Source organism: Paenibacillus sp. SORGH_AS_0306 (genome assembly GCF_030819345.1).
GTDB classification, from domain to species: Bacteria; Bacillota; Bacilli; order Paenibacillales; family Paenibacillaceae; genus Saccharibacillus; species Saccharibacillus kyungheensis.
This window is the reverse complement of the sequence record NZ_JAUTBP010000001.1, coordinates 3,867,843-4,645,000: the sequence shown is the minus strand read 5'-3', so window position 1 is coordinate 4,645,000 and position 777,158 is coordinate 3,867,843. Positions and strand designations below refer to the sequence as shown.

Here is a 777,158-nt window from a genome sequence, read left to right as displayed (position 1 = left end):
ATGTGTACACCAAAGTCTACACCTTTTACTTCTTTAACAGCATCTACCATAGATAGGCGACGCCATTGTGGAGTTAGATCAATGTCTTGTCCTTGATATTGAATATGTGTTGTGCCCAGTACTTCTTGCGCGATATGAGCAATCATATTCTCTGTTAAGCTCATGATATCTTTGTAATCTGCATATGCTTCATACAATTCAATCATCGTAAATTCAGGGTTATGACGGGTTGATGTTCCTTCATTACGGTATACGCGTCCGATTTCGTATACTTTCTCCAAACCACCTACGATCAAGCGTTTCAGATGAAGCTCAATAGCAATACGCATATATAGTTCCATATCTAGCGCATTATGGTGAGTAATGAAAGGCTTAGCCGCCGCTCCACCAGCGATAGAATGTAGTGTAGGTGTTTCTACTTCCAAGTAGCCTAGTGAATCCAAATAACGACGCATCGATTGGATAATGCGGGAACGAGTAATAAATGATTGTTGTACTTCTGGATTCACGATCAAATCCACATAGCGTTGACGGTAACGCAATTCAACGTCTTTTAGACCATGGTATTTTTCTGGCAATGGATAAAGTGATTTGGACAATACTTCTAGATCGCTTACTTTAATAGAAGTTTCGCCTGTTTTGGTTTTGAATACTTTACCTGTTACACCAACGATATCTCCAAGATCAAGAATAGAGAATGCTTGGTACTTCACTTCTGGCGTGCTGTCTTGACGAACATAGATCTGAATACGTCCGCTCAAATCTTGAATATGTGCAAAGCTTGCTTTACCCATACCACGTTTAGCCATAATACGTCCTGCTAAACTAACTGTGATACTTTTCTCTTCTAGCTCTTCTTTGGTCAAGCTATCGTATTTACTGATGACATCCGCTGCTGTAGAAGTACGTACATACTTTTGTCCAAACGGATCAATACCTAGACCACGTAATTCATCTAGTTTGTCTCTACGTATTTGTAGTAACTCGCTTATTTCGTTTTCATTATCCATCTCTTCTGGATTGGGGTTTACATTTTCTTCAGACATTGCTGAACTTCAACTCCTTCAAAGTAGTACCTGTTTGCTATATTTCATATCTTTCGTTCATCTTACATACATGCTATGAAATATACACTATGACTATAGTGTACCTGATTTGACAGTATTCATAAATCTATAAAACGATTTTACATGATAATATCTGCGCAACATTTGCGAAATGTCCATATATTATGTGTTCATTTCAAGAAAAAAGCTTCCCAAAGGAAGCTTTTTCATAGGATATAACATAAATACGATCTACTTATCTCAACATACATAAGGCAATCTTATTTTTTGATTTCAAGAATTTTGTACTGAATTACACCGCCAGCAGGAACGCTAACATCAACGGTTGTTCCTTTTTGCTTACCAAGAATAGCTTTACCTACAGGACTTTCATTTGAAATCTTATTCTGTGAAGGATTCGATTCAGCACTACCTACAATGGTATATTCCATTGTATCGCCAAATTCCATATCTTCTACGATTACAGTAGCACCAATACTTACGATATCCGTAACAATCTCATCGCTATTGATAATACGAGCGTTGCGTAGCAACTTTTCAAGTGTAATGATGCGTCCTTCGATAAATGCTTGTTCATTCTTAGCATCTTCATATTCGGAGTTCTCACTAATATCACCGTACCCGATAGCAACTTTAATTCGCTCTGCTACTTCACGTCGTTTTACAGATTTAAGCATTTCTAGCTCGTCTTCCAGCTTCTTCAGACCGTCCTGTGTTAAAATGACTTCTTTGTCGCTCATCTCAACCGATTCTCCTGTCATGTGAATAATTTTCGCTCATCGCGCTTCGGGGTTTCTTGTCGAAATGATGATTGGATTAGGGATTCCCCAAAGAGGCTTAATTACTGTATCTAAACCTTTAGTTCAGGCAAATTTATACTGAAAAAGTATATGGGAATGATTACGAAATGTCAATAAAAAGGCAGGAACAGTATCAAACCCTGTATCCTGCCTTAATTATTCCTATCCATTGCGTAGATTTAGATACTGCAAACTTGCTCTACTTCTTCTAATTCGTTCCCCGGAGAACTTAGTTCGCCTTGAGGTAATCCTTCTAGGAAATTGTGCAAAATCTGTACCATTTCATCACGTTTAACTTCTTCCATGATTGAGTCTTTGATTTTGGCTGATCCTTTTATTCCTTTTAGATACCAGGAAAGGTGTTTACGCATTTCTCGAACTGCCACATGCTCGCCTTTGAGATTAATCAAACGATCCATATGCAAAATAGCTATTCTGATTTTCTCTTCTGCTGTAGGCTCGGATAGCAATTGTCCTGTTTTTAAAAATTCAATCGTACGATATAACATCCACGGATTACCTAGTGCACCGCGTCCAATCATAACTCCATCGCAACCAGTTGTATCTAACATACGCTTGGCATCTTCAGGAGTAACAACATCCCCATTCCCGATAACAGGAATAGAGACTGCTTCTTTGGCTTGTTTGATATAAGACCAGTCTGCTTGTCCTGTATATAGTTGCTGACGTGTACGACCATGAACACTGACTGCTTTACCGCCTGCGTCTGCTACAGCTTTGACATTATCGACCACAAAAATATGATCGCTATCCCAACCGATACGCATTTTCACTGTAACGGGCTTGCTTACATTAGCTACGACAGCGGCTACCATTTCATTGATCTTGTTCGGATCAAGTAACCACTTCGCTCCTGCATCGCTTTTATTGATTTTGGGCGCAGGGCATCCCATATTAATATCTATAATGTCTGCATTAGTATCTTGATCGACCACTTTGGCTGCGGCAACTAGCGATTCACGATCTCCACCAAAAATTTGCAAACTTAATGGCTTCTCACGCTCGTCGACAAATAACATTTCGTGTGTGCGCTTGTTACCGTTCAAAATAGCTTTATCACTGACCATCTCAGCACAGACTAGACCTGTACCAAATTCTTTGGCTATCAAACGAAAAGCAGGGTTACATACTCCAGCCATAGGCGCGAGTACGACCTGATTTTTCATTTCTATATCACCGATCTTTAACATTTGGGTTCACTCCTTGTATCTCTATCCATGGTTTACGATCAAAACAAGCGACTGATTCCCTGTATCAAAAAGCAGATTGTATGATCTGCGGTTTATTTTAATTTTGAACTATAAGGGCATCGTAAAAGCTTTGACATAATGAATCCCTTGTTGTTCGGCTTCAATATCACTTAATGATTGCTGAATCGACTGAAATAACTCGGGATGGTGATCAGACGATACTAATTCTGCTAACGGAACCAGTACAAAAGCTCGTTCATGCATTCGTGGATGAGGTAATTCTAAACGTTCGGTATGCAGTTGTTGATTGTCCATCCATAACAAATCCAGATCTACTGTACGTGGTCCCCAGCGAATATCTCGTACCCGACCTAACTTATTTTCTACATCCAACATACTCATTAATAATGATTCTGGTTCTAATGTTGTACGTAACATCAATACCATATTGAGAAAAGAAGGTTGATCGATATATCCAACAGGAGCAGTCTCGTACAGACCTGAGCAATGAACAATCTCTATATCGGAATGATCATTCAGCATCTGTATAGCTTCTGTTAAGGTCTGCTCACGATCGCCCAAATTAGCGCCTAAAGCAATATAAGCCTCTGAGTATTCAGAGGGAACAGATGACTTCATGACAGATTCTCACTTTCGTGTACGCCGCAATTCCACAGTAACGCCTTGAAAATGAATATCAAATGGTGGATGAGGCTTGGTTACTCTTACCGTTAGTGCATGTACATCAGTATAAGCGTCCAATAAAGAGGATGCAATATATTCTGCTAGAGCTTCAATCAATTTAAATGATTGCTGTTCTACTACCTGTTTTACTTTTTCATGAATTTCAGCATAGTTGATCGTGTTGCTAAGATCATCGGTCTGACCTGCTGTTGATAGATCCATTTCTAATTCTAAGTCGACATAGAAACGTTGACCTAATTTACGTTCTTCTTCAAAAACACCATGATACCCGTAATACTCCATACGTGTCAGAATCATTTTATCCATAACGGCATACTCCTTCTATATATAAATTATAAATTTCTAGTTCTTATGATGTCGAGTAGACTGTACCATCGCATCACACATTACTGCCATTCGTTTATTCTGCTTAATATCATGCACACGAATAATCTGACAGCCTTGAGCAATTCCAAAAGCAGTTGTAGCTGTCGTTCCTTCTACTACATCATGAGCAGGTAGATCCAAAACAGTTCGAATAAATTTTTTGCGTGAAGTTCCTAATAATAACGGATACCCTAGTGAAGATAACTGATCAAGCTCCATCATTAGCTGTAAATTATGATCTGCTGTTTTGGCAAATCCAATACCTGGATCTAAAATAATATGCTCTGCTTGTACTCCTGCTTGTAGCGCTTGATCGATACAGTCTTGAAGATCATGACGTACATCTGAAACAAAATTCGTATAATCCATATTATCTCGATTGTGCATCAAAATAATCGGGCACTGTGCAGAAGCTGCCACTTGTAACATTAAAGGATCGGCTTGTCCGCCCCATACATCGTTAATGATATGAGCGCCTGCTTGTAATGCTTGTCTGGCGACTTCTGCTTTGTACGTATCAATCGATAATGGAATATGAGGAGCTTCCCGTTGCAAAGCTTCAATAATCGGAAGTACACGTTCTAATTCTTGCTCAGCAGATACAGGATCATGCCCCGGACGAGTAGATTCTCCGCCAATATCAATCAGATCTGCTCCATCTTGCATCATTTGCAAAGCATGTTCAACAGCACGATCGATTAATGTATATTGTCCACCATCGGAAAAAGAATCCGGCGTAACATTCAAAATGCCCATCATTAATGTTGAATCTCCAAGTGTTACAGTAGCGGAACCCATATTGTATGTTCTTGTGTAGCGAATAGGCTGTTTCACTGCTGATAAGCCTCCTTCTGGTAAGCATAAGCTAATTGGAAAGTCATAGAGTTGGAAAGAAGCTCAGGAAGCTGATATGTTGCTGTATGTGCTAACAATTGCTTAACAGGTACTATTTCTTGAATAGAATTCGTTAAAAACACTTCATCTGCTTCTAGTAACTGCTCCCATGTATAATAACCTTCATGCACTGTTATTCCAGCAGACTCTGCTAATTGAATCACAAAAGCACGCGTAATACCCGGTAATATCCCTGTATCTATAGCAGGTGTGTATAATTGTTGATTTTTCACAAAAAAAACATTACTCACAATGCCTTCTGCTATATATTGTTCTTTAGTCAGCATCAATCCTTCTACAGCAGTAGTAGGGTGATCTTGATACTGTATTAATTCGCGCTTACCCAAAATGCTATTCATATAATGGAGTGATTTGAGACGAATATCGCCTTCTGGTGTGTTCCGTAAGGTGTGTAAGCGACGCAATGACTTGCTATGAGTATATAAATGATCTGCAAGCGAAATAGAATCAAAGCGAGCTGGAGGTAGCGACTTGGCATAGATTACGATAGTAGGCTGTTCATATTCTCCTGAAGGCAGACCTAATATATCGGTTCCTGCTGTAACCGTATAACGAATATAAGCATCTGATAATTGGTTAGCGATCATTAATTGCTGAATCTCTTCAGATATATCGTTGACTGACTGATTCCAGATGATTCCTAAGGACTGGCAACTTGTCGATAATCTTAATAGATGTTGTTCTAATAAAAACGGCTGGCCATTATACGTACGAAACGTCTCAAACAATCCCATTCCATACAAAAAGCCGTGATCCATGACAGAGACCACGGCTTGATCTGTAGCAGTAATGTGCCCATTTAAAGATACATAGTTCATACGGTTGGTGCTTTATCTACTTTACGACTCAAAAAGCTACGCAACATCTCATGTCCATGATCCGTTACAATCGATTCTGGATGGAATTGTACACCTTCGACTGCATACTCTTTGTGACGCAGACCCATAATCTCGCCTTCAGCCGTCTCAGCCGTAATTTCTAGACAATCAGGTAAACTTTCACGCTCAACAATCAACGAATGATAACGGGTCGCTGTAAATGGAGAAGGTAAATTTTCAAAAACAGATGCTTTGTCATGCAGGATAGGCGAAGTCTTACCATGCATTAATCGCTCAGCACGAATCACATTACCACCAAATGCTTGACCGATCGCTTGATGACCGAGACAAACGCCAAAGATCGGAATATCGCCTTTGAAATTTTCAATAACGTCTAACGTAATACCAGCTTCTGTTGGTGTACATGGACCCGGGGATAATAAAATATGATCTGGTGCCATTGCACGAATACCTGCCATATCAATCTCATCATTGCGACGAACGACTACCTCTTCACCCAATTCGCCTAAATATTGTACAAGGTTGTACGTAAATGAATCGTAGTTATCTATTACAAGTATCATAATATCCTCCCTTTCTCTGCTTGCACTTGATCATGTTGTTCACTTAACATCACTGCTCTAGCGATCGCTCTAGACTTGTTAAAACATTCGCGATATTCACGATAAGGTTCAGAATCGATCACTACACCAGCTCCTGCTTGCATATAAGCTATATTGTCTTTGACCGTTAATGTTCTAATAATAATATTTAATTCCATATTACCATTATAGTCAATCCAGCCCATCGAACCGGTATATGCACCACGACGTGTCTGTTCTAACTCTTCGATGATTTCCATCGTACGCACTTTCGGTGCACCTGTAATCGTTCCACCGGGAAATACAGCGGCTATTACATCGTATACATCTTTGGAATCCGCTAATTCTCCTTCAACTCCAGATACTAAATGCATCACATGCGAATACCGTTCGATCGTCATCAATTCAGGCACACGTACTGTTCCATATTTGGCGATTCGTCCTAGATCATTACGTTGAAGATCGACGAGCATAATATGTTCTGCACGTTCTTTCTCATTAGATAAAAGATCATCTTCCATCGCTTGATCTTCGATATCTGTTGTTCCTCTACGCCTTGTACCCGCTATCGGTCGTGCAGACACTTTGCCATCTACTACACGCACTAACAGTTCAGGCGAAGCAGATACTAAATGAAAATCAGGTGTACGCAACAATCCCATGTACGGAGAAGGATTGGTTAAACGTAACCATTCGTATACCGATTCAGGTGTTGAAGTTAACGGTCGCTGACTGCGTAACGATAAATTGACTTGAAATACATCACCCTGACGGATATACTCCTGAATCGTCTGTACTGCTTTTTCAAATTGAACTTGAGCAAATCCGGTCTCAAATCCATACCCATCTGTACGTGAATTGGTTAATGCTATAGGATGTTCAGCCAAAAATTGCTTGCGTGCTAATGTAGAGGATAGCTGTGATTGCTGGATGATCTGCTGCCACTCCTCAGCCATTTGCATCGCGCATGTAGCCGCATGATCATAATCTCGTTGATAATCTGTATGTTCATTTATCGATGTATGCACACAGCAGTATAATTGCTTTTCCAAATGATCGATTACCCATACTTGATTGAACTTCATCCATAGATAATCTGGCATTCCAAGATCATTGCTCAAATGATCTGGTAATTTTTCTAAAGAACGAGCTACATCATAGCTAAGAAAACCAACGCATCCGCCTGTAAAAGGTGGTACTTCTGCTAATCTAGGTGCACGATCAGTAGACATCCATGTTCGTAGTATATCTAAAGGCTTGCCTGTATACGATGCACCAGCGATATATTCAGGCTGTGCTTGTTGCCACGATAATATAGGAGTGGTGCTTGTTGCATTTCGAATATGCGCTTGTCCATCTTGACCACTAAGAATAGAGATAGGAGAAAGTCCAAGATAACTGTATCTACCGCTTTTTCCATTTTCCAATATAAATGAATATGGCATCTGTTCTTGCCATAATTGTTCCCAACTATCAGGTAATAGCTGATCTTGCAAAGGAATCTGCACGATATAAGGCAACTGTGTATATCCTGCTGCTTGCCAGTCTGTCCATTGTTGAAATGATGTATATACTTTGGTCAATCGATCTTCCTCCAACCTCATGATCTATTCGTTGTCGTTAGTATACTAAAGCGTAGATCGAATGAGAAGATGCGAGAAATAAAAAAGCTTCTATCCCTATGCCATATAGACAAGGGTAGAAGCTTTTATTACATATTAATTGAGCCTATAACATAATGATCAATAGATCACTTAATTCCAATAAGGAAACATCAGTACATCTAGCAACACTATTTTATATCATGATGTTATTAGGATTAAGATTCAAAGTTGTATAATGGCGTACTAAGATAACGCTCACCATTACTTGCAATGATCACAACGACACGTTTACCTGTACCTAATTCTTTTGCTACTTGTAGAGCGGCTTTGATCGCTGCACCTGAAGAAATACCTGTAAGAATTCCTTCTTCTTTGGCTACACGACGAGCCCATTCAAATGCTTCTTCATTTTCAACATGAATAATCTCATCGTAAATATTTTGGTTCAAAATCTCAGGAATAAAGTTAGCACCGATCCCTTGAATTTTGTGAGGCCCTGGTTGTCCACCTGCCAAAATAGGAGAAGCCGCAGGTTCTACAGCATAAATTTTGATCTCTGGGAAAGATTGTTTTAACACTTCACCTGCTCCAGAAATAGTACCGCCTGTACCGATACCTGCTACAAAAGCATCTAAAGTTCCACCGATAGAACCGATTGCTTCTACAATTTCAGGACCTGTTGTTTCGCGGTGAATTTTAACGTTTGCTTTATTTTTAAATTGCTCTGCAATAAAGTAATCTGGATTTTCACTCAAAATCGTTTCTGCTTTTTTGACAGCTCCATTCATACCTTCTGATCCTGGAGTAAGAACCAATTCCGCTCCATATGCACGAAGCAAATTACGACGTTCAATACTCATTGTCTCAGGCATTACAATTACACATTTATATCCTTTAGCAGCAGCAACCATAGCCAGACCAATCCCTGTGTTACCACTGGTTGCTTCAACGATCGTACCACCAGGTTTGAGTAAACCTTGTTTTTCCGCTTCTTCTACGATGCTGATTGCAATTCGATCTTTGACACTGGAACCCGGATTCTGATATTCAAGCTTCAGATAAATATCTGCGCTTCCTTCAGGAACGATACTATTCAACTTAACTAGTGGTGTTCCTCCGATAAGTTCTGTAATGTTATTGACGACTTTTGCCATGCCTATAGCCCTCCTTCAAATGATTGAACGTAGCCGCGAATATAAACTCTATTCTATATGTCTAATCTACGCTATTCCGAGTAAAATAGTAGGTTTTAATATACTTTTATATTATCAATCTGTCACAGCGTTGTCAATCTAGCATTTCGCAAAAATCACATGAAATAGATCAGATAGAGCAAATATTTTTACTCTGCTACAGATAAAATATACGCATTGTATTTTTCTCTTAATTGTTGCTCGATTTCTGTTAGCGGTTTGGCTTGCCCAAGTGCAATTTTGCGTCTTGCTGTTTCCCGGCTTAACGTCTGCTCGGACGAAGGCGCAGGACGAATATCGGTGACTTGTACAATTGCATAATGACCTGTACTCAGCGCAATCGGCCCGACAATATCACCTACTTGCATATCTTGAATCGCTTTTAACAATTCAGGCGGTTGAAAAGGATCATCTTGATCTATCCATCCAAGTGCTCCACCTTGTGGAGCTGAAAATGTATCTACAGACATCGACTGTGCTACTGCCGAAAATACTTCCCCTTGATCGATACGTTCAATCGCCTGTTGCGCAGACGATTCATTGTCTAATTCAATCCATGACAAATCAAATTGATGTTTGGTCATCGATTGCTTGTATTGCTTCAAGTACGCATCTACTTCTGCATCAGTAATGTTGATATCTGCTGTAGCGATCTTTTCCAATTCAATCTGATATTCCGATTCTTGTCTCAGATCATCTGCACTCAATCCAAATTGAGTATTCATTTCCTGATAAAAGTCTGCTGGTGAAGAATATCCGCTAATACGCTCTGCTAGATCATCTTGAATCTCTTCTTCACTGACTGCAATATGGCGTGCTTGTACTTCTAGCTTAACCGCTTGATGATTAAGCATTTGTGTCAAAATTTCTTTGCCATATCTTCTTTTTAATTCATTTACCCATTCTTGTTCACTAATTGACTCATTACCTACCATCGCTACTGTCGAAGAGCTAGAATGTTGAACTGCCCGGATGACCCAAAAGGCACCGAGCAGCATAATAATTACAGATAATAAGACCAAGACGGCTGTCCATACAGGTGATCTGCCTCTAGTCATATATTTAAAATTCCTTAACTTTTAGCTTCAGCAAGAATAGATTCCAGATCTTGACGATTGAATAAATGCTTTTCACCACAGAAATGACATACCACTTCTGCTTGTCCATCTTCTTCAATCAATTGTGTTAATTCATATTCACCCAGACTCATCAAGGTCTGTTCTACACGTTTGCGAGAACAAGGGCAATAGAAGCGTACATCCGATGTTTCCATTACTTCTGCATCAGGTACAACACGGCGTAACAGTTCTTCCAGTTCTAATCCTTCTGCTAAAAGAGTCGTTACCGGTGGCAATGAACCTATAGATTGTTCGATTTGATCAATCTCAGCATCAGTAAGACCTGGCAACAATTGAATAATAAATCCACCTGCTACAATCACAGAATTGTCGGTATCGACCAATACGCCTATTCCTACAGCAGAAGGAGTCTGTTCAGACTTGGCGAAATAGTACGTAAAATCTTCGCCAAGTTCTCCTGAAATAATCGGCACGCTTCCGCGGTACGGATCTTTAAGCCCTAAATCTTTGATCACATATACAAATCCTTCTGTACCTACCGCACCAGCTACATCTAATTTCCCCATTGCATTACTTGGCAAATGTACATGTGGATTATCGACATATCCGCGCACTTCGCCTTTAGCATTAGCATCCGCTACGATCTGTCCAAGAGGTCCGTCGCCTTTTACTTGTAACGTTAATTTTTCTTCTCCTTTAAGCATTGCACCCATCATTGCTGCTGTTGTTAGGGTACGACCCATAGCTGCTGTTGCTGTAGGCCATGTATCATGATGTTGACGTGCTTCTTCGACCAAATGAGTAGAACGAATAGCAAATGCACGTACTTTGCCACCTAATGCTATACCACGGACCAAAAGATCCGGTTTTGTGTGATTTTGATTTTCCATTTGTAATGGCTCCCCTCGTTGCTCTTGCTGTATATTCCAATGAGCATGTTCTTCTATTTTTATTTAGACGCTTTAGGCGTACCAAAAGTTTTGTCTATATTGGTTGTAACTATATTACGTTCATAAATCAAACGCAATCCTTCAAGAGTAAGCATCGGATTCACTTCATCTACCGTTTCGGTTTCACTGGAAATGAGTTCTGCCAAACCACCAGTCGCAATAACTTTACCGATAACGCCCATTTCTGCATGAATTCGTTTGACGATACCATCCACTTGACCTGCGTATCCATATATAATACCAGATTGCATCGCATGAACGGTATTGCGTCCTATCACTTTTTTAGGTTTTTCGAGTTCAATATTAGGTAATTTAGAAGCACGTTGATATAAAGCTTCTGTTGAAATACCAATTCCAGGTACAATCGCTCCACCTAAATAATCGCCTTTACTGTCTATACAATCAAATGTTGTCGCTGTGCCAAAATCAACCACAATCACCGGTCCACCGTATTTGGCAACGGCTGCTACTGCATTCACTATCCGATCTGCTCCTACTTCGCGCGGGTTCTCATAACGCAAGTTCAGACCGGTGCGTATGCCCGGTCCGACAATCATAGGAGTATGATGTAAATATTTTCTGCACATTTCTTCTAACGTGTTCATGATCGGAGGAACCACAGAAGAAATAATAATACCTTTAATATGATCTATTGCAATTTTAGACATTTGAAAAAGATTATGCACCATCACACCATACTCATCTGGTGTTGCTTGTCGATTCGTATTGATGCGGAAATGATGAAGCAATTGCTCTCCTTCATACACGCCTAGAACAATATTCGTATTCCCTATATCGATCACCACTATCAAAGTGCGTCACTCCCCTTTCTTCGCACCCAAATCCAGACTAATATCCAGATTTTCAAAAGAATACGTCAATCTCCCTACTGATATAATATCAACACCTGTGGCTGCCAAGTTATAAATAGTCTCTAAAGATACATTGCCTGATGCTTCGATTTTAACATGTGGTGCTTGTTGACGAATCATACGCACAGCTTCTTGCATACGTTCGGTCGGCATATTATCAAGCATAATGATATCTGCACCCACAGTCAAAGCTTCTTGCACTTGCTCTATACTTTCAGTCTCTACTTCAATCGTCATCGTATGGGGAATCTGTTGACGTGCAGAAGTCACAGCTTCTGTAATCCCGCCTGCTGCTTTGATATGATTGTCTTTAATCATAACGGCATCATATAATCCAAAACGATGATTATGCCCTCCACCAACACGTACTGCATATTTTTCAAGCATCCGATGTCCTGGTGTTGTTTTGCGTGTATCGACTAATCGTACTGGTAATTCTTGAATCGCATCTACATATTCACGAGTGCGAGTAGCGATCCCCGACATACGTTGCAATAGATTTAGCGCTAATCGCTCGCCTGTGAGCAGATGATGCGTGCTGCCTTCTACTTCTGCAATGATATCACCTTTGTGTAGCTTTTGTCCTTCTTGAGCAATAGGCTGAAAGGTTAGATCAGGATGAACGGTATGAAATACTAACTCTGCAATCGCCAGTCCAGCAAGTATACCGTCTTGCTTGGCATGAATAACAGCACGACTGATATGTCCTTGCGGAACGGTAGTCGCTGTGGTGATATCGCCAGCGCCTACATCTTCTTTGAGCCATAACTTGATCCATTCGATAAGATTTTCCTGATAACCATTAAACATCATCACTACTCTCCTTTGTTAGCTCTTGATCGATTTGTTGTAAAATATGTTGTTGCCACTGATCATCGTTACGTTCTGGAAAATCTTCTCGATAATGTCCGCCACGACTTTCTTCCCGGTAAAGAGCAGAACGCATAACGAGTAGCGCACAAGTTAGCATATTAGCCAGTTCTAGCGCTTCGCGACTATTTAGAGGATATTCGAAAATGACAGCTAATGCTTCAAGCTTATCGATTCCTTCTTGAAGAGACGATGCTGTGCGACGAAGCCCTGCGTGTTGCCCCATAATTCCCTGTAATTCTAAGCGCCAGCTAATCCACTGCTCAGTAGAGTTTGTGAATTCAGGTACATTCTTATCATAAAAAAGATTCGTTTTGGGCAAAACACAATCTGTGTTTGATATATCGATCGGATTCAGTTGCAGAATCTGCTGTACGACTCTTTTTCCAAACACAATCGCTTCAGATAATGAATTACTAGCTAATCGATTTGCTCCATGAATACCTGTAGAAGATACTTCACCACAAGCAAACAAGCGCTGCACACTGGTCGCTCCTTGCAGATCTGTTTTGATCCCACCCATCATATAATGAGCAGCTGGTGCTACGGGTATCCAATCTTGTGCAAGCTGTAGACCGTAACTCATACAGGTCTCATAAATCGTTGGAAAACGGTGTTTTAATACTTCTTCTGTCTCATGTGTAATATCCAGATATACAAAAGCACTATCTTCTTTTTCCATTTCACTCATAATCGCTCTAGCTACAATATCACGTGGCGCTAATTCTAGTAATGGATGATAATTTTTCATAAAAGCTTCGCCTTTGCGATTCCGTAAAATCGCCCCTTCTCCGCGCAACGCTTCTGAAATTAGAAACCGTGGTGCACCAGGATAACACAAAGCTGTCGGATGAAATTGAATAAATTCCATATCTCGCACCTGTGCTCCTGCACGATAGGCCATCGCTACTCCATCACCTGTAGCCACATCTGGGTTCGTTGTATATTGATATAATTGTCCGCTACCACCTGAACAAATCACTGTTGCTTCTGCTTGTACGTAGATCAGACTACCATCCGGTTGTTTGACGATAACGCCTTTACATTCATTGTGCTCTGTTATGAAATCAATAGCGAAATGTTCATCCCAGACTTCAATTCGAGGATGTTCAGCTACATGTTGAGATAGCGCTCGAACAATCTCATACCCTGTAGAATCACCATTGGCATGTAAAATACGACGATGACTATGCGCACCTTCTCTGGTCAACTCTAACTGCCCATCAATCGTATCAAATAAAGTCCCCAACCTTATCAGTTCTTGTACCCCTGCTGGCCCTTCTTGCACAAGCACATCTACCGCAGATGAAGAACAAAGCCCTGCTCCTGCCAGCAATGTATCTTGACGATGATATAGAGGAGAATCATCAGTGGATATTACTGCCGCAATCCCGCCTTGTGCATAACGGGTATTGCTTTCTAACAGCGATTTCTTAGTGATCATAAGAACGTGCTTATATTCACTTGCCAAAATAGCAGCAAATAACCCTGCAATTCCTGAACCTATAATAATAACATCTACTTGTTTGTGAATATATTCACTCAAATGATAATCGATCAGGCGATTTGGGATCATTATGGTTTCCTCTCAATCGTTCAAGATGAAGATACTTGTAGCATCCGTTCTAACGAAACACGAGCCTGATCAGCAACAACAGGCGGTACATAAATTTGTGGTTTCATATGTTCAAGACAATTCACTAATTTTTTTAAATTGTTCACTTTCATATTCGGGCATACTAAATATTTACTAGCAAAACGAAATGTTTTATCTGGACTATCTTTACGAAGCTGATAACCTGTACCGTCTTCTGTACCTACAATAAACTCCTGACAAGGCGATTCTTTGCAATATTTAATAATCGCTGTTGTACTGCCCACAAAGTCTCCTAAAGCTACCACATCTGGGCGACATTCAGGATGAACTACAAATTCAGACTGAGGGTATTTGGCTTTCATCTCCATCACGTCTTTGACTGTTAACATATCATGAGTATTACAGTAGCCTTCCCAGATAATCATTTTTTTGTCTGTATGCTGTTGTACATAATGCCCTAAGTTTTTATCAGGTACCCAGATAATTTCATCGGAATCTACAGATTGAATTACTTTAACAGCATTAGCAGAAGTACAGCAGATATCGGTTTCGGCTTTAATTTCAGCAGACGAATTGATATACGTTACTACTTTGGCATTGGGATGTTTTTCCTTTAAGCGACGCAATCCATCGACATTGACCATGTCCGCCATCGGACAACCTGCCCGTTCATCAGGAATAATCACTGTTTTGTTAGGTGCTAGAATCTTAGCACTTTCACCCATAAAATGAACTCCACAAAATACAATCGTATCGGCTTCAGTCTGAGCCGCTTTTTGCGCTAGCAAAAAAGAATCACCACGGAAATCAGCTACTTCTTGAATCTCATCTCGTTGATAATAATGAGCCAAAATAATTGCATTGCGTTCTTTTTTTAATTGTAAAAGACGTTCCCTGAGCTCTGCATCCCGTTCTGCTTTCTTTTCTAGTGCTAACGCTTCCATCGTAATCGCTCCTTTTCATTGTTTGAGATTCATTTCACAATGTTAGACAGACAAGTAGGTTCTAGGCCAGTAGAAGATTGCTGCTTAGAGAGTTTGTGAAAAATATCCCGTACTACAGTGTAAGTTGTGTCTAATTTGTGATCAATGTTCAACCAATAATGTACACAATCCTATAGTCACTTGTCAATCAGTGAATTAGAGCAAGGATTTCACGATACACAAAAAAGCCCGAAGATCATTATGATCTTCGGGCTTTGATATTTGTTGCATCTGTCATATTGATTAAGAAGTAGGTGTGCTTCCACCTGTTCCATTTGGTCCACGATCTTCGCCAGGACCATTGGTAGGGCTGTTTGGAATATCTCCGTCTTTACCTAATCCAGGTGTAGATGGAGTGTTGTCTTTTTCCAAACTCAAAGAACCACCGATGGTATCTACAGTAGGTTCGCCACCTTCTGGTGTTTCCCCTGAACCACTTGTGTTACCATCGCCATTTGTATCACTTAAAGATCCAGTTTCAATCAATTCTTTGATTTGTTCCAGATCCAATGTTTCTACTTCAAGCAATGTTTGAGCAATCAAATGCATTTCTCTTGAATGTTTTTGCAATAATTCACGACAACGTTCGTAAGATTCCGTAATAAAACGGTGCATTTCTTGATCGATCTCATAAGCGATTTTATCACTATAGTTTTGCTCGTGTCCGATATCACGACCCAAGAATACTTGACCTTGAGCAGTACCGAATTGCATTGGTCCAAGCTTCTCACTCATACCGTATTCAACGATCATGCTACGTACGATACTTGTTGCTTGCTGGAAATCACTATATGCTCCAGTACCAATCTCGCCGATAAATAATTCTTCAGCAACACGTCCACCAAGCAATCCAGTAACTTTATCCAACAATTCCTGTTTCGTTACAAGCATACGGTCTTCTTTAGGAAGCATAATAACATACCCGCCAGCACGTCCACGCGGTACGATTGTTACTTTGTGTACCATATCCGCATGCTCCAAGAAATAACCGACAATCGTATGACCCGCTTCATGATAAGCAACGATGCGTTTTTCACGATCACTAATAACACGACTACGTTTTTCTGTACCTACGATGATACGGTCAATCGCTTCATCAACCTCAGTCATCGAAATATCACGACGATTACGACGCGCAGCAAGCAATGCTGCTTCGTTCATCAAGTTCTCCAGATCTGCACCTGTAAAACCTGTTGTACGTTTCGCAATTGTATCCAATCTTACGTTAGATGTAAGTGGTTTGTTACGTGAGTGAACTTTCAGTACTGCTTCGCGACCTTTCACGTCTGGACGATCAACCGTAATTTGACGGTCAAAACGACCTGGACGTAACAATGCAGGATCCAAAATATCCGGACGGTTGGTTGCAGCTACGATAATAATACCTTCGTTCGCTCCAAAACCATCCATTTCAACAAGGAGTTGGTTCAACGTTTGTTCACGTTCGTCATGACCGCCACCAAGACCTGCGCCCCGTTGACGACCGACTGCATCAATCTCATCGATGAAAATAATACATGGTGCATTTTTCTTCGCATTTTCAAACAAATCACGTACACGCGACGCACCGACACCGACAAACATTTCCACGAAATCAGAACCGGAAATGCTGAAGAACGGAACGCCTGCTTCTCCTGCTACTGCACGAGCAAGCAATGTTTTACCTGTACCCGGAGGACCTACAAGAAGTACCCCTTTAGGAATACGAGCTCCAACTGCGTTAAACTTACGTGGATCTTTAAGGAAATCAACAACTTCGACGAGTTCTTGTTTCTCTTCGTCAGCCCCTGCTACATCCTCAAATGTAATTTTTTTCTTCTCTTCGTTATACAAGCGAGCACGACTCTTACCAAAGTTCATCACTTTGCCGCCGCCACCCTGAGCTTGATTGAAAAGGAAGAAGAATAGAATAAACATGATCACAAGCGGTATCATCGAAGTGATAAATGACAACCAAATACTGTCGCCTTCCATCGGCTTGATGGTTACTTGTGTACCCCCATTGTCACTAGCTGTTTCGATCTCGTTGATCGCCGCATCAGTGGCAGGGATGTAAGAAGAAAACGCATTAGATTTAGCATCTGCTGGTTTATTTTTGTATTCACCTGTAACCAAATAGGCATAGTTATCAAACTGAACCGTAACAGAGGAGACATTACCAGCAGCAAGTGCTGCTTTAAGCTGATCATATCTTGGATTATCGGTAGCTTCACTTCCGTCACTAACGTAACGAACAATGCCCACCACGACTAAAAAAAGAATTAAATAGAAACCCGAATTCCGGATGAACCGATTCATCCCCTACCTCCTCTCGAGACACTTAAATTATTTTACCATAGCAAGACTTACGTTCTCAATAGAGCGCGAAGTCAAATAACAGATATTACGGTGTCGGACAATATATCGACACTTGGATATGCCTGTTATCAGAGCATAGGTAATTAGTTTGAATAAATTGCCGGCTTTAAAATCCCAATGTAGGGTAGATTCCGGTATTTCTCAGCATAGTCTAGACCGTATCCAACGATAAAAGCATCCGGAATAACAAACCCGGTATAATCTGCTTCTAAGTCGACCGTTCTGCCTGCTGGCTTATCGAAAAGAGTAACTACACGTACGCTACTAGCACTACGACCGCGCAATACCTCCATAAGGTAACTAAGCGTGAGTCCACTGTCAATAATGTCTTCTACAATCAGTACGTCTCGACCTTCTACAGAAACGTCTAGATCTTTAATGATTTTGACAACGCCGGATGATTTGGTAGATGCTCCATAACTGGATACCGCCATAAAATCAATCTCAAGCGGTACATCGATCCGCTTAACCAGATCCGCCATAAATACAAAAGCACCTTTTAATACACAAATCACAAGCGGGTTGCGACCCTTGTAATCTTCACTTAGCTTATTGCCAAGTTCTAAAATCTTCTGTTGAATCTCTTCTTCACTGATGAGTACTTCTTCAATGTCATTGCGCAACTTGGTTGAACCTCCTACATTATACTTATCAAGCCGAATCGACGATAATCAAACATTTTCTTCAGTTTTTATTCGCCTCATATGTACTACACAAGAAGTACCCGGGTGTATCAAGGCTGATCCCGAACGTCGAATTCCTGGAATCCATAGCACTTGACCGTGCACATCAGCCACTAAAGGCAAAGTATTACGCTGAGATAATGGTATTTTCTCATCGATAAAAAGATTTTTAACTTTCTTGGTACCGCCTTTTTCGTTCAGTTTGAACACATCGCCTGGACGGCGAGAACGCAAACAAAGCGGAAAAGTCAGTAAATCCGCATCAAACCATGCTTCTTCCAAAGAAAGTTCCATCTGATCTGAATCATTCCTACTCCATGGTAATAATCGGATATCTAATTGCTCTTTAGCAAAAGGAATAGATATCACTTCATTAGTACACAAAATCGGAATACAATATGGTTCATAAAGCTTTGGTGTACCTCGTGTCAACTGGATATGCTGATACTCGCGGCGACAAATAACTTTATCCCCAATATCCAGACTCCAAGTCGTGAGGTCACTTTGCATAATCTGCCCCCGAACCATCTCAATTTTGGAAAAATCAAATTGTTCGTAAGATGGTGACAGATAACTCAATATTAGTTTAATCAACCTCCGTTGTAAAGCGACATGCACTTCGACGAAAGAAGCAACTTCAAATGAAAACGATCCTTCTTCTTCTTTAACCAATTCCGCGTATAACGTCCCTGTTTCCTCTTGAATATAATCATTTTCAGTTCCGACAATTTCAGCAAGCCTTCCCAGAGACGGTACAAGCTGCTCATTAAATTGCTCTAAAAATGGTAAAACATCCAGTCGAATACGGTTACGCGTATACTTGCGGTGAAGATTACTGCTATCTGTAATATACCCAAAATGGCATTCTTCACAGGCATGAATCAAGGTCGTCTTGTATATACGTAAGAACGGACGTATAAGTTCCACATTTTTTTCAGTTCTTCGCATTTTTATTCCGCTTAATCCCTCTGCCCCTGCTCCGCGCAATATTCGCATCAATACCGTCTCCGCTTGATCATCCAAATGATGAGCCAGTGCGATAGAATGTGCTGACCATTTGGTAGCGATTCGATGCAAAAAATCATACCGTAATGTACGGGCTGCTTCTTGTGGCCCTTGACCGGTTTGCTCTATATACGCAGGAGTACTGACTTCCTCCAACTCAAAAGCAATCCCTAGATCAGAAGCAATTTGCTGAACCACCTGCGCTTCTTGAGCAGACTCTTCGGGTCGAAATCCATGATTCAGGTGAGCACAGATGAGCGTCCACTGATATTCATCGGATAAAGCATGCAAAACATGAAGTAGCGCCACAGAATCAGGGCCGCCTGAAACAGCGACAACTATCGTATCGCCTCTAGACCAGAGCTTCTGTTCATGTACAAGTGTTCTGACATGCTCTAGCAACGATTGCCATGTCTGTCCACTCATCGTCACTCTCTCCGTTTCTTGATCGTTTTTTACTTTTTAAAAAATAAAGCAATAAATAACGCAATACTCAAAATGATAATAGACCAGATAAACGCATTTTTTAAACGGCGGGTCACCGGATCACCATCCGTGGATTTACTACTCAAAAAGCGTGAGCCACCGACTGCTTTCCACATATGATAAGCTTCGCCGGTACTTTTAAATTCTCCACGCAAAGCGCGTTTTAACCAATCTGCATATAATGTCAATCCAGGTGTCCGATCGATCAGTGACACAAGATCAGCAACACTTCGTATTTGTGGCAATTGAGTAGCTATGATTTGTTGTAATCCCGGCTCGTTAAATAACTTGATACACATCACAGCAAAAGCAAATAGATCATACGCGTAATCACCTGTGCGATTGCCTGCTTTCCAGAATTTGCGATCATACCATTCTGTAAATTGATGCAGACTTCGCCCTGCTTGTATCGCCCCACCATAATCGATAAGTTCTACCTGTCCTTCGTCTGTAATAATCACGTGCTCAGCTTTTAAGTCACCAAATACCCAATTGGCTTCATGCAATTCACGTAAAATATCAAGCACACCTAAGCCTGCTTTACCGAGATTTTCACTGCCTTTTGCGCGAAGGAAGTTAGTTAATGTCTGACCTTTTACATATTTCATCACATAAAAAGGAATAATTAATCCGTCTTCTTCATAATCATCCGCATCATACAGATAACGATTCACCTGATTTTTTCCTGTTTCTTTCCAATGCTTATGTAAAGAAAAAAGAAGTTTGATCTCGGATTGTAACGTACGATTGTAAGTGCCCATTTTCAAAGCGTACAGATTGCCGTTCACTATAGCAGACACTAAATAAACGGTTCCATTGGTTCCGTTGCCCAGTACACGTTGCACCATATACTGTTGTCCTCTAGTTCTTCCGCTAATCATAGTACCTGGCGGCAATTCCGAATTAGTTGATATTGACACCGGGCTTCTCCTTCTCCTCTGAGGGCAGTCTAGATTTAGTGTACCATACCTATAGCAAAAAAACCGCAGATGCCAGGGCACCTACGGTCATTATTGATATGTTCTATATGCAAGGTAAGGATTAACTACGCTTGGCACCACGGCCTCCACGCTTGGATTCCGTATTTTTTTTGAGTGAAGAAATGCGTTCCTCACTATCTTTCATGAAGCGTGTCAATTTATCATCAAACGAAGGCTTGCCAACTGCTGGCTTGTTGAAAGAACGACCTCCACGATCACCGCCACCGCCGCGATTAAATCCGCCGCCGCCTCCAGAACGCTCTCCGCCATCTCTACCGCCGCCACCGCTGTTGCGTTGCTCAAAGCTACGCTCTGGACGAGGTGGTCTAGAAGATGGTGCTGGTTCTGCTGGTTTGTCAACTGCTTGTTTGATCGAAAGTCCGATTTTACCGTCTTTGTCTACATTGATGACTTTAACAGTAACGACGTCGCCCATTTTAAGATGGTCATTAACGTCTTTTACATAGTTGTCGGCAATTTCCGAGATGTGAACAAGACCAGTGACACCTCCCGACAAATCTACAAATGCTCCAAAGTGTGTTATTCCTGTCACTTTGCCTTCTAACTTGGTGCCCACTTCAATTGCCATAGAGTAAAATAATCCTCCCTTAAAATATACAGTAAAATCCCTTACGGATTACAATCTGCGTTGATTAAATTATAACGGAAGCCGAAAATAAGGTCAACTCACTAATACTCAGTTTTACGACTTATTTCACTTCATTATTCATTTACTGTCTGTTGCCTCTGTTGCCCAAATCGGTGTTTCGCCTGGTAAATACATACCATATTGCTTACGAGCGACTTGTCCGATATATTCCGGGTCTTCCAATCGCTTCACTTCACTTTGCGATTGAGCAAATGCTGCATCTGCTTGTTGCTTCTGTACTTGATGCTGAGTGAGTTCTTCTTTTTTCTCCGCTAAATGTATAGATTGCATAATGAACGTATACATCGCCCAGCCTAGGAATAACACCATGAAAAGCATCCAAATCCGTAGCCGTCTGCGCGCCCCATTGTTTCCCTGAGATGACTGATTATTTGTTTTGTAGTTACCGCTTCGAATCGGCGTAGGTTTTGAGTTCATTGGGTTGCCTCCTTGATGGTCTGTCGTCATTACATCGCTAACATTACATTTTAATTAACATTACCACAAAATAACGATTTGTAACACTTTGTCGACAAATTAAAAGAAAAAACAAAAAAGGCTGTCTCCAAGTCCGAAGACGTGAAGACAGCCTTTTTCAATAACAAGCAACCCGTGTATGATTGGATATTCACCAACATTAATCTCTAGAAAAAATATCATCCTGTCTTACGATAGGCTCTTCTTTGAGCAATGTATACATCGTTGCTGCTTCTTCTTTGCGCGTACTATCCGCCAAACGTTCTACTTGTACAGTGACTAGCTTTTGTCCAAACTGAACTGTAATCTCGTCACCGACTTTGAGCGTAGCACTAGGCTTGGCTTCACGTCCATTCAACAGGACTCGTCCCTGCTCGGACACATCTTTTGCCACAGTACGGCGCTTGATCAGTCTCGATACTTTCAGGAATTTGTCCAGACGCATTAGTTTACCGCTTCTTTAAGCTTGTTGCCTGCTTTGAATGCAGGAACATTGGATTCCGCAATGTTGATTTCTTCACCTGTTTGCGGGTTGCGTCCGGTACGAGCTGCACGTTTGCGAGTTTCAAACGTACCAAAACCGATCAATTGAACTTTATCGCCTTTTGTTAATGCATCTGTGATTTCACCAAGGAAACCGTTCAATACTGTTTCAACGTCTCTTTTTGTCAATCCGCTGCTTGTGGAAATGTTGTTAATCAAGTCTGTTTTATTCATTATTCAAAGCCTCCCAAATATTCAAAGAAATATAGCTGCGTTATTCAGATTGTCTATTGATGCACAATATGTTTACGCAAAGTTGCTTGCCTACAGTATATTACATTCTTCATGACATCCCAAATTCCTCTATGTTTACTGGAGTAATTGGTGCCATAAGCATCATAGCATACCGTAAGCGTGTGCTTCAACGCTGCTAGAAAGATCATAACATAAGAACGTATGCTCTGCTTATTTTTTTCGAAATAATTGAATTACTGTTTATTTTGTAATTTGGCTTCATCCCATAGCTGATCGAGTTCTACCAAAGACATAGACAGAATATCTTTACCCTGCGTGTGTAATGCCTGTTCAATATATTGAAATCTGTGTTTGAATTTGCGATTAACCAGTGCTAGCGATTGCTCAGGATCGGCATTGATAAAGCGAGCAATATTGACTGCACAGAAAAGCACATCGCCTAACTCCAATTGCTGATCCAGTACATCATGACCTTCACGTACAGCTTCTTTCAGCTCTAGCAATTCTTCATCCATTTTGGCAAAAGCGCCTTCGATGTTTTCCCAATCAAAGCCTACTTTTGCTGCTTTTTTCTGGATTTTGTAAGCTGTCAGTAGTGCAGGCAGATCCCGTGGAACACCGTCTAAAAGAGAAGCTGTAGCATCTAACGTGCCTTTGAGTTTTTTCTCTTCGGCTTTCATAGCATCCCAATTTTGGAGAGCCGTCTGTGCGTCATTGGCTTCGCGGTCACCAAATACATGCGGATGACGGAAGATCAGTTTTTGATTCAGACTTTCAATCACATCATAGACTGTAAAAGCTCCTGTTTCTTCTTCGATTTGAGCATGCAGCATAATTTGCAACAATACATCGCCCAATTCTTCTTGCATATGTTCTGGATCATCATCGTCTATCGTTTCTAACACTTCATACGTTTCTTCGATAAAATTCTGACGAAGCGATTGATGTGTCTGCTCTTGATCCCACGGACATCCACCCGGACTACGCAAAATTCCTACAATCTCATGCAGACGAGCAAACGTACGATTACGAATCTGTTCATCTTCTGTACGAGGTACATAGATCAGCGATAAATTGCCATAATTTTCAGTACGATCTAATTCGTATACAGGTGTGCGTTCGATGATTTCTTTGCCTTGCACTCCTAGATAATGACACACGATCACTTCAAAATCATCTGGATACAGCTCCATCAAGCTTAATTTTACATCGGAAGCCGTAAACGTATCATAGACTTGCCCAATTACGGTATGAAGCTGAGGTTGAAGCAATTGAGCATTAAGCTGAGCCGCATCGAGCAACTGAAACCCTTCGATAGGATCAAATCCTAGACGGGTAAATGCTTCATCCAAAAAGCTTTCCCCACCTAGTACATTTACAGTGATATTCAGTGCTTGTCCTTGTTCACGCAAAATCTGAACCGTTTTCTCAGCGACCATCGGATGACCGGGTACAGCATAGATAATTTCTTCTGTATCTAGCCCTTCCACTGCCGCTTGTAACAACCGATTGGCAATCTCCGCATACACTTCTGGAAATGAATTTTTCGATTCATATACCTCATCAAATGTTACAAAATCAGCTTCTAACGCTTCTAATGCTGGATGATCTTTGGTACGAACAAATAGCTTTTCAGCTTGTTCCAATTTACGAAAAATACCGACTGTTAATTGATCTACATCTCCTGAACCGAGTCCTACTATTGTAATTTGTGCACTCATATTTGTCCTCCTAACCATTGGTATATCAACTGTATATTGTTATGAAATTAATTTGAATTTTTGCAGTAATTTAGCTAATTTCTTACCTATTTTCGGCAAAGCAATAATCTCTGCGGTAGTCATAATTTTCAATTGGAATATACCACCTGCAAATACAATTGCACCGATAACTACTCCGCCTAATGTGATCAGAGACGCTTGAATACGTCCATCCAGTCCCCAGCGATCGAATACATATTCAGCCCCGAACATCCATGCAATAACAGTGCCAGACATTACCATAACCAAAAATAAAGGCTTGAACAAATCTTGCTTCCATGTCACTTGTAGACGGGTTAATCGTATCAATAACCATGTATTTAAAACAGCAGCTACCGCATAACCAATAATGCCCGCAAATGCAGCACCTGTAATACCGAAATAAGGAACCAGTACAATATTAAGCACTGCTTTAACGACAGTGGCAAGTAACAAATGTACTGCTGGAGCTTTGACAGAACCCATTCCTTGTAATAACGCTGCTGTTACGATTGACACAGTAGCTCCTACGCCTGTAAAAGCTAACCAGCGCATCGCTTCACTACCTGCATCGTCTTGATACAACATAATATCTAGTGGAACAGCTAGTACCGCTACACCAGCTGAAGCAGCAAGCCCAAGCAACCAAAACCAGCTTAGTGCCTGACGACTCTGTGATTGCACCAGATCCATTCGGTCACGTACTCTGGCATCTGCCAGTGCAGGAATAAACAATACAGATAAGGATGTAGCTAGCATCGACATCAACTGTACTAATGGCATTCCTCGATTGTATATCCCGAATTGTACCATAGCCTCTGCTTCACTCCAGCCAATTCCTTTTAATAGACGTGGAACTGTAAAAGTATCTACCAGACTAATTAAAGGCGCGGATAATGATCCCAAGCAGATCGGTAGTGCATAGAGTGATAATGCTTTGAGCAAAGGAAGTACAGGCTCATGAACACTATTTGGTATCGAAGATGGCGATAATCTCACCGCTGATTTTTGACGATAAATCCACCAGTAGATCAACATCACCAATAAACCAGCAGCTCCACCTGCGGCAGAACCAAATGTAGCACCCGCCGCAATCCAATCGTCTGCGGCTCCATTGCGGTCTAACATCAGCAGTAAAATAACCATTGCAGCTACACGAATCGTCTGCTCAGCGACCTGAGAGACCGCTGTAGGGATCATATTATGCATTCCCTGAAAATATCCCCGTAGCCCCGCCATAATCGGCACTAGCGGCAAAGCTAGCGCTGAACTACGTATAGCGGCTTCCGTATGACGATTATCGATCCAGTCTGCCAGTAAAGGTGCTCCTATGTACATCAGAATGCCGCCTACTACGCCTAGAACAATCAGCATCACAGATGAGATTGTTAAAACACGCCTTGCTCCTTCTTCATTACCAGCTGCGATCCGTTCAGCTACAAATTTGGAAACAGCTGCTGGAAATCCAGCGGTAGCGACAAGAAGAACTAGCGTATAAAAAGGATACACCGCATTATAAATACCGAATACTCCATCTCCTCCGATATTCTGCAACGGTATTTTTTGGATCGTACCGATTAATTTAGATAACACAGCTGCCAATGCTAATATAAATGCTCCTTTAAGCATACGCGAAGATGGAGAGGATTCTTTCATATGCACGGTGCTCCTTTCTAGCCAGTAGTGGCATTCTTTTTTTCGGAATAAATTACACAAAAATAGCGCGGAGACTCCGCGCTATTTGTTTTACCCATTCAATCTACTTTTTGCTATAGAAGCCAATCAGTCATCAAATATTATTTACTGCTCTCTGCTGGTGCTTCTGTAGAAGAACCTTCTGTTGCAGGTGCAGTTGTTGTTGGAGCTGTTGTTCCCTCTGTAGCTGGTGCTGTTGGAGCCGTTGTACCTTCTGTCGGCGCTGTAGCAGCTGGAGCTGTTTCAGATTTAGGTAGATTTTTCTTCGTAATCATACCTGGTACTTCTTTAGACATATATTCGCTGAATTTTTGAGAAGCAATTTGAGATTTGATTGTTTCTTTTTCTTCAGCCGTTAGATCAGCAAATGCTTTGTCTGTACGAGATTCTACTTTAATTACGTGGTAACCGTAATCTGTTTTCACTGGATCACCGATCACACCGATTTTTTGTTCCAATGCTGCATTTTTGAAGCCTTCAACCCAGTTTCCAACTTTATAGTTTTCGTAAAGACCACCTTTGTCTTTAGAACCTGTATCGTCAGAATATTTTTTAGCGATTGTTGCAAAGTCTGCTCCGCCATCTAATTTAGCTTTTACTTCTTTAGCTAATTTCAATGCTTCAGCATCTGTACGAGTTTTACCATCAGCAGTTTGTAGTCCGATCAATACGTGACGTACAGAAGCTGTTGTGTAATCTTTTTTGTTGTCATTGTAGTATTTCTCTACATCTGCATCTGTAACTTTTTCTTTCATTACTTCAGAAGCAGTCAATACACGTGTCATATAGTCTTTAACATCTTGCTCTGTCAAATTAGCTTCTTTGAGCATAGTAGCCAGTTGTTCAGGATCTACACTTGTTTTGAATTGAGCTAGTTGTTCTTCACCTTGTTTAGCACCGGCAGTTTTTGCTGCTTCGCTTGCACTGTCATCAAGAGATTTGTAAGCTATCTCTTGCTCTAGCAAAATTTCTTTATATTCGTCCATATCAAACATTTGAGCATATTGAGGAGAGAAGAATTTCATCATACTTACTTCATGATTAAATTCATTTTCAGTGATTGTACCGCCTTTATACTCGGCAACCACCGCACTTGTATCTTTCGTTTCATCATTCTTTGTTTCCGCGGTTGTTCCTTTGTTACAAGCTGCTAACAGACTGATGCACAGAATAGCAACTACTGCTAACATCGTCGTTTTCCGCGCAGCTTTTTTAATTGGCCACATCCTGTAGTTCCCCCTTTAGTTTGAATGATTCCATGATAGCCTCGAGGAATTGGCAAAGCAGTTCAAGCAGCTCGCCATCCGTTAGTCCTTTACCTTTGACTTGAATAACCATATTGGAACCCTGATTAAATTGTACACGTCTTTCGAAGCGATTGCCAACTTGGGACAGTTTGCTCAAATTGAACGCTTTTTCTTGCCCTGTATGGAACTTCAGCAACACATCGTCTCCGCGGCGCGAAATATTTTCGATACCGTAGCGTTTGCCGTACAGCTTGAGTCTTGCCACTTGTAATAACTGTAATACCGCTTCAGGCAATTCGCCAAAACGATCTAACAGTTCATCTTCAAGCTCGCTAATATCATCAAAAGCAGACAATACAGCAACTTTTTTGTAAATTTCTATTTTTTGGATACTGTCATAAATATAATCAGCTGGTAGATACGCGTCAATAGACAGATCAATAACAGTATTCCAATCGTTCGCTTTGGTATCTTCTTCGCCTAGCATTGTCACTTTACGTTTCTGAATTTCTTCAGCTAGCATTTGTGAATACAGATCGAACCCGACCGAAGCGATAAAGCCTGATTGTTCAGCCCCTAGAAGATTACCTGCTCCACGAATCGATAGATCGCGCATCGCAATTTTGAAGCCTGAACCCAGTTCTGTGAATTCTTTAATCGATTGCAGACGTTTCTCTGCTACTTCAGTTAAGACTTTATCCCGTTGGTACGTAAAATAAGCATACGCGATTCGGTTCGAACGTCCAACCCGTCCACGCAACTGATACAACTGAGAAAGCCCCATTTTATCAGCGTCATGTACAATAAGCGTATTCACGTTTGGAATATCTACGCCTGTCTCAATAATACTGGTACTTACGAGTACATCGAATTCGCCATCTAAGAAATCAAGAATTGTTTTTTCCAATTCTTGTTCAGACATTTGACCATGCCCGACAGCGACTCTTGCATCTGGAACCAGTTCAGAGATTTGAGCTGCCATTTCGTGAATTCCTTGAACTTTGTTGTAAAGGTAATAAATCTGACCACCGCGAATCAATTCGCGCTCTACAGCTTCACGAACCAATGTATAGCTATGTTCAACCACATAAGTCTGAACAGGGAAACGATTCTCTGGTGGCGTCTCAATAACAGAAAGATCACGCACACCTAGCATCGACATATGAAGCGTACGCGGAATTGGCGTCGCTGTCAGCGTCAGCACGTCTACATTGGTTTTGAGACGTTTTAACTTTTCTTTATGTGATACACCGAATCGTTGTTCTTCATCGACAATCAATAGACCGAGGTCTTTAAAAATAATATCTTGAGACAACAGACGATGAGTACCGATCACAATATCAACTGTACCTTGCTTGATGCCTTTAATCGTATCATTCTGCTCTTTACGCGTACGGAATCGACTCAATACACTAATATTAAAAGGATATTCGGCAAACCGCTCTCGGAATGTCTCATAATGCTGTTGCGCCAAAATCGTAGTCGGTACCAGAATCGCCACTTGCTTGCCTTCAATAGCAGACTTAAATGCTGCACGAATAGCCACTTCTGTTTTCCCGTATCCTACATCACCGCAAAGCAAACGATCCATCGGACGCGTTTTTTCCATATCTTTTTTGATTTCATCAATCGCACGTAATTGATCACGAGTCTCATCATAAGGGAAAATATCTTCGAACTCTTGCTGTTCCGCCGTATCTTTTTCAAATCCATATCCAGAAGCTTCTTGACGCTCTGCATATAATTTGATCAGATCATCTGCAATATCTTGAACAGAAGAACGAACTTTACTTTTCACTCTAGTCCACTCATTACCACCAAGCTTGTAGACTTTAGGTTCTTTTTCTTCAGAGCCTACATACTTCTGGATCAGATCGATCTGTTCGATCGGTACAGACAGCTTATCGCCACCTGCATACATAATATGCATGTAATCTTTGTGAATACCGGCGACTTCAAGTGTACCGATTCCCATATATTTACCGATACCATGATTTTGGTGAACAACATAGTCACCTACTTTAAGCTCGGTATAACTACGAATCCGTTCTGCATTATCTACATTTTTGCTAACTTTGCGTACTTTACGTTGCTTTTTGGAGAACATTTCGCCTTCGGTAATAACCGCCAAATTAATCGATGGTAATTCAAATCCTGTTTGCAGACTACCATCAATCATAATAGGAGTCTCGATATCGTAATCGTCAAGAACCCGGCGCACACGCTCCATCCGTTCTTCACCATTAGCGACCATCAACACTTGAATCCCTGCTTTTTTCCAGCGTTCCATCTCAGACTTGAGCACGTTCATTTGTCCATGGAAATCCTGCATCGTACGACTGACAAAGTTAACGATATTGCCTGGAAGCACATGCGGAACCTGACGTAAAAAGATCGATGTCCAGATCGTCTGGAAGCCACTGCGATACATAATATCATCTGTATCTCCAGCAAGTTCAAGCGAAGGCAAGTTTTTGCCGTTTTGCAATAAATGCATATTCCATTCTGATTCATCCCGCTCTAATTGCTTGGCTGTTTCGAGCAATCGTGCAGGTTCTTCCATAATCAGAATCGTATCTTCAGGCATGTAATTATACAAAGTGACCTGCTCTGGATAGAGCAAGCTAATATATTTATAGATTTCCGGAAAATAGATATGTTGACGCATCAATTCAATCTCGCGACCAATTTCTTCGCGCAGACGAATTTTTGCCTGACGATCTGTCATTTTTTCGATTTGCATTTCAAGGCGAGCTGAAGCTTGATCTGCGGCTTGATTCATACGATTGCGGTCTGCAATAATTTCGCGACAAGGTGTAATCGTGATAGATTTCACTTTATCAATAGAGCGCTGATCATCAGGATCGAAAGTACGAATCGAATCGATATCTTCATCAAATAATTCAATTCGATACGCCAAACTCGCTGTTGCAGGATAAAAGTCAATAATCCCACCACGTACGCTCATTTCACCGCGTGATTCTACACGTTCTACGCGTTCATAGCCAAGTTCAATCATACGGGTTAAAAACGTATCTAGAACCAGTGTACCGCCTTCTTGTAATTCAATTTCAGCACCTGCTAATGATTCTGGAGCAGGTACAAAGCGCCGAATACCGGAAAAAGGCACAACAACAACGCCTCTAAATCCAGCAGCACATTTCATCAATACATCAATGCGTTGTGCTAATGTCTCAGGGCTTGATATTGCTGATTCTGCGGCTACCAATTCATTAGCTGGATATAACAAAACCTGCTCAGGTGTTAGCGCTTCCTGTAAATCTTCAGCAAGCTTATGAGCAGCAAACATATTATGAGTGACGACCAATAATGGTCTTTGGACTTCTGTGAACAGACTAGCCATCATGATCTGGCGTGAAGAACCGGATAAACCGGAGATGAGTTGTTCTTTCATCCCGGACACAATACCAGATGTAACAGAACCAAAATCCTTGTCTTTGGCAAATGCTTGTATCAGAGTTTCTAACAAAACGGCACCTCACTTATCCTTAGGTAAAAACGGTAAAACGACAAATCGGATTCATCTCGATTTGCCTACAAACAACCGCCTTCTTATCTAACCTGTGTTACAGATCAGCATCAAAGGCGGTACTTATGAATTTGGGACAGTTGTCAATGTCTGTAATTGCTTATGAATTAAGGCTTATTATAGCATCAACCGTTAAATTTAGCCATCGTCTGCTCAAAGGTATGCTTTAAGCTATATTCCATCGCATTACAAGCATTTTCGATCATTTCGTCTAGCAATTCTTTTTCTTTTTTGGCAAAAGGAGAAAGTACATAATCGACAATTGCATATCCAGGTGCTGGTCTTGAAATTCCCATACGAATACGATTAAATGTCTGTGTACCTGTATGTTGAATAATCGACTTAATCCCATTATGTCCACCTGCACTGCCTTGATAACGCAGACGAATCTTGCCTGTTTCGGTATCCATATCATCATAGACGACAATAAGATCTTCCAGCGGTACTTTATAATAATCCATATATCCTCTGATCGCTTCACCAGACAAATTCATATAGGTCATAGGTTTAATTAAAACGACTTTGACCCCATCAATATGTCCTTCACCGATCAGTGATTTACTTTTAGCTTGATTAATAGCAATCCCGTGACGATCTGCTAAGCGATCCAATGCCATAAAACCAACATTATGACGGGTTTTGGCATACTCAGATCCGGGATTGCCCAAACCTACAATCCATTTCATTGGTACATATCCTCTTTTCTTTGAAAATATACAATCATCCAAAATGTAAAGGTTGCTATATTATCGTGCAGTCACTAACATTTTTTGCTAAAATCAAATTATTGAATACGTATCATACTTTTGATACTTATCTGCAAATGATCAACTTCACGACTAACCAGTATAGAGAGGGGGATTCAGCATGTACACCTTTGGGCAGCAATTGCTGAAAAACCGTCATTTTTATGATCATTTTAAGCAGGAAGTGCCTGTGCAGATTTATCGTCGTGATATTCCTGTCGATATCGGAATGATTACGGCGTATGATCACCAGTTTATCGAGGTGAATCGTGTATTGTATCATCGGCAACGTCATGTGTTTCTTTCAAGACCCGGGTATTAATAGATACGCCGATAAGGGTTACTCGCCTCAGATGGGGCAAGTAACCCTTTTATTACATCAACGCTTATTCAATTTCAAATAGTTTACTGATCGATAGCTCTTCATGAACACGAATAATCGCTTCGCCCATAAGAGGTGCTACCGACAATACTTTTAATTTACTTGTAGGATTAGGATGCGTGATTGGAATTGTATCTGTTACAATCACTTCTTTAAGCGGCGAATTTTCCAGACGATCCATAGCCGGACCAGACAATACTGGATGTGTACAACAAGCATACACTTCTTTTACTCCACCTTCGATCAAAGCATTTGCACCCAAAACGATTGTACCCGCTGTATCAATAATATCATCAACCAAAATGGCTGTTTTACCTTCGATATTACCGATAATGTTCATCACTTCACTCACATTCGGTTCAGGGCGACGCTTATCAATAATTGCAAGCGGAGCACTTAGTAGATCAGCAAGCTTACGCGCGCGTACTACACCACCGTGGTCAGGAGAAACGACAACAGGATTTTCAATTTTTTTGGAACGGAAATATTGAGCCAAAATAGGCACTCCAAGTAGATGATCTACAGGAATATCGAAGAATCCTTGAATCTGCATAGCATGTAAATCCATAGCGATAACACGATGAGCGCCTGCTTTTTCAATCAGATTCGCTACCAATTTAGCTGTAATTGGATCACGTGAACGTGCTTTACGGTCTTGGCGTGCATAGCCGTAATATGGAATAACCACATTAATACTTTTAGCAGAAGCACGTTTTAATGCATCTACCATAACTAGCAGTTCCATCAGATTATCATTGACAGGTGCACAAGTAGATTGGATTACATAGACATGGCAACCACGAACACTTTCAGACAACTTCACCTGAATCTCTCCGTCACTAAATCCAGTCGTACGAGATTCACCCATAGGAATACCAATATAGTCAGCAATCTGTCCCGCCAACTTAGGGTTAGAATTACAAGTGAAAATTTTTAATTTAGAATCACAATAAGTCATAATGGTTAAAACCCTCCGTGGTGGTTCATTGGAATGCTTATCAACTCGGCGTTCATTTCTCTTTAGATCCGTCAAATCATACAACAAGCATTATATATTTCATATTATATAATAATTCTTTAGCGAATAGTGGCATTTTGTTGGTAAGAATAGATAATAATTTTAGTTCTAGCGCATTATTTTCTGCTATAACTGTTAATTATTTCTTTTTTTCATGAATTGCTTTCGCTTTTGCACGAATTTTCTCAGCATATCCTGATTTGTTTTCTTGACGTTGACGAGCGATAGCCATATCGTTTGCTTCTACATCTTGTGTAATCGTAGAACCAGCTACCACATACGCACCATCACCTACACGTACAGGAGCAATCAAGTTAGAATTACTACCAATAAATACATTATCACCAATTTCAGTGATTGATTTGTTAAGTCCATCATAGTTAGCTGTAATGGCTCCACAACCAATATTAACGCCTGAACCTACAACAGCATCCCCTACATAGCTTAGATGAGGAATTTTGGAACCTTGACCTACTGTTACATTTTTGAGTTCTACAAAGTCGCCGACTTTCACTTGATCGCTTAACTTTGTACCCGGGCGTAAGTATGCGAATGGACCGATATTACCTTCAGCTCCTACTTCTGCTCCAGAAAGAATCGATTGACGTACAGTCGAACCATTTCCAATAGTTGAATCTTCTATCTCTGTATTCGGGCCAATTATACAATCTTCACCGATAACAGTATGACCGTTTAGAATCGTTCCCGGATAAAGTACAGTATCGGAACCGATCACCACATCTGCTCCAATATAAGTAGCGGACGGATCGATAATCGTTACACCGTTTAGCATATGTTTTTTGGCAAGACGTGCACGCATAAAACCTTCTGCTTCAGACAATGCTAGACGATCATTAACACCGATCGATTCTGCTAGATCAAATGTTTCGTAGGCAGCTACCATTTCGCCTTGTTCACGTAAAATTTTGATGCAATCAGTCAAATAATATTCCTGTTGTGCATTATCGTTAGTAATCTGAGAAAGCGCCTGGAACAATTTACTGTTATCAAAACAATACGTACCTGTATTGATTTCTTGAACAGCTAATTCTTCAGGTGTACCTTCTTTTTGCTCAACAATCTTCTGTACACTACCATCTGCTCCACGAATAATACGACCGTATCCTGTCGGATCTATCATCGAAGCTGTTAAAATAGTTACTGCTGCTCCCTGACTTTCATGGTTAGCAATAATGTTTTCTAACGTTTCAGGAGTAACAAGCGGTGTATCTCCGCAAATAATGATCGTCGTTCCTTGTTCGGTACCAAGCAATGATTCAGCTTGTTGAATCGCATGACCTGTTCCTAATTGCTCACTTTGTAGTGCATATTCAGCACGATCTCCCAAATAAGCTTGTACTGCTTCAGCGCCATGCCCTACAATAACGACACTTCGTTCACACTGTACTTGTTGTACAGCATCTAGTACATGACCGACCATCGGCTTACCACATACCGGATGGAGTACTTTGTACAATTTGGATTTCATGCGTTTGCCTTTACCTGCTGCAAGTATAATTGCCATTCTTTTCGAATCCAACACTACAGACCTCCTTGTAAAACTCATATATTTACATCACTTTTTATTAGATATGTTGTTAAAACTCCTTAATGAATATATCTTATTCCAGACAAAAAGAAAAGGGAGCCACAATGTAGCTCCCTGTGGCTCCCTTTTCTTTCAAACCCCAATAAGTAAACGTTAAGCACCTTCTTCGATCACTTCTTCTTCTTCCACTCCTGCACGTTCGTACTCAGCCAATACAGCTAACTGAATCTTCTCGCGAGTTCCAGAAGAAATAGGATGCGCTATGTCGCGAAACTCACCATCCGGTGTCCGTTTGCTTGGCATTGCAACAAACATTCCATTGTTACCATCAATTACACGAATGTCATGAACGACAAATTCGCTATCAATTGTGATGGATGCGATTGCTTTCATTCGGCCTTCGGAATTCACTCGGCGGAGTCTTACATCCGTTATTTCCATATGTGTTCACCACCTTTGTCTATAAAGACTTAGATTGTGTAATTCCACACATAGAAGCCAAATTCCTTCTTTTTTCTCCAAAATAATTGTGTATTTTTTTATTTTATTTATTTTTAGGCTCGATTTCTACCGATTTCACATGATTTTAATGATATTCGTTCTCATTACTAAAATGAAAATCATTGGCAAAAAAGCTTAATTAGAATCATTTTCAAAGTAGTTGCCAGGTTGTACCGTAATTTTTTTGTTTTTAGGATCGATATCAGTTACTTTCGCAAGTGACACATAATCTGCCCACAAACGATCATCCGTGTCGACAGAACCTGATTCCAATAGTACCCCTACACCCGCAACCGTTGCATTGAACTCTCCCAAAAGATCAACCATTCCTTGAATCGTACCGCCAGCTTTCATAAAATCATCAATAATCAATACGCGAGATTTTTCTTTTAGCGCGCGACGCGACAACGTCATCGTGTGCAAGCTCTTATGAGAACCGGATACATAGTTAATACTTACTGCTGATCCTTCTGTCATCTGATGATCACGTCTTACTAATACCACCGGCAAATTCAATTGCGTGCCTGTAGCATGAGCTAGCGGAATCCCTTTTGTTTCTACCGTCATAATCACATCGATCGGCGTATCTGCAAATGCAGAAGCAAAAATCTTACCCACTTCATTCAAAATAGCAGGCTGCCCTAGCAAATCAGACATATAAATATAGTTACCTGGAAGCAGACGATCAGGTTGTCCCAATTGACCGCATAATTCTTCCATAAAAGAAAATGCTTTTTCTTTGGCAAGCTTCGGAATATACTTCACTCCACCTGCTGCTCCTGCAAGTGTCAACAACTCTCCTGTGCCATCTTCTTCAAAAACTTCTTTGATAATGGTCAGATCCTCACTAATCGATGATTTGGCCGCTCCGTATCGATCAGCGAAAGTGGTTAATGGAATTAGCGTATGTGGTCGTGAAGTTAAATATTGAGTTAACTCAACTAACCGCGCGCTTCTTTTTAATTTTTTCACCGTAACGCCTCGCTATCTACAAAATATTGACATTTTATACCCTAAACCCGAATAATTAAAGTGAATATAACATTTTTGTACGTGTTTGTAAAAGAAAATCGCAATCTTTTTCTCTTATGGCTTATCATCGAGCACCATATTGAGTAAAAAAGACTGCGATTTGAAATCAGTTAAGTTAGTATTCGTACAGCATATACTTCTTTACAAAATCCTCTTAACCCGTTGTAGACACGAGCTACTTTAGATTCTTTTGAAATCAATCCAAATACCGTAGGGCCACTGCCTGACATTAATACGCCATCAGCTCCAAGCTGGATCATCGCCTGCTTCAACTGCTGTACTTGCGGATAGTGAGTCAGTGTCACATCTTCAAGCACATTGCCAAGCTGATCACAGATTTCATCAAATGATTTATTTTCTAACGCTTTCTGCATTTCGATAGCAGAAGGGTGTTTGGCTACTTTATCAGCGCGGAAACGTCCGTATACATCAGCAGTCGATACATTGATCGGTGGCTTCGCGAGAACGACCCAGCAATCCGGTGGACTGGTAAGTGGGGTCAAAAGCTCTCCACGTCCTGTTGCTAACGCTGTACCGCCTGTAATACAGAATGGCACATCAGAACCGATAGAAGCACCTAGCTCCATCATGTCGTCGTGAGGAATCTGGAGGTTCCAGAGACGATTCAATCCTCTAAGCGCTGCGGCAGCATCACTACTACCTCCCGCTAGACCTGCAGCAACTGGAATCTGCTTATCGATATGAATATGTACGCCCTGTTTGATATTATATTTTGCTTTGATTTTTTGAGCAGCTTGAAAAGCAAGATTTTTCTCATCCAAAGGAATATATCCGGCTTGACTGGAAATTTGGATCGTATCTCGAGACAATTCAGTGAGTGTCAGCCGATCTGCTAAATCGACCATCGTCATAATCATCTCGACCTCATGATAACCATCCGGTCGTTTATGTAACACATCCAGCATCAGGTTAATCTTCGCTGGCGCTTTTTCATATATCTTCATGCTGTTCCTCCACCCTCAACATTCCATCCGAACGATTTGATACGCTGCGTACGGGTTCCTGTGCTTATCATTGCGAATAATCCATATTATAAAAAAAATGAAGTATAAAGTCTATTAATATGGGTATCGGGTTCCGTTCATATCTATAAAATGTAGTCACAAAACAAAACAGTCTCTACCCCGAAAGGAGATAAAGACTGTCTTATGATAAAACAGTTATTCAATTCCCAACATATTCGATTCGTGTCTGACAATCGTCATCACAGACGGTGACTTCCACAGAATCTGTTAATATATCGGCATAGCTGTAAGACACACGTTCAAATGTCTGATGCTCTTCAGCGAGCTTGACAATAAAAACAGAAGGGTAGGTCTCTTCCAAAACTCCGGTTCGTTCGATGGTCTTCTTACGACCACCATTAGCACGTAACGTAATTTTGTGCCCTACATGAGCATCAAGACTACGTTTGATTTCCAAAAGCGCATTGTTAGCCATTGACTACAACCACCTCTTTCCCTCCTCATTATATCAAAGAAAAGATAGTTTGTCAAATGAACATTAAATTATAGCAGTATTAAATTTATCTTGTCAACGAATTTTTTTAGCGGATACCTGCTTTCAAAAATACACTGCTCAAAGTCGCATATTCTTGCAAACTAAGTGTTTCTCCGCGTCTAGAAGGTTCAATTCCTGCTTCTGCCAAAAGCTGCTCTAATTGCGTACGGTCTCCACCTTCAAAGTAGCGACTGCGCAAGTTATTGGCAATCGTTTTACGACGTTGTACAAAACAAGATTGCATCAATTCAAAAAAGTAAGCTTCATCTTCGACTTCTACTGCCGGACGATCACGCAGTTTTAAGCGAATCACAGCAGACTCTACATTAGGCTGTGGGATAAATACTGTTTTAGGCACAATACAGATCAATTCAGGCACGCAATAATATTGCACAGCAATACTTAGACTTCCGTAGTCTTTGCCTCCAGGAGGCGCTGCCATGCGCTGAGCGACTTCTTTTTGGATCATCACTACAATATTATCTAACGGAAGGCGTTCTTCCAACAGCTTCATAACGATCGGTGTCGTGACATAGTACGGTAAGTTAGCAACTACACTGACTTTTTCAACTTCACTAAAATCTTCACGAAACAATTGATGTAAGTCGACTTTAAGCACATCATCATGACGTACTTTAGCATGTGGATAAGGTTCTAGCACTTCTTTCAAAATTGGAATTAAGCGACGGTCAATCTCAACCGCTGTTACTGCACCCGCTTCTTGGGCTAATCGTTCGGTCAATGCGCCTATCCCCGGTCCAATCTCTAAAGCTCCATTTTCAGGTGTTAACTCGGCAGCTTCTACAATTTTGTTCAAAATATTCGAATCGATCAAAAAGTTCTGACCGAGACTTTTTTTAAATGAAAATCCATACTTATTTATAATTTCTTTGGTGCGTTTGGGTGTCGCTATATCTAGTCGTTCATCCATATTATTGTTCTTCCTCCGCTTCCATTTGTGAAAGTGCTGCTGCAAATTCTTCACGGCTTATTCCAAAAATGCGCAAACGCTTATGGAACTGTTTTCCGTTGCCATACCCTATCCCTAACAAGTTGCCCATTTTCATTCTTCGCTCTGCTGCATCTGGCTGCATTACCAGTCCTGTCATAATCAAGTCTTCCCAATCGATCAAAATCTCTGCTTCTGGCATTTCAGAATGTACACGTGCAAGTGCTTCACGAATCGCTTCAGGCGAAGCATTCTCAACACCGATATCACCTTTGAGCGTAGCTTCGCTTTCAGGAATAAAAGCATGTTTACAACCAGGTACTTTCTGCGCGACGATCTTACGTATCCGTTCACCAGCAAAATCAGGATCTGTTAATATGATCACACCGCGGCGTTCTTGAGCTAACTTCACCCGACGAATAACATGAGCTCCAATCGCTGAACCACCAGTTTCGATCGTATCCGCGTCTACAGCTCGTTTAATCGCTACTGTATCGTCTCTACCTTCCACCACAATCACTTCTTTAATCACGTTGATTGTACGCTTCCCTTCACTCTGTAAATAATGACCTCTATCTATTCACTATAAATTGATCTTAACAGAACAAAAAGAAGAGGAATATTCCTCTTCTTTTTGTTTTCCTTATTCACGCTCATGGTTAATATTATTTATATCATATAACAGATGACTGGGCTTAAGCAATGGCGTTATCCCAATCAACACCCTGACTAGGGTTTAACCGGACCAATTACATATACAGTGTAACCGGATTTACGTCCAAATGCTCTTGCTTGGCTCAAGCTGTCTATATATACGTCGATTTTATTACCGTTAATAGCACTACCGGTATCTTCAGCACGGCGGAAGCCAATGCCTTCAATGTATACCCACCATCCCATAGGAATGACACTCGTATCGACTGCAATCGTACGACCTTCTGTTACACGTGCTCCAGAAGCAGTCACTGTACCTAGACCAGGTTCTTGAGACGAATAAGCAGTAAGAGATACATTGTTCAGTACTTTCGCATAAGAAAAATCTACACCTGCTTTGGAAGTACTATTACTGGAACCTCCACTAGATGATGCAGCTGCAAGAAGCTTAGGCTCTTCTTTTTTGGTACCTATTGCTACAATCTTATCTTGCACTTTTGCGGTTGTTTTTTTATCAACCATACGTTTGGAGACGAATTCTCCATCTTCGTATACTTTCTCGATGTATTGAACCACTTTACCTGTTTGACCACTTTGTACTAACTTTGTTTTACCTTCAACCATAGAAGCATCGGTTTTTTTAACAGTTTGATAAGGAATCTTTACAACTTTTTTCGCTACAAACGATTTGGTGCGAACAATCTTGATATCCATATTGTCATGAACTGAAGATTCCATTGCTGGTGTAAGTTGATCTTGACCTGACAATGTTAATCCAGCTTGCTCCAATGTGTTACCAACTGTCTTAGAGGTGGTATAGATTTTCTTCGTACCACCATCTGCCGTAATGTTTACTGCAACCGCATGGTTAATGTAAACTTTATCGCCATCTTGAAGTGCGCCATTCATCGGCATTGACACTTTATCTTGTGGTGCCACTTTAATTTGATTTTCATCAAGCAGTTGAGAAAGCATCAATTTACGTGTTTCCACGGTTTGTGCTTTGCCGTCAATGACAACAGAAATATTTTTACCCGCTTGATTATAAAGTAGGGACAATAGCATCGCTGCAAGAGCGATAACCAATAATGCAGCCCACAATACATAGCGTAGATTTTGTTGCTTCCAACTCAGCGCATAAGACATGCTGGATGAGCGCGAACCATGGGTTTTTTCGAAAGGAGCAATTGCCACTTCTTCCGTCCTCCTTCATAGTCTCGCCGTCTAGCTGTGACGTAATTGTATATGACGCGACTATATAACAGAATTTTCACAGGCTGATCGTAAGCATAAGATTATCGAATCTGTGTGATAATCTTTCGTGATGTTCAAAAATGCCTGCGCCATGGTCAGTCTAAGGGACATACCTAATATCTGAAAGATCAAGCTTCAAATATCGTATCTCTGTACCTTTTCGTTTTGCCCAAAACAAAAGAAGCCTCTGGAAAAGAGCAAGAGCAACTTTTCCTTGGCTTCCGACGTATTTGAATACAGTTCGGAAAACGTTAGAAAATACGAGGTTGCCTCTGCATCGCTTACGGGGTTAGCTGTCGGATTCGGACACATTGTATTGCTTGCCCTTTGAAGGCTCCTCCGCTCATGGCGCGAGTACCTCCAATTCACCCCATAGACCCTGTAAAAGGAATCATACATAATGACTTCGGTATTCTGATAATAATGGCTTGAAGACATATGTTGGTTCCCCCGTTTTCCTATGCAGGAAACTCAGCGAGACCGAATCATGGAATCTTGCGTGATAACAGCAAGATTAAATCACTGATGAAATAATATCCCGAACCCAACCCTCATGTAAAGCGACGAGCAAGCACGTTTTTCTGAATAAATGGTTAAAAAGTTGTCATATTCTCCGATTTTTTGATGATAATTTATTCATATATCCGTTTAACGATGTTTTTTGCGTGATTTACTCTGTTTTTCATCGAATGCCAAATCGTTCCAGTGCATTTTTAGTTGTAATTGTACTAATTTCTTCCAGTGATACCCCTTTTAGCGCTGCTGCCGCTTCTGCTACAAGTGTCACATAACCGGACTCATTTCGTTTTCCACGATAAGGATGTGGTGTCAAAAATGGGGAATCTGTTTCAAGTAAAAGACGGTCCATCGGAACCTTTTGTAACACCTCTTTAGGTTGCTTCGCATTTTTGAATGTAATCGGTCCTCCAAACGATAAATGGAAGCCCATATCAAGACACATTTTGGCTGTTTCCCAGCTACCTGAAAAAGAGTGCATCACTCCTCCGACTTCATGTGCATTTTCTTCACGTAAAATCTTTACAATATCTTCGTGTGCATCACGATTATGAATCACAATCGGCATATGAATGGAGCGTGCCAGACCAATTTGTTCACGTAATACTTTGTGTTGCACTTCTTTTGGTGAAGTATCCCAGTGATAATCAAGACCGATCTCACCGATAGCGACTACTTTCTCATGTTTGCATAACGATTCGATCCATTCGAGATCACCAGGTTGCATATGAATCGCATCTACAGGATGCCAACCTATCGCTGCATATATAAATTCGTAACTTTCTACCAATTCCATTGTGGTTGGAATCGTTTCGCGGTTGAAGCCCACATTAATCATACGTGTTACACCCTGTGCATAAGCACGTTCAATGACTTCTTTACGATCATCGGCAAATTCAATCGAATCCAAGTGAGTATGTGTATCAAATAACATATATTTTTCTCGCTCCTTCTCTGTTTTACACACTTTTTTCTTTTATTTTAGATTTCAAATTCCATTTGAGGCGGATTGATTTTATTTTCAAATATTGCTGCTACTTCTTCTGATAACTGATGAATGACTTTTTCCAATTTATCCTGCGGATAGTAGAGATGATATCGACCACGATGAATACCGCTGATTGAACGTACAATATCCGATACTTCTGAAATTTCTTGAATACGATTTTGACGATCTAATAGTAGAATTTGTTTTTCCTTTTTAGGATCGCCCGGACGGAATACATCATAAGGAAGATCAGTTGGAAAATCGATTTCCAGATCATATTGAGGATGCAATCCCACTCTAGCAAATTCATTTCGAATACTATCGATCGTTTCCAAATCAATTAAATCGGTCTCTACATATTTATACAGTCTACGTTGCATAAATCGATGACACACATCTGCAAGAATTTCATCATCTTCTCGTGTCCATTGCATAAAAGCTGTCTGTACTAATGCTTCATCTAGCAATAAATAATCATGTACTTGAATATTCCCTTCAAATAAAGCAGGTAATGGGTACGGTAAAAATTTAAATGCAAATCCTTGATCGAACAATTCTTTAGCCCGGCGGAAAATCTGTCGCAAAACAATATCCGAACTTCGAGTTACTGGATGAAAGTACACTTGCCAGTACATTTGATAACGTGCCATCAAATAATCTTCAATCGCATGCATCCCAGATTCTTTAACGACTACTCTACCATTATGAGGACGAAGCATCCGCAAAATACGATCCACATCAATCGTTCCATAATTCACGCCTGTAAAATAAGCATCACGTAACAAATAGTCCATACGATCAGCATCCAGCGGACTAGACACCAAATTGACAACAATCGGTTTTTCATAATCTTTGCGAATAACAGAAGCGACTCGTTCAGCCAGACCTGTTTCTGCTTCTTCCAATACACGTTTTACTTCTGTATCGCCAAGCAGAATACGACAGGTCCATTCTTCATGATCCATATCAAATGCTTCTTCTATAGAATGTGAAAAAGGTCCATGACCCAGATCATGCAATAAAGCTGCACACAAAGCCACTAGACTTTCTTCTCGCGGCCAATCTTCATAACCACCACGTTCAAATTGAGAAATAATACGACGTGTAATTTCATACACACCTAATGAATGAGAAAATCGACTATGCTCTGCTCCATGAAAAGTTAAATAAGAAGTTCCCAATTGTCTGATACGACGTAATCTTTGAAATTCAGGTGTATTAATCAATGTCCAGATTAAACGATCTTGCACGTGGATATAATTATGTACAGGATCTTTAAATACTTTTTCTTCTCCTAAAGGTTGTACAGGCTTCAAAACAAACTCCTCCTTCTATCTCTAAAACACAACTATTTAAAATTAAAAATAAATTCTTCGATGATAATGTCGAATGATGTCGGTATATACAAGTTACGAATTTCCAAATCGACAAAATAATTTTAAGCCCATAATACCTTATAATACCGCTATATAAAAATATTTTTTCAAAAAAAACAGAAAAAAACTCTATTTTTCTCAATTTATAGGTTGACTGATTTGGGAAACGTTGGTATTATGAATATCATAAAACATAGAAATTTGTCGAATGATAGCACATCAAACAAACCAATAACAACTAATATATTTAAATTTGAGAGGATTGATCAGTAATGATGAAATCAACTGGTATTGTAAGAAAAGTAGACGAATTGGGCCGCGTAGTAATTCCTATCGAACTTCGCCGTACACTAGGTATCGGAGAAAAAGACGCTTTGGAAATCTACGTTGATGGCGAACGCATCATGCTTAAAAAATACGAGCCTGCTTGTATTTTCTGTGGTAATGCTGAAAATGTAACTTATTTTAAAGGAAAAATCGTTTGTAATGAATGTATTTCCGAAATTCCTGTCCCTGTGACAAAATAAATAAAATAGGTTATACTAGAATTATCAACTTATTAATTCTAACCTTTTTAATATCTCCTTGGGCCTTTACTCAGCATTTTGTCTGGGTAAAGGTATTTTTTTGCTTTCTTTTGGTTTTCAAAAAAAGGCTTGGCGTTTATTATACTTCCTTTTGCATAGTACTTCCAATTTACACATCAAAAAGGAATCTTAAACAATTTAAGATTCCTACATTATGTTACCTGTTTGAATATTCATTTTTGTGAAAAAATAATAGATATAACGAGTTTCTTCTATTATAAATATAGACTCTAAAATCAGTTATTGAGAAAGCATTTTTAGACGGTTTATTCTTGTTCATCTAAAAGAACTTGATATACATCACGTTTAGAGATTTCGCGGTCTTTCGCTGTTTTTTTCATAGCATCTTTACGTGAAATGTTTTCTTTATTTTCGTAGTGCATCACATGTTCTTCGATACTCATCTGTTGCCACCATTCACTTGCTTCTGCTTTGGCTTCAGTTAACGATTGCCCTTCAATAACAACGCAATATTCGCCGATAGGTGGATGAGTTTCTAACCATTCTAGTGCTTCTTCAACACTGCCTCGTGTCCACTCTTCATGACGCTTCGTTAGCTCACGTGCTAATACGATATTACGATTTCCGAGATGATGTGCAATCGCCAGTAATGTTTTGATAATGCGATGCGGAGATTCATATAATAGTAATGTACCTGCTCCATGCTTAACACTACCTAGTACTTCTTCTTGACCTTTGCTGTCTCTTGGCAAAAATCCTACAAATGTAAACCGATCTGTCGATAATCCAGAAGCAATCAAAGCAGACAAAGCCGCATTTGCCCCGGGAATAGGCACAACTGCAATTTGCTGTTCTAATGCCAGCTTTACCAATTCTTGCCCGGGATCCGAAATAGCAGGCAATCCTGCATCGCTTACAAGTGCAAGACTACTTCCTTCTATAATAAGGCGGATTAGTTCAGGGCCGCTCGCTTTTTTATTATGCTCATGATAACTAAGTAATTTGCCTGGTGTAATATCAAAATGAGTCAATAATTTACGTGTCTGCCTTGTGTCTTCAGCAGCAACGATATCGCATTCTTGCAGTGTGCGTACAGCACGATAAGTCATATCTTCCAAGTTACCAATCGGGGTAGCAACAAGATATAACGTACCTGCTCCTTCGTGCAGAACAGCAGACTCCCCTTTGGCAAAGCTTTTTTGAATCTGTATGCTCATAGCGACTCCTTTAACCCGTAATAGACTGATTTGAGATCTGTAGTGTATTGCTCCTGTTCATCATATACAATAAGTGGCGGTAACATACGCATTTCAGGCTTTCCTCCACGTAACCCTTCGATCAATACCATATTGGCTTCCATATGTTGACGAGGATGTACAAATCGAATACGTTTTGGCTCTACTCCATATTGTCGCATCAAAATAATAATATCTGCTAAGCGATGAGGACGGTGAACCATCGACAGTTTACCACCGTTACGAAGCAGTTTGGCAGACGTACGAATCACATCTTCCAGCGTACATCCAATCTCATGTCTTGCCATAGCATGATGAATATTTAATTTCATATCACTTCCTGTTACAGGTGCATAAGGTGGATTTACTGTTACCGCATCATACGCTTCTCGTTCACCAACAAGTGGCATATCTTTAAGATCTTGTACTCGAATTTTGACTTGTTCTTCTAAGCCATTCATCGTCACACTACGCATTGCCATATCTGCCAGGCGTTCTTGTATTTCTACCCCTTCAATACTAGCATGGGTACGTGTAGACAACAAAATAGGAATGACTCCATTGCCTGTACATAGATCAATCACTTTACCACGCTTAGGAATACTTGCAAATCGTGCTAACAATACCGCATCCATCGAAAAGCTAAATACTTCTCGACTTTGAATAATTTTAAGATTGTACGTGAGCAGATCATCAATACGCTCATCTGCCAGAAGTGGTTGTTCGTTCATGGTATTTCCTTTCTGATCTTGCTTTCTTTAGAAATGATCATGCGCTTTTACATCGATACTATATAAAAACCGCGGCATGTTGCTGTCCGCGGTTTGGATAATGATACTATTCAGATTTATTCAAAAAAGAAAGGCAGAACAAGCAATCGCCTTCTGTACGCAAATGTCCATAATACACATTACAGATATGGAAGCCTTCGTGATAAATACGTGCCAGATTATCATAACCTTCTCCAACCACTTCTAGATCAGGTAAGTCTGAATACAATTTAGAAGAGTACGTTCCTACCGATTTAGGTTCGATAACAGGAACTTCTTTTTTCAGAACACGACGCAATTGTTCATTTTCAGTACTTAGACGTTGATTTTCTTCTAACAGCTCTTTCACAGCTTGCTTCATTTTACCCATATCGCCATGCATATGATCCATCTTTGTTTCCAATTCGTGAATGTGTGTAAAAAGATTTTTCTTCTCCAAGTTCCCACCTCAAAAGCAGCCTTGATCGGGTTTACTTCACGACCACGTCATCCAATGGCAGTTCTTTGACTTTACTGATATCAAAGATCTGAACATGTACAGTACGCGAACCGGCATTGATACCGACCACTTTACCATCGCCTAGCGAAGTGACGACAAATTTACCGATAGCCGGAAGTTCTTCCTTCACGCTCTCATAATTATCATGCTCGAATTTAAGACAACACATTAGACGTCCACACAATCCAGAAATCTTGGTCGGATTCAAGGACAAGCTTTGATCTTTAGCCATTTTGATTGATACTGGCTCAAAATCGCCTAACCAGGAAGAACAGCATAGAATACGTCCACAAGGGCCTATACCGCCTAGCATTTTAGCTTCATCACGTACACCGATTTGACGTAATTCGATACGTGTACGGAAAATGCTTGCTAAATCTTTAACCAGTTCTCGAAAATCGACTCGACCTTCTGCTGTAAAATAGAAAATGATTTTATTGCGATCAAATGTAAATTCTACATCGACAAGTTTCATTTTCAGCTCATGCTCTCTGATTTTGTTCAAACAGGTCGTAAAAGCATTTTTAGCTGCGATCCGATTTTCTTCTACCACTTGAGCATCATGATCTTCTGCAATCCGAATCACTTTTTTCAAAGGAAGAACAACATCCGACTCATTTACCTCTTTTTTGCCAATCACTACTTTACCATATTCAATCCCACGTGCAGTTTCTACAATAACGTGTTGTTCACTTTCGACTGGAAAGTCTAACGGATCGAAATAATATATTTTACCCGCTTTTTTAAAGCGGACTCCTACTACACTATACAAAAGATAAGCCCCCTCATTTGCCAATACCGTTTTTCAACTCTACGGCAAAAATTCCGATCTGAAGAATTACTTCTTGTGTTCACCTGACATGACGTATTCAAAAAGTGTGCGTTGTTAAGCTTGTGCGCTCCGCATGATGTTATACACCGTCCGGTCTGTGATGAAGCTCCTTCAACCGCTAACGCCTATAAGAAATTGCTCCATGCATAACTGTGGATTCACATGAGAACGAAGCATTTTCTTACACTCAGCAGCAAGCGACATACAAGATATCCAATGCTGCATATCACGAGTGGTAGCCACTTTGGAGAGAGACTCTAACTGATCTATAAAAACGATACTCTCGTGCCTTCCAATCTGGATATGAATCATATCCTTAAACCATAAGTGGAAAAGATCAAATACAGGCTCAATATGATCTCCAAGTCCGCCTTTAAACAGCTTTTGCTGAGCAGTAATAAGGCTCATACTCCCTCTACCTGCGGATTCCTTCCCTAATTGTAACATTACGTTTCTGATTTCTGCAAACCAATTCTCTGCTAGCAATTCTCGGCATTCATCTAGATCAGACGCAATATGAACAACACATCGTACTAAAGGCATTGGAAATCCTTCATCTCCTAAGATTTGAGCCATTTTCTGAGGATCAGGTGGCGTAAATACTATAGGTTGTGTACGAGAACGAATCGTAGGTAATACTGACTGTGCATTTTCTGTTAAAAGGATAGCTACCGCTGGTGCTGGTGGTTCTTCTAAAAATTTTAACAGACTATTAGACGCTTGTATCGTCATTTTATCTGCATCTTTAATAATATATATTTTACGGTTTCCCGATTCTGAACGATACGAAAAAATCCGCTGAATATCGCGGATTTGCTCAATTTTAATCGAAGCACCATCCGGCTCGATCACATGAAAATCAGGATGATTTCCATTTTTCATTTTACGACATTGTATACATTCTCCACAGGCTTCATCACCTTTATGAATACATACCAAAGCTTGAGCAAAGCTGTTAGCCATTTTCATTTGTCCGCTACCTGCTGGGCCGCTAAACAAATACGCATGAGAAATCTTTTGACTACGCAGACCGTTCTGTAACATCTGCTTGGCAATATCTTGCCCGATAATTTCTTGAAAAGACATGGTGCCTCCTTACTGAACCACACACTTCAACACATCTATTTTACTTTCTTAATATAGAAAATTAATCAGCATACCGCGAATTTCGCCCATCCGCTGCAATAATTCTATTCTTCCTTCTTCACTTTGAAGCAATTCTTCAGCCATACTTAGCAACATGGAATCGACTTCATCTAACAATTTATACTTTTTGCCCCGACCCCGACGATCAAAGCTTTGTGTTTCTTTCACTTTAACACCGCGACGAACCGTATCTTCCAAAAAGCGTTTTACTAACATTTGATACGATTTGAGTTCGCGTAGTGTCATTGATTTCGCAAGCCGGTCACCCTGCATTTGAATTTCTTTAAATTGACGTTGGATATCATCATGTGTTGCTTGAGCACCATGATTATGAAGAACATCTGAAAAGTTCCGTTGTTGTACAACTTTATTAGGAGTATCCGATACGATAGGATTACTTTTTAATGGAGGATAACCGGGGTTGATTTTCATTATTCTCTTCCTTTCTTTGCTGGCATTAGACTTCTAGCTGTAAAGTCCAGACTTCCTTTATACATGCTTGGTTTTGTATATATCAATTAGCAGTTGCTAAACAGAGTCGTTATTAATTAGTATCGTTCAAATGTTACGATTTGCGAATAGTAAAATGAAAAAACTTCAATTTTTACGTATTAGCTTGTCGAACGATAACCGATTTGTAGCAGATAATAAAGACGGACCGGTTCTCAATAACGTAACCGATCCTCTGTTTATTTCTTAATTATACTCTTTATTATTCTATTATGTTTGAAGATATAACGATTTTTGCGTATTTTTTGAAATAAAATCAAAAACTTTTTTAGAAATGCTCAAAGCGTTCAACAGGCATAACGAATACAGTAGCGCCACCCACCTGTACTTCTACTGGCAATGGAAGATACGAATCGGTTGTACCGCTCATCGGAGTTACCGGGGTAACCAGTTGCTCACGAATTTTACAACTATTACGAATGACTTCCATAACAGCTTCGATCTGGCTATCATCAACACCAATCATAAATGTTGTATTTCCAGCACGTAGAAATCCACCCGTACTCGCTAGTTTGGTAGCCCGAAAATTAGCTTTTACCAATTCGCCTGATAGACGGTTACTATCTTTATCTTGCACGATCGCAATAATCAGTTTCATTATAATAGCCCTCCTTTTACAGATCTGTAAGGCACCTAGCCCTGTTTAGTTTATTCGACATCTATACGAATAATACCTCTATTTACTCTTTATTCATATTGTAACCGACTGCCCCAAATCAGAAGCATATTCCTTATTGTTATACACGGTAAGCTTGAATCAACTGATCCAATACCTGCTTAATATCGCCAAAAACACTGTGTTCATCTTGTTCACCATTGATCATTACAAACTGCTCTGCATGTTGCTCGGACAGTTCCATATATCCTTTATGTACCCGATGATGAAATTCCAGCGTCTCCAGATCAAGCCGGTTGACTTCACGTTCACCTGATTTGGACATAATGCGTTCTAATCCTACTTCTGGCTTCACATCAATATAGATATTCATATCCGCCCAGTACTGCTGCCCATCTACATCAATAGCCAATTGATTAATATCCAGTACAGCTTTACCCAGTTCACGTCCATATCCTTGATAAGCCAAAGAAGACATCACATACCGATCACAGATAACGATTCGTCCATCATTTAAGGCAGGAATCACTTTCTGAATTAAATGTTCTCTTCTAGCACTAGCGTATAACAGACACTCGGTTAGACCACTCATATCATTATCTACATTCAAAATCACTTCACGAATCTGTTCAGAAACAGAGATTCCTCCCGGTTCACGAGTTGATAAAAAATCTATCCCTTGTTCGTTCAAGTAACGTTTAATATGTTCAAGCTGACTTGTTTTGCCACTACCATCCATACCTTCTAACACAATAAACAAACCTTTTGATTTCATTCTTATTCCTGCTTTCTGCAGACTACTTCGCGGTAGACCTCTATTGATAGACACGTAATGTATTTAATGTAGCATCAGCAGTGCCTTGTATTTTATGACCATGTGTTCGTAACGTTAATAGTTTAGCATATACAGATGGATGGATCGTTTCTCCTGCATACAAAATCGGAATGCCTGGAGGGTAAGGAATCACCATTTCTGCACATATTCGTCCTTCTGCTTGTTCTAGAGCAATAACTTCTATTTTGTCTTCATCAATCGGTGTCATTGTAAATAAGATAGGCTCAGATATAGTCGATAAATTGGAATCTATATACACTTTCTGTTCTCTCTGCTCTGCATGACTATCATTTGTGACCTCAGAACAGTCTGTAAGCTCTAATAGGGTAGGAATAGTATCTTGATCTATATCATTTGTATCACCTATCACAATAGATTGCAGGGGTTCTTGAGCAATCTTTGCCAGAGCTTCTAACAGACAATAACTATCGTCTAACGTTGAACCCATACTAAATACCAATACAACATATCGATCATCACTCATCTCAGGCACACATCCATAATACTCTAACCGTTCTTGCAAGACTTCGCCAGATAAATAACCGTTCCGATCGTAGATCACCACTTTAAAAGGATCTTGTGTATAATATTCCTCGGAGCACAATAAATAACCAAATCTTTGATAACGCGCTAATTCATCAATAAAAATATCTCTAGCTTGTAACCCTTTAGCAAAGACTTGTTCTCCATAACAATCTAATATATAACGACTCAGGTCTAAAGAAGCCATCAACGGATACGAAGGGCTTGAACTCTGAATCATAGTTAATCGCTGCTTTAATAAAGAACGAGTAAGCAAATCACCCTGTACATGTAACATAGCACTCATCGTCATCGACGATAACATTTTGTGAGTGGATTGCACCACACCATCTGCACCGGCATTGAGTGCACTAATAGGAAAACGCTGATGATGACCATAATGTGCTCCATGCGCTTCATCTACCAACAGTGGTATCTCATACCGATGACAAGTAGCAGCAATATCACTCAAGTCTTTCCCCATGCCATAATAATTAGGAGACGAAAGAAAAACAGCTCTAGCAGTAGGATATTGTGTAAGAGCTGCTTCTATATTTTCAATACTAGGAATTACAGCCAAACCACTTGTTTGATCTATCTCTGGCGTTAAAAAGACTGCTTTCGCTCCTGCCATCATCAATCCGTTCAGAACAGATTTATGGACATTACGCTGTACAATAATGATATCACCAGGATGACTACATACTGTTAAAATAAGAGCTAAGTTACCAACTGTACTTCCACCTATAAGAAAATGACTTTCTTCAGCTCCAAAACATTGTGCTGCTAACTGTTGGGCTTCTTGAATAACTCCTTCAGGATGATGAAGGTCATCTGTACCACTAATTTCAGTAACATCCCATTGCAATACAGAATGGAACAAATCTGCCCCGGTCATTTGCTTGAGTACATCAGTATAGATCATCCCATTTTTGTGTCCTGGCACATGGAAGCTTTTCTGAGTAGAAGAAGCATAACGAGATAAAGCATCATATAGAGGAGCTTTGCATTGTTTCGTTGTAGAAGGTATCCATTTATTGTTCATATTGTCATTCCTATAATATTTATTGTGTATTGTTCCCTATTCTTATTATAATCAAAATAACAGATATCGTCTCAACTTCGCTTCGATCTACAAAAAGACTTATAATTTAAGCTCGTGTATTTCAAAAGGTACATATTTGACCGATATAATGATAACAACCAGTCACTTCAATAAATAACGCTTATTACTAATGCTATCAAAAATAAACATTTCTATATTGTAATCTTAGTAGCAAATCATCACTAAAAGGAGGGGCGCATTGAATGGTAACAGAAGCTCAACAAAATGCAACATTTTATCAATACCAACTTATTAAAAAATGGCCAGTCACTAGAATGTGGAACTGGATTTATTTATTAGTACCTATTGTCACGTTAATGATTGAGCTTTATTACTTCTCATGGTCTAGTATTGGATTTTGGCTACTTTCTTTTCCTTTAGTGTTATGGATTCAATATGTGATTTCTCGCTCTGTATTGATCATGACCGTTAATCACTTACGTAAACGTTGGAAATTTCAAATCCAATTTCCCTGGATCGGTTATTTACCAGATCAATTTATGGGCTATTCTACATTCCGCAGAGTGTTATTACATACAACGTGGATCGGATTTTGCTTTGCCGCTATTTTGTGTATGTGGCTTCCACTCGACTTCTCAATCTCTTTAGTCATGTGGCATATTTGGTTCTGCTTACCTCGTTTGATTATCTTAATTCGTTTATTCCGTAAACGTAAAGATGGCATTATCAAATTGACAAAGGAAGAAGTATCTTATTATATTCAGTAGCTTCAGCACTATACTCATTCTTTATTTATAGTACGTAGTCATGCTCAAAACAATACTCAATAGTGCTCAACAATTATATATTAGTTAAAGCTATCAATAAAATGTTCCAGCCAAATATTCAATAAGCTAATACAGTATTAAGATTCGATTCCTGTAGCGATAGTGCATGAATAATAAAATCAAACTATTCTCTATTATAGTAGTTAGCATTATAGTCATTAGCTACCCACCATTATAGTAATTAGTAAGCATTGCTCTCTTTTTAACAACTAAGCTGTCTGCTATCTATATGGGGAAACCTAACTGGATTCATCTCCAGTTACTCACACCTATTCCTAGCATTCATAGCTTAAAGGTCAGTAACAATGGTAACAATGCTTAAAGATCAATAACAATTACACAGAATACACATCAAAAACGGTATCTCTTTGTCAAAAGATACCGTTTTTTTGATGTTACTTTTTATTTGCATTTTATAGCTTAGATAAAGCATACTCACTCTATTCATTTCGGCATATTACGGGTTAATGGTAGCTTCAGCAATAGGTGCTCTTGAACTTTTATCAGGTACAATGACGGTTAAGTAATTTTTCTGCAATACCAATTGTAACGTGCGATCCCCTTGAATAAATACAAAATTGGTATTACTTTCACCTATACTCTCCTGTTGTTGCTTCCAGCCCCAGTTTTTAATTTCTTGCATATATGCTTCTGGCAAAGTAGAAGATTCGATACCTGGTAACTCATAACGTACATAATTCATTTTACTATTATTAATAATGGTATCCATCTCTTTCACTTCTTCTGGAATAGGAAAGCTAGACTCTACAAAAGCACCTTGATAATGAGTCCAAGAAATATTAGATTGAGAACAACCTGCTAATATCCCTAAAAAAACGCCTACCCATAATATATTCCATATTCGATGTTTGCTTTTCCCCCACATCACATCGTCCCCCTAACTAAAACAATCATCCAGTATTATTAAAGTTATTTTTTACTCCATTAGACATTAATGAATATCTTCATTGGCAAGATGTATAATTATACATTATACATCTTTATGCAGTACGCAATTACGCTTTAATTATTTTTTAGATATTTTTAAATAATACATTAAAATAACTTTTTTTCGCTATCATGACCTTAGACCTATCTATTACTTGTCTCTATTATAACTGTTGTTTCAACAACTTCTGTAACAAAACAGTTACACTTCCACGAAATGAAGATACAAAATCTTATATATTCTCTCTATTATTGAGTAAATATTGATCAAAAGATGTATCTAAACATGTTTCCCAAGCCTACAATCAGGGCTAGTTTAAGATATGTAACACTCTATTGAAGCATTATTAAAGCTCTTATGAAGCTATAGCATAGCCTTTTAGAATCATTCATCCTGTGTTCTAACTCTTGAATAAAAGTAAAGAGCATGAGAAAATGCAGAGCAAAAGATATCTAATGAAAGATACTCCACAAACCTAAAGCAAAAGACCAGACTACTTTACAATCTATGTACTATCAGGAGATCACAAACGGCAGTAGGGGAAGAGAAGGACAGCATTTAGGCAGAGCCGTATCAGTAGAGAGAAAAGAACACCACAGTACATAGAAATGAAGGAAAGTGAGAATGAGTAGGAGAAACGTTACGTTAGAGAGACAAAGGTATAAAGCATAGACTAATAGAACACGACTTCAAAAAGGTTAGACAAACTCATCAGACGAAGCGACCCAGCCACCAGACTTTGCACATTCCTCACCTACAACAGCAGTAGTAAACCATTTATACCTCGTTCCCTCCACCCTGTTCACCAGACTTGTTCCCACACCATGGTTTCCATCCTTTTATACACAAAAAAAGAGCGACTCCTACAATCAGGAATCACTCTTTTCGGTCTTGCGCGTTGCTTGGCAACGTCCTACTCTCCCAGGACCCTGCGGTCCAAGTACCATCGGCGCTGGAGGGCTTAACGGTCGTGTTCGGGATGGGTACGTGTGGAACCCCTCCGCCATCATTACCAAACAGGCAGGTGTGTTGCTCCCTGAAAACTGAATCCGAAAACGAAAACCATCGCGTGTTAGCTTATTGGATAAGCCCTCGACCGATTAGTATTGGTCAGCTCCATGCCTTGCGGCACTTCCACCCCCAACCTATCCACCTCGTCGTCTACAAGGGGTCTTACATACTGGGAAATCTCATCTTGAGGGGGGCTTCACGCTTAGATGCTTTCAGCGCTTATCCCTTCCGCACGTAGCTACCCAGCGATGCTCCTGGCGGAACAACTGGTACACCAGCGGTGCGTCCATCCCGGTCCTCTCGTACTAAGGACAGCTCCTCTCAAATTTCCTACGCCCACGACAGATAGGGACCGAACTGTCTCACGACGTTCTGAACCCAGCTCGCGTACCGCTTTAATGGGCGAACAGCCCAACCCTTGGGACCTACTTCAGCCCCAGGATGCGATGAGCCGACATCGAGGTGCCAAACCTCCCCGTCGATGTGGACTCTTGGGGGAGATAAGCCTGTTATCCCCAGGGTAGCTTTTATCCGTTGAGCGATGGCCCTTCCATGCGGTACCACCGGATCACTAAGCCCGACTTTCGTCCCTGCTCGACGTGTCTGTCTCGCAGTCAAGCTCCCTTATGCCTTTACACTCTTCGAATGATTTCCAACCATTCTGAGGGAACCTTAGGGCGCCTCCGTTACACTTTAGGAGGCGACCGCCCCAGTCAAACTGCCCACCTGACACGGTCCCTGTACCGGATCACGGTACGAGGTTAGAACTCAAATGCGATCAGGGTGGTATCCCAACGGCGCCTCAACCGAAGCTTGCGCTCCGATGTCTACGGCTCCCACCTATCCTGTACAAATCGCACCCCAGTTCAATATCAAGTTGCAGTAAAGCTCCATGGGGTCTTTCCGTCTTGTCGCGGGTAACCTGCATCTTCACAGGTATTAAAATTTCACCGGATCTCTCGTTGAGACAGCGCCCAAATCGTTACGCCATTCGTGCGGGTCAGAATTTACCTGACAAGGAATTTCGCTACCTTAGGACCGTTATAGTTACGGCCGCCGTTTACTGGGGCTTCGGTTCATAGCTTCGCTTGCGCTAACCACTCCCCTTAACCTTCCAGCACCGGGCAGGCGTCAGCCCGTATACTTCGCCTTGCGGCTTCGCACAGACCTGTGTTTTTGCTAAACAGTCGCTTGGGCCTTTTCACTGCGGCCCCCTCGTGCTATTCACACTACCGGGGCACCCCTTCTCCCGAAGTTACGGGGTCATTTTGCCGAGTTCCTTAACGAGAGTTCTTCCGCGCGCCTTAGAATTCTCTTCTCACCCACCTGTGTCGGTTTACGGTACGGGCACCTGCTTCCTGGCTAGAGACTTTTCTTGGCAGTGTGAAATCATGACCTTCGCTACTACAATTTTCGCTCCTCATCACAGCCTGGCCTTGCGGTATGCGGATTTGCCTACATACCAGCCTCACTGCTTGAACGGACATCCATCAGTCCGCGTCACTATCCTCCTGCGTCATCCCATTGCTCATAACGGCTTTCGGTGGTACAGGAATTTCAACCTGTTGTCCGTCGACTACGCCTTTCGGCCTCGCCTTAGGTCCCGACTTACCCTGAGAGGACGAGCCTTCCTCAGGAATCCTTGGGTTTTCGGCGGATCAGATTCTCACTGATCTTTTCGTTACTCATACCGGCATTCTCACTTGAATGAGGTCCAGCGCTCCTTGCGGTACACCTTCAATCTTCATTCAACGCTCCCCTACCCCTGATACAAATGTATCAAGCCATAGCTTCGGTGGTGTGTTTAGCCCCGTTACATTTTCGGCGCAAAGTCACTCGACCAGTGAGCTATTACGCACTCTTTCAATGGTGGCTGCTTCTAAGCCAACATCCTGGTTGTCTGTGCAACTTCACATCCTTTCCCACTTAACACACACTTGGGGACCTTAGCTGATGGTCTGGGCTGTTTCCCTTTCGACAATGGATCTTAGCACTCACTGTCTGACTCCCGGAATAAAGTCTGTGGCATTCGGAGTTTGACTGAACTTGGTAACCCTTGCGGGCCCCGCATCCAATCAGTGCTCTACCTCCACGACTCACCTTCCGAGGCTAGCCCTAAAGCTATTTCGGGGAGAACCAGCTATCTCCAGGTTCGATTGGAATTTCTCCGCTACCCCCACCTCATCCCCGCACTTTTCAACGTGCGTGGGTTCGGGCCTCCAGTACGTGTTACCGTACCTTCACCCTGGACAGGGGTAGATCACCTGGTTTCGGGTCTACGTCCACGTACTTAGTCGCCCTATTCAGACTCGCTTTCGCTGCGGCTCCGGCTTTTCACCTTAACCTTGCACGGGAACGTAACTCGCCGGTTCATTCTACAAAAGGCACGCCATCACCCAGTAATAGGGCTCTGACTTTTTGTAAGCACACGGTTTCAGGTTCTATTTCACTCCCCTTCCGGGGTCCTTTTCACCTTTCCCTCACGGTACTGCTTCACTATCGGTCGCTAGGGAGTATTTAGCCTTACCAGATGGTCCTGGCAGATTCATACGGGGTTTCACGTGCCCCGCACTACTCGGGATCCGTCTCGGAGAGAAGATGATTTTAGCTACAGGGCTTTCACCTTGTCTTGCGGGCCTTTCCAGACCTCTTCGCCTACCATCTTCCTTTGTAACTCCAAAGAGACGTCCCACAACCCCAACAAGCAAGCTCATTGGTTTGGGCTGTTCCGCGTTCGCTCGCCGCTACTGACGGAATCACTCTTGTTTTCTGTTCCTGAGGGTACTTAGATGTTTCAGTTCCCCTCGTCTGCCTCTGCACACCCTATGTATTCAGGTGTGAGTAACTGGAGATGAATCCAGTTAGGTTTCCCCATTCGGACATCCCCGGATCACAGCTTGCTTACAGCTCCCCGAGGCCTTATCGTTGTTCGCCACGTCCTTCATCGGCTCCTAGCGCCTAGGCATCCACCGTGTGCTCTTAGTAGCTTAACCTAAGTGTTTCTATTTCTAGAAACGGTGTATTTCAATTTCTCGCCTACCACTGTTTGCACAGTTTGTAGAGAAGAAACCTTCTAAAACGCGATGTTTCGTTTTCGATATCCAGTTTTCAAGGATCAACAGTCTGAAAGAGGTTTACTCTTTCAAAACTGAACAACGAGTGAGTGGTGTCACCACTTGGGTGACCACAGATCCACCGAAGTGCTCTGCGTTTGTCTTTCCCGAAGAAAAGACGTTCGAATGTTTCCGTTGCAGGAAACGATTCTCCATAGAAAGGAGGTGATCCAGCCGCACCTTCCGATACGGCTACCTTGTTACGACTTCACCCCAATCATCTACCCCACCTTCGGCGGCTGGCTCCTTGCGGTTACCCCACCGACTTCGGGTGTTGCAAACTCTCGTGGTGTGACGGGCGGTGTGTACAAGACCCGGGAACGTATTCACCGCGGCATGCTGATCCGCGATTACTAGCAATTCCGACTTCATGCAGGCGAGTTGCAGCCTGCAATCCGAACTGAGACCGGCTTTTAAGGATTGGCTCCATCTTGCGATATTGCTTCCCGTTGTACCGGCCATTGTAGTACGTGTGTAGCCCAAGTCATAAGGGGCATGATGATTTGACGTCATCCCCACCTTCCTCCGGTTTGTCACCGGCAGTCTGCTTAGAGTGCCCACCATGATGTGCTGGCAACTAAGCATAAGGGTTGCGCTCGTTGCGGGACTTAACCCAACATCTCACGACACGAGCTGACGACAACCATGCACCACCTGTCTCCTTTGTCCCGAAGGAAAAGACTATCTCTAGTCCGGTCAAAGGGATGTCAAGACTTGGTAAGGTTCTTCGCGTTGCTTCGAATTAAACCACATACTCCACTGCTTGTGCGGGTCCCCGTCAATTCCTTTGAGTTTCAGTCTTGCGACCGTACTCCCCAGGCGGAATGCTTAATGTGTTAACTTCGGCACCAAGGGTATCGAAACCCCTAACACCTAGCATTCATCGTTTACGGCGTGGACTACCAGGGTATCTAATCCTGTTTGCTCCCCACGCTTTCGCGCCTCAGCGTCAGTTACAGCCCAGAAAGTCGCCTTCGCCACTGGTGTTCCTCCACATCTCTACGCATTTCACCGCTACACGTGGAATTCCACTTTCCTCTTCTGTACTCAAGCTCTCCAGTTTCCAGTGCGACCCAAGGTTGAGCCTTGGGCTGTGACACCGGACTTAAAAAGCCGCCTGCGCGCGCTTTACGCCCAATAATTCCGGACAACGCTTGCCCCCTACGTATTACCGCGGCTGCTGGCACGTAGTTAGCCGGGGCTTTCTTCTCAGGTACCGTCACTCCGAGTTCAGTTACTAACCCGGACGTTCTTCCCTGGCAACAGAGCTTTACGATCCGAAAACCTTCATCACTCACGCGGCGTTGCTCCGTCAGACTTGCGTCCATTGCGGAAGATTCCCTACTGCTGCCTCCCGTAGGAGTCTGGGCCGTGTCTCAGTCCCAGTGTGGCCGATCACCCTCTCAGGTCGGCTACGCATCGTCGCCTTGGTGAGCCGTTACCTCACCAACTAGCTAATGCGCCGCAGGCCCATCCTCAAGTGACAGATTGCTCCGTCTTTCCAGATTCGTTCAGGCGAACAAATCATGTATTCGGTATTAGCTACCGTTTCCGGTAGTTGTCCCAAGCTTGAGGGCAGGTTGCCTACGTGTTACTCACCCGTCCGCCGCTAAGTATCAGAGAAGCAAGCTTCTCATCAACTCCGCTCGACTTGCATGTATTAGGCACGCCGCCAGCGTTCGTCCTGAGCCAGGATCAAACTCTCCATAAAGTGTTTGACTTGCTCAATTGAAACTGGCGAGAACCGAAGTTCTCTATTTGTAAAGGTCGGCTAAGACCTTCAATTACTCACTCGTTGTTCAGTTTTCAAAGATCAAACATTTCGTTTTTCGTTGTCTTTGTTTCTCGGTGACAACTTTTATATCATATCATGTTTTCAACCACTTGGCAAGCACTTTTTTTGAAGTGTTTTTTCAAGTTGTTTTCGTATGATGTGTTGCTTGTATTGTCGTTCGTTCGTGACAACTTTTATAATATATCATGTATCATATTGTGTAGTCAACACTTTTTTTGAGAATTTAATAATATAATTTATAAGCTTGTATTTACTAGCTTTTGGCTTGTTATTTGATGATGTTTGTTATCTTCCTTGAAATAGATAAAGGGTAGTTCGTTTGCTTTCTGAATTACAGCAAATGAACTACCCTCTATTTTAATGTATCTTCTATTAATAAGATATCTTTTATCTATTGTATATAGTATAGATGTTCTTTAATTTTTTTGTAGTGTTTCTTTTCTTTTAATAATCTCCTGAATAAATAGCTGACGATGTTCTATTAAGTTGTAGATGTTACCATCTACAGAAACAAGGGGACGAGTAGGGTGTGAACGATCAGAGAAAATGATCTCTCCTATTAGACCGTTACTTAAGCGAACCATTGTGCCATTATGAAACTGGGTTACTTTGCTAATAAAGGTGGTTACGATTTTGGGATCTAATTTGCCAAATGCTTCAGCATCGATCTGTTCCAATACCAGATAGGGCGATTGTGCCTGACTGTACGTTTTGGAAAGAGTCATCGCATGAAATATATCGGCCACTCCGACAATTTTGGCATAGATATGAATCTGATCAGCCTGTAGACGAAGTGGATACCCTGATCCATCTACTTTCTCATGATGTTGTAGTGCTGCTAAACGTACCCCTTCACTAATGCCTTTAACATTTTTGAGGAGTTCGTAGCCGTACATCGTGTGTCTACGTATTTCTTCCACTTCTGATGATGTTAGTTTGGAAGGCTTTTGTAAAATATCCAAATCAATTTTGGCATTACCGATATCATGGAAAAGCCCTGCAAAAGCGACTTGCATTCCTTCATTAGCAGGAAGTCCTAACCATTTGGAAATTTTATAAGAAGTAAGACTGGTCAGCACTGCATTATGGTACCAGTAATCTTGCTTGTTCATACCTTTTGGATAAAATGTTAATACATTGTATTCTCTTGTATATTGTAATAGCTTTTCTAGCTGCCCGCGTAATTCTAAAACAGGGATTTCTGTTGCTGTCATATTCCGAAAAGCATTTTTAAGCAAAGTAATCATCTTTTCATAGTCTTTCTCAAACGATAACACTTTTTGTAATGCTTTGACTTTTGCTCCTATTTCATTGGTGGTATTGGATTCAGCAGGAGAAGCCTTCATTTCTTCTTTTGGTGTTTTACCATTATTAATTTCTTCTATTAAGAAAGCACGCAAAATTTCTATATCTTTGGGCATGACTGTTTTGCCTTTAGGAAAAAGCAAATTGCCTTGAGTTGTGAATACATCGTGTGTAATTCGTACGCCTGGTGTTACATCATCAATTAATATCGCTGGCATTGGATTAACCTCACTCTATTTAAGATACTAAAAACCTTTAGATCGCATTTTTCATTATTCGCTAGTTCTAAAAATTTATGTACAAAATAGGGACTAAAGACTTGATTACTTAGACTTATTATATGCGGTATTTGTCATTTCTTCAATCTAATTTAGTAAACTTCTTAACTATTTTTTAGTGGATAGATATAAAAAAAGAGAACTTTCTTTTTCAGAAAGTTCTCTTTTTATTTTGTCGTATTTAAAACAGATTATTCTGCTTCTTCTGTATCATCGATAGCGATTTCTTGCTCAGCGTCTGGTTGCAAAGTATCTTGCTCTTCTCTACTACCTATTGCATCTTCAGCAAATACTTCATCATCTGGTGACTCGTCTTCTTCGTTTTTGTCTGTACGGCAGATCGTAGCTACAGAATCTTCATCACGAATATGAATCAGTTTAACACCCTGTGTATTACGTCCCATCGTAGAGATTCCTTCAATATCCATTCGAATCAATGTTCCGCTTGTTGTGATAATCATTAGGTCTTCTTCGTCTTTAACCACTTTAAGACCTGCTAACTTACCATTTTTATCGGTTACATTCATCGTTTTGATTCCTTTACCACCGCGTGTCTGAATACGGTAGTCAGAACCTGGTGTACGTTTACCGTAACCTTTCGATGTAACGATCAATACTTTCTGATCATCATCAACGATATCCATACCAATGACAGCATCGCCTTCATCGAGGGTAATACCTTTTACACCTGTCGCACTACGTCCCATAGGGCGAACGTTGCCTTCAGAGAAGCGAATAGACATACCATAAGAAGTACCCATGATAATCTCTTGTTTGCCATCTGTTAATTTGACTTCAATCAGCTCATCATCTTCACGCATATTGATTGCGATCAAACCGCCTTTACGGATATTGGTGTAATCATCCAGACGTGTTTTTTTCACGACCCCTTGCTTGGTTGCAAAGAATAGATGTTGATCTCCTTCAAATTGTTCTACAGAAATGACTGCGTTAACCGATTCCCCTTGTTCAATCTGAATAAGGTTGATAACCGGTGTTCCACGCGCTGTACGTCCCAATTCAGGAATCTCATAGGCTTTGATGCGGTATACTTTACCTTTGTCTGTAAAGAATAACAGATGATTATGAGAGTTGGTTACAAATAGATGCTGCACAAAGTCAGTATCTTTCATATCCATCCCAATAACACCGCGTCCACCACGTTTTTGGCTACGGAACGTTGTAACTGGTGAGCGTTTGATATAACCGGTATGCGTTACTGTAACAATAACTTCTTCTTTCGGTATCAAATCTTCATCCAGAATACTTTCTTCGCCTACTGTGATTTCTGTACGGCGCTCATCACCAAAACGTTCTTTGATTTCATTAAGCTCTGTACTGATAATTTCAAGAACCAAATCTTCATTTGCCAAAATTTCGCGGTATTCAGCAATTTTGACTAACAATTCATTGTATTCGTTCTCGATTTTCTCACGTTCTAGTCCTGTTAAACGTTGTAGACGCATATCCATAATCGCTTGTGCTTGCTCTAGACTAAGAGAAAAACGCTCAATTAGACTTTCACGAGCAACATCGCTTGTATTGGAAGCACGAATCATACGGATAACTTCATCTAGATTATCTAAAGCTACACGCAAACCATCTAAAATATGAGCGCGTGCTTCTGCTTTTTTGAGATCATATTGTGTACGGCGACGAATAACTTCGATCTGATGTTGAATATAGTGATGTAGTACTTCACGTAAAGTTAGCAATTTAGGTTCATTGTTAACGATAGCTAGCATATTCACACCAAATGTAGATTGCATCGCTGTGTGTTTGTACAAGTTATTCAGTACTACGCTTGGATTCACATCACGACGTAGTTCAATAACGACACGCATACCGTTACGGTCAGATTCATCACGTAGATCGGTAATACCTTCGATTCTTTTCTCACGTACCAGTTCAGCAATTTTCTCTACTAAACGAGCTTTGTTGACCTGATAAGGTAATTCATTGACTACAATACGTGCTTTGTTGTTATTTTCCTCGATTGTTGCTTTGGCACGCATCGTTACCGATCCACGACCTGTTTGGTACGCTTGACGAATACCAGAGCGTCCTAAAATATAACCAGAGGTTGGGAAATCAGGCCCTTGAATATAATCCATCAGTTCCATAGAAGTAATCTCTGGATTCTGGATCATCGCTTGTACACCATCTATAACTTCGCCTAAATTATGCGGAGGAATATTGGTAGCCATACCTACAGCAATACCGGACACACCATTTACTAATAAGTTAGGATAGCGAGCTGGTAAAACGATAGGCTCTTTTTCTTCACCATCATAGTTAGGTGCAAAATCGATTGTTTCTTTGTTGATATCACGTAACATTTCCATAGCAATTTTAGACAAACGAGCTTCTGTATAACGCATAGCTGCTGCCATATCACCATCGATCGATCCAAAGTTACCATGACCATCCACTAACATATAACGCATAGAGAAATCTTGCGCCATCCGTACCATCGTTTCGTATACCGCAGAATCACCATGAGGGTGATACTTACCAATAACTTCACCAACGATTCTTGCTGATTTCTTATACGGTTTATCTGGAGCCATACCAAGCTCTGACATGGCAAATAATATACGCCGATGCACAGGTTTCAAACCGTCACGTACATCAGGCAAAGCCCGGCTTACAATGATGCTCATTGCATAATCCATAAAGGAGTCACGCATTTCTACACCAATGTCCCGATCTTTAATTTGCGAAATCTTTTCTTCCGCCATGTTAAGCTTAACCTCCCTTATTGCAGCCTTCGTTTTGCTTGCACAAATGCTTGCTTATACAATGTATAAAATAAGTTTCTTGTCGCCAGAATATGGTTAAAAGTTTCTACTCTGTACTGTGTTGTCCGCTCTAGCTATGCTTACGACTACATCACTTTATTATACCATTTTTATTGGATAATGTCCTGTATTTCATCATGATTTTCAAAGCTTTTGTAAATATAGTGACTACAAAAATAAAAGAGCATCTGTATATAACAAGATGCTCTTTATCTACTGCATATTTATATCTTTAAATCGATAAATAGTAAGGATTATACATCAAGGTTGGTTACGTATTTAGCGTGTTCTTGAATAAAGTCACGACGCGGTTCTACGTTATCACCCATCAATGTATCAAAAATAGTATCTGCTAAAATCGCATCAGGAATACTTACTTGTAACATGATACGACTTTCAGGGTCCATCGTTGTTTCCCAAAGTTGAGTTGCATTCATCTCACCCAAACCTTTGTAACGTTGAACATTGAATTTAGCATTTTCGCCAAAGCCAGCAATAATCGCATCGCGCTCTTTTTCAGAGTTAGCGTAGACTGCTGTTTTGTTGCGTTCTACTTTAAATAAAGGCGGTTGTGCGATATAAATAAAGCCTGCTTCCAGTAGTTGACGCATATAGCGGTAAAAGAAAGTCAGTAAGAGTGTACGAATATGAGCACCATCGACATCAGCATCAGTCATAATGATTACTTTGTGATAGCGTGCTTTGGAAAGATCAAATTCTTCACCGATACCTGTACCTAAAGCAGTAATGATTGCTCTAATCTCAGCATTACCTAGAATACGATCCAAACGTGCTTTTTCAACGTTTAGAATTTTACCACGTAAAGGCAAAATCGCTTGGAAGTGACGATCACGTCCTTGCTTCGCTGATCCACCAGCAGAGTCACCTTCGACAATATACAATTCGCTGATCGAAGCGTCTTTGGAAGAGCAATCTGCTAGTTTACCTGGCAATGCACTCACTTCTAGTACACTTTTACGGCGAGTTAACTCACGCGCTTTACGAGCAGCTTCACGTGCTCTAGACGCTTGTAAAGACTTCTCAAGTACACGACGAGCAACAGCAGGATTTTCGTTCATAAACTCTTGTAGCTTCTCTGAGAATAAAGATTCTACAATCCCACGAACTTCACTGTTTCCCAATTTTGTTTTGGTCTGTCCTTCAAATTGAGGTTCAGGAATTTTGACAGAAATGATCGCTGTTAATCCTTCACGAACATCTTCACCAGTTAGATTACCGTTGTTGTCTTTAAGCAATCCGTTACGACGAGCATAATCATTAATAATACGTGTTAGGGCACTTTTAAATCCAGATTCGTGTGTACCACCTTCGTGCGTATTAATGTTATTAGCAAAAGAATAAATATTCTCAGCGTAGCTCTCGTTATATTGCAAAGCCACTTCAACTTGAATCATGTCACGTGAACCTTCAACATAGATCGGTTGTTCATTCAGTACTTCACGATTTTTGTTCAAATACTGAACATATTCGATAATACCGCCTTCGTATTTAAAGGTGTTGGTTACACCTGTGCGTTCGTCTGTAATCGTCATTGCTATTCCTTTGTTCAGGAAAGCTAATTCACGAATTCTACCAAGCAATGTGTCGTAATCGAATATCGTTGTTTCTGTAAAGATTTCAGAGTCAGGCTTAAAGGTAACAGTTGTCCCTGTATCTTCATCTTCTCCCATTTGTCCGATCACTTTGATATCGTACTGAGGAGCTCCGCGCATATACTCTTGTTGATGAATTTGACCTTCCGTTTTGACAACGACTTTAACATGTTCAGATAGTGCGTTAACAACAGAGATACCTACACCATGCAGACCGCCTGATACTTTGTATCCTCCACCACCGAATTTACCACCGGCATGAAGAACAGTCATAACAACTTCTAGTGCAGAACGTTGCGTTTTGGCTTCAATCCCTACAGGAATCCCACGTCCATTATCGACAACAGTTACACTATTGTTCTCGTGAATAGTCACTTCAATGTGATCACAATGACCTGCAAGTGCTTCATCGATACTGTTATCTACGACTTCCCAAACCAAGTGATGAAGACCCTTAGAGCTTGTGGATCCAATGTACATACCCGGACGCTTGCGAACCGCTTCTAGTCCTTCAAGTACCTGTATCTGGCTCGCATCATAAGCCGGTTGATTCATAGACATGCGATTTTCACCTACTTCTATAATTTCAGGCAGCTATATCTACAACTGCGTTCATGCATTAACAAAAAAACTATTTGCTCGTTTTTTGAGCGTCGAGGAAGAAATAGGAGAGTAGTACACTTTGTTTTTCGTGACTACGATCGACTTGGGTTCTTCTTCACCAATCGATTCTACTTTTTTATTTTCAAGAGCATTATTTACAAATTGCTTAGAAATTTTGGAAGACTTTTCGATCGATATATCAAAAATCGCGACAAGCTCCGAGGAACGGATAATCTTCTCGCCGCCCAAGTGAATATACATAGTCTGTAGTCCTCCCTACTTCTCAACGTGTCCTTGATGGACATGGAAAATCTGAGCTTCTTTAAGACGCTCTGTATTTAAACTTTCGATTCCGGTTGCTGTAATAAATGTCTGTACTTTACCTTGAAAGGTTTCGATCAGTTGTGTCTGACGATAAGGATCCAGTTCAGATAAAACATCGTCTAGCAAAAGAATAGGGTATTCTCCAATTTCTTCACGTATCAATTCGATCTCTGCTAATTTCAATGACAGGGCGGTTGTACGCTGTTGTCCCTGAGAACCAAAAACAGCTGCTTCATTGCCATTGATATGAAAAGTTAGATCATCACGATGTGGACCTGCAAGTGTTGCTCCACGACGATATTCCTGTTCTTTCACTTGTGATAATTTTACCATAAATTGCTCAAATAAGACAGCTTCATCTTCCTCATCCGCAGTGCCAAACGAAGGGACATACGAAAGAATCAAATTCTCTTTGCCGCCAGTTATCCCCATGTGGATAGTTTCTGCCCAGCCTTGAAGCTTGTGGATAAACTGTTTTCGTTTTTTGATAATTTTGACGCCATGTTCGACTAACTGCTCATTCCAAATATCGAGCATTGTAGAATCTTTAGACCCTGCGCTCCATGCTTGTTTTAAATAATTGTTACGCTGGATTAAAATTTTCTGGTATTGCTGCAAATGGAAAAGATAGCTTGGTTGAACTTGACCAATCTCCATATCTAAAAAACGGCGACGTACTCCAGGAGATCCTTTAACAATTTCTAAATCTTCTGGTGCAAACATCACCGCATTGATCGTTCCTACAAATTCACTTAATTTGCGTTGTTCCAGACCGTTGATTTTAGCACGTTTGCCTTTGTTCGTAAAGTTTAACTCTAATTTGACTTTACCGTATTTTTTTTCAGCTTCACACGTAATTCGAGCTTGTTCGGCATGAAAAGCAATCAGTTCTTTATCTTTATTGGTTCGATGAGATTTGGAAAGTGCCAAAACGAAAAGAGCTTCGATCAAATTTGTTTTACCTTGAGCATTTTGCCCGATAAACAAATTGACAGCAGCGAAGGAATCCAGGTGGAGATGATCATAATTGCGATAGTTTTGCAGACTGACTTCGTTAATAAACATGGATGAGGTCCTCCAGATTATTGTTCACTTTGTACTTTGTATGAGCCCTCTCCCTGCACCTGGACTTCATCCCCAGGGTACAATTTGCGTCCGCGACGTTCTTCTAATTCTCCGTTTACCTGTACCATTTGTTCTTGCAAAAGAGCTTTGGCACTACCGCCTGTGGATATACAACCTGCTAATTTTAAAAATTGATCAAGCTTAATATATTCTGTGGATATTGTGATATGTTCCATGAGAAAAGTATCGTCCTTTCGTAGAGCAAAATAGGTGATGGATATGAATAGCCAGGTATTTATCAACGGTTCTCATGATTGGTAACAGATCAGGAACTTGTTGCAAAATACCTGGCTATTTTATTTAATCCTTTGGTTTGTGATGATTGGATTAGTTGGTTGTACGGTAAGGCAAAATGATATACAGACTGCGGCTATCATCTTGCGGTTTGATAATGATCGGGCTCATTACACCTGTAAATTGAATCGCTAATTGTTCACTTTCGATCACTTTTAGCACATCCAACATATATTTGGAGTTGAAAGAAATACGTAATGGTTCGCCTTCAAAACGAGCAACTTCAAGCTGTTCCGTTACTTTACCAAGCTCGGAAGAACTAGAGGAAATTTCAACAGCTCCATTGTCCAATGTTTGCATACGCACGATATTGGTTTTTTCTTCACGAGAAAGCAAATACGCACGATCGATTGAATCGGCTAATTTTTTGGTATCGATAACGATTTCTGTTTTGAAATTGGTCGGAATGATTTTGGATGTATCCGGATATGTTCCGTCCAGTATACGGGAATAGAAAAGCACACGATCAATTTTAAATAATACCTGATTATCCGCTACAACGATATCTAATAATGTGTTTTGGTCAGGAATAATTTTGCTTAATTCGTTTAACGTTTTACCAGCGATAACAACATTGCTAAAACGTACTCCTGTATCTTCGCTCATATGAACAGTACGACTTGCTAACCGATGGCGGTCTGTAGCAACGAATTTGAGTTCACTTTCGTTTAGATTCCAAAGTACCCCTGTCAAAATAGGCGTTGTTTCTTGTGTAGAAATAGAGAAAGCAGTCTGCTTAATCATATTTTTGAGCAGATCGCCTGGAATAGAGATTTGTTGATTTTCTTCGATGCTTGGAAGAACAGGGAATTCTTCTGGATCTAGTCCTACCAGCTGGATATCTGTAGCACCTGAACGAATAAACGTTTGAAAACCGTCACGAACTTCCATTTCGATTTCAGAAGAAGGAAGTTTTTTGATAATTTCTACGAAAAATTTAGCAGGTAAAACAACGCTGCCTGCACGATCAATTTGTACGATCGTTTTGTCATTGTCTTCAGCAGGAATAAAGGATTGGATCGAAATATCTGTATCACTTGCAGTTAACGTGACACCTGTATACGAAACATCAAATTTGATCCCTGTCAAAATAGGGATCGTTGTACGGCTCGAAATTGCTTTGGAAACATGTTGTATCGATTCATTCAAATAACTTTTGGAAATTTGGATCTTCATGGTTTCACTCCTAATCAGCAAGGTTCATCTTTATCACAAATGTTTGAAGTCATTTGATGAATTTCAGAACGTGTTTTTATTAAGAAGATATATATTAAATCTTTATAGTAATCGTAGTAGGGGCAGTGGATATGTGGATAACCCCTTCAAACCCACGTGTAAGTAAGCCTATCCACATGTGTATAGATTGTGTATAGGCTTGTGACTTATTCAGGATGGATTTTTAATCTTTTCCGTTAAGTTATTCACAACTTTGAACAACTCCTGATCAATCTTAAGCGTTCTTGAAATTTTCTCATGCGCATGGATTACGGTAGTATGATCTCGTCCCCCGAAAGCTTCCCCAATCTTAGGCAGAGAATAATCTGTTAATTCCCGTGATAAATACATCGCAATTTGGCGTGGATAAGCCACAGCTTTGGTTCTTTTACGGGCTTTAAAATCTTCCATTTTCAAATTATAAAATTCGCCAACTTTTTGTTGAATATCCTGAATTGTAATCATTCGTGGACGGCTGGACGGAATAATATCTTTGAGCGCTTCAGCAGCGAGATGAGAAGTTACATCTTGATTGGTTAGTGACGAATAAGCGACAACACGAATCAAAGCACCTTCTAGTTCGCGAATATTCGTATCAATCTGATTAGCAATATAGACCATCGCTTCATTCGGAATATCTAAATTCTCCGCTTTCGCTTTTTTCCGCAAAATAGCGATGCGTGTCTCTAGATCTGGAGGCTGAATATCAGTAATCAATCCCCATTCAAACCGTGAACGAAGTCTTTCTTCAAGTGTTGGAATTTCTTTTGGCGGTCGATCACTAGAAATAATGATCTGCTTACGTTCTTCATGCAGTGCATTAAACGTATGGAAAAATTCTTCTTGTGTCTGTTCTTTGCCCGCTAAAAATTGAATATCATCAATCAACAAAATATCAATATTGCGGTATTTGTTGCGGAAACTTTCCCCGCGGTTGTCACGAATAGCGTTAATAAATTCGTTTGTAAATTTCTCGGAAGAAATGTATACCACTTTGCTATTTGGATTATGTTCCAAAATATAATGTCCGATTGCGTGCATTAGATGAGTTTTGCCCAGTCCTACGCCGCCGTACAAAAATAATGGATTATATGCTTTGGCAGGTGCTTCGGCTACCGCTAATGAAGCAGCATGCGCAAAACGATTACCAGCACCAATTACAAATGTATCAAATGTATATTTGGTGTTTAGCATATTAGCAAGTGGTTCTTCTCGCATCGAAATAGCAGGTTGCGATTGAGTCTGTGCAGGTAAAAGCGATTCCTCAGGAAGTGCTTCTTCGATCACAAACTTCACATCTACTTGTCTTCCCAAAAATTCAAAAACGGTTGAACTTACCAATTTGGTATACCGGCTTTCAAGCCATTCTACAGCAAAAGTGGTTGGTGCTGAAATTACAATCGAGTTCTCAGTAAAAGTCAGCGCTTTGGTTGCTTTGAACCAGGTGTCAAAGCTAGGCTTACTCAGCTTTGTTTGAATAATGGATAATATTTGCTGCCATAATTCGGAAGTATGGCTGTCCACAGACTGTCACTCCTTTTAAACTTCCAATGTGTGGCTGAAGCCATGCGCGGATATCGGAAATATTGAAAATGATAATTATAATGAATGGCGTAGAATTATCCCCAGAATACCAGAAGGTGGATAAACTAAAAAAAGGATAAGAAGAAATTGTTCACAACTTTATCCACAGGCTGTTGATAATTTTTAGGTTAGAATAATCTATTCACAGTCAAAAACAATATAATAATACCAAAAAGAACCCTTTATTTCAACGAAAACCGATAATTTATCCACAAATTCAATCTGTTGTGTATAAAACTTATGCACACCACTAGATATTGTTTATAAATTGTTTGGAACAAACTTTTTGGTTGTGGAAAAATTTTTGAATTATACACAGGAAGATTTTTAGAAAGTGTATAACTGTGGAAAAAAGAGCAGGAAAAGAACCCTGTGGATAAACCGAAAAATGAGGAGTTTTTTAGCTTGAAAATAAGCATGGTGGATAAAGATAATTTGTGTGACGTATTCCCTCTTTCTACATATAAAGAAAATAGGGCAAATGTAATAAATGAAATTTCATTGACTTATATAGACATTTCGTGTTTAAATGTATAAGGGAATTTTTATGTGAATAGAACCAATTAAATATGGAATATAGATTTCCTGCAAGGAGGTGCACAATATGAGACCAACATTCAGACCTAACGTAAGAAAACGTAGTAAAGTACACGGATTCCGTAAAAGAATGAGTACTAAAAATGGCCGTAAAGTGCTGGCGGCTCGTCGCCTTAAAGGCAGAAAAGTCCTAAGCGCGTAAATTACTTTAAGACCACTGCGGTGGTCTTTTTTTCTTTACACTCAAAATAATGATAAAAAAGTTTTTCATTTACTATATATAAAAGAAGTCTACTATTCTTGTTTTGAAATTAAGGGGAAATTACGGTGCAAAAAAAACTGCGTTTACGGAACCGAGCAGATTTCAGCCGTGTATACCGTCATGGTCGTTCTTTTGCAAACCATCAATTTGTGGTGTATTGGTTTCATAAAAAAGATATTGAACAATTTCGGATGGGTGTGTCTGTCAGTAAAAAGGTAGGGAATGCAGTTGTCCGTAATCGGATGCGTCGTATGGTGAAAGAAATTGTGCGTCATCATGCTGCTGAGATTGTACCGCAGATCGATATGGTATTTATCGTACGCAAAGGTGCACTTTCTCTACAATATAAGGAGCTTGAAAAAAGTATCCTCCACGTCCTACGTAAATCTTCTTTAATTAAGCGTTCACAACGGTAGTGCTTTCAGTTTATTTGTGTTGCTAAATATGGTATGATTTGCAGGGAAATGGAATGGCTAAGAGAGGGGTTTTGAAGTGTCGTTATTGAAGATTCGCAGAGGAAGATGGATGCTCCTCATAGCTGCCGGATTGATGATGGCTATTTTAGCAGGTTGTACACCGACTAATATGGCAACGCATTCGACAGAGGATTTACAGAACGGAGGTTGGTGGCAACGTTACGTCGTGTACTGGTTTGCCTACGCTTTAGACACTTTCGCTGATTGGTTTGGCGGAGAATATGGTCTGGCGGTTTTGGTTCTGGTGCTTATCGTACGTACATTGATTTTGCCATTGACGTTAAAACAAGTCAAAAGTTCTAAAGCAATGCAAGCAATTCAACCGCAATTACAAAAATTGCGCGAAGAATACAAAGATGATCCACAAAGACAACAAGCTGAAACAATGAAGTTATTCCAGGAAAATCAGGTTAACCCGGCTGCCGGCTGTTTACCATTGATTATTCAGATGCCTGTTTTTATCGCTTTGTATAATGCGATTATCTACAACACAGGGCTTCGTGAGCATACGTTTTTATGGTTACAACTAGGTGAACCGGATAAATGGTTTATTTTTTGCCGGTTATCGCTGCAATCACCACATTCCTTCAAACTAAAATGATGATGAGTATGAACCCAGCACAAATGCAGGGTCCTATGAAAATTATGATGTATATGTATCCGATCATCATTTTCGTCATGTCTTATCAATTCCCATCAGCACTTCCGCTGTACTGGGTATACAGTAATATTTACACAATCGTACAGAACTATTTCTTGTATCGTAACAAAAATACAGTCGTTACTGATCTGGGTGCAGTTACAGATACAACAAGTGCTGCTCGCAAAATTGCTAACAACAAAGCTCGTAACAAGAAAAAATCGAAAAAGAAACGTCGTTAAGAAATTCTATTGGAGCGCTGTTCCCCGGGGCAGCGTTCTAACTATAGATGTAACGTATTATCGATCTATCGTTTTTACATTCTGAGCACCACAAGGGAGGGCCCAATTTCGAAATGACCACAGTCATTACGTCTGGAAAAACCATTGATGATGCTATAGCAGAAGGGCTTACCCGTCTAAGTGCGAGTAAGGAACAAGTGCAAGTGCAAATATTGCAACAGCCGTCAAAAGGATTCCTGGGTCTATTTGGAGCGAAACCTGCCAAAGTAGAATTGACACTGTTGTCATCTAAGCCGACTGTGCAGATTCCTTCCAGCCCTGCTGTCCCTGTCTCCCTGGAAGATCGTTCTACTGCATCTCCATCAATTACAGAGATAGCAGACAAGGAAGGCAGTGCATCTACTCATTCTCATGATGAAGCCATACAATTTGTCAAAGAAGTCGGTCAAAGTATAGGTCTTGAATTAGAAGTTGATATTAAGCGCAATCGTGATGGATATACGATGAATATCTCGGGTAATGATCTGGGGCTACTGATAGGTCGCCGCGGTCAAACGTTAGATGCTCTTCAATATCTAGTAAATATTGTAGCCAATCGTTATTCAGACAAATATGTACGCATTTTGTTAGATGCTGAAAATTTCCGCGAACGTCGCCGGAAAACATTAGAAGATTTAGCAGATCGTTTGGCAGGTAGAGTAATTCGTAGTGGAAAAGAAGTGGTACTGGAACCTATGTCTTCGCAGGAACGTAAAGTGATTCATGCCAAACTTCAAAACCATGCTCGTGTGAAAACGATCAGTAAAGGCGAAGAACCTAATCGCCGTGTAGTGATTACACTTCGATAATGAGTAAACGTCATGCAATGATTTTTTGCCTTTCGGGCAGAAGATCATTGCTTTTTATTTAGTTAGGAAGATATTGATTTTAATTTTGGAGAAAGAAAGGTGAATCATCATTATGATAAGTGATACTATTGCTGCTATATCTACTGCTGTCGGAGAAGCCGGGATAGCAGTTATTCGTGTCAGTGGACCACAGTCGATCGGAGAAGTGGATCAACTTTTTCGAGGAAAACAAAAATTAGTTGATGCTGATAGTCATACTGTACATTATGGATATATTATCGATCCTGATTCAGGTGAAAAAATGGAAGAAGTACTGGTGACGATTATGCGTGCACCGCGTTCATTTACTACTGAAGATGTGGTTGAAATCAGTTCGCATGGTGGGGTTGTATCTGTACGTCGCCTGATGGAACTTCTACTGCAACAACAGATTCGAATTGCAGAACCAGGCGAATTTACCAAACGTGCTTTTTTAAATGGACGGATCGATTTGTCACAAGCTGAAGGTGTAATCGATTTGATTCGTTCCAAATCAGACAAAGCTTTTTCAGTAGCATTGCGTCAGGTGGAAGGGAAGTTATCCCGTCAGATCAAACCACTACAGCAGATATTAATCGAAATGGTTGCTCATATTGAAGTGAATATTGATTATCCTGAACATGATGTAGAATCAGTTACTTCTGATTTTATCAAACAAAAATCACTTGAAGTGATCGGTGGGATCGATGAATTATTACGTACCGCTAATGAAGGTAAGATTCTGCGTGAAGGCATTACAACCGCAATCGTAGGGCGACCGAATGTAGGCAAATCTTCACTGCTTAATACACTAGCGCAAGATAACCGCGCTATTGTTACGGATATTCCGGGTACTACTCGTGATGTTATAGAAGAGTTCGTAACGATTAACAATATTCCTTTGAAATTGTTAGATACCGCTGGTATTCGAGAAACGATTGATGTAGTAGAAAAGATTGGTGTTGAACGATCCCGTACTGCTGTAAGTGAAGCAGATCTAATCTTACTGGTACTTAATCACAATGAAGCTTTACATGAAGATGAAATTCAGTTATTAGAACAATTGAAAGATCGTCAGGTTATTATTATTGTGAATAAAATGGATCTGTATCGTCAGTTGGATCTGGTGAAATTGGAAGAGTATTTCCCGAAAGAAAGTATTGTTACGATGTCTGTGAAAGATCAAAAAGGTATTGATAAGTTAGAAGAAGCGATCTCAACGTTATTTTTTGGAGGTAAATTAGAATCGGCTGATCTGACGTATGTAAGTAATGTGCGCCATATTGCACTGCTCAAACAAGCGAAACGTTCGTTACAAGATGCGTATCAAGCGTCTGATGATATGATTCCAATCGATTTGATTCAAATTGATGTGCGTCTAGCATGGGAACAATTAGGGGAAATTATAGGCGATTCTGCTCCAGATTCGTTGATTGATCAAATTTTCTCGCAATTTTGTCTAGGAAAATAAGTCGTTATACAGCGTTTTTAACATAAACATTTAAAAATTGCGTTAAATTTACGATTTTATCACATGAGTGTGGTTGTTTTACGATATACTTGAGTGTAGGCTTGAGTATGATTCAATCTGACGTGAGCTATAAATAATATAATGTTTAGTTGTGCAGCAAAACTGTATGACTTGAAATATAGAGGAGGTACACTCCATGACATATATGGGTGGAGAATATGATGTTATTGTAATCGGTGCAGGGCATGCAGGTTGTGAATCAGCACTTGCGGCGGCACGTATGGGATGCAGTACATTGATGATTACGATTAATCTGGATATGGTGGCATTTATGCCATGTAATCCTTCTATAGGTGGACCGGCTAAAGGGCATGTAGTACGTGAAATTGATGCGCTTGGCGGCGAAATGGGACGCAATATCGATAAAACATTTATTCAAATGCGGATGTTAAATACAGCTAAAGGTCCTGCTGTACATGCGCTACGTGCACAAGCAGACAAATTTTCATATCAGCATACGATGAAAGAAACGATGGAAGAAGAGCCTAATTTGACGCTTCGTCAAGGTATGGTAGAGCGTCTTATCGTTGAAGATGGACATTGCACAGGAGTTATTACGAAGACAGGTACAACGTATAAAGGTAAATCAATCGTATTAACAACAGGCACGTATTTACGTGGTAAAGTTATTATGGGCGAATTGGCTTATGAAAGTGGTCCGAACAATCAACAACCTTCAATCAAATTGTCAGAACATTTGAAAGAATTAGGTTTTGAATTGGTTCGCTTCAAAACAGGTACACCACCACGTGTGCATCGTGATAGTATTGATTTCTCCAAAACAGAAATTCAACCAGGTGATGATAAAGTTAAATTTTTCTCTTATGAAACCGAATCGTCAAGCAATGAGCAAATGCCTTGCTGGTTAACATATACTTCTTTAGAAACGCATCAAATTATTAGCGACAATCTTCATCGTGCACCGATGTTCTCGGGTATGATCGAAGGAACAGGGCCGCGTTACTGTCCGTCTATTGAAGATAAAATTGTTCGTTTTAGCGACAAACCAAAACACCAGATTTTCCTAGAACCTGAAGGTAAAAATACGTCTGAATATTATGTACAAGGTCTTTCTACCAGTCTGCCTGAAGAAGTGCAATTACAAGTATTACGCTCGATTCCAGGATTGGAAAAAGTAGAAATGATGCGTAACGGATATGCAATCGAATATGATGCAATGGTGCCTACACAATTGTGGCCTACACTTGAAACCAAACAAATGCCTGGATTGTTCACAGCTGGACAAATCAATGGTACGTCTGGTTATGAAGAAGCCGCAGGTCAAGGGATTATGGCTGGAATCAATGCTGCACGCAAAGCACAAGGTAAAGAAGGCGTTGTATTAGATCGCTCGCAAGGATATATCGGTGTATTGATCGATGATCTAGTGACTAAAGGAACTAACGAACCTTACCGTCTACTGACTTCACGTGCAGAATATCGCTTGTTGCTTCGTCATGATAATGCCGATATGCGTTTAACCGAAATTGGACATGATATTGGTCTGGTTAAAGAAGATCGTTATCAGAAGTTTTTGGATAAAAAAGCTAAAGTAGAGCAAGAGATTCAACGTCTTAGCAAAACAAAAGTAAAACCTGTCGAGATCAATGAATTGTTAGCAACGATCGATTCGTCTGCGCTACAAAATGGTGTAGATCTACTAACAGTGCTTCGTCGTCCAGAAGTATCGTATAGCATTATTGAAGCAGTATCGCCTTCACCTGAACCATTAACAGAAGATATGAAAGAGCAAGTTGAGATTCAGATCAAATATGCAGGTTATATTGAAAAACAACAATCTCATGTCGAACGTCTGAAAAAAATGGAACAAAAGAAATTGCCTGAAACGATTGTCTATGAAGAAGTAAAAGGATTAGCTACAGAAGCTCAACAAAAAATGGCTAAAATCCGCCCTTTATCAATCGGACAAGCTTCACGGATATCTGGCGTAACACCAGCAGATATTTCAGTTCTACTTGTATATCTAGAACACTATAATCGGGTAACCGCAGCACGGGGGTAAGGAATGGATCCAATTCAACAGCATTTTACTGACACATTAGCAGCACAACATATTGCAATTAATGAGCAACAATTAGAACAGTTTGAAGGGTATTATCAAGAGCTAATTACCTGGAATGAAAAAATGAATTTGACTGGCATCACTGAACGAGACCAAGTATATAACAAGCATTTTTATGATTCGATTTCTCTTGCTTTTTATATGGATTTGAATGAAATACAGACACTTGCTGATATCGGATCAGGTGCTGGATTTCCAGGTATTCCGCTTAAAATTATGTTCCCACATATCAAGCTACGGATTATCGATTCGCTTAATAAACGGATTCAATTTTTGCAAAGTGTAGTGAATCGTCTGGGACTACAGGGTGTGGAATTAATTCATGGTCGTGCAGAAGAGTGGGGACAAAAAGAAGGTTATCGTGATCATCACGATCTAGTAACCGCTAGAGCAGTTGCCAAGCTTTCGGTATTAAATGAATTTTGCTTACCGTTTGTAAAAACAGATGGTACATTTGCAGCGATGAAAGGGATCGATCCTGCTGAAGAAATTCAGCATGCTTTTCGCAGTCTAGGATTGTTAAAAGGAAAAGTTCGTGAAGTTCATCATTTCCAATTGCCTATAGAAGAATCGGATCGTCATATTATTCTTATTACTAAAGAAGCTGCTACACCAGCCAAGTATCCGCGCAAAGCAGGTACACCGATGAAAGAACCTTTAGGCTAATATGTGATAGCTTGATCATGACTAGAATAGTCTTTGTGCAAAAGTTGTATAGCATTGTTTCACGTGGAACATGCTGTACAACTTTTTGTTATGTTTGAATATAGATCACTATAATTTTAGTCACAATTTTTGTTGTTCTATCATAGGATTATGGGTTGAAAAGTGCTAAAATAATATAGATGGAAGTACAAGGAAATTAGTTGAATGTCTTATTCGTATTATCAAGTACATCTGTTATTCAGGTGTTGCTATCATGAGATTAGGTGGTCTTATACCGAATGAAAGAACAATTTTCCAAATTGTTTGGCTTGACTGAACGCGCACATGGGGAAGAAGTCAAACAGATACCGGTTGCGAATATTACAACTAGCCCGTATCAACCCCGTACTATTTTTGATGATGCTAAAATCGAAGAATTGTGCCAGACGATCAAAACTCATGGTGTAATTCAGCCTATTGTTGTACGTATTCGTAATAATAAATACGAAATTATTGCAGGTGAACGACGCTATCGGGCGGTTACCAAACTAGGTATGCCAACGATTCCAGCTATTGTTCGTGAGTTCAATGATTCACAAGCAGCTTCGATCGCATTGATTGAGAATTTGCAACGTGAAGGATTAACAGCGATCGAAGAAGCGATGGCTTATCAAAAATTAATTGATTTGCATGATCTGACTCAGGAAAGTTTGGCTCAACGCTTGGGTAAAAGCCAGTCTACGATTGCGAACAAAATTAGGCTTTTAAATTTACCTGATGTAATAAAGCAAGCATTAATGGCTCGCCAAGTTACTGAACGACATGCTCGCGCTCTATTATCGCTTGGAAGTGAAGAGTTACAACTTCGTGTACTGAATGACATTATTGAAAAAGAATTGAATGTAAAACAAACAGAAGCTCGTGTAGCTTTTTATAAAGAAAAAACAAATACTGTTAAAAAATCTAAACGGATCTCGTATACCAAAGATGTAAGACTAGCATTGAATACAATTCGCCAATCGATTGATCTTGTGTCTGGATCAGGGCTCGCTATTAATACATCTGAACAAGATCATGAAGACCATTATGAAATTGTGATAAAGATACCAAAACGCTAACAGCGAAGTGCTTTATACACACCTCGGCTGTTAGTATAGAACGGAATAATCATTGTTATCATCAAGCGAATTTCATAATATTGGGGTGAATGAGTTGTCGAAAATTATAGCTATAGCGAATCAAAAAGGTGGCGTTGGTAAAACAACCACATCTGTTAATCTGGGAGCTTGTCTGGCGACTTTGGGTAAGCGGGTTCTGTTAATCGATATTGATCCACAGGGGAATACAACCAGTGGAGTAGGTATCAATAAAGCAGATGTTGAAAATTGTATTTACGATATTATTATTAACGATGTTGCCCCGAAAGATACAATTAAAACAACTGTAATCGAAGGATTGCATATTATTCCGGCTACAATACAACTTGCAGGAGCAGAAGTTGAATTAGTGCCAGCGATATCACGAGAATTGCGCTTAAAAAATGCGATCAGTCAGGTCAAACAAGATTATGATTATATATTGATTGATTGCCCACCATCGCTTGGTATTTTGACGATCAATTCGTTAACCGCAGCAGACTCTGTGTTGATTCCGATTCAATGTGAATATTATGCTTTGGAAGGGCTAAGCCAGCTATTAAATACAGTGCGCTTGGTACAAAAACATTTGAATACTGATCTTCAGATCGAAGGCGTATTGTTAACGATGCTAGATGCACGTACTAATCTAGGTATTCAAGTCATTGAAGAAGTTAAAAAATATTTCCAAGATAAAGTATACCGGACTATTATTCCGCGTAATGTTCGCTTGAGTGAAGCACCTTCACATGGTAAAGCGATTATTACTTATGATCCTCGTTCTAAAGGAGCAGAAGTTTATTTAGAGCTGGCAAAGGAAGTGGTTTCTTATGAGTAAACGTCTTGGTAAGGGGCTAGATGCGCTGATTCCTTCATTATCTGTAAGTGATGACGATAAAATTATAGAAGTTAGCTTAAAAGAATTACGTCCTAATCCATATCAACCGCGTAAACATTTCGATCATGAGTCGATTCAAGAATTAGCAGAATCGATCAGTCAGCACGGGGTTATTCAACCAATTATTGTACGTAAAGTGTTAAAAGGATACGAAATTATTGCCGGAGAACGTCGGTATCGTGCTTCAGAAGTAGCCGGTAAAAAGTCGATTCCGACAGTCATTCGTAGCTTCACAGATCAACAAGTAATGGAAATAGCATTAATCGAAAATGTACAGCGTGAAAACTTAAATGCACTGGAAGTAGCTACTGCTTATCAAGCTCTGATGGAAGAGTTCAAAATGACGCAAGAAGAATTAGCGACCAAAGTTGGTAAATCTCGTTCTCATATCGCTAACTTTTTACGATTATTATCACTGCCTGATGCTGTCAAAGAACATGTTTCACGTGGAACATTATCAATGGGACATGCCCGTTCATTAGTCAGTGTTAAAAAAGAAGAACTGATTATTGCTCTGGCTAATAAAGCTATTGAACAAGCTTGGAATGTACGCCAACTAGAAGAAGCAGTTCAGAACCTAGACAAAAAGAAAGAAGATTCAACTAAAAGTAAAATCAAAAAAACAGATCCTTATCTGGTAGACGTTGAAGAAACGTTACGTGACCGTTTTCAGACGACTGTTAAAATTAAACATAGCAACAAAGACAAAGGCAAAATCGAATTGAATTATTACAGTAAGCAAGATTTAGAACGATTGTTAGAAATGCTAAATCAGATGTAAGCAGGAGGATGCTACATTGTCAGCTCAATATCATGAGACTCAAAATGTAATCTATCTAGATCATGCAGCTACATCTTTTCCTAAGCCGCCTGAAGTGAGTCAAGCGTTGTTATATGCGTTAGAACAAGCTTCTGCTAATCCTGGTCGTGGTAGCCATCGTATGGCTGTTCAAGCGAGTCGTGAATTATTTAATTGTCGCAAAACATTATCCCAACTTCTAGATGTACATAACCCTGTAGATATTGCTTTTACAGCCAATACTACAGTAGCTCTGAATATGGCTATTCAAGGGTATCTAGAAGCAGGAGATCATGTGATATCTACCATGACAGAACATAATTCTGTACGTCGACCTTTAGAAGCGCTAATACGTAGTATAGGTATAGAAGTGACCTATATTGCTGTAAATGCTCAAGGAGATATTAATTTAGCTGAAGTGAATCAAGCCTTTACGCCGCGAACGCGGCTTTTGGTATGTAATCATAGTTCTAATCTATTGGGTAGCATATTACCTGTTGCTGAATTGTCTAGTATCGCTCATGATCATGGAACCAAAATTTTGGTCGATATCGCTCAGAGTGCAGGTCATATCCCTGTATCGTTATCATCATGGCAAATCGATATGGCTGCTTTTCCAGGTCATAAAGGATTGTTAGGCCCGCAAGGAACAGGCGGTTTATATATAGCACCTGATATGGATCTTCACCCTTGGATCTATGGAGGCACTGGGAGCCAATCAGAAGAGATCAATCAACCGACTGTAAGACCGGATCGATATGAAGCAGGAACACCTAATACGCCTGGTATAGCAGGTCTACAGGCAGGTGCTCGGTATGTGTTAGAGCGTTCAGTGTTTACTATTGCTAGAGAAGAGCAACAGTTATCGCAAATGATGATCGAAAAGTTATTAAATATCCCGAGTGTACATGTTTTGGGACCTGAACTTGGCAAAGAACGTACAGGTATTGTATCTTTTATAATGGAGCATAAAGACAGTGCAGAGATTGCTTTTCGCTTAGATCGAGAATTCGGTATAGCGGTACGAGCAGGAATGCATTGTACTCCACTTGCTCATATATCAGCAGGGACTTTAAATACAGGGGCTGTACGCGCTAGTGTTGGATATCGATCTACCACAGATGATATCGATCGTCTGATTGAAGCCATTCAATATATTCATCGTACGTAACATCAGAGATGAATAATTCAATAAATAAGATGTTCTAACTAAGCTTATTAGAAAATATAAATAGCAATAAAAGAAGGAAAGAGGAGAGCAGACAACGATGGCGGAATTGAATGGACTGATAGCAGAACAGTTGTATTTGTTTGTAGGAGGTATAGCTGTAATCATGATTATCTTATTGATTATTGCTATCGTACAAGCAGTCAAATTAAGCAAAATGCGCAAACGGTACAATCAGATGATGGCAGGTAGTGGAGTCGAAAACTTGGAAACACTATTGCTAGACTTGAAATTACAAATGGATTCGATAGAAGATGATGAACAGAACAAACGTGATCGTTTTCAAGCGATCGAAAATCGTTTGCGTCAAGTACCGGCACATATCGGAATGAAACGATACAATGCTTTTTCTGATCATGGTAGTGATCTTAGCTTTTCACTTGCTATTCTAAATGATGAATCAGACGGTGTTATTCTTACAGGGCTTCACAATCGAGATAGCTCGTATATGTATGCGAAGCCGATTGTCAAAAGCGAATCTACCTACAACTTATCTCCTGAAGAAAAAGAAGCCATTCAACTTGCAAAATCGCCAACACCAACCAAATCATAAGTAAGGCTTAAAAGCCTTATTACCGCCGTCGTGATCACAAAGATGCTAATATAGCTCTTATGTTTACGGCGGCGATTTTGTATCTATAGACAGATACGTGTAAGCTTTAAGAAAGAGAACGCATAATTTGTAGGGACATCAATTGTAAAAGGGGGTAAAGAAAAAGATGGATGATATACTGGTGATTGCTTTTGATTCTACGCAGCAGGCATTACGAGCAGAGATGTTACTGGAATACGCAGATATTGAAAATGATATGTTCCCTACACCGAAAGAAATTACCGCTGGTTGTGCGCTATGTATACAATTCCCAGAAACAGATTTGCAAGAAGTCGATCATATTATTAAAACAGAACAAGTTGAAATCCGAGGCATTTTCAAACAAAAACAACAGACATATGAGCAAGTTGTGTTATAGGAGGGTGAATGAATGAAAGGCTTTTTAAATCAAGAAACAGGTGGACAAGATATTCAGCAATTAACAGAAACAGCTACAGATCAAGTTAGCGGATTTACGAGCGGGTTGTGGAAATGGGCGAGCGATACAGATATGTGGTGGCAATTTTTATTTTCCAGTATTCGTATAGTTCTGATTTTTATACTAACTCAAATCGCTATTAAAGTTATAAGCAAAGTGATTGAGCGTTCTTTGCAAGGGAAAGACAAAAGTAGGCTAAGAACGAATCCAAGACGGTTTATTACGATAGGTGAACTATTAAAAAACGTTGTTTCTAGTGTGTTTAATTTTATTATGATTATGTTAGTGTTGAATGAATTCGGATTTAATTTGACACCGTTATTAACAGGGGCCGGGGTAGCAGGTCTAGCAATCAGTTTTGGTGCACAAAGTATTGTTAAAGATATTATTACAGGATTCTTTATTATTTTTGAAGATCAATTTGCAGTAGGTGATGTGATTCAAGTAGGAACGTATAAAGGAACTGTACAGATGGTGGGATTACGTACAACCCGTCTAGTCAGCTGGAATGGTGAAGTGAATATTATTCCCAACGGTTCAATTATCAGTGTAACGAACTTTTCACTTTCTAATTCGTTGGCTGTTGTAGACGTTCCATTGAAATTAGAACGAAGTATGGACGATGCGCTGAAATTAGTAAAACAAGCGGTAGAAGAATTGAAAGACGATCATCCAGAAATGTTGAAAATGCCAGAAGTGTTAGGGATTCAATCGTTAACAACAGCAGAGTATGCGATTCGAATCGTTGCCGAGTGTCAGCCGAATTCACGAGCAGGAGTAGAGCGTGCGGTACAAACGGCTGTCAAAAAAGCACTGGATCATGAAGAAGAGCAACGGCTATTGTTAGAAGCCCAGCAACAAGAGGAAGAAGCTCGAAAACAAAAAGAATTAGAAGCAGCCAATACTCCGTTACAAGGTGAAGGAGAACTAGAATCACAGGCAAAAGATAAACGAGACGAAAATATATCAAACGATCAATAAAAGCGATAAGAATAATCAATATAAACATGTGGATAAGTGTGATAAAGTATAAGATTATAGGACGATAGAGAAAGTAATGCGATCAGGAACGGTGGAGGGTGAGGAAATGGAACGTAAGGTTTTTCAATTGGGCGATATTGTGCAAATGAAAAAGCCACATCCTTGTGGAAGTAATGAGATGGAAATTATTCGAATGGGGATGGATATTCGGATAAAATGTGTAGGTTGTAAGCATAGTATATTAGTACCTAGAGCCAAATTTGAGAAAAATATGAAAAAAGTATTACGCTCGGTAGATAGTGAAGTTCAACCAATGAGTGAGTAAGCGACTGAAGAAAATATAAAGTTATCAACAGCATACAGATGAAAAAGAGTGAAATCAAAGGTTATCCACTGTGGATAACCTTTTTTATTTGCTTTTTAGTAGGATTGTGCATAACTATAGAAATCAAAAAGATAGATATAACAGTGAGATAGTAGAATATAACAGGAGACGATCGAAAGCAAGTTTTATAGTAGATTATGGCTCAAATCTAGTCATAAATCAGAGGATAAAGTATAGAACGTAGTTGATTTTATATGATTATCAGCAAAATCAAGAGGAAATAGATACAGGAAGAGCACCAGCAAAGAAATGAGATTCCTAGCGATAAATCCTATTAAAATAAAGGATATTCAACAAAATCTATAAAAATGCATAGGATGTATAAAGCTTTGCCTAATGGCAACAAAGACTCTAAAACTGTTATAGTACAGATAGATACAGTAACAATTGAGCGATAATATGTATAGTTGAGTTGGATTATGACCAGGTACCAATATAGGCGGAAAATGCTGTTCTGTAAAGGGAAATCTATTCTTGCCAACCTAAATACAATGCAGTATAATCAATTTTGTTGTCAACTCAGACAAGGAGAGGTACCCAAGAGGTTATAAGGGGACTGACTCGAAATCAGTTAGGCGCTTCAGGGCGTGCGAGGGTTCGAATCCCTCTCTCTCCGCCACTTTTACTTCCATATTATTTTTGCAACTTACATATCGTTTACTAAGCTCTGTCGCAGAATTGCGATGGAGCTTTTTTAATTTATATCTATAGTAATAAAGAGGAAGTTATAAGAAGCTGAACTAAATTTTGTTTTCGTTAAAATAAAGCTTGTATTCGTATCTTATATTTTGGTATAATCATATAGTTCGAGTCTGTGCTCGTTCCTTGCTCCTGACATTGATTAGGGGCCTTAGTCCAAGAGGAGGTGAAAACTATGCGCAATTATGAAGTGATGTACATTCTTCGTCCTGAACTGGAACAAGAAGCTGTAGATGCAGCTGTTGAGAAGTTCAAAGGCATCATCACAAACGGCGGCGAAATTACAAAGCATGATGTAATGGGTAAACGTCGTCTTGCGTATGAGATCAAGAAAATTCGTGACGGTATCTATGTATTGGTAAACTTCCAATCAGCACCAGAAGTTGTTGCTGAACTAGAACGTCTTATGAAGATTTCTGACGATGTTATTCGTTATCTCATTACTGTTGACGTTACTAAATAATCTGCTTAAATTGTAAGAACCGTTCGAGGAGGGGATTGGATTGCTAAACCGTGTCATTTTGATCGGCCGGTTAACCAAAGACCCGGAGCTTCGCTATACACCCGCTGGTGTAGCTGTAACCCAGTTTACATTAGCAGTGGATCGTCCTTTTACGAGCCAAGGTGGAGAGCGCGAAGCGGACTTTATCCCGGTCGTCACTTGGAGACAACTGGCTGAAACTTGTGCTAACTATTTACGAAAAGGTCGCTTAACTGCGGTTGAAGGCCGAATTCAAGTACGTAATTATGAGAATAATGAAGGAAAACGTGTTTACGTGACTGAAGTTATTGCTGATAATGTTCGTTTCCTTGAATCTAATCGTGATGGTGGCGGCAGTGGAGGATCATCCCGTGAAGAGTCTTCCAATAATTCTAACAATAGCGGCGGCGGTAATAACCGTAGCAACTATAATAGTAATAATGGAAACAACAACTCACGAGATAACCAGGACCCATTCTCTGATGACGGTAAACCGATAGATATTTCCGATGATGATTTGCCATTTTAATGAAAGAAAGGACTGAATGATATGAGCTTCAATAGACGCGAAAGCGGCGATGGAGAAGGCAGACGTCCAGGTGGACGCCGTGGCCGTAACAAACGTCGTAAAGTATGTTTTTTCACTGTAAACAAAATTAAGCACATCGATTATAAAGATACGGACTTGCTTCGTAAATTTATCAGCGAACGTGGTAAAATTTTGCCACGCCGTGTAACAGGTACAAGTGCTAAATACCAACGTATGTTGACTATCGCGATTAAACGTTCTCGTCAAATCGCATTGCTACCTTACACAACTGAGTAGTATATATTTATTACTATTATAAATATATGCAGATAAATCGTTGATTTGTCTGTTTCTATAGCGCACAGAATCATGTCTGGATTTCGAAGATGTGATCCTGTGCGCTTTTTATGTTGTAAATATGCTTTTTGAAGTATAATTAGCAAAACCATCAACCTGTGTCATAGTCGTTATCAAACGTTTAATGAAGATAATACGGGTCTGTCTGAAAAGAGGAATGGATGAATGGCGAGAAAACGTAAAATAGCTATTGGAGCTGCAATTGCATTAGTTGTCGTAGCTGGAAGCCTTTTTCTGTTGCGGAAACCGATCTCTGCATTGATGTTCGATTGGTTCGTAGCGGGCAGTATTGAAGATCAATTAGCACAGACATATCAACCTGTACGTCAAATTGGCGGCGAGCAAGAAGCTACCGAAGCACTTCCTGTACTGACAGAGCCGTTTTCAATGTTATTGGTTGGCAGTGATCAACGTGATAACGAGACTGCACGTTCAGATACCCTTATCTATGCTGTTATGCGTCCTCTGGAATCTAAAGTGCTACTCATTTCGATTCCACGCGATACGTACACTGAGATTATAGGCAAAGACAAAAAAGATAAAATCAATCATGCCTTTGCATTTGGTGGTATCAAGATGACGATGGATACGGTTGAGAATCTTATGGATGAAAAGCTACAATATTATGCCACGATTAATTTTCAAGGTCTTATTGATTCTGTAGATGCCTTAGGAGGCATAAAATTACCGATAGAAGAAGATATCGTAAATAAAGATCCTAACCATGAGCAGTTTACTATCAAAGGCGGTAAGCCTATTTATTCTGGACAAGAAGCACTTTATTATGTGCGCTATCGTGAAGATAGTGATTTTAGACGTACCAAACGTCAGCAGATTTTTTTACAAGCTCTGGCAGACCAAGCGATACAGCTTAATCAGATTGAAAAAATTCCTCAATTGTTAGATATTATGGGTACTAATTTCAAAACAGATATGCGCCCACAAACGATTACAGGCTTAGCAAGTCAAATCTTACGTACCGGCAAGCCTGAAGTGACTTCATTTACGATTGCTGGTGATGGAGAATATGTAGATGGTGTATATTATGAAGTGCCGCGTGAAAGTGAAATTAAAGAAGCGAGAGATTTGATCGATGAATGGATGAAATCAGACGCTTCTGATTCCGATATAAATAATAGAGATTCAGCCGATGGAGCTACCGACACTGCGGGTTCTCTGATTCACTAGCTTGCTTTATTGTCACGTCAATATCGCTTAGAATGAAAGAGAATCCTGAAACGAAGTATGGGCTGAAACGTACTGTACAGGATTGAGCACAAGCCTATTCATACCAAAACAATGATTCAGGATAAGATCATGTTCGTGGTCTTGAGATTATGAGAGGAAGGATTTTTCATGAATATTGCGTTTTTTCTGCTACCGAAGCAGGAGGTCGTTTGTGTCACCCTTAATTCGACACTACGTCAGACGCTTGAAAGAATGGAATACCATCGCTATACGTCAGTGCCGATGTTGAATAAAGATGGAGGATACGCAGGTACAGTAACAGAAGGCGATCTATTATGGTTTATGAAAAATTCCGAAGGCAAAGTGACTTTTGAGAACGCTTCTAAATTTCTAATGTCGGATGTACCTTTGCAAAAAGACAATAAGCCTGTATCCATCGATGCGAATATGGAGGATTTGATCAATCTAGCAAAAGTACAGAACTTTGTACCTGTTGTCGATGATATGAATCGTTTTATTGGTATTGTTAGACGTAGTCAGATTATAGAATATTGTGAGCAATTTGTACGTAGTGGGGAGTATAACCCTGAAAAATCAAGAATGGCTAAGAATATGAAAGTTACGTAAGCAGTATCGATAAATCGATGTGTGTTTATTAGCGTTTATGCTATAATTATGAGTAAATCTTTTTTAGCTAATTGCTGAATAACATGTAGGTAAGAGGTGAATGTTTTGAAATTGCGCTGGACATCGGTGGCATGGAGTATAGCTTATTTGCTTCTGTTGCTGTCTTTATTAACTTCATTATCCATTATAACGATATTTTTTCTGATTGTGCCTGTAGTCGTGCTGTACTCGACACTATCCTTGCGCCAATTCATTATGCACCTGGTTCCAGTCTGGTTGATTACGATGATCGTAGCGATTCAGCTAGAAGGTAGGTTAGGCATTTATGTAGCGATACTGGGCATATTCTTTATGGTTCCAGGTATTGTAATGGGACGGTTGTACAAAAAGAATGCATCTGCACTTCGAGTAATATTTACGACCGGAATTACCACGCTAGTCGAAATGTTATTGTTATTAATTTTTGCTACAGTAGTCTATAAGTTTAATCTAGCGATCTATGTAAAAGATATTGTAGAGCTATCTGTCGCTCCGATGCGAGCGATGGCGGATATCAATCCAGATATCGCTGATATCTTCTCGCCGGAATTTGTGCGTGGATTGTGGAATTATACATTACAGATGATTCCATTTGCTTTGATTATCAGTTCATTTACAATGGTTGTGATTACACATGCCATTTGTCGTCCGATTTTGGAAGGCATGAACTACTCTGTTCCTAAATTAAGACCTGCGCGTGATTGGAGATTACCTCGATCATTGATCTGGTATTATTTACTTGCTGTATTTTTAGAATATTTTGTAGCTACAAATATAACAGGTGTATTGGCAGCGTTCGTTCTTAATTTCATGCCGCTGATACATATTGCTTTTACGATTCAAACGATTGGCTTTGTATTTTTCTTAGGTCATCATCGGAAATGGAATTCGTTTCTTCCGTTTCTGTTAGCTTTAGTTGTGGTATTGATTCCACCACTTCGTATTGTCGGTATTATTGATCTAGCGTTCCCGCTCCGCGAATATATTACGAGACCGAAACGGTAAGGTGATGAATGATGCCTAATTTTTTATTAAACCGCTGGCATGGTTATCGAACAGTATGGGCTTCATTGCTTATGCTTGTTCTGGTCATTTTGCTGTCTTGGTTCAATTGGATGATCGGACTGGCTGCACTTTGCTGTGTGATTTTGTTCGGTGTATCTTTACTTCGTGCAGAGCTTACGTTTCGCAGGGAATTGGATGAGTATATCGCGGGATTATCTTTTCGGATTAGACGGGTAGAGGAGGAAGCGGTCAGTACGCTTCCTTTTGGTCTTATTTTATATGACAATCAGTATACGATTGAATGGCATAATCGTTATATCGGTAGTATGTTTGGACGCAAAACACTGGTAGGCACTTCGCTTGAAGAATGTTTTCCACGGTTTGGTGATACGTATCAGCAAGCCAGAGAAGAAGCGCGCAAAGAGTCTTCAAAAGAAGTACGCTTTGAATTGCCACATGGACATTTAACGATCGAGTTTATTATTTTACCTGATGAACGATTGATTTATTTGCAAGATGTAACGACATTTGCAGATTTGCGTGATCGTCATGAAGAAGAACGTCTGGCACTTGGTATTGTATTTTTAGATAACTTTGATGAAGCTTCGCAAGGAATGGATGATCAACAGCGTACCAGTCTGATTGCGCGTGTTGCTACACGAATTACCGATTGGGCCAAAAACTACGGTATCTATGTAAGACGATTATCCTCCGAGCGTTACTTATTGCTACTTAATCAAAAGTCTTTGCGCGAATTGGAACAAAGTCGGTTTGTGATTTTGGATGAGATTCGAGAAATGACTGCTGATCTTAAAGTGCCGTTAACGCTTAGTGTCGGAGTAGGATTCGGTGCAGGTAGTATCAGTGAGCTGGGTGAACTGGCACAATCCAGTCTGGATATGGCTCTGGGGCGTGGCGGAGATCAAGCCGCTGTCAAAGCAGATCAACGTCTATCTTTTTATGGTGGTAAGTCTAATGCGGTAGAGAAGCGTACAAGAGTGCGTGCGCGTGTAATTGCTCATGCTCTACGTGATCTAATGCTAGATAGTGATCAAGTGCTTATTATGGGTCACAAAATACCGGATATGGATGTGGTCGGTGCAGCTATCGGCATGTTGAAAGCTGCTGATATGTATGATGTAGATGCGTATATCGTACTTGATAAAGTCAATCCATCAATTGAGAAAATGATGGAGCGTATTGAGCTGGACGAACGGTTATCTGTACGCTTTATTACACCGGATGAAGCACTGAATGCGATGTCTGAACAGACATTATTAGTGGTGGTTGATACGCACAAATCGTCGATGACGATTGAGCCGAAGTTGGTTGATCGAGCGAAGCGTGTTGTGGTTGTCGATCATCATCGTCGCGGGGAAGAATTTATCAATGATGCTGTTCTGGTATATCTAGAGCCGTATGCTTCTTCTACTTGTGAACTTGTAACCGAACTATTGCAATATATTCATGATAAAGTACAATTTACAACACTGGAAGCTACTTCGCTTCTAGCTGGGATTATTGTAGATACCAAGCATTTTGCGCTACATACCGGTTCACGTACATTTGAAGCGGCAGGATTTTTGCGTCGCAATGGTGCAGATACCGTATTGGTACAACGAATGCTCAAAGAAGAATTAGGCGACTATATCGCCAAAGCTGAGATTATTAAGCACGCCAAAATTATTCATAATCATGTTGCTTTGGCTGTAACTGAACCCGGTCATCAGGTTCCACAACTGTTGATTGCACAGGTGGCAGATTCGCTACTTAATATGAATAATGTACATGCTTCATTTGTGATTAGCGAGCGAATGGATGGCTTAATTGGAATTAGTGCCCGTTCTCTTGGTAAAATGAATGTACAGGTCGTGATGGAACGATTAGGCGGTGGCGGTCATTTGACCAATGCAGCCGTTCAGCTTGAAGGTAGTATCGAATATGCGGAGTCACGACTTCGTGAAGTACTAGATCAAATGGAAAAGGAAGAGGGGTTATTTGAATGAAAGTTATTTTTCTTAAAGACGTAAAAGGTAGCGGTAAAAAAGGTGAAGTAAAAGAGGTGGCAGACGGTTACGCACAAAACTTCTTGATCAAAAACGGTCATGCTAAACCAGCAACAGGCGGCAATGTAAAAATTCTTGAAAATCAAGCAGCCGCTGTAGAAAGACAAAAACAAGAAGAAAAAGAAGAAGCAGAAGTTCTTGCGAAACAACTTGAAGCATTGACGATTGATCTAAAAGCTAAATCCGGTGAAGGTGGACGCTTATTCGGAGCAATCACAAGTAAACAAATCGCTGAAGCGTTGAGAAAAAAAGGACATAAAGTCGATAAACGTAAAATTGAATTGGATGAGCCTATCCGTACATTGGGTGTAACACAAGTTGCTGTAAAATTACATCATGATGTTAAAGCAACGCTCAAAGTCCAAATTACTGAGGAGTAAAAATGGGCGGCGAAATGTTTTACGATCGGGTTCCGCCACAGAATTTAGAAGCGGAACAGGCGGCACTCGGAGCGATCTTGCTTCAGTCGGAAGCGTTAATTACAGTGATGGAACGGGTAGACAGCGAAGATTTTTACGATAAATCACACCAACTGATCTATGAAGCAATGGTTAATCTCGGTGAAGAAAATCAGCCGATAGATCTGATTACATTAACTTCTTTATTACAAGATCGTGGACAGCTAGAAGATATCGGTGGCGTTAGTTATCTGGCGAAGCTTGCTCATGCGGTACCAACAGCGGCTAACGTCGATTATTACGCTCAAATTATCGAAGAAAAGTCGATGTTACGTCGCTTGATTCGAACAGCAACACAGATTGTTAGCGAAGGGTATGGTGGCGGCGAAGATGTCGGCAGTATGCTTGGCGATGCCGAACGACGGATTTTGGAAATTTCTAATCGTCGTACAGGTAGTGGCTTTATCGCGATTCGTGATGTGTTGATGGAAGTATTTGAACGGGTTGAAATTTTGCATCAAAATAGTGGTAATACGACAGGTATTCCGTCTGGATTCGTCGACTTGGACAAAATGACGGCTGGATTTCAGCGAAGCGATCTGATTATTGTAGCAGCTCGTCCTTCGGTAGGTAAAACGGCATTTGCACTGAATATTGCGCAAAATGTAGCGGTACGTGCCAAAGAAACGGTAGCTATTTTCAGTCTGGAGATGTCAGCGGCACAGCTTGTTCAACGTATGATCTGTGCGGAAGCGAATCTGGATGCGAATGTAATGCGTACCGGTGAATTTAAAGGTGATGAAGATTGGGCGAAGCTGACGATGGGTATTTCTTCGTTGTCTGAAGCAGAAATCTATATTGATGATACCCCGGGAATTACCGTTTCAGAGATTCGTGCTAAATGCCGTCGTTTGAAAAAAGAAAAGGGTCTGGGTATGATCGTGATCGATTATCTTCAGCTTATCTCTGGACGCGGTAAAGCCGGCGAGAACCGTCAGCAAGAAGTCTCTGAAATCTCACGTACGCTAAAGCAAATTGCTCGTGAATTGTCCGTACCGGTTATTGCACTGTCTCAGCTCAGTCGTGGTGTAGAGCAACGTCAAGATAAACGCCCGATGATGTCTGACTTGCGGGAATCCGGTTCCATTGAGCAGGATGCGGATATTGTGTCTTTCTTGTATCGGGATGATTATTATAATGCAGATACAGAAAAGAAAAATATTATCGAGATTATTATTGCCAAACAGCGTAATGGTCCGGTAGGTACGGTAGAATTGGTATTTTTGAAAAACTTTAATAAATTCGTAAACTACGAACGTGTTCAATCGGATATGTTCGCAGGATAGCGATCTGAAATAGAATCTGTATAGAATAAGAACTCCTATCATATGTTAGTTAATATGGTGATGGAGTTCTTATTTTTGTATAAACTCTAAATTAAAGGAGGTGTACAATATGTCTGTTCATATCCATATCAATCTATCCATCGCACCTCACGAAGTACCTGATCTGCGTGCAGCGGTAGGATGGGAACGGCGAGAGCAAGATTATCCTGCTTTATTAGAGCGGTGTCAGTTTTATGCAGGAGCGCGAGATGAAGCACAGCGATTGATTGCATTTGGCTATATTTCAGGTATGGGATTGCAACATGGGTATTTAGAAGACATTCTTGTTCATCCTGACTATCGTTATCAACAGCTAGGAACTCATCTAGTACATACGCTATTACAGCAAGCCAAGCATCATCAAATTGAAATTGTAACTTGTACGTTTACAGAAGAACACGCTTCTTTTTACCAAAAATGCGGTTTGACGTTAAGTAAAGGTGGAGTATGGAGAAGTTAAGTGATCATTTCCGAACGATAATATTTTTAATTGAATGTATTGTTCGCTTTTCATTTGACTTTAAAAAAGCAGCCTGTTACACTGATAATGGTGTTGAAAAGCTTACATTGCTTTAGTAAGTCTTTGCGTTACAGCACTGCTATGCCCTTCCGCTGCGAAACGGATCATTATGATTTGCACACGTCTGACCGTTCCTCGCAAGGAAGTTTTCATGCTGTCTGGCTGTTTGCAATATATTCGCTGTTGATCAGTTGTTTTTTGCAACGGACAGCTCAAATTCACGGTGTATAAAAACACCTACGGAGGAATGATTTCATGTCAACTGTAGTCGTTGTGGGAACGCAATGGGGAGACGAAGGAAAAGGTAAAATTACAGACTATCTTTCGGAGAGTGCTGATCTTGTTGCACGTTACCAAGGTGGTAACAATGCAGGTCATACCATCCTAATTAATGAGAAAAAATTCAAATTAACTATGATTCCTTCTGGAATATTTTACGAAGATAAAGCTTGTGTAATCGGTAACGGTATGGTTATTAATCCATCGGCTTTGATCGATGAAATTAACTATGTGCATGACAATGGCTTCACTACCAAAAACTTAACGATTAGCGATCGCGCTCACGTAATTATGCCGTACCATATGGTATTGGATATTTTGGAAGAAGATCGCAAAGGTCCTAACAAAATTGGTACTACACGTAAAGGAATTGGCCCTTGTTACATGGACAAAACAGCTCGTTCGGGTATTCGTATTGCTGATCTGATGGACCCGGAAGAATTTGAAATTAAATTGCGTCATCAAGTAAAAGAAAAAAATCAAGTGATTACACAAGTCTATGGCGGCGAGCCTGTAGATGTAGAAGAAATTTTGAAAGATTACTTAGGTTATGCTGAAATTCTTCGTCAGTATGTACAAGATACATCTGTTGTGTTGAATGATGCGATCGATGCTGGCAAACGTGTTCTTTTTGAGGGCGCACAAGGTGTAATGTTGGATATCGACCAGGGTACATATCCATTTGTGACTTCGTCTAATCCTTCTGCTGGTGGAGTATGTATCGGTTCTGGAGTAGGTCCTTCCAAAATCCAACAAGTTATTGGTGTAGCGAAAGCATACACAACTCGTGTGGGTGATGGTCCTTTCCCTACTGAATTGTTAGATACAACAGGTGATACTATCCGCGAAAAAGGTCATGAATACGGTACAGTAACTGGTCGTCCACGTCGTGTAGGCTGGTTCGATAGTGTTGTAGTTCGTCATGCACGTCGTGTAAGTGGTATTACTGGATTGTCTTTGAACTCTTTAGATGTATTGACAGGTCTGGATACAGTCAAAATCTGTACTGGCTACAAATACAAAGGCGAGTTTATTACTCACTACCCTGCAAGTCTTAAAATGCTTGCTGAATGTGAAGCAGTCTATGAAGAAATGCCAGGTTGGAGCGAAGATATTACTGGCGTGAAGACATTGGATGAATTGCCAGAAACAACACGCAATTATGTTACTCGTGTCTCTGAATTGACTGGTATTCCGATTGCTATCTTCTCTGTAGGACGTAATCGTGAGCAGACAAATCAAGTAGCACCGATCTATCTGTAATCATTAGCTACTATTATAGTAAGTCACTTATAGAAATCATAATTAATAGAAATAAAATAGAAAAGGCATCCGCGAGGGTGCCTTTTTTGTCGTAGTGTGATTCCTATCCATCAGCAAACAAATGTTAATGAACAGTAAAGTTGAAAATTTTGTCGAGATTATGGTAAAGTAAACGGGGAGTAGAAAAGGTTAATTTTTTGACACTTTTAGATGACAATTTTTAATAATTACTACTTATAACTATAACTATAACAATTAACTGAACTTCACTAATAACGTATCTAACCATGAATAGGGATAAGGATAAAAGGAGACGGTCATGAAAGGGTTTAGAAGCAAACTGGGGATGGGGAACACGTCCAAGCAAGATCAGCCGCGTGATCCACAGTTAGAAGTGCAGAACGAACAGCAATCAACCGATCAATCAGAAGCGCCATCAGCATGGTATACCATTACAGTCGATTCGATCCGCAAGGGGAAAAATAAAATGCGTCGTCGTCTGATGATTGCTGCTGGAGGTCTGGTAGTAGTTGGCGGGCTTATTTGGGCAGGCAATCATTATGTAACAGCAAATACGATTCCGTATTATGTGGTATCTGTCAAAGGACAGGCTATCGGTACGATTTTGCATAAGGAAGAATTACAGCAGTTATTTACAACGAAGCGGGCAGCATATCAGAAGAAGTATCCAAAAGCGACGATGGTACTGAATACCAATGGTATTACAACTACAGAAGAACGTGCTTATAAAGCACAGGTCAATTCTGCAAACACACTCAAAACACTGGATGGTATGCTTACTGCATATGCTAAAAGTGTAGAAGTGAATGTTGATGGCAAAGTGATTGGCATTGTTAAAGACCAGAAAGTGATCGATGCTGCCCTAGAACAAGTGAAAGAAAAGTATACAAAAAAAGCAGAATCGGCTAAAGCTTCTACCAAAACATCTACTAAAGCTTATCCAAAACAAGTCACAGGCTTAGAATCGGTGACATTAAAGCAAAAAGTATCTACTGGCGAAATTAAAGCCAATCCTAATAAATTGTTAAGCAGTACACAGTTAGCGAAAGTCATGACAACAGGTGTAGAATCACCAACAACCTATGTGGTACGTGAAGGTGATACGATCAGTTCGATAGCATCAGATCATGATATTACTCAAGAAGAGATTTTTGCGAATAATCCCAAAATTGATGAAATGGCGATGCAGATCGGTGATGAATTAACATTAACGGTTCCGCAACCACCGATTACAGTCACTACATTTGAAGATTATTCCGAGCAGATTGTGACAGAACCTTCTGTAGAGATTCGGAAAAGCGATAGTATGCGTGAAGGTGAGTCCAAAGTGGTAGCTCAAGGAAGTACAGGACTTAAACGGATCGATTATCGGGTAACCAAACAAAACGGTCAGATGTTACGTGAAGAATGGTTAGGTCAAGAGGTGACGAAGAAATCATCGCCTAAAGTAATCATTAAAGGAACCAAAGTAGTACAAGGGGAAGGATCAGGTAATTTGATCTGGCCGGTATCTGGAGCAAGTGTAACCAGTCCTTTTGGACAACGATGGGGCAAGACACATAAAGGGATCGATCTTGTCGGTAGTTCTTCTGTTATGGCAGCAGATGATGGTGTCGTCAGCTATGCAGGAACAATGACCGGTTATGGTAATGTCATTATTATTAATCATAACAATGGCTATGAGACGTTATACGGACATTTAAGCCAGATTGATACCAGTACAGGCGCTATTGTCGAGCAAGGACAACATATCGGTGTAATGGGCAATACAGGGCATTCCACAGGAACTCATTTACACTTTGAAGTACACAGTGGTGGTGCGATTCAGAATCCACTAGGATACTTACCATAAATCGAATAGTAGAATTCTATACAGCTTCTATATACTTTTGATATAGAAGCTGTATTTTTGTATATATCTATTGAAATTGCATAGTACTGATGATGTCGTGGAGTAAAGGGATATGTTAAAATAAAACCATAACAGGCAGGCATGGGGTGAATAATACAGATGCAAGGGAAAATTCTGGTTGTCGATGATGAACAACCGATCGCAGATATATTGAAATTTAATTTGGAAAAAGAAGGTTATGAAGTCATCTGTGCATTTGATGGAGTAACGGCTGTTGAATTAGCATTTGCAGAAGAACCGGACTTAATCTTATTGGATCTGATGTTGCCAGGAAAAGACGGGATGGATGTATGCCGCGAAATACGTACACGTATGCATATGCCTATTATTATGTTAACTGCTAAAGATGCTGAGATTGATAAAGTGTTAGGATTGGAACTCGGCGCAGATGATTATGTCACCAAGCCATTTAGCACGCGCGAATTGTTAGCACGTGTCAAAGCACAGATTCGTCGTCAGCAGAAATTAACAGCAGTACCAACTGCACCAGCTGCCAAAGAAGAAGAGAAAAAAGGGCTTCGATTGTTAGAGCTATTTATTGATACAGATATGTATATGGTCTATAAAGAAAATCAACCGCTTGATCTGACACACCGAGAGTATGAATTGGTGTATTATATGGCGAAAAATGCAGGTCGCGTCATGACGCGTGAGCATTTGCTTCAAGCTGTCTGGGGATTCGAATATTTTGGCGATGTCCGTACAGTCGATGTTACGATTCGTCGATTACGTGAAAAGATCGAAGACGATCCCAGTAAGCCCGAATACATTTTAACGCGTCGTGGTCTTGGTTATATGATGCGTAGTCCAAAATCAGGAGGACTATAACGTGAAGCGCAGATTTCCGTTGCTTCCAGGGTTCAGCCGTACGATTCAAGCACGGCTGATTATTATTTATGTACTGCTTATTTTGATTGCGATGCAGTTGATTGGCGTCTATTTTGTGAGCGCGATGAAAAACTCGTTAACCAGTAATTTTACACAGGATCTACAAGAACGTGCTGAATTGCTATCGGTACTTGCAGCAGATAAATGGTCGGGTAGTGGTGAAGCAGGTTCTAATGCGATCAATGATCTAAAGTTGATGGTTGATAATCTATACAATATGAGTGGCACAGAGATTCAAGAAATTCAGGTACTGGATATCAGTGGTCGGGTCGTTATTTCCTCCTTACAATCAGGTGCCGATCTGGAAGGTCGTCGTAATACACAAACCGTAGTTAGTCGTGCATTACAAGGAATAAGCGATAATGAAGAATATATTATTGATGAGACAGGAGAGCGCAAGCGTGTTGTTGCCAAGCCAGTAATTAGCGGTGGCAAAACAGTAGGTGCTGTCTATATTGTTGCTTCTATGAAAGAATTGTACAGCACGATGAAGCGTATCAATGGTATTTTCTTGTCCGGTATTTTGATTGCGCTCGCTTTAACAGCTGTGCTTGGAGTGATTCTAGCACATACGATCACACAACCGATCAAAGAAATGACCCGCCGAGCCAAAGAAGTAGCAGAGGGGAATTTTGATCATCAGATGACTGTTTATAGCGATGATGAGATCGGTCAGCTAAGTGAAGCATTTAATTATATGACCAGTCGTTTGCGAGATGCACTTGCGCAGAATGAAGAAGAAAAAGATAAACTGGCTTCGATATTGAAAAATATGAGTGATGGCGTTGTAGCTACAGACGAACAAGGTCGCGTTATTTTACTTAATCGAGTTGCTGGAACGATGATGAATGTTAGTGAAGAAGAGATTGTAGGTAAAGAGTTAGCAGACCTTTTGCACCTGCCTGAAAATGAACGTACCAAATTGTTAAACGGCACACTTCGCCGTACAGTGCTCAAATTAGGCGAAGAATATGAAGGTAATTCTTCGATTGTACGTGTTACCTTTAGCCCGATCCATCGCCGTAAAGAAAGCATTACCGGTATTATTGCCGTATTGCAAGATGTAACAGAGCAAGAAAAGTTAGAAGGCGCTCGGCGTGAATTCGTAGCCAATGTATCGCATGAATTACGTACTCCGCTGACTACGATTAAAAGTTACACGGAAGCATTGGAAGATGGAGCGCTAGAAGAACGTGCGCTGGCAGAACGATTTATCGGTGTAATCCAAAATGAAACGCAACGTATGATTCGGCTAGTCACTGACTTGCTTCATTTATCACGCTTAGATTCTAGCGAAGCGATGTTACGCAAGCAGCGTACGGATGTGCGAGAGCTGTTAGAAGATACGATTGATCGCTTTTCTGTACAAATGCAGCAAAAAGATATTCAATCGGCTACTGATCTGGATATTGATGTCGGCAGTGTATGGATAGATCGAGATCATATGGATCAAGTACTCGATAATCTAGTCTCTAATTCGTTAAAATACACACCGGATGGTGGTAAAGTGACACTGGGTGCTTATAGTACAGAAGATGGTATGGTTGCGATAACGGTTACCGATACAGGTATCGGGATTCCGAAGCAAGACTTGGATCGGATATTCGAACGCTTTTATCGAGTAGACAAAGCACGTTCTCGCAATATGGGAGGAACCGGACTCGGACTTTCTATTGCCCGGGAAATGGTGCTTGCTCATGAAGGTCATATTTCCCTTGAATCAGAGTTCGGGCAATGGACCAAAGTCACTGTTACGCTACCTTTGCATGAAGAAGGAGATGGAGTACATTGAGAGAAAATATCAAATCCATCTTACTTGTAGGCTTAATCGTAGTCAGTCTGGTACAGAGTTATTACCTGATTTACCGAATGCCTGGAGCAGATTCGGTGGCTAATTCGGAAGCTAGCTATGTGCAGACTGAAGATATGGGGCCACGGACTACGATTGAAAATACTATTTTTCCAGATCAGATGATTGTGCATCTTAAAAATAATAAACACACGGTATTCTATCCAGCATCATCGAATTACAATGCGATCTATAGCCGTCTAAAAGGTAGCAATTTTAGCCAGTTTAGACGATTATCAGTGCAGACGGTTAATTGGAATGAAATTCGTAATGATGCCGGGTTAGAAATGACATTCAGTAGCGGAATCCCTGTAAGTCTGTTGGAACGCACACTGGATATTAGTCCAGACTCGTTATTTGAAGGCGATACTGTTAACCGAATCTGGATCTATAACACAACGAACAGTACCAAACCACGCGCTTTCTTTTTTAGTGCTAGTGGAGATGTAGTCTATGAAGCCACAGATATGGCATGGACGAATACAGATATTCAGCAGATGATGATAATGAGTACAGATTCGATCAATTACCTTTATCAAACAGATGGTTATTATATTCCGCAGACAGCGCTGAATATTCAATCACTGACACTTAAGCTTGAAATGTATACAACAGAACAGATGCAGCGTAATCTGTTTTTTGATCCAGGAGCAACACGTAATATTAATGAAGAAAATGGAACCGAAATTTATACCGATAGCAAGCGCAGTCTACAGGTCGATACCAAGCAGAAATGGATGACCTATACCGATCCGACAGCACCAACAACAGGAACGAACAATGTTTCGGATAATGTATTATCTGCGATCGATTTTGTTAATCAACATGGTGGATGGCCGGGATCCTATATGCTGATGATGGATAATAACACAAATGATGATAAAGAGTTTATTTTCCGCCAGTATATTCAGTCGTATCCGATTGTAGATACCGACAAATTAAAATTCGGCTATATGAAGCTTGTAATGGAGCATGGCACAGTATCTTCTTATGAACGTTCGATGTTGTATACCGGTACTAACAATCCGCCAATCAATGAATCGAATATTACACGAGCCAAAGTGATATCATTACCGGGCGGCAAAGCATTACAGAACTTGATCAAAGCACAGATTCCTGCTGATCAGATGATTCGTAATATTTATCCAGCATATCGTCCTACACTTGGTAATGGAGTGATTGTGCTGAGTCCGGTATGGATGGTTAAATTGCAAGATGGCAAAAGTATTGTACTGAACTCAAGCAATACGAATACAAGTATGAAAAAATGAACATGATTTGGGAGGTCCACGATGGATTGGGGAAGAGCAAAAAGCGTACTGATCTGTGCTTTTTTATTGCTAAACGTTTTACTGGGATACCAGTTGTGGGTGGATGTACGTGATCAAGCCCAATCCAATCTGGACTTTACCTCTTTAAGCGATAACGCGCAGCAAGCGATGGAAGAGAAACATATTCAGGTCACCGCACAGATTCCAAGAGACACACCTATTTTGTCCAAAATCATTTACCAGTATAACGGGCAAGATGTTATAGAGACTCCGATTAAGCTGAAAAGCTCTGTCGATAGTCAATTAATCTTTAATGAAGACGAATTACGTAATCAATTAGCAGACGAAATTCCTGATATCGAAAATTATCGGTATGATCCGTTAGTGAGCGAAGAAAGTGTATTTATGCTTCATCCGCTTATTAATAGTGATCTTCCTCTATTTAATATGAATTTACAGTTGTATTATAGTAATCAGAAGATTACTTCGTATACAGAGCCTCAATGGACAGTAAGTGCCAATCAAGATCAACCGAAGCAAGAAATTATCTCTGCATCGAATGCTCTTGGAAGCTTAATTGAAAAAGAAATACCCGAAAGTTCGGTAGTGAAAGATATAGCGCTCGGCTTTTACGGGCAGACACTGGATAGTACGCATCAGCTCGCTGTACCGGTATGGCGTATTGCTCTAGATAGTGGAGCTTTTTATTATGTACAAGCAATAAATGGAGAAGTGATTGTTCCTCCAGCGGCAGAAAATAAGGAGTAGAGTAGACACATGGGAATACAGTTTACAGTCTTATCAAGTGGATCAACAGGCAATGCGACTATTGTTCAAAATAAAGATGCAACCATCCTGATCGATGCTGGATTGAGTGCACGTCGAATCGGTGAATTATTACAAGAACGTGATCTTACCGGTGAACAGATTCATGGAATTCTGATTACACATGAACATTCTGATCATATTAAAGGATTAGGAGCTGTTGCTCGAAAATACGAATTACCGATCTATGCAAATGAAAAAACATGGGGCGCGATGGAACGTTCGATCGGCAAATTGTCACCAGAGCAAAAACAAATTATGCAAACAGGCGATCATCTTACCTTCGGTTCGATGCGGATTGAATCGTTCGGGATCTCGCATGATGCGGCAGAGCCTGTAGGTTATTTTTTTACAGATGGGGATGAAAAGTTAAGTCTGGCTACCGATCTTGGATATGTAAGCGATAAAGTCATGCAAAGTATTGCCGGTTCTGATGTATTAGTGCTTGAAGCTAATCATGATATTGAAATGCTACGGATGGGCAGATATCCATGGAATACCAAACGACGGATTCTTAGCGATATCGGTCACTTATCGAATGATGCAGCAGGCGAAGCATTAAGTGAACTACTTACACGCAAAACCAAGCGTACTTATCTTGCTCACTTGAGTCGAGATCACAATATGATGGAACTTGCCAAGCTAACAGTACGTGATGCAATGGAGAGTAGAGGCTGCTTTTATAAAGATCACGAATTTAAGCTATGTGAAACATATTATGATCGTCCAACACCATGGGATATTATAAGCGACAAATAAATTCAGTTTCAGAAAATGGTTATTTTTGGTAAAATTGAAATCATATAATTAATCTGATTAGCATAGACAAGCAAAGGGGCGATCAGCATGAGCTTATTTGATGATGATTTCTACAACACCAAAGTATCACGGCGATCCAAACGTAAAATGTCTGTGCCATTTTCATCTTATCGAAATCGTTCCTTAGCTGGACGTTCCAGATCGTCATCTACGATTAAAGTAATAGCGATTAGCTCGATCAGTAGTGCAGTAACAGTAATAGCGATCATCAGCTTATTCGGATGGTATAGCACCAACTCCTCTTCTTCTGTTGTCGCTAGCAGTATCGTTCCTACAACGACTCAACAAACAGACGGTAATCCATATGAACAGTTAATTCATGTCGCTAATGAAGTACGTCCGGCGATGGTGAGTATTGTGAATTATCAAGATGAGTCGTCTACATTGAATGAGTCTGCACTTGGATCAGGCGTTATTTTCCGCAAAGAAGGCAGTAAAGCTTATATCGTCACCAATAATCATGTCATTCAAGACGCAGATCAAGTCAAAACAGTGCTAAGCGATGGAACCACATTAGCGGCGACTGTTGTAGGTACAGACTTTATAAGCGATATTGCTGTGCTGTCGATTAGCAGTAAAAATATCGATACGATCGCTCAATTAGGCAACTCGGATCAGCTTCAATTAGGCGAGACTGTGATGGCTATTGGCAATCCACTAGGATTTAATGGTACGATGACATCAGGAATTATTAGCTACAACAATCGTCTGATTCCAGTATCGCTTAATCAAGACGGTACGTATGATTGGGAACAAAATGTGATTCAGACCGATGCCGCGATCAATGAAGGCAATAGTGGCGGAGCATTGGTCAATTTGAACGGACAAGTGATCGGCATCAATACGATGAAAATCTCGGATACCGGTGTCGAAGGACTGGGATTTGCAATTCCGATCAATGAAGTCATGAAGAATGTCGATCTTTTGATTAAAAATGGTAAAATTAGCCGTCCATACCTGGGCGTATATACAACAGACTTTGATAATAAAAACGCATATCGTTTGTTCGATGAACAAGAAAAAGATTACAAAAAGCCAGAGTTACCGAAAGGGGTAACCGATGGCATTATTGTCGTCGAAGCTAGTGGACCTGCCAAAGAAGCAGGGATACTTGCCGATGATATTATCGTGCAGTTGGATCAACAAAAAATCACTTCTACACTTGATTTACGCAAGTATTTGTATAATCATAAGAAAGTCGGTGATTCGCTTGAGATCACCTATTATCGGGATGGCGTGAAGAAGGATATTACTCTTCAACTTCTGTCCAAGCCTGATTGATCTACTTGCCGATATAGATATTGAACCAGTAAAGGAGCTTGACCCTATTGATGTATGTCGTATGTAAAGAACACATTGAAAAAGCATTGGAAGAATTCGTAGATGAATTGGAAGAAGCACCGGATGTTGTCGATCTAAAAGAGACCGAATTTTCGGACTGGGACCCGCCTGCAAAATGTAGTTATTGCGAACAACATGCTGAATTTTTGGTGGTCTAACCAGAGCAGGTAACAAGATCGCAACTATTATACAGTGACTTAGGTATTCATGAAATGGCGTTGTATAGAGAGAAATAAAGTGAATGTAATCATGAATTTATAACTAACAGGCATTCTAACCAGCACGTACAGATCATGAACGGATCAAAAGGGGGAGGAACCGTAAGCGCGGTTCCTTATTTCCTTTGGTCTGAACAGAGTGTATGTGCTTTTTATATGAGGCATAACATTTTATATTTTGACGTTACTGTCATTATTTTTTAACTTTGCTGAGATTCTCTGAATAGCGTACTTCTATATAATAAAAGAATAGAAAATGGGTAAATAAATGAGGAACATGTACAGAAAGGGTAGAAGAAATGAATAACATCTGGGCACTTTTACATAAGGGGCGGTTACGTCATGTCTAAACCGCTTCAACAGCACCGTTACATGTCAGGACTGGATGGGTTACGTGCTTTTGCTGTAATGGCAGTAGTATTGTATCACCTTAATATAGATTGGGCGCCCGGTGGATTACTAGGTGTCGGTATATTTTTTGTATTATCCGGTTATCTCATCACAGATATTCTTGCAGGGCAATGGGAACGTCATCATCGATTCGATCTAGTCGACTTCTGGATTAGACGCGCAAGACGCTTATTACCTGCTATGTTCGCAATGATCATCTTGGTCGTATTATGGTGTCTGGTCGTAGATCATTCACGTCTGCCAGCACTGGCTGGAGATGTACCTGCGGCATTATTTTATGTCAGCAACTGGTGGTTTATTTTCCATAAAGTATCGTATTTTGAAAGCTTCGGCCCGGCTTCACCACTCGGTCATCTGTGGTCGCTGGCTGTCGAAGAACAATTCTATCTAATCTGGCCATTGCTACTTGCATTAGGGCTGAAATTCCTACCGAAACGTGTCAATCTAGCAGGTTGGATTCTGAGTCTAGCTGCAATCTCAGCACTGTTAATGGCTGTATTATATGAACCGGGTAGCGATCCTAGTCGTGTCTACTATGGAACAGATACACGTATCTTTGCACTATTGATCGGAGCGGCGCTTGCGATTGTATGGCCAAGTGCCAAGCTCAAAGCTCGCGTCTCTTCTCAAGCACGTACCGTATTGGATGTTGTCGGTGTCGTGACGTTATTCGTACTGGGCTGGATGATCTGGCATACGAATGAATATCAGCCATTTCTATATCGTGGTGGAATGGTGCTGATCGCCATCATCACAGCACTACTGATTGCCACATTGGCTCATCCAGCAAGTCGCCTTGCGATTGTGCTCGGATGCAAGCCTTTACGCTGGTTAGGTAAAAGATCTTATGGACTGTATCTGTGGCATTTCCCGGTGATCACACTCTCGACTTCACAGATCAGTACAACAGAACCTTCGATTATCAAAAGTATTGTACAAGTAGCCGTCAGTCTAGCCCTTGCAGAGTTATCGTGGCGATATATAGAACAACCGATTCGATACAACGGCTTCCGCAGTATTCGTCTCAAATATCGGTTACAGCATATGGGATCTAGAGTATGGTTGCATGGAGCTGTCATTCTGGTCGTATTCGTCCTAGCTTCAACAGCAATCAGTCATCTTATCTCTAATAATGAAGATACAGCTATCGCACAACATGCAGCGCAACCTTCAGCAACGGTGATCACACCTGCGCCTAAAAATGTATCTTCTCATTCAGCAACAACGGATCATACCAATCCAGAATCATCCGCTACAGGAGATTCAACCGATCCGTCCAAAGAAAGTTCAACAGCAACTACAGAAGATTCACCAGAAAGTAAGCAACCAACAACAGAAACTAGTAAAACAGGTACTGAAGAAAAAAAATCAAATTCTACGCATAAAGAACCGGTTAAAACGACAGAAGTTGATACCATTTCTGGCAAAGGTATCAGCGCAATCGGCGATTCTGTGATGTTAGATGTCGCTCCTTATTTGAGCGAAGCGATGCCTGGCATTGTAATCGATGGCAAAATTGGTAGACAGTTAACCGAAGCATCAGCAGTCGTCCAACAGCTTTCACGTAACGGACAACTGGGTCACAAAGTGATCTTAGAACTTGGAACGAATGGATCATTTACCAAAGAGCAACTAGACGATCTGCTCGCTGATCTGAAAAGCGATAGTGTGAAGAAAATTATTGTAGTGAATACACGTGTTCCTCGCCCATGGGAAAGTGTAGTCAATCAGGCACTCAGTGATGCCGCCGCAGAAGATTCACGCATTACAATTATCGACTGGTATTCCGCCAGTGCTGGACAAGATTCCTATTTTGCTCCAGATGGTGTCCATTTGAATCCATCCGGTGCACGAGCATATGCGGCATTAGTCGTCAAAGCATTAAAATAGATATATGGAACAAAAAGGAAATAAATCCATTATTATTTTAAAAAGGTATTCACAACCTATTACTAAATGCCGATAAAAGAAAAGATGGCTTCATAAGTGCTCCCTGCATGCCGACTGAGATACAGTTAGCGTGCGGGGAGTTTTCAATTTATCCGAGTATTCAGATGAGTAGAATAATCAGCCTATACATATAAGTAGCAAAAGGATATCTAAAGGAAAACGTTATGCGTATACAAATGATTAATGATTATAAGTATTGTTTCTTGTATTAGAAAGTCTTAAGTACGACATTTTGTATAGAGCCCAAATGCCCCATGAAGATGATTAACAGTACAACTTTAACTAAACTAAAATAAATTTACTAATATCAGAAACATGAATCCATTTTACGGATTGAAATCTTCGCTTTGTATCATCAACAGACTATACAGCTCTGAAATGTTCGAAATTAGAAGCCTTATTCTTTGCGGAATAGGCTTTTTTTATTTTGGATATGAATTGAAGTTGCTCTAGATGAATGTACTTACGTGTATACTTCATTTTTCAAAATAAAGACTACCAGCTACCGTACTGGATCGCTAGCTGTGATCACGGTAGTACGGAAGCATCTAGTCATTTTTTTGTACACGTTGTTACAAAATACGAGTAAGCAGTGTCTTCCTTGTGGCAAAACGTATTATTCATACAGCCAAAATGAAGGGAGTACACACATGGATATTCAAGGGATACTTGGCGCGCTGTTACCACTTCTACCAAAGGTAATCATTATAGCGTTAGTGCTTTTAGGCGTTACCTTCTTTTTTTATGTTCTATATCGAAAAAGAGGTGGCAAGAGAAAGTTCTCAGTCACACAGTTTACCGCAGGTTATTTGCTCATTATGTGGTTTGGCTTGGTTATGATGTTAACTACATTCAGCAGAGGGGAAAACTTTGAGGGATGGGTGAATTTTCGACTGTTTAGCGGCTATCTGAGTGCGTGGAATCAATGGTCTCTCAGCGAGCTTCAACTCATTATTTTTAATATGATGATGTTTATGCCACTTGGATTTTTACTGCCACTGCTGAGCATTCGAACGCGGCGTTTTACTCCTGTGCTAGTGATTTCTCTAATCGTAACTATTGGTATTGAGTTGACTCAGGTGCTTAGCAAAAGGGGTATTTTTGAGTTAGACGATATTTTTCACAACACACTAGGCAGTATAGCAGGCTACTTGATCATGCAGGCTATTCTAACCAGTGTGAATCAGCGAAAGCTAGACTTCAAATCGACAGGGCTTGCGCTGTGCATTCCCATAGCGTTTGTTCTATTGTTTACCGGTGCGTTAGCTGTCTATCAGGCAAAAGAGTTGGGTAATCTCTCAATTCGACCAGCAATCAAGCAGAATATGGATGGGGTCGAAGTTAATATAGCTACCAAGCTTCCAGAGAAGGCGGAGCCAGTTTCACTCTATGTTAATCATAGGATTTATAATCTGGAGTATGGTAAGCATATCACTGCGCTTATTCAACCATCTTTCCATCTTCAGCAGAAGCAAGGAAAACGAGTGGATGGAATGAATCGAATATGGTCATTTACCGATAGTAACGGCAACTCGTATATGTTCAACTATAACGTGCAGGATGGTGTATGGCAGTTGTATAATGCGAGTGGTGAAGAGGTTAAGCTTAGTAAGGAAGAACTAACAACGCAAAGAGAGTTCTACGAAAAATGGATGCTGGACAATGATATGTTGCCTGCTGATACCGTATTTAGCATACAGAACGAGAATACGCTGAGATGGGATATCCAAAAATCAGTGGATGCTGTTGCAAAGGACGAAAAGGATTTTGCCGACGGCATGATTATGATTATACCTTCTGCTGCTGATCAGCAGGCGCCTCGTGATTTATTTGATGCGATGAATAAGAATGAGTATGTACGTAAAGTAGACGTAATAAGTCCGGCACAAGCATATGCGTACATCCTTCAAGGGGATTTCTATATGTATAATCATCTGAAGAAAGGCGACGTGCTAACTGTTGAGAAATATGAGCTTGCATATAACTATGATTCGAAAGGATATTACCAACCGGTGTATCGCTTCATTGGAAAGGTGAACAAAGAACAGTGGGAAACGCTTGTACCCGCAATGTCTATTTCTTAAGGGGGATGCTTGCCCAGGGCTAGATAGTGTACACTTAACAGTAAACAGGCTCACGATCAGCCAAAGGATAGTCAAAGGAGAACGTTATGCATATACAGATTATTGGGGTCGGCAAATTAAAAGAAAAATACCTAGTACAAGGAATCGCCGAATATAGCAAAAGATTAACGCCCTATATCAAATTCCAGACGATTGAAGTGAACGATGAAAAAGCACCGGATACGTTAAGCGATGCCGAAGTACGGATTGTGAAAGACAAAGAAGGCGAACGGATACTATCTCAGATCAAGCTAGATGCGCATGTGATTGCGTTGACATTAGACGGGAAGCTATGGAGTTCGGAAGATCTAGCAAGTGAACTGGATCGGCTAGGGACGTATGGTAGCAGTCATGTGGTGTTTGTGATCGGTGGGAGTCATGGGCTTGGGGACGAGGTATTGAAAAGGGCGCAACAGAAGTTATGCTTTGGACGGATGACGTTACCACATCAGTTGATGAGGTTGGTGCTCGTGGAGCAGGTGTATCGGGCGGTGAAGATTAATCGCGGGGAGCCGTATCATAAGTAGGGTGAACTTTGGAGAAATGTCGCACAGATAGCGACTGCCAAATAGGCTAGAATTATTATTCTTACTAAAAAAAGCCCGCCAACTAGAGATATCATAAGGTGGCGCCAGGAACAGTAGCAGTTGAAGTAAAACGCATACGTAAATACTTATTTTCAATTTCCGCAGGCATGGAGCCTAGCGGATTTTTCTTTATGAAGCGGCGGAATCTGTTGAATTAGGCAAAGACTCCGACAGAAAAGGCAAAGACCGCAGTATTCAATCGCCTATACTTAGAGTAAATATCCTACCGATAGGAAAGAAGCTTTTTGAAAATGCGTGTATTAGTTGGAGCGACAGGCTTAATGGGCATACAACAACAGAGGAGGGTCATTCAGATGGGAAATAAAATAATTAGGGGACTTGTGTTCATTCTCGCAATTTCGATTGCCGGATATGCTATTGTGCAGTATGGCTTTCTCAACGCTAGTAATGCTGGGCTTGTCTCGTTCAAATTGCAAAAACCGAATTTTGAACTTCAACCATGGATATACGTGCTATACACCCATATTTTTACCGCGATATTTGCTTTGATTATAGGACCCTTTCAATTATTTATAAAGCCAACTAATGGCAGAAAACGTTGGCATCGCCTATTAGGATATGCATATGTTCTTTCGATTACAGTGAGTGGGATCGTGAATGTGTATTTATCTATTTTTGCGACAGGAGGTTGGATTTCCTCGCTTGGGTTCATGTCGCTCGATGTACTCTGGGTGGCGACTACGTTTATGGCAACGAGAAAAATTCTGGTCAAAGACATCCAAGCTCATAAAGTATGGATGCTTCGTAGTTATGCACTGACGTTTTCGGCGGTTACGCTTCGCATCTTGTTAGCACCGTTGATTTTTCTGCTTGGCGATTTCGAGGCAGCGTTTCGGGTTGTCGCTTGGCTTTGTTGGATTCCTAATCTGCTCGTCATAGAAGTCGTGATTTCCAGAATGAGGTTACGGCGACAACAAGGACTTACAACTGTTACGCCAAAATAATCCGTAAAACTGCGCATCCATAGCGCAGTTTTATTTTGTGTACGGTGGAATAAGTATCTTGCATAAGGGTAGATGTAAGTAAACGTTCATTCGTTGGTGGAAGATTGATGTAAATACTTATCCAAGTACAACCACTGATATTGTAGTAATGTTGTGTTCATTTGTATGCGTAAACTAAATCAGTGTATAATACCTACTAAAATATGGGGTACGTATATCCTATACTGCTATTTAATTAAAGAATGGGTGAAAACGATGAGTATCCGATACACCGACTATGTACGTATGAAAACAGGTCAATATCAGTCTGTAGGAAAATTTAGCGATGATATTTATGTATTTGAGATGTTAACAGGTATAACCGACACTTCAGAGTTTCATCAGATTTCGAAGGAAGAGTTCGATTCATTTGAAGTCTGGTCTGAAGATGCACCAGAGTATCCCAAAACATATGAAATCCTTGCACGTCCTGTGCTCTGTAGTGGATATTTGGGAAAAGCGTATTTAGATGCTTCGTTGCTTCGCGATATGTAAATGGTTAAAATGATCTTTAATCATAAGCCATAAAAAATAATCTCGAAAGGATACATACGTTATGAAAAATTTTATTATTTTTGGAGCCAGTAAAGGATTAGGGGAAGCCTTTGTTAATGGACTACCCGAAAAAGGTGATCGTGTATGGGTGGTTTCTAGAACGTATCCTAATAGTTTAGATGTTGAAGATGGTATTGAAAAACATTGGATTGAAGCTGATTTGGCGAAACCTGATGCAAGCACTCTGATTGCGAATACACTAAATAACGTTACCTTAGATGTATTGATATACAATGTAGGCATATGGGAGAGCAAAGGGTTCAGAGACGACTATAATTTTGAAAACGATGATCCCACTGAAATTGCGAACATTATCCATATCAATGTGACTTCTACAATTACCTGTATACAGAAGCTTTTACCGAATCTGAAAAAGTCAGATAACGCCAAGATTTTCTTAATTGGTTCTACAGCAGGGCTGGAGCATAATGATTTTACACAAGTCTCATTTACAGCTTCTAAGTTTGGTTTGCGTGGTATTGGCAATTCGATAAGAGAGCATGTGAAGAAATACGGAATCGGTGTCACTTGTATAAATCCGGGTGAGATCGCCACCCAAATTCCGTTAGAAGATGGAATAGAAAAAGTATTGTCTACATATGGTGGAACCCAGATTCCCCTTCAAGATTTGGTTTCTTTAGTCAAATGCGTGATGAATCTGTCCAAAGCTTCTTGTGTCAAAGAAATCAACATGCCAGCAATGTTAGATAGTAACGGTTAATTGGCTCTAAGGAGAAAGATCTTACGATAAAATTGAAATTCTTTTTAAACAAGCCACTCTGTACTTAGGAGTGGTTTTTATTTTATGTGTAGATATGAACGTTATAGTTGGATGTTAATTTGGTTTGGATGTACAGCAGTAAATCGTATTAAGTGATGCATAAGCAAGTATTTTGAAAGACAAAGAAGGTGAGCACATCCTGAGTCACATCAAGCCCGACGGCAAAATGTGGAGTTTGGAAGACTTGACTTCCGAACTCGATCTACTGGGCACCTATAGCAACAGCCACGGTGGAATTAGCGATCACTTCCTGAAGCGCGCCCAGCAGGAGTTGTGCTTCGGTCGTTGAAGATTAATCAGGGGAAAACGTATCATAAGTAGGGCGAAATTTAAAAGTAAGCATCAACAAAATAAAGTTGCATCTTTACAAAGTGTGAACGTAAGTTTATAATCCTGTTAACAACGCTCACAAATTATTTTAATGATGACAACTTTTTTTAGGGGGGATGAATTTGACAGATCAAATTCGAATTGAAGACATTGCCGGGGTTAAGGAAATTGCAGAGTTAATAGGGATAAGTACTGCCGGTTTATCAAATTTAAGAAACCGATATGATGATTTTCCTGAACCCATTAAAAATTTAGCGGCTACTCCTTTGTTTATGATCAGCGAGGTAGAATCATGGATGGAGGCACACGGTCGTGAAGGGGTACGGCGTTTTTTGCCCAACCCTAAGTCCGGACGTTTTAAAGTGCTAGCTGTTTGTGGTCGTCCACGTGTAGGCAAAAGCTTTCTGATTTCAATGTTTTCCAGTGACACTTACGGTTACCGCATAGCATGTAGTCGTGAGGGAGATGACTTTACACAATGTGAGGTGCAAAATGTAATTTCGGAAAGTTTGGATGAAGGTTTTGCTGTTTTTCATTCAACGGATGAGACAATGAATGGAATGAAGTCTCCTCTTACCCCTGAAAGACTGACTAGATTTTTAGATGAAGTAAATGATTATTTAAAAGAGTGTCGTGAAAATGGATGGAATGGTGAAAAAGGAGAAAACTATCACTATATTGAGATCTTCTCTCGTCCTAGCGAGTTTGCTAGACAAATTATGCGTACTAATAATCTAGATTACCTCATTATCACAGATACTCCTGGAGTTGCTGAAAATTACGGGGTGGTTCCAGTTGAGAAAGCAGACCTTGTATTATTTGTATTAGCTGATAGTGGTATGAGTGAAGCTAATAAGAGTTTCGCCAAATTAGTCGAAGCAATGGCTCCACTAGTAGCATCTAGTAAAGCTTGTTTTTTGTATCGTACTAATTCAAGCTGTGATGATGAGGAAGAATATAGCCAAATGCAAGAAGCAGCCGAAAGAGCTATGAAGCGGTTCGAGGAGTGTTTTACAGGCCTTAAAGGCCGAATCATCGAATCTTCCTTGGATGTTTTACAGCCAGGAGAATCAGTATTAGGTATCCCCATTATGAAGGAGAAAAAGAATACACAGTCTGAAATTATGTTTCATAAACGATTCGGCGCAAAAATTTGTCAAGCATTTCAAGCAGAAGATCTTACAGGTTTGAAGGATAAACTATCAACTACTATTCAAGAGGAGTCTATTTCCTTGAAATCAGTTATTGAATTTATTACATACCTTCTCGAAGGAATTTCTTCTGTAGAAGGTTCAAAAAACCATAGCAATTATTTTCCTCGTTTTAAAGGTTCAAAACATAATCGAGTCATGACAGTTGATGGCTATCGACTTTTAATGGCGGCACAAAATACTTGTAGAAGTCAATTAAAATTCTTGTATGATTATTTCTCAGGCTTTACTAGCGAAAGGTTTCCACTACTTTGGCAGCAGAATTGCATTAAGTATACTTACAATGCTTTGACTAAGGGCATAAAGACAGACACAGGGATTGGATATGGTGGACACCCTTTTGAAGATCGACCACCTGTAACAATGTTAACTACTGAAGCTATTTTAGCAGAAGAATTGTTAGTTGCTTTTAAGGACGTAAGCAATAAAAACATGAATCACACGTACAGAAAAGTCTTTGAAGAAAATGGAGTTAGAAGTAACTCTTGGGATTATGTTTCTGTAACACCTGAGGGCGATGGACTAAAGAAACTAGAAATCATTAGGGAAACAGGTCTTCGTGGTCGATATTCGGATTCATTATTTGAACTAGTTAATAATTGTTATATCGGTGGAATGCAAAAGCTAGCTGAATACAAAGTGTGGTTGACTATACTTAGTGCTAAAGGAATTTCTTATGAAAATGCCGAAATAGAAGCCATGAAGGCAATAAATACAACGGGTTTTTGATTTCTTTAAATTTTATAAATATACTAATACCCCTTCTGCTATTTTAATGGGAGGGGCTAACCTGAAAGGATACCTACCGGCTTACAGAAACAAAATGGAGGAAAATTATAATGAATCCAGTTGAAATCGAAGTGGCTGTATCAGAACTAGCGACTCAGTCTTTTGATAAGGAGGAGTTTCCATTCGCATTTCTTCGGGCTTTTGGGAACAAGGAGACGACAATCAGACGTCTACGTTCAGGTGAATCGAATAAGTCCGACATAGGCGGAGTCCTTCAAACGAATAATATTCATATTGCAACAGCCCAGTCTGGTGAGGTGACTAAGACTCTTGTTGCACTTAAAGAAAGCCGGGCAACGGTCAGAGCGAAAGCTCGCTACATTCTTGCCACTGATGGATTGTCCTTTGAGGCAGAGGAGTTGGAGACTGGCGAGGTCGTCGCTTGCAACTTTCAGGACTTTCCTAATCATTTTGGCTTTTTCCTAGCACTTGCTGGGATTACAACTGTAAAACAGGTACGCGACAGTTCTTTCGATATTCGGGCAACTAGTCGTTTAAACCGACTTTATGTGGAGTTGTTGAAAGAAAATCCAGAGTGGGGTACGAACGAGCGACGCCATGAGATGAACCACTTCATGGCACGACTCATCTTCTGCTTTTTTGCTGAGAATACCGGGATTTTTAATAGAATGCGTCTGTTTACTGACACCATCAAGCAGATGAGCGTGCATGATGCCTCGAATACACATGAAGTAATTAGCGAAATCTTCCGGGCGATGAATACGAAAGATTTCGATCGTATAGTAGTAAAATTACCACGCTGGGCTGATGCGTTCCCTTACGTGAACGGTGGACTCTTTTCGGGTAGTGTAGATGTGCCGTGGTTTAGCAAAATTGCACGATCGTACCTTTTGCATATCGGAAATTTGGATTGGACTAAGATAAATCCTGATATCTTCGGATCGATGATTCAGGCAGTGGCGGACGATGAGGAGCGCGGTGCGCTTGGTATGCATTACACAAGTGTACCTAATATTCTGAAGGTGCTTAATCCGCTTTTTTTAGATGATTTGCGAGCACAGCTTGCGGCGGCGGGGGATAATCCCCGGATGTTGCTCAATCTACGAAAACGTATATCCCAAATTAGGATTTTTGATCCAGCCTGTGGATCAGGCAACTTCCTTGTTATCGCCTATAAGCAAATGCGCGAAATTGAAAATATTCTTAACGAACGACGTGGTGAAAAAGGACGTGAAAGTGAAATACCTTTGACAAATTTTCGTGGTATCGAACTTCGTGATTTTTCCGCTGAGATTGCACGTCTTGCACTCATAATTGCTGAGTATCAGTGCAATGTAATCTATCGTGGGCCAACACTTGCCCTTGCTGAGTTTTTGCCGCTGTCATCAGAAAATTGGATAACCTGTGGAAATGCATTGCGATTGGATTGGCTTAGTATCTGTCCACCAACAGGAAAAGGTGTAAAGTTCGATGGCGATGATTTCTTTAGTACACCCTCAAATCAAGCAGAGATCGACTTCAAAAATGAAGGGGGGGAGACATACATCTGCGGAAATCCCCCTTATCTCGGTACAAAGAATCAAACAAATGAACATAAACATGACCTTGAGATTGTGTTTGGTCAAAGGACTAAGAATTGGAAATCATTGGATTACGTAGCAGGATGGTTTCTGAAGGCAGCAGATTATGCTGTTCACACACAAGCGAGTTCAGCATTCGTATCAACTAATTCAATATGTCAGGGACAGCAGGTTGCAATCCTCTGGCCTGTAATCTTCGAAACCGGTAGTGAGATTCTTTTTGCTCACACAAGCTTCAATTGGTCCAATCTTGCCAGTCATAACGCAGGTGTGACGGTCGTCATTGTTGCAATTGGAAAAGGTTTAGGAAAGTCCAGACGACGTATTTATTCACTCGCGGAAGACGAATCGTCTGTTATCAATGATGTTGAAAACATCAACCCTTACCTTGTCTCAGGCCCTAATATTTTGGTTGAAGCGCGAAGTGAACCAATTTCAGACATCCCAGAAATGTCTCGTGGAAATTCCCCTACCGATGGAGGGCATTTAATTCTGGAATCATCAGAGATACATTCGCTTGAAATAAATGACACACAGCGTAGACAATTTATCCGTCCGTTTTATGGGGCTGTTGAGACTATTTCTGGGACGGGTAGATACTGTATCTGGGTCGATGACGATAAGTTAACTTCGGCACTTGATGCAGGAAATATTCGCAAGAGAGTAGATGGTGTACGAGAATTTAGGCTGAAAAGCACAAAGGCGGCAACTCGGAAAGCTGCAAATTGGCCCCATAGATTTGATGAACGAAAACCACTACCAAAATCCAGTATTATGGTAGTCCCTATAAGAAGCTCAGGAAATCGGGCTTATCTTCCTGTGACCTTTCTGGAGGCAGGTGCAGTTATAGCAAACACGTTATTTGGGGTTGTAGATAGCCCCTTGTGGGCTTTCTCACTTATAGCTTCTAAACTTCATGTGATTTGGATAGGGACCGTATGTGCACGGATGCGGACTGACTATTCTTACACAAATACCCTTGGATGGAATACATTCCCTGTCCCAAAGCTTACAGAGAAAAACAGGGCCGATTTGACCCGTTGCGCTGAGGACATCCTGCTGGCTCGCGAGGCGCATTTCCCGGCGACGATCGCCGATCTTTATGACTCTGAGAATATGCCTGCAAATCTACGTCAAGCACATGAGCGTAACGACGAAGTGCTTGAACGTATTTACATTGGCCGTCGTTTTCGTAACGATACCGAACGGCTAGAGAAGTTGTTTGATCTTTACACTAAAATGAAGACTTCAACGAAACCTAATAAGAAAAACAAGAGGGAGCAAGCGCATGATTAATGAAAAAAGAACTATCCCTTCAATTTCTGTATCCTACGCTCGTAAAGGGGGTTCGATCAAGGCAAATGAGTTGGGAATGCGGGTAATGCAAGAACGTGTTTTTGAGCGGCGTGGCGAGCAGTATCTTCTTATTAAGTCGCCTCCGGCATCTGGAAAGAGCCGAGCATTGATGTTTATTGCCCTTGATAAGCTCCATAATCAAGGACTCAAGCAGGCAATCATTGTTGTGCCAGAGAAATCAATCGGCTCCAGTTTTAACAACGAGCCGCTAAGCCAGTATGGTTTTTGGTCCGACTGGGTCGTGGAGCCGAGATGGAACCTATGTAATGCCCCTGGCTCGGACAACGGAGGTAAAGTGAAATCGGTTGGTGCGTTCCTTGAAAGCAACGATAAAGTCTTAGTTTGTACACATGCTACCTTCCGTTTCGCTGTCGATGAGTATGGATTGGCGGCTTTCGATAACAGATTGATTGCCGTGGACGAATTCCATCATGTCTCTGCGAACCCGGACAACAAACTGGGTGTACATCTTAGCCAATTTATTGCTCGTGATCGTGTGCATATTGTTGCAATGACGGGGTCTTATTTCCGCGGAGATGCTGAGGCAGTTCTAGCTCCTCAAGACGAATCAAAGTTTGATACGGTTACTTATACGTATTATGAGCAGCTTAATGGCTATGAATACCTTAAACAACTCGACATCGGTTATTACTTCTACTCTGGTTCATACACAGATGATATTCTTAAAGTGCTAGACTCGTCCGAGAAAACAATCATCCACATCCCAAATGTTAACTCTCGTGAGAGTACTAAGGACAAGATCAGAGAAGTTGAGTACATCATTGAAGAGTTAGGAGAATGGCAAGGCACAGACCCCGTAACTGGCTTTCAGTTAGTCAAAACATTAGAAGGTAAAATTCTTAAAATCGCTGATTTAGTAGATAACGATTCGACTAAACGTGACCGAGTATCTACTGCATTAAAAGATCCTGTTCATAAAAATAATAGTGATCATGTGGATATCATCATCGCTCTTGGCATGGCTAAGGAAGGTTTTGACTGGATTTGGTGTGAACATGCACTAACAGTGGGTTATCGAGCGAGTCTTACTGAAATTGTGCAAATTATCGGCAGAGCGACTCGTGATGCTCCGGGTAAAACGCGTGCCCGATTTACGAATCTGATTGCTGAGCCGGATGCTTCCGAGGAAGCAGTAACTGAGGCAGTAAATGATACGCTGAAAGCCATTGCTGCCAGCTTACTTATGGAGCAAGTTCTTTCTCCTCGCTTCGAATTTAGATCGAAAAATATAGAAAGTGGTCCAGTTGAAGGATTCGAGTACGGAGATGAGGGATATGATCCAGAGAAGTGTAACGTGGGTTTTAATCCTGAAACAGGACAAATGCAAATTGAAATCAAAGGTCTCTTCGAGCCAAAGAGCGAAGAAGCAGTACGCATATGCCGAGAAGACTTAAATGAAGTTATTGCGACATTCGTTCAAGACAAAAGCACTATCGAACGGGGCTTGTTTGATGAAGAAATGGTGCCTGAAGAACTGACACAGGTTCGTATGGGCAAAATCATCAAAGAAAAGTATCCAGAGCTTGAAACCGAGGATCAAGAAGCGATTCGTCAGCATGCTATTGCAGCCCTTAATTTAACACAACAAGCAAAGCAGATAACGACGAAGAATACTGAGGGAAGTAATGAGCCGGTAGCTAACACTGCACTAATTGATGGGGTTCGTAAGTTTGTAATGGATGTTCGAGAACTAGACATTGATCTCATTGATCGTATTAATCCATTCAGCGAAGCTTATGCAATTTTATCCAAGGCACTAAGTGAGGAAAGTCTGAAGCAAGTTGCGGCTGTTATTGCAGCAAAGCGTACAAACATACCTTATAATGAAGCCAGGTCACTAACTGAACGGGCTGTTCAGTTCAAAAAAGAACGTGGTCGACTGCCAGATATAAATTCGCAAGATCCATGGGAAAAGCGAATGGCTGAAGGAGTTTTAGCGTTACAGCGTTATTCAGCGCAACAGAAGGCCGCTCAAAGCAACGGAGGTGGAGTATAGATGACTAACTTTTCTGATGAAGATCTTCTCCGAGAACTTGGTATAGAATATGAAGTAGAAAAGCCTCCCTCTTACACCACGCGTGAAGAACGTATTATCACCGGATTTGAAGAAATTCAGCAATTTGTAAAAAAACATGGTCGTGCTCCACAATATGGAGAAGGAAACGACATTTTTGAAAGACTCTATGCCGTACGGCTTGATCGATTGCGCGAACAGGATGATTGCGTAAGTCTACTTGTTCCTTTAGATAGCCAAGGCTTGCTAAGTAATCAAGAAACTAAGCAAATCGATCAGGTAGCTAAATTGGATGATGATGCACTACTTGCCGAATTTGAAGAAATGCTCACTACCTCGGATATTATAGACTTACGCCATGTTCGTTCTCAAGAGGAAAAACGAGCTGCCGAGGAAATTGCGAATCGCGAGAGATGTGAAGATTTTGCTCGTTTCAAACCTCTGTTTGAACAGGTTGAGAATGACCTTAAATCTGGGGATCGAGAGACGCATCCATTTGGTAAGGATGCGAGCATAAATAGGGGGAACTTCTTTATCTTAGGAGGACAACTTGCCTACGTAGCTGAGAGAGGGGACGAATTCAAGGCCCCTAATGGTTCTACTGATGCACGACTTAGGGTTATATACTCTAATGGAACAGAAAGTAATCTTCTCCTCAGATCCTTACAGCGTGCGTTATACAAGGATGAGGCTGGACGTCGACTAACCGATCCGATTGGCGGAGGGTTGTTTAGTGCAAACTGGGAAGAGCATGACATTCAGAATGGGACTATCTATGTGCTGCGTAGTTCCTCAGAACATCCCTTTGTTGCGGAACATCGTGAACTCATCCATAAGATTGGTGTGACTGGCGGTAAAGTTACAACTCGTATCGCAAATGCAGCACATGATGCTACTTACCTACTAGCAGATGTAGAAGTTGTAGCAAGCTATAAGCTATCTAGTATTAATCGAGGGAAGTTAGAGGGAATATTCCACCGCATTTTCGCTCCAGCTCAGCTTAACATTACGATTAACGATCGTTTTGGACATCCTGTACGTCCAAGAGAGTGGTTCCTTGTACCTTTAACTATAATCGATGAAGTAGTGAATCGTATTCAGGATGGTTCAATTGTCAACATGGTATATGATCCTAAAACTGTTCGCTTAGTCGAGCAATTATAATGAAAATTTAATTATATGGTGGAACCCAGATTCCCCTTCAAGATTTGGTTTCTTTAGTCAAATGTGTGATGAATCTGTCCAAAGCTTCTTGTGTAAAAAAAATCAATATGCCGGCAATGTTAGATACAAATGGGTAATTGGCTCCAGAGAGAATGATATTACGATAAAAGTAAAATTCTTTTTAAACAAACCACTCTATAATTATGAGTGGTTTTTATTTTATACACGTTATAGTCTGATGTTAGTTTGGCTTGAAGGTATAGATTAAGCCATACTCTAGATAAAGATAAAGGGATCTTTCTATTAAAGAATTAAAATACCATTCAATATCTTAATGTTGCCGTAATTGAATTTTGGATGATATATAAAATACGATCAAAAACCACAAATCAATTGTACTTCCCCGTAAACCGTGTTACTCTGAGGAGTGGCACACTTGATACTCCTATTCGGCAAGACTTCTTATACAATTATCACCATTTTAGCTATACAGAAAGGTAACACTATGATAAAAGTTGAAAACTTATCCTTCTCATTTCCGCAAAAAGAACTTTATAATTATATTTCATTTACGCTTGAAGAGGGACAGCATTGTGCTTTTATCGGAACAAGTGGTAGTGGGAAAAGTACGCTGATCGATATTCTGACTGATCCTGAACGGTATTTGTTCGAAGGCAAGCTGGAGATCGACCCGGATTGCAAAATCGGATATGTCAGTCAGTTCTCGCAAGTCGATAAAACCAAACCAATGACGGTTTTTGAATATATTGCAGAAGAATTTATAAAGATCCAAGATGAGATTACAGCGATCTATGCTGAAATGGCAACCACGTCTGATATGGATGCATTAATGGAGAGACATCAATTGGCTTCAGACGCATTTGATGCGATGGACGGAGACAATTTTGAAAATAACATCAACAAGCAGCTCAATCTAGCCAACCTGATGAAGCTCAAAGATCTGGATGTGACTTCTTTAAGCGGTGGTGAATTCAAGCTGATTCAAGTAATGAAAGAAATGCTAGCTCGTCCAGACTTGATGATTATGGATGAACCGGATGTGTTTTTAGATTTTGAGAACCTTAATTCACTGAAAAAATTAATCAATACCCACAAAGGCATGTTACTTGTGGTTACGCATAACCGTTATCTATTGAATCATTGTTTTAACAAAATCATTCACCTTGAAAATACAGAGCTCCAAGAATTCGACGGACGTTATATCGATTATAACTTCTCTCTTCTTCAGACAAAGGTCGAGTTGCAAGAATTGACCGTTGCTGAAGCGGAAGAAATTGAGAGAAATGAAAGTATCGTCGATAATCTAAGAGAAATCGCTACCTATAACTCAGAAGCATCCCGTGGTAGAGCGCTCAAAGCTAGAGTAAGATTTACCGAAAGACTCGAAGCACGTCGACTCAAAGCGCCATTTGTAGATATTAAGCAACCGAATATTCATTTGGATATCGATCATGAAATCGAAAGTAGATTTGCGATTAATGTCCGTGATTATAGCGTTTCTTTTGACGAACTGCTTTTGGAAAATGTAACCTTTAAAATGAAGCCTAAAGATAAAGTTGCTCTGATCGGTCCGAACGGTACAGGGAAAACGACATTGCTTCGAGATATTTTCAAAAATAATCATGAAGCAATCGATATCAAGACTGATGCTAGCATGGCGTATTTATCTCAGTTTCAAGGGGAAATGCTCACCGATTCCAATACAATTATTGAAGAATTTATAGAAGCTGGCTTTAAAACGTATGACGAGGTGATCACCTACCTTGCAGAGTACGGCTTTGAAGGCGAAATTTTGAACCAGAAGATAGCTTCTTTGTCCGGTGGAGAGAAGAACTTGCTTCAATTGGCTAAAGTTGCTGCCAGTCATGCCAATGTATTGTTTCTGGATGAACCGACAAGCCATTTAGATACCTATACGCAGATCGCATTGGAAAAAGCGATAGCAGACTATAAAGGTGCGATTCTGATGATTTCGCATGATTTCTATTCGGTTGTGAATGGTATGGATTATGTGTTGATTATTGAAGATAAAACAGTTAAAAAAATGAGTATGGTTGAATTTAAAGAGATGATTTATACGAGTCATTTTAATAAAGGATATCTGGAAGCAGAGCAAAATAAAAAAGCTGTTGAAATGAAAATCGAACTAGCGTTAAAAGATACGAATTTCGAACTTGCCAAGCGTCTACTAGACGAACTGGAAGAATTGATTAAGTTGGTTTAACGGACAGCGATACGATTAGAGTGAATAAGCTATAGTTCAGCAATAAAATAAGATGATGGAAAAGCCTCTATACAGCAAAAAGACACTGGTGCATCACAGTTCAGTGTCTTTTTTGTTGTACAGATGTCTTTGTCGCTAGGGCTCAGCATCACTTTTTGATTTGCGATAGTGGGGATGAGAAGATATCGAACAGCCACTACAGCAAACAAATTTGAAGTATAAAGTATCATTTATCTGCATCAACAACACTCGTATGATCTTTTATTTGGCTATGATGGCATACATTCGATTGTCCGTCCTTTTATCGAAGAAGTACAAGAAATGGCGACGATGATGGTCGATTTCCTGATTCCACAGACCGAAGAAGCGATTCGCGAAAGAAATGCGCAGTAAAGTTCGCTGACCCATTTTTTATAGTAAATGCATAAAATCAAAGACCACTTTCTGCTAGCACAAGAAGTGGTCTTTTTATTTTACCTATTTTCGATAGAATTTCAGATTGAAATGTAGTTAGTTCTTCAATCCATCCGCCCCTACATACATATAAAGTAGATTATGGTCTTACTTCACTAGACATTTGCAACCTTTTTTTAGAATCAAAAACCTTGATCTTGATCACAATACAGCCCAATGCAAGCAGTAGAAATAAAATACCACTCCATGTAATCGAATGTATTCCGATCTGCGATATAAACCATCCGCCAGACGTTGTTCCAATCGTAACTCCCAAGTTAGCAAACGAGACAAATAAGCTATTAGCAAATTCCGGCGCTTCCGAGGCTTCTGAAGTGAGCCAGGTCTGACTAACAATTAGACCACTGGTAAACACAGCTCCCCACAACAGAATAATGATTATCATAGGAATCGTATAACTGCCTATATAATAGACCAGTAGATAAATAATACCGAGTGCAAAAGGATAGACAATAGTGGTTTTTAGCATATTTCTACTTAAATATGTAGCTGCTTGTATATTGCCAACGATTCCGCTCGCACCAAAAAGAATTAACATAATACTAACTACTTTGCCACTCATCCCGGTTACGACTTGAAGATATTCTGCAAAATAAGAATAAACAGAATATAAAGAAGCTAGAAATAAACAAGCTGTTGCAATTGTAAGCCAGAGTTGTGGTTTTTTCAGTATGGTTAACTGTTTGCCAAAAGATAACTTTGTCTCAACCGGTAATGTTGGAATAAAGACCACAATGCCAAGTAGCGCGATCGCATTGATTACCGCTGAAAATAGAAATGCGGTTTCAAGTGAAAACTGGTCCCCTATAAAAGCAGTGAGCGGAACACCTAATACCATACCTATCGTTAAGCCAGTAAATACTTTGCCTACGGCGATTGCACTTTGCTCTTTGGGTACAGAGCTTGCCGCAGCTGCAAAAGCGACAGAAAAATAGACAGGGTGTAGAAAAGCGGGTAAAAGCCGAAAGATCATCAAAGCTTCATAACTGGGAGCAAATGCAGAGAAAATATTAGCGATCGTAAATACAAGAAGTACACTAACCAGAACCCTTTTTCGATTGAACCTTGAAAGTAAAAGAGTCATAAACGGCCCAAAAATAGCAATAATCAAAGCAAACATGCTCACTAACATTCCTGCTTGAGATACACTGATTTGAAAATGTTCAGCGATTTTTGGCAAAATACCAACGATGCCAAACTCTGTATTTGTAATCCCAAATACGCCGAGCGCAATCGCATAAGTGAAAAATGTTTTATTGGAGTACAACACAATCATCCTTTCGGAATTTAGTTGACTAATTCAATTGATTTAGTTGGTTTTATTATAAAGCCTCAACCAACCTATAAGAACCAGCAGAGAATGTATTCTAGTTGGATAGGTTGAGGACATGGTGAAGAAAAGCAGATGATATTTACTCGACCGATGATTGTTTTGATTGGTAATCGTGTTCCATTCCTTTGTAGGTAACGATCTTATCAGCGAGTAAATCCATATTGTGCTGTAATTCTCTCATTTTCTGCTGTACTTCTGCGTAGTGCTCTTCGAGAAGAATCCTCCTTGTTGTTAGAGTAGAATCACCTTGTCTTCGAAGTTCGGCAATTTCAAGCATGTTGGTAATAGACATGCCTGTTGCTTTAAGACGGGTGAGAAATTGAATCCATGTTAAGTCTGCTGAAGAATAGCAACGATACCCGAGCTCATTGCGATCAATCGAAGATAACAGTCCAATATTTTCATAATATCGAAGGGTGTGGACACTAAGACCTGTGACAGTAGCTACTTGTCGAATCGTTAATAATGTTTCCATGAGACAAAGTATATACCTTCGAGTAAACTCTAATGCAAGTTTTTTTTCGCGGTACATTTTATGATGAAGAACATAGTAGAATAAGGATAGTGAGATTGCTGTAATCTATATATATGACCTTTATAACTAGAAGATTAATAAGAAGAGTATGAAATAATAAGAGGTAAAATACAGTAGAGTAGTTGTAAAAAATTCAAATATTTTTTTGGAAGAGAAGAGGAACATACGCATGAACATCTATTGTCAGGGGATTTTTAAGCAGATGGATATGGCTGTCGATTCTGTGATTAAGCTTATTAACACATTGAGTGACGATGATCTGAGTATTAGACCAACCGCAGAGAAAATGTCTATTGGAGAATTGCTTGCGCATATGTCTGTACTTTGCAAAGCAGACTTTCTGATCGGAAAAGGTGTCACAGAAGAGGAAATCGATCGTTTCTATGAAGAAGCGGAACCTGCGCCTCATCTAAGTGCTATCGCAGAAGCTTTACTACATCATTATGCTTTTCTCAAAGAAGGGATAGCAGAGCTAGAAGAATCCGAACTTTTACAACAAACCACAGCATTCTGGGGTGGTACACATTCCCGGTATGAATGGCTTTTGGATACCCAAGCACACTTCTACCATCATCGTGGACAACTACATGCGATGCTCGTTCATGTGTTGAAGCGGGAGCCGAATGTGCAATTGTTTGAATAAAATACATATAGCCCTGCACGCTAACTTCAATACTGTTAGGATGCAGGGCACTTTTTTTAGATCACAACACTTGATATACATAATGATCTTTTGGATATTAATTAACAATATTTACTTCCATACCATGACATTTGAAAACATGATCAGGGTTGTTTTTAATATCTTCTTTCTGCAGATCATACATCGCTAGTTTGTAATTGATTTCTTCCAGATGTTTTAATTCTTCTTCAATATGTTTTTGTATTTCTAATTTATGAATTTTTAACATTTCTTCTCTTTCCAAAAAAGTAGAATTGCCTGCTTCAAAAAGCTCTTTATACTCTTTGATTTTGGCAATAGACATTCCTGTTTCTCGAAGACAACGAATAAAAGCGAGCCAATCTATATTTTGTTCGGTGTAGACTCTTCTTCCTTTTTCATCGCGAGAGATATTAGGTAAGATGCCTTGCTCTTCATAAAATCTTAGCGTTTTCGCAGAAATATTTACATTTTCGATAACATAATTCATGGTATAGACCATATTATTTTCTCCACCTTTTAGTTACAGTTACTGTAACTAGATCATATCATAAAAGCAGAAGTGGAAACTAGAAAAATATTAGTAAAGCTATAAAAAATTCTTCTTTACTTCCCCTTACGTCAACCAATTACAATAAGTATTGTAAAGAAAATATAACATAAAGAGGGATACCGATATGAATACAAAATATAGCAGGTTATTTGAACCGTTTACTTTTAAAAGTGGAGTCACCATTAACAATAGAGTGGTTATGGCACCGATGACCACATGGGCAAGCAATGAAGATCTTACCGTTTCCGATGAAGAAGTGGACTATTATCAAGAGCGTGTAAATGGTGTTGGACTTGTAATTACAGGATGTACGCATGTAACTCCAAATGGACAAGGGTTTACACATGAATTTGCAGGATATTCTGATGAGTTTGTACCGAGTCTACAAAAATTAGCGAAAGTCACCCAAAGTGGAGGCGCACCAGCTATTTTACAGATTTTCCATGCAGGTAATAAAGCATTGCCAGACTTGGATGTTGTCAGTGCAAGTGCATTACCTTCTGAAAGTACAGCTCTTGGAGCAACCGCAGCAGCAAGAGAATTGTCACATGAAGAAGTGCTTTCGATGATTCAAGCTTTTGGAGATACAACAAGAAGAGCGATAGAAGCAGGATTCGACGGAGTTGAGATTCATGGCGCTCATGGATTTTTAATTCAAAACTTCTGGTCACCGTCGACGAACCAACGGACAGACCAATGGGGCGGTACACTAGAGAATCGACTACGTTTTCCATTAGCGATTATTGAAGAAATCAAATCTGTTATAGCAAAATATGCTACGAAGCCATTCATGGTAGGCTATCGCTTGTCACCAGAAGAATCATCCAAAGCCGATGGATTGCGTATGCAAGATACGTATCAATTAATCGATTTTCTAGTCGAACAAGATCTGGATTATATTCATGCTTCATTAGATCATTTGTCCTCCAAGCCAGTAGATGCTCAAGATGATCGCACCAGACTTGAATTAATTTTGGAAAAAGCAAACGGTAGAGTGCCTGTATTAGCAGCAGGTTCGGTAACCACAGCAGATCAAGCTCTTGAACATGTAGAATCAGGATTGCCACTGATTGCGCTTGGACATACAATAATTATGAATCCTGATTGGGTGGAGAAAGTAGAAGCAGGACGCGAGTCAGAGATTACTTCCGAATTAAATCTGTCCCGAATTCAGCTGCCAGAAAAATTGGTAACTATTCTTAAAAACTCACCAGGTTGGTTTAATATTAGCGAATAATATAGAGTGATAGTTCGGATAAGTGTATACCACATTATAAATCAAAAATAATGCTCTATTACTTTGAAAAGGCAGATTATCTTAAAGATGATCTGTCTTTTTAGTGGTATACGCAAATTGTGTAATGTGGAATAGTTAGAAAGCGAATGTAGATTATTTATAGGAGTAATCGCTTCTTAACAATTAGAGTGAATTTTTTTATGTATCTATGTGAATATGACGATGGATTTTTAAGTATTTTTGCCGATTTCCTTATCTTTTCCCGATTAAACACACCTCCAACGGGTAAAGAACAACTAAAGGAAAAGGAGGAATATAATGTTTAATATGAAATCAAAAGGGAAAGCATTAACAGTAGCCGTATTGATTGCTCTACCGCTATCTACTGTCGCAGGTATCATACCATCTATATCCTCATCAGAAACGGCAATCGCTGCTACAACATCGACGACTACTCCATCCAAAATTACCAGTGCGTTAAAAGGTGGCTACACAGTAGCAGGAACGAAGCTAGATGTACCATGGTCTATGCAGTTCTCTGGCAATACGGTGTATATCACACAACGTGGTGGCGGTATCGTACAGATTAAGAATGGGAAGCAAACCGTACAAAAAGTGCAAACTAAAAAGCCACTTCGTGTTGTAGGTGAAGCAGGATTGACAGGCTTCGTACTTGATCCTAAATTTACTAAAAATAAAATGGCATATATTTATCATGCGTATGAGAAAAATGGACAAGGATTCAATCGAATCGTTAAAGTGAAGTTAGTCGGCAACGTCTGGAAAGAGCAAAGCAAATTGGTAGAGGATATTCCCGGCGGACGTATTCATGAAGGTGGACGTTTAGCTTTTGGACCGGACGGTATGCTGTATAGTACAGCCGGTGAGACCAATGTCAGAGAGCTTTCTCAAGATCTGGATAGCTTGGGCGGTAAGATTCTACGGATGACGTCTACTGGTAAAATTCCTAAAGACAACCCGATCAAAAATTCATATGTCTATGCTTATGGACTACGTAACTCGCAAGGGATCGCATGGACATCTGATGGCAAATTGTATGCATCCGATCATGGGCCAAGTGGTGCACCAATACCAGGCGGTGGCACCGATCGCACAGGCCTAGATGAAATGAATCTAATTAAGCCCGGTTCCAACTATGGCTGGCCTAAGATTATGGGCACCGAAACAGCGCCAAATATGGTTTCACCACTCTATGTAGCTAGTTCCAAAGCGATTGCTCCATCCGGTATCGCGACGACTCCAGACGATAAAATACTTGTCGCTACACTGGCAGGCAAAAGTTTGAAAGAATTCGATCCTATCTCCAAAAAAATGACCGATATCTTAACCGATGTCGGACGTGTACGTGATGTAGCGATCCATAACGGTAAGATTTATGTGATTACTAACAATACCGCAGGTGGAACACCAGAAAAGAACGATGATCGCTTGCTGATTTTAAAATAAGTAAAGGTCATTATAGGTACATCTATTACTTGATGATCCAAATAAAAAGAAGTAATCTGGGCATGATATCTGTGCTGGATTACTTCTTTTTCTATGATCTACACTAAAGTGGTATGATTGAATGGAATACAGTAGGAGAGGAGAATATATGAAAAATACTCAGTTGATTATTGCCGAAGGTCTAATGGGAACAGGCAAAACCTCTACAGCTTCTTTTATTGGAAAATATGTAGAACAACAGCATAAGAAAGCAAGTGTATTTTTGGAAGGAGATCTGGATCATCCGGTTGATTTTGAAGGTGTCGCTTGTCTGAATGAACAAGAGTACAATTTATTATTGCATCAGTTTGCACATGACCAACAATGTATTCAGCAGATGGTTCGTGTTGAGGGTTACAATTATTTTTTCTCGTACAAAAAAGCAAAACAGATATTACAAGATACCTTTCCAGATGATCTATATACATATATAGCGACTTACGATATTTACGAATTACCGTTAGCTCGACATTGCGAATTGATGTTACAGAGTTGGAGAGACTTTGCAGAGCGATTAGTATCTACCGATGAAGTAGTTATTGTAGAATGTTGTTTTTTTCAAAATCCAATGTGTATGTTATTAGCAAAAAATAACGCAGATCAAGCCGTAATTACGGAGTATATTCTGGAACTGAGCGATATTATTAAGCCACTTCAACCGGTGCTTATTTATTTGTATCAAGAAAATATTCGTCAGACACTTCATAAAGTGAGTGTAGAACGATCATCTGAATGGCTAGATTTTGTGATCTGGTATTATACAGAACAGGAATATGGCAAAGCACATCAATGGAGCGGACTGGATGGACTGATAGAATGTCTGCAAGTGCGAAGAACATTAGAATTAGAGATTTTTGAGCAATTAAATATGAACAAATTGCTGATGGATCACTCAACCTACTCTTGGGAACACATCCAGCAAGAGCTTATTCATTATTTAAATGAGTAGAAAAGCAAACTATTCAAAGCTATATATTTCTATGATAGAAACTATGTAATTGCCAGTATAAATGAACAATAAATAAAACAGAGGTTCTTCCAGATATATAGTATCTAGAAGAACCTCTTGTTGTATTTTATGAATCTACGCTACAGCTACCTTTACACCGTAACACTACTTCCATGATACCGTCCCTTTGGCACGACTAATGGTGAGCCAGAGATAGGGTCGGGAATTACAGTACAATCCAATCCAAAAATCTCTTTCACTCGCTCACTGGTAACCACTTCCGCAGGTGTGCCCTGAGCAACGAGCTTGCCGGTATGAAGAGCAAACATATGATTCGCATAGCGCGCGGATAAGTTGATATCATGAAGTACCATTACGATAGTAGTACCATGCTTGCGATTCAGATCGGTTAGTAGATCGAGAATTTCTACCTGATACGTAATATCTAGAAAAGTAGTCGGTTCATCCAAAAATAAAATATCGGTTTGTTGCGCCAAAGCCATTGCGATCCAGACCCGTTGACGTTGTCCACCAGACAATTCGTCGATATTATGATTAGCGAATTGCGTGATATCCATAATGGTCATCGCTTCTGCAACAGCTTCGTAATCTTTTTTGCTCCAGCTTCCAAACATTTTCTGGTGAGGGAACCGTCCTCGTCCGACCAGATCAGCTACTGAAATTCCTTCGGGCACAATAGGCGACTGAGGAAGCAGTCCAATGATACGTGCTAACGATTTAGCAGGGAATTTGCTAATCGGCTTACCATCCAAAGTAACATGACCGGATGTTGGCTTAATCAATCGTGCCAGTGTTTTGAGTAGCGTCGATTTACCGCAACCATTTGAGCCGATAATGACACTGATCTGATGACTGGGTATCGTCAGGTCTACGCCATGAATAACGGTTTTATGTTCATAACCTGCGACTAATTGTTCTGCTTGAAACAGATGTGTCGGCTTCATTATAGTTCCCCCTTTTGATTCATTCGGATAAGCAAGAAGATGAGATAAGGCGCTCCGAGTAATCCGGTAATGATACCTACGGGGAATCTGTACTCAAAAGCAAATTGTCCGATCAGATCGGCTGCCAGCACAAGATTAACGCCGACTAACCCTGCGGGCAGAATATTGGATGAACCTACACCGACTAACCGTTTGGCAATTGGGCCGGCTAGAAATGATACAAAAGCGATTGGCCCTGTAGTGGCTGTCGCAATGGCTACCATACATACCGAGCTGACGATCAGCACAATTCGTGTCATATCTGTATTTACACCTAAAGAAAAAGCAGATTGTTCGCCCAATTCTAAAATGCTCAAATGTTTGCTAAGCCCCATAATCAGCGGCGCACCGATCAGCACAATAATAATCAGCGGTGGCAGTTCACGCATCTGTGAACCATTCAGACTTCCGGTTAACCACCGAAGGGCGGACGGAATATCTTGCTGAGCACTGATAAGTAGCAGATAAGAGATCACCGCATCCAGCATCGCCTGAATCCCGATACCGACTAAAATTAAGCGCCCGATTGAAAAGACTTTACCTCTAGATAAGATATAAATAAAAATAACTGTCATTAACCCTGCTATCACTGAAGCCATCGAGATGACTGCGTTATTAGCATGAAGAATAACAATACAAAATACGGCTGCTGCACTTGCACCTGACGTAATCCCGATCACATTCGGATTCGCCAGTGGATTGCGTAATATGGTCTGAAAAGTATAGCCAGCTACGCCAAAAGCAAACCCTGCAAAAAGACCTGCTAACATACGTGGCAAACGAATCGTACTGACAGCAAATGAAACGCCTTTGATCTTTTCCCCTGATAGTGCACGAAGTACATCTTCAAGAGGATAGATTGTATTTCCCAGTACAAGCATAGCGCAGCAAAGCACAACAGCAAGTATCCCAAGCAGTCCGGTCACAAGCAACCAGCGGCGGTGTCGTTGACGTCTACCTGCTTGGATAAATTCAATTGCAGACTGACTCATAGTGAACGCACTTTCGAGCGCATCGCCAAGACGATTAAGATAGGAGCACCGATAAAGGCGGTGACTACACCAACTTCAAGCTCACCCGGGTTACTGATCAGTCTGCCGCCGACATCAGATACCGTCAAAATAATAGCGCCTGTAATCGCCGACATCGGGATCACCAATCGTAAATCAGCTCCCAGAATCAGCCGTATGACATGAGTAGCCAGTAAGCCGACAAAGCCTATCGGGCCTGCCAATGCTGTAGCTGCTCCGCATAATAGAACCCCTGCTAATGCCGCGATGAATCGCAATGTTCCAGTGCGTACACCGAGTCCTGTAGCAACATCATCACCGAGTGCAAGTGCGTTCAGTGCAGGTGCTGTGATCAGACCGATTAACAATCCGACCGCCAAAAACGGGATAAAGGTAGCAATCGCGCTCCAATTGGCAGAGCCGACGCTACCCACTTGCCAGAATCTAAATTGATCCATTACATACGAACGAGGAATCATAATGGCTGTAACGAGTGAAGAAAGTGCTGCACTGGTCGCTGCTCCTGCTAACACAAGCTTGATTGGTGTAGCTCCGCCACGCCCCATCGAGCCGATTCCAAATACGAATACGGCTGTGATCGCTGCTCCCGCCAGTGCTAACCAGATATACTGACCAGCATGACTAATATTGAGAAAAGCAATCCCGAATACAACAAACAACGATGCCCCTGTATTGACTCCCAGTATACTAGGATCAGCAATCGGGTTACGGGTAACAGCTTGCATTAATGCTCCCGATACACCCAGTGCTGCTCCGCAACATAAGCTGAATACGGTACGAGAAATTCGTTTGCGTACGATATTAGCGCCATAGGTATCGACATTGGGATGAAATAAACCATTGATTAATTCATGCCACCCCACTGATCGTGAACCTAAGACCAGTGAAGCAACAATAGTGAGAATCAGTAAGACCAAGCAACTAATCAGCACCCATATGAAATGTTTAGGTAGATGTGAATGTACCTGTTTATCATGAGAAAGAGTTGAACTATCCATTTACTTTATCAGCAGCAGCACCGATTAATTTCAAATATTCATCGATGGTGTAGGAGATCGAAAGTGGATTAGGTGTTCCAGCAGCAACCAAAGGTGTATCGCTTGTAATAAACGCTACAGAACCTCTTTGGATCGCAGGAATTTTGCCTAACAATGGATCAGCTTTGACGGCTTGATACAATTTGTCATCACCGTAGCCGATTAAAATATCTGCATCATTCAACGCTTCTGCATTTTCAGCACTCAAGCTTAAAGAGTAGCTTTTAGGATCTTTGATTTCTTTCGTAATACTTGCAGGTGCTTCCATACCTAATTCTTTTAAGAAAGCGACACGCGAATCAGCAGGTGTATAGATATGAAGCTTCGACATATCGGTATCAGAGAAATTCACCCACACAACAGTTTTACCTTTGATTTGCGGGTAAGCACTTAACTTGTCATTCACTAATTTTTCGGTATCTTTGATCAATTGTTCGCCTTGAGCTTTCATGCCCATACCTGTTGCATTCAGTAGAACTTGTTCACGCCATGTGGTTGCCCAAGGAGCAGTTGGATAAGCGACTACAGGCGCAATCTGGTTAAGTGTATCGTAATCTTCTTGCGTAATACCGGAATAAGCAGCCAGAATCACATCTGGATTAGAATCGGAAATAGCTTCAAAATCAAGTCCATCGGTATCTTGGAAAACGTTTGGATTTTTCACGCCAAGTTCATCTAGCTTTTTGGCTGTCCATGGCAAAAGACCACTACCGTCTTGAACACCAAAGTTCGCTGCCGAAAATCCGACAGGCACAACGCCAAGCGCAAGAGCTACATCCTGATTCGCCCATTGTACAGTAGCTACACGTTCAGGCTTGCTTTCGATTACTGTCTCGCCAAGCGCATGCTTGATTACAATCGGATATTGTGTCGTATCTGCCGGTGCAGCAGTCTCCGTAGTGGTCGATTCTGTTGGAGCTGGAGTAGTTGGTGATGCTGTTTGATTGTTGGAACAACCAACAAGCGCAACAATCGACAACATTAAGATCAGTACCGCGGTAAAAGATAACTTCTGTCTAGTATTCATAATGATCCCCTTTCGTACTCGATCCGTATCGGTCGTAGCACTTTATCGCTAATATGGTGTTGATTATCTTAAATGAGTAAACTCAAATGAAATATAAAGATATGTAATACATGATAATGATTATCAACCTCAACAATATAGCGTTTTATCTTCTATAGTGTCAATAAAAAAATGGCAATTTTACAAGGAAATTCGCGATAATTCTTCTCTTTTCGCTAAAGTATGTATGCATTGGTATAATAAACTTTTTTACATCATAAGCAGGTAGTGGTTTACAATACATTTATAGATATTTCCACGAAATCGTAAATGATTAATTTCAAGAAAGCAGGATATTATAAAATGACAGAACAGCACCAACAACGTTACCGTTTTAGTGAAGCACCGATATGGAGTCTACAACGCAAATATTATGAAGATGCAGGCTTAGAAGCATGGAGAAACGATCAGGTTCCGCAATATATCACCAGCAATCCAGCAACAGCGATTGCTTATGCAGAAATGATTTTTGCTTTTTTGCAAGATCAGATGAATCAAGGATTAGGGGCAGAACCTGTCTATATTGTAGAATTGGGTGCAGGCGCAGGTCGTCTTGCGTACCATGTGTTATATGAATTGCAAAAGCTTAAAGAATACGCCGGGATCGATCTGCCAGAGTATCATTATGTGATGACCGATCTAGCGATGAACAATGTGATCGGGTGGAGAGAGCATCCTGCTTTACAACCATTTATTGAGCAAGGGATTCTTGATTTTGCCCAATTCGATGCGATGCAAAGTGATGCGCTTCATCTAACTGTATCGGGTCAGGTGATTAAGCAAGGGGATCTTACGCAGCCATTACTGATTATTGCAAACTACTTTTTCGATGCGATTCCGCAAGAATTGATCTATGTGGATGAAGGTAGTATTTATGAAGCAGATGTATATATCGAATATTCCAAAACAGGCGCAGAATTTGAAGCGCTGACTACATCGCAACAACTGAATCATATTCATTTAAGTTACGAATACCGCAAAGCGCCGGAGTATGAGCAAGATGATTATATCTATCGTGATCTGATTGCCATCTATCAAGAACGTCTGGAAGATGCGCATATTTTATTTCCCAAAGTTGGACTCGAATGTCTGGATCGTCTAGATGCGTTATCTCAATCAGGATTTATGTTGTTAACTGCTGATAAAGGAGATCATTTGATCGAAAATTGGGAGTTTGCAGAACCGCCTGAATTGGTGTTGCACGGTAGCTTTTCATTAATCGCAAATTACCATGCGGTGCAATATGTATTCCAGCAAAAAGGTGCTGAAATCCTATTCGTTCCTCATCATTACAACAATATTAATGTAGGTTGTATTTTACATGTAGGTCAGCCCAAAGCCTATACGAATACACGATTAGCTTATCGTCGTTCAGTCGAACGCTTTGGACCGGATGATTTCTTTAGTCTGAAAATGTGGATTGATCGCCATCTGGATGAGCTAGGTATGCAACAGATTTTAAGCTTTTGGCGCTTAGGCGGGTATGATGCTGAATTCTTTATTCAGACGACCAAGCAACTCTCAGCATTATTGCCAGAAGCCAATGACGAGGAAAAGAAAGACCTCTGGATGGGCATTCAGAAAATGTGGTCATCGTTCTATGTGATGCCACAGCGGTATGATCTGGCACTGGATGCTGGTCTGATTTTATTTGAAATGGATATGTTCGAAGAAGCGAAGCAATATCTAGAAATATCGGTTGCTCAAGAGCAAGATGAAGTGGTATCGACAGTCTATTACTGTCTGGCGATTGCTTGTCTGGAACTCGATCTGATGGATCAAGCAGAAGAGTACTTGAAGCAACTACTTGTTCTTGAACCTGATCATGAAGAAGCATTAGCGTTAATGTCGGTGCTGGTGGCTGAACAATAATTGCTGGCATGACTAGATAGATATAAGCTTAATATTCAGAAGCATTGAAGAGACATAGTATCTCTTTGGTGCTTCTTTTATTTACCCATAAACAGACAATTGCAGATCATTATCTCTAACTTGTACGTACATATTTTATCTATCATAAAACTTGTTAAAAAATACTAGAAAGAAAGCTATAAATGATCTTAAATACGTTAATAAAAGAGTTAAAAAGGCTTTTTTAGCGCATTTTTACTTGATTTAAGATTTTAGAAAGGAATATCGCAGATGATCTTTCTTACTTGTACTACAACATAAAGACCTATTTTTATTCTTTTTATGATCAAAAAATACATATCACGTTGACAAATGTACGTACAAAAAATATACTGTAACTGTTACAAAAAGAAAACGCATTCTTTTTAAAAAGAATATTGGAGATTACCATACTTATAGATAACGTAGCGACTTTGTTCGGAAATATATGCTTTATTCAGCACAGCAATCGTAGTAACACCAGACTGCAAGAAGAGAGGGGACTACATGAGCATGAGTCATGTGGATATGAAAGAAGCGATTATGAGTGGCGAGACTTCGCTCGGGATTGAATTTGGTTCTACCCGAATCAAAGCGGTATTGATCAACAAGCAATTTGAGACGATCGCCTCGGGAAGTTATGAATGGGAAAATCTACTGAAAGACGGATTCTGGACATACGATCAAGCAGACATTATTACAGGGATGCAGACAGCTTATCGTGAAATGAAGCAAGAAGTAGAGCGTCAATATGGAATCACGTTACAGACGGTAGGCTCAATCGGATTCTCAGCGATGATGCATGGCTATGTAGCACTGGATCAACAAGGGCAATTACTGGTTCCTTTCCGTACATGGCGCAACGCGACCACAGGTGTCGCAGCCAAAGAATTAACCGAATTGTTCCAGTTCAATATTCCTGAACGTTGGAGTATTGCGCATCTATATCAAGCGATTTTGAATCAAGAAGATCATTTGCCTCAGATTGCTTCTCTAACAACATTAGCTGGATACATACACTGGTTGTTAACAGGCAATCAAGCAGTCGGTATCGGCGATGCTTCCGGCATATTCCCGATTGAAGAAGCGACTCACAATTACCATCCATCGATGTTAACTCAATTTAACGAATTGATTGCAGATAAAGGGTACGCATGGAAGATTGAAGATTTGCTTCCTACTGTGTATCGTGCAGGCGAGCAAGCAGGTCTATTAACAGAAGCAGGCGCTAAATTGCTCGATACGACAGGAGCACTACAACCAGGTATTCCGTTCTGTCCACCGGAAGGTGATGCTGGAACCGGTATGGTAGCAACGAACAGTGTCAAAAAGCGTACCGGTAATATTTCGGTAGGTACGTCAGTATTTGCAATGATCGTACTGGAAAAAGAATTGTCTAAAGTTCATCCAGAGATTGATATCGTAACAACACCAGATGGTAGCCCTGTCGGCATGGTACATGCTAACAACTGCTCTAGTGATATCAATGCATGGTTAGGATTGTTCAGAGAATTTTCCGAAGCGATGGGATATGAAGCTGATAATGCCAAATTGTTCAGCGTGATGTTTAACAAAGCACTTGAAGCTGATCCAGATGGTGGCGGACTGCTTAGCTATGGTTATTATTCCGGTGAAAATATTACAGGTATCGAAAAAGGTCGCCCGTTATTTGTACGCTCACCAGAAAGTCGCTTTAATCTAGCGAACTTTATGCGTACTCATCTATTCTCTGCGTTCGGTGCATTGAAGATCGGGATGGATATTTTGACGAAAAATGAAAATGTAGCAATCGATAGTATTCTCGCTCATGGTGGTCTGTTCAAAACGCCTGTAGTCGGACAGCGAATCGTGGCAGCCGCTATGAATGTACCGATCTCGGTTATGGCTACCGCTGGCGAAGGTGGCGCATGGGGAATGGCGTTACTTGCTTCATACATGATCAACAAAGACGAACAGGAAAGTCTGGATGTCTTTTTGGAGCAAAAAGTATTCCATGATGTTGTCGGTGAACAAGTACAACCGGATGCATCGGATGTTAAAGGATTTGAAGCATTTATCGAGCGTTACCAGCAAGGACTGGCTATTGAACAAGCGGCTGTAGATCATTTGTTAGAGAATGGGAGGAATTAAGCATGTTAGAGCAGTTAAAAGAAGAAGTCTATCAAGCGAATCTGGAATTACCGAAGCATGGATTGGTCAAATTCACATGGGGTAATGCCAGTGCTGTCGATCGTGAAAGTAATCTATTTGTCATCAAGCCAAGCGGTGTAGATTACGAGACGATGAAACCTAGCGATATGGTCGTTGTCGATCTGGATGGCAGTGTAGTTGAAGGCGATATGAGACCTTCTTCCGATACAGCGACTCATGCGGTTCTGTACAAGCACTATCCGCAAATCGGCGGCATTGTGCATACCCACTCTACATGGGCAACGATCTGGGCGCAAGCAGGTCTGGATGTTCCTGTAATGGGAACAACACATGCAGATACATTCTATGGCGCTGTGCCTTGTGCACGCTTTCTGAATCAAGCAGAGATTGATCGCGGCTATGAAGCAGAGACAGGCAACGTGATTATCGAGACATTTGAACAACGTGGACTTGATGTGATGGCGATACCAGCCGTATTGCTTCATGGTCATGCACCATTTACATGGGGCAAAGATGCAAAGTCTGCTGTAGTGAACAGTGTAGTACTGGAAGAAGTCTGCAAAATGAATCTATATGCACGTCAATTGAACAACTTTGCTAAAGAATTGCCACAGAATATTTTGGACAAACATTACCTACGCAAACATGGTAAAGACGCTTATTACGGTCAAAAGTAATATAAAGCAATCGGTTTGAATGTAGAGAGTACAAGATATAGTGATTTTTTCAATTAACTCACTTGTAAATAACGCTCACTAATATAATGATGAAAAGAGGATGAAATGATATGTCAGCAGCAACTAAACAATTTTGGTTCGTAGTCGGTTCACAGCATTTGTACGGAGAAGAAGCATTGGGACAGGTAAAAGCGAATGCTCAAAAAATCGCAGATTCTTTAAATGCAAGCGGAGTATTGCCGTATCCATTGGTATTGCAAGATTTGGCTGTCAGTGCAGACAAAATCACAAGTATTATGAAAGAAGTCAACTACCGTGACGAAGTAGCAGGTGTGATCACATGGATGCACACATTCTCTCCTGCAAAAATGTGGATTCGTGGTACGAAATTGCTACAAAAACCATTACTTCATCTAGCAACACAATACAATGAAAGTATTCCATGGTCTACAATTGATATGGACTTTATGAACTTGAACCAAGCGGCACACGGTGACCGTGAATATGGATTTATCAATGCTCGTCTGGGCAAACAAAACAAAATCGTTGTCGGCTACTGGGAACGTCCAGAAGTACAACAGCAGATCGCTGACTGGATGGATGTTGCCTTTGCTTACAACGAAAGCTTCAATATCAAAGTCGCTCGCTTTGGCGACAATATGCGTAATGTTGGCGTAACCGAAGGCGACAAAGTCGAAGCACAAATTCAATTTGGCTGGACAGTCGATTACTACGGTATTGGCGATCTTGTAGAATATGTAAATGCTGTGACTGAACAAGAAATCGATGCACTACTTGCAGAATACAAAGAGTTATATGATTTTGAATATGGTACGTATAGTCAAGAAGCTTGGGAAGCAAGTGTACGTGTACAAGTAAGTTATGAGATCGCTATCAAGCGTTTCTTAGATAACGGTGGATACACTGCATTTACAACTAACTTTGAAGATTTGCATGGTATGAAGCAACTTCCAGGTCTTGCTGTTCAACGTCTAATGGCACAAGGTTATGGTTTTGCAGGTGAAGGCGATTGGAAAACAGCAGCATTGGATCGTCTAATGAAAGTGATGAGCCATAACGAAAATACAGGCTTTATGGAAGATTACACGTATGAAATGGCAGCAGGTCAAGAAGCGATCTTGCAATCTCATATGTTGGAAGTCGATCCGACTCTAGCAAGTAGCAAACCAAAAGTGGTTGTATCTCCACTAGGAATTGGCGATCGCGAAGATCCTGCACGTCTTGTATTTGACGGTAAAGCAGGCGAAGGTGTAGTGGTATCGATGGCTGATTTTGGTACTCATTACAAATTGCTGATCAACGAAGTATCTGCATTCGAACCAACAGTTCCTGCACCGAACTTACCGGTAGCACGTGTACTATGGCAAGTAAAACCTAACTTCCAAGATGGCGTGCGCGCTTGGATCGAAAACGGTGGCGGTCATCATACAGTTGTATCGTTGAACCTTACAACAGACCAGATCGTAACGTATGCGAAATTAGTAAACTTGGATTATGTCATTATTAAATAATCAATTGAATCAAGTATAGATGTTATAGATGATTGCACATGTAAAGCCTGAGTGTATTGCTGGCTTTACATGTGCTTTTTAGATTAAAAAGATATTTAACCTAGCATTTAAAATAGTGAAGTAACAAATTTCACCTCTGGAAAGGTAGAATTTGGTCCTTTGATTAACGTTCCACCTTTGTTTTTTAAATGCATATCAAAGAAATCAAGCATGTATGCATCAATAATAGAAGAAGCTCGTTCAGGAGCTATTTTGCCTGTAATGCCTATCATTTGGAATAGTGGTGAAATGAACTGCACATCTGTAAAATTTAAATGCTCTGTATTTTGGATATATAACACTTGTCCTCCAAAAGCCATCGTTTCATGGATTCGTTGCCGTTCTAGCTTTTTGTTTTTTCGTTCTTGCACAAACCATTCTTTGCTATTGCCTGTACGTTGAATCTCTTCATCCGTATAGATGTGATGATCGATCACCATTTTGAATTGCTCAAAATTGCTCTGCGAATTTATAAACAAAAATGGTTTGCGTAATGCTGCTCTATCTTGGAGGCGATAAAGACCGCCATCAAGGTCTATGCCCGCTGTAATTCGTGGATCATAAGAAACATCATAAGCCGTCGCTCCGCCGATCGAATGACCGAATACTCCGATATGAGCAAGGTCTATTTTTCCTTTGAATAGGCTTGGGATAGAGCCAGATTGAAGTAGTTGAAATTGATCCAATACAAAGGTGACATCATCGGTTAATACTTTTCCTAACTTGTCACGATTCGCTCTTTCTGTTGGATAATCATGGTCAGGGGAGAATAAGTTGTCTGTTGTACTGGTGGTGATTCGCCCATCGGGGAATTTTGTAGCAAACGTATTATACGTATGGTCGATAACAGCGACAATATAGCCATGACTTGCGAGATTCTCAGCTTGTGAAGTATGAAGAAATCGGGAAGAAGCGTTACCCGGATTGGCAATAATAAGTGGATATGAGGTCTGTGCGGAAGAGAGAGCACCTTCTGAATAAGAATGACTGGATACGTATTGTAAGTGTTGGAAAGTAAACTCGGGAAGACTATAATTCTTCGCTATATATGGAAGAATAGAAGCATCCGGTATAAAAGGAACGTATTTACCTGTGTTAGCTTCTGAGGGGTACCATACCTGAACCATCAATTCTCTGTTGCCTTTACTAGAGGTGCCAAATATGTCTTGCTGTTGATCATTGGTGAAATGAAAAGTGGTAGTGCTTACAGGCAATGAACCGGTAGGAGCAGGAAGATCGAATACAGGAAAGATGTACAGCAAGCACGCTGTCGCAATCAGTCCAATCATACTAACAAGCCGACCTAACACTTTGCCTATTTTCGATGTATATGGTGTAGATTTCGGTGTTCTGCGAGCATCAATAACAGACCGTATAAGCATCAGTATCGTCAATCCGTATAAAAAGAGTAACTGTATCCGGTATCCTTCCACAAGCAGATGGATGATGACCAAAATAAAGCTGATTCCACTGGTAAGAAGCAACGCTAATTTACGTAGACGAGGATTAGTTACAAACAAACTGGATAATAAACAAATATTCAAAAACAACAATAGTATTTCGAAAAGTCTCATATTCATTCCTCCTACCAATACATGTTGATCCAATAGATAAGATTAATATAGAAGAATGAACAGAGTGTTACGCATTGATTTAGATTACATTTGCCTTACACTCTTGTAAGCTATATACATTATGCCAAGTGCATAGATGAATTATGATCAAGATACTGTTATTTCACGTGAAACATTGAGGTAGAGATAGAAGAATTATAGAATCCATCTGCTCGATATCAAAAAGTGATCTACCAAATCGTGTATACCGAAAAGTCTTGAATTACGGTATAATACTAAATAAGTAGTAAACCTATCTAATTCAGATCATTTTGCTTGCAGATTGAAGATGATTTGAATAGACTTTAAAAGAATAGTACGTACTATCCAACTATTTTGAATAAAGATAATTCATTATGGATACAAGTTACCTTCTCTATTGATTTGAAAGCGTGTTCAATAAAAGGAGCTGATCGCTATGACTGTCTATAATAGTGCTTGTGATGTAAGTCAACCGAAGCAAGGTCACCTGCTTACTGATATTCCTGCTCATGATCCATTTGTGCTGGCAGATGCATCTACAGGTACCTATTATTTGTATACGGGCGCAGTGCCTTCGCTACATGGGGTAGAAGCTTATGGAGTATTAACGTATAGTAGCCAAGACTTGGAGCATTGGGAAGGGCCTTATGTGGTCTTTACAGTACCTGAAGATAGTTGGGCGCATCCACAACATGGAGCATGGGCTCCTGAGGTGCATGCTTATCAAGGGCATTATTATTTATTTGTGACACTGCATCATCAGGATCGGCCGTTAGAAGGTGAACCTGTTCAAGGCTATGCCAAGCATTGGAGAGGCACTGTAATTGCTGTGAGCGATTCACCGACAGGTCCTTTTGAAATGATCCATTCCGAGTCTCCGGTTGTCTCTCCAACCCAGATGACATTAGATGGTACGCTATATCTCGATGAACAGAATCAACCGTGGATGGTCTATTGCCATGAATGGATTCAGACAATTGATGGTACGATTGAAGCGGTACGTCTTACCGAAGATTTATCTACCGCTGTAGGGGAGCCGATCACTTTGTTACAAGCATCTTCTGCACCATGGATTCAGCAGGATCGTGAACAAAGCATATCAGATCATCCAGACGGTACAGTCTATGTAACCGATGGTTGTCAGTTATATCGTACATCTGGCGGGCATTTGATGATGTTGTGGTCAAGCTATGAAGGGAATAGTTATGTACAGACGATAGCTCGTTCGATCAGTGGTACACTCGCAGGTCCGTGGGAACAATTGGAGCCATTAGTGAAAGAAGATAGCGGTCATGGCATGCTGTTCCAGACGTTTGATCAGCAATGGATGTTAATCTTACACCGACCTTTTGACATGCCAGCATCCCGTTGTTATCTATATGAAATAGAAGATACCGGAGATCAATTTCTATTAAAATATCCTGCTCAAACTGTATAAAGATAGAGAGAAGGTAGCGTTGTATCATAAAGGATACATGACTAACTTAGACGAGTTAGGGTATCCTTTTGACCTACATATTATGTATAATATAACATAATAAAAGAAGGGTGTTGCTAGACAAAAGCAAAGTAACCCGATAGACTTTAAGATGTACGGCTTTTTCAGTCAATCTTCTCATTTTTTACCAGATCAAAATAGTTTATAATGAAGAGATACATGCCGATAATATTTTAAATAGAAGATAATTTGGTTATAATGAATACAGATAACGTATATTCCTGAGTGGAGCTTTGCTTCTGGAATGACCTGGATAGAAGCGCCTGCTCTTTTTTGCAAATATAAAGAGATAAAGGAAGGTTTTTATGAACAGCATACCGAAAAAAACAGACATTATCTTAATTGGTGCCGGAGTCATGAGTGCGACTTTGGGGTCATTGCTTAAAGAGTTAGCACCGGAGTGGGAAATTAAAGTGTTTGAGAAGCTAGCCAGTGCAGGAGAAGAAAGCTCTAACGAATGGAATAATGCAGGAACCGGTCACGCTGCACTGTGTGAACTGAACTATACGTCTGAGAAGCCAGATGGATCGATCGATATTAGCAAAGCGGTGAATATCAACGAGCAATTTCAATTGTCGAAGCAGTTCTGGTCTCATCTAGTGAAGCGCAATATTATCCGTCAACCACAAGACTTTATCAAGCCAATTCCACATATGAGTTTTGTATTAGGACAAAGTAATGTTACTTTTCTCAATAAAAGATTTAAAGCGCTTTCGGCAAATCCGTTATTTCAAGGAATGCAATATTCAGAAGATCCAAACAAGTTAAAACAATGGATTCCTTTGATGATGGAAGGTCGTACATCGAATGAACCGATAGCAGCGACCAAAATCGATTACGGAACTGATGTGAACTTTGGAGCATTAACCCGTATATTATTCGAAGATCTCAAAACTAAAAATGTAGAAATACACTATAACCATATTATTAAAGATATCAAACGTGCTTCTGAAGGTGGATGGGAAGTCAAAGTCCACAACATTAGCACAGGTACAACCGAACATCATATTGCCAAATTTGTCTTTATTGGCGGTGGCGGCGGTAGTCTACCGTTGCTACAAAAAACAGGTATTCCCGAGTCCAAGCATATCGGTGGCTTTCCGGTGAGTGGCGTCTTTATGTCGTGTAAAAATCCTGAAGTGATCGAGCAACATCATGCGAAAGTGTATGGTAAAGCAAAATTGGGAGCTCCGCCAATGTCTGTACCGCATTTGGATACCCGATATATTGGCAACAAAAAAGCGTTATTGTTCGGGCCGTTTGCAGGCTTTTCACCAAAATTTTTGAAAACGGGTTCAAATATGGATCTGATCAATTCGGTCAAACCGAACAACTTGTTTACGATGTTAGCCGCAGGTGCAAAAGAGATGGCATTAACCAAATATTTGATTCAACAAGTGATGCTGTCAAACGATAAACGGATGGAAGAAGTACGTGAGTTCGTTCCTAACGCGAAAAGCGAAGATTGGGAAATCGTTGTTGCAGGTCAACGTGTACAGGTTATCAAAGACACCGAGGATGGCAAAGGCACACTTCAATTCGGGACAGAAGTCGTTAGTGCGGCGGACGGATCGATTGCTGCTTTGCTAGGGGCTTCTCCGGGTGCTTCGACAGCAGTACATGTAATGCTCGATCTGTTCCAGAAGTGCTTCCCGCAACGGATGCCAGAGTGGGAGCCGAAGCTAAGAGATATGATTCCTTCTTATGGTAAAAGATTAGCGGAACATCCAGACCTGTTCCAGACTATTCATGCGTCAACTTCCGAAACGTTAGGTCTAAGCGATTATCCAGCAACCGAGCTAGATATGGATACTAAAGTATTCAAAAAAGTATAGCTTCACAGCTAGGCTTACTATGCGAATAGGTAGGATAAAAAGGATATCAAATACAGCAGAACCTTTGATCTATTACAGATTAAAGGTTCTTTTTTTGCTCAAAATGACATAAATAACCAATCAAAATCGTAGGAATGATATGGATTACTAAAATGCTTGTCTAAAAACACAAAATGTTGCAATCGTCCCATGTCGCTAGTGAAAAGAGGATGCTATAGTGATCACAGCTATATGTAAGCGCTTTACAATGAAATTGAGTGCTTATGTGAAGATGTACACATAGGAATAACGGAAGGGGATAAGCAATTGAAAAGAGAGAAAAAGATAGCTTCATTGTTGGTAATGATCGTTATGATAATCGGACTATTACCGATTCACATTACACCTGCTCTAGCAGCAGACACTACTAACAACGCATTGATCCAAAATGGAGGATTTGAGAACGACTTTTGGAGTGATCAATCCTGGCAAGTGGATGCTTCAGATTGGAAATTAGTCGATATTCAGCACTATGCGTATGCAAATGATTCTTTTATTACACCAGCAGAAGATACGTATGCGTTCAAATATTGGATAAGTGATCAATCGACAACCGATCAGCAAGTCACTGTCAGTCAAAACGTACCTACTTTGCCGGCTGGAAGTTACGAATTGTCTGTACAGTCGATGGGCGGTATGGGAGCAGAAGCCGGTCATGTTCAATTGTTCGCAGGCAATGAGCAAAGTAAAGAAGTCGCCACGACAGGCTACAATCAGTGGGGTACAGTAACATTGAAATTTGTACTAACCGAGCCGACATCCAATCTCAAGGTCGGAGCTAGAATCACAGGTGGAGCAGGAGCATGGGGATACCTTGATGCAGTGAAGTTGAAGCAGACAAGTACCGATACTTCTACCCCTGTAACAGCAGATATTTTTGTGCAAAAAGTACAGGGATTGAAGTCTGATTTTATCAAAGGTGTCGATGTATCGAGTATTATTTCGCTAGAACAAAGTGGAGTGCGTTTTTATAATGAGCAAGGAATAGAGCAAGATATATTTACCACGTTAAAACAATCCGGTGTGAATTATATTCGTGTGCGCATCTGGAATGATCCGTATACGGCAGATGGCAAAGGATATGGCGGTGGAGATAATGATCTTACCAAAGCGATCCAAATAGGAAAACGAGCAACAGCCAATGGAATGAAATTGTTAGTCGATTTCCATTATTCTGATTTCTGGGCAGATCCGGGCAAGCAACATATTCCAAAAGCATGGGAAAATCTATCGCTCGCTGATAAAGAGCAAGCTGTCTATACGTATACCAAAACTAGCCTGCAACAGATTATTGACGCAGGGGTTGATGTAGGCATGGTACAGGTCGGTAATGAAACCAACCAATCATTTATCGGCGAAAATAACTGGGTCAATATTAGCAAATTGTTCAACCAAGGCAGTCAGGCGATACGTGCAGTTGATCCTCATATTCTGATCGCTTTGCATTTTACGAATCCAGAGACACCGGGTCGTTATCTGTCTTATGCCAAAGCACTTTCTGAACAAGGGGTAGACTATGATGTATTTGCTAGTTCATATTATCCGTTCTGGCATGGCACACTTAGCAATCTCACTTCTGTATTGAAGCAAGTCGCTGATACGTATGGCAAAAAAGTAATGGTGGCTGAAACGTCTTATGCGTATACTGCTGAAGATGGCGATGGACATGAAAACACAGCACCTCGCAGTTCTGGACAGACATTAGATTACCCGATCAGTGTTCAAGGGCAAGCAACATCGGTGCGTAACGTAATCCAAGCGGTATCACAAGTTGGAGATGCAGGGATCGGTGTATTTTACTGGGAGCCTGCATGGTTACCGGTAGGACCGAAAGAAAATCTAGAGCAAAATAAAAAACTTTGGGAACAATATGGATCAGGGTGGGCGTCTAGTTATGCCGCAGAATACGATCCTGATGATGCAGGTAAATGGTATGGCGGTAGTGCTGTCGATAATCAGGCGTTGTTTGATTTTGCAGGGCATCCATTACCTTCGCTTAGTGTATTCAAATATGTAAATACAGGAGCTGTCGCAGCGCTCAAAGTCGATGAAGTGCAAACCGTGAATATCACGGCTAATGCAGGTGATCCTATCACATTACCTACGGTAGTCACAGCCACTTATAACGATGGTAGTACAGGTACGTTATCGGTAAGCTGGGATCAGCAAGCGTTACAAGAAGCAGTCAGTAAAGGTGCAGGTCAGTATACGATACAAGGCACGACGACAGGTGGACATATTGCAAAAGCGGTACTGGATATTCGCCGTCCTAATCTACTGCTAAATGGCGGATTCGAACAAAGCGATCGCAGTATGTGGAAGATTACGTATGGTGATGGAAGCACACCGCATACTGATTTCCAGAACAAAGCTTCAGATGCCAAATCCGGTCAATACTCGCTTCATTTCTATTCAGCAGATGGTGTGAATTTTCAAGTGAAGCAGACTGTACAAGGATTGAAGCCAGGTTATTATAATCTTTCAATGGCGATTCAAGGTGGCGATGCTTCAAATGCAAACATGGCATTATTCGCATCAACAACTGGACAAGAAGTACAAGTAGAGACAGGTGTTAAAGGCTGGGTACAATGGAATCAGCCAGAAGTGAAAGAGATCAAAGTGACCGATGGGATGTTAACGGTAGGCGCGACGATTCAAGCAGGTGGTGGAGCATGGGGATCACTGGATGATTTCTATCTAACCTTTGCACGCGACTTAGAAGCTACAACACCGGATGATGGTTCAACGCCAACACCTACTCCTATCCCTAATCCAGAACCAACGCCATCTCCCGAGCCTACCCCGAACACTGGTAATTCTTCCAGTAAAGGCGGTGGTGGTTCATCGGTAGCGACTGAGAATATCACAGCTTATGTAGATGGCGGGCAAAATAGTACGTCATTAGCGAATATTACGATCAAGCGCACAACACTTGCAGACGGTTCCAAAAAAGACATTGTCAATTATGAAGCTTCCCAAGCACAAGAAGCGTTGCAAAAAGTAAAAGCAACAGGTAAATCCACTATACGTCTGGTGATGCCGGATGCTAACAATGAAGTGAGTCAATTACAATTTGGCTTACCTCAAGCAACAGCTCAACTTCTAGCAACTAACGGGATAAATCTAGAAGTGTATACGAATCATGCACGATTAAGCTTACCTGTATCTACATTGTCTACAGTGAGCGAAGATCGTCAATTTACAGTACATCCTTTGCAAAAAGTAAACGATCAACAAGCTGTTACTGAGCGTGTGCAACAAGATCGTCTGGTGCAAGCTAAGATTGGCAGTGGAACTGTAGAAGTAATCGGTACCCCTGTAGAGATCGATACAAATTTACAAGGACAGCCTGTGAATCTAGTACTTCCTTTACCAGATCAATCTTTACCCGATTCAGCAACAGAACGTCAGACATTTGTGAACAGTCTAATGATCTATATTGAGCATAGCGATGGAACCAAAGAGCTGGTACAACCTACGGTAGTATCCGAAGGAAATACACCATCCGGGTTACAATTTAACGTCAGCAAATTCAGTACATTTACGATTGTTCATCTTGATCCTTCTGTACCAACTGTTAAAGGGACAGAAAGTAGTGGGGCAACAACATCGTATATGCAAGGATATCCTAATGGAACATTCCAACCTGGGGGGAAAGTGACACGTGCAGAGTTAGCTTCTATTCTTTTCCGTCTGGGAGGGGAGCAATTAGCATCGTCTTCGAGTGTACTTACTCAGACACCAACCTATACAGATGTAGTCGCTGGCACATGGAGTACGGAAGCGATCCAAGCAGTAACGGGTGCAGGATGGATGCAAGGGTACGATAAAAACACATTTGCACCAGAACGTCCCATCACCAGAGCTGAAATAGCAACCGTTATCGCGCGTTGGATGAAGCTTAGTGGAACAGGAGCAACTTTTTCAGATACACAAGGACACTGGGCAGCTACAGCGATTGCTCAAGTTCAGCAAGCAGGTTATATGCAAGGGATGCCAGATGGAACATTCAAGCCGAACCAGACGTTAAGTCGTGCAGAAGCAGTCACTTTGTTCAATCGCGTATTGAAGATAGCGCCTGTGACGGATACAACATTGTCGAACTGGTCAGATGTTCCAGCCTCTCATTGGGCATTTGCAGATATTATGACAGCAACAGTAAAAACTCCATAAAAAGTATACGACAATAAACTAAAAAAACGTTCTGGCTATATGCTGGAACGTTTTTTGTTATCTTGCTTCTATTCGTTATAAATAAAGATAGAAATGTTTGCTCTTTGTGTAAATCTGACCTATGCGATCTAGTCAGGAGTCGAAGCAGTTGCAACAGACTTAATCTCTGTACAAAAGATCAATACAGGAATTGTCAAACAAAATAGCCTTAATGTTAACTTATCTCCTACACAAAGGTTAGAAGAGATCATTAAAAACTAGGATAGCGATGTTCAAATATACTTTTGATACTTACATGCGATTTGGAAACACCTAAATGATTGATATTCTCCTGAAATTGTACAAGTTCTTCCATCGAAGTTGTCTGAATTCTTAACAAATAATTATATTCACCACTGATTCGATGCAGATCAGTAACTTCCAAAGCTTGTTCACAAAACTCTACAAATTCTTGACAGCGTTCTGTTTTGATCATTATAAAAGTTGTCAAATGAAGATTTAATTGTTTATCATCAAATGCTGCATGATATCCTGTAATAATTCCTTGTTCTTCTAACCGTAGTATTCGTTCTCTGATCGAAGGAGCAGACATATGGAGTTCTTTGCTCAGTTGCACAATCGTTATTCGGGCATGCTGTTGAAGCTTTCTCATTAATTGGCGATCTATCTCATCTATCGAATAGGACACTGTATCATTTCTCCTTATCGCTTTGCTTTTTTTGAATAAAAGGTGAATAGCAGAAATTAACTTCTTTTTGTTGGTATTACGGGCTAATGTGCTTTTTTTGTTCATATATCGCTCGTTTGCATTCTTTTATAATAAAATGATCATATCATGAAGGGGCGATTAAAATAGGCATTAATGGATTAGCACACGTAGCGATTCAAGCAGAAGATTATAAAAAAACGCTTCTTTTTTATCAAGAAGTTCTTGGATTTCGAATAGGTCATCAATGGAGTTTACCTGATTTTCATATTGAACATGCTTGTATGCTTATTTCACCGGATCAGCGTACTTGTATCGAGTTATTTGATACAGGCGCAGTTATTCCTGCGCAAGGAGAGCGTGCACAATCACGCGATGAGGTTCGCTATGGAGCGATGTTACACTTTGCTTTTTATGTAGATGATGTAGAAGCTATATATCAGCAGTCTTTGGCGTATGGAGCCTCCCCTTATATCAAACCGGCGCATCTTGTATTAGGTCATCCAGAATTGGTAGTGCATAATGCTGTTATTCAAAGTCCAAATGGAGAAGTCATTGAATTCTTAGAAGAAGTCAGTTTTGATGTTAATGCTATATCGTAGAGATTGAATACATTTTCTGAAATAGGATGTAAGATTTCTTTAATTTAAAATTATAAACGTGAGTCTTGAAAAGTGATGATATCTATTCGTTACTTTTTCAAGGCTTTTTTGCTATTTACTTTTTTATCAGAGATTCTTAAATAGTGAAGTCCCTTAGATATTTAAAAAGTAGGTATCATAGAACAAACAACGAATCACTTCCTAACTATTAGGAAACACTATAGGCTTGGTGTAAATAAAGCGCTTGCATTAGTATAAATGCGAGGAGGAAAACAAATGCGGAAACGTTACATTAAGCTATTGGAGCATTTAAAACAATCGGAGCATGACTTTGTGAGTGGGAGCGAATTAGCTAATCTATTTGATGTAACGACGAGAACGATACGCAATGACATCAAAGAAATCAACGAGAATTATTTAGATAAAGCGATCATCACGGGTAACACTCGCAAAGGATATAAGCTTGTCGGAGATTTATCGAATCTCCATCAGAATGAAGATGATTACGAAGAGCGAGCTTTTCATATTATTAAAGCGTTGCTGTCCCAGACAGACTTTATCACCTATGAAGATTTAGCCAAAAATCTTTACTTTTCTACACAAACGATTCGTAAAGACGTACAAAAATTATTACAGACGATTCAAGCGGAAAAGCAAAATATTGAGATCGAAGCGATTATTTTTCAAGGGATACGGCTCAAAGGAAGCGAAGTCGAAAAACGGATTTTGCTCAAAAAGCTGGTCACTGCTGATTGTCTCAAACGCATGTCGTTAGATGAAGCATTACAGTATTATTTTGGCGATTGGTTTAACGAATCAGCGATTACTTTTATCTACAATTGTATTGAGGAAGAAGTGGCACGATATCAATTGCTACTGAGTTCGCAGGAATTATTTTCGATCTGTGTCAATGTACTGATCAGCCTCAAGCGGGTTGAATTGGGACAACCTATCGCAGAACAAGATATGCGACTCGATCATACAAGTTTTGAAGAATTGCGTATCGCACGCTCTATTTTGAACCGTCTGACTCAGGAATTAAAGACTCCATTTGATGAATACGAATATCAGTATTTAGGCTATCTGCTGATTGCGCTACAGATTTTACCGAAAAAAAATGAAGGCATCGAGCATGAACAATCCAATGAGATTGAAGCCAAAATCAGAGCAGTCATCCAGCATGTTGGAGAGCAGTATGGATTTGTGAGTTATAAAAACGAAGAACTATTTGATCGACTACTGGCTCATATTACCAAGTCTTTATATCCATTAAAATATTACTTTCCTGTCGAAAATCCTTTTATTGCTCAAATAAAATCAGAATATACCAATGCTTATAATATCGCGGTTGTGTTAGCGAAAGAATTGCAATTTTGCTTAAATATCAAAATCCCTGAAAATGAGATCGGTTATTTGACTCTTCATATCATGGGTATTATCGAGAACTCTCAAGAAACCCGCAAACGAATCGCTATTATTTATGGCAAAAATCCGTTAGTCGGGAAGCTGTTAGAACGCAAAATCAATCTATATTTTCCGAATATCAAAATTGATAGTCTGCTCGCCAATCATGAAATTCATCTTCTACCTGAAGGGATTGAAACGATTATTACGACAAGCGAGATTGCCGAGCAACACCATCTGGATGCTCAAAATATTATTGTCGTTAGTGAAATGATTACCAGTGAAGATATGAAAAATATTTCGATCCAGTTAAATCGAGGATTGCTGAAATATTATTTATCACCAAATGATCTCTTTTTCTTGGATGAAGATCAACCTATCGATTTATTGAAAACCCTTACAGAATTAGGAGACATTCAACATTTATATACCAGTATTCTGGAACGGGAAAAAATGTCGAGTACCAATATTGGAAATCTGGTTGCTATGCCCCATCCATTTGATTGTGGAGATAACAAAAAATTACGTGTACTCGTGGCCATCAATAAGCAAAAAATATTGTGGGGCGATAAGATGGCACAGATCATTTTTCTTTTTATCCCACCCAAAAATCAAAAAGTGAACAATACCAAATTTTTTGAAGAAATTTACGATGTGTTCAAGCAGACCAATATGACAGAGAAACTACTCAATATTACAAATTACGATGAATTTTTGGAAGTCTGGTCTTCCAAATAACCCTTAGGAGGAAATGATATGTTAATCAATATGAGAGATTTACTTAAAGTGGCGTATGAAAATAAATTTGCAGTTGGGTCTTTTAATGTAGCGAATAGTGAGTTTGTCAAAGTCGTGATCAATGCCGCAGAAGCACAAAATTCTCCTGCTATTATGCAGATTCATCCTAATGAAATTGATCTGGTCACAGATAGTTTTGTCGCTTATGTACGTGAAGCCGCATCCAAATCGAAAGTGCCGTTTGTTATTCATCTGGATCATGGCGCAAGTATCAAAGATATTACCCGCTCGATTCGTAACGGTTATACCTCTGTCATGATGGATGCTTCGCATTTACCATTTGAAGAAAACATTGCAGCTACTCGTGAAGCGGTAGAATTAGCACATCTAGTCGATGTATCGGTTGAAGGTGAGCTGGGAACGATCGGTAGTAATGAAGGTAGCTCCGAAGGTGGAGCAGACGAGATTCTGTATACCAACCCAGATGAAGCCGCGATTTTTGTAGAACAGACAGGTATCGATACACTGGCGGTGGCAGTAGGAACGTCTCATGGTATTTATCCGCAAACGAAAGACCATTCGATCAAAATTGATCGACTCAAACAAATCCATGAAAAAGTAAAAATTCCGTTAGTCTTACATGGTGGATCGGATAATCCAGATGAAGAGATTCGAGAAGCCGTGAAGCATGGTATTGCCAAAATTAACTTATCTACAGATATGAAGCGAGCCTTTTACAATCAATTAAGAAAAACACTGGATGCGAATCCAAATGCGTATGAGCCTGATTTCTTAATGCCTGAAGCGACGCAAGCGGCAACAGAATTAGTGAAGAAAAAAATGGATCTATTCGGCTCTACAGGCAAAGCGCCACTTTACAAATTGGGAGAGCTATAAAAGGAGTGATCGATCATGAAGATTTCTAGTGTGTTACAACCGGAAAATATCATATTGGATGTCACAGCTACCACCAAAGCAGAATTGATCGATGAATTGGCGCAAAAGTTAAATGATAATGGTTATTTAAGCGATATGGAGCAATTTAAAAAAGATATCTGGGCGCGTGAAGAACAGGTGCCAACAGAAGTAGGATTTGGCATAGCTATTCCTCATGCCAAGTCCACAGGTGTCAAAGCCCCGGCGATTATTATGGGGCGATCGCTCAGTGGTATTAATTACAGTACAGAATCCTGTAATCTGTTTTTTATGATTGCGGTCGATCAACATTCTTCTTCTGAACATTTGCAGACTTTATCCAAAATTTCGACCTTTTTGATGGATGAATTATTCAGAGCGAAATTGATTCTTGCTCGTGATCGGGAAGAGATTGTACGATTATTTGAACAAGCAGAAGAACAAGATACAGCAGCTCTGCATAGTCATAAGAAACATGCAGGCAAAAAAATAGTCGGTGTTACCGGTTGCCCTACTGGGATTGCACATACTTTTATGGCGGCAGAATCACTAAAAAATGCCGCTCAAGAATTAGGCGTACAGATTAAAGTTCAGACCAATGGCTCCACAGGTGTTGAAAATGAGTTAACCGCAGACGATATTGAGCAAGCCGATGGAATTGTAGTCGCTGCCGATGTCAAAGTCGATATGAGTGTATTTGGCGACCGTAAAGTAGTCCAGACTTCAGTCAAAAACGGTATTCATCATGCCAAAGATCTGATCGAAGAAGCGATTGCAGGTAAAGGGGTCGCTCAGAATCAAGGTCAATCCAACCTTAAAGAAGCTAAAGAAAAAACACGTCTCAAACAGCCTAAAATCTATAGCCATATTATGAATGGTGTTTCCTTTATGATTCCATTCGTTGTCGCTGGCGGAATATTGATTGCGCTCTCATTTATGTTCGGCATTCACGCGGCTGATCCTAATAGCCCTGATTATAATGCCTTTGCTGCTTTTCTTAGTACAGCAGGTGGTAGTGCAGCCTTTGCATTAATGGTTCCTGTACTTGCAGGTTATATTGCGTACAGTATTGCAGACCGTCCGGGTCTAGCGCCTGGTATGATTGGCGGAATGTTAGCTACACTTGGCGGATCAGGATTTCTCGGCGGGATGTTAGCTGGATTTATCGCAGGTTATAGTATTTTAGCAATCAAACGATTGGTGAGAGGCATTCCAGATTCTTTGCAAAGTCTATCGCCAGTACTGATTTTGCCATTAGTCGGCTCGTTTGTGACCGCTCTGATTATGTACTTTGTCGTCAATACACCGATGGCATGGATTAACGTATCGTTGCAAGGGTGGCTGAATAGCTTAACAGGTACCAATGCGATATTGTTAGGTGCTTTACTTGCAGGTATGATGGCATCCGATATGGGTGGCCCGATTAACAAAACAGCGTCTGCTTTTGGATTGGCGATGTTTGCCAATCAGATTTTTGAACCGTCAGCAGCTCTGATGGTAGGCGGAATGGTTCCACCGCTAGGGATCGCACTAGCGACCACATTATTTAAAAATAAATTCTCGATCGAAGAACGTAATGCAGGCAAAGCCGCTTATGTGATGGGCGCATCTTTTATTACCGAAGCCGCTATTCCTTTTGCCGCTAATGATCCTTTACGGATTATTCCAGCGAATATTATCGGGGCAGCGATCGGTGGCGGAATGTGTATGGCACTGGGCATTTCGCTTCAAGCTCCACATGGAGGAATCTTCGTAATACCGATTGCGGCAAGTAATCCACTGCTGTATATTCTATGTATTGCTGTCGGATCTGTAGTGACTGCTTGTATTATTGGCTTTTTGAAAAAGCCGATGTATAGCGCTACTAAGCAAACCGAAGACAAAGTCGATTCTAATCCAGTATCTCCAACGATCAAATCTGCTTAATATCATATAGATACACAGCTAGCGCAAAGAGTAGAACCTTTTACATCTACGTAAAAGGTTCTACTCTTTTTTGTGCATATATTGCCCTATTCATACTTAAATACATTACATACCTAATTAAATGGCTAAAAGTATTGACAGTCTTCAAAAAATTACATAGAATAAATCTGTTCATTACTCTGTACAGAGTAATCTATGCAAAGTATATTTTCGGGGGAAAGACATCTACTGTATAAAATTAAGCGACATCAATATGTCTTTTATAAAAAATGAACGTGCAATGAAAGGATGAACTCTATTGTCTTTACAAATTTTTATTTTAGGACGACTTCATGAACAGGATTATCACCCGTACGATATCAAAAAAAGTATTAACAATGCTGGTGAAAATCTAGTTCGCGTAACAGACGGTAATCTGTATTACAATTTCGAAGCCTTACAGAAAAAAGGATATGTTCAAAAAGTAAATACAGTGCAAAACGACAACCGTCCTGAAAAAACCAATTACGCGATTACCGAAAAAGGCAAACAAGCACTCAAAGATATGATTTATAAAAGTTTTAAAAACGCTGATGATGTGCGGTCTTTATTTGCTTCTTTGTTATTTGTGCATTTGGTCGATACGAATAAGTTGATTTATTCCACACTCGAAGTGATTGAGAACATCGAAAAAGAGCTGGCGTACTTAGAAGCGAATGCCGATCATCCGTTGCCGGAATATATTTCAACAGAGCAACAAGAAATGGCACTTTTTATGAAAGATTACAAATCCGAAAAGCAAAAAGTCGAACTGAAATCTTTTAAAAAATTACTATCTTTATTAGAGCAAAAACAGTCTTGATCTACGGTGTCTTTTGGCGCTAAAGATCAATATGAGAGCTATCAATTATTCAAAACTTTTAGACTGCTGAGGTGGAATGTGTGAAGAAAAAGATTGTTTTAATCATTTTATTGGTGCTACTGGTAGTAAGCGGTGGAGCGCTCGGTTATTACTATTGGTATCAAGGAAGTCATTTTGTCAAAACAGAAGATGCACGTATCAGTGCAGATCAGTACAAAGTCATGCCTCAGCTAACCGCACGCTTAGATCATATTGATGTAGAAGAAGGCGATATTCTCAAAAAGAATGAACCGATCGCTGAACAAGATGTCTCCGGTCTGGAAGCTAGTGATATTAGCAAATCTGTAGTACGTGCACCGATTGACGGCACTGTACTTAAAGTACAATCCAAAGAACGTGAAATGGGATCACCCAGTGCAGCGATAGCCATTATGGCTGATATGAAAAATCTATATGTCTCTGCCAATATCGAGGAAACAGATATTAACCGTATTAAGCTAGGTGCGCGCGTAGATATTACCCTGGATGCTATCGAAGGCGAAAGTATTCAAGGAAAAGTTCGCAAAATCGGACAAGCTTCAAATTCGGTATTTTCTGCGATTCCTGCTACCAATACAAGCGGTAACTTTAACAAAGTCACCCAACGGATTCCGATTGAGATTGCTTTGAATGTACCGGATGGACTGACACTGATTCCCGGCACAAATGTTGAAATAAAAATCTATACACAGTAAAAGGAGGAGTCTCTGTGGCTTCTAATGAAATCGCTGTTGCTCCTTCCTTGGATACCTCATCCAGAGAACGCTGGCTTGCTTTCTTCGCTATTGTTCTTGGTGCTTTTATCGCTGTACTGAATAACAGTCTGATCAATGTAGCTATTCCGCAATTAACAACAGATCTAGGATCAACGACCACTCGAATTCAATGGGTGATTACAGGGTACACGCTGGCTTCAGGTATTATCGTGCCGATTACTGGATTTATGGAGCGCAAAGTCGGTTATAAAAAATTTCTGATAGGTGCTTTATCAGTGTTTACACTGGGCACAGCCTTTTGTATTTTTGCTTGGAATGATATGTCGCTAATTATTGCTCGTATTATTGCAGGGCTTGGCGGTGGGGTTATTATTCCACTAAGTATGACGATTATTTATAAAATTATTCCACGTGAGCAAGTAGGGATGGCGATCGGTATTTGGGGGATTTCAGCAATGGCGGCTCCTGCGATCGGGCCTACACTAAGTGGATATTTGATTGAATGGTTTAACTGGCGCTTTCTATTTATCGCCTGTGTGCCGATTGCATTATTCGCTATTCTGATGGTGATTCTGTTGATCAAAGAACCACCCAAAAGTGAACCGATTAAATTCGATATGCTGGGCTTTATATTAGCAGGAACATGTGCAGGTACATTATTGTACGCATTATCGAATGGCTCGTCTAAAGGATGGACATCTTTTGAAATTGTAGGCTTGCTGTTTATCTCGGTCTGGTCATTGATCTTTTTGATCGTTGTCGAATCCGGTAAAGACAATGCTGTTATCGATGTATCTTTATTTAAAAATTATAAATTTACGATCAGTGTTATTACCTCTAGCTTTGTCATGATGGGGATGTATGGCGGAACATTTTTGGCTCCTGTATTTTTGCAAAGTGTACAGTCGTACTCGGCGATTGATACCGGCTTGATCTTACTTCCGCAAGCATTAGCGATGGCGATTGTGATGCCATTTGCCGGTAAATTACTCGATAAAGTAGGGATTGTGCCTATAGGGTTAGTCGGCTTGACATTAACCAGTCTGATGACATTCCATATGTATAGCCTGTCTCCTCAGACTTCTCGTACGTGGTTCGAAACGGTTACAGTGCTACGCGGAATTGGGATTGGAATGTGTCTTATGCCTTTGTCTACTGTAGGCATGAATGCTGTTGCACCGGAAAAAGTAGCTAATGCTTCTGCGGCATCCAATCTGATTCGTACAATTGCTGGTTCTATCGCTATTGCGATTTTGACCTTTATTATGCAAAGTCGAACTGCTTTACATGGTCAACATATTGCTGAATCGATTACGACAGATGGTGCACAGACCTTGCAATCTACACTCGGTAGCTCATGGGTATCTTCGTTAACCGGTATGATTTCTCTGGATGCATACTCACGCGGAATTGCCGATACATTTGTGATCTCGTCGATTCCACTATTTTGCTCGATTCCGTTAATTTTGTTGTTTATCAGCAAGCGTAAACCGAAAGCACCGAAAGAAGAAGTTATTTTAGCCAAAGCCTAAGGTGACAACAGATAAATATGTTCAGGAACGTTTTTATAGAAAGGAAAGAAGCGATGAAAATCAAAAAGTGGGAAGTTACAGCCGCCGCCTTAATAGTAAGTAGTATGATGTTAGCAGGTTGTTCTAGTGGTGAACCGGATCAAGCGATGAATGTCACTGTCAAAGTCAGTCAGGCGCAAAAAGGAATGATCGGACAAGGTGAAATCTATACAGGCACAGTCACCCCTTCAGAGACAGTAAATATTATGCCCAAAATATCAGGTAAAGTCTCGGCTATCTCTGTCGATATTGGAACAGAAGTGAAAAAAGGGCAGGTCTTATTCAAATTAGAGGATGACGATCTTCGTAACAATCTCAAAATTGCTCAATCAAATGTAGAAGCCGCGGCAGCAGGAGTGACCACTGCTAAAGATTCACGTGAGTCGGGTATGGTCTCTGCCAATTCAGGTGTAGTCAGTTCAAAAGGTGGCGTTATTTCGTCCAAAAGCGCGATCGATCAAGCGACAGGCGGAATGAATCAGGCACAAGCAAGTGTCAATCAAGCTCAAACCGCACTCAAGCAAGCACAGACTGCTATCTCAACAGCGACAAATACGATTAAGCAGACTCAAGAAAATGTAACTACTGCGCAAAAAACAGCATCACGTACGCAATCATTATTCAATAACGGTTTAGCGACACAAGCAGAATTAGAACAGGTAACGGCTGCTGTCGTTACCGCACAGACTGCTTATCAGAATGCTCTAAATACCAAAGCCAATGCAGAAGAACAATTAGTCGCTGCTCAAAATGCTCTAGGTACTGCGCAAAAAGGATTATCAACTGCTCAAAGTGCATATGAAAATGCAACCAGCAGTTATGAGAATGCCAATAGTGGTTACAGCAATGCTCAGCGTCAACTGGATGTGGCTCAAAGTACAGCAGGTATCTCCGCTAGTGAGCAAAAAGTAGCGCAAGCTCGATTGAATGTCAATATCGCTCAAGATAATCTCAAAAATGCAGTAGTTACTTCACCGATTAACGGCATCATTACTACCAAAAATGCAGAAACCGGTGAAATGGTCGCTCCTTCTGCGCCTTCGCTTGTGATTGCAAATCTTAGTACAGTGAATATGTTGATCTATGTACCGGCAGATCAGATCAATCGTATTCAAGCAGGAGATCGTGTACAAGTACGTGTAGCTTCATCCAATATTTTGACAACAGGTAAAGTGAAAAATATTAACTCTATCGATAGTAGTGGAAATGGTTATCCTGTTCAAGTAGCTGTCTCCAACGCAGATAATAAGCTCAAACCGGGGATGCTGGCAGATGTAAGCTTTATCGGTAAAGATGCCAAAGAAGGCATTATCGTACCTACCAAAGCGATTCAAAAAGACGGTAACACTTCTTATGTCTATGTAGCTGTCAATAACAAAGCGATTCGTAAAGAAGTAAAAGTAGGCAGTGAAGTAGGTTCTCAGACGTTGATTACCAGCGGATTAAAAGATGGCGATAAAGTTATTCAAAATAATATAGCACTACTTAGTGATCAAGGTACGGTTACAGTAAGTGGAGATTAAACTGTTCAGTATATTTAATTAGTTCTAAAAACCGTTCTATCTTTGTATAGAGCGGTTTTTTGCTGTGTAATTGTATAAAATAGATGGTAATGAATCTTTTATATATCTAATCTTCAGTTATTTCCTATTTACATGGCTAGACTTATACCACCAAGGATGGTGAGAATACATGGTGAATGTCAATGATCTACGTGTGGTACGAACACAAAGTTGGCTACGAGAAGCATTGATCAAATTAATAGATCAAGTAGGATTCGATGCGGTAACTGTACAAAGTCTAACTCGCGAAGCAGGGATTAATCGGGCTACTTTTTATCAGCATTACCGGGATAAATACGATCTATTAGAAAAAAGTATGACTGATATGCTAACTTCACTCCAAGCTGAAGTGAAAGTAAGTGATATGAAAAAAGTACAATTAGATATTCACTCGTTAGAAGCTTTATTTTTGCGTGTACTTACGATTATTTCTCGTCACCAGATTTATTTTAAAGTGATGCTTGGAGATAAAGGGTTACCTTCTTTTCAATCTCAACTTACCGGGTTAATCAAAGCTAATCTTTATGAAGTGATCGGGCAACATTTTTCTTCTAATCCTCAACAACAGATTATGCAAGATATAGCTATTACGTATGTAGCAACAGCTAATGTAGGGTTACTTACACAATGGTTAACAGGTATAATGCCTTATTCAGCCGAATTTATGGCTACCCAAATGGCGTATCTTTTTGTGGAAGGGCCGCTACAAACTTTACAACAGACTTCAACTTAATCCTTTTTCAGACAACAGTCACTTCTATGAATGAAGTGGCTTTTTTTGTGCTGGTGATCGTCACTATTATCAGTATTGTGCGTAATTCCAGAGATAATCGTCACTCTACAATAAAGTGTAGGTTAAGCAACAATTGTAACGGTATTGTTTGTTGAATATAGGCGTCAGATTGCTACAATTTAAGCAACAACATGTTGTTTATTTACTTCGAATCTAGATCACATTTTGAGGGGAGATAGGTGATAAAAAGGTGGACACTTCCAATATTAAAAGTTTGCTGACCGTTATTTCGATATCTATTACTTTGTCCGTCTTATTATTGATTCATGTAGGATGGGGAGTAAGTGTAGAATATGGACTGGTAACTGGACTTGCTTTGGTAGGGTGGTTAACTTACTCCTATCGCTCAGCTCCTCGTATTGATTCACTTTTACCTGTCTATATCATCTGTATTGTATTACTAATAGCACTGAATACGCTTCGTTATACATCGATGTATGCAAGCTTTATAGCAGTACATTATTCAGCAGGATTTGCTAATGATTTTGTAATGAGTCATACCTATTGGTTTATCTGGATGGTTGGATTACCTGTTGTGATTTTGTTATTTGGTGGTTATTTTTTGAGCAAAGGATATACAGTAGGTGCATTTTTTGCATGGTGGGGATATGCCTATGTGGCTGTAGAATCAGTGATTCAACTGATTGTAGAATTAGGGCACTATTCGTTATATATGCATCATTATTTCGGCGGAGTCTGGGTAGCAATGTTATTATTTTATCTAGGAAGTACAGGGATACTGAAGCTTATTCGACCACAACAACAATCTGTACATCATGAACCGATACAACCACTAAGTCGACGTAAAAAAAATCTATGGACGATTTTGATTGTAACTTGTATTGCGATCTATGGGATGACTTTTTATACGCAAACAGGTAGCTTATTACCAGTAGGTGTGATTATCGGTTCTATGATGGGTGGATTGGTCTGCTGGCGCAAAACAACTTCGTATCTACCGGCTGATCCGTATACAGTAGTACCGCTATATTTATTGTTACAAGCTCTTTTTTATATTCATGTTGGAGAAGAAGTATTGACTCATTTTAATCAAGGCATCGCATCGATTACCGGACAGACATGGACAGATCGAGATTTCGATTATTTGATTACTTTGATAGGTCCATTTTTCTGGATATTGGGTGCGTATAGTCTATGGAAAAGACAAGCATTTGGCAATTTTATTTTGTGGTTTATGATTGTAGGTATGATTCTAGGGGAACCTACACATTTGCTTGTATTTCCTATCGTACGAATGGTGCAAGAAGGAGTAGGATATGAGTATTTCTCAGGCATGTATACGTCGCTATTTCCGATGATCCCTGCGATTCTAAGTTTGATCGTAATTGTAAAAGATCGTCTAAAGCAAAAAGAGATGATGTCACATGATTAGAATTATAGTGCTTGTACTGATCTTAGGAGGATTCTATACAAGTATTGCCGATGCACATGGATTTGGAGGCAGTGGTTTTCTGCATCCATTAACAGGGGTGGATCATCTGGTAGCGATGCTTGCTGTTGGAGTATGGAGCGCGCAGATTGGTGGCAAAGCGATCTATATCGTGCCATCTTGCTTTGTCTTGATGATGTTGCTAGGGGGTCTAGTTGGATTAGAGGGATGGCTATGGTCACATCTGGAAGTGTATATTGCTTGTTCTGTGTGTTTATTAGGATTAGCGATTGTCTGGAATCGCCAACAGTCCGTATGGATTGCAAGTTGTGGAGTCGCTCTTTTCGGATTTGCACATGGTTACGCACATGGGCTTGAAATTCCTCTACTGCTCAGTCCAGCCGTCTACATTACTGGATTCTTAATCACCACGATTGGCTTGCATGTGATCGGAGCTGTAGGAGGTTTATTAATATTGGAAGAACCCAAAGGAGCTATCCGGTTACAAGGGATAGGAATAGTGATTTTAATCGTAGGACTGAAACTGATTTTCTTTTGAAAAAACATAGAACGAGTATCATATGTATAGGGTGACATGGTAACAATCATTTCCATTGACAACGAATAGAAGCTACTATAAAATTCAACCTAATTGATAATTATTATCAATTAGGTTGTTTGAGTATATAGACTCTTACGCAGATTAATTCTATATACATTACAATATGTCAATCGTTCCACAGAGAAATAAACACATAAAGGGGTCAAGTATGAAAAAGTGGATAGGGTTAACACTAGGAATTTGTATGATCTGGATACTGAGTGCTTGTGGGTCAGCACCAGCAGTAACTGAAACAACAAGCACAACAGAAGCTACAGAGAACAAAAAGATTGCTTCGATTTCTATTTTTTTGACAGGTGATCTGATGGCATTGGGTATTAAGCCTGCGGCAACAACAACAAGCGATTATTTACCGATTACAGGGGAGCAATATCAAGGGATACAGTATTTAGGATTTACCAAAGAACCGGATATGGAAGCATTGATCGGATTACAACCGGATGAGATTTTTATAGATGCTGAATTTGCAGATAAGCATGGATTAGATAAATTTGAGCAGATAGCTACTACACATGTGATTAATTTAGATGAAGGAAGATGGCAAGATCATTTACGCACAATCGCCCAAATCGTAGATCGCACAGAGAACGCAGAATCATTTATTACTGCTTACGAAGCCAAAGCAAAAGAAGTCAGTACGCGATTCCAACAAAAGATTGGCAATGGTAAAGTGTTAGCGATGCGTGTATCAGCAAAAGGATTCCGTATCTATGGTATGGATCGTCCGCTTGGCCCTATTTTGTTTGAAGATTTGAAATTAACCCCTTCTCCCAACGTCACCACCATCGATAAGAACTGGGAAAATATCTCTAAAGAAATCTTACCTGATTTGGATGCAGATGCGATCTTTGTACTGGTTTCTTCGGTAGACGAAGGCAGTGATCAAGTATTTGAAAAGCTACAATCCGATCCAATCTGGTTAGGTCTCAAAGCTGTTAAAAACAAACAGATCTATATGATCACAGAGCAACCATGGTTAGACTATTCTGCTTCAGGTAATCTGCAAGCGTTAGAACAGTTGGAAAAGATGTTAAATGAGAAGTGATTTATCTGTTATCCAGATCATAGATGTACAGTAAGCAGACATACAATCATCAGTCATAGAAGAGCAAATATACAAGCACCATAGGATCTACACAAAGAAAAGCCTTCGTTGTAAGCAAGAAGGCTTTTTTGTGTTTTAAGTAATGAATCCAAATGACTATTTTAAATGATGACCTAAAATCGTTACTATACCTCGTTTATCTATAATATTTAGACAATAATTACCTCTACTATACAAAGCAGATGAAAAAATAGAGTTACCGTATAACAATTCCGAAAATCCATTCAAAACGAGGGTAACTTCATATAATATATAGAAAATTACTTTTTATTCCTTATTATACTAATAAATAATAATCACTAAACATCGCCTTTTGAAAGTAATGTCCTGTCGTTCAGTTTTTTGTAAGCGTTATCAAAAAGACTTCTATTCTAATCATGGAGGGATAATGATGAACAAAGTTGAATCGCAAGCAAGACAATGGGGATGGCGTCAATGGTTGACGCTGTGGATTGTAGTGATATTGGTAGGTGTATCGAGTGTATTTCCTGCTTCTACCGGACATGCCGCGGCTATCAGTGTAACAGACAATGGATCAACGATTGTTGTCAATACAGGCGCAGGGCTAGTCTATACCGTAAACAAAGACAATGGAGATATTACATCTAGCAAAATGAATGGAATCGAATTAAGTAGCTCCGCAGGCAAAGGTTCTCATATCAGTTCTGGCCTAGGATCAGGGGCAGACGTCACATGGAATACATCTCCATCCGGTGCCACAGTGACGATTATTACCAAAACAAGCACGTTAACACACTATTATGTCTCACGTAGTGGCGAAAATATTATTTATATGGCGACATATATTACAGCAGAGCCTTCTATCGGAGAATTGCGTTATATTTTCAGAGGAAATGGCAATGTATTAACAGGTGTTCCTGCCAATTCGAATATCCGCAACAATACAGGAGCGATTGAAAGTCAGGATGTGTTTGGATTATCTAACGGTCAGACCGTATCCAAATATTTTGGCAACGATCAGGCGAAAGATTTGAGTATTCGCGGTGTGACAGGTAATGGGGTAGGTGTATTTATGGCGTATGGCAATCGGGAGAAAAGTTCAGGAGGTCCTTTCTTTCGAGATATTCAATTTCAAAGTGGTGGAGATACCGAAGTCTACAACTATATGAACTCCGGTCATGAGCAGACAGAAGATTGGCGACTTGGTCTACATGGGCCTTATGCGCTGATCTTTACTACAGGGTCAACGCCAAGTGTACCAGACTTTAGCTGGATGTCTGGACTGGGATTAACAGGTTGGGTATCCAGTCGTGGAACAGTTGTATTGAATGGACTATCTGGCATGGTGAGCGGTTCGACCTATACTATCGGATTTGCCAATGATAATGCTCAATACTGGACAACAGCATCATCGAGTGGAGCGGCTGTCCGCCGCGATATGATCCCTGGCACATATACGATGACCGTCTACAAAGGCGAGTTAGGTGTCTATAAAGAAAGTGTCAATGTCACCGCAGGTAACACAACAACGATCAATACAAGAACCATTTCAGGTGATCCTGCAAGCAAACCAGCACTATGGCGTATCGGCACATGGGATGGCACACCGCTAGAATTCTTGAATGGACAGACTATTGCTGTCCGTCATCCATCCGACAGTCGTAATGCAAGTTGGGACCCTGTGACGTATGCCGTCGGTGGAGCAACCAATAAGTTCCCCGCGATTCAATTTAGAGGGCAAAATTCACCAACTAAGATTACATTTAATCTAACAGCCGCTCAAGCGTCTTTACCACATGTGCTGAATATCGGAATTACAGCAGCATATAATAATGGTCGTCCTAGCGTGACGGTGAACAACACAATATTAAGTAATCCAGCAGCATCAACACAACCGAATTCACGTAGCTTTACGATTGGAACCTATCGTGGCAACAACACTACATTTTCATGGACGATCCCCGCTTCCGCTCTAGTAGAAGGCACCAATACAATCTCGCTCACTCCGATTAGTGGTTCTAGTGATCTTGGAAATTGGCTTAGTGCAGGGTGGGTATATGATGCGCTGGAGTTGTTGAATTAAGCAGTTGAAGGGCTAAAATAGAGTGGTTTGGTAATGATAAAAAAGTTCAAAGTAATGAAAAAAGAGTAAAAATTAAAGCTTAAGAAAGCAAAAAAATGAGAAGAGGTACTATGTTCTGATGTATAAGAACGTAGCACCTCTTTTTGGTGATTACTTATCGTCAGGTAGATGTTCATTTGCTGGTATAGTAGTGCTCGTTAGTAGACAGTAAAAAACTATTCGCGTTAAAATAAAACTATATAACTATGATCTAAAGCGAGGAGATTTTTAAATGATACAAGGAATTTTTGAAACGCATATTAATGTGAGTGATTACCAGAGATCCGCAGCATTTTACGAGAAATTGTTACATATTACTCCGCTCCATCATGATCCTTTTCGCAAATCGAAGTTCTATTGGGTAGGTAAGCCGGGAGAAGCGATGCTTGGGATTCGGGAAAATTATCCGTCGCCACTTGTGCAAAGACAACATTTTGCTTTTCGTATTAAGCTAGAAGATATGCCACAAGCTCGTAGTTATCTGGAGGGCTTGGGTATTGAGACGACGAACTTTTTTGGAGAAAGTGCTGAGCAGTTATCGGTATTTCCATTTATGCCTGCGGTCTCGATTTATTTTGCAGATCCAGATGGTCATTCGGTCGAGTTACTAGCTATGTTAGAAGATGAGCCTAGAGCCGATCTGGAAATCATGTCCTGGCAAGAATGGGAGACACTTCATGGCAGAGAGTAGGCATCTGTAGTCTATTTGATTTAGATAAAGGAGACTAAACATGAATCAATTAGAACAGGTTATCGAAACATACGGATTAACACCACAGATAGAGCATTTGCAGACGATTCGCACATTACTACAGGAAGAATGCGCCAATACTGGGCGGGAAGATCATGAATATATGAGACTGTTATGTATGCAGTTATTTTCGCTAGGGCAGATGGAAGATACAAGGTTGATCTGGAAAGCCAAACGTCTCAGTATGGACTCATTTGTGATGATTGATGTGCAATTGTTATGCGGAGCTGGCTTGGAGCAGACCAAGTTATATCTACTAGATATAGATGAAGAAGAAGCTACAGTCGAACTGGCTTATTTAGAAAAGTGTGAATCCGCAGGAGATTTTGAAGATTTTAGTAAGGAAGAGTGGATAGAGCGAGCCAAGTTATATTATCTGTAAAGTGATTAATAGATTGACCTAGGAGCAGTATAGAGTTCTTGTATCACATGCTGTACTGCATCCATTATTTTTTCAGCTTCATAATAAGGATCGAGAAACATCTCTGCTGGAAAGTCGATAGTTAATATACAATTTGGCGTCAAATGAGATCCTGCAATAGAATTTCAAATCGTAATGAATCTTCGAATGTATACCCATCTCGATCCCGATAACAACACATCGCATCCACATCTTCTATTTCGATAATTAACGTCGCATTTGCTGTGAACTGCATCGTTAAACTCTCCTTTGTTATTGAAGTTCTATTTCATATTATAAATATATTGTAAGAAATATGGATAAAAGTGTGTACTTGGCTTAAATAATGGACTCGTAGGTCAATGGAAATAATCGACTGATTCAAATATTGATAGACTCTTTAAAAATTGGGAAATCTATTCGAGAGCAGCAAAAATAAAATTCTCTAAAGTGAAAATTGGCTAGAAATGAGTTTGTCGAATACATGATTAATAACAATGTAGATCTAACTTTAGGTCAACCTTATTTTTATATCAAAAAAGGTGATTTATCCGAGTTTACAAACCTACTATGGGATTTGAGAAGAGTTAATGAACAATGGATAGCTAGACTGGTTAGAGGAACAAAATGTACTACAACTGAGAATTTATTTAATGAGTTTTCTGCGGTTTTTCAGTTTCCTTGGTATTTCGGAGAGAATTGGAATGCTTTTGAAGAATGTATAAATGATCTTGGATGGTTAAATGCTGAGGCTTATGTGTTATTTATTAGCAATTCAAAGGCTCTTTTAGAGTTAAATATGGAGAGTCTAGCGACGTTCTTAAATATAATGAAAAATACTATTGTGGAATGGGAACAGGGTAGAGATTTTGGAGCGATGAAAACATCTCCAATTCCTTTTAAAATTATTTTCCATAGTACAGAAGGTAATGCACAAAAAGTTATAAATAAGTTTCAAGAGCTAGGAATTGATCTAGTAATCATTTAAGAAATAGCTCATAATTTTAGGGAATCTATCTTAAGGTCTTTTTTGTCTATATCTGCTGTTATTAGAAGCAGAACGTTCTCTCTAATACTTATTATTTTCATAGCTAAAACTCAAAATAATATTACATTAGCAGATAAAGGATTTTCGTTTTAAAAAGAATTTATTCTCAAAGTCCAATTGCGAGCAAAGAGATTAGGGTTAAAACTATTGTTAGGAGGAGCTATGGGACTAGATATTGTATTATTTGATGAAGGAAAAGTCAGAATAGGACTAATAGAAATACCAAATAATTTGCATGATGCTATATTTGCGAGCACATCCAATTGGAGTAGTTATAGCTATTTAAAGAAAGTTAAAGATTATTACAAAACTAATATTTACCTTAATCTATATGAAATCTCGTGCTTTGTAGAAGATCTGAGGCAAATACGTACATTTATTGACTCCATGCATCATTCGTCGTTAGATCGTTTGATCCAAGCTTTAAGTGGTGCAAATATCAAAGCTATACATATTGCAGGTGATTAAATATCTTGATCTTGGAGACGCAAATCTGCAAGATTTTTTTATCCCAAATATTAAAGAATGAATTGTTTGCTTGATCAATGTAGATTAAACGAAATCCCAAAAAACGTTGATTATACAACTACAATAAACGGTACAGCAGTTTCATCATAATTTGAAGGAGTGAATTAGCATTTGATCCAACCCATACTGAAAGACCTTATTATCACAGGGAATCCTAATATTCATGGAAAGCTACAATTTACAGAAACAGAAGATATTGGGGACGACTTTTATTTATCTGGAACAGCATGTATAGGAGTAGAAGAATTTGATGGTGAGTACAATTTCGATTTTGGTATCATCACACCAAAAGCATTGGCCAAACAATTGAAAGATGGAACTTCAATTATTGAGGGTGCACAATATTTTATTGTAAATAAGTTAGACTTTGAAGTCATTACAGAAAAGATTAATCAGATCTTATTAAAGCATCAAGGTGAAACATGGGAAGAGGTTGCTATATCTCTTAAACCTTATTTTTCGTGGGAGTATACGGATTCTGTACGATTGACGACTGTTGAGGAATTATTTGAAATGATTAAAGAAGAATCTGAGAAAGATAATGAATAATATGAATTAACATTTAGAAATAATTGTATTGAATATAGTTTTTTCAGTTAACCCAGATGAGTATTTTATGCTCTTCTGGGTTTTTAAATACTTGGGTAATGATGAGGTAATATAATCCATAGAATTTTGCTGATCGATAGTTTTGTCAAGAGTATATTCTATTAGTGGTGGATATAGAAATTGATCATTCGTTATTAGAAGATAGAAACACATTCAAATTAACGTTAGATAGGAGCTATCAGTTAGCTTATAAAACAGAATACATCCGTAATGGGAGCCAAGCTATTTATACTTGATTAAAAATCTGTTGCGCAGATTTTATTTTCAATATATTAGTTAATTTTTGTGTAATAAGAATTTTAAAAAAAGCCACTCTATAATATAGAGTGGCTTTGTGCTTATTAAAAATGTATATCAATTCCATATTATTACATGCTTGAGTAGGGTACCTTTTTATAGAACTAATTCTTTATACCTAATTTTATTAAAAAAAACAAAATAATTTATTAAATTACAAATATCGACAGACTATGACAAACAATTTACATATAATAGAGTTATTCGTTTTGAATAACAAAGCAATTAACGAATGGTAAAGAGTTTCAAAATGAAGAAGAAAGGAGTGGAGAATATTGAAAAATATCTATAAAACGATAACAAAAATGGGTATCTGTTCATTAGTTATTGCCGGGTTGGTATTTTCGCCTGTAGCAACAGAAGCTGCTAGTGCAAAAAGTTATCAATATGATACTAGTGGTCGATTGCAATCCATTACGTTGCCTGGATACAAAATCACCTTTACTTATGACAAAAACGGTAACTTATTAAAGCGATCTGTGGTTAAAGCGGCAGTCACGAAGTAGTTTAATCAACTAGCGATGTAACGATTCCAAAAATGAAAATCCAAGAATGTATAGATAAAGGGGAACAACGAAAACGATGACTAAAATCATGCGTCAATATATGACGATAGTATTGGCAGGGGTACTATTGATCACTTCCTTCGCAGGGAACTTTGCACCTTCTGCTTCTGCTGCTTCAACCAAAGCAGGAAGTTCTAAGACAAAAGCTATTTTGCCACCTGGTGTTACTTTAGTCGAGGGGAACTATAAAGAGCCTGTACTAGATCCACCTAAAATAACGAAGTTTGATGAGAATAGTGTAAGCAGTGATGTGTATGCATTGTCTTCTCTGTCTAAAGGAAAAGCTGGTATACAAAGCTTTTCATCTTCTGAAAAAAGTATAAATGATCCTCTTCGAGAAGAATCATTATTACCTGCTCCTTTTGTACCTAAATTTTTATTGACCTCTAAAGAGGTGGGCGAACTGATGGAAGCGGGAGCAGGGCAGTATGATCGCTACCAACTTCACTTGCTTCGTTCGCAGCAAGTCATTGATCCGCTTCAAGTATGGGATCAAAAGAAAAAAAGTGGCTTATTATGGTCACAATGGTTGCCTACAAGTGGATTGAAGATTGCTAATAGCAAGTCTGTTAGCCAAGATGTATATGGTATTTTCTTAAACAACACCGTACCTGCTTGGACTCCATTATCAACCAAGATAGTGACCAAAGATACCGTACAACAAGATACATATCAGCCGTCAATAGCTCCTTCGATGTCAATCATGGCCGTAACTCCTGGTGAAGAACAAACGGTTAATAGTACTCAAATGAATTTGGATAACTATCGGACGTTGATTAATCCGAAAAAGATGAACCAACTTCTTAAAGAACAATATTCAGACCGACAAAAAACAAGTGAATCCATTGATCCTGCTTCAGGAGCACTAACATGGAAGTTTAATGCCCTTAGCTATCCAGGCCGTGATGGACTGGATATGAATCTAGGATTAATGTATCAATCGAATCAAGCAAGTAGCTTTTTGCAAGCGAATGCCAAAATCCCAAAAATCAGAACTGAAAATGGGGTTGCTCGATACATCGAAGAAAATGATGCACGTACAGAATGGGCGACAAGTAATTATCTAGTGAATCGTTTTCAATTGGGGAATGGATGGTCTTTCCAGATACCTTCGCTTCAAATTGAAGTTGCTAAGTATGGAGGAGTCACCAATTATTATTATCAAGATGGTCAAGGCTCGTCTATGCAAGTGCAATTTAATGGAAGAACAGATTTAGAGAAAGCGACTAATCTTGTTAATCCACCGAACAAATTAACTCGTTTTATGAAAGATGGCGGTAGTTTCAGTAATGGGCAGACCAATTCAGCCTTTTACATGGAGTATCCAGATAAGAAAAGAGAGTATTTTGATGCGAATGGACGATTGATTGGTATCGTAGATCGGTTCCAAAATAAATTAATGTATGAATATGGTGGTGGAGATAATTCCAATACCCCACTAGACTACATGCAAATTACAGATACCACAGGTCGCAAGCTACGGGTTGAATACCAACGAGCTGAAACCGAAAATACGACGACAGTCTATTCGATTACTCCAGATGGTGGCCGCAACGCAGAAATGGTACTGAAAAGTCAGCCTCAAAATCGAACAGCTAGAGATCGCGGAAATGATTTCAAACAAAAGAATGATTATATTCAAAATGTAAATCCAGTATTACGCACCATATCTTATGTAAATGATAACGCTAATGGAGAACGTCAGTACCTGTGGACGACTAAGTTTAATTATCAAGAAAATGCAGTCGCTCAGTTTAGTTATGGTGCTAGAAATTGGCAGACTGAAAGTGGGATAGGTGTCAATGCTGTTTTTCCATTGATCGAAGTGGAGTATCCACGTTCTCAAACCTATTATCAGTATGGCCAAATTGCTCGTAACTTGGGGAAAGACGGAATCACCCAAGATTACGTGGTGACTCATCGTGCAGATGAAAGACAGCGAAAAGATGGTCTTAAAAATAATGCAGGTCTATCGGATAGAGTTCTTGAAAATAATGATCTGACGAATGTGGTTCGTTATGAATATAAAAATGATTATACAGGTCAATCTCAAAATGCAGATCCCGATAATCTTCCTAGTGGATATACGTATGAGCAAACCGCTTTCCAATTAAGTCAAGGAAAGCAGACCTTCCGTACAGTCACACGTTTTAATTATAAAGCTCAACGTCAAGATTTCCTTCAGTATGCAGAAAATGGACATTCCGTTACAACTACTTATGAAACATATAATGAAATATTTAAATTTAATCCCACAAAGATTAAAACACAAATCAATGATAGCTCAGGAATGGTGACTCACTATACTGAGAATACCTATGACGATCTAGGGAATCTCAGACAAACGACAGCACCATTAACAGATGGACAATTTGCCGATGCGAATACTAAACAAAAACGATCAACGTTCTATACGTACGATCCACAGTACAACCAGATAGCAACCGAAAGTAAATATCAAAACGAGAACAAACAAGTTACCAATACCTACCACTATACTTCCGAAGGTCGTCCAAGTTCAGTCATCGATGCGAACAATCAAGAGACGACGTATAGTTACAGCAAAGCTGGAAATGCAGTCAGTCAAATGACCGTCGAACATCCGGTCAAACCTGGCGTTCGCGCACGTACCGTTACGGAATATGGAGCTGAAAGTGGCTATACCCTTCCGGCTAAAGTGAGTACCTATTTCCGCTCAGCGAGTGGTGGAAATGAACTGCAAAATACGAAGTCCTTCACGTATGATCCAAGAACGAGTCTGGTGAAGCAAGAAACAGATGGAGAAGGCAAAACGACTCGTTACGCCTATGATCTATTGGACCGAATCACCAGTGTAACGAAACCGAGTGTGACAAATACAGATGGTGAATCGTATACGATTGTAGACGAGTATAGTTACAACAACGCATTTGTCGATCGTCAAGATGGAAGTCCAGTAGTCGCAGGACTTGTCGTGGTGACCGATCAACAAACGACACAGAAATCGAATGGAAAAAAAGCGATACTGGGTGAGCAAGTCTCGACCTATGATGGGTTCGGTATGACGTTAACCGAATCGTATATGAATATATCCAGTGCGGATACGACGATGAAAATGACTCGCTATACGACCGATGCTCAGATGCGTCCAACGAAACAGACATCGGCTGTGTATCGACCGGTTACCAATAGTGCAAGTTTACAATTGGTGAATGGACCTGTTGATGAGTTAACCGTTGCTTATGATTCCTGGAATCAGGCGATTGAGACGAAAGATGCGAAAGGTAATGTCATTAAAGTTCAGCATCAGCCTGCTTTTTACCGTCAATCACTGACATTCGTGAATGCAGGTGGAAACGTGCTGAATGCCGTCGATCAGCAATACGATCAATGGGGGAACCTGATTGAAACCGTAGCGTATAAAGATGCGGCTAGTCATGGTAATCCACTCAAAGAAACGTATACGTATGATATCGCAGGCAATGTGCTGACGTATACGGATCCAGAAGCGAATGCCAATGGACAGAAGAACCGCAACAATGAAGGTGCAACGCAGAGCTTCCGTTATGATGGACTCAACCGTCTCACTAGTCTAAAAGATGCACTCAACCAGACTACGAGTTACGAATATGATGGAAATGACCAATTGGTGAAAGCCAGTATGCAAGATGCAGGAGGCACGAATAACGCAGTCGTTTATACCAAAGACTTTAATGAATCGAAAATGTTACTGAGCAAAACCGATCCAGCCAATGCGAGTACACAGAATCAATATGATGCACTCGGTCGTCTAAAATCGTCGACAGATCGCAATGGTTCCGGAACAAGCTATGCGTATGATGAACAAGATCAGATTAAAGAATATACCAAAACGATGACGTCACCGAAAGCACAAACAGTGAAATATGTATCCACCTTTGGAAAAGGTGATATTCAGACGAATCAAGCCAGTCTGCAAACGACAGGATTACCTGTTGTCAATCAACAAGTGAAAACCGATCTACTGGGTCGAGTGATTCAACAACGTGGTTACACCAGTAGTAATGATTATATCGGTGCGATGAACTTAACCTACAATGGCTGGGGACAAGTGGCTTCCATGCAGACCGATTTCCAAGCTGGAACCACACCGGTCAAAGGAACGCGTCAAAATTACAGCTATGATACCAAAGAACAATTAACAACGATTAATCTAGCGAATGGTAGCAAAAATATTCAATATACGTACACGCCACAAGGACAAGTGGACACAGTCACGTATCCAACCATGACCAACGGCAAAGTACTGAAAAGCAGTTATACGTACAATGCGCTGAACCAAATGGAAACCATGACCACCACACTGGATAATGACGTGGTTGCCGCTTCCAATTACCAGTACGATGGTAATGGTAACATCGTGCAAGCGATCGAGAAGCGTCAAGGAAAAGCAGACGATACGATCACGTACGGATACGATGCACTGAATCGCTTAATCAGTGTCAATCAACCCAGTCGTGGACAAGCAAGTTACACGTACGATTTGCGTGGGAATCGCCTGACGTTAGAAGAAACACGCAACACAGAAGAAAACTTGAGTGAGACGAACTATAGCTATAATGGGCTGAATCAGTTAGATCAATGGAAATCGGATGGCAAAACGTTGGACTTCCGTTACTTGCCAGATGGAACTCGTTACCAGAAACAGCTCACACAGACGGATAGTAAAGGAGCTGTTACGAAAACCGTTCAGAAGTCGGTGAGTAACTCGGCAGGTAAAGTGATCTTTGAAGCCAAAGGGAGCGAGCAAAGCGAATATATTCGTGGAGATCGTGTATTACTGAAGAAGAAACCAGATAGCAACACGTTGTATTATTACCTATATAATGGACATGGCGATGTTATTGGGATTCTGTATGATAACGGAACCGTAGCGAATAGTTATGAGTATGATGAGTTTGGAAATACGGTAGCGGAACAAGAGAAGACGTCCAATCCATTCAAATATGCAGGCGAGTATCAGGATAGCGAGAGTGGACTGTACTATCTAAACGCTCGTTATTATGATCCAAGTATGGGACGTTTCTTAAATGAGGATACGGTTGAGGGACAGATTGGTAATCCATTGACTCTCAATATTTATGCGTATGTCAATAATAATCCGATGGGGTATGTCGATCCGACAGGTCATATTACCGAATCGTACAATGATGGAGCACTACGGTATTTACTGAAAGATATTCGAGCTCAGGTGAATTCAAAGTCCAGTCCATTATACTCGAAGTCTAAAGCCAAAGTCACTGAAATCTATGGGAATTTCGTAGATGAGAACACCTACAATTATTTGTTTGATTTGACGACAGGGACCAGCCCTTATGGAAATAGTACAGGGAAATCAGACTGGGCGATAGAGCAGTTAGTTAGTAGTTATCAAGCTTATGAATTGGACGAATACATTGCAACGATGGCTATGGGATCAATGGGCGGTGCTGTAGGACCAGGTGGTAAGGGTAAGAGCAAAAGTAAAGGAGGATGTAACTGTTTTGTAGCTGGTACTAAAGTGCAAACAGATGAAGGAGAGAAACCTATCGAAGATATTGAAATCGGAGATAAAGTTCTTTCTAAGGATGAGGCGACTGGCAAGGTAACTTACAAAGAGGTCATAGCTACGTTCAACCATGAAACGGATGAGATATATCAAATTCATGTGGGCGGTCAGACAATTGAATCTACCTTTAACCATCCGTTCTATGTGGAAGGTAAAGGATGGACGTTTGTTAAAGACCTCCAGCCTGGTGACTTGCTCGAACAGAGTGATGGCAGTACACTCAAGATAGAAAGTATTGAGCTGTTGCACAAACACGCCATAGTCTATAACATGACCGTTAATGAATTCCATACGTATTTTGTTTCTGACCTTGGAATTTGGGTGCATAACACAGGAGCATGTGGATACACAAGTATTAAGGGTAAAGGGTTTAACAAGTCATACGATAAACTCTCAAATAATATACAGGAGAAAGCGGATGCTGCTTTCAAACAATTCAAAGCAAATCCAGATCATCCGAGTCTGAATTTTGAATTCCTAAACGGTGCTCCAAAAGGAAGGAAATATGTATCTGCAAGAGTCGATGGTTCTTATAGAGCGTATGGAATTTTCCGAGATAATGGTGTTGTTGAGTGGGTAGGCATAAACAACCATGATTATAAAGCTGTTATTCGCGAATTGAATTCCGCGTATTAATCTGTATATTTGGAGGAATTAAATGAGTTGGAAACATATAGTGATGGAAGCAAATTGCTTTTATGAAGATAGTGAAGATAATCATGATGCGAACTGTTGCAAGGGGAAAATAGGTATACATTGTTTGACCTATAACCAAGATGGTTACCAAATATGTCCTAATTTAGTATTTGGTAAAAGCAGGTCATCAGTAGTTGCTACTGATAAAGAAGGTTTTGCTGTTGATTATTCGACGTTCTGGACTGATGAAAAATTAAGTCCAGAAGAATGGATAAGAAGAGAAACATTATGGCTAGAAGAACAGAAAAAATTACTGAAGATGGATAATAAGTAATGTTCACATTATTGACCTTGAGAGTTTAATCCTTCAAGGTCTTTTCTTTATTCCTACCTAATGTCGAATGAATCGGGTGGTACGAACTAAAAGAATTGACCCCTCAACATAGAAGATTCGAATAATCTTAATATTGTAGGTGATTAAATATGATAAAGGTATTCTTGTTGCAACATAGTTATGAAGTTAATGGAGTGGAACATTCTAAAATAATCGGCATATACTCTTCTAGGGAAATAGCTGAGTTTACTATAATAAAATATAAGAAACTACCAGGATTTAAAGATTACCCGTATGAGTTTTTTATTGATGAATATGAATTAGATGAGGATAATTGGGAAGAAGGATTCGTAAGTTCGTTTGTTCTTAATGATAAACGTATTACTGAATCGGGTGGCTAAGTCTAAATGAATTTAATACTCCATAACCCCCGTACGATATATTTTCAAAGCTCCTATATGTATAAATTAGCTTAAATTATAAATTGAAGATGAATGAAATATGGAAATTTTGTAGACGATAATCAATACAATTATGGGTTTGATTTAACGATATGGACAGGTATCTATGGACAAATGAGAAATATACGATGTTATATTAAATAAAATAGTTGAATAAAGCAGGAGTGATAATGACAATACATTTTACATGGAGGATTACCAAGTATAATCCAAAATATCGTGATGAAAAAGGAGTTTATCTTAGAGATGAATGGACATCGATATCAGAAATAGGTAGCATCACGAATAATAATGTTATCTTAACAATTCAGGACTATATTTCTACAGAAAATAAATATGTAAAAGTAGTATTAGATATTATGAGCTGTTTGGATATACAAAAACTTTCTATTTCTGGTCTTAAAAAGTGGGGCAATAAACTGGATATTACTAACTTTCCCTCTTTTTATAGTGATAAAATGAGAAGTCTATACGATTAAACGACTAATGGGTTATGGTTAGAAAAAGATCAAATAAGTGATATAACTAGACTGATTCTCCGAGAGAAAATGTGGTGCAAATTACAGTGTAATGCCAAAATTTATGTCCACTTTGGACATGATTTTTATATGTTTATTGGTAGTGAGATGATGTGTGAAGATACTATCAATAATATTGAAAGTTCAGGATTATATGTTGAAGATTTTATTTCACCCATTAATGAAAAAGATTAGTATAGTTAAGAATAAAATATTAAAAATATAGATTCATAAATCAATAATTCAGGAGGAGATTGAAATTAAAACAAACGAATTATTAGCGATTTATGATCTGCATGATAGTGTAGTAGAGAATATTGAATATTTACCCTCTGAGAAAAAGGTTCTTATCACATTGGAATTATGTCAATGAAAGCAAGCTTATTATTATGAGCCTGAATCCGAAATGCAGGAAGGCATATTATCTTTCACTGATGTAGAGTCATTTACAATAGATCCACTTTCATTTTTGATAAACAGTAGTGAGATTCTCAAAGCGAAAATTTATGATCAACGTAGGAGTATTGAGATTATTCTGATGGGTGATTATGATGTAGTAAAAGTGAGCATAGTAGCAGAGCATGTTTATTGGGGAAAAAGGTAAACAAATGAGAACTATGTAGTGCCAAATAACTCTATCAAGTCACATCTTCAGAAGATTATGCTTAGGTACATTCATAATTAGTTTGCTTTTTTTGATCTAAATATAGAAGCTATTTAGATGGTTTAAACGAGGAGAGTTGTTATGCAAATACTATTCTCTATAAATGAAATACAAGAATTGAAAGATTGCAAAGAATTATTTGAAGATATGAAGGTTGATGATATCGAAGTAATTTGCTTTGAAATTATAGATGATCTTATACATGGAAATGATATTTATCAGCGAGAAGATATCGTCTATGCTTCTGAGCAATTTGAATTAGCTGTTGGACTATTGAAAGAAATAGCGTGGTTTGATAGCACCAAACTAGAGAATCTATTGCCCAAAGTAAAGCAATTACTTGTATCTACAAATTCTTCTTAAGGAGACTGCATATGAATTTTACAGCTATCTTTAATCGAGAACATATAAACATCGAAGATTTAATCAAAGTAATAAATAATACTTTCGAAATTGAGCAGAATAACCAGTGGTATTGGTACATAGATAATGAAAATATGAGTCTTTTAGAAAATTATTATTTTTTCGGACATATAAAATTAATTGGAGCTCATGGTTAGGAATTGATTATAGGTAAATATCTTTTAGAATATGATCATTTAATAAGTTGGAAGTCATTTTTGCTTGATGAAAAGATAACCAAACAATTACGAGAGCTCTGTTCTGGATTGCGACACATCTCTCCATATGCTATTTATCTGCCTAGCGAATATGATTTTGTTAACTATGTATTGGAAGGGCAAACATGGAAAGAAGTTTTAAAAAAATTGCATAACGAGTTTGGAGATCCTGTTTCTGCTATATCAGCTATGTTTTCTCAAAAGAATGATTACTGGTACAGTCATGGATATTTTATTGACGAACTTTAGGATGAAATTTTGAAATTAATAAGTTATCAGTCACAATAATTAAATAGGCAGATATACCAATGATTATTACAGATAGATCTTTAACTATTTTTGATCTTCCTCCAAAACGGGTATGATAATACATAGCACCTCAAAAATAAATGAACCACAAGGAGAGCAGATCCATGACGAATCTTGTAAATAATGCGATTTTGAAAGCAAAAGCAGGGCATGAAGAGCAGTTGAAAGCAGAATTGATCAAAATGTTGGAGCCTTCTCGTAGTGAAAGTGGTTGTATTCAATATACGTTACATGAATCGATTGAACCGGGTGTATTTGTATTTTATGAAATTTGGGAAGATGAAGCTGCACTTGAATTTCATATGAATACGCCTCATTTCAAAACGTATCGGGAAAATATTGCGTCACTGGTTGATTCTCGTGAAGCGTTCCGTTTGCACAAAGTAGAACAGTAAAAGCAAGCTCACCACGAAAGTGATTTCTGATCGTAGAAATCACTTTTTAGTTTGTGGATTTTGCGCAAATAGTAGCAGCCATACGCTGTCTGAGCGCCAAATTTGATTATCTTCCGTTATCTTTTTTATAATTAGATCATGCACCAGACGAATAGGAGTGAGAACCAATGGATAAAGACCAACAACTTGCAATGGTGAAAAAAGTAAGAGAAGCATCGATGAATAATGTCAGTGGCTCTACATTACAACCAAGCTACACACCACAGGTGAAGCAAGAACAGCGCGTCATCCCAACAACGTATGGCGATGCCCCTGTGACTGTGCATATCCCTGATCGAGAGGTTGCTCATCCGTTACCGGTATTCGTTAACTTTCATGGTGGTGGATTTGTGATGGGTGATCCCAAAATGGATGATCCGTGGTGCAGTGTGATTGCCGATCGGGCAGAATGTATTGTTATTAATGTGGATTATGTATTAGCACCTGAGCATAAATTTCCAGCTCCAGTCTACCAATCGTATGAAGTGGTGAAATGGATTGCAGAACATGCCGAAGAACTTCATATAGATGCCAAACGTATAGCGGTCGGCGGGCATAGCGCAGGTGGTAATCTAGCGGCAGCGATCTGTCTATTGAACAAAGAGCGTGGCGATGAACTCAATATTGTGTATCAGGTGCTGGACTATGCACCGCTCGATCTCGCTACCGATCCTGAGCAAAAGCCACAATTTCCTGAAGCGATTCCTAATGATATTTCTCGCATCTTTAACGCTTGTTATTTGGAAAATCCAGAAGATGCACGTAATCCGTTAGCTTCACCTGTATTTGCTCCATCTTTAACAGGGCTTCCGTCTGCACTGGTTATTACCGCAGAACGCGATTCATTGGCAGCAGAAACTGTAGGTTATGCTAAGCAGTTGGAAGAAGCAGGTGTGCAGGTTACAGAGAAGCAATATGCAGGAGCCGCACATGGATTTACTCATAACGGTGAGCTAGCTGTAGCAGAAGATGCCTGGCATCTGATGAGCGATAAACTAAAAGAAGCATTTACGGCACATTAATAATTGAATATAGAATTTACCTTGCATCCATAATTGAATATAGCATCATACAAAAAAGACGATCCCTGATATAGTAGAGGATCGTCTTTTTTGGCAATCAGATCATATAAGGAATATAACTCAATGGATAAAAGTATATCTATATATCGAAAACCTACGTATCGACAAGAAAATATATCTATAAAAAAGTGATATCAAGCAAAATGGCGTTCTAACCGTAAATTACATGATTATAAAGCCACAATAACAGCATACCGGAACTAGCTATCTAAAGCTGATTGATTTATAATATTTAAATGAAACATAGTTTTATTAGATGAAACTATAGGAGCGTGATAACAATGAATAGTAAAGAAAGATTTTCAGATCGAGTAGATTCATATGTCAAATACCGTCCTAGTTATCCGGTAGCCGCTATAGATTATTTGTATGATGTGATTGGTGTCGAGCGAGAAAGTAAGATTGCAGATATTGGTGCAGGTACAGGTATTTTTGCTGAATTGCTTTTGGAGCGTGGTAATCATGTGATTGGGGTTGAGCCAAATACCGAAATGCGGGAAGTAGCGGCAACTAAGCTAGCAGAAGAACCTAACTTTGAAGTGAGTGCAGGATCGGCAGAAGCGACAGGCCTTGCAGATCAGTCAGTGGATTATATTACGTGTGCGCAGGCTTTTCACTGGTTCGATCAGCAAGCTACTCAAACCGAGTTCAAACGTATTTTGCGACCTGAAGGTAAAGTGATATTAGTCTGGAATTCCAGATTGACGACAGGCACTCCATTTTTAGAACAATATGAGCAATTATTGCGTGATTATGGAACAGATTATACGAAGGTTAACCATAAAAATATTTCCGCAGAGAAATTAGAACCTTTTTTCAAAAAAGATACGATGGAACTGGCGAAGTTCGGCAATCGGCAGGTATTTGATTTCGATGGATTAGCAGGACGTTTACAATCTTCCTCCTATGTCCCCACTTCAGATGATCCTAAGTATCACGATATGATGGAGCAATTAAAGCTTATTTTCGAGCAGAATCAGCAAGAAGGGGTAGTCTTTTTCGATTATGAGACTGAAGTGTTCTGGGGAGAAGTCTAACTGGATCATATATATTATCTACAAAAAGCCTCCATCTTCAAAGATAGAGGCTTTTTTGCTGATCTATTCTGATATACAATCGCGTATTACATAAAGTCCATCACATAACGTACCACATGGAAAAAGACAGGAGCGGTATACGTTAAGCTGTCGATACGGCTGAGATAACTTTGTTTTTCATTATCTACTTTCTGGTCTTCGCCTATGAGCAGATCTCGTTTGAGTACAGAAACGGTTAGACTACCGAAAAATCCACTCAAACTAATCAGCATCCCGGTGACCAGACCAAAGTTAGCACCGAGTGGTGTAAGCACAGGAGCTACAAAGTAAGAAGTCACAGCTGTCACTACAAAAGCACAAGCGAAGCCTTCCCATGTTAAGCTGGCATTGGATGTTGGTACAATTTTGCGTTTCCCAATATACATAGAGGCGACATAATGCACGACGTCATTAAGCTGGGTAAGTAACACCAGAAATAATACCAATCTTCCTCCATATTGAGCCGTCGCAAATGGAAAATAAGCAAGATGACTGAGTCCGAATACCATTAGCATCAATCCCCATTGGGTTGAGCTAACACTCCGTAGAAATCCACCGGTGCCTTTGTTAATTAAGCGTGGCAATGGTAACAGCAAAAACACATAGATCGGGATAAATACGATAAACATGCCGTACCAACCGATATAGATCCAATAAAATTGAATCGGAATGGCTAGATACGCCCATAAAAATAAACGCCGATCGGCTTTGCGTGAACGGATCATCGAAAAGTATTCTTTTAGTGCAAAAAAGGTCAAAACCATCAACGATAATAGCGATACAATTGGATTAAATAGCGTAGCCAGACAGAAAATAAAGAACATTCCCCACCACGTTTTGATCCGTAATCCGATTACACTGTAATCTTGATTTTTTTGAATTTTGCTGACGATGATGTAAATAAAATGGATAACCAGTAGAGCAATAAAAATAAGGATTAATGTTATTAGCGAACTATTCATAAATCAGCACCAACTTACCTTGAATTAGGATTCCATAAAAGGGATCATATGCTATTATGAAGGAATAAAGACTAATCGAAAAGACAAAAAAAGTGATCTCGATTAAGATCACTTTTTTTGTATAATTATTGATTGTTTAGTTTAATAAAAGTATCACCATTTTGAATAATAACTTTAGTAGATTCATTCGTTTGTTGTGCATCATGGACTATCTCGTTAGTTTTAAATACTTGTTCTGTTTGATTATTTTTATCATAACGACCATCTTTTGTTACGATTGCATCAGGATGTTCCTGCTTTTGTTGAACTTCAAATGGTGCTGGATCAGCAGGAGTCACATCTTGTGCGCTTATATCTTGTATAGGAGTTGTTCCTACTCCGATATATACTATAGTACCTACTGCTAATGTGGCGATAGCGAATGATAATAACTTGGTTTTTGACATGATTTATCTCCTTATAGTAACCAAAGTATATAAAGCAACATCATCTAACAAATATTTTTACCTAAATAATAATATGTATGTATTTAAATCCTATTTATACTGTAAATGTAAATCAACTATTTTTCAAATATATAAAGTAAATGACTACTATTCAGCTTTTAAAAAAGACCATATGCTATTATGAAGGAATAAAGGTGAATTGATAAGGGGAAATGTTGTGATGGCGGCAGAGCGATCGGTTTTTATTTTATTGACCAATACAGGAACGTTATTTACCAAAATGATTCAGACCTATACGAAAGCACCGTACAATCATGCTTCGATTTCGTTTGATCGTGAATTATCGGAATTGTATAGCTTTGGACGGAAGCATCCGAGCAATCCGCTGAATGGTGGTTTTGTGAAAGAAGATATTAAAACAGGTACATATAGCAAATATCCGAATACCACTTGTGTGATCTATGAACTTCAAGTTACCGAGCGTGAAGTAGAGAAAATGCAACGGGTGTTGCAACTGTTTATCCGTAAGCATCAGAAATATTTATACAATATTCTAGGTGTACTCAGCATCACGCTCAAAGAACCTGTCGAGTTCAGTAATTCTTATTTTTGCTCTCAATTTGTCGCTGAAATATTGCAACGTTCTGGTATCAAAATCTGGAACAAGCTTCCTGCACTTGTTACTCCAGACGATTTTCGCCAAAGTGACCGATTGCAATTGATCTATGAAGGCAAGTTAAGTGAGTATGAAGTGAAGTCTGAAGAAAAACTTTAATTCGCAAGTGATCAATCTACATTTATACAATTTATTCATAAAAATGTAAAAAATAGTGTTTGAATAGTAGACTAACGGTTAATATAGCCTAACATCAAAATACATTAATCTAAGGAGATCATGACATCATGAAGAAAAAATTTCAGACTACTTTTCTCTCAGTATTAATCGTATTGACCGTTGGGGCAACGCCGACATTCGCTTCGACAACAGGAACTACTGGAACAACAGGAAGCACAGGTGCTACAAGTAGCACAGGAACAGACTCTACCGGAGTCACAGGAACGACCGGAACAGACTCTACTGGCGTAACAGGAACGGATGCAACGGGAACGACCGGAACAGACTCTACTGGCGTAACAGGAACGGATGCAACGGGAACGACCGGAACAGACTCTACTGGCGTAACAGGAACGGATGCAACGGGAACGACCGGAACAGACTCTACTGGCGTAACAGGAACGGATGCAACGGGAACGACCGGAACAGACTCTACTGGCGTAACAGGAACCGATGCGACCGGAACGACCGGAACAGATTCTACTGGAGTAACAGGAACGGATGCAACGGGAACCACAGGAACCGATACAACAGGAACAACTTCTACTGGAGCAACTGGTGTCGCTACAACAACTACTGGAAATGATGCACCGATGACTACCGATATGGATGATGACGATAATGATATGGATTGGGGATGGCTAGGGTTGCTAGGTCTTCTTGGATTGTTAGGTCTTCGAGGACGACGTCATGATCCACGTGACACCAATAGACCTCTTTAATCATCCATCAATGACCCAAATAGATCAGATAAATATCTCCAAAATAAGATCAATCAAAAAACACCGATGACACAAAATATGTCGTCGGTGTTTTTTTGGATACAGCGATGAATATAGAAATGATACAGACATCTAACGCTTGCCTATCATTTATCTTTTACGATTCTTCAGGTACAACTACACGAATATGACCGGGAATAATCCGCAGATCAACAGGTAAAGGAGGGCCTTCTTCGCCATCTACATTGGTTTTGACAGGATCGGTCGAACTGACTTTAACATGCTTGGCAGTAAAATAAATAACATCTTTATGATCTTTTAGATTGCCAAGCAATAACGATAATCCTGCGGTTAATGTATTGAACATATTCAGATTCGTCATAATAAAGCAGTGCAATAACCCGTCATCTACTTCCGCATCAGGAACCATACTTTCGAATCCGCCGACTGAGTTGGTAAGTGCCGCTAGAAAAAGAGGAGCTTCCCCTTCCCAAATTTCGCCGTCATGTTCGATTTTTAAAGGAGAAGCTGAATTGCTCATCAATTCTTTCATCCCATCTCTAAAATAAGCAAATGCGCCTAATTTGGATTTGTCTTCAGAAGGAACAGACGATAATGCTTCTGCCAGAGAACCAGCAGCAATCACATTGGCAAATAATTGATCATTTAATTTACCCATATCTACATTTTTGACATGAGAAGATCGCAGTGTCTCTATCGCTTGATCAGGGTTCAATGGAATCTGAAGAGCACGTGCAAAATCATTGACTGTTCCAAGTGGAATAACCGCTAATTTCGGACGATGGTCTTGATCCATCAATCCATTAATTGTCTCGTGCAGAGTACCATCTCCACCAATCGATACGACCAGATCATGACACTCTTTACAAGCGTCTGTGCAGAATTGAGTAGCATCTAATTCTTTGGCAGTCTCGTTGACTGTGACATGGTATCCTTGTTCACTGAGAATATCTTCTGCTTTTTTGACATATTCTAAGGCTTGTTCTTTACCTGAAGATGGATTAATAATGATCGTTGCCTTCATGAGATGAATTCCCCTCTACAATTTATATAAGTGCATGTAAGCAATTTTGAAAAGTTGGAAATGAATTCGACATCAATTACCATTACCCAAAATAGCAGTGATGATACAAGAATATTACCTTTTCGCCTAAATTATTGAAAAATATAATAATAAAAGTCCTTCCTTTATCATTTGTTTGCTTCCTCTAGAAATGGTATCGTATAGGAGATTTCAGATTATTGCTCAAAAGATTGGCTATTTTGCAACGGAGGTGTATTTTATGAAAGCGCTATTTATTGGAGGTACAGGGATTATCAGTTCGGCGATCACGCAACAATTGTTAACCACTGATTGCGAATTGTATCTGCTGAATCGAGGAAATCGTAATCAAGATTTACCTGCTAATGCACATCTGTTGCAAGCAGATATTAATAATGAACAGCAAGTAGCCGCATTGATTGCAGATCTAGACTTTGATGTCGTTGCTGATTTTATTGCATTTGAACCTTCTCAGTTGGAACGAGATTATCGACTGTTTGCAGGTAAAACAAAGCAATTTATTTTTATCAGTTCCGCTTCTGCGTATCAGTCCCCACCTGCGGATTATCGCATTAATGAAGGCACTCCTTTATCCAATCCCTATTGGGAATATTCACGTAACAAAATCGATTGCGAAGATTATTTGATGAAAATGTATCGTGAACACAATTTTCCGGTCACGATTATACGTCCAAGTCATACGTATGATGAACGTTCGATTCCTATGGGTGTACATGGTAGTGAAGGAAGCTGGCAAGTCGCCAAGCGGATGCTAGAAAATAAACCGGTGATTATTCATGGAGACGGTACATCGTTGTGGACGATGACTCATAATACTGATTTTGCCAAAGGATTTATCGGGTTAATGGGTAATATTCAAGCGATTGGAGAAGCAGTACAGATCACATCAGATGAATCGCTGACCTGGAATCAGATTTATGGAGCAGTGGCAGATGCGCTTGGTGTGAAGCTGAATGCAGTCTATGTCTCTTCTACATTTTTGGATGCTTGCAGTACAGAAGATTATCGCGGAAGTCTGCTTGGAGACAAAGCCAATTCGGTTGTATTTGATAATAGTAAGCTTAAACTGCTAGTACCTGACTTTGTAGCTACGACTCGCTTCGATCAAGGAGTGAAGCAGGTAGTGAATCATATCCTGAATCATCCTGAATTGCAAAAAGAAGATCCTGAATTTGATACATGGTGCGATAAAGTGATTACAGCTTTGGAAAATGCGGTTCAATCTGTTCGTTCTTAAAATTTTATTTCATTAAAGGGAAAGCATATACAGTGCTTTCTCTTTTTTTGTTATGTGGTTATATAGCATATTCTATTATTTCCTTATGTTTATAGCGAAAAAATGAAGATAAGTTGTTAAACTTACAAATGTAAGCGCTTATCTCATATTTTGGTAATGTTCGATATCGAAACATACGCAGTCCATCTATTTATCCAGAGGAGGAAATGAGATGTCAAAATCAAGCCTATGGAAAGTGATTGGAACGGTCGCATTAACAGGGGTATTATGTACATCTACTTTTGCAGAGTACAGCTATGCGAGTCTAACCAGTGGAAGTAAGTTTTTAGGTAATATTATTGCTGGTAATGTTCCCGCGAGTTACGGTAACTACTGGAATCAAGTGACACCGGAAAATTCGACCAAATGGGGAGCCGTTGAAGGCAATCGCAATTCGATGAACTGGGGACAAGCCGATATGGCATACAATTATGCGCAAAGTAAAGGCTACCCTTTTAAATTCCATACTTTAGTCTGGGGAAGTCAAGAACCTGGATGGGTAAGTGGTCTATCTGCGGCAGAGCAAAAAGCAGAAGTGACTCAATGGATACAGTTAGCAGGTCAGAAATATTCGAAATCTGCTTTTGTTGATGTAGTCAACGAGCCATTTCATGCCAAGCCATCTTACAGTAATGCGATCGGTGGAAGTGGAGCGACAGGCTGGGATTGGATTGTATGGTCTTTCCAACAAGCAAGGCAACAATTTCCTAATTCCAAATTACTTATCAATGAATACGGCGTTATTAGCGATCCTAATCTAGCCGATCAATATGTGAAAATTATTAATATTCTCAAAAGTCGTGGCTTAATTGATGGAATCGGTATTCAATGTCACCATTTTAATATGAACAATGTATCGACCAGTACAATGACAACAGTACTGAACAAATTAGGATCGACAGGCTTACCGATCTACGTATCTGAACTGGATATGACCGGTGACGATGCCACTCAATTAGCACGTTATAAAGAAAAATTCCCTGTACTTTGGAATCACCCTTCTGTCAAAGGAGTGACACTATGGGGATACATCGAAGGACAGACATGGGAGCCGAATACGCATTTACTGAATGCGAATGGTACAGAACGCCCTGCACTAAAATGGTTAAAACAATTTTTCGGCAAAGGGATCACAGATGGACAGTCTATTATGCTGGAAAAAGATAACTTAGAGACTACTGAAGTACCTGCTCCATAATTGTGAATATACCTGATAGATGGAACAGTCTTATAAAATAGCAACAAAAAGGATGCTAGCTTGATCGTTAGCATCCTTTGTTTATAAAGTGTCTGTATGATACATGTAATGAGAGCACAATTACTCTCATTCAGACCGCATTGAATAGTAAATGAAAAGTGGTCGACTCTCCTACGACGCTAGTAGCATACAACTTGCCTTCATGCTGATCGACAATAGAGCGCGCAATAGCAAGTCCTAATCCATAGCCGCCTTGCTTACGAGCACGTGAAGTATCTGTCCGGTAAAAGCGGTCAAAAATACGGGTAAGATGTTCTGGCGCAATCCCTTCGCCAGTATTAGTTATATTCAATAAAACTTCCTGTTGCTGATGTGTAAGTGAGATCGTAATGGTTCCTTGAGAATTAGCGTATTTGATCGCATTATCCAGAATAATCATAATCACCTGATGAATCTGTTCCTGGCTACCTTGTACCATAAGATTCGGCTCAATCTCATAATCCAGTGTTAATTCCTTTTCGAAAATAACAGCTTCCATCGTTAATATAATCCGTTCTACCGTTTCACTCAGATCAAATGGTGTATATACCATCGAAGTTCGAGAATCGTCCATTTCTGTCAAATACAATAGATCGTTGGTTAAGCGAGCCATACGCTCTGTTTCTAACTTGATATACTCTAGCCATCTAGCCTGACTTTCGATCGTTTCCTCGCGATTAGATAACAGCACATCAGCATTGGTATTAATAATCGCTAGCGGTGTTTTGAGTTCATGTGAAGCATCGGCGATAAATTGCTTTTGTTTATCAAAAGCTTCTTTAACCGGATAAATCGAACGATTAGCAAAAAAGCGGCTGGTGAAATACAACGCGACCAACATGATTAATCCTACTACAGCAAATGTATAGATCAAATTTTTTAAGATATCTTGTTGCGCTGTGACATCTAGAAAAATAAGCTTGTACCCTGTACTGATAGGTTGCTTGATAAATGCCCAGTCACTATTATCGAGCTTAAATTGTCCATTGTTTTTGTTAATCGCTTTCGCTTCTGCCAGAGCAGATTGATACAAAGTAGTATCCATATCAAATGGAGAATGGGTGGCTGTCATTTTCCAGTTACTATCAATTTCGATAGAAAAAGATAACGAACGTTCTGTAAATGTATCGTCTACAGGTTGACCATTTCCATTCATCCCGCCGGGATTGTTCATACCCCCTCCACCGGGAGGATTCTGTCCATTATCGAAGTTCCGCGGAGCGATGTTAGCAATGCGAGATAACTCACTACGGATATCATTTTGAGCGTTACGATACGTAATCGTATAGATCGAAGCAAATGCGATTAGCATCAATACCGAAATCGTCACGAGATTAACAATCAGAAATCGATTACGAAGCTTGTTGAACATTAAGAAGTCACCTCTTCTAATACATAACCGACTCCACGAATTGTATTAATCTTAACTTGGGAATGCAGGAAGTTCAGCTTTTTTCGTAAAAAAGAAATATACACTTCCACATTGTTGTACTCTACATCCGAATCAAATCCCCATAACTTTTCGATAATCTGTTCTTTGGAAGTCACCCCTTGCTTGCGAGTGATAAGAAGTTCTAACAACTCATTTTCTTTTAGATTTAACTTCATTTCTTTGCCATTCACCGATAGCTTGAGATTGGCTGTATTTAATTGAATATCTCCAAATTGGAGTCCTTCTTCGGGTAAGACTTCTCCTTTACGACGGAGTGCCGCCCGAATACGAGCTAACAATTCTTCCGATGAAAAAGGCTTAGCGATATAATCATCTGCGCCATAATCCAGTCCGATCACTTTATCGGTAATCTCACCTTTAGCGGTCAGCAAAATAACAGGTGTTGCCACGCCTTGTTGACGTAATGTTTTGAGAACGCTGATCCCATCCATTTCGGGCATCATAATATCCAGTAATAACAGATCATAGATCCCACTTTGGGCATAATCCAGCCCTGTACGGCCATCATGTACGGCATCAACGGAGTAATGATTTTTTTTCAAAATTTGGGTTAACGCTTCTGCTAAATGCAGTTCATCTTCTACTATTAATATTCGCATAGTGGTTATCGTCCTTTATATATCGTTCTCTACACATTGATCATTATCCACGTACTTGGTAGAGTAACGGATTGTTTGTATGATACATTAATGATAATGGTCAAAGCTTTAGCCAATCTTAAACCTTATTACTGTATCGACCAGATCTGTGCCAAATTTGAATATATCTAAGAAGGTGGGCTTATATGAGTAAACCAACAATGCGTACTGTTACAACCACGATGTCGCCAGAATATGAGATCAGACATATCCAATTCATGTACCAGACAAGGCAATTATTTGCGATCAAGAAATACGTAGATATGTCTCCAGACGATTTTGATTTTGATCTACATATTGAAGATTTATTTCTATATAAAGGCATTCTAAGTTGTGATGCTAGAACAGGTAAAGTGAGTACATATTATTTTCCACAATCTAAAGTAGCAACATTAAGTAATAGCGCAAATACACATACGTTATTTTATCTAGCTTATAGTGATGATTATAATAGGCTTTACTGTTATAAACGCGATCTGGAAGCAGAAGTAGATCAGCTTGTATTTACAAAAGATATACGTGGCGCCTACGAGCCATCGATCAATCGTATCTGGTCTGTTCATCATTTCTATTCCCTGAATAAGCGGTATGCTCTGATCTCTTATCTGTTGCCAGATCAAGAGCGAGGTTTTCACTATGCGCTGATCGATGCCGTAGAGCAGAATATCACTCCTTTTGTACCCGGTGATACAATTCGCAATATAGAATCTATCATGGGATTCAACAGCAATGGGACAGAATATCTGCTGATCAAAACAGGTGAACATATGGTACATGAACGAAAAATAGATTGGGAATATAACCGTCCAGAAGTCGAACAATTAATAGTGATTGCAGTCGATGAATTTATTGCCAAAGTGCAAGCTAACGATACAGATTTAAGTGATCATATTATATTTTCTGCTCAAAGTCATGAAGCTTTTGCAGATTTAATTATACTGGATCATCAATTAATCATTTTAGTCGAGCGGTTTGATACAAAAGATTCTCTATTGATGATATACACTGTGGATAACCAAAATAAAGAATATATTAGTTATCCACATGTGTATAACAAATTATATCATCTGAACCACATCTTTTATGCTACCCACACGTCGGATATGTCTACTCGATTGTATAAGTTAAGCACAGGCGAGCAGATTGCTGAGATTTTACAACCTCAAGGAATCGTTACGATGATAGAAGAAGGAATTGTTACTATAGATCAACGTCTGGGGAGTGAAGATCGGCAATTATATATCTATAATGATCAGGGATATACATTATGGATAGAAGATTGTGCCTGGATCGATTACAAGCAGCAGTTTATATTCAAAATAAAACAAAGCGAGCAACATTCTTCTTTATAGAAGTCAATCATATAATTCATTCATTATTGCCATGTGCGCGTATGCGTCATGGCTTTTTTTGTGTTTTGTCAAAAATGTTTTCGCAATGTAAAACATTTAAGATTCACTAAAGGTTAGGGCTGTAAGATTCAAATATAAGCAAGCGAGACACACCAACAGACAACATCTACATGTGAGGTAAGACTCAATATACACTTCATAACTATTTTTAAAAACCAATCAGATAATATCCAATACATGCTTACACGAAAGGAAATGATCCACATGGCAATCGAAGTATTCAACCGGTATGAAAGTAAATATCTGATGGACACTCCATCGTATTTCAAATTGTATAACGAATTGTTGGAGTATATGGAAGTCGATGAATATTGCCAACAACACGATTTTTACTCGATCAGCAATCTGTACTTTGACACACCACATGACTCGTTAATTCGCATGAGTCTTTCCAAACCCAAATACAAAGAAAAGCTACGCTTACGAGCTTACGGTGTTCCCGGTGAAAATGCCAAAGTCTATCTAGAAATTAAAAAGAAAGTGATGGGCTTGGTGAACAAACGCCGGACAGCGCTGAAATTAGACGAAGCCTATGAATTTGTTCGCACAGGTCTGGCACCGGAGTACCAGGATTATATGAATCAGCAAGTGCTGAACGAGCTGACTTACTTTTTGCAAATTTACGATCTAGCACCGAAATTATATCTTTCGTATGATCGCAAAGCATTGTTCAGCAAGCACAATCGTGATCTGCGGATCACATTTGATAGCAATATCCGCACCAGACGTTATGATCTCAAATTAGAACAAGGTGATTATGGCGACCAGTTGATGGACAAAGGGCAATGGCTGATGGAAGTCAAAGCTGAAAAAACGATTCCATTATGGTTATCACAAAAGTTGTCCGAACACGGGATGTACCGTACGAGCTTTTCCAAATACGGCAACGAATACAAACAACTATTGAAATCGAAAATAAACCAACCTGTAGAACATATTCCAACTGAAAAGGAGAGCATTCTTTATGCTTGATTCATTACTAACGGTGGCTACAACCACAACAGACCTGACTTTAACCACTTCGCTACTCACGATATTCGTCGCTATTGTTCTAGGCGGATTAATCAGCTTGACGTATATGAAAACGAACCCGAGCGGGTATTCACAAAACTTTACATTAACGATGGTACTGCTTCCAGTGATCGTCGCTATCATTATTCTACTGATTGGTAGCAACATCGCCAGAGCATTCAGTCTTGCCGGTGCATTCTCGATTATTCGCTTTAGAAGTGCTCCCGGCGATCCTAAAGATATCGCCTATGTATTGTTCACCATGGCAGCCGGTCTTGCCTGCGGTACAGGATACTTTGGTTATGCTGTGTTATTCACGATTATCCTGTGTGTGATGATGTTTGTACTCAACCGCTTCAAATTTGGTGTCAGTAAAAAATTGCAAAAAACACTTAAAGTCACGATTCCAGAAAATTTAGCTTATGACGAAGCATTTGCAGAAGTATTCCAACAATTTAACGTACAGTATGATTTGAAAAAAATTAGAACAACCGAGCTTGGCAGTCTGTATGAACTGGTCTATTTGGTCACAATGAACCAGGTTACCAACCAAAAAGAATTTCTGGATGCAATCCGGTGCCGCAACGGTAACCTTGACCTCTCCTTAACGATGAGTCCAACAGCGGTAGAAGCATATTAAATTATCCAAACCAAACGAATTCCAAACCAACGATTGAAGGGAACGATATCATATGAAAAAATGGATCACAAAAACCAACTTGAGCATAGTTCTTCTAAGTACACTGGCATTATCAGCATGCAGTTCAACAACACCGACAGCATCCGAGGCATTAGCGGCGGCAACTAGCTCGACTGCTACAGTGGCAACAACAGCGACTACAGTATCCTCTTCAACAGCACTGAAAGTCTCTGATCTGGTTACATTTGATAGTGGAGACGATGCGATAGATTGGAAATCATCCGACTATACAGCGATCCAATTAACAGGTTCCAGTGCAACCATTACAGGCAATGGTGCAACTGTAGCAGATGGAGTCATTATGATTACCGCAGGTGGTACGTATGTGCTTAGCGGTCAATTGACAGATGGACAGATTGTGGTCGATTCACAGGATGAAGAAGATGTCATACTGGTACTAAATGGCGTAACGATTACAGATAGTGATAGTGCACCAATTTATATCAAAGAAGCGAAGAATGCGTTTATTACCTTAGCCGACGGTACAGAAAATGTGATCACAGATGGAGCAGAATATACTTTTGCAGATGATACTACAGATGAACCAAGCGCAGCGATTTTTAGCAAAGCAGACTTAACTATCAATGGTGAAGGTACATTATCTGTACATGCCAATTACAAAGACGGTATTACCAGCAAAGACGATCTCAAAATCGTATCTGGCACATTAAATATTACCGCTACAGATGATGGTATAGTCGGTAAAGATATGGTAGCGATCGAAGATGGAACATTTAAGATCGTAGCGGGTGGAGATGGGATCAAGTCTACAAACGATACTGATGCAGATAAAGGATTTGTCGCTATAGCAGGTGGAACTTTCGATATCCAATCTACGAATGATGGTATTCAATCTGAAAAGCAGTTAGTTATTGATGACGGTACATTTACGATTGTATCTGGTGGAGGTCATACCAAAGCTGAAGCCAAAGTGGAAGAACAACCCGGTCAAGGTGGAGGATTCGGTGGGCCGCGAGGTCAAGAAGATCAAGCTACAGCAACAACAACTACCAAAGCGACTGCTAATACAACAACATCGACAGACACGACTGCATCAACAGACACAGATGCAACAGCTACTGAATCTACCAGTACCAAAGGGCTGAAAGCAACAGGTGATATCACAATCAATAGTGGAACGTTCACCATAGATTCCGCAGATGATGCTGTTCATAGTAATGCAACAGTCCATATCACAGGCGGTACACTTGAAATTGCTACAGGTGATGATGCTATGCATGCAGATGTGGATCTGAATATCTCTGGTGGCAAGATCAATGTAACTACCAGTTATGAAGGGTTAGAAGCGACAAATATCAATGTCTCTGGTGGAGATACGAATGTGATAGCTTCTGATGATGGTGTAAATGCTTCTGGTGATGCGAACACAACAAGTACAACAGCATCGACTGAATCGACAACAGCTTCAACTACCACAGAATCAACGACTACAGAACCAGCAACATCGACAGACACCGATCCAGCAGGTAACAGCGCTCCTCCAGGAGGTTTTGGTGGAGGCGGCGGTCAAGGTAGTTCCCAAAATGCTCTATTAAATATTACAGGAGGTACACTTACTGTAGATGCACAGGGAGATGGATTGGATTCCAATGGATCTATTACGATGTCAGGCGGAACTGTTATCGTTAATGGTCCAACTGCGAACGGAAATGGCCCACTCGATTATGATGGTACCTTTGAAATGACAGGTGGATATGTAGTCGCTGTCGGCAGTTCAGGTATGGCTCAAGCACCTTCTGACGATTCTACGCAATCTGCAATCAGTATGAGTTATTCTGCTACCCAATCAGCAGGTACACTGGTTCATATTCAAGATAGCACAGGCAAAAATATCCTTACTTTTGCACCGACTAAAGATTATCAATCCGTTGTTGTCAGTTCTCCTGATCTGGTTAAAGGTGATTCATACTCGATCTACACAGGTGGAACGTCTACAGGTACAGCAACAGATGGACTATATGCAGATGGTGAATATACAGGCGGAACCAAAGTAGTCGATTTTGAATTAGCTAGCCAGATCACATGGGTGAATGAGTCAGGTGTAACAACGGCGAACACAGGATTTGGTGGAGGCGGAGGTCAAAGACCGACTAGAAATATGACGAACAACACGACAGGTACAACAGATAGCACATCAGATACAGCACAATAATCATTAGGTAGTAAAAAGTAAATATAATCTAACATGATCAATAAGGATATCAGTTATTATAAGCTGATATCCTTATTTTGTGTTATATAAAATGACATATTGTTTGCATAAATATACAATTCTATTGAGTTATTTAGCTCTTTATCGCTATAATACATATTAATATTATATTTATGTAATATTAATTTACATAAGATTTAAAGTCATAGTGTTATTATTCAATGACAAGGGGGAATAGGTATGAAATTATCAGTGCAATGGAAACAAAAATGGTGTGTCTCTATGTTAACAGCGGTATTGTTAATGCCTGTTATGAGTTATTCTGCATCGGCGGCGACAGACACCAATCCTACTTCTCAGACCACAGCTGTACAAACATCTTTGCCAAACATCAAAATTCTTGCTACAGGTGGTACTATTGCAGGTTCTTCAGAATCCAATACCGATGTAACCGGATATAAAGCAGGCGCATTAGGTATCGATGTATTAATTAATGCGGTACCTGAAATGAAAAAAGTAGCAGACATCAGCGGAGAACAAATTGCGAATGTGGGTAGCCCTGATATCGACAATGCTGTTTTGCTCAAATTAGCCAATCGGATCAATGAATTACTCTCTTCTGATGATGTTGATGGTATTGTAGTAACACATGGTACAGATACATTAGAAGAAACAGCGTATTTTCTAGATTTGGTCGTCAAAAGTGATAAGCCTGTAGTGGTTGTAGGAGCGATGCGCCCGGCAACAGCGATCAGTGCAGACGGTTCATTTAATTTATACAATGCTGTCAAAATTGCAAGTAACCCTGAGTCTACTGGCAAAGGAGTTATGATTGCTCTGAATGATCGGATTGGGGCGGCACGTTATATTACCAAAACCAATACGACAGGAACCGATACATTCAAATCGGTCGAACAAGGTTATCTGGGTGTCGTGTCTGGCGATAAAGTGTATTTTTATAATCAATCGACACGCAAACACACAGCAAATACAGTGTTTGATGTCAAAGGAATGACCGAATTACCACAGGTCGATATTTTATACGAATATCAAAACAATGGCAGTTATCTGTATGATGCGGCAGTAGCTTCAGGTGCTAAAGGAATTGTCGTAGCAGGTAGTGGGAATGGATCATTATCTACCCGTTCTAGTGAAGGCGCAGCTAGAGCAGTTGATCAAGGAGTAACTGTTGTACGTTCGACACGTACAGGTAGTGGTGTAGTCACTCCATTAGATTCAGATGCTGAAATAGGTACATTATATGCTGATTCACTGAATCCGCAGAAAGCTCGCATTTTGTTAATGTTAGCTCTAACTCAGACCAAAGACCCTGCAACGATTCAAAGCTACTTTGAAGCATATTAAGAATAGGGATGTAGCGATAATCCTATAATTTGTCCAAAGTGGTATGTACTTGTCATTGTATATACGGTATCTAATCAACAGATGTACAGCATCTAATGAGCACATCAACATGAAAAAAACCAAAAAGAAACGCTACCGATCATCAAGCTTGGTCGATAGCGTTTCTTTTTTTATCATTGAAGCATAGGTAAATGCAGTGAAGTGTGTATACCCTTATTTATTTATATAAAAATACCTAACCATATCGCTGTGATCATCGCGATCAATAATAGCTTTTTCTCACAGGCAGTTACTTGTTCGGCATCTTGTATATCAGTTCTGACGATCAAAAAGATAGATACAATCGCAATTACCGCTACACCTATAGCCGCCCATAACCGATCGGTACCTAACCATAATGCACATAATCCGATCAGAATCATATAGACAATCGCAGGAAGCGAGCTGTACTTGGGACCAAACATAGCGACAGACCAGACTACACTTGTCCGCTTCACAGGAGAAGCTTGCTGATCGGCTGCTAGATCAGGAATATGGTGGATCATTACCCAGGCGATACAATATAGCGCATTGATAACAGCATTTTGTACCGCCCATTCTGGAAAATCCCCTAACATGATCCATACGCCTGCTAATCCTAAGAAAAAGGCTGATGGAAATGTACTTAACCATTCACCTGCTAGCGGAATATAACTGAATCGTAACGGAGGCATCGAATAAGAAGCAGCTCCCCAGACACCAATCACCAGCAGTAAAGCTAACGGATAATATCCGAATAAAGCCAGTACTCCGGCAATCACCAATAACCCGATTGCAAGTCCATATCCGATCCATTTGAGTGTCTGTGGAGCGATACGACCTTCTTGAATAACCCGACTTCCTCCAGATAAATAAGCAGGGCTGTGTTGATCGGTACCTGATAAATAATCGGTATAATCATTCAGTGCATGAGTTAATGCGCCATGAATCATAAAGCATCCAACCAGTAGTAATAACGAAACAGCGCTTAATACCCCTTTAGGCAGATCATAATAAGCGAAAAGTGGAAAAACACCTGAGAAGATAATCACCACACTGGAAGTAATCACAGCAATCGGTCGTAATAACCGGATCGTGTTTTTCAAAAGCAAAATAGCCGAAGGATTCAAGCGGTTAACTCCTTTCATACGCAAAGTATAATATGTATCGTGGTTATGGTTCTTTGTCTATTACCCGAATTGTGGCACCTTGGACCTTGATATGATCCAACACAACAATCTTATTTAGTTGGTCATATGCACAATCAATTTCGTCTTTTTATCAATAGGTTTTCAAAGTTGAAAGCGCTATACTGAAAGCGCGTTCAACAAAGCAATAGGGGGAAGACGAATGGAAGGTTTAACGATTAGCTGGATAGGCGCTTTAGTAGGATTAGCTATCGCTATCATTCTCATTTTGCGCAAATTGAATCCGGTATATGCTTTATTTCTAGGAGCCATTATCGGTGCACTTCTAGGGGGAGCCAATCTAGAGCAGACCGTTACAATATTGGTCAATGGTACACAAAGTGTGATGGGAACCGTACTGCGCGTGCTTGCCGCCGGTGTATTAGCAGGTGTGATGATGGAATCAGGGGCGGCAGAGACTATTGCTCAAGCCATTGTCAAAAAGTTCGGTGGTAGTAAAGCGATTCTAGCACTAGCGCTGGCAACTATGATTATTACGGCTGTAGGTGTATTTATTCCAGTTGCGGTACTGATCGTAGCACCAATTGCTCTTTCAGTAGGTAACAAAATGGGAATTTCCAAAATAGCATTGTTATTAGCTTTATCGGGAGGCGGTAAAGCAGGAAATATTATTTCTCCTAATCCCAATACTATCGCGGCGGCACGTGGATTCAATCTGGATCTCAGTCAGGTGATGCTTGCCGGTGTTATTCCTGCAATCTGTGGATTGATTGTGACAGTAGTAGTCGCTTCGCTACTCAAAAACAAAGGAGTCATGGTGACAGACGAGGAAGCTGTCGAACAAGATGTCGATACTTCCAAATATCCGCCTCTAGGTAGAGCGATTGTCGCTCCTGTTGTAGCTGTCGTGTTATTAATGATTAATCCAATCGGTTCGATATCCGGTATCCAAGCATTAGCTAATTTCAAAGTAGATGCGATGTATATTTTGCCGATTGCAGGCATTATAGGCATGTTAGCGATGCGACAAGGCAGTAAGATCGTAGAATATACGACATCAGGTCTGAATAAAATGACAGCTACGGTATTAATTCTAATCGGAGCCGGTGGAATAGCAGGTCTAATTACCGCTTCTGATTTGTCGAATCAAGTGGTAAGTCTGATTGAAATTTCCGGTATTTCGGGAACATTTTTAGCACCAATTGCAGGGATATTGATGGCGGCGGCAACAGCTTCTACTTCAACAGGTGTTATTTTAGCCACCGGTTCATTTGGTGAAGCAATTCTGAATATGGGCACAGCTCCATTAGCTGCGGCAGTGATGGTACATACTGGAGCTACCGTAATCGATTCTTTACCACAGGGCAATTATTTCCATGTAACAGCTGGTGCTATGAAAATGAGTATTAAACAACGGATGGGATTAATCCCTTATGAAGCAATCGTCGGTGGAACGATGGCAATTGTAGCAACGATCCTTTACGGATTTATCCTGTAGTGAGGTGAGAATATGAACAAACCAACATTTCTTTTAGCACCCGATTCATTTAAAGAAAGTATGACCGCTAAAGAAGTCTGTATCGCTATAGAAAAAGGGCTTCGCAAAGTCTATCCAGAATCCCGTTATATTCATGTCCCGATGGCAGATGGCGGGGAAGGTACCGTCCAATCGTTAGTCGACGCTTCAGGCGGACAATTGTATCAAAAAGAAGTGACAGGGCCTTTGGGCACTCAGGTAACTGCTGCTTACGGTATTATGGGCGATGGTGTAACAGGAGTCATTGAAATGGCTTCAGCAAGTGGGATTCACTATGTAAACCAACATACCCGCAATCCGTTAATCACCACCACTTACGGTACAGGTGAGTTGATTCGAGCATGTATAGATCGCGGTATGAAAAAGATTATTATCGGTATCGGTGGAAGTGCAACGAATGATGGTGGCGCAGGCATGGCGGAAGCATTAGGGGTACGCTTTCTCGATGAGCAAGGAGAACCACTTGCGCGTGGAGGTGGTGATCTAGGTCGCCTATCTACTATTGATATCTCTGCACTGGATCAACGTCTACAAGATGTACAGTTGATTGTGGCGTGTGATGTTACCAATCCACTTTGTGGAGAACAAGGAGCTTCTCAAGTCTTTGGCCCGCAAAAAGGAGCTACACCGGAGATGATACAGGAATTGGATCATAATCTGCACCATTATGCGGCAGTAGTGAAGCAACAACTGGATAAAGATGTAGCATCTATTCCAGGAGCAGGCGCAGCAGGTGGATTAGGAGCAGGTTTGCTTATTTTCACACAATCTGTATTGCAAAAAGGAATAGATATTGTGATCGAATACAGCGGATTAATCCCCAAATTGGAAAGTGCTGATATTGTATTTACAGGAGAAGGCGGAATCGATTTCCAAACCAAATTTGGCAAAACACCGTATGGTGTAGCTCGTGCTGCACGTGCATCAGGTAAGCCTGTTATCGCTATCGCAGGCTATATTGGAGAAGGCATTGATACGTTATATGATGAAGGTATAGATGCGATATTCGGTATTGTTCCCGGAGCCTCTGATCTAGATTCCTTATTGCAATCAGGTGCAGCCAATATCGAACGTACGTGTGAAAATATCGCTAGAGTACTGGCTTTGCGTAACAAATAAAGAAAGCAGTAGTAGGTGGATACTTATCTACCCAAATAGCTCTACACATCAAATAATCAAAAAAACGTTCCTGTATCTATATGATCAGGAACGTTTTTTGCTATCTAATAACGTCTCATAATCATGGATAGTGCAGACTGATTTATTTGTGGAGCGAGATTAGACCGTACGTAAGTTCAATCAAGTGCAGTAGTTGACGGGGGTCTTTGCCTGTTACTTGCTGAATCTTTTTCAAACGATATTGTAGTGTGTTGCGATGGATATTAAGATGAATCGCTGTATCTGACATATTGCAATTATGCTCTATAAAACTTCGCAACGTATCTAGCAAATCGCTATACCCTTCTAACTTGGTTACACTATTGCCTGTCTGCATCAGTTCTGTATGACTCCATTGAGCGATAAATGCCACTTCATCATAATGTATAATCTGTGTCGATGGACGCAAAGACAGTAACAGAGTCATTGCTGATCGAGCTTGTTGATAGCTTGTAGCGATATTGGCATGAGAAGTGCCTACTGCAATCCACTGCTCAGGATGATGACTATATAAGGTGGAGATACATGGACTAATATTCGCTGGATCTTGTATAAGCACAACATAGCTATCTTCATCTATTTCAAACCACGGGTAAGGTAACCAATTACTAGGTTGATCTTCTTGCCGTTGGAATGATTTGATATATAAGACTGTTGTTTTGACAAGCAAATCAATATGATAAGAAGTAGCTTCTTTTTTTATCTTTTGCGAATACGTGCCTGTGTAATGAAGTAATAGATCACTAAATGCTTTTTTGCGATTATTTTCATACGTCTGCTTTTCAAAAGCAATGCGCTGTTCGATCAACAAAGTCACTGTCGTTCGTACAATATTGCAAAAAGGACGAACTTCATCAGGATGCCCGGTGATACCGATGACACCTACATACTGCTGATTGATCACAATCGGTTCGTTGGTGCCTTGCTTTTCATATTCACGAGCCGTACGAATTTCAATCATTTTACCGATCGATAACGCTTCAACTGCACCTTGATGAATAGTACCTACTCGATGTCGCTCTCCACTGCCTATAATAATCCCCTGTTCATTCATAATATTAATATTGTATGGAATATCTGCCATCATTTTATCGACTATCTCTTGAGCTTGCTGCTCGGACAGTTGGAACATATCTCATCCCCCTTTGTGCAGTTGACCAATCTATTAGTTGGTTTAAATTATAAATAAATTCTTCAGTTATTACAGTGATTTTATCTATATTTTATTTATGATCAGTATAACTATGCACAAGAAGTGTATATTGTTGTGCAGATTATTCGACAATAAAGGGACTCAAAAACAGTATAGATTTGTCGGTTATTGTTGTATCGTTATCACAAGGGAGGCAACACAAAGATGATTTTAGATGAACGAAGTGCCGGCATCTTACAATTACTTCAACAATCATCAGCACTCACGATGGTCGAGTTGGAAACTCATATGGAGCTTACCCGAAGACAACTGCAATACAGCATCAACAAAATAAATGATTGGTTGGTACATCATGGTTACTCTGCGATTTCTTATGATCGTCAAGTCGGTTACTACTTAACAGATATTATTCGAGCAGAAGATGTGCCTGTGAAATTAACCAAACGATCTTATCTATTTTCAGAAGGAGATCGAGAAAAAGTATTCGGACTGCTTTTGCTACTAAGCAAAGAATCATTATCTGTTTACCATTTTCAGTCGATCGCCAGTGTGTCTCGTAATACGGTGCTCAAAGATCTGCAACGATTGAAGTCCAAGTTACACACGTACAAATTGTCGATTGAATATTCCAAAAAAGATGGATATGTGATCAAAGGAAGCAATCATCGCAAACGCCATCTAATTGAAGAATGGTTACCCGAGGTGCTTCATAGCCCTAGCCATTTATTGATTATTCAATGTATCTGGGAAGATCACACAGAGCAGTTGGAACAGATTCGTCAACAATTGGAAAAGATTGAGCATCAACTGGCAATTAGTTTTGCCGATGAACGCCTGCAAGAACTGACGTACCTGATATTATGTACCGATCAATTGATTGGCAAAGGTGCTACTTTATCAGTCCAGCAAAGTTGGGAAGAGTTAACAGGTACACAAGAGTATCAACTGGTGAAGCAAATGGTGCAATCGTCTGCTTTTGAGCAGGAGTGGAGTCAAAATGAATGTCTGTATGCGACACTTCATTTGCTTAGTATGAATCGTACACGAGATATCTCGCCACTACAGGAAGACAAAATGATCCAGCAGTTGATTCGTGAGATTGTATCTGAATTTGAACGCTGGGCATGTGTAAGTCTGCAAGATCAGGAGCTGTTGTACCAGCAGTTATATGTTCATTTGCGTCCTGCGTATTACCGGATGTTATATGGAATCTCTTTGATCAACCAGATGACCGAGCGGATTCAGAAAGTCTATCCTGAACTTCATCATTTAACCCACAAAGCACTGATTCCGCTTGAAAAAAGTATCGGGGTCAAAGTGCCTGAAGATGAAGCCGCTTACTTTACGATTCATTTTGGTGGGTGGTTGCGTAGACAGGGAACCGTACTTGATGATCGCAAGCGCGCGATTGTTGTCTGTGCGAATGGTATAGGAATCAGCCATATTCTGATGTATACGCTTCGTGAAATGTTTCCAGACATTCTGTTTTTGGATGCTTTGTCAGTACGAGATATGGCGAATTATACGCTAAGATATGATCTGGTTTTTTCAACCGTTCATCTTAGAACATCTGCGCCATTGTTCGTAGTTCCGCCAATTATGGAGATTCCAGATAAACAAAAGCTACGACAGCAAGTGATGCAAGAATTATACGGGTACACGATAGAAAAAGTAGATACCGCTTCACTGCTCAAAGTGATTGGTCAGCACGCTACTATTTTGCAACCGGAAGAGTTAGAAAAAGCATTACAAGCACACATTTATACCTATACGCATAGAACAAATAAGCATTCCCTAGAGGGGGCAGAGAAGCCTGTGCTGGAACAATTGATTACTGAAAAGACAATAACTTTCCAGTCCAATGTCAGCGATTGGAAAGAAGCGATTGCAGTAGCCTCTCAGCCACTATTAGAGATGGGTACGATCGAAGAGCAATATATTGAAGCAATGATCCAATCGATTGAACAAAATGGACCTTATGTGGTAATTACGCCGGGAGTGGCGATTCCGCATGCTCGTCCAGATCAAGGAGTACGTTCGCTATCAATGAGCTTTTTGCGATTAGAAGAAGCGGTTTATTTTGCACCGGATAAGCCTGTGCGGTTGATTATTATTTTGGCGGCGGCAGATCGTTCGTCCCATTTACGAGCATTGGTGCAATTAACGCATTTGCTAGGGGAGCCGTCGAATATCGAAGATATTTTGAACAGCCCGGATAAAAATGTACTTATGCAATATATTCATCAATATTCTAAGGAGGAAACAGAATGAAAATTATGGTCGTATGTGGAAACGGATTAGGAAGCAGTTTTATTATGGAGATCAATATCAAAAAGGCTTTAACAGAAATGGGCAAAGTAGCAGATGTGGATCATACCGATCTATCGTCAGCCAAATCCGAGCAAGCGGATATCTTTATCGGAGCGGCAGATATTATGGCACAACTTAGCGATGGGGGTCGTACAGTCGTATCGCTTGAAAATATGATGAGTATCCCTGAAATTAAATCCAAATTAGAACCGCTTCTAGCTTGATCTGAGGGAAGAAGGTAGAGCCGATATGATGAATTTAATAATGAACGATATTCTAGGCACGCCGTCTATACTGGTTGGATTGTTTGCGCTGATCGGACTACTATTACAGCGGAAGCCTATCGCTACAGTGGTCTCCGGTACACTCAAAACGATTATGGGGTTTGTAATTATTGGAGCTGGTGCAACAGTATTAACAGGTGCGCTAGATATCTTTGGCAAAATGTTTACTCATGCTTTTCAGGTTCCCGGTATTATTCCGACCAATGAAGCGATTGTAGCAGCAGCCCAAAGTCAATTTGGAGCATCTACGGCTCTTATTATGGTATTCGGGATGATCGTAAATATTATACTGGCACGTTTTACACCGCTTAAATACATTTTCTTAACCGGACACCATACGCTATTTATGGCTTGTCTAATTGCTGTATCGTTAACAGTTGGTGGTATGAGCGGCGCACCACTGGTGATTGTAGGATCGATTATTTTGGGATTATGTATGGTTGTATTCCCGGCAATTTTACAGCCGTATGTACGTCAGATTACAGGTAGTGATGATTTTGCTGTAGGGCATTTTGGTTCGATCGGTTACTTTGTCTCTGCGACCATCGGGAAATGGTTCGGAAATAAAGAAAAAACGACCGAGCAGATTAAAGTTCCGCAATCGTTAGGCTTTTTGCGAGATACTTCTGTAGCAGTCTCGCTGACAATGTCGATCTTCTTTATCGTTGTAGCTTTGTTTGCAGGACAAGAATATATCCAGACTGAATTGTCTAACGGTTCTAACTTTATCGTCTTCTCTCTAATTCAAGCGATTACTTTTGCAGCAGGGGTATATATTATTCTTGCTGGTGTACGGATGTTGATTGCAGAGATTGTACCTGCATTTAAAGGGATAGCTGAGAAATGGGCTCCGAATACGAAGCCAGCACTCGATTGCCCGACTGTATTCCCATTTGCACCCAATGCAGTGATTATCGGTTTCTTATTTAGCTTTTTGGCAGGATTATTGTCGATGTTTATTTTACCAGCAGTAGGCTTGAAGGTGATTATTCCGGGCTTGGTTCCTCACTTCTTTACAGGAGCGGCGGCAGGGGTATTCGGGAATGCGACAGGTGGACGGCGTGGAGCGATGATCGGTGCATTTGCAAATGGATTGTTAATTAGCTTCTTACCAGCAATCTTGCTCATCTTCCTGACACAGTTCGGCTTCGGTGGTTCGACATTTGGCGATACTGACTTTGGCGCTGTAGGGATTCTCATTATGGGCTTAATGAAGATTTTTGGAGCGGCTTAAGTACATCGTATCCATTGTGATAATAAACTAACAAAAGGTAAAGAATGCATAATCGCGTTCTTTACCTTTTTTGTTATTGTCTTTTTAATCTTAATGTTGTTCCTTTATATAAGGTGTCATTATCAATGTTATTCATTAAATAATGAGTAGATTAGTAGAGCATAAGATGCCTGATTAATCTATGATATGTTAATTCGAAGGCGGAGCTAACCAGACGGTTCCGGTACCACGATACACGTTCACTAATCCTTCGCCAGATGCCATAGAACCCATTTTGGTTTTGCCTGATTTCTCGACTGTGAAGTTGAGTGTATTCGACCACATCATCGCAAAGTTACCATCGACTTTTAGCACATCATTTTGCAGTTCAACCACAACAGCTTCTTCAGCAGGAACAGGTGCTTCAAGAGCAATAACGCCTTTACCGCTAGCACTCATATTAAATAATCCTTCACCACCAAGTACAGCAGAAGAGAAGTTACTGCGTGCGACAACGCCGATTTTGAGTGTCGTCTCACAAGCCAAGAATAATCCATCGTCCAGAACAATTTCATCGTTATCGACATCAATTAACCAGATGTATTTGTAGGTAGGTTCTAGCAAGATCGTACCTGTTCCGTTATAAAGTGGTTTGATAGAGCCGGTACCTGTTGCCGCTCCACTTAGAAAACCACGCACAGCACCACCAGCGCCTTTGACCCCTGTTGTCATTTCCATATTACCAACGGTGTACTGCATCGCGCCTGCACGCATCATAATTTCGCTATTGTTAATTTCGATCATTAACTGTTTGCGATGCATATTGCTTTTAGACATATAATATTGAGCACTAGCTTCACCTACCGAGGTACAACTAAGGTCTTTGATATATTCCAATACGGTAAAACTACCTAATTTGTCTTTGATCACTGTATTGCTATTATCGGTAAGATTGCTGATAGTAAAAGCCATATGTAACGCCCCCTGTTCATATCGTAAAAAGATATCTTTATTTTAACGAAATATGGAGCAATAAGGAAATCATAGTTGATCTGGAATAAAAATTTGTAGAACTTCCAAGTCTATGGCAAAATATAAGCATAAACAGGTTGTCAAATGAACCGAACGAATGGAGAAATGAAAAGATGTCGAGCTTGCCCCATTGTCCTAAATGTCATTCTGAATATACATATGAAGATGGCGATATGTTAGTCTGCCCGGAATGTGCTTATGAATGGAATCCAAACGCTGAAGAGACTCCAGATAGCGACGAGAAAGTCGTTAAAGATGCCAACGGCAATATTTTACAAGATGGCGATTCGATCACGATTATCAAAGATTTGAAAGTGAAAGGTAGTTCTTCTACCCTCAAAATCGGTACCAAAGTTAAAAATATCCGTCTGGTCGATGGCGATCATGATATTGACTGCAAAATCGACGGCTTTGGCGCGATGAAATTGAAGTCTGAATTTGTGAAAAAGATTTAATGATTAATTCTTTGAATAAGGCTACACGATATTGATATAACGGAGATCAAGCTAAGCATTGTGCTTAGCTTTTTTCGTATAAAAAAATCAATGCCTGAATTTCGGCGATGAACATGCAGTCGGGGAATTATAATAAACGTATCCACTTCTCGTAAAGGAGCATCTCTATGATCTCGCCTGAATACCAGCAAGAGTATTACCAAGCATTGCTTGAGAAAAAGACAGAATACGAAGGTTTATTTTATGTTGGTGTCAAAACAACAGGCGTATTTTGTCGTCCTACCTGTCCGGCGCGTAAGCCGAAATTTGAAAATTGTGAGTTTTATGCAACCGCGCAAGAAGCTTTGCTCGCTTCCTATCGCCCCTGCCAACGTTGTCGTCCATTGTCCCATCCGAATCATGTATCTGATGTTGTACGTATACTGGTAGAAGCGGTAGAAAAAGAACCTGAAAAGCGCTGGCGTGAAGAAGATTTCCGTCAATTATCAGTAGATGAGTCCACCGCTCGTCGCCAATTTAAAAAGCGCTTTGGCATGACGTTTGTCGAATATGCGCGTGCTCGCCGAATGGGACTAGCGCTCAAACATATCCGTTCCGGGCAAACGGTTATTGATACACAGTTGTCAACAGGATATGAGTCGAGTAGTGGATTTCGAGATGCGTTTGCACGAATTATGGGTGCTGCACCGACATTGCTGACAGAAGATCGGGTGCTTAAAGCTTCCTGGATCGATACGACACTCGGTCCGATGATTGCTGTCTCAAGTGAAGAAGCATTGTATCTATTAGAATTTGTAGATCGTAGAGGATTGGAACGTGAAGTTGAACGATTACGGATAAAAACAAAATCGGCGATTATCCCAGGAATGACTGAACCGATTCGCTTGATCGAGCAAGAATTGAATACGTATTTTTCAGGAAAGTCTACGACATTTACAGCACCGCTACAATTACTAGGTTCCCCTTTTCAACAACAGGTATGGGATCAATTAATGAAGATTCCAGCAGGAGAAACTCGTTCTTATGCTCAGATTGCATCAGCGTTAGGAAAGCCGTCTGCTTTTCGTGCGGTTGCTCAAGCCAATGGAGCGAATCAATTAGCGATTGTGATTCCTTGCCACCGTGTGATTAATTCCAATGGAGAATTGGGTGGATATGGCGGTGGGCTTACCCGCAAAACATGGTTATTACAACATGAACGAACTCCACTACAAGCCATTCAATCGTCTACGTTTAACCCTTTAATACATGAACAAGGAGAATATAACTCATGACTACTCAAATTCAGCAAGCACAAGTATTACATGATCTACATGTAAAAGGAAATCCGTTGGTGTTGGTCAATATATGGGATGCAGGTAGTGCAGCGGTTATCGAACGTACAGGTGCCCAAGTGATTGCTACAGGCAGTTGGTCTGTCGCTAGTGCGCATGGTTATGAAGATGGACAAGCATTTCCTTTTACACAGGTGATCGACAATCTCAAACAGATTACGCAAAAAGTACAGTTACCTGTCACGATTGATATAGAAGGTGGATATGGCGATACTCCTGAACAAGTATCTAAATCTGTAAAAATGATTATCGAAGCTGGAGCAGTAGGCATCAATATCGAAGATCAGATTATCGGTGAACAACGATTATATACGATCGAAGATCAATGTGAACGTATTGTTGCAGCTCGCCAAGCTGCTGACCAGTTAGGTATTCCTTTGTTTATTAATGCGCGTACCGATATTTTTTTACAAGCCGATCCGCTGTCTTCTGCTTCTGTGCAAAAGGAGAATACCGAACAGGCTTTAACACGTGCTATCGCCTATGCTCATGCAGGAGCGAATGGATTTTTTGTACCCGGGTTGAGTGATCCTTCTTCGATTCAAATGTTATGCACTCATTCTCCATTACCAATCAATATTATGCTTACTACAGATACCCCTTCTGTATCCGAATGTTCTGCATTGGGAGTATCCCGAATAAGTTATGGGCCGTCACCTTATCAGCAAGTGATGAATACGTTGGAAAAAGTAGGTCAGCAAGCTTTAGCCAGTCGTTAATTCCTTGATTATTCTTTTTTTATCTATATTTGTTATAAAAGACTTGATATTCATGTCAAAAAGGTTCAATATAAAGATATTACTTTTAAAGTTAGTAAATAACAAATTTATAGCGATATAGATAAAGAATAATATAGAATAAGAAAGCAGGGAATGTTTCGATGGAAATAGGCATAAGCACCTTTGTAGAAACTTCGCCAGATGCACAAACCGGTGAAGTAATGAGTCATGCACAACGTATTTGTGAAGTGGTTGAAGAGATTGTACTTGCCGATCAAGTAGGATTGGATGTATATGGAGTAGGAGAGCATCATCGAGAAGATTATGCGGCTTCTTCACCAGCGGTTATTCTTGCAGCAGCGGCTTCGCAAACCGAACGTATTCGTCTATCCAGTGCGGTTACCGTACTATCTTCGGCTGATCCGGTACGTGTGTTTCAAGATTTTGCAACATTAGATGGCATTTCAAATGGACGGGCTGAGATTATGGCGGGACGTGGTTCTTTTATCGAATCATTCCCTTTATTCGGCTACGATCTAGATGATTATAATGAATTATTTGATGAGAAATTAGATTTACTTTTGAAAATTAGAGCTTCTGAAAAAGTAAGCTGGCAAGGACAACACCGCGCAGCGATTCACAATCTAGGAGTCTACCCGCGTCCTGTACAAGAATTATTACCAGTATGGATAGGTAGTGGAGGCAATACAGAGTCTGTGATTCGTGCAGGTATGCTGGGCTTGCCATTAGTATTAGCGATTATTGGTGGACAACCGGCTCAATTTGCTCCATTGGTTCAGCTATATTACAAAGCAGCCGCTCATGCCGGGCATGATGCTTCGACACTGTCTGTAGCTTGTCATTCGCATGGCTTTATTGCAGATACGACTGAACTTGCCGTAGAGCAATTTTTCCCTTCGACTCAACAAAGTATGAACAAGCTGGGTAAAGAACGTGGTTGGGGTCCTTATACACGCAATAGTTTTGATGCTGCTCGTAGTGAGCAAGGCGCGCTATATGTCGGTGATCCAGAGACAGTGGCTCGTAAAATTATTAATTTGCGCAAACAAGTCGGTATTACACGATTCTTTTTACATGCACCTGTAGGCACCATGCCACATGATCAGGTGATGCATGGGATTGAATTGTTAGGAAAAGAAGTTGCACCACGGGTACGTGCAGAAGTTGCAGAATGGGAAGCCAATCAATAATAAAGCAATTTCAAACCTTCAAAGTCATAAGCATGATTTCTGTTGCTTATGATCTTGAAGGTTTTTTTGTTAACAAGTAACGGCAATCCATAAATATGTAGCAAAGAATTGGGAAAAAAATCACAAGGTGTTTCTGGGTATCTACAGCGGTTAATGTTATAATAAGTAGAAGTATGTTATATAAAGAAGTCATAGGGAGTATCTATATTCTATTTCACTTGTAGAAGTATGGTGCTTTCTGTTGAGATAGCTTACAATAACAAGATGTTTGCAATCGAACGAAAGTTATCTATTGCCAAAACACAATATAGGAGTGGTCATTTGAAAAAGCAAAAACCGATGTCAATGGAAGATTTGTTAAAAGATTTGCAAGGGCAAAAAGAAGCACAAGGTGAAGGCTATGTATCTTTGGATATGTTGTTTAACCGCGGATTTATGAGCAAATATTCGAGTCTGGATAGCTTTGCTGAATTTTTGAAAAAAGGTAATTTCCAAGCAGACACGCTAGAGGACATTCAAAATGTTGAAGGCGAATTATTTGATCGTCATGTCAATCGTGAGACAAATTTCAGCGATTGGAAATCGATGTTAGACAAAGCCAACGAAGAATATACGCATAAGAAATAAGCACAAAGAGCAACGATATCGATATCGCTGCTCTTTTTTTATTTGCCTGTATACTGAGCCATTTTATTATTGTGATCTTGAAGAGAAAGCTCGAAGTTATCGAGATTGCCGATAGCTGTTGTAGCTCCACCACCATGTTTGGCATACAATACCAACCAGTACATAATCGGATATTGACGGAGTGGGCGACGCTTCGGTCCAATCATTACATCCGCAATACGTTCATAATCACTCCAACGATCTGCAATATTAGGTGTGATCTTACGATGAGGCTTACCACCGGGAATATATTCGCATATCTTTTCAGGGCGAAGACGTTCTTTCCATGTTCCATAAAAAGTATGAGAACTTCCATGAGTACGGCAAATAAAAGGACGTACTGGATACACACGACAGGTTCCTTTTTCAGCATCCAGTAATGGACAAGCAAAGCTATTACGTGTAGCGTGATGACGGATCGCATTCAATTCGTCATCAGTGTTAGTAGGATGTGCTAAAGAAACATACATGGGTGGATTTTCTACTCGAAAAGTCTCCCAATCTTTAGCCGCTTTGGCAAAAGCATCTTCGATATCAGATGTACTCCAATTGCGCTCCATATAGATCAGCAACAATTCAAATTCCACCTGCGAAATAGGTACATAATCCGAACAACAAGCCCGGCAACCTGCTGAACAAGGAGGCTGTTGTACACTTGTTGCACGGTAATCGTCAATCGTATGATCGATATCTTGATACAATTGATATAGATGAGCAGCCCGGCTATCCGGCTCGGCTGTTTTATGACAATGTTTAAGCTTTTGCCCACTTCCACAAAAGCATAGCTGATTTCGAGAGAATGAGTAAGAGGTTGTATCGGACACGGATGAAGTCACGTCCTTTCCTGTTGCTAACGTGCTGTAGACCTTTAGACTATTATATCGCTAATTGCTCTGGAAGTTCTATGTTGCTTGAGAATAACAATAAACATGAATTGATATCCCATTATTGCTATGCTATCGTAAAACATATATTGAGGTGAAACAGATGGCATATGATGCACCATTAACAAAAGAACAAATTTTAGATGCGGCAGAGCAAGCGTTACGTCGGTACGGGCCTGACAAAACATCGGTCGTCGATGTCGCCCGCGCGTTAAAAGTCAGTCATGGCACGATTTATCGCCACTTTGCTAGCAAAGCAGCACTACGAGAATCAGTCACAGAACGTTGGTTACAACAGATTTCAAGCCCTTTACAGCATATCGTTCAAGATGGTGATCATTCCGCAACAGAACGTTTACGTCAATGGTTAGAGACACTGGCACAGACTAAGCGAAAATATGCTGTGGAAGATCCAGAGATGTTCCAAATGTATACAGCGGTTACGATGGAAGCTTTGCCTTCTATAGTGAATCATGTTGATCTGCTAGTGGAGCAAGTATCTCTTATTATTCAGCAAGGGATAGAAGATAACGAATTTAAGCAGGGTCAACCTGAGCAGATAGCCCGAACATTAATAATAGCGACTTCTTATTTTCATCATCCTGCTCATGCTTATCAATGGACAGATCCGGCAATCGACCAACAATTTAAACAGGTCTGGCATATGGTTTTAGCCAGTATTCAAGCTCATTCATCATAGACGTATCAGTCCCAGAACACATTTTCTGCATCACAGAGAGTGTGTTTTTTGTTATGCATGTAAATCAATAACATGACAATGATGACAAATATCAAAAATTGTCACTTGATTATTTAAGGGGAGTTATTTATAATCAACACATCAAATATATAGATCGTATGGTACACAGAGGAGGTTTATGTTATGGAAACAATATTAGCAGGTAAAGTGGCTTTAGTTACAGGAGCATCCCGAGGAATCGGTCGTGAGATTGCGCATCAATTAGCTGCTCATGGCGCTAAAGTGATTGTGAACTATACAAGTAGCCCTGACAAAGCAGCAGAAGTGGTGAAAGCGATCAAGCAAGCAGGTGGTGAAGCTACAGCTGTTCAAGCCGATATCAGTCAACTCACTGAACTCGAACAATTATTTCAGATTACTTTATCAACATATGGCAAATTAGATATTCTGGTCAACAATGCAGGTGTAATGAAAACACAATCGATCACAGAAGTAACCGAAGAGGACTTTGAGCAACAGTTTGGGATCAATGTCAAAGGAACATTTTTTGCATGTCAGCAAGCGGCTCTACATATGGAGCCTAACGGTCGTATTATTAACTTTTCAACGTCAGTTGTAGGTCAGATGTTCCCTGGTTATAGCGTCTATGCAGGAACCAAAGGTGCAGTTGAGCAATTCACCCGTCAACTCGCCAAAGAATTTGGCAAAAAAGGAATCACGATCAATGCAGTAGCTCCGGGTCCTGTGAATACCGAATTGTTCACAGTAGGCAAAACCGAGCAACAGATCGAAGGTCTTCGCAATATGAATTCATTTGGACGCTTGGGTGAACCAGATGATATTGCAGGCGTTGTATTATTTCTAGCAAGTGAATCTTCCAAATGGGTCACAGGTCAGACGTTACGTGCCAATGGTGGATTTATCTAATCGCTATAAAAAACGATAAAAATAACTACATTCCTTCATAAGATGGTACGATAGATAAAATAATATTTTTGCGCGTTACGCTATCTATGGAGGGTTTTTTTATGGAATCATCACAACAGAACAAAAATGCTTGGAACAACGGCACCTATCAATCATGGGTGAATCGCTTTGGTACACCAGAAGAAGCGGCTGAGAAAATCAAACAAGATCCGCAAAAACGGATCGGTACAGCATTCAAACATATGGAAGACCATATACAAGGCAAAAAAATTATCAATTTACTCGGTTCTAATGGTAACAAAGCAGTTGCATTAGCTTTGCTGGGGGCTGAACTGACGATCGTTGATTTCTCTGCTGAAAATGAGCAATATGCTCAAGATTTAGCACGTGCCGCAGGAGTGCCTTTGCAGTATATCGTGTCTGATGTGCTTCAACTGCCTTTACAGGAACTGGCTAATCAATATGATATCGTATTTATGGAATTTGGCATTTTGCATTATTTTACCGATCTACAGCCATTATTCCATGTAGTATCTAGCTTACTTGCGTCAGGTGGTCAATTGGTATTACAAGATTTCCACCCGATCTCGACCAAGCTGATTACTTCTAAAGGTACAACAGCTAATATTCGCAAGCATAAAGTAACAGGAGATTACTTTGATACTTCATTAACAGAAAAAGCCGTCTCTTATTCTAAATATGCCGAATCTGATCAACAGATCAAAGACGAGCAAAAAGTATATTTACGTCAGTGGACAATCGGCGAGATTGTTACCGCTGTGGCTACATCGGGTCTGATGATCAAAGTACTGGAAGAATTGCCGAATCAATCTTCAGAAGTGTTTGATAAAGGGATTCCCAAAACATTTACTATCGTTGCACAGCAGTTACATGTGTAATCCAGCTTGATATTCAATATAATCAGCAAAGCCACTCCTGCGTAGGAGTGGCTTTTTAGCATTTTACATGTAGGATACTTGAAATTATAAGATACACAGATGCAATACGTGATTATAAATGTGAATGATTGGACAATGATTGGGTCTGTTTCCATATCTCATGAGCTTGCTGTACACGATGCCAGAACTCGTCTTTTTCTAAAGCAGTGTATGGAACAAAAGATTCGCCAAATATATCATGTAACACATTCAACCATTCTTGTTTGTTTACGATTTCGGTATACTGAACACCGCTAGCATCGATCGTTTTGAGCACACATCCACGTAATTCATGACTGGTGTATTGATCTCGTTGGCGCAAAAGAAAGACATCAAACCACGGTGACTGCGGAGAACGGCTATAAAATTCATGATTATCTTCAAAAGGTTTGAGATCAGTGACCACCTGATGATCGATATCAACACCGACAATAGAAGCATAAGCATCATGTTCTAACCGCCATCCTTTGGGATCAATACTTGAAGATGTTACTGCATATTGAAAAGGCGATTGAGTATAAGTCCCCTCTATTAAAGGCATCGGCGTATAAGGCATATCGCCAAGACCCACATCAATAATCCATGGTTGCGCTATTCCCTCATGATCCAGATGAACTGTTAATCCCAAATGAAATGAATTGATACGCGGTTCTGTACCCAAAGGCTGTACACCTGCTCGATGCCAGAACACTTGATAACCTAGAGAACGTAGCAAAGTGCTAAACGCTCCATTCAGATGAAAACAATAACCGCTACGTCCGCTTAAAAGCAGTGCAATAGATTGCTGTATATCGATACTGGTCGGATGCCCTGCAAAAATATCGACCGTCTGCCAGGAAAAGCGGCGGACATGAGCTTGATGCAATTGAACTAAATAATCTAGAGTAGGGGGCTGAATCTCTTCGATTCCCAGTTGTTGAAGATAGGTTTGAATTTCTGTTGTAGATAATGTGTACATGGATACGCACCTCGATTATATTAAAGGTATGATGATAAGATTAGGATAAGTAGTATGATATGTAGTATACGAGAATAATGTGGGATGGGTACTTTCCAAATCAGACAACTGTAACGGTACAGATAGAAGTGTAGCACCATACATAATCTAAAGGAGTACAACAATGAGCGATTTATTTACGTTTGAGCAATTTCCACAGTTAGAGACTCCACGTTTTGTATTAAGACAAGCACAACTCACAGATGCAGATGATCTATATCAATTGTATGCAGATCAAGCTGTTGTACAGTATATGTCATTTACTCCGTTCACCTCGGTGGAAGAAGCGCTAGACGAGATGAAATGGTATGAGCGTATTTTTGCCGAACAATCTGGATTACGCTGGATGATCGAAGATCGTGAGACAGGCAAAGTGATAGGCACATGTGGATTTCTAGCTTATGAGCAAGAACATCATCGAACAGAATTAGGATATGATCTATCTTCTGCATACTGGGGCAAAGGCATTATGAAAGAAGTGGCTTTATGTATTATTCAGTTTGGATTTGAGCAGATGAAGCTGAATAAGATTGAAGCCAAAATTGAGCCAGCCAATCAAGCTTCGATTCGTCTAATAGAAAAGTTGGGATTTGTACAAGAAGGTCTACTAAGACAACATGAATATGAAAAAGAAACGTATGTGGATCTTGCGATTTTTGCTCTATTGCAAAGTGAATATACAGCAGAGAGCATAAGCTAAGGAGACATTATGAAAATAGATCGATTACTTGCGATCACTGTATTGTTATTGAATCGCCAACGGATCAGTGCCAAAGAATTGGCGACACGCTTTGAAGTATCGACCAAAACGATTTATAGAGATATTGATACTCTCAGTCAGGCAGGTATTCCGATTGTCGCTCATCAAGGCACCACCGGCGGATTTGAGATTATGGAGCAGTACACGATTGCCCGTCAATTTTTGACATTAAGTGAGATTGATGCGATGATCTCTGCGGTAAAAGGGATGACGACTGTATTCAATGATCAGATGTTTGCGACATTACTGGATAAAGTACAAGCGCTACTTCGTCCACACGATCGAATGCAGACTACGATACAAAGTGCAGGTATTGTATTTGATTTTAACCCCTGGGGACAGAATCCAGCGACACGCGATAAAGTGAATCTATTACGTGAAGCGATCACCAATACCTATCAGGTGAATTTACATTATCTCAATACTAACGGCATTGAAAGTGAACGAGCCGTAGAACCATCAGCTTTGATTTTGAAAGGATATGTCTGGTATCTACATGCGTATTGTACATTACGGGAAGATTTTCGTTTGTTCCGGTTGTCTCGTATTTTGGAATTAGAATGTACTTCACATACATTTGAGCGGCGTGATATTCCAGATTGGGATCAATATCAATGGAATAGTGGAACGAATGAAGAACAGCGACAAGACGTAAGATTACGATTTAGCCCGCAAGTCCGCCATCGTTTAAGCGATATATTTGACCCTGCTTGGATCACTGTGCAAACGGATGGAGATATTGATGTGCAAGGTTCTTTTATTATAGATGATTGGTTTTATAGTATGGTGCTGGGCTTTGGAGATCAGGTGCAGATACAATCGCCGCCGACCCTTATTCCAGAATTAATACAGCGTGCGCAAAAAATAATCGACCGCTATTCTAACTAGACAGACAGTTGTCTATATTCCTTCTGTATACTTTGAATAAAAGAACAGAAAGAGGGATGATATATGACTACGGTAGCGACAACGACGATTGTACAGTTACCTGCTTTTGTAATACATGGCATTGGGACAAGAACAACCAATGCAGACGAATTAGGAGTTACCAATGCACGTTTACCACAGTTGTGGGCATCTTATCTGCATTACAAAGGTCAACATCCTGATCTATCTTCTAGTGATGCTCCAACCTATGCACTCTATACCGATTATGAAAGTGATGCGACCGGAGCATATACGGTAGTGATCGGACAGCAAGCAGAAGATCCTTCTCATGCTTCAGAATCAGCACAGCGACAACTAGAGATTACTGTACCAGCCAGTCGTTATATGGTATTTACCACACCGAAAGGACCTGTATTTGAGACTGTTGCTCAGACATGGGGCATGATCTGGAATTATTTCGAGGATGCTTCGGAAGTGCGAACATATACAGGTGATTTTGAAGTGTATGAATCGACGGCTAATCCTGAACAATCAGAAGTGAAGATTTATATTGCGATTCAATAAGATTTCTTCTATAAAAAAACCGTCTATACCACAGTCAGGTGATATAGACGGTTTTCATATTTTTAATTTACGTTGACGTTTGCTACGATACATGGCTTTGTCTGCATGATTGAGCAGTGTATCGACATCGGTACCGTCTTGTGGGTAGATACTAGCACCACAACTCATCGGAATCGAAAGTGTGTCATTACCATATGCCAGTTCCGCTTGAGCGAATACAGCATTCAATTGATTCACAATCTTCTGGACTTGAATCTGATGTTCGACAGGATGAATAAATAGTACAAATTCATCGCCTCCAAGACGTGCCGCCATACCGGTAGAGCCTACTAATTGTTGAATAAGCTTGGCGGTATGTTGAAGCATCTCATCACCTGCTTGATGCCCGTACCGATCGTTGGTTTCTTTGAAATAATCCAGATCAATCAGAATAATGGCAAGTTGTTCTTGATGTTGCTCGGCTTGTACAATCGACTTCTCTAATTCTTGATAAAAGTAACGACGATTCGGCAATTCTGTTAAAGAATCATGATAAGCGAGAAAAGCAATTTGACGTTGTTGTTCTTTTTTGACTGTAATATCACGCATAATAAGAATAACATGATCTTCATGCTCTACGAATACATAGTCGCCTTTGACCAGAATATCGATCCATTGTTCACCATTCCACACTTTGGTTTCCATATCAATAATGCCTTGATGCCTTTGTAATTTAGAAGCCAGGTCTTCACTGGCTAGTGTATGCAAATTCGTATCATCCAAATCAACAAAAGAAAATAATTGTCTGGCACTGGGATTCGCTTCTTTAATCGTGCCTGATACATTAGCTAACAGGATCGCCGCTGGATTCATATCAAACAATTTTTTGTAACGATGATGATCAAAGTTGAGAAAATCATATTTTTTCATAGCGACTTGTAACGTAAAGCACCAGATTAATCCACCATACAAATACGGATAAGGCGGCAAAGATTCACCGAAATGAAAATAACCAAAAAAAGCGATCCAGCTTAAAGAAATACTCATACCCCGGCGCAATATACGATAGATGGCTTGGTGTTCAGATGAGCGATTCAAAGCCTGATGACGGGAAAGAAAGATTAGTGAAGCAACACTGATTAGAATACTTACAGTAAGAGCGGCATAATAAGAAGTATTATATACAGGCACTTTCCACATGCCCGCCATGACGAATTGTTGTGAAGAAATAAATTTTGAGTTATTCATAATGCCTACCGGAATAATCAGGAGAGGAAGATAAAAAATATACGGATACAACCATTTGGGCATTTTGCGATAAGCTCCGGATAGCTTGATAATAAAATGAAAACTCAAACTCGGTAACACAATACCTACATTAGCGAACCACAAAGAAGACAGAGTAGAACTATATTCAAGCGGTAATTGGTAGCGAACATACTCTTCTAAAAAAAGTAAAAAATAACAACCAATCGCGATACTTACCAGACGATGTTCTACTTTTTTGGGATTGCGTAATAACACATTAATCCCCATATAGAAAAAGAAGAGCATCGGTAAAACATAAAGAGCTATCGGAATTAGTGACTCCAGCACATTCAAGCGTATACTTCTCCTTTCCCATAGATTACATACTTAGCCTTTCGTGCATGCTCCCTATACATATCTATTATTGCGTTACTATGGAATAACAGATACTACGTATAATATCGTCATTATTTCGTAAAAAATAAGCATAAAAAAAGCTGACGATCACAACTTGGGATCGCCAGCTTTAATCTTCATCAGATGATAGGAAATATTATAGATTACGGCTTGCTGCTCTTGGTGTATGGTTATCACGAGACATTTGGTTAAGGAATAATAATAACTCTGAATTAAACTTCTCTTGCTCGTCGAACATCATAGCATGACCGCTATGTTCAAATTCAACAAGACGAGAACCAGCGATACTTTGTTGTGTTAATTCAGCTAATTGAGGATCACAGATTTTATCTTTTTGACCCTGGAAAATGACTGTCGGTACATTAATATGTGGCAAGTCTCCACGCAAGTCTTCATCACGTAATGATTCTGCTGCTTTGATTGTACCGTGATTAGAAGCTTGGAAGCACAATGACTCTAACCATACCATCATAGCTGCTTTGGACTTCGTATGCGTAAATTTAAGACCGAATTGAGATAACATTTTTGGACGATCTTCATACGTAGGAATAATTAATTGTTCATTAAGGTCTTCCTTTGTGATGTTATATTCAAAATCAGGACGCTGTGTAAAGACTGGTGTTGCAGAACCCATCAATGCAAGATGAGAGATGCCTTTACCTTGATGACGTGCCATATACCGAGAAGCCACTGCTCCACCCATTGAGAAGCCAATCAAAGCTGCATTTTCGATATCAAGCTCGTCGATAACCGCTTTCAAATCATCTGCCATACGGTCAAATGAATAGCTTTCCCACGGTGCATCTGATTTACCGAATCCGCGGAAGTCGATTCCGATACAACGGTAGCCTTCTTTAGGTAGGATAGAGTATTGATATTCAAACATAAGGTTGTTTGCTGGCCATCCGTGTAAGAAAATAACCGGAATCCCTTCACCAATATCTTCTACATAAATCTTTACATTGTCTTCTACTTGTACGTAACGTCCCATTCTTGTCGCCTCCTGATGTTTGTTATTATAGTGTGTGATCATGCTATTTTGATAAATGATACAACCGTATATATTCGTATCATGATTATCGATGTAGTTGATTGATACTATATTAAACATATTTACTAAAGAAAAAACCTTATATTAAAAAATTAACTTAATTATATGAAATAGGGTTCAATAATTTGTCGTTGTGATAGAACTATGTAGATAGGTAAAAAATGAAATAAATGGCTTGAGATAGAACGTAAATGGGATGTTACAATTCTTTTGGGGTATATCACTAATACATACGTAAAAGAAATCGGTTTGGATCAGTCATTAGGGGGCAGAAAGATGAAGTTACAGGGTAGACGAACAAGTTCCAACGTAGAAGATCGCAGAGGTAAAGGTGGCAAAACAATTATAGGTGGCGGAATTGGCGGTATTATTATTATTTTGATTGTAACGTTATTAGGAGGCAATCCTAGTGAATTATTGAATGGGACAACATCCACAACGACTGAATCGTCTGCACCTTATCAAGCAACCGCAGAAGAACAAGAGTTAGTGAATATGGTATCTGTAGTATTAGCCAGTACAGAAGATGTCTGGACAGCTCAATTTGAAAAGCAAGGATTAACCTATACTAAGCCTACACTGGTACTGTATAACGATCGTGTTGATTCTGCTTGTGGTACAGCCAGTTCTGCGGTAGGGCCTTTTTATTGTCCGGGTGATCAGAAATTATATATTGATCTGAGTTTTTATGATGAGCTTCAACAGAAATTCAAAGCCCCGGGTGATTTTGCGATGGCTTATGTGATTGCTCATGAGGTAGGTCATCATGTACAAACATTGCTTGGAACGATGGATAAGATTCAATCTGCCCGTCAAAATATGAGCGAAACGCAATATAACAAAATGCAGGTTAAATTAGAGTTACAAGCCGATTATCTAGCAGGTGTCTGGGCTCATGATGCACAAGGAACCAATCTGTTAGAAGAAGGCGATCTACAAGAAGCATTAACTGCCGCAAGTGCTGTCGGTGATGATACTCTCCAGAAGCAAGGACAAGGGTATGTCGTGCCGGATAGCTTTACACATGGTACGTCAGAACAACGTCAACGCTGGTTTTATAAAGGATTTGAATCTGGAACGATTGCCGGTGGAGATACATTTAACGCTAGCAGTCTATAAGACATCACAAAGCCCGATACGATCTTCTCTTTGTAAGCATAAGAGAAGCCGTATCGGGCTTATTTTAATTTATCGGGCATGTCGTTTACTTTGTAATCCTCTAGCATAATTATAGAGTTGGTTAAAAGGAACACGATATTCTTCTACAATACCTTGAGGGGTCAATAAAGTAGAAGTAGGCTTGGCGAATTTGGAACATAACCTTTTTAATTTGGGATCAGCAGCAATCCAGAAGCGCACTTCTTTGACTCCTCTTCTGGATTGATCAATATGTCGAACCAGATGTTGAAGACCTTGAGCAAATAGTTTGGTTTTGCGATAAGGAGCGCTCAAAATCACAGATTGAATCTGGATCACTTCAGTATTGTAATAAGCATATTCTTCTGTTCCATACAGATAACTCCAAGCCCCGATCACCTCATCATGTTGATCCAGAGTGATAAAACATTCTTCTTCTAAAAGAATAGGAGCAGACGTAAAGCCAAGTGTTAATAAAAAAGTATTAGGCACATGAAGCGGAACATAATTTTCTAATACAAATGTCATATGTTGTTCTTGATACACCGCATTGGAACAAGCTTGTATACGATAATTCATCATTAACAACTCCTTTTGGTTAAACGGTACATCGATATCAACCATCTTTTTGATCATTTATTATCTGTAAAAAAAAAGACCTCGATAATATCTGCCGAATCGAGGTCTACAAAAATATGATTGGAGGAAACCGTTCGGATAGGTAAGATCACAGAGAAAAATCGAATGATAGCAGAAGATTTTCTATTTGATGTCATTTATTCTCCCATGATCTGGGTTGTTTTTATTGTAGCAAATCCAAGCCTTACGCATCTATTAACTAAAGTTAACTTGAATACATTTTTATTACAAATGAGATACTTTTTTTAATAAAAAAATATAATGTTCAATCGCTTATTTATAGACCGGAAAGCAGTTCTAATTCCTGCGATTTGAGTAATGCTTGAACACGAGAAGTCACGCCCAGCTTATTATAAATGCGATTGATATACACTTTGATCGTACCAATCGTAAGCCCCAATTGATCAGCAATTTGTTGATTAGAATGACCTTGACGAATCAATTTGAGCACGTCTAATTCTTTAGGTGTTAACGCTTCAATAAGATGATTTTCTGTTAATGACAGAGGCGTTTTGCCTTCTGCTTCTAATATATTTAGTAATTTAGTTATATATTTAAGCATCTGAGGATGGTTAACGATATGCTTTTTATGGCTTAATTTTTGTAACAAAATATAGATAACCATTCCTTCATCTACAAATGTTCGTACATAATCAAACGGCATGACTAATTCAATCGCTTGTTGGAGCAATAAAATAGCCGTATCTACTTGTCCTTTGCGATAAGTACAGATCGATTGAAGAACAATAACAGAACATTCAATATTGGTCGAATGCTCATTTTCTGCAAAAAAGCGAATAGAAGCTAAAATTTCCAGAGCGGTATTATAGTCTTTGTTAGCTATCAGTGCGCGAGATAATATCATAAATGCAAGCGATTGATCTAAAGAGATACGTTGCTTGCTAGTGATTGAGATCGAATCTAATACATGGATAGATTTCTCGATATCACCTTCTAAAAGATCGATCCATGCGATAAAAGCATATAGATGTTTGCGCCAGTTATGGTATTGAGGATCTTCCAGCAGTTGTAATGTATTTTCGAGAATAGTACGTGCTGTAATATACTGTTTTTCTTTCAACTTTAATTTGACTGTCATTAAGCGAAAAGGAACAAGTAATCCTGGAACGATGCGATAGTTATCGTTTTTCGATATTTTTTGAACCCAATAGATACAGGTATTGAGATCGTTACGTTCATAAGATCCTTCAACAACAGCTTGCATAACATACTGTACCAATAACGAATTTTCTCCATGTTGCTGATGCAAGATACGGATCATTTCTGCACTGACATGAGCTGTCTCCTGACTTAGAAGTCCTTTTAAGCCAAAAGCTGTATTTCTAACAAACGGTTCGTTTTTATTATAATTAAAGTGGAAAAAGACCGAGTTTTGAGGGATTTGTTGTTGAATAGAACGCATAAAAGCAAACCATTCATCAAAGTCTCGAGATGCAAATAAAATATTAGTTTTGACCAAAAATAAAATGCCTAAATAATTAGAATATTTGTCAGAAGAAGATAATGCTTTAATACGTTGCTCGCATCGTTTTAGCAATTCAATCGATTCTTCAAAACGATCTACAATTCCTAAAATAAACGCTTGAATCAGACAGAGTGCTATTGTAAATTCATAATCCTCAGGGAATAGCTGGAACCAGTGCAGTAACGTATCCAGTTCACCTTTACTTAGCCATTCTTCTACATGATTATCGATTAATTGGGCGGCTTGTTTATAGTTGTGGGCGATCAAAGAATGATCGATTGCTTCTTCGATCCATTGTCGCTCGATATAGATTTGGCTCGCTTTCTGATGCCCGCTGATCCATCGTGTATGTGACGATTGACGTAATACATTTTGGACAAATTCTGCAAATAAATGATGATATCGATACCATTCGCCATCTTCATCCAGTGGAATTAGAAATAGAGTAAGCTGTTGTAGACGATGTAATTTGCACTGACTGTCTTGCAGACCGGTGAGCTCATCACATAACTCTGCATTCATACGCTTCAAAATAGACGTTTGTAATAAAAAAGATTGCAGTTCCTCATCAAAACCGCTCCATACTTCATAAAATAAATAATCTGCTATACTGCGATGCTTGCCATTAAAATCTAAAGTAAAGCGGTATTGTTCTTCATCTTGTTGAAATGAAATCAAAGCTAATTGAATCCCTGCAATCCAGCCTTCGGTTTGTTGAACAAGCTTATGAATAATCTCAGTAGGTAGCGAATAACCTATCGTATGCTGACAAAGTAAAGCAACTTCTTCTTCTGAAAAAGCCATTTCACCAGCAGCGATAATATTTAATTGTTGTCGAACTAACCATTTTCCAATATGTACAAATGGAAGTGTTTGGCGAGACGAAATATAGAGATGAATATGGGGTGGTAAATAATCGATCAGATAACACAATCCTTTGTGAATATCAGAACTTGCTATAAATTGATAATCATCCAGTATCATAGCAAGTGGTGCTTTTAATTGGTCTAATTCATGAATAAACATATCGATAAAAGACGTGATACTACTCATAGAAGAGTTGGACAGCAGAGGTAATAATCGCTCTTCTAGATCAGGAATCATATAACAAGATAAAGAATAGATCATATAGCGCCAGAATCGACGAGGATCATTATCACGTTCGTCTAGGGAAAGCCATGCGTACGGTTGCTTTTTTTCATATAACCATTGCCCTAGTAAGGTGGTTTTGCCACTTCCTGCCGGTGCATAGATCATATTTATTCTAAAATTCATGCCTTGTTCTACACGATGAATCCACTCTGGACGGTCAATCGTGTAGTTACGAATCATCGGTTTAGAAACTTTCGTTTTTAGAAGTATCGAACTTTCCATAGATTCCGTCCTGTCTCCCTGGCTGATTATATTCGTATTTTACAAATACACATATAATTACGCATCAAGGTTTATTTCATATATTGTAATATATAGATACATAGAAAACGATAGAATAGATAGAGTGAAAAAAGGAGAGAGTACTGTGAATAATATGCGACTAAAAGGAAGCTTAGATCGATCAAGTCTAGATAACCGACTTGCGTATAACCCCGAGATTATCGAATTTTATTTGAGTGCGACAGATATGCAACAACCCGACTTGATTGTTGCTCGAATACGTGAGTTGAAAAATAGAGGAGTTACAGTATATTTACACCATCCATCCCGATATCAAAATACATTTTTAGATATTATGAGTACAAATATCGAGCTGCGCCGATTTTATCATGAATCAACACGCCAATTGGTTCAAATTTGTAAAGCAGAAGGTGCAAAGTGTGTGTTACATGCACATTATGTACGTAGTGAAAATGCAGAAGTTTCACGTGAACGTACAATCGCATTGCGAGAAGAAATTGCTGCTATTTTAGAATATGGACGTGAACAGATTGTCTGGGAAGATTCAACAGAAGGGCTATTTTGTTATTCCAATCCATACTTAATAGATGATCTTATTATTCCGTTAGCTTTGCCGTTGAATGTTGATGTAAGCCATACCTTTATCGCTTTTCGAGGAGATAATCAGAAATTACGCGATGTGCTTGAACGTACCGCTCCATATGCGGTCTATTATCATCTGGTGGATAGTATGGGACAAGTTCATGATTCCTTGCCACTGGGTGAAGGACTGATCGATTGGCAGATGGTGAAGCCTTTTGTAAAAGGCAAAGATTATATTTTTGAGATTAATCTAGTAGGCGATCACAGCGATTGTACACCGATGGTCGAGAGTGCAAAATATTTTACAGCTCTATAATTATAATTGTAAAAATGAGTTGTTAGTAGAATATATAAAAATAAAAATAAGACCTTATCATATGATAAGGTCTTATTTCTCACTCTATTATTAAATGACTCTTCCTTTTAAAATACCGGTTGCTGCTCGTCTGCCTGAAATAGCTGCACCTTCCATAGTCGCAAGGAGCGGTTGATCAGTATAATCACCTGCAAGAAATAGTCCATCGATTGGAGTAATCTGCTTCGGACGTTTGTGTTCATTGCCTTTTGCCAGACGATAAAAGTTTTCTTTGCCACGTATAATTCGATACTGTGTCATCGTATCCACATTAGGAAGATCAACATCGTGAAGTGATTTTTTGGTGATTTCCCATACTTCTTTATCCGGTAGATCAATTAATGTATCAGGATCAACCAGAATGATCGAAGCTCGTCCAGTTGGACGTTCAAATGTAGTTCGAGATTGTTCGCTGAACGAACCTAATTGTGTACCCGGGCCAAACATCGTATGATCGACGGCTGCTAATTTTTCTGTCGCTTCAAATTGAGCTGTAATATAAGGCATCGATTCTAACGATAAGAAATCCTGGAACCATTCATGTGCACGGAAATGTTCGGTTAATAGCATTTGAGCACGACGGATATTTGTAGCAACAACTACTTGTTCGCCATAGATTTGAGAGCTATCTTCCAACTGCACACCAACGACTTTTTCATTATCATATAGTAAATGAGCTACCGTTTTATTTGTTAGCACCTGTCCACCACGTTCTTCAATCGCTTTGGCAAGAGGACCTGTCATGACATCAGTCATTCCGCCTTTGAAAGCACCGATACGTACTTTGGCGATACGTGGTAGAGCTGGAGCAAATAGACCGAAAAACGCATACGCAGAATATTCTTCAATAGGTAAAAAGAAAATCCCTGATGATAATGGCTGAATCAATCGCTCAATCGCATCGGTAGATACACCATGCTGTTCAGCGTATTCTTGGATCGAAGATTGATCGAGTTTATCTGGATTGCTGATATAATCTTTAAATCCGGCTGCAAAAAAAGGAATCAATGACGCTTTGTCTGCTGGAGAGATAAGATCGTTATTCCCAAGTGCACCTGCAATCGTTTTGAGAGGAGCTTTGAAAGGGTCTAACCCGAATGTACCCTGTGCTTCTGTATGACGAATATTGGTGGTTTCTTCCCAGTGCACCATATCGCTCATCGAAATACCTGCATTTTTCAAAATTTCAGGAAGGACAGTGTAGTAACCTAGAAATTTATGAAATCCAGATTCGACTTCCATGCCGTCTTCGACCCAGTTGGCTGTTCTTCCTCCGATATAAGGAGCCGCTTCAAGAACGATTACAGACTTGCCTTGCTCGGCTAATTCAAAAGCACAACATAGACCTGCCAGTCCTGCTCCAATAATTATTGTAGGTTCTACCGTAGTATCTTTTTGGTTATGTACCGCCATGTAATGTCACCAACCTTTTCATCTTTTACTAAGATATTAACCATTAATAGAGAGCGTCAACTTTATTTGTATACATTCGTATGCAGTATAGGGATTATTTGTTATCATGTGAGATAAAAAAAGGAGTTGTACATACATGCAGATTGTTCATCGTATTCCAGCGATTGAAGAGTACTTAACGTTACGTAAAGTATCCGGGCTGAGCGAAATGAGTGTCGAAGGCGCAAGTAAAGGATTACCGAATACCCTATTTGCTGTTGTGTTGGAAGAAGAAGGACAAGCGATCGGGATGGGACGGGTCGTAGGAGATGGCGGATTATTTTTTCATATTACCGATATCTGTGTGCGCCCAGAATATCAAGGCAAAGGTTACGGCAAAGCGATTATGCGTGAGATCACAACATACTTGGAAAAGAATATGTCTCTTCAATCTCATGCGGTACTATTCGCAGATCCGCCGGCAGACCAATTGTATGCACAGTATGGATTTACGTATACAGCACCTCATTCCTTAGGCATGTGGTGGAAAAAGGTATAACATTTGCACAAATCATTTGCTGAAATAGAGCCATACCTCATCCATAACTAGCAAAATCATATAGAGATGCAGATCAGCAACGTGGTAAGATAAGAGTATTCGTAGTTTTGCAGTGTAAATTATGATAGGATGAACACCTATATAGAATGAGGAAGTGACCATATTGATTACTATAACAATCCCGACAGCGGATGTTACGATTACCAAACAAATTAACCCTGAGCTTAGCCATATTTACGGATTTACCGATTTTCATCTGATTTCGCGTGAAACAGGCGGTATCTTTATGTTCTATAACGAACAAGATGAATTACTATTTGTCGGTAAAGCACGTAAGCTTAGACCTCGTATCAAAAAGCATTTCGAAGATACCGTATCACCGATCAAAGATCACCGTGATGAAGTCACTAAGATTGAAGTCTGCTTGATCGACAACGCTATGGATCGTGAAATTTACGAGACGTACATTATTAATACACTACATGCGAAATACAATGTAGAAAAAGTATTTTACAAGTAATCGCCGAAATCAGATAAACAAAAATATGTATTCCTCAAGTTCGATTTTTCAAAATCGTAAGCGCTTGGGACTATTCAATGTTTGTGTCTGATTAGCTATGATTTTATACCAAAAAGACCTCTTTTGCAGTCAATTATCGAACATAAGATAATAGACAAAGTAAAAGAGGTCTTTTTATATGTGGTTGATAAGATTAATACAATCTCTTACTCATCGTACTAGCTGAGCATAGGAACAACCAAAACTCATTTCTGCTGAAAATAATTGCTAATAGCTGAAGGAAGTTCTGCATCATTATAAGCAAGCATGTATTGATTATTATGCTCTAGCACATTGTATTTTAGAACGATAGCACTATTTAGTTTATACAAAAAAGAATACATCACAGCATTACTACTATCTATATGAATAGTCGTTTTAGCAGCATTTACGAGAGCAATAAATTTTTTACTTTCTTTTCCGTGTAATGTACGCATAAATTGTCCTTCTTTATACAGATCAACAGATTCTATTTTTTGATCAAAAATATCCAATTTTTTAGATTTTACATCCATATCTTTTAATAAAGTATACACATTGTATATATCTATGTTCATTTTTCCTTGCAATGCATTATTAGTATTTTTTACAGCTATTATATCATTATCCGAGTACCCATTTATTTTATAAATAGGTGTGTCTTTAGGTACTGTAGAGGATTCGTTTACAGTATCTATTTTTGAAAGTTGGGTGGAATCTATAACGATCATTTTGGGCTCATTAATATACATTTGATCCTTGTATTTCACATAATCGGCATTACTGTTCTCAGGATTTGGTTTACTTCCGTTTAGTGAACATCCAGAAAGTAAAATAACCATCATAACTACTGATAGGAGTAGTTTGATAAGATCACCTCTTTTCTTTATAAAATAAAATCTTCGCTAATATGCTTTGTTATGACAATAATTAAAAACTATAAAAGGATGATATTGGAAGAGACTTTACAGTTAAAATATATACTATCCAAATAGGAATGATTCACGTTTGTTTGGATTTTTTCTGGACAGACATTTTTTGATACCAAAAAGACCTCTTCAATGATCTGCTATCTGATATAGGATAACGGATCAAGTCAAAGAGGTCTTTTTCAGGTGAATTAGCGTTTTTTTGGCGTATATTCTAAATCGCGGAATAGGCGATTGAGTTCATCAGTTGTCAGGTCGCGCCATTTGCCTGTTGGTAGATTGCCTAGACGGATATTCATAATGCGTGTACGCCGTAGAGCGCGAACTTCATAGCCAAGTGCAGAACACATGCGGCGAATCTGACGATTCAATCCTTGCGTCAAAATGATTTTGAATACATATTTGGATTGTTGAACGACCTGACAAGGTAAAGTCACTGTATCTAGAATCTCTACACCGGAAGCCATTTGTTTAAGAAAAGAAGGCGTAATCGGTTGATCCACAGTGACGATATATTCTTTTTCATGCTTATTTTCAGCACGCAAAATCTCGTTAACGATATCGCCATCATTGGTCAGCATAATTAAGCCGTCCGAATCTTTATCCAATCGTCCGACATGGAAAATACGCAGAGGATGATTGACAAAATCTACGATATTGCCCCGAATATGACGCTCGGTTGTACTGGTAATGCCTACCGGCTTGTTGAGCACAATATAGACATTTTCTTGTTCGACTTTGATCAGTTTGCCTTTGACCCGCACATCGTCGCCTTCTTCGACCTGACTGCCTAGCTCGGCAACCACACCGTTGATTGTGACAATACCTTCATTGATCCATTTATCAGCACCCCGGCGGGATGTAATTCCAGATTCACTAATATATTTATTAATTCGCACGTATAAGCACACCTTTAACTCTAATTTTTGAGTAAGCTATTCAAGCTGTTACTCAAGTCTACCTCTACGATACCCTTTTTTGCTTTATTTTAAAAGTCATGTTCGTCTGTACGGTATGATGTTATGATTTTGTATGCAAAATATGGTGCAGTGCTTGTTCCAACCGTCCGTATTTGAACATAAATCCTTCTTTGATGAGACGATTAGGGATCACCCAACGGCTTTTAAGCACCAATTCGGGTTCCGTCCGAATCACTCTAGCCCCTAGATTAAGCATCCATGTAGACGCAGGTAGACCGCCTTTACGATGCATCACTTTGCGCATCGTTGCCATCAGTTCACGATTGGTCACCGGATTGGGAGACGTGCAGTTGAATACTCCTTCAAGCGATTCCCACTCTTGAATAAATAAAATAATCTGAAATAAATCTTCAACATGAATCCAGCTAAACATCTGCTTCCCTGACCCTTGATGACCGCCCAGCCCGAAGCGAACTAGATTTTTGAAAGGGGTCATGACACCACCACCAGGTCCTAATACGATAGCAATCCGTAATGCGGCTTGTCGGGTATGCGGAAGGCTAAAAGAGAAAAAAGCTTCTTCCCACGCTTTGGCAACGTCTACCGAAAATCCGCTACCGATTTCGCCTTTCGTCTCGGTCATAGGGCGATCTTCTGCATGACGATAAATAGTAGCTGTGCTGGAATTGATCCAAAGCGCAGGTGGATGTTCACAAGCCAGGATAGCGTTTCCAAGAATCTGGGTGGTTTCGATTCGAGAGTTCATAATTTCACGTTTATTTTGTTCGTTATAACGACAATTGACCGATTTACCTGCTAGATTAATCACCATTTCTGCTCCATCGAGAGCTTGAACAATTCCTTGATGATCATCCCATGCGATATGTGGAGATTGTCTGGAAATGATCTGCACTTCAATACCCAATGATGCAAATCTTTTTTCCAAATACTGTCCGATAAATCCTGTGCCACCTGCCAAGACCACTTTACGTGTCATCGAGATCAACTCAATTCTGTTTGGATAGTTAAATCTACGCGCCAATCCTTACTAATAATTATATTTTACACCATTTTATAACCCTATAACTGTTAAAAAAGGAAAGATTACTGAGGTTATAGCAGTTGACAGTCTGTTCAATCGTGTGTACAGTAAGATGCAAATGAATCGAATGACCACTAGGGGAGCCTTTGTGTAGGCTGAGACGGGAAGATCCCGGACCCTTGGAACCTGATCTAGTTCATACTAGCGTAGGAAAGTGGAGACTGTGCAAGGGTACCTGTACATATACGTACACCTATTCTGCCGCTCCATCACGGGGCGGCTTTTTTGCATGTATTTTTCCATATATTCCAGTAGTGGTCCTTCTTTATTAACCAAGCGTCGTTATCGATGCTTCAATCTAAGGAGGATACAGTTATGAGTTTTTCACAGGAAATTAGACAGGCCGCAGACCCTATTTTTGAAGCGATTTTTAACCATCCATTTGTACAAGGGATTGCCAAAGGTGATCTGCGTAGTGAGCAATTGATCCATTATGTAAAGCAAGATTTTGAGTATTTGAATTCTTTTATGCGTATCTATGGAACGGCGATTGCGAAATGCCCAACACGTGAAGATATGGCGATGTTTAACGAGCAGATTTCATTTGTGCTTCATAGTGAAATTCATCCTCACAATAACTTTTGCGAGGTGGCTGGCGTCAAGTATGAAGATTTGCAAGGATATGCGCTTTCTCCTTCTTCTCATCATTATATTCGTCATATGTTAACTGTGGCTCATGAAGGGGATCTAGGCGATATTTTGGCAGTATTGTTGCCTTGTCCGTGGACGTATTGGGAGATTGGTGTGAAATTATTGGATGAAGTGAAGCCGGATGTCTCCCATCCTTTTTATGATTGGATTAACTTCTATGGCAATCGTACCGATACGATTACTCATCAATTTTGTGCTCGATTGGATAAATGGGCAGAGCAGACGACACCTGCACATCGGGCGCGTATGAAAGAGCATTTTCTTCTAAGTTGTCAGTTTGAATATATGTTCTGGGATATGGCGTACACTCTGGAAGATTGGCCTGTGCCGATGGAGGTTGCACGCGTATGAGTTCCTCATCAATCTCTATGACATGGAAAATGAAAGAAGTGGTGTTGACTGTTATTCTGGCGGTGGCTTGTGGCGTTATTTATCTAGGATGGTCGACATTATGGATACCGATCTCTGCATTAGTGGGGCCTGTAGGTGCAGGATTTATGTTCGGCATCTGGATTATTGCAAGCCCGATTGTAGCTTATATTATTCGTAAGCCAGGGGCGGCATTGATTGCTGAAGTAGCGGCGGCGGCTGTAGAGCTGTTAACAGGTAGCCATTTTGGATTATCTGCTTTATTGATCGGTGTGTTTCAAGGGATTGGAGCAGAGATTGCTTTTGCTGTATTTGGCTACAAACGTTATAACTTAATGACATTAATGTTATCAGGAGCGCTGGCGGCAGTAGGTGGAGTGTTGTATAACGTTATCGCTAATGGATTCGGCTATTACACCACACAAGTATTGATTACGACTCTGGTTATTCAAGTGATCAGTGGAATGATTTTAGGTGGATGGTTAGCCAAAATTATTGTAGAAGCTTTGTGCAAAACAGGGGTGCTAGATCAATACGAAATTATGAAAGTACGGCGGAAGAAGGGAAATGCGAATGGAATCGCTTCTAGGGTGTAAAGACCTGTCAGTACGTTTTTATCAGCGAGAAGAAAATGTATTAACAGACATTCATTTATCGATTTCACGTGGAGAAAAAGTATTGATTCTCGGGCCAAGTGGTAGTGGCAAGTCGACGCTATTATCTGCATTGTCCGGTATTATTCCTGAACATGTAGAAGCTGAAGTGGAAGGCGAGATTCAGTTAGCCCCTCAATGTGGCGTGATGTTTCAAGACCCGGATTCGCAGTTCTGTATGCTTCATGTGGATGAAGAGATTGCTTTTAGCTTGGAAAATCGCTCTATTCCGCGTGCTCAGATGGACACTATGATAGATACGGTGATGAAGCAAGTCGGTCTGAATATAGATCGGCATACCGCTATTGAGACACTATCTGGAGGTATGAAGCAACGGCTAGCGCTAGCGTGTCTGTTAGCGCTTGAACCGGAAGTTCTTTTTTTCGATGAACCGACAGCACAACTTGATCCGATCAGTCGCAAAGAAATTTTTCAATTGCTACATGACCTAGCTGATCATTACGGACAGACGATGGTATTTGTAGAACATACATTAGATGGGTGTATTGAGTGGATGGATACAGTCATTTTAATGAATGCACAAGGGCGTATTATGGCTCAAGGCAAGCCAGCAGAGATGATCGAGCGGTATCGTGCAGAGATGGAAGAAGCTGGCATATGGCAACCTCAATTATTCCCGTATACATGGGAAGATGTACAAGATCATCCGTCTCATCCATTAGCGAAGCAGTTGCAACAGACACTACAACAACGCCGTACAGCTACACTACATGCAGATACAACCGACAATCATACACCTGATATCATAGTTACCGAACAACTGGAGATCGGGTATCGTCAAAAATCTGTTATGAGCGATATGAATATCTCGATTCAGTCAGGGAAATGGGTAGCGATTGTCGGAGCTAACGGAAGTGGGAAAAGTACATTTCTCAAAAGCTTAATTCGGTTAGAACGTATTCGTAGTGGTCAGCTTTCTTTTCAACATAAATTATTAAAAAAATGGAGTGATCGTGATCTGTATGAGCAAGCAGGATTTGTTTTTCAAAATCCTGAACTGCAATTTGTAACCGATACGGTGTTTGACGAGATCGCTTTTGGCGGACGACAACGGAATTGGTCAGAAGAGGAAGTAACCTCCAAAACGATACAATTGTTGCAAGAATTCGGCTTAGAAGCTTATCAAGATCAACATCCATTTACACTTAGTCTGGGACAAAAAAGGCGCTTGAGCGTAGCCACTATGCTGTTATTCGATCAGTCGTTACTTCTATTAGATGAACCTACATTCGGGCAAGATGCTAAAACATCGGCTGAATTAATCAAGCGACTGCAACAACGGCAGGAGCAAGGAACAACGATTGTGATGGTCACGCATGATATGGATCTGGTGGATGAATACGCCGATACCGTGATTTTGTTTGATCAGGGCAAAGTGATCTACAATGGAGCACCTTATCATCTCTTTGCTAATCCAGAACACATCGGGGATCATGCGATTATCCCTCCACTTCATTACCGGTTGCTACAGCCACAGAAGGAGCGGAGTATTGTATGAAAAGCAATCATTCGTGGTTATCCACCTTGAATCCGACGATCAAGTTGGTGACTCATTTGTTAGTGATGTGCGTATTGATGGCAGTCACTGATCCTCGTATCACTTTAGCGATCTGGTTAGTAGCACTGGTGATTGGACTGACTTTGGGTGGTTGGCGGATTGCTTATTTACTCAAACGATTATTGCCGTACATGATCTTTTTTGTAATGATTTTCTGGATGATGGCGGCATTTGGTAAAGGTGAGCATACTATCTGGCAATGGGGATGGTTCCATATTACTGAAGAAAGTCTGAATAATGGTCTAATGATTGCACTGCGGATGCTTGGATTTGTTACGTATGGACTGTTGTTCACATCGACCACCGATCTTACTGCTATGATTATGAGTCTGGTTCATCAATGTAGATTATCGCCAAAGTGGGCTTATGGACTGTTAGCTGGATTTCGCTTTATTCCTTTGTTCCAGACAGAACTGGCTCAAATGAAATCGGCGCATAAGATTAGAGGGTATAAGCAGAAGAATAGCTGGAAATCTTTTATCCGTTATGCGTTACCACTATTCACGCAAGGTATTCGCAAGTCTGAACGAATAGCGATAGCGATGGAAGCACGCGGATTCACAGGCACACGTCAGCGTACCTATTATCTAACTCCACAATTAGCAGGCAGAGATTTGATTTATATTTTTTCATTAGTAATTTTTATAATTATATTACAATTTTATTCTTATACTCTAAATAATTGAAGTATATAATAAGATAAAGGAGATATACATATCTGCTTTATCTTATTATTAAAAAAAAATACTAATAGTATTCAGAAAAGAGTGATAAAGTGAGAGAATCATTATTAAAAAATGTGGAAAATATAATTTCTTTTGATATTGAAAATTTTAACAATAGTTACGAATTAAAAGATATTAATTTTAAAGTTTGTAAAAAATTTATAAATTTTCTTGCTAATCTTTCTAAATTAGAGAATAAAAATGAAATTTGGATTACTATGAGAGGTTTTTCGTTAAGAGATAATAATAATAGGTTTTCTTCACAAGAACACTGCGAGTTTAAAAATAGCCTTTTAAATAATTTTTTTGTTGTTGGACAAAAAGCTGCTTTTTATTTACAAGAAATAGGAGATGAAGTGAAAGGAATAAATACATATTCTGTAAAAGATGAACAAAAATTAAAAGAGGATATTAAAATGCTATTTGATGAATCGATTACGATCTTATCAGATATCAAACCCGAATATGTTCAAAATTTTAAAAGTAAATTTAAAAAATACGAAAATGAAAATTCACTTGATAAGTTACATTATAATAAAAATTTTTTAATAGCTTTTTTGCATAATATTGGCGGTAGATGGTCTGGAAAACCTTACAGTCCTATGATATCTGTAACATATGGTGATAATAAAAAAGAAACTGCAAAGAAATTTGCCACAAAGAATTCAAGATCAGGACCCGAAAATGATGGGTTTATAATATTAAGTTACACAATTCAGGATAATAGAGTTTATGAGAAACTTACAAAAGATTTAAATGAGGAATTAAATAAATTAGGATTAGAATGGTATCAAGATACACATAATGAAATTATTACTATGGATGGTATAATGCCTCACAAAATAATTGGTTTATTTGAAATATCTAAAAATGAAAATAAAGAAATTTTTATTATGAATCCATGGTTGCAAAAAATGTTTATAGAAGATAGAAAATTCGATTATAAAAAAGGAATTAATATAAATCAAGAATATTTCGAAACTTACGCGCGTGAATTAGGCTACACCTCTTATGTTTCTCAAAGTAAAGAAAAAAGATATATTATTAATTTTGATGAAGATTATAAGAATATTAATTTAGGGTTTTGAGAAAAGATATATCATTCATAAAACGAGAAACATTATAATTATATTTTGAAATAATACTCAATTTAATCATAAAATGTATCAATAATTGCTAAAAGCATCTTGATTCTCCTGTACATTTTCCAAAAATACAATCTTACCTTCTTCATTCACACGAGCAATATCAATTCCTGTTTTAGCATAGACTTTTCCTTCACTTGACATGCCACATACTGCCCAGCGGGATTCGTAGGTTCCGTTGGTTTGCAGTTCCCACGGCTCATGCATATGTTTGATATCAATATTGTATTGATAGAATGTATCCATAAAAGTTTTGAACCCGTTACGTGTAGCTCCGTTCAGTACAATCTCTACATCTGGAATAAATAAATCCAATAATTGTTCCATCGCTTGTGGATCAGTACGTGAAGCATCGAATAAGCGGAAATAGTCGTTTAATGTTTGGATAGCTGTTGTCATTTGATAAGGCTCCTTTTTGATAAAAAAACATAATCTTGCTCTCATTGTATTTAATAGTTTGATGAAATTCGAACTGTTAAAGTGTATCATACATCTAACATAATAAATAGTTCGACCAAAATCGTACTTTTCAATTGATAGTTGCTCCAATAAATGATAAGTTGAAGAGTATGAAAATATTAGAAGCTACCCGACCGACACCGATCAAGCTTGTCGATGTATTCAGCGCACTAAGTGATCCTGTGCGATTGAAAATACTATTGTGTCTTGCACATCATGGAGAAAAAAGTTGTGCAGGTTTTCAAATGAGTCATATTTCCAAATCCACCTTGTCTCATCATGTTAAAATATTACGCGAAACGGGATTAATCCAATTACGCATTGATGGCAGACAACATTTTTATCGTATTTGCCAAAGTGAACTAGACACTCAATTTCCTGGATTGTTAGCATCTATTCTTCAAACGGAAGAAAAAGATCTACTCTAATCTGTTTTTCCTCAAATTTAATAGCTTTGAAAGAAGGTATACCATGAATAAACCATCCATTTATGGATTAACATTAGATCAATTATCGTCATGGCTTGGTGAGCGTGGACACAAGAAATTCCGCGCCGGTCAGGTCTGGGATTATTTGTATCGTCAGCGTGTAACCGAATTTAATGAAATGACTGAAGTGAATCCGGCTTGTACCGCTTTGCTTGCCGAGCATTTTGCAATTCAGACATTAACCGAACATGTGAAGCAAGAATCTGCTGATGGTACAGTGAAATTTCTGTTCCGTTTGGAAGATGGCAACTTGATCGAAACGGTATTGATGCGTCAGAAGTATGGTCAATCGGTCTGTGTAACCACTCAAGTAGGCTGTAATATCGGCTGTAGCTTTTGTGCAAGTGGTCTAATTAAGAAAAGTCGTGATCTAACCGCAGGTGAGATTGTAGAACAGATCATGAAAGTGCAATTTCATCTGGATGCAGCCGCGCAAGACCAATTGGTTACGCATATCGTAGTAATGGGAATCGGCGAACCATTTGATAACTTTGAAAATATGGTCGATTTCTTAAATATTGTGAAAGACCGCAAAGGTCTGGTAATTGCGCCTAAACGTATCACTGTCTCCACAAGTGGTCTGCCTGACAAAATCAGAGAATTTGCCGATAGTGATCTACAGGTGAATCTAGCTCTTTCTTTACATGCACCGAATAATGAACTGCGTACACGCATTATGAAAATTAATCGTGCTTATCCATTAGAGCAATTGATGTCTGCTGTAGAGTACTATTTAACCAAAACAAATCGCCGTATTATGCTAGAATACATTTTGCTACGTGATGTGAATGATCATCAAGAACATGCACAGCAATTGGCTGATCTAATCGCTCATATGAACAAGTCAGCCAGTGTGAATCTGATTCCATACAATCCAGTTGATGAGCATAGCCAGTATCAACGTAGTTCTCAAGAATCGATTATTACATTCTACGATACGTTGAAAAAGAATGGTGTGAACTGTACAGTTCGTCTGGAGCATGGAACAGATATTGATGCAGCTTGCGGACAATTGCGCAGTAAACAAATTAAAAAAGCAGCACAAGCGAAAAATGAAGACAATCCTGTTGTGGTTGGCTCATGATTCTAATGAACTAATAGAGTATGAAGATGAAATAAAGCAGGCTGTCGGTGAATTCCGACAGTCTTTTTTGCAATATATCATCTTGGTGTGATCTTGCAAGCGTTCTAATTTCTGCTATTATAGTATGAAAAATGATGCAAGAAGGTGTTCTGGTATGCCCTCTAATGCTAAATTGAAATGGTTCAAAAAATCCTCGTTCCTACTCCGTCATCTCTCAATCAAGCATCGCTTACTGATCGCTTTTCTGATTACTTCTCTTTTACCTGTCGTTATTGTCGCCTTTTACTCCAATCAAATCTATGAGACATCGACCACAACCAAGATCAGTGAGACATCTACACAGACATTAGATGAATTAGCTCGTAATATCGCTAGAGAACTGGAACAATACGAGACATTAAGTGAAAATATTATTATTAACCCTTCGATTCAGACAGGGCTAGCCAATTACAATCAGTTAACCGATCTGGACAAAAATGTGTTGCAAACGTTGATTCGCAAACAACTGGATCAGCAGATTTTCAGCTTTAGTAACCTTTCTAATGTCGTTATTATGACCAATACAGGCGCGGCTTTTTTCGATCTGGGCTATCAATGGTATCCAGGTAATCAATTAAGTGAAGTGATGACTCAAACAGAAGGCGTTGCTCGTAATGCGTATTGGTCTTACCTTCGTTCTAATCGTGGTACGCCAACATTAGCCCTCACCCGCAAAATCTATTCCGAAAATGATCTAAATTCATCTCTAGGTTATATTGTTCTTTGTTTTGATGAAAAAAGTTTTGCCCGTAATCTATATCAGTCTGTCAATCTAGGAAAAGGTAGTAGTATCTACATAACCAATGATAATGGAATGGTGATTTCTTCGTTGAATCCAACGATTGCACAAGGCAATATTTTTCACAAAGATATCATATCCAAAATGATCAGCGCACAACATCAAGGCAAATCTGAAGCATTTGAATCAACGATTTTGAATACAAAAATGTTGGTGACCAGTGCAGAGATTCAGATGGCAAATTGGCATATTATCGGCTTGATTCCTCATTCTTTTATCGTGTCAGAACTTACCGGATTACGAAATCATATTATTGCGTTATGTCTATTGACGTTACTATTGTCTGCTATCGTATCTATGTGGATATATTTTAGTATTAGTTCGCCGATGCGTTCGCTTTTATTATTTGCCAAACGGGTAGATCGTGGGAAGTTAGACGGAATGCCTCAACAAGGGCCTTATCCAGATGAAATGCAGCAATTAACATCAACTATCTACAACATGGTAGATAGACTCAAACAATTGATCGTGCAGATCCAGACCGAACAGCAAGCCAAAAGGGAAGCAGAACTCAAAATGCTACAAGCTCAAATTAATCCTCACTTTTTATTTAATACATTAAATTCGCTGAAATGGAGTGCAATGCTCAGTGGCAATGCTTCGCTAACACAGGGGATTGGCTCATTATCTGAATTGCTTCACAATACGATTCTAGTCAAAGAAGAAATGATCCCGTTAGCGAAAGAAATTGAAAATGTACAACATTATGCAAATATTCAGCGTATTCGTTATGGTGATTCATTTCATCTGGAAGTGCAGTTACACGAAGACACCGCTACATGGATGGTACCCAAATTTATTTTACAGCCGATTGTCGAAAATTCGATCTTGCATGCTGGAGCAGATGAGCATGCTAAAGTAAATATTCGAATAGAAGCCAGTCTGTCTGATCAAGGAATACAGATTCTTATCTGCGACAATGGCAAAGGATTTGACCAGACCGAACAACGTCAACAGACAGTATTATATCGCTCATTATCTGGAATAGGTATTACAAATGTACATGAACGAATCAGGCTTCATTATGGAGAACCTTATGGTCTAATCACACATAGTAGAATTAATTATGGAACAACGACTGAGATTACATTACCTAAGCGAGATCGTACAAAGGAGGACAAAAATGATGTATAAAGTGTTGATTGTTGATGATGAGTTAATTGTTCGTCATGCTGTAAAAACGCTTATTCATTGGGAAGGTAGTCGATTTGAATATGCGGGGTCATGTTCGAATGGACGTACTGCGCTTGAACTTATCGCACAGACTGATATTGATATTGTGATTACCGATATCAAGATGCCTGATATGGATGGGATAGCGCTTATTAAGCAATTACGAGCTGATCAGTATCATGGAGAGATCTTAGTATTAAGCAACTACAATGATTTTGAATTGGTACGTGAAGCACTCAAACATAGTGCACATGATTATATGCTCAAATTAACATTGCAGACAGATAACTTTATGCAAGTGCTTGAAGAAATGGCTGCTAAAATAGATCAAAAAGAACCCGTACTCCAAAAAAATACATCTCTCAGTATCGCTGACCCTGTAGAATATAGTGATTTTCAGCAGCAATTATTGGAGATATGCGGTATAGATCATTCCGCTATCCAGTTACTTCAACGTGCAGAGATCAATACACAATCATCTACATCTTCAGACTCTTCTTATCGTCCATTGGATATCGAGCGACAACTCCTCTTTTTATTTGCAGTCAATATCGAACAAGCTAATGCTAACGACAATCTATTGAATGCAGCTCAACGCTTAAAGTCAGCTTTATCTGGATTGTCAGATGAACTTTTTTCCAATAGTCATCATGTAATGTTAGCTGAACTGAACAATCATCAATTTATTGTAGGCGTAACTTGTGAAAAAAGTTCTTCGTTAATATCTGCGAATCCATCCTCTTGGAGTGAAACAATAGCGCAACGGCTGATCAGTTTATCTAACATGTATTACAATATTCCTTTACAGATTGTGTACACGATAGGAGCAAGTAATGAGCATGAACTCAGACAACATATCCAGTACTGTCTAAATATCGAAGAATCCCCTCTACCTTTAGCAATAAAGCCAACACCCCATAGATTAAGTCCGTCTCATTCCGATCATAAAGCGATGATTCGGCCAGAAGTACAAAAAGTGATCGATTATTTGCAGACTTATTATGCAGAACGTATTCATTTATCTGAAATTGCGGCTTATGTGAATCTGTCTGAACCTTATTTGTGTCAGGTATTTAAAGTAGAAATAGGGCAAAGTATTCTAACATATCTAAACGATATTCGAATGAATCATGCGTATCAAATGCTATCCTCAGGACAATGGCTGGTCAAACAGGTAGCGTTAGAAGTAGGTATTCATGATCCATTTTATTTCAATCGCTTGTTTAAAAAACGTTATGGAATCTCACCTAAACAGATAAAACCTGTCTTATCATGATAGATAAAAATAAAAAAACTAGATGATTTTATGTATGATCATAAAATTGTCTAATTTTTTGTTCATCGTATATAAAAAAACTAAAAATCATCTATAAGGTTTACCTGTATTGTACATTTTACTATCATCAGAACCCTTCTATACTGAATACATGCAGCGTCGCTTCTATCCAGAAGCTCATTATATAAATGGGGTGAATGTATGAAGGGGATCAAAACATTAAATATGTTAAGTGCAGTTGTATTGTCATTTTCGTTGTTGGCTGGATGTGGGGGTAATGCAAGCAGTACAGATAAAAGCACTCAAGCAGCCAATAGCCAATTTGCTGATCCAGACCTCAATATCGCTGTTTTTCAAGGAGGATATGGACGGGAATACTGGGATACGATTGCAGAAGACTTTATGAAAGATTATCCGGGAACCAAGATCAATATTACCGCCAGTCCCAAAATCGCTGAATTGATTCGCCCCAAAATTGTAGCCGGTAATCCGCCAGATTTAATGTATATTGCAGGCAGCGATAATACATCATTGCTAGATGGTTTGGTCAAAGACCATGCTTTACTAGATTTAACCGATGTGTTTGATAGCACGCCAAAAGGAGAAACACAGCCGCTCAAAAATAAAATTCTACTGGGTGCTTTAGAATCCAGAGCGATGGCTCCTTATGGAGATGGCAAAGTGTATGCTGCCCCGTTTAACTTTGGTGTAATGGGATTGTGGTATAACAAAACTCTTTTTAAACAAAAAGGAATTGAAGTTCCAAAAACATGGGATGAATTGTTAGCACTCAATACAACAGCACAACAAAATAATAGAGCGCTATTTACGTATCAAGGGTTATATCCAGGTTATCTGGAAGAAATCATTGTACCTTCGATCTATAGTGTGAGTAAGCAGACAGGATTAACTGATTTTTTTGATTACAATCCTGCATTTTGGACAAGTGATACATTCCGTCAGGTATGGGGTGTACTGGAAAAGATCGCTACCGAAGATAACGGATTGATGAAAGGTACAGTCGCTTTGAATCATACACAAGCACAGACTGAATTTATGCAAGGTCATGCGATGTTTATTCCGAACGGCACATGGTTTGAAGATGAAATGAAAGATGCTCCGCGTGAAGAAGGATTTGAGTTTGGATTTCTAGGCGTACCTGCTTTTAAAAAAGGTGATCCGGTTACAGCGATGACCAGTGTAGAGCAGATTGTTATTCCAGCCAAAGCCAAAAATCCAGAATTAGCTAAAGCCTTTTTATCGTATCTGTATACTGATAAAAGTGTAAAACTCAATGCTGAAAAATCAAAAGGAATCCTTGCTGTTAAAGGAGCACCTGATCTGGTCAAAGAGTATATTTCTGATACGACTTACAATGTCTACAAAACAGTCGATAGCGGTATGGTAGCCATAAACGGTTCGTTTAAATCGGTAGCTAAAGGTAGCAAATACAATCCAAGCGAAGAAGTGTATAATCCTATTTCTTCATTGATGAATAAGCAGATGACATTAGATCAATATAGTGCGCAAATGACCAAATTATATACTGAACTGAATCAAGAGTTAGTGAATAATACACCATAAGTAAAAACTAAGGAGGGCGATAACATCGTCCTCTTTGATCGAAAGGAGTCTTCGCATCCTATGAAAATGAAGACAAGACGGCGCTGGTTTTTATTATTTTGTTTGTTGCCCGGACTGTTATTGCTTACGTTGTTTAAGTTGTATCCTACGGTCGAAGTATTCCAGAAATCTTTTTACTTATGGACAGGTATCGGAGATGAGCCGAAATGGGTAGGGCTACAAAACTTTATCGACTTATTCAATGATGATGTATTTTTGTTATCGTTACGCAATACCGGATTTTTGATGTTAGTGGTACCTGTATTGACGTTATTTATCGCATTGATTAATGCATCGATTCTGACACGTTCCAAATTGAAAGAACGTGGACTTTATCGCACTTTATTTTTCTTTCCCAGTATTTTATCTTTTGTCGTCATTGCTATTCTATGGTCGTTTATTTATCATCCGACGATTGGATTTCTCAATTCAGGGCTTGATTTGATCGGATTAAGTAGCTGGGCGCTTCCGTGGTTAGGCGATGAACGGACAGTATTGTGGGCGTTAGCAATCACGATGATCTGGCAAGCGGTTGGTTATTATATGGTGATGTATATGGCAGGAATTGATAGTATATCTCCTGATTTGTATGAAGCAGCAGGTATAGATGGAGCTACCCCAATTCAGCAGTTTATTCATATTACGATTCCGATGTTATGGGAAATTATTCGAATTACGATTATTTTCAGTATTAACGGTGTGCTTACAATTAGCTTTATTATCGTATCGATTATGACAGGCGGAGGGCCAAATCGTCATTCCGAAGTAATTATGACGTATCTGTACAGTCAGGCTTTTTCCAATTCCAATTTTGGATATGCGATGGCGATTGGTGTATTTGTGTTTGTAATGTCGTTTTTGTTAGCGATTTTAAGCAACCGTTTAACACGAAGGGAGGCACCTTAACATGTCGATGACAGCCAACTTTGAAAGCGGGAGCACAAAGCCTAAGGTTAGTGTATCCAAAACACCACTGCGCTGGGTAGGTCATATCGTGTTACGTATTTTTTTGATCATACAGGCATTAATCGTCGTTTATCCTTTGATCTGGAATGTATTAGCTTCGTTCAAAACAAATACAGAAGTGATGGAAAGTCCGTGGAGCTTACCGAAGACATTGAACTGGGAAAATTATGTGAATGCTTTTACTACTGCTCGTATTGGTGATTATATGCTGAATTCGGTATTAGTGGTTGCGATGTCGATGGTTATTCTGTTAGCTGTAGCTTTACCGACAGCGTATGCGTTAGGTAGAATGCAATTTAGAGGCAGAGGATTGATTACGAATCTGTATATGGCAGGGTTGTTTATCGGAGGTGCGTATATTATTGTACCGCTATTTATTCTGATGAATAATCTACATATGCTGGATAATCGCTTCTGGCTAAGTGCAGTCTATGCAACAGGTAGCCTTTCTTTTTCTGTCTATCTGATGATTGGATTTATGAAGTCGATTCCACAAGATTTTGAAGAAGCGGCGCTGATTGATGGAGCAGGATATATGAATATTTTGTTCCGTATTATTTTACCGATTACACGTCCTGCGATTGTAACTCTGGTGGTATTCGGCTTTTTTGACTTCTGGAATGAATATGTATTGGCATTAACATTAGTCACAAGTGATGAGAAAAAAACGATTCCGATCGGGCTGGCTAATCTGATGCAGATTCAACAATATGCGACAGATTGGGGTTCTCTGTTTGCAGGATTAGTAATTGTATTGATTCCTACCGTCATTGTCTATGCATTATTGCAGAAAAGATTAACCGAAGGCATGATGATGGGCGGGGTCAAAGGTTGATCGCAGTAGATCAGATCATAGGGAGGAAGCGCTGTTGAACACTTTTGAAGTTGTTGGCAATGACTTTGTCTATAACGGTCAGCCGATTCGTCTGCTGTCTGGTGCAATACATTATTTTCGCATTGTGCCTGAATACTGGGAAGATCGGTTGCTCAAGTTAAAAGCTCTCGGCTTAAATACAGTGGAGACGTATATTCCATGGAATCTACATGAACCACAAGAAGGTGTTTTTGATTTTACAGGTATCGCAGATGTTGTAGCTTTTATTCAATTAGCCGGATCATTAGGATTGCATGTGATTGTTAGACCGAGCCCTTATATTTGTGCAGAATGGGAATTTGGAGGATTGCCTGCATGGTTGCTTGCTGATCAGAATATGCGACTGCGTAGTTATGATATATCTTATCTGGATAAAGTAGATGCTTATTATGATATGTTATTACCGCTTCTTCAACCTTTGTTATGTACCAAAGGTGGGCCGATTATAGCGATGCAGATCGAAAATGAGTACGGAAGTTATGGCAACGATACAGCATATCTTCAATACATTCAAGAAGCAATGGTGATACGGGGAATGGATGTATTGTTGTTCACCTCAGATGGGCCGGAAGACTTTATGTTGCAGGGTGGGATGGTTCCCGGTGTACTGGCGACCGTTAATTTTGGATCGAATGCAACGTCTGCTTTTGCTAAGCTCAAGCAGTATCAACCGGATGCTCCACTTATGGTGATGGAGTTCTGGGATGGTTGGTTTGATCATTGGATGGAGCCTCATCAGACCCGTTCAGCACAAGATACAGCAGAGACTGTTGATGACATTTTGCGATATGAACAAGCTTCACTCAACTTCTATATGTTTCACGGAGGAACAAACTTTGGCTTTTACAATGGAGCCAATCATATTAAGCAGTACGAACCAACTGTAGGAAGTTATGATTATGGAGCTTTATTAAATGAACAGGGACAGCCAACAGATAAATTTTTTGCGGTTCGAGAAGTACTTGGTGAATATATAGATTTACCTGCATTGGAATTACCTGTACCGATCCCGACTGCTAATTATGGCACTGTAACTTTACATGAATATAGTCCTTTATTTCAGAATCTAGATGTGCTAACCACAGCGATTCATTCTTCTTCACCTGAACCGATGGAGAAGCTAGGGCAAGCGTATGGCTTTATTTTATATTCCACTATAGTCAAAGGGCCACGAACCGAAATGGAACTTATTCTTCAACAGGTAAGTGATCGGGCTATCGTATATGTAGATGAAACATATCAAGGGATTATCGAGCGCTGGACCCCGTCTAATCTTCCTTTAGAAGTACCAGAACAAGGTATACGTTTAGATATTCTAGTCGAAAATATGGGACGTATTAATTATGGCCCTTACTTGCGCGATCCTAAAGGGATTACGGAAGGTGTACGGCATGGCAATGCATTTCTATATGATTGGACGATCTATCCATTACCGCTACATTCGCTTAGCGACCTTATCTATACGCAGACAGAGACGCTATCAGCCCCACTTGATCAACCAGCTTTTTACCGTGGCATATTTCATGTACAATCTCCAGCCGATACATTTCTGAGAGTAGATGGTTGGGTCAAAGGGGTAGTATTTTTAAATGGATTTAATCTAGGTCGATACTGGCAAGTAGGGCCGCAGAAAACACTGTATATTCCTGCGCCATTGTTAAAGCAAGGCGATAATGAGTTAATCCTGTTCGAATTACATGGATATAAGCAATTGCAAGTACAGTTGGTGGATACTGCTGATCTAGGCTAGTAAAAAAAGATAACAGATCCGATATAGCATACTGATGATACGAAAGGAAGAACCACATATGGTGATTTCGATTGAACAAGCGGCTCATATCTATCCATCTGCCAGACAATTAGCCTGGCAAAAGTTAGAATTTTATAGCTTTATTCATTTTTCGATGAATACATTTACCGATAGGGAATGGGGAATGGGTGATGAGTCACCTGCGTTATTTAATCCAGAGCAATTGGATGCACAGCAATGGGTAGATGCTTGTCAGGCGGCAGGCATGAAAGGACTTATTCTGACGTGTAAGCATCATGATGGATTTTGCCTGTGGCCCAGTCAATATACAAATCATTCGGTACAGAGTAGTCCCTGGCGCAATGGACAAGGAGATCTGGTCAAAGAAGTATCCGAAGCTTGCCGCAAAGCAGGTCTGAAATTTGGGATTTACCTTTCTCCATGGGATCGTCATGAACCTACATATGGAGATTCTGAAGCCTACAACGATTATTTTGTACATCAGCTTGAAGAACTGTTAACTGGATATGGTGAATTATTTAGCGTATGGTTTGACGGGGCTTGTGGAGAAGGCAAGCAAGGGAAAAAACAAGTGTATGATTGGGATCGCTATTACGCAGTTATTCGCAGACTTCAACCACAAGCGGTGATTTCAGTATGTGGCCCCGATGTACGCTGGTGTGGTAATGAAGCAGGGCATACCCGTTCCTCCGAATGGAGTGTTGTACCTGCAAGCATGCAGGATAACGAAAAGATACAAGCCAACTCCCAAACTGAAGATAATGGAGAATTTGCTACATTGGTGCGCTCGGATCAGGACGATCTAGGCAGTCGCCATATGATTGCCGAAACAGAGCATTTGATCTGGTATCCTGCGGAAGTTAATACATCGATTCGCCCGGGCTGGTTTTATCATTCGGCTGAAGATGATCAGGTCAAAATATCCACAGAACTTATGGAATTATATGAAAGAATAGTAGGCGGGAATGCTTGCTTTTTGCTAAATATACCGCCTGATCGTAGAGGATTAATTCATGAACAAGATGTGTATGAGTTGCAACAACTAGGGGGAAAAATAAAGAATCATTATCAATACAATCTAGCTGAACATGCTCTAATTCAAGCATCTGATTCAGATCCAGAGCATCCTGCTCCTCTCGCTATCGATCTCGCGGAAGATACGTATTGGTGTACTCCCTATGGAACAGAGCAAGCTGAGATCGAACTGGATTTGGGCACAATCCAGACATTTCATCGAATCGTATTAATGGAACATATTGAGTCAGGGCAACGTATCGAGTCCTTTACGATTTCTTATCAGGATCGTCATCAAAAATGGATCGAATGTTATCATGGTTCCATTGTTGGATATAAGCATATTTGTCGTTTTTCAGATATTAGTGCACAGTATATTCGAATATCTATTGTCGAATCGCGTTATTGTCCAACATTACAATCGATAGAAGTGTATTAATCAACTAGACAGCTATCGAACGAGATTATATGATAAAACCAGATATTTCGTAGCATATGACTGCGAATGATCTGGTTTTTTGCTTTTCAAAATATAGCAGATGCATATATTGTCGAATTTTGATAGAAAAAAGTAACTATATCTTCAAGAGTAGCCGATAAATAAAGTAGAATACGTATATTTCTAAAGCAGAAATGTATGCAATAGGAGAAAGATATGAAAAGAGAGAAACATCATTTTCCGAAGAAATGGATATTACTTATGATAGGTTGTATCGCAGTTATTGTGATCATAGGCGGAGTGTATACATATCGTTCTCAACCAGAAGTCTCCCCTACAGCAGCGTTTATTACATCCCATATGGTCAATGAGAATGGGACGTTAGCGAGTCGTCTTTTACCCGCTACTTCGACAGATCCTGATATTGTAGCTGGTCGAGAAGCATTATCTGAATCGCTAGGATTGTGGATGCAATATGCGCTACTAACCGATGACTCCAAAAGTTTTGAACACAGTTATACGTTGTTACAACAGTATTTTTTGGATAAAAACAAGCATTATATTTACTGGAAATTAGAGCCGAACGGACAATCGAAAGTAAATACCAACGCACTTGGAGATGATCTACGCATCGTAGGCGCGCTGTTACAAGCATCTACCCAGTGGAAACAGCCTACTTATCATACAACTGCCAAGCAAATTGTCGATACGTTGCTTGCTTCAGATCAGCAACATGGTTATCTTGTCGATTATCATGATTTTGAACATGGATATTCCGCAGATGTACTCAGCCTAACGTATATTGATGTGCCTGCTTTGGAACAGATGAAGCAGACCAACATCATCACCACTCAAGAGTACACGAAGTACACCGATCTACTTCACAATACGCCCAATGATGGAGTCTTTTACCCCAGAACATACAGCGTAGCTACAGGCAAATACAACTATGACGATACGATTAATCTGATAGATCAACTGATTTTAGCGATCCATCGGAGTGAATTAGGTGAACCTTCCGATCAACTGATCGCTTTTATGAAAAAAGAATTTGAGCAGAATCATAAGTTAGCCGGACGCTATAAGCGTGCTGATCAGACCGCAGATGTAGCATATGAATCGCCAGCAGTGTACGGACTTGCGATTTTGTTAGCTTTACAGGAGAACGATCAGCAGTGGGCAGACCAATTATATGCACAAATGCTAACGATGAGAGGATGGGATCAAGCTTATCCGGGAGGCTATGTATTTGATGGAGATACTCATATTTTTGATGATTTATTTCCTCTTTTAGCAGAGACACATTTGCAGAAAGGCAGTGACACGAAGTAAATGAGAACAAGTCGAAAACGTAAAGAATTAAGTACCAACACCAGCATTATTAATCAAATGCGTTTGGGTTATATCATTTTGATTGTGCTGGCGATCGCACAGGAAGTGCTTGTGTTTTTTAATATTTATGCAGATGGTGGCTATAGCTTATTAGAGATCGCTTTGAATATAGGCGCAATGGTTGCATTGTTGTTCGGGTTTGTCGTTTCGATGGGCATTGCTGTAGTGGTTATTTTTATATTTATAGTGACCTATTTTGTATGGATGGTTACATATGCTCCAGTCAATACACTGATCTTTTTTGAACTATTTTTGATCCCGGCTAATATTCTGATTGCTGCTTTTATCAAATCGACGTTGATTCGTAATCAAAGAGTTAGCGAACGATTAGAAGACTTGCGCAAGCGTGATCCTGAAATTGATTTGTATACGACATTAGGCAACAAAAAAGCGTTAGAAGCTACTGTTATCAAACAGTCTAACCTGGCTAGACGTTATTCCAAAAATTATACATTTTCGATGGCGATGTTTAAGATTGAATTTCTAGCACTGGTACAAGAATCGTTAGGTAGCCAGCTCTATTCGCAATTTCTGTTGGAGTTGTCCGAGACGATTCAAAAACAAATTCGGTATGAAGATTATAAGTTCTCGATTGAAGATGGACGTTTTATTATTTTGTGTCCTATGACCGATCAACAGTATCTGCAATTGCTAACCGATCGTATCAAAAACGCTATGATGAATATCAAATTTTTAGATAAAAAAGGCAAAGAGTTGAAATTTGTCATTCGCGCTGGAGCATTCGTATTTCAAAAAGAACAATTCAGCACCTATGAAAATATTGATGGCATTATCTCTGCGCTAGAACGCAATACAGAAACCGATCTGATTGCAGAATATATTTAAATACATGTTTGTTCACAAGGAGGTTGATAGAGATGGAATATACGAGCTGGTTTATCCCGCTTTGTATTGTGATTAGTAGCTTATTCAGTATCGCTATTATTGTACTTACCATTATGACATTGGTTTTCCGTGCAAATGTAAATAAAAAGTATGACCGGGGGAAAAATCATGTCTGATGCTATTTTGCTCATCTCGATTATGAGTATATGGATTGCTGTATTCGAATCGATCGTCATTATGTGGGGTGCGATTCGGTTTATGTTCAAGCAGAATAAAATTCCGATGGTGATTCCTGAAAATATGGATCATTTCCCGAATGTAACAGTGATTGTACCTGCACATAATGAAGAGATCGTCATTATGTCTACCGTCGAGCATATTTTGAAGCTGAATTATCCTCAGGACAAAGTACAGATTATTATCGTAGCTGATAATTGTAGTGACAATACGGCTGCTCGTTTGCGAGCTTTGAAAGAACAACCTGCTTATGCTGATCGTGACTTTACTATTATGGAGCGTACGGGTAGTGGTGGTAAATCCGGTGCGTTAAATGATGCGATGGTGATCTCCAAAGGCGAATGGTTATGCGTGTATGATGCAGATGCCGCGCCCGAGAAAAATGCACTTCTTTTTCTAACCCAAAAAGCAATGGAACAACCTGAGAAATACGGCGCTGTATTCGGTCGCAACAAAGCACGTAATCGCAGCCAGAACTTCTTATCCGGTTGTATCAATCTGGAACTTGTCACGATTCAGCGTGTGCATCATACAGGTATGTGGGAGTTATTCGGATTGGGTACGATTCCGGGCACGAACTTTATTGTGCGCAAAGACTTAATGGAAGAGATCGGTGGATGGGACCCGCAAGCCATAACAGAAGATACCGCGATTTCATTTGAAATTTTGACACGTGGTAAGCTGATCGCATTAGCTCCTCAAGCTGAAGCGTACCAACAAGAACCGGAACTGCTCAGTGTGTATATGAAGCAACGGGAACGCTGGTCTAAAGGCAATTATAGTGTAGTGATGGACAATATTCATCATTTATTTGATAAAACAAGCTGGCGTATCAAGCTACATGTTATGTATTATGCAGCTAGTTATTTCTGGTTTATGATCGCTATTATTGTTTCGGATATTATTTTTCTAGCCAATATTGTGTATCAGATTATAGAGCTATTTAATCCTGCGGTTGTTTCTCCTGTTCAATTTGTTGGAGACGTATATGTGTATCTGGTTATTGGTTGGGCGCTTATGTATTACATCTATGTATTGCAGATTAATATGGCACTGGCAACAGATATCGGACAAAGTAATACACGTAACTTTATTTTATCGTGCGTTTCTTACTTTACGTATTCGCAATTGTTCCTGATTATCTCGGTTAAAGCATTCTTCTCGATTACGTATGATCGGATAACAGGTAGAGAAAGCAAATGGTACAAAACCAAGCGCTTTGGCTAAAAGTTGCTTGATCTGTCTTGATTCGTATAGTGAAATCAAAAAAGCCAGCCTCTGTAAAAAGAGGCTGGCTTTTTTTCTAGTTGAATGTAGGTATCTAGCTTATAGTACACCCTTCATAAAGCTTTGAATTTTGGGACCCATCACGAACAGGATCACACCAAGTGCGATAGACACACCGCCAATCACTCCGAAATAGATCATTTCGGTATCAGGGCTATAAAATTGAACGATAATCGCATTAATCGCTTGAGCAGCAGCATTAGATAAAAACCATAGACTCATCGTTTGCGCAGAGAAAGCCGCAGGAGCGAGCTTGGTTGTTGCAGACAGCCCAACAGGAGAAAGGAATAACTCTCCAACTACAATAATAAAATAGCTCAGTACAAGCCATAGCGGGCTTACAAGCGAATTCTCACCACCGAAGTAAGAAGGAATAAGAATAACAAGGAACGACAACCCGGCAAACAGCAATCCTAAAGAGAATTTGCGCGGAATGATCGGTTGACGATTTCCAAGTTTGAGCCAGATCGCTGCAAACACAGGAGATAGCGCAATAATAAATAGCGGATTAAGTGATTGGAACCATGCAGGAGCAATATGAATACCCATAAAGTCCAATTGAGTACGTTTATCTGCATAAGTTGCCAGTACGGTTGACGTTTGTTCTTGAATAGACCAGAACATTACAGCCGCTATAAATAAAGGAATATAAGCAAGCAGACGTGAACGTTCGACATCTGTTGTTTTTTTACTACGATACATCGTAACGAAGTAACAGATAGGAATCAAAATTCCTAGTATAGCCACTACAGTGACAAATGATTTTAACGTTAACCAACCCATCATAATTGCCAGTACAACGATAATCGCAATAATCACCGCACTGATTGCAAAAATTTTGATCGTTTTTTTCTTCTCATCAGCAGATAGTGGATTACCTACTACAGTACCTGCTAGACCTAGATTTTTCTTTTTCGTTAATACAAATACAACCAGCCCTAAAAACATCCCGATCGCTGCTGTAGCAAAACCCCAGTGGAAACCATAACTAGTCTGCAATCCACCGACGATCAAAGGAGAGATAAATCCACCTAGATTGATACTCATATAGAAAATACTAAAACCAGAATCACGGCGATTGTCTTTTTCCCCATACAATTCACCAACTACATTAGAAACGTTCGGTTTGAGTAGTCCTGTACCGAGTACAATCAAGCCCATCGATACGAATAATAGCGGTACGCTGTTTGGAATAGCGAGCACAATATGCCCGATCATAATCAAGACGCCGCCATAGAATATCGCTTGGGATGAGCCAAACACGCGGTCAGCTAACCATCCTCCAATAATACCGGACATATAGACAAGTGATCCGTAAATCGACATAATCGCAAGCGCTGTCGCTTCATCGAATCCAAGCCCACCTTTAGATACTTCATAGTACATGTAGAATACAAGAATCGCTCTCATTCCATAATAAGAGAACCGCTCCCAGAATTCAGTGAAAAACAAAGTGAACAATCCTTTGGGATGACCGAAGAATCCTTTTTGCGGTACGCTGTCTACTACTTGTTGCTTATTCACTTCTGACACAAATGAACCTCCTGATCTAACTATCTTTTATTTGAATAGATTCATTACAGAATTACACGCCTAAATACTTACATATCAACATATAGGGCTATCGAAAATATTTACACGTCACTTCAGCAATCGAACCATCAGAATACAACATATTTTGCATATCATCAATGAGAAATTACAAAGACAATTAAACGTAGTGCATATATACAATGCCAAAGGTGAAGTGTCATAATATAAATAAGCTTAATATATTGAAAGGATAGGTGAACAAAGATGAAATATGACATTTTGTATGAAGGCGCGTTTGCCATGTTGAAGGTACATATAGAACAAGGAGAAGCGATCAAAGCTGAATCTGGCGCTATGGTCTCGATGTCTCCCAATGTAGAAATTAAAGGAACGATGGACGGCGGACTGATGGGTGGTCTGGGTCGTATGTTATCAGGAGAAAAATTCTTTTTTCAAGAGTTGCGTTCTACACGTGGCCCTGCGGAAGTGTTGTTAGCACCTTCCAGTATTGGCGATGTGACTGCTGTAGAATTAGATGGATCGTATAGTTTGTATGTTCAGAAAGATGGTTTTTTAGCAGGTACAGAAGGTATTGAAGTGGGTACACAAATGCAAAATCTGAAAAAAGGATTATTTTCAGGTGAAGGTTTCTTTATTATCGAAATTCGGGGTAAAGGAACTGTATTCTTGTCTTCTTATGGTTCGATTCATGCGATCAATCTAGCTCATGGTGAAGAAGTGATCGTCGACAATGCCCATCTTGTAGCATGGCCGGGATATATGAATTACCAGATTGAAAAAGCATCCAAAGGCTGGTTATCCAGTGTAACCAGTGGAGAGGGCATTGTGTGTCGCTTCCGGGGCGAAGGGGTTGTTCTAATTCAGTCTCGTAATCCGGCTGGATTCGGTAATTGGATCAGACAGTTTATTCCGAGCAAGTAAAAGATATTCACCAAAAGCTAAATTCATTTCTCGAGCGTTGAGATAGAATTTAGCTTTTTTGGTACATTGTCTTTATCAAGAGCAATACAATAAGGATGAAAGTTGATGTTTAACCAATGTATGCGTTTTATTTGTATACAACTTAGATATCTTATAAATTTAATCACTTTATTTTACAATTAAAGTAACGAAAGTGTGCCAATATAGCGTATACTGTTAAATGAGGGAGTTGAGCGCATATGGCTAAGGAACACGAAGAAATTATTTTGACCCGTGAAGGTATCAAAAAGCTGGAAGATGAGCTTGAAGAACTGAAAGGGCCACGCCGTAAAGAGTTATCGCAACGTTTGAAGCTTGCTATCAGTTACGGAGATTTGAAAGAGAATAGTGAATACCATTCAGCGAAGGACGATCAAGCTTTTATGGAGACACGCGTTCTTATTCTAGAAAAAATGCTACGTAATGCACAAGTGGTCAATGCAGATAACCTGGATCTTTCCAAAGTCAGTATTGGTTCTACTATACTCCTACATGATTTGGAGTTCGGTGAAGATATCGAATACCAGATTGTCGGACCTGCTGAAGCAGACGTTATTAACAACAAATTATCGTATGAAAGCCCACTAGGTAAAGCGTTGATCGGACAAAAAGTTGGTAACACGATTACTTTTGAAGCGCCTATGGGAACATTCAAGTATAAGCTGTTGGAAATTAGAATCGTATAATTGTAGTTCAAAAGGCAAAGCCAAAGATTTTCTAAAGGCTTTGTTTTTTTATATAAGTATAGGAGGTTGTAAGATGGATATTAGGCTTTTGACTTCTGAAGATGCAGTACCTTATCGTGAACTTAGGTTAAGGTCATTACAAGAAAATCCCGAAGCTTTTTTAGTTACATATGATAGTGAAGTCTCCAAACCGATAGAAGATGTACAACATAAGCTTCAATATTCTAATAATCGATTCACATTAGGTGCTTTTGATCAGGATGAGCTTGTAGGAATGGTAACTTTTATAAGAGAAAGTAATGCCAAAACGATACATAAAGGCAATATCTATGCGATGTACGTTTCGCCAGAAGCTAGAGGTCAAAAGCTAGGTAAAGCTTTGATCACAGAGTTAGTCCAAAGAGCACGTTTATTTGACGGGCTAGAGCAGATACATTTAACCGTTATATCTAATAATAGTGCAGCCAAGCAACTATATCAGAGTCTAGGATTTATCGTATATGGATTCGAACGCAATGCACTAAAATATGAAGGTCAGTATTGGGATGAGGAATTTATGGTGTTAGATTTGACCCGTTGATCTACAAGGCATTTATTCAAAAAGCAAAGTCTTAGCAATAGCTAAAGACTTTGCTTTTTTACTATCTATCATTAGATATCTAATGTGCCTCGAATCGTAATCGTTGCAGTACCTGCTACTTTGATAATTGGATGATCTCCATTTGGGATCGCTTGTACGTATAGAAATCCAGGACGACCGATAGCACGCCCTTGCGCAATTTTGAGCTGTGTTATCTGATCTTGTGGAATCATATGATTGAGATATAAATATCCGGTCAAAGCACCGTTGGCTGCGCCTGTTACAGGATCTTCAGCGATCCCGATAGCGGGTGCAAAATCACGAGTGTACAAATCATAATCGTCCTCAGCATCCGGAGTAAACGTAAATAAATGAGTTGTGGCAATCTGGTGTTCTTTATTGTGCTTACTTAGTGCTGTAAGGTCAGGTGTTGCTTGGTCTATGGCTTGTTGGCTATGTACAGGAATCAATAAATGCCAGTTACCGGTGTGGGATAATTGGATTGGATAAGCAGGATCTATCGCATCGACAGGAATGCCTACCATTTCGCTAATTGCTTGTAAGTCTACAGGTAACGCTTTGATTTGCGGAGTGATCTGAGTCATTTCAACCCGTTGTACACGACCTTCTTCTTGATGCCAGACGACTGGAATAGCACCTGCTCCGGTTCCTAGAACGACTCCATCTTGTTGCTGAGATAATCCAAGTTCTGTAGCTAGTAACCAGGTTAATCCGATAGTGGCATGTCCGCAAAAAGGAATTTCGTCAGTCGGTGTAAAATATCTGACTTTATAATCGATACCTGCTTGATCTGAAGGAAGTAAAAAGATAGATTCAGATAAATTAAGTTCTTTTGCAATCTGTTGCATTTCTTCTCCAGTTAGTTGTTCTGCATCCAATACGACCCCTGCGGTATTCCCTGTAAACGGTTGATCTGTAAAAGCGTCGACATGATAAACTCTAATGTTTCGCACAGAAATCCACTCCTTTTTATGTATGATAGATATATCGAATTATCTCGATATATCTATCATACATATTTTTTTGCTATTTGTAAAATCGTTTGTTATATAGATGCTTTAGATTTTATTTTTCTTTTACAGTGAAATGGGTAAGGAGGTGTAGGTTACCTCTAATTTACTTACTGGAAGGGGATGTGCTTACTATGGATCAACCACCAAGTCGTATACATTTGGGTAAAGCGATACGGCAAGTTGCTCGAACAATTATTCGTTGGCCTCAAATAGAATCACTACATATCTGTAATACATCTTCTGTATTATTTTCTAAAAGGGAATTGGGTGCAGTATATGCAGAGCTGTACTGGTTCCGTCTGACTGCATTGCAAGTAGCAGTTTTACTACATATCCAGCAAAGACAATACAATCTGAATATGTATGAAGCAAGATATATGATGACGACAGCGATCGAATTAGCTTTTCAGGATGCAGATTTATCTAGAACAGATACGACCAAGATACGCAGTAAATTATCCGAAGAGATGGATTATTATTTTAACCGATTAGACTTGTCTAATTCTTCAGATCGTATATCTACTGTTCCAGACCTGTTACGCTCTTTTGCAGACAGAACATTAATACTATGTATATCCATCCAACTAGAGCATCATCAGGATGAACGTGAACAGGTATTGGTGGAAGAAGCGACTGTGATCTGGGATAAAGTCACACATGAACTAGAAGAACTTTTACGAAATATAAAAATTATTGAATTTGAGCAGTAAGCTACGTCTTTTTTGCTATTTTCTCAGATGTTACCTGCCAATATAGCGTATACTGAATAGAGTGAGTAAAAATGTATACGATCAGGCAAGCGATCTATTTGTGCTATTGTTGAAGCGATTTTATGTTCATTATTCAGCATGCTTAGTGAAATGAAAAAGCATGTTAATTTATAAAAAGAAGAGGTATTTCATGAGTCAGTCTAATTTTCAAGAGTATGGATTAAGTGAAGATATTTTAAAAGCATTACAGCAACTGGGCTACACCCAGCCTACAGAAGTACAACAAAAAGTGGTTCCTGTTGCGTTGGAACGTCAAGATCTAGTCGTGAAATCGCAGACAGGTAGCGGTAAAACGGCTGCGTTCGGTATTCCGTTGTGCGAGTTAGTAGACTGGAATGAGAACAAACCACAAGCGTTGGTCCTCACCCCGACACGTGAGCTGGCGTGCACAGGTAAAAGAAGACATTACTAATATCGGACGCTTTAAGCGCATCAAAGCAACCGCAGTCTATGGAAAACAACCTTATGCCAAGCAGACACTGGAATTGAAGCAAAAAAGTCATGTTGTGGTTGGTACACCTGGACGTGTATTGGATCATATTCAGCGGGGTACACTGGCTTTGGACAAAATAGAATTTCTGATTATCGATGAAGCCGATGAAATGTTAAATATGGGCTTTATAGAACAGGTTGAAAATATTATCAAAGCATTGCCGAAAGACCGAACTACATTGCTATTCTCGGCAACGTTGCCACAAGATATCGAACGTCTTTGCCACCGTCATATGCGCCAGCCGGAGCATATTGAGATTCAAGCGACAGGGCTTACGACTGCAACGATAGAGCATGCATTATACGAAGTGAAAGATGCAGATAAGTTTAATCTGTTGCAAGATATTACGGTTGTTGAGAATCCAGATAGCTGTATTATTTTCTGCCGTACTCAAGATAATGTAAACATGGTGAGTGAACGATTAACAGCGAACGATTATACTTGTGCGAAGATTCATGGCGGGATGTTGCAAGAAGATCGTTTTGCTGTAATGGAAGATTTCAAACGAGGACAATTCCGTTATTTAGTAGCAACCGACGTGGCTGCTCGCGGAATCGATATCGACAATATTACACATGTGATCAACTATGATCTACCGCTGGAAAAAGAAAGCTATGTGCACCGTACAGGACGAACAGGGCGTGCAGGTAAAAGCGGTCTAGCGATCACATTTGTCACTCCATTTGAAGATAAATTTTTGCGTGAAATTCAAGACTATATCGGATTTGCGATTCCGCACAAAGAAGCACCTGAAGCGACAGAGGTGGATCGTGCGCGTGAAGCATTTGAGGGTAAAATGGGAATTCGTGCAGAACGCAAACCTGCCAAAAGTGAGCAATTGAACAAAGAAATCATGAAGTTGTATTTTAATGGTGGCAAAAAGAAAAAATTACGTGCAGTCGATTTTGTAGGCACGATTGCTCGGATCGAAGGCGTAACGGCTGAAGATATTGGGATCATTACGATTCAGGATAATGTGACTTATGTAGAGATTCTGAATGGCAAAGGCCCTCATGTACTGAAAGTGATGAAGGATACTACTGTCAAAGGTAAATTGTTGAAAGTGCACAAAGCACTGAAATAAAGTTAAAAAGAGCCTATCGCGATGATAGGCTTTTACTTATATTACGAATCTAAAGCTAAATTATAGAGAACAATACAGTTTTGAATTGTAGACTCAAGATAGAGAGCGAATATCTTCTTGAGATAAACCTGTTGCTTTGGCAATAACCTCAATATCTAATCCTAAGGAAAGCATATTGCGAGCCATTTCTAACAGTGCTTGATGTTTTCCTTTTTCTATACCTTGTTCGATTCCTTTTTGAAAACTAGCTTCTACGCCACGACGTTCGCCTTCTGCCATTGCAGAGTCAACAAGTGAAGCTTCATCATGCAGCAATTTCTGGCGGGCTTCATACCGCATACGTGCTTCGCGATCCTGACTTAAAAATTCAAGAGTAGTCATCGCTTTTTTTAATTCAGGTTTATTCATAGATAGCACCTCCCAATATGATGGATCAGTACCTTTAAGAAATAATAACCAATTCACTAATGGACTGTCTCAGCAATACATCTTTGTTCTTTTTACTACCAAAAATGTGTTTGAATAAAAAATCATTTTTGGGATCGAGTAATTCAGACACAGATCATAACCTCTTATAGCTAAGTGGGTAGTAAAATCAAATCTATTTAGTTATGTATTTACGTTTAATACATCTTAATTACGTATTTTTTGCGTAAGAATAGTTTTATACTATTTTTATCATTTGGTACATGATTGTATATCGTATATACTTATATAGAGATAGTTACAAGCAAAAAGTAATCATTATACAACAGAGATAGGAGTCAATTTATTTGTTAATAGGAATCATTATTTTTATTGTTTATAATTTGATCTTGCTGTATATGGGATGGAATGGTTGGGTATGGTTTGGACAGATTTTGCCAGATCATCATTTTGTGAGATACATCTTTGTTGCGGTGTTGGTTGTTTTAGCCTATTCATTCTTTTTGAACTTCTGGGTACGTGAAAGTATAACAATTAAAATCATTAGTGCTGTCTGGTTTATGGTGTTATATATTTTAGTCTTATGGTTACCGATCATGAATCTAGGTGTACTTATTACTCGTTTTACCTCTTTATCTCAACATTTAGTAATTGTATGGGCGGGATGGACTACACTGTTTGTATTTGTAATTGTAGCGTGTGTAGGCATGTTCAATGCGTACAGTCCGGTGGTACGTAATTATGATATTACGATTGATAAGCCAGTTACAGGCAAGCAGGATATGAAAGTGATTATGGTATCAGACACCCATTTCGGTGTATTGTCCAATGAATCGCATGCTAGACGAATGGTGAAAATGATCAACGAATTAAAGCCTGATCTGGTGCTATTTCCAGGTGATGTGATCGATGATAATTTACCGTACTTTGTGAAAACAAATATTCCGCAGATTTTGAAAGGGATTGAAGCCCCTGTATACACGTCTCTTGGGAACCATGATCGTTTTGAAAAAGGGATTAATCTGATTCAGGTGTTAGATGATAGTGATCTGAATATCCTTTATGATGAATCGACAGTTCTGGATAATGGGATTACACTGGTTGGTCGTCAAGATTACAGTGATCGTCCACGTGCAGAATTAGCGAAATTATTAGAATCGGTCGATCATTCGAAGCCGATTATTGTGATGGATCACCAACCGTATGAATTAGATGCTGAGCAGAAATTAGGAACCGATCTTGTTGTCTCCGGTCACACGCATCGTGGACAGGTGGCTCCAGCGTATTTGATCACGAAGCGTATCTATGAGAATGATTGGGGCTATTTGCAAAAAGGGCAACTGCATTCGATCGTATCGTCAGGTTATGGATTCTGGGGAACACCGATGCGCATAGGAACACGTTCAGAGATCGTCGAAATTAATATTTCATTTCAACCACAAAGTGAATCGTAATATAATATTAGTAATCAATAGTGATATTTCAATTTAATTCTATATCAAAGGGAAGAAGATACTCTGTTGGGATAAGAGGATCTTCTTCTTTTTTTGTTCGTTTTCTTACTACTTTTAAAATGTAAACGTTAACATTAAAGGAATATTGATACATTTATATTTCATTATTATCATATTCTTTATTTTTATATGGTAATTATTTACAAATAAACTTATGCTGATGCCAGGTTGTTATCTCACATTTGAAAGGTGGAAAATAGTTAATGAAAGTATTGAACAAGAAATCGATCATGGCACTTTGTCTGGGCGTTGTCACTTCTTTAGCTTTAATAGCACCTGCTTCAGCAGCACCTGACTTTGCGATAAAAGGATATGCGACAGTCAGCGGATCGACAACAGGTGGGGCAGGAGGAACAACCGTTACAGTAAGTGATCTAGCTTCGTTAAAAAATTACGGTACTGCATCAGGTAAATATATTATCAAAGTCAACGGTACGATTAATCTAAGCGGACAAGTCGATATCACGTCTAATAAAACAGTAGTAGGTGTAGGCAAAAGCTCAGGCTTAACCGGTGGCGGATTACGTGTTAAAAACTCCAGTAATGTCATTATCCAAAATTTAAATATTTCCAAAGCAACCGGAACCGATGCCATCACAGTACAAGCTTCTAATCATGTATGGGTAGATCATAATGATCTATCGAGTGACCTGTCTCATGACAAAGATTATTATGATGGATTACTGGATATTTCTCACGGATCAGACTACGTTACTGCTTCCTGGAACAAATTCCATGATCATTTCAAAACATCGCTTGTAGGGCATAGTGATAACAATGCTAGCGAAGATACAGGTAAGTTCCATGTGACGTATCATCATAATTCATTTGTAAATACCAATTCTCGCTTACCTTCTTTACGCTTTGGAACAGGGCATATCTACAACAACTATTATGAAAATGCAGAAACAGGCGTCAATTCACGTATCGGAGCTCAGGTTCTTGTAGAAGGGAATTACTTTAACAATGTTAAAACTCCGATTATGACGACCAAAACAAAAGGAATCGATGGATATGTGGTAGAGCGTAACAATGTGTATGTAAGCAGTGGAAATAATACGATTGGACAAGTTGGAAGCTTAACCAGTGTACCTTACACCTACAATCTGGACAGTGGAAGTACATTACAATCAACGATTGCTCAATATGGTGGAACAGGTGTAGTCACTCCATAATCGTACTATCTATGGGCTGAAATGAAAGATCACTAAAAACCAAAAGCATCCTGTTTATACTACAGAGATTTGTAGATAAACAGGATGCTTTTTTATGATTTATTAACGCAAAGCGGATTTCACTTGCCCTATATAAAAGTGTCGCACAATAAAGAAGTAAATAATCTGTATCAATAAAAATATGCCTAACACCATACTGGATTCTTTTACAAGCGAAAAGTTAAACATATTCGATAATGTTGTTAACGCTACAGCTCCATGAACTAAAGCCACGACGATCGGAGCGAAAAACAGTAATGCAATCTGCCAGTTGAGTACTTTGTGTAACTCTTTGGTTGTCAATCCTAATTTGGAGATCGCTTTGAATTTCTGTTTGTCTTCTTCCAGATCGCTGTATAGACGGAAGTATAAGAAGCTTCCTGCGGAGACAAAAAAGACAATCCCGACAAACAAACTAATAAACAGAGGTAAGCCTAATTCTTTCTTTTGCATATAGACTTCATAGTCTTTAGCGAAAAATTGATAATCAGCTTCATAAGGCTTAACGGACTGCTGAATTTCTGTAGCAACTTGTATAGCAGTCGATTGCTCTACAGATCCATTCCATACAGTAATCTGATTGGTAGCATAAGGGTGTTGAAGTTTTTGATAAAAGGTATCAGGTACAATAATATAATCTATAACCAGTGGAATGACTTGAGTCGTAACGGATTGATCGGCTATCTGAATAGATAATCCTTTTTCTAACGTAATCTGTTGATGTAACAGATCGTTGTTAGAGCGATCTCCAACCGTAGATGTGTTGCGAATGACGGCTTGTTGATTCGGTAAAGTAAGAGTAGGTTCACCTAACAAGTTAGCAAATCGATTATAATCAGCAAGACTGACAAGTGCGACGTTATCTTTAGCATCATTAATTTTATAACGCAATAGATGTAATTCAGCAGTAGTCATATCAATATGATGTGTATTTAAAGCATCATCAATGTACTGAATATGTTGAGCTCGTGTACTATCTTTTTCTGTAGAAAAATAAGTCATCGGATAAGCACTAGATGAAATGGTATTGGACATTAAGACAGATTGAATACCATACAATGAACCAATCGCGCAAAAAGAAACAGTTGATACAATCGCGACAAGAAAAAAGGTACGAGCATTATCTTTCATTCGATGAGCCAGATCCGAAAATAACAACATATTTGTTTTGTACCAGAATAGCGATTTGCGTGCTTTTAAGCGATGAATAATATAGACACTTAATTGTGTAAATAACAAATACGTTCCAATACTGACCATAATAATAACCGGGAATAGTAAATAGATCGCTTCTTCTCCGGAAGCAGTTAAGGAGACAAAGTAGCTAATCCCGATCAATAAAACGACTATCATTGATAACCAGATGGATGATTTAGGATCACCTTTGGAAGTCTGATTACTTTTGATTAAAGTGATTAATTGGCGATTACGTAGCACAAATGTAATAAATAACGAAATCAACATAAACAGGATCATAAATGAAATAAACGTTACGATCATTGCTTGCAAAGGGATATAAAATAGTAACGGTTCTTCTAGAATAATCATCCGTTCACCAAGCAGTAAAATGACTTTAGCAAATACAAGTCCAAGTCCAATACCGCCCAGTGTCGAGGCAAATCCGATCATCATATTTTCCAAAAATACCATCTTGCGTAGTTGCCCTACAGACATTCCCTGCATCATTAATAATCCAAATTCTTTTTGTCTGGAACGTAGAAATGAACTCATCGAATAAAGTACGAAAAAGAATGAAAATACATAAATGACCCATTTGGAAGCAGATAGTCCAGTAGCAGCACCATGATTCAGCGTACCTTGATTGAGCGCTGGATGATAAGCAAAAATCGAAAACGTAAAAAAGACCATAACTGTAAACATACTGCTTAGAAAATAAGCGGCATACAACCGCTTATTACGGGCGATATTGTTATACGCGAATTGACGAAATGTCATTAGCGTGACCCCCTAGCAGTGATAACGTATCGATAATCTTTTGGAAAAACGTCTGACGGTGTTCCCCACGGTGAATCTCGGTATACAATTTGCCATCGCGTATAAAGATTACACGCTGACAATAACTAGCAGCAAGCGGATCATGAGTGACAAGCATCATTGTTGTCTGTTGTTCTTGATTGATCGTTTCCAGTAGTTCCATCACATCACGAGCAGACTTGGAATCCAGATTACCTGTCGGCTCATCCGCTAATAAAAGATGCGGCGTATGAATCATTGCACGCGCTATAGCGGCACGTTGTGCTTGTCCACCAGAAATTTCATAAGTACGCTTATTCATAATTGCTGTGATACCGAGCTTATCAGCGATAATAGCCGCTTTTTCTTTCATTTCACTGACTTTTACCCCATCGAGTGTCAAAGGAAGTACAATATTTTCTTCTACGGTTAAGGTATGCAGTAGATTGAAGTCTTGAAAAACAAATCCAAGTTCACGCCGCCGAAATGTAGCAAGATCATTTTTTTTCAAAAGATTGATATTCTGATTATTGATCAAAATTTCTCCGGTGGTCGGTTCATCAATAGTGGCAATCATATTAAGCAGTGTTGTTTTACCACTACCTGAAGGCCCCATAATACCGACAAACTCACCATCTTCGATCGTAAATTGAATATTCGATAACGCTTGATAAGTGACTTTGCCCTCGTATATTTTGCTAACCTGATTAACGTGTAACATGTCTTATCCCCCTCGGTGATTGATTCGATACGTTTAGTATAGATAGAACCGATTAAAGGAACTATCGATTTCTCTTTCAATCACCTTACAGCGCTGTAAGATAGCATTAACGCTGATATGATGGGAAAAGAATACGCACTGTTGTACCTTGATTTACCGTAGATTCTAGCTCCAACTGATGATCTAGCCGCTGAGCCGCTTCATGCGTTAGGTATAAGCCCATACCTGTTGATTCGCGGAAATGCCGACCATTTTCGCCGGTGAAAAAAGGTTCAAATACACGCTTTATATCCGAAGCTGGAATTCCTACTCCATAATCTTGTACTTCGATCACTGCTTGATGATCTGCAATATATGAAGAAAGAATCACTTTATTGGTGGTGTGTGCCGAGTATTTGACCGCATTGACGACCAGTTGGGAAACCATAAAAAAGAGCCATTTCTGATCCGATTCTGTCCAAAGATCACCGTCTTTGATCTGCACATCAGGATACACTTGATTGCGAATAAAGAGACGCTTATGTTCTTGCACCACTTCGCGGATTACTTCAGATAACGAGATCGAGCGAATATGAAAATCCTGTTCAAATGTTCTTAAACGTGCCATATATAAAATCGTATTCAGCCCTGAACTCATCCGTTCCAGTTCTTCACGAATACTTGCAAATTCAGGTTCATCCACATCTTGTACTGTTAATTCGATCACAGATAAAGGTGTCTTCATCTGATGTACCCATTGATTCATAAATGTTAAATGCTCTTGCTGTTGTTGATTAATCGTAGCAAGGCGTTGTTGGTAGTATCGATACTGCTGGCGTAGCAATTGTTCTAATGCTTCTGAGACAGGAGCTTGATCTAACTGCTGAACCGAATCATCTAATGAGAGTAGAGGCTCCTGTAAGCGCCGATAATAATGACGACGGCTGTAATACTGATAACATAAATATCCACCTAAGAAAAACAGCCCTAACATAATCGAATACAGAGCAGGGCCAACATTTCGATATCCGTCTAACCAATAAATGCTCATAACGGCACTAAATTGAATAATCTGAATAACGATTAACAGCGCATGTTCTTTCAAAAAAAGCTTCATAATCCATCATCCTGATTCCACGAAATATACAGTCGATAACCGATGCCGCGCACCGTCTCTACCGCATCCAATAGACCCAGATCAAGAAACTTTTTGCGTACACGAGTGATATTAACGTTCAGTGTATTTTCATCGACATAGGTCTGATCGTCCCATAACTTTTCAAGTAACGCTTCCCGGCTAGCTACCCGTGGATGGCGTTCGATCAGACTTTCGATAATATCAGCTTCTTTTTTCGTTAATAATACGCTCTGGTTGTTGTAATGAAGTTCAAGCCGTTCAGGGTATAAAGATAATCCTTCTTTATGCAAAATAATCTCTTCGTGCTTGGAAGCATATTCTCCGTAAGCACGCCGTAGATGACTGCGAATTTTGGCCATGACGATACCATAATCAAACGGTTTGGTAATATAGTCATCGGCTCCATTTTCCAGAGCCATAATCTGATCCATTTCCCCTGCACGCGCCGAAATAAAGATCACCGGACAGATAGAATGGGCACGAATCTGACGACACCAGTAATATCCGTCATAACTGGGGAGATTCACATCCAGAAGTACCATATCCGGTTGCTCTTGTTGAAATTGTTGTAGCACATGTTCAAAGTCTGTGGTTACAATAACATGGTAGCCATATTTCACAATATACGATTGCAATAATTCGGCAATCTTACGATCATCTTCGACAATCAAAATAGTCTGCATGATTATTCACTCCTTACCTACAGTTCATCGGTATTATTTAACCTAAAAAGAACTCTTTTCTATTTCATGTTATCGCAAACACGAAGAAAAGAGAGTCCTTTTTTTACATAAAAGAAGTATTCTAATTATTTATAGACTGGCAACCTGTTATGAGATGACGTAGATCTCAATGGTAGAATAAATAGTTAGCGACGAAAATAGGATTGGACTACTGTGGGAATCTGTTCATAAGAAATTTCCTTATAAGATAGCACTTGTTGATTTTTTAGTGTTAATTGGAGATAAGCACCTTCACGTAATGAATGCATCCCGAAAAATGTAATCGTTTGAGGGTTTCCTTTGTCATCCCATGCGGGTAATGTGTATTCGACAGTTGCATCCTGTGAGGATGAAGTATTAGAAGACGAATTATGAACTTGTACATAATAGATTTGCTTAGGAATCAACGGATTAAGTTTGGTCAGATCTTTCTCAGATAATTGACTAACCAATGTGATCACAAGCAAGATAACTATCGTAAGTACAAATAGTAAAAGCTTAGTTCCGTTACGCATAATGATAGTTCCTTTCATATAGAGATGTTACGATCTACTTTACTAACCAACTAGCTATGTGTACTATCGATTTGGCTTACGTCTACCTTACAGTATTGTAAGTTGATTTATCGTACCAACCCGATATGCTAAAAAAGAAGTCTGAATGATCAAAATGGAACATAGACAACAGGAGGAAAATACGTGATTTATATATACAGTTTGACTGTCTTTTTTCTTATCTTGTTCGTTATCAATTACGCAATCGATCAGCGGCGGGTACGAAATGGAGTCTTTCTGACGATTGGAATATTGCTTCTTTTGTTCAGTTCGATTGTGTATGCAATCAGTAATCTGGATGGGGTTATTCCATATATCGGTCTATTATTAGTACTTATTCTAGTATTACTTGCTCCTGTCATGTTATTAGTGATCGGGATTGCACTGATCTACAATGGACGTACGTTATTATCCAAAGAAGGCTGGAAATTACCTAACTTGCTATCTTTGCTTGCAGGCATAGGGATAGCGACTTTACCTGTTATTACATTCCTGATGCCTTCGGTCGGTATTTTGCAACCTGTTATTATCTTTATTCAGTTATGCTTTGTGTATTATGGATTTTTATTTATTTGTTATCTGGTATCCTCCACTTTGTACAACCTCAACCGAGTAAAGCTCAATCAAGATTTTATTATTATTTTAGGCAGTGGATTGATTAAAGATCGTGTTCCCCCGCTATTAGCAAGTCGTATTGATCGTGCGATTACTTTTTATTATCGACAACAAAAAATACAATCACCTCCTCGATTTGTTGCTTCAGGTGGACAGGGTAGTGACGAAGCGATTGCTGAAGCAGAAGCGATACGCAATTATCTGCGATCCAAAGGAATCCCTAATGATCAGATTATTGTCGAAAATCAATCTGTAAATACACTACAAAATATGCAATTTTCCAAACAAAAAATGGATGCATTGATGGAAGGTAATCCATATTCCTGTATATTTGTGACGAACAATTTCCATTTATTCCGCGCAGGTATTTATGCACGAGAAGCAGGGATTACAGGCGATGGGGTAGGTTCACGTACTGCATTTTATTATTTACCAAATGCTTTTATCCGCGAATATATCGCTATTCTGGTAATGTACCGCAAAGTACATGTGATGATGACTGCTTTTATTTTGTTAACAGTGATAGGGCTTAGTCTGCTGAATATTAATCTAGTACGCTAAATAAACGATTAAAAAGATAAGACAACTGTGAAAATAGTTACAACCAAATTCTACACTTCCCTGTAAGATAGTGAGCGGTGAAAAGGGGGAAGTGAGCATGGCAACGATTATCTCAAATACAAAAGTAGCTCCAAGCGTGTATGTGATCAAGGTAGCAGGTCAATGGGCAGGAGCGATGGGACAATTTTATATGATACGTCATCGTGCTACACAGGGGATTGCTATAACCGATCCTTTGCTGTCTCGTCCGCTGAGTATTCATGATCAAGGCGATGATTATATCGCCTTTTTATATAGAGTGACAGGTAGAGGAACAGCTCTATTAGCAAGCTTATCGGTAGGACAGGAATTGCAACTGTCCGGCCCTTTTGGAAATGGATTCCCGGTCGTTGATCCTTCTGAATCGGTTGCTTTGGTTGGCGGAGGAATGGGAGTAGCGCCGTTACTATTAGCGGCTAAACATTACCGTCAGGCAGATATTTATGTAGGATTTAATCATCATTCGTTTGCGGTCGAGTCTTTCGAGCAGATCGTAGAGGACAGCCAGCAGATTCATATCACTCAGGGGCAACACACCAATATCGTTGATATCGTAGACCCTAGATTGTATTCAGTCATTATGGCATGTGGCCCCGCGGGTATGTTACAAGCTCTGGCGACAAAAATAAAATCACTCCATGCGCGCACATTATTATACATTTCAACAGAAAAACGAATGGCATGTGGTATCGGCGCTTGCCTCACTTGCTCAATTCAGACGGTGAATGGTAATGCTCGTGTGTGCAAAGAAGGACCTGTATTTACAGCAGAGGAGGTGAACTGGAATGACCTCTCTCATATGTAATCTAGCAGGCGTAGCACTGCGTAATCCTATCATTATGGCTTCTGGAACATTCGGATTCGGACGAGAATATGGTGAGTTGTATGATCTCAGTATACTTGGCGGGATAGCGAGTAAAGGTCTGACGTTGCATCCACGTTCAGGCAATACCGGTTGTCGCGTACAGGAGACACCATCAGGTATGATGAACAGTGTCGGGCTGGAGAATCCAGGAATAACGTCTTTTCTGGAAAATGAATTAGATCATATGGTTGCCAGTGGGGCGGTGGTTATTGCTAATTTGGGTGGAGCACATCTGGAAGAATACGTAACTGGTGCGGCGCAGATCAGCGAATCTTGCGATCTCCGTCAACGTCAGGGACAGAAGGCTGTTGATCTATTAGAACTGAATATTTCATGCCCTAATGTCAAAGAAGGCGGTATTCAATTCGGAGTCGATACCGAAGTGGCTCGCCAGATTGTACGAGAAGTTAGACAGGTTACTCGTATTCCGTTGATCGTCAAATTATCACCCAATGCACAAGATATTGTCGCAATGGCGTATATGTGTGAGCAAGAAGGTGCGGATGCGGTATCGCTAGTGAATACCTTTTCAGCGATGAAGATCGATATTGCTCAGCGGCGTAGTGCTTTTCAAAATACGTATGCAGGTCTATCTGGCCCTGCGATCAAGCCGATAGCGCTACGGATGGTGCATCAAGTCTCTCAAGCACTCTCTATTCCAGTGATCGGTATGGGCGGGATTAGCTCAGTAGAAGATATCATTGAATATATTATGGCTGGAGCCGAAGCGGTACAGATCGGGACGTATAATTTTGTGAATTTACATGCAGGTGAGGAATTGGTATCTGGACTCACAGCATGGATGGAAAAGGAAAAGGTACAGTCGCTAGACGAGATTCGTGGGATTGTTTGACTTCAATTGCCAATACCGATCTCTCAAATCAGAAAAGCGTATAAACAATAGAACATTCCAGCAAGTAGGGATACGTGGCGATGCCACAGACAATACGGCACCTACACAATAAGATCGCAGTCTGTCCCTACTTGTGATCTATTCATGGATAGAGTGAATATCTAATACTTCTTTTAAGTGTTCGGTATGAATCGTAGCCGAGCTGTTATCGAACTGTATTTTACGAATTCCTTCCCAGAGACAATGCTTACTGCGTAGCCCTTCAATAAAAGCATCCCAATGATCAAATTTCCACTGATCCCGTTCCAAGTTGCGTTCTTGCATACGTGTACGCAGTACTTTATCATCTACGGTAATCTGTAATACGACTGGATTTACACGTGCCTGTTGCCATCCATACTTGTCAATAAGGTTAGTAATATAATGTGGATCAGGGAAATAGCTTAGAAATGGAGCATCCAGTACAACCGAGCGACCTAATTGCACATTATCATTCGCAATATTCAGCAAAGCCTGATACTCTAACGGCATCACCACTTCGCTATAATAAGCACATCCATCACGATCGTTTCGTGAGTACCCTTTCAATTCTAACAATTCTCCAGTAAATGTATTACAAATGGTATCTTTATCCAAATAGCAATAATTGTATTGTTGGGCTATCCATTGACCGATGGTAGACTTACCTGAACCAGCAGAACCTATCAAAAAAATTACAGTTGGTTGCAAAGTATGTTCCTCCTCAAGCAGGAATGATAAAATAATAAGATATAAAGCGATTTCAATATACAAAAGTATAAAACAAACAAAATAAACAATAATATACTGCACTCATAGTTCGTATATACGAACTTGATTCGCAATATCGAATGAACATAAATAGAGTATAACGTTTTCATTTAGAATTCAAGTCCTTTTCACAGGAGAATTATAAAATAATTTTTTTGTCGAAAATGATTGAATTTCCAAAATGTTATCTATATAATGGGGTCATAGTTCGAAATAGCGAAACTTGTTCACATATACGAACTTTAAAAGATAGTGCTTTTAAGGAGTCTATATGGATAAAATTCGTGTGAATAAATCAGCAGAACGGGTTGTCGATCTTTTGGTACTGTTATCTAAAAGTAGTTCGCCTCTGACGTTAAATGAAATCTGTAAAGAACTGGGGCTACCCAAAAGTAGTGCTTTTGAGTTAGTACAGACTTTGCTATACAAAGGTTTTATTGAGTTGGATGATGCGCGCCTGAAAACGTATCGTCTGGGGCTAGGTATTTTTGAGACAGGGATGGCTTATGTGTCCAACCTTGGCATTCCACATCTGGCAAGACCGCTATTACAAGAACTGAATCGTCAAACTGGCAGTACTGTATTTCTTGGTATAGAAGACAAAGGTAAAGTCGTATATCTAGACAAAGCAGAAAGTTATTCTGTGATGCGACCTACAGCCAAATTAGGCTCAAGAAGATATATTCATACAACTGGACTGGGCAAAGCGTTATTAGCAGCTATGCCTGATGATAAAGTTCAACATATTCTAGGGGATAGTGAATTACCTGCCAGAACATCGTATTCCAAAGTTACGATACCAGACTTATTGCAAGATTTGCGAGCGATTCGTGAGCGTGGATATTCGATTGATGATCGCGAAGATAACTTGGAGATGTACTGTATTGCTTCAGCAATCTATGATCAATGGAATCATCCTGTTGCTGCGATTAGTGTAGCCAGTATGTATTCCGGTATGAATCCTGAACGCGAGCAAATGATTGTTCGTCTTGTACAAGAAGCGGCTCTAAAATTATCGAATCAGCTTGGGTATAGTGGTCATCGTTTGTATCCGAATCAGATATAAAAGTAGACATATTAATATAGCTATAGGTGCTATATCCGTTATTGGAGGACAGAATTATGTGGAGAAAGTTGGAGAATCTCAACCGGATCGCAGATACAGGCATTGTATTGATTATTCGTCTGGATGATGAACAAGAAGCACTCGCTGTAGCCGAAGCTGCTGTAGCAGGTGGAATCAAAGCATTAGAAATTACAATGAGTGTTCCGAATGCACTTGATGTTATTCGGACATTAGCCCGAAAGTATAAAGGTGCTGATGTATTGGTTGGAGCAGGTACGATTCTAGATGCGGAGACAGCTAGAGCGGCTATTCTGGCAGGAGCTGAATTGTTAGTTAGCCCACAATTGAATCCAGCTATGATCAAAATGGCGAATCGTTATCAAGCGGTGACGGTGAGCGGAGCGTATACACCGACTGAAATTTTAGAAACATTAGAAGCAGGAGCAGATATCGTCAAATTATTCCCTGCCGAAACATTAGGACCTCAATATGTAAAATCGGTAACAGCGCCATTATCTCAAGCGCCAATCACCCCAACAGGTGGAGTCACACCACAAAATGTACATGAATGGCTAGAAGCTGGATGTATCGGTGTAGGTGTAGGTAGTTATATTACCAAAGCTGCGCAAAAAGATGGAAACTACAGTAAAGTCACTGCGGCAGCTCAAGAATTTTTGGCGGCTGTTGCGCAAGCACGTTCTTCTATCAAATAAAGTATCTATGGATAATGCCGGCTATATAGCCGGACAGATCCACTTTTTCGTTCAGTAATCGCACAATGCAACAAGTTTTTAATAAAGCATTTTCTGCAAGCGGATACAAATATGAATAAAGTCATCACTGTTCTATATAAACCACAAAATAAGCAACAAACTTAAAAAGATTAATATTCTTTTAACAACGTATAAATGATATATACGAAAAGTGGGAAAGAATAAGGAGAGTGTATTCTTATGGCAAAATTAAGTACTATTTCTCAAGCAACATCTACGATCCCTACCCAAAAACCTCGCTTACGCTGGGGGATTATTTTGCTATTATTGCTTGGAGCGGTAGTGAATTATTTGGATCGGTCGAATCTAAGTATTGCCAACACTACAATTGCTGCTGAATTTGGATTGTCAGCTACACAAATGGGTCTGTTATTATCTGCTTTTCTATGGCCATATGCACTGGCGAATCTACCTGCGGGCTGGTTAGTCGATCGCTTTGGTCCGAAAAAGATGTTTGCCTGGGCTTCAGGATTATGGTCTGCTGCAACGATTATAAGCGCATTTGTGAATTCATATTCATTGCTATATGCGATGCGGATGTTGCTCGGCGTATCAGAATCTCCTTTTTTCACATCAGGGTTGAAAGTAACAGGCAAATGGTTTGCTAAAAATGAACGTGGATTACCGACTTCGATTATTAATACAGGCTCACAGATTGCGAATGCGATTGCTCCTCCGTTATTAACCATCTTGATGTTGACGATGACCTGGAGAGGCATGTTTATTTTTATCGGGGTGATTGGATTTATTATTATGTTGATCTGGCTCAAAGTGTATCGTGATCCGACACTAGCAGAGAAACAGTGGATCAATGAAGCAGATACACCTGTAGAACCAGAGCAAGAACCAGTAACAACTTCAACCGAAGCACCGCCAGCCAAATGGTCTGGCTTGTTCAAGCATCCCAGCACATGGTTTATGATTATCGGTAACTTTGGTATCATGTTTACCATCTGGGTGTATTTAACATGGTTGCCAAGTTATTTAGAGAAAGAACAAGGCTTTACACTAAAAGAAACAGGCTGGATTGCTTCGATTCCATTTGTGGCAGGGATTATTGGAGTGTTGCTCGGCGGTTTCATTTCAGATTATTTTATTCGTAAAGGCGTTGCTCCTATAACTTCGCGTAAAGTGCCTATCGTTGGTGGAGCGATTCTAGCAGCCGCTTCAGTAGCTCCGATTCCATTTATAGATAATACGACACTGAGTATTGTATTGTTATCGATTGGCTATTTTGCTTCACAACTACCTTCGGGTGTGATCTGGACACTTGCAGCGGATATCGCGCCAAGTGAACAAGTCGCTTCACTCGGTGCGATCCAGAACTTCGGTGGATTTTTGGGAGCCGCACTTGCTCCTGTCGTCACCGGATATATTTTGGATACCACGGGTAGCTTCAATAATGTATTTTTGCTTGGAGCAGGATTGCTTGTGATGGGCGCTATTTCTTACGGTGTCTTTTTAAAAAAGCCTATTAGTACGGTAGTGTAACATTTAATAATTGTAGAAAATGTAGATAAAAACCGCTGATAGGAGTAAGAACTCTTTGGCGGTTTTTTTTTTGTGTATATTTAATTTTGTTATAAGATCTGTACAGTTGTAGAAAGGAGGAGAAGCACATTGATATACATTTATTACATTTGGATTATGGCATCTACTGTTATTTCTTCCTACGGAGTAATTGTTCATTGGCCAAGTAGTTCTTTGCAAGATGAATTTCTACTGTTTAATAATCTTGCAACAGTGATTATATTTCTGCCGGCTTTTTATATCTTATTTTTCTCGATCCTCTTGCAGGTTCTTTTATATTTCAATTCGTATCAAAACAGAGTAAAAACGTATATTGGTAGTATGTATATCCTTAACTTTGTAGTACTGATGATTATCGCAGGATATAAAGAATACGTTCTTTCTGGTATATTTATTGTTTTTATAGCTTCTGCTATCGGGTTAGCTCATTTGTTTATCTCTATTTTATTGAATCCTGTATTAAAGCAGAAAATAATTTAAAAAAATGGTTTGTTGAAAGAGAATGTATAATAAAAGGCTCTTCTCTTATGAAAATGTGAAAATTATTCTTGAAACGTTACATGAATACGTGTAGTATACATATATAATTTTATACAGATTGCGCGAGGAATCGGCAATCGACCTCATATAATATTGGGAATATGGCCCAAAAGTTTCTACCGGATCACCACTGTAATGATCTGACTATGAGTGAAGCATGTATTTGAGCATAGCGATAACATTCGCTTGGGATCAATACATTGTTATGCAGATCGTATTTTTATAATTGGACATGATGATTATAGAGGATCGATACAGACAGACTTCACTTGAGAGCAATCACTCAAGGAAGTCTGTCTTTTTTATTTCCCCCAAATTACATCGTTATTCTAAAGGAGAGAGACCATATGAAAGAATTACAAGAACGTATTCGTCAGGAAGGACAGATTCTGTCCGAAAAGGTATTGAAAGTGGACTCATTTCTGAATCATCAGGTCGATACGGGATTAGCGGTTGAGATCGGCAAAGAATTTGCCCGACTTTTCGCCCATGAAAAGATCACCAAAGTGTTAACGATCGAAGCAAGCGGGATTCAATTTGCTATGGCGACTGGAATTGCTTTGGGTGTTCCTTTCGTCTATGCCAAAAAGAAAAAAGCAATCACGCAAGGTGATGTGGTCTACGCGGCTTCTGTACATTCTTTTACCAAGCAAGAAACGTATCAAGTTACCATCGTCCAAAGTTATCTGAATAAAGAAGATCGTATCTTGATCGTGGATGATTTTTTAGCCACAGGAGCTGCGTTAGTTGGTCTAGCAGATATCGTCAAAGCTTCAGGAGCGACACTGGTTGGTGTAGGATGTGTGATCGAGAAGACATTCCAGGAGGGACGCGGACTACTGGAAGAACGCCAGATTCCGATTCAATCGCTAGCACGCATTTCATCGATGTCTCCAGGGCATGTTGATTTTATCGAAGAGACACCATTGGTTCCTTCTCTGGTGACCGTAGCTTCTGGAAATGAGGATTCTCCATGTTAAGCAGACGCAAAATATTTACACTAGGGCTTCAACATGTGATGGCGATGTATGCAGGAGCGATTGCTGTACCGCTTATTGTCGGTGGAGCCTTGCATCTGACTGCCGAACAAATGGCTTATCTCATCGCCGCCGATTTATTTACCTGCGGGATTGCTACATTGCTACAAGTGTTAGGAACACGTTATTTTGGTAGTGGATTACCGGTTGTATTGGGATGTACGTTTACTGCTGTAGGCCCGATTATTGCAATCGCGTCGACCTCGAATCTCGCCACCGCCTATGGAGCGATTATTTTATCTGGATTATTTGTTGTCTTGATCGCACCATTATATGGTCGACTGCTTCGCTTTTTCCCGAAAATCGTCACCGGTTCGGTCGTAACGATTATAGGCTTATCGTTGATTCCAGTTGCAATGAACAATGTAGCAGGTGGACAAGGTAGTAGTGACTTTGGCGCACCTCATAATCTTATGCTTGCGCTGATAACGTTATTAGTGATTTTGTTAGTCAATCGTCTGGCTAAAGGATTTTTGCGTTCGATCTCGGTATTGGTCGGATTATTTGTTGGTACTGTAGTGGCGTATAGTATGGGAATGGTGCATTTCGGATCGGTTGGGGAAGCTTCTTGGGTACGTGTAGCACAGCCTTTTTACTTCGGTATACCGGAATTTAGCTTAACCGCCATTGTCACGATGGTGATTGTTAATATTGTGAGTATGGTGGAATCGACAGGGGTTTATATTGCGGTCGGGAAAGCGATTGAACAGAAAGTCGAGCAAAAACAGATCGTCAACGGACTTCGTTCTGAAGGTCTAGCGATTATGTTAGGTGGATTTTTCAATGCTTTTCCGTATACAGCGTTCTCTCAAAATGTAGGGCTAATCTCGCTTACCAAAGTCAAAACACGTAATGTCATTTTTGCAGCATCCGGTATTATGATTGTACTTGGTTTATTGCCGAAATTAGCAGCTCTTACGACTGTGATTCCAAATGCAGTATTAGGCGGAGCGATGATCGTGATGTTCGGATCGGTAGCGGCATCGGGTATCTCGATCCTGTCAGAAGTGAACTTGCGTAATGATCGCAATCTGATGATCGTGGCATGTAGTATTGCTGTTGGATTGGGTTCTGCGGTATTGCCAGATATGTTCGGTCAATTGCCAAGCTTTGCCCAGACTCTTTTGCAAAACGGGATCGTGACCGGTTCGATTACAGCAGTCTTGTTAAATATTATTTTATCGCGTAAAGGTGAAATGTTCGACAATCCAGAGGACAACGAAAATTCGAGTGCTATGGCATCTGATGCTGGAGATAGCACTCAAGTGAAGACAGGGATTTCTTCGCAAACCACGTAATATTTGTACAAATTCATATCTACCCAGCCGTTACTGTAAACTATGCAGTAACGGTTTTTTGTGCTACCCAGTCATGAGTGTAGATTATAGATGGCTATCCGTAAAAAGTTGGTCAAACAAAGTAAATAACAGTATAGTATTTTTAAATAGTGATTGTGGGAGCGGATGAGGTGAAGCAATGAACAAAACAGAGCGCATGTTAGCGATTGTACTGGAGCTTCAGCGCAAATCGTGGGTACGTGCAGAAGATTTAGCGAGTATCTTTGAGATCAGCGTACGGACGATCTACCGCGATATGCAAGCACTCAGTGAAGCAGGTGTGCCATTGCTTGGTTCTCCCGGGCAAGGCTATTCGTTAATGGAAGGGTACTTTTTGCCGCCGGTTCATTTTACAGCCTCTGAAGCAGTATCTTTGTTAATCGGTACCGATTTTGTAGAACAGCAATTTGGACAACATTATCGCCGTAATGCAGAAGTGGCCCGGCGCAAAATCGAATCTATTTTGCCAGCTATCGTACGTGAACAATCGAATCCAATGCGTGAAGGGATTCGCTTATTGGCTCAACAAAGAACACCAGCGACAATAGATGACAGACAATATATTGAACCGATCGGACAAGCGATTGTCCAAAAACGCAAATTACAATTTGGATACAGTAAGCCACATCATTCTGCTATTACACGAACAGTCTGTCCATACGGTCTAGCCTTTAATACGAATCACTGGGTACTGGTAGCTTATTGTGAATTACGGCAAGATATTCGGCATTTTCGGTTGTCACGTATTTCTGATCTGGTGGAATTACAGGATAGTTTTGTGTTACCCGAGCATTTCAAATTATCCGAGTACCGCCCGCCTGATGATCGGAAGATGGTGATACGTTTACAGTTTGATCCTCATATGACCGAACGTATTCAAGAAGTAGGTAATTTTTATATCGAAAAAATAGAAGAAGAACCATCTGCTACGATCGTTACGCTACGTGTACGGCAGGTAGAAGATGTGCTTTTCTGGATATTGAGTTGGGGAGATCAGGTGACTGTATTAGAACCGACATCGTTGCGATTACAAATGATTGAAAAAATAAATAATATGTTAAAACGCTACTGACATAATGTTGTCAGTAGCGTTTTTGTATAGTAAATACAAATCAACCGCTCAGATCGCTACTTCAGATCGTGAAGCGCCCAAGGAGAAGATATCAATGGATACGAAAAAGGTACTGCAACAATTTGAACAGGAAGTCGATCAGTATATTCAAGCGTTGGAACCGTATAGTATTGAACAGTTAACGTTACAACCTGAGGCAGAACAATGGTCACTCGGTCAAATGTACAATCATTTGATACAATCGGCGCAACAGATGCATCTTGCCAATATTGATACCTGTATCAAGCGTCAGCAAGCAGAAGAAGAGATCACCGAAGTGAACTACAAAACCTATGCAGGGGAAGCAATACTGGAATTAGGCAATTTTCCACCTATTCGTGTACAGGTTCCAGCTTCTCCATTTTATACACCCACACAACCTTCTACCAAAGCCGAATTGCTAGAAGGATTAGAACAAGTGCGTGCACGTATGCAGAATATAGAGCCGCTTTTAGCGACAGTGAATCCACAATATACAGTAGCTCATCCACGCTTTGGGCATTTAAACGCTCAGGAATGGTTTACGATTATTGATATGCATTACCGTCATCACTGGCTTCAAAAAAATCGATTGGATCAATTTTTAGGAATGACAGTATAACAAAGTAACCTGATAACCTATACGCAAGCCACGATTATAGTTGAACAATAATCGTGGTTTTTTGCTGACGATTATTATCAAAAGTGAATTATTTAAGTGTCTGCTCATTCAGCAAAATGTACAACATAAGATTACTTTATTTAGACAAAACTCAATTCCTGAATAAACCATTTTACAAACTATCTTTTATGAAATCGAAACTTTATATCACTTTTTTACTATATTTATATATGATTGTAAATATAAGGAGGAAAAAGAGTGAAGAATGTAAGGTTTATTTTAGCGTTTATGATTTTATTTTGCCTGATACCTCAGGTAGGTCATGCCAGTACTGTAGAAACACAAATTTTTTACGATGGTAAACAAATACCGTTGTCTAGCAAATCGCAAGTGAAGATAGTACATAATCAAGTTATGATCCCTATTCGTATTGTTGTTGAAGAGATGGGGTATGAAGTGAATTGGAATAAAGTAAAAAATAAAATAACGATTCAAAAAAATAATCATTCTATTGATTTTACTGTAAACCAATCGACTGCAATTGTAGATGGATCAGTAGTCAAATTGAATAATCCAGTAATGCTTAGTAAAGGAACTTCTTTTATTCCATTGCGTTTTGTAGGGGAGCAGATGGGGTTGAATGTACAGTGGGATAGTCCCAATAGATCGGTTTTGCTAACTACTCCAGAAGATGCATCTACCTCTGTATCAAGTACTACGATCGATTCATCCGAGAATCTAGATGCAATCCCAGAGTTTCAATCTGATCCTAGATATTTAGAAGGGACGACCCTGATTAATGCAATTAGTTATAGTGATAATCGATTATTAATCTCTTCAAGTGATGCGATAACGCCTAACATTTTTGCGATGTCTAATCCAGAACGGATTGTAATCGATCTTCCTCAAACCGCATTTTCGAATAGCTTTGGACAAGGGCAAGCATTGGATCAGGATAATCATGGACAACTGGAAGCATCCAATGATGCGAGTATCTCAAGTATTCGCTATTCTTTATTCAAAAACGATCCGCCTACTGTACGAGTAGTAATAGATACACATGCTCGCCTGAATTATAAAGTGGATACCAGTTCTCAGAATACTCTTCTGATTGATCTTAGCCCTATAGCTACAACACCGCCAACAGCTTCTATAGGTAGTGAAGGGAAAAAAATAGTAGTGATCGATGCAGGGCATGGCGATTATGCTACAGGAACAATAGGAGCAACCAATACATTAGAAAAAAACTTTAATCTAGCTCTTGCACTTAAAGTAGAAGCTATTCTCAAACAGCAATCTAAAGTGGATGTCGTGATGACCAGAAGTGATGATACCTATGTTACATTAAATGGTCGCCCTAAGATCGCTAATGATATTCATGCAGATGCATTTATTTCTATTCATGCGAACGCTGCAACTTCAAAGCCATCGCCTGTTACAGGTACTGAATCGTATTATTACAATGATCTTAGTTTATCGTTAACGAAGATTATGCATGAACATCTAATCGAAGCAACACAATTCAAAGATCGAGGAGTCAAAACCGATCGATTTGTTGTACTAAAAAAAGCTGAAATGCCAGCAACGCTTTTAGAGATTGGATTTATCAGTAATGCAGAACAAGAAGCTATTTTATTTACAGACTCTTTTCAAGATCGAGTTGCTCAAGGAATTGTGGACGGAATCAACGACTATTTTCAATTGAATTAAAATAGAGACTACTTATTATGTTGGAATGTATTGGATTCGATTTGTGGAGATCATATAACAAAGTCAATAATATCGAAATAGCAAAACACGACTGCCTATAATCGTAGTCGTGTTTTTGTATATTTTATTTATCACATGTATACGCTAGGTAACATGATTATACGTCTTGCTCTTCTAGCAAAGGCACTACAAAATCACGAAATACATCAAGCGGTGTGCGCTTGCGTTTGAATCGGTCTGCTGATACTGTAACGACTAGCTCGTAAGAAGGCACAACGACAATGTACTGTCCGCCGAACCCTAGTGCATAGTAATATGGAATATCGACTTTGGGCTGGCTCTCCAATGTAAAAGAAGAATGCCACCAGTGCCAACCGTAATGTGCTTTTTGCGGGCTATCTACAGCGATTAATGGGCTTGTAGCATGTCGTACAGTGGATGATTGAATCAATGATTTCCCGTTCACTTTGCCCTCATGTAAATACAACAATCCAAATTGTAGCATCGCCGCTGGAGGTAGTTGCAGTCCAAACCCACCTGTATGTACACCTTGCGGATCAGTCTCCCAGACATAATGAGTAATACCCAATGGTGCAAATAGATGCTGTTCAGCAAAAGAAGCTACCGATTGCCCTGACGTGTGCGCTAGAATCGTCGCTAACAACTGCGAACAACCTGAATTGTATTCCATCACGGTGCCAGGCTCATGAACAAGCGGTTGCGACAATACAAATTCAATCCAATTGGACGTTTTGCTCATTGTAGGAAATGAATGTTGTCCTCCAAATTCAGTCCAGTTGAATCCAGCAGACATCGTAAGTAACTGCTCAATCGTAATTTGAGCTTTACGTGGATCAGGATCTTGATGAAGCTGGGGGAAAAAAGTAGAGATCGCTGTATCTGGCGCAGGCATAATGCCTTGATCAATCGCGATACTCACCAAGCTAGACAGTATACTTTTAGTACAGGAATTGATTTTGAGTGGAATCTCTTTTTGATCAGGCTCACGATAATAATCTAAAATTTGCACACCCTGTTGGACGATCAGACAACTATATAATTCTCGCTCAGTCAGTTGAGAGACGAGCGGTGCAGTATCGATCAATTTCATAGAAATGGTACCTCCTTTGAGATCATTGCTCTTCTCATCATAAAACAAAAACAAGCGTTGTGAAGCGATAACAGAATCGTTACAGCTTCACAGCGCTTATTCTATAGGACTATCTTTTATTGATCGGAAAGTAGATCGTATGAGTGTTCTATCTGCCAATTCTATTTATTTCACAGGTTGGTTCAACAGTTCCACTTCAGCCATTGCTAGAATAAAAGCACCGATTCCTTTGGGATCGTTACAGATAATCGGTTCGCTAATATAGTAAGCATACGTGCCATCGCGTTTGTCTTTACCACCAAGACCAGCAACCTGACAAGTTTTATTCAGATTGATCAGACCTTCTTCGGTGATCGTGATAAATTCCTCAATAATTCCGTTGCGAATCTGCTCCATTTTGACACGATAGCGTTCGGGTAGATAACCTTTACGCAGTCCTTTGGTAACAGCATACAGAATCATACAAGAAGCAGACGATTCTAGATAATTGCCTTTCGCATCTGGCAAATTCAGAACTTGATAAAACACACCACTCTCTTGATCTTGTACTTTCATCAATGCTTCCATCGTTTCTGTAAGCATCTGAATAATAGTATCCCGATCTTCATGATCTTCTGGCAAAATATCCAATACATCAACCAATGCCATTACAAACCAGCCGATTGAACGTCCCCAGAAATTTTTGGATAGCCCTGTTTCAGGATCACACCACGGTTGCTCTTTTTTCTCATCCCATGCGTGGTAGAGCAGTCCTGTCTGTGGATCACGTGTATGTTGATAGCATAATTTGAATTGTTGCGTTACATCGCTATAGTCTTTGATATCGGCAAATTCACGAATATATTCGGCGTAGAATGGAGCACCCATATACAGCCCATCTAACCAGATTTGGTACGGATAAATTTGCTTATGCCAGAATGCGCCTTCACTGGTACGTGGATGATTCATCAATTGCTGACGTAGCAGATCTGCGGCGATACGATACCGCTCTTCACCGGTTGCACGATAAAGAGGGAATAATAATTTACCATTGTTCACGTGATCAATATTGTATTCGTCAACCGTATAACCACGAATACCCCCTGCTTCTTCAATAAAAAAGTCCATATTGGTACGAATATAATCTAAGTATTTGTGATCTTGCGTTAACTCGTAGACCAGTTCCATTCCTTTGAAAATAACACCGTTGTCGTATTCCCATTTATGCTTCAATTCAGGAGTACGTTGCATCACAGAATCACTCATTCGTGCTGCCCAATTTTGAATCGTGTCTACATCATATACTGTACTTGTCATTACACTATTCACCTCAATCATTAATTTGTGTTGCATTTTATTTACTTATTATTGGAATATAAGTAAATAGAAGTGCTTACATAATAAAGCGGAAAAAGTTGAAATAACGACTGTTTAAACGGATATTGCTTACTGTCACTATTGTACACTGCATTGAGTGTAGATAACAGAAGTACATATTTTCCAAAGCGCTTTTATTATGTTTTGACAGGAATACTTTGATCGCGAGGAACGTTTTTGTAACCTACATTATTGTGTCCCCAACAGCGTTCATAAGCAAATCCAGTCAATTGTTCAAAAATAGTACGTGTCTCAGGTGTAGCGTCTTGCATAGAACCGCCTGCTTTGAGTCGATCAATCTCGTCAATCATTTTTTTGTGATTATCAATCGTCAATTTCATTACAAGTGTAGCCAAAATGCCGACAATCGCTAAAATAATCGTTCCAAATACGAGTACCCCGAAAATAGCATGTTGCGCGCTGACCGGTTGTGTTAATGCTTTGGAGACAAAGCCAAAGTACTGTAATACCCAGCCGAGAATAAATACAACGACAGCTCGAACCATTTTACCTGCAAATGTCATCATCCCTGCGTAGATGCCTTCTCGTCTGCGTCCTGTGAGCGCTTCATCGACATCGGCTAGAAATGTATATTGATTCCATGGAATATAATAGACACCGCCTGTACCCAGACCCATAAATAACGTGATCACATACAACCAGACCATCATATTAGAAGCACCGGTCAGATACAGAATACCGTATCCTGCGACACTGAAGCAGACAATCGTAAGCGCCATAATAAATGGCATTTTGAATCCTTTACGTACACAGAATTGGATAAAAAAGTAGGTAGAGATCAACTGAATAACCGAGTTAAAGCTGTTAAGATTGGATACTTGTTCTGAACTTTGAAATAAAGAAAATACAATAAAATACGTAAATGCAGATGTGAATAACCATTCTGCTGAAAATCCACCTAGATACATCCCCAAATGATGACGGAACGTTTTGACCCGAAACGTTGAAGAAATATCGATAAACAGTTTTTTCATTGAATCGATAAATGACAGTGGGGCTTCATCTGCCAATTCTTTTTGCAATTCTTCGGATGGACGTTCCCATGTGTTTTTATACAGAAAGATCAATGCTACAATCAATAATCCGGCAAACACCAAGCCTGTATAAAAGAACGGTAATGGTGAATCTTTGCCATATTCAGCGATAAAGCGCCCTGGAATAAAAGCAGCCGCAAAGTTCGCCATTTTACCAAACATCGCTTTCCAGCCTGTGAGACGTGAGCGTGCTCCAAAATCACGTGTCATTTCTGATGCAAGTGCTTCATAAGGAACCATTACCGATGTATAAATCAACTCAAATAGTACGTAGGTAGATAAGTAATACCAGAATCCAAAACCATCCATCCACATCAACGGATAGACCAGCATCAAAGGAATACCTAGCATAATAAAAAATTTACGTCGTCCAAACCGTCGCCCGAGTCGTGTCCGGTGGAAATTGTCGCTGACAAAACCCATAATAGGATTACTGACTGCATCAACAATACTCGCAATCGAAAAGATTAATGCCGCTTGAACAGGAGATAGTCCGCAAAAAGTAGTATAAAAGTATAATAACCATGCTCCACTAACAGCCAGTGCACCACTTCCTAAGATGTTACCGCTTCCATAAGCAAGTGTATGACGTGTCTTAATCGTTCGTTCCATTGTGAATGGCACCTCGCTTTATAATGACTATCATATGTAACTCCTCTATACCTCTGTTCTACCTTGATTGTTAACGTTAACATTTTTCTCCTTTCGCTGTAATATTAATAGCTTTTAGATAACCATTTGAACCCATAAGAACCTTAATACACATAAATAAACCAATTAATAACATTATTCTACATCATTTAGGAAAAGGCTTACAACAATAATTTTTACAGCATCTATATCTAAAATGGTATATGATATTGATTTCCTCTTTCATCGGTCTTTTAAAAAAGATGTATTTGAAGAGTAGGATGAAGGTTTACAAAGGATGTATAATCATCTAGAATACGTTCAGACTCATTCACATTACCGCATAAAAGGAGTAAAACATGAATCCTATACAATATATTTTGCAACACTTTCCGCTTATGGTGTTGGATGGAGCAATGGCAACCGAATTAGAGCGTCAGGGCGCTGATCTGAATGATAGTCTCTGGTCTGCCAAATTATTAATTGAAAATCCTGAATTGATCGCAGATGTGCATCGTCAATATTTTGAAGTAGGCGCAGATTGTGCGATAACGGCTAGCTATCAAGCGACTATCGAAGGCTTTGTTGCTAGAGGATACACAGAACAAGAAGCTATTCAGTTAATACAAAAATCGGTACAGATCGCTGTAGAAGCTAGAGACCAGTTCTGGGCAACCTATGTGCAAAAATATCGTACAGAGCAACCGATCGAAGGATCAGCAGATACACTCCAACCAACCGATCAATATGATCGTCCTAAGCCGCTTGTCGCTGCTTCTGTCGGGCCTTATGGAGCTTTCTTAGCAGATGGTTCTGAATATCGAGGAGACTATGATCTGACTGAACAGCAATTGATCGATTTTCATCGTCCACGGATTCAATTATTAATCGAAGCGGGAGCAGATATTTTAGCTTGTGAAACGATTCCCTGTCTGGTCGAAGCACGTGCGATCGTCAAAGTGCTAGAAGAGTTCCCGGGTTCCTACGCATGGATTAGCTTCAGTGCCAAAGACCAACAGCATATTAGCAATGGAGAACGTATAGCCGATTGTGCAAAATGGTTACACACTCATGAGCAAGTAGCAGCAGTCGGTATTAACTGTACAGCGCTTGAATATATTCCATCACTGATCGAGCAGATCGCTACAAGCACCGATAAGCCTATTGTTGTCTATCCGAACTCGGGGGAACAATATGATCCGGTGACCAAAACATGGCATGGTAACTCTTGTGATCAACATTACGGGCAACAAGCACATCAATGGTATAACAAAGGCGCACGTCTTATCGGCGGTTGTTGTCGGACGACACCTCAAGATATTGCTCAAATTAAAGAAATCTTGAACTAACGAAATAGATTGTGTCAAAGGTTTGCTATTTTTGAAGATAAGCTAGGAAAGGTTGGGGGACGATGGCATTAGAGCAAGAGCAAGTTGAAGCAACGGGTACAGAAGAAGGTACTTTTCAGCGAAAAATGAAAAGCCGACATCTAGTGATGTTGTCTTTGGGTGGAGTTATCGGCACAGGGTTATTTCTAAGTTCCGGTTATACGATCAATCAAGCAGGGCCACTTGGAACGATTCTTGCTTATCTAGTGGGCGCTGTGATTGTGTATTTAGTGATGTTATGTCTGGGAGAGCTATCGGTGCATATGCCGGTTACAGGAGCTTTTCATGCGTATGCTGCTAAGTTTATCGGGCCGGGTACAGGTTATATGGTGGCATGGATGTACTGGTTAACATGGACAGTAGCGCTCGGTTCTGAATTTACCGCAGCAGGGTTGTTGATGCAGCGCTGGTTCCCTGACACATCGGTCTGGATGTGGAGTGGCGTATTTGCTTTACTTGTGTTTCTGTTAAATGCTTTTTCAGTGCGTTTTTTTGCAGAAGCTGAGTTCTGGTTTTCAGGGATCAAAGTCGCGATTATTTTACTGTTTATTATATTGGGTGGAGCTGCTGTGTTTGGTGTTATTCCGATGCGAGAAGCAGGAGCGGGTGCGCCGTTATTCAGTAATTTCACCAGTGATGGCGGGCTATTTCCGAACGGAATTTTGCCGATCTTTATGGCGATGTTATCAGTGAATTTTGCGTTTTCCGGTACAGAATTAATCGGGATAGCAGCAGGGGAAAGTGTAGATCCAGACAAAACGATTCCGCGCGCGATCAAAGCAACAGTAGGAAGATTGATTATCTTTTTTGTCGGTACAATTTTTGTTCTGTCTGCGCTGATTCCGTGGCGAGATGCAGGCGTGATCGAAAGTCCATTTGTTGTTGTATTTGATCGAATTGGGATTCCATATGCAGCAGATATTATGAACTTTGTGATTATTACAGCATTATTGTCTGCGGCGAATTCAGGGCTATATGCTTCTTCACGGATGTTATGGTCGTTATCTAAAGAAAAAATGTTGCCTTCTGTATTTTCACGTCTGACTTCATCAGGTATTCCACTGAACGCGATGATTATCAGTATGGTTGGCGGTGGATTATCGCTCTTATCCAGTGTCGTTGCGCCGGATACGATCTATATTTTCTTAGTATCGGTATCAGGGTTTGCTGTCGTGGTCGTCTGGATGGGAATTGCGGCTTCTCAATACATGTTCCGCCGTCAATTTATACGTGATGGGCATCATCTTAGCGAGCTGAAGTACCGGACACCACTGTATCCGATTGTGCCGATTGCTGCATTTGTACTTTGTTTTGCTTCTTGTATCGGGATTGCTTTTGATCCGAATCAAAGTCTTGCTTTTTATTGTGGAATTGCCTTTATGGTGCTGTGTTATCTGGCGTATTATATCCAGAATAGAAGAGGAAAAAAGGTACTTTGAGTGATATACTGAAATGAGCAAGCAAGGCTAGTATAGCGGTAAAAGAACAGCGGAGGGACTTACACTAATGAAAAATATTTTGTTTATCAATACAGGCGGTACTATTTCTTCTTCTGGCGAGCAAGGTGGAGGACTTACTCCTACTCAATCCGCAGAACATATTGTTGCCGCTGTGCCAGAACTCAAAGATATTTGTAATATTGAAGCGATGACTTTGATGAGTGTAGACAGCACCAATATTCAGCCGGAAGAGTGGGTGACGATTGCTCAGACCGTCCATGAACATTTGCCTCATTACGATGGCATTGTTATTGCTCATGGAACAGATACGATGGCATATACAGCAAGCGCACTTAGCTTTATGTTAGGTGCACTGGATAAGCCGGTGGTCATTACAGGTTCTCAAGTATCCGTACTGGCAGAGCATAGTGATTCACGTATTAATATCAAAGATGCGTTCCGTACAGCATCCACTGAATTATCCGGCGTATTCGTTGTTTTTAATGGCAAAATCATTAATGGAGCACGTGCTTCTAAAGTTAGAACCAAAAGCTACAATGCATTTGAAAGTATTAACCATCCATATATCGGTTATCTGGAAGAAGATACGATTGTCTATAATGACATTCCACATACTCAGCGTCCAGCAGGGCATGTATACAATGATCATTATTCGCCCAATGTATTTCTACTCAAATTGATTCCTGGTATGCAGCCTGATATTTTCGATGCGGTCAAAGCGTTAGGATATAAAGGAATTATCGTTGAAGGATTCGGTATGGGTGGTGTACCTTTCAAAGAAATCAATCTAATCGATAAGATCGAAGAATTGGTTAAAAGCGGCATCAGCATTGTAGTCACTACTCAGTGTCTATATGAAGGTGGCGATCTCACGATCTATGAAGTCGGGCAAAAGGTACTCGAAAAAGGTGTTATCCCTTGCTACGATATGACCACTGAAGCACTAACAACCAAAATGATGTGGGTGCTTGGTCAGACAGACCATCCAGCTGAAGTAGAGCGAATGATGGCGACCAATTATGTCGATGAAATTACGATGCCGATTCGATAAAGAAAGTAATCGTCCAGTCGTTACATTGAAATACTAGATCATACACTAGAATACAAGTGAAGCTATAATAAATGAAACCCTGCTCCTGAATCACTAAGGAAGCAGGGTTTTTCATATACAGCTACATCTTTTTTGTCAAAATTAGATAGAGTCACATTTTATAATTTGGGTGGAAACCAGATATGACGCAGATCGACCCAGCCCTGACTGTTAAAAGTAACTCCGCGCACAGAAGGAAGATATGTCGTCTGAAAAGGCTTTTCATATAAAATGTGCAATTGATATTCTGCCAGTAAACGATCTTCGATCTGTTGAAAATATTGAGTGCGGATCAGCGGATCAGGTTGCCGCTGAATCTGTTCTAACAAATGCTCAATATCGATCACCGTATGATGCTCCACATGACCGGCTAATGTGCGATAGAGATCGAATAATCGTAGTTGCTCATCTTGATCTCTTGTCAGTGAAAAGACGATCAGATCGGATTCCATCCGCACACTGCCTTTGAATTGCTCTACAGGCGTAGATACCACATTACACTGATATCCTGCTTGCTGTAGCGTATCTGCAATCCAGTGTGCATCTTTGCGATATTGTGGAATCGTGAGGATTCGAAGCGGTGTCTCGGCGATCTGTGCTATCGTTGCTTGATCCAGTTCAGGATGAAGCTTTTTAGAATAACTGTAGTTAGAATGGCTATTCATATCCAAAGAATCATGAGATGCAGAAGAAGTATTATTATTCGTAGTAGAATTGTTTTCTGTATAATTTTCGATGTGATCGGAACTATTTTTGAAGATAGTGCTGGTTATCGCTAAAGACTCTGCTTCACGCGCATATTGCAGGTACCGACTGATATGAGCGCGAATATGCGGATCACGTAATAATCCTTCTTTGCGTGTATTATAGGTAACGAATTTACGTACCGTTACAGGGGAATGCATCTGGCTCCAAGCTCCTTGTTCTGATGCCGAACCCGAGGTATGCTGATGCATCATATGAAAAGGAGATTGACGATCAGGCTGTTCTAGCTGATCGGGTGCTACATTCCATGGGATATGAATAATCTCCACCTGATCCAGATGCGCTCGTCCTTGAAAATGAGGCTTAAACACTTCCAGCACACAGTTATCTTTACTCATTTCGACCATCCGAAAAGGGCCTGTACCGCTAGGCTTCACCCCGAATAATTCTTCTCCTCTTCGATTCAATCCGTTCGGCACTATTGCCGCTCGACTGGTACACAAAAAAGGCAAAAACAATTCACTCGGTTGTTTCAATATGATCTGCACTGTATTGTTGTTGAGTGCCTGTACAGACTGTATTTGTTTAGCGATAAAGCGATATAACATCGGTTGCGAAGTCTCCATCAATCGCTGAAATGTATACACAATATCGTCTGCTGTCATCATTTGCCCGTGATGGAACATGACTTCTTTTCGTAGAAAAAACGTCCACACTGTACGTTGTTCATTGACTTCCCAGGCATGTGCAAGATGGGGAATAATCTGCTGTGAATGTGAAGCTTTTCGTACCAATCCATCAAAAATATGACTGGATACAAACGATTCGGCTAGCAAATTCATATATAGCGGATCGACAGTATGAATCTGCTGACGAATCGGTAATCGTAGTGTATCGACCTGTCGATTGCGTTGTATTTCGGAATGAGGGCCGAAGTAACCAAATAGCCAATCTTGTACCCGATTTTCTAAGGTAGAGGATTGAGCATATTGCCGAATCTCGGTTAACGTCTGCTGAATGTCTTTGCGCTGAATCGTCTGCATCATCGACTCAATAGCGATTTCTTCAGGCTGAATAATAAAAGTCAGTGTCGATCGCCGTCCACGTCCACGTTGTGAACTCCACTTGATCCATCCTTGTTCTGTCATTCGTGTGATTAAATTCAGAGCGTTACGATGGGTACACTCAAATGTAGTCGCTAACTCATCTAATGTAATCTGCACTTCGCTATGCTGACCATACTGTGAATGTAATAACAAAAACTGATGATGTAATTTCATAGGGATTATACTCCTTGGGTTACATGCTGGGGACCGCTTCGGGAAAGGAATCGTCCTGTCGATCGCTGTTGTAGCCGGATTTTTTGGATAACCGCTGTAGCGGTCAAAATCCGGCTACAAAGGCGAACGCTTCGCTTCTTACGGACGATTTCTTTCCCTCCGCTCCGAGCATGGAGACACCTCAATGATTGTAATGTGGGGCGGGCAGGCTAGAAATATATATTTATTAAAATAGGAAATTTAATAAAATAATTCTTCTCTTTATCTTCTTATTTTATCATCTACAATAAAAATAACAACAAACCTAACAGATGGTAAGCGTGATGATAAGAAAATAGGATCTGTTAGCTAAATAGGTTACTACAGTGATGCACTTTCAAAAAAAGGAGATCGAAAATGTACGAGAAATTGATCGTGGCTAAGCATCGGACGTGGATTGCTTTGCTTGGCGCGTTGGGACTGGCGACTGTTCATCAGTATTTATTTTACGGGCATAGCCTAGGGATTTCGTATCCGGTATTTATTCTTTTATTTTACTTGTATATGTACACTTATGCAGGGGACAAGCTACGTGCAGGATCATGGTTTAGCCGTTTTGCGATGACCGTTATTATTTTACTGTCGCTCACATATGGATTGTTCACCAATCCGATTTTTATGATACTGAATGCTTTGTTTGTGCCTTGTCTGATCTTTTTACATCTTGCTTATATGTTAAGTCATCGCAGATTAGCTTGGCATCGTCCCAAGCTGTTGATTGACGCACTGGATCATATGATTCCACAAGCAGTACGACATTGGGTTACTCCTTTTCGTATACTCAAAAATGCTGCTACAGGCAAAATGGAACAGGAAAAAAAGAAAATCGTAACCAAAATATTGATCGGTCTGGTGATTGCCTTTCCACTACTGTTGATTATTATCAGTCTGCTAACATCGGCTGATCGCATATTTGGAAATTTATTATCTACATTGCCGAACTGGATTGATGGACTGTCGTTTGGAGAAGGTAGTTTTCGTGTGCTATGGATTGTGATTGGAGGACTGATCTTTTTCGGATATTTATGGGGATTTGTACAACCCTATATCTATCCACCAGTTGTTGATTATAGACAACAACCGTTACCCGGTTCAGCTTCTTCTGTCTCTGGAGTCGGTCTATCTTCACCTGTTCCGCCTGTCTATGGACCGCAACCGCTATTAGCGTCTCCTATTGCTAAGCGTGATCCGGTACGCATTGATCCTATTATTATGGCGACCATACTGATCTTAATTAATATCGTGTATGTACTCTTTGTAGTAGTGCAGTTCTCTTACTTATTCGGTGCAGGACAAGGGCAGATTCCAGATGGGCATTCTTATGCAGAGTATGCTCGCAGTGGATTTGTTGAACTGGTCATGGTGACTTCATTGAACTTTGTAATTATGGTATGTGTACTTTTGTATATGGCAGACAGCAATCTGATCTTGCGCCGTATCAACAATAGCATGTTGTATATTTTACTGATTTGCTCTGGTGTGATGTTATATTCAGCATTTGCCCGTCTTATCTTATATGAACAAGCTTATGGTTATACGTATACCCGTTTTCTCGTACACGCGTTTATGATCTTTCTCGGTGTATTATTACTGGTCGCAGGCTTGCGTATCTATTGGAAAAAGGTACCGCTTGTCAAATGTTATATCGTGCTTGCGCTTACCGCTTATGTGGTTGTGAATTATGTAGGGATGGATCGAATTATCGCTGTGCAGAATTTAGATCGATATGAACAGACAGGACAGATTGATTTCGATTATCTCAACAATTTGTCCAGTGATGCGATTCCTGTATTGTTACAGCGCAGTGCGACACTATTACCTGAATCTCAGCATTATTTCCGTCAGGATAAAGCTTATTTATTTGAAAAAGAACAATCCTGGCAGTCGATTAACTGGGCAGATTACCGCGCAATACGAGCGCTTCGTAGCGATGGATCTTCTTAATTTGGATCGAAAAGCATATTACCTTACAGCACCAAAGGAGCGAAATATGATGGTAACTCAAGCATTGATCGAATGGAATATAGATCCCACTTCGTTGCCACAGCAGAAATGGTTAACCGATCAACAACTCAATGTAGACTTGTATTCTTCTACGGTTGATCCTACAGAGGAAGGATGGAATATCCAGATTCGAATTACAGAATCATTGCCAGATTCTTGGAATACGTATGCAGAAGTTCAATTTCTGACTGATCCCGATGATCCGTTGGAAGAAGGATTTACATTTTTATTATGGGCAGGTTCTTATGTAGCCGATGTGACGATTGTAGGGGAAACTCATTAATATATAACGCAAAAAGCTCTCCATATCAAAGGAGGGCTTTTTTATATAGTCTATGGTGTTTGTTCTATGCTAGAGCCATCATTGATCGTATATCTATAGTCAATACACTTAACTTTGTTGTTGAGTTGGAGCTAGAGCAATCTCACGAATATTGATACTTTGAGGCTGACTGAATGCAAAGTAAATCGTATCTGCAATCGTTTGTGGCATTAAGTTGAGTTTAGCTTTTTCTCCGGTCGTCTGATCGTTCCACTCGGTCTCAGTTAATCCAGGAGAGATCGTAACGACCCGTACGTTGTGCGGAGCTACTTCTTCGCGTACATTTTCACTGATTGAATGAACAGCAAATTTGGTTCCACCATAAGCGACATGATCGGCAAACGTTTTTTTACCTGCAATCGAGCTGATATTGATAATAGTACCTGACTTTTGCTCAATCATTGATGGAAGTACAGCTTGCATCCCATTCAGAAGTCCGATGACATTGGTATTATACATCTCTTGCCATTCTGCTGGATCTTGAGTCGTAATATCACCAAGCAACATTCGACCTGCATTGTTCACAATCCCTTTGACCGGACCGAAATGTTCTTCTGCTTCTGCAATCGCTTGATCCAGAGCAGGTCGATCTGTAATATCAATAATCGCTTTCATCACCTGACGACCAGCAAATGCTTTTAACCGATCTTCACGACGAGAAAGTAACAATACATTATGTCCTTTAGCGATAAAAAGTTTGGCAGTAGCTTCTCCTATACTTGACGACGCGCCTGTAATCACAACAAATCCTGTTTTCATAATTCAATAAACTCCTTTATTGATATGAGATAGTGGAAGGGAACAACTTCACATTATCATGTCTAGGTAAGGAGCACAGTGAGAAAGATTATAGTTAACAACATTTTTGAATATAAATTTTTGATAATCAAAATATATTCCAATTGATGTCCCTGATCGCATAGCAAATTACCTGCAAGCCCTTGATAGATGAAGGGATTGCAGGCTAGTAATGAATATATGATTGACAGTCGCTATATTACACCGAATGAGGTTCCAATACCAATTCATCAATCAACTTGCCTTTAAATACTTTCAGATATTGATATTGCCCGTCGATACATAATTTGAGCAATCCATTATCGAAGTCTGTATGCATATCTTTGAAAAAGATACCTTCTGTAATGATCGGTCGACCATGCGTCTCATACGCAATTTCGTATCCGCGCGAAGTCTGAATCACGTCTACATCTACACCTTGTTCATGGGTTTCTTCGAGATGGGCTTGCATACGCTGTACCGCTACAATATGTAGATCGATCGCTCCCAGCTTTTCCAGTAGGTCGTTTACGATCGAACCTTTTATAATTTCTTGCCAGCGAGTCTGAGCCGATTGTCCAATAATAAGTTGCGTAATATCGTGTTGTTGAGCGGTAGAAGTAATAATATCAGCCGCTTCTTGTCCGTTACTTTCTAAAAGCACAAAATGACCGCCAGCTTCTTCTGTTAATTTACGCCATAACGCTACATAATTCTCTTGTTGTTGATCCATTTCATCGAGAGGTTGATCGATTACACTTAATACACAAAGTGGAGACTGAATAAGTTGAGATAAATGAATACCACGCCTGATCAATCGTTCTCCATTGGGTCCATAATACACACAGACCATAATCTTTTCAGAATTCAAGCTAGATACACTCCTTTATTGAGGTAGTTATGATCCATTAACCATAATTATTTAAAAGGAATAATAAGCGATTGTATAATCTAACAAAAAAGCATGATTCACCAGTATATCAGAAGATGCCCATACATCGGGCGGATCTTGTAGACGATTGCATAGATCAGTTAAAGCCTCTGCCATCACCTGACTACGCACATCTCCCCAGCTAGCATGATGTTGAGCGATATGAGATTGGGCTTGCTCTAGCGAGCATTTTTTCAGCGTAGAGAATACCCGGCACCATTTCACCAGGTCTAAATGTTGAACCTGATCGGTAAACGAATATTCCGCCCAACCGGTAATCCCATGACTTGCTATTTTTAACAGCCCACAATGCAGATACCCATCCATATCAGGTAACGCGAGCAGATGATTATCATACTGAAACACTTCAATCGAATGAATATGATGTGTAGCCAGATCCACCGTGGATACAGTGTTGCTAGCAGGCGCTATCGGCGAAATTAAACTCATCTCAAATCTACACTCCTTCAAATAAAATCGCTATCTCTATACATAGTAAAACCAGATAAATCAGTAGCCGGCACACTTTTTTGATGTCAGATATTGTTAGCAATCATAGTACCGTTAAGGATAGAAGTAAAATCAAATCTAAGCTTTTAATAGGCGTTATATGCTTGAAAATAACGATGTAATCGGATTCATTGGTCTCAATCACGTTCTAATGGCTATCATGCTCGCTGATACAACCGTTTATATAAATACTGCGCAAACAGCAGAAAAAGAAGGATGGAATGATGCAAATAAGAGCATACTGCTCAAAAGATAAAGGAATTGATTCAAATTCACTCCTTATGAAGAGTCAGACTGCTTTACAAACGAAAAAGGCGGGCGTATGATTTCATTCAAGTTCATTACAGCTTAATGGCTGAAAGGCTAAATCTAGACCTTTCAGAAAGCGGGGGAACCATACGAATAGACAGGGTATTACAAGATCTATTCAGGGGTGAATCAGAGACGACAGCTCAGGCTGATCTATCTGTAGGGAGACTCTTACTTCCGAATCCGTCAGCTAACCTCGTAAGCTGCAATAAGAGAGACGACAACAGTCATCTATGCCATATCAGGGGCTTTTTTGCTCCTGTCTTAGAAGCTGATGAAGAGGTCCTCTTCTAACGGCTTTTTTTTGTTGTCTACAATGAGTGGAGGAGCGCGAACACGCATGGAGTACGAACAGGAATTTGTACTGGTATCGCCTGCTACAGTAGCAGGGGAGCAATTTATTCAATTACTCAAAGTTAAAAAAATACCGTTTGCTATTATAGTGAACAGTCAGGCAGATCAGATTCGATTTGAAAAGATAGGTATTGAGCATATTCTGGTAATAGATACTCAGCGACAAGACTTATGGCGTATCCCGCAATTGAATATTGGCAAAATCTATTTATTTGAACGTAGTCTACCGTTATGTTGTCGTTATATCCAGATCTGTCGTGCATGGACATCTGATAAGCTATATGTCATTACAGAAGGTAGCCAATCACGCTTAATTTATCGTGGTTTGGGTGCAGATTATATTATTCATACCAATGGAAGTAGTGCTTCGTTTTTATTATAAAAAAAGACTGCTGATCCAACGATCATTTTATTTTGCAATTTGTCGGTGATATCTTGATAATAAAGAAGATAGAGAACCAAGATGATGCGCAGAATGGAGATGATCGTTGTGATCGGTAAAACAGCACTCGTCGCTGGAGCAACAGGTCTTGTGGGCAAAAAGTTGTTGCGTCAGTTATTAGATAGCACAGAATATACACGAGTGATTGCTCTTGTCCGTGAACCTGTGCAACAACTACAACATCTGAAGTTGCAACAGATCGTAGTGGATTATCATAGATTAGAAGATTATCGAGCAGAGATGAAAGCAGATGATGTCTTTTGCTGTCTCGGTACAACGATTAAGCAAGCAGGAACGCAAGCGCAGATGATCGAGATTGATGTATTGTATCCTGTGTCTGTCGCTATGGTGGCGTACAAACAAGGAGCCAAGCAGTTTATCGTGATCAGCTCGATGGGCGCTGATCCCAAATCCAGTATTTTTTATACACGTACCAAAGGAGATATGGAGCAACGGTTACAACAAGTTGGTTATTCTTCATTATCGATTGTTCGTCCATCCTTATTGCTAGGCAAACGCAAAAATAGCCGCGCAGGAGAGCAATTCGGTGCTGTAGTCTCTCAAGCACTATCATTTCTAATGATAGGTCCTCTCCGCAAATATCGAGGTATCGAAGCAAGTGACGTTGCACGAGCGATGTATCGGATCGCTCAGACCTCCAAGTCAGGTACTCACATATATATGTCAGATCAATTACAACGAATCGCAGACGAGTCCCAGAGTCGCTCTGCTTCGATAAGCAAATCAGCGAGATCGTAGTAGGTTATAGTTCAATTTTTAATTATAGAAATGGAGAATATCAATATGCCTCAGTTAGAACCAAAGCAAGCCGCTTCAATTATCGAAAAATGGATTGCTTTTTACGATATGGATAATGCCAAAGCATGGGATAAAGACGATTATCCTTTTATCCAATCTTCTTGCAAAGTGATGCGAAGCGCTATTCAAGCATTACGTGGAAAAGCACCTGCACCTAATGAACGTCGCAAAATCGTGACTGGACTTGAAGATTGGTTAGATGATTCATTTATGGACGATCCGAATGAATGGGAAAAAGAAAATAAAGCATTTGTGCAAGAAGCATTAGAAGCGATTCAATTTACAATTCAATTTCTACAAAAATAATGAATAACAGGTAGGAGTGCTCTATGCCAGACGGGTATATTCCACTGTGCAGTCGTGTAATTGGCGATTTTTATATTGCATTTGAACCGCACTCCCATAGTCTAAATATCTATATGCACAGACCAGAACCAGCGCTAGAAGTATCTACAGTTGGTTCTAGGAGTCTATCGGATGATCAATCTACCATTCCGCCTGCTTCGATGTTGTTGATCGGGTATCTCAAGGTCACATATTCACAAGCTGCTAAGCCTACCGAGTCAGAAGATGATCCTTCTGAAAAAGGGTGCGGTCTGGATGCGGTCTATATCAGTGATTTTCAAATCTATTTCAATTATCAAGATCTCAAATTAGCTGTACCTGTAATTACGCTGTTGCGAGATACATTATCGGCTGAAGGATATCGTCTACTGGCTGCACATATTTTCAAAAATGAACGCTCCTATGCCAAATTACATCATACGTATATCGAGCGTTGTGGAGCCACGATACGGCGTGAATATAGCGATTATGTCATTATAGAATGGAAATGGAATCCGGCAGATGATGCAGATAGGAGAATAAGATGAATCACGATACGAACAACCATATTCAGGTAACTCTGTGCCGGGAAGAAGAAGCTCATATCATATGCAATATGTATCCATATTACTTGTACGATCTGTCAGAAATATGGGAGCGTCAGCCAAATTCACAAGGCATATTTGATGAAGAACAATATGCTACGCTTCACCAGCAAAGCGATGCGTTTCTGATCTGGTGGCGACATCCAGGGGTTCTATATCCGTGGATTATTCGTGTGAACGGCGTGCCTGCTGGATTTGCTTTGATAGCGACTCCTCCTTATATCCCTGATGGTTCTCAAACACAATATTACTTAAACGAGTTTTTTGTTATGCGTCCATTTCGTGGACAAGGAGTCGCTCAGCAAGCCGCCAGTCACATTTTTGAACAATATAAAGGGGATTGGGAACTACAGACCAATGCATCCTCACGAAATCGTCATACTCAATCTTTCTGGAATCACATATTGTCACAATACACAGAGAACCAGTACAGTCAGCAGGAAATAACCGATGAAGATCAACAACAATTGCTCTCCTATTGCTTTAATAATCAGCAAAAAAACGAATAAACATGATTTTTTTCAGTTTGTTACTTTCTTTTCATGGACAATATATAACGTTTTGTGTAACATAGGCATAATTCACTTTATTGATAAGGAGTATACCTATGGCACAAAAAGAAGGTTCAGATTCAGCAAGTACAGGCAGTGGTAAAATCGAACGGTTTTCAACAAGCGGGTTTATTTTGGCAGCGATTGGTAGTTCAGTAGGTCTAGGGAATATGTGGAAGTTCCCATATATCACCGGTAAATACGGTGGGGCTGCCTTTTTCTTAATGTTTATTATTTGTCTGATCGTAGTGGGTCTACCGATTCTATTGGCAGAAATGGCGATTGGTCGAAGTGGACGGGGTAATGCTGCGGCTTCGCTTTTCAACATTACAGGGAAGAAGCATTGGAAATGGATCGGTACGATTCCAGTAGTGACTTCTTTCTTGATTATGTGTTATTACGGTGTGGTAGCAGGATGGACACTGCATTATACGGTATTATCTTTTAGCGGTAGTCTGTCTGATGTTAATACTGATTTTACAGCAGCATTTACAAATTTTGCTGGTGGTTATGCACCGTTGTTCTGGCAAGCAGTTGTAATGCTAATTACAGGTATCGTTATCGCTAAAGGGGTATCTGGCGGAATTGAGAAATACAATAAGATTCTGATTCCAGGATTTTTGGTTATTTTGCTTATATTGATGTTCCGTTCATTGACGTTGCCTGGAGCAGCGGCAGGGGTAGAATTTTTCTTAGCACCTGATTTTTCTAAATTAAGTCGTGCTTCGATCTTAACAGCTCTAGGACATGCGTTCTTCTCGCTGTCACTTGGAATGGGTTGTATGTTAACGTACGGTTCTTATGTACGTAAAGAGCAATCACTAGGTAAAGCAGCGCTTGCTATTGGAGCAGGAGACTTGTTCTATGCACTATTAGCAGGGCTGATTATTTTCCCTACAGTATTCTCTTATGGACTCAAACCGGATCAAGGGGTAGGGCTAGCATTTATGGCGTTGCCTGCGGCATTTGCGCAAATGCCTTTAGGTGCTTTTTTTGGCGGTCTATTCTTCTTATTGCTAGCGATTGCGGCGATTACTTCATGCTTCTCTATTCTCGAAGTACCTGTAGCGTATGCGATGGGACAATGGAATTGGACTCGTAAAAAAGCAGCGAGTATTGTCTGTATTTTCTCTTTCATACTGGGTGTTCCTGCTGCGTTATCTGTCGGGGGTGTTCTTAGCTTTATTTCACTAGATGGCAAAAGTATTTTTGATCTATTCGACTTTGTCACTTCTTATATTTTGATGCCTGTGGGCGGATTTATTGTTACGATCTTTACCGGATATGCATGGAAACGTGCAGGTGAAGAAGCAGGATTATCAGGATTCTGGTACGATACGTGGATGTTTATTTTACGTTATATTGCACCGATCTTAATTATTCTGATTTTCTTATATTCGGTAGGTATTATCCAACCAGAATAAACTGAATACAACAATCAAAGGAGCGTTTATATGACCATTTCTTCTCAAGAAGCTTTTTCCAAAGCGTTAGTACAGTCTTTGATCGGAGAAAGAGGGCATTTACCTATCGCGCGCGCGTTGTCGGATATCGATCTAGAATTGTCCGGTCGTGTGCTTGAACATTCTCCTTATACAATTTACCAACTGATTAGTCATATGAGTTACTGGCAAGATTTTATGTTGACTCATTTACGCGGTGAAAAGCCTCAATTGCCAGCGAATGTTAGCGAAAGTTGGCCTACAGAAGTCCAAGCTGTCGATGAAGCGACATGGCAAGATGTATTGGATCGCTTTTTGCAAGGGATCGATTACGCTTGTGAGTTAGCTCGTACGATGAATCTGGAGCAACCATTGGTTCATTTCCTGGGAGAAACAGCTGCTGGATTGTTACGTAATATTGCTTCGCATAATACGTATCATTTAGGCGAAATCGTATTGTTACGTCGTCTGTTTGGCGCATGGCCACCACCGGGCGGCGGATATCCTGCTTAACGTATACAATCAGTTCTTTGTATGATTGTGGTGAGTATTATTTCTTCTTTATAAGCAAAAGTGTTCTGCTATGAGCCGTCGATCTCTTTTCTTTCTTTGTGATCATGGTAGTATTTCCAGGGATTGGTGTAATAATACATGGGAACTACATTTACAGTAGAAAAAGGATGTGTAATCATGGCAACACCACCGAAGAAGAAATCGATTCGTTATGATTGGCCGTATCATTTTGTGGCTTTGCCTCTTTTATTAGTAACGTTTGTGCTAACTGTGATCTATTGGGTCGAAGCGATTCGTTATGATGAGCATGTATTGCTATCATGGTTACTGTTAATATTAATGGTTTGTTTATTTTTTGCGATTCCGCGAATTCGAGTCTATGCGACCAAAACGCAAGATCGCATTGTGCGTATCGAAGAACAGTTCCGTTATTTCCGTTTAACCGGTAAAGAATTAGACCCTCGTCTATCCAAAGCTCAAATTATTGCACTTCGTTATGCAAGTGATGTAGAATTTCCTGCATTATCCGAACGTGCAGCCAATGAGAATCTATCTAGTTCAGATATCGAAAATGCGATTACGAACTGGCGCGCCGATCATATGCGTATCTAGTCGATAGCGAATATGATACTTATCAACCTATGATGTGTATCGAAATGATATAAAATATAGCCTGAAGTCGCTCTGTACAGAGCGGCTTTTTTTGTTATGACATACCTCGATCACTCCAAATAGACCCTATAAAAATTGAAACCACACCAAAAAGCCGAGCACTACAGATCATGTAGACGCTCGGCTTTGCTATTTAGAATACAGATAATCATTTAGCTAAAAATGGTATCAATCTGTGCAATTTCTTGTGGTGTTAATTGTACATGTAACGTTTGGAGATTGTCTTTCACTTGCTCAGCGCGCTTCGCACCTGGAATAACAGCATCAATCGAATCGCGTGTAAGATACCATGCTAATACAATATGAGCAATATCGACACCTTTGGCTTGTGCAATCGGACGAAGTTTATCTACTTTTTCTAAATTATTGATAAACGCTTCACCTGTAAATAGTGGGTTATTTGCACGAATATCATCGAACTTGGTGTCTTTGGTATATTTACCACCTAGTAATCCTGAAGCAAGCGGGAAATAAGGAATAAATGTAATTCCATTTTCAGCGGTATACGGTAATAGATCTTGTTCAGCATCTCGATGGAACAGATTGTAATGAGATTGAAGAACATCAACATCGCCGTTTTTGTTCGCTTCTTTTAACTGTTCTAACGAGAAGTTAGATACACCGATCGCCCGAATTTTACCTTCGTCTTTCAACTTTTTCAGCTCGGCTACAGCTTGATCTTTCGGTGTATGTTCATCAGGGAAATGAATATAAAATAAATCGATATAATCGGTTTGTAGTCGTTGCAGACTTTCTTCTACACTTGCACGTAGAAATTCAGGTGAGTTATCAATCACCACTTCGCCGCTATCTGTAAATTTATGAGCACCTTTGGTAGCGATAATAACGTCTTTACGCTTACCTGTTTCTTGAAGCACTTCACCAATCAATTCTTCAGAGCGCTTAGGTCCATAAATGAATGCAGTATCTAGAAAATCAATTCCTTCTGCTAGTGCAGTGCGGATCATTTCTTTACCGACTTCTTCATCCAAATTAGGATAAATATTATGTCCACCAACCGCATTCGTACCCAGTCCGATTGGATTTACCCATAGATCACTTTTACCTAATTGTTGTTTTTCAGTCATGATTCATTCAGCTCCTTTGATCTCTTTACTTGATTCTCTTCTATTTTAACAGAATATCATGTGGAGTTAAAATATCGGAATAATTGGGTTTTGAATTTGGAATTTTATGCTTGGTGGGAATACGCTCCAGAAAATAATTTGTTCTTGCCATCGCTGGTGAAGTCTAATCCCTTGAATGACTGGCAAGCAGTCGGGATTGGACTTCAAAGGCGACTTTCAGAATAAATTATTTTCTTCCGCTCTGCGCAAGGAGGCATGGGGGTGGGTAATTTAAAACAAGTGTGAATGATTCCTCTTCTTGAAGGGGGAGGGGCAGGAAGGGAAAGAGTGGATAATAGGAGTTAATGTGGTTATAAATGGTGTGGAGTAAGAGGATGTATAGGGTAGTTCGATGAATAGAATTGGAAGAAAATAGATGGCAAGAAGATGGTTATCAGATATGTTCTATAGGATTGGGTCAGTGTAGGGAATGAATATGTACGTGAGGGAAGGTAGGAGAAGAGCATCAATGAAAACGGCTAAGGTGTTGAGTTTGGTTTTATTTATTGTGATGATTTGTAGCAATGTGTATGGGGCTGTATTTGGGGATGTGTTGGTAGAAGGGCAAATGTTGTTGTCATTGTTATGGGGTCGATTGGTGCTGGTCGATTTTTATGTGGGGATGATTTTATTTATTTCTTGGATGATTTTTCGCAAAGAATTGGGTTGGAAATTGCTTCTGTGGATCTTGTTATGTATCTGTCTGGGTAACTTCTCCACGTCGCTGTATATTTATCTAGCGTTACGTCATAGCGATGGAGATTGGAATAAATTCTTTTATGGCAAACGAGTAATAGGGCACTAGAAAATGAATATAAAACTAGATGAAAAAAATCGCTAAATTGCAATGTGAGTTTAAAAAATTAATAATGTTCTACTATTATTAAAATGATCATTCACAAGACGACTCGCAATACAATTCGTAAGACAAATCAAAAAGGGCAACTTCCTACGAATAGGAGGTTGCCCTTTGAATGATACAATGCTCACTTGTCTTCTTAATCGCTACTTATTTCAAAGTGTAGGAGTTAGAAGCTTTCATGATATCTGCATAAGCCCAGTGACTAGCAGGAACATCTTTCCATGCTTTGTTGCCAGCTGTTAAGTTAGCTGTTTTTTCTAAAATTTTGTTCAAAATCGTTACGGCTTGAGCACGAGTTAACGGTTGATCTGGTTGGAAGCTAGAAGGTGATACACCTTGCATCAATCCAGCCGTTGTTACACGCTTGATATCGTTTGCTGCCCAGTGTCCGTTGATATCATTCGCAAAGGAGCTTCCTGTACCGCTAAGACCTTGCCAGCGGCTTACAATAGCAGCCATCTCTGCACGAGTGATCGGTTGAGCTGGAGCGAACTTACCGTTTGTTAGACCTTTCATCAGTCCAGTGGATTGCATTGAAGCAATGGCTTGATGTGCCCAGAACGTAGCGGATACATCAGAATAACTTCCATTACCACTAGCAGATGCTTTTGGTGCAGTTGCTTGTAAACGATACAATAGGGAAGCCATCTCCGCACGAGTAATGCTGTTGTTTGGACGGAATGTTTGATCCGGGTAACCCTGGATATAAGCAGGTTTGACTACACCAGCCGTTGTATCTGTATTGACATTGTTATTATCTGTTGTTGAATTATTCGTTGGAGCAGATGCCAGGTTCTGCATATCTACAATCGTAAATGTACTAAATTTGTTAACTGTAAATTGTAGACCTGTCTGACCATTACCATAATCCACTACGCTTGGTTGAACCAATTCACGATCACCATCACTATGCTCGATAAAGATACGCAATTGATTTAACCATTGTTGTTTGGCTGTTGCATCTTGTGGAATCGCACTGTTGTCGATCGGCATTACCAATTGAACCGGTTGATTTTGCAAATTTGTTTCAATCGTCATTGGACGACCCACTACAGAGATATCACCATTGCCTAGAGCTTGCTTTACGATCTGTTCTTGTTTTGCACGATTTGCCACTGCATTTTGTTGTTCTACTGTTTTGAGTGGTACAAAGTGGAAATAAAGATCGTTTGTAATATTGTTCAAAGAAGTAGAAGCAACAGACAATTTCGCATCGTTAGTGCTAATTTCTAAATTCATTGCTGCATTTTTCAAATCTTTCGCTGCTGTTAACGGTAAAGTGATATCAGTTTGAGATACTTCATCGCTAGCATCTGGAACAACTAGACGAACCGTTTGTTGAGCAGCATCTTTTAGCTTCGTAATCGCTTCGATCACTTTATCAGTTGAGAATGTGATCTGATCTTGTTTTTGACCATTAGCTTGAGTTGTACGGTTGACCACTGCTGTAGCAGGAATCGTTGTTTTGCCTTTACCATCATCTACATCAAGTGTGATCTTTTGTGAACCACCTGAAGAAGATGTTTTATCATCGGATTCTTTGACTGTTACAGTTGCACTTGCAAAAATTTCTTTTTGAGTTACAGAGTAAGCGCTAATAACTGCTGTACCTTTACCTATTGGAGTAACTACTCCATCGGTAACTGTAGCTACACTTGGATTACTGCTGATCCATAATACAGTGGAATCTGTAGCATTATCAGGAGTAACAGTTGCTTTTAATGTTTGAGCAGCGCCTTTTTTCTTGAAATCTAATGTTGCTTTGTCTAAAGTAATGCCAGTTACTGGAATCACTTCTGCTTCATCCAAGAAGTCTAGTTTAGTCAATGTACCTGATTTTGCAGAACTTACATACCCTGTATGGTCTGGTAAGAATGCAACACCATAAGCAAAGTTTGTTTCACCCATCATTTCAAAATTCTGTGTTGCAACAGGAAGATTTTGAAGTAAAGAAGCTTTTGCTTTGTACAAGTAGGCATATCCCACATTTACATATAAATTACCAAATTGGCTAATCGTAATACCACGAATCACTGTTGGATAAGATGCAACCAATTCAGGATTCAGATTGGCACCAGATAGACGAACAATATTAGAAGTCGATGTTTCGCTAAAATAATCATTTGTAGTAGTAGCAATATACAAACGATCTTGTTGATCTAAAGCAAGTCCAGTAATAGATGTAGCATTTTTCATACCTTGAGTAGAAATGAGATTAATAGGTTCACTGGATGGATTAAACACTTGACTAGGCGCAGTGTAATAAAGAGTGCTATATTCTTCTAAATCTGAAGTTGTATAAGGCAGTAATTCACTGTCTTGCAGATACTTATGATCTAGCACCCATACACGATTATCACCAGATTTGGAGTAATATAGGTCTCCAGCTTTGTTTAATGTTACAGCAACGATATCATCGCCTTTAGAAAGGTGAGTCACTTTTAATGTTTTGGTAGAAACTTTGTAAAGTCCACGATCATAATCAGCATAATATACATCACCATTGAAGTAAGCGAGTTCGAATGGACGATTAAGTTCAACTTGTGTAAGGTCAGTCGGAATAGCTTTCACTGATACATAACGAGTCACTTCTTGTGCACTCAAACCAGAGCTATTTTGTACATTGTAATGAACAATGTATTCACCTACAACAGAGGTATCAATAGCATTTACAGGCTCACCATTTAACGTATAAGTGACAGTTGGTTGTAGATTGCTATCGACAGAATCTGTAACTGCAACGCCTGCATCGACATAAGCATCACCTTGAGTTAGTCGTACAGAGTAATCACCATTCAATGTGATAACAGGAGGAGCAACTTTTTTGAACGGTTGAATAAAACCACCATTACTATAATATCCTTTACCATCCGGTAGAATAACCAGTCCATATGCAGAATAAACATCACTTTCGTAAAATTCGATAAGTGAATTATCTACAGGTAAGTTCTGCAAATGATCATAACTTATCTTTTTAAGTCCTGTACTGCCCAACCCTAAAAATCTGTTAGAGCTATAAAGTAAATTTCCTTTGGCATCTGTAGTAATTCCTAAAACACCAGTATTATAATAATTACTATTATTTGTATTATTATTTATGATTACATTTTGTCTTGCTTTTGTTGTCAGATTTACTTTGATAAGGTTACTGTCAAAATTGTAATTGTAGATGTTTTTTCCAATGTACATATTGTCATTGTTATCAATAGCTAACCCATAAATAATACCACCACTATATGAATCGAAAGCCTCTGATACTTCGGTAAGTGCTTCTGAATCTAATGGAGCATCTTTAAGGTATTTTGCTGATATTTTGTAAACAATTGATTTTCCATAGACAGTATAGAATAGATCGCCTGCTTTATTTAAAGCAACGCCTAAAAAATAATCTGGTGATTGAACGACATGCTCTACTACACCTGTAGTTACCGATACACGATCAATCCCTTTTTGGTAGGAGGATACATATACATATCCATTGTGATAAGCCATACCATATGGACTTTGAATATTCGTGTTAGTAAGATCGAAATAACCGCTAATTTTGTTGACAACAACAGTGCGAGTCACTTGCTCAGCAGAAAGGTTTGAAGGGTTAGTGACATTGTAGTAAATAGTATACGTACCCGCAATGTTAGTATCTATACTAGAAACAGGAGTATCATTTAAAGTATAGTTTACAGTTGCTACTAAGTTAGGATAGGCATTATCTGCAACTACTACACCAGGCTCTACAAAAGTATCGCCTACATTTAATGTCATTTGAGAACTACCAAGAAGTTCAATGGTTGGCGCAGTAGGTTGTAAAGGTGATTTTTGCATAGATCCACCACTACCAATGTAAGAATCGCCATTCGAAAGGAAAACAATTCCATATGCACTTACATAAGAGTTTGGATTTAAATTAACTAGACTACTGGATTGTAAAGGAGTGGTAGTCAAATCTTTTGAAGAAATCCGATATACTTTTTCATTATCCCCAGCAGTATAAAGGTTTCCGTACAAATCAAAAGAAAAGCTCGTGAAGGAAGTAGTAAAATTCTCAATCACAACTTGAGCACTGTTTGTACCTGCTGGAATTTTTAAAATAGCTTTTGTTGAATAATCAGAGAAATATACGTTATCTTTAGCATCAATAGCTAAACCATAAATATAATTATATTTGTCAGAAAAGAATACAGTACTACTCTCATTGAAGGCTGTATTACTCAATGGTAATTCAAGCATATCTTTGTGAGATACTTTATAAATATGTGAGTCACTATCAATAGTATAAAATAAGTCCCCAGAAGAATTTAAAGCAACTCCCATAAAAGAACGAGCAGCTTTTACAATCGAAGTTACTTTACCTGTGTAAAGATCTACACGAGATATTCCAACTCCGCGTTGAGCAACGTAAACGTTATCTCCGTAATATGCCATACCATAAGCGTTAGAAAGATTAACGCTTGATAAATCGATATATTGTTTAGAACTTGTAACAAGAACTGTGCGGATAACCTCATCAGCGGCTACATTATCACCATTAGTTACATTGTAGTGAATCTTGAATATACCTTCTAAACTCGTATCCACTTTAGTTACAGGAGAACCGTTGTACTCGTAAGTGATATTAGCTGTTTTGAGATCAGGGTATACATCGTCTTGTACGGTTACACCTGGATCAGAAAAGGTACTACCTACTTTAATTTGAATCTGTGCATCTCCAATCAACGTAATCACAGGTTTACTGTTTGTTTGATTTGAAGAAACACCAGTATTTGTACTTTCGACATGAGTGACAGGAGTGCCAGAAGAGTAAGTGTCATTGGTAACCGAACTTGATTCGTTGCTAGTTGTTGTATTGGTTGTATTGTCCTCAGCAAAAACATTTGTCGTTGCTGTCCCCGGCAATGCAATCAATACAGCTAAGCATAAAATCATCCATTTTTTCATGCTATAAATATCCCCTTTGCTTTTTAAATCTGTGAATCTTGTTTTACTATATCGAATCAGACTGAACAATTTCTGAACATTTATTAAGATCATGGTTTTACCATTTTTATCCATTACATATCTATTAATGATTAATGGCGATATATAGCACAGATAAGGGTAAATTTAAATTATTTTCATCGATGAAAATAACTCTTGCTTATGAGTCAATCATGTCCTAAAATGAGGTTGCAGATGAATGCAAGCGTTTGCAAAGAGTGTTGTGAGTACATGTATAGATGTAATCCCTATCTTTTGTAAATGCTATTTTTCTACTGTATAACAGGAGTTTGAAGATTTTTTGATAGCGTTATCAAATTCCTATTTACTTTTTGCTCATTACATAAGAAAATGGGTAAGAAGTAAAAAATATCTAATTATGTTATTTATGTTCTTTTGTTGTTCTTGATTCAAGGTGTAATTAAAAAAAAGGGGCTGAGTACATGAAGCGTAAGTTGAAAAAAAGCAGCACAATGTCACTGATGATGGTTTTGCTATTTTCAGTCGTCATGAGTGCATGTGGAGGAACAACAAGTAATACAGCATCAACAGAACCCGCTGCAACCGGAACAGATACAACAGCAACGACAACAACAGGTACAGATATGATCAAGACAGCGAAAGTTCCAGCTGGATCTGAATTAGAAAAAGCCTTAAAAGGTGAATATAAAGGAACCAAAGTAACGATGTACGGTCCATTCGTAGACGCGGATGAGCAGAAATTCAATGCAAGTATCAAAGCATTCGAAGATCAAACCGGTATTGATATTGCTTATGAAGGTTCCAAAGAATTTGAAGCTACTATCAATGTACGTGTTAACGGTGGTAATGCACCGGATATCGCTGACTTCCCACAACCAGGATTGTTAGAAGGATTCGCTAACTCTGGTAAAGTGGTTGATGTATCTAGCTTTATGGATGCTAACTATCTGAAAGAGCAATACAAAGATAGCTGGCTAGATATGGCGAAGATGAAAGGTGAAGGCGGCAAAGAAATTACTGCCGGCGTATGGGCACGTAGTAGTGTGAAAAGCTTAGTATGGTACAACAAAAAAGCATTCGCAGATGCTGGTTATGAAGTACCTAAAACTTGGGATGAAATGATGGCATTAACAGAGCAAATCGCTAAAGATGGCGATCCTGCTTGGAGTATTGGTATTGAAAGTGGTACAGCAACAGGCTGGCCTGCAACAGACTGGATCGAAGATATTATGCTTCGTACAACTACTCCTGAAAACTATGACAAATGGGTAAAAGGCGACTTGCCATTTACAGATCCTATTGTTAAAAATGCAGTTAAAAAAATGTCTGATATCTGGTTCAACAAAGATTATGTATACGGTGGACGTAGTTCAATCGTAACAACCAACTTCGGGGATTCCATCCAACCGTTGTTTACAGATCCTCCAAAAGCATGGTTAAACCGTCAAGCTGGATTTATCGTATCCTTTATTCCTGAAGGCGTAACAGCAGACGAGTATGACTGGTTCCCGTTCCCATCGATCGATGAGCAATATGGTACACCTGCGATGATCTCTGGTGATATCTATGCGATGTTCAATGATCGTCCAGAAGTACGTGCAGTCATGGAGTTCTTTACAACAGCAGAATCTCTACAAAGCTGGATTCAATCCGGTGGTGTAACACCTCCAATGAACGGTACTCCTGATGATTGGTTCGCTAATGATCAAGAACGTCGTATGTCTCAGTTTGTACAAGAAGCTAAAACAATCCGCTTTGACGGTTCTGACTTGATGCCAAGTGCTGTAGGCGCAGGAACGTTCTGGAAAGGTATGACGGATTATGTGAGTGGTACAGCTAATCTAGATGAAGCGATGGCTGAGATTCAATCAGGCTTCAAAAAACAATAGTATCGCACGATAGATACTATGCATGTAGATAGCAGGTATACATTGACATGAGTCAGAACGGGCCGATGCTATCGGTCCGATTTTGGCTTGATTAAGGGGGAAAGCCGATGTACGTGCGAGCCAATCAAGGGTCTATGTTAAAGTTGATTTTGTTATCAATACTTGTTCCTGCTTTAAACGTAGGCTTGCATTTCTCGATCTTTTTATTTTTTAGAAGCTCGGATCTTCCACCGGTCTTGAATGCTTTGCTTGCTGTGATCTGGGGAATATTTGGGATCTATTCTATTTATTTTTCATTGAACTGGGTAGTTGAGCAATATTCGGATAAATGGAAAGAACGCGTCATTCCTTATGTATTTGTAGGGCCGGCTGTATTATTGCTAGGCTGGTTGCTGTTTTTACCAACATTACGTACATTATATCTTAGTTTTTTCAATGCCGATTCGACCCGATTTGTAGGGCTAGCTAACTTTGGAGCTGTTTTTACGGACAGACTATTGTTAACAGCGCTACGAAATAACTTGCTGTGGGTGGTATTCGGAACCTTAGCGTGCGTTATTTTAGGGATGTTAGTCGCTGTACTGGCTGACCGCAGTAGCTTTGAACGTCTTGCCAAAGCGATTGTGTTTATGCCGATGGCGATTTCGTTCGTAGCCGCAGGGGTTATCTGGAAATTCATCTATTACTACCAACCAGGCGATGACCAGATCGGTTTACTTAACGCTATTATGGTGCAGTTAGGACTCCAGCCGCAGGGCTGGCTCAGTATGGTGCAACCCTGGAATAACCTCTTCTTGATTGTCATATTGGTCTGGATGCAGACCGGGTTTGCTATGGTTATCTTTTCCGCTTCGATCAAAGGTATACCGGAAGATATGTTGGAAGCCGCGCGGATGGATGGCGCAGGTGAAGTACGTATCTTTTTCAAAATTATGTTGCCTGTGATCTCTAGTACAGTACTTGCAGTTACCACAACGATTATCGTATTTACACTGAAAATATTCGATGTTGTTATGATTATGACCGGTGGACAGTACGGAACAGAAGTAGTTGCAACTGAATTCTACCGTCAATTATTTATGTATCAAAATGCAGGCTACGGTTCGACGCTTGCGATTGTGTTGCTGATTGCAGTTATTCCGGTTATTATCCTGAATCTGCGCCAGCTTCAGAAGGAGGGAAGCTTCTGATGGCTAAACGAAAAAATAAAGCACCCAAACGCAAAGCGAATTGGTTGGTTAATACGATTCTAGCGATTATCTGTATTATCTGGTTTATTCCTACACTGGGGCTGTTGATCTCATCAGTGCGTCCGGCAGCAGATATTTTGCAGACCGGTTGGTGGACTGTATTCCCTCATCGCCAGTGGGCAACTGAAGAACAAGTGAAACTTCCCAAAGATACTGATCTTCGTCAGCCGATCACCGTTAATGGACAGACATTTAGCGATGATCAGCTCAAATCAGGTGTAATGCAAGGTGATAAACGTCTGGTCTGGGAAAATCGCCGTTCACGTACTGTAGATGTTCAGGATAAAAAATGGAGTGGATTCACACTTGATTTTACAACGCTGAACTATGAAACAGTGCTAGGCGGTAAACAGTACAAAATCACGCAACCTGATGGCACCGTCAAAACTGAGCAAGGTAGCGGGATGGGAAGATCGTTCTGGAATACGATCGCTGTTGTTATTCCATCGACAGTCATCCCAATCTTTATTGCTTCTTTTGCCGCATATGCTTTTGCATGGCTCAAGTTCAAAGGACGACGCGTCTTTTTTGTAATCGTGATTGCACTACTGGTTGTACCTTTACAAGTGGCTTTGATTCCGATTTTGCGAGATTATACAGCACTTGGACTCAATGGAACGTACTTCGGTATATGGTTAGCACATACGGCATTTGGTCTGCCGCTAATTACGTACTTTATGTACAATTCGATCAGTCAGCTTCCTCGTGATCTGTTCGAATCGGCTTATATGGATGGAGCAACAAACTTTACCATCTTCTCTAAATTAATTCTTCCATTATCTGTACCTGCACTGGCTTCGATTAGTATCTTCCAGTTCTTATGGGTATGGAACGATTATCTGGTATCACTTATCTTCCTCGGTTCTCAACCGGAAGTACAGGTATTGTCAATGAATATTGCGAATATGGTTGGTTCGCGTGGTAGTGACTGGCATCTGTTAACAGCAGCGGCATTTGTCTCTATGCTAACACCACTTGCTGTATTCTTTGCATTACAGAAGTACTTTGTACGTGGTCTATTGGGTGGATCGATCAAAGGATAATAAGGTGTTTAGTCCAAAAGACGATAATAAAAGACCGCTCTTCGATACAGGAGGAGCGGTCTTTTATGTATTTATTGAATAGTAGAGAAGCAACTGGAATTTATTGGCTTAGAATTGTATCATGAATAGACTACATGTTACAAAAAAGGTGGGAAGTGTATGGATACAGGATCATTGATTATATCGACGGTATTGCTTGTTATTGCACTACTGGCTGTATTGTCGATTGTGTATTATAGCTGGCGTAATGGCATCTCCCCATTACCAGCATCATTATTGTTGCGAAGTAAAGTAGCTGAAGAAGTGTTGCGTTTGTCTAAAGTACAAGAATTAGATCATCCGCTTTTCAAATTAGAAACAGATGATCCTGCGCAACAATATTCGATTATCCAACAACATATGGAATACCAAGCACGTCAAAAAACTATTGTAGAAACGGGTTCAGGCTGGGGAACATTAGCGATATTTTTAGCCAAACATATCCCGAATTATCATGTGATCGGTATCGAAAATTCGGTAGTGCCTTTTTGGATTTCTAAATGGTGGGCCAAGTTTGAGAAAGTGCCACTTACATTTATTCGTGGAGATATGTATCAATACCCTTATGAAGAAGCAAATATTATTGTGTGTTATTTGTTTCCGGGAGCTATGAAGCAATTGAGTACGATTTTGCGTGAACGTGCTGTAGCGTATACATATATTATTAGTGTCTATTTTGCATTGCCCGATTGGACACCTGAAAAGATTGTACAATGTGTGGATATTCACCGTACCAAAATTTATATTTATAAAGTAGGCGCATAGTTATTGTATCTTCTCGCAGATAAAGTCTCACACTTATAGATATAAAAAAACACATGCAATAGAATAATCGCATGTGTTGATTGGTGCTTAATGGGTGCTTGGTTATAGAGAACAATACTTAGTTATGGTCTTTGAAAATACCAAATGGCTTACCAATAGGTAAAAATGTTTTGCCAAAATGAGTATTCAATACCAATGCGCCTGTACCGTATAAAGACATAATGCCAATACCCATCTCTGCATAAGCAGCAAGTGTATGGAAAATATGAGGAGCCACACCAAACGCATCAAAGGTGAGTCCGAGGAATAACAGATCGATCAAGCAGAAAATAATAAATAATACTTTGTGTGTCTCCATGGCACCGATCGTCATAAAGAGTACAAAAACAAGATAACCGGCAAAAGCAAAGCCTAGTTGCTTACCATCTACATCATTGGCTAGAGCAGTGCCGAATACGCCCATTTTGATCATCCAGTTGCCTGCCATCGCGAACCAGAAGAAAGCAAATGCTCCAAATGCCGTCGTACCAAATGTATTGTTTCGCTTGGAATCTTGAATACAAGCGAATAATTGAGCGCAAGCGCCCAGAAAGATCGCCCAGGGAATAGCATAGCTGAGTCCTGTCGTTAGACCTAGCTTTTGAGAAGAAGCTACCAGAGTAACAATAGCTAGGCCGAACAGGCCGAGTGCGCTAGGATCAGCATTGATGATCTTAACATGAGTTTGCGAAGAAGTTTGCATAAGGAATTTAGCCTCCAATAATTGTTAGGTATCCCTCACTGTCGTCAGACATACCTCAAGCATTGTACCTGAAAAGACGCAGATAGAAAAGAAATATTATTAGTTACATATTAATTAGAGAAATACCTGTCATACTACTGTTTATTTATTTCAATTTGGGGAATTATTTGACTATTTACGTCGCTCAAAACTTGTTATACTGATAGGTAATTACATTTCATTGGTTAAGGTGTGTGAATAAAACAGATGGATTTCAATCTGGATATGAAAACAGTGTTCATTTCACTTGTATTTGGACACATTTTTACTGTCATCTTGATCCGTGCATATCGTCAGAATTATATGAAAGATCGTGCTGTTAACATGTTTTACCTTTCCAAATGGGTACAGGCTATCGCATGGTTTATGTTGATTTTTCGCAATACTGCTCCTGATTTTTTCTCGATTGCAGTTGCTAATTCTTTTTTATTTATCGGTGCCGCTTTGGAGACAGCTTCGTTTCTAGTGTTGCAAAAAGCTTTTTCTAAACAAATTCGCAATCTGTATATGGGCTATACTACGATAACAATTATTGGTTTTGTATCAATTTACTTTTCAGGTGTAACAGAAACGACTCGTATTATTTATGCTTCTATCGCCACCTCTTTGTTTATCCTTTATCCCGCCTACCGTATGATCTCAGATCGACAAGCATCTTCACTTCAGCATTTAATGGGTTATTTGTATAGTATTGTTGTGATTAGTCTATGGTTTAGAGCTGTGTTTGCTATGTATTTTGGCGCTGTTGTTGGATTATTTACAACAGGAATGTATCAGACGTTTACGTTTCTGTCGCTGTATTTGATTATGATTTTGGGAAATACCGGTTTTGTGCTGTTATCCAAAGAGCAAGCAGATGTCGATCTACTGCGTATTGCCAGCTATGACGATCTGACAGGTATATTGAATCGGCGGACATTCATGATCGAAAGTAAAAATTGTATCTATGAATTAGCCAAAAAGCAGCAATCCGTATCGTACCTCTTATTTGATATCGATCATTATAAAGCGATCAACGATACATACGGTCATCATATTGGCGATCGGGTATTGCGTGATATGGCGATACTTGTGACAGAGCAGTTAGAGGAACAAGCGATATTTGGAAGATATGGTGGTGACGAATTTGCTATTCTACTACCTGATACGGATGAACAACGATCCAGTCAAATCGCTGAACAACTACGCTCTACGATTGAGCATCATCGGTTTCATGCTTTGCCGTTGTCGTATACGATTAGTGTAGGAGTGGTCACAGTATCTGCTACCAAAGAGACGCAGCTTAGTATGTTATATCAACATAGCGATCGGGCATTATATGAAGCCAAATATGCAGGTCGTAATCGTACAGCACGAAGTCTCGTAATGGTGCAAGAAGAGAGCGGCTAAGAGTGATATGGTTATCTATTGAAAAAAAGCTCTACAATCACTGAGTGTGGTTGTAGAGCTTTTTGGAATATAGAAAAATGAATCTGCTTATTTATTAGGTTGACTGTTATAGTAGTAGATATTTTTAGTGATATCTTTCATCGCTTCGCCTGTAGCTTGAAGACGGTCGATTACTTCTGTAAATGAACCGACAAGTGTCGCTTGTTCTTGAGAAGAAGTGGTAATTTGAGTGATCTCATTTTCCATTTGACGGATTGATTCTTGTACATCACGAAGTGCTGTTTCAATATCGCCTGTAGCTTTTTTGGAGTTAACAGACAATTTACGAACTTCAGTCGCAACTACACCGAATCCTGCGCCTAATTCTCCTACACGAGCAGCTTCAATCGCAGCATTAAGACCAAGCAAATTGGTCTGTTCAGAGATATCTTTGATTAGGATCGCTACTTCATTGATTTTACTTGATTTTTCAACTGTTGTTTTCGTGTTTTGCAAAATTTGCTCGCTGGTTGCTTGTAGTTGCTGTGCATGAGCCGCAATATGTTGAACCATATCTACAAGATTTTCAGATACAGATACGTTTTCTGTCATAACACCTTGAAGATCTTCTTGTGTTCTTTGATCATAGCTAATCGTCATAACACCTACGATTTGACCATTTTCATGGATCGGCACATTGATTCCTTCAAGAGAAACACCAAACATTTCTTTAGGAAAAGGAGTAATGGATGGATTCACTTTATCCGCAATTCCAGCAAAGTTTTCAAAGCCAGGAGCTAAAGGACCGTCTGCTACAAATCCTAGATCAATACCTCCAAATTGTTCATAATAGAGGATCTTTTCATGATCATATAAGCAAATGGTAGCGCGCTCGCGCAAAAGTTTTCCGATGTATGGCAAAGCGGTTAAAAGTGCTTGCATTACTGGCATAGTTCTAATCATCCTTTTCTTACTCAATTTTTGATAGTATCTATATGTATTACTATCGGACAGAAGAGCCTTATAATAAAGACTAATCTTTTGAGTTAATGTGGTATAGAAGATAACAAATTGTAAAAATAAAAAACTCTAACATACATTAGAGCTTTTTATTCAGGATAGGCTCTAGTGTGATAAGGGAAGTAGATAGGCTGAGATTATTTGTTAAGAGGGACGCTGTAGCGGTATAGATTGTTGGTAATTGATTTCATTTCTGTACTTGCGGATTGCAAGCGTTCAATGACGTCTGTAAATGAACCAACAAGAGAAGATTGTTCTTGAGAAGAGGCTGTAATTTGAGCAATTTCATTTTCCATATGGCGAATCGATTGTTGTACATCACGAAGAGCCGTTTCGATATCTCCAGTCGCTTGTTTGGCATTCACTGACAATTTACGAACTTCAGTTGCAACCACACCAAATCCTGCACCCAATTCACCTACACGAGCAGCTTCAATAGCGGCATTTAGACCTAGCAAATTCGTTTGTTCAGAGATGTCTTTGATCAATGTAGCGACTTCATTAATTTTGCCTGATTTCTCAACCGTTATTTTACTGTTTTGCAAAATTTGTTCGCTCGTTGCTTGTAGTTGCTGTGCATGAGCGGCAACATGTTGCACCATATCAACAAGACCATCAGCAGCAGATACATTTTCTTGTAACACAGAATCCAGGTTTTCTTTTGTACTCTTATCATAATTAACAGAAAGTACAGCAAATAGTGTATTACCATCATAGATAGGAACGTTGATTCCTTCTAACGGCACACCGAACATTTCTTTGGGATAATGACTAATAGAAGGATTGACTTTGTCGGGGAGGGAAGAGAAATTATCGAATCCGGCTGGAAGAACATCACCTGTTTTGAAACCAAGATCGATACCATCTAACTGTTCATAGTAAAGCATATGTGTCTTGTCGTACAAACATACTGTGGCTCTTTCTCTCAAAATTTTTCCAATGTACGGCACAAATAGTAAAAAAGAATCAAGCATACTCATGTGTCAATCACCCTTTAATCTCATTTTTATAGTCATCATACTCCTATATTATCGGACATTTAAATGTTGAAATTAAGGGTAATTGCTCGGAAAAACAGATAAAATAGCAATAAATGCATAATAATATTTTAAATTTTAACTTTTCTATATAGTAAAAGAAATTTATTTACATAAATAGAAGTAATATAATTGTTTGGACAATACAAATGTAGATGCTTCGGTGGATTTACTTATTTAGAAGCGATGGGCAAATAACTTTTCTGTTTTTTCTAGGCGGGCTTGACGTTGTGCAAGTGTTCTTTTTTCCATCCCCGAGTAGTTATACCACTTTAAAGAATGAATCCCCATTTTACGAAAAGTACCGCGAAATACCATCTTTGTAATCGGATTGCCGAACAGCCAGCGATACATATAGGTTGGAGTAGCCATAACAGTGAGTAAAGAGACGCCTTTTAAATGAGGGAGTAAGCACTTGAATGGACGTCCAGGGGTAGGTTCGCTATATACGATTTCTTTAGCAAATACTTTATCGAGAAATCCTTTCATAAGAGCAGGCATGCCTTCCCACCAGATAGGAAAAATAAAGATCAGATGATCTGCAAGCATAAGACGTTGTTGATAATCAGCGATTAGAGGGTCAATACTTTCTTTTTTGCGCCAAGAGGTTAGATCAGCAGCTGACATGATAGGATTAAAGCCATCTTCATGTAGATCTACCAAATCTACTGTATGTCCTCCTGCATGCAAACCTCGTGTAACAGCGGCAAGTAAAGCAGCAGAGTAGCTACGTTGATGAGGAATATTTTCAGAAGCACCACTTCCATAAGGATGATCGAACACAATCATAATATTCATATAAATAACACCTTTCTTATTTTGTTTCTAAGAAACTAAATTGTTTATAGGATACAATATATCTTTATTGTTTCTTTTTGTCAATAATGTTTCTTGGAATATATCAATTTATAAAATCGATTGGTATACTAAAAAAAGAAAGATCATAATCACGTACAAAGATCAAAAAATATAAGATATTCCAAAGTAAATGAAAGTGAGAGGGCTATCATGAATCATGAGATGGAACAAAAGTTACTTATTACTGAAATCATAGATCATATCGCTGCAATTCAGAAACGATTTCAAGCTGAAGGTGAAGATGAAGAAAAAAAATGGATGATGATGCAGACTTCTGATGAACATGTAGCCGAATTTCTCAAAGTCGCAACAGTACAGATGCTTCATGTGTTGGATGCGATCGGGGAGTTAGAGCCTACCAATGGTATAACAATTTCCAAACGATACAATATTCCTAGAGGCACAGTATCTAAGATTACACGTCGGTTAGCAGAAATCGATATGATTCTTGTTGAACCGTTACCTTACAATAAAAAAGAAGTTCTTTTTCGCTTAACCTCTTCCGGTAAAAAAGTATTTACATTACATCAACAACTACATCAACATATCAATCAAAATGTACGAAATTTTCTTTCTCAATATGAAATGGAACAAATGCGTTTTCTTTTGACATTGATGCAAGAAGTGATGGCAACATCTTGGGTGGAGATAAAACAGGAGAAGGATGAGCCACAGCAAAATGAATCATCTCCTTTACCTTTTAACGAAGTAGAGTATTCACAAGAGTTAGAGGAAAAAAATGAAATTTTTGCGATGTTACAACAATTAGATGCCAACAAGTTGAATCGAGCCAAGCAGTTAATTCAACTCGCGTTTTTTGAAGATTAATCTTAGAAAATAGCATAAACAAATCCCTTTCATATCGTAAGAGCAAATCCATCTATAAAAGATGTCTTTATACTCTTAATCAATGAAAGGGACTCTATTCCGTCTTAACGTAAACATATTAGCGTTGTTAATGAGAACGCTTTGTTGGAGCAGTAGCTTGCTCTAATGCTTCTAGATAAGCAAAAGCTTCTTCATTGGTTGTACCACACATTTCCAATGAAGCCGGTAACCCTCCACAGACATCTGGACGTTCTGGTCGACCGAACAATCCGCAACGACGTTCTGCGGTCAATTGTGGACAAGGAACTCCAGCAGGCTTGCCTTCCGGCATACCGGGGATTGGGGAAGAGATAGAGATTGCTATACAACAGGCGGCACAGCCAACCCGACATTCCATAATGATTCACTCCAATATTTAATACACTACACTATATTTATTTCCATACATCCTGAGCAATATGGATGACATGACGTAACTTATCCCATTGTTGCTCTTCTGTCAGCAAATTACCTTCTTCAGTTGAAGCAAATCCGCATTGTGGACTCAAGCACAATTGATCTAAATTAACGAATTTGGAGGCAGCATCAATCCGGCGCTTGATATCATCAGGATTTTCTAATTCACCATATTTAGAAGTGACCAGACCAAGAACAATCTGTAAGTTCGGACGCTTCACAAAGCGCAACGCATCGAATGATCCTGAACGCTCATCATCGTATTCCATAAATAATCCATCCAGATCCAGTCCATCCAAAATCGTTTCGGCGGCACCATCATAACCACCGGATGCTGCCCATGTCGAGCGGAAGTTACCGCGGCAAATATGCATCGTAATCGTCATATCCGCCGGGCGATCAGCTACTGATTGGTTGATTAATTTAGCGGCATCAGCCAGCATTTGATCAGGGTCTTTGCCATCACTGCGTAATTTGGCTTTGGCTTCTTCTGAAAAGAATGCAGCCCAGGACGTATCATCCAATTGCAGATACCGACAACCTGCATCGTAAAAAGCACGAATCGCTTTTTTGTATGCTTCAGCTAGATCATGTAGTAACACTTCAGGATCACGATACAGATCGGTCTGAATTTGTCCGCGGAATAACAACATATTTGGACTTGGAATCGTCATTTTGGCAGTATGACCTGTACTTACGACACTATGAAGAAATTTGTAATCTTCTAGATGCGAGTGAGTAGTAAAGTCGATTTTGCCTGTGACTTTGACACCATGTGCTTTGGTCGTTGTATTGTGGAATTGAATACCACCTTCGGTATCATAGCCTTCTACACCATCCAAACGTTCTAGAAAGTCAAAGTGCCACCAAGCCCGGCGGAATTCCCCATCTGTTATCGACAATAGACCGATTTCTTCTTGTTTGGCAACAATGCGGCGAATTTCTTCATTTTCTATCATGCGTAGTTGTTCTGCATCCAGTGTACCGTTAGTCAAGTCCAGACGAGCTTGCTTGATCTTATCTGTGCGTAATAGACTGCCTACTTGATCTGCGCGAAAAGGCGCTACTGTGCGTTGAAGAGAAGTCGAAAATGTCATCGTATCATTACCTGCTTTCTATATAATGTAGTAACGTTAGAATATAAAAACTTATAGAAGGTTACACCTGATTGGGCTTAGCAAACAATTGAGTGATTTCTACAATCACTTCTGTAGCTTTCACCATATTGTTGACAGATACATACTCGTATTTGCCATGATAATTTTCGCCACCTGTAAAAATATTAGGTGTAGGCAGACCCATATACGATAGTTGAGCACCATCTGTACCACCGCGAACCGGTGTAATATGAGGTTCAACGCCTACGTTTTTCATCGCTTGCCCTGCAATATCAACGATATGTTTTACAGGTTCGATTTTTTCACGCATATTATAGTACTGATCTTTCATATCGATCAAGATATTGTTCTCGCCATAGGTTTGTCTGAATTCTTCGACAATGCTATTCAGAAGATTTTTCTTATGATCAAAGTCTTCCCGTTTGAAGTCACGAATAATATAAGACAATTGCGTTTCTTCTACATCACCATTGATCGAAGACAGATGGAAGAATCCTTCATAGCCTTCTGTAAATTCAGGCGCTTCTCCTGCGGGTAGACGACGATGCAATTCCATCGCGATTTTCGCAGCATTTACCATTTTATTTTTGGCGGTACCTGGATGCACATTACTGCCTTTGCATGTGACTTTGGCTGCTGCGGCATTAAATGTCTCGTACTCCAGTTCTCCAAGAGGACCACCATCTACCGTATATGCATATTCTGCACCGAACTTAGCTACATCGAACAAATGAGGACCTCTGCCAATCTCTTCATCCGGTGTAAAAGCGACTCTGATCTTGCCATGCTTAATCTCTGGATGATCGATCAAATAGTGCATTGCTGTCATAATCTCAGCAATCCCTGCTTTGTTATCTGCACCAAGCAGTGTAGTTCCATCAGTAGTGATCAATGTATGACCTTTATATTGCTCCAATTCAGGGAAGTCTTTTGGGGATAACACAATCCCTTCATTCTGGTTAAGTAGAATATCGCCACCGTTGTAATTTTCAAGCAGTTGAGGTTTTACATTTTTCCCTGTAAAATCAGTCGCTGTATCTACATGAGCTAAAAAGCCGATAACAGGTGCTGGTTGATCTGTATTTGAAGGTAAAGTCGCCATCACATAACCGTTACCATCTAATGTGACATCTTCCATACCGATCTGTTCTAATTCTTCTACCAATTGATGAAGAAGCGTCCATTGTCCGGGTGTAGAAGGGCATGTCTCACTATCCTCATTGGATTGTGTATCTATTTGCACATAAGAAGTTAAGCGATCAATCAGTTCGTTTTTCACAGTATAAAAAGCTCCCTTCGGCTTGTGGTATCAATCGTATGTGTTCATTTTATCATGAATTGGCGGATCATCCCAAAAGGAGATTGAGATTCCAACTATGTTGATATCGAAATAGGCTATACCTAAAAAGGTCTGAAGCTACTCATCACGAAGATGAAGAGCGTTCAGACCTGCTAGATAACATTATATATTTTACAGTAAAATAGATTATCGAATTACGGCGTACTATGTGAACTGCTCATCGTATGAGTAGCCGGATGTTGTGAATCTTGAGATTGATGACCTTCTGGGAATTCATGTTGCTTACCACTTTTGATCATCCGTTTTAAATGACGGCGGAATGCATACATAACCCATAGATGGACTTTGGCTTGCGTGAATTTGTAAATAAACCATGGTAATGATGGAAGATAATCATGAATAGCAATAACACAATCCTGTGTGCCAGGAACTTGTAGAAATTCCAATCGTCCTTCATGATTTTCTTTCGTTTTGGTAAATGCGCCACCTGTAATATGGTAGACAGCACTATCTTCGCTACTCAATTCAGGAGAATACGTTAACTCCAAAATTGGTTGACTGGAAGGACGAATATAGACACGATAAATACTGCTACCATCGTACTCGGTGCGAATCAACCATTTGGCGATTCCACCTAGCCATTTCATATAGTATTTACCAGCCCAATCGGCATTTTTACCATCCGGCAAAACAACACGTTGAATCGAACGCACATCAGATACCGATTCGGTTTTGTGTTCAGGAGAAGAACCAGATTGTTCCTTCTTCTCTTGTGCTTTTTCTTTTTCCTTCTCTTCTTCTTCAAGTGCAGATTTGGCAGACTCTTCAAAAGTAATCTGTCCATCGCTAATGCCTTCTACTTTGCGTTCAGGATTAGCGACCATCGGATGCGCTAAACTTTCTACCAAAGGATAGACCATTTCTTTAGGCATACCGGTAACCAATGTCACCCAGAGACGAGAAAGATGGATCGTTAGAAAAGGAACATCATGGAACGAACGCTTTTTCTCCATCACTTCTGCGGTTTTCATCATCATTTGCTTGTAGGTCATAATATCAGGGCCACCGACATCGATTGCCCGATCGTACAACTCATTACTGCCGATACTCTTTTTCAAAGCTTGCAATACATCAGATAGTGCAATCGGATGCGTCTCGGTACGTGTCCATGTTGGTAGTGTCATAATCGGCAGACGCTGAACCAACTTGGCTAGAATCGGGAACGAAGAACCTTGTGGTCCTACAATCAATCCAGCACGAATCGTTGTCACAGGTACTCCATAAGAACCTAGAATTTGCTCTACTTCTAGACGACTGCGTAGATGACGCGATAAATTTTCCCGTGGTACACCTTCAGGAATAATGCCGCTTAAATACACAATTTGTTTGATACCATTCTTTTTGGCTGCTCTGGCAAAATGGTCTGCTAAAATCACGTCCATATCTTCAAAATGAGCCTGGGTCAACTTGGCAGTAGGCATCATAGAATGCACAAGATAAATAGCATAATCTGCACCTTTGAGTGCCTTTTCTGCATCAGATATCGAGAATAGCTCACAAGAACGCCATTCAACATGCTCACTATTTTCTTTGTCATCGCCATGTCTGGATAAAGCAATCACATCATACTCATCTGTTAACCGCTTCAGCAAATTGTGCCCGATATAACCACTTGCTCCTGTTAAGGCAATTTTAGGACGGTGTTGTATAGTCGTTTCTTCGCTTGCAGTTGTCTCCATATCCATTGTCTCCACACCCCTGTTCATTTAAAAGTCTGTAGCTTTTACATACCCTTTTTTGTAGCACTTCAACCTCATGTTAATAGATTGATACAGCGACCAAAGTCCTATTTGATTGACAAAAGAACACGTTAAAAAGTATACTCAAAATCGTTAAGTATAAGCGCTTATACTTTTGAAATGCGACATTTTATTATGTTAGTATTTAAATAAAGAGACAAGAAGTAGAACTGGAATGTATTAGAATTAGGCAAGTATGATCACTTGAAATACCTTATCTACAAGGAGGAAAAGAACATGAAGACTCAGAAATCGATCAAACAAATGATATGTACAGCAACACTGACAGGAGTATTAGCTGTGGGTACACTTGGAGTAACCAGTGGAATATCTCCGGTACAGACAGCATCTGCTGCTACAATCAGTAAAGTCACTGCTAGCGATAGTCAAATGGCTTTGAAAACATTGAATAGCTTTTACAAGCCAGCATTGAAAGGTCAATTCCCGGGCAATGCCAGTGCATTTACTGTGGGTAAAACGACAAGAAATGAAGTAGTCAAAGCTTTCGGTAAGCCTGATCAAGCGATGAAAGACTCTGATGGATTTGATGTGTATCATGCAGAGATGGGTAACCCTGGTTATGCATTCAATTACAAATTAACAAAGATTCGTGAAATGCGTTATATGGGCACAAGTGTAGAACGCCAGACGAATATCGGCGGGATTACGATGAAAATGTTGCTCAAAAACTGGTATACACCAACATCTACTACTACGATCAAAAACGGTAAACTGAAACAAACCAAAGTGACGTATGTTCGCGGAGCGTATCAGTTAGAATTTATTTTCAACAGTAGTACAGAGCTAGATCATATCAATTTGCGTGAAAAAGGCGTATAAATCAAACTTCAACTGAATTGAAGATGAGCTGGATTATACTCTCATTTTTGAACCGAAAAAGGCACTGAACATATGTTCAGTGCCTTTTTTTGTTCTATTACAAGTATCATTTTCTGCTTGAAGTTTACCAGAATAAGATCAATGTATGCCAAGTCTTAGTCGATAGCTGAACATCACATTGGTGACTCCACCACGGAAGTAATCATCTGCCATCGCTTGGAAAATCTGAATTTCAGACTTTAAATAATCGGAGTTCAACTTCAATGCGGCTTGAATTCCGCCCTGACTAAGCAAAATACCTACATACCGTTCTGCACTACAGGGTTCAATATGATGGAATACAATTTCTTTAGTAAACCGAAAATGTCCGCTTTGCTCAATCTGTTGTAGATGGTTGTCTTTATCTCGCTTACGAGCGACTTGCTCGGGGTTCGCTTGCTCTGCAATAATCCGTTCCGAGATCGCTAATAGATGGATATACTCGCGCTCCAATTGCCAGTTCACAGTTGGTGGCCAATCACAATCATAAGCAGCAAAAATTCCACCCGGTACCAGTACACGAGCAATTTCTTTTAATGTGCTTTTCGGTTCCATCCAGTGAAAAGACTGCGAACAAGTAACGATATCTGTACTATTGGAATCCAGCGAAAGCTGATTGGAATATCCTTGTTCAAACGAAAGGTGATCTGCTTGAGTCGTCAGACTTAGCTTATAGCGTGCTTTATTTAACATATCTTGATTGGGTTCTACCCCAATAATACGATCTGCTCGATCCCGCCAAATAAACGAAGATAACCCTGTGCCACAGCCTACATCCACGACCAATCCAGGTTTCTTTTGCAAATAGTTCGAAAGAATATCTACCACAAGACTAGGCGCCGTCGGACGATACTGATCATACACATCTTCAAAACCGGAAAATCGTTCGATATTGTTGATAGAATTATTTTCAGGAATAGTCATAACAGATATTGCCTCCTTGTTTGAATGTACTTTGTTCTATTATAAAGGAAAAAGAGGTATTTAGAAGAGAATAAACTTGTTTTGACATATTGCCTATCAACTTATTGTTTTTAAGTATTTTCGATTTGGGATAAGAAGTGATATGATTTAAGGAATAATTGTTTAAGGAGACATAAACCATGACTATAGAGATCAAGATCGAACACACAACGAATAAAAAAGAGAAACCGGCATCCATGGATGGGGTAGTATTTGGTACGCAATTTACAGATCATATGTTTATTTTGGACTATGATGCTGGACAAGGTTGGCATGATGCACGTATCGTTCCTTATCAACCGATTATGATGGACCCGGCAGCTAAAGTATTCCATTATGGACAAACGATTTTTGAAGGACTCAAAGCATATGCAACAGAAGATGGACGTGTGCTTATGTTCCGTCCTACTAAAAATATAGAGCGTCTTAATATCTCTAACGAGCGTATGAGTATTCCAGAAGTGGATCCTGAATTGGCGCTTGAAGCCTTGCGTCAGTTGATTCTTACCGATCGTGAATGGATTCCAGAAGGTGAAGGTAATTCACTCTATGTACGTCCGTTTGTTATTGCAACAGAACCAACACTAGGCGTATCGCCTTCACGTCAATATAAATTTATGATTATCCTTTCACCTGTAGGTGCTTATTATGCAGAAGGCATCAATCCGGTTAAAATTTTCGTGGAATCCAAATATGTACGTGCTGTTCCCGGTGGCGTAGGAATGGCAAAAACAGCAGGTAACTATGCAGCTGGACTTAAAGCGCAAGAAGGCGCTACAGAACTGGGTTATTCTCAAGTACTATGGTTAGATGGTGTACACCGTAAATATATTGAAGAAGTCGGTAGTATGAACGTCTTTTTCAAAATTAACGGTATCGTCGTAACACCTGCACTCAACGGCAGTATCTTAAGCGGGATTACGCGTGATTCGATTATCCAATTGCTGAAGCACTGGGATATTCCTGTTGAAGAACGTATTCTTTCGATTGATGAATTGGAAGAAGCGCACAAAGAAGGCAAGTTAGAAGAAGCTTTCGGTACAGGTACCGCAGCCGTTATTTCTCCTATGGGCGAATTGAACTGGCAAGGTGAGAAAATGGTCATCAACGAAGGCAAAACAGGCGAATTGTCTGCCAAGTTGTATGAGACATTAACCGGTATCCAAAAAGGTGTAGCCGAAGATCCATTTGGTTGGACGTTAGAAGTTAAAGCGTAAGCTAAATCGTATCGTTATTTATGAGCGTGTCCTGTGATCAGGATGCGCTTTTATTTTTTCACATGTTTCCGATAAGTAATTTGCTAGAATTCGTAGACAAAGCCCGGTGCTATCGCTATGATAAATACTACAAATCTATATAATTTATTGTCCAAGGTGCAGATACGAATATGATTTTGTATCCGCTTAAAAGGGAAGTCCGGTGTATTCCGGCGCGGTCCCGCCACTGTAAATGCTGAACAACTCCTGAATCGAGCCACTGTTGCATGAAGCGATGGGAAGGTAGGAGGATGTGATGAAGCATAGCCAGGAGACCTGCCTTGCGAGCAATCGTTTCTATCATCTTCGGAGCAAAGAGGAGAAACAGTCCTAGCATTCTAAGCCTGTATCATCACAGGTGGTGAATGGTTGTGCTGTTATGCCTTTGAAGTCACTTCCGTTGAAGTGGCTTTTTTTATGTTGTACTGTCGTTATGTCTATTTTACTAAAACAAGAAAGAAGGTCTCCTATGAAATCATCTCTATCCCGTCAGTGGATCGCTACGATCTTAACACTGGTGCTTACGATCGCTACATTAGTACCATCCGGTGTATTTTCTGCTTCTGCCTATGCAGCAGATGAACCGAATCCTACGACAACCACTGTATCTCAAGCGGTCTACACTTCGAATGATTCTTCTACTAACGATTCAACCGTCAATACGAACGTCACCCAATCTGTATACGGTCAGGCTATCACGCAAGCGATGCAATATATCGACGCTAATGGTGGAGTCGATGGCGATTGGATTGCAGTCAGCTATGCGCGTACAGGCAAAGCCATTCCTGCTAGCTACTACAGCAGTCTAAGAACAGAAGTAAAAAATTTGTGTGCTCAAGCGAAGCCTTCGGTAACTGAATTAGCACGAATGGCGATTGCAGGGGCATCAGTAGGTTTAAATGCTACGAATATTTCCGATTGTAATTTGATCGAAAAATTATACAATCATGCGAATATCAATCAACAAGGTGTTAATGGACCGATGTTTGCATTGATCGCATTAGATTCTGGTACATATCAAGTGCCTAATGATGCCAAGCAAGGACGCGATACACTGATCGATAGTGTAGTGGCAGCGATTAATGGCCCGCAAATGTCGACAGATTATTATGGAATGGCACTTAGTGCTCTAGCTCCGTATAAAGATCGTGCAGATGTACAGACAGCAGGGCAAAAAGCAGTGAATTGGTTGATCCAAAAATCAGACGATTCAAGCAGTGAATCGATTGCACAGGAGATTATTGGACTAGCTTCATTTGGAATCGATCCAACCGATGTACAATTTGAGAAAAATGGAAAATCGTTAATCGACCGTTTACTTGCTTTTCAAAATAGTGATGGTGGTTTCCGTCATGAATTGACTGCAAGTGCATCGGACAAAGCTTTTTCAACAGATCAAGCATTACGAGCATTAGTAGCGTATGATCTGTATACAAAAAATGCAGGAGTGCTGTATACCAATCCTAATCCTCCTGTAGCACCACAGCCTGAGCCAGAACCAACGCCTACTCCTGAACCGGGGCAGGGCACCAAAGTACAAGCAAGTGTTATCGTAGAAGGCCCTTCTGCTCCTGTAACTACAGGCGTGACTGAAGCTGTCTATGCACTAGATGCATTACAAAATGTTGCTTCACAACATGGAGTAAAGCTAACGATTGCATCTGCTTCATTTGGTAAATATGTAACAGGAATCGCAGGCATCAATAGTGGTGATCTTGATCCATCTAGTGGTTGGTTGTTCGCGGTAAAACGTAATGGCCAGTGGATATCACCGGATGTGGGTATGGATGCATTTGTATTACAACCTTCGGATCAAGTATATGTGTATTTCGGAGCTTATGGAATCTCATTAGTAGAGTCTGTAACGACATCGCCTGCGGTGCCAAAAGCAAGCAGTGGCTTCGATATTACGGTACAAAAAGCCGATTGGATATGGAATAACGATACATTTACTAGCGACAAAGTAGTCAGTCCTGCGGCAAATGTACAAGTACAAGTCGGTAACCAAACAGTAACAACCAACGCACAGGGTGTAGCTTCATTTAACAAAATGAGTTCAGGTTCCTATACTGTGGCTGTGACAGGATACCAGAATAACAATGTACCTTCGATTGTACGCAGTACTTCTACCTTAATTGTAGCGAACGATAACAGTACAGGTGGCAGTACAACGACACCTACTGCCAATACGATTACGATGTCCGTCACAGGTGATAGTACGATTCTGCCTACGACTTCGATTACATTGCAAAATAGAGATACTGCTTTTAGCGTATTGTTACGTCAGTTAGGTTCCAGTCGTGTAAGTTACAGAGGTAGCGGTGCTACTGCTTATGTAACAGCTATTGATGGATTAAGTGAATTTGATAAAGGGCCATTAAGTGGTTGGGTGTACACAGTCAACGGACAACAACCGAACACAGGAGCCGGAGCCTATACGTTAAAAGCTGGAGACAATCTAGCATGGCGCTATAGTGATGGCACAGCTACTGTTTCTGGTGGCGGTGGAGGAAGTGCAAATAACAGTCTGGGAGTTCCTTTCCCGGCAATCATTCCTTCTCAAGTAGAAAGTGAATTGTCTCAACTGAAAATCAAATCCAATAATCAACTGGCTGTGAACGAAGCAGGGCAGTCGAGTACAGTACTCAACTCGGGTTCTCCAATGACTGCTAGTACAGCCAATTCAATTGCTAAAGCTTTAGCATCTGCGGCAAAAGTAAGTGTCAGTGCAGAAGTGACCGCTGATCAGAAAGCGACACTTGCTGATCCAGCAGGTAAAGTACAATTTATCGTGCCAGCTAATAGTGTGAAGAGTAACACTACGATTGGAATTGAAGAAGAAATGGCTAGTCGTCCAGAGCTTGTATCCAGTCTGTATGAATTTACGCCAAAAGGACAACAGTTCGAAAAGCCTGTATACCTTTCATTCAAAATCCCAGTCTATGCTAATACAATGTCTAGCCTGACGATTGCGTGGCTAAATGAAGAAACTAAGCAATGGGTTCCTGTTCCGACAGCATTGGATGCCAAAACTGGTATTATCACCGGAGCAGTCTCTCACTTTACTCAATATGCGGTCATCAACAAAGATGTATTAGCAAGCTCAGCAGACCAGCAACAATTAACAATAGATATCAATGCAACAGTCAAAAATGTGTTGTCCCATAACCCGTTAACCGAATGGGAAGCAGTAGGAATCGTACGTGCAGGTGGAACTTTGCCAGCTAGTTACCTAACTAATGCAACAGCTCAAGTCAAACAATCAGCAGGCACATTCCGCAAAGTGACTGATCTGGAACGATTGATTTTAGGGATCAAAGCAGCAGGTGGCGATCCAACATCTGTGAGCGGTGTGAACTTAATCGACAAAATGGTCAACCATGAGAAAATGACAGCTCAAGGAACCAATGGACCTATCTTTGCTTTGATTGCGCTAAATAGCGATAAGTATACAATGCCTTCAACAGCTACATGGAACCAAGACAAGCTAGTGACATGGTTGTTAAGCGCGCAAAATAGCGATGGTGGATTCCCACTGGCAACAGGTGAAGCGAGCAGTGTAGATATGACAGCAATGGCAGTTGCTGCACTTGCACCTGAACGCACACAGGCCAAAGTCCAAACAGCGATCGACCAAGCTGTTCAATATCTGTCTACACAACAGCAAGCTAACGGAGGATATTCTGCTTATAACGATGATAGTAGCGAAAGTGTCTCTCAAGTGATCGTTGCACTAACATCAGCAGGTATCAATCCGAAAGATGCACGTTTTACCAAGTCCAATGGTGACCTAATTACGCGTCTAAGCCAGTTCCGTCAAGCAAATGGCAATTATAGCCATACGGTAGGCGGTGCAAGCGACAATATTGCTACCGAACAAGCATTACTTGCTCTGGTTGCATATCAGCAGTATATGAACAGTGGAAATACGATTTATAATTTAGCAAATACTGCTACTAAGCCTGTAGATACAGGTACAAGTACAACAGTTACATTTGCAGATGAAAATACCATTTCAGCATGGGCTTCTGATTCTGTACATCGTGCTTATGATGCAGGGTTGATGTTAGGTGTGAGTGATCAGGAACTTGTATTTGCTCCTAAACAACAATTAACACGTGCTCAATTTGCTGCATTAGTAGTTCGTTTGACCGGAGCAACCGAGTCAGGAAATACCTCTACTGGTAAATCGACATTTAAAGACGTATCGGCTAATCAGTGGTATTATAATGCAATTATGACTGCCCAAAATAAAGGCATTATCACAGGCATTAGCGCAACATCATTCCAACCGAATCAGCCGGTATCCCGTCAAGATATGGCTGTGATGTTAACTCGTGCATTTGCACTTCAAGGCACATCGACTGCTTCTTTTGCAGATCAAGCGAAAATCGGTAGTTATGCACGTAGCGCAGTCAGCGCTGTAGTGAATAATGGAATTATGGTGGGTGCCAATAACAAATTTGATCCTCAAGCCAAAGTAACACGTGAAATGGCAGCTGTCGTGGCGATCAATGTACAGAAGATGGCACAAGCGAACTAATTTTACGGTAAACTAAAAGAAATAATAGATTACACAAATAGCGGAACGGGGATCATAGTGTCCAGCGTTCCGTTTTGTGTATGTAAGGAGGGTATCGATCAAGATGAGCAATCAACATCCACGTAGAGATTGTCAGCAACAGCATCATCATACTGTGCCAACACCAACTTCTGCTCAGCATTCAGGCAAATATTCACGCTTGCCAGTAGCTATCATAGCGGTGATGTTGACGTTGTTATTGATCAGTGGTTGTTCTTCTACTGCAACGACCAATCAATCATCGGCTACCGATTCTTCAACAGCTACGATCACAGAGTCACCGACAACTTCGGATGAAGTCGCTTCTCCAGATAAGACTGTAACTAAAGATCAATCCAATTCTGCGACAGCACCAACAGATAAAGACGCTACACCAGTTACTGATTCTCAAGCTTCTACTGGGGCAAAAGAAGCAGATCAGCAGACAATGAACGACACACAAAAGACGGCTGATCCCAAAGAGAACACGACCGATAGTGCTTCAACGAAGACAGATACCAACAAAGACCAATCATCGACTTCAACTAGCACACCATCGACCAGTAATACCAAAGAAAAATCCAGTTCGACATCTAGTGATTCGGATACTCCATCATCTCAAAAATCAACAGCAACTTCTGACAATCAGTCTAAAAGCAGTACCAAAGATACATCTACAAAGAGCACCAAAGACAACACCAAAACAACGACAAAAGATTCCAAACCATCGACCAGTACATCCAAGCCATCTAGCAATACAGCTAAAGGCTCGGGTACAACAGCAACGCCTACAACACCATCAGCACCTAAGCCACAACCTCAAGCGTCTACAGTTACATTATCTATTACAGGCGACAGTAACATACTGGGATCTACCTCTGTGCCAGTAGAAGCAGGGGAAAGTGCGCTAGATTTACTGAAGCGTGTAACCCGTAGCAAAGGAATACCTATGGAGTATCAAGGGTCTAGTGGGTTCGCTTATGTAGAAGGAATCGATAATCTGTATGAATTTGACGAAGGGCCTACCAGTGGATGGATGTTCAAAGTTAATGGCAATTTTCCAAATATGAGCGCAGGCGCATACAAAGTGCAAGCGGGAGATCAGATTGACTGGTTGTATACGACCGATCTTGGAAAAGATGTAGGAGCCAAAAATTGAACAGCGGATTTCGTGCTCTGCATCCCATCACATTGTTTTTGTTTTATGGAGGATTGTTATTGAGCGGGATGTTGCTATTTCATCCTGTCTTTTTGCTGACAGGTATCATCTTGCTGATTGTGTTGATTAGTATACAGAAGCATGCAGGTACTATCGTGCGGATGTTGCCTTTTTATCTGCTGATCGGTATAGCGATTGTAGTGATTAATCCATTGATTTCACACCGAGGTCGACATATTTTATTTTACTTTATGGATCAGCCGATTACGTTGGAATCTGTATTGTATGGCGTGACTATGTTGTTATCGCTCACGCTGATTCTGCTGACCAGTCTATCGTATAACTACAATGTAACGACTGATAAATTTATGTATTTGTTTGCCAGACTTGTGCCTCAAAGTGCACTGGTAGTGATGATGGCATTACGATTTGTACCATTATTGCGCCGAAGATTAACTCAGATTACGCTGGTGCAACGTACACGTGGAATCAGCGTTCATGAAGGGTCGCTCACCAAGCGTATGAGGGACGGGATGACTCTTGTCAAAGTACTGCTGGTCTGGTCACTAGAAGAAGCGCTACAAAGTGCAGACTCGATGAAAGCACGCGGATATGGTACAACCAAGCGCACAGCGTATGTAGTCCATCGTATGGATCGAAGAGATCGCTGGTTAACCGGATGTCTGTCTGTATTGATTATCGTTATTATGATCGGCAGTGCGCTTGGCTGGGGACGAGCTGTCATCTATCCGCGTATGCAGTCCATGGTATTTAGTATGCAGGATTGGATACTATATCTATGCTTTGGTCTGTATCTGCTGATTCCAGTGATTGTAGAAGGAAAGGAATGGCTATCATGGAAATACTCCAAGTAAATCAACTTTCTTTTGCTTATCCTGACGAACCACATCAGGTATTAAGTGATATTCATTTCACTGTCCATGCAGGAGATTTTGTTGTATTGTGCGGAGCGTCAGGCTGTGGCAAAACGACATTGTTACGCCAACTTAAGCCTGAATTAACGCCTGTCGGTCAAATCGGCGGCACGATCTATTATAACGGCAATATGTTAAATGAATTACCAGCACATCAGTCAGCACAAGAGATCGGGATGGTTTTTCAAAATCCAGATAACAGTATTGTGATGGATGTGGTCTGGCATGAACTATCATTTGGGATGGAAAATCTGGGCTATTCTCTTCCAGTGATGCGCAGTCGATTAGCAGAAATTGCGCAGTTTTTTGGATTAGAGCCTTTATTATACAAGCCAATTCACGAATTATCGGGCGGGCAAAAGCAACTGCTTAATCTAGCTTCTGTGTTGCTGTTACAACCGAAATTACTGTTGTTGGATGAACCGACTTCACAACTTGATCCGGTAGCGGCACGTGAATTCATTTCGATGGTCTACCGATTGAATCGAGAATTTTCAACGACTGTTATTATTAGTGAACATCGCTTAGAAGAAGTCATTCCTTTGGCTGATCAGATGATTCTGTTGGAAAAAGGGAAGTTGAAATACAGCGGTTCTCCTCGTGAAGTGAGTGAACAGATACAGCGCCATGATCCCGATGATTTTAAATATTTGCCTTCGGTTACACAGTTATTCTGGACGATGCATAATAAGCAAATAACCGAAAAGGTTCCTGCTCTATCTGCTGTTCCTTTTACAGTACGTGAAGGAAAGCAGTGGTTACAGACGTTGGACTGGGATCGCTCTTTGGCGGACACGATAGCACCATTAGCTGATTCAGCACCGCTTACGACTTCTTTTGCCAAAGAACAGATATTGCTAGAATGTCGTGAAGTCACTTTTCAATATGAAAAGAAAAGTGATGAAGTGTTGAAAAAGTTAGATTTGCAGATTGTTCAGGGAGAAATGTTAGCGATTCTAGGAGGCAATGGAGCAGGCAAATCGACATTACTTCAATTGCTAGCAGGGTTACTTCAACCACGAAGAGGAACAATCAAAAAAGCCAATAAGCTAAACATCGGCTATCTTGCGCAAAATCCATTGCTGTATTTCAGTCATGATACAGTGGCTGAAGAATTATCGACAGCGGCTCAACATGCAGGTATTGCAGAACCAGAGCTTGCGATTGCGAAGCTGATGAAGCAATTACAATTAGAAGGATTAGAACAGAAGCATCCACATGATATTAGCGGTGGACAACAGCAGAAAACAGCGTTAGCGATTGTGTTACTGCTCAATCCAGATATTCTGCTATTAGACGAGCCTACCAAAGGGCTTGATCCACTTGCCAAAATCGCTTTAGCCCAGCAGTTACTAGAGCTTCGTCAAGCCGGACATACGATTGTGATCGTGACTCATGATGTAGAATTTGCAGCAAGTTATAGCAGTCGCTGTGCGATGTTATTTGATGGCATGATTACTACGACAGATATACCTTCGATCTTTTTTAGCGAAAATGTATTTTATACGACAGCCGTTAATCGAGTTGTACGTGATTGGTTACCAGGTGTACTCACCGCAGAGGAGGTACTGGATGTATGGCACGTTCCCGCCTCTGGCTGATGATTGCAGTAGGTCTAAGTATTTTAGTATTAGCATTGTCTAATGCAGTGCTGAGTGATCATTATATGTTGCTCAGTTTTGTATTGTTATTGGCGGTGATGTTGCCGTTATTTGTCCGCTTTGAACGGCGTAAGCTTGAAGCACGTGAATTGGTTCTGCTGGCGATGTTAGCGGCGATTGCAGCAGTCAGCCGGATTCCTTTTGCCGCTTTACCCAGTGTGAAGCCTGTCTCGGCAATCGTCATTCTGTCGGCACTGGTATTTGGCTCTGAAGCAGGCTTTATTGTGGGCGCGATGGCGGCACTGGTATCGAATATCTATTTTGGACAAGGCCCTTGGACACCATGGCAGATGTTTGCATGGGGGATGATGGGCGTAAGTGCAGGCTTACTTCGTCAGACATGGTGGATGAAAAAGCGACTCGGCTTACTTGCATTCGGGCTGATCTGGGGCTTTTTATTTGGCTGGATTATGAATCTGTGGGTCGTGATCGATCTTGCCGTTGCTTTGGAATGGAAAGCCGTGTTAGCGGTATATGTACAAAGCTTTTATTTTGATCTAGCTCATGCGTTATCCAATGTCTTTTTCCTTGCGGTTCTGGCTGGTGGATGGATCAAAGTATTAGAACGTTTTCGCAAAAAATATGGGTTACTGGATAGCGGTTAAAAACGAGAGAAGAGTGCATTTGTACTTCTTCTCTATTTTTTTGTATCTTTTGCGGATTAGGGCGAACTTATAGAGTGCATATGGTATAGTTATTCCATACGTAGTGAACATTTGCAAGCCTTGTGTCCATTGCGACTGCACCTTTGATTGTGCTATAAAGGATGTAGCTCAGATTTTTGTCTGATGATCCATTTAAAAATACATGCAGTTATATAAAAGGAGCCTCTATACATGTCTACGGAATTGAATACACACGAAATTATTAATTTGATCAAAACGAGCAAAAAGAAAACTCCAGTCAAAGTATACCTTAAAGGTGAATTGGACAGCATTACATTCCCTGAAGACGTACAGACATTTATCACTGGCAATACAGGTGTTATTTTCGGCGATTGGGCAGATATTCAAGGCGTTTTGACTGAAAATGCAAGCAAAATTGCAGACCAAGTGATCGAAAGCGACCGTCGTAACTCTGCGATTCCTTTGTTAGATATGAAAAACATCAATGCACGTATTGAGCCAGGCGCATTTATTCGTGAAATGGTATCTATCGGCGACAACGCTGTTATTATGATGGGCGCTGTTATCAATATCGGTGTTGTGATCGGTGAAGGTACAATGATCGATATGGGCGCTGTTCTAGGTGGACGTGTACAAGTCGGTAAAATGTGTCATATCGGAGCAGGTTCTGTTCTTGCAGGCGTCATTGAGCCACCTTCTGCTCAACCTGTAACCGTTGAAGATGATGTATTGATCGGTGCGAACGTAGTTGTACTTGAAGGCGTACGTATCGGTGAAGGTGCTGTTGTAGCGGCTGGCGCTGTGGTAACGCAAGACGTTCCTCCTTTCTCTGTTGTAGCAGGTACTCCAGCACGTGTAATCAAGCAAGTAGACGACAAAACAAAGTCTAAAACAGAAATTTTGCAAGATCTACGTACACTGTAATTGATAATTAGGTATAACTATATATTTCGATCTGGAGACCCCGCACATGCTGGGTCTTTCTTTCATCCTTTGAGCTTGGTGTTGAGTTTGTTTTTAGTGCTACTTTGGATGGTATACTGACGCTATTCAGCATAAATATTCGTATAGAATGAGAAATAAAAAGGAGATTCAGATGACTACTTTTACTCAGATTCGGCGTGATCTTCATCGTATTCCTGAACCGGGATTTCAAGAATTCAAAACGCAACAGTATTTGCTAGATTATATCGCTACTCTTCCGCAAAACCATTTGGAAATTCGAACATGGCGTACAGGGATTCTAGTCTATATTCATGGCAGTGCACCGAAGCGCCGTTTTGGTTATCGTGCTGATATGGATGGGTTGCCAATTGTCGAGCAGACGTCTTACGATTTTCAAAGTGAACATGAAGGATATATGCACGCTTGTGGACACGATCTACATATGACGATTGGACTCGGCGTATTGACTCATTTTGCGACTCATCAAATGACAGACGATCTTGTAGTTATTTTTCAGCCAGCAGAAGAAGGCCCAGGCGGAGCGAAGCCGATGTTAGCCAGTGCAGAATTAGCCGATTGGATGCCAGATCAGATGATCGGACTTCATGTGGCACCTGAATATCCTGTCGGTACGATCGCGACACGTGCAGGAATTTTATTTGCCAATACATCTGAATTGTTTATCGATCTGATCGGTACAGGAGGACATGCCGCTTATCCGCACAAAGCAAATGATATGGTCGTTGCAGGTTGTCAATTGGTGGGACAGTTGCAGACGATTATCGCCCGTAATATCAATCCGTTAGACTCGGCTGTTGTGACGATTGGTAAAGTCGAAGGCGGAACCAAGCAAAATATTATCGCCGAGCGCGCCCGTCTGGAAGGCACAATTCGTACACTGTCAGCGGATACAATGATCGCTGTTAAATCTCGCATTGAAGCACTGGTCAAAGGAATCGAAGCAGGATTTGAATGTCAGGCAGAGATCGATTGGGGCTCCAATTACTTGCAAGTGTTTAACGAAGCGACTTTAACTCATGAATTTATGGATTGGTTAGGACAACGTTCTGATGTAAATCTAGTAGAATGTACAGAAGCGATGACCGGCGAAGATTTTGGTTATTTTCTGGATCACATTCCGGGATTTATGTTCTGGTTAGGTGTGGATACGCCTTATGGATTGCATCATGCGAAGCTTGAGCCGAGTGAAGATGCGATTGACGTAGCGATCACGACGATTACCGATTATTTGAGCTGGAAATCAGGGCAGGATGCGGTGTAAGGTTAGCTTATAGGGTAGAGTGAAAGATAGAGGATGTGAAAGATAGTGGCACGTACGAAAGCTTTTGATACGACTATCGTGTTGCATCGAGCGATGAAGACGTTTGGCAGTCGGGGATATGAAGGAACGACGTTACCTGATCTGTTGCAAGAATTAGGGATTGCTCGTCAGAGTCTATATGATACGTATGGAACCAAGCGTGATCTATTTATTCTTGCGGTTAAGCACTATATGGATCATAAAACAGCAGATTTATTGTCTTTGTTAGAGCAATCTGGTGAAGTCTTGCCATTAATACAACAGATTTTTCAAAAGATGATTAGTGTACTGACTGATAACGAACTAGCTCAAGAATGTTTTATTATCGCAAGTGCTATAGAATATGCTCCACATGATACAGAATTACATCAATATTTGCAGGATAATAACGCACAGATTGAAGCAGGATTTTACCGTTTATTAGAACGTGCTGTAGAGCAAGAGGAATTGGGGTCAGAGGTGAATTTGACTGCAATGGCACAGTATCTAGTCCATGAACGAACAGCACTAATTTTTACGACCAAGTTGGGTGCCGATCAGGCTAAATTAAACACAATTACAGAGATCGCATTATCCGTATTATATGCAAAAACAAAAAGGCAGCATTAAGCGCTGCCTTTTGTTGTATTTACAAATAGATGTCGATGATCCTCAATATATTGGCGGAAAGATCGTGGAAGTCTCCCTGTGACACGCTCAACACTATCGCTTACCTGATCTTCGATCCCTTCCACAGCAATGCGTGTATCCAAATGAGCTAGAAAACTAGCATAATCTGGTGCGATTCCAGCCTCTATCAATTGCTGTTGCAACTCTGGTTCACTGGTGGCATGATACGTAATCGGTACGCCTGTTACTTCTGTAATTATAGTCGCTACTTCCTCATAAGTGAGTGATTGAGGACCTGTAATCAGATGTTCAGTATTATGAGGAGTGATATCTGTTAATGCTTTTACAGCAACAGCCGCGATATCATTAGCATCGACAAATCCAATTTTCCCTTCATGTGTAGCGCTAGCAATTATTCTATGTTGGTGAATCAAGTCGGCTTGCTGTGCTTCGGTAAAATTTTGCATAAAATAAGAAGGTCGTAATACTGCCCACTGTGGTACGTGTTCACTGATCCATCGATGTATATGTCCAAAAACAGGTTCATCAATATGAATAGATGCACTGGATAGTAACACAACCCGTTGGATACCTTGAGCAAGGGCAAGCTCGATAAAAGGAATAACGATAGGTTCGGGATACATCGTGACAGGAATAACGACATAAATAGCATCTATATCTTGCAAAGCTTGTGCATACGTAGACGAATCATGCCAATCAAAAAGCACATGTTCGGCGTGAGGATGTTGCAATGAAGAAGATCTTCTACCTGCTGTACGAACGTGATAACCCTCTGTCAGAAGAAGAGATGTAATACGAGAAGACGTTTTACCTTGTCCGCCAGTAACTAAAATGCGCTCAATAGATTTCATAATATACTCCTTTACGATGCTATTCAGATAGTAAATTGAAATGACATAAGATTAAGATACTTGAAGAGGATTCCAATAATCTTGATAACGGGTAATTTGTCCGTTTAAGGTAGTCACGACTGAGATATAATCTTGCTCATAAGGTAAGCCTGTAGCAACAAAAGTACCCACACCTTGAAATTGAGCAATAAAAGTAGAAGTATCCGCAGAAATATGAATCATTGGAGTAGTGAAATGAGTAAAAGCGATCATTCCTTTTAACGATTCGAGATGTTGTCGTAGAGCATCAATGCCATCCAACTGCTTGGCATATTCCTCAGGTGCATACGGGAATTGAAAAACAATATTTGAGCTAAAAAGACTAAGGAATAAATCAATATCCTCAGTTAGCATCGCTTGACTAAACGTATTCATCATCTGCATAGCCTGTTCATAATAAGCCTCAATAGATAATGTTGAAGATTCATGTAGAGATTGATTTTCCATAAGGATACCTGCCTTTCGAATGAGTGAATGTAGTTAATAAATTGGCTAAAATTCAGAAACGCTACATTTACTATAATCATTCCGGACTAATTAGTCAATAATATTCGGAATGATTGGTCTGGAATTATTTTAAAAGATAAATACATCGCATGATCATAGGTTACGTTTTATTGATATACATTCGATATACAAGATTTATTTAAAAAATAAACAAAATATTCCTCTTTCCAGCATAAATATACACTACCTATCCAAACGGCATTATTTTTCACCTAACAACGTGCTTTTTAACGGTGATAGACTACCGAAATAGCAGAGGACAGTAACTTAAAAAAGCTTTGACTTGTCAAGGTTTTATCGCTTACAATACTCATTTGTTAGGGTTGGATAAAAGGGGAGTATAAATAGATGAAAAAAAGGATTATTGATATTGCTTTTATAGCACTGGGTGCGTTTATTTTTGCGTTAGCAATTAACTTATTTGTAATACCGAATGAACTGGGTGAAGGTGGCGTAACCGGGGTTACGATTATCTTATTTTATGTATGGCAATTGTCACCTGGACTGATGAACTTGGTGATTAATGCGTTTCTATTGATTATTGGTTACAAATTTCTGGATAAAACGACCACGATCTATACGATTCTGGCGGTTGCTTTTAACTCATTTTTCCTTCATCTGACCGCAGATTGGCGGATCGATTCAAGTGAAATTATGATTAATACGATATTCGGTGGATTGTTTACAGGTGTAGGGATCGGGCTGATTATTCGAGCAGGTGGAACAACAGCAGGAACAGTAATTCTGGCGCGGATTGCGAACAAATATCTGGACTGGAATATTAGCTACGGGTTGCTCTTTTTCGATCTGATTGTAGCTTTCTCGTCTTACTTTATTATCGGGGCACAAAGCCTGATGTTAACGATTGTGATGTTGTATATTGGTACCAAAACGATGGACTTTATTATTGAAGGATTGAATCCGAAAAAAGCTGTGATGATCATTTCCGCACAGCAAGATAAGATCGCGGAAAAGGTCATTACAGTGATGGATCGCGGAGTGACCGTATTGTCCGGTCATGGATATTATACAAAGACACCGAAAGAAGTACTGTATATCGTGATTAGCAAGCAAGAAGTATCGGTACTCAAAAAGATTGTCAAAGCGGCTGATCCTAATGCCTTTATCACGATTCATGATGTACGGGATGTATTTGGCGAAGGATTCCTTGAATTATCTAAATAATGCTCGGTGATATGCAAAAAGCGATAACCAATCACAGAGCACAACTAAAAAGCCTTACCGTCTATGCAATCATAGAAGCGGTAAGGCTTTTTTTATGAATCGTATTCAAATCAGATCATAATAGCTGTTATTCCACAGTATCGTTCTCAGTGCTTGCTGTAGCGTGAGACGCTGATGGACTAGCTACTGAATCGGTTGTTTTGAAGCGGTGAATTTCTTGTTGTAAATTTTCTGCCAATGAAGCTAGAGCGTGAGCGGATGCAGTGATTTCTTCCATTGCTGCTAATTGCTCTTCTGCTGAAGCCGCAATCTCATGGGTAGAAGCGGTATTTACATTGGAAATTTCACTGATCTCATGTACCGATTGAGCGACTTCTACAGCATTGCCGTTCACTTCTTGCACTAACGTATTCATTTCAGTCAGGCTTGAAGAAATCTGATGTGATGATGTACGTAGCTGTTGGAACTGATCGGCTGCTTGTTGAACCGTCATCATTCCTTCGGCAACAGAACCATGAATATCGGTAAAGGTAGACAATGAACGTCCAATCTCGTCTGTAATTTCTTTCAACAGATTCTCGATATGTTGAGAAGAAGAACGGGACTGCTCGGCTAACTTCTGCACTTCACCTGCAACGACATTGAATCCTTTGCCATGTTCGCCTGCACGTGCAGCTTCGATTGCCGCATTAAGAGACAATAGGTTGGTCTGTTTGGCAATATCATTGATCGTTTGTAAAATAACCGAAATTTCTTCGGATTTGCGAGAAAGATTCGTCACGACTTCATTCGCTTGATGCACCGATTGATCAATATGCTGAATCTGACCTACCGTTTGTTGCATTAAGCGGTCTCCACTATCTGCTAAATAATTCGACGATTCAGACAATGAAAGTAATGAGTTGGAATTGGTTTTGACCGTTTGTAACCAATTGGCTACTTGAGTTAATTGCTCTGCACTTTGATTGACATTTTTATTTTGGCGTTCATTACCGACCGAGAATTGTTCGATCGCTGTCGTAATCTGTACGGTTGCATGGCTAGTTTGTTCTGAACTTGCATTCAATTGCTCTGAAGAAGAGACAACATCACTGACTGAATCGTTAATAGAGTCGATTAATGAACTTAGCGATGCGTTCATATTGTTAAAGGTATGCGACAATCTGCCAATCTCGTCTTTGCTACGGTCTACGATATGGTGTGTTAGATCGCCATCACTAATCGCTTCAGCTACAACGACAATATTACTTAGACGCTTGGTGATAGAGCGAGTAACCAGTGCAACTACAATACCACCTACAATAAGAGAAAGTAATAGAACAATCACCATTTTGTATAAGATAGGTTGAGTTGCTTCATTGATCTCATTTTGATAAAAGCTACCTGCAATCCGCCATCCAGTCAGATCACTTGTCGTATAGACTAATTCTTTTTGTTTATCTTGATAAAGATAGGTATAGCTACCTTTGGCATCTGGACGAGCCATCAATTCTTCGGAAGAAGCATTTTTCTGTCCAATTGCTGTAGGATGGGAAATAAAGTTGCTGTCTTTCCCTACGATAAAAGCATATCCTTCTTTACCGATTTTGACTGTTGCTGTTGTTGCTTGTAATGCTTCTAGATTAATATCTAATCCGATAACTCCGCTTTGATCGGCTGTTTGCTTAGCAATCGTAACGGTTAGCTTCTTGGTAGAAGCAGAAATGTAAGGATTCGTAATAATAGCTTTTCCAGGTGAAGTCAAAGCTTGCTTGTACCAATCACGTTCACGAGGATCGTATCCGGCAGGATTAGGTTTGTCAGAAGAAGTAAAAAATTGACCTGTCGTATTTCCTACATACAGTGATTCTATTTTTTTGAGAGAAGTAGAATAGCTTCTAAATCCGTTCACAAGAGCGTCTCTATCTGCATAATTAGCTTGAGCTACCTGACTGGCGAAATAATCAACAATATCTATATTTTGCTGCATTTCAGTATTGACGGTTGAATTCAATGTTTCGACGCTCGAAGAAGCGCTATTGATCATTTCATTACTTAGCGTTTTTTGAGCTAACCAATACGAAGTGAAGCTAGAAGTACCCAAAGCTAAAATCATCACAATAAAGAAAGAAATGATTAATTTACTGCCAATCGTTTGACATTTCAAAAATTGTTTAATATTTTTCATAACTCCACTCCTAATAATATCTGCATATTTATTCTTATACTAACATCGGCAAATATCGCTTAAAGAAATAGAGTAGAGCATGAAAATATTAAAGATTTTTCATGAAACTCAAATTCTCATTTCATATCTGTGTCATAGGAGCAACGATTGTTACTAAAAAAAGTCGTTTTACATCTGATTATCTCTAATTGTAAATGCAAAAACAGGTATCTTTAGGTGCCAAAATCGTTCCAAAGATACCTGTTTTTATTTATACTGTTTGGTGCATATTATAATTGCTGTATAAATTGTTCCAACCGATCTAATCCTCTGCTCAAAACATCTTGCGAATAAGCATAAGAAATACGAATATATCCTTCTCCGTATTCAGAAAAAGCGTCTCCAGGAACAACAGCTAATCCTGCTTCCTCCAATAAACGTAAAGCAAATTCCATCGAACCGATATTCAAATGAGCAATCGAAGGGAACAAATAAAAAGCGCCTTCTGGCTTGGTTAACGTCAGCCCCATAGCGATTAAGCGATCATACACATAATCACGCCGTTGCTGATATTCTTGTTTCATCGGAAGCGCATCGTCGATGCCTTGTGTAAGTGCTTCGAGTGCAGCATATTGACTCACTGAACTAGCACAGGTGACATTGTATTGATGCACTTTAAGCATATGTTGTGTCAGCTCAGCAGGTGCAAAAGTAAAGCCGATCCGCCAGCCTGTCATCGAATGAGACTTGGACAATCCGTTAATCACAATCGTTTGGTCACGCATCATACCATCGAATAAAGCAATCGACTGATGAGGGGTATCATAGATCAATTCACTATATATTTCATCGGAAATGACAAACACTTCGCGTTCTTGCAATAATGTAGCAATCTCTTGTAATTCTGTACCGCTCATCACCCGTCCAGTAGGGTTAGAAGGATAACCTAAAATAATCGCTTTCGTACGTTTCGATAGATGCTTTTCGATCAAATCGGCAGTTAATTTGAAGTCCGTCGAGCGAGTATCTACATATACAGGAATCCCGCCGGATAAGCGAATCAACGGCTCATATCCCGGATAGATTGGCCCGGGCAAAATCACTTCATCTCCCGGTGTAATAATCGTCCGTAGCGTGATATCCAGCGCTTCACTTGCTCCGTTGGTTACAATCACTTCATCATCAGGATTGTAATCTTGCCCGTATTTTTGTCTGACAAAATGTGCTGCTGCACGTCGTAGAGCAGGTAGACCTGCATTGGGCGTATAGACTGTTTTGCCATTATTCATTGCGACTTCAGCCGCGTCAATAATATGTTGAGGTGTAGGAAAGTCAGGTTGTCCAATCGTAAGTGAGATTGCATTCGGATACTGCGCGGCTGCATTAGCAATTTTGCGAATACCGCTAATTTGAATATCTTTGACTGAAGCATTGATTAAATGTTCCATCATCCAATTCCTTTCTTGAACAATAATATGTATATCATACTCTATCTAAATCATAGACGAAAAGGTTGCCCGCGAACAGCAAAAAGCACCTAATAGAATACTCTATTAGATGCTCTGTGAGATGATTTAATTCAAGGTATACGTATAATGAGCTGAATCGTATTGAGGGCCTGATTTTTCATACGTAAACCAGTATTCGATTTTGGTACCTGCGCTCAGTCCGGTCACACTTTGTTTCCATGTTCCCGAGCTGTTGGTCATACGGTAATTAAGCTGAGTGCCACCATTGATTTTGTAATGAACATCTACATATTTAGCAGTAGTTACAGGCTTAATATTGATACTGATCGCTGTAGCAGATGATTTGGTTACACCTGCTGTATAATCCGCAGTTGTATGATCATCTGTGCCTGTACCCGGATCAGGTGTAGGTGTGGTTGGATCAGTAGGTGTTGTCGGGTTCGTCGGATTCCCACCTGTCAGATACTGACCTGTGAACGGGTTGAAATGAGCAAGTGACAAGATCAACCAACCTGTACTGGATACACAGTTCTGTTGCGCCATCACCCAATAGCTATTACTTGTACCTTTAAGAGAATACGGAATACCGCCTAATGAAGCTCCGCTAGTTCCTTGTTTTTTGATAATTTCAGTATTAATCGCATTGGCTTTGGAGACATCGCCTCTCATATAATACGCCAGTGACATAAAGGCTGATCCTTCAAACCATACGTCTGCTCCTGTATTACCGATCTGATTGCCATTGTCGTCATAAGCAGGCTTCACTTCATCAGTCCAGTCAAAATCATAACCGGTTAATGTATTGCCAGCATCATTGTAAGTTAGCGTCTGTTTGTAACGAGGATTCGCCAGTGTACCCGGAACACCGTTAGCATTTTCAACATAATCTAGACTTGCTCCATAATTATGCGTACCTGTTGTACCCAGTGCTAATACACCCCATGGATTCACATCAAGTGGAAGTTTAGGATCGATCAGATTGGTATCGTTTTTCCATCCACCGGTAAAGCGTTTGTTAGCATCGTCCCATACTTTAGTATCAAGGAAGCTTTTCACTTTAGTAGCTGCCGCATTATATTTAGCAGCTTTGGTTGAATCGACAGATGCATAATATTGCAATACCCGATAAATATCAATATTGTGCTCGGTAGAGCTCCACGGTTCATTAGAGTTGCTCCAAGCACTCCAGCCGCCAGCTACGCCACCATTCGCTTGTTGATACTGTAATGACCAATCCAGTGCTTTGAGCGCCATAGGACGGTAACGAGTATCGTTGTATTGTTTCTCATAAGCCATCGCTGCCATTGCCATCCATACAACAGGGCCTACATGTTCACGAATCTCTTCGCCTGCACCATTGTTGTACCAGTACGAATTGAGCCAGTAGCCTGTAGGATCTTGAATATCTCGCATTTTGTTAAGTACTTTTTCAGCACGACCACGCTCGCCTTTTACGATAAATGCTATCGCGGCTACCGCCTGATCATAAGTATAGACGATCTGTTTCGGATTATTAGGACCCCAGAAATCTTCGAAACTATCTACTAATCCGTCAAAAGCCAGCCCTGCTGTAGCATCTTGTTGTGTTTCTAACCATGTTAATGCCCGGTTAGAAGCATCACTTGCCGCGTCTGCTCTCACAATGCCTGCTGATGGTAAAGTCGCACCTACAACCAGTACTGCTGTGAGCAACAAGTGAGTGAATTTCTTTTTCATCCATATTCCTCCTCAAGGATAGTAGATAAATGAATCACAAAATATTAAAAAGGAAGGTTTCGCACTCATTTTATCAAAGTTCCAAAACCAACACTTTTTTCCATTATGTAGCATTTATCTCACTCATTTTTACTTATGGAAGCGCTTACGTCAATATGGATAATCAAGGAATTGTAACTAAAATTCTTGAAAAAACAAAACTCCTACTTAGCTTACTGTAGAGTAGGAGTCGCTTGAAAAGGATAAGTGATAGAGACAAGGAATATAGCTATATATAGTAGGAATTTTTAAGGTAAACGAATAATATCCGTCATTACAGTTGTGCCTACAAGTTTGTTTTTATAGATCGTATTTTTTCCTTGTATCGGTGAAAAACGAATCCCAAAATCGCTTTTTCCATTAGAGGTGATCGTATTGTATGTGATTTTGGTAGCAGTAACGGTGTTTTCCAAATCAATGCCACCGCTGTTACCTGTCCAATCATGAATTTTGCCACGTACATGATAATACGCATTGTTCGATAACTGATTATTATGAATCCGTAGATCATAGGAACGAAGAACGATGATTCCAGAAAAGTCAGTCTGGCGAATCGTATTACGCTGAATTCGTGTACGACTACCTACTTGATCGAGTTCTATTCCAAATGAACGGGTATCTTTAATAATGTTATGCTCAATCAGCAATCCTTCGTATAGAGCGGTTGTTGGTACAGGGTGTTCTAGATTAGCAGAAGCACGTATCCCTGATCCTAGTGAACGATAGATCTCATTATCTCGAATGATATTGTCATACGCAGGCATCGAATAATGAATACCGACGCCAGGTGAATCGTTGATCAGATTGTTGGACACTTCGCTATTACGGCACATATAAAAAGCGAGTACAGCGTTATGAAGAGTATTATGTTGAACGAGCCCATTTTTTTGTAATGAAAAAGACAATCCGTCGCCTGCATAATGAGAATACACTTCATTGCGCAAAAATTGGTTGCCATCATCAAGTGTTCCTGATTCGACAGCAGCCAGTGTATCCTGACCTGCGGCAACTGAAGGCCCTGCAAAATAAACAGCAAAAATACGTTCTGAACCTTTAAACAAAGAATCTTGCACTATTACTTGATTCGCATCGGCAACGACCAGAGTTGCTCCTGCATTATAGGTATACGTATCCAGTGTAAGATTAGAAATATGTACACGATCTGCGCGGATCACTACTAGATCGTTAGGTGCTTGTGTCTGACGAAGAACAACACCATCCCGGGATTGTCCACGTATGATTGTGTCTTCTAGATCAATTTGAAGCGTGGTGTTTACATCATAGATCCCATTCCGTATATAAATATGAGTAGCTTGCGCTTGAATGGCTTGCTCAAGAGAGACATAATCTCCTTTTCCAGAAGCATCGACAATACTTTCATCTGGTTCTTTGGAAAGTGATGTAGCAGAGTCTGCATGTGAAAAGATAGCAGGTAAAAAGAATAAGATAAGAATAGAAATCGATAGGATGACCCATCGCTTCGTAGAAAGGGTGTGCAGGTTAATTCCTCCTTGTGGATAGAACATGGATTGGGGACTTGAACATTTGGACAGGTTAAGTCATCGCAAGATAATAAAGAAGTACATACAGATTGGGTGTTCGATTATTGTTTTGTATGGGTGGGCGGAGCTGTTATTTCTTTTATTGTAAGGCTTTTGACTGATAATGTAATTGCAATTCTGGCTGTTTTCTTTATAATTGCATTGAACCTTTATTTTATAGGGATATGGATAGAATGCTCGGAATGGCAAATAGCACCATTTTATACGATGATATTTGGTCTATTGGATAGCTGGTTAGGTAGAAAACGTCAATTATAAAGTATATCGTAATCCAATCTTGAGAATTGCGGATTGGATTTTATTTATGTTTAGCAGATCGCTATTTAACATAGGGGATACAATACTTTAATCGTTGTGACATCTATTGGTTATAATAAGAGATAGAGGTTATTAAAGGAGGCTGTTATGGGGGACAATACAATTATTCGATTTGACGGAGTATCCAAGCGCTATGAAGATGGAACAGTAGTGCTTGAGAATATAGAGTTTGAAGTAGAACGGGGTAAGTTTTACACGTTACTCGGCCCTTCCGGTTGCGGGAAAACAACGATTTTGCGTATGATCGCTGGCTTTACTGAACCGACAGGAGGTTCGATTTATTTTAACGGTCAGGTGATCAACAAAGTACCTGCAAATAAACGTCAAGTGAATACGGTATTTCAAGATTATGCCCTTTTTCCACATTTGAATGTATTTGAAAATGTAGCTTTCGGATTGCGGATCAAAAAAATGAAAAAAGACGAAGTGACGACCAAAGTAAAAGAAGCTCTGCAATTCGTCAATCTTGAAGGATATGATCAACGTTCGATCAGTGAAATGTCTGGTGGACAGAAGCAACGGGTAGCGATCGCGCGTGCACTGGTGAATGAACCAGAAGTATTGTTGCTTGATGAACCATTGTCTGCACTGGATCTCAAATTACGTACAGAAATGCAATATGAACTGCGTGAAATTCAGCAACGTCTAGGGATTACATTTATCTTTGTTACGCATGATCAAGAAGAAGCACTGGCGATGTCTGATGAGATTTTTGTGATGAACAAAGGGAAAATCGAACAAAGTGGTACGCCGAATGATATCTATGATGAGCCAATTAACCGCTTTGTAGCTGATTTTATCGGAGAATCGAATATTGTTCCCGGACGTATGATCGAAGATTTTTTGGTGGAATTTAACGGCAAGCGATTCCACTGTGTCGATCAGGGTCTACGTGATAATGAAAGTATTGAAGTGGTTATTCGTCCGGAAGATCTGGAACTGACGACGGTTGAAAAAGGCAAACTTAAAGTGCGTGTAGATACCCAATTATTCCGTGGTGTTCACTATGAGATTAGCTGTTATGATGATTCCGGTCATGAATGGTTGGTGCATTCGACTCGCAAAGCTGATCCAGGTAGTGAAATCGGACTTGATTTTGAAGCAGAAGCGATTCATGTTATGCGTTTTGGTGAAAGTGAAGAAGACTTTGATCGTCGCCTTGAAGGTTATGAAGAAGGTGGGGTCTATGCAGGCTAATACACGCAGCATCTATATGCTGCCTTATTATATCTGGATCGTGTTATTTGTTATCGCACCGGTGGTGCTGGTAGGATATTATTCTTTTTTTGATGTCGATGGAAATTTGACGCTTCAGAATTATCGGACGTTTTTTACCCCGACTTATTTGCAAATGACGATCAGTTCGTTCTGGTATGCTTTTCTAGTAACATTGTTTTCACTATTAGTCGCCTATCCTGCGGCTTATCTGCTGACTCGTACCAAACATCGGCAGTTATGGATTCTGCTGATTATTTTGCCGACATGGATTAATCTATTGCTCAAAACGTATGCGTTTATCGGTATTTTTGGAACGTATGGCCCGATTAATGCACTACTGGGTACACTTGGATTCGGTGAGCAACAGTTGTTATTTAATGCGTCTAGTTTTGTATTTGTATCGGTGTATATTTTTATTCCTTTTATGATTTTGCCAATTTACAATGCACTGGAAGAAATGAATCCTACTCTGGTATCTGCGGCACGTGATCTAGGCGCATCCGGTTGGGTAACATTTCGACGTGTTATTTTGCCGTTAACGATGGCAGGAGTGAAATCTGGCTGTATGGCTGTCTTTATTCCATCACTCTCGCTATTTATGATTACAAGGTTGATAGCAGGGAATAAAGTCATTACGCTCGGTACAGCGATTGAACAGCATTTCCTTGTGACACAGGACTGGGGAATGGGTTCAACAGTAGCGGTAGTCTTAATTATTGCGATGGCTGTGATCATGATTCTAAGTGGCGGCTTCGGCAAGGAGGTACGTCATGACTAACAAAAATGGTTGGGGCAATCTGTATCTTGTGTTTGTGTTTGCTCTATTATATGCGCCGATTCTGTATCTGATGTATTATTCGTTCAATAGTGCAGGCAATATGCATGAATTTGAAGGATTTACATGGGAATGGTATGGCGAAGTTTTTCAAGATACACGACTGATTATTATTGTGATTAACACATTAGTAATTGCTTTATTATCTTCAACGATTGCAACAATGATCGGGATTATCGGTGCACTGGCAATCGATCGGATTCGTCGTCGTCGGTTGAAAGATACGGTATTGTCGCTCAATAATGTATTGATCGTTAGCCCTGATGTTATTATTGGTGCGTCATTTCTGATCTTATTTACGATGATCGGCATCAAGTTAGGCTTTGCTTCGGTACTTATCTCGCATATCGCATTTAGTATTCCGATTACGGTACTGATGATTCTGCCAAGATTGCAAGAAATGAGCCCTTCTTTGATTGATGCAGCGCGTGATCTAGGCGCAAGTCGTCGTGATGTGTTAAGCAAAGTCATTTTGCCATTTATCAAGCCCGGTATTTTTGCAGGATTTTTTATGGCGTTTACGTATTCATTAGATGATTTTGCGGTGACCTTTTTTGTAACAGGGAATGGATATTCGACATTATCGGTTGAAATCTATTCTCGTGCTAGACAAGGGGTAGCGTTATCGATCAATGCGTTGTCTACATTGATCTTCTTATTCACTGTTATGCTGGTAGTTGGCTACTATATGATTAATCGACGTGCCACGAACAAACCACGCCGCGAAGAACCGATCGCAGTAGGAGGTCCAAGATGAAGACTCTTACCCGAATGTTTCTCAGTATTATTGTGGTAGCGTTGATCTTAATGTACACTGCGTCACGCTTAAATGTGAGCGAAGGCTATTCAAGTGGCAATACGCTGACAATCTACAATTGGGGCGATTATATCGATCCAGATATTCTTGCTCAATTTCAAAAAGAAACCGGTATTACGGTAATCTATCAGACCTTTGATTCCAATGAAGCGATGTTGACGAAGATCGAACAAGGTGGAACAACATTCGATGTAGCGATTCCGTCGGATTATGCGATTTCCAAAATGCGTGAAGAAAATCTGTTGATTCCGCTCGATCATAGCAAATTGCCAAATTTGAAAAATATTGATCCTAAATTTATGAATCAATCGTTCGATCCAGACAATAAATACTCTGCTCCTTACTTCTGGGGAACGGTAGGTATTGTCTATAATCCGAATCTAGCTCAAGGCATCAAATTCGATAGCTGGGACGATCTCTGGAATCCGAAGCTACGTAACAATGTACTGCTCACCGATGGTGCCCGCGAAGTGATCGGGATGTCGCTCAACAGTCTGGGATATTCGCTGAATGATACCAATGAGCAACATTTACAACAAGCCCTAACCAAGCTCAAAACGTTAACTCCTAATGTCAAAGCGATAGTTGGGGATGAAATTAAAATGTTGCTAGCGAATAATGAAGCGGCAGCAGGATTGGTCTTTTCCGGTGATGCTTCTGAGATTATGAGCGAAAATGATCAATTGGATTTTGTCGTTCCCAAAGAAGGTACGAATCTATGGTTCGATAATATGGTAATTCCCAAAACAGCCGCCAATGTCGATGCCGCTCATAAATTTATCAACTTTATGCTAGATCCTAAAATCGCCGAGCAAAATACAGAGTATGTTGGTTACTCGACTCCGAATGCCGAAGCACTCAAATTATTGCCCAAAGACATCTCTGGCGATGAACGCTTTTACCCGCCACAAGAGCTGACTGATAAGCTTGAAGTGTATGATAATCTGGGGAAAAAGATGTTAGTTCATTACAATGAGCTATTTTTACAGTTTAAAATGAATAAGTGATCTGAGATGTAGTAAGCAAGCTGTCCTCTATAAAGGGCAGCTTTTTTTGTGGTTGGCAAAATAAAGAAATACATAAGAAAAGCGAATACCTTGAAAATACAAACTATAAATCTTAATTTCACACATTGTTAAAAGTAAGCGCTAACATCATAATAAAGTCATAAACAGTACGTTTTGTACAAATTATCCATTGAGGGGGATATTAAAAGATATGAAAATGCCAAGTAAAACAGTAGCTCTGTTATTAGCAGGAGCAATGGCGTTCGGACTTGCAGGTTGTGGGAACAGCGATTCAAGTTCAAACGGTTCAGGAGCAAGTGGAGACAGTGGTGACAAAACAAAAATCACATTCCAAAATATTTATCCTGATCCAACCACACCAACGTACAAAATGATTCACCAGATCGTTGATCAATATGAGAAAGAACATCCAAATATTGATATCGAACTGGATACACTAAATACAGACCAACAAAAACTCAAACTTAAAACACAGGCTGCTTCGAAAGAAATTCCTGATATCACGATTGTGAATCCGGCAGCTCAGATGAAACCGTATATCGATGCAGGCTTGCTTGCTCCATTAAACGATGTCATTGACAAAGGCGGTCTAAAAGATACATATCAAGAAGGACTGCTTGATTATTACAGCAAAGATGGAAAAGTGTACGCTCTTCCAGATGGTAATAATATCGAAGTTGGCTTTTATAACAAAGCTCTATTTGCCAAAGCAGGTATTGCTGCTCCACCAACAACATTTGATGAGCTATTAGCTGATGTGAAAAAGCTTAAAGATGCAGGTATCACACCTATCGCGATCGGTGAAAAAGATTCATGGACAGGTTCATTCCTATTTATGAACATCTTGCTTCGCACTAACGGTGGTCCTGGATTCTTGCAAGATGTAGCTGATGGCAAAAAGACATTTAATGATCCTGCCTTTGTCGAAGCTGTCGATGCTTTCCAAAAATTAGTTCAAGCTGGAGCTTTCCCTGAAGGAGCAACATCGATTGATGCTACAGCAGGCGGTAATATGTTCCGTACAGGTCAAGCAGCGATGTTCTTTATCGGAACATGGGAGACTGGTGCGAATGATGGTTCAACAGTAGGTAAAGACGTGAGCGTATTCAAATTCCCAACAGTTAATGGCAAAGGAAATCCAGATGAGTTCATGCTTGCTCCAGGTAGTGCATTTGCCGTATCTGCGAACAGCGAACATTTACAAGAAACGAAAGATTTCTTAAACTATTTTGCACTGAACTTACCTAAAGTATCATTTGAATTGAAAAATGCAGTTGGTCTAGGTCAAAAAGTAGACGGTGACTTCAAAGCGGCTGGATATTCTCCACTAGCGATTGATGTACTGGATCTGTTCAAAAATGTAAAAGGTGGCGACCTGTCATTCGATAACACGATGAATCCAGCGGTATCTCAAGTACATTTGAGCAGTATTCAAAGTCTATTTGTACAACAAGTTGATCCAAAACAAATTGCACAAGAGCACCAAGCTGCATTTGAAGCGAATCCTTAAATCAACATAGAGACGGATATGTAGCAGCGAGGGGGCGTCAACAGCGTCCCCTTCGCTATGAGTAGAATAGGGCTAAAGAGAGAAAATACACTTTTGAGTTGGAAGGAGGGAGAAGCCATGAATGTACTAAAAGTACCTGCTCGCACGATCGCTATTTTTGTACTTCCTTGTCTTATCCTTTACATAGGGACGGTGTTTGTTCCTATTCTGGTTTCTTTTTATACGGCGATGTTGGACTGGAATGGGATTTCGGACGCTAAGTTTGTCGGTCTGGCGAATTTCAAAACATTACTGTTCGATGATCCTAACTTCTGGATGTCGGTAAAGCGTACGATTATGTATGCCGTCTTCTCCATTATTGAGATTCCATTTTGTTTGCTGTTTGCTATTTTGCTGAATCGCTATGTACGTAAAGGAAATCGTCTGGTGACGATCTATTTCGTACCGGTTATTTTGTCTAACGTTATTCTAGGACAATTGTGGAAAACGATCTACAACCCGGCTTCAATGGGCGGGATGTTAAATGGCGTATTGATCAAGCTAGGTCTGGATAGCTGGACACATAGCTGGTTAACGGAGCCTGCGATTGCGATGTATGCGATTTACTTTGTATCGCTATGGCAGTACTTTGGTTACCATTTACTTATTCAATTTACAGGGGTACAAAATATACCGGATGAAATCTATGAAGCTGCCAAAATTGATGGTGCAGATGGATTCAAAGCAGACCGTTATATCACGTTCCCGATGGTGGTACCTATTTTCAAAATCTCGGTTGTGCTAGCATTTATCGGATCATTACAAGCATTCGAGTTGGTCATGGTTATGACAGGCGGTGGGCCTGCGCATGCGACCGATACGATAGCGACGCATATGTATAACATGTCGTTCTTATCTCAGAAGTATGGTTATGGTAGTGCGGTAGCTACATTCCTTGTTATTTTCTGTCTGGTTATTACTGTGATTATTAATGGCGTATTTAACAAAATCGAACGTAAAGTGACGTAGAGGAGGAGAGCACGATATGAATAATGTGAAAAAATGGTTCGTGTATCTACTCTTCGCGATCCTGATCGTTACGCAGTTATATCCGTTGTTATGGTTAGTAATGTATTCACTCAAAACGAACGAAGAAATTCTGGGAGGTAGCTTTTTCGCTCTTCCGAATATTCCACAGTGGCATAACTATGCAGATGCTTATACTTCCGGTAGTTATCTGAAATATCTGGGAAATAGTGTACTGGTTACAGCAGTTAGTTTGTTTGCAGTTGTTATTTTGAGCTCTATGACCGCTTATGCGATTACTCGATTTAAGTGGAAATATGGGCAATATGTGATGTTGTTATTTTTACTAGGGATGATGATTCCACTACAAGCGACATTATTACCACTGATGATTATTTTCAAAAATCTAGATTTACTAAATACACGCTGGTCAATCATTATTCCGTATACCGCGTTTGCGTTGCCGATTGCTGTATTTATTTTAAGTGGATTTATGCGGTCGATCCCGACAGATATTGAAGAATCTGCGTTTATGGATGGAGCAAGTGTATACCGGATTTTCCGTAGCATTATTTTGCCGATCTCGGTTCCACCTGTGATGACTGTATGTATTCTGACGTTTATCAATATCTGGAATGAGTATATTGTAGCGGCGACGTTTATTTCATCCGAAGAACTCAAAACATTGCCGTTCGGGGTGTATACGTTTGTCAGTCAGTATTCGGTCAATTACGGAAATATCGGAGCATTCCTTGTCATGGGTGCGTTACCGGTTATTATTTTCTACTTTATTTTGTCTGAACGCATCACTAAAGGTATGGTAGCAGGAGCAGTTAAAGGATAATTGTATAAAATGATTTTGCCAGAAGCTACCTTTATTGGTACTATCTCTGTATAGGGACTTGGCGGTAATCATAAAGAGGACCCAATCCTTTTTATGGTTACCGCCCTTTGGCTTTTTTAGCGACCGATGTAGAAAGGAGCATTTCACTTTGTCACGTAGTCTGCATTCGATCCATAATCGATTGTTTATTTTGTTTTTATTTTGTATGGCAGGGATTGTACTGCTGGTCAGTATCCTTTTTTATAACCGTACAACCACTCAATTTCATGAAAAGTTAGGCGAGATTGCGCAGAAAAATGTATCGCAAACGGTGGGATTGCTTGATCTTCTACTCGGTAGTTATGATAGCCTTTCCAAGTCGATTAGTGCCAATGTGGATATTGTACGCCTGCTCGGTCAGAAGTCAGCAAGTTCGCCGCAGGTCGAATATATTAATCAGAATTATATTACAACGATTATGGGAGCGATTTACTTTTCCAGAGACGATCTGGTAGGTATTCATGTGATCGGTGAAAATGGCAAAATCTACGATTATAGCAATTCGATGAATGTGATCGATCCTGAATATACCAAGTCGTCATGGTATCAGCAGATTAGTGGGTCGTCCGGTCAGATGGTCTGGTTGGGTGTATTTCCTCATTCGATTATTGATCAGGCAGAAGATCAACCTGTATTTGCTTTCGGTCGTCCGATATTCAATCTCAATGAACAACATCAGATTGGAATTGTACTGATCGAAGCAAGAGCAGATACGTTTTTGACAGCGATGAATAATTTGAAATTAGGCCCGCATAGCGAAGTGAATATCGTAACCGGAGACGGTAAACATATGCCCACTTCGATCGAACCGAATAGTAAGCCCGATTCATTACCGCCGAATATTTCGTTGCCACAGATACCGGGTCAGGTGAATGTACAGCAGAATAATAGTCGTCTGATCGCCGCTTCCAAGCTGGGCACCACCAATTGGACGATTGTCAGTTCAACACCGGATCGTGATCTCAATGTCGAACTGACGCAGACGAAGCGGTATTTATTTATCGTGGTTACTGTGCTGATTGTAGTGTCTGCGCTGATCGCTTTTATCGTATCACGTACGATTTCGTCTCCGTTAAAGCGATTGATTCGAGAAATGAAGCAAGTGGAAAATGGAAACTTTCGCGGGATGGTTACTGTGACTTCTTACGAAGAAATCAATTCGCTTGTAGTATCGTTTAACCATATGGTCGCTCGAATTGAAGAACTGATTGAACGGGTCAAAGTCTCTTCGGTCAGTGAAAAAAATGCAGAACTTCATGCGCTTCAATCACAGGTGAATCCTCACTTTCTCTACAACACACTGGATATGATCTACTGGATGCTAGACGAAAAAGGCAATGATGAGCTTGGCGATGTAGTGTTATCGTTATCGCATATGTTCCGGTATAGCAGTCATTGGGAAGATCATGCACTGGTGACGTTACGTGAAGAGATAGAGCAGATTAGTCATTACCTGACGATTATTACGATGCGACTGGATGGTCGATTGAGCGTAGAGATCGATGTCGAAGAGCAGTGGATGGATCTGCATGTGCCGAAGATGTTATTACAACCGATTATCGAAAATGCAGTTAAGCATGGTCTGGAAGCGCTAGATCGACCGGGCGTTTTGCGAGTAAGAGCGATACCGGATCGGAAATACCTTAATATTATTATTTCAGATAATGGCAAAGGGATGAATGAATCTACATTAGAACGACTGCGAGATTCTTTGCTTCACCCCACCGATCCTGTTCATCGTGAACGCAAAAGTATCGGTTTGCAAAATCTACATCAGCGACTTTCTCATATGTTCGGGATCACGAACGGGATACATATTGAGAGCGCTCTCGACAAAGGAACAGCAGTCAAATTGGTATTGCCGTTATCTGATGCTTCCGCTGTCGCTCAATTATCTTCACAGACTGTAGAGTCTGAATATTCAGATCAACCTATTTCGATCGATAAAGGAGATATTGTTCGTGCACATTCTGATTACAGACGATGAAAGTTTTATTCGTGAAGGGATCAAACGTACCATCGAAAGTGTTTTTCCTAATTATCATGTTCATCTGGCTTCATCTGCTGAAGAAGCGGTGTTGATGATGAGTGAGCACCGAATCGATATTATTTTGACCGATATTCTGATGCCTGGCATCAATGGTCTGGAACTGATGCGTATTTCCCGTCATAGTCAGCCACAAGCCAAATGGATTGTTATCTCGGCACATTCGGAATTTTCCTATGCTCAACAAGCAATGCATCTAGGTGCACGAGACTATCTACTCAAACCGATCGGCAAAAAGAAATTGGTAGAATTAATGGAATCGCTCACAATCGAGATTCGTCAGGAGCGAGTAGTCTCTAAAGGGGAAGAAGCACTCAAAGACGGTCTAAATTATTTGCGTGAAGCCGTATTTCAACGATTAGCGGCTGGGCTTAGTATGGGTAAAATCAGTCTGGATACCTTTATCGCGGACTATCCTGAATTCTATCTTATTCTGGTCAATATCGAACAAGATCAACGCAGTACCCATTTGGAGCATTTTATCGTAGAAAATGTATTAAATGAATTGATCGATCAGTCAGGTCAAGGATTCGTCGTGAGCTTTGATCGCAATAGTCTATTAGGGCTGGTCACACTGCATAATCATATCCAGATTGAGCAACTGTTAGAACCGTTACAAGGACATTTGCAAAAGTATTTGAAAGTCCCGTTTGCGACCAGACATTCTGGCCCTCACCAAGAGATTGAACATGTTGCTGTTGAAGTAAATCGCTTACGTGAAGAAAAGACAGCACAAGTGGATGCGCCAGAAGAAGGAAGCAGTAGCGATCATGCGATCCAAGTCGCTCTTCAATATATTCGTGCTCATTTTAACGAAGAGTTGTCTTTAGAAAAGGTAGCGGCTGTTGTATTTCTTAATCCAATCTATTTCAGTCAATTGTTCAAGCAGAAAACAGGACAAGGATACAAAGATTATGTGATCTGTCTACGGATGGAACAAGCCAAAGTGCTACTGCACAACCCCAAGCTCAAGCTGGCTGATATTGCAGAACAGATCGGCTACACCAATGTAGGGCATTTCACCCAAGTATTTCGCAAGAAGTTTATGGTTACCCCGACCGAATATCGGATGCAGGAAAAAATCTTGAATACGTGAGTGTGACTGCATCACGGAATAGAGATCAATCAGAATATAAAGGAGGTGAACGATGTCTACGTCAGAAAAGAATATGTTTAATATTATTCTACTCATTGTGTTGGGTGTAGCACTGATCTATTTTTCGCAACCGTTGAATACTGTTTCGATAGGTTCGGTTATCTTAATGGGGATGCTTACGTTACAAGCTATTATCAAATATATACATGATTATAACAATCAGACGAGCATTGAACACAGATGGTTTAACGTGTTTGTGACGGTCTCGTCTTTGTTGATCATTGTGTATTTATTTTGGGTGCATCAATGGATCATTATTAAATTAATATTCTGGGTGTTAGAAGGATGTCTTTTCTATGGATATGCAAAAAAGCTGATGATTAGTAAACGGAACACTAGATTGAAATAATAAATACTCGTAGTAATCTATATAACAAACTGTTTAGTTTTGTAATTGGCAAGTTAGTTTCATTGATATGAATTTCGGAGTAGAAAGGATGCACTGATTATTAATACATATGCTATGCGTTTGGTATTTTTTATCGTGTTCTGTTTTTGTATTGCTATAGGTTGCAGTAACCAAAAATCTGAAAACAACATTCCTGAGTTAAATGCACAATGGGATAATTCTAGTAAAAAAATAAGTATCCCTGTCACAGTAGCTACGTACAATTGGCATGGACAAATGACGTATGGAGGACCTTGGGAAGCTACAGAAAAGCAAAAACCTACTCTTGTAAAAGGAAATGCCACTATTCAACTTTCTTTTAATGGTACAAGTCCTGATGAAATTCGAATTCGTGAATATCCGAGTAAAACAGAATTTAAAAATATAGATAAAGCATCGAATCAAATCATCGTACCGGACAAATCAGGTGTATATGTATTTGGTGTGGATGGTACATGGGGAAATGATGGCGTAATCTATGCTTTGAAAATAAAAGTAAAATAAGCATGATCGTGAATTAAATATTGAATACACAAAACCCTAACTTCGTATAGAAATTAGGGTTTTTATGTGTAGAACTGTTATTTATTTGATACTTAAATCTGAAAATGGAGTATGAATTGTAGCTTAATAAGCCAATCCGACACGATGTCCAATATAACGAGGATCGCTTAATTGCTGATATGTGAAATAGGCTGTATCTCCTGTAGAAATCGATGTTCCATTTTCAGGTAGAACATCTTTTTCATCACGATAGACACCCGTATACTCTCCATCCGGCAAATACGTCGGGCAGACCACCGTCCAGTCGAGCCCGGAATCTCGCAACGTCTCATACATCACCCGATGTTCTTCCGCAGCACGAGTGCTTTTGCGCTTGGATTCAGAAGATTCATAGCGGTATTTATCTGCTTCGATACGACTCTGTAAAATGCCTGCTGTGCCTACTGTAATAATGCGTGAGATCGACTGCTTCTGCATCAGCTGGGCGATGATCGGCGTGCTAACAGATAACGTATTCGTTTTATCGGTATTGAGTGTACTAATGACAGCTTGTACCCCGTTCAAAGCGGTCTCAAGATCATTGCTGTTCAATACATTGCCCACCATAACATGCAGATTCGGAATCTGTTCGCTGATAGGTAAAGAGTGATTGATCGCTGACAATGCTTTAGAAGTCTCTACCAAACCCTCTGCATAGTCTGCCAATTGTGCATTTAATTTATCCAGAGAACGTACCAGTACAGTCACTTCATGACCATCTTGAAGCGCATATTGCAGAACCGATTGTCCGACGCGTCCTGTAGCACCAAGCAGTAGAATACGCATTAGTTAGACTCAGCGTTTTTCCAGTTTTGCTCACAAAACGCTGCTAACTCTTGCTCTTCCTCTTCTTCTAGATCGAAATCCAGTACACGATCAGTTCCTTTTTCAATAATATCGTAGTTTACAATACCATTGCCTGTTTCTTGAACTTTATAAATAGCACGAATATAGAGACCGTTTACGGAATAAATATCGTCCTCTTCATCGACTTCAAAATCAATAAAAAATTCGTAACGTGTGCCGACCAAAATTTCAAAAGGGTCTTTAATCATTTCTACTTGATAACTTGTTATTTCCATTATTCTATTCCTCCTGCATCTAGCAAAGATGCGCTTATATTATTCTAATTATGATGTACATACGAAGTGCACTGTCATTGTCCAGTGAAGTCTTATTATAGCACGATTGCTAGGAAGTAGAGGATAGTGAAAGTAGTAATTTCTTTTTGCTTGAACAAATGTTTAATGTCTATTGAACAATTGTAAAAAGCATTGTATACTCGAAAGATACATGACATGTCAGCTTTGTCGTAAGTGATCGTCATCCAGATTGGCTTAGAGGAGAGAAATAGAATGAAGGCGTTATCCAAAGGGCAGACTGCTCTGTTTTTAGCATTTTTGATCTTAATGTGGGGCGTGAACTGGCCGTTATCCAAGTTCGCGTTAAACTATGCACCACCTATTTTATTTTCAGGTATTCGGACATTGATTGCAGGGTTGTTGTTATTGATTGTTGCTTTACCACGTTTGCGTGATCTTCGCTGGAAGCAGACATGGAAAATCTATGCAATCTCTGCCATTCTAAATATTATTTTGTTTTACGGTTGTCAGACGATCGGTATCGCTTATATGCCTGCTGGATTGTTCTCGGCGATTGTCTTTTTACAGCCGGTATTAGTCGGATTCTTATCTTGGTTATGGGTAGGCGAATCGATGAATCCGCTCAAAGCGATTGGTCTTGTATTAGGTTGCGCAGGTGTAGCCACGATTAGTGCAGGAGGATTCTCTGGTTCCATCTCGGTGATCGGTATCGTACTTGCACTAGCATCTGCGGTTAGCTGGGGTGTAGGAACAGTCTATGTGAAAAAAGTAGGCGATCGTGTTGATCCGATCTGGTTAGTCACGATTCAATTGATCATGGGTGGCGTCGTAATGACAGCTGTGGGTACAGGTACCGAAAGCTGGTCAGATATTACGTGGAACGCTACATTTATCGGAGTATTACTGTTTATCTGTATTTTCGCTATCGCTCTTAGCTGGTTATGCTTCTTCCGTCTTGTTGGTTCAGGCGAAGCGAGTACAGTCGGTTCATATACGTTTTTGATTCCGTTAGTATCTATTATTCTTAGTGTGTTATTTATGGGTGAATCGGTAACAGTGAATCTGATTATCGGCTTGGTCTTGATCGTTATTAGTATCTTGCTGGTAAATCGTACACCAAAAGAAAAGTCCGGTCATACGCCTATCGTTAATATCGATACCAAAGAAGTTCATTCGTAATGAACATCTGATCTAATTACTATAAGCAAAGACTCCTCTACGCATCATCATGCACTGAGGAGTCTTTTTTGTATGCCTATCTATTGTTCTAACGGTTCGGTCTGCAACTGTTGTTGTTTGTTAAACAAGCTAGGCGCAATAAATAAACTAAGCAAAATACTTGTAATAATCGCCGAAGTCATCGTAGTGAACACAATCAACAATTGAAAACGTACTGCTGTAATCGGATCAGCACCGGCGATAATCTGTCCGGTCATCATACCGGGTAACTGCACCAGACCGAGTGTTTTCTGCCCGTCTATCGTTGGAATCATACTGGAACGAACAGCGCTTTTGAGCACAGGCAAAATCGCTTGTCTGGGTGTACCTCCAAGCGACAATAGTAAAATAATTTCACGCTGTCGCAACGTTACTTCCGAACGTAACCGAGTCACTAATAGACTGCCTAGAATCATTGAATTGCCGATAATCATACCGCTGATCGGAATAATATAACGTGCTGTTGCCGGAATTATTCCGAATCCTAACAATAGCGCCTGCGTTACGATCTCCACAATCACCAGTGTCAAAAACACTTTGATCGTCATATGAGGAACCGATTTGCCTTTTTTAGATACATTGAGCGACGCGACAGTGATCATCACTAATAGAAATAAGCCGACGACCCATAACTGCTCTAAGCCGAAAATAAAATTCAACACATAGCCGATAATTAGCAGTTGGATCGTAGCTCGTAATGTGGCGATTAGCACATCTTTTTCCAGACCTAACTTGAACGAACGAGACAATACTACAGCAAATAAAACAAAACATAAAGACAGCGTCAATGCAATAATCGTCATTGGAGTTCCCCTTTTATAAATCGCTGTGCTTCTTCGGTCTGTGGATGTGCAAAAAAGTCTGTGGTTGGTCGTTGTTCTAGCAATTGTCCATTCATCAGAAACCATGTTTGTTGTCCGACACGTTGCGCTTGTTCCATCTGATGTGTCACCCAGATGAGTGTAATCCCTGATGTGCGTTGGATATCTAGTAGCAATTGCTCAACCTCCCGTACAGAAGAAGGATCAAGTGCAGAAGTAATCTCATCCAGTAGCAAAATCTGAGGTTGATTCGCAAGGGTACGCGCTAGAGCTAACCGTTGCTTTTGACCACCTGAAAGGTCTTGTACTTGCTGATGAAGCACATGAGCAGACAATCCTACTTGTTCGGTAAGAGTCGAAGGATCACCGATATCAATCCCATGTAATCGTTGCGCAGTCTGCAAATTGTAGAGTGCGGTTCCTTGCACCATTGGAGCATCTTGAAATACGATGCCAACTTTTCGGCGTAATTCAGTAATCGACCATGTCTGTATTTCTTTGCCTTGAATATATAATTGTCCGGAGTCTGGTGTAAGTAATAGATTGCACAGCGATAACAATGTGCTTTTGCCTGAACCGGAAGGGCCTACCAGTGTGGTGATCGAGCCTTGTTCGATATTGCCGTTGATCCGGTCTAATACAGGTCTAGCGTGCTGTGCACTGGGAAAAGATTTAGAGATATGTTGGAATTGAACTGCATATGTAGGTGATGGCGATAATGTCATCTGTGGATCAAGCATCCTTTCAGTTTTGGCTAAGTATTATTGTAGTATAAATGCGTATTGCACAACAGAAAGATCATGCAGTGTATCTTTTGGTATACTGATTGTACAAAAAAAGAAGAACTACAGATGCAGGAGGATGTAATATGTCATTTTCAATCGTTGTTTTTCAAGGGCCCAGTGCATCAGGTAAAAGCACATTACAAGCACGATTAGGAGTACCCAAAATTGTCACATGGACATCCCGTCAACCCAGAGCAGGCGAGCAAGATGGGGTAGATTATCATTTTGCGACTAGAGAACAAATTGAGCTTATGTTTCGTCAGGGATTAATGTTAGAAATGAGCGAATACCGTAACAATCTGTACGGAACTTCGATCAGTTCGATTGAAGATGCAGGAAAAGATGGACAGGTACGTTCGACAGTGATGGACCCGCCAGGAGCTAAGCTGGTCAAAGAAAAATGGGGCGATCGGGTATTGTTAATCGGAGTGCTAGCAGATCGTGAGCAACTGGCAAAGCGATTATTTGATCGTAAAGTGAGTATTGATGAACAAGAGCAACGTCTTCAGAGCTATGATCAGGAACGAGCGGCATTATCACAATGTGATCTGATTATTCATAATTCAGAAGGACAATTGCGTACAGCAGAAAAGGTAATCGACTATATTCGAGAAGGCATTACTCGTACAGCGCGCAAATAAATTCATGTTCTCGCTAACATACAGATCAATAGAATTAGGATAATTGATGTCATAATAACTAGATAAAAGCCTCCAATAAAGTGAGTATAGATGGCTGATTTTATTGGAGGCTTTCGTATATCTATAGAATCATCTCAAGAATCGTTAAGTTTTAGGATTGATCGGGATGACGTTCTTGCAATTCAAGCCAGATAGCGGCTAGATCAAGTTCACCTTTACCGTTCTCGTTAGCTTCACGATATGTCTGATCTGCTGCTTCAGCTAGAGGCAATTGTACATGTAATCGTTTGGCTTCATTAGTGAGTAAGCCTAGATCTTTGGAGATTAGACTTAACATAAATGCCGCTGGAAATTCGTTGTTGATAAACATGTCTTTTTTGCCTGCCAATAACGGAGTGGCTACAGCAGATTCACCGAACATTTCTAATACTTGTTCACGTTGCAGTCCTGAACGTTCAGCGATTAATAGTGACTCGGCAATCGCTTGTGTCGAAATGCCTAACAATAGATTGATAGATAATTTGGCAGAACTCCCATGACCAATTTCGCCGAAATGGATCGTTTTTTTACCTAAAATATCAAAAAACAATTGGCAAGCTTGAATATCTTCAGCCTGACCTCCTGCAAGAATAACCAGATTTCCTTGTTCTGCTGGAGCGACAGAACCAGATACCGGAGCATCTACATAAATTGCGCCTTTGTCTGTAATCTGCTTCGCAAATGCTTTGGCTTCTTCAGGGCTAATTGTACTCATATTGATCACATACATACCTGCACGTAGCTGACTAAGAATGCCTTGTTCGCCGCTTAATACATCATCAATTGCATCTTTTTTGGTTAGCATCACAAATACCATTTCAGCTTGAGCAGTTGCTTCGGCAGGCGTAGCATACAGTGTTGCTCCTGCACGTTCTAACGGCTTCGCACGCTCACTGGTGCGATTGTAGACATGTAATGTATATCCTTCTTTCAGCAAATTATGAGCCATCGGTAAGCCCATATGCCCTGTTCCGATCCACGCTATATTTTTCATAATGACACTCCTTAGTTTTGGATACTATCGTGTAATTGACGTTATCGTTTGTTTAGAATAACCGCGCTAAAGGTACTAATGTATGAATACCCAATTTCACTGCTATCTATACTTTATAATAAATAGTTATTGGTAATCCGACCAGAACAGTTGACATTATTTCATCCTGTAACTATAATTGTTACATGTAAGGCGAAATACACAGTACAAGCTTTAGAGCTACACATATAGTAATAAGCATTACAATACATCAACTAATACAACATGGAGGTTTTAAGTATGAAAATCGCAGTTATCGGTGCAACAGGTAAAGCAGGATCATTGATCGTTGAAGAAGCTTTGAGCAGAGGACACGAAGTTACAGCTATCGTACGTAACGCTTCTAAAGTGCAAAATGACAAAGTAAATGTAATCGAAAAAGAAGTGTTGGATATTACAACCGAAGATATTAAAGGATACGATATTCTAGTCAATGCTTATGCTGCTCCGCAAGGACAAGAAGAATCTCATATCACTGTAGGTCAATCGTTGATCAACATTTTGAAAGGTGCTCCTGATACTCGCTTAATCGTTGTAGGTGGTGCAGGTAGCCTTTATGTAGATGATGCTCATTCTGTACGTCTTATTGATACACCGGACTTCCCGGATGCTTACAAACCAACAGCATCTAACCAGGGTAAAAACTTGGACGATTTGAAAGCATCAAGCGGTATTCAATGGACATTTTTAAGCCCTGCTGCCTTTTTTGATGCACAAGGTCCACGTACCGGTTCTTACACAGCTGGTGGAGAGAAAATGATCGTTAATAATGAAGGTAACAGCTATATCAGTTATGCTGATTATGCGATTGCAATTGTAGACGAAGCGGAAAAAGCAGCACATGTGAACGCACGCTTTAGTGTAGTGGGCGAAGCGAAGTAATCATTTTTAGTAATAAGTTTTACAAATGAACATCTATGACTGATCGTATCTTTTTAGATATAATCGTTTGTTAGAACATTAGCATGATAGTACCGACCTCTTTTCTACTTATAGAAAAGAGGTTTTTTTATCGTTATATTTCTCTATTTTAATGCAATAAATACATAGCATTCCCTGTAAAAACCATATATAATAAGTGAAAAAACAATTCCGATCAGAATTGTAGGGAAAACGGTGGGATTATTATGGGTAAGCATATGAAAGGCGTAACCTCCATCAAAAAAGCAGTCTATGACCGAATCGCGATGCAGGACGATATATCCAAAGCAGAAATTATGAATGAATTTCAGATGACTAGCAGTAGTCTAACCCGTCTGCTTGAAGAAATGACCAATGAAGGCTGGATTATGGAGTCTGGATTCGGTCAATCGACAGGTGGAAGACGACCGATTTTGTATCGAATCAATGCGAATTTCCGCTATATTTTTGGTCTGGATATTTCACGTATTTATTCGGTGTTAGGCTTGTATGATATGCGGATGCAACCGTTAGCAATGGTGCGTTGGTCTATGGATGAAAGTATGACACCTCAGCGGTTAGTTCAACATGTTCAAGGGCAAGTAGCACAGATGTTAGCCGAGCAAGGAATAGCACCAGAATTAGTGATAGGAATGGGCGTAGGTGCTGTAGGCCCGCTTAGTCGTGAGCAAGGAAAAATACTTAACCCCCTATACTTTGCCGCTCCGGGTTGGAAAGATGTTCCTCTTCGGCGCTGGTTAGAAGAAGCAACAGGATTGTCGGTTACGCTTGAAAATGGAGCCAATACCGCTTTGACAGGAGAGCACTGGATGGTGCGTGATGAACATATCCAGCATATGTTGTATGTGCATGTCGGTACAGGTCTACGGTCTGCGATGATGTCTAACGGACATGTCGTACATGGCGCTGTAGATATGGAAGGCTCAATCGGACAGATGATTATTCAGACAGACGGCCCGCGACTTCATGGTGCAGGTAATTATGGAGCGTTAGAAGCTTTTGCCTCGGTACAAGCATTAGAACAACAAGTTCGAGCACGTAGTAAAATGGGACGCGATGTGTGGGATGGACATGTAGCAGTCAAGCCGGAAGCGATTAATTTCACTACATTGGTACAATCGCTGGAAACAGGCAATGACTATATCAAAGAAATATTTGCACAATCTGCGGCTTATATGGGGATAGGGCTGGCTAATCTGATCAATATTTTACATCCTGAAAAGATTATTCTTGGCGGTGTACTGATCAATTCACATGATCTGTTCTACAATACAGCTATTGCGGTAGCCCAGCAGAATATCTATTATTCAAATAGTTATCGCCCTGTGTTTTCTAAAGGAATATTAGAAGAAAATGCAGTCGCTACCGGAGCCGCAGTTATGGTCTGGCATGAGATGGAGTTGTAAGTGAAAAAAACCTCTGATCTTCTTTCTAGAGATACATTAGAAAGAGTGATCAGAGGTTTTTTAGATTTGTTTAGATGAAGTAGAGACTTACATACTTTGGGATATACGTTGGATTGTTCCCCGGTTCAAATTCACTATTTACGATAACGTTATGAAGATTGTTGCGGTTGTAATTGTGCTAGAATCTGTGGATCTTTAATCTTCTGATCTTGAGCAAGCATTACGATTTTGGACAAAATCTCTGCTGTTCTCGGGTCTTCATCCATAAATGGTAAAAATAATCGTCCCCGATGCTGAGAATGTACAGGAATAATATGCAGAGCACTAGCCGCTTGTTGATATACAATCGCACTACCAAGATGCACACTGTAATTGCCCAGACTTCCTTTTATGCGAGCATGATTGCCTTCAACTTGTACATTATCAATATGAAGTAAACGTAGCGATTCTTCAACAATCACACGACGCATTTCAATCGTAGTTAAGCTTGTTTCTGGATCTACACCGCCAACATGAGCCACACTTACGACTAGATCAACATCGCGCATAATTTCAGAGAAAATAAGTGGCGATACTTTATCAAATGGCAACATTTCATACGTAGCACGATTATAAAATTGTACAGTCTCCAGTGTAGGTGCTTCGGTATCCGCAGGTGAGAACCAATCTGCGAGTGCATACAGATTCGCAATAATATTTTCTTTGTAATACACTTTCTGCAATCCTTCTTCATAACTCACTGTCCAACCTCTTCCACGTAATAAAGCGACCGCTTTGTTCGGTTGAATCTGATAACCCGCATAACGACGAGATAGTGTACCGTTAGCTTTCTCATCTTCGTTAGGGATATACAATTCGCGGAATACTTGCTTAAATGGCTGACGTTGTTGACGGTCAAACAGATCACGTTGATATAGACTCCATTGACCACTTTCATAAAGATGAACAGGGTGAGCGATAATCACTTGATCGTCTAATTGTAACGGATGCTCTGTGCCGTCAGGACTTCGCAATACAGAAGATGCTCCATCTATATAACCAAGCTTGTTGTCTGTTTGTAATACCAAACTGTTGACCAGTGGAGCAAGAACCGGATTATGTGACAATTTGATCAGTTCATCTGCTGTAAAGGTGGTGCTGTTCGTCATGGAACGTTCTAATTCTTGACGGGCACGACGATATTGGTCGGTCAGTTCGGATTTGACTTCTTTTAGACGAATAATATATTCATTTTTGTTCAGACGTGATGGAACTGACTTGAGCGGCTTATCTTGCTTGATCGCTGTTAAGCTAGTCTGCCCTTCGCTATCAATAACAAGAGAGACCTTTAATCCTTCCTCAATCTCGTGTGGTTCAAAATAACTGAGCAAATCATCCAATTTGCGTGATTCCATATCCCATTGTAGACGGGTAACATCGGTATAACCTGCATTACGTGCCAAATTATCCAATGCAATGGCAGACACTGTGCCTTCACTAGCACGACGTTGTGCACCGAATGTTTTGCTTTGCTTCAGGAACAATTGGATAAATTCATACCGCTGACGAATATCAGCATCACGCTTGGTACCCGAAGCGAGTGGAATCAAGCTATAAGCCAGCAACTGGTCTTTATTACGCTTATCGGCTACCGATTGTTGGATCGATGCCAGATCAAGCTTGCCAAGTACAGCATCTGCAAACAGTTGACTGCGACGATGATTCGAACCTGCTGAGATATATTTAGCACATTCATATAAAATATCGAATCGTTCTGCTCCTAATTCATCATAAGCTTGTCGGAACCAGACAATATCAAATGCACCATCGTTAAATTCCTGTGGTGAGATCGGTGAATAATGAGCGACAATCGTTTCTTTTTCCGCCGAAAATGTCTCATTGATATGCGCATGGAAATACCATGCCGCACTACGTAGACCTTTCCAACCTAGATGTTTGGCGATCAGTTCTATCCATTGCGGAGCATACATTGCCGCTTCAAGTAACTTTTTATCATCGATAGGATATTGCTGAAGTAACGACTCTAGCGTGTGCTCATCTTCGCCTTCTAGAGGATACGTATTTTTGAGCAAATGACTGAACGTTTCTTTTTTCGTAATACTATTGCCATACCCGTAAATATATCCTCGTACAAACGTTTCTTTTTGTAGATTCGATAAAATACGAATAAATATTTCAGTACCTTCTACACGTTCAATATTCATTGCCAGTGAAGTCACGCCAGTTACCAATTCTCCACGGCTAAGTTCGATTTCTAGAATACGAGAGAGGACATTATCTCGTATCGGAATCATTTTAGGATATTCTTTGAGATTGATATGGCTAGCATATTTGATATTTTGAGATGTTAATTCTCGAATAAACTGGCGGCTCAAATCGCTGCTCATGATTTTGGAGTAGATTTCGTTATCACTGATTTTGTCCCATTCATAGGCACGTGCATAATCAGTTGTACCCAGTAGACCATCCTGACCATAATAAAACTCCAATGTATAAAAGATATGGAACATTTGCATCGACGATTCTTGATCATAAAGACGACTGCGCACTAACAGACGCCACGGTGAAATCAAAAATTTAAAAAGACCACTTTCTTCTTGTATTTTTTCTTGTGGGAACGTATAGATCATTGTAATCAATGCATCCCGAACCATAGCGAAAGTAGCTTGTTTATCACTATCTTCCAAATACGCTCGAACCAGCTCATCTAATTGTTGGCGATAAGGAAGATTTTTGTAGAATGTCTGTACTTCTAAGATTTGTTCTAATGGATAAATCGATTCGATAAATGTTTTGCGCCAGCCTTCTAATAACGTATGTTTGCCTAACTCCATATAATCCATTTGATCGGAGAAATAACTGTATAAATCGCGCAATGTCTGCTCATACATTTCAGCCTGAGTGTACAAATATAACTGCAATATACCTTCTGCTGGCAGTTCACTTTGTTGCAGATAGTGTTGCCATATCTCTGGTAAAGGATAGCGCTCGATTTGAGGCGTTGTTACATCCTCATTACGATTGTACCAACCTCCATCGAGTCGATTACCAATTAACATCGTTTCGTTATAACCACTATAGTATTCGACTGTATATTCATGATCTCGATGTTCATGTATTAGATCGTTTAATCCTTGTAGAAAATCGGTGATACGCTTCGGTTCCACTGTAAATACATCACGATTCAACTGGAAATCAGGTTGTTCTGGCTTTTCTTTTAACCATGTATCCATCATTTGCGGATCAAACAATCCAAAGCCATTGGTTTCGTTATATTCCTCGGAAGCCCCTAATTTGTCGATCAATACTTGTTCTTTGGCTGTTGGTTTGGAGATTTTTTCGATCAAGGGAAGCAAACGTTCATACTGCTCAGAACGCTCTGGTTTGCTTTGTAATTCGCTGATCGTCTCCAGTCCAGCTAGACGTTGCAATTCGCTTTTGCTTTGGATCAGACGTTCCACTGTAGCATCTAGTGAGTCCGCAGGTTGATTCAGTAGCAATTGAATAGAACCTTGACGCAATGAACCTGTTTTGAGTTTGAGTAGATTTTCGATATTTTGTAATTCAGGATCGATTAAAGTAAGCTTTTTAGCTTGTTTGAGTGCTAACTCCCGATTAGACATACTTTTGTCAGACAACGAAGCAAACACAAATTGACGTTGTTCCGGTGCATTTGTATTGGAAAGATAATGTTGTAGTATAGTTCCCCGTAGATCAGGGCTTAATTTATCTTTTAATTGCAAAATCTCACTGATCCATTGTTCATCCATATCATAAGCCGCTAGATACAGCATTTTTTTGACAGGCAGATCTGCAGAATAACTCACCTGTACAAAATCAAGTACGCTCGATTGGAATGAGATCTCACGTCCATTAAGACTTAAAAATAGATGGCGAAAATGTTCAAAATCACGTCTACGTACGTCTTTATCTTCTAATAAAGGGGTACGAGGAACAACCAATTGAAGAGCGGACGTATCATTGATCGTTTGCCATGAGTAGTTACATTCATAATCATAGTTCACCAGTACCCAGTAGCGTAATTCATCATCTTCTTCAGACAGATGAGGCTGTGCAATGCGTAGACGCAAATCTTTATTCTGACTATTTCGAAGAACATAGAGTGCTACAATCTTCTGATAACGTGCTCCTGTATCCATTAGATGTTGAATCCGATCATAGACATCCTGTTCTTCATGTACAGCAGTTGCCCAAAGGCTCATATAGATATGATTCGCATTCTCACTGCTTAACCATTCTTCTCGTACAGAGCTGTCTGTTAATGCTTCATACGCTTGTGTGATGAGTTGCTTGGATAGACGTGGATTGGTCGCTTCCAGATTAATACCTGTCCATGTTCCTAATGCACGCACGATAGAGCTGTAACGAATCAGATCATTTTCAATAATAGTACGAAGTATAGTCATCGTCGCTTCTAAAGTACCTTCATCCAGTTGCTCGACGATACTTTGACGCAGACCTTCTTGTAGACGAGCCGCTACCAGTAACTCGCTAATCATCTGGTATGCTTCAGGTTGATGACTCATCAGCATTCCTTCAATCATCAAGCGATCGAATAGAGCAGTCTGATTGTCTCCATAAATAATGTCATGTAACGCTTGCTTCACTTCAGCTTGATCGTGATCCCATGCGTAAGCGATATGAATAGCAATCGCATCTTTTTGTACACGATAATCCTGATTTAGCGGATAATTGCGATCAGTCAAATACGTCATCAGATCGAACTCATAAGCATTCAGGAAAAAGAGAGACACAAGTTGAGATAAGATAGCTTCTATATGTAAAGAGATATCGTTTGTACGATAAGGACGACGGTAATAACCTACACTATACGGATATTCGGTCGCATGTTGTGTAATATAACGGAATTTATCCGCAGTCGCTTGATCTGATAAATGTTCTACGACTTCAATTAAAGGTTCAAATGACACAGTCTGTGTCTCACTTTTTACCTCTAATATCTGTTTTAATTGTTCGACTTCATCCTCACTATTACTAATATACGTATGCTCGTAAAAGTGTACACAGCACTGAGCAATCTGCTGTTGTTGACCTGTTAGCTCAGCAGTCACTGATTGCAAATGTTCAAGATATTCACCATAATAATTGCGTTCACTCATTATCGATACTCCCCTTTCTTACCATAGGCGTCCAGCCAGCATTGTAAATCGAATAAAAGCAACATCATCTCCATCAGAGAGTTGAATAACATCATCCAGATGTTCAATATCTTGTTCACGAATAAATACTTTATACAGTCCATCTTCAAAAGCCAACAATGCAGCTTGAATAGCAGCAGATTCATCAGGAATACGATCATCATGCATATGACCAAATCCAACTTTACCTGTTTCGCCTTGTTCATTAACCTGCTCTGGTGTTAAATAAGAGAGCAATGAAGAATTGCTCTGACGCTCTGTAAAAGCACGTACATTTTCTTGAACAACTTCAGTTAAAAAGTCGCGCAATGTGCCAGGCACATTAAGAATATCTAGAGGTTCACGAGTTAGAGCATTTTTGCGTTTGCCCAGACTTTTGACAGTCACATAAATACGCATATACTATCCTCCTTACCTATCATCATTATCAATCGTATACTATGCAAACAAGCTATATCCGTTGTTAAGTGATGATTAGCCTTTTGCTATTAAGTGTATACGATACACTGCTATGATATCCACCTTATCACAAAATAATAATAAGAACAAATGTTCCTATAAATATATACTAAAAAAGCCCTCTATCTATGGTTAAGAACCAGCAAATAGAGGGCTGTTATTTTCACTATCATGTCAATGATCCATTATGATTATGCTTATTAGAAATCAAATCATAGATTACATATGCATTTTACGATTGAAGAACAGCATAAGCTTCTTGTAACACTTCACGTGATTTCATATTGTTTAGATTTTTAGGAACAATATGAATCGGTGTGGTTGTATGCAGAGCTTCTTTCACATGAGAAGCAGCAGCTTTTTCACCGCTTAAAATAATTTCTTCCCACTGCTTTTCTCTAGCCATACGTTCAATGATCGGAGTCAATCGTTTGACCCAACGAGCTTGATCAACTTCCCAACGTTCTTTGTAATCCTCACGTTGCTTGTTCACCGTTGACTTGAGATCGCTTGTACTCTGACTTGGACGTTCACGCCACTCATCATTCACAATATCCCATTCAAAATAATATTCATTGTTAATCTCACATAGTAGACTATCAATAATAGTTACCGAATCACTGCTCAATTGCACGATACCCGCAGCAGGGCATTTGGACGTAATCGCATGTAATTCTTCTAAACGTGGTTCTGCTTCATAATAAAAAGCATTTGATAATCCAATCTGTACTTTTTCACAAAAGAATAATCCACCAGATGAATCTGCTACGATAATCAGACCTTTTTTCATATCATTCCGACTGTTTTCCACGCGTTCTTCGACTTTCGACTGTAGAGCAAGTAGGCTATCTAAATGTCTACGTTCGTCACCGGCTTCAGTGTATTCAGCAAGCTTTTTGAAACCGTTCTTGAGGTGTAGCTTCCATTCCGGCTGGGTGTTGGCAGTTGGTTCGGTGTTCAGATAGATGGTCAAAAACCGTTCTGCTGCATTAGCAGAGTACTTCTGAAGTGCTTTCCAATTTTCCATAAATCCCATTAGTTTGTACCTCCTCAAAGAGAGTTCCTTTGTAATTACCCGTTTACACTTAAATTAAACAATAACTGTAAATAAGAAGTCAAATTTCGGTGGTTTTATATTCAGAAATTAAGCGATATAGGAGGGGAAAAAAGTTAAAATTAGGAATAGGAAGTATTTACTAAAAGTAGGAATGTTCAGGAAATGTTCAGCAGAATATATTATACTAATAGTAATCTGATATTCCAGATTATAACATTTATTAATGGAGGTTATCAGGATGAAATTACGCTTATTCATTCAAAAAATGAACAAATATATTCATACCCCTGTAGCGATGATGGCATCCTTATCTATTGTAGCCATAACGACAACTTCTTTTTTACCTATACAATTGACGAATGAACATCAACAAAATAAAGCGTATGCGATGATGAGTACCGATGAATCCGGCAAAGTGACTGAAGTTCAGGATGAATATAGATCCGAGCCTGAACCTGCTGTAACTATTCCGACAGAAGCACCAAGTATGACCGATATTATGCCAGACGAACATATGGTGAATCCTTCAGCAGATGAATCCATTGTTGGAACAATTGTATCTGAAGCGCTTATGCATACCGATCAAAAAGGGCATCCTGTTTCTATGCAAGTACAACGTCTACTAAAAGATAATGAATATCTACAAGATACCGCCAAAATTGATGTGAAAGAGGCTGCTTTAACAGTAGATATGTTGCGTAGAGATACAGGAAGTACAGCTTACTTGAGTATGCCTGCTCCTCCAGAAATGCCTCCTGCGGCTGAACTAGCTGTAGTATTAACATCACGTGCTCAAAAATTGTTTGCCGACTCCCAACTGGGAATTAGTATCCAAGCCTGGCATGGTAGAATGACGATTCCTCGCCAAGCATTGCAATCTGATCATACAGATATGACAATTCGGTTAGGTAGCGACCGTCAAACGATTTCCCCACAAGGAGCAGTAGGAACTACTTTACAAGTCGTGATCCCTGATACCAGTTCGCCTCAAGATGTATGGATCGCTCTTCCATTGCCTGACAAAAAATTAACAGCGTCTCAACTGAATCATCTCTCTGTCTGTGCAGAATATGCAGATGGAACACAGCAATATTTGAAAGGCAAATTAACCAACTACAATCCGACAACCAAAGCGATTCAGTTTGCTACCCATTTATCAGGCAATTACACTATCGTTACTACCAAATAGACAATACAACTATAAAGAAAAGACTGGTTCTTCAGTGCAAAACTTGTTAAACTGTTTAATAGTAATGATTACTATTAATAAAGTGGAGCAAGGAGTTGTTAACCTGTATGAACAAAACCAATAAAAATAACAGCCGTTTGCCCAAAGCAAAAGGAACAGATATGGCGACTGTATATATGCCTAAAGAATGTGCTCGCAAAGTAAGACATATCGTGCTAAATGAGTGCAATCAACGTATTATAGATGAATTTATGATGATCCTGGATATGAAAGAAAAGTTTATCGAACAAGATGTACCTATGCCTAACAAATTAGTGATGTCAGGGCCTCCGGGAACAGGCAAAACGCTAACTGCTTTTTATATAGCAGAGCGACTACAATTGCCGCTAGTGCTCGTGCGTTTGGATACGATTATTCATAGCCATTTAGGAGAAACAGCTTCGAATATTCGCAAAATATTTGATTTTGCCCGTCTTTCACCTTGTGTGTTATTTCTGGATGAATTCGATGCGATTGCACGTACTCGTGATAACAACGATGAAGTAAAAGAGATGTCACGGGTCGTTAATACGCTACTGCAATGTATGGATGAATTTGAAGGAGAAAGTATTCTGGTAGCGGCGACCAATCTAGCAGATGAGTTAGATCATGCAGTATGGCGGCGTTTTGATACGAAGATGGATTATGGTATGCCGTCCGAGCAGGATCGTCAGCAGTATATTCATTTACTGATTGGTTCATTTGCTACGATAGGAAGTCTGGAACAATCAGCATCAGCGATGCTACATGGGTGTAGCTTTGCAGATATTGAACAGATTGTACTCAAAGCAAAGCGTAAAGCTATTATCGAAGATAGCGCATTAACACTGAACCAATTGCAGACAGCGTATCAGGAATACAATCCTAAAGTGCATGCATATGTATAAATAAGAAAAAGCACTGGCATCTTTCTTTCACCAGTGCTTTTTGTTTGGATTGGGATAGACTTAGTCTGTACGTGGCTTCGGTGGGCGGGTACACCATAGAATCCACCAGATCATCAATGGCTGAAAAATCAAGCGAATCCATAGAGCAGCAGGATCAGTATACGCTTGACCCGGTGCTGGAATCTGGTAAATCGCTGCATAAATATTTGCCGGGAAAATCAGCACTAGATACCATGCTGTCCATACACCCGCACGTTGACGCCAGGCAGGAATCAAGATCAGAATCGCTAATGCTAATTCGATAATCCCTGTCAAAATAATTAATGTACTTTTGAAAGGAACAAAGACAGGTAATAATTTGGCAAATCCATCAACTTCAATAAAGTGAGCTACACACGCCGCTATAAAAAAGAGTGCAAAGATAAAACGTGCAATCGTACGTGGCACTGTGGTTGGATATGTATTCATAAGTCGTCTCCTTTACAGCATGTCTAACGTATATCATAACAGGCTTATGTATATATTAAACCAATCGCCACAAATTGAATGTGATCCAATTGACGACAAACGATATAAACGTTATACTATCTTTGGTATTTAAAAGTAAGTATGTTATATATCGTGCATATTATAATAGAGAATAAATTATAGGCATAGGAGAGATATCCATGAATAAAGAACAACGCAAACAAGAGATTTTGCAAGCTTATGAAGCAAGACATGCTACCAAAGCATTTGATCCAGAGCAAAAAATTTCGGAAGACGATTTTGAATTTATTTTAGAAACAGGTCGCTTGTCACCAAGTTCTGTGGGTTCAGAGCCCTGGAAATTTCTAGTGATCCAAAGCCCGGAATTGCGTGAGAAATTACGTGAATTTACATGGGGTGCACAAGGTCAATTACCAACAGCAAGTCATTTTGTAGTCATTTTGGCGCGTACAGATGTACGTTATGATTCTGATTATTTGCGTGATCAAATGATCGAAGTAAAACAAATGCCAGCAGAAATGTTCGAAACAATTCTTCCACGTTATAAAGAGTTCCAAGAAAGAGACTTGAACTTGTTGGAAAGCGAACGTGCTCTTTTTGACTGGGCTTCCAAACAAACCTATATTGCACTAGGTAATATGATGACGGCTGCGGCAGAAATCGGTATCGACTCTTGTCCAATCGAAGGCTTCCAAAAAGAAGCAGTTGAACAAATTTTGAGCGATGCAGGTCTAATGGGTAGTGGCGAGTACGGCGTAAGTGTTATGGCTGCTTTTGGCTACCGTACAGAAAAAGAATTACGCCCTAAAGCAAGAAGATCTCTAGACGAAATCGTACAATGGGTTAAATAAGAAATAGAATATCACTGCTAAATATACGAAAAGACCCAAGAAATTGGGTCTTTTTTTGTTTGAGAAGGTATTTGATTTATATAGATGACAAGTTTAGAATGAAAACTTCAACAAACTAGAAGAAAGGACATCCCACAATGACATCATGAGATGGATGCAAATATAATATATGAAAAAGAAAATTATCAGCTTTATTTTGTCTATGGTGGTATCCGGTATCTTGATTGTGCTCTATCGCTTGTTTACAGATACATTATATAAACTCGATTGGGTAGAAAATATGTATTTCGTATTGATTTCTTTCATAGTATTCATTATTTTTTTGTTTGCAGATCGCCAAGAAAGATCTTAAATAGTTTATTTTCGAAAATCATTAACCTTAAAATAGTATTATTATCTAAAAAATGTTAAATTTAAAAAGTACATATAAAATAAAGTAGGTGATTTGTCTATGATTATGATGAAGAAGTTAAGTGTCATTACAGTAGCGAGTGCACTTGTACTGACTGCTGGTGTAGCTATGCATAGCTTTGCAAGTGCTAATGAGGTTACAGATCAACAATTGGCAAGTTCTACACAAATGGAAGAACTGCAAAACAGAGTGGGCACGATTTACAACGAATACGGTGTTTTTTATCGAGTAGATGCTAGTCATCCGCTTCCTGCTCCTGAATATACGCATACTGTATATAATGATGCCGATGTAGATGATTCTACTACTGTGATCATGATGGATTCGGGTACTTTTGTAAAAGGGAAAGAATAAGACTAATTAATAGCAACAAAAAACTCACCTCGTATCATAATGAGGTGAGTTTTTTTATAAAATATATTTATGACTGCATATGCTATAGGGGATTGTGGTGAAATTTAATTTTAGTGGCGGTGATGATCGTCTTTTGCTTCGCCGACTTTTTGTTGTACTGCGCCTTTAGCTTTATCTACTTTACCTTCTGCTTGTAGAGAAGTGTTATTTGTAGCATTACCTACTTGATCTTTCACTTCGCCTTTAGCTTTAGATACTGCACCTTTTACTTTATCGCCCAAACCGTTATCGTTACTCATCATTAACATCTCCTGTTCAAATAGAATAAATTTGTATTTAATGTAAAGGAATCATTTTTAAATGATCAACAAGCCGTCTATGCTTTAGCTCGAACTCGCTGATAGTTAACATTACCCGACAGCATTGTGATTTAAACAATCTGTCTTAATCGTTTGACAAAAGATTACATGAACAGACAAAATGTTTAAGAAGAAAAGAGATAGTGAAATAGCTGATGTGATAACCGATTTAACGACTAAATAAATGTAGATAAATACTTGGACTAAAGGGGAGAAAAGGGAATGATAAAAGCGGTCGTTTTTGATTTTGATGGATTGATATTGGATACGGAAAGTGTGTGGTTTGAATGTTATCAAGAGGTACTGCGTACGTATAAGATGGAATTAGCGTTAGAACAATTCGCACCGAGTATTGGTACACATGGAACAGAATTTCTAGATTATATTGATCTCACATTGAAGCAACCAGGTATTTCAGCAGAAGTCGATCAAGCAGTCAGCCGTTTACACGATCAGAAAATGGAACATTTAGAAGCTCGCGCAGGTGTACATGAGTATCTAGCCGAAGCACAGCAATTGGGATTGAAAATAGGTCTGGCAACCAGCTCGAATCGTGCATGGATTGAGCGCTTTTTGACGAAGCTAGGATTGGCAGATTATTTTCAAGTCATTCGCACCAGTGATGATGTCATGAAAGTGAAACCTGATCCAGAATTGTATACACAGGTGGTGACAGCGCTTGGAGTTGAACCGTACGAAGCACTGGCTTTTGAAGATTCGTTAAATGGATTGACTGCCGCCAAAGCCGCCGGATTACGCTGTACAATTGTGCCGAATCCGGTGACATCCTTTTTGCCATTTGAACATCATGATCTACGATTAACATCTATGACAGATATGACGTTGACTGAAATCATTGAACGATTGAATGAAAGTACGGCAAAAGGGTAATCCCTAATAAAGAGTAGCAGACGTACATTATAGGAGGAATTCCTTTTGAAATTATTTATTCATCGCAAAGATTTGCGAGCTCATGATCTAGTCGGATTTAATTATATTCATGAAGCCGAAGCACAAAGTGTACATCTACTGATTATTGATCCTTTTTTATTGCGAAAAGGAAGAGAAAAAGAGCATAGCGGTGTGAACTTTCTACGCCATGTGCATCGTCTCCAGAAGTTATATCAAGCTCAACACAAAACGTTACATATCGTATATGGACAGCCTGATAGGGTGTTAGAGCAGGTATTGGACAAGCTTGATATTGATGAAGTGGTGACTCACCGCGATTTTACTCCGTATGCCAAAGAACGAGATCGCAAATTAAAAGCTGTTGCAGACAAAGCCGATGTCGCTTTTACATTACTTGTCGATCATATGTTAATCGATGTCGAGCCATTTACAGATTTCACAGGCAAAGATGGATTTTATAAAGTGTTTGCTCCCTTTCATCGTAAATGGTTAGACTTTCTCGAACAGCATCCTAATCATGCGTCTAGTATCAGTCTCAAAGACTTGCATGTTTCGCGTGATCCTTTACCATTGTCGGATGAATTTGATTTACCTTTTTCATTGGATGATTATGAACCGGCAGAAGATCCAGAACCGATCTTGCATACATTTCTCCAAAGTAAAATGGTTGATTATGGTGAAGAACGCGATTATTACAGTATTGATCCCTCTAGCGATCTGAATCCACATGTGACGATTGGAGCGATCTCGATTCGGCAGATGCTTGACGATGCTTTGCGTACACAGGGACACGAAGAATGGGTGAGACAGTTATCTTTTCGTGATTTCTACTTATATCAGGCGATCTATGATGAGCATTATTTTAAATATGAACACAAGTATGATCTGTCTGAATTGACCGATCAGCATTTTGAAGCATGGTATAAAGGAGAAACAGGCATTCCAGTTATAGATGCGTCGATGAGACAGCTTAATGAAACAGGGCGAATCCACAATCGGTTGCGGATTTTATCCGGTATGTTTTTGACCAAAAATCTGCAATGTCCTTTTACATTAGGCGAGCAGTATTTCCGTCGCAAATTACTGGATTATGATAATGTGATCAATCGGGGCAACTGGATGTGGTGTGCTTCCTTAGGTGTCAATTCGGCTCCTTATTTCCGGGTAGTTAATCCAGTAACTCAGTCTGCCAAGTATGATCCAGAAGGCGACTATATTCGTGAATGGATGCCAGAGCTAAAACACTTATCTGCGAAAGAAATTCATCAACCGCAAAAAAATGCGATCGTTGATCTTAAACAATCACGTGCAAGTGCGATTGAAATCTATAAAAAAATCGTGAATAATGTGTAAATATTGCCTGTATAAAAGGTTTTATAAGGTTTATTTGAATAATGACATATCAAATAAAAGATTTAATATAGCGTTAATGATTAGGTTTGATTTTAACAAAGATTGCACGTAATAAAGGTATTCAATTGATCATTGATTGCTACAATCATCCTATTCATAAAGAAAAAAGGGGATGATTGTTATATTTAAGATGATCAACAAACGCAAATTAAATCAGCTACAGCTTTCTATTACAGCGGGTACACTGGCTGTCTCATTACTGCTCGGTCTTGCTGGTGAAACGGTTAGTGCGGCGAGTAAAGAACAGCCAGAAATTCGTGCCAAAAATGTGATTATGTTAATTCCAGATGGAATGAGCATGGATGGTACAACGTTAGCCCGTTGGTATAATGGAGGCAAAGCATTAGCACTGGATGAAATGGCAAGCGGACTTGTGCGTACATATTCTGCGGATGCCGCTATCGCTGACTCGGCTCCCGCAGGAACAGCTTTTGCTACAGGATTCAAATCACATACTGGTTATGTAGGCGTATTGCCTGATCAAAATACAATGCCAGGGCTTCCCAAATTAGCGCCTGGTGATGCTAAAAAACCTGTTGCCAATATTGTAGAAGCAGCAAGATTAGCAGGTAAATCGACAGGGATTATAGCGACTTCTGAAATTATGCATGCGACTCCGGCAGACTTTAGTGCTCATTATCCAGATCGAAGCAATTATGATGCTCTAAGCGAACAACAAGTGTATGCAGGTATGGATGTGGTACTTGGTGGCGGAGCGACATACTTTACACCAGCAGGACGTGAAGATGGCGAAGATTTGACCAAAGTGATTGCGAGCTCTGGTTATAATATCGTTAAAAATACAGCAGAACTAAAAGCCGCTTCTTCCGGCAAATTATGGGGAATGTTTGCAGATACAGCGATGGCAAACGATATGGATCGTGATCCTGTGAAGCAACCAAGTATAGCGGAAATGACAGACAAAGCGATTCAAGTCCTTTCCCAAAATGAAGAAGGATTTTTCTTAATGGTAGAAGGCAGTAAAGTGGATTGGGCCGCTCATGCCAATGATCCGATCGGGATTATTAGTGAAGTGAATGCTTTTGATCGTGCTGTTGCGAAAGCACTTGCTTTTGCCAAACAAGATCAGAATACATTAGTGATTGCGGCTACCGATCATGGTAACGGCGGGATTACGATTGGGGATGCAGGCACAACCGGAACATATGACGAAGAACCGTTGTCTACCTTTATTGCTCCGTTGAAAAAAGCAAAAACAACCGGTGAAGGATTAGAAAAGAAATTCAATAGTAACCGTACCAATATCAAAGCAGTGATGAAACAATACTATGGTATTACGGATCTGACAAAAGAAGAGATCGCTACAATCAAAGCAGCCGAAAAAGGACGTATGAATTACGCGGTCGGTCCAATGATTAGCAAACGTGCTCATATCGGCTGGACAACAGGCGGTCATACGGGCGGTGAAGTGGTTCTGTATTCGTATGCACCGGGCGGTGTACAGTTAACAGGAGTGGTTGAAAATAGTGATATCGCTGGTTATATGGCTTCAGCATTGCAAGTGGATCTAGCAAATGTATCGAAGCAATTATTTGTACCAGCCAAAACTGCTTTTGCAGCTAAAGGCGCTACTGTTAAATGGGATGCGACTGATGCTCGTAATCCAGTCGTAGTCGTAACAAAAGGCAACGATACACTACGCTTACCTGTATTTAAAAATACAGCAGACTGGAATGGCAAAACGGTGAAGCTCAAAGGCAATGTGATTCATAACGGTGTACAGACTTATGTACCACAAGATGCTGTTGATTTATTTTCATAAATGAGACCAAGCAAAAAGTCATATCTCTTAATAAGAGATATGACTTTTTTTACGTACAAAAATAGCGATATAAACTACATTAAAATATCCTATGATGAAGAACTTCCGATATCATGTTTTTCAGACAACACATTTTTGTCAGCTAACATCTCAATTAACTCTTTAGCATTTGGCGTCGCATCGCCAGCCGAATTGTTATTGAATACTACATAGACATGTTCGGACTGGTTCTGAATCTCTAGCAGTCGATCCCGCCATTCTGTTAACTCTTCGGTATTGTACTTATACAGATATCTGAGCTTGCGCCAATTTGGATCACTACTTTTATGCCAGCCATCTACATTGCGTCCATGCATCCTTACATAGGTTGCTTGTTTGGAAGTAGCGGCGGTAATGATCGGAATCGAGCCCATGCCTGCTTGAGGTTCATCAACAATCGTATGAATCCAATCTTCTTTACGCATAAAGTCCAGTGTCTTTTCGCGGAATTCTGGCATATACCAGGTCTGGTTACGAAATTCTAAAGCACAAGGAATATCGACCATGAGTTCACGTGTTTCGCGCAGGGTATCGACATTGTCACGATTACATTCAAACCATGGTGGATATTGAAATAACGCCATCCTTAATTTGCCTGCATCGATCGCCGGTTGCAACGACACATGGAATGCTTGGAACATTTCTTCTTTGGTATCGAAATAGTTCTTTTTCCCGCGTAAATGCCCGGTCATCCCTTGATACGCTTTGAATACAAATCCGAAATGATCAGGCGTCTGTTCTACCCATTTGGTTACATTTTTGACAGGTTGAACGGCATAAAACGAACTATCTATTTCAACGATAGGAAAATGTTCACTATACGTAGGTAATCGTTCTGGCGCTTTGATTTTGCCATAGAGTTCGGGATGATCTCCGAATCCGGTAAGTCCGATCTCAATCATGCTCATTTCCCTCCTAGCGACTCTAATTGGATAATAATTTTGAATTCTAAGTAGTATTAAACGAAAGAGATAAATCCTTAAACAAATGAAATGATCGTGTCTCTACATATATATTATTTTTCTATACTTATAGCGAGCTTTACAGATGTATAGATCAAGAAAGTACATTGTATTTCTCTTTATTTTTGTACGTTACTGATAGTTTTTTATCACAATGGGTAAATAACATAGGAGCACCACATTATATTTCCGTACTCAATTTGATTGAAGGAGGATGATTGTAATGACGAATCCAGATATACTTAGTGCAATGAAGAACAGAAGAAGTATCTATGGTATTAGCAAAGAAGCTGTAACTTCTGACGAACGTATTCAAGAGATTGTAGAAGAGGTGGTACTACATACACCATCCGCATTTAACTCTCAAAGTGCTCGTGTAATTGTGTTGTTAGGTGAAAAACATGATCAACTATGGCAATTTACTACTGATATTTTGAAAGAAATCGTGCCTGCTGACAAATTCGGCCCTACACAAGAAAAAATGGATAGCTTCCAAGCTGGTTATGGTACCATCCTATTTTTCGAAGATGAGTCGGTTATTCGTGGTATGCAAGAGCAGTTCCAAGCATATCAAGATAACTTCCCGGTATGGTCACAACAATCTTCCGGTATGCATCAATATTTGATCTGGACATTGCTTGAAGCTGAAGGTTATGGCGCTTCACTACAGCATTACAATCCACTGATTGATGAGAAGATCAAAGCAGAATGGGATATTCCAGAATCATGGAAATTGGTTGCAGAAATGCCGTTTGGTAAGCCAACAGCACCTGCAGGCGACAAAGAGTTCAAGCCGCTTGAAGAACGCGTTCGCGTTTTAAAATAATATATGTTCAAAGGAAGTAAAAGGGTTATCGTTTAACGATAATCGTTTCAAAAAGCAGGCAAACTATGGAGTATATCCACGGTTTACCTGCTTTTTGTATTTGGAATTCTTTTTTATTATTAGAATCAGAGTCATTTATCGCAGTTATATAGTATAGATCATACTATCCTGTCGTAGTTAAAGTTGTAATTGAAATGAAGCTTTATCTTGCTCTACACCATTAATATAGATCGATACATAATGAATACCTGCATAATATTTACGTGTAGTAATTTCTTTAAATAGATGCTTTTTACTCATAACATGGATGCCAGAAGCAAAAGATTTGGCTGTCCATTTGAACCGTTTAGGAGCATTTTTGCCGTTTGCTTTCATATGATGAATCTCGTAATCAATCCGCAACGATTGCTCTGTAGCCGATTCGTTAACCAGTGTAAATGAAAACTCAACATAATCGCCCATCATCACTGTAGTCGGCTGTACTTGAAAATGGGTTATATGTACGTCTTCACTGGCGATATAGCCGAACAATTGCAATATAGCAGGATGATCACGCTTCAGCAGTGTACGACAGCCGTGACGAACAATCCAATCTGTATGAGTATGATGACCATACCATTGTTGAGCTAACTCGGCGATACGATCAGGATGGTCTTTGGCAATATCATTTAGATGATTGGCTACACTTTTACGTACATAAAGCGAAGGATCGTTGTTAAGCTTGGTTAATCGTTCTAGCGTTGGCGATGGATCTTGAATAAATAAAGGCAACTGGGTCGCCCAGGGTAAGCGTGGACGGAATCCTTCGCTCGCCAGACGGCGTAGATGCTCATTATCGCTTACGATCCAGCGATCCATCTGCTCTAACATCTGTGCCGGATATCGAATAATAAAAGGACGTACAGCAAATTCAGCACTAGAATACACAGTGAATACTTCCAAAGCATATATTGACACATCCAAATGCTCCAGACCATTTAACTCTACATAATCCGGGAAAAATAAATATTCTACACCCCGACAGTAGGGAGCCGCCTGAATTAAGATATCGATAGCTTGCGGATAAGGTAGAGGAAGAGCAACCGTAATCGCTTCAGCAATATGCCGTAACCGTTGTTTGAAAGCAAGTTCGTGCCACCGATCATCATAAATCTGTTGCAAAAATAGATCTGCTTGGAACTCGGAAGATTGTTCTATCATCACATCAACAAAATGCTGTAAAAAAGATTCGCTAAATCGATCTTTAAAATTTTCCATCGTAGAACTCCAATCTTTTTGAATATAGGTATACATATTTATAATAACTAACCGATAAAAGAATATATACTATAAATTAGTTATAAGAAAGAGGGAAATACATTGGGAGAATTTTTGGATGTATACAAAGACAGAAGATCAGCAACCAAATTTGTACAGGATATTCAGATCACTGAGAAAGAATTAGATGAAATTTTCAACCTTGTTAAGCTTGCACCTTCTGCTTTTAATTTGCAACATGTTCATTATGTAGTCGTTAACGATACTGAAGGTAAGCAGAAAATGTATGAAGCTTCTGGTAAGCAATATAAAGTACTTACTTCATCGGCTGTGATTGTGGTGTTGGGCAATACACAAGCTCACCAGCATACAGCTGAGATTTATGAAGGTATGTTCAATCTAGGAATACTTAGCAAGCAAGAATATGATCAGACCGTGTCTTCTACGATCCAGTTTTATCAAGATCGAGGCGAGATTTTTCAAAAAGAAGAAGCGATTCGTAACGCAAGTCTATCTGCTATGGCATTGATGCTTATCGCCAAAGAAAAAGGCTGGGATACTTGTCCAATGATCGGCTTCGATCCGGTACAAGTTATGAACGAACTGGATATTCCAGATACCCATGTACCTGTTATGATGATTACTATTGGCAAAGAAGATACTTCCAGTCAAAGACCTCGCGGTTACCGCAAGCCTGTCGCTGAATTTGTAAGTTATCATCAGTTTCAATCCAATTAATATGTTCTTTTAATTATATAGCAAAAAAAGCGGAATATCTCCTTTGTATAAGGAGATATTCCGCTTTGATTTATGATCGACTATTATGAATTAGCAGGTTCATTGTCATGAGATTCATGGTGATCATGATCGGTTACAACGTTCGCTTCTAATTCTTCTCCTTCAGGAACAGCCACACAGCTGTCATCTTCATTGTCTTCTGTATGTTCGATATCCAGTTCAGGCAATGCCCATACCGATACGCTACCACCATTGACAGGGAAAGTCGCCCAACCGTCTTCTTCAATCGTGATATGATCTTCACGTGCATTGGTCATGTCTACCCAGATTTCACCAGCATGATCTTCACCGATAAACATCCGTTTGTCGCCACCATCACTATTAGACATCACGACTGCACAACCAGAGCGTTCGATCTCTTCGCTACCTTTACGTACCCAACCGATAATATTGGCATCATCGAAGTAATCATCTTGTTCACCATAAGCTTTGTGGTAACGAGAGTATAGCAAGCAATCCAGCATATCTTTTTTACCTTCTACTGGATGTTCGCCACCGATTCCGAAATAATCACCATAGAATACGCAAGGATATCCATCTTTACGTAGCAAAATCAATGAATATGCTAATGGTTTGAACCAATCTTCGATCCATGACTCTAACGCTTCATTTGGTTGAGAATCATGATTATCGACAAATGTTACTGCATTGGTCGGGTGAGTCTGTACCAGTGTATCGTTGAAAATCGTCGAAAGATCAAAAGCCGCTCCTGATTGAGAAGCTTCATGTAATTTGTAATGTAGTGATACATCAAATAGATCGATCTGATAGTCAACAGTATCCAAGAACTCCTGACAAGCAGCTAATTCAGGATTCCAGAATTCGCCAACGATATAGAAATCTTGTCCACGTTTGTTGATCATTTCGCCTACAAATTCACGTAGGAATTCATAGTTAATATGTTTAATAGCATCCAGACGGAAGCCGTCACAACGGGTGGTATCGATCATCCATTTACCCCAGTTGATCATTTCTTCACGAACTTCTGGAACATTATAATCTATGTTAGCAAACATCAAATAATCATAGTTACCAAATTCATTATCTACATTTTCATTCCATTGTTTGCCTTCATCAGCAATACGGAAAATACCTGTGCGTTCTGCACGAGCATCATAATCTGTACCATTGAAATGATGATAATCCCATTTGAAAGCAGAATATTCTTCGCCACGACCCGGGAAAGTGAACTTCGTCCAACCTTCGATTTCGAATGGCTCAGAAATTTCTTCTGTCCGGTTATTCGGATCGACTTCGATGACATGGAATGCTTCGGTTTCATCTGCTCCTGCTTTGTGATTCATGACTAGATCGGTATACACATTGATTCCAAGTCGGTGACAGGCAGCAATCGCATCTAGCAATTCTTTTTTGGTACCATATTTAGTACGTACCGATTCTTTTTGGTCAAATTCACCCAAATCATACAGATCATACACACCGTATCCTGTATCTTGTGGTGTATGCCCTTTGGTTACCGGTGGAATCCATACCGTTCCGATTCCTGCTTTTTTAAGGTCTTTTGCTGTCTCCTGCAATCTTTTCCAGTGTGAACCATCAGCCTCGACATGCCATTCAAAAAATTGCATCATTGTTACATTGCGACTCATCTATTATTACCCCCTTGATCTTTTCAAGCGAACGACCTGCCACCGGAGGAAGAAGAGAGACCATAACTCTCAAAAGTACCAATCTCGGCGTAGACTGCGTACGGCTGTGAAAAACATTACCCATTTAGTTAGGCATGTTAAACGTAGCAAAGTGAAGGTTATCGCTATAATGTAGAAGAGTATCTACTTTTAATAAGCGATTAAGCCCATTTGAGCAGGAATATCGCTCTATTTCGCCTTTTTTATAAAAATAATCTTTTAGCAACATCAGAACGACTTTTATAAAAATCCAAAAATGAGAACGATTACAAATAATAGCCATGATTATTTACCCTTATCAACAACAATCAAGTCAGTATGTAATGTAGAAAAGACGATAAACAAAAAGCCTTGAAAGCAATCTTCAAGGCTTCTTTTAAAAAATAAATAGACAATAATAGTTGTGAGGAAAATAAATTATGCTTCTTCGACTTCAAAGCCAGCTTGTTTCCATGCTGCTGTTCCGCCATCGATATAAGCTACATCAGTGAAGCCCATTTCTTTAAGAAGGTAAGCACCAAGAGCAGCTTGTCCGCCTGCACCACAAGTCACTAGAATCGGACGTGAACGATCTGACAAACGACCATCGCGCAGTTCTTCTGGCAATTGTAGATCAGCACGAATTGGCAACATACCCAACGTGATATTAGCGCTACTTGGAATTAGACCACAAGCTCCAGCGTCTTTAGCATCCTGTACATCAATAATAAATGTTTCAGGTTGTGCGTTGATTTTTTTGCGTGCTTCTTCAGAAGATACACCAGGTACGTTATTTCTTGCTTTTGTTACCATATCCGTAAATGTTAATGCCATTGTTCATCGACCTCCAGTTAGTTAGTGTAAAAGTAGTACTTCATCATTATTTTACCACAATTTAACAACTGTATTCAGCATACAATTAGTTTAACTTTTCACCAGCAAGTACTTTTTGAATATCACTTTCTACTTCTGCTGGATCAAGACGTGATGGATATTGTTTAACCACATTTCCCTTTTGGTCAACCAAGAATTTGGCAAAATTCCATTCGATCTCGCCTGTACGAGAAGGAGCAGGAGTCTCATTCACTAGATATTGGAACAATGGATGAGCAGTTTCACCAATCACATCTACTTTGGAGAATAGCGGGAAACTAACGTTATAGTTCACCTGACAAAAAGATTTGATATCTTCTTCTGTGCCTGGCTCTTGTCCTTTGAACTGGTTACAAGGGAAGCCAAGTACTTTGAATCCTTGTTCTTGATACGTATCGTATAATTTTTGCAGACCTTCATATTGAGGAGTTAGACCGCAACCACTTGCTGTATTCACGATAAGGAGTACATCACCATTGTAATCGGCAAGAGACTTTTCTTCTTTATCAATTGTTGTTGCTGAATAATCGTAGACTGACATTCTATTCCATCTCCTTTAAAAATGATTTTGCAAAATTTAATTTTCATAAATATATATCTTAATTGTAACGTATCCATTTTAAATGTCAATGTCCAACTTGATCAACTTCATGTAAACTGTAAACAAAGCAAAGGTCTTTTTTTTCTACAAATAGCACACCCGTATACGATACAGGAGGCGGTAAATGATGAAACTATTATTGTCTGGATTTGAACCATTTGGTGGTCATACTATCAATCCAACACAGTCTTTATTGCAAGCGATGGAAGATTATTCATTTACAGATATTTCGTTAGAACTGCATACGATCTTGTTACCTGTACACTATGATGAATGTGTCGAATTACTGCTTGCTGAGGTGGAGCGATTTCAGCCTGATATCATTATCGCTTGCGGGCTTGCAGCAGGACGTACAGCTGTTAATTTGGAGCGGATTGCAGTAAATATCAAAGACATCGAAGCTTCCAGTTATGCTGATAACCGTAACGAACGTCCACAAGATGTACCGATTCGGGCGAATGGACCGGATGGATTATTTTCAACGTTACCGATTCGTGTGATCACTGATCGATTGATTGAAAATGGGATTCCAGCCGTTATTTCCAATACAGCCGGAACGTTTATCTGTAACAATGTCATGTACGGTATGCTGGATTATGTACAGCAGTCCAGTCCGGGTGTTAGTGCAGGCTTTGTTCATTTTCCAGCTTCAACAGAAATGGCTCTGCATAAGCCAAGTCTTCCGACATTGCCGATCAACTTAATGTCCCGAGCACTACAATTAATTATACGTACGACAGTAGAGCAATTGCAAAAAGACGAATAATTGCCAGTCCTATCTGTAGTCTATTCTTATAGATAAAAAGCAAAAACCTCTTATTTCGGTGATCTATCGAAGTAAGAGGTTTTTGTGATGTTAACTTGTAGTAGAAGAGCGTGAACGTTGTCTACTGTACCATCGATAGATCCAGATGACGATTGCCCATATCAGACTGACCAACATAATCGGGAACATCAATAATAATGGAATATCAATTAACGCGCCTATTGGATCTGGATGAGTTAGTTGATAAATATACCCCGGCAGAAGAGCACACAATCCCAGTACAAATAAGATTGTCGTACCGATCCAGCTTTTACGAGAAAAACGTGAACCTGCCAAAATAATAAATAATAAAACCAACAATTCAATCAACCAGACTATGCGAAATAAAGGATCTGGAAACACACTTGCAGGATTAATCCATCCCATTGGAGATTGCACCACCGTTTCTATTCAAACGTGATTACAATTTTACCTTTAGCATGATGAGTAGCACTTAATTCATGAGCTTCTTGTAGACCTTTTTCAGAGAAAGGAATTTCAGTGCCGACGATGGCTTTGAGCTTGCCTTCAGCCATTAATAACGCTAACTTTTGCAATTGTTCGCCGTTAGGTTGTAACCAGATCGATTTGGCAGTCACATCGTATTGTGCTTTGAGCTTCTCATCCGGCTCCCCAACGATCGAGATTAAGCGTCCAGTACCGGGTTTGAGTACTTTGAAGCTATCGGCTTGAATCTTATCACCCATCGTATCAAATACCAGATCGACATCGGACAAGATTTCGGAGAAGTCAGCCGATTTGTAATCAATTATTTGATCTGCTCCTAATGATTCAAGAAATTCTTTATTTTTTTCACTAGCTGTTGTAATAACATGTGCACCTGCATTTTTAGCAAGTTGGATCGCAAGACTACCTACGCCACCTGCTCCTGCATGAATCAGTACCGTTTCACCGGCTTTCAATTGTCCATGATCGAACAGAGCTTGCCATGCAGTAAGTCCTGCTAACGGAATCGAAGCCGCTTCTTGAAAGGTCACACTAACAGGCAATGCTGCTAATAAATGATCATCTACCAGCGTGTACTCTGCATACGTACCAAAGCGCGTTGTTTCCGGACGAGCGAATACTTCATCTCCGATTTTCCATTCGGTAACCGCAGAGCCGACTTCTGTAATCACACCAGCAGCATCCCATCCCAAAATAATCGGAAACTCCCAATCCATCATTTGTTTTAAATAACCCGCACGTAATTTCCAGTCAATCGGATTGATCGAAGTCGCTTTTAATTTAACGACTACTTGATGTTCTCCGGGCACAGGATCAGGAACATTCATTTCTTTCAGTTCTTCTTTTTCACCGTATTGTTCGATTACAACTGCTTTCATTATTATTCCTCCTTATATGCTATGACTCTATAGTTAACATACACCAAATCATACATCTTGAATAATTAGTAAAAAGTCTAATTATTTTGCGTCAAAACCAACATTTCTGGATGCTTTTGACCGTTATATAGATTAGAACATGAACTATTTTGCGCAAATCTGCAAATGATTCTTACATAAATAGTAAACATCAGAAGAAGATGAAGGAGCCGTTATGAAAAAACAATGGCTAGTCCCCATAATTGTATTCTTATTAATCGCTTTGCCTGTATATGGATTTATCAGGCAATATCTTGACGATACAATCAAACATCCTGTCTCACAACATGGAGTCATGGATTTGCGTCAGTGGGATTACACAGCAGATGGCACGGTTCCCCTCAATGGAGAATGGGATATTTACCCCTCTGTTTTGCTGAATCCGCAAGATTTTCAACATGGAAAAGCAATATCGACGAATACTCCGGCTCAACCTATTCAAGTTCCTCAATCATGGAATAAAGTGATGGAGCAACATGGAGCTTCTGCTTTTGGATATGCAACGTATCATTTGCGTATTCTGGTAGCAGATCCAGAGCAAGCAGAACGCATGTATGGTATTCATGTCAAAAATATCCGTACAGCTAATCGCATCTTTATCAATGGACAACTTGTAGGATCTAGCGGGTCTCCGGGGACAACAGCTGCAACGACGATCCCTAACAATGTTCCTTATAACACATGGGTTCCTGTAAATGGCAATACGATAGATCTGGTTGTTCAAGTCTCGAATTATAGTTATTCGTCTGGTGGTATCGTTTATCCGATCAATTTTGGTGATCTGGCTTCGATTACTAAAGAACGTGAAATTTCGATTATTAGTGATATCGCAGTGATGGGAGGATTTCTGCTTCCCGGTCTGTATGTATTGATTCTTTATCATATGCGTCGTAAAGATCAGACCTTGCTATATCTAGGATTTTTCTGTATCGCTGCTTTTGTACATGTTCTAACACATGGAGAAAAGTTATTCAGTATGATATTACCCGATCTTTCCTACGATATTGTATTGCGTGTTCAACTCATCTGTTCGGTGACCTTCTATTATTGTTTGCTGTTTTATGTAAGCAAATCGTTACCGAATGTAGCTCATCGCTGGGTGTTACGTATGTATCGAATCATGTCTATCATCTTGCTGATTATGGCGTTAGCAACACCGACAACTTTTTTCACTCAGGTGGATAAAGGATGGTTTTTCTGTAACTTGCTTACAGTGGCATACATCCTCTATATCGTAGTAAGAGCGGTTATTCGCAAGCAACCGAATAGTCAGGCGATGCTGTTAAGTGTTCATAGTCTAGCGGTCGTTGCGATTATTAGTCTAATCAGTCTACGAGGGATTATCGACAATACAGTAATTATTCCTTTAGAAGTATTATTTTTTGTTATTACGCAGTGTCTGTTGATTGGTCGACAATTTGCCCTTTCTTTTCAACAAATCGAGAATCTATCTCAGCAATTGCTGACGTTAGATGAATTAAAAGATGAATTTATAGCCAATACATCACATGCGCTTCGTACCCCTTTACATGGCATGATCAATATGACGGAATCACTGATAGAAGGGGCGGCCGGGCCTGTAGCAGACCAGCAAGCGGAACAACTGATCTTAGTATCTTCAACAGGGCGTAAGCTAGCAGCATTAATCAACGATATTCTGGATTATTCCAAATTGAAAAATGGTGATCTGTTGTTAGATCGCAAAGCGGTTGATCTACGTACTGTTGCTGAATCCGTACTCGAAATTGTTAGTTACACCGCAGCAGGACGACAAATTGTATTTATCCAAGAATGGCCTGAATATGTACCTCCACTGTATACCGATGAAGATCGGTTAATTCAGATTTTATATAACTTGCTTGGCAATGCTGTGAAATTTACTGAACAAGGAGAGATTCGTTTTATTGTAGAAGTGGGTGCACAAGCGGTTACTTTTTCTGTAACAGATACAGGTATCGGGATCGAAGCAGATCGGTATGAAGATATTTTCAAATCATTTGAGCAAGGGTTAGGGCTATCAGAACAAAGTTATGCTGGTACAGGGCTAGGACTTAGCATCACCAAAAAGCTAGTCGAGCTGAACGATGGACAGATCACTGTAGACTCGGTTCCCGGTCAAGGATCTACATTTACAGTAACGTTGCCGACAGCGGATGTACCGATCACCAAAGAACTTACCACGTTCTCCAAACCGATCACTGTTCAACATGAAGTCAAACAATCGATCTCTAAAAACAAACCTGTGTTACAACGTGAAAAAGATGCAGTAGCACATAACGATGATGAATCATCTGTTGCTCCGCATACGCATGTTATTTTAATTGTCGATGATGATCCGATGAACTTGCAGGTGTTGAACAATATTTTATCGTTACAACAGTATGTGGTGATTGAAGCTCAAAGTGGGAAGCAAGCGCTGGATAAATTACGGTATCATCCGAAAATTGATCTAATGATTACCGATTGGATGATGCCAGGAATGTCTGGACTAGAATTATGCCGGCAGGTTCGTCAGCGGTATTCTCTATCTGAATTACCGATATTAATGTTGACTGCACGAAGTCGTCCTGAAGATATTCAGAATGGATTTGCAGCAGGGATTAATGATTTTCTAGGCAAGCCTGTTCATGCGATTGAATTAAGAGCACGTGTGAATACATTATTAGCACTCAAATCATCTGTACAGACTGTGTTACGGACAGAAATGGCTTTTTTACAAGCACAGATCAAGCCTCATTTTTTATACAATGCGCTAAATACGATTATTGCGATGTGTTCGATTGATCCAGATCAAGCTTCAGAATTGTTGATTGAGCTGAGTCAGTATTTACGGCGAAGTTTTGATTTTCAGAATCGAGATCAGTTAACGACATTGAATAAAGAAATCGAATTGATTCAATCGTATTTATTTTTGGAAAAAGCACGTTTTGATGAACGTTTGCAGATTGTATGGGATATTGATCGCGAAATCGGGCAAATGATTCCACCGCTTAGTATACAACCGCTTGTTGAAAATGCAGTGCGACATGGGCTGATGAACAGAGCAGCAGGCGGTATACTGACAATCTCGATTCAACAACAACAGAATGATCTATTCGTACGTATTCACGATGATGGTATCGGTATCGCACCTGAAAAGATTCAAGCGTTGTTAGCAGGCGAGTCTGCGGCGTCTGCCAATAGTGGTGTAGGTGTGATTAATATTCACAAACGTCTACTCGCAATGTACGGGGAAGGGCTACAAATTGAAAGTACTATCGGTAAAGGAACAACGGTAAGCTTTATGATTCCGGGAGGTGAAATAAGCGCATGAGAGCGATTTTGATCGATGATGAAAAACCAGCATTGTTACACTTGGAAAAACTGTTAAACAAAGATGGCAATATTGAGGTTGTTGGAAAATATACATTTGCTCAAGCAGGGATCGATCATTTGAAAAAAGACAAAACCGATATTGTTTTTCTCGATATTGGGATGCCTGAGATTAATGGGCTAGAAGCGGCTGAATATATTCAACAGATTGATCATAGAATCAAAATTATTTATATTACAGCCTATTCTGAATATGCTTTAGAAGCATTTGAATTAAATGCACTGGATTATATATTAAAACCGATTGTGCCTGTTCGTTTTCAAAAAACGTTAGAACGGATACGCAATTCGATTCCAACTACTCAAGCGGTAGAGACCGAGCCTACTGAAGATATGGTCAAAGTATTATGCTTTAAGCGGCTTACTTTACAAGATGGACACCATGATGGCAAAAAACTAAAATGGCGTACGATGAAAGCTCAAGAGTTGTTTGCTTTTCTGATGCATCACAAAGGAGAATGGGTCTCCAAAGAAAAAATTATAGATGCGTTATGGCCGGAATATACAGAAGAAAAAGCAACCACTCATTTGCATACATCGGTATATCAGATTCGGAAGTTGCTCAAAGAATGGGGTATCACTACCAAGCTGGAATATGCACAAGAAGGATATCGATTGAATCAAGAAGGTATTATGAATGATGTAGATCGATTTGAAGCAGGGATTCAAGCGGACAAAGATTATGCCGAAGATTGCTATCATCAAAATGAACACTTGTTATCGTTATATCGCGGTGATTATTTAGAAGAACATGATTACCCATGGGCAAGTATTCGTCGTCAAAATTTATTGCAAGCTTATATGAATCTACTTTTCACAACCGCTCAATATGAGATCAATCATAATCGGGAACAACAAGCTATTCAGCGTCTATTAAGCGCATGGCAAAAAGATCCGTATTCAGAAGAAATTTGCCGATTGTTAATGACTGCGTATGCCAGTATCGGTCATTATGCTTTGCTGACAAGTTGCTATCGAAGTTTTGTGAATTTACTACAAGAAGATCTAGGCATTGAACCTCAAAAAGAAACGATACAATTATATCAACGACTTCACCAATAAATGACCAAATATATAATTATAAAAAGGATAGGGGGTTCGCGATGGCGCATTATCGTGGACGTGATATCAGTCGGTATTCGCTGTATATCTGTTGCATCAGTCTGCTAATGATGGTGGCTTGGGGATGGGGAGCTGTACAAGATGTTCAAGCAGCCGAACAATCCACTTCATCAGACAGCTTATCATCGCCTGTTGTACTAGCAGGGTCATCGGTGGATCTAGCGGATGTAGGTGTGAATATTCTAGCAGGGTGGCTAACAGGGACGACCACAGCGATGGAATATAGCATAGATTCTACTAACGGCACCAATGGTACATGGGTTCAAGCAGAAATGATCGTTACACCTGTACAATGGCAACCGGGTTATCTGTATATTCGAGAACAAGCAGATCCTACTAATATTCGCTTAGTAGCGGTTATACAGTTGGGTAGAGATGGCGCTTATATATTTGTCGATCCTACCGTAACATCTATTGCCCCAACGACTGTAGATTCGTCGCTTGCAGAACCTGTTATCGGATCACGGGATTCCGCAGATATGGCAACGACTCCTATGGTTACGAATGATGAGAATAGTACAGAGACGAAGCCGTTAGTTACAATCGAGCCGGCTACAGATTCTACTTTGCCTACCATTCACATCAACAATCCTTTAGCGATTCAACAACTAACAGCGAACAATGATCATCAATTAACGATTTCAATCCCAAAAGATCAACCATCGATTCAAGTACCGATTGAAGGTTCATTATTACAAGCATTGTATGAGCAACAGGGTTCGCTGATAATTGTGTGTCCGCAGGTAACGTACACTTTGCCTATCGCTATACTACCGCAACAACAATTGATTCAATCATTTACTAACTCGCCATCAGCGGTCACTCCGATTACGCTAATTATCAATATCAGTACACCATCCAGTAGTGAGTTAGCACCTTTGCAATCTATTGTGAACCAACAAGGGCTGACGATGATCGGTTCTCCGGTAGGGATTCAATTACATGCTGAATATAACGGACAGACAGTAGCCGTGAATCCGCAGGGAAGTGACCAAAGTCTCGACGTAACAATGTCAGTACCGAATACAACCTCTACTCATTCTGCTAATGCTACAGCCACTACAGCGATTGTGTATCATAGTGATCAGACGATCAATCCTGTTCCTACAGTGATCTCACCCTCATCATCAGCAGACAGTCAATCACTAGCACATATTCATGGATGGAGTAACGGTATCTATGCACTGATAGCTCATCATCCATCTTTTGTCGATATGACTACACATTGGAGCCGTACAGATGTGAATGATATGGCTTCAAGGCTTGTTGTAACAGGGGAAAAAGGAGGAGTCTTTGCACCGGATCGACTGGTAACCCGGGCGGAATTTGCAGCGATGATTGTTAGAGCACTGGGATTGTCGGCGGAACCTAGCAAAATTACTTTTTCCGATGTGCATGATTCTGATTGGTATGCTGGTGTGATTGGCAGTGCCAGTAATCATGGATTGATCGAAGGATATAACGATACTACATTTCGCCCGAATCAACAGATTACCCGCGAAGAAGCAAGCGAAATATTGAGTCATGCGATGAAATTAACAGGCTTGAGTACAGATATTACGACCAATGAAGCCAATGCACAGCTAAGCGGTTTTTCCGATCGCAAGCAAGTCTCCAATTGGGCTGTGCCTGCACTGGCTTTGGCTGTCAAATATCATATTGTTGAAGGGAATCAAGGAGCTATAGAGCCACAAAGCGATGTGTCACGTGCACAAGCAACAACTATGATTCGCCGATTGTTACAACGATCCGGTTGGATCTAATCCAACTTAACTGAAATAAAGACTACAATACAATAAAAGCCTATCCCTAAAACGTATCATAACAGGGGTAGGCTTTTGTCATAGAGTTAGTGTTCATTGATCGCATCCTGTAACCACCGGGCACGATATACTTCAGGCGAACAACCAACCATTTGTTTGAATAATCGGCTAAAATGAGTCAATTGCTTGAATCCTACCAATCGGCTAGCTTCAGTGATCGATAGATCGGATTGGTATTGCAATAATAAAGTAGCTTGTGTAATCCGCCGATTGTATAGATATTTGAATACTGTAGTTCCTGTCGATTGCTTGAATACACTCGCAATATAAGGCTTGGATAAATGAAGATGATCGGCAATATCATCCAAAGTGATATCGTTCATATAATGGGCTTCGATATAATCCAGAATCGCTTGCGCATATCCTGATTTTCCAATCCGTTCATAAGTGATATGTTCTTGCTTACAACGTTCAGCAAGCAGTGATAGTAGATCACACATCCGCATTATAAATCGCAAAGATACTTTTTCATTTGGCTCAGGAGCGATCTGTTGTAGATAAGCTAACGACTGCTCCCATTCTGCTTGTTGTTCTGGATTGAGAGACAGCCGACAATTCCCGATATGTTCAAAAGGATACAGCAATTCCGAGATATGTTCAGGTTGAATATAATTGTGTAACACCGCTGGATCGAAATGCAAAATCGAGCGAATATACGGTTGATCAGGTGCAGGATGAGGGCGATGCAAAGTCATACCGTGCATCAATAACACATCACCCGGACGCAGATCATAGCTACGGTCTCCTATAATGTAGGTGCACACGCCAGCATGAAAATAATAAATCTCATAATGTAAATGAGAGTGGAATCCGTCTACAGTCGGTGGCTGAAAAGGCATTTCCGAGCGATATCCATAAGTCACAGACTGGTCTAAGCGCAATGTATTAGGCATCTTGCCAGTATACCTCCTGCAATGGGGTCTATTCATCAGATGATCTTGACTCCATTGTAACACTGGCAGAGAGCGCTAGGACAGACGATTGGCCAAAGGAGCAGTATTAAATCCTTGCAGTGCGTTTGTTCTTATCCACGCTTGTTGTTGTGCAAGCAGACATAATTCAGCGGCTTTGAACGCATGCTCTTGAGTCATTGCATGTTCAGTTCGCTCTAATACATCTAGAATCAACTGACCGAAAAATGGAAAGCCTACTTTACCTTTAACTTCAAAATGATATTCCCCTTCATGATTAACAAGATAGACATGATCACCTGTGTTATCCCGAGCAATATCTACATATTTACGCAGTTCAATATAACCGTCTGTCCCTAGAATGGTAGTGCGTCCATCTCCCCATGTGCTCAGACCTTCAGGGGTAAACCAATCTACACGCATATATCCTGAAGCGCCACTATTGCCTAGCAATGAAATTTCACCGAAATCTTCTAATTCAGGATACTGCTGATGATGAAAATTAGCGACACGACTATGCTGAATTGTCGCATCTGTAGAACCGGTAAATGTCAAAAATTGCTCAATCTGATGACTGCCAATATCGCAAAGAATACCTCCATATCGTTCACGCTCAAAAAACCACTCCGGTCGCTTTGTTGCTTGCAAGCGATGTGGGCCTGTACCCATAACCTGTACTATTTGTCCGATAGCACCTTGTTGAATAAGTTGTTCTGCATAGACAGCACTTTCTACATGCAGGCGCTCGCTATAGTAGACCATATATTTGCGTCCACTACGAACGGTTTCGACTTTGGCTTGGGTTAATTGTTCTAATGTCGTGAAAGGCGCTTTGTCGGTAAAATAATCTTTGCCAGCTTGCATCACCTGTATGCCAAGCGGTCCCCGATCTGCTGGAATAGCAGCGGCAGCGACCAGAAGAATCTTTTCATCTTGTAAAATATGTTCTAAGGTTGGCGCAACGCTCACTTGAGGAAATTGCTTGCAAAATTGCTGTACTTTGAGCGGATCAGGATCGTATACCCATTTTAGCGTAGCACCGGCTTGTATCAGTCCTTCGCACATTCCGTAGATATGCCCGTGATCCAGTGCAGCCACAGCAATTTGACATTGATCGGGTGCGCAGACCGTTTGGGATTGATATTCACTAGTTGGTGCGTAGAACATACCGTCTTTTTGCGAATGACTCATAGTGTAATCTCCTTAACATAGCTTGGTTTGGTTTCTATTATTTATAAGTAGCACTTAGATCAGCAGGCAATTGATCTGCCGAAGAATGAGGCTTGGCAATAGAAGATTGTTGTTTGCGTTGCTCCAATTCATGCTCAAATTGCTCTTCACTCACAGGTAGTTCTACCCAATCATCGATCCATGTCGACAAATACATCGCATTGGATAGACTTAGACCACGAATCCCTTCTTCGCCAGGAGCAATCAATGGAGTACCATGCTGAATACTTTCAATCCAATTACGTATAATGCCAGGATGTCCAGTCTCGATCCCTTCAATCGGAATCTCACATTTCCAACATTCAGGATGTCCGAACTTGCCTGTGTATTGTTGATTAAATAATGTCTCGGATTCACGCAAACGCCAGAATGTTAGCGTATCGTTTTCGATCACGATTTTGCCTTGATCACCTGTAATTTCAAATCGATTACTACCCGGATATTCGCCTGTAGTTGTAATAAAAACGGCTGTTGCGCCATTCTCATACTCTGCATAGGCAGTCACATCATCTTCCACTTCTATATTTCGATATTTACCGAACTGGCAAAAAGCACGTATTCGGGTTGGCATCATTCCTGTTGTCCATTGCAACAAATCAAGCTGGTGCGGACATTGGTTGATCAATACACCGCCGCCTTCACCACTCCATGTTGCCCGCCAACCACCGGAATCATAATAACTTTGCGAGCGATACCAGTTCGTAATAATCCAATTCAGACGTCTGATCTCTCCTAATTCTCCTGAAGAAATCAAGTCTTTTAATTTGATATAAAGTGGATTGGTGCGTTGATTGTACATAATCGAAAATACACTGCCACTTGCTGCTGCCGCTTCGTTCATTTCCCGTACTTGTCTGGTGTATACGCCAGCAGGTTTTTCTACAAGAACATGAATACCTTTGGCAAATGCGAGCGCAGCTTGTCTGGCATGATCATAATGTGGAGTCGCTAGAATCACCGCATCTACTGTTCCAGAAGAGAGCATGTCTTCGGCATTGCTCCAAAATGCAATAGTTGGTGATAGCTGTTCACTCACCCAATCACGCATCATTTCGCGAATATCACAGACAGCGACCAGTTCTGCCCCGATAATCGTCCCTGATAATAATGTACGAGCATGAGCACTCCCCATATTCCCGACACCAATAATACCTACACGTATAGTAGAAGATGTATCTTTCATCGTTGACCCTCCTTGATAGACTGTCCGGCAAGTTCACGAAATGATCTGGCAAAATACGATAACATTTCAAACGAATCCATTTGCCCGCGCTAAAATCTTCAACACCCAGATAACCGTCATAGCCTACACTTTGCAAATCGCTAATGATCTGTTGCCAAGGTACAATCCCTTCAAGTATAGGAGCCCACTGACACTGCCATTGCTGATCTTGCTGAATCCATGCTGCATTTTTGACATGAACATGAGCGAGATAAGGCCCTAGCAATTGAAGCCCCATCCGGTAATTTTCATATCCTTCATGTACCATATTGCCGGGATCGTATAACACACCTACATACTGTGGATCCAGATGTTCGACCAGACGTAACGCCGCAGAAGCACTAGCAGCAATCGTCTGATGATGGGTCTCTATTAGAGCTTGAATCCCGTATTGTTGAGATAATTCTTGTACACTGGAAAGGTAACGGGTAGCTTCTGCATCCAGATCGCGATAATGACGGCTACGATCATACATGGGTACACCGACACGCATCATCGAAGCCCCTAATTGGCTGGCAGTGGCAAACGCATGATGGGTACTGTCCAGATCCCCACATTTCAGATAAGGAACAAGAGCAATCGACTCTAATTGATGTTGTTGTACAGATTGCTTGATAATAGAAACACTAGGTTCAGTATGTTCTGGATCAATCGAACAACGATTATGTCGCCAAAAAGAAGGAGCTTCTGCTTGCGCATCTTGCGGAATAGCAGCAAAGCGCCACTCAATCCCGTCTATACCTGCCTGTGTAGCTGCTGTTATCAATTGTTCTGGTGTAAGATCAGGCGTACATACAGTAAACACTGAAAGTTTCATACGTAAATAGTCAGCTCCTTCATCATCGGTTAGGATAAAAACAAATACATTGATTTGCACAATGTACCATGTATTTGTATCCAATAAGAGGATCGAAGCGTAGAAGTAGAATAAGGGATAAACAAAAGAGAAAAGCGGTTAGTGTGAGATAAATGAATAACGGGTAAATATACAGTAACGACATACATAGATACCGAAAGGATGAAAACAATGAGTATAATGAAAGCTGTAGGAGTAACCCGTTATTTGCCAATTGATCAACCGGATAGTCTATTGGATGTAGAAATACCCAAACCATCTGCTAGCGGACGTGATCTGCTTGTGCAAGTTCAAGCGATTTCGGTGAACCCTGTAGATACAAAGATTCGAGCACCCAAAGATCAAGTCGAGGAGAATCCTCGTATTCTAGGCTGGGATGTAGCTGGAACTGTTGTTGAAGTAGGAGAGCACGTGACCGATTTTCAGATCGGGGACGAAGTCTTTTATGCAGGAAGTGTGACAAGAGCAGGAGGTAACAGTGAATACCATCTGGTTGATGAACGTATTGTAGGTCATAAGCCGAAGTCACTTGATTTCGCTGCGGCTGCTGCGTTGCCGTTAACATCACTGACAGCATGGGAAGCTATTCATGAACGTCTAGGTATCTCTGAGGATGCGTCAGCGAACTCGGGTCAGACGATTCTGATTATCAATGCCGCAGGTGGCGTCGGTTCTATCGCTACACAGATTGCTCAGCAAGCAGGTCTAACAGTGATCGGTACAGCGTCTCGTTCAGAGACAACCGATTGGGCTAGAGCACATGGAGCTGATCATGTGATTAATCATCATGATGAATTTGTTCCTCAATTGCAAAAGATAGGTATCTCTGATGTGAATTATATTTTATGCTTAAATCATACTGATCAACACTGGCAACATATGGCGGATGCGATCGCTCCTCAAGGCAAAATCTGTTCGATTGTAGAAACAGAGCAACCGATTGATCTGGAAGCACTCAAAAATAAAAGTGCTACCTTTGTGTGGGAATTCATGTTCACCCGTTCAATGTATGAGACAGACGATATGAACGAGCAAGGTGTGATTTTGAACCGGATTGCGACTCAGATTGATGAAGGCAAGCTTCGCACGACAGAGACGAAGCGTCTGCGTCCGATTAATACGGCTCAATTGCAAGAAGCTCATCGTTTGCTAGAAGCAGGAGATATGATCGGCAAATTGGTATTAGAAGGCTTTGAATCTTAATCAATATCTTGATCTATATACAGGAGGCACAGGATGAGTACGAATGAACAGCTCAAAGCAACGATTCGCAAAACAGCAGATGAAGCGTTCGACAAAGAAATGGATGAGATTAACCGCCAGATGAAAGATGAAGTATTGATCGCTTTGATCGGCGATGTAAATGCAGGGAAATCTTCTACTATTAATCGCATTGTAGGCGAAGAGGTCGCAGGCGTAGGTGCAGAACCTGGAGAGACTACAGAGATTAAGCCTTATGCTTATCGGGAAAAAATTATTTTTATCGATACACCGGGATTGAATGATGTGAATTTAAGCAATTCTGCGGTCACCCGTGAATACTATCGCAAAACAGATGTAGTTCTTTTTTTCCTCAATGCCGCAGGAACGGTCTACTCAGAAGCTGAAAAAAATTCGTTACAAGCGTTAGAGAAAATCAATAGCAACATTATTATTGTACTCAACAAAATTGATGCGGCAGATGAGATTGATCGTCTGGTTCGTCGTATTCAGCAAGAAACCGGTCATAAATATCAAGTGATTCCTGTGTCTTCACGTACCGGACAAAATATCGATACATTACGTGATAGTATATTGGATTTGTTGAAAAAAAAAAGTAAAGACATTTTATTCGCCCGTACGATCAAAGAAAAGTCGTCAACCGCCAACAAATGGATTATTGGCGCGGCTACTTCGGCGGGGGCGGTAGGAGCAGCACCGATTCCGGGCGCTGATATTATTCCGATCACTGCTATTCAGATAGGTCTGTTAACTCGATTAGCTGCGTTATACAACAAGCCGATTAGTCGGGAAACGGCTAAAGAAATTGTGATCACCGCTATTGTTGGTAATCTAGGTAAAAGCTTATTTGCTCAAGTGCTCAAAATCTTTCCTGGAGCAGGTTCTGTAGCCGGAGCAGGGGTAGCAGGTGCGATTACACTGGCACTCGGTTATTCTGTCAAATACGCATATGAACGCAATATCGAAGTGACTCCCGAAACGGTAGGCAGATTGTATAAAAAATTCCGTGAACGTACCAAAAAGCAAGATGTATCTCAAATCACATCATTAGATGATCCCAAGTAACGATAATGATGTGAATCGAAAGGCTGGATAATGTATTGAAGGCATTACAACGCATACAAGGGCATATGATGCGCTGGATTCAAGAACGACACTTTGCCGAAGGGCAGTTGATTCATGAGCGCTATAAGATTTGCCGTCGTTTGGGCAAAGGTAGCTATGGTGTCACTTATCTATGTGAAGATATCCAGACCGCGCAGACCTGTGTTTTGAAAAGAGTGTATCCTTTGCGTGGAGGTCATGTGCGAGCACAATTGATCTATGAACGTGAATGCAGAGCGATGAGTGCAATAGATCATCCTAGTATTCCGTCATTGCTAGATACATTTCAGTATCACCATTATCATTGTCTGGTGATGGAATATATTGAGGGTCATAATGTAGGTGAGTGGATTTTTGAACAGGGGCTTACCTTTACAGAGCTTCAATCGTTACAATGGATCAAGCAATTAGTAGAGGTTGTAACAGTGATTCATCAACAAGGATGGGTACATCGAGATATTAGTCTATCCAATGTGATCTATCATCAACATAAAGTCTATTTGATCGATCTAGGATTGATGTGGCAACAAGGAGAAGGAACAGCAGATGTCGCTCTGCTCGATGAACTGGTGAGTGGCGATCAGGAAGAAAAGCGGATTAGACGCGCACTAGATGTAACGAGTGATTTTTACGGATTAGGGCATTTGTTATTATTTCTTCTCTATAGCTACGAAGAAGAGGGAAATTCACATTCTTCACTAACAGATCGTCAAGAACGTAGCTGGGAAGAGGAATTACAACTTCATCCACGTACACATCAGATGATTCGTAAAATGCTTTTGGTAGCGCCAGAGCAACAGTATCAGCATATTGATGAGATCGCGCAAGCTATCGATCGGATTATTACAGATTTGGAATCTTTACCTGCCAACAACAGCACATACCCAAATATCCCGCCAGTCTAATATCGGATGTATCTACGATAGACTGAACGGGATATTTGTGATGTGAAGATAGCTGAATATACATAAGAACATGATAGCGGTATTAGCTACTGCTGTACGAACTAGAGGAACGCTTCCCCCGATAATGACCACGTCCATGTTGATTGTGGAATCCTCCACGACGATAACGATCACTACTGCTATACGAACGACGACGATTTTTTTTAGATGAAATGATTTGCTTGATAATACTTTTCAGAATACCCATAATCGTTAGCTCCTTTATGTGCTTTTTTAGTTATTATTTGTATTGCTGTCACATGAATAAAGATGAAGTAGGTCATATGGCATGATAAACGTTTAACATATCTGCATTAAAAATCGTTGTTTCTCCTCTTCATCTCTACTTTTTACGAAAGATACACAATAAGGTTTCTAAATTTTATAGCAATGGCTACGAGTATGACACAATATTTACATGCAGATAAAACGTTGTTGTAACAACGTTTTGCTCGTATTTCTATATTATGTAAGCCCTTTATAAAAGAAGTTACATAAAAATTAAGTCACGCAAAATTTAATTTTATGAATTAAATTAGAAAAAAATATAAACAATAGTGATTCAAATGTCGAAAAAAAGTATATATTAAAATATATATAGTTATTAAGAACTAATCCTAATAGATTATTAAATGTCGAAAAAAGTATTATTATTAGTCTATTATTCTATAAAAGGCTAAATTAGTCTTTTAATTAGTGATTTAATCACCTGTCGTTAGTCACATAGAGTATCAATCAGAATTTATATTAAGAGGAGTTAATCATTACTATGAAATTATTTCGAAATATAACCGGGAGTCTGTTCTCGCGGATATTATCTATTGCTGCTGTATGTATTATATTGTCTATGCTGGTTTCTATTGTTACTGTAGGAATTATGACCACTCGTTCGTATGAGTCGATGAACACCAATTCATTAACACGTGTAGCCAATGAGAAAGTTACTGAACTTCAAATGGCTGTAGCAGCTCAACAAACATTAGCTAGCTCAATCGCTAAAGAAATTTACAATGTCGACTTTTTTCAAAATCTTACCGCAACAGGCGTAGTGAATACAACTAACTTCAATCGTATTCAAAGCAACCTTAATGAAAAATTGCAAAATTCAAATGGATTGTATGAAAATATATTTTTCTCGTATCAAGACAAAGTATTCTTGGATGGTCTTGCTGGAAAATCTCAAGGTACCGACTTGATCTCGACTTCACCGTGGTACAAACAAGTGCTAGAAAGTGGCAATCCGATGGTATCGGATACTCAGATTTCACCAGTTACCGGTAACCCTGTTATCGTAGTTGTTGAACCTGTCAAAAACCCGACTACCAATAAAGTGTTAAACGTATTTGCTCTTCCACTGAATATCAATATATTACTAGACGGAATTACTGAAAAAGAAAAAGAACAAACGATTAGTACTATCGTGACCAATGATAAAGGGGTAGTTATCGCCTCACAAGATGCGAACCAAGTGCTCAAAACAGACTTTACGAAATTGAATAATGAAGATGGTCTGCAAAATATTACGACTGCTGAAAATGGTACAGGGTATGTAACGATTGATGGAGTACATTATCTAGCTTCGTTTGTAAAAGATGATGTTCTCAAAATGAATGTAGTAACGTTCTTACCGGTTAGCAGTTATATGAGTGATCTATATAGCATTTTAACAACGATTATCGTGATTACGATTATTGCTCTATTGATTGCTTTGGTAGTTCTATTCCTAGTCGTACGCAGTATTGTCAAACCGATTCGTCTAGCTTCCGAACAATTAGAAATGATGTCTCAAGGAGACTACTCGCAAACATTGCCTATGCAATATGAAAATAGTGTAGGTGAAACAGGAGTACTGATTCGTTCAATGAACCGGATGCACCAGTTTACCAAGCAAGTGGTTCAATCGGTTAGCGAAGAATCTAAAAAGCTAAAAGAAGCAAGTAATACAGCGCATACGATGTTTATGGATATGGACAAAGAGTTGCATGATGTCTCAGCGACAACACAAAATATGTCTGCTGGTATGGAAGAAACAGCCGCTTCTGCACAACAAATCAATGCGTCAACCGAAGAATTTGAAAAAGCGATTGAGTCTATTGCTAAAGGTGCGCAAGAAGGTGCAGAAGAAGCAAATATTATTAGTAAACGTGCGACTGATTTCAAAGTAGCTTTGGAAAAATCGGTTGCTGAAACTGGCGTAGTCTATGAAGAAGTGAAAATAGGATTAAATGAAGCTCTAGAACAATCCAAATCTGTAGATACTATCAAAGAGTTAAGCGATTCGATCCTACAGATTACTAAACAAACCAATTTACTAGCGCTTAATGCTTCGATTGAAGCTGCAAGAGCGGGTGAAGCGGGTCGAGGATTTGCTGTAGTGGCAGAAGAAATCCGCAAATTAGCGGATGCTTCTAAAGACACTGTTGGTCAGATTCAAGTGATTACGAACAACGTAACCGATTCTGTAGGCAACTTACAGCACTTTACACAACGTCTAATCGGTCTACTAGCAGGCAATATTTCAGAAGATTATGCAATGATGAACAAAACTAGCGAATCGTATATGAATGATGCGACGTATATCGACCGTATGGTGTCTGAATTTAGCGCAACCAGTGAACAATTAAGTGCTTCTGTACAGAATCTAGCTCAAGCGATCAATGAAATTTCGATCTCCAACAATGAGTCTGCTGAAGGCACAGAAGAGATTGCAGACAAAACAACAGTTGTAGTTCACAAAGCGAATGAAATTGCAGAAGAAGCGAAGAAAACAAATGATAGTGCAGATCGTCTGAACCAATTGATTCAACGCTTCAAAATCTAATTAGACAGAATGCCAGTATTGTAAAAGTGGTCCTTGTGATCCGTATATAGGGTCCATTTTCGGAAGAGGAACATGCGAGATTTCAGCTAAAGCTGTCGCATGTTCTTTTTCTGTTTCTGTCGCTGTGCGAGTATTGTAAGACATTCCGTCAGGATAAGCGCCAACAATGCGAAAGTCAGAACTAGCAGATATACGCTTATGCCCTGTACCCGCAGGTAGAACAACGACATCACCTGCATACATGGTGAATAATTGACCTTCTTCTCCGCCTAGCTGAACAGTAACTTGTCCGCTGATCACGCCTAATACCTCATGTGCATTGCTATGATAATGATGGTAATTAAATACACCGTTTGTCCAGCTATTTAACCAATGATTCTGATTGAAAATAGATTCAGTATCTGTCGGCTTAGATTGCAGTGCTTGTGGATACAGTAGTACAGGCAATGTTGGATGATTGGGTATTCCATGATTCGCTTCAAAATAATACGTTTGGACAGAATGATCAGTCATATCTTTATAACCTCCTTAAATACATGTATACATATACAATATCACTATACACAAAGTGACATAAACTGCCGATAATACATGCAGGGAATAATGAACAAGAAAGGGGTAATCTATCGGACAAAGGGGTAATACCTATGAATATTTCATCAGTAACATCAAGTGCTTACCAGGCAGCTTCTACTGCAACGACAACAGACACGAGTGCACTTGAAAAGCAAAAAACAGCGCTACAAGCACAATTAACCAAATTACAAAGCAGTACAGATAAAAAAGACAGCGAACAACAAATCAAACAAGTGCAACAACAGATTCAACAAATCGAGCGCCAAATCGCTCAAGCGAGTGCCAAGTCAAGTGGTAGCGATTCGTCAGATACGGGTACAGCTTCTACCGATTCAACTGATTCTACAAGCAGTACCGGTTCAACAGCCAAAGCAGCGATTCAATCGCTCAAAGATGTACAAGAAGCTGTTCGCAAAACACAAGAAGAAGAAAAAGCAAAACGCAGTACAGCTGATATGGGTGTAGGCGGATTGCTAGATATCACTGTCTAATAAACGTATATCTGAATTTTGAAAAGCTATCTTTCCTTGGGGATGGCTTTTTTTGTGATATTCACTGCTGAAATGAATTGCAACATTATGAACATTTTCATCGAAAATAGGTATTTCTGAAAATATATGATTTACAGTATCAAAATGATAGTGTTAGGATAACTAATAATCAGTTTGACCATTACACGCATGGAGCACAGAGGAGTATGTAGCAAATGAAAGAATATGTCGTTAGTCGGATGTACAAAGCTTCAGCAGGAATGGCAAATGCGGTTCTCGTTACACTGGGAATTGGATTACTTTTCGAGACATTTGGTAAATTTCTTGGATGGGACACACTGATCGCTATCGGATCGGTTGCAAAAATATTGCTTGCTCCCGCATTAGGCGCAGGGATTGCTTTTCAATTGGGTGGCAATACACTGGTTCTTTTTAGTGCCATGATAGCAAGTACGATTGGTGGAGCAGCACTTCATCTCAATGTAGAAGGCGGCATGACATTAGTTCCCGGGCAACCGATCAGTGCTGTACTGGCAGCGATTGTAGCTACATATGTAGGGAAGCGAATCACCGGACGTACCAAGCTTGATATGATGGCGATTCCGTTAGGAGCTGTATTTGTCGGCGGTTTGGTCGGAGCAGGGCTGGCAGCAGTAGTGACTCCATTGTTGATTACGATCAGCGCAGGTATTACTCAATCTGTACAGGGCTCTCCTATTTTGGCTTCGATGGCGATCTCATTAGTATGGAGTATATTGTTAATGTCTCCTGCATCCTCAGCAGCGATTGCGATTGCTTTGAAATTAGATCCAGTCTCTAGTGCAGCGGCATTGATTGGTTGTACGGTACAGTTTGTTGGATTTACATTAATGTCTGCTCGCCAAAATGATGCAGGCGGAATTATAGCACAGATTCTAGTTACGCCAAAAGTACAATTTCCGAATCTGGTCAAAAATCCGCGGTTGGTGTTACCTACGTTTATCGCAGCTATTATTTGCGCTCCGATTGCAACACTGGTATTCCATTTTCAAGCTTCGTATGAATTAGCAGGATTAGGCTTGAACTCGATGATTGCACCGTTAAATATTTTGGCAACACAAGGAGCAAGCGCCTTTATCGTCTATCTCATGATCGGCGTGTTATTACCAGCAATCATTACGTTGGTGCTGTATTATGTACTCAAAAAAATAGGCTGGGCCAAAACAGGCGATCTTCATATGGAAGTACAATAGGTGTAAACAGATAATTAGAAGTTGATGTGATTATCATGATCTATTGGATTATATATGTTTGATCTGTGCTCGTAACAATCGATTTACCGTTTCCCGTCGTACCCCGATTAATTGTCCAATCTCATCTTGAGTCAAAATATCAGTAATCGGAATATCGCTTAGATAATTCTGGAACCAGCTCTGTAAATGAGTCAATTTGTCGGCTGGAGCAATCTGGGTTAATTGATCTATCCGTTGTTGCATCATACGTAGTTTGTCTTGCAGTTGTATCGCAATATCACGATAGCGAAGCGGTTCACGTTCCAATTGAGCATACCATTCTGTAGCAGGAATCGGTTCGACTTCACTGGTCGTTAACGCAATCGCTGTACCGTGATACGCCATCGGGCTAATTAACGAATGATGCGGAATGGTCTCACCGGGCACAATAATATTAAATAAAATATGATTGCCATCTTCATGCAGACGTACAATTTTGAAAAGTCCGCTTGTAATATGATAAAGCCCACCATGTTCTCCCTGGCGGAACAAAAACTCACCTTTATGTAAAATCATCATTTAACCTCTTTTCGATAGTTTGCTAAAGCTATTTTACTGTATAGATGCAGTGAAATAGCTTTTTTATTTCTAAATTTTATTTTAACCTTTCAATCCTTTTGTTTGTTACTTGCATTAATAGTGTATTTGAAAATAATATGGATCAAAATCGTAGTAAAAATTATATACTATTAGGCTATATAATTAATTAAATAATAAATAGTTAAAATAAAAATTAAAAAGCTTGATAATAAACAATATGTAAAATATACTTATATATACTACTAAAGGGAGGTTTATCCATGAAAACGTTTTACAGGTTAACTAGAATAACTATTTTACTCTTATTTATTGTTTCTTTAATGACCCCATCATTTAGTTTTGCAAGCTCAATAGATTCAGAAATAGTAACCGATCAAACAGCAGACGACCAGACTAAGTCTGATTTATCAAAACCTGAAGTAAAAGTTTTAGATCCGAAGTCGAGCGCTGTACCTTTTATTGATCCAGGAAAAGATGTACGCAAAGGTTCCGAAATAACTCCACGTGAACCAATCATTTCATATATTTATACAAAAACTAACGTTACTACATATGAAAATTGGTCTCCCTACAGAAGAGTATCTGATAATATATCTACCTTTAATACATCGGGTGGAAATATAGAATCGAATGACAGTGTTACATTTGGTACAGAGATAACTGGTGGTGTTGAGGGCTTAGGTTTTTCTTTTGGTAAAAGTATCACTAGTGCTAAAGCGTATGTATTAAATGTAGGACCAAACAAAAAAGTTTATATGGCTTATAGAGTGAGATATAAAGTCGAAAGTGGTACTAGACAAAAAGTAAATGATCTAACAAGAAAGGTTGAAGCAACAAATTATTATACAATAAGAATACCTCAATATGGAGAATATTCATTACAAAACTCTTAAAAAAAAGGACTAGTCTAAGACTAGTCCTTTTTTTTTGTTTCTAAGATAAAGTACCCTAATTTAGTTAATAGATGAAAACTGAAAATAATGATAAGAGTTCGAGATACTACATATCCATCTATCGCCAAGTCATATCCTTTTGGAATTAAGAATTCACTATCAAAACTTAAAAATAGAACGAAAAGGATAGGTATAATAATAAAAACTAAAGCTAGCGGTCTTAAATTTCTTTTCATTAACTAACCTCCCTTTTCAATTGTACTAGTATCCATAATTTCTATAGGAAAAATTATGAATTTCTTCCTGTTCTCTTAAATTAAGCCATAAAAAAAAAGTTTTATTGAATTTTCATTATATAATTAAATAATTTTACATGTATAATATCTTACGGTCAAATATTGTTTTAATTTTATCTTTAATTCATTGTAATTAAATCTATTATTTTAAATTATTTAAATACGCTAGACAGCATCTTCAAGCCGACGTATACTATTGTCAACTCATTAGTAAAGAACATTTACTAATTACAAAAAAAGTTCAAAGGAGCATGTCATGTTACTATCTATCGGCAATCCGCAAATGATCCGCAATCTGAATGAATATTTGATTTTGGAAGTGATTGTGCAACACGATAGCTTATCACGAGCAGAGATTAGTCGGCGTACAGGCTTGAGTAAGCCTACAGTCTCTTCAGCGGTGCAGAATTTATTGCAACATCAATTAATTGCAGAAATAGGACAGGATGATAGCCATCAGCAGGGACGCAAAGGGCAATTGCTTTCATTTAATCCGACTGTATTTTATATTGTAACACTTGATATCGGAGCAGATTATATTCGCACCGGATTAACAGATCTAGCAGGGAATATTATTCAGACAGGGCATTTTCCTCTTGATGCTTCGTATAACGGGCAGGATATGTTAGAACATCTCAAACAGCATATGGATCGGTTGATTGCAGACGCAAATATCGGATGGGATCATGTACGCTTTTTGTCAGCAGGGATTCCAGCAGTAGTACATCCTGAAAATGGAACGATTCATACGTTACTTCCTCAATTTGAACAATATCGTTCGGTATTATCCTCTTCTTCATTAGCTTCTTTGTTTCCTTGTGAAATCCTACTTGATAATGATGTGAATCTGGCAACTATCGCTGAAAAAGAATATGGTGCCGCTCAATCAGTAGAGCATATGGTCTATGTGTCTTTGGGTGAAGGTGTCGGTGCAGGAATTATGATCGACAGTAAATTATATCGTGGATTATCTGGATCAGCAGGTGAAATGGGACGATGCCTTTCCCGGGCTGGAGATAATGAGCGCTTAGAAGAACAGATCGGTGGTGCTGGGATTCGTCGTCTTATTCAGCAGTATAGTGACTCTCATTCTGATTCGGATACAGCAGATACTATTCGTCATTGGGATATACAGATGCTGATGAATCAAGCGCGTCAAGGCAATGCTGATGCACACAACATTATCGAGCAATACGGTCAACAATTATCACTATCTCTGATCAATCTAGCATCGATGTTAGCACCTGAAATGATTGTATTTGGTGGTGAGATTGGAGAGTATGCAGATGTATTTATCCCTACTATTCAGAAGCAGATGGAGCAGTATGCTCCGGTATGCCCTCAATTAACGACAACGATGTTAACTGGCAAAGGGGTTATTCAAGGAGCCGCATGGTCAGGGATTCATCGAGCATTTCAATATATACGAGAAGATATGTTAGTCGTTGGCGGTAAGATGTTATTTGCAGAGCAGGGGGAAAAAGAATGACTGTAGGCTTGATGATCGGTATTGATATCGGTGGAACCAAAACATTAATGATCGTAACAGATCGGAATGGAGCTATACTAGCACAACAAAAACAACCTACGATACAAGCAGAGCAACCGTCAACTTTTTTTACTTTGTTATTTGAACAGGTGGATCAGCTACTGGCTACGATCGATCGCACGATAATAGATGTTGAAGGGATAGGAATGGGACTTCCGGGAGCAGTCAATATTGAGACAGGTGTTATCACTCATATTCCTGCATTACCGTTAGATGGAGTGTCATTGCTAGAACAGATTCAACCTTTTTATGAGGGTGCTCTTTATCTGGATAATGATGTGAATGTAGCGGCTCTTGGAGAACACTGGCAAGGTGCAGGCATCGGGAAAAAGCATCTGATTATGCTCACAGTAGGCACAGGAATCGGTGGAGCGATCATTTTGCATCATCAATTGTTTCGTGGTGCGGATTATACCGCCGGTGAAGTCTCTTATTTGGTGGTCGATCATCAGCCAGAACAGGTATCGTCAGCCACAGCGAATAGTCAGGGGATTTGGACGATTCGAATCACATGCGTCAGGTACAGGTATTGGTGTATATGCAAGACAATGGTTAACCGAGCATAGAGCAGATCATACTCATCCGATTGTAGAACATGCAGGCGGTCAGATCGAGCAGGTGAATGCTGTAGATGTATTGCGATTGGCTCAAGCAGGGCATCCTGATGCACAGCAGATTATGACTGTACCGATCGATTATATGGCAGCAGGAATAGCTAACATGATTTCGTTACTAAATCCAGAATGTGTCGTTATTGGTGGCGGTGTAGCGGATTCTTCTTATTATATTGAGCAATTACATCAACGGATTGGTCATTTTACCCCGATTCAGACTCAATTAGTGCCTGCGGTATTAGGCAATACAGCGGGTGCACTTGGAGCTGTCTATGGTGTACTACATCATCCATTAGCAATCTACAAACATAGCCGTTAGGGCAAAAAGGAGCCGATGATGATCTCGATATGGAGTGCTAAATTAAAAGGAATACGGGACTCCTCGAAGCGGCTAGCAGATCAATGGACAGAGGAACAATCACCCAAAGATGTACTGCTACGGATTCGTAGCTTTTATTTGCTGGCAGGACTAGCTGGAGGTATATTTAATCCTTATTTATCTTCGATGCTTGTAGGTGGAGGGCTGGGAAGTGGACAGGTCGGCTTGTTGCTATCAATTGGTACGTTTATCTCGATTCTAGTACAGCCAGTATGGGGATTAATCGTTGACCGTTTTCAACAAATGAGATTGGTTTTGCTGTTAAGTGTAGCCATTCCAGGATTGTTATCGATTTTGTATCAAAGCCCGTACTTTCTCATTCTGATTATGGTCTATACGATCTCTACTGTATTTACAGCGACCCAAGCGCCTATGGCAGATTCGTATGCACTGGTTGCCGCGCAAAAAGCCAATACTACCTATGGAGCGATCCGTTTTCTCGGGAGTGCAGGTACAGCAGTTGGCGGTTATCTAGGCGGATTGTATGTCAGTCAATATGATGTATCGCTGATCTGGATTCCGTTTATGTTGTTCAATGTGTTAGCGGCAATATTAGCATTCACGTTACCACGACGTTCAGATGAGAGTCGGATTCTCAATCAATCGATTAGTGCAGGAATCAAAACATTATTAACGAATCGTTTATTTTTATTTTTCCTCGGTGGTAGCTTGTTGGTGAATCAGACGTTAACAGCATTTAATTCTTATTTTGTGCTGTCTTTTCAAGATGCAGGGGGTACACTTCAACTAGCAGGAGTAGGATTGCTGATCGCTTCAGCAGCGAATATTCCATCTATGTTGATAGCCGCCAGAGTGATTCGCCGGATCGGGCATGAGAAAATGTTGCTGTTAGCGGCTTTTGCTTATATTTTGCGCTGGGGTATCCAGTGGTTATTTCCTGTTCCATCGGTTATGCTAGCTGTACAATTGTTACATGGTTTATCGTTCGGATTCTTTTATATTGCGGCAGTAGAATATGTATCACGCATTACATCCAAACATATGCAAGCGACCGGACAAAGTATTTTTAATATGGTGTTTGTCGGGATAGCAGGTATTATTGGTAATTTGCTCAATGGATATTTACTTGAGCTTGGCGGATCGCAAGCGATGAATCTTTCTTGCGTCATTAGTGCCTTACTGGGTTCTTTGTTATTGTTATATGTAGCGGTGCAGAGCCGTTATTCCTCTTCTGTTCCTCAATCTTAATCAATGATTATTTTATTTTTAAAATAACCCTCAACAAATAACGTCTAAAAGCGTAAACTAATAATAAATATGTTCTATGATATGTTGTCACAACAGATTGTCTGTGTCAGTAGCATTCAAGGGGGAGGACCATTTGCTATTTAAAAACTGGTATCGCCGTCTGTTGCTATCGTATTTTCCGATTTTTTTATTAACTGTCTCGATATTGATCTTTTTATCATTTCTAGTCATTAATGAAATTTCACGTCAAGAAACAGCCAAAGCGGATCGAATCTCTACCGGATATATGAAAGATACGTTAGAACGATCGGTGAGTGAAGTGGAACTGGATATATTAAGCGATCTGGAGACTTCCAATGTATATCGTTTATTTCTGAATAACGATCAGGCTGATCGTACAGCAGTCACGTATCAGACGATTGATCGCTTGCGGATGCTCGAAAATAATAATGAACTGATTGCATCAATCTATATGTACCGGGATGCCGATCAGCGGATTTTAACGTTACATGGGATTAAAGAATTAAGCGCTTTTGCTGATCGTGATTTTGTGCAGAAAGCTTTACAAGCACCGGAACAACGGGGTTGGTCAAGTGTACGCTTATTTGCCGAAATGAGTAATGATCCCAAGCAACAAGTGATTACGATGTATAAACGTGTGCCGTTACCTTTTGGCGATCAAGGTTTAGTGGTGATCAATATTAGTGTATATGCGATGCAACAGACAATCGCATCGATGTTCAATCCACAAGTGTCTTTTCTTGAAGTGCATGATGCTTCAGGGTTACCGATTTATCCTGCTACCGCTCTCAGCGAGGCAGAACATGGCAAAACGCTCACAACTCTGCATTCAGATCGATTAGGATGGACATTTGAAAGTGGCATTCGTGCCGGACAATTATTTGCATGGGTATCGGTTATCTCGTATATCTGGATATTGATTGGGATATTTGTCGTAGGGGTATCGATTGTCTATATTATCTATATTACACGCAAAAATTATAAGCCCATTCAAGTGATGATGGAACGAATCGAATCGCTTCAATTGGGCGGTGAATCGACACGTAAAGATGAGTTATCGTTGATCGATCATGCTCTGGAAAGTCTGATTGAACAGACGATTGATTACGAACAACAACATCATGAGAATCTTCTTATTCGTCGGCGGCGCTTATTTATGAATTGGATCGAAGGCGAATATCCTGAAAGTATGCAACAGGAACTGCATAATGTACATATTTTCAACGAGTATGTTCCTGCTTCGATTCATACCGATTCGTATACAGAAGTGCCTTACTATGCAGTGATCGTAGCAGAGATCAAAGACTATGACGCTTTTCGTGAAAAAGGAAATGTGCAAGAACATAATACGCTCAAATTGGCACTGACCAATGTTTTTCAAGAACTGGTACAGCAAGAAGGATTGCAAGGATGGTCGGAGTGGATCAGTGTACGTCGTGCCGGTATTATTATTTATGGGATAGATGAAGAAGAACGGCAATGGAATCGGCGTTTATTTGCTTTAGCTGCTAATAGCCGGGAATGGGTTGAACATAATTTACATTTAACGATTACACTGGGTACAGGCGTGACTGTCCACGATATCTCAGAAGTGCATCAATCCTATGAATCAGCATTGCAATCGTTAGGGTATAGTCTGACACTGGGACGAGATGGCATAGTGATGTACAGTGATCTTCCTCAAGGTCGTGAGCAGGAAAGTTATCGTTATTTGCAGAATATCGCTGATCTGGTCAAAGCATTTCGTCTGACTCAAGAGGTATGGCGAGATCATCTGAAGCAGATGTTGGATCGTGCAGAAAATGAGCCATTGCGTGATGAAAGTATTCGCTCACTTGTGTTATCGCTTTTACAAATGTTAAGCCGCGAATTGGAAGGAATGTCTGAACCATTGGATCTTTTGTTAACCGGAGATACCGCCAATTGGACGATTGAATCGATTGCAGAAGCGGAAACGATCGAAGAAGTATACCAAGCATTGCACCAATATTTGGATCAGGTCTATGCTCATTATGTAGAAGCAGGAGAATCGACCAATTATCATGCGTTGATCGGTGAAATGAAATCGTATATTGAAGATCATTTTGCTAATCCAGATTTATCGCTAAATCATTTGAGTGAACGATTTAATGTTACGCCCAAGCATGTGAGCCATTTATTCAAAGCAGAATTGGATATCAAATTTATAGATTTTCTAGTACAACTTCGCCTTCATCGTGCAGAAGAATTACTATCTTCAACAGAAGATACGATTCAGAATATAGCGATTCAAGTCGGATATGCCAACTCAATTACATTTGGACGTGTGTTCAAACGCATTATTGGTGTGACGCCCGGTGACTACCGTAAGCTCAAAATGAAGCCTGCTTCGTATGAGCCGAAGTAATGTCACTTTTGACTAGCTAGCATCATATACACTGCCATAAATAGCATCTGCAAATATGTCGCTTTTTTGAAGTAATGCTGTCGCAATCTTGTTGTATGATTTGAATACTGACATGTTAAAATGACTTCAAGTTACAGTAAATGACTAGCGTATACGGAGGGTAAAGCACATGGAACAGATCATCAATGTAGGTATTATCGGATGTGGTGGAATCGCACAAGGAAAACATTTACCATCACTAGCGAATCTCGATTATGTCAATGTGGTAGCATTTTGCGATATTATTCCTGAAAAAGCACAAGCACTTGCTGAACAATATGGTACAGCAGATGCACAAGTCTATGAAGATTATCGTGAAGTGTTGAAGCGTGACGATATTCAAGTTATTCATGTCTGTACACCAAATGATGCTCATGCTGAAATTGCGATCGCTGCAATGGAAGCAGGCAAACATGTAATGAGCGAAAAGCCGATGGCGAAAAAAGCCGCAGATGCTCGCAAAATGTTAGAAGTCTCCAAAGCAACCGGTAAAAAGTTAACAGTAGGTTATAATAATCGCTACCGTCCAGATAGCTTAATGCTCAAGCAATTGTGTGAGCGTGGCGATCTGGGAGAAGTCTATCATGCCAAAGCTCATGCGGTTCGCCGCCGCGCTGTACCGACATGGGGCGTATTCTTGGATGGAGACAAACAAGGTGGCGGGCCATTGATCGATATCGGAACCCATGCGCTGGATCTTACCCTCTGGATGCTTAACAATTATGAAGTCCATTCAGTGACTGGATCGGTCTATCATAAGCTTTCTCAGACACCGAACGCTGCGAATGCATGGGGCCCGTGGGACCCTGAGAAATTCAAAGTGGAAGATTCAGCATTCGGATTTATTACGATGAAAAACGGTGCGACAATATCGATTGATGCTAGTTGGGCGCTGAATGTACGTCATCCGGATGAAGCTAAATGTACACTGTGCGGAACCAAAGCAGGAGCAGATATGAATGATGGATTGCATATCAATGGTGAAGATTTGGGCAATTTATATGTGAAAGAACTGCAACTAGGCGGTAGTGGTGTAGCCTTTTATAGTTCAGATCATGATGAAAAGCCTGAATTTATGGAGATGCGTCTGTGGATGGAAGCGATTATTAATGATACAGAGCCAGTTGTAACGCCAGAACAAGCTTTGGTGGTATCCGAGATTTTAGAAGCGATTTATACATCTGCAGAGACAGGGCAAACGGTCTATTTCTAATCTTCAGCTATCAGAATTGAATCTAATGGTACAAAAAAGTGATTCCACCTCAGGAGTCACTTTTTATTTTGCAATCTTTTCCAATTTATAATGTGTCGCTTTTTTATAGTTGGGATGTCATTTTAATTCATTTCAAATGTTGTCTAAAATATGATATTTTGTCGGTAGAGTGTCACTATTTTAAAGTACAATCATTATACAGTGGGAGTGAAAATCATGATCAAAGTAGCAATATTAAGTTATTGGCATGTACACGCACAGGACTACACTAACGATACGTTAAATCATCCAGATACCGAAGTAGTCGCAGTATGGGATGAGATTCCAGAGCGAGGTCAGAAAAAAGCAGAAGAACTCGGTGTTCCGTTTTATGAAGACTTGCATGAACTGTTTGCCAATCCTGATATTGATGGTGTAGTGATCACCACTCCTACTGTTATGCATCGTGATGTAATGATTCATGCAGCAGAAGCAGGCAAACATATTTTTACCGAAAAAGTTATCGCTCCAACCAATGATGAAGTGGAGCAAATTATTGAAGCAGTGAACAAACATAATGTAACATTAACCGTATCTTTACCACGCTTAAATGCAGGCTATACACTGGCGATTCAGCAATTGTTAGCAGATAAAGTATTGGGTGAATTAACACTGGTGCGTACCCGTTTATCTCATGATGGAGCTACACAGGGCTGGTTACCGGATCACTTTTTTGGCAAACAAGAATGTGGTGGTGGCGCACTGATTGATCTAGGTTGTCATCCTGTCTATCTAGCACGTCTATTTATGGGTATGCCTGAAAGTGTATCTGCTAATTACGGTTATGTGACAGGCAAAGAAGTAGAAGATAATGCAGTGACTACATTCCGTTACAGCAATGGTGGAGTCGGTATTGTAGAAGCTGGATTTGTGAATAAATTTTCTCCATTTGTGATTGAAGTGCATGGTACACTCGGCAGTGTATTGTACAGTACGCATGATGAAAAATTATGGTTGCGTGCAGGAGACGATACAGCATGGCAAGAAGTGACGATACCAGCAGATCGTGAGACTGCTTTTGAACAATGGGTAGCACATATTCAAAATGGCACCAAAGCAACAGAAAATATCGGACTCGCAGTAGATCTTACTCGTCTGGTACAAGCGTCTAATCAATCGGCAGCGGAAGATCGTCCGGTAAGCTTGTAAAGCAGACATTACCGTATATCAATGTACCTTATCTCTGATCGAAGAAAGGACGAAGATCATGATCAAAAATGAACGATTCGTCCCGTTACAACCGATGCGTGAAAAGCCATTTTTGCTAGAAAAGCTAGATCTGAAATTCCGATGGGGCAATTATGGTTTTCGGGTATTACGTTTTCATTTAAATTCATTTGCACCTGGAGCCAAAATCGGATTTCACAAACATTCTGAATTTGAATTTCATTTTGTTGCTTCTGGCAAAGGCAGTGTCGTGCTGGAAGATCAGACGTATTTTTTGCAAGAAGGCATGTTTTATTTAACAGGGCCTGACGTACTTCATGCACAAGAAATGGATATGTATGATCCGCTTGAAGAATTATGTCTACATCTGGAGATCGTTCCGTTAACAACTGATTCGTCATTGGAACAGATGGACAATGATAAGGGTAAGGCTTCTGCCACACCTGCTGATTGGGGCAAAGAACAAGAAGTCTCGGAAGCCGAGCAATGTGTACGTCAATTGTATAATTTGCCTGCACGTCCGATGATGGATCGCAGACAAACGATGTCGCATTTTTATCGTGCTTATGATGCGATTGTTCATCATGAATCTGGTGTGTACGAGACGATCCGGCAATGTATTATTCAGATTATGTTACTAACGGCGCATGCTTCCGATCAGGAAAAGCGACCGTGGTTAACATTACCTCACCGGGAAGCGTCAGAAGTTCATTTTCAGATGGCATGTCAGTTTATTCGGGATAATTATATGTTTCCGATTGCACTGGAAGAAGTCGCGACCACAGTAGGCATTAGCAAACGTCAGTTACAACGGGTGTTTCAAAAGTACACTTCAGCTACATTTACCGCGTATCTCGAAGAAGTTCGTTTAACCCATATTTGCACTGAACTACGGCTAGGGAACAAAACGGTTGAACATATTGCACTGGATAATGGATTTGAAAATGTAAATTATCTGTATCTAGTGTTCAAAAAAAGGTATGGAATGACTCCACGTTCTTTCAAAGAACAAGCTCAACAGATGATCAACGAATAAAACCGTATGATCTACCGCAACGTCAACATGTCTATCACCAACAAGCCACAGCAAAATACTTGATCAGGAGCTGAATAGCAAATGACCTCAACCATTCGTATAGGTATTATCGGCAGTGGCGGTATTGCGCGTATGCATGTCAATGCGTATCGTCAGATGGAAAATGTAGAAATTGTAGGTGTAGCAGATATTGTACCGGATCGAGCGAGCCAGTTTATTGCTACACATCATCTTAATCATGCACACGCTTACGAAGATCATCTGGTCTTACTGGAACAGGAATTAGATGGAGTCAGTATTTGTACACCGAATGTATCGCATTATCAGACGACCATGGATGCACTTGCAGCAGGCAAAAATGTATTGCTGGAAAAGCCCATGTCTGTCACATTGCAAGAATCGGTTGAAATGGTAGAGATGTCGAAAAAATCTGGAAAAATGCTATCGATCGGTTTCCAGCCGCGGTATGATCCCAATATGCAATTTATTCGCAATTATATTCAAGACGGCAATCTAGGTAAAATTTATTACGTTGAAGTTGGCGGTGGTCGACGTAGAGGGATGCCACAAGGTACATTTATCCGCAAAGAATTAGCAGGAGCTGGAGCACTTGCCGATATCGGTTGTTATTCTCTCGATCTTGCTCTTCATACACTAGGGCATCCGAAGCCGTTAACAGTATCTGCTACAGTATCCAATCATTTTGGAACCAATCCCAAGTATCATCCTGAAGCTGAAAGTTTCAATGTAGAAGATTTTGGAGCAGCACTGATTCGGTTAGAAGGTGGCATCACGCTTCAATTTAAAACCGCATGGGCAATGCATATGGATACATTAGGAGCGACCCGTTTTCTCGGAACCGATGCCGGTATGAAAATCACGCCTTATGGCGAAGGCCCGTGGTCAGGAGTATGGGACGGTGGTGTCGGTACAATTACCAAATATCATGATCTTGGTGGTCGCTTAACCCATACGCCGATTCCTTGTGTACGTTCTGATCTGAATTTATTTGATGAAAAAGTCAAAGATTTCGTCAATGCTGTAGCTAACGGATTACCTGCTCCGATCTCTGGCGAACAGATCATTTTGAATCAAGCAATTATTGATGGTATTTTCCGTTCTTCAGAATTGGGTAAAGAAGTCGATATTGTATTGCCTTAAGCGCTTGGCAGTATAAGCGCGACCCAGTCCAATAAGAAGTGATTTTTGCAAAGCAAAATATCTTACATCAAGCGCTTGGCAGTATAAGCGCGACTCAAGTTTAATAAGAAGTGATTTTTGCGAAGCAAAATATCTTACGTTAAATCCATCTAAGCGAAGCAATAAATACAAAGAATCTTTCAATTATTCGATCACGATCGAGTAGGAAAGGTTCTTTTTTATGTTTTTCCCCAACTACATAAGGAGATTAACGTTAATTTAACTAACACAAACCTCAATACGGAAAATAGTTGATCATCGGAATACAGTTGATATTCAAAATGATACCGCTTTCTTTGATAAAGTTTATACTCGGAAAATAGTTGATTGTCTGAATATCGCTATAAATGCCATACTGGGGACATCCCAAAAGGTACACATGATAATTATGCTGACTTTTTTGTACAAAGAGAAACGTTCTGAGGGAGAAAAGCTGACAAAGGGGTTGAGAAGATGAAAAAAGATCCAAATCGAAAAATGGGCAAACGTGTAACAAGTTCTATGTTAGCCATGGTGTTAGCAGGCATTACCATTTTGGCGGGATGTTCTTCCAATGAAAGTAGCAGCGGTGCCACAAGTGAAGACGGAAGTTCTATTTTAAAAGTAGAAGTTTTTGATCGTGGTAATTCTCCATCAGGTTATACCATCAGCAATAACTATATGACCAAGTTAGTCGATGAACGTTTTGGCACACCTAATAAAATTGATGTGCAATATGTACCGGTTCCTCGTTCCGATGAATTGCAAAAGTTAAATGTATTAATGGCAAGCGGTGGTGATGTACCGGATATCGTATTTACTTATGATCAAGGCACATTCAATCGCTATGCTGAACAAGGCGGTCTAACTGATCTGACCGATTTGCTCAATCAATATGGACCTAATCTCAAAAAGTTTTTAGGGGAAGATACACTTGCTTACGGACAAATTGAAGGCAAACAATTTGCGATTCCAGGTAAACGATCGGTGCTTGGCAAATATGCTTCTTATATCCGTCAAGATTGGTTAGATCAACTGAAATTACCGATGCCACAGACTACGGATGAGCTGTATACCACACTCAAAGCTTTTCAAGAAAAAGATCCGGGTAAAGTAGGAAGCGGTCTTATTCCTTTTGGTATGACGATTGCTCCTGCGCAATATGATCCATTATTATGGTCTTTTGTCCAACAACCATTAAGTGATGAACAAAAATATACATTAACACAAAAGTTAGGTTCTAGTGATTATCCTACATTGTTGCCGGGCTTCAAAGACGGTCTGCAATTTATGAACAAATTGTATAACGAAAAACTAATCAGTACCGACTTTGGTCTGGACGAAGATAAAAAGCAATTATGGCAAGATGTGCAAAACGGTAAAGTAGGCTTTTACACCGAAGATGCAGGTGAATTATATTTCACTTATAACGGCACATACAAAAATCTACAAACCAATGTAAAAGGCGCTACATTAACGCCTACCGATGTATTTACCAACAATGAAGGCAAACATGCTAAGCCTGAATATGCATCCAATGGTCTGTATATCATGATCCCCAAATCTAGCGCCAAAGCGGTAGAAGCGATCAAATATTTAGACTGGATGGCTTCGGACAAAAACTTGTTTGATATGCAAAATGGCGTAGAAGGCGAGAACTACACTATGAAAGATGGAGTGCCAGTTACTAAAGAAGATGCAACTGAAGAAGCTACCAATCGCCTGTACAACTACGGAGATATGGCTATTATCGCTAACGGTAAAATTGTAGGAACCGAAGAGCAAAACAATAACGCTTATATTATGCAGACACCGGAAGAATACCAAGCCGCTATGCGTAAATCGGTTGAAATCTCCAATACCGATACGATTCCACCGGTAAACTTCAGCGTACCGATCAAAGCCGAAGCCAAATATGGTAGTGGACTACAAGACAAATACAATCAACTGATCGTCAAAGCAACAATGGCTCCAACCGCTCAATTCGACACCGTCTACGAATCCTTACTCAAAGACTACATGAGCAGCGGCGGACAAGCCATCCTAGACGAACGCACCAAAGTATTCCAAGAACAAGGCGCTAAATAATAAATAAAGCTCACCTACCGTGTTCAAAGTTCCTTACATTCATATCAGGAAAATAAGGATGCTGTTCTACCAATTTCTCAAATGGATTCAACCCAATTATTCATCACTAACTATCGAAATAAATAGCGCAAGGAATCTCCAAAATCAAATCATTCTTTCAACCATTTCAATTCACTTTCTAATCCAAAGCCAAACTTGCTACACCCACTCAATGTGCAAAAACCGCAACGCCATCTTTAAAATAAATGTGCTCTCACCACCAAGCGTAGTGAACAGATTCTTTCTGAAAGTCGCCTTTAAGACTCGGATATCGACCGCCCAGCGGTCAAATCAAGATATCCGATCTTACCAGCGACGCCAAGAAAGAATCCGTTCACGAAGCGCTTTCCCATCACCCTAGCACATTTCCACCCAACCCAAAGTGAAGGTTTTTCCACAACCATCTTAATGAAAGGGGAGTACCAACGTGAGAATGTCTACTTACCTCCGCAGATACTGGCAGTTGTATTTCCTGCTCATTTTACCGATTGCTTATTTTTTAACATTCAAATACGGACCGATGTACGGTATTCAGATTGCTTTTAAAGACTTTAACTTTTTTCAAGGGATTAACGATAGTGAATGGATCGGTTGGGATGCTTTCCGCGAAGTTTTTCAAAATCAGGATTTCTACAAAACATTGCGTAATACATTAATGCTGAACTTTCTAGATCTGTTGGTTTCTTTTCCAGCGCCGTTATTATTAGCAATTATGTTGTATGAAGTCAAAGCGGTCTGGTTCAAAAAGTTATCACAGACTATTCTGTATATTCCGCATTTTATCTCATGGGTGATTATCGGAGGAATTGTATATCAAGTGTTCGGTACGCAATCAGGATTCGTAAACAATATGTGGATGGCACTTGGCTTTCAGCCGATCCCTTTTTTAACCGATCCGAATTACTGGTTAGTGACGTATTTGCTAACAGGAGTATGGCAAAGTGCCGGCTGGGGCACGATTTTGTACTTAGCTGCTTTGACAGGTATCAACAAAGAACTGTATGAAGCCGCAGATATGGATGGAGCAGGACGACTCAAGCGCATATGGCATATTACATTACCCGGTCTCAAAACAACGATTATTACATTGTTGATTATTAATCTAGGCAATATGGTTACGATCGGATTTGAACGTCCGTTTGTAATTGGAAATGTAGCCGTACAAGATTACTCGGATGTACTCAGTACATTTGTATATCGGATCGGTCTAGAATCCGGTCAATACACACTAGCTACCGTTGTTGGACTTTTCCAAGCTGTTGTTGGATTGATATTTGTACTCGGTGCGAATTACGCATCTAAGAAATCGACAGGAGAGGGGATACTCTAATGGAGAAAATAGCCGATATCAGCAAAACGACTGCGGTCAAAGCCAAAACGACAACCAGTAAAGGTGATCGGATTTTTGATATTGTGAATATTACTTTGCTTAGTATTGTCGTGCTGGTCTGTCTGATTCCATTTATTCATATTCTAGCGATCTCTTTAAGTTCGGCTCGTCCGATTATGTCAGGCGAAGTATCGCTATTTCCAGTAGAGTGGACGACAGAAGCGTATGTCAAAGTATTTAGCGATATGTCGATGATTCGTTCGCTTGGCTTTACGGTGATGCTGACCGTTATTTTCACGATCCTTTGTATGGCGATGACAATTGCGGCAGGATATCCATTGTCCAAGTCCAATCTCAAAGGACGCGGATTTTTTATGGTCTTGATTATTATTACGATGTTTTTCAGCGGTGGTATTATTCCCGAGTATATTCTGGTGCGTAATCTACATTTGCTGGATACGATGTGGGCATTAATTTTACCGGGATTGATCAGCCCTTTTTATCTGATTATTATGATTTCCTTTTTCCGCAATATTCCGGAGAGTCTGGAAGAAGCGGCTGAAATGGATGGAAGCAGTCACTTTTATACTTTATGGCGCATTATTTTACCATTATCGTTACCAGTGATTGCTACATTAAGTCTTTTCTATGCGGTCGGGCGCTGGAATGGATTTATGGATACATTAATGTACATTAATAGCCCTGATCTATATCCGTTACAGCTCAAATTATATCAATTGATCCAAAATAATATGGCTAGTGAATTGATGCGCAATGAAGTAGTCGGTTCAGCGCAAATGATGCCAGAAAGTCTAAAAGCCGCCAGTGTTATTTTTGCAACGATTCCGATTCTAATTGTCTATCCTTGGTTGCAACGTTATTTTGTCAGTGGAGTAATGTTAGGAGCAGTTAAGGGATAAATATCTGATATTTCAAATGGGTTGAAGAAAGGAGTCTATATGCTTACATCCAAAGGGGACTATTCATTTTCAACATGCTGGAATATTAAGCGTCATAACAGTGGGGCAGAGATGATTGCTGAGATTCAAGAGCTTGGATTTCAGCAGGTAGAGCTAAATTACAATGTGACTACCGAGATGTTGCAGACGATTGAGCCGATGATTGAACGCGGCTTGATCGGGATCTCCAGTGTGCATAATACATTTCCACATACGCCTGATCCTGATTATGGAACCGATTCGGTATTGCTCGGGTTCGACGATGAAGAAAAACGGCATAAAGCGATCGATTTACTGGTAAAATCGGCTGAATATGCTCATCGTTATGGAGCTAAAGCTGTTGTAGTGCACCCCGGCGAAGTTCCGTTTGCGACCAATATTGATGAGACGTTAAAAGGAATCTATCACGAACAAGGCAAAGACTCGCCTGCTTATCAACAGCTATGGTCGGAAATGATAGAGCGTCGTGAACGTCTATCTGAGCATTATCTAGAACGGATTCAGCACAGTCTAGAAGAAGTCTGTGATCGTGTGTTATCCAAAGGGTACGATGTAGCATTTGGAATCGAGACTCGTTCTCGTTGTTATCAAATGCCTACATTATCTGAAGCGAAAAAGATACGTGATCGTATGCAAGGTGCGCCTGTCTATCTCTGGTACGATATCGGTCATGGCATGATGATGGATCGGATGGGATTGTATCACAATGCAGAAGAAGCGAACGCTATGAAAGAGGAGATTATCGGCGTGCATATTCATGAGACGTTAGGATTATCCGATCACTGGTGTCCATATATTCATAGTAAAGACATGACTTTTTTTGATCGATTTCTCGATATTATCAACGCGGCTCCTGTCAAAGTATATGAATTGAAAGCCGCTTGTCAGCCAGAAGAGATTGAAGCCAGTCATCAGTTATTGATCAGCAAAATTCAAGAACGTCACCTTATAAAATAGAGAATACTACATTGCATATAGAGCAGATCAAAAGCAAGGAGGGAATAGGTATGGCGGTGAGCGAGCAACTGGTGAATATCAATGATCTATGGGTAGAGCAAGGTATGTCTGGACAGATTTTGGATCGTGATCATCGATCTTTTGGTGGAGTCGTTGATCCTGAAAATGGAATTGCTTGGCCGAATCATCATGCAGGTACACCGGTATGGATGGCGATCTGGGGAGCGGCATTGGTTAATCCTTCCTCAGCTTACTATCATAGTGAACACGTGTTAGAGCGACTTGAATATGCGGCTCAGTATATGCTTGCTTTTCAACATGACGATGGGTCCATCTCTCCGGGGTGGACTAATTTTCATTCGCCTCCAGATACAGCCTTTGTCGTGGTAGGCTATTCGCAATTGTATCTGCTATTAGAACAAGATGATTGGAGTAAAAATGCTCCAGTAGCTAGTCGTATATTGTTATTTCTCAAGCAAACGATTCCGGTAATGATAACAGGTGGTTGTCATACACCTAATCATCGCTGGGTATTATCAGCGGCACTTAGTTATTTGTATCGACTATTCGGTGATCCCGGATTGCTAGAGCGAGCAGAACAATGGTTGGCAGAAGGAATAGATATCACTCCAGACGGAGAATGGACAGAGCGTAGTAATGGTATTTACAATGCGGTAAGTGATGTGATGTGTATTCATACGGCTCGCTTGTTAGACAAGCCTGAATTGCTAGAGCCCGTGCGAGCGAATCTAGAGATGATGATCTATCTGATCCATCCTTCAGGAGAGATTGTGACTGATTATTCGGGTCGTCAAGATTTTGGGCAGAATTTTACACTGGATAGTTATATGCTGTCTTATTATTTAATGACGATCATCGATCAGAATCCTCAATTTGCGGCGATGACAGCATTAGCTGAACAAGCGTTACAGACCAATGCTCGTCCACCAAGCAGTGCCAACAATCCATTGGTAGGCATGCTGTTATATCCAGATGAAGGTACACCTGTGCTGGCAACAGCTTTGCCGACGCATTATCGCAAAATGATTAACGGTTCATTTGATCGTTACCAATATATCAAACAGATTGCAAAAGTAGGCTATAGTCAGATTCAATACAGTCGTCCTCATTTGGATTTTGGTGCACCTGTCATGCGGATTCGTGAAGGGGATACCAGTATCACGATGATGACAGAAACGTCTTCTTTGCTGGCGATCAGATACGGGCAAGTACGATTGCTTGGTGTACAGATCGCTTCGTATTTTGGTCCGGGCTTTGTACCGATGCAATCTTTAACACCAACAGCAGATGGGTTCACAATGACAGCGACGTATGAAAAGGGTTACAATAGTTGTGTACCTGAGCATGAATTACCTGCTTCTGCACAAGCAACAGTGAGTCCGTGGTATTTGCTTCCTCATCAACACCGTATTTCTACTCATACGCAGACCTATCTATTGGAAGTGCGTATTACCGAATTGGAACATGGATTGGATCTAGAAATTATCTCTAATGAGCCTCCAGATGTGATGACACAGCTATCGTTGGTGTTCGACCAGCAAGCGATCATTACAGTGGTCGATGGGCAATTAGAGCAGATCACTCCTGAATCCCAGTTATGGTCAGCAGGAAAGGTTGTTGTTCAGCAAGGAAATGACATGATGGAATTAACAGGTGGATGTCTGCAACATACCGCTAGCAGTGTACGAGAAGCTTCGTATCCGCGCGATTGTCAGACGTTACTTGTCAATGTAATGACTCCTTTTGTGCACAGAATAGGGATTCGTCTCTTACCCGGTACAGATGTATGATCGGATCTATATACATCTACAACTATGTCGACTAAAGAGGTGATTGATTTGCGTAACCAAAAGTATACGTATACCGCTCCACCGAACGGGTTTCCTGAATGGAACCGCAATCCCGGCATTTTCCGTCTCAATCGTCTAGATGCGCATGCATCTGTGATTCCGTATGATTCGGTAGAACAGACTTTAAATGGAGAAATCGCAGATTCACCCTATTACCAATCCCTAAATGGAACATGGCAATTCGCTTGGGCTGAAAATCCAGATCAGCGTATTGTTGATTTTTATACAAAAGAGTATGACACCAGTACATGGAAAACGATTCCTGTACCTGCACACTGGCAAATGCATGGTTATGATGCTCCTCATTATACCAATGTACGTTATCCGTGGGATGGACATGAAGATATTCAACCACCGGAAGCACCGACCCAATTCAATCCTGTCGGTTCATATGTACGGACATTCTCTGTGCCTCAAGATTGGCAGGAAAAAGGTTCGGTCTATATCCACTTTGCAGGTGTAGAATCTGCTTTTTATATCTGGGTAAATGGCGATCTGGTCGGTTATAGTGAAGATTCGTTCACTCCGGCTGAATTTGATCTGACTCCTTATTTGCAAGCAGGTGAAAATAAATTAGCGGTAGAAGTCTATCGTTGGTGTGATAGTAGCTGGTTAGAAGATCAAGACTTTTGGCGATTGAGCGGTATTTTTAGAGATGTTTATCTATATGCGTTGCCTGATACGCATATTCAAGACTTCTTTGTACATACTGATCTGGATCAACAGTTTCAGGACGCACAATTAACCGTCGATCTTACTTTGCATCATTCCGGTTCGGCAATGGCTCGTCCTGATCCAACAGACAGTCTACGTTTTACCGATGTAGCCAAAGAATCGTACAGTATTCATGCGCAATTGTATGATGCTGATCGCAATCCACTTTGGGATCTTCCATTAAGTGGCCCGGTTTCGTTTCCATTTAATGCAACCGAAGGATTAGAAGGTGGAGATATTCATCGTACACAGATTCAGTTGTCTGCGAATGTGATAAATCCATTGAAATGGAGTGCAGAAGCGCCACATCTCTACTATCTGGTGCTGACGCTTAAAGATACCAACGGTCATATTATTCATTATACAGGTTGTCAGGTGGGCTTCCGTACATTCGCAATCGAAGGCAATGTCATGAAGATCAACGGGAAAACTGTAGTCTTTAAAGGGGTTAACCGTCATGAATTCAATGCGGTGACCGGACGTGCGATCACACGTGAAGATATGATTGCAGATATTCAGTTAATGAAATCGTACAATATCAATGCTGTACGGACTTCTCATTATCCGAATCATCCGCTCTGGTATGAGCTGTGTAATCAATATGGATTGTATGTGATCGATGAAGTGAATCTGGAAAGTCATGGTGCTTGGACGTACGGGCAAAAAGAACTGCTCAATACTGTGCCAGGTAGCAATCCAGATTGGACATATAATGTGTTAGATCGTACCAATTCGATGTTCCAACGGGATAAAAATCACCCATCCATCGTAATCTGGTCGCTCGGTAATGAATCATTTGGTGGCGATAATTTCTTGCACATGGCGGACTTTTTACGCAAAGCTGATCCATCACGAGTAGTACATTATGAAGGTGTATTCCATTATCGTCCTTCTGAAGATGCTTCTGATATCGAAAGTCAGATGTATACTCATATTCGTGAGATCGAGAAATATGCTCAACACAATCCAACCAAGCCGTTTATTCTATGTGAATACAGCCATGCGATGGGGAACTCTTGTGGAGGCTTAGCAGAATACTGGAAATTGTTCGATCGTTACGAAGTATTACAAGGTGGATTTATCTGGGATTGGATCGATCAAGCGATTCAGACACAGACTGAAGACGGAACTACGTATCTAGCATATGGTGGTGACTTTGGCGAGAGTCCTCATGATGGAAATTTCTGTGGGGATGGTCTGATTTTTGCAGATCGTACCGTATCTGCGAAGCTTGCTGAAGTGAAGAAATGTTATGAACAGGTGAAATTTAACTGGCGATTGGGTGAAGATCATCCTGTAGATGATGGATTAGAATCGAATGCGGTCATTACAACCAAACATTTGTCCGCAGGCGAAGCGGTAATTGAAGTTGAATTAACGAATCAGTATTTGTTTACTTCGTTAGAAGAATTTGATTTCAAATGGATCTTAACCGCAAATGGACAACTTGCTGATCAGGGTGTGTTAAGCCATGTAGTCTGTGCTCCAGGGCAGAACGTTACAGTCACTTTACCTGAATTGAAGCAGATTCCACGTGCTCCAGGGGTAGAATATATTTTGACATTATCGGTCGTACTCCGCGCAGATCAATTGTGGGCACAAGCCGGTCATGAAGTGGCATTTTCTCAATTTACATTGCCTGTTGTGCTGTCATTTGGTTCTCATCATGATGCTGAATTGCACGATCCTGAGCCGATTAGTGAATCGAGCCTTGTCGCTGTACAACATGCAGGTATGATTATGATCAATGGCGAAGGATTCTCGATCATTTTCGATTCAACTAATGGTGAGATGTTGTCTTATCAGATCAACAAAGTCCAATTGCTAGCTCAAGCCCCTGCTCCTCATTTCTGGCGTGCGATGACAGACAATGATCGCGGGAATCATCTGGATGAGCGTAGTGGCGTATGGCGCAGTGCGTCAGATGAACGGGAATTGGTTCATTTTGAAGTCGATCTGGCACGAGCGCAAGATATTATTATTATCAAAGTAGAATATTTACTGCCGACCGCAGGGTATTCACAATGCTTTGTCGATTATCATATTTTTGCCGATGGACGTGTAGAAGTGACTCAACGCTTGAATCCGGGCAAAGACTTACCTGAGATTCCAGAGATCGGTATGTTGCTGATGATGGATGCTTCTTTTGATCAATTATCATGGTATGGATTAGGTCCACATGAGACGTATTGGGATCGTCAAGCCAGTGGTAAAGTAGGCATCTATACCGGAACAGTAGCCGAGCAGATGGCTCCGTATCTCAAACCACAGGAATGTGGAAATAAAGTAGATGTACGTTCAGCGACAATTACCAATCGTGATGGAGTGGGCTTACAGATTACTGGTGTACCTCTGGTTGAACTGAATGTTCTTCCATATACACCAGCAGAACTGGAAGCCGCACCACATCATTACCAGTTACCTGTCAGCGGACATACGGTTGTGCGTATCAATGATAAGCAAACAGGAGTCGGTGGCGACGATAGTTGGGGTTCTGAACCGCATGAACAATATCGTCTGTATGCGAATCGTTCGTATACGTATAGTTATGTAATGCAAGGTATTGTGAAATAGGATAATACAAAGAACCGTAAGCGAGACAGTACTCGTTTGCGGTTCTTTGCTATGTTGTAGTATAAAGTTGTCATCTAATCAATCTGCCAACCGTTTACTTAAATGCTTACGAAGTGATTCTGCCAGCGCAGGTTCTTCTAATAGTTGGCGCAAGGTAGGGGTATCGCCACGTTCATCATACAGGATTCGATTACATTCCGCGATTGTACTTCCATTGCCTTCACGGCGAATCATTTCAAATTCATCTCCAGCTTGTACAACTCCATCTTCCAATACACGAAAATAAAATCCAGAATATCCGGTCTCCCGTACGCGCATGATCATTTCTTTACGTTCCAGATGAGCAGATAACTTGAAGCAAGGCTGGCGGGGCTGACTGACCTGTACGATAGCTGTTCCGATTCGATACACATCTCCAATACATACCACATCTTCAGTCAATCCAGTGACTGTAAAATTCTCCCCAAAAGCCCCCGCTTCAAAAGGACGATCCATTTCTTTGGCCCACCAGGCATAATGATCTTGCGAATAGACACAAGCGGCTTTGTCAGGGCCACCATGATTTTTGAGATCGCCTTGACCATCACCTTCAATTCCTTGCGAGCTAATGGGTAATGATTGAGTAGAAGGGCGTTTGATAAATCCGGTATAGACGGATTTGTTATTCCACTCTACATTTACAGGTAATGCTGTGTTTAACGAACATAATTTTGGTAACATAGATATAGTAGGGTTTACCATAAGATCATTTCCTCCAGATTGGGATTGCATTACAGATATTGTTATGTGTTCTATCATAATATAAGCCACTTTATTAGAACATCTCTTTCAGCAAAATATCCTTTTTGTTAAAGGCTCCCCTTTGAGCAGGGAAGAAAGGAAATGATAGATGAAGATAGACAAACGCACATTCAAATTCAACATATGGCTTCCGTTATTGCTAGTATGCTGGTTGATCTTGCAAAATATGACAGGGATTGCTTATAGTGCACAGCAACAAGGATTTGTACGGGATGATGCAGGACTATTCAGCAGTAGTGAGATCGACAAGCTTAATACAGAACTGAGTGGACAAGAATACCAGATGTATGTGAATACAGCTACAGGTATGGACGAAGCCCAAGGGCTGGCTTATGCCAATCAGATTTACGACCGCTCCAATTTGGACAAAAACGATATTGTACTTGTTATTACAACCAATCCGAATTACGTCCATCTGGTATTTCAAAATGCAGTACTCGCTAACAAAATTGCAAATAGCAATGAGCGCACGGTACAAGGGGTAACCGATAACGAATTTGTTCCCTCTGCCCAAGATGGCGATATTGTAGGCGGTGTGCTGGCAGTTAATAAATACATCAATCATGTTCCATTCACGACAGTCATTTCACAAAAGTTAGCACAAGTCGGATTAAACTGGGGTTCAGCGATTGCATTATTGATCGGTGGGATTGCGCTGATCTGGTTTTTGATCTGGTTGATTATTCGCTTAAATCAGATGGGCAAGCTCCGAACTCGCCGTCAGCAGATACAAGTACAGCACGATCAGATTGCAACCTCACTCAATAGCTTGATCGTATCTGATCTGTTCAAAGAGTTAGAAATGGGATTTGTAAACGGACAGACAAAAGAAATGATCGAACAGTTGCAAGCACAGTTGATGAAAGAACATGCGCATATCGCTATTTTACAGCAACAAATAGACGCAGTTCGCATCTCGATCGGTTCTGTCAAAAAGTCGGCTACCGATCTCGAACAGATCGAACAACAACAGACCGAGTGGGCAACTGATATGGCAAATGTCCAAAAACATCATCAAGAAATAGACGAGTTATCGCGTACTGTACGGGGAATGGTTGAAGCATCCAAAGTCAATCTGGAACAAGTGAAACAGACAGTAGCGAATCTGGAAAAGCAATACCAGTATCCACTGACCGCGATGAAAGATCGAATCGCTACGATTGAGCATATTTTACAAGAAGCTGATCAGTTGGATGAATTCGATTTTATCAAAGCCAAAGAACCGGCTGAACGTGCAGATCAATGGTTAGATGTTCTGCTAGAAGATATCCGTCTGTATGGAGAATGGGTGCAACGCAGTCAAAGGTATAATGTCGAGATCGACAATACCGAACACGAATTACGTCCGATTGTCGAACGGGAAAAGCTTAAATTAACGGTAGACGATCCTTTCCGTTTTTTAGAACATGCACGAGCTGAAGAAATCAAGCTAACTCAATTGCTAGCAGGCGGTAATGTAGAATTGATCCGTCAAAGTATGACCATTATCGAGCAAGATATTGCAGAAGCCCGTCAGGTGGTAAGTGATCTGATTCGTTTCCGGGATGAGTCCAACAAGACATTGATGATGGCGCAACAGCAAATGACAGACTTTCGCACAATGCCTGAAGTATATAATCAGGAAGTGAGTCGTCTGCAAGGAGAGTATGCCAATGTTCATATTCAAGAACAAGGGGCTCGTTATCAAGAAATTCAGAAAAGACAAGGTGAAGTCAATATACTGACTCCACAAATTGTAAATGCACTACATGATCAAATCCAACAGTATCGTCAAGCCAATATATGGAGCGAACAAGTGAGAGAATCGCTATCTCGTATGGAGGAATTACGTACCGAGATTACAAGCTACAAAGACCTGTTAGACAATCAGAAGCAAAGTGAGAAACAGCGCTTGGCAAATCTACAGGCAGATTATCAGCGTGCCAATGAACAGCAAGCAGCGATTAGAGTTCATCCTGATGATACCCAGCAAGTACAAGCGACTAGTTATGACGCTCTAGAACAAGCACAGCAGATCCTAAGTGGAAGCTTGCTTAATATGTCGAAAGTCAAAGAAGCTGTAGATCACGCGGCAACCAATACAAAGATTTTTGTAGATCGTGTAGAAGAGCTGACCAGACAACGTCAAGAAGCTGTGGAAGCGATCGAAGGGCTACTACAAGAACACCGGAATTTGTCTGCTCGTTATTTTACAACAGCGATTACCACCCATGTTCCGATGCTTCATGTACTGATCGAAGAATTACAGCAACTGGTCAGTCAGGGTTATTTTGTACAAGCACAGCAAAAGGCGCAAGAAGGCGAAAGTATACTGCAATTTATCGCTCTCGAATACAAAGCGATCTATGATCAGGAACAAGAGCGCAAGCGCCGTCAGCGTTCATCCGGCGGAGGTTCAGGCGGTTCATCATCTGGTGGAGGAAGTCGTTCGTCTAGCAGTTCCAGTTGGAGCGGAGGCAGTAGCCGTTCATCAGGTTCATCGAAATGGTAAATGTTTTGCTGATTCGTTGTATATTTTCTGAAAGCTATATTTGCAAACACGTCATAGAGAAGACTATGATAAGGATAGCTAGCAAGTCTAAAGACGATGGTATCAGTATAGGGAGGTAGAACAATGGATCAGTCATCTCAAGCGGGACAAGGTCAACCGACCAAACCGCAACAAGTCGAAAGTAAATATGTAAGAGAAACGCGTTGTTTTAAAACATCCCGTGTATTCCCGACCGATGTGAACAATCATAATACATTATTTGGCGGTAAATTGATGTCATATATCGATGATATTGCTTCAATTACGGCTTCCAAATTATGTCGTGTAGATACAGTCACCGCTTCTACAGACTCTGTCGATTTTCTGTATCCGATCAATCCGACCGATTCAGTCACACTGGAATCGTTTGTCACATGGACAGGTCGTAGTTCGATGGAGATTTTTGTGAAAGTGATACGCGAAGACCTCAAAACAGGGGAGAAACGCATTGCAGCAACTGCCTTTCTTACCTTTGTAGCGATCGGTGAAGACAATCATAAAGTTCAGGTACCGACAGTGATCCCAGAAACAGAAGAAGAACGCAAATTACACGAAACCGCACCTTCACGAGCAGCGATGCGTCGCCAACGTAGAGAAGAAAGCAAAGAATTTGCTGATTACCTCACTACCGAATATCCATGGGAATAACAACAAAAGCCAGTACACTCTATCTCAACTAGAGCGTACAGACTTTTTATTTTATCCGATCAATCTCAACCGCGGAACTATTCTTTCTGCTCGGTTTTGCGCGCTTTCCAACGCCACATCATTTCTCCGAACAAATAGCCGCATAACAAAAATAAAGGAACCGTATCTGTGATTTCTTCAAGGATACTATGAAAAGTCAGTACAAAACGATGATCTATATAATGCATGGCGATCATGCCGAGAGATGTTGTCCCACCGTAGCCTAATACACCTTCGCTCCATATAAATTGATACTTACTCATCATGACCTCCACATTAGTAACGGTATTAAAATCAATGTTATGACAATACCCACATCTATCCGAACATGACAACTATTTCTAAATAATAGCGTATTCATAAAAGAGTCGCAAGACTATTTCTGCGTAATTGGAAAATAAATACAATCGCAAGAAGTAGCAACGCTATTTTCATAGCAATCAGCGGTTATACATTCACAGAATCTCAGCTTTACAGCTTACGTTTATAAAGGGAGCAAATCTTGGCGTTTGGCAATATGTTCACAGTCTTTGCAGACGCCTACCAATCCACCATTGTCATTGGCATAAAAAGTGAGGTGTTTGACATCTTTTTTGCAATACGAGCATTTTTGAAGTCGTCCACTGGAAAAAGATTGGACTTGCTTGGGTTGATGTAGATTGCGAACAGTTGCTAATTTGGGAGGAATAGATACCGGTGGTACAGTTGTATCTTTAGGTTGGATATCAGCAGATTTAGCAGAATGTTTTTGTTCTGATGTCAGATGTTTGCGTTCACGAAAAGCAGATAAATCTACAATATTGGGATGATGCGCTGGATGCTCTTGTGTTGTGTGATCTGGTTGTGGTTCTTGAGCTGGCAATATAGGATCTGCCGGATGTATCGTTACCTTTTTGAGAGGGAAAACAATCCAGAGAACAACAGCAACAGCAACCACGGCTACTACAATAATACCGGTCAATATAATCGATCCTGGTTGCATAGACATTCACCTTCTTTTACACATATTTAGTAAGAAAAAAACAATTAATTACAAAAGGATTACCTTTTAATTCCTATCTATCCCTTTTTTGTTACATTTAGTTTTGCTATAATTCGTGTCATAGGTAGAACGGTGCCTGTTTCTGGCATCAACACCGCGATATCTTACATATTACATGATGGTCGTAGAAAGTATAACTGCCACACGAGAGGAATGAAGATTGTGAAAAAGAAATTTAGAAGTTGGATGTCAGTATGTCTACTCGCTGCATTATGTGTATCTTTACTCAGTGCATGTGGTTCAGACGCCAAAGATAATGAGGCACAAGATGGCAAAGTTACATTGAAGTTCTGGACGATTGCTCTTCAACCTACGTTCAATGACTATTTTAATGGCTTAATATCAGAATACCAAAAAAGTCACCCTGGGGTAACTGTAGAATGGAGCGATTATCCATATGATGCCATTTCTAATAAGCTATTAACCGGAATCGCGAGTGGTAACGTACCTGATGTTGTAAATTTAAATACAGAATTTGCTAATCAAATGGCTTCTAAAGGTGCGCTTGCTGATCTAGGACAATGGATGAGCGATGATGAGAAAAAATCATATTTTGATGGTATTTTTAATTCGACGGTATTTGATAACAAAGCCTATGCATTGCCGTGGTATACCGGAACAGAAGTGTTATTTATGAACACTCGTCTGGTGAAGCAAGCAGGGCTTGATCCCAAAAATCCGCCAAAAACGCGTGATGAGCTCAATGAATGGTCCCGTCAGATCAAAGCCAAAACAGGAGCCACTGGATATGCAACTACATTTGCAGCTAGAATGTTCCCGGTTGAAGGCATTTCAATCTTAAACGACGACAAAACAGCAGCAGCATTTAATACGCCTGCTACCCTAGCTTTAATTCAGAAAATGCAAGGATTGATCCAAGAAGGCGTACTGGTCAAAGAAGATGCTAACTTTGATAAGCAGATTCAATACTATTCCAGTGAACAGACCGCTTTTGAAATTGCAGGCCCTACTTTTATTAATTTTATCAAAACATCAGCACCAGATGTATATAAAAATACGATTGCTGTTCCACTTCCTACAGGCAAAGCTGATGTGCGTTTGTCGAATACGATGAATGTGGTTGTTCCTTTGAAATCAGCGAATGCAGAACAAGCAGCTGAATTTGCGAAATTTTTGACCAATGCGACTAATCAGACCGCATTTGCCAAAGCAGCAAATACATTGCCAAGTACCAAAGAATCGATCAAAGATTCCTTCTTTACTGAAAATGATGGCACATTAGAATCGGAAGCCAAAGTGGTCTCTGCTGAAAGTTTGGATAAAGCAGTCGATTATATGGTCGGTGTACCGAATGCTGGTGATGTGAACTCGGCGATTGCACGTCAATTGCAAGAAATCTTTATGAATGGGAAAGACCCTAAACAAGGATTGACAGAAGCTGAACAAGAAGTAAACCAAATTCTGTCGCAAAACTAAAGGGCTCTGCAAGCAGATCAGCAACCTAACCAAAGACGGACCCTTTAAAGGCGGTGGACGAACATGAAGAAATGGATGAGAACAGAAACATTTGCCGCATGGGCATTTATGGCTCCTGGACTGCTAATTGTCGCTGTATTCGTGTTATGGCCAATTGTATACGGACTTCCGTTATCTTTAACCGATTATTCGGTCATTGGAGAAACGCATTATGTAGGTCTAGACAATTATGTAACAGCTTTTCAAGATAAAAGTTTTTTGGCGTCATTATGGAATTCAATGGTATATGTGTTGATTGTACCAATTATTCAGATTATTTCGATCTTAATGGCTATTCTGGTCAATAGCCGAATCCCATTAATCAAAGCTTTTCGCGCAGCGTATTATATCCCGGTCGTCACCTCAATGGTGGCGGTCGCGCTGATGTGGAGCTGGTTATTTAGCAGTAATGGTGTAATCAATTATGCGTTGATTCAATTGGGTGTTATTCAAGAGCAAGTCGGCTGGTTGTCCAGTAGTAACACAGCATTGTATGTCATTATGTTTATTACGATGTGGAAAGGGCTTGGCTATTATATGATGCTGTATCTGGCTGGACTTCAATCGATTCCAACCGATCTGTATGAAGCATCGATGATCGATGGAGCAAGTCGCTGGCAGACCATTTACCGGATTACGATCCCTTTACTGCGTCCGCATATTTTATTTTGTACATTAATCTCGTTAATGGGGGCTATTCGTGTATTTGATGAAGTGTTTGTATTAACCAATGGTAAAGGTGGCCCGGGAACGGCTACTTTGACATCCAGTCTGTATATTTATCAAAAAGGATTGGTGCAATTTAACTTTGGTTACGCGTCAGCACTTGGTCTGATTGTAAGTGTGATCGTCGGTATCTTGAGTATACTGGTGTTCCGTCTGAACAAGAAAGGCGGTGTGCAAACGTACTGATGAATAATCCAACGATAAATACCAAACCTAATTACAAAACGCCCAGTCCGCAAGCACGTAAATGGAAAAAAGCATTTCGGTATACGATTACGTATATTTTGCTGATTGCTTTGGCGCTGTTTATGACCGGCCCTTTTCTCTGGTTGCTCAGTGTATCGCTGATGCCAGGTCGTAATGTATTTTCCAATCCACCTGCTATTTTCCCGACGTTTATTAATTTCGGCAATTATGCGCAAGTGTGGAACTTTATGAACTTTCCTAAATACATTATGAATACGGTCATTATTACAGTGATGGGTGTTGTATTTAATATTGTTCTGTCCTGTATGACGGCTTATCCGTTAGCTGTATTCCGGTTTAAAGGTAGAGATATGGTGTTTACCCTGCTGATTGCTACGATGATTATTCCATCATCTACTGCAATGATCGTGCATTACTTAACGATCCAATGGATGAATCTAGGTAATACGTATCTAGGTGTAGTACTACCTGCGGCAGTATCGGTATTTAATATTTTCTTAATGCGCCAGACGTTCTTAACGATTCCGACTGAAATTCGAGACTCCGGTAAAATGGACGGTGCATCTGAATTGCGCATCTGGTGGCAACTGGTATTACCACTCGTCAAACCGGGTATTGCCGTGATTATGCTACTCGAAGTGATGGCATTCTGGAACAATTTTCTGTGGCCAATTGTTGTGCTAGATGATCCCGGAAAATACCCATTAGCATCAGCACTAACATATCTTAACGGACAATTTTCCTACAACTTCGGCTGGATCGCCGCCGGAACCATCATTTCCGTAATCCCGATCATCGTCGTATTCCTGTTCACCCAACGCTACTACATGGAAGGCTTAGCAGGAGCCGTGAAAGGATAACAGTAGTCATATGCATAGATAAACTTATAACTATTTCATATTTTGTACATGCTTAAAGAAAACAATTTAAAATTTCCAATTGCAATTCGCTTAAATATCATATTCACAAATAAGCTTTTTCCATAAATAACTTTTCTATCTCAATATCTTTTTCACACTTTACAATAACTATTCCTTACAACAAAACAACATTAACTTTACAACAAGCAGTCCATTTTTTCCTGCCCCACCAAATAGAAAATTGCCGAGCTTACTCTGAGCGAAGGGAACGATATCATGCTGAAAGAGCGAAGCGCTCGCCTTTAAGGTTGGATATCGACTGCCCAGCAGTCAAATCAAGATATCCAATCTTACCAGCGACGACAAGCAAGATATCGTTCTCAAAGCGGTGTAACCTCAAAGGAGTCATATTCCCAATGAAATTGGTGATTGTACCTTTAGACGAAAGACCTTGTAATTATCACTTTCCGTATGAACTGACACGAGGAACCTCTTATCAGGCTGTTCGCCCGCCTCATGAATGGATGGGTCGCAAAAAGATTGCTGCAGATACACAGCGCTTGTGGACATGGACCAAACTGGAATGTCAATCGGCTGACGGAGCAGTGATTGCATTAGATACATTGCTATATGGTGGAATTGTTCCTTCCCGTCTGCACGAACTAGATATGGATGAGCTGACACGCCGGCTTGATCAATTAAAACAACTGAAAGAGCAGAATCCATCACTCAAATTGTTTGCTTTTCAACTGATTATGCGATGTCCGCAATACTCTTCTTCTGATGAAGAGCCGGATTATTATGCCGATTGGGGACGAGAAATTTTCCGCAAAGGATATCTAGAACATTATGGTGAAGAGCACACATTAACGACAGAAGAACAGCAAGAACTGGATGATATCAATAGCCGTTTGCCACAAGAAGTACTGGATGATTATCTAGGTCGGCGTGCAGTAAATCGAGAGATCAATCGATTGGCACTGGATTATGTAGAGCAAGGTGTGATCGATTTTCTGATTTTCCCGCAAGACGATTCAGCTCCTTATGGCTATACAGCTAGAGATCAACAAGAAGTGCGGACACGTATTCGAGCATTACGTCTCGGATTACGCGTCTATATGTATCCAGGAGCAGATGAAGTAGGTTGTACACTGGTTGCTCGTATGATCAATCAGTTAAGTAACCATATTCCGCAAGTGTATGTTCGCTTTAGTTCGGTGAATGGAGCGTTTATTATTCCTGCTTATGAAGATCGCCGATTATATGAAACATTGAAGTACCAGATTATTGCCGCAGGAGGCATGGTCGCTTCAGACGAACAAAGCGCAGATATCTTGTTACTGCTGAATACCGCAGGAGAGAAAATGGGTGAAGCGGTCTATCAAGGATCACCTTCGGCTAACTATGATACAGAACGAACCACTGTAGAACTGGTCGAGTATGCAGGTTACATATTGGATCGTAATCCGGATGCTGTTGTAGCGATTGGCGATATCGCTTATGCCAATGGTGGTGATCTTGAATTACTGGATTTGCTTCGTCAGCGTGGAATTCTGTATCAACTGGCAGGATATGCAGGATGGAATACCAGTTCTAATACGTTAGGTACGGTGATAGCACAATCGATGATCTACCGTATGTATGGTGCGACTCAAGAACATATGGATTTTCTAGCATTACGGTATGTGGAAGATCTGGGCTACGATTCGGTGGTACGTAAGTATTTGAGCAATGGGCCGATCCAAGAATTAGGTCTGGATAAATTTCAATTAGACGGTGAACGAGGATATGTTGCCGAAATGGTGCGTAGTCATTTGGAGCAATTTATTGGGGAACATTTGCAAGAAAATGGCGTTCGTATTGATATTCAAGATTGCTATATGCCATGGAACCGTATGTTTGAAGTAGGGTTATCGATTCGTACGCATCAATCGGTACAAGATCACAAAGGAGAACAATCATGACAGAACAAATCAGACAAACAGATGTTGTTGTAATCGGTGGCGGTCTAGGAGGCTGTATGGCAGCTCTTGCCGCAGCCAAGCAAGGATTAACAGTCACCTTAACGGAACCGACTGACTGGTTAGGTGGACAGCTTACATCACAAGCAGTTCCACCGGACGAACATCGCTGGATCGAACGTACTGGAGCAACAGCGACATTTCGTGAATTTCGTGAACGTGTCCGCGATTATTATCGTCGTAACTACCCATTAACTGATGAAGCGATGAACAATCCGATCTTGAATCCGGGTAACGGCTGGGTGAGCCGGTTAGCTCATGAGCCTAAGATAGCCCTTGATGTACTGCATGAAATGATGTCTCCTTATCTGCATACGCAGCGTATTCAAGTGTTATATCATACTGTGCCTGTGGAAGTAGCTACAGAATATGACCGTATCGTATCGGTCACTGTAAGTCATGCGCAAGCAGTCGGTACAGTAAGTGAGTACACGCAATTGATCGGTCAATACTATCTGGATGCTACTGAAGAAGGCGACCTGTTGGCACAATCGGGAACAGAATTTGTAAGTGGAGCTGAATCGAAGTCAGACACTAATGAACCGCATGCTCTAGAACATGCAGATCCACTGGATATGCAGTCGATCACTCATGTAGCAGCAGTAGATTATGTAGAAGGTGAAGATTTTACAATCGACAAGCCCGCCGAGTATGAGTACTGGCGTGAATATATGCCTTCGTTTTCTCGCTTTCCGATTTTGAGCTGGTATGCTTCTGATGCGAATGATACGACCAAGTTAAAAGAATTTACGCTTTTTCCAAATGATCAAGGGGTCACTTCTTTGTGGGATTATCGCCGTATTATTGATCCAGCCATCTGGGAAGAGCCACTTCGTTCACAGATTCAAGAAGTCAGTCTATTGAACTGGGCGCAAAATGATTATTATGCAGGGGCGGTAACAGGTGTACCGATCTATGAACGTACCCAAAACCTCGAAAGTGCACGCCAGCTTACATTTTCATTAGTGTACTGGTTGCAGACCGAAGCGCCACGTCTGGATGGAGGCAAAGGATTCCCGGGTATTCGCTTGCGTGGTGATATTCTAGGGACTGCCGATGGACTTGCCAAAGCGCCTTATATTCGTGAATCTCGCCGGATCAAAGCGTTATATACGATTACTGAGCATGATGTAAGCAAAGAGTTACGGGGAGCAGAAGGAATCAAGCGATATGAAGATAGTATCGGTGTAGGTAGTTATTCACTGGATCTACATCCAACTGTCAAATCACACCGTACATTCTATATTCCTAACTATCCATTTGAAATTCCATTAGGATCATTGATTCCGGTACGGGTCAAAAATCTGTTGCCCGCTTGTAAAAATATTGGCATGACTCAGATTGCTGGTGGTTGCTATCGTCTGCATCCAGTGGAATGGAATATTGGAGAGTCCGCAGGATATCTAGTCGCTTATGCGATTCAGCAAGGTATTACACCACGTGAAGTCTACGAATCAACAGAACATGTGAGTCGCTATCAAGAGATGTTGCTTGAAGCAGGTGTAGTAATTCACTGGCCGGAAGATGTAGAACAAGAAGTGTTGAATCCTCAGTAATATAGTCTTTTTCTTTTGTTAATCTTTAATATATGAAATAGCCTTTTGTCCGTATGATCGATGGACAGAAGGCTATTTTTGGATACAGCATAGAACGATAACGTGTAGAACAATAGATATCGTTATGATTGTCATGAGTGAATATGAAGATCATTCTGCTAATCCTGCTGTGACCAGTTCTAACAATTCAGTACGTAACGTCTGCATAGCATCTTCATAAGGCATTCGTAAATATTTACTTAAATGCTGCATATCTTCTTCATAATAATCAAGTAACTCTAACATAGCCGCTTGATCCTGATGATGCTGAACCAAGTCTAATAAAGTCACGAACTGATCTTCTGAGATAGATACTGCAAGCTTTTCTGTTTCCATCGGTTCACCGCCTGTTGGCTAATTTGTAATTGTTCTGCTAATTCAGCTTCGGTCTGTTGGTGTAGATACAATCCTCGAATAATATGTTTTCCTTGCGCAGAAGGCAAGGTATCAATAAGTTCCTGAAGAAGAATATGTGAATAGGACTCTTCCATATGGTAAGGTGTATACTTATTGTTTTCGGTCAGTGTATGGAGTGACTGCTGTTCAGAACGAATCCGTACTTTGTTCCGATACTGGATACGCCATGCGATCTGCTTGAGTTGTCTACGATACTGCTCGGATAACGAGAGGGTCTGTTCCATCCTAATAGCTCCTTTGTATAGATTTCCTTATTTTGTTACTTGAGGGAACTTATGTTCTTATTTTATAATAAAAAAGAACTGATGAGGTTGGAGATACGGGTAATTTATAGCGACTTATAAGCTGATTTAGAGCGAGGAAAAAGATGGACGTTCTGGAAAAACCTTAATTGATACTTGATCCCATGTGTAGAAAGAGATAGTGTAGAGGTTGAATATCTATAGATCACTAATGACATACACGATTATTTTGAAGAAGAAAGGTGTTTTTGCACGTTATGCTTAAAATTCTAATGTTTATTTTTCTGATTCAGATTGTATATGTAACGGCATATACGTTACGAACGATACTCACACTCAAAGGACAAAAATATGTAGCATCTGCGATCAGTATTGTCGAAGTCGTTATTTATGTTATGGGACTAAATCTGGTGCTCAAATATCTGGATCAACCGCTAAGTCTCACCGTATATGCGATCGGATATGGACTCGGGATTTTACTCGGTTCATGGATTGAGGAAAAGATTGCGCTCGGGTATATTACGGTCAAAGTAATTAGCGATGTGCCGAATCAACGACTAGCAGAAGTATTGCGAGACAAAGGTTATGGCGTAACATCCTGGCTTGGACAAGGGCGTGATGGCGACCGGATCGTGATGGAGATTCTAGCCAAACGCAAAAATCAGGACAGCCTGTATAAAACTATCCTGTCTGTCGATCCCAAAGCTTTTGTAATTATGGTTGAGCCGCGCGAATTCCATGGTGGTTTCTGGACTAAAGCCATTAAGCGTTAAATAATACAGTCATAGAATCAGTAACCTATTCGGAAAAGTACTCCTCAATATCGAGCTTCTTCAAAGCTAGCCATGTTTACCAATGGTTCAATGGTTTAAATAATGATTGAAGCAAAATAAGAGGAGGGCTTTTGATATGCAAACGAACGTTCCAACAAAAAAGCTGAATGACGGACTGGATATTCCAGCAATCGGGCTGGGTACTTATTCGCTGAATGGTTACAAAGGTGCTGAATCGATCAAACAAGGTATTGAAGCAGGTTATCGTCTGATTGACTCTGCTTTTAATTATGAAAATGAAGGTGCAGTTGGTAAAGCAGTACGCGAAAGCTCGGTACCACGCGATCAACTACGTGTCTGCTCCAAATTACCCGGACGACATCATGCGTATGATAAAGCATTGGTAACGATCGAAGAATCGCTTCTTCGCACAGGACTGGATTATTTTGATCTCTATATTATTCACTGGCCTAATCCAAAAGTAGATAAATATGTAGAAGCATGGCAAGCGATGATTGAAGCGCAAAAACGCGGTTATGTACGTTCGATCGGAGTAAGTAATTTCCTGTCAGAACATCTGGAACGGATTATCGCTGAAACGGGAGTAGCGCCTGTTCTGAATCAAGTAGAATTGCATCCGTATTTTGAACAAACAGAACAGCGTGCAGCAAATGATAAGCATCAGATTATTACTGAATCATGGAGTCCACTCGGTCGTGGTCGCGGAGAAGGTGTACTTGAAGATGCAGGTGTGCAAGAAATTGCAGCCACTCATGGCAAAACACCGACACAGGTTATTTTACGCTGGCATACTCAGTTAGGCGCTGTACCGATTCCGAAAGCAGGATCACTAGAGCATCAACAGGAAAACTTGAACATTTTCGATTTTGAGTTAACTGAAGAGCAAATGAGTACGATTTCTGCATTCAGTAAAGACAACAAACGCTTATGGGATCAAGATCCAGCAGAGTATGAAGAATTTTAAACCAAGCATATCTTGAAGCAATGATTATGATTATACAACCAACGTAGACTATACAAAAAAGGCATCCGTAATGGATGTCTTTTTTTGGTTCAAGCAGTCTATACATATTCGATCTATCGCTTACAAAAACAACTTCATTTGTTGCTCCAACCACACTACATAACTTTGTTCACGCGCTATCGCTTTGGTTAGCACAAGATAATGTCCCAGATGAGGATGATCGAAGTACATAGCATCAGCTGTATTTTCTGTACCGAATACAGGGATCAGGTCATCATATTGCTGTTGTAAATATACCAATTTGTCTTGTCGCTGTTGAAGCTGATCTTGAAAAAGAGTCTTTGCTTCTTCTTTGGATAATGTATGGATAAAATACATTTTGAGCATAAACGCATCTTTTTCCGTTTCAGGTAAAGGTTCTGGAGATATCGCCCACGCTAACAGTTCTTTTCGCCCGGCTTCAGTGATAGTGTACATTTTCTTTTCTAACTTTTCTCCCTGAATCTGTGTACGAAAATGAAGAAGTCCTTCATCTACCAGCTTACGCAACTCTGGATAAATCTGACTGTGCTTGGCGCTCCAAAACTGTCCGATTTCTTTTTTAAATTGACTGGTTATATCGTAACCACTGTACTCTTGACGGTACAGTAGACCGAGAATCGCAAATTTTAATACTCTCATTCTATAATCCCCTTTGTATATCAATTCGTATATTTGACCATAGCATACCATAGTGTTAAAATAAACATGTTGATATTTACATGTTTTATTGAAGTGGTAATACATCAGAAACAAATCATTATCGCATTTACATTTCAGAAAGCAGGTGCTGTACAATGGAAAACTTTGTAGGAAGTCACATGATTTATACGTATGAGAATGGTTGGGAATATGAGATTTATATCAAAAATGATCATACTATTGATTACCGTATTCATAGTGGTATGGTAGCTGGACGTTGGGTGCGCGATCAAGAAGTAGATTTGGTGAAATTAACAGAAGGTGTATACAAAGTAGCATGGACAGAACCAACAGGTACAGATGTAGCGCTTAACTTTATGCCGCTTGAAAAACGCATGCATGGTATTATTTTCTTCCCGAAATGGGTACATGAACATCCTGAAATTACGGTGTGTTACCAGAATGACCATATCGCTTTGATGGAAGAATCTCGCGAAAAATACGAAACATATCCTAAATATGTAGTACCTGAATTTGCAGATATTACGTTTATCGAAAATGCTGGTGTAGACAATGAACAAGTCGTTGCCAAAGCTCCATATCCAGGCATGACAGATGATATTCGCGCAGGTAAATTCAAATAAAATTTAATAATATACAGGATGACCATCATAAGTTCTATGGATCATCGGTACAGCAAAAAGGAACGTCATCATGACGTTCCTTTTATTTTTATGTTCTAGTACGTTTCTGCCAATAGTTAAGGCGCTGTATGCAGTGGAATCACCGATTCACGCTCAACTACACGCCCAGGCACAAGTGCACGACCGAAAGTATAATAGGGATTGCTTACTTTTTTCAAAATAGATTGCACAGCAAGCTTGGCCATTCGTTCTACATCGACTTCCACCGTAGTAAGCGGTGGTCTGGTAAGTGTCGCATAAATATCATTATCAAATCCAGTAACAGAATAATCGTGAGGAACGGTATAGCCTAAATCTTGCAATTTGTTAATCAGATTATGCGCTACTTGATCACAATTACATACAAATGCGCTAGGCATAGGATCAGGTAATTGAATATCAATATAAGTTCCGTCTTCATCCCGATCATCCAATATCCAGTGAGATTGTACAAGGGATACGATGCTCCAACAATGATTTGTAATATCCTAGAAAACGATCTTGAATACTGCTGGTTGAATAAAGTGTACCTACATAAGCAATATCACGATGACCTCCGCGGATCAACAGATTAGTCAACTCATACGCTCCATAGAAATTATCGGTAACAACAGCATCCATATCGACATGCTCATCATAGAAGTCCAGAAAAATTTTGGGTAACTGCATTTCCTGCATCGCTTCGATATAAGGCTTGCCGATCTGCCCTAAAATAATCAAACCATCTATTTTTTGCTCATAATACAATCGAGGTAAAGTAAGTGTTGATTCTTCTTCTTCCCCTAACGTGGTCATAATACCGTAATAACCACCTTGCTCTAGAATTTTGGCAATATATTTATACATACGAAAATAAAAAGAATGATTGGTGCCGGTAAATCGCTCCGGGATCATCACTCCAATATTGTAGGATAGACCGTCTTTCATTGATTTGGCGGCTGTATTATAACGATAGCCCATTTCTTCGGCGACTTGTTTGATCTTTGCTTTTAGACTATCGCTTACACCATCTTTATCTCCAAGCGCTTTGGAGACGGTTACACTACTAATATTCAACCGATCAGCGATATCTTTCATCGTTACTTTATGATTCACAAGCCCACCCCTTTGTACTGGATCTATTGCATCTATATATGGACGTTTATCGGTCACTTATGACTATGAATACTACTATTCTATTATTCAGCACTATACCCAAAGCTGTAACAGACTAATACTAATTTTTTTGCAAAAGGCTGTCAATTGATGATTAATCATATACAAAGACATACAAACATCCCTGTAATCAGAGTACTTGTTCATAGCAACATTTTTGGCATTAGCTGTTTCAGCAACATATAGGTGTCACCTTGATCTTCAACTCCAAACCCTTTACCGTATAATGAATAGCAACATATCAAGCATTTTAACCAACGGTAGGTGAAATATAGATGGAACAATCAGATCTACAACAAATAGTAAAACAAGCGATTACAGAGAATGTGTTATTAGATGATCATTATGTAAGTGAACAAGAAGTGATCTATACCAGTCTACATGGAACTAATATCGAACGATTTCGCTTAAAAGCAAATCAGCAATCTTATATTTTGAAAAGATTACCTGTTCATCAAGAGCAGTACCGAGAACTATGGGTATACAAGCATATTATGCCACTGTTGCCAGACCAATATCCGCAATTAATCGCGTATGCTACGCATGACTGGAACGATGATCTATCGAGTGATGCTAATGCAGATCAAGATGATAAAAGGTATACGTCTTCATGGATCGTTATGGAAGATGTAGGAGAGATTCAGCATGTCCATCATGAACAGACTTTGATCAATGTTATCGATCAGATGGCAATCTATCATCGAATCTCTACTTCGTCGATTTATAATATGCCGACGGAAGGGCAAAAGCCATCGATCACAGTGTTACAACAACAAGTATTATCACAATGGGATGATATTCAGCAATTGATGCAAGATCGTGTACAACAAGGTAAGACGCATACCGACTGGTTACCTTTCATGCCACAGCTCAAGCAAGCGATTCAGCAAAGTGAATGGAACCAATCTACTGTGTTATGTCATGGGGATCTGCATGCAGGCAATTATGGTGTTACGCCTACAGGACGTTTGATGATATTAGACTGGGAGCATTGTCATCTTAATATACCGTTATGGGATTTGTATCATATGATCGATTTGTCTCATCCCCTATTTCCGCGGGCGATGAACACACATTTACGGATACGATTATTATCACGATATTGGGAGCAACAGGTGAATCCGGTACAATCAAAGTCCTATATGATAAAGCAATATAGCGTATTTGCTATAATCTTTTCTAGTTGGATGTTGTTATTAATAGAGCGAGATTTGCAGATGGAACAACCGATCTGGACGCATGCTCAGTTATATGTGCAACAAGCCGAAGTATGGGAGCATCTAGAGCAGTGTATCCAGTTATGGCAATCTTATAGATGATATAGATTTGTAAATAGTGAATACAAAAAAACCTCGTTGGCTGAGTAGCCTTCGAGGTTTTTTGGATAGTTTAAATATTGTATACTGTGAATCTTGTATATGATCATTTCCAAAATAAGCTTAGAATTTCAATTGATATCCTTCTTTATCGCGGAATTTACCTAAAATAATAATGATAATATCAACAATAACCCAGACACCGCCTAGACCGGCTGTAAACAACATCAACAATCCTGTTCCTACTTTACCTACATAAAAACGGTGTATCCCTAAATATCCGAAGAAAATACACAACAATAAGCTGACTAGATTACTTTTACGACTATACATAATGTTCCCTCCAAAGTGTGTTACTTATGATATTACATACGCATCTCCAGCGGTGAAGGTTCCTCTTTTTTTCATTTAACGGTATATTTAGAATATACACGCTACAAGACAATAGACGCAAATGATGCAAAATAATAGAGATATTATCTGGAGGAACGTTATGCAAAAAGTTGGACTTCTTATGCGCAAAATTCAATTTACTGAAAATCAAGGGCCACGTGTATTTGCAGAGCGATTACAAGCGTTGGGACGAGAATTAGGTGTAGATATCGTATTTATTTCACCAGAACGTCATGTGAGTGGATATGATTGGCTTCCTGGATATGAGCATGAAAAAAGCGATCTTGTTAACTATGATATCGTTTTAGATCAGATTCATAAGGAACAGATTGAACATGTTATTTATACGGTTTCTGGATTTACGTATTTGAAAATGTTTTTGCCTAAAAGTGTACTGTTTCCGCATAGTTTCCCTGATCCGGCACTGACAGGATATGAGATGATGAAGCCATTTTACAATATGGTCGACAAAGCGGTGGTACAGACTCCTTTTCTCAAAAGGCAATTAGCATCACAATTTAATATTACCGATGTAGATGTGATTCCTATCGGGTTTAGCGAGACGTTAGCGAATAAGCATTTTGATCCTTCTCAAGTGGTGGAAAACCGTATCTTATGGATTGGACGGGATGAAGAAAATCGTCGTCCTGATCTGGTGCTCAAGTATGCTCGTCAGAATCCAGACAAAGAAGTATTTATGGTGTTTGGCGGTGAACGTTACCGTGAAAGTATGCAGAAATATGATATTCCTTCCAATATTCATTTACGATTTGCCTTATCGCAAGATGAGATTTTCCAGTTAATGAATTCCAGTAAAGTGTATTGGAGTTGCTCCAAATTTGATACTTTTGCGATGCCACTGACCGAAGCGCTGGCGATGGGCAAAATTGTAGTTAAACCAGAGCATCCTTGTTATGACCATATCAGCTCAACCCACGCTTTTGCTGGTAATGAACGTAACTGGTTTGAACTGGTGAATATGGCGGCGGCTTCTCCACGCTCCTTTTCACAGGATAATCGCGATTATGCGTTTGATACGTTTTCCAGTTCGATTATGAGAGAAGGGTATCGTCAGTTCTTTTCTGAATGGCTAAAGTAACAGCATAGATCAGCCTTGATGTTGATTGACATCGCTTCATATCCTTGATAAAGTTTTGTTGAACAGAATAGACTTCTCATGGGATGTTACCATTCGGGCATAACCTGAACCAACCTGATTGCACATATTAGTGTGAACAGGTGAGTTCAGGTTTTTTTATTTTCGGGTTCGAGGGAGGCATCTGCTTTTAATCTCACATACAGGAGGAGAATTACAATGACAACAACATTTCCACAAGGCTTTTTATGGGGTGGAGCGATCGCTGCGAATCAAGCAGAAGGAGCTTATCTAGAAGATGGAAAAGGGTTAAGTATTGTTGATCTATTACCTACAGGAGAAAAGCGAAGATCGATTATGAAAGGCAATGTGCCTTCGTTAACCCCGCTTGAAGAAGAATTTTACCCTTCTCATGAAGCGATCGATTTTTACCATCGTTACCCTGAAGATATTGCTTTGCTTGCTGAAATGGGCTTTAAAGTATTGCGTGTTTCGATTGCATGGGCGCGTATTTTTCCTACAGGCGAAGAAGAAGCACCGAATGAAGCAGGGTTATTATTTTATGATCGATTATTCGATGAATTGTTACGGTATGGTATTCAACCGGTAGTAACACTGGCTCACTTTGATGTGCCTGTTTATCTGATTGAGAAATACGGAAGCTGGCGTCACCGCCAATTGATCACGTTATTTGAAAAATATGCGAAGACTGTGTTTGCACGTTATCAGCACAAAGTAAAATACTGGATGACGTTCAATGAGATCAATATGTTATTACATCTGCCGTTTCTAGGAGCAGGTCTTGTTTTTGAAGAAGGGGACGATGTCGAGCAGATCAAGTATCAAGCAGCTCATCATCAGCTTGTTGCGAGTGCATTAGCAGTCAAAGCATGCCATGAGATGATTCCAGATGCTCAAATCGGTTGTATGCTTGCTGCAGGTAGCTTTTATCCATTTACTTGTAATCCAGAAGATGTGTATCAAGGGATGGAAAAAGATCGTGAGTCGTATTTCTTTATCGATGTTCAATCACGCGGAGCATATCCGGGGTATGCGAAGCGCTTTTTCCGGGATCGTGGATTAGATATCCAGATGGAAGCAGAAGATGCAGAAATTTTGAAGCAACATACTGTCGATTATATTGGATTTAGCTATTATTCTAGTCGTACAACAAGTACAGATCCTGAAGTGAATCAAAAAATGACCAGCGGTAATGTGTTCGGTTCTGTAGCCAACCCTTATCTTGCCAAATCCGAATGGGGCTGGACAATTGATCCGTTAGGTATGCGTATTACAGCTAATCAATTGCATGATCGTTATCAAAAGCCTTTATTTGTCGTTGAAAATGGTCTGGGTGCGCATGATGAGATGAATGCCGATCAGAGTATCGATGACGATTACCGAATCGATTATTTGCAAAAGCATATTACAGCGATGAGTGAAGCGATCGAAGACGGCGTTCCTATTATTGGGTATACGTGCTGGGCGCCAATTGATATTGTGAGTGCTTCTTCTGGTGAAATGCGTAAACGGTACGGTTATATTTATGTTGATCGTGATAATGAAGGGAACGGTACCCTTCAGCGGATAAAGAAAAAAAGTTTTGCATGGTATCAAAAAGTGATTCAGTCTAACGGAGCAGATGTAGAAAATAATCTTTGATTATCGCTGATATACAGTAAAATGATGCCGGATGGAAATGCAGTGGAAAGCTGATTTCCATCTGGTTATCTATAGATGCTAAAGCGTTGACAAGGATGTATCACCTGAATACACTAGACGTAACTTTATAGATCAGACAAAGATGTATTGTAAAGAAATCAAGGGGGCAAGCTATGCGAATTGCCAAAGTCATTAATAATAATGTAGTGAGTATTTATCAAGCTGATGGTTCGGAGCTAGTGGTCATGGGGCGAGGAATTGCTTTTAAAAAGAAACCGGATGATAAGATTGATGAAAGTAAAATCCAAAAAGTATTTGCACTAAAAAACAAACAGACATCAGATAATTTCAAAATGCTCTTGCGAGAAGTACCGATTGAATTGATCGAAATTGTAGAAAATATGATCGTGTATACCAAAGAAACGTTAGGAAAAAAGTTAAATGAAAATCTGTATGTCTCCCTAACCGATCATATTAATTTTGCCATCGAACGTTATCAACAAGGATTGGAAATTAAAAATGTGCTTCTATGGGAAATTAAGCAAATTTACAGAGAAGAATTTGGTATCGGACTCAAAACATTAGAACAGATTAACCATAAGCTTGGAATCGAATTACCTGAAGATGAAGCAGCCTTTATCGCTATTCATATTATTAACGCAGAAATGAATGAAGAAGTCTCGACCACAATGACGATCACCAAGTTTATTCAACAGACGCTCAATATTGTGAAATATCATTTCAAAAAAGAGTTTGATGAAGATTCATTAAGTTATTTTCGCTTTGTGACGCATTTGAAGTTTTTTGCACAACGGGTATTGAAAGGCACTCATTATAACGATAATTATGATCATTTATATACGATGATCAAAGAAAAGCATCACGAAGCAGCTGCCTGTGCCGAAAAAATCCAAAAATTTGTAGCCAAAGAATACAATTATCAATCCACCAACGAAGAGTTATTATACTTAACGGTTCATCTAGAACGTGTGATTAATCGGTGACCCTTGTCTATTCATCTATACATGTAAGCGTTGACAAATATAAAAAATCAGTATATTCTAAGCACATTGAAATAACAAGAACAGCTAACTACACAATCAAATAGTACAGCCGGGGTTGTTACTGGTGATGCAGGCAAAACCTAAGTTCTGAAAAGTAGTGCGATCGATTGATCCGCTATTTTTCAGGGCTTAGGTTTTTTGTGTGCTCAAAAACAGAAATCAGCACATAATATCAATTAAAATGAGGGGTGAACAGCATGGATTTTGAGAAATTAGCTAAAGAAATCGTTGCAGGAGTAGGTGGAGAAAAGAATGTCAATTCACTGGTTCACTGTGCTACACGATTACGATTTTCGCTAAAAGACAATGCCAAAGCAGATACAACAGTATTAGAAAAAAATCCAGGCGTAATTGCGGTCAAAGAAAGTGGCGGACAGTATCAAGTTGTAATCGGAAACACAGTTCCAGAAGTGTATGAAGCGATAGGGAAAGTGTCTACTATTATTGACTCTTCAGATCGAGAGCGTGAAGCTGGGGAATCGAAAAGCAAAAAAGGATTTGGAGCAGTTATTGATGTGATCTCCAGTATATTTGCTCCGTTACTCGGTGTTATGGCAGGAGCAGGTATTCTAAAAGGATTGTTATTGATCTGTAGTAATTTTGGATGGTTAGAAGCGAAAAGCAGTACATATATTATTTTATTTGGTGCCGCAGATAGTTTGTTTTATTTTCTTCCTTTACTGCTTTCGGTCACGACAGCACGCAAATTTGGCGGTAATATATTTGTAGCTTTAACGATTGCAGGGGCATTGTTAATCCCTTCGATTACCGCGCTAAATGGAGCCGAAAGTGCAGTTACCTTTTTTGGTATTCCAGTTGTGATGATGAGTTATTCTTCAACAGTGATTCCGATTATTATTGCGATTATAGTGATGAGCAAGCTAGAAAAGTTCTGTAACCGTCGTATACATGAAAGTGTTAAAAACTTTATCACTCCGCTGATTTTACTTGTGATTATGGTGCCTTTAACATTAATGGTATTCGGTCCATTTGGTGTGTATGTTGGTAATGGTATCGCAGATATCTTAATCGCTGCTTTCTTATTCAGTCCATTGATTGCAGGTGCGCTTTTGGGAGCAGGATGGCAGTTATTCGTTATTTTCGGTGTTCATTGGGGACTGGTGCCTGTCTTTATTAATAATATTGCTGTGTATGGTCGTGATGGTATTAAGCCAGCAGCAACAGCATCTGTATTTGCACAGACAGGTGCTTCATTAGGAGTTATGCTCAAAACAAAAAATAAAAAACTTAAAACACTTGCAGGTTCGGCTACATTATCAGCATTATTTGGTATTACAGAACCAGCAGTATACGGTGTGACATTGCCACTTAAACGTCCATTTATTGCCGGTATTATTGGTGGAGCAGTCGGCGGTGCTATTATCGGGCAAGCAGGTACACAAGCATTTGCGTCCGGTGCGCCAGGGTTACTCACGTTACCTATTTTTTATGGCCCGGGTGGACAAGGATTTTCGGGGCTGATTATGGGAATTACGGCTTCTTTTCTTATTTCGATGGTGCTGACGTATATTCTTGGATTTGAAGATCCTGTAGAAGAAGAGAAGCAAGAGGTTGTAGCGACAACAGTAGCTTCTCCTACTCCGATACATCATCCAGTACGTGCAAGTGATACAGTACTTAGTCCGTTAAGTGGTACTGTTGTTGCTTTGAGTGATGTACCTGACCCTGCTTTTGCAGCAGAAGCGATGGGAAAAGGGATAGCTGTTGAACCTGCGGAAGGTCGCATTGTTGCACCATTTGCAGGAACAGTCACAGTAGCTTTTAAAAAGAAACATGCGTTAGCTGTCGTGTCTGATCAAGGACTGGAAGTATTAGTACATGTTGGTATGGATACAGTGAAGTTAGATGGAGAACATTTTACTTCTTATATACAAGAAGGCGATCGGGTGAGTGCAGGTCAGCTTTTGCTTGAATTTGATATTGCACGTATTCGTGAAGCCGGTTATTCAACGATTACACCTGTGATTGTGACCAATACATTTGATTATAGTGATATTATTCCTCTTCAACAGATAGTAGTGACTCATGGAGAACCGTTATTAGAAGCTATCGGAACAGAAAGTAATACTGAATCTACAACCCACACGGTGATATCTAATCCCAAGTACTCTACCTGAACAGTATTGATAAAATAGTAGTCAAATGCGTATAGGATTGCTATGATTTTAAAAGGATTATTCTAAGAAATAGTAAGGATGTGGAACAAGCATGACAGCATTACGCAAAGCTATTATTGATACAGACACCGCTGGCGATGACACGATCGCTATTTTGACAGCACTTCACCATTTTGATGTGCAAGGCATTATGATGACAGGTGGAAATGTACAATTTGATCAGGAAGTAGAGAATGCGCTATATACGATTCAAGTCGCAGGCAAAGGTGGAGCAGACGGACAGATTCCGGTCTACAAAGGATGCGAACGCCCACTGATGACCACATGGAACCAAGAGCAACATCGTACAGTAGAAGATGTGCATGGTAGCGATGGGATGGGTGGTTCTAACTTTCCCAAAGCGATCCAACGTCCAGCAGATGGACATGCTGTCGATTTTCTAATCGAAAGTGTACATAAATATCCGGGTGAAATTCATCTGCTTGCGATTGCACCATTGACCAATATTGCGATGGCTATCCAAAAAGATCCAACCATTGTGCCCAAAATTCCTCATCTATATGTAATGGGTGGAACCAACAATGCACTGGGCAATATTACACCAGCCGCTGAATACAACTTTTATGTAGATCCCGAAGCTGCTCATATTGTACTTCGTTCAGGGATTCCAACTACGATGGTAGGTTGGGAAATGTGTACCCGTTATTCGCTGATGGATGATGAAGATCATGCAGAGATTGCACAACTAGGCACAGCAGGCGCCGAGTTTTTCAAAGCGGTCAATCAAGTGGTTATGACATTCAACAAAGAAGTCCATCGACTTAATGGTACAACTCATCCAGATACATTGCTCATGGCTGTAGCGGCAAATGAAGCAGTAATGACGGAAAGCCACACGTACTTTGTCGATGTAGAAACGAAAGGCGAATGGACACGTGGCTATAGTGTAGTCGATATCAATGGACGACTTGGACAAACGCCAAACGTAAGAGTTTGTGAGCAAGTGAATCGTCCTGTGTTCAAGCAAATGTTGTTAGATGTGCTGGGTGCGATCAAGTAAAGAGGATGTAGATAAAAAATACAACTAACCAGATGTAATCGCTTCTGGTTAGTTGTATTTTCGGTTATTACTAGTATTAAATACTTGAAGTTCATTTGCTTTTTCTTGATAAAATGCTTTGTACTCTTCGCAAGAATTGATAAGTTCTCGATGACTACCTTGAGCTTGAATCTCTCCATTGTCTATTAAAATAATAGTATCTGCACTAAGGATAGTACTTAAGCGATGAGCGATGATGACTCTAGTACACAAAAGATCATCTAAATTTTGACTGATTTTTTGTTCAGTGATGGTATCTAATGCGCTTGTTGCTTCATCCAATATTAATACAGAAGATTCAATGACTAATGCTCTAGCAAGTACAAGTCGTTGCTTTTGTCCACCTGATAGATTAGAACCCATTTCTGAAATGATAGTTTCATAACCCATTGGCATTCGAAGAATATCTTCATGGATTTCGGCGATTTGGCAAGCACGTATAATTTGTTCTAGTGATATTTCATTATTATAAATTTGTAAATTTTCTTTAATAGTGCGATTGAAAAGAAAATCCTCTTGCATTACAATCCCCAATTTTTTTCTAAGAAGGGATGTATTCAAATCTTTAATAGAGTAACCATCAAAAAGAATATCACCTTGAGTAGGTTCGTACAGTCCTGCTATTAACGAAGCTAATGTACTTTTTCCTGATCCTGTTTTTCCAATGATCGCTACCTTTTGTCCAGCTTGGATATAAAGATTTATATTTTTTAAAATGGGTTGTTTTGAATGATAGTGAAAATGAATATTTTTTAATTGTATATTTCCTTTAAGGTTAGGCATATTTTGAATATGTTCATTGGCTTCGGTGTCAGTGTCTAGGATATCTCTTATTCTTTCCAACAATGTTTGAATTTTGATGACTTCACTAAATGATATCGCTAAAGAATTAAAAGGAGCTAAAAAAATGACTACTAAAGATTGAAATGCAAATAATGTTCCCAATGTTATTTTATTTTGGATAAGTAGTATTGAACCGAACCAAGCCACTAATAATGGAGCTACAAAAGCGAATGAAGAATGGATAGAGTTAATGTTATTTTGATAATTCAATTTCTTTTTAGTAGTAGCAATCTGCAAATCAAATATAGAACGCCATCCTTGGTACGTTTCCTTTTCAATCCCTAATGATTTCACTACTGAAACGCCTTGTATTGCTTCTGTCAAATAACCACTTGTATGTGTTTGAGCCGATATTTCTGCTTGAGTTAATGATCTCATTTTTGAACGAGTCATCATAATAATTATTACTTGGATAGCGGCTACACTAAGAACAACAGTTGTTAATGAAATAGATTGAGTGAACATATATATAGTTAAAATAAGTATTAAAAAGAAATTGATGATTGTTGAGATAAGCTGATTCGATATAATTTGTCTAATAGCAATATTACTATTAGTTCTCAAAATAAGATCACCACTAGATCGGAGCTCAAAAAATTTGTAAGGCAATTTAAATAAGTGAGAGATAAAGCGATCCATTAATGAAGTATCCAATCTATTTTGTAAATGAATTAACAACCGCCCATGTAATAAAGTGAAGCCTAAATAAATAAAGACAATAACCAGACTAGATGCACCAAGAACATGAATAAGATTTACACTATATCCATTAGTAGTCGTATCTATAAAATATTTTAATAAAATAGGAACAGACAAAGTAAGACATTGAAGTATCAAAGACCAAAATAAAATAGTATAAATAAGCTTTTTTTCTTTAAAAAAGGATAAAAAATATGAATACTTTTGTTTGATATTGTGTTCTTTGATTTGAAATGAATCATTAGGTACCAAACTTAAAGCTATGCCAGAATAAGATGTATTAAATTGATCTATACTTATTTTGGATCTTCCTATTTCAGGGTCAATAATAACAGCTGAAGTATCATTGATCGCTTCTAATACTACATAATGTTTTTGATTCCAAAAGATGATCGCTGGAAGTTGTAATAAATGCAATAATTCTGTCGGAATATGCTGTCCTTTTGCCTGCAAATTATAAGCTGTCGCTATATTTTTTAATGTTAATAAACTAGTTCCATTTCTGCCTTCATCTGCTTTTTTGCGAAGTTCAGGTAAACCGACTTCATGACGATAATATCCTAAAATCATTGCTAAACAGCACAATCCGCATTCAGATTGTTGCATCTGTTCTACAAAAGGAATTTTACGAGCATGTACATATTCTTTATTTAAATAGTCCATGGAATATCTCCTTTTTGATTAATCAAGGGGATTCTAATATTAAAACAGAAGGTACCTCTCTATTCCATAAACGCAACATAGTGTATCCAATGCCTGCTAATCCAGTAAACATATTAGGTGTGGATTGCTCACTACCTGGTATACCACATTTCCAATTTTGATCTGAAAACTGTACATGTTGTAATAAAATATTGGCACGATTGTATACAATCTCTAATAATTCTTGGTCATTTTGTTTAATTGCAACAGATAATAAGAAATCTAAATTTCCTAAATCCCCATGACATAAAGAATGACTAATTTTATCAAAACCAGCTTTTTTAGTTTTTTGAATAGCCCGTTTAAGGTCTTGTTCAAGTACAGTATCTGTATAATAATCAAGGGAATACAATCGACTTAATCCTACTCCCACAGCTCCATTACACCAATAGACTGGGTATAAAGGTTGGTTGGTGTTTTCTATATTTCTTAAATCAGTCCAATTTTCTTGATCATTAGAAAAAAGAGAATTATCATACAAGATAGCTTGTTGAGCTGTCTCCAAATACGTTGGATTTTGGGAAAAATGATATAGTTTAAATAGAGAGTAAGCTATGCCTGAATTACCGTGTGCGAGCCCTCCTAAAGGTTGTCCAAGCGGACGATTACTTTGCAACCACCCTATACCTGTATCGAGTTCGATAGCATGTTCAACTAAGTGATCTCCGTACTGTTTGGCTAATTGCAAAGCTTCTGGATATTTAGAAATATAGTAAAAATCCAGAATTACACTAATAATGCCTGCACTTCCTCCCAAAAAATCATACATAAAATCGTGCTTAACCCGTTTAAATAGTCGATCAATGATCTTACATCCTTGATCTAATAATTCTGTCTCATGCCAAAGTGAATATAAATGGTTGATAGCGTAAATAATAGAAGCATATCCTAAAAAAGCAGAAGAACTTGCTTTTTGTTGTTGTTCATCCGAATATTCATCTAATACACTACGAAGGCAAGCACGAGCTACATGTGTAAAATGTTCGTTTTTTGATTCATTTCCTAATACTGCATAAAATATACACATACCAATAAGACCATCGTACAAACCTAACTCCATCGGTTTATATTCAATTTGTTCATACTGGTTTACACCTAAAGAAACCCATGTAATATCCTTATTATCTTTTCCCCATACTGCTTCTTCTAAAAGAGATTCACCAATTCGAATAGCTTCTGCTAAATAATCGTCTTTAGTGTATAAGGTTGGTATCGTATGCTGAATCTTAGAAGGGGTTAATTCATGTTCATTATCTTCCGTTAACTTATGAATTTTTTTAACTGTACTTAATGCGTAATCTATATGATTCAATTGGATACGACAATCTTCTGCACTCCATTTATTCAATGTATTAAGCACTAAAGAGTAACTGCTATGATCATAAAATTGGTTAATTTCTTTATTTTTAGAATCATACATAACTGAAGAATCAGGGATAGACCAGAAATAAGGTACATCTTCATGTATAAGGTCTTTAATCTCAGAATCTATTACTTTAGCTAAAATAGGAAAACGATCAGCAGCTTTCCACATGATATTAAATAATTTTTCTCGATCTTTAGCATTTTTTAGATATTTAGGATGTCTTCCAGCATCTAACATACTACTGTAAGTTTGTGTATCTCTAACAATATTACGAATAGTAGTAGATTTAAATCCATGCAATGGTCCATCTTCAGACAGTAACTGACCGATATGTTGCAGCACTATATGATAAGCATTAAAAAATCCTTTTTTAATATCATCAATAAATGTAGTAGCATCATCAAACAATATGCCTTCAAATAAAGGATGATTATTTTTCTTTTCTACAGAGACCAGGCATTTTTGAATACGCATTGTATCTGTGAATGCATCAGCAAACTGATAAGCATACATAGATTGATTTTGTTGAGAGCCTAATCCACTAATATCTAATTTCATATCGTTCACATTGCGAATAGAAATAGGCAATAAACTTGTGCGCATAACTGATTCATTGAGTGATTTTAATGCGCGAGTTGTAGCATTATCCAAATGACTGAAAATAGTATTGTTATGAAATAATGCCTCCAAATCAATTAGAATAGGGTGTTCTCCTTGAGCAATAATATTTTCGTAGTGCATATCGGTAGCATTTAGCATATATAAAATCGCTAAATATTGTCCCTGTCTTTCATAAAAATGATTAACTTCGTTAATATGTATGCACTCTTTTTGAGAAATAAATTCTACCCAGCCATAAGAGTTGTTGTTAATAATATTAATTTTTTGTAAAGGGCGATAGATTGATTTTGAGTTAAACCATTCTAATAGCTTCTGAAATTGCACATCAATAGACAAAGAGTGAGGTTTATAAATTAATTTTTCTTTGTTTGCAAAAGTATACAAAATAACACTTTGTCCTCCATTATGTAGATCTCCCATCAAAGTTAAGTTGGAGATGTAATTCATTTTTATACCCATCGTTTGCTGGATATTTGAAGCATCACTTAATAATCGATGGGTAGAAACAGAAATAAGATTGATGATTTTAGTCAAACGTTCGCAGATCAATCTAGCTAATAAAGGATAATTCGATAAAAAGCTTAAAATAAGCTCTTTAGATCGAAAGTTTTGATTTATAAAATCTATGTATCTTTCAGAAGATGTATGGCCTGAAAGTTGTTCAAGAAGTCTACTCTTATTAAGTTCAAATATAAGAGTTTTGCCAGCTAACTGAATAATAGCTTGCATGTGATTAAGCAATATTGAACTTAGAATAGCATGCTTACTGTTTGCATCTAATTCAAGAGAGTAAATTTTCTCGTTAGCAACTGCAAAGCTATGTTTTAAAAATGGCATCATAAAAGGTACAAAAGGTATAGAGGAGATATCTAAACTGTTAAATAGCAGATCAAATGATTCTGTATCATAGTCATCAGAGAATATAGTATCTAACTGTTGAAACCAGGCTGTTTGATGTAACTCTGATTGTTGGGTGATTGTCTCAATTTCATTAGCATACAAAGCACTATTCCAATCAGAACTATCCAATAAAATTCTGATATTGTTATGATTGATCTGCTGTGGAGTCTGCATGTTAAGATCCCTCCTAATGTAATATAAATCCCTATAAAGAGATAAAGAATAAGAGCAAGAGCTCTTATTCTTTATTGTTAAAGCTCTATTAACCTCTTCCTAGACAACAGATGAAAGCTACAGTTCCTAAGTAACATTCAGAAGTAGCTGTTTTTACTACTCCATCACCACCACCAGCGATATTTTCCAACTCTTCGTCAGAAAGTTCGTTAACCGCTTTCAAAGCTTCGATTTCAACTTTACTCATATCATCAACTCCTTTCTTATATGTATACCTATATTTTACATTTTATTGTATTATTTTCATTTAATATGTAATGAAAGGATAATATTAAGTCTTGTAGACATGATTTTTGCGATTAAAAGGATATAATCACGATTTAAATATCATAAATATAGTATATAGTTCATTGTTTTCTTTTATTTGTAAAATATGAAAGAATAGATTTAGAATAATGGTTAGAAAGGAATGAGGAAATGGATAGATTATTACTTGTAGATGATGAAGAAGGTTTATTAGAAATGTTAAGTACTGCTTTGAGAATGGAAGGCTTTACTATGATTGATACAGCTAATACTGGCAAACAAGCATTAGAGAAAGTAGCTCATCATGAATATTCATTAATAATTTTGGATGTCATGTTGCCTGATACAGATGGGTACATATTGTGCGGGAAATTAAGAGAAATCACACGTTGCCCTATCCTTTTTTTAACAGCTCGATCAACTGATTTAGATATGTTGACCGGATTAAATGTAGGTGGCGATGATTATATTACAAAGCCGTTTAAACCTTTAGAAGTGGTTGCTAGAATCAAAGCAAAATTAAGAAGAGAAGAAATGTATAGACAATCTTCTACTGAGATCGTCTCAACCTATCGTTACGGTTATCTTGTGCTAGAAACAGAAAAAGCCCAGTTGTTTGTAAGAGGTGAAGAAATTCAATGTACTGCAAAAGAATTTCAATTATTGACGTTTTTTTGTGAGCATCCTAATTATATTTTTAGCTTAGAACGATTATATGAGCGTATATGGGGATTAGATAGCGTAGGTCATGCGAATACGGTAATGGTATATATCAATCGGTTACGTAAAAAAATTGAACTAGATCCCAATGTTCCTCAAGTTTTGATCAATATTAGAGGATTGGGTTATAAATTTATACCTCCAAAGGATGAATAATTATGAAATTGAGGTTAAAATTAATTATTTTATTTTTTGCTAATTTATTTATAGTACTCAATATTATTTATTTAGCTTTTGCGATTATTAATTCTATTAGCTTTGATATTATTTCCAAATTTAATCCTGATCATGATTTTTTAAATACACTTAACATTTTAGTTTTGAAATACCATGCGCTGATTATCTTTATTCTTGTTATTTTAGTGTATGCCTGGCTATTGATTAATCCATTGTTGCATATATTAGAATGGATTCAATTATTAGCAACCGAGCAATATAGAGAACCTGTTCGTAAAGACGGGACAGCACGAAGTGTATCTAAACGAACAGGCAAGTTCAAATATAGTTTTATTTTTTATAAAAGTATTATAGATTACCTTCATCAATTAACGACTATTCTTAAAAAGAGTAAACAAGAACGTAATGAATTAGAAAAAATGAAAAGAGAATGGGTAGCTGATATTGCACATGATTTAAAAACGCCACTTTCTTATATCAAAGGGTATTCTTCTCTATTGTTATCAGATAAAAATTGGTCGTCTGAAGAGCAAGTAACATTTTTGAAAAAGATTGAAGAAAAATCAGAATACATGGAAACATTATTAAAAAACTTAAATGATACTTTTAAATTCGATCAACAGAGTATAGAAATAAGTATGCAACAGCAAGATATTGTTGGATTTATGCGTGAAATTTTGATTGATTTTTCTAATGATCCTATCACCGAAGGATATGAAATTCGATTTTTAAATGATCCTGAGCATTCTATTATTTGTTATTTCCATCAGCAGTTTTTACAACGAGTGATCGTCAATCTAATTTCTAATGCTATTTTGCATAATCCGCTTGGCACCGTGATTGAAATCGTTATTCAGCAAGTAGATACGATGATCGAAATTATAGTAAAAGATAATGGAAAAGGTATGAATGCAGAAACAGTGGCTAATATATTTAACCGCTATTACAAAAGTGAAGATGCAGATGAGAAAAGAAGTTCTGGTCTAGGAATGACAATTGCGAAGCAACTTGTAGAAGCACATCATGGAGATATTTGTATTCAAAGCGCTTTAGGAAAGGGAACGATGATAACTATTCAGTTGCCTTTAAAATGTTAAGGTTATATTAAGATTATGAGTATTCTCTATTTAGAATCATTGCATATACTGTGTTTGAGGTGATGACAATGGTAAACATTATAGAGACTAATCAATTAATAAAGTCTTATAAAAACACAAAAGTAGTTAACCAAATTGATCTATCTGTAGAGCAAGGAGACATATATGGTTTTCTTGGACCTAATGGAGCAGGAAAAACAACAACTATTCGTATGTTACTAGGATTGATCAAACCTACGTCAGGAGATATCCAGATATTCGGGAAAAATCTTCAGAATAATAAGATGGACATTTTAAGAGGGATTGGTTCATTAGTTGAATATCCATCGTATTACGGGAACTTAACAGGTTTAGAAAATTTAGAAGCTATTCGCCGATTATTGCAAGTGAAAGATAAAAAAAGAAACCTGGAAATTTTGAAAGTTGTTGGCTTAACAGATGCTAAAGATAAATTAGTTAAAAATTATTCTTTGGGTATGAAACAGCGTTTAGGTATAGGTATTGCTTTGTTAGGTTCACCACGTCTACTCATTTTAGATGAACCGACAAATGGATTAGATCCAGCGGGTATTCAGGAAATACGTGAACTGATTAAAACGTTGCCCGGGTTATACGGAATTACGATTATGATTTCTAGTCATTTACTAAATGAAGTCGATCAAATGGCTAACAAAGTTGGTATTATCAATCAAGGACAATTGATTTTTCAAAACAGTATCGAAGAGCTAAGAAAGAAAAGTAATCCTAGAATTGTGATGCGTACTAATGATTCTCTTCATGCTGAATCTATCCTTCAACAAGAAGGTTGGAATGTCACTCTTAAAGAAAATGGAGAGCTTGAAATCAACGAAACAGAAGATAGCAAAATTGCTTATATTACTGATAAATTAGTACGTAAAAATATGGAAGTTTATCGGATACAAGAACAAAAGCGTTCATTAGAAGATATTTTCCTTGAAATTACGAATAAAAGGGGCGTTATATCATGAATGGTGTAATTGCCTCTGATGCTATCAAACTTAAACGGACTTTTATTAATCCTATCGCTTATCTTTATCCTATTATTGTTTTGTTTGGAGCTTTAATTATTGTAGCTTCGCAAAAAAGTAATTTACTAGAACAAAATAATGATATGTGGTCGTCTATGATTGTGATCGTTCATTTTTTAATTATGTTTGTTGTTCCTATTAAGTTAACGATTATTATTTCTAATTTAATTAATGTGGAGCATCAAACGAATGCATGGAAAATGATCCTTGCTTTACCAATTCGTAAATCCTATTTTTATTTCAGCAAATTGTTTTACATATTAAAGGTGTGTATGATTTCGGGTTTACTTCTTTTTCTAGGTTTTATTATGATCGGCAAAATGTTAGGTTTCGAAAGCAGTCCTCCTTATCTTACGTTGTTGCAGGAAGCTTTTTATCCTTATTTAGGTGCATTTCCGATTATTACATTTCAATTATGGTTATCTCTTCAATTTAAAAATCAAGCCTTCCCTATAACGATAGGTATATTTGGAGCGATTTGCATGTTCTTTTTGCAAATGAATACGTTAACTTCTTATATATTCTGGGCTTATCCTGCTTTGCTAACTCCTTTAAAACAAGTGGTCGAAAATAATACATTAGCAGCTATCGTTCCTAATGATGCTCTAGGTCTATATGCGCTATTAAGTATTATTTTTGGAATATTGTTTTTACTTATAGGATTGTATCAATTTAGCAAACAGGAAGTAGAATAGGGGTGAATAATAGATGTTAGGAACATATATTTCATTTGAATGGTTAAAATTGAAAAGGCAGAAAACATGGATCTTGATTATCATGGTTCCTTTTATAAGTGTTTTACTGGGGATTGGTAACTTTCTGGGCAACTATGATGTACTGATGGATCAGCCAACAGATAATGCATGGTTAGAAATATGGACGCAAATCACTTTATTTTATGGCATATTGTTTTTACCAATTGCTTCAGGTATTTATGCAGCCATTGTCTGTAGAACAGATCATTTAAATGGAGGTTGGAAATTACAATTTTCTCTTCCTATTCAACGCAATATTATTTACTTCTCCAAATTAATTGTGGTTTTGTTTTTAATTTTGATGATGCAATTTACATTGCTTGTATTTTGTTTAATTGGTGGTGCAATTGTAAATATTCATGATCCGATTCCTTGGGGATTTATGTTTGGTGCTATATTTTTGAGTTGGTTAGGTACATTTTCTTTATGTTCTATTCAACTATGGTTGTCATATAAAATTAAAAGCTTTGGTATTCCATTAAGTATTAATATTATATTATCTCTGATGGTTTTTGCAGCGTACTCTTCTCAATGGGGAATGTTTTATCCATGGGCTCAGCCAGCATTTGCTATCTCATCTCCTCAAGAAAGTCCTGTAGACTCGTTACCTCTATTTATTGGAGGAATCATTATAACATTTATTATTTGTGCCACTTGGATTGGATTTAGATTTAATAAAAGTGAGTTAAAAGCATAACTATTTCTGAGGAGGAATTATTTATGAAAGAGACAGAAAACATTAAAAGTAACTCGAAAAATATAACTATTATTTTCCAGGTTTTTGCTGGGTTATTTCTATTATTAACGTTGTACTATATTGGATGTAGTGTATGGGCTAAAGATGATTTTTCTAGTATCATTCTGTATTCAGCAGCAGTAGCAGCTGGATTTATGACTATAGCGAAAGTAATTGGGAATCATAAAAGTTTTGTAGCATACGCGGTTATTACAATCTTATTATTTGCTTTAGGAATTTTGGGTGTGAATGTGTCGTCTATTTTTTATTAAGTTAGAATAATCTACTATAAGATAGGTGATTTAGAATGTTCTCTGCATTACTGATCAATGAAGATCAAGCATTGCAAGAAGATATTACACATATGCTTCAAGGTCTAGGTGTTAAGCTAACTTGTACTGATGCGTCTATAGAAAAAATTAATAAAGTATTATCGTATCACTTAGTTCATGTTATCTTTCTAAATATAGATTCTATCGCAGAATCACCTTTATTATTAGTTGAAAGGATTCGTCTTCAATATTCATCTGTAGATATAGTATTTATGAAGTCTAGTCCAGACTATGCTTATCATGCTTTTGAATTACATGCGATTGATTATTTAGTTAAGCCTTTTAGTTATGAAAGATTTCGAGAGTGTATCAAAAAAATATGTTCTATTCACTATCCAAACAAAGAAAATTCAGGCGATATCAATCAATTACTTCCTGTAAAATGTGATAATGGAATACAACTTTTAAATCAAGAAGATATCGCATATATTAGTTCTGAAGGTAGATCATCTAAATTGATTATAAATACTTATCCTAAAAAATCATTTAAAGTAACAGAATCATTAAAATCGATCGAGCAAAGAATCAATTCCGCTTTTTTTATTAGAACCCATAGGAGTTATCTTATTAATTTGAATCATGTAAAGAGAATTGAGACATCTGGACAAACAAACCTAATATTTTTTAACCTTTGTCCAGATATTGCTTATGTAAGTAAAAATTATATTTTTTCTTTATACGAGAAATTAAATTTAAGATGATATTATCATACATTGTGTGCTAAATATAATTCTAAAAAAGACTAACTTTAACTGTTAGTCTTTTTCTATATGTATTTTTAAATATATAATTGTTGCAACATTTAATAGGAATGAAAAATAATTAATCTCTCTGCTACCAGAAACCGATATTAAAATAAAAGTCGAATTTTCGGGGGAAATGTCGGTGTCTGTCAAATTGAGAACTGCGTTAATTGTTACATTTATTGCATTGTCGTTGTTACTGTCTTTTGTACTGAGCACAACGATTAGTTACTATTCTTCAAAAAGTATCAAAAATGAGATTGGGGAATCTCTAGCAGGAACAGCTTATCAGACAGCAGATAAGTTAGATAATTTTATGTGGTCCAGATCAGGTGAAGTAGAATTATTGGGGAGCTTGCCTGTTTTTGAAAATAATCAAAATATCGGAAATATTCAACAAATGTTAGATCAACTGCAATCCCATTTTCCATCCTTTTCATGGATCGGATATACGGATACTAAAGGAAAAGTATTGGCAGCAACAGATGGCATTTTATTAGGCAAAGACTTGTCGGAGCGTCCTGTATTTCAACAAGGGATTCAAGGCAAATTTATCGGTGATGTACATGATGCTGTATTACTTGCCAAATTGTTACCAAATCCGAGTGGAGAACCGTTACAATTCGTTGATGTGAGTCTACCGATTCGCAACAGTCAGAACCAAACGATTGGTGTACTGGCTGCACATATGAGTTGGGCATGGGCGAAAGAAGTACAAGAAAGTGTCTTATTGCCAAACAAATGGGCAGACCAAGATATCGATATGCTGATTGTAAGCAAAAAGGATCAGACTGTTTTATTAGGACCGCGTGATATGGTAGGCAAGCCTTTACCTTTGAAAAGTATAGAGAAAGCCCAATTACAAAAAGATGGTTGGGAATTGGAAAAGTGGCCGGACGGCAATACATACTTAACAGGGTATGCCTATGGAGATGGATACTTGGATTATCCAGGGCTAGGGTGGACTGTTATTGTACGACAACCTGAATCTACAGCATTAGCATCTGTATCTGAATTGATGAACTTTAATATCTGGATTACGATAGCGGCTGCTGTTCTATTTGCACTGATTGGTTGGTGGTTAGCAGAGCGCATTTCGTTACCTATTCGTGCATTGACACGCACTGCTGATCGCTTAGCCTCTGGAGAAAATATTGAAATACCGGCTCACAAAAGTTTTAATGATATTGAATTATTATCCTTTTCTTTGCAGACAATGGTGACGTCGCTCAGTCAAAAAGAAGTAGAACTGGATAATATGCAAAGTCTAGCACATTATGATCATCTAACAGGTCTTCCGAATCGGAATGCGTTAGAAATGTATTTGGAAGAAGCTTTTGAAAATCCTGAACAACAGCCATGTTTGTCGTTTCTCTATATTGATTTGGATGGATTCAAAAAGGTCAACGATACACTAGGACACCAGAGCGGCGATATGTTATTACAAAAAGTAGCTCAGCGTCTATGTCATCTCACGCGTGAAAAAGATATTACAGTGCGTCTGGGTGGCGATGAATTTCTAGTCGTTCTGCATACCGATCCAGTTCAATTGGATATCCAGAAAGATACAGTTGCCTATGCGAATGATATTATTCGCAGTTTGAACAAACCATTTATTGTAGAATACGAAAAAGTGAATATCGGCTGTAGTATCGGCGGAGCTGTCTATCCGTATGATAGTGACAACCCGATCGAAATTATCCGTATGGCAGATCAGGCATTGTATCAATCCAAACGTTCTGGTAAAAACCGTCTTACTTTTTACAAAGAGCCACTTTCGCCTAAATCTATCGGCTAACATGAATAATAGTTATAAACAGCAAGCTAGAGTGTAAGTTTACTCTGGCTTTTTTGTTTGCGATAAAATGATTTAGGAAGACAGCGTTCGGGCTGAAAAATCATCCGGATTAATAAAATTCCAAATATCCGGTATCTGCTCCAGATCATATTTGCGCACTGCTTCAATAATTTTGAGATGAATTTCCTGACGTAAATCTTCTTGTTCTTGATAAGTCGTTTGTTGTAGTGATCTCATAATTTTGGGTGAAAACTTGTTGATTAAAAATAAAATAGCTTCTTCATCTTCATTTTTAGCTTTTTGAATTAAGGATAGTAGAGCATGTGCCATCGTGATTCCTCCTCACGTACCTTTTATATACTGATGGTCATTCTAAACATTGAAGATACGTTTGTAATTTTTTAAGTGCTAATCGTTTTGTTTTGGAAATAGCTTGTTGTGTCACTTGAAGCTTAGTAGAAATTTCTTTCTCGGTCATTTCATAAATATAAAGATAACAAAGAATAGATTGCTCGCGACTGGTCAATTGCTCAATAGCTTCGTACATCCGTTTTTCTGTCATCACTTGCTGCCAACTTTGTTCTACAAAATGATATGTATCGGTATCAGCAGGAAAAATAGAAGCAGAAGCATGATCTGAATCTCTATTTTGATCTACGATTAATTGATATCGATCTTTATATAGACGGTTTTTCTTATCATAGTTAATAGCACTGAAATGAATAAGAGAAGCAATATAAGACGTAAAACGAGCTTCTAAAAAGAAAAGCTGAAACGCTTGATTGAGTTTTTGCTTATTTTGAGCTGTAGGATAATACATCGCTTGTTCCAAAAGTTGCTTATTACTTTGTATACTCAAAAAAGAATGGATAATTGGATTTTGTTCAGTAGTTATATTCATACGTATGACCTCCAACACTGTATAGGATCAGTGCAAATCTATTGAAATAAAAAGGTATGTATCTAAAAAGTACGAATCTATATCTTTTTATCTATAAAGTTTAAAAAATGGAGGCAAATACAACTTCAATTCTGATTAATTTTGAAATACTCTCCATCTTTATAACTATTTTTATATATCTACATACTGTATTTGATAAGAAAAGGTGTCAAAAATGGAAAAATATTTTTTGAAATTTATAGATTTTGAACTTTTGAAATGTAAAAGTAGGGTAAAAATTTGTTGTAATCGTTTCCTTTTTGTCGGAATAGGGTATTTTTTGTTTATATTGTTTATACAAGTAAAAGGAACAATGGAGGGGATGGTTAGATGAAAAGATGGGGGAGTATATTGCTGAGCGGGCTGTTGCTGGTTGGATTATTATCAGCTTGCAGTATGAGCAATAGCGGCAGTAAAGATGGCGTAGTGCAATTGGAGTTTTTCCAGAATAAGCCGGAAGCCAAAGCTAGCTTCGATGAATTGATTGCCAAATTCAATCAAGAACATCCGAATATTCATGTCTCACAAGTAAATCCACCGGATGCAGAGACAGTGCTCAAAACACGAGTCGTCAAAAACGATATTCCTGATATTGTTGGCTTAGGGGCTACAGATACATATTCGTTACTCGCGCAAAGTGATATTTTTATGGATCTAACCGGCGATAAATTATTGCAAAATATTGATCCTAAATATGCACAAATGCTACAGGATGTGACCGGGATGCAAGAAGTAACAGGAGTTCCTTTTGCTTTGAATGCAAGCGGTATCATCTATAACAAAGACATTTTCAAAAAACTGAACCTGACTGTACCCAAAACGTGGGATGAGTTGATAGCGACAGCGAAAAAGGCGAAAGCAGAAGGAACAATTCCTTTTTACTTTACGTACAAAGATGACTGGCAAACGAATCTTCCTTTTAACGATATGGGAGGCACATTGGTCGGAACAGACTTTTACAAAGAGCGTCGTGAAGGGAATACAACGTTTGTAGCTGGTTATCAAGAAGTGGCTAAAAAGCAATTAGAATTACTTAATTACGGTCATAATGATAACTTTGGTAAAGCATACTCGGATGGTAATCGTGCGTTCGCGAACGGAGAAGCAGCGATGTATATTCAAGGAAGCTGGGCGATCTCTGAGATTCGCAAAGTGAATCCAGATATTCAATTAGGATTCTTCCCGTTACCTGGTAGCAATGACGAATCCAAAAATAAACTGACGGCTGGTATTGATACATTACTGGCGATTTCCAGTCAGACAGAATATCCAGAACAAGCGAAAGAATTTATCGCGTTCTTATTGAAACCGGAAAATAGTCAACAATATATCGACCAACAAAATTTATTTTCTGCGGTTAGTGGAGTACAGCAGAAAGACAGCAGTGTAGCGGAATTACTGCCTTATTTTGAACAGGGTAAAATTGTCGATTTTGTCGATCACTATATTCCAAGTGCTGTGCAATTGAATCCAACGGTACAAGCCTTTTTGCAAAACAAAGATATCAATGGGTTCCTCAGTACACTGGATAAAGAGTGGGATAAAGTAGCGGCACGCCGAGCAAGCTAATCGATACATGGAAGGAGTGATACGATGTCTAGCAAACGCATGGCAACTTATTATTGGATGACGATTCCTGCGGTATTGTTATTTTTCTTATTTCTAACTTTACCTGCGATTCAAGGGGTTTTTTATTCATTTACGAACTGGAATGGATTTGGTAAAGAATATGATTTTGTAGGTATTCGTAATTACGTCAGTTTGTTTACCGATAATGTAGTAGGTGAAGCTTACTGGTTTACGATCAAATATGCAGTTGTGGTTACGATTTTTATTAATATCTTCAGCTTATTGATTGCAGTAGGACTCAATTCTCGTATCAAATTCCGTAATTTTTTTAGAGGCGTATATTTCTTGCCTAATATTCTTAGTGTATTGATTGTGGGTTACATATTTAACTATTTGTTCTCTAATGTATTTACCGTCTGGGGACAGACACTGGGGATCAACTGGTTGTCCACGAATATTCTTGGAAATGACAGTCTGGCTTGGATCGGTATCGTGATTGTTGCGGTATGGCAAGGTATCGCATTAAATACGATTCTGTATCTAGCGGGCTTACAGACGATTTCGCATGATCTGTATGAAGCATCCAGTCTGGATGGCGCTGGTAAATGGCGTGAATTTTGGAGTATTACATTCCCATTGATTGCTCCATTTTTTACGATCAATATGGTATTAGCGATGAAAAATGCGTTGATGGTCTTTGACCAAATCGTCGCTTTGACTAATGGTGGGCCTGGCCGTGCCACTCAATCGATCTCATTCTTGATCTATACAGGTGGATTTGAAGGTGGAGAATTTGCTTATCAATCAGCGAACTCGGTGATTTACTTTATCGTGATCGCAGTTATCTCTATTCTTCAAATTCGATTCCTGCAAAGAAGGGAGATGGATATGTAATGGAAACACATAAACGTACCAATTGGACAGTAAATATTCTTGTAGCAATCGGCACTATTATCGTTCTTTTCCCATTATATATGGCGATTACGATTGCTTTGAAAGATCCGCAACAGATGTCGCAATCTCTATTTGGATTACCGACCACATGGCGGTTTGATAACTTTGCCAGTGCGATAGAGCTGACTAACTTTTTCCAGGCTTTTCGTAATAGTGCACTGGTAACGACAGCGACAGTAGTACTTACATTGCTGACCAACTCGATGGTTGCTTATGCAATTGGACGTAATATGGATCGTAAATTTTTTAAAGGATTATACTTTTACTTTGTCAGTGCAATGTTTATTCCTTTTCCGATTATTATGTTGCCGATTGTTAAATTAACATCTGCGCTACATATGACCAATCTCGTGGGATTGACTATTTTGCATACGGTATATGCTCTAGCATTTAATGTATTTGTATATGTAGGATATATTCGCTCTATTCCAGCAGTGCTTGAAGAAGCGGCAACGGTAGATGGAGCAACCACATGGGGAACATTCTGGCGTATCATTTTCCCGCTGATGGCTCCGATCAATGCAACCGTCGGAATACTGGTGTGCTTATCGACATATAATGATTTCCTATTACCATTGATTATTATTAGCGATCAGAACATGTACACATTACCGTTAGTGCAGTACATTTTCCAGGGGCAATTCAATACCGATTATAATCTAGCATTTGCATCGTATCTATTAGCGATGTTGCCAATGATTATTATTTATCTCTTTGCTCAAAAATGGATTATTAGTGGTGTTACACGCGGTTCAGTGAAATAAAATGAGCTACTTGAATCCTTAAATGTATCCTTGATCTTACAGGTATACATTTAAGGATTTTTTTTGATCATATCCATACTATTTATCTAGTATCTAATTGTAGTTAAGATAGGTATTGCTTAATTTACGTTTCTACGTATAATATAGTTAGATAATCTAATTATTTGGGGAAGTAGGTAGGATATATGGTTCGCAAACATTTTAATGAGCAGTCTGTACATAATCATCAATTACCTAAGTTAGGTAAAGAACCTTACGACAAGCTGTGCGAACAGACAGCTGAAGCGGGTACCTCGATTGCTTCTGCTCAATTAGGTCTATTAATGCTTTGGACAAGTGATCATATTCTTGATATCGTCGATAATGAAATTGCTGATTATGATATCACAGAAAGTAAGCTTGATTTATTACTACTGATTCAATTACATGAAAATAGTGAAAAAGTCACTCCATCTGCTATTGCTGAACGTTTAAATATCCGTAGAGCATCAGTCACAGCACTTTTGAATAGTGTAGAAAAAAAAGGTTGGATTATACGCGAGTCCAGTGCGGAAGATGGTCGGAAAATTTATGTTAAGTTATCCACCGCAGGTAAAATGTTTGTTCAACGTGTATTACCTGTATTTTGGTCTGCATGTGCTTCATTGGTAGAAGATCTAAACGAAGATGAACAGCAAATATTATCTAAAGTTATAGATAAATTGCATAACCAGATAGAGAAAAGATTCCAAATAGGGAGGTAAATTTTTTTTGGTAAAGTAATTAGATTATCTAACTATATGAAAAGAATGGAGCTTTACCTATGAAAATCAATAATACAAATTCAACTCTTGCCGAAGTGAATTATTCTAAAATGACTATCTTATTATGTTGGACAGGCATGGTCATTATGTGTAGTCTGTATCTTACTATTCCTTTAAGTTCTATATTTATCACACAATTCAATATTAGTTCTGCTCAAGCAGGATTAACAGGTAGTTTATTTTCATTAGGCTTTGCGATTGGTTGTTTGTTTTATGGTGCTCTAGCTGATAAATATGGTCGTAAAAAGGTAATGACTATCGGTTTGTGTGCATTGGCATTGATTACGATGTTGATCGGATATACTCATCATTTTGTGATTTTATTGCTACTCAGAAGTGTACAAGGATTAGCGGCAGCTTCTTTTTCACCTGTAGCACTTGCCTATGTTGTAGCTATATTTCCTAATCATCGTAAAGTAACTACTATCGGGTTTATTAGTACAGGCTTCCTGATCGCAGGAATTTTAGGACAGGTCATTTCAAGCTGGATCAGTACGTATTACGGATGGAATCTGATATTTATACTATTTGGAGTTCTTTATATATTGACAATACTTTGGCTTAAAATAGGATTAACCCAAGATAGTATTCAACAACCTGACCTCAATATCTGGTCTTATCTTAAGCAATTAACGATTGTTATTAGGCAAAGAAATCTGATATTTACGTATATCATCGCCTTCCTTTTGTTATTTTCTTTTATTGTAATGTACATAATACTAGGAAATAATTTGCAAAGTGATGTTTTTGGGGTAACACCTTTGCAAATGTTATGGATTCGAATGATAGGGATTTTAGGAATGATATGTTCACCATTTTCAGGGACGATTTCTCGTAAAATAGGGGTACGAAATACTTTGCTTTTGGGACTTGGACTAGGAATTATAAGCCTATTGATGATGGGCTGGCTACATCACTTAGTATTAATCGTTATATGTAGCGTCATTTTTGTCGCAGGTATTGCGATTGCTGTGCCTTCTTTAGTGGCTTTAGTTGGACAATTGGGAGGGAGTTATCGCGGAATTGCTGTTTCTGTATATACTTTTTTCCTTTTTGCAGGCACAAGTGTAGCACCAATTTGGTCAGTCTATATACTGTCTTTACATCCTACTCAGTCCTTTATATATAGTGCATTAGTGCTTACGGTAGCTGTTATAGCAAGCTTATGCATTCGTATCAAATAAATTGGAAATCAAATACTTTATAAATTTAAGTAACTTCCTTTTATTGAGTTAACTAGGATAATGAGTTATGATAAATAAGTAACATCTATTTATTCTTAAAAAAGGAAAAAGGAGGAATTAAAGATGAAGAAGAATGGCTATATTTTAAAAAGTGGAACTGTGTTGTCTATGGATCATGCGATTGGTAATGTAAAGAAAGCAGATGTAGTGATTAACGGTTCAACGATTGAAGCTATAGGAAATAATCTACAACTTGATGAATCCGCTTATCATATTATTGATGCGTCAGAACATATTATTATGCCGGGCTTAGTAGATACTCATCGGCATATGTGGGAATCGCTAGTACGTACAGCAGGAACTAATTGGTCACTGCCTGTCTATTTGCAAAATTTATATTATGGTGGGTTGGGAAGTCGGTTACGTCCTCAAGACAGTTATATCGCCAACTTGCTCGGTTCTTTAGAAGCGCTTAATGCTGGTGTCACAACAGTACTGGATTGGAGTATGCCTTATTCTCCAGAACATACCGACGAATTGATTCGGGGATTACAAGAAGCAGGAATACGCTCTGTATTTGCTCTTGGTGTGCCGGGCGAGACAGAATACTGGAATCGAGATAGTCGCTTGGTGATCTCTGATGCCGAGCGTGTCAAAAAGCAATATTTTAATTCACAGGATCAATTGTTAACGATGGGGCTAGCGATACGAGGCCCTGAATTTAGCCATTGGGATACTACGGTTACTGAAATCGGCATCGCCCGCCAACTGGAAGCGATCTGTTCGATGCATATCGGATTTGGCAACTGGGGAGCTGTCGATCATTCAGTCACCAAGCTATATGAAGCAGGATTACTTGGACCCGATCTCAATATGGTACATGGTAATAAAATGATGACGGAAGAATATAAAATGCTAGCAGATGCAGGGGCATCGTTATCGGTAACCCCTGAAGTTGAAATGATGATGGGACATGGATATCCTGCAACTGGATTTTTCCTAGAACAAGGTGGAATGCCTTCACTGGGCGTAGATGTAGTGACTTCAACCGGTGGTGATTTATTTGCACAAATGAAATTTATGTTACAAGCAGAACGGGCACGAGTTAATGAAGAGATTCTGAATAGTGGTAATATGCCGGGTGAATTGAATCTGTTATCTCAGCAAGTGCTTGAGTTCGCTACAGTAGCTGGAGCCAAAGCATTACAATTAGATTCTCAAATTGGTCAATTAACACCGGGCAAACAAGCGGATATAATCATGATTAGCACTTCTGATCTAAATACAGATTTGAATCTATTTCCGGTTATCGATCCTATTGGAGCCGTAGTTCAATTCACTAATCCATCGAATGTAGATACTGTATTCGTTGGCGGTCGTCTGATGAAGCAACATGGTCAGCTAGTAGGCGTGGATATCGAGCGTGTACGTCGTCTTGTATCGGAAAGTAGAGAGTATCTGGATACTCAATATGTATTAAGTGATGCAGGTCGGGTGATCTATTCATAATCTTTCTACTGATATAACTGGAATAGAACGAAAAAGTAAAACAGGGACAGATCTATCGTTACGATGAACTGTCCCTGTTTATTGGTAGCTAAAGTGATCTTTTATGGAGTTTGAAATGTCTGCGCCCAGTCACAGAAAATCGCATAATCTTTCTCGACCTGAGCGGCATAAGCGAATGCCCAACGTGAAATATGTTGTACAAATGCGTTGGGTTTGCGTCCCATCGCTTTAAGAATTTCTTTTTCACTATGATATGGCAGAATGCCTTTGTTCACATCGGCATCAGCACGTGCATGCATTTTGGCAGTTAATTTAGACATTGTACTGAGTACACTTTCCATATCTTCTATCGTTTCGATATCTTCTAATTTTAGACGCTTTTTGTAAGGTGAACGTTCTCGCACATAGAAATCTCGACCGTCTAACGTCAGAAAACCAAGATAAGGATCGGCTTTGTGATGCATCGCTTGTTGTGTTGTAGTTACACGCTTACCTTGATGGCTAAATGTCTGCCAGAATGAGTCGGCATAAGGTAGAAAATAAGCAGGCACAGGAGTCCGTACTTCTTTTACTTCCAATATAGCATCATCTTCACCTGCTCCTCGTAGTCCACCTTCGATCAATACATAATACCGATCCAGTCCGATTGAAGCAGTACCGGAACCATGCTTAATCGCAATATCTTTGATCCGATAATGATCTGCTTCGCCTTGATGACAAACTAAAGTCTGTTGATAAAAATCCCATGCTTGCTCTAACAATGTATGTTCTTGTTCAGAAGGAGTGACCAATTCAGCAGTTTCTTGAAAAACACGATCACTTTGCATAACCGCAGTAACTTTTTCTAGGAAATGCCCGTTACGGCGTTTTTCTAATTTCCTTAACAATTTGCGTACAGGGCCTTTAGCTTTGTTTTCATTCATAACAAATTTGGCGGGATCGTCTTTGTCTTCTACAAAACAAGAGATTTGTTTGTGATAACCTTTAACATAATGTTCTAACAGGTGCAATTGTTGCTCATCGGTATATTGAAGCTGTCGTCCAACTAATGCGATACTGACCGACATACGTAGCACATCATACAGATACGAACCGATATACCCTTCATCAAAATCATTGACATCATACACAATCTGCTTCGATTCATTACGAAAAGCACCAAAATTTTCGAAATGCAAATCTCCTTGAATCCATGTAGGACGTTCGGTAGAAGTATGATAAGGAAAGTAATGGCGGGTCGCATCAAAGTAAAACAAATACGAACTTCCGCGGAAAAAAGAAAAAGCAGACGTGCTCATTTTGCGATATTTTTCCGCTCTTTTGGGTGGGCTCAACGTCATAATCTTACGATCAAATTCATCCAGCACCGAGATTAATGTTTCTTTGCGTAATTTAGTACGCGTATGTATCACTTGCTCTGTCATATTAGGCGGTATCATCGTATAGTGCCTCCTCATCTTACAATATCTTGTCTAACATCATACCTCATTTGTATTTTAGCATTTTCTATTCAGAAGGGTGTACAGTAAAATGCAGTCAATTGAGCGTTAGTTGCAAATGGTTACGTAAAAGCATAATGTGGGTTAAAGAGTATAGATACTTCTCCATTAGAAGAAGTAAAGAAAAAGGAGTAGAGACTAATGTACAAAATTATTCTTGTTCGTCATGGAGAAAGTGTATATAATCAACAGAATTTGTTTACAGGATGGACAGATGTAGCGCTTAGTGATCGTGGAATAGAAGAAGCAAGAATAGCTGGACAATTAATAAAAGAAGCAGGATATACATTTGATCTCGCTTTTTCTTCAGTGTTAAAACGTTCGATTCAGACTATGCACTACATACTCGACGAACTGGATTTACTATGGATTCCTGAACAGAAGTCATGGAAATTAAATGAGCGTCATTATGGAGCTTTGCAAGGATTAAGTAAAATCGATACTGCTGAGAAATATGGAGAAGAACAACTTCAACTCTGGCGCAGAAGTCTTACGGTTCGTCCTCCTTTATTAAAAAAAGATGATCCACGTAGTCCACGTCATGAAGTACGGTACAACGAGATTCCAGACGATCAGATTCCATATGGTGAAAGTCTCAAAGATACAGTAGAACGTGTTGGAGAGTTCTGGCATGACTGTATTGTTCCTTTGATTCAGAAAAAAGAACATATTTTAATAGCCGCTCATGGCAACACTTTACGTGCTTTAATTAAATATTTAGAAGATATTGATGAAAAAACATTAACCGAGCTTAATATTCCGACAGGGATTCCACTTGTCTACGAACTAGATGATGATATCAATCCGATTCGACGCTTTTATTTAGGCGAAGATGAGCATATTGAACGCAAAACAAATGAAGTGGCTAATGAACATAATGTAAACGAATAATGAGGAGGAACTCATGCATATCAGACCTCAATTCAAAACAAGTCTGATTTTAGTGTTGGTGGCTTGTGTGATTGCACTGGGAGCTACACGCATTTATTTACAAAGCGAATATAGATCTAGTGTTTTTTCTGGAGTATGTTTATGTGTTGTATTAAGTACATTTGTTATGCGTGGTATCGTAAAGAAATATTATGAAGAACATACAGAAAATATACTAGCTAACGTTATCCGATGTCTGCGTTATTATAGTGTATATTTGATTGCCTTTTTAGTAGTGATGTTGATAGATACCGCATCTCTAAAGCAGTCGATTCCATTAACATTTGCTTTGCTGTTAGCAGGACTACTTGTTATTGAACCTGCTCGGAATCAATTGTTTACTAAGCGATGGCTAAGAATGATGAGTATATTATGGATTGCTATAGCATTGGTATATATCTTTATTGTTATTACGTATCATATGGAATGGGCTAATGTATATTCAATTATTATAGGGTTGCTAGTATACATTGTATTAGAATTGCTTTTGAGCTGGTTATTCCGCAAATATGCATTGCAATCATACTCATAAATAATACTAAAAGCATCTGTAAACATTTCTGCTACAGATGCTTTTTTGGTTTGTACTGTGTTCCTACTCATCAATGACAGACAAGAATTTGACGGGAAAATACGCCTTTAGCTCCTTTTTTCGCTTCTCCACGATCTGTAATCGAGAATCCGGCGGTTGCTATCATTTCATCGATATTCTCAATTGTGATCACGACAACTTTATCAGCGATTCGGCGAGCATGTTGTAGAATACTTAATTGTTCTTCAGGAGTAGTGGTTGAAAATAAATTGTAAGGCATATCAACAATTGCCGCATCATAATGTTCTGTAATATCTGCAATATCGCCTAAAGTTACTTCTCCTTTTAAGCCAAAATGCTTAATGTTGGCTCGTGCTCCTTGTGCAATATGCGGATTGATATCGCGTCCGACAATATCGATATCCATAGATAATGCTTCTACCAGTACAGTGCCGATGCCACAGCAAGGATCGATAGCTTTGATCCCTACAGGATTGGGAACCAAAATATTAGCAGCCGCTCTAGCAAGACGGGTATTCAGAGCAATAGAGTAATTTTGCGGTTTGCGCATATTGTGGAACCAGACAGCTTCATTTTTAAAATAATGACCTAAATACCAGCGTCCACCAAAAGGAACAATGCCGTACGTATGTTGAGGATGCTTCACATCGGCTTCTCCATGAATACGCATCCCTATTTCGCGTTCAATACCTAATCGTTCTTGATACTCAATTTTGTGATCTTGATCCAGATCGTTGATTTTGACAAAAACAACTTTAAATGTCTGATCAAGCATATCGATCTGTTCTGCTTGAGTATATATTTCTTCTAACGTATCGCCTTCGTACAATACTTCGATGCGTTCTTTGATAAACGGGCTACGGCTAGGCATAACAGCGATATCACTTTTAAGAATAAATTGATCGGTTTCCTGTCCAAAAAATGCTCTCATTTCCAGATAACAAAGTGAATGTTCATCCTGACGGTGAGAGTACGTATAAATATATTGCGGACTTGCATGTTGTTGATCCAATCGTCGTCCATCCTTTAAGCCAGTAGGGCTAATTATATTTCCTGCAAATCAGTCAAAAATAGCGCTGTTTTGCAAAATGTTTCATGTGGAACATTCTAGTGTTGTGGAACATCTTTTGAAAAGACGTAAAAACTATCTCGTTTTTCCCAACCGTTTGCTACCCAGAAGTGTTGACCTTCCACATTTGTTGCCATTACGAAAATATGGCATTTATCGATTCCGGCATCAGTTAAGCCTTTCATTGCTTTTTCAATCAATTGTGTCGCAATTCGTTGTCCTCGATATGCAGGATCGACTGCCAGATGATACATATATCCACGCCTACCATCATGACCGGCAAGTAATGTTCCTGCTAGAACAGTCGTCTGGGTATCTAGCTGTTCTTCCGCTACAAACGAACAATAAGGATTACGCTCTAAATATGTTTGAATATGAGGTAATGAATCGGCTTCGCTTAACCACATACCTTCAGTATGCTCCCAAAGCTCAATAATTTCATTATAATCTTCAATTTTCATTTCTCTGAGTGTAATCATGTTTATTCCTCCGTTATTGTAGGTAATCTAAAGTAAAAGTGATGATTTGCTACTTATTTGTAAGGAACTTGCTGTGAACAGCATTTTTTTCTGGTAATTACATCGATTAAGGCTTAGCATGTAATAGAAGCTAGCATGACACACGTTGGAATTGAATTTACGTTTACTATAAAAATGAATATCGAACGATCAAGGAGGCACTCCTTTTGAATATAAAGAAAAACGCTACAAAATGGTTGATGATCACTATTATTTTATGTGCTCTTTCACTAGAAACGGTATCTGCAGCAAAGTTTCATTCTAACCAACAAGTCACTGAAAATGGTGAACCTTTAATGGTAAACACTGTTAATATAGAACAATTAGATTTTCCGATTGCTCAATCCAACCTATTTAACATTATGGAAGATGCAAAAGTAATTGCAAGCGATCCTGATCTTCATATTACGATTCGTGGCAAAGAAAAATCGGACGGTACGTACGAAAATATGTCTATCCATGCACCTACATTTACTGGTTTGTTAGATGGTGTACAAGTCGTGAATCCAGCATATGCACCGCAACTGTATTCTACAGATTTGGATGGTGATGGTGAACCGGAAGTGATCGTTGTTCTAACGAACGGATATGGCACCGGCATAGACAGAACAGAAGTTAAAGTTTATCGGCAAGATGGTACGTTGATTCCCGTAGAAGATGCACAGCAAAGCTGGAATACTTCTTTTCAAACACAGATAAATAAGCAACAGATTGATATAACATGGAACCAAAAACAGATGATTTTGCCGACTTCTATCCTGCAAGACCCTACAGATTCGGTAGCAAATGGACTACAAATAGGTGCGGTTCGTCAATACAAAATCGAAAATGGACAACTGGTCGTTGCAGGTTCTGTTCAAGTCGGTATGATGAACATTTTGGGTGAACTCACTACAGTGTATCAGTATCAGCAAGGCAGATTACAAGCCCATTCTTTCCAACTAGAGCTAGATGAACCGTATCGCTCTGCGATTCAGATCAAGTAGATTCCATTTCTTTGGCAATGGATACTAACTGCTGAATACCTTGCCGAATCTCATGTTCACTGGCAAATGAAAAGCAAAGACGGATATATTGCTGTGATGTATCGTTACGATCAAATAGTGATCCAGGCACAAAAGAAATCGATTGTTTGAGACAACGAGCCAGTAATTCAGGAACAGATAGATGATCAGGCAATCGAACCCAGAGGTTGAATCCGCCTTGAGGGGTTTCATAATACCAGCCGGTTGAAGAGAGTTCTTCTTCCATAATTTCTAAGCGAATCCGTAAAGCGATTCGTAGCTTTTCGATATGTTGTTGCAGACGACTAGATGTGAAATACAGCAAAAATACTTTCTGATTCAGCAATGGTGTACCGCCATCTGCGAGTGACTTGGCAGCAAGTAAAGGAGTAAACCACTCCGGTCTAGCTACAATACAAGCCATTCGCAGTCCTGGAGACACATATTTGCTAAAGCTACGAATATAGATCGTGTATCCTTCAGTATCATAAGCAAATAGCGGAAGCGGCGGCTTTTGATCAAAATAAATATCATGACAAGTATCGTCTTCTATCAATAAACATTCATATTGAGCGGCTAGATCGACTAGCTGTTTGCGTTGTTCTGCTGATATACAGACACCTGTCGGATTGTGAAATGTAGGATTAAGGTAAAAGAAGCGAGGTTTGTACTTTTTCATCGCCTCTTTGATCTGAACAAGATCATAACCGTTAGCATCAATAGTGATCGGAACCAATTTGGCTCCTTTTTGCTCAAAAACATCCAAAGCACTAGCATAAGCAGGCGTTTCAATCAGCACATGATCACCCGGACGTATCCATACTTCTGCGATGAGCGATATCGCTTGTTGAGCACCTGTTGTAATCAAGATTTCATCGGCATGTACATGAAACTGCGCGGTATCGGTAAAGTAGCGTTGAAGCATCTCTCTGAGCTCCAGATCGCCTTGTGCGGTAGCATATGTACCTAACAACTTGGGATATAGATCGAATACTTGTTTGACGTATTCAGCAAAATAATGATTTGGTAATAGATTCGGTGTAATAAGCGCTTTGGAGAATTGATAAGTAGCTTCTATTCGATGCAGTTCGCCTAGATTTCCTTGAAATAAAGGCAGACCTAATTCCGCTTCATTGGTTAAGACTTGCAGAGCAGGCGGTTGCACATAATAGCCGGATTTATCACGAGCATAGACATGACCATCTTCTTTAAGATGTTGATAGGCTTTGAAAATCGTTAAACGGTGCATTCCTGTATCTTCTGCTAGCTGACGAACCGAAGGTAATTTGGCATGAGCTTGCCAGTCTCCACGCTGGATACGTGTTTGGATATAGGTATAAACGGTTTGAAAAGAATGTTTACTTTGTGACTTATAGGATGATGAATCGACTGTAAGATGGGGCTGTTTTTTTTGCGGTTCAATCAGCGGTTTATTTGTCATATCCACATTCCTTTCTGAGTCTATAGCAGATCATAGATTATTAAGTTCAATCAAGAGTAGAAAGTGTATCTAGTGTAACGCTTATATATCCCTGTATCGTATCATCTGTTCTGTGGCATTCCATCTGTTCTATTGATGTTCCTTTACAATAACAGAACACAGAGGAGGAATGGAAGATGGTATTACTGGGTTATGCAATTATGTGTTTGATTTTTGGAACAACCTTTCTAGCGATTAAGATAGGGGTCGATGCAGGATTACCGCCTTTCTTTTCCGCAGGCGTTCGGTTTCTACTCGCTGGATTGATCTTAATGATCTGGATGTATGCACGTAAAAAGGTAAGCTTCTCTTTATTATTACGTAAAGAAACACTATTTATAGGGTCAGGTCTAACCTTTTTTACTTTTGCAGCGTTATACTGGGCTGAACAATATATTACGTCCGGGGTAGGTGCTGTTCTGTCTGCTACGGCTCCAGCTATTATTTTAGTGATTCGAGCAGTGATATTGAAAGATAAAGCACCAAGCATTTCATTTATTGGAGCGCTGATTGGATTAGTCGGTGTCGCTTTGCTGATGTTACCCGGGTTATCCGGTCAGTATCATGCACTATGGGTAATTGCTTGTCTGGTTGTCGTGTTAGGGGAATTTGGCTATGCAGCAGGAGCTGTGTATTCCAAGCAGGTAGTTTCTAAATTACAAGGGAGTTCACCGATTGCGCAAAATGCAGCTCAAATGATACATGGTGGTTGGATGTTATTGGTGCTGTCTTTGATTACCGAGCATAGTCAAATACATATCGAAACGATGTTCAATTCAGCGGCGATAGGCTCAATGGTGTATTTGATCGTGTTGGGATCTATGGGAGGGCATACGTTATTCTACTGGCTGATCTCGCGGACTAATCCTGTATTTCCATCGACATGGTTATACATTTCGCCAGTGATTGCTCTCGTACTTGGATGGTTGATCTATAAAGAACCACTAAATTGGATAATGGGATTAGGAGCTATGATTATTCTGATCGGTGTCATTTTAACGAATATCGAGACATTGCGTTCGTTATTTGCAAGCCAAGCTTCAAAAGCAACCAAAGACAAAAATACTCCGATCATCAAAGTCTACAAAAATTAAAGTGTATACAAAGAAAAGACCTCCATCTGCTAGGAGGTCTTTCTGTGTATAGATTATATAAAATGATTATTGATTAATTGCATAAATGCCAGGCTTATTATTCATCGGAGCGATCCAAATCTCGCCATCGCCAATCATGACACCCATATCACGTATAAACAATTTATCGAGACGCTGGTTGGCTAATGCTTTTTTAACTTTAGCAGTCATAATTGTATTGTATTCTTTTATAAATTGAGACTGATTAAGAATACTTCTTTTTTTATTATTGCTATTGATCACTAGCGGGTAAGAAATACGATTCGCTACCGCTTCTTTATTTCCATTGGCTACTGCACGACGCAGATTGGCATAAAATCCAGTGAACTGTTTGACATTATCAAATCCAGCTACACTCACCAGTCGTTTTTCCTGCTCGGCAGTGAGTTTGTCTACTTTTGCTTTGGTAGTAGCAGTAGATTCAGTAGAAGCGATGGTAGAGACAGGGGCTGTAGTTGTATCCGCTTGTGCTGATACAGACAGAGCAGGGATAGCAATAGATCCAGCTAATACAGAAGTCATCACGATTGTTATTCCTTTTTTGATATTCATTATTCATACCTCCTAGAGACTGATATATTCAAAAGATCATGACAATACGCTAACTTCATTTAGGCTACATGATAATGACTTATAAAATAACAATAACGTAAAATAATAACAAAGTAAAAGAAGGATCTTAGTTTAGAGCTATTTATAGCTAGCTTCGTTAAGTATAGAAATACGCTTCTTATAGGCAAAGCCTTTCTATGGATGATTAATCATGTAAATTTTGATTAATAGTATATACACCTGGTTTATCATCTAACATAGCTATCCACATTTCGCCACTACCAATCTTGACACCTTGATCACGAATAAATAGATTATCTAAGCGTTGATCAGCTAATGCTTTTTTCGTTTTCGCAGTCATAATTGTATCGTATTCAGCAATAAATTGTTTTTTGTTCAAAATTTTGCGTTGGTGATTATTGCTATAGACTGACAAAGGGTAAGAGATACGATTAGCTACCGCTTCTTTATCATTTTTAGCGACAGAACGACGAAGATTGTTATAAAATCCAGTAAATTGTTTTACATTATCAAATCCAGCAATATCAACCAGACTTTTTTCTTGTTCAGGCGTGAGTTTGTCTACTTTCGTCTTGGTTGTTGCCTGAGTAGAAATAGCCTTGGTAGTCGTATTGGCTTGTGCAGAAACAGATGATAAGGCAGGGATTGTAAGCGATAAAGCCATAACAGAAGTGAGCATGATTTTGATTGTTTTTGTATTTTTCATCATAGGTTGCCTCCAGAAATATATAGATTGAATGGACGAGAACATATCGTCTAGAAACATTATTCAATAGATTACAGTCACTTGTAAAACAACAATATAGTCATGGCAAAGTAACAGGATAGTCATCGTAAAATGCCATAAAATTCAAATTTTAAAAGATATATCTTAGAAAGGAGACACCTATGAACCCATCGGATCAACCTCCCAAACCAGCAGATCAGGGCTATCATTACCGCGAAGAAATTCGTATGAATCAAGCTTTACCTTTTTATCAACCACCTAAATATAAAGCCGATTGGATTCGCTGGGCAGACGAAACCGTAGCGTTTGAAACGCAGCGAGAAGCATACGAATGGATCAGTAGTGGAGCGTATAATGAAATCGGCAAATGTTATGATGGCTACCGTAGCCATGATCCTAAAATGGCAGAAACATTAGCTTTTCAATTGCTTCAATTACAGACGATCAGAGAAGCTACTCATCGTATCTATACCGATATCGATTATGAGGCTACACCGAATTGGTATATGGTGTGGGTGGAGAAGATCGATAAGGTAGAAAAAAATGAAAATAAGGTAACAGAATAGCATATTTTATAGCACAGAAAGGAAGAAACAGCGTGAAAATCCATCCAATTGCCTTTTTATTGATTATTCTGCTGACTACTTTTTTGATGGGTTCTTCTTTTGCTGTCGGTAAAATAGGCTTACATTATAGTTCGCCTTTATTTCTAGTATCGTTACGATTTTTGATAGCAGGTGGATTAATGACCTTGATCGTATCACTGCGAGGCTTGCCTGTACCCAAACGTTCAATAGATTGGGGAAAAATAGCTACTATAGGTACACTACAGACAACAGGCGTAATGGCATGTACATTTCTCAGCCTACGTACGATTACTGCTGGCGAATCTTCTATTTTAATATTTACCAATCCATTGCTAGTGGTTGTGTTCGGTTCATTGCTTTTACGTGCTCGTTACCGTTGGACACAATGGCTCGGTGTAGTCCTAGGTGTACTCGGTGTAGCCATCACAATGGGGCTTCATATGCAATTAAAGTCAGGCACGATTCTAGGAGTGGTAGGAGCCTGCTCATGGGCGATCGCTACTCTACTGATGAAACGCTGGTCAGGCATATGTAATGTCTGGGTACTGACTGCTTATCAGATGCTATGTGGTGGAATCCTATTATTACTACTTAGTCTTGTACTGGAACAACCACATTTTGAATGGAATTTAATCTCTACAGGCATTTTATTATGGTTAGCTATTATGGCTTCTATCGTTCAATTTGCAGGTTGGTTTTATGTACTGGGTAAAGGCGATGCTGCTCAGACCAGTGCTTTTCTATTTCTAGCACCATTCTTCGGCGTACTCTCCGGCTGGTTACTACTTGGCGAACAAGTCCAATGGTACGTCTATATCGGTGGTATTTTTGTATTCCTCGGCATATTTCTAGTCAATTGGAACTTCAATAAACCCAAAAAAGAGGCAGACCCTATATAAGGTCTACCTCTTTTTAGTTAATTCTATTTATTCAAATGGTATGGAACAGTCGCAACAACAACGTCTTTGTAGTTAATCAGATAAGCACGCATCAATAGACTGGTCTGATTATGCAAAATCGTTTCCCACCAGTGATGAGTGACAAACTGCGGAATCAGGACGGTAATATGATCGGTTGCTGATGTTTTCCATTCAACGGTATCAATAAAGCGACGTAAAGGCCCTAGAATACTGCGGTAACGTGATTTCAGTACAATCAGACGTACACCTGGATTCCATTCTTCCCATTTCTGCTCCATCTTATGAATCGCTTCATCATCGAAACCAACATAGACAGCAACGACATTAGGAGATAACGTCTTCGCATAGCTGATCGTGTTCATCACTACACGTGTAATGCCGGCAACTGGAATAATAATCGTATTTCCTTTGACTTCAGGCTTATCGACTTTGATATCGATACGTAATTGTTCTGCTGTATTTTCATAATGCGTATAGATTTTGTAGAAAATGTATACGACAAACGGTAAGAACAGAAAGATAACCCATACTTGCGAGAACTTGGTGAAAATAAAGATCAATGTGATCGATAATGTGGTTAACATACCAACAGTGTTAATCGTTAACTTCAATCCCCAGTTCGATGGTTTGAGACGAATCCAGCGAATCATCATTCCTAATTGTGATAAGGTAAACGGAATAAATACACCAACCGCATACAGTGGAATAAGATTCTCAGTGTCTCCTTTAAATACAATAACTAACAAAGCAGATAATAGACTCAAAATAATAATACCGTTAGAGAAACCTAGACGATCACCACGTACCATAAACATATGTGGCATATATTTATCTTTTGCTAACATAAACGCAAGTAGCGGGAACGCAGAGTACGCTGTATTGGCTGCAAGGAATAGAATCAGTGCAGTTACACCTTGAATCACATAATACAGTGTCCCATGACCAAACGTCATGCGGGCAATTTGAGAAATAACCGTTTCAGTTGCACTTGGATGAATACCATACCAGTAAGCAAGCAGTGTAATTCCGATAAACATCGCACCCAAAATAATACCCATCATTAGAAGTGTAGCGGCTGCATTTTTCTCAGCAGGCTTACGGAAGTTAGGAATAGCATTAGATACAGCTTCTACCCCTGTCAGTGCCGAACAACCCGAGCTAAATGCTTTGAGCAATAAGAATAGACTTACATTCGAGACGGTACTATCAAATTGCGGAGCAGCGGCTTCGATTCCGCCTGTAAAGTAACGAATAACTCCTGTAATAATCAGTACAAAAATAGCGACAACGAATAAATAAATAGGAATAGCGAGTACAGATGCAGATTCAGTTACACCACGTAGATTCATAATCGTTAAGAATACGATCATCACAAGCGCGATCAGAACCCGGTGATCATGCAATACTGGAAAAGCAGAAGTAATTGCATCTGTTCCGGCGGATGAACTTACGGCTACAGTTAGGATATAATCAACAAGTAACGATCCACCTGCTATTAAGCTGGGGGCTTTACCGATATTATCCTTGGCTACAATGTACGCACCACCACCTGCTGGATACGCAAAAATCGTTTGGCGATACGAAATAATTAAAATAACCAACAAACCAAGCACCGCGATCGAGATCGGAACCGAATACCACAAAGCAGCAAATCCAGCAACCATGAGGACTAGCAAAATTTGCTCTGTTCCGTATGCCACCGAGGATAGCGCATCGGAAGAAAGAATTGCTAGTGCTTTAAGCCGACCTAATTTTTCAGCTTCAAGTTCTGCTGACTTCATCGGCCTTCCGATTAATATACGCTTGAACTTACCCAACATCTTGTGCACACCTTCATTTCTTGAAATTTAGAATTTTAGCATTTAGAAAGACTAATCAATTTACGTTTTATATACACGCATTTCCTACGAATCAAGCACAGCAAATAATGCTTGTTTAAGCTAGCTTTTTAGGCAAGCGTATATCATTATACTCTAGCTTTGTAAAAAGTCATCACCTATTTTAAACAAATTTTATAAGTAAAAATATACAAAGCGATATTTTGAACCCATCCTACTTCTATCTTCGTATATAAGACATTAAGAGATCATACAAAAATAGCAAGGAGAACTATATGAAAAAAGTCATGCGCCGGATATTATGGGGATTATCCGTTATTGTTTTTATCGGAATTATAACGTGCTTTTATATGGGATATTTTATGTATGCCTACGGTTTAATTTTTCTGGTGATCAGCATTTTATTTGGGATCGGGCAGATTGCACAAGTTAATAATAGTGTGTGGATGCACCAAAATGGATATGATCGTCATATGAGAGAACAGATTGAGCGACAACAACGCAATCGAGAAGAATAAGCTTGAATGTAATGTTGTATAGCAACAACAATCGTCTTTTTAGAAAATGGTTAAAAAAACCATATATAACATATAATTAGGTAAAGCTGATTGTCCGATATGATATATAACGTTATATATCATAAGGAGGATATGAATGATTTCACGTAAATGGATCGTTACCGCTTGTATAGCAGGAGCTACACTGATTGGATCCACAGGAGTCTATGCAGGAGCTAATTTGCAATCGATAAGTGCTTATCTTAATAACGGTCTTTCGATTCAAGTCAATGGAAGTGCGTATACTCCAACAGCCAATGGACAGACATTGGCGCCGATCACGTATCAAGGTACAACGTATCTTCCTGTCCGTTCTATAGCAGATGCCCTTCAAGTGGGAGTCAAATATGATGCTACAGCTAATCAAGTGATTATCAATTCTACACCACCAACCAGTACTGCAAATGGAACAACGAGCACAACCTCTGCGAATACAAGTATGAATACTGCACCGATTACGATGACCACACAGGTATTTCCAACCAAATATTTACCGCAAGATATTCCGTTTCCATCGGATGCGCATGCCACAAGTGTGAATGAAGATCTAGCTGGTAATGGAGAAAAGCAGTCGTTTATTATTTATACTACCCAAGAAGATTTGGTGACTTTGGGCAACGCTTATCAGACCTATTTTGAGGGACAAGGATTAAATGAGACTAACTCGATTATTGATTCCGATTCATTAAGTATTGTAGGAGAAGTAGAAGGAAGCTACGGAATTTCGATTCAAGGCAATCCATTACCAAATCAACCGAATTATAATCAAATCAATTTCACATGGACCGAACAACCTGCTTCTGCTGATTGATTGTGATACAGATTAGATTTGAATACAGAATAACCAAAAAAGCTTGCACTGATCCTTGTTCAAAGGGTCGTTGCAAGCTTTTTGCTTAGGATTGAGATGGAAGCGATGATTGATGTAGTACAGCCGAAGATTCACGAAAAATAGGATGAGTCTGTACATGCGATATTTGATACGGACGATTCGGATTTTTGATACGAGCTAACAATGTTTCTGCGGCATTGATTCCCATATCAGTACTAAAGATGTGCACTGTAGTTAAAGGAGGATCGACAATCCGAGATTCTGAAGCATCATCAAAAGCACAGACCGATATGTCTTCCGGTATTTTTATTTGATTGGCTTTGAGTACTTGTACAAGATGAACAGCGACAAAATCATTCGTACATACAAAAGCAGAAGGTTTGTGAGACATCGCTTTGAAGTGACGATCGATCCAATCTTTTTCCTCGAAAAATTCTCTATCTTTACCCAAAATACAACAAGCTCGATCCAAAGCAATCCTTGCCTCTACCAAAGCTCGATTGAAGCCGATCCAGCGTTCGTTAAAGCTTTTACAGTGATTATAATCGCCTACAAAACCTATTCGTTGATGACCTTGCTGTATTAACGTTTTGGTCATTTCGTATACACTATGTTCATTTTCCATAAGGAGTAGATCGGCTTGTAATGAAGGCGAAGGTAGATCGACTGCACAGTCAATAAAGATCGTAGGCAATCCCAGACTGGTGATCTTTTTGCTGTAATCGCTATCAAATAATTCAATACAAATAATACCATCCATTTTGGACACTTCAAAATTGTTAGGTAACGTCAAGGACTGAATATCTGCTTCACGCACAATATGAATAGAGATCGTATATCCTTCCATACTCATTCGCTTTTCAAATCCACTAATTAGAAAAGAGCCAAAATGCGAATTGTTAGGCAGACTTGATGTTAATAGAGCGACATTACCGGTAGACTTGGGCATTAAATAGTCAGATTCTACATAAGCAAATTGTTTATATTTTAATTCGGCTGCTTTTTGAATGACTTTATTTCGTGTTTCAATCGGGATTGTTGTATTGCCATTAATAGCTTTGGAAGCGGTATTGCGGGATATATTTAGAGCGTCTGCAATATCCTGAATAGTCACTTTTTCTTTCTTCATGATCGTTTGTCCACCTTTAATCATCACATATTTTCAAAAGAAACGATTCGTTATCAGGTCTATATTGGGTATTCGTTATTTGTATTAAATGTATAATAATTCGCATTGAATAGCAAACTGATTTTACAAATGTAAACTTAAATTTGTGCATAATGTACATTTATTATCTTGATTTGACGAATTAATGTCAATTAATTAAATGCAAATGTAAAATAATATTTTTACAAAACGTATTGACGAATGAACAATTTGTTTGTTAAATTGTAAATCATAGTCATGTATTACAAAATGTAAGCCCTTTCTTAAAAACGGAATAGGACTTAAAGGAGTGAAATCATGTGGATGGAGTAGGACAGAAAATAAAAGCAGGAAAAGGTGAAACGATACACAGGAAAATATTGAAAAAAAAGCAAAATCATTATTTTCTATACGCGTTGTTAGCCCCGGCTCTTATACTGACGATCGTATTTAAATATATTCCGATGTACGGAGCGATTATTGCTTTTAAAGACTTTAGTCCACTCAAAGGTATTTTGCGAAGTGATTGGGTCGGGCTTAAATATTTTGAAAAGTTTTTACATTCACCGAATTTCACAGATATTTTTACCAACACGATTTCGTTAAGCTTGCTAGGTCTAATCTGTAGCTTTCCTATTCCTATTGTACTAGCGCTAATGCTCAATCAAGTCCGACAAGCCAAAATAAAGAAAAATGTACAACTGGTGTTGTATGCACCGAACTTTATCTCTGTTGTTGTTATTGTCGGGATGTTATTTATCTTTTTATCGCCTGTCGGTCCTATCAATCAACTGGTCAGTGCGATATTTGGTCAACCGCTGATGTTTATGTCAGAACCCGAATATTTTAGATGGATCTATATTTTGTCAGGGATCTGGCAGGGTGCAGGATGGTCTTCTATTATTTATGTGGCGGCTTTGGCAGGTGTTGATCCTGAGCTACATCATGCGGCAAGTCTGGATGGAGCTAATCTACTACAACGTATTCTGCATATTGATCTACCAACGATCCGACCGATTATGGCGATCGTGTTTATTTTAGCGGCAGGTGGCATTATGTCGATAGGTTTTGAAAAAGCATACTTAATGCAGACATCTATGAATTTACCTTCCTCTGAGATTATTGCAACCTATGTGTACAAAGTAGGGCTACAAGCAGGTGATTATTCTTATTCTGCGGCAGTTGGATTATTTAATTCTGTGATCAACGTCTTTTTATTAGTAGCTGTCAACTTTGTAGTGAAAAAACTCAATGAAGGCGAAGGCCTCTATTAAGGAAGGTGTACCGGATGAATATGGCATCCTCACGTATGGATCGGTTCATTATTATTTTAAATTATATTCTGCTGACGTTCTCAGTACTGATTATTGTCGTACCGCTTATCTATATTGTAATCGCTTCCTTTATGGACCCTATCGCTCTACTTAACAAAGGGATTTCCTTTAATATATCCAGTTGGAGCTTAGAAGGGTATCGCAAAATTTTGGGCAATGAAGCGATGACGCGTGGATTTATCAATTCTGTGTTTTACTCGGTTAGCTTTTCGATTTTAACAGTGATTGTGTCTGTATTTGCAGGTTATGCGTTATCTGTAAATGAATTAAAAGGTCGCAATCTATTTATGACCATGTTTATAGTCACGATGTTTTTTGGTGGTGGATTGATTCCTACGTATTTGCTAGTCAAAAATCTAGGCATGTTAGATACAGTCTGGGCGATCCTGTTACCGGGGATTGTGAATGTCTGGGATATTATTCTAGCACGTACGTTTTTTAAAGGTATTCCAAATGAATTAAAAGAAGCCGCGAATGTCGATGGAGCGAACGATTGGACGATCTTTTTCCGTATCGTATTGCCGCTGTCCAAGCCTATTATTTTTGTGATCGCTTTATATGCATTTGTCGGTCAATGGAATTCTTATTTTGATGCCATGATCTATCTGGATAATGCGAAGCTGTATCCATTGCAATTGGTGTTGCGTTCTATTTTGATTCAGAACCAGACGATGCCCGGTATGATCGGTGATCAATTAGCGATGGCAGAGCTGAAGCGTCTATCTGAAATGATCAAATATTCTTCGATTGTAATTTCAAGTCTGCCGTTGTTAGTGATGTATCCATTTTTCCAGAAGTATTTTGAAAAAGGTGTTATGGTCGGTTCGCTCAAATAAGCAGGGCATCTCAATACAGTAATGGAGGCAAATATAATGAAAATGATCCAAAAAGTGTCTATCTCCGGTTTGACAATAGCGCTACTTTTAACAGGTTGTAACTCGGGTGCATCTAATCAAAATACCGATCCCAATGGTAAAGTGACTTTGAATTTTTTGACCCAAAGTTCTGCGCTTGCTCCTGCTGATCCGAACGATAAATTAATCAATAAACGGTTGGAAGAAAAAACAGGTATTCATATCAATTGGAAAAATTACACGACCGATCAGTTTGTAGAAAAAAGAAATTTGGCAGTTGCGAGTGGCGATCTTCCAGATGGTATCTTTGATGCTGGATATAGCGATTACGATCTGCTCAAATTAGCTAAAGATGGCGTGATTATTCCGGTAGATGATCTGATCAACAACTATATGCCTAATTTTCAAAAAGTATTAAAAAAAGCGCCTGAGTACAAAAAAATGATTACAGCACCAGACGGACATATTTATTCTTTCCCATGGATTGAAGAATTAGGGACAGGTAAAGAAGCGATTCAATCGGTAGATGATTTCCCTTGGATCAATCAAGCATGGCTCAAAAAGTTAGGGCTTAAAATGCCTAAAACGACAGAAGAATTAAAACAAGTATTGATCGCTTTCAAAACGCAAGATCCGAACGGTAACGGAGAAGCTGATGAAATTCCGCTATCTTTTATCGATAAGCCGGGTGGTGAAGATTTGACCTTTTTGTATGGATCATTTGGACTCGGCGATAACTGGGATCATACTGTCGTTACCAATGATGGCAAAGTTGTTTTTACTGCATCGGATAACGGATACAAAGATGCGATCAATTATATTCATAGCTTGTATCAAGAAGGTCTGATTGATGTGGAATCTTCTCAACAAGATTGGAATACGTATCTAGCAAAAGGAAAAGACAAACGTTATGGATTGTATTTCACATGGGACAAAGCCAATATTACTGGTTCTAATGATGATTATGAATTGATGAATCCGTTGGCTGGCCCAAATGGACAGATTAATGTAACCCGTACAAATGGAATGGGATTTGATCGCGGTAAGATGGTCATTACCAGTACCAATCAACAAATAGAAGCAACAGCTAAATGGATCGATCAATTATACGAGCCACTACAATCGGTACAAGATAACTGGGGAACGTACGGAGATACCAAAGAGCAAAATATTTTCAAATTCGATAAAAAGAAAGGCATGTTGGAACATCTTTCTTTAGAAGGATCAGCGCCTGTTGAAGTACGTCAAAAAACCAATATCGCTGGCCCGCTAGCAGTTCTCAATGAGTATTATGGAAAATACACAACAATGCCTGATGATGCGGCAGCACGATTAAAGCTAATGAAGAAAGTAATGGTTCCGCATATGCAAGCTGATCATATTTATCCTAAAGTATTCTTTTCTATTGAAGAGTTAGATCGCTTATCGACGATAGAAACGGATCTGTTCGCTTATGTCCAACGCAAACGTACAGAATGGTATCAAAATGGAAAAGTGAATGAAGAATGGCCTGCATATCTACAAGAATTAGATCGCCTGGGATTACAAGAATGGCTACAAATCAAACAATCAGGATATGACCGCAATCAGCAATAGCATCAACATTGACTATAACGATACCGAAGGAGCTTTATTATTATGATTATTCAATCACAAGAAAAATACCGACCGCTATATCATTTTACCCCTCAGCAAGGGTGGATCAATGATCCGAATGGATTGGTCTACTTTAATGATGAGTATCATCTCTTTTTTCAATATCATCCCGATGGAACAACATGGGGACCGATGCATTGGGGACATGCGATCAGTTCAGATCTAGTGAACTGGCAGGAACAATCTATCGCACTGGCACCTGATGAGTACGGCACTATTTTCTCGGGCAGTGCAGTGGTCGATTGGCACGATTCTACAGGCTTTTTTGGCGGGCAAGCTGGATTAGTCGCTATCTTTACCCATCATGATCATAACCATGAATTGGATCGTGCGCAGCAACGACAAAGTCTAGCATACAGTCTGGATGCAGGTCGAACATGGATCAAATATCAGGGTAATCCTGTATTAGAACATAAGGAACTGATCGATTTTCGTGATCCCAAAGTATTCTGGCATCAGGCTACGGAACAGTGGATTATGATTCTGGCTTGCGGGCAAACGGTTCATTTGTATCGTTCACCGAATTTGAAAGAGTGGACATTTCTTAGTGAATTTGGAGAAGGGATAGGTTCGCATGATGGAGTGTGGGAATGCCCTGATCTGTTCCCATTAGTGGTCGATGGTCAGTCGGCAATCACCAAATGGGTGATGTTAGTCAGTATTGGAAGCAGTGATGAATATGTCGAAGGGTCACGAACTCAATATTTTATCGGAGACTTTGATGGAACTACATTTACACCGGATGCTTCTTCTTATAAGGTGCGCTGGCTTGATTATGGGCGAGATCATTATGCAGGTGTATGCTGGTCAGATATTCCGGCTGAAGATGGTCGGCGTATATGTATCGGCTGGATGAGCAATTGGAAATATGCCAATCTAACACCTACCGAATTGTGGCGTGGGGCGATGTCTTTACCGCGCGAACTTACGTTAGAACAGCGAGCACAAGGCATAACCCTTATTCAACAACCTGTACAAGAATTACTCCCGATGCGTAACACGATACTGTCGTTAGAACACGTCACTATCGCAGACATTCAGAGCAAGCTGAACACTTTACAGTTGGAAAGTTATGAGATTCATATGACAGCTGATATTTATAGTCAATTTGCTTTGAAATTACGTACATCACAGCACCAAGCGACTGTTGTCGGGTATGAGGGAGATAAAGGTGAAATTTATATTGATCGCACCGATTCAGGAGATCATCATTTCCACCCTGACTTTGCAGGAAAACATATAGCCAACGTGCATCAAGATCAATCGGTAATCGAATTACGTATCTATGTAGATCGCTCTTCTATTGAACTGTTTGCTAATGATGGACAAGTCGTGATCACCGATCTTATTTTTCCAGATCATGATGCACAGGGATTAGATATTCAATCACTCGGTCAAGATCTACCAGTGGCATCATTTCATATCTATCAGCTAATGCCTTCTTGATCCAACAATCTCGTATCATCATAGGCGCATAGAGAGGAAAGAACAGATGAAGCATACAGGTATCTTATCTATCTTCACGTATAGATTGATAGCGGTCATCATGCTGATATTATGCAGTCTCAGTCTGGTAGGGATAACTTCTGCACAGGCGACAGCAACACCAGAGGCTACTCTTGTATCAAGTAGTGCAGTAACGATTACTCAGGCCAAAACCAATATCTCCTCATGGATGATCAAAGGAAAAGGAACGATGAGAGACAGTACAGCAGGGATCGTATTAACTTCAGATACCAAAGAAAATGTCAGTGCGATATCAGCGACATTATCGGCTGATTTTGTCTATGAAGCCGATGTGACTATTCAAAATATGCAGACAGATGCTTCACTTGTTTTTCGCTCTGATGCTGAAGGTGGAGCTGGTTACTGGTTACAGATTAAGCCAACATCCGGGCAGATTCAGCTTCGAGATGCTTCAGGAACGAATAGCACTTTGCAACAGTCATATGATGTCGATGTTCAAGCTGGGCAGACGTATCATTTGAAAGTCAAAGCCAGTGGCTCTCAGTTAAGCGTCTATTGGGATAAGCAGTATCGTCCTGTCATGCAAGTAACAGATACCACTTATCATTCAGGGTATCTGGGCTTGCATGTATGGGATGGAAGTGTAACTTTTCAAAATGTTATTCTTAGCGACCTCAATACCAATCTAAAAACCCCTTTACTGACTACAGGGATATGGATGCCTCATATCTCTGGAAAGATTGTCACTGCAACGCAAGAGTCTATAAAAGTATACAATTTGCGTTCAACCGATCTGATCGCCGAAGCAGATATTTCGTTTGCAGACAATAGACAGGGCAGTACAGCAGGTCTGATTTTCCATGCTAACGATAAAGCGACTACAGGTTATATCGCTTATCTACGCAATCAAGGCAATACTATCAGTGTCGAGTTGAGAAAAAGAGATGGAACACTGATCGCCAAATCTGCTCAAAATTATATGCATCAGCTCAGCAGTAATCATCATCTAGAAATTCGAATGATCCAAAATCGTATTCAGGTCTTTGTCGATGGATACACACCAGCCGCTATTACAGTAACAGACAACAGTTATACCCAAGGGTATACCGGTATGATTGCGCAAGGCGGTCAGATTATTTTTCAAGATGTGTTTGTTACAGCACCAGCCGATTATTATACAGAACAATATCGTCCACAATATCATTATTCTGCTTCACGTAACTGGATCAGCGATCCAAATGGAATGGTGTACTTTGAAGGTGAATATCATTTATTTTATCAAGATGGAGGACAATGGGGGCATTCGGTAAGCACAGATCTTGTTCACTGGAAAAGGCTTCCGTTTGCTCTGAAATGGAATGATCTAGGGCATATCTGGTCAGGATCGGCTATCGCTGATACTACGAATGCTTCCGGTCTATTTGGTTCTTCGGGTGGCAAAGGATTGATTGCTTACTACACTTCTTATGATCCTGATGCGCCTAATGGAAATCAGAAAATAGGATTAGCTTACAGCACAGATAAAGGACGCACATGGCAATATTCACAAGACCATCCCATTGTTATTCAAAATCCAGGTCATACGTCTACTGAAGCTGGTGGATGGGACTTTCGTGATCCTAAAGTAGTAAGAGACGAAGCCAATCAACGCTGGGTGATGGTGGTGTCTGGCGGAGATCATATTCGCTTTTTTACTTCAACCAATTTGATCGATTGGACATGGACAGATAATTTTGGCTATGGTGATTATATTCGAGGTGGAGTATGGGAATGCCCTGATCTATTTCCTTTACCAGACGATCAAGGGCATATCAAATGGGTGTTGATGATCAGCACAGGAGCCAATCCGCAAACAGCAGGTTCAGATGCAGAATACTTTATCGGGGATCTCACTCCTGCGGGTACATTTATCAATAGCAATCCAGCTGGTAAAGTATTAAAAGTAGACTGGGGAAAAGAGTTTTATGCGGCGATGTCATTTGCTCATATACCGGATGGACGACGGATAACGATGGCGTGGATGACCAATTGGGATTATCCATTTGCTTTTCCAACAACAGCATGGAAAGGTGAAATGACGATTCCGCGAGAATTATCATTATGCAATACAGCAGAAGGCTTACGTTTATTCCAAAAACCACTGACTGAACTATCTTCGTTACGAACACCTTTACGAACGATTACGAATCAAGTGATCTCAGAGCAGTCGCCTAATGTATTGGCTGATCTGCAAGCAGGGAGTTATGAGATTGAAGCCGAAATCGAATTACCAGCAACTCACCCAGCACAAGCTTGGGGATTTGAAGTGCGTAAAGGCAATAACCACAAAACAGATATCGGCTATAACAGTGCAGAGCAGTCACTATTTATCGATCGATCGTTGTCAGGCAATACTAGCTTTGCTGAATTATTTTCGAAAAGGCAATCTGCAATCCTACAACCGATCAATCGCCGAGTCCAATTACGTATCTTTGTCGATGCTTCTTCGGTTGAAGTATTTGCCAATGATGGTCAGGTTGTTTTTTCTGATCTGATTTTGCCAGATTCACAGGATACCGGTATGCGTTTGTATAGCAAAAATGGAGAAATCAAAATCATAAATGTAACCGTGTATCGTCTTCAAAGTATCTGGAAACTATAATATTAATAAAAACTATTTTAATCCAGTTATAACATATAATTGTTTCTCTTCCGCTGACCGATATTACTAATACTAACTTCATTAGTAATCAGCAGGAGGGGAACAATTATGTCTAAAAAGAAGTGGATTATTCCTATTTATATAGCGGCTATGGCATTAACAGGATCAGCTGGCGTCTATGCAAGTTCTACACTCGAAAGTATTACAGCTTCGCTTAATCATAATCTTAATATTGAAATCAGTGGTAAAGCGTATAAGCCGACCGGACCCAATGGAGAATCGCTGTCTCCGATTGTGTATCAAGGAACGACTTATTTACCAGTGCGTTCAATCAGTGAAGCGTTAAATACAGATGTAAATTATGATTCAAGTAACAACAAAATTTCGATCACACCCAAGTCTAGCGCTAGTGCCAATAGCAAACCTGCTAGCACTTCAAACAGCACTTCAACGACTCCCAATGCTGCCACGACGACTCCAACCGTAACCGATAAAGCTAGTATCAATACATCTACACCATCTGCTACCACACCGCCACCTGCTATAGAAACATTGAATCCGAATGATAGCGGTCGTATTGATGCCGCAGGCACAGCTCCAGAAGTAGTAACTAATATTGTACCTGTGAATCCAGCACTGAGCATAGTGAACACACCGTTGATTACGACCAAATATTTGCCACTGGATTTCCCTTTCCCATCCGATGCGACATCGATTAGCTTACGAGAATCGGTAGCAGGCGATAAAAAGCAATTGTTAATGATCTATGCAACTCAAATGGATCTCGTTACACTTGGAAAAGCATATCAAGCTTATTATGGTGCGCAAGGTGTAGTGGAATCCAATAACCGTATTCAGCCGGATGCACTTAGTCTAGTTGGCACCAAAGATGATGCATTTGGCGTTTCTATTCAAGGCAATCCACGTTCTGTAGCTCCAGGTTACAATCAGATTCGAGTCACTTTAGTACAACAATAATAGAAAAAACTAATCAAGCATACGACCTTGTTATTATTCAAGGCATCGTATGCTTTTTTGTTGATCATAGCGTGAAAACGATACTGTAAAATGATTGAAAATCATACCTTTTCATGAGAAAAGCTTCACAATACCCACTTTGAGCAAATTAGAATCAAAAAACATGTAAAATTTTCAGAAAATTTCAAAATAGGTAGTGCATTCGCAAAAATAGTGTGCTAAGATACCAAGAGTTTAAGAGGAACCCGTCGGAATTGTTTGAAAAACGTTATGTAAAAACGTGAAAATAAACAGGCTGATAGCCTGTATAAGTAACACCCGAATATGAACAAAAGGAAGGTGATTTCATGAGCGCTATGACATCCACCAATGAAAGCAACGCAGTAATTAACAAACAATTTAATCTTTTCCGGTTAACATGGCCGATCTTTTTAGAAGTATTTCTGTTCATGTTAATGGGAATTGTTGATACTTTAATGTTAAGTGATGTATCGGATAATGCAGTCGCTGCTGTTGGAACATCCAATCAGGTTATCTCTATTGCAATACTGGTATTGGAAGTGATCGGGAACGGAGCAGCAATCGTTGTCGCACAATATATAGGTTCTCGCAAAGTGTTAGAAGCAAGTCGTATTACAGCAGTAGCGATTACGCTTAATTTAACAGTTGGATTGTTGCTCAGTGGTACATTCCTTTTGTTGGGCGGACATTTAATGGAGAAAATGCATTTGCAAGGTGAGATTCTTGCACTTGCTGAAAGTTATATAGCGATTGTTGGTGGAGCGATTTTCTTACAAGCGTTGATCAACACATTAGCAGCAGTGATTCGTACGTATGGATTTACGAAAGAAACGATGTTTGTATCGGTATTTATGAACGTGATTCACGTGGTCGGTAACTACCTGTTGATCTTCGGTCACTGGGGTCTGCCACAAATGGGTGTACAAGGTGCAGCGATCTCTACGATTGTCAGTCGTCTAATCTGTGCAGTGATTTTCTTCTGGTTATTGTATCGTGTGATGGAAGTACGTATTCAGATTAAAGATTACTTCCGTATGACCAAGAAATATATTATGCAAATTTTGAAAATCGGTGTACCTTCTGCGGTAGAACAAGTAACCTACCAATTATGTCAGTTGGTATTTGTATTCTATGTTACGTATCTAGGTAGTGAAGCAATGGCTTCCCGTCAGTATGCTAACAATATCTCGACCTTTATCTATCTGTTCAGTATTGCGATCGGAATGGGGACAGCGATTATTGTTGGTCGTCTTGTTGGAGCGAATCTGAAAGACCAAGCGTACAAACGGGTATGGTCCAGTGTGAAATGGGCGATGGCGGCTACACTGGTGATGGATATTTTGATTATCATTTTCCGCGTGCCATTGATCGGCATGTTCACAGATAATCCTGAAATTATTCGAATGGCATCACAGGTTATATTGCTCAGCTTCTTACTAGAGACCGGACGAACCTGTAATATCGTTATTATTAACTCGCTTCGTGCATCAGGAGATGCCAAGTTCCCTGTCTATATGGGATTAATCTCGATGGTGTGCATGAGCTTGCCACTTGGATATCTATTTGTTTTCAAAATGAATCTAGGGCTTGCAGGCATCTGGTTAGCGATTGCGGCAGATGAATGGGTACGTGCTGTTATTATGTACTTCCGCTGGAAGAGCAGAGCATGGGAGAAACATTCTCTTATTCAGCATGATGAACCGGAATCATTAGATAATGTTCCGGCTGTTGCATCGGTATAATATCATTATTAAGATGGATCGGTAAAAGATAACAATATCGTACAAACCGTTTTAGTGCTTTTTCTACACTCTGTAGAAAGTGCTAAAACGGTTTTTTGTATTCTATTTTTATGTAGGTATACACTTGGTCACATCTGATGATTATTTTGCAAAAAGTGATTACAATCACCCTGCCTCTTTGGGTATCCGTCTATGCTTGAATCAAAGAAACATACAACTAAGGGGGATACACATCATGTTTTGTTATCAATGTGAACAGACACCAGCAGGTGGTTGCAAAGTGATCGGCGTATGCGGGAAAAATGAGACGGTAGCCAGTCTGCAAGATACGATTATTTTCGGACTTAAAGGGGTAGCGGCTTACGCTACACATGCTCGTCAATTAGGATATACTCATCCAGAAGTTGACCGCATCACCCATGAAGCATTGTATTTAACGTTAACCAATTCCAACTTTAATGTACAAGAACATATCGAGATGGCGTTGCAAGTCGGACAAGCGACTCTTCATATTATGGATACACTGGATCAAGCACATACCGATCGCTTTGGAATTCCTCAGCCAGTGACAGTCAGTTCGAATCAAGTCGAAGGCAAATGTATCGTTGTGACAGGACATAATCTATTTGCTCTAGAAGCTTTATTACAACAGACCGAAGGACTGGGCATCAATATCTATACTCACTCGGAAATGTTGCCAGCACATGGCTATCCTCATCTCAAAAAGTACACTCATCTTAAAGGCAATATCGGTAAAGCATGGTATGATCAGCGCCGTTTATTTGAAAATTTCCCCGGAGCTATCTTAGCGACAACCAATTGTGTAATGCCGATTAAAGGTAGTTATGCAGATCGCTTTTTCACTTATGGAGTGACAGGGTTAGAAGGGGTTACTAAGATAGAGACCGAGGACTTCAGCGAAGTGATCGCCAGAGCATTATCTTTACCTGAAGCACATATGCAATCCGATGCTGTTATGACCACAGGCTATCATCATGCGAATGTACTAGGATTAGCACCGGAGATTATTGAAGCTGTTCAAAGTAAAAAGATTCGTCATTTCTTCGTGATCGCAGGTTGTGATGCACCGGGCAAAGGTGGAGATTATTATCGTGAACTTGCAACCTCACTTCCGCAAGACACCGTCATCTTAACGACTTCTTGTGGTAAATTCCGCTTTAACGATGTTGATTATGGCACAGTACCTGGCACAGACATTCCTCGTTATATGGACTTGGGGCAATGTAATAATTCAGGTTCCACTGTCAAAATAGCGATGGCACTTGCTGAAGCATTCGGTTGTACGATGGCTGAATTGCCTGTCAGTATTGTATTATCATGGTTTGAACAAAAAGCAGTAGCGATTTTACTTGGCTTATTCAGTCTAGGGATTCAAGACATTCGGATTGGGCCGAAGCCACCTGAATTTATTTCAGACGGTGTGATGGAAGTATTGCAATCGACATTTGGACTGAAATTAATCGGCGATGCGGCGACTGATATGGCAGATATGCTTTCTTAATGTAAAGAAACCGCCAGCACACAGCCCACTTCCTGCTCAATCGTATGATATTTAGTGATATATCCATGTTCTTCAAACCACTGTTGCAAAGCAGGATGTTGCCATTGATGATGATAAGCAGATTGATGTTCAAGATCATTAGCAGATGAATCAATTAATGAATCTTCTACAACCGCTTGATCAACAATCAGACGGTCTGTCAAACAAAGTCGTCCATGTGGCTTGAGTACACGATGGATCTCGGTCAGTGCTAACAATTGCTGTTGTTGATTCAAATGTCTGAATGTAAAGCTAGATACGACAAAATGGAAATGATCATCTGGATAAGGAATCGCTAGCATATTGCCTATCCTTGTCTCGATCATCGGGAATTTGTGCTGGCACTGCTTGAGCATTTCCTGTGATTGATCGACACCAGACATATGCACACCTGATGCTACTAATTTGCCAGCTAGATTACCTGTACCAATGCCGAGATCAAGTCCATGTTCACCGGCTGTAGCATGAATAAATGTTGCTGTAGAGGTCAGTGCTTGCTCATAATGAGGATATTCTTCACGACGAGTATGCACATCCTGGTCATGAGTAATCGCACGCTGATCGAAGTCCCACTGATCTTGCCAGTTCTGGCGCAATTCACGTAAATGTTTGGCTTGATCCGCCAGATGATAAATCTCTTGAATGGGCAAAGTCTGCTGGGTCTGCAATAGATGTATCATTTGCTCGGTCGTTTCTGCCATGCGTTTCATTTCTAGCCATTGTGTTGTGAGTAGTGAACGCTGTAATTTCAGATAATAACGCAGACGCTGACTATCTGGTAATCCTTGCGGTTCTAACGCTTGCTTGATCTCCTTGATCGCCATACCGGCTTCACGAAGCGCTATAATCGTCTGTAAGCGCCAGATATCTTCTTCTCCGAAGATACGATACTGATTGTGTTCACGCTGGACTGAAGGCAATAGGCCATGTTGTTCGTAAAAGCGGATCGTGCGTGTTGAGATACCCAGACGCTTAGACAATTCATTGATTTTCAACAAAATCAGCTTCCTTTAGTGTGAAATTATACTCCATCATATCATGAACGATTAGAAGAACATCAGCCGTATTTCTGCTGATGTTCTTTTTTCATACGGATATAATCGGGATCTACTTTGGCTTCATCCCATTTCACTTTGAAAATGCGAGCGGCTTCGGCTTTGATCGGATCATCGGTATAAGGAAGAATCTCACCGTTCTCATCATATTTGCGCCCACCTTTGTGATTGGTGTAACGACGTGCGCGGGTATAACCCATTTGTAGAAATTTACGAGCCATATCCATCCCGATAAAATCGTCTTTTTCTTTATATTCCAGAAACATCGCATAGATTTTCTCGGACGATTCGGTAGCAATCTCAGGCGTTTTGAAGCGCCAGTGCGGTAAGATTTCACCTTTGTAGGGCTCAACCATTAAGACACCTTGCTCGCCTTTACCGACTCGATATAATTCAGGCTGTTTGCGTAGATCTAGCTTCGTATAGTCTAACGTATAATCAAATTTCTCAGGCATACTAAGAACTCCTTTGTATAGATAAGTAACTCTCTATTACCCGATTTTGGACAGAGACTTTCAATTATCCATAATAAAAAGCAGATACTCTTATAAAAGAGAATATCTGCTTTTTGTTATAGATCTTATTGTTATATGTTATAAAGTCTATGGGTACGATACGATCTTGTTCAAACGATTATGAATGGTCGCCCATAATATCTTTAATTTCATCTTTGAGTGCATCAGATTTGGTTCCGAAAATAACCTGTACAGCGCCTTGTCCGAGTCGCATGATGCCAGCCGCTCCGAGCTTGCGAAGTTCTGCATCATTGACTTGACGATCATCTTTAACCACCAGACGCAGACGAGTAATACAAGCGTCGATACTTTCGATATTTGGTGAACCGCCTAGTTGATGCAACACTTGAGCCGCTTGGCTATCATTTGCATTAATCTCAGGTTGTGCACTAATCGCCGCAGTGGGTGTCAACGAATCTGAAGGTGTTTTTTCCAGATTAGCAACAGGTTCATCATCTTCACGACCTGGCGTTTTGAGATTGAATTTCACGATTAAGAAGCGGAACAATGTATAGTAGATGACTGCAAAAGCAAGTCCTACAGGAATCATAACCAGTGGATGGGTAGCTAATTTCATATTTACCAGATAATCAATGAGACCTGCTGAGAAACCGAATCCTAATTTAACATTTAACAAATACATAACCAGACCGGATAGACCTGTCAAAATAGCATGTACCAGATATAATCCAGGTGCTACAAACATAAATGCAAATTCTAATGGCTCGGTAATCCCTGTCAAAAACGAAGCGATCGCAGAACCGATAAAGATCGAAGCTACAGCTTTACGTTTTTCTGGACGAGCAGTATGAATAATCGCAAACGCCGCCGCTGGTAAAGCAAACATCATAATCGGGAAGAACCCGGACATAAACATTCCTGCTGATGGATCGCCTGCGAAAAAGCGTGTTAGATCGCCATGTACCACTTCACCAGAAGCATTAGTATAATCACCAATCTGGAACCAAGCGATCGAGTTCAATACATGATGCAGTCCGATCGGAACGAGCAAACGGTTCGCCATACCGAATATAAAAGCACCAATACCGCCAAGCCCTACAACCCATGTACCAAAAATCGCGATCCCGTCTTGAATAGGACTCCAGATCATCCCGAACAATGTAGCAAGAATGATAGTCGTAAATGCAGTAACCATCGGTACAAAACGTTTACCTGAGAAGAACCCTAACCATTCAGGCAATTTGATATTGTAAAAGCGTTGGTATAGATACGCTGACCATAATCCGACCAGTATCCCGCCGAGTACGCCCATGTCTAATTTAACATCATCGCCAATATAACCGAATATCATAGGTACAATACTTAATATTTTGACTAAGATCAGATACGAAATTACTGCCGATAACGCAGCTACTGCATCGCGAGCAATTCCGATCGCTACCCCGATTGCAAAGATAAGTGCCAGATTACTAAAAATGGCTCCTGCGCCTGCTGTCAAAAATGGAGTGATATAGTGATTAATAAATCCTCCGACTGTTGATCCTAACGGAATATCAGTCTCATAATTCAACAATCCCAGACCTTGTAAAATAGCGGCTGCTGGAAGTGTAGCGACTGGAAGCATTAAAGAACGCCCAATCTTTTGCAAAAATCCTAACATTGGTAATCCCCCTTAAATAAATATGATAGATGTATCATGTATACCTACTGCACAACCAAAATAGAAAATGATTCTATATCTTCGCTGTGCAAGTATGCGACTTATCATTCTATAAGCAGCCAGATTAAGGCTGATACGTACGAAAAAGCCGATAAAGATGCATCGTCAAAAAGCATACCTCATCTTCTGGAATCGAGACATTTAGCTCTTTTTCCATTACTACTTTCATTTTATTCGCCAGTATATATTCTTCAGCATACTGTTCTCGTATCGGCTGAATAAGCAGATTTTCTACTAAAGATCCTTGTACAATCCGTTCTAACGAAAAGCGTAGATGGATCATTAAGCGGACTTGATTCATACTTCCTTGTTGAAAAGTAATCTGTTTTTCCTGTTCGATCATCGCTTGTAATTTACCTAGTAAAGTAGACATTTTGACCAATTGTCCTACAGGCACATGACTGACAGCCGAATGGATATGATAAGTGAGAAAGCCTGCTTCGTCTTCAGGAATTTTAATATCAAAAGCACTACAGATCATCTGCAAAGCTTGCAAAGCCACTTCGTATTCTTGCGGAAAACAGACTTGAGTCTCATATAGAAAAGGATTGGTAATCTCCATATGATGACGCACTCGATACACAGTGAATTGGATATGACTTGGCAAAGCCAGATAGATTTTGTTATGCAATGTTTTGTTGAATCGCTGTTCGATCATTTGGATAATCTGATCAGAGACTTCCATCGCTTTATGGTCGATATCTTCAAAAAAACTAGGGTGATTCATCAATTGTTCTCGATCTTCCAAGCGGAAGCGCTTTTCAATACGATCATCATCAGTAGAAAGGGTAGTTTCATTTTTGGCGGCAAAACCAAGCCCTTTACCTAGCAATACATATTCGATATCTGTAGATTCATCAAAAGCCATCACAATATTGTTGCCGACAACTCGCTGTATCGATAGCAACATACTTTCTTTACTCAATGTGGTGAGCCTCCTTTACATCCCTATTCGCTTATCTATTCCATCGAGCAACAGCGAACACGCAAAAAAGAGCCAAGTCACGAATAATAAACGTGTAGAAAGTTCTACAGCATCTGGTATTCGTTGCTTGGCTCATGCCCATTATATGGTAACACGCCGATAACGTTATAAGTTTTTGAATGCGATTTCATTATGTAGCATATAACGAGCACAATTGATCGTCAAGGTTATATTTTACGGAAAATCTCGAATATTTTCCAGAAGTACAGGATTATTCAATAAAATAAAGTTTATTCATCATATTTTGCATAAAAAGCTTGAAAAAAGCCTTAATTTTAAAGAATAGGGGTTGAAATTTCTTCCATAATCAATTACAGTAGTAGACGTTGTTATAGGTTTGTAAGCTTTACCCTAACTAAATAAAATTCATTGATGTATAATGTATAACCTCAATAATATGGTTTGAGGGTCTCTACCAGGAACCGAACAATCCTGATTACAAAATTAAGTGTGCTCGTCGCACCCATCTTTTGTAGTCAGGATTTTTTTGCGTCTTTACGAGCTCAAACTTCTATGGACACTGATGGAATAGACGCAAGTCACTTGCTGACATCAAGAACAAAGGAGAAGATAGATATGAATTTCAAAGTCTTAATATTGACGATTGCTACATTTACTGTTGGTCTGATTGAGTTGATTATCGGTGGTGTATTGCCACAGATCGCTTCTGATCTAAATGTATCTGTAAGTACAGCAGGGCAATTGATTATGATCTATGCGCTTGTTTATGCGATCTCTGGACCAACATTACTAGCATTAACGGCTAAGGTGGAACGGAAAAAGTTATACCTCTGGTCGATGTTAGTATTTACACTGGGTAGTCTGGTTGCTTTTTGGAGCCCGACGTATGGTGTCTTGTTCTTATCTCGTATTATTACAGCGGCAAGTGGTTCGCTGATTGTAACCCTGTCTTTAACGATTGCAGTAAAAATCGTTGCTCCCGAATACCGGGCACGTGTTATCGGTATTATTTCTATGGGTATTAGTTCTTCGATCGTACTGGGCTTGCCTTTCGGCGTACTGGCTGAAGAAGCATTTGGCTGGCGTGTATTGTTCTTAGCCATTGCTGTTTTAACATTAGTCGCAATGGTGGTTGTGCATCTGTTTATGGATCATGTTCCTTTAGAACGTATGCAGACATTGAAGCAACAACTGGCTTCACTCAAAGATATCAAAATCATTAGTGCTCATCTCGTAACGATGCTTACATTAGCAGGGCACTATACATTATATGCGTACCTTACACCTTTCCTTGAAACGATGATGGGCCTTAACTCGAACTGGATCAGTATCGTATACTTTGTATTCGGAATTGCAGCTGTAAGCGGTGGGATGATCGGTGGAGCATTATCAGATCGTCTAGGTAGTAAAAAAAGTATTTTGCTTGTAGTCAGCGTGTTCGCTGTGATTATGTTTACTTTACCAATGGCTAGTCAATACGTGTATATTTTCCCGATTGCCTTGTTTATCTGGGGCGCACTAAGCTGGGCTCTTGCTCCGGCTCAACAAAGTTACTTGATCCAATATGCACCGGAATCTTCTGATATCCAACAAAGCTTTAACTTCTCAGCATTACAAATCGGTATTGCTGTCGGTTCAGCGATGGGTGGCGTATTGATCAAAAATACAGGTAATATCGCTATCAATGCTTGGGTAGGTGGCGGAATTATCGTAGTTGCTTTCGGAATTGCATTATTCTATCTATTGTCCAAACCGGTAAGAGCTCGCAATGTAGCGAATACCATTACCCGTTAATATCTATATTAGGATATAGCATCTTCATTTGTTATTCGATTTATCTGCTGTATATAAACACCGACACGATCTGCGTCTATGATCGTGTCGGTGTTTTTTGGTTATTATAAGCATGGGAATAAAGAGCTATGTGTACAAAAATACAGTGACAGTAGCTATAGACAATGCTATCTTATGCTATGAAAAAACAATACATATCAAAAGGAGACTACGATGCCAAAGACCAATTTCGCCAACTTCAATTGGCTGAATGAAAGTAGTATACGTTTTGAAGAAGAAAAGGTGATTTTGCATGCACCTGCACAAAGTGATTTCTTTTGTAACCATGGCGGAGTATCGGAAGAAGGCATTACGCCTGAATCGCTTACGAATGCGCCTTTCTTTTTTACTGAAGTATCCGGTGATTTTGTGATGCGTGTTCAAGTAGAACATGATTTTCAAGATGTATATGACTCTGCTTCGATTATGATGATGCAAGATGTAGATCTCTGGGCGAAATTATGTTTTGAATACACTGATTTTTATACGCATTCTATCGTCAGTGTAATCACCAATACATTCTCAGATGATGCTAACGGAAATAATGTAGAAGGCAATACTGCATGGCTTCAGATCGCACGTGTTGGACAATCTTTTGCTTTTCATTATTCGTTAGATGGAGTGCGATTTGATATGGTGCGCTTCTTTTATTTACCTGTCGATCAGCAAGTGAAAGTGGGTTTATTGCCACAAGCGCCTACAGGTCAAGGTGGAGAAAGAATCTACTCCAATTTTTCGCTAGAACAACGAACAGTGAAAAATATTAGAATGGGCAAATAACAAATAGATTTCAGGTTGATCCTAAGTATACTTTTAACATGATTTTGTGATATATCTCGCAAAGCTACCTTCGTTGTATACAGGTAGCTTTTTTTGTTATGTATATAGATCTAATTGATAATGATCTAAAATTATTGAATATACATAAACAAAAAAATATAGACAAAACTAAATAATGTTTGCTTTTGTATAAACGTAATCATATAATATCTATGTAATAAGTAGACGAAAATAAGATTTATCTAGAAGGAGACTAGACAATGGAAAAAAATCAGGAAATATCAGATCGGTTCTGGCGAGCTTCATTAACCGATTTGAAGCGAGGGTATGTGCTAGAAGAAGATAATCATTCATTAGGTCGGTTTATCTGTCTGATCGATGGGATGGTATGTGAGAAAGGAGTCATTTACCAGGAAGAAGGAGTCTTTTACGAAGCAGAGCGTTATATGCAACATTATATTCAACAACACCATACGTCGATGTTTTCATACTTGGTAGAGCTGGATAAAAAGTGGACAGGTATGACAGAAATTCAAAGTGGAATGGTGCAATCTTTTTATCAAGGGCGTTCAGATACTGAAATTGTAGCGGAAGTCGGAGGTAGTAAATCGACTATTCGTAATCATCGCTTTGCATTACGAGAGAAAACAAAACAAGCCAAAGTATTTTTAGCGATTATGGAGTTGTTAGAAGAACAGCAAAATGATCCAGCTCCATTGGTATCTGTACATCGCACCGCTACGATGGTGGATGAACGTTATGCAGTAACAGAGAAAGAAAGTCAGGACATTTTGAAGCAATATTTCAAAGAAGGATTAGATGGACCATTATCAGAGTTTCCGCGTAAAGAAAAGCGCAAAATTGTGATTTTACGTCATCTCATGAACGGATTCAATCCGGGTACAAAGTATACAGAAAAAGAAGTAAATGCGGTTCTAAAGCGTTCGTATGCCGATTATGTTACATTACGTCGTTATATGATTGAGTATGGATTTATGGATCGGTTAGATGATGGAAGTCAGTACTGGGTGAAGCAATAAGTGCTCGTTATTTATCTATATCCTCAGTTCATTTTTGTAGTAGTTAGACTTGTAATAAGCGATATAACACAATAAAAAACCCTCTCTGCATTCTAGATTACAGAGAGGGTTTTGGTATTTATTTTGCCCGTAGTTCTTTTTGAATCTGGCAGATACGGCTTTGAGAAATACCTAGAATACGAGCCAATTCATTTTGCGTCGCTTCTGGATTAGCTTTCATCGTATCTTCCACTTTAGTCAGCATTTCCCCCCGTTTACTACGTGATTTGCGTAAAGAAGATTGTAAGTTGCGATTAGGTGTTGGCGCACTGGGCATATCTTCGAGTGCGATATGTTGAGATTCATCACCCATTTGTTCTGTACAATCTCCACAAATAAATTGATCTTTGTAATAGATTAGATCGTCAAATGTTCCGCAAAAGATACATTGAATTCCTTTATGTTTCCGAAAAATAATTTCTTTTTCTGTAATAAAGAATTCCATAGGATCGCTTACACCAATTTCCATAGTGTCCCGTATTTCTTTCGGAATAACGATTCGTCCTAGACTGTCCAGCTGACGGACCATACCGGTTTTTTTCATGAGAAGTTCCTCCGCTTGGTCAAATTTATGAGAGAGAAATTAAAAGTAATTAGAAAAGTAAGTGTGCTTACTTTCTAATAACTGATTTGCATACAGTAATAGTAACATCGAATGTACAGATAAGGAACAAATTTAACATAAAAAATATAGTTCTGATATTTAGTTAACTACATAATTATGCATTAAAACAGTTTAAGATGCTTATTTTCTAACTTGAAAATAAAATTTTTCATAGCAAAATTCAACAAAATAGAGTGTTTTTAATGTAAAAGCAAATACACAGTAAAATATAAAATTTGAAATTATTGTATAAAAATTCATTTAAATATATAATTGTTTATCTTCATATTAGGAATCATTTTGAGCGAATTTATCCTGCTTATCGATTGACAGGAAGGATATAAAAAAAATATGTAACCTTTACTTTGTTATCATACACCGATCTGTACATAGATTCAAACTTCTATCATTAATATAACACTATAAACATATAAAACACAAAAAAAGCTACCTTTTAAGGTAGCATCATCATCATTAATACAGGAGTAGCGGCGAGTGTGAATAGCGCTGCTAAAATCATCGAAATACTAGAAATCGTACCGGTTAAAGAACTAAGCTCAAATGCTTTGGAAGTTCCTGTACCATGTGCTGCTGTACCGAACAAAATTCCTCGTGCAATCTCGCCATCGATTCGTAACCATTTTACAATAAAAGGACCTACAATCGTACCGATCAATCCGGTCATAATCACAAACACTGCTGTTACGGTAGGAACACCGCCGATAGCTTGAGACACATTCATCGCAATCGGTGTTGTAATCGAGCGCGGAATAATACTGCTCATCAGACCGTTATCCAGATGTAATAGCTTCGCTAATAATGCAGAAGAAGTCACCGCTACAATCGAACCGAATAGAACACTGGATACAATCTCAACCGCGTGCTTTTTAAGTGTTTGAATATTTTTGTACAAAGGAATAGCAAAAGCGATTGTAGCAGGCTGTAGTAGCCGGGATAACCATTGTCCACCCTGATTATAAGCTGTATATGGTACATGAATAGTGAGCAAAAGAATCACCAGAACGAGCGGTGTAATCAGCAGTGGAGACAGATAGACACGCGGAAAACGGCGATATATTCGTTTGGTGACCATATAGATTAACAATGTTAGTAATAAAAATAATATAGTATTCATCCTGCGTGACGCTCCTTCCGCTTAGCCATCGTTCCAGCAAGTAACCCTGAACTGACCATCACTAATATCGTGCTGAGTATAACAATAACGACAATCCGTACCCCATCATGTTCTAACATCGGGATATAATTCATAATACCGACCGCTGAAGGAATAAAGAACAACAGCAGTTCAGCAAGCAACCAGTTCGCTCCAAGCTCTACCCATTCGAGCTTAATGACTTTGGTCTGTAACAGTATAAAAACGATAGCAATCCCGATAATGCTACCCGGTACAGGAAGATGCAACCAGCGTACCAACACATTTAACAGTTCAGAAAATCCCATCAGCACAGCAACCTGAAGTATTCCTTTCATGATATTCTTCATCTATATAAAACCTTCTCTCTTAATTGACTACCAATGATTGTTTATATGAAAATTTTACATCTGTTTCTTTCATAGGTAAAATTCATATATGGCATGAAATGTATTCCATCTATCTATAGGAGGAAAGTGACATGGATATTCGGCATTTACAATATTTTATGGAAGTCGCCAGACTAGGAAGCTTTACCAAAGCGGCAGAAGCGCTATTTATTACACAGCCCACGATCAGCAAAACGATTCGTTCATTAGAAGACGAACTAGGCGCCAAGCTGTTCAATCGCATCGGGCGCACAGTAGAATTAACCGATGCAGGCAAAGTAATCCAGCATCAGGCTCGCATTATTGTAAAGTCTTTTCAAAATCTATCTTCCGAGTTGGACGATCTGCGCAATCTCAAAACAGGGCATCTACGCATCGGATTGCCACCGATGATCGGATCACGATTTTTTCCACAAATTATCGGAAAGTTCCATCAGTTGTATCCTGATGTAACCATCCAGCTTTTTGAAAATGGCGGAAAAAAAGTGGAGCAAGATGTAGCCAATGGCGCACTGGATATTGGAGTTACGGTATTGCCTGTGACCGAGAATGTATTGAATCATTTTTCGTTTACCGAGGAAAAGTTGAATCTGTTAGTGCCTAATCATCACCGATTTGCACAGCAAGATTGCGCTGAACTTAGCGCGCTGGCAGAAGATTCATTTATTATTTTCAGTGAAGACTTTACGTTGCATGGTCGTATTATAGATGCTTGTATACGGGCAGGCTTCCAGCCGAAGGTGATCTATGAAAGTTCACAATGGGATTTGATTAGTGAAATGGTGGGAGCGGGCTTAGGGGTAGCCCTATTACCCGAAACGATCTGTCAGCAGATTAGCCGGGATCATGTGCACATCTTGCCACTTGTGAACCCCTCGATCCCCTGGCAACTAGGCATGATCTGGCATCAAGATCGCTATCTCTCCTTTGCCGCACGCGAATGGCTTCGATTTACAAGGGAGTTTTTAGGAAAATAATCCAAACGAATTTAAGATTAGATCGTCTTATAGAATATTCCATAGGTAAACAGTCTTCTATAGAGAAGGCTGTTTTTTGTTTTACAATTTCACTGATAAACCGACAAAAATAGCAATTATAGAAAAAATCTATCATTATTGATAGACGACTTTAAATCGTTGTTATCCGAATTAAGGAAGCGAAATAACTTATATTAACAATGAAATAAAGTAAAAAAAAGTAAAAAGTATTAATAGTTGACAAACATATACCATAGTAAGATACTGTGAATAGTCGCAATTAGGAAATCCTATTTATCCTTTTTGAGTATCGATTACAAGGATAAAATTGCTGTGATGATGATGATCTGAACAAAGGAGGGAATTATGAAATTTCTGCATATTGATGGAAGCTCAAGAGAAGATGGGAATGCTTCTACACTGGCGAAATATTTGTTACAAGATCTACCGTTTGAAGAAATCGCTTTGCGTGATTATCAGATTCAATTGATCACGGATGAGCGTCATAGTGAGCAAGGATTTGTACCTTTAGGTGATGATTATGATCGTTTATTACCTACTTTTTTAGAAGCGGATTATGTTGTTTTTAGTTCACCCATTTACTGGTATGGTTTGTCTGCTCAACTCAAAGCTTTTATCGATCGCTGGTCAGAATCCATGAGAATTGTACCGGATTTTCAAGCGAAGATTAAGCACAAAAAAGTATTTCTGATTATTGTCGGTGGCGATGATCCTTATCGCAAAGGGTTGCCAACAGTACAACAATTTGAATATATTGCTGAATTTCTAGAACTTGATCTACAGGGTCATCTTATCGGGATTGGCAATAAGCCTGATGATATTTTGCAAGACCATATTGCACTGGATCAGGCCAAACAAATCAATCAACAACTACAACATATTAAGGAGAGTGTACAATGAGTGCAGCCAAATGCTTAACATGCAATGCCGAAGTTGAAGTGGATCAACAGACCGTAACTGGAGAAATTGTAGAATGCCAGGAATGCGGGCAAGAACATGAATTTCAATGGATCAATGAGCAACCTAATCTAGTGTTTGCTCCGGAAGTAGAAGAAGATTGGGGTGAATAATGTCAAATTCATATCCTCGTAAAAAATTGCTGTTTTGCGTAACCAAAATGCGTGAAGAAGAGCGTCGAATTTATGATTATTTGCTACAGGCTGGAATAGAAGTTGATGTATGTACAGACTCGATGCAATTAGAACTCGAAAATATTCGGCGCTACGATGTCGCTCTTATTCGTTGCTTGTCGCAGAGCAAAGCGTTAGAGCGGGCGCAATATATTGAGTTAGCCGGAGTCAAAACATTGAACTCGTATGAAGCGATCAAAATTTGTACCAATAAAGCTTTTCAAGCCATCATTTTTAAGCAAAACCAAATCGCGCAACCGGACTTTGCGATTGCGTTTACGTTTGAAAAGCTGTACGAATATCTGGAACGATTTGATGGACGCTTTGTGATTAAGCCTGTCAGTTCATCATGGGGAAGAGGCGTAACTTTAATCAATAGTAAATTTGCGTTGGATGCATGGATCTCGGCTAGAGAATCTCTTGACCCTCAAGGTAAAGCTTTACCGGTACTGGTACAGGAATATGTAGATAAAGGGAACTATGATATTCGTGTCGTTATTGTAGATCGTCAACCGATTGTTGCTTTCAAACGTGTCTCTAACGATAATTGGTTGACTAATACGCATCTGGGAGCCGAGATTGATGTCATTAAGGTGAGTCAACCGATACAAGAAATCAGCAAACAACTTATTGATGCTATCGGAGAAGGTATTTATGGATTGGATTTATTTTACGATCATACCCGTAATATCTATATGGTCTGTGAAGTGAATCAGAACCCAGAGTTCGCCAAATCGTGGTTGATTCATAAAGTGGATGTTGCCAAAGCTATCGCTGAGTCTTGCCTGAATGTCCAGCCAGAATGGATACACGTCAAATCATCAGTATAGCCATAAACATACGATGACGATCATATCTATTGATAATCGTGATCGATGCTGTGTAAAAGGAGAATGATTGATGTCTTTAGCCAAAATATCTGAACAAGCACCGCAAAAAGTGTCTCAAAAAGATTATTTTTCAATCTCGTTTGTATTAGCTCGTGTACTTAACACCGGAATTATTATGAGTATCGAAAAAAATGAAAAAGAACTGAAAGGCTTAGAAAGTACATTATCCAAGCTGTCGGGCAAAAAGTATGTCACATTATACAACAGTTTCACAGCCGCTATTCATGGAGCGCTCTGGGGACAGGATATTGTGCATGGTAGCCAGGCTACACTTGCTCATTCAGCGGCTCCGCAGGAAAGAAAATTTGCGCAATGGTTAGGAATTGAATTGATTGAGGGATTAGATCAGGCGTACACCGTTATTGATATCGATTGGCAAAATCTAAAAGATATCGATACATTGCTGAAGCAACATAGTCAGGACAAAGCGATCGTAGTGAATTTTACCGGACTATCGTTTGGCCCTGTGGCTACTCTACTCACCAATGAAGAACCGCTGTATAAAAAGTCAGAACGATTAAAAATATTTGGAGCCTTTGACTTGAGAACAATGTGGACACAGACCGAGCAAGAATTTGAAATTCAGCCTGGGGTGCAATTTAATTATCGCCTCAGTCCGCTGGTAGGCGCTTGTGTGAAACTGTCACTGTTACGGAGGGATAAACAAGATGAAGACTGATTTTAATCATTATTTACTGGATATTCCTGAAGAAACATGGGCTTATGAAGAATTAGCGATTGATGGCGGTCGAGCGGTGTTGCCACGTGAAGGTCGCAAAACAACTTTTCCGAATATCACCAAAGAAGATGTGCTACAAATGTTAATCTCGATTCAAAAGCAACCGGAAGAAGTGATTCAAGAATTTACCGATCAATACCGTCAGTATGTAGGCGCTAATTATGCGATCTCGACAGCGAGCGGTACATCCAGTCTACATCTGGCACTGATCGGCGCAGGGATAGAGCCAGGAGACGAAGTGATTCTACCTGCTTTTACGTTTATCGCAACTGCTCAAGCTGTCGTTGCCGCCAAAGGTATTCCTATCTTCGCGGATGTTGATCCACACACGTACTGCCTTGATGTGACCCAGATCGAGAAATTGATTACACCACGTACCAAAGTGATTATGCCTGTGCATGTTCATGGTCTGCCTGCCAATATTGAAGCGATCCAGCAGATCTGCAATCAGTATCAGTTGAAGCTGGTGGAAGATGCCTCTCATGCTCATTCCGCTTCGATCAATGGTCAGTTATGCGGTTCTTTGGGCGATACCGCAGGGCAAAGTCTGATGGCAGACAAAAACTTCCCTGTAGGTGGCGAAGGCGGTATCGCCTTTTTCAAAAAAGAAGAAGATTATCAGCGTGCTTTGAATTTTCTGCAAGATTCAGGGATCGATTATGATATCTCATGGATCGCAGCGGCGTTCGGGATCAGTCAATTGGAACGACTTCCTTATTACGATGCGATTCGTCAGCGCAATGCTCAACATTTGATCCGTACATTGAATCAGACCACTTTATTTCAAGGGCCTTATATTCCAGAAGGGTATAAGCACAGCTTCAATATGTTCCGTCTTCAGATCAATGTGAATCTGCCTGCTTTTGCCGGAATTCCTCCTTATCAGGTGAAAGAAGCGATTCAGACGATTTTGATGGAAGAAGGCGTGTTTGCAAGAGAATGGCAAAATGTGCCGATCCCTCGTCATCTTCCTTTTATCAATCAAAAAGGATTCGGTAATCAATATCCGTTTAGTCTATATCAAGAAGATGAATTACCTTATGGATTAGAACACTTTCCCAATACACTGGAAATGCTGAATACTACACTTGCGATTTGCCGGGAATTGCGCTCTCCTGTCGAATATGAAAAGTTGTTATCCTATGAGCTGGCCTTCAAAAAGTTGGATCAAAATATCGAAAAAATCGCTACGTTTGCGCGTACTCTGAATGTTCAGCCACCTTATGAAAGAGATGCCCGCTTAGGATGAAGACGTACAAAGTAGGCATACTGGGTGGAAATGGATTTGTTGGTGGAGAATTATACCGCTTATTGAGCGCTCATCCGTATTTTGAAGTGGTTTTTATTTCTTCCGAATCCAAAGCAGGCATACCGGTCGAAAAAACACATAAAGCTTTTCTGTATCGCAAAGTGAACCCGAAATTAACCTATCAAAAAATGGCTGATCTCACCGACGAATGCGATTTTATTTTCTCGGCGTTGCCAACCGGTATCTTGCCCCGTCACCTATCCGATGTACTGGATCATACGAAGCAGATTTTCAATATTAGTGGTGATTATCGATTTACAGATAACAACGTGTTGGAACGCTACTATCCTGCATCTTTGGCAACATCTGTACAAGCGGAAAGTCATTATTATATTCCCGAAATATCGACAGTTGATCCCAATGCCAAAGTCATCAATCTGCCTGGATGTATGGCGGTTGCTTCGATCTATGCGATCTATCCGTTGGTGCTTCATTCGTTAATCGAAGGGCATGTCTTTATTGATGCCAAAACAGGCTCTAGTGGAGCAGGTAAAAGCAGTAAAGAAACGCATGCTGATCGAGTTAATAATTTTAGATTGCACAAAGGATTCGAGCATCGTCATCTTCCTGAGATTGATCATATTGCCAAAACATACAGCGAACATCCTGTCGATATTTCATTTGCTGCGTTCAGTCTGGATGTGGCACGTGGCATATTTGTCAGCGCTTATTCAGTACTCAAACCGTCTGTCGATGAATCGGATGTGAAAAAAGCTTTTTTTCAAGCGTATAAATCCAAGCCGTTTATCCGTTACTCCGGTCAAGCTTCACCCGGACCGATGATCAAAACGGTGCATGGAACCAATTATGCAGAAACAGGCTTTGTTGTACGAGATGGCAAATGTCTGAGTCTTGTGTCTATCGATAACTTAATCAAAGGGGCTGCCGGACAAGCGATTCAAGCAGCCAATATCTACTACGGAATTCCAGAGTCAACGGGTTTGACGACCGAAAGTGAGGGGATATGGCCGTGATTAACAATCTGCATGTGATCAAGTTAGGCAGTAGCACTATTGGTAAAAGTGAAACGATTTTTGCAGAAATTGCGGCTCTTTCTAAACAAGGAGCCAAAATTCTACTCATTAGCGGTGGAGCTGATGCCATCGAACGCAAATTTGCTGATCTGCAAAAAGAAGTCCGATTTCTGACGCTAGATAATGGTGATCAAGTCCGCTATTGTCCGCCAGAAGCGATGAATACGATTAGACAAGCGTATGCAGAGTATATTTTTGAACCTGTCCAACAACAGTTACAAGCTTATGGATTATCGGTGCTGACTCAATGTGCAGGTGATCATGGATGGGTACAAGGCAAGCAAGGTAAACCTTTGAAAGTACGTAAAGGTGACAAAAAAGTGATTGTACGAGATTCCTTATATGGAAGTTATGGATCAGCCAATCAACAGCTTTTGAATCAACTGCTACATACGTATGATGTGGTCTGCTTGTCTCCTCCTATTTATGATCCAGAGATCGGGCAGTATATCAATATTGATGCAGACATGTTGGCGGCACATTTAGCGATTGCGCTAGAAGCAAGTCATTTGCGCTTTGTAACCAGCACCGCAGGCATATTAAGTGATATTGCCAATCCGTCTTCGACGATTCGTGATATTTATCCGCAAGCCGAACAGATTGTAGTCACAGGCAGAATGAAGCAGAAGTTAAGAGCCGCAGAACTTGCTCTCGATCAAGGGATCGCTGATATTGCAATCACAGGTCCTCATACATTGTATGGAGCAGGCAAAACATGGTTCTGGAGAGGACAACATATTCCTCCAGATATTGAACTGCTTCATCAAGTCATCAGTATCCCTTCGGTGTCCAAAGACGAAGCAGTACTTGCTCAATTTTTGCAAGAAAGGGTGAGTTCGGCTGAGATTAATGCAGAGATTGATCCAGCAGGCAATATTGTGTTGACCAAAGGTAATGGTGAACATACGTTACTGCTACTCGGTCATATCGATACGGTTCCTTATGTCTGGCAAAGCGCTGTTCATGAGCAGCGTGTCTCTGGACGAGGAAGTGTAGATGCCAAAGGAAGCCTGATCAACTTTGTAGAGGTATTGCGTACGATAGATGTTCCCGATCATGCCCGTTTAATCGTGATCGGAGCGGTGGAAGAAGAAGTTTCTTCTTCCGCAGGTGCATTTTATGTGCGAGATCATGTACAAGCTGATGCAGTAATTATCGGTGAACCCAGCGGAACACATAATCTAACCCTCGGCTATTATGGGCTGCTCAAATTACAATTACATGTTGTGCAAAAGCAACAGCATTCCGCAGGCAAAGACAGTGTCAGTTCGATCGACAAAGTGTATCAACTGGCGACTCATTTACGAGAAATCATTGATCAATATGATCATGATCATTTATCAGCCATCGTAGATATTGAAGCAGAGAATAGTGGAGGTCATTACAGTGCTTCAGCGACGTTGAATTTTAGAATATCGCCTCAAGCTCGTGCCGGATATATAGAGGACATTCATTCATTAGAATGGGCGGATAGCACTGTAGAGATCTTGCGGAATACACCGGGGTATCAGAATTCGCGCAAAGATCTATTGGTCAAATCTTTTGTCCGTGGATCAAGCACAGTACTGGATGAGAAACTTACCTTTTTGATGAAAAAAGGAACCAGTGATATGAATACACTGGCAACTACATGGACAGATATTCCGATGGTTGCTTTTGGGCCGGGAGATGCCAGTCTGGATCATACCGATCAAGAATTTCTAGATATCGAAGAAGTACGGTTAAGTCGCAAAGTATTACGTCAGAGCATTGAGACATGGTTTTCTTTGATCTCTTCGAAAAGTAAGGAGAATGTATATGCCCTTAACACAGAGCAAGTTACATGAACATACGATTCAAGCCCGCAAGCTGATTATAGATATTGCGGCAACTGAAGTAGGATGTCATATCGGAGGCAGTCTGTCTGTGATCGATCTGTTGTTAACCAGCTATTTTTTATATGGAAAAGATGACCGTAACCAGATTATTTTGAGTAAAGGGCATGCGGCGGCAGCGCTGTATAGCACGTTATATGTGTTAGATCTGATCGAAGATAATCCTGCGGATAGCTATGGAGCCAAAGATTCGCTATTTACAGGGCATCCTAATTATCTGCTTCCCCATATCTCTTTTGCGACAGGGAGTCTGGGGCATGGGCCAGCGTATGGAGCAGGATGGGCGCTATCTCAACAGCTCAAGCAAGAATCGGGACTCAGTATTGTAATTAGTGGGGATGGTGAACTTCAAGAAGGTAGTTGCTGGGAAGCGATGCAAGTGATTGCTTCCAAACAGATTACTAACTTTATCTATATTATCGATGTGAATGGTGGACAAAATGATGGTCTGGTGCAAGATATTTCACCGTTAATTCATCTGGAAGATCGCTTCCGTGCTTTTGGATTTGATGTACAGGAGATTGATGGTCATGATATCGAACAGATTACACAAGCTTTGGAATCCAAAGGAGATCGACCGCTTGTTATTCTGGCGAATACGATCAAAGGTAAAGGAATCCAAGCGATGGAAGGCAATCCAAGCGCACATTATGCCAAAATTAGTAAAGCACAAGCTTACAAATGGAAGGAGGCGTTAAGATGAGTCTTTCAGGAAGAGATGCGTACAAAGATGAACTGACATTGCTTGCCGAACAGGATCAGACCATTGTCGCTATTGAAGCCGATCTAGGCGGCAAAAAGCATCAATTTGCACAACAGTTTCCTGACCGCTTTTTCAATCTAGGGATTGCTGAAATGACATCGGTCGATCTCTGTGCGGGTCTGGCGGAAGGAGGATTTAAGCCATTCTTTTCAACGTTTGCTCCGTTTGTCGCTTTGCGCTGTGCCGAAAATATCAAGCTAGCAATGGGTTATATGCACAAAAATATCAATATTGTGAGCTGTTATGGCGGTGTATCAGGCGGCTGGTTCGGTACAACCCATCATTCATTAGAAGATATTGCTGTGATTCAGACTTTTCAAAATATCAAAATCGCTTGTCCGCATGGAGAAGAAGAAACAAGACGTGTGATTCGGGAAGCGGCAATATCAGAGCAACCATATTATATTCGTCTTTCTCGTAACGAGTCATTTGACAGTCTACCTTCGATCGCGCAAGGAGATCAATATACTGTAGACGGTGCATGGATCGAAGATGCGCCTATTGCCCTCATTTCTATCGGTGAACAAGCGACTGAAATGGCGATCCAATTGAAAAAAGAGCAACCCCATCTCAATCATCTACATCTGTGTTATGTAGATAAACAGTCATTGATCTCAAATTTGCAAAAAATAGAAAGTAGCGCAGCACAAATTATTGTTATTGAAGAACATCGTCAGTCAGGTAGTGTCGGTTCTTATCTTAGTCTGTTGTTACCCCATAAGCAGGTGTATTCGTTTACACCGAATGAACAGTGGCCGAAGTATGGGGGCAGTCATGAAGATGTGCTGGAATATCTAGGCTTTACGAAGGAAAAGCTTACGCAATTTATCTATGAGGTCAAGGAAGGCAGCCCACTATGTTCTTATCCATATTAAAAAATGCACAATTTCGTAAATTTCTAATCTCAGATGTGATTTCGGGTTTTGGCGTTGGGATGGCTACGATTGGAGCCAACTGGTATGTATTAGCACAGACAGGCTCGAATCAATATGTCGGCTTTTTGCTTACTTTTAATGTGCTTGCCGGATTTCTGGTGTCACCACTGGCTGGAATTATTACCGACCGTTTTGATCGTAAAAAAGTGATTTTGTGGACGTATCTATTGCGTGCTTTTTTATTGATTTTGTTAGCTGTTTTGTTTTTTGTACAAGGATTTAGTATGCCATTAATGTATTTATTTGCGGTGATCAATGGTGTTGGATGGACGATCTATATGGCGGCTTCTCGTAGCTTGATTCAAGAGATTTTGCCGGAAGATGTACTGATTAATGGGAACTCTTTTATCGAGATTAGCTTACAGGTCGGGATGTTTTCCGCAGGAGCGGTATCAGGGATCATTTACAAATATTATGGATTTGAAGTGATTTTGTTTATCAATATTGTGGTATTCCTGATTAGCAGTATAGTGTTATCCGGTATTAAATATACATCTATTGTGAATCCTTCACACAAAGAAGGCTTTCTCAAAAGTTTTCGCGCAGGGCTTGGCTTTTTGCGTCAGCGCAAAACGATCTTTTTTCTAGGTATTATCTCGATTGTGCCGTTAGCAGTAACGATGCTGTATAACGTGGTATTGCCTGCTTACGTGAATGTAACGCTACAAAGTGACAGTATTACTTTTGGATTATCAGATATGTTTTATGGAATCGGTGGACTGGTATCTGGATTTCTTGTATCGCTGATGATTCCCAAAATATCGAATAAACAGATGGTATTGTTGTTCTTCTTCATCGCTACGATCGACTTATTTTCGTTATATCTGAATACAACGATTGTTTTACTGTATTTAGGAAGCCTTTTCTTAGGATTATGTAATTCTTCACTTCGAATTGTGATGAATACCATCTTAATGGAAAATGTACAAAAAGCCTTTATGGGACGGGCGATGGCAGTCTGGACAGGCATATCACTATTGATTCAAGCAGGCGGTTCATCTGGTATGGGATTCGTGATCGACCGTTTTGGAGCAGGATACGGATTCTTATGTATGAGTGTGTTAATGGTTGCAGGGCTGATCGGGTTTATATTTATTTCCACGCAAGTTCATATGTTAGCAAATGAGGAGAATCCATCATGGCAAACCAACGAATAATATTTGTAGAACCTAGCTTCTACGGAGTCAGTTTTGTAAAAGAAGCCAAAGCATTAGGATGTGAAGTGGTCGTGATCGCTTCATCCGCAGATAATCCACAATTATACGGCTATGAAGGACTATACGACGATCTGCTTGTGGCAGATATTCGAGATGCAGAATCGATTTATCAAGCGATCGTCAATAGTCCATATCACGGTCAATTCGATGCCCTGATTCCAGCTACAGATTATGCGTCTGCGGTGACGGCTGAAGCAGGCGAGCGTCTGGGCATACACGGAACATCTTTTGTAGCCGCATCGAATGCACGGAATAAAGATCTGGCCAGACAAGCTTTTCTCAAAGATAACGTACCTAGTGCTAAGTTCGCTGTCGTGCGAGATAGTGAAGAAGCGGTTATCGCCGCAGTACGGATCGGCTATCCGGTAGTGCTCAAGCCGACCAATGCGGCAAGCAGTCAGAGTGTATATTTTGTTGAAAATGAGAGCGTCTTACGCGATGCTTTCCGTGAGATTATCGATTTCAAAACAACGTATATGGACTTCAAAGTCAGAGAAGAATACCTGATCGAAGAGTATCTGACTGGCCCTGAATTTAGCGTAGAAATCTTTCTCAGTCAGGGTGAGATTGCTTTTGCGGAAATCACAGAAAAGCATACATCGGATTTGCCTTATTTTGTGGAGACGTTGCATGTATTCCCGTCGTCGATTTATCAAGAACAACGTGACCAGATTATTGATGTAGCGAAGCAAGCGGTATTGTCGATCGGTATCCAAAACGGTCCTACTCATGTCGAACTCAAATACACTCAGGATGGCCCTAAGATTATTGAAGTGAACGGTAGACCAGGTGGAGACAATATCACGTCTGATCTGATCGTCAATGCGTATGGGATCAATATATTTAAAGAAACGATTTTGAAATATCTCGCCCAGCCATTAGATATTGATAAGAAAAAGTATCAAGCCTCCGCTATAGGTTACCTCGTCGCAGATCGCAAAGGAACAGTGCGTACCATCACTGGACTAGAGCATCTACATCACGAAAACGTGAAGCGTTATCAGATTGATGTGCAAGCAGGAAGCGATGTCGATATCGCCCGCAGTTCAGACGACCGTCTCGGCTACATTATCGTCGAAGCCGCTACCCCCATAGCCGCCAAGCACAAAGTAGAAGAACTGCTCGGTCAGATTCAGATTAGCTATGCTGAATAAATATGAAAGGATATGCCTGTATCAGGGTGTATCCTTTTTTGTTTGAATTTATTCTCTAACGAGTGATATATGAACTAAATGATCTTAATCTATTTTAAATTAGGATACTCATACATTATTAAAATAAATAAATCCATATATAGATTTTTAATATAATTTTTATAAATATTAGATAATAAATTTGATATTATTAATTAGTTGTTATAAGAATTTAGTTGTGCAAATTTGCGCTGATAATTATCCACATATATGTAAAAAAGTAAATAACAAAAGTATTAAAATTATATATCAAAATTGTAATATTGATTTCTAAAATCTATATATATATATTAAAGTATCGGAAATTAATATGGAGGATATTGGAGGGAGATACATATATCAAGAGTGATTGGTTGAATTTTCAATAGTCGGACTTGTAATTAAGCATAGAAGAGAAAATAAAAGCTTATATGAGAAAAAAATAAGAAAATTTTTAGTTCGAAAATAGCTAACTTATTAACTTTTTTATATATAGGAACTGTTTTATTTGTTAGTGCTACATCTATAGCATTAGCCGATGCTAACAAACTATATGAATATGATAGTAATGGAAGACTCATTTCTACAACAACCACTACAGAGAAAACAGTCTTTAGCTATGATGGTAACGGAAATCTACTTAGTAAACAGGTAACCAAAGGTGATTACAACAGCATTATTTTAAATGTTATATATTCTCCTTCTTATGCAAATGCTGAAACTCCCTCTTCTTCTAGCACTCCAGTTGCACCCTCTAGCGTAGTTGCACCTCCTATAGATGTAGATTTGAAAGAATGGAATGCTTCGATCAAAATCAAATCCTTATTTTAAAGAGTTGTATAATGCCACTTTAGATCAATTGAAAATATTGGGTTATAAACTACTATTATAGAAGTGAAGCAAAAGGCGTTTATAAATATAATAATTTTACAAGTAATGGAAAGGAAATCAAGTCTGAAACAATGAAGCAGATTAATTTACGAAAGTTAGGAGGATGATTCATGAGATATGATTTTGATATAACAGGCGAATTATTTGAAAACCTCGTAGGTACTTCAGAAACATGGAGTGACTTTCATGCGACTTCTTACTTATCAGATGTTGTTAATTTTAATATTTGGGGTTTGGTAATTACACCTTCTCTATTCAATAAATTCTCAGATTCTAAATCACAAATCATTATAGATCCAAGATGGTCTACAGAAGATTTTTATATAGCTGGAATGACAAAAGTTAGGATTGAAGGAGTGATTGGTGGGGAGATAGATGTAGGTCTCTATGCTAAAAATGATAGCAGGTTTCTTTATGATTCTAAGGATAAAACTATTTCTTTACAACGAAAATGGGCAGCTATTCCTGCAATTTCTTCTCATTGCTATTATTTTGGTGGCGAATTAGATTGGCCAAATGGATGGTACGAATTACAATTATACGCTACAGGGAAAGTCATTATGAATTTTGATATAGAAGATTGTATCAGCTTAAATGACTATACTAAATCTCCTCAAAAATATTCATATAAACATCTTGAATAAAATTGAAATATTGATATGAATAAATAATAAAATATATTGAAAACTAGCTACATACACTTTGATTGTAGTAGCTAGTTTTCAATAAAAAATTATAATATTTTTTTAAAATTATAGAGTACAAAGTTAAAACATCACCGTCTAAGATAAAGAGAAATGATATATGTAAATTTATACATTTGAAAATAGATATAATATTATCCAAAAATAAATACTAAAGGAACTTTAACTATGGAAAAGCATGAAGTTGAACAAATCGTTAAAGAAATTAATAAATATATTGAGAAAGAGTTGTGGTTTGATTTTACAGTCATAAGCTTAATAAAAAATGAAATTATTATTCAAGGTGGACTTAGTCTCACTTATCCAGAAATTGAGATTAGATTCAAGGATATTTTCTTTACGTCTTTATTAATGGATTGGAATACAGATACAAGAAATGGATCTCTATATGTACTTGATGGAGAAGAAGCAACACAAATGAATTTGAAATTAAAAGTAGAACGTTCGCATTTCATTTTTAAGTTTGTAGCTGAAGAATATTCTGAAGAGGTAGAACTTTTGATTGTAGCAAAACAGATTTCGTATCGATTGTTAACAACCAAGAAGGACATATGATATCTAACGTAAGCGAACTGACTATTGATGAGATAGGTACTTTAGAGGGATTTATAGAACCTCATGAGGTAGACGAACGGATTCCTCTTTCTATTTGGTTTGAGACTATTCTAGCTACCAAGCTAAAAGATTTGAGTAACGGAGATTTAGCTAAAATGATCAGGCAACAAATATACATAAAATCAGTTACTCCAGAGGCATTGAAAAGGCTAAAAGTAAATCCTATCGTAGGGTATTTAGGTGATGGAGAATTATTAGAATCACTAGTGAGTGTAAAAAGTGATACATGGAAAGAGGCTTCTGAAGTCAAGCATACTGTTCTTGTATTCTTAGAAGAGTGTATAGCGTTGTTTCGTGCCAATCAATTAACATTTCCAGAAGATGAAGATCGCTTTTCACATGAAGATCGTGAAGAATACTTTCAAAATCTGTTGATTATAAAAGAACAGATTCTACAAAGCAACTAAGATCATTTTTTATTTTTAATATTAGAAAATAGCTAAAGTAAAAGAGGGAAAAAAGTGAACACATATAAATTACTAATAGATACGAGTATTTTTTACTTAGAACCCCATAAAGTAACCATTAATCCAGCATTGATTGAATATTTTAATATTTCAGTGGGTGGTCGGGTGATTGCTTATCAAGATGATCAAGAGTGGGAGGGAATGCTAGAGTATCAACCTGATTGGCCTATAGAATTCAGGTACTATATTGATTTAGAGAAAAGTATACAACGAGACGTGCCGCTTGATATAAATCTAGGCAGAAAAGAGGGATTGCATTCAAGGTTACCGACAGGGTACACCTTTAGTGAAAGAAAACTACTACAAGCTATGACTGATGACAACATGAATCCAGATACTATTCAACAATATTTAAATTTTGCTATGGAAGCATTAAAAAACAAATATCAACCTTATACCCGAGAAACTCGAAAAGACATATTAAAAATATCAATAGATACAAATTCAAATTATTTAGCGCCGGATAAACCAACTATTTTTTTAAATGATATGAGATATTTTGCAATCGCTGCAGGTGATCGAATTATTGGATATCAAGATGATCAAGAATGGGAAGGGATTATAGAATCTCAATCTCATTTACCAGAATGGTATCAATTCTATCTTGATTTAAATACATGTATAGAAACGATAGTCACTCCAGAAGTGTACAAGGCTAGAGAAGACGGGGAAAGTGTAGGTAGGACTCTTGGTAAAAAAGATACTAAAATATTTGTAGCCCAAGCGATGTTTCAAGATGGATTAGATATTGAGAAAATTAAACACTATACAGAGCTTTCTTTATTGGAATTGGAAAATATTCAAAAAGGTTAAGAATAAAAAAAATGTATCGAGGTGAGCGATGAGAATTTTTGGTGAAAAAAGTATATTTGGAATTTGCTATGCTTTTCGCGAACCGCCATGGGAGTTAGAGGGAATAGAAAAAGATACTTGGGGAACTTTTGAACTATGGATTAAAGGTAAAAATGTATGTGAGTATGAGAAACAGAATCATTTATATAATTATGAATGGAACTTAAATCATCTTATAGAATGGCTTGTTACAAATTTTAAGTGTATTACGAATGACCATCAATTTCCTGTACCTGTAGTGGGTAACAATACACTAGAATTGATAAAACAAGCAATAACATTCGAGTCGGATAATGAACAGGAAATAGAAGAATGGTTCTCACAAGTACAAGATTGGGAATTTAAGCATAGTTGGTTTTCTAGTAGAGATGGATCATATTTACCTGAAGTGTTTTTTAGAAAAGTAGAACATCATATCGAAATAAGCTGGGATAATACATTAACGTATTATAAGGATGGAGTCCAATTTTCAAATCCAAGAGGAATAAAATATATTGAGTTGGATATATTCACTAAAGTAATCACAAGTTTTTTGGAAGATTTTTATAAAAATAGGTTAAATCTATCTATACAAAAAGAACATATTTGAATATGGATAGAATAAAACTATTGATACTGATAATCAAAGGAGAATTGAAAATGGATGCTCAAAAAATAAATAGCTTACCTGATAGCGTGTCTCCTGAGCTTTTACAAATGTTATTCGAAGATTTAGTAAGAAATTTTAATGATAATAATATAGAAAAACATAAATTTTTTTATATATTAATTGAATTGACTGATCGCCAAGTGATGACTTATGAAATTTTAGAGCAGAATATAAAAAATGAAATAGATCATATACTATGCCAACTATGGAATACTGATTCTTATGAGGATGTAGATATTATTCTATCAGTTGTAGTTAACTTGGGGCTGGAAGAGTGCTTTAAAAAGATTAAATCTTCGTTAAATCAAAAAGTGAAAATAGATCAGCTCATACTTGATGAAATATTAGAGTTTATTCATGAGGTTGGCGACCATATTGCAAATCCATATTATGAATTAGAACACTTAAAGTGATCCAAATAACCTTATTCAATATACACAAAGAAGAATCTAATATGAAACTTATGAGTAGTCAAACCGAGCATAATATTTGTTTAGATATTGCATTCGATCGATATAATCACAATGTAATTTCTCTGATTAATAGAAGATGTTAATTCCAGAATCTGTGAAGAAGAAAATCATACATTCTCATTTTATTGCAAAGATTTTTATTTTGAAATCATACAATAGTTTAGTAAGTGAAGCATGTAGAAGTAATCGGTAAATCTATTTCTATAATAGAATAAACCAGGAGGATATATGAAAAGGTTCATTACTAGAGAAGAAATTATTGTAAGAAACAGCGATTTTTTATACCGATTATTAATTGATTTCTTACATTTAGAAATACATGAAGATTCATTTGATTTAATTTATAGTTTTTTAGCAGTTCCAAACTTTCGAAATGGAGAATATGAGGGTAACCAATATATTTTAAGGAAAGTAAATAATGAGGACATTTTAATTTTTGACTTGCTTATAGAAATGGAAGAGGTAGAAGAGATTGAAGAAGGATTTGATATAAGAACGTTAAAATTGAGTGTGAAAGAAATGTTATACATTATGGATCATATAGATTATTGGAGAGTGCATAAGTAAATCTTTTTAAACATTTTGTATGGATTAGCCTAAAGGGTAGTCAAATGCTAGCTAATCCTGCATTTACAAAATAGGAGGATGAATGAAAAAAATAAAATTATATTTAGAATATCGCTGTTATCCAATGTGGATCTACGATGAACAAGATGAATTAGTTGATAATGCTATAGTTCCTGAACTTATTTATCACACGTCAATTGTTCAAGCACTAGATCAAATTCAAGCAATTTATGATCGTTTATTTAAAGATAACAATATTAGCTTCGAGTTTGAAGGATTTACTGAACAACAAGATAAAGAAGATTTTTTGAAGTTAGTTAGTGAAACGACTTTTTTAATTGAAAACCAATTAAAGAATGATTATAAAATTGAAAATAAAATAATGATCTGAAATATGTAATTTAGTAAGCATATATGTATAGAGATTGTAATAAATTGTATGCGGTAAAACAAAATCTAATCATTGTCAATGAAATCAATTCTGAGATAGTGAAGCAGAAGGTTCTAACAACTTACCTAGTTATAATGCAGCAAGTAAAGACTATTATCTGTTTAATAGGCACGGTAATGTAGTGCAGATTACAAATCCTTTAAGTTTAAATGGATATACCTACGTGCATAACAATCCTTTGATTTAACGACACGCACAAGCACCTTGTACACAAATCGTCATACTGAAACTAAAGTCTATGTACATCCTGAATCCAGATATGTAAAGAATTCAACCTAAAAAATTTTAAGATTAGTAAGGAGAATTAGAATGACTTTAAGACTATTTTCTCTTAAGAAAAATAGTTTGATTTTAAAATCTACCTGTACATATACTCCATCCATTCGAACATTTAATATTGTAACTAAACATATGAATGATGAATGTATACCTTATCAGATAGGAGTGGGTATTTGTATATGGTTAAATGAATTAGGCGCAATGGGAGAAATTGAACTTATATATCCTAAGCAAACATCCAAACACAATTTCTTTGAACCAAATAGTGTTGAAAAGATTATAGGAGAGCCTATCTTTAGTGTTAGTGAAACTGATTACGATAACGTGACCGTTGAAATTTCCCAAGACAATTTCGTAATATGGTTGAAAAGCAAAAGTGAATTTGATTTAAAGATTATCTCCGAGAATATCTATTACTTGTTTCAAGATAATAAATTAGTTGCAATAGGATCAGAATTTTACGATACCATAGAGTAAATTTTTTTGAAAAGTGAAGGACTAATTTTTGAAGGTGTTTTTCATTTTCATATACTAAATTCAATTATCAAAGATCAGCTTTTAATGTACATAACTCAACAATTGCTATACTTCTACAGCAATTACAAAATAGGAGGTAATCATTTGACAAAAGATAAAATATTAATAGATACTACTGTCTACTATTCGAAAATCACTAACCCTACGCTTACGATACCGTTCATTAGATATTTTGAACTTTCTGCTGGTGATCAAATTATTGCTTATCAAGATAATCAGGAATGGGAAGGTGTCATTGAATACGAACCTGACTGGCCTATAGAATCCAGGTACTACATAGATTTGAACAAAGGTATCCAACGATTCGTTTCATCGGATATAGCCCTAGGACGAGAAGAAGGTTTACATTCAGGATGGCCATTCGGGTATAGCACTGCACAAAATCACATGATAAAAGCTTTAGATATTAACAATGTGAATAGTGAAAGTATAGAAAAATATTCAAATTACGCTATTGAATTATCGAGAGAAAAATATAAATCATATGCTCAAAAATCTAAAAATAAAATACTGAAAATAGAAATAGATACAAATTCAAATTATTTAGGTTTTACCAAACCGATTATTTTTTTAGAGCATATAAAATATTTTAATATCCTTGAAGGTGATCGAATTGTTGGATATCAAGATGAACAGGAATGGGAAGCAATTGTAGAATATCAAGCTGATTTACCTGAAGGATACAGATATTATCTTGATGTGGATAAGTGCATAGAAACTATAGTTCCTAAAGAAGTATATGAAGCCAGAAACGATGGAGTGATGTTAGGAATAAGTATAGGAAAAATAGAGACTAAGATAATTGTAGCCCAAGCGATGTTTCAAGATGGAGTGGATATTGAGAAGATCCAACAATATACAGACATGACTTTGGCAGAATTGAAATATATTCTACAAGAGTAAACTCAGATATTTATCTGTAAAATAGTAGTGTTTTATATAGATACTTCTAAGTGTTAGATATGAATAAACAATAAAATGTATTAAAACTAACTACCTATTCTTTGATTATGGCAGCCAGTTTTTAATATCCAACGATTATAATTTGAAATTAAATCAGCAGTGCCTAAGGTAAAAAGAATCAATACATATATGGAAAAAGATAAGGAGTGGCTAAGGAAAAGATGAAAATCATCACGGTTCCGATAAATGCTCAAGGTATCAAAGATATGGAATATGATTCAGATTGTTCTATGCATGTTCAAGAGCTCAAGATTGATAATGAATCGTTCTACAAGTTATATAAAACAGGTATATTTGATGTGTTAAATAGAACGTGTAACGTGATTATTGACGACTTTGAGTCTGAATGGATTAAGTATGATCAGTTATTTGATGCAATAGACGAAGTGGAAAAGATATTTAAAGACAATACATGCTATGAATTAACACAATTATTTATGCTAATTAAGCTAGCAATCTCTAAAAAAACAGGAATATATTTTTATTTTTAATATTAGAAAATAGCTAAAATAAAAGAGGGAAAAAAGTGAATACATATAAATTACTAATAGATACGAGTATTTTTTACTTAGAACCATATAAAGTAACCATTGATTCAGCATTGATTGAATATTTTAATATTTCAGTGGGTGGTCGGGTGATTGCTTATCAAGATGATCGGGAATGGGAAGGAATGGTAGAGTATCAACCTGATTGGGCTATGGAATTCAGGTACTATATTGATTTAAATAAAAGTGTACAACGACACATTGCGCCTGATATAAATCTAGGTAGAAAAGAGGGATTGGATTCAGGATTGCCGGTCGGGTACAGCTTTAGTAAAAGAGAACTACTACAAGCTATGACTGATAACAATATGAATCCATATACTATTCAACAATATTTAAATTTTGCTATGGAAGCATTAAAAAACAAATATCGACCTTATATTCAAGAAGCTCGAAAAGACATATTAAAAATATCAATAGATACAAATTTAAATTATCTAGGAATGGATAAACCTATGATTTCATTAAATAAGATTCAATATTTTGGTATGACTAGTGGTGATCGAATTATTGGATATCAAGATGAACAAGAATGGGAAGGAACTATAGAATCTCAATCTAATTTACCAGAATGGTATCGATTCTATCTTGATTTAAATACATGTATAGAAACGATAATCGCTCCAGAAGTGTACAAGGCTAGAGATGATGGAGGAAGTATAGGTATAGCTCTTGGTGAAAAATATACTAAGATATTTGTAGCTGAAGCAATGATTCAGGATGGATTAGCTATGGAGAAGATCCAACAATACACAGGACTTTCTTTGCTAGAATAAGAAACTATTCAAAAGAAATAAATATAGAAAAAACGTATTGAGGTGAACGACGCGAGCTTTTGGTAACAAAAGTATATTTGCTGTTTGCGATGACTTTCACAAACCACCACAGGAGTTAGAAGAAATAGAATTTAAATCATTTCATTAGATGGTAATTTAGGTCAAATCAGTTAGCAGGAGCGGTTTAACAAGGTAGTTGAAAAATATCGTAGATTCAACTAGTAAAGTAGTAGTAGGATATGTTCCTAAAATTAAACCTTCTGTAATGAAAAGTTCTAATGAAGCTGGGTTTAAAGTTTTTAAAAATGTTACCGATCTTTTAAAATTTATTAAATCAAAATAAAGAGGTGATGACTGTGCAATCTATTATTTTGATTGGAGACGAGCCATTCAATCTTGATTTTATTAAAAACCTTCCTAAATCAGTAGATACACGTTCATATGAGCCGAATGATTTAAGGTACGTTTTAGAATATATAAACGATCGAATCTATTATGACTACTTGCCAGAAGGTATACTAGATTATGAAAAAAGTGAATTACTACATTTACCTTTCCAATCGTCTCGTTTTATAGCGATGTTGTATACATCTAACCAAATAATGAGAGACTTCTTTTTAGAAAATGCAAAATATCTTGAAAATATCTATATTGATAATGATCTTGGAGAAATTCTTCTAATACAAGAGTTCATGTACAAACTAAAAGTTTAAAGTACATAATTGCTCGATTTTATGATTTATATCTTAGTAAATCCTTAAATAGTACCTCGGTAATTAGGCATATACTTAGATACTTATTCAAGGTTTTAATTTTTACATACTACATTTTAATGCCCTTTCACATATTTCAATTTTATCTCTTCCCCTTGTACATTCTCAACACTTTAATCTGAAAATGAATCTGTTATTAAAAATCCTCATTTTATAAGCAATGCTTAATTCAAGTATTGATATTTCAGATCCTAAAGCTGGAGAAATTAAAATAAGAAGATGATTTGGAGCTGATGGAAATACAATTCTGATGGTAGCTTTAAAAGTAGATAAGGAGGTCAAAAATGATTTATGAAGATTTAATAAAAAGAGTAGGATGGGGAGAAGAGTTTTCATTTTATTATCAAGATAATAGATATTGGATAAGTAGTAATAATGATGGTTACTATTTAACTAGAGAGAAAGATAGTTTTAGTCAATCATTTCACACTTCAAAAGAGTTATTTGACTTAGGTGAAATAGAGGGTAAAAGTTTTAAAGAAGTATGGAATGTGATTGATATTTTATAAACATTAATATAAAAATCGCTAGTATATACAGTAATGTTATAAAAATAAAATATATATCGAACTAATTTTAGTGATAATACTCTTTTAAAGACTTAAATATATAAAATTGAAAAGGAAAATTCAAAGCAAAACTTTACTTTGAATCTTCCTTTTTTTTATCTTAATGCCCTTTCACATGCTTCAACTTCATCTCAGACCCTTGCACATCCTCATCACTCTGCACCTGTTCCACCACTTTACCTTTCGACTTCATATAATTCGACCAATACGCCGTCAAAATCGGCACGAGAATCGCTGTTACAATCACCGCCGCGGCAACTAGAGCGGTAGCGGACTGTGCGGCAGGCATAAATTCAGGCTTCATCGTCGCTACGATCATCGGGTTGGCTACGGCTGCGCCTGCTGCACTGGAAGCGGCAAGACCAGCGGTTCCGTTGCCGCCACCGATCCAGCGATCGGCTAGCATGAGAGGGATACCGGTGATAATAATCACGATCGCACCAAGTACGATGCCTAGCATGCCTGTCTGAATAATAACACCTAGATTAATTGAACTTAGGTTTTAAAACATTAGGATATGGTTTGAAGTATACAGGAGGAGCTTTAAAAGCCTACTTTGCAGATAATCAGGCGTTAACTGTTCTTAATATTGGTTCAGGAAGTAACCCTATAAAAGGAGCAGTAAATATCGATATAGAAGGCGGAAAAGGCGTAGACTTGATAGCAGATGCAACCAAAGCATTGCCATATGCAGATAATTCTATTAATGCAATTATAGCGAGAAATCCTTATAAATATGATCCTGTTAATGAATTCACAACGGCTGTCTTAAAATCAGGAGGTAATTTTATAATTACTGGAACATATTCAAATCCTTGTTTTAAAGAGTTGTATAATGCCACTTTAGATCAATTGAAAATATTGGGTTATGAACTACTATTATAGAAGTGAAGCAAAAGGCGTTTATAAATATAATAATTTTACAAGTAATGGAAAGGAAATCAAGTCTGAAACAATGAAGCAGATTAATTTACGAAAGTTAGGAGGATGATTCATGAGATATGATTTTGATATAACAGGCGAATTATTTGAGAACCTCGTAGGTACTTCAGAAACATGGAGTGACTTTCATGCGACTTCTTACTTATCAGATGTTGTTAATTTTAATATTTGGGGTTTGGTAATTACACCTTCTCTATTCAATAAATTCTCAGATTCTAAATCACAAATCATTATAGATCCAAGATGGTCTACAGAAGATTTTTATATAGCTGGAATGACAAAAGTTAGGATTGAAGGAGTGATTGGTGGGGAGATAGATGTAGGTCTCTATGCTAAAAATGATAGCAGGTTTCTTTATGATCCTCAGGGTAAAACTATTTCTTTACAACGAAAATGGGCAGCTATTCCTGCAATTTTTTCTCATTGCTATTATTTTGGTGGCGAATTAGATTGGCCAAATGGATGTTACGAATTACAATTATACGCTACAGGGAAAGTCATTATGAATTTTGATATAGAAGATTGTATCAGCTTAAATGACTATACTAAATCTCCTCAAAAATATTCATATAAACATCTTGAATAAAATTGAAATATTGATATGAATAAATAATAAAATATATTGAAAACTAGCTACATACACTTTGATTGTAGTAGCTAGTTTTCAATAAAAAATTATAATATTTTTTTAAAATTATAGAGTACAAAGTTAAAACATCACCGTCTAAGATAAAGAGAAATGATATATGTAAATTTATACATTTGAAAATAGATATAATATTATCCAAAAATAAATACTAAAGGAACTTTAACTATGGAAAAGCATGAAGTTGAACAAATCGTTAAAGAAATTAATAAATATATTGAGAAAGAGTTGTGGTTTGATTTTACAGTCATAAGCTTAATAAAAAATGAAATTATTATTCAAGGTGGACTTAGTCTCACTTATCCAGAAATTGAGATTAGATTCAAGGATATTTTCTTTACGTCTTTATTAATGGATTGGAATACAGATACAAGAAATGGATCTCTATATGTACTTGATGGAGAAGAAGCAACACAAATGAATTTGAAATTAAAAGTAGAACGTTCGCATTTCATTTTTAAGTTTGTAGCTGAAGAATATTCTGAAGAGATAGAACTTTTGATTGTAGCAAAACAGATTTCGTATCGATTGTTAACAACTAAGGAGGACATATGATATCTAACGTAAGCCAACTCACTATTAATGAGATAGGTATATTAGAAGGTTTTAAAGAACTTCATAAAGTAGACAAACGAATCCCTCTTTCTATTTGGTTTGAGACTATTCTAGCTACCAAGCTAAAAGATTTGAGTAACGGAGATTTAGCTAAAATGATCAGGCAAAAAATATACATAAAATCAGTTACTCCAGAGGCATTGAAAAGGTTAAAAGTAAATCCTATCGCAGGGTATTTAGGTGATGGAGGATTATTAGAATCACTAGTAAGTGTAGAAAATGATGTATGGAAAGGGGCTCCTGAGATAGCGTATACTTTGCTTATATTTTTAGAAGAGTTTATGGCTTTTTTTCATGCCAATCAATTAACATTTCCAGAAGATGAAGAGCGCTTTTCCAATGAAGATCGTGAAGAATACTTTCAGAATTTGTTAAGCATTAAAAAGCACATATGGAGGTAATCTATGCAATCTATTATTTTGATTGGAGACGAGCCATTCAATCTTGATTTTATTAAAGCCCTTCCTAAATCAGTAAATACACGTTCACATGAGCCGAATGATTTAAGGTACGTTTTAGAATATATAAATGATCGAATCTATTATGACTACTTGCCAGAAGGTATACTAGATTATGAAAAAGATGAATTACTACATTTACCTTTCCAATCGCCTCGTTTTATAGCGATGTTGTATACATCTAACCAAATAATGAGAGACTTCTTTTTAGAAAATGCAAAATATCTTGAAAATATCTATATTGATAATGATCTTGGAGAAATTCTTCTAATACATGAGTTTATGTACAAACTAAAAGTGTAAGTAGTAGTACGCTGAAAGAAAGCTTCACGTATGACCCACTGAGTCTGAACAGCTATGCCTATGTCAGTAACAATCCGCTGAAATATTATGATCTGAACGGTCACGAGGAAGAAGAACCTTCTGAAATGGCAGATGGAGTTCCAGGAGGCGGTCGTGGAGGCTGGTTCGGTGGAGGAGGCGGTGGAAGACCACCGGGTGGCGGAAGCAATAGTCCTAGCAAATCTGTCGAGAAATCTGCTGAAAAAGTTGCGGAAGCTATTACGAAAAGCGATGAAGCTACAAATGCTTCTAAATTACAAGAACAGCAACTTCAAGAAAGAATTCAATCTAACCAAAAACAAAAAATTAGTGAACAAATTTCTCAGTTGCATCAGAAATTAGAAGAACTCGCTGAAAAATATTTACTTCCAAAATATAAAGAAATAGATCCAAATTTGAAAGCTGGATATACAGGTTCATTTAAGACAGGTACAGTAGGTAATCCAAATAAATCTACGTATGGTCAACCAATTGATCTAAGCAATTATGATATTGATTATTATATTAAAAGTGATATTTTAAGTAGTAAATATGGCAATAGTTTAAAAGCAGATCCAGAATTTAGAGCTATATTAGCTAAAACTCCTGGATTTGAAGGATTAAAGCCAAACAAGCAGGGTTTCTCTATCAAATTTAAACCATTGCGTAATTAGGAGGTCAATATGAAAAATTTAAAGTATGTAACTGGCGCTAAATTAAAAGTATTTATTCAATATGATAGTGATTTAGAGCAGACAGGTTTAATACTTCAAAAGTATCTAAATATATCTGATTTTAGATACGAGCAAAGAGAAGAAGAACCATACGATTTGATCGGGTACTCTGAAATTTTTGGTTTTGAAATTGAATTAAGACATGTTCAAAGTATAGACCAATGGCAAGAATATCCGTTTGTTCTCGAAGCTTTTACAACAGATTCTTTTCAAGAACTGTTTGATGGTAATATGTGTGATCTATCTTTATGGATGGCAAGATACTTATCTCTTTGTAACAATGTCACTACAATAGCTGAAAATCCAGACACAAAATCTATACAAAAGTTTTACTATAATAACGATTCTTTACAGAGAGAAAGTATGTCTATCCAACTAAATAAATAATTAAATCTATTTATTCAAAGAATTTCTTACATGAGCCTTATATATTTCATAGTATTGATTAATTAGGTGATAAAAACTTAATATATGTACTCAAAAAAGTAAGGTTCGAAAGGTGATATTTCTTTTGAACCTTACTTTTTATTCTTATCAAACTTAATGCCCTTTCACATGCTTCAACTTCATCTCAGACCCTTGCACATCCTCATCACTCTGCACCTGCTCCACCACTTTACCTTTCGACTTCATATAATTCGACCAATACGCCGTCAAAATCGGCACCAGAATCGCTGTTACAATCACCGCCGCGGCAACTAAAGCGGTAGCAGACTGTGCGGCAGGCATAAATTCAGGCTTCATCGTCGCTACGATCATCGGGTTGGCTACGGCTGCGCCTGCTGCACTGGAAGCGGCAAGACCTGCGGTTCCATTTCCGCCACCGATCCAGCGGTCGGCTAGCATGAGAGGGATACCGGTGATAATAATCACGATCACACCCAGTAAGATGCCTAGCATGCCTGTCTGAATAATAACACCTAGATTAATCGAACTTCCTAAAGCAAATCCGAAAAAAGGAATCAACGTCTGCGTCGCTTTGCCAAAATAACTACGTAAATCGTGATCGAGATTACCTAATAAGAACCCGACTAGAAAAGGTAACACTGCTCCCACAAACGTATGGGGTTCAAACACAGCAAGCCCGGTACTGCCTAGAATGAGCATCGTCACCAGAGGGCCGGATTCGAGCGACATTAGCACAAATGCCCCTGCTTCTTCTTTGGTGCCATACTGTTGCATCACAGACGCATACAGACCCCCATTGGTCATATCCATCGCCGCAATCAGAGCCAGTACAGATAATCCTGCAAAAAAGCCACTTTGTACGCCACCAATAGGCAGGAATTGCATCGCGATCATCGCTACCACCCATGCGACCGCAATCTTTGTTAATACCAGCGTACCTGATTTACGTAGCACCGTTCCTGTCGCTCGAACATCGATCGAAGCTCCCATACAGAAAAACCATACAGCCAGAATAGGGATCGTTCCTGTCATCAATCCTTTAGTAAATGATCCAAAATATTCACCTGATCCTGCCCAGAATGTATGAACAACAGCACCTAATAGCAAAGGGATTAACATCATCCCGCCGGGAATTTTATCGATTGTTTTTTTGATTTGCATACAGACACAACCCTTTCGTGAGTACCGAAGTTCCACTAAAGCGGTTTTATTTTCGACTCAAACCAAGTTCAGGAATTAAGCGTGCATACAGATCATGACTTTGTTGCATCTGTTGCCGGAATCCGTCTTTATCTTTGACGAGTAACCCCAGTCCATGTGCAGACATATCTTCTCGAAATTCCTGTTCCTTCGTTCCTTTGGTGAACGCTTCGGCTAATAAGTGTACAATTTCATCCGGTGTATCTTGAGGAACCGCTAGACCGCGCCATGTTCCACTAAAATTCACTGTATATCCTGTCGCTTCTTGCAAAGTAGGCACATCTGGAAATGCTTCGGAACGTGCGCTACCATTGATCATCAGTATTCGTAACTTGCCTTGATCTACTTCTTCTTTGACCTCAGCAGGGCTAACCGGTACAGCATCGACAAATCCACTCATTAGGGCAGAGACGGCAGGTCCTGCACCTTCGTAAGGAATATGGGTGAACGTCACATGAGTGGCTTGCTCTAACATCGCCGCGGCTAGATGCCAGATACTTCCTGTGCCGGCATTGCCCATTTTGATCTGACCGGGATGAGTACGAGCATAATCGAGAAATTGTTGTGCTGTTTTCCAGGGTGCATCGGCTCGTACAGTAATCGCAGACGGATCGTTATTGGTCTGGATAATAGGTTTATATTTCTCATACGTAATCGGTAATAGTCCCATATGGGGCAATGTGGTTAACTCGGCAACGAGATAGGTGATAGTATAGCCATCTGGCTTAGCGTTAGCGCCTTCCATCAGTCCGATTGAACCGCCTCCACCTGTACGATTGACGACAGTGATCGGTTGATTGATATACTTTTGAGTGGATTGCACCAGTGCGCGTGCTGTAATATCTGTGCCTCCACCAACAGCATAAGGAACAACCAATGTAATCGGCTTGGTGGGAAAAGAAGAAGGAGTATTATAGTACAAAGAAATACCGCTCCATTTTCCACTGAAAAAGCTGATCAATCCCAATACAACAATGACAGTTGCCAGTAGGCTAGCTGCTGTTTTCCATTTGGATGTTTTGAATAATTGCACAAGAAGCCAATCTTTCATCTCCTATCCCTCTTCTCACCATATGATTTCGCTTACATTATTCTTTACCAATGAAGAAGCAGAGTCTTCAATAATTAAGAAACAGAATAAAGTAGGAATCATATCGTCAAGCTCACCTCCACAGATAGCGCATATTCACTCAACGCATGATTTGCTTTTAACAATTTGAGTGTAGCCCAGTAGAGGTGGCGATTCTATCGGATAATTGCACAATATATATGCCAAAAAGCTGAAATATCAACGGTTTGGCGGATCTGCATGTCTATTGGTTGATTTGTGGATTTCTCTAAATTTGCCCGGTGTTGTAGCTTTGTGCTTACGGAATGTGCGGATAAAGCTATTCTCATTCTGATAGCCTACTTGCCCTGCAATTTCACTAATTTTTAGCTCAGTATCTAATAGCAATTGACAGGCTCTAGACATCCGCAAGTGAGTCAGATAATCGTATAATGTACTTCCTGTTTCCTCTTTGAAAATCGCACTGACAGACGAGACACTCATCTGTACATGATGGGCTACATCCGGTAACCCAATATTTTCATATAAATGTTCGCTTAGATACGATTGCATATCTTGTACCAAAAGATGTTCACGTGACACACGATAGATCATACGCTCGTCTACTAATTCAGTAATCAGAGTCTGTAACAATGTCTTAATCTCTTCTAATGTTAACGTGTTCAATTGTCCGCTGTAGTAATTAGCCAGTTCTACAGGAAGGGTATGTTCATGTGATTGTGCCCATTGTAATAATGAGTGCACACCCTGATCTAACATTTTATAAGCTTCCTTAGGAATGATGGAATGTTCTTGAATATCGTTCAATCCTTTGTCCATCCATAATAAAGCCGTTTGCTGATCTGCTTGTTCACAGCGATCTACCATTTCTTGAATCCATACCTGCTGTTCTAAAGGAAAGGTTGTAGCAGAAGCATGGTCTTGGGGCATATGTTGTATACGTCCGTAGCCATTGTACAACCGATAAGATAGCGCTGTAATAGCTTCTGTATAAGAAGATGGAGTCTGAGCAATCGTATCTACAGAACTTCCACCACCGACAGAAATAGATACATTCAGATGTTCTTTTACAATCTGAATACAACGCTCCATATCGATAGACCACTGATCTGTCCATGTTATCGAATAGGCACTTTTGGGTTGCAATAGAAAGGTAAAATAATCTTTATCCGCATTGATACTGACGACACGCCAATGAGAGTCTAGAATTTCGAGCATGATATTATGTAATGCGTATTTTAGTAGCATCTGATCTTCACTACTGTATGAAGTTGTCCATGCTCGGTACCGATCAATCGAAATGACAGTCACAACAAGCAGATCTGATTCCCAATCTTGAAAATAATAATTCCATTTCGTATCCAATTCTTGCAATCCAATATGTTGATGAAGCACATCCTGAATATACTTGGAGCGCAATTCAGGTAGACTGCGTTCCGCAAGAAAAGAAGTACTATGCAGATCACCGATTAATTTGCTAATCGCAGGTTCTAGATCGTATAGATTATGAGGCGGCTGTTGTTGATCTGTGGGATGAAGCAGTTTGTTAATTCGTTTAAGTGGACGAAAAGCCGCATAGCTGTAGGAATAGACTGCTGCACATCCGATCGCTATCGAGATCAGGGAAAGAAGGAGCATCATATTACGGGCTAATTTGACATGCTTGAGTAATTGCTCCATCGGAACTAGCGAAACGAGTCGCCAGCCGGTTACATCCGAGAAAGTCTGATTTGCCATATAATCTTGTCCATGGATATCTACATAAGCGAAAGGCTGTACACCTAATTCAGTGATCACTTGATCCATTTCATTGATAGGCACAGAAGCACTAAGCTTAGGATAAATAAGATGACCATCCAGATCGTACACAATCTGTTCATTCGATAAATGCACATAAAATTTTGAGAAAAAACGATCATAATCCAGATTAATCATAACAGCACCGATCACTTTCTCGTGGATCACAATCGGTCTGGCTAAAGAAAGCAGTTCGATCTGACCATCTGTAGCACTTTTTCCATACCACCGTCGCTGAATCAGTAAAGGCTTTTGCTTGATCTGTTGAATCCAACTTGTCCATGTGTTATCCGGGGATTGTTGCCAATCTGCACTATAACCGTACTGACTGGATAAAATATGTTGCTGATCCAATGTGATAATATCGATCGAATAGATATCTTGATCAGATGCGAGCGTTTTCAAATAACGCTGTGCTTGATTTACCTGTACACTATAGTTCGTTCCTACCGGATTAGCCTGTATGTAATTCAGAATATCTGGATGAAATGAAGCATCGACAGCTTTGTTATCGGATTCGCGAAAAGCTCTATTGGTCACATCTAGATTAATTTGCAATAATTCAATATTCGGTGTATTCAATTCGGTATCTAATTCTTGCCGATAACGGGAATAGGAAAATAAGGCAATCGTAGTAATCAAGACAGACAATACTATCGTTAACAGCAACATCAGCCGAGTTTGTTTATTTTGGAGCAGGAATTTTAATTTGAGTCGAAGCATAAACAGTCATTCATCCTTCCTTATTGTTGCTAGGTGGTCTATCGTATTTATTGTAAAGAGCTCTTAGCTAGAATGCAGTATGATAATCCACATGAACGCATACCAATTTATTCCTATTTTACTATTATATAAAAAATAGAACGATAGAGTGAAGAGACTTTGTATTTTACTACCGATCTGTATAGAGTCATTCCAATCTTTTGGTAAAATAAAGAGATTACAGTACAATAGAAATGATGCTTACCCAACAATCAAAGAAACAAAAAATAGAGAGAGAAGGTGCGGAAGATGACGACCGTTATCGATATTTCAGTACGGACTTTGGTGGAATATGTGTATCGGACAGGCAGTATCGAATCAGGCTTCCGCGTAGCCCAGTCGATGCAAGAAGGGACACGTATCCACAAACAGATTCAAGAAGGATATGGTGAACACGGGGAAAAGGAAGTTCATCTCAAAACAGAAATTCCTTATCATGATCTGCTATTTCGGATCGAAGGACGTTGTGATGGATTATGGGTCGATGAACAAGGACTGCTGACTGTCGATGAGATCAAGTCGACTTCGATCTCAGCAGAAGATATTAGAGACGGACGGGAAGTCCACTGGGCGCAAGCGCAGATGTATGGATATATTCTCGCAGAAGATCGTCAGTTAGATCAGGTTAGGGTTCAATTAACATATGTACACAAAAGCAGTGGGAAAGAGACCAAGCTAGAACGCATTCAGACCCGCGAACAACTACAACAGTTTGCACAGTATACGGTAGCTGAATATGCACCTTATGCAGAAATGATCGCCAAGCATCGTCAGAAGCGTAACGATAGTATTGAGCAGTTAGCGTTTCCTTTTGCCGGGTATCGATCCGGTCAGCGTAAATTTGCAGGAGCTGTCTACAAAACGATCGGTGAGAAGCTGAATCTATTTGCGGAAGCGCCGACAGGAACAGGGAAAACGATTTCGACTTTATTTCCAGCGATTAAATCGATTGGTACCGAGCAAGCAGAACGACTCATGTATGTGACCGCCAAAACGGTAACAAGAGCCAATGCCGAAGAAGCATTGCAACGGATGGAAAACAGTGGCTTGAATCTACATGGCGTGACGATTACCGCCAAAGACAAAGTGTGTTTCTGCTCTGCAAATAGCACAGGTGGACGGGATAACTGCGAATATACCGAAGGGTATTATGACCGGATCAATGGTGCGATTCTCGATATGATGAGCAATGAGACATTGATGACTCGCTCTGTGATTGAACAATATGCACAAAAGCATCATCTATGTCCGTTTGAATTATCGATCGATGCTTCGTATGCGTCAGATGCTGTTATTTGCGATTATAACTATGTATTTGATCCGAAAGTATCATTCAAGCGTCTCTCTGATGACATGCGCAAAAAAACGATTTTATTAGTCGATGAAGCCCATAATCTGGTTGATCGTGGACGCAATATGTTTTCAGCGGCATTAAATAAATCAGCTTTTCTGGATTTGAAAAGAGATTATAAAGATTCTGCTGAATCATTAGCCAAAATTGCTAGTGCGATCAATGCGTATTTTATTCGCTTACGCAAGCAAGGCGAAGATGGCAAGTTGATCCAGCGACAACAAGCACCGGAAGAAATTTTCCCTCTATTAGAAGAGTTTGTGATTCGAGCAGAAGTGACATTGTTAGAGCAAGGCGATCAGGGAGATATCCAATTGTTGCTTGAAACGTATTTTGCGGTACAAGCGTTTCTACGGATTGGACGACTGTATGATATGGAAAGTCATATGACCTATGCAGAAGTGCAAGGTAGTGATGTGTATTTACGGATGTTCTGTATTGATCCTTCATTACAACTTCGTCAGACAGCCAAAGGATATCGCTCGGTAATTCACTTTTCTGCGACATTGTCTCCGATTCGGTATTATCGCGATATGTTAGGAGCAGAGGAAGAAGATTATAATATTTCGATTGCTTCTCCTTTTTCACGCGAACAATTGGAAGTACAGATTGTGCCGTTATCGACACGTTATCGGGATCGGGAGCGTACCCGAACTGAACTGGCGAATGTCCTTGCTCAATTGATTAATGATCGCCCGGGTAATTATTTAGCTTTTTTCCCTTCGTATCAATATATGCAAGATGTGATTGATATTTTTGAGACCTTACATGTAGATACAGATGTGTTGATTCAGCAGTCCGGTATGGCAGAAGACGAACGGGATCGTTTTCTTCAAGCTTTTCAAAGCGATAATCCACGTACATTAACAGGATTTGCTGTAATGGGTGGAATATTTAGTGAAGGGATCGATCTAGCAGGGGATCGACTAACAGGCGTTATTATTGTCGGTGTCGGGCTACCGCAGATTGGGCCGGAGCGAGAATTGATTCGTGAGCATTTCAGTCAGGCAGGGTTTAATGGATTCGATTATGCGTATGTTTATCCGGGAATGAACAAAGTACTCCAAGCGGGTGGACGGCTGATTCGGACAGAAGAAGATCGAGGGTTGTTGATGCTGGTGGATGATCGCTTTTTGCAACGCCCTTATTATCAATTGCTACCGACAGAATGGCGTAATGATTCTCTGTAAGTTATATCACCAATAACATAATAAAAGAGAAAAGAGTTCAAAAAAATACCCCTGTACAGTCGATTTCGCAACTGTGCAGGGGTATTAGCGTACAACTTTATATCATAGCCTTATCTTTTTATTTCTGTGAAGCTTTGGTAATTTCACTATACGCCCAGTGTCCAGGGGTTACATCTTTCCAGCTACTTGCGATGGAATCTGTAGAAGACGTATTTTCACCAAGTACACGATTCAATACAGTTACGATCTCAGCCCGACTCACTGCTTGATTCGGGTAAAATTGACCGTCAGGATAACCTTTCATCCATCCTGATTGAATCACTTCGCTGATCGTATTTGCTGCCCAATGTCCTTGTACATCTGCTGGTAAAGATGCTGTAGACGTTGTATTAAGTCCTTGCCAGCGAGCAATTAAAGTTGCTAGCTCTGCACGTGTCATCGGTTGAGCAGGTTTGAAATTGCCACCAGGATACCCTTGTAACCAACCGCTTCCTTCAATATTTTGGATACTGGAAGCTGCCCAGTATGAAGCGGGTACATCTTTAAAGTCTGTACTGCTTGTTGCTGTTGGCGTGGTTGCATTTTGGATCGCAAGTGCACGTTCTAGCATAACAGATAATTCCGCACGAGTGACTTTCTGATCGGGACGGAATGTGCCATCAGGATAACCTTGAATATAACTACTTGCTTTGACATTAGTTGTCGACTTGGTCGGCGTTTTGGTAGCTGAATCTGTATTTTTATTCGTTGCTGTGCCGGTAGCTGCATTAGCTAATTCATCGTAGATCGGATTATCATCCAAAGCCGATGCGCCACTTGCTCCACCGCCACCGCCTCCACCAGTCACCATATTCGGATCCGGTAATGGTTCTGTCGGAGCCACAGGTACAAATGGTGCTGTAATCACCAGTGGTGGAGATACAGGTAACCCTTCATACGTATCTGTTGTTGGAGATGGTGTTGGCACTTGTGGTACAGGTTGAACAGGTTGAGTAGAGTCAACAGGTACTACAGGTGGAAGTGTCGAATTAGAAGATACCTGAACCTTGTAAAATTTGGAAATTCCATTTTTGCCGTGCACTTCAAGTGTAATAGTAGTCAGACCTGGATCAAGTGTCACCGGTTCTTCTGCATACACACTGTCTGTGACCGTTACGCCATTAATGATAAGCGACGCATCTGGATCATACACACTTGCTTTGACTGTAGTCTGCGTGGTTCCATCAGGCAACGTTACAGCATAGGCTGTATTTTCAGGTGAGAATGAAGGTGTTAAGGCTCCATTTTCAATAGATAATGAAGCAAGATCTGTGCCCATATCAGGTGCAGTAGCATGGATTACAAATGCTTGTTCTAACGTGCTTCCATTACTTCCTGTTGCTAATACACGAATCGGATAACTGGTCACTCCGCGTGTAAGTGCTTTGGTTGTTTTGACCTGATTATCTTGAATTGTAAAATAATCGTTAGCACTACTTCCCTCTCCACTAACCAGACTGTACGTAAACGTATCTTGTACTTTTGGATTTTGAGTAGAAGTGGTTAATACACCTGCTGTAGTACCTTCAGCGACATTCCATGCAATCGTATCGCCTGTCAAAGTAATTTCAGAAGGCACAGCCAGTGTATCGGCTGCATAATCTTCTCTGATCTGTGCTAGTGCACCATTCATATCAGAATCCAGACTACTATAAAATACTAACTCGGTAGTACCACCGGGCTCTAGATCGCCTGCATTAAATGTCAGGGTTAACCAATCATCGGTTAGATTGGCTGCAATATGCTTCCCACCATCTGTTTGAAATGCAGGTTCGATATAAGGATTACGGCTGAATCCAACAGAAGCTTGAGCACGTGGATCTTGTGCCACATACATGAATATATTATCGCTAGCATTACCAATTGCCGCAGCGATCGCCTCGGCATCTTGAGGTGGGTTAGAAGGCACCCAGTTAATCGTGCTGTTGTCTTCATGAAGATCAGCATCAATATCGGGATCAAGAAAGCGCATATAATGAACATCGTATACGGAATCTGTAACGCTGTTATTTTTGAGTGTGATCGTTGTTTTGAAGAAAGCATCTCCTGGTTTAAAAGAAATGTTTTGTTGTACGGCGATAGCTTGATCAGATGTGTTACCAGATGTTTGAGCGATTAATTGTTCATCTGTAGATAAATCTTGAGTGGTACTTGGAATATCAATACTTCCACTTTGTTCTTCATTCACAAACGTCAACGGAGATTTGGAAGTTACAGATGGTTTGTAACCTACTACAAAACCTTCTGAAGGGCTTCCAGGCAAGACATAATCACCACTGGTCATATCTTTGCCAAAATCATAACCGTCTTTGTCTACATTCATACCGATATTACGTCTTATTGCCCCGGGATGAAAACCAGATGGGCTATCGCTAGCTGTGCCAAGTGTACCGCTACTTGAAACGCCTAGTTCGATATATGTTCCACCTAGAAATGTATCCTGACCGTTCTGCGCATGTCTTGCTAATTCAGATGCGTGTGTAGGAAGCGGTGGTAGTAGTAACAAGACAGCCATCAAACTACAGATCCCAGTTTGTAGCAGACGGCGTTGGTCAAACGGATTACTGCTCATCAGTTAGAGTCCTCCTTTATATATGAATAGTTCGCAAGTATTTGCAAACCTATACTACTGTTTATCGTAATCAAATGATTTAACTTTACATTTTTATGCAAAAAAGATTAAAAAATTGTTAAGAATAAGGAGTGATAGGTGTGAAGTTGGAGATTTCAGAGGTATTAAGTCAGACTTTTATGAAATTAACAGGAATACCTGAACATACACCAGCTGCTCAATCGGTGAAAACAACGATTCAATTTATTCGTACAGCTGAAGAAATTTTTAAAAGTATGGATGCACGTTTTGCAGGAATGGGATTATCGCGGGGCAAAATTATGATGTTATGCATCTTGTATGCGGATACGAATCATAGTCTGTTGCCTTCGGAATTAGCAGATCGAGCACAGGTGACTCGTGGAACGATTACAGGACTGGTTGATGGACTAGAATCCGAAGGTTGGGTCAAACGTATCCATGATGCCAAAGATCGCCGCCGTACTTCGGTACAACTTACTGAAAAAGGAATGCGATTTGTAGAGCAAAATGTAGAAGGATATGTAGGGCTTATGATTGCGCTAACTTCCAAGTTTGATGAGGACGATTTTGTGAAAATGCAGGAATTGATCTCCAAATTACGAGCAGGCTTTGAAGTCAGCAGTCAATTGGAAATATAACATTATTTACCATATAAATATAAATAGGATAGATTACCTTAAAATAAAGAATTAAATGTAGGATTATTGCGAAAAGTGTATATAATTAAAAGTATATGGGGTTATAAACATTGACAAGGTTTGCATACAGATTTAAAATTAGTTAACCTAATAATTAGTATGGCTAAATAATAGGATTTTACGTTGAGGTGAATAAATGGTGGAAGAAGATTTGAAGTTTGAAGGAATATCACCGATGGGTGAAGAGTTATTACGTGCATTTCGTCTTTTTCGTAAAGCAGATTGGCGTCAAAAGCCAGTAGCGGGATATAAACCAAGTGAAATTATGGCTTTGATCTGTATAGGTAACAAAGCAGACTCGATTAGTTGCGGGATGCAAGTTTCTGAACTGAGTCGTCTACTTCGAGTAACTTCTCCAACAGTTACTCAATTGATCAAAGGAATGGAAAACGATGGATTGGTCGAGCGCAATATGGATCAAAGCGATCGTCGTGCTGTACGTGTGACATTGACGGATAAAGGTGCAGCGATTATGGAGCAGTCCCTTGCTGTTTTCAAAACGTCATTTGAAGGATTGGTCGATTATCTAGGAGAAGAAGATAGTCGCAAATTGACTGAATTATTAGGTCGCGTCTTTTCTTATTTCCAAGAACGAGTATTTGAACCTGCGGAACCAGAACATAAAGGGGATGCAGAGTAATGACCAAACTGCTAGGACAGCTTCGACCGTATTACGGTGGAATCGGTCTGGTTCTGCTGTTGGTATTTTTGCAAACGATGTCAGAATTGTTCCTGCCTACATTGATGGCTGATATTGTAGATACTGGTATTGCGGCAGGGAACACAGCTTATATTTTGCGGATTGGCTTATATATGTTACTCTTTGCCGCAGGTGGAATGTTATGTTCCATCGCGGCTAGTTACTTTTCAGCCAAAATTTCGATCGGATTTGGTCGCGATCTACGCAGTCGTGTGTTTTCGCATGTCGAAAATTTTTCATTACAAGAATTTGATCGTATCGGTACAGCTTCGTTAATTACCCGTACGACCAATGATATTACACAACTTCAACAAGTGCTAACGATGATGTTACGGATGATGGTCATGGCACCGCTTATGATGCTTGGCGGTCTGATTATGGCAATCTCCAAAGATGCAGAGTTATCGCTTATTTTCGTTATTGTGATTCCGTTGTTAGGGCTAGCTATTTTCAGTATTGCCCGCAAAGGAATGCCACTGTTCAAAGCATTGCAAAGTAAATTGGATCGCTTAAATATGGTCATGCGTGAAAATTTAACCGGATTGCGTGTTATTCGTGCATTTAATCGGGATACGTATGAAAGCAAACGGTTTGATGGAGCTAGTCGTGATCTAGCAGATACTGCTATTTCGGTTAATAAATTAATGGCATTGATGATGCCTGTAATGATGCTTGTTTTAAATTTCTCGATTATCGCGATTATTGGATTCGGTAGTGTACGGATCAGCTATGGAGATATGCAAGTCGGTGATCTAATGGCATTTATTCAGTATGCGACTCAGATTTTATTTTCATTCTTAATGTTATCTGTAATCTTCGTTATGGTGCCGAGAGCTTCTGCTTCTGCAACACGTATTAATGAAGTATTGCAAATGAAACCAGAGATTGAAGATCCTGAGCATCCTGTAAGTTCTACTATTCAGGAACGACGGGGAAGTGTGATTTTTGATAATGTGACTTTCCGTTATCCAGGAGCAGAACAGCCTGCGCTAGAACAGATTTCATTTCAAGCCAAAAGCGGTGAAGTGACAGCGATTATCGGTGGAACTGGATCAGGCAAATCAACACTGGTGAATCTAATTCCGCGCTTTTACGATGTAGAAAGTGGACAGATTCTAGTCGATGGGATCGATATCCGGGAGCGTGATCAAGCGTCACTACGCGCGAAAATCGGCTATGTGCCACAAAAAGCATTACTTTTTACAGGAACAATAGCTGAAAATATTCGTTATGGATATGAACAGGCAACTGATGAAGAAATGAAGCATGCGGCTATGATTGCGCAAGCATCTGATTTTATTAGCGAAATGAAAAATGGATACGATTCTGTGATTGCACAGGGTGGATCGAATGTATCGGGTGGACAGAAGCAACGGTTGTCGATCGCTCGTGCATTGGTACGTAAGCCTGAATTGTATATTTTTGATGATAGTTTCTCAGCACTTGATTTCAAAACGGATTCTAAATTACGCGCAGCGCTCAAAGCCGAAACAACCGATGCAGCGGTATTGATGATCGCTCAGCGTGTCAGTACAGTAATGGATGCAGATCAGATTCTTGTGCTGGAAGATGGCAAAATTGTCGGTAGAGGTACACATCGTGAATTGTTAGAAAGTAGTGAAGTCTATCGTGAGATTGTATCTTCGCAACTGTCGGAGGAGGAGATCGCATGAGTGAAGAGCAAAAACCAAAACCTCCACAACGACCACAAGCCGGGCAGATGGGTGGCCCACCACGGATGTCTTTGCCAGGTGAAAAGCCTAAAGACTTTAAAGGTACATTAAGAAGATTATTATCATATCTTCGCCCTTATCGGATGCAATTACTTGTTGTGCTAATTGCTGCGGTACTCAGTACGTTATTCAGTATTGTGGCTCCGCGTATTATGGGAATGGCGACAGATGAATTATTTAACAGCGTCACCGGCGGAACTGCTATCAATTTCAGATATATTATAGATTTATTGATGATTTTGGCTGGATTGTATCTGTTCAGTTCGTTATTTGCTTATTTTCAGCAATACTTTATGTCAGGCGTAGCGCAGAATACAGTCTATGAGATGCGTAAAGATGTTAAAAGCAAATTATCCCGTCTACCGCTTCGTTACTATGATCAACAGTCTCATGGTGAAGTGCTAAGCCGGGTAACGAATGATGTAGATAATATCAGTAATACGTTACAACAAAGTCTAACCCAGTTGATCACTTCGATCGTAACACTGGTCGGTGTTATTGTAATGATGCTTACTATCAGTCCATTGCTAACATTGATTACTATTTTGACGATTCCACTGAGTCTACTCGTTACGATTGTAGTGGCGAAGCGTTCGCAAAAACATTTTGCCGGACAACAAGCATCGCTTGGTGATCTGAATGGACATGTCGAAGAAATGTATACCGGACATCGTGTTGTCAAAGCTTTTGGACGGGAAAAGCAGTCTTTAGCCCAATTCAATGAACTTAATGAAAAACTGTATGAATCGGGTTGGAAAGCGCAATATATTTCCGGTACGATTATGCCGTTGATGTCGTTTATCAGTAATATCGGTTATGTGCTTATCTGTGTAGTGGGTGGTATTATGGTGACCCGCGGTACAGTCGGTATCGGTGGAGTACAAGCATTTATCCAGTATGCGCGTCAATTCTCGCAACCGATCACCCAGCTTGCTAACATTTCAAATATTATTCAATCGACGATTGCTTCAGCAGAGCGCGTATTTGAAATTATGGATGAGCAGGAAGAAGAAGACCAAGCGATAACTACGATTGCTCGTCCTGTACGTGGTGATGTGACATTTGAGCATGTCGCTTTTGGTTATAAAAAAGATGAACTGCTTATAGACGATATGAATATTCATGTGCGTGCCGGACAGACGGTTGCGATTGTAGGGCCGACAGGAGCAGGGAAAACAACACTGATCAATCTGTTAATGCGCTTCTATGAATTGAATAACGGTCAGATTACGATAGATGGTCAAAATATCCGCGAATTATCGCGTGCTGAACTACACAGTCTATTTGGCATGGTATTACAGGACACCTGGCTGTTTGGTGGAAGTATTCGGGATAATATTGCGTATGGACGTGAAGATGCCACAGAAGAAGAGATTATACGAGCTTCTGAAGCCGCGCGTGCTGATCACTTTATCCGTACTTTGCCGGATGGGTATGATACGGTGCTGAATGAAGAAGCATCTAATATTTCACAAGGTCAAAAGCAATTGCTGACGATCGCGCGTGCTATTCTGGCTGATCCTGCGATTCTGATTCTAGATGAGGCGACCAGTAGTGTCGATACGCGGACAGAAGTATTGATTCAACAAGCGATGAATACATTGATGGAAGGGCGTACGAACTTTGTAATTGCTCACCGTCTGTCTACGATTCGTGAAGCCGATCTGATTCTAGTGATGAATCATGGTAAAGTGATTGAGACTGGAACGCATATTGAATTGTTAGCACAAGAAGGGTTCTATGCAGACTTGTATAATAGCCAATTTACCGGACAGGTGAAAATAGCGAATTAATTTTAATTATATGGAGGATATTGTTATGATCTTAGGCGTGATTTTGATCTGTATTGTAGCAGTTACTCCGATTGCTTATCGTCATCACAAGCGAATCCGTATATTAGAAGATAAAGTTGAGCAATTAGAACAACAAAGAAATAATTAACATAAAAGAACGATCTGCATTCCTATTTGTAGGGATATAGATCGTTCTTTTTAAGTTTGGATACAATAGTAGATAAGTTAGAAATAACAAAAAAAGCCTCTCTATCATAGTACAGAGAGGCTTTTTATATCGTCAATTAATGAATATTTTTCTTCTCAAAATTACCACCGATAACTTCTGATACATGCTCAATGGCAAGGAAAGCAGAAGGGTCGATATCTTGTACAATCGTACGTAACTTGGCAAGTTCGAGACGAGTTACAACGCAATAGATCATTTGTGTATCTTCTTTGGAATAACCGCCTTTAGCGTACATAAAAGTTGTACTTCTTCCCAGACGGTCCACAATCGCTTGCGAGATTTCTTCGTACTCTGAAGAAATGATCGTAACCGATTTGGATTCTTCCAAACCTTCGACAACAATATCCATCACTTTGGCTGCGATATAATACGTAAAGATCGAGAACATTGCTGAATCCCAACCGAATACAAAACCAGCAACGGCAAAGATAAATACGTTAATAATCATAACGATCTGTCCTACAGGCATATGGAAACGTTTGGAAAGCAAAATTGCTACAATCTCTGTACCATCCAGCGATCCCCCAAAGCGGATAACCAGACCAATCCCGAATCCAAGAATCACACCACCAAACATACTGGCTAGAATTTTATCATCTGTCAGTGCAGGTATATGATGTAAATATGCAGTCATCAACGACATGACTGTAATTCCGTATAAAGTAGAAAAGGCAAACACGTTTTACCGATCTGTTTATAACCGATAATCAGAAAGGGAACGTTAATAATAAAGATAAAAAGACCTAATGGAACAGGAGTCACTTCAGACAAAATGATTGAAATCCCTGTTATTCCTCCGTCAATAACCGTGTTAGGAATAAGGAAAATTTCGAGGGCTACTGCCATCATTACAGCACCAGTTGTAATGAAAATGAATTTGGCGAGCAATTGGACGGGAGTTAATTTGCGGTGTTTTCTCGGCATACACAATCCTCTTTCTCAAATTATTAGGTAAGATTATTGAGTAATTCCATAAGCGCTACACGTTATGAATATTATTTCATAAACAAGCGAACCGATCGAACTATTCAACAATATCTAAAGAGCACAATTGTACTAAAAAAGATAAGTTACCTATATAAATAATATCATACATTTCTTTTCAATCCTAATAAAACGTAAAATTTAATCAATAAACTGCAAAAAAGGCAGAATTCTCAAGCTTTTCGCATGTTATCGTAGCCAAGCAAGAGAAATGTACGTATTTGTCTGTTAATCGTTTAAAAGGTAGTCAAACAAGGGTATGAATAAGTATCTTATGCTCCAATCATGGGGGTACTTTTATGTATAACAAAGGGCTACTTATTTATAATGGACACGCAGGTTCGCTAACTCCAGAATTACTAGGAACGGCTTTGAGTATTTTGTCATTAGCATTACCTGAATTGAATGTACGTCGAACAGATCAACCGGGTGAAGCACAACAGCTATGCAAAGAATTAGGGGAACAATACGATGTTGTCTATATTCTAGGTGGAGATGGTACAGTGCATGAATGTATTAACGGATTAGCATTACTGGATCATCCGCCGGTTATAGGTGTATTGCCAGGTGGTACATGTAATGATTTCTCGCGCGCACTGATGATGCCTCAACAAATGGCCAAAGCGGCAGAAGTATTGAATGAACGCTATACACGTACGATTGATATTGGAACGGTGAATGGACAATATTTTACGAACTTTTATGGTATTGGATTGATCGCGGAAACGTCGCAAAATATCAATCCTGATCTGAAAGGCGCTTTCGGTAAAATCAGTTATTTCCTTAGTACATTACAGACTGTACGTACTGCTGAACCGTTTACGTTTCATTTGACACATGATGAAGGAGAAAGCGACGGGGAAGCGATTATGATCTATGTAGCCAATGGACGCTTTTTGGGAACGAATCCGTTACCCTTTCCAGCAAGCTCGCTTGAAGATGGTCTGTTAGATGTGCTGATTATTCGTGAAGCAGGATTACCTTTACTACGTGAATTGGTAAGTCGCAAAACAGAAGAAGTCTGGAATCCACAATATAGCAATATTGATTATATTCGCACTACAAAAGCCACATTAACTACTGCTCAACCGATGCCTGCGGATATGGATGGCGAAATTTATTTGGAGACACCCGCAGAGCTAGGTGTATTATCAGGGAAATTAACATTTCTGATCGGAGAACCGGTAGCAGATATACAATAAATCGAAGTAGAACTTATGATCAAAAGTAAGCATAATCAGTCTAACAATTGACGGTGATCTGGATAAGGGCTGTCTGGTATTCTTGAAGGCATTATGATATGAATAGAGAGAACGTGAAATTCAAGCATCGTGATATACAGATGCATTACAGGGGGAACAAGTAATCATGTCACAAGTTCAATCGGTTTATTTTAACCATGATGCTGGAGTCGATGATCTAGTATCTCTATTTATGTTATTGCAGATGGAAAATGTAAAATTAACAGGGGTATCGGTTATTCCAGCAGACGGATATTTGGAACCCGGTGCAGCAGCTAGTCGCAAAATTATTGATCGTTTTGGCACATATGCGCCAGAAGTAGCTCGTTCCAATTCACGTGGTAAAAATCCTTTTCCAGCGGCATGGCGGATGCATACATTTTATGTAGATGCGTTACCTATTTTAAATGAATCCGGGAAAATGGAAGCACCACTGGCTGAATTACCAGCTCACCGTCATATGATTCAACAATTGTTACAAACAGAAGGAAAAACAACATTGCTATTTACCGGCCCTCTTACCGATCTAGCTCGTGCGCTCGATGAAGCTCCCGAAATCGAAGACAAAATTGAAAAATTAGTCTGGATGGGTGGCGGATTTGCACATGGGAATGTCGATGAGCCTGAACATGATGGAAGTGCAGAATGGAATGTATTCTGGGACCCTGAAGCGGCACATCGGGTATGGCAAAGTAAGATCGTGATCGATCTGGTTGCTTTAGAAAGTACCATTAAAGTGCCTTTAGACTTAAATATCCGTAAACGCTGGTCAACAGACCGTCGTTATGAAGGTGTCGATTTCTTAGGTAACTGTTATGCTTGTTGTCCACCGCTTGTACATATGGAGAACAATTCAACGTATTATTTCTGGGATGTATTAACAACATTGTCGATTGGTCGTCCAGATATTGTACAGAAAAAAGTAGTCAATTGTGTTGTGATTCCAGATGGCCCATCACAAGGTAGAACGGTAGAACAAGCAGATGGTCGTCCGGTGAATTTTGTGTATGATACGAATCCGACTGCCTTTTTTGATTATATGATAGAACTTGCAAAAAAATCAGCACCAGCTCGTTATTAATACAACCGATCTATAACGTAGTTATTCCATATAGAAATAAACCTATATTCAGATCAAATAAATACAAAACAGTATATGATCCGTCTGTCCAAACCTATATACTAGGCCAACGACAGACGGATTTTTGACGATGTCCAGAAAAGGTGTAGGATAGATCAAATAGAGCGAAAATAAATCATACAATCATGATTATTCAGGAGGTGTTTTTATGTACGTGATTGCAAATATCGGGAAGTTTGCCCAATTGCCACCGATTGCTTTACATATATACAATAAGGATATAGCTGCTTTAGAGCAATCATTTATAGAAGGTTGGGATATTGAAGAACCGTTTGTTTTGAGTGAATATACTACAATTACTCCATTAGATATGGCGATAACGCTAGAACACAATAAAGTAGTACATTGGTTAGTGAAGCATGGCGTGAATTTGAATGCCAAAGACAATCCTGCTTTTTTGTTAGCGGTACGATACGGAGAAGAACCGCTGATTCGATACTTATATGAGCATGGTGCGCAGATCAATCGATTGAATCGAGTCCAATCCAGTGCTTATGATACCGCTTATTTTGGCAAAAAAAAGAATATAGCGCTGATCTATGAATTGGGATTAGATATTCAAAAATACGGAGGGTCTGTTTTGCGTAAAGCAGTAGCGAATCATGATCTACAAACGATCAATTTCTTACTAGATCATGGAGTAGATATCAATTACAATAAGCCAGACATGGTCTATCCGTATCATGCGACTCCACTTACTGTAGCTACCCGTAATGAAAATGTAGCAATGGTAGAGTATTTGATTCAGCGTGGAGCAGATGTCACGATAGCCGAAAAAAATGGAGAACGTCCATACACTATAGCGGTTATCAATAAAAATGAGTACTTAGCACAATTGTTAAAAAGTCTAGAGCCTGCCACATTTCATAATGAGCAAAATAAATTATATACTTTGCAAAGTTACAAACTTCCTAAAGCATTAATCGAATTTTTAAGTACAGACGAGCGGGTATTGCAGTGGGAAGATTCTGACCAGCAAACACAGCAGATTGAATTTTTGTCTTTATTGGATACAGTAGAAATGAAAGTAGGGCGACAGCGCTATCTACGATTGTCCGCAGAGATCAGTTTGTATTCAGATCTATGTATCGTCTGGAATCCGACTAAAAAAGTCATCGGTTGCTATGATGAAGAGCATTTAACATATACCGCTTTGGGTACATGGTCAGATTTTAGTGATGATCCTGGCAAATTTATGGAATCAGTAGTATAGAACATCAAGGAGCTTGCTTATGAAAACAGAAGCGCAATATATAGAACAATTACATTCGTTATTACAACGTACTTTATTACAGGAAGAAGAGTATCAAGACTATATCACCAATCCATTTGTCCAATCTTTTTTAGATGATTTTGCTCCTTTTGTAGAGCTAACTGCTACCGGATATCGATTGAAAATGTATGAACGGGGTCAAACAGTTTTTACCAAAATGATCTATGATGAAGAAGCGATGCTGTACTGGATATTAGCCTATACGATAGAACTGGTGACTCATATTCGGTTATTGCACAAATATAACGTCGATAACAAAACATCTTTTTTAACCTATGATGATGATCTGATTCAGGAATGGAAAAATGAGCAGACCCAGATATTTGATGCGATTGGCGGCATATATGCACAGTGGTGGCATGAGACAGGCAAACGAGCAGAAATCGAGTCCCGATAAAACGGACGATTTGGAATATACTTACACGCAATGTTCGCTTATAGAACAATATTTATTTTAAAAGTCGTAATTATGTTGCTCCATTCTATTAATTTATGTATAATAACGAGGTCGGACGAACTCAATGTACGACATTTACCAGTGAAGGTGATAAGATGAATCTTCTAGATCACAATGAGTCCAAAAAGAAAATGGCACAGTTATATAACGAAGTATCCAAAGAACTATTTGGCTATGGAACTACTTTGTTACGAGTTTCGGTCGAAGATCATATTATTACGTTTCAAGCCAGACACCGACGTTCTCCACGGTCGGCTGCACTTGAAGGCGAAGATCCAGCACTCAAGCAGGAAGTCGATTTTCGTTTATCGACCGTCTATAAGCGTAAATTTCGTGAAAAGTTAGAACAAGAATTGCAATTGAATATTGAAGCTATATTGCGCGATTATGATGCGTCTACTCAATGGGCTTTTACCAATGTGGTACTGACGGAGAATCAATAACGCAAGCTGGTTTCAACTGACACGCCAACCTGACTGGCGGATTTCCTTTTTTGATCTATCTTAAAAGGTGACCGGATACAGATCAGTTTGTAACGGGTACCGCTTTGCTTTGTTTATCGAAGAAAAGTGTTCTTGTTCTTACAAGGATACTTTTCTTTTTTGTTTGTTTATAAGTAATTGTTGCAACATTGTTATTCAGAATCAACCATTTGAGAGGGGAAACCAAACATGAGTAAAAAGTGGATGAGTGGATTACTGGCATTAACATTAGCAGGTGTAGGGCTTGCAGGTTGTGGAACAACGATTGATCAGAACGGTAATGCAAGTACAGGTGGCAGTGCAGACGGACAAAAAGAGCTGGTCATCTCGACATGGGGATTTTCGGAAGATTTTCTACAAGAATCGGTCTTCCAACCGTTTGAAAAAGAACATAATGTCAAAATCGTACTCGAAACAGGCAACAATGCAGAGCGGTTAAACAAAATCCGTCAGGGCAGTACCAATGTGGATCTGATCTACCTCTCGGATTATTATGCACAACAAGCGATAGACGATAATTTACTCGAACCGATTGATCGTACTAAATTGACGAATTTAGATCACATTTATGATATTGCCAAAGCTCCCAATGGCGAAAAATATGGCCCTGCTTATACGGTAGCTCAGCTCGGTATCGCATATAATCCAGCTTTGGTTAGTGGTGAAGTGACATCATGGAGCGATCTATGGAAGCCGGAATTTGCTAATAATGTAACGATGCCAGCGATTACAGCAACCGCAGGTCCGATGATGATCGATGCCGCATCGCGTGTAGCAGGTAATAAAGAATTCAACGAAGATGCAGCATTTACACAACTGAAAGCTTTAGACCCGAGTGTGGTCAAATACTATAGTCAAACCTCAGAATACGTGAATATGATCGGACAAGAAGAGATTGCAGGTGGCCCGATTATGGAAATGTATTTCAAAGATATTCAAGCTGCTGTACCGGGTGCGAAGTTCGTCACTCCATCTGAGGGAGCTTATGCAGTCATCAATACAGTGAACATCGTTAAAGGTAGCGATAACAAAGAGCTAGCTGAAGAATTTATTGACTGGCAATTGAGCAAAGACGTACAAGAGAAATCGGCAAAAGCCAAAGTTGATTCTCCTGTAAATAAAGATGTGGTACTGACAGACGAAGAAGCGCAAGGAATTACGTATGGTGCAGATATTATTGAAAATCTACGTAAGCTAGATATGGAATTTGTTAATAAAAATATGCCAGCATGGACAGATCGTTGGAACCGTGAAATCGGGGGTTAAGCTCAAAGAAAGTACGACCGTTATAACCACATTTTGAAGATTGAAGGAGGATGTACTTTGAGTCTAGTGCAACGGAAAGTCATTATGGATGTAGATACAGGAATCGATGATGCGCTCGGTATCATGCTAGCTGTCGGTAGCGGCAGTTGTGACATTCTAGGCATTACGACGGTTAACGGTAATGTATCGATGCAACAGGCAACGACGAATACATTCAAAATTCTACAGTTGATCGATCGTACGGATATCCCTGTTTTTGCAGGAGCCGATACTCCGTTAGTACGGAAGCCGAGATTTGAACATTCGGTTCATGGTAATGATGGGATCGGTGGCGCATTAACCGAAATGAAGGTGGAGCAACAGGTTCAACCTCAAGCCGCTCACGAATTTATGATTGAGCAAATTATGAGTCATCCCGGTGAGATCACATTGATTCTCACCGCACCACTGACCAATGTCGCATTAGCGATTCAACAACAACCAGAGATTATCGCTAACGTCAAAGAAATCGTTATTATGGGTGGAGCCGTTAACGAATACGGCAATATTACACCAACTGCTGAATACAATATGTACGTCGATCCTGAAGCCGCCAAGCAAGTCCTAAACGCAGGCTTTGCCAATCTAGTACTTGTACCGTTAGATGTCACACGCAAAGTATTGCTAAACAACAACCACCTCGGTGCGCTCAACCGAACCGCTCAACCTGAAATCGCAGTGTATGTAGGTCAGAGCACATCCGCTTATATGGAGCGCTACGAACAACGCAATGGAGTCAAAGCATGCGCAATGCACGACCCACTTGCAGTAGCCGCCGCTCTGTATCCCGGTGTAATCAGTACCACGTTATACCATGTCGATATCGAAACCAACAGCGACTTATGCGATGGACAAACCGTATGCGATTTTCAAAATCGTTTGGGCAAACAACCCAACGTCCAAGTCGCTCTAAAGGTCAACCATATCGCCTTTTTCAAAATCTTTTTGGAGTCCCTGAGTAATCTCAAAGCAACTCAACCTGTAGCAAGTGTAGAAATAGAACTGATCGAAAATGCAGAGCAGATTTCCTTAAAATAATATTGTAGTGAAAAGAATATCCTGTTTTCGCAGCGACACTTACTAGAGCAACTCTAATCTCAACTAGCTAATCATTTTTTATCTTTTAAATATTCTTTTAAAAGTAACACCAATTACGCCGTCCCAAAGAACCACCTTAATTCTGCTCAGATAGGAGCGTATCCCACCTATGAAAATCAATAAGATGTACTGGCTGCTCCTACCCGGGCTGCTGTTCCTTACCGTATTTATGCTGATCCCGATTATATTGACGATTGGCTCAACGTTTGTGCAAGAAGGCAAGCCGACTTTGGAAGGGTACCTGTACTTTTTCAGAGATGCGTATTTCAATCGGATTCTACTGACTACACTACGAGTCAGTGTATTTACAACAGTGATCTGTATCGCTCTGGGTTATCCGGTGGCTTACTATATTTCTCGCTTGGGTACACGGAAAAAAGGAATTTTGCTAGCCTTATCTATTTTCCCACTACTCACGAGCCCTGTGGTGCGTTCGTTTAGCTGGATGATTATTCTAGGACGTAAAGGTCTGGTGAATAATGCGCTGGTCGCTACAGGTATTGTCGATAAGCCGATCGAAATTTTGTATACACCAACAGCGATGATTATCGGACTGGTACATCTATTTCTACCATTGATCATTATTACGCTTGTCGGTGTGATGGAAAATGTAGATATTGAACTGATTCGTGCGGCAGAAAGTCTGGGTGCTTCTCGGTTTACCGCGTTGCGTAAAGTATTATTCCCGCTCACGATTCCGGGTCTGATTATCGGAAGTGTACTTGTATTTGTCGGTAGTCTAACTGCATATACAACGCCAGCCTTGCTTGGAGGCAAAGAACGTGTGATTTCTACATTCCTGTATCAGAATGCGATGACATTGAATGATTGGTATCTGGCTTCTGTGATTGCGACGATTATGATTGTGATTACACTGGTTGTTGTAGGATTGATGAACAAAGTAGCGACCAAATTGAATCCGAAGGGGTGAGACGAAGATGAAAGAAAAACATTACGGGCTGGCGATATTTAGCACGTTAGTCTTTATTTTTCTGCTAGGACCACTGGTGATCATCTCGATCACCTCATTCGGGCCGGGTACGGTATTGAAATTCCCACCGGATGGATTTTCACTCAAATGGTATCAAAATATATGGGCAGTCGATATGTTTCCCAAGACGTTTGTCACATCGATTGTGATCTCGTTACTAGGGAATCTGCTTGCTTTGATTCTCGGTGTGCCTGCGGCATATGCACTAAGTCGATATCACTTTCGCGGACGTGATTTACTGAATGCCATCTTTTTATCACCGGTACTGATTCCAGGGATTGTACTTGGTTTTACGATGCTCAAATATGTGTTAGTGATGTACCATTTACCGATTTATACCGGTCTATTGGTTGGACATACAGTGATTATGTTGCCGTTTATTATTCGAGTGATTGGTTCCAGCCTATCCAACTTTGACTTCTCTATTGAAGAAGCGGCAGTTAGTCTTGGCGCAGGGAGATTACAAGCATTTTTCAGAGTGGTGTTACCGAATATCCGCTCAGGCATTATGGCGGCGGTATTAATCGCTTTTCTGGAGTCATTCAATAATGTCGATATCTCGGTATTTATGACAGGGCCGGGAATTAGTACATTGCCGATCCAGATGTTGACGTATGTACAGAATTATTTCGATCCAACGATAGCTGCGATTTCGGTCGTGTTGATGATATTAACCGGTCTATTGATGTTCGTAATTGAGCGTCTCATGGGTGGACTGGCTTACTTTACCAAACGATAAGGGGAGGCATACGACGATGACATTACTCAGCTTAGAACAGGTATCGGTGGCGTATGATAACCACCTGATTTTGGAGAATTTCGATCTCAAATTAGAAGAAGGTAAATTACTTTCATTACTCGGACCCAGTGGCTGTGGCAAAACAACCACGTTGCGTCTGATTGCAGGCTTTTTAGAGGCTAAAGGTGGAAAATTTATGTTCGACGGGCGAGATTATACGAATCTGCCAGTCAACAAACGCAATTTTGGATTTGTATTTCAAAGTTATGCGTTATTTCCACATTTGTCGGTCTATGATAATGTAGCGTTCGGCTTACGTCTACGCAAAGTGAAAGAAGCACAGGTTAAAGAAAAAGTATTGCGAATGCTTGATATTGTGAGTCTGAATGGCTTTGAAAAGCGGTTCCCGCAAGAACTATCCGGTGGACAACGTCAACGTGTAGCGATTGCGCGTGCACTTGTGATTGAGCCTGATCTACTACTATTCGATGAGCCGCTAAGTAATCTGGATGCCAATCTAAGAGTGACGATGCGTGTAGAGATTCGTCGTTTACAACAAGAATTAGGTATGACTGCGGTCTATGTGTCTCATGATCAGGAAGAATGTTTTTCGATCTCCGACCAAGTAGCGATTATGAATGCTGGCAAAATCGAGCAATTAGGCGCACCAACAGATATTTATCAATATCCCAAAACAGAATATGTAGCTCGTTTTATCGGGTTTAATAACTTTTTGGTTTTTGATGGTACACGTCAAGGAAATACAGGATTAGAGTGGACGATTGGCGATTATGGATTTGCTGTGCAGTTACAAGCAGGGCAATCGACAGCTGAGACATACAAAGGCGCAATTCGTCCGGAAGACTTACGCATTACTCGGTTAGATGAATTGACTGATCTGCAAAAGTCTTTGTCTAATCAAGTACCGGGCACAGTCAAAGTCAGTACGTATCTAGGACGTAGTTATCAATTTGAAGTACAGACAGCGTTAGGAGCATTTACAGTGAATCAAGAAATGGATATCCCGATCGCACCCGGTCAACAGGTGATGATTACTTTTCCAGCGGATAAGATTGTGATGGTGGGACAATGAGTAGCGTAAATACATCCACGACCCGCAGTCATGAAGCTAACACATCTACATTAGTTCCAATCGCTGTTGATCTGCTGATCACAAATGTGCAAGTGTACAATAGTTACTACAAAGAATTTCGTACAGGCGATGTAGCTGTTAAGGGCGAACAATTTTTATATATCGGTCAGCAAAGCAGTGATCGTTTTGTAGCTACACAAGTGATCGAAGGTCATAGACGGTATATGATTCCCGGGCTGATCGATATTCATTTGCATATTGAAAGTTCGATGGTCACGCCAGCGACATTCTCTCACGGTATTTTACGTCGCGGAGTCACCACGATCGTACCGGAACCGCACGAGATGGCCAATGTATTCGGGCTTGAAGGGGTCAAAGAAATGATCGCCGCCAGTCAAGAAGTGATATGCGATATGATGTACAGTATTCCTAGCTCTGTACCCGCAACACCGCTTGAAACAACAGGCGGTTCTATCGAGATTGCGGATATTGACGAGTTGATGCGCACCGAGTCTATTATTTGTCTCGGTGAAATTATGAACTATGTCGATGTGATACGTGATCCTGAATGCAAAACCAATCAGATTTTACGCCATATGAAGACTCATTATCCGCATCTTGTTATTGAAGGGCATACGCCTAAGTTACTTGATCTGGATCTTCATCAATTGATCACAGCAGGCATCGATTCTGATCATACCCACCAGAGTATAGAAGGGATGACAGAACGTATAGCAGCAGGGATGTTTATTGAACTGCAAGAGAAATCGATGACACCGGAAATTATCGATTATATGATCACTCACGATGTAGCAGAGCATTTCTGCTTTGTGACCGATGATGTAATGACAGATAGTCTAGCGTGGCGTGGGCATCTCGATTATATCGTTCGTAAAGCGATTCAGATGGGTATGACACCTGAAGCGGCGATCTATGCGGCTACTTTTACACCTGCAAAACGGATGAAGATGAGTGATCGTGGAGCTATAGCACCCGGTAAGTTAGCGGATTTTGTTTTACTATCAGATATCGAGCAGTTCCAGATTGATGAAGTGTATAAAAAAGGATTATGTGTGTATCAGCAAGATCAGCCGTATGTACAGCCTTCTTCCGAACCGCAATTTCCGTCGCACTTTTATAACAGTGTGAAGTTAGAATTGCTGAACGAACAACATTTTCAAGTTCCAGTTCCTCACAGTGACAGTCTGTATGAATGTCGGGTCATGATGGTCAAAGACGGATCAACATTTACCGAAGAACGTCTTACCGATGTAAGTGTGCGTAATCAGCAGTTGATGTGGGAACAGAGTGGGTATGGATTGATTGCTACATTTGAACGGTATGGAAAAAATGGCAATCATGCGTATGGGCTGATCGGTGGAGATACGATTACACGTGGTGCGATAGCGACAACGTATTCACATGACAATCATAATTTACTTGTTGTCGGTCGTAATCCACAAGATATGGCAATAGCAGCGAATGAAGTCATTAGCAAGCAAGGCGGCTTCTGTGTTGTGTTAGACGGCAAAGTGATTGCTTCACTGCACTTACCTGTAGGCGGTATCTTAACAGAAGCCCCTCTGGAAGAAACAGCAATTGCTGTCGATCAACTGGTTACAGCTATGCGCGAGTTAGGATATAAGCATTACAATCCGATTATGTCGATCAGTACGCATTCGTTACCCGTTAGCCCTGCACTCAAAATTACGGATTATGGTCTAATAGATGTGAATAAAGGAGAAGTAGTACCTTTATTAACAGGAGTTACTCGAGATCAAATAAATAATTCAGACCAAGAATAGATCATTTTTAAGAGGCTCTCTATATGACATACTAAAAATCATAATTGTTAAAAATAGTGATACCAAAAAAGCCGTTTCTCCTCTATATGAAGGGAAAGGGCTTTTTTAGATTTGTATCTATACGTATAGAATCTATTGAAGAGGGTGCAAATAGATCATACGATTATACCTATTCAAGAGGTGTCTGTATGTACGTGATCGCAATATTGGAAAATTTGCCGGATTACCAACAATTGCTGTACATATAGACAAGCATTATCCGATCATTTGGTGAGCTTGATGCTTCATCTGTATTAATTGTTCCCGGATATGAACCACTTCACCGATAATAATCATCGCTGGATTACTAATATGAGCGGTTGTCGCTATCTGAGTGATATCAGCCAGTGTACCAGTAAATACCCGTTCGGCTTCGGTTGTGCCATTTTCGATCAGAGCGACAGGGGTTACAGAAGATTTACCACACAGAATCAATTGACTACAGATTTCGTCCAACTGACTGACACCCATATAGATCGCCAGAGTATCTACACTATGTGCGAGTAGATCCCACCTCACAGGAGCAGGCGAGATCGCTGGTGCTGAAGAAGATACTGCTTCGATAGTTGCTGGCTCAATCGCTGGATTAGCCCGGCATACGGTAATACAAGCAAAAGATGTCGCTACACCGCGATGAGTCAGTGGAATAGAAGCACTGGCAGCCGTTCCGATTGCTGACGTGATACCCGGTACTATTTCGTAAGGAATATGATGTTCTGCTAGAAATAAAGCTTCTTCTGCACCACGTCCAAAAACAAGGGGATCGCCGCCTTTGAGCCGAACAACGGTATGGCCTGCTACGGCATAAGAGAGAAGTGTGCGATTAATAGTGGCTTGATTCATATGATGCAATCCAGGTGCTTTACCGCAAAATAGTCTCTGTACATCTGGACGGGCATACGTTAACAACTCATCATTCACCAGACGATCATACATAATCACATCGGCATGCTGAATCCGTCGTAATGCTTTGACGGTAATCAATTCAGGATCGCCCGGGCCTGCACCGATAATGCTGACTGTACCATATGCTCTATTCATCTTCACCACTCCTTTGCTCAAAATGTAATATAGATCGCTCCACTCGCAGGATCAACTTCGGTATTGTACGTATGCACACAGCCTTCATCAGGATCTTGTACTTTTCCACTCCGCAAATCTATTTTCCAATCATGTAAAGGACAATGAATTGCTGTTCCGCACACCATGCCTTCCGATAATCGCCCTTTTTTGTGGGGGCAACTATTTTCGACTGCATGAATACTACCATCGCTCAGATGGAATAGAGCAATCTCAGTCTCGCCTAATAGAAATGTACGTGATCCTTTTTTATCGATATCTTGAATATGCCCTACATGTAATTTAGTCATCGTCATCGCAGTTCCCCCTTAATAGATAGATGTGGTCGATCCGGTTAATGGTGCTTGGTGTAGCGGTTCAAAGTTTTTGCGTAATTCATCTTTGGCGATAATTTCTTTCCATGGATCAGAAGTGTAACTAAGCGTTTCTTCAATACGGCTCACCAGTTCCAAGCGAGTCTGTTGATCGGCAAGTGCTTCTTTCACATGATCTAAGCCTACCCGTTCGATCCATGCTGCGGTGCGTTCATTAAAGCGAGCATGTTCACGATAATATTGTAAATACGCGCTAGACCATTCCATCACTTCTTCTTCTGTTTTGACCGTACAAAGCAGTTCAGCCGCACGTACTTTTACCCCACCGTTGCCTCCTACATGCAGTTCCCAACCGCCATCAATAGCCACTAACCCCAAATCTTTGATCGTTGCTTCTGCACAGTTACGGGGACATCCAGACACAGCCAGTTTAATTTTGGCAGGGCCGGTTAAGCGTTCATACGCTTTTTCCATTTTGATTCCCATCGCCATCGCATCCTGTGTACCAAAGCGACAAAATGTATTGCCGACACATGTTTTGACGGTACGTAATGTTTTGCCATAAGCATGACCGGAAGGCATATCTAATTCTTCCCAGATTTTAGGCAAGTCTTCTTTTCGAATCCCCAGTAGATCCAATCGTTGCCCACCGGTAAATTTGACGAGTGGGACATTATATTTTTCAGCCACATTGGCGATTTTTTTGAGATCAGCAGGGGAGGTGACTCCGCCATAGATACGGGGAACCACTGAATAGGTGCCGTCTTTTTGAATATTAGCGTGATAACGTTCATTGGTGAATCGGGATTCTTTTTCATCTTCATATTCAGCCGGGAACAACATGCCTAGATAATAATTGAGTGCAGGACGGCATTTGGAACAACCTTCAGGTTCGCGCCATTCCAGTACATTCATCACTTCTTTGACAGTTTTGAGACCCATCGTTTTGATCTGTTCTACAATCTCATCCCGTTGTAGCGAAGTACATCCACACATGCCTTCTTTGACAGTCACTTGAGCGGAATCTCCAGCATATAGTTGAAGCAATCCTTCGACCAGTGGAGCACAGCCTCCGCATGATGCAGATGCTTTGGTGCAGGCTTTGAGCGAACCCATCGTATGACAGCCTTGTTGAAGTACTGCATCGCCAATTGCCGCTTTGCTCACTCCATTACAACCACAGACAATCTCATCATCTGCCATACTTTCTAATCGTTGTAGTGGAGAAACGGCTGTCGCACCACCAGCATAGCCGGTCAATAATTCTTTTTCACGTCCAACAATCGATTCGCCACTTTTGATCAGTGAGAATAATGAACTGCCTTCCGACGTATCGCCAAACAATACCGCTCCGATCAATTTCCCATCTTGAATCACTAATTTTTTGTAAATGCTATCGATATCATCTTGCATCCGTAACGACTTGGTCTGTGGAGTATCTGCAAATTGCCCTGCTGAAAATACATCTACACCTGCTACTTTAAGTTTGGTTGAAGTGACTGAGCCTTCATATCCGGCAGTGTCCAGTCCTGCAAGACGCTTAGCAAGCACAGCCCCTTGTTCATATAGTGGAGCCACTAGCCCGTATCCAATCCCTCGATGTTCTGCACATTCGCCTACAGCTGAAATATGAGGGATATTCGTGTGTAAATGATCATCAACCACGATCCCACGATTGATTGTTAGTCCTGAGGACTGAGCAACATCGATATTAGGGCGAATTCCTACCGCCATCACGACAAGATCAGCGTCTAACGATTCTCCATCAGTGAATCGAAGCCCTGTCACTCTGCGCTTGCCTGTTAATTCGACTGTACGCTTGCCAAGTAGGAACTTCATACCTTGTGCTTCTAACTGCTCTTGTAGCATCAGACCTGCTGGGAGATCAAGCTGACGATCCATCAAATGTTCATTGATATGAATCACAGTAACATCCATACCGAGGTTTAATAGTCCACGAGCTGCTTCAAGTCCTAACAGTCCACCACCGACCACTGCCGCTTTGCGATGCGTTTGAGCCGTTGCTATCATCGTCTCGCAGTCTTTAATATCTCGAAAACCGATCACACCATCTTTGTCTGAACCTGGAATAGGCGGGATAAAGGCGCGCGAACCGGTTGCAATAATCACTTCATCATAGTCTACATGTAATCCAGAAGCAGAGATGACCTGACGCTGATCAGCATCAATACGAATAACAGGATCACCGGTGTACAGCGTAATATGATTATCGTGATACCAATCATGATCATTAATAATGATGTCATTGATCGAAGCTCCACCGGCAAGTACAGTCGATAATAAGATACGATTATAGTTAGGATGAGGTTCTGCTCCAAAAATAGTAATCTCATATGCATGTGGTGCGAGCTTCAGTAAATGTTCTATCGTCCATACGCCTGCCATTCCATTTCCGATTAATACTAATTTTTTGGTTGTTGTCATGATGATCTCTCCTCCTATAATCTCGATCTACATATAAAAAGCCTGTCTCATTCCAACCAGAGATAAGCGTGCCAGACGCTTGGTGCTCTGATATAGAGTTGAGACAGGCTTCATTGCCGTCTATAAAGTAGATACTCCATTGTATCTAGTTATCATTTCGCTAACAGATAGATAATATGTTGATGATGCGATAATTGATCATATGTGTTTTTCGATAAACCAACTATAAAAGATGTATAATTACATGTCAATATAAATAACATAAAAATTTTATTTGAAATTAGAAGTTAATTATGTTTACATGATAAATATCAAAACACCCTCGATTATCTTGATTGTCTTAAAAAAGAGCTAAAATCTGCTTATCCACTTTTAAATCTAGTTGTTCATGTGATATTTTCTATTATATATTTCATTGTAAGTATTAAGTCTATGAGGAGGGAGTACCTCTCAATGCGTTCTTTACTGATTATCCGTATGGAGAATATCATCTGTGGTCCGGATCAGTTAGAGTCTGTTGTGTTACCTGAGACTTTGCTGGAAGATAACGGGTATCAGGCGTCGATTTCAGTTGGGGCTGATGATGTCAAACCTTTGTTAACCAAAGCCGATGCTGTAGTGCTTGATCTACCGATAGAAGAGATTACAGCATTAGAGCACATTCTTACGCATTCACGTAGTATTCCGATGTTATGGTGGTGTAGCCCGTATACAGCTACTTCTTCTGTGCAAGCTTGTGAAATGGAAAGTGCGATAGATGGGATTTTGACACCCACAATGAAAGAGCAAGAACTTCACTGGGCACTTCATTTTGCAGCCAAATTATGTGTAGAACGGCAACAATGGCATAGTGAGCGTCAGCAATTAGTATCCCGTTTGGAAGATCGCAAATGGATCGATATGGCGAAAGGTATTTTAGCAGATATGAAAAAAATATCAGAAGCGGAAGCCTATGATATTTTACGTAAAAAAGCGATGAATGATCGTAAACGCCTGGTTGATGTCGCTACAGCTATTGTCAAAGCGCATCAGTTGTTACAATCTTAATAGTCAAAGGAGGAACCTGACGTGAACATGACAGACATACTGAAAGAAGTAGGTCGAGGCAAAAGAGGTTCCAGAGATCTTACGTATGATGAAGCGCTAGCTGTAGGCGAACTGATTTTGAATCGAGAAGCGTCTGACGTACAGATCGGTGCTTTTTTTATGGCAGAACGAATGAAGATGGAAAATATAGAAGAGATGCATGCTTTTGTCGATATCTGCCGTAAATATGCGTTACGTACTTCCTCTATCAATAGTCTGGATTGTGCTGCTCCTTATGATGGACGGACAGCTTCATTTATAGCGAGCTTTGCAACTTCATTTGTTTTGGCAGCGACAGGGCAGAAAGTCACCTTGCATGGTAGTGAACCTTTGCCTCCTAAATGGGGTGTGACGTTACCATTACTGTTGCGCGAAATGGGCGTCAATACCAAGCATCTAACTAGAGATCAATCTTTATATGCTGCTCAGGAAACAGGATTATTATTTGTAGCGGCAGAGCAGTGGTGTCCACCGTTAGGTGCTTTGCGTACATTGCGTGAAGAAATAGGTGTGCGTACGATACTGAATAGCGCTGAAAAATTAATGAATTATAGTCATTCTCCTTATCTGGTGTATGGCGTGTTCCATAATACGTTTTTTGAACGGATTTCTAAAGTGTTACAACGATTGGATTATCAGCGAGCAGCGATTATTCAGGGAGCAGAAGGATCAGAAGATTTATTTATCGATCGTCCTACACGTACATATCGGGTAGAGCGCGGTGAAGCTCATATGGAGATTATAGACCCGGAAGTCTATGGATTGGATATCTCTTTACCGGAAATGTCGTGGACAGCGTCTACGCAGATTGAAGTGACCGAGCAAGTGTTACGCGGACAAGCCGATCTTGCGTTTACCAATCAAGTCTTACTGAATAGTGCGTACCGGCTTGCTTTGACAGGCAAAACAGGTTCAATCGAAGAAGGCGTTTATACCGCCAAATCGATACTTGAAAGTGGCAAAGCGTATCAAGTGTACCAACATTGGGGTCAATTAATGCGTGGAGAACAACCTAATATGTTGATCGGGAATAGGTTGTAGTCGTTTGTAGATCATCATTATTTGCAGTAGCCACCCATATCAATCCACAAAAAAACCGCTTCTCCTTTTGAGGAAAAAGCGGTTTTCATGTTTTTAGCCAATCATCTGATCTTCACTATCTAGATCGAACTCACTTATGCTTCTGTATCTTCATTTTCATCGGTTTCGACTACTTTTTTGACAATCTCCAGCTTGCGATAACGACGTGCACTACGACGTAACACTTTGAATGTTAGATCCTCGAATTCATACGTAGCTCCAATCGCTAGATCAGGACGTTGACCATATAACCAACCGCTGATCGTATCCAACTCTTCATCGTCTAGATCGGTACCTAATAGATCGTTTACACGATTGATAAATACTTTACCATCGACAATAAGATGATTCGGAGCAATCTGTTGAATTTCGTCTTCTTCATCGGCATCGAACTCATCACGAATCTCGCCTACGATTTCTTCCAAGATGTCTTCGATCGTGATCATCCCGGATGTACCACCGTATTCATCGACCAGAATCGCAATATGAGTGCCTTCACGCTGCATGCGCTTGAGCAGATGTTTAACAGGGGTAGTCTCAGATAAAGACATAACCGGATGGATCAAAGGAGCCACATTCAAATCTGGTGTCTCTTCAGCAGCTAGAAAGAACTGCTTCGTATTGATCATCCCAATAATATTGTCTTTGCTTCCTTCTGCAACAGGGAAGCGGGTATATTGCTCTTTACGAATAATCATCCGGTTTTCTTCAGGAGATTTTTCGGTAAATAAGCATACCATATCGGTACGAGGCACCATTAATTCTTTCGCTAACATTTCATCAAAAGCAAAAATACGACTGACATAACCATATTCACTTTGATTGATTTTGCCACTTTCATAGCTTTCATTCAAAATAATATGCAATTCTTCTTCCGAGTGAGCTTCTTCATGTTCACTCGCCGGTTGTAGACCAATCAAGCGGGTTAAGAAGGTAGCCGATCCATTTAAAATAAAAATAAAAGGATACATAATGCGGTTAAACCAGATAATCGGACGAGCGGTATACAAAGTCACTAATTCTGCTTTACGCAAAGCAACTGTCTTCGGTGTTAATTCACCAACAACTACGTGGAAATAAGTAACCAAAATCAATGCAATCGCATAAGACAAAATATGACTTAATGATGCAGGTACGCCTACATTAGCGAACAAAGGAGATAACATATATTCAACTGTTGGTTCTCCCAACATACCCAGTCCTAATGCAGTAATCGTAATCCCTAATTGGCAGGTTGATAAATAGCCGTCCAGATTTGAAATGACTTCTTTGGCATAGCGAGCATTTTTATTTCCTTCAGCGATAAGCTGATCGATCCGACTACCCCGTACTTTCACAATTGCAAACTCCACCACAACAAAAAAAGCAGTAAAGATAATTAAAATGACAAATAACGTTAAATTCAGTCCTATATTAATACTGTCAGACAACAAACTCTCTCCCTTCATGCGTGCCGATCCTATAGTGGTCAGCATCCGCGATCCATTAATTGAAATGATGCACACTGGCGATAACCAGATGTGTTATACACGATTAAGGTCGTACGGAAGCCATATCCATATAATTGGACCGGTACTTGAGCGCTTCAAGCAACAAGCGCTTGAGCAAGAGAGGGATAAAAGAGAGAAGATGAGTGGGACTGAACGATCTATTCACATACCGAATCAGAATCGCAAAGTAAGCAGCCAGTGTCATCACTGGTGATAATGTCCGCACACTACAACCGCCATCTACATTATTAGCATATCGTGATGATCCATATGTCATTTTACCTGGATAGATTCCAGTTGTGACGGCAAAGTCATAATCTTCTTCATCAGCTGATTGAAATGGCATACAGAACAACAGCATGATTAGACTCATCAGTACAGCACTCATCATTCGCCTTCGCGCGGGTAAAGTATCCAAGTAGCATCTCCCATTTGAATAAGACGGCAAGCCGCCATTATTTATAGTTATATATATTCATATTATTACAAATATATTAACTCTGAATATCGAATATTGAATCAGAACAAGGCTCTGTGACAGACAACGTTTTTCGCTTAGCGAGTAAGCAAAATGAAGAAGATAATAGCAAGTGCAAAACGATAGTACGCAAATACATACAATGGAAGACGTTTAAGCAGATTTAAGAATGTTTTGATCGCTACAAGGGCTACAAGGAAAGCAGCGATAAATCCAGCAGCAAAAAATCCAAAGTCATCCATACTTAGGTACTGAGCACTTTTGACAAGATCCAGTCCTGTCGCTCCAAACATAACAGGTACAGACACAAGGAATGTAAATTCAGCAGCGGCTGTATGGGATATTCCAAGTAACAGTCCACCAGAGATCGTAGAACCTGAACGAGAGAATCCTGGCCATAGAGCAAGACACTGGAACAACCCTACACCAAACGCCTGCTTGTATGTAATATCATCAACCGTCATATTACCCGCTGAGCGACCTTTACGCCATTCTGCATAGATCATCAGCAGACCACCGACAACAAGGCTGTAGACTACCGTCATAGGCCCAAAAAGATGTTCTTTAATGAAGTCATGCAACACCAGTCCAACGACAACCGCCGGTAACATTGCCAAAATAATATGCAAAATGTTCAAACGACGTTGAGGAGCTATTCCATTTTTACTTTTGAGCCGCCCGTTAAATAGATCAGGAATCGTCATCAAAATATCAATAAACTTACGCCAGTACAATACAACCACAGCAAGTACGGCTCCTAGCTGTACCACAATCTCAAACGTTTTGACCTGCTCTGCATTCTGATCGAGTCCCAGTAGATAACTGGTCAAAATCATATGCCCGGTACTGGATACAGGCAAGAACTCAGTCAAGCCTTCAATAATACCCATAATAATCGCTGAAATAATATCCACGAATGGACCTCCTTTTAATGTGAGCATAGTTATAAATGTAATTTACGCTTACTCCATAGTATGAGATAAGACAGCACTCCGTCAATTTGCTAGATAGCCTATGTTATTTCTGCTCCTCAAGACAATATAAAGAAAACTGAACGAAAAGAACTAGAGATGTAAAGGTTATGAATAAAGTAAGCGTTTGCTTGGTAGGTAATAGGGAGAAGAAGTGAAATATTAACTCACAATTTGTCGATACGAAAAAATATTTTTTGCAGATAACACTAGCCAAATGGTAGTCTATCTGTTATGATTAATTCAGGAATTAGAATAAGTCTAAATTTAAAAATACAAAACGAAAAGAGGAATTATCTATGACATCTCTACAAAACACTACTAATACAACTGAGACTACACAAACAACTGCATTATATAACGCTTTGAATGTTCAAATTGCGAACTGGTCTTTGCTTTATACCAAACTTCACAATTTCCACTGGTACGTCAAAGGTGAAAACTTCTTTACACTACATGCTAAATTCGAAGAATTGTACGATCAAGCAACAGTATACATGGACGATATTGCTGAGCGTTTGCTTGCAATCGGTGGTCAACCTGTAGCTACACTTCGTGAGCAATTGGAATTGTCTACATTGCTTGAAGCAACAGGTACAGAGCAAGCGAACCAAATGGTAAGTTCACTTGTAGAAGATATTGCAACCGTATCTACAGAGTTAACCGAAACGATTGTTCTTGCAGAGCAAGTCAGTGACCAACCGACTGCTGATCTATTGATCGGTATTCGTGGTGAAATTGAAAAAGCAGCATGGATGTTGAACGCTTATCTTGGTCGCTAAGATTACGTTTTCTAGCTAATAGCTATCCAAGCAATCTTGTTCATATGAGTTATTCATAGCAAAGCCCTTCAGAGTATCATCTGGAGGGCTTTTGTTGTCGATAAGATAGAAAGTGCTGAGTATAGACGGAAGTCGATCATAGCGTTCTTTGGAAACGATAAGATGGATCATATAATGTAGTCATCCAAATGCAATATTGATGCGTATTTTAGAGTGTACCCTCTATTTATGGAACGATATGGAAAGTCTCTCAGCCCTTATACAGCAAGGATGTGCACGTTCTGTGACAATTGTGTCATAAGACTGCCGAAGTGCTATTTTGTAACGTATAATATGGACAATCCTAATAACGATAAGCAGACCAATCAGGCGGGCTCCCACCAGAGCGTCGCCTGTTTTTATATGGTGATAGAAGTAGATTCTAATGGATAAGATAAAATGAGGTGGAATACATGGCCGTTACACATCCGCTAATACAGGAAGCAACATTATTTTTGCGTCAATGTTATCAAGAACTTGGTAAAAGTGAAGATGAGTTAGAAGCACGCTTGCAACAGGTGGAGCATGATATTCAAAACAATGGAAGCTATGAACATACATTTGAAGAATTAGAACATGGAGCCAAAATGGCGTGGCGCAATAGTAATCGCTGTATTGGACGACTATTTTGGGATAATCTACAAGTGCGCGATGAGCGCCATATTCAGGGGACAGAGCAGATTGCAGACTCTTTACTTGAGCATATCCGATATGCTACAAATGGAGGTAAAGTTCGTCCAACGATCACTATTTTTAGATCACGTGCGATCGACGGATCGGAGATGAGAATTTGGAATCATCAATTGATTCGTTATGCAGGTTATCAGACAGAGCAAGGGATTATTGGTGATCCCGCTTCACTTGATTTTACGCAATTTTGTGAAAAGTTAGGTTGGACAGGAGCAGGAACTTCGTTTGATGTTCTTCCTTTAGTGATTAGTGAACACAATGGGACTCCACGTTGGTTTGAGATTCCGCAAGCAGATGTAATGGAAGTGCCGATGATCCATCCAGATTTTCCGGGATTTACAGAATTGGAATTAAAGTGGTACGCTGTTCCCATCGTATCTGAAATGCGCTTAACGATTGGCGGTATCCATTACACAGCAGCACCTTTTAACGGCTGGTATATGGGTACAGAGATCGGTGCACGTAACTTTGCAGATGAACATCGGTATAACTTGTTACCAGAAATGGCAAAAATCATGGGACTCGATACCAGCAGTAAAGCGACATTATGGAAAGATCGTGCATTAGTTGAACTGAATTTGGCTGTATTGCATTCGTTCAAAGAAGCAGGTGTGAGTATAGTAGATCATCATACAGCAGCTTCACAATTTCAGCGTTTTGAACAACGGGAAGCGGAAGCAGGACGAGCAGTAACAGGCAACTGGACATGGCTGATTCCACCGATGTCACCTGCGACTACGCATATTTTTCATCAATCGTATGATAATCGGGTAGTAACCCCTAATTTCTTTTATCAGGATAAAGCATATGAACCGAAAGCTTCTGTTTCGCAAGGAGGCTGTCCGTTTCATTAACACGAAAGGAATATTATTTTGAATAAAATGGCAAGGCATATGAAAGGATTTGTGCATCCGGCACGCTTGATTCCACTGGGATTTGCAGGGATGATATTGATCGGGACGATACTATTGAGTCTCCCGATAGCCGGTACAAATGGACACAGTGTAGGATTACTGAATGCTTTTTTCACTTCGACTTCGGCTGTCTGTGTGACAGGGCTTGCAGTTATTGATACTGGAGCGAGCTTTTCACTATTTGGTGAATTGGTCATTATGGTTCTGATCCAGATTGGTGGACTGGGATTTATGACATTCGGGGTGCTGTTTGCTGTATTACTGGGCAAGCAGATTGGGCTCAAGCATCGCTTAATGATTCAGCAAGCGACTAATGCTTTTTCCACACAGGGATTAGTGAAATTATCGCTTAATATTTTCCTGATCGCTTTTGTACTGGAATTTGTGGCAATGATCACATTGACGCTACATTGGGGACCGACGATGGGTTGGGCACCTGCTATGTATCAAGGTGCTTTTTACGCCATATCTTCTTTTAATAATGCAGGGTTCTCGTTGTCTCCAGATAGCTTGTCCAGTCATGTTGGCGATCCGGTAGTCAATACGGTCGTTATTTCACTATTTGTCATCGGTGGACTTGGATTTATTGTCGTGACCGATATATTGCAAAAGCGCAGATGGCGTCGATTCTCGTTAAATACGAAATTAGTACTGATGACTTCAGCGATAGCGACAGTGTTCGGTGTATTATTCGTCCTTGTAGTAGAGTGGGGGAATCCAGCTACACTTGGACATTTGAGTATAACTGAGAAAATATGGGCGTCGCTATTTCAGGGTGTTATGCCCCGTTCATCCGGTTATAATACCGTCGATATCGGTGGTCTGATGGCGGCTACACAATTTGTCTTTATTATTTTGATGTTTATTGGAGCTGCTAGCGGTTCAACCGGTGGTGGGATCAAAACGAATACATTTGCGATTCTAATGCTGGCTCTATACAGTGTGGTACGTGGTCGTAGTGAGATTCGTGCGTTCCATCGTAGAATTAGCTTTGATACTGCATTCCGCGCACTGGCTGTTATTATGATCTCGCTTGGGATTGTGTTTACGATGACCATTTTACTGACACTGACTGAAAGTGGAACAGGCGCTCAATTTTTAAGCATTTTTTATGAAACCGTCTCTGCGTTTGGTACAGTAGGTTCGTCGATGGGCTTAACGCCTCATCTCACACCTGCAGGCAAAATCATCATTATTATTACGATGTATATCGGCCGTCTGGGGCCACTGGCTTTAGCCTATGCACTTGCACAGAAAAACAAAGAAGCCAAGTTCAGTTACCCGGAAGAAAAGGTACTGATTGGCTGATGTTCTGTAACTCTTACTAATTGATTCTCTTTTCGAACCAATTCAATAATTTACTTAACGAATAGGTAAGAATAAAGTAGATAATTGACGCAGTGATATACGGTTCCCATACACGCATATATTGTCCACGCATGCTGTTGGCATAGTACATGAGTTCAGGAGCCGCAATAATAGCGACTAAGGAAGAGTCTTTAATCAATACAATAAATTCATTACCAAATGCAGGAATCATTCGCTTGATCGCTTGAGGCAAAATAATATAACGCATCGTCTGGCGGCGTGTCATCCCTAAAGATAACGCCGCTTCTGTTTGCCCTTTTTCTACCGATTGAATACCAGCGCGAAAAATCTCGGCAGTGTACGCGGCTGAATTAAGGGTCAATGCTACGATAGCGGCTAGAATCGGATCGCTTCGGTCTAACAGCAATGGAATCAATCCAAAATGCACCATAAGTACCTGCACGAGCAACGGCGTTCCACGGAAAAAGTTGATATAACACGCTGTCGGTAAATGAAAGTACACTTTGGAGGACATACGTCCAAATCCCATAATCAGCCCAAGCATTGAACCGAAAATAATCCCTGCAAATGAAATACCAATCGTTAATAAAGTGCCTTTTAATAAGATCGGGAGATAGTAAGCAATAATATCGAATCTAAAGTCTGTCATGAAGAGTCCCTTCCTATTCAAAAAGGTTTTTATACCAAAGAAAGTATGCGTGATGGCTGTATAACGCATACTTTCTTTGTAGAGTGATACATGGACTAAGCGAATATGGCTAGACGCAGCAGAATTAAGATGTGCCTGCTTTAGTGATTTCGGCTTTTAAATTAGTCAGATCAGGCGCTGTACCGAACCATTTTTGATAAATTTCAGCATATTTTCCATTGTCGATCACAGTTTGAATAGCAGGATCGATTTTGGCTTTAAGATCGCTGTCTTTAGGATAGATCAGTCCATAGTATTCTGAATTGAAATTCGTATTATCGGTAATGCCGACTAATTTGTTATTCGGATTGTTTTTAATATATTCGCGTACTACCGCAATATCTGCGACTACTGCATCTGCACCACCATTATCCAGTTCAAGCAGAGCTAACGTATTACTATCGAATTTTTTAAGATTAGTACTGTTTTGTCCCATAATTTTGGACATCAAAATATCTGCTGTTGTTCCGTTTTGCACAGCGACCGTTTTGTCTTTAAGGTCAGTTGCACTTTTGATCGGGCTTCCTTCTTTGACCATAATCATATTAGTGGATTCAAAATAAGGGATAGAGAACGAATAAGTTTCTTTACGTTCATCGGTGATTGAGACAGCAGAGATCCCTGCTTTGTACTCGGTACCTTGTTTAACACTTTCCAATAACGTGTCCCATCCAATATTAGTAACCTCGTATTTCAAGCCAGCTTCTGCCATAACAGCCGCTAGAAAATCAATATCAAATCCTGATACTTTATCCAAATCCATAAATTCCATAGGAGCATATGAAGCGTCTGTAGCGACTTTGATCGTCTCATCACCTGTAGTAGTTGAGCCTGTGCCTGCATCGGTTGAAGCCGCAGGTACAGGATCTTTCGCAGGTGGTGTACCACAAGCAGATAACATAATAACCATAATCAATGCGATAAAAGGTAAAAAATGAGTCTTTTTCAAATCATAACCCCCTATTAATTTACTTTATATGATAAGTATATTACCAATAATAACAAAATAGCTCAATAAATAAATCATTATTTGTTAGATAAAGTTACATAAGAACAAAAAAATCTACTCTTCACTTTTTAGAAAATACAAATATTTCCTAAAAATAAAGAATAGATTACATCAATATCATATAGTGTAGTACTTTATTATTGGTTAATGAAAAGGATAAACGGCAAACTCATATATCTGCTAATTAGCTACTCATTATCGGCTGAAATAATACTTCTTCTACTGATTGCACAGTAGCAAAACGCCCATTCCAGATGTTCTCATGGTGAGCAATAATCTGATCTGCACGAAGTACCTGACTATCCAGTGTACTTGTCCCGTTTTGGATAACAATATTGGATTGATAGCCTAGACTGTATGCCGCACGTAATGAAGTATCGATACAAAATTCGGTCTGTGCACCAGCAAAAATAATCTGTTCTATCTGATTATCTTGTAGCCATGCCAATAGATCTGTCTCGTAAAAAGCATCCCATTTGGTTTTGCGGAACACTGGATCTTCTGCCTGACGATTGATCTTATGATGTATTTCCCATTCAGGTGTATCGACATATAACTCTTCACCGGGAGTATAACTGGTGTGTTGAATAAAGATCACTGGGCAATTGACAGCGCGAGCTTGAGCGATCAGTTGGTTGACCTTTTCAGTTAATGGATCACGCTGATAGAGCGCATTTTCAGGCAGATCGAAAAAGATTTCTTGCATATCAATAATAAGTAACGCTTGCTTCATTCAGATTCCTCCGCTCGGTTATGTATTATTTGCATCTATAGTATACCTTGAAAAGGATAGATATCGTACACATATGATTGGTATTTTATACAGAGTTGTGGAACAATATAATACATACAGCAAGTGAATGATCTTATTTATAATCTAGTAATCAAAGGGTGGATATAAGGATGAGTGAAGAACGTATTGAAATTAGCAAAAATGTATTGATCGATTGTCTTGGATTAAAAGCAGGCGAATCACTGGTTGTTGTAGCAGACGATAGCCGTAAATATCTTGCTGAATCTCTATATGAAGCAGGCAAGCGATTAGGCGCAGAATCGATGTTAATGGTGATGCAAGAACGTAGCAAATCAGGAGAAGAACCACCAGCCTCTATCGCTACAGCGATGATGAATGCTTCTGTAGCGATCTGTGTGACACGCTATTCGTTAACACATACGGCTGCACGCAAACAAGCGGCTGCGGCAGGTACACGTGTAGCAACGATGCCGGGTATTACAGAAGATATGTTTACCCACGGTGCGATTACAGCAGAATATTCCAAAGTCAAAGAATTAACAGAACATGTGACTGCTTTACTTACAAAAGCATCAACCGTACGGATAGAAAAAGAAGGATATAGCCTATCCTTTTCGATAGAAGAACGCGAAGGTGTACCGAGCACTGGATTGTATCTCAATCCTGGAGAATCAGGTAATTTACCTTCTGGTGAAGCTTATATTGCTCCAATGGAAGGAACAGCTCAAGGGCAGATCGTAATTGATGGTTCTATCGCTGGAATAGGTGCTTTAGATTCTCCATTGTTGCTTAATATTAGTGAAGGCCGTCTGGTAGCGGCAGAAGGGGATACAGGCGCTGAATTGTTGCTCATGCTAGGAGATGGAGATGGACGCCTACTAGGAGAGTTTGGAATTGGTACTAACGACAAAGCACGTATCACAGGAATCGTATTAGAAGATGAAAAAGTATATGGCACTATCCATGTAGCTTTTGGTAGTAATAATACATTTGGTGGAACAGTTGCCGCAGGAGTACATATTGATGCTGTTGTTCAAAAGCCAGATGTATATCTAGATGATGTACTGATTATGCGTGCTGGTGAATTGTTAGCATAACTTATCTTCAAGAGTCATATTTCTTTGATCTATACAAAGAGATATGGCTCTTTTTTTATTGTCATAAATGGATTCAAAGCGATGTTTTGTCGTTTATTGTAATAAAAGAGATTTTATAATATTTATTTATAAATAAGGAGGAATTGGTTAATGCATTATAAGTTTTCAATCCGTATGGTTTGGATTGTCCCTATGATTCTGTTGCTGTTACTAACTGCCTGTACACCACGATCTGATTCATCTGAACCCAGAGCAGATGGAAAAGTAGAAATCGATTTTTGGACATTTTGGGGTTCAGAGACACGTCGTCCGATTATCGAAAAAATCATTAATGATTTTAATGCTTCGCAGGATCGAATCATCGTCAAGCATACATACCTTCCTTTTGGTGATATCTGGACCAAAAATCTAGCGGCTGTAGCAGCTGGAAATCCTGCTGATGTTATTATTAATGATTACGCTAATGTAAATCTTCGCGCCAGCAAAAATCAAAATACCAATCTTACTCCTTATTTGCAAAAAGACAATATTGCCGACACCTTTTATCCAGAATTATGGGAAAATGTACTATATAACAATGAAGCATATGCATTACCTTTTAACACCGATACCCGTATGTTGTACTACAACAAAACGGCTTTCAAAGAAGCAGGGCTTGATCCTAATGATCCACCGCAAACATGGGCTGAATTAGAGGAATATGCCAAAAAGTTAGACAAAAAAAGTGGACAGACCTACGAACAAGTAGGATTTTATCCACTTTGGGGTGATTTTGGTGTAGATAGCTGGTTGATGAATGGAGATAATGGCAACGGTTATTTTGATGCCAACGACCAGACTACTATTAACACACCTGGCAAAGCAGCCACATTGAAATGGTTACTTTCCTGGCAAGATCGCTTGGGTCGCCAGACAGTAGATGCTATGAAAGCAGAATTTGGTAACGGACAAAGTGATGCTTTTATTTCAGGTAAAGTCGCTATGTATATTCAGACAGGCACATACAATACTCAACTTGAAGAGTTTGGCAAAGATATGGACTTTGGTGTAGCTCCTATTCCAGAACGGGAAAGTGGTTCAGGTCATTGGAGTACAGGTGGCGGATTCGTGGTCGAGATTCCTCGTGGAGCTAAGCACCCTGCTGAAGCATGGGAATTTATGAAATATTTAACCGGAGTAGACGCTCAAAAATATTGGGCGATGGAGAACTTCGATAATGTGGCTAATATAGAAGCCGCTAAGGATAAAGAAGCTAATCAAAATCCAGTCTATAAAGCGTCTGTTCAAAATTTAGAGAGCACCAAGCTGTTTCCGATTCCGCTCAGTGCTCCTGATTATAAAAATCTGATTAATCCGCATATGGATGCTGTATTTCTAGGTCAAGAAACACCTGAACAAGCACTAGCCGCTGCACAGCAAGATATTCAAAGTTTGATGGCACAAAATAAATAATAATCCACTAGTCATTATAGTCTGTGTTATTCCAGTTAGAGGCGAGAGCTGAGTCGGAGCTGATCCGTTTTTGGCTCTCGCTTTGTACTGTATCAAAGGGGGTTAATTATGAAAGCAATGATCGGGCAAAAACGTCCGAAAATATCTAAATTAGCACGTCAGGAAGAACGACAAGGATATCTATTTATTCTTCCATGGTTAATTGGATTATTTGGGATTACTTTGTTTCCTATGCTCTTTTCTCTGTATGCCAGTTTTACCAATTATGATGTAACATCACGTATGGATTTTATCGGGCTTGATAATTATAGACGCATGTTTACAGATGATCCTTTATTTTGGAGGTCTTTGAGTAATACATTGTATTATGTCGTCTGGATGGTTCCTTTAACGACGATAGGTTCTATTTTGCTTGCTTTGTTATTGAACGAAAAAGTAGTAGGGATGCGTTTTTTTCGGACTATTTATTATTTGCCGGCTGTGCTTTCAGGGGTAGGTGTCTATTTTCTCTGGATGCAATTGCTTAGCCCGACCAGTGGATTAATCAATACATTGTTATCATGGATTGGAATCTCAGGCCCTGCATGGTTAAGTGATCCGATGTGGACCAAGCCTGCTATTATTATGATGAAAATGTGGGCAGTCGGCGGCGGAATGTTGTTATATTTAGCCAGCTTACAAGGGGTGCCTGCACAGCTATATGAGGCTGCCAAGTTAGACGGAGCCTCTGTATTTCGTCGCTTCTGGCATATTACACTGCCTATGATTTCGCCGGTTATTTTCTTTGATGTAATTACGAGCTTTATTGGTGGATTTCAAGTGTTCCAGGAAGGATATGTAATGACTGAGAACGGTAGTGGTGGACCGATGAATTCACTACTTTTTTATAATTTGCACATGTGGCACAAAGCGTTCACCGTATTTGATATGGGCTATGCTATGGGAATGGCATGGGTACTATTTGCTATTGTTCTGGTGCTGACATTAATCAATATGAAGCTATCCAAACGTTGGGTGTATTATGAAGGAGAGGATCAATAATGGGTAGTTCCCTATCTTATTCAGGGCAACAGACAGATTATCGAAAAAAACGGGTATCTTTGCGCCAAATTGTTATTTTTATCGTGTTAGCGCTAGGAAGTATATTATTTTTGTTGCCGCTTTGGTGGATGATAGCAACCTCTCTAAAGTCGATGCAAGAAATAGCACAGTACCCACCTACTTTTATTCCGCAAACATTTCATATTGATAATTATATTCGTACATGGGTAGCGGCTCCATTTACACAGTATACGTTAAATACATTGTTGCTTTCTTTTTTTGCAGTCACAGGAAATGTGATCGTGAATTCATTTGTCGCTTACGGATTCGCACGTATTCGTTTTCGAGGTAAAAAAGTATGGTTTTCGATTCTGCTGGCAACGATGATGATTCCAGGGTTTGTAACATTAATTCCGCAGTATGTGATGTTTTCCAAATTGCATCTTGTAGGGACGTACTATCCGTTAATTATTCCTCAGTTTTTAGGCAGTGCTTTTTATATTTTTATGTTACGTCAATTTTATTTAAGTATTCCTCGAGAACTGAGTGAAGCAGCAAAGATCGACGGAGCTAGTCATTTTTATACATGGCTTAGAGTGATTATTCCATTATCCAAGCCAGCACTGGCAACGATAGCTATTCTTTCCTTTAATGGAGCATGGAATGACTTTTTGGGGCCACTTTTGTATGTGAATGATGAATCGTTATATACTTTACAAATTGGTCTGCAATCTTTTCGAGGCAGTGTACAGACACAGTGGAATTATTTGATGGCAGGTTCTGTTCTAGTATTATTGCCTGTTATCGTATTGTTTTTTGTTTTTCAACGTTACTTTATTGAAGGTATGAATTTGACTGCTGGTACCAAAGGATAAATGATAACATATCATCATATTGCTCAAAAGCGTGCTCCTTATCTAGGTTAGACAAGGGTGCGCTTTTTTATGTGAGATAATATCTTATAATAGAAAGTACAATATAGCCCCTATATTGAAAATGTACAGAATAGCAACCATGATAAATACGGCGGTGAGCAAAATGAGATCAGTAGAACTAACTATAAAAGAGTTGCTAAGTATGCCTTTATTGCAAGAAGCGCAAGTGATCAGTGGAGCCAAAGGTCTGGAGCGATTCGTAAAGCAAATCGATATGCTCGAACAGCCTTATACTATAAAAGGTTATCCCAAAGGAACATTGATCTTTATCGATGCGTATCCTATTCAACAACAGCCTGAAGTACTGATCCATATGATAGAGCAACTGCATACAAGTGAAGCTGTAGGATTGATGATCAGATCTGCACAGAAGATACAACCTATCCTCGCAGAAGCAATATTACAAAGTGACTTATATGAATTACCAATCATCTCGTTACCCGAACATATTTCATATATGGATATCACTTATGCCGCTATAGAACAGACATTATATCGACAGGAAAAGTTACGACAACGATCAGACGAAACTTATCGCACATTAACAGCGATGGTTCTTGAAAATATCGGTATTCAAGCGGTAAGTGATCATGTAGCAGGTTTGTTAAAAGCACCGGTAGCTATTATTGATCATAGTGAAACGTTGATTGTCTCCTCTCCAATCGGTTGGGATTTTCGTCAGGCGCGTTATCCTGTACGTCGTAATATCAATATCGATCAGCGAAGTGTAGCTTATTTATTAATCGATAAAGAACAATGGAATGCGATGGAAGAAGTAGGTATCGAACAAGCACGATTGGTATTAGCTCTTGAATTGATGCGTAATAAAATTATCGAAGACACTGAAAATCGATTGCGTGGCAATTTTATAGATGAATTGATGACTCCGCCTGCACCACCCCGTCATGAAGTAGAACAACGTGGGCAGCAATTAGGCATGAATCCTTTGCATTTATGGGAAGTGGCTGTTATTGAAGGCAATGTAGCACCGGATGAAGAATGGATGACAAGGTTACTATACCAAGAAGCAGCAAAATATAATATTCGTCCTCATATTGAATTTCGTAGCAATCGAGCCATTTTGTTTTTACCTACCCCTCAAGTAAAAGCTACTCCAGCTATTGATGCAGGACAGTCTTCGATTCCGTGGGCAACAATTGTATTATCCTGGTTAAATGATCAGGAAGGGAAATTAGCAGGCTATCGCTCGGGGATTGGTCGACCCAAAGCGTTGTGGGATATTCATGAAGGATTTAGTGAAGCACGTAATGCACTGACAATTTCACGTAGATTAAGTGGAGAGACAGCGTTGACTGCTTATAAAGATATCGAAGTGTATCATTTACTACGTGGCACAATGGATGAAAAAGGATTTGGTCTATTGTTCGACCGTAAGCTCGGTAAGCTCAAACAGTACGATGAAGAACATACGACTGATTTATTACGTACTCTTTTTTTCTATCTTGAAAGTAGAAGTAGCTTAATCGAAACGGCCCGTCAATTATCTATTCATCGCAACTCTGTCAAATATCGGTTAGAACGTATTCGCGATATTACCGGATTCGATCTCAATGATCCTCATGAACAGTTTGTATATCAGATGTGCTTAATATACTATTACCTGCTAGAACATTCAGAGTAGTACAATATAGAGACACAACCAATAGCCGCCAAAAAAGACAGATTATCGTCTCTCTTTTTTGGCGGCTATGATAATGTACTCTTAGGCTAGTTATGTCCAGGCGGAAGGGTCCCAGCGTAGATCAGATGTAATAGGCATATCATGACTTACTTGTTCTAACAATGTATCAGCATCGTCAGAATAGACTAGACGGCTTAACGAAGAAGTTCCTGAAAATCCTTCATGTACTGTATGTTGAATCAACTGTAATAGTGGTTCATAATACTGATTCACATTATACAATCCTAACGGCTTATGATGAATCCCAATCTGTGACCAGCACAATACTTCAAATAATTCTTCCAGTGTACCGAGCCCGCCGGGTAAAGCGATAAAAGCATCTGCCATTTCTTGCATCATTGCTTTGCGTTCATGCATACTATTGACTCGAATCAATTCGCTTAATCCTTGATGCCCTCTTTCGCTATGTAGCAAGCCAGCAGGCATAATTCCGGTGACTTTGCCTCCGGCTTGTAAAGCGGCATCTGCGATAGCACCCATCAATCCCAATCGGGAACCTCCATAAATTAAATGAATCTGATGTTCAGCAATACGTTGACCCAACAATGATGCGTACTGCAAATAATCACTATTGTATCCTGTACCTGAACCTGCAAATACACATATTGATCTCATACTCTTCACTCCTTATGCAAGGTATACCTCTGTCTATTATATATACCCTTTATCAGCGCAATATAAGAAAAAGCCTTGAATATATCCAAGGCTTTATTTTACAAAAGATATCTTATTCAATTCTACCTAGCAAAATGCAAGTTATTGCGGATTATTCGTCCACAGACCAGCACTTTTTAGCAATACACGAGAAGGTAATTTAAGAGCAGCTACAACCAATTCAGCTAAGTCTTCCGGTTGCATCATTCGATCTTCGTCACCGATCGGTAGACCTGCATTGACAGCAAGTGGTGTGTTCACCGTACTTGGTGTTAAAGCAGTTACACGAATATTGAATTTGCGTACTTCTTGCATCAACGATTCTGTCATACCAAGTACAGCAAATTTAGAAGCGCAATAAGCTGAGCCTGTAGCGAATCCACGTTCACCCGCAGTAGAAGCGATATTGATAATATCTCCGCTTTGTTGTTCGATCATAGCAGGCAACAATTCATGAGTTACATAATATGTACCCATTAGATTGACGCGTAGAATATTTTCCCATTCTGCCGGGTCCATATCAACCATTTTGCCAAAGCTACCGATTCCTGCATTATTAATCAGAATATCTACACGTCCCAAAGAAGCTGCAAGAGAAGCTACAGCTTGGCGTGCTTCTTCCGAGTTACCGATATCTGCGGTTGCTGTAAATACTTGAATACCGTAAGTCGAAGTGAGTTCTGCTTTTACCTTTTCTAAATCTGAAGCTGTACGTGCGAGTAATCCTAATTGCACGCCTTCTTTTGCAAGAGCTTCAGCAATCGCTTTACCGATTCCTTTACCTGCTCCTGTGATAATAGCTGTTTTATGATGAATATCCATAGATGAAATCCTCCCAAGTAATCGTATGATAGATTGCGTACTTATTATACTCTTCTACAGCCATACGGGCAAAATGAAACAGATTACTTTTGAGAAAATGTAATAAAATCAGTTACAAATTCCGACAACTCCTATATACTGATATATTGTGGAATTTAATTCCTAGAAAGTGAAGGGATGCCTTTTGAATCTATACCATGAGCTTGTGATCGAAAAGTTGTTACAGCGCGCGCATAGTAATGTACATGTTCTGACCCAAGAACATTTTCCAGGAGATCGTTCGGTAGGTGGCAAGTTCGGAATGAACAGCCGTACGATTACTTTATATATTCATGAGATCGAAGAGCAGTGCACTGAATTATTTGGATCATTACAATATATTGAACAGTATTTTCAAATTATATTTGCTCACGAATTAGGTCATGCGCATGATCCTATGTTAGAGATGCTGGCGGATGAACTGGAGCGGTGTTCAGATTCTTTGCAATCTGCCCGTATTTCTCTACGGATCGAAGAAAATGCCTGGGAATATGCACGTGATTTATTACCAGAAGTAGAACCTTTTATTTTCCAGACGATTCTAGACCGTTCGCTTGAAGCCTATTATGATGCGTTAACCGCTCATCAGACAGGAAATATCGCATGAACTTGTGCTCAAAGAACTACCAATACGCAATAGTAAAAAGATAAATTAGTGACACGAACATGTGTACTTGTTTATCTTTTTTTGTTACAATCAATACCAATTAGGAGGTGCATTTATGAAGTCCAAAGATCAATCCAAGCGGCGTATTATTTTGTTTATCGCCATGTCTTTAGATGGGTACATAGCAGATCAGCAAGGAAGTGTAGAGTGGTTAGAACAGATAGAAGGCGAAGGCGATAATGGATATAGCAATTTTATAGAGCAGATCGATACAATTTTTATGGGGAGACAGACATATGAAGTTGTTCAAGGGTTTGATATGCCTTTTCCATACCCAGATAAGCAGTGTTATGTATTTTCTCGTTCTTCTCATCCAGCAGATGAGTATGTCACTTATGTTCAGGAAGAACTATCTTCATGGGTACCGCAGCAATTAACACAATCAGGTAAGCATATCTGGTTAATGGGTGGCGGTCAGCTTGTACACGAGTTTTTGCAACAAGATTGGATCGATGAAATGATCATTACAGTTGCGCCTGTGATGTTAGGCTCAGGCATCCCACTGTTCCCAGCAGGATACCCGACCTCATCATGGGTACTTAAAGAAACTCGTTCCTATGGACAATTAGCCACACTGCATTACGTTAAGCCTGACTTGCTGTAATCGCTTGCTCCAGATCACTAATAATATCGTTAATATGTTCAGTTCCTACCGATAAACGAATCAATTCTGGACGTACACCAGCAGCTAATTGTTGTTCTTCGGTTAACTGCTGGTGCGTCGTACTGGCTGGATGAATAATAAGTGACTTGGAATCCCCGACATTAGCCAGATGCGAAAATAATTTGACTTGCTCAATTAATTTCTGTCCTGCTTCTGCTCCGCCACGAATCCCGAATGTTAAAATCGCGCCTTGCCCTTTGGGCAAATATTTCTGTGCCAAATGATAAGAAGGATGACTGGCTAGACCGGGATAACTGACCCATTCTACCTGTGGATGTTGTTCTAGAAAAGCAGCCACTTTAGTAGCATTTTCACTATGACGTTCCATTCGTAAATGGAGCGTCTCTAATCCTTGTAACAATAGCCACGAGTTAAATGGAGCAATAGGAGCGCCTAGATCACGCATGAGCTGTACGCGCGCTTTGATAATATAAGCAATCGCCCCTACCGCTTCTGTGTACACCAATCCATGGTAACTAGGATCAGGCTCTGTTAATCCCGGGAATTTACCATGCGCTGTCCAATCGAACTTCCCACTATCTACAATCACACCACCAATAGAAGTACCGTGACCTCCGATAAACTTGGTCGCTGAATGAACGACAATATCTGCTCCATGTTCGATCGGACGCAGTAAATAAGGGCTTGGGAACGTATTATCGACAATCAGTGGAATCCCATGTTCATGTGCAATAGCCGCTACAGCTTCAATATCCAGTACATTTCCAAGCGGATTACCTACGGTCTCAGCATAGAGCGCTTTCGTCTGATCTGTAATCGCTGCGCGAAACGTCTCAGGATCGTCTGAATCGACAAAGGTCACTTGGATACCCAGCTTCGGTAATGTATTGGCAAATAAATTATATGTACCTCCATAGATGCTAGCGGCAGATACAATATGATCGCCAGCGCTTGCAATATTAAGAATAGAAAAGGTGATCGCTGCTTGTCCTGATGCAGTAGCCAGTGCACCTGCACCACCTTCTAGGGCAGCAATTCGTTGTTCAAATACATCTGTGGTAGGGTTCATCAGGCGAGTATAGATATTGCCGAATTCTTTCAAAGCAAATAGATCAGCCGCATGTTCACTATCGCGGAATGCATACGAAGACGTCTGATATAACGGTACTGCTCTTGAAAAAGTAGTGGGATCGATTTCTTGTCCTGCATGAATAGCTAACGTTTCGAATGAAAAAGGTTGATGTTCAGACATAAGCTCAAATCTCCTTTAATCAAATAGAATAGGTGAATAGAGGCTGTCGAATCAGAGGTGTTATTCATTCTCAATTTTACCTATTTTCGCATGATCTTATGTAATATTCAATGTTAATTTTATAATTCCTATAAAAATAGTATGAATTTTATATATCGTATACTTAGTATGATCTTATAGATGTCGCTTTTTGATCACATCCATTTTCTATTTTGGAAGTTTACGCTGCTTTGTTGAGGGTAATACCAAAAAAGGAGGGTGATTTAATGCGAAAACGTGATACAGCTAGAAAGAAAAATCTACCACGAAAATCACGTCGTATGCGTATACGTAAACCAGATGAAACAAGTCTTGTTGTTGATCTAACACATCGACGTATTTTTACCAATAATCGGTACGAATTATTTCGACTATTGAACGATATTTTTACAACACTTTGCTTTTTGACAGGCAGTTATTTCTTTTTTACTAGCGAAACGAAAACAGGAACAATCATGTTTATTATCGGTAACGCCAATACGTTACTTCGAGCGATTATCTCGATTATTCAACGTGTTCATATGGAATGGATCGAAGAAGAAAAAGATTATTTTTCGACTTCTAAATAATAGATACGTAATATGTCAGCCTGACCAATCAATAGCATATGCTATGTTTGTTCCTGTGAATTAGCCAGACTTCAAGCTAATAACTATACCAAAATACACCAAAAAAACCTCACCGATAAAGGTTGAGGTTTTTTGTCTATTTCATAACACTGATCGTATATCATTGCCCAAGTGAATATAGATTACCGATTTACTTTTTTCAAAGCTTTGGTTGCCGGGCCTTCGATCACTTCGCCATCATAAGCAAAGCGTGCGCCATGACAAGGGCAATCCCATGAACGTTCAGCTTCATTCCAACTGACTTCACAGCCCATATGGGTACAGGTTGTATCGACCATATGCAGTGCACCCTCTGGATCACGATAAGCACCTGTACGCTTGCCATGATGCCAGATCACTCCACCTTCATCATTGTCCAGATCATCGGCTTTGCGACGATTAAAGTCTAACTTACCGGTAATCATTTCTTTAGCGACATTCGCATTTTGCACAACAGCTGTTTTGATTTTTGTCAAAAGCGGTTGTTTGCGAGAAGGATTAAATAGTTCTGCGTATCGGTTATCTCGACCCATAATCATATCAGTCATCATATGAGCTGCAAGTGTACCTGAAGTCATGCCCCATTTGGCAAAGGCTGTACCTACCAGAATATTAGGCTCATCTTCAGTGATATAACCAATACAAGGGATATTATCGAGCGAAAATAGATCTTGAGCAGACCAGCGATACGGAATTTCTTTGATCCCGAGTAGCATCCCTACAAATTCCTCCAACCCTTCATAATGCGTAATCGTCTCATCTTCTTGCCCTGTTTTGTGCCCATTTCCACCAACAATCAGCATCTCTTGTCCATCGATTGTAGCCGAACGTAGAGAATGCTTCGGTTCATCCACACTTAGATACATTCCACCGGCAAAAGTCGTCTCGGCACGTACTGCTAATGTATACGAACGTTCTGCATGCAGACGAGCAAAATAAAAACCATTTTGATCGGTGACCGGATAATGAGAAGCAGATACCACTTTGTCACACGTAATCCCGTATGACTGATCTTGTATCAACAGACGGGGACGATCTCCTGATTCCACTTCTTCAATAATCGTATCTTCATAGACAGTACCGCCAAGCAATAGAAATTGTTGTAACAAGAATACAAGATATTGAAGCGGATGGAAACGCGCTTGATCCGGTAAAGCAATAGCGCCTTTAACAGTAAGTGGAATCGGTAATGAATCGACCCATTCACCAGGAATACCTAGCTTGCGATAAGCGTCCATTTCTTTTTCTAACTTTTTGAATGTGGAATCATCTGACTCTACATAGATATAAGAAGTCTCTTGTTGCCAATCGCAATCGATATTATGTTCTTCCACCAGACGACGCATGTAATGGAGCGCTTCTTGTGCACCTTCATAATAAAGAATAGCTTCTTCTTCGCTAAAATTGCTTATTAGTTCATCATAGATCATGCCATGCTGTGAACTCACTTTTGCTGTTGTATAGCCTGTTGTTCCGTCTAGCACTTTCCCACTTTCTACTAAGACTACTTTTTTGCCTTCTTGCGCCAGTAAATAAGCGGCTGTAATACCTGTGATGCCTGCTCCCACGACTACGATCTCTGTGTCTAATTCTCCTTGTAAAGCAGGAAAAGTAGGCAAGTCCACAGTAGCTCGCCATAAGGAAGATGGGTATTCAGGTAGATTTTGAGGTGATGGATTTGGAGTTGTTTCTTCATGAGATGGTTCTTGCATCGTTGTCCTCCGTCCGATTCTGTAGTCAGAACTCAGTAATTTGTAATCAATGGTTTTCCATTTTTATTATTACCACCGTATTGATGACGCTAAGCGTCTGGTTATAGGTGATATTATGTATAGCAGGAATTTCATGGTAAAATAGAACACTTCATCAACTATAAAGGAGAGATACATATGACCAAAATAATGAAAAGTAGACCATCACGCGTAGTTATACTAGGAAGTATCGCTTTATTATTAGCTATGATGACAGGGTGCCAACAAAGTAATTCTGCTGCACCAGCAACCAATGAACAACTTGTAACTGCCACTACACAGACCACCGACAATACTAGCAATAACAATACAAATAGCACCTCAACAAGTTCCGCAGCAGATACAGCTACATTCACAGAAGAGCAAGTAGAGCAAGGGATCCAATTCGCTTCTAAGTACAAAAAAGATCAATATACCGTAGGCGAGGAATACAAGCAGAATACTTCACCAGAAGAAATGCTAAAACTAGCAATGAAGAAAAACGAGCCTTATCTTACAGAAACACAATTACAATCTCAGACTACTTTAAGACTGCTCACTCTACCTATGCAGTTAGCTGTTACAAAGCAAAGTACATTAAGCCCTCAAGATCTAGAAATACACAAAAAAGAACCCCAAACGAAACAAGGAGTTCTGCAACTTTCTTATACGATGAAGATCGCTTTTGCGAATGGAGAACCAAGTATTCCTGTTGAAGGCGAATTACAATTACAACCGTCTGCAGATACATGGAAAGTGAGCTACGATGCATTTAATAATAAAGACTTGATGGACATCGTGATGAATACCAAATCATAAATTGTACATCGTAACCTGCATTTGCATGCAATTAGGATCAGTATAATTATCGCAATTATTGGAGTAATTCCTGTAATGTCTGTTGCCAGCGTTCCAATACGTCCTCTGCTTGATGAAGCTCAATAGTGATCCCGGAAGTAAGGGTAGCGTATTTGGCAGTATCTTCACGAATATGTTCGATTGTAGCTACAAATCGTGCTCTAGCATATGTAGCTTTAGGTAACGCTGGCAAAGGTGTAAGCGATAAGCGCAAAGCATACGATACACCTTGCCAGACTAACGTTAATAATGCTTGACCTGTACGTATAATATTGCCAGTTGTTGTTGTGCCTTCCCAGAGAGCTAATCGGAGATGCTGGCTATCTATAGCGATCACTTCGCCTACACTAACCATTGCCTGATGCGGATAACCATCTTCATTAACAGTAAGAAGAGGCATCGCTAATTGCTGTTTGGACTGTAAGTGCTGTCCATTGAATAGCTCTAATAGTACAGGAGAAAGAGTAACGGTATTCATACGTATTCACATCCGTTTCTAAAAAATATCTTGCTATCGACTACCTATTTATGTTAAAAATATATTAATTATACCCGAGTCTGTTGAACCTGTAATCTACGGGATAGAAGCAGGAAGATTCAATGACTTGAAATGGAGAAGGAGGTGAGGCAGGATGTTGTATTTCCCATTATCAATTACGCTTGAGCGCAGACCGCTTGGTAGCTGTAGTATTGTTCATTCATTTGGCGACGACGGGAGAAGTCTGTCCAAAAATGAATATCTTTATTATGGCGAAATGCCGCTCCTGCCTTTATCTCCAGACGGATACAGAGTGTAAGCTTGTACAAGAAACGAAGCTACGATGAATCGGTGCAACGGAAAGCTATTCCGATCAATCAATTCGTACTTCTTAGCAAGCCACATGTAACACTCTATACCTGCTGGCATATAAAGCGTCTGCTCTGATGCAAGCAAAAACAGAGAAGTCGCAGGGACATTTCCCTGCGGCTTTTTTGTGTTTTTTTATACTACGCACACAGATGAGATCGCAAGGCAGAAGCGCATTTCCCTCTACTTTATACACTCAGAGGAGAATGAACAATATGTCTATTATGATCGCCTGTCAGCAGGTTCAACAATATTATGGTGCCGAGCATGTATTAACCGGAGTTACTTTTGAAATTCACAGTGGAGCCAAAGTCGGGCTGATCGGAGTGAATGGAGCTGGCAAAACGACATTATTCCGTATTTTATCCGGTCAAGACAAACCGTTTCAAGGCGAAGTCCATATTCAAAAAGGTTCCAGAGTCGGGTATTTACAACAGATGCCTGTATATGATCCACATATTACGATTTTGGAAGTGTTGCAAGAAAGCTTTGCCCATTTGACCCAATTACAAGAACGAATGGAGCAGTTAAGTATACAGATGGCAGACGAACATCTGGATGAGAAGCAGATGCAACGTGTGCTTCAGCAGTATGGTGAAGCACTGGATACATTCGAGCGTGGAGGCGGGTATGAAATGTCTGCTACAATCGATCGGATAGCAAATGGGCTGGGTATTCCTGCCGAACATTATGATCGCTTGTTCGAAGGACTTTCTGGCGGAGAAAAGACCAAAGTCGGTCTGGCTAGATTGTTGCTGACCGATCCAGATATCTTATTATTAGATGAACCGACCAACCATTTGGATATGGATGCAGTGGTCTGGTTGGAGCAATTTATCAGTCAATCGCCAGCGACAGTCATTGTGATTTCGCATGACCGTTACTTTTTGGATAAAGTCGTCCATCAAATTGTAGAACTAGAGGACGGAGAAGCCACCACTTACCCGATGAGCTATTCGGCGTATCGCGAAGAGAAACAGCGTCGTCTGGTCAGACAATTCGAAGATTACAAAGACCAGCAAAAAGAGATTAAGCGGATCAAAGAATCAATCAAACGTCTAATCGAGTGGGGTAATCGCTCCAATCCGCCTAACCCATCGTTCCACCGCAAAGCCGCTTCAATGCAGAAAGCATTAGATCGGATGGAAAAAGTCAAACGTCCGATTATGGATCGCGCACAGATGGAGATGGATTTGAAGCAAAAAGATCGTTCAGGAGATCGTGTATTGGTTCTGGATCAAGTGAATAAGTGTTATGGAGATAAAGTACTGTTACATCAAGCTTCAGCGCTATTACGTTATGGAGAAAATGCAGCGATCATCGGTGGCAATGGAGCAGGCAAAACGACCTTACTACGCATGATCTTACAACAAGAACCGATCGACAGTGGCACACTCACGCTAGGTTCACGTACCGAAGTAGGCTATCTGGCACAAGAAGCCGCTCCACCAGATCTGGGAGAAACGGTACTACAATGGTTCAAGCTGGCAGCGAAGATGGAAGAAGGCGAAGCGAGAGGACAGTTAGCGAAGTTCTTATTTTACGGATCAGACGTATTCAAAAAAGTCTCCGGTCTATCCGGTGGCGAATGGAGCCGTCTCCGCCTAGCGATCCTTATGCACGAACGCCCGAATCTGCTGATTCTGGATGAACCGACCAACCATCTGGATATTTCCGCCAGAGAAGCACTGGAAGAAGCATTAGAAGAATTTCCAGGAACGATACTGACCGTATCGCATGATCGATACTTTATTAATCGGATAGCAGGGCAGATTTGGAGTCTGGATGGTGGGATGTTGAGTGTGAATATGGGGAATTATGAGGATTGGAGAGAGTGGAAGGAGAAGAAAATTAATAATTTCCTATTATCAAATCAGGAAATTAAAACATCCTCTAACGAGAATAAACGCAATAGTCGAATTTCAAAAGTGATTCAAAATATAGAACTAATAAATGTAAAAGATCAATTAGAGGAAGATATTCTTAAATTAGAGAATGAATTAGAGGAAATCAAGCGAAAAGCTTTATTAGAGTATTATCAAAATGAAAAAGAATTGAGGATAATCAACATAAAAGAGAGCGAAATTGAGAAAAAGTTAGAACAATATTATAAAAACTGGATGGAATTATAAAAAAAACAACCTCTTTAAAGAGGTTGTTTTTTTATTCTTTATTAACCCATTCCATGTTCTAAGGTTGTAATTGAACCAGTAGAAGCAGGCAAAGAAGTAAAGATAAGACCAGATAGACTCAAGCATAAAGTAAGTGTAAATAGAAGTTTTTTCATTAATAAGTTCTCCTTTAAAATAATTATTTTTTTATACCTATTCCGTGTTCTAAAACTTGGATAGGCATTCGCACATCTGAAAGTGGGGAAGCAATATTAATTAGCCCTAGAAATAAAGTTAGCAAAATCATAGATTTTTTCATCTGTACCAACTCCTTTTAAAAGGGACTCATACTCAAATAACTGAGTCTCTGATGCAAAAGTTTTAATTTGTTCTATAAAGGCTATGACATCTAAAATTTTATTTTTACTTGATATTTTGATTGCTAAATTTAAACTTTTCAATAGATTACTAATGCAATCACTATACAAGTTCTTTTTAGCGGAATAGATAGCTAATTGATAATGAAAATTGACATATCTATTAATGACAGCTACTTTACTATAATGGTTTTCTGAAGACTCATCATATTCCAAAAAAGATTCAAATTTAACCAGAAGATTATCTACATCAAATCCATGCATATTAGCAGCTTTTAAAATAATGAACATTGCCGGTAAGATTTCAGCAGGATGTTTTTCTAAGAAATTCACATAAGCAGGTAATACATCTGTATTTCCCATTAATACTTCAACTAGGTACATATTAGCAGTTGCATAATGAGATAACCTTTTAATTTCTTCTTGTCCAGCATCATCTAATCCTTTAAACCAACTTAAATCCATATATTTATGAATATAAGTTTTAGATTCTTCATACTTGCCTTTGTGTTCTAATGCTACTCCTTTGATAAGATAAGATTGCCCGTAATAAAATACTAAGGGTCTCTCTGTATCCAAAGCAGTATAATTATTACTCTCTTCCATTTTCTTTTCTTCATTTTTGTAAATAGTTTGTATAATAGATATTAACTCATCAGCGCATTTTTCCACTATATTCCAATCTTGTAGCACATAGTAAATATTTGATAATGCTAAAAGACCATCAAGCATAAAATTCTCGGGGAGTCGATCACGAAATGTTTCAAAGCGTATAGCCGCTCTAAAGTTTTTCTCCGTATTGTCACCAATGGAAGCTCTAAAAACACGATAATGTGCAATAGCTAGTCGCTCAGAATGTTGATGCTTTTCGTTCTCAATTACACATTCATAAAAGGGCAACGACTCTTGTACCTTACCTTCAGCATATAGTTCCTCTGCCAATCCAAAGATCGATATTGTATTATTCAAATCCTCCATCAGACGATCAAGAACTTCTTGAATACAATCGTACCGACCAATTTCTGTACAACGCAATAAAAATGCCTTTATCCGACGCCAATCTGCTTTTTCATTAATAAAACATTCGTCCACATAATACTCATACATCCAGCCTTCTGCATGACCCAAAGCTTCTGCCATTAAGTCTAACTGCCGAATAGAAATCGATTTTGGAGGATTACCATTTAAGATTCCGCTGATGATCCCGCGGTTGATTCCAGCCTGTTTACCGAAGCTGCTTAATGAATGTCCTTTTTGTCGAATTCCTTTTTCAATCTCAAGCCGTATGGTTGTGGTGTTGGTAATCATAACCGAACACACCCCTTTATGTTGAAAGTTTCCCGTTGTTGCGCCCCAGTAAGCCCATGAAATTCAAATTTATTACATTATACATTACGCTTTGAACAGGGGTCAATTACTTTTAATCAAATCTTCAAAATTTAGGAATCACAAAAGACATAGTTACCATACAAGGGAAGTTATGGTTTCTATGTCTTATTGGGTACTCAGTTTCCATTTTTAGAAATCAGTCGAAGCTTTTTAAATAGTTCAAGACAATCTAATATTCGACTTTTATTATATTTGGTTACAGTCGATTCTAAGGCTAGCAGAATCTTTTCAAGCTTATCGTCATACGTTCCTTTATTGCATTGATAAAGTGCTAGTTGGTAATAAAGATTAATATAACGACTAACTCCTGTCTGTTCTGTATATTCAGTATGTTCATTAATATATTGAATCAGATCGTCTGGATAAATAATATTGCTAAATTTATTAATGACCAAATCAACATCATAATTATGCATATTTGCGGCTTTGAGTGCCATATGCAAGCTTGCTAGCATTTCCTTAGGATGTTGCTCCGTCAACTCAATATATTGATCTAATCTTGAGAAGTCTCCTTGTAATAATTCAATATTATGTCTATTGAAAATAGCGAACAGCTTAAATCGCTCTACTTCATGAAGACCTGCTTCATCTAGCCCTGGAAACCAACTTAAATCAGCAAATTTATCTATACATAGAAGGGCTTCATCATATTTTGCTGTATACTCTTTGGCAACAAATTTCATAGAATACGAATGAGCATAATAATAGACTAAAGTAAGTGGAGTATCTAAAGAGTTGAAAGTATTTTTCTTTTTTTGTTGTTCAATTGTGATTTGGATTAAAGAAATTAATTCATCAGCATATTGTTCACCTAGTATCCAATCTTGAGTACCGTAACAAATAATAATAAGTTGTAATAGCGCATCTATTGTCAAAGCTAGAGGAAGCTTGTCACGATAAGGACTAAATTGTATAGCCAAAAGTAAATTATTCTCAATATCTTTATTAATCGATTGTCTAAATATACGATACTGACTAATCGCCATTCTTTCACTATACGATTGTCGTTCATGTTCTATAATACATTGGTAAAAGGGTAGCGCAGATAATGTTTTTCCTTCTTGAGTTAAATCTTCTGCAAATTCAAATATGTTTGTAAGATATGAGATGTCTTCCATTAAAAGATGTAGGGTTTGTGCAATTAATAGTTGATTTTCCAACTCTACGCAACGAACTAGCAAAGACCGAACACGTCGCCAATTGGCTTTACCATCCTCGAAACATTCATTCATGAATTGCTCGTACAACCAGCCTTCTTTTTTTCCTAAAGCATGAGTCATTTGATCTAACTGTTTGATTGATATTGGCTTAGGAGGGTTACCGTTCAACGTAGCGCTTAATATCCCCCGATTGATCCCTGATATCTTGCTAAAATGGCTAAGAGAATGTCCTTGAGCAGCAATCTCTTTTTCTAATTCATCCCGTACAGTTATTCGATGATTCATCGATTTCACCTCTGTTTTTATGTCAGCCATATGAAGTTAAATAGTTAGCATGATTTGTCGATTATTCTTTAGATTCTCTAGGCATCTCGCGTAACTTTTTAAATAACTCCAGACAATCCATAATACGTCCACGATTATATTTCTCTACAGATGTTTCTAGAGCCAATAGAATTTTTTCGAGCTTTTCATCATAGACGTTACGATTACATTGATAAAGAGCCAATTGATAGTAAATATTAATATAACGACTAATTCCAATAGGAATATTTTTATAGTGGTCTCGTAGAAATCTAGCTTGGTGAATATAATCCAAAATATCGTTCGGATAAATAATATCGTCAAAATACGTAAGAATATGGTCAATCTTCATATCATATTTGTTGGCTGCTTTTGAAATAATCAGCAAGCTTGGTAACGCTTCGCCGGGATGAGCTTTTAATAATTCAAAATAATCTACTAATTTGTCTGTATGTCCAGTTAGCAGGTCTAAATTCAATTCATTAAACAACGCATAGATTTTAAATTTTTCGACATGTTCTTTTCCTAGATCATCTAGACCTTCAAACCAACTTAAATCCGAGAACTCTTTTAAATAAGGGCGAGCTTCATCGTACTTTTCCATATGTTCTAAGGCTACAAATTTCATCAAATGACTTTGAGCATAATAAGTAACAAGAGGTCTTGTGAAGCTAGGTGTCGACACAGCTATTTTCTTTTTTCTTCTTTTACAGTCTTGTTTATAAATGATATTAGATAATATATTCAGTTCGTCTGAACAAGCTATAACCATATTCCAGTCCTGCACCGTGTAATAGATATTAGCTAATTCTAATAGGGCTTCTAGCCGAAAATGATCGGGTAAGCGATTACGGAAAGGATGAAATACCATCGCAAGTCTAAGATTATTCTCAATAATTGGACTAATCCTGGCTCTAAATAGACGATAATGACTGATAGCTAATCGCTCAGAATGATAATTCCGTTCATTTTCAATAACGCATTCGTAAAAAGGCATAGCTACAACAGTCTGATTCTGCTCTACTAATTCTTCTGCTAGATTAAACACATGAGCGACATGAATAGGATCTTCCATCAGCAAATTTAAAATATCGCCAATAAGATCATCACGATTAAGTTCTATACAACGAAGCAATAGCGCACGAACACGTCGCCAATTGGCTTTGTTTTCTTTCTGAGAAGCACTGTTCTATAAATAATTCATATAGCCAGCTTTCAGGTTTGCCAAGAGCTTTAACCATAGTATCCAATTGAGTAATAGACATGAGTTTCGGAGGATTTCCGTTCAATGTAGCACTCAAAATCCCCCGATTGATTCCAGAAACCTTACTAAAATGACTAAGCGAATAACCCTGCTTATGCATTTCGGACTCTAGTTCAGTAATTAGGGTTATTCGATGTTTCATGCAGATCACCTCGATATAGTAGGGTAGTTTTAAGGCATCGAACGAATGACATTTTGAAGTAAAGAGGTATAGTCTAAGGTCAGACTAATATTACATTTCTGAAGAGCCTTCTCAAAAAGTAAAAGGGTACTTTTTAAATCTTTAGAATGATTACTTCTTTTAGATTGATATAGTGCAAGCTGGTAACAAAGATTTGTATATTGATTATCTACAATAAATCTTTTGATATACGTATCGTTGTATAAATTTTTTAGTATAAAAGGTCTGAATTTTTTTAAAACATAGTCTATACATACATTATATTGATTTGCTGTAGTTAAAATATTAAGCAATCCTGCTATAGTTTCATGTGGATGTACTTCTAGAAATTTGGCATATTCTTTAAGTACATTGAAATTACCTCTATATAATTCAATACCGTAAAGATTACCTTTAGCAAATATTTTAAATTTTTCTATTTCTTTTTTATCTTCTACTTCTAGATCAGATAGCCATTCTAGGTCTGAATATTTTTGGGTATAAATTATTGCTTTATCATAATTTCCATTCTTTTGATGAAAAATTGCTTTACAAAGGTAAGCTTGTCCAACATATTTCACGAATGGACGTTCACTAGTTATATTTTTATGTTTTTGTTGAGAATAAATATTTTCAGTAATAGAGATGAGCTGGTTTCCACAGTTATCAACTAATTTCCATTCCTGAACAGCATAATAGATATTAGAAAGATTTAACCAAGCATCTAACTGTATATCTTGAGGCAAACGCTCGCAAAAAGGTTGGAAAGTGACAGCGGCTATAAAATTTTGCTTAATATCTCGCTTAATCGCATAGCGGAAAATGCGGTAATGACTGATCGCAAGCCGTTCTGCTTGGTAATTGCGTTCATTACTCACCACGCATTCATACAACTGCATAACACTCTCACTCGGATTGTCTGCAATTAGTTCTTCCGCCAGTTCAAACACTTGATTTAAGTACGATATATCTTCAAGCAACAAACATAAAATACGCTCAATCAAAACGTTTCGATTTAGTTCAATACAACGCAGAAGAAGCGCTCTAACACGACGCCAATTGGTTTTACCTTGTTCGTCAAAGCATTGTTCTGCAAACCGTTCATATAACCAACCTTCTGGCTTCCCCAAAGCAGTGGTCATTGTATCTAGTTGATTAATTGACATAGGTTTGGGAGGATTTCCGTTCAAAGTGGCACTTAAAATGCCACGATTGATTCCAGAGATTTGACTGAAACGACTAAGAGAATAACCTTGCTTAGAAATCTCATTTTCTAAATCCATACATAAGGCTATTCGGTTGTCCATACAGATCACCTCTTGACTGTTGTATTAAGGCATTGAACGAATAAAATGCTGTATCAAAGACGTATAGTCCATAGTACGGCTCATATTGTATCTACGTAATGACATATCAAATGTATTCAATGTATTTTTTAATTCTTTTCTATTTTGTCTATTTTTAATTTGATAAAGTGCTAATTGATAACAAAAATCTGTAAACATAGCATTGTGAGTAAAATCAGCATAATAGCCACGCTGAAAATGAATTTCGGTAGAGATTTTAATAGAAAAGCGCTCTAAAATTTCGTTAATTACAAGATTATGCTCATTAGCTGCTGTTAACATAATTAACAAACTAGGAAGCCATTCTGTAGGGTAAGGTTCTATAAAATCTGCATATTCATACAGACATTCTATTTGTCCTAATAAAAGTCTCAAATTATATTGATTGGCTTGACCAATAATTTTGAATTTTTGTACCTCTTGTTTACCAATATCGTCTAAATATTTAAAATCACTTAGATCAATATAGCCTTCAATATAAGTTAATCCCTCTTCAAATCTTCCTGTATACTCCATATAAATCGACTTCATCAAATAGCTTTGACCATAATAAACAACCAAATGTCTTTCGGTTGACAGGGGGACATAATCCGCACCTTGCTGATCCATTTTTTTGCATTCTTCCTCGTACACCCGATGAACCAATACGCTCATTTCATCGGTCACTTGTTCCATCAGATCCCATTCCTGTACGGTGTAATACACATTTGCCATTTGTAATAAAGCATCTAATCGCAAATGATCAGGGATGCGATCACGATAAGGATAGAACAAAGTTACTGCTGATTTGTTACGTTCTATATCTTCACTCAATTGAGCACGAAATAGCCGGTATTGACTGATCGCTAGACGCTCTGCATGTTGCTGACGTTCGTTTTCGATCACACAGGTATAGAAAGGAACACTTTGTTCCAGTTGACCGTTAAGCACCAATTCTTCTGCTAAATCAAACACATGAGGGACATACCGATAATCTTCCATCAGCAAATTCAATGTGTGTTCAATCAAAACGTTTCGATCTAATTCAATACAGCGCAGAAATAAAGCACGAATACGTCGCCAGTTGACTTTGCTGCTTGCAAAACATTCTTCTATATATTGTTCATATAACCAGCCTTCCGGTCGATCGAGAGCGGCAGCCATACGATCTAGCTGGTTGATCGATATCGATCGAGGTGGATTGCTGTTGAGCGTTGCACTGAGTACTCCACGATTAATACCAGATATCTTTTCAAACTGTGTTAAATTGATTTGTCTGCGTTGAAGTTCTTGCTCAATATGAGAGCGGACTGTATCCAGTGTGCTCATAAACGGTAAGCACCTCCGAAAAATACAATATTCCTTATACGATTCCAGAAAATGATAGTTTTTATTATTCTATAAGTTACTTAAAATGTCAGAGTAGTTTTTTTAGTAACTTAGTATAAGGGTTCTATTGACCTATACAATTTGGGAGTAAACACTCACGGATTACAAAAAAAGGTTGTGATTACAAAATAAAAGAATCCGTTTTTTGAAAACTCCTGTAATAATAAAGATACAAGTTACTTCACTACTGTCATATAAACGGACACGTAGAAGTACAAATGTTGGCTGGCAGGATCTCACTACAATCCTATATACCAATAGCTTATAAGCTTTATAGTAATACCCAATAGTAAAGTAGCTTGTAGATGTAAATAGCTGTCCTATAGAAATATGGAAATAAATAGAAACACTCTAGCAAGTAAATGTAGTGAGTCCGAAGAATTCTTTAGCAACATACCACATAAGTAGTAAATTAGTTTATATCATAGAACACCCAACATTCCCTAAATGAATAGAGAAGACCAGAAAAGAGCATGATCGCCTACAGATCACGCTCTTTTCTGGCGTTTATTGATCGTTTATTACAATTTCAAAATATTCCCAAAAAAACATCGCGAAAATGGTTTATATTGGATATTTTTGTGTTATATTCTATAGGTTGTTATTTTATATCTCTAATATGGAGGCTTATGAATGAACAGAGTTAGTATCGTGTTTACGGATTGTGTCAAAAAGAAAATGATTTGGAATCTAATCCCGGCGATGATTATCTTTTTGGTGTGGATGTATGGTATTCATGTAAGTGTGTATGAAGCTGTAGCATCTGCTGTTATCGCAGTGGTTGTACTGACTGTTGGTGATATGATTTCCAGTTACTTTTTTGGCGATACCTTCAATGCCACCAATTCTAATCATCCTACTCATTAATCGCTTGGATATGTGATATCTTCAAATAGATTTAAAATAAATCGTTGTTTACAAAAAAGCAAAAAACGCTGTTTTACAAACATGTGTCATAATCAGGGGCAAGAGTAGCACGTTAATTGGTGACTCTGCCCGGTTATGCGCCCCACGTAGAACTGTGCACCGTAAAGATTAGGAACGATCCATATGAATGATTACAGATAGCACCTTTGTCTCGGAAAAACTCGGGATTAAGGTGCTTTTTGTTTCAGTATGTGCACTGTAGCTTATTATGAGAGGAGAGAGTATTTTTCTACTGAGATCGACCTGCAAACTCAAAAGGGAAATTTGGTTTTTTTGATAACTTGTGGGAAAATATAGGCATAGAGAAAGCTCTGTACTCTCTGTATATTTGCAAAACTAGAGGTCTGCTTCAAATTGGTTTATGATAAATAGGAGGTGATCGATATGAGTGCATTCAAATCATGGTTAAACAGTACGAAAAACAACTTGAATGATCAGATGAAAAAGTTCAAAAATAAGGACTTTTTAGAAGCGATCGTAGCAGGTTGTGCTCTTGTAGCGGCAGCAGATGGAAATATCAGTGCAGATGAGAAGCAAAAAATGGCAGGTTATATCGGACGCAACGAACAATTAAAAGTGTTTGATATGAGTCTGGTTATCGCTCGCTTTAATCATTATGTAGAAAATTTTGAATTTGACGCGATCATCGGTAAGCAAGAAGCGCTTAAAGCGATCAGCAAATTTAAAAGCAAACCAGAAGAAGGTCGATTGTTGATCGGCGTATGTAGTGCAATCGGTTCAGCAGATGGTGATTTTGATCCTCAAGAGCAAGCAGTTGTGCGTGAAATTGCTACTGTATTGGGCTTGAATGCTTCTGAGTTTGGACTGTAATTCGGGTAAGAATAAAGACAATTTTAAAAAAAGTTGAAACGATTCTCCGGTAATAACAGTATTACATATCAGTATTACAAAGGAGGTCATATCATTTTATGAGTATCAGCTTAGTCAAAGGTCAAAAAATTGATTTAACCAAAGGCAATAGCGGTCTGAATCAACTGGTGGTTGGTTTGGGTTGGGATCCCGCGGAGACACAATCTAAAGGATTCTTCGGTATGAAAAAAGCCAAAGCAGATATCGACTGTGATGCTTCAGCGATTCTTTTGGACGCAAATGATAAATTGACCAAAGCTACAAATTTGGTCTGCTTTCATAACTTGACCAGTGGTTGCGGTTCTGTCAAACACAGCGGTGATAACCTTACAGGTGAAGGTGCAGGAGACGATGAGCAAATTCATATCGATCTTTCTAAAGTACCTGCTGATGTGCATAAAGTGCTCGTTGTGGTTAATATTTATCAAGCAGAACAACGCAAACAAGATTTCGGTATGATTTCGTCTGCATACATTCGTATTGTAAATGGACAGAATCAACAGGAATTGGTTCGCTTTAATCTGACAGATGATTATTCCGGTATGACGGCATTGATTACAGGTGAAATCTACCGTAATGGATCAGAATGGAAATTTAACGCAATTGGTCAAGGAAAACAGGCTGCGCATATCGATATTTTGGCTCGCCAATATTCATAATCGGTAAGCGTTATCTTCCAACAATGAAAAAGAGTCAATTATACGTTATTCAGCAACTCAAATCATACACATGGAAAGAAGGAATTGAACATGGGAATTAACTTATCTAAAGGACAAAAAGTAGATTTGACGAAAAGTAATCCAGGATTATCTAAAATCACAGTAGGTCTTGGTTGGGATACAAATAAATATGATGGCGGCGGAGAGTTCGATTTGGACGTATCTGTATTTTGCGCGAATGCTGAAGGTAAAGTAGCTAGCGAGAAAAACTTTATATTCTTCAACAATCCTCAAAATGAAAATGGTTCTGTCGTACATACAGGCGACAACCGTACAGGCGCAGGCGATGGCGACGATGAGCAAATCAAAGTAGACATCCCTAACGTACCTGCTGATGTAGACAAAATTGCATTTACAATTACAATCTATGAAGCAGCAGCTCGTAACCAAAACTTCGGTCAAGTATCTAACGCTTACGTTCGTATCGTAAACGATGATAACAACGAAGAATTGATCCGTTTCGATCTAGGAGAAGATTTCTCTATCGAAGCAGGTGTAGTTGTAGGCGAATTGTACCGTCATGGCGCTGAGTGGAAATTTAACGCGATCGGTAATGGTTACAAAGATGGTCTTGCAGGTTTGACACGCGACTACGGCTTGCAATAAGCGTTTGGTATTAGCGTTTGGCAACATAAACGCGACAAGGTTAAATAAAAAAGTGATTTTTGCAAAGCAAAATATCTTACAATAAGCGTTTGGCAACATAAACGCAAGTTCAATGAAAAACTGATTATCAATAAGTGGTAAACAAAGCGGAGCGCATAGCTCCGTTTTGTTTCAGTGTTATAGGTATCACCAAAATATAGTGATGGTAAGGAGTGAACAGAGGATGACGATTAATTTATCCAAGGGGCAACGTATCGACCTCACGAAAACAAACCCGGGATTAACACGAGTTGTGGTAGGTCTAGGCTGGGATACTAATAAATACAGCGGTGGTAGTGATTTTGACTTGGACGCTTCTGCATTTTTATTGCATGAAGATGGCAAAGCCAAAACAGAAGCAGATTTTGTATTCTACAACAATCTGACCACATATAATGGCGCGGTGACGCATACTGGAGATAACCGTACAGGTGAAGGCGATGGAGATGACGAGCAGATCGTTGTCGATTTCAGCAAAGTTCCTGCTAGCATTTCACGTATAGGTATCACAGTAACAATCCATGATGCAGACGCACGTGGACAGAATTTTGGACAGGTAAGTGCTGCTTTTGTACGTGTAGTAAATGAAGATAACAGCAGTGAAATTTTGCGCTTCGATCTAGGCGAAGAGTTCTCTACCGAAACAGCAGTCGTATTCTGTGAATTTTACCGTCAAGGCACGGATTGGAAGTTCCAGGCGATCGGTAGTGGATTCTCAGGTGGATTAGCTGCATTGTGTCAGAACTACGGCTTACCTGTATAATTTTACAGTGATATCAAATAAGGCAAAAGCATGAACTATACATGAATAGGGTGGGTTTCCTGCCCTATTTTTTTTCACTTGTCGTTGGGATTTAATGCTAAAATAGAGAAGAACAGTGGATCTTTTACGTCATACATTACGGGGTTAATTAATTATGAGTGTAGCTATTGTGAAAGGGCAAAAAACAGACGTAACCAAAACAACGCCAGGGCTTCAACAACTCATTATTTCACTGGGATGGGAAGCACCAGCTTCTTTAGAATTAGACACTTCTGCTTTTTTACTACAGCAAAATGGAAAAGTAAAAAGCGATAACGATCTTATTTTTTATGGTAATCCAGGTAATGCTTTTATTACTTATATTGAAAATGCGACAGGTAGCGATGCCCGTCAATTCAAAGTGAATGTAGGCGCAATTCCGCAAGATATTCAAAAAATTGCGATCACGCTTACGATTTACAATAGCGAGAAGCCGACAGAAAATTTTAGTCAGGTGAATCGCACATACTTACGCTGTGCAAATGAAGCTACAGGTGCAGAGATTTTCCGTTATGATCTGGATTCTAAATTTTCATCAGAAACTGCGATTGTAGTAGGGGAATTGTACCGTTATCAGACAGAATGGAAATTTGCTGCGGTCGGGGCAGGTTATTTTGGTGGACTCAAAGAATTATGTGGTAGTTATGGAGTAGAGGTAGAAGATACACCAGCGCCAACACCGACACCAGCGCCGCCAGTACCTCCTAAGCCTGCTCCAACACCAACACCGCCGCCAACGCCTGCACCAACCCCTGCGAAGCCGATGAATCTCAACCGTCCATCGACTCCACCTCCTGCTCCTCCAGCGCCAACACCGGCTCCTACGCCTTCAGTGAACTTAAATCTATCCAAGATTGAGTTGAAGAAAAAAGGCGATGTGATCAATCTTCAGAAAAAATCAGGTGGTTCACTAGGTGAACTATTGATTAATCTGAACTGGAATCGTCAGGAGAAAAAAGGATTATTTAAACGTAGTTCAGGAGTCGATCTGGATCTAGGTTGTCTGTATGAATTAAAAGATGGTGATAAAGGTGTTGTTCAAGCACTGGGTAATTCATTTGGTTCTTTGACAAGTTGGCCGTTTGTTGCACTAGACGGTGATGATCGTACCGGTGCTGTCGCAGGTGGCGAAAATATGCGGATTAACGGTAACAAAATATCTGAAATTAAGCGTATTCTGGTCTTTTCTTTTATTTACGAAGGCATTACACGTTGGACGGATGCGGATGGTGTAGTAACCATTTCGCAACAAAATGGACCTGATATTATTGTGCGTTTGGATGAAGCTGATAATCGTAGTCCGATGTGCGCGATTGCAATGATCCAAAATGTGGGTAATGAAACATTTAGTATCGAAAAGTTGGTTCAGTATTTCAAAGGTCATTCCGATATGGATCGTGCTTTCAATTGGGGCATGCGCTGGAAAGCCGGTAGCAAAGATTAGGCTACCGATGCATACGGTGATTTTGAACATACACAGAATTTACAAAACTCGGTATTATAAGTGTTGATACCCCTCTAAAATAATTAGAATGTGGACATCACGCTTAACACACGAAGTGTATATGGAGGACGATGTATGGACTGGTTCAGTAATTTTTTTCAAAGTATTGCTGATAACTACGGTCACTTCTTCTCATGGAGTGAGATTGCTGCAACTCTATCCGATCCAGTGAGCTGGGGAGTTATTGCAAGTCTTGTACTATTAGAAGGATTATTGTCCGCTGACAATGCGCTTGTGTTAGCCGTTATGGTCAGACATTTGCCACCGAAACAGCAGAAAAAGGCTTTGTTCTACGGTATTCTTGGAGCTTATCTTTTCCGCTTTCTGGCGATTGGTCTTGGAACGTATCTGGTTACATTTACAGCAGTCAAAGTCATTGGCGGATTGTATCTGTTCTATATTGCGTACAAAGGATTATTCAAAGGCGGAGACGAAGACGAAGTACAGAACAAGCCAATGTCTTTCTGGAAAACCGTATTAATGGTTGAAATGATGGATATTGCTTTCAGTATTGATAGCGTTGTAGCGGCTTTTGGTATCAGTAACGAAGTCTGGGTATTATTCCTGGGTGGTATTATTGGAATTTTGATGATGCGTGGCGTAGCTCAATTGTTCTTGAAACTAATTAATAAGTTCCCTGAACTAGAGAAAACAGCATTTATTTTAATTGCGATTATTGCAGTGAAAATGATTGTCGGCGCATTTGGTTTTGAAATTTCTCAAGTGTTGTTTTTTGCAATTCTTATTGTGGTGTTTGTAGGAACGATGGTCATTAGTTCGATTCGTCGTAAAAAAGAACAGTCTTAATCAGAATTGCTGCTACAACAGATTGGATGATCCCTCCTGCCTGCACAATAGGAGGGATTTATTTATTATACGGCGGCTTGCAAGCCAAAGTTTCGGTGCATCAAAGGAGGAGACTTATGCGTTACTTTAACTATTTATCGCTTGAAGAAGAACAAGAATTGTTCTATTCGGCACCGATTCATTACAATAACTCTTCCCAACAGGAACTATTGGCGTATGCCGTAGGCGCAGCACTCTATTGTCCTGCTACACGTCCCACAATTGCTAGAGATATTTTGACAGAGCGACATCAAGGTCTGACCTCATGGGTATTGGATCTAGAAGATGCAGTTGGAGATCAGCAGGTAGAGATGGCTGAAGCATCATTAATCCAACAACTGACCCAATTGTATGTTCAATTACAGCAAGAACAAGTGCACCGGGATCAGTTACCACTGTTATTTATTCGTGTACGCAGTATCGGGCAGTTGGAGCGAATGATTGATCAGTTAGGCGAAATGATGATATTGATTACAGGCTTTATGCTACCCAAATTCGATCCGGAGCAGGGATTACAGTATTTCCAAGCGATTGCACGTTATAATCAGGAGAAAGATCTGAATGCTCCTATCTTATACGGATTACCTATACTTGAAACGGCTGCTGTGATCTACCGTGAAACTCGTGTAGAACATCTATTAGCGATCAAAGAAATACTGGATACGTACAAAGCGTATGTACTGAATGTACGTATTGGTGCAACTGATTTTTCAAGTCTATTTGGATTACGTCGTAGTCCTGATATGACGATTTACGATATTGCGCCTATTCGGGACTGTATGTCTGATATTATTAACTTATTCGGTCGTATGGATTCACCATATGTGATCTCAGGGCCGGTATGGGAATACTTTGCTAATGGAGAACGGGTACTCAAACCGATGTTGCGTCAGTCTCCTTTTGAAGAAGCATTGGGTGATGATGGACGTAAATTACGCAAAGAATATATTAACCGTCATGTGGATGGCTTGATTCGTGAAGTAATTATGGATAAAGAAAACGGGATTGTGGGCAAAACAATTATTCATCCTACACATATCGGTCTGGTACAATCATTGTATACCGTAACTCGCGAAGAATTTGAAGATGCGGAAAGTATTATTCGTAACAACAATGGCGAACTTGGTGTATTTAAAAGTGGCTACGCTAACAAAATGAATGAAATCAAACCTCATTTAAATTGGGCGCAAAAAATTATAGCAAGATCACAAATTTATGGGGTGCTACATGAACAACAACATTTCATCTCTCTTCTCTCAGAACAAGAACAACGTATATACGTATAAGATTTTGGAAGATTTAACCGTAAACGTAGAAGTGCAGCAAAATCCTTTTCAATTAGAATTAGATCACTTATTTACGATGGCAGCACGTATTAATCCCAAGCGCTCGTTTTTATTTGTCAGCAAAGTACTGGGCAAACATCTGGCGGTTGATCCTTATTTGTCATTGTTGAGTGGAGCAGTATTGTCATTATTACTTTACAATGATATGCGTGAACAATCCGATCCGAAGATCACAGCGTTACTTCCTCGCATTTTACAAGCGATGTCATCGGGTGAAGGCTTGGCAGAAGCCTATCATGAATTGATGAATCTGAAGCTTGTTTTACCTGTGCCTGTATCGTTTATCGGGTTTGCCGAGACTGCGACAGCATTAGGTCATAGTATGTATCAAGTATTTGATCGGGGAGCTCAATATGTACATACGACACGGCATGATATAGCCGGTCTATCCTCGGTGATTACATTTGAAGAAGAACATTCCCATGCTACAGCTCATCGCTGTTATGCTCAATCAGAAGGTATGATCACAGGCAATGATCCTATTATTCTGGTAGACGATGAGATCACAACTGGCAAAACAGCTCTTAATATTATTCGTGAAATTCATGCTCAATATCCGCGTGATACGTATTATGTTGCTTCATTACTCGATTGGCGAGAAGACGCTCATGTACAGCGGTTTGCGGATTTGGAACAAGAATTAAATATAACGATTACAGTACTATCTCTGATCAAAGGTCAGATTACGGTTCATGGACAACCCAGTCTTACGCATGATCCGATGACATTGCATGAGCAATTAGCAGATATTCCTGTAGATACAATCTATCTGGACCATCTATTTGCACAGCAAGAAGGATACGCTTCTATCGATGGATATGGTCATACGAATCAAGCTTCATTGATGACAGGCACAGGTCGGTTCGGTATCGGGGCACATGACAATCTATCTAATAACTTTAGTATCGAAAAAGCGGCACAATTACTAAGTAAGCATAGAACCGGTCAGCACACATTGTGTCTGGGTACTGAAGAATTTATGTATATTCCGATGCGAATCAGTAGTGAAATGGGTGATGAAATCAAGTTTCATTCAACCACTCGTAGCCCGATTTACCGTTCGAATATGCCGCATTATAGTATTCAGACAGGAGATACCTTCCCTTCTCCCGAAGATAGTAGTGTGACCAACTTTGTATATAATATTCCGGAAGGGCATTATGATGATGTCTTTGTGTTTCTAGAACGTGATGTCCCTCAAGAACGTATCCAACCATTAATCGATGTATTGCGCTCCAAGCTGTTCCAGCAGATTCATATCGTAATCTGTGGTCCTCAAATGGTGCAAGAGAAAGGGATAGAACATGAATCAACATAAACAAGAGCAATTGCTAGCATTTCCCCTACCACATCCAGAACCTCTTGGAAGCTACAGTCCATCCGATGTGATTTTTCTACTGAAAGATTTGAGCAATGTGAATCTAGAGCGAGGCACAGAAGAACGTGAAGAAGCGATCCAGACGGGAACGCATTATTCTGAAATGTTGCCTGTAGAATACCAACCGACTCCTGAATATATTCAGTTATTTCACGAAACTCTGGCAGAATCTGCTGAAAAAGTGGCTCTGGCAGCAGGTGTAGTAAGTGAACTGATTTTGCATAAGCGTGGCAAGAACTTGGTACTGGCTTCACTGGCTAGAGCAGGTACGCCGATTGGGATTCTGATGAAGCGTTACTTGATGCAACAATATGGATTAGATGTGCCACATTATAGTATCTCGATTATTCGTGGCAAAGGGATCGACGAAAATGCACTGAGATACATTTTCCAACAACATGGTGCAGAGCAAGAATTACAATTTGTCGATGGGTGGACAGGTAAAGGTGCGATCCGTCAGGTATTGATTCAAGCCTGTGATCAATTTGAAAAAGATTACGGTATTCGTCTAAATGATGATCTAGCAGTATTAGCTGATCCGGGATTCTGCTCGGACACATATGGCACACGCGAAGACTTTTTGATTCCAAGTGCTTGTCTAAATTCAACAGTATCTGGATTGATGAGTAGAACGGTGTTGCGTGATGATCTAATCGGTGAGCATGATTTTCATGGAGCCAAATTCTATAAAGAATGGTTAGATAGCGATCTATCTAATGTATTTGTCGATCAGGTATCTTCGTATTTCCCGGCGATTGCGGAACAAGCCAAACAGCAAGCACAGGAGTTATTAGATTCTCCTGTAGCGATAAGCTGGCAAGGGTTAGCTGATATTCGTTCGATTCAAGATCATTATGGGATTGAAGATATCAATCTAGTCAAACCAGGTGTAGGCGAGACGACACGTGTCTTGTTACGTCGTGTACCTTGGAAAATTCTTGTGGATCGTGAAGACAATCCGAATCTACGTCATATCTTGCTGTTAGCTCAAGATCGCGGTGTTCCTGTAGAAGTCTATCCGAATCTAACGTATTCTTGCTGTGGCATTATTAAGCCGAGGCAGGGGGAGAGCGAATGATCTATGCGAGTGATCTGGATCAGACGTTAATTTATTCTGTACGTTCGATGGGAATGGATATTGATCTATCGGTGATGCAACCTGCAGAAACGTATAAAGAACGTATTATTTCTTATATTTCGATAGCTACACTGCAACAGTTACAACAAGTGGCTGAGCAGATTACGTTTGTCCCGGTAACGACCCGTACACTGTATCAATATGCGCGTATTCATATTTTTCAAAATAAAGTTATTCCCCAATACGCAATCACCAGTAATGGAGCAAATATTTTAGTTGACGGTATAGTGGATGAAGAGTGGCATAAGCAGATTTTGGCGGATGTGTATACGAAGTCAGCTCCTGCGGCAGAAGCATTAGCGTTATTTCATACGGTATCTGATCCAAGCTGGATCGTTGCTGAACATTTCTGGGAAAGTACATTTTATTCGATTGTGGTGGATCGTGAATTGATGCCACTGGATACAGTACTTGCTCTTCAACCGCAATTAGAAGCGTTAGGGTGGGGGATGTCGGTTCAAGGTCGCAAAGTGTATCTGGTTCCTTTTCCAGTTAGTAAAAATCGAGCAATAGCAGAAGTGAAACAAAGAGTAGGTGCTTCAAAAGTGATCGCGTCTGGCGATTCGATTTTGGATCGTGGCTTGCTTGATGTAGCAGACTATTCTATTGCACCAGCACATGGTGAACTGTATCGTGAATCGATAGCAGAACCTGCACTGCGTCATTATTCGTTTACATCAACTTCTGGTATTTTGGCAGCAGATGAGATTCTGCAATATGTGGTAGCTACGTTAGATCAAGAAGGGAAAGTCAGCTATGAGTCATAAGGTACGTGTCTGGTTCAATCGTTGGTTTGCTGTCGGATATCATTATATGAACAATATTCGTCATAACCCAGATGGACTGGAATTTGAAATCTATGGTACACATCGGGATGCTGAACATGTTTCGTTTCAAGCATGTGATTACACCGAGATTGAACCGGCATTGCCGGGTGATGAGTATGTGGCGTATTGTCTAGATTTTTGTAAGCGTCATAAGATCGATGTATTTGTTCCACGCTGGCGCATGATCAATATTGTGCGAGCGATTCATTCTTTTGAAGCGATCGGAGTTAAAGTCGTTGCTTGTACCAATCTAGAATTGCTTGATGTTATCGAAGATAAAGGAAACTTTTACCGTTCGGTCGAGCAAAATGGTCTAATGGTTGTACCTGAGTATCATCTGGTGCACAATGTCGAACAATTCAAGCAAGCATATCATGATCTGATGAGCAAAGGATTAGGGGTATGCTTTAAGCCGACACGCTCTGAAGGTGGACTTGGATTTCGAGTGATCCAATCGAATTATAATGCTTTGCAAGAATTGCTGGATGTGCCTAATGTAAATATTTCGTATGAGCAGACGGTTCAGATCTTGTCGTCAGTTGAGTCTTTCCCCGAGCTTATGGTTATGGAAGTACTAGAAGGGCATGAATATAGTATTGATTGTCTGGCTTCACCGACCGGAGAATTATTAGCAGCGGTTCCTCGTCGCAAAGCTGATGGTGGGCGTGCCCGTTTACTTGAGAATGTACCGGAATTGATTAAGCTGGCGGAGGAAGTGGCGCAGTTCTATAAGATTCCGTATAATTATAATTTACAACTGAAATATCAAGGTGATACTCCGAAAGTATTAGAGATTAATCCTCGCATGTCTGGCGGATTGCATATTTCTTGTCTCAGTGGTGTCGATTTCCCTTATCTCGCTGTAAAATTAGCATTAGGATATCCCGTAGAAAAGCAAAATCCAGAGTTTGGTATTCTGGCAAGCTATGTAGAACAGCCGGTATTGATTCGTAAATTGGAACAATCCTGATCATAGATCGTATGTTATTAGAATAGAGTAGTATGATTTTAGACGAAAGGCAGGCGAACCGTAATGACGTTTTGGAAAACGTTTGGAAAATCGACTGTAGGTGGTATCGTAGGATATCTGGCAGGCATATTAGCAGGATTTTGGTTTGCAGAAGATTATATTACATTGATCTTCCCGGTGGTGGGGACGTTATCCGGTGTGGTCTGGGCGAAGCTTAGCAGTAATCCTACCGCTAATCTAGACAAGCCACTGGCAGAACCTGTTCATATCCAAGAATCAAGTGCAACCGATCGACCTCTTACGTCTACCTTTACCGAAGATCGTCCTGTCAATCGTCTTTCTTCATCTAGTCCTGCTCCTGTTGTAGAACAAGAAGCTGTACCTCCTATTTTCCAGCCTGTGCTTGAGTATTTGGCTGTATTGGAAGATATGGTTATCTCTGAAGGACAAAAGAATAATCTGGATAACGAGATTGTTGAAAAGTCCTGTTCGTTGTTTTTACGATTACAACGGGTATTGCCGATGTTAGGCGAGCTTCATAACGATGAGATCAATCATACGGTGAAGCGTCTTGTGCTCAAAGATTTGAATAGTATTATCAATCCATTTCTAAGACTGAGTGGCGAAGCCAAATCCAAAAATAGACGTGTATTGTTGGATGGGATCAAAGATGTAGATAGCCGGATTACTCATATCGTCAAAACGATTGAACATAAAGACTTGATGGAGTTACAGACAAGAGCAGAACTTCTTCACCAACGCTACTCCTGATTGACGGTACAATATCTATTTCAGTATGAAGAAGATGTTTATTGATAATAAGGAGGAAGAACTTATGGCAAGTCAACCAATTACGTTAAAAAAAGAAGATGAACACAAAGTGATGCAGGAAGCATCGATGATTATTCAGCGGGTATCGCAAGCAGATCAGATGCAGTTAGATACATTGATGGACGAAGTCGGTAAGCTTGGGATGCAGACACAAGAGCGCGCAGGACAGACGCTACAGATGCTAGACCGTCCGGTGAATGATCTTATGAGTGGCAAATCCAAAGAAGTGTCTAACCTAATCCTATCGCTTCGTAATGAGTGTGAAGAATTACAACAAAGTAAAAATGTAGGCCTATTCGGTAAATTGTTACGCAAATCACCGATCAAAAATTATGTCTACAAATATCAATCTGTCAAAACAAATGTCGATGCAATCGTAATCGGGCTTCGTGATGGAAAAGACAATCTCGAAGAAAATATGATTAGTATGCGTACACTCAAACGCAATTCATTAGAAGAAATTTATCAACTCCAATATAAGATCGAAATGGGTAACAAGCTGAAAGATTTATTTGAAAAAGAAATTCAGAAGCCTGAGAATGCGCCCCGAAAAGTATACTTAGAACGTGGTCTACGTAAAGTGGTCACTCGTATTCAATCAATGACTGAAAATATTATGCTGTTTAATCAAGCGATTGCGGCAACCGATATCGTCAATGATACGAATGATAAGTTGATCGATTCGGTCAATGACTCCGTCTACAAAGCAGCGAACTTAATCAAAATTTCAGCGATGATTGCACTTGCTATAGAAGATCAAGAACGTGTAGCAAATGCCGTTGAAAGTGTAAATCAGACAATCGAAGATCAATTTAAACGCAATGCAGAAATGCTCAAAGTAAACAGTGAACGTTCCGCAGAATTACTTAAAAAGCCAGCGATGTCTCTAGAATCGGTCAATCAAGCAATCAATGATCTGATGTCTGCCCTGGATAACTCGGAACAATCGAACCGCGATATTATTGCGAGTTGTAAAGACTACACTGTAAAATTATCCGGTATCAACGATATGATGACTAAGCGTCTTGGATTAGATAGTGTAGATGCGAAGAATGATCCGATCGCATCAATTACTGGTTCTGCGCCATCATCGGTACCAAGCTCATCACCTTCACGCGATCCGTTAGCCGATTTATTAAAATAAAAATAATACCATCAAGAACAGTGTTCCTTTACAGGGGAGACTGTTCTTTTTTGTTTATTCTGATCACTAATTATTACGCTAATTAGTGATGGGTGATTTGGTATGTAAGGGCTTTCTTTTGAATATGTATTGTTTTAATATAACAATGAGGTATAAAGCGTAAGAGAAGTGGATAGAACGATAACCTTCTACATATCTATAAAATAACGATAAACTTAAAGGAGATATAACAATATGGAACAAACTCAAAAATACGTATTTCAGGATCATACCGTAGATATAGATACTCGTGTAAAGGATTTGGTATCGCATTTAACAGAGGAAGAAAAGATCGAATCCATGTTACAGTATCAGCCTGCTGTCGAGCGTCTGGGACTGGCAGGATATAAGCATGGTACAGAAGCGGCACATGGCATAGCATGGCTAGGCGAAGCTACTTTTTTCCCGCAACCGACAGGATTGGCTTGTACGTGGGATGCTGACTTGATGAAGAAAATCGGTAATGTCATTTCAGATGAAGCTCGGGTAGTGTACAAACGTAATCCAGAAGTGAATGGATTAACTTTATGGGCGCCTACAGTAGATATGGAACGCGATCCGCGTTGGGGGCGTAACGAAGAAGCATATGGTGAAGATCCCAAATTGACCGGTGAGTTGACCAGCCATCTTGTGCAAGGGATTCAAGGCGATCATCCTACATACCTCAAAGCAGTAGCGACATTAAAACATTTTCTTGGTAACAATAATGAAGTAGAACGGGGTAGTGGTTCATCGAGTATTGATCCGCGGAATATGCGTGAATATTATTTAAAAGCGTTTGAACAGCCTTTTGTAGAAGGTGGAGCCAAGTCGATGATGACCGCATATAACTCAATCAATGGCACGCCTGCTATTCTTCATCCACTGGTAAATGAAGTCGTCAAAGGCGAATGGGGAATGGATGGATTTATCGTTAGCGATGCAGGCGATGTTATGGGAATTATGAATGATCATCATTATTACGATTCTCATACACCAGGTGTTGCAGAGTCTGTCAAAGCTGGAATAGACAGTATCACCGATGATGCAGAATTATCCAAAACAGCTTTGCGCGAAGCTTTGGCTAATGGTCAGCTCACATTTGAAGATATTGATGGGGCTTTATTCAATACGTTTCGTGTTCGCTTTCTATTAGGGGAATTCGATCCTGCGGAACTGAATCCATATGCTCATATCGGTGAAGAAGCGATGATGACTCCAGAAGCTCAAGCGCTATCACTGGAAGCTTCACGTAAATCAATAGTATTACTCAAAAATGACAATCAGACTTTACCATTATCCAAAACGACTACTGGAAATGTAGCTGTAATCGGAGAACTTGGTAATGTAGTGTATCGAGATTGGTATTCAGGTACTTTGCCTTATGCAGTTACAGCGGTAGAAGGAATTCAAGGTAAAACGGCTGGAAAAGTAGTATATCAAGATGGTAATGATCGGATTACATTGACTTCTACAGCAACAGGAGCGCCATTGTCGATCCAACCTGATCCAGTAACAGAAGCAGGCAGTCAGCCAGAAAAATCAGTCAATCCAAATGAATTGAATCTCAATAAACCTATTACAGGGATACTGAGCGCATCGAGTGAATCTACTACAGAGCAGCATGTATTTGAATTGTCTGACTGGGGATTCGGCAGTTATACATTACGTTCTCCAGAGCAGAAATATTGGACAACTAATGATGAGCAAGCAATCGTAACTGCATCTGCTGATGAAGCGTATGGTTGGTTTGTAAAAGAAGTCTTTGGACTTCAACCTCAAGCAAATGGTAAAACGACCATCACTACATGGAATGGCAAAATCGTTTCGGTAGATCCAACTTCCGGTCAATTAACAGTGATAGAATCATCAGAAGCGATCGATGAGCAGTCTTCTTTTGAGAAAAAAGTGATAGAAAATGGATTAGAGCAAGTCATCGCTGCGGCTCAATCAGCAGATACTGCTATCGTATTTGTAGGCAATAACCCTTTAATTAACGGAAAAGAAGAAATCGATCGTCCTAGTTTAGAATTAGCAGCATCTCAACTTCAAATGGTACAAGAAGTATACAAAGTGAATCCGAACACAGTGGTAGTGGTTGTCGGAAGTTATCCATTTGCGATGGATTGGGTGGAAGAACATATTCCTGCGATTATTTATCTTTCTCATGTAGGACAAGAGTTAGGCAATGCGGTAGCTGATGTATTATATGGAGATTATGCTCCAGCAGGTCGTCTGAATATGACGTGGTATCGTTCTGAAGAACAGCTAAGTGATATTCGAGATTACGATATTATTCGTACAGGTAGAACATATCAGTATTTTGAAGGTGATGTTTTGTATCCTTTCGGTCATGGTCTAACGTATGGGAATTTCCAATACAGCAATATTCAAGTAATCTCGTCTGAATTAGAAGCAGATGAAGTGATTGAATTATCTGTACATGTCGCTAATATCGGTGAGATTGATAGCGAAGAAGTAGTGCAATTGTATACTCGTGCCGATCATTCTCGTGTAAAGCGTCCGCTCAAAACATTACAAGCGTTCCGCCGTATTCATGTGGAAGCAGGAGCATCACAGACCGTACATTTTACAATACCTGTGAAAGAATTAGCATTCTGGGATGTCACACGTGATCAGTATTGTGTGGAGTCGGGCACGTATACTTTGATGATTGGACGTTCTTCAGCAGATATTACTCAGCATATCGGTATCAAAGTCAATGGAGAAGTTATTCCTGCGCGTGACCTGACAGTGAGCACACGAGCTGAAAATTATGATAACTATCATCAAGTATGGCTTGGTGAATCCAAAGAAGGTGGCGCTGTCGTAGAAGCTATTACAGACGGGGCATGGATACTATTCCAAGATGTAGATTTTGGTACAGGGGTAGAGCATTTTGAGGCTCATATCGCTACGACCGAAGATCAAGCGAAGATCGAGATTGTATTGGATCAAGTAGACCAAGCCAGTGTAGGCGCTATAGTGCTTAACACTGCATCAGGTGAGCAAAGCTGGAGCACAGAGCAAACAGCCATCACAGGCGTTACAGGGAATCATGATGTCTATCTCAAGCTTGCTAAAGGGGTGCGAATCTCTACATTTCAATTTGGATCATAATCGGCAATAGAGGTTTATTGTACAGAGACAAAGCTATGCAACAATAACTATTGTGGTTCATGATTAAATTGATAAATAGGTAGTTCAGCAACCACGACAAGTGCAATCACAACGACTACAATAATCACACCTGCAAAAATAAATCGATCAGCCATAAGATCATCTCCTTATATTAAAAATAGTAATAACATCTAGTCGAATTAAACATCAAAGTAAATACAATCGCAATAACATCTAACAGATATCGTTCGTACTTATAAGACGAACGATATCTGCTTTTTGTATCTAGCTTGTTTACCGTTGTACATAATAAGCAAGCACATATAGAAAATAAATATGAGCAGGGTAAAATAGATAAAAGAAATATTTCATACTTCGTCCTTTTTCCCCGTTATATAACCAGATCGGAATAACAGCAAAGATCATCAGCCATTGAAAATTATTGTCTAGATCCAGTAGAGAAGTCCCGGAGGAAAAGCCAATCACTAACGAAAATAAGATCAATACAGCCAGTTGCGCGAGACGATATTTGCGTAATAGATAGAACATGATGCCTAGTACAATAAATGGGAATCCACCTTCTATGAATAGAGGTGTAGGTAATATATATATAAGATAAAAGCTCCAAGATGGAACATGTTCTTGCGTCAACAGACTTAGTATGGCGAAGCTTAGTACTATTGGAACCGCCATAAGTCCAATCATACCTAGCAGTTTCCACCACTGATGTTGACGAATACTTTGAACCAAATAATCAATAATCAGCATATAAAGTACAGTTAGAAATAAAGTGCCAAAAATATTATTCATCAATACAGTTTCTGAAGGAAAACCTATTTCCAGAGCTCGACTCACTATGTGCATACCGACATAACCTATATACAAATGAAGTAAATATTTAAATCGGTTACGAGTATAATGAAATCCTTCTGCACTTAAAAATAAAAAGATAGGTGCAACAATTCGACCTAACCATGTAAACCATAGCGGTACACCTTCAATATAAAAAAATTCATACACATGATCAAAAACCATCAACAGTATCCCTAGTAATTTAAGTTGAAAATGATTGAGTGTAATTCCTTTATGAAGTGTTAGTGTAGACAATATCAGTCACCGTCCTTTAATAGATAGCTCAAGCATAAAGGACAAGCGTATGATGTAACTATCGATTTACCTTAAACTTTGCTTACATGCCATTTAAGGTTCTGTTCGTATGTATAGGAATATAATGGTGATATAGCTAATTGTATTCGAAATCTTAAAAACGCTATCATAATTCGTTAATCTATCTGAAAAAACAAGTTGTACTATTAAAAAAATCATTTTTTTTGCTAAATTAGACTGTAATGTGCACAGTACAATATGATATAATAGTTTTACACAAAGTCTACTTGTAGGCATAAAGAAATAACCCGTTATGATGCGTCAACATCATAACAGGTTACACGACAGTCAGTGGGCGACCACGGTATGAAATCCTATAAAATAGCTACAAGAAAACCACCGGAAAAGAGGCCGTTAACCTAGTCCCGGTGGTTTTTCTTGTCTTTGGATTTTTTCGAGATCGAATACAATGTATATAAGCTAATCAGAATACTGATCACATTATCACTGGCATTCAATATCTTAAAAATCCATTCCAGAAATGACACGGCGCCACCCCCTTTCGGGACGTTCACACCGCATCAATCCACCGGTTCAGCTGTCGTTGTTCATTATAGCATTTGTACGAATAATCAACCACTAAAAATAGCGTAAAAAAGTTTATTTTATATGTTATAAATATAAAAAAAGACGCTTCATCCGAAGCGTCCCATAATATAATCTTGAGTTGATTGTTGAGTTGGATTGGTGAAAATCGTATCGGTTTCACCATGTTCCATCAATTTACCCAAATAGAAGTATGCTGTATAATTCGATACCCGTGCTGCTTGTTGCATGTTGTGGGTAACAATAACGATGCGTAGTTCATCTTTCAGTTCACTGATCAATTCTTCGACTTTACCTGTAGACACTGGATCAAGTGCAGAAGCGGGTTCATCTAGTAGCAAAATCTGTGGTTTTACTGATAACGCACGCGCTATACATAGACGTTGTTGCTGTCCACCGGACAAAGACAAAGCAGATTCTTTTAATCGATCTTTGACTTCGTCCCAGAGTGCGGCTTTACGTAAGCTAGACTCTACAATTTCATCCAGTTGTTTGCGATTTTTGGTTCCATAATAACGAGGGCCAAACGCAATATTTTCATAGATCGATTTGAAAAATGGGTTAGGGCGTTGCCATACCATACCGATCCGTTGACGAAGCTTGATTACATCTGTAGAAGAGGCAGTCAGATCAATGCCATCCATCCAGATATGACCTGTTGTGCGAGAACCCGCGATCTCATCATTCATCCGATTCAAAGAACGAAGAAATGTAGATTTACCACAACCGGAAGGACCGATCAGTGCGGTAACACTTTGTGCCGGGAAAGACATACTTATATTTTTAACGGCTTGATACTCACCATAATAGATGCTCAAATCTTCTGTACTAAAAGGTAATGCCATTGAGAAATTCCTCCTTAAATTCACTCCAAAAGCAGATCAACTATTAATTCATTCGTCTTGAAGCGGTCATATAACGATAAAGAGTGCGTCCTAAGAAACGAGCTAATAGATTGAAGATTAACACCATAATTACAAGTACAGCTGAAGCGCCTGCTGCAATCTGCGTAGCATCTGGAGCAATACCTTCACTGTTTACTTTCCAAATATAGACCGCTAATGTCTCAGCCGGACGAAGAGGATTGATTGGCGAACGCGGACTCAGTGGATTCCAGTTCGAGAAATCAAGTGGCGGTGTACTCATACCTGCTGTAAATAATAGAGCTGCCGCTTCACCAAATACACGACCAGATGCCAAGATAGTACCTGTAATTAAAGAAGGAATAGCAACCGGTAGCATAATCGAAGTGATGATTTTCCACTTGGATAGACCGAGTGCAAGACCTGCTTCTTTTTGCTCTTTGGGAACACCTGCAAAAGCTTGCTCGGTAATCCGTACCATTAACGGTAAGTTAAAGATCGTCAAGGCAAGTGCACCGGATAGTAAAGAGAATCCAAGATTAAATGTATTTACGATTAACAACAAACCGAACAAACCGATAACGATAGAAGGGAAAGAAGATAATACTTCTACGACCAAACGAATAAAGTTAGTTAACTTACCCGGTTTGGCATATTCAGACATATAGATACCTGCTCCAAGACCAAGTGGAACAGTAATCAACATCGTTAAGAATAATAAGAATAAGGAGTTAAACAACTGAGGCCCAATTCCTCCGCCAGCTCGCATCGTCTGCGGAACCGTTGTTAAAAAGCTCCAACTGATATGTCCAAGTCCACGAAATAAAATAAATCCAAGTAAACCAATTAGAATCGCTACAATCGCCATTGCAAAAGTAACGATGAGCACAGTCGCCACTTTATCAGTGGCTTTCGCGCGTTTTCTTGCTTTGTGATTGACTTTTACTGTGCTCATAACCGGTTTCTCCTTTCAAGTAGACGAATAATCAAGACGAAGACAAATGTCATCAGCATCAAGACAAGCGCCATACTCCACAACGCATTATTCTGAATAGATCCCATCGCTGTGTTACCCATACCCAGTGTGATTACGCTGGTAAGAGTCGAAGCAGATTCCAGTAAGGATGTAGGGATATGTGGTGAGTTACCAATAACCATCTGCACAGCCAATGCTTCACCAAAAGCACGAGCCATACCCAGTACGATACCTGTTAACAATGCAGGCATTACTGTTGGCAACACTACACGATAAATCGTTTGCCAGCGTGTAGCACCTAGCGCATACGAAGCTTCACGTAATCCGCGTGGAAGAGAAGCGAGAGCGTCCGCAGCAACACTCGTAATCGTTGGCAAAATCATAATAGACAATACCAGTGCTCCTGCGCCGATCCCAATTCCTTGTCCGCCTACATGTTCACGTAGAAACGGTACAATGACACTCAAACCGATAAATCCGTACACCACCGAAGGAATACCTGATAGCAATTCAATCGCTGGTTGAAGGATACGTTTACCAAAGCTAGGTACAATCTCTGTCATAAATAAAGCTGCCGAGATACTCAGCGGGCTAGCGATTAATGCTGCAAGCACAGTAACCATAAATGAACCTGTAATAAACGGTAATGCTCCAAAAGAAGGCGTATCTGCTTGAGGATTCCAATTTGTGCCTAAGAAAAATTCTTTTAGACTTACGCCATTGACCGCAAAGGTAGCCACACCTTTAGATGTTACAAAATAAACAATCGATATAATAACAGCAATCAGAAATACGACACAGATAGACGTGTAAATTTTACCGATCCAGTCTTCTACGCGATGCTTTTCCATAGGCCAGGCGCGCCTCCGTGCTTCTCTTGGAGTTGTGTTGGATTGCTCCATACGTTAAAACCTCTTTTCTTCAACTTAAATGGTAATGATTAGAAATTTTCGAGCTATAGTAAACGTGAAAAGAGAGGCGGATAGTCCGCCTCTTCCAGCTATTGCCTTGGAAACGTGAGTTTCCTCTTTTCACAGTATGGTTATTCATTACTTCGTGATCTTACCATCCACATCACGTTTTACTTGCATACCAGAGATTGAGATATACCCAAGATTTTTAACATCACCATTCTGTACTTCGTCAGTCAACATGTAATCAAGCAAAGCTTTTGTTGCTGCATCAGGCTCGCCTTTTGTATACATGTGCTCATAAGCCCAGACAGGGTATTTACCACTTTCAACGTTCTCTACGTTAGCATCAACACCATCGTATTGAATCGCTTTAAGGCTATCATCAAGGTAAGAAAGAGCCAAGTAACCGATAGCACCTGGAGTTTCAGTTACCAATTTCTTAACTGTTCCTGAAGAATCTTCTTGGATTGAACCTGCCAAATCTTCTACTTTTTGTCCTAGAGCAAATTTCTCATAAGTTGCACGAGTACCTGAGCTGCTTGGACGGTTAACGATAACGATAGCTTGATCTTTACCGCCAACATCTTTCCAGTTTTTCACTTTACCAGTGAAAATATCGATTAATTGTTGTTTTGTTAAGTTTGTAACACCAGCTGCTTCGTTCGCTACTGTTGCAATCGCAACAACCGCTACTTGATGATCAACCAATTCTTTTGCTTTATCAGCATCTAATTTTTCTTCTGCAAATACATCAGAGTTACCAATGTTTGCTTGACCTTCAGATACTTGAGTCAATCCTGTACCACTACCGCCGCCTTGTACTTGAACGGAGATGTTAGCATATTTTGAATCTGCCATGAATTTCTGAGCGACTTGATCAACCAATGGTTGTAATGCAGTCGATCCTACAGCAAGCACGGACCCGCTAAGTTCTGTACCTGTGGAAGCTTCTCCTGTAGTACCAGTTGTTGACCCTGACCCTGTAGTACCTGTGTTAGACCCACAAGCAGCAAGCACAAGAATCATCGTCAGTGTAAATAATAAAATTGGCAGTTTTCTAGACATCGTTTAAATCTCCTCCCCCTAATTAAAGGACCATACGTTTATGTTTTATTTTTGACTACTCACTTATTGTAGGGGGGCAATGTTAGGTGTAAGTCCGAGTTTTGTAAACTCTGTATTAAAATTATACGAAATATTGTATTCCATACTTCGATCAGTATTGAACTATTTTGCAATTATAATCAGAACAGCGAAACGAAAAGAACAAAATAGGGAGATTTGAGATGAAGAAGTGGACGTTTATAGTGTTGATTGTGTTAACGACTTTTTTGATGGGCTCTTCTTTTGCAGTAGGTAAAATAGGGCTAACGTATGCTTCGCCATTATATTTGGCAGCTTTGCGTTTTATAGTGGCAGGGGTTGTGATGTTAATAGTGGTAATTGTTTTACGGAGACCACGCCCAACTGGAAAACGGAATTGGGTGAAAATAGGGGTGATCGGCGCTTTACAGACAGCAGGTGTAATGGGATGTATTTTTATCAGTCTACGTACGATTACCGCAAGCGAATCGTCTATTTTGACATTTACCAATCCATTACTGGTTGTGGTGTTGGGGACGATTTTTTCAGGGATACGCTATAAATGGTATCAGTGGGTTGGTGTGTTATTGGGAGTGATCGGTGTCTCTATCACTGTAGGCGCACAGGTAGAATGGAAAATAGGTATCGTATGGGGTTTAGGTTCAGCGATATTCTGGGCGACAGCTACTTTGTTAGTGAAAAAATGGGGTGTGCTATTTGATACATGGGTATTGTCTGCGTATCAGATGTTATGCGGAGGGATCATTTTATTATTACTTAGTCTGACTTTAGAACAGCCATTTTTTATCTGGAACCATGAGTCGATATTGATTTTGTTATGGTTAAGTATTTTTTCTTCTATTATTCAATTTGCTGTCTGGTACTATGTGTTGCAACATGGTGATCCGGGGAAAACCAGCTCATTTTTATTTTTAGCGCCTTTTTTCGGAGTATTGTCCGGTTGGTTACTGCTTGGAGAAACGTTATACCTTTCCAGTATTGTAGGAGGATTATGTATTATAGTAGGAATTTATCTGGTCAATCGTCAATTTCAGTCTAAAAAGGAATCTATCAGTACCTAAGAATCGATCCAGACATATTACTGTACGTTGTGAATATTTCCTATACATGAAGATCAAAAATAAACATCTGGAAAGGATAAACGTACAGCTATATGATCAAAGATCGAATACAGTGTGCAAACCAGCTGTTCCGAGTTCAGTCACTTTAACCGCTCGAATCGAAGGGACTCGTACAATCCAGCCGATATCAAACAAATGATTCATCAGCCCTTGCCCTAATGCGCCACCTAAATGATGTCGACGTTCACTCCAATCCAGACAAGCATGGGAAAAAGAACGGCGTTTACGCTTGAGGACAGGTAAGTCGATCCCGAAATGAGTAAAAAAGGTCTCCCCTTTAGCAGTGATTACAAATTCAGTATCGCCTGTAGTGATGTACTGGTTAGCTAGCATTGAATCGGTTAGATCTACACCTAATTTGCCAGCTAAATGATCGTAACATGTACGTGCTTCACGCAATAATTGAACTTGAGTCGATTGTCGTAACGACTGTACTTTGGGCGGAGCAGAGATCGTTAGAAATGACTCTAACATAGAAGCGATATCTGTATTAGCTAACTGATAATAACGATGTCGACCATGCTTCTCAAACGTAATGAGTTGACCTTCGATTAATTTGGACAAATGAAAACTAGCAGTCTGCGGTGTAATGTCTGTCATCAATGCCAGTTCACTAGCAGTATGAAAACGTCCATCCATTAGACTGGTCAAAATAGTAGCTCGTGAAGGCTCGGCTAACAAAGAAGCCAGTTCAGCAATATTGGGATTAATACTCATCATATAGTCCTTTCTGTGTGATCTATTTAGCTCTCATTGAAATCAATCATAACATCAAAAGAGCAAGCAAAAGCGGCTGGTTGAATGTGCTTTGGCTTGCTCTTTTTTTGATCTACACTTTTTGGAACTACATCAAGTGTTATTTGGTTCTTTCTGCTAATCGGGTAATTAATTCGATATCTTGTTCAGTCAATTGTGCAAAAAAATGTTTACGCATCGCTTGAGAAATAATAGGGCGAGCATTATCTAAAGCTGATTGACCTTCCGATGTAATCCCTACCTGAACTCCGCGATCAGTATCTAAAGGAGTACGCATCACCAATCCACGCTTTTCCATACGCTTGAGATGATGAGAAAGTCGGCTTTTATCCCAATTCATATAGTCTGCTAATTCCTGCTGACGAAGTTTTCCTTCTCCAAAAAGAACCAACCGATCCAGTATGCCAAAATCGCTTTCTGATAATCCCGTATGATCCGACATTTCTTTGACAATACGACCAAAAATCGTGTGGAATGTGCCTTTCCACATATGCCATATTTTCATTTCTTCTTGATTGATCTCATGATTATCCATAAACACATAATAGCATGGTTGACACGTCAACTTCAACGTGTTAGATTGTATCTAGGTTGACGCGTCAACCTGAAAAATACATTTATTATTCCAAAGGAGATCATTATGGATAACAAACAGGTTGCTTTGGTTAGTGGAGCGAATAAGGGCATAGGTCTACAGATTGCAAAAGATCTTGTCGCCAAAGGATTTACTGTACTTGTAGGATCACGACATTTGGAAAACGGCAAGCTAGCTGTAAATGATATAGGTGAAGGCGCTCATGCTTTACAACTGGATGTAACCGATCAACATTCTATTACAGCCGCAGCAGAACATATTGAGCAAGAATATGGTCGTCTGGATGTACTGATCAATAATGCAGGTATCTCACATGCAGGCAGATCCGATGGGGATTTTCCAGAAAGTGTACAATCCGGTCTGTTAACTGTAGCTCCTATGGAAGATATACGTGTCGTTTTTGAAACGAATGTATTCGGTGTGATTGCTCTTACGCAAGCGATGTTACCGCTACTACACCAATCTCCGGCAGGACGTATTGTGAATATAGGAAGTTCTGGCGGATCATTAACTTGGAATTCTAATCCCGATAATCCTCATCGTGCTATGTTCGGAACATATTCTTCTTCCAAATCTGCACTTCATGCGATTACACTTGCGTTTGCATTTGCGCTAGAATCCACTCCGATCAAAGTCAATATTGCTTGTCCTGGATTTACCTCGACAGCTCTGAATAACTTTGCGGGTACACGTAGTGTAGAAGAAGGGGCTCGGGAAGCAGTTCGTCTTGCTATGCTTGGTTCGGATGGCCCAACAGGTACATTTTCAGATGAGAACGGTACGGTAGCCTGGTAATAAGCTACTTTTTTTAAAATTCATTTCTATGATAAGGTGGGCTTTTATTATGCGTGTATTTGTAACAGGAGCAACAGGTTATATCGGTTCTGCTGTCGTTCGTGAACTTATAGATTCCGGTCACACCGTAGTAGGGTTGGCTCGCTCAGATCGCAGTGCTGAATGGTTGCAAAAGCTAGGAGCAGAAGCTTATCGAGGTGATATAGATAACGTTACCAGTCTTCAGCAAGGTGTTGCTCAAGCAGACGGTGTTATTCATTTAGCATTCAAACATGATTTTGCGGATTTTGAAGGGGCGCTTGCGACTGATTTGCAGGTGATGGAGAGTATAGGAGCGGTACTGGAAGGTTCGGATAAGCCTTTTATAACGACAGCTCATTTTAACGGAGTCGCTTCAGAGCAAGTCGCATTATCGTTAGCTCAGCGCGGAGTGCGTACATCGATTATAGAACTTTGTCCGTCTGTACATGGAGAAGGAGATACCGGCTTTATCCCGAAATTAATTGCAATCGCTAAAGAAAAAGGTGTAGCAGCTTATATAGAAGAAGGGATGAATCGCTGGCCTGCTGTTCATCGTTTAGATGCTGCTCATTTATATTGCCTTGCTTTAGAAAAAGCAGAACCAGGTTCAAGATTAGATGGGGTCGCAGACGAAGGTATCGCATTTCGTGATATCGCTACCGTAATCGGTAAGCATCTGAATGTACCTGTTGTTAGCATCCCACAGGATCAAGCACAAGATCACTTTGGTTTTCTAGGAGCATTGGTTGCCTTAGATATTCCACGATCCAGTCAATCCACTCAACAACAGTTGGGCTGGCAACCTGTACATCCTTCTTTACTTGAGGATTTAGAACAAGGGCATTATTTTCGTTAATGACGGCTAATACTTAACATATATCATTCACTCCCCTTCTGTATATTAGAAGGGGTTTTGTTTGTTAAAATAGAGAAGTCGACGCATAAATCATTTATAAATGATCGATGATATTCAATCTATACTCATGATGAGCAGAAGGAGGAGAACATATGCCTATTTATCCGATAGATGTTTTTGAATTTCCTACGAATTTGGGTCTAACTAAGAAAGAAGAAGATGAACAACCAGGTGTTTATGTATTGCCAGAACATTTCAAAACATATGGGTTGTACGATCAACTACCGATACAAAATAGATACACGTTACTAGCTCCGCCTTATGAGATAAAGAAAGATGAAGTATCAGGCATCCTTAATATAGAAGCTGTTGCTCATTATGCGTTACAACAAGCAGAACTATTAGCAACAGCACTTGAAGAAAAGACCTTTAAATTAATGATCGGTGGAGATTGCAGTATTTTGGTTGGCAATATGATGGCTCTAAAGCAAAAAGGTACTTATGGACTGTTCTTTTTGGATGGACATACCGATTATTTACCTACTTCATCTTCTCATACAGGTGGAGCAGTCGCAGGTCTTGATTTAGCTATTGTAACGGGGCTAGGAGATGATCGCATAACAAATCTAAATGATCTTAAACCTTATGTTCTTGAGGAGCATGTATTTTGTGTAGGTAATCGAGAACTGGATGATTCTTATGTTCAACCTATATTGGATTCTGCTATTCGTTATATTGATCTACCTACATTACGTAAGACAGGTATAGAACATATCGTGAAGCAATTTCTAGATATGGTGGAGCATCAACAATTAGAAGGATTTTTTATTCATTTCGATGTAGATGTGTTAAATGATCTAATTATGCCTGCGGTAGATAGCAGACAACCGGACGGGTTAGATTATGTAGAACTTATTCAGCTATTGCGACCATTGGTATCTCATCCTCAAGTCTTTGGGCTTGAAATTACTGTATTTGATCCTCATCTCGATCGTGATGGAATATATGCTACATCTTTTATTGAACAACTTGTAGATATTTTTTCTTGATCAAAATAGTAAATAGTAAACTAAAAAAAGTAAAAACTTTGCCAGAATATCAGCAAAGCTTTTACTTTTGAAGAAATGTATAAATTACAATTAATTATTATGTGAGTCTTTAAATCCTTGAATTTCACCTTTAACTTCTTTAGTAGCGGATTGTGCTTCGTCTTTCAAATCTTTCACACCATCAAGAGATTCTTTGACCATACCTACAACTTCTTGACCTTTTTCAGCAAGAACATGTCCACGTTCGTTCAACATTGGAGCGTTCTCAACAACAAGATCAGTCAATTCTGCTACACGAGTACGGATTTTGTCACCTTGTGGAGTAGAGAACAAAAGTGCTGCTCCTGCACCAATTAATGCTCCAGCGATTGCACCTGTAATAATTGATTTTGTAGATTCGTTATCCATTTGTAGTCGACCCCTCATCTTAGCAATTTAGTATTTACTGTATTATTACCCAGTCTGACGGATATTACACTCCTTCTTCATAATAATTCATTTTACCAAAATAGAAAAATATAATACTTGCAAATATATAGATATCTATGTATTATAAAAATATGCTAAATTACAACGCGTGTTCCATTATCTCGAAGATACGTGATGACGTTAACAAACTGATTATCACAGAGTTAGAAAAGAACAATGTGACAGAAGTTGTTCCTTCTCATGGAGACATTCTTTGCTTTTTGTATAGTGAAAAATGTGGACTATCTGTTAATACGTTAGCACAAAAAGTACATCGTACCCAACCAACGGTTACAGTATTAGTTAACAAATTAGAGAAGCTTGGTTATGTTAAGCGGAGCAAAGACGAAGTCGATCAGCGGATCACAATGATTCATTTGACCGATAAAGGTTGGGAGTTAGAGCCGATCTTTAATCAAGTGTCTGAAGCTGTGAATCAAAAAGTCTATGGTCATCTGAATGAACAAGAACAAGAGCAATTTGAGTATTTGTTAGAACGTGTGTATTCCGGGCTTTGAGTGAGTGAGAGCCTTTTTTTATAAAAATATATAGATATCTATCTAAATGAGGAGAATGTTATTCATGAAACATCTAATCGTATTTGCTCATCCGCATCAAGAAGGAACCAATCAAGCTATTTTGAAAAGAATGGTACAGACTTTAGAATCTCAAGGACATGAAGTTGTTGTTCGTGACCTCTATGCATTGAATTTTCAACCTGTGCTTACAGAAGCAGATACAGAGGCAATGAAAGCTGGCAATACACCAGCAGATATCAAAGCCGAGCAAGAATACATTACAGCGGCTGAAGCGATAACGTTTGTTTATCCAATCTGGTGGACAGGTCTGCCTGCTATTTTGAAAGGATATGTAGATCGCGTGTTTGCTTACGGATTTGCTTATGGATATGGAGAAACAGGGGTTGCTCAATTGCTTACAGGTAAAAAAGGATTAATTATTAATACACATGGTCAGACTAACGAGATTTACGATCAAGTGGGTATGACAGATGGTCTAAAAATCACATCTACCACTGGTATTTTCGGATTTGTAGGTATTGAAAGTGTAGGGCATTTGATCTTTGGTGGTGCTCCTTACGCAGATGAAGCTCAACTTGAAAATGTATTACGTCAAGTTGAAGAAACGGTAACTACTGCTTTTAACGCATAAAATAATCTCTTTATTATAGTAGAAATACAAAAAAACGAGCATCCCTCGAATCGGGAGCTCGTTTTTGAGTTGTATTCTTTTATTATAATTTGAAAATAGAATCGTTATTCGGATTGTTGGGTTTGTTCTGATGATCATCAAAATTATGATTCATTTTATCTTTCAAATACATACCGTAGATATGCACAATTCCGATCTTCACTACCATGTACAATGGAATCACAAGTAACATGCCGAGAATACCGCCCATATCACCACCGACCAGTAGCAAGACGACGATTGTAAATGGATGGATATCCAATTGTTTTCCGAAAATAATAGGTTCTAGCAAGTTGTTTTGGATCATTTGTGCAATAATTACGATCACGATCGCCCAGATTCCCATTGCAGGTGATTCAATTAAGCCTACAATCGCTACCGGAACCGCTGATAAAATAGCTCCGATATAAGGAATAAAGTTGAGGAAGAAAGCTAAAAAGACAAGCAATAACGAATAAGGTAAATCGATAATCAAGAATCCAATATAAAGCAGTACGCATAGTGCTAAGTTAACTAATACTCGACCTGCAATAAAGCTACTTAGTGAATCATCCATCTCATCTAGCATCGCTTTTCCATCTTCTTTGTGTCCAGCAGGGAAAAGTTTGAGCAATTGAGGAGATAAACGTTTGTCATCTTTTAACAAGTAGTACAACATAATAGGCACAGTAGCAACAACCAATACAAAGTTCGAGATAAAGGAGAACATACTTGAAATATGAACCGATAACCAATCAAAAATCGTATTTAGATATTCTGTCAATTTAGCAATCATTTCTTGATTGTTTTCAGCAGGAATATATTGTTGAATGGTTGGGTTCTGTTGTAATAGCTGAATCTGAGTAATAATACTTTGTGTAAATCTAGGTGCATTTTCGATAAAGCTTGTCACCTGATCACGTAATGTAGGCCAACCGATAATAGAGAAAACCGCCAGAATAATAATGACAATCAAGTACATCAGTAAAATAGAATAAGAACGTTTCAACTTCTTCTTTTCCATATAATTCACAACAGGGCGTAGCGGATAGTAGAGAAAAGCTGTAATTAAAAGTGGAACAATCGTGAGGCTAATTAAGGAAGCGATCGGTGTGAAAATAAAATCAACTAATGTCCCTAAGTAGACAATCAGGAGTATAAGCGCAATCCCTACACCTATACGAAAAAAACGTCTTTGTAGCATAAAAAAATCCTCCTCCAAAATCTTAAATAGTCATTATGTAGAAATGTGGTATATTCCCTATTTACTCATACGTACAAAGTAGTGAGTTGGATGCATCAATAGAAGTGTAGTGAAAGTTCTTCTTTGGGTCTATGTTACTATATAAACCTCAAGATGCTTGCTTAATCTTTGTAGAGAGGTAAAATAAAAAAGGAATCATTTGTAAGCGTTATTAAATAGCTACATATCCAAGGAGGCGTATCTATAATGACAATGAATTATCGCAGATTAGGTGGTAGTGGGCTGAAAGTAAGTGAAATTAGTCTGGGCAGTTGGCTAACTTACGGAGGATATGTGGAAAAGGAAAATGCGGTTCAATCGATTCGCGAAGCTTATGATTTGGGAATCAACTTTTTTGATACAGCTAATGTCTATGAACGTGGAGAAGCGGAAAAAGTAGTCGGTGCTACACTGAAAGACTATCCCCGTGAATCGTATGTGCTGGCGACTAAAGTATTTGGCGATATGGGAGACGGGCCGAACGATAAAGGGCTATCTCGCAAACATATCACTGAACAATGTCATGCTAGTCTGAAGCGTCTTGGACATGATTATATTGATCTTTATTATTGCCACCGCTTTTCACCAGAGACACCAATCGAAGAAACATTACGTGCACTCGATGATCTGGTGCGTCAGGGCAAAGTATTATATGTAGGCGTCAGTCAATGGACAGCTGCTCAGATGCAAGCTGCTGTTGGTGTAGCTGATCGTTACTTGCTGGATCGGATTGTCGTTAATCAACCGGTCTACAATATGTTCAACCGTTATATTGAAGAAGAAGTGATTCCACTTGGTGAAAAATACGGTATCGGACAAGTCGTCTATTCACCACTTGCTCAAGGACTATTAACAGGTAAATACACATCCAAAACGGATATCCCGGCTGATAGTCGCGCTGCGAAGCTGAAATGGGACGACGATCGCTTCAGCGATGAAAAACTTTCTCAGATCGGACAATTACAAAATATCGCTGATGAAGCAGGTATTTCGTTGACACATCTAGCATTAGCATGGATTCTTCGTCAAAAAAATGTATCCAGCGCCCTAGTCGGAGCCAGCCGTCCTGAACAAGTCAAACAAAACGCAAGCGCATCCGGCATTCAACTCACATCCGACGTGATCGAAGCTATCGAAAAAGTATTAACAGTCTAAAATCAAAATAATCCCCTATCACCTCAGCCTTCCAGCGTTATGGAAGGCTTTTTAGTTTAACTATATACATAAGCTGTAATATCCTAATTTCAATATCTCACTATCAAAATAATTCCCTATTTCTATCGATAATAGAAGTAACAAGTAACAAGTAACAAGTAACAAGTAAGCAAAAGCACTAAGCTACCATCATCTCTAAAATCCCTACCCTGCCCACTCCCACCCAAGATTTGAGGGCTTATCTCTGATAATTTAAAATGTAAAATGATATCCCACGCCAGCGGAGGCAATTATTATTCTGAAAGAGCGAAGCGATCGCCTTTAGAACGTAATCCCCACCGCAAAGCGGTCAATCAAGGGATTCCGTTCTACCAGCGACGACAAGAATAACAATTGCCGCAGCGTTCCGTATCTAGAAACCACCCAAATCCGCATTTAACCACAAATCCGCCCAATTTATGATAATCATTCTCAGAATTGTCCGCAAAACTATTGACCATAATTTTAAATGGATTTATACTTATTCTAAAATCAAATTAAGGGAATGATCCAAATGAAAACAATCAACTTGACGACACAGCGCAAAGCTGTATACGAAATCGTCTGCGAAGCTGCGGATCACCCGACTGCTGCTGATGTTATGAATCGGTTAGTAGAGCGTGGTCATAATTTTGCGTATGGAACCGTATATAACTCTTTACGATATTTATCAGATAAAGACTTGATTCGCGAATTGAAGTTAGGTGAAGCGGCAAGTCGCTATGACGGCAAAATGGATGATCACCAACACATTGTGTGTGAAAACTGTGGAGCTGTAGATGAAGTGATGACAGACGCACCTGTAGAATGGTATGCAGCCGTAGCTGAAGAAACGGGATATGATGTACACCATGCTCATGTCGTATTTAGAGGAGTGTGCACGGAATGTCGAAACAAATCACGAAAATAATTGATAATGATTATCATTTAGGTACAACAGACAAATTAATGAACTGGTCTGTAGCTGAACGAAATATGCGTAATACAGCCGATCTGATTGCTCATTCTTGTCCGATTACAAGACGTGTCGTTATTATCAGCCCAGCACCGAGTCGTGTTCATGAACTAACTCGTACATTATCGGATAGCTGTTTTGATGTAATGGTATTTCATCGTTGGGAAAGTAATGGTGCAGGAGCGATCAGCGCCGATTTGTTTATCTTTGATCTGATCTCTTCATCAGGTAGTCAAGATATCGAATCTGCTAAGTTGCAGTTTAATGAGAAAAATTCTCATTTACCAACTTTGTTCTTGGTACGTGAAGATATGTTGTCTACTGGTCTAAACGAATGGGCAGAAGAAGAATTGTTAGTCTGGCCTGCACGTCCGCAAGAAGGATTGTATCATGTGGAACGTGTGATTCGTGCTGGAAGTAATCGTCCTGCGGCACCTGCAACAGGAGATACTGAACATCGTACTGTTTTCAAAGACCTATGGATCGATCGTAAAAAAATGACTGTTCATCGTGCTCAACAACGAATTGAACTGACCAAAACAGAGTATGACCTCTTATTAATGTTGATCGAAGGCGAAGGCGGAGTACTGTCTCGTGAAGATTTGATGAGCGAAATCTGGGGTACTCAATTTTTCGGTGGAAGTAATGTAGTCGATGTTCATGTGAAAAGTCTACGTAAAAAAATCGGTGATAATGCTTCTGCACCGCAATATGTAGAGACCGTGCGTGGTGTAGGTTACCGATTGGCAGATTAAGAACCTCTTCATCATTTCTTCATCGAAGGCTCACAGGTAACTCATGAATGACGGTAAGTGAAGATGTTAGAATGAATCTAATCTTTGGAATGAGTCTAATTATAAATTTATTTATACATTAGATTGATGACCATTTATGATGAGAGGATGATTTCTAACGATGACAAACAACGACCACCGTCTAACGACTAACCAGGGCGCACCTGTAGGGGACAATCAGAATTCCCGTACTGCAGGTCGTAGAGGACCTACTTTATTAGAAGATTATCATTTGCTAGAAAAAATCGCTCACTTTGACCGTGAACGTATTCCAGAACGTGTGGTTCATGCTCGTGGAGCAGGCGCTCATGGAGTATTTCGTGTCGATCAAAGTATGAAAGAATACACCAAAGCTAACTTTTTACAAGAAGTAGGCGCAGAAACACCTGTTTTTGTCCGCTTTTCGACGGTTATTCATGGTGTAGGTTCACCAGAGACAGCACGCGATCCGCGCGGTTTTGCTGTTAAATTTTATACAAATGACGGCAACTACGATATCGTAGGTAACCATTTGCCTGTATTTTTTATCCGTGATGCGATCAAATTCCCGGATATGGTACATTCACTCAAACCTGATCCGCAGACTAATTTACAGACACCTGCACGTTATTGGGATTTTATGACACTCACTCCAGAATCCACGCATATGATGACATGGTTATTTTCAGATCATGGCACACCGGCAAATTATCGTGAAATGGATGGATTCAGTGTTCATGCGTTCAAATGGATTAATGCTGAAGGTAAAGTTACTTATATCAAATACAAATGGGAAAGTGTACAAGGCGTGCGTACATTCTCTGCTGATGATGCTGAAAAGCAACAAGGTAAAGACTTCAATCATGCGACACGTGATCTATTCGAGCATATCGAAAAAGGTGAATTCCCGGAATGGACATTGAAAGTCCAATTTATCCAACCCGAACATATAGACAATTATGCGTTTGATCCATTAGATCCAACTAAAGTATGGCCGGAAGATCAATTTCCTTTCCATACGGTGGGCACAATGACACTCAACCGCAATCCAGATAACTTTTTTGCAGAAGTAGAGCAATCTGCGTTTTCACCAAGTGCTCTAGTGCCTGGTATTGAACCTTCTGAAGATAAATTGCTTCAAGGACGTCTATTCTCTTATCCAGATACACAACGTCACCGTCTAGGAACGAATTATTTACAAATTCCGATCAACTGTCCGTATGCGCCTGTTCGTAATCAACAACGAGATGGACAGATGAATACCAAGCAAGATACATCAACCTACAATTACGAGCCAAACAGCTATACAGATGGCCCTACAGAAGATCCGCATTATCGGGATTCTGAAGTGGAATTGGAACAAGGACATGTAACCCGTCAAAAAATAGCCAAAACCGATGATTTTGCTCAAGCTGGAGAACAATATCGTTCATATAATGCTCAAGAAAAAGAGAATTTATTGCAAAATTTGGTTAATGATTTAAAAGAGGTTAAAAAAGATACTCAATTGCTTGCGATCTGTAACTTTATCCGTGCTGACCGTGAATATGGTATGCGTCTAGCGCAAGGATTAGGGATCGATATTAGTGAATTTATGGGACAAATGAGATCATAACAATCTCTTGCAACAGATGTACACAGGATTGACTTGAGATATTCAGCGTTCCGCTTTATATTAAAGGGGTATCGTTAGTTGGAGTAAAGCAGAACGCTTTTATATATAAGCTGTTGGTAGAGACCTTAATCGATCTCAGATAAAAATAGCTTAGTACAATAAGGTCACTATTGACCGCTGTTATGACGCAAAGGAGCGCTACACACTTTTAGTTGTGCGCTCCTTTGTATACTCTAAAAAAGGGGTGATAAAGGTAGAAGTGGTCTGTTTAGATGAATAGCGTGCAGGAAGATCAACAGATAGGTGCTTACTATTCCAAAAGGTTGAAGGAGATGTGAGTCATGAGAAAATCATGGAGCGTTGGCATGATAGGTGTGTTGTTAGTCTTTGTAGTCGGAACGTCCAGTTCGTTCGTTGCACCTGCATTTGCGGCCACTGAAAACGGATCTTATACTGTTGTTACTCCTGATATTTTAACCAAGCGACCAACCACAGACATTTTACCTGCCGATTTCCCTATTCCCGATGATGCTGTCATCGACACTTCCCAACAAACGTATATTGATGGACAACAAAATATGGTGCTTGTATTTCACACCAAAAGCAGTATGGAGACGCTAGCCAAAACGTATAATGAATATTTCCGTATTATCAATATGGATCAAGCCATTCAGACATTAAATGAACAACAATTGAGTGTAAAAGGAACCGATCCTGCAACAACCCAACAATGGTCATTAAAAGGTGCTCCTACAGCTTCTAAAGATACCGTAGAAGTGACTGTACAAGTTGTTAAAACTCAATAAAGATAGGTAATTTAATCGAAAAAGAGAACGATAGGAATGAATATATACCCATGAATAAGATCATATAAAAAAGCCTGAATAGACAATATATTCAGGCTTTTTGGTATGTTTATTAAATAATGAGTATTTTCACAGCATCTAATCTTTCTACTTAAAAATTGTTGTGCATATTACTTCTCTGACCACGTAAGTGTTAATTGAACAACATCTTTGCCGGCTTGAGGGCTGCCGATTAGAGACCAGACTTGCTTGGTTTTGGGATCGGTTCCTTGAATAATAAGATTTTTTTCATCAATAGTGGAACCTGCATTAGTTAAGGATTTGGCATCGAAATATTGTTTGTAGGTTTGAGACAATGTTTCCATACTTCCTTTGGTTGTGAACATGAGCAATACTGATTTTTTACCATCGTTTTCTTCTTGATGAGAAGTAGAGATCACCGCATCATCGGGAATGGGAAAATCGGTTGGTAAATACGTAGGACGTTTTTCTACGCTATCCGCAGCAATTGGTCCTTTTTCTTCGATCGAACCTGTACTGGTTGTTGATGATTCGCTATTTTCTGTTGCTGGTTCGGTCGTTCCAGTGGAAGAGTCTGTAGCCGCAGAAGACTCTGTCGAAGTATCCGATGATTCGTCATCTGTTGTAGCAGGGGTTGTAGGTGTTGCTTCATTTGTGTTATCTGTCGTCGTATTCGTTTCTTGATCGGTTTCATTGGAAGGATTAGCAGGTGCTGATGCGCTACTACATGCACTCAGGACAGCGATAAACAATATGCCACATAGCAATAGACTGTATACTTTTTTCATCCATGATTCCTCCTGTTTCTGAATAAGATAAGTTGCCAATAAACTATAGTGATTGATACACATCCAGCTTGTTGTTTCATCTAAATTATAACATGACTGTAACACTCAGGCATATTTAGACAATAAGCTGAAAATAACCATAACAATAAGTTGCTCTTTTTTCAAAAAAATAGCTTCGCAAAATGATATTATTCTGGTATTATTTGTATAATGTATCCTCATATATCGTAATTGAAGAAAAAAGAATCAATTCTACTTTAAAGGGAGAAATTTGACGAGTGCTTCGGATATACACTACTATATGTAGTGTGAGGTGGCATAAGCATATGAAAATACAAAACTTTAAAGTAGGCGCAACAGGGATGGATCGCTTTTTTGGTCCGCTGGAAGCTCAAGTGATGAATATTCTGTGGGATATGGATCACCCGATGACGATCAAAGAAGTCCTTTCTTCGCTCCAAACAACCAAGTCACTTAGCTTCAATACGATTATGACCGTGATGAATCGGTTGGTTGAAAAAGGAGCATTAACGAAAACAGGCGAAAGTCGTAGTTTTCATTACACTCCTACAGAAAGTCGGGAGCAATTTTTGAACAATCAGTCCAGGGAATTGACGCATGAATTGATGGAAGAATTCGGGTCACTCGCCGTAAATCATATGGTAGATGTGCTGGAGGAAGTAGATCCTCAACTTATTCGCGCCTTGGAGGATAAAATCAAACAATGGAAAAAAGAAACGTAACTCACTGGGAACGTCGTTCAAGAACACTGTTTCGTATAAGTTTCGGTCTCTCGTTATTTACGATAGGGCTTATGTTTATTTATGCGTTGCATACGATATTCGGTTGGAATATTCCGTTTGATCTGCTACGCATCTGTAACCGTTGGATGGAAGCTCAAGGATGGTTTTCGGTAGCCCATTTACTAAGAGGTCTAGTTCTTTGTACATTTGTACTGTATATCGGTTATGGATTAGATCAGTGGGCAGGGTCTTATCGGGCTTATCGTTATTTTCGCTCGTTACAAGATGTGCAGCAATCGGCGCAATATAATGCTATGTATAGTGAGAACAAAGAATTATTTATGATTATTCGTTGTTCGCAACCTGTCGCCTTAACTATGGGTATTTTTCGCCGCCGAATTATTTTATCAGATGGACTACTGCGGATGTTGGATAAACAAGAACAAGAAGCTGTTGTACATCATGAGATGTTCCATTATCAGCAACGTGATCCATTAACTACATTTTTGTTAGGGCAGTTTGCGCTTGCGTTGTGGTTTTTACCGATTTTGAAAAATATCACTTTGCATTACAAAATATCGCGCGAAATTCTAGCAGATAGTTATGCAGTCCATCGCTTAGGAACTCCTGTTGGCTTGGGCGGTGCTCTACTGAAACTAATTCATCGTCAGCATTCTCGTTCCCCTCAACCTTTTCGAATGATCTATTCTTCTTTTGCCGAAACGTCACTCAATTATCGTATCCATCGCATTATTGAACCGGATCAAGAGAAATCTCTGCGGTTGCCGGTATGGCCTGTGCTACTTTCATTAGTTGTGCTAACAGCACTTAGCATTTTGTTATTATGGTCACTTATATGATTATTGTATAAGCGACTATTTTTATAACTATACACTACAGTATGTAGTGAAGATTACATGAGATGAACAAATAAAGGAGGAGTAATCATGTTGCTTAAACGTAATGTGGAATTAGGATTGTTTATTGTTCGCGTATTAACAGGTGTTATCTTTTTATTGCATGGGTTTTCCAAATTTCAAGGTGGTATTGGTGGCACAACAGGATTTTTCCAAAGTATCGGATTACCCGGGTTTTTGGCTCCGGTCGTAGCTATTATAGAAATTTTGGGAGGATTATTGTTGATTCTGGGTCTACTTACTCGTATTGCAGGTGCGGCTTTGACAGTGATTATGATTGGAGTGTTATTGACTGCCAAAGCAGGTCAGCCATTTATGATGGGTACAGAGTTCGATTATTTGCTTTTATTCACTTCGCTTCAATTGGCATTGACAGGTAGTGCTCTATTATCTGTGGATAGTCTGCTTTTCAAAAATAAATACAATAGCCGACTTGCTGAAAACTAAGTAATACACAATATATTTGTATGAAATGAATACGAAACAAACAAAAACCGACAAAATATCTTTGAGATATTGTCGGTTTTTTGTGTTACATCTACAAAACTAACATGGTTTAGGCGATATATACAGTACTAGCAAATTGTAGATGATGAGCAACAGACATCAAAATCATCTGTATTCATTTATAGAAAGAGTGGGGTTTATGAAAAAAAGGATGAAAATGCCTAAACCAAGCAAAAAAACAACTACATCATCTTCTTTTCGGTGGTCTATACGTAATCAATTAATTGTAGCATTTGCTTTGATTTTGCTAGGGCCAAGTTTAGTGATTGGTGTAAGTATGTACGATAAAGCAAAAGAAGAAGTACAAGATCATTTGATTGCCAGTGCAACCCAAAGTGTACAAACAGCTAATCTATTTATCAGCAATGCCATTGCGACCAAAATGCATGATGCTGAATATTTATCAAGTGTATTTAACAGTTCGATGATCGATGGCCGATTGAGTCCAGAAATCGTTCCCAAATTAGCACAATATCTTGGCGAACATCCTGAAGCTATCGATACATTTGTCGGTACACCGGATGGAACGATGATTCGCGGCGTACCTAAAGAAAATGAGAACGGCTATGATCCGCGTGAACGAGATTGGTATAAATTAGCTCAAGCTTCTCCCGGTCAAACGATTATGACACCTGTTGTTATCAACTCGAGCAAACTTCCTGTAGTGATTCTGGCGCATACTTTACCAGATAATTCGGGGGTATTAGGTATTTCATTAAATCTAGAAAGTATTTCTAAACTAGCAGATATTAATGTAGGTAGCGAAGGTTATGTCGTTATTTTAGATACAGAAAAGAAATATATTGTGACACGTAATGGTGTGACAGGTGAGGTAGCAGCAGGGGAATATCTGGATACAATGTATTCCAAAGACAATGGTACGATTGATTATACATTTAAAGGTGAGCCGAAAAAGATGGTCTTTCTCACCAACAAAGAAACCGGCTGGAAAATCGCAGGTACGATGTATACAAGCGAAATTGCTGAAGCTGTTCAACCGATTCGTAATCAAGCTTTAGTGATTATTATTATCGCTATTGTGATAGCAGCGATCATTGTAGCTTTTTGTATCAATATGATTATGAAACCTTTATTGAGTCTACGCAAAACGACTCAACAAATCAGTGAGGGCGATCTCACGATCCAGATTGATCAGCGTAAAAATAATGAGATCGGTGATCTAGCGCGTGACTTTACGATAATGGTCGCTAGTCTGCGTGAGATGATTGAGAAAGTAAGAGATACGACAGACAATGTATCTTCCGCTTCGGAAGAACTAGCAGCTGGAGCAGAAGAAACCAGTCGTTCTGTTGAACATGTAACTATGGCGATTCAAGAAGTTTCTACAGGCAGTGAACGTCAGGTAACAGGAGTCGCAGTAGGCGCAGATGCAATCCATCGTATGTCAGAACGTGTGTCTGAGATTTCTGGTCACGTAGCTGAAGTAAGCCAAAGTATGAGCGATGCAGCCACAGCTTCTGCTAAAGGAAATGAATCGGTTATTAATGTAACTCAACAGATCTTTGAAATTCAATTAACTGTTGATCGATTAAGCGAAATTATTGCAAGTCTAAATACGCAATCTAGTGAAATTGGTGGGATTGTTGATTTGATCCGTAATATTGCCAAACAGACTAATTTGCTAGCGTTAAATGCTTCAATTGAAGCGGCAAGAGCAGGCGAACATGGTAAAGGATTTGCTGTCGTTGCCGATGAAGTGCGTAAGCTTGCATCTGAATCGGGTGAATCGGCAGAGCGTATCGGTAACCTTATTACAGGCATGCAAGGCATCGTAGCTCAATCGCTAGAAGTTATGGATCAGGCGAAAGAGAATGTAAACGGAGGTATTCTAGCTGTTGATACATCTGGACGTTCGTTCTCTAGAATTAACCGCGCTATCAAAGCAGTCTCTCGTAAAATGAACGATGTAACTGGAACGACAGATCATTTAAATAATGATGCAGATGCAGTAGTAGAAGCGATTGAAGATATCGCTAGCATTTCTGAACAAGCGGCAAGCAATACTGAGACGATTTCAGCAGCAGCCGAAGAACAACTCGCTTCGATGCAAGAAGTATCCAGTGCAGCTACCGATTTGACTCGTCTTGCAGAACAGTTACAACAATTGGTATCTCGTTTTAAAGTATAAAAAGTAATAAAGAAAAGTTTCAACACATCAACCGTTGTCCCATATATATTGAGACAACGGTTTTTATTATTTTATATTTTACATTATATTAGTAAGTTTGTTACAATAATTCAGTAAATACATTATCAAAGTACAGCAGATCGACTACCCAGGGAGGAAAAAATATGTTTACAGTATATCCATCAGCAGAGCGGTTTAGCTTTGATCGAGGTTGGCTACAAGGCAGTCATAGCTTTTCATTTAGTGAATATCAAGATCCGAATAATGTGAGCTTTGGACCTCTTCGTGTCTTTAATGATGATGTGATTGCTCCTTCACGTGGATTCGGTGCTCATCCCCATAGCGATATGGAAATTGTCTCGATTATACTGGAAGGTCAACTTCGTCATGAAGACAATCTGGGAAATGTAGCGGTTAGTTCTTTTGGCGGTGTACAGCGGATGTCTGCGGGTACAGGGGTTGTGCATACAGAGCATAATGCTTCTGACGAGACCCATTGTAATCTATTGCAGTTATGGTTTGAACCGGAAGCGCGCGGGTTGAAGCCTTCTTATATGAGTTCATCGTATAATCCTGCTTCCTTAAATGGTCAATTGTTGCCGATTGTGAGTCGTCAGGGTGGCGAGAATCAGGCGACGATTCATCAAGATATGACTATTTATCTTAGTCGCCTCGAAAAAGGACAAGAGATCAAATTTGTTCAGCATCCAGATCGCCGTACGTATGTATTTGTAATTCAAGGCAGTCTGACGATGAACCAAGAGCATCTGCTCTCCAAGCGTGATGCTGTACGAATCGAACAAGAAACTCATTTGCAGATGACAGCAGAAGAACCGGTCTTTTTCTTGCTGATCGACTTGCCTTAGGAGGAATAGTGCTGATGAAAGAAACCGTTATGGTTAAGCATGCAGTGACAGGCCTTGAATTATTGAATAACAATAAACATTCATTTACCTATGAATTAATCGATTTACCCGCAGGTGGATTCCGAATGACTTTGGTCGGCGCACCTGAAGAGATCGTACAAGATATTCTTACTTTGCAAAATGAACTGAATCTATTTCGCTTTGAATTACCTGAAGATGCTCCTCAGATCAAACACTGGTATTATGTCAAAGAACATGGTGTACAGTATCAAGCAGACCAACAACAATTGATAATTGAAGCATCATCAGAGATTGTCTATCTACCGTCAGAGTATTTAGAATAGTTGTAACGAACAGTCTTTTTAAATGATTTGTAAGACCTCATTGTGCTATGCTCTATATAGCTATTTTGAGGTCTTTAGTCTACTTATGGTTTAAATAATGATATACCAATCATTTCTACAACTAGGAGGAAACAGCATGCAAATCACTAAAGGACAAAAAGTTGATATTACCAAAGGTCGTGCGTTATCGCAGATTGCGATCGGATTGAACTGGGAAACGGCTACAGCAAATTTGGATATTAATGCTTCTGCTTTTTTACTCAATAATGCTGGAATTTGTACGCAAGACGAAGATATGATCTTTTATAACCAGCAAAGTAGTCGACAACAAGCGGTTACTCATTCTGATCAAAGCCCTCAAGACCGGGAAATCATTCAGATCACTCCGAGTAAGATTCCATCTGATATTTCGAAGATTGCAATCACATTAACGATTCATGAAGAAGGCAATCATAATCATTCATTTCAAGACGTACAGCAAGTGAATTGTCGTATTTATGATCCGTTGACCAATGAAGAACTGATTACGTTCTCTTTTGGTGAAGGGTTAAGTAGCGAGACAGCGATTGTGGTAGGCGAAATATATTTACATAATGAAGAATGGAAATTTAATGCGATTAGTAGCGGATTTAACGGCGGATTATCTGCATTAGTACAGAATTTTGGGCTGTCTGTAGACGATGATGTTGCTCCATCGGCTCCTGCTGTAGAAGTAACTCCATCAACTCCGCCTGTAACTGTTGCTCCGGTATCATTAATGAAGATTGAACTGAAAAAGAAAGAAAGTATCAATATCCAAAAATCTCCGACAATTACAGCCACACTCGAATGGGAAACGAAAAAAGATTTAGATCTATACTGCTTTTATGTTACGCAAGCCAATCAAGTAGGTAAAGTCTATTATCGAAATCTAGGCTCTATTCATGAAACACCTTATATTACGCTGGATGGAGATGCGTTAACACATGGTAAAGAAACGATTCAAATTCATCGACCAGATGCTTTGAAATATGTACTATTTGCCGCATATAGCGCGGTAAGCAATGGAACAGGTAGCTTTAAATCAATGAAAGTACGTGCAGTGGTCGACAACCATCAAGGACAAGTGATTACTTCTCCACTTCATGAAAAAAATAATTATGCATATTGGGTAGCGATTGCTCATATTGATTTTACCGATGTAAATGCTACTCGTATCAGTCATGTCGAACAGTATTCAGGTAGAGGTGTAGAAGCAAGCCCCTGGTTGTACGAAGACGGCACATTCAAAATGGATGCAGGTCCAGAAGAATTTAAAGATTGAAGATCATCCATAAAAAAATAGATACAAGATCGGAGCTGACCTATGAATATCCTTATCACTGGAGCCGCTGGCAAAATTGGAAGCGAACTGACCGCATATTTACAAGATAAGTTCCAACTACGGCTTGCGGATCTGCATACCGATCGATTACAGGGTTATCAGCAGACCAAGCATGAGATTATGACCCTCAATATCACTGATCCCGAAGCTTGTCAGCAAGCCTGTGAAGGCATCGACATCGTAATTCATCTAGCAGGAGATCCTTTGCCAGATGCAGGATTTTACGAATCGTTGTTAGATAATAATATCAAAGGAACGTTTAATATTTTCCGAGCTGCCCAAGATCAAGGTGTACAGCGAGTGATTTTAGCAAGCAGTGCACAGACGATAGAAGGGTATCCAATCGATGCTCAAATTTATCCTGATATGCCGACAAGACCACGGAATCTGTATGGTGTGAGCAAGTGCTTTGGAGAATCATTAGCTTCGTATTTTGCATATACCGAAGGGCTACAGAGTATTGCGATTCGTATTGGTGCGTATGATGATTTTAAGGCAGAAGGGCCGACACTTGAAGCACGTGATATGAGCGCATATCTCAGTCCAGCAGATATGTGTGATCTATTTTATAAGTCGATCATTGCTACCGATCTTGAGCCTTTTGCTATTCTTCATGGAATATCAGATAATCGGTTTAAGCGTCTTTCTTTGGATGATACGAAAAAGAAAGTGGGCTATGATCCCAAGTCGGATGCATTCGCTCTTAGTGACATTTCGTTGTATGATAGCCCGCGTTAATATCAAATATATGAACCTCTGCGTCTATTTAGCGTTTCTCTTTTCTCATACTTAAATACCTATCAAATGTAATTAAATATATTTGTTTGTCGGATTTTTGCAAGAAAAGGGTAATCATACATAGGAAGCGGAATTTCTGTCAACACTCTATGTAAAGGAGATTACTTGTCTTATGAAAGTACAACCTGATCGCAAAACTTACATCAAGCAAGCTATTTTAATTGGAGATTATCATCAGGAAGCACCATATCATCCTCTAGAACCAATTGAAAAAGAGATTCGTAAGCTGATGCCTGAAGGCTGGGAATTACATGTAACTGATGACTACGATATGTTCACTGCTGAACGTTTGGAAGCGTATGATCTGTGTATTTCGTATACAGATACGTTTGACAAAAAGTTCAGTGTTGAACATACCGCAGGCATTATCTCATATGTTGTGAATGGTGGCGGGTTACTAATCATTCATGCAGGCGTATCGATGCAAGAACAGCGACATGAAATGAAGTTATTAATGGGAGCTGTCTACCGTGGGCATACTGATTATCAGCAATTAAATATGTGTGTATCTTCTCCAAGCCATCCGATTATGAAAGGTATTTCTTCATTTTCGATGGATGAAGAGCCATATGAATTTTCATTGCTATCAGCGGCAGAACGTACAATACTGATGGAGTATAATCTAGATGGAACTACATGGCCGGCGGCATGGTGTTCTGAGTATGGATTAGGTCGAATCGTGTATTTGATGCCAGGTCATCATGCGGCTTCTTTTGACTATCCTGAATATCGCAAAATTGTAGTGCAAAGCATATTGTGGGGCGCTGGTCTGGATGCTGAAAATTAGAATATATTCTTACAGATCTGTAGAGCATCCTATCTAGCCATATCAATCATATTGGATATACAGAAATTAGGCATATCTGCTTTTAGACGTTATACTAATAACAGATCGACAAAGACATGGGCATGTTGCCATGAGTCGGTCATGAAGAAGTGACCGGACTATGGCAATGTGCAGGGCTTCTGTTAGGTAAAGAATACTTAGTGTAGATGAATGGAAGTATACAACAGGAGGAATGAAAATGAGCGATTTATTTAAACGAGCAGTTTCGCTAGGTCTTGGACTTACGATTGTCAGCAAAGAAAAAGTAGAAAAAACGGTAGAAGATTTGGTAAAACGTGGAGAATTGGCTCCTTCTGAATCGCGTGCATTGGTAAACAAACTTATGGATCGTGGCGAAGAAGAACAGAACCAAGTGAAAACATGGATTCGTGGACAAGTTCAGAAAGTGCTAACTGAACTGGAAGTGCCAACTAAAGAAACCACAGAACAATTGAATGAGCGGATCACGGTTCTCGAGAAGCGTCTTGCCGAACTGGAATCACCGCAACAACCGGAATAAGATGGCTCTTCATATCCGGCATGCCGGAAGGTATAGAGAAATAGCCATGGCGCTCATGCGTCATGGCTTTGGTTATATGGTCGAGGAACTCGGATTACACCAGATGCTAGCGATTCCGCTTCGACTGGCACGTCGTGAAGTACACGGTATTCGCACGCTAGGAGAACGTATCCGTCTGGTACTCGAAGAACTAGGTCCTACTTTTGTAAAGTTAGGTCAGCTTGCGAGTACACGCTCTGATCTTTTGCCTGAAAATATTATTAAAGAATTAACGAAGCTACAAGAACAAGTCCCTCCATTTCCTGCAACCGAAGCGCGAAAAATTATAGAATTAGAGCTAGGTTTACCGATTGAAGAAGTGTTCGAGTCGTTTGAAGATGTGCCTGTAGCAGCAGCATCGATCGGACAGGTACATTTGGGCACTTTACATTCTGGAGAAAAAGTAGCGATCAAAGTGCAACGTCCTGGCGTGTCACGTATCGTTAATCGTGATCTGGAAATTTTGCGTGATCTAACAGGGTTGATCAAAAAGCATATGGAATGGGCTTCTCAATATCAACTGGAAGAAATCGTTGAAGAATTTGCCAAGTCTATGCGCGAAGAATTAGATTACAGTGTCGAAGGACGTAATATGGAACGGATTGCAAGTCAATTTGAACGTGATCGGAATATCCATATTCCTGTAACGTACTGGAATTATACGTCTGCTCGTGTGTTGACGATGGAGTATATCGACGGGATTGCTTTAGGGAAACGAGAAGAGATTATAGAGCAAGGACTAGACTTGGGAAATGTGGCGCAACATCTGGTTGATTCGATGTTGCAGCAGATTTTTATCGATGGTTTTTTCCATGCCGATCCGCATCCAGGTAATCTACTGGCTTTGCGTGATGGACGTATTGCTTTTCTTGATTTTGGACTGATGGGACGACTGAGTAGTGAAATGAAAAGTCATCTGACAGCACTTATTATAGCGTTGTTACGTAAAAACACAGACAGTATGATCCGTGCGGTCATGAGATTAGGTTTTGTACCGGAAGATGTGAATATGTCTGCACTGCGTAGCGATTTTGAGCGTATGCGAGAGCAGTATTATGATGTTCCTTTTTCCCGTATTAATCTAGGCAGTGCATTGAATGAAATGTTTGATGTGGTGCGTCGTTACCGGATCGGGATACCGCCGGACTTGACGTTGTTGGGCAAATCATTGATCACACTTGAAGGTGTGATTGAACGGTTAGATCCATCGCTGAGTATTTTGAGTATGGCAGAACCTTTTGGACGCAAGTTGTTACGAGATAAATATGCGCCTAATAAAGTTCGTCAACGTATCACAGATGGAGCATTACATGCTGTTGAAATGCTAACCGATCTACCGAGGCAAGCATCCGAATTATCTCGTATGATTCGCACCGGTAAAATGAGAATAGAAGTCAGCGTACCTGAAGTTAAAGATATGATGCAAAAAATGGATCAGATCAGTAACCGACTGGCTTTTAGTATAGTATTGCTGGCTTTTAGTATTATTATGGTCGGTCTTATTGTCGGTTCATCATTACGAGATCAGACACCGATTCTATGGGGATTCCCTGTAGTCGAGATTGGTTTTGTGATTGCTACATTGATGGTGATTTGGCTATTTTATGCTATTTTCAAATCAGGTCGATTTTAGAAAAAACGTTATATTTGGAGATTTACAGATTTCAAATGATGTGGTATTCTTTCTGAGTCGATATACTTATACAGATATAACTTAATACCTATTTGTTCGTAAAGCATACGGGCTATTCCTTTTTCAAGGGAGTAGTCCGTTTTTTGTTTGTATATTTCACATATAGTTATATATGAAGGTGTTTTATTTTCCAAATTCAGCTATAAAGATTAGGTCTTGGAAGAAAGCGAATTATCTTTTATAATGAATTTTGTAGTTCTTAAGATACATATTAGTCTATATTGCCTATATTTTATTCAGGGGGAAAGAAAATGAAAAAGAAAATGATGACTGTACTTGCGGCAATGATATTATTTACAGGAGTAGGTGTAACTGTACCTCAAGTGGATGCAGCGAATAATAAACCACAAATTGAAGTGTTATTAGATGCACGCAAAATGGCATTTCCAGATGCCAAACCTTTTCAAGATGATAGCAATGCGGTGATGGTACCTATTCGATTTGTATCTGAAAAATTGGGCGCTAAAGTGGGATGGAGTAAGGCTGGAGGAAAGCAGATTGTTACTTTAAAAACTGACAAGCATACTGTCTCTATGACAGTCGGATCAGCTACAGCAGTAGTCGATGGTGAAAGTAAGACGTATGATAGTAAGATTATTTTAAAACAAAGTCGCACGTTTGTACCGTTACGTCTTGTTAGTGAAGGACTTGGACAAACAGTGAATTGGGATCAAATTGGCAAGTGGGTGTGGATTGGAAGTAAAAAAACTCTAAAAATTGATGAGTTAAATCTAAAAACACAATCTCTGGAGCCTTATAGAACATACTTCGCTTCGATGAAAAATAACTTTTACTTTCTAAAACATCTTGGAAGTACTCCCTATACTGGAGCTGTTAATGTCAAGTTCAATGATTTTCCAGCAACAACTCTAGCGGATATATCTATTTACAGCATGGAACCCTATAGTCAAGCTGGAGCTGAGTATTTAAAAGTTCGTTCTACGGGAAAAACTAATAATATTCTACTCCTCACAGACAAAGGGGATGCTCGATATCGGATGCCCAGAGAGGATATGACTAAAAAAAATGCGGATGGTACCGAGTATAACTTTTACGAAATTTATTCAAGAGCTGACGTAGATTTGGATGGAATCGTTGATAAAAAAAACTTATCTCTAAAAGATATCAAATACATTAACTTGGTTAATGCCTCTAAGACTAGCTTAGTTATTGTAACTAATCCTTGGAGAAACTAATATGGCTTCCTTTTTATTTAAATATCGTGCTTTTATTTCTGTATTTTTAGTAATTATATTTTTAATACCTACTTTAGTATTCCCAGCAAATCATACTTCTTTTGCTGCTGAATCAAATAGTGCGGTTACACCCGTTAGTTTTTATAAAAATGAGTCTCCAGATGCCACAGATGCAAACAAGCGTTATTTTGTGGGTATGATGTACTTTGATATGTGGAAAGGAACAACGTGGGATTTAGAAAAACAACCTCAAGTGGGGGACTTTGGAGAAGCTGTACAAGACTATATTTTCAAGTTTCCTAATCGTAAAATAAAAAGTATAACTGCGGAACAGTTTAAACCTACTGCGGATAACTTAGTTTATTTTGAAGCTTCTCGTACTGATCATTGGGAAAATTATGCGGAGATTGTATCTAATGGTGGCAAAGAAAACACACTGTCATTTACCACTTCTGGAATAGGTACAGATACTGCATCCATTCCATTTAAAATTAATATGAAGTTGAATACCAATTCTGGAAAAACTAAAAATATTACAGAGAATTGTGGGGATCGCTGTAATGACGGAGTTAAGGGTTATCGTATCTTTGCTCCAGTATTATTTACCATCGAACTAGATTCAGAATTAAACGTATACTACAAAACCAAAGATGGTAAATCTCTTAACGATGTTTTTCCTCCTCGTATCGAAGAGATGAAGCCAGGTACAGAATATGTTTTTACGCATCCAGAGAATCCAAAATACAAATATGTTGGATATAAAAAGAGTACGACTGGCGAAGATCCTACAGGAGAGATGATAACAGGGGATCCACCCAAATTTAAATACTCTGGCTCTTTTGAAAAGTATATTGCTTATCAGTACTATGATGTAATCTCAGATCCATGTGAACTTGATCCTGATGCAGAAGAATGTACTGTACCTCCAGAGCCTCCCAAAGAAGACAGTCTTTGCGAATATACAATCTTGCCACCCACTGTGAAAACGACAACAAATAAATCACTATTAGATCCACAAGCACAAGGTCATATCCTAGCAGATGACAATACTAATGATCGTCACTTTGATGCGACTCGGGCAATACCGACTTCTGAGCATTTATATGCCAATGCATGGGGATATAATTATTTGTTCCAGCATGAATTTGATAATATGGATGGCCAAGTAGAATACAAATGCAAAGTCAAAGTAGTTTATAAGCTCAAGTGGAAAGAAAAGCGTGGAAGTGGAGATAACGAACGTTGGGTTTCTAAATCAGATACAGATACGAAGACTTACAATTTTTCGTATACAAGAGACTATGATTACTGGAAGATCAAAGTACTTGAAGTACTCGGTCTAGATCAAGCTACAATGTCTAACTATGCTCTACCTGGTGGAAAAGTATCTATACCTACGACTGGTTATACTCCACCTAATGTAGAACTAGAACATAGCGATAAAGTAGAAGACCATGTTAAGCCTGATGATGATATTCTGGTGAAATATTCTCCACCAACATTAGATGGTGGTAAACAAGGTCGTCCAAGAACACCGAATGATGAATCCAAATTAAAGAACATTGCAGAAGGTAACACAGATGATGCGGAAGTCAAAAATGATGCTATTCAGTTCTCTTTTGAAGGAAAAGATACGGAAGTGATGAATGGAGAATGGATTCTAAAAACAGCTCCTACGCCCAAAGAAATCCCCGTACCCCGTCAAATTCGCTCATTCAAAGATTCTAGCGAAAAAGTGTTATATGTAGGGTCTCAGCTTATTAGCCCTAAGCTTATTAACAAAGCCAATACAATAGCAACAGGAACAATCTATTACAAGATGTTAGAGCAACATGTGCAAGGTAGTGGAGATCAGAATTTTCCGATTACAGGCATCAATACCGTAACTGTACATACACCTGTTGTAAATTACTCTCTTGTCTCGGATGACCAGAAGCACAATCAGAAAACAACACCTGACCTATACAGTTCAGCTTTGATTTTAGATCGTCCTTTTTCTGTACGGATTCCAACCACAGGACAGCATATTACTTATCCTGGTTATGGTCATCGAGATTATGCGAAGTATGTCCGTACCAAGCAAGTACAATTTCCTTTCGATGTGTATAACAAGGAGCAGACAATATTTATTCCGAAAAATACATGGGTTGATGTGCCAGTGACACAACTCGATACCTTTTTCTTTTTGCCGGTATGGGTAGATGAAGGGAAATACCAGATTCTATTTCGTACGATTGCAGAAAATGCACCGACTTCTTTTACAGTACAACGTAATGCGAATGTGACTTTGGACAATCATGTAGCTGTTGAAAGTGTACCTGTAGATGTGATTGGAAGAGTGTATGATTTTCATATTACAGATATTGCCGATTATAACTGGCAGATTGTGTTCCGTCCGTGGGAAAATATCGATGTACCTGATCAAGCTTCGTATTGGGTAGGAGCCAATGGAATAGATGGCGCACCCCGTGGAAATAATACGCCTTATGTACTTCCTGTTCGTCAGGGTAGCCATCCGTTTTATCGTAATCTAGCGGTGAAAACAGGTTACCATTTCAAATTCGATCTCAAAACTAAAGGCAATATGTTTGGAGCACAAGACAGTATACGTATTACACCGACCTTTAGTTATGTTCCGCGTGAAGGTGGAACCCCTTTTCCAGTTGATTTGTATTATTCGACAGCTACTGAGAATCTAATAAAGATCGGTTCACCGCAAGATAAAGTACAGCGCTATACTATTTTGAACGATCCTTTGCGAAATGTACCTGACGATGAATTAAAAAATACAGCACTGTATATGTATGATCTGTTGCTACAACAAACTCATTTTTCTCAACAGAATAAGCCGATGCAGAGCAATACTAGTGGGGCAAGCAAATCTACAGCTATCTCTGCAAATGCACCCGATTCTGCTATCTGGAAAGTTATTCTAGAACGTGCAACTACTTCATTATGGCGAAATCTGACGGGCATCTCTTGGGAAATTACAGCAGAACAATTACAATCTTTAGCGCAAAAAATGGACAATGCTAATGAAGCTTCTTCTTTCAATGGATTTTCTACGATATCTTCATCCGTTTCACCAGTAGAAAATAACATAATATCACCGAACAATGCCGAAGAAGCTGTTCACATGTTCCAACAGGCTAGTCGTACGCGCAAAGTGAATGTAGGCACATTTACTCAACTATTGTTGACTCAGCCACTACGTACTTTGATCGGCCCACAGACTAATTTGCCAGAAGGAAATAATACGATGCGTTCATTAGCAGCGGTGCAGAAATGGTACGGGGAATATAGCCTACCTGCGGATGTTCTAGTTGTCAAACAAGGTACAGCTTTAGAACAATTTACAGGCTCAACGAATACAAATCGAAAGCAGACAACAGCAGACCCTTCTGTAGATAACAATATCCAGTCGAATCCAGCTTATAGTAGCGCAAAAGGATTAGACGAGCATTCATCCGTTTTTCTGAAAGATGGCTATATTGTTGTTAACTTTAATATAGAAACGATTCAGAATAATGATTTGGAGAAGCCACATTTGCAATATATCAATGCTCCACTGATTAATCAATGGCAACTGGAAGGATTTCAAAAGCACGTTGTAGATCCATGGGGATTTGAGTTTCAGTTAAAAGATGGAGACGTATTATTTTATCATGCGAATAAAGGAAGTCGAAGTGATTTCCAATCTTCGGTGACCCATTAATCTATCTAGCTATAGATGAACCTCTATCAATATATTTTAAATTCATCAAAAAAAGATGTAGGTTTTATAGAGAAAATTTTGTATAATGAAAATCTATCTGTACCTACGGCTCTGTTTTCCCGCGAGAGGAAAGCAATCTACTTATTTTGAATTTAATATCATAATGAATACTGTCTGCGATATTCGTTCGGAAAGTTTTTAACGTCCGGGCAGATTCGTTATGTTCCACACAAGGAAAGAGGATGATCATGAATCTACAACAACAATGGTTTGGTAATGTTCGGGGAGACCTTCTTGCCGGTATTACTGTAGCCTTGGCTCTTATTCCCGAAGCGATCGGATTCTCGATTATTGCTGGTGTTGATCCAATGGTTGGATTATATGCTTCAATCTGTATCGCAATTGTTATCTCTATTGCAGGTGGACGCAGCGGGATGATCTCGGCGGCTACAGGCGCAATGGCAGTACTGGTAGTTGATCTTGTACGCGATCATGGTGTTGAATATTTATTCGCAGCCACGATCTTAGCAGGTATTTTTCAGGTATTACTCGGCTGGTTTAAGATCGGGCGATTTATTACCTTTATCCCCCAATCAGTCATGACTGGATTTGTTAATGCACTGGCGATTGTTATTTTTATGGCGCAATTGCCACAGTTTGTTGGGGCGAACTGGATCATGTATGCGATGGTGATAGGAACGCTGGCGATTGTCTATATTTTGCCACGCTTCACGAAAGCAGTGCCTGCACCACTGGTTGCGATTATTGTGATGTCGTTATTAACGTATTTCCTTCATTTGGATGTACGTACCGTAGGCGATATGGGGCAGTTATCGAATCAACCGCCTGTTTTTCATTTACCAATGATCGATATATCTTTGGATATGTTGCTGATTATTTTACCGTATTCGATTTCGCTTGCTTTTGTCGGTCTATTGGAATCGCTGTTAACTGCAACGATATTAGATGAAATGACAGATAGCAAAAGCGATAAAAATCGGGAAGCTCGCGGACAAGGAATTGCTAATATCGTTAACGGATTTTTTGGCGGTATGGCAGGTTGTGCGATGATCGGACAATCGGTAATTAATATCAAATCCGGTGGACGTGGACGATTGTCTACATTAACCGCAGGGGTATTTTTATTATTCTTATTGTTAGTACTCGGTAATATTGTACGTGAAGTACCGATGGGCGCTCTGGTTGGTGTTATGGTTATGGTATCTATTGGTACCTTTAGCTGGCGCTCATTAGTGACGATTCATAAAATTCCTTTGTCAGAAGCGATTATTATGGTGACGGTAGTTGCTATTGTCGTGGCTACAGATAACCTTTCTATCGGTGTCGGCGTAGGTGTAGTCATGAGTGCATTGCTATTTGGTTGGAAAATGTCTCGTATTCATATCACTGCAACGATGGAATCAGGCAATATCATCTCTAACCCTAATCTATTGAACAAAGTAGAACAGAATACAACTTCTTCTATAGAACAGGGTACAGCACAACCAGCACAGGTGAAAGTCTATGAAGTGAGTGGACCGATGTTTTTTGGGACGATGAGTTATTTTGTAGATCAATTTGTGCCAAATGATGATCCAGAACAGATTGTGATCGACTTTACCCGTTCACATATTTGGGATCACTCGGCTGTTATCGGGATTACCAAAGTCAAAGAAAAGTATAAAGCTGTGAATAAAGAAGTGCATATTCGTGGCTTAAATGAAGAAAGTCGTCTCCTGCTTGAAAAATTAGGAACAACTGCATTGTCTTCAGGACATTGACGTAACTAGAAATAAGCGGTATATTGACGCTAGAGCAGTTTATCCAAAATGGCATACTACGGACTTTTAAATGACGTTATAGATGTAAGCATCGGTATCTACCGGTGCTTCTTTTTACGAGAGCATTTTTTGAAATGCTGCTGAATAAAGATCACAAGAATGGGTGAATAGAGTTGAAAAATTTTAATGAGTTCGGCATCTCGCCGAATGTCGTAGAGCTTATGGCTTCCAGTGGAATCACACAGCCTACCGAAGTACAGCAGATGTCGATTCCGGGATTACTTAAAGGCGGAGACGCAATCGTTCAAGCCAAAACAGGTACAGGTAAAACGTTAGCGTTTTTACTGCCAATTTTTGAAAAGTTAAACTTGAACGCCGTTGGAGCACCTCAAGCGCTGATTATAGCACCAACACGTGAGTTGGCTCTACAGATTGCAACGGAAGCAAACAAATTAGCCGCTGCTTATGAAGGTGTACGTATTCTTGCTGCTTATGGTGGACAAGATGTAGAACGTCAATTACGCAAGCTTGAAGGTGGATGTCACCTTGTTGTGGGTACACCGGGTCGTCTGATTGACCATATGGGTAGAGGTACACTGGATCTAACGAAGATTCGTACACTGGTACTGGATGAAGCCGATCAAATGCTACACATGGGATTTTTGCCTGATGTTGAAAAAATGATCAATGCTACTTCTCCAGCACGTCAAACGATGTTATTTTCCGCAACAATTCCTGACGGTATTCGTCGTCTATCTGCGCAATATATGCGTACACCAAAAGATATTCGTGTCGGTCCTGCTGAAAGTGTACCGTTGAAATTGATCCGTCAATTAGTGGTAGAGTGTACTCCTCGTGGTAAGCTACCTGCATTACGTGAATATTTGGAAAAAGAAAAACCATATCTAGCGGTGATCTTCTGTCGTACCAAAAAACGGGCGGCTGAACTGAATCAACAGCTTAAAGAATTGGGTTATTCTTCGGATGAACTTCATGGCGATTTGTCTCAAAACAAACGTGAGCAAGTGATGCGCGCGTTCCGTGAAGCGAAATTGCAATTATTGGTTGCGACTGATGTAGCGGCTCGTGGTATTGATGTAGAAGGAATAACACATGTATTCAACTACGATATTCCACAAGATGCTGAATATTATATTCACCGTATCGGACGTACCGGTCGTGCAGGTGAAACAGGAAAAGCGATCACATTTGTGACTCCACATGATCGTGATGAATTACAAGCAATCGAACAAGGAACTTCACAGAAATTAGAGCGTCAAATTGCTCGCACATCGATAGAGTCAGATGATTCTGGTGAATTGTTGTCTAATGTAGAAGCCAAAGCAGGCAGACGTGCTAATCATAAATCTCGTGATCAAGATCGCAAAAAAGATGGTAAACGTGGAGATGCACGTCGTGGTGCTTATCGCGAAGAATCTTCAGGTGGACGATCAGGCGGTCGTGGTCGTTCTTCTTCTACTTCAGAACGTGATCGTTTTGCAAGTAAAGGTGGCACAGGTAAACGTGGAGAACGCAGAGAATCTACACCTTCTGTACGTACGACTGCTCGTCCAGAAGCAAAAGAGTCAAGTGCTCGCAGTGAACGCCCGGAACGTAGTTATGGTCGTAAAGATCAAGCACGTTCAGGTAGTGGTTCTGCTCCAAGACCAACACGTCGCACAGACGATGCTCCTTCTTTCCGCAGAGATGCTTCTAAAGGTCGTACAATTTCGTCAGGCGATTCAGATCGTACACGCGAATACGGTGGAGCTGGAAGTAACAGCAACGCTGGTGGACGTCGTAGCGAAGGTACAGGTAGCGGTCGTGCAGAACGCACGTATGGCAAAAATAGTAGCAGTAACGGTGGACGCAACAACCGTCCTTCTACAGGCAAGCCTAGTAGTGGTGGTCGTTCTTCTAGTCGTCCGTCAGATAATGCCCGTCGTGGTGGCAAACGTTAATAGTCCTATTTTATCCCCTTTGATCGTAAAGGGGATTTTTTATGATGAGGTTTGGGACATATGTCCTTTATCTCTAAGGGAAAGATCGTTTTTAATAAGAGTACAAAGAAATGTCTAAATCATAAGGAGAATTAGCAACGATGAAAGGAATTTTATTTGCTTTATTAGGCGGAGCTTGTATCACGTTACAAGGGGTAGCGAATACACGTATCAGTCAAGATATTGGAACATGGCAAGCCGCTACGATTACGCAGTTAACAGGCTTTATTATCGCTGCCTTGATCTGGTTATTTGTACGTGATGGAAAGCTTGGCGATTACAAAAAGGTCAAACCTCTTTATTTAGCAGGTGGTGCATTTGCTGCGATTATTATTTTTACCGAAGTTACCGCTATACAGCAGATCGGGGTAACGTTAACGATTTCGGCGCTATTGATTGCTCAGTTGTGTCTAACTTTTATTATTGATATTAACGGTTGGTTCGGTGTCGTGAAGCAGAAGATGAAGATGCCTCAATTTATAGGGTTAGCGATGATGATTGCAGGTGTAATTATTTTGAAATTCTGAGCAAAAAGGTGAGCAAATACGATGAACGATAATCAAGATCAAGCGCAGGTTGAGTATTACTGGAAGTTGCACGATTTGGGAGACCATTTTCCTCAAGTTTTATTTCCGTATCTATCGGTATTCCGCTTGGAACAAGGAGATATTTTGTGCACACAAGGTGATGATATTGAGCATCTGGATATATTAGTTCATGGGAAGATCAAAATTTATACGACTTCACAAGAAGGCAAAACATTAATTCTATGCTTCAAAACTCCACTTGAATTTATAGGTGATGTCGAATATATCAATGGCAACGATAAAGTGATTAATACGGTTGAAGCAGTATCTTCGGTACACTTTCTGCGTATTCATCGTAAATGGTTAGTTCAATATGGGAGTGACCATGTACCTTTGCTGCAATTTTTGCTACAAATGATGACTCGTAAATTTTATAGCAGTTCTAACTATTCTCGCTTTAATCTTATGTATCCGGTAGAAATTCGGTTAGCCAGTTATATGCTGTCTGTAGCTTGTGATGAAGATCCAGCAGATGGTTATGAAGAATTGCGTATTTCCAGTCTGGTCGATGTAGCCAATCTGATCGGTACCAGTTATCGGCATCTCAATCGTGTCATTCAGAAATTAGCTCATGACGGATTGGTCAAGCGCACGTCAGAGTATTTAATCATTCAGAATCGAGCAGGGTTACAATCATTAGCAGGGCATAATATTTATGAGTAATTATAGATGAAACAGGTAGGAGCAGTGACATGATATTATTTGGTATTGTTTTGGCGGCGATTGCAGGAGCATTGGTAAGTATGCAGACTGTATTTAATAATAAAGTCAATGAACGAACAGGTTCATGGACAACAACGATGTTAGTCCTATTTATGGGATTTGTAGCTTCGTTACTAGCAAGTCTGATTTTTGAAGGGAAAAATACATTTACTCTTCAACATGTACAATTATGGTACTGGTTCAGCGGCATGATCGGTGTCGGTGTTGTGTTCTGTCTGGTGCAAGGAATGAGACGATTAGGCCCTACATATGCGATCTCGATCGTACTCACAGCACAGCTTGGAACCGCACTATTGTGGGATTCGCTGGGCTGGTTAGGATTAGAAAAGATTCCTTTTACACCGGCTAAATTGATCGGGGTTCTAGTTATTATTGGCGGAATACTTGTATTCAAATTCGGTGGACGTAAAGAAAGCAAAGTGAAATCAACCTTAACGGACTAAGGTGTACAATCTACAGATTAATCACTCAATAAGAAATGGATAACACAATGACGATTCAAAAATTCCAAACATATATCGATCTTACTGTTGCTAATTGGGAGCAGACTTCTTTAGCAAATACTCTTCAAGAGATTGTACGTAGTCAGAAGCAGTATGAACATGATTATGTAGAAGTACATCAAGTCGTAAAAGTATCAAAATCCAAACAAAAATCTAACTTTTTGATTATTATCAATATCACTCGGAATACAGAGAATCCTGGTGAATTAGTAGATACCAATCGGTAACTGAAAATATAAATTTACAAAAAAAACAGCCCAAAATCATAAAAAATAAAGAATAACCCTTTAGAGTATTCACATGCTAGAGGGTTATTCTTTATTGTATTTTACAGTAGAATGTTATTCGATTAGTTGCTGTGATCTATAAATGCGACAATCCAAGAACCATATACGCTTATTGAAGTGAAAATGATCCACTTAACTCCACTACACCACTCGATTGAATTGACTTTGGTACAGATCATGATAGAATCCACCTGCTTGAAGTAACTCATCATGAGTTCCACGCTCTACCACTTCACCACTCTGGATGACCAGAATCTGATCAGCTTCACGAATCGTACTCAGCCTGTGAGCAATAACAAAGCTAGTACGTCCTTGCATCAATTGCTTCATCGCTGTCTGAATATGCATTTCTGTACGTGTGTCCACACTACTGGTTGCTTCATCCAGAATAAGCACAGATGGATTCGCAAGAATCGCGCGGGCTATCGTTAGCAATTGGCGTTGCCCTTGACTCAGATTGCTTCCGTCTGCGGAGAGAATCGAATCATAGCCTTCTAGTAATTTGTGAATAAAGGAATGGGCATTCGCCAGCTTGGCGGCTTCTTCAATCTCTTGATCGGTGGCTTCCAACCGTCCATAACGAATATTATCGCGTACTGTACCGGAAAATAAATAAGCATCTTGCAACACAATCCCGATCCGGCTACGCAAATTTTCTTTATCCAGTAGACGAATATCTTCACCATCGATCGTAATTGTACCGCTATCAATTTCGTAGAAACGGGTTAGCAAATTAATAATCGTTGTTTTACCTGCTCCAGTAGGACCAACAAGAGCAATCGTCTGCCCGGGCTTAGCGGTTAAAGACACATCTCGCAAAATGGGTGAGCCTGCTTTGTAGCTAAATTGAACATGCTCAAAAATCACTTCACCATGCACTTGAGCAGGCAATTGGTGTACAGCTGTTTTCTCATCATCTGTACTTTCAGGGCGTTCGTCCAATACTTCAAATACACGTTCGGCTCCAGCAATAGCAGATTGCAGTAAATTGAATTGATTTGCCAGTTCATTGATCGGTCGACTGAATTGCTTCGAATAACTAAGAAAACTGACGATTACCCCTACACTGGTCATTCCTTGCAAAAATAACCATCCACCCGACAAAGCAATCAACGCATAACTAATATTGTTCACCAGATTCATGACCGGTCCAATATTGCCTGACCAGCTCTGCGCGCGAATACTAGCATGCAGTAAGCGGTGATTAATATCGTTAAATTCAGACAGACTGCGAGATTCTTGAACATAGGCTTTGACAACCTTTTGACCGGATACCGTTTCTTCGATATATCCATTGAGTCCGCCTAATTCTTTTTGTTGCGCTCCAAAATAGCGACGGGTATGACGGGTGATCAATCGTGTGAGCCAGAACATAATCGGTACAGTCACGAGTGTAACCAGTGTTAACCAAATATTGAGCACTAACATAATAGTCAGCGTACCGACCAGAGTAAGAGCACTGGTCATAATCTGTACAACACTTTGATTGAGTGTGGTCGTTACATTTTCTATATCATTGGTAGAGCGACTCATCAGATCACCACTGCTATGTGTATCGAAAAAGCGCAATGGCAAGTCATGTAGATGTTTGAATAGATCACGTCTAATCTGAAATACTGTCTGTTGTGAGACAGCAGTCATAATATACGCTTGTACCCAACTGGTCAGACTAGCGACTACATATAGAGCGAGTAACCATACACAAAGCTGAGCTAAACCTGCATAATTACCTGTTAAAATGTAGCGATCAAAAGCGACTGTTCCCAGCAAATAGGGAGTAATCAGATTGAATGCTGTCCCTAGTAACGTTAATAGAAATACAAGCAACAGACCTTTGCGTTGTTGACGTAAATAATCCCAGAGACGGCGTACCGTTCCTTTGGCATTTTTCGCTTTGACAGGAGCGCTATTTGATCGCCCGGCTCTACCGGGCATCATCGGATTACCCATGAGCTTCAACCTCCTGTCCTAATTGCGAACGATATATTTCTTGATAAGCTGTACTATGCTTGATCAAGTAAGCATGATCGCCACGATCAATAATTTGGCCATCTTCCATAATCAATATCAGATCAGCATCCAGTACAGAAGTGATACGCTGAGCAATAATCAAGCGTGTACTGGCAGATAATCGTTCTTCAAGCGCTTTTTGAATCAATGCTTCTGTACGCAGATCGACAGCGCTGGTGCTATCATCCATGATAAGAAGTGGAGGCTGAATCAGTAACGCACGTGCAATCGATAACCGCTGTTTTTGACCTCCAGATAAATTAACTCCCCGTTGTCCAAGTAACGTATCATAACCTTCAGGCAGTTTTTCTATAAATTCGTGAGCTTGCGCCGCTTTAGCAGCCGATTCTACTTCTTCTTGTGATGCATTTGGTCGACCGTAACGGATATTATCACGGATACTACCGCTAAATAATAATGCTTGTTGCAACACGATTCCGATTGAGCTACGTAGTTGATCAAGATCCCATTGCTGTACATCCACATCATTGACCAATATAGCTCCACCGGTGACATCATACATCCGCGGAATCAGATGAACTAGACTGGACTTGCCTGCACCGGTAGCTCCTAGAATTGCAATCGTCTGTCCTGCTGTAGCAACAAAGCTAATCTGATCCAATACCGCAGGAGAATGAGCATCATAAGCAAAAGAAACATTTTGAAATTCAAGTCGTCCTTTTTGATGTGGATCAGGTGTAATCGGTTGAGCAGGGGCACTAATATCAGGTTCGGTATGCAATACTTCATTGATCCGTTCTGCTGAAGCAGTAGCACGAGACACAGACATCAGAGTCATACTCAACATCATAAGAGACATGAGTACCTGTGTCGCATAGTTGATAAAAGCAATCAGATCACCTACAGGCAAAGCACCTGTTTTGGTGAGTCCACCCCCGAACCAGAGCACAGCTACAATACAGACATCCATAATTAACATCATAATTGGCCCGATTAGAGCAACTACTCGATTCGCTTTGATCGCAATATTCGTATAATCTTGATTGACGACATCATATCGTTTATTTTCATGAATAGCCCGTACAAAAGCTTTGATCACCCGAATCCCTGCTAGATTCTCTTGAGTCACTGTATTGACCTGATCTAACTCTGCTTGCACCCGGCTGAAAATAGGAAAAGCTGTCCGCATAATCCATATCAATGTCACCAGTAAAATAGGCATAGCAATCAACAAAATAATCGCTAATTTAACACTAATCGTAAAAGCCATAATCAGACTACCGATAGATAATAGAGGGGAACGCACTAACATACGCAAAGCCATTAACACTAAATTCTGCAATTGCACAACATCATTCGTCAGTCGTGTAATTAAAGAACCTGAAGAAAAGCGATCTAGATTGTGAAAAGAAAAGCGCTGAATATGCTGGAACAACTCTGCCCGAATATCTGCACCAAAATGTTGAGAAGCGATACTGGCATAGATGGTACAGCCAATCCCGCCTAACATCCCGATCAAAGCGAGCCCAATCATCAGTAATCCGGTCTGCTGAATATGACCGAGATCACCTTTCATAATTCCTTGATCGACAATACTAGCGACTAATTTGGGTTGCATTAAGTCCATGATCACTTCGACCATCATTAACAAAGGAGCCAGTAATGCGGCAGTACGATAAGGCTTTAAATATTTTAGCAAAGCAATCATAGATGCACCTTCTATCTTCAAATATGTAAGCGTTAAACACACATATGTTTATGTTAACGTATATTCAGATTATTCGTAAAGCATCGATTAGACAGCAGTATAATTTCGATCAAGATTAGTATAAGATGATGAAGAAAATAAAATTTGAAATAATGAGATCACAATACACTCATTAACATATAGAAATAAGTAGGTATTTGAAGGAGGACTATCGATGAGTCAAGAACAGATGGAACGATTAAAAACATTATTGCCTGATTGGTTAGAAACTAGCCGTCTGCATACCAGTCAGGGAAAGGTAGCTTCTTATATTCCAGAGCTTGCCAAATCTTCACAAGATGCTTTAGGTATTTTTATCGCCGATTCGCAAGGAAAAGTGATATCAGCAGGCGATTGCGGCATTCCTTTTACCATGCAAAGTATATCCAAAGTATTTACTTTAATACTGGCACTGATGGATCATGGAGAAGAAGCTGTATTTTTTAATGTAGGAAAAGAACCGACAGGCGATGATTTTGATTCGATGATCAAATTAGAATTAGTAGAGCCAGGAATTCCGTTTAATCCGTTGATTAATGCAGGAGCGATCACTGTATCTTCATTGATTTCAGGTGAGAATCCGCAAGAAAAGTCAGAGCGTGTGCTTCAATTTTTCCGCAAGCTCGCAGCCAATGATAAAATAGATTACAATTTGGCAGTCTATGAATCAGAGACAGAATCCGGTCATTTGAATCGTTCTCTAGCTTATTTCCTCAAGCAAAATGGGATTATTAAAGATCCGGTAGATGATGTGTTAGAAGTGTATTTCCGCCATTGTTCGATTGAAGTGAATTGTGCAGATCTGGCACGAATGGCGCTTGTACTTGCTTTTGACGGTGTAGATCCTTGTTCTGGTGAAGAATTGATTCCACGTCGTTATGTACAGATAGCCAAAACATTTATGATTACATGCGGGATGTACAATGCTTCTGGAGAATTTGCGATCGATGTCGGTCTGCCTGCTAAAAGTGGAGTGTCAGGTGGAATCTTGACGATGGTTCCCGGACAGTATGGCATCGGATTGGTAGGGCCTTCACTGAACAAAAGAGGCAATAGTATCGCAGGTGTACATTTGTTAGAGCGTCTATCTAAAGAGTTCGATTGGAGCTTATTTTAAGGTGATATTTTGGCATAAAATGAAGTACATTTAGACTTTGTGGATAGTATTTAGCTAAAAAAGAATAATAGTTAAAAGTTAAAAACGTCTAAATTCTCTAAAAACAGAGGAATTTAGACGTTTTTTTGTGATAAGTGTTGACAAATGATAATGATTATCAGTATCTTTAAACATATGCAATTATAGCTTTTATAACAACGACTATAAATGAAAACATAGATTTTGATGTAGAAAGAGGCTTGCTTATGAATCGCAGCAATGTTGTGAAAGGCAGACAGACCTCACCTAAAGAGCAGATATGGTCGCGTCCTTACACAGCAATTTCGATCATCATCGGTGGGCTTGTCCTGTTGATATTAGGTTGTGCATTTTCAATTGCAAAAGGAAGTAAAGATATTCCGCTTGAAGAAGTCTGGCAAGCGTTAGTGGCTTTTAATCCTTCAAATAGTGATCATCAAATCATTTGGGAACTTCGCTTACCACGTACGATTGCAGGTGCACTGGTTGGAGCGGCTTTTGCTGTATCCGGCGCATTGATGCAAGGAATGACACGCAACCCGATCGCAGACCCGGGGTTACTCGGGGTTAATGCAGGAGCAGGATTTGTGTTAGCACTTTGTTTTGCTTTTTTTCCAGGGCTGTCGTTTAATCAATTAATTCTGTTTTCTTTTGCAGGAGCAGCACTTGGTGTAGGGCTGGTCTATGGAATCGGTTCACTTGCCAAAGGTGGACTAAGTCCGGTACGTCTGGCATTAGCAGGATCAGCAGTTGCAGCTTTATTAGTCGCATTATCAGAAGGGATTGCATTGTATTTTCGAATCTCACAAGATATAGCGTTCTGGTATGCCGGTGGTGTCGCAGGGGTTACATGGTCGCAAGTAGATATATTATGGCCATGGATTCTGTTAGCGCTAATTGGCTCTTTATTCCTTTCTCGTTCGATAACGATTCTCAGTCTGGGTGATGATGTTGCTTCTGGATTGGGACAACGTACAGCGTTAGTACGCTTAGGCGCTGTACTGGCTGTCATGGTGTTAGCAGGCGCTTCGGTATCGACAGTAGGAGCTGTAGGCTTTCTAGGTCTAATGATCCCGCATGCGGCGCGTGCGATGGTAGGTGTCGATTATAAATGGGTGATTCCTACGTCTGCGATTCTAGGAGCATTGTTGATGGTATTTGCAGATACGATAGGACGATTAAGTAATCCTCCTCATGAAACACCGGTTAGTGCGCTTATTGCTGTAATTGGTGTGCCTTACTTCTTCTATATTATTCGGAAGAAAGTGAGGGATAATCTGTGAATCAAGCGATGTTTCACCGGAAGCGTACGATACGCACAACCATTACATTAATTGTGTTAGCACTGATCGCTTTTGGCGTTTTGTTGCTAAGCATGAATACAGGATTTAGTAAAATGTCTCCACTGGAAGTATTAAGTACTTTATTTGGAGGCGGAACACCGAAGCAACATTTGATTTTATTTGAATTTCGATTGCCCCGAATTGTGATTGCTTTGTTAGTAGGAATTGGCTTGGCGATAGCAGGAGCTATTCTGCAAGGGGTATCTCGCAATGGACTCGCCGATCCGGGGATTCTTGGTATTAACTCGGGAGCAGGATTAGCGGTCGTATTATATGTAGTGACGAATCCGCAACGTGAATCTACTTCACCGATGTTATTGCCTTTTCTAGCATTAATCGGAGCCTTTGCAGCGGCGATTATTATTTATCTGATGGCATACAAACGTCATAAAGGGATATCGTCTGCACGTCTGGTCTTATCAGGGATAGCACTTGCCGCAGGAATTAATGCATTGATGATCGTACTTACGATTCGATTAGATCCGAATGAATTTAACTTTATTGCTACATGGCAAGCGGGAAGTATCTGGGGCAGTAGCTGGAAATTCGTGATTGCTTTATTACCATGGTTAATCGTACTTATTCCGATAGCGTTGTGGAAAGCAAGACAATTGGACGTGTTCTCTTTGGGAGATGAGACAGCTACAGGGCTGGGCTCACATCTGAATATACAAAGAATGATATTGTTAGTCGTTGCGGTAGCGATTAGCGCCGCTTGTGTAGCAGTGAGTGGAGGGATTGGATTTATTGGTCTACTTGGTCCGCATATTGCTCGTCGTCTGGTAGGGCCTCGTTATGAGCATGTGATTCCGGTATCTGCATTGATCGGCGCTGTACTGTTGCTAACAGCAGATATGGTCGGTCGATCACTATTGCAAAATTCTGAAATTCCCGCAGGGGTGATGGTCGCTATTATTGGTGCACCATACTTCTTATACTTATTAGCACGTTCCAAAGCATAACAGTAAATGATATGCGCAGTATTACCAAGCAAAATATAAAATGAATAAGTTGTGTCGCTGTTGCTAATGATGAATGGTAATCGTTCAATATAAGATTGAAAATACAGAGTGAAGTCAGGTGTATCATACATCGGGTTCACTGAAAAGGGTGGATAACAATGGTTCGTTTAATGACGTCTAAGCTTGATATTGCATATGAAGATCGTTTGATTGTACAAGACTTGAGTGTACAGATTCCTCAAGGACAGATTACAGCATTAGTCGGAGCCAATGGTTCAGGCAAATCAACGATACTGAAAACGATGGCACGTATTATGCAACCCAAATCGGGAGCAGTATTACTGGACGGCAAATCGATCCATAAACAATCTACTCGTGAAATTGCCAAGCAATTAGCCATTTTGCCTCAGAATCCGACAAAGCACCTGAAGGATTAACTGTCACTGAATTGGTATCGTACGGACGTTTTCCTTATCAAAAAGGATTCGGTTCGATGAAAGCAGAAGATAAAGCGATGGTAGAATGGGCTATCGAAGCGACAGGTATGGTCGATTTCTATGATCGTCCTATCGATCAGCTATCCGGTGGTCAGCGTCAACGTGCCTGGATTGCAATGGCACTTGCACAAGATACCGAGATTTTATTTTTGGATGAGCCGACGACCTTTTTAGATATGGCGCATCAATTAGAAGTACTGCAATTGTTAGAAAAGCTGAATGCTGACTCTCAACGTACCATTGTGATGGTTGTGCATGATCTGAACCATGCGTCTCGTTATGCTCATCATATGATCGCGATCAAAAATGGTAAAGCGGTAGCAGAAGGAACACCAGTAGAAGTGGTTTCTTGTGATGTGCTTCGTAACGTATTTGGTATCGAAGCGGATATCGTTACAGATCCGCGCAGTGGAGTGCCTTTGTGTCTGCCTTATGCGCTAGAAGGTCATATTGCTGAAGCAGTACAAAAAGAACAACAAGTGAGCGAAGTTCGTCATCAACATGCCATGCGTATAGCACACAACTAATAATAGAATACTAGTAGGTATATCAAATCAGTAGTTTTCTTCTTGTATAGGAGAGAATTACTGATTTTTTTGTGCAAAATAAAAAAGCAAAATCGTATAAAAATGATTTTGCTTTTACAATAGAAAATGATCGAAAGACGAATTTGCAAAATAATATCTACGATCTGTTTAAGGCCACAACTGCTGATGTGTCCATTGCCCATCATGGAGAATATACTGATAACGTGTATGTTTGCGATCAGGATCGGCTTGCCAGAATTCGATCTCTTGAGCATGAACAGCAAATAGTCGCCAGTTCGGTGTCACGACATCAGGATCTTGTTCGATCTTTTGCTCTTGCATAGCAACCGAGCGTTCCAATTCTTCTTCGCTTGCTAAAGGTTGGCTCTGGCGTTCTGTCATTGCAACAGCACGTGCGATAGGGGAACGTCTTCTCAAATCGATAGCTCCTGCTTCAAGTCCCATATCTTCCGCTATACCTCGAATACGAATCTGTCTACCTAACTCTGGCCAGTAGAATGTTAGTGCTACCTTTGGATTATGCTGGATATGTTGACCTTTCTGACTTTCTAAGCCAGTAGCAAAATAAAACGAATCGTCTTTAGCTTCTTTAATAATCAATACACGTGCATCTGGAAAACCATCCGAATCGACAGTAGAAATAGTCATCGCATGCGGTTCTTTAACCTTCATTTCAATAGCTAATTTCATCCAATTTAAAAAGAGATCTGTCGGACAATCCGGTAGAGATTGAGTATCCCATGTAGGGAAAGGGCCAGATAAAGCTTTCAAACCACGCAAGATATTGCTTGATTGTGCACTCATATTACTAACCACCTCTATATCTAATTTGTTCTCACTATAACATAACCAATGTATAGCAAATAAACCCGATAATCAAAAATGGCATACTAGAAACATATCTATATATAACTTTATAAAACTTTGTGAAAATATGAACAAATTGCGAACTTATCGTAAACCTCTTGTAATGTGATAAAAATCACAATATAATAGCAACACAAGGTGAATTAATTCACAACTTAAACAAAACGAAAAAAGACCATATTAAAAAATAGAACAGTCAGCTAGAAGATGGACAGATAGAGAAACTACACACTTCTCTTACTCCTAACATCTTAATTCACCTGAATGTGACTTGTCGGATAGTTAGCACAGACTGTACACCATTGGATAAGAAGAATTTACAATAATAAAAATACAGATTTATCAGGAGGAACAAACCATGAAAGTAGCTGTTATAGGATGTACTCACGCAGGAACTGCCGCTGTTGTTAATACCGCTAAATTATACCCGGATGCTGAGATCACTGTGTATGAACGTAACGATAATATCTCATTTCTATCTTGCGGGATTGCGTTATATGTAGGTGGCGTTGTTAATGATCCAGACGGATTATTTTACTCTTCTCCAGATCAATTAGCTGCTCTAGGAGTAACGACTAAAATGTTGCATGAAGTGACAGCGATAGATACAGACAACAAAACATTGAAAGCTCGTGACCTGACTACAGGTATTGAACTTACAGATACGTATGACAAATTAATTATGACTACTGGTTCTTGGCCGATCGTTCCTAAATTTGAAGGGATCGAACTGGATAACATTTTACTTTGCAAAAACTACAATCACTCGAATACGATTATTGAAAAAGCACAACATGCTAAAAACATCGTCGTTGTCGGTGCAGGTTATATCGGTGTTGAACTGGTAGAAGCATTCCAAATGAATGGTAAACAAGTTACTTTGATCGATGCTGAAGAACGTATTTTGAGCAAATATCTTGACCCTGAATTTACAGATCGTACCGAAGAGTCTCTACAAGAACATGGCATTGAACTTGCGCTATCTGAGAAAGTGGTAAAATTCACAGGTGAAGATGGTAAAGTCACAACAGTCGTTACTGACAAAGCGACACACGAAGCAGATATGGTGATCTTATGTATCGGATTCCGTCCGAATACTGAATTGCTTAAAGGACAAGTCGATATGTTAGTCAATGGTGCAATCTTAGTCGACAAATATATGCAAACAAGCAAAAAAGATGTATTCGCTGCTGGAGATAGCTGTGCGATCTTCTACAATCCTACAGGTAAACACGCCTATATTCCTTTAGCTACCAATGCAGTACGTATGGGTACACTTGTTGCTCGTAATCTAGTACAACCGACTAATGAATATATGGGAACCCAAGGAACATCTGGTATCAAAATTTACGAAGATAATATTGCATGCACAGGAATGACTGAGACAGCCGCTCGTGAAGCAGGCTTGAATGTAGAAACAAGCACCATGCACGATCACTACCGTCCAGAATTTATGCCGACACATGAGACAGTGACCTTGAAAGTAGTCTATGAAAAAGAAACACGCCGTATCTTAGGTGCACAATTGATGTCTAAAGTCGACTTAACTCAATCGATCAATACGATCTCTGTCTGTATCCAAAATCAAATGACAGTCGATCAATTAGCCTTTATCGACTTCTTCTTCCAACCACATTACAACAAACCGTGGAACTACTTGAATACAGTAGGGTTGCAAGCATTAGCACCAATTCAGACGCAACAAGAAGTTCACGCTTAATTAAAGAAGAACAAAGTAAATGTGTATCATGGCAAGCTCCTATTTATCATTATAAAAGTCTACCCCTAAACAAAGCCTGTACAGTTCCCCCACTGTACAGGCTTTTGTGCTTAATTTCACAAAACTTTTCGCAAAGTGACATTTGTTACTTTTTTCACAAAGTAGTTGTATTAAAATTGAAATATGAAAAGGTAATTTAATTATGCGGAAATAGATGCTTACAAGGGGGATGCAACACATGGCTTATTACAAACCACAACAGATTGCAATGAATACGATTGAGACTGGAATTATCAAAGCCAAGTCGACATGGATACAGATGTTAGTACTTGGCTTTTTGGGTGGAGCTTTTATTGCATTAGGGTTTTTGTTAGATATTCGAGTGATCGCCAATACACCTGAATCCTGGGGAAGTTTTGCTAACTTTATCGGGGCGGCATTGTTCCCTGTAGGATTGATTCTGGTACTTGTAGCTGGTGGAGAATTGTTAACCGGTAATATGATGGCTGTTCCATTAGCGCGGATGGCAAAGCGGATCAGTACAGTAGAAGTTGCCCGTAATTTACTAGCTATTACAGTAGCCAATCTATTAGGTGCTTTATTTGTCGCTTACTTCTTCGGGCATGTAGTAGGGTTAACCGAGACAGGTCCTTACTTAACCAAAACGGTAGAAATGGCAGGGCACAAGTTAGAAGGAAGCTTTGCACAGATGTTCTTATCCGGGATCGGTTGTAACTGGTTGGTGGCTCTGGCTGTCTGGTTATCCTATAGCGCAGATAGTATCAGTGGTAAAATACTAGGAATCTGGTTCCCAACGATGGCATTTGTCGCTATCGGATTTCAGCACGTTGTCGCTAATATGTTTTTGATTCCAGCCGCAATCTTTGCAGGGTATTATTCTTGGGATATGTATTTTATGAACTTTATTCCAGTATGGCTAGGTAATCTAACCGGTGGAGCGGTTTTCGTAGCAGGAATTTATTTCACAGCTTATATCAAAAAAGAAAACCAACTAACACCTGCCGGTTCAGGACATGCTCAACATAACGAACCTACTGTTTCAACGATGCCAGCAGTATCGGCTACATCAGCATTACCTTTACAACATAGCGATCAAGCGCATTGATATAGCAAAATAAAAAAAGGTCTCCTTCTTATGGAAGACCTTTTTTTGATTTTCAAATATTAAATTTGCTCATACAAAATCTTAAATGAAAAAACTTCATTTTTTATTAAAATAAAATACAATAAAACCTAATAGAAAAATAGAAGTAACCACGATCGCTGGTTTGATTCTCAAGGAACTTTTATTGTTTATAGGTAGATTTGTGACTCCTCCATCTGAAACTGGTTCATTAGATATAGCAGCTATTTTTGATCTCTGTTCTTGCGATGAAATAATCTTTGCAATAAAATCCTCAGAGTTAAAGACATCAAAAGCATTCATATTATTAAGCATACTATCTTTTAAAAGAGCTACTTTTTCTACGGTATCTTTTTTAGTAACTAGTGCAATGATCTGATTAGCTCCATCGTACAAAACTTTACTATCTTTATTATAACCAATTAAGCTTTTAGCTTTTTTAATTTGATTAGCAAAATCAGTATCTGTAGAAAATTGAGTAATTTCATTATAATCAGGTGCACGATCTGCAAAAGCAATAGCCTTGCTTCTATTATTACTTTCAATTACAAATAAATATCCATTAAATTGTAAAAAATTATCTAATGACGATGATTTATTATGAACATCATTTTTCACATGGTTAGCCGTATTAATCATATAGACAGAATATCCATCACCTAATTCTGTCTTTTGGTCTGTTCCCTTATTTACGATACTATTGTTTTTAGAGTTTTTTGTAAGTATATCTAGCTCAGTCTTTTGCTTTTTTAAATCCTCTTTAATAGCTCCTTCGATGCTAGAAGGTATTGAAGACGCAAATGCTGATATAGGTATTAACAACAAAATCATTGTTAATAATATAGCTTTCTTAAACATGTATGTTCCTCCTCTTTTATTTATTTTATATATATTGAATCTATGGATCTGTCCCAATGGAAAGAAGAGTTATTTACAAAATCGTTATAAAGGTTCTTTACAATATGTTTATTATAAGTCGATTGTTTTAAATACATAATTAGAAAAATTACTGTATACTTACACTTTTAACGAATATAATCTAAGATTTGTTCCACTACAATCTCCGAAAGAGCAGGTGATATTTTTGCATATTCAAGAACTATCCCTAGATCACAATGTACCGCAGATTGGAGTATTTTTAGATCAGCATAATATGAATAATGATCTTCATATCCCTGATTATGAAAGTATTCCTTTCTCACTGGCTGCTTATGAAGGGGAACAATACATCGGTGGAGTGACAGGGGCTATGGCATGGGGGTTACTCTATATTCGATATCTGGCGGTTGATCCTGCATATAGAGGTCAGGGCGTTGGAGCGAAGTTGTTACAAGCGATTGAAGATCAAGCAAGACAACAGGGCGCTACCATAAGTGAATTGACGACGATGAGCTGGCAAGCTCCGCATTTTTATATGAAATATGGATATGTGATCTTTGGAGAAATAAAAGATATTCCGATCAAAGGACAATCGAAAATATACTTACAAAAATATTTATAAATAAGTATTACAAATGGAAAAATATTATATATTTATAAATATGTAATATATTAAGGTTGATATTGGGTAATAGAGAGAGAACGTGAATCTCATACTGATTGATCAGGAGCGTAAAAATGAATAACCGGAGCAAGTGGAGTATACGTTACCAGGAATTAGAAGTTGAAAATATTCATTTGAAATCTTTAATAGATGAACATCTTGAATATCGCAACCTTGCTGAACAAACGTTACGACACAATGCTGAATTTCTTGCGATGTTGAGTCATGAGATTCGCACGTCGATGAATGCTATTTTGTCATTGACTGCACTACTCGAACAGACTTCGGTCAATACAGAACAGCGCTATTATTTGGATTTAATGAATACTAGCAATGTCACATTAGTGGCGTTAGTGAACAATATATTGGATTTGAGTAAAATGGAAGCAGGTAAGATGCAACTGGATCATGATCCTTTTGATCTGATTAATGTTATAGAAGATTTGCTCTATTCTGTTTCTCCGCGTGCTTTTCAAAAAGAGGTTGAAGTGATTCTTGCTATTGAATCGGAGATTCCTTTATTTGTGATGGGGGATGCGCTTAAAGTAAGACAAATGATTATGAATCTGGTGCAAAATTCGATTAAATTCACACATAAAGGCGAGATACAGATATCATTACTAATGCTTGAATCTGCTGTAGAACTGGCTTCAGTACAAATCATTATTCGTGATACAGGGATTGGAATGTCGGCAACACAGCTATCTCATCTTTTTCATAATTATAGTCAGGTTCATAAGTCGGATGATCATCATTACGGCGGAACAGGGTTAGGATTAGCTATTACAAAGCAGTTGATTGAATTAATGAATGGAAAGATCGAAGTGAAAAGTGAAGTCGATATAGGAACAGAGATAAGTATCGTATTCAATTTTAAAAAATATATGGAAGTGCCTGCCATTCCCTTCAAAAAAGATCTATTATCACTGATGAATGTGATGGTACTGGATCAAAATAAAACCAGTAGTCAATTAATCTGTAATCTGCTGATAGAATGGGGAGCTAGCGTAACATATCGATTGGAAATGAATGAGGAATTTTTTGAAGACATTCAAGAGAGTACGTATGACCTGATTCTAATCGATCTGCGTACGATCAACCCACATTTGTGGGAACGCGAAAAAGCAAATTTGAAAAAACAACCATTGGCTGTATTAGCTCCTCTGGGCGATAAAGTGGAAGGTGAATTTAAAGATATGTTTAAAGCGGTGATCACTAAGCCTATTCGCAAGCTTCACTTACTCAATGGTGTATTAGCTGTAGAGATCGATTAACATCAAAAAACTGCTGTACGATTCATCTTGACTGAATACGTATAGCAGTTTTTTTGTACTTTTATTTTTTGGCTTTCGCAAGGATCGTATTTAACAAATGTAGTTTACGGATCGGTTTGGTAATAATCGTCTGAAATAACGCTCTAAATTCACCTTCTATTTTGTTGCCAAGTGGGGCAAGCAAAAATAGCGGTTTATCTTGTAACATCTTTTGGTGATGTTCCCACGCCTCCATATCAATACTATCCAGATCCAGTAGACAGACATCGAAATGTTCATGTTGAATCGTATTAAAAAACACATCATTCATTTCTGAGATCACACTAACATCTGCGCCCCAATCAGACAACATCATCGAAATTAACTCCAGGCTAGTTGTATTATTGTCTATTAACAAGATGCGTACATCTTTAAGTACATCCTTTTCAAAAGGAATAGAAGGCAGATCAGTATATCGTTCAAATTCAATACTGACACTAAATTCAGAACCGACATCTTTTTTGCTAGTGACTTCCACTGTACCTTTCATCAATTCGACAAGGCTTTTAGTAATCGCAAGCCCTAGCCCTGTACCTCCGTATTGATGATGTTCGTTATTATGATGAACCTGTACATAGTTTTCAAATAATTGCGTTAGTTGCTCCTCAGACATCCCAATCCCTGTATCACGAATAGAAATTTTAACAGTAAGATTTTGCTCATCTTCTACCGGAGAAAGCAATAATAGCGATACCAGTATTTCACCTTCGTGTGTGAATTTAACTGCATTTTGTAATAAATTCATAATCACTTGCCTGATTTTGAGTGCATCTCCGATCACAAACAAAGGAATATCTGACTCAATATCAAGAATCACTTCTACATTGTTTTTGAACGCTTTGGGAGATAGGGCATAGACCAGATCTTCAATCGTATTTATCAAGTCAAAAGGATGTTTTTCGATCATCATATGACCGGATTCTAATTTACTGATATCTAGCAAATTATCGACAAGAGCCATTAGTGCATCACTACTGGATTCCAAAATATTAACATAATGTTGTTGATCTTCTTCTAAGGTGGTTTGTTTTAATAAATCGGTCATCGTGACAATACCGTTCATAGGTGTTCTGATTTCATGACTAAGCATAGCGATAAATTCTGTTTTCTGTTTTAACGCTTGCTCCGAAAGAACGATCACTTGTTGCTGATTATACGATTGTAAACGTAACTTGATAACTTCTAATTCTAATTCTCGTTGCTGTTTAATCGTTTCTATTGTGTCTTTCATACGCAACACCTCGATTGGCTTAGATTCATAATAGAATCGAAATATAGTCTTATCTATTTTATCATCTGTTATATACGTTATTGTTAACTAATTTATTATAAACTAATTTAATGAATCATATCCATATTTGAAAAAAACAGACAATAAGCCGAAAAAAGGCACTCTAGTCAGAATCAACAAGAGTGCCTTTTATAAGATTAGACTATTTTATACGAAAGGTATAAAAGGGGAAACAGTAATTACATTGATTTTGTTAATGTAATTTCACCAGTAGATTTATTCCATTTAACATCCCAACCTAGCAATTCAGTGATGGAGCGTAAAGGAACCATTGTTCTACCGTTGCTATCTACCATAGATACTGCTTCGATTTTTTGAGTTTTACCGTTAACATCAACAGTGTTTTTACCAACCCAGAATTTCATTGTATCTTTACCAGCCATTACTGTAACTTGACCAGCAGATTTATCCCAAGCTACTTTAGCGCCAATACCTTCTGCAAGGTAACGCAATGGAATGTACGTTGTACCGTTTTTCACCATAGGCATTGTATCCATTGTTGTCATTTTGTCGCCAACTTTAAGTTGTTTGCTGTTTAATTTCATCCATACTTTCATCATAGAAGCATCTTTAGCAGGTGTTGCTGGTTTAGCTGGCATAGGTTTAGCAGCAGTCATTTTGAATTTATCAGGGTATTGTTTTACAATTGCGCCACCCAAAGCTTCGCCGATACCGAACATTGTTTTGAATCCTTCACGATCTGCTTTGTATGCAGCTTCATATTTCTTAGCAGCATAGTTATCGATAACCATTTGAACTTGACCTTCATGAGCGACTAATGCTTTTTTAGCAGCAGCTGCAGGCAAGTTGTTTGCTGTTGCTGTACCTAAGAAAGTAGAGAATTCTGTTGTGAAATCACTAATACGATCTTTTACAGCTTGTAGAGATGTTTTGTCACCTTTTTTCAATGCTGTTACATAATCACTTTGTGCTTTGATGTGGTTGGTTACCCAGATTTTTTCGAACTGGTTACCACCTTCTGCACCATAGATCGAAGTGATTGCTTTTTTGAATGCTGCTGTGTTGCTAGCTTCTGCTTTGATCAATGCTGCAGAATCTTTATCTTCGCCATTGTATTGTTTTTGCATTTGCAATACAGACAATGCAAAGTGTTCTGCTGCTAATTGGTTTAGTGCAGAGCGTAGGTCAGCTGCTGGTGTATCTACAGAACCGTTGTTGAATTTAGCAGGATTTTGAGCAACGATTGCTCCTGATAGCGCTTTACTTACTGTGAACATTGTAGCGAAACCTTCACGATATTCTGTGTAAGCACCTGTGTAATCGCCAGCTACATATTTTTCAAATACGTCTTGTACTTGATCTTCATGTAGACGAAGAGCTTGAGCAGCCGCTTTTTGTGGCAATTTGCCTTCTGTAGCTGTTGCTAGGAATTTAGAGAACTCATCTACAAAGCTTTGTACTTGAGCTTCTGCTTTTTTGATAGCGGCTTTGTTGTCCATTTTAGTTGCTTTTACCAAGTTGTCTGTGTATTTGTTGTGAGCACGGAAAATTCGTTCAAATTCAGCCGCGCCTGCTTTACCGTAGATTGCTTCGATAGCAGGTTGCATATCTAGCGCATTTTGATCTAATGCATCGTATGCTTGTTTAGCATCAGGTGCACCTTCGTATGCTTTAGTCATTGCAACAACAGCTAATGCGAAATGCTCGGAAAGTAAGTAATCAAGTCCTGCACGAAGGTCAGCAGCTTTTGTGCTAACTGTAGGAGTCGCTGTTGTTGGTGTTGCTGCGAATGCTCCTGTTGTTGGAAGAAGTAAAGAAAGACTTAATGCGGGTACAATTAGTTTTTGAATTTTCATAAGTAAGCTCCCTTTGTATTTACATTTTTTTGTGTGTATCAAATGTTGCCGTCCATACACAGATGAACGAAAGATAATTGGTTTTGGATCACTTTATTTATTTTTTTATTTCAAAAGCGAGGCTGAAGCGAAGTCATATCATGCTCTCATTGCAGTCATGACGACTGTTTCTTTATCATACGTTCCTGACCTTGCTACCCGATCACCAGCCCCACTGTAGTAGAATAATGAACTTACCTTTTTTTACTTGCATACTCACGAATAATGTATAAACACATTTCTCAGAAATTAAACTAAGTGTCTTATATAATTTTAAAGAATAGCGGAAATAGAAGAAAAGAGAATAAAAAAAGTGCCCTTATGATAAGGGCACTTTCATCATTTATATATATGATGTAGGAAATAGAATAGGTCAAAACAAATGAAATCCGCCATAGTGCGGTTCGGGGGAACGAAACCGTAATATGGCGGATTCCGGGAGTGGTCCATGATATAGCAGAAGTGAGAACGAAGGGGACATCATTCTCGCCAATTGCCGTTACTTATTGTTAAACACGGACACAAATATTGAAACAGGTCATTTATAAATTTTTTTTAATCTTTACAACCCGGAAACATACCGGTCGAAATCGCTATGCGATTCCAGTTATTGATGGTGTTAATCGCTACAATAATATCCATATATTGTTTCTCGCTAAAGTGCTGTAACACCTCATTGTATACAGCTTGAGGTACTCCTTGCACTGTAATTTCAGTTACCACTTCAGTAAGATGAAGAACTGCTTTTTCAGCGTCTGTATAATAAGGGCATTCTCTCCATACACTGGTCAAAGCGATCCGTTCTTCCGATTCACCCATTTTGCGCAAATCGCGTGTATGAGCATCCAGACAGAACGCACATCCATTGATTTGTGAAGCGCGAATTTTGATCAATTCATATAGAACAGGGTCAAGATCCTGTTCTTTGATAAATTTCTCCATTTGCCCCATAAGGGAATAGACTTTCGGGTGTACTTTGTAATAATCCATACGTGTTTGCATTGGTTATCCTCCTGAAATATAAAATAGTCACAAGCTTGATAGAAGCTTATATAGACTAGACAAATGAGGAAACCGATTTGTGACAAGCTTAGCTAATTTTGTCTGGATTTGAGATCATAAAGATATGATCGACTTGTCCTGATGCATTATATCTAAAGGAATAAACGGCTACCGTTACCCCTTCACGCTGAAGTTGTAGACCTATTTCACCATTGATCGATATGATTGACCATTCTCCTGTCAGTGACCCTTTAGCAGCAATACCATTGAAGAACGAAATCACACGTCGACGATCGAAAATAGGACGTAAAGCCGATTTAACTTTACCACCGCCATCTGTGTAAAGACGCATATCCTGTTGAAGTAATTCCAATAAAGAAGAAAAGTTACCTGTCTGAGTAGCTTGCAAAAAAGCACGCGTAAATGCTAATTTGTGCTCAGAGGCAATCGATTCAGACGCTTGCGCTTCTTGTAGCTTGGGCACAGCACGACTGAATATTTTGCGGCAAGTAGCTTCTGAGCGATTCATCCATAGGGCAATCTCTCGATAAGAAAAATCAAAGGATTGTCGCAATACAAAAATCGCACGCTCTACAGGTGTCAATTGATCGAGCAATACCATCACTGCATAACTAATATCATCGGTTAGTATAATAGAAGTATCTGCACTTTCTGTTAACTCTGATGTACGTGAAGATACTGAAGATGAAGACCATTCGTTCACATGAGGTTCAGGCAACCATACCCCCGGATACTCTACACGTTTGATTCGTGCCGATTCCAGTACATTCAAGCTTCGATTGACTGTCGACTGAATCAGATAAGCACGAATATTATTAACTTGCTCATGATTCCAGTTGCTAGTACTAAGATAGATAAAAAGGTCTTGTACAATATCTTCGGCTTCGGTACGCATCCCTGTAATGCGATAAGCGACAGCAGTCAGTAATGAACGATATTCTACATATAAGTGTTCGATATGGTTACTAAATAAAGAAGTCATATTGGAAATCTATCTCCTTATTAATATCAGTAATACGATAGGAATAATCGATGTACAGCGTTACATGGTACACTTGCTGAATTTCTATCCTCTATATCATACTAGAAATATTGTGCTTATTCTGTACGTGATCAACAAGAAAGGAACTCTCATCTTATGAATTGGCTTAGATCGTATCCACGCGAAATACAAGTTTTTTTACTGGCTAGTCTGATCAGTGCAGCAGGTGGATCATTAATGTGGCCCCTAACTACACTTTATGTCTATCAGGAGCTCGGTCGCACGATGACCGATGCAGGTTTTGTAGTTCTTTTGCAATCACTGGGTGGTATCGGCGGGCAATTGCTTGGAGGTACATTATATCATCGTCTAGGTGTCAAAAAGTTAATCGTAGGTTCATTGTCATTAAATGCATTGTGTTTGTTTGCATTGCCTTTTGTTAGTCAGAACTGGCATCTGTATATGATTACAATGATATTTGTAGGATTATTTAATGCGATGTCGTTGCCAGCTATTCAAGCATTTATAGGCTTTCGCTTTGCAGATCGCCGCGGACAATTATTCAATATTGTATATGTTGCTAACAATATTGGTGTAGCACTAGGAACCGCTCTATGCGGAGTGCTAGCAGATATTTCGTATCATTTAACATTTGTACTTAACGGGGTAAGTTGTGCATTGTTTGCCGGTTTCTTTTTTGTATATTTGACCAAAATCGGCGAAGGCGAACGTACTCATGTACAGGAAGAAGATGTACATAATCCAGGTCGACCACAAGTCCATACAGAAAAGCGTCCATTATGGTTACTATCTCAAGTGAGAGTCTACTTATATATGGGAATTGGTTCGTTGTTTCTATGGTTAGGTAATTCAATCTGGAATACAGGCGCATCTCCTTTTATCGTCAGTTCAGGTATGTTAATTAGTTATTACAGTCTGTTATGGACGTTAAACGGTGTATTGATCTTCGCAGGTCAACCGTTCGTGAATTTTATCCGCCGCGTAGCTGCTCGGACAGCTGAAGCTCAAATGACTGCCAGTGCTCTTTTTTATTTGTTTGGCTATATTGTTATTTTAGGATTTCATAATTATCCGGCGATGATTGTAGCGATGATTCTGATTACATTTGGCGAGATGTTGTTATCTCCAGCTATTCCTTCGTATGTCTCTGAAAAAACCGGATTGTATGCTCCATTCTATCTAGGAGTAGCCGGAGGAATAGGTGCAGTCGGACGTGTCATCGGGCCTTATATTATGGGCGTATTTTATGATGCTGGTGGGCTTCATCCTGTAGCATGGGTCGCTGTATTAGCAGGTATTCTTTCTTTAGCATTCTTTATGCTTCATCATTATGTACAAAGAAAAGCAGTATCACTTCCTCAGTCTTCTAGCTAATACTTGAGTGTAAAACGAATGATATACTATACTCAAAGGATAAAGACCAAATAGATAAGAGAAGGTGCGTATACATGTCGGTTCAGCCTGTTGATCAGCTAGTGACTCGATTGTCGATTATGAATGATGCTCAATATTTAATAGAAATTGATCATTTGGTATGGAATGATAATAACACTCCATGTGTACTACAATACGGATCACGTCAGCAATATTTGCAAGATCATCCACCGGGTACGCAACTGGTTGCTATATTAGGAGAACAGATCTGCGGATATGTAGGATTTCAACATCCTACGTATGTCTCTACCAATCAACATGTATACGATATTCATATTGCGATTCACCCTGATTATCAAGGCAAAGGAATAGGGCGCAAATTGATCGAATCATTAGGTGAATTTGCTCGGTCACAACAAATACGTAAATTAACGCTTCGTGTGCTTTCAACTAACAAAGAAGCCTTCCAATTCTACAAAAAGCTAGGCTTTGTAGAAAACGGAAGACTTCCTGAAGAGTTCTATATTAACGGGCAATATGTGGATGATATCTTGATGACTTACTGGCTGTAGGAAGTCTGACCATAGACACTCTTTGTAATGAGATCGGTCAATTCTGCTTTTTGTGCCCGGTATGTATCCGGTGACAATAATCCTTTATTTAATCGTTCATTTAACATCTCTGTCATCTGCGCAACCTGCAAGTCGATTACGGCTTGTGGGTTTTTGTTATGTCGACGTGCTGTTTCAGCAAGTGATCTGCCTTCATATAAATCTTCATAGACATCCTCATCCGACGAAGCGCCAAGTGTACTCAGGAATGCATCCTGTTGCTCACTCGTCAACGAAGAACCAGACGCACTCGATGGCGCTTGAGCATTTGCTTCTTCCCCTAGCAACATGCTACTGATCGCAAGTCCTAGAAGCAACGTACTGATCATCGCTTTACGTGAACGGTGGTTTTTTTTCGTGCTTTTCATCATGGATACCTCATTTCATACTATTGTTAAAAGTAGAGCATTACCCTTTAACGTAATGTGCTCTATCGTTATCTTAAACAGCTTGCCTTAAAAGAAACTTAAAGAAACGTAAAGGTAAGCTAAAACCTCTCTTTTTTGTTTCAACCCTGTGTCAGATTCTTTACATATTTAGTACCAGTATTTTCTATTGGTGAGCCTTTATGGTTAAATTTTAATCCGGTATATCCGATAATAGAAAGTAGAGTAACTAGGCAAAGGGGGTTTATTTGTGAATCGTATGTTGAAGTATCAGATTCTTTTCAAACTTCAATTACAAGAAAAATTGCAGAAGATGCTAGAACCTAATGCGCAGATTCCAGAACAGGAATTGTATCGGCTAGCACATTCGATCAAAGGAACAGCAGGCACGATAGAGTTGCCAGAATGGTACTCTGAAGCTTTGCGTTTACTGACCACATTCAAAGAAGACGGTCAACGTGTATTTGACCATGAGCAGATGGTTATTATATTAGAACCATTATATGAGCTTATCCAGCAGTCAGATGTGGAGCCTGAAGTTAAAGAGACTGCACCGATCGAGAAGATACCTTTTACAATAACATCCCCTACAAATACGACCAAAGCTCGAACCGTCTTAATTATTGATGATGATATCGGGCTCCTTACTTTATTAAAAGATGAACTGGTCAGTCAAAATTTCACAGTGTTAGCAACGACAGAGCCTGAACAAGGTTTGGCGTTGTTTTATGATAAACGTCCTGATTGTGTTGTGTTGGATTTGGTATTGCCTGGTATGAACGGATTTGAGCTGTTAGCACAGATTCAAGATTTGTGTGAACGTCATTTTATTCCTGTTATGATCATCAGTGCTTCAGGCAATAAAGAAACCCGGATGCATGGTTATGCGATGGGAGCGGAAGACTTTATGATTAAGCCTTTCGATATGGACGAATTTTCTTTGCATGTGCGCCGTTTGACCAGCAAAAGAATCAAGCTGACAGAATTGCTGTTATTAGATAGTGTAACCGGGGCTTACAGTATGCCTTTTCTAGAACGTGAATTAGAACGATATCAAGAACAAACGCGAGTACATGAGACAGAAGTATCGTTAATCGTAATCGATCTGCAAGGTCTGCGAAATTACAACAAAACGTATAATTTTGCGAAAGGCGATCAATTATTACGACAAGTCTCCGATACGATTAAATTGTCTTTGCGTGTAGAAGATATATGGGCACACGAACGTGCAGGGCGATTTTATTTGCTACAACCAGGTAGCTCTCCTGCTCAAAGTAGTGCTTTTATTGATCGTATTCTTTATTCGCCACAAGTCGCATCTTTGATTCCAGCAGGAATGATGCGTATTCGCTATGGCGTGGTGCCTGTCTTTGCTACAACCGATCAATCGCAACTATTTGATCAGGTGAATCAGCAATTGTTGCATTTAAATACAGCGTTGGAACAAGGCAAATCGGTATCTTCTATACCGTTACAGACGCCATCCAGAATGAGTAGATCTATAGATGCTAAGCCTGTTGTTGCCCATCCTGTTATACCTGAACCTACTATAAGTAATCCACCTGTACCGACGGTATCTGTTAACGAGCCATTGCGATTAGCGATTGTGGATGATGATCCATTAATACGTAATATTTTGGAACGACAAATGTTCGATCTAGAACAAGAGTATTTACTGGATATTCGTGTGTATACAGATGGCAAAGAATTTTTGAATGATCCGTGGCATGATGAATCTGCTCAATATTTATTGATTTTGGATCGAATGATGCCACGTATTAACGGAATGGAAGTTCTTTCCCGTCTACGTGGTGAAGAAGGTTCAAAGTATACGGTGCTGATGTTAACGGGAGTCGACGATGAACAAGGCATTACAGAAGCGATACGTGCTGGAGCAGATGATTATATGACCAAGCCATTTAGTATGATGGAATTGGAAGCTCGTGTACGACGCTTACTGAACAAAGTAGGGGTAGCGTTATGAGTATTGATAATATACTGGTAACGATCTGGTGGGCAACTGTCGGAGTGGTGTCATTGATTATCGTATTGTTACTGTATCTGATGTTTCGTAAATATCAACGCAATCGGCGTTTGCAAGCGATAGACCGTTTAACCGAGCAACTTGCCAAAGCCGATTCTGCGCTGAATCAGTATATTGCAACAGGAGAACGTTCTCGTAGAATGCTGGCTAAAAATAGCTTGGAACAAAAAGCGATCGAAGAAATGTTAATTCATCGCTTATCACTAAGTCGCTCCAAAAATGAAACGCAGCGGATCAAAGAACTAAGTGAGTATTATTTTGCAGAATCGTATGCTAATGATTTGCGTAGCTCGCGCTGGAGTACTCGTATCAATGCTTTACTTTATATTGAGCAATTTCAGATGATGAGTCTTCACTCGGAGCTTTTACAAGCGTTACAGCGCAAACATTGTACAGGTGATGAGCGCTTTTTGATTTTGCGGATTCTGGTTGTATTTCAAGCTCCTGAGATTATGGATGAACTGGAATCAGCAGCTATCCAATACTCAGACATTCAATTATTGCAGTTGGTGTTGTTAATCAAAGGCGAGCTGTTAGATCAATTGCTACAACAGTTCGATAAATACAGTCCCAAATTACGCTATATCATTATAGATAGTCTGCGGATTAACAATATTCGTACGCAAGAAGTACTGCAATTGTTAGAGCAATGTATGTATTCCAATGATAAAGAAATGCGTATTCGTGCGATGAAAGCACTCGCTAACTTTGGTTATATGAGTCCTGAAGCGGCTGATCGGATGGAACAAGCGTTAACTGAACAACAATCTATATCATGGCAAGAACGCTTGATGAGAGTGAAAGTAATCAATAGTACGCGTGATGAACGCTTTTTGCCGTATCTGGAGCAGTTGGTGAGTGATGATTCATACGAAGTTCGTCTGCAATCGGCGCAAGCTTTGCTTCGTTATCGTCAAGGTGTAGCGATATTGGAACAAATAGCGACCAATCATCCTGACCGATTTGCAAAAGAGATGGCACAAGAGATATTGGAAAGGAGAAATTATGAGCGGAATGTGGGCTGACCTCGGATTAGTTGTTTACCATATCATTGCTGTGATCACGATATTATACGTCGCTTTTTCAACCGGAGCGTATTTGTTAATGTATTTCGCGGCTGCCAAAGATTTGCGCAAAGACAAAGATGTGAGCGGACTTCAATATAGCAAAGCACTCGAAAACGAATTAGCTCCTTTATCAATTCTAGTGCCTGCTTACAATGAAGGTGGTAATATCGTATCCAGTGCTCGCTCACTGCTGAGTATCAACTACAAGCAATTTGAAGTTATCGTAATCAATGATGGTTCCAAAGATGATACCGCGCAACGGATGATTGATGAATTTGATATGTCGACCATTTCCAATCGTGTTCCTTTTTCAGCATTAGGCAAGTCTACAGCACCGATTCGCAATATTTATCGCTCTTTACAGCATCCCAATCTAGTACTGGTGGATAAAGAAAACGGTGGGAAAGCAGATGCGCTTAATGCAGGTATTAACGTTTCACGTTATCCTTATTTTGCTTCCCTTGATGGAGATACTGTACTGGATACCGATGCTTTTATCAAAGTAATGAAACCTATTATGGAAGCGAAGCCTGGTGAAGAGATTATAGCTACTGGTGGTAGTGTAGAGATTGCCAACGGAAGTATTGTTGATACAGGTTATCTGAGCAGTGAAAATGTACTGCTATCTCGTAATCCATATGTTGTAATGCAAGTTATCGAGTATTTGCGTGGTTTCTTGATGGGACGGATCGGTCTGAGTAGCTTCAATATGTTGATCCTTGTATCCGGTGCATTTGGTGTATTCAAAAAAAGCTGGGTAATCGAAGTGGGCGGTTATGAGACAGAGACAATTGGTGAAGATATGGAGCTGATTGTTCGTCTACATCGTCTATTACGGAAAAAGAAAAGCAAAGGTCGGATTATCTATATTCCAGAACCTGTCTGCTGGACAGAAGCACCGGAAAGTCGCAAAATTTTACGTCGGCAACGGATTCGCTGGCAACGTGGATTGTTCGAAAGTCTATGGCGGAATAAAGACATGCTGTTCAATCCGCGCTATGGACGCATCGGCTTCGCCGCTATGCCATTATTTATGTTCGTAGAGCTGTTTGGACCTGTAGTTGAATTGATCGGCTTAATTATGATTGTATTAGGTCTCATTCTCAAAGCAGGAGCAGGCTGGGAAATCAGTGCATCACTGACATTGATGATGATTTTGTATGGTTCGTTATTGTCGACAGGGGCGGTATTATTCGAAGAATGGCGATTCCATCATTATAATCGCATAGCAGATGTATTCCGGCTGGTGCTTCATGCATTATCCGAATCATTCTGGTATCGTCCGATGCTAACCGTCTGGAGAGTGATCGGGCTGGCTCAAGCGATTCGTGGTAAAAAAGCCCAGTGGGGTGAAATGACACGTGTAAATGTCATCGGTGGCAGTTCAGATACGATCAAAATGCGACCGGAAAGCCCGCTTATTCAACCTAAAAAATAAACGAATAGTCGTTATACCATAAAAAGCTACTTCACCTGCAAGATTGCAAAAGTGAAGTAGCTTTTTGTCATGAAATGATCTTAATGTATTGGACAAAAGAAAAAGAGTAGAGCAATTAGCGTTTTAACTTCCATTCTTGTTGAAGCATTCCGTACACTGCATGATCTACATAACCAATCGGTAACAATTCAGCTTCCCGAATAATACCTTCCAAAATAAAGCCCAGACGCTGAGGAACCGCGCGACTGCGATGATTACCGGTAGCACAGCGAATCTCAACCCGGTGCAGATTCAGTTCAATTAGTGCATAGTCGATTAATACACGAAGCGCAGAAGTAACCAACCCTTTGCCTTCATAATGAGAACCGAGCCAGTACCCTATCCCGACTGAACGATGATTCCAATTGATCTCATGAAATCCGATAATACCAGCCAGTTGACCTTTGTACCAGATGCCAGCATTAAAAGCGCCATTTTCCATCGCCTGAGTCATCGAAGAACGTACATATTCTTCACTAGCCGCTACTGAATTGGTCGCGTCGACCCAGGCTAACCATTGACGCAAAGAAGAACGGGATTGATCGATAAGCTGATAAATAGGACGAGCATGACTGGGTTCAAGTGGCCTTAATTCGATTTCTTCATCCAATTTATATGTAAACATCAAAGTATACCCTCTTTCTTAATCGAATATGAAATGAAGTGCACCGGATAAAATGTATAGATTAGAGTAGTTCATGAGTTAACGACGTGGACGAAGAGGAGGGTGTTGTTCCAGAGCATAGATATCTTCTTCCAGTCCAGCCATACGTTCATTTAACGTGGTACGACAATCAGCCAAAGCTTGATTATAAATAAGAGGTCCTGCCGATTGCAAAAAGAAATCAAGTACCGAATCAGCAGCCAAATCGCCTATACTTTCGCCACGCTCCATTTCAAAAAAATGCTGGATTTGCGCAATCATATGCTCACGCTGTTCTTTCGGTAGCGTCAATGGTTTCATGCGTCATTACTCCTTTGTACACGTTTATACTACATGCTACCGTATTCAACCTCTAGCGTCAAAGCCAATTAGCATCAAAAATAAGATCGCTCGAACAGGACAAAGGTCTCTATCCAAATCGTCATATCCTTGTCTAACTTGCCAGAACAGTTATAATGGAAGTATTGGATTATTCCTGTAAAACAAACTGAACGATGAAAGGTTGATTGACGTGGAGCATACAAATACCCCGCCTAATTTTATAAAAACAGTAATTGCGGAAGACCTACAGTCCGGTAAAGTTAAAAAGGTCGTTACGCGTTTCCCACCAGAACCGAACGGTTATCTCCATATTGGTCATGCCAAAGCGATCTGGATTAACTTTGAATTAGCGAAAGAATTCGGTGGTAGTACGAACTTACGCTTTGATGATACGAATCCGGCAAAAGAAGATGTAGAATACGTAAAATCGATCGAAGAAGATGTAAAATGGTTAGGTTATGAATGGACAGGCAAATATTTTGCTTCCGATTACTTTGATACGATGTATGAAAAAGCAGAACTGTTAATTCAAAAAGGACTTGCTTATGTGGATGATCAATCTGCTGATCAAATTCGTGAAATGCGTGGAACACTAACCGAGCCGGGTACTAACAGCCCGTATCGTGAACGTACTATTGAAGAAAACTTAGACCTATTCCGCCGTATGCGTGCAGGTGAATTCGGTAATGGTGAACGTGTACTACGTGCCAAAATAGATATGGCTTCGCCTAATATCAATCTGCGTGATCCGGTAATCTACCGTATTGCTCATCTAGAGCATCACAATACAGGTGACAAATGGTGCATTTATCCAATGTATACTTTTGCTCATCCATTAGAAGATGCGATTGAACATGTGACACATTCACTGTGTTCGATTGAATTTGAAGACCAACGTCCATTCTATGATTGGGTGATTCGTGAGTGTGAAGTGGAAGCAGAACCTCATCAATACGAATTCGGTCGCTTGAACCTGGCACAGACGTTAACCAGTAAACGTAAGCTAAAACAATTGGTAGACGAGAATATTGTGGATGGTTGGGATGATCCACGTATGCCGACGATCTCAGGATTACGTCGTCGTGGATATACACCGGAAGGTATTCGTGCTTTTGTCTATGAGACGGGTATTTCCAAAAGTCAGGGCGTTGTTGATCTACAAACACTAGATCATTTTGTACGTGAAGACTTAAAATTGCGTGTTCCTCGTACAATGGGTATTTTGCGTCCACTTAAAGTGGTGATTACAAACTATCCTGAAGGACAAGTTGAAATGTTAGATGCAGAAAATAACACAGAAAATGAAGAAATGGGTATTCGCCAAATTCCATTTTCACGTGAAATTTATATCGAGCAAGATGACTTTATGGAGAATCCACCAAATAAATATTTCCGTCTATTCCCGGGCAATGAAGTTCGTTTAAAACATGCTTACTTTATCAAATGTAACGATGTGATCAAAGATGAAGAAGGCAATGTAACAGAAATTCATTGTACGTATGATGTAGAAACGAAAAGCGGTAGCGGATTTACAGGACGTAAAGTCAAAGGAACGATTCACTGGGTTGAAGCAAGCCAAGCCGTTCCAGCGGAATTCCGTCTGTACGAGCCATTGATTACAGCTGAAGAAGCAGATGCAGAATTAACCGATGAGAACGAAGAGACTGCTGAAAAAACGTTTTTGGATTATTTGAATCCAAAATCACTTGAAGTGGTACATGGATTTGTAGAGCCTGGCTTGAAAGATTCAAAAGGCTATGATCGTTACCAATTTTTCCGTCATGGTTATTTCAGTGCTGATCCGAAATATACAATGCCAGGTGATCCGGTATTTAACCTTGTTGTATCCATGAAGAGTTCATTCAAATTACCAAAAGCGTAAAATTATATCCCTTTTTACCAGATAAAACATGAACAACTATGATCAAAAAACCGCCTGTTCTCTATACGTGAGAAGGGCGGTTTTTATTTGAGCTATTATCAGACTATATAACTCATTCAAGTCTACCGAATGTATTAATACTGCTCGTCCTCTTCTTCCATCCGATATTGTGTGCGCTTCACATTCAGCCACATCGATGCAAATCCTATCGCTCCAACAAAAGAAAGAGCAACACCGGCTAGATACATCTGTTCTGACCCGAAATTTTGAAATAACCATCCGCCTAGAAAACCAGCGATTACACCGGAGACTCCGCTCCATGTCATCGTATAGATCGCTTGTCCGGAACTGCGGAATGCTTTGGGGACAAACATCATGGTAAGCTGTGTACCGACATAGAAATAACCACCGAATGTAACCGCATGAAGCAATTGAATAGCGATAATTTCCCAGGGGCTGGTCGCTTCAGCCATCAAAAACCAGCGTAACGTGAACAGTAGACTGACAATCGCTAACCAACCGATCATAAAAGAAATATTACGTTTCAAATACCGATCAAATAACAAAAACAAAGCCGCTTCAAAAATAGAAGAAGCAAATACCGCCCAGCCGACCATCGATTTGGTTCCGCCCAGTTCAACAATATATAACGATACAAATGTACTGTTCATCGCATTGGGGATCGCAACCAGAATACCAAAGACAATAAAGCCGACAAAATATAAATTGCCGAGTAATTTCTTCATCGCATAGCGGTTCATCGTTGCTGATCCACCGGGTAATTTGGTCTGTGGTGGTAATAGCAAAATGATACCGATTGCAATAAGAAGCAATACTGTAAATACCGTACCGATTTGAGAGACTCCTAATCGATCGATAACAGGCCCTGCGGCAACAGCAGTTAACGCCCATCCTAGTGAACCGTATAGACGAAACCCACCGAACTTTTTGGGTGTACCATCAATATAACTAAGAATAAGTGTATTGCTTTGTGCCAACATCGGTGTCTGGAAAAAGAAAAATACCGTCATCACAATATAGATAATCGTATAATTGTGCACATGAAAAACAAGCTGAACCATTAGCAACGTACCCAGCATCATAATCAGCAACACAAATCGTACATTTTGTAGACGATCACTATAAAATCCCCAAAATGGGTTAGCAAGCAATGAGATTAGCGGGCCGATAGCCATTAGAGCACCAATCTCACTCTGGCTCATCCCGATATCTTGCAGGTATAATTGAAAAAAGCTTGTGAAAATAACCAGTGTTCCATATATAAAAAAGGTAAACCATCGCAATGGTGTAAAAGTAGTGTTGTTTATATTCGGATGCAAAGCCAGCCAATCCTTTCATCAGACATTTCATTCACTGTAGCATGTGTTGAAAAGGGATACAAACCAATTTTGTTTATTTTTGGAGTAGAAAGGATAATTGATCATGCGATCCTCTTTGAATTATACAGGTATTATTTTAGCAGGCGGTCAATCTAGCCGTATGGGTCAGAATAAAGCGTTATTAACTATTGCTGATCATACCATTATTGAACGTGTAGCCAAAGCGTTACAGCCAGTAGTCTCTTCATTATGGATTGCAGGTAATCATACGGCGGATTATTCATTTTTGAATATCCGTAGTGTGCCTGATCGTTTTCCCGGACAAGGTCCGCTTGCCGGTCTACATGCAGCACTATCACAGATTAGAAGCGAGTGGTATGTAGTCAGTGCTTGTGATTTACCTTTTGCCAGTACTGTATTGATGCAACACCTTATAGAACATACCGATATCAAAGGGATACAAGCGATTATTCCGATGCAAGCCGGGCGTATTCACCCCTTATATGCTGTCTATCATCATAGTGTATTGCCGTCACTACAACTAGCGTTAGAACATAACCAATTACGTGTACGAGATTGGTTAGATCAGCAACAGGTACACTACGTAGCGATCGAATCATTATACCAGACACAGAGCAAGTTACAGTCTTCTTTTCAAAGTATATCGGAGTATAGCTTATATAATATGAATGATCCACAGTCGTATGAGCAGGTTTTGCGTATTTTGAAGCAATATCCTTCTTTATTGTAGCCAGTCTGTGGCATAAGTCCTTTTGAAAGCGTGACAAACATGACTATTTTATGAACGTATGCGTAATTTACCCCTAATTCGTAGAAAATAGAGTACAATGAAGACATAACATAAAGTCAAGTGATGAACTACAACGTATACGTTTACTAACGATCAAACCTATATATTGCTTCAAACCTTTGATGTCGGAATTCAATTATTTAAATATGTGAATATTATCACAAGGAGTGATGTAAGATGACTATGTATACAGAACTGGAAACGCATCAATCTCGCCAAGAATGGTTGTACAGTCGTGTAATGACGTATCGTCTGCTTAGTGAAATGTTAGAGCGCAAACCCACATTGTCCAAGTTGATCGAATGGAAAAAAGAAGCTTCCAAAATCAACCGTCTATTTACCAATAACTATGCTTTGCTGAATACGCTAGAAAATACGATGTTAAACGATATTATGCAATATGCTCGTCAAGAATGTGCAGAATATAGCCAGTTGTTCGAGCAAGATCAACAGGTCAGTTATCCACCTCAAGCGTCGTATTATGTGACAAATGAGCAAGGACGTACTGCTTATGAGGCTGTAGTTAATGCAGTATATGCACGTGCAGGGATTGCTTTCAAAAAAATGGATCACGAAACAGATGATCATATCGGTATTGAGTTAGAATTTATGGCATTATTAGCTGAGCGTTCTGCGGAGACAGATATGCATTCATCTAACCGTAAAATGATTGCTCAAATGCAGATTGAATTTTTGGAACATTATTTAATTCCATGGGTTCCTTCATTCTGTGCTGAACTTGGTAAAACGACATGCAGTCCATTGTATCGTGAATGGGCTCAGATGTTACCGACATATTTGCAAAATGATTTGCAAGAACTTCAAAAGATTGTTACTCGCTTAACGTAAAGAGTATTCCCTATTTCATGAAGATTATTATCTGAAATAGGGAATTTTTTTATCTTATACAGAAATAAGTAATTTTTTTCCAATTAGATGTGTCAAATGAGTTGCTGTGGTCTAATGATTGATAAGGGAGGTTTACTGCCTTGAATAAATATCATTGCCTCAAACAATGTATTGTCGTAAAAGCAGTAGACAGAAAAGCGGAATTTCCATCGCTCGATTGGGCGCGTCAGTATGCGTTAAAAGAATTAGTGCCACAAGAAATTAATTTTGTGGTAAGCGATGGGGATACAGGTCATATTTATATGGATGTTCGATTTGGTTCGCACACCAAAATCCCCTGAGTGTATTATGACTCAGGGGTTATTTTTATGTGCTGAAGGATATATTGTACGTCTTGTAGATCTACTTTGCCAGCGATCGGTTGAAGGGCACATGCACTTCCGCAAGCAGCGCCATATCGAAGCATCTCAGCCAGTTCTGCTCCGCGATAAGCGGCTGTTACCATACCTGCTGCCATCGCATCTCCACTACCAAGCGCGCTCACAATATCAAGCTGTGGCACATGCAGTCGATAACGTGCAGAGCCTTGAGCAGCTATCGCGCCATGTTTGCCTAAAGAGATCGTAGCCATTTGTACCCCATGATCCAGCATAGCGGTTAATACATCGTCTAAGGTCTGGTCAGAATAGTGATCAGCCGTAGGAATGCCCGCCCATGCGCAAGCTTCATCTTCATTAGGCTTCACCAGATCAGGAGAAGCTTGTAAGCCGTAACGTAATGCTTCTCCACTTGCATCTAGTGCTGTTTGGGCACCCTGTGCTTTGGCGATCTGAATCAGTGTAGCATACAGATCAGCAGGGCAACCTTCAGGAATACTACCGGAAAATAATACCCATGCTGACGTACGGGCTGCTTTTTCAATCTGCTGTTCCAAAAGGATCAAAGATTCAGGGGTGACATACGAAGAAGCTTGCTCGATCAATTCTGTCTGTGTACCTTGTTGTTGATCCAGTACAGTGATCGCCAGCCTTGTCTCGCCTTGGACTTCGATAAATTCACAGCGTACGCCTTCTTGTTGCAACAGAAATTGCATTTTCTGTCCATTGTAGCCTGCCACAAACCCTGTCGCTGTCACGGATTCACCAAGAGTATGAATCACACGTGCAGCATTGATCCCTTTGCCACCAGGAACAGTAATCCCCGGTAAGCGGTGCACCTGATCCATATGAAAAGCAGGAGCACGATAAATAATATCTAGTGCTGTATTTAACGTAACTGTTGTAATCAAATACGATTCACCTCTTACGCAATCAATTTAAGTCCTATCGCTGACGCAATAATCATCGCGATAAATAAAATCCGCAGTCCACTTTTGGCTTCGCCGTACATCAACATGCCGACTAATGTACCGCCGACTGTACCGATTCCTGTCCAGATCGCATAAGCTGTTCCCATCGGAATACCGTTCATAGCAATCGTTAGACAAGAGAAGCTACCTGCAAATGTCAAAATCATTAAAAGATAATTGAGCAAAGACTTATGACGAACAATACGATTCATCATAATTACACCAACCACTTCAAATCCACCAGCCACTACCAATGCGATCCAAGACATTATGCTTCACCTGCTTTCACTGTAGCAGAGTGAGCTTCTTCTTTGGCACCATTATCAGTGACTAATTTCAATCCAGCGACACCGATCATCAATACAAGAATCAAGATCACTTTGAGCCAGTGGAAAGGTTCACCGAAAATAATCATTTCAGCAGCGACTGTTCCAGCTGTACCAATTCCAGTAAAGACGGCATAGACTGTACCGACAGGTAAGCGAGTAGAGGCTTTGATAATAAGATAAAAGCTGATCGCTATACCTACAGCGGTAAGTAGCCATTCCAAGGGAGTTGCAGCGTGTTTTAGTCCGGATACCCAGACCACTTCGATACATCCTCCTATTAATACGTATAACCAATTGCGATTCATAATTATTCCAATCTCCTTTGTTGCTCGTTAAGCAATTTCAATTAAGTCGTTGTTGCCGTTAGCGTAATCCCGCGCCAGTAAATAGGGAAAATTACATTTAACCGTTGCACCGATCGAGAAGGTTCACTGTACAACATATCGATCATCACTCCATCGACTACAGTCATATATCCTTTGGCAGCTTCGGTTGTAGATACTACTAATTGCAGATGATGTTGATCTACGTGCACATCCAATAATCGCAACAGCCTTGCTTCCAAATCATCAATTAGCGCATACACTAGAGGGATAATTTCTTTTTCGGAAGCCGAATGTGGAAAAAAACACATCCGCATGACGAATTTGATCATCGCATCATCTGAATACTGTTGTTGCAAAAAGGCGATCAATTGATACAACCGATCTTGTAACGGGATATCAACATGATGAATCATATAACGAATAATTCGTCGCTTAAATTCACGAAAAGTCTGACGAAGTACATTCAAAAACAAATCTTCTTTGCTTTTAAAATGAGCATAGATCGAAGGTTTTTTGATCCCTGCTTCACTAGCGATATCAGCCAAAGAAGTGCCTTCATATCCATGTTGTGCAAACTGAGAAAGAGCTATCGTTAATAACTGTGGCTTTGTCGTCATACAGACACCTTCCTAACGGTCGTTAGGTAATATTATTATCTTTTAAATAATGTTTGTCAAGAAAGATGAATAAAGTGTAATTCCTGGCAAAGCAAGATATAGTTATAACGAAGTTATGCGACATACTGTGGTGAAGTTACGTACATACTTTGAAGAGAAAGACAGGAGTTGATGATATTGCGTAAAAGTGTGCTAGGGGTACTGATTATCATTATGTTATTTGGTCTGTATTATGTAGGGTTTGATCTACTGGGCCCAACAACAGGTACGATCATTAGTATATTTTCCACACTCAGTGTTATATCGATCGGATTTATTATTTTTATAGATAATCGTCAGCCAGCGGTCACAATGGCATGGATTTTGCTGTTGGCTTTGTTGCCGGTCGTAGGTGTCTTTTTCTACTTCTGGTTTGGACAAAATGTATTCAAGCGTCATAAGTATGAAAAGAAAGCTAAGCGAGATCGGCAAGTGTATCAGATGATTGAAAATGCAGGGATGCAGACTGCACTTGATCTATCGTCGTTACGCGAAGATCATCAGCGCTTATTGCAATTGTCTCAACGATTAGCGGTTACACCTGTTTCACAAGCGACCGAAACGACTATTTTGACCAATGGTGGCCAGACATTTACCGCCTTGTTGGAAGCGCTAGAAACAGCTGAACATCATATTCATATGGAATATTATATTTATCGTGCAGATGATATTGGCACACGTATTCAGCAGATCCTTATTGAAAAAGCACATGTCGGTATAGAAGTTCGTTTTATGGTGGACGCTGTAGGAAGTATGCAGTTACCGCGTTTGTTTCTACAAGAGATGAGGGAAGCAGGAGTACAAGTCGGTATTTTTGGCGAAGCACGTATTTTATTATTATCCAGTCAGGTGAATTATCGGAATCACCGCAAAATTGTAGTGATCGATGGCAATATTGGATTTATCGGGGGGCTTAATGTAGGCGATGAATATCTAAGTCGCAGTCAGACGTATGGATTCTGGCGGGATACGCATATGCAGATCAGAGGCGAAGGTGTACGTACGTTGCAGATTATCTTTTTACAAGACTGGCTGCATGTGACAGGAGAGACTTGTCTGGATCAAGTATACTTTTCTCCACGATTAATCGCTTCTCAACATGGAGCAGTCCAGATGATTGCGAGTGGGCCGGATAATGATCTGCGTGTGCTCAAACATGTCTTTTTTTCAATGATTACCTCGGCGAAGCGATCGGTCTGGTTAGCGACTCCGTATTTTATACCGGATGAAAGTATACTGACAGCATTGCGGATGGCGGCATTATCTGGATTAGATGTACGTATACTTTTCCCAGGTAAGCCGGATAAAAGACTTCCTTTTTATGCGTCTCATTCGTATTTTGTGACTTTGCTCGAAGCAGGTGTACGCATCTATGAATATGAAAAAGGATTTTTACATTCGAAATTGCTCATTGTAGACGGCGAGATTGCTACGATTGGAACAGCGAATATGGATATGCGTAGTTTTCATCTGAATTTTGAAGTGAATGCTTTACTTGTAGAAACGGAAAGTGTTCATCAGATGGTACAAGATTTTGAACGTGATCTGAATTCTGCGAGCTTAATTATTCAAGATCGATTTGCCCGTCGTAAAGTAGTGCAACGTCTGGTAGAATCAGCAGCCCGATTGATTTCTCCGATGTTGTAAAATAAATAAAGATAGACACTACCGAGTTATCGCATAAAAAAAGCTGACCTTAGAAATCAAGGTCAGCTTTTTGCTATTGTGGTAAGTACAACTATTCTTCCAGTGCTGTCTTGATCAGACCACTTACAGAAGGGCTGTATAATAATCCGATATGAGCCATGCCGAAGACACGAATATTGTTTGCTCCGTCTAGCATAGATAATTGGTTCGCTACGATCTGATCATTGATTGTATAGATCGAAGTAACTTTGATTCCGTCAGGTGCTCTGTTAGTCGTTAAGCGGTTAGCACCACCGATAGTTACTAATTTGTCTACTTTTGAAAGACCACCGTTGTTCAAAATATAATACAGACTGTTAGCACCGCCCATACTATGAGCGACAATATTTACTTTTTGGCTACCTGTTTGAGCTAGAACTTCATCGACTTTGCGACTGATTGTAGCTGCATTAAGCAGTTGGTTACCGCTTTTACTAGGAAGTTCAATTGCATATAATTCGTTAGAAGCCCATCCTTGACGACTTAGGTAGCTTTCTATGTAGGTAAAGTTACTAGCTGTTCCCCCAAGACCATGAACGAAAATAACCGGTGTACGTGTTGTAGCCGCTTTTGCTTGCTGAGGTGCAAATACTCCTACACTACATGCAAATACTAGCAATACAGTTAGCATCAAACGAAAAGATGAACTCACTTTTTTCATAACCAATCTCCCTTTTGTGTTAGAATTGAATACATAAATTTACCAAAATATGAATTATTATATAACGAAAAAAAGGACTTGTAAACCCTTTTTGATATTTTTGACTTTAGGTATCGTAAAAAAGAACGATACTTCCTTAGCGATAAAGTTCGCCAACAGGAATGTATCGTTCTTTTATTTTATACATATTTTATTCTATATCAGATCGATAACAGAACCGATTAGAATGTTGTGAATCCTAGAATTAATTGCAGACGATAAGCGATATCTTTCAGCCATGTGCTATCTTCTTGATAGGCGCTTAATGGCAATGTATATTCTTCTCCTTTATTATTCCACAGCATCGTAAAGTATTTATTAACACTGGTCATTAACTTATTATCGCCCGGTGCAGAGATCCAGAAATCATTTTCCAGATTATAATCTTTAAGATTACGCGGCGTAAAGTTAGAAGAACCACCGATAATCAGATCATTACCTGATGCTTTATCGATATACATCATTTTGGTATGGTACTGCTCATCCGTTGTGTTATACCAGCGTACATCGATTTTGCCGCTTGAAGCATTTTTGAGTTCGGCAGCTACAGGACGATTCGGGATACCGATTTTATCCTGTCCAAAAGCGTTCTGGTTCGGATCGAGAATCAGTTGGATTTTGACACCGCGTTTGGATGCTTCCATCAGTCTGCTGGTGACATCTTTATCCGCCAGGTAGAACATTCCCATCCAGAGTGTATCGCCTTGCTTCGTATCATCAATCGCTTCAAGTAAGCGATCAAACACTTTACCTTCAGTAATATAACGAAGCTGAATTTCTCCTTTAGGTTTTGTCGCATTACTTGCAGGTTCTTTATACGTAGGCAATTGCACTGAACTGCCAGATAGATCAATAACGGCTTGTTCGGATTTTAAAATATCACCGATAATCGGCCCTTGCACTTCAAAAGCAACATTGGAATGATAAGCACTCGCATCATGCACATTACCTGTTGAGACAAGTGCGCTATTTTCAGTAGCGACCACTTTACGGTGATTGGCTTTGACATTAATCAGTTTCAGATAGGAACGGAACGTAACATCAGGACCATCGGTAGCCATCATATTCGGAACCCAGCCTTTACCTGCTTGTCCGAACCATTGGAAAAAGGTACGCCAGATCGCCGAGTATACCGGAGTCGAATCGCGCAATGGATCAACATCTGTCAGCACGACATCAATACCATTCTGTTTAAGCTTTTCCAGTAACCCATTGGGGCCAGAGTTATAGTTGGTATTCACTTCATCTGTAATAAATACTACTTTGAGATCAGGGACTGCTTTTTTGCGTTCAATTAATTTATCAGCTAATCCTTCACTCAATTTAGGATACTTTTGCCCTCTATGTACATAATCGTTAAATAAGAATATATCAATAATCACATATTGTTGAGCGGAATCGATCATTTTAAGTATTCTGTCATAAATTTGTCGTTTTTGTGTAAATCGATCTCCTGTTCCGGGTGCAGGATAGGTCAGATCATAATAAAAGTTAACATGATCGACAGTGTAAAGAGGACTCTCATACGATACCCCGGGAGGTAACGGTTTATTTGTCTGATAGATCATAACGGCGATAAGCCAGACTATCAGTAGTCCGAGGACATAACGAACCCAATGGGAACGTTGAAATCGACGGGATGATTTACGCTGTGCAGCATGAATCGGTGATTTATTATTTGAAAAAGAACTCATCTCTTTTGATCCCCTTCCGAAAGCGCAATTCATACACTTCCACCTATTCATTAACAACAAAACATTAATTTTGACGCAGGTTTAGTTGCAAACAGGGGTTCGGAAGTTTATATATTAATTATAGTAAAAGAATTTATACAACTTAATGTACTTATGAAATTCATTTTAACAAAGGGGACTGTGATGAAAGCCAATCATTCAAATCGAAAAGCAATTGTTATTGGAGCAGGCCCGGGTGGACTTGCAGCAGGAATGTTACTTGCTAGTCAGGGATATGAAGTGAATATGTACGAGAAACAATCTGTTGTTGGAGGGCGGTCTTCGCAATTGACGTTGGGGGAATATCGTTTTGATCGTGGAGCGACATTTTTAATGATGCCTCATTTGATTGAAGAGTTATTCAGCGTAGCCAAACGTTCATTATATGATTACGTAGAAATGCAAGAATTAACACCGATGTACAGCTTGCATTTTGGTGATACAGTATTCCAACCTTCTCGTGATCGTGAAGATACGGCAGCGCAGATAGCGACACTTTTCCCCGGTGATGAAGCAGGGTATTATCGTTATCTGGAAGAAGAAGATGTGAAGCTGGAAAAAGTCATGCCACTACTGCGCAGACCTTTTTCCAATCTGACCGACTATATGCGTGCAGATGTTTTTCGTGCTTTACCGAAGCTTCATCTCAATGATACGGTATATGGACGGTTATCCAAATATTTCAAAGACGAGCGCCTCAAAATGTCTTTTGCGTTTCAAGCGAAATATTTAGGCATGTCGGCTTGGGATTGTCCGGGTACATTTACGATATTGTCGTATTTAGAACATCGTTACGGGCTATTTCATCCCAAAGGTGGAATCAACGCTATATTCGAAAGTATGGCTACAGTAATCTCTGAGCATGGAGGTCACGTACATACAGGTATAGGCGTGAAGCAAGTAATTACCGAAGGACGTACAGCCAAGGGGGTTGTATTGGACAACGGAGAGACTGTATATGCAGATCATATCGTGATCAATGCTGATTTCTCGACAGCGATGAATCAGTTATTTGCGCCCGGTGTATTGCAGAAATATGCTCCAGATAAGTTAGCAGCTAAAAAGTATTCTTGTTCTGCGGCTATGCTTTATCTAGGTGTTGATGGAGCTGTAGATTTACCTCATCATTCAGTTCATTTCTCGGAAGATTATCATCGCAATGTGGATGAGATTATGAAGCAAAAAACATTGTCTGAAGATCCATCGATCTATGTTCATAACCCATCAGTGCTTGATCCTACATTAGCTCCTGCTGGCAAATCAGCATTATATATTTTGATGCCAACACCGAACTTAACCGGTGAGACCGATTGGGAAGATAAGCGTGAACAGGTGAAAGAACAGATGTTATCCCGGGCAGAAATGATTCCACAATTAGCGGACTTGCGCGAACGGATCGAAGAGCTGAGCTTTTTCACACCGCTAGATTGGGAACAGCAGTTAGATGTATATCAAGGGGCTACGTTTAATCTGACCCATCATTTGGATCAGATGATGACATTCCGTCCGCATAATCGTTTTGAAGAATTAGACGGTGTATGGTTGGTCGGCGGAGGAACTCATCCGGGCAGTGGCTTACCGACTATTTTCGAATCTGCACGTATCAGTACCAGTATGATCTTCAAGCAAGATGGCATCGTTATCACAGATGATATTCATGCCGATCAAGTAATGACCGAGGTTACTCATTCATGAAGCGTCATGTAGCGATAGTAGGCAGTGGTATAGGTGGCTTAACAACGGCTTTGCTGCTTAGTAAGCAAGGTGTGAAAGTAACGATATTTGAAAAAAGTAGTACTGTAGGCGGTCGAATTGCTTTTGAATACGAAGGTGACGAACGGATCGATCAAGGGCCAACAATTGTACTGCTACCTGAAATGCTTCATGGTATTATGGAAGAAGCAGGTGTATCTCGTGATAAAATTCCATTGATTGAATGTGATCCACTTTATCGTGTTCATTATCCAGATGGCAAAGTACTCACTAAACACCGTAAGTCCGAGATTCAGGCAGAAGAAGTAGAACGCGTTTTTCCAGGACAAGGAGCTAATTTTAGTCGCTTTATGCGCGAGATGAGTCCATTGTTTGCTAGAGGACAAGCTTCATTTCTAGAACGTGATTTTCCGAACTGGAAACATTTTTTCACACCGGACAATTTATCGTTAATGCTTAATCTGCGTGCTTACCGCAATCTAAGTAGCGCTGCTGGATTGTATTTCAAAAATAATCAATTGCGTGAAGCTTATTCCTTACAAAGTCTGTATATTGGCGGTATTCCTGAAAAATCACCGGGACTGTATACGATGCTTCCTTATGCTGAACATGCTTTTGGCATATGGATGATCAAAGGTGGATACGGTAGATTACCTGAGATTCTGTCGCAAGAATTGGCAGAGCGTGGGATTGAGATTCAATTGAACCGCACTGTAGAAAAGCTAGAAATCCAGAATGGAGTCTGTCTGGGTGTTCAAGTTGATGGAGAACGACACCATTTCGATGCAGTACTGTATAATGGAGACTTCCCTAATATTTCAGCATTAATAGACAAAGAACTAACCAAACCCCGTCGTACACCGTACCAACCGTCTTCTGGTTGTGTATTGATCTATGCGGGAACGAATCGTAGATGGGATGATATGCTAACCCATCAATTCTTTTTACCACCAAGTCTCAATGATAGTCTTAGACAAGCGTTTAGTCAGCGACAGTTGCCAGAAGATCCAGCTTTTTATGTATTTAATCCGGTAGCTGTTGATCCAGATGCAGCAGCAGAAGGACAAAGTGTATTGTACTTTTTGATTCCAGTGACAGATGAAGCGGGGATAGATTGGGAAAGAGATACACCTCGTCTTGTTGAGCATGTATTAGAAGCAGCAGAACGGCGTGGATTTCCAGAGCTTCGTTCTTCTATCAAATGGACCAAAGTACGTACACCCGCAGATGCACTGCGTAGCGGATTGTATGGAGGCGGAAGTTTTGGGATTGCTCCAGTCATTGGACAGTCCGGTGTATATCGTCCACAGCCCAAGCCTTTTCCACATATTCGAGGATTGTATGCAGCAGGCGCTTCGGTTCATCCGGGCGGCGGCGTACCGATTGTTATGCAAGGAGCAAGGATGGCTGCACATCAAATGTTAAAGGAGTTGGGAATTTGAAATCCATCCGAAAGGCTGATTTGCAAAATTGTGAGGAAATGATTCGTCATGGATCGTCATCGTTTTATTACGCATTTAGCTGGCTCCCAAGTCCGCAAAAAGAAGCTGTTCATGTGATTTATGCTTTTTGTCGAATGATTGATGATAGTGTAGACGAACCTGAACAATCGTTATACAGTATTCACGAACTGCAAGCTTTATTCAATAAGCTAGAGTCAGCAGAAGGACACTTTATTTGGCCTTCTTTGCGTTGGTTATTTAGTGAGTTTCCCGGATTATCCAAAGAACCGTTTCGTCGTCAAATGGATGGTCAAACGTATGACCTAACATTTACCCGCTATTCTACAATGCGTGAATTAGAGCATTATTGTTATCTGGTAGCAGGAACAGTAGGCGAGATGTTATTGCCTGTGCTCAAAGGTGAACATAGCGAGGAGATTCGTCATTCAGGTATCGCACTTGGCAAAGGAATGCAGATTGTCAATATTATGCGTGATATCGGGGAAGACGGTAGACGGGGTAGACGTTATATTCCGCTTGAATTGTTACAACGTCATCATTACACAGAAGAGGAACTTGAAGCAGGTGTGATCGATGATCGTTTTCGTGCTTTGATGGATGAATTGCGCTTTTTGGCAGAGCAATGGTTTGCAACCGGTCTTGGCGATCTGGCAGCTTATCCTCAGACTAGCGCATTTACTGTCGAGTTAGCAGCGACTTTTTATGCCGGTATTATGGATGTTATTGTGGAAAATAAATACGATGTATTCACTCAACGTGCGTATGTTACAGATGAACAAAAGCGTGATATGTTAATCGGGATTGCAATGAGACATGGATTTACGACAGAGATACTCAAGCGATCAGTGGTTTCTTAATATGGGATGGTTATTTTGGATCTGGTATGGTATCGGAGCTGTGTTGCTATTAACAGTAGACGTACCGAAAGTATTAGATTTTTCAAATGGACTTTTTCTCGTCTTTTATGCATTATATGCGCTCTATTTAATCTATAGGGCAGAACTTTATAAAGAGATGTCCGACCAGTCAGTCAGTAGTTCTACTACACCTCTGTGGTCACGCCTTATCCTATCTGGCGTGATCATCTGGTTCGGTGGTATGTCATTAGAGTGGATTGGAGTACATAGTGGTTGGCCATTTGGAGAATACGAGTATACATCGGTTCTAGGCGCTCTTATATATGGTGTACCTTGGACGCTAGGATTTGCATGGATTGGTGTTGTAGCAGGAGGCGTATTATTAAGCAGTTCTGCTAAGCACGCATCTGCTCATACTTCCGCTCTATCGAATAAAGGTAGCTATGTATTACTGCATGCTTGCAAAGTAGGGATCTGGATTATTGTACTGGATCTTGTTCTTGATCCAGTAGCACATGCACGTGGATTCTGGCACTGGGAACAAACAGGCGGATTTTACGGTGTACCGTGGAGTAATTTTGTTGCATGGTTCGTTGTAGGTGGTCTGTTGTCGATGGTGTTACCGCGATTGATACTGACCGTACGAATTTTGCGTCATGCGACTTTTCTGTATCAAGGAATGTTGTTATTGTTCGGTTTGCTAGCTTGGCAAGCTGATATTGACGGTTCGATGATCGTTGCATTGATCGGTATATTATTGGCAGAAGGGAATTATCGTTATGATACCCGCAGGTAAATCTTCTTCTTTTCAAATGGTATTTCGCAAGTATAACGAATGGTATCTGATTCGGCGTCAGTTCCATTCATTTACGATGACCGGTTCGTTTGATGCTTTGCCACCTGAGCAATCGGTTATTTATATTATGAATCATAGTTCATGGTGGGATGGATTACTTGTCTATCATGCGTGTAACCGTGCATCAATCGGTGATCATTATATGATGATGGAAGAGCGACAATTGAAGCGATATGATTTTTTTCGCAAAGTAGGCGCATTTTCAATCCAAAAAGACAGTCCCGGTGATGTTCGCCAAAGTATGCGTTATGCTGCTGGTTTGCTTGCACAGAGCAAGCGAATATGGTTGTTCCCACAAGGAGAACTTCGTCATTTGGAGACACGTCCATTGATTTTTCGTCCGGGAATTGGATTATTATTGCGCCAAGCTCCACCGGAGACTGCTGTGATTCCAGTGACGCTACATTATGGGCTGTATCAACAAGCACGTCTGCAAGCCTCTTTGCGAATTGGCGAACCGGTGATCCGTAACTGGACACAGATCGGTTCTAATGATTGTGCAGAAATGCTAGAGACGATCCTGACCGCTCAACTGGATCAACAGCGTCAACAATTACTATTGTCCAAAGATGGCTATTTATCTGAAGAAATTCACCTTATTCCACCTAAGCGCACCACAGACGAAAAGTTCGATCAATATCGCAAAATAAGAAAAAGGTGAAATCATGCTGTGGATACTACAGATCATCGCATTCTGGCTTTTGATTCAGCTTGTATTTACGATTTGGAATCTTTCTCGTATGCCTAGATTAGGCACATCGTTATCTAACAAAAGCAGTTATTATCAACCTTCTGCTTCTACAGATCGTTCACCAGTAGATCCATATCGTTCAACGAATCTACATGCCAAGCCTTTGTTATCTATTATGGTTCCAGCACGGAATGAAGAGATTAATATTCGTGAATGTGTGTTATCTATATCGAACTGTCGTACCGATTCGATAGAGATTGAAATATTAGTGATGAATGATCATTCAGAAGACCGTACAGTCGCTGAGATTGAGAAAGTAATGCAGCAAGATCAGCGAGTGCGGCTTTTTCATAGCGACCCTTTACCTGAAGGATGGATGGGCAAGTCGTATGCTTGTCATCAATTAGTCCAACATGCTCAAGGGGAGTGGTGGTTATTTATGGATGCTGATGTGCGATTAGAAGTAGAAGGATTAGAAGCAGCAATGGTAACGGCTCGTTCTCAGGGAAAAGGTCTTATCAGTGGATTTCCACGTATGGAGACAGAGACATGGTTAGAACGAATAGTCGTACCCATGATGTCTTTTGTGATAGCTTATCATTTGCCTATTATGATGGTTCGTCGTAGTCGTAGTCCGTTTTTTTTGGCAGTGACCGGGGCGTGGTTAATGATCCATCCTGATAGTTATGCTCGTTCAGGTGGGCATGAAGGCATTTACAATCAGATTGTTGAAGATATGGAATTGGCTCGTGCTGTTAAGCGGATCGGAGATCCTGTAACATTGGTAAATGTACAGCATTATACGTCTGCACGAATGTACCGTAATGCCGCCCAAGTATGGGAAGGGTATAAGAAAAATATTTTTGTTGGTGCAGGGCGTAGTGCCTGGTTAGCGTTCAGCATTTCTGTGTATTATGGGCTGTTATTTATTTTGCCCGTACTTACATTGATCTATAGTCTTGTGGCTGTAGATACGATGCTTATAGGCTGGTCATTACTAAGTATATTGATCGGGATGATGACCAAAAGTATTATTGATGTTTATCATGGTAAGCCTTTCTGGATGGGAGTCTATATGCCTGTTAGTGCGGCTTGTCTGATCGGCATTATGCTTGATTCATGGCATGCAGGAGCCAATGGAACAGGTTACAATTGGAAAGGAAGGAATTATGGATGAGTGATCGCAAAGCGCTGATTATCGGTGCAGGGTTCGGCGGATTATCGTGCGCGATTGGTCTAGCTTCACGTGGATATGATGTGACAATCTTAGAGAAGCAATTGACGGTTGGTGGCAAATTACAGCATATTGAAAAAGCAGGTTATCAATTCGACCGTGGACCAAGCACGATTACAATGCCCCATGTATTCCGAAGTGTATTTGAACAAGCAGGACGACAGATCGAAGATTATGTAGAATTGTATGATCTGGAACCGCGTACACGTAATGTTTTTGCAGATGGTTCAGTGGTCGATCTTAGTCGTCATGCAGAAGCGACAGCGGCTCAGATTGCACTGTATAGCCCTGAAGATGCGCTTCAATATCCACACTTTCTAGCAGAAGCGAAGCAGATGTATGTTGAAGCGAACGATCAATTTCTCAATACTTTATTATTGTCATGGCGTGATAAAATAAAGCCTTCAATGGGCAAAAGCTTACTTCGTGTACATCCATTAACTACATTGCAATCGTTATTGCGCAAATATTTTCGACATCCTAATACATTAATGTTATTCGGACGGTACGCAACCTATGTTGGTGCTTCACCTTATCAAGCACCAGCTATTTTTGCTATGCTTAGTCATGTAGAAGCAGAACTTGGTGTATATGGAGTGCGCGGTGGTACATATCAGTTAATACGTGGACTAGAAAAGCTAGCGCTTGAACTGGGTGTGACGATACGTACAGGTATAGAAGTCTCACGCGTTTTAGTACAATCAGGCAAAGCGATTGGAGTCGAAAGTAGTATAGGAGATTATCTGGCACCGATCGTGATTATCAATGGCGATGTGTTAAGTATGAGTCAAATGCTATTAGATGAAAGTGAACGTCCTTCACTGACCAATAAGCAAATTGATCGCTATGAACCTTCGTTATCCGGTTTTGTCACACTGGCAGGAGTACCTCGTCAGTATGATCAATTGCTTCATCATACCGTATTTTTTCCAGAACAATACGAGCCTGAATTTCAAGCGATTTTCGGGCAAAAGCGTCCGCCTGCTTTACCAACATTATATATCTGTTATTCTGGTTATTCGGAAGCCAACATGGCTCCACCACAAAGCAGTAATTTGTTTATTTTAGCGAATGCTCCCTATTTGTCAGATCAATGGGATTGGGAACTACAACGTCAAGCATACGGGCATAAAATAGCTTCATTACTGGAACAGTATGGACTGGAAGATATCTCGCAGGGCCCTGTCTGGGAGCATTATACACCTGCTGATATTCAGCAAGACACGTATGCACATCAAGGATCGATTTATGGTATTTCGTCCAATTCAGTCAAGCAGACTTTTTTCCGTCCGGGTAATCGCAGTCGTGATGTGCAAGGATTATGGTATGTGGGCGGTACAACTCATCCCGGCGGAGGAACACCAATTGTCACATTATCAGGTCAACTGGTTGCCAAACATATTGCAAATCAACATTGGAATTGAAAGGAGGACGCACAATGAACTCTAAAGAAATCATACCCGAAGGACAGATCGCAGATCGTAAAAGTGCTCATGTCCGTCTTTGTCTGGAAGAAGATGTAGCAGGAGAAGGCGTGACTTCTGGTTTTGAAAATTATCATTTTCGCCATCAAGCATTACCTGAGCTCGATTTTGCTCAAATTTCACTGCATACCTCTTTTCTTAATCAACCTGTCGCTACACCGTTACTCATTAGTTCAATGACAGGTGGAAGCCAAGCAACAGGCGATATTAACAAACGATTAGCCACAGTAGCAGAGCAACGTGGTTGGGCAATGGGACTCGGTTCTGTACGAGCTGCTATTGAGCATGATGAGTTAGCCGCTACATTCAATGTGCGTCAACAAGCGCCGACTATTCCGATTATAGCGAATCTAGGAGCAGTACAGTTGAATTACGGATTTGGGATTGATCAATGTCGACGTGCAGTTGATCTTGCCGAAGCGAGTGCATTGGTGCTTCATCTGAACAGTTTGCAGGAAGTATTTCAGCCTGAAGGTAATGTGAATTTTGCAGGATTGTTAATACAGATTGAACAGATGGCTAAACAGTTAGAAGTACCGATCGGGATCAAAGAAGTCGGTTGGGGTATTGATGGTGAGACAGCACGCTTGCTAGTAGATGCAGGCGCATCTTTTATTGATGTGGCAGGTGCAGGTGGAACGTCATGGAGTCAGGTGGAGAAGTTCCGCAGTATTGATCCTGTACGCCGCGCAGCCGCAGAAGCTTTTGCAGGTTGGGGAACACCGACAGCAGAGTGTATTGTCGATGTGCGTCAAGCGTTACCCGATATGACAGTCATCGGTAGTGGTGGACTCAAAAATGGAGTCGATGCCGCCAAAGCGATTGCTTTAGGAGCAGACTTTGCCGGATTTGGAAGATCATTATTAGGAGCGGCTGTAGAATCGACAGAAGCGTTAGAACAAGTACTTGCACAGGTAGAGTTTGAATTATCTGCGGCTATGCTAGGTGTGGGAGCAGGAGATATCGCTGCACTACAATCGACTACACGCTTGCGTTCAAGATTTTAAGTACTAGACTGATTTACTCGGAATTGTTAATTTCTTTACGATGACATACAATTCGATCTTGTTCACCTACTTATCTCTTGTTAGAAATTAAAATAAATAGTAATCCTTTGTGGCAGAAAGGAGCAGAATATGGCTGTATCTGAAGCAGAACAAGCACGTCAACAAACCATTCAAATCATTGCAGAACGTTATCAACCTCTTTTTAAAATATTTGAAAAGCAAAAAATGTCTTCGCCAGAAAAGTGGTGATTTTACATTTGATATTTCATTTACAGGCTCCAAGTATGGCGAATTACGCGTGTTTGTAAGTGTAGAGACCTCTATAGCTCCTCCAGATGCCAATTGTATTTTTATCAGTCCGATTGTGAATTTGACGCGTAAATACAAAAAGATAGATAGTTATCATGTCATAACTACCAGCGAGCGAGAACGGGTAATTGAAGAAATTTGTCGGTATATCGATGAGTTTGTTTTGCCGTTTTTTGCACGTTTTGAGAATATTGAAGTTCTTTCACAAGAAGTCTCCAAGCAAGGATTTTTACCTCATCGCAAAAATTGGGATCGGTTCAGTCTGACCACCAAGCGCTTTTTAGAATTATATCCTCCTTCTCCTTCGTCTTAGTCAGTTATACGCTACAATTTGAAATCCAAAAGTAAGTGGATTTCTATGTTTATTGTTGAAATATGTCATGAAATTTTCAGAAAATAGGAGAAAATAACTACTTTTTTTGCGGATTCTATTCATAACTCACATCTTTTGTACGATATATATGTAGTTAGACATCGTGAGGACTACAGATATAGGTATGAGGGGGCACCATCAATGAAAAGAGGTAAAAACGTTAAGTTAGGGTTACGCTTAAAATTGTATCTTATGATTATCTTGCCATTGATTGTAGTGGCTGTAGTAACATTGTTTATTACACAAATATTAATCAAAGATGCTTCTTTATCTACAATGCAATACAACAATCAAAAGCTAGCTGAAAATACGATTGCTAATCTTAATATGGCTGATATTCAAAAGCTAAGCAGTAGTAATAATCCAGAGCAACTTAAAGAATATCGTGATCTTCGTAGCCAGCTTACAATGTTACGTCAGGAAACCGGATCATTATATATTTATTTGTTTAACTATGTAGACGGAAAATGGTTTTACACAGTAGATGGAGCAGCATGGGATGATGAAGACTATAGCAAATACGGAGACGAATTTGAATTTAGTTCGGGGATTGCTCCAGAAGTATTATCACATCAAATGGTCACGACAGATGTAGCGACCGATCCGACATGGGGCGAATTATTTTCAACCTTTGCTCCGATCAAAGATCAAAGCGGTCAGACTATAGGATACTTAGGAATCGATATTTCAGCGAATGCAGTAAATGCGGTCTATTCCAATACATTAAAACAAGCCTATCAAATGGTGATTCCTGTATTTGCGATCGTGTTATTGATCTCAATTTTGTGTGCGATGGCATTTATTCGCCGGATGTTACGTCAAGTCGGCGAGATTCAATCCAGTATGGAACAGGTGACTAAAGGTGATCTTACTGTCAGTTCCAAAAGGATAACAGGCGATCAATTAGGAGATATCAGTGACTTGAATAATGCAATGGTCGCTCATATTACCGATATGATTACGAATATTCAGCAAGGTTCACATACATTGCAAGAATCATCACAATACATTTCCAAAGTCTCTACAGGTACATTACGTCAGACAGAAGAATTATCACGTGCGATTCATGAGATTGCTACAGGTTCTACACAACAAGCAGAGCAGACCGAAGAAGCGGTACAGCATTCAGAACGATTAGGGCAGATTATTGATGAAGTGCGAAGTTATGTAGAGCGCTTCGGAGATACGGCTCGCCAGCTTACTCAAGTGCGTGAACAAGTGACACATGAACATCAACGACTGCTAGAACAAGGCAAGCAAAATGTACAACAAATGCAACAGATGCAATTAATGTCTCGTGCTTTAGCAGAGCAGTCTCAAGAAGCAGCTAACGTTAGTGGACAAGTACAAAGTATTGTCAAACAAACGCAAATTCTAGCGCTTAATGCTTCGATTGAAGCTTCTCGTGCAGGTGAAGCTGGTAAAGGATTTGCAGTAGTAGCAAGTGAAATGCGTAGTCTAGCACAACAGTCGGAAGATTCGATTCGTGAAATAGATACGATTCTAGGTAGCTTTGTTGAACAAATCGGTGGTATGGGTCACCGCTTCGATCTCACGATGAAGTCTGTTAATCAACAAGAATCACAAATTGAAGAATGTATGCAGACTTTTGAACAGGTGAGTCAAGTATCAGATGAAGTACAAGGATTGGCTGTTAATCTAACAGAACGCACTGCACATATGCAGAATCTACGCCATGAAGTAGAAGAACAGCTTAGTTATATCGCTTCGGCTACGGAAGAAACGTCTGCGATGACAGAAGAAGTATCTGCTAGTGCGCAAGAACAAGAACAGTCTGTCACTGAATTATCAACAATCTCTCAAAATCTAACAACACTGTCCAGTCAACTTCAATCTTTGACGAATAAATTTATTGTATAGTTGTTTGCCACACCGCAGGTTCTCATATATAATGAGTGTGGAAATTCATGTTCGTTTATTTATAAATTCAGATCAATAGGAGTTGTCATATAAATGGCTTTGAAAGCAGGTATTGTCGGATTGCCGAACGTTGGTAAATCTACTCTTTTTAATGCAATTACACAAGCAGGTGCAGAATCTGCGAACTATCCTTTCTGCACGATCGATCCTAACGTAGGTATTGTAGAAGTTCCAGACGAGCGTCTAGACAAATTGACAGAATTGGTTGTACCTAAGAAAACGGTACCGACTGCTTTTGAATTTGTAGATATCGCAGGTTTGGTACGTGGAGCAAGTAAAGGCGAAGGATTGGGTAACAAATTTTTGGCTCATATCCGTGAAGTAGATGCAATTGTGCATGTAGTTCGTTGTTTTGAAGATGAAAATATTACACACGTTGATGGCAAAATCGATCCAATCAGCGATATCCAGACGATTAATCTGGAATTGATTCTGGCTGACTTGGATAGTGTAGAGAAACGCATCGAGCGCTCTCGCAAAAACATCAAAGGCGGTAACAAACAAATCGCTCAAGAAGTAGAAGTATTAGAGCGTATCAAAGAATCGTTGTATAACGATATGCCAGCTCGTAGTATTGAGCTAAGTGAAGACGAGCGTCTATTGGTTCGTGATCTTCATTTGCTCACAATGAAGCCTGTATTGTATGCGGCTAATGTGAGTGAAGATGGCGTAACAGAAGCAGATAGTAATCCGTATGTGCTGAAAGTAAAAGAATTTGCAGAAGCTGAAAATGCAATGGTTGTACCGATCAGTGCAAAAGTAGAAGCAGATATCTCTGAACTGGAAGAAGAAGACAAAGCGATGTTCTTAGAAGAGCTAGGTCTAGCTGAATCCGGTCTTAACCGTCTGATCAAAGCCGCTTACCAATTGCTAGGTCTATACACGTACTTTACAGCAGGTGTACAAGAAGTACGCGCTTGGACAATCCGCAAAGGAACCAAAGCTCCTGGAGCAGCAGGTGTAATTCATACTGACTTTGAACGCGGATTTATCCGTGCAGAAGTCGTTGGCTATGAAGATCTTGTGAATGCTGGTTCTATGAACGGTGCTAAAGAACGCGGACAATTGCGTTTGGAAGGTAAAGAATATTTGGTTAAAGATGGCGATGTTATGCATTTCCGCTTTAACGTATAAGATTAATCTTTTCATCAGATTTGCTTTCAATATAAATTATCAACCTTTGAGGTTGGTCATACACAAAGAGTCCCGTTTTCCATTAAGGAAAGCGAGACTCTTTTTTTGTTGATTTAAGGTTGACGTAGAAAAGGAAGATAAGGCTCTGGGTAAGATGACAGATTGCCATGAAATTCATATGCTACAAAAGCCGGATGATCTCGATGTGGGAATCCTGTGAATGTGGGATCCTCCCATATTTTGGCATCTAAGGCATAGAGCAATGTACCAATGAACCGTTGAATAATACTATACGAACGAGTTTTCGAATATCGATTGAATTGCCGATTTATCCCGTACCCTATCACTAGCATGGTTCCTAAAGACGTGTATTTTTGAAAGTCTAATCCACCTGCTAAAATGGCAAGTTGCTTGATTTCACTTAATGGTATAGCTGTAAAAAAGAAATCTTCTTCAGGTTTTTGAATGCCGACAATCAATTCTACAGGTGTAACTGCATAAAAATATAATTCTTTTTTGGGATCAGTAACCAGTTTTAAAGTTTCGTTTACATGTATATTTATTTTTGAAGATTCAAAGTTACTTTCTATATCCCAAATCTCCTCTTCAGGTAAAATAATATTGTGTCTGCTTAACTTATTAATCATTTTCATTTTTTGCTCATTAAATCTACTGTCTTTTTTCTGTTTGAAAAAATGTAAAATAAAAATACTTACAGCAAGAATAAGTAAAATCCAAATATTATACATTTGATTCAGCAATAGAGCTATCAAAAAGAGTCCCAGTGACACTTGAAAAAATAAGATTCTAGCATTAATTTGTTTAGGTGTACGTCTATAATAGATGAATTTTTTACCTGTACGATATGGATTAGCTACAACAGTATGTAAATAATTCTCTCTAAACGCTACAACCATTAATACCCAAGTAATCGACATTAGTATGAGGAGACGATAATCTTGTTCGCTCATAGTAATGAAAACCATAAATGTAACTACAACAAAAACAAATAAATGAGTAAGATATAATTTGACTCGACTCCAAAATAATTTCCTATACAAATTCAAAATAATCCTCCTAACAAAGTTTAGTATGTATTTCACTTTTTATTATCGGTAGATGTTCATTAAATGTATAGTGAATATCTATTCCAAATAAAACGTCATAAAAAAGCACCCATTCCGCAGAATGAGCGCTTCTTTAACCTATTGATTTCATATATTGATAAGTACAGACGTTATCCTAAAATCTTAACGGTTCAACATTTTCATACTTTCAGGTGCATAACGTTCACCGACAGCAGAACCTTTAGGAGCCGCTTCATCAATATTTTTCAATTCATCATCTGTTAATTTCACTTGTGTTGCACCGATATTTTCTAACAAATATTTTGTTCTTTTTGTACCTGGAATTGGAGCGATATCTTCACCTTGAGCGAGTAACCATGCGAGTGCCAGTTGAGAAGGTGAACAATCTTTTGTTTTGGCAATCTCTTGGATTCGTTTGACTAGATCTAGATTCTTCTGGAAGTTCTCGCCTTGAAAACGTGGAGAATAACGACGGTAATCATCTTCAGCCAAATCTTCAAATGATGTAATCTGTCCTGTCAAAAAGCCACGTCCCAAAGGACTATAAGGAACAAATCCAATCCCTAGTTCACGACAAGTGGGCAAAATCTCATCTTCTACATCACGACTCCAGAGGGAATATTCGGTTTGCAACGCAGAGATCGGATGCGTCTGATGCGCACGACGAATTGTATCCGCTCCGGCTTCAGATAGACCAAGATAGCGAACTTTACCGGCTTGTACAAGATCACTCATTGCGCCAACGGTTTCTTCGATCGGTACATCTGGATCGACACGATGCTGATAATAAAGATCGATTGTATCAAGACCAAGACGTTTGAGACTGTGATCACAAGCTTCTTTTACATATTCAGGACGACCACTAATTCCGACATACGAACCATCTTCATTGCGGACATTTCCGAATTTGGTTGCTAGAATAACTTGATCTCGATTTTGTTGCATAAAAGGACCAATCAATTTCTCATTTGCCCCTACACCGTACATATCTGCTGTATCAAAAAAGGTAACTCCATTATCCAGTGCGACTTGCAAGGTGTGTAGTGCTTCTTTTTCATCGATCTCACCGTAAAATTCGGACATACCCATACAACCTAGACCCAGTGTCGAGACTTGCAATCCCTGTGAACCTAATTTTCGTTGATCCATGAATACAGCTCCTTGTGATCAATAGAGTAACGATCTTTGTTTATCATAATCGATAAAAGAACGCCCTTTAGTATTTACCCATGTTTATGATAGAACGCCTACAACGATAATCTGTTAACCACATATAAAATGTGTATGTTGTGACATATAACTTTCTTTATTATAGTCTTATTGATCTGAAGTATTCAAATCAGCAGATGATCGCTAAAAAAAAGTACAATGGCGCCGTAATTAAGGATATGAAATGGTTACTTCTTGTGCTATAATTAAGAGTCGTAACCACTAATATTTCCCAATATTATGTGTGCGATGAGAATGAATGACGATGTTTGTTTTGATGATGACCTATGTAAAGTGAAACTGCGAACTTAGCAGATTGAATAAAAGAAGAGGTGGATTTCCGTGTTAGATCGTTTACAAGCATTAGCGGACCGCTATGATAAATTGAGCGAGTTATTGTGTGACCCTGACGTAGCAAGTGATTCCAAGCGTTTGAGAGACTTATCCAAAGAGCAATCTGATCTACAACCAACCTATGAAGCATATATCGAATACCGTAAAGTTACCGAAGAATTAGATGCGGCTAAAGTCATGCAAGGCGAGAAGTTGGATGATGAGATGCGTGAAATGGTGAAAATGGAGATTGATGAACTCTCAGCTCGCAAAGATGAGTTAGAAGCTCAAATTCATATTTTACTATTACCTAAAGATCCTAACGATGATAAAAACGTAATTGTTGAGATCCGCGGAGCAGCAGGTGGAGATGAAGCGGCTTTATTTGCAGCCGACCTTTACCGTATGTACACTCGTTATGCAGATACTCAAGGCTGGCGTGTTGAAATGATGGATGCGAGTACGAGTGATCTAGGTGGATTCAAAGAAGTTACGTTCTTGATCAATGGACGCGGTGCATACAGCAAGCTGAAATTCGAAAGTGGTGCACATCGTGTACAACGTATTCCTACAACTGAATCCGGTGGACGTATCCATACATCGACTTCTACTGTAGCTGTTATGCCAGAAGCAGAAGAATTAGAAATTGAAATTCATGATCGTGATATTCGTGTAGATACGTTCTGTTCAAGTGGAGCAGGCGGACAATCTGTAAATACGACTAAATCGGCTGTACGTGTAACGCATATGCCTACAGGAATTATGGCGACTTGTCAGGATGGTAAGTCTCAGAACTCCAACAAAGATAAAGCATTGCAAGTGCTTCGTGCGCGTATCTCGGATATGATGCGTCAAGAAGAAGAAGCAAAATATGCAGGCGAGCGTAAAAGTAAAGTAGGTACAGGTGATCGTAGTGAACGTATCCGTACGTACAATTTCCCGCAAAGTCGTGTAACCGATCACCGTATTGGTCTAACGATGCACCGTCTGGATCAAATTATGAATGGTGAGATTGAAGATATCGTATCTGCATTGACGTTAGCAGAACAAGCAGATTTGATGGAAAAAGAGGCATAATCTATTGGCACAACAGACAGAACAATTTACGATGAAGCCAGAACAAAGTATACGGGAAGCCTATGTTGAGGCTTCTTCTTTTTTAAGCGCTCATCACGTAATGGAACCTGAATCGAACAGTCGTCTTTTGCTAGAATGGGTGCTTGGATTAGAAGGTTCTGCTTTTTATATGGCGATGTTTGAACCTTTTCCGTATGATAAGCAATCGCTATGGCAAGAAGTCATTATGCGTAAAGTGTCAGGAGAACCGGCACAATATATTATCGGTGAGCAAGAATTTTATGGGGAACGCTTTATCGTGACTCCTGCTGTATTGATCCCTCGTCCTGAGACTGAATTATTGGTCGAAGCTATTGTAAAGATCGGTCAACGATTGATGGTAGAACGTGAAGATCAATCGCCTGTTGTATGTGCAGATATCGGCACTGGCAGTGGAGCGATAGCATTAACGATTGCGCGTATGTGTCCGACATGGCAAGTGTGGGCAAGTGATATTTCACCTGAGGCACTGGCAGTCGCTAAGCAAAATAGTATTCAACAACAGACACCGATCTCATGGCATGAAGGTAATTTGTTAGAGCCTTTTGCCGGTCAGCATATTGATATTTTGGTATCTAATCCGCCGTATATTCCAGATGCCGATATTTTGGCATTGCAACCGGAAGTGAAAGATTATGAGCCAATGACTGCACTTGCAGGAGGGCCGGACGGATTAGGGCCTTATCGCATGATGATGACGCAATTAGCTTTGTTACCTGCTTTGCCCAAAGTGATTGGTTTTGAGCTAGGAATTGGACAAGCACAGGATGTAGCAGATATGGTTAGAGTAGCAGGTTATGAACATATTGAGATTATTGCTGACCTTGCAGGTATTGAACGGCATGTCATAGGTATAAAAGAAAGTTAAGGTTGAACCGGAAAAGGGGGCAGACATGATCGCCAAGCTTAAAAGAATAGATTGGAATTTATTTACCATTCTGCTAGTTATGATGGGAGTCAGTATTGCTGTAATTTACAGTGCTACTCATAGTACGCCCAAGTTTGCCAATTCGACAGAGCGGATGATTTTTTACTATATTGCAGGATTTGTAGTCTTTTTTGTAATGTCGATGGTTAATTACCGGTTCTGGCTCAAATATTCTCTTTATATTTATGGCGCAGGGTTAGCATTACTATTGCTCGTTATGGTTATAGGACAGACGCTCAATAATGCGCAAGGTTGGCTTAGTATAGGCGGTCTTAGTTTGCAACCAGCCGAGTTGTTCAAAATGGTATTGATTTTATTTCTAGCGACATTACTCGCTCGTAAAGAACAATTGAAATTGTTATTCTGGCGTGATGTTACACCGCTAGTGGCTATTACATTTATTCCGTTTGCTTTAGTAATGGCTCAAAATGATCTGGGTAATGCGCTCAGTTATCTGATTATTATGATGGCACTACTTTGGATCGGTAATATTAAATACACTCAAGCTATTTTATTTACTTCTTTAGCAATAGTTATGGTGATTGTTGGAATTCGTAGTTATGTGGCATATCACGATAATATCAAAACCTATCTAGCTGATATCAAGCGTGATCACTGGATGGAACGTCTTGATCCCTGGTTAATGCCTGATCAAGCGACAGAAAAAGCGATCTACCATACACGTAATGCGAAGCTTGCTATTGCATCCGGTGGACTTAGTGGAGAAGGATATATGAAAGGAACATCGGTTCAATCCGATCGTGTTCCATTAACGTATTCTGATTCTATTTTTGTAGTGGTTGCAGAAGAGTTTGGATTTATAGGAGCAGCTATTTTACTCTTGCTGTATTTCACCTTAATTCATCGCTTAATTCTCGTATCGTTAGAATGCCGGGAACGAGCAGGACCGTATATTATTATCGGAATAGTAGCGATGTTGCTGTATCAGATTTTTGAAAATATCGGTATGTTTATCGGAATTATGCCATTGACCGGTATTACATTGCCATTTATCAGTTTTGGTGGTACATCATTGGTGATGAATATGGCATGTATGGGCTTGGTCATGAGTATACGAATTCACAATCAAGAAGATAACGATGAAGTTTCGGTTAATGTCACTCAGCGTTATGCATTGAATAAATAATGTAAATGTAATGAGCAAGGAGGCATGACATGATGAACAACCAGACAGAGAATAGCAGTGACAAGCCTCAAGCTGTTCAAGCTAATTCTCTGTGTACATGTTGGGATGTGCGTCATTCAGAGCATATAGAACAACAATTAAGCGAAGCCGGACAGATTTTGGCAAATGGCGGTATTGTCGCTTTTCCCACAGAAACAGTATATGGACTTGGAGCAGATGCCCGCAATACACATGCGGTAGCATCTGTTTTTACTGCCAAAGGAAGACCGTCAGATAATCCGTTAATTGTGCATATTTCGCATATGGATCAATTGGGATCGTTGGTGTCTGAGATTCGACCGTTGGAACAGACATTGATGGATCATTTCTGGCCTGGACCGTTAACATTAGTAATGCCTGTACGCCCTGATACAGTTTCTCCATTAGTAACAGCAGGATTAAATACAGTTGCGATCCGTATGCCAGATCATCCTATAGCACTAGGATTGATTAGCGCTTCTGGATGTCCTCTGGCGGCTCCGAGTGCGAATCGGTCAGGTCGTCCTAGTCCAACTACAGCGGCTCATGTGATCGAAGATTTGTCTGCTGTGATTGATGGAGTGGTCGATGGCGGCAGTGCAGGGATTGGCGTAGAATCGACTGTTATTCAGGTACAAGACGATCATACAATTATGATTCTTCGTCCGGGTGGTATAACAGAAGAACAATTATCCTCATTTGCCAAGCAAGTGATACGCGATCCTGCGCTACAAGATTCTTCTCTTGAACTAACCCCGCGTTCACCAGGGATGAAATATACACATTATGCTCCTCAAGGGTCAATGACGATTGTGATGGGAGAGCACGATGAAGTAGTCAATCAATATATACAGCAACAGATTGTACAAGCTCAAGCACGTGGCGAGAAAACAGGAATACTTGTATTTGATGAAACGAATATTAATAGTGCGGATACAGTAGTATTATCGCTGGGAAGTCGGCATTCGCTTGCCGAAGCAGCGAACCGATTGTATGCGGCTTTGCGTATATTAGATAGCGAAGGTGTTACATTTATTATGGCGCAAGGTTGTGATCAGCAGGGGGTAGGAGTAGCGGTAATGAACCGTTTATCCAAAGCTGCAGGCGGTCAGATTATTTATGTATGAAAATAGTGAATACATGCGTCAAATTTGGTATAATGATTGATACGGAATGATTATCTTTCCGGTAATCCAAGTCTCACATTATAATGATACGGGAGGTACAGAGAATGCATCACATATTGTTCGTTTGTACCGGTAACACCTGTCGAAGCCCTATGGCGGAAGGTTTTATGCGTAAGCTTGCGAGTGAGCGCGGTGTCGATGTGGAGGTTCGTTCAGCCGGTGTAGCTGCTGTAGATGGAATGTCTGTATCCCGTCATGCCGACGCGGTTCTCAAAGATCATAATATACATGAACAATTATTATCTTCCTCTTTGACTGGTGCAACAATTCATTGGGCAGATCTTATACTCACATTAACAGGGAGTCACAAGCAACATGTGATTCGCAATTTTCCAGAGTCGGCAGGCAAAGTGTACACGTTGAAGGAATATGCTGAAAATGATCACAAAGTGCTACGCGATCTCAAAGAACTGGATAGCTTGTATGCAACGATCGAAATGAATCGTTCATTAGGCGAAGAAGTCAATCCAGCAGATCGTCAGCGGTTGATTGAGATTCAACAGCGGATTCCAAGCTTCGATATTGTTGATCCTTTTGGTGGTAGTCGTGATGATTATGAAGTGGCAGCAGCCGATATTCGTAATGCTCTAGAAAAGTTACTCGACAAAATTCAAGCGTACCGGACACAATAAGATAGACGTTAATTTTAGAATAGATATTGATTTTACGAAAAACATGTCTTATGATGTAACTCATAAGAGAGATCCGATGTAACTGGCGACGAGAGTGGAGATGAACCACGATGGAGCATCGGAACATACGGCCGGTCGCCTGGGCAAAAGAGCAGACGTGCGATATTTTTCGCGCACGTTGTGCTCTTTTTTTGTTCTTACCACTTTCTATCTTCCACTTCAATCTTATTGTCGCAGTCAGCCCTATGCTTACGCTATAATAAAAAACGAGTGCATTGTACACGTACCTTTTGCAGATAGTGAATAAGCTAAGAAAGCACAAGGAGGATTGAACGATGAGTAATCAGGAAAAATTACAACAGATTCGTCTGGATGCAGCAGCGATCGTACGCGAACTGGCAGAAGAAGCTGGACTAGGTAGTAACAAGTTACTGGTCATCGGTGGAAGTACAAGTGAAATCGCAGGCAAGCATATCGGAACGGCAGGTACATTGGATGTAGCGGAAGCGCTGGTAGAAGGCATTCGCGAAGTTCAAGCAGAATATGGATTCCGTCTGGCTTTTCAATGTTGCGAGCATTTGAATCGAGCACTGGTTATGGAACAAGATACATTAGATCATTACAATTATAACGAAGTAGCGGCAGTACCGATCCCCAAAGCTGGTGGATCGATGGCAACGTATGCGTATCAGACCTTTGTTCATCCATGTTTGGCAGAACAGATTGAAGCTCATGCAGGTATTGATTTTGGGGAGACCCTTATCGGTATGCATTTAAAACGAATAGCTGTTCCTTATCGACCTTCGATTCGGTTTGTAGGCGAAGCTAGAGTGAATGCCGCTCGTACACGTCCTCCTTTAATTGGTGGCGAACGAGCAGTCTACACACCGATGGTTCATGCGGATCGATAAGATCTAATAAGTGATCTATCCTTTTAAATAAGTAATCCAAATGCAGTTATCTAACCGATCTCTAGGAGGAATTATACAATGATGGAGCAATTAAGAAAGAATGATCCGGCAGTACTAGAAGCAATGGGACTTGAACTGAAGCGCCAACGTGATAATATCGAATTGATCGCTTCTGAGAACATCGTTAGTGAAGCTGTTATCGAAGCTTTGGGTTCTGTATTAACAAACAAATATGCAGAAGGTTATCCAGGCAAACGCTACTATGGTGGTTGTGAACATGTGGATGTCGTTGAAGATATCGCTCGTGATCGTGCGAAGCAATTATTCGGTGCAGAACATGTTAACGTACAGCCTCACTCTGGTGCACAAGCGAATATGGCGGTTTACTTAGCAGCCCTCAAACCAGGGGATACTGTTCTAGGGATGAACCTTGCACATGGTGGACACTTAACACATGGTAGCCCTGTAAATGCTTCTGGATTGTTATATAACTTTGTAGCTTATGGCGTACAAGAAGATACATTCTTGATCGATTATGATGAAGTTCGCAAAGCAGCATTCAAACACCGTCCTCGTATGATCGTAGCTGGAGCAAGTGCATACCCGCGTACGATTGATTTTGAAAAATTAGCTTCGATTGCAAATGATGTAGGTGCTCTATTTATGGTGGATATGGCGCATATCGCAGGTCTGGTTGCAGCTGGAGAACATCCAAGCCCTGTACCACATGCTCATTTTGTAACGACTACAACACACAAAACACTTCGTGGACCTCGTGGCGGTATGATTATGTGTACCAAAGCGTGGGCACAAGCGATAGATAAAGCTGTATTCCCGGGTTCACAAGGTGGTCCATTGATGCACGTGATTGCTTCCAAAGCAGTAGCATTTGGCGAAGCACTAGATCCTTCTTTCAAAACGTATGCTCAAAATGTAGTCAAAAATGCAAAAGTGCTTGCACAAACATTGGTAGACGAAGGATTGACTATCGTATCTGGCGGTACAGATAATCACTTAATGCTTGTAGATACACGCAGCGTAAATATCACAGGTAAAGAAGCAGAACATGTTCTGGATTCTGTAGGCATCACAACGAACAAAAATGCGATTCCTTTCGATCCAACAAGTCCATTTATTACAAGTGGTATCCGTCTAGGAACACCAGCAGCGACTTCACGTGGTATGGATGAAGCAGCTATGGTGAAGATCGGTCAGATTATTGCGATGACTCTCAAATCTCCTAAAGATGAAGCTGTTCTTGCCCAAGCAAGTGCACAAGTAGCTGAACTTACAAGTCAATTTCCTTTGTACCAACAATTGAATTATTAATTTAAAAGTGAATAAACAGTGACTTAACATCGTTAACTTGTATTTTACCGGCAGAAATTCTTATTTCTGTCGGTTTTTCATTATTTTTTAAAAAAATTTGAAAGATTTACTCCCATTTAAGCAATTTACCATTATAATAGAAAAGACTGGGTGGAAATGATGTAGAATTTGTTTTTATCTGGTAATTGTAAGCGTTATATTGATAAATTCATTATGTTTAATATATTTTGCTATGTGAAAAATCATATGTATTTGAAGCAGTCTGAGGGATGCTTAAAGTGCTCATTCTTAAAAAGAAATAATTCGACAGGATATCGGATGAAATTGCCCACAGGGAATGATATAATAGACGAGGTTTATGGGGCGACATAGTATTCCCCTAATCCTTTTGCTTTGTGGAATGGCCACAAAACCTGATGTGACAGCAAATAGGATGTAGCTAATGTTTATTATTGAAAAGTACCGGAGGGAAAAACCATGGCAAAATTAGTAATATGCGATCATCCTTTAATTCAACACAAATTAACATTTATTCGTGATGTACAGACCAACACGAAAGATTTCCGCGAGCTTGTTGACGAAGTAGCAACATTAATGGCTTACGAAATCACACGTGATATTCCACTTGAATCAATTCCGGTAGAAACACCTGTAATCAAAACAGAAGGCAAAGTCATTTCTGGACGTATGCTTGGATTAATTCCTATTTTACGTGCAGGCTTGGGTATGCTAGATGGCGTACTTAAATTGTTGCCAGCTGCTAAAGTTGGACATGTAGGATTGTTCCGCGATCCAGAAACATTCCAACCGGTTGAATATTATGTGAAGCTTCCTACCGATGTACAAGAACGTGAATTGATCGTGATTGATCCGATGTTAGCAACAGGCGGTTCTGCTATTGCTGCGATTGATGTTCTGAAAAAGCGTGGATGCACTCAAATCAAAATGATGAATCTAATCGCTGCTCCTGAAGGAGTAAAAGCTGTTCAAGACGCTCACCCGGATGTAGATATTTATGTGGCTGCATTAGATCAGAAATTGGATGAGCATGGATATATCGTACCTGGACTCGGCGATGCCGGCGACCGTTTGTACGGAACCAAGTAAAGCGAGGTAATCCCAGACTTATGAAAAAAATTAAAGTAATGACAATTTTCGGTGTACGTCCTGAAGCAATCAAAATGGCCCCATTGATTCTGGAATTGCAAAAGCATCCTGAACATATTGAGTCAATCGTTTGCGTAACTGCGCAACATCGTCAAATGTTGGATCAAGTGCTTGAAGTGTTCAATATCACTCCAGATTATGATCTGGATGTTATGAAAGATCGTCAAACTTTGAACGAGATTTCAATGCGTGTACTTAGTGGTCTTGAACCAGTATTGCAAGAAGTTAAGCCTGATATTGTATTGGTTCATGGAGATACATTGACGACTTTCCTTGCAAGTTATGCTTCATTTATGCAACAGATCAATGTCGGTCACGTAGAAGCAGGATTGCGTACGTGGAACAAACTTTCACCGTATCCTGAAGAAATGAATCGTCAATTGACAGGCGTACTTGCAGACTTGCACTTTGCACCTACAAGTTGGTCAGCAGGCAATTTATTGAAAGAAAATAAACTGCCGTCAAGCGTGTATATCACAGGCAACACTGTCACAGATGTGTTTCAATATACTGTACAGCCTGATTATCATCATCCTGTTTTGGAATGGGCACAAGGTAAACGTCTAATCTTGATGACTGCACATCGTCGTGAATCTCAAGGCGAACCACATCGTAATATTTTCCGCGCGGTCAAGCGTATTGCTGACGAATTTGAAGATATTGCGATTGTGTATCCAGTGCATCCAAGTCCAGCGGTGAAAGAACCTGCTCATGAAATATTAGGCAATCATCCGCGCATTCAGTTGATCGATCCTCTGGATGTTGTCGATTTGCATAATTTTTATCCGCATACTCATCTGATCTTAACGGATTCAGGTGGACTTCAAGAAGAAGCACCTTCATTCGGTGTTCCTGTACTGGTGCTACGTGATACAACAGAGCGTCCAGAAGGAATAGAAGCAGGTACACTTGAAATGGTGGGTACAGATGAAGAGAAGATCTATGAGCGTGCACATGCATTGCTGAGTGACTCTGAACTGTATGCGTCGATGAGTGAAGCTTCCAACCCTTATGGTGATGGTCAGGCATCGCCACGGATTGTCAATGCGATTTTGCATCATTATGGTATTTTAGAGGATCGTCCTGAAGAGTTTCACACAACGTTCAAAAAAGGTCCCACAGTCGTATTGTGAAAAATGATTTCACAGTATACAGTGGTACTGTAGGGTTAGTGTGATAAAACGCTTCATATCAACGATGTTCTGTGAAAGTCTTGCGTTAATGTGTTAAAGGAAGATGGTTTGACAAAGGCTTAGTCGATTCAGTACAATGAACTGGGATTCCGAGGGTGGAGTGTAAGATGGCAGATGAACCCAAATCAAGCAATTCGAGTTCGAACCCCTGGAAAGCGGTTGGACTTGTTAGTGTGATTGGAATAGATTTAGCTGTATGTACACTCGCCGGATTCTGGTTCGGTTCTTGGCTTGATCAAGTATGGCATAGCGCAGGAATAGGAACCGGACTCGGAGTACTTGCAGGTATGATTCTAGGTATTTTCGGTATTGTTCTTATTATTAAGAAAATAGTGGGGGAAACGAATGAATGAAATACCAAGTTACATTTATTGGCTGACCCGGACTACCTTTGTTTTTCTAGCTCTTTGCTTTTTAGCAGTTGCATTCCTGCCTCAATCTCGTCCGATTGCTTTTGGGATGATTATTGGTTCGGCAGTCAGTTATATCAACACCAAATATTTAGCTAAAAAAGTAAGTATGATGACTGAAGCAGCAGCTACAGGTAGAAGAGGACCGAAGGGTTTAGGGTTTGCACAACGTGCAGCAATTTCGATCGGAGCGGTAGTACTTGCTATTGAGTTCCCGCATTTGTTTGAAATTCATGCCCTAGCTGGCAGTCTGGTGTTCGCACCATTCGCGCTAATTGTTATCGGTTATTTCCTTTCTCGCCATGAGCGTGATAACTCCGATAATGAAAGGGGTGAGAAAAATGCATGAATCACCGATGATAAAAGTCGGGGGCATCGATTTTGATTTATCTATCATTATTGCGTTGATTGTTAGTTGTGCTGTAGTGTTTATTTTAGTGAAGCTAGCAACACGTAATCTTTCGGTAGAAAATCCAGGCAAGTTGCAAAACTTTATGGAATGGGTCGTAGAATTCGTTCAAGGACTAATTTCGAGTACGATGGACTACAAAAAAGGAAAGCCTTTTCTTTCTCTCGGTTTGACTTTGATTATGTTCATCTTTGTTAGCAATATGCTTGGGCTTCCATTTGGTTTAGTGTTCGATTACACAAGCGTAGAAAAAGCTACTGCTTTTGGTCAACCATTAACATCTGTAGTGGACGGACTGGCAAAAGGAAGTCATGGTGTGGAAGTCGCTTGGTGGAAATCACCTACAGCTGATGCTGGAGCAGCGATGGGTCTGGCACTAATCGTATTCGTTCTTGTCCATTACTTAGGGATGGTCAGAAATACGAAGTCATACTTCAAACACTATTTCAAACCGTTCTTTTTCTTTTTCCCTATCAATTTGATCGAACAATTCTCCAAACTGTTGACACACGGTATGCGGCTATTCGGTAATATTTTTGCCGGCGAAGTTCTTATTGCTGTATTGCTTAAAATGTCAGGCGTCTGGTACGGAGCTATCGCTTCTGTTGTAGGTCTTATTGTATGGCAAGGATTTAGTATCTTTGTTGGCTCTATCCAAGCCTTTGTCTTCACGATCCTGGCTATGGTATACATATCACAGTCACTAGAGACGGAAGAAGATCACTAAAATACTATCGGCAATTTTCGGCAACTTTTGAATAGTTGGTATCATCAGTCACTGTGTAAGGGTTCAAAGTTCGGAAGTAGGATAACCTTCATACCGGGCTCAATATAAATTTACTATCTCACATATCTTTAAGGAGGATTTTTAAATGGGAGCATTAGCATTTCTAGCAGCTGCTATCGCAGTAGGTTTGGGCGCATTGGGCGCAGGTATTGGTAACGGTCTTATCGTAAGTAAAACGGTTGAAGGTATCGCTCGTCAACCAGAAGCAAAAGCAACATTGCAAACAGTTATGTTTATCGGTGTAGGTTTGGTAGAAGCATTGCCAATCATCGGTGTAGTATTGGCGTTCATTTTCTACGCAGCAGCGTAAATCAAGCACACACATTGGCGGGGAAGGCCACAGCCATCCGCGCCTTCTTTTTAGCGTGCAGGGTACCTGAGAATTATTTAGATGTTTTGAGGAAGGAGTGAGCTGATTTGCATTTTGTATGGAGCAGTCTTGTAGTTACAATTATTGCTTTCCTGATTTTATATTGGTTATTAAGCCGTTATGCATTCGGTCCATTATTCTCTGTTATGGAGAAAAGACGTGAGCTGGTTAAACAGCAAATGGATGAAGCTGCATTAACACGCAGTCAAGCAGCTCAATATGTCGAAGACCAAAAAGCTGCACTTCAACAAGCACGTAAGGACGCTCAAGATATTATTGAGCAATCTCGTCAGACGAGCAATCGTCAAGCTGAACAATTAATTACTCAAGCTAAAGAGGAAACGACGCGTCTTAAAGAAGAAGCGGCTCGTGAAATCGAAAGTGAGAAAAATAAAGCTGTTGCTGCACTTCGCAGTGAAATCGGCGCCGTCTCTGTACAGATCGCTTCTAAAGTACTGGAAAGAGAAGTGGATGCCAAAGCTCAAGATCAGTTGGTTGACAACTATCTGAAAGAAGTAGGGATTAGACAATGAGCCGCGATACAGTAGTATCTACGCGTTATGCCAAAGCCCTTTTCGAATCTGCAACTGAACATGGTACTGTAGAAGAGACGGAACAAGAACTAAAAGCAATCGTTGAAGCTTTTGCACATGATGCAGATCTTCGCAATTTTATAGCAACACCAAATGTATCTTTTGAAGACAAACGTCGCGTGATTGAAACTGCTTTTGCAGGTAAAGTATCACAACCGCTGGTTCATACCATTACATTGTTGATCGAGCGTGGACGATATGGCATATTTGGCGAGTTATTGAATAGTTATACTGCAATCGTCAGTAGAACGCTTAAAGTAGTCGATGCTTTTGTATACACACCTTATCCTTTAGATGAGCGTGAACAAGCAGAAGTGACGGCTAGATTCGGACAACTATCAGGCAAACGGATTCGTGTACAAAATATTGTAGACAAAACTCTTCTTGGCGGACTTAAAGTCGTCATCGGAGACATGCTGTACGATGGAAGTCTTTCAGGCAAGTTAAATCGTCTGGAAAAGTCTTTTCAAAGACAAGCACAGTAGATAGGGGGGACTGACTTGAGTATCAGACCTGAAGAAATCAGTACATTGATTAAAAGTCAAATCGAGCAATACAAAAACGATATTGAAGTCGTTGAAGTTGGAACAGTTATCCAAGTAAGTGATGGTATTGCCCGTGTATACGGTTTGCAAAATGCAATGTCAGGCGAACTTCTTGAGTTCTCTAACGGCGTAATGGGTATGGCTTTGAACTTGGAATCCAATAATGTCGGTGTTGTTATCCTTGGGGAGTATTCACAAATTCGTGAAGGCGATCAAGTAAAACGCACAGGACGTATTATGGAAGTTCCAGTAGGGGAAGCTCTTCTAGGTCGCGTTGTCGATCCTTTGGGTCAACCTGTAGATGGTAAAGGCCCTATTGCTGCAACAGAATTCCGTCCTGTTGAAGGCGGAGCACCTGGTGTTATTGACCGTAAATCGGTTCATGAGCCTATGCAAACAGGTATCAAAGCGATCGACGCTATGGTTCCTATCGGTCGTGGTCAACGTGAGTTGATTATCGGTGACCGTCAAACAGGTAAAACAGCGATTGCTATCGATGCAATCATTAACCAAAAAGGTCAAAACGTAAAATGTATTTATGTAGCGATTGGTCAAAAACAATCAACTGTTGCTCAAGTTGTAGAAACACTTCGTCGTCATGGCGCATTGGAGTACACTATTATCGTAACAGCTGCTGCTTCTGATCCTTCACCACTACTATACATCGCTCCATATGCAGGTTGTGCAATGGGTGAATACTTTATGTATAAAGGCGAGCATGCTTTGATTATTTATGATGATTTGTCCAAACAAGCGGCAGCTTATCGTGAATTGTCCTTGCTACTTCGTCGTCCACCGGGTCGTGAAGCATTCCCAGGTGACGTGTTCTATCTTCACTCCCGTTTGCTAGAGCGTGCGGCTAAGCTTAGTGATGCAAAAGGTGGCGGTTCTTTAACAGCATTGCCATTTATTGAAACGCAAGCTTCTGACGTATCTGCTTATATTCCTACAAACGTAATCTCGATTACAGACGGACAAATTTTCTTGGAAGCTGATCTGTTCTATGCAGGTCAACGTCCAGCGATTAACGTTGGTATATCGGTATCTCGTGTTGGTGGTTCCGCTCAGATTAAAGCAATGAAAAAAGTTGCAGGTACACTGCGTCTAGATCTTGCTCAATATCGTGAGCTTCAAGCGTTCTCCCAGTTCGGATCTGACCTTGATAAATCAACAATGTCTCGTCTAAATCGTGGTGCACGTATGATGGAAATTCTAAAACAAGGCGTTAACCAACCATTGTTAGTAGAACAACAGGTAGTGAGCTTGTATACAGCAGTTAAAGGTCATTTAGATGATATTCCGGTTGCGGATGTACGTCGCTTTGAGTCTGAATTCCTTGCTTATATGACAAGCAGCCAGGATGCTGTTTTACAATCGATTCGTGATACAAAAGATTTGACTGCTGATAATGAAAAAGCATTGGTAGATGCAATCAATACCTTCAAAAAAGGTTTTGCTACCTCCAACTAATTTCATTTGATCGAAAATAGATGTTCTGCAATGAAGTTGCTACAGCTCCGATAGCCAATCTGTCGGACTGTGGTCAACCATGATTCAGGAAACAACTTTGAACTTGTTTTCAGAGGGTTAAGGTGGTGAAATCATATGGCTAAAGGTATGCGCGAGATCAAACGTCAGATTAAAAGCGTAGAAAATACAAAACAAATCACCAAAGCAATGGAAATGGTTGCGGCTTCCAAACTTCGTAAAGCACAAGAGAAGGCACAAGCAGCACGCCCATATTCCGATAAATTGCGTGAAGTGGTTGCGAGTATTGCTTCTGGAACAAGAGGCGTATATCATCCGATGTTGGAGAAGCGTCCTGTTAAACGGATTGCTTATCTCGTAGTGACTTCCGACCGTGGACTTGCGGGTGGTTATAATGCCAACATGCTTAAATATGTTAGCAATCAGATCAAGGAAAATCATACATCGACAGATCAGTACGAATTGTTCATCATCGGACGAAAAGGACGCGATTATTTCCGTCGCCGCAATCTTCCTATTACAGAAGAAGTGACAGAATTGACCGACTTTCCGACCTATGCCGATATCAAATCTCTAGCCTACGAGGCTGTTAAAGGATATGAAGAAGGCAGATACGATGAGCTTTACTTATGTTATAACCAGTTTATCAATGCATTAACACAAGTTCCAAGTTCAACTCGTTTGTTGCCAATGGAATCTGTAGAAGTTGCAAAAGAAGATAAACTCAAAGCAAGCTATGAATACGAGCCTTCAGCAGAAGGTGTATTGGAAGTTCTTTTGCCAAAATATGCACAAACACTGATCTACAACGCTTTGCTTGAAGGTAAAGCTAGTGAACAGGGTGCTCGAATGACAGCCATGGGTAGCGCAACGAAGAATGCATCTCAAATGATCAAAGATCTAACACTTGTCTATAACCGTGCTCGTCAAGCATCGATTACACAAGAGATCACTGAGATCGTCGCTGGAGCTAACGCACAAGGCTAATACGGCTTATTAATATAATTATGTACAAGCAAGTGCAATAGCATTGCTTGATGACATCGCTGCATACAGCAAGTCAGTAGGAGGGAAAACGATAATGAACAAAGGTCGCGTTGTAAGTGTAATGGGACCGGTTGTAGACGTAGAATTCGAACGTGGTCAACTTCCGGAAATCCTACACGCGCTCAAAGTCGAAACTACGCTAGATAACGGTAACAAAATCGACTTGACGCTTGAAGTATCGAATCATCTGGGGGATAATCTTGTCCGTTGTATCGCAATGTCTTCCACAGATGGTCTAGTACGTGGACTAGACGCTCTTGATCTAGGTGCTCCTATTTCAGTACCTGTAGGTAACGTAACGTTAGGTCGTGTATTTAACGTATTAGGTCAACCTATCGATGAAGCTGGTGATGTTGTAGCTGAAATCAAAAACCCGATTCACCGTCAAGCTCCTAAATTTGACGAATTGTCTACACAAGCTGAAATTCTTGAAACAGGAATCAAAGTTATCGATTTGCTAGCTCCTTATGCTAAAGGTGGTAAAATCGGTCTGTTTGGTGGTGCTGGTGTAGGTAAAACAGTAACTATTCAAGAATTGATCAATAATATCGCGCAAGAACATGGTGGTATTTCTGTATTTGCTGGTGTTGGTGAACGTACTCGTGAAGGTAATGACCTTTATCATGAGATGAGAGAATCAGGCGTTATCAACAAAACAGCTATGGTATTCGGACAAATGAATGAGCCTCCTGGTGCACGTCTTCGTGTAGCTTTGACAGGTTTGACAATGGCTGAGTATTTCCGTGATGAAGAAGGAAAAGACGTATTGTTGTTCGTTGATAACATTTTCCGCTTTACACAAGCAGGTTCTGAAGTATCTGCATTGCTAGGACGTATGCCATCTGCGGTAGGTTACCAGCCTACACTTGCAACAGAGATGGGTCAATTACAAGAGCGTATCACTTCTACTAAAAAAGGTTCAGTTACGTCGATTCAAGCGATCTATGTACCAGCGGATGATTATACCGATCCGGCTCCTGCGACTACATTTGCTCACTTGGATGCAACAACGAACTTGGAACGTAAAATCTCTGAAATGGGTATTTTCCCAGCAGTAGATCCACTTGCTTCCAGTTCACGTATCTTGAATCCTGAAATTGTTGGAGAAGAACATTACAATATCGCTCAAGGTGTTAAGCAAATCTTAGCACGTTACCGTGAGCTACAAGATATTATTGCAATTCTGGGTATGGATGAATTGAGTGAAGAAGATAAGTTGACTGTATCGCGTGCGCGTAAAATTCAACGTTTCTTGTCTCAACCGTTCCATGTTGCTGAACAGTTTACTGGAATCAAAGGACGTTATGTACCTGTTAAAGAAACAGTACGTAGCTTCAAAGAGATTTTAGATGGCAAACATGATGATCTTCCAGAAGCAGCATTCCTCTTTGTAGGCACGATTGAAGAAGCAGTGGAAAAAGCAAAAACACTGTAAATTATATGCCTGCAAAACGTGAGGAGGGATGAAAGTGAGCACGTTTCTATTGGAAATTGTAACACCTGAACGTCTGGTGTTTTCCGAACAGGTGGATCAATTACGAGCCACAGGTGTAGAAGGTCAACTTGGGATTCTAGCAGGTCACATTCCGATGGTTACTCCACTAGAAGTCGCTCCATTGGTGTACAAAGTCAATGGGAAAGAAACAGTGGTAGCTATTCAGAGTGGATTTCTAGAAGTCCGTGCTGATAAAGTAGTAGTGTTGGCAGATAGTGCAGAATTGCCGAACAATATTGATATTGAACGTGCAAGAGCAGCAAAAGAACGTGCTGAGCGCCGTCTCAACAACAAGTCGACTCAAGATCACATTGACTTCCGCCGGGCTGAACTTGCTTTACAACGAGCAATGAATCGTCTTAAAGTATCTTCAGCTGGTGAGAACCGTTAAATGTATATAACCGGGCCGCTATATAGGGTCCGGTTTTTATTTTTTAATTTGTCTATAAAAATGGCTTATGCTATTATAGGTGAGTTCGTTTTGATCATATAATAGAGATTCACAGATTTGAGAATGATTGTCTTTTGAGAAATGTTAGGTCTTTAGGGCGTATCCCTAGTATTTTTATTTCAGTAAGATTTATTTATTTGCTGAGAAAAATGCTTTAAAAATGCAGTTATTTTCTGAAATAACACCAATATGATAAGAAAATGCTGATTTTTGTAAATTTGGGACTAGATTCTTTAACGCTGTGCAAGTATTATAGAATAGTCCGTATAAAAGGATGATTAATGAGTAAGCAATAAAGGAGGGAGCTATTTCAAAAATGAGTACGGTAGATACAGTGTCCGCTGTCGGTGTGAACGGTTTACTATCCATATTCATATCGCTCCTTTGTATTGGTCTGTCCTGGTGGGCATTGCAAAATTTAAAACTTGATTTACTGATTCGTTATCCCAAAAGTGCTGCTGGCAAATTGCTCCATTTGTTATTGTCGATTGTACTCGGGCATTTCGTATCCAACTTCCTGCTGGATTATATCCGCTGGACACAGTCTATCCGATTTATGTTTTGAATGTGAACAGTGTGGTTATAAGTGTGTTAGACTATTTTTTTGAAACCAAACAGTTGTATGATTCTCACCTACTACATTAAAAACTAAAATTTATGCAATAGGGTATTGTACAATCACACGAATCTGAAAGATGAATTAGATTAAATAACAGACAGATACCATGGTCTGTATGCAACTATGTTCAGCTTGATCTGATTCGTCATTGTGTAATGCCGGATAAGCAAAATGACGCGCGGAGGGAACCCTAATGAGCAAATTTATCGTCCGCGGTGGCAAGCGATTAACAGGAAGTGTTAAAGTTAGCGGAGCTAAGAATTCTGTTCTTCCAATTATTGCTGCCTCACTACTTGGAGAAAATGGTGTAAGTGTTATTCATGACGCACCTTCTCTTGACGATGTAATGACGATTAGTAAGGTATTAGAATCGCTAGGAGCGGTTGTTACATACCAAGATGAGACTATTCAGGTCAATGCAGAAGAATTAACTTCTTGTGAAGCACCGTATGAATGGGTAAGCAAAATGCGTGCCTCTTTCTTGGTTATGGGTCCATTGTTGACTCGCTTGGGTAAAACTCGTATTTCTTTACCTGGTGGTTGTGCAATTGGCACACGACCTATTGATCAGCATCTTAAAGGCTTTGAAGCTATGGGTGCAGAGATTAATTTGGGGCAAGGCTACATCGAAGCAAAATGTGATGGTAGACTTCGTGGAGCGAAGATTTATCTAGACGTAGCTAGCGTAGGCGCTACTGAAAACATTATGATGGCAGCTACTCTTGCAGAAGGTACTACAACGATTGAGAATGCAGCTAAAGAACCTGAAATTGTAGACTTGGCTAACTACCTTAACAGTATGGGTGCTATAGTTCGCGGAGCAGGTACAGGTGTTATTCGTATTGAAGGTGTAGAATCTCTTAACGGTACAGAACACACAGTTATACCTGATCGTATTGAGGCAGGTACATATATGGTTGCCGCAGCTATCACTGGTGGTAACGTGTACGTGGAAGGTGCTATCGCTGATCATTTGGGTCCTGTTATTTCTAAAATGGAAGAGATGGGTATTACGATCATTCCAGACGAAAATGGAGTGCAGGTTATTGCAGATAAGCCACTTCGTGCTGTCGACTTAAAAACTTTACCTTACCCTGGTTTCCCAACAGATATGCAAGCACAGATGATGGCGTTAATGCTTGCTTCTGAAGGAACTAGTATTATTAGCGAAACTGTATTTGAAAATCGTTTTATGCATGTCGATGAGTTTAACCTGATGAACGCGGGGATTCGTATTGAAGGTAGAACATCGATCGTAACAGGTGGAGCAAGTCTAGTGGGCGCAAAAGTATGCTCAACAGATTTGCGCGCAGGAGCTGCATTGATTTGTGCAGGTTTGATCTCTGAAGGAACAACAGAAGTTAGTGGAACGCACCATATCGATCGTGGATATGTGCATTTGGCTGAGAAGTTGTCTGGATTGGGAGCAGATATCTGGCGCTTGGAAGAAGCAGAACCTTCTCAAGAACCTACACCTGCGGTAGAAGAACAAATGGCTGCTTTTTCTGACAAAACAGAAAAAGTAAACACAGCTACTTTGAACGTTCAACCAACACTTGCTTAAAAACAGTATATGAATTTAATGTATCTATAGGCGAACATTAGATCGCTTTTGATATCGTAATTCACGTATATTAAAGAGTCAGACTGATTATAGTCTGGCTCTTTTGGTATATATGACAGTTTCTTTTCCAAAAATGACGAACAATGGCGTTGAATACCCTTGGTAATTATGCTAATTTTAATAAGTCAGCCTTTTGCATTCATTTTATAGTGGGCCCATATACATACTTTTTTCGCTGAACTGATCGTTGCCGGAGAACGTTTATTCGTTAACATATCATACATAACCAGTGAATAGGCTCTCAGATGATGTAAAAGCATAAAATAACGGACGGTGCTTTGTTACCGGAAATACGAACTTTTGGAGGCTCTTGATATGTTCAGCAAGGATATTGGAATCGATTTAGGTACAGCAAATGTTTTGATTCATGTAAAAGGAAAAGGTGTCGTGTTGGACGAACCTTCAGTAGTCGCTATAGAAACAACAACCAAACGTGTACTTGCTGTCGGTGAAGAAGCAAGACGTATGATCGGTCGGGCACCGGAAAATATTGTCGTTATTCGTCCACTTCGTGATGGAGTTATTGCAGATTTTGAAGTGACCGAAACGATGCTTAAACACTTTATTAATAAAGTAGGCGCTCGTAGCTGGTATAGCCATCCTCGTATTTTGATCTGTGCACCTACCAATATTACTTCTGTTGAGCAAAAGTCGATTCGTGAAGCAGCAGAACGCAGTGGTGCCAAAGAAGTGTTTTTAGAAGCAGAACCTAAAGCAGCAGCGATCGGAGCAGGTATGAATATTTTCGAACCAAGTGGTAATATGGTTATTGATATCGGTGGAGGTACAACCGATATCGCTGTATTGTCTATGGGTGATATTGTAACTTCAGCTTCACTAAAAGTTGCTGGAGACAAATTCGATGAATCGGTAATCAGACATATCAAAAATAAATATAAATTGCTGATCGGTGAACGTACAGCAGAAGATATCAAAATTAATATTGCGACAGTACGCCCGGGCGGTGTGCAAAGAGAAATGGATATTCGTGGTCGTGATATCGTGAGCGGATTGCCTAAAACAATCACAATTTCGTCCGGTGAAGTACAAGAAGCATTATCTGATACAATTTTGTCGATTGTAGCAGCAGCCAAAACTGTTTTAGAACAGACGCCTCCAGAATTATCCGCAGATATTATTGATCGTGGTGTTATTTTGACAGGTGGCGGAGCGATGTTAGATGGGTTAGAAGAATTATTATCTCAAGAATTACATGTCCCTGTACTGGTTGCAGAAGATCCTATGCACTGTGTTGTTAAAGGAACAGGAATTATGTTAAATAATTTGGACAAAGTCTCTAAAAAAAAGTTCTAGTCTAACCGATATATAAGAGTAGAATGTAATGATGAGACGGAAACTTGGATATACACAATCAGAATTACCCATATATTGAACACGAAAGGAGTGTCCGGTAATGTTAAGAGGTCTATATACGGCTGCTTCAGGTATGATCACTCAGCAACGTCGCCATGATACCGTGACGCAAAATATAGCAAACGTAAATACCCCTGGATACAAGCAAGTAGAGAGTATTGAACGTTCTTTTCCAGAAATGCTGATCTCGCTAAATAATGGAGATCAAGGAGCAAGCAACCAAAACATTGGTCGTTTGAACACAGGCGTACTGGCAGAAGAAAGTATCTCTATGAATGTACAAGGTGATATGCGTCAGACGAATTCGGCAGACGACTTTGCTTTGGTGTCAGAGATTAATCTGGCAGACCCGACAACCCGGCAGAACATTCCTTTCGATGCTTCAGGTAAATATGTAGCAGAAAACGGTACCGTGACGTACCGTCCACAAGCTTTTTTTACAGCAACTAGCAAAACAGGTGAGACTGGTTATACGCGTGACGGTAATTTTCAATTGAATGCAGCAGGACAATTATTGACTTCTACAGGTAATCAGGTATTAGGAGCAACAGGGAATCCGATTACACTACGTGGTTCGATCGATGATTATAATTTTGATTCAAGAGGAAATATCACAACCAAATTGAATGGCGCTACAGTAGGACGTTTAGGAATTTCTGTAGTCAATCTACCAGGTCAGATGACTCGTGCAGGTGATGGATTATTTCGTGTAACAGATCCAGCTACAGCAGGGGTGAGACAATTGCAAGCAGGCGATAATGTAGAAGTTCGTCAAGGTTACTTGGAAGGTTCTACAGTAGATGCAGCCGCTTCAATGGTTGATTTAACAGCAGCACTTCGTGCTTATGAAGCCAATCAGAAGATCGTACAATTTTATGATAAAAGCTTAGACAAAACAGTCAATGACGTAGGTCGTGTATAATATAGCAGTATAGATGGTTAGCAAAGGAGGAGAATAATGAATAATTCGATGATCAGTGCAATGGTAGCGATGAGCGGTATCCAGCAAAAACTGGGTGTGGTATCTGACAACATTGCGAATGCCGATACCGTTGGATATAAAGGAAAGCAAGCTACATTTGAAGATGTATTTACCGCTGTCAAACAGCAACCAGGTGCAGCGTCTGCTTTGCCAGGTCGTGTAACAGGTGCTGGGTACAATCTTGGGTTTGGTGCTCGTATGGGCGATGTGACGATGAATACAGCTCAAGGTGAAATGCAGACGACTAACAATCCAACCGATTTGGCTATTCAAGGTGACGGTATGTTTGCAGTGAGTGCCGATGGTAAGCAAGGTTGGACACGTGAAGGTTCTTTCCACTTCGTACCGTCAGCAACCGATCCGACCAAAGCCTTTATGGCAACCGATCAAGGCTATTTACTTATGGGGAAAAATGCTAGAGGTGTATCTGCTCCTCTAGAAGTTCCAGCCAAAACCAATATCCAGATCGATGACAAAGGTGTTGTTCGTTCTACAGATAGCGCAGGCAAAATTACAATCCTTCCACAAACCGTTCAAGTAGATCGTGTCATTCATCCAGAAGGTCTTACACAAATGGATGGCAACTTATTCATGTTACCTACCGGAGCGAACTTGAATGATGTTGTAGGCACGATGTCACCAACAACTCAAATCCGTCAGGGATTTTTGGAAGGTTCTAATGTCGATTTGAGTGCAGAAATGTCTGAATTGATTACAGTGCAACGTGCATATCAGCTGGCAGCACGTACGTTATCTTCTAGTGATAATATGATGAGTATTACCAATAGTATTCGTGGCTAGTAGACGCGCAGCCGTACAAGAAGCGGCTAAAGCTCAAGGGAAAGCAACTCCTAACAAAAAAATTGTGAGAAAACCTGCTGCACCTGAGAGAAAAGAGCCGGAGAAGAAGCCAGCCACTCGATCTTCTTCGGCAGGTATCAAAACACTACGTGTACTATTAGTGATCGTTGGATTTGTTGTTGCTTTGATAGCAGGCTTAGCAGTAGGTTATGCTATGATTGGCAAACAAAATATATCGGATGTATTATATCCAGAAACATGGGCGCATATTTTTCAACTTGTTTTTGCACCATGACCTTTAAAGACTCCTGCTGATGCAGGAGTTTTATTTTTGTTGTCGAAACCGTTATAATGATGTGGAATGCTTAAAATGACTAAAAAATGCTTACATATTATATGGGACAATGCAGGGGAACAAATCTTTTCTGAACAGATGCGCATGATACGTAGAGAAGCAACTGTAAAGAGAGAATAGAAGTGAACCTATACTGTTGAAAATGAGAGGGGTTTTGGTTGTGTTAGATGTACAACAAATTCAGGAGATTATACCGCATCGTCCTCCTTTTTTACTGGTAGATCGCATACTGGAGTTGGAAGTCGGTAAACGTGCAGTAGGGATCAAAAATGTAACAATCAATGAACCTTTTTTTGTAGGACATTTTCCGGGTTATCCGGTAATGCCAGGTGTGCTGATTGTTGTTGAAGCGTTAGCTCAAGTAGGTGCAGTAGCTATTTTACAAATGGAAGCTAACCGTAATAAACTAGCTATGTTTGCAGGGATCGATGGTGTTCGTTTCCGTGGACAGGTTGTGCCTGGGGATACACTTCAATTAGAAGTAGAAATTACCCGTATGAAAGCTTCCATTGGTAAAGGTCAGGCCAAAGCAACCGTTAATGGTACAGTCGTTGCTGAAGGCGAAATCATGTTTGCACTGACTGATCCGAATAAAGAATAATTGATCAGATTGAATATCAAATGAATGTATTTTTTTATAAACCATATATAGAGAAGGGATGGATATTATGACAACACTTAGTGAACAAGCTCAACGCAATCTAGATCAATGGTTAAATGATGAATCGATCGATGCAGCAACCAAAGAGGAATTGCAAGGGCTCCAAGGACAAGACAAAGAATTAGAAGATCGCTTTTACCGTGATTTGGAATTCGGTACAGGTGGATTACGTGGAGTGATTGGTGCAGGCAGTAATCGTATGAACTCTTATACGGTAGGTAGAGCAACACAAGGATTAGCAGAATATATTGTATCTGCTCATTCCGGAGAAGGTAAACCATCTGTTGTGATCGCTCATGATTCCCGTCACTTTTCACCAGAGTTTTCATTAGAAGCAGCTTTGGTACTTGCTGGAAACGGAATCGTAGCTAAGTTATTTCCTTCGCTTCGTTCAACACCAGAACTTTCCTTTGCAGTACGTAATCTAAAAGCAACCGGTGGTATTGTGATTACAGCAAGTCATAACCCGCCTGAATATAATGGATACAAAGTGTATAACAATAGTGGTGGACAATTGGTTCCTCATGAAGCAGAACAAGTGATTAGTAATATCCGTGAAGTTTCTTCTTTTGCAGCCATCAAACGTATTAGTCGCGAAGAAGCAGAGCAACAAGGATTGCTAGTATGGTTAGGCAAAGAGGAAGATGAAGACTTTATCCAAGCAGTTACGGATATTAGTGTGAATCGTGAATTGTTACAAGGTGAAGCAGGTAAAGCTTTGAAAATCGTCTATACCCCTTTGCATGGAGCAGGTAATCTGCCAGTACGTGCAGGATTGGAACGTCTTGGATTTACAAATGTTTCTATGGTGTCCGAGCAAGAAGCACCAGATGGTAACTTTACAACGGTGAAGTCTCCTAACCCTGAAGAACGTGAAGCTTTTACACTAGCGATTAAGCTTGGTGAAGAAGTAGATGCTGATATTCTAATCGGTACTGATCCAGATAGTGACCGTATGGGTGCTGTTGTAAAAGATCCTACTGGTAAATACTTTGTACTTACGGGTAACCAATCTGGTGCTATTATGATCCATTATTATTTGAGCCAGCTTCAAGAGCAAGGCAAACTTCCTTCGAATGGCGCAGTCATCAAAACTATTGTAACCAGTGAAATGGGAGCAGTAATTGCTGAACATTATGGAGCAACAATATTCAACACATTGACTGGTTTCAAATATATCGGTGAAAAAATGAATCAGTTCGAACAAAGTGGCGAGCATACGTATCTGTTCGGTTATGAAGAGAGTTATGGTTATTTAGCAGGAAACTATGCTCGTGACAAAGATGCAGTTGTTGCAGCATTGTTAATTAGCGAAGCCGCTGCTTATTACAAACAACAAGGCAAAACGCTATATGATGTTTTGCAAGAGTTGTATGAACAGTTTGGACATTTCCAAGAAAGTCTGGAATCACGTACGCTTAAAGGAAAAGATGGAGTAGCACAGATTCAAGGAATTATGGAATCATGGCGTACAGAAAGCCCTGCTGACATTGCAGGCGTTAAAGTAAGCGAAGCTTTAGATTATTCTAAAGGTCTAGACGGTCTTCCAAAAGAAAACGTATTGAAATTCTTATTGGAAGATGGATCATGGTTCTGCTTGCGTCCATCCGGTACAGAACCAAAAATCAAAGTATATTTTGCTGTTCGTGGCGATTCAGGCGCAGATGCAACAGATCGTATTCAAAAGTTAACGGCTGCTGTAATGCAACGTGTTGATGGTTAATAGTCAATTTATTTTACGAAAATCGTAGATTGTCATCAATTTTTAGTAGGATAGACGCTGTAGGCAGTATATAATAGATCAGATGAATGAAGGGTTCCGCTGTGAAGCTTAGTCTTAGCAGCGGAACCATTCGTTATGTTCTTCTTTGGGCGACTGCTTGAGAATGATATAACGAACTTACTAAGGAGGTACTTGAGTGGTTCAGAAATGGCAGCATTGGAATAATTCTTCTGTGAAATGGTTATGGATATTGGTGATTATTGGTTTGGTGGCTTCGTTGCCTATCGCTTTTGATCGTACCAAAACCGAGTCAACGTCCAAAAATGTGGAGTTTGTTTTTAATTATCGTAATCTGATCGATATTGCATCGTATCAGCCTCATCCCCAGGATTATATCAAGCAACAGCTTTTATTGCTTAAGGATGCAGGCGTAGGTTCTGTAGCTGTATACCAAAGTAATTTAAGTGAATTGCAAAAATCACAACGTCTTAATGTGTATAATTCTGTGGATGTGGCTAATCTCCAAAATCAGGTGATTCCACAAAATGAAAATTTTACATATGTCCAATTTACAAGTGAAGAAAATGCGCAATTATTAGAGCCGGTTCTTCAGCGTGTATACAATTCATTGGGCATTGCTGTCGTACCCTGGAGCTTTAAAGGATTACCAGGTGTTATTATTCAGACTTCTACGGATGAAGCTGGACTAAAACCGCTCGATCCTGATCCGATTACAATGCGGATGCTTCATAATATGGGATTCCAGATTGTTCCTCGTTTGAATGATTCGTTACCATATGACCAGACTCGTATGAATGGATTGCTAAGTCAATTTGCTGAGTACGGGGTCAAAACGATTCTTTTTGATGGTGAATCTGTTACTGGTTTTAATGACGATATTGAGAAGAAAAGTATCGCTAACTTTGCGGCATTGTTAAATCAATATCATATCGGTATCGCTGCGATTGAAAACTTAAAAAAACCACAAACGGGTTTTAGTAAATTAGCATATCTTATGCATTATAATGTTGTTCGTTTGTATTCATTAAGCGAATCTGATTCTAAACTTGATCCGTATACAGTAGCTGATCGTTTTGCACTAGCTGCAAAAGATCGTAATATTCGGATGATGTATATCAATTTGGCAGTATCTCGTGATACCGCTAAAGCTCAAATGACCAACTCTATTGATAATGTTATTAAAAGTTTGCAAACAGAAGGACAGGCTATTCAGAATATCGAAAGTCATGGTTTCAAAATTGGACCTGCGTCTGCTATGGATGTCAGTCATTCTGCTTTCAACAAATATTTCAAATTGCTTGTCTTAATTGGAGCTATTGCTTACATTGCTTTGTTAGTGTCTTATTTTGTACGTCGTTTAACATTAATTGTGTTCGTGCTTGGATTGATCGGAAGTGCAGGAATGATTCTTATTCATCAGGCACTTATTTTAGAGCAAGGTATCGCTTTACTTGCAGCCATTAGTGCACCGACGATTGCAATGATCTATGCGGTACGTAAAGTCGATCGCTTGTACGAAACAAGACATCAATTATCAGCAAGCCAACGTGTCATTCAAGCGGTTATCTTATTTATTCGTACATCGCTTTGGTCGTTAACAGGGGCGTTATTCATTATTGGGCTTCTGAATGATATTACGTATCAACTGGTGATTAATCAATTCCGCGGCGTAAGTTTACTACACTTTGCACCTATCGCTTTGATCGCGGTATATATCGCTTTCTACCGTGGCAAACAAAGTTTTGGTATAGGTGGTATCCGCAAAGTATTAACCACTCCAATTACTTTAACTTGGATTATTGTATTAGGAATTGTAGGGATTGTAGGAATGTATTATCTTTCTCGTACAGGAAATGCAGGAACAGTAACACCACTTGAAATGCACTTCCGTAATGCACTGGAAAGCTTGCTGGGCGTTCGTCCACGTAACAAAGAATTTTTGATGGCACATCCATTATTTATTGTAGGTGTATTTATTGCAGCTAAATACCGTCATGCAATTTACATTATGATTATTGCTTGTATTGGTCAATTATCAATGGTTGATACATTTGCTCATATTCATTCGCCTGTTCATATTTCATTGATTCGTGGTTTACTTGGAATGGGACTTGGTTTGATTCTTGGATTGGTTGCTGTTATCGTATGGCAAATCCTTGAAAGGTGTTGGAAAAAATGGCTACCGCTTCTGCGAAAATCGTAATCTCTGGATACTATGGATTCCGCAATAGTGGAGACGAAGCGGTATTGAAATCGATTTTGAATTCACTGGAAGATCAGGGTAAACAACAAGGTATTCAGATCGAGCCTATCGTATTGTCAGGTGATCCAGAATGGACTTCCAAAATGTATGGAGTACGTTCTGTAGGACGATTGAAGATTCGCGAAATTCGCCAACTGTTAAAAGAAAGTGATGGTCTAATCAGTGGTGGAGGCAGTCTTCTTCAAGACTCTACAGGGATTATGACGATTCCTTATTATCTTGGTATTGTTCGTATTGCTCACTGGTTACGTAAGCCAGTCTTTATTTACGCGCAGGGCGTAGGCCCTGTACAAAAGAAATTCTTTTTCTCTTGGATCAAAAATAGCTTCAAAAAAAGCGCATATGTATCTGTACGAGATCAAGAATCTGCTTTGTTACTAGAAAAAATGGGACTTTCTCGATCTAAAGTTGAAGTTGTAGCTGATCCTGTCATGGGATTACCTTTACCTGTGAAGCAAGAATCTATTCACATTAACCCTTTGAATACTATAAAAGAAGCGAATATCGATTCGCTTCCTGTAGTTGGTATATCCGTTCGTTTTTGGGACAAACAACGTCGAGAATTGGATGGAATAGGAGACGGTTTGCGATTGCTCAGTCAAGAATTACCTGTGCATCTTCGGTTTTTACCGTTCCATTTGCCAGAAGATGAACAAGCTTCTCAGTACGTGATCGATCGTATTGGTGATATCAGTGATCATGGAAGTGTGATCAGCAGTGCAGAACAAGTGACCGATCCACAACAAATGTTAGTGGAAGTTAGCCGCTGTCATGCTATTATAGGTATGAGGCTTCACAGCCTGATCTATGCAGCATCTCAATCGGTACCTTTAATCGGAATATCGTATGATCCCAAAATCGATCAATTTCTAAATCGGTTGCAGATCCAAGCAACAGGAACCAGTACCAAAGTAGAACCGTTACAATTGGCACAAGAAACGAAAGCATTGCTAGATGATCAAGAAGGATGGCGCGCAAGCAAAGCTTCTTTAATTGAATTACTCAAACAAGATGCTGCTAGCCCTGCTCGTTTTATTGCTCATTATTATTTAGCACAAAGGTGATATATAATGAAACAATGGAATACTATACCGACTGTTCCGATCTATGGTTTACAAGTATCTAAAATGAATATGGATGATACTGTTGAGTACCTCGAACAAAGTATCAAAAAGGGTAAACCACAACAGATTATTACAGCGAATCCGATTATGATTATGACAGCTTTAGAGCAACCGAGGTATATGCAAGTTATGAAAAACGCAGAATTATTAGTTCCTGATGGTGCAGGGCTAGTATGGGCGGCTTCAACTTGTGGTCAACCTGTTGCTGAACGTGTAGCTGGATACGATTTATTTCATCGCTTAATGGACAGAGGTCAGACCCTTCATTGGAAAGTATATTTGCTGGGCTCCACTCCTGAAGTGATTCAGGCGACAGCTACCCGGTTAAAAAGTTTATATCCGCATACTGCGATTGTTGGATATCGGGATGGTTTTTTTGGCCCTGATCAAGATGCAGAGATTATTGCAGAAATTCGTCGTCTTTCACCTGACCTTTTGTTTGTAGCAAGAGGAGCAGATACGCAAGAACCGTGGATTGGTACATACAAGCAAGAATTGGGTGTTCCGATCATTATGGGCGTAGGAGGAAGCTTTGATGTGATCTCCGGTAAGACCAAACGTGCACCAAAATTGTTTCAAAAATTGCGTTTAGAATGGTTTTATCGCTTGTTAAAAGAGCCTACTCGTTACAAAAGAATGCTTGCGCTTCCGAAATTCGCATTAAAAGTGCTAAAGGACAAGGAAAACGTAGTAAAAGTTCAATAAATAGATGAAATTTAGATGAATATCGCTGAAAATGTGCTTAAAAGCAGTTTGGTGTTTAATTTCGAACGGAGTATAATTGGCTCCGTGAGATAAATTGGGGGTCGAAAAGCAAAATGTTAATCATTTTTATTCTCGGATTTGTTCTGGCGCTGGCATTAGCACTGGTTCTAACGCCGCTCGTCAAAAAGTTTGCAATTCGAATCGGAGCCGTAGATGTTCCTAATGCCCGTAAAGTGCATACGAGAATCATGCCAAGGCTTGGCGGACTGGGGATTTATTTAGCATTTACGATTGCTTTTGTCGCTGTCCTTCCGTTTTTGCCATTTGATCTACCTGCACGCGATGCTAATTTTATGAAAGCATTTTTTACAGCCGGTTCAATCATCGTATTGATCGGTGTACTGGATGACCGTTTTGAATTATCAGCTCGTGTTAAATTGTTAGGTCAAATTATTGCTGCATGTACAGTAGTATTCGGATATGGAATTAAAGTCGATTTTGTAAATATTCCTTTTCAAGATTCATATTCTTCACTTGAGAACTGGATCGCTATTCCTTTAACCATCTTCTGGATCGTCGGTGTAACGAACGCAATTAACTTGATTGATGGTTTGGATGGGTTAGCAGCAGGTGTATCTGCTATTGCGATCGGTAGTATTTTTACAATGTCATTGATTATGGGTAACTACCCTGTAGCACTTTTATGTTTACTTCTTTTAGGAGCGATCGTTGGATTCCTTTACTTTAACTTTCATCCAGCCAAAATCTTTATGGGTGATACAGGATCATTGTTTCTAGGTTTCAGTCTTGCGATGTTATCGTTACTTGGATTTAAACAAATCGCGGTTGTTTCATTTATTACTCCTTTGATCATTATCGGTGTACCATTGTCTGATACCTTCTTCGCGATTATCCGTCGTTGGGTACATAAGAAACCGATTTTTGCACCAGACAAAGGTCACTTGCACCATTGTCTACGCGAACTTGGGTTAAGCCATCGTCAGACGGTATTGTTGATTTATGGAATTGCTGCTTTCTTCGGTGTATTGGCGATTATTCAATCATCGGCTGCGATTAATGAAGCGAATTGGGTTACATTCTTAGTCATTTGTGTAATGATGTTTGTTCTTCAAATTGGAGCAGAACTTATTGGATTGGTTGGCAAAACAAAACGTCCACTTCTTGGATTGATTGCTCGCTTACGTATCAAACCTGATCCAACACGTGGAAGTAAGCCTTAAATGAACATCAAGTAAGAAAAATAATATAAATTGTGAATCGGTTGTAGATTCTTTGATAGCAAAGGATCTCAGCGATATCGAAACCTCTCTTTCTATAGAAAGAGAGGTTTTTTTATGTGGATTTCTCTGAACTTATTAAAATATATCTGTAGGATGCCGATAAAAAGGGTAGACAGGTTATGCCCGCCATTAGTGAGTTGGAGCAGCGACCGAAATCAAAGGAGGAACATCATTTTGAAGAAAATACTATCGATGCTTATGGCGGTAGTTCTTATTGTAAGTAGTCTACCCCCAGGTTTAGGTGCAAAAACATTGCAGGCAGCAAGCTTTTTTATTTTCCCGAGTGAAAGTTACGACCCTGCTTCACCTCATGTAGTAGGCGATAGCAAAGCAACAATCAACGGTAGCTTTAATAGTGTAAATGCTACAACAATCAAGTATAGTGTGACTCGTATTTATAAAAACGGTAACGCTTATGTAGATGATACAACGAACCAAAACACTGGATTGACTAACTATACAATTAATAACTCTGCTATCACAGTAACAGATATTCCTTTATATGCTGGACTGAATAGAGTTACATTTACTGCAAGTCCGGCTGGTGGTGGATCGAATGTTTCAGAATCTATTTATTTCGAATATCATGATGGTCCGACATTATATAATTTGACAGCAACACTAGATGGAAGCACTGTAGCGCTTAAAGAAGATACTCCTGTTGTGCTAACAGCTACGAGCACAAGTACAGCTTACAAACAAAACAAAGCAACAATAGCATTATCTGGTTTTGCTCCTAATGCAACAAAAGTTATTGTTTCTGTTAATGGAGGAGCAAGTCGAACAGCGAACGTATCTAGTTCAAATGGATATTCCTTTGCTGCAGCGCCTTTAACATTGAATAGTGGTAAAAACACATTGAGTATCCAAGCACTAAATGGTACTCAAACATTAACGACTACACGTGAAATCACTTTTTACAATGGTAGTACAACTTTTTACGACACGTACGCAAAAAATGGAACGACTAACACATCTGGAGATTTAGCTAACTTTCCTGATTTTAATGTAGCTCCTTCAGGTACAGATGCTAGTACAGGTTTGCCTACAGGCTCTGCATCTATTACAGGTAAAGTAGTCGTGCCTTTAGTGAAAGGTGTTCGCCCTGATTTGACAGATTATCTGCAATATACTTTAGCTGGTGGAGTGACAGCATCTGGTGCTGTAACACCTACAGTTGTAGAAACAGAATCAACTACAGATTATATCACTTTATCATACGCGATTCCTGAATCTACAGGTATTAAATATGATAGCCAAGTCAATTTAACAATCACGATTAAAGGTGGATCAGCTTCTAGCTCCGGATTAGGATATACTCTTCGTAATAGTAGTGCAGCTTATATTTATAAACTAAATTACTTGCCAGGTTATTCTTCTTCGACAACAGCATCACAAGCTCGTAATTTGAGTAGTTCTGCGTTAGATGGAGCTAATATTTTCTCATTACCTACAGCAGTAGAAGTTTTAGTAGCTAATGGAGATTCCAATACGACTGTTAATCTTGATAGTGTAGTTGATTCTTTGGGTACAACAACTAAGAATCCAACCACAGCATATAGTGTTGAGAATATTCTTTCTGAAAGCACAGTAGTTAATGTAAATGGTACGCAACAAACTATGCAAAGAGTGCTATTGAAAGTTACGAAATTGCCTGCTTCCGGTACGTTAAAACTTTCATTTACAGCTGCAAAAGGAAGTATTGTAAGTGCACCTATGTCAGCAACAATAAATTTGCTCTATGGTCCTTATATCAGTTATAGTAAAGCATTTGATGGACAAGTGGTTCAATATGGACAAAATGATACAACCGTAGCAACTGCTGTTATGGATACAGCATTAGACCATTTTTCAGGTAAGATTGTTAACGTAGCAGATACAAGCGACATCGTATATTCTGGTACAGGTCAAACTGTGTTCTTCTATATTAATAATACCTTGATTCCACTTAAACCTGGAAAAGATGGTGTAACAACATTTTTAGTAGATAGTGATGCGGATGCTTACAAAGCATTATTCTCAGGAGAGAATACAATCAAATTTGTATTTAAATCAGATAAAACGTCTTATGATAATACAATTAAAGTAAATCTAGTACCAACGGATATTCCGGTTATTCCTTATAATACTACTCTTGGAATCTTCCCATATACTGCGGGTACTAATGATATACCTACAGCTAAAGATGATACTAATTTTCCTATGAAAGGTTCTAACTATACTACAGCAAAAGAAAATTATAGTGTCTATGGAACATTTGACTTTCTTGATTTGGGTACAAATGCTTCAGCTGTAAGAGGAAGCCTTAGCGGTACAACTCTTAAAGATAAATTAGCTAATTACAAACTAGTTATTTCTGATTCTACCGGAACTACTGTAGCGACTTGGAAACTTTCTGATGCTTTTACTGGCATGCAAAATAAAGTGGCTACATCAGATACATTTAACTCGACAGTAATCCCTGATTTTTCAGTATATTATGACTATGACACCCAATCTTTTGCATTTACATTGAAAAATCGTACGATGCCTTCTGATGGTAGCCCAATTGTTTATACGTTCACTGTATATAATTCTGGAGATGGTGGACCTACTGCCAATGCTACAATGGAATTGGATCCACAAAGTGATACCTATACTATCGTTAGACCGCTAACAGCTCAAAAATTAACTAACAAAAACTTTATTGATGTTATTATTGATTCTAAAGGTGCAACTGCGGTAACAATCAATAAAGAGACAGCTACCAAAACAACATTTGATACAAATAACGATGGTAAAAATGAATATGAAAATGCATATCGTATTCGTGTTAAAGATTTGAAAGCTAACAAAGATACTAATATTCCGATTACTGTAACGATTGGTAATCAAGTTTTAAAAGATTCTGTAACTGTTAAATATGTACCTACTAATATTCCAGGTGCACAATTTATGCAAGCTATGAAAACAACTGCAAAAGTATTTGAAGGGGATTTGGCTTTGAAATTCCCGGCAGGAACTAACTTGATTAGACGTGATACTGATGCAGCAGAAAATCTCAAAACAGAAGTATTCTCAGGTAATAATATTTTGTTTGCTATTGCTAATAGTACAGATGGAGTAATCGATCGTTACGATTTTGAAACTCCTGCTGCAGGATTACAAGAGAAATACAAAATAGGGCAGCAATATTTTGTGAACAATTTTAATTCTCATTTTGTAAAAGCAAGCCCAGTATATTGGATTGATCCAGGTATTGCAGATAATATTTCGACTACTGCATATGATCCAATTGCCGATGGACAGGATCCTTATCAACCTGTTACATTCCCAAGTAGCCCAGTTGCGCCAGATTTCTATAATCGTGATCCAGATAATGAGCTAGTTACTTCCAAACCAGGAACAATGACATTATCTTATCTATCTGATATGGCAGTTGATGCGGGTAAACTAGTAACTGTATTGTATTTCGATCCTGAATTGAAGCAGTGGGATAATGTAGGTGGAGTAGTTAACGCTTCTAAACGTACAATTACTGTTCCATTTGATCGCTTTGGTTATTATGTAGTAGCTAAATTAAGTTATTCCTATACAGACATTGTGCAACATAGTTATGCACGCGACTATATGGAAGCTTTATTTGCTAAAGGTATTATGAATGCTACAGATCCAGATACAAGTTTTGGAGCAAATCAATATATTACACGTGGCGAGTTTGTTAGAGCTATTGTTAAAGCTCTAGAATTACCACTTAACTATCAAGGAACCAAACATTTCATTGATGTAAGTAGTAGTATTAGTTCTATAACACAGAATGCTTTATATGATTTCCGTTACATCGAGACAGCTGCACGCGCAGGATTTGTGCGTGGAACTCAGCCTCAAGTATTTAGTCCAGGAGATAACATCTCAAGACAAGATGCAGCTGTAATTATTGCGAGTGCAACTAATTTAAAACTAGAAACAGATATTACTAAGATTAATAAAGGTCTAACGAAATACTTTAAAGATTTTAATTCTATTGATCGATATGCTAGAGCTTCCGTATTAGCTGTAGCCCAAAAAGGGTATATTACAGGTTCAGCTATTGACCCTAATGATCTAACTAAGGGATACACCTTTGATCCTAGTGCTAAAATGCTTCGTTCAGATACAGCTATTATCTTAGCTAGAGTAATGATTGGACAAAAGTTACTTCCTAAAATGTAATTTGTTACTAGAGAGGGCTCTTATAGGGCTCTCTTTTTTTGCATGTAAAAATAATTATGAGAAGAGTGGTTTAAATAGGTTAAAACGTGTTTAGTAGTAATATAGTTACGAAAAAGTATTGTAGGCAAAACTGGCATATCTTCTCAAAGTGTAGTATGATAATCAAGGCTCTGTTTCGCGATATAATATATGTCGCAAAAAAAACAGAAAACTTTTTTTGAAAAACCGCAACTTTTTGAAGAAACCTGCGTCTACATATATGAACCCGATAAAACAAGGCAACATAATTGCTGACAGGTTATTAAATTGAGATTAACTTTTGGAATGTTTAGTCGATCTCAATGTGAAAAAATGTCTTTACGGCATCATTGACGCAATGTATAATAACTTCTGTGCACTGCGGTTTTTCGATTGACAAATATTCCGGTTACGATTTTCTGTGATTTTGTCACAGATATCATCATACAAAAAGGGATTTGCTTTAAACTCGGAGAGGGGGTGTAACGACTGATGAGTGACAAAATCCACAACAAACAAAAAAACAAAAAAAATGTTTATGATATTCAAGGAGGAGAACAAAAGTTTATGAAAAAGTCTACTAAAAAAGTATTAAACGTAGCAGCAAGCGCTGCTATGCTAGCAGGTATCGCTCCAGTAGCAGGTATCGTTGCTCCAACAGCTGCACACGCAGCAGGAAGTTTTGACGTTTTGAACTTACCAACATTAGGAACTGGATCTACTCCTAACTCTCCAACAGCAGCACAATATACTGCACTTGGTCGCGTAAAAGTAAATATCGATCAAGATACTTTAAAAGGTGGAAGTAACCAAGTATTAACATTTACACTTCCACAAGGTTTTGAATTCAGAAATGACCAAGACTTTACTGGTCTTGCAAGAAATGCTTCTCCTACAGTAGGTAGCAACACTTACCAATTAGATAATGGTAGTGGAGTTGACTCTGTTACTGTTAAAAAAATCGGTACTAACAACAAGAGTGCTCAAATTACAATTACTGGAACAAACACTGTTGATGATGTAGCTTTATTCTTGAACTTAAATGGTATCGTTTCTACTGGTCCTAGTACTGGTGATGTAAATGTAACATTTAGTGCTTCTAGCGACAGTGGATTGCCAACTGGTAACGTTAAAGTTGCAACAGTAGTATCTTCTGGTCAAGTAGCTATCGAAGCTAATGACACACAATCTAGCAGCGACAACTTTGATTTCACTTTAAAAGTGACTGAATCTGTTGCAGCATCTTTGAAAACTGGTAATGCTTTGAAATTCAAATTGCCATCTGGTTTTGAATGGAACTCTGTTGGAACTTTCACACCACTATACGGTGATTTGACTTCTGGAGATCTAACTACTACTGTTGATGGAGATACTTTGACTGTTGCAGCTGCTAATACTGCTGCATTGTCTACTACAGCTTCTTCTTTCAACTTGGATCTTAGCTTCTCTGTAGAAGACGAAGATAAAGCTAAAGAAGGCGACATCACTGCATCTGTAAGTGGTAACTCTTCTGCTAACGTTTCTTCATTGGTAGTAGGTTCTTACGGACAATACGGTGGTGGTGTAACTGTAGCTTCTCCATCTACTGTAATTGCTGGTCAAGATGAGCAACAATTGGGCGACATCGTTGTTAAAGAATCCGTTGCAGGATCTTTCATCGCTGGACGTACAGTAACGTTGCAACTTCCTGAGGGTGCTCGTTGGCAGTCTGTATACGAAGATGGTACTGATGTAACTGGTACTACTGGTTCTATCGATACAGCTAACGGTTTGGGACAACCAAACATCTCTTACACTGGAACTGACGGACGTACAATGCGTATGACTTTCCCAGAAGGTTCTGTAAATAGCTCTAACAATAACTCTGGTTCTATCACATTGAAAGATGTTGAAGTAGCAGTACAACCTGGATTCAGTGGTGACTTGAATGTTGCTGTAGCTGGTAGCCAAGGTTTGACTGGTACAGTTAAAGTAGCAACAGCTACTCCATCTGTAACATTGTCTGCTTCTGATGCAACTTACAGTGTAGCTATCGGTTCTGATAGTGCAAACATCGGTAACTTGACACTTAAAGAAGGAGCAGCAGGCGCATTGACTGATGATGACAACGGTTTGGTAGAAGTTCTTCTTCCAGCTGGCGTAACATTCGGATCTACTCCTACTGTATCTGTTACTTCTGGTGACTTGACTATCCGTAACGTATCTGTAGACACTTACAATAACAGTGCTACTCAAGGCGTATTGCGTTTCTACGTAGATAGCGAAAGTACTACTGCTAGTACTATTGCAATCAACGGCGTAAACTTGCGTATTGACCGTACTGTACCACAAGGTAACATTGTTGCTAAAGTACAAGGTGATGCTGCTGCTAATAGTGCATACCACGGTGCTGACGATGTTGTTCAAACTTGGTACGATAGCTACCGTTTTGCTGCACAAGCACCAATCGCAACTATCGGAACTGGTGCTGAAAGCCCAGAATCTAATGCTGTAACAGCTATCTACACAATCGGAAGCACTTCTTACAAAGTAAACGGGGAAACTCGTACTGCTGAAGTTGCTCCTTATGTAGAAAATGGTCGCACTTACTTGCCAGTTCGTTACGTAGCTGAAGCATTGGGTGTAACTCCTGCGAACATCTTGTTCGACAAACCAACTTCTATGGTTACTTTGATCAAAGGTGACCGCGTAGTTCAATTGAAACTTAAAACTAACCAATTGACTATCAACGGTTCTACAATCAACATGGATGTTAAAGCAGTAACTAAAGCTAACCGTACTGTATTGCCTATCGCTTGGGTTGGTAAAGCTCTTGACGCTACAGTAATGTACGATGCAGCTGCTAAAACTGTAACTGTAAACAGCAAGTAATATCTTCTGATATGAACACTGTCATATAGAAAGTATAACTACTTTCGCTTAGGTACCTCGGAGCGGGCAACTGCTCCGGGGTATTTTTGTTTTATATCTTTATTCTATATTTTGAGGAGGATATCATATGAAAAAATATGCTACATGGTTAATGGCTACTGCTACTATTGGGATAGGTATCTGGGTAGGTAGTTCTTTTGTTACAATTAGTAGTGCTAGTAGTCAACTGGGTTCTGCTGATGATCCTGTAGTCACCAAAAGTTATGTAGATCAGCAAATACAAAAAGCATTAGGTGGAAGTTCTAGTAGTTCTACAGGAAATACTAACAATAGCAATAGTGGTACTAAAAATAACACACCTACTACTCCGGTCACACCTCCTGTATCTACAGCTCCTACAACAACTCCTTCAGCAACATCTTCTTCTACAATTACAACGAAAGTGGTAGAAATTCGTCCAGGTAAAAAATTAATTGCAGCAGCCGGTACCGAAGTGATTATACGTAAAGGGAAAGCTGTCGTATACAGTTCAGAAAAAAATGGGATTTTAGATTTGACTGCTGGAAGTGAAATGGGTGGATCACAAGCTATTCCTAATAATCATCTACTTTTATTTCCAAGAGATGGGCGAGGGGTTGAAGTTGCTTTGACTCAAGGGTACAATGCTACAGTATTAGTAATTGGTGATTATAAAATTCAATAAGTTTGTATATTCAAAAAGGGTAGTTCTGAATTGAACAAATAGAATGATTTTAATATGAGATTGTTGGAAAAAGGCAATTGAAAATCTGTAGTATTTGTATGAGATCTATTTTATTTACAATAGACTATCTAATCTTTTACGTATAAAAAATATACCTTAGCATCTAGTGATTAGCGTTTGACACCTGGTATCAAATACGTTAATATGACTGTTGAGGCTTGTATAGCAACCTTTTCCTTATGGAAAGGGTTCATTTTTTGTGTAGGGACTTTGACTATATGTTTGAAGTTTGTTGCACATTGCTGACACCTTAATATCCATATGGGAGGTTGAAAACTCTTGTCTACTTTAAAGAGACATTTATTTACATCAGAGTCTGTAACAGAAGGACATCCAGATAAAATCTGTGACCAAATTTCTGATGCAGTACTGGATGCTTTTTTAGCTAATGATCCCAATGCTCGTGTAGCTTGTGAAGTAGCAGTGGCTACAGGTTTGGTGTTAGTTATCGGGGAAGTAAGCACAAATTCGGAGTATGTTGATATTCCATCTATCGTAAGAAATACAATCAAGGAAATTGGTTATACACGTGCCAAGTATGGCTTTGATTATAATACATGTGCTGTACTTACTTCATTAAATGAACAATCTGCTGATATTGCTCAAGGCGTTAACTCTGCTTTAGAAACTCGTGATACAGCATTAATGGAGAAAGAAACAGAAAATATTGGTGCAGGTGACCAAGGTTTGATGTTCGGGTTTGCTACTAACGAAACACCAGAATTGATGCCTTTGCCTATCGCATTGTCTCACCGTATCGCACGCCGTTTGGCTGAAGTACGTAAAGATGGTACGCTTAATTACTTGCGTCCTGATGGTAAAACACAAGTAACCGTAGAATATGAAGATGGTAAGCCTGTTCGTATTGATGCAATCGTTGTATCAACTCAACATGCTGAAGAAACAACATTAGAGCAAATCCAAGCAGATATCCGTGAACATGTTATTCTTCCGGTTGTTCCTGCTGAGTTGCTTGATGCGGATACTAAATACTTTATTAACCCAACAGGTCGCTTCGTTATTGGTGGACCTCAAGGTGATGCTGGATTAACTGGACGTAAAATCATCGTAGATACATATGGCGGCTATGCACGTCATGGTGGCGGTGCATTCTCAGGAAAAGATCCAACTAAAGTAGACCGTTCTGCTGCTTATGCTGCTCGTTATGTAGCTAAAAACCTAGTTGCTGCTGGATTAGCAGATAAATGCGAAATCCAATTGGCTTATGCTATTGGTGTAGCTAACCCTGTATCGATCAGTGTAGATACGTATGGAACAGGTAAAGTAAGCGAAGAAAAAATGGTAGAATTGGTTCGTAACAATTTTGACTTGCGTCCTACTGGTATTATTCGCATGCTTGATCTTCGTCGTCCTTTGTATCGTCAAACAGCTGCATACGGACATTTCGGTCGTACAGATGTTGAATTGCCTTGGGAACAAACCGACAAAGCAGAATTATTAAAAACTCAAGCTGGACTATAATAGTTTTTACGATCTATAATTATAGTTTGATCAAAGAAGGTAACTCGATTTTTTTCGGGAAGCCTTCTTTTTTATGCTCAAAACCAATACCATTATTCAGAACTGGAACTGGAACTGGAACTGGAACTGGAACTGGAACTGGAACTGGAACTGGAACTGGAACTGGAACTGGAACTGGAACTGGAACTGGAACTGGAACTGGAACTGGAACTGGAACTGGAACTGGAACTGGAACTGGAACTGGAACTGGAACTTCAGTTCATTTTCAACTTGCAAATATGGTAGAAGATAATGTATTTGATCTACATTGATAGGATTACAGAAAAAAATGGTTGGTTTACCGTAACTTTTTGCTTCTATTGTAGTCTATATTCTTATGTGGTGTACTCTGCCAAATTGGCATCTATATCTAAATAACGTTATGATCATTAAAGTGGATATTATGATGATGGTTATAAAAAATCAATGTAATCAGAGAATTTTCAACGAATAGGAGCGTTTTAACATATGACAGGCAAAGCAAAAACGGCACGCAAATGGATTATTCTTACGATTGCAGGCTCGTTATGGATTCAACCGGTATTACAAGTAGGTATTCCTCAGGTCGCTTGGTTGCCTACACATATTGCAAGTGCAGCGGAGACGACTCAATTGAACGAAAGCTACATAACTTCTGGAGCTAAGCTGTTAGAATATCGCTACAAAACAGCTCGTTCTGGAAAAACAGTTTCTATTTTAGCGGATGTTGTTAAAGTAGATTTGAAAAATCCGTATGTTAATTTGGATGTAATGACAGGGAAAGGTAATCAATTTACGACCAAGCAATCTGTTGAAGGTATGGCGCAAGAAACCAAAGCAGTAGCTGGAGTAAATGGAGATTACTTTAATACCGCTAGTGAAGGTGTACCGATGGGAGCTCAAGCTTCTGAAGGTGTGTTGATGTCTAGCCCTTCTGAATTAAAAGGAATGTATGCATTTGGTGTGACAAAAGACGGTACACCAATGATTGATCAATTTACATTCCAAGGTAAAGTAACCGCAGAAGATGGTTCTACTTTTGATCTAGCGGGAATCAACCAAGCTTCTTATATGACAGAACCGAATGGTACATTTAGTCATTCCAATACCATGTATATCTATACAGATGCTTGGAAAGCAATCGAGCGTCCAGCCAATAGTTCAACTACACCGACTGAAGTACTTGTACAAGGCGGAGTGATCACGCAAATATCGGTGAATGCAACGATTCAAAAGGTAGTACCTAAAGGGGCTTATATTTTGCGTACTCATGGCAAAGCAGCTCAGTTTGTACAACAACATATGAAAGTTGGACAAAAAGTAACGACTGATTATAGTTTACAAGCTAAATCGACAGGGCAATCTATTGATCCGACGACTTTACAGATGATGATTGGTGGTCATACGATTCTAGTAGATCAAGGAAAACCTAGTTCATTTTCTCGTAGCACCACAGCGATCGGTGGTAATCGTGCGCGTACCGCTGTAGGTTATTCACAAGATGGACGATATGCTTATATTGTTACTGTACAAGACAACGATAATAGTGCAGGTATGTCTTTGTATGAATTACAATCATTTATGGCTTCTATAGGTGTATGGAAAGGTATTAATCTAGATGGTGGAGGTTCTACCACTCTAGTCACACGTCCTTTAGGGAAAACACAAGCTAGTCTAACGTTCCCAACTGAATATGGCGGTAATACTCAACGTAGCGTTGTAAACGGGCTAGGAGTGTATACTACAGCCCCACAAGGCAAAGTACAAGGATTCAGTATTAGCGGACCCAAACAATTACTAATTGGGCAGACAGCGAAATACGAAGCAAATGGATATGATACTTACTATAATCCAATCAGTACAGCAGGAATTAATCCTTCTTGGAAAGCTGGAAGTAGTAATATCAAATGGACAGGCAGCGAATTTAAAGCGACTAAAAATGGTACAGCCAAAATTATTGCTTCTAGTGGCGGAGTCAGTACCAGTATGAATGTAAATGTTGTCGGTGCAGAAGCTATTCAAAATCTAACGACAGCTAGCTCTACAGCTACTTTACAAGCGGGCACTACAGTTGCTGTACCGGTAACCGCTACGTTAAAAGATGGCTCAAGCTTAACCATTTCTCCAGAAACGTTAAAATGGGAATTGGTTGGATTTAAAGGTAGCGTAAAAGATGGACAATTGAACATTTCTTCTGTAAATAGTGGTACTACGGTGGGATACGCTATTGCACGATATGATGGATTTAGTACAATGATGGTATTAACTACTGGCGGCGGAGCAACCAGTACATGGGAAGATTTTGAAAATGTGAATTATGGTATTAGTTTCTTAGGAAACCCTAGTACAGTAAAAGGAACCGCTCAAGTGACACAAGGAACAGGCGATCATGCTAATTCTAAAGTGTTGCAATTAACGTATGATATGACAGCAGGCACAAGTAAAAAATATGCTTATGCTCAGTTTGGCGGTACTTCTGGTAAAGCACTCACACCTGGAACAACAGGCGTAACAGTAGATGTGTATGGAGATAAAAGTTATAACTGGTTACGTGGTGAAGTAACAGATGCTAGCGGTAAAACGGTCTATATTGATTTTGCGAAAAGTATCAATTGGAGCGGTTGGAAAACATTAAATATTGATCTTTCTGGTTCAGGCATCGCTTATCCGGCTAAATTAAAACGTGTATATGTTGTTAATGTAGCTGAAGGACAAGACGAACGTGCAGCTACAGGTATGATCGCTATGGACAATATTCGCCTAACTGGAGCGGCTCAAGCAGCAACATATACTATGCCAAAAGGTACATTATCGATGACAGTGGGTAAAAAGACTTCAACACTAGATGGTAAATCACAATCTATTGATGTTTCTCCGATGCTCAAAAATAATGCAACTTATGTACCGGTTAAATATATAATGGATGCTTTTGGTGGACAAGCGACTTGGAATGCTAGTAGTCAGCGCGTGACCATTTTACGTGCAGGACAATTACTGGATTTGACTGTAAATAATAAAGCTTATGTATCGAATGGTAAGCTTCAAAACTCTACAGTAGCACCTTTAGTCGTATCAGGAAGGACTTTAGTCCCTTTAAGATTGGTGTCAGAACAGCTTGGTTTGACTGTAAAATGGGATCAGAAAACCAAGACGGTTAGCATCCAATCGTGATAAGTTATGATATGATAATACATGCATCATATAATTGACTTACAGAAATGGAGAAGATCGAGTGGAGTTCCACGCTGATGCAATAGATCACGTCATTAAGAATGCAACAAGTGTTATGGAAAATAGTAAATATCAAATCTTCGAGATTTTGGATACTTCGCGGAGTGAATTGCTCTCGCTAAATACAGAACTTGAATTGGTACTTCGTGAAACGACAGATACGATTGAAAAGGTAGACCAACTTGAAGTCAGCTATCGTAGTTCACGGATTCGACTGACAGAAGTCAGCCGGGACTTTGTACGGTATAATGAGGAAGACATTAAGCAAGCGTATGAACGTGCAACACAACTGCAATTGGATTTGATGATTTATCGTGAGAAAGAAATGTATTTAAAAGCAAGACGGGATGATTTGCAAAAACGAGTTAAAAATGTAGAAAGTTCTATCGAGCGAGCTGAGACCATCGGCTCGCAGATGGGAGTGGTATTAGAATACCTATCCGGCGAACTTAATCAAGTCACTCGTATTTTGGAATCAGCCAAAAACCGTCAATTGATCGGGCTAAAAATCATTCTCGCACAAGAAGAGGAACGTAAGCGAATTTCCCGGGAAATTCACGATGGTCCTGCTCAATTGCTCGCAAATCTAGTTCTTCGGACCGAAATTGTAGAAAGAATGATTACAAAGCAGGAATATAAGATGGTCCAGGACGAAATAGTAGATTTGAAGGGACAAGTGCGCTCTAGCCTAGAAGAAATGCGGAAAGTTATTTTTAATCTAAGACCGATGGCCCTCGACGATTTGGGTCTCATTCCAACTTTAAGGAAATATGTGCAAGATTTTGAGAATAAAACTCGAATCCGCACGATTTTCGAAACAAGAGGCAAGGAATATCGACTCACTTCTGCTATGGAAGCTGCGATTTACCGACTAGTTCAAGAAGCACTCACTAACGCGTCTAAACATGCTTATCCTACTTATGTAACGGTTATCATTACTTTTCAGTCACAAATGGTTAAGTTGATTGTTGAGGATAACGGACGCGGTTTTAAGTTGGATATGATAGAGCAAAAGACCAAAGATCATACTCATTTTGGATTGATCGGCATGCGGGAACGAGTAGAATTGCTTGAAGGAAGAATGGAAATCGAATCTGCCGAAAATCAGGGTACGAAAATCGTAATCCATATTCCGACGAACGTGGAAAAGTGAAAGGAGTAACAGAATGGAAAACCATGATTACGGCACTAAAAAAATTAAGATACTCTTAGCCGACGATCATCAGCTTTTTCGTGAAGGTCTAAAGCGTATTCTGAATATGGAGGATGACCTTGAGGTTATTGGTGAATGTGGAGACGGAATTCAAGTTTTAGAATTCTGTAATCACAATCCTCCAGAAGTTGTATTAATGGATATTAATATGCCGATCGAAAATGGAGTAGTAGCTACTGAAAAATTACGTGAGCTATTCCCTGATATTAAAGTGATCATTCTGTCTATTCATGATGATGAGAGCTATGTATTTGAAACGTTACGCAAAGGTGCTTCAGGATATCTTTTAAAAGATATGGAAGCTGAGTCTTTAGTAAATGCTATTCGTTCTGTTATGGAGGGACATGCTTATATCCATCCTAAAGTAACAGGTAAACTAATCCAACAACTTCGTCGTATGACGTATACAAATGAATCCGGTGTATTAACAGACAATAATAGCTCTGGTGATACAGGTGTTAAATTTGTAGCCGGCGATGATAATCCTCTTACACGTCGTGAAGCAGAAGTACTGCGTCTGATGGCAGAAGGTAAGAGTAACAAAATGATTGGTGAATATTTATTTATCAGTGAAAAAACTGTAAAAAATCATGTAAGTAGTATTTTGCAAAAGATGGAAGTTGATGACCGTACACAAGCAGTAATCAACGCTATCAAACATGGTTGGGTTACACTTTAAGTCTAATAAATAACACACGTAAAAGTGAAGCACACTTTTCCTAGAGATAGGGAAGGTGTGCTTTTTTGCTATTTTAAGAATAGAAAGGAGAATATACATGCCAATTGCATTGTACGCTATTAAGCAAAAAGACGAGTGGTCTTTTGAAATATCACTGGATCTTCGTATTGATCTCATATGGTGGACTTCAGATAAGCGACATACAGAAACCATCCAACAAATGATATATATTTCATCGACTATGCCTTTAGGATGGGCTTTGCAGTGCAAGCAATATTTAAAATTCGATAGTAGTGCAGATCGTTGGGATCAATATCAATGGAAACAACATATAGAGCAATGGTTATTCAATGGTATTCAAAATTATAATCAGCATGACAATCAGCGTAGAAATATTCATTATTTTATAGTGGCGGATCAAATAAAAATATTGTGGGATGATACTGTGAACACAATAAAAGATATACCTTTTTTAGTATCTACTATACAACACATGCAATATCAGCCAGACGAATACATAGATCATTCGGGATTACCTGTTTGGAAACGAAAAGTAATGTTAAGCGCAATAGAACTCACTCACATGATGCAAGGTCGTTCTCTTTTAGAAACAGAATACATGATGATGATTACAGATCAACAAATAAATCTTCTAACTCATTGGAAAACATATACACAGCTAGCGTATTTAACACAATCATTGCGACTTCACTCAGCTGTATATAAAGATTCTGCTTCAAGTTATCATTGTCGTCGTTGTGGAAGCCAGAGGATGAACGCCACGCCGTGTGCTAGTTGTGGCAGTTCTGCATGTGCTTATTGTGAGACCTGTCTTAATCTGGGTAGAAGTCGTGAATGTACACTAATGATTCAATCTGTATATATAGCGCCATTACATCTAAATTCTGTTTCTTCTATAGATACTGATTATAAAGAAGAAAATATTCAAATGAGATGGGGACTTAGTGATGCACAGACTGAAGCCACTACTAGTGCATTACATTTTTTAAAAAATAAAAAACAAGATTCGAACAAAATGATATTTTCAAATAAGAATCTCTTCTATTTATTTTTTCTATCTAAATTAAAAAATAAAAAGGGTATTCCTAGTCCTTCCTATTTTACACATAAACGTTTCCTACTTTGGGCAGTAACAGGTGCAGGTAAAACAGAAATGACCTTTCCGATAATCGATCATGTATTACAAAATAAGGGGAAAGTACTAGTAGCTACACCGAGAAGAGATGTAGTGCTTGAATTAGCTCCCCGCATGGCCAAAGCTTTTCCAGCAACAACGATCTCTGTATTGTATGGAGGAAGTGAAGATCGCTGGCGAAGCTCAGATTTGACGATAGCCACTACACATCAATTATTAAGATTTTCGCAAGCATTTGATCTGGTTATTTTGGATGAACTGGATGCGTTCCCTTTTCACAATGATCCGATGTTAGCATATGCCGCTAATGCTTGCTGTAAATATGATGGAGCTTTTGTATATTTATCTGCGACCCCACCTGTGCAATTACAAAAAGAGATCAAACAAGGAATACTTGCGCATGCTAAAGTACCGGCTCGTTTTCATGGACATCCTTTACCAGTACCAAAGTATATTCATATACCAACAGTGACTCATATGCTCAACAGAAAGCAGCTATCTCATACTTTGTTAAAATATTTACGTTATTCGGTAACACGTCAGGCGCAAATTTTTATATTTGTTTCTCGGATAGCGTTAATCGAATCGCTAGTATTATTACTGCGATCTTATTTCCCACAGCTTTCAATTGAAGGAACTTCTTCTCAAGATCATGAACGAGCGGATAAAGTCCTTCTTTTTCGTGAGCAACAGATACGAATATTAGTCACAACCACTATTTTGGAACGTGGAGTCACAATTCCTTATAGTGATGTCTATATTTTGGATGCTGATAGTGGATTATTTGATGCGTCTTCTCTTGTACAAATGGCAGGACGAGCAGGGAGATCCAAAGAAGATCCTAAAGGAAATGTAATTTTTGGTGCTAAGCAATGGACAATTGAGCAGAAAAAAGCAGTGTCACAAATCAAGCTTATGAATCGTATCGCTAGACGTAAAGGTTATCTACATGCATCCAAATCATCCATACTAGGAAAGGGATTATAGATTATGTTAAACAAAAACTTATGGAATACATGGTTGTCTTATCTATCTCCACACTATGATGCCTGTATGTCTTGTGGTAAAAAGGCAGTATTAATGAAAAGATATCCTGGGATTTGCGAGCTTTGTGCACGGCGCATTCCCTGGATTACTCAGATTAGCTGTAAAGTATGTGGACGAGAGAGCTATTGTCCTGATTGCCAGCGTAAATCAGCAGCACAACGTTACTTTATGTTCAATCGTAGTGCCGTTTCCTATAACGATACGATGAGAGCATGGTTAGCCGATTATAAATACAAGGGACAAGAACGGTATGCTTCTCTATTAGGACAAATAGTAATAGAAGCGTATCAGGGGATGAAGAAAGAAATGACAGAATTTTATCGAAAAGCGTGGACTATCGATGTAGTTACATTTGTACCTGTAAGTGGATCACGATTAATACAGAGAGGTTTTGATCAAGCAGCAGTTCTAGCAAGTCATTTAGCTACATATGAACACTTACCTTATAAATCTTTGTTAGTTAGACAACGAGATACAATCAAGCAAAGCTCGCAAGGAAGACAAGCACGTATTATGAATATGAAAGAAGTATTTGGTTATGCTTTGGATACGCCACAATGGTTAACTACTTATCAATCGCATAGCCTAAACATACTACTCGTAGATGATATCTATACAACAGGAAGTACTATTAATAATTGTGCAAAAGCGTTAATCGAAGCTGGGCAGCTTCATGGTATCGATATACATGTATTTAGCTTAACATGGGCTCGTTCTTGAAAAGCATGTACGATATCGTATTCATTCTGTACACTCTAGTCTATTTGATGAAAATTTAAAAGAATGTATGAAATAAATCGTTAATTTAAGCTTTATTATTAATAAATAAGGACCTATTGTACGATATAATATAAATAAGAGCATAAATGATAAAGATGTAGTGCAATGATTAGGAGGCGGTACGGGATGAACTTAGCTAATTGTCCCCGTTGTGGTAAATTACATGTTATGAATCTCAGAGGAATCTGTGGTAATTGTATAAAAGAAATTGAATTCCAATATGAAGATTGTATCAAGTACTTACGTGAACATAAAGGAACAACAATTACAGAATTATCCGAAGCAGTGGAAGTACCTGTGAAGCAAATCACACAGTTTATCAGAGAAGGGCGCATTTCAATCGCTAATGCACCTAATATGTCTTATGCTTGTGAAGTGTGTGGTAATCCTATTCGAGATAGTAATATGTGTGATTCTTGCCGGGCACGTCTTAATAAAGACATTCAACATGCTTATGAAGATGATCAAGCAGCCAAAAAAGAAGAAGCACAAAAAACCCAAGGGACCTATCGGGCAGTCGACAAATTCCGAAATATGTAAGAGGTTTTCCATATACAAGTCAAATAACGACAATATTTGGTGCTATATGAGTGGTTTCAATTGCGTACGTATGCAGGATTAGGACTTAAGCAATGACAAATGTCGTTTTATAATTAACCACTTTATAACTATAAAAATTATCTCGAAAATGTCCGATAATCTTAGTAAATACTAAATCGGTTGTCTATATGATATCAGGAAAACAACCTTTTGCTTATCACCCAAGCTTCCTGATATCAAAAAAGAACGTCCTATCCTGAATAGGAAGTTCTTCTCAACTAAAATTACTAAGGAGCGTGTCAACCATGAAAATTAACGAAACTAACCGCGTAAGTGCAATCAACCCATACCAAAGAGCAGCAGAGGCAAAAGCAGTAACTAATGAGAAAAAAGCAAATCGTAAAGATGAAGTGTCAATCTCGCCGGAGGCAATGGAAATGTTACAAGCAAATAGCACTCAAGCTTCTGCAAATGCAGAACGTGCTCAAAAAATTCAAAGTCTGAAAGAACAAGTATCTTCGGGTACGTACAATGTGGATGCAGGCGCACTTGCAGATAAGTTGTTGCCTTTCCTAAAAGGAACGGGGAATTAATCAATGAGTAGTGAGACTTTGCAGAAACTGGTAGCAAAGCTCGATCAAATGAATGATTGCCATATCCAAATGATCGAGCTCGGTGAGCGCAAAAAGCAAGCTGTTATCAAAAATGAGGTAGAATCTATGATTGCTATTATGAATCAAGAATCTAAATTAGCTAAATTTATCGACCGTGAAGAACAAGAGCGTGAAGAGATTGTACATGCCTTTTTGTTGGAACGTGGTATCAAGTCCAAACTACGTTTAAACCTTACGGAGCTAGCGCGTCTTGTATTCGATCCGGAAGAAAAACAACTCCTTCTTGAAGCTCGCTCTCGACTGTCCGCCACCCTGCAAACTCTTCAACAGCTCAATGAACTCAACAAGCAACTGATTCAACAAGCTTTGGATTATGTGGACTTCTCATTGGAAATGTTGGCACTTGTACCGGAACAAGATTTAACTTATCAACATCCGGCTGATAAAGCTTATGGAGCTACGCGTTCTGGATTATTCGATACGCGGGGATAAGATTAGGAGGAAAACATGACATCTACATTTCATTCAATAGAAACGTCCAAACGGAGTTTGGTGACAACAACAGCTTCGCTGAGTACGGTTTCTCATAATATTGCTAATGCTGATAGTGCTGGTTATTCACGTCAAGTT

The 777,158-nt window shown here is 39.7% G+C and carries 691 protein-coding genes, 1 tRNA gene, 3 rRNA genes, 6 pseudogenes and 7 riboswitches (2 of these 708 cut by a window edge); of the genes and pseudogenes, 470 read left to right on the top strand and 231 right to left on the bottom strand.

What is annotated here, in order from left to right:
* The 29 genes from lysS to pth all read right to left on the bottom strand — a co-directional run.
* On the bottom strand, positions 1-1,046 hold the 5' portion of the coding sequence (gene lysS, locus QE450_RS20545; protein ID WP_273614341.1) for a lysine--tRNA ligase. 487 nt of this gene lie to the left of the window's left edge; 1,046 of the gene's 1,533 nt are visible here — the first part of the coding sequence; it begins with the start codon at positions 1,044-1,046; the stop codon falls past the left edge of the window.
* A gap of 281 nt (positions 1,047-1,327) precedes the next feature.
* Positions 1,328-1,807, bottom strand: a complete 480-nt coding sequence (gene greA / locus QE450_RS20540) for a transcription elongation factor GreA (RefSeq protein WP_204827326.1) — start codon at positions 1,805-1,807, stop codon at positions 1,328-1,330.
* Between the two features lie 239 nt (positions 1,808-2,046).
* Entirely contained in the window at positions 2,047-3,078 is a 1,032-nt protein-coding gene (gene dusB / locus QE450_RS20535) for a tRNA dihydrouridine synthase DusB (protein WP_204827325.1), read from the bottom strand.
* 108 nt (positions 3,079-3,186) lie between these two features.
* Positions 3,187-3,717, bottom strand: coding sequence for a 2-amino-4-hydroxy-6-hydroxymethyldihydropteridine diphosphokinase (gene folK, locus QE450_RS20530; RefSeq protein WP_273614340.1), 531 nt, complete (start codon positions 3,715-3,717; stop codon positions 3,187-3,189).
* A gap of 9 nt (positions 3,718-3,726) precedes the next feature.
* A complete protein-coding gene (gene folB, locus QE450_RS20525; RefSeq protein ID WP_307301750.1) occupies positions 3,727-4,089 on the bottom strand; it encodes a dihydroneopterin aldolase in 363 nt (120 codons plus the stop codon).
* A 36-nt stretch (positions 4,090-4,125) separates the two neighbouring features.
* Positions 4,126-4,983, bottom strand: a complete 858-nt coding sequence (gene folP / locus QE450_RS20520; RefSeq protein ID WP_373462012.1) for a dihydropteroate synthase — start codon at positions 4,981-4,983, stop codon at positions 4,126-4,128.
* Positions 4,980-5,882, bottom strand: coding sequence for an aminodeoxychorismate lyase (gene pabC / locus QE450_RS20515; RefSeq protein WP_307301748.1), 903 nt, complete (start codon positions 5,880-5,882; stop codon positions 4,980-4,982). Before pabC ends, folP begins: the two co-directional genes overlap by 4 nt.
* On the bottom strand, positions 5,879-6,466 hold the full coding sequence (gene pabA / locus QE450_RS20510) for an aminodeoxychorismate/anthranilate synthase component II (RefSeq protein ID WP_273614337.1): 588 nt from the start codon (positions 6,464-6,466) through the stop codon (positions 5,879-5,881). The genes pabC and pabA overlap by 4 nt, the downstream gene beginning before the upstream one ends.
* Positions 6,463-8,067 (bottom strand): anthranilate synthase component I family protein, encoded by a 1,605-nt coding sequence (locus QE450_RS20505; protein ID WP_307301745.1) that lies wholly within the window; start codon positions 8,065-8,067, stop codon positions 6,463-6,465. Before QE450_RS20505 ends, pabA begins: the two co-directional genes overlap by 4 nt.
* A 236-nt stretch (positions 8,068-8,303) precedes the next feature.
* Positions 8,304-9,242 carry a cysteine synthase A gene (gene cysK, locus QE450_RS20500; RefSeq protein WP_204827319.1) on the bottom strand — a complete coding sequence of 313 codons (939 nt, stop codon included), beginning with the start codon at positions 9,240-9,242 and terminating at the stop codon, positions 8,304-8,306.
* A 188-nt stretch (positions 9,243-9,430) separates the two neighbouring features.
* Positions 9,431-10,339, bottom strand: coding sequence for a peptidylprolyl isomerase (locus QE450_RS20495; protein WP_307301742.1), 909 nt, complete (start codon positions 10,337-10,339; stop codon positions 9,431-9,433).
* A 14-nt stretch (positions 10,340-10,353) separates the two neighbouring features.
* Complete coding sequence (gene hslO, locus QE450_RS20490) at positions 10,354-11,250, bottom strand: Hsp33 family molecular chaperone HslO (protein WP_307301740.1); 897 nt, start codon at positions 11,248-11,250, stop codon at positions 10,354-10,356.
* Positions 11,251-11,309: 59 nt separating this feature from the next.
* A complete protein-coding gene (locus QE450_RS20485; RefSeq protein WP_273614332.1) occupies positions 11,310-12,122 on the bottom strand; it encodes a type III pantothenate kinase in 813 nt (270 codons plus the stop codon).
* A gap of 6 nt (positions 12,123-12,128) precedes the next feature.
* Positions 12,129-12,995, bottom strand: coding sequence for a carboxylating nicotinate-nucleotide diphosphorylase (gene nadC / locus QE450_RS20480; protein ID WP_307301738.1), 867 nt, complete (start codon positions 12,993-12,995; stop codon positions 12,129-12,131).
* Entirely contained in the window at positions 12,985-14,628 is a 1,644-nt protein-coding gene (nadB, locus tag QE450_RS20475; RefSeq protein ID WP_307301735.1) for an L-aspartate oxidase, read from the bottom strand. Before nadB ends, nadC begins: the two co-directional genes overlap by 11 nt.
* A 20-nt stretch (positions 14,629-14,648) precedes the next feature.
* On the bottom strand, positions 14,649-15,593 hold the full coding sequence (gene nadA / locus QE450_RS20470; protein ID WP_273614329.1) for a quinolinate synthase NadA: 945 nt from the start codon (positions 15,591-15,593) through the stop codon (positions 14,649-14,651).
* Positions 15,594-15,875: 282 nt separating this feature from the next.
* Positions 15,876-17,930 (bottom strand): ATP-dependent zinc metalloprotease FtsH, encoded by a 2,055-nt coding sequence (gene ftsH, locus QE450_RS20465; RefSeq protein WP_273614328.1) that lies wholly within the window; start codon positions 17,928-17,930, stop codon positions 15,876-15,878.
* Positions 17,931-18,073: 143 nt separating this feature from the next.
* Complete coding sequence (hpt, locus tag QE450_RS20460; protein ID WP_273614327.1) at positions 18,074-18,613, bottom strand: hypoxanthine phosphoribosyltransferase; 540 nt, start codon at positions 18,611-18,613, stop codon at positions 18,074-18,076.
* A 48-nt stretch (positions 18,614-18,661) separates the two neighbouring features.
* Positions 18,662-20,104: a tRNA lysidine(34) synthetase TilS gene (tilS, locus tag QE450_RS20455; protein WP_307301732.1), complete on the bottom strand. Its 1,443-nt coding sequence runs from the start codon at positions 20,102-20,104 to the stop codon at positions 18,662-18,664.
* 29 nt (positions 20,105-20,133) lie between these two features.
* Positions 20,134-21,084 carry a protein kinase domain-containing protein gene (locus QE450_RS20450; protein ID WP_301263887.1) on the bottom strand — a complete coding sequence of 317 codons (951 nt, stop codon included), beginning with the start codon at positions 21,082-21,084 and terminating at the stop codon, positions 20,134-20,136.
* Between the two features lie 121 nt (positions 21,085-21,205).
* Positions 21,206-21,733: a S1 domain-containing RNA-binding protein gene (locus QE450_RS20445; protein ID WP_204827308.1), complete on the bottom strand. Its 528-nt coding sequence runs from the start codon at positions 21,731-21,733 to the stop codon at positions 21,206-21,208.
* Positions 21,734-21,871: 138 nt separating this feature from the next.
* A complete protein-coding gene (locus QE450_RS20440; RefSeq protein ID WP_273614324.1) occupies positions 21,872-22,231 on the bottom strand; it encodes an FtsB family cell division protein in 360 nt (119 codons plus the stop codon).
* Between the two features lie 199 nt (positions 22,232-22,430).
* Positions 22,431-22,715: an RNA-binding S4 domain-containing protein gene (locus QE450_RS20435; RefSeq protein ID WP_274171321.1), complete on the bottom strand. Its 285-nt coding sequence runs from the start codon at positions 22,713-22,715 to the stop codon at positions 22,431-22,433.
* Positions 22,715-22,987, bottom strand: coding sequence for an HU family DNA-binding protein (locus QE450_RS20430; RefSeq protein WP_204827305.1), 273 nt, complete (start codon positions 22,985-22,987; stop codon positions 22,715-22,717). The genes QE450_RS20435 and QE450_RS20430 overlap by 1 nt, the downstream gene beginning before the upstream one ends.
* 254 nt (positions 22,988-23,241) lie before the next feature.
* Positions 23,242-24,729: a bifunctional methyltransferase/pyrophosphohydrolase YabN gene (gene yabN / locus QE450_RS20425; protein ID WP_307301727.1), complete on the bottom strand. Its 1,488-nt coding sequence runs from the start codon at positions 24,727-24,729 to the stop codon at positions 23,242-23,244.
* A gap of 39 nt (positions 24,730-24,768) precedes the next feature.
* The gene (locus tag QE450_RS20420; protein ID WP_307301725.1) at positions 24,769-26,403 is read right to left on the bottom strand and encodes a putative polysaccharide biosynthesis protein; all 1,635 of its coding nucleotides are present in this window, start codon (positions 26,401-26,403) and stop codon (positions 24,769-24,771) included.
* A gap of 140 nt (positions 26,404-26,543) precedes the next feature.
* Positions 26,544-27,668 (bottom strand): peptidylprolyl isomerase, encoded by a 1,125-nt coding sequence (locus QE450_RS20415; protein WP_307301724.1) that lies wholly within the window; start codon positions 27,666-27,668, stop codon positions 26,544-26,546.
* The gene (gene mfd / locus QE450_RS20410; RefSeq protein ID WP_307301723.1) at positions 27,655-31,179 is read right to left on the bottom strand and encodes a transcription-repair coupling factor; all 3,525 of its coding nucleotides are present in this window, start codon (positions 31,177-31,179) and stop codon (positions 27,655-27,657) included. The genes QE450_RS20415 and mfd overlap by 14 nt, the downstream gene beginning before the upstream one ends.
* Positions 31,180-31,364: 185 nt before the next feature.
* Entirely contained in the window at positions 31,365-31,925 is a 561-nt protein-coding gene (gene pth, locus QE450_RS20405) for an aminoacyl-tRNA hydrolase (RefSeq protein ID WP_273614317.1), read from the bottom strand.
* 181 nt (positions 31,926-32,106) lie between these two features.
* On the opposite strand from pth, the gene QE450_RS20400 reads away from it, so the two are divergent.
* Entirely contained in the window at positions 32,107-32,307 is a 201-nt protein-coding gene (locus QE450_RS20400) for a hypothetical protein (RefSeq protein ID WP_069326071.1), read from the top strand.
* A 64-nt stretch (positions 32,308-32,371) separates the two neighbouring features.
* Here the strand turns inward: QE450_RS20400 and QE450_RS20395 are convergent, their stop codons facing one another.
* The 11 genes from QE450_RS20395 to QE450_RS20345 all read right to left on the bottom strand — a co-directional run bounded on the left by QE450_RS20395 (position 32,372) and on the right by QE450_RS20345 (position 43,665).
* Entirely contained in the window at positions 32,372-33,325 is a 954-nt protein-coding gene (locus QE450_RS20395; RefSeq protein WP_069326070.1) for a ribose-phosphate diphosphokinase, read from the bottom strand.
* Between the two features lie 199 nt (positions 33,326-33,524).
* Positions 33,525-34,910, bottom strand: a complete 1,386-nt coding sequence (gene glmU, locus QE450_RS20390) for a bifunctional UDP-N-acetylglucosamine diphosphorylase/glucosamine-1-phosphate N-acetyltransferase GlmU (protein WP_274173001.1) — start codon at positions 34,908-34,910, stop codon at positions 33,525-33,527.
* A gap of 177 nt (positions 34,911-35,087) precedes the next feature.
* On the bottom strand, positions 35,088-35,375 hold the full coding sequence (spoVG, locus tag QE450_RS20385; protein WP_204827298.1) for a septation regulator SpoVG: 288 nt from the start codon (positions 35,373-35,375) through the stop codon (positions 35,088-35,090).
* A 195-nt stretch (positions 35,376-35,570) separates the two neighbouring features.
* Positions 35,571-36,407: a pur operon repressor gene (gene purR / locus QE450_RS20380; protein ID WP_204827297.1), complete on the bottom strand. Its 837-nt coding sequence runs from the start codon at positions 36,405-36,407 to the stop codon at positions 35,571-35,573.
* Between the two features lie 170 nt (positions 36,408-36,577).
* Positions 36,578-37,432: a 4-(cytidine 5'-diphospho)-2-C-methyl-D-erythritol kinase gene (gene ispE / locus QE450_RS20375; RefSeq protein WP_273614316.1), complete on the bottom strand. Its 855-nt coding sequence runs from the start codon at positions 37,430-37,432 to the stop codon at positions 36,578-36,580.
* 220 nt (positions 37,433-37,652) lie between these two features.
* Positions 37,653-37,928 (bottom strand): biofilm formation stimulator Veg, encoded by a 276-nt coding sequence (gene veg, locus QE450_RS20370; protein ID WP_069326066.1) that lies wholly within the window; start codon positions 37,926-37,928, stop codon positions 37,653-37,655.
* Positions 37,929-38,034: 106 nt separating this feature from the next.
* Positions 38,035-38,919: a 16S rRNA (adenine(1518)-N(6)/adenine(1519)-N(6))-dimethyltransferase RsmA gene (gene rsmA / locus QE450_RS20365; protein ID WP_204827295.1), complete on the bottom strand. Its 885-nt coding sequence runs from the start codon at positions 38,917-38,919 to the stop codon at positions 38,035-38,037.
* A 1-nt stretch (position 38,920) separates the two neighbouring features.
* The gene (gene rnmV, locus QE450_RS20360; RefSeq protein WP_273614315.1) at positions 38,921-39,469 is read right to left on the bottom strand and encodes a ribonuclease M5; all 549 of its coding nucleotides are present in this window, start codon (positions 39,467-39,469) and stop codon (positions 38,921-38,923) included.
* Positions 39,470-39,666: 197 nt separating this feature from the next.
* Positions 39,667-40,785, bottom strand: coding sequence for a resuscitation-promoting factor (locus tag QE450_RS20355; protein ID WP_373462010.1), 1,119 nt, complete (start codon positions 40,783-40,785; stop codon positions 39,667-39,669).
* 323 nt (positions 40,786-41,108) lie between these two features.
* Positions 41,109-41,332: riboswitch (cyclic di-AMP (ydaO/yuaA leader) on the bottom strand.
* A gap of 195 nt (positions 41,333-41,527) precedes the next feature.
* Positions 41,528-42,295 carry a TatD family hydrolase gene (locus QE450_RS20350; RefSeq protein WP_273614314.1) on the bottom strand — a complete coding sequence of 256 codons (768 nt, stop codon included), beginning with the start codon at positions 42,293-42,295 and terminating at the stop codon, positions 41,528-41,530.
* A 47-nt stretch (positions 42,296-42,342) separates the two neighbouring features.
* Entirely contained in the window at positions 42,343-43,665 is a 1,323-nt protein-coding gene (locus QE450_RS20345; protein ID WP_307301716.1) for an HD domain-containing protein, read from the bottom strand.
* 332 nt (positions 43,666-43,997) lie between these two features.
* Between QE450_RS20345 and QE450_RS20340 the strand changes: the two genes are divergently transcribed.
* Positions 43,998-44,252: an AbrB/MazE/SpoVT family DNA-binding domain-containing protein gene (locus QE450_RS20340; RefSeq protein ID WP_017815545.1), complete on the top strand. Its 255-nt coding sequence runs from the start codon at positions 43,998-44,000 to the stop codon at positions 44,250-44,252.
* Between the two features lie 326 nt (positions 44,253-44,578).
* Here the strand turns inward: QE450_RS20340 and rsmI are convergent, their stop codons facing one another.
* The 9 genes from rsmI to QE450_RS20295 form a co-directional block, all read right to left on the bottom strand.
* Positions 44,579-45,490, bottom strand: coding sequence for a 16S rRNA (cytidine(1402)-2'-O)-methyltransferase (gene rsmI / locus QE450_RS20335; protein ID WP_273614312.1), 912 nt, complete (start codon positions 45,488-45,490; stop codon positions 44,579-44,581).
* A complete protein-coding gene (locus QE450_RS20330) occupies positions 45,487-46,239 on the bottom strand; it encodes a tRNA1(Val) (adenine(37)-N6)-methyltransferase (protein WP_307301711.1) in 753 nt (250 codons plus the stop codon). The genes rsmI and QE450_RS20330 overlap by 4 nt, the downstream gene beginning before the upstream one ends.
* 106 nt (positions 46,240-46,345) lie before the next feature.
* Entirely contained in the window at positions 46,346-46,717 is a 372-nt protein-coding gene (gene yabA / locus QE450_RS20325) for a DNA replication initiation control protein YabA (RefSeq protein WP_204827289.1), read from the bottom strand.
* 31 nt (positions 46,718-46,748) lie between these two features.
* The gene (locus tag QE450_RS20320) at positions 46,749-47,549 is read right to left on the bottom strand and encodes a PSP1 domain-containing protein (RefSeq protein WP_069326058.1); all 801 of its coding nucleotides are present in this window, start codon (positions 47,547-47,549) and stop codon (positions 46,749-46,751) included.
* A 171-nt stretch (positions 47,550-47,720) separates the two neighbouring features.
* Positions 47,721-48,695 carry a DNA polymerase III subunit delta' gene (gene holB / locus QE450_RS20315; RefSeq protein WP_273614310.1) on the bottom strand — a complete coding sequence of 325 codons (975 nt, stop codon included), beginning with the start codon at positions 48,693-48,695 and terminating at the stop codon, positions 47,721-47,723.
* Positions 48,696-48,743: 48 nt separating this feature from the next.
* Entirely contained in the window at positions 48,744-49,187 is a 444-nt protein-coding gene (locus tag QE450_RS20310) for a YaaR family protein (protein WP_273614309.1), read from the bottom strand.
* 346 nt (positions 49,188-49,533) lie between these two features.
* Positions 49,534-49,863, bottom strand: coding sequence for a cyclic-di-AMP receptor (locus tag QE450_RS20305; protein ID WP_069326055.1), 330 nt, complete (start codon positions 49,861-49,863; stop codon positions 49,534-49,536).
* A gap of 139 nt (positions 49,864-50,002) precedes the next feature.
* Positions 50,003-50,656, bottom strand: a complete 654-nt coding sequence (gene tmk, locus QE450_RS20300; protein WP_307301705.1) for a dTMP kinase — start codon at positions 50,654-50,656, stop codon at positions 50,003-50,005.
* Positions 50,657-50,696: 40 nt separating this feature from the next.
* Positions 50,697-52,283 (bottom strand): aminotransferase class I/II-fold pyridoxal phosphate-dependent enzyme, encoded by a 1,587-nt coding sequence (locus QE450_RS20295; RefSeq protein WP_307301703.1) that lies wholly within the window; start codon positions 52,281-52,283, stop codon positions 50,697-50,699.
* A 263-nt stretch (positions 52,284-52,546) separates the two neighbouring features.
* Here QE450_RS20295 and QE450_RS20290 point away from each other — a divergent pair, with 263 nt between their 5' ends.
* Complete coding sequence (locus QE450_RS20290; RefSeq protein ID WP_307301701.1) at positions 52,547-53,071, top strand: hypothetical protein; 525 nt, start codon at positions 52,547-52,549, stop codon at positions 53,069-53,071.
* Between the two features lie 517 nt (positions 53,072-53,588).
* On the opposite strand, the gene QE450_RS20285 is transcribed toward QE450_RS20290, so the two are convergent.
* From QE450_RS20285 to dnaA, 12 genes are all read right to left on the bottom strand, one after another.
* The gene (locus QE450_RS20285; protein WP_307301699.1) at positions 53,589-54,017 is read right to left on the bottom strand and encodes a hypothetical protein; all 429 of its coding nucleotides are present in this window, start codon (positions 54,015-54,017) and stop codon (positions 53,589-53,591) included.
* Positions 54,018-54,980: 963 nt separating this feature from the next.
* Positions 54,981-55,097 (bottom strand): 5S ribosomal RNA (gene rrf / locus QE450_RS20280).
* Positions 55,098-55,160: 63 nt separating this feature from the next.
* Positions 55,161-58,084, bottom strand: a 23S ribosomal RNA gene (locus QE450_RS20275).
* Between the two features lie 278 nt (positions 58,085-58,362).
* Positions 58,363-59,915, bottom strand: a 16S ribosomal RNA gene (locus QE450_RS20270).
* Together the 16S, 23S and 5S rRNA genes form the textbook arrangement of a ribosomal RNA operon.
* Positions 59,916-60,415: 500 nt before the next feature.
* Positions 60,416-61,522, bottom strand: coding sequence for an HD-GYP domain-containing protein (locus QE450_RS20265; protein WP_307301697.1), 1,107 nt, complete (start codon positions 61,520-61,522; stop codon positions 60,416-60,418).
* Positions 61,523-61,773: 251 nt separating this feature from the next.
* The gene (gyrA, locus tag QE450_RS20260) at positions 61,774-64,323 is read right to left on the bottom strand and encodes a DNA gyrase subunit A (RefSeq protein WP_307301695.1); all 2,550 of its coding nucleotides are present in this window, start codon (positions 64,321-64,323) and stop codon (positions 61,774-61,776) included.
* A gap of 314 nt (positions 64,324-64,637) precedes the next feature.
* Positions 64,638-66,557, bottom strand: a complete 1,920-nt coding sequence (gyrB, locus tag QE450_RS20255; RefSeq protein WP_273614302.1) for a DNA topoisomerase (ATP-hydrolyzing) subunit B — start codon at positions 66,555-66,557, stop codon at positions 64,638-64,640.
* A gap of 51 nt (positions 66,558-66,608) precedes the next feature.
* A complete protein-coding gene (gene remB, locus QE450_RS20250) occupies positions 66,609-66,860 on the bottom strand; it encodes an extracellular matrix regulator RemB (protein WP_069326373.1) in 252 nt (83 codons plus the stop codon).
* Positions 66,861-66,875: 15 nt separating this feature from the next.
* On the bottom strand, positions 66,876-67,988 hold the full coding sequence (gene recF / locus QE450_RS20245) for a DNA replication/repair protein RecF (protein ID WP_273614301.1): 1,113 nt from the start codon (positions 67,986-67,988) through the stop codon (positions 66,876-66,878).
* 17 nt (positions 67,989-68,005) lie between these two features.
* Entirely contained in the window at positions 68,006-68,224 is a 219-nt protein-coding gene (yaaA, locus tag QE450_RS20240) for a S4 domain-containing protein YaaA (RefSeq protein ID WP_204825738.1), read from the bottom strand.
* A 151-nt stretch (positions 68,225-68,375) separates the two neighbouring features.
* Complete coding sequence (gene dnaN / locus QE450_RS20235) at positions 68,376-69,518, bottom strand: DNA polymerase III subunit beta (protein WP_273614300.1); 1,143 nt, start codon at positions 69,516-69,518, stop codon at positions 68,376-68,378.
* Positions 69,519-69,728: 210 nt separating this feature from the next.
* Positions 69,729-71,081: a chromosomal replication initiator protein DnaA gene (dnaA, locus tag QE450_RS20230; protein WP_069326377.1), complete on the bottom strand. Its 1,353-nt coding sequence runs from the start codon at positions 71,079-71,081 to the stop codon at positions 69,729-69,731.
* Positions 71,082-71,745: 664 nt separating this feature from the next.
* Here dnaA and rpmH point away from each other — a divergent pair.
* The 46 genes and pseudogenes from rpmH (at position 71,746) to QE450_RS19995 (ending at position 122,943) form a co-directional block, all read left to right on the top strand.
* On the top strand, positions 71,746-71,880 hold the full coding sequence (gene rpmH, locus QE450_RS20225; RefSeq protein WP_069326378.1) for a 50S ribosomal protein L34: 135 nt from the start codon (positions 71,746-71,748) through the stop codon (positions 71,878-71,880).
* 125 nt (positions 71,881-72,005) lie between these two features.
* On the top strand, positions 72,006-72,356 hold the full coding sequence (rnpA, locus tag QE450_RS20220; protein ID WP_069326379.1) for a ribonuclease P protein component: 351 nt from the start codon (positions 72,006-72,008) through the stop codon (positions 72,354-72,356).
* A 76-nt stretch (positions 72,357-72,432) separates the two neighbouring features.
* A pseudogene (locus QE450_RS20215) lies at positions 72,433-73,298 on the top strand (YidC/Oxa1 family membrane protein insertase).
* Positions 73,299-73,411: 113 nt separating this feature from the next.
* Positions 73,412-74,146, top strand: coding sequence for an RNA-binding cell elongation regulator Jag/EloR (gene jag / locus QE450_RS20210; RefSeq protein WP_273614299.1), 735 nt, complete (start codon positions 73,412-73,414; stop codon positions 74,144-74,146).
* A gap of 112 nt (positions 74,147-74,258) precedes the next feature.
* Positions 74,259-75,635: a tRNA uridine-5-carboxymethylaminomethyl(34) synthesis GTPase MnmE gene (gene mnmE / locus QE450_RS20205; RefSeq protein ID WP_273614298.1), complete on the top strand. Its 1,377-nt coding sequence runs from the start codon at positions 74,259-74,261 to the stop codon at positions 75,633-75,635.
* 196 nt (positions 75,636-75,831) lie between these two features.
* Positions 75,832-77,718, top strand: a complete 1,887-nt coding sequence (gene mnmG / locus QE450_RS20200) for a tRNA uridine-5-carboxymethylaminomethyl(34) synthesis enzyme MnmG (protein WP_307301687.1) — start codon at positions 75,832-75,834, stop codon at positions 77,716-77,718.
* 3 nt (positions 77,719-77,721) lie between these two features.
* The gene (rsmG, locus tag QE450_RS20195; protein WP_307301685.1) at positions 77,722-78,444 is read left to right on the top strand and encodes a 16S rRNA (guanine(527)-N(7))-methyltransferase RsmG; all 723 of its coding nucleotides are present in this window, start codon (positions 77,722-77,724) and stop codon (positions 78,442-78,444) included.
* 278 nt (positions 78,445-78,722) lie between these two features.
* Complete coding sequence (gene noc / locus QE450_RS20190; protein ID WP_273614295.1) at positions 78,723-79,541, top strand: nucleoid occlusion protein; 819 nt, start codon at positions 78,723-78,725, stop codon at positions 79,539-79,541.
* A gap of 94 nt (positions 79,542-79,635) precedes the next feature.
* Positions 79,636-80,397: a ParA family protein gene (locus tag QE450_RS20185; protein WP_204825746.1), complete on the top strand. Its 762-nt coding sequence runs from the start codon at positions 79,636-79,638 to the stop codon at positions 80,395-80,397.
* Positions 80,390-81,238 (top strand): ParB/RepB/Spo0J family partition protein, encoded by an 849-nt coding sequence (locus QE450_RS20180; protein WP_301262508.1) that lies wholly within the window; start codon positions 80,390-80,392, stop codon positions 81,236-81,238. The genes QE450_RS20185 and QE450_RS20180 overlap by 8 nt, the downstream gene beginning before the upstream one ends.
* A gap of 16 nt (positions 81,239-81,254) precedes the next feature.
* Positions 81,255-82,427: an aminotransferase class V-fold PLP-dependent enzyme gene (locus tag QE450_RS20175; RefSeq protein ID WP_307301681.1), complete on the top strand. Its 1,173-nt coding sequence runs from the start codon at positions 81,255-81,257 to the stop codon at positions 82,425-82,427.
* 97 nt (positions 82,428-82,524) lie between these two features.
* Positions 82,525-83,037 (top strand): DUF4446 family protein, encoded by a 513-nt coding sequence (locus tag QE450_RS20170; RefSeq protein WP_273614292.1) that lies wholly within the window; start codon positions 82,525-82,527, stop codon positions 83,035-83,037.
* 166 nt (positions 83,038-83,203) lie between these two features.
* Positions 83,204-83,455 carry a putative Se/S carrier protein gene (locus tag QE450_RS20165; RefSeq protein WP_274171332.1) on the top strand — a complete coding sequence of 84 codons (252 nt, stop codon included), beginning with the start codon at positions 83,204-83,206 and terminating at the stop codon, positions 83,453-83,455.
* Between the two features lie 12 nt (positions 83,456-83,467).
* Positions 83,468-84,496, top strand: coding sequence for a mechanosensitive ion channel domain-containing protein (locus tag QE450_RS20160; protein WP_273614290.1), 1,029 nt, complete (start codon positions 83,468-83,470; stop codon positions 84,494-84,496).
* 106 nt (positions 84,497-84,602) lie between these two features.
* Entirely contained in the window at positions 84,603-84,821 is a 219-nt protein-coding gene (locus QE450_RS20155; protein ID WP_273614289.1) for a DUF951 domain-containing protein, read from the top strand.
* 587 nt (positions 84,822-85,408) lie between these two features.
* Positions 85,409-85,500 (top strand) — tRNA-Ser (locus QE450_RS20150).
* Positions 85,501-85,755: 255 nt separating this feature from the next.
* Positions 85,756-86,043 (top strand): 30S ribosomal protein S6, encoded by a 288-nt coding sequence (gene rpsF, locus QE450_RS20145; protein WP_204825753.1) that lies wholly within the window; start codon positions 85,756-85,758, stop codon positions 86,041-86,043.
* A gap of 40 nt (positions 86,044-86,083) precedes the next feature.
* Positions 86,084-86,590: a single-stranded DNA-binding protein gene (gene ssb, locus QE450_RS20140; RefSeq protein ID WP_273614288.1), complete on the top strand. Its 507-nt coding sequence runs from the start codon at positions 86,084-86,086 to the stop codon at positions 86,588-86,590.
* 21 nt (positions 86,591-86,611) lie between these two features.
* Positions 86,612-86,887 (top strand): 30S ribosomal protein S18, encoded by a 276-nt coding sequence (gene rpsR / locus QE450_RS20135; RefSeq protein WP_069326395.1) that lies wholly within the window; start codon positions 86,612-86,614, stop codon positions 86,885-86,887.
* Between the two features lie 225 nt (positions 86,888-87,112).
* Positions 87,113-88,135, top strand: a complete 1,023-nt coding sequence (locus tag QE450_RS20130) for an LCP family protein (protein WP_273614287.1) — start codon at positions 87,113-87,115, stop codon at positions 88,133-88,135.
* 168 nt (positions 88,136-88,303) lie between these two features.
* Positions 88,304-88,762, top strand: a complete 459-nt coding sequence (locus QE450_RS20125; RefSeq protein ID WP_204825756.1) for a CBS domain-containing protein — start codon at positions 88,304-88,306, stop codon at positions 88,760-88,762.
* Positions 88,763-88,867: 105 nt separating this feature from the next.
* Entirely contained in the window at positions 88,868-89,806 is a 939-nt protein-coding gene (locus tag QE450_RS20120; RefSeq protein WP_273614286.1) for a DUF2232 domain-containing protein, read from the top strand.
* Positions 89,807-89,817: 11 nt separating this feature from the next.
* Positions 89,818-91,812 (top strand): DHH family phosphoesterase, encoded by a 1,995-nt coding sequence (locus tag QE450_RS20115; protein WP_307301671.1) that lies wholly within the window; start codon positions 89,818-89,820, stop codon positions 91,810-91,812.
* On the top strand, positions 91,809-92,252 hold the full coding sequence (rplI, locus tag QE450_RS20110) for a 50S ribosomal protein L9 (RefSeq protein ID WP_307301669.1): 444 nt from the start codon (positions 91,809-91,811) through the stop codon (positions 92,250-92,252). Before QE450_RS20115 ends, rplI begins: the two co-directional genes overlap by 4 nt.
* A gap of 2 nt (positions 92,253-92,254) precedes the next feature.
* The gene (gene dnaB / locus QE450_RS20105) at positions 92,255-93,616 is read left to right on the top strand and encodes a replicative DNA helicase (RefSeq protein WP_204825760.1); all 1,362 of its coding nucleotides are present in this window, start codon (positions 92,255-92,257) and stop codon (positions 93,614-93,616) included.
* A 109-nt stretch (positions 93,617-93,725) separates the two neighbouring features.
* Positions 93,726-94,115 carry a GNAT family N-acetyltransferase gene (locus tag QE450_RS20100; protein ID WP_307301667.1) on the top strand — a complete coding sequence of 130 codons (390 nt, stop codon included), beginning with the start codon at positions 93,726-93,728 and terminating at the stop codon, positions 94,113-94,115.
* Positions 94,116-94,430: 315 nt separating this feature from the next.
* Positions 94,431-95,717: an adenylosuccinate synthase gene (locus QE450_RS20095; protein ID WP_273614280.1), complete on the top strand. Its 1,287-nt coding sequence runs from the start codon at positions 94,431-94,433 to the stop codon at positions 95,715-95,717.
* A 319-nt stretch (positions 95,718-96,036) separates the two neighbouring features.
* On the top strand, positions 96,037-97,590 hold the full coding sequence (locus QE450_RS20090) for a M23 family metallopeptidase (RefSeq protein WP_307301665.1): 1,554 nt from the start codon (positions 96,037-96,039) through the stop codon (positions 97,588-97,590).
* A 159-nt stretch (positions 97,591-97,749) separates the two neighbouring features.
* The gene (yycF, locus tag QE450_RS20085; protein ID WP_273614278.1) at positions 97,750-98,478 is read left to right on the top strand and encodes a response regulator YycF; all 729 of its coding nucleotides are present in this window, start codon (positions 97,750-97,752) and stop codon (positions 98,476-98,478) included.
* Between the two features lies 1 nt (position 98,479).
* Entirely contained in the window at positions 98,480-100,330 is a 1,851-nt protein-coding gene (gene walK / locus QE450_RS20080) for a cell wall metabolism sensor histidine kinase WalK (RefSeq protein WP_273614277.1), read from the top strand.
* Positions 100,327-101,658 carry a YycH family regulatory protein gene (locus QE450_RS20075; protein ID WP_301262514.1) on the top strand — a complete coding sequence of 444 codons (1,332 nt, stop codon included), beginning with the start codon at positions 100,327-100,329 and terminating at the stop codon, positions 101,656-101,658. Before walK ends, QE450_RS20075 begins: the two co-directional genes overlap by 4 nt.
* A 66-nt stretch (positions 101,659-101,724) precedes the next feature.
* Entirely contained in the window at positions 101,725-102,426 is a 702-nt protein-coding gene (gene yycI, locus QE450_RS20070; protein ID WP_373462055.1) for a two-component system regulatory protein YycI, read from the top strand.
* A gap of 9 nt (positions 102,427-102,435) precedes the next feature.
* Positions 102,436-103,242: an MBL fold metallo-hydrolase gene (locus QE450_RS20065; protein WP_204825770.1), complete on the top strand. Its 807-nt coding sequence runs from the start codon at positions 102,436-102,438 to the stop codon at positions 103,240-103,242.
* An 87-nt stretch (positions 103,243-103,329) separates the two neighbouring features.
* On the top strand, positions 103,330-104,583 hold the full coding sequence (locus QE450_RS20060) for a S1C family serine protease (protein ID WP_307301659.1): 1,254 nt from the start codon (positions 103,330-103,332) through the stop codon (positions 104,581-104,583).
* 50 nt (positions 104,584-104,633) lie between these two features.
* Positions 104,634-104,801 (top strand): CxxH/CxxC protein, encoded by a 168-nt coding sequence (locus QE450_RS20055; RefSeq protein WP_069326412.1) that lies wholly within the window; start codon positions 104,634-104,636, stop codon positions 104,799-104,801.
* 402 nt (positions 104,802-105,203) lie between these two features.
* Positions 105,204-107,162 (top strand): acyltransferase family protein, encoded by a 1,959-nt coding sequence (locus tag QE450_RS20050; protein WP_307301657.1) that lies wholly within the window; start codon positions 105,204-105,206, stop codon positions 107,160-107,162.
* 710 nt (positions 107,163-107,872) lie between these two features.
* Entirely contained in the window at positions 107,873-109,306 is a 1,434-nt protein-coding gene (locus QE450_RS20045; protein WP_307301655.1) for a VanZ family protein, read from the top strand.
* An 86-nt stretch (positions 109,307-109,392) separates the two neighbouring features.
* Positions 109,393-109,872 (top strand): 23S rRNA (pseudouridine(1915)-N(3))-methyltransferase RlmH, encoded by a 480-nt coding sequence (gene rlmH, locus QE450_RS20040; protein ID WP_307301653.1) that lies wholly within the window; start codon positions 109,393-109,395, stop codon positions 109,870-109,872.
* Between the two features lie 374 nt (positions 109,873-110,246).
* Positions 110,247-110,897, top strand: coding sequence for a DUF2306 domain-containing protein (locus QE450_RS20035; RefSeq protein WP_307301651.1), 651 nt, complete (start codon positions 110,247-110,249; stop codon positions 110,895-110,897).
* 255 nt (positions 110,898-111,152) lie between these two features.
* Complete coding sequence (locus QE450_RS20030; RefSeq protein ID WP_307301649.1) at positions 111,153-111,431, top strand: hypothetical protein; 279 nt, start codon at positions 111,153-111,155, stop codon at positions 111,429-111,431.
* A gap of 61 nt (positions 111,432-111,492) precedes the next feature.
* The gene (locus QE450_RS20025) at positions 111,493-112,212 is read left to right on the top strand and encodes an SDR family NAD(P)-dependent oxidoreductase (RefSeq protein WP_307301647.1); all 720 of its coding nucleotides are present in this window, start codon (positions 111,493-111,495) and stop codon (positions 112,210-112,212) included.
* A 512-nt stretch (positions 112,213-112,724) separates the two neighbouring features.
* Positions 112,725-114,542 carry a hypothetical protein gene (locus QE450_RS20020; RefSeq protein ID WP_307301645.1) on the top strand — a complete coding sequence of 606 codons (1,818 nt, stop codon included), beginning with the start codon at positions 112,725-112,727 and terminating at the stop codon, positions 114,540-114,542.
* Positions 114,543-114,652: 110 nt separating this feature from the next.
* Positions 114,653-117,439 carry a class I SAM-dependent DNA methyltransferase gene (locus QE450_RS20015; protein WP_307301643.1) on the top strand — a complete coding sequence of 929 codons (2,787 nt, stop codon included), beginning with the start codon at positions 114,653-114,655 and terminating at the stop codon, positions 117,437-117,439.
* The gene (locus tag QE450_RS20010) at positions 117,432-119,516 is read left to right on the top strand and encodes a DEAD/DEAH box helicase (protein ID WP_307301641.1); all 2,085 of its coding nucleotides are present in this window, start codon (positions 117,432-117,434) and stop codon (positions 119,514-119,516) included. Before QE450_RS20015 ends, QE450_RS20010 begins: the two co-directional genes overlap by 8 nt.
* Positions 119,517-120,698, top strand: coding sequence for a GIY-YIG nuclease family protein (locus QE450_RS20005; protein WP_307301639.1), 1,182 nt, complete (start codon positions 119,517-119,519; stop codon positions 120,696-120,698).
* A 505-nt stretch (positions 120,699-121,203) separates the two neighbouring features.
* The gene (locus QE450_RS19995) at positions 121,204-122,943 is read left to right on the top strand and encodes an ABC-F family ATP-binding cassette domain-containing protein (protein WP_274171350.1); all 1,740 of its coding nucleotides are present in this window, start codon (positions 121,204-121,206) and stop codon (positions 122,941-122,943) included.
* Positions 122,944-123,496: 553 nt separating this feature from the next.
* On the opposite strand, the gene QE450_RS19990 is transcribed toward QE450_RS19995, so the two are convergent.
* Together QE450_RS19990 and QE450_RS19985 are read right to left on the bottom strand one after the other, a co-directional pair.
* Positions 123,497-124,684 (bottom strand): MFS transporter, encoded by a 1,188-nt coding sequence (locus tag QE450_RS19990; RefSeq protein ID WP_307301636.1) that lies wholly within the window; start codon positions 124,682-124,684, stop codon positions 123,497-123,499.
* 145 nt (positions 124,685-124,829) lie between these two features.
* Entirely contained in the window at positions 124,830-125,225 is a 396-nt protein-coding gene (locus tag QE450_RS19985) for a MerR family transcriptional regulator (protein WP_307301634.1), read from the bottom strand.
* Between the two features lie 229 nt (positions 125,226-125,454).
* On the opposite strand from QE450_RS19985, the gene QE450_RS19980 reads away from it, so the two are divergent.
* On the top strand, positions 125,455-125,928 hold the full coding sequence (locus tag QE450_RS19980; RefSeq protein WP_307301632.1) for a DinB family protein: 474 nt from the start codon (positions 125,455-125,457) through the stop codon (positions 125,926-125,928).
* Positions 125,929-126,025: 97 nt separating this feature from the next.
* On the opposite strand, the gene QE450_RS19975 is transcribed toward QE450_RS19980, so the two are convergent.
* Complete coding sequence (locus tag QE450_RS19975; protein ID WP_273614261.1) at positions 126,026-126,448, bottom strand: MerR family transcriptional regulator; 423 nt, start codon at positions 126,446-126,448, stop codon at positions 126,026-126,028.
* A 175-nt stretch (positions 126,449-126,623) separates the two neighbouring features.
* Here QE450_RS19975 and QE450_RS19970 point away from each other — a divergent pair, with 175 nt between their 5' ends.
* From QE450_RS19970 to QE450_RS19960, 3 genes are all read left to right on the top strand, one after another.
* Positions 126,624-127,736, top strand: coding sequence for an NADH-dependent flavin oxidoreductase (locus tag QE450_RS19970; RefSeq protein WP_307301629.1), 1,113 nt, complete (start codon positions 126,624-126,626; stop codon positions 127,734-127,736).
* A 318-nt stretch (positions 127,737-128,054) separates the two neighbouring features.
* Positions 128,055-129,203 carry a PQQ-dependent sugar dehydrogenase gene (locus QE450_RS19965; protein WP_307301627.1) on the top strand — a complete coding sequence of 383 codons (1,149 nt, stop codon included), beginning with the start codon at positions 128,055-128,057 and terminating at the stop codon, positions 129,201-129,203.
* A 148-nt stretch (positions 129,204-129,351) separates the two neighbouring features.
* Entirely contained in the window at positions 129,352-130,191 is an 840-nt protein-coding gene (locus tag QE450_RS19960; RefSeq protein ID WP_307301624.1) for a P-loop NTPase family protein, read from the top strand.
* A 152-nt stretch (positions 130,192-130,343) separates the two neighbouring features.
* On the opposite strand, the gene QE450_RS19955 is transcribed toward QE450_RS19960, so the two are convergent.
* Genes QE450_RS19955 through QE450_RS19940 form a run of 4 tightly spaced genes read right to left on the bottom strand, consistent with a single transcriptional unit; the run spans position 130,344 to position 134,290 of the window.
* On the bottom strand, positions 130,344-131,156 hold the full coding sequence (locus QE450_RS19955; RefSeq protein WP_273614256.1) for an ABC transporter ATP-binding protein: 813 nt from the start codon (positions 131,154-131,156) through the stop codon (positions 130,344-130,346).
* Positions 131,156-132,187 carry a FecCD family ABC transporter permease gene (locus QE450_RS19950; RefSeq protein ID WP_273614255.1) on the bottom strand — a complete coding sequence of 344 codons (1,032 nt, stop codon included), beginning with the start codon at positions 132,185-132,187 and terminating at the stop codon, positions 131,156-131,158. Before QE450_RS19950 ends, QE450_RS19955 begins: the two co-directional genes overlap by 1 nt.
* Positions 132,184-133,224: a FecCD family ABC transporter permease gene (locus QE450_RS19945; RefSeq protein ID WP_301262532.1), complete on the bottom strand. Its 1,041-nt coding sequence runs from the start codon at positions 133,222-133,224 to the stop codon at positions 132,184-132,186. The genes QE450_RS19950 and QE450_RS19945 overlap by 4 nt, the downstream gene beginning before the upstream one ends.
* Positions 133,217-134,290, bottom strand: a complete 1,074-nt coding sequence (locus QE450_RS19940; protein ID WP_307301621.1) for an iron-siderophore ABC transporter substrate-binding protein — start codon at positions 134,288-134,290, stop codon at positions 133,217-133,219. The genes QE450_RS19945 and QE450_RS19940 overlap by 8 nt, the downstream gene beginning before the upstream one ends.
* A gap of 342 nt (positions 134,291-134,632) precedes the next feature.
* Between QE450_RS19940 and QE450_RS19935 the strand changes: the two genes are divergently transcribed.
* The 4 genes from QE450_RS19935 to araA all read left to right on the top strand — a co-directional run bounded on the left by QE450_RS19935 (position 134,633) and on the right by araA (position 140,579).
* On the top strand, positions 134,633-136,201 hold the full coding sequence (locus tag QE450_RS19935) for an SAM-dependent methyltransferase (RefSeq protein ID WP_307301619.1): 1,569 nt from the start codon (positions 134,633-134,635) through the stop codon (positions 136,199-136,201).
* A gap of 531 nt (positions 136,202-136,732) precedes the next feature.
* A complete protein-coding gene (locus QE450_RS19930) occupies positions 136,733-138,349 on the top strand; it encodes a xylulokinase (protein WP_373462008.1) in 1,617 nt (538 codons plus the stop codon).
* A gap of 2 nt (positions 138,350-138,351) precedes the next feature.
* The gene (locus QE450_RS19925) at positions 138,352-139,047 is read left to right on the top strand and encodes an L-ribulose-5-phosphate 4-epimerase (protein WP_307301615.1); all 696 of its coding nucleotides are present in this window, start codon (positions 138,352-138,354) and stop codon (positions 139,045-139,047) included.
* Between the two features lie 110 nt (positions 139,048-139,157).
* Complete coding sequence (gene araA, locus QE450_RS19920; protein WP_307301613.1) at positions 139,158-140,579, top strand: L-arabinose isomerase; 1,422 nt, start codon at positions 139,158-139,160, stop codon at positions 140,577-140,579.
* Positions 140,580-140,686: 107 nt separating this feature from the next.
* On the opposite strand, the gene QE450_RS19915 is transcribed toward araA, so the two are convergent.
* Entirely contained in the window at positions 140,687-142,192 is a 1,506-nt protein-coding gene (locus QE450_RS19915; protein ID WP_307301610.1) for an alpha/beta hydrolase family protein, read from the bottom strand.
* 457 nt (positions 142,193-142,649) lie between these two features.
* On the opposite strand from QE450_RS19915, the gene QE450_RS19910 reads away from it, so the two are divergent.
* The 3 genes from QE450_RS19910 to QE450_RS19900 all read left to right on the top strand — a co-directional run bounded on the left by QE450_RS19910 (position 142,650) and on the right by QE450_RS19900 (position 149,758).
* Positions 142,650-143,651, top strand: a complete 1,002-nt coding sequence (locus tag QE450_RS19910) for a glycoside hydrolase family 43 protein (protein WP_307301609.1) — start codon at positions 142,650-142,652, stop codon at positions 143,649-143,651.
* Between the two features lie 365 nt (positions 143,652-144,016).
* Complete coding sequence (locus QE450_RS19905; protein ID WP_301262538.1) at positions 144,017-145,546, top strand: malate:quinone oxidoreductase; 1,530 nt, start codon at positions 144,017-144,019, stop codon at positions 145,544-145,546.
* A gap of 342 nt (positions 145,547-145,888) precedes the next feature.
* Positions 145,889-149,758 carry a glycosyl hydrolase 53 family protein gene (locus tag QE450_RS19900; protein ID WP_307302779.1) on the top strand — a complete coding sequence of 1,290 codons (3,870 nt, stop codon included), beginning with the start codon at positions 145,889-145,891 and terminating at the stop codon, positions 149,756-149,758.
* A gap of 250 nt (positions 149,759-150,008) precedes the next feature.
* Here QE450_RS19900 and QE450_RS19895 read toward each other — a convergent pair whose 3' ends face one another.
* Complete coding sequence (locus QE450_RS19895; RefSeq protein ID WP_307301606.1) at positions 150,009-150,446, bottom strand: Lrp/AsnC family transcriptional regulator; 438 nt, start codon at positions 150,444-150,446, stop codon at positions 150,009-150,011.
* A 158-nt stretch (positions 150,447-150,604) separates the two neighbouring features.
* Between QE450_RS19895 and QE450_RS19890 the strand changes: the two genes are divergently transcribed.
* The 15 genes from QE450_RS19890 (at position 150,605) to QE450_RS19820 (ending at position 167,904) form a co-directional block, all read left to right on the top strand.
* Positions 150,605-151,066, top strand: coding sequence for a VOC family protein (locus tag QE450_RS19890; RefSeq protein ID WP_307302777.1), 462 nt, complete (start codon positions 150,605-150,607; stop codon positions 151,064-151,066).
* Between the two features lie 276 nt (positions 151,067-151,342).
* On the top strand, positions 151,343-153,208 hold the full coding sequence (locus QE450_RS19885) for a BglG family transcription antiterminator (RefSeq protein ID WP_273614245.1): 1,866 nt from the start codon (positions 151,343-151,345) through the stop codon (positions 153,206-153,208).
* Positions 153,209-153,226: 18 nt separating this feature from the next.
* A complete protein-coding gene (locus QE450_RS19880; protein ID WP_273614244.1) occupies positions 153,227-154,105 on the top strand; it encodes a ketose-bisphosphate aldolase in 879 nt (292 codons plus the stop codon).
* A gap of 15 nt (positions 154,106-154,120) precedes the next feature.
* Positions 154,121-156,049, top strand: a complete 1,929-nt coding sequence (locus tag QE450_RS19875; RefSeq protein WP_307301602.1) for a PTS fructose transporter subunit IIABC — start codon at positions 154,121-154,123, stop codon at positions 156,047-156,049.
* A 298-nt stretch (positions 156,050-156,347) separates the two neighbouring features.
* Positions 156,348-156,890, top strand: a complete 543-nt coding sequence (locus QE450_RS19870; protein ID WP_307301600.1) for a PadR family transcriptional regulator — start codon at positions 156,348-156,350, stop codon at positions 156,888-156,890.
* An 80-nt stretch (positions 156,891-156,970) separates the two neighbouring features.
* Complete coding sequence (locus QE450_RS19865; RefSeq protein ID WP_307301598.1) at positions 156,971-157,624, top strand: HlyD family secretion protein; 654 nt, start codon at positions 156,971-156,973, stop codon at positions 157,622-157,624.
* Between the two features lie 14 nt (positions 157,625-157,638).
* Positions 157,639-159,177: a DHA2 family efflux MFS transporter permease subunit gene (locus QE450_RS19860; protein WP_307301596.1), complete on the top strand. Its 1,539-nt coding sequence runs from the start codon at positions 157,639-157,641 to the stop codon at positions 159,175-159,177.
* Positions 159,178-159,230: 53 nt separating this feature from the next.
* Positions 159,231-160,739: an efflux RND transporter periplasmic adaptor subunit gene (locus QE450_RS19855; RefSeq protein ID WP_307301594.1), complete on the top strand. Its 1,509-nt coding sequence runs from the start codon at positions 159,231-159,233 to the stop codon at positions 160,737-160,739.
* Between the two features lie 169 nt (positions 160,740-160,908).
* Positions 160,909-161,511: a TetR/AcrR family transcriptional regulator gene (locus tag QE450_RS19850; protein WP_307301591.1), complete on the top strand. Its 603-nt coding sequence runs from the start codon at positions 160,909-160,911 to the stop codon at positions 161,509-161,511.
* Between the two features lie 250 nt (positions 161,512-161,761).
* Entirely contained in the window at positions 161,762-162,964 is a 1,203-nt protein-coding gene (locus tag QE450_RS19845) for a hypothetical protein (RefSeq protein ID WP_307301589.1), read from the top strand.
* Positions 162,957-163,520, top strand: coding sequence for a HupE/UreJ family protein (locus tag QE450_RS19840; protein ID WP_307301588.1), 564 nt, complete (start codon positions 162,957-162,959; stop codon positions 163,518-163,520). The genes QE450_RS19845 and QE450_RS19840 overlap by 8 nt, the downstream gene beginning before the upstream one ends.
* Before the next feature lie 211 nt (positions 163,521-163,731).
* The gene (locus QE450_RS19835; RefSeq protein ID WP_307301586.1) at positions 163,732-164,628 is read left to right on the top strand and encodes an ABC transporter substrate-binding protein; all 897 of its coding nucleotides are present in this window, start codon (positions 163,732-163,734) and stop codon (positions 164,626-164,628) included.
* A 451-nt stretch (positions 164,629-165,079) separates the two neighbouring features.
* Positions 165,080-166,732, top strand: a complete 1,653-nt coding sequence (locus QE450_RS19830; protein WP_307301584.1) for a rhamnogalacturonan lyase B N-terminal domain-containing protein — start codon at positions 165,080-165,082, stop codon at positions 166,730-166,732.
* 271 nt (positions 166,733-167,003) lie between these two features.
* Positions 167,004-167,462: a VOC family protein gene (locus QE450_RS19825; protein WP_273614230.1), complete on the top strand. Its 459-nt coding sequence runs from the start codon at positions 167,004-167,006 to the stop codon at positions 167,460-167,462.
* A gap of 40 nt (positions 167,463-167,502) precedes the next feature.
* Positions 167,503-167,904: a hypothetical protein gene (locus QE450_RS19820; protein ID WP_307301581.1), complete on the top strand. Its 402-nt coding sequence runs from the start codon at positions 167,503-167,505 to the stop codon at positions 167,902-167,904.
* 139 nt (positions 167,905-168,043) lie between these two features.
* On the opposite strand, the gene QE450_RS19815 is transcribed toward QE450_RS19820, so the two are convergent.
* On the bottom strand, positions 168,044-168,178 hold the full coding sequence (locus QE450_RS19815) for a hypothetical protein (protein ID WP_307301579.1): 135 nt from the start codon (positions 168,176-168,178) through the stop codon (positions 168,044-168,046).
* A 228-nt stretch (positions 168,179-168,406) separates the two neighbouring features.
* Here QE450_RS19815 and QE450_RS19810 point away from each other — a divergent pair, with 228 nt between their 5' ends.
* The 14 genes from QE450_RS19810 (at position 168,407) to QE450_RS19745 (ending at position 182,631) form a co-directional block, all read left to right on the top strand.
* Positions 168,407-168,910 carry a barstar family protein gene (locus tag QE450_RS19810; RefSeq protein ID WP_307301577.1) on the top strand — a complete coding sequence of 168 codons (504 nt, stop codon included), beginning with the start codon at positions 168,407-168,409 and terminating at the stop codon, positions 168,908-168,910.
* A 222-nt stretch (positions 168,911-169,132) separates the two neighbouring features.
* On the top strand, positions 169,133-169,438 hold the full coding sequence (locus QE450_RS19805) for a hypothetical protein (protein WP_307301575.1): 306 nt from the start codon (positions 169,133-169,135) through the stop codon (positions 169,436-169,438).
* Between the two features lie 171 nt (positions 169,439-169,609).
* Complete coding sequence (locus tag QE450_RS19800; RefSeq protein ID WP_307301573.1) at positions 169,610-170,047, top strand: Imm8 family immunity protein; 438 nt, start codon at positions 169,610-169,612, stop codon at positions 170,045-170,047.
* 632 nt (positions 170,048-170,679) lie between these two features.
* Positions 170,680-170,910, top strand: coding sequence for an RHS repeat domain-containing protein (locus QE450_RS19795; protein WP_307301571.1), 231 nt, complete (start codon positions 170,680-170,682; stop codon positions 170,908-170,910).
* 76 nt (positions 170,911-170,986) lie between these two features.
* Complete coding sequence (locus QE450_RS19790) at positions 170,987-177,172, top strand: polymorphic toxin-type HINT domain-containing protein (protein WP_307301569.1); 6,186 nt, start codon at positions 170,987-170,989, stop codon at positions 177,170-177,172.
* A 22-nt stretch (positions 177,173-177,194) separates the two neighbouring features.
* Positions 177,195-177,506 (top strand): hypothetical protein, encoded by a 312-nt coding sequence (locus QE450_RS19785; RefSeq protein ID WP_307301567.1) that lies wholly within the window; start codon positions 177,195-177,197, stop codon positions 177,504-177,506.
* 149 nt (positions 177,507-177,655) lie between these two features.
* Positions 177,656-177,907 (top strand): DUF7336 domain-containing protein, encoded by a 252-nt coding sequence (locus QE450_RS19780; protein WP_307301565.1) that lies wholly within the window; start codon positions 177,656-177,658, stop codon positions 177,905-177,907.
* Positions 177,908-178,137: 230 nt separating this feature from the next.
* Complete coding sequence (locus tag QE450_RS19775; protein ID WP_307301563.1) at positions 178,138-178,446, top strand: hypothetical protein; 309 nt, start codon at positions 178,138-178,140, stop codon at positions 178,444-178,446.
* A gap of 784 nt (positions 178,447-179,230) precedes the next feature.
* On the top strand, positions 179,231-179,512 hold the full coding sequence (locus QE450_RS19770; RefSeq protein ID WP_307301560.1) for a hypothetical protein: 282 nt from the start codon (positions 179,231-179,233) through the stop codon (positions 179,510-179,512).
* 11 nt (positions 179,513-179,523) lie between these two features.
* Positions 179,524-179,709 carry a hypothetical protein gene (locus tag QE450_RS19765; RefSeq protein ID WP_307301558.1) on the top strand — a complete coding sequence of 62 codons (186 nt, stop codon included), beginning with the start codon at positions 179,524-179,526 and terminating at the stop codon, positions 179,707-179,709.
* Positions 179,710-179,712: 3 nt separating this feature from the next.
* On the top strand, positions 179,713-180,018 hold the full coding sequence (locus tag QE450_RS19760) for a hypothetical protein (RefSeq protein WP_307301556.1): 306 nt from the start codon (positions 179,713-179,715) through the stop codon (positions 180,016-180,018).
* A 164-nt stretch (positions 180,019-180,182) separates the two neighbouring features.
* Positions 180,183-180,473, top strand: coding sequence for a putative quinol monooxygenase (locus QE450_RS19755; RefSeq protein ID WP_307301554.1), 291 nt, complete (start codon positions 180,183-180,185; stop codon positions 180,471-180,473).
* Positions 180,474-180,640: 167 nt separating this feature from the next.
* A complete protein-coding gene (locus tag QE450_RS19750; protein WP_307301551.1) occupies positions 180,641-181,534 on the top strand; it encodes an alpha/beta hydrolase in 894 nt (297 codons plus the stop codon).
* Between the two features lie 341 nt (positions 181,535-181,875).
* Positions 181,876-182,631, top strand: coding sequence for a class I SAM-dependent methyltransferase (locus tag QE450_RS19745; RefSeq protein WP_307301549.1), 756 nt, complete (start codon positions 181,876-181,878; stop codon positions 182,629-182,631).
* 86 nt (positions 182,632-182,717) lie between these two features.
* On the opposite strand, the gene QE450_RS19740 is transcribed toward QE450_RS19745, so the two are convergent.
* Positions 182,718-183,632, bottom strand: a complete 915-nt coding sequence (locus QE450_RS19740) for a phosphatidate cytidylyltransferase (protein ID WP_273614210.1) — start codon at positions 183,630-183,632, stop codon at positions 182,718-182,720.
* A gap of 125 nt (positions 183,633-183,757) precedes the next feature.
* Positions 183,758-184,078 (bottom strand): hypothetical protein, encoded by a 321-nt coding sequence (locus tag QE450_RS19735; protein WP_307301547.1) that lies wholly within the window; start codon positions 184,076-184,078, stop codon positions 183,758-183,760.
* 220 nt (positions 184,079-184,298) lie between these two features.
* On the opposite strand from QE450_RS19735, the gene QE450_RS19730 reads away from it, so the two are divergent.
* The gene (locus tag QE450_RS19730) at positions 184,299-184,853 is read left to right on the top strand and encodes a hypothetical protein (RefSeq protein ID WP_307301546.1); all 555 of its coding nucleotides are present in this window, start codon (positions 184,299-184,301) and stop codon (positions 184,851-184,853) included.
* A gap of 128 nt (positions 184,854-184,981) precedes the next feature.
* Positions 184,982-185,635: a WGxxGxxG-CTERM domain-containing protein gene (locus QE450_RS19725; RefSeq protein WP_307301544.1), complete on the top strand. Its 654-nt coding sequence runs from the start codon at positions 184,982-184,984 to the stop codon at positions 185,633-185,635.
* Positions 185,636-185,792: 157 nt separating this feature from the next.
* Here the strand turns inward: QE450_RS19725 and QE450_RS19720 are convergent, their stop codons facing one another.
* Positions 185,793-186,680, bottom strand: a complete 888-nt coding sequence (locus QE450_RS19720) for a diacylglycerol/lipid kinase family protein (RefSeq protein WP_274171399.1) — start codon at positions 186,678-186,680, stop codon at positions 185,793-185,795.
* A gap of 259 nt (positions 186,681-186,939) precedes the next feature.
* On the opposite strand from QE450_RS19720, the gene QE450_RS19715 reads away from it, so the two are divergent.
* On the top strand, positions 186,940-187,956 hold the full coding sequence (locus QE450_RS19715; protein ID WP_307301542.1) for an SDR family oxidoreductase: 1,017 nt from the start codon (positions 186,940-186,942) through the stop codon (positions 187,954-187,956).
* A 211-nt stretch (positions 187,957-188,167) separates the two neighbouring features.
* Positions 188,168-189,193, top strand: a complete 1,026-nt coding sequence (locus QE450_RS19710; protein ID WP_273614203.1) for an endo-1,4-beta-xylanase — start codon at positions 188,168-188,170, stop codon at positions 189,191-189,193.
* A 130-nt stretch (positions 189,194-189,323) separates the two neighbouring features.
* Here QE450_RS19710 and QE450_RS19705 read toward each other — a convergent pair whose 3' ends face one another.
* Complete coding sequence (locus QE450_RS19705; protein WP_307301539.1) at positions 189,324-190,604, bottom strand: sensor histidine kinase; 1,281 nt, start codon at positions 190,602-190,604, stop codon at positions 189,324-189,326.
* Positions 190,604-191,284, bottom strand: a complete 681-nt coding sequence (locus QE450_RS19700; protein WP_274171402.1) for a response regulator transcription factor — start codon at positions 191,282-191,284, stop codon at positions 190,604-190,606. The genes QE450_RS19705 and QE450_RS19700 overlap by 1 nt, the downstream gene beginning before the upstream one ends.
* A 185-nt stretch (positions 191,285-191,469) precedes the next feature.
* Here QE450_RS19700 and QE450_RS19695 point away from each other — a divergent pair, with 185 nt between their 5' ends.
* The 5 genes from QE450_RS19695 (at position 191,470) to QE450_RS19675 (ending at position 197,984) form a co-directional block, all read left to right on the top strand.
* Positions 191,470-192,675, top strand: a complete 1,206-nt coding sequence (locus tag QE450_RS19695; protein WP_307301537.1) for a hypothetical protein — start codon at positions 191,470-191,472, stop codon at positions 192,673-192,675.
* Between the two features lie 264 nt (positions 192,676-192,939).
* A complete protein-coding gene (locus QE450_RS19690) occupies positions 192,940-193,707 on the top strand; it encodes a polyphosphate polymerase domain-containing protein (protein ID WP_274171404.1) in 768 nt (255 codons plus the stop codon).
* The gene (locus tag QE450_RS19685; protein ID WP_273614198.1) at positions 193,700-194,386 is read left to right on the top strand and encodes a DUF4956 domain-containing protein; all 687 of its coding nucleotides are present in this window, start codon (positions 193,700-193,702) and stop codon (positions 194,384-194,386) included. The genes QE450_RS19690 and QE450_RS19685 overlap by 8 nt, the downstream gene beginning before the upstream one ends.
* Before the next feature lie 52 nt (positions 194,387-194,438).
* Entirely contained in the window at positions 194,439-196,619 is a 2,181-nt protein-coding gene (locus tag QE450_RS19680; RefSeq protein ID WP_307301535.1) for a carbohydrate-binding domain-containing protein, read from the top strand.
* 240 nt (positions 196,620-196,859) lie between these two features.
* The gene (locus tag QE450_RS19675; protein WP_373462007.1) at positions 196,860-197,984 is read left to right on the top strand and encodes a type II asparaginase; all 1,125 of its coding nucleotides are present in this window, start codon (positions 196,860-196,862) and stop codon (positions 197,982-197,984) included.
* A 221-nt stretch (positions 197,985-198,205) separates the two neighbouring features.
* Here the strand turns inward: QE450_RS19675 and QE450_RS19670 are convergent, their stop codons facing one another.
* Positions 198,206-199,132 (bottom strand): prenyltransferase, encoded by a 927-nt coding sequence (locus QE450_RS19670; RefSeq protein ID WP_307301533.1) that lies wholly within the window; start codon positions 199,130-199,132, stop codon positions 198,206-198,208.
* A 220-nt stretch (positions 199,133-199,352) separates the two neighbouring features.
* On the opposite strand from QE450_RS19670, the gene QE450_RS19665 reads away from it, so the two are divergent.
* Both QE450_RS19665 and QE450_RS19660 read left to right on the top strand, forming a co-directional pair.
* Positions 199,353-200,648: a GntP family permease gene (locus QE450_RS19665; RefSeq protein ID WP_273614195.1), complete on the top strand. Its 1,296-nt coding sequence runs from the start codon at positions 199,353-199,355 to the stop codon at positions 200,646-200,648.
* 12 nt (positions 200,649-200,660) lie between these two features.
* Positions 200,661-201,806, top strand: a complete 1,146-nt coding sequence (locus QE450_RS19660; RefSeq protein ID WP_307301531.1) for a glycerate kinase family protein — start codon at positions 200,661-200,663, stop codon at positions 201,804-201,806.
* Positions 201,807-201,948: 142 nt separating this feature from the next.
* Here QE450_RS19660 and QE450_RS19655 read toward each other — a convergent pair whose 3' ends face one another.
* Positions 201,949-202,977, bottom strand: a complete 1,029-nt coding sequence (locus QE450_RS19655; RefSeq protein ID WP_307301529.1) for a CdaR family transcriptional regulator — start codon at positions 202,975-202,977, stop codon at positions 201,949-201,951.
* A gap of 225 nt (positions 202,978-203,202) precedes the next feature.
* Between QE450_RS19655 and QE450_RS19650 the strand changes: the two genes are divergently transcribed.
* The 3 genes from QE450_RS19650 to QE450_RS19640 are packed head-to-tail and all read left to right on the top strand — an operon-like array spanning position 203,203 to position 206,826.
* A complete protein-coding gene (locus tag QE450_RS19650) occupies positions 203,203-205,269 on the top strand; it encodes a BglG family transcription antiterminator (protein WP_307301527.1) in 2,067 nt (688 codons plus the stop codon).
* The gene (locus QE450_RS19645; protein ID WP_069326492.1) at positions 205,266-205,532 is read left to right on the top strand and encodes a PTS sugar transporter subunit IIB; all 267 of its coding nucleotides are present in this window, start codon (positions 205,266-205,268) and stop codon (positions 205,530-205,532) included. Before QE450_RS19650 ends, QE450_RS19645 begins: the two co-directional genes overlap by 4 nt.
* Positions 205,533-205,557: 25 nt before the next feature.
* Complete coding sequence (locus tag QE450_RS19640) at positions 205,558-206,826, top strand: PTS ascorbate transporter subunit IIC (protein ID WP_273614191.1); 1,269 nt, start codon at positions 205,558-205,560, stop codon at positions 206,824-206,826.
* A gap of 189 nt (positions 206,827-207,015) precedes the next feature.
* Here the strand turns inward: QE450_RS19640 and QE450_RS19635 are convergent, their stop codons facing one another.
* Positions 207,016-207,777 (bottom strand): AIM24 family protein, encoded by a 762-nt coding sequence (locus tag QE450_RS19635; protein ID WP_274171412.1) that lies wholly within the window; start codon positions 207,775-207,777, stop codon positions 207,016-207,018.
* Positions 207,778-207,950: 173 nt separating this feature from the next.
* On the opposite strand from QE450_RS19635, the gene QE450_RS19630 reads away from it, so the two are divergent.
* The 5 genes from QE450_RS19630 (at position 207,951) to QE450_RS19610 (ending at position 212,183) form a co-directional block, all read left to right on the top strand.
* Positions 207,951-208,292 (top strand): zinc ribbon domain-containing protein YjdM, encoded by a 342-nt coding sequence (locus tag QE450_RS19630; protein ID WP_307301518.1) that lies wholly within the window; start codon positions 207,951-207,953, stop codon positions 208,290-208,292.
* A 167-nt stretch (positions 208,293-208,459) separates the two neighbouring features.
* The gene (locus QE450_RS19625) at positions 208,460-209,566 is read left to right on the top strand and encodes a bifunctional transcriptional activator/DNA repair enzyme AdaA (protein ID WP_307301516.1); all 1,107 of its coding nucleotides are present in this window, start codon (positions 208,460-208,462) and stop codon (positions 209,564-209,566) included.
* Positions 209,563-210,345, top strand: coding sequence for an isocitrate lyase/PEP mutase family protein (locus QE450_RS19620; RefSeq protein WP_307301514.1), 783 nt, complete (start codon positions 209,563-209,565; stop codon positions 210,343-210,345). Before QE450_RS19625 ends, QE450_RS19620 begins: the two co-directional genes overlap by 4 nt.
* A 161-nt stretch (positions 210,346-210,506) precedes the next feature.
* Positions 210,507-211,556, top strand: a complete 1,050-nt coding sequence (locus QE450_RS19615; protein WP_307301512.1) for an LLM class flavin-dependent oxidoreductase — start codon at positions 210,507-210,509, stop codon at positions 211,554-211,556.
* 339 nt (positions 211,557-211,895) lie between these two features.
* Positions 211,896-212,183 carry a hypothetical protein gene (locus tag QE450_RS19610; protein WP_273616383.1) on the top strand — a complete coding sequence of 96 codons (288 nt, stop codon included), beginning with the start codon at positions 211,896-211,898 and terminating at the stop codon, positions 212,181-212,183.
* A gap of 38 nt (positions 212,184-212,221) precedes the next feature.
* On the opposite strand, the gene QE450_RS19605 is transcribed toward QE450_RS19610, so the two are convergent.
* Positions 212,222-213,046: an SEC-C motif-containing protein gene (locus QE450_RS19605; RefSeq protein ID WP_307301509.1), complete on the bottom strand. Its 825-nt coding sequence runs from the start codon at positions 213,044-213,046 to the stop codon at positions 212,222-212,224.
* 163 nt (positions 213,047-213,209) lie between these two features.
* Between QE450_RS19605 and QE450_RS19600 the strand changes: the two genes are divergently transcribed.
* The 3 genes from QE450_RS19600 to QE450_RS19590 all read left to right on the top strand — a co-directional run bounded on the left by QE450_RS19600 (position 213,210) and on the right by QE450_RS19590 (position 215,632).
* Positions 213,210-213,806, top strand: a complete 597-nt coding sequence (locus QE450_RS19600; RefSeq protein WP_307301508.1) for a TetR/AcrR family transcriptional regulator — start codon at positions 213,210-213,212, stop codon at positions 213,804-213,806.
* Between the two features lie 183 nt (positions 213,807-213,989).
* Positions 213,990-214,733, top strand: a complete 744-nt coding sequence (locus QE450_RS19595) for an SDR family oxidoreductase (RefSeq protein ID WP_307301506.1) — start codon at positions 213,990-213,992, stop codon at positions 214,731-214,733.
* Positions 214,734-214,834: 101 nt separating this feature from the next.
* Entirely contained in the window at positions 214,835-215,632 is a 798-nt protein-coding gene (locus tag QE450_RS19590) for a class I SAM-dependent methyltransferase (protein WP_307301504.1), read from the top strand.
* A gap of 112 nt (positions 215,633-215,744) precedes the next feature.
* Here QE450_RS19590 and QE450_RS19585 read toward each other — a convergent pair whose 3' ends face one another.
* Positions 215,745-216,629 carry an arylamine N-acetyltransferase family protein gene (locus QE450_RS19585; RefSeq protein ID WP_307301502.1) on the bottom strand — a complete coding sequence of 295 codons (885 nt, stop codon included), beginning with the start codon at positions 216,627-216,629 and terminating at the stop codon, positions 215,745-215,747.
* Positions 216,630-216,792: 163 nt separating this feature from the next.
* On the opposite strand from QE450_RS19585, the gene QE450_RS19580 reads away from it, so the two are divergent.
* The 3 genes from QE450_RS19580 to QE450_RS19570 all read left to right on the top strand — a co-directional run bounded on the left by QE450_RS19580 (position 216,793) and on the right by QE450_RS19570 (position 218,880).
* Positions 216,793-217,368, top strand: coding sequence for a GNAT family N-acetyltransferase (locus QE450_RS19580; RefSeq protein ID WP_307301500.1), 576 nt, complete (start codon positions 216,793-216,795; stop codon positions 217,366-217,368).
* A gap of 9 nt (positions 217,369-217,377) precedes the next feature.
* A complete protein-coding gene (locus QE450_RS19575) occupies positions 217,378-218,316 on the top strand; it encodes a helix-turn-helix transcriptional regulator (protein WP_307301498.1) in 939 nt (312 codons plus the stop codon).
* Positions 218,317-218,379: 63 nt separating this feature from the next.
* Positions 218,380-218,880 (top strand): GyrI-like domain-containing protein, encoded by a 501-nt coding sequence (locus tag QE450_RS19570; RefSeq protein WP_307301496.1) that lies wholly within the window; start codon positions 218,380-218,382, stop codon positions 218,878-218,880.
* Positions 218,881-218,934: 54 nt separating this feature from the next.
* Here QE450_RS19570 and QE450_RS19565 read toward each other — a convergent pair whose 3' ends face one another.
* Both QE450_RS19565 and QE450_RS19560 read right to left on the bottom strand, forming a co-directional pair.
* Complete coding sequence (locus tag QE450_RS19565) at positions 218,935-220,455, bottom strand: sensor domain-containing diguanylate cyclase (RefSeq protein WP_273616382.1); 1,521 nt, start codon at positions 220,453-220,455, stop codon at positions 218,935-218,937.
* A 205-nt stretch (positions 220,456-220,660) separates the two neighbouring features.
* Entirely contained in the window at positions 220,661-221,515 is an 855-nt protein-coding gene (locus QE450_RS19560) for an alpha/beta fold hydrolase (protein ID WP_274171424.1), read from the bottom strand.
* Between the two features lie 336 nt (positions 221,516-221,851).
* Between QE450_RS19560 and ypfJ the strand changes: the two genes are divergently transcribed.
* Positions 221,852-222,694, top strand: coding sequence for a KPN_02809 family neutral zinc metallopeptidase (ypfJ, locus tag QE450_RS19555; protein WP_274171425.1), 843 nt, complete (start codon positions 221,852-221,854; stop codon positions 222,692-222,694).
* Positions 222,695-222,763: 69 nt separating this feature from the next.
* Here ypfJ and QE450_RS19550 read toward each other — a convergent pair whose 3' ends face one another.
* Entirely contained in the window at positions 222,764-223,291 is a 528-nt protein-coding gene (locus QE450_RS19550) for a hypothetical protein (protein ID WP_307301494.1), read from the bottom strand.
* Between the two features lie 337 nt (positions 223,292-223,628).
* Complete coding sequence (locus tag QE450_RS19545; RefSeq protein WP_307301491.1) at positions 223,629-226,211, bottom strand: winged helix-turn-helix domain-containing protein; 2,583 nt, start codon at positions 226,209-226,211, stop codon at positions 223,629-223,631.
* A gap of 154 nt (positions 226,212-226,365) precedes the next feature.
* Between QE450_RS19545 and QE450_RS19540 the strand changes: the two genes are divergently transcribed.
* A complete protein-coding gene (locus tag QE450_RS19540; RefSeq protein WP_274173005.1) occupies positions 226,366-227,130 on the top strand; it encodes a sugar phosphate isomerase/epimerase family protein in 765 nt (254 codons plus the stop codon).
* 90 nt (positions 227,131-227,220) lie between these two features.
* On the opposite strand, the gene QE450_RS19535 is transcribed toward QE450_RS19540, so the two are convergent.
* The gene (locus QE450_RS19535) at positions 227,221-228,582 is read right to left on the bottom strand and encodes a hydroxysqualene dehydroxylase (RefSeq protein WP_307301489.1); all 1,362 of its coding nucleotides are present in this window, start codon (positions 228,580-228,582) and stop codon (positions 227,221-227,223) included.
* Between the two features lie 136 nt (positions 228,583-228,718).
* Here QE450_RS19535 and QE450_RS19530 point away from each other — a divergent pair, with 136 nt between their 5' ends.
* Together QE450_RS19530 and QE450_RS19525 are read left to right on the top strand one after the other, a co-directional pair.
* Positions 228,719-229,120 carry a GNAT family N-acetyltransferase gene (locus QE450_RS19530; protein WP_273614172.1) on the top strand — a complete coding sequence of 134 codons (402 nt, stop codon included), beginning with the start codon at positions 228,719-228,721 and terminating at the stop codon, positions 229,118-229,120.
* A gap of 163 nt (positions 229,121-229,283) precedes the next feature.
* The gene (locus tag QE450_RS19525; RefSeq protein ID WP_204825879.1) at positions 229,284-229,640 is read left to right on the top strand and encodes a nucleotide excision repair endonuclease; all 357 of its coding nucleotides are present in this window, start codon (positions 229,284-229,286) and stop codon (positions 229,638-229,640) included.
* A gap of 245 nt (positions 229,641-229,885) precedes the next feature.
* Here the strand turns inward: QE450_RS19525 and QE450_RS19520 are convergent, their stop codons facing one another.
* The 3 genes from QE450_RS19520 to QE450_RS19510 all read right to left on the bottom strand — a co-directional run bounded on the left by QE450_RS19520 (position 229,886) and on the right by QE450_RS19510 (position 232,504).
* Entirely contained in the window at positions 229,886-230,500 is a 615-nt protein-coding gene (locus tag QE450_RS19520) for a hypothetical protein (RefSeq protein ID WP_307301486.1), read from the bottom strand.
* 278 nt (positions 230,501-230,778) lie between these two features.
* The gene (gene rluF / locus QE450_RS19515) at positions 230,779-231,486 is read right to left on the bottom strand and encodes a 23S rRNA pseudouridine(2604) synthase RluF (RefSeq protein ID WP_307301484.1); all 708 of its coding nucleotides are present in this window, start codon (positions 231,484-231,486) and stop codon (positions 230,779-230,781) included.
* Positions 231,487-231,607: 121 nt separating this feature from the next.
* Positions 231,608-232,504: a TIGR01777 family oxidoreductase gene (locus tag QE450_RS19510; protein WP_307301481.1), complete on the bottom strand. Its 897-nt coding sequence runs from the start codon at positions 232,502-232,504 to the stop codon at positions 231,608-231,610.
* 171 nt (positions 232,505-232,675) lie between these two features.
* Positions 232,676-232,779: riboswitch (TPP riboswitch) on the top strand.
* Positions 232,780-232,924: 145 nt separating this feature from the next.
* Here QE450_RS19510 and tenA point away from each other — a divergent pair.
* The 5 genes from tenA (at position 232,925) to QE450_RS19485 (ending at position 237,674) form a co-directional block, all read left to right on the top strand.
* A complete protein-coding gene (tenA, locus tag QE450_RS19505) occupies positions 232,925-233,611 on the top strand; it encodes a thiaminase II (RefSeq protein WP_307301479.1) in 687 nt (228 codons plus the stop codon).
* A gap of 17 nt (positions 233,612-233,628) precedes the next feature.
* Positions 233,629-234,225: an ECF transporter S component gene (locus tag QE450_RS19500; protein ID WP_274172851.1), complete on the top strand. Its 597-nt coding sequence runs from the start codon at positions 233,629-233,631 to the stop codon at positions 234,223-234,225.
* On the top strand, positions 234,203-235,801 hold the full coding sequence (locus QE450_RS19495) for an ABC transporter ATP-binding protein (protein ID WP_307301477.1): 1,599 nt from the start codon (positions 234,203-234,205) through the stop codon (positions 235,799-235,801). The genes QE450_RS19500 and QE450_RS19495 overlap by 23 nt, the downstream gene beginning before the upstream one ends.
* Positions 235,798-236,547 (top strand): energy-coupling factor transporter transmembrane component T family protein, encoded by a 750-nt coding sequence (locus QE450_RS19490; protein WP_307301475.1) that lies wholly within the window; start codon positions 235,798-235,800, stop codon positions 236,545-236,547. Before QE450_RS19495 ends, QE450_RS19490 begins: the two co-directional genes overlap by 4 nt.
* Positions 236,548-236,636: 89 nt before the next feature.
* Positions 236,637-237,674 carry a hypothetical protein gene (locus QE450_RS19485; RefSeq protein WP_307301473.1) on the top strand — a complete coding sequence of 346 codons (1,038 nt, stop codon included), beginning with the start codon at positions 236,637-236,639 and terminating at the stop codon, positions 237,672-237,674.
* A 78-nt stretch (positions 237,675-237,752) separates the two neighbouring features.
* On the opposite strand, the gene QE450_RS19480 is transcribed toward QE450_RS19485, so the two are convergent.
* Positions 237,753-238,130 (bottom strand): nuclear transport factor 2 family protein, encoded by a 378-nt coding sequence (locus tag QE450_RS19480; protein ID WP_307301471.1) that lies wholly within the window; start codon positions 238,128-238,130, stop codon positions 237,753-237,755.
* A gap of 170 nt (positions 238,131-238,300) precedes the next feature.
* Here QE450_RS19480 and QE450_RS19475 point away from each other — a divergent pair, with 170 nt between their 5' ends.
* The 13 genes from QE450_RS19475 to QE450_RS19415 all read left to right on the top strand — a co-directional run bounded on the left by QE450_RS19475 (position 238,301) and on the right by QE450_RS19415 (position 253,438).
* Positions 238,301-238,618 carry an ArsR/SmtB family transcription factor gene (locus QE450_RS19475; RefSeq protein ID WP_273614165.1) on the top strand — a complete coding sequence of 106 codons (318 nt, stop codon included), beginning with the start codon at positions 238,301-238,303 and terminating at the stop codon, positions 238,616-238,618.
* A gap of 43 nt (positions 238,619-238,661) precedes the next feature.
* On the top strand, positions 238,662-239,762 hold the full coding sequence (gene rlmN / locus QE450_RS19470) for a dual-specificity RNA methyltransferase RlmN (protein WP_274171434.1): 1,101 nt from the start codon (positions 238,662-238,664) through the stop codon (positions 239,760-239,762).
* Positions 239,763-239,916: 154 nt separating this feature from the next.
* Entirely contained in the window at positions 239,917-241,734 is a 1,818-nt protein-coding gene (locus QE450_RS19465; protein WP_307301466.1) for a sensor histidine kinase, read from the top strand.
* Entirely contained in the window at positions 241,724-243,049 is a 1,326-nt protein-coding gene (locus tag QE450_RS19460) for a response regulator transcription factor (protein ID WP_307301464.1), read from the top strand. The genes QE450_RS19465 and QE450_RS19460 overlap by 11 nt, the downstream gene beginning before the upstream one ends.
* 201 nt (positions 243,050-243,250) lie before the next feature.
* A complete protein-coding gene (locus QE450_RS19455) occupies positions 243,251-244,633 on the top strand; it encodes a carbohydrate ABC transporter substrate-binding protein (protein WP_307301462.1) in 1,383 nt (460 codons plus the stop codon).
* A gap of 60 nt (positions 244,634-244,693) precedes the next feature.
* On the top strand, positions 244,694-245,578 hold the full coding sequence (locus QE450_RS19450) for a carbohydrate ABC transporter permease (protein WP_307301460.1): 885 nt from the start codon (positions 244,694-244,696) through the stop codon (positions 245,576-245,578).
* A gap of 1 nt (position 245,579) precedes the next feature.
* Positions 245,580-246,473, top strand: a complete 894-nt coding sequence (locus tag QE450_RS19445; RefSeq protein WP_273614159.1) for a carbohydrate ABC transporter permease — start codon at positions 245,580-245,582, stop codon at positions 246,471-246,473.
* 34 nt (positions 246,474-246,507) lie between these two features.
* Complete coding sequence (locus QE450_RS19440; protein ID WP_307301457.1) at positions 246,508-248,262, top strand: glycoside hydrolase family 35 protein; 1,755 nt, start codon at positions 246,508-246,510, stop codon at positions 248,260-248,262.
* Positions 248,263-248,320: 58 nt separating this feature from the next.
* The gene (locus QE450_RS19435; protein ID WP_307301455.1) at positions 248,321-249,736 is read left to right on the top strand and encodes an alpha-L-fucosidase; all 1,416 of its coding nucleotides are present in this window, start codon (positions 248,321-248,323) and stop codon (positions 249,734-249,736) included.
* A gap of 216 nt (positions 249,737-249,952) precedes the next feature.
* Positions 249,953-251,068: a glycosyl hydrolase family 8 gene (locus QE450_RS19430; protein WP_307301454.1), complete on the top strand. Its 1,116-nt coding sequence runs from the start codon at positions 249,953-249,955 to the stop codon at positions 251,066-251,068.
* Positions 251,069-251,974: a GGDEF domain-containing protein gene (locus QE450_RS19425; protein WP_307301452.1), complete on the top strand. Its 906-nt coding sequence runs from the start codon at positions 251,069-251,071 to the stop codon at positions 251,972-251,974.
* Positions 251,975-252,006: 32 nt separating this feature from the next.
* The gene (locus tag QE450_RS19420) at positions 252,007-252,150 is read left to right on the top strand and encodes a hypothetical protein (RefSeq protein ID WP_274171443.1); all 144 of its coding nucleotides are present in this window, start codon (positions 252,007-252,009) and stop codon (positions 252,148-252,150) included.
* The gene (locus QE450_RS19415; protein WP_273614153.1) at positions 252,143-253,438 is read left to right on the top strand and encodes a glycosyltransferase family 2 protein; all 1,296 of its coding nucleotides are present in this window, start codon (positions 252,143-252,145) and stop codon (positions 253,436-253,438) included. Before QE450_RS19420 ends, QE450_RS19415 begins: the two co-directional genes overlap by 8 nt.
* A 99-nt stretch (positions 253,439-253,537) precedes the next feature.
* Here the strand turns inward: QE450_RS19415 and QE450_RS19410 are convergent, their stop codons facing one another.
* Positions 253,538-255,031 (bottom strand): peptide MFS transporter, encoded by a 1,494-nt coding sequence (locus tag QE450_RS19410; protein ID WP_274171444.1) that lies wholly within the window; start codon positions 255,029-255,031, stop codon positions 253,538-253,540.
* 264 nt (positions 255,032-255,295) lie between these two features.
* Between QE450_RS19410 and QE450_RS19405 the strand changes: the two genes are divergently transcribed.
* The 3 genes from QE450_RS19405 (at position 255,296) to QE450_RS19395 (ending at position 257,278) form a co-directional block, all read left to right on the top strand.
* On the top strand, positions 255,296-255,973 hold the full coding sequence (locus tag QE450_RS19405; protein WP_273614149.1) for a TIGR00266 family protein: 678 nt from the start codon (positions 255,296-255,298) through the stop codon (positions 255,971-255,973).
* A gap of 239 nt (positions 255,974-256,212) precedes the next feature.
* A complete protein-coding gene (greA, locus tag QE450_RS19400) occupies positions 256,213-256,698 on the top strand; it encodes a transcription elongation factor GreA (protein WP_273614148.1) in 486 nt (161 codons plus the stop codon).
* Positions 256,699-256,771: 73 nt separating this feature from the next.
* The gene (locus QE450_RS19395) at positions 256,772-257,278 is read left to right on the top strand and encodes a GNAT family N-acetyltransferase (protein WP_307301448.1); all 507 of its coding nucleotides are present in this window, start codon (positions 256,772-256,774) and stop codon (positions 257,276-257,278) included.
* A 71-nt stretch (positions 257,279-257,349) separates the two neighbouring features.
* Here the strand turns inward: QE450_RS19395 and QE450_RS19390 are convergent, their stop codons facing one another.
* Complete coding sequence (locus QE450_RS19390) at positions 257,350-258,252, bottom strand: PhzF family phenazine biosynthesis protein (RefSeq protein ID WP_307301445.1); 903 nt, start codon at positions 258,250-258,252, stop codon at positions 257,350-257,352.
* Positions 258,253-258,443: 191 nt separating this feature from the next.
* Here QE450_RS19390 and QE450_RS19385 point away from each other — a divergent pair, with 191 nt between their 5' ends.
* Both QE450_RS19385 and QE450_RS19380 read left to right on the top strand, forming a co-directional pair.
* Positions 258,444-259,022: a hypothetical protein gene (locus QE450_RS19385; RefSeq protein WP_307301443.1), complete on the top strand. Its 579-nt coding sequence runs from the start codon at positions 258,444-258,446 to the stop codon at positions 259,020-259,022.
* Positions 259,023-259,212: 190 nt separating this feature from the next.
* Positions 259,213-260,659 (top strand): annotated as a pseudogene (locus QE450_RS19380) (DEAD/DEAH box helicase).
* Between the two features lie 93 nt (positions 260,660-260,752).
* On the opposite strand, the pseudogene QE450_RS19375 reads toward QE450_RS19380, so the two are convergent.
* Positions 260,753-261,127 (bottom strand): annotated as a pseudogene (locus QE450_RS19375) (Rpn family recombination-promoting nuclease/putative transposase); the annotation flags it as partial.
* Between the two features lie 305 nt (positions 261,128-261,432).
* On the opposite strand from QE450_RS19375, the gene QE450_RS19370 reads away from it, so the two are divergent.
* Together QE450_RS19370 and QE450_RS19365 are read left to right on the top strand one after the other, a co-directional pair.
* On the top strand, positions 261,433-262,539 hold the full coding sequence (locus tag QE450_RS19370) for a metallophosphoesterase (protein ID WP_307301441.1): 1,107 nt from the start codon (positions 261,433-261,435) through the stop codon (positions 262,537-262,539).
* Between the two features lie 263 nt (positions 262,540-262,802).
* Positions 262,803-263,774, top strand: coding sequence for a pectate lyase family protein (locus QE450_RS19365; protein ID WP_307301439.1), 972 nt, complete (start codon positions 262,803-262,805; stop codon positions 263,772-263,774).
* Between the two features lie 102 nt (positions 263,775-263,876).
* Here the strand turns inward: QE450_RS19365 and QE450_RS19360 are convergent, their stop codons facing one another.
* The 5 genes from QE450_RS19360 to QE450_RS19340 form a co-directional block, all read right to left on the bottom strand.
* Positions 263,877-265,769, bottom strand: coding sequence for an FtsX-like permease family protein (locus QE450_RS19360; protein ID WP_307301437.1), 1,893 nt, complete (start codon positions 265,767-265,769; stop codon positions 263,877-263,879).
* Positions 265,744-266,508, bottom strand: coding sequence for an ABC transporter ATP-binding protein (locus QE450_RS19355; protein ID WP_274171452.1), 765 nt, complete (start codon positions 266,506-266,508; stop codon positions 265,744-265,746). Before QE450_RS19355 ends, QE450_RS19360 begins: the two co-directional genes overlap by 26 nt.
* A gap of 106 nt (positions 266,509-266,614) precedes the next feature.
* Positions 266,615-267,604: a sensor histidine kinase gene (locus QE450_RS19350; protein WP_307301433.1), complete on the bottom strand. Its 990-nt coding sequence runs from the start codon at positions 267,602-267,604 to the stop codon at positions 266,615-266,617.
* Complete coding sequence (locus tag QE450_RS19345; protein WP_273614137.1) at positions 267,601-268,308, bottom strand: response regulator transcription factor; 708 nt, start codon at positions 268,306-268,308, stop codon at positions 267,601-267,603. The genes QE450_RS19350 and QE450_RS19345 overlap by 4 nt, the downstream gene beginning before the upstream one ends.
* A gap of 185 nt (positions 268,309-268,493) precedes the next feature.
* On the bottom strand, positions 268,494-268,862 hold the full coding sequence (locus tag QE450_RS19340; RefSeq protein WP_307301430.1) for a YxeA family protein: 369 nt from the start codon (positions 268,860-268,862) through the stop codon (positions 268,494-268,496).
* Between the two features lie 183 nt (positions 268,863-269,045).
* On the opposite strand from QE450_RS19340, the gene QE450_RS19335 reads away from it, so the two are divergent.
* The 3 genes from QE450_RS19335 to QE450_RS19325 all read left to right on the top strand — a co-directional run bounded on the left by QE450_RS19335 (position 269,046) and on the right by QE450_RS19325 (position 271,834).
* A complete protein-coding gene (locus QE450_RS19335; protein WP_307301426.1) occupies positions 269,046-270,077 on the top strand; it encodes a YdcF family protein in 1,032 nt (343 codons plus the stop codon).
* 97 nt (positions 270,078-270,174) lie between these two features.
* Positions 270,175-270,921, top strand: a complete 747-nt coding sequence (locus QE450_RS19330; protein WP_307301424.1) for a dihydroorotate dehydrogenase electron transfer subunit — start codon at positions 270,175-270,177, stop codon at positions 270,919-270,921.
* The gene (locus tag QE450_RS19325) at positions 270,902-271,834 is read left to right on the top strand and encodes a dihydroorotate dehydrogenase (RefSeq protein ID WP_307301422.1); all 933 of its coding nucleotides are present in this window, start codon (positions 270,902-270,904) and stop codon (positions 271,832-271,834) included. Before QE450_RS19330 ends, QE450_RS19325 begins: the two co-directional genes overlap by 20 nt.
* A gap of 138 nt (positions 271,835-271,972) precedes the next feature.
* Here the strand turns inward: QE450_RS19325 and QE450_RS19320 are convergent, their stop codons facing one another.
* Positions 271,973-272,563, bottom strand: a complete 591-nt coding sequence (locus QE450_RS19320; RefSeq protein ID WP_307301419.1) for a P-loop nucleotide/nucleoside kinase family protein — start codon at positions 272,561-272,563, stop codon at positions 271,973-271,975.
* Between the two features lie 331 nt (positions 272,564-272,894).
* On the opposite strand from QE450_RS19320, the gene QE450_RS19315 reads away from it, so the two are divergent.
* From QE450_RS19315 to QE450_RS19275, 9 genes are all read left to right on the top strand, one after another.
* The gene (locus tag QE450_RS19315; protein WP_301262616.1) at positions 272,895-273,689 is read left to right on the top strand and encodes an IclR family transcriptional regulator; all 795 of its coding nucleotides are present in this window, start codon (positions 272,895-272,897) and stop codon (positions 273,687-273,689) included.
* 56 nt (positions 273,690-273,745) lie between these two features.
* The gene (locus tag QE450_RS19310; RefSeq protein ID WP_307301415.1) at positions 273,746-274,402 is read left to right on the top strand and encodes a bifunctional 2-keto-4-hydroxyglutarate aldolase/2-keto-3-deoxy-6-phosphogluconate aldolase; all 657 of its coding nucleotides are present in this window, start codon (positions 273,746-273,748) and stop codon (positions 274,400-274,402) included.
* Positions 274,403-274,642: 240 nt separating this feature from the next.
* Entirely contained in the window at positions 274,643-275,953 is a 1,311-nt protein-coding gene (locus QE450_RS19305) for an MFS transporter (protein WP_307301413.1), read from the top strand.
* Between the two features lie 129 nt (positions 275,954-276,082).
* Positions 276,083-276,472, top strand: coding sequence for a hypothetical protein (locus QE450_RS19300; RefSeq protein ID WP_307301411.1), 390 nt, complete (start codon positions 276,083-276,085; stop codon positions 276,470-276,472).
* 123 nt (positions 276,473-276,595) lie between these two features.
* Positions 276,596-276,699: riboswitch (purine riboswitch) on the top strand.
* Positions 276,700-276,879: 180 nt separating this feature from the next.
* Positions 276,880-277,512 (top strand): xanthine phosphoribosyltransferase, encoded by a 633-nt coding sequence (locus QE450_RS19295; protein ID WP_307301409.1) that lies wholly within the window; start codon positions 276,880-276,882, stop codon positions 277,510-277,512.
* A complete protein-coding gene (locus tag QE450_RS19290) occupies positions 277,506-278,867 on the top strand; it encodes a nucleobase:cation symporter-2 family protein (RefSeq protein WP_307301407.1) in 1,362 nt (453 codons plus the stop codon). Before QE450_RS19295 ends, QE450_RS19290 begins: the two co-directional genes overlap by 7 nt.
* A 178-nt stretch (positions 278,868-279,045) precedes the next feature.
* Complete coding sequence (locus QE450_RS19285; RefSeq protein ID WP_307301404.1) at positions 279,046-279,978, top strand: helix-turn-helix transcriptional regulator; 933 nt, start codon at positions 279,046-279,048, stop codon at positions 279,976-279,978.
* A 94-nt stretch (positions 279,979-280,072) separates the two neighbouring features.
* Positions 280,073-280,618 (top strand): DinB family protein, encoded by a 546-nt coding sequence (locus QE450_RS19280; RefSeq protein WP_273614129.1) that lies wholly within the window; start codon positions 280,073-280,075, stop codon positions 280,616-280,618.
* 258 nt (positions 280,619-280,876) lie between these two features.
* A complete protein-coding gene (locus QE450_RS19275; protein ID WP_307301401.1) occupies positions 280,877-282,328 on the top strand; it encodes an N-acetylmuramoyl-L-alanine amidase family protein in 1,452 nt (483 codons plus the stop codon).
* 157 nt (positions 282,329-282,485) lie between these two features.
* Here the strand turns inward: QE450_RS19275 and QE450_RS19270 are convergent, their stop codons facing one another.
* The 3 genes from QE450_RS19270 to QE450_RS19260 form a co-directional block, all read right to left on the bottom strand.
* Positions 282,486-283,439, bottom strand: coding sequence for a serine hydrolase domain-containing protein (locus tag QE450_RS19270; protein WP_307301400.1), 954 nt, complete (start codon positions 283,437-283,439; stop codon positions 282,486-282,488).
* A 165-nt stretch (positions 283,440-283,604) separates the two neighbouring features.
* Complete coding sequence (locus QE450_RS19265) at positions 283,605-284,735, bottom strand: glycoside hydrolase family 88/105 protein (protein ID WP_307301398.1); 1,131 nt, start codon at positions 284,733-284,735, stop codon at positions 283,605-283,607.
* Between the two features lie 197 nt (positions 284,736-284,932).
* Positions 284,933-286,462 (bottom strand): MFS transporter, encoded by a 1,530-nt coding sequence (locus QE450_RS19260; protein ID WP_307301396.1) that lies wholly within the window; start codon positions 286,460-286,462, stop codon positions 284,933-284,935.
* Positions 286,463-286,839: 377 nt separating this feature from the next.
* On the opposite strand from QE450_RS19260, the gene mmuM reads away from it, so the two are divergent.
* The 3 genes from mmuM to QE450_RS19245 all read left to right on the top strand — a co-directional run bounded on the left by mmuM (position 286,840) and on the right by QE450_RS19245 (position 290,379).
* Positions 286,840-287,829, top strand: a complete 990-nt coding sequence (gene mmuM, locus QE450_RS19255; RefSeq protein WP_307301393.1) for a homocysteine S-methyltransferase — start codon at positions 286,840-286,842, stop codon at positions 287,827-287,829.
* Positions 287,830-287,891: 62 nt separating this feature from the next.
* Complete coding sequence (locus tag QE450_RS19250; RefSeq protein ID WP_307301391.1) at positions 287,892-289,307, top strand: amino acid permease; 1,416 nt, start codon at positions 287,892-287,894, stop codon at positions 289,305-289,307.
* 67 nt (positions 289,308-289,374) lie between these two features.
* A complete protein-coding gene (locus QE450_RS19245) occupies positions 289,375-290,379 on the top strand; it encodes an asparaginase (RefSeq protein WP_307301389.1) in 1,005 nt (334 codons plus the stop codon).
* A 158-nt stretch (positions 290,380-290,537) separates the two neighbouring features.
* Here QE450_RS19245 and QE450_RS19240 read toward each other — a convergent pair whose 3' ends face one another.
* Positions 290,538-292,403 (bottom strand): ABC transporter substrate-binding protein, encoded by a 1,866-nt coding sequence (locus QE450_RS19240; RefSeq protein WP_307301387.1) that lies wholly within the window; start codon positions 292,401-292,403, stop codon positions 290,538-290,540.
* A gap of 396 nt (positions 292,404-292,799) precedes the next feature.
* On the opposite strand from QE450_RS19240, the gene QE450_RS19235 reads away from it, so the two are divergent.
* A complete protein-coding gene (locus QE450_RS19235) occupies positions 292,800-294,386 on the top strand; it encodes a DUF4153 domain-containing protein (protein ID WP_307301385.1) in 1,587 nt (528 codons plus the stop codon).
* A 46-nt stretch (positions 294,387-294,432) separates the two neighbouring features.
* Positions 294,433-294,729, top strand: coding sequence for a hypothetical protein (locus QE450_RS19230; protein ID WP_274171470.1), 297 nt, complete (start codon positions 294,433-294,435; stop codon positions 294,727-294,729).
* Positions 294,730-294,837: 108 nt separating this feature from the next.
* On the opposite strand, the gene QE450_RS19225 is transcribed toward QE450_RS19230, so the two are convergent.
* The 3 genes from QE450_RS19225 to QE450_RS19215 all read right to left on the bottom strand — a co-directional run bounded on the left by QE450_RS19225 (position 294,838) and on the right by QE450_RS19215 (position 296,926).
* Positions 294,838-295,527, bottom strand: coding sequence for an SDR family oxidoreductase (locus tag QE450_RS19225; RefSeq protein WP_273614119.1), 690 nt, complete (start codon positions 295,525-295,527; stop codon positions 294,838-294,840).
* Positions 295,528-295,765: 238 nt separating this feature from the next.
* A complete protein-coding gene (locus QE450_RS19220; RefSeq protein ID WP_273614118.1) occupies positions 295,766-296,416 on the bottom strand; it encodes a universal stress protein in 651 nt (216 codons plus the stop codon).
* A gap of 51 nt (positions 296,417-296,467) precedes the next feature.
* Complete coding sequence (locus QE450_RS19215; RefSeq protein ID WP_307301382.1) at positions 296,468-296,926, bottom strand: hypothetical protein; 459 nt, start codon at positions 296,924-296,926, stop codon at positions 296,468-296,470.
* 411 nt (positions 296,927-297,337) lie between these two features.
* Positions 297,338-297,515: riboswitch (cyclic di-AMP (ydaO/yuaA leader) on the top strand.
* A gap of 120 nt (positions 297,516-297,635) precedes the next feature.
* Here QE450_RS19215 and QE450_RS19210 point away from each other — a divergent pair.
* The 8 genes from QE450_RS19210 to QE450_RS19175 all read left to right on the top strand — a co-directional run bounded on the left by QE450_RS19210 (position 297,636) and on the right by QE450_RS19175 (position 302,957).
* Positions 297,636-298,031 (top strand): hypothetical protein, encoded by a 396-nt coding sequence (locus tag QE450_RS19210; protein WP_301262630.1) that lies wholly within the window; start codon positions 297,636-297,638, stop codon positions 298,029-298,031.
* Between the two features lie 81 nt (positions 298,032-298,112).
* Positions 298,113-298,850 (top strand): oxidoreductase, encoded by a 738-nt coding sequence (locus QE450_RS19205; protein WP_274171472.1) that lies wholly within the window; start codon positions 298,113-298,115, stop codon positions 298,848-298,850.
* Between the two features lie 45 nt (positions 298,851-298,895).
* Positions 298,896-299,216: a hypothetical protein gene (locus tag QE450_RS19200; protein ID WP_274171473.1), complete on the top strand. Its 321-nt coding sequence runs from the start codon at positions 298,896-298,898 to the stop codon at positions 299,214-299,216.
* Between the two features lie 23 nt (positions 299,217-299,239).
* Positions 299,240-299,782: a hypothetical protein gene (locus tag QE450_RS19195; RefSeq protein ID WP_307301377.1), complete on the top strand. Its 543-nt coding sequence runs from the start codon at positions 299,240-299,242 to the stop codon at positions 299,780-299,782.
* Positions 299,779-300,348 (top strand): GNAT family N-acetyltransferase, encoded by a 570-nt coding sequence (locus tag QE450_RS19190; protein ID WP_307301375.1) that lies wholly within the window; start codon positions 299,779-299,781, stop codon positions 300,346-300,348. The genes QE450_RS19195 and QE450_RS19190 overlap by 4 nt, the downstream gene beginning before the upstream one ends.
* A gap of 98 nt (positions 300,349-300,446) precedes the next feature.
* Positions 300,447-301,814, top strand: coding sequence for a sodium-dependent transporter (locus tag QE450_RS19185; RefSeq protein ID WP_307301373.1), 1,368 nt, complete (start codon positions 300,447-300,449; stop codon positions 301,812-301,814).
* Between the two features lie 30 nt (positions 301,815-301,844).
* The gene (locus QE450_RS19180) at positions 301,845-302,345 is read left to right on the top strand and encodes a DinB family protein (RefSeq protein ID WP_307301371.1); all 501 of its coding nucleotides are present in this window, start codon (positions 301,845-301,847) and stop codon (positions 302,343-302,345) included.
* Between the two features lie 138 nt (positions 302,346-302,483).
* Positions 302,484-302,957: a DUF6526 family protein gene (locus QE450_RS19175; RefSeq protein ID WP_307301369.1), complete on the top strand. Its 474-nt coding sequence runs from the start codon at positions 302,484-302,486 to the stop codon at positions 302,955-302,957.
* A 212-nt stretch (positions 302,958-303,169) separates the two neighbouring features.
* Here QE450_RS19175 and QE450_RS19170 read toward each other — a convergent pair whose 3' ends face one another.
* Positions 303,170-304,105 (bottom strand): aldo/keto reductase, encoded by a 936-nt coding sequence (locus tag QE450_RS19170; RefSeq protein WP_307301366.1) that lies wholly within the window; start codon positions 304,103-304,105, stop codon positions 303,170-303,172.
* A 508-nt stretch (positions 304,106-304,613) separates the two neighbouring features.
* Here QE450_RS19170 and QE450_RS19165 point away from each other — a divergent pair.
* Positions 304,614-304,949, top strand: coding sequence for a DUF1475 family protein (locus QE450_RS19165; RefSeq protein WP_307301364.1), 336 nt, complete (start codon positions 304,614-304,616; stop codon positions 304,947-304,949).
* Positions 304,950-305,153: 204 nt separating this feature from the next.
* On the opposite strand, the gene QE450_RS19160 is transcribed toward QE450_RS19165, so the two are convergent.
* Positions 305,154-309,941, bottom strand: coding sequence for an immunoglobulin-like domain-containing protein (locus tag QE450_RS19160; RefSeq protein ID WP_307301362.1), 4,788 nt, complete (start codon positions 309,939-309,941; stop codon positions 305,154-305,156).
* Positions 309,942-310,423: 482 nt separating this feature from the next.
* Between QE450_RS19160 and QE450_RS19155 the strand changes: the two genes are divergently transcribed.
* From QE450_RS19155 to QE450_RS19140, 4 genes are all read left to right on the top strand, one after another.
* Positions 310,424-311,851: an ABC transporter substrate-binding protein gene (locus QE450_RS19155; protein ID WP_274171482.1), complete on the top strand. Its 1,428-nt coding sequence runs from the start codon at positions 310,424-310,426 to the stop codon at positions 311,849-311,851.
* Positions 311,852-311,958: 107 nt separating this feature from the next.
* Complete coding sequence (locus QE450_RS19150) at positions 311,959-313,041, top strand: carbohydrate ABC transporter permease (RefSeq protein WP_307301359.1); 1,083 nt, start codon at positions 311,959-311,961, stop codon at positions 313,039-313,041.
* The gene (locus tag QE450_RS19145) at positions 313,041-314,144 is read left to right on the top strand and encodes a carbohydrate ABC transporter permease (protein WP_273614103.1); all 1,104 of its coding nucleotides are present in this window, start codon (positions 313,041-313,043) and stop codon (positions 314,142-314,144) included. The genes QE450_RS19150 and QE450_RS19145 overlap by 1 nt, the downstream gene beginning before the upstream one ends.
* Before the next feature lie 159 nt (positions 314,145-314,303).
* Positions 314,304-314,948, top strand: a complete 645-nt coding sequence (locus QE450_RS19140) for a class I SAM-dependent methyltransferase (RefSeq protein ID WP_274171483.1) — start codon at positions 314,304-314,306, stop codon at positions 314,946-314,948.
* A gap of 118 nt (positions 314,949-315,066) precedes the next feature.
* On the opposite strand, the gene QE450_RS19135 is transcribed toward QE450_RS19140, so the two are convergent.
* Positions 315,067-315,690 carry an acetate uptake transporter gene (locus QE450_RS19135; protein ID WP_204825942.1) on the bottom strand — a complete coding sequence of 208 codons (624 nt, stop codon included), beginning with the start codon at positions 315,688-315,690 and terminating at the stop codon, positions 315,067-315,069.
* 246 nt (positions 315,691-315,936) lie between these two features.
* On the opposite strand from QE450_RS19135, the gene QE450_RS19130 reads away from it, so the two are divergent.
* Positions 315,937-317,118 carry a GGDEF domain-containing protein gene (locus QE450_RS19130; protein ID WP_307301354.1) on the top strand — a complete coding sequence of 394 codons (1,182 nt, stop codon included), beginning with the start codon at positions 315,937-315,939 and terminating at the stop codon, positions 317,116-317,118.
* 87 nt (positions 317,119-317,205) lie between these two features.
* On the opposite strand, the gene QE450_RS19125 is transcribed toward QE450_RS19130, so the two are convergent.
* The 3 genes from QE450_RS19125 to QE450_RS19115 form a co-directional block, all read right to left on the bottom strand.
* Positions 317,206-318,048 (bottom strand): methyl-accepting chemotaxis protein, encoded by an 843-nt coding sequence (locus QE450_RS19125; protein ID WP_273614100.1) that lies wholly within the window; start codon positions 318,046-318,048, stop codon positions 317,206-317,208.
* A 206-nt stretch (positions 318,049-318,254) separates the two neighbouring features.
* Positions 318,255-319,097, bottom strand: a complete 843-nt coding sequence (locus QE450_RS19120) for a methyl-accepting chemotaxis protein (RefSeq protein ID WP_273614099.1) — start codon at positions 319,095-319,097, stop codon at positions 318,255-318,257.
* A 234-nt stretch (positions 319,098-319,331) separates the two neighbouring features.
* Positions 319,332-319,952, bottom strand: coding sequence for an NAD(P)H-dependent oxidoreductase (locus QE450_RS19115; RefSeq protein WP_307301352.1), 621 nt, complete (start codon positions 319,950-319,952; stop codon positions 319,332-319,334).
* Between the two features lie 210 nt (positions 319,953-320,162).
* Here QE450_RS19115 and QE450_RS19110 point away from each other — a divergent pair, with 210 nt between their 5' ends.
* Positions 320,163-320,840: a winged helix DNA-binding protein gene (locus tag QE450_RS19110; protein ID WP_307301350.1), complete on the top strand. Its 678-nt coding sequence runs from the start codon at positions 320,163-320,165 to the stop codon at positions 320,838-320,840.
* 127 nt (positions 320,841-320,967) lie between these two features.
* Here the strand turns inward: QE450_RS19110 and QE450_RS19105 are convergent, their stop codons facing one another.
* From QE450_RS19105 to QE450_RS19090, 4 genes are all read right to left on the bottom strand, one after another.
* Entirely contained in the window at positions 320,968-321,237 is a 270-nt protein-coding gene (locus QE450_RS19105) for a YkgJ family cysteine cluster protein (protein WP_301262640.1), read from the bottom strand.
* 37 nt (positions 321,238-321,274) lie between these two features.
* Positions 321,275-322,393 carry a 5-methyltetrahydropteroyltriglutamate--homocysteine S-methyltransferase gene (locus tag QE450_RS19100; RefSeq protein WP_301262641.1) on the bottom strand — a complete coding sequence of 373 codons (1,119 nt, stop codon included), beginning with the start codon at positions 322,391-322,393 and terminating at the stop codon, positions 321,275-321,277.
* Between the two features lie 61 nt (positions 322,394-322,454).
* Positions 322,455-323,693 carry a peptidase T gene (gene pepT, locus QE450_RS19095; RefSeq protein ID WP_307301347.1) on the bottom strand — a complete coding sequence of 413 codons (1,239 nt, stop codon included), beginning with the start codon at positions 323,691-323,693 and terminating at the stop codon, positions 322,455-322,457.
* Between the two features lie 215 nt (positions 323,694-323,908).
* Positions 323,909-325,459, bottom strand: coding sequence for an NAD(P)H-binding protein (locus QE450_RS19090; protein WP_301262643.1), 1,551 nt, complete (start codon positions 325,457-325,459; stop codon positions 323,909-323,911).
* 291 nt (positions 325,460-325,750) lie between these two features.
* On the opposite strand from QE450_RS19090, the gene QE450_RS19085 reads away from it, so the two are divergent.
* Complete coding sequence (locus QE450_RS19085; RefSeq protein ID WP_307301344.1) at positions 325,751-326,353, top strand: YjgB family protein; 603 nt, start codon at positions 325,751-325,753, stop codon at positions 326,351-326,353.
* Between the two features lie 138 nt (positions 326,354-326,491).
* On the opposite strand, the gene QE450_RS19080 is transcribed toward QE450_RS19085, so the two are convergent.
* On the bottom strand, positions 326,492-327,316 hold the full coding sequence (locus QE450_RS19080; protein ID WP_273614093.1) for a class I SAM-dependent methyltransferase: 825 nt from the start codon (positions 327,314-327,316) through the stop codon (positions 326,492-326,494).
* Positions 327,317-327,495: 179 nt separating this feature from the next.
* Between QE450_RS19080 and QE450_RS19075 the strand changes: the two genes are divergently transcribed.
* From QE450_RS19075 to QE450_RS19035, 9 genes are all read left to right on the top strand, one after another.
* Positions 327,496-328,572, top strand: a complete 1,077-nt coding sequence (locus QE450_RS19075) for a branched-chain amino acid aminotransferase (protein ID WP_273614091.1) — start codon at positions 327,496-327,498, stop codon at positions 328,570-328,572.
* A gap of 137 nt (positions 328,573-328,709) precedes the next feature.
* A riboswitch (cobalamin riboswitch) is annotated at positions 328,710-328,909 on the top strand.
* 171 nt (positions 328,910-329,080) lie between these two features.
* Entirely contained in the window at positions 329,081-333,154 is a 4,074-nt protein-coding gene (locus tag QE450_RS19070) for an S-layer homology domain-containing protein (protein WP_307301341.1), read from the top strand.
* A gap of 103 nt (positions 333,155-333,257) precedes the next feature.
* A complete protein-coding gene (locus tag QE450_RS19065) occupies positions 333,258-334,331 on the top strand; it encodes a DUF4430 domain-containing protein (RefSeq protein WP_307301339.1) in 1,074 nt (357 codons plus the stop codon).
* Positions 334,328-335,206 carry an energy-coupling factor transporter transmembrane component T gene (locus QE450_RS19060; RefSeq protein WP_307301337.1) on the top strand — a complete coding sequence of 293 codons (879 nt, stop codon included), beginning with the start codon at positions 334,328-334,330 and terminating at the stop codon, positions 335,204-335,206. The genes QE450_RS19065 and QE450_RS19060 overlap by 4 nt, the downstream gene beginning before the upstream one ends.
* Entirely contained in the window at positions 335,179-336,867 is a 1,689-nt protein-coding gene (locus QE450_RS19055) for an ABC transporter ATP-binding protein (RefSeq protein WP_307301334.1), read from the top strand. The genes QE450_RS19060 and QE450_RS19055 overlap by 28 nt, the downstream gene beginning before the upstream one ends.
* Positions 336,843-337,532: an ECF transporter S component gene (locus QE450_RS19050; RefSeq protein WP_274171493.1), complete on the top strand. Its 690-nt coding sequence runs from the start codon at positions 336,843-336,845 to the stop codon at positions 337,530-337,532. The genes QE450_RS19055 and QE450_RS19050 overlap by 25 nt, the downstream gene beginning before the upstream one ends.
* 231 nt (positions 337,533-337,763) lie before the next feature.
* On the top strand, positions 337,764-338,477 hold the full coding sequence (dapD, locus tag QE450_RS19045) for a 2,3,4,5-tetrahydropyridine-2,6-dicarboxylate N-acetyltransferase (protein WP_307301331.1): 714 nt from the start codon (positions 337,764-337,766) through the stop codon (positions 338,475-338,477).
* 172 nt (positions 338,478-338,649) lie between these two features.
* Positions 338,650-339,780 (top strand): N-acetyldiaminopimelate deacetylase, encoded by a 1,131-nt coding sequence (locus QE450_RS19040; RefSeq protein ID WP_307301329.1) that lies wholly within the window; start codon positions 338,650-338,652, stop codon positions 339,778-339,780.
* 45 nt (positions 339,781-339,825) lie between these two features.
* On the top strand, positions 339,826-340,428 hold the full coding sequence (locus QE450_RS19035) for a TetR/AcrR family transcriptional regulator (RefSeq protein ID WP_307301327.1): 603 nt from the start codon (positions 339,826-339,828) through the stop codon (positions 340,426-340,428).
* On the opposite strand, the gene QE450_RS19030 is transcribed toward QE450_RS19035, so the two are convergent.
* Together QE450_RS19030 and QE450_RS19025 are read right to left on the bottom strand one after the other, a co-directional pair.
* The gene (locus QE450_RS19030) at positions 340,425-341,300 is read right to left on the bottom strand and encodes an NmrA family NAD(P)-binding protein (protein ID WP_307301325.1); all 876 of its coding nucleotides are present in this window, start codon (positions 341,298-341,300) and stop codon (positions 340,425-340,427) included. The genes QE450_RS19035 and QE450_RS19030 overlap by 4 nt on opposite strands.
* A 51-nt stretch (positions 341,301-341,351) precedes the next feature.
* On the bottom strand, positions 341,352-341,786 hold the full coding sequence (locus QE450_RS19025) for a nuclear transport factor 2 family protein (protein WP_307301323.1): 435 nt from the start codon (positions 341,784-341,786) through the stop codon (positions 341,352-341,354).
* Between the two features lie 408 nt (positions 341,787-342,194).
* Between QE450_RS19025 and QE450_RS19020 the strand changes: the two genes are divergently transcribed.
* Entirely contained in the window at positions 342,195-343,031 is an 837-nt protein-coding gene (locus QE450_RS19020) for a YitT family protein (RefSeq protein ID WP_273614081.1), read from the top strand.
* Between the two features lie 127 nt (positions 343,032-343,158).
* Here QE450_RS19020 and QE450_RS19015 read toward each other — a convergent pair whose 3' ends face one another.
* From QE450_RS19015 to QE450_RS19000, 4 genes are all read right to left on the bottom strand, one after another.
* Positions 343,159-345,198, bottom strand: coding sequence for a methyl-accepting chemotaxis protein (locus QE450_RS19015; protein WP_307301318.1), 2,040 nt, complete (start codon positions 345,196-345,198; stop codon positions 343,159-343,161).
* A 269-nt stretch (positions 345,199-345,467) separates the two neighbouring features.
* Positions 345,468-346,625, bottom strand: coding sequence for an aminotransferase A (locus QE450_RS19010; protein WP_307301316.1), 1,158 nt, complete (start codon positions 346,623-346,625; stop codon positions 345,468-345,470).
* A 126-nt stretch (positions 346,626-346,751) separates the two neighbouring features.
* The gene (locus QE450_RS19005) at positions 346,752-348,362 is read right to left on the bottom strand and encodes a prenyltransferase/squalene oxidase repeat-containing protein (protein ID WP_307301314.1); all 1,611 of its coding nucleotides are present in this window, start codon (positions 348,360-348,362) and stop codon (positions 346,752-346,754) included.
* A 287-nt stretch (positions 348,363-348,649) separates the two neighbouring features.
* Entirely contained in the window at positions 348,650-349,927 is a 1,278-nt protein-coding gene (locus QE450_RS19000; RefSeq protein ID WP_307301312.1) for a right-handed parallel beta-helix repeat-containing protein, read from the bottom strand.
* A 441-nt stretch (positions 349,928-350,368) separates the two neighbouring features.
* On the opposite strand from QE450_RS19000, the gene QE450_RS18995 reads away from it, so the two are divergent.
* The 11 genes from QE450_RS18995 to QE450_RS18945 all read left to right on the top strand — a co-directional run bounded on the left by QE450_RS18995 (position 350,369) and on the right by QE450_RS18945 (position 361,672).
* Positions 350,369-351,478, top strand: a complete 1,110-nt coding sequence (locus QE450_RS18995; protein ID WP_273614076.1) for an ABC transporter ATP-binding protein — start codon at positions 350,369-350,371, stop codon at positions 351,476-351,478.
* Entirely contained in the window at positions 351,468-352,277 is an 810-nt protein-coding gene (locus tag QE450_RS18990; RefSeq protein WP_204825978.1) for an ABC transporter permease, read from the top strand. The genes QE450_RS18995 and QE450_RS18990 overlap by 11 nt, the downstream gene beginning before the upstream one ends.
* Entirely contained in the window at positions 352,270-353,091 is an 822-nt protein-coding gene (locus QE450_RS18985; RefSeq protein ID WP_204825979.1) for an ABC transporter permease, read from the top strand. The genes QE450_RS18990 and QE450_RS18985 overlap by 8 nt, the downstream gene beginning before the upstream one ends.
* On the top strand, positions 353,088-354,158 hold the full coding sequence (locus tag QE450_RS18980) for an ABC transporter substrate-binding protein (protein ID WP_273614074.1): 1,071 nt from the start codon (positions 353,088-353,090) through the stop codon (positions 354,156-354,158). The genes QE450_RS18985 and QE450_RS18980 overlap by 4 nt, the downstream gene beginning before the upstream one ends.
* Positions 354,159-354,369: 211 nt before the next feature.
* Positions 354,370-355,689 carry a sugar ABC transporter substrate-binding protein gene (locus QE450_RS18975; protein WP_307301308.1) on the top strand — a complete coding sequence of 440 codons (1,320 nt, stop codon included), beginning with the start codon at positions 354,370-354,372 and terminating at the stop codon, positions 355,687-355,689.
* Positions 355,690-355,806: 117 nt separating this feature from the next.
* Positions 355,807-356,697: a carbohydrate ABC transporter permease gene (locus QE450_RS18970; protein WP_274171504.1), complete on the top strand. Its 891-nt coding sequence runs from the start codon at positions 355,807-355,809 to the stop codon at positions 356,695-356,697.
* 16 nt (positions 356,698-356,713) lie between these two features.
* Positions 356,714-357,538, top strand: coding sequence for a carbohydrate ABC transporter permease (locus QE450_RS18965; protein ID WP_273614071.1), 825 nt, complete (start codon positions 356,714-356,716; stop codon positions 357,536-357,538).
* A gap of 148 nt (positions 357,539-357,686) precedes the next feature.
* Positions 357,687-359,564 (top strand): cache domain-containing sensor histidine kinase, encoded by a 1,878-nt coding sequence (locus QE450_RS18960; RefSeq protein WP_373462006.1) that lies wholly within the window; start codon positions 357,687-357,689, stop codon positions 359,562-359,564.
* The gene (locus tag QE450_RS18955; protein WP_273614070.1) at positions 359,539-360,720 is read left to right on the top strand and encodes a response regulator; all 1,182 of its coding nucleotides are present in this window, start codon (positions 359,539-359,541) and stop codon (positions 360,718-360,720) included. The genes QE450_RS18960 and QE450_RS18955 overlap by 26 nt, the downstream gene beginning before the upstream one ends.
* A 52-nt stretch (positions 360,721-360,772) precedes the next feature.
* Positions 360,773-361,129, top strand: coding sequence for a hypothetical protein (locus tag QE450_RS18950; RefSeq protein ID WP_307301305.1), 357 nt, complete (start codon positions 360,773-360,775; stop codon positions 361,127-361,129).
* A gap of 135 nt (positions 361,130-361,264) precedes the next feature.
* Positions 361,265-361,672 (top strand): hypothetical protein, encoded by a 408-nt coding sequence (locus QE450_RS18945; RefSeq protein ID WP_307301304.1) that lies wholly within the window; start codon positions 361,265-361,267, stop codon positions 361,670-361,672.
* Between the two features lie 123 nt (positions 361,673-361,795).
* Here QE450_RS18945 and QE450_RS18940 read toward each other — a convergent pair whose 3' ends face one another.
* Both QE450_RS18940 and QE450_RS18935 read right to left on the bottom strand, forming a co-directional pair.
* Positions 361,796-362,497 carry an NAD(P)-dependent oxidoreductase gene (locus QE450_RS18940; RefSeq protein WP_307301302.1) on the bottom strand — a complete coding sequence of 234 codons (702 nt, stop codon included), beginning with the start codon at positions 362,495-362,497 and terminating at the stop codon, positions 361,796-361,798.
* Positions 362,497-362,793: a DUF6509 family protein gene (locus tag QE450_RS18935; RefSeq protein ID WP_307301301.1), complete on the bottom strand. Its 297-nt coding sequence runs from the start codon at positions 362,791-362,793 to the stop codon at positions 362,497-362,499. Before QE450_RS18935 ends, QE450_RS18940 begins: the two co-directional genes overlap by 1 nt.
* A gap of 273 nt (positions 362,794-363,066) precedes the next feature.
* Here QE450_RS18935 and QE450_RS18930 point away from each other — a divergent pair, with 273 nt between their 5' ends.
* Entirely contained in the window at positions 363,067-363,993 is a 927-nt protein-coding gene (locus QE450_RS18930) for a DMT family transporter (protein ID WP_301262667.1), read from the top strand.
* Between the two features lie 80 nt (positions 363,994-364,073).
* Here QE450_RS18930 and QE450_RS18925 read toward each other — a convergent pair whose 3' ends face one another.
* Both QE450_RS18925 and QE450_RS18920 read right to left on the bottom strand, forming a co-directional pair.
* A complete protein-coding gene (locus tag QE450_RS18925) occupies positions 364,074-364,835 on the bottom strand; it encodes an ABC transporter permease (protein WP_307301299.1) in 762 nt (253 codons plus the stop codon).
* Positions 364,832-365,578, bottom strand: coding sequence for an ATP-binding cassette domain-containing protein (locus QE450_RS18920; protein WP_307301297.1), 747 nt, complete (start codon positions 365,576-365,578; stop codon positions 364,832-364,834). The genes QE450_RS18925 and QE450_RS18920 overlap by 4 nt, the downstream gene beginning before the upstream one ends.
* A 143-nt stretch (positions 365,579-365,721) precedes the next feature.
* Between QE450_RS18920 and QE450_RS18915 the strand changes: the two genes are divergently transcribed.
* Positions 365,722-366,279, top strand: coding sequence for a guanylate kinase (locus QE450_RS18915; RefSeq protein WP_301262669.1), 558 nt, complete (start codon positions 365,722-365,724; stop codon positions 366,277-366,279).
* A gap of 151 nt (positions 366,280-366,430) precedes the next feature.
* Here QE450_RS18915 and QE450_RS18910 read toward each other — a convergent pair whose 3' ends face one another.
* Positions 366,431-367,312 carry an NAD(P)-dependent oxidoreductase gene (locus tag QE450_RS18910; protein ID WP_307301295.1) on the bottom strand — a complete coding sequence of 294 codons (882 nt, stop codon included), beginning with the start codon at positions 367,310-367,312 and terminating at the stop codon, positions 366,431-366,433.
* 279 nt (positions 367,313-367,591) lie between these two features.
* Here QE450_RS18910 and QE450_RS18905 point away from each other — a divergent pair, with 279 nt between their 5' ends.
* Both QE450_RS18905 and QE450_RS18900 read left to right on the top strand, forming a co-directional pair.
* A complete protein-coding gene (locus QE450_RS18905; RefSeq protein ID WP_273614062.1) occupies positions 367,592-368,233 on the top strand; it encodes an NAD(P)-dependent oxidoreductase in 642 nt (213 codons plus the stop codon).
* Between the two features lie 245 nt (positions 368,234-368,478).
* On the top strand, positions 368,479-369,678 hold the full coding sequence (locus QE450_RS18900) for an ROK family protein (RefSeq protein ID WP_273614061.1): 1,200 nt from the start codon (positions 368,479-368,481) through the stop codon (positions 369,676-369,678).
* A gap of 149 nt (positions 369,679-369,827) precedes the next feature.
* On the opposite strand, the gene QE450_RS18895 is transcribed toward QE450_RS18900, so the two are convergent.
* The 3 genes from QE450_RS18895 to QE450_RS18885 form a co-directional block, all read right to left on the bottom strand.
* Complete coding sequence (locus QE450_RS18895; RefSeq protein ID WP_307301292.1) at positions 369,828-374,819, bottom strand: DUF4132 domain-containing protein; 4,992 nt, start codon at positions 374,817-374,819, stop codon at positions 369,828-369,830.
* Between the two features lie 18 nt (positions 374,820-374,837).
* Entirely contained in the window at positions 374,838-375,257 is a 420-nt protein-coding gene (locus QE450_RS18890; protein WP_307301290.1) for a hypothetical protein, read from the bottom strand.
* Positions 375,258-375,549: 292 nt separating this feature from the next.
* Positions 375,550-376,353, bottom strand: coding sequence for a VLRF1 family aeRF1-type release factor (locus QE450_RS18885; RefSeq protein WP_273614058.1), 804 nt, complete (start codon positions 376,351-376,353; stop codon positions 375,550-375,552).
* A gap of 259 nt (positions 376,354-376,612) precedes the next feature.
* Here QE450_RS18885 and QE450_RS18880 point away from each other — a divergent pair, with 259 nt between their 5' ends.
* Both QE450_RS18880 and QE450_RS18875 read left to right on the top strand, forming a co-directional pair.
* Positions 376,613-377,563, top strand: coding sequence for a hypothetical protein (locus QE450_RS18880; protein WP_301262673.1), 951 nt, complete (start codon positions 376,613-376,615; stop codon positions 377,561-377,563).
* Between the two features lie 107 nt (positions 377,564-377,670).
* On the top strand, positions 377,671-378,489 hold the full coding sequence (locus QE450_RS18875) for an AAA family ATPase (RefSeq protein WP_273614056.1): 819 nt from the start codon (positions 377,671-377,673) through the stop codon (positions 378,487-378,489).
* A gap of 60 nt (positions 378,490-378,549) precedes the next feature.
* Here QE450_RS18875 and QE450_RS18870 read toward each other — a convergent pair whose 3' ends face one another.
* Positions 378,550-378,957, bottom strand: coding sequence for a DoxX family protein (locus QE450_RS18870; RefSeq protein WP_307301286.1), 408 nt, complete (start codon positions 378,955-378,957; stop codon positions 378,550-378,552).
* A gap of 200 nt (positions 378,958-379,157) precedes the next feature.
* Here QE450_RS18870 and QE450_RS18865 point away from each other — a divergent pair, with 200 nt between their 5' ends.
* Both QE450_RS18865 and QE450_RS18860 read left to right on the top strand, forming a co-directional pair.
* On the top strand, positions 379,158-379,829 hold the full coding sequence (locus tag QE450_RS18865; protein WP_273614054.1) for an NAD(P)H-dependent oxidoreductase: 672 nt from the start codon (positions 379,158-379,160) through the stop codon (positions 379,827-379,829).
* Between the two features lie 451 nt (positions 379,830-380,280).
* Positions 380,281-380,595 (top strand): hypothetical protein, encoded by a 315-nt coding sequence (locus QE450_RS18860; RefSeq protein ID WP_307301284.1) that lies wholly within the window; start codon positions 380,281-380,283, stop codon positions 380,593-380,595.
* Between the two features lie 110 nt (positions 380,596-380,705).
* Here QE450_RS18860 and QE450_RS18855 read toward each other — a convergent pair whose 3' ends face one another.
* Positions 380,706-380,894: a CsbD family protein gene (locus tag QE450_RS18855; protein WP_274171516.1), complete on the bottom strand. Its 189-nt coding sequence runs from the start codon at positions 380,892-380,894 to the stop codon at positions 380,706-380,708.
* Positions 380,895-381,176: 282 nt separating this feature from the next.
* Between QE450_RS18855 and QE450_RS18850 the strand changes: the two genes are divergently transcribed.
* The 3 genes from QE450_RS18850 (at position 381,177) to QE450_RS18840 (ending at position 385,062) form a co-directional block, all read left to right on the top strand.
* Positions 381,177-381,845 carry an HAD family hydrolase gene (locus QE450_RS18850; RefSeq protein ID WP_307301281.1) on the top strand — a complete coding sequence of 223 codons (669 nt, stop codon included), beginning with the start codon at positions 381,177-381,179 and terminating at the stop codon, positions 381,843-381,845.
* 45 nt (positions 381,846-381,890) lie between these two features.
* Entirely contained in the window at positions 381,891-383,219 is a 1,329-nt protein-coding gene (locus QE450_RS18845; protein WP_307301278.1) for a cryptochrome/photolyase family protein, read from the top strand.
* 172 nt (positions 383,220-383,391) lie between these two features.
* Positions 383,392-385,062: an alkaline phosphatase gene (locus QE450_RS18840; RefSeq protein WP_373462005.1), complete on the top strand. Its 1,671-nt coding sequence runs from the start codon at positions 383,392-383,394 to the stop codon at positions 385,060-385,062.
* Between the two features lie 89 nt (positions 385,063-385,151).
* Here the strand turns inward: QE450_RS18840 and QE450_RS18835 are convergent, their stop codons facing one another.
* Positions 385,152-386,003: a DUF72 domain-containing protein gene (locus QE450_RS18835; protein WP_307301276.1), complete on the bottom strand. Its 852-nt coding sequence runs from the start codon at positions 386,001-386,003 to the stop codon at positions 385,152-385,154.
* Positions 386,004-386,286: 283 nt separating this feature from the next.
* Between QE450_RS18835 and QE450_RS18830 the strand changes: the two genes are divergently transcribed.
* Positions 386,287-386,889 carry a nitroreductase family protein gene (locus tag QE450_RS18830; RefSeq protein ID WP_307301275.1) on the top strand — a complete coding sequence of 201 codons (603 nt, stop codon included), beginning with the start codon at positions 386,287-386,289 and terminating at the stop codon, positions 386,887-386,889.
* A 177-nt stretch (positions 386,890-387,066) separates the two neighbouring features.
* Here QE450_RS18830 and QE450_RS18825 read toward each other — a convergent pair whose 3' ends face one another.
* Positions 387,067-388,146 carry a DNA alkylation repair protein gene (locus QE450_RS18825; protein WP_307301271.1) on the bottom strand — a complete coding sequence of 360 codons (1,080 nt, stop codon included), beginning with the start codon at positions 388,144-388,146 and terminating at the stop codon, positions 387,067-387,069.
* Positions 388,147-388,248: 102 nt separating this feature from the next.
* On the opposite strand from QE450_RS18825, the gene QE450_RS18820 reads away from it, so the two are divergent.
* A complete protein-coding gene (locus tag QE450_RS18820) occupies positions 388,249-388,884 on the top strand; it encodes a nitroreductase family protein (protein ID WP_307301270.1) in 636 nt (211 codons plus the stop codon).
* Between the two features lie 83 nt (positions 388,885-388,967).
* Here QE450_RS18820 and QE450_RS18815 read toward each other — a convergent pair whose 3' ends face one another.
* The 3 genes from QE450_RS18815 to QE450_RS18805 form a co-directional block, all read right to left on the bottom strand.
* A complete protein-coding gene (locus QE450_RS18815) occupies positions 388,968-390,554 on the bottom strand; it encodes an alpha-amylase (RefSeq protein ID WP_273614045.1) in 1,587 nt (528 codons plus the stop codon).
* Between the two features lie 456 nt (positions 390,555-391,010).
* A complete protein-coding gene (locus QE450_RS18810; protein ID WP_204826008.1) occupies positions 391,011-391,406 on the bottom strand; it encodes a rhodanese-like domain-containing protein in 396 nt (131 codons plus the stop codon).
* 85 nt (positions 391,407-391,491) lie between these two features.
* Complete coding sequence (locus tag QE450_RS18805) at positions 391,492-391,986, bottom strand: glutathione peroxidase (protein WP_204826009.1); 495 nt, start codon at positions 391,984-391,986, stop codon at positions 391,492-391,494.
* Between the two features lie 184 nt (positions 391,987-392,170).
* On the opposite strand from QE450_RS18805, the gene QE450_RS18800 reads away from it, so the two are divergent.
* Positions 392,171-392,812, top strand: coding sequence for a pyroglutamyl-peptidase I (locus QE450_RS18800; RefSeq protein ID WP_307301266.1), 642 nt, complete (start codon positions 392,171-392,173; stop codon positions 392,810-392,812).
* A 90-nt stretch (positions 392,813-392,902) separates the two neighbouring features.
* Here QE450_RS18800 and QE450_RS18795 read toward each other — a convergent pair whose 3' ends face one another.
* Positions 392,903-393,238 (bottom strand): hypothetical protein, encoded by a 336-nt coding sequence (locus QE450_RS18795; RefSeq protein WP_307301262.1) that lies wholly within the window; start codon positions 393,236-393,238, stop codon positions 392,903-392,905.
* A 20-nt stretch (positions 393,239-393,258) separates the two neighbouring features.
* Positions 393,259-394,197 (bottom strand): NADP-dependent oxidoreductase, encoded by a 939-nt coding sequence (locus QE450_RS18790; RefSeq protein ID WP_274171522.1) that lies wholly within the window; start codon positions 394,195-394,197, stop codon positions 393,259-393,261.
* A gap of 214 nt (positions 394,198-394,411) precedes the next feature.
* Between QE450_RS18790 and QE450_RS18785 the strand changes: the two genes are divergently transcribed.
* Genes QE450_RS18785 through QE450_RS18775 form a run of 3 tightly spaced genes read left to right on the top strand, consistent with a single transcriptional unit; the run spans position 394,412 to position 400,493 of the window.
* A complete protein-coding gene (locus QE450_RS18785) occupies positions 394,412-397,549 on the top strand; it encodes a hybrid sensor histidine kinase/response regulator (protein ID WP_307301260.1) in 3,138 nt (1,045 codons plus the stop codon).
* Positions 397,546-398,670, top strand: coding sequence for a response regulator (locus QE450_RS18780; RefSeq protein ID WP_307301258.1), 1,125 nt, complete (start codon positions 397,546-397,548; stop codon positions 398,668-398,670). The genes QE450_RS18785 and QE450_RS18780 overlap by 4 nt, the downstream gene beginning before the upstream one ends.
* A gap of 41 nt (positions 398,671-398,711) precedes the next feature.
* Entirely contained in the window at positions 398,712-400,493 is a 1,782-nt protein-coding gene (locus QE450_RS18775; RefSeq protein WP_307301256.1) for an S-layer homology domain-containing protein, read from the top strand.
* Positions 400,494-400,579: 86 nt separating this feature from the next.
* Here QE450_RS18775 and QE450_RS18770 read toward each other — a convergent pair whose 3' ends face one another.
* From QE450_RS18770 to QE450_RS18755, 4 genes are all read right to left on the bottom strand, one after another.
* Positions 400,580-401,446 carry an AraC family transcriptional regulator gene (locus QE450_RS18770; protein WP_307301253.1) on the bottom strand — a complete coding sequence of 289 codons (867 nt, stop codon included), beginning with the start codon at positions 401,444-401,446 and terminating at the stop codon, positions 400,580-400,582.
* Between the two features lie 75 nt (positions 401,447-401,521).
* Positions 401,522-402,655, bottom strand: a complete 1,134-nt coding sequence (locus tag QE450_RS18765) for a Gfo/Idh/MocA family protein (protein ID WP_307301251.1) — start codon at positions 402,653-402,655, stop codon at positions 401,522-401,524.
* A 37-nt stretch (positions 402,656-402,692) separates the two neighbouring features.
* Entirely contained in the window at positions 402,693-403,826 is a 1,134-nt protein-coding gene (locus QE450_RS18760; protein WP_307302765.1) for a Gfo/Idh/MocA family protein, read from the bottom strand.
* Positions 403,756-404,733, bottom strand: a complete 978-nt coding sequence (locus QE450_RS18755; protein ID WP_307301249.1) for a sugar phosphate isomerase/epimerase family protein — start codon at positions 404,731-404,733, stop codon at positions 403,756-403,758. Before QE450_RS18755 ends, QE450_RS18760 begins: the two co-directional genes overlap by 71 nt.
* Before the next feature lie 210 nt (positions 404,734-404,943).
* Between QE450_RS18755 and QE450_RS18750 the strand changes: the two genes are divergently transcribed.
* The 3 genes from QE450_RS18750 to QE450_RS18740 are packed head-to-tail and all read left to right on the top strand — an operon-like array spanning position 404,944 to position 408,002.
* Complete coding sequence (locus QE450_RS18750; RefSeq protein ID WP_307301247.1) at positions 404,944-405,975, top strand: zinc-binding alcohol dehydrogenase family protein; 1,032 nt, start codon at positions 404,944-404,946, stop codon at positions 405,973-405,975.
* A 33-nt stretch (positions 405,976-406,008) separates the two neighbouring features.
* Positions 406,009-407,058, top strand: a complete 1,050-nt coding sequence (locus QE450_RS18745) for a YcjF family protein (RefSeq protein WP_273614033.1) — start codon at positions 406,009-406,011, stop codon at positions 407,056-407,058.
* 35 nt (positions 407,059-407,093) lie between these two features.
* Positions 407,094-408,002: a serine/threonine protein kinase gene (locus QE450_RS18740; protein ID WP_307301244.1), complete on the top strand. Its 909-nt coding sequence runs from the start codon at positions 407,094-407,096 to the stop codon at positions 408,000-408,002.
* A gap of 82 nt (positions 408,003-408,084) precedes the next feature.
* On the opposite strand, the gene QE450_RS18735 is transcribed toward QE450_RS18740, so the two are convergent.
* Positions 408,085-408,249 (bottom strand): hypothetical protein, encoded by a 165-nt coding sequence (locus QE450_RS18735; protein ID WP_273614031.1) that lies wholly within the window; start codon positions 408,247-408,249, stop codon positions 408,085-408,087.
* 561 nt (positions 408,250-408,810) lie between these two features.
* On the opposite strand from QE450_RS18735, the gene QE450_RS18730 reads away from it, so the two are divergent.
* Positions 408,811-410,862 (top strand): methyl-accepting chemotaxis protein, encoded by a 2,052-nt coding sequence (locus QE450_RS18730; protein WP_307301240.1) that lies wholly within the window; start codon positions 408,811-408,813, stop codon positions 410,860-410,862.
* Here QE450_RS18730 and QE450_RS18725 read toward each other — a convergent pair whose 3' ends face one another.
* A complete protein-coding gene (locus QE450_RS18725; protein ID WP_307301238.1) occupies positions 410,863-411,375 on the bottom strand; it encodes a cupin domain-containing protein in 513 nt (170 codons plus the stop codon).
* Positions 411,376-411,509: 134 nt separating this feature from the next.
* Between QE450_RS18725 and QE450_RS18720 the strand changes: the two genes are divergently transcribed.
* Together QE450_RS18720 and QE450_RS18715 are read left to right on the top strand one after the other, a co-directional pair.
* Positions 411,510-411,929 (top strand): FlxA-like family protein, encoded by a 420-nt coding sequence (locus QE450_RS18720; protein ID WP_273614028.1) that lies wholly within the window; start codon positions 411,510-411,512, stop codon positions 411,927-411,929.
* A gap of 215 nt (positions 411,930-412,144) precedes the next feature.
* Positions 412,145-413,161, top strand: coding sequence for a PTS sugar transporter subunit IIC (locus QE450_RS18715; RefSeq protein ID WP_307301234.1), 1,017 nt, complete (start codon positions 412,145-412,147; stop codon positions 413,159-413,161).
* Positions 413,162-413,209: 48 nt separating this feature from the next.
* On the opposite strand, the gene QE450_RS18710 is transcribed toward QE450_RS18715, so the two are convergent.
* Complete coding sequence (locus QE450_RS18710) at positions 413,210-413,716, bottom strand: Crp/Fnr family transcriptional regulator (RefSeq protein ID WP_273614026.1); 507 nt, start codon at positions 413,714-413,716, stop codon at positions 413,210-413,212.
* 284 nt (positions 413,717-414,000) lie between these two features.
* On the opposite strand from QE450_RS18710, the gene QE450_RS18705 reads away from it, so the two are divergent.
* From QE450_RS18705 to lacZ, 16 genes are all read left to right on the top strand, one after another.
* The gene (locus QE450_RS18705; RefSeq protein WP_307301232.1) at positions 414,001-414,633 is read left to right on the top strand and encodes a hypothetical protein; all 633 of its coding nucleotides are present in this window, start codon (positions 414,001-414,003) and stop codon (positions 414,631-414,633) included.
* A gap of 552 nt (positions 414,634-415,185) precedes the next feature.
* A complete protein-coding gene (locus tag QE450_RS18700) occupies positions 415,186-416,418 on the top strand; it encodes an ROK family transcriptional regulator (protein ID WP_307301231.1) in 1,233 nt (410 codons plus the stop codon).
* On the top strand, positions 416,415-417,044 hold the full coding sequence (locus tag QE450_RS18695; RefSeq protein WP_307301227.1) for an ROK family protein: 630 nt from the start codon (positions 416,415-416,417) through the stop codon (positions 417,042-417,044). Before QE450_RS18700 ends, QE450_RS18695 begins: the two co-directional genes overlap by 4 nt.
* Positions 416,926-417,411, top strand: a complete 486-nt coding sequence (locus QE450_RS18690; protein WP_307302763.1) for an ROK family protein — start codon at positions 416,926-416,928, stop codon at positions 417,409-417,411. Before QE450_RS18695 ends, QE450_RS18690 begins: the two co-directional genes overlap by 119 nt.
* 18 nt (positions 417,412-417,429) lie before the next feature.
* Entirely contained in the window at positions 417,430-418,680 is a 1,251-nt protein-coding gene (locus tag QE450_RS18685) for an MFS transporter (protein WP_307301226.1), read from the top strand.
* Between the two features lie 133 nt (positions 418,681-418,813).
* Positions 418,814-421,087 carry a helix-turn-helix domain-containing protein gene (locus QE450_RS18680; RefSeq protein ID WP_307301224.1) on the top strand — a complete coding sequence of 758 codons (2,274 nt, stop codon included), beginning with the start codon at positions 418,814-418,816 and terminating at the stop codon, positions 421,085-421,087.
* 169 nt (positions 421,088-421,256) lie between these two features.
* Positions 421,257-422,339, top strand: coding sequence for a Gfo/Idh/MocA family protein (locus QE450_RS18675; RefSeq protein ID WP_273614021.1), 1,083 nt, complete (start codon positions 421,257-421,259; stop codon positions 422,337-422,339).
* Between the two features lie 216 nt (positions 422,340-422,555).
* Positions 422,556-423,527, top strand: a complete 972-nt coding sequence (locus QE450_RS18670; RefSeq protein WP_307301220.1) for a Gfo/Idh/MocA family protein — start codon at positions 422,556-422,558, stop codon at positions 423,525-423,527.
* A gap of 58 nt (positions 423,528-423,585) precedes the next feature.
* A complete protein-coding gene (locus QE450_RS18665; RefSeq protein ID WP_307301218.1) occupies positions 423,586-424,581 on the top strand; it encodes an AraC family transcriptional regulator in 996 nt (331 codons plus the stop codon).
* 81 nt (positions 424,582-424,662) lie between these two features.
* Positions 424,663-425,742 carry a Gfo/Idh/MocA family protein gene (locus QE450_RS18660; protein ID WP_274171543.1) on the top strand — a complete coding sequence of 360 codons (1,080 nt, stop codon included), beginning with the start codon at positions 424,663-424,665 and terminating at the stop codon, positions 425,740-425,742.
* A 492-nt stretch (positions 425,743-426,234) separates the two neighbouring features.
* Complete coding sequence (locus tag QE450_RS18655) at positions 426,235-427,848, top strand: extracellular solute-binding protein (RefSeq protein ID WP_273614017.1); 1,614 nt, start codon at positions 426,235-426,237, stop codon at positions 427,846-427,848.
* Positions 427,849-428,320: 472 nt separating this feature from the next.
* Positions 428,321-429,217 carry an ABC transporter permease gene (locus QE450_RS18650; RefSeq protein WP_371748239.1) on the top strand — a complete coding sequence of 299 codons (897 nt, stop codon included), beginning with the start codon at positions 428,321-428,323 and terminating at the stop codon, positions 429,215-429,217.
* Positions 429,217-430,137: a carbohydrate ABC transporter permease gene (locus QE450_RS18645; protein ID WP_273614016.1), complete on the top strand. Its 921-nt coding sequence runs from the start codon at positions 429,217-429,219 to the stop codon at positions 430,135-430,137. Before QE450_RS18650 ends, QE450_RS18645 begins: the two co-directional genes overlap by 1 nt.
* 39 nt (positions 430,138-430,176) lie before the next feature.
* Positions 430,177-431,133, top strand: a complete 957-nt coding sequence (locus tag QE450_RS18640; protein WP_307301209.1) for a sugar phosphate isomerase/epimerase family protein — start codon at positions 430,177-430,179, stop codon at positions 431,131-431,133.
* 50 nt (positions 431,134-431,183) lie between these two features.
* Entirely contained in the window at positions 431,184-432,944 is a 1,761-nt protein-coding gene (locus QE450_RS18635; protein ID WP_307301207.1) for a hypothetical protein, read from the top strand.
* A gap of 39 nt (positions 432,945-432,983) precedes the next feature.
* Positions 432,984-436,292: a beta-galactosidase, LacZ type gene (gene lacZ / locus QE450_RS18630; RefSeq protein ID WP_307302761.1), complete on the top strand. Its 3,309-nt coding sequence runs from the start codon at positions 432,984-432,986 to the stop codon at positions 436,290-436,292.
* A gap of 78 nt (positions 436,293-436,370) precedes the next feature.
* Here lacZ and QE450_RS18625 read toward each other — a convergent pair whose 3' ends face one another.
* On the bottom strand, positions 436,371-437,033 hold the full coding sequence (locus tag QE450_RS18625) for an MOSC domain-containing protein (protein ID WP_307301205.1): 663 nt from the start codon (positions 437,031-437,033) through the stop codon (positions 436,371-436,373).
* Between the two features lie 148 nt (positions 437,034-437,181).
* Here QE450_RS18625 and QE450_RS18620 point away from each other — a divergent pair, with 148 nt between their 5' ends.
* Positions 437,182-439,584 (top strand): TPM domain-containing protein, encoded by a 2,403-nt coding sequence (locus QE450_RS18620; RefSeq protein ID WP_307301203.1) that lies wholly within the window; start codon positions 437,182-437,184, stop codon positions 439,582-439,584.
* 123 nt (positions 439,585-439,707) lie between these two features.
* Positions 439,708-440,271, top strand: a complete 564-nt coding sequence (locus tag QE450_RS18615; RefSeq protein ID WP_273614008.1) for an acyl-CoA thioesterase — start codon at positions 439,708-439,710, stop codon at positions 440,269-440,271.
* Positions 440,272-440,348: 77 nt separating this feature from the next.
* Here the strand turns inward: QE450_RS18615 and QE450_RS18610 are convergent, their stop codons facing one another.
* Together QE450_RS18610 and QE450_RS18605 are read right to left on the bottom strand one after the other, a co-directional pair.
* Positions 440,349-440,573 (bottom strand): hypothetical protein, encoded by a 225-nt coding sequence (locus QE450_RS18610; RefSeq protein ID WP_204826042.1) that lies wholly within the window; start codon positions 440,571-440,573, stop codon positions 440,349-440,351.
* A gap of 221 nt (positions 440,574-440,794) precedes the next feature.
* Positions 440,795-441,292 (bottom strand): hypothetical protein, encoded by a 498-nt coding sequence (locus QE450_RS18605; protein ID WP_273614007.1) that lies wholly within the window; start codon positions 441,290-441,292, stop codon positions 440,795-440,797.
* Positions 441,293-441,505: 213 nt separating this feature from the next.
* Here QE450_RS18605 and QE450_RS18600 point away from each other — a divergent pair, with 213 nt between their 5' ends.
* The 5 genes from QE450_RS18600 (at position 441,506) to QE450_RS18580 (ending at position 448,198) form a co-directional block, all read left to right on the top strand.
* Positions 441,506-442,789 (top strand): ABC transporter substrate-binding protein, encoded by a 1,284-nt coding sequence (locus tag QE450_RS18600; protein WP_274171551.1) that lies wholly within the window; start codon positions 441,506-441,508, stop codon positions 442,787-442,789.
* A gap of 63 nt (positions 442,790-442,852) precedes the next feature.
* Positions 442,853-443,740, top strand: a complete 888-nt coding sequence (locus QE450_RS18595; protein ID WP_273614005.1) for a carbohydrate ABC transporter permease — start codon at positions 442,853-442,855, stop codon at positions 443,738-443,740.
* Positions 443,740-444,621, top strand: coding sequence for a carbohydrate ABC transporter permease (locus QE450_RS18590; RefSeq protein ID WP_307301199.1), 882 nt, complete (start codon positions 443,740-443,742; stop codon positions 444,619-444,621). Before QE450_RS18595 ends, QE450_RS18590 begins: the two co-directional genes overlap by 1 nt.
* 416 nt (positions 444,622-445,037) lie before the next feature.
* Positions 445,038-446,585: a DUF4127 family protein gene (locus tag QE450_RS18585; protein ID WP_301263923.1), complete on the top strand. Its 1,548-nt coding sequence runs from the start codon at positions 445,038-445,040 to the stop codon at positions 446,583-446,585.
* Positions 446,582-448,198, top strand: a complete 1,617-nt coding sequence (locus QE450_RS18580) for an FAD-dependent oxidoreductase (RefSeq protein ID WP_307301196.1) — start codon at positions 446,582-446,584, stop codon at positions 448,196-448,198. The genes QE450_RS18585 and QE450_RS18580 overlap by 4 nt, the downstream gene beginning before the upstream one ends.
* Positions 448,199-448,348: 150 nt before the next feature.
* Here QE450_RS18580 and QE450_RS18575 read toward each other — a convergent pair whose 3' ends face one another.
* The gene (locus QE450_RS18575) at positions 448,349-448,573 is read right to left on the bottom strand and encodes a hypothetical protein (RefSeq protein WP_307301194.1); all 225 of its coding nucleotides are present in this window, start codon (positions 448,571-448,573) and stop codon (positions 448,349-448,351) included.
* A complete protein-coding gene (locus QE450_RS18570) occupies positions 448,525-448,878 on the bottom strand; it encodes a sigma-70 RNA polymerase sigma factor region 4 domain-containing protein (RefSeq protein ID WP_307301192.1) in 354 nt (117 codons plus the stop codon). The genes QE450_RS18575 and QE450_RS18570 overlap by 49 nt, the downstream gene beginning before the upstream one ends.
* Before the next feature lie 275 nt (positions 448,879-449,153).
* Here QE450_RS18570 and QE450_RS18565 point away from each other — a divergent pair, with 275 nt between their 5' ends.
* Together QE450_RS18565 and QE450_RS18560 are read left to right on the top strand one after the other, a co-directional pair.
* Positions 449,154-449,669, top strand: coding sequence for a DUF2179 domain-containing protein (locus tag QE450_RS18565; RefSeq protein ID WP_204826049.1), 516 nt, complete (start codon positions 449,154-449,156; stop codon positions 449,667-449,669).
* 136 nt (positions 449,670-449,805) lie between these two features.
* The gene (locus tag QE450_RS18560) at positions 449,806-450,654 is read left to right on the top strand and encodes an aldo/keto reductase (RefSeq protein WP_307301191.1); all 849 of its coding nucleotides are present in this window, start codon (positions 449,806-449,808) and stop codon (positions 450,652-450,654) included.
* 120 nt (positions 450,655-450,774) lie between these two features.
* Here the strand turns inward: QE450_RS18560 and QE450_RS18555 are convergent, their stop codons facing one another.
* Positions 450,775-451,335, bottom strand: coding sequence for a PadR family transcriptional regulator (locus QE450_RS18555; RefSeq protein WP_273613998.1), 561 nt, complete (start codon positions 451,333-451,335; stop codon positions 450,775-450,777).
* Positions 451,336-451,490: 155 nt separating this feature from the next.
* Here QE450_RS18555 and QE450_RS18550 point away from each other — a divergent pair, with 155 nt between their 5' ends.
* Complete coding sequence (locus QE450_RS18550) at positions 451,491-451,979, top strand: phenolic acid decarboxylase (RefSeq protein WP_204826052.1); 489 nt, start codon at positions 451,491-451,493, stop codon at positions 451,977-451,979.
* Positions 451,980-452,095: 116 nt separating this feature from the next.
* Here the strand turns inward: QE450_RS18550 and QE450_RS23585 are convergent, their stop codons facing one another.
* Together QE450_RS23585 and QE450_RS18545 are read right to left on the bottom strand one after the other, a co-directional pair.
* Complete coding sequence (locus QE450_RS23585) at positions 452,096-452,452, bottom strand: substrate-binding domain-containing protein (RefSeq protein WP_373462003.1); 357 nt, start codon at positions 452,450-452,452, stop codon at positions 452,096-452,098.
* On the bottom strand, positions 452,445-453,113 hold the full coding sequence (locus QE450_RS18545) for a LacI family DNA-binding transcriptional regulator (protein WP_373462002.1): 669 nt from the start codon (positions 453,111-453,113) through the stop codon (positions 452,445-452,447). The genes QE450_RS23585 and QE450_RS18545 overlap by 8 nt, the downstream gene beginning before the upstream one ends.
* 335 nt (positions 453,114-453,448) lie before the next feature.
* Here QE450_RS18545 and QE450_RS18540 point away from each other — a divergent pair, with 335 nt between their 5' ends.
* Positions 453,449-454,492, top strand: a complete 1,044-nt coding sequence (locus QE450_RS18540; protein WP_307301188.1) for a phosphotransferase family protein — start codon at positions 453,449-453,451, stop codon at positions 454,490-454,492.
* Between the two features lie 120 nt (positions 454,493-454,612).
* On the opposite strand, the gene QE450_RS18535 is transcribed toward QE450_RS18540, so the two are convergent.
* Positions 454,613-454,822 carry a TM2 domain-containing protein gene (locus QE450_RS18535; RefSeq protein WP_273613995.1) on the bottom strand — a complete coding sequence of 70 codons (210 nt, stop codon included), beginning with the start codon at positions 454,820-454,822 and terminating at the stop codon, positions 454,613-454,615.
* Positions 454,823-454,982: 160 nt separating this feature from the next.
* Here QE450_RS18535 and QE450_RS18530 point away from each other — a divergent pair, with 160 nt between their 5' ends.
* From QE450_RS18530 to QE450_RS18510, 5 genes are all read left to right on the top strand, one after another.
* Complete coding sequence (locus QE450_RS18530; protein ID WP_273613994.1) at positions 454,983-455,981, top strand: glycosyltransferase; 999 nt, start codon at positions 454,983-454,985, stop codon at positions 455,979-455,981.
* A 216-nt stretch (positions 455,982-456,197) separates the two neighbouring features.
* Positions 456,198-457,640, top strand: a complete 1,443-nt coding sequence (gene ascB / locus QE450_RS18525; protein WP_307301183.1) for a 6-phospho-beta-glucosidase — start codon at positions 456,198-456,200, stop codon at positions 457,638-457,640.
* 173 nt (positions 457,641-457,813) lie between these two features.
* Positions 457,814-458,644, top strand: a complete 831-nt coding sequence (gene licT / locus QE450_RS18520) for a BglG family transcription antiterminator LicT (protein ID WP_307301182.1) — start codon at positions 457,814-457,816, stop codon at positions 458,642-458,644.
* Between the two features lie 257 nt (positions 458,645-458,901).
* The gene (locus tag QE450_RS18515) at positions 458,902-460,842 is read left to right on the top strand and encodes a beta-glucoside-specific PTS transporter subunit IIABC (protein WP_307301179.1); all 1,941 of its coding nucleotides are present in this window, start codon (positions 458,902-458,904) and stop codon (positions 460,840-460,842) included.
* Positions 460,843-460,933: 91 nt separating this feature from the next.
* A complete protein-coding gene (locus QE450_RS18510; protein ID WP_307301177.1) occupies positions 460,934-461,902 on the top strand; it encodes a nucleoside hydrolase in 969 nt (322 codons plus the stop codon).
* Positions 461,903-461,950: 48 nt separating this feature from the next.
* Here QE450_RS18510 and QE450_RS18505 read toward each other — a convergent pair whose 3' ends face one another.
* The 3 genes from QE450_RS18505 to QE450_RS18495 form a co-directional block, all read right to left on the bottom strand.
* Positions 461,951-464,146: a peptidase domain-containing ABC transporter gene (locus QE450_RS18505; protein ID WP_307301175.1), complete on the bottom strand. Its 2,196-nt coding sequence runs from the start codon at positions 464,144-464,146 to the stop codon at positions 461,951-461,953.
* 22 nt (positions 464,147-464,168) lie between these two features.
* Complete coding sequence (locus tag QE450_RS18500; RefSeq protein WP_307301173.1) at positions 464,169-467,246, bottom strand: type 2 lanthipeptide synthetase LanM family protein; 3,078 nt, start codon at positions 467,244-467,246, stop codon at positions 464,169-464,171.
* 88 nt (positions 467,247-467,334) lie between these two features.
* The gene (locus tag QE450_RS18495) at positions 467,335-467,493 is read right to left on the bottom strand and encodes a type A2 lanthipeptide (protein WP_274171565.1); all 159 of its coding nucleotides are present in this window, start codon (positions 467,491-467,493) and stop codon (positions 467,335-467,337) included.
* A 230-nt stretch (positions 467,494-467,723) separates the two neighbouring features.
* On the opposite strand from QE450_RS18495, the gene QE450_RS18490 reads away from it, so the two are divergent.
* The 8 genes from QE450_RS18490 (at position 467,724) to QE450_RS18455 (ending at position 474,959) form a co-directional block, all read left to right on the top strand.
* Positions 467,724-468,428, top strand: a complete 705-nt coding sequence (locus tag QE450_RS18490) for a response regulator transcription factor (protein ID WP_274171566.1) — start codon at positions 467,724-467,726, stop codon at positions 468,426-468,428.
* Positions 468,429-468,430: 2 nt separating this feature from the next.
* A complete protein-coding gene (locus QE450_RS18485) occupies positions 468,431-469,546 on the top strand; it encodes a sensor histidine kinase (protein ID WP_274171567.1) in 1,116 nt (371 codons plus the stop codon).
* A 68-nt stretch (positions 469,547-469,614) separates the two neighbouring features.
* Positions 469,615-470,535 carry an ABC transporter ATP-binding protein gene (locus tag QE450_RS18480; protein ID WP_307301169.1) on the top strand — a complete coding sequence of 307 codons (921 nt, stop codon included), beginning with the start codon at positions 469,615-469,617 and terminating at the stop codon, positions 470,533-470,535.
* Entirely contained in the window at positions 470,532-471,290 is a 759-nt protein-coding gene (locus QE450_RS18475; protein ID WP_274171569.1) for an ABC transporter permease, read from the top strand. The genes QE450_RS18480 and QE450_RS18475 overlap by 4 nt, the downstream gene beginning before the upstream one ends.
* Before the next feature lie 13 nt (positions 471,291-471,303).
* A complete protein-coding gene (locus tag QE450_RS18470; RefSeq protein WP_307301167.1) occupies positions 471,304-472,047 on the top strand; it encodes an ABC transporter permease in 744 nt (247 codons plus the stop codon).
* Between the two features lie 23 nt (positions 472,048-472,070).
* Entirely contained in the window at positions 472,071-472,358 is a 288-nt protein-coding gene (locus tag QE450_RS18465; protein ID WP_274171571.1) for a hypothetical protein, read from the top strand.
* A gap of 35 nt (positions 472,359-472,393) precedes the next feature.
* A complete protein-coding gene (locus tag QE450_RS18460; RefSeq protein ID WP_274171572.1) occupies positions 472,394-473,119 on the top strand; it encodes a LytR/AlgR family response regulator transcription factor in 726 nt (241 codons plus the stop codon).
* Between the two features lie 184 nt (positions 473,120-473,303).
* The gene (locus tag QE450_RS18455) at positions 473,304-474,959 is read left to right on the top strand and encodes a sensor domain-containing diguanylate cyclase (protein ID WP_307301164.1); all 1,656 of its coding nucleotides are present in this window, start codon (positions 473,304-473,306) and stop codon (positions 474,957-474,959) included.
* A gap of 72 nt (positions 474,960-475,031) precedes the next feature.
* Here the strand turns inward: QE450_RS18455 and QE450_RS18450 are convergent, their stop codons facing one another.
* Together QE450_RS18450 and QE450_RS18445 are read right to left on the bottom strand one after the other, a co-directional pair.
* The gene (locus QE450_RS18450; protein WP_301263498.1) at positions 475,032-475,289 is read right to left on the bottom strand and encodes a helix-turn-helix domain-containing protein; all 258 of its coding nucleotides are present in this window, start codon (positions 475,287-475,289) and stop codon (positions 475,032-475,034) included.
* A 37-nt stretch (positions 475,290-475,326) separates the two neighbouring features.
* Positions 475,327-475,860, bottom strand: a complete 534-nt coding sequence (locus QE450_RS18445) for a sigma-70 family RNA polymerase sigma factor (RefSeq protein WP_274171575.1) — start codon at positions 475,858-475,860, stop codon at positions 475,327-475,329.
* A 369-nt stretch (positions 475,861-476,229) separates the two neighbouring features.
* Between QE450_RS18445 and QE450_RS18440 the strand changes: the two genes are divergently transcribed.
* From QE450_RS18440 to QE450_RS18415, 6 genes are all read left to right on the top strand, one after another.
* Positions 476,230-477,468 carry an ABC transporter substrate-binding protein gene (locus QE450_RS18440; protein ID WP_307301160.1) on the top strand — a complete coding sequence of 413 codons (1,239 nt, stop codon included), beginning with the start codon at positions 476,230-476,232 and terminating at the stop codon, positions 477,466-477,468.
* A gap of 24 nt (positions 477,469-477,492) precedes the next feature.
* Positions 477,493-478,362: a carbohydrate ABC transporter permease gene (locus tag QE450_RS18435; RefSeq protein WP_274171577.1), complete on the top strand. Its 870-nt coding sequence runs from the start codon at positions 477,493-477,495 to the stop codon at positions 478,360-478,362.
* Positions 478,362-479,186 (top strand): carbohydrate ABC transporter permease, encoded by an 825-nt coding sequence (locus QE450_RS18430; protein WP_204826067.1) that lies wholly within the window; start codon positions 478,362-478,364, stop codon positions 479,184-479,186. The genes QE450_RS18435 and QE450_RS18430 overlap by 1 nt, the downstream gene beginning before the upstream one ends.
* Positions 479,187-479,371: 185 nt before the next feature.
* Positions 479,372-479,929 carry a MarR family winged helix-turn-helix transcriptional regulator gene (locus tag QE450_RS18425; RefSeq protein ID WP_273613982.1) on the top strand — a complete coding sequence of 186 codons (558 nt, stop codon included), beginning with the start codon at positions 479,372-479,374 and terminating at the stop codon, positions 479,927-479,929.
* Between the two features lie 59 nt (positions 479,930-479,988).
* A complete protein-coding gene (locus tag QE450_RS18420; protein ID WP_307301155.1) occupies positions 479,989-481,173 on the top strand; it encodes an MFS transporter in 1,185 nt (394 codons plus the stop codon).
* A 123-nt stretch (positions 481,174-481,296) separates the two neighbouring features.
* Positions 481,297-482,682, top strand: a complete 1,386-nt coding sequence (locus tag QE450_RS18415; RefSeq protein WP_307301153.1) for an amidohydrolase family protein — start codon at positions 481,297-481,299, stop codon at positions 482,680-482,682.
* A 101-nt stretch (positions 482,683-482,783) separates the two neighbouring features.
* Here the strand turns inward: QE450_RS18415 and QE450_RS18410 are convergent, their stop codons facing one another.
* Positions 482,784-484,121, bottom strand: coding sequence for a DUF2252 domain-containing protein (locus QE450_RS18410; RefSeq protein ID WP_307301151.1), 1,338 nt, complete (start codon positions 484,119-484,121; stop codon positions 482,784-482,786).
* A gap of 201 nt (positions 484,122-484,322) precedes the next feature.
* Here QE450_RS18410 and gpmA point away from each other — a divergent pair, with 201 nt between their 5' ends.
* A complete protein-coding gene (gpmA, locus tag QE450_RS18405) occupies positions 484,323-485,072 on the top strand; it encodes a 2,3-diphosphoglycerate-dependent phosphoglycerate mutase (RefSeq protein WP_307301149.1) in 750 nt (249 codons plus the stop codon).
* Positions 485,073-485,085: 13 nt separating this feature from the next.
* Positions 485,086-485,643: a hypothetical protein gene (locus QE450_RS18400; protein WP_307301148.1), complete on the top strand. Its 558-nt coding sequence runs from the start codon at positions 485,086-485,088 to the stop codon at positions 485,641-485,643.
* A 70-nt stretch (positions 485,644-485,713) separates the two neighbouring features.
* On the opposite strand, the gene QE450_RS18395 is transcribed toward QE450_RS18400, so the two are convergent.
* The gene (locus QE450_RS18395) at positions 485,714-486,676 is read right to left on the bottom strand and encodes a TRM11 family SAM-dependent methyltransferase (protein ID WP_273613977.1); all 963 of its coding nucleotides are present in this window, start codon (positions 486,674-486,676) and stop codon (positions 485,714-485,716) included.
* Between the two features lie 95 nt (positions 486,677-486,771).
* Positions 486,772-487,212 carry a GNAT family N-acetyltransferase gene (locus tag QE450_RS18390; RefSeq protein ID WP_273613976.1) on the bottom strand — a complete coding sequence of 147 codons (441 nt, stop codon included), beginning with the start codon at positions 487,210-487,212 and terminating at the stop codon, positions 486,772-486,774.
* A 206-nt stretch (positions 487,213-487,418) separates the two neighbouring features.
* Between QE450_RS18390 and QE450_RS18385 the strand changes: the two genes are divergently transcribed.
* The gene (locus QE450_RS18385) at positions 487,419-488,237 is read left to right on the top strand and encodes a hypothetical protein (RefSeq protein WP_307301145.1); all 819 of its coding nucleotides are present in this window, start codon (positions 487,419-487,421) and stop codon (positions 488,235-488,237) included.
* Here the strand turns inward: QE450_RS18385 and QE450_RS18380 are convergent.
* Positions 488,230-489,696, bottom strand: coding sequence for an aminotransferase-like domain-containing protein (locus tag QE450_RS18380; RefSeq protein ID WP_274171585.1), 1,467 nt, complete (start codon positions 489,694-489,696; stop codon positions 488,230-488,232). The two genes, QE450_RS18385 and QE450_RS18380, sit on opposite strands and share 8 nt — an antisense overlap.
* A gap of 176 nt (positions 489,697-489,872) precedes the next feature.
* On the opposite strand from QE450_RS18380, the gene QE450_RS18375 reads away from it, so the two are divergent.
* The gene (locus QE450_RS18375) at positions 489,873-490,829 is read left to right on the top strand and encodes a DMT family transporter (protein ID WP_307301141.1); all 957 of its coding nucleotides are present in this window, start codon (positions 489,873-489,875) and stop codon (positions 490,827-490,829) included.
* Between the two features lie 66 nt (positions 490,830-490,895).
* Here the strand turns inward: QE450_RS18375 and QE450_RS18370 are convergent, their stop codons facing one another.
* Entirely contained in the window at positions 490,896-491,420 is a 525-nt protein-coding gene (locus tag QE450_RS18370) for a hypothetical protein (RefSeq protein ID WP_307301139.1), read from the bottom strand.
* A gap of 205 nt (positions 491,421-491,625) precedes the next feature.
* Positions 491,626-492,150 (bottom strand): hypothetical protein, encoded by a 525-nt coding sequence (locus QE450_RS18365; RefSeq protein WP_307301137.1) that lies wholly within the window; start codon positions 492,148-492,150, stop codon positions 491,626-491,628.
* A gap of 179 nt (positions 492,151-492,329) precedes the next feature.
* Between QE450_RS18365 and QE450_RS18360 the strand changes: the two genes are divergently transcribed.
* A complete protein-coding gene (locus tag QE450_RS18360; RefSeq protein WP_307301135.1) occupies positions 492,330-492,734 on the top strand; it encodes a hypothetical protein in 405 nt (134 codons plus the stop codon).
* Between the two features lie 38 nt (positions 492,735-492,772).
* Positions 492,773-493,654, top strand: coding sequence for a DMT family transporter (locus tag QE450_RS18355; protein ID WP_307302759.1), 882 nt, complete (start codon positions 492,773-492,775; stop codon positions 493,652-493,654).
* A gap of 23 nt (positions 493,655-493,677) precedes the next feature.
* Here the strand turns inward: QE450_RS18355 and QE450_RS18350 are convergent, their stop codons facing one another.
* On the bottom strand, positions 493,678-495,495 hold the full coding sequence (locus QE450_RS18350; protein ID WP_273613969.1) for an APC family permease: 1,818 nt from the start codon (positions 495,493-495,495) through the stop codon (positions 493,678-493,680).
* A 293-nt stretch (positions 495,496-495,788) separates the two neighbouring features.
* On the opposite strand from QE450_RS18350, the gene QE450_RS18345 reads away from it, so the two are divergent.
* A complete protein-coding gene (locus QE450_RS18345) occupies positions 495,789-496,031 on the top strand; it encodes a hypothetical protein (RefSeq protein ID WP_307301132.1) in 243 nt (80 codons plus the stop codon).
* Positions 496,032-496,167: 136 nt separating this feature from the next.
* Positions 496,168-496,881 (top strand): stalk domain-containing protein, encoded by a 714-nt coding sequence (locus tag QE450_RS18340; RefSeq protein ID WP_307301131.1) that lies wholly within the window; start codon positions 496,168-496,170, stop codon positions 496,879-496,881.
* A gap of 85 nt (positions 496,882-496,966) precedes the next feature.
* Here the strand turns inward: QE450_RS18340 and QE450_RS18335 are convergent, their stop codons facing one another.
* Positions 496,967-498,031, bottom strand: coding sequence for a LacI family DNA-binding transcriptional regulator (locus tag QE450_RS18335; protein WP_307301128.1), 1,065 nt, complete (start codon positions 498,029-498,031; stop codon positions 496,967-496,969).
* A 359-nt stretch (positions 498,032-498,390) separates the two neighbouring features.
* Here QE450_RS18335 and QE450_RS18330 point away from each other — a divergent pair, with 359 nt between their 5' ends.
* The 8 genes from QE450_RS18330 to hcp all read left to right on the top strand — a co-directional run bounded on the left by QE450_RS18330 (position 498,391) and on the right by hcp (position 510,264).
* On the top strand, positions 498,391-499,323 hold the full coding sequence (locus QE450_RS18330; protein WP_373462054.1) for an ABC transporter permease: 933 nt from the start codon (positions 498,391-498,393) through the stop codon (positions 499,321-499,323).
* Positions 499,324-499,337: 14 nt separating this feature from the next.
* Positions 499,338-500,219: a carbohydrate ABC transporter permease gene (locus QE450_RS18325; RefSeq protein WP_274171592.1), complete on the top strand. Its 882-nt coding sequence runs from the start codon at positions 499,338-499,340 to the stop codon at positions 500,217-500,219.
* Positions 500,220-500,255: 36 nt separating this feature from the next.
* On the top strand, positions 500,256-501,833 hold the full coding sequence (locus QE450_RS18320) for an ABC transporter substrate-binding protein (RefSeq protein WP_273613964.1): 1,578 nt from the start codon (positions 500,256-500,258) through the stop codon (positions 501,831-501,833).
* A 42-nt stretch (positions 501,834-501,875) separates the two neighbouring features.
* Complete coding sequence (locus QE450_RS18315) at positions 501,876-503,339, top strand: glycoside hydrolase family 32 protein (RefSeq protein WP_307301125.1); 1,464 nt, start codon at positions 501,876-501,878, stop codon at positions 503,337-503,339.
* 46 nt (positions 503,340-503,385) lie between these two features.
* A complete protein-coding gene (locus QE450_RS18310) occupies positions 503,386-506,001 on the top strand; it encodes a glycoside hydrolase family 32 protein (protein WP_307301123.1) in 2,616 nt (871 codons plus the stop codon).
* Between the two features lie 108 nt (positions 506,002-506,109).
* A complete protein-coding gene (locus QE450_RS18305; RefSeq protein WP_307301121.1) occupies positions 506,110-506,979 on the top strand; it encodes a stalk domain-containing protein in 870 nt (289 codons plus the stop codon).
* 347 nt (positions 506,980-507,326) lie between these two features.
* Positions 507,327-508,742: an MATE family efflux transporter gene (locus tag QE450_RS18300; RefSeq protein ID WP_273613960.1), complete on the top strand. Its 1,416-nt coding sequence runs from the start codon at positions 507,327-507,329 to the stop codon at positions 508,740-508,742.
* A gap of 235 nt (positions 508,743-508,977) precedes the next feature.
* Positions 508,978-510,264, top strand: coding sequence for a hydroxylamine reductase (hcp, locus tag QE450_RS18295; RefSeq protein ID WP_307301118.1), 1,287 nt, complete (start codon positions 508,978-508,980; stop codon positions 510,262-510,264).
* Here the strand turns inward: hcp and QE450_RS18290 are convergent.
* From QE450_RS18290 to QE450_RS18275, 4 genes are all read right to left on the bottom strand, one after another.
* Positions 510,261-511,301: a MerR family transcriptional regulator gene (locus QE450_RS18290; RefSeq protein ID WP_307301116.1), complete on the bottom strand. Its 1,041-nt coding sequence runs from the start codon at positions 511,299-511,301 to the stop codon at positions 510,261-510,263. The genes hcp and QE450_RS18290 overlap by 4 nt on opposite strands.
* A gap of 59 nt (positions 511,302-511,360) precedes the next feature.
* The gene (locus tag QE450_RS18285) at positions 511,361-511,813 is read right to left on the bottom strand and encodes a DUF4385 domain-containing protein (protein WP_204826092.1); all 453 of its coding nucleotides are present in this window, start codon (positions 511,811-511,813) and stop codon (positions 511,361-511,363) included.
* A gap of 178 nt (positions 511,814-511,991) precedes the next feature.
* Complete coding sequence (nagE, locus tag QE450_RS18280; protein ID WP_307301113.1) at positions 511,992-513,494, bottom strand: N-acetylglucosamine-specific PTS transporter subunit IIBC; 1,503 nt, start codon at positions 513,492-513,494, stop codon at positions 511,992-511,994.
* Between the two features lie 124 nt (positions 513,495-513,618).
* On the bottom strand, positions 513,619-514,479 hold the full coding sequence (locus QE450_RS18275; RefSeq protein ID WP_273613956.1) for a BglG family transcription antiterminator: 861 nt from the start codon (positions 514,477-514,479) through the stop codon (positions 513,619-513,621).
* A gap of 419 nt (positions 514,480-514,898) precedes the next feature.
* Positions 514,899-514,998: riboswitch (purine riboswitch) on the top strand.
* Positions 514,999-515,115: 117 nt separating this feature from the next.
* Between QE450_RS18275 and QE450_RS18270 the strand changes: the two genes are divergently transcribed.
* The 3 genes from QE450_RS18270 (at position 515,116) to QE450_RS18260 (ending at position 518,153) form a co-directional block, all read left to right on the top strand.
* Complete coding sequence (locus QE450_RS18270; protein ID WP_273613955.1) at positions 515,116-516,294, top strand: MFS transporter; 1,179 nt, start codon at positions 515,116-515,118, stop codon at positions 516,292-516,294.
* A 213-nt stretch (positions 516,295-516,507) separates the two neighbouring features.
* Positions 516,508-517,113 (top strand): DUF1349 domain-containing protein, encoded by a 606-nt coding sequence (locus tag QE450_RS18265; RefSeq protein ID WP_307301109.1) that lies wholly within the window; start codon positions 516,508-516,510, stop codon positions 517,111-517,113.
* 260 nt (positions 517,114-517,373) lie between these two features.
* Positions 517,374-518,153 (top strand): DUF2087 domain-containing protein, encoded by a 780-nt coding sequence (locus tag QE450_RS18260; RefSeq protein WP_274171611.1) that lies wholly within the window; start codon positions 517,374-517,376, stop codon positions 518,151-518,153.
* A 118-nt stretch (positions 518,154-518,271) separates the two neighbouring features.
* Here the strand turns inward: QE450_RS18260 and QE450_RS18255 are convergent, their stop codons facing one another.
* From QE450_RS18255 to QE450_RS18245, 3 genes are all read right to left on the bottom strand, one after another.
* The gene (locus tag QE450_RS18255) at positions 518,272-518,736 is read right to left on the bottom strand and encodes an AbrB/MazE/SpoVT family DNA-binding domain-containing protein (protein ID WP_273613952.1); all 465 of its coding nucleotides are present in this window, start codon (positions 518,734-518,736) and stop codon (positions 518,272-518,274) included.
* 514 nt (positions 518,737-519,250) lie between these two features.
* Positions 519,251-519,931 (bottom strand): CidB/LrgB family autolysis modulator, encoded by a 681-nt coding sequence (locus QE450_RS18250; protein WP_274171612.1) that lies wholly within the window; start codon positions 519,929-519,931, stop codon positions 519,251-519,253.
* On the bottom strand, positions 519,928-520,299 hold the full coding sequence (locus tag QE450_RS18245) for a CidA/LrgA family protein (RefSeq protein ID WP_273613951.1): 372 nt from the start codon (positions 520,297-520,299) through the stop codon (positions 519,928-519,930). Before QE450_RS18245 ends, QE450_RS18250 begins: the two co-directional genes overlap by 4 nt.
* A gap of 131 nt (positions 520,300-520,430) precedes the next feature.
* Between QE450_RS18245 and cidR the strand changes: the two genes are divergently transcribed.
* The 26 genes from cidR to QE450_RS18115 all read left to right on the top strand — a co-directional run bounded on the left by cidR (position 520,431) and on the right by QE450_RS18115 (position 542,453).
* Positions 520,431-521,315, top strand: a complete 885-nt coding sequence (cidR, locus tag QE450_RS18240) for a cidABC operon transcriptional activator CidR (protein ID WP_273613950.1) — start codon at positions 520,431-520,433, stop codon at positions 521,313-521,315.
* 366 nt (positions 521,316-521,681) lie between these two features.
* Positions 521,682-522,236, top strand: coding sequence for a flavodoxin family protein (locus QE450_RS18235; protein WP_307301105.1), 555 nt, complete (start codon positions 521,682-521,684; stop codon positions 522,234-522,236).
* Positions 522,233-522,406: a lysine biosynthesis protein LysW gene (locus QE450_RS18230; RefSeq protein WP_273613948.1), complete on the top strand. Its 174-nt coding sequence runs from the start codon at positions 522,233-522,235 to the stop codon at positions 522,404-522,406. The genes QE450_RS18235 and QE450_RS18230 overlap by 4 nt, the downstream gene beginning before the upstream one ends.
* A complete protein-coding gene (locus QE450_RS18225) occupies positions 522,406-523,296 on the top strand; it encodes an ATP-grasp domain-containing protein (protein ID WP_273613947.1) in 891 nt (296 codons plus the stop codon). The genes QE450_RS18230 and QE450_RS18225 overlap by 1 nt, the downstream gene beginning before the upstream one ends.
* Positions 523,297-523,366: 70 nt before the next feature.
* The gene (locus QE450_RS18220; RefSeq protein ID WP_273613946.1) at positions 523,367-524,035 is read left to right on the top strand and encodes a degT/DnrJ/EryC1/StrS aminotransferase; all 669 of its coding nucleotides are present in this window, start codon (positions 523,367-523,369) and stop codon (positions 524,033-524,035) included.
* Complete coding sequence (locus QE450_RS18215; protein ID WP_307301103.1) at positions 524,025-525,344, top strand: DegT/DnrJ/EryC1/StrS aminotransferase family protein; 1,320 nt, start codon at positions 524,025-524,027, stop codon at positions 525,342-525,344. Before QE450_RS18220 ends, QE450_RS18215 begins: the two co-directional genes overlap by 11 nt.
* Positions 525,341-526,378, top strand: coding sequence for an N-acetyl-gamma-glutamyl-phosphate reductase (argC, locus tag QE450_RS18210; protein WP_273613944.1), 1,038 nt, complete (start codon positions 525,341-525,343; stop codon positions 526,376-526,378). The genes QE450_RS18215 and argC overlap by 4 nt, the downstream gene beginning before the upstream one ends.
* A complete protein-coding gene (locus QE450_RS18205) occupies positions 526,369-528,264 on the top strand; it encodes a M20/M25/M40 family metallo-hydrolase (protein ID WP_307301100.1) in 1,896 nt (631 codons plus the stop codon). The genes argC and QE450_RS18205 overlap by 10 nt, the downstream gene beginning before the upstream one ends.
* Complete coding sequence (locus tag QE450_RS18200) at positions 528,236-529,015, top strand: 1-deoxy-D-xylulose-5-phosphate synthase N-terminal domain-containing protein (RefSeq protein ID WP_307301098.1); 780 nt, start codon at positions 528,236-528,238, stop codon at positions 529,013-529,015. Before QE450_RS18205 ends, QE450_RS18200 begins: the two co-directional genes overlap by 29 nt.
* Positions 529,012-529,950: a transketolase family protein gene (locus QE450_RS18195; protein ID WP_307301096.1), complete on the top strand. Its 939-nt coding sequence runs from the start codon at positions 529,012-529,014 to the stop codon at positions 529,948-529,950. Before QE450_RS18200 ends, QE450_RS18195 begins: the two co-directional genes overlap by 4 nt.
* Positions 529,932-531,167, top strand: a complete 1,236-nt coding sequence (locus QE450_RS18190) for an MFS transporter (RefSeq protein ID WP_273613940.1) — start codon at positions 529,932-529,934, stop codon at positions 531,165-531,167. Before QE450_RS18195 ends, QE450_RS18190 begins: the two co-directional genes overlap by 19 nt.
* Positions 531,149-532,381 carry an ATP-grasp domain-containing protein gene (locus QE450_RS18185; protein ID WP_307301093.1) on the top strand — a complete coding sequence of 411 codons (1,233 nt, stop codon included), beginning with the start codon at positions 531,149-531,151 and terminating at the stop codon, positions 532,379-532,381. Before QE450_RS18190 ends, QE450_RS18185 begins: the two co-directional genes overlap by 19 nt.
* A 1,019-nt stretch (positions 532,382-533,400) precedes the next feature.
* Entirely contained in the window at positions 533,401-533,934 is a 534-nt protein-coding gene (locus QE450_RS18180; RefSeq protein ID WP_307301091.1) for a hypothetical protein, read from the top strand.
* Between the two features lie 228 nt (positions 533,935-534,162).
* Positions 534,163-534,549, top strand: coding sequence for a hypothetical protein (locus QE450_RS18175; protein ID WP_307301089.1), 387 nt, complete (start codon positions 534,163-534,165; stop codon positions 534,547-534,549).
* A complete protein-coding gene (locus QE450_RS18170; protein WP_307301087.1) occupies positions 534,546-535,016 on the top strand; it encodes a contact-dependent growth inhibition system immunity protein in 471 nt (156 codons plus the stop codon). Before QE450_RS18175 ends, QE450_RS18170 begins: the two co-directional genes overlap by 4 nt.
* Positions 535,017-535,070: 54 nt before the next feature.
* Complete coding sequence (locus QE450_RS18165; RefSeq protein WP_307301085.1) at positions 535,071-535,889, top strand: hypothetical protein; 819 nt, start codon at positions 535,071-535,073, stop codon at positions 535,887-535,889.
* Positions 535,890-535,917: 28 nt separating this feature from the next.
* Positions 535,918-536,517 (top strand): hypothetical protein, encoded by a 600-nt coding sequence (locus tag QE450_RS18160; RefSeq protein WP_307301083.1) that lies wholly within the window; start codon positions 535,918-535,920, stop codon positions 536,515-536,517.
* A 50-nt stretch (positions 536,518-536,567) separates the two neighbouring features.
* Positions 536,568-536,990 (top strand): hypothetical protein, encoded by a 423-nt coding sequence (locus tag QE450_RS18155; protein WP_307301082.1) that lies wholly within the window; start codon positions 536,568-536,570, stop codon positions 536,988-536,990.
* Between the two features lie 288 nt (positions 536,991-537,278).
* Complete coding sequence (locus tag QE450_RS18150) at positions 537,279-537,617, top strand: hypothetical protein (RefSeq protein WP_307301081.1); 339 nt, start codon at positions 537,279-537,281, stop codon at positions 537,615-537,617.
* Positions 537,618-537,699: 82 nt separating this feature from the next.
* Positions 537,700-538,008, top strand: a complete 309-nt coding sequence (locus QE450_RS18145) for a hypothetical protein (protein WP_307301078.1) — start codon at positions 537,700-537,702, stop codon at positions 538,006-538,008.
* A gap of 369 nt (positions 538,009-538,377) precedes the next feature.
* On the top strand, positions 538,378-538,824 hold the full coding sequence (locus QE450_RS18140; RefSeq protein WP_307301077.1) for a hypothetical protein: 447 nt from the start codon (positions 538,378-538,380) through the stop codon (positions 538,822-538,824).
* Between the two features lie 144 nt (positions 538,825-538,968).
* The gene (locus QE450_RS18135; RefSeq protein ID WP_307301075.1) at positions 538,969-539,787 is read left to right on the top strand and encodes a hypothetical protein; all 819 of its coding nucleotides are present in this window, start codon (positions 538,969-538,971) and stop codon (positions 539,785-539,787) included.
* A gap of 221 nt (positions 539,788-540,008) precedes the next feature.
* Complete coding sequence (locus QE450_RS18130; RefSeq protein WP_307301073.1) at positions 540,009-540,338, top strand: hypothetical protein; 330 nt, start codon at positions 540,009-540,011, stop codon at positions 540,336-540,338.
* A 35-nt stretch (positions 540,339-540,373) separates the two neighbouring features.
* On the top strand, positions 540,374-541,171 hold the full coding sequence (locus QE450_RS18125; RefSeq protein WP_307301071.1) for a hypothetical protein: 798 nt from the start codon (positions 540,374-540,376) through the stop codon (positions 541,169-541,171).
* A gap of 356 nt (positions 541,172-541,527) precedes the next feature.
* Positions 541,528-541,884 carry a hypothetical protein gene (locus QE450_RS18120; RefSeq protein WP_307301069.1) on the top strand — a complete coding sequence of 119 codons (357 nt, stop codon included), beginning with the start codon at positions 541,528-541,530 and terminating at the stop codon, positions 541,882-541,884.
* 344 nt (positions 541,885-542,228) lie between these two features.
* Positions 542,229-542,453, top strand: coding sequence for a hypothetical protein (locus QE450_RS18115; RefSeq protein WP_273613936.1), 225 nt, complete (start codon positions 542,229-542,231; stop codon positions 542,451-542,453).
* A 160-nt stretch (positions 542,454-542,613) separates the two neighbouring features.
* On the opposite strand, the pseudogene QE450_RS18110 reads toward QE450_RS18115, so the two are convergent.
* Positions 542,614-543,006, bottom strand: a pseudogene (locus QE450_RS18110) (2-keto-3-deoxygluconate permease); the annotation flags it as partial.
* 29 nt (positions 543,007-543,035) lie between these two features.
* On the opposite strand from QE450_RS18110, the gene QE450_RS18105 reads away from it, so the two are divergent.
* The 7 genes from QE450_RS18105 to QE450_RS18075 all read left to right on the top strand — a co-directional run bounded on the left by QE450_RS18105 (position 543,036) and on the right by QE450_RS18075 (position 546,616).
* The gene (locus tag QE450_RS18105; protein WP_307301067.1) at positions 543,036-543,398 is read left to right on the top strand and encodes a class I SAM-dependent methyltransferase; all 363 of its coding nucleotides are present in this window, start codon (positions 543,036-543,038) and stop codon (positions 543,396-543,398) included.
* A 109-nt stretch (positions 543,399-543,507) separates the two neighbouring features.
* A complete protein-coding gene (locus tag QE450_RS18100) occupies positions 543,508-544,041 on the top strand; it encodes a hypothetical protein (protein WP_307301065.1) in 534 nt (177 codons plus the stop codon).
* Between the two features lie 228 nt (positions 544,042-544,269).
* Positions 544,270-544,656, top strand: a complete 387-nt coding sequence (locus QE450_RS18095) for a hypothetical protein (RefSeq protein WP_307301063.1) — start codon at positions 544,270-544,272, stop codon at positions 544,654-544,656.
* Positions 544,653-545,117, top strand: a complete 465-nt coding sequence (locus tag QE450_RS18090; protein WP_307301061.1) for a contact-dependent growth inhibition system immunity protein — start codon at positions 544,653-544,655, stop codon at positions 545,115-545,117. Before QE450_RS18095 ends, QE450_RS18090 begins: the two co-directional genes overlap by 4 nt.
* A gap of 3 nt (positions 545,118-545,120) precedes the next feature.
* Complete coding sequence (locus tag QE450_RS18085; RefSeq protein ID WP_307301059.1) at positions 545,121-545,477, top strand: hypothetical protein; 357 nt, start codon at positions 545,121-545,123, stop codon at positions 545,475-545,477.
* A gap of 125 nt (positions 545,478-545,602) precedes the next feature.
* Complete coding sequence (locus QE450_RS18080; RefSeq protein ID WP_307301058.1) at positions 545,603-546,169, top strand: hypothetical protein; 567 nt, start codon at positions 545,603-545,605, stop codon at positions 546,167-546,169.
* A gap of 9 nt (positions 546,170-546,178) precedes the next feature.
* Positions 546,179-546,616 carry a hypothetical protein gene (locus QE450_RS18075; RefSeq protein ID WP_274171627.1) on the top strand — a complete coding sequence of 146 codons (438 nt, stop codon included), beginning with the start codon at positions 546,179-546,181 and terminating at the stop codon, positions 546,614-546,616.
* Positions 546,617-546,769: 153 nt separating this feature from the next.
* Here QE450_RS18075 and kdgT read toward each other — a convergent pair whose 3' ends face one another.
* The 3 genes from kdgT to QE450_RS18060 form a co-directional block, all read right to left on the bottom strand.
* On the bottom strand, positions 546,770-547,798 hold the full coding sequence (gene kdgT, locus QE450_RS18070; protein WP_301263539.1) for a 2-keto-3-deoxygluconate transporter: 1,029 nt from the start codon (positions 547,796-547,798) through the stop codon (positions 546,770-546,772).
* Between the two features lie 46 nt (positions 547,799-547,844).
* A complete protein-coding gene (locus QE450_RS18065; RefSeq protein WP_307301054.1) occupies positions 547,845-548,888 on the bottom strand; it encodes a tripartite tricarboxylate transporter substrate binding protein in 1,044 nt (347 codons plus the stop codon).
* A gap of 237 nt (positions 548,889-549,125) precedes the next feature.
* Positions 549,126-551,426, bottom strand: coding sequence for an AraC family transcriptional regulator (locus QE450_RS18060; protein WP_307301052.1), 2,301 nt, complete (start codon positions 551,424-551,426; stop codon positions 549,126-549,128).
* Positions 551,427-551,714: 288 nt separating this feature from the next.
* Between QE450_RS18060 and QE450_RS18055 the strand changes: the two genes are divergently transcribed.
* Positions 551,715-554,006, top strand: coding sequence for a helicase C-terminal domain-containing protein (locus QE450_RS18055; protein WP_307301051.1), 2,292 nt, complete (start codon positions 551,715-551,717; stop codon positions 554,004-554,006).
* 118 nt (positions 554,007-554,124) lie between these two features.
* Here QE450_RS18055 and QE450_RS18050 read toward each other — a convergent pair whose 3' ends face one another.
* A complete protein-coding gene (locus QE450_RS18050) occupies positions 554,125-556,617 on the bottom strand; it encodes an S-layer homology domain-containing protein (protein ID WP_307301049.1) in 2,493 nt (830 codons plus the stop codon).
* A gap of 140 nt (positions 556,618-556,757) precedes the next feature.
* Between QE450_RS18050 and QE450_RS18045 the strand changes: the two genes are divergently transcribed.
* The 5 genes from QE450_RS18045 (at position 556,758) to QE450_RS18025 (ending at position 561,710) form a co-directional block, all read left to right on the top strand.
* Positions 556,758-557,276, top strand: coding sequence for a MarR family winged helix-turn-helix transcriptional regulator (locus QE450_RS18045; RefSeq protein ID WP_274171635.1), 519 nt, complete (start codon positions 556,758-556,760; stop codon positions 557,274-557,276).
* Between the two features lie 199 nt (positions 557,277-557,475).
* The gene (locus tag QE450_RS18040; protein ID WP_273613929.1) at positions 557,476-557,976 is read left to right on the top strand and encodes a MarR family winged helix-turn-helix transcriptional regulator; all 501 of its coding nucleotides are present in this window, start codon (positions 557,476-557,478) and stop codon (positions 557,974-557,976) included.
* Positions 557,976-559,709 (top strand): ABC transporter ATP-binding protein, encoded by a 1,734-nt coding sequence (locus QE450_RS18035; protein WP_307301046.1) that lies wholly within the window; start codon positions 557,976-557,978, stop codon positions 559,707-559,709. Before QE450_RS18040 ends, QE450_RS18035 begins: the two co-directional genes overlap by 1 nt.
* Positions 559,706-561,562: an ABC transporter ATP-binding protein gene (locus tag QE450_RS18030; RefSeq protein ID WP_307301045.1), complete on the top strand. Its 1,857-nt coding sequence runs from the start codon at positions 559,706-559,708 to the stop codon at positions 561,560-561,562. The genes QE450_RS18035 and QE450_RS18030 overlap by 4 nt, the downstream gene beginning before the upstream one ends.
* A 25-nt stretch (positions 561,563-561,587) precedes the next feature.
* Positions 561,588-561,710: a hypothetical protein gene (locus QE450_RS18025; protein ID WP_307301044.1), complete on the top strand. Its 123-nt coding sequence runs from the start codon at positions 561,588-561,590 to the stop codon at positions 561,708-561,710.
* 136 nt (positions 561,711-561,846) lie between these two features.
* On the opposite strand, the pseudogene QE450_RS18020 reads toward QE450_RS18025, so the two are convergent.
* Positions 561,847-562,715 (bottom strand): annotated as a pseudogene (locus QE450_RS18020) (YitT family protein).
* A gap of 359 nt (positions 562,716-563,074) precedes the next feature.
* Between QE450_RS18020 and QE450_RS18015 the strand changes: the two are divergent.
* The 11 genes from QE450_RS18015 to QE450_RS17965 all read left to right on the top strand — a co-directional run bounded on the left by QE450_RS18015 (position 563,075) and on the right by QE450_RS17965 (position 574,400).
* Positions 563,075-563,977 (top strand): diacylglycerol/lipid kinase family protein, encoded by a 903-nt coding sequence (locus tag QE450_RS18015; protein WP_274171637.1) that lies wholly within the window; start codon positions 563,075-563,077, stop codon positions 563,975-563,977.
* 166 nt (positions 563,978-564,143) lie between these two features.
* Complete coding sequence (locus tag QE450_RS18010; RefSeq protein WP_273613923.1) at positions 564,144-565,097, top strand: nucleoside hydrolase; 954 nt, start codon at positions 564,144-564,146, stop codon at positions 565,095-565,097.
* A 208-nt stretch (positions 565,098-565,305) separates the two neighbouring features.
* Complete coding sequence (locus QE450_RS18005) at positions 565,306-566,370, top strand: ankyrin repeat domain-containing protein (protein ID WP_307301042.1); 1,065 nt, start codon at positions 565,306-565,308, stop codon at positions 566,368-566,370.
* 19 nt (positions 566,371-566,389) lie between these two features.
* A complete protein-coding gene (locus tag QE450_RS18000; RefSeq protein WP_307301040.1) occupies positions 566,390-566,827 on the top strand; it encodes an Imm63 family immunity protein in 438 nt (145 codons plus the stop codon).
* A 155-nt stretch (positions 566,828-566,982) separates the two neighbouring features.
* A complete protein-coding gene (locus QE450_RS17995; protein WP_307301038.1) occupies positions 566,983-567,330 on the top strand; it encodes a DUF2294 domain-containing protein in 348 nt (115 codons plus the stop codon).
* A gap of 228 nt (positions 567,331-567,558) precedes the next feature.
* Positions 567,559-568,635, top strand: coding sequence for an ABC transporter substrate-binding protein (locus tag QE450_RS17990; RefSeq protein WP_273613919.1), 1,077 nt, complete (start codon positions 567,559-567,561; stop codon positions 568,633-568,635).
* A gap of 84 nt (positions 568,636-568,719) precedes the next feature.
* On the top strand, positions 568,720-569,712 hold the full coding sequence (locus tag QE450_RS17985) for a nucleoside hydrolase (protein WP_307302755.1): 993 nt from the start codon (positions 568,720-568,722) through the stop codon (positions 569,710-569,712).
* A gap of 169 nt (positions 569,713-569,881) precedes the next feature.
* Positions 569,882-570,703, top strand: a complete 822-nt coding sequence (locus QE450_RS17980; RefSeq protein ID WP_307301037.1) for an ABC transporter permease — start codon at positions 569,882-569,884, stop codon at positions 570,701-570,703.
* 7 nt (positions 570,704-570,710) lie between these two features.
* Complete coding sequence (locus QE450_RS17975) at positions 570,711-571,502, top strand: ABC transporter permease (protein WP_307301035.1); 792 nt, start codon at positions 570,711-570,713, stop codon at positions 571,500-571,502.
* A gap of 16 nt (positions 571,503-571,518) precedes the next feature.
* Positions 571,519-572,595, top strand: a complete 1,077-nt coding sequence (locus tag QE450_RS17970; protein ID WP_273613916.1) for an ABC transporter ATP-binding protein — start codon at positions 571,519-571,521, stop codon at positions 572,593-572,595.
* 59 nt (positions 572,596-572,654) lie between these two features.
* Positions 572,655-574,400, top strand: a complete 1,746-nt coding sequence (locus QE450_RS17965) for an adenine deaminase (protein ID WP_307302753.1) — start codon at positions 572,655-572,657, stop codon at positions 574,398-574,400.
* Between the two features lie 255 nt (positions 574,401-574,655).
* Here QE450_RS17965 and cobA read toward each other — a convergent pair whose 3' ends face one another.
* From cobA to nirB, 3 genes are read right to left on the bottom strand one after another with little or no spacing between them, the layout of a single operon-like run.
* The gene (gene cobA, locus QE450_RS17960; RefSeq protein ID WP_307301033.1) at positions 574,656-575,480 is read right to left on the bottom strand and encodes a uroporphyrinogen-III C-methyltransferase; all 825 of its coding nucleotides are present in this window, start codon (positions 575,478-575,480) and stop codon (positions 574,656-574,658) included.
* Between the two features lie 17 nt (positions 575,481-575,497).
* Positions 575,498-575,809, bottom strand: a complete 312-nt coding sequence (gene nirD / locus QE450_RS17955) for a nitrite reductase small subunit NirD (RefSeq protein ID WP_273616373.1) — start codon at positions 575,807-575,809, stop codon at positions 575,498-575,500.
* Positions 575,810-575,827: 18 nt separating this feature from the next.
* Positions 575,828-578,278 carry a nitrite reductase large subunit NirB gene (gene nirB, locus QE450_RS17950; protein WP_307301031.1) on the bottom strand — a complete coding sequence of 817 codons (2,451 nt, stop codon included), beginning with the start codon at positions 578,276-578,278 and terminating at the stop codon, positions 575,828-575,830.
* A gap of 453 nt (positions 578,279-578,731) precedes the next feature.
* On the opposite strand from nirB, the gene QE450_RS17945 reads away from it, so the two are divergent.
* Positions 578,732-579,325 carry an ANTAR domain-containing response regulator gene (locus tag QE450_RS17945; protein WP_273613913.1) on the top strand — a complete coding sequence of 198 codons (594 nt, stop codon included), beginning with the start codon at positions 578,732-578,734 and terminating at the stop codon, positions 579,323-579,325.
* Positions 579,326-579,346: 21 nt separating this feature from the next.
* The gene (locus QE450_RS17940) at positions 579,347-580,405 is read left to right on the top strand and encodes an anthranilate phosphoribosyltransferase (protein ID WP_373462000.1); all 1,059 of its coding nucleotides are present in this window, start codon (positions 579,347-579,349) and stop codon (positions 580,403-580,405) included.
* Between the two features lie 134 nt (positions 580,406-580,539).
* On the opposite strand, the gene QE450_RS17935 is transcribed toward QE450_RS17940, so the two are convergent.
* The 3 genes from QE450_RS17935 to bacA form a co-directional block, all read right to left on the bottom strand.
* Positions 580,540-581,874: a hemolysin family protein gene (locus tag QE450_RS17935; RefSeq protein ID WP_373461999.1), complete on the bottom strand. Its 1,335-nt coding sequence runs from the start codon at positions 581,872-581,874 to the stop codon at positions 580,540-580,542.
* Between the two features lie 103 nt (positions 581,875-581,977).
* The gene (locus QE450_RS17930) at positions 581,978-582,352 is read right to left on the bottom strand and encodes a hypothetical protein (protein ID WP_307301026.1); all 375 of its coding nucleotides are present in this window, start codon (positions 582,350-582,352) and stop codon (positions 581,978-581,980) included.
* Between the two features lie 137 nt (positions 582,353-582,489).
* Positions 582,490-583,326, bottom strand: coding sequence for an undecaprenyl-diphosphate phosphatase (gene bacA / locus QE450_RS17925; protein ID WP_273613910.1), 837 nt, complete (start codon positions 583,324-583,326; stop codon positions 582,490-582,492).
* Between the two features lie 356 nt (positions 583,327-583,682).
* Between bacA and QE450_RS17920 the strand changes: the two genes are divergently transcribed.
* From QE450_RS17920 to QE450_RS17910, 3 genes are all read left to right on the top strand, one after another.
* Complete coding sequence (locus tag QE450_RS17920; RefSeq protein ID WP_307301023.1) at positions 583,683-584,165, top strand: Dps family protein; 483 nt, start codon at positions 583,683-583,685, stop codon at positions 584,163-584,165.
* Between the two features lie 452 nt (positions 584,166-584,617).
* Positions 584,618-585,748 carry a nitric oxide synthase oxygenase gene (locus tag QE450_RS17915; RefSeq protein ID WP_307301021.1) on the top strand — a complete coding sequence of 377 codons (1,131 nt, stop codon included), beginning with the start codon at positions 584,618-584,620 and terminating at the stop codon, positions 585,746-585,748.
* A 27-nt stretch (positions 585,749-585,775) separates the two neighbouring features.
* The gene (locus tag QE450_RS17910) at positions 585,776-587,116 is read left to right on the top strand and encodes a TrkH family potassium uptake protein (RefSeq protein WP_307302748.1); all 1,341 of its coding nucleotides are present in this window, start codon (positions 585,776-585,778) and stop codon (positions 587,114-587,116) included.
* A gap of 16 nt (positions 587,117-587,132) precedes the next feature.
* Here QE450_RS17910 and QE450_RS17905 read toward each other — a convergent pair whose 3' ends face one another.
* The 3 genes from QE450_RS17905 to QE450_RS17895 all read right to left on the bottom strand — a co-directional run bounded on the left by QE450_RS17905 (position 587,133) and on the right by QE450_RS17895 (position 589,567).
* Positions 587,133-587,786, bottom strand: a complete 654-nt coding sequence (locus QE450_RS17905; RefSeq protein ID WP_307301019.1) for an amino acid ABC transporter permease — start codon at positions 587,784-587,786, stop codon at positions 587,133-587,135.
* A 124-nt stretch (positions 587,787-587,910) separates the two neighbouring features.
* Positions 587,911-588,774: a basic amino acid ABC transporter substrate-binding protein gene (locus QE450_RS17900; RefSeq protein WP_307301018.1), complete on the bottom strand. Its 864-nt coding sequence runs from the start codon at positions 588,772-588,774 to the stop codon at positions 587,911-587,913.
* A gap of 244 nt (positions 588,775-589,018) precedes the next feature.
* Positions 589,019-589,567: a cysteine hydrolase family protein gene (locus QE450_RS17895; protein ID WP_307301016.1), complete on the bottom strand. Its 549-nt coding sequence runs from the start codon at positions 589,565-589,567 to the stop codon at positions 589,019-589,021.
* A 170-nt stretch (positions 589,568-589,737) separates the two neighbouring features.
* On the opposite strand from QE450_RS17895, the gene QE450_RS17890 reads away from it, so the two are divergent.
* From QE450_RS17890 to QE450_RS17870, 5 genes are all read left to right on the top strand, one after another.
* Positions 589,738-590,685 (top strand): aminopeptidase, encoded by a 948-nt coding sequence (locus QE450_RS17890; RefSeq protein ID WP_301263563.1) that lies wholly within the window; start codon positions 589,738-589,740, stop codon positions 590,683-590,685.
* A 150-nt stretch (positions 590,686-590,835) separates the two neighbouring features.
* The gene (locus QE450_RS17885) at positions 590,836-592,137 is read left to right on the top strand and encodes an ABC transporter substrate-binding protein (RefSeq protein WP_307301014.1); all 1,302 of its coding nucleotides are present in this window, start codon (positions 590,836-590,838) and stop codon (positions 592,135-592,137) included.
* A 108-nt stretch (positions 592,138-592,245) separates the two neighbouring features.
* The gene (locus QE450_RS17880) at positions 592,246-593,178 is read left to right on the top strand and encodes a carbohydrate ABC transporter permease (RefSeq protein ID WP_274171656.1); all 933 of its coding nucleotides are present in this window, start codon (positions 592,246-592,248) and stop codon (positions 593,176-593,178) included.
* The gene (locus QE450_RS17875) at positions 593,178-594,053 is read left to right on the top strand and encodes a carbohydrate ABC transporter permease (protein ID WP_307301012.1); all 876 of its coding nucleotides are present in this window, start codon (positions 593,178-593,180) and stop codon (positions 594,051-594,053) included. Before QE450_RS17880 ends, QE450_RS17875 begins: the two co-directional genes overlap by 1 nt.
* A 163-nt stretch (positions 594,054-594,216) precedes the next feature.
* A complete protein-coding gene (locus QE450_RS17870; RefSeq protein WP_307301010.1) occupies positions 594,217-595,755 on the top strand; it encodes a PucR family transcriptional regulator in 1,539 nt (512 codons plus the stop codon).
* 90 nt (positions 595,756-595,845) lie between these two features.
* Here QE450_RS17870 and QE450_RS17865 read toward each other — a convergent pair whose 3' ends face one another.
* Together QE450_RS17865 and QE450_RS17860 are read right to left on the bottom strand one after the other, a co-directional pair.
* The gene (locus QE450_RS17865; RefSeq protein WP_307301008.1) at positions 595,846-596,430 is read right to left on the bottom strand and encodes an LOG family protein; all 585 of its coding nucleotides are present in this window, start codon (positions 596,428-596,430) and stop codon (positions 595,846-595,848) included.
* Positions 596,431-596,571: 141 nt separating this feature from the next.
* The gene (locus QE450_RS17860; RefSeq protein WP_307301005.1) at positions 596,572-597,291 is read right to left on the bottom strand and encodes a 3-ketoacyl-ACP reductase; all 720 of its coding nucleotides are present in this window, start codon (positions 597,289-597,291) and stop codon (positions 596,572-596,574) included.
* Positions 597,292-597,475: 184 nt separating this feature from the next.
* On the opposite strand from QE450_RS17860, the gene QE450_RS17855 reads away from it, so the two are divergent.
* Positions 597,476-597,937 carry a hypothetical protein gene (locus tag QE450_RS17855; RefSeq protein WP_273613895.1) on the top strand — a complete coding sequence of 154 codons (462 nt, stop codon included), beginning with the start codon at positions 597,476-597,478 and terminating at the stop codon, positions 597,935-597,937.
* A gap of 115 nt (positions 597,938-598,052) precedes the next feature.
* Entirely contained in the window at positions 598,053-598,601 is a 549-nt protein-coding gene (locus QE450_RS17850) for a dihydrofolate reductase family protein (protein WP_307301003.1), read from the top strand.
* Here the strand turns inward: QE450_RS17850 and QE450_RS17845 are convergent.
* Positions 598,582-599,874 carry a homocysteine synthase gene (locus QE450_RS17845; RefSeq protein ID WP_307301001.1) on the bottom strand — a complete coding sequence of 431 codons (1,293 nt, stop codon included), beginning with the start codon at positions 599,872-599,874 and terminating at the stop codon, positions 598,582-598,584. The genes QE450_RS17850 and QE450_RS17845 overlap by 20 nt on opposite strands.
* A gap of 266 nt (positions 599,875-600,140) precedes the next feature.
* Between QE450_RS17845 and QE450_RS17840 the strand changes: the two genes are divergently transcribed.
* Positions 600,141-600,482, top strand: coding sequence for a YrhK family protein (locus QE450_RS17840; protein ID WP_273613892.1), 342 nt, complete (start codon positions 600,141-600,143; stop codon positions 600,480-600,482).
* A gap of 182 nt (positions 600,483-600,664) precedes the next feature.
* On the opposite strand, the gene QE450_RS17835 is transcribed toward QE450_RS17840, so the two are convergent.
* Complete coding sequence (locus tag QE450_RS17835; protein WP_307300999.1) at positions 600,665-602,233, bottom strand: FAD-dependent oxidoreductase; 1,569 nt, start codon at positions 602,231-602,233, stop codon at positions 600,665-600,667.
* Positions 602,234-602,410: 177 nt separating this feature from the next.
* On the opposite strand from QE450_RS17835, the gene QE450_RS17830 reads away from it, so the two are divergent.
* The gene (locus tag QE450_RS17830; RefSeq protein WP_307300997.1) at positions 602,411-603,070 is read left to right on the top strand and encodes a hypothetical protein; all 660 of its coding nucleotides are present in this window, start codon (positions 602,411-602,413) and stop codon (positions 603,068-603,070) included.
* 55 nt (positions 603,071-603,125) lie between these two features.
* Here QE450_RS17830 and QE450_RS17825 read toward each other — a convergent pair whose 3' ends face one another.
* Positions 603,126-603,587: a pyridoxamine 5'-phosphate oxidase family protein gene (locus QE450_RS17825; protein WP_307300995.1), complete on the bottom strand. Its 462-nt coding sequence runs from the start codon at positions 603,585-603,587 to the stop codon at positions 603,126-603,128.
* A 154-nt stretch (positions 603,588-603,741) separates the two neighbouring features.
* Here QE450_RS17825 and QE450_RS17820 point away from each other — a divergent pair, with 154 nt between their 5' ends.
* Positions 603,742-603,906: a hypothetical protein gene (locus tag QE450_RS17820; protein WP_307300993.1), complete on the top strand. Its 165-nt coding sequence runs from the start codon at positions 603,742-603,744 to the stop codon at positions 603,904-603,906.
* A gap of 265 nt (positions 603,907-604,171) precedes the next feature.
* Entirely contained in the window at positions 604,172-606,088 is a 1,917-nt protein-coding gene (abc-f, locus tag QE450_RS17815) for a ribosomal protection-like ABC-F family protein (RefSeq protein WP_307300991.1), read from the top strand.
* 251 nt (positions 606,089-606,339) lie between these two features.
* Here abc-f and QE450_RS17810 read toward each other — a convergent pair whose 3' ends face one another.
* From QE450_RS17810 to QE450_RS17790, 5 genes are all read right to left on the bottom strand, one after another.
* Positions 606,340-607,752 (bottom strand): DNA-binding protein, encoded by a 1,413-nt coding sequence (locus QE450_RS17810; RefSeq protein WP_273613886.1) that lies wholly within the window; start codon positions 607,750-607,752, stop codon positions 606,340-606,342.
* A gap of 197 nt (positions 607,753-607,949) precedes the next feature.
* Positions 607,950-609,278 carry a DNA-binding protein gene (locus QE450_RS17805; protein ID WP_307300988.1) on the bottom strand — a complete coding sequence of 443 codons (1,329 nt, stop codon included), beginning with the start codon at positions 609,276-609,278 and terminating at the stop codon, positions 607,950-607,952.
* Positions 609,279-609,339: 61 nt separating this feature from the next.
* Positions 609,340-610,431 (bottom strand): DNA-binding protein, encoded by a 1,092-nt coding sequence (locus QE450_RS17800; RefSeq protein WP_307300986.1) that lies wholly within the window; start codon positions 610,429-610,431, stop codon positions 609,340-609,342.
* Between the two features lie 300 nt (positions 610,432-610,731).
* Positions 610,732-612,027 carry a DNA-binding protein gene (locus QE450_RS17795; protein WP_307300984.1) on the bottom strand — a complete coding sequence of 432 codons (1,296 nt, stop codon included), beginning with the start codon at positions 612,025-612,027 and terminating at the stop codon, positions 610,732-610,734.
* Between the two features lie 24 nt (positions 612,028-612,051).
* A complete protein-coding gene (locus QE450_RS17790) occupies positions 612,052-613,374 on the bottom strand; it encodes a helix-turn-helix domain-containing protein (RefSeq protein WP_307300982.1) in 1,323 nt (440 codons plus the stop codon).
* A 693-nt stretch (positions 613,375-614,067) separates the two neighbouring features.
* Between QE450_RS17790 and QE450_RS17785 the strand changes: the two genes are divergently transcribed.
* The 15 genes from QE450_RS17785 to QE450_RS17715 all read left to right on the top strand — a co-directional run bounded on the left by QE450_RS17785 (position 614,068) and on the right by QE450_RS17715 (position 630,519).
* Positions 614,068-614,301 (top strand): hypothetical protein, encoded by a 234-nt coding sequence (locus tag QE450_RS17785; RefSeq protein ID WP_273613881.1) that lies wholly within the window; start codon positions 614,068-614,070, stop codon positions 614,299-614,301.
* Positions 614,302-614,745: 444 nt separating this feature from the next.
* Positions 614,746-615,192, top strand: coding sequence for a tellurite resistance TerB family protein (locus QE450_RS17780; protein WP_204826156.1), 447 nt, complete (start codon positions 614,746-614,748; stop codon positions 615,190-615,192).
* A gap of 98 nt (positions 615,193-615,290) precedes the next feature.
* Positions 615,291-615,890, top strand: a complete 600-nt coding sequence (locus QE450_RS17775; protein WP_273613880.1) for a TerD family protein — start codon at positions 615,291-615,293, stop codon at positions 615,888-615,890.
* Positions 615,891-615,980: 90 nt separating this feature from the next.
* Positions 615,981-616,556, top strand: a complete 576-nt coding sequence (locus QE450_RS17770; RefSeq protein ID WP_204826158.1) for a TerD family protein — start codon at positions 615,981-615,983, stop codon at positions 616,554-616,556.
* A 223-nt stretch (positions 616,557-616,779) separates the two neighbouring features.
* Complete coding sequence (locus QE450_RS17765; RefSeq protein ID WP_273613879.1) at positions 616,780-617,358, top strand: TerD family protein; 579 nt, start codon at positions 616,780-616,782, stop codon at positions 617,356-617,358.
* 154 nt (positions 617,359-617,512) lie between these two features.
* Positions 617,513-618,841 carry a TerD family protein gene (locus QE450_RS17760; protein WP_307300976.1) on the top strand — a complete coding sequence of 443 codons (1,329 nt, stop codon included), beginning with the start codon at positions 617,513-617,515 and terminating at the stop codon, positions 618,839-618,841.
* 135 nt (positions 618,842-618,976) lie between these two features.
* On the top strand, positions 618,977-619,708 hold the full coding sequence (locus QE450_RS17755) for a TerC family protein (protein ID WP_069327709.1): 732 nt from the start codon (positions 618,977-618,979) through the stop codon (positions 619,706-619,708).
* A gap of 116 nt (positions 619,709-619,824) precedes the next feature.
* Positions 619,825-621,033: an HpcH/HpaI aldolase/citrate lyase family protein gene (locus tag QE450_RS17750; protein WP_307300972.1), complete on the top strand. Its 1,209-nt coding sequence runs from the start codon at positions 619,825-619,827 to the stop codon at positions 621,031-621,033.
* Positions 620,975-622,411 (top strand): phosphoribosyltransferase family protein, encoded by a 1,437-nt coding sequence (locus QE450_RS17745; RefSeq protein WP_307300970.1) that lies wholly within the window; start codon positions 620,975-620,977, stop codon positions 622,409-622,411. The genes QE450_RS17750 and QE450_RS17745 overlap by 59 nt, the downstream gene beginning before the upstream one ends.
* Positions 622,398-623,549 (top strand): cysteine protease StiP family protein, encoded by a 1,152-nt coding sequence (locus QE450_RS17740; RefSeq protein ID WP_307300968.1) that lies wholly within the window; start codon positions 622,398-622,400, stop codon positions 623,547-623,549. The genes QE450_RS17745 and QE450_RS17740 overlap by 14 nt, the downstream gene beginning before the upstream one ends.
* Positions 623,546-624,376: an HAD family hydrolase gene (locus QE450_RS17735; RefSeq protein WP_307300966.1), complete on the top strand. Its 831-nt coding sequence runs from the start codon at positions 623,546-623,548 to the stop codon at positions 624,374-624,376. The genes QE450_RS17740 and QE450_RS17735 overlap by 4 nt, the downstream gene beginning before the upstream one ends.
* Positions 624,366-625,406 carry an ATP-grasp domain-containing protein gene (locus QE450_RS17730; RefSeq protein ID WP_273613873.1) on the top strand — a complete coding sequence of 347 codons (1,041 nt, stop codon included), beginning with the start codon at positions 624,366-624,368 and terminating at the stop codon, positions 625,404-625,406. The genes QE450_RS17735 and QE450_RS17730 overlap by 11 nt, the downstream gene beginning before the upstream one ends.
* A 63-nt stretch (positions 625,407-625,469) precedes the next feature.
* On the top strand, positions 625,470-626,177 hold the full coding sequence (locus QE450_RS17725; RefSeq protein WP_307300964.1) for a hypothetical protein: 708 nt from the start codon (positions 625,470-625,472) through the stop codon (positions 626,175-626,177).
* A gap of 64 nt (positions 626,178-626,241) precedes the next feature.
* The gene (locus tag QE450_RS17720; protein ID WP_307300962.1) at positions 626,242-627,381 is read left to right on the top strand and encodes a toxic anion resistance protein; all 1,140 of its coding nucleotides are present in this window, start codon (positions 626,242-626,244) and stop codon (positions 627,379-627,381) included.
* Positions 627,382-627,615: 234 nt separating this feature from the next.
* Positions 627,616-630,519: a glycoside hydrolase family 3 protein gene (locus QE450_RS17715; RefSeq protein WP_307300959.1), complete on the top strand. Its 2,904-nt coding sequence runs from the start codon at positions 627,616-627,618 to the stop codon at positions 630,517-630,519.
* 294 nt (positions 630,520-630,813) lie between these two features.
* Here QE450_RS17715 and QE450_RS17710 read toward each other — a convergent pair whose 3' ends face one another.
* The 5 genes from QE450_RS17710 to QE450_RS17690 all read right to left on the bottom strand — a co-directional run bounded on the left by QE450_RS17710 (position 630,814) and on the right by QE450_RS17690 (position 636,050).
* Positions 630,814-631,626, bottom strand: a complete 813-nt coding sequence (locus QE450_RS17710; RefSeq protein WP_307300956.1) for a TraX family protein — start codon at positions 631,624-631,626, stop codon at positions 630,814-630,816.
* A 695-nt stretch (positions 631,627-632,321) separates the two neighbouring features.
* On the bottom strand, positions 632,322-633,077 hold the full coding sequence (pstB, locus tag QE450_RS17705) for a phosphate ABC transporter ATP-binding protein PstB (protein ID WP_307300954.1): 756 nt from the start codon (positions 633,075-633,077) through the stop codon (positions 632,322-632,324).
* Positions 633,078-633,120: 43 nt separating this feature from the next.
* Positions 633,121-634,050 carry a phosphate ABC transporter permease PstA gene (pstA, locus tag QE450_RS17700; RefSeq protein ID WP_273613868.1) on the bottom strand — a complete coding sequence of 310 codons (930 nt, stop codon included), beginning with the start codon at positions 634,048-634,050 and terminating at the stop codon, positions 633,121-633,123.
* Positions 634,047-634,973, bottom strand: coding sequence for a phosphate ABC transporter permease subunit PstC (gene pstC, locus QE450_RS17695; RefSeq protein WP_373461997.1), 927 nt, complete (start codon positions 634,971-634,973; stop codon positions 634,047-634,049). The genes pstA and pstC overlap by 4 nt, the downstream gene beginning before the upstream one ends.
* Before the next feature lie 147 nt (positions 634,974-635,120).
* Positions 635,121-636,050 carry a phosphate ABC transporter substrate-binding protein gene (locus QE450_RS17690; protein ID WP_307300951.1) on the bottom strand — a complete coding sequence of 310 codons (930 nt, stop codon included), beginning with the start codon at positions 636,048-636,050 and terminating at the stop codon, positions 635,121-635,123.
* A gap of 221 nt (positions 636,051-636,271) precedes the next feature.
* On the opposite strand from QE450_RS17690, the gene QE450_RS17685 reads away from it, so the two are divergent.
* Complete coding sequence (locus tag QE450_RS17685) at positions 636,272-637,150, top strand: DMT family transporter (RefSeq protein ID WP_307300948.1); 879 nt, start codon at positions 636,272-636,274, stop codon at positions 637,148-637,150.
* A gap of 96 nt (positions 637,151-637,246) precedes the next feature.
* Here QE450_RS17685 and QE450_RS17680 read toward each other — a convergent pair whose 3' ends face one another.
* Positions 637,247-637,927 carry an ArsR/SmtB family transcription factor gene (locus QE450_RS17680; protein WP_307300946.1) on the bottom strand — a complete coding sequence of 227 codons (681 nt, stop codon included), beginning with the start codon at positions 637,925-637,927 and terminating at the stop codon, positions 637,247-637,249.
* Positions 637,928-638,066: 139 nt separating this feature from the next.
* A complete protein-coding gene (locus QE450_RS17675) occupies positions 638,067-638,501 on the bottom strand; it encodes a MarR family winged helix-turn-helix transcriptional regulator (RefSeq protein ID WP_307300944.1) in 435 nt (144 codons plus the stop codon).
* Between the two features lie 105 nt (positions 638,502-638,606).
* Between QE450_RS17675 and QE450_RS17670 the strand changes: the two genes are divergently transcribed.
* The 3 genes from QE450_RS17670 to QE450_RS17660 all read left to right on the top strand — a co-directional run bounded on the left by QE450_RS17670 (position 638,607) and on the right by QE450_RS17660 (position 641,282).
* Positions 638,607-639,356 carry an SDR family NAD(P)-dependent oxidoreductase gene (locus QE450_RS17670; RefSeq protein ID WP_307300942.1) on the top strand — a complete coding sequence of 250 codons (750 nt, stop codon included), beginning with the start codon at positions 638,607-638,609 and terminating at the stop codon, positions 639,354-639,356.
* 49 nt (positions 639,357-639,405) lie between these two features.
* Entirely contained in the window at positions 639,406-640,233 is an 828-nt protein-coding gene (locus QE450_RS17665; RefSeq protein WP_307300940.1) for an SDR family oxidoreductase, read from the top strand.
* Positions 640,234-640,385: 152 nt separating this feature from the next.
* Positions 640,386-641,282, top strand: a complete 897-nt coding sequence (locus tag QE450_RS17660) for an arginase family protein (protein ID WP_307300938.1) — start codon at positions 640,386-640,388, stop codon at positions 641,280-641,282.
* A 90-nt stretch (positions 641,283-641,372) separates the two neighbouring features.
* Here the strand turns inward: QE450_RS17660 and QE450_RS17655 are convergent, their stop codons facing one another.
* A complete protein-coding gene (locus tag QE450_RS17655; RefSeq protein ID WP_273613859.1) occupies positions 641,373-641,690 on the bottom strand; it encodes a YtxH domain-containing protein in 318 nt (105 codons plus the stop codon).
* Positions 641,691-641,929: 239 nt separating this feature from the next.
* Between QE450_RS17655 and QE450_RS17650 the strand changes: the two genes are divergently transcribed.
* Together QE450_RS17650 and QE450_RS17645 are read left to right on the top strand one after the other, a co-directional pair.
* Positions 641,930-642,268: a MarR family winged helix-turn-helix transcriptional regulator gene (locus QE450_RS17650; RefSeq protein WP_274171687.1), complete on the top strand. Its 339-nt coding sequence runs from the start codon at positions 641,930-641,932 to the stop codon at positions 642,266-642,268.
* A gap of 64 nt (positions 642,269-642,332) precedes the next feature.
* Positions 642,333-642,920, top strand: a complete 588-nt coding sequence (locus QE450_RS17645; protein WP_301263591.1) for an NAD(P)H-dependent oxidoreductase — start codon at positions 642,333-642,335, stop codon at positions 642,918-642,920.
* An 82-nt stretch (positions 642,921-643,002) separates the two neighbouring features.
* Here the strand turns inward: QE450_RS17645 and QE450_RS17640 are convergent, their stop codons facing one another.
* A complete protein-coding gene (locus QE450_RS17640; protein WP_307300934.1) occupies positions 643,003-644,142 on the bottom strand; it encodes an AI-2E family transporter in 1,140 nt (379 codons plus the stop codon).
* A 252-nt stretch (positions 644,143-644,394) separates the two neighbouring features.
* On the opposite strand from QE450_RS17640, the gene QE450_RS17635 reads away from it, so the two are divergent.
* The 5 genes from QE450_RS17635 (at position 644,395) to QE450_RS17615 (ending at position 649,524) form a co-directional block, all read left to right on the top strand.
* Positions 644,395-645,336: an aldo/keto reductase family protein gene (locus tag QE450_RS17635; RefSeq protein WP_273616370.1), complete on the top strand. Its 942-nt coding sequence runs from the start codon at positions 644,395-644,397 to the stop codon at positions 645,334-645,336.
* 553 nt (positions 645,337-645,889) lie between these two features.
* Complete coding sequence (locus QE450_RS17630; RefSeq protein ID WP_069327730.1) at positions 645,890-646,285, top strand: Fur family transcriptional regulator; 396 nt, start codon at positions 645,890-645,892, stop codon at positions 646,283-646,285.
* Positions 646,261-647,085: a winged helix-turn-helix transcriptional regulator gene (locus QE450_RS17625; RefSeq protein WP_307300930.1), complete on the top strand. Its 825-nt coding sequence runs from the start codon at positions 646,261-646,263 to the stop codon at positions 647,083-647,085. The genes QE450_RS17630 and QE450_RS17625 overlap by 25 nt, the downstream gene beginning before the upstream one ends.
* A 160-nt stretch (positions 647,086-647,245) precedes the next feature.
* The gene (locus tag QE450_RS17620; protein WP_307300929.1) at positions 647,246-648,718 is read left to right on the top strand and encodes a catalase; all 1,473 of its coding nucleotides are present in this window, start codon (positions 647,246-647,248) and stop codon (positions 648,716-648,718) included.
* A 341-nt stretch (positions 648,719-649,059) separates the two neighbouring features.
* On the top strand, positions 649,060-649,524 hold the full coding sequence (locus QE450_RS17615; protein WP_307300926.1) for a hypothetical protein: 465 nt from the start codon (positions 649,060-649,062) through the stop codon (positions 649,522-649,524).
* Positions 649,525-649,694: 170 nt separating this feature from the next.
* On the opposite strand, the gene QE450_RS17610 is transcribed toward QE450_RS17615, so the two are convergent.
* A complete protein-coding gene (locus tag QE450_RS17610; protein WP_307300925.1) occupies positions 649,695-650,333 on the bottom strand; it encodes a hypothetical protein in 639 nt (212 codons plus the stop codon).
* A 326-nt stretch (positions 650,334-650,659) separates the two neighbouring features.
* On the opposite strand from QE450_RS17610, the gene QE450_RS17605 reads away from it, so the two are divergent.
* From QE450_RS17605 to QE450_RS17515, 19 genes are all read left to right on the top strand, one after another.
* The gene (locus QE450_RS17605) at positions 650,660-651,076 is read left to right on the top strand and encodes a BlaI/MecI/CopY family transcriptional regulator (RefSeq protein ID WP_204826187.1); all 417 of its coding nucleotides are present in this window, start codon (positions 650,660-650,662) and stop codon (positions 651,074-651,076) included.
* The gene (locus QE450_RS17600) at positions 651,058-651,936 is read left to right on the top strand and encodes a M56 family metallopeptidase (RefSeq protein ID WP_307300922.1); all 879 of its coding nucleotides are present in this window, start codon (positions 651,058-651,060) and stop codon (positions 651,934-651,936) included. The genes QE450_RS17605 and QE450_RS17600 overlap by 19 nt, the downstream gene beginning before the upstream one ends.
* A gap of 87 nt (positions 651,937-652,023) precedes the next feature.
* Positions 652,024-652,440, top strand: coding sequence for a DoxX family protein (locus tag QE450_RS17595; protein WP_301263608.1), 417 nt, complete (start codon positions 652,024-652,026; stop codon positions 652,438-652,440).
* A 199-nt stretch (positions 652,441-652,639) separates the two neighbouring features.
* A complete protein-coding gene (locus QE450_RS17590; RefSeq protein WP_307300920.1) occupies positions 652,640-654,649 on the top strand; it encodes a methyl-accepting chemotaxis protein in 2,010 nt (669 codons plus the stop codon).
* Positions 654,650-654,813: 164 nt separating this feature from the next.
* Positions 654,814-655,515, top strand: a complete 702-nt coding sequence (locus QE450_RS17585) for a pirin family protein (RefSeq protein WP_274171697.1) — start codon at positions 654,814-654,816, stop codon at positions 655,513-655,515.
* A 14-nt stretch (positions 655,516-655,529) separates the two neighbouring features.
* Positions 655,530-655,859, top strand: a complete 330-nt coding sequence (locus QE450_RS17580; protein ID WP_307300917.1) for a hypothetical protein — start codon at positions 655,530-655,532, stop codon at positions 655,857-655,859.
* A gap of 136 nt (positions 655,860-655,995) precedes the next feature.
* Positions 655,996-657,162, top strand: coding sequence for a TerD family protein (locus QE450_RS17575; protein ID WP_307300915.1), 1,167 nt, complete (start codon positions 655,996-655,998; stop codon positions 657,160-657,162).
* A gap of 42 nt (positions 657,163-657,204) precedes the next feature.
* Complete coding sequence (locus tag QE450_RS17570; RefSeq protein WP_307300913.1) at positions 657,205-657,960, top strand: NAD-dependent epimerase/dehydratase family protein; 756 nt, start codon at positions 657,205-657,207, stop codon at positions 657,958-657,960.
* Positions 657,961-658,132: 172 nt separating this feature from the next.
* Positions 658,133-658,807, top strand: a complete 675-nt coding sequence (locus QE450_RS17565; RefSeq protein WP_307300911.1) for a ThuA domain-containing protein — start codon at positions 658,133-658,135, stop codon at positions 658,805-658,807.
* A gap of 238 nt (positions 658,808-659,045) precedes the next feature.
* Positions 659,046-659,366 (top strand): phasin family protein, encoded by a 321-nt coding sequence (locus tag QE450_RS17560; RefSeq protein WP_273613842.1) that lies wholly within the window; start codon positions 659,046-659,048, stop codon positions 659,364-659,366.
* A gap of 1 nt (position 659,367) precedes the next feature.
* Complete coding sequence (locus tag QE450_RS17555; protein ID WP_274171700.1) at positions 659,368-661,038, top strand: ABC1 kinase family protein; 1,671 nt, start codon at positions 659,368-659,370, stop codon at positions 661,036-661,038.
* Positions 661,039-661,349: 311 nt separating this feature from the next.
* Positions 661,350-662,294: a copper amine oxidase N-terminal domain-containing protein gene (locus QE450_RS17550; protein ID WP_307300909.1), complete on the top strand. Its 945-nt coding sequence runs from the start codon at positions 661,350-661,352 to the stop codon at positions 662,292-662,294.
* A gap of 1 nt (position 662,295) precedes the next feature.
* Positions 662,296-666,009 (top strand): DUF5704 domain-containing protein, encoded by a 3,714-nt coding sequence (locus tag QE450_RS17545; protein ID WP_307300907.1) that lies wholly within the window; start codon positions 662,296-662,298, stop codon positions 666,007-666,009.
* 248 nt (positions 666,010-666,257) lie between these two features.
* Positions 666,258-667,790, top strand: a complete 1,533-nt coding sequence (locus QE450_RS17540) for a SulP family inorganic anion transporter (RefSeq protein ID WP_307300905.1) — start codon at positions 666,258-666,260, stop codon at positions 667,788-667,790.
* A 173-nt stretch (positions 667,791-667,963) separates the two neighbouring features.
* Positions 667,964-669,751 carry a DEAD/DEAH box helicase gene (locus QE450_RS17535; protein WP_307300903.1) on the top strand — a complete coding sequence of 596 codons (1,788 nt, stop codon included), beginning with the start codon at positions 667,964-667,966 and terminating at the stop codon, positions 669,749-669,751.
* A 140-nt stretch (positions 669,752-669,891) separates the two neighbouring features.
* Positions 669,892-670,317, top strand: coding sequence for a DMT family transporter (locus tag QE450_RS17530; protein WP_273613837.1), 426 nt, complete (start codon positions 669,892-669,894; stop codon positions 670,315-670,317).
* Between the two features lie 21 nt (positions 670,318-670,338).
* Complete coding sequence (locus QE450_RS17525; RefSeq protein ID WP_307300900.1) at positions 670,339-671,040, top strand: Crp/Fnr family transcriptional regulator; 702 nt, start codon at positions 670,339-670,341, stop codon at positions 671,038-671,040.
* A gap of 32 nt (positions 671,041-671,072) precedes the next feature.
* A complete protein-coding gene (locus QE450_RS17520; RefSeq protein ID WP_307302745.1) occupies positions 671,073-671,543 on the top strand; it encodes a DMT family transporter in 471 nt (156 codons plus the stop codon).
* Between the two features lie 47 nt (positions 671,544-671,590).
* Positions 671,591-671,830, top strand: coding sequence for a hypothetical protein (locus QE450_RS17515; protein WP_301263618.1), 240 nt, complete (start codon positions 671,591-671,593; stop codon positions 671,828-671,830).
* A gap of 201 nt (positions 671,831-672,031) precedes the next feature.
* On the opposite strand, the gene QE450_RS17510 is transcribed toward QE450_RS17515, so the two are convergent.
* Positions 672,032-673,840 carry an ABC transporter ATP-binding protein gene (locus QE450_RS17510; RefSeq protein ID WP_307300899.1) on the bottom strand — a complete coding sequence of 603 codons (1,809 nt, stop codon included), beginning with the start codon at positions 673,838-673,840 and terminating at the stop codon, positions 672,032-672,034.
* Complete coding sequence (locus tag QE450_RS17505; RefSeq protein WP_307300897.1) at positions 673,833-675,569, bottom strand: ABC transporter ATP-binding protein; 1,737 nt, start codon at positions 675,567-675,569, stop codon at positions 673,833-673,835. The genes QE450_RS17510 and QE450_RS17505 overlap by 8 nt, the downstream gene beginning before the upstream one ends.
* 214 nt (positions 675,570-675,783) lie before the next feature.
* On the opposite strand from QE450_RS17505, the gene glsA reads away from it, so the two are divergent.
* The 4 genes and pseudogenes from glsA (at position 675,784) to QE450_RS17485 (ending at position 680,072) form a co-directional block, all read left to right on the top strand.
* Positions 675,784-676,725: a glutaminase A gene (gene glsA, locus QE450_RS17500; RefSeq protein ID WP_204826224.1), complete on the top strand. Its 942-nt coding sequence runs from the start codon at positions 675,784-675,786 to the stop codon at positions 676,723-676,725.
* Between the two features lie 245 nt (positions 676,726-676,970).
* A complete protein-coding gene (locus QE450_RS17495) occupies positions 676,971-678,026 on the top strand; it encodes a FecCD family ABC transporter permease (protein WP_273613833.1) in 1,056 nt (351 codons plus the stop codon).
* A gap of 8 nt (positions 678,027-678,034) precedes the next feature.
* Complete coding sequence (locus QE450_RS17490; protein ID WP_373462052.1) at positions 678,035-679,048, top strand: FecCD family ABC transporter permease; 1,014 nt, start codon at positions 678,035-678,037, stop codon at positions 679,046-679,048.
* A 158-nt stretch (positions 679,049-679,206) separates the two neighbouring features.
* A pseudogene (locus tag QE450_RS17485) lies at positions 679,207-680,072 on the top strand (ABC transporter ATP-binding protein).
* A 168-nt stretch (positions 680,073-680,240) separates the two neighbouring features.
* Here QE450_RS17485 and QE450_RS17480 read toward each other — a convergent pair.
* Complete coding sequence (locus QE450_RS17480; protein WP_307300892.1) at positions 680,241-680,897, bottom strand: pyridoxine/pyridoxamine 5'-phosphate oxidase; 657 nt, start codon at positions 680,895-680,897, stop codon at positions 680,241-680,243.
* A 421-nt stretch (positions 680,898-681,318) separates the two neighbouring features.
* Between QE450_RS17480 and QE450_RS17475 the strand changes: the two genes are divergently transcribed.
* Positions 681,319-682,680, top strand: a complete 1,362-nt coding sequence (locus tag QE450_RS17475) for an FAD-dependent oxidoreductase (RefSeq protein WP_307300890.1) — start codon at positions 681,319-681,321, stop codon at positions 682,678-682,680.
* Positions 682,681-682,918: 238 nt separating this feature from the next.
* Positions 682,919-683,806: a formate/nitrite transporter family protein gene (locus tag QE450_RS17470; RefSeq protein ID WP_307300888.1), complete on the top strand. Its 888-nt coding sequence runs from the start codon at positions 682,919-682,921 to the stop codon at positions 683,804-683,806.
* 96 nt (positions 683,807-683,902) lie between these two features.
* On the opposite strand, the gene QE450_RS17465 is transcribed toward QE450_RS17470, so the two are convergent.
* The gene (locus QE450_RS17465; protein ID WP_307300886.1) at positions 683,903-684,682 is read right to left on the bottom strand and encodes a hypothetical protein; all 780 of its coding nucleotides are present in this window, start codon (positions 684,680-684,682) and stop codon (positions 683,903-683,905) included.
* A gap of 226 nt (positions 684,683-684,908) precedes the next feature.
* On the opposite strand from QE450_RS17465, the gene QE450_RS17460 reads away from it, so the two are divergent.
* On the top strand, positions 684,909-685,325 hold the full coding sequence (locus QE450_RS17460; RefSeq protein WP_307300884.1) for a GNAT family N-acetyltransferase: 417 nt from the start codon (positions 684,909-684,911) through the stop codon (positions 685,323-685,325).
* Positions 685,326-685,441: 116 nt separating this feature from the next.
* The gene (locus QE450_RS17455; protein ID WP_307300882.1) at positions 685,442-686,641 is read left to right on the top strand and encodes a sensor histidine kinase; all 1,200 of its coding nucleotides are present in this window, start codon (positions 685,442-685,444) and stop codon (positions 686,639-686,641) included.
* A gap of 61 nt (positions 686,642-686,702) precedes the next feature.
* On the opposite strand, the gene QE450_RS17450 is transcribed toward QE450_RS17455, so the two are convergent.
* The 4 genes from QE450_RS17450 to QE450_RS17435 form a co-directional block, all read right to left on the bottom strand.
* Entirely contained in the window at positions 686,703-687,911 is a 1,209-nt protein-coding gene (locus QE450_RS17450) for an ATP-binding protein (protein ID WP_307300880.1), read from the bottom strand.
* A gap of 239 nt (positions 687,912-688,150) precedes the next feature.
* Complete coding sequence (locus tag QE450_RS17445; RefSeq protein ID WP_307300878.1) at positions 688,151-689,788, bottom strand: copper amine oxidase N-terminal domain-containing protein; 1,638 nt, start codon at positions 689,786-689,788, stop codon at positions 688,151-688,153.
* A gap of 594 nt (positions 689,789-690,382) precedes the next feature.
* Complete coding sequence (locus QE450_RS17440) at positions 690,383-690,829, bottom strand: carboxymuconolactone decarboxylase family protein (RefSeq protein WP_273613823.1); 447 nt, start codon at positions 690,827-690,829, stop codon at positions 690,383-690,385.
* Positions 690,830-690,917: 88 nt separating this feature from the next.
* A complete protein-coding gene (locus tag QE450_RS17435) occupies positions 690,918-691,832 on the bottom strand; it encodes a sigma-70 family RNA polymerase sigma factor (RefSeq protein ID WP_301263628.1) in 915 nt (304 codons plus the stop codon).
* Positions 691,833-691,988: 156 nt separating this feature from the next.
* Between QE450_RS17435 and QE450_RS17430 the strand changes: the two genes are divergently transcribed.
* Both QE450_RS17430 and QE450_RS17425 read left to right on the top strand, forming a co-directional pair.
* Positions 691,989-693,227, top strand: coding sequence for an MFS transporter (locus tag QE450_RS17430; RefSeq protein WP_307300875.1), 1,239 nt, complete (start codon positions 691,989-691,991; stop codon positions 693,225-693,227).
* Positions 693,228-693,301: 74 nt separating this feature from the next.
* On the top strand, positions 693,302-693,799 hold the full coding sequence (locus QE450_RS17425; RefSeq protein ID WP_274171719.1) for a GNAT family N-acetyltransferase: 498 nt from the start codon (positions 693,302-693,304) through the stop codon (positions 693,797-693,799).
* Here the strand turns inward: QE450_RS17425 and QE450_RS17420 are convergent.
* A complete protein-coding gene (locus QE450_RS17420; protein ID WP_301263631.1) occupies positions 693,787-694,206 on the bottom strand; it encodes a hypothetical protein in 420 nt (139 codons plus the stop codon). The two genes, QE450_RS17425 and QE450_RS17420, sit on opposite strands and share 13 nt — an antisense overlap.
* 277 nt (positions 694,207-694,483) lie before the next feature.
* Between QE450_RS17420 and QE450_RS17415 the strand changes: the two genes are divergently transcribed.
* Genes QE450_RS17415 through QE450_RS17405 form a run of 3 tightly spaced genes read left to right on the top strand, consistent with a single transcriptional unit; the run spans position 694,484 to position 698,773 of the window.
* The gene (locus tag QE450_RS17415; protein ID WP_307302743.1) at positions 694,484-696,208 is read left to right on the top strand and encodes a response regulator; all 1,725 of its coding nucleotides are present in this window, start codon (positions 694,484-694,486) and stop codon (positions 696,206-696,208) included.
* Positions 696,205-697,293: a HEAT repeat domain-containing protein gene (locus QE450_RS17410; protein WP_307300871.1), complete on the top strand. Its 1,089-nt coding sequence runs from the start codon at positions 696,205-696,207 to the stop codon at positions 697,291-697,293. Before QE450_RS17415 ends, QE450_RS17410 begins: the two co-directional genes overlap by 4 nt.
* A complete protein-coding gene (locus QE450_RS17405; RefSeq protein ID WP_307300869.1) occupies positions 697,274-698,773 on the top strand; it encodes a glycosyltransferase family 2 protein in 1,500 nt (499 codons plus the stop codon). The genes QE450_RS17410 and QE450_RS17405 overlap by 20 nt, the downstream gene beginning before the upstream one ends.
* A gap of 115 nt (positions 698,774-698,888) precedes the next feature.
* Here the strand turns inward: QE450_RS17405 and QE450_RS17400 are convergent, their stop codons facing one another.
* Positions 698,889-699,437 carry a GNAT family N-acetyltransferase gene (locus QE450_RS17400; RefSeq protein WP_273613816.1) on the bottom strand — a complete coding sequence of 183 codons (549 nt, stop codon included), beginning with the start codon at positions 699,435-699,437 and terminating at the stop codon, positions 698,889-698,891.
* 78 nt (positions 699,438-699,515) lie between these two features.
* Positions 699,516-699,776 (bottom strand): DUF2164 domain-containing protein, encoded by a 261-nt coding sequence (locus QE450_RS17395; protein WP_273613815.1) that lies wholly within the window; start codon positions 699,774-699,776, stop codon positions 699,516-699,518.
* Between the two features lie 211 nt (positions 699,777-699,987).
* On the opposite strand from QE450_RS17395, the gene QE450_RS17390 reads away from it, so the two are divergent.
* A complete protein-coding gene (locus QE450_RS17390; protein ID WP_273613814.1) occupies positions 699,988-701,679 on the top strand; it encodes a glutamine--tRNA ligase/YqeY domain fusion protein in 1,692 nt (563 codons plus the stop codon).
* Between the two features lie 134 nt (positions 701,680-701,813).
* Here the strand turns inward: QE450_RS17390 and QE450_RS17385 are convergent, their stop codons facing one another.
* Positions 701,814-703,019, bottom strand: a complete 1,206-nt coding sequence (locus QE450_RS17385; RefSeq protein ID WP_274171723.1) for an MFS transporter — start codon at positions 703,017-703,019, stop codon at positions 701,814-701,816.
* A gap of 103 nt (positions 703,020-703,122) precedes the next feature.
* Between QE450_RS17385 and mobA the strand changes: the two genes are divergently transcribed.
* From mobA to QE450_RS17370, 3 genes are all read left to right on the top strand, one after another.
* Positions 703,123-703,770 carry a molybdenum cofactor guanylyltransferase gene (gene mobA, locus QE450_RS17380; protein ID WP_307300864.1) on the top strand — a complete coding sequence of 216 codons (648 nt, stop codon included), beginning with the start codon at positions 703,123-703,125 and terminating at the stop codon, positions 703,768-703,770.
* Between the two features lie 237 nt (positions 703,771-704,007).
* Entirely contained in the window at positions 704,008-704,679 is a 672-nt protein-coding gene (locus QE450_RS17375; RefSeq protein WP_273613811.1) for a TorD/DmsD family molecular chaperone, read from the top strand.
* 140 nt (positions 704,680-704,819) lie between these two features.
* Entirely contained in the window at positions 704,820-705,020 is a 201-nt protein-coding gene (locus QE450_RS17370) for a hypothetical protein (RefSeq protein ID WP_273613810.1), read from the top strand.
* 5 nt (positions 705,021-705,025) lie between these two features.
* Here the strand turns inward: QE450_RS17370 and QE450_RS17365 are convergent, their stop codons facing one another.
* Genes QE450_RS17365 through QE450_RS17350 form a run of 4 tightly spaced genes read right to left on the bottom strand, consistent with a single transcriptional unit; the run spans position 705,026 to position 707,299 of the window.
* Complete coding sequence (locus QE450_RS17365; RefSeq protein WP_307300862.1) at positions 705,026-705,967, bottom strand: 1-phosphofructokinase family hexose kinase; 942 nt, start codon at positions 705,965-705,967, stop codon at positions 705,026-705,028.
* A gap of 14 nt (positions 705,968-705,981) precedes the next feature.
* Positions 705,982-706,296: a DMT family transporter gene (locus QE450_RS17360; protein ID WP_273613808.1), complete on the bottom strand. Its 315-nt coding sequence runs from the start codon at positions 706,294-706,296 to the stop codon at positions 705,982-705,984.
* Positions 706,296-706,661, bottom strand: a complete 366-nt coding sequence (locus tag QE450_RS17355; RefSeq protein ID WP_274171727.1) for a DMT family transporter — start codon at positions 706,659-706,661, stop codon at positions 706,296-706,298. Before QE450_RS17355 ends, QE450_RS17360 begins: the two co-directional genes overlap by 1 nt.
* A gap of 41 nt (positions 706,662-706,702) precedes the next feature.
* Complete coding sequence (locus tag QE450_RS17350) at positions 706,703-707,299, bottom strand: TetR/AcrR family transcriptional regulator (RefSeq protein ID WP_307300858.1); 597 nt, start codon at positions 707,297-707,299, stop codon at positions 706,703-706,705.
* 177 nt (positions 707,300-707,476) lie between these two features.
* On the opposite strand from QE450_RS17350, the gene cls reads away from it, so the two are divergent.
* A complete protein-coding gene (gene cls, locus QE450_RS17345) occupies positions 707,477-708,985 on the top strand; it encodes a cardiolipin synthase (protein WP_307300856.1) in 1,509 nt (502 codons plus the stop codon).
* A 91-nt stretch (positions 708,986-709,076) separates the two neighbouring features.
* Here the strand turns inward: cls and QE450_RS17340 are convergent, their stop codons facing one another.
* Positions 709,077-709,685, bottom strand: a complete 609-nt coding sequence (locus tag QE450_RS17340) for an esterase/lipase family protein (protein WP_273613804.1) — start codon at positions 709,683-709,685, stop codon at positions 709,077-709,079.
* 221 nt (positions 709,686-709,906) lie between these two features.
* Entirely contained in the window at positions 709,907-711,418 is a 1,512-nt protein-coding gene (locus QE450_RS17335; protein ID WP_307300854.1) for a phospholipase D family protein, read from the bottom strand.
* A 183-nt stretch (positions 711,419-711,601) separates the two neighbouring features.
* Here QE450_RS17335 and QE450_RS17330 point away from each other — a divergent pair, with 183 nt between their 5' ends.
* From QE450_RS17330 to ychF, 11 genes are all read left to right on the top strand, one after another.
* Complete coding sequence (locus tag QE450_RS17330) at positions 711,602-713,152, top strand: phytoene desaturase family protein (RefSeq protein ID WP_307300852.1); 1,551 nt, start codon at positions 711,602-711,604, stop codon at positions 713,150-713,152.
* On the top strand, positions 713,149-714,612 hold the full coding sequence (locus QE450_RS17325; protein WP_307300850.1) for a phytoene desaturase family protein: 1,464 nt from the start codon (positions 713,149-713,151) through the stop codon (positions 714,610-714,612). Before QE450_RS17330 ends, QE450_RS17325 begins: the two co-directional genes overlap by 4 nt.
* On the top strand, positions 714,609-715,490 hold the full coding sequence (locus QE450_RS17320; protein ID WP_307300848.1) for a phytoene/squalene synthase family protein: 882 nt from the start codon (positions 714,609-714,611) through the stop codon (positions 715,488-715,490). The genes QE450_RS17325 and QE450_RS17320 overlap by 4 nt, the downstream gene beginning before the upstream one ends.
* Position 715,491: 1 nt before the next feature.
* Positions 715,492-716,286, top strand: coding sequence for a carotenoid biosynthesis protein (locus tag QE450_RS17315; RefSeq protein ID WP_307300846.1), 795 nt, complete (start codon positions 715,492-715,494; stop codon positions 716,284-716,286).
* Positions 716,270-717,007, top strand: a complete 738-nt coding sequence (locus QE450_RS17310) for a lysophospholipid acyltransferase family protein (protein ID WP_307300844.1) — start codon at positions 716,270-716,272, stop codon at positions 717,005-717,007. Before QE450_RS17315 ends, QE450_RS17310 begins: the two co-directional genes overlap by 17 nt.
* A gap of 4 nt (positions 717,008-717,011) precedes the next feature.
* The gene (locus QE450_RS17305; RefSeq protein WP_307300842.1) at positions 717,012-718,214 is read left to right on the top strand and encodes a glycosyltransferase family 2 protein; all 1,203 of its coding nucleotides are present in this window, start codon (positions 717,012-717,014) and stop codon (positions 718,212-718,214) included.
* Positions 718,211-719,695: a phytoene desaturase family protein gene (locus QE450_RS17300; RefSeq protein ID WP_307300840.1), complete on the top strand. Its 1,485-nt coding sequence runs from the start codon at positions 718,211-718,213 to the stop codon at positions 719,693-719,695. The genes QE450_RS17305 and QE450_RS17300 overlap by 4 nt, the downstream gene beginning before the upstream one ends.
* A 14-nt stretch (positions 719,696-719,709) precedes the next feature.
* The gene (gene fni, locus QE450_RS17295; RefSeq protein WP_274171736.1) at positions 719,710-720,762 is read left to right on the top strand and encodes a type 2 isopentenyl-diphosphate Delta-isomerase; all 1,053 of its coding nucleotides are present in this window, start codon (positions 719,710-719,712) and stop codon (positions 720,760-720,762) included.
* 298 nt (positions 720,763-721,060) lie between these two features.
* Complete coding sequence (locus QE450_RS17290; protein WP_307300838.1) at positions 721,061-721,384, top strand: hypothetical protein; 324 nt, start codon at positions 721,061-721,063, stop codon at positions 721,382-721,384.
* A 201-nt stretch (positions 721,385-721,585) separates the two neighbouring features.
* The gene (locus tag QE450_RS17285; protein ID WP_307300836.1) at positions 721,586-723,325 is read left to right on the top strand and encodes a methyl-accepting chemotaxis protein; all 1,740 of its coding nucleotides are present in this window, start codon (positions 721,586-721,588) and stop codon (positions 723,323-723,325) included.
* Between the two features lie 93 nt (positions 723,326-723,418).
* Positions 723,419-724,519, top strand: a complete 1,101-nt coding sequence (gene ychF / locus QE450_RS17280; protein ID WP_273613792.1) for a redox-regulated ATPase YchF — start codon at positions 723,419-723,421, stop codon at positions 724,517-724,519.
* Between the two features lie 113 nt (positions 724,520-724,632).
* Here the strand turns inward: ychF and QE450_RS17275 are convergent, their stop codons facing one another.
* Together QE450_RS17275 and QE450_RS17270 are read right to left on the bottom strand one after the other, a co-directional pair.
* On the bottom strand, positions 724,633-725,490 hold the full coding sequence (locus tag QE450_RS17275) for a hypothetical protein (protein WP_307300834.1): 858 nt from the start codon (positions 725,488-725,490) through the stop codon (positions 724,633-724,635).
* A gap of 279 nt (positions 725,491-725,769) precedes the next feature.
* A complete protein-coding gene (locus QE450_RS17270) occupies positions 725,770-726,756 on the bottom strand; it encodes an aldo/keto reductase (RefSeq protein WP_307300832.1) in 987 nt (328 codons plus the stop codon).
* A 402-nt stretch (positions 726,757-727,158) separates the two neighbouring features.
* Here QE450_RS17270 and prfA point away from each other — a divergent pair, with 402 nt between their 5' ends.
* The 45 genes from prfA to flgK form a co-directional block, all read left to right on the top strand.
* Positions 727,159-728,226 (top strand): peptide chain release factor 1, encoded by a 1,068-nt coding sequence (prfA, locus tag QE450_RS17265; RefSeq protein ID WP_273613789.1) that lies wholly within the window; start codon positions 727,159-727,161, stop codon positions 728,224-728,226.
* Between the two features lie 31 nt (positions 728,227-728,257).
* Positions 728,258-729,133, top strand: coding sequence for a peptide chain release factor N(5)-glutamine methyltransferase (prmC, locus tag QE450_RS17260; protein ID WP_307302741.1), 876 nt, complete (start codon positions 728,258-728,260; stop codon positions 729,131-729,133).
* A 25-nt stretch (positions 729,134-729,158) separates the two neighbouring features.
* Positions 729,159-730,340: an FtsW/RodA/SpoVE family cell cycle protein gene (locus QE450_RS17255; RefSeq protein WP_273613788.1), complete on the top strand. Its 1,182-nt coding sequence runs from the start codon at positions 729,159-729,161 to the stop codon at positions 730,338-730,340.
* A 29-nt stretch (positions 730,341-730,369) separates the two neighbouring features.
* Complete coding sequence (locus QE450_RS17250) at positions 730,370-731,485, top strand: L-threonylcarbamoyladenylate synthase (protein ID WP_307300829.1); 1,116 nt, start codon at positions 730,370-730,372, stop codon at positions 731,483-731,485.
* A gap of 104 nt (positions 731,486-731,589) precedes the next feature.
* Complete coding sequence (locus tag QE450_RS17245; protein ID WP_204826270.1) at positions 731,590-732,177, top strand: low molecular weight protein arginine phosphatase; 588 nt, start codon at positions 731,590-731,592, stop codon at positions 732,175-732,177.
* Between the two features lie 68 nt (positions 732,178-732,245).
* Positions 732,246-732,329: riboswitch (ZMP/ZTP riboswitch) on the top strand.
* Between the two features lie 183 nt (positions 732,330-732,512).
* On the top strand, positions 732,513-733,088 hold the full coding sequence (locus tag QE450_RS17240) for a TIGR01440 family protein (RefSeq protein ID WP_273613786.1): 576 nt from the start codon (positions 732,513-732,515) through the stop codon (positions 733,086-733,088).
* 78 nt (positions 733,089-733,166) lie between these two features.
* Positions 733,167-734,417, top strand: a complete 1,251-nt coding sequence (locus QE450_RS17235; RefSeq protein ID WP_274171742.1) for a serine hydroxymethyltransferase — start codon at positions 733,167-733,169, stop codon at positions 734,415-734,417.
* A gap of 477 nt (positions 734,418-734,894) precedes the next feature.
* On the top strand, positions 734,895-735,524 hold the full coding sequence (gene upp / locus QE450_RS17230) for a uracil phosphoribosyltransferase (RefSeq protein ID WP_307300825.1): 630 nt from the start codon (positions 734,895-734,897) through the stop codon (positions 735,522-735,524).
* Positions 735,525-735,544: 20 nt separating this feature from the next.
* Positions 735,545-736,717, top strand: coding sequence for a non-hydrolyzing UDP-N-acetylglucosamine 2-epimerase (gene wecB / locus QE450_RS17225; RefSeq protein ID WP_307300823.1), 1,173 nt, complete (start codon positions 735,545-735,547; stop codon positions 736,715-736,717).
* 167 nt (positions 736,718-736,884) lie between these two features.
* The gene (locus QE450_RS17220; RefSeq protein WP_273613783.1) at positions 736,885-737,130 is read left to right on the top strand and encodes an AtpZ/AtpI family protein; all 246 of its coding nucleotides are present in this window, start codon (positions 736,885-736,887) and stop codon (positions 737,128-737,130) included.
* Positions 737,123-737,536: an ATP synthase subunit I gene (locus tag QE450_RS17215; RefSeq protein WP_273613782.1), complete on the top strand. Its 414-nt coding sequence runs from the start codon at positions 737,123-737,125 to the stop codon at positions 737,534-737,536. Before QE450_RS17220 ends, QE450_RS17215 begins: the two co-directional genes overlap by 8 nt.
* The gene (atpB, locus tag QE450_RS17210) at positions 737,529-738,323 is read left to right on the top strand and encodes a F0F1 ATP synthase subunit A (RefSeq protein ID WP_204826276.1); all 795 of its coding nucleotides are present in this window, start codon (positions 737,529-737,531) and stop codon (positions 738,321-738,323) included. The genes QE450_RS17215 and atpB overlap by 8 nt, the downstream gene beginning before the upstream one ends.
* A gap of 145 nt (positions 738,324-738,468) precedes the next feature.
* The gene (gene atpE, locus QE450_RS17205) at positions 738,469-738,693 is read left to right on the top strand and encodes a F0F1 ATP synthase subunit C (protein ID WP_069328676.1); all 225 of its coding nucleotides are present in this window, start codon (positions 738,469-738,471) and stop codon (positions 738,691-738,693) included.
* A gap of 107 nt (positions 738,694-738,800) precedes the next feature.
* On the top strand, positions 738,801-739,286 hold the full coding sequence (gene atpF, locus QE450_RS17200; protein ID WP_069328675.1) for a F0F1 ATP synthase subunit B: 486 nt from the start codon (positions 738,801-738,803) through the stop codon (positions 739,284-739,286).
* Entirely contained in the window at positions 739,283-739,831 is a 549-nt protein-coding gene (locus QE450_RS17195) for a F0F1 ATP synthase subunit delta (protein ID WP_273613781.1), read from the top strand. Before atpF ends, QE450_RS17195 begins: the two co-directional genes overlap by 4 nt.
* Before the next feature lie 15 nt (positions 739,832-739,846).
* Complete coding sequence (gene atpA / locus QE450_RS17190; RefSeq protein ID WP_273613780.1) at positions 739,847-741,361, top strand: F0F1 ATP synthase subunit alpha; 1,515 nt, start codon at positions 739,847-739,849, stop codon at positions 741,359-741,361.
* Positions 741,362-741,496: 135 nt separating this feature from the next.
* Positions 741,497-742,366, top strand: a complete 870-nt coding sequence (atpG, locus tag QE450_RS17185) for an ATP synthase F1 subunit gamma (protein WP_307300818.1) — start codon at positions 741,497-741,499, stop codon at positions 742,364-742,366.
* 94 nt (positions 742,367-742,460) lie between these two features.
* Complete coding sequence (atpD, locus tag QE450_RS17180) at positions 742,461-743,861, top strand: F0F1 ATP synthase subunit beta (protein ID WP_204826280.1); 1,401 nt, start codon at positions 742,461-742,463, stop codon at positions 743,859-743,861.
* 34 nt (positions 743,862-743,895) lie between these two features.
* Positions 743,896-744,312 carry a F0F1 ATP synthase subunit epsilon gene (locus QE450_RS17175; RefSeq protein ID WP_204826281.1) on the top strand — a complete coding sequence of 139 codons (417 nt, stop codon included), beginning with the start codon at positions 743,896-743,898 and terminating at the stop codon, positions 744,310-744,312.
* Positions 744,313-744,688: 376 nt separating this feature from the next.
* Positions 744,689-744,937, top strand: coding sequence for a DUF1146 family protein (locus QE450_RS17170; RefSeq protein ID WP_204826282.1), 249 nt, complete (start codon positions 744,689-744,691; stop codon positions 744,935-744,937).
* A gap of 247 nt (positions 744,938-745,184) precedes the next feature.
* Complete coding sequence (gene murA, locus QE450_RS17165) at positions 745,185-746,555, top strand: UDP-N-acetylglucosamine 1-carboxyvinyltransferase (RefSeq protein WP_274171744.1); 1,371 nt, start codon at positions 745,185-745,187, stop codon at positions 746,553-746,555.
* A 375-nt stretch (positions 746,556-746,930) separates the two neighbouring features.
* Positions 746,931-747,929: a rod shape-determining protein MreB gene (gene mreB / locus QE450_RS17160; RefSeq protein ID WP_273613777.1), complete on the top strand. Its 999-nt coding sequence runs from the start codon at positions 746,931-746,933 to the stop codon at positions 747,927-747,929.
* Positions 747,930-748,029: 100 nt separating this feature from the next.
* Positions 748,030-748,911: a flagellar hook-basal body protein gene (locus tag QE450_RS17155; RefSeq protein ID WP_273613776.1), complete on the top strand. Its 882-nt coding sequence runs from the start codon at positions 748,030-748,032 to the stop codon at positions 748,909-748,911.
* Between the two features lie 36 nt (positions 748,912-748,947).
* A complete protein-coding gene (locus tag QE450_RS17150) occupies positions 748,948-749,772 on the top strand; it encodes a flagellar hook-basal body protein (RefSeq protein ID WP_273613775.1) in 825 nt (274 codons plus the stop codon).
* Positions 749,765-750,067 carry a DNA-directed RNA polymerase subunit beta gene (locus QE450_RS17145; RefSeq protein WP_273613774.1) on the top strand — a complete coding sequence of 101 codons (303 nt, stop codon included), beginning with the start codon at positions 749,765-749,767 and terminating at the stop codon, positions 750,065-750,067. The genes QE450_RS17150 and QE450_RS17145 overlap by 8 nt, the downstream gene beginning before the upstream one ends.
* A 202-nt stretch (positions 750,068-750,269) precedes the next feature.
* Positions 750,270-750,728 carry a 3-hydroxyacyl-ACP dehydratase FabZ gene (gene fabZ / locus QE450_RS17140; protein ID WP_373462051.1) on the top strand — a complete coding sequence of 153 codons (459 nt, stop codon included), beginning with the start codon at positions 750,270-750,272 and terminating at the stop codon, positions 750,726-750,728.
* Between the two features lie 67 nt (positions 750,729-750,795).
* On the top strand, positions 750,796-752,511 hold the full coding sequence (locus QE450_RS17135) for a phospho-sugar mutase (RefSeq protein ID WP_307300808.1): 1,716 nt from the start codon (positions 750,796-750,798) through the stop codon (positions 752,509-752,511).
* A gap of 196 nt (positions 752,512-752,707) precedes the next feature.
* The gene (locus tag QE450_RS17130) at positions 752,708-754,735 is read left to right on the top strand and encodes a DUF5693 family protein (protein ID WP_274171747.1); all 2,028 of its coding nucleotides are present in this window, start codon (positions 752,708-752,710) and stop codon (positions 754,733-754,735) included.
* Positions 754,708-755,859, top strand: coding sequence for a polysaccharide pyruvyl transferase CsaB (csaB, locus tag QE450_RS17125; RefSeq protein ID WP_307300806.1), 1,152 nt, complete (start codon positions 754,708-754,710; stop codon positions 755,857-755,859). Before QE450_RS17130 ends, csaB begins: the two co-directional genes overlap by 28 nt.
* 6 nt (positions 755,860-755,865) lie before the next feature.
* The gene (locus tag QE450_RS17120) at positions 755,866-756,624 is read left to right on the top strand and encodes a WecB/TagA/CpsF family glycosyltransferase (RefSeq protein ID WP_307300805.1); all 759 of its coding nucleotides are present in this window, start codon (positions 755,866-755,868) and stop codon (positions 756,622-756,624) included.
* Positions 756,625-756,737: 113 nt separating this feature from the next.
* Positions 756,738-757,865 (top strand): MraY family glycosyltransferase, encoded by a 1,128-nt coding sequence (locus QE450_RS17115; RefSeq protein ID WP_204826292.1) that lies wholly within the window; start codon positions 756,738-756,740, stop codon positions 757,863-757,865.
* Between the two features lie 234 nt (positions 757,866-758,099).
* Positions 758,100-762,116, top strand: coding sequence for an S-layer homology domain-containing protein (locus QE450_RS17110; protein WP_307300801.1), 4,017 nt, complete (start codon positions 758,100-758,102; stop codon positions 762,114-762,116).
* A gap of 510 nt (positions 762,117-762,626) precedes the next feature.
* Positions 762,627-765,005, top strand: a complete 2,379-nt coding sequence (locus QE450_RS17105) for a stalk domain-containing protein (RefSeq protein ID WP_307300799.1) — start codon at positions 762,627-762,629, stop codon at positions 765,003-765,005.
* Between the two features lie 127 nt (positions 765,006-765,132).
* The gene (locus tag QE450_RS17100; RefSeq protein ID WP_307300797.1) at positions 765,133-765,708 is read left to right on the top strand and encodes a hypothetical protein; all 576 of its coding nucleotides are present in this window, start codon (positions 765,133-765,135) and stop codon (positions 765,706-765,708) included.
* 339 nt (positions 765,709-766,047) lie between these two features.
* Positions 766,048-767,250, top strand: a complete 1,203-nt coding sequence (metK, locus tag QE450_RS17095) for a methionine adenosyltransferase (RefSeq protein ID WP_273613765.1) — start codon at positions 766,048-766,050, stop codon at positions 767,248-767,250.
* Positions 767,251-767,323: 73 nt separating this feature from the next.
* Positions 767,324-767,542 carry a hypothetical protein gene (locus tag QE450_RS17090; protein ID WP_307300795.1) on the top strand — a complete coding sequence of 73 codons (219 nt, stop codon included), beginning with the start codon at positions 767,324-767,326 and terminating at the stop codon, positions 767,540-767,542.
* 215 nt (positions 767,543-767,757) lie between these two features.
* The gene (locus QE450_RS17085) at positions 767,758-770,439 is read left to right on the top strand and encodes a stalk domain-containing protein (RefSeq protein WP_307300793.1); all 2,682 of its coding nucleotides are present in this window, start codon (positions 767,758-767,760) and stop codon (positions 770,437-770,439) included.
* Positions 770,440-770,500: 61 nt separating this feature from the next.
* Positions 770,501-771,652, top strand: a complete 1,152-nt coding sequence (locus tag QE450_RS17080) for a sensor histidine kinase (RefSeq protein ID WP_273613763.1) — start codon at positions 770,501-770,503, stop codon at positions 771,650-771,652.
* 13 nt (positions 771,653-771,665) lie between these two features.
* Entirely contained in the window at positions 771,666-772,391 is a 726-nt protein-coding gene (locus QE450_RS17075) for a response regulator (RefSeq protein ID WP_069328654.1), read from the top strand.
* Between the two features lie 97 nt (positions 772,392-772,488).
* Complete coding sequence (locus QE450_RS17070) at positions 772,489-774,534, top strand: ATP-dependent helicase ComFA (RefSeq protein WP_307300789.1); 2,046 nt, start codon at positions 772,489-772,491, stop codon at positions 774,532-774,534.
* Between the two features lie 3 nt (positions 774,535-774,537).
* Positions 774,538-775,314 (top strand): ComFC family protein, encoded by a 777-nt coding sequence (locus tag QE450_RS17065; protein WP_307300787.1) that lies wholly within the window; start codon positions 774,538-774,540, stop codon positions 775,312-775,314.
* A 186-nt stretch (positions 775,315-775,500) separates the two neighbouring features.
* A complete protein-coding gene (locus QE450_RS17060; RefSeq protein WP_273613760.1) occupies positions 775,501-775,914 on the top strand; it encodes a TIGR03826 family flagellar region protein in 414 nt (137 codons plus the stop codon).
* Between the two features lie 305 nt (positions 775,915-776,219).
* Positions 776,220-776,507, top strand: coding sequence for a flagellar biosynthesis anti-sigma factor FlgM (gene flgM, locus QE450_RS17055; RefSeq protein ID WP_273613759.1), 288 nt, complete (start codon positions 776,220-776,222; stop codon positions 776,505-776,507).
* 3 nt (positions 776,508-776,510) lie between these two features.
* Complete coding sequence (locus tag QE450_RS17050; protein WP_273613758.1) at positions 776,511-777,020, top strand: flagellar protein FlgN; 510 nt, start codon at positions 776,511-776,513, stop codon at positions 777,018-777,020.
* Positions 777,021-777,035: 15 nt separating this feature from the next.
* Positions 777,036-777,158 carry the 5' portion of a flagellar hook-associated protein FlgK gene (gene flgK / locus QE450_RS17045; RefSeq protein ID WP_273613757.1) on the top strand. It continues 1,425 nt past the right edge of the window, so the window shows 123 of its 1,548 coding nt (coding positions 1-123); the start codon lies at positions 777,036-777,038; the stop codon falls past the right edge of the window.

What these genes read in the sequence shown, in the direction of transcription:
- greA (WP_204827326.1), bottom strand. Translation starts at nt 1,807, where the DNA reads ATGAGCGACAAAGAAGTCATTTTAACACAGGACGGTCTGAAGAAGCTG.
- dusB (WP_204827325.1), bottom strand. Translation starts at nt 3,078, where the DNA reads ATGTTAAAGATCGGTGATATAGAAATGAAAAATCAGGTCGTACTCGCG.
- folK (WP_273614340.1), bottom strand. Translation starts at nt 3,717, where the DNA reads ATGAAGTCATCTGTTCCCTCTGAATACTCAGAGGCTTATATTGCTTTA.
- folB (WP_307301750.1), bottom strand. Translation starts at nt 4,089, where the DNA reads ATGGATAAAATGATTCTGACACGTATGGAGTATTACGGGTATCATGGT.
- pabC (WP_307301748.1), bottom strand. Translation starts at nt 5,882, where the DNA reads ATGAACTATGTATCTTTAAATGGGCACATTACTGCTACAGATCAAGCC.
- pabA (WP_273614337.1), bottom strand. Translation starts at nt 6,466, where the DNA reads ATGATACTTGTAATAGATAACTACGATTCATTTACGTACAACCTTGTA.
- cysK (WP_204827319.1), bottom strand. Translation starts at nt 9,242, where the DNA reads ATGGCAAAAGTCGTCAATAACATTACAGAACTTATCGGAGGAACACCA.
- QE450_RS20495 (WP_307301742.1), bottom strand. Translation starts at nt 10,339, where the DNA reads ATGACTAGAGGCAGATCACCTGTATGGACAGCCGTCTTGGTCTTATTA.
- hslO (WP_307301740.1), bottom strand. Translation starts at nt 11,250, where the DNA reads ATGGAAAATCAAAATCACACAAAACCGGATCTTTTGGTCCGTGGTATA.
- nadC (WP_307301738.1), bottom strand. Translation starts at nt 12,995, where the DNA reads ATGATGTTTAATGGTTATCAGGAAAATCTTATCGAATGGATCAAGTTA.
- nadB (WP_307301735.1), bottom strand. Translation starts at nt 14,628, where the DNA reads ATGATCCCAAATCGCCTGATCGATTATCATTTGAGTGAATATATTCAC.
- nadA (WP_273614329.1), bottom strand. Translation starts at nt 15,593, where the DNA reads ATGGAAGCGTTAGCACTAGAAAAGAAAGCAGAACGGGATGCAGAGCTC.
- ftsH (WP_273614328.1), bottom strand. Translation starts at nt 17,930, where the DNA reads ATGAATCGGTTCATCCGGAATTCGGGTTTCTATTTAATTCTTTTTTTA.
- tilS (WP_307301732.1), bottom strand. Translation starts at nt 20,104, where the DNA reads ATGAGTGGACAGACATGGCAATCGTTGCTAGAGCATGTCAGAACACTT.
- QE450_RS20445 (WP_204827308.1), bottom strand. Translation starts at nt 21,733, where the DNA reads ATGGCAATTGAAGTGGGCACCAAGTTAGAAGGCAAAGTGACAGGAATA.
- QE450_RS20440 (WP_273614324.1), bottom strand. Translation starts at nt 22,231, where the DNA reads ATGAACTCAAAACCTACGCCGATTCGAAGCGGTAACTACAAAACAAAT.
- QE450_RS20435 (WP_274171321.1), bottom strand. Translation starts at nt 22,715, where the DNA reads ATGCGTCTGGACAAATTCCTGAAAGTATCGAGACTGATCAAGCGCCGT.
- QE450_RS20430 (WP_204827305.1), bottom strand. Translation starts at nt 22,987, where the DNA reads ATGAATAAAACAGACTTGATTAACAACATTTCCACAAGCAGCGGATTG.
- yabN (WP_307301727.1), bottom strand. Translation starts at nt 24,729, where the DNA reads ATGAGTGCACAAATTACAATAGTAGGACTCGGTTCAGGAGATGTAGAT.
- QE450_RS20420 (WP_307301725.1), bottom strand. Translation starts at nt 26,403, where the DNA reads ATGAAAGAATCCTCTCCATCTTCGCGTATGCTTAAAGGAGCATTTATA.
- QE450_RS20415 (WP_307301724.1), bottom strand. Translation starts at nt 27,668, where the DNA reads ATGTGGCCAATTAAAAAAGCTGCGCGGAAAACGACGATGTTAGCAGTA.
- pth (WP_273614317.1), bottom strand. Translation starts at nt 31,925, where the DNA reads ATGAAATGGATTGTAGGTTTGGGCAATCCCGGATCTGAGTATGCCAAA.
- QE450_RS20400 (WP_069326071.1), top strand. Translation starts at nt 32,107, where the DNA reads ATGTACACCTTTGGGCAGCAATTGCTGAAAAACCGTCATTTTTATGAT.
- QE450_RS20395 (WP_069326070.1), bottom strand. Translation starts at nt 33,325, where the DNA reads ATGACTTATTGTGATTCTAAATTAAAAATTTTCACTTGTAATTCTAAC.
- glmU (WP_274173001.1), bottom strand. Translation starts at nt 34,910, where the DNA reads ATGGCAATTATACTTGCAGCAGGTAAAGGCAAACGCATGAAATCCAAA.
- spoVG (WP_204827298.1), bottom strand. Translation starts at nt 35,375, where the DNA reads ATGGAAATAACGGATGTAAGACTCCGCCGAGTGAATTCCGAAGGCCGA.
- ispE (WP_273614316.1), bottom strand. Translation starts at nt 37,432, where the DNA reads ATGAAGATATATGAAAAAGCGCCAGCGAAGATTAACCTGATGCTGGAT.
- veg (WP_069326066.1), bottom strand. Translation starts at nt 37,928, where the DNA reads ATGGCTAACAATGCGCTTTTGGAAATCAAACGTAGTCTTGATGCTCAT.
- rsmA (WP_204827295.1), bottom strand. Translation starts at nt 38,919, where the DNA reads ATGGATGAACGACTAGATATAGCGACACCCAAACGCACCAAAGAAATT.
- QE450_RS20350 (WP_273614314.1), bottom strand. Translation starts at nt 42,295, where the DNA reads ATGTTATTTGATACACATACTCACTTGGATTCGATTGAATTTGCCGAT.
- QE450_RS20340 (WP_017815545.1), top strand. Translation starts at nt 43,998, where the DNA reads ATGATGAAATCAACTGGTATTGTAAGAAAAGTAGACGAATTGGGCCGC.
- rsmI (WP_273614312.1), bottom strand. Translation starts at nt 45,490, where the DNA reads ATGAGCATACAGATTCAAAAAAGCTTTGCCAAAGGGGAGTCTGCTGTT.
- QE450_RS20330 (WP_307301711.1), bottom strand. Translation starts at nt 46,239, where the DNA reads ATGAACGAACAACCACTTCTGGCAGATGAGCGTATTGATGATCTGCTC.
- holB (WP_273614310.1), bottom strand. Translation starts at nt 48,695, where the DNA reads ATGTCTTTTCAAGAAATTATCGGGCAAGATATTGCCAAGCAGATGTTA.
- QE450_RS20310 (WP_273614309.1), bottom strand. Translation starts at nt 49,187, where the DNA reads ATGAAAATCAACCCCGGTTATCCTCCATTAAAAAGTAATCCTATCGTA.
- QE450_RS20305 (WP_069326055.1), bottom strand. Translation starts at nt 49,863, where the DNA reads ATGAAACTGATTATTGCGATCGTGCAAGATAAAGATAGTAACCGTCTA.
- tmk (WP_307301705.1), bottom strand. Translation starts at nt 50,656, where the DNA reads ATGAAATCAAAAGGTTTGTTTATTGTGTTAGAAGGTATGGATGGTAGT.
- QE450_RS20295 (WP_307301703.1), bottom strand. Translation starts at nt 52,283, where the DNA reads ATGAACAATAAATGGATACCTTCTACAACGAAACAATGCAAAGCTCCT.
- QE450_RS20290 (WP_307301701.1), top strand. Translation starts at nt 52,547, where the DNA reads ATGGTAACAGAAGCTCAACAAAATGCAACATTTTATCAATACCAACTT.
- QE450_RS20285 (WP_307301699.1), bottom strand. Translation starts at nt 54,017, where the DNA reads ATGTGGGGGAAAAGCAAACATCGAATATGGAATATATTATGGGTAGGC.
- QE450_RS20265 (WP_307301697.1), bottom strand. Translation starts at nt 61,522, where the DNA reads ATGCCAGCGATATTAATTGATGATGTAACACCAGGCGTACGAATTACA.
- gyrA (WP_307301695.1), bottom strand. Translation starts at nt 64,323, where the DNA reads ATGGCGGAAGAAAAGATTTCGCAAATTAAAGATCGGGACATTGGTGTA.
- gyrB (WP_273614302.1), bottom strand. Translation starts at nt 66,557, where the DNA reads ATGTCTATGAATCAACCGGCTTATGATGCGAGCCAGATACAGGTACTT.
- remB (WP_069326373.1), bottom strand. Translation starts at nt 66,860, where the DNA reads ATGTATATTCACTTGGGCGGCGAGAAGATTATCCGTTCCTCGGAGCTT.
- recF (WP_273614301.1), bottom strand. Translation starts at nt 67,988, where the DNA reads ATGTTTATTAACGAAGTCAGTCTGCAAAACTATCGCAATTATGATCAT.
- yaaA (WP_204825738.1), bottom strand. Translation starts at nt 68,224, where the DNA reads ATGGAACATATCACAATATCCACAGAATATATTAAGCTTGATCAATTT.
- dnaN (WP_273614300.1), bottom strand. Translation starts at nt 69,518, where the DNA reads ATGAAGATCCAAATTTCCAAAAGTTATTTGAATGAATCGATACAACAT.
- rpmH (WP_069326378.1), top strand. Translation starts at nt 71,746, where the DNA reads ATGAGACCAACATTCAGACCTAACGTAAGAAAACGTAGTAAAGTACAC.
- jag (WP_273614299.1), top strand. Translation starts at nt 73,412, where the DNA reads ATGACCACAGTCATTACGTCTGGAAAAACCATTGATGATGCTATAGCA.
- mnmE (WP_273614298.1), top strand. Translation starts at nt 74,259, where the DNA reads ATGATAAGTGATACTATTGCTGCTATATCTACTGCTGTCGGAGAAGCC.
- mnmG (WP_307301687.1), top strand. Translation starts at nt 75,832, where the DNA reads ATGACATATATGGGTGGAGAATATGATGTTATTGTAATCGGTGCAGGG.
- rsmG (WP_307301685.1), top strand. Translation starts at nt 77,722, where the DNA reads ATGGATCCAATTCAACAGCATTTTACTGACACATTAGCAGCACAACAT.
- noc (WP_273614295.1), top strand. Translation starts at nt 78,723, where the DNA reads ATGAAAGAACAATTTTCCAAATTGTTTGGCTTGACTGAACGCGCACAT.
- QE450_RS20180 (WP_301262508.1), top strand. Translation starts at nt 80,390, where the DNA reads ATGAGTAAACGTCTTGGTAAGGGGCTAGATGCGCTGATTCCTTCATTA.
- QE450_RS20170 (WP_273614292.1), top strand. Translation starts at nt 82,525, where the DNA reads ATGGCGGAATTGAATGGACTGATAGCAGAACAGTTGTATTTGTTTGTA.
- QE450_RS20165 (WP_274171332.1), top strand. Translation starts at nt 83,204, where the DNA reads ATGGATGATATACTGGTGATTGCTTTTGATTCTACGCAGCAGGCATTA.
- QE450_RS20160 (WP_273614290.1), top strand. Translation starts at nt 83,468, where the DNA reads ATGAAAGGCTTTTTAAATCAAGAAACAGGTGGACAAGATATTCAGCAA.
- QE450_RS20155 (WP_273614289.1), top strand. Translation starts at nt 84,603, where the DNA reads ATGGAACGTAAGGTTTTTCAATTGGGCGATATTGTGCAAATGAAAAAG.
- rpsF (WP_204825753.1), top strand. Translation starts at nt 85,756, where the DNA reads ATGCGCAATTATGAAGTGATGTACATTCTTCGTCCTGAACTGGAACAA.
- rpsR (WP_069326395.1), top strand. Translation starts at nt 86,612, where the DNA reads ATGAGCTTCAATAGACGCGAAAGCGGCGATGGAGAAGGCAGACGTCCA.
- QE450_RS20130 (WP_273614287.1), top strand. Translation starts at nt 87,113, where the DNA reads ATGGCGAGAAAACGTAAAATAGCTATTGGAGCTGCAATTGCATTAGTT.
- QE450_RS20125 (WP_204825756.1), top strand. Translation starts at nt 88,304, where the DNA reads ATGAATATTGCGTTTTTTCTGCTACCGAAGCAGGAGGTCGTTTGTGTC.
- QE450_RS20115 (WP_307301671.1), top strand. Translation starts at nt 89,818, where the DNA reads ATGCCTAATTTTTTATTAAACCGCTGGCATGGTTATCGAACAGTATGG.
- rplI (WP_307301669.1), top strand. Translation starts at nt 91,809, where the DNA reads ATGAAAGTTATTTTTCTTAAAGACGTAAAAGGTAGCGGTAAAAAAGGT.
- dnaB (WP_204825760.1), top strand. Translation starts at nt 92,255, where the DNA reads ATGGGCGGCGAAATGTTTTACGATCGGGTTCCGCCACAGAATTTAGAA.
- QE450_RS20100 (WP_307301667.1), top strand. Translation starts at nt 93,726, where the DNA reads ATGTCTGTTCATATCCATATCAATCTATCCATCGCACCTCACGAAGTA.
- QE450_RS20095 (WP_273614280.1), top strand. Translation starts at nt 94,431, where the DNA reads ATGTCAACTGTAGTCGTTGTGGGAACGCAATGGGGAGACGAAGGAAAA.
- QE450_RS20090 (WP_307301665.1), top strand. Translation starts at nt 96,037, where the DNA reads ATGAAAGGGTTTAGAAGCAAACTGGGGATGGGGAACACGTCCAAGCAA.
- yycF (WP_273614278.1), top strand. Translation starts at nt 97,750, where the DNA reads ATGCAAGGGAAAATTCTGGTTGTCGATGATGAACAACCGATCGCAGAT.
- QE450_RS20065 (WP_204825770.1), top strand. Translation starts at nt 102,436, where the DNA reads ATGGGAATACAGTTTACAGTCTTATCAAGTGGATCAACAGGCAATGCG.
- QE450_RS20060 (WP_307301659.1), top strand. Translation starts at nt 103,330, where the DNA reads ATGAGCTTATTTGATGATGATTTCTACAACACCAAAGTATCACGGCGA.
- QE450_RS20055 (WP_069326412.1), top strand. Translation starts at nt 104,634, where the DNA reads ATGTATGTCGTATGTAAAGAACACATTGAAAAAGCATTGGAAGAATTC.
- QE450_RS20050 (WP_307301657.1), top strand. Translation starts at nt 105,204, where the DNA reads ATGTCTAAACCGCTTCAACAGCACCGTTACATGTCAGGACTGGATGGG.
- QE450_RS20045 (WP_307301655.1), top strand. Translation starts at nt 107,873, where the DNA reads ATGGATATTCAAGGGATACTTGGCGCGCTGTTACCACTTCTACCAAAG.
- rlmH (WP_307301653.1), top strand. Translation starts at nt 109,393, where the DNA reads ATGCATATACAGATTATTGGGGTCGGCAAATTAAAAGAAAAATACCTA.
- QE450_RS20035 (WP_307301651.1), top strand. Translation starts at nt 110,247, where the DNA reads ATGGGAAATAAAATAATTAGGGGACTTGTGTTCATTCTCGCAATTTCG.
- QE450_RS20030 (WP_307301649.1), top strand. Translation starts at nt 111,153, where the DNA reads ATGAGTATCCGATACACCGACTATGTACGTATGAAAACAGGTCAATAT.
- QE450_RS20025 (WP_307301647.1), top strand. Translation starts at nt 111,493, where the DNA reads ATGAAAAATTTTATTATTTTTGGAGCCAGTAAAGGATTAGGGGAAGCC.
- QE450_RS20015 (WP_307301643.1), top strand. Translation starts at nt 114,653, where the DNA reads ATGAATCCAGTTGAAATCGAAGTGGCTGTATCAGAACTAGCGACTCAG.
- QE450_RS20010 (WP_307301641.1), top strand. Translation starts at nt 117,432, where the DNA reads ATGATTAATGAAAAAAGAACTATCCCTTCAATTTCTGTATCCTACGCT.
- QE450_RS20005 (WP_307301639.1), top strand. Translation starts at nt 119,517, where the DNA reads ATGACTAACTTTTCTGATGAAGATCTTCTCCGAGAACTTGGTATAGAA.
- QE450_RS19995 (WP_274171350.1), top strand. Translation starts at nt 121,204, where the DNA reads ATGATAAAAGTTGAAAACTTATCCTTCTCATTTCCGCAAAAAGAACTT.
- QE450_RS19985 (WP_307301634.1), bottom strand. Translation starts at nt 125,225, where the DNA reads ATGGAAACATTATTAACGATTCGACAAGTAGCTACTGTCACAGGTCTT.
- QE450_RS19980 (WP_307301632.1), top strand. Translation starts at nt 125,455, where the DNA reads ATGAACATCTATTGTCAGGGGATTTTTAAGCAGATGGATATGGCTGTC.
- QE450_RS19975 (WP_273614261.1), bottom strand. Translation starts at nt 126,448, where the DNA reads ATGGTCTATACCATGAATTATGTTATCGAAAATGTAAATATTTCTGCG.
- QE450_RS19970 (WP_307301629.1), top strand. Translation starts at nt 126,624, where the DNA reads ATGAATACAAAATATAGCAGGTTATTTGAACCGTTTACTTTTAAAAGT.
- QE450_RS19965 (WP_307301627.1), top strand. Translation starts at nt 128,055, where the DNA reads ATGTTTAATATGAAATCAAAAGGGAAAGCATTAACAGTAGCCGTATTG.
- QE450_RS19960 (WP_307301624.1), top strand. Translation starts at nt 129,352, where the DNA reads ATGAAAAATACTCAGTTGATTATTGCCGAAGGTCTAATGGGAACAGGC.
- QE450_RS19955 (WP_273614256.1), bottom strand. Translation starts at nt 131,156, where the DNA reads ATGAAGCCGACACATCTGTTTCAAGCAGAACAATTAGTCGCAGGTTAT.
- QE450_RS19950 (WP_273614255.1), bottom strand. Translation starts at nt 132,187, where the DNA reads ATGAGTCAGTCTGCAATTGAATTTATCCAAGCAGGTAGACGTCAACGA.
- QE450_RS19945 (WP_301262532.1), bottom strand. Translation starts at nt 133,224, where the DNA reads ATGGATAGTTCAACTCTTTCTCATGATAAACAGGTACATTCACATCTA.
- QE450_RS19940 (WP_307301621.1), bottom strand. Translation starts at nt 134,290, where the DNA reads ATGAATACTAGACAGAAGTTATCTTTTACCGCGGTACTGATCTTAATG.
- QE450_RS19935 (WP_307301619.1), top strand. Translation starts at nt 134,633, where the DNA reads ATGACAGAACAGCACCAACAACGTTACCGTTTTAGTGAAGCACCGATA.
- QE450_RS19930 (WP_373462008.1), top strand. Translation starts at nt 136,733, where the DNA reads ATGAGTCATGTGGATATGAAAGAAGCGATTATGAGTGGCGAGACTTCG.
- QE450_RS19925 (WP_307301615.1), top strand. Translation starts at nt 138,352, where the DNA reads ATGTTAGAGCAGTTAAAAGAAGAAGTCTATCAAGCGAATCTGGAATTA.
- araA (WP_307301613.1), top strand. Translation starts at nt 139,158, where the DNA reads ATGTCAGCAGCAACTAAACAATTTTGGTTCGTAGTCGGTTCACAGCAT.
- QE450_RS19915 (WP_307301610.1), bottom strand. Translation starts at nt 142,192, where the DNA reads ATGAGACTTTTCGAAATACTATTGTTGTTTTTGAATATTTGTTTATTA.
- QE450_RS19910 (WP_307301609.1), top strand. Translation starts at nt 142,650, where the DNA reads ATGACTGTCTATAATAGTGCTTGTGATGTAAGTCAACCGAAGCAAGGT.
- QE450_RS19905 (WP_301262538.1), top strand. Translation starts at nt 144,017, where the DNA reads ATGAACAGCATACCGAAAAAAACAGACATTATCTTAATTGGTGCCGGA.
- QE450_RS19900 (WP_307302779.1), top strand. Translation starts at nt 145,889, where the DNA reads ATGATCGTTATGATAATCGGACTATTACCGATTCACATTACACCTGCT.
- QE450_RS19885 (WP_273614245.1), top strand. Translation starts at nt 151,343, where the DNA reads ATGCGGAAACGTTACATTAAGCTATTGGAGCATTTAAAACAATCGGAG.
- QE450_RS19880 (WP_273614244.1), top strand. Translation starts at nt 153,227, where the DNA reads ATGTTAATCAATATGAGAGATTTACTTAAAGTGGCGTATGAAAATAAA.
- QE450_RS19875 (WP_307301602.1), top strand. Translation starts at nt 154,121, where the DNA reads ATGAAGATTTCTAGTGTGTTACAACCGGAAAATATCATATTGGATGTC.
- QE450_RS19855 (WP_307301594.1), top strand. Translation starts at nt 159,231, where the DNA reads ATGAAAATCAAAAAGTGGGAAGTTACAGCCGCCGCCTTAATAGTAAGT.
- QE450_RS19850 (WP_307301591.1), top strand. Translation starts at nt 160,909, where the DNA reads ATGGTGAATGTCAATGATCTACGTGTGGTACGAACACAAAGTTGGCTA.
- QE450_RS19840 (WP_307301588.1), top strand. Translation starts at nt 162,957, where the DNA reads ATGATTAGAATTATAGTGCTTGTACTGATCTTAGGAGGATTCTATACA.
- QE450_RS19835 (WP_307301586.1), top strand. Translation starts at nt 163,732, where the DNA reads ATGAAAAAGTGGATAGGGTTAACACTAGGAATTTGTATGATCTGGATA.
- QE450_RS19830 (WP_307301584.1), top strand. Translation starts at nt 165,080, where the DNA reads ATGAACAAAGTTGAATCGCAAGCAAGACAATGGGGATGGCGTCAATGG.
- QE450_RS19825 (WP_273614230.1), top strand. Translation starts at nt 167,004, where the DNA reads ATGATACAAGGAATTTTTGAAACGCATATTAATGTGAGTGATTACCAG.
- QE450_RS19820 (WP_307301581.1), top strand. Translation starts at nt 167,503, where the DNA reads ATGAATCAATTAGAACAGGTTATCGAAACATACGGATTAACACCACAG.
- QE450_RS19815 (WP_307301579.1), bottom strand. Translation starts at nt 168,178, where the DNA reads ATGCAGTTCACAGCAAATGCGACGTTAATTATCGAAATAGAAGATGTG.
- QE450_RS19810 (WP_307301577.1), top strand. Translation starts at nt 168,407, where the DNA reads ATGATTAATAACAATGTAGATCTAACTTTAGGTCAACCTTATTTTTAT.
- QE450_RS19805 (WP_307301575.1), top strand. Translation starts at nt 169,133, where the DNA reads ATGGGACTAGATATTGTATTATTTGATGAAGGAAAAGTCAGAATAGGA.
- QE450_RS19790 (WP_307301569.1), top strand. Translation starts at nt 170,987, where the DNA reads ATGACTAAAATCATGCGTCAATATATGACGATAGTATTGGCAGGGGTA.
- QE450_RS19785 (WP_307301567.1), top strand. Translation starts at nt 177,195, where the DNA reads ATGAGTTGGAAACATATAGTGATGGAAGCAAATTGCTTTTATGAAGAT.
- QE450_RS19780 (WP_307301565.1), top strand. Translation starts at nt 177,656, where the DNA reads ATGATAAAGGTATTCTTGTTGCAACATAGTTATGAAGTTAATGGAGTG.
- QE450_RS19775 (WP_307301563.1), top strand. Translation starts at nt 178,138, where the DNA reads ATGACAATACATTTTACATGGAGGATTACCAAGTATAATCCAAAATAT.
- QE450_RS19770 (WP_307301560.1), top strand. Translation starts at nt 179,231, where the DNA reads ATGCAAATACTATTCTCTATAAATGAAATACAAGAATTGAAAGATTGC.
- QE450_RS19765 (WP_307301558.1), top strand. Translation starts at nt 179,524, where the DNA reads ATGAATTTTACAGCTATCTTTAATCGAGAACATATAAACATCGAAGAT.
- QE450_RS19755 (WP_307301554.1), top strand. Translation starts at nt 180,183, where the DNA reads ATGACGAATCTTGTAAATAATGCGATTTTGAAAGCAAAAGCAGGGCAT.
- QE450_RS19750 (WP_307301551.1), top strand. Translation starts at nt 180,641, where the DNA reads ATGGATAAAGACCAACAACTTGCAATGGTGAAAAAAGTAAGAGAAGCA.
- QE450_RS19745 (WP_307301549.1), top strand. Translation starts at nt 181,876, where the DNA reads ATGAATAGTAAAGAAAGATTTTCAGATCGAGTAGATTCATATGTCAAA.
- QE450_RS19740 (WP_273614210.1), bottom strand. Translation starts at nt 183,632, where the DNA reads ATGAATAGTTCGCTAATAACATTAATCCTTATTTTTATTGCTCTACTG.
- QE450_RS19735 (WP_307301547.1), bottom strand. Translation starts at nt 184,078, where the DNA reads ATGTCAAAAACCAAGTTATTATCATTCGCTATCGCCACATTAGCAGTA.
- QE450_RS19730 (WP_307301546.1), top strand. Translation starts at nt 184,299, where the DNA reads ATGGCGGCAGAGCGATCGGTTTTTATTTTATTGACCAATACAGGAACG.
- QE450_RS19725 (WP_307301544.1), top strand. Translation starts at nt 184,982, where the DNA reads ATGAAGAAAAAATTTCAGACTACTTTTCTCTCAGTATTAATCGTATTG.
- QE450_RS19720 (WP_274171399.1), bottom strand. Translation starts at nt 186,680, where the DNA reads ATGAAGGCAACGATCATTATTAATCCATCTTCAGGTAAAGAACAAGCC.
- QE450_RS19715 (WP_307301542.1), top strand. Translation starts at nt 186,940, where the DNA reads ATGAAAGCGCTATTTATTGGAGGTACAGGGATTATCAGTTCGGCGATC.
- QE450_RS19710 (WP_273614203.1), top strand. Translation starts at nt 188,168, where the DNA reads ATGTCAAAATCAAGCCTATGGAAAGTGATTGGAACGGTCGCATTAACA.
- QE450_RS19705 (WP_307301539.1), bottom strand. Translation starts at nt 190,604, where the DNA reads ATGTTCAACAAGCTTCGTAATCGATTTCTGATTGTTAATCTCGTGACG.
- QE450_RS19700 (WP_274171402.1), bottom strand. Translation starts at nt 191,284, where the DNA reads ATGCGAATATTAATAGTAGAAGATGAACTGCATTTAGCAGAAGCGTTA.
- QE450_RS19695 (WP_307301537.1), top strand. Translation starts at nt 191,470, where the DNA reads ATGAGTAAACCAACAATGCGTACTGTTACAACCACGATGTCGCCAGAA.
- QE450_RS19690 (WP_274171404.1), top strand. Translation starts at nt 192,940, where the DNA reads ATGGCAATCGAAGTATTCAACCGGTATGAAAGTAAATATCTGATGGAC.
- QE450_RS19685 (WP_273614198.1), top strand. Translation starts at nt 193,700, where the DNA reads ATGCTTGATTCATTACTAACGGTGGCTACAACCACAACAGACCTGACT.
- QE450_RS19680 (WP_307301535.1), top strand. Translation starts at nt 194,439, where the DNA reads ATGAAAAAATGGATCACAAAAACCAACTTGAGCATAGTTCTTCTAAGT.
- QE450_RS19675 (WP_373462007.1), top strand. Translation starts at nt 196,860, where the DNA reads ATGAAATTATCAGTGCAATGGAAACAAAAATGGTGTGTCTCTATGTTA.
- QE450_RS19665 (WP_273614195.1), top strand. Translation starts at nt 199,353, where the DNA reads ATGGAAGGTTTAACGATTAGCTGGATAGGCGCTTTAGTAGGATTAGCT.
- QE450_RS19660 (WP_307301531.1), top strand. Translation starts at nt 200,661, where the DNA reads ATGAACAAACCAACATTTCTTTTAGCACCCGATTCATTTAAAGAAAGT.
- QE450_RS19655 (WP_307301529.1), bottom strand. Translation starts at nt 202,977, where the DNA reads ATGTTCCAACTGTCCGAGCAGCAAGCTCAAGAGATAGTCGATAAAATG.
- QE450_RS19650 (WP_307301527.1), top strand. Translation starts at nt 203,203, where the DNA reads ATGATTTTAGATGAACGAAGTGCCGGCATCTTACAATTACTTCAACAA.
- QE450_RS19645 (WP_069326492.1), top strand. Translation starts at nt 205,266, where the DNA reads ATGAAAATTATGGTCGTATGTGGAAACGGATTAGGAAGCAGTTTTATT.
- QE450_RS19640 (WP_273614191.1), top strand. Translation starts at nt 205,558, where the DNA reads ATGATGAATTTAATAATGAACGATATTCTAGGCACGCCGTCTATACTG.
- QE450_RS19635 (WP_274171412.1), bottom strand. Translation starts at nt 207,777, where the DNA reads ATGGCTTTTACTATCAGCAATCTTACCGATAATAGCAATACAGTGATC.
- QE450_RS19630 (WP_307301518.1), top strand. Translation starts at nt 207,951, where the DNA reads ATGTCGAGCTTGCCCCATTGTCCTAAATGTCATTCTGAATATACATAT.
- QE450_RS19625 (WP_307301516.1), top strand. Translation starts at nt 208,460, where the DNA reads ATGATCTCGCCTGAATACCAGCAAGAGTATTACCAAGCATTGCTTGAG.
- QE450_RS19620 (WP_307301514.1), top strand. Translation starts at nt 209,563, where the DNA reads ATGACTACTCAAATTCAGCAAGCACAAGTATTACATGATCTACATGTA.
- QE450_RS19615 (WP_307301512.1), top strand. Translation starts at nt 210,507, where the DNA reads ATGGAAATAGGCATAAGCACCTTTGTAGAAACTTCGCCAGATGCACAA.
- QE450_RS19610 (WP_273616383.1), top strand. Translation starts at nt 211,896, where the DNA reads ATGTCAATGGAAGATTTGTTAAAAGATTTGCAAGGGCAAAAAGAAGCA.
- QE450_RS19600 (WP_307301508.1), top strand. Translation starts at nt 213,210, where the DNA reads ATGGCATATGATGCACCATTAACAAAAGAACAAATTTTAGATGCGGCA.
- QE450_RS19595 (WP_307301506.1), top strand. Translation starts at nt 213,990, where the DNA reads ATGGAAACAATATTAGCAGGTAAAGTGGCTTTAGTTACAGGAGCATCC.
- QE450_RS19590 (WP_307301504.1), top strand. Translation starts at nt 214,835, where the DNA reads ATGGAATCATCACAACAGAACAAAAATGCTTGGAACAACGGCACCTAT.
- QE450_RS19585 (WP_307301502.1), bottom strand. Translation starts at nt 216,629, where the DNA reads ATGTACACATTATCTACAACAGAAATTCAAACCTATCTTCAACAACTG.
- QE450_RS19580 (WP_307301500.1), top strand. Translation starts at nt 216,793, where the DNA reads ATGAGCGATTTATTTACGTTTGAGCAATTTCCACAGTTAGAGACTCCA.
- QE450_RS19575 (WP_307301498.1), top strand. Translation starts at nt 217,378, where the DNA reads ATGAAAATAGATCGATTACTTGCGATCACTGTATTGTTATTGAATCGC.
- QE450_RS19570 (WP_307301496.1), top strand. Translation starts at nt 218,380, where the DNA reads ATGACTACGGTAGCGACAACGACGATTGTACAGTTACCTGCTTTTGTA.
- QE450_RS19560 (WP_274171424.1), bottom strand. Translation starts at nt 221,515, where the DNA reads ATGGGACGTTACGTACAAGTAGAAGACAATGTAAAGATTTATGTAGAA.
- ypfJ (WP_274171425.1), top strand. Translation starts at nt 221,852, where the DNA reads ATGAAGTTACAGGGTAGACGAACAAGTTCCAACGTAGAAGATCGCAGA.
- QE450_RS19550 (WP_307301494.1), bottom strand. Translation starts at nt 223,291, where the DNA reads ATGAATTATCGTATACAAGCTTGTTCCAATGCGGTGTATCAAGAACAA.
- QE450_RS19545 (WP_307301491.1), bottom strand. Translation starts at nt 226,211, where the DNA reads ATGGAAAGTTCGATACTTCTAAAAACGAAAGTTTCTAAACCGATGATT.
- QE450_RS19540 (WP_274173005.1), top strand. Translation starts at nt 226,366, where the DNA reads ATGCGACTAAAAGGAAGCTTAGATCGATCAAGTCTAGATAACCGACTT.
- QE450_RS19535 (WP_307301489.1), bottom strand. Translation starts at nt 228,582, where the DNA reads ATGGCGGTACATAACCAAAAAGATACTACGGTAGAACCTACAATAATT.
- QE450_RS19530 (WP_273614172.1), top strand. Translation starts at nt 228,719, where the DNA reads ATGCAGATTGTTCATCGTATTCCAGCGATTGAAGAGTACTTAACGTTA.
- QE450_RS19520 (WP_307301486.1), bottom strand. Translation starts at nt 230,500, where the DNA reads ATGGTTATTTTACTTTCTGGATGTTCACTAAACGGAAGTAAACCAAAT.
- QE450_RS19510 (WP_307301481.1), bottom strand. Translation starts at nt 232,504, where the DNA reads ATGACACGTAAAGTGGTCTTGGCAGGTGGCACAGGATTTATCGGACAG.
- tenA (WP_307301479.1), top strand. Translation starts at nt 232,925, where the DNA reads ATGAGTTTTTCACAGGAAATTAGACAGGCCGCAGACCCTATTTTTGAA.
- QE450_RS19500 (WP_274172851.1), top strand. Translation starts at nt 233,629, where the DNA reads ATGACATGGAAAATGAAAGAAGTGGTGTTGACTGTTATTCTGGCGGTG.
- QE450_RS19495 (WP_307301477.1), top strand. Translation starts at nt 234,203, where the DNA reads ATGGAATCGCTTCTAGGGTGTAAAGACCTGTCAGTACGTTTTTATCAG.
- QE450_RS19490 (WP_307301475.1), top strand. Translation starts at nt 235,798, where the DNA reads ATGAAAAGCAATCATTCGTGGTTATCCACCTTGAATCCGACGATCAAG.
- QE450_RS19480 (WP_307301471.1), bottom strand. Translation starts at nt 238,130, where the DNA reads ATGACAACAGCTATCCAAACATTAAACGACTATTTCCGCTTATTCGAT.
- QE450_RS19475 (WP_273614165.1), top strand. Translation starts at nt 238,301, where the DNA reads ATGAAAATATTAGAAGCTACCCGACCGACACCGATCAAGCTTGTCGAT.
- rlmN (WP_274171434.1), top strand. Translation starts at nt 238,662, where the DNA reads ATGAATAAACCATCCATTTATGGATTAACATTAGATCAATTATCGTCA.
- QE450_RS19465 (WP_307301466.1), top strand. Translation starts at nt 239,917, where the DNA reads ATGCCCTCTAATGCTAAATTGAAATGGTTCAAAAAATCCTCGTTCCTA.
- QE450_RS19460 (WP_307301464.1), top strand. Translation starts at nt 241,724, where the DNA reads ATGATGTATAAAGTGTTGATTGTTGATGATGAGTTAATTGTTCGTCAT.
- QE450_RS19455 (WP_307301462.1), top strand. Translation starts at nt 243,251, where the DNA reads ATGAAGGGGATCAAAACATTAAATATGTTAAGTGCAGTTGTATTGTCA.
- QE450_RS19450 (WP_307301460.1), top strand. Translation starts at nt 244,694, where the DNA reads ATGAAAATGAAGACAAGACGGCGCTGGTTTTTATTATTTTGTTTGTTG.
- QE450_RS19445 (WP_273614159.1), top strand. Translation starts at nt 245,580, where the DNA reads ATGTCGATGACAGCCAACTTTGAAAGCGGGAGCACAAAGCCTAAGGTT.
- QE450_RS19435 (WP_307301455.1), top strand. Translation starts at nt 248,321, where the DNA reads ATGGTGATTTCGATTGAACAAGCGGCTCATATCTATCCATCTGCCAGA.
- QE450_RS19430 (WP_307301454.1), top strand. Translation starts at nt 249,953, where the DNA reads ATGAAAAGAGAGAAACATCATTTTCCGAAGAAATGGATATTACTTATG.
- QE450_RS19425 (WP_307301452.1), top strand. Translation starts at nt 251,069, where the DNA reads ATGAGAACAAGTCGAAAACGTAAAGAATTAAGTACCAACACCAGCATT.
- QE450_RS19420 (WP_274171443.1), top strand. Translation starts at nt 252,007, where the DNA reads ATGGAATATACGAGCTGGTTTATCCCGCTTTGTATTGTGATTAGTAGC.
- QE450_RS19415 (WP_273614153.1), top strand. Translation starts at nt 252,143, where the DNA reads ATGTCTGATGCTATTTTGCTCATCTCGATTATGAGTATATGGATTGCT.
- QE450_RS19405 (WP_273614149.1), top strand. Translation starts at nt 255,296, where the DNA reads ATGAAATATGACATTTTGTATGAAGGCGCGTTTGCCATGTTGAAGGTA.
- greA (WP_273614148.1), top strand. Translation starts at nt 256,213, where the DNA reads ATGGCTAAGGAACACGAAGAAATTATTTTGACCCGTGAAGGTATCAAA.
- QE450_RS19395 (WP_307301448.1), top strand. Translation starts at nt 256,772, where the DNA reads ATGGATATTAGGCTTTTGACTTCTGAAGATGCAGTACCTTATCGTGAA.
- QE450_RS19385 (WP_307301443.1), top strand. Translation starts at nt 258,444, where the DNA reads ATGGATCAACCACCAAGTCGTATACATTTGGGTAAAGCGATACGGCAA.
- QE450_RS19365 (WP_307301439.1), top strand. Translation starts at nt 262,803, where the DNA reads ATGAAAGTATTGAACAAGAAATCGATCATGGCACTTTGTCTGGGCGTT.
- QE450_RS19360 (WP_307301437.1), bottom strand. Translation starts at nt 265,769, where the DNA reads ATGACATTTCGTCAATTCGCGTATAACAATATCGCCCGTAATAAGCGG.
- QE450_RS19355 (WP_274171452.1), bottom strand. Translation starts at nt 266,508, where the DNA reads ATGTTACACGTTAATCAGGTTAGCAAAATATACGAGGGCAAAGTCACT.
- QE450_RS19350 (WP_307301433.1), bottom strand. Translation starts at nt 267,604, where the DNA reads ATGAAGCTTTTTTTGAAAGAACATGCGCTGTTAATCGTTATTCAGATT.
- QE450_RS19345 (WP_273614137.1), bottom strand. Translation starts at nt 268,308, where the DNA reads ATGCAGACTATTTTGATTGTCGAAGATGATCGTAAGATTGCCGAATTA.
- QE450_RS19340 (WP_307301430.1), bottom strand. Translation starts at nt 268,862, where the DNA reads ATGCGTAACGGAACTAAGCTTTTACTATTTGTACTTACGATAGTTATC.
- QE450_RS19330 (WP_307301424.1), top strand. Translation starts at nt 270,175, where the DNA reads ATGGCAACGATTATCTCAAATACAAAAGTAGCTCCAAGCGTGTATGTG.
- QE450_RS19325 (WP_307301422.1), top strand. Translation starts at nt 270,902, where the DNA reads ATGACCTCTCTCATATGTAATCTAGCAGGCGTAGCACTGCGTAATCCT.
- QE450_RS19315 (WP_301262616.1), top strand. Translation starts at nt 272,895, where the DNA reads ATGGATAAAATTCGTGTGAATAAATCAGCAGAACGGGTTGTCGATCTT.
- QE450_RS19310 (WP_307301415.1), top strand. Translation starts at nt 273,746, where the DNA reads ATGTGGAGAAAGTTGGAGAATCTCAACCGGATCGCAGATACAGGCATT.
- QE450_RS19305 (WP_307301413.1), top strand. Translation starts at nt 274,643, where the DNA reads ATGGCAAAATTAAGTACTATTTCTCAAGCAACATCTACGATCCCTACC.
- QE450_RS19295 (WP_307301409.1), top strand. Translation starts at nt 276,880, where the DNA reads ATGAAAGAATTACAAGAACGTATTCGTCAGGAAGGACAGATTCTGTCC.
- QE450_RS19290 (WP_307301407.1), top strand. Translation starts at nt 277,506, where the DNA reads ATGTTAAGCAGACGCAAAATATTTACACTAGGGCTTCAACATGTGATG.
- QE450_RS19285 (WP_307301404.1), top strand. Translation starts at nt 279,046, where the DNA reads ATGAACAAAACAGAGCGCATGTTAGCGATTGTACTGGAGCTTCAGCGC.
- QE450_RS19280 (WP_273614129.1), top strand. Translation starts at nt 280,073, where the DNA reads ATGGATACGAAAAAGGTACTGCAACAATTTGAACAGGAAGTCGATCAG.
- QE450_RS19270 (WP_307301400.1), bottom strand. Translation starts at nt 283,439, where the DNA reads ATGAAATTGATCGATACTGCACCGCTCGTCTCTCAACTGACTGAGCGA.
- QE450_RS19265 (WP_307301398.1), bottom strand. Translation starts at nt 284,735, where the DNA reads ATGACAAGTACAGTATATGATGTAGACACGATTCAAAATTGGGCAGCA.
- QE450_RS19260 (WP_307301396.1), bottom strand. Translation starts at nt 286,462, where the DNA reads ATGGAACGAACGATTAAGACACGTCATACACTTGCTTATGGAAGCGGT.
- mmuM (WP_307301393.1), top strand. Translation starts at nt 286,840, where the DNA reads ATGAATCCTATACAATATATTTTGCAACACTTTCCGCTTATGGTGTTG.
- QE450_RS19250 (WP_307301391.1), top strand. Translation starts at nt 287,892, where the DNA reads ATGGCATTAGAGCAAGAGCAAGTTGAAGCAACGGGTACAGAAGAAGGT.
- QE450_RS19245 (WP_307301389.1), top strand. Translation starts at nt 289,375, where the DNA reads ATGAAAAATATTTTGTTTATCAATACAGGCGGTACTATTTCTTCTTCT.
- QE450_RS19240 (WP_307301387.1), bottom strand. Translation starts at nt 292,403, where the DNA reads ATGAAATTACATCATCAGTTTTTGTTATTACATTCACAGTATGGTCAG.
- QE450_RS19235 (WP_307301385.1), top strand. Translation starts at nt 292,800, where the DNA reads ATGTACGAGAAATTGATCGTGGCTAAGCATCGGACGTGGATTGCTTTG.
- QE450_RS19230 (WP_274171470.1), top strand. Translation starts at nt 294,433, where the DNA reads ATGATGGTAACTCAAGCATTGATCGAATGGAATATAGATCCCACTTCG.
- QE450_RS19225 (WP_273614119.1), bottom strand. Translation starts at nt 295,527, where the DNA reads ATGAAAACAGGATTTGTTGTGATTACAGGCGCGTCGTCAAGTATAGGA.
- QE450_RS19215 (WP_307301382.1), bottom strand. Translation starts at nt 296,926, where the DNA reads ATGAGTTTAATTTCGCCGATAGCGCCTGCTAGCAACACTGTATCCACG.
- QE450_RS19210 (WP_301262630.1), top strand. Translation starts at nt 297,636, where the DNA reads ATGGAGTACGAACAGGAATTTGTACTGGTATCGCCTGCTACAGTAGCA.
- QE450_RS19205 (WP_274171472.1), top strand. Translation starts at nt 298,113, where the DNA reads ATGATGCGCAGAATGGAGATGATCGTTGTGATCGGTAAAACAGCACTC.
- QE450_RS19200 (WP_274171473.1), top strand. Translation starts at nt 298,896, where the DNA reads ATGCCTCAGTTAGAACCAAAGCAAGCCGCTTCAATTATCGAAAAATGG.
- QE450_RS19195 (WP_307301377.1), top strand. Translation starts at nt 299,240, where the DNA reads ATGCCAGACGGGTATATTCCACTGTGCAGTCGTGTAATTGGCGATTTT.
- QE450_RS19190 (WP_307301375.1), top strand. Translation starts at nt 299,779, where the DNA reads ATGAATCACGATACGAACAACCATATTCAGGTAACTCTGTGCCGGGAA.
- QE450_RS19185 (WP_307301373.1), top strand. Translation starts at nt 300,447, where the DNA reads ATGGCACAAAAAGAAGGTTCAGATTCAGCAAGTACAGGCAGTGGTAAA.
- QE450_RS19180 (WP_307301371.1), top strand. Translation starts at nt 301,845, where the DNA reads ATGACCATTTCTTCTCAAGAAGCTTTTTCCAAAGCGTTAGTACAGTCT.
- QE450_RS19175 (WP_307301369.1), top strand. Translation starts at nt 302,484, where the DNA reads ATGGGAACTACATTTACAGTAGAAAAAGGATGTGTAATCATGGCAACA.
- QE450_RS19170 (WP_307301366.1), bottom strand. Translation starts at nt 304,105, where the DNA reads ATGACTGAAAAACAACAATTAGGTAAAAGTGATCTATGGGTAAATCCA.
- QE450_RS19165 (WP_307301364.1), top strand. Translation starts at nt 304,614, where the DNA reads ATGAAAACGGCTAAGGTGTTGAGTTTGGTTTTATTTATTGTGATGATT.
- QE450_RS19160 (WP_307301362.1), bottom strand. Translation starts at nt 309,941, where the DNA reads ATGAAAAAATGGATGATTTTATGCTTAGCTGTATTGATTGCATTGCCG.
- QE450_RS19155 (WP_274171482.1), top strand. Translation starts at nt 310,424, where the DNA reads ATGAAGCGTAAGTTGAAAAAAAGCAGCACAATGTCACTGATGATGGTT.
- QE450_RS19150 (WP_307301359.1), top strand. Translation starts at nt 311,959, where the DNA reads ATGTACGTGCGAGCCAATCAAGGGTCTATGTTAAAGTTGATTTTGTTA.
- QE450_RS19145 (WP_273614103.1), top strand. Translation starts at nt 313,041, where the DNA reads ATGGCTAAACGAAAAAATAAAGCACCCAAACGCAAAGCGAATTGGTTG.
- QE450_RS19140 (WP_274171483.1), top strand. Translation starts at nt 314,304, where the DNA reads ATGGATACAGGATCATTGATTATATCGACGGTATTGCTTGTTATTGCA.
- QE450_RS19135 (WP_204825942.1), bottom strand. Translation starts at nt 315,690, where the DNA reads ATGCAAACTTCTTCGCAAACTCATGTTAAGATCATCAATGCTGATCCT.
- QE450_RS19130 (WP_307301354.1), top strand. Translation starts at nt 315,937, where the DNA reads ATGGATTTCAATCTGGATATGAAAACAGTGTTCATTTCACTTGTATTT.
- QE450_RS19125 (WP_273614100.1), bottom strand. Translation starts at nt 318,048, where the DNA reads ATGCCAGTAATGCAAGCACTTTTAACCGCTTTGCCATACATCGGAAAA.
- QE450_RS19120 (WP_273614099.1), bottom strand. Translation starts at nt 319,097, where the DNA reads ATGAGTATGCTTGATTCTTTTTTACTATTTGTGCCGTACATTGGAAAA.
- QE450_RS19115 (WP_307301352.1), bottom strand. Translation starts at nt 319,952, where the DNA reads ATGAATATTATGATTGTGTTCGATCATCCTTATGGAAGTGGTGCTTCT.
- QE450_RS19110 (WP_307301350.1), top strand. Translation starts at nt 320,163, where the DNA reads ATGAATCATGAGATGGAACAAAAGTTACTTATTACTGAAATCATAGAT.
- QE450_RS19105 (WP_301262640.1), bottom strand. Translation starts at nt 321,237, where the DNA reads ATGGAATGTCGGGTTGGCTGTGCCGCCTGTTGTATAGCAATCTCTATC.
- QE450_RS19100 (WP_301262641.1), bottom strand. Translation starts at nt 322,393, where the DNA reads ATGACATTTTCGACTTCTCTTCAACGCACAGTAGCGCCTTTTCGCGCA.
- QE450_RS19090 (WP_301262643.1), bottom strand. Translation starts at nt 325,459, where the DNA reads ATGGATATGGAGACAACTGCAAGCGAAGAAACGACTATACAACACCGT.
- QE450_RS19085 (WP_307301344.1), top strand. Translation starts at nt 325,751, where the DNA reads ATGAAGACTCAGAAATCGATCAAACAAATGATATGTACAGCAACACTG.
- QE450_RS19080 (WP_273614093.1), bottom strand. Translation starts at nt 327,316, where the DNA reads ATGACTATTCCTGAAAATAATTCTATCAACAATATCGAACGATTTTCC.
- QE450_RS19075 (WP_273614091.1), top strand. Translation starts at nt 327,496, where the DNA reads ATGACTATAGAGATCAAGATCGAACACACAACGAATAAAAAAGAGAAA.
- QE450_RS19070 (WP_307301341.1), top strand. Translation starts at nt 329,081, where the DNA reads ATGAAATCATCTCTATCCCGTCAGTGGATCGCTACGATCTTAACACTG.
- QE450_RS19065 (WP_307301339.1), top strand. Translation starts at nt 333,258, where the DNA reads ATGAGCAATCAACATCCACGTAGAGATTGTCAGCAACAGCATCATCAT.
- QE450_RS19055 (WP_307301334.1), top strand. Translation starts at nt 335,179, where the DNA reads ATGGCTATCATGGAAATACTCCAAGTAAATCAACTTTCTTTTGCTTAT.
- QE450_RS19050 (WP_274171493.1), top strand. Translation starts at nt 336,843, where the DNA reads ATGGCACGTTCCCGCCTCTGGCTGATGATTGCAGTAGGTCTAAGTATT.
- dapD (WP_307301331.1), top strand. Translation starts at nt 337,764, where the DNA reads ATGTCTACGGAATTGAATACACACGAAATTATTAATTTGATCAAAACG.
- QE450_RS19040 (WP_307301329.1), top strand. Translation starts at nt 338,650, where the DNA reads ATGACTACTTTTACTCAGATTCGGCGTGATCTTCATCGTATTCCTGAA.
- QE450_RS19030 (WP_307301325.1), bottom strand. Translation starts at nt 341,300, where the DNA reads ATGAAATCTATTGAGCGCATTTTAGTTACTGGCGGACAAGGTAAAACG.
- QE450_RS19025 (WP_307301323.1), bottom strand. Translation starts at nt 341,786, where the DNA reads ATGGAAAATCAATCTCTACATGAATCTTCAACATTATCTATTGAGGCT.
- QE450_RS19020 (WP_273614081.1), top strand. Translation starts at nt 342,195, where the DNA reads ATGAAAAAAAGGATTATTGATATTGCTTTTATAGCACTGGGTGCGTTT.
- QE450_RS19015 (WP_307301318.1), bottom strand. Translation starts at nt 345,198, where the DNA reads ATGAAAAATATTAAACAATTTTTGAAATGTCAAACGATTGGCAGTAAA.
- QE450_RS19010 (WP_307301316.1), bottom strand. Translation starts at nt 346,625, where the DNA reads ATGGAACATTTAATCAATGCTTCAGTCAAAGATATTCAAATTAGCGGT.
- QE450_RS19005 (WP_307301314.1), bottom strand. Translation starts at nt 348,362, where the DNA reads ATGAAAAAGAAATTCACTCACTTGTTGCTCACAGCAGTACTGGTTGTA.
- QE450_RS19000 (WP_307301312.1), bottom strand. Translation starts at nt 349,927, where the DNA reads ATGTTCTATCCACAAGGAGGAATTAACCTGCACACCCTTTCTACGAAG.
- QE450_RS18995 (WP_273614076.1), top strand. Translation starts at nt 350,369, where the DNA reads ATGGGGGACAATACAATTATTCGATTTGACGGAGTATCCAAGCGCTAT.
- QE450_RS18990 (WP_204825978.1), top strand. Translation starts at nt 351,468, where the DNA reads ATGCAGGCTAATACACGCAGCATCTATATGCTGCCTTATTATATCTGG.
- QE450_RS18985 (WP_204825979.1), top strand. Translation starts at nt 352,270, where the DNA reads ATGACTAACAAAAATGGTTGGGGCAATCTGTATCTTGTGTTTGTGTTT.
- QE450_RS18980 (WP_273614074.1), top strand. Translation starts at nt 353,088, where the DNA reads ATGAAGACTCTTACCCGAATGTTTCTCAGTATTATTGTGGTAGCGTTG.
- QE450_RS18975 (WP_307301308.1), top strand. Translation starts at nt 354,370, where the DNA reads ATGAAAATGCCAAGTAAAACAGTAGCTCTGTTATTAGCAGGAGCAATG.
- QE450_RS18970 (WP_274171504.1), top strand. Translation starts at nt 355,807, where the DNA reads ATGAATGTACTAAAAGTACCTGCTCGCACGATCGCTATTTTTGTACTT.
- QE450_RS18965 (WP_273614071.1), top strand. Translation starts at nt 356,714, where the DNA reads ATGAATAATGTGAAAAAATGGTTCGTGTATCTACTCTTCGCGATCCTG.
- QE450_RS18950 (WP_307301305.1), top strand. Translation starts at nt 360,773, where the DNA reads ATGTCTACGTCAGAAAAGAATATGTTTAATATTATTCTACTCATTGTG.
- QE450_RS18940 (WP_307301302.1), bottom strand. Translation starts at nt 362,497, where the DNA reads ATGCGTATTCTACTGCTTGGTGCTACAGGACGCGTCGGACAATCGGTT.
- QE450_RS18935 (WP_307301301.1), bottom strand. Translation starts at nt 362,793, where the DNA reads ATGGAAATAACAAGTTATCAAGTAGAAATGATTAAAGACCCTTTTGAA.
- QE450_RS18930 (WP_301262667.1), top strand. Translation starts at nt 363,067, where the DNA reads ATGAAGGCGTTATCCAAAGGGCAGACTGCTCTGTTTTTAGCATTTTTG.
- QE450_RS18925 (WP_307301299.1), bottom strand. Translation starts at nt 364,835, where the DNA reads ATGACGATTATTGCATTGACGCTGTCTTTATGTTTTGTTTTATTTGCT.
- QE450_RS18920 (WP_307301297.1), bottom strand. Translation starts at nt 365,578, where the DNA reads ATGACATTATCGCCATCACCTACATATGCAGTTCAATTCCAACATATC.
- QE450_RS18915 (WP_301262669.1), top strand. Translation starts at nt 365,722, where the DNA reads ATGTCATTTTCAATCGTTGTTTTTCAAGGGCCCAGTGCATCAGGTAAA.
- QE450_RS18910 (WP_307301295.1), bottom strand. Translation starts at nt 367,312, where the DNA reads ATGAAAAATATAGCGTGGATCGGAACAGGGCATATGGGCTTACCGATG.
- QE450_RS18905 (WP_273614062.1), top strand. Translation starts at nt 367,592, where the DNA reads ATGAAAATCGCAGTTATCGGTGCAACAGGTAAAGCAGGATCATTGATC.
- QE450_RS18900 (WP_273614061.1), top strand. Translation starts at nt 368,479, where the DNA reads ATGGGTAAGCATATGAAAGGCGTAACCTCCATCAAAAAAGCAGTCTAT.
- QE450_RS18895 (WP_307301292.1), bottom strand. Translation starts at nt 374,819, where the DNA reads ATGAGTGAACGCAATTATTATGGTGAATATCTTGAACATTTGCAATCA.
- QE450_RS18890 (WP_307301290.1), bottom strand. Translation starts at nt 375,257, where the DNA reads ATGCGTATTTATGTGACTGTCAAAAGTCTGGGCAAACGCAAAAATGCT.
- QE450_RS18885 (WP_273614058.1), bottom strand. Translation starts at nt 376,353, where the DNA reads ATGGGATTTATGGAAAATTGGAAAGCACTTCAGAAGTACTCTGCTAAT.
- QE450_RS18880 (WP_301262673.1), top strand. Translation starts at nt 376,613, where the DNA reads ATGAAATTACGCTTATTCATTCAAAAAATGAACAAATATATTCATACC.
- QE450_RS18875 (WP_273614056.1), top strand. Translation starts at nt 377,671, where the DNA reads ATGAACAAAACCAATAAAAATAACAGCCGTTTGCCCAAAGCAAAAGGA.
- QE450_RS18870 (WP_307301286.1), bottom strand. Translation starts at nt 378,957, where the DNA reads ATGAATACATATCCAACCACAGTGCCACGTACGATTGCACGTTTTATC.
- QE450_RS18865 (WP_273614054.1), top strand. Translation starts at nt 379,158, where the DNA reads ATGAATAAAGAACAACGCAAACAAGAGATTTTGCAAGCTTATGAAGCA.
- QE450_RS18860 (WP_307301284.1), top strand. Translation starts at nt 380,281, where the DNA reads ATGATTATGATGAAGAAGTTAAGTGTCATTACAGTAGCGAGTGCACTT.
- QE450_RS18855 (WP_274171516.1), bottom strand. Translation starts at nt 380,894, where the DNA reads ATGAGTAACGATAACGGTTTGGGCGATAAAGTAAAAGGTGCAGTATCT.
- QE450_RS18850 (WP_307301281.1), top strand. Translation starts at nt 381,177, where the DNA reads ATGATAAAAGCGGTCGTTTTTGATTTTGATGGATTGATATTGGATACG.
- QE450_RS18840 (WP_373462005.1), top strand. Translation starts at nt 383,392, where the DNA reads ATGATTGTTATATTTAAGATGATCAACAAACGCAAATTAAATCAGCTA.
- QE450_RS18835 (WP_307301276.1), bottom strand. Translation starts at nt 386,003, where the DNA reads ATGATTGAGATCGGACTTACCGGATTCGGAGATCATCCCGAACTCTAT.
- QE450_RS18830 (WP_307301275.1), top strand. Translation starts at nt 386,287, where the DNA reads ATGACGAATCCAGATATACTTAGTGCAATGAAGAACAGAAGAAGTATC.
- QE450_RS18825 (WP_307301271.1), bottom strand. Translation starts at nt 388,146, where the DNA reads ATGGAAAATTTTAAAGATCGATTTAGCGAATCTTTTTTACAGCATTTT.
- QE450_RS18815 (WP_273614045.1), bottom strand. Translation starts at nt 390,554, where the DNA reads ATGAGTCGCAATGTAACAATGATGCAATTTTTTGAATGGCATGTCGAG.
- QE450_RS18810 (WP_204826008.1), bottom strand. Translation starts at nt 391,406, where the DNA reads ATGGCATTAACATTTACGGATATGGTAACAAAAGCAAGAAATAACGTA.
- QE450_RS18805 (WP_204826009.1), bottom strand. Translation starts at nt 391,986, where the DNA reads ATGTCAGTCTACGATTATTCAGCAACAACAATTGATAAAGAAGAAAAG.
- QE450_RS18800 (WP_307301266.1), top strand. Translation starts at nt 392,171, where the DNA reads ATGATGAAACTATTATTGTCTGGATTTGAACCATTTGGTGGTCATACT.
- QE450_RS18795 (WP_307301262.1), bottom strand. Translation starts at nt 393,238, where the DNA reads ATGGGATGGATTAATCCTGCAAGTGTGTTTCCAGATCCTTTATTTCGC.
- QE450_RS18790 (WP_274171522.1), bottom strand. Translation starts at nt 394,197, where the DNA reads ATGAAAGCAGTTGTAATCGAACAATACGGTGAAAAAGAAGAACTGAAA.
- QE450_RS18785 (WP_307301260.1), top strand. Translation starts at nt 394,412, where the DNA reads ATGAAAAAACAATGGCTAGTCCCCATAATTGTATTCTTATTAATCGCT.
- QE450_RS18780 (WP_307301258.1), top strand. Translation starts at nt 397,546, where the DNA reads ATGAGAGCGATTTTGATCGATGATGAAAAACCAGCATTGTTACACTTG.
- QE450_RS18775 (WP_307301256.1), top strand. Translation starts at nt 398,712, where the DNA reads ATGGCGCATTATCGTGGACGTGATATCAGTCGGTATTCGCTGTATATC.
- QE450_RS18770 (WP_307301253.1), bottom strand. Translation starts at nt 401,446, where the DNA reads ATGCCTAATACATTGCGCTTAGACCAGTCTGTGACTTATGGATATCGC.
- QE450_RS18765 (WP_307301251.1), bottom strand. Translation starts at nt 402,655, where the DNA reads ATGAGTCATTCGCAAAAAGACGGTATGTTCTACGCACCAACTAGTGAA.
- QE450_RS18760 (WP_307302765.1), bottom strand. Translation starts at nt 403,826, where the DNA reads ATGGGGAGTGCTCATGCTCGTACATTATTATCAGGGACGATTATCGGG.
- QE450_RS18755 (WP_307301249.1), bottom strand. Translation starts at nt 404,733, where the DNA reads ATGAAACTTTCAGTGTTTACTGTATGTACGCCTGATCTTACACCAGAA.
- QE450_RS18750 (WP_307301247.1), top strand. Translation starts at nt 404,944, where the DNA reads ATGAGTATAATGAAAGCTGTAGGAGTAACCCGTTATTTGCCAATTGAT.
- QE450_RS18745 (WP_273614033.1), top strand. Translation starts at nt 406,009, where the DNA reads ATGAGTACGAATGAACAGCTCAAAGCAACGATTCGCAAAACAGCAGAT.
- QE450_RS18735 (WP_273614031.1), bottom strand. Translation starts at nt 408,249, where the DNA reads ATGGGTATTCTGAAAAGTATTATCAAGCAAATCATTTCATCTAAAAAA.
- QE450_RS18730 (WP_307301240.1), top strand. Translation starts at nt 408,811, where the DNA reads ATGAAATTATTTCGAAATATAACCGGGAGTCTGTTCTCGCGGATATTA.
- QE450_RS18725 (WP_307301238.1), bottom strand. Translation starts at nt 411,375, where the DNA reads ATGACTGATCATTCTGTCCAAACGTATTATTTTGAAGCGAATCATGGA.
- QE450_RS18720 (WP_273614028.1), top strand. Translation starts at nt 411,510, where the DNA reads ATGAATATTTCATCAGTAACATCAAGTGCTTACCAGGCAGCTTCTACT.
- QE450_RS18715 (WP_307301234.1), top strand. Translation starts at nt 412,145, where the DNA reads ATGAAAGAATATGTCGTTAGTCGGATGTACAAAGCTTCAGCAGGAATG.
- QE450_RS18710 (WP_273614026.1), bottom strand. Translation starts at nt 413,716, where the DNA reads ATGATTTTACATAAAGGTGAGTTTTTGTTCCGCCAGGGAGAACATGGT.
- QE450_RS18705 (WP_307301232.1), top strand. Translation starts at nt 414,001, where the DNA reads ATGAAAACGTTTTACAGGTTAACTAGAATAACTATTTTACTCTTATTT.
- QE450_RS18700 (WP_307301231.1), top strand. Translation starts at nt 415,186, where the DNA reads ATGTTACTATCTATCGGCAATCCGCAAATGATCCGCAATCTGAATGAA.
- QE450_RS18695 (WP_307301227.1), top strand. Translation starts at nt 416,415, where the DNA reads ATGACTGTAGGCTTGATGATCGGTATTGATATCGGTGGAACCAAAACA.
- QE450_RS18685 (WP_307301226.1), top strand. Translation starts at nt 417,430, where the DNA reads ATGATCTCGATATGGAGTGCTAAATTAAAAGGAATACGGGACTCCTCG.
- QE450_RS18675 (WP_273614021.1), top strand. Translation starts at nt 421,257, where the DNA reads ATGGAACAGATCATCAATGTAGGTATTATCGGATGTGGTGGAATCGCA.
- QE450_RS18670 (WP_307301220.1), top strand. Translation starts at nt 422,556, where the DNA reads ATGATCAAAGTAGCAATATTAAGTTATTGGCATGTACACGCACAGGAC.
- QE450_RS18665 (WP_307301218.1), top strand. Translation starts at nt 423,586, where the DNA reads ATGATCAAAAATGAACGATTCGTCCCGTTACAACCGATGCGTGAAAAG.
- QE450_RS18660 (WP_274171543.1), top strand. Translation starts at nt 424,663, where the DNA reads ATGACCTCAACCATTCGTATAGGTATTATCGGCAGTGGCGGTATTGCG.
- QE450_RS18655 (WP_273614017.1), top strand. Translation starts at nt 426,235, where the DNA reads ATGAAAAAAGATCCAAATCGAAAAATGGGCAAACGTGTAACAAGTTCT.
- QE450_RS18650 (WP_371748239.1), top strand. Translation starts at nt 428,321, where the DNA reads ATGTCTACTTACCTCCGCAGATACTGGCAGTTGTATTTCCTGCTCATT.
- QE450_RS18645 (WP_273614016.1), top strand. Translation starts at nt 429,217, where the DNA reads ATGGAGAAAATAGCCGATATCAGCAAAACGACTGCGGTCAAAGCCAAA.
- QE450_RS18640 (WP_307301209.1), top strand. Translation starts at nt 430,177, where the DNA reads ATGCTTACATCCAAAGGGGACTATTCATTTTCAACATGCTGGAATATT.
- QE450_RS18635 (WP_307301207.1), top strand. Translation starts at nt 431,184, where the DNA reads ATGGCGGTGAGCGAGCAACTGGTGAATATCAATGATCTATGGGTAGAG.
- QE450_RS18625 (WP_307301205.1), bottom strand. Translation starts at nt 437,033, where the DNA reads ATGGTAAACCCTACTATATCTATGTTACCAAAATTATGTTCGTTAAAC.
- QE450_RS18620 (WP_307301203.1), top strand. Translation starts at nt 437,182, where the DNA reads ATGAAGATAGACAAACGCACATTCAAATTCAACATATGGCTTCCGTTA.
- QE450_RS18615 (WP_273614008.1), top strand. Translation starts at nt 439,708, where the DNA reads ATGGATCAGTCATCTCAAGCGGGACAAGGTCAACCGACCAAACCGCAA.
- QE450_RS18610 (WP_204826042.1), bottom strand. Translation starts at nt 440,573, where the DNA reads ATGAGTAAGTATCAATTTATATGGAGCGAAGGTGTATTAGGCTACGGT.
- QE450_RS18605 (WP_273614007.1), bottom strand. Translation starts at nt 441,292, where the DNA reads ATGCAACCAGGATCGATTATATTGACCGGTATTATTGTAGTAGCCGTG.
- QE450_RS18600 (WP_274171551.1), top strand. Translation starts at nt 441,506, where the DNA reads ATGAAGATTGTGAAAAAGAAATTTAGAAGTTGGATGTCAGTATGTCTA.
- QE450_RS18595 (WP_273614005.1), top strand. Translation starts at nt 442,853, where the DNA reads ATGAAGAAATGGATGAGAACAGAAACATTTGCCGCATGGGCATTTATG.
- QE450_RS18590 (WP_307301199.1), top strand. Translation starts at nt 443,740, where the DNA reads ATGAATAATCCAACGATAAATACCAAACCTAATTACAAAACGCCCAGT.
- QE450_RS18585 (WP_301263923.1), top strand. Translation starts at nt 445,038, where the DNA reads ATGAAATTGGTGATTGTACCTTTAGACGAAAGACCTTGTAATTATCAC.
- QE450_RS18580 (WP_307301196.1), top strand. Translation starts at nt 446,582, where the DNA reads ATGACAGAACAAATCAGACAAACAGATGTTGTTGTAATCGGTGGCGGT.
- QE450_RS18575 (WP_307301194.1), bottom strand. Translation starts at nt 448,573, where the DNA reads ATGGAAACAGAAAAGCTTGCAGTATCTATCTCAGAAGATCAGTTCGTG.
- QE450_RS18570 (WP_307301192.1), bottom strand. Translation starts at nt 448,878, where the DNA reads ATGGAACAGACCCTCTCGTTATCCGAGCAGTATCGTAGACAACTCAAG.
- QE450_RS18565 (WP_204826049.1), top strand. Translation starts at nt 449,154, where the DNA reads ATGCTTAAAATTCTAATGTTTATTTTTCTGATTCAGATTGTATATGTA.
- QE450_RS18560 (WP_307301191.1), top strand. Translation starts at nt 449,806, where the DNA reads ATGCAAACGAACGTTCCAACAAAAAAGCTGAATGACGGACTGGATATT.
- QE450_RS18555 (WP_273613998.1), bottom strand. Translation starts at nt 451,335, where the DNA reads ATGAGAGTATTAAAATTTGCGATTCTCGGTCTACTGTACCGTCAAGAG.
- QE450_RS18550 (WP_204826052.1), top strand. Translation starts at nt 451,491, where the DNA reads ATGGAAAACTTTGTAGGAAGTCACATGATTTATACGTATGAGAATGGT.
- QE450_RS18540 (WP_307301188.1), top strand. Translation starts at nt 453,449, where the DNA reads ATGGAACAATCAGATCTACAACAAATAGTAAAACAAGCGATTACAGAG.
- QE450_RS18535 (WP_273613995.1), bottom strand. Translation starts at nt 454,822, where the DNA reads ATGTATAGTCGTAAAAGTAATCTAGTCAGCTTATTGTTGTGTATTTTC.
- QE450_RS18530 (WP_273613994.1), top strand. Translation starts at nt 454,983, where the DNA reads ATGCAAAAAGTTGGACTTCTTATGCGCAAAATTCAATTTACTGAAAAT.
- ascB (WP_307301183.1), top strand. Translation starts at nt 456,198, where the DNA reads ATGACAACAACATTTCCACAAGGCTTTTTATGGGGTGGAGCGATCGCT.
- licT (WP_307301182.1), top strand. Translation starts at nt 457,814, where the DNA reads ATGCGAATTGCCAAAGTCATTAATAATAATGTAGTGAGTATTTATCAA.
- QE450_RS18515 (WP_307301179.1), top strand. Translation starts at nt 458,902, where the DNA reads ATGGATTTTGAGAAATTAGCTAAAGAAATCGTTGCAGGAGTAGGTGGA.
- QE450_RS18510 (WP_307301177.1), top strand. Translation starts at nt 460,934, where the DNA reads ATGACAGCATTACGCAAAGCTATTATTGATACAGACACCGCTGGCGAT.
- QE450_RS18505 (WP_307301175.1), bottom strand. Translation starts at nt 464,146, where the DNA reads ATGGACTATTTAAATAAAGAATATGTACATGCTCGTAAAATTCCTTTT.
- QE450_RS18500 (WP_307301173.1), bottom strand. Translation starts at nt 467,246, where the DNA reads ATGCAGACTCCACAGCAGATCAATCATAACAATATCAGAATTTTATTG.
- QE450_RS18495 (WP_274171565.1), bottom strand. Translation starts at nt 467,493, where the DNA reads ATGAGTAAAGTTGAAATCGAAGCTTTGAAAGCGGTTAACGAACTTTCT.
- QE450_RS18490 (WP_274171566.1), top strand. Translation starts at nt 467,724, where the DNA reads ATGGATAGATTATTACTTGTAGATGATGAAGAAGGTTTATTAGAAATG.
- QE450_RS18485 (WP_274171567.1), top strand. Translation starts at nt 468,431, where the DNA reads ATGAAATTGAGGTTAAAATTAATTATTTTATTTTTTGCTAATTTATTT.
- QE450_RS18480 (WP_307301169.1), top strand. Translation starts at nt 469,615, where the DNA reads ATGGTAAACATTATAGAGACTAATCAATTAATAAAGTCTTATAAAAAC.
- QE450_RS18475 (WP_274171569.1), top strand. Translation starts at nt 470,532, where the DNA reads ATGAATGGTGTAATTGCCTCTGATGCTATCAAACTTAAACGGACTTTT.
- QE450_RS18470 (WP_307301167.1), top strand. Translation starts at nt 471,304, where the DNA reads ATGTTAGGAACATATATTTCATTTGAATGGTTAAAATTGAAAAGGCAG.
- QE450_RS18465 (WP_274171571.1), top strand. Translation starts at nt 472,071, where the DNA reads ATGAAAGAGACAGAAAACATTAAAAGTAACTCGAAAAATATAACTATT.
- QE450_RS18460 (WP_274171572.1), top strand. Translation starts at nt 472,394, where the DNA reads ATGTTCTCTGCATTACTGATCAATGAAGATCAAGCATTGCAAGAAGAT.
- QE450_RS18450 (WP_301263498.1), bottom strand. Translation starts at nt 475,289, where the DNA reads ATGGCACATGCTCTACTATCCTTAATTCAAAAAGCTAAAAATGAAGAT.
- QE450_RS18445 (WP_274171575.1), bottom strand. Translation starts at nt 475,860, where the DNA reads ATGAATATAACTACTGAACAAAATCCAATTATCCATTCTTTTTTGAGT.
- QE450_RS18440 (WP_307301160.1), top strand. Translation starts at nt 476,230, where the DNA reads ATGAAAAGATGGGGGAGTATATTGCTGAGCGGGCTGTTGCTGGTTGGA.
- QE450_RS18435 (WP_274171577.1), top strand. Translation starts at nt 477,493, where the DNA reads ATGTCTAGCAAACGCATGGCAACTTATTATTGGATGACGATTCCTGCG.
- QE450_RS18430 (WP_204826067.1), top strand. Translation starts at nt 478,362, where the DNA reads ATGGAAACACATAAACGTACCAATTGGACAGTAAATATTCTTGTAGCA.
- QE450_RS18425 (WP_273613982.1), top strand. Translation starts at nt 479,372, where the DNA reads ATGGTTCGCAAACATTTTAATGAGCAGTCTGTACATAATCATCAATTA.
- QE450_RS18420 (WP_307301155.1), top strand. Translation starts at nt 479,989, where the DNA reads ATGAAAATCAATAATACAAATTCAACTCTTGCCGAAGTGAATTATTCT.
- QE450_RS18415 (WP_307301153.1), top strand. Translation starts at nt 481,297, where the DNA reads ATGAAGAAGAATGGCTATATTTTAAAAAGTGGAACTGTGTTGTCTATG.
- QE450_RS18410 (WP_307301151.1), bottom strand. Translation starts at nt 484,121, where the DNA reads ATGATACCGCCTAATATGACAGAGCAAGTGATACATACGCGTACTAAA.
- gpmA (WP_307301149.1), top strand. Translation starts at nt 484,323, where the DNA reads ATGTACAAAATTATTCTTGTTCGTCATGGAGAAAGTGTATATAATCAA.
- QE450_RS18400 (WP_307301148.1), top strand. Translation starts at nt 485,086, where the DNA reads ATGCATATCAGACCTCAATTCAAAACAAGTCTGATTTTAGTGTTGGTG.
- QE450_RS18390 (WP_273613976.1), bottom strand. Translation starts at nt 487,212, where the DNA reads ATGATTACACTCAGAGAAATGAAAATTGAAGATTATAATGAAATTATT.
- QE450_RS18380 (WP_274171585.1), bottom strand. Translation starts at nt 489,696, where the DNA reads ATGACAAATAAACCGCTGATTGAACCGCAAAAAAAACAGCCCCATCTT.
- QE450_RS18375 (WP_307301141.1), top strand. Translation starts at nt 489,873, where the DNA reads ATGGTATTACTGGGTTATGCAATTATGTGTTTGATTTTTGGAACAACC.
- QE450_RS18370 (WP_307301139.1), bottom strand. Translation starts at nt 491,420, where the DNA reads ATGAATATCAAAAAAGGAATAACAATCGTGATGACTTCTGTATTAGCT.
- QE450_RS18365 (WP_307301137.1), bottom strand. Translation starts at nt 492,150, where the DNA reads ATGATGAAAAATACAAAAACAATCAAAATCATGCTCACTTCTGTTATG.
- QE450_RS18360 (WP_307301135.1), top strand. Translation starts at nt 492,330, where the DNA reads ATGAACCCATCGGATCAACCTCCCAAACCAGCAGATCAGGGCTATCAT.
- QE450_RS18350 (WP_273613969.1), bottom strand. Translation starts at nt 495,495, where the DNA reads ATGTTGGGTAAGTTCAAGCGTATATTAATCGGAAGGCCGATGAAGTCA.
- QE450_RS18345 (WP_307301132.1), top strand. Translation starts at nt 495,789, where the DNA reads ATGAAAAAAGTCATGCGCCGGATATTATGGGGATTATCCGTTATTGTT.
- QE450_RS18340 (WP_307301131.1), top strand. Translation starts at nt 496,168, where the DNA reads ATGATTTCACGTAAATGGATCGTTACCGCTTGTATAGCAGGAGCTACA.
- QE450_RS18335 (WP_307301128.1), bottom strand. Translation starts at nt 498,031, where the DNA reads ATGAAGAAAGAAAAAGTGACTATTCAGGATATTGCAGACGCTCTAAAT.
- QE450_RS18325 (WP_274171592.1), top strand. Translation starts at nt 499,338, where the DNA reads ATGAATATGGCATCCTCACGTATGGATCGGTTCATTATTATTTTAAAT.
- QE450_RS18320 (WP_273613964.1), top strand. Translation starts at nt 500,256, where the DNA reads ATGAAAATGATCCAAAAAGTGTCTATCTCCGGTTTGACAATAGCGCTA.
- QE450_RS18315 (WP_307301125.1), top strand. Translation starts at nt 501,876, where the DNA reads ATGATTATTCAATCACAAGAAAAATACCGACCGCTATATCATTTTACC.
- QE450_RS18310 (WP_307301123.1), top strand. Translation starts at nt 503,386, where the DNA reads ATGAAGCATACAGGTATCTTATCTATCTTCACGTATAGATTGATAGCG.
- QE450_RS18305 (WP_307301121.1), top strand. Translation starts at nt 506,110, where the DNA reads ATGTCTAAAAAGAAGTGGATTATTCCTATTTATATAGCGGCTATGGCA.
- QE450_RS18300 (WP_273613960.1), top strand. Translation starts at nt 507,327, where the DNA reads ATGAGCGCTATGACATCCACCAATGAAAGCAACGCAGTAATTAACAAA.
- hcp (WP_307301118.1), top strand. Translation starts at nt 508,978, where the DNA reads ATGTTTTGTTATCAATGTGAACAGACACCAGCAGGTGGTTGCAAAGTG.
- QE450_RS18285 (WP_204826092.1), bottom strand. Translation starts at nt 511,813, where the DNA reads ATGCCTGAGAAATTTGATTATACGTTAGACTATACGAAGCTAGATCTA.
- nagE (WP_307301113.1), bottom strand. Translation starts at nt 513,494, where the DNA reads ATGTTAGGATTTTTGCAAAAGATTGGGCGTTCTTTAATGCTTCCAGTC.
- QE450_RS18270 (WP_273613955.1), top strand. Translation starts at nt 515,116, where the DNA reads ATGAATTTCAAAGTCTTAATATTGACGATTGCTACATTTACTGTTGGT.
- QE450_RS18265 (WP_307301109.1), top strand. Translation starts at nt 516,508, where the DNA reads ATGCCAAAGACCAATTTCGCCAACTTCAATTGGCTGAATGAAAGTAGT.
- QE450_RS18260 (WP_274171611.1), top strand. Translation starts at nt 517,374, where the DNA reads ATGGAAAAAAATCAGGAAATATCAGATCGGTTCTGGCGAGCTTCATTA.
- QE450_RS18255 (WP_273613952.1), bottom strand. Translation starts at nt 518,736, where the DNA reads ATGAAAAAAACCGGTATGGTCCGTCAGCTGGACAGTCTAGGACGAATC.
- QE450_RS18250 (WP_274171612.1), bottom strand. Translation starts at nt 519,931, where the DNA reads ATGAATACTATATTATTTTTATTACTAACATTGTTAATCTATATGGTC.
- QE450_RS18245 (WP_273613951.1), bottom strand. Translation starts at nt 520,299, where the DNA reads ATGAAGAATATCATGAAAGGAATACTTCAGGTTGCTGTGCTGATGGGA.
- cidR (WP_273613950.1), top strand. Translation starts at nt 520,431, where the DNA reads ATGGATATTCGGCATTTACAATATTTTATGGAAGTCGCCAGACTAGGA.
- QE450_RS18235 (WP_307301105.1), top strand. Translation starts at nt 521,682, where the DNA reads ATGAAATTTCTGCATATTGATGGAAGCTCAAGAGAAGATGGGAATGCT.
- QE450_RS18230 (WP_273613948.1), top strand. Translation starts at nt 522,233, where the DNA reads ATGAGTGCAGCCAAATGCTTAACATGCAATGCCGAAGTTGAAGTGGAT.
- QE450_RS18225 (WP_273613947.1), top strand. Translation starts at nt 522,406, where the DNA reads ATGTCAAATTCATATCCTCGTAAAAAATTGCTGTTTTGCGTAACCAAA.
- QE450_RS18220 (WP_273613946.1), top strand. Translation starts at nt 523,367, where the DNA reads ATGTCTTTAGCCAAAATATCTGAACAAGCACCGCAAAAAGTGTCTCAA.
- QE450_RS18215 (WP_307301103.1), top strand. Translation starts at nt 524,025, where the DNA reads ATGAAGACTGATTTTAATCATTATTTACTGGATATTCCTGAAGAAACA.
- argC (WP_273613944.1), top strand. Translation starts at nt 525,341, where the DNA reads ATGAAGACGTACAAAGTAGGCATACTGGGTGGAAATGGATTTGTTGGT.
- QE450_RS18205 (WP_307301100.1), top strand. Translation starts at nt 526,369, where the DNA reads ATGGCCGTGATTAACAATCTGCATGTGATCAAGTTAGGCAGTAGCACT.
- QE450_RS18200 (WP_307301098.1), top strand. Translation starts at nt 528,236, where the DNA reads ATGCCCTTAACACAGAGCAAGTTACATGAACATACGATTCAAGCCCGC.
- QE450_RS18195 (WP_307301096.1), top strand. Translation starts at nt 529,012, where the DNA reads ATGAGTCTTTCAGGAAGAGATGCGTACAAAGATGAACTGACATTGCTT.
- QE450_RS18190 (WP_273613940.1), top strand. Translation starts at nt 529,932, where the DNA reads ATGTTCTTATCCATATTAAAAAATGCACAATTTCGTAAATTTCTAATC.
- QE450_RS18185 (WP_307301093.1), top strand. Translation starts at nt 531,149, where the DNA reads ATGGCAAACCAACGAATAATATTTGTAGAACCTAGCTTCTACGGAGTC.
- QE450_RS18180 (WP_307301091.1), top strand. Translation starts at nt 533,401, where the DNA reads ATGAGATATGATTTTGATATAACAGGCGAATTATTTGAAAACCTCGTA.
- QE450_RS18175 (WP_307301089.1), top strand. Translation starts at nt 534,163, where the DNA reads ATGGAAAAGCATGAAGTTGAACAAATCGTTAAAGAAATTAATAAATAT.
- QE450_RS18170 (WP_307301087.1), top strand. Translation starts at nt 534,546, where the DNA reads ATGATATCTAACGTAAGCGAACTGACTATTGATGAGATAGGTACTTTA.
- QE450_RS18160 (WP_307301083.1), top strand. Translation starts at nt 535,918, where the DNA reads ATGAGAATTTTTGGTGAAAAAAGTATATTTGGAATTTGCTATGCTTTT.
- QE450_RS18155 (WP_307301082.1), top strand. Translation starts at nt 536,568, where the DNA reads ATGGATGCTCAAAAAATAAATAGCTTACCTGATAGCGTGTCTCCTGAG.
- QE450_RS18150 (WP_307301081.1), top strand. Translation starts at nt 537,279, where the DNA reads ATGAAAAGGTTCATTACTAGAGAAGAAATTATTGTAAGAAACAGCGAT.
- QE450_RS18145 (WP_307301078.1), top strand. Translation starts at nt 537,700, where the DNA reads ATGAAAAAAATAAAATTATATTTAGAATATCGCTGTTATCCAATGTGG.
- QE450_RS18140 (WP_307301077.1), top strand. Translation starts at nt 538,378, where the DNA reads ATGACTTTAAGACTATTTTCTCTTAAGAAAAATAGTTTGATTTTAAAA.
- QE450_RS18130 (WP_307301073.1), top strand. Translation starts at nt 540,009, where the DNA reads ATGAAAATCATCACGGTTCCGATAAATGCTCAAGGTATCAAAGATATG.
- QE450_RS18115 (WP_273613936.1), top strand. Translation starts at nt 542,229, where the DNA reads ATGATTTATGAAGATTTAATAAAAAGAGTAGGATGGGGAGAAGAGTTT.
- QE450_RS18100 (WP_307301065.1), top strand. Translation starts at nt 543,508, where the DNA reads ATGAGATATGATTTTGATATAACAGGCGAATTATTTGAGAACCTCGTA.
- QE450_RS18095 (WP_307301063.1), top strand. Translation starts at nt 544,270, where the DNA reads ATGGAAAAGCATGAAGTTGAACAAATCGTTAAAGAAATTAATAAATAT.
- QE450_RS18090 (WP_307301061.1), top strand. Translation starts at nt 544,653, where the DNA reads ATGATATCTAACGTAAGCCAACTCACTATTAATGAGATAGGTATATTA.
- QE450_RS18085 (WP_307301059.1), top strand. Translation starts at nt 545,121, where the DNA reads ATGCAATCTATTATTTTGATTGGAGACGAGCCATTCAATCTTGATTTT.
- QE450_RS18080 (WP_307301058.1), top strand. Translation starts at nt 545,603, where the DNA reads ATGGCAGATGGAGTTCCAGGAGGCGGTCGTGGAGGCTGGTTCGGTGGA.
- QE450_RS18075 (WP_274171627.1), top strand. Translation starts at nt 546,179, where the DNA reads ATGAAAAATTTAAAGTATGTAACTGGCGCTAAATTAAAAGTATTTATT.
- kdgT (WP_301263539.1), bottom strand. Translation starts at nt 547,798, where the DNA reads ATGCAAATCAAAAAAACAATCGATAAAATTCCCGGCGGGATGATGTTA.
- QE450_RS18065 (WP_307301054.1), bottom strand. Translation starts at nt 548,888, where the DNA reads ATGAAAGATTGGCTTCTTGTGCAATTATTCAAAACATCCAAATGGAAA.
- QE450_RS18060 (WP_307301052.1), bottom strand. Translation starts at nt 551,426, where the DNA reads ATGCTTCGACTCAAATTAAAATTCCTGCTCCAAAATAAACAAACTCGG.
- QE450_RS18055 (WP_307301051.1), top strand. Translation starts at nt 551,715, where the DNA reads ATGACGACCGTTATCGATATTTCAGTACGGACTTTGGTGGAATATGTG.
- QE450_RS18050 (WP_307301049.1), bottom strand. Translation starts at nt 556,617, where the DNA reads ATGAGCAGTAATCCGTTTGACCAACGCCGTCTGCTACAAACTGGGATC.
- QE450_RS18035 (WP_307301046.1), top strand. Translation starts at nt 557,976, where the DNA reads ATGACCAAACTGCTAGGACAGCTTCGACCGTATTACGGTGGAATCGGT.
- QE450_RS18030 (WP_307301045.1), top strand. Translation starts at nt 559,706, where the DNA reads ATGAGTGAAGAGCAAAAACCAAAACCTCCACAACGACCACAAGCCGGG.
- QE450_RS18025 (WP_307301044.1), top strand. Translation starts at nt 561,588, where the DNA reads ATGATCTTAGGCGTGATTTTGATCTGTATTGTAGCAGTTACTCCGATT.
- QE450_RS18015 (WP_274171637.1), top strand. Translation starts at nt 563,075, where the DNA reads ATGTATAACAAAGGGCTACTTATTTATAATGGACACGCAGGTTCGCTA.
- QE450_RS18010 (WP_273613923.1), top strand. Translation starts at nt 564,144, where the DNA reads ATGTCACAAGTTCAATCGGTTTATTTTAACCATGATGCTGGAGTCGAT.
- QE450_RS18005 (WP_307301042.1), top strand. Translation starts at nt 565,306, where the DNA reads ATGTACGTGATTGCAAATATCGGGAAGTTTGCCCAATTGCCACCGATT.
- QE450_RS18000 (WP_307301040.1), top strand. Translation starts at nt 566,390, where the DNA reads ATGAAAACAGAAGCGCAATATATAGAACAATTACATTCGTTATTACAA.
- QE450_RS17995 (WP_307301038.1), top strand. Translation starts at nt 566,983, where the DNA reads ATGAATCTTCTAGATCACAATGAGTCCAAAAAGAAAATGGCACAGTTA.
- QE450_RS17990 (WP_273613919.1), top strand. Translation starts at nt 567,559, where the DNA reads ATGAGTAAAAAGTGGATGAGTGGATTACTGGCATTAACATTAGCAGGT.
- QE450_RS17985 (WP_307302755.1), top strand. Translation starts at nt 568,720, where the DNA reads ATGGATGTAGATACAGGAATCGATGATGCGCTCGGTATCATGCTAGCT.
- QE450_RS17980 (WP_307301037.1), top strand. Translation starts at nt 569,882, where the DNA reads ATGAAAATCAATAAGATGTACTGGCTGCTCCTACCCGGGCTGCTGTTC.
- QE450_RS17975 (WP_307301035.1), top strand. Translation starts at nt 570,711, where the DNA reads ATGAAAGAAAAACATTACGGGCTGGCGATATTTAGCACGTTAGTCTTT.
- QE450_RS17970 (WP_273613916.1), top strand. Translation starts at nt 571,519, where the DNA reads ATGACATTACTCAGCTTAGAACAGGTATCGGTGGCGTATGATAACCAC.
- cobA (WP_307301033.1), bottom strand. Translation starts at nt 575,480, where the DNA reads ATGAATAGAGCATATGGTACAGTCAGCATTATCGGTGCAGGCCCGGGC.
- nirD (WP_273616373.1), bottom strand. Translation starts at nt 575,809, where the DNA reads ATGACTAAATTACATGTAGGGCATATTCAAGATATCGATAAAAAAGGA.
- nirB (WP_307301031.1), bottom strand. Translation starts at nt 578,278, where the DNA reads ATGACAACAACCAAAAAATTAGTATTAATCGGAAATGGAATGGCAGGC.
- QE450_RS17945 (WP_273613913.1), top strand. Translation starts at nt 578,732, where the DNA reads ATGCGTTCTTTACTGATTATCCGTATGGAGAATATCATCTGTGGTCCG.
- QE450_RS17920 (WP_307301023.1), top strand. Translation starts at nt 583,683, where the DNA reads ATGACATCTCTACAAAACACTACTAATACAACTGAGACTACACAAACA.
- QE450_RS17915 (WP_307301021.1), top strand. Translation starts at nt 584,618, where the DNA reads ATGGCCGTTACACATCCGCTAATACAGGAAGCAACATTATTTTTGCGT.
- QE450_RS17910 (WP_307302748.1), top strand. Translation starts at nt 585,776, where the DNA reads ATGGCAAGGCATATGAAAGGATTTGTGCATCCGGCACGCTTGATTCCA.
- QE450_RS17905 (WP_307301019.1), bottom strand. Translation starts at nt 587,786, where the DNA reads ATGACAGACTTTAGATTCGATATTATTGCTTACTATCTCCCGATCTTA.
- QE450_RS17895 (WP_307301016.1), bottom strand. Translation starts at nt 589,567, where the DNA reads ATGAAGCAAGCGTTACTTATTATTGATATGCAAGAAATCTTTTTCGAT.
- QE450_RS17890 (WP_301263563.1), top strand. Translation starts at nt 589,738, where the DNA reads ATGAGTGAAGAACGTATTGAAATTAGCAAAAATGTATTGATCGATTGT.
- QE450_RS17885 (WP_307301014.1), top strand. Translation starts at nt 590,836, where the DNA reads ATGCATTATAAGTTTTCAATCCGTATGGTTTGGATTGTCCCTATGATT.
- QE450_RS17880 (WP_274171656.1), top strand. Translation starts at nt 592,246, where the DNA reads ATGAAAGCAATGATCGGGCAAAAACGTCCGAAAATATCTAAATTAGCA.
- QE450_RS17875 (WP_307301012.1), top strand. Translation starts at nt 593,178, where the DNA reads ATGGGTAGTTCCCTATCTTATTCAGGGCAACAGACAGATTATCGAAAA.
- QE450_RS17870 (WP_307301010.1), top strand. Translation starts at nt 594,217, where the DNA reads ATGAGATCAGTAGAACTAACTATAAAAGAGTTGCTAAGTATGCCTTTA.
- QE450_RS17865 (WP_307301008.1), bottom strand. Translation starts at nt 596,430, where the DNA reads ATGAGATCAATATGTGTATTTGCAGGTTCAGGTACAGGATACAATAGT.
- QE450_RS17860 (WP_307301005.1), bottom strand. Translation starts at nt 597,291, where the DNA reads ATGGATATTCATCATAAAACAGCTATTATCACAGGAGCAGGTAAAGGA.
- QE450_RS17850 (WP_307301003.1), top strand. Translation starts at nt 598,053, where the DNA reads ATGAAGTCCAAAGATCAATCCAAGCGGCGTATTATTTTGTTTATCGCC.
- QE450_RS17845 (WP_307301001.1), bottom strand. Translation starts at nt 599,874, where the DNA reads ATGTCTGAACATCAACCTTTTTCATTCGAAACGTTAGCTATTCATGCA.
- QE450_RS17840 (WP_273613892.1), top strand. Translation starts at nt 600,141, where the DNA reads ATGCGAAAACGTGATACAGCTAGAAAGAAAAATCTACCACGAAAATCA.
- QE450_RS17835 (WP_307300999.1), bottom strand. Translation starts at nt 602,233, where the DNA reads ATGCAAGAACCATCTCATGAAGAAACAACTCCAAATCCATCACCTCAA.
- QE450_RS17830 (WP_307300997.1), top strand. Translation starts at nt 602,411, where the DNA reads ATGACCAAAATAATGAAAAGTAGACCATCACGCGTAGTTATACTAGGA.
- QE450_RS17825 (WP_307300995.1), bottom strand. Translation starts at nt 603,587, where the DNA reads ATGAATACCGTTACTCTTTCTCCTGTACTATTAGAGCTATTCAATGGA.
- QE450_RS17820 (WP_307300993.1), top strand. Translation starts at nt 603,742, where the DNA reads ATGTTGTATTTCCCATTATCAATTACGCTTGAGCGCAGACCGCTTGGT.
- abc-f (WP_307300991.1), top strand. Translation starts at nt 604,172, where the DNA reads ATGTCTATTATGATCGCCTGTCAGCAGGTTCAACAATATTATGGTGCC.
- QE450_RS17810 (WP_273613886.1), bottom strand. Translation starts at nt 607,752, where the DNA reads ATGATTACCAACACCACAACCATACGGCTTGAGATTGAAAAAGGAATT.
- QE450_RS17805 (WP_307300988.1), bottom strand. Translation starts at nt 609,278, where the DNA reads ATGAATCATCGAATAACTGTACGGGATGAATTAGAAAAAGAGATTGCT.
- QE450_RS17795 (WP_307300984.1), bottom strand. Translation starts at nt 612,027, where the DNA reads ATGGACAACCGAATAGCCTTATGTATGGATTTAGAAAATGAGATTTCT.
- QE450_RS17790 (WP_307300982.1), bottom strand. Translation starts at nt 613,374, where the DNA reads ATGAGCACACTGGATACAGTCCGCTCTCATATTGAGCAAGAACTTCAA.
- QE450_RS17785 (WP_273613881.1), top strand. Translation starts at nt 614,068, where the DNA reads ATGAACAGAGTTAGTATCGTGTTTACGGATTGTGTCAAAAAGAAAATG.
- QE450_RS17780 (WP_204826156.1), top strand. Translation starts at nt 614,746, where the DNA reads ATGAGTGCATTCAAATCATGGTTAAACAGTACGAAAAACAACTTGAAT.
- QE450_RS17775 (WP_273613880.1), top strand. Translation starts at nt 615,291, where the DNA reads ATGAGTATCAGCTTAGTCAAAGGTCAAAAAATTGATTTAACCAAAGGC.
- QE450_RS17770 (WP_204826158.1), top strand. Translation starts at nt 615,981, where the DNA reads ATGGGAATTAACTTATCTAAAGGACAAAAAGTAGATTTGACGAAAAGT.
- QE450_RS17765 (WP_273613879.1), top strand. Translation starts at nt 616,780, where the DNA reads ATGACGATTAATTTATCCAAGGGGCAACGTATCGACCTCACGAAAACA.
- QE450_RS17760 (WP_307300976.1), top strand. Translation starts at nt 617,513, where the DNA reads ATGAGTGTAGCTATTGTGAAAGGGCAAAAAACAGACGTAACCAAAACA.
- QE450_RS17755 (WP_069327709.1), top strand. Translation starts at nt 618,977, where the DNA reads ATGGACTGGTTCAGTAATTTTTTTCAAAGTATTGCTGATAACTACGGT.
- QE450_RS17750 (WP_307300972.1), top strand. Translation starts at nt 619,825, where the DNA reads ATGCGTTACTTTAACTATTTATCGCTTGAAGAAGAACAAGAATTGTTC.
- QE450_RS17745 (WP_307300970.1), top strand. Translation starts at nt 620,975, where the DNA reads ATGAACAACAACATTTCATCTCTCTTCTCTCAGAACAAGAACAACGTA.
- QE450_RS17740 (WP_307300968.1), top strand. Translation starts at nt 622,398, where the DNA reads ATGAATCAACATAAACAAGAGCAATTGCTAGCATTTCCCCTACCACAT.
- QE450_RS17735 (WP_307300966.1), top strand. Translation starts at nt 623,546, where the DNA reads ATGATCTATGCGAGTGATCTGGATCAGACGTTAATTTATTCTGTACGT.
- QE450_RS17730 (WP_273613873.1), top strand. Translation starts at nt 624,366, where the DNA reads ATGAGTCATAAGGTACGTGTCTGGTTCAATCGTTGGTTTGCTGTCGGA.
- QE450_RS17725 (WP_307300964.1), top strand. Translation starts at nt 625,470, where the DNA reads ATGACGTTTTGGAAAACGTTTGGAAAATCGACTGTAGGTGGTATCGTA.
- QE450_RS17720 (WP_307300962.1), top strand. Translation starts at nt 626,242, where the DNA reads ATGGCAAGTCAACCAATTACGTTAAAAAAAGAAGATGAACACAAAGTG.
- QE450_RS17715 (WP_307300959.1), top strand. Translation starts at nt 627,616, where the DNA reads ATGGAACAAACTCAAAAATACGTATTTCAGGATCATACCGTAGATATA.
- pstB (WP_307300954.1), bottom strand. Translation starts at nt 633,077, where the DNA reads ATGGCATTACCTTTTAGTACAGAAGATTTGAGCATCTATTATGGTGAG.
- pstA (WP_273613868.1), bottom strand. Translation starts at nt 634,050, where the DNA reads ATGAGCACAGTAAAAGTCAATCACAAAGCAAGAAAACGCGCGAAAGCC.
- pstC (WP_373461997.1), bottom strand. Translation starts at nt 634,973, where the DNA reads ATGGAGCAATCCAACACAACTCCAAGAGAAGCACGGAGGCGCGCCTGG.
- QE450_RS17690 (WP_307300951.1), bottom strand. Translation starts at nt 636,050, where the DNA reads ATGTCTAGAAAACTGCCAATTTTATTATTTACACTGACGATGATTCTT.
- QE450_RS17685 (WP_307300948.1), top strand. Translation starts at nt 636,272, where the DNA reads ATGAAGAAGTGGACGTTTATAGTGTTGATTGTGTTAACGACTTTTTTG.
- QE450_RS17680 (WP_307300946.1), bottom strand. Translation starts at nt 637,927, where the DNA reads ATGAGTATTAATCCCAATATTGCTGAACTGGCTTCTTTGTTAGCCGAG.
- QE450_RS17675 (WP_307300944.1), bottom strand. Translation starts at nt 638,501, where the DNA reads ATGGATAATCATGAGATCAATCAAGAAGAAATGAAAATATGGCATATG.
- QE450_RS17670 (WP_307300942.1), top strand. Translation starts at nt 638,607, where the DNA reads ATGGATAACAAACAGGTTGCTTTGGTTAGTGGAGCGAATAAGGGCATA.
- QE450_RS17665 (WP_307300940.1), top strand. Translation starts at nt 639,406, where the DNA reads ATGCGTGTATTTGTAACAGGAGCAACAGGTTATATCGGTTCTGCTGTC.
- QE450_RS17660 (WP_307300938.1), top strand. Translation starts at nt 640,386, where the DNA reads ATGCCTATTTATCCGATAGATGTTTTTGAATTTCCTACGAATTTGGGT.
- QE450_RS17655 (WP_273613859.1), bottom strand. Translation starts at nt 641,690, where the DNA reads ATGGATAACGAATCTACAAAATCAATTATTACAGGTGCAATCGCTGGA.
- QE450_RS17645 (WP_301263591.1), top strand. Translation starts at nt 642,333, where the DNA reads ATGAAACATCTAATCGTATTTGCTCATCCGCATCAAGAAGGAACCAAT.
- QE450_RS17640 (WP_307300934.1), bottom strand. Translation starts at nt 644,142, where the DNA reads ATGCTACAAAGACGTTTTTTTCGTATAGGTGTAGGGATTGCGCTTATA.
- QE450_RS17635 (WP_273616370.1), top strand. Translation starts at nt 644,395, where the DNA reads ATGAATTATCGCAGATTAGGTGGTAGTGGGCTGAAAGTAAGTGAAATT.
- QE450_RS17630 (WP_069327730.1), top strand. Translation starts at nt 645,890, where the DNA reads ATGAAAACAATCAACTTGACGACACAGCGCAAAGCTGTATACGAAATC.
- QE450_RS17625 (WP_307300930.1), top strand. Translation starts at nt 646,261, where the DNA reads ATGTCGAAACAAATCACGAAAATAATTGATAATGATTATCATTTAGGT.
- QE450_RS17620 (WP_307300929.1), top strand. Translation starts at nt 647,246, where the DNA reads ATGACAAACAACGACCACCGTCTAACGACTAACCAGGGCGCACCTGTA.
- QE450_RS17615 (WP_307300926.1), top strand. Translation starts at nt 649,060, where the DNA reads ATGAGAAAATCATGGAGCGTTGGCATGATAGGTGTGTTGTTAGTCTTT.
- QE450_RS17610 (WP_307300925.1), bottom strand. Translation starts at nt 650,333, where the DNA reads ATGAAAAAAGTATACAGTCTATTGCTATGTGGCATATTGTTTATCGCT.
- QE450_RS17605 (WP_204826187.1), top strand. Translation starts at nt 650,660, where the DNA reads ATGAAAATACAAAACTTTAAAGTAGGCGCAACAGGGATGGATCGCTTT.
- QE450_RS17600 (WP_307300922.1), top strand. Translation starts at nt 651,058, where the DNA reads ATGGAAAAAAGAAACGTAACTCACTGGGAACGTCGTTCAAGAACACTG.
- QE450_RS17595 (WP_301263608.1), top strand. Translation starts at nt 652,024, where the DNA reads ATGTTGCTTAAACGTAATGTGGAATTAGGATTGTTTATTGTTCGCGTA.
- QE450_RS17590 (WP_307300920.1), top strand. Translation starts at nt 652,640, where the DNA reads ATGAAAAAAAGGATGAAAATGCCTAAACCAAGCAAAAAAACAACTACA.
- QE450_RS17585 (WP_274171697.1), top strand. Translation starts at nt 654,814, where the DNA reads ATGTTTACAGTATATCCATCAGCAGAGCGGTTTAGCTTTGATCGAGGT.
- QE450_RS17580 (WP_307300917.1), top strand. Translation starts at nt 655,530, where the DNA reads ATGAAAGAAACCGTTATGGTTAAGCATGCAGTGACAGGCCTTGAATTA.
- QE450_RS17575 (WP_307300915.1), top strand. Translation starts at nt 655,996, where the DNA reads ATGCAAATCACTAAAGGACAAAAAGTTGATATTACCAAAGGTCGTGCG.
- QE450_RS17570 (WP_307300913.1), top strand. Translation starts at nt 657,205, where the DNA reads ATGAATATCCTTATCACTGGAGCCGCTGGCAAAATTGGAAGCGAACTG.
- QE450_RS17565 (WP_307300911.1), top strand. Translation starts at nt 658,133, where the DNA reads ATGAAAGTACAACCTGATCGCAAAACTTACATCAAGCAAGCTATTTTA.
- QE450_RS17560 (WP_273613842.1), top strand. Translation starts at nt 659,046, where the DNA reads ATGAGCGATTTATTTAAACGAGCAGTTTCGCTAGGTCTTGGACTTACG.
- QE450_RS17555 (WP_274171700.1), top strand. Translation starts at nt 659,368, where the DNA reads ATGGCTCTTCATATCCGGCATGCCGGAAGGTATAGAGAAATAGCCATG.
- QE450_RS17550 (WP_307300909.1), top strand. Translation starts at nt 661,350, where the DNA reads ATGAAAAAGAAAATGATGACTGTACTTGCGGCAATGATATTATTTACA.
- QE450_RS17545 (WP_307300907.1), top strand. Translation starts at nt 662,296, where the DNA reads ATGGCTTCCTTTTTATTTAAATATCGTGCTTTTATTTCTGTATTTTTA.
- QE450_RS17540 (WP_307300905.1), top strand. Translation starts at nt 666,258, where the DNA reads ATGAATCTACAACAACAATGGTTTGGTAATGTTCGGGGAGACCTTCTT.
- QE450_RS17530 (WP_273613837.1), top strand. Translation starts at nt 669,892, where the DNA reads ATGAAAGGAATTTTATTTGCTTTATTAGGCGGAGCTTGTATCACGTTA.
- QE450_RS17525 (WP_307300900.1), top strand. Translation starts at nt 670,339, where the DNA reads ATGAACGATAATCAAGATCAAGCGCAGGTTGAGTATTACTGGAAGTTG.
- QE450_RS17515 (WP_301263618.1), top strand. Translation starts at nt 671,591, where the DNA reads ATGACGATTCAAAAATTCCAAACATATATCGATCTTACTGTTGCTAAT.
- QE450_RS17510 (WP_307300899.1), bottom strand. Translation starts at nt 673,840, where the DNA reads ATGGGTAATCCGATGATGCCCGGTAGAGCCGGGCGATCAAATAGCGCT.
- QE450_RS17505 (WP_307300897.1), bottom strand. Translation starts at nt 675,569, where the DNA reads ATGATTGCTTTGCTAAAATATTTAAAGCCTTATCGTACTGCCGCATTA.
- glsA (WP_204826224.1), top strand. Translation starts at nt 675,784, where the DNA reads ATGAGTCAAGAACAGATGGAACGATTAAAAACATTATTGCCTGATTGG.
- QE450_RS17495 (WP_273613833.1), top strand. Translation starts at nt 676,971, where the DNA reads ATGAATCGCAGCAATGTTGTGAAAGGCAGACAGACCTCACCTAAAGAG.
- QE450_RS17490 (WP_373462052.1), top strand. Translation starts at nt 678,035, where the DNA reads ATGTTTCACCGGAAGCGTACGATACGCACAACCATTACATTAATTGTG.
- QE450_RS17480 (WP_307300892.1), bottom strand. Translation starts at nt 680,897, where the DNA reads ATGAGTGCACAATCAAGCAATATCTTGCGTGGTTTGAAAGCTTTATCT.
- QE450_RS17475 (WP_307300890.1), top strand. Translation starts at nt 681,319, where the DNA reads ATGAAAGTAGCTGTTATAGGATGTACTCACGCAGGAACTGCCGCTGTT.
- QE450_RS17470 (WP_307300888.1), top strand. Translation starts at nt 682,919, where the DNA reads ATGGCTTATTACAAACCACAACAGATTGCAATGAATACGATTGAGACT.
- QE450_RS17465 (WP_307300886.1), bottom strand. Translation starts at nt 684,682, where the DNA reads ATGTTTAAGAAAGCTATATTATTAACAATGATTTTGTTGTTAATACCT.
- QE450_RS17455 (WP_307300882.1), top strand. Translation starts at nt 685,442, where the DNA reads ATGAATAACCGGAGCAAGTGGAGTATACGTTACCAGGAATTAGAAGTT.
- QE450_RS17450 (WP_307300880.1), bottom strand. Translation starts at nt 687,911, where the DNA reads ATGAAAGACACAATAGAAACGATTAAACAGCAACGAGAATTAGAATTA.
- QE450_RS17445 (WP_307300878.1), bottom strand. Translation starts at nt 689,788, where the DNA reads ATGAAAATTCAAAAACTAATTGTACCCGCATTAAGTCTTTCTTTACTT.
- QE450_RS17440 (WP_273613823.1), bottom strand. Translation starts at nt 690,829, where the DNA reads ATGCAAACACGTATGGATTATTACAAAGTACACCCGAAAGTCTATTCC.
- QE450_RS17435 (WP_301263628.1), bottom strand. Translation starts at nt 691,832, where the DNA reads ATGACTTCTTTATTTAGTAACCATATCGAACACTTATATGTAGAATAT.
- QE450_RS17430 (WP_307300875.1), top strand. Translation starts at nt 691,989, where the DNA reads ATGAATTGGCTTAGATCGTATCCACGCGAAATACAAGTTTTTTTACTG.
- QE450_RS17425 (WP_274171719.1), top strand. Translation starts at nt 693,302, where the DNA reads ATGTCGGTTCAGCCTGTTGATCAGCTAGTGACTCGATTGTCGATTATG.
- QE450_RS17420 (WP_301263631.1), bottom strand. Translation starts at nt 694,206, where the DNA reads ATGAAAAGCACGAAAAAAAACCACCGTTCACGTAAAGCGATGATCAGT.
- QE450_RS17415 (WP_307302743.1), top strand. Translation starts at nt 694,484, where the DNA reads ATGTTGAAGTATCAGATTCTTTTCAAACTTCAATTACAAGAAAAATTG.
- QE450_RS17410 (WP_307300871.1), top strand. Translation starts at nt 696,205, where the DNA reads ATGAGTATTGATAATATACTGGTAACGATCTGGTGGGCAACTGTCGGA.
- QE450_RS17405 (WP_307300869.1), top strand. Translation starts at nt 697,274, where the DNA reads ATGAGCGGAATGTGGGCTGACCTCGGATTAGTTGTTTACCATATCATT.
- QE450_RS17400 (WP_273613816.1), bottom strand. Translation starts at nt 699,437, where the DNA reads ATGTTTACATATAAATTGGATGAAGAAATCGAATTAAGGCCACTTGAA.
- QE450_RS17395 (WP_273613815.1), bottom strand. Translation starts at nt 699,776, where the DNA reads ATGAAACCATTGACGCTACCGAAAGAACAGCGTGAGCATATGATTGCG.
- mobA (WP_307300864.1), top strand. Translation starts at nt 703,123, where the DNA reads ATGCGATCCTCTTTGAATTATACAGGTATTATTTTAGCAGGCGGTCAA.
- QE450_RS17375 (WP_273613811.1), top strand. Translation starts at nt 704,008, where the DNA reads ATGACTATGTATACAGAACTGGAAACGCATCAATCTCGCCAAGAATGG.
- QE450_RS17360 (WP_273613808.1), bottom strand. Translation starts at nt 706,296, where the DNA reads ATGTCTTGGATCGCATTGGTAGTGGCTGGTGGATTTGAAGTGGTTGGT.
- QE450_RS17355 (WP_274171727.1), bottom strand. Translation starts at nt 706,661, where the DNA reads ATGAATCGCAATTGGTTATACGTATTAATAGGAGGATGTATCGAAGTG.
- QE450_RS17350 (WP_307300858.1), bottom strand. Translation starts at nt 707,299, where the DNA reads ATGACGACAAAGCCACAGTTATTAACGATAGCTCTTTCTCAGTTTGCA.
- QE450_RS17340 (WP_273613804.1), bottom strand. Translation starts at nt 709,685, where the DNA reads ATGAAAAAAGTGAGTTCATCTTTTCGTTTGATGCTAACTGTATTGCTA.
- QE450_RS17335 (WP_307300854.1), bottom strand. Translation starts at nt 711,418, where the DNA reads ATGAGTTCTTTTTCAAATAATAAATCACCGATTCATGCTGCACAGCGT.
- QE450_RS17330 (WP_307300852.1), top strand. Translation starts at nt 711,602, where the DNA reads ATGAAAGCCAATCATTCAAATCGAAAAGCAATTGTTATTGGAGCAGGC.
- QE450_RS17325 (WP_307300850.1), top strand. Translation starts at nt 713,149, where the DNA reads ATGAAGCGTCATGTAGCGATAGTAGGCAGTGGTATAGGTGGCTTAACA.
- QE450_RS17315 (WP_307300846.1), top strand. Translation starts at nt 715,492, where the DNA reads ATGGGATGGTTATTTTGGATCTGGTATGGTATCGGAGCTGTGTTGCTA.
- QE450_RS17310 (WP_307300844.1), top strand. Translation starts at nt 716,270, where the DNA reads ATGATACCCGCAGGTAAATCTTCTTCTTTTCAAATGGTATTTCGCAAG.
- QE450_RS17305 (WP_307300842.1), top strand. Translation starts at nt 717,012, where the DNA reads ATGCTGTGGATACTACAGATCATCGCATTCTGGCTTTTGATTCAGCTT.
- QE450_RS17300 (WP_307300840.1), top strand. Translation starts at nt 718,211, where the DNA reads ATGAGTGATCGCAAAGCGCTGATTATCGGTGCAGGGTTCGGCGGATTA.
- fni (WP_274171736.1), top strand. Translation starts at nt 719,710, where the DNA reads ATGAACTCTAAAGAAATCATACCCGAAGGACAGATCGCAGATCGTAAA.
- QE450_RS17285 (WP_307300836.1), top strand. Translation starts at nt 721,586, where the DNA reads ATGAAAAGAGGTAAAAACGTTAAGTTAGGGTTACGCTTAAAATTGTAT.
- ychF (WP_273613792.1), top strand. Translation starts at nt 723,419, where the DNA reads ATGGCTTTGAAAGCAGGTATTGTCGGATTGCCGAACGTTGGTAAATCT.
- QE450_RS17275 (WP_307300834.1), bottom strand. Translation starts at nt 725,490, where the DNA reads ATGAGCGAACAAGATTATCGTCTCCTCATACTAATGTCGATTACTTGG.
- QE450_RS17270 (WP_307300832.1), bottom strand. Translation starts at nt 726,756, where the DNA reads ATGGATCAACGAAAATTAGGTTCACAGGGATTGCAAGTCTCGACACTG.
- prmC (WP_307302741.1), top strand. Translation starts at nt 728,258, where the DNA reads ATGAAGCCAGAACAAAGTATACGGGAAGCCTATGTTGAGGCTTCTTCT.
- QE450_RS17255 (WP_273613788.1), top strand. Translation starts at nt 729,159, where the DNA reads ATGATCGCCAAGCTTAAAAGAATAGATTGGAATTTATTTACCATTCTG.
- QE450_RS17250 (WP_307300829.1), top strand. Translation starts at nt 730,370, where the DNA reads ATGATGAACAACCAGACAGAGAATAGCAGTGACAAGCCTCAAGCTGTT.
- QE450_RS17245 (WP_204826270.1), top strand. Translation starts at nt 731,590, where the DNA reads ATGCATCACATATTGTTCGTTTGTACCGGTAACACCTGTCGAAGCCCT.
- QE450_RS17240 (WP_273613786.1), top strand. Translation starts at nt 732,513, where the DNA reads ATGAGTAATCAGGAAAAATTACAACAGATTCGTCTGGATGCAGCAGCG.
- QE450_RS17235 (WP_274171742.1), top strand. Translation starts at nt 733,167, where the DNA reads ATGATGGAGCAATTAAGAAAGAATGATCCGGCAGTACTAGAAGCAATG.
- upp (WP_307300825.1), top strand. Translation starts at nt 734,895, where the DNA reads ATGGCAAAATTAGTAATATGCGATCATCCTTTAATTCAACACAAATTA.
- wecB (WP_307300823.1), top strand. Translation starts at nt 735,545, where the DNA reads ATGAAAAAAATTAAAGTAATGACAATTTTCGGTGTACGTCCTGAAGCA.
- QE450_RS17220 (WP_273613783.1), top strand. Translation starts at nt 736,885, where the DNA reads ATGGCAGATGAACCCAAATCAAGCAATTCGAGTTCGAACCCCTGGAAA.
- QE450_RS17215 (WP_273613782.1), top strand. Translation starts at nt 737,123, where the DNA reads ATGAATGAAATACCAAGTTACATTTATTGGCTGACCCGGACTACCTTT.
- atpB (WP_204826276.1), top strand. Translation starts at nt 737,529, where the DNA reads ATGCATGAATCACCGATGATAAAAGTCGGGGGCATCGATTTTGATTTA.
- atpE (WP_069328676.1), top strand. Translation starts at nt 738,469, where the DNA reads ATGGGAGCATTAGCATTTCTAGCAGCTGCTATCGCAGTAGGTTTGGGC.
- QE450_RS17195 (WP_273613781.1), top strand. Translation starts at nt 739,283, where the DNA reads ATGAGCCGCGATACAGTAGTATCTACGCGTTATGCCAAAGCCCTTTTC.
- atpG (WP_307300818.1), top strand. Translation starts at nt 741,497, where the DNA reads ATGGCTAAAGGTATGCGCGAGATCAAACGTCAGATTAAAAGCGTAGAA.
- atpD (WP_204826280.1), top strand. Translation starts at nt 742,461, where the DNA reads ATGAACAAAGGTCGCGTTGTAAGTGTAATGGGACCGGTTGTAGACGTA.
- QE450_RS17170 (WP_204826282.1), top strand. Translation starts at nt 744,689, where the DNA reads ATGAGTACGGTAGATACAGTGTCCGCTGTCGGTGTGAACGGTTTACTA.
- murA (WP_274171744.1), top strand. Translation starts at nt 745,185, where the DNA reads ATGAGCAAATTTATCGTCCGCGGTGGCAAGCGATTAACAGGAAGTGTT.
- mreB (WP_273613777.1), top strand. Translation starts at nt 746,931, where the DNA reads ATGTTCAGCAAGGATATTGGAATCGATTTAGGTACAGCAAATGTTTTG.
- QE450_RS17155 (WP_273613776.1), top strand. Translation starts at nt 748,030, where the DNA reads ATGTTAAGAGGTCTATATACGGCTGCTTCAGGTATGATCACTCAGCAA.
- QE450_RS17150 (WP_273613775.1), top strand. Translation starts at nt 748,948, where the DNA reads ATGAATAATTCGATGATCAGTGCAATGGTAGCGATGAGCGGTATCCAG.
- fabZ (WP_373462051.1), top strand. Translation starts at nt 750,270, where the DNA reads ATGAGAGGGGTTTTGGTTGTGTTAGATGTACAACAAATTCAGGAGATT.
- QE450_RS17135 (WP_307300808.1), top strand. Translation starts at nt 750,796, where the DNA reads ATGACAACACTTAGTGAACAAGCTCAACGCAATCTAGATCAATGGTTA.
- csaB (WP_307300806.1), top strand. Translation starts at nt 754,708, where the DNA reads ATGGCTACCGCTTCTGCGAAAATCGTAATCTCTGGATACTATGGATTC.
- QE450_RS17120 (WP_307300805.1), top strand. Translation starts at nt 755,866, where the DNA reads ATGAAACAATGGAATACTATACCGACTGTTCCGATCTATGGTTTACAA.
- QE450_RS17115 (WP_204826292.1), top strand. Translation starts at nt 756,738, where the DNA reads ATGTTAATCATTTTTATTCTCGGATTTGTTCTGGCGCTGGCATTAGCA.
- QE450_RS17105 (WP_307300799.1), top strand. Translation starts at nt 762,627, where the DNA reads ATGAGTGACAAAATCCACAACAAACAAAAAAACAAAAAAAATGTTTAT.
- QE450_RS17100 (WP_307300797.1), top strand. Translation starts at nt 765,133, where the DNA reads ATGAAAAAATATGCTACATGGTTAATGGCTACTGCTACTATTGGGATA.
- QE450_RS17090 (WP_307300795.1), top strand. Translation starts at nt 767,324, where the DNA reads ATGCTCAAAACCAATACCATTATTCAGAACTGGAACTGGAACTGGAAC.
- QE450_RS17085 (WP_307300793.1), top strand. Translation starts at nt 767,758, where the DNA reads ATGACAGGCAAAGCAAAAACGGCACGCAAATGGATTATTCTTACGATT.
- QE450_RS17075 (WP_069328654.1), top strand. Translation starts at nt 771,666, where the DNA reads ATGGAAAACCATGATTACGGCACTAAAAAAATTAAGATACTCTTAGCC.
- QE450_RS17070 (WP_307300789.1), top strand. Translation starts at nt 772,489, where the DNA reads ATGCCAATTGCATTGTACGCTATTAAGCAAAAAGACGAGTGGTCTTTT.
- QE450_RS17065 (WP_307300787.1), top strand. Translation starts at nt 774,538, where the DNA reads ATGTTAAACAAAAACTTATGGAATACATGGTTGTCTTATCTATCTCCA.
- QE450_RS17060 (WP_273613760.1), top strand. Translation starts at nt 775,501, where the DNA reads ATGAACTTAGCTAATTGTCCCCGTTGTGGTAAATTACATGTTATGAAT.
- flgM (WP_273613759.1), top strand. Translation starts at nt 776,220, where the DNA reads ATGAAAATTAACGAAACTAACCGCGTAAGTGCAATCAACCCATACCAA.
- QE450_RS17050 (WP_273613758.1), top strand. Translation starts at nt 776,511, where the DNA reads ATGAGTAGTGAGACTTTGCAGAAACTGGTAGCAAAGCTCGATCAAATG.